The 900,222-nt window shown below is 72.8% G+C and carries 818 protein-coding genes, 2 tRNA genes, 14 pseudogenes and 3 riboswitches (2 of these 837 only partly in view); of the genes and pseudogenes, 418 read left to right on the top strand and 416 right to left on the bottom strand.

All coding sequences use genetic code 11. From position 1 onward, the window contains the following. Together ACNF49_RS38920 and ACNF49_RS38915 are read right to left on the bottom strand one after the other, a co-directional pair. Nucleotides 1-1,191 carry the 5' portion of an MFS transporter gene (locus ACNF49_RS38920; RefSeq protein ID WP_482940791.1) on the bottom strand. 336 nt of this gene lie to the left of the window's left edge, so 1,191 of the gene's 1,527 nt are visible here — the first part of the coding sequence; the start codon lies at nucleotides 1,189-1,191; the stop codon falls past the left edge of the window. Then, on the bottom strand, nucleotides 1,188-2,216 hold the full coding sequence (locus tag ACNF49_RS38915) for a fatty acid desaturase family protein (protein WP_482940790.1): 1,029 nt from the start codon (nucleotides 2,214-2,216) through the stop codon (nucleotides 1,188-1,190). Before ACNF49_RS38915 ends, ACNF49_RS38920 begins: the two co-directional genes overlap by 4 nt. 76 nt (nucleotides 2,217-2,292) lie before the next feature. Between ACNF49_RS38915 and ACNF49_RS38910 the strand changes: the two genes are divergently transcribed. Then, on the top strand, nucleotides 2,293-2,838 hold the full coding sequence (locus tag ACNF49_RS38910) for a TetR/AcrR family transcriptional regulator (protein WP_357971269.1): 546 nt from the start codon (nucleotides 2,293-2,295) through the stop codon (nucleotides 2,836-2,838). 5 nt (nucleotides 2,839-2,843) lie between these two features. Further along, the gene (locus tag ACNF49_RS38905; RefSeq protein WP_482940789.1) at nucleotides 2,844-3,212 is read left to right on the top strand and encodes a hypothetical protein; all 369 of its coding nucleotides are present in this window, start codon (nucleotides 2,844-2,846) and stop codon (nucleotides 3,210-3,212) included. Nucleotides 3,213-3,224: 12 nt separating this feature from the next. Here ACNF49_RS38905 and ACNF49_RS38900 read toward each other — a convergent pair whose 3' ends face one another. After that, nucleotides 3,225-3,968, bottom strand: coding sequence for a hypothetical protein (locus ACNF49_RS38900; RefSeq protein ID WP_482940788.1), 744 nt, complete (start codon nucleotides 3,966-3,968; stop codon nucleotides 3,225-3,227). 288 nt (nucleotides 3,969-4,256) lie between these two features. Here ACNF49_RS38900 and ACNF49_RS38895 point away from each other — a divergent pair, with 288 nt between their 5' ends. From ACNF49_RS38895 to ACNF49_RS38885, 3 genes are read left to right on the top strand one after another with little or no spacing between them, the layout of a single operon-like run. Then, the gene (locus ACNF49_RS38895) at nucleotides 4,257-5,321 is read left to right on the top strand and encodes a tRNA nucleotidyltransferase/poly(A) polymerase family protein (RefSeq protein ID WP_482940787.1); all 1,065 of its coding nucleotides are present in this window, start codon (nucleotides 4,257-4,259) and stop codon (nucleotides 5,319-5,321) included. Continuing rightward, complete coding sequence (locus ACNF49_RS38890; RefSeq protein ID WP_482940786.1) at nucleotides 5,311-6,537, top strand: hypothetical protein; 1,227 nt, start codon at nucleotides 5,311-5,313, stop codon at nucleotides 6,535-6,537. Before ACNF49_RS38895 ends, ACNF49_RS38890 begins: the two co-directional genes overlap by 11 nt. Further along, nucleotides 6,534-9,548 (top strand): eIF2A-related protein, encoded by a 3,015-nt coding sequence (locus tag ACNF49_RS38885; RefSeq protein ID WP_482940785.1) that lies wholly within the window; start codon nucleotides 6,534-6,536, stop codon nucleotides 9,546-9,548. The genes ACNF49_RS38890 and ACNF49_RS38885 overlap by 4 nt, the downstream gene beginning before the upstream one ends. Before the next feature lie 94 nt (nucleotides 9,549-9,642). Here ACNF49_RS38885 and ACNF49_RS38880 read toward each other — a convergent pair whose 3' ends face one another. Together ACNF49_RS38880 and ACNF49_RS38875 are read right to left on the bottom strand one after the other, a co-directional pair. Then, nucleotides 9,643-10,071, bottom strand: a complete 429-nt coding sequence (locus tag ACNF49_RS38880) for a BP74-related protein (protein WP_482940784.1) — start codon at nucleotides 10,069-10,071, stop codon at nucleotides 9,643-9,645. An 85-nt stretch (nucleotides 10,072-10,156) separates the two neighbouring features. Next, nucleotides 10,157-10,603, bottom strand: coding sequence for a carboxylesterase family protein (locus tag ACNF49_RS38875; protein WP_482940783.1), 447 nt, complete (start codon nucleotides 10,601-10,603; stop codon nucleotides 10,157-10,159). 80 nt (nucleotides 10,604-10,683) lie between these two features. Here ACNF49_RS38875 and ACNF49_RS38870 point away from each other — a divergent pair, with 80 nt between their 5' ends. The 3 genes from ACNF49_RS38870 (at nucleotide 10,684) to ACNF49_RS38860 (ending at nucleotide 12,869) form a co-directional block, all read left to right on the top strand. Then, nucleotides 10,684-11,298 (top strand): hypothetical protein, encoded by a 615-nt coding sequence (locus ACNF49_RS38870; protein WP_482940782.1) that lies wholly within the window; start codon nucleotides 10,684-10,686, stop codon nucleotides 11,296-11,298. Between the two features lie 41 nt (nucleotides 11,299-11,339). Then, nucleotides 11,340-12,311 carry a helix-turn-helix domain-containing protein gene (locus ACNF49_RS38865; protein WP_482940781.1) on the top strand — a complete coding sequence of 324 codons (972 nt, stop codon included), beginning with the start codon at nucleotides 11,340-11,342 and terminating at the stop codon, nucleotides 12,309-12,311. Between the two features lie 153 nt (nucleotides 12,312-12,464). After that, nucleotides 12,465-12,869 (top strand): hypothetical protein, encoded by a 405-nt coding sequence (locus ACNF49_RS38860; protein WP_357971259.1) that lies wholly within the window; start codon nucleotides 12,465-12,467, stop codon nucleotides 12,867-12,869. 88 nt (nucleotides 12,870-12,957) lie between these two features. Here ACNF49_RS38860 and ACNF49_RS38855 read toward each other — a convergent pair whose 3' ends face one another. From ACNF49_RS38855 to ACNF49_RS38835, 5 genes are all read right to left on the bottom strand, one after another. Further along, on the bottom strand, nucleotides 12,958-13,659 hold the full coding sequence (locus tag ACNF49_RS38855) for an MFS transporter (protein WP_482940780.1): 702 nt from the start codon (nucleotides 13,657-13,659) through the stop codon (nucleotides 12,958-12,960). After that, entirely contained in the window at nucleotides 13,635-13,847 is a 213-nt protein-coding gene (locus tag ACNF49_RS38850; RefSeq protein WP_357971258.1) for a hypothetical protein, read from the bottom strand. The genes ACNF49_RS38855 and ACNF49_RS38850 overlap by 25 nt, the downstream gene beginning before the upstream one ends. 109 nt (nucleotides 13,848-13,956) lie before the next feature. Next, entirely contained in the window at nucleotides 13,957-15,516 is a 1,560-nt protein-coding gene (locus ACNF49_RS38845) for a multicopper oxidase family protein (protein WP_482940779.1), read from the bottom strand. Between the two features lie 90 nt (nucleotides 15,517-15,606). Continuing rightward, nucleotides 15,607-15,996, bottom strand: coding sequence for a hypothetical protein (locus ACNF49_RS38840; protein ID WP_482940778.1), 390 nt, complete (start codon nucleotides 15,994-15,996; stop codon nucleotides 15,607-15,609). A gap of 61 nt (nucleotides 15,997-16,057) precedes the next feature. Then, the gene (locus tag ACNF49_RS38835; protein ID WP_482940777.1) at nucleotides 16,058-16,900 is read right to left on the bottom strand and encodes a universal stress protein; all 843 of its coding nucleotides are present in this window, start codon (nucleotides 16,898-16,900) and stop codon (nucleotides 16,058-16,060) included. 379 nt (nucleotides 16,901-17,279) lie between these two features. Here ACNF49_RS38835 and ACNF49_RS38830 point away from each other — a divergent pair, with 379 nt between their 5' ends. Beyond that, on the top strand, nucleotides 17,280-17,588 hold the full coding sequence (locus ACNF49_RS38830; protein ID WP_482940776.1) for a hypothetical protein: 309 nt from the start codon (nucleotides 17,280-17,282) through the stop codon (nucleotides 17,586-17,588). 49 nt (nucleotides 17,589-17,637) lie between these two features. Here the strand turns inward: ACNF49_RS38830 and ACNF49_RS38825 are convergent, their stop codons facing one another. Beyond that, nucleotides 17,638-18,078, bottom strand: coding sequence for a DoxX family protein (locus ACNF49_RS38825; RefSeq protein WP_482940775.1), 441 nt, complete (start codon nucleotides 18,076-18,078; stop codon nucleotides 17,638-17,640). Nucleotides 18,079-18,179: 101 nt separating this feature from the next. On the opposite strand from ACNF49_RS38825, the gene ACNF49_RS38820 reads away from it, so the two are divergent. Continuing rightward, entirely contained in the window at nucleotides 18,180-18,767 is a 588-nt protein-coding gene (locus tag ACNF49_RS38820) for a TetR/AcrR family transcriptional regulator (RefSeq protein ID WP_482940774.1), read from the top strand. Nucleotides 18,768-18,841: 74 nt separating this feature from the next. Here the strand turns inward: ACNF49_RS38820 and ACNF49_RS38815 are convergent, their stop codons facing one another. Then, the gene (locus tag ACNF49_RS38815; protein ID WP_482940773.1) at nucleotides 18,842-19,816 is read right to left on the bottom strand and encodes a DUF5937 family protein; all 975 of its coding nucleotides are present in this window, start codon (nucleotides 19,814-19,816) and stop codon (nucleotides 18,842-18,844) included. Between the two features lie 44 nt (nucleotides 19,817-19,860). Here ACNF49_RS38815 and ACNF49_RS38810 point away from each other — a divergent pair, with 44 nt between their 5' ends. Next, the gene (locus tag ACNF49_RS38810; protein WP_482940772.1) at nucleotides 19,861-20,724 is read left to right on the top strand and encodes an alpha/beta fold hydrolase; all 864 of its coding nucleotides are present in this window, start codon (nucleotides 19,861-19,863) and stop codon (nucleotides 20,722-20,724) included. A gap of 45 nt (nucleotides 20,725-20,769) precedes the next feature. Here the strand turns inward: ACNF49_RS38810 and ACNF49_RS38805 are convergent, their stop codons facing one another. From ACNF49_RS38805 to ACNF49_RS38795, 3 genes are all read right to left on the bottom strand, one after another. Beyond that, nucleotides 20,770-21,153: a GNAT family N-acetyltransferase gene (locus tag ACNF49_RS38805; protein ID WP_482940771.1), complete on the bottom strand. Its 384-nt coding sequence runs from the start codon at nucleotides 21,151-21,153 to the stop codon at nucleotides 20,770-20,772. 7 nt (nucleotides 21,154-21,160) lie between these two features. After that, nucleotides 21,161-21,253, bottom strand: a riboswitch (SAM riboswitch). Between the two features lie 123 nt (nucleotides 21,254-21,376). Further along, the gene (locus ACNF49_RS38800) at nucleotides 21,377-22,012 is read right to left on the bottom strand and encodes a hypothetical protein (protein WP_482940770.1); all 636 of its coding nucleotides are present in this window, start codon (nucleotides 22,010-22,012) and stop codon (nucleotides 21,377-21,379) included. A gap of 272 nt (nucleotides 22,013-22,284) precedes the next feature. Continuing rightward, nucleotides 22,285-24,105: a M4 family metallopeptidase gene (locus ACNF49_RS38795; RefSeq protein WP_482940769.1), complete on the bottom strand. Its 1,821-nt coding sequence runs from the start codon at nucleotides 24,103-24,105 to the stop codon at nucleotides 22,285-22,287. 284 nt (nucleotides 24,106-24,389) lie between these two features. Between ACNF49_RS38795 and ACNF49_RS38790 the strand changes: the two genes are divergently transcribed. Then, on the top strand, nucleotides 24,390-26,048 hold the full coding sequence (locus ACNF49_RS38790; RefSeq protein ID WP_482940768.1) for an RDD family protein: 1,659 nt from the start codon (nucleotides 24,390-24,392) through the stop codon (nucleotides 26,046-26,048). A gap of 87 nt (nucleotides 26,049-26,135) precedes the next feature. Continuing rightward, a complete protein-coding gene (locus ACNF49_RS38785) occupies nucleotides 26,136-27,449 on the top strand; it encodes a hypothetical protein (RefSeq protein WP_482940767.1) in 1,314 nt (437 codons plus the stop codon). A gap of 4 nt (nucleotides 27,450-27,453) precedes the next feature. Here the strand turns inward: ACNF49_RS38785 and ACNF49_RS38780 are convergent, their stop codons facing one another. Then, nucleotides 27,454-28,305 carry a polyprenyl synthetase family protein gene (locus ACNF49_RS38780; protein WP_482940766.1) on the bottom strand — a complete coding sequence of 284 codons (852 nt, stop codon included), beginning with the start codon at nucleotides 28,303-28,305 and terminating at the stop codon, nucleotides 27,454-27,456. Between the two features lie 257 nt (nucleotides 28,306-28,562). Beyond that, nucleotides 28,563-28,874 (bottom strand): MarR family transcriptional regulator, encoded by a 312-nt coding sequence (locus ACNF49_RS38775; RefSeq protein WP_498703297.1) that lies wholly within the window; start codon nucleotides 28,872-28,874, stop codon nucleotides 28,563-28,565. Between the two features lie 320 nt (nucleotides 28,875-29,194). Between ACNF49_RS38775 and ACNF49_RS38770 the strand changes: the two genes are divergently transcribed. Together ACNF49_RS38770 and ACNF49_RS38765 are read left to right on the top strand one after the other, a co-directional pair. After that, complete coding sequence (locus tag ACNF49_RS38770; protein ID WP_482940765.1) at nucleotides 29,195-29,752, top strand: GNAT family N-acetyltransferase; 558 nt, start codon at nucleotides 29,195-29,197, stop codon at nucleotides 29,750-29,752. 102 nt (nucleotides 29,753-29,854) lie between these two features. Next, nucleotides 29,855-30,598, top strand: coding sequence for a GNAT family N-acetyltransferase (locus ACNF49_RS38765; protein WP_482940764.1), 744 nt, complete (start codon nucleotides 29,855-29,857; stop codon nucleotides 30,596-30,598). A 99-nt stretch (nucleotides 30,599-30,697) separates the two neighbouring features. Here ACNF49_RS38765 and ACNF49_RS38760 read toward each other — a convergent pair whose 3' ends face one another. Then, nucleotides 30,698-31,249 (bottom strand): NUDIX hydrolase, encoded by a 552-nt coding sequence (locus tag ACNF49_RS38760; RefSeq protein WP_482940763.1) that lies wholly within the window; start codon nucleotides 31,247-31,249, stop codon nucleotides 30,698-30,700. A 16-nt stretch (nucleotides 31,250-31,265) separates the two neighbouring features. Continuing rightward, nucleotides 31,266-31,751 (bottom strand): hypothetical protein, encoded by a 486-nt coding sequence (locus ACNF49_RS38755; RefSeq protein WP_357971239.1) that lies wholly within the window; start codon nucleotides 31,749-31,751, stop codon nucleotides 31,266-31,268. 176 nt (nucleotides 31,752-31,927) lie between these two features. Between ACNF49_RS38755 and ACNF49_RS38750 the strand changes: the two genes are divergently transcribed. Beyond that, entirely contained in the window at nucleotides 31,928-32,371 is a 444-nt protein-coding gene (locus tag ACNF49_RS38750; protein ID WP_498703296.1) for a WD40 domain-containing protein, read from the top strand. A 207-nt stretch (nucleotides 32,372-32,578) separates the two neighbouring features. On the opposite strand, the gene ACNF49_RS38745 is transcribed toward ACNF49_RS38750, so the two are convergent. After that, nucleotides 32,579-34,030 carry an MFS transporter gene (locus ACNF49_RS38745; RefSeq protein ID WP_482940761.1) on the bottom strand — a complete coding sequence of 484 codons (1,452 nt, stop codon included), beginning with the start codon at nucleotides 34,028-34,030 and terminating at the stop codon, nucleotides 32,579-32,581. Between the two features lie 134 nt (nucleotides 34,031-34,164). Here ACNF49_RS38745 and ACNF49_RS38740 point away from each other — a divergent pair, with 134 nt between their 5' ends. Next, nucleotides 34,165-34,722, top strand: coding sequence for a TetR/AcrR family transcriptional regulator (locus tag ACNF49_RS38740; protein WP_482940760.1), 558 nt, complete (start codon nucleotides 34,165-34,167; stop codon nucleotides 34,720-34,722). Nucleotides 34,723-34,747: 25 nt separating this feature from the next. Here the strand turns inward: ACNF49_RS38740 and ACNF49_RS38735 are convergent, their stop codons facing one another. Beyond that, a complete protein-coding gene (locus tag ACNF49_RS38735; RefSeq protein ID WP_482940759.1) occupies nucleotides 34,748-35,389 on the bottom strand; it encodes a TetR/AcrR family transcriptional regulator in 642 nt (213 codons plus the stop codon). Nucleotides 35,390-35,465: 76 nt separating this feature from the next. Here ACNF49_RS38735 and ACNF49_RS38730 point away from each other — a divergent pair, with 76 nt between their 5' ends. After that, a complete protein-coding gene (locus ACNF49_RS38730) occupies nucleotides 35,466-36,395 on the top strand; it encodes a zinc-binding dehydrogenase (protein ID WP_482940758.1) in 930 nt (309 codons plus the stop codon). Between the two features lie 43 nt (nucleotides 36,396-36,438). Here ACNF49_RS38730 and ACNF49_RS38725 read toward each other — a convergent pair whose 3' ends face one another. Beyond that, nucleotides 36,439-37,260 carry an MBL fold metallo-hydrolase gene (locus ACNF49_RS38725; RefSeq protein WP_357971233.1) on the bottom strand — a complete coding sequence of 274 codons (822 nt, stop codon included), beginning with the start codon at nucleotides 37,258-37,260 and terminating at the stop codon, nucleotides 36,439-36,441. Nucleotides 37,261-37,394: 134 nt separating this feature from the next. Between ACNF49_RS38725 and ACNF49_RS38720 the strand changes: the two genes are divergently transcribed. Next, on the top strand, nucleotides 37,395-37,982 hold the full coding sequence (locus tag ACNF49_RS38720) for a helix-turn-helix domain-containing protein (RefSeq protein ID WP_482940757.1): 588 nt from the start codon (nucleotides 37,395-37,397) through the stop codon (nucleotides 37,980-37,982). Between the two features lie 22 nt (nucleotides 37,983-38,004). On the opposite strand, the gene ACNF49_RS38715 is transcribed toward ACNF49_RS38720, so the two are convergent. The 4 genes from ACNF49_RS38715 to ACNF49_RS38700 all read right to left on the bottom strand — a co-directional run bounded on the left by ACNF49_RS38715 (nucleotide 38,005) and on the right by ACNF49_RS38700 (nucleotide 42,228). Further along, complete coding sequence (locus tag ACNF49_RS38715) at nucleotides 38,005-38,280, bottom strand: hypothetical protein (RefSeq protein WP_482940756.1); 276 nt, start codon at nucleotides 38,278-38,280, stop codon at nucleotides 38,005-38,007. Then, nucleotides 38,262-39,140: a hypothetical protein gene (locus ACNF49_RS38710; protein ID WP_482940755.1), complete on the bottom strand. Its 879-nt coding sequence runs from the start codon at nucleotides 39,138-39,140 to the stop codon at nucleotides 38,262-38,264. The genes ACNF49_RS38715 and ACNF49_RS38710 overlap by 19 nt, the downstream gene beginning before the upstream one ends. Continuing rightward, nucleotides 39,137-39,676: a SigE family RNA polymerase sigma factor gene (locus ACNF49_RS38705; RefSeq protein ID WP_357971230.1), complete on the bottom strand. Its 540-nt coding sequence runs from the start codon at nucleotides 39,674-39,676 to the stop codon at nucleotides 39,137-39,139. Before ACNF49_RS38705 ends, ACNF49_RS38710 begins: the two co-directional genes overlap by 4 nt. Before the next feature lie 77 nt (nucleotides 39,677-39,753). Further along, the gene (locus ACNF49_RS38700) at nucleotides 39,754-42,228 is read right to left on the bottom strand and encodes an ATP-binding protein (RefSeq protein WP_482940754.1); all 2,475 of its coding nucleotides are present in this window, start codon (nucleotides 42,226-42,228) and stop codon (nucleotides 39,754-39,756) included. Between the two features lie 98 nt (nucleotides 42,229-42,326). Between ACNF49_RS38700 and ACNF49_RS38695 the strand changes: the two genes are divergently transcribed. The 3 genes from ACNF49_RS38695 to ACNF49_RS38685 are packed head-to-tail and all read left to right on the top strand — an operon-like array spanning nucleotide 42,327 to nucleotide 43,386. Beyond that, nucleotides 42,327-42,728: a rhodanese-like domain-containing protein gene (locus ACNF49_RS38695; protein ID WP_482940753.1), complete on the top strand. Its 402-nt coding sequence runs from the start codon at nucleotides 42,327-42,329 to the stop codon at nucleotides 42,726-42,728. Then, nucleotides 42,725-43,120 carry a hypothetical protein gene (locus ACNF49_RS38690; protein ID WP_482940752.1) on the top strand — a complete coding sequence of 132 codons (396 nt, stop codon included), beginning with the start codon at nucleotides 42,725-42,727 and terminating at the stop codon, nucleotides 43,118-43,120. Before ACNF49_RS38695 ends, ACNF49_RS38690 begins: the two co-directional genes overlap by 4 nt. Then, nucleotides 43,120-43,386: a DUF3303 domain-containing protein gene (locus ACNF49_RS38685; RefSeq protein WP_387676102.1), complete on the top strand. Its 267-nt coding sequence runs from the start codon at nucleotides 43,120-43,122 to the stop codon at nucleotides 43,384-43,386. The genes ACNF49_RS38690 and ACNF49_RS38685 overlap by 1 nt, the downstream gene beginning before the upstream one ends. A gap of 15 nt (nucleotides 43,387-43,401) precedes the next feature. Here ACNF49_RS38685 and ACNF49_RS38680 read toward each other — a convergent pair whose 3' ends face one another. Next, the gene (locus ACNF49_RS38680; protein WP_482940751.1) at nucleotides 43,402-44,652 is read right to left on the bottom strand and encodes a cryptochrome/photolyase family protein; all 1,251 of its coding nucleotides are present in this window, start codon (nucleotides 44,650-44,652) and stop codon (nucleotides 43,402-43,404) included. Nucleotides 44,653-44,822: 170 nt separating this feature from the next. Here ACNF49_RS38680 and ACNF49_RS38675 point away from each other — a divergent pair, with 170 nt between their 5' ends. Next, nucleotides 44,823-46,298 carry an SDR family oxidoreductase gene (locus ACNF49_RS38675; protein WP_482940750.1) on the top strand — a complete coding sequence of 492 codons (1,476 nt, stop codon included), beginning with the start codon at nucleotides 44,823-44,825 and terminating at the stop codon, nucleotides 46,296-46,298. Here ACNF49_RS38675 and ACNF49_RS38670 read toward each other — a convergent pair. The 4 genes from ACNF49_RS38670 to ACNF49_RS38655 all read right to left on the bottom strand — a co-directional run bounded on the left by ACNF49_RS38670 (nucleotide 46,288) and on the right by ACNF49_RS38655 (nucleotide 50,217). Further along, a complete protein-coding gene (locus ACNF49_RS38670; RefSeq protein ID WP_482940749.1) occupies nucleotides 46,288-47,457 on the bottom strand; it encodes a cytochrome P450 in 1,170 nt (389 codons plus the stop codon). The genes ACNF49_RS38675 and ACNF49_RS38670 overlap by 11 nt on opposite strands. A 94-nt stretch (nucleotides 47,458-47,551) precedes the next feature. Then, nucleotides 47,552-48,289, bottom strand: a complete 738-nt coding sequence (locus ACNF49_RS38665) for a helix-turn-helix domain-containing protein (RefSeq protein ID WP_482940748.1) — start codon at nucleotides 48,287-48,289, stop codon at nucleotides 47,552-47,554. Nucleotides 48,290-48,401: 112 nt separating this feature from the next. Continuing rightward, complete coding sequence (locus ACNF49_RS38660) at nucleotides 48,402-48,923, bottom strand: beta-class carbonic anhydrase (protein WP_482940747.1); 522 nt, start codon at nucleotides 48,921-48,923, stop codon at nucleotides 48,402-48,404. 52 nt (nucleotides 48,924-48,975) lie between these two features. Continuing rightward, the gene (locus ACNF49_RS38655; RefSeq protein ID WP_482940746.1) at nucleotides 48,976-50,217 is read right to left on the bottom strand and encodes an MFS transporter; all 1,242 of its coding nucleotides are present in this window, start codon (nucleotides 50,215-50,217) and stop codon (nucleotides 48,976-48,978) included. A gap of 100 nt (nucleotides 50,218-50,317) precedes the next feature. Here ACNF49_RS38655 and ACNF49_RS38650 point away from each other — a divergent pair, with 100 nt between their 5' ends. Next, nucleotides 50,318-51,403 carry a DUF5937 family protein gene (locus ACNF49_RS38650; RefSeq protein WP_482940745.1) on the top strand — a complete coding sequence of 362 codons (1,086 nt, stop codon included), beginning with the start codon at nucleotides 50,318-50,320 and terminating at the stop codon, nucleotides 51,401-51,403. A 55-nt stretch (nucleotides 51,404-51,458) separates the two neighbouring features. After that, complete coding sequence (locus tag ACNF49_RS38645; RefSeq protein ID WP_482940744.1) at nucleotides 51,459-52,514, top strand: LLM class flavin-dependent oxidoreductase; 1,056 nt, start codon at nucleotides 51,459-51,461, stop codon at nucleotides 52,512-52,514. A 114-nt stretch (nucleotides 52,515-52,628) separates the two neighbouring features. On the opposite strand, the gene ACNF49_RS38640 is transcribed toward ACNF49_RS38645, so the two are convergent. Continuing rightward, nucleotides 52,629-53,846, bottom strand: coding sequence for a metal-dependent hydrolase family protein (locus ACNF49_RS38640; protein WP_482940743.1), 1,218 nt, complete (start codon nucleotides 53,844-53,846; stop codon nucleotides 52,629-52,631). Beyond that, complete coding sequence (locus ACNF49_RS38635; RefSeq protein WP_482940742.1) at nucleotides 53,843-55,285, bottom strand: amidase family protein; 1,443 nt, start codon at nucleotides 55,283-55,285, stop codon at nucleotides 53,843-53,845. The genes ACNF49_RS38640 and ACNF49_RS38635 overlap by 4 nt, the downstream gene beginning before the upstream one ends. A 220-nt stretch (nucleotides 55,286-55,505) precedes the next feature. Between ACNF49_RS38635 and ACNF49_RS38630 the strand changes: the two genes are divergently transcribed. The 3 genes from ACNF49_RS38630 to ACNF49_RS38620 are packed head-to-tail and all read left to right on the top strand — an operon-like array spanning nucleotide 55,506 to nucleotide 58,082. After that, nucleotides 55,506-56,831: an aminotransferase class I/II-fold pyridoxal phosphate-dependent enzyme gene (locus tag ACNF49_RS38630; protein ID WP_482940741.1), complete on the top strand. Its 1,326-nt coding sequence runs from the start codon at nucleotides 55,506-55,508 to the stop codon at nucleotides 56,829-56,831. Further along, on the top strand, nucleotides 56,825-57,652 hold the full coding sequence (locus tag ACNF49_RS38625) for a tryptophan 2,3-dioxygenase (protein ID WP_482940740.1): 828 nt from the start codon (nucleotides 56,825-56,827) through the stop codon (nucleotides 57,650-57,652). The genes ACNF49_RS38630 and ACNF49_RS38625 overlap by 7 nt, the downstream gene beginning before the upstream one ends. Before the next feature lie 34 nt (nucleotides 57,653-57,686). Then, nucleotides 57,687-58,082, top strand: a complete 396-nt coding sequence (locus ACNF49_RS38620) for a carboxymuconolactone decarboxylase family protein (RefSeq protein WP_482940739.1) — start codon at nucleotides 57,687-57,689, stop codon at nucleotides 58,080-58,082. A 29-nt stretch (nucleotides 58,083-58,111) separates the two neighbouring features. On the opposite strand, the gene ACNF49_RS38615 is transcribed toward ACNF49_RS38620, so the two are convergent. After that, on the bottom strand, nucleotides 58,112-58,966 hold the full coding sequence (locus ACNF49_RS38615) for a universal stress protein (protein ID WP_482940738.1): 855 nt from the start codon (nucleotides 58,964-58,966) through the stop codon (nucleotides 58,112-58,114). A gap of 194 nt (nucleotides 58,967-59,160) precedes the next feature. On the opposite strand from ACNF49_RS38615, the gene ACNF49_RS38610 reads away from it, so the two are divergent. The 9 genes from ACNF49_RS38610 (at nucleotide 59,161) to ACNF49_RS38570 (ending at nucleotide 68,564) form a co-directional block, all read left to right on the top strand. Beyond that, the gene (locus tag ACNF49_RS38610; protein ID WP_482940737.1) at nucleotides 59,161-60,411 is read left to right on the top strand and encodes an FAD-dependent oxidoreductase; all 1,251 of its coding nucleotides are present in this window, start codon (nucleotides 59,161-59,163) and stop codon (nucleotides 60,409-60,411) included. A 65-nt stretch (nucleotides 60,412-60,476) separates the two neighbouring features. Beyond that, the gene (locus ACNF49_RS38605; RefSeq protein WP_482940736.1) at nucleotides 60,477-61,496 is read left to right on the top strand and encodes a zinc-dependent alcohol dehydrogenase family protein; all 1,020 of its coding nucleotides are present in this window, start codon (nucleotides 60,477-60,479) and stop codon (nucleotides 61,494-61,496) included. 14 nt (nucleotides 61,497-61,510) lie between these two features. Next, nucleotides 61,511-62,284, top strand: a complete 774-nt coding sequence (locus ACNF49_RS38600; protein WP_482940735.1) for a HisA/HisF-related TIM barrel protein — start codon at nucleotides 61,511-61,513, stop codon at nucleotides 62,282-62,284. Next, nucleotides 62,281-62,916 carry a hypothetical protein gene (locus tag ACNF49_RS38595; protein ID WP_482940734.1) on the top strand — a complete coding sequence of 212 codons (636 nt, stop codon included), beginning with the start codon at nucleotides 62,281-62,283 and terminating at the stop codon, nucleotides 62,914-62,916. The genes ACNF49_RS38600 and ACNF49_RS38595 overlap by 4 nt, the downstream gene beginning before the upstream one ends. A 34-nt stretch (nucleotides 62,917-62,950) precedes the next feature. Beyond that, nucleotides 62,951-63,199 (top strand): Lrp/AsnC ligand binding domain-containing protein, encoded by a 249-nt coding sequence (locus ACNF49_RS38590; RefSeq protein WP_482940733.1) that lies wholly within the window; start codon nucleotides 62,951-62,953, stop codon nucleotides 63,197-63,199. 97 nt (nucleotides 63,200-63,296) lie between these two features. Continuing rightward, nucleotides 63,297-63,965: a hypothetical protein gene (locus ACNF49_RS38585; protein WP_482940732.1), complete on the top strand. Its 669-nt coding sequence runs from the start codon at nucleotides 63,297-63,299 to the stop codon at nucleotides 63,963-63,965. Between the two features lie 17 nt (nucleotides 63,966-63,982). Further along, nucleotides 63,983-67,060: an amino acid adenylation domain-containing protein gene (locus tag ACNF49_RS38580; RefSeq protein ID WP_482940731.1), complete on the top strand. Its 3,078-nt coding sequence runs from the start codon at nucleotides 63,983-63,985 to the stop codon at nucleotides 67,058-67,060. Nucleotides 67,061-67,084: 24 nt separating this feature from the next. After that, complete coding sequence (locus tag ACNF49_RS38575; RefSeq protein WP_482940730.1) at nucleotides 67,085-67,876, top strand: AfsR/SARP family transcriptional regulator; 792 nt, start codon at nucleotides 67,085-67,087, stop codon at nucleotides 67,874-67,876. A gap of 25 nt (nucleotides 67,877-67,901) precedes the next feature. Then, a complete protein-coding gene (locus ACNF49_RS38570) occupies nucleotides 67,902-68,564 on the top strand; it encodes a hypothetical protein (RefSeq protein ID WP_482940729.1) in 663 nt (220 codons plus the stop codon). Nucleotides 68,565-68,602: 38 nt separating this feature from the next. Here ACNF49_RS38570 and ACNF49_RS38565 read toward each other — a convergent pair whose 3' ends face one another. The 4 genes from ACNF49_RS38565 to ACNF49_RS38550 are packed head-to-tail and all read right to left on the bottom strand — an operon-like array spanning nucleotide 68,603 to nucleotide 77,622. Then, entirely contained in the window at nucleotides 68,603-68,842 is a 240-nt protein-coding gene (locus ACNF49_RS38565) for an acyl carrier protein (RefSeq protein WP_357988788.1), read from the bottom strand. Then, nucleotides 68,839-70,281 carry an amino acid adenylation domain-containing protein gene (locus ACNF49_RS38560; RefSeq protein WP_482940728.1) on the bottom strand — a complete coding sequence of 481 codons (1,443 nt, stop codon included), beginning with the start codon at nucleotides 70,279-70,281 and terminating at the stop codon, nucleotides 68,839-68,841. The genes ACNF49_RS38565 and ACNF49_RS38560 overlap by 4 nt, the downstream gene beginning before the upstream one ends. Then, nucleotides 70,278-73,961 (bottom strand): type I polyketide synthase, encoded by a 3,684-nt coding sequence (locus ACNF49_RS38555; protein WP_482940727.1) that lies wholly within the window; start codon nucleotides 73,959-73,961, stop codon nucleotides 70,278-70,280. The genes ACNF49_RS38560 and ACNF49_RS38555 overlap by 4 nt, the downstream gene beginning before the upstream one ends. Continuing rightward, a complete protein-coding gene (locus ACNF49_RS38550; RefSeq protein ID WP_482940726.1) occupies nucleotides 73,954-77,622 on the bottom strand; it encodes a non-ribosomal peptide synthetase in 3,669 nt (1,222 codons plus the stop codon). Before ACNF49_RS38550 ends, ACNF49_RS38555 begins: the two co-directional genes overlap by 8 nt. Nucleotides 77,623-77,848: 226 nt before the next feature. Between ACNF49_RS38550 and ACNF49_RS38545 the strand changes: the two genes are divergently transcribed. Both ACNF49_RS38545 and ACNF49_RS38540 read left to right on the top strand, forming a co-directional pair. Then, the gene (locus tag ACNF49_RS38545) at nucleotides 77,849-78,535 is read left to right on the top strand and encodes a hypothetical protein (RefSeq protein WP_482940725.1); all 687 of its coding nucleotides are present in this window, start codon (nucleotides 77,849-77,851) and stop codon (nucleotides 78,533-78,535) included. 191 nt (nucleotides 78,536-78,726) lie between these two features. Continuing rightward, nucleotides 78,727-79,992 carry a valine--pyruvate transaminase gene (locus ACNF49_RS38540; RefSeq protein ID WP_498703295.1) on the top strand — a complete coding sequence of 422 codons (1,266 nt, stop codon included), beginning with the start codon at nucleotides 78,727-78,729 and terminating at the stop codon, nucleotides 79,990-79,992. A 71-nt stretch (nucleotides 79,993-80,063) separates the two neighbouring features. Here the strand turns inward: ACNF49_RS38540 and ACNF49_RS38535 are convergent, their stop codons facing one another. The 4 genes from ACNF49_RS38535 to ACNF49_RS38520 form a co-directional block, all read right to left on the bottom strand. After that, nucleotides 80,064-80,615 (bottom strand): hypothetical protein, encoded by a 552-nt coding sequence (locus ACNF49_RS38535; protein ID WP_482940723.1) that lies wholly within the window; start codon nucleotides 80,613-80,615, stop codon nucleotides 80,064-80,066. A 495-nt stretch (nucleotides 80,616-81,110) separates the two neighbouring features. Next, nucleotides 81,111-81,710 (bottom strand): GNAT family N-acetyltransferase, encoded by a 600-nt coding sequence (locus ACNF49_RS38530; RefSeq protein WP_482940722.1) that lies wholly within the window; start codon nucleotides 81,708-81,710, stop codon nucleotides 81,111-81,113. Between the two features lie 97 nt (nucleotides 81,711-81,807). Beyond that, the gene (gene bla, locus ACNF49_RS38525) at nucleotides 81,808-82,773 is read right to left on the bottom strand and encodes a class A beta-lactamase (protein ID WP_482940721.1); all 966 of its coding nucleotides are present in this window, start codon (nucleotides 82,771-82,773) and stop codon (nucleotides 81,808-81,810) included. A 145-nt stretch (nucleotides 82,774-82,918) separates the two neighbouring features. After that, complete coding sequence (locus ACNF49_RS38520; RefSeq protein WP_482940720.1) at nucleotides 82,919-85,606, bottom strand: ATP-binding protein; 2,688 nt, start codon at nucleotides 85,604-85,606, stop codon at nucleotides 82,919-82,921. 204 nt (nucleotides 85,607-85,810) lie between these two features. On the opposite strand from ACNF49_RS38520, the gene ACNF49_RS38515 reads away from it, so the two are divergent. From ACNF49_RS38515 to ACNF49_RS38500, 4 genes are all read left to right on the top strand, one after another. Further along, nucleotides 85,811-86,227 carry a hypothetical protein gene (locus tag ACNF49_RS38515; protein WP_357972093.1) on the top strand — a complete coding sequence of 139 codons (417 nt, stop codon included), beginning with the start codon at nucleotides 85,811-85,813 and terminating at the stop codon, nucleotides 86,225-86,227. Nucleotides 86,228-86,246: 19 nt separating this feature from the next. Further along, entirely contained in the window at nucleotides 86,247-86,714 is a 468-nt protein-coding gene (locus ACNF49_RS38510) for a hypothetical protein (protein ID WP_482940719.1), read from the top strand. A gap of 34 nt (nucleotides 86,715-86,748) precedes the next feature. Next, the gene (locus ACNF49_RS38505; RefSeq protein WP_482940718.1) at nucleotides 86,749-87,792 is read left to right on the top strand and encodes an ArsR/SmtB family transcription factor; all 1,044 of its coding nucleotides are present in this window, start codon (nucleotides 86,749-86,751) and stop codon (nucleotides 87,790-87,792) included. Between the two features lie 90 nt (nucleotides 87,793-87,882). Further along, on the top strand, nucleotides 87,883-88,377 hold the full coding sequence (locus ACNF49_RS38500) for a hypothetical protein (protein ID WP_482940717.1): 495 nt from the start codon (nucleotides 87,883-87,885) through the stop codon (nucleotides 88,375-88,377). Here the strand turns inward: ACNF49_RS38500 and ACNF49_RS38495 are convergent. From ACNF49_RS38495 to ACNF49_RS38480, 4 genes are all read right to left on the bottom strand, one after another. Further along, a complete protein-coding gene (locus ACNF49_RS38495) occupies nucleotides 88,371-88,988 on the bottom strand; it encodes a hypothetical protein (protein ID WP_482940716.1) in 618 nt (205 codons plus the stop codon). The genes ACNF49_RS38500 and ACNF49_RS38495 overlap by 7 nt on opposite strands. Beyond that, entirely contained in the window at nucleotides 88,988-89,557 is a 570-nt protein-coding gene (locus ACNF49_RS38490; protein ID WP_482940715.1) for an RNA polymerase sigma factor, read from the bottom strand. The genes ACNF49_RS38495 and ACNF49_RS38490 overlap by 1 nt, the downstream gene beginning before the upstream one ends. 61 nt (nucleotides 89,558-89,618) lie before the next feature. Beyond that, a complete protein-coding gene (locus tag ACNF49_RS38485; protein ID WP_482940714.1) occupies nucleotides 89,619-90,308 on the bottom strand; it encodes a DUF4386 domain-containing protein in 690 nt (229 codons plus the stop codon). 28 nt (nucleotides 90,309-90,336) lie between these two features. Continuing rightward, entirely contained in the window at nucleotides 90,337-90,684 is a 348-nt protein-coding gene (locus ACNF49_RS38480; RefSeq protein ID WP_482940713.1) for a nitroreductase family deazaflavin-dependent oxidoreductase, read from the bottom strand. Nucleotides 90,685-90,833: 149 nt separating this feature from the next. On the opposite strand from ACNF49_RS38480, the gene ACNF49_RS38475 reads away from it, so the two are divergent. Next, entirely contained in the window at nucleotides 90,834-91,484 is a 651-nt protein-coding gene (locus tag ACNF49_RS38475) for a TetR/AcrR family transcriptional regulator (RefSeq protein WP_482940712.1), read from the top strand. 87 nt (nucleotides 91,485-91,571) lie between these two features. Here the strand turns inward: ACNF49_RS38475 and ACNF49_RS38470 are convergent, their stop codons facing one another. Genes ACNF49_RS38470 through ACNF49_RS38455 form a run of 4 tightly spaced genes read right to left on the bottom strand, consistent with a single transcriptional unit; the run spans nucleotide 91,572 to nucleotide 99,023 of the window. Then, entirely contained in the window at nucleotides 91,572-92,471 is a 900-nt protein-coding gene (locus ACNF49_RS38470; RefSeq protein ID WP_482940711.1) for a DUF7158 domain-containing protein, read from the bottom strand. Then, nucleotides 92,468-96,679 carry a glycoside hydrolase family 38 N-terminal domain-containing protein gene (locus ACNF49_RS38465; RefSeq protein WP_482940710.1) on the bottom strand — a complete coding sequence of 1,404 codons (4,212 nt, stop codon included), beginning with the start codon at nucleotides 96,677-96,679 and terminating at the stop codon, nucleotides 92,468-92,470. The genes ACNF49_RS38470 and ACNF49_RS38465 overlap by 4 nt, the downstream gene beginning before the upstream one ends. A gap of 45 nt (nucleotides 96,680-96,724) precedes the next feature. Next, a complete protein-coding gene (locus tag ACNF49_RS38460; RefSeq protein ID WP_482940709.1) occupies nucleotides 96,725-97,945 on the bottom strand; it encodes a glycoside hydrolase 5 family protein in 1,221 nt (406 codons plus the stop codon). A gap of 46 nt (nucleotides 97,946-97,991) precedes the next feature. Then, complete coding sequence (locus ACNF49_RS38455; RefSeq protein WP_482940708.1) at nucleotides 97,992-99,023, bottom strand: LacI family DNA-binding transcriptional regulator; 1,032 nt, start codon at nucleotides 99,021-99,023, stop codon at nucleotides 97,992-97,994. 98 nt (nucleotides 99,024-99,121) lie between these two features. Here ACNF49_RS38455 and ACNF49_RS38450 point away from each other — a divergent pair, with 98 nt between their 5' ends. From ACNF49_RS38450 to ACNF49_RS38435, 4 genes are read left to right on the top strand one after another with little or no spacing between them, the layout of a single operon-like run. After that, on the top strand, nucleotides 99,122-100,402 hold the full coding sequence (locus tag ACNF49_RS38450) for an ABC transporter substrate-binding protein (RefSeq protein ID WP_482940707.1): 1,281 nt from the start codon (nucleotides 99,122-99,124) through the stop codon (nucleotides 100,400-100,402). Then, complete coding sequence (locus ACNF49_RS38445; protein ID WP_357972065.1) at nucleotides 100,399-101,298, top strand: carbohydrate ABC transporter permease; 900 nt, start codon at nucleotides 100,399-100,401, stop codon at nucleotides 101,296-101,298. Before ACNF49_RS38450 ends, ACNF49_RS38445 begins: the two co-directional genes overlap by 4 nt. A gap of 1 nt (nucleotide 101,299) precedes the next feature. Next, nucleotides 101,300-102,226, top strand: a complete 927-nt coding sequence (locus ACNF49_RS38440) for a carbohydrate ABC transporter permease (protein WP_357972063.1) — start codon at nucleotides 101,300-101,302, stop codon at nucleotides 102,224-102,226. Nucleotides 102,227-102,256: 30 nt separating this feature from the next. Continuing rightward, on the top strand, nucleotides 102,257-105,253 hold the full coding sequence (locus ACNF49_RS38435) for an alpha-mannosidase (RefSeq protein ID WP_482940706.1): 2,997 nt from the start codon (nucleotides 102,257-102,259) through the stop codon (nucleotides 105,251-105,253). A 63-nt stretch (nucleotides 105,254-105,316) separates the two neighbouring features. On the opposite strand, the gene ACNF49_RS38430 is transcribed toward ACNF49_RS38435, so the two are convergent. Beyond that, on the bottom strand, nucleotides 105,317-106,219 hold the full coding sequence (locus ACNF49_RS38430) for an endo-beta-N-acetylglucosaminidase H (RefSeq protein WP_357972059.1): 903 nt from the start codon (nucleotides 106,217-106,219) through the stop codon (nucleotides 105,317-105,319). A 231-nt stretch (nucleotides 106,220-106,450) separates the two neighbouring features. On the opposite strand from ACNF49_RS38430, the gene ACNF49_RS38425 reads away from it, so the two are divergent. The 10 genes from ACNF49_RS38425 to ACNF49_RS38380 all read left to right on the top strand — a co-directional run bounded on the left by ACNF49_RS38425 (nucleotide 106,451) and on the right by ACNF49_RS38380 (nucleotide 114,147). Further along, complete coding sequence (locus ACNF49_RS38425) at nucleotides 106,451-107,365, top strand: ketopantoate reductase family protein (RefSeq protein ID WP_482940705.1); 915 nt, start codon at nucleotides 106,451-106,453, stop codon at nucleotides 107,363-107,365. After that, entirely contained in the window at nucleotides 107,362-107,718 is a 357-nt protein-coding gene (locus ACNF49_RS38420) for an ArsR/SmtB family transcription factor (RefSeq protein ID WP_482940704.1), read from the top strand. Before ACNF49_RS38425 ends, ACNF49_RS38420 begins: the two co-directional genes overlap by 4 nt. A gap of 134 nt (nucleotides 107,719-107,852) precedes the next feature. Continuing rightward, complete coding sequence (locus tag ACNF49_RS38415; protein ID WP_482940703.1) at nucleotides 107,853-108,776, top strand: NAD-dependent epimerase/dehydratase family protein; 924 nt, start codon at nucleotides 107,853-107,855, stop codon at nucleotides 108,774-108,776. 82 nt (nucleotides 108,777-108,858) lie between these two features. Further along, nucleotides 108,859-109,266, top strand: a complete 408-nt coding sequence (locus tag ACNF49_RS38410; protein ID WP_482940702.1) for a hypothetical protein — start codon at nucleotides 108,859-108,861, stop codon at nucleotides 109,264-109,266. Between the two features lie 79 nt (nucleotides 109,267-109,345). After that, complete coding sequence (locus ACNF49_RS38405; protein WP_482940701.1) at nucleotides 109,346-110,215, top strand: hypothetical protein; 870 nt, start codon at nucleotides 109,346-109,348, stop codon at nucleotides 110,213-110,215. 259 nt (nucleotides 110,216-110,474) lie between these two features. Then, nucleotides 110,475-110,804, top strand: coding sequence for a hypothetical protein (locus ACNF49_RS38400; protein ID WP_357972047.1), 330 nt, complete (start codon nucleotides 110,475-110,477; stop codon nucleotides 110,802-110,804). A 172-nt stretch (nucleotides 110,805-110,976) separates the two neighbouring features. Continuing rightward, on the top strand, nucleotides 110,977-112,392 hold the full coding sequence (locus ACNF49_RS38395; protein WP_482940700.1) for a hypothetical protein: 1,416 nt from the start codon (nucleotides 110,977-110,979) through the stop codon (nucleotides 112,390-112,392). Between the two features lie 18 nt (nucleotides 112,393-112,410). Next, nucleotides 112,411-112,484: transfer RNA gene (locus tag ACNF49_RS38390), tRNA-OTHER, on the top strand. Nucleotides 112,485-112,740: 256 nt separating this feature from the next. Then, nucleotides 112,741-113,808 (top strand): hypothetical protein, encoded by a 1,068-nt coding sequence (locus tag ACNF49_RS38385; RefSeq protein WP_482940699.1) that lies wholly within the window; start codon nucleotides 112,741-112,743, stop codon nucleotides 113,806-113,808. A gap of 39 nt (nucleotides 113,809-113,847) precedes the next feature. Beyond that, nucleotides 113,848-114,147 carry a TetR/AcrR family transcriptional regulator C-terminal domain-containing protein gene (locus ACNF49_RS38380; RefSeq protein ID WP_482940698.1) on the top strand — a complete coding sequence of 100 codons (300 nt, stop codon included), beginning with the start codon at nucleotides 113,848-113,850 and terminating at the stop codon, nucleotides 114,145-114,147. Here the strand turns inward: ACNF49_RS38380 and ACNF49_RS38375 are convergent. The 3 genes from ACNF49_RS38375 to ACNF49_RS38365 form a co-directional block, all read right to left on the bottom strand. Continuing rightward, nucleotides 114,114-114,191 (bottom strand): hypothetical protein, encoded by a 78-nt coding sequence (locus ACNF49_RS38375; RefSeq protein WP_482945643.1) that lies wholly within the window; start codon nucleotides 114,189-114,191, stop codon nucleotides 114,114-114,116. The genes ACNF49_RS38380 and ACNF49_RS38375 overlap by 34 nt on opposite strands. Further along, entirely contained in the window at nucleotides 114,188-114,574 is a 387-nt protein-coding gene (locus ACNF49_RS38370) for a DUF6461 domain-containing protein (protein ID WP_482940697.1), read from the bottom strand. The genes ACNF49_RS38375 and ACNF49_RS38370 overlap by 4 nt, the downstream gene beginning before the upstream one ends. A 180-nt stretch (nucleotides 114,575-114,754) precedes the next feature. After that, on the bottom strand, nucleotides 114,755-115,075 hold the full coding sequence (locus ACNF49_RS38365) for a hypothetical protein (protein WP_357972039.1): 321 nt from the start codon (nucleotides 115,073-115,075) through the stop codon (nucleotides 114,755-114,757). Nucleotides 115,076-115,256: 181 nt separating this feature from the next. Here ACNF49_RS38365 and ACNF49_RS38360 point away from each other — a divergent pair, with 181 nt between their 5' ends. Further along, entirely contained in the window at nucleotides 115,257-116,069 is an 813-nt protein-coding gene (locus ACNF49_RS38360) for a serine hydrolase domain-containing protein (RefSeq protein WP_482940696.1), read from the top strand. Between the two features lie 18 nt (nucleotides 116,070-116,087). On the opposite strand, the gene ACNF49_RS38355 is transcribed toward ACNF49_RS38360, so the two are convergent. Beyond that, nucleotides 116,088-117,365, bottom strand: coding sequence for a tyrosine-type recombinase/integrase (locus tag ACNF49_RS38355; RefSeq protein WP_498703294.1), 1,278 nt, complete (start codon nucleotides 117,363-117,365; stop codon nucleotides 116,088-116,090). Between the two features lie 292 nt (nucleotides 117,366-117,657). Between ACNF49_RS38355 and ACNF49_RS38350 the strand changes: the two genes are divergently transcribed. The 7 genes from ACNF49_RS38350 (at nucleotide 117,658) to ACNF49_RS38320 (ending at nucleotide 126,503) form a co-directional block, all read left to right on the top strand. Next, nucleotides 117,658-117,906, top strand: coding sequence for a hypothetical protein (locus ACNF49_RS38350; protein ID WP_498703293.1), 249 nt, complete (start codon nucleotides 117,658-117,660; stop codon nucleotides 117,904-117,906). Between the two features lie 465 nt (nucleotides 117,907-118,371). Beyond that, complete coding sequence (locus tag ACNF49_RS38345) at nucleotides 118,372-119,760, top strand: AAA family ATPase (RefSeq protein WP_482940693.1); 1,389 nt, start codon at nucleotides 118,372-118,374, stop codon at nucleotides 119,758-119,760. After that, nucleotides 119,757-120,143, top strand: coding sequence for a hypothetical protein (locus tag ACNF49_RS38340; RefSeq protein ID WP_482940692.1), 387 nt, complete (start codon nucleotides 119,757-119,759; stop codon nucleotides 120,141-120,143). The genes ACNF49_RS38345 and ACNF49_RS38340 overlap by 4 nt, the downstream gene beginning before the upstream one ends. Nucleotides 120,144-120,573: 430 nt before the next feature. Continuing rightward, nucleotides 120,574-120,861, top strand: coding sequence for a hypothetical protein (locus ACNF49_RS38335; RefSeq protein WP_482940691.1), 288 nt, complete (start codon nucleotides 120,574-120,576; stop codon nucleotides 120,859-120,861). A gap of 244 nt (nucleotides 120,862-121,105) precedes the next feature. After that, a complete protein-coding gene (locus ACNF49_RS38330) occupies nucleotides 121,106-122,452 on the top strand; it encodes a phage major capsid protein (protein WP_482940690.1) in 1,347 nt (448 codons plus the stop codon). 209 nt (nucleotides 122,453-122,661) lie between these two features. After that, on the top strand, nucleotides 122,662-126,165 hold the full coding sequence (locus ACNF49_RS38325) for a phage tail protein (RefSeq protein WP_482940689.1): 3,504 nt from the start codon (nucleotides 122,662-122,664) through the stop codon (nucleotides 126,163-126,165). Continuing rightward, nucleotides 126,162-126,503 carry a hypothetical protein gene (locus tag ACNF49_RS38320; RefSeq protein ID WP_482940688.1) on the top strand — a complete coding sequence of 114 codons (342 nt, stop codon included), beginning with the start codon at nucleotides 126,162-126,164 and terminating at the stop codon, nucleotides 126,501-126,503. Before ACNF49_RS38325 ends, ACNF49_RS38320 begins: the two co-directional genes overlap by 4 nt. Before the next feature lie 1,297 nt (nucleotides 126,504-127,800). Here ACNF49_RS38320 and ACNF49_RS38315 read toward each other — a convergent pair. From ACNF49_RS38315 to ACNF49_RS38300, 4 genes are all read right to left on the bottom strand, one after another. Continuing rightward, a complete protein-coding gene (locus ACNF49_RS38315) occupies nucleotides 127,801-128,019 on the bottom strand; it encodes a hypothetical protein (protein WP_482940687.1) in 219 nt (72 codons plus the stop codon). Further along, nucleotides 128,016-128,372, bottom strand: a complete 357-nt coding sequence (locus ACNF49_RS38310) for a hypothetical protein (protein ID WP_482940686.1) — start codon at nucleotides 128,370-128,372, stop codon at nucleotides 128,016-128,018. Before ACNF49_RS38310 ends, ACNF49_RS38315 begins: the two co-directional genes overlap by 4 nt. A 273-nt stretch (nucleotides 128,373-128,645) precedes the next feature. Beyond that, complete coding sequence (locus ACNF49_RS38305; RefSeq protein WP_482940685.1) at nucleotides 128,646-128,924, bottom strand: HNH endonuclease; 279 nt, start codon at nucleotides 128,922-128,924, stop codon at nucleotides 128,646-128,648. Continuing rightward, entirely contained in the window at nucleotides 128,921-129,244 is a 324-nt protein-coding gene (locus tag ACNF49_RS38300) for a hypothetical protein (protein WP_482940684.1), read from the bottom strand. The genes ACNF49_RS38305 and ACNF49_RS38300 overlap by 4 nt, the downstream gene beginning before the upstream one ends. Before the next feature lie 224 nt (nucleotides 129,245-129,468). Here ACNF49_RS38300 and ACNF49_RS38295 point away from each other — a divergent pair, with 224 nt between their 5' ends. The 9 genes from ACNF49_RS38295 to ACNF49_RS38255 all read left to right on the top strand — a co-directional run bounded on the left by ACNF49_RS38295 (nucleotide 129,469) and on the right by ACNF49_RS38255 (nucleotide 137,126). Next, entirely contained in the window at nucleotides 129,469-130,278 is an 810-nt protein-coding gene (locus ACNF49_RS38295) for a UTRA domain-containing protein (protein ID WP_482940683.1), read from the top strand. Nucleotides 130,279-130,322: 44 nt separating this feature from the next. Then, nucleotides 130,323-130,688, top strand: a complete 366-nt coding sequence (locus tag ACNF49_RS38290; RefSeq protein ID WP_482940682.1) for a hypothetical protein — start codon at nucleotides 130,323-130,325, stop codon at nucleotides 130,686-130,688. Next, entirely contained in the window at nucleotides 130,688-131,083 is a 396-nt protein-coding gene (locus ACNF49_RS38285; RefSeq protein WP_482940681.1) for an NUDIX hydrolase, read from the top strand. The genes ACNF49_RS38290 and ACNF49_RS38285 overlap by 1 nt, the downstream gene beginning before the upstream one ends. A gap of 174 nt (nucleotides 131,084-131,257) precedes the next feature. Beyond that, nucleotides 131,258-131,716, top strand: a complete 459-nt coding sequence (locus tag ACNF49_RS38280; protein WP_482940680.1) for a serine hydrolase — start codon at nucleotides 131,258-131,260, stop codon at nucleotides 131,714-131,716. Nucleotides 131,717-131,866: 150 nt separating this feature from the next. Next, nucleotides 131,867-133,120, top strand: coding sequence for a hypothetical protein (locus ACNF49_RS38275; RefSeq protein WP_482940679.1), 1,254 nt, complete (start codon nucleotides 131,867-131,869; stop codon nucleotides 133,118-133,120). 85 nt (nucleotides 133,121-133,205) lie between these two features. Continuing rightward, nucleotides 133,206-133,790, top strand: a complete 585-nt coding sequence (locus ACNF49_RS38270) for an RNA polymerase sigma factor (protein ID WP_357972001.1) — start codon at nucleotides 133,206-133,208, stop codon at nucleotides 133,788-133,790. Then, nucleotides 133,790-134,830 carry a CU044_5270 family protein gene (locus ACNF49_RS38265; RefSeq protein WP_482940678.1) on the top strand — a complete coding sequence of 347 codons (1,041 nt, stop codon included), beginning with the start codon at nucleotides 133,790-133,792 and terminating at the stop codon, nucleotides 134,828-134,830. Before ACNF49_RS38270 ends, ACNF49_RS38265 begins: the two co-directional genes overlap by 1 nt. Before the next feature lie 92 nt (nucleotides 134,831-134,922). Then, nucleotides 134,923-135,756, top strand: coding sequence for a hypothetical protein (locus ACNF49_RS38260; RefSeq protein WP_482940677.1), 834 nt, complete (start codon nucleotides 134,923-134,925; stop codon nucleotides 135,754-135,756). 140 nt (nucleotides 135,757-135,896) lie between these two features. Continuing rightward, on the top strand, nucleotides 135,897-137,126 hold the full coding sequence (locus tag ACNF49_RS38255; RefSeq protein ID WP_482940676.1) for a serine hydrolase domain-containing protein: 1,230 nt from the start codon (nucleotides 135,897-135,899) through the stop codon (nucleotides 137,124-137,126). Nucleotides 137,127-138,192: 1,066 nt separating this feature from the next. On the opposite strand, the gene ACNF49_RS38250 is transcribed toward ACNF49_RS38255, so the two are convergent. Next, entirely contained in the window at nucleotides 138,193-141,159 is a 2,967-nt protein-coding gene (locus tag ACNF49_RS38250; RefSeq protein WP_482940675.1) for an AfsR/SARP family transcriptional regulator, read from the bottom strand. Between the two features lie 199 nt (nucleotides 141,160-141,358). Between ACNF49_RS38250 and ACNF49_RS38245 the strand changes: the two genes are divergently transcribed. After that, nucleotides 141,359-144,106, top strand: a complete 2,748-nt coding sequence (locus ACNF49_RS38245; protein ID WP_482940674.1) for a helix-turn-helix transcriptional regulator — start codon at nucleotides 141,359-141,361, stop codon at nucleotides 144,104-144,106. A gap of 4 nt (nucleotides 144,107-144,110) precedes the next feature. On the opposite strand, the gene ACNF49_RS38240 is transcribed toward ACNF49_RS38245, so the two are convergent. From ACNF49_RS38240 to ACNF49_RS38225, 4 genes are all read right to left on the bottom strand, one after another. Continuing rightward, a complete protein-coding gene (locus ACNF49_RS38240; protein ID WP_482940673.1) occupies nucleotides 144,111-144,623 on the bottom strand; it encodes a hypothetical protein in 513 nt (170 codons plus the stop codon). Beyond that, a complete protein-coding gene (locus ACNF49_RS38235) occupies nucleotides 144,620-145,270 on the bottom strand; it encodes a hypothetical protein (RefSeq protein WP_482940672.1) in 651 nt (216 codons plus the stop codon). Before ACNF49_RS38235 ends, ACNF49_RS38240 begins: the two co-directional genes overlap by 4 nt. Before the next feature lie 20 nt (nucleotides 145,271-145,290). Then, nucleotides 145,291-146,748: a purine-cytosine permease family protein gene (locus ACNF49_RS38230; RefSeq protein ID WP_482940671.1), complete on the bottom strand. Its 1,458-nt coding sequence runs from the start codon at nucleotides 146,746-146,748 to the stop codon at nucleotides 145,291-145,293. Between the two features lie 162 nt (nucleotides 146,749-146,910). Further along, nucleotides 146,911-148,071, bottom strand: coding sequence for a PucR family transcriptional regulator (locus tag ACNF49_RS38225; RefSeq protein ID WP_357971982.1), 1,161 nt, complete (start codon nucleotides 148,069-148,071; stop codon nucleotides 146,911-146,913). A gap of 237 nt (nucleotides 148,072-148,308) precedes the next feature. Here ACNF49_RS38225 and ACNF49_RS38220 point away from each other — a divergent pair, with 237 nt between their 5' ends. The 7 genes from ACNF49_RS38220 (at nucleotide 148,309) to ACNF49_RS38190 (ending at nucleotide 157,157) form a co-directional block, all read left to right on the top strand. Beyond that, nucleotides 148,309-149,142 carry an alpha/beta fold hydrolase gene (locus ACNF49_RS38220; RefSeq protein WP_357971980.1) on the top strand — a complete coding sequence of 278 codons (834 nt, stop codon included), beginning with the start codon at nucleotides 148,309-148,311 and terminating at the stop codon, nucleotides 149,140-149,142. Between the two features lie 25 nt (nucleotides 149,143-149,167). Beyond that, nucleotides 149,168-150,028 carry a VOC family protein gene (locus ACNF49_RS38215; protein ID WP_357971978.1) on the top strand — a complete coding sequence of 287 codons (861 nt, stop codon included), beginning with the start codon at nucleotides 149,168-149,170 and terminating at the stop codon, nucleotides 150,026-150,028. Nucleotides 150,029-150,054: 26 nt separating this feature from the next. Continuing rightward, a complete protein-coding gene (locus ACNF49_RS38210; protein ID WP_482940670.1) occupies nucleotides 150,055-151,824 on the top strand; it encodes an FAD-dependent oxidoreductase in 1,770 nt (589 codons plus the stop codon). A 6-nt stretch (nucleotides 151,825-151,830) separates the two neighbouring features. Then, complete coding sequence (locus tag ACNF49_RS38205) at nucleotides 151,831-153,249, top strand: FAD-dependent monooxygenase (protein WP_482940669.1); 1,419 nt, start codon at nucleotides 151,831-151,833, stop codon at nucleotides 153,247-153,249. Then, complete coding sequence (locus tag ACNF49_RS38200; RefSeq protein ID WP_498703292.1) at nucleotides 153,228-153,386, top strand: hypothetical protein; 159 nt, start codon at nucleotides 153,228-153,230, stop codon at nucleotides 153,384-153,386. Before ACNF49_RS38205 ends, ACNF49_RS38200 begins: the two co-directional genes overlap by 22 nt. A 62-nt stretch (nucleotides 153,387-153,448) precedes the next feature. Next, complete coding sequence (locus ACNF49_RS38195; RefSeq protein WP_482940668.1) at nucleotides 153,449-155,488, top strand: acetate--CoA ligase family protein; 2,040 nt, start codon at nucleotides 153,449-153,451, stop codon at nucleotides 155,486-155,488. Continuing rightward, complete coding sequence (locus tag ACNF49_RS38190; RefSeq protein ID WP_482940667.1) at nucleotides 155,469-157,157, top strand: (2,3-dihydroxybenzoyl)adenylate synthase; 1,689 nt, start codon at nucleotides 155,469-155,471, stop codon at nucleotides 157,155-157,157. The genes ACNF49_RS38195 and ACNF49_RS38190 overlap by 20 nt, the downstream gene beginning before the upstream one ends. Before the next feature lie 42 nt (nucleotides 157,158-157,199). Here the strand turns inward: ACNF49_RS38190 and ACNF49_RS38185 are convergent, their stop codons facing one another. Beyond that, entirely contained in the window at nucleotides 157,200-158,894 is a 1,695-nt protein-coding gene (locus ACNF49_RS38185) for an ATP-binding protein (protein WP_482940666.1), read from the bottom strand. After that, nucleotides 158,891-160,333 (bottom strand): AfsR/SARP family transcriptional regulator, encoded by a 1,443-nt coding sequence (locus ACNF49_RS38180; protein ID WP_482940665.1) that lies wholly within the window; start codon nucleotides 160,331-160,333, stop codon nucleotides 158,891-158,893. The genes ACNF49_RS38185 and ACNF49_RS38180 overlap by 4 nt, the downstream gene beginning before the upstream one ends. A 124-nt stretch (nucleotides 160,334-160,457) precedes the next feature. Here ACNF49_RS38180 and ACNF49_RS38175 point away from each other — a divergent pair, with 124 nt between their 5' ends. From ACNF49_RS38175 to ACNF49_RS38155, 5 genes are all read left to right on the top strand, one after another. Further along, nucleotides 160,458-161,603 carry a serine hydrolase domain-containing protein gene (locus ACNF49_RS38175; RefSeq protein ID WP_482940664.1) on the top strand — a complete coding sequence of 382 codons (1,146 nt, stop codon included), beginning with the start codon at nucleotides 160,458-160,460 and terminating at the stop codon, nucleotides 161,601-161,603. Between the two features lie 277 nt (nucleotides 161,604-161,880). Further along, nucleotides 161,881-162,192 (top strand): acyl carrier protein, encoded by a 312-nt coding sequence (locus tag ACNF49_RS38170; protein WP_482940663.1) that lies wholly within the window; start codon nucleotides 161,881-161,883, stop codon nucleotides 162,190-162,192. Then, the gene (locus ACNF49_RS38165) at nucleotides 162,189-166,148 is read left to right on the top strand and encodes a non-ribosomal peptide synthetase (RefSeq protein WP_482940662.1); all 3,960 of its coding nucleotides are present in this window, start codon (nucleotides 162,189-162,191) and stop codon (nucleotides 166,146-166,148) included. Before ACNF49_RS38170 ends, ACNF49_RS38165 begins: the two co-directional genes overlap by 4 nt. Further along, the gene (locus ACNF49_RS38160; protein WP_357971960.1) at nucleotides 166,145-166,879 is read left to right on the top strand and encodes a thioesterase II family protein; all 735 of its coding nucleotides are present in this window, start codon (nucleotides 166,145-166,147) and stop codon (nucleotides 166,877-166,879) included. Before ACNF49_RS38165 ends, ACNF49_RS38160 begins: the two co-directional genes overlap by 4 nt. Beyond that, entirely contained in the window at nucleotides 166,858-167,877 is a 1,020-nt protein-coding gene (locus ACNF49_RS38155; RefSeq protein WP_357971958.1) for an LLM class F420-dependent oxidoreductase, read from the top strand. Before ACNF49_RS38160 ends, ACNF49_RS38155 begins: the two co-directional genes overlap by 22 nt. Here the strand turns inward: ACNF49_RS38155 and ACNF49_RS38150 are convergent. From ACNF49_RS38150 to ACNF49_RS38095, 12 genes are all read right to left on the bottom strand, one after another. Then, nucleotides 167,846-169,114, bottom strand: a complete 1,269-nt coding sequence (locus ACNF49_RS38150; protein ID WP_482940661.1) for an MFS transporter — start codon at nucleotides 169,112-169,114, stop codon at nucleotides 167,846-167,848. The two genes, ACNF49_RS38155 and ACNF49_RS38150, sit on opposite strands and share 32 nt — an antisense overlap. Beyond that, nucleotides 169,095-172,715 carry a non-ribosomal peptide synthetase gene (locus tag ACNF49_RS38145; RefSeq protein WP_482940660.1) on the bottom strand — a complete coding sequence of 1,207 codons (3,621 nt, stop codon included), beginning with the start codon at nucleotides 172,713-172,715 and terminating at the stop codon, nucleotides 169,095-169,097. Before ACNF49_RS38145 ends, ACNF49_RS38150 begins: the two co-directional genes overlap by 20 nt. Next, nucleotides 172,712-175,741 (bottom strand): non-ribosomal peptide synthetase, encoded by a 3,030-nt coding sequence (locus ACNF49_RS38140; protein WP_482940659.1) that lies wholly within the window; start codon nucleotides 175,739-175,741, stop codon nucleotides 172,712-172,714. The genes ACNF49_RS38145 and ACNF49_RS38140 overlap by 4 nt, the downstream gene beginning before the upstream one ends. After that, entirely contained in the window at nucleotides 175,734-178,862 is a 3,129-nt protein-coding gene (locus ACNF49_RS38135; RefSeq protein WP_482940658.1) for a non-ribosomal peptide synthetase, read from the bottom strand. Before ACNF49_RS38135 ends, ACNF49_RS38140 begins: the two co-directional genes overlap by 8 nt. Continuing rightward, nucleotides 178,859-181,999, bottom strand: coding sequence for a non-ribosomal peptide synthetase (locus ACNF49_RS38130; protein WP_498703291.1), 3,141 nt, complete (start codon nucleotides 181,997-181,999; stop codon nucleotides 178,859-178,861). Before ACNF49_RS38130 ends, ACNF49_RS38135 begins: the two co-directional genes overlap by 4 nt. Then, entirely contained in the window at nucleotides 181,992-182,231 is a 240-nt protein-coding gene (locus ACNF49_RS38125) for an MbtH family protein (protein WP_482940656.1), read from the bottom strand. Before ACNF49_RS38125 ends, ACNF49_RS38130 begins: the two co-directional genes overlap by 8 nt. Next, on the bottom strand, nucleotides 182,228-187,639 hold the full coding sequence (locus ACNF49_RS38120) for a type I polyketide synthase (RefSeq protein ID WP_482940655.1): 5,412 nt from the start codon (nucleotides 187,637-187,639) through the stop codon (nucleotides 182,228-182,230). The genes ACNF49_RS38125 and ACNF49_RS38120 overlap by 4 nt, the downstream gene beginning before the upstream one ends. After that, a complete protein-coding gene (locus ACNF49_RS38115; protein WP_482940654.1) occupies nucleotides 187,636-192,246 on the bottom strand; it encodes a non-ribosomal peptide synthetase in 4,611 nt (1,536 codons plus the stop codon). Before ACNF49_RS38115 ends, ACNF49_RS38120 begins: the two co-directional genes overlap by 4 nt. Next, the gene (locus tag ACNF49_RS38110; RefSeq protein ID WP_482940653.1) at nucleotides 192,243-193,757 is read right to left on the bottom strand and encodes a thioesterase domain-containing protein; all 1,515 of its coding nucleotides are present in this window, start codon (nucleotides 193,755-193,757) and stop codon (nucleotides 192,243-192,245) included. The genes ACNF49_RS38115 and ACNF49_RS38110 overlap by 4 nt, the downstream gene beginning before the upstream one ends. A gap of 584 nt (nucleotides 193,758-194,341) precedes the next feature. Further along, complete coding sequence (locus ACNF49_RS38105) at nucleotides 194,342-195,631, bottom strand: vanadium-dependent haloperoxidase (protein ID WP_482940652.1); 1,290 nt, start codon at nucleotides 195,629-195,631, stop codon at nucleotides 194,342-194,344. A 165-nt stretch (nucleotides 195,632-195,796) separates the two neighbouring features. Further along, a complete protein-coding gene (locus ACNF49_RS38100; RefSeq protein ID WP_357971936.1) occupies nucleotides 195,797-196,243 on the bottom strand; it encodes a DUF6463 family protein in 447 nt (148 codons plus the stop codon). An 86-nt stretch (nucleotides 196,244-196,329) separates the two neighbouring features. Further along, a complete protein-coding gene (locus tag ACNF49_RS38095) occupies nucleotides 196,330-198,261 on the bottom strand; it encodes a fumarylacetoacetate hydrolase family protein (protein WP_482940651.1) in 1,932 nt (643 codons plus the stop codon). A 123-nt stretch (nucleotides 198,262-198,384) separates the two neighbouring features. On the opposite strand from ACNF49_RS38095, the gene ACNF49_RS38090 reads away from it, so the two are divergent. Together ACNF49_RS38090 and ACNF49_RS38085 are read left to right on the top strand one after the other, a co-directional pair. Then, nucleotides 198,385-199,110, top strand: a complete 726-nt coding sequence (locus ACNF49_RS38090; RefSeq protein ID WP_482940650.1) for a helix-turn-helix transcriptional regulator — start codon at nucleotides 198,385-198,387, stop codon at nucleotides 199,108-199,110. A gap of 48 nt (nucleotides 199,111-199,158) precedes the next feature. Next, entirely contained in the window at nucleotides 199,159-200,223 is a 1,065-nt protein-coding gene (locus ACNF49_RS38085) for a flavin-containing monooxygenase (protein WP_357971930.1), read from the top strand. Here the strand turns inward: ACNF49_RS38085 and selA are convergent. Beyond that, nucleotides 200,201-201,510, bottom strand: a pseudogene (gene selA / locus ACNF49_RS38080) (L-seryl-tRNA(Sec) selenium transferase). The gene ACNF49_RS38085 and the pseudogene selA overlap by 23 nt on opposite strands. Before the next feature lie 126 nt (nucleotides 201,511-201,636). Here selA and selD point away from each other — a divergent pair. From selD to selB, 3 genes are all read left to right on the top strand, one after another. Further along, nucleotides 201,637-202,716, top strand: coding sequence for a selenide, water dikinase SelD (gene selD, locus ACNF49_RS38075; RefSeq protein WP_482940649.1), 1,080 nt, complete (start codon nucleotides 201,637-201,639; stop codon nucleotides 202,714-202,716). Next, a tRNA-Sec gene (locus tag ACNF49_RS38070) sits at nucleotides 202,694-202,787 on the top strand. Before selD ends, ACNF49_RS38070 begins: the two co-directional genes overlap by 23 nt. A 55-nt stretch (nucleotides 202,788-202,842) precedes the next feature. Next, nucleotides 202,843-204,579: a selenocysteine-specific translation elongation factor gene (gene selB / locus ACNF49_RS38065; RefSeq protein ID WP_482940648.1), complete on the top strand. Its 1,737-nt coding sequence runs from the start codon at nucleotides 202,843-202,845 to the stop codon at nucleotides 204,577-204,579. 24 nt (nucleotides 204,580-204,603) lie between these two features. On the opposite strand, the gene ACNF49_RS38060 is transcribed toward selB, so the two are convergent. The 8 genes from ACNF49_RS38060 to ACNF49_RS38025 all read right to left on the bottom strand — a co-directional run bounded on the left by ACNF49_RS38060 (nucleotide 204,604) and on the right by ACNF49_RS38025 (nucleotide 209,180). Further along, nucleotides 204,604-205,698, bottom strand: a complete 1,095-nt coding sequence (locus ACNF49_RS38060) for a hypothetical protein (RefSeq protein ID WP_482940647.1) — start codon at nucleotides 205,696-205,698, stop codon at nucleotides 204,604-204,606. Next, entirely contained in the window at nucleotides 205,695-206,198 is a 504-nt protein-coding gene (locus ACNF49_RS38055) for a SigE family RNA polymerase sigma factor (RefSeq protein WP_357971920.1), read from the bottom strand. The genes ACNF49_RS38060 and ACNF49_RS38055 overlap by 4 nt, the downstream gene beginning before the upstream one ends. A 73-nt stretch (nucleotides 206,199-206,271) precedes the next feature. Then, nucleotides 206,272-206,664 carry a MauE/DoxX family redox-associated membrane protein gene (locus ACNF49_RS38050; RefSeq protein WP_357971918.1) on the bottom strand — a complete coding sequence of 131 codons (393 nt, stop codon included), beginning with the start codon at nucleotides 206,662-206,664 and terminating at the stop codon, nucleotides 206,272-206,274. Beyond that, nucleotides 206,661-207,203 (bottom strand): hypothetical protein, encoded by a 543-nt coding sequence (locus tag ACNF49_RS38045; RefSeq protein ID WP_357971916.1) that lies wholly within the window; start codon nucleotides 207,201-207,203, stop codon nucleotides 206,661-206,663. The genes ACNF49_RS38050 and ACNF49_RS38045 overlap by 4 nt, the downstream gene beginning before the upstream one ends. 18 nt (nucleotides 207,204-207,221) lie before the next feature. After that, entirely contained in the window at nucleotides 207,222-207,395 is a 174-nt protein-coding gene (locus ACNF49_RS38040; RefSeq protein WP_357971914.1) for a hypothetical protein, read from the bottom strand. A gap of 9 nt (nucleotides 207,396-207,404) precedes the next feature. Then, entirely contained in the window at nucleotides 207,405-207,917 is a 513-nt protein-coding gene (locus tag ACNF49_RS38035; protein ID WP_357971912.1) for a hypothetical protein, read from the bottom strand. Then, nucleotides 207,914-208,429 (bottom strand): hypothetical protein, encoded by a 516-nt coding sequence (locus tag ACNF49_RS38030; RefSeq protein ID WP_357971910.1) that lies wholly within the window; start codon nucleotides 208,427-208,429, stop codon nucleotides 207,914-207,916. Before ACNF49_RS38030 ends, ACNF49_RS38035 begins: the two co-directional genes overlap by 4 nt. Nucleotide 208,430: 1 nt before the next feature. Then, nucleotides 208,431-209,180: a hypothetical protein gene (locus tag ACNF49_RS38025; RefSeq protein WP_482940646.1), complete on the bottom strand. Its 750-nt coding sequence runs from the start codon at nucleotides 209,178-209,180 to the stop codon at nucleotides 208,431-208,433. Between the two features lie 327 nt (nucleotides 209,181-209,507). Between ACNF49_RS38025 and ACNF49_RS38020 the strand changes: the two genes are divergently transcribed. The 4 genes from ACNF49_RS38020 (at nucleotide 209,508) to ACNF49_RS38005 (ending at nucleotide 212,921) form a co-directional block, all read left to right on the top strand. After that, complete coding sequence (locus tag ACNF49_RS38020) at nucleotides 209,508-210,035, top strand: DoxX family protein (protein WP_482940645.1); 528 nt, start codon at nucleotides 209,508-209,510, stop codon at nucleotides 210,033-210,035. Nucleotides 210,036-210,128: 93 nt separating this feature from the next. Continuing rightward, the gene (locus ACNF49_RS38015) at nucleotides 210,129-210,785 is read left to right on the top strand and encodes a CBS domain-containing protein (protein WP_482940644.1); all 657 of its coding nucleotides are present in this window, start codon (nucleotides 210,129-210,131) and stop codon (nucleotides 210,783-210,785) included. Nucleotides 210,786-210,884: 99 nt separating this feature from the next. Further along, nucleotides 210,885-212,555: a sensor histidine kinase gene (locus ACNF49_RS38010; protein ID WP_482945642.1), complete on the top strand. Its 1,671-nt coding sequence runs from the start codon at nucleotides 210,885-210,887 to the stop codon at nucleotides 212,553-212,555. Nucleotides 212,556-212,681: 126 nt separating this feature from the next. Next, complete coding sequence (locus tag ACNF49_RS38005; RefSeq protein ID WP_482940643.1) at nucleotides 212,682-212,921, top strand: PLDc N-terminal domain-containing protein; 240 nt, start codon at nucleotides 212,682-212,684, stop codon at nucleotides 212,919-212,921. Nucleotides 212,922-212,945: 24 nt separating this feature from the next. On the opposite strand, the gene ACNF49_RS38000 is transcribed toward ACNF49_RS38005, so the two are convergent. Then, a complete protein-coding gene (locus ACNF49_RS38000) occupies nucleotides 212,946-213,680 on the bottom strand; it encodes an SDR family NAD(P)-dependent oxidoreductase (protein WP_482940642.1) in 735 nt (244 codons plus the stop codon). An 81-nt stretch (nucleotides 213,681-213,761) separates the two neighbouring features. Here ACNF49_RS38000 and ACNF49_RS37995 point away from each other — a divergent pair, with 81 nt between their 5' ends. Further along, nucleotides 213,762-214,310 carry a TetR/AcrR family transcriptional regulator gene (locus tag ACNF49_RS37995; protein ID WP_482940641.1) on the top strand — a complete coding sequence of 183 codons (549 nt, stop codon included), beginning with the start codon at nucleotides 213,762-213,764 and terminating at the stop codon, nucleotides 214,308-214,310. A 28-nt stretch (nucleotides 214,311-214,338) separates the two neighbouring features. Here the strand turns inward: ACNF49_RS37995 and ACNF49_RS37990 are convergent, their stop codons facing one another. After that, nucleotides 214,339-215,553, bottom strand: coding sequence for a cation:proton antiporter (locus ACNF49_RS37990; RefSeq protein WP_498703290.1), 1,215 nt, complete (start codon nucleotides 215,551-215,553; stop codon nucleotides 214,339-214,341). Nucleotides 215,554-215,680: 127 nt separating this feature from the next. Then, nucleotides 215,681-216,964 (bottom strand): glycosyltransferase, encoded by a 1,284-nt coding sequence (locus ACNF49_RS37985; RefSeq protein ID WP_482940639.1) that lies wholly within the window; start codon nucleotides 216,962-216,964, stop codon nucleotides 215,681-215,683. Nucleotides 216,965-217,122: 158 nt separating this feature from the next. Here ACNF49_RS37985 and ACNF49_RS37980 point away from each other — a divergent pair, with 158 nt between their 5' ends. Then, nucleotides 217,123-217,584 (top strand): GbsR/MarR family transcriptional regulator, encoded by a 462-nt coding sequence (locus tag ACNF49_RS37980; RefSeq protein ID WP_482940638.1) that lies wholly within the window; start codon nucleotides 217,123-217,125, stop codon nucleotides 217,582-217,584. A gap of 7 nt (nucleotides 217,585-217,591) precedes the next feature. Here ACNF49_RS37980 and ACNF49_RS37975 read toward each other — a convergent pair whose 3' ends face one another. After that, complete coding sequence (locus ACNF49_RS37975) at nucleotides 217,592-217,924, bottom strand: STAS domain-containing protein (protein ID WP_357971888.1); 333 nt, start codon at nucleotides 217,922-217,924, stop codon at nucleotides 217,592-217,594. 280 nt (nucleotides 217,925-218,204) lie between these two features. On the opposite strand from ACNF49_RS37975, the gene ACNF49_RS37970 reads away from it, so the two are divergent. After that, nucleotides 218,205-218,732: a DoxX family protein gene (locus tag ACNF49_RS37970; protein ID WP_482940637.1), complete on the top strand. Its 528-nt coding sequence runs from the start codon at nucleotides 218,205-218,207 to the stop codon at nucleotides 218,730-218,732. A gap of 90 nt (nucleotides 218,733-218,822) precedes the next feature. Here the strand turns inward: ACNF49_RS37970 and ACNF49_RS37965 are convergent, their stop codons facing one another. The 6 genes from ACNF49_RS37965 to ACNF49_RS37940 all read right to left on the bottom strand — a co-directional run bounded on the left by ACNF49_RS37965 (nucleotide 218,823) and on the right by ACNF49_RS37940 (nucleotide 228,083). Then, nucleotides 218,823-220,235 carry a non-reducing end alpha-L-arabinofuranosidase family hydrolase gene (locus ACNF49_RS37965; RefSeq protein ID WP_482945641.1) on the bottom strand — a complete coding sequence of 471 codons (1,413 nt, stop codon included), beginning with the start codon at nucleotides 220,233-220,235 and terminating at the stop codon, nucleotides 218,823-218,825. Nucleotides 220,236-220,302: 67 nt separating this feature from the next. Further along, complete coding sequence (locus ACNF49_RS37960) at nucleotides 220,303-222,315, bottom strand: family 43 glycosylhydrolase (RefSeq protein ID WP_482940636.1); 2,013 nt, start codon at nucleotides 222,313-222,315, stop codon at nucleotides 220,303-220,305. Continuing rightward, nucleotides 222,312-225,032 carry a beta-L-arabinofuranosidase domain-containing protein gene (locus ACNF49_RS37955; RefSeq protein WP_482940635.1) on the bottom strand — a complete coding sequence of 907 codons (2,721 nt, stop codon included), beginning with the start codon at nucleotides 225,030-225,032 and terminating at the stop codon, nucleotides 222,312-222,314. Before ACNF49_RS37955 ends, ACNF49_RS37960 begins: the two co-directional genes overlap by 4 nt. 505 nt (nucleotides 225,033-225,537) lie before the next feature. Continuing rightward, nucleotides 225,538-226,998 carry an endo-1,4-beta-xylanase gene (locus ACNF49_RS37950; RefSeq protein ID WP_482940634.1) on the bottom strand — a complete coding sequence of 487 codons (1,461 nt, stop codon included), beginning with the start codon at nucleotides 226,996-226,998 and terminating at the stop codon, nucleotides 225,538-225,540. A gap of 264 nt (nucleotides 226,999-227,262) precedes the next feature. Beyond that, a complete protein-coding gene (locus ACNF49_RS37945) occupies nucleotides 227,263-227,565 on the bottom strand; it encodes a GyrI-like domain-containing protein (RefSeq protein WP_482940633.1) in 303 nt (100 codons plus the stop codon). Then, a complete protein-coding gene (locus ACNF49_RS37940; RefSeq protein ID WP_482940632.1) occupies nucleotides 227,562-228,083 on the bottom strand; it encodes a MerR family transcriptional regulator in 522 nt (173 codons plus the stop codon). The genes ACNF49_RS37945 and ACNF49_RS37940 overlap by 4 nt, the downstream gene beginning before the upstream one ends. A gap of 248 nt (nucleotides 228,084-228,331) precedes the next feature. Between ACNF49_RS37940 and ACNF49_RS37935 the strand changes: the two genes are divergently transcribed. Beyond that, nucleotides 228,332-229,498, top strand: a complete 1,167-nt coding sequence (locus ACNF49_RS37935; protein WP_482940631.1) for an outer membrane protein assembly factor BamB family protein — start codon at nucleotides 228,332-228,334, stop codon at nucleotides 229,496-229,498. A 52-nt stretch (nucleotides 229,499-229,550) separates the two neighbouring features. On the opposite strand, the gene ACNF49_RS37930 is transcribed toward ACNF49_RS37935, so the two are convergent. Beyond that, nucleotides 229,551-230,156: a CBS domain-containing protein gene (locus ACNF49_RS37930; protein ID WP_482940630.1), complete on the bottom strand. Its 606-nt coding sequence runs from the start codon at nucleotides 230,154-230,156 to the stop codon at nucleotides 229,551-229,553. Between the two features lie 203 nt (nucleotides 230,157-230,359). Between ACNF49_RS37930 and ACNF49_RS37925 the strand changes: the two genes are divergently transcribed. Then, a complete protein-coding gene (locus ACNF49_RS37925) occupies nucleotides 230,360-231,541 on the top strand; it encodes an acetate/propionate family kinase (protein ID WP_357971872.1) in 1,182 nt (393 codons plus the stop codon). Between the two features lie 10 nt (nucleotides 231,542-231,551). Here ACNF49_RS37925 and ACNF49_RS37920 read toward each other — a convergent pair whose 3' ends face one another. Beyond that, nucleotides 231,552-232,805 carry a hypothetical protein gene (locus ACNF49_RS37920; RefSeq protein ID WP_482940629.1) on the bottom strand — a complete coding sequence of 418 codons (1,254 nt, stop codon included), beginning with the start codon at nucleotides 232,803-232,805 and terminating at the stop codon, nucleotides 231,552-231,554. A gap of 221 nt (nucleotides 232,806-233,026) precedes the next feature. Here ACNF49_RS37920 and ACNF49_RS37915 point away from each other — a divergent pair, with 221 nt between their 5' ends. Genes ACNF49_RS37915 through ACNF49_RS37905 form a run of 3 tightly spaced genes read left to right on the top strand, consistent with a single transcriptional unit; the run spans nucleotide 233,027 to nucleotide 234,862 of the window. Continuing rightward, entirely contained in the window at nucleotides 233,027-233,875 is an 849-nt protein-coding gene (locus ACNF49_RS37915) for a universal stress protein (protein WP_482940628.1), read from the top strand. Continuing rightward, entirely contained in the window at nucleotides 233,872-234,342 is a 471-nt protein-coding gene (locus ACNF49_RS37910; RefSeq protein ID WP_357971866.1) for a CBS domain-containing protein, read from the top strand. Before ACNF49_RS37915 ends, ACNF49_RS37910 begins: the two co-directional genes overlap by 4 nt. A 1-nt stretch (nucleotide 234,343) precedes the next feature. Then, nucleotides 234,344-234,862, top strand: coding sequence for a flavodoxin family protein (locus tag ACNF49_RS37905; RefSeq protein ID WP_357971864.1), 519 nt, complete (start codon nucleotides 234,344-234,346; stop codon nucleotides 234,860-234,862). Between the two features lie 45 nt (nucleotides 234,863-234,907). On the opposite strand, the gene ACNF49_RS37900 is transcribed toward ACNF49_RS37905, so the two are convergent. Beyond that, nucleotides 234,908-237,421, bottom strand: coding sequence for a cation-translocating P-type ATPase (locus ACNF49_RS37900; protein WP_482940627.1), 2,514 nt, complete (start codon nucleotides 237,419-237,421; stop codon nucleotides 234,908-234,910). A gap of 250 nt (nucleotides 237,422-237,671) precedes the next feature. Here ACNF49_RS37900 and ACNF49_RS37895 point away from each other — a divergent pair, with 250 nt between their 5' ends. The 4 genes from ACNF49_RS37895 (at nucleotide 237,672) to ACNF49_RS37880 (ending at nucleotide 242,316) form a co-directional block, all read left to right on the top strand. Continuing rightward, complete coding sequence (locus tag ACNF49_RS37895) at nucleotides 237,672-238,031, top strand: universal stress protein (protein ID WP_482940626.1); 360 nt, start codon at nucleotides 237,672-237,674, stop codon at nucleotides 238,029-238,031. 16 nt (nucleotides 238,032-238,047) lie between these two features. Next, nucleotides 238,048-238,896 carry a universal stress protein gene (locus ACNF49_RS37890; RefSeq protein WP_482940625.1) on the top strand — a complete coding sequence of 283 codons (849 nt, stop codon included), beginning with the start codon at nucleotides 238,048-238,050 and terminating at the stop codon, nucleotides 238,894-238,896. Nucleotides 238,897-239,176: 280 nt separating this feature from the next. After that, entirely contained in the window at nucleotides 239,177-241,462 is a 2,286-nt protein-coding gene (locus ACNF49_RS37885) for a phosphoketolase family protein (protein WP_482940624.1), read from the top strand. A gap of 134 nt (nucleotides 241,463-241,596) precedes the next feature. Beyond that, a complete protein-coding gene (locus ACNF49_RS37880) occupies nucleotides 241,597-242,316 on the top strand; it encodes a universal stress protein (protein ID WP_482940623.1) in 720 nt (239 codons plus the stop codon). A gap of 1 nt (nucleotide 242,317) precedes the next feature. Here the strand turns inward: ACNF49_RS37880 and ACNF49_RS37875 are convergent, their stop codons facing one another. Then, on the bottom strand, nucleotides 242,318-243,229 hold the full coding sequence (locus ACNF49_RS37875; protein WP_482940622.1) for a universal stress protein: 912 nt from the start codon (nucleotides 243,227-243,229) through the stop codon (nucleotides 242,318-242,320). A gap of 223 nt (nucleotides 243,230-243,452) precedes the next feature. On the opposite strand from ACNF49_RS37875, the gene ACNF49_RS37870 reads away from it, so the two are divergent. From ACNF49_RS37870 to ACNF49_RS37860, 3 genes are read left to right on the top strand one after another with little or no spacing between them, the layout of a single operon-like run. Further along, the gene (locus ACNF49_RS37870) at nucleotides 243,453-244,292 is read left to right on the top strand and encodes a universal stress protein (RefSeq protein WP_357971852.1); all 840 of its coding nucleotides are present in this window, start codon (nucleotides 243,453-243,455) and stop codon (nucleotides 244,290-244,292) included. Nucleotides 244,293-244,332: 40 nt separating this feature from the next. Further along, nucleotides 244,333-245,178: a universal stress protein gene (locus tag ACNF49_RS37865; RefSeq protein WP_482940621.1), complete on the top strand. Its 846-nt coding sequence runs from the start codon at nucleotides 244,333-244,335 to the stop codon at nucleotides 245,176-245,178. A gap of 46 nt (nucleotides 245,179-245,224) precedes the next feature. Next, nucleotides 245,225-246,349 (top strand): M50 family metallopeptidase, encoded by a 1,125-nt coding sequence (locus ACNF49_RS37860; protein ID WP_482940620.1) that lies wholly within the window; start codon nucleotides 245,225-245,227, stop codon nucleotides 246,347-246,349. A gap of 25 nt (nucleotides 246,350-246,374) precedes the next feature. On the opposite strand, the gene ACNF49_RS37855 is transcribed toward ACNF49_RS37860, so the two are convergent. Then, nucleotides 246,375-249,278 (bottom strand): pyridoxamine 5'-phosphate oxidase family protein, encoded by a 2,904-nt coding sequence (locus ACNF49_RS37855; RefSeq protein WP_482940619.1) that lies wholly within the window; start codon nucleotides 249,276-249,278, stop codon nucleotides 246,375-246,377. Between the two features lie 159 nt (nucleotides 249,279-249,437). Between ACNF49_RS37855 and pta the strand changes: the two genes are divergently transcribed. After that, nucleotides 249,438-251,501, top strand: a complete 2,064-nt coding sequence (gene pta, locus ACNF49_RS37850; RefSeq protein ID WP_482940618.1) for a phosphate acetyltransferase — start codon at nucleotides 249,438-249,440, stop codon at nucleotides 251,499-251,501. Here pta and ACNF49_RS37845 read toward each other — a convergent pair. From ACNF49_RS37845 to ACNF49_RS37835, 3 genes are all read right to left on the bottom strand, one after another. Next, a complete protein-coding gene (locus ACNF49_RS37845; RefSeq protein WP_482940617.1) occupies nucleotides 251,490-252,344 on the bottom strand; it encodes a sulfite exporter TauE/SafE family protein in 855 nt (284 codons plus the stop codon). The two genes, pta and ACNF49_RS37845, sit on opposite strands and share 12 nt — an antisense overlap. Then, nucleotides 252,341-252,913, bottom strand: a complete 573-nt coding sequence (locus tag ACNF49_RS37840; RefSeq protein WP_482940616.1) for a rhodanese-like domain-containing protein — start codon at nucleotides 252,911-252,913, stop codon at nucleotides 252,341-252,343. The genes ACNF49_RS37845 and ACNF49_RS37840 overlap by 4 nt, the downstream gene beginning before the upstream one ends. 68 nt (nucleotides 252,914-252,981) lie before the next feature. Further along, a complete protein-coding gene (locus ACNF49_RS37835) occupies nucleotides 252,982-254,370 on the bottom strand; it encodes a rhodanese-like domain-containing protein (RefSeq protein WP_357971838.1) in 1,389 nt (462 codons plus the stop codon). 177 nt (nucleotides 254,371-254,547) lie between these two features. Between ACNF49_RS37835 and ACNF49_RS37830 the strand changes: the two genes are divergently transcribed. The 3 genes from ACNF49_RS37830 to ACNF49_RS37820 all read left to right on the top strand — a co-directional run bounded on the left by ACNF49_RS37830 (nucleotide 254,548) and on the right by ACNF49_RS37820 (nucleotide 258,684). Next, nucleotides 254,548-255,798, top strand: a complete 1,251-nt coding sequence (locus ACNF49_RS37830; protein ID WP_482940615.1) for an MFS transporter — start codon at nucleotides 254,548-254,550, stop codon at nucleotides 255,796-255,798. Nucleotides 255,799-255,962: 164 nt separating this feature from the next. Then, nucleotides 255,963-257,840 carry a vWA domain-containing protein gene (locus ACNF49_RS37825; protein WP_482940614.1) on the top strand — a complete coding sequence of 626 codons (1,878 nt, stop codon included), beginning with the start codon at nucleotides 255,963-255,965 and terminating at the stop codon, nucleotides 257,838-257,840. Between the two features lie 94 nt (nucleotides 257,841-257,934). Then, nucleotides 257,935-258,684: a hemerythrin domain-containing protein gene (locus ACNF49_RS37820; protein ID WP_482940613.1), complete on the top strand. Its 750-nt coding sequence runs from the start codon at nucleotides 257,935-257,937 to the stop codon at nucleotides 258,682-258,684. Between the two features lie 13 nt (nucleotides 258,685-258,697). On the opposite strand, the gene ACNF49_RS37815 is transcribed toward ACNF49_RS37820, so the two are convergent. Both ACNF49_RS37815 and ACNF49_RS37810 read right to left on the bottom strand, forming a co-directional pair. Beyond that, nucleotides 258,698-259,387 (bottom strand): ABC transporter ATP-binding protein, encoded by a 690-nt coding sequence (locus tag ACNF49_RS37815; protein WP_482940612.1) that lies wholly within the window; start codon nucleotides 259,385-259,387, stop codon nucleotides 258,698-258,700. Next, on the bottom strand, nucleotides 259,384-260,463 hold the full coding sequence (locus tag ACNF49_RS37810; RefSeq protein ID WP_482945640.1) for an ABC transporter permease: 1,080 nt from the start codon (nucleotides 260,461-260,463) through the stop codon (nucleotides 259,384-259,386). The genes ACNF49_RS37815 and ACNF49_RS37810 overlap by 4 nt, the downstream gene beginning before the upstream one ends. Nucleotides 260,464-260,611: 148 nt before the next feature. Here ACNF49_RS37810 and ACNF49_RS37805 point away from each other — a divergent pair, with 148 nt between their 5' ends. Then, nucleotides 260,612-261,796, top strand: coding sequence for a sensor histidine kinase (locus ACNF49_RS37805; RefSeq protein ID WP_482940611.1), 1,185 nt, complete (start codon nucleotides 260,612-260,614; stop codon nucleotides 261,794-261,796). Beyond that, the gene (locus ACNF49_RS37800; protein WP_357971826.1) at nucleotides 261,793-262,416 is read left to right on the top strand and encodes a response regulator; all 624 of its coding nucleotides are present in this window, start codon (nucleotides 261,793-261,795) and stop codon (nucleotides 262,414-262,416) included. The genes ACNF49_RS37805 and ACNF49_RS37800 overlap by 4 nt, the downstream gene beginning before the upstream one ends. Nucleotides 262,417-262,443: 27 nt before the next feature. On the opposite strand, the gene ACNF49_RS37795 is transcribed toward ACNF49_RS37800, so the two are convergent. Beyond that, complete coding sequence (locus ACNF49_RS37795; protein ID WP_482940610.1) at nucleotides 262,444-264,276, bottom strand: alkyl/aryl-sulfatase; 1,833 nt, start codon at nucleotides 264,274-264,276, stop codon at nucleotides 262,444-262,446. A gap of 100 nt (nucleotides 264,277-264,376) precedes the next feature. Between ACNF49_RS37795 and ACNF49_RS37790 the strand changes: the two genes are divergently transcribed. Next, the gene (locus ACNF49_RS37790; protein ID WP_357971822.1) at nucleotides 264,377-264,874 is read left to right on the top strand and encodes a potassium channel family protein; all 498 of its coding nucleotides are present in this window, start codon (nucleotides 264,377-264,379) and stop codon (nucleotides 264,872-264,874) included. Here the strand turns inward: ACNF49_RS37790 and ACNF49_RS37785 are convergent. After that, complete coding sequence (locus ACNF49_RS37785; RefSeq protein ID WP_482940609.1) at nucleotides 264,869-267,004, bottom strand: NACHT domain-containing protein; 2,136 nt, start codon at nucleotides 267,002-267,004, stop codon at nucleotides 264,869-264,871. The two genes, ACNF49_RS37790 and ACNF49_RS37785, sit on opposite strands and share 6 nt — an antisense overlap. A gap of 121 nt (nucleotides 267,005-267,125) precedes the next feature. Between ACNF49_RS37785 and ACNF49_RS37780 the strand changes: the two genes are divergently transcribed. The 3 genes from ACNF49_RS37780 to ACNF49_RS37770 are packed head-to-tail and all read left to right on the top strand — an operon-like array spanning nucleotide 267,126 to nucleotide 270,482. Then, nucleotides 267,126-267,908, top strand: a complete 783-nt coding sequence (locus tag ACNF49_RS37780) for a carotenoid biosynthesis protein (RefSeq protein WP_482940608.1) — start codon at nucleotides 267,126-267,128, stop codon at nucleotides 267,906-267,908. Beyond that, entirely contained in the window at nucleotides 267,896-269,272 is a 1,377-nt protein-coding gene (locus ACNF49_RS37775) for a phytoene desaturase family protein (protein WP_482940607.1), read from the top strand. The genes ACNF49_RS37780 and ACNF49_RS37775 overlap by 13 nt, the downstream gene beginning before the upstream one ends. Before the next feature lie 58 nt (nucleotides 269,273-269,330). After that, the gene (locus ACNF49_RS37770) at nucleotides 269,331-270,482 is read left to right on the top strand and encodes a glycosyltransferase family 2 protein (RefSeq protein WP_482940606.1); all 1,152 of its coding nucleotides are present in this window, start codon (nucleotides 269,331-269,333) and stop codon (nucleotides 270,480-270,482) included. Here ACNF49_RS37770 and ACNF49_RS37765 read toward each other — a convergent pair. Then, nucleotides 270,421-271,029, bottom strand: a complete 609-nt coding sequence (locus ACNF49_RS37765; RefSeq protein ID WP_357971812.1) for a glycerol-3-phosphate acyltransferase — start codon at nucleotides 271,027-271,029, stop codon at nucleotides 270,421-270,423. The genes ACNF49_RS37770 and ACNF49_RS37765 overlap by 62 nt on opposite strands. On the opposite strand from ACNF49_RS37765, the gene ACNF49_RS37760 reads away from it, so the two are divergent. Beyond that, nucleotides 271,001-271,708 (top strand): spheroidene monooxygenase, encoded by a 708-nt coding sequence (locus ACNF49_RS37760; RefSeq protein WP_482940605.1) that lies wholly within the window; start codon nucleotides 271,001-271,003, stop codon nucleotides 271,706-271,708. The two genes, ACNF49_RS37765 and ACNF49_RS37760, sit on opposite strands and share 29 nt — an antisense overlap. Before the next feature lie 5 nt (nucleotides 271,709-271,713). Here ACNF49_RS37760 and plsX read toward each other — a convergent pair whose 3' ends face one another. The 3 genes from plsX to ACNF49_RS37745 are packed head-to-tail and all read right to left on the bottom strand — an operon-like array spanning nucleotide 271,714 to nucleotide 275,035. Then, nucleotides 271,714-272,688 carry a phosphate acyltransferase PlsX gene (gene plsX, locus ACNF49_RS37755; RefSeq protein WP_482940604.1) on the bottom strand — a complete coding sequence of 325 codons (975 nt, stop codon included), beginning with the start codon at nucleotides 272,686-272,688 and terminating at the stop codon, nucleotides 271,714-271,716. Then, on the bottom strand, nucleotides 272,685-273,584 hold the full coding sequence (locus ACNF49_RS37750) for a phytoene/squalene synthase family protein (RefSeq protein WP_357971806.1): 900 nt from the start codon (nucleotides 273,582-273,584) through the stop codon (nucleotides 272,685-272,687). Before ACNF49_RS37750 ends, plsX begins: the two co-directional genes overlap by 4 nt. Continuing rightward, nucleotides 273,581-275,035: a phytoene desaturase family protein gene (locus tag ACNF49_RS37745; protein ID WP_357971804.1), complete on the bottom strand. Its 1,455-nt coding sequence runs from the start codon at nucleotides 275,033-275,035 to the stop codon at nucleotides 273,581-273,583. Before ACNF49_RS37745 ends, ACNF49_RS37750 begins: the two co-directional genes overlap by 4 nt. A 229-nt stretch (nucleotides 275,036-275,264) precedes the next feature. Between ACNF49_RS37745 and ACNF49_RS37740 the strand changes: the two are divergent. From ACNF49_RS37740 to ACNF49_RS37725, 4 genes and pseudogenes are all read left to right on the top strand, one after another. Beyond that, nucleotides 275,265-275,444 (top strand): annotated as a pseudogene (locus tag ACNF49_RS37740) (MerR family transcriptional regulator); the annotation flags it as partial. Between the two features lie 98 nt (nucleotides 275,445-275,542). Then, nucleotides 275,543-276,235: a hypothetical protein gene (locus ACNF49_RS37735; protein ID WP_482940603.1), complete on the top strand. Its 693-nt coding sequence runs from the start codon at nucleotides 275,543-275,545 to the stop codon at nucleotides 276,233-276,235. Between the two features lie 90 nt (nucleotides 276,236-276,325). Beyond that, complete coding sequence (locus ACNF49_RS37730; RefSeq protein ID WP_482940602.1) at nucleotides 276,326-276,838, top strand: RNA polymerase sigma factor; 513 nt, start codon at nucleotides 276,326-276,328, stop codon at nucleotides 276,836-276,838. A 24-nt stretch (nucleotides 276,839-276,862) separates the two neighbouring features. Further along, the gene (locus ACNF49_RS37725; protein ID WP_482940601.1) at nucleotides 276,863-277,987 is read left to right on the top strand and encodes an alpha/beta hydrolase family protein; all 1,125 of its coding nucleotides are present in this window, start codon (nucleotides 276,863-276,865) and stop codon (nucleotides 277,985-277,987) included. 114 nt (nucleotides 277,988-278,101) lie between these two features. Here ACNF49_RS37725 and ACNF49_RS37720 read toward each other — a convergent pair whose 3' ends face one another. Next, nucleotides 278,102-279,721: an alcohol dehydrogenase catalytic domain-containing protein gene (locus ACNF49_RS37720; protein WP_482940600.1), complete on the bottom strand. Its 1,620-nt coding sequence runs from the start codon at nucleotides 279,719-279,721 to the stop codon at nucleotides 278,102-278,104. Nucleotides 279,722-279,810: 89 nt separating this feature from the next. On the opposite strand from ACNF49_RS37720, the gene ACNF49_RS37715 reads away from it, so the two are divergent. After that, nucleotides 279,811-280,752 (top strand): AraC family transcriptional regulator, encoded by a 942-nt coding sequence (locus tag ACNF49_RS37715; protein WP_357971794.1) that lies wholly within the window; start codon nucleotides 279,811-279,813, stop codon nucleotides 280,750-280,752. Nucleotides 280,753-280,769: 17 nt separating this feature from the next. On the opposite strand, the gene ACNF49_RS37710 is transcribed toward ACNF49_RS37715, so the two are convergent. Further along, nucleotides 280,770-281,753 carry an ArsR/SmtB family transcription factor gene (locus ACNF49_RS37710; protein ID WP_357971792.1) on the bottom strand — a complete coding sequence of 328 codons (984 nt, stop codon included), beginning with the start codon at nucleotides 281,751-281,753 and terminating at the stop codon, nucleotides 280,770-280,772. 147 nt (nucleotides 281,754-281,900) lie between these two features. On the opposite strand from ACNF49_RS37710, the gene ACNF49_RS37705 reads away from it, so the two are divergent. Beyond that, a complete protein-coding gene (locus tag ACNF49_RS37705; protein ID WP_482940599.1) occupies nucleotides 281,901-282,662 on the top strand; it encodes a hypothetical protein in 762 nt (253 codons plus the stop codon). On the opposite strand, the gene ACNF49_RS37700 is transcribed toward ACNF49_RS37705, so the two are convergent. The 3 genes from ACNF49_RS37700 to ACNF49_RS37690 all read right to left on the bottom strand — a co-directional run bounded on the left by ACNF49_RS37700 (nucleotide 282,659) and on the right by ACNF49_RS37690 (nucleotide 285,335). Continuing rightward, a complete protein-coding gene (locus ACNF49_RS37700; protein WP_482940598.1) occupies nucleotides 282,659-283,312 on the bottom strand; it encodes a hypothetical protein in 654 nt (217 codons plus the stop codon). The two genes, ACNF49_RS37705 and ACNF49_RS37700, sit on opposite strands and share 4 nt — an antisense overlap. A gap of 119 nt (nucleotides 283,313-283,431) precedes the next feature. Next, nucleotides 283,432-284,034 (bottom strand): cadmium resistance transporter, encoded by a 603-nt coding sequence (locus ACNF49_RS37695; RefSeq protein WP_357971786.1) that lies wholly within the window; start codon nucleotides 284,032-284,034, stop codon nucleotides 283,432-283,434. A gap of 350 nt (nucleotides 284,035-284,384) precedes the next feature. Continuing rightward, complete coding sequence (locus tag ACNF49_RS37690) at nucleotides 284,385-285,335, bottom strand: LysR family transcriptional regulator (protein ID WP_357971784.1); 951 nt, start codon at nucleotides 285,333-285,335, stop codon at nucleotides 284,385-284,387. Nucleotides 285,336-285,469: 134 nt separating this feature from the next. Between ACNF49_RS37690 and ACNF49_RS37685 the strand changes: the two genes are divergently transcribed. The 3 genes from ACNF49_RS37685 to ACNF49_RS37675 all read left to right on the top strand — a co-directional run bounded on the left by ACNF49_RS37685 (nucleotide 285,470) and on the right by ACNF49_RS37675 (nucleotide 289,910). Continuing rightward, on the top strand, nucleotides 285,470-286,711 hold the full coding sequence (locus tag ACNF49_RS37685) for an MFS transporter (RefSeq protein ID WP_482940597.1): 1,242 nt from the start codon (nucleotides 285,470-285,472) through the stop codon (nucleotides 286,709-286,711). A 26-nt stretch (nucleotides 286,712-286,737) separates the two neighbouring features. Then, a complete protein-coding gene (locus tag ACNF49_RS37680) occupies nucleotides 286,738-287,343 on the top strand; it encodes a cysteine hydrolase family protein (protein ID WP_482940596.1) in 606 nt (201 codons plus the stop codon). 71 nt (nucleotides 287,344-287,414) lie between these two features. Beyond that, entirely contained in the window at nucleotides 287,415-289,910 is a 2,496-nt protein-coding gene (locus ACNF49_RS37675) for a type 1 periplasmic-binding domain-containing protein (RefSeq protein WP_498703289.1), read from the top strand. A 28-nt stretch (nucleotides 289,911-289,938) separates the two neighbouring features. Here ACNF49_RS37675 and ACNF49_RS37670 read toward each other — a convergent pair whose 3' ends face one another. Together ACNF49_RS37670 and ACNF49_RS37665 are read right to left on the bottom strand one after the other, a co-directional pair. Continuing rightward, the gene (locus ACNF49_RS37670; RefSeq protein ID WP_482940594.1) at nucleotides 289,939-290,715 is read right to left on the bottom strand and encodes a hypothetical protein; all 777 of its coding nucleotides are present in this window, start codon (nucleotides 290,713-290,715) and stop codon (nucleotides 289,939-289,941) included. Nucleotides 290,716-290,756: 41 nt separating this feature from the next. Continuing rightward, a complete protein-coding gene (locus ACNF49_RS37665; protein WP_357971774.1) occupies nucleotides 290,757-291,581 on the bottom strand; it encodes a phytanoyl-CoA dioxygenase family protein in 825 nt (274 codons plus the stop codon). Nucleotides 291,582-291,739: 158 nt separating this feature from the next. On the opposite strand from ACNF49_RS37665, the pseudogene ACNF49_RS37660 reads away from it, so the two are divergent. Then, nucleotides 291,740-292,462, top strand: a pseudogene (locus ACNF49_RS37660) (helix-turn-helix domain-containing protein); the annotation flags it as partial. Between the two features lie 105 nt (nucleotides 292,463-292,567). Here ACNF49_RS37660 and ACNF49_RS37655 read toward each other — a convergent pair. Further along, nucleotides 292,568-293,317, bottom strand: a pseudogene (locus tag ACNF49_RS37655) (sensor histidine kinase); the annotation flags it as partial. A 253-nt stretch (nucleotides 293,318-293,570) separates the two neighbouring features. After that, a complete protein-coding gene (locus tag ACNF49_RS37650; RefSeq protein WP_482940592.1) occupies nucleotides 293,571-294,266 on the bottom strand; it encodes a response regulator transcription factor in 696 nt (231 codons plus the stop codon). Between the two features lie 87 nt (nucleotides 294,267-294,353). Here ACNF49_RS37650 and ACNF49_RS37645 point away from each other — a divergent pair, with 87 nt between their 5' ends. Beyond that, nucleotides 294,354-294,944 carry a M15 family metallopeptidase gene (locus ACNF49_RS37645; RefSeq protein WP_482940591.1) on the top strand — a complete coding sequence of 197 codons (591 nt, stop codon included), beginning with the start codon at nucleotides 294,354-294,356 and terminating at the stop codon, nucleotides 294,942-294,944. A gap of 126 nt (nucleotides 294,945-295,070) precedes the next feature. On the opposite strand, the gene ACNF49_RS37640 is transcribed toward ACNF49_RS37645, so the two are convergent. The 3 genes from ACNF49_RS37640 to ACNF49_RS37630 are packed head-to-tail and all read right to left on the bottom strand — an operon-like array spanning nucleotide 295,071 to nucleotide 299,433. Further along, nucleotides 295,071-295,820, bottom strand: coding sequence for a class I SAM-dependent methyltransferase (locus ACNF49_RS37640; RefSeq protein ID WP_357971764.1), 750 nt, complete (start codon nucleotides 295,818-295,820; stop codon nucleotides 295,071-295,073). A 32-nt stretch (nucleotides 295,821-295,852) separates the two neighbouring features. After that, nucleotides 295,853-297,574, bottom strand: a complete 1,722-nt coding sequence (locus ACNF49_RS37635) for an ABC transporter ATP-binding protein (protein ID WP_482940590.1) — start codon at nucleotides 297,572-297,574, stop codon at nucleotides 295,853-295,855. Then, nucleotides 297,571-299,433 (bottom strand): ABC transporter ATP-binding protein, encoded by a 1,863-nt coding sequence (locus ACNF49_RS37630; protein ID WP_482940589.1) that lies wholly within the window; start codon nucleotides 299,431-299,433, stop codon nucleotides 297,571-297,573. Before ACNF49_RS37630 ends, ACNF49_RS37635 begins: the two co-directional genes overlap by 4 nt. 66 nt (nucleotides 299,434-299,499) lie before the next feature. Here ACNF49_RS37630 and ACNF49_RS37625 point away from each other — a divergent pair, with 66 nt between their 5' ends. Continuing rightward, on the top strand, nucleotides 299,500-300,087 hold the full coding sequence (locus ACNF49_RS37625) for a TetR/AcrR family transcriptional regulator (protein WP_482940588.1): 588 nt from the start codon (nucleotides 299,500-299,502) through the stop codon (nucleotides 300,085-300,087). Between the two features lie 102 nt (nucleotides 300,088-300,189). On the opposite strand, the gene ACNF49_RS37620 is transcribed toward ACNF49_RS37625, so the two are convergent. Continuing rightward, nucleotides 300,190-300,432 carry a hypothetical protein gene (locus ACNF49_RS37620; RefSeq protein ID WP_482940587.1) on the bottom strand — a complete coding sequence of 81 codons (243 nt, stop codon included), beginning with the start codon at nucleotides 300,430-300,432 and terminating at the stop codon, nucleotides 300,190-300,192. Nucleotides 300,433-300,540: 108 nt separating this feature from the next. On the opposite strand from ACNF49_RS37620, the gene ACNF49_RS37615 reads away from it, so the two are divergent. Further along, on the top strand, nucleotides 300,541-301,776 hold the full coding sequence (locus tag ACNF49_RS37615) for an MFS transporter (RefSeq protein WP_482940586.1): 1,236 nt from the start codon (nucleotides 300,541-300,543) through the stop codon (nucleotides 301,774-301,776). 51 nt (nucleotides 301,777-301,827) lie between these two features. Here ACNF49_RS37615 and ACNF49_RS37610 read toward each other — a convergent pair whose 3' ends face one another. Beyond that, nucleotides 301,828-302,643: an alpha/beta fold hydrolase gene (locus ACNF49_RS37610; protein ID WP_357971752.1), complete on the bottom strand. Its 816-nt coding sequence runs from the start codon at nucleotides 302,641-302,643 to the stop codon at nucleotides 301,828-301,830. Then, nucleotides 302,640-303,938, bottom strand: coding sequence for an MFS transporter (locus ACNF49_RS37605; RefSeq protein ID WP_482940585.1), 1,299 nt, complete (start codon nucleotides 303,936-303,938; stop codon nucleotides 302,640-302,642). The genes ACNF49_RS37610 and ACNF49_RS37605 overlap by 4 nt, the downstream gene beginning before the upstream one ends. A gap of 92 nt (nucleotides 303,939-304,030) precedes the next feature. On the opposite strand from ACNF49_RS37605, the gene ACNF49_RS37600 reads away from it, so the two are divergent. Beyond that, nucleotides 304,031-305,074, top strand: coding sequence for a LysR family transcriptional regulator (locus ACNF49_RS37600; RefSeq protein WP_482940584.1), 1,044 nt, complete (start codon nucleotides 304,031-304,033; stop codon nucleotides 305,072-305,074). On the opposite strand, the gene ACNF49_RS37595 is transcribed toward ACNF49_RS37600, so the two are convergent. Both ACNF49_RS37595 and ACNF49_RS37590 read right to left on the bottom strand, forming a co-directional pair. Further along, a complete protein-coding gene (locus ACNF49_RS37595) occupies nucleotides 305,062-306,120 on the bottom strand; it encodes a spore photoproduct lyase family protein (RefSeq protein WP_482940583.1) in 1,059 nt (352 codons plus the stop codon). The two genes, ACNF49_RS37600 and ACNF49_RS37595, sit on opposite strands and share 13 nt — an antisense overlap. Then, a complete protein-coding gene (locus tag ACNF49_RS37590; protein WP_357971744.1) occupies nucleotides 306,117-306,869 on the bottom strand; it encodes a DNA-formamidopyrimidine glycosylase family protein in 753 nt (250 codons plus the stop codon). The genes ACNF49_RS37595 and ACNF49_RS37590 overlap by 4 nt, the downstream gene beginning before the upstream one ends. Before the next feature lie 177 nt (nucleotides 306,870-307,046). Here ACNF49_RS37590 and ACNF49_RS37585 point away from each other — a divergent pair, with 177 nt between their 5' ends. From ACNF49_RS37585 to ACNF49_RS37575, 3 genes are read left to right on the top strand one after another with little or no spacing between them, the layout of a single operon-like run. Then, nucleotides 307,047-307,331 carry a hypothetical protein gene (locus ACNF49_RS37585; RefSeq protein WP_482940582.1) on the top strand — a complete coding sequence of 95 codons (285 nt, stop codon included), beginning with the start codon at nucleotides 307,047-307,049 and terminating at the stop codon, nucleotides 307,329-307,331. A gap of 21 nt (nucleotides 307,332-307,352) precedes the next feature. Continuing rightward, entirely contained in the window at nucleotides 307,353-310,850 is a 3,498-nt protein-coding gene (locus tag ACNF49_RS37580; protein ID WP_482940581.1) for a hypothetical protein, read from the top strand. A 1-nt stretch (nucleotide 310,851) separates the two neighbouring features. Continuing rightward, nucleotides 310,852-315,117 (top strand): hypothetical protein, encoded by a 4,266-nt coding sequence (locus ACNF49_RS37575; RefSeq protein ID WP_482940580.1) that lies wholly within the window; start codon nucleotides 310,852-310,854, stop codon nucleotides 315,115-315,117. A 106-nt stretch (nucleotides 315,118-315,223) separates the two neighbouring features. On the opposite strand, the gene ACNF49_RS37570 is transcribed toward ACNF49_RS37575, so the two are convergent. Next, on the bottom strand, nucleotides 315,224-316,060 hold the full coding sequence (locus ACNF49_RS37570; RefSeq protein WP_357971736.1) for an IclR family transcriptional regulator: 837 nt from the start codon (nucleotides 316,058-316,060) through the stop codon (nucleotides 315,224-315,226). Between the two features lie 342 nt (nucleotides 316,061-316,402). Here ACNF49_RS37570 and ACNF49_RS37565 point away from each other — a divergent pair, with 342 nt between their 5' ends. From ACNF49_RS37565 to ACNF49_RS37550, 4 genes are all read left to right on the top strand, one after another. Next, on the top strand, nucleotides 316,403-318,280 hold the full coding sequence (locus ACNF49_RS37565; protein WP_482940579.1) for an acyltransferase domain-containing protein: 1,878 nt from the start codon (nucleotides 316,403-316,405) through the stop codon (nucleotides 318,278-318,280). Nucleotides 318,281-318,410: 130 nt separating this feature from the next. Beyond that, nucleotides 318,411-318,737 (top strand): hypothetical protein, encoded by a 327-nt coding sequence (locus ACNF49_RS37560; protein WP_357971732.1) that lies wholly within the window; start codon nucleotides 318,411-318,413, stop codon nucleotides 318,735-318,737. A 293-nt stretch (nucleotides 318,738-319,030) separates the two neighbouring features. Continuing rightward, entirely contained in the window at nucleotides 319,031-319,675 is a 645-nt protein-coding gene (locus ACNF49_RS37555) for an RNA polymerase sigma factor (RefSeq protein ID WP_482940578.1), read from the top strand. Beyond that, a complete protein-coding gene (locus ACNF49_RS37550; RefSeq protein WP_357971728.1) occupies nucleotides 319,672-320,241 on the top strand; it encodes a hypothetical protein in 570 nt (189 codons plus the stop codon). Before ACNF49_RS37555 ends, ACNF49_RS37550 begins: the two co-directional genes overlap by 4 nt. A 129-nt stretch (nucleotides 320,242-320,370) precedes the next feature. Here the strand turns inward: ACNF49_RS37550 and ACNF49_RS37545 are convergent, their stop codons facing one another. The 3 genes from ACNF49_RS37545 to ACNF49_RS37535 form a co-directional block, all read right to left on the bottom strand. Continuing rightward, nucleotides 320,371-320,970 carry an LGFP repeat-containing protein gene (locus ACNF49_RS37545; protein ID WP_482940577.1) on the bottom strand — a complete coding sequence of 200 codons (600 nt, stop codon included), beginning with the start codon at nucleotides 320,968-320,970 and terminating at the stop codon, nucleotides 320,371-320,373. 65 nt (nucleotides 320,971-321,035) lie between these two features. Beyond that, on the bottom strand, nucleotides 321,036-321,455 hold the full coding sequence (locus tag ACNF49_RS37540) for a DUF6294 family protein (protein ID WP_482940576.1): 420 nt from the start codon (nucleotides 321,453-321,455) through the stop codon (nucleotides 321,036-321,038). Nucleotides 321,456-321,525: 70 nt separating this feature from the next. After that, a complete protein-coding gene (locus ACNF49_RS37535) occupies nucleotides 321,526-321,975 on the bottom strand; it encodes a cupin domain-containing protein (protein ID WP_482940575.1) in 450 nt (149 codons plus the stop codon). A 102-nt stretch (nucleotides 321,976-322,077) separates the two neighbouring features. Between ACNF49_RS37535 and ACNF49_RS37530 the strand changes: the two genes are divergently transcribed. Then, nucleotides 322,078-322,701 (top strand): TetR/AcrR family transcriptional regulator, encoded by a 624-nt coding sequence (locus tag ACNF49_RS37530; RefSeq protein WP_482940574.1) that lies wholly within the window; start codon nucleotides 322,078-322,080, stop codon nucleotides 322,699-322,701. 44 nt (nucleotides 322,702-322,745) lie between these two features. On the opposite strand, the gene ACNF49_RS37525 is transcribed toward ACNF49_RS37530, so the two are convergent. Together ACNF49_RS37525 and ACNF49_RS37520 are read right to left on the bottom strand one after the other, a co-directional pair. Continuing rightward, complete coding sequence (locus ACNF49_RS37525) at nucleotides 322,746-322,982, bottom strand: hypothetical protein (RefSeq protein ID WP_482940573.1); 237 nt, start codon at nucleotides 322,980-322,982, stop codon at nucleotides 322,746-322,748. A gap of 320 nt (nucleotides 322,983-323,302) precedes the next feature. After that, nucleotides 323,303-323,710 (bottom strand): DUF6223 family protein, encoded by a 408-nt coding sequence (locus ACNF49_RS37520; RefSeq protein ID WP_482940572.1) that lies wholly within the window; start codon nucleotides 323,708-323,710, stop codon nucleotides 323,303-323,305. A gap of 217 nt (nucleotides 323,711-323,927) precedes the next feature. On the opposite strand from ACNF49_RS37520, the gene ACNF49_RS37515 reads away from it, so the two are divergent. Next, the gene (locus ACNF49_RS37515) at nucleotides 323,928-325,052 is read left to right on the top strand and encodes a sensor histidine kinase (RefSeq protein ID WP_357971713.1); all 1,125 of its coding nucleotides are present in this window, start codon (nucleotides 323,928-323,930) and stop codon (nucleotides 325,050-325,052) included. Further along, nucleotides 325,049-325,711: a response regulator gene (locus ACNF49_RS37510; protein ID WP_357971711.1), complete on the top strand. Its 663-nt coding sequence runs from the start codon at nucleotides 325,049-325,051 to the stop codon at nucleotides 325,709-325,711. The genes ACNF49_RS37515 and ACNF49_RS37510 overlap by 4 nt, the downstream gene beginning before the upstream one ends. An 11-nt stretch (nucleotides 325,712-325,722) precedes the next feature. Here the strand turns inward: ACNF49_RS37510 and ACNF49_RS37505 are convergent, their stop codons facing one another. Both ACNF49_RS37505 and ACNF49_RS37500 read right to left on the bottom strand, forming a co-directional pair. Beyond that, nucleotides 325,723-326,394 carry a CBS domain-containing protein gene (locus tag ACNF49_RS37505; protein ID WP_482940571.1) on the bottom strand — a complete coding sequence of 224 codons (672 nt, stop codon included), beginning with the start codon at nucleotides 326,392-326,394 and terminating at the stop codon, nucleotides 325,723-325,725. 104 nt (nucleotides 326,395-326,498) lie between these two features. Next, nucleotides 326,499-327,353 (bottom strand): universal stress protein, encoded by an 855-nt coding sequence (locus ACNF49_RS37500; RefSeq protein WP_357971707.1) that lies wholly within the window; start codon nucleotides 327,351-327,353, stop codon nucleotides 326,499-326,501. Nucleotides 327,354-327,554: 201 nt separating this feature from the next. Here ACNF49_RS37500 and ACNF49_RS37495 point away from each other — a divergent pair, with 201 nt between their 5' ends. Further along, nucleotides 327,555-328,430: a universal stress protein gene (locus tag ACNF49_RS37495; RefSeq protein WP_357971705.1), complete on the top strand. Its 876-nt coding sequence runs from the start codon at nucleotides 327,555-327,557 to the stop codon at nucleotides 328,428-328,430. 16 nt (nucleotides 328,431-328,446) lie between these two features. Here the strand turns inward: ACNF49_RS37495 and ACNF49_RS37490 are convergent, their stop codons facing one another. Together ACNF49_RS37490 and ACNF49_RS37485 are read right to left on the bottom strand one after the other, a co-directional pair. Continuing rightward, a complete protein-coding gene (locus tag ACNF49_RS37490; RefSeq protein ID WP_482940570.1) occupies nucleotides 328,447-329,052 on the bottom strand; it encodes an Rv1733c family protein in 606 nt (201 codons plus the stop codon). A 224-nt stretch (nucleotides 329,053-329,276) separates the two neighbouring features. After that, a complete protein-coding gene (locus ACNF49_RS37485) occupies nucleotides 329,277-330,155 on the bottom strand; it encodes a GerMN domain-containing protein (protein ID WP_482940569.1) in 879 nt (292 codons plus the stop codon). 243 nt (nucleotides 330,156-330,398) lie between these two features. Between ACNF49_RS37485 and ACNF49_RS37480 the strand changes: the two genes are divergently transcribed. The 3 genes from ACNF49_RS37480 (at nucleotide 330,399) to ACNF49_RS37470 (ending at nucleotide 333,460) form a co-directional block, all read left to right on the top strand. Further along, nucleotides 330,399-331,373: an Acg family FMN-binding oxidoreductase gene (locus ACNF49_RS37480; protein ID WP_482940568.1), complete on the top strand. Its 975-nt coding sequence runs from the start codon at nucleotides 330,399-330,401 to the stop codon at nucleotides 331,371-331,373. Nucleotides 331,374-331,401: 28 nt separating this feature from the next. After that, nucleotides 331,402-332,196, top strand: coding sequence for a polyphosphate kinase 2 (ppk2, locus tag ACNF49_RS37475; protein WP_482940567.1), 795 nt, complete (start codon nucleotides 331,402-331,404; stop codon nucleotides 332,194-332,196). A gap of 73 nt (nucleotides 332,197-332,269) precedes the next feature. Further along, nucleotides 332,270-333,460, top strand: coding sequence for a MarP family serine protease (locus ACNF49_RS37470; RefSeq protein ID WP_357971695.1), 1,191 nt, complete (start codon nucleotides 332,270-332,272; stop codon nucleotides 333,458-333,460). A 27-nt stretch (nucleotides 333,461-333,487) separates the two neighbouring features. On the opposite strand, the gene ACNF49_RS37465 is transcribed toward ACNF49_RS37470, so the two are convergent. After that, complete coding sequence (locus ACNF49_RS37465) at nucleotides 333,488-334,984, bottom strand: carboxylesterase/lipase family protein (protein WP_482940566.1); 1,497 nt, start codon at nucleotides 334,982-334,984, stop codon at nucleotides 333,488-333,490. Between the two features lie 167 nt (nucleotides 334,985-335,151). On the opposite strand from ACNF49_RS37465, the gene ACNF49_RS37460 reads away from it, so the two are divergent. Then, nucleotides 335,152-337,464 (top strand): molybdopterin oxidoreductase family protein, encoded by a 2,313-nt coding sequence (locus ACNF49_RS37460; RefSeq protein ID WP_482940565.1) that lies wholly within the window; start codon nucleotides 335,152-335,154, stop codon nucleotides 337,462-337,464. Between the two features lie 13 nt (nucleotides 337,465-337,477). Further along, nucleotides 337,478-337,945 (top strand): hypothetical protein, encoded by a 468-nt coding sequence (locus ACNF49_RS37455; protein ID WP_357971689.1) that lies wholly within the window; start codon nucleotides 337,478-337,480, stop codon nucleotides 337,943-337,945. 16 nt (nucleotides 337,946-337,961) lie between these two features. Here the strand turns inward: ACNF49_RS37455 and ACNF49_RS37450 are convergent, their stop codons facing one another. From ACNF49_RS37450 to ACNF49_RS37390, 13 genes and pseudogenes are all read right to left on the bottom strand, one after another. Next, on the bottom strand, nucleotides 337,962-339,062 hold the full coding sequence (locus ACNF49_RS37450) for an alcohol dehydrogenase catalytic domain-containing protein (protein ID WP_482940564.1): 1,101 nt from the start codon (nucleotides 339,060-339,062) through the stop codon (nucleotides 337,962-337,964). Further along, nucleotides 339,062-339,979 (bottom strand): DMT family transporter, encoded by a 918-nt coding sequence (locus ACNF49_RS37445; RefSeq protein ID WP_357971685.1) that lies wholly within the window; start codon nucleotides 339,977-339,979, stop codon nucleotides 339,062-339,064. Before ACNF49_RS37445 ends, ACNF49_RS37450 begins: the two co-directional genes overlap by 1 nt. Nucleotides 339,980-340,006: 27 nt before the next feature. After that, nucleotides 340,007-340,618, bottom strand: coding sequence for a glycerol-3-phosphate responsive antiterminator (locus ACNF49_RS37440; RefSeq protein ID WP_357971683.1), 612 nt, complete (start codon nucleotides 340,616-340,618; stop codon nucleotides 340,007-340,009). 10 nt (nucleotides 340,619-340,628) lie between these two features. Continuing rightward, entirely contained in the window at nucleotides 340,629-342,182 is a 1,554-nt protein-coding gene (locus ACNF49_RS37435) for an FAD-binding oxidoreductase (RefSeq protein ID WP_482940563.1), read from the bottom strand. After that, nucleotides 342,179-342,472, bottom strand: a complete 294-nt coding sequence (locus ACNF49_RS37430; protein ID WP_482945639.1) for a glycerol-3-phosphate dehydrogenase C-terminal domain-containing protein — start codon at nucleotides 342,470-342,472, stop codon at nucleotides 342,179-342,181. The genes ACNF49_RS37435 and ACNF49_RS37430 overlap by 4 nt, the downstream gene beginning before the upstream one ends. Then, complete coding sequence (locus tag ACNF49_RS37425; RefSeq protein ID WP_482940562.1) at nucleotides 342,472-343,851, bottom strand: glycerol-3-phosphate dehydrogenase/oxidase; 1,380 nt, start codon at nucleotides 343,849-343,851, stop codon at nucleotides 342,472-342,474. The genes ACNF49_RS37430 and ACNF49_RS37425 overlap by 1 nt, the downstream gene beginning before the upstream one ends. Next, on the bottom strand, nucleotides 343,848-345,374 hold the full coding sequence (locus ACNF49_RS37420; protein ID WP_482940561.1) for an FGGY family carbohydrate kinase: 1,527 nt from the start codon (nucleotides 345,372-345,374) through the stop codon (nucleotides 343,848-343,850). The genes ACNF49_RS37425 and ACNF49_RS37420 overlap by 4 nt, the downstream gene beginning before the upstream one ends. After that, nucleotides 345,371-346,807 carry an MFS transporter gene (locus ACNF49_RS37415; RefSeq protein ID WP_482940560.1) on the bottom strand — a complete coding sequence of 479 codons (1,437 nt, stop codon included), beginning with the start codon at nucleotides 346,805-346,807 and terminating at the stop codon, nucleotides 345,371-345,373. The genes ACNF49_RS37420 and ACNF49_RS37415 overlap by 4 nt, the downstream gene beginning before the upstream one ends. A gap of 197 nt (nucleotides 346,808-347,004) precedes the next feature. Next, nucleotides 347,005-347,502 (bottom strand): hypothetical protein, encoded by a 498-nt coding sequence (locus ACNF49_RS37410; protein ID WP_482940559.1) that lies wholly within the window; start codon nucleotides 347,500-347,502, stop codon nucleotides 347,005-347,007. A gap of 105 nt (nucleotides 347,503-347,607) precedes the next feature. Then, nucleotides 347,608-347,754, bottom strand: a complete 147-nt coding sequence (locus tag ACNF49_RS37405) for a hypothetical protein (protein ID WP_482940558.1) — start codon at nucleotides 347,752-347,754, stop codon at nucleotides 347,608-347,610. Between the two features lie 10 nt (nucleotides 347,755-347,764). Then, the gene (locus ACNF49_RS37400; RefSeq protein ID WP_482940557.1) at nucleotides 347,765-348,292 is read right to left on the bottom strand and encodes a hypothetical protein; all 528 of its coding nucleotides are present in this window, start codon (nucleotides 348,290-348,292) and stop codon (nucleotides 347,765-347,767) included. Nucleotides 348,293-348,432: 140 nt separating this feature from the next. Then, complete coding sequence (locus ACNF49_RS37395) at nucleotides 348,433-348,903, bottom strand: hypothetical protein (protein ID WP_482940556.1); 471 nt, start codon at nucleotides 348,901-348,903, stop codon at nucleotides 348,433-348,435. Between the two features lie 25 nt (nucleotides 348,904-348,928). Then, nucleotides 348,929-349,027 (bottom strand): annotated as a pseudogene (locus ACNF49_RS37390) (alpha/beta hydrolase); the annotation flags it as partial. A gap of 341 nt (nucleotides 349,028-349,368) precedes the next feature. On the opposite strand from ACNF49_RS37390, the gene ACNF49_RS37385 reads away from it, so the two are divergent. Further along, the gene (locus tag ACNF49_RS37385; protein WP_482940555.1) at nucleotides 349,369-349,854 is read left to right on the top strand and encodes a hypothetical protein; all 486 of its coding nucleotides are present in this window, start codon (nucleotides 349,369-349,371) and stop codon (nucleotides 349,852-349,854) included. Nucleotides 349,855-349,888: 34 nt separating this feature from the next. Here the strand turns inward: ACNF49_RS37385 and ACNF49_RS37380 are convergent, their stop codons facing one another. Genes ACNF49_RS37380 through ACNF49_RS37370 form a run of 3 tightly spaced genes read right to left on the bottom strand, consistent with a single transcriptional unit; the run spans nucleotide 349,889 to nucleotide 352,178 of the window. Beyond that, nucleotides 349,889-350,452 carry a hypothetical protein gene (locus ACNF49_RS37380; RefSeq protein WP_482940554.1) on the bottom strand — a complete coding sequence of 188 codons (564 nt, stop codon included), beginning with the start codon at nucleotides 350,450-350,452 and terminating at the stop codon, nucleotides 349,889-349,891. Beyond that, nucleotides 350,449-351,078, bottom strand: a complete 630-nt coding sequence (locus ACNF49_RS37375; RefSeq protein ID WP_482940553.1) for a response regulator — start codon at nucleotides 351,076-351,078, stop codon at nucleotides 350,449-350,451. Before ACNF49_RS37375 ends, ACNF49_RS37380 begins: the two co-directional genes overlap by 4 nt. Continuing rightward, the gene (locus ACNF49_RS37370) at nucleotides 351,075-352,178 is read right to left on the bottom strand and encodes a sensor histidine kinase (RefSeq protein WP_482940552.1); all 1,104 of its coding nucleotides are present in this window, start codon (nucleotides 352,176-352,178) and stop codon (nucleotides 351,075-351,077) included. The genes ACNF49_RS37375 and ACNF49_RS37370 overlap by 4 nt, the downstream gene beginning before the upstream one ends. Before the next feature lie 87 nt (nucleotides 352,179-352,265). Between ACNF49_RS37370 and ACNF49_RS37365 the strand changes: the two genes are divergently transcribed. Together ACNF49_RS37365 and ACNF49_RS37360 are read left to right on the top strand one after the other, a co-directional pair. Continuing rightward, nucleotides 352,266-352,970: an ABC transporter ATP-binding protein gene (locus ACNF49_RS37365; protein WP_482940551.1), complete on the top strand. Its 705-nt coding sequence runs from the start codon at nucleotides 352,266-352,268 to the stop codon at nucleotides 352,968-352,970. Then, on the top strand, nucleotides 352,967-353,707 hold the full coding sequence (locus ACNF49_RS37360) for an ABC transporter permease (protein ID WP_482940550.1): 741 nt from the start codon (nucleotides 352,967-352,969) through the stop codon (nucleotides 353,705-353,707). Before ACNF49_RS37365 ends, ACNF49_RS37360 begins: the two co-directional genes overlap by 4 nt. A 41-nt stretch (nucleotides 353,708-353,748) precedes the next feature. Here the strand turns inward: ACNF49_RS37360 and ACNF49_RS37355 are convergent, their stop codons facing one another. Beyond that, nucleotides 353,749-354,585 (bottom strand): EamA family transporter, encoded by an 837-nt coding sequence (locus ACNF49_RS37355; protein WP_482940549.1) that lies wholly within the window; start codon nucleotides 354,583-354,585, stop codon nucleotides 353,749-353,751. 117 nt (nucleotides 354,586-354,702) lie between these two features. Between ACNF49_RS37355 and ACNF49_RS37350 the strand changes: the two genes are divergently transcribed. Further along, a complete protein-coding gene (locus ACNF49_RS37350) occupies nucleotides 354,703-355,308 on the top strand; it encodes a helix-turn-helix domain-containing protein (RefSeq protein WP_482940548.1) in 606 nt (201 codons plus the stop codon). Between the two features lie 13 nt (nucleotides 355,309-355,321). Here the strand turns inward: ACNF49_RS37350 and ACNF49_RS37345 are convergent, their stop codons facing one another. Further along, nucleotides 355,322-356,077: a ZIP family metal transporter gene (locus ACNF49_RS37345; protein ID WP_482940547.1), complete on the bottom strand. Its 756-nt coding sequence runs from the start codon at nucleotides 356,075-356,077 to the stop codon at nucleotides 355,322-355,324. 158 nt (nucleotides 356,078-356,235) lie between these two features. On the opposite strand from ACNF49_RS37345, the gene ACNF49_RS37340 reads away from it, so the two are divergent. From ACNF49_RS37340 to ACNF49_RS37330, 3 genes are all read left to right on the top strand, one after another. Then, entirely contained in the window at nucleotides 356,236-356,460 is a 225-nt protein-coding gene (locus ACNF49_RS37340; RefSeq protein WP_357971656.1) for a hypothetical protein, read from the top strand. Beyond that, complete coding sequence (locus ACNF49_RS37335) at nucleotides 356,457-357,173, top strand: YqjF family protein (protein WP_482940546.1); 717 nt, start codon at nucleotides 356,457-356,459, stop codon at nucleotides 357,171-357,173. The genes ACNF49_RS37340 and ACNF49_RS37335 overlap by 4 nt, the downstream gene beginning before the upstream one ends. Before the next feature lie 140 nt (nucleotides 357,174-357,313). Continuing rightward, nucleotides 357,314-358,849 carry an alpha/beta fold hydrolase gene (locus ACNF49_RS37330; RefSeq protein WP_482940545.1) on the top strand — a complete coding sequence of 512 codons (1,536 nt, stop codon included), beginning with the start codon at nucleotides 357,314-357,316 and terminating at the stop codon, nucleotides 358,847-358,849. A 157-nt stretch (nucleotides 358,850-359,006) separates the two neighbouring features. Here ACNF49_RS37330 and ACNF49_RS37325 read toward each other — a convergent pair whose 3' ends face one another. Next, entirely contained in the window at nucleotides 359,007-360,152 is a 1,146-nt protein-coding gene (locus ACNF49_RS37325) for a cation:proton antiporter (protein ID WP_482940544.1), read from the bottom strand. A gap of 189 nt (nucleotides 360,153-360,341) precedes the next feature. Here ACNF49_RS37325 and ACNF49_RS37320 point away from each other — a divergent pair, with 189 nt between their 5' ends. Together ACNF49_RS37320 and ACNF49_RS37315 are read left to right on the top strand one after the other, a co-directional pair. Next, nucleotides 360,342-360,863 (top strand): snapalysin family zinc-dependent metalloprotease, encoded by a 522-nt coding sequence (locus ACNF49_RS37320; protein WP_482940543.1) that lies wholly within the window; start codon nucleotides 360,342-360,344, stop codon nucleotides 360,861-360,863. Between the two features lie 102 nt (nucleotides 360,864-360,965). Then, nucleotides 360,966-362,390, top strand: coding sequence for a PI-PLC domain-containing protein (locus ACNF49_RS37315; protein ID WP_357971642.1), 1,425 nt, complete (start codon nucleotides 360,966-360,968; stop codon nucleotides 362,388-362,390). Nucleotides 362,391-362,471: 81 nt separating this feature from the next. On the opposite strand, the gene ACNF49_RS37310 is transcribed toward ACNF49_RS37315, so the two are convergent. Then, a complete protein-coding gene (locus tag ACNF49_RS37310; protein ID WP_482940542.1) occupies nucleotides 362,472-363,071 on the bottom strand; it encodes a hypothetical protein in 600 nt (199 codons plus the stop codon). A gap of 63 nt (nucleotides 363,072-363,134) precedes the next feature. Between ACNF49_RS37310 and ACNF49_RS37305 the strand changes: the two genes are divergently transcribed. After that, nucleotides 363,135-363,764, top strand: a complete 630-nt coding sequence (locus tag ACNF49_RS37305; RefSeq protein ID WP_482940541.1) for a TetR/AcrR family transcriptional regulator — start codon at nucleotides 363,135-363,137, stop codon at nucleotides 363,762-363,764. 57 nt (nucleotides 363,765-363,821) lie between these two features. Beyond that, nucleotides 363,822-364,292, top strand: a complete 471-nt coding sequence (locus tag ACNF49_RS37300) for a nitroreductase family deazaflavin-dependent oxidoreductase (RefSeq protein ID WP_482940540.1) — start codon at nucleotides 363,822-363,824, stop codon at nucleotides 364,290-364,292. Here ACNF49_RS37300 and pip read toward each other — a convergent pair. Then, entirely contained in the window at nucleotides 364,241-365,242 is a 1,002-nt protein-coding gene (gene pip, locus ACNF49_RS37295) for a prolyl aminopeptidase (protein ID WP_482940539.1), read from the bottom strand. The two genes, ACNF49_RS37300 and pip, sit on opposite strands and share 52 nt — an antisense overlap. A 20-nt stretch (nucleotides 365,243-365,262) precedes the next feature. Next, complete coding sequence (locus ACNF49_RS37290) at nucleotides 365,263-365,670, bottom strand: ATP-binding protein (protein WP_357971632.1); 408 nt, start codon at nucleotides 365,668-365,670, stop codon at nucleotides 365,263-365,265. A gap of 199 nt (nucleotides 365,671-365,869) precedes the next feature. Between ACNF49_RS37290 and ACNF49_RS37285 the strand changes: the two genes are divergently transcribed. Next, on the top strand, nucleotides 365,870-366,037 hold the full coding sequence (locus tag ACNF49_RS37285; RefSeq protein WP_482940538.1) for a hypothetical protein: 168 nt from the start codon (nucleotides 365,870-365,872) through the stop codon (nucleotides 366,035-366,037). Nucleotides 366,038-366,049: 12 nt separating this feature from the next. Here ACNF49_RS37285 and ACNF49_RS37280 read toward each other — a convergent pair whose 3' ends face one another. After that, nucleotides 366,050-366,601: a helix-turn-helix domain-containing protein gene (locus ACNF49_RS37280; protein WP_357971628.1), complete on the bottom strand. Its 552-nt coding sequence runs from the start codon at nucleotides 366,599-366,601 to the stop codon at nucleotides 366,050-366,052. 67 nt (nucleotides 366,602-366,668) lie between these two features. Here ACNF49_RS37280 and ACNF49_RS37275 point away from each other — a divergent pair, with 67 nt between their 5' ends. Continuing rightward, nucleotides 366,669-367,505, top strand: coding sequence for an alpha/beta hydrolase (locus ACNF49_RS37275; protein WP_357971626.1), 837 nt, complete (start codon nucleotides 366,669-366,671; stop codon nucleotides 367,503-367,505). Here ACNF49_RS37275 and ACNF49_RS37270 read toward each other — a convergent pair. From ACNF49_RS37270 to ACNF49_RS37260, 3 genes are all read right to left on the bottom strand, one after another. Continuing rightward, nucleotides 367,495-368,037, bottom strand: coding sequence for a cysteine hydrolase family protein (locus ACNF49_RS37270; protein ID WP_482940537.1), 543 nt, complete (start codon nucleotides 368,035-368,037; stop codon nucleotides 367,495-367,497). The genes ACNF49_RS37275 and ACNF49_RS37270 overlap by 11 nt on opposite strands. A gap of 64 nt (nucleotides 368,038-368,101) precedes the next feature. Continuing rightward, complete coding sequence (locus tag ACNF49_RS37265) at nucleotides 368,102-369,850, bottom strand: CBM35 domain-containing protein (protein ID WP_482940536.1); 1,749 nt, start codon at nucleotides 369,848-369,850, stop codon at nucleotides 368,102-368,104. 18 nt (nucleotides 369,851-369,868) lie between these two features. Next, nucleotides 369,869-372,277: a PQQ-dependent sugar dehydrogenase gene (locus ACNF49_RS37260; RefSeq protein ID WP_482940535.1), complete on the bottom strand. Its 2,409-nt coding sequence runs from the start codon at nucleotides 372,275-372,277 to the stop codon at nucleotides 369,869-369,871. A 310-nt stretch (nucleotides 372,278-372,587) separates the two neighbouring features. Here ACNF49_RS37260 and ACNF49_RS37255 point away from each other — a divergent pair, with 310 nt between their 5' ends. Beyond that, nucleotides 372,588-373,061 (top strand): GNAT family N-acetyltransferase, encoded by a 474-nt coding sequence (locus ACNF49_RS37255; RefSeq protein ID WP_482940534.1) that lies wholly within the window; start codon nucleotides 372,588-372,590, stop codon nucleotides 373,059-373,061. A 13-nt stretch (nucleotides 373,062-373,074) separates the two neighbouring features. Here ACNF49_RS37255 and ACNF49_RS37250 read toward each other — a convergent pair whose 3' ends face one another. Continuing rightward, a complete protein-coding gene (locus ACNF49_RS37250) occupies nucleotides 373,075-373,575 on the bottom strand; it encodes a DUF6789 family protein (protein WP_357971616.1) in 501 nt (166 codons plus the stop codon). Nucleotides 373,576-373,628: 53 nt separating this feature from the next. Between ACNF49_RS37250 and ACNF49_RS37245 the strand changes: the two genes are divergently transcribed. Beyond that, the gene (locus ACNF49_RS37245; protein WP_482940533.1) at nucleotides 373,629-375,239 is read left to right on the top strand and encodes a RecQ family ATP-dependent DNA helicase; all 1,611 of its coding nucleotides are present in this window, start codon (nucleotides 373,629-373,631) and stop codon (nucleotides 375,237-375,239) included. A gap of 22 nt (nucleotides 375,240-375,261) precedes the next feature. Then, a complete protein-coding gene (locus ACNF49_RS37240) occupies nucleotides 375,262-375,528 on the top strand; it encodes a DUF2795 domain-containing protein (RefSeq protein WP_357971612.1) in 267 nt (88 codons plus the stop codon). A gap of 22 nt (nucleotides 375,529-375,550) precedes the next feature. Here the strand turns inward: ACNF49_RS37240 and ACNF49_RS37235 are convergent, their stop codons facing one another. Together ACNF49_RS37235 and ACNF49_RS37230 are read right to left on the bottom strand one after the other, a co-directional pair. After that, on the bottom strand, nucleotides 375,551-376,060 hold the full coding sequence (locus ACNF49_RS37235) for a protein-tyrosine phosphatase family protein (protein WP_482940532.1): 510 nt from the start codon (nucleotides 376,058-376,060) through the stop codon (nucleotides 375,551-375,553). A gap of 29 nt (nucleotides 376,061-376,089) precedes the next feature. Then, a complete protein-coding gene (locus tag ACNF49_RS37230) occupies nucleotides 376,090-377,154 on the bottom strand; it encodes a serine hydrolase domain-containing protein (RefSeq protein ID WP_357971608.1) in 1,065 nt (354 codons plus the stop codon). A gap of 203 nt (nucleotides 377,155-377,357) precedes the next feature. Here ACNF49_RS37230 and ACNF49_RS37225 point away from each other — a divergent pair, with 203 nt between their 5' ends. The 3 genes from ACNF49_RS37225 (at nucleotide 377,358) to ACNF49_RS37215 (ending at nucleotide 380,856) form a co-directional block, all read left to right on the top strand. Beyond that, nucleotides 377,358-378,176 (top strand): S1 family peptidase, encoded by an 819-nt coding sequence (locus tag ACNF49_RS37225; protein ID WP_482940531.1) that lies wholly within the window; start codon nucleotides 377,358-377,360, stop codon nucleotides 378,174-378,176. Between the two features lie 188 nt (nucleotides 378,177-378,364). Next, entirely contained in the window at nucleotides 378,365-379,810 is a 1,446-nt protein-coding gene (locus ACNF49_RS37220) for an MFS transporter (protein ID WP_482940530.1), read from the top strand. A 62-nt stretch (nucleotides 379,811-379,872) separates the two neighbouring features. Then, the gene (locus ACNF49_RS37215; RefSeq protein WP_482940529.1) at nucleotides 379,873-380,856 is read left to right on the top strand and encodes a BtrH N-terminal domain-containing protein; all 984 of its coding nucleotides are present in this window, start codon (nucleotides 379,873-379,875) and stop codon (nucleotides 380,854-380,856) included. Between the two features lie 45 nt (nucleotides 380,857-380,901). Here the strand turns inward: ACNF49_RS37215 and ACNF49_RS37210 are convergent, their stop codons facing one another. Then, nucleotides 380,902-382,179 carry an NAD(P)/FAD-dependent oxidoreductase gene (locus ACNF49_RS37210; RefSeq protein WP_482940528.1) on the bottom strand — a complete coding sequence of 426 codons (1,278 nt, stop codon included), beginning with the start codon at nucleotides 382,177-382,179 and terminating at the stop codon, nucleotides 380,902-380,904. A gap of 173 nt (nucleotides 382,180-382,352) precedes the next feature. On the opposite strand from ACNF49_RS37210, the gene ACNF49_RS37205 reads away from it, so the two are divergent. Further along, entirely contained in the window at nucleotides 382,353-386,135 is a 3,783-nt protein-coding gene (locus ACNF49_RS37205; RefSeq protein WP_482940527.1) for a protein kinase domain-containing protein, read from the top strand. Nucleotides 386,136-386,147: 12 nt separating this feature from the next. Here the strand turns inward: ACNF49_RS37205 and ACNF49_RS37200 are convergent, their stop codons facing one another. Then, nucleotides 386,148-388,013, bottom strand: a complete 1,866-nt coding sequence (locus tag ACNF49_RS37200; RefSeq protein ID WP_482940526.1) for a serine hydrolase domain-containing protein — start codon at nucleotides 388,011-388,013, stop codon at nucleotides 386,148-386,150. A 199-nt stretch (nucleotides 388,014-388,212) separates the two neighbouring features. Here ACNF49_RS37200 and ACNF49_RS37195 point away from each other — a divergent pair, with 199 nt between their 5' ends. From ACNF49_RS37195 to ACNF49_RS37180, 4 genes are read left to right on the top strand one after another with little or no spacing between them, the layout of a single operon-like run. Further along, a complete protein-coding gene (locus ACNF49_RS37195; RefSeq protein ID WP_482940525.1) occupies nucleotides 388,213-389,052 on the top strand; it encodes a CPBP family intramembrane glutamic endopeptidase in 840 nt (279 codons plus the stop codon). After that, the gene (locus ACNF49_RS37190; RefSeq protein WP_482940524.1) at nucleotides 389,049-390,305 is read left to right on the top strand and encodes a sensor histidine kinase; all 1,257 of its coding nucleotides are present in this window, start codon (nucleotides 389,049-389,051) and stop codon (nucleotides 390,303-390,305) included. Before ACNF49_RS37195 ends, ACNF49_RS37190 begins: the two co-directional genes overlap by 4 nt. Next, nucleotides 390,269-390,913: a response regulator transcription factor gene (locus ACNF49_RS37185; RefSeq protein WP_482940523.1), complete on the top strand. Its 645-nt coding sequence runs from the start codon at nucleotides 390,269-390,271 to the stop codon at nucleotides 390,911-390,913. Before ACNF49_RS37190 ends, ACNF49_RS37185 begins: the two co-directional genes overlap by 37 nt. Before the next feature lie 40 nt (nucleotides 390,914-390,953). Continuing rightward, nucleotides 390,954-391,661, top strand: coding sequence for an SDR family NAD(P)-dependent oxidoreductase (locus ACNF49_RS37180; protein WP_482940522.1), 708 nt, complete (start codon nucleotides 390,954-390,956; stop codon nucleotides 391,659-391,661). Nucleotides 391,662-391,705: 44 nt separating this feature from the next. Here ACNF49_RS37180 and ACNF49_RS37175 read toward each other — a convergent pair whose 3' ends face one another. From ACNF49_RS37175 to ACNF49_RS37155, 5 genes are all read right to left on the bottom strand, one after another. Then, nucleotides 391,706-392,677 (bottom strand): hypothetical protein, encoded by a 972-nt coding sequence (locus ACNF49_RS37175; RefSeq protein WP_482940521.1) that lies wholly within the window; start codon nucleotides 392,675-392,677, stop codon nucleotides 391,706-391,708. Beyond that, nucleotides 392,674-393,234 carry an RNA polymerase sigma factor gene (locus ACNF49_RS37170; RefSeq protein WP_482940520.1) on the bottom strand — a complete coding sequence of 187 codons (561 nt, stop codon included), beginning with the start codon at nucleotides 393,232-393,234 and terminating at the stop codon, nucleotides 392,674-392,676. Before ACNF49_RS37170 ends, ACNF49_RS37175 begins: the two co-directional genes overlap by 4 nt. A gap of 114 nt (nucleotides 393,235-393,348) precedes the next feature. Next, on the bottom strand, nucleotides 393,349-393,531 hold the full coding sequence (locus tag ACNF49_RS37165) for a hypothetical protein (protein WP_482940519.1): 183 nt from the start codon (nucleotides 393,529-393,531) through the stop codon (nucleotides 393,349-393,351). Further along, nucleotides 393,528-394,247 (bottom strand): hypothetical protein, encoded by a 720-nt coding sequence (locus ACNF49_RS37160; protein WP_482940518.1) that lies wholly within the window; start codon nucleotides 394,245-394,247, stop codon nucleotides 393,528-393,530. The genes ACNF49_RS37165 and ACNF49_RS37160 overlap by 4 nt, the downstream gene beginning before the upstream one ends. Further along, nucleotides 394,240-395,049 (bottom strand): RNA polymerase sigma factor, encoded by an 810-nt coding sequence (locus tag ACNF49_RS37155; RefSeq protein ID WP_482940517.1) that lies wholly within the window; start codon nucleotides 395,047-395,049, stop codon nucleotides 394,240-394,242. Before ACNF49_RS37155 ends, ACNF49_RS37160 begins: the two co-directional genes overlap by 8 nt. Nucleotides 395,050-395,128: 79 nt before the next feature. Here ACNF49_RS37155 and ACNF49_RS37150 point away from each other — a divergent pair, with 79 nt between their 5' ends. From ACNF49_RS37150 to ACNF49_RS37135, 4 genes are all read left to right on the top strand, one after another. Next, nucleotides 395,129-395,839 carry a hypothetical protein gene (locus tag ACNF49_RS37150; protein ID WP_482940516.1) on the top strand — a complete coding sequence of 237 codons (711 nt, stop codon included), beginning with the start codon at nucleotides 395,129-395,131 and terminating at the stop codon, nucleotides 395,837-395,839. Between the two features lie 621 nt (nucleotides 395,840-396,460). After that, nucleotides 396,461-412,084, top strand: a complete 15,624-nt coding sequence (locus tag ACNF49_RS37145) for an RHS repeat-associated core domain-containing protein (protein WP_482940515.1) — start codon at nucleotides 396,461-396,463, stop codon at nucleotides 412,082-412,084. A gap of 46 nt (nucleotides 412,085-412,130) precedes the next feature. Beyond that, on the top strand, nucleotides 412,131-412,334 hold the full coding sequence (locus ACNF49_RS37140) for a hypothetical protein (RefSeq protein WP_357968539.1): 204 nt from the start codon (nucleotides 412,131-412,133) through the stop codon (nucleotides 412,332-412,334). A 629-nt stretch (nucleotides 412,335-412,963) separates the two neighbouring features. Then, on the top strand, nucleotides 412,964-414,400 hold the full coding sequence (locus tag ACNF49_RS37135) for an alpha-L-arabinofuranosidase B (RefSeq protein ID WP_482940514.1): 1,437 nt from the start codon (nucleotides 412,964-412,966) through the stop codon (nucleotides 414,398-414,400). A 41-nt stretch (nucleotides 414,401-414,441) separates the two neighbouring features. Here the strand turns inward: ACNF49_RS37135 and ACNF49_RS37130 are convergent, their stop codons facing one another. Further along, the gene (locus tag ACNF49_RS37130) at nucleotides 414,442-415,347 is read right to left on the bottom strand and encodes a polysaccharide deacetylase family protein (protein WP_357968543.1); all 906 of its coding nucleotides are present in this window, start codon (nucleotides 415,345-415,347) and stop codon (nucleotides 414,442-414,444) included. A gap of 107 nt (nucleotides 415,348-415,454) precedes the next feature. Between ACNF49_RS37130 and ACNF49_RS37125 the strand changes: the two genes are divergently transcribed. Both ACNF49_RS37125 and ACNF49_RS37120 read left to right on the top strand, forming a co-directional pair. After that, on the top strand, nucleotides 415,455-416,012 hold the full coding sequence (locus tag ACNF49_RS37125; protein WP_482940513.1) for an LOG family protein: 558 nt from the start codon (nucleotides 415,455-415,457) through the stop codon (nucleotides 416,010-416,012). 80 nt (nucleotides 416,013-416,092) lie between these two features. Beyond that, on the top strand, nucleotides 416,093-418,144 hold the full coding sequence (locus tag ACNF49_RS37120) for a SpoIIE family protein phosphatase (RefSeq protein WP_482940512.1): 2,052 nt from the start codon (nucleotides 416,093-416,095) through the stop codon (nucleotides 418,142-418,144). Here ACNF49_RS37120 and ACNF49_RS37115 read toward each other — a convergent pair whose 3' ends face one another. The 3 genes from ACNF49_RS37115 to ACNF49_RS37105 are packed head-to-tail and all read right to left on the bottom strand — an operon-like array spanning nucleotide 418,145 to nucleotide 421,421. Further along, nucleotides 418,145-420,256 carry a M48 family metalloprotease gene (locus ACNF49_RS37115; RefSeq protein ID WP_482945638.1) on the bottom strand — a complete coding sequence of 704 codons (2,112 nt, stop codon included), beginning with the start codon at nucleotides 420,254-420,256 and terminating at the stop codon, nucleotides 418,145-418,147. Next, nucleotides 420,169-420,810, bottom strand: coding sequence for a hypothetical protein (locus ACNF49_RS37110; protein WP_482940511.1), 642 nt, complete (start codon nucleotides 420,808-420,810; stop codon nucleotides 420,169-420,171). Before ACNF49_RS37110 ends, ACNF49_RS37115 begins: the two co-directional genes overlap by 88 nt. A 32-nt stretch (nucleotides 420,811-420,842) precedes the next feature. Continuing rightward, complete coding sequence (locus ACNF49_RS37105) at nucleotides 420,843-421,421, bottom strand: hypothetical protein (protein WP_482940510.1); 579 nt, start codon at nucleotides 421,419-421,421, stop codon at nucleotides 420,843-420,845. A 184-nt stretch (nucleotides 421,422-421,605) separates the two neighbouring features. Between ACNF49_RS37105 and ACNF49_RS37100 the strand changes: the two genes are divergently transcribed. The 4 genes from ACNF49_RS37100 to ACNF49_RS37085 all read left to right on the top strand — a co-directional run bounded on the left by ACNF49_RS37100 (nucleotide 421,606) and on the right by ACNF49_RS37085 (nucleotide 425,112). Continuing rightward, complete coding sequence (locus ACNF49_RS37100) at nucleotides 421,606-422,562, top strand: NAD-dependent epimerase/dehydratase family protein (RefSeq protein WP_482940509.1); 957 nt, start codon at nucleotides 421,606-421,608, stop codon at nucleotides 422,560-422,562. A gap of 65 nt (nucleotides 422,563-422,627) precedes the next feature. After that, nucleotides 422,628-423,179 carry a PM0498 family protein gene (locus ACNF49_RS37095; RefSeq protein ID WP_482940508.1) on the top strand — a complete coding sequence of 184 codons (552 nt, stop codon included), beginning with the start codon at nucleotides 422,628-422,630 and terminating at the stop codon, nucleotides 423,177-423,179. 40 nt (nucleotides 423,180-423,219) lie between these two features. After that, nucleotides 423,220-423,672: a hypothetical protein gene (locus ACNF49_RS37090; RefSeq protein ID WP_482940507.1), complete on the top strand. Its 453-nt coding sequence runs from the start codon at nucleotides 423,220-423,222 to the stop codon at nucleotides 423,670-423,672. Between the two features lie 156 nt (nucleotides 423,673-423,828). Further along, on the top strand, nucleotides 423,829-425,112 hold the full coding sequence (locus ACNF49_RS37085) for an FAD-dependent oxidoreductase (RefSeq protein ID WP_482940506.1): 1,284 nt from the start codon (nucleotides 423,829-423,831) through the stop codon (nucleotides 425,110-425,112). A 163-nt stretch (nucleotides 425,113-425,275) separates the two neighbouring features. On the opposite strand, the gene ACNF49_RS37080 is transcribed toward ACNF49_RS37085, so the two are convergent. Beyond that, entirely contained in the window at nucleotides 425,276-427,123 is a 1,848-nt protein-coding gene (locus ACNF49_RS37080; protein WP_482940505.1) for a S8 family serine peptidase, read from the bottom strand. 220 nt (nucleotides 427,124-427,343) lie between these two features. Here ACNF49_RS37080 and ACNF49_RS37075 point away from each other — a divergent pair, with 220 nt between their 5' ends. From ACNF49_RS37075 to ACNF49_RS37045, 7 genes are all read left to right on the top strand, one after another. Then, nucleotides 427,344-428,732 (top strand): serine hydrolase domain-containing protein, encoded by a 1,389-nt coding sequence (locus tag ACNF49_RS37075; protein WP_482940504.1) that lies wholly within the window; start codon nucleotides 427,344-427,346, stop codon nucleotides 428,730-428,732. A 175-nt stretch (nucleotides 428,733-428,907) separates the two neighbouring features. Further along, nucleotides 428,908-430,947, top strand: a complete 2,040-nt coding sequence (locus tag ACNF49_RS37070; RefSeq protein ID WP_482940503.1) for a dipeptide ABC transporter ATP-binding protein — start codon at nucleotides 428,908-428,910, stop codon at nucleotides 430,945-430,947. Nucleotides 430,948-430,963: 16 nt separating this feature from the next. Further along, nucleotides 430,964-431,914 (top strand): ABC transporter permease, encoded by a 951-nt coding sequence (locus ACNF49_RS37065; RefSeq protein ID WP_357968576.1) that lies wholly within the window; start codon nucleotides 430,964-430,966, stop codon nucleotides 431,912-431,914. After that, the gene (locus ACNF49_RS37060) at nucleotides 431,911-432,798 is read left to right on the top strand and encodes an ABC transporter permease (RefSeq protein ID WP_482940502.1); all 888 of its coding nucleotides are present in this window, start codon (nucleotides 431,911-431,913) and stop codon (nucleotides 432,796-432,798) included. The genes ACNF49_RS37065 and ACNF49_RS37060 overlap by 4 nt, the downstream gene beginning before the upstream one ends. A gap of 73 nt (nucleotides 432,799-432,871) precedes the next feature. After that, a complete protein-coding gene (locus ACNF49_RS37055) occupies nucleotides 432,872-434,734 on the top strand; it encodes an ABC transporter substrate-binding protein (RefSeq protein ID WP_482940501.1) in 1,863 nt (620 codons plus the stop codon). Between the two features lie 241 nt (nucleotides 434,735-434,975). Further along, nucleotides 434,976-435,962: an erythromycin esterase family protein gene (locus ACNF49_RS37050; protein ID WP_482945637.1), complete on the top strand. Its 987-nt coding sequence runs from the start codon at nucleotides 434,976-434,978 to the stop codon at nucleotides 435,960-435,962. Further along, nucleotides 435,959-438,034, top strand: coding sequence for a prolyl oligopeptidase family serine peptidase (locus ACNF49_RS37045; RefSeq protein ID WP_482940500.1), 2,076 nt, complete (start codon nucleotides 435,959-435,961; stop codon nucleotides 438,032-438,034). Before ACNF49_RS37050 ends, ACNF49_RS37045 begins: the two co-directional genes overlap by 4 nt. Here the strand turns inward: ACNF49_RS37045 and ACNF49_RS37040 are convergent. The 9 genes from ACNF49_RS37040 to ACNF49_RS37000 form a co-directional block, all read right to left on the bottom strand. Beyond that, nucleotides 438,012-439,673, bottom strand: coding sequence for a PucR family transcriptional regulator (locus ACNF49_RS37040; protein ID WP_482940499.1), 1,662 nt, complete (start codon nucleotides 439,671-439,673; stop codon nucleotides 438,012-438,014). The genes ACNF49_RS37045 and ACNF49_RS37040 overlap by 23 nt on opposite strands. Nucleotides 439,674-439,762: 89 nt before the next feature. Then, on the bottom strand, nucleotides 439,763-440,872 hold the full coding sequence (gene menC / locus ACNF49_RS37035; RefSeq protein WP_357968593.1) for an o-succinylbenzoate synthase: 1,110 nt from the start codon (nucleotides 440,870-440,872) through the stop codon (nucleotides 439,763-439,765). Then, nucleotides 440,869-441,756: a GNAT family N-acetyltransferase gene (locus ACNF49_RS37030; protein WP_357968596.1), complete on the bottom strand. Its 888-nt coding sequence runs from the start codon at nucleotides 441,754-441,756 to the stop codon at nucleotides 440,869-440,871. The genes menC and ACNF49_RS37030 overlap by 4 nt, the downstream gene beginning before the upstream one ends. Before the next feature lie 114 nt (nucleotides 441,757-441,870). After that, nucleotides 441,871-442,998, bottom strand: coding sequence for a M20 family metallopeptidase (locus ACNF49_RS37025; RefSeq protein ID WP_482940498.1), 1,128 nt, complete (start codon nucleotides 442,996-442,998; stop codon nucleotides 441,871-441,873). A 141-nt stretch (nucleotides 442,999-443,139) separates the two neighbouring features. Further along, complete coding sequence (locus tag ACNF49_RS37020) at nucleotides 443,140-443,802, bottom strand: potassium channel family protein (RefSeq protein ID WP_357968601.1); 663 nt, start codon at nucleotides 443,800-443,802, stop codon at nucleotides 443,140-443,142. Next, a complete protein-coding gene (locus ACNF49_RS37015) occupies nucleotides 443,795-445,153 on the bottom strand; it encodes a TrkH family potassium uptake protein (RefSeq protein WP_482940497.1) in 1,359 nt (452 codons plus the stop codon). The genes ACNF49_RS37020 and ACNF49_RS37015 overlap by 8 nt, the downstream gene beginning before the upstream one ends. A gap of 215 nt (nucleotides 445,154-445,368) precedes the next feature. Further along, on the bottom strand, nucleotides 445,369-445,782 hold the full coding sequence (locus tag ACNF49_RS37010) for a hypothetical protein (RefSeq protein ID WP_482940496.1): 414 nt from the start codon (nucleotides 445,780-445,782) through the stop codon (nucleotides 445,369-445,371). 297 nt (nucleotides 445,783-446,079) lie between these two features. Further along, on the bottom strand, nucleotides 446,080-446,223 hold the full coding sequence (locus tag ACNF49_RS37005) for a hypothetical protein (RefSeq protein ID WP_482940495.1): 144 nt from the start codon (nucleotides 446,221-446,223) through the stop codon (nucleotides 446,080-446,082). Between the two features lie 114 nt (nucleotides 446,224-446,337). After that, nucleotides 446,338-446,505, bottom strand: a complete 168-nt coding sequence (locus ACNF49_RS37000; protein ID WP_482940494.1) for a hypothetical protein — start codon at nucleotides 446,503-446,505, stop codon at nucleotides 446,338-446,340. On the opposite strand from ACNF49_RS37000, the pseudogene ACNF49_RS36995 reads away from it, so the two are divergent. The 3 genes and pseudogenes from ACNF49_RS36995 to ACNF49_RS36985 form a co-directional block, all read left to right on the top strand. Continuing rightward, nucleotides 446,426-446,653, top strand: a pseudogene (locus ACNF49_RS36995) (SpoIIE family protein phosphatase); the annotation flags it as partial. The gene ACNF49_RS37000 and the pseudogene ACNF49_RS36995 sit on opposite strands and share 80 nt — an antisense overlap. 86 nt (nucleotides 446,654-446,739) lie before the next feature. Further along, nucleotides 446,740-446,985 carry a SpoIIE family protein phosphatase gene (locus ACNF49_RS36990; protein WP_482945636.1) on the top strand — a complete coding sequence of 82 codons (246 nt, stop codon included), beginning with the start codon at nucleotides 446,740-446,742 and terminating at the stop codon, nucleotides 446,983-446,985. Beyond that, the gene (locus tag ACNF49_RS36985; protein ID WP_482940493.1) at nucleotides 446,982-448,043 is read left to right on the top strand and encodes a cobalamin B12-binding domain-containing protein; all 1,062 of its coding nucleotides are present in this window, start codon (nucleotides 446,982-446,984) and stop codon (nucleotides 448,041-448,043) included. Before ACNF49_RS36990 ends, ACNF49_RS36985 begins: the two co-directional genes overlap by 4 nt. 13 nt (nucleotides 448,044-448,056) lie before the next feature. Here ACNF49_RS36985 and ACNF49_RS36980 read toward each other — a convergent pair whose 3' ends face one another. Further along, nucleotides 448,057-448,698, bottom strand: coding sequence for a 4a-hydroxytetrahydrobiopterin dehydratase (locus ACNF49_RS36980; RefSeq protein WP_482940492.1), 642 nt, complete (start codon nucleotides 448,696-448,698; stop codon nucleotides 448,057-448,059). Between the two features lie 254 nt (nucleotides 448,699-448,952). On the opposite strand from ACNF49_RS36980, the gene ACNF49_RS36975 reads away from it, so the two are divergent. Continuing rightward, entirely contained in the window at nucleotides 448,953-449,252 is a 300-nt protein-coding gene (locus ACNF49_RS36975; protein ID WP_357968614.1) for a hypothetical protein, read from the top strand. A gap of 25 nt (nucleotides 449,253-449,277) precedes the next feature. Here ACNF49_RS36975 and ACNF49_RS36970 read toward each other — a convergent pair whose 3' ends face one another. Both ACNF49_RS36970 and ACNF49_RS36965 read right to left on the bottom strand, forming a co-directional pair. After that, the gene (locus ACNF49_RS36970; protein WP_357968617.1) at nucleotides 449,278-449,739 is read right to left on the bottom strand and encodes a VOC family protein; all 462 of its coding nucleotides are present in this window, start codon (nucleotides 449,737-449,739) and stop codon (nucleotides 449,278-449,280) included. 50 nt (nucleotides 449,740-449,789) lie between these two features. Then, on the bottom strand, nucleotides 449,790-450,719 hold the full coding sequence (locus ACNF49_RS36965; RefSeq protein ID WP_482940491.1) for a LysR family transcriptional regulator: 930 nt from the start codon (nucleotides 450,717-450,719) through the stop codon (nucleotides 449,790-449,792). A gap of 72 nt (nucleotides 450,720-450,791) precedes the next feature. On the opposite strand from ACNF49_RS36965, the gene ACNF49_RS36960 reads away from it, so the two are divergent. The 4 genes from ACNF49_RS36960 to ACNF49_RS36945 all read left to right on the top strand — a co-directional run bounded on the left by ACNF49_RS36960 (nucleotide 450,792) and on the right by ACNF49_RS36945 (nucleotide 454,536). Next, nucleotides 450,792-451,739 carry an NAD-dependent epimerase/dehydratase family protein gene (locus ACNF49_RS36960; protein ID WP_482940490.1) on the top strand — a complete coding sequence of 316 codons (948 nt, stop codon included), beginning with the start codon at nucleotides 450,792-450,794 and terminating at the stop codon, nucleotides 451,737-451,739. Nucleotides 451,740-451,745: 6 nt separating this feature from the next. Continuing rightward, the gene (locus tag ACNF49_RS36955) at nucleotides 451,746-452,618 is read left to right on the top strand and encodes an aldo/keto reductase (RefSeq protein ID WP_482940489.1); all 873 of its coding nucleotides are present in this window, start codon (nucleotides 451,746-451,748) and stop codon (nucleotides 452,616-452,618) included. A 60-nt stretch (nucleotides 452,619-452,678) separates the two neighbouring features. Continuing rightward, nucleotides 452,679-453,722 carry a helix-turn-helix transcriptional regulator gene (locus ACNF49_RS36950; protein WP_482940488.1) on the top strand — a complete coding sequence of 348 codons (1,044 nt, stop codon included), beginning with the start codon at nucleotides 452,679-452,681 and terminating at the stop codon, nucleotides 453,720-453,722. Nucleotides 453,723-453,813: 91 nt separating this feature from the next. Next, the gene (locus ACNF49_RS36945) at nucleotides 453,814-454,536 is read left to right on the top strand and encodes a beta/gamma crystallin family protein (RefSeq protein WP_357968631.1); all 723 of its coding nucleotides are present in this window, start codon (nucleotides 453,814-453,816) and stop codon (nucleotides 454,534-454,536) included. A gap of 71 nt (nucleotides 454,537-454,607) precedes the next feature. Here the strand turns inward: ACNF49_RS36945 and ACNF49_RS36940 are convergent, their stop codons facing one another. Both ACNF49_RS36940 and ACNF49_RS36935 read right to left on the bottom strand, forming a co-directional pair. Continuing rightward, nucleotides 454,608-455,957, bottom strand: a complete 1,350-nt coding sequence (locus tag ACNF49_RS36940; protein ID WP_482940487.1) for a S8 family peptidase — start codon at nucleotides 455,955-455,957, stop codon at nucleotides 454,608-454,610. Nucleotides 455,958-456,048: 91 nt separating this feature from the next. Further along, nucleotides 456,049-457,014 (bottom strand): EamA family transporter, encoded by a 966-nt coding sequence (locus ACNF49_RS36935; protein WP_482940486.1) that lies wholly within the window; start codon nucleotides 457,012-457,014, stop codon nucleotides 456,049-456,051. 218 nt (nucleotides 457,015-457,232) lie between these two features. On the opposite strand from ACNF49_RS36935, the gene ACNF49_RS36930 reads away from it, so the two are divergent. Then, a complete protein-coding gene (locus ACNF49_RS36930; protein WP_482940485.1) occupies nucleotides 457,233-458,054 on the top strand; it encodes a CPBP family intramembrane glutamic endopeptidase in 822 nt (273 codons plus the stop codon). After that, entirely contained in the window at nucleotides 458,051-458,710 is a 660-nt protein-coding gene (lexA, locus tag ACNF49_RS36925; protein WP_357968643.1) for a transcriptional repressor LexA, read from the top strand. Before ACNF49_RS36930 ends, lexA begins: the two co-directional genes overlap by 4 nt. Before the next feature lie 13 nt (nucleotides 458,711-458,723). Here lexA and ACNF49_RS36920 read toward each other — a convergent pair whose 3' ends face one another. Then, nucleotides 458,724-459,338, bottom strand: a complete 615-nt coding sequence (locus tag ACNF49_RS36920) for a peptide deformylase (protein ID WP_482940484.1) — start codon at nucleotides 459,336-459,338, stop codon at nucleotides 458,724-458,726. A gap of 165 nt (nucleotides 459,339-459,503) precedes the next feature. Between ACNF49_RS36920 and ACNF49_RS36915 the strand changes: the two genes are divergently transcribed. The 4 genes from ACNF49_RS36915 to ACNF49_RS36900 all read left to right on the top strand — a co-directional run bounded on the left by ACNF49_RS36915 (nucleotide 459,504) and on the right by ACNF49_RS36900 (nucleotide 462,973). Then, nucleotides 459,504-460,403 carry a hypothetical protein gene (locus ACNF49_RS36915; RefSeq protein ID WP_482940483.1) on the top strand — a complete coding sequence of 300 codons (900 nt, stop codon included), beginning with the start codon at nucleotides 459,504-459,506 and terminating at the stop codon, nucleotides 460,401-460,403. Nucleotides 460,404-460,518: 115 nt separating this feature from the next. Then, the gene (locus tag ACNF49_RS36910) at nucleotides 460,519-461,565 is read left to right on the top strand and encodes a methyltransferase (protein ID WP_482940482.1); all 1,047 of its coding nucleotides are present in this window, start codon (nucleotides 460,519-460,521) and stop codon (nucleotides 461,563-461,565) included. A 68-nt stretch (nucleotides 461,566-461,633) separates the two neighbouring features. Next, complete coding sequence (locus ACNF49_RS36905) at nucleotides 461,634-462,473, top strand: GNAT family N-acetyltransferase (protein ID WP_498703288.1); 840 nt, start codon at nucleotides 461,634-461,636, stop codon at nucleotides 462,471-462,473. 143 nt (nucleotides 462,474-462,616) lie between these two features. Further along, a complete protein-coding gene (locus tag ACNF49_RS36900; protein WP_482940480.1) occupies nucleotides 462,617-462,973 on the top strand; it encodes a PepSY domain-containing protein in 357 nt (118 codons plus the stop codon). 97 nt (nucleotides 462,974-463,070) lie between these two features. On the opposite strand, the gene ACNF49_RS36895 is transcribed toward ACNF49_RS36900, so the two are convergent. The 3 genes from ACNF49_RS36895 to ACNF49_RS36885 all read right to left on the bottom strand — a co-directional run bounded on the left by ACNF49_RS36895 (nucleotide 463,071) and on the right by ACNF49_RS36885 (nucleotide 464,983). Beyond that, nucleotides 463,071-463,682: a class I SAM-dependent methyltransferase gene (locus ACNF49_RS36895; RefSeq protein WP_482940479.1), complete on the bottom strand. Its 612-nt coding sequence runs from the start codon at nucleotides 463,680-463,682 to the stop codon at nucleotides 463,071-463,073. Nucleotides 463,683-463,793: 111 nt separating this feature from the next. Next, complete coding sequence (locus tag ACNF49_RS36890) at nucleotides 463,794-464,408, bottom strand: TIGR04282 family arsenosugar biosynthesis glycosyltransferase (protein ID WP_357968662.1); 615 nt, start codon at nucleotides 464,406-464,408, stop codon at nucleotides 463,794-463,796. Between the two features lie 41 nt (nucleotides 464,409-464,449). Then, the gene (locus ACNF49_RS36885; protein WP_482940478.1) at nucleotides 464,450-464,983 is read right to left on the bottom strand and encodes a hypothetical protein; all 534 of its coding nucleotides are present in this window, start codon (nucleotides 464,981-464,983) and stop codon (nucleotides 464,450-464,452) included. A gap of 72 nt (nucleotides 464,984-465,055) precedes the next feature. Between ACNF49_RS36885 and ACNF49_RS36880 the strand changes: the two genes are divergently transcribed. The 3 genes from ACNF49_RS36880 (at nucleotide 465,056) to ACNF49_RS36870 (ending at nucleotide 467,569) form a co-directional block, all read left to right on the top strand. Further along, a complete protein-coding gene (locus tag ACNF49_RS36880) occupies nucleotides 465,056-465,325 on the top strand; it encodes a hypothetical protein (protein WP_482940477.1) in 270 nt (89 codons plus the stop codon). 586 nt (nucleotides 465,326-465,911) lie between these two features. Next, nucleotides 465,912-466,883 carry an NAD-dependent epimerase/dehydratase family protein gene (locus ACNF49_RS36875; RefSeq protein WP_482945635.1) on the top strand — a complete coding sequence of 324 codons (972 nt, stop codon included), beginning with the start codon at nucleotides 465,912-465,914 and terminating at the stop codon, nucleotides 466,881-466,883. After that, on the top strand, nucleotides 466,880-467,569 hold the full coding sequence (locus ACNF49_RS36870; protein WP_482940476.1) for a glycosyltransferase family 2 protein: 690 nt from the start codon (nucleotides 466,880-466,882) through the stop codon (nucleotides 467,567-467,569). Before ACNF49_RS36875 ends, ACNF49_RS36870 begins: the two co-directional genes overlap by 4 nt. Here ACNF49_RS36870 and ACNF49_RS36865 read toward each other — a convergent pair. Beyond that, on the bottom strand, nucleotides 467,547-467,879 hold the full coding sequence (locus tag ACNF49_RS36865) for a YnfA family protein (protein ID WP_357968670.1): 333 nt from the start codon (nucleotides 467,877-467,879) through the stop codon (nucleotides 467,547-467,549). The genes ACNF49_RS36870 and ACNF49_RS36865 overlap by 23 nt on opposite strands. Before the next feature lie 146 nt (nucleotides 467,880-468,025). Here ACNF49_RS36865 and ACNF49_RS36860 point away from each other — a divergent pair, with 146 nt between their 5' ends. Both ACNF49_RS36860 and nhaA read left to right on the top strand, forming a co-directional pair. Continuing rightward, nucleotides 468,026-468,172: a hypothetical protein gene (locus ACNF49_RS36860; RefSeq protein WP_352325968.1), complete on the top strand. Its 147-nt coding sequence runs from the start codon at nucleotides 468,026-468,028 to the stop codon at nucleotides 468,170-468,172. Between the two features lie 119 nt (nucleotides 468,173-468,291). Beyond that, nucleotides 468,292-469,512 (top strand): Na+/H+ antiporter NhaA, encoded by a 1,221-nt coding sequence (gene nhaA / locus ACNF49_RS36855; RefSeq protein WP_482940475.1) that lies wholly within the window; start codon nucleotides 468,292-468,294, stop codon nucleotides 469,510-469,512. On the opposite strand, the gene ACNF49_RS36850 is transcribed toward nhaA, so the two are convergent. After that, complete coding sequence (locus ACNF49_RS36850) at nucleotides 469,509-470,465, bottom strand: helix-turn-helix transcriptional regulator (RefSeq protein ID WP_482940474.1); 957 nt, start codon at nucleotides 470,463-470,465, stop codon at nucleotides 469,509-469,511. The two genes, nhaA and ACNF49_RS36850, sit on opposite strands and share 4 nt — an antisense overlap. 72 nt (nucleotides 470,466-470,537) lie before the next feature. Here ACNF49_RS36850 and ACNF49_RS36845 point away from each other — a divergent pair, with 72 nt between their 5' ends. The 4 genes and pseudogenes from ACNF49_RS36845 (at nucleotide 470,538) to ppk2 (ACNF49_RS36830) (ending at nucleotide 474,213) form a co-directional block, all read left to right on the top strand. Then, on the top strand, nucleotides 470,538-471,296 hold the full coding sequence (locus ACNF49_RS36845; protein WP_357968678.1) for a DinB family protein: 759 nt from the start codon (nucleotides 470,538-470,540) through the stop codon (nucleotides 471,294-471,296). Nucleotide 471,297: 1 nt separating this feature from the next. Then, nucleotides 471,298-472,002, top strand: coding sequence for an alpha/beta fold hydrolase (locus ACNF49_RS36840; protein WP_482940473.1), 705 nt, complete (start codon nucleotides 471,298-471,300; stop codon nucleotides 472,000-472,002). A gap of 68 nt (nucleotides 472,003-472,070) precedes the next feature. Beyond that, nucleotides 472,071-472,993: pseudogene (locus ACNF49_RS36835) on the top strand (substrate-binding domain-containing protein); the annotation flags it as partial. Between the two features lie 353 nt (nucleotides 472,994-473,346). Further along, a complete protein-coding gene (ppk2, locus tag ACNF49_RS36830) occupies nucleotides 473,347-474,213 on the top strand; it encodes a polyphosphate kinase 2 (RefSeq protein ID WP_482940472.1) in 867 nt (288 codons plus the stop codon). Nucleotides 474,214-474,277: 64 nt separating this feature from the next. Here the strand turns inward: ppk2 (ACNF49_RS36830) and ACNF49_RS36825 are convergent, their stop codons facing one another. Beyond that, the gene (locus tag ACNF49_RS36825; RefSeq protein WP_482940471.1) at nucleotides 474,278-474,775 is read right to left on the bottom strand and encodes a CAP family protein; all 498 of its coding nucleotides are present in this window, start codon (nucleotides 474,773-474,775) and stop codon (nucleotides 474,278-474,280) included. 247 nt (nucleotides 474,776-475,022) lie between these two features. Here ACNF49_RS36825 and ACNF49_RS36820 point away from each other — a divergent pair, with 247 nt between their 5' ends. Further along, on the top strand, nucleotides 475,023-476,129 hold the full coding sequence (locus tag ACNF49_RS36820) for a mandelate racemase/muconate lactonizing enzyme family protein (RefSeq protein ID WP_482940470.1): 1,107 nt from the start codon (nucleotides 475,023-475,025) through the stop codon (nucleotides 476,127-476,129). Nucleotides 476,130-476,179: 50 nt separating this feature from the next. On the opposite strand, the gene ACNF49_RS36815 is transcribed toward ACNF49_RS36820, so the two are convergent. The 10 genes and pseudogenes from ACNF49_RS36815 to ACNF49_RS36770 all read right to left on the bottom strand — a co-directional run bounded on the left by ACNF49_RS36815 (nucleotide 476,180) and on the right by ACNF49_RS36770 (nucleotide 486,649). Beyond that, the gene (locus ACNF49_RS36815; RefSeq protein WP_482940469.1) at nucleotides 476,180-477,187 is read right to left on the bottom strand and encodes a dihydrodipicolinate synthase family protein; all 1,008 of its coding nucleotides are present in this window, start codon (nucleotides 477,185-477,187) and stop codon (nucleotides 476,180-476,182) included. Nucleotide 477,188: 1 nt separating this feature from the next. Continuing rightward, a complete protein-coding gene (locus tag ACNF49_RS36810; RefSeq protein WP_482940468.1) occupies nucleotides 477,189-478,214 on the bottom strand; it encodes an NAD-dependent epimerase/dehydratase family protein in 1,026 nt (341 codons plus the stop codon). Between the two features lie 102 nt (nucleotides 478,215-478,316). After that, nucleotides 478,317-479,087, bottom strand: coding sequence for a sugar phosphate isomerase/epimerase family protein (locus ACNF49_RS36805; RefSeq protein ID WP_482940467.1), 771 nt, complete (start codon nucleotides 479,085-479,087; stop codon nucleotides 478,317-478,319). Beyond that, complete coding sequence (locus ACNF49_RS36800; RefSeq protein WP_482940466.1) at nucleotides 479,084-480,091, bottom strand: Gfo/Idh/MocA family protein; 1,008 nt, start codon at nucleotides 480,089-480,091, stop codon at nucleotides 479,084-479,086. Before ACNF49_RS36800 ends, ACNF49_RS36805 begins: the two co-directional genes overlap by 4 nt. 31 nt (nucleotides 480,092-480,122) lie before the next feature. Continuing rightward, nucleotides 480,123-480,935, bottom strand: a complete 813-nt coding sequence (locus tag ACNF49_RS36795) for a carbohydrate ABC transporter permease (RefSeq protein ID WP_357968704.1) — start codon at nucleotides 480,933-480,935, stop codon at nucleotides 480,123-480,125. After that, nucleotides 480,928-481,860 (bottom strand): carbohydrate ABC transporter permease, encoded by a 933-nt coding sequence (locus tag ACNF49_RS36790; RefSeq protein ID WP_357968707.1) that lies wholly within the window; start codon nucleotides 481,858-481,860, stop codon nucleotides 480,928-480,930. Before ACNF49_RS36790 ends, ACNF49_RS36795 begins: the two co-directional genes overlap by 8 nt. Continuing rightward, nucleotides 481,857-482,873 carry an extracellular solute-binding protein gene (locus tag ACNF49_RS36785; RefSeq protein WP_498703287.1) on the bottom strand — a complete coding sequence of 339 codons (1,017 nt, stop codon included), beginning with the start codon at nucleotides 482,871-482,873 and terminating at the stop codon, nucleotides 481,857-481,859. The genes ACNF49_RS36790 and ACNF49_RS36785 overlap by 4 nt, the downstream gene beginning before the upstream one ends. Then, nucleotides 482,831-483,001, bottom strand: a pseudogene (locus ACNF49_RS36780) (extracellular solute-binding protein); the annotation flags it as partial. The pseudogene ACNF49_RS36780 and the gene ACNF49_RS36785, both read right to left, overlap by 43 nt. Before the next feature lie 201 nt (nucleotides 483,002-483,202). After that, nucleotides 483,203-484,318 (bottom strand): GntR family transcriptional regulator, encoded by a 1,116-nt coding sequence (locus ACNF49_RS36775; protein WP_482940464.1) that lies wholly within the window; start codon nucleotides 484,316-484,318, stop codon nucleotides 483,203-483,205. A 111-nt stretch (nucleotides 484,319-484,429) separates the two neighbouring features. Beyond that, entirely contained in the window at nucleotides 484,430-486,649 is a 2,220-nt protein-coding gene (locus ACNF49_RS36770) for a glycoside hydrolase family 18 protein (RefSeq protein ID WP_482940463.1), read from the bottom strand. Between the two features lie 254 nt (nucleotides 486,650-486,903). Here ACNF49_RS36770 and ACNF49_RS36765 point away from each other — a divergent pair, with 254 nt between their 5' ends. Continuing rightward, nucleotides 486,904-487,380 (top strand): hypothetical protein, encoded by a 477-nt coding sequence (locus ACNF49_RS36765; RefSeq protein WP_482940462.1) that lies wholly within the window; start codon nucleotides 486,904-486,906, stop codon nucleotides 487,378-487,380. Here the strand turns inward: ACNF49_RS36765 and ACNF49_RS36760 are convergent. From ACNF49_RS36760 to ACNF49_RS36745, 4 genes are all read right to left on the bottom strand, one after another. Then, nucleotides 487,369-487,992 carry a cysteine hydrolase family protein gene (locus ACNF49_RS36760; RefSeq protein ID WP_357968721.1) on the bottom strand — a complete coding sequence of 208 codons (624 nt, stop codon included), beginning with the start codon at nucleotides 487,990-487,992 and terminating at the stop codon, nucleotides 487,369-487,371. The two genes, ACNF49_RS36765 and ACNF49_RS36760, sit on opposite strands and share 12 nt — an antisense overlap. Before the next feature lie 14 nt (nucleotides 487,993-488,006). Beyond that, nucleotides 488,007-489,035, bottom strand: coding sequence for an alcohol dehydrogenase catalytic domain-containing protein (locus ACNF49_RS36755; RefSeq protein WP_482940461.1), 1,029 nt, complete (start codon nucleotides 489,033-489,035; stop codon nucleotides 488,007-488,009). A gap of 145 nt (nucleotides 489,036-489,180) precedes the next feature. Beyond that, nucleotides 489,181-490,860: an RICIN domain-containing protein gene (locus ACNF49_RS36750; protein WP_482940460.1), complete on the bottom strand. Its 1,680-nt coding sequence runs from the start codon at nucleotides 490,858-490,860 to the stop codon at nucleotides 489,181-489,183. Nucleotides 490,861-491,044: 184 nt separating this feature from the next. Next, complete coding sequence (locus ACNF49_RS36745; RefSeq protein WP_357968729.1) at nucleotides 491,045-492,199, bottom strand: ROK family transcriptional regulator; 1,155 nt, start codon at nucleotides 492,197-492,199, stop codon at nucleotides 491,045-491,047. Nucleotides 492,200-492,360: 161 nt separating this feature from the next. Between ACNF49_RS36745 and ACNF49_RS36740 the strand changes: the two genes are divergently transcribed. The 8 genes from ACNF49_RS36740 to ACNF49_RS36705 all read left to right on the top strand — a co-directional run bounded on the left by ACNF49_RS36740 (nucleotide 492,361) and on the right by ACNF49_RS36705 (nucleotide 502,584). Then, complete coding sequence (locus ACNF49_RS36740) at nucleotides 492,361-493,662, top strand: glycoside hydrolase family 36 protein (protein WP_482940459.1); 1,302 nt, start codon at nucleotides 492,361-492,363, stop codon at nucleotides 493,660-493,662. Further along, a complete protein-coding gene (locus tag ACNF49_RS36735) occupies nucleotides 493,659-494,585 on the top strand; it encodes a carbohydrate ABC transporter permease (RefSeq protein ID WP_357968734.1) in 927 nt (308 codons plus the stop codon). The genes ACNF49_RS36740 and ACNF49_RS36735 overlap by 4 nt, the downstream gene beginning before the upstream one ends. Nucleotides 494,586-494,593: 8 nt before the next feature. Beyond that, the gene (locus tag ACNF49_RS36730; protein ID WP_352353992.1) at nucleotides 494,594-495,403 is read left to right on the top strand and encodes a carbohydrate ABC transporter permease; all 810 of its coding nucleotides are present in this window, start codon (nucleotides 494,594-494,596) and stop codon (nucleotides 495,401-495,403) included. A gap of 174 nt (nucleotides 495,404-495,577) precedes the next feature. After that, on the top strand, nucleotides 495,578-496,726 hold the full coding sequence (locus tag ACNF49_RS36725) for an ABC transporter substrate-binding protein (RefSeq protein WP_498703286.1): 1,149 nt from the start codon (nucleotides 495,578-495,580) through the stop codon (nucleotides 496,724-496,726). A gap of 7 nt (nucleotides 496,727-496,733) precedes the next feature. Further along, entirely contained in the window at nucleotides 496,734-498,278 is a 1,545-nt protein-coding gene (locus ACNF49_RS36720) for an alkaline phosphatase D family protein (protein ID WP_498703867.1), read from the top strand. 10 nt (nucleotides 498,279-498,288) lie between these two features. Continuing rightward, a complete protein-coding gene (locus ACNF49_RS36715) occupies nucleotides 498,289-500,238 on the top strand; it encodes an NPCBM/NEW2 domain-containing protein (RefSeq protein ID WP_498703285.1) in 1,950 nt (649 codons plus the stop codon). 10 nt (nucleotides 500,239-500,248) lie between these two features. Beyond that, a complete protein-coding gene (locus ACNF49_RS36710; RefSeq protein ID WP_482940455.1) occupies nucleotides 500,249-501,865 on the top strand; it encodes a beta-N-acetylhexosaminidase in 1,617 nt (538 codons plus the stop codon). Then, nucleotides 501,862-502,584, top strand: coding sequence for a tyrosine-protein phosphatase (locus ACNF49_RS36705; protein ID WP_482940454.1), 723 nt, complete (start codon nucleotides 501,862-501,864; stop codon nucleotides 502,582-502,584). Before ACNF49_RS36710 ends, ACNF49_RS36705 begins: the two co-directional genes overlap by 4 nt. Before the next feature lie 19 nt (nucleotides 502,585-502,603). Here ACNF49_RS36705 and ACNF49_RS36700 read toward each other — a convergent pair whose 3' ends face one another. Next, entirely contained in the window at nucleotides 502,604-503,455 is an 852-nt protein-coding gene (locus tag ACNF49_RS36700; protein ID WP_482940453.1) for a PHP domain-containing protein, read from the bottom strand. Between the two features lie 113 nt (nucleotides 503,456-503,568). Here ACNF49_RS36700 and ACNF49_RS36695 point away from each other — a divergent pair, with 113 nt between their 5' ends. Continuing rightward, nucleotides 503,569-504,213, top strand: coding sequence for a TetR/AcrR family transcriptional regulator (locus ACNF49_RS36695; protein WP_357968749.1), 645 nt, complete (start codon nucleotides 503,569-503,571; stop codon nucleotides 504,211-504,213). Here ACNF49_RS36695 and ACNF49_RS36690 read toward each other — a convergent pair. The 7 genes from ACNF49_RS36690 to paaA are packed head-to-tail and all read right to left on the bottom strand — an operon-like array spanning nucleotide 504,201 to nucleotide 509,695. After that, nucleotides 504,201-505,055, bottom strand: coding sequence for a 3-hydroxyacyl-CoA dehydrogenase family protein (locus tag ACNF49_RS36690; protein ID WP_482940452.1), 855 nt, complete (start codon nucleotides 505,053-505,055; stop codon nucleotides 504,201-504,203). The genes ACNF49_RS36695 and ACNF49_RS36690 overlap by 13 nt on opposite strands. Beyond that, a complete protein-coding gene (locus ACNF49_RS36685) occupies nucleotides 505,052-505,792 on the bottom strand; it encodes an enoyl-CoA hydratase/isomerase family protein (protein ID WP_482940451.1) in 741 nt (246 codons plus the stop codon). Before ACNF49_RS36685 ends, ACNF49_RS36690 begins: the two co-directional genes overlap by 4 nt. A gap of 57 nt (nucleotides 505,793-505,849) precedes the next feature. Next, nucleotides 505,850-506,935 (bottom strand): 1,2-phenylacetyl-CoA epoxidase subunit PaaE, encoded by a 1,086-nt coding sequence (gene paaE / locus ACNF49_RS36680; RefSeq protein WP_482940450.1) that lies wholly within the window; start codon nucleotides 506,933-506,935, stop codon nucleotides 505,850-505,852. 1 nt (nucleotide 506,936) lies between these two features. After that, on the bottom strand, nucleotides 506,937-507,479 hold the full coding sequence (gene paaD, locus ACNF49_RS36675; protein WP_357968757.1) for a 1,2-phenylacetyl-CoA epoxidase subunit PaaD: 543 nt from the start codon (nucleotides 507,477-507,479) through the stop codon (nucleotides 506,937-506,939). Then, the gene (gene paaC, locus ACNF49_RS36670) at nucleotides 507,476-508,426 is read right to left on the bottom strand and encodes a 1,2-phenylacetyl-CoA epoxidase subunit PaaC (RefSeq protein WP_482940449.1); all 951 of its coding nucleotides are present in this window, start codon (nucleotides 508,424-508,426) and stop codon (nucleotides 507,476-507,478) included. The genes paaD and paaC overlap by 4 nt, the downstream gene beginning before the upstream one ends. Before the next feature lie 13 nt (nucleotides 508,427-508,439). Then, nucleotides 508,440-508,733 (bottom strand): 1,2-phenylacetyl-CoA epoxidase subunit PaaB, encoded by a 294-nt coding sequence (gene paaB / locus ACNF49_RS36665; protein WP_482940448.1) that lies wholly within the window; start codon nucleotides 508,731-508,733, stop codon nucleotides 508,440-508,442. Beyond that, nucleotides 508,730-509,695 carry a 1,2-phenylacetyl-CoA epoxidase subunit PaaA gene (gene paaA, locus ACNF49_RS36660; RefSeq protein ID WP_357968764.1) on the bottom strand — a complete coding sequence of 322 codons (966 nt, stop codon included), beginning with the start codon at nucleotides 509,693-509,695 and terminating at the stop codon, nucleotides 508,730-508,732. Before paaA ends, paaB begins: the two co-directional genes overlap by 4 nt. 91 nt (nucleotides 509,696-509,786) lie before the next feature. Between paaA and paaZ the strand changes: the two genes are divergently transcribed. Together paaZ and ACNF49_RS36650 are read left to right on the top strand one after the other, a co-directional pair. Then, nucleotides 509,787-511,826 (top strand): phenylacetic acid degradation bifunctional protein PaaZ, encoded by a 2,040-nt coding sequence (gene paaZ / locus ACNF49_RS36655; RefSeq protein ID WP_357968766.1) that lies wholly within the window; start codon nucleotides 509,787-509,789, stop codon nucleotides 511,824-511,826. A gap of 1 nt (nucleotide 511,827) precedes the next feature. Continuing rightward, the gene (locus ACNF49_RS36650) at nucleotides 511,828-512,619 is read left to right on the top strand and encodes an enoyl-CoA hydratase/isomerase family protein (RefSeq protein WP_482940447.1); all 792 of its coding nucleotides are present in this window, start codon (nucleotides 511,828-511,830) and stop codon (nucleotides 512,617-512,619) included. 21 nt (nucleotides 512,620-512,640) lie between these two features. On the opposite strand, the gene ACNF49_RS36645 is transcribed toward ACNF49_RS36650, so the two are convergent. Then, nucleotides 512,641-513,150: an Lrp/AsnC family transcriptional regulator gene (locus ACNF49_RS36645; RefSeq protein WP_482940446.1), complete on the bottom strand. Its 510-nt coding sequence runs from the start codon at nucleotides 513,148-513,150 to the stop codon at nucleotides 512,641-512,643. Nucleotides 513,151-513,271: 121 nt separating this feature from the next. On the opposite strand from ACNF49_RS36645, the pseudogene pdhA reads away from it, so the two are divergent. The 4 genes and pseudogenes from pdhA (at nucleotide 513,272) to ACNF49_RS36625 (ending at nucleotide 517,754) form a co-directional block, all read left to right on the top strand. Continuing rightward, a pseudogene (gene pdhA, locus ACNF49_RS36640) lies at nucleotides 513,272-514,377 on the top strand (pyruvate dehydrogenase (acetyl-transferring) E1 component subunit alpha). Between the two features lies 1 nt (nucleotide 514,378). Next, the gene (locus tag ACNF49_RS36635; RefSeq protein WP_482940445.1) at nucleotides 514,379-515,404 is read left to right on the top strand and encodes an alpha-ketoacid dehydrogenase subunit beta; all 1,026 of its coding nucleotides are present in this window, start codon (nucleotides 514,379-514,381) and stop codon (nucleotides 515,402-515,404) included. Further along, nucleotides 515,401-516,942: a dihydrolipoamide acetyltransferase family protein gene (locus tag ACNF49_RS36630; RefSeq protein ID WP_482940444.1), complete on the top strand. Its 1,542-nt coding sequence runs from the start codon at nucleotides 515,401-515,403 to the stop codon at nucleotides 516,940-516,942. Before ACNF49_RS36635 ends, ACNF49_RS36630 begins: the two co-directional genes overlap by 4 nt. A 470-nt stretch (nucleotides 516,943-517,412) precedes the next feature. Then, nucleotides 517,413-517,754: a MazG-like family protein gene (locus ACNF49_RS36625; RefSeq protein WP_482940442.1), complete on the top strand. Its 342-nt coding sequence runs from the start codon at nucleotides 517,413-517,415 to the stop codon at nucleotides 517,752-517,754. A gap of 398 nt (nucleotides 517,755-518,152) precedes the next feature. On the opposite strand, the gene ACNF49_RS36620 is transcribed toward ACNF49_RS36625, so the two are convergent. From ACNF49_RS36620 to ACNF49_RS36610, 3 genes are all read right to left on the bottom strand, one after another. Then, nucleotides 518,153-518,473 (bottom strand): GYD domain-containing protein, encoded by a 321-nt coding sequence (locus tag ACNF49_RS36620; RefSeq protein ID WP_357968785.1) that lies wholly within the window; start codon nucleotides 518,471-518,473, stop codon nucleotides 518,153-518,155. A gap of 383 nt (nucleotides 518,474-518,856) precedes the next feature. Continuing rightward, nucleotides 518,857-519,450 (bottom strand): hypothetical protein, encoded by a 594-nt coding sequence (locus ACNF49_RS36615; RefSeq protein WP_482940441.1) that lies wholly within the window; start codon nucleotides 519,448-519,450, stop codon nucleotides 518,857-518,859. A gap of 223 nt (nucleotides 519,451-519,673) precedes the next feature. Further along, nucleotides 519,674-520,201: a hypothetical protein gene (locus tag ACNF49_RS36610; protein ID WP_357968790.1), complete on the bottom strand. Its 528-nt coding sequence runs from the start codon at nucleotides 520,199-520,201 to the stop codon at nucleotides 519,674-519,676. 440 nt (nucleotides 520,202-520,641) lie between these two features. On the opposite strand from ACNF49_RS36610, the gene ACNF49_RS36605 reads away from it, so the two are divergent. Further along, a complete protein-coding gene (locus ACNF49_RS36605; protein ID WP_482940440.1) occupies nucleotides 520,642-522,111 on the top strand; it encodes an alpha/beta fold hydrolase in 1,470 nt (489 codons plus the stop codon). A gap of 160 nt (nucleotides 522,112-522,271) precedes the next feature. On the opposite strand, the gene ACNF49_RS36600 is transcribed toward ACNF49_RS36605, so the two are convergent. Next, nucleotides 522,272-522,838, bottom strand: coding sequence for a histidine phosphatase family protein (locus ACNF49_RS36600; protein ID WP_482940439.1), 567 nt, complete (start codon nucleotides 522,836-522,838; stop codon nucleotides 522,272-522,274). Nucleotides 522,839-523,316: 478 nt separating this feature from the next. Here ACNF49_RS36600 and ACNF49_RS36595 point away from each other — a divergent pair, with 478 nt between their 5' ends. Next, nucleotides 523,317-524,069 (top strand): peptidylprolyl isomerase, encoded by a 753-nt coding sequence (locus tag ACNF49_RS36595; RefSeq protein WP_357968799.1) that lies wholly within the window; start codon nucleotides 523,317-523,319, stop codon nucleotides 524,067-524,069. Between the two features lie 125 nt (nucleotides 524,070-524,194). Further along, nucleotides 524,195-524,950, top strand: coding sequence for a fascin domain-containing protein (locus ACNF49_RS36590; protein ID WP_482940438.1), 756 nt, complete (start codon nucleotides 524,195-524,197; stop codon nucleotides 524,948-524,950). 157 nt (nucleotides 524,951-525,107) lie between these two features. On the opposite strand, the gene ACNF49_RS36585 is transcribed toward ACNF49_RS36590, so the two are convergent. Together ACNF49_RS36585 and ACNF49_RS36580 are read right to left on the bottom strand one after the other, a co-directional pair. Continuing rightward, on the bottom strand, nucleotides 525,108-525,470 hold the full coding sequence (locus ACNF49_RS36585; protein WP_482940437.1) for a DUF1622 domain-containing protein: 363 nt from the start codon (nucleotides 525,468-525,470) through the stop codon (nucleotides 525,108-525,110). Between the two features lie 623 nt (nucleotides 525,471-526,093). Continuing rightward, the gene (locus tag ACNF49_RS36580; protein WP_482940436.1) at nucleotides 526,094-526,648 is read right to left on the bottom strand and encodes a TetR/AcrR family transcriptional regulator; all 555 of its coding nucleotides are present in this window, start codon (nucleotides 526,646-526,648) and stop codon (nucleotides 526,094-526,096) included. A gap of 348 nt (nucleotides 526,649-526,996) precedes the next feature. Between ACNF49_RS36580 and ACNF49_RS36575 the strand changes: the two genes are divergently transcribed. Beyond that, on the top strand, nucleotides 526,997-527,359 hold the full coding sequence (locus tag ACNF49_RS36575; RefSeq protein ID WP_482940435.1) for an STAS domain-containing protein: 363 nt from the start codon (nucleotides 526,997-526,999) through the stop codon (nucleotides 527,357-527,359). A 478-nt stretch (nucleotides 527,360-527,837) separates the two neighbouring features. On the opposite strand, the gene ACNF49_RS36570 is transcribed toward ACNF49_RS36575, so the two are convergent. Beyond that, a complete protein-coding gene (locus tag ACNF49_RS36570) occupies nucleotides 527,838-528,218 on the bottom strand; it encodes an STAS domain-containing protein (protein WP_357968812.1) in 381 nt (126 codons plus the stop codon). 344 nt (nucleotides 528,219-528,562) lie between these two features. Between ACNF49_RS36570 and ACNF49_RS36565 the strand changes: the two genes are divergently transcribed. The 4 genes from ACNF49_RS36565 (at nucleotide 528,563) to ACNF49_RS36550 (ending at nucleotide 532,705) form a co-directional block, all read left to right on the top strand. Then, nucleotides 528,563-529,009, top strand: coding sequence for an ATP-binding protein (locus tag ACNF49_RS36565; protein WP_358005889.1), 447 nt, complete (start codon nucleotides 528,563-528,565; stop codon nucleotides 529,007-529,009). Between the two features lie 293 nt (nucleotides 529,010-529,302). Next, nucleotides 529,303-530,220 carry an SDR family NAD(P)-dependent oxidoreductase gene (locus ACNF49_RS36560; RefSeq protein ID WP_482940434.1) on the top strand — a complete coding sequence of 306 codons (918 nt, stop codon included), beginning with the start codon at nucleotides 529,303-529,305 and terminating at the stop codon, nucleotides 530,218-530,220. Between the two features lie 77 nt (nucleotides 530,221-530,297). Beyond that, complete coding sequence (locus ACNF49_RS36555; RefSeq protein ID WP_482940433.1) at nucleotides 530,298-530,966, top strand: hypothetical protein; 669 nt, start codon at nucleotides 530,298-530,300, stop codon at nucleotides 530,964-530,966. Beyond that, a complete protein-coding gene (locus ACNF49_RS36550) occupies nucleotides 530,963-532,705 on the top strand; it encodes a SpoIIE family protein phosphatase (protein ID WP_482940432.1) in 1,743 nt (580 codons plus the stop codon). The genes ACNF49_RS36555 and ACNF49_RS36550 overlap by 4 nt, the downstream gene beginning before the upstream one ends. A 16-nt stretch (nucleotides 532,706-532,721) precedes the next feature. Here the strand turns inward: ACNF49_RS36550 and ACNF49_RS36545 are convergent, their stop codons facing one another. Continuing rightward, complete coding sequence (locus ACNF49_RS36545; RefSeq protein ID WP_498703284.1) at nucleotides 532,722-533,429, bottom strand: NADPH-dependent F420 reductase; 708 nt, start codon at nucleotides 533,427-533,429, stop codon at nucleotides 532,722-532,724. A 320-nt stretch (nucleotides 533,430-533,749) separates the two neighbouring features. On the opposite strand from ACNF49_RS36545, the gene ACNF49_RS36540 reads away from it, so the two are divergent. Then, complete coding sequence (locus ACNF49_RS36540; protein WP_482940430.1) at nucleotides 533,750-534,265, top strand: carboxymuconolactone decarboxylase family protein; 516 nt, start codon at nucleotides 533,750-533,752, stop codon at nucleotides 534,263-534,265. A 24-nt stretch (nucleotides 534,266-534,289) separates the two neighbouring features. Here the strand turns inward: ACNF49_RS36540 and ACNF49_RS36535 are convergent, their stop codons facing one another. After that, nucleotides 534,290-534,682, bottom strand: a complete 393-nt coding sequence (locus tag ACNF49_RS36535) for a nuclear transport factor 2 family protein (protein WP_352354061.1) — start codon at nucleotides 534,680-534,682, stop codon at nucleotides 534,290-534,292. Between the two features lie 139 nt (nucleotides 534,683-534,821). Between ACNF49_RS36535 and ACNF49_RS36530 the strand changes: the two genes are divergently transcribed. Further along, nucleotides 534,822-535,394: a carboxymuconolactone decarboxylase family protein gene (locus tag ACNF49_RS36530; RefSeq protein ID WP_498703283.1), complete on the top strand. Its 573-nt coding sequence runs from the start codon at nucleotides 534,822-534,824 to the stop codon at nucleotides 535,392-535,394. Then, nucleotides 535,394-536,929, top strand: a complete 1,536-nt coding sequence (locus ACNF49_RS36525; protein WP_482940428.1) for an NAD(P)-binding domain-containing protein — start codon at nucleotides 535,394-535,396, stop codon at nucleotides 536,927-536,929. Before ACNF49_RS36530 ends, ACNF49_RS36525 begins: the two co-directional genes overlap by 1 nt. Here ACNF49_RS36525 and ACNF49_RS36520 read toward each other — a convergent pair. Continuing rightward, a complete protein-coding gene (locus tag ACNF49_RS36520; RefSeq protein ID WP_482940427.1) occupies nucleotides 536,920-538,062 on the bottom strand; it encodes a carboxylate-amine ligase in 1,143 nt (380 codons plus the stop codon). The genes ACNF49_RS36525 and ACNF49_RS36520 overlap by 10 nt on opposite strands. Nucleotides 538,063-538,225: 163 nt before the next feature. Here ACNF49_RS36520 and ACNF49_RS36515 point away from each other — a divergent pair, with 163 nt between their 5' ends. Then, complete coding sequence (locus tag ACNF49_RS36515) at nucleotides 538,226-539,482, top strand: cytochrome P450 (protein WP_482940426.1); 1,257 nt, start codon at nucleotides 538,226-538,228, stop codon at nucleotides 539,480-539,482. 25 nt (nucleotides 539,483-539,507) lie between these two features. Here ACNF49_RS36515 and ACNF49_RS36510 read toward each other — a convergent pair whose 3' ends face one another. After that, the gene (locus ACNF49_RS36510) at nucleotides 539,508-540,359 is read right to left on the bottom strand and encodes a DUF72 domain-containing protein (RefSeq protein WP_482940425.1); all 852 of its coding nucleotides are present in this window, start codon (nucleotides 540,357-540,359) and stop codon (nucleotides 539,508-539,510) included. Between the two features lie 78 nt (nucleotides 540,360-540,437). Between ACNF49_RS36510 and ACNF49_RS36505 the strand changes: the two genes are divergently transcribed. Further along, nucleotides 540,438-541,295, top strand: coding sequence for an NAD(+)/NADH kinase (locus tag ACNF49_RS36505; RefSeq protein ID WP_357968839.1), 858 nt, complete (start codon nucleotides 540,438-540,440; stop codon nucleotides 541,293-541,295). 6 nt (nucleotides 541,296-541,301) lie between these two features. Here the strand turns inward: ACNF49_RS36505 and ACNF49_RS36500 are convergent, their stop codons facing one another. Then, on the bottom strand, nucleotides 541,302-542,591 hold the full coding sequence (locus ACNF49_RS36500) for a YibE/F family protein (RefSeq protein ID WP_482940424.1): 1,290 nt from the start codon (nucleotides 542,589-542,591) through the stop codon (nucleotides 541,302-541,304). 70 nt (nucleotides 542,592-542,661) lie between these two features. On the opposite strand from ACNF49_RS36500, the gene ACNF49_RS36495 reads away from it, so the two are divergent. Both ACNF49_RS36495 and ACNF49_RS36490 read left to right on the top strand, forming a co-directional pair. Continuing rightward, entirely contained in the window at nucleotides 542,662-543,375 is a 714-nt protein-coding gene (locus tag ACNF49_RS36495; RefSeq protein WP_482940423.1) for a DUF72 domain-containing protein, read from the top strand. Beyond that, on the top strand, nucleotides 543,375-544,343 hold the full coding sequence (locus ACNF49_RS36490; protein ID WP_357968848.1) for a magnesium transporter CorA family protein: 969 nt from the start codon (nucleotides 543,375-543,377) through the stop codon (nucleotides 544,341-544,343). The genes ACNF49_RS36495 and ACNF49_RS36490 overlap by 1 nt, the downstream gene beginning before the upstream one ends. A gap of 16 nt (nucleotides 544,344-544,359) precedes the next feature. Here the strand turns inward: ACNF49_RS36490 and thrS are convergent, their stop codons facing one another. Further along, complete coding sequence (gene thrS / locus ACNF49_RS36485) at nucleotides 544,360-545,535, bottom strand: threonine--tRNA ligase (RefSeq protein ID WP_482940422.1); 1,176 nt, start codon at nucleotides 545,533-545,535, stop codon at nucleotides 544,360-544,362. Nucleotides 545,536-545,731: 196 nt separating this feature from the next. Between thrS and ACNF49_RS36480 the strand changes: the two genes are divergently transcribed. Continuing rightward, nucleotides 545,732-546,706, top strand: a complete 975-nt coding sequence (locus ACNF49_RS36480; RefSeq protein ID WP_482940421.1) for a helix-turn-helix transcriptional regulator — start codon at nucleotides 545,732-545,734, stop codon at nucleotides 546,704-546,706. Here the strand turns inward: ACNF49_RS36480 and ACNF49_RS36475 are convergent. Then, complete coding sequence (locus ACNF49_RS36475) at nucleotides 546,660-547,190, bottom strand: ATP-binding protein (protein WP_498703282.1); 531 nt, start codon at nucleotides 547,188-547,190, stop codon at nucleotides 546,660-546,662. The two genes, ACNF49_RS36480 and ACNF49_RS36475, sit on opposite strands and share 47 nt — an antisense overlap. A 176-nt stretch (nucleotides 547,191-547,366) precedes the next feature. Here ACNF49_RS36475 and ACNF49_RS36470 point away from each other — a divergent pair, with 176 nt between their 5' ends. The 3 genes from ACNF49_RS36470 to ACNF49_RS36460 all read left to right on the top strand — a co-directional run bounded on the left by ACNF49_RS36470 (nucleotide 547,367) and on the right by ACNF49_RS36460 (nucleotide 549,277). Continuing rightward, nucleotides 547,367-547,834, top strand: coding sequence for an adenylyltransferase/cytidyltransferase family protein (locus tag ACNF49_RS36470; RefSeq protein ID WP_357968858.1), 468 nt, complete (start codon nucleotides 547,367-547,369; stop codon nucleotides 547,832-547,834). Nucleotides 547,835-547,908: 74 nt separating this feature from the next. Beyond that, nucleotides 547,909-548,493, top strand: a complete 585-nt coding sequence (locus ACNF49_RS36465) for a hypothetical protein (protein ID WP_357968861.1) — start codon at nucleotides 547,909-547,911, stop codon at nucleotides 548,491-548,493. Between the two features lie 40 nt (nucleotides 548,494-548,533). Continuing rightward, nucleotides 548,534-549,277, top strand: a complete 744-nt coding sequence (locus ACNF49_RS36460) for a DUF427 domain-containing protein (RefSeq protein WP_482940419.1) — start codon at nucleotides 548,534-548,536, stop codon at nucleotides 549,275-549,277. Nucleotides 549,278-549,319: 42 nt separating this feature from the next. Here the strand turns inward: ACNF49_RS36460 and ACNF49_RS36455 are convergent, their stop codons facing one another. After that, entirely contained in the window at nucleotides 549,320-549,919 is a 600-nt protein-coding gene (locus tag ACNF49_RS36455; RefSeq protein WP_482940418.1) for a TIGR03086 family metal-binding protein, read from the bottom strand. A gap of 54 nt (nucleotides 549,920-549,973) precedes the next feature. Continuing rightward, the gene (locus ACNF49_RS36450; protein ID WP_357968870.1) at nucleotides 549,974-550,627 is read right to left on the bottom strand and encodes a TetR/AcrR family transcriptional regulator; all 654 of its coding nucleotides are present in this window, start codon (nucleotides 550,625-550,627) and stop codon (nucleotides 549,974-549,976) included. An 84-nt stretch (nucleotides 550,628-550,711) separates the two neighbouring features. Here ACNF49_RS36450 and ACNF49_RS36445 point away from each other — a divergent pair, with 84 nt between their 5' ends. Beyond that, nucleotides 550,712-552,256, top strand: coding sequence for an FAD-dependent monooxygenase (locus ACNF49_RS36445; protein ID WP_482940417.1), 1,545 nt, complete (start codon nucleotides 550,712-550,714; stop codon nucleotides 552,254-552,256). A 22-nt stretch (nucleotides 552,257-552,278) separates the two neighbouring features. On the opposite strand, the gene ACNF49_RS36440 is transcribed toward ACNF49_RS36445, so the two are convergent. The 5 genes from ACNF49_RS36440 to ACNF49_RS36420 all read right to left on the bottom strand — a co-directional run bounded on the left by ACNF49_RS36440 (nucleotide 552,279) and on the right by ACNF49_RS36420 (nucleotide 559,249). Then, complete coding sequence (locus ACNF49_RS36440) at nucleotides 552,279-553,541, bottom strand: M20/M25/M40 family metallo-hydrolase (protein WP_482940416.1); 1,263 nt, start codon at nucleotides 553,539-553,541, stop codon at nucleotides 552,279-552,281. Further along, nucleotides 553,538-555,409 carry a S9 family peptidase gene (locus tag ACNF49_RS36435; protein WP_482940415.1) on the bottom strand — a complete coding sequence of 624 codons (1,872 nt, stop codon included), beginning with the start codon at nucleotides 555,407-555,409 and terminating at the stop codon, nucleotides 553,538-553,540. The genes ACNF49_RS36440 and ACNF49_RS36435 overlap by 4 nt, the downstream gene beginning before the upstream one ends. A 6-nt stretch (nucleotides 555,410-555,415) precedes the next feature. After that, nucleotides 555,416-556,450, bottom strand: a complete 1,035-nt coding sequence (locus ACNF49_RS36430; protein ID WP_482940414.1) for a C39 family peptidase — start codon at nucleotides 556,448-556,450, stop codon at nucleotides 555,416-555,418. Nucleotides 556,451-556,568: 118 nt separating this feature from the next. Then, nucleotides 556,569-557,681, bottom strand: coding sequence for a DUF5925 domain-containing protein (locus ACNF49_RS36425; RefSeq protein WP_357968885.1), 1,113 nt, complete (start codon nucleotides 557,679-557,681; stop codon nucleotides 556,569-556,571). Nucleotides 557,682-557,737: 56 nt separating this feature from the next. After that, nucleotides 557,738-559,249 carry a serine/threonine-protein kinase gene (locus tag ACNF49_RS36420; RefSeq protein ID WP_482940413.1) on the bottom strand — a complete coding sequence of 504 codons (1,512 nt, stop codon included), beginning with the start codon at nucleotides 559,247-559,249 and terminating at the stop codon, nucleotides 557,738-557,740. A 95-nt stretch (nucleotides 559,250-559,344) separates the two neighbouring features. Between ACNF49_RS36420 and ACNF49_RS36415 the strand changes: the two genes are divergently transcribed. The 5 genes and pseudogenes from ACNF49_RS36415 (at nucleotide 559,345) to scpA (ending at nucleotide 566,950) form a co-directional block, all read left to right on the top strand. Beyond that, nucleotides 559,345-561,210, top strand: a complete 1,866-nt coding sequence (locus tag ACNF49_RS36415) for a CASTOR/POLLUX-related putative ion channel (RefSeq protein ID WP_357968891.1) — start codon at nucleotides 559,345-559,347, stop codon at nucleotides 561,208-561,210. Between the two features lie 42 nt (nucleotides 561,211-561,252). After that, entirely contained in the window at nucleotides 561,253-562,191 is a 939-nt protein-coding gene (gene mtnA / locus ACNF49_RS36410) for an S-methyl-5-thioribose-1-phosphate isomerase (protein WP_358005975.1), read from the top strand. 78 nt (nucleotides 562,192-562,269) lie between these two features. Beyond that, nucleotides 562,270-563,049, top strand: a complete 780-nt coding sequence (locus ACNF49_RS36405; protein ID WP_482940412.1) for a peptidoglycan recognition protein family protein — start codon at nucleotides 562,270-562,272, stop codon at nucleotides 563,047-563,049. A 45-nt stretch (nucleotides 563,050-563,094) separates the two neighbouring features. Further along, nucleotides 563,095-564,809 (top strand): annotated as a pseudogene (locus ACNF49_RS36400) (methylmalonyl-CoA mutase family protein). After that, nucleotides 564,806-566,950 carry a methylmalonyl-CoA mutase gene (gene scpA, locus ACNF49_RS36395; protein WP_482940411.1) on the top strand — a complete coding sequence of 715 codons (2,145 nt, stop codon included), beginning with the start codon at nucleotides 564,806-564,808 and terminating at the stop codon, nucleotides 566,948-566,950. Before ACNF49_RS36400 ends, scpA begins: the two are co-directional and overlap by 4 nt. Before the next feature lie 22 nt (nucleotides 566,951-566,972). Here the strand turns inward: scpA and ACNF49_RS36390 are convergent, their stop codons facing one another. Beyond that, the gene (locus tag ACNF49_RS36390; protein WP_482940410.1) at nucleotides 566,973-567,524 is read right to left on the bottom strand and encodes a hypothetical protein; all 552 of its coding nucleotides are present in this window, start codon (nucleotides 567,522-567,524) and stop codon (nucleotides 566,973-566,975) included. Further along, nucleotides 567,521-568,609: a serine/threonine-protein kinase gene (locus ACNF49_RS36385; protein ID WP_482940409.1), complete on the bottom strand. Its 1,089-nt coding sequence runs from the start codon at nucleotides 568,607-568,609 to the stop codon at nucleotides 567,521-567,523. The genes ACNF49_RS36390 and ACNF49_RS36385 overlap by 4 nt, the downstream gene beginning before the upstream one ends. A gap of 87 nt (nucleotides 568,610-568,696) precedes the next feature. Between ACNF49_RS36385 and meaB the strand changes: the two genes are divergently transcribed. The 6 genes from meaB (at nucleotide 568,697) to ACNF49_RS36355 (ending at nucleotide 574,955) form a co-directional block, all read left to right on the top strand. Next, nucleotides 568,697-569,680, top strand: coding sequence for a methylmalonyl Co-A mutase-associated GTPase MeaB (gene meaB / locus ACNF49_RS36380; protein ID WP_482940408.1), 984 nt, complete (start codon nucleotides 568,697-568,699; stop codon nucleotides 569,678-569,680). A 168-nt stretch (nucleotides 569,681-569,848) separates the two neighbouring features. Then, a complete protein-coding gene (locus ACNF49_RS36375; protein ID WP_482940407.1) occupies nucleotides 569,849-570,421 on the top strand; it encodes a hypothetical protein in 573 nt (190 codons plus the stop codon). Beyond that, nucleotides 570,418-571,995, top strand: a complete 1,578-nt coding sequence (locus ACNF49_RS36370) for a CehA/McbA family metallohydrolase (protein WP_482940406.1) — start codon at nucleotides 570,418-570,420, stop codon at nucleotides 571,993-571,995. Before ACNF49_RS36375 ends, ACNF49_RS36370 begins: the two co-directional genes overlap by 4 nt. Before the next feature lie 111 nt (nucleotides 571,996-572,106). Next, nucleotides 572,107-572,727, top strand: a complete 621-nt coding sequence (locus ACNF49_RS36365; protein ID WP_357968911.1) for a TetR/AcrR family transcriptional regulator — start codon at nucleotides 572,107-572,109, stop codon at nucleotides 572,725-572,727. Continuing rightward, nucleotides 572,724-573,785, top strand: a complete 1,062-nt coding sequence (locus ACNF49_RS36360) for an acyltransferase family protein (RefSeq protein WP_482940405.1) — start codon at nucleotides 572,724-572,726, stop codon at nucleotides 573,783-573,785. Before ACNF49_RS36365 ends, ACNF49_RS36360 begins: the two co-directional genes overlap by 4 nt. A 105-nt stretch (nucleotides 573,786-573,890) precedes the next feature. Continuing rightward, nucleotides 573,891-574,955, top strand: a complete 1,065-nt coding sequence (locus tag ACNF49_RS36355) for a glycoside hydrolase family 19 protein (protein ID WP_357968915.1) — start codon at nucleotides 573,891-573,893, stop codon at nucleotides 574,953-574,955. Nucleotides 574,956-574,974: 19 nt separating this feature from the next. Here ACNF49_RS36355 and ACNF49_RS36350 read toward each other — a convergent pair whose 3' ends face one another. Further along, the gene (locus ACNF49_RS36350) at nucleotides 574,975-575,376 is read right to left on the bottom strand and encodes a MerR family transcriptional regulator (protein WP_482940404.1); all 402 of its coding nucleotides are present in this window, start codon (nucleotides 575,374-575,376) and stop codon (nucleotides 574,975-574,977) included. Between the two features lie 110 nt (nucleotides 575,377-575,486). Here ACNF49_RS36350 and ACNF49_RS36345 point away from each other — a divergent pair, with 110 nt between their 5' ends. Beyond that, nucleotides 575,487-576,353: an NAD(P)-dependent oxidoreductase gene (locus ACNF49_RS36345; protein WP_482940403.1), complete on the top strand. Its 867-nt coding sequence runs from the start codon at nucleotides 575,487-575,489 to the stop codon at nucleotides 576,351-576,353. 97 nt (nucleotides 576,354-576,450) lie between these two features. Here the strand turns inward: ACNF49_RS36345 and ACNF49_RS36340 are convergent, their stop codons facing one another. Together ACNF49_RS36340 and ACNF49_RS36335 are read right to left on the bottom strand one after the other, a co-directional pair. Continuing rightward, the gene (locus ACNF49_RS36340; RefSeq protein ID WP_482940402.1) at nucleotides 576,451-578,208 is read right to left on the bottom strand and encodes an AMP-dependent synthetase/ligase; all 1,758 of its coding nucleotides are present in this window, start codon (nucleotides 578,206-578,208) and stop codon (nucleotides 576,451-576,453) included. Nucleotides 578,209-578,258: 50 nt separating this feature from the next. Continuing rightward, nucleotides 578,259-578,441, bottom strand: a complete 183-nt coding sequence (locus tag ACNF49_RS36335; RefSeq protein WP_482940401.1) for a hypothetical protein — start codon at nucleotides 578,439-578,441, stop codon at nucleotides 578,259-578,261. Between the two features lie 25 nt (nucleotides 578,442-578,466). Here ACNF49_RS36335 and ACNF49_RS36330 point away from each other — a divergent pair, with 25 nt between their 5' ends. From ACNF49_RS36330 to ACNF49_RS36320, 3 genes are all read left to right on the top strand, one after another. Beyond that, nucleotides 578,467-578,994 (top strand): CGNR zinc finger domain-containing protein, encoded by a 528-nt coding sequence (locus ACNF49_RS36330; protein ID WP_357968927.1) that lies wholly within the window; start codon nucleotides 578,467-578,469, stop codon nucleotides 578,992-578,994. A gap of 232 nt (nucleotides 578,995-579,226) precedes the next feature. Beyond that, the gene (locus ACNF49_RS36325) at nucleotides 579,227-580,837 is read left to right on the top strand and encodes an ABC-F family ATP-binding cassette domain-containing protein (RefSeq protein ID WP_482940400.1); all 1,611 of its coding nucleotides are present in this window, start codon (nucleotides 579,227-579,229) and stop codon (nucleotides 580,835-580,837) included. Between the two features lie 37 nt (nucleotides 580,838-580,874). Further along, nucleotides 580,875-581,864, top strand: a complete 990-nt coding sequence (locus ACNF49_RS36320; RefSeq protein WP_357968932.1) for a hypothetical protein — start codon at nucleotides 580,875-580,877, stop codon at nucleotides 581,862-581,864. A gap of 73 nt (nucleotides 581,865-581,937) precedes the next feature. Here ACNF49_RS36320 and ACNF49_RS36315 read toward each other — a convergent pair whose 3' ends face one another. Continuing rightward, the gene (locus ACNF49_RS36315; protein WP_357968934.1) at nucleotides 581,938-582,198 is read right to left on the bottom strand and encodes a TFIIB-type zinc ribbon-containing protein; all 261 of its coding nucleotides are present in this window, start codon (nucleotides 582,196-582,198) and stop codon (nucleotides 581,938-581,940) included. Nucleotides 582,199-582,257: 59 nt separating this feature from the next. Then, on the bottom strand, nucleotides 582,258-583,112 hold the full coding sequence (locus tag ACNF49_RS36310) for a phosphotransferase (RefSeq protein ID WP_482940399.1): 855 nt from the start codon (nucleotides 583,110-583,112) through the stop codon (nucleotides 582,258-582,260). Nucleotides 583,113-583,155: 43 nt separating this feature from the next. Between ACNF49_RS36310 and ACNF49_RS36305 the strand changes: the two genes are divergently transcribed. Then, nucleotides 583,156-583,470, top strand: a complete 315-nt coding sequence (locus ACNF49_RS36305) for a hypothetical protein (RefSeq protein WP_357968937.1) — start codon at nucleotides 583,156-583,158, stop codon at nucleotides 583,468-583,470. 67 nt (nucleotides 583,471-583,537) lie between these two features. Here ACNF49_RS36305 and ACNF49_RS36300 read toward each other — a convergent pair whose 3' ends face one another. Continuing rightward, on the bottom strand, nucleotides 583,538-583,777 hold the full coding sequence (locus ACNF49_RS36300) for a hypothetical protein (RefSeq protein ID WP_357968940.1): 240 nt from the start codon (nucleotides 583,775-583,777) through the stop codon (nucleotides 583,538-583,540). A 149-nt stretch (nucleotides 583,778-583,926) separates the two neighbouring features. On the opposite strand from ACNF49_RS36300, the gene ACNF49_RS36295 reads away from it, so the two are divergent. Further along, nucleotides 583,927-584,823, top strand: a complete 897-nt coding sequence (locus ACNF49_RS36295; RefSeq protein ID WP_358010790.1) for a TIGR03619 family F420-dependent LLM class oxidoreductase — start codon at nucleotides 583,927-583,929, stop codon at nucleotides 584,821-584,823. On the opposite strand, the gene ACNF49_RS36290 is transcribed toward ACNF49_RS36295, so the two are convergent. The 3 genes and pseudogenes from ACNF49_RS36290 to murQ form a co-directional block, all read right to left on the bottom strand. Then, on the bottom strand, nucleotides 584,820-585,197 hold the full coding sequence (locus tag ACNF49_RS36290) for a VOC family protein (protein ID WP_482940398.1): 378 nt from the start codon (nucleotides 585,195-585,197) through the stop codon (nucleotides 584,820-584,822). The two genes, ACNF49_RS36295 and ACNF49_RS36290, sit on opposite strands and share 4 nt — an antisense overlap. Nucleotides 585,198-585,201: 4 nt before the next feature. Beyond that, nucleotides 585,202-586,320 (bottom strand): serine hydrolase domain-containing protein, encoded by a 1,119-nt coding sequence (locus ACNF49_RS36285; protein WP_482940397.1) that lies wholly within the window; start codon nucleotides 586,318-586,320, stop codon nucleotides 585,202-585,204. A gap of 56 nt (nucleotides 586,321-586,376) precedes the next feature. After that, nucleotides 586,377-587,275 (bottom strand): annotated as a pseudogene (gene murQ, locus ACNF49_RS36280) (N-acetylmuramic acid 6-phosphate etherase). Between the two features lie 57 nt (nucleotides 587,276-587,332). Between murQ and ACNF49_RS36275 the strand changes: the two are divergent. Further along, nucleotides 587,333-588,445, top strand: a complete 1,113-nt coding sequence (locus tag ACNF49_RS36275) for an exo-beta-N-acetylmuramidase NamZ family protein (RefSeq protein WP_357968953.1) — start codon at nucleotides 587,333-587,335, stop codon at nucleotides 588,443-588,445. A 2-nt stretch (nucleotides 588,446-588,447) separates the two neighbouring features. Here ACNF49_RS36275 and ACNF49_RS36270 read toward each other — a convergent pair whose 3' ends face one another. From ACNF49_RS36270 to ACNF49_RS36235, 8 genes are all read right to left on the bottom strand, one after another. Further along, nucleotides 588,448-589,302: a GNAT family N-acetyltransferase gene (locus ACNF49_RS36270; RefSeq protein ID WP_482940396.1), complete on the bottom strand. Its 855-nt coding sequence runs from the start codon at nucleotides 589,300-589,302 to the stop codon at nucleotides 588,448-588,450. Further along, entirely contained in the window at nucleotides 589,302-590,312 is a 1,011-nt protein-coding gene (locus ACNF49_RS36265; RefSeq protein WP_357968959.1) for an ABC transporter ATP-binding protein, read from the bottom strand. The genes ACNF49_RS36270 and ACNF49_RS36265 overlap by 1 nt, the downstream gene beginning before the upstream one ends. Beyond that, entirely contained in the window at nucleotides 590,309-591,295 is a 987-nt protein-coding gene (locus ACNF49_RS36260; protein WP_482940395.1) for an ABC transporter ATP-binding protein, read from the bottom strand. The genes ACNF49_RS36265 and ACNF49_RS36260 overlap by 4 nt, the downstream gene beginning before the upstream one ends. A gap of 3 nt (nucleotides 591,296-591,298) precedes the next feature. Beyond that, entirely contained in the window at nucleotides 591,299-592,204 is a 906-nt protein-coding gene (locus tag ACNF49_RS36255; RefSeq protein WP_357968963.1) for an ABC transporter permease, read from the bottom strand. Further along, a complete protein-coding gene (locus ACNF49_RS36250; RefSeq protein WP_357968965.1) occupies nucleotides 592,201-593,208 on the bottom strand; it encodes an ABC transporter permease in 1,008 nt (335 codons plus the stop codon). Before ACNF49_RS36250 ends, ACNF49_RS36255 begins: the two co-directional genes overlap by 4 nt. Before the next feature lie 3 nt (nucleotides 593,209-593,211). Continuing rightward, nucleotides 593,212-595,044 carry an ABC transporter substrate-binding protein gene (locus ACNF49_RS36245; protein ID WP_357968967.1) on the bottom strand — a complete coding sequence of 611 codons (1,833 nt, stop codon included), beginning with the start codon at nucleotides 595,042-595,044 and terminating at the stop codon, nucleotides 593,212-593,214. 170 nt (nucleotides 595,045-595,214) lie between these two features. After that, on the bottom strand, nucleotides 595,215-596,180 hold the full coding sequence (locus ACNF49_RS36240) for a zinc-dependent alcohol dehydrogenase family protein (RefSeq protein ID WP_482940394.1): 966 nt from the start codon (nucleotides 596,178-596,180) through the stop codon (nucleotides 595,215-595,217). Further along, on the bottom strand, nucleotides 596,180-597,373 hold the full coding sequence (locus ACNF49_RS36235) for a M20 metallopeptidase family protein (RefSeq protein WP_357968973.1): 1,194 nt from the start codon (nucleotides 597,371-597,373) through the stop codon (nucleotides 596,180-596,182). Before ACNF49_RS36235 ends, ACNF49_RS36240 begins: the two co-directional genes overlap by 1 nt. Nucleotides 597,374-597,473: 100 nt before the next feature. Here ACNF49_RS36235 and ACNF49_RS36230 point away from each other — a divergent pair, with 100 nt between their 5' ends. The 5 genes from ACNF49_RS36230 (at nucleotide 597,474) to ACNF49_RS36210 (ending at nucleotide 602,215) form a co-directional block, all read left to right on the top strand. Further along, nucleotides 597,474-598,214 (top strand): HAD-IIA family hydrolase, encoded by a 741-nt coding sequence (locus tag ACNF49_RS36230; RefSeq protein ID WP_357969651.1) that lies wholly within the window; start codon nucleotides 597,474-597,476, stop codon nucleotides 598,212-598,214. 167 nt (nucleotides 598,215-598,381) lie between these two features. Next, on the top strand, nucleotides 598,382-598,564 hold the full coding sequence (locus ACNF49_RS36225) for a hypothetical protein (protein ID WP_482940393.1): 183 nt from the start codon (nucleotides 598,382-598,384) through the stop codon (nucleotides 598,562-598,564). An 85-nt stretch (nucleotides 598,565-598,649) separates the two neighbouring features. Continuing rightward, a complete protein-coding gene (locus ACNF49_RS36220) occupies nucleotides 598,650-599,573 on the top strand; it encodes an acyl-ACP desaturase (protein ID WP_357968977.1) in 924 nt (307 codons plus the stop codon). Between the two features lie 44 nt (nucleotides 599,574-599,617). Continuing rightward, nucleotides 599,618-601,585 (top strand): ABC1 kinase family protein, encoded by a 1,968-nt coding sequence (locus ACNF49_RS36215; RefSeq protein WP_357968979.1) that lies wholly within the window; start codon nucleotides 599,618-599,620, stop codon nucleotides 601,583-601,585. A gap of 96 nt (nucleotides 601,586-601,681) precedes the next feature. After that, nucleotides 601,682-602,215, top strand: a complete 534-nt coding sequence (locus ACNF49_RS36210) for an NADPH-dependent FMN reductase (RefSeq protein WP_498703281.1) — start codon at nucleotides 601,682-601,684, stop codon at nucleotides 602,213-602,215. A 24-nt stretch (nucleotides 602,216-602,239) separates the two neighbouring features. Here the strand turns inward: ACNF49_RS36210 and arfB are convergent, their stop codons facing one another. Beyond that, a complete protein-coding gene (gene arfB / locus ACNF49_RS36205) occupies nucleotides 602,240-602,650 on the bottom strand; it encodes an alternative ribosome rescue aminoacyl-tRNA hydrolase ArfB (RefSeq protein WP_357968984.1) in 411 nt (136 codons plus the stop codon). A 401-nt stretch (nucleotides 602,651-603,051) separates the two neighbouring features. Between arfB and ACNF49_RS36200 the strand changes: the two genes are divergently transcribed. Next, nucleotides 603,052-603,576: a hypothetical protein gene (locus ACNF49_RS36200; RefSeq protein WP_482940391.1), complete on the top strand. Its 525-nt coding sequence runs from the start codon at nucleotides 603,052-603,054 to the stop codon at nucleotides 603,574-603,576. Nucleotides 603,577-603,596: 20 nt separating this feature from the next. On the opposite strand, the gene ACNF49_RS36195 is transcribed toward ACNF49_RS36200, so the two are convergent. Next, entirely contained in the window at nucleotides 603,597-603,863 is a 267-nt protein-coding gene (locus tag ACNF49_RS36195) for a helix-turn-helix domain-containing protein (RefSeq protein WP_357968990.1), read from the bottom strand. Nucleotides 603,864-604,018: 155 nt separating this feature from the next. Here ACNF49_RS36195 and ACNF49_RS36190 point away from each other — a divergent pair, with 155 nt between their 5' ends. The 3 genes from ACNF49_RS36190 to ACNF49_RS36180 all read left to right on the top strand — a co-directional run bounded on the left by ACNF49_RS36190 (nucleotide 604,019) and on the right by ACNF49_RS36180 (nucleotide 607,089). Next, entirely contained in the window at nucleotides 604,019-604,840 is an 822-nt protein-coding gene (locus ACNF49_RS36190) for a hypothetical protein (RefSeq protein WP_357968993.1), read from the top strand. After that, complete coding sequence (locus ACNF49_RS36185; RefSeq protein ID WP_482940390.1) at nucleotides 604,837-605,427, top strand: HAD family hydrolase; 591 nt, start codon at nucleotides 604,837-604,839, stop codon at nucleotides 605,425-605,427. Before ACNF49_RS36190 ends, ACNF49_RS36185 begins: the two co-directional genes overlap by 4 nt. Before the next feature lie 117 nt (nucleotides 605,428-605,544). Further along, a complete protein-coding gene (locus tag ACNF49_RS36180) occupies nucleotides 605,545-607,089 on the top strand; it encodes an alkaline phosphatase D family protein (RefSeq protein WP_482940389.1) in 1,545 nt (514 codons plus the stop codon). Between the two features lie 117 nt (nucleotides 607,090-607,206). Here the strand turns inward: ACNF49_RS36180 and ACNF49_RS36175 are convergent, their stop codons facing one another. Continuing rightward, nucleotides 607,207-608,382: an efflux RND transporter periplasmic adaptor subunit gene (locus ACNF49_RS36175; protein WP_482940388.1), complete on the bottom strand. Its 1,176-nt coding sequence runs from the start codon at nucleotides 608,380-608,382 to the stop codon at nucleotides 607,207-607,209. Beyond that, nucleotides 608,379-609,059, bottom strand: coding sequence for a hypothetical protein (locus ACNF49_RS36170; RefSeq protein WP_482940387.1), 681 nt, complete (start codon nucleotides 609,057-609,059; stop codon nucleotides 608,379-608,381). The genes ACNF49_RS36175 and ACNF49_RS36170 overlap by 4 nt, the downstream gene beginning before the upstream one ends. Nucleotides 609,060-609,235: 176 nt before the next feature. Here ACNF49_RS36170 and ACNF49_RS36165 point away from each other — a divergent pair, with 176 nt between their 5' ends. From ACNF49_RS36165 to ACNF49_RS36140, 6 genes are read left to right on the top strand one after another with little or no spacing between them, the layout of a single operon-like run. Continuing rightward, nucleotides 609,236-610,330, top strand: a complete 1,095-nt coding sequence (locus ACNF49_RS36165) for an efflux RND transporter periplasmic adaptor subunit (RefSeq protein WP_482940386.1) — start codon at nucleotides 609,236-609,238, stop codon at nucleotides 610,328-610,330. Continuing rightward, complete coding sequence (locus ACNF49_RS36160; RefSeq protein ID WP_482940385.1) at nucleotides 610,327-611,082, top strand: ABC transporter ATP-binding protein; 756 nt, start codon at nucleotides 610,327-610,329, stop codon at nucleotides 611,080-611,082. Before ACNF49_RS36165 ends, ACNF49_RS36160 begins: the two co-directional genes overlap by 4 nt. Beyond that, nucleotides 611,069-612,325: an ABC transporter permease gene (locus tag ACNF49_RS36155; RefSeq protein ID WP_357969005.1), complete on the top strand. Its 1,257-nt coding sequence runs from the start codon at nucleotides 611,069-611,071 to the stop codon at nucleotides 612,323-612,325. The genes ACNF49_RS36160 and ACNF49_RS36155 overlap by 14 nt, the downstream gene beginning before the upstream one ends. Nucleotides 612,326-612,348: 23 nt before the next feature. Further along, nucleotides 612,349-612,879, top strand: coding sequence for a DUF5666 domain-containing protein (locus tag ACNF49_RS36150; RefSeq protein ID WP_482940384.1), 531 nt, complete (start codon nucleotides 612,349-612,351; stop codon nucleotides 612,877-612,879). Beyond that, on the top strand, nucleotides 612,876-613,568 hold the full coding sequence (locus ACNF49_RS36145; protein ID WP_357969010.1) for a response regulator transcription factor: 693 nt from the start codon (nucleotides 612,876-612,878) through the stop codon (nucleotides 613,566-613,568). The genes ACNF49_RS36150 and ACNF49_RS36145 overlap by 4 nt, the downstream gene beginning before the upstream one ends. After that, complete coding sequence (locus ACNF49_RS36140) at nucleotides 613,565-615,043, top strand: sensor histidine kinase (RefSeq protein WP_482940383.1); 1,479 nt, start codon at nucleotides 613,565-613,567, stop codon at nucleotides 615,041-615,043. The genes ACNF49_RS36145 and ACNF49_RS36140 overlap by 4 nt, the downstream gene beginning before the upstream one ends. Here ACNF49_RS36140 and ACNF49_RS36135 read toward each other — a convergent pair. Next, complete coding sequence (locus ACNF49_RS36135; protein ID WP_482940382.1) at nucleotides 615,028-616,404, bottom strand: FG-GAP-like repeat-containing protein; 1,377 nt, start codon at nucleotides 616,402-616,404, stop codon at nucleotides 615,028-615,030. The genes ACNF49_RS36140 and ACNF49_RS36135 overlap by 16 nt on opposite strands. Before the next feature lie 136 nt (nucleotides 616,405-616,540). Here ACNF49_RS36135 and ACNF49_RS36130 point away from each other — a divergent pair, with 136 nt between their 5' ends. Beyond that, nucleotides 616,541-617,770, top strand: coding sequence for a cytochrome P450 (locus ACNF49_RS36130; protein WP_482940381.1), 1,230 nt, complete (start codon nucleotides 616,541-616,543; stop codon nucleotides 617,768-617,770). Here the strand turns inward: ACNF49_RS36130 and ACNF49_RS36125 are convergent. The 3 genes from ACNF49_RS36125 to ACNF49_RS36115 form a co-directional block, all read right to left on the bottom strand. Continuing rightward, entirely contained in the window at nucleotides 617,760-619,166 is a 1,407-nt protein-coding gene (locus ACNF49_RS36125; RefSeq protein WP_357969020.1) for an MFS transporter, read from the bottom strand. The two genes, ACNF49_RS36130 and ACNF49_RS36125, sit on opposite strands and share 11 nt — an antisense overlap. A 56-nt stretch (nucleotides 619,167-619,222) precedes the next feature. Continuing rightward, nucleotides 619,223-619,822, bottom strand: a complete 600-nt coding sequence (locus ACNF49_RS36120) for a TetR/AcrR family transcriptional regulator (protein WP_357969653.1) — start codon at nucleotides 619,820-619,822, stop codon at nucleotides 619,223-619,225. 176 nt (nucleotides 619,823-619,998) lie between these two features. After that, complete coding sequence (locus tag ACNF49_RS36115) at nucleotides 619,999-620,787, bottom strand: urea transporter (RefSeq protein ID WP_498703280.1); 789 nt, start codon at nucleotides 620,785-620,787, stop codon at nucleotides 619,999-620,001. A gap of 84 nt (nucleotides 620,788-620,871) precedes the next feature. Between ACNF49_RS36115 and ACNF49_RS36110 the strand changes: the two are divergent. The 5 genes and pseudogenes from ACNF49_RS36110 to ACNF49_RS36090 all read left to right on the top strand — a co-directional run. After that, nucleotides 620,872-621,447, top strand: a pseudogene (locus tag ACNF49_RS36110) (ammonium transporter); the annotation flags it as partial. A 161-nt stretch (nucleotides 621,448-621,608) separates the two neighbouring features. Beyond that, nucleotides 621,609-621,737 carry a hypothetical protein gene (locus ACNF49_RS36105; protein ID WP_482940379.1) on the top strand — a complete coding sequence of 43 codons (129 nt, stop codon included), beginning with the start codon at nucleotides 621,609-621,611 and terminating at the stop codon, nucleotides 621,735-621,737. Next, the gene (locus ACNF49_RS36100; RefSeq protein WP_482940378.1) at nucleotides 621,737-622,129 is read left to right on the top strand and encodes a fluoride efflux transporter FluC; all 393 of its coding nucleotides are present in this window, start codon (nucleotides 621,737-621,739) and stop codon (nucleotides 622,127-622,129) included. The genes ACNF49_RS36105 and ACNF49_RS36100 overlap by 1 nt, the downstream gene beginning before the upstream one ends. Further along, nucleotides 622,126-622,404, top strand: coding sequence for a CrcB family protein (locus ACNF49_RS36095; RefSeq protein WP_482945634.1), 279 nt, complete (start codon nucleotides 622,126-622,128; stop codon nucleotides 622,402-622,404). Before ACNF49_RS36100 ends, ACNF49_RS36095 begins: the two co-directional genes overlap by 4 nt. A gap of 22 nt (nucleotides 622,405-622,426) precedes the next feature. After that, a complete protein-coding gene (locus tag ACNF49_RS36090) occupies nucleotides 622,427-624,436 on the top strand; it encodes an APC family permease (RefSeq protein WP_482940377.1) in 2,010 nt (669 codons plus the stop codon). Here the strand turns inward: ACNF49_RS36090 and ACNF49_RS36085 are convergent. Further along, nucleotides 624,420-625,070 (bottom strand): biliverdin-producing heme oxygenase, encoded by a 651-nt coding sequence (locus ACNF49_RS36085; protein WP_357969031.1) that lies wholly within the window; start codon nucleotides 625,068-625,070, stop codon nucleotides 624,420-624,422. The two genes, ACNF49_RS36090 and ACNF49_RS36085, sit on opposite strands and share 17 nt — an antisense overlap. Nucleotides 625,071-625,326: 256 nt before the next feature. Between ACNF49_RS36085 and ACNF49_RS36080 the strand changes: the two genes are divergently transcribed. The 6 genes from ACNF49_RS36080 to ACNF49_RS36055 are packed head-to-tail and all read left to right on the top strand — an operon-like array spanning nucleotide 625,327 to nucleotide 631,163. After that, nucleotides 625,327-626,163 carry an STAS domain-containing protein gene (locus ACNF49_RS36080; protein ID WP_482940376.1) on the top strand — a complete coding sequence of 279 codons (837 nt, stop codon included), beginning with the start codon at nucleotides 625,327-625,329 and terminating at the stop codon, nucleotides 626,161-626,163. Further along, nucleotides 626,163-626,528: an STAS domain-containing protein gene (locus ACNF49_RS36075; protein ID WP_221762408.1), complete on the top strand. Its 366-nt coding sequence runs from the start codon at nucleotides 626,163-626,165 to the stop codon at nucleotides 626,526-626,528. Before ACNF49_RS36080 ends, ACNF49_RS36075 begins: the two co-directional genes overlap by 1 nt. An 8-nt stretch (nucleotides 626,529-626,536) precedes the next feature. Beyond that, the gene (locus ACNF49_RS36070) at nucleotides 626,537-626,920 is read left to right on the top strand and encodes an anti-sigma regulatory factor (RefSeq protein ID WP_357969659.1); all 384 of its coding nucleotides are present in this window, start codon (nucleotides 626,537-626,539) and stop codon (nucleotides 626,918-626,920) included. Next, nucleotides 626,908-627,909, top strand: coding sequence for an ATP-binding protein (locus ACNF49_RS36065; protein ID WP_482940375.1), 1,002 nt, complete (start codon nucleotides 626,908-626,910; stop codon nucleotides 627,907-627,909). Before ACNF49_RS36070 ends, ACNF49_RS36065 begins: the two co-directional genes overlap by 13 nt. After that, entirely contained in the window at nucleotides 627,896-629,578 is a 1,683-nt protein-coding gene (locus tag ACNF49_RS36060) for an ATP-binding response regulator (RefSeq protein WP_357969039.1), read from the top strand. The genes ACNF49_RS36065 and ACNF49_RS36060 overlap by 14 nt, the downstream gene beginning before the upstream one ends. Continuing rightward, complete coding sequence (locus ACNF49_RS36055; protein ID WP_357969042.1) at nucleotides 629,571-631,163, top strand: SpoIIE family protein phosphatase; 1,593 nt, start codon at nucleotides 629,571-629,573, stop codon at nucleotides 631,161-631,163. Before ACNF49_RS36060 ends, ACNF49_RS36055 begins: the two co-directional genes overlap by 8 nt. 17 nt (nucleotides 631,164-631,180) lie before the next feature. Here ACNF49_RS36055 and ACNF49_RS36050 read toward each other — a convergent pair whose 3' ends face one another. The 3 genes from ACNF49_RS36050 to ACNF49_RS36040 form a co-directional block, all read right to left on the bottom strand. Further along, a complete protein-coding gene (locus ACNF49_RS36050; RefSeq protein WP_482940374.1) occupies nucleotides 631,181-632,542 on the bottom strand; it encodes a phenylacetate--CoA ligase family protein in 1,362 nt (453 codons plus the stop codon). 1,406 nt (nucleotides 632,543-633,948) lie between these two features. After that, complete coding sequence (locus ACNF49_RS36045) at nucleotides 633,949-634,605, bottom strand: response regulator (protein WP_357969048.1); 657 nt, start codon at nucleotides 634,603-634,605, stop codon at nucleotides 633,949-633,951. Between the two features lie 94 nt (nucleotides 634,606-634,699). Continuing rightward, entirely contained in the window at nucleotides 634,700-636,067 is a 1,368-nt protein-coding gene (locus ACNF49_RS36040) for a sensor histidine kinase (protein ID WP_482940373.1), read from the bottom strand. 176 nt (nucleotides 636,068-636,243) lie between these two features. Between ACNF49_RS36040 and lon the strand changes: the two genes are divergently transcribed. Next, complete coding sequence (lon, locus tag ACNF49_RS36035) at nucleotides 636,244-638,604, top strand: endopeptidase La (protein WP_482940372.1); 2,361 nt, start codon at nucleotides 636,244-636,246, stop codon at nucleotides 638,602-638,604. Nucleotides 638,605-638,755: 151 nt separating this feature from the next. Here the strand turns inward: lon and ACNF49_RS36030 are convergent, their stop codons facing one another. Then, nucleotides 638,756-639,175 (bottom strand): MarR family winged helix-turn-helix transcriptional regulator, encoded by a 420-nt coding sequence (locus tag ACNF49_RS36030; RefSeq protein WP_482940371.1) that lies wholly within the window; start codon nucleotides 639,173-639,175, stop codon nucleotides 638,756-638,758. 39 nt (nucleotides 639,176-639,214) lie between these two features. Here ACNF49_RS36030 and ACNF49_RS36025 point away from each other — a divergent pair, with 39 nt between their 5' ends. From ACNF49_RS36025 to ACNF49_RS35980, 10 genes are all read left to right on the top strand, one after another. Then, a complete protein-coding gene (locus ACNF49_RS36025; RefSeq protein WP_482940370.1) occupies nucleotides 639,215-640,027 on the top strand; it encodes an SAM-dependent methyltransferase in 813 nt (270 codons plus the stop codon). 296 nt (nucleotides 640,028-640,323) lie between these two features. After that, nucleotides 640,324-641,286, top strand: coding sequence for a methionine ABC transporter ATP-binding protein (locus ACNF49_RS36020; RefSeq protein WP_482940369.1), 963 nt, complete (start codon nucleotides 640,324-640,326; stop codon nucleotides 641,284-641,286). Then, a complete protein-coding gene (locus ACNF49_RS36015; protein ID WP_357969063.1) occupies nucleotides 641,283-641,939 on the top strand; it encodes a methionine ABC transporter permease in 657 nt (218 codons plus the stop codon). Before ACNF49_RS36020 ends, ACNF49_RS36015 begins: the two co-directional genes overlap by 4 nt. A 10-nt stretch (nucleotides 641,940-641,949) precedes the next feature. Next, complete coding sequence (locus ACNF49_RS36010; RefSeq protein ID WP_357969065.1) at nucleotides 641,950-642,777, top strand: MetQ/NlpA family ABC transporter substrate-binding protein; 828 nt, start codon at nucleotides 641,950-641,952, stop codon at nucleotides 642,775-642,777. Between the two features lie 101 nt (nucleotides 642,778-642,878). Then, a complete protein-coding gene (locus tag ACNF49_RS36005) occupies nucleotides 642,879-644,414 on the top strand; it encodes an AMP-binding protein (RefSeq protein ID WP_482940368.1) in 1,536 nt (511 codons plus the stop codon). 270 nt (nucleotides 644,415-644,684) lie between these two features. Further along, on the top strand, nucleotides 644,685-645,173 hold the full coding sequence (locus ACNF49_RS36000; RefSeq protein WP_482940367.1) for a DUF5946 family protein: 489 nt from the start codon (nucleotides 644,685-644,687) through the stop codon (nucleotides 645,171-645,173). A gap of 92 nt (nucleotides 645,174-645,265) precedes the next feature. Beyond that, on the top strand, nucleotides 645,266-645,532 hold the full coding sequence (locus ACNF49_RS35995; protein ID WP_482940366.1) for a hypothetical protein: 267 nt from the start codon (nucleotides 645,266-645,268) through the stop codon (nucleotides 645,530-645,532). A 48-nt stretch (nucleotides 645,533-645,580) separates the two neighbouring features. Beyond that, the gene (locus tag ACNF49_RS35990; protein ID WP_482940365.1) at nucleotides 645,581-645,802 is read left to right on the top strand and encodes a hypothetical protein; all 222 of its coding nucleotides are present in this window, start codon (nucleotides 645,581-645,583) and stop codon (nucleotides 645,800-645,802) included. A 240-nt stretch (nucleotides 645,803-646,042) separates the two neighbouring features. Beyond that, the gene (locus ACNF49_RS35985) at nucleotides 646,043-646,876 is read left to right on the top strand and encodes a S1C family serine protease (protein ID WP_482940364.1); all 834 of its coding nucleotides are present in this window, start codon (nucleotides 646,043-646,045) and stop codon (nucleotides 646,874-646,876) included. After that, entirely contained in the window at nucleotides 646,798-647,277 is a 480-nt protein-coding gene (locus tag ACNF49_RS35980; RefSeq protein ID WP_482940363.1) for a S1C family serine protease, read from the top strand. The genes ACNF49_RS35985 and ACNF49_RS35980 overlap by 79 nt, the downstream gene beginning before the upstream one ends. A 69-nt stretch (nucleotides 647,278-647,346) precedes the next feature. Here the strand turns inward: ACNF49_RS35980 and ACNF49_RS35975 are convergent, their stop codons facing one another. The 8 genes from ACNF49_RS35975 to ACNF49_RS35940 all read right to left on the bottom strand — a co-directional run bounded on the left by ACNF49_RS35975 (nucleotide 647,347) and on the right by ACNF49_RS35940 (nucleotide 655,356). Beyond that, nucleotides 647,347-648,087: an ABC transporter permease gene (locus ACNF49_RS35975; RefSeq protein ID WP_357969079.1), complete on the bottom strand. Its 741-nt coding sequence runs from the start codon at nucleotides 648,085-648,087 to the stop codon at nucleotides 647,347-647,349. Continuing rightward, the gene (locus tag ACNF49_RS35970; RefSeq protein ID WP_357969082.1) at nucleotides 648,080-648,973 is read right to left on the bottom strand and encodes an ABC transporter ATP-binding protein; all 894 of its coding nucleotides are present in this window, start codon (nucleotides 648,971-648,973) and stop codon (nucleotides 648,080-648,082) included. The genes ACNF49_RS35975 and ACNF49_RS35970 overlap by 8 nt, the downstream gene beginning before the upstream one ends. Beyond that, nucleotides 648,970-649,293 carry a winged helix-turn-helix domain-containing protein gene (locus tag ACNF49_RS35965; RefSeq protein WP_352328377.1) on the bottom strand — a complete coding sequence of 108 codons (324 nt, stop codon included), beginning with the start codon at nucleotides 649,291-649,293 and terminating at the stop codon, nucleotides 648,970-648,972. The genes ACNF49_RS35970 and ACNF49_RS35965 overlap by 4 nt, the downstream gene beginning before the upstream one ends. Then, nucleotides 649,290-649,910, bottom strand: coding sequence for a hypothetical protein (locus tag ACNF49_RS35960; RefSeq protein ID WP_482940362.1), 621 nt, complete (start codon nucleotides 649,908-649,910; stop codon nucleotides 649,290-649,292). Before ACNF49_RS35960 ends, ACNF49_RS35965 begins: the two co-directional genes overlap by 4 nt. 81 nt (nucleotides 649,911-649,991) lie before the next feature. Further along, nucleotides 649,992-651,671, bottom strand: coding sequence for a thiol reductant ABC exporter subunit CydC (gene cydC, locus ACNF49_RS35955; protein ID WP_482940361.1), 1,680 nt, complete (start codon nucleotides 651,669-651,671; stop codon nucleotides 649,992-649,994). Beyond that, nucleotides 651,668-653,404 carry a thiol reductant ABC exporter subunit CydD gene (gene cydD, locus ACNF49_RS35950; RefSeq protein WP_482940360.1) on the bottom strand — a complete coding sequence of 579 codons (1,737 nt, stop codon included), beginning with the start codon at nucleotides 653,402-653,404 and terminating at the stop codon, nucleotides 651,668-651,670. Before cydD ends, cydC begins: the two co-directional genes overlap by 4 nt. Nucleotides 653,405-653,411: 7 nt before the next feature. Beyond that, nucleotides 653,412-654,176 carry a cytochrome d ubiquinol oxidase subunit II gene (locus tag ACNF49_RS35945; RefSeq protein ID WP_482940359.1) on the bottom strand — a complete coding sequence of 255 codons (765 nt, stop codon included), beginning with the start codon at nucleotides 654,174-654,176 and terminating at the stop codon, nucleotides 653,412-653,414. A 10-nt stretch (nucleotides 654,177-654,186) separates the two neighbouring features. After that, nucleotides 654,187-655,356: a cytochrome ubiquinol oxidase subunit I gene (locus tag ACNF49_RS35940; protein ID WP_482940358.1), complete on the bottom strand. Its 1,170-nt coding sequence runs from the start codon at nucleotides 655,354-655,356 to the stop codon at nucleotides 654,187-654,189. Between the two features lie 89 nt (nucleotides 655,357-655,445). Here ACNF49_RS35940 and ACNF49_RS35935 point away from each other — a divergent pair, with 89 nt between their 5' ends. Next, nucleotides 655,446-655,793: a helix-turn-helix transcriptional regulator gene (locus ACNF49_RS35935; RefSeq protein WP_357969095.1), complete on the top strand. Its 348-nt coding sequence runs from the start codon at nucleotides 655,446-655,448 to the stop codon at nucleotides 655,791-655,793. On the opposite strand, the gene ACNF49_RS35930 is transcribed toward ACNF49_RS35935, so the two are convergent. After that, nucleotides 655,785-656,468, bottom strand: a complete 684-nt coding sequence (locus tag ACNF49_RS35930; protein ID WP_482940357.1) for a permease prefix domain 1-containing protein — start codon at nucleotides 656,466-656,468, stop codon at nucleotides 655,785-655,787. The genes ACNF49_RS35935 and ACNF49_RS35930 overlap by 9 nt on opposite strands. 105 nt (nucleotides 656,469-656,573) lie before the next feature. Here ACNF49_RS35930 and ACNF49_RS35925 point away from each other — a divergent pair, with 105 nt between their 5' ends. Genes ACNF49_RS35925 through ACNF49_RS35915 form a run of 3 tightly spaced genes read left to right on the top strand, consistent with a single transcriptional unit; the run spans nucleotide 656,574 to nucleotide 657,674 of the window. Next, nucleotides 656,574-656,927 carry a VOC family protein gene (locus ACNF49_RS35925; RefSeq protein ID WP_357969100.1) on the top strand — a complete coding sequence of 118 codons (354 nt, stop codon included), beginning with the start codon at nucleotides 656,574-656,576 and terminating at the stop codon, nucleotides 656,925-656,927. Beyond that, nucleotides 656,924-657,250 carry an ArsR/SmtB family transcription factor gene (locus tag ACNF49_RS35920; RefSeq protein WP_352351750.1) on the top strand — a complete coding sequence of 109 codons (327 nt, stop codon included), beginning with the start codon at nucleotides 656,924-656,926 and terminating at the stop codon, nucleotides 657,248-657,250. The genes ACNF49_RS35925 and ACNF49_RS35920 overlap by 4 nt, the downstream gene beginning before the upstream one ends. Then, on the top strand, nucleotides 657,243-657,674 hold the full coding sequence (locus ACNF49_RS35915) for an SRPBCC family protein (protein WP_357969103.1): 432 nt from the start codon (nucleotides 657,243-657,245) through the stop codon (nucleotides 657,672-657,674). Before ACNF49_RS35920 ends, ACNF49_RS35915 begins: the two co-directional genes overlap by 8 nt. Before the next feature lie 72 nt (nucleotides 657,675-657,746). On the opposite strand, the gene ACNF49_RS35910 is transcribed toward ACNF49_RS35915, so the two are convergent. Both ACNF49_RS35910 and ACNF49_RS35905 read right to left on the bottom strand, forming a co-directional pair. Further along, entirely contained in the window at nucleotides 657,747-658,901 is a 1,155-nt protein-coding gene (locus ACNF49_RS35910) for a hypothetical protein (protein WP_482940356.1), read from the bottom strand. A 53-nt stretch (nucleotides 658,902-658,954) separates the two neighbouring features. After that, the gene (locus ACNF49_RS35905) at nucleotides 658,955-660,325 is read right to left on the bottom strand and encodes a pentapeptide repeat-containing protein (protein WP_482940355.1); all 1,371 of its coding nucleotides are present in this window, start codon (nucleotides 660,323-660,325) and stop codon (nucleotides 658,955-658,957) included. A gap of 106 nt (nucleotides 660,326-660,431) precedes the next feature. Here ACNF49_RS35905 and ACNF49_RS35900 point away from each other — a divergent pair, with 106 nt between their 5' ends. Continuing rightward, a complete protein-coding gene (locus ACNF49_RS35900) occupies nucleotides 660,432-662,129 on the top strand; it encodes an ExeM/NucH family extracellular endonuclease (protein ID WP_482940354.1) in 1,698 nt (565 codons plus the stop codon). Between the two features lie 150 nt (nucleotides 662,130-662,279). Beyond that, complete coding sequence (locus tag ACNF49_RS35895; protein ID WP_357969115.1) at nucleotides 662,280-662,654, top strand: thioredoxin family protein; 375 nt, start codon at nucleotides 662,280-662,282, stop codon at nucleotides 662,652-662,654. Here ACNF49_RS35895 and ACNF49_RS35890 read toward each other — a convergent pair. Next, nucleotides 662,620-664,053 carry an MFS transporter gene (locus ACNF49_RS35890; RefSeq protein WP_482940353.1) on the bottom strand — a complete coding sequence of 478 codons (1,434 nt, stop codon included), beginning with the start codon at nucleotides 664,051-664,053 and terminating at the stop codon, nucleotides 662,620-662,622. The genes ACNF49_RS35895 and ACNF49_RS35890 overlap by 35 nt on opposite strands. 26 nt (nucleotides 664,054-664,079) lie before the next feature. On the opposite strand from ACNF49_RS35890, the gene ACNF49_RS35885 reads away from it, so the two are divergent. Beyond that, a complete protein-coding gene (locus ACNF49_RS35885; RefSeq protein WP_357969119.1) occupies nucleotides 664,080-664,931 on the top strand; it encodes a LysR family transcriptional regulator in 852 nt (283 codons plus the stop codon). 25 nt (nucleotides 664,932-664,956) lie between these two features. Here the strand turns inward: ACNF49_RS35885 and ACNF49_RS35880 are convergent, their stop codons facing one another. The 4 genes from ACNF49_RS35880 to ACNF49_RS35865 form a co-directional block, all read right to left on the bottom strand. Then, complete coding sequence (locus tag ACNF49_RS35880) at nucleotides 664,957-665,724, bottom strand: SAM-dependent methyltransferase (RefSeq protein ID WP_482940352.1); 768 nt, start codon at nucleotides 665,722-665,724, stop codon at nucleotides 664,957-664,959. 153 nt (nucleotides 665,725-665,877) lie between these two features. Beyond that, nucleotides 665,878-667,215, bottom strand: a complete 1,338-nt coding sequence (locus ACNF49_RS35875; RefSeq protein WP_357969124.1) for a class II 3-deoxy-7-phosphoheptulonate synthase — start codon at nucleotides 667,213-667,215, stop codon at nucleotides 665,878-665,880. Between the two features lie 68 nt (nucleotides 667,216-667,283). After that, entirely contained in the window at nucleotides 667,284-668,480 is a 1,197-nt protein-coding gene (locus ACNF49_RS35870; protein ID WP_357969126.1) for an FAD-dependent oxidoreductase, read from the bottom strand. Between the two features lie 101 nt (nucleotides 668,481-668,581). Next, entirely contained in the window at nucleotides 668,582-669,529 is a 948-nt protein-coding gene (locus ACNF49_RS35865) for a LysR family transcriptional regulator (protein ID WP_358293047.1), read from the bottom strand. A 77-nt stretch (nucleotides 669,530-669,606) separates the two neighbouring features. Between ACNF49_RS35865 and ACNF49_RS35860 the strand changes: the two genes are divergently transcribed. Then, nucleotides 669,607-671,850: a M64 family metallopeptidase gene (locus ACNF49_RS35860; protein ID WP_482940351.1), complete on the top strand. Its 2,244-nt coding sequence runs from the start codon at nucleotides 669,607-669,609 to the stop codon at nucleotides 671,848-671,850. Here the strand turns inward: ACNF49_RS35860 and ACNF49_RS35855 are convergent. From ACNF49_RS35855 to ACNF49_RS35815, 9 genes are all read right to left on the bottom strand, one after another. Then, complete coding sequence (locus tag ACNF49_RS35855) at nucleotides 671,797-672,789, bottom strand: phosphotransferase family protein (protein WP_482940350.1); 993 nt, start codon at nucleotides 672,787-672,789, stop codon at nucleotides 671,797-671,799. The genes ACNF49_RS35860 and ACNF49_RS35855 overlap by 54 nt on opposite strands. Nucleotides 672,790-672,807: 18 nt before the next feature. Continuing rightward, the gene (locus ACNF49_RS35850; RefSeq protein ID WP_482940349.1) at nucleotides 672,808-673,635 is read right to left on the bottom strand and encodes an aldose 1-epimerase family protein; all 828 of its coding nucleotides are present in this window, start codon (nucleotides 673,633-673,635) and stop codon (nucleotides 672,808-672,810) included. 54 nt (nucleotides 673,636-673,689) lie between these two features. Further along, nucleotides 673,690-674,688 (bottom strand): LacI family DNA-binding transcriptional regulator, encoded by a 999-nt coding sequence (locus tag ACNF49_RS35845; RefSeq protein ID WP_358008515.1) that lies wholly within the window; start codon nucleotides 674,686-674,688, stop codon nucleotides 673,690-673,692. Next, entirely contained in the window at nucleotides 674,669-676,078 is a 1,410-nt protein-coding gene (locus ACNF49_RS35840; RefSeq protein WP_357969142.1) for a GH1 family beta-glucosidase, read from the bottom strand. The genes ACNF49_RS35845 and ACNF49_RS35840 overlap by 20 nt, the downstream gene beginning before the upstream one ends. Next, nucleotides 676,075-676,905, bottom strand: a complete 831-nt coding sequence (locus ACNF49_RS35835) for a carbohydrate ABC transporter permease (RefSeq protein WP_357969145.1) — start codon at nucleotides 676,903-676,905, stop codon at nucleotides 676,075-676,077. Before ACNF49_RS35835 ends, ACNF49_RS35840 begins: the two co-directional genes overlap by 4 nt. Further along, complete coding sequence (locus ACNF49_RS35830) at nucleotides 676,902-677,858, bottom strand: carbohydrate ABC transporter permease (protein ID WP_482940348.1); 957 nt, start codon at nucleotides 677,856-677,858, stop codon at nucleotides 676,902-676,904. The genes ACNF49_RS35835 and ACNF49_RS35830 overlap by 4 nt, the downstream gene beginning before the upstream one ends. 55 nt (nucleotides 677,859-677,913) lie before the next feature. Next, nucleotides 677,914-679,254, bottom strand: a complete 1,341-nt coding sequence (locus ACNF49_RS35825) for an ABC transporter substrate-binding protein (protein WP_482940347.1) — start codon at nucleotides 679,252-679,254, stop codon at nucleotides 677,914-677,916. 523 nt (nucleotides 679,255-679,777) lie between these two features. Beyond that, the gene (locus ACNF49_RS35820; protein ID WP_482940346.1) at nucleotides 679,778-681,070 is read right to left on the bottom strand and encodes an RNA polymerase sigma factor; all 1,293 of its coding nucleotides are present in this window, start codon (nucleotides 681,068-681,070) and stop codon (nucleotides 679,778-679,780) included. 45 nt (nucleotides 681,071-681,115) lie between these two features. Next, the gene (locus ACNF49_RS35815; protein WP_357969153.1) at nucleotides 681,116-681,544 is read right to left on the bottom strand and encodes a YciI family protein; all 429 of its coding nucleotides are present in this window, start codon (nucleotides 681,542-681,544) and stop codon (nucleotides 681,116-681,118) included. 160 nt (nucleotides 681,545-681,704) lie between these two features. Here ACNF49_RS35815 and ACNF49_RS35810 point away from each other — a divergent pair, with 160 nt between their 5' ends. Next, nucleotides 681,705-682,523: a class I SAM-dependent methyltransferase gene (locus ACNF49_RS35810; protein WP_482940345.1), complete on the top strand. Its 819-nt coding sequence runs from the start codon at nucleotides 681,705-681,707 to the stop codon at nucleotides 682,521-682,523. A 53-nt stretch (nucleotides 682,524-682,576) separates the two neighbouring features. On the opposite strand, the gene ACNF49_RS35805 is transcribed toward ACNF49_RS35810, so the two are convergent. From ACNF49_RS35805 to ACNF49_RS35795, 3 genes are all read right to left on the bottom strand, one after another. Next, the gene (locus tag ACNF49_RS35805) at nucleotides 682,577-683,272 is read right to left on the bottom strand and encodes a CHAP domain-containing protein (RefSeq protein ID WP_482940344.1); all 696 of its coding nucleotides are present in this window, start codon (nucleotides 683,270-683,272) and stop codon (nucleotides 682,577-682,579) included. Between the two features lie 12 nt (nucleotides 683,273-683,284). Further along, nucleotides 683,285-683,422, bottom strand: a riboswitch (cyclic di-AMP (ydaO/yuaA leader). 117 nt (nucleotides 683,423-683,539) lie between these two features. After that, nucleotides 683,540-684,493: a Gfo/Idh/MocA family protein gene (locus ACNF49_RS35800; protein WP_482940343.1), complete on the bottom strand. Its 954-nt coding sequence runs from the start codon at nucleotides 684,491-684,493 to the stop codon at nucleotides 683,540-683,542. A gap of 19 nt (nucleotides 684,494-684,512) precedes the next feature. Next, nucleotides 684,513-685,334 (bottom strand): aldo/keto reductase, encoded by an 822-nt coding sequence (locus ACNF49_RS35795; protein WP_482940342.1) that lies wholly within the window; start codon nucleotides 685,332-685,334, stop codon nucleotides 684,513-684,515. Between the two features lie 100 nt (nucleotides 685,335-685,434). On the opposite strand from ACNF49_RS35795, the gene ACNF49_RS35790 reads away from it, so the two are divergent. Together ACNF49_RS35790 and ACNF49_RS35785 are read left to right on the top strand one after the other, a co-directional pair. Further along, nucleotides 685,435-686,376 carry a hypothetical protein gene (locus ACNF49_RS35790; protein WP_482940341.1) on the top strand — a complete coding sequence of 314 codons (942 nt, stop codon included), beginning with the start codon at nucleotides 685,435-685,437 and terminating at the stop codon, nucleotides 686,374-686,376. Then, complete coding sequence (locus ACNF49_RS35785) at nucleotides 686,373-687,551, top strand: DUF6716 putative glycosyltransferase (RefSeq protein WP_482940340.1); 1,179 nt, start codon at nucleotides 686,373-686,375, stop codon at nucleotides 687,549-687,551. The genes ACNF49_RS35790 and ACNF49_RS35785 overlap by 4 nt, the downstream gene beginning before the upstream one ends. On the opposite strand, the gene ACNF49_RS35780 is transcribed toward ACNF49_RS35785, so the two are convergent. From ACNF49_RS35780 to ACNF49_RS35760, 5 genes are all read right to left on the bottom strand, one after another. Continuing rightward, nucleotides 687,535-688,770: a polysialyltransferase family glycosyltransferase gene (locus ACNF49_RS35780; protein WP_482940339.1), complete on the bottom strand. Its 1,236-nt coding sequence runs from the start codon at nucleotides 688,768-688,770 to the stop codon at nucleotides 687,535-687,537. The genes ACNF49_RS35785 and ACNF49_RS35780 overlap by 17 nt on opposite strands. Further along, entirely contained in the window at nucleotides 688,770-689,756 is a 987-nt protein-coding gene (locus ACNF49_RS35775) for a glycosyltransferase family 2 protein (RefSeq protein ID WP_357969171.1), read from the bottom strand. Before ACNF49_RS35775 ends, ACNF49_RS35780 begins: the two co-directional genes overlap by 1 nt. A 3-nt stretch (nucleotides 689,757-689,759) precedes the next feature. Then, nucleotides 689,760-691,796 carry an N-acetylneuraminate synthase family protein gene (locus ACNF49_RS35770; protein ID WP_482940338.1) on the bottom strand — a complete coding sequence of 679 codons (2,037 nt, stop codon included), beginning with the start codon at nucleotides 691,794-691,796 and terminating at the stop codon, nucleotides 689,760-689,762. A gap of 73 nt (nucleotides 691,797-691,869) precedes the next feature. Next, nucleotides 691,870-692,571 (bottom strand): response regulator, encoded by a 702-nt coding sequence (locus ACNF49_RS35765; RefSeq protein WP_357969175.1) that lies wholly within the window; start codon nucleotides 692,569-692,571, stop codon nucleotides 691,870-691,872. Continuing rightward, nucleotides 692,568-694,061 carry a sensor histidine kinase gene (locus tag ACNF49_RS35760; RefSeq protein WP_357969178.1) on the bottom strand — a complete coding sequence of 498 codons (1,494 nt, stop codon included), beginning with the start codon at nucleotides 694,059-694,061 and terminating at the stop codon, nucleotides 692,568-692,570. Before ACNF49_RS35760 ends, ACNF49_RS35765 begins: the two co-directional genes overlap by 4 nt. Before the next feature lie 104 nt (nucleotides 694,062-694,165). On the opposite strand from ACNF49_RS35760, the gene ACNF49_RS35755 reads away from it, so the two are divergent. Beyond that, the gene (locus ACNF49_RS35755; RefSeq protein ID WP_482940337.1) at nucleotides 694,166-695,494 is read left to right on the top strand and encodes a cation:dicarboxylate symporter family transporter; all 1,329 of its coding nucleotides are present in this window, start codon (nucleotides 694,166-694,168) and stop codon (nucleotides 695,492-695,494) included. Here ACNF49_RS35755 and ACNF49_RS35750 read toward each other — a convergent pair. From ACNF49_RS35750 to ACNF49_RS35740, 3 genes are all read right to left on the bottom strand, one after another. Beyond that, a complete protein-coding gene (locus ACNF49_RS35750; protein ID WP_482940336.1) occupies nucleotides 695,491-696,309 on the bottom strand; it encodes an SAM-dependent methyltransferase in 819 nt (272 codons plus the stop codon). The genes ACNF49_RS35755 and ACNF49_RS35750 overlap by 4 nt on opposite strands. A 47-nt stretch (nucleotides 696,310-696,356) precedes the next feature. Beyond that, the gene (locus tag ACNF49_RS35745) at nucleotides 696,357-697,715 is read right to left on the bottom strand and encodes a sensor histidine kinase (RefSeq protein ID WP_357969185.1); all 1,359 of its coding nucleotides are present in this window, start codon (nucleotides 697,713-697,715) and stop codon (nucleotides 696,357-696,359) included. A gap of 63 nt (nucleotides 697,716-697,778) precedes the next feature. Continuing rightward, a complete protein-coding gene (locus ACNF49_RS35740) occupies nucleotides 697,779-699,272 on the bottom strand; it encodes a glycoside hydrolase family 13 protein (protein ID WP_357969188.1) in 1,494 nt (497 codons plus the stop codon). A 298-nt stretch (nucleotides 699,273-699,570) separates the two neighbouring features. Here ACNF49_RS35740 and ACNF49_RS35735 point away from each other — a divergent pair, with 298 nt between their 5' ends. Genes ACNF49_RS35735 through ACNF49_RS35710 form a run of 6 tightly spaced genes read left to right on the top strand, consistent with a single transcriptional unit; the run spans nucleotide 699,571 to nucleotide 706,668 of the window. Next, the gene (locus tag ACNF49_RS35735; RefSeq protein WP_482940335.1) at nucleotides 699,571-700,848 is read left to right on the top strand and encodes a sugar ABC transporter substrate-binding protein; all 1,278 of its coding nucleotides are present in this window, start codon (nucleotides 699,571-699,573) and stop codon (nucleotides 700,846-700,848) included. A gap of 1 nt (nucleotide 700,849) precedes the next feature. Then, the gene (locus ACNF49_RS35730; protein ID WP_482940334.1) at nucleotides 700,850-702,418 is read left to right on the top strand and encodes an ABC transporter permease subunit; all 1,569 of its coding nucleotides are present in this window, start codon (nucleotides 700,850-700,852) and stop codon (nucleotides 702,416-702,418) included. Continuing rightward, a complete protein-coding gene (locus tag ACNF49_RS35725; RefSeq protein WP_357969195.1) occupies nucleotides 702,415-703,254 on the top strand; it encodes a sugar ABC transporter permease in 840 nt (279 codons plus the stop codon). The genes ACNF49_RS35730 and ACNF49_RS35725 overlap by 4 nt, the downstream gene beginning before the upstream one ends. A gap of 5 nt (nucleotides 703,255-703,259) precedes the next feature. Next, a complete protein-coding gene (locus ACNF49_RS35720) occupies nucleotides 703,260-705,044 on the top strand; it encodes a glycoside hydrolase family 13 protein (RefSeq protein ID WP_482940333.1) in 1,785 nt (594 codons plus the stop codon). Nucleotides 705,045-705,102: 58 nt separating this feature from the next. Next, the gene (locus tag ACNF49_RS35715) at nucleotides 705,103-706,353 is read left to right on the top strand and encodes a NosD domain-containing protein (protein WP_482940332.1); all 1,251 of its coding nucleotides are present in this window, start codon (nucleotides 705,103-705,105) and stop codon (nucleotides 706,351-706,353) included. Between the two features lie 18 nt (nucleotides 706,354-706,371). Next, nucleotides 706,372-706,668 carry a hypothetical protein gene (locus tag ACNF49_RS35710; RefSeq protein WP_357969202.1) on the top strand — a complete coding sequence of 99 codons (297 nt, stop codon included), beginning with the start codon at nucleotides 706,372-706,374 and terminating at the stop codon, nucleotides 706,666-706,668. A 3-nt stretch (nucleotides 706,669-706,671) separates the two neighbouring features. Here ACNF49_RS35710 and ACNF49_RS35705 read toward each other — a convergent pair whose 3' ends face one another. Beyond that, nucleotides 706,672-707,832: a thiolase family protein gene (locus tag ACNF49_RS35705; protein WP_482940331.1), complete on the bottom strand. Its 1,161-nt coding sequence runs from the start codon at nucleotides 707,830-707,832 to the stop codon at nucleotides 706,672-706,674. A gap of 70 nt (nucleotides 707,833-707,902) precedes the next feature. Beyond that, on the bottom strand, nucleotides 707,903-708,460 hold the full coding sequence (locus tag ACNF49_RS35700; RefSeq protein ID WP_357969207.1) for a TetR/AcrR family transcriptional regulator: 558 nt from the start codon (nucleotides 708,458-708,460) through the stop codon (nucleotides 707,903-707,905). 54 nt (nucleotides 708,461-708,514) lie between these two features. Here ACNF49_RS35700 and ACNF49_RS35695 point away from each other — a divergent pair, with 54 nt between their 5' ends. The 4 genes from ACNF49_RS35695 to ACNF49_RS35680 all read left to right on the top strand — a co-directional run bounded on the left by ACNF49_RS35695 (nucleotide 708,515) and on the right by ACNF49_RS35680 (nucleotide 713,680). Then, the gene (locus ACNF49_RS35695; protein WP_482940330.1) at nucleotides 708,515-711,265 is read left to right on the top strand and encodes a cytochrome P450; all 2,751 of its coding nucleotides are present in this window, start codon (nucleotides 708,515-708,517) and stop codon (nucleotides 711,263-711,265) included. Then, nucleotides 711,235-711,630, top strand: coding sequence for a flavodoxin domain-containing protein (locus ACNF49_RS35690; protein ID WP_482945633.1), 396 nt, complete (start codon nucleotides 711,235-711,237; stop codon nucleotides 711,628-711,630). The genes ACNF49_RS35695 and ACNF49_RS35690 overlap by 31 nt, the downstream gene beginning before the upstream one ends. Nucleotides 711,631-711,838: 208 nt before the next feature. Then, nucleotides 711,839-712,474 (top strand): ACT domain-containing protein, encoded by a 636-nt coding sequence (locus ACNF49_RS35685; protein WP_357969212.1) that lies wholly within the window; start codon nucleotides 711,839-711,841, stop codon nucleotides 712,472-712,474. Nucleotides 712,475-712,516: 42 nt separating this feature from the next. Beyond that, nucleotides 712,517-713,680, top strand: a complete 1,164-nt coding sequence (locus ACNF49_RS35680; protein WP_482940329.1) for an acyl-CoA dehydrogenase family protein — start codon at nucleotides 712,517-712,519, stop codon at nucleotides 713,678-713,680. Here the strand turns inward: ACNF49_RS35680 and ACNF49_RS35675 are convergent, their stop codons facing one another. After that, entirely contained in the window at nucleotides 713,681-714,037 is a 357-nt protein-coding gene (locus tag ACNF49_RS35675) for an ArsR/SmtB family transcription factor (protein WP_357969218.1), read from the bottom strand. It lies immediately after the preceding gene. 51 nt (nucleotides 714,038-714,088) lie between these two features. On the opposite strand from ACNF49_RS35675, the gene ACNF49_RS35670 reads away from it, so the two are divergent. From ACNF49_RS35670 to ACNF49_RS35660, 3 genes are all read left to right on the top strand, one after another. Next, nucleotides 714,089-715,180 (top strand): cation diffusion facilitator family transporter, encoded by a 1,092-nt coding sequence (locus tag ACNF49_RS35670; protein WP_482940328.1) that lies wholly within the window; start codon nucleotides 714,089-714,091, stop codon nucleotides 715,178-715,180. Between the two features lie 24 nt (nucleotides 715,181-715,204). After that, nucleotides 715,205-716,473: an acyltransferase family protein gene (locus ACNF49_RS35665; RefSeq protein WP_482940327.1), complete on the top strand. Its 1,269-nt coding sequence runs from the start codon at nucleotides 715,205-715,207 to the stop codon at nucleotides 716,471-716,473. A 187-nt stretch (nucleotides 716,474-716,660) separates the two neighbouring features. After that, nucleotides 716,661-717,842, top strand: coding sequence for a type 1 glutamine amidotransferase family protein (locus ACNF49_RS35660; RefSeq protein ID WP_482940326.1), 1,182 nt, complete (start codon nucleotides 716,661-716,663; stop codon nucleotides 717,840-717,842). Here ACNF49_RS35660 and ACNF49_RS35655 read toward each other — a convergent pair. After that, on the bottom strand, nucleotides 717,839-718,462 hold the full coding sequence (locus ACNF49_RS35655) for an FMN-dependent NADH-azoreductase (protein ID WP_482940325.1): 624 nt from the start codon (nucleotides 718,460-718,462) through the stop codon (nucleotides 717,839-717,841). The two genes, ACNF49_RS35660 and ACNF49_RS35655, sit on opposite strands and share 4 nt — an antisense overlap. A 236-nt stretch (nucleotides 718,463-718,698) precedes the next feature. After that, a complete protein-coding gene (locus ACNF49_RS35650) occupies nucleotides 718,699-719,982 on the bottom strand; it encodes an ABC transporter ATP-binding protein (protein ID WP_482940324.1) in 1,284 nt (427 codons plus the stop codon). A 229-nt stretch (nucleotides 719,983-720,211) separates the two neighbouring features. Here ACNF49_RS35650 and ACNF49_RS35645 point away from each other — a divergent pair, with 229 nt between their 5' ends. From ACNF49_RS35645 to ACNF49_RS35630, 4 genes are all read left to right on the top strand, one after another. Further along, a complete protein-coding gene (locus ACNF49_RS35645; RefSeq protein ID WP_482940323.1) occupies nucleotides 720,212-721,681 on the top strand; it encodes a glycoside hydrolase family 13 protein in 1,470 nt (489 codons plus the stop codon). After that, on the top strand, nucleotides 721,678-722,703 hold the full coding sequence (locus ACNF49_RS35640; protein ID WP_352328468.1) for a LacI family DNA-binding transcriptional regulator: 1,026 nt from the start codon (nucleotides 721,678-721,680) through the stop codon (nucleotides 722,701-722,703). The genes ACNF49_RS35645 and ACNF49_RS35640 overlap by 4 nt, the downstream gene beginning before the upstream one ends. A gap of 34 nt (nucleotides 722,704-722,737) precedes the next feature. Next, nucleotides 722,738-723,616 (top strand): carbohydrate kinase family protein, encoded by an 879-nt coding sequence (locus ACNF49_RS35635; protein ID WP_482940322.1) that lies wholly within the window; start codon nucleotides 722,738-722,740, stop codon nucleotides 723,614-723,616. Between the two features lie 122 nt (nucleotides 723,617-723,738). Next, nucleotides 723,739-724,257 (top strand): signal peptidase II, encoded by a 519-nt coding sequence (locus ACNF49_RS35630; RefSeq protein ID WP_498703279.1) that lies wholly within the window; start codon nucleotides 723,739-723,741, stop codon nucleotides 724,255-724,257. 69 nt (nucleotides 724,258-724,326) lie between these two features. Here the strand turns inward: ACNF49_RS35630 and ACNF49_RS35625 are convergent, their stop codons facing one another. The 5 genes from ACNF49_RS35625 to ACNF49_RS35605 form a co-directional block, all read right to left on the bottom strand. After that, entirely contained in the window at nucleotides 724,327-724,506 is a 180-nt protein-coding gene (locus ACNF49_RS35625) for a hypothetical protein (RefSeq protein ID WP_357969241.1), read from the bottom strand. A gap of 26 nt (nucleotides 724,507-724,532) precedes the next feature. After that, complete coding sequence (locus ACNF49_RS35620; protein WP_482940320.1) at nucleotides 724,533-725,210, bottom strand: S26 family signal peptidase; 678 nt, start codon at nucleotides 725,208-725,210, stop codon at nucleotides 724,533-724,535. Next, nucleotides 725,207-727,216, bottom strand: a complete 2,010-nt coding sequence (locus ACNF49_RS35615) for an ABC transporter ATP-binding protein (RefSeq protein ID WP_482940319.1) — start codon at nucleotides 727,214-727,216, stop codon at nucleotides 725,207-725,209. Before ACNF49_RS35615 ends, ACNF49_RS35620 begins: the two co-directional genes overlap by 4 nt. A 380-nt stretch (nucleotides 727,217-727,596) precedes the next feature. Further along, nucleotides 727,597-728,127 (bottom strand): thioredoxin domain-containing protein, encoded by a 531-nt coding sequence (locus ACNF49_RS35610; RefSeq protein WP_482940318.1) that lies wholly within the window; start codon nucleotides 728,125-728,127, stop codon nucleotides 727,597-727,599. After that, nucleotides 728,124-728,627 (bottom strand): MauE/DoxX family redox-associated membrane protein, encoded by a 504-nt coding sequence (locus tag ACNF49_RS35605; RefSeq protein ID WP_482940317.1) that lies wholly within the window; start codon nucleotides 728,625-728,627, stop codon nucleotides 728,124-728,126. Before ACNF49_RS35605 ends, ACNF49_RS35610 begins: the two co-directional genes overlap by 4 nt. A 604-nt stretch (nucleotides 728,628-729,231) precedes the next feature. Between ACNF49_RS35605 and ACNF49_RS35600 the strand changes: the two genes are divergently transcribed. Beyond that, complete coding sequence (locus ACNF49_RS35600) at nucleotides 729,232-733,374, top strand: tetratricopeptide repeat protein (RefSeq protein WP_498703278.1); 4,143 nt, start codon at nucleotides 729,232-729,234, stop codon at nucleotides 733,372-733,374. Nucleotides 733,375-733,416: 42 nt separating this feature from the next. Here the strand turns inward: ACNF49_RS35600 and ACNF49_RS35595 are convergent, their stop codons facing one another. Next, nucleotides 733,417-734,856, bottom strand: a complete 1,440-nt coding sequence (locus ACNF49_RS35595; protein WP_482940316.1) for a PQQ-dependent sugar dehydrogenase — start codon at nucleotides 734,854-734,856, stop codon at nucleotides 733,417-733,419. Between the two features lie 149 nt (nucleotides 734,857-735,005). Here ACNF49_RS35595 and ACNF49_RS35590 point away from each other — a divergent pair, with 149 nt between their 5' ends. The 6 genes from ACNF49_RS35590 to ACNF49_RS35565 all read left to right on the top strand — a co-directional run bounded on the left by ACNF49_RS35590 (nucleotide 735,006) and on the right by ACNF49_RS35565 (nucleotide 741,239). Further along, on the top strand, nucleotides 735,006-735,611 hold the full coding sequence (locus tag ACNF49_RS35590; protein WP_357969255.1) for a TetR/AcrR family transcriptional regulator: 606 nt from the start codon (nucleotides 735,006-735,008) through the stop codon (nucleotides 735,609-735,611). Nucleotides 735,612-735,875: 264 nt separating this feature from the next. Beyond that, nucleotides 735,876-737,198 carry an MFS transporter gene (locus tag ACNF49_RS35585; protein ID WP_357969258.1) on the top strand — a complete coding sequence of 441 codons (1,323 nt, stop codon included), beginning with the start codon at nucleotides 735,876-735,878 and terminating at the stop codon, nucleotides 737,196-737,198. Nucleotides 737,199-737,271: 73 nt separating this feature from the next. Further along, a complete protein-coding gene (locus tag ACNF49_RS35580) occupies nucleotides 737,272-738,186 on the top strand; it encodes a sugar kinase (protein WP_482940314.1) in 915 nt (304 codons plus the stop codon). Between the two features lie 796 nt (nucleotides 738,187-738,982). Next, nucleotides 738,983-739,603, top strand: a complete 621-nt coding sequence (locus ACNF49_RS35575) for a bifunctional 4-hydroxy-2-oxoglutarate aldolase/2-dehydro-3-deoxy-phosphogluconate aldolase (protein WP_482940313.1) — start codon at nucleotides 738,983-738,985, stop codon at nucleotides 739,601-739,603. Further along, nucleotides 739,600-740,337 carry a FadR/GntR family transcriptional regulator gene (locus tag ACNF49_RS35570; protein WP_482940312.1) on the top strand — a complete coding sequence of 246 codons (738 nt, stop codon included), beginning with the start codon at nucleotides 739,600-739,602 and terminating at the stop codon, nucleotides 740,335-740,337. The genes ACNF49_RS35575 and ACNF49_RS35570 overlap by 4 nt, the downstream gene beginning before the upstream one ends. Continuing rightward, nucleotides 740,334-741,239 (top strand): D-isomer specific 2-hydroxyacid dehydrogenase family protein, encoded by a 906-nt coding sequence (locus tag ACNF49_RS35565; RefSeq protein WP_482940311.1) that lies wholly within the window; start codon nucleotides 740,334-740,336, stop codon nucleotides 741,237-741,239. The genes ACNF49_RS35570 and ACNF49_RS35565 overlap by 4 nt, the downstream gene beginning before the upstream one ends. Nucleotides 741,240-741,750: 511 nt before the next feature. Here ACNF49_RS35565 and ACNF49_RS35560 read toward each other — a convergent pair. The 8 genes from ACNF49_RS35560 to zwf form a co-directional block, all read right to left on the bottom strand. Further along, nucleotides 741,751-742,194, bottom strand: a complete 444-nt coding sequence (locus ACNF49_RS35560) for a DUF4352 domain-containing protein (protein WP_482940310.1) — start codon at nucleotides 742,192-742,194, stop codon at nucleotides 741,751-741,753. 1,007 nt (nucleotides 742,195-743,201) lie between these two features. Next, complete coding sequence (locus tag ACNF49_RS35555; protein WP_482940309.1) at nucleotides 743,202-744,059, bottom strand: serine/threonine-protein kinase; 858 nt, start codon at nucleotides 744,057-744,059, stop codon at nucleotides 743,202-743,204. 120 nt (nucleotides 744,060-744,179) lie between these two features. Beyond that, complete coding sequence (locus tag ACNF49_RS35550; RefSeq protein WP_482940308.1) at nucleotides 744,180-745,316, bottom strand: cytochrome P450; 1,137 nt, start codon at nucleotides 745,314-745,316, stop codon at nucleotides 744,180-744,182. 347 nt (nucleotides 745,317-745,663) lie between these two features. Beyond that, entirely contained in the window at nucleotides 745,664-746,446 is a 783-nt protein-coding gene (locus tag ACNF49_RS35545; RefSeq protein WP_482940307.1) for an IclR family transcriptional regulator, read from the bottom strand. A gap of 723 nt (nucleotides 746,447-747,169) precedes the next feature. Beyond that, entirely contained in the window at nucleotides 747,170-747,784 is a 615-nt protein-coding gene (gene eda / locus ACNF49_RS35540; protein ID WP_482940306.1) for a bifunctional 4-hydroxy-2-oxoglutarate aldolase/2-dehydro-3-deoxy-phosphogluconate aldolase, read from the bottom strand. Nucleotides 747,785-747,842: 58 nt separating this feature from the next. Then, nucleotides 747,843-748,808, bottom strand: a complete 966-nt coding sequence (gene glk / locus ACNF49_RS35535) for a glucokinase (RefSeq protein WP_482940305.1) — start codon at nucleotides 748,806-748,808, stop codon at nucleotides 747,843-747,845. Between the two features lie 103 nt (nucleotides 748,809-748,911). Next, the gene (edd, locus tag ACNF49_RS35530; protein ID WP_357969282.1) at nucleotides 748,912-750,855 is read right to left on the bottom strand and encodes a phosphogluconate dehydratase; all 1,944 of its coding nucleotides are present in this window, start codon (nucleotides 750,853-750,855) and stop codon (nucleotides 748,912-748,914) included. Continuing rightward, nucleotides 750,852-752,255: a glucose-6-phosphate dehydrogenase gene (gene zwf, locus ACNF49_RS35525; protein WP_482945631.1), complete on the bottom strand. Its 1,404-nt coding sequence runs from the start codon at nucleotides 752,253-752,255 to the stop codon at nucleotides 750,852-750,854. Before zwf ends, edd begins: the two co-directional genes overlap by 4 nt. Before the next feature lie 215 nt (nucleotides 752,256-752,470). Here zwf and ACNF49_RS35520 point away from each other — a divergent pair, with 215 nt between their 5' ends. After that, a complete protein-coding gene (locus tag ACNF49_RS35520) occupies nucleotides 752,471-753,682 on the top strand; it encodes an ROK family protein (RefSeq protein ID WP_482940304.1) in 1,212 nt (403 codons plus the stop codon). Here ACNF49_RS35520 and ACNF49_RS35515 read toward each other — a convergent pair. Next, nucleotides 753,679-755,253 carry an ATP-binding cassette domain-containing protein gene (locus tag ACNF49_RS35515; protein WP_482940303.1) on the bottom strand — a complete coding sequence of 525 codons (1,575 nt, stop codon included), beginning with the start codon at nucleotides 755,251-755,253 and terminating at the stop codon, nucleotides 753,679-753,681. The two genes, ACNF49_RS35520 and ACNF49_RS35515, sit on opposite strands and share 4 nt — an antisense overlap. A gap of 52 nt (nucleotides 755,254-755,305) precedes the next feature. Between ACNF49_RS35515 and ACNF49_RS35510 the strand changes: the two genes are divergently transcribed. Beyond that, nucleotides 755,306-755,938 (top strand): TetR/AcrR family transcriptional regulator C-terminal domain-containing protein, encoded by a 633-nt coding sequence (locus tag ACNF49_RS35510; RefSeq protein ID WP_482940302.1) that lies wholly within the window; start codon nucleotides 755,306-755,308, stop codon nucleotides 755,936-755,938. 18 nt (nucleotides 755,939-755,956) lie between these two features. On the opposite strand, the gene ACNF49_RS35505 is transcribed toward ACNF49_RS35510, so the two are convergent. The 4 genes from ACNF49_RS35505 to ACNF49_RS35490 all read right to left on the bottom strand — a co-directional run bounded on the left by ACNF49_RS35505 (nucleotide 755,957) and on the right by ACNF49_RS35490 (nucleotide 759,047). Beyond that, on the bottom strand, nucleotides 755,957-757,267 hold the full coding sequence (locus ACNF49_RS35505) for a protein kinase family protein (protein WP_482940301.1): 1,311 nt from the start codon (nucleotides 757,265-757,267) through the stop codon (nucleotides 755,957-755,959). Continuing rightward, nucleotides 757,264-757,560: a hypothetical protein gene (locus ACNF49_RS35500; protein WP_357969298.1), complete on the bottom strand. Its 297-nt coding sequence runs from the start codon at nucleotides 757,558-757,560 to the stop codon at nucleotides 757,264-757,266. Before ACNF49_RS35500 ends, ACNF49_RS35505 begins: the two co-directional genes overlap by 4 nt. Before the next feature lie 110 nt (nucleotides 757,561-757,670). Then, on the bottom strand, nucleotides 757,671-758,189 hold the full coding sequence (locus ACNF49_RS35495) for a hypothetical protein (protein WP_482940300.1): 519 nt from the start codon (nucleotides 758,187-758,189) through the stop codon (nucleotides 757,671-757,673). Nucleotides 758,190-758,345: 156 nt separating this feature from the next. Continuing rightward, nucleotides 758,346-759,047, bottom strand: a complete 702-nt coding sequence (locus ACNF49_RS35490) for a DUF2470 domain-containing protein (protein ID WP_357969304.1) — start codon at nucleotides 759,045-759,047, stop codon at nucleotides 758,346-758,348. A 67-nt stretch (nucleotides 759,048-759,114) separates the two neighbouring features. Between ACNF49_RS35490 and rpsD the strand changes: the two genes are divergently transcribed. Then, nucleotides 759,115-759,729, top strand: coding sequence for a 30S ribosomal protein S4 (rpsD, locus tag ACNF49_RS35485; RefSeq protein WP_482945630.1), 615 nt, complete (start codon nucleotides 759,115-759,117; stop codon nucleotides 759,727-759,729). Between the two features lie 2 nt (nucleotides 759,730-759,731). Then, nucleotides 759,732-760,508: pseudogene (locus ACNF49_RS35480) on the top strand (low temperature requirement protein A); the annotation flags it as partial. 125 nt (nucleotides 760,509-760,633) lie between these two features. On the opposite strand, the gene ACNF49_RS35475 reads toward ACNF49_RS35480, so the two are convergent. Next, nucleotides 760,634-761,425, bottom strand: coding sequence for an ion transporter (locus ACNF49_RS35475; protein ID WP_482940299.1), 792 nt, complete (start codon nucleotides 761,423-761,425; stop codon nucleotides 760,634-760,636). 118 nt (nucleotides 761,426-761,543) lie between these two features. Here ACNF49_RS35475 and ACNF49_RS35470 point away from each other — a divergent pair, with 118 nt between their 5' ends. After that, entirely contained in the window at nucleotides 761,544-761,852 is a 309-nt protein-coding gene (locus ACNF49_RS35470) for a DUF4190 domain-containing protein (RefSeq protein WP_357969310.1), read from the top strand. Here the strand turns inward: ACNF49_RS35470 and ACNF49_RS35465 are convergent. Continuing rightward, entirely contained in the window at nucleotides 761,781-762,485 is a 705-nt protein-coding gene (locus tag ACNF49_RS35465; RefSeq protein ID WP_482940298.1) for a TetR/AcrR family transcriptional regulator, read from the bottom strand. The two genes, ACNF49_RS35470 and ACNF49_RS35465, sit on opposite strands and share 72 nt — an antisense overlap. Before the next feature lie 66 nt (nucleotides 762,486-762,551). On the opposite strand from ACNF49_RS35465, the gene ACNF49_RS35460 reads away from it, so the two are divergent. After that, nucleotides 762,552-763,289, top strand: coding sequence for an ABC transporter ATP-binding protein (locus ACNF49_RS35460; protein WP_357969316.1), 738 nt, complete (start codon nucleotides 762,552-762,554; stop codon nucleotides 763,287-763,289). Next, a complete protein-coding gene (locus ACNF49_RS35455) occupies nucleotides 763,289-764,014 on the top strand; it encodes an ABC transporter permease (RefSeq protein ID WP_482940297.1) in 726 nt (241 codons plus the stop codon). Before ACNF49_RS35460 ends, ACNF49_RS35455 begins: the two co-directional genes overlap by 1 nt. 46 nt (nucleotides 764,015-764,060) lie before the next feature. Here the strand turns inward: ACNF49_RS35455 and ACNF49_RS35450 are convergent, their stop codons facing one another. Continuing rightward, the gene (locus ACNF49_RS35450) at nucleotides 764,061-765,419 is read right to left on the bottom strand and encodes a S8 family serine peptidase (protein ID WP_357969322.1); all 1,359 of its coding nucleotides are present in this window, start codon (nucleotides 765,417-765,419) and stop codon (nucleotides 764,061-764,063) included. 185 nt (nucleotides 765,420-765,604) lie between these two features. Between ACNF49_RS35450 and ACNF49_RS35445 the strand changes: the two genes are divergently transcribed. Continuing rightward, nucleotides 765,605-767,641, top strand: a complete 2,037-nt coding sequence (locus tag ACNF49_RS35445; protein ID WP_482940296.1) for a spermine/spermidine synthase domain-containing protein — start codon at nucleotides 765,605-765,607, stop codon at nucleotides 767,639-767,641. Between the two features lie 203 nt (nucleotides 767,642-767,844). Continuing rightward, a complete protein-coding gene (locus ACNF49_RS35440) occupies nucleotides 767,845-769,191 on the top strand; it encodes a hypothetical protein (RefSeq protein WP_482940295.1) in 1,347 nt (448 codons plus the stop codon). Between the two features lie 71 nt (nucleotides 769,192-769,262). On the opposite strand, the gene ACNF49_RS35435 is transcribed toward ACNF49_RS35440, so the two are convergent. Continuing rightward, the gene (locus tag ACNF49_RS35435) at nucleotides 769,263-770,828 is read right to left on the bottom strand and encodes an LCP family protein (RefSeq protein ID WP_482940294.1); all 1,566 of its coding nucleotides are present in this window, start codon (nucleotides 770,826-770,828) and stop codon (nucleotides 769,263-769,265) included. A gap of 134 nt (nucleotides 770,829-770,962) precedes the next feature. After that, entirely contained in the window at nucleotides 770,963-772,033 is a 1,071-nt protein-coding gene (locus tag ACNF49_RS35430; RefSeq protein ID WP_482940293.1) for a neutral zinc metallopeptidase, read from the bottom strand. On the opposite strand from ACNF49_RS35430, the gene ACNF49_RS35425 reads away from it, so the two are divergent. Both ACNF49_RS35425 and ACNF49_RS35420 read left to right on the top strand, forming a co-directional pair. Then, a complete protein-coding gene (locus ACNF49_RS35425; protein WP_482940292.1) occupies nucleotides 772,032-772,181 on the top strand; it encodes a hypothetical protein in 150 nt (49 codons plus the stop codon). The two genes, ACNF49_RS35430 and ACNF49_RS35425, sit on opposite strands and share 2 nt — an antisense overlap. Nucleotides 772,182-772,700: 519 nt before the next feature. Beyond that, nucleotides 772,701-773,570, top strand: a complete 870-nt coding sequence (locus tag ACNF49_RS35420; RefSeq protein WP_352328087.1) for a LysR family transcriptional regulator — start codon at nucleotides 772,701-772,703, stop codon at nucleotides 773,568-773,570. Nucleotides 773,571-773,723: 153 nt separating this feature from the next. Here ACNF49_RS35420 and ACNF49_RS35415 read toward each other — a convergent pair whose 3' ends face one another. Continuing rightward, nucleotides 773,724-775,070 (bottom strand): sensor histidine kinase, encoded by a 1,347-nt coding sequence (locus ACNF49_RS35415; protein WP_482940291.1) that lies wholly within the window; start codon nucleotides 775,068-775,070, stop codon nucleotides 773,724-773,726. Continuing rightward, complete coding sequence (locus ACNF49_RS35410; protein ID WP_352328085.1) at nucleotides 775,063-775,737, bottom strand: response regulator transcription factor; 675 nt, start codon at nucleotides 775,735-775,737, stop codon at nucleotides 775,063-775,065. The genes ACNF49_RS35415 and ACNF49_RS35410 overlap by 8 nt, the downstream gene beginning before the upstream one ends. A 127-nt stretch (nucleotides 775,738-775,864) precedes the next feature. Between ACNF49_RS35410 and ACNF49_RS35405 the strand changes: the two genes are divergently transcribed. Genes ACNF49_RS35405 through ACNF49_RS35395 form a run of 3 tightly spaced genes read left to right on the top strand, consistent with a single transcriptional unit; the run spans nucleotide 775,865 to nucleotide 779,062 of the window. Continuing rightward, the gene (locus ACNF49_RS35405; protein WP_482940290.1) at nucleotides 775,865-777,031 is read left to right on the top strand and encodes a LolA family protein; all 1,167 of its coding nucleotides are present in this window, start codon (nucleotides 775,865-775,867) and stop codon (nucleotides 777,029-777,031) included. Further along, a complete protein-coding gene (locus ACNF49_RS35400; protein ID WP_357969344.1) occupies nucleotides 777,028-778,005 on the top strand; it encodes an ABC transporter ATP-binding protein in 978 nt (325 codons plus the stop codon). The genes ACNF49_RS35405 and ACNF49_RS35400 overlap by 4 nt, the downstream gene beginning before the upstream one ends. A gap of 49 nt (nucleotides 778,006-778,054) precedes the next feature. Continuing rightward, nucleotides 778,055-779,062: an ABC transporter permease gene (locus ACNF49_RS35395; RefSeq protein WP_482940289.1), complete on the top strand. Its 1,008-nt coding sequence runs from the start codon at nucleotides 778,055-778,057 to the stop codon at nucleotides 779,060-779,062. Between the two features lie 58 nt (nucleotides 779,063-779,120). Here the strand turns inward: ACNF49_RS35395 and ACNF49_RS35390 are convergent, their stop codons facing one another. Then, entirely contained in the window at nucleotides 779,121-779,852 is a 732-nt protein-coding gene (locus ACNF49_RS35390; protein WP_482940288.1) for a YcnI family copper-binding membrane protein, read from the bottom strand. Between the two features lie 49 nt (nucleotides 779,853-779,901). Then, nucleotides 779,902-780,438: an MFS transporter gene (locus ACNF49_RS35385; RefSeq protein ID WP_482940287.1), complete on the bottom strand. Its 537-nt coding sequence runs from the start codon at nucleotides 780,436-780,438 to the stop codon at nucleotides 779,902-779,904. A 141-nt stretch (nucleotides 780,439-780,579) separates the two neighbouring features. On the opposite strand from ACNF49_RS35385, the gene ACNF49_RS35380 reads away from it, so the two are divergent. Then, nucleotides 780,580-781,062: a hypothetical protein gene (locus ACNF49_RS35380; protein WP_482940286.1), complete on the top strand. Its 483-nt coding sequence runs from the start codon at nucleotides 780,580-780,582 to the stop codon at nucleotides 781,060-781,062. Here ACNF49_RS35380 and ACNF49_RS35375 read toward each other — a convergent pair. Genes ACNF49_RS35375 through ACNF49_RS35365 form a run of 3 tightly spaced genes read right to left on the bottom strand, consistent with a single transcriptional unit; the run spans nucleotide 781,056 to nucleotide 783,278 of the window. Then, nucleotides 781,056-781,799, bottom strand: coding sequence for an ABC transporter ATP-binding protein (locus ACNF49_RS35375; protein WP_357969353.1), 744 nt, complete (start codon nucleotides 781,797-781,799; stop codon nucleotides 781,056-781,058). The two genes, ACNF49_RS35380 and ACNF49_RS35375, sit on opposite strands and share 7 nt — an antisense overlap. A 2-nt stretch (nucleotides 781,800-781,801) precedes the next feature. Further along, nucleotides 781,802-782,590 carry an ABC transporter permease gene (locus tag ACNF49_RS35370; protein ID WP_482940285.1) on the bottom strand — a complete coding sequence of 263 codons (789 nt, stop codon included), beginning with the start codon at nucleotides 782,588-782,590 and terminating at the stop codon, nucleotides 781,802-781,804. Next, nucleotides 782,583-783,278 (bottom strand): ABC transporter permease, encoded by a 696-nt coding sequence (locus ACNF49_RS35365; protein WP_357969359.1) that lies wholly within the window; start codon nucleotides 783,276-783,278, stop codon nucleotides 782,583-782,585. Before ACNF49_RS35365 ends, ACNF49_RS35370 begins: the two co-directional genes overlap by 8 nt. Nucleotides 783,279-783,643: 365 nt before the next feature. Between ACNF49_RS35365 and ACNF49_RS35360 the strand changes: the two genes are divergently transcribed. From ACNF49_RS35360 to ACNF49_RS35345, 4 genes are all read left to right on the top strand, one after another. Then, nucleotides 783,644-784,621, top strand: coding sequence for an alpha/beta hydrolase (locus tag ACNF49_RS35360; RefSeq protein WP_482940284.1), 978 nt, complete (start codon nucleotides 783,644-783,646; stop codon nucleotides 784,619-784,621). Nucleotides 784,622-784,769: 148 nt separating this feature from the next. Continuing rightward, complete coding sequence (locus ACNF49_RS35355) at nucleotides 784,770-785,606, top strand: siderophore-interacting protein (RefSeq protein WP_357969365.1); 837 nt, start codon at nucleotides 784,770-784,772, stop codon at nucleotides 785,604-785,606. Between the two features lie 221 nt (nucleotides 785,607-785,827). Further along, on the top strand, nucleotides 785,828-787,360 hold the full coding sequence (locus ACNF49_RS35350) for a serine/threonine-protein kinase (protein ID WP_482940283.1): 1,533 nt from the start codon (nucleotides 785,828-785,830) through the stop codon (nucleotides 787,358-787,360). 73 nt (nucleotides 787,361-787,433) lie between these two features. Further along, complete coding sequence (locus tag ACNF49_RS35345) at nucleotides 787,434-787,787, top strand: hypothetical protein (RefSeq protein ID WP_357969371.1); 354 nt, start codon at nucleotides 787,434-787,436, stop codon at nucleotides 787,785-787,787. A gap of 131 nt (nucleotides 787,788-787,918) precedes the next feature. Here the strand turns inward: ACNF49_RS35345 and aceA are convergent, their stop codons facing one another. Next, entirely contained in the window at nucleotides 787,919-789,205 is a 1,287-nt protein-coding gene (gene aceA / locus ACNF49_RS35340) for an isocitrate lyase (RefSeq protein WP_482940282.1), read from the bottom strand. Nucleotides 789,206-789,472: 267 nt separating this feature from the next. Here aceA and ACNF49_RS35335 point away from each other — a divergent pair, with 267 nt between their 5' ends. Both ACNF49_RS35335 and ACNF49_RS35330 read left to right on the top strand, forming a co-directional pair. Further along, nucleotides 789,473-790,945, top strand: coding sequence for a helix-turn-helix domain-containing protein (locus ACNF49_RS35335; RefSeq protein ID WP_352351541.1), 1,473 nt, complete (start codon nucleotides 789,473-789,475; stop codon nucleotides 790,943-790,945). Between the two features lie 34 nt (nucleotides 790,946-790,979). Then, nucleotides 790,980-791,930, top strand: a complete 951-nt coding sequence (locus ACNF49_RS35330) for a glucosyl-3-phosphoglycerate synthase (protein ID WP_482940281.1) — start codon at nucleotides 790,980-790,982, stop codon at nucleotides 791,928-791,930. Nucleotides 791,931-792,059: 129 nt separating this feature from the next. Here ACNF49_RS35330 and ACNF49_RS35325 read toward each other — a convergent pair whose 3' ends face one another. Next, a complete protein-coding gene (locus ACNF49_RS35325; RefSeq protein WP_357969380.1) occupies nucleotides 792,060-792,632 on the bottom strand; it encodes a TetR/AcrR family transcriptional regulator in 573 nt (190 codons plus the stop codon). A gap of 87 nt (nucleotides 792,633-792,719) precedes the next feature. Between ACNF49_RS35325 and ACNF49_RS35320 the strand changes: the two genes are divergently transcribed. Then, on the top strand, nucleotides 792,720-793,922 hold the full coding sequence (locus ACNF49_RS35320) for an MFS transporter (protein ID WP_482940280.1): 1,203 nt from the start codon (nucleotides 792,720-792,722) through the stop codon (nucleotides 793,920-793,922). Nucleotides 793,923-794,105: 183 nt separating this feature from the next. On the opposite strand, the gene ACNF49_RS35315 is transcribed toward ACNF49_RS35320, so the two are convergent. Further along, nucleotides 794,106-795,302: an MCE family protein gene (locus tag ACNF49_RS35315; protein WP_482940279.1), complete on the bottom strand. Its 1,197-nt coding sequence runs from the start codon at nucleotides 795,300-795,302 to the stop codon at nucleotides 794,106-794,108. Between the two features lie 140 nt (nucleotides 795,303-795,442). Between ACNF49_RS35315 and ACNF49_RS35310 the strand changes: the two genes are divergently transcribed. Next, nucleotides 795,443-796,651 (top strand): acyl-CoA dehydrogenase family protein, encoded by a 1,209-nt coding sequence (locus tag ACNF49_RS35310; RefSeq protein WP_482940278.1) that lies wholly within the window; start codon nucleotides 795,443-795,445, stop codon nucleotides 796,649-796,651. A gap of 75 nt (nucleotides 796,652-796,726) precedes the next feature. Here ACNF49_RS35310 and ACNF49_RS35305 read toward each other — a convergent pair whose 3' ends face one another. Together ACNF49_RS35305 and ACNF49_RS35300 are read right to left on the bottom strand one after the other, a co-directional pair. Beyond that, entirely contained in the window at nucleotides 796,727-797,119 is a 393-nt protein-coding gene (locus tag ACNF49_RS35305) for a GNAT family N-acetyltransferase (protein ID WP_482940277.1), read from the bottom strand. 100 nt (nucleotides 797,120-797,219) lie between these two features. Beyond that, nucleotides 797,220-798,632, bottom strand: coding sequence for an MFS transporter (locus ACNF49_RS35300; protein ID WP_482940276.1), 1,413 nt, complete (start codon nucleotides 798,630-798,632; stop codon nucleotides 797,220-797,222). Nucleotides 798,633-798,722: 90 nt separating this feature from the next. Between ACNF49_RS35300 and ACNF49_RS35295 the strand changes: the two genes are divergently transcribed. Next, the gene (locus ACNF49_RS35295; protein ID WP_482940275.1) at nucleotides 798,723-799,325 is read left to right on the top strand and encodes a TetR/AcrR family transcriptional regulator; all 603 of its coding nucleotides are present in this window, start codon (nucleotides 798,723-798,725) and stop codon (nucleotides 799,323-799,325) included. Between the two features lie 75 nt (nucleotides 799,326-799,400). On the opposite strand, the gene ACNF49_RS35290 is transcribed toward ACNF49_RS35295, so the two are convergent. Next, a complete protein-coding gene (locus tag ACNF49_RS35290; RefSeq protein WP_482940274.1) occupies nucleotides 799,401-799,826 on the bottom strand; it encodes a hypothetical protein in 426 nt (141 codons plus the stop codon). 727 nt (nucleotides 799,827-800,553) lie between these two features. After that, nucleotides 800,554-800,707, top strand: a riboswitch (cyclic di-AMP (ydaO/yuaA leader). Nucleotides 800,708-800,720: 13 nt separating this feature from the next. Here ACNF49_RS35290 and ACNF49_RS35285 point away from each other — a divergent pair. After that, entirely contained in the window at nucleotides 800,721-801,389 is a 669-nt protein-coding gene (locus ACNF49_RS35285) for a CHAP domain-containing protein (protein WP_482940273.1), read from the top strand. Between the two features lie 151 nt (nucleotides 801,390-801,540). On the opposite strand, the gene ACNF49_RS35280 is transcribed toward ACNF49_RS35285, so the two are convergent. Then, a complete protein-coding gene (locus ACNF49_RS35280; RefSeq protein ID WP_482940272.1) occupies nucleotides 801,541-801,861 on the bottom strand; it encodes a kynureninase/PvdN C-terminal domain-containing protein in 321 nt (106 codons plus the stop codon). A 585-nt stretch (nucleotides 801,862-802,446) separates the two neighbouring features. Here ACNF49_RS35280 and ACNF49_RS35275 point away from each other — a divergent pair. Beyond that, a complete protein-coding gene (locus ACNF49_RS35275; protein ID WP_482940271.1) occupies nucleotides 802,447-802,866 on the top strand; it encodes an ACT domain-containing protein in 420 nt (139 codons plus the stop codon). A gap of 493 nt (nucleotides 802,867-803,359) precedes the next feature. On the opposite strand, the gene ACNF49_RS35270 is transcribed toward ACNF49_RS35275, so the two are convergent. The 10 genes from ACNF49_RS35270 to ACNF49_RS35225 all read right to left on the bottom strand — a co-directional run bounded on the left by ACNF49_RS35270 (nucleotide 803,360) and on the right by ACNF49_RS35225 (nucleotide 813,885). Beyond that, nucleotides 803,360-804,784, bottom strand: a complete 1,425-nt coding sequence (locus ACNF49_RS35270) for an ABC transporter ATP-binding protein (RefSeq protein ID WP_482940270.1) — start codon at nucleotides 804,782-804,784, stop codon at nucleotides 803,360-803,362. Further along, nucleotides 804,771-805,526 carry an ABC transporter permease gene (locus ACNF49_RS35265; RefSeq protein WP_482940269.1) on the bottom strand — a complete coding sequence of 252 codons (756 nt, stop codon included), beginning with the start codon at nucleotides 805,524-805,526 and terminating at the stop codon, nucleotides 804,771-804,773. The genes ACNF49_RS35270 and ACNF49_RS35265 overlap by 14 nt, the downstream gene beginning before the upstream one ends. Next, nucleotides 805,523-806,434 (bottom strand): ABC transporter permease, encoded by a 912-nt coding sequence (locus ACNF49_RS35260; protein ID WP_482940268.1) that lies wholly within the window; start codon nucleotides 806,432-806,434, stop codon nucleotides 805,523-805,525. Before ACNF49_RS35260 ends, ACNF49_RS35265 begins: the two co-directional genes overlap by 4 nt. Beyond that, entirely contained in the window at nucleotides 806,431-807,696 is a 1,266-nt protein-coding gene (locus ACNF49_RS35255; protein ID WP_482945629.1) for an ABC transporter substrate-binding protein, read from the bottom strand. Before ACNF49_RS35255 ends, ACNF49_RS35260 begins: the two co-directional genes overlap by 4 nt. Nucleotides 807,697-807,932: 236 nt before the next feature. Then, nucleotides 807,933-808,694, bottom strand: coding sequence for a class I SAM-dependent DNA methyltransferase (locus ACNF49_RS35250; protein ID WP_482940267.1), 762 nt, complete (start codon nucleotides 808,692-808,694; stop codon nucleotides 807,933-807,935). Next, a complete protein-coding gene (locus tag ACNF49_RS35245) occupies nucleotides 808,691-809,833 on the bottom strand; it encodes an MFS transporter (protein WP_482940266.1) in 1,143 nt (380 codons plus the stop codon). The genes ACNF49_RS35250 and ACNF49_RS35245 overlap by 4 nt, the downstream gene beginning before the upstream one ends. Then, a complete protein-coding gene (locus ACNF49_RS35240; protein ID WP_482940265.1) occupies nucleotides 809,830-810,813 on the bottom strand; it encodes a dipeptide epimerase in 984 nt (327 codons plus the stop codon). The genes ACNF49_RS35245 and ACNF49_RS35240 overlap by 4 nt, the downstream gene beginning before the upstream one ends. Further along, nucleotides 810,810-811,853 (bottom strand): PLP-dependent cysteine synthase family protein, encoded by a 1,044-nt coding sequence (locus ACNF49_RS35235; RefSeq protein ID WP_482940264.1) that lies wholly within the window; start codon nucleotides 811,851-811,853, stop codon nucleotides 810,810-810,812. Before ACNF49_RS35235 ends, ACNF49_RS35240 begins: the two co-directional genes overlap by 4 nt. After that, the gene (locus ACNF49_RS35230; protein WP_482940263.1) at nucleotides 811,850-812,635 is read right to left on the bottom strand and encodes a Rossmann-like domain-containing protein; all 786 of its coding nucleotides are present in this window, start codon (nucleotides 812,633-812,635) and stop codon (nucleotides 811,850-811,852) included. Before ACNF49_RS35230 ends, ACNF49_RS35235 begins: the two co-directional genes overlap by 4 nt. Next, complete coding sequence (locus tag ACNF49_RS35225) at nucleotides 812,632-813,885, bottom strand: ATP-grasp domain-containing protein (protein WP_482940262.1); 1,254 nt, start codon at nucleotides 813,883-813,885, stop codon at nucleotides 812,632-812,634. Before ACNF49_RS35225 ends, ACNF49_RS35230 begins: the two co-directional genes overlap by 4 nt. 141 nt (nucleotides 813,886-814,026) lie before the next feature. Here ACNF49_RS35225 and ACNF49_RS35220 point away from each other — a divergent pair, with 141 nt between their 5' ends. Further along, on the top strand, nucleotides 814,027-814,281 hold the full coding sequence (locus ACNF49_RS35220; protein ID WP_357969429.1) for a hypothetical protein: 255 nt from the start codon (nucleotides 814,027-814,029) through the stop codon (nucleotides 814,279-814,281). Here ACNF49_RS35220 and ACNF49_RS35215 read toward each other — a convergent pair. Next, the gene (locus ACNF49_RS35215) at nucleotides 814,278-814,571 is read right to left on the bottom strand and encodes a hypothetical protein (protein ID WP_482940261.1); all 294 of its coding nucleotides are present in this window, start codon (nucleotides 814,569-814,571) and stop codon (nucleotides 814,278-814,280) included. The two genes, ACNF49_RS35220 and ACNF49_RS35215, sit on opposite strands and share 4 nt — an antisense overlap. Nucleotides 814,572-814,715: 144 nt before the next feature. Here ACNF49_RS35215 and ACNF49_RS35210 point away from each other — a divergent pair. Next, nucleotides 814,716-815,084 (top strand): annotated as a pseudogene (locus tag ACNF49_RS35210) (IS5/IS1182 family transposase); the annotation flags it as partial. A gap of 28 nt (nucleotides 815,085-815,112) precedes the next feature. Here ACNF49_RS35210 and ACNF49_RS35205 read toward each other — a convergent pair. The 5 genes from ACNF49_RS35205 to ACNF49_RS35185 all read right to left on the bottom strand — a co-directional run bounded on the left by ACNF49_RS35205 (nucleotide 815,113) and on the right by ACNF49_RS35185 (nucleotide 819,545). Then, complete coding sequence (locus ACNF49_RS35205) at nucleotides 815,113-815,628, bottom strand: hypothetical protein (RefSeq protein ID WP_482940260.1); 516 nt, start codon at nucleotides 815,626-815,628, stop codon at nucleotides 815,113-815,115. 209 nt (nucleotides 815,629-815,837) lie between these two features. Beyond that, on the bottom strand, nucleotides 815,838-817,352 hold the full coding sequence (locus ACNF49_RS35200) for a hypothetical protein (RefSeq protein WP_482940259.1): 1,515 nt from the start codon (nucleotides 817,350-817,352) through the stop codon (nucleotides 815,838-815,840). 71 nt (nucleotides 817,353-817,423) lie between these two features. Continuing rightward, entirely contained in the window at nucleotides 817,424-817,762 is a 339-nt protein-coding gene (locus ACNF49_RS35195) for a hypothetical protein (protein ID WP_482940258.1), read from the bottom strand. Nucleotides 817,763-818,052: 290 nt separating this feature from the next. Beyond that, a complete protein-coding gene (locus tag ACNF49_RS35190) occupies nucleotides 818,053-818,643 on the bottom strand; it encodes a DinB family protein (protein WP_482940257.1) in 591 nt (196 codons plus the stop codon). Nucleotides 818,644-819,152: 509 nt separating this feature from the next. After that, nucleotides 819,153-819,545: a hypothetical protein gene (locus tag ACNF49_RS35185; RefSeq protein ID WP_482940256.1), complete on the bottom strand. Its 393-nt coding sequence runs from the start codon at nucleotides 819,543-819,545 to the stop codon at nucleotides 819,153-819,155. Nucleotides 819,546-819,653: 108 nt separating this feature from the next. On the opposite strand from ACNF49_RS35185, the gene ACNF49_RS35180 reads away from it, so the two are divergent. Next, the gene (locus ACNF49_RS35180; RefSeq protein WP_482940255.1) at nucleotides 819,654-820,184 is read left to right on the top strand and encodes a TFIIB-type zinc ribbon-containing protein; all 531 of its coding nucleotides are present in this window, start codon (nucleotides 819,654-819,656) and stop codon (nucleotides 820,182-820,184) included. On the opposite strand, the gene ACNF49_RS35175 is transcribed toward ACNF49_RS35180, so the two are convergent. Next, nucleotides 820,178-820,543 carry a hypothetical protein gene (locus tag ACNF49_RS35175; RefSeq protein WP_482940254.1) on the bottom strand — a complete coding sequence of 122 codons (366 nt, stop codon included), beginning with the start codon at nucleotides 820,541-820,543 and terminating at the stop codon, nucleotides 820,178-820,180. The genes ACNF49_RS35180 and ACNF49_RS35175 overlap by 7 nt on opposite strands. 33 nt (nucleotides 820,544-820,576) lie before the next feature. Further along, a complete protein-coding gene (locus ACNF49_RS35170) occupies nucleotides 820,577-820,873 on the bottom strand; it encodes a hypothetical protein (RefSeq protein ID WP_482940253.1) in 297 nt (98 codons plus the stop codon). Between the two features lie 721 nt (nucleotides 820,874-821,594). Between ACNF49_RS35170 and ACNF49_RS35165 the strand changes: the two genes are divergently transcribed. Together ACNF49_RS35165 and ACNF49_RS35160 are read left to right on the top strand one after the other, a co-directional pair. Continuing rightward, a complete protein-coding gene (locus ACNF49_RS35165; protein WP_482940252.1) occupies nucleotides 821,595-821,921 on the top strand; it encodes a hypothetical protein in 327 nt (108 codons plus the stop codon). 94 nt (nucleotides 821,922-822,015) lie between these two features. Continuing rightward, entirely contained in the window at nucleotides 822,016-822,510 is a 495-nt protein-coding gene (locus tag ACNF49_RS35160) for a hypothetical protein (protein ID WP_482940251.1), read from the top strand. Nucleotides 822,511-823,471: 961 nt separating this feature from the next. Here ACNF49_RS35160 and atpE read toward each other — a convergent pair. The 5 genes from atpE to ACNF49_RS35135 form a co-directional block, all read right to left on the bottom strand. Then, nucleotides 823,472-823,705, bottom strand: coding sequence for an ATP synthase F0 subunit C (gene atpE, locus ACNF49_RS35155; RefSeq protein ID WP_352329951.1), 234 nt, complete (start codon nucleotides 823,703-823,705; stop codon nucleotides 823,472-823,474). Nucleotides 823,706-823,911: 206 nt separating this feature from the next. Continuing rightward, a complete protein-coding gene (locus ACNF49_RS35150) occupies nucleotides 823,912-825,483 on the bottom strand; it encodes a M28 family metallopeptidase (RefSeq protein ID WP_357969454.1) in 1,572 nt (523 codons plus the stop codon). Nucleotides 825,484-825,641: 158 nt separating this feature from the next. Next, nucleotides 825,642-826,559 (bottom strand): cation diffusion facilitator family transporter, encoded by a 918-nt coding sequence (locus ACNF49_RS35145; RefSeq protein ID WP_482940250.1) that lies wholly within the window; start codon nucleotides 826,557-826,559, stop codon nucleotides 825,642-825,644. Beyond that, nucleotides 826,559-826,972 (bottom strand): ArsR/SmtB family transcription factor, encoded by a 414-nt coding sequence (locus tag ACNF49_RS35140; RefSeq protein ID WP_357969460.1) that lies wholly within the window; start codon nucleotides 826,970-826,972, stop codon nucleotides 826,559-826,561. The genes ACNF49_RS35145 and ACNF49_RS35140 overlap by 1 nt, the downstream gene beginning before the upstream one ends. A 44-nt stretch (nucleotides 826,973-827,016) precedes the next feature. Then, nucleotides 827,017-828,291 carry an aminotransferase class V-fold PLP-dependent enzyme gene (locus ACNF49_RS35135; RefSeq protein ID WP_482940248.1) on the bottom strand — a complete coding sequence of 425 codons (1,275 nt, stop codon included), beginning with the start codon at nucleotides 828,289-828,291 and terminating at the stop codon, nucleotides 827,017-827,019. A gap of 250 nt (nucleotides 828,292-828,541) precedes the next feature. On the opposite strand from ACNF49_RS35135, the gene ACNF49_RS35130 reads away from it, so the two are divergent. The 3 genes from ACNF49_RS35130 to ACNF49_RS35120 all read left to right on the top strand — a co-directional run bounded on the left by ACNF49_RS35130 (nucleotide 828,542) and on the right by ACNF49_RS35120 (nucleotide 831,427). After that, a complete protein-coding gene (locus tag ACNF49_RS35130; protein WP_357969464.1) occupies nucleotides 828,542-829,000 on the top strand; it encodes a hypothetical protein in 459 nt (152 codons plus the stop codon). Between the two features lie 91 nt (nucleotides 829,001-829,091). Continuing rightward, entirely contained in the window at nucleotides 829,092-830,183 is a 1,092-nt protein-coding gene (locus tag ACNF49_RS35125) for a PLP-dependent cysteine synthase family protein (RefSeq protein ID WP_498703277.1), read from the top strand. Next, the gene (locus ACNF49_RS35120) at nucleotides 830,180-831,427 is read left to right on the top strand and encodes an MFS transporter (RefSeq protein ID WP_482940247.1); all 1,248 of its coding nucleotides are present in this window, start codon (nucleotides 830,180-830,182) and stop codon (nucleotides 831,425-831,427) included. The genes ACNF49_RS35125 and ACNF49_RS35120 overlap by 4 nt, the downstream gene beginning before the upstream one ends. A 16-nt stretch (nucleotides 831,428-831,443) precedes the next feature. Here the strand turns inward: ACNF49_RS35120 and ACNF49_RS35115 are convergent, their stop codons facing one another. The 4 genes from ACNF49_RS35115 to ACNF49_RS35100 form a co-directional block, all read right to left on the bottom strand. Next, nucleotides 831,444-832,103: a copper resistance CopC family protein gene (locus tag ACNF49_RS35115; protein ID WP_357969472.1), complete on the bottom strand. Its 660-nt coding sequence runs from the start codon at nucleotides 832,101-832,103 to the stop codon at nucleotides 831,444-831,446. Nucleotides 832,104-832,253: 150 nt separating this feature from the next. Beyond that, nucleotides 832,254-832,889 (bottom strand): MFS transporter, encoded by a 636-nt coding sequence (locus ACNF49_RS35110; protein ID WP_482940246.1) that lies wholly within the window; start codon nucleotides 832,887-832,889, stop codon nucleotides 832,254-832,256. 129 nt (nucleotides 832,890-833,018) lie between these two features. Beyond that, nucleotides 833,019-833,474 (bottom strand): hypothetical protein, encoded by a 456-nt coding sequence (locus tag ACNF49_RS35105; RefSeq protein ID WP_482940245.1) that lies wholly within the window; start codon nucleotides 833,472-833,474, stop codon nucleotides 833,019-833,021. Between the two features lie 73 nt (nucleotides 833,475-833,547). Then, nucleotides 833,548-834,165, bottom strand: coding sequence for a DUF4142 domain-containing protein (locus ACNF49_RS35100; RefSeq protein WP_357969481.1), 618 nt, complete (start codon nucleotides 834,163-834,165; stop codon nucleotides 833,548-833,550). 88 nt (nucleotides 834,166-834,253) lie between these two features. Here ACNF49_RS35100 and ACNF49_RS35095 point away from each other — a divergent pair, with 88 nt between their 5' ends. The 5 genes from ACNF49_RS35095 to ACNF49_RS35075 all read left to right on the top strand — a co-directional run bounded on the left by ACNF49_RS35095 (nucleotide 834,254) and on the right by ACNF49_RS35075 (nucleotide 839,189). Next, the gene (locus ACNF49_RS35095; RefSeq protein WP_357969484.1) at nucleotides 834,254-834,775 is read left to right on the top strand and encodes a carboxymuconolactone decarboxylase family protein; all 522 of its coding nucleotides are present in this window, start codon (nucleotides 834,254-834,256) and stop codon (nucleotides 834,773-834,775) included. 92 nt (nucleotides 834,776-834,867) lie between these two features. Further along, on the top strand, nucleotides 834,868-835,272 hold the full coding sequence (locus tag ACNF49_RS35090; RefSeq protein WP_482940244.1) for a nuclear transport factor 2 family protein: 405 nt from the start codon (nucleotides 834,868-834,870) through the stop codon (nucleotides 835,270-835,272). 109 nt (nucleotides 835,273-835,381) lie between these two features. Next, on the top strand, nucleotides 835,382-836,038 hold the full coding sequence (locus tag ACNF49_RS35085) for a CBS domain-containing protein (protein WP_482940243.1): 657 nt from the start codon (nucleotides 835,382-835,384) through the stop codon (nucleotides 836,036-836,038). 64 nt (nucleotides 836,039-836,102) lie between these two features. Continuing rightward, complete coding sequence (locus ACNF49_RS35080) at nucleotides 836,103-837,800, top strand: sensor histidine kinase (RefSeq protein WP_482940242.1); 1,698 nt, start codon at nucleotides 836,103-836,105, stop codon at nucleotides 837,798-837,800. A gap of 165 nt (nucleotides 837,801-837,965) precedes the next feature. Continuing rightward, nucleotides 837,966-839,189: an MFS transporter gene (locus tag ACNF49_RS35075; RefSeq protein ID WP_357969492.1), complete on the top strand. Its 1,224-nt coding sequence runs from the start codon at nucleotides 837,966-837,968 to the stop codon at nucleotides 839,187-839,189. 68 nt (nucleotides 839,190-839,257) lie between these two features. On the opposite strand, the gene ACNF49_RS35070 is transcribed toward ACNF49_RS35075, so the two are convergent. Both ACNF49_RS35070 and ACNF49_RS35065 read right to left on the bottom strand, forming a co-directional pair. After that, complete coding sequence (locus ACNF49_RS35070) at nucleotides 839,258-839,665, bottom strand: pyridoxamine 5'-phosphate oxidase family protein (protein WP_357969495.1); 408 nt, start codon at nucleotides 839,663-839,665, stop codon at nucleotides 839,258-839,260. Nucleotides 839,666-839,730: 65 nt separating this feature from the next. Beyond that, complete coding sequence (locus tag ACNF49_RS35065) at nucleotides 839,731-840,372, bottom strand: response regulator (RefSeq protein WP_357969496.1); 642 nt, start codon at nucleotides 840,370-840,372, stop codon at nucleotides 839,731-839,733. A 188-nt stretch (nucleotides 840,373-840,560) separates the two neighbouring features. Here ACNF49_RS35065 and ACNF49_RS35060 point away from each other — a divergent pair, with 188 nt between their 5' ends. From ACNF49_RS35060 to ACNF49_RS35035, 6 genes are read left to right on the top strand one after another with little or no spacing between them, the layout of a single operon-like run. Continuing rightward, nucleotides 840,561-844,202, top strand: a complete 3,642-nt coding sequence (locus tag ACNF49_RS35060; RefSeq protein WP_357969668.1) for a nitrate reductase subunit alpha — start codon at nucleotides 840,561-840,563, stop codon at nucleotides 844,200-844,202. Next, nucleotides 844,202-845,752 (top strand): nitrate reductase subunit beta, encoded by a 1,551-nt coding sequence (narH, locus tag ACNF49_RS35055; protein WP_357969499.1) that lies wholly within the window; start codon nucleotides 844,202-844,204, stop codon nucleotides 845,750-845,752. Before ACNF49_RS35060 ends, narH begins: the two co-directional genes overlap by 1 nt. Further along, on the top strand, nucleotides 845,749-846,411 hold the full coding sequence (narJ, locus tag ACNF49_RS35050) for a nitrate reductase molybdenum cofactor assembly chaperone (RefSeq protein WP_357969502.1): 663 nt from the start codon (nucleotides 845,749-845,751) through the stop codon (nucleotides 846,409-846,411). Before narH ends, narJ begins: the two co-directional genes overlap by 4 nt. Further along, nucleotides 846,408-847,094: a respiratory nitrate reductase subunit gamma gene (narI, locus tag ACNF49_RS35045; RefSeq protein WP_357969505.1), complete on the top strand. Its 687-nt coding sequence runs from the start codon at nucleotides 846,408-846,410 to the stop codon at nucleotides 847,092-847,094. The genes narJ and narI overlap by 4 nt, the downstream gene beginning before the upstream one ends. A 30-nt stretch (nucleotides 847,095-847,124) precedes the next feature. Beyond that, nucleotides 847,125-847,349, top strand: coding sequence for a hypothetical protein (locus ACNF49_RS35040; RefSeq protein ID WP_357969507.1), 225 nt, complete (start codon nucleotides 847,125-847,127; stop codon nucleotides 847,347-847,349). 28 nt (nucleotides 847,350-847,377) lie between these two features. Then, a complete protein-coding gene (locus ACNF49_RS35035) occupies nucleotides 847,378-848,169 on the top strand; it encodes a universal stress protein (RefSeq protein WP_357969510.1) in 792 nt (263 codons plus the stop codon). 16 nt (nucleotides 848,170-848,185) lie between these two features. Here the strand turns inward: ACNF49_RS35035 and ACNF49_RS35030 are convergent, their stop codons facing one another. Next, nucleotides 848,186-848,878, bottom strand: a complete 693-nt coding sequence (locus tag ACNF49_RS35030) for a helix-turn-helix domain-containing protein (RefSeq protein ID WP_357969512.1) — start codon at nucleotides 848,876-848,878, stop codon at nucleotides 848,186-848,188. A 110-nt stretch (nucleotides 848,879-848,988) separates the two neighbouring features. Here ACNF49_RS35030 and ACNF49_RS35025 point away from each other — a divergent pair, with 110 nt between their 5' ends. Then, nucleotides 848,989-850,362, top strand: coding sequence for a cytochrome ubiquinol oxidase subunit I (locus tag ACNF49_RS35025; protein WP_482940241.1), 1,374 nt, complete (start codon nucleotides 848,989-848,991; stop codon nucleotides 850,360-850,362). Between the two features lie 7 nt (nucleotides 850,363-850,369). Beyond that, nucleotides 850,370-851,338 (top strand): cytochrome d ubiquinol oxidase subunit II, encoded by a 969-nt coding sequence (gene cydB / locus ACNF49_RS35020; RefSeq protein ID WP_482940240.1) that lies wholly within the window; start codon nucleotides 850,370-850,372, stop codon nucleotides 851,336-851,338. A gap of 27 nt (nucleotides 851,339-851,365) precedes the next feature. On the opposite strand, the gene ACNF49_RS35015 is transcribed toward cydB, so the two are convergent. After that, nucleotides 851,366-852,271: an SGNH/GDSL hydrolase family protein gene (locus tag ACNF49_RS35015; RefSeq protein WP_482940239.1), complete on the bottom strand. Its 906-nt coding sequence runs from the start codon at nucleotides 852,269-852,271 to the stop codon at nucleotides 851,366-851,368. Between the two features lie 292 nt (nucleotides 852,272-852,563). Between ACNF49_RS35015 and ACNF49_RS35010 the strand changes: the two genes are divergently transcribed. From ACNF49_RS35010 to ACNF49_RS34975, 8 genes are all read left to right on the top strand, one after another. Then, nucleotides 852,564-853,631: a LacI family DNA-binding transcriptional regulator gene (locus ACNF49_RS35010; protein ID WP_357969521.1), complete on the top strand. Its 1,068-nt coding sequence runs from the start codon at nucleotides 852,564-852,566 to the stop codon at nucleotides 853,629-853,631. A gap of 108 nt (nucleotides 853,632-853,739) precedes the next feature. Beyond that, nucleotides 853,740-855,002 (top strand): extracellular solute-binding protein, encoded by a 1,263-nt coding sequence (locus ACNF49_RS35005; protein WP_357969522.1) that lies wholly within the window; start codon nucleotides 853,740-853,742, stop codon nucleotides 855,000-855,002. Between the two features lie 3 nt (nucleotides 855,003-855,005). Beyond that, entirely contained in the window at nucleotides 855,006-855,968 is a 963-nt protein-coding gene (locus tag ACNF49_RS35000; protein WP_357969524.1) for a carbohydrate ABC transporter permease, read from the top strand. Then, nucleotides 855,965-856,795, top strand: coding sequence for a carbohydrate ABC transporter permease (locus ACNF49_RS34995; protein ID WP_482940238.1), 831 nt, complete (start codon nucleotides 855,965-855,967; stop codon nucleotides 856,793-856,795). Before ACNF49_RS35000 ends, ACNF49_RS34995 begins: the two co-directional genes overlap by 4 nt. Before the next feature lie 32 nt (nucleotides 856,796-856,827). Next, nucleotides 856,828-858,033, top strand: coding sequence for a glycoside hydrolase family 1 protein (locus ACNF49_RS34990; RefSeq protein WP_357969528.1), 1,206 nt, complete (start codon nucleotides 856,828-856,830; stop codon nucleotides 858,031-858,033). 153 nt (nucleotides 858,034-858,186) lie between these two features. Beyond that, nucleotides 858,187-859,203, top strand: a complete 1,017-nt coding sequence (locus ACNF49_RS34985; RefSeq protein ID WP_482940237.1) for a GDSL-type esterase/lipase family protein — start codon at nucleotides 858,187-858,189, stop codon at nucleotides 859,201-859,203. Continuing rightward, nucleotides 859,200-859,478 (top strand): hypothetical protein, encoded by a 279-nt coding sequence (locus ACNF49_RS34980; RefSeq protein WP_482940236.1) that lies wholly within the window; start codon nucleotides 859,200-859,202, stop codon nucleotides 859,476-859,478. Before ACNF49_RS34985 ends, ACNF49_RS34980 begins: the two co-directional genes overlap by 4 nt. Further along, entirely contained in the window at nucleotides 859,475-860,734 is a 1,260-nt protein-coding gene (locus ACNF49_RS34975) for a family 20 glycosylhydrolase (RefSeq protein WP_482940235.1), read from the top strand. Before ACNF49_RS34980 ends, ACNF49_RS34975 begins: the two co-directional genes overlap by 4 nt. 30 nt (nucleotides 860,735-860,764) lie before the next feature. Here the strand turns inward: ACNF49_RS34975 and ACNF49_RS34970 are convergent, their stop codons facing one another. The 3 genes from ACNF49_RS34970 to ACNF49_RS34960 all read right to left on the bottom strand — a co-directional run bounded on the left by ACNF49_RS34970 (nucleotide 860,765) and on the right by ACNF49_RS34960 (nucleotide 863,539). After that, entirely contained in the window at nucleotides 860,765-861,676 is a 912-nt protein-coding gene (locus ACNF49_RS34970) for a site-specific integrase (RefSeq protein WP_357969536.1), read from the bottom strand. A gap of 217 nt (nucleotides 861,677-861,893) precedes the next feature. Further along, a complete protein-coding gene (locus ACNF49_RS34965; RefSeq protein WP_357969538.1) occupies nucleotides 861,894-862,538 on the bottom strand; it encodes a response regulator in 645 nt (214 codons plus the stop codon). Continuing rightward, complete coding sequence (locus ACNF49_RS34960; protein WP_482940234.1) at nucleotides 862,535-863,539, bottom strand: HAMP domain-containing sensor histidine kinase; 1,005 nt, start codon at nucleotides 863,537-863,539, stop codon at nucleotides 862,535-862,537. The genes ACNF49_RS34965 and ACNF49_RS34960 overlap by 4 nt, the downstream gene beginning before the upstream one ends. 446 nt (nucleotides 863,540-863,985) lie before the next feature. Here ACNF49_RS34960 and ACNF49_RS34955 point away from each other — a divergent pair, with 446 nt between their 5' ends. Both ACNF49_RS34955 and ACNF49_RS34950 read left to right on the top strand, forming a co-directional pair. After that, a complete protein-coding gene (locus ACNF49_RS34955; protein ID WP_352351467.1) occupies nucleotides 863,986-864,444 on the top strand; it encodes a CBS domain-containing protein in 459 nt (152 codons plus the stop codon). 5 nt (nucleotides 864,445-864,449) lie between these two features. After that, nucleotides 864,450-865,733, top strand: a complete 1,284-nt coding sequence (locus tag ACNF49_RS34950; RefSeq protein WP_357969544.1) for an ArsB/NhaD family transporter — start codon at nucleotides 864,450-864,452, stop codon at nucleotides 865,731-865,733. A gap of 15 nt (nucleotides 865,734-865,748) precedes the next feature. Here ACNF49_RS34950 and ACNF49_RS34945 read toward each other — a convergent pair whose 3' ends face one another. After that, entirely contained in the window at nucleotides 865,749-866,633 is an 885-nt protein-coding gene (locus tag ACNF49_RS34945) for a phosphotransferase enzyme family protein (RefSeq protein ID WP_357969547.1), read from the bottom strand. Between the two features lie 399 nt (nucleotides 866,634-867,032). On the opposite strand from ACNF49_RS34945, the gene ACNF49_RS34940 reads away from it, so the two are divergent. The 5 genes from ACNF49_RS34940 to ACNF49_RS34920 all read left to right on the top strand — a co-directional run bounded on the left by ACNF49_RS34940 (nucleotide 867,033) and on the right by ACNF49_RS34920 (nucleotide 872,751). Continuing rightward, nucleotides 867,033-867,947, top strand: coding sequence for a lysophospholipid acyltransferase family protein (locus ACNF49_RS34940; protein WP_482940233.1), 915 nt, complete (start codon nucleotides 867,033-867,035; stop codon nucleotides 867,945-867,947). 105 nt (nucleotides 867,948-868,052) lie between these two features. Next, nucleotides 868,053-870,332, top strand: a complete 2,280-nt coding sequence (locus ACNF49_RS34935) for an MMPL family transporter (protein WP_482940232.1) — start codon at nucleotides 868,053-868,055, stop codon at nucleotides 870,330-870,332. Continuing rightward, nucleotides 870,329-871,186: a lysophospholipid acyltransferase family protein gene (locus tag ACNF49_RS34930; protein ID WP_482940231.1), complete on the top strand. Its 858-nt coding sequence runs from the start codon at nucleotides 870,329-870,331 to the stop codon at nucleotides 871,184-871,186. The genes ACNF49_RS34935 and ACNF49_RS34930 overlap by 4 nt, the downstream gene beginning before the upstream one ends. A gap of 90 nt (nucleotides 871,187-871,276) precedes the next feature. Beyond that, on the top strand, nucleotides 871,277-871,528 hold the full coding sequence (locus tag ACNF49_RS34925) for an acyl carrier protein (protein ID WP_352351457.1): 252 nt from the start codon (nucleotides 871,277-871,279) through the stop codon (nucleotides 871,526-871,528). Continuing rightward, complete coding sequence (locus tag ACNF49_RS34920; RefSeq protein ID WP_482940230.1) at nucleotides 871,528-872,751, top strand: beta-ketoacyl-[acyl-carrier-protein] synthase family protein; 1,224 nt, start codon at nucleotides 871,528-871,530, stop codon at nucleotides 872,749-872,751. The genes ACNF49_RS34925 and ACNF49_RS34920 overlap by 1 nt, the downstream gene beginning before the upstream one ends. 17 nt (nucleotides 872,752-872,768) lie before the next feature. Here the strand turns inward: ACNF49_RS34920 and ACNF49_RS34915 are convergent, their stop codons facing one another. Both ACNF49_RS34915 and ACNF49_RS34910 read right to left on the bottom strand, forming a co-directional pair. Beyond that, nucleotides 872,769-873,206 carry a VOC family protein gene (locus ACNF49_RS34915; RefSeq protein ID WP_357969561.1) on the bottom strand — a complete coding sequence of 146 codons (438 nt, stop codon included), beginning with the start codon at nucleotides 873,204-873,206 and terminating at the stop codon, nucleotides 872,769-872,771. Nucleotides 873,207-873,279: 73 nt separating this feature from the next. Next, nucleotides 873,280-874,467, bottom strand: a complete 1,188-nt coding sequence (locus tag ACNF49_RS34910) for a cytochrome P450 (RefSeq protein ID WP_482940229.1) — start codon at nucleotides 874,465-874,467, stop codon at nucleotides 873,280-873,282. Between the two features lie 74 nt (nucleotides 874,468-874,541). Here ACNF49_RS34910 and ACNF49_RS34905 point away from each other — a divergent pair, with 74 nt between their 5' ends. Beyond that, a complete protein-coding gene (locus tag ACNF49_RS34905; protein ID WP_482940228.1) occupies nucleotides 874,542-875,150 on the top strand; it encodes a TetR/AcrR family transcriptional regulator in 609 nt (202 codons plus the stop codon). Nucleotides 875,151-875,186: 36 nt separating this feature from the next. On the opposite strand, the gene ACNF49_RS34900 is transcribed toward ACNF49_RS34905, so the two are convergent. Then, the gene (locus tag ACNF49_RS34900) at nucleotides 875,187-875,789 is read right to left on the bottom strand and encodes a CGNR zinc finger domain-containing protein (RefSeq protein ID WP_357969567.1); all 603 of its coding nucleotides are present in this window, start codon (nucleotides 875,787-875,789) and stop codon (nucleotides 875,187-875,189) included. A gap of 67 nt (nucleotides 875,790-875,856) precedes the next feature. Here ACNF49_RS34900 and ACNF49_RS34895 point away from each other — a divergent pair, with 67 nt between their 5' ends. The 4 genes from ACNF49_RS34895 to ACNF49_RS34880 all read left to right on the top strand — a co-directional run bounded on the left by ACNF49_RS34895 (nucleotide 875,857) and on the right by ACNF49_RS34880 (nucleotide 878,067). Continuing rightward, the gene (locus tag ACNF49_RS34895; protein ID WP_482940227.1) at nucleotides 875,857-876,246 is read left to right on the top strand and encodes a RidA family protein; all 390 of its coding nucleotides are present in this window, start codon (nucleotides 875,857-875,859) and stop codon (nucleotides 876,244-876,246) included. Nucleotides 876,247-876,391: 145 nt separating this feature from the next. Further along, nucleotides 876,392-876,619, top strand: coding sequence for an MFS transporter (locus ACNF49_RS34890; protein WP_482940226.1), 228 nt, complete (start codon nucleotides 876,392-876,394; stop codon nucleotides 876,617-876,619). 35 nt (nucleotides 876,620-876,654) lie between these two features. Next, nucleotides 876,655-877,689 (top strand): MFS transporter, encoded by a 1,035-nt coding sequence (locus ACNF49_RS34885; RefSeq protein ID WP_482940225.1) that lies wholly within the window; start codon nucleotides 876,655-876,657, stop codon nucleotides 877,687-877,689. A gap of 102 nt (nucleotides 877,690-877,791) precedes the next feature. Beyond that, nucleotides 877,792-878,067: a hypothetical protein gene (locus tag ACNF49_RS34880; RefSeq protein WP_482940224.1), complete on the top strand. Its 276-nt coding sequence runs from the start codon at nucleotides 877,792-877,794 to the stop codon at nucleotides 878,065-878,067. A 16-nt stretch (nucleotides 878,068-878,083) separates the two neighbouring features. Here the strand turns inward: ACNF49_RS34880 and ACNF49_RS34875 are convergent, their stop codons facing one another. The 8 genes from ACNF49_RS34875 to ACNF49_RS34840 all read right to left on the bottom strand — a co-directional run bounded on the left by ACNF49_RS34875 (nucleotide 878,084) and on the right by ACNF49_RS34840 (nucleotide 885,266). Then, on the bottom strand, nucleotides 878,084-878,947 hold the full coding sequence (locus ACNF49_RS34875) for a D-alanyl-D-alanine carboxypeptidase family protein (RefSeq protein WP_357969576.1): 864 nt from the start codon (nucleotides 878,945-878,947) through the stop codon (nucleotides 878,084-878,086). Nucleotides 878,948-879,027: 80 nt separating this feature from the next. Beyond that, nucleotides 879,028-880,224, bottom strand: a complete 1,197-nt coding sequence (locus ACNF49_RS34870) for a sensor histidine kinase (protein WP_482940223.1) — start codon at nucleotides 880,222-880,224, stop codon at nucleotides 879,028-879,030. After that, nucleotides 880,221-880,907 (bottom strand): two-component system response regulator CseB, encoded by a 687-nt coding sequence (gene cseB, locus ACNF49_RS34865; protein ID WP_357969582.1) that lies wholly within the window; start codon nucleotides 880,905-880,907, stop codon nucleotides 880,221-880,223. The genes ACNF49_RS34870 and cseB overlap by 4 nt, the downstream gene beginning before the upstream one ends. A 15-nt stretch (nucleotides 880,908-880,922) precedes the next feature. Further along, nucleotides 880,923-882,098, bottom strand: a complete 1,176-nt coding sequence (locus ACNF49_RS34860; protein WP_482940222.1) for an ABC transporter permease — start codon at nucleotides 882,096-882,098, stop codon at nucleotides 880,923-880,925. 2 nt (nucleotides 882,099-882,100) lie between these two features. After that, on the bottom strand, nucleotides 882,101-882,775 hold the full coding sequence (locus ACNF49_RS34855) for an ABC transporter ATP-binding protein (protein ID WP_482940221.1): 675 nt from the start codon (nucleotides 882,773-882,775) through the stop codon (nucleotides 882,101-882,103). Beyond that, nucleotides 882,768-884,159, bottom strand: a complete 1,392-nt coding sequence (locus ACNF49_RS34850) for a peptidoglycan-binding protein (RefSeq protein WP_482945627.1) — start codon at nucleotides 884,157-884,159, stop codon at nucleotides 882,768-882,770. The genes ACNF49_RS34855 and ACNF49_RS34850 overlap by 8 nt, the downstream gene beginning before the upstream one ends. Further along, complete coding sequence (locus tag ACNF49_RS34845; protein WP_482940220.1) at nucleotides 884,159-884,398, bottom strand: hypothetical protein; 240 nt, start codon at nucleotides 884,396-884,398, stop codon at nucleotides 884,159-884,161. The genes ACNF49_RS34850 and ACNF49_RS34845 overlap by 1 nt, the downstream gene beginning before the upstream one ends. A gap of 70 nt (nucleotides 884,399-884,468) precedes the next feature. After that, entirely contained in the window at nucleotides 884,469-885,266 is a 798-nt protein-coding gene (locus ACNF49_RS34840; protein ID WP_482940219.1) for a hypothetical protein, read from the bottom strand. Between the two features lie 172 nt (nucleotides 885,267-885,438). On the opposite strand from ACNF49_RS34840, the gene ACNF49_RS34835 reads away from it, so the two are divergent. After that, complete coding sequence (locus ACNF49_RS34835) at nucleotides 885,439-885,990, top strand: AAA family ATPase (RefSeq protein WP_482940218.1); 552 nt, start codon at nucleotides 885,439-885,441, stop codon at nucleotides 885,988-885,990. Here ACNF49_RS34835 and ACNF49_RS34830 read toward each other — a convergent pair. The 4 genes from ACNF49_RS34830 to ACNF49_RS34815 all read right to left on the bottom strand — a co-directional run bounded on the left by ACNF49_RS34830 (nucleotide 885,968) and on the right by ACNF49_RS34815 (nucleotide 888,422). After that, a complete protein-coding gene (locus tag ACNF49_RS34830) occupies nucleotides 885,968-886,468 on the bottom strand; it encodes an anthrone oxygenase family protein (protein ID WP_357969597.1) in 501 nt (166 codons plus the stop codon). The two genes, ACNF49_RS34835 and ACNF49_RS34830, sit on opposite strands and share 23 nt — an antisense overlap. A 140-nt stretch (nucleotides 886,469-886,608) precedes the next feature. Next, on the bottom strand, nucleotides 886,609-887,358 hold the full coding sequence (locus ACNF49_RS34825) for an SAM-dependent methyltransferase (RefSeq protein ID WP_357969600.1): 750 nt from the start codon (nucleotides 887,356-887,358) through the stop codon (nucleotides 886,609-886,611). Between the two features lie 62 nt (nucleotides 887,359-887,420). After that, nucleotides 887,421-887,546 (bottom strand): hypothetical protein, encoded by a 126-nt coding sequence (locus ACNF49_RS34820; RefSeq protein ID WP_482940217.1) that lies wholly within the window; start codon nucleotides 887,544-887,546, stop codon nucleotides 887,421-887,423. A 6-nt stretch (nucleotides 887,547-887,552) separates the two neighbouring features. Beyond that, nucleotides 887,553-888,422, bottom strand: a complete 870-nt coding sequence (locus ACNF49_RS34815) for a LysR family transcriptional regulator (RefSeq protein ID WP_482940216.1) — start codon at nucleotides 888,420-888,422, stop codon at nucleotides 887,553-887,555. A 76-nt stretch (nucleotides 888,423-888,498) separates the two neighbouring features. Between ACNF49_RS34815 and ACNF49_RS34810 the strand changes: the two genes are divergently transcribed. Then, complete coding sequence (locus tag ACNF49_RS34810) at nucleotides 888,499-888,648, top strand: hypothetical protein (protein WP_357969608.1); 150 nt, start codon at nucleotides 888,499-888,501, stop codon at nucleotides 888,646-888,648. 7 nt (nucleotides 888,649-888,655) lie between these two features. Here ACNF49_RS34810 and ACNF49_RS34805 read toward each other — a convergent pair whose 3' ends face one another. Continuing rightward, the gene (locus ACNF49_RS34805) at nucleotides 888,656-890,779 is read right to left on the bottom strand and encodes a SpoIIE family protein phosphatase (protein ID WP_357969611.1); all 2,124 of its coding nucleotides are present in this window, start codon (nucleotides 890,777-890,779) and stop codon (nucleotides 888,656-888,658) included. A gap of 423 nt (nucleotides 890,780-891,202) precedes the next feature. Here ACNF49_RS34805 and ACNF49_RS34800 point away from each other — a divergent pair, with 423 nt between their 5' ends. Then, nucleotides 891,203-894,496, top strand: a complete 3,294-nt coding sequence (locus ACNF49_RS34800; RefSeq protein ID WP_357969614.1) for a S8 family serine peptidase — start codon at nucleotides 891,203-891,205, stop codon at nucleotides 894,494-894,496. Nucleotides 894,497-894,683: 187 nt separating this feature from the next. Here ACNF49_RS34800 and ACNF49_RS34795 read toward each other — a convergent pair whose 3' ends face one another. Further along, nucleotides 894,684-895,025 (bottom strand): histone-like nucleoid-structuring protein Lsr2, encoded by a 342-nt coding sequence (locus ACNF49_RS34795; protein ID WP_357969617.1) that lies wholly within the window; start codon nucleotides 895,023-895,025, stop codon nucleotides 894,684-894,686. A gap of 575 nt (nucleotides 895,026-895,600) precedes the next feature. On the opposite strand from ACNF49_RS34795, the gene ACNF49_RS34790 reads away from it, so the two are divergent. Further along, complete coding sequence (locus tag ACNF49_RS34790; protein WP_482940215.1) at nucleotides 895,601-896,332, top strand: ankyrin repeat domain-containing protein; 732 nt, start codon at nucleotides 895,601-895,603, stop codon at nucleotides 896,330-896,332. A gap of 40 nt (nucleotides 896,333-896,372) precedes the next feature. Here ACNF49_RS34790 and ACNF49_RS34785 read toward each other — a convergent pair whose 3' ends face one another. The 3 genes from ACNF49_RS34785 to ACNF49_RS34775 all read right to left on the bottom strand — a co-directional run bounded on the left by ACNF49_RS34785 (nucleotide 896,373) and on the right by ACNF49_RS34775 (nucleotide 898,447). Further along, on the bottom strand, nucleotides 896,373-897,587 hold the full coding sequence (locus tag ACNF49_RS34785) for an RNA polymerase sigma factor (RefSeq protein ID WP_482940214.1): 1,215 nt from the start codon (nucleotides 897,585-897,587) through the stop codon (nucleotides 896,373-896,375). Beyond that, nucleotides 897,584-897,919, bottom strand: a complete 336-nt coding sequence (locus ACNF49_RS34780) for a YciI family protein (RefSeq protein WP_357969625.1) — start codon at nucleotides 897,917-897,919, stop codon at nucleotides 897,584-897,586. Before ACNF49_RS34780 ends, ACNF49_RS34785 begins: the two co-directional genes overlap by 4 nt. Before the next feature lie 99 nt (nucleotides 897,920-898,018). Continuing rightward, complete coding sequence (locus ACNF49_RS34775; protein WP_357969628.1) at nucleotides 898,019-898,447, bottom strand: ATP-binding protein; 429 nt, start codon at nucleotides 898,445-898,447, stop codon at nucleotides 898,019-898,021. Between the two features lie 188 nt (nucleotides 898,448-898,635). Here ACNF49_RS34775 and ACNF49_RS34770 point away from each other — a divergent pair, with 188 nt between their 5' ends. Next, nucleotides 898,636-898,977 (top strand): hypothetical protein, encoded by a 342-nt coding sequence (locus ACNF49_RS34770; RefSeq protein WP_357969631.1) that lies wholly within the window; start codon nucleotides 898,636-898,638, stop codon nucleotides 898,975-898,977. A 71-nt stretch (nucleotides 898,978-899,048) separates the two neighbouring features. Here ACNF49_RS34770 and ACNF49_RS34765 read toward each other — a convergent pair whose 3' ends face one another. The 3 genes from ACNF49_RS34765 to ACNF49_RS34755 all read right to left on the bottom strand — a co-directional run. Continuing rightward, entirely contained in the window at nucleotides 899,049-899,366 is a 318-nt protein-coding gene (locus tag ACNF49_RS34765) for a transcriptional regulator (protein ID WP_357969634.1), read from the bottom strand. Then, nucleotides 899,356-899,787 carry a hypothetical protein gene (locus ACNF49_RS34760; protein ID WP_482940213.1) on the bottom strand — a complete coding sequence of 144 codons (432 nt, stop codon included), beginning with the start codon at nucleotides 899,785-899,787 and terminating at the stop codon, nucleotides 899,356-899,358. Before ACNF49_RS34760 ends, ACNF49_RS34765 begins: the two co-directional genes overlap by 11 nt. Before the next feature lie 276 nt (nucleotides 899,788-900,063). Next, nucleotides 900,064-900,222: the 3' portion of a helix-turn-helix domain-containing protein gene (locus tag ACNF49_RS34755; RefSeq protein ID WP_482940212.1), read on the bottom strand. It continues 411 nt past the right edge of the window; 159 of the gene's 570 nt are visible here — the last part of the coding sequence; its start codon lies off the right edge, out of view — the gene reads right to left on this strand; it ends in the stop codon at nucleotides 900,064-900,066.

Here is a 900,222-nt window from a genome sequence, read left to right as displayed (position 1 = left end):
GGCCACCTGCGACAACCCGGCGACCGACCCCGCGCGCTCCGGCGGCGCGGTGGCGATGATCAGGTCGGCGGAGACCGTCAGGACGAGGGTGACGCCGCCGGCCATCAGCATGATCCCGGCGATCAGCAGACCGCTCCGGCCGGTCACCTCCAGCTGGGACAACAGGGCGAAACCGCTTGCACCGATGAGCAACCCGGCGCAGACCACCAGCCCGGGACGGATCCTGCGCACCAGGATCGGGGCCAGTCCGGCGGCGAGCATCGCCGTCCCCGCTGACGGCAGCGCGTACAGTCCCGCGATCAGCGGCCGGGCGCCCATGACCATCTGCAGATACTGGGTGGTGAACAGGCTGGAACCGACCATGGCGAAGACGCCGAGGGTGTTCGCGCTGACGGCGGCGGTGAAGGCGCGGCTGCCGAACAGGCGCACGTCCAGCATCGGGTCAGCGGTCGCGCGTTGGCGCCGGACGAAGGCGGCGCCCGACACCAGCCCGGCGACGATGGCCAGCACCGGCGGCCCGCTGAGGCCGTCCTGTGCGATGTGCTGGATCCCGTAGATCGTCGGCAGGATCGCGCCCAGCGACAGGGCAACCCCGAACAGGTCGAACCGTCCCGGACGCGGATCACGGGACTCGGGCAGCAGCAGCGGCGCGAGGACCAGCAGCAGCGCCATCACCGGCAGGTTGGCCAGGAACACCGAGCCCCACCAGAAGTGCTCCAGCAACGCGCCGCCCATGAGCGGGCCCAGCATGGCGCCGCCGGCGAACGCGCCGGTCCAGATGGAGATGGCGATCCGGCGCCGGCCGTCGTCGTGGAACATGTTGCGGATCAGCGACAACGTCGAGGGCATCAGGGTGGCGCCGCCCACCCCGAGCAGGGCCCGGGTGGCGATCAGCAGGTCGGCGCTGGGGGAGAACGCGGCGACCGCGGAGGCCGCGCCGAACGCGGCGGCGCCGGCCATCAGCAGCCGTCGCCGTCCCACCCGGTCGCCCAGCGCGCCCATCGGCAACAGGAGCCCGGCCAGCATGAACGGGTAGATGTCGATGATCCACAGCAGCTGGGAGCCGCTCGGCGCCAGATCGGCGCTGATGAACGGCAGCGCGTACGACAGAACGTGCAGGTCGACGGAGATCAGAAGTACGGGCAGGACCAGGACGGCCAGTCCGATCCATTGTTTGCGTCCGGCACTCATGAGCGGCCTTTCTCGCGGAGGGGAGCACCGGCGTGGTGCAGGTGGCGGAGGGCCTCGCCGTGCGAGGCCACGAAACCGGCCTCGTGGTACGGCAGGCCGAGCCCGCGGCAGTAGGCCCGTACGAGGGGTCGGGCCTTACGCAGGTTGGGGGTGGGCATATGGGGAAACAGGTGGTGTTCGATCTGGTAGTTGAGCCCGCCCATGGCGAGGTCGACGAACCGGCCACCGCGCACGTTGCGGGTGGTGAGCACCTGCTTGCGCAGGAAGTCCAGCTCGTTCTCGCCGGTGAGCGTGGGCATGCCCTTGTGCCCGGGGGCGAAGACGCAGCCCATGTAGAGGCCGAAGAGTCCCTGGTGCACGGCGAAGAAGACCAGCGCCTTGCCCGGCGACAGGACCCAGGCCAGCGCGCCCAGGTAGAGGACGAAGTGGGCGAGCAGCAACGCGCCCTCCACGACGCGGTGTTTCAGCCAGGGCCGCCGAAGGGCGCGGATGCCGCCCAGGTGCAGGTTGAGCCCCTCCAGCAGCAGCAGCGGGTAGAAGAGCAACGCCTGCCTGCCGCCGATGAGCCGGGCCAGGCCGCGGCTGTCGCGTGCCTGTTCCGGGGACCACACCAGGACGTCGGGCACGACGTCCGGATCGAGGTCCTCGTGGTTGGGGTTGGCGTGGTGGCGGGTGTGCTTGTTCATCCACCAGCCGTAGCCGAGCCCGATGGCGAGGTTGCCGCCGAGGAGCCCGAGGACCTCGGTGGGGCGCCGGCCGGTGAAGATCTGCCGGTGGGCCAGATCGTGCAGGACGAGCGCGACCTGTGCGAAGACGATCGCGAGGAGGGCGGCCAGCGGCACCTGAAGCCAGGAGTCGCCGAGCAGGAAGAACGCCGCCACGGCTGCCAGGTAGAGACCGGTCACCGCGCTGAGCCGTACCAGGTAGTAGCGGGGGCGGCGGTCGAGGAGCCCGGCCTGCCTGATGCGGCTGGACAGTCGGCTGAAGTCGCTCACGGCCGTGGCCGTTGCGGATGCTTGTGCCATGCCGCCGAACATACACACGTTTGGCGCAAACGTGCAAAACACTTGTTTGTGACGCTTGTTTGGATAAGGTGGCGGCATGAAGGAGCGAGACAAGCTGATCGAGGGCGCCAAACGCTGCCTGCAGGAACGCGGCTACGCCCACACCACGGCCCGTGACATCGCCAGGACCAGCGGCGCCAACCTGGCCTCCATCGGCTACCACTTCGGCTCGAAGGACGCGCTGCTGGTCGAGGCCATGCTCGAGGCGACCGCCGAGTGGGCCGACAAGCTGCGTCAAGCTCTTGCGGAGGACGTGCCGGAGTCCGTGTGGCGGCGGGCGATCGAGCTGCTCGACCTGCACCGTCCCGTCTTCGTGGCCAACATCGAGGTCTTCGCCCAGGCCGAGCGCCGGCCACAACTGCGGCAGGCGCTGGCCGACGCGCAGGAGACCGCCCGCCAGGAGCTGTCCCACTGGCTCGCCGAGGCGACGTTGCCGCGGGCCACGCGGCAGGCGATCGGAGCCCTGTGCCTGACCCTGCTGACGGGGCTCATCCTGCAGCACCTCATCGATCCCGACCGCGCCCCCACCGCTGAGACGCTGACGGAGGCGCTGCGTGCCGTACGGTCCGGCGCCGCCGGATGACCACGATGCCGCCACTCACCCTGCGTCAGGGCCTGATGATCGTGGATGCGGTGAACGGGCTGGGCGCCGCGGAACGCACGGCCAAGGCGCGGTTGCTGGCCAGGGGAGTGGCCCAGGTGATCGCGTTGGGTTCACCGGAGACCTGGGCGGCCGAAGGACGCGTCCTGCTGGACATGATCGAAGCCTGGAGCGTCGACCGGCGGCTGATGGTCGTCGATGCCGCCGAGCGGTTCTGGACCTGTACGGAGGGCGGATACGAGGAGGGGCTCAGGGAGGTGGGGCTGCTCTCGGAGGGAGCCTCCGGGCCGGCCCTGGACGCGGTCAGCCGGTCGCCGACATCCGGCGCTGCCCAGGCCCTGGGCCGACGATCGTGACCGCACCTCGGGCTACCAGGCCCATCGGAAGCCCGCCGCCGCGTTCTCCATGGCGGGGACGTAGCGGTGAGCGCGATGAAGGTTGTCGAGCGCCACAGGTTCCTCGGCGAGCACCGTACCGGCACGGTGATGGTCCCAGGTCGACCACCACGTGTGGCGCGGCAGCCGTTCGACGTGGAACTGGACGACGATGCTGATGCTCTCGGTGCGGGCGTGGAAGACCCTTCGGTATTCCGTGTCCGGCTCGGAGGAAGGAAGGAACGTGCGGCGGTATTCCAGGCGGGTGTCCTCGCCTGCCAGCAGCGGCCTCGGAAGCAGGATCTTCATCACGGGCGGCTCCAGGCGGACCTCGTGGACGGTCTCGACATCGGCGGTTCTCGGCGACAGGAAGCACGGATAGCAGTCGATGTTGTCCTCGCAGGCACGGATTATCTTCGTGGAGCGCTGGGCGGCCGCCCGGCCGTCGGCGTCGATCGTGCGGTGTTCGAGGAGCATCAGCGTGCGGTGGCGCTGGCGCAGGGGGAGCGGCTGCGGGGCCTTGATCCCCGCCGGCGGGCCCGTGAGGGCTTCCCGCAGAGCCCGCTCGTCCTCGTCGCTCATCTCGAAGGCGTCCACGAACAGGCTGAGGGTGTCGGGACTGAAGACGGTGCCTGCCAGGGCGCGGCCGATCCGGTCCTTCAGAATCCTGCCCGGGTCCTTGACCGTGTCCGCTAACAGGCCCTGCTCCACCAGGTGAGCAGCCACGACCTTGGCCACCGCGCGCCGGCTGGGCACACCGGACGGGGAACACCGCTGCTGATGGCGCTGCCAGCGCCGACGGTGTTCCGGCCGGTCGAGCAGTGTTCGCAGCAGCCGACCGGCGAGCTCGGCCCGGGTGGGGACTGGCTCATTGGCCACGATGGCACCCCTGGTTGCGATCTATCAGCGACAGACATCTGCTTTATTGGCCGTCTCACGGCCGTGACGGCAGCATAGCCGCGCTGCTCACCGATCAGCCGTGCCATTCAGGCAAATCACGCAACATGGGTGGGGTGGGCTCAGCGCATGGCCGATTTACGCATGCACTACGAGCGGCAGGCCGACGGTCCGCTGGTCAAGGGCGACCAGGTGGACGGGGTGCCGGTGACGGGGTTCGCCACGGCTCTCGAATCCGGTCCCGATGACCGCCTCCTCCTGGCCGGGGACGAAGCCTGCGCGCGCATCCCGACACGGCCGATCCCGCCGCGCGAGGATCCGAGCATCAAGCGGTGCGGCCCCCAGATCGCGCACCGGATCGGGGAAGGGGATGTGACGGACGCGGACGACGTCAGGCCAGGGCTTCGCGCGGCGGTGAGCAGAGCCATCGACCAGTGTCCTGAGCCGGGCCGTTTCGTGCGATCGCTGGTCGCGGAGTTCGCGCGGCGGGACTGCGCTCTGTGGCTCATCGGCGGTGCTGTCCGGGATCTCGTGGCCGACCCGGCCCCGGCCGTCAACGACCTCGACTTCGCCGGCACGATGCTGACCGGCGAACTTCACGCCCTGGCCCCCGAGATGCTGGCGCTCAGCGGCCTGGGAGACCACCGCCCCCACATCTCGCCCGGCCGCGTGCTTTCGGTCCAGGACGGCATGCCGGGCTCCGAGCGGATCATCGAGTACAAGGCGCTGTCGCAGCACGGGTTCCGTTTCCCCGCCTCAGGCGGCGACCTGCTCGACGACGTCGGCACGCGTGATCTGACGATCAACGGTCTCTACTACGACCTGCGGCGGCACGTCCTGATCGATCCGTCGGGGCAAGGAGTGCGACATCTTCGCGCCATGCCCAGGACGCTCGCGCCTGTCTACGCCGGGGATGACCCCGTCGAGCGCGTGAAGGTCGTCATCCGAACAGTGAAGTTCGCCGTCCGATCACCGGATGCGGACATGTCGGAGGCGGCCGCGTGGATAGATCGCCATCTTGCCGATCTGGCTGGTGAACTGCCCGCGGACATGCGACGCAGCCTGCTCGGCTTCTGGGGACGATGCATTCCCAAGGAGCGGACGTCAGAAGCCCTGCGGGCGGTGGAACGGCTGGGCGCCGTGGCGGGCTCGCTGATCCAGGCCGTACGGGAGGGGGGCCGTCATGCCGGCTAAGCCGCTCAGCAACTGGGTGCGCCCGGCCGCGGACCCCTACGGCGACGTCAACGACGGAGACGAGAGGGCCGATGCGCGACAGCTGCCGCACTTCGCGCACGGGTGGCGGCACGACCGCGCGGACGGGGCCCTCGTCCTTGTGCACGAGCAGACCGGCGAGAGGCTCGTCGAGGTGGACGAGACGTGCACTCCGATCCGGGTCACCCAGGAAGGGCTGCGCGTACTGCGACGGATCGAGGACGCGTGGCCGCACGCGCCGTGGGACGCGGAGTCGATCGCCGTGCTGGCAGCGGAGGACCGGCCGCTGCGATACCTGCTGCTGGCGCGGCTCGTGACAGAGGGCGAGCCGCCGCCGCAACTCTTTCACGTGCTTCCGTGGGAGCTGGTGACCCGGCTGGCCGAGCAGGTACGGGCGACGCTGAGAGGGCCTGCGGCCGTTCCCGGAATCTTGTCACGGCACTGGTTCGCCCCCGCCGGATCCCGCTTCACCGCGGCACTGGATCAGCTCGCGGCCGGCCTGCGCTTCGGTGACGCCACTGCTGCTCGGGCCGGCGCCACCGCACTGTGCAGCCGGATATCCGAGCTGCAGGCGGCGCGGGTGCCCGCCGTGACGCGTGAGGCGTTGTCTCTCCTGCTTCTGGACCTCCCCAGCCGCGATCCGTTGTTGGCACACTTCGCCTCGCGGAGCGCGGAGAGACTGCTGGAAGCGGCCGACGTCGGGGAGGGGGCCGTGCGCGTGCCGATCGCCCTTCCTCCCGCGGCCGACACTTCCGGCGTGCGTCGGATGCGCTATCGGCTGCGCAGGGATCCCTTCGAGGTCGAGGCGGTGGTCACCAGCAGCGGAGTGTTGGAGCTCGGTGTCACCGCACGGCTCGATCCCGGCCGTGCCGGCTACGTCGCCGAGACGTATGGTGTCGTGGTCTCCCGCGTGGACGTGGGCCCGCGCACCTTTCTCATCCCGCTGGACCGGCACGCCGACGGCTTGTCCGGCACGCTGCCTGTGAGGCTGCCACTTCGCGAGTTCGACGTGGATGTGACCCTGCCCGCCATCGGCGGCTTCGAGGTGGCTGGGCTGAGCGAGGAGGACCTGTTGCCCTCGCTCCCCGCGAGTCTGCCCCGGCCCGCCCTGCGGTTGTGGCGCGAGCTCGCCGCCGCACTGCGTGACGACCATGTCCTGCACTCCCTGCTGGCCCGCCTCTCGGGGGATGTTCTGTGAAGGACGAGGACGTCAGGAGGCTCCTCCACGACTCGGCCGCCGCCGAGTACAAGGCCGTCGACCTCGTGGGGCCTGGGGTGCCTTTCACGAGATTCGTCCGGGCCTGTGTCGCCGACGGGGACATGGAGTCCCTCGCCCGGATCGAGAAGGGCGGCACCGCCCTGGAGGACCTGCTCGGACAGCTGCCGACGGTCTTCTATCCGGATTTCCTGGACGGCGAGACGTCTGTGCCGTCCGCGGTCATCGTGGCCCGCCGGTTCGCCGGCCTGGCCTTGACCTTGTTGGAGGCGGACGGGAGGGAGCAGCGCGTAGAGGCGTGGCTGGACTGGCAGCGGCGCGCGTTCGCCTCCCCGGTACCGCGGCCGACAGCCACCGACGCAGCGCTGGCCTGGCTCGCCGGCGATGATCCTGGCATCGCTCCGGAGGCCGCGACGGGCGTGCTGTTCGCGACGAACGACGCTGGGCTGCAGGGCCGGCTCACGGCGCGCCTGATTCCCGGCCGCCCACCCGGCCTGGCACCCGATCCATCCCAGATGACGTTCTTCACCGCCGATGCGGACTTCCAACGTGGGCTGGACACGGCATGGCGGCAGGCGGGTGGACGGCTGGCCGGGCAGGTGTTGTGGACGATCGAGTCGCAGACCGGCGAGTTGCAGGCCGGGCCCGCGGCACGGATCGTGGGCGGCTCCCTGAGCACAGCGTTCGCCTTCATATTGAACGAGCTGCAACGAAGGAGCGGCCGGCGGCACGCGTTGACGTGGTCCAGGCCGCGTGCCCACCTGGCGATCGTCGGAGACCTCAAGGACGACGGCTCCGTCGCTCCCGTCGAGGGATACGAGGAGAAGGTGGCGGCGGCGGCGGGCATCAAGCGGCTCATCGTCCCTGCCCAGGACCTGGCGAAGGTGAAGACCCTCGCACCGCCAGGGCTCGTGGTGCGGGGGGCGAGAACCTGGCAGCACGCGGCCCGCCAGGCCCGTCGCCCCCACGGATGGAAGACCCTCAGCGCGGCACTCGCAGTGCTGCCGTTCGGCATCATCGCCGGGTTCGGTTACACGAACCACGTCGCCGCCCAGGCTGCCACGCTGCTGCGCCAGAGCGACGACGCATGGCAGCAAGATCTCGTGCTCGCTGGGCAACTGGCTGCGAAGTCCTGGTCGCTGCGCCGAACGCCCGCGGCCCGTTACCGCATGCTCAGGACGGTCACCACTCGGGTCCGGGCGATCCTGCCGGTCGGGGACTCCGAGATCGTCATGGCATTCAGCCCGGCCAACGACCGGCTCGCCACCGCCGGCATGAACGGCGTGCTCAGGCTGTGGAAGCCGCAGACCGGTGAAAACGCGATCACCACGAGCCTCATCGGCAAGAAGATCTCGGGACTGACGTTCAGCGCGGATGGCTCCAAATTGGCGGTCGCCCTCTCCGACAGGACCGCACTGCTTCTCGACCCGGCGACCCTGCGACCCCTGTCCGAGCCGCTGCGGCACGACAGCCCCGTTCTGTCGGTGTCGTTCAGCCGTGACGGCCGAACCCTCGCCACCGTGACCGAGGAGGGGACGATTCGCTTGTGGGACGTTGAGCGGCGACGCTCTTCCGCGCCGCCGCTGAGGACGGAGCCAACCGGGCAGATCACCATCGTCGCGCTGAGCCCCCGCGGCGACGTCTTCGCCACCGGGGGCATCGACGGCAAGGTCCAGCTCTGGGATCTCGGTACGCGCCGGCTGATCAAGACGCTGTCCGGCGGCAACTCGTCCGTCAACGCGGTGGCCTTCACCCCCGATGGCGCCAGGCTGGCGGCGGGCGGCACGGACGGCGTGGTCACGCTGTGGGACGTCGGCACCCGGAAGGCCGTCGCCGCGTTCCGCCACGACCAGAGCGTCACGGGCCTGTCCTTCAGCGCCGACGGCACGACTCTGGCCTCGTCCAGCACGGACATGACAGCCCGGCTGTGGGACATGGAGACCTTGCGGCAGCGCGGCGCGCCCTTCAACGGCCAGGGACGATACCTCACGGCGGTAGCGCTCGCCCCGGATGGCCGCACACTGGCCACGGCTGTCCAGGGCGGCACCGTATGGCTGTGGGACGCGACCTCCTGGCAGCCGGAAGGCAAGCTGCTCCCCACCCGGGACGAGGCGGTGGCCGTGGCCTACCACCCAGATGGGCGACTGGCCGTCGCCGACGGTCGTGACGTCAAGGTATGGACTCCGCCGGCCGGCACCTACACGTCGTACGCTCACCCGCAGCAGGTCAGGGCCGTGGCCTTCAGCCCCGACGGACGAACCCTGGCCACCACAGGCCGAAAGGACGCCGTGCGGTTGTGGTCGAACGGCGGAGTGAGAGCCGTATCGCCCCCGACCTCCGGGCTCTACAGCGACCTCGCCTACAGCCGGGACGGCAGTGTCATCGCAACCGGCGGCAGCGGACAGGCGCAAGTGTGGGACGCGGCCGGCGCCAAGCCCATCACCAAGCCGTTCGGCACGGGCATCCTCGGCCTGGCGGTGGGCGGCGAGCTCCTGGCCACCGCGGACTCCCGCGGCAACGTCGAACTCAGGACCATGCAGGAACCGGACAAGCCCGGAAAGGTCCTGAAGACCGGCTGGCCGCACACCGTCGATGTCGACGTGAGTGCCGACGGCAAGCTGGTGGCCGCAGCCGAGGGCCAGACCGGGCAGGTGGCCATCTGGGACGCCGACACCCGCCGGCCTCTCCGGAACTTCGTCGTCAAGACGTCCTCGATCTACCACATCGCCTTCAGCCCCGACGGAAGGATGCTGGCTGCCGGCACCAGCAACGGCGAGGTTCATGTGTGGGACGTCGATGACGGCGGGTTGCTGGCTCCTGGGCTCCGCGTACCGGGTGGCGTCACCAGCCTGGCCTTCAGCAAGAAGGGCGAGCGGTTGGCGGTCGCGACCGTGTCCGGCGTGCAGATCTGGCGCCTGGACGTTCCCGCTGACCCCCTTCGCGTCATCTGCTCGCTGACCCGGGAACCCGACACGGAGTACTGCCCAGCATGAGCGGGAGGTTCCGCAGCTCGTCGTAGCCGCTGGTGCATGCGGGCGGCCCCCGGAGTGATCCTCCAGGGGCCGCGATGGCGGACGATGCCAGGCGCTACGGCCTGATCTCGCGCACGAGCCTGGAAGACCAGTCGCACCAGACGAGGCCGGGGAGGAACGCTCCGCCGGCCTCGTCCAGGTGGTCCTCGACGTAGGGGATCGTCGCGTCGCAGACTTCGATGAACTGGTCGAAGAAGTCGATGGTGTCGGTGTTGAGGTGGTAGCTCCATTGCGGGTTGTAGTCGGCTTCGCGCTTGAGGATGCGTCCGACGACGTGCGGCCGGTCTGTGGTCTCGCCGTTCACCAGGTCGCGGGCGTGCTGGATCTTCGCAGGGTCGGTGAGCTTGACGACGAACCTTTCGTGGGTGACGTCGGTCATCTCGAAGTAGGCCGCGTCCGCCGCCTGGGCGGGTGCGGGGCCGGCGACGCCGAGGGCCGCAACGGCGACGAGAGCTGTGAGGGTCTTGGCCAGGACGCTGCGCATGGAGATCCCTTCACCAGGTGTGACTACAGTGAGTTGTGATCAGCAACGCTAAGTAATCACATGATCTGGCGGTCACCATCTGGCGTCACCGTGACAACGTAGTCACTCTCCGCATGGGCGTCCGCGTGCGCTTCCGTTCCCCGGTACTCCGGGGCCCGTGTCGCCGCCCCACCCACTCCAGCGCCGCGATCTGGTCGAGGAACCCGCGGTTGGGCGGCGCGTCGTCGAGGAACGCGAAACCCTCCGCGCCCACGCGGCAGTTGACGGTCACCACGACGAGTCCCGCCCCGGCCAGCGCCGCCGGGTCGTACATCGGGTCAGTCCGTGCCCCGCGGCGGACCCACGTCGACCGGCAGGGACAGCGGCACCGGGGGCCGAACTCCGCCGCCTGCCTCGTGCCGTCCCAGCGGTGCGGCGGGGCGGGCGCGGCGAAGCGGAGCGCCCCCACCGGGGGCTGGGCATAGGGGATGCCGCGGAACACCGTGTGCCCCTGCCGCCGGCGCCCCTGCACCACGCCTTCCGCGGTCCGCACGCCCGCGCGTTGTGGCGGGTGGTGGCGCAGCGCGGCGTCTCACGCACCTGACGACACGGGTGGTGGCGCAGGAGGCGGGCATGTCCCTCGGGCAGCTGCAGCACTACTTCGCCTCCCGGGCCGCCATGCTCTCCTTCGCCATGGGCTTCGCCTCCGAGCAGACCTCGCTGCGCGTCGAGCAGGGCCTTGCCGAGCTCGGCGACCGTCCGCACCCCCGTGACGTGCTGCGACTGACGCTCGCGGAGATGCTTCCCCTGCACGCCGACGCCCGCGCGACCAGCCGGATGAGCGCCGCCTACGTCCTGGAGGCGCTGCACGACGAGGCCGTCCACGAGCAGGCGCGCCGCGGCCTCGTCCAGGGGCGGGGCTCTGGTCGAGCAGCTGGTCCGCCAGGCGATCGCCGACGGGCACATCCCCCCGGCCGCGACCCGGCGACCGAGACCAACCTGCTCCTCGCCCTCACCGGCCTCACCCCTGCTCGAACTGGACGTGATCACCCCCCAGGACGCCCTCACCGCGATCGACCTGCACCTGGACAGGCTGTTCACCGAGCAGAACCGGAACGCGTGACCGAAAAGCCCGGTGAACGCGCTGGCTTCTGCGAAAACGGGAGCTGGGCGGCCCCGCGTCCGGAAACAGCGGAGCCCCGCGCGGAGCTCCCCGGGCGGGTTGCGTGTGGCACCTTGAGCGGGTGATGCTGGGGCGGCCCCGGAGCGACACTTCGATGTGGAGGCCCATGGACGTGGTCAGCTTCGCCGACGTCCCGCCGCAGGAGCGGTTCGCCTTCTGGCGCGAGATGAGCTCGAAGATGTGGATGCCGCTGGACGCGTCCTGCGAACCACGTCTGGAAAGCGCGTTTCAGGCTCACGTCGCGCTCGGCGGGCTCGGCCTGGTGCAGGCGACCTTGCTGACCGCGCCGTCGCTGACGATCCGGCGTACGCCCCGGCTGATCCGCCGCTCCGACCCGGAGACCTTCTTCGTGACCTGCGCCGTCCGGGGTCACGCCGGCGGAGAGCAAGCCGGCCGGCGGGGGGAGCTGCGGGTCGGCGATCTGATGCTCCGGGACAGTTCGCAGCCCTATGTGACCACGTTCGAGTCGAGCGGCCCCGCCGACGGCCAGGTGCTGTCGCTGCAGTTCCCGCGCTCCTTGCTGCCGCTGCCCGAGCGGGGCCTGCGCGAGCTCAACGCGGTGCCGATCAGGGGTGACCGGGGGATGGGCGCGCTGGCCTCGCAGTTCCTGCTCCAGCTGGCCCGGCACCTGGAGGAGTTCAGCCCGGCCGAGGCGACCCGGGTCTCCACCCTGACCCTCGACGTCCTGACCGCCGCGCTGGCCGGTGCTCTGGACGCCCACAGCGCGGTACCGCCGGGCAGCCGGCGACGCGCGTTGCTCGCCCGGATCCACGCCTTCGTCCAGGCGAACCTGGGCGACACGGACCTGACCCCGTCCGCGATCGCCGCGGCACACCACATCTCCCTGCGGTATCTGAACAAGCTGTTCCACGCCGACGGACACACCGTGGCCGGCTGGATCCGCGAGCGCCGCCTGAAGCAGTGCCGCCGCGATCTCGCCGAGCCGCATCTGGCCGGCTACCCGATCAACGCGATCGCGGCCCGGTGGGGGTTCACCAGCCCGGCGCATTTCAGCCAGGCGTTCCGCGGCGCCTACGGGTTGTCGCCGAGCGAGTTCCGCCGGCAGTGCGCGAGGTAGTGCCCGCAGGCTGAACATCCGTGCCCGCAGCCGTAAGGCCCGCTCCGGCCGCGGCGGGCATTCTTTTGCCTGGACGGGGTCAAGAACGCCGAGACCTCCGATCGCGTCACACGGGGGCGTCACGGGAACCCCATGAGCAAAGGAGAAACCCCTATGAAGACAGCGGGAACGTTCAGGAAGGGCCGCCTTCTGGGTGCCTTCCTGACGATGGCGACCGCTCTCGCGGTCACCACGACGGTCGCGAACTCGCCTGCTTCGGCCGAAGTCGCGGATGCCAGGAAGGTGGCCGGGATCAGCCGGTGCCTCGGGCTCTGGGCCCAGGACGGCAGGATCAAGCTCCAGCACCAGAGCCGTTGCGGCCCCAACGGCTCCTACCACATCCGCGTCTGGAGCCCCGGTCGCAGCACCAACAGCGGCACCTACACCTACAGCGGCGTCGCCCTGACGTTCAACAACCCCTGGCCGGTGCCCGCGGGCACCAACATCTGCGCCGAACTCTGGCACCACGAGCCCGGCGGCGGCTATTCGAGCTGGGGCCTTCCCTGCGACACGATGTGACGCCGGGCTGAACCATCGCGCGGGAGGCGGCTGCCCGGTGGCCGCCTCCCGCGTCTGCCGTGCGCGGGGAGGTCTTCGGAACGTCGGGTCAGTGGCGGTGGGCGGCGGGCGGCGCGTGGTGATGGTGGCCCGCTGGTACGGGCGGCCGCTGGTCCGCCAGTCTCCAGGTGGCCAGGGCGGTCAGCAGTCCGGCCGTGGTGAGGAGGCCGCCGACCCAGTTGACCGAGCTCAGGCCGAGGCCGCCGTCGATGGCCGCCCCGCCCAGGTGGATGCCGATGGCGCTGCCCAGCGTGAAGACGGAGATGTTGGCGGCGGAGGCCACGTCCGGCGCCTGACCCGCGGCCGTCATGACCCGCAGCTGCAAAGGGGCGACCACGGCGAAGGCCGCGGTCCCGAAGACCAGCATCATCACGACCGTCGCCGGCCTGCTCTCGATGGCGAAGGTCATCGCGAACAGGGCGACGGCCAGTGCGCCAAGGGTCGCGAGCACCGTGGGCATGACCGCCCTGTCGGCGAGCTGCTCGCGCATGGTCGGCCCCTGGCCGGCGCCGCCCAGGTGCGCCCGCGCGTGCGCGTCGAGCCCGTCGAACTCGGCGCCCGGCCGGGCGTCGTGGTGGTGTTCGTGACGGACGTCCGCCGTGTCGCGGCGGCCCAGCGAGCCGATCAGGCCGAGCAGCGCGACCGCGCCGAAGACCACCAGGGTCCAGAACGTGAACCGCCAGCCGAGCGCCTGCCCGATCGCCGCCCCGAGCACCGTGGAGGCCGTCAGCCCGGAGAAGACGATGGCCACCGCACGTCCCTTGCGCGACGGGTCGCGACGCCGAGCGCGTAGACGCTCTCCAGCGCGCCGACGGCGCCGATCGTGACGTTCAATGACTGGGCGATCTCACGGACGACACCGGCGACGATGAACTCGTCGGCGCCCATCGCGAACGCTCCGACGACCATCGCCCAGATCGCCAATGGCAGCTTTCTCATAGCGCGCTCCCTGCGTGGAGGGCCGCCTGCCGGGGGTTCGCACCCTCGGCAGGCCTTGCGCCGCCGTAAGCAACATACCCGCCCGGGGTATTCCGGTATCCGTGAGGGGTCAGGTCTGCTGGTAGCCGAGGAGGGTCATCATGCCCGATTCGGCGTGGTAGATGTTGTGGCAGTGGATCATCCAGAGCCCCGGATTGGCGGCGTCGAAGTCGACGTTCAGCGTGCTGCCGGGCAGGACGATCACCGTGTCCTTCCGGACGCCGCCGTCCGCCAGGGCGAAGGTGTGGCCGTGCAGGTGCATCGGGTGCCACATGGTGGTCCGGTTCACGAACGACAGCCGTACGCGTTCGCCCGACCGTACCGGTGAGATGATCTCCGGGTCGTACTTCTTGCCGTTGATCGCCCAGTCGTAGGCCATCATGGTGCCGGTCAGCTCCAGCCTGACGGTGCGGTCGGGCTCCTTGGCCGGCAGCCGCACGCCTTCGGCCGGCTTGAGGTCGGCGTAGCGCACGACGTCGCCGTCCAGTTCCCGGGGGCGTACGCCGGCCTGGGGAGCGGAAGCGCCGTCGCTGGTCCGGATCAGGCCACGGGCCACGGCGTTCTTGCCTTCGGCCAGGGCGACCAGCGGGAAGACGCCGTCCTTGAGGGTGACCAGCACGTCGTAGCGCTCGCCCATGCCGATCAGCAGCGCGTCGGTCCCGGCGTGCTGGACGGGGAAGCCGTCGGTGTGGGTGACGGTCAGCCGGTGTCCGGCCAGGGCCACGCGGAAGGCGGTGTCGCCCCCGGCGTTGATGATGCGGATGCGCAGCCGCGCTCCCGGCCTGGCGCGGAAGGTCTCCGCGGCGGCGGGGACCCGGCCGTTGAGCAGGAAGTGGGGGTAGCGTACGTCACCGGCGTCGCCGCCGAGCAGCGGGCTCGTCGCGCCCATGAGCATGTGCTTCGCCGGGCCGGAGGAGGGGGCGGCGGTGGCGCCGTGGTCCATCCCCGGCATGTCGGGCGTGGCGCCGGTGGGGGCGGCGGCGCCGTGGTTCATGCCCATGCTCATGCCTCGGGACAGCTCGGCCAGGACCTCTTCGGGCGTGCCGGTGACGCCGTCCAGCCAGTCGTCGAGGACCACGACCCATTCGGCGTCGTAGCCGAGCGGCTCGTGGGGGTCCTCCACGATCAGCGGCGAGTACAGACCTCGGTCCAGCTGGGTTCCCGAGTGCGGGTGGAACCAGTAGGTGCCGGGGTCGGGGGCGGCGAACTCGTAGACGTGCTCGGCCCCGGCGGCGACGGGCTGCTGGGTGACGCCGGGCACGCCGTCGGCCTCGTTGCTGAGCGCCAGGCCGTGCCAGTGGATGCTGGTGTCCTGGGGGAGCCGGTTGGCCAGACGGGCGCGCACCACCTCACCGGCCCTGACCCGGATGGGCGCCCCCGGGACCCTGCCGTCGTACGCCCAGGTGCGCACGGTGACGCCGCCGAGGTCCACCTGGCTCTCGGCGGCGGTCAGGCGGAAGTCGCGGACCGCGCCCGTGCGGCGCGCCCGCTCCACCTGCCGGACCTGCTCGCTGGTCGGCGTGACGAACGCCGGCCCGGTGGCGGCGGGCTCACCGGCGCACGCGGTGAGAGCGCTGCCCAGGACGCCGAGCCCGGCGGCCCGCAGCATGGTACGTCGATCGATCTGCATGATTGATGCCTCGCTGAGAAGTCGTGCTCACGGATGAACGCAGCCGGATCCGGCCGGGGCGCGAACGCCACGGCGATCCGCGTCCGCGACTCAGGTCCGCAGGACGACGGTTCGTCTCAGGACGAGCGCGTCGGGCGGCCCGCGAAGCCGTCCGGCGACACGCCACCCCACATGGGAAGGCCCGCTGGACGACGAGCCGAACAGCCCTGCCAGATGGAGCACCGGCAGGGCGAGCGCGACGAGGCCGGCCGCGACGGCCAGGCAGACGGGGGCGGTGTCGTGACCGCCGTCCGGCGCTCCGCCGTGGCCGGGCATCGAGGACCGGCCGTCGTCGGCATGGACGACCCCGGCAGGGACGGGCGGCGGCTCGTTCCGGACGCCGACGTGGCCGAGGGTGTGCATCGCGGCCAGGCCCAGGGCGACGAGCACGGCCAGCAGCAACGGCGGGAGCAGGCCCTCTCGCTCACCCCTCGAAGTCACACCGACAGCATACCCCCGACCGGTATCGGCAGGACGCCTTGGACCGCCGGCGCCCGACCCGTCAACGGGACGCGGGGGAGGCCCCACCGGCAGGCACCACGGCCACCGGGCACGCCGCGTGGTGGAGCACGCCGTGGCTCACCGAGCCCAGCATCGTCGAGGCGAACTCGCCCAGCCCGCGCGAGCTCACCACGACGAGGTCGGCCGTGGAGGAGGCGTTCCGGAGAGCGGCGACGGGATGATCGCACACCTGCTCGTCGACGATCCGCACGTCAGGGTTCCCGCCCCGCCACGGGATCACCTGCTGGGCGGCGTCGCGGGCGTTCTCCTCGAAGCTCTCGCCCGGCATCCTGTAGGCGGAGGCGAACGAGGACAGGATCGGCGGCCGCCAGGCGTACAGCGCCAGGAGCTCCGCGTCCTGGGCGCGTGCCTGCTTCAGGGCGTACTCCATGGCGGCCGGGGACTGCCATCCGTCGTATCCGACCACGATCCTGCCGTGGCGGATCGTGGCGGCCTCACGGACGACCACCACCGGGCTCGCGGCGTGCCCGGCCAGCGCCAGGCTCGTGGAGCCGAGCACCATCCCGGCGAAACCGCCCCGCCCCCTGCTGCCCAGCACCAGGCTGTCGGCCTGCGCCGACTCCCGCACCAGGTCGTCCACCACCGGGCCGGGCAGGATCTCCGTGCCGATCTCCACGCCGGGAGCCAGGCCGCGCGCCCGGTCCGCGGTCGATTCCAGCATCCCGGCGCAGTATTCGGCCGTTCCCACGGCGCCCGTCCACGGCTCGCACACGTGCACCAGCCGCAGCTCCAGTGAGCGCCTGCGGGCGTCCGCCGCGGCCCACTCGACGGCGGCCATCGAGGGCGGAGAGCCGTCCACGCCCGCCACGATCCGTCCAGCCATCTTCCGCCTCCCCCGAGCCCCCGCCCTTCCCCTACCCCGAAGCCGCCCACCGCCATCCGGGCGCCGGTCGGGGGTCGGGCAATGCGCCGTCCATGACGTGCGGGACGCCCGTCGGGAGGGCGGGCGTGACCAGTGATCACCAGTGGATCACAAGGCGGCGCCGGTAGATCAGGACGGGTGAACGATGCTCTCCATCCGCTCAGCCGCAGGGAAGGCCCGTCCGAGGCGTGCGAGCCGTCCGGGCCTGAGCGGCCGGTGATCCCGCTCGACACCTCATTGCCCGACGTGTGCGTGCGCCTGCCCGCGTGCCTGGCGCGGCACGTCCGGTCGGAAGGTGGGATGGTCCGGCTGCTGGGCGGCCTGGCCGTCTCGTGGGGGGGTGTACGGGCTGCTGTGGGCCGCGGCCGGGATCTGGCTGCCGGGACCGTCCGCGCTCGCGCTCGCGACCGCTCTGACGTTGCCGCCCGCACTGGTGTCGTTGGTGCTGCACCGGAGGTGGGGGCATCGGGGGTGGTGCTGGGTTCTGCGGTCACTGGATCCGGACGCGGTCATGATGGTCCTGGCCCTGCTCCTCGGCCCCTTCCGGTGGCTTGAACCGGTCTTCTGGGTGGCGGTCTGGCCCTTCCGTCAGATCCTGCGGTTGTTCGCCTGGATCGGGCGGCTTCTGTCAGCGTTGGGCGATCTGTAGCGCCCGACCTCCAACTCGGCGGTCGTGAGGCCGGTGGCGAGTGATGAGCTCATACGGCCGCGGCGACGGCGGCGGCGATGAAGAGCGCCTGAAGGGCCGTGCGGGCGGGCAGCGGGGTCACGGGCTTCCCGGCCAGCGTGAGGCCGCGGCGGGCCGCCGAGACGTTGGCCGGGAACATGGCGACCATGAGCAGCGCCAGCCCGATCGCCGCGTACGGCGCGACCGGCGCGAGCAGCAGCCCCGCGGCGCCGGCCAGCTCCAGGACGCCGGTGAGGGTGACCAGCAGGTCCGGCCGCGGGAACGACGGCGGGACCATCGCGACGAAGTCGCGGCGCCAGGAGGGCAGGAAGTGGGGCACGCCGGTGAGGACGAACATCAGGGCCAGGGCGCCTCGCAGGGCCGGCTGCCAGGCGTCCAGTGCGTCGATGCCGACCAGGCCGGCGAGCCGCAGGACGATGAACCCGCCGGTGAGGGCGATGAACGGAACCATTCCGTCCTCCAATCTTGTCGTTGGACAGATTGGAGGAGGTTCGTCATCTTGTCAATGTCAAGCTAGGGTGTGGTCGTCACGCTGAGCCCTGGAACGCGGAGGTGAGGAAGATCAGCCAGCCGTCCTACCACCACGGCAACCTGCGGCGCGTCATCATCGACGCCGCGCTGCGGGCCATCGGCGAATCCGGCCCGGCCGGATGGAGCCTGCGCGAGCTGGCCCGCCGCGCCGGCGTCTCACACGCCGCTCCCGCCTACCACTTCGGTGACAAGCAGGGCCTGCTGACGGCCGTGGCCGCCGAGGGCTTCACCATGTTCGCCGACGCTCTGGAGAACGCGGCCCCCGACGTGTGGGAGGTCGGCGTCGCCTACCTCCGCTTCGGCCTTGACCACCGGCCCTACTTCGAGGTGATGTTCCGGCCCGAGCTCTACCGCGTGGACGATCCCGGCGTCCGATCCGCGCAGCGGCGCGCCGCGGACGTACTCAACACCAGCGCCCACTCGCTGTCGCCGTGCCCGGAACACGACCGGACGACCACGATCGCCGCATGGTCGCTGGCTCACGGCTTCACCACCCTGTGGCTGAGCGGCGCCCTGCCGGAAAGCGCGAACGGCGACCCGGAGGCCCTGGCCCGCTCTATGCTCCGCCTCGTCCTCGGCGCCGTGCCGGGCGGACCGGACGGCCCGTGATCCGGCGGGCGCCCTCGCGAGGCGGCGCGAACCCGGGCGCGCCCCGGCGCCCCGAGACCTGGCCGCCGGCGCCGTCAGTGACCGTTCGGAACCGGGTCGCCCATCAGGTGGGTTGCGCGTTCCGTGCGCAGGTGGAGTGCCGTGCGGCCGTTGCGTTGTGTCGACACCAGGCCCGCCCCGCGCAGTGCGCCCAGGTGTTGTGAGACCGCGCTCGGCGTGATGCTCAGGCGGGTGGCCAGGGCCGCGGTCGTCAGAGGTTCGGCCAAGGCGGCGAGGATCTGCGTTCTCGTCCGGCCGAGCACCGGGATCAGGCCCGTCAGCGCCGGTCGGGGCGACTCCCGGAGCAGGCCGACGCCCATCGCCGGATAGCGGATCGACGCGGCGGTGACCGGGGCCTTGTCGACACCCACGTCCGGCCAGTTGAAGACGCTGGGCTGCAGGACCAGGCCATGCCCGCCGGCGTCCACCGTGTACACCGAGTGCGGGGTGCGCCGGCCGTGGACCACCAGCTGGCCGTCGTCCCAGGCGATGTCGCGGTGCAGCTCGGCGAACAGCGCCTGCACCCCGCCCTCCACCAGGGTCAGCGCGCGCCGGCCGATGTCGGCCTCCAGCACGGCGCGCATCCGGCCCCACTGTGGCGCGATCAGCAGCTCGTGGCAGCGACGCAGCGCCTCGGCCAGCCGTGGAAGTACCGTCGCGGGCTCGGGGGCGTCCTCGGCCGGCATGCCCAGGACCGCGCCGTACTCGTGCCGGAAGAAGTCCTCCTGCGTGGCGCGTACCAGGTCCAGCTCCGTCGCGATGGAAGGCAGGCGCTGAGCCGGCGCCGGGAACAGGAACGACGGCAGCGGCCCGGCGATCAGCGCGCGCAGCAGCGGCAGCTCGCTCTCGCCCGCCAGCAGCGGGCGCGCCTGGCGCACCCAGGACCGGTGGACGGCATGGCCGCCCGTGCCGAACAGGATCCGCAGCGCCAGCACCGTCTCGCCCAGCGGTGAGACGGCGAACCGCACCTTCGCGACCGACGCCGCGGTGAACCTGATCTCGACCGCCATCCGCCCTCATCATGTAGCTGTGACTGAACGATAGCCGAGGCGCGGTGTCTCCCCGCAGGCTGGCGGGCATGAACTCCTTCACCTCCTACGACGGCACCAGGCTCGCCTACCGCGTGTTCGGCGACGGCCCCCCCGTGGTCTGCCTGCCCGGCGGGCCGATGCAGGCCTCCGCCTACCTCGGCGACCTCGGGGGCCTCTCGGCGCACCGGCAGCTGATCATGGCGGACCTGCGGGGCACCGGGCAGTCCGCCGTGCCGCCGGACACCGCCTCGTACCGTTGCGACCGCCTGGTCGATGACGTCGAGGCCCTGCGCGAGCACCTCGATCTCGACCGGATGGACCTGCTCTCCCATTCGGGGGGCACGAATCTGGCCGTGCTCTACGCGACCCGCCATCCGGAACGCGTCAGACGGCTCGTCCTGGTCACTCCGAGCGTCGCCGCCGTCGGCATCGGGATCACCGAAGAGGTCCGGCGGGGGACCGCCCGGTCGCGCGAGGGCGAGCCCTGGTTCCCGGGGGCGTACGCGGCCCTGGAGAGGGTCATGTCAGGGCAGGCCACCCGTGACGACTTCCAGGCCATCGCGCCGTTCTGGTACGGCCGCTGGGACGAGACGGCCCAGGCGCACAAGGCCGCCGAGGACGAGCAGCGGAACGACGAGGCGGCAGCCGTCTTCGGCTCCGACGGCGCCTTCGCCCCCGACGCCACCCGTGCCGCGCTCACCCGCTTCACCTCACCGGTGCTGCTGCTCGCCGGCGAGGTGGACCTGAACTCCCCTCCCGCCGCGATGACCGAGCTCGTCGCGCTGTTCCCGCACGCCGAGCTCGTCGTACAGGCCGGGGCGGGGCACTTCCCGTGGCTCGACGACGCCGACCGGTTCATGGCCACCACCTCGGCGTTCCTGGGCTGAGCGCCCCCGCCCGGCGAGGGGCCCCTGGCTACCGCCTGCCGGTCTTCATCGAGCGCTCGCTGAGGCCAGGCGGGTGGTGAGGGTTCGCCGGACGGCCGGCCACTCGGATGCGACCACCGCGAACATCGCCGAGTCCCGGAGCATCCCCTCCTCACCGGGTGCCCAGGACATCGACCAGTTGCGGAGAACGCCCTCGAAGCCGATGCCGAGTCGCTCCAGTGCCCGCCGGCACCGGTGGTTGCGGGCGTCGGTCTTCAGATCGACCCGCGCGACCCCGATGCTCTCGAACGCGTACCGCAGCAGCAGAAGCTTCGCTTCGGCGTTGATCCCGGTGCCCTGCGCCGCCAGGTCGACCGCGTGCTCCATCGTCAGCGGCTCCAGCCGCACCAAGGAACCTGCGAGCACGGGAACATCGAGCTGAACGCTCATCAGACCTTCCTCATCGTGCCTGGCGTTGGCACCTTGCCCATGGCTGGGCAGGTTGCCGGACCGTCACAGGGCCAGGTCCCTCGGATCCTCTGGATGATCAACTGAGGCCGATCCTCTCCGACGGCCGACGACCTCGTCAACACGTGAGGGCGACGGCGGCGGCGCGGAAACCCCAGCCGGGCACGGCCCGGCTGGGGTTTCCGGTCAGGGACCAATTCAGCCGTCAGCTGGTGAAACGTCCCTCACGGGTGTACTTGCAGGCCCCGCCGAGGCAGCTGGGGCTGGAGCCCCAGCCGTCGTCATAGCTGACCCTGCGGTGCAGCTTGATCTTGCCCTTGACCTCCTCCGACTGGAGGCCGGGGCCGACCTTCCTGTCCGCCTGCTTCCACCAGCTGGTGCCGTTCCAGTAGTACAGGCGGTGCCGGGCCCACAGGTAGCTGGGCGAACCCGCCGGCAGGCAGTTGAAGACGTAGCTCTCCGCGCGACGCTCCTTGAAGCCGCCGAAGCCGAGGGTGGTGAACGACTTGGGCGCCAGTCCGGCCTGGCCGTTCTCGTGCCACAGGTGCCAGCCGAAGTGTTCGGCGGTGCACGAGCCGGAGAGCACGGCGCCGGCCGGAGCGGCCAGGCCGCGTACGGTGACCGGCTCGCTGGTGATCCGCCGTCCCCGCAGTCCGGCGGGCAGGTCGGCGCCGTGGTCGTCGACGAGCCGCCGGGGCACCGGCACGTCGGGCGGGGTGATCTCCAGGTAGGTCTGCAGGTAGCTGTTGCTCCGGTCCCAGGCGATGAGCGGCGCGCGGCCGATGATCCCGAGCTGGGACATCCCCACTTCGTCGGAGGGCCGGCTGTCGGAGAAGGTCACGGTGAGACCGGTCGTGTACTCGATGGAGGCGAGGGGGGATCTCCCGGTCGCTTCTCTCGGGTTCGGCCGCGGCCGGGGAGGAGGCGAGCACCATCGTGGCGGTGGTTGCTGCGATGAACCTCATGTCGCTCCTTGCGGTAGATGACGGCCCGCGCAGAACGTTAGGCATAGGCCCTTTCAACGGCCTTGAAAATGAGCCCGGCGCATACTTCCGGCGCGCCGGGCCGAATTGACTGTCAGGTCGCTGAAGCCCCCGCGGCGGCCTCATCGGCTCATGGAGCCACGGTCAGGGTGAGGGTGGCCGTGTGGTCGAGGGCGACGCCGTCGGCCAGCACCGTGATCGGGTAGGTGCCGGACGCGGTGCTCGCGCCGACCGTGACGGTCAGCGTGGAGGTGGCGCCGGTGGTGATGCTCGCCGGGCTGAAGGAGGCGGTCATGCCCGCCGGTAGCCCCCTGGCGTACAGCGAGATCTGCTGCGGGCCGCCCGAGACGACGGCGCTGCTGACGGTGACGCTCACGGTCTGGCCGGGCTGCACGGCCGCCGCGGTGGGGTCGACCGCGACCGAGAAGTCGCACGTGTACGGCTCCCCGGCGCGGACGGGCACGCGGACGGCGTTCCACGCGGCCTTGACCGTGTTGTACTCCAGGCACGACCCGGGGAACATGTCCAGGGCCGCCTGCAGCGAGGCGCGGCGGGCCATGGTGTGCGGCCAGGAAGTGGTCTTGCGCAGCAGCGTGCCCATGTAGATCTGGCCCGCCTTGCGCGCACCGAGCCCGACGATGGAGGAGGAGTCGCAGGTCGGGCTGGGCGGCTGGCCGTTGGTCGGGTTGCTGCCCTCGGCCAGCAGGTAGAACCAGTGGTTCTGGACGCCGGCCCCGACATCGGGCGGCATCGACGGCACCGCGCTGCTGAAGCAGTCGGGGTGACCGGGGATCAGCGACGGCTTGTACATGTAGCGGATCGGGCCGGTTCCGTCGACGTTGACCTCCTCGCCGACCGTGTAGTCCGGCGGGTCGAGGGTGGCGGGCTGGTTGGCGTACTGCTCGGTCAGCGCGCCGAAGATGTCGCCGGTGGACTCGTTGAGTATGGCCTTCTCGTTGTCGCCGAGGTCGATGCCGGGCGTGGTGGCGAAGACGGCGTGGCCGTACTCGTGCGCCACGACGTCCATCGCGGTGAGCTGGCGGAGGTTGTCGGAGGTGTGGCCGAAGACGGTGTAGTTGCCGTTCCAATAGGCGTTGACGGCGTTCAGGCCGACGCGGGCGGGGTAGCCGTCGCCGACGCCGTTGAAGCCGGAGCGTCCCAGCCACGCCCTGAGCATGTCCCACTCGGTGTCGATCGCGTAGAGCACGTCGACGCAGGCGGTTTCGAAGTTGGTGCCGGTGCCGTTGCCCCAGTTGTCGTCGGGCCCGGTGTAGGCGGAGCCGTTCTGGCCGCCGCAGCGCACGTTCCGCCGTACCGGGTCGATCATGGCGAAGGAGGAGCCGGTCCCCATGGTGCCGATGGTGACCGGGTTGCCGTTGTAGTAGCTGTTGCCCACCCCCTCCCTGACCTCGTCGGACTTCAGGACGACCGCGCCGGTCAGCGCGTCGACGAAGACGTGCAGCTTGCTCTCCCTGCCGCCGATCGCGCCGTGGAGGAGCACCTCGTAGGCCAGCCGGCCGCGTCCTTGCGCCATGACCACCAGCCGGGGCGTGGCGATCGAGGAGACCTCGGGCAGCCGGCTCCTGGCCACCCGGGCCGCTTCGGCCGCGCTGAGCCTGGGCGTGGTGGCCACGTCCAGGGGGCTGTCCTGGGAGACGGAGGTGCTCAGGACCTCGCCGGAGGCGGCGCTGACCACGACGAAGTCGCCGCCGTAGACGGGCAGCCCCGCGTACGTGCGGGTGTAGGGCGTGTAGCGCAGGCCGCCCTTTCCTTCGATCGGGCTCTGCCGGACGTACGCGTCCTCGGGCGAGCTGCGGAGCAGTGCGGGCCTGGCCTTCACCAGGAGGTCGGCGGGATCGCCTTTGGAGGCGTTCGCCGAGCCGGGGACCGAAGTGGCCACGAGCACACAGGCGGCACCCGTGACCAGGGCTAACACGGCATTGCTTCTCATGGGGTCGCTCCTTTTGCGCCGGCGAGCGATGGATGTGTCACCTGCATTTGAGTTGATGAACTACAAGAGGTCAATATCGAGGTAAATGGGCAGAAAAATCGGGATTTATCACCGTTATGGGCTGTAATTGGCCGAGCCGGGATTCGAGCGCCGAGGCGAGCTCCCGGCTCGGCAGCGCCCGGCCGGGCGCGGGCCGCTTCCGTGCGGCGCCTGAAGATCATCGCTAGGCTGTCGCGCCGAACGAACTGGAGCCCCGATTGTCGCGATCAGCCTTACTGGTCTGGGTGGCCGCCCTGACCGCTGCCGCCTACCCGACCTGGATCGCCTGGCAGCCCGAAGACCTCGAGTCGCAGCCCTACGTCTGCATGGGCGGGATCGGGGATCTTGAGCACATCTCGCCGTTCCTGCCGCTGCGCGGCGACCTCGGCACGCTGACGGAACTCCTGACGACCTGGGGACTCCCGGCGCTCGTCGTGCTCGCCGCCCTGGGCCACCGGCATTCGGCGGCGGCCGGGAGACGGGCCGCGGGGCTCCTCGTCCTGATCGCGATCGCGACCCCGCTCACCCCTTGGTACAGCGGCGACGGGCCGTGCGGCGAGCTGCTCGAACCGTTCGGCCTGGACTGGTTCCAGGCCGTGATCGGCTCCTGGGGGCCCGTGGAGAACGCCCTGCTGATCTCCGCCGCGCTGGTGCTGCTCGCGACGCACGCGCCGGGCCCCGACCAGGAGCCCGCCATCACGCCCATCTGGCGGACGGGGGCGGTGTTCCTGATCGATTACCTCGTCGTCGCCTACGTCGTCACCCTCGCCGTCGTTCTGACCGACGGCTGGGCGGTCGGCACGCACAGCGGCCTGCTGCGCTGGCTCAGCTTCGAGGAGCTCCTGGACGAGCCCGCCCGGCTGCTGTTCTGGCCGGCGCTGATCGGCTACGTCCTGCTCAGGCGGCGGCTCGCGGCACGTCCTGCCGCGGTGGCGAGCCTTCCCCGGCGATCCACGGTCCCGCCGTGGATCTCGCTGATCTGGACGGCGGCCGTGGCCGCTGCCTCCTTTCCCACCTGGCAGTCCTGGGAGGCCGTGCCAGCCGAGTGGGCGCCTCACATGTCCGGCTCCGGCGTGCTCAGGCCCGTCCTGGAAACGCTGCGCGGCGACGCCGGTCGCGTGGTGGAGTTCGCGATCGTCTGGGGTGTGCCCGTCATCGCCGTCCTGGCCTGCGTCGGCCTGCGGAGCCCTGCTCCCGTGGGCCGGCGGGTGGCGGGGCTGCTGGCCGCGATCGCGGTCGCCCGGCAGCTCCTGCTCACCCTTCGCTTCGACACGGACCTCTGCTGCCCGGCGCCGGGGATCCGGGACGTCGGCGTGCTCTACGTGGACGGCGAGCTCGTGCAGAACGGCGTCCAGGTGCCGGACGGTTGGCTCACGGCGTCCTTGCTGGTGGCGGCCGTGCTGATGCTGGTCGCCGCACGGTGGATGCCCTCCGCCGACCGGCCGGTGCGAACGAGGTCGTCGCGGCGGGTGACGGCGCTGCTGATCGACTACCTGGTCGTGATCACGATTCTCCTCACCCTGCTCAGGCTGGGCGTCACAGACGCGCTGACCCTCGATCACGGGCTGCTGGACTCGATCTGGTGGGAGAGGATGTTCCCGGACGACGAGCGGCTGCTCGTCCTGCTGTCGGTCTTCCTCTACGCGTCGAGCGGGCACACGGTCGGCAAGCTGGTCATGCGCGTACGGATCGTCACCGCCGGTACGGGCCGCCGGCCGGCGTGGCGCAGGTTGGCCGCGCGGGCGCTGGTCTTCCCGCTGCTCGCCTTCGTCCCGCAGGCCGGGATCGCCTTGCTGGTTCTGGACGGGCTGTGGGCCCTGCTCGACCCCGCCGGGCGCAGTCTGCACGACCGGCTCTCCGGGACCCTCGTGGCCGACAGACCGGGCAGCCTGAGGAGCCGGTGACGTAAGGAACTCCACCCATCGGCACGTATCTGAGGCACGCCGGACCCGCTCGGGAGGGGAGGCCACACACATCCCCAGGAGGCGCCCATGCCCAGGATCGGGCTCGAATGGCAGTTCCAGCGTAACGAGCTGAGGTTTCTGGCAGATTCCAAGAACGGCTGGCAGACCGAGGAGGCCCTGCCGTCCAAGGGACGGGTCTGCTCCTGGCAGGACCCGGGGGTGGTCATCGAGTCCGACGGCGGCGACGTCGAGATCATCACCGAATCGGTGACGACGTGGGCGGCCCTGCGCCGTCAGCTCGTCTTCATCGGCGAGCTGCTGACCCTGCTGACGGGGCGTTCCCCCGACACCACCAAGCTTCCTGACACGTTCCTGCGGACCGACGAGCAGGAGGGCGACGCGACGACCGGCTCCAGGCGGTCGAGCAGGATCCGGACGAGCGCCAAGATGCAGGCCGTGCGCGTGGCCCAGGGGCACCTGAGGACCTACGACGACGTCCAGCCGACCGATGACCTGCGCTTCGTGCCGAACACCAACGTGGGCAACATCATCACCGTGTCCCTGGCGGCGCCCATCAAGAGGTGCGACTTCAACCTCGCCGGCAACCCGGTGATGACGACCGTCTACGCCAAGGGCGACGTACTGGCCTTGACCGCCGGCAGGGACCTCGTCCACGGCACGGCTCAGGCCACCCCGGACGTGCCGCTGGCGGAGCTGCCCGACCGGCTGGGGATGCTCGGCTTCGATCCGAGTGACCGGGTGGGCACATGGCTGCGGGGGCGCCACCAGACGGCCAACCTCATCGGGTTCGTCACGCTGATCCAGTACATGCTGTGGGTCTTCGCCCACCAGAACCTCACCTCCGGCGACGGGCCGAAGGCGGGCTTCGCGCTGCTGCCGCGGACGAACCTGCGCTCGGTCTACATGAACGCGCTGACGGAGGTGGAACGGTCCGCCTTCGACGCCATGGTCAACGCCCTGTCCGACGGGGACAAGGATTCCCGGGTGTGCCCCCGGCCGTACGGTCTGGGCGGGCGGCAGACGTACGACAACCAGCTCAGCCTCTTCTGGTGGCTGCGGTCGATCCAGGCCGGCGACCCCGGCCAGGGCAACGAGACGCTGGCCCTCCACATGAGCGGCGACGGCCCGCGCGGCATCGCCTACGATGCGATGTCCCCGCCTCGCGGCTACCCCGCGCACGAGGGCTTCCCCGGGCGACCGGCGGAATGGTTCACGTACTCCATGGGGCAGAAGACGACGCCGTACAAGGCGTCGCACGTGGTCGTGGAGTACCGGCAGACCGACCTCTTCGGCCTGAAGAACGGTATGGGAACGTACGAACAGTTCGTCACCGCGGCGATGGCCGCGGCCGAGAGCGCCGGCCTGGACATGCCGCACTGACGGCTCAGGTGTGGGCGGGCGTGGGCTCGGCATCTCCCACCAGGTAGATGTCGGCGAGGGCGACCGCGTCGCGGTGGACGGCCGGCGGCGGGTCGGCTTCCTGGAGGCTCTGGAGGGCCAGGCGCATGTGCTCGTGGTTCTGTTCACGGGTCCAGGCGCGGCCGCCGCACCGGTCGATCAGGTCCGCGACCGTGGGCGTGATCTTGCGACGGCGGACGTCACCGTAGCGGGACCGGCTGAGCTGCTCCGCCGGCCACAGGTCCGACAGGTCGTTGTGGTACTGCACCGCCATGCCGAGATGGAACCCGAACCGGCCGACGGCCTCCACCTGCGCGCCGGAGGCGTCGGTCAGCAGGGCCGGCAGGCAGCACACTGCCCGCACGCCCTCGGCGGTCTTGGCCGCCTGCACGGAGATGGCCTGGTCGAGGCTGGTCTCGCAGCGGCCCTCGTGCTCCTCGTCGCGGACCTGGCCCGCGCACAGCTGGAGCCAGCCATCGAGCATCGTCCGCAGCGCCTGCCGGGTACGGGGGTGCGGGTGCTCGCCCAGGTGGGAGAAGGCCAGGGCCAGCAGGGCGTCACCGGCCATGATGGCGTGCCCGGTGGTGTAGGCAGCCGGCACGGTGGGCCGGCCGCGGCGCTGGGCTTCCAGGTCGATGATGTCGTCGTGGAGGGTCGCCACGTTCATGAGCAGGTTGCCGGCGACGACGGCGGGCAGGCCGCGTTCGACCGGGCCGCTCTCCCGCAGCGGTGACGGCAGGCGGTTCACCACGCGCATGAGCGCCGGATCGGTGATCCGCGCCGTGTCGGCGAGGATCTGCTCGGCGGTACGGGCAGGTCCGGACGGGGCGACAGGCACGTCAGGCAGCTCCGTTCTCTCCCGGGCACGGTCACGTCCATGGACGTGGTGTGTGATGCTGTTTCCGCAGGTTAAGCGGTCAGTGTCTGGGGGAGCGGGTTGCGGGCCGGTGTGTCGTCCTGGCCGGCACGTCCATGTGGCGCCGACAGAATTTGATCTACATAGTAAAGGCGCTGGCGCGGTCGAGCTATACGGCTGCGAGAGCGTGTCGCCACTTCGTCTCACCGAGGAGCTCCTGCCCTGCCGCCCGCCACGCCTCAAGCGGGTTCTCGTGTTCCGTCGAGGGCCTTGCGGAGCAGGGTGGTCAGTTGGTCCTGTTCGTGGGGCGGTGGCGGACCGGGCGAACTCGAAGGACTGCTCGAAGGCGGCGTAGAGGCTGGTTCCGCTGGGGGGCGGACGATCTGCCGGGAGCGGCGGTCGTCGGGGTGAGGACGACGGCGGACGAGATCGCGCGCCTCGAGCCGGCGGATGATCTGGGTGATGTTGGACGCGTCGCAACCGAGCTCGTCTGCCAGTTCCCGCATCCCGACCTGCCTGGTCAGCCGCCCCAGCACGCAGGCCTGCGCCACGCTCAGCCCGTGCTCCAGGGCCGCGGTTTCGTAGGCAGCTGCCGGCCCGCCCGGAGGTCACCTGCCTGCTCACCGAACGGGACACCGAGGCGATCGGCTACGTCTCCTGGCTGGAGCGGATCAGCTTCTGGTCCGGCGAGGACTACAGCCGATCTGCTCGTCGCGGGCCGCGGCTTCTTTCGCTCGGCTGCTTCTCGGACGGGATGTGCCCGAGCAGGTGATCCGGTGCATGGACACGTCCGCCAGCACGTGACTCTGTCCATGCCGGAAGGCTTGCGAGCCGCACGGACCGGCCGTCCGGGCCAGTAGGGTCGGCGTTCATGTACCCGGTCACGATCTCCTCCCCGAGGCTGGCCCTGCGGGAGTTCGTCCCGACAGACGTTGACGGGCTGCTGGCCGTCTACGGCGATCCGCGGGTCACCGAGCACATGAGCTTCGAGCCCCGCAACCGTGAGCAGGTCGAGAGCACCATAGCCGGCGTGATCGAGACGGCCCGGAACGACCCGCGGACGGACTACTGCCTCGCCGCGGTGCTGCCGGACGGCGAGCTGGTGGCGTTCGCGCGCATCTCGATCGACTTCGGACACCCGCTGCAGAACAGTGCCCAGATCGGGTTCGCGCTGCGCTCGGACCGGTGGCGTCAGGGATTGGGCGCCGAAGTCGTACGTCTGCTCCTGCGGCTCGGGTTCGAGCAGCTCGGCATCCACCGCATCTGGGGCGCGCGAAGCCCGTTCAACGAGGCGTCCGGGCGGGTGATGAGCAAGCTGGGGATGGTCGAGGAGGGAGTCATCCGCGGGCACCTGAAGCTGACCGGCGGGTGGCGGGATTCGGTCGTCCACTCCATCTTGGCTCCCGAGTGGAAGGCGGCGTCCGGCTGATCGAGCCGGAGTCCGTCACGGCGGAGGGGCACTTCCTGGTGGCACGCGTCCCGCGATGCGATCCTCGAAGCACATCGCCGCCAACGTGCGAGAGGAGGCGACGTGACCGGCAGCGGACACCGAGGCCAGGACCCGCATTCAGGAGAACGGGCCACGGACGACGACGTTCAGGCGGACCACGGGTGCCACGACACCGCACTGGTGGCGGTGTGGCCGCTGCTCGGATTGCGCCTTGCCACCGCACGCCTTGAACTCGCCGTCCCCACCTCCGCTGACCTCGCGGATCTGTTCGACGCGGCCGCCGCCATCCAGCCACCCGGCCAGGCCCGCTTCCAGCAGTCCTTCCTGTACGCCTCGTCTCCCGAACGGGAACGGGGACTCCTGCAGCGGCACTGGCGCGCACTGGCCCACTGGCGACCCGACAGCTGGGACCTTCACCTGGCCATCCGCCTGGACGGTACCGCCATCGGCGTGCAGAGCATGTGGGCGACAGACTTCGCGATCACCAGGACCGTCGAGACCGGATCCTGGATCGGCCTGGCCCATCAGGGCCGGGGGTACGGCACCGAGGCCCGCATGGCCGTGCTCGAGCTGGCCTTCACCCACCTCGGCGCGGCCGAAGCACGGACGGCATACGTCGCCGGCAACCTCGCGTCCGAGGCCGTGTCGCGGAAACTCGGCTATCAGGACAATGGCCACAAGGTTTCCGCCCAGGACGGCGAGCGCCTCGTGCAGCACCTCATGGCGATCGACGCCGCCGCGTGGAAACGACGCTCCCGCGGCCCGGTGGAGGTGACAGGTCTGACTCGCTGCCTCGACCTGTTCGGCGTCGCCGCAGGCAGCTGATCGGGATCAGCCCGAGCCCGCCCGCTTCCGCCGATCATGGCCGGACGGATCATCACCGTCGCGGCGCCCGTGCGGGCGCTCAGCAGCGCGCACGGACAGTCACCTGGTCGGCTTCAGGTATCCGGCGGCGACCAGCCCCGCGAAGGCGATGTCGGTGTCGGTCATCTGCCCGCTGAGCACGTGCTGGACGAACGCGCCGACCGGCATCAGCACGGTCTCGATGAACTCGGCGTCATCCAGTCTCGGTTCAGCGACTTTCCGGCACCCGCGGGCCAGGACCGCGTGGCGGCGATGTGAGGCGTACGACGCCAGAAAGGTCTGCATGACCACCTCGAGTGTCGCAGCTTCGTAGCCGGTCTCCTCCAGCAGTTCCCGAGCCGCCGTGACCTCGACCGGCTCGTCTCCGTCCGCGTTTCCGCCCGGCAACTCCAGCAGTACGCGCCCAGGCCCCGGCCGGTACTGCCGGGCCAGCACCACCTGCTCGTCGTCGGTGACGGCGACGATCGCGACGGTCGCGCCGCCCACGAGGATGTCCCACACGTCCTCGCTGCCGTCTGGGTAGCGGTACCGGCGGCCACGAACCTTCAAGAACCCGGCCGGCTCGTCCAGCTCACCCGTCTGCGTCCACTCACCGACCCTGACATCACCCACACGCCCAACTTTATGGTTACCCGGACGAAGAAACGAGGTTCACCGTATAGGTCACCAGGATTTTGGCGTCGACATCTTGCGTGAAGGCATGATAGTCGCACTCGATCGTCTGGAAACCGTTGATCTCGTCAAAGCGTACCTTGCGGTTGAAGGAGCCCTGATAAGGAAGGTCCTCGTTCAGAAACGCTATATGTTCTTCCAGGCCCTGGTTGAATACCAGCATTTGGTTGAGATGCCCTTCGGTCTCCTGTTCGAAGTGTGAAACTGTAAGCCGCTTCGTAACGTTGTAGGTGAGGCTCTCGCCTGGCTTGATGCGTGTCGCCCCACTTGGATGCAACGGCTCTTCGAGGTTCAGGTGCAGATATAGAGATTCGGCCTCAAAGGTCTGTTCGTCGTCTACGGCGCGGACGATTCTGGCGGTGAGGGCACCTTTTGGCGCGACACTTCGCGTGCCTACGTTGTGAATGGACGCCAAAGCAACGTCAATTGTCTTGGTAGCCATGATGCCCTCTCCTTGTGAGCTTTACCTCGCGCGGCAGCAGCCACTCGGCTTGGCATCCACGTCTCGGTGGACGGTGCCATATCCGCGCTCGCTACGATCTGCAATCGATCGATGCCGTACGGTAGCTACCTACCCTGCTGGCGGCGTCGGCAAAGACGCAGTGCGGGCTCAGCTGGGTGAGGCTGGAGGCTCCCTCACAGAGCCTCAGACGCCCGGCGTCAGCGCCCGCCCTCTGGGATGGCGGAGTCCGACGCTACCTCGGCACTCTCACATCCACGATCTCTGCCGCAGACGTCAGCGCCCTTGCCTTCTCTGCGGACGGGCGCGTGCTCGCCGTCGGGATGGGCAACGGCGCAGTTCAGCTGTGGGACGCCGAAACCCGGCAACCTATGGGAGCGCCCATCATCACTCCCGGCAGCTGGATCTTCGCCATGTCCCTGCACGACAACACCCTCTACGTCGCGGCCGAGCACGTCCCCTTCCAGCGCTTCGACCTCACCCCGGCGGCTGCGACCGCCACCATCTGCCAACGGGCAGGCGGAGGCCTCACGCCTGAGGACTGGGCCACCTATTTCCCGGGTCACCCCTTCCAGCCCACCTGCGGCGGTGACGCCCGATGAGGCTTGGATTCGCATCGGTTACGTCCGCACAGGGCCACTCGGTCCGTCTTCGCGGACAAGAACGCCCAACGCCCGGCGCGGCCGTCGCCTGAGATGACCAGCCTGCTTGCGCTGCAGACCATCGGCGGATCACCTTCACCACTTACCGGACCAGCGAGTCATCGCCGCCCCTTGAGGCGTTGGAGCTTCACCGGAAGGCGACCGTCGTCATGGAGTGAGCTCCTCTGCGGCGGGCCGGTTCTTCATGGTCAGGGCCAGGAGGATTGCGCCGGCGGTGAATACGGCGGCGACGGTGAAGGCCGCGGTGACCCCCTCCGTGAGGACCTGGTGGGCCGGGCCGTGCGAAGCGCGTGTGGCTGCGCCGAACACCGTGACGAGGATGGCCAGCCCCAGCGCGCCACCGATCTGCTGCATGACATTGAGCAGGCCCGAGGTGGCGCCGGCGTCCTCGGCCCGGATCCCGGAGGACAGCACGGTGGTGGCTCCCACCAGCAAGGTGCCCATGCCAAGACCGGCGATCATCATGGGGCCGAGCAGCGCGGAGGCGTAGCCGGTCTGGGGCGTCAGCTGCGTCATCCACAGCAGGGCGAGGCTGATCGCCGCGGCGCCGGCGGCGATCAGCGTCTTGGCGCCCAGGCGCGGCAGCAGCCGGGCCGCCGCGCCGGACGAGGCCAGGATCACCAGGGCCAGCGGCACGAAGGCGAATCCCGCCTGCAGCGGGCTGTATCCGCGGACCTGCTGCAGGAACTGGGTGAGAAAGAAGAACATGCCGTTGCCCGCGGCCAGCACGAACAGCAGCACGACGTAGCCGCCGGCGCGGTTGCGGTCGGCGAACAGCCGCAGCGGGACGATCGGCTGCCGGGCACGGGACTCGACGGCCACGAACAGGACCAGCAGGACGGCGGCCACGCCGAGCGCGCCGAGCGTGATCGCGTCGCCGAAGCCCTGCTCGGCGGCGCGGATGAAGCCGTAGACGAGCGCGGTCATGCCGAGCGTCGAGGTCAGCGAACCCGCCAGGTCGAAGCGGCCCGGGTGGCGATCGGTCTCGGTGATGAACAGCGGGGTCAGGATCAGCAGGACGATGCCGATCGGCACGTTGACGAACAGCACCCACCGCCAGGAGATCCAGTCGGTGAGCATGCCGCCGGCGATGAGGCCGATCGCGGCGCCGGAGCCGGAGACCGCCGCGTAGGCCCCCAGTGCCCGCGCCCGGCGCGCAGGGTCCGGGAAGCCTACGGTGATGAGGGCGAGCACGGTCGGTGCGGCGACGGCGGCGCCGATCCCCTGACCGGCCCGGGCCGCCAGCAGCATCCCGGCCGATGTGGCCAGCCCTCCGGCCAGTGAGGCGAGGGTGAAGACGGCCACCCCGCCGATGAGCGCCCGCCGTTGGCCGACGATGTCGCCCACGCGACCGCCGAGCAGCAGCAGCCCGCCGAAGGCCAGCATGTAGGCGTTGAGCACCCAGGACAGGCCGGTCGCGGAGAAGCCGAGGTCGTGCTGGATGTCGGGGAGGGCGATGTTCACCACGTTGGTGTCCAGGATGAACATCGTCTGGCAGATCAGCACGATGGCCAGCGCCAGGCCGGGGTTGCGCTGGTGTCGGGCGGCACCGGCGGGTCCGGATCCCGCTCTCGCCACGTGCGTGCTGTGCTCGGTCATGGCACTCCTCAGCATGGTGTCCAAATAAACGAGGAGGATCCTCGCTTTCGGTGGGCTAAGATATGAGGAGATTCCTCGTTTTGGCAAATGTGTGGAGGGTTGCGGTGGTGGATCGATCGACGCAGGCTCGGCCCGTGGGGCGCAAAGACGCGCGGCGCAATTACGAGCGGCTCCTGACGACGGCCCGTACGGCGTTCGCCGAGCACGGCGTCGGCGCCTCCCTGAACGACATCGCGCGCACCGCCGGCGTCGGCAACGTGACCCTCTACCGGCACTTCCCGACCCGCCAGGCGCTGCTGGAGGCATTGCTGGGCGAAAGCCTGCGTGGTCTGCAGGCGCGCTCGGACGAGTTGCTCGCCTCACCGTCCCCGCGTCAGGCTCTGTTCACCTGGATGACGGCCGCGGTCGAGCACGCCATGGCCTATCGCGGCCTGGTCGACGCCCTCGTCGACAGCCTCGCCGACCCCGCGTCCGAACTCCACGCCACCTGCCAGGCCGTCAAGGCCGCCGGGGCGCAACTGCTGACCAGGGCCCAGGGGGCAGGGGTGATCCGGCCCGATGTCGACGCGTCCGCGCTCTTCTCCCTGATCGCTTCAGTCGCCTGGGCGGTGGAGCGGACCCCCGTACACCGTGATCAGCTTCTGGCCGTCATGTTCGACGGGCTCCACCGCGGGGTGGATGAGCACGTCTGACCCTGCCGGTCCAATGAGGCGGGGCTCAGTGGCCCGGCTCGTCGCCGGTGAACGTCGCCGCCTCCGGCGCGGCCGCGAAGACGGTACGCAGCTCGGCGAGCAGGTCGTCGAGCGTGGGCTCCGGCGAGGCGGTGGTCCAGCCGCGCAGGGCGGCGTGGAAGGCCGCCACCAGCAGGTCGAGCGCCAGCCTGGGCCGCTGGTCGCGGTCGCCGAGGCCGAGCCGCCTGCGCAGGGTGGTCTCGAAGGCCGCGCTGGTGCGGTCGCAGAACTGCAGCCCGTGCGCGGCGATGGACGGCGTACGCTGCGACAGCTCCTGGCTGAGCCGCACGCGGGCCACCCATTCCGGCCCCTCCGCCGACATCCGCCGCACCGCCGCGAGCATCGCCTCCTGCAGCACCTCCAGCACGGGACGGCCGCCGAGCGGCGCGTGCTCGACGTCGTCGAGGAGCGCGGTCCACAGTGCCTCCAGCGGGGCGGAGGCGACCTCCTCCTTGCTGGCGAAGTTGCGGAAGAACGTGCGCTTGGAGACCTCGACCTCCGCGCACAGCTCGTCGAGGGTCACCTGGTCGAAGCCGCGGTCGGTGAACAGCGCGAGTGCGGTGTCCACCAGGGCGGCCCTGGTCTTGAGCTTCTTGCGCTCGCGGAGCGGCAGCAGGTCGGCGGTCATCGTCCCCCAGTGTATCCGGAGCGCATATGCCTCCTATAGGCTTATGCCACTCAGTGGCACTTTGGAGGATGTCGTCATGCGCGCTCTGATCGTCGACCGTTCCGTTCCCGGTGGCCTGCGGGTGGGCCAGGCGCCCGACCCGGTGCCGGCGCCCGGCCAGGCGCTGGTCCGCGTCACCGCCACGTCGCTCAACTACGGCGAGGTCAGGCACGCCCTTCAGGAGGCGCCCGAGGGCACGGTGCTCGGCTGGGACGCCGCGGGGGTCGTCGTCCAGGCCGCGGCCGACGGCTCGGGGCCCGCCGCGGGCACGCCCGTGGTCACGCTTGGCTGGGACGGCGGGTGGGCCGAGCTGCGGGCCGTCCCGACCGACCGGATCGGGGTGGTGCCGCAGGGCGCGGACCCCGGCGCGATCAGCACGATCCCGGTCGCCGGGGCCACCGCGCTGCGCGCGCTCGACCGCCTCGGGCCGATCCTGGGGCGGCGCGTCCTGATCACCGGCGCGACGGGCGGCGTCGGCCGGTACGCCGTGCAGCTCGCCCGGCTCGGCGGCGCGTACGTCATCGCCGCCACCGGCGACCCGGACCGGCACGGCGACGGGCTGCGCGCGCTCGGCGCGAACGAGGTCGTCGCCGCCCCCGCCGAGAGCGGCGGACGACTCGACGGCGTCCTGGACATGCTCGGCGGCGCTCCGCTGGTCGAGGCGTTCGACCAGCTCACCGAGGGTGGCACGCTGGTCGCCGTCGGCCACTCCACCGGCGAGGGCGAGAGCTTCCCGTTCGGTGCGCTGTTCGGCGGGGCCGACCGTCACGACCGCTCGCTCGTGACCTTCCACCTGCTCTACTGCCACGGCCTGCACCGCGACCTGACCTGGCTGGCCGGACAGGTCGCGGACGGCACGCTGAGCCCGGAGATCACCTGGCGCGGCGGCTGGGACGACGCCGCCGAGGCGGTGACCGCCCTCCTCGACCGCCGCGTGCACGGCAAGGCTGTGCTCGACCTGGGGTGAGAGCAGGCTGGAGGAGTAAGTGCTCGGGTGGGCCGGTGCCCGGTCAGCCGATCGGTGGGGCGAGGTATTCCAGTGCGTAGCCCTCGCCGGAGGGGGTCACGCGGGCGATGCCGGGGGAGTCGAGGTGGGCGCCGGCCACGAAGTGGTGCGGCCGGCTCAGTCGTTCGAGCAGTGCCGCCCGCGCGGCGCGGGCCTGGGGCTGGTCGCCGTCGAGCTCCCAGGACACCTTCGGCCGGTCGAACTGGAGCGTGGGGACGTGAACGGTGTCGCCCCAGACGAGAAGGTGGCCGGCGTCGCTCCTGATCTCGTAGACGGTGTGCCCGGGGGTGTGGCCCGGTGTCGGGAGCGCGGTGGCCCACTCGTTGATCGCCACCTTCTCCGACACGGGGACGACCCGGTCGCGGATCGGCTCCAGCCGCCGCCCGGTGAAGACCGAGGTGTCGCCCGCGCCGATCCACACGCGCTCGAGTTTCGGGAACGCCTCTGAGCCGTCCGGCGCGATCAGGCCGCTCACGTGGTCTTCGTGGTTGTGGGTGATGGCCGCGTCGGTCACGTCCGCGCGGTCGACCCCCGCTTCGTCGAGCGCGTCGTAGATCAGCCCCATGGTGGGGTCGTGCCAGGCGTTGGACGCGCCGGTGTCGACGAGAACCGACCGCGTGCCGTCGGTGACGTAGAAGGCGTTGACCGACAGCCGCAGGTTGTCGCCGGCCAGCGGGACGGCGGCCGGCAGCTCGCCGAGCGTGCGCCCGTCCTCGTCGCGGAGCCGTGTGGGCGGCATGTCGATGTACCCGTCCCGCAGCGAGATCACCTGCAGCTCGCCGAATTCGAACGTGGCATGGAGCCGGCCACTCGAGATGAAACGCATGGAACCTCCGTCGTGTCGGGCGCGCATCGCCCATCTTCGATAGAAGACTCTATCTCCTTTAGAAGAAACCCTACAATGTGGGACAGCGAGGTACCGATCGATCGAGGAGCACGGTGGTCGAGAAAGACGGAAACGTGGACGAACCACAGCACGGTGACGACCTGGCCGGCGCGTTCGGGGTCAACGTGCGGCGACGTCGCGAGGAGGCGGGCCTGACGCTGGAGCAGCTGTCCGCGCAGTCGTCGGTCAGCCGGGCGATGTTGTCCAAGGTCGAACGCGGTGAGAAGAGCCCGACGATCGGCGTCGCGTCCAGGATCGCCCACGCGCTCGACGCGTCGCTCTCGGACCTGATCGGCGCGCCGGCCGGGGCCGCGTCCGGCGTGGCCGTCGTCATGCGCAGGAACCATCGTCCCGTGTTCCGTGACCCGGAGACCGGCTTCGAGCGGCACATGGTGTCCGCGGCCCCGGGCGCGGGAGGAGCCGAGATGGTCTTCCACCACCTCCCCGCCCAGGTGTCCACCGGGCTGCTGCCCGCCTATCCGCCGGGTACGGAGAAACAGCTCCTGGTGCTCGAAGGCAGTCTCACCGTCGCGATCGGCGGGATCAACGAGACCCTGGAGACAGGCGACTCCCTGTTCTTCCAGGCCGACGCCGACCACGGCTTCGCCAACCGGACGAACGCTCCCTGCGAGTACATCATGTTCATCTCACGCCGAACCTGATCGGCCCTGAAGCACCCTCCGGCTACAGGCGACGGCAGTTCCGCGGGCGTTCCGGGCGGTCGTCGGTCCAGCCCGTCGTGGGCGTCCAGGTCTGGGAGTCCACGGTCTGTCCCTTGGACAGGCCCACGGTGTCCTCTCCGGCCTTGGTGACCTCCGCCAGGATCTCGCCGGTCGCCGGGTCGAGGACGGTCGTATGGTCCTCGATCACCTCGTCGTCCTCGCCGAACTCCCTGAAGTACCGCTTGCCCTTGCCGAAGTCCACGGCCAGGCCCTCGCGGCTTAGCGGGTCCCTGACCACCCCCGGACGGCGGTCGTCGGCAGGTCGGCCAGCAGGCGCAGGACGGTGGCCCGGACGGCCGGGCGGAGGGGCTTCGACAGCAGGAACCGGGAGCCGGCGATGACCTCCTCCAGCGGCCGCGTCGCGCCCTTGTCCTTCTTGGCCGCCTCGGCCCTCAGCCACTCCCGCAGCCCCCTCTCGTCGGCGGGCAGCGCCAGGATCTGGGCCGGCGTGTAATCGCCGAGCGCGGTGGCGCCGGGTCCGTGGTCCGGCGCGACGTCGCGGGTGTACTGGCAGGCCGTGTCCTTCGCGAGCATCGGCAGCTGCACGCAGTCGGCGGCTCTCGTGCCGGGCGTGCACACCCGCTGCACCTTGCCGGGCGATCCCGCGGCCTGCCAGGCGCGCTCGTCGGCCGGAGTGTCGGGGCTCAGGATCGGTGCACCGTTCTGCGTCTGCACGGGATCCTTGGGGTCGCGTGGCAGCCAGAGCTCCGACTTGGAGGAGACCTTCGCGTTGAACGTGCGTCCTCCGGCTCGTACCCGGATGAGGCTGTTGTTCAGCAGCGACCTGTGCCAGTAGGCGCCCTGGTCGTCCGGCAGCCGCGCGATGCGGGCCGCCAGGCGGCGCAGTGCCTCGTTGCCGTCGGCGGGGTGCGGCGCGGGGTTCGACACGGGGGCGGGCACGGCGATCAGGTTCGAGACCAGCACGACCGCCGTGAGGACGACGGCGACCGCCGCCGCGGCCAGGATCGGCAGCCCGCGCAGGCCCCGTCGCCGCTGGACCGGGGCAGGGGAGGCGACCGGTGCGAGGCTCTCGGGTGACACCAGTTCCGCGCCGGCGGTGAAGGCGTCGCGAAGCCGGTCCTCGATGTTACGGGTCATCGTTCCTCCTGCAGTTCGGCGGCGAGCGTCCGCAGCGCACGGGACGCCGTCGATTTGACCGTTCCGCGGCTGACCCCCATCACCTGGGCGATCTCCGCCTCCGACAGCTCAAGGTAGAAACGCAGCACCAGCACCTCGCGCTGACGCCGCGGCAGATCCCGGACCGCTTGGAACACCTGCCGCCGGGTCTCGCCCAGCAGCGCCGCGGCCTCGGCCGACCAGAGCGGGACCTCGCGTTGGCCGCGGAACCGCCCGATGACCGCCCTGCGCCGCAATACCATCCGGGATCCGTTGAGTACGGCCGTGCGCAGGTAGGGCAGCACCTGTTCGTGGTCGGCCAGCGCGCTCCACCTGCGATACACCGCGGCGAACGCGTCCTGGACCACGTCCTCGGCGGTCTCCTGGTCTCCGACCAGCAGGAACGCCAGCCGTACCAGGGCAAGCCGGTGAACGAGGAACAACTCGGTCACCGCCGCGTCCGCCGACGCCGCGGCGGCCGGAGAACGGGGCGGTCCGTGGGTGATGTCGAACTGCATGTCTTCTGCATGCGCGAGCACCCGCGGAGGTTGCGTCACACCGGCATGATTCCGGCCGGAAGCTCGATGCCTGGAGCTCACCCGGTTCCCGGGGCGGCCGCGGCCATGAGGCCCTTGAGCAGTTCGGCGGGTGGCGTTCCGCGGCCGGTCGTGAGCGCGGAGACGAAGGCCGTCTCGCCGAGCTCCGCGCGGAGCGCGCGCCGCAGCCGGCCGTCGCCCGGACCGCCGGGGCCGGCGGGTGTCGCGGCGCCCAGCAACCGGGCCGATCGGGCCGGGAAGCCGGCGGCGTGTTCGGTCTCGGCGAGCAGCCGCAGGCCGGCGGCGATCAGGTTGTGGTCGTTGAGGGAGATCGCGGTGCCGGCTCCCTTGAGGAGGTGGTGTCGCGCACGCCGGTGGTCGCCGCGCGAGGCGGCCGCGCGGCCGAGCCCCAGACGGCAGTAGGTCGCGCAGCGAAGGTCTCCGATGCGGTGGAACTCCGGCAGGAGTTCGGTGAGGAGCGCCGTCGCCGCCTCCTGGTCGTCGCGCTGCTGGGTGAGGCGGGCCCGGTGAAGCTGGGCGTGCAGGCGTTCGTGGTCGCTTCCCGTGCCGAGGGCGAGGTCGAGCGCCTCGTTCAGGCAGGTCTCGGCCTCTGCCAGGCGAACCTCGTCGCGGATCAGGCGGCCCGCGAGGTGGTTGAGGCAGTTGGCGCGTTTCACGTGGTCGCCCAGGCGGCCGAACAGGGCCGCCGCGGCGCGGAGCCGGTCCACCGCGGTCGCGGTGTCGGTCGCCATGCTCCCGAGCACGGACAACGCCAGCGCGTGATGCCAGTCGTCGCCCAGCCGTTCGAAGACCGCGGCCGCGGCGTCGAGCGTCCGGGCCGCCTCGGCGTGTCCGCGCCGGTAGAGGGCCACCTGGCCGGCCGCCAGGGCGGCCGACGCCTGCTCCTCCTCGGTCGCCGCGTGCTCCGCCGCCCGGCGGGCCAGCTCCAGCGCCCTGTCGGTGTCCTGGTAGCAGAGCAGCAGGCAGGACGTGATCGCGGCGCGGACCCCGGCGGAGCCGTCCGGGAGCGGACGGTCGAGCAGCGCGTTCACCCAGGTGAACAGCTCGCCGCGGGCCCCGAGGATCTCCCATCCGGTGCCGATGCCGGTGAGCAGGCCCCAGGCCGCGGCGGTGTCGCCGGCGTCGAGGGCGCGTCCCATGGCCGTCCGCAGGTCGGTCCAGCGGTCGGCGAACCAGCGCAGGGCCGCCGGCTGGTTTTCGCCGCGCAGCGCGGGGGCGAGCGACACGGCGTGCCTCAGATGGTGGCGGGCGTGGCGGTCGTGGATCTCCTCGTACTCCTGCCGTTCGGCCAGCCTGTTGCCGGCGAACTGGCGGACGCTGTCGAGCAGGCGGTACCGCGTGTCCCCGCCCTGGCGCCGGGCGGAGATCAACGAGCGGTCCAGCAGGCGCGGGAAGAGCCGGGTGAGGCCGGTGCCGGTGAGCGGCGGCGCGGCCAGCACCAGCGTCGCGGTGTCGTAGTCGAACTCGCCCGGGAACACCGAGCAGCGGTCCAGCAGGAGACGCTCGTCGCCGTCCAGCAGGTCGTAGCTCCACCGCAGGGCCTCCTCGAGGGTGCGGTGGCGGTTGGGCCGCGGCGCGTCGGTCAGCAGCGCGAACCGGTCGTCGAGCAGGCGCAGCAGCTCGCCGGGTGAGGCGAACCGGGTGCGCGCGGCGGCCAGCTCGATGGCCAGCGGCAACCCGTCGAGGCGGCGGCAGATCGTCGCGAGCACCGCCGCGTCGGCCGGCGTGACGGCGAGGCCGGGCACGACGGCGGCCGCGCGGTCGGTGAACAGCCGGACGGCGGCGCAGCCCAGGATCTCGCCGGGATCGGCGCCCTCGCCGGGAACCGGCAGCGGCGGCACCTGGTAGACGACCTCGCCGCTCACCCGCAGCGGCCCGTGGCTGGTCGCCAGCACGCGCAGCCCGCCGGCCGCCGCCAGCAGCCCGGCCAGCAGGGCCGCGACGGCGTCGGCGACGTGCTCGCAGTTGTCGACCAGCAGCCAGCACGGGCTCGCCCGGATCGCGGCGACGATCTGCGGGCCGAGGTCCCTGCCGTCGCCGCCCGCGCCGAGGGCGTCGGCGAACGCCCTCTCGACCGGCCTGCCGGGCGCGGCCGAGGCCAGATCGACCAGGACCGCGGGAGCCGGCCCGGGGGCCTCGTGGGCCAGGCGCAGGGCGAGGCGCGTCTTCCCGATGCCCGCGGGGCCCGTCAGGGTCACCATGCGGCCGCCGGCGACCAGCCCGGCGAGGTCGCGGAGCTCGCGCTCCCTGCCGACGAACGACGACAACGGCGTGGGCAGGGTGTGCGCCCGGCTCCGGAGCCGCGCCGCGCCCTCGACCAGGTCCCTCCTGGCCGGGTGGCCGAGCTTGCGCAGCAGGGACGACACATGGCTCTCCACGGTCCGCTCGGACAGCCTGAGCCGGTCGGCGATCTCACGGTTGGCCAGCCGGTCACCGACCAGCCAGAACACCTCCGCCTCCCGCCTGGTGACCCCGGCGGACCGTAACGCCTCCGGCAGCGCGGCGTCCTTCATGACGCGAATCATCCCCCAGAAAAGCTCCGTACTGAGCACGGATGTGCCGGCTTCGAGCATGAGGTGTGATGGCGGAAGCCTCCTGAAAGGACCCGCGCATGGCAAGCTCCGTCACCGAAATGATCGCGCACGCTCGCGCACGGATACGCAACCTGTCGGTCGCAGAGGTGGCCGAGGCCCTGGAGTCGGGCACGGTGACCCTGATCGACCTGCGCGAACCGGGCGAGATCGCCCGCGACGGCAGGGTTCCCGGCGCGGTCCTCGCGCCGCGCGGCATGCTGGAGTTCTGGGCCGATCCGGCCAGTCCCCACCATCGGCCCGAGTTCGATCCCGCCGCCACGACCATCCTGTACTGCGCGTCAGGCGGCCGTTCCGCGCTCGCCGCCCTGGCGCTGCGGGAACTCGGCTACGCCGACGTCGCCCACCTCGACGGAGGGCTCAACGCCTGGAAGGAGCACGGCCGCCCCGTGACCCTCCAGGCCGAGGAGGAACGCCGGTGAACGGGGACGCGCTCGGAGCGGCGTTCGCGCGGGCGCTGGCCGCCAAGGACCGCGACACGCTGCACGCCCTGCTCGGCGACCCGGTCGACTTCAAGGCGCTCACCCCCGGAGCCCACTGGGACGCCGACGACCCCGCCGAGGTCGTGGACCGGATCATCCTCGGCCAGTGGTTCGAACCCGGCGACGACATCGAACGTCTCCTGCACGTCGCCACCGGCCGCGTGGGCGACCGGAACCATCTCGCCTACCGCCTCCAGGTGCGTACCGGCGCCACCCGTCATCTGGTCGAACAGCAGGTCTACTACGGCGTCGCCGGCGAGCGCATCGCCTGGCTGCGTATCCTGTGCTCCGGCTTCCGGCCCGTCCCGGACGGGGAGCCGGCGGAGGACTGATGTTGTTCATGGTGATCGAACGCTTCCGCGGCCAGGACGCCAAGGCCGTCTACCGGCGGTTCCGGGAGAAGGGCCGGATGACCGGCGAAGGTCTGGTGTTCGTCTCCAGCTGGGTGACGGCCGACCTGAGCCGCTGCTTCCAGCTCATGGAATGTGACGACATCGCACTCCTGCAACGCTGGGTCGCCGAGTGGTCGGACCTCGTGGAGTTCGAGATCGTGCCGGTGGTGCCCGGAGCCGCGACCGCCGCCGCCCTTGACGGCTGATCCGGACGTCGCCGGTCAGAGCATCGGACGTGGGTACCCGGCCGGGGGAGTGCCCAGCAGCCACGGCTGGTGCACGTGGGCGGCGGCCACGGCGGCGAGCTCGGGCACGTGGCGGCGCACGTAGTCGCCCGCCGGGTCGTACCGCTGGGCCTGGCGCAGCGGGTTGAAGGCGCGGTTGGGACGCGTGTCGTTGCCGGTGCCGGCGATCCACTGCCAGTTGCCCGAGTTGTTGGCCACGTCGCCGTCGAGGAGGTGCTCGAAGAAGTGCCGGGCGCCGGCCCGCCAGTCGATCCCGAGGACCTTGACCAGGTAGGAGGCGACGATGAGGCGGGCCCGGTTGTGCATCCAGCCCTCGGCCAGGAGCTGGCGCATGCCGGCGTCCACGATGGGCAGCCCGGTCATGCCCTCCCGCCAGGCCTGCAGCGCGTCCTCGTCGTCGCGCCAGCGGTGGCCGCGGGGGCGGTAGTCGTCCCGGTTGATCCGCGGGAAGGCGTGGGTGACCTGGTGGTGGAAGTCGCGCCAGCACAGCTGGCGGACGAACGGCTCGCTGCCCGCGGCCAGGTGGGCCAGTTCCAGCGGCGACAGGCAGCCGAACCTCAGGTACGGGCTCAGCCGGGAGGTGCGGTCGCCGGCCAGGTCGTCGTGGCCGTCGGCGTACCCCGGCAGGGCGTGGCGGATCCACCGGCGGGCGCGGTCGCGGGCGGCGGTCTCGCCGCCGGGCACGGGTTCCGGCCGGGCCGGGCCCGGCAGCCGCCCGGCGTCGAGGTCGCGGGGCGTCGGCACGTGGTCGGGGGCCGCGAGCAGGGGGCGGCGCCGGTGCCGGCTCCAGGAGCGCCAGTACGGCGTGAAGACCCGGTAGTGATCCCCGCCCCCGGACGGGGTGAGCGTGCCGGGCGGCACCACCGTGACCCCCGGGAAGAGCTCGTACGCGATCCGTTCGCGAGCCAGCCGGTCCTGCCTGCGCCTGGCCAGCAGGCTGACGTCGGCACTGGCGAAGACCGCCTCGGCTCCGGATTCCTGGACGAGCTTCATGGTCTCGGTCACGACGTCGCCGTGCCGTACGACCAGGTCCCCGCCGCGCGCCCGCAAAGACGCCCGCAGGTCGGCCAGGCACTCCAGCAGGAAGCCGCGGCGGCGGCCGGCAGGGACGGTCTCGTCCAGCACGAACAGGGGGAGCACGGCGCGGGCGCGCTCGCAGGCGGCCGTCAGGGCCGGGTGGTCGTGCACCCGCAGGTCCCTGTTGAGCAGGACGATCAACGTGTCCATCGACGGTCCCTTCACGACCCTCCGCGGCCTGCCGCGACCGTGCACCTCCCCCATGCCTCACAGATGCCCCGCCGGACGCGCCCGCACGCGCGCGGCGGCAGTGCTGGTGGACGTGACGATGACCGGCCCGCTCCGGCATGAGGCCCGAGGGACGGGGAAGGTGCGTGGGCATGGCATTGTGCCTGGTGACCGGGGCGACGGGGTACATCGGCGGGCGGCTGGCGCCTGAGCTGCTGGCCGCCGGTCACGACGTGCGGTGCATGGTGCGCTCGGCCGGACGCCTGCGCGATCTGTCATGGGCCGAACGGGTCGAGGCCGTCGAGGCCGACGCCACCGACGCCGAGCGCACGCGCCGGGCGCTGGACGGGGTGGACGTCGCGTACTACCTGATCCACGCGATGGGGACGAGTGGCCGGTTCGCCGAGCGGGACCGCCTGGCGGCGCGCACGTTCGCGGCCGCGGCGGCCGAGGCGGGCGTGCGCCGGATCGTCTATCTGGGCGGGTTGACGGCGGACGAGCGGCTCTCGCCGCACCTGTCGTCGCGGGCCGAGGTGGGGGAGATCTTCCTGCGCGGCGCGGTCCCGGCGGTGGTGCTGCGGGCCGCGGTGATCATCGGGTCGGGGTCGGCCTCGTTCGAGATGCTGCGATACCTGACCGAGCGGTTGCCGGTGATGACGACGCCGCGCTGGGTGCGCAGCCGGACGCAGCCGATCGCGGTGCGGGACGTGCTGCGCTACCTGGTGGCGTGGGCGGATGCGCCGGGAACGGTCAACCGGGGGTTCGACATCGGCGGGCCTGATGTCCTCACGTATGCCGACATGATGCACGGCTATGCCGCGGTGGCCGGGCTGCCGCCGAGGTTGATCATCCCGGTGCCGCTGCTCACCCCCCGGCTGTCGAGCCTGTGGGTGGGGCTGGTCACGCCCGTCCCCGCGAGCATCGCGCGCCCGCTGGTGGAGTCGCTGCGCAACGAGGCCGTGTGCGGCGAGCACGACATCGCCCGCCACGTACCCGACCCCGAGGGCGGGCTGGTCGGCTTCCGCCGGGCGGTGTCGCTGGCGCTGATGAAGATCAAGGAGGCCGACGTCGCCACGCGCTGGTCCTCGGCGTCCACGCCGGGCGCGCCGAGCGATCCGCTGCCCACCGATCCCGACTGGGCGGGCGGCAGCCTGTTCGTGGACGACCGCAGCCTGGCCGTGCAGGCCACCCCGGAGGCGTTGTGGCAGGTGATCGAGGGCATCGGCGGCCGTAACGGCTGGTACTCGTTGCCTATGGCGTGGCAGTTGCGGGGCCTGGCCGACCGGCTGGTGGGCGGGGTGGGGCTGCGGCGCGGCCGGCGCGATCCGGCCCGGCTGCGGGTGGGCGACTCGATCGACTTCTGGCGGGTGGAGGAGGTGCTGCCCGGACGGCTGCTGCGGCTGCGCGCCGAGATGCGGCTGCCCGGACTGGCCTGGCTGGAGCTCGGCGTCACCCGCTCCGGCGGCCGGACGATCTACACGCAACGTGCCATCTTTCATCCGCACGGCCTGCTCGGCCATCTGTACTGGTGGGCGATCTCGCCCTTCCACGGCCTGATCTTCGGCCGGATGCCGGTCAACGTGGCCGCCGCGGCCCGCCGCAGGGATCGGTCCGCGGCTACGAGCTGACCAGCGCCAGATCGAGCACGTCGATGCCGACCGGGGTGCGCTCGGTCGCGATCCGGCTCAGCGACCACGGACCGGGGAAGCGGTGCAGCAGTGCGTGCACCGCGATCGCGACCTCGTGCCGGGCCAGGTGCGCGCCGAGGCAGAAGTGCACACCGTGGCCGAAGGAGAGGTGCTCGTCGGACCTCCGGTCGAGCCGGAACTCCTGCGGCTCGGCGAACACCCGGGGATCCCGGTTGGCCGAGAGCACCATGGCGACCACCCGCCGGCCGGCCTCGACGGGGTGTCCGGCGATGTCGGCCGGGCCGGTGGTGAAGCGGTCGGTGCCGCCGATCGGGGGCAGGAACCGCAGCACCTCCTCGACGGCGGCGGGCACCAGCCAAGGGGCGGCACGCAGTCGGGCCGGCGCCTCCGGGTGGGCCGCCAGGCACAACACGGTGTTGACCAGCAGGGTCCTGGTCGTCTCGTGGCCGTTGACGAGCAGCAGCGTGCAGAAGTCGAGCAGTTCCTCGTCGGAGAGCCGGCTGCCGTCCGGTTCGGCGGCCAGCAGGGTGCCGATCACGTCGCCCCGGGGGCGGGCGCGGCGCTCGGCGAACACCTGGCCGAAGTACGCGGCCAGTTCGGCGCGCGCGGCGCGGAACGCGGCCCGGCGCGCCGGGTCCTCGCTGAACGCGCCGGCGAAGGAGGTGATCGCCTCGGTCCAGCGCACGAAGTCCGGTTGCCGGTCCGGTTCCACGCCGAGCAGCGCGGCGATGGTGCGCACGGGCAGTGGATGACCGAGCCGGTCGATCACGTCCAGCTCGCCGTCCACGCCGGCCAGTTGCGTCCGTACGGTGTCGGTGATCGAGGGCAGCAACGACTGGATCGCACGGGGCGTGAAGGCCCGGCTGACCAGCCGGCGCAGCAGGTGGTGCCGGGGCGGGTCGATCGCCGACAGGCTGCCGAGCAGCGGGTTGTCCCGGTGCGGCGGGGGTTGCGCGCTGTGGCGCAGTTCGTCGGACGAGAACGTCCGGTGGTCGGTGAGCACCTGTTTCACCTCGGGGTAGCCGTGCACCAGCCAGCTCTGCAACGGTTCGGCGAAACGCACCCCGTCCCCGGCCAGACCGTCCTGTGCGGTCTGCCGGTACCAGTCGAGGATCTCCTTGACGACGTCATCGGTCATGCGTCGAGTGTGTTGGCCCCCGGCTGGCCGAGGCTTGGAGAAAACGGCCATCCGGCAGCAGCGCCAGGGCTTGGAGGAAGCGCCCGTCCGGCGGCTACGCCGGTGCTTGGAGAAAGCGGCCATCCGGCAGCAGCGTGGTCGGCGGTGCGCCCACCGCGTGCCGGAACTCGGCCAGTAGGTGCGACTGGTCGTAGCAGCCGCTGCGCACGGCGATGGCCGCCCAGTCGGGGCGCTCGCCCCTGGCCAGCGCGGCGCGCGCGGCGGCGAGCGCGTGGTGCAGCCGCACCACCCGCGCGTAGGACTTGGGCCGCAGCCCGACCGCCGCCCCGAACCGCCGCCGCAGTTGCCGCTCGGACAGCCCGGCCCGGGCGGCATGCTGCTCCACGGGCGCACCTGGCGCCGCGTGCATCGCCGCCAGCACGACGCGCACCCGCTCGTCGACCCGGCATCGGCCGGCGCGCGCCCGTACCAGGGCCAGCGCCCCGGCCAGCCGTTCACCCACCGCCCCGTCCGGCCGCCCGACGTCGATGGGCGCCCCCACCGGCTGCCCGACGTCGATGGGCGTCCCGGCCAGTGGCACCTCGTCGGCCGCCACCCCGAACAGCCCGGTCACCGTTCCCGGTCGCAGCCGCACTCCGACCAGGGGCCCGCCCCCGGGCAGCCGTCCCTGCCGGACGCGCGTCTCCGGACCGGCCAGCCGGCACTCTCCGTCGGGCATGACGAGCAGGTCGACGGCGGGGTACGGCAACCCTCGCGGCACGGTGTCGCCGGCCAGCACCCAACTCCCGGCCACGAGGTGGGCCAGGTCGGCGGGCACGGGCAACGCGGTCACCCGTGCAGTCAACCCGGCGACCGCCGCGCCCGCCACCGATTAACCGGGCCGCGGACGCCCGGCGAGCGCCACAGGCGCAGGCCCCGGCGAGGCACGCCGGATCCGCACCCGATCAGTCGGACGAGCCCTGCGGGCCGGCGTCCAGCTTGACCTCGTTCAGCCGGCCCGTGGCGACGTCGTAGACGAACCCGCGGACGGAGTCCTTGTGCGGGATGAACGGGTCGGCCTGGATGCGCCTGGCCGACTGGCGCACGTCCGCCTCCAGGTCCTGGAACGCCTCGGCGGACCAGTCGGGCTTGACGCCGACCTCCTGGTAGATGTCGTGCTTGAATCCGTCGTCGGTGAAGGTCAGCATGCCGCAGTCGGTGTGGTGGATGAGGATGATCTCGCGGGTGCCCAGGAGACGCTGGCTGATGGCCAGGCTGCGACGTTCGCCGGCGGTGACGACGCCGCCGGCGTTGCGGATCACGTGCGCGTCGCCCTCGCGCAGGCCGAGCAGGCCGTAGACGTTGAGCCGGGCGTCCATGCAGGCCACCACGGCCACACCCCGGGCGGGCGGCAGCGGCAGGTCGCCGGAGTCGAAGGCGGCGGCGTAGCGCTCGGAGTTGGCGATCAGCTGGTCGGTGACGCTCATGGGGGACGCCCTCCTGTCACGTGCCGCGGCCCGCGGTCATAGTCCACATTCCCTACTGACTGTACATGTTATTGCCCCGCTGTGTGGCCCCCCTGCGTCGACGGCGAACACGGCGGTCGGCGACGGCGGAGGCGGACAGGAGGGTCGCGGTGGAGAGGGTGCCCCAGAGGGTGGCCGGGCCGTGGGCGGCGAGGGCGGTGATGACCGCCGGGGAGACGGCGAGGCCGAAGCCCGTGGAGAGCTGGAAGCGGGCGAGGGCGCGTCCCAGGAGATGGGCCGGTGCGAGGGCGGTGACGAGCGCCGTCGCGCTGCCGGCGTAGATGATCTCGCCGATGGTGCAGACCACGGACACCATGGCGACGGCCGGGGCACCCCAGCCGGGCCCCAGTGAGGTGGCCGCGAGGAAGCCGAGGTAGGACGCGGCGAGCACCACGCCGGCGAGAGCCAGCACGGTCCGCCGGGAGAAGCGGGACAGCAGGACGGTGACCGGCACCTGCAAGGTGACCACCAGCACCGTGTTGGCCACGAAGACGGCCGCCGGCCACACCGGGGACGCGTGCATCTGTGTCACCAGGACCAGGGGCACCGCGATCTCGGGGACGTTGAGGCAGAAGACGTACACCACGTTGGCGGCCAGCAGCGCGCGCATCCGGGGCGCGGGCCCGCCGATCATGTCCTTGCCCGGAGCGGCGGCCGGACGCGCACGCAGGTGGACCGACCACGCCAAGGCCGCCGCGGCGAAATAGGCGAGCCCGGTGACGGCCGCCAGCGCCCGCAACGCGGTGGAGCCGGCCGCCAGGCACGCGGTGGCGAGGAGGGCGCCCACGCCCAGAGCGGCGTTGCGCAGGGCGCGCCCTGCCGCGAGGGCGGCGTCGCGTTCGCGGCCGTGGGCGACCGTGGCCACGAGGGCCGCGTGGGCGGCCGGCCAGGCCTGGTTGCCGATGCCGAGGAAGAGCGCCGCCGTCGCGAACAGCCAGACGTGCCCCGCCGGGGCGGCCAGCAGCAGCGCCACGCCCAGCACCCGCACCAGCATCGACGCGGCCACGACCGTGCTGCGCGCGCCCCGGTCCAGCCACCGGCCGACCGCGGGCATGCACACCAGACCCACGACGACGCCGGCCGTCATGGCGATGCCGGTGACCGGTGCGGACAGCCTCAGCACCGTCACCCCGTAGAGCAGCAGGAAGGGCCGCAGCAGGCCGGTGCCGAGCGCGTCCACGGCCAGGGCGACGGCATAGCGGGGGCCTCCGGAGGCGCGGACGAGAACGCGCGGCCGGATCTTGGTGGTTGCCATGGCGTCAACGATGCGTTCGGCCCGCCGGGACGGGTCCGTCAGTTGACGGACACCGTCAATCGACGCGGTCGTCGCCCGCCCGACCAGCGATGATGTGGGGATGACGCTGAGGATCGACATCGGCGGCCTGCCGTCCGGGCGGCTGCGGTTCGCCGCCTCCCCGCTGGCCGAGCTGACCGCGATGCTGCACGTGCTGGCCGAACCGGGGCATCACCCGCAGCTCGCCGGCTGGGCCGGGGACGTCTGGGCCGGGCTGCGGCCGGAGCTGGCCGAGCGGCTCAGGGAGGCGGAGTTCCTCTGGCGTTCCTCGCGCGCCGACTTCCTGGTCCCCGCGCGTCCCCGGCCGACCCTCGCCGAGGAGCTGGACGATGTCGACCGGATCGACGACGAGACCTACGTGACCGCCGCGCTCATCACCACGTGCGGCAGCAACCGGGTGCACTTCGGCGCGCCGTCGCCGCTCACCGACGCGACGGCGCGCGAACGGGCGCTCGACCTGGCCCAGGCCCGCGGCGCGCTCCAGGAGGCCTTCGCGGAACGGCTGCTCGCGGACCCGGCCGCCGTGCGGGCGCGGGTGCGTGACACCCTCGAACAGTGCGCCGGGGCCTTCTTCGACGCCGCCTGGACGGGCGTCGCCGCACAACTCGCCACCGACCTGCGCCTGAAGAACGACCTGCTGAAGCGCCAGGGCATCGGGGCGGCGCTCGCGTCCGTGTCCGGCGCCGTCACCCTGGCCCCGGACGGCGACCGCATCATCGTGGACAAGCTGCAGGACAACGCGACCACCGCCCACGGCACCGGGGTCACCTTCCTCCCCAGCGTCTTCGGCCGCCCGCACCTGGTGGTGGTCCACGCGCCCGGATGGCAGCCGGTGGTGCAGTACCCCGTGGCCGAGGCGGATCCGTCGGAGCCGGTGTCGCTGGAAACGGTCACGCTGCGGCTGGAGGCGCTCGCGCATCCGGTACGACTGCGGCTGCTGCGCACCCTCGCCCGCGGCCCGCACACCACCGGTGAGCTGGCCCACGCCTGGGAACTCTCACCTCCGGAGGTCTCCCGCCACCTCGCCGTCCTGCGCCGCGCGGGCCTGCTCACGGCCCGGCGGCACGGGCGTTATGTCCGTTACACCGTCAATGTCGCCGATCTGACGGCGCTGGGCGCGGACCTGCTGACGGCCGTACTGCGCTGAGCGGCTTCGGCTGTCAGGCTGAGTACGTTCGAGTCGATCGTTCGGTGGAGGTCGGATGCGTGCAGGCGTCGTGGTCACCGCACATCCCGGTGTGGAGGATCTCGCCGTGCGGGCCGAGGAACTGGGCCTGCACAGTTTCTGGGTCAACGACAGCCCGATGGTTCACGGTGACCCCTTCGTCGCCCTGGGGTTGTGCGCGAAGGCCACCAGCCGCATCAGGCTGGGCGTCGGCGTGACCTCGCCGGCGCTGCGCTCGGCCCCGGCCGCGGCGAGCGGGTTGGCCAGCCTCAACGCGCTGGCGCCGGGCCGGATCAACTGCGGGGTCGGCACCGGGAACACCGCCCGGCGCACGCTGGGCATGCGGCCGGCCACGGCGGCGGCGATGGAGTCCTTCACCGCCGCGCTGCAGGACCTGTGCACGGGGCGGAGCATCGAGTACCGCGAGGGCGACCGGGCCCGCGACGTCCGGTTCCTGCACGCCGGGGCGCACGTGAACACGGACGACCCGATCGAGTTCGTCGTGGCCGCGCTGACCGGGCCGAAGGCCGCCGCCGTCGCCGGCCGCCGCGGCACCGGCCTGATCTCCTTCGGCCTGCTCGACCCCGCCGCCTGGCGTGCCCTGCACGACGCCCGCCGCCACGCCGCCCACGGCGCACCCCGCGACCCCGCCTCCTACGTGGTCACCGCACTGCACGTACTGGACGAGGACGAAGACCCCCACGGCGACGCGGCCAGGGACGCGACCGGCCACCTCGTCCTGTCACTGCTGACCTTCGCCGCCGACACGGCCGCCGACACGGACGCCTTCGCCGAGCGTCTCGGCCCCGAGGAACGCGAGGCCGTACGGCGACTTCTCGACCGGCGCGGCACCACCGCCACCGCACCCGACCGGCACACCAAGCTCTACCCCGGCTACCTCGGACGCATCGCGCCCGAGGACCGCGACCTGATCCTGCCCTCGCTGATGAACACCCTGGCCCTGGTCGGCACCCGCGACGACCTCCGCGCCCGCATCGCCACCCTCGAACGGGCCGGCGTCGACGAACTGCTCATCCAGCCGGTGATCGACCCACCCACCGAGATGGCCCGCCTGGCCGAACTCCTCACCTGACAGAACCCGCCGCGCACGGGATCGAGCACGGCGAGCAGCCCGACACCACCGTTCGCGCCGGGCCGCCGGGCGGCAACAGCAGGCCGCCCTTCCGCCTGCCGGCCGGCGGGATCTTCAGTTGCGCACCCGCCCTCCCCGGACGACGTGGGCGACCTCACCGATCGTCTCGATGTCCGCGAACGGATCTCCCGCGACGACGACGAGATCCCCGCGCGCATCGGGCCGCAGGACACCCAGGTCGGCCCGGCCGAGCAGCCGCGCGGCCTGCGAGGTGGCGGCCCGGAGCGCGGCGAGAGGGGGCATCCCCTCCGACACCAGCACCACGAACTCCCGCCAGCTGTCCTCGAACGGGACGGTCCCCGCGTCCGTGCCGAAGGCGACGGGGACCTGGCCCGACAGCAGGCGGCGGGCGTTGCGCAGGATGTCGTCGGCCACCGGCGCCACCTTGTCCCGCGCGCCCGCCGGCTGGCCCGCCCAGAACCGCGGGTCGTCGAGATGGTCGATGTAGAGGTGGCAGGCCCACCGGGTGGGCACGAGCGTCGTCCGGTGTTCCGCCATGAGGCGCAGGGTCTCATCGGTGGCGAAGGTGCCGTGTTCCACGCTCCGGACGCCCGCGCGCACCGCCCGGCGGACGCCCTCGTCGAAATGCGCGTGCGCGGCGCTGGGCAGGTTCAGGTCACGGGCCGCCGCCACCAGGGCCGTCATCTCCTCCTGGGTGTAGGCCACGGTGTCCGCCGCGTCCGCGGGGCTGACGAAGCCGCCGGTCGCGGCGAACTTGATCCAGTGGGCGCCCAACTGGCGTTCGATCCTGACCTGGCGGACGACCTCGTCCACCCCGTCGGCGACCGCCGCCGCGCGGCCTCCGTAGGGCGGCTGCAGGGTGGAGCGGGGATCGCCGTGACCACCCCGAGGGGAGATGATGTGGGGGGCCACGAGCATGCGCGGCCCCTCGATCAGCCCGGCCTCCACGGCGCGGGCCAGTTCCACCGTCACCGGGTCCGCGGCGGGGCAGCCGAGGTCACGGACGGTGGTGAAGCCGTGGGACAGCAGGGTCCGTAACGCGGGCAGCGCGTCGAGGGCCTGACGGGAGGCGGGCCCGCCGCCCGTGCCGTCACCGGCCGCCACGTGGACGTGACAGTCGATGAGGCCGGGCAGCACCGTCCCGGACGCCTCCAGGACGCGTGTGCCGCGAGGACGCTCCACCCGCGTGCCGGTCTCGACGATCCGGTCACCGCGCATGAGCACCTGGAAGGGGCGCAGGCAGTCGTCGCGCAGGCCGTCCCAGCCCTGCGCGGCGGTGACGAGCAGATGCGGCTCGTCCGGGCCGGTCATCGGCCCGGCGCCCGGGGTGGGAGGCCGGGGCGGTGGGCAACGGACGGCTCCAGGGCGGGCGGTGGCCAGATCTCCTCGTAGGCGCATCCCATCTGGAGCAGATGGGCGTCGGCGCCGGCCGGCGCGCACAGTTCGAGCCCGACGGGAAGCCCTTCCGCGGTCAGGCCGGCGGGCAGGCTGAGCGCGGGCAGGCCGAGGACGCCGGCCCAGTCGGTGTTCCGGATGAAGGTGGGGAAGGTGGGATGCTCCCGGCCGTCGATCACCACGGACTCCTCGCAGGCGAACGGCTGGGCCGGCAGCGGAGTGGTGGGATAGACGAGGGCCGACAGCCGGTGGCCGCGCTGGTGCTCCGACAGGGTGCCGGCCAGACGGAAGAGGTTCTCGCACGCCGCCCGGTAGGCGGCGGCCGGCGCGCGCGCCGGGCCCAGGGCGTCGTTCAATGCCGCCCGCACGCCGGGCGAGGCGATCTGGGCGAGCACCTGGTCGAGGGTGGGCGCGGGCGACGTCTGGGCCAGGTAGTAGGGGATCTCCCAGGCCGCCTCGTACAGGGCCACCGTCATGGCGTCGCGGGCGAGCGACGCGCCGGCGCCCGCCGGAAGGTCGGCCTCGACCAGCACGGCGCCGGCCGCGCTCAGCTCCTCCAGGCGTCGTTCGGCCACCGCGGCCAGCGACGGCTCCAGCCCCTCCCAGAACGGCCGGCGGGGCACGCCCAGCCGCAGCCCCGCCCAGCGCACCGGTTCGGGGGCCGGGCCGGGCGCGGCCACGACGGAGTCGAGCAGCACGATGTCGCGCATGGTGCGGGTCAGGAAGCCGGCGGTGTCCCTGGTGCGGGAGAGCAGGAGAAGGCCGCGCTGCGGATACCGGCCCGCGGACGGGCGGTAGCCGAACACGGCGCACAGGGCCGCCGGGATCCGCACGGAACCCCCGGTGTCGGTGCCGAGACCGGCCGGAGCCAGGAAGGCGGCCACGGCGGCGGCGCTGCCGCTGCTGCTGCCTCCGGCGAACCGATCGGCGGCCCACGGGTTGCGGACGGGGCCGAAGCCGGGATTGTTGCCGGTGATGCCGACGGCCAGCTCGTGCATGTTGGTCTTGCCGAGCGCCAGTGCGCCGGCGGCGCGCAGCCGCCGCCAGATCTCGGCGTCCCGCCCGGGACGATGGGCGCGCAGCGCCGGCGTGCCGGCGGTGGTGGGATGACCGGCGACGTCGACGTTGTCCTTGACGGCGACGAGGACGCCGTGCAGGGGGCCGCGCCGATCCGCTCTGTCGGCCTGCGCGGCGGCGTCGAGGACGGCGCGCTCGTCGCACGAGACGAACGCGCCGAGCGACTCCTCCGCGCATCGCCCGAGCAGGCATCGCGCATATTCGGAAACGGATATGCGCCTGTCGCGAATCGCGTTGACGGCCGCCCGTGAGCTCCAGGCGGCCACGTCATCACACATGAGCGTTCACCTTTCAGGGGCGCCGCACGAGCCAACCCAACGTAACACCTCCCGGCGGGACGGAATGTCGGGCCCGTCATGGGGCTGGAACGAGAGTTCGCCTGACACTCAGGAGGCTTTTGCGGTCGGTGTGATAAAAGCCGCGAAAAGTCTATTGTTAAGGCGGGAGAATGCCGGGTAATCGTGCCGACCACCGGAATAACCGGACGGCGGAGTAGACATGGGAACCGTTCTCGACGACGTGACCGAGGATTCCTGGCTGCGCGGTCATTTCAAGGACGCCGAATGGGTGGCGGAATACCTGGATGCCGGCGCGCCGTCCGGCGACCCGATCTACCTCAGCCTGGGGGAGACCTGGTCGGAGGCGCCCGAGGGGCTGGCCCGGCTGCTCGGCAGCGGGCTGCCGGCGTACGCGCACGGATACGTCATCTCCCAGTACGGCCTGCCCGCGCTGCAACGCCTGCTGCGCGATTACGTCGCCCGCACCCACGCCCTGCCCGCCGGCCTCACCGCGGGCGCCGACTTCGAGGTCGCCGTCACGTGCTCGGGGACCAGGAACGCCATGTTCGACTACGGACGGCTGATCCTGGCCGACGCGCCGCGCACCGCGTCCCCCACCGTCATCGCCCCCGCGCCCGGCTGGGACTACCGGGGGGTGTTCGCCGGGCTCGGTTTCCGGATGACCTACCTGCCGCTGGCGGCCTCGCAGGGCTTCCAGCCCGCGCCGGAGGCGCTGCGCGAGGCGCTGGCCCGGGCGGGCGATCCGCGCGGGGTCATCGTCGTCATCAACGCCCAGCACAATCCCACCGGCGTCAACTGGGACGAAGACCTCGTCGCCGACATGGTGCGCCTGACCGTCGAGGCGCGGGCGAACCTGCTCATCGACGACGCCTACTACGGGGTCACCGATCCGGGCACCGCGCCCACCAGCGCCCTGCGGCTGCTCGCCGAACGGCTCGCCCGTCGGGGCGCCGGGGACCGGCCCGTGCGCTGGCTGGCCGTGCGCTCCCTGGGCAAGCAGTTCAACTGCAACGGCTGGGGCATCGGGGTCAGCACCGCGCCGCCGCCCATCCTGGACAGGCTCGTCAACGACTTCCAGCTCCAGCGCTCCTTCACCGCCGCCGTGCCGTTGCAGAACGCCATGGCGAGGTGGCTGGACGGCGAGGAGTCCGAGCGGTACCTGCGGGCGTTCCGGCAAAGCTGCGCGGGCAAGCGGGCATGGGCGGCCGACTTTCTCCGGCAGGAGCTCGGCTGTCCCGCCGAGGCGCTCTGCCCGGGGAACTGCACCAGCTACTTCCTGTTCCGGGTGCCGCCGCCGTACGCGGCGGACGCGCGCGACGGCGTCACCCGGTTCCGCCGCGACTGCCTGCGCCGCGCCGGGGTGCTGCTGGGCGCCGGCACCATGACCCCGCAGGCGGCGCCCGAGGAGGGACAGGCCATGGCCGTCCCCTACGTGCGGATGTTCCTCGGCCCGCCGCTGAGCAGCGTCGAGACCGCGCTGCACCGCCTGGCGGAGGCCGGGATGGGCTGGGAGCGGTCATGTTGAGACGTCGCCGGCGCGCCACCGCCCCCTGCGAGCTGACCTACGAGAACTACCTCTGCCTGGACCGGCTGCTCGGCGCCCAGCGCCCGATCTCGGAGCCGCCGCACCACGACGAGCTGCTGTTCATCGTGCAGCACCAGACGACCGAGCTGTGGGTGAAGCTGATCCTGCACGAGCTCGACGACGCGATCCGCGTACTCCGGCACGACCGGCTGCGATCGGCGTTCCGCTCCCTCGACCGGATCTTCGTGATCCAGCGGCAGCTCATCGAGCAATGGTCGGTCATCGCCACCCTGAAACCCGACCGTTTCGCCGAGTTCCGCCCGGTGCTCGGGGGCGCCACCGGCTTCCAGTCCGTCCAGCTCCGGATGCTGGAGTTCCGGCTCGGCGACAAACGCCCCGAGCTGGTCGAGGAGTACGACGGGTCCGTCCGGCAGGACGCGCTGCGCGCGGCGATCGCGCAGCCGACGGTGTACGACGAGTTCATCCGGTTCCTGCACCGGGCAGGGCATCCTGTCCCCGCCCGCCACCTCGACCGCACCCACAGCTGTCACGAGGAACCCGACCAGGAGATCGTCGCCGTGCTCCGCCGCGTCTACGAGGACCAGCGGGCCCACGCCGCCGAGTACGAGATGGCCGAACGCCTGGTGGAGCTGGAGGAGCGGCATCAGCTGTGGCGGTTCCGCCACATGCGCACCGTGCGGCGCGTCATCGGCGACAAGCGGGGGACCGGCGGCTCCCGCGGCGTGCCGTACCTGGCCTCCCTGGTCGACCGGCCGCTCTTCCCCGAGATCTACGCCGCCCGCACCGTCCTCGACCCCTGACCGGCACCACCCTCACCCGCCCAGGAGCCCCGCCATGAGCGACCGATCTCAGGACCCGCGCCACCGGCGCGGCCTGGAGCTGATGAACGAGATCGACCCCGCCGACGGCGGACGCATGCTCGACGAGTTCGCCACCATCGCCCCCGATCTCGGACGGTTCCTGGTCGAGTTCGCCTTCGCCGACATCTACAGCAGATCCGTGCTGTCGCTGCGCGAACGGCAGTTCGTCCGGCTCGCCGCCCTGGCCGCGATGGGCATCGGCGGCGCGCCGATGCGGGCGAACATCAACTCCGCGCTGAACGTCGGCCTCCCGGTCTCCGATATCGCCGAGACGTTCATCCAGTGCCTGCCCTACGCGGGCTTCCCCCGGGTCATCACCGCGATGGAACAGCTCAAGGCCATCGTGGAGGAACGCTCGGACCAGGACTGACGCGCCCGGCGCACGGAACGCACGGCCGCTCAGGGCGCCGCCGGGGACGGGCCGGGCCGCCGGGAGCCCGCGGGCGCGGGGACGATCGCCACCGGGCACGCCGAGCGCCGGATCAGCCGGGCCAGCCCCCACGACCGCCGCCACGCCAGAACCCCCGCCGGACGCCGGGACTCCACCACGAGCAGGCGGGCCGCGACAGAGGCCGCCAGGAGGGCGGAGCGGGCGTCCCCCTCGCAGCGCTGCTCGTGCACCCGGACCTCCGGATGCAGCCGCCGCCACCCGCCGAGCGAAGGCCCGGCGGCCGAGTCGGCGCGCAGAACGCGCAGCCGGACGCCGTGCGCGGACGCGGTCCGGAAGGCGTAACCGAGGAGGGCGTCCGGCGCGGGCCCTGGTTCCAGGAACACGACGACGTCGTCGTACGGACGTGCCGTCGCGCCCTTGGCGACGACCACCGGCGCGTCGGCCCTGGCGGCCAGCGCGAGGGCGACCGAGCCGAACAGCAGATCGATCACCTCGTTGCGGGGACGGTGGCCGACCACGATCTCGACGGCGTCCCGCCCCGCGTCGCGCAGGACGGCCGCCGGCGCGCCGGGCGCGACGTGCGCCGTCACCGCTGGGTGCCGCCGCCTGCCGCGGACCCGGGCCAGCGCGTCGGCGGCGACCCCCACGGCGATCTCGTGCGCCGATTCGACGATCATCGGAGCGGCGAACGCCTTGGCCGCCGGAGGCCCCGCGAAATATCCGGCCAGATCCATGGCATGCACGATCCGCAACGGCCTTTTCCGCCGGATCGAGTCCTCCGCCGCCCATTCCAGGGCGACGGACGAAGGCGCGGACACGTCGGCGCCGACCACCACAGGAGCCCTGTTCGACGGCCCGTTCATAAAAATTCCTCCTTCATCGCGCAGGCATTGCCGGACAATGCGCTGCCACGCATTCCTGACATGGCCCTGAATCCGCGCTGACATCCGCCGCACGCCTTTCGATTCCCCCGCAAGTCGCCGTGCGATCTCCAGGGCGGCGGGTAATGGCGCGCTACCGGAGCACGTCCCCTCTAGCTTTTTCAAGGTGAAATGACATGCGCGTCGGAATCGTCGGAGCCGGTCTGTCGGGGCTCACCCTGGCCTGGCTCCTGGCCGACAGTTGCGAGACCGTGGTGCTCGAATCCCGTGACCGCGTCGGCGGCACGATGCGGTCGGTCCGCGTCCGCGCCGGCGGCGGCGAGGCGACCCTCGACCTCGGCGCCCAGGACATCTCGCCGGACCTGTTCCCCACGCATCGCAGGCTGCTGGAGCTGCTGGGATACGGCGACGAGCAGTTCGTGGACCTGCCGGCCTCGCTCACCGTCCTGAAGGCGGGACGCCGGGAGCCGCTGCTGGTCAGCCCGCACACCCCGGAGGCGTCCTGGCCCCGGGACGAGCGGCTCGGGGCGGCGTGGCAGGCGGTAGGGACCTTCCTCCAGCGGGCCACCGAATGGGACAAGGAGGACGTCAGCTGGGAACGACCGCTGGCCGACCTGGTCGAGCCCCTGCCGGTGAGCCAGGAGATCAAACGGGACGTGCTCTACGCCCGCCCGGCCTTCCTCTTCTGCTGCAGCCTCGAACAGGCCATGACCCTCTCGGCCCGCGCCGCCGTCGCCTTCTACGTCAACACCGCGGGCGAGCCGAGATGGCAGCAGCTCCTCCCGGGGCTGGAGAGCACGGCCTGGGCCCTGGCGGCGCGGGCCCCCGCCGCCAGGATCAGGACCGCGGCCGGGGTGCGGCAGATCCGCCGCGCGGACGGGCGCTACGAGCTCCTCGACACCGCCGGCGGGCGGCACGTCGTGGACGAGCTGGTCCTCGCGGTGCCGCCGTGGGAGGCGGCGCGGCTGCTCGGGCCGCTGGCGGGCACCCAGGAGGTCCGTGACGTCCTGGCCTGCTTCGAGCCGGTGGACACGACGTACGCGCTGCACCTGGATCCCGCGTATCTGCCCGAGAGCCGTGCCCACTGGTCGACCAGCGCCTTCGAGGTGCACGACGGCTGGAGCGAGAGCACCGACTGGTTCGGCCCGTCCAGGGGCGTCGAGGTGTTCAAGAGCCAGCTCACCCACCGCGACCGGCTGCCGAGGCAGGTGGTCCTGCGGGAGGACTACCGGCACCTGCTCATCACGCCCGCGGCGGTCCGGGCCCAGCGCCGCCTCGACGCGCTGCAGGGGCGGGGCGGGCTGCACCTCGCCGGCCAGTACACCACGTGGGTCTCCAGCCAGGAGTCGGCCGTGCGGTCGGCGGTCGCCGTCGCCCGCAGGCTCGCGCCGCGCTCGCCGCGCCTGGCGCAGCTCTTGTCCGCCTGACCGGGACAGGTCCGAACCAGACACACCCGACCGAGACACATCCGACCCAGGCAAGGAGGTATGTCATGCGCGCCGTGCGGTTCCATCATCACGGTGACCCCGCCGCCGTCCTGTCCGTGGACGACGTGCCCGTCCCCGTCAAAGGGCCGGACGACCTGCTCGTACGGATGACCACCCGGCCGATCAACCCCTCCGACCTCATGTACGTGCGAGGGGAGTACGGACGCGAGGCGACGTTCCCCGCACCGGCGGGGTTCGAGGGCGTGGGCGTGGTGGAGCGGGCCGACCGGGCGGGCACGTACCGCGAGGGCGCGCGGGTCGCCGTGGCCGCCACCGGCACCTGGCAGGACTACGTCAGCGCCGCGCCCGCCGAGCTGATCGCGGTCCCGGACGCCATGCCCGACGAGGTCGCCTGCCAGCTCACGGTGAACCCGTTCGCGGCGCGCCTGCTGGTGGACCAGCTCGACGTGCCGCCCGGCGGGTGGCTGCTGCTGTCGGCGGGCGCGTCGGCCGTCTGCCGCATGGTCCTGGCCTACGCGGTAAGACGCCGAATCCGGTGCCTGCATCTGGTCAGGCGGCCGGAACAGGTGACGCCGCTGCGCCTGCTGGGGGCGGACGAGGTGATCGACGTCTCCGGCGGCCCGTGGGTGGACCGGGTGCTGGCCGTCACGTCAGGCGGGGCGGCCGCCGCGATCGACTCGGTCGGCGGCCAGGTGGGCCGGGGCCTGCTGGACTGCCTGCGTCCCGGTGGCCGGCTGGTCGTGTTCGGGGCGCTGTCCGGCGAGCCGATCCCGCTGCCGTCCCGCCAGGTCATCTTCTCCTCCCTCACCGTGAGCGGCTTCTGGCTGCCCGAACGGCTCGCCGCGCTGGACCCGCACGACCGGGCCCGCCTCACCGAGGAGGTGGTCGCGGACCTCGCGGGCGGCCGGCCCGGCGTGGACGTGGCCGGCCGGTACGCGCTGCCCGAGGTCCGGGCGGCGGTGCGGCACAGCGCCAGGACCGGCGGCGCCGGAAAGGTGCTGCTCACCGAACGACGACCGGACGCCCCCGCCCCGGGGCCGGCCGGCGACCCACAACCCGAATGACGGAAAGGGACATCATGAACGACCTCATCATCCCGTGCATCGACGTGGCCGGCGGCAGGGCGACGCCGCCCTCGGCAATCGCCGGCTTGGCCGACCCCGCCGACGCCGTCGAGATCGCCTCGGTCTACCTGCGCGACGGCGCCGGGCCGATCTTCGTGGACGTGCAGGAGCCGTGGACGGAGCACGAGACGTTCCTGCCCCTGATCCAGGCGCTGAGCGGGACGGGCGGCACGTTCTGGGTCACCGTGGACAACGGCTACATGCCCTCCATCGAGGCGGCCGAGGCCCTGCTGGCGGCGGGCGCGGCGGCGGTCGGCCTGAGCACCACCTCGGTGGAGCACCCCTCGGTCCTGCACACGCTCGTGCAGCGGCACGGATCCGCCCGCGTGGTGGGCGTCATGAACGTCGCCCGCGCCGGCGACGGCCGCTGGAACGTCGCCATCCGCGGCGGCGAGCAGGAGACCGACCTGGACGCCGTCGTCTGGGCGAAGATGCTGGCCGACCTGGGCGCCGGCCGCCTGCTGGCCAACAGCCTCGACCAGGAGGGCACCGGCAACGGCTACGACCTGGAGATGACGCCGGCCATCGCCTCGGCGGTGGGCGTCCCCGTCATCGCCTCGGGCGGCGCCGGCTCCGTCGAGCACCTGTACGAAGGGCTCACGACGGGTGGCGCCCGGCACGCCCTGGTCAACAACCTGTTCCACAGCGGCCAGGCCACGATGACCCAGGCACATGAGTTCCTCGACAAGGGCGGCCTCAGAAACCCGGCGGAAGGAGCCGCGGAATGACCGCCGAGACGCTGGTCAAGGAGCTGGCGCGGGCCCGGGCGGAGTCGCCGCCAGCCAACCCTCTGCTCGCCCTGGCGGCCGACGGCCGGGTCACCGTCGATCACCTGCGCCGCCTCGTCGCGATCGAGCGCGCCTACCACCATGCCGAGCTGGTGGCCTACGGCGAGCTGCTCACCCAGTTCCCGCACCCGCCGGCCGCCGGGTTCCTGCTCAAGGTGGCCGGGCTGGTGGACGGGGCGCGTGCCGCGCTCGCCGTCGTGGCCGAGCGTCTGGGCGAGCCGCCGGACCTCGGCGACGACCTGGCCGCGCACGCCTTCTGCGGGTACGTCTCCTGGCTGGCCCTGCACGGCAGCCAGGCGGCCATGGCCCTGTCGCTGTACTCGGCCCCGGACGGCGTCTACTACGGCGGCGCCGTCGAGCTGGTGCGGCTGCTGGACGAGCACGGCGTGACGGTGCCCGAGGAGTTCACGGCGTACTACGGCAACACTCCCGACCCGCTGCTGACCGAGGAGGCCGCAGCCGTCGTGGACGACGGCCTGGCCCGGGGGGACGACCCCGGCGAGGCCCTGCGCGCGGCCCGGCTGTGCGACAGGTACATGGCCCTGCTCTGGACGGCGGCGGCCCGCACGTGAGGAGACGACTCGGACGCCACGGCAGGAGCCCGGGATGACCGCCCTGGTCCGGGCCGACGTGCACGTCCGCCTGGCCCCGGGGGTGACGACGCGCGACTACGAGCGAAGGTTGCGCGAGATGAGCGGCGTGGTCGCCGCGCACGTGGTCGTCGGCGACTTCGACCTCACCGTACGGGTGGCCTGCGAGGACGGCGCGCAGCTCCGGGGGACGCTGGCGCGCCTGCGCCGGGCCGGCGCGCAGGACCTCGCCGCCGAGCTGATCGTCCGCACGCTGCTCGGTTAGGGCCGCGCGGCACGGCAGCCGGATGTCAGGTCCGCGTCAGGCCCTTGTCATGGCCCCGGGGAACGCAGACAGGTTCGCACAACAGAAAGGCTTCACCATGACCGCCACCGCAGACCTCACCCTGGCCACCTCCGCCGTCACCGAGCTCCAACGGCTGCGCGACCGCTCTCCGGTCGGCAACCGCCTGCTGGACCTGGCCGAGGTCGGCGGGCTCACCCTGGAGCACCTGCGCCGGCTCGTCGGGATCGAGCTGCAGTGCCACATCGCCGAGCTGGCCGCGTACGGCACCGTGATCGCCCGCTTCTCCGACAGCCCCGTCGTCGGCCTCTACCTGGACGTCGCCCGCCTGGTGTACGACGCGCACCCCAAGCTGCTGGCCTGCGTCCGCCCGCTGGGCATGGACCCGGACGCGGCGGGGCGGTGGCCGTCCGGGCCCGACGCGCAGGCGTTCAACGGCTGTGTCTCGTGGCTGGCCCTGCACGGCGGCCAGGCCGACAACGCGCTGGCCCTCCACACCGACATGACGGTCTACTTCCCCGGCTGCCAGGCCCTGCTCGAAGAGGTGCGCAAACAGGGACTGGAGGTGCCCGCCGAGTTCGTCGACTACTACGAGGGCGGCCAGTCCGACGAGCTGGAACGGCGGGCCCTGGAGGTCGTCGAGCACGGCCTGCGGAACGGCGAGGACAAGGCCACCGCGATCGCCCGCGCCAGGCAGATGGAGGAGCACATCGGCCGCTTCTGGAAGGCAGCCGCGCACACCGGCTGAGCTGGAGAGGACCCCGCATGAGCCTGAAGGAATGGAACGACACCGCGCGCCCCTACCCGCGCGACGCCGTGCTGCCCGAGCTGTTCGACGCCCAGGCCGCCCGGACCCCGGACGCGCCCGCGCTGACCGGCGGCGGCCGGACGCTGACCTACCGGGAGCTGGCCGGCCGCGCGGACGCGCTGGCCAGGGTGCTGCGGCGGCAGGGCGTGCGGGCGGGGACGCCGGTGGCCCTGCCCGTGGAACGGTCGGCCGAGACCGTCGTGGGGATCTGGGCCGTGCTCAAGGCGGGCGGCGCGTACGTCCCGCTCAACCCCGAGGACCCGCCGGCCCGGCTGCGCGAGCTGACCCGGCGGCTGGGCGTCGAACACGTCGTGACGCGCGCCGACCGGCGTCCGTCGCTGGACGCGCGGCACGTGCTGCCGCTGGACGGACCGGTGCCCGAGGCCGGGCCGCTGCCCCCGAAGGTGGCCTCGGCGACCGATCCGGCCTACGTCATCTTCACCTCCGGATCCACCGGCGTCCCGAAGGCGGTCGCCGAACCGCATCGCGGGCCCGTCCGGCTGGCGACGGGCACCGACTGCGCCGCGTTCGGCCCCGACGACGTCGTCCTGGCCACCACGAACCCGACGTTCGACGTGTCCTGCTTCGAGATCTTCGGGGCGCACCTGAACGGCTCCCACCTGGTCGTGCCCGAGCCCGAGGCGCTGTTGTCGCCGCCGGACCTGGCCCGCGAGCTACGCGAGCGCGGCGCGACCGTGATGTGGCTCAGCGCGGGCCTGTTCCACCAGCTCGGCTTCGCCGACCCCGGCATGTTCTCCTCGCTGCGCTACCTGGTGGCGGGCGGGGACGTGCTGAACCCCGACTGCGTGCGCGGCGTCATGGCCGCCGGCCCGCCCGAGCACCTGGTCAACGGCTACGGCCCCACGGAGAACGGCACGTTCTCCACCGCCCACGAGGTGACCGGGCTGCCGCCGGACGCCGAACGCGTGCCCATCGGACGGCCGATCGCCAACTCCACGTGCTACGTGCTGCGCGAGGACGGCAGCCCGTGCGAGCCCGAGGAGGAGGGCGAGCTGTACGTCGGCGGCGACGGCGTGGCGCTCGGCTACGTGGGCGACGAGGAACGCACGGCCGAACGTTTCCTGCCCGACCCGTTCCTCGGCGGGGACGCGCGCATGTACCGGACCGGCGACCGGGCGGCCTGGCGGCCGGACGGCGTGCTGGACTTCCTGGGCCGGCTGGACCGGCAGGTCAAGATCAGCGGCCACCGGGTGGAGATCGGCGAGGTCGAGTCGGAGCTGGCGGCCCATCCGGAGGTGCGCGAGGCCGCCGTGGCCGTACGGGAGTCCGGGCGGGGCGACCGGGCGCTGGTGGCGTGGGCGGTGCCTCGGCGGCCGGCGGACCGGCGGTCCTTCGCGCTGCGGGTGCGGGCGTTCCTGCGGGACCGGCTGCCCGCGTTCATGGTCCCCGGCCGGGTGGCGGTCGCCGACGAGCTGCCGCTGAACAGCAGCGGCAAGGTCGACACGCGCGCCTTGGCCGGGACCGGCGACCAGCCGCCGGCCGGCCCCGCCGACCCGCCGCGGGGCGAGGTCGAGCGGTACTCGGCCGAGGTGTGGGCGGCCGTCCTCGGCACGCCGGTGGAGTCCCGCGCCGACGACTTCTACGAGCTCGGCGGCACGTCGTTGCAGGCCGTCCAGATCGTCACCGCGCTGCGCGCCCGTCCCGGCATGGGCGGCCTCCCCGGCCCCGCGCTGGTGCGCGCGCTGCTGTACTCGACGTCGCTGGAGGCGTTCGCCGCCCGGATCGCCGCCCTGCGCAGCGGCGCCGACGGCGGCGTGGAGAGCGAACCGACCGTGGACTTCGCCCGGGAAGCCCAGCTCGACCCCGGCCTCCGCTTCGGCCCGGCCGACCCGGCGCCCCCTCGGGAGATCCTGGTCACCGGCGCGACCGGCTTCCTGGGCGCCTTCCTGGTCCGGCGGCTGCTCGACGCCACGGACCTGCGCCTGTCGTGCCTCGTACGTGCGGCGGACGGCGAGGACGGGCTCCGCCGGGTCGGCGCGGCCCTGCGCAGGTACGGCCTGCCCGCGGCGGACCTCGGCACGAGGGTGACCGCGGTGCCCGGCGACCTCGCCCGGCCCGGCCTGGGACTCCCGCAGGCAGAGCTGGACGGGCTGGCCGACCACACGGACGTGATCCTGCACGCCGCCGCCCAGGTGAACTTCGTCTACCCCTACTCCCGGCTCCAGGACGCCAACGTCGGCGGCGTGCGCTCGCTCATCCGCCTGGCCGCCCACGGCGGGCGCGCGCGCCCGTTCCACCACGTGTCCACGGTGGACGTGCTCGCCGCCGCGGACGGGCCGCCCACCGGCGGGCGCGTGCGCGAGGACGATCCGCTGCCGCGCCCGGAACGGCTGCGGCAGGGGTACGCGGAGACCAAATGGGTGGCCGAGGCCCTGCTGGGCGAGGCCGCGGGGCGCGGGCTGCCGGTCGCCCTCTACCGGCCGTACGAGATCACCGGCAGCCGGGACCGGGGCGTGTGGAACACCGGCACCATGATGGCCGCCGTGATCAAGGCGATCGCCGAGACCGGGCTCGCGCCGGACGTGCCGCTCCGGCTGGACTTCGTCCCCGTGGACTACGTGGCGCAGGCCGTCGTGGCGCTGCTGGCCGGGGCGCCCGCGCGCGGCCGGGTCTACCATCTGGCGAACCCGCGCCCCGCCGCCCTGCCCCTGCTGGTCGAGCGGCTGCGCCGGCAAGGCTACCCCGTCCGGGTCATCTCCAGGGAGGACTGGGTCCGGGAGATGGAACGTCTGTGCGCCGCCGACCCGGCCGCGCCGCTGGCCGGGTACCTCACGCTGCTCACCGGTGAGGAGGCCGCGGACGGCTCCGTGACGGCCCGGCAGCTCACCGGCGCCCTGCCCGAGCCGGATCTCACGAACCTGGCCGAGGCGGTCCCGGACGTGCCGGCCGCCTGCCCGCCCGTGGACGCCGGGCTGCTCGACCTCTATATCGGCTGGCTGCGCGAAACCGGCTACCTGCATCAAAGCACAGCAGCACCCCGGGAAACACATTCTCCGCGCGGTTCACGTGGCTAAGTTAACATTTACAGGAATGCCTGAGTGGCCGGCGCGGCACAATCGATGCGGGCGATGATGATCTCACTTGATATTCTGGGCCCATTGGAAGTCAGGGTCGATGAAGACCGGATCCAGATAGCCGGCCCGAAAAAACGCTCGTTGTTCGCCGTGCTGCTGCTCCGGCACGGCGACGTCGTCCCGGTCGAGGACCTGGTCGCCGAGTTGTGGCGGGACGACCCGCCCAGGCATGCGGCGAACGCGCTGCACGCGCACGCGTCCCGGTTGCGAATGTCCATCATGCGCTGGCAGGAACGCCACGGCCTGGAAATATCGCTGCAGACCCGCTATCCCGGATATTGTCTCCAGGTTCCGGCCGACGCGATCGACGCCGTGCGCTTCGAAAAGCTCGACGCGGCGGCGAACACGCTGAAGTCGGCCGAGCCGGACAAGGCCGTCGCCCTCCTGCGCGAGGCGCTGGCGCTGTGGCGCGGCCCGGCGCTGCAGGACGTGCCGCGCGGCCCGATCAGGGACCAGGCCGCGCAGCTCCTGGAGAGCCGCCGGATGCTGACCACCGCCAGCCTCATAGAGATCAACCTCGACCTGGGCCGGCACGTCGAGATCATCCCCCAGCTCGAGGCGCTGGTGCTGCAGAACCCCCTGGAAGAACGGCTCTATTCCCAGCTGATGGTCGCGCTGCATCGCGCGGGCCGGCCCGCCGACGCGCTCGGAATCTACCAGCTCGCCCGCGTGTCCTTCGCGAAAGAGATCGGGCTGTCCCCCTCGCCCGCGTTGGAAAGGCAAATGCTGGCCATTCTCAATCGTTCCACCAAATAGCCGGACGAGAAAAGGAGAAACCGATATGAAGACCGACCGCAGGCTCGACGCCGTCTCCCTCGTGCAGGAGATCGACCGGCGGACGGCGGAAAATCCGATCAACAATCCGATCGTCGCGAAATTGCGTGAGGGGCGGTTCGCCCTGGCGGATCTGCGGCGGCTGCTGGAATTCGAGGTGCGACTGAACCGCACCGAGCTCGCCGCCTACGCGCTGGCCGCGTCCAGATTCACCGGCCGGCCGGAGGACGTGTACTGCCTGCAGCTCCAGGAAATGGCGTCGCGCGCCCGGACGAAACTGCTGGACTGCGCGCGCGTGCTGCCCATCGAGCCGCGCACCGGAGCCGACGGGCAGGCGGAGGGCTTCACCGCCTACGCCTACAGCTCCTATCTGAGCTGGCTCGCGCTCAACGCGAACCGGGCCGGTCTGGGCGCCGCCTCGCTGGTGGACGTCCGCTCGTACTTCTCCACCTCCGACGAGCTGGGCGCCTGGTTGCGCAGCTCGGGCATCGGCGCGCCCGAGGAGGCGGTGGCCTTCTACGGCAGTGAGCCGGAGGGGCTGAGCGCGTCGGCCGTCGCCTTCATCCAGGCCGGGCTCGACGCCGGCGACGACCCGGACGAGGCGCTGCGCCTCAGCGACGTGATGCGCGACGTCATGGGGTACTTCTGGCGAGCGGTGTCGACCGGCTGACGCTCCGGCGGCCCGCGGACCGGGCCCTGCCTGCATCCCTAACCCCGGCCCGTGCCCCGCGGGCCGGCGACGAGGGCGGTCAGGGCCTCGGGCGTCGGATGGTCCTGGACGGCGGACACCGGAAGCCGGACGCCGCACACCTCCTCGACCCGCTGGACGATGCGGGTGGCCGCCAGCGAGTGGCCGCCGAGGTCGAAGAAGTCGGATCGGGGGCCGACGTCGTCCACCATGAGGACCTCACGCCAGATCTCCACCATGCCGGTCAGGGGGATGGTCATCGTCCGCTCCTGTTCTGCTCCTGCGCCAGCCGTCGCCGCACGCCGGGCCGGTCGATCTTGCCGTTGGGCGTCAGCGGGATCGCCGGGCCGGGCACGACTCGGGTGGGGATGGCGCTCTCCGGCAGCTCCGCCGACATGAAGCGCCGCAGTTCTCCCACGGTGGGGCACGGCCCGGACACCACGACGAGCGCGCCGAGGGCACGAGTGTCGCCGACGGTGGCGACGGCCGCCCGGCGGACGCGCGGATGGCGCAGCAGCGCGGCCTCGATCTCGGCGGCCTCGACGCGGACGCCGCGCACCTGGAGCTGGCCGTCGTCCATCCGCCCCTGGAACTCCAGCTCGCCGCGAGCGTTGACGGCAGCCAGGTCGCCCGTCCGGTACCAGCGGCCGGGAAGGCCGGGCAGGGTGACGAAGCGGCGGGCGGTCTCCTCGGGCCTGCGGTGGTAGCCGAGCGCGAGCACCGTACCGCCGATGTGGATCTCGCCGGTGCTCCCGGCCGGCACGGGTCGCCCCCGCGGGTCCACCAGGACGACGCGGGCGCCGTCGATCGGCCGGCCGATGGGCGGCAGGCCCGAGTCCGGCACCCGGCCGACGGTGTGCCAGGTGGCGCAGACGGTCGCCTCGGCGGGCCCGTAGTGGTTGACCAGGTCCCAGCCCCGGGGGAGCCGGCGCAGGCGCAGCGCGTCACCGCCGGTGAGCATCGTGCGCCAGGGGATGTCGTCGTCGGCGTCCAGCTCGACGATCAGCTCGGCGAGCGGGGTGGGGGCGAACAGGATGTCGATCGCCCGCTCGCGGCCGAACTCGACCAGCTCCACGGGCGAGACCCGCACCTCGTCGGGTGCCACCACGAGCGTGCCCCCGGCGGACAGACAGGGCCAGATCTCCCAGACGGCCGCGTCGAACCCCAGGCCCGCGGTGTGCAGCTGACGGGTGCGCGGCCCTGTCCGGTAGGTGCGGTGATGCCAGGCGACCAGGTTGGCCAGGCTCTTGTGGCCGATCAGGACCCCCTTGGGCGTCCCGGTGGTCCCCGAGGTGTGCACGATGTAGGCGGCCCGGGTTCGGGCCGGCCGGTACTCCGTCCCGCCCCGGTCGAGCTCACGGGGCGTGCGGCCGGAGCGGCCGGACACCAGGATCGTGTCCGGCCCCAGTTGGTCGAGGAGGGCCCGTTGCCGCCGCCGGGGGAGCGCCACGTCCACGGGCGCGTACGGGCGGCCGGACAACATGGCCGCCAGCGCGGCGACCACGAAGTCGCGCCCCCGCGGCAGGCGCACGCAGACCGGCGCGCCGGGCGGGCCCGCCCGGTCCAGGGCGGCGGCGCCGCTGACGGCGCGCCGTAGCAGCTCGCCGTACGTGAGGCCGCCTCGGTCGTCCTCGATCGCGACGCGGCCGGGATGGGCGGCGGCGATCCGCGCCACCATGTCGGGCACGGTCACGTTCATGGGCGGCTCACCTCTCGCGTGGTCGGGGGCAGGACGTCCTGCACGGCGCGGGCGATCGCGGCGGCCCCCTCGCCGGTCAGCACGCTCCAGTGGTCCCTGGGGATCGGCCGCACCCGTACGCCTGCCGGGTACAGGGACGACAGCCACCGTTCCAGCCACCGGCAGCGGCGCGGCGAGGCGCCGGCCCGCAGGACGACCGCCGGGCAGGGCGCCGGGCGCGGGCGGTGGCGCAGGAGCGCGCGCAGGTTGCGGCGGTAGACCCCGGCGAGGTCGAACCCGTCGCCGGACGCCTCGACGAGCCCGGCGATGCGCCGCCCGGTCTCGGTGGCGGCTCCGGTGGCGGTCCCGGTGGCGGATCCGCCGGGGCGACGGCGGGCACGGCGCAGGTGGCGCAGATGGGTCAGCGCGTCGGCCAGGTGGCGGGGGTGGGCGCCCACGGGGATGCCGGGCCCTGGCGGCGGATGGCCGTCCACGCAGATCAGGAGGGCGACCGGGTCGCCGTCACGGGTCAGTTGCCTGGCCATCTCGTGGGCCACGACCGCCCCCATCGACCAGCCGAGCAGGACGACGGGCAGCCCCTCCGGCCGTACCCGCCGGAGCTGTCGTACGTGGCCGGCGGCCAAGGCCTCGACCGTGCCGGGGTGGCGGGTCCCGGGGACGAGCCCGGGGGTGTCGAAGGCGTGGCAGGTCCGGCCGGTCAGGGCGGCGGCCAGCGGCCGATAGGCGAGCGAGCTGCCCGACGCGGGCGGCACCAGGAAGATCGGGGCGGGCAACGTGCCCCGGGCGAGGAGCGCGGGCCCGTCGTCCGGCCTGTCGTCCTGCTCGTCGTCGGCGGAGTGCCGGTCGGCGAGGTCGATCAGCTCGCCGACGGTGGGGCGTCCGGCGAGGTCGAGCAGGTGGCCGAAGGTGGGGCGTTCGGCGAGGACGCCGACCGGGATCTCGGCCCCCAGCCGCTCCCGCACGGCGGCGGCCAGCCGGACCAGGCCCAGGGACTCGCCGCCCAGCCGGTAGAAGTCGTCGTCGGGGGAGACCGCGTCCACGCCGAGCGCGTCCCGCCACAGGTCCTCCAAGGAGGTGCGGGCGGCGTCCGGACGGTCGCGGGTGGTCGCGGGCGGCGGGAGCGGGGCGGTGTCGTCCGGCGTGACCGGGTCGAACGGCGGGGCCGGGAGCGGGCGCCGCCAGGCCCCGGCGTCGTCCCGGTCGGGGTGGTCTTGGTCGGGGTCGTCCACGTCCGCCCAGTTCACGGGGGCGCCGTGGGCCCACAGGGAGCCCAGCGCGTCGAGCACGCCGGTCCTGTCCGTGCCGTGGCGGCCGGGGAGGGCGACGGCCGCGAGATCGGCGTTCCAGAACGGATGGCGCCGCACGGAGGCCGTCGTCGCGGTCCCCGCGCCCAGCTCGGCGAACAGCTCGGCCGGGCCGGACAGCAGGTTGCCCACGCAGGCGCGCATCCGGACGGTGCCGCACAGCTGCGCCACCCAATAGCCGGGATCGGCCGCGGTCCCGGCGTCCAGGGGCTCGCCGGTGAGGCCGGACAGCACGGTGAAGTCGAGGCCGCCGCGCACGGGCGTCCTGGCGACGGCCCGCGACAGCGCGTCGGCGGCGGCGCGCATGGACGGGGAATGGAAGGCGTGGCCCGTGCGCAGCGGCGTGTGGGCCACTCCGGCCGCCGCCAGCTCCGCGCGCAGCCGCTCGACGCGTTCGCGCGGGCCGGCCAGGACCGTACGGCCGACGTCCTCGACCGCCACCGACAGGCCGGTGTCCCGCCCGAACCCGGGCACCGCCTCCGCCACCCGGTCGAGCGGCAGATCGACGGCCAGCATCCGGCCGGGCGGGCAGCCGCGCATCGCGGTCGCGCGCTCCGCCACCAGGACCAGGGCGTCCTCGAACGTCCACAGCCCGGCGGCGGCCACCGCGGTGTACTCGCCCAGGCTGGAGCCCAGCGCGGCGACCGGCCGCAGGCCCCAGTCCATGAGCTGGCGCGCGATCCCGTAGCCGAGCACGAACAGGTTCACCTGCTGGACGAGCGTGTCGCCGCCGTCCCGGCCCAGCACGTCCGGGTCGAGCCCGAGCCGCTTCGCGAGGACGGTCCGGGCGCGCGCGTCGGCCTCCCGCACGGCCGGCAGGCAGGCGCGCAGCGCCTCGGCGGCGCCGCCGAGGCGCGGACCGCCCTGGCCGGGGAACAGCAGCGCGACCCGCCCGGCGTCCCGCGCCCGCAGCGGAGTGGTCTCCCTGGCCAGCTCGCGGACGGCCGCCTCCGGCGTCTGCGCCACCACCGCCCGCCGCAGGGGCAGTTCGCGGCGGCCGCGGCTCAGCGTGCGGGCGGCGTCCGGCAACGAGGGAGCGTCCGCGGCGCCGAGCCGGTCGGCGAGGTCCTTGCGGTAGGCGGACAGGGAGGGCCCGCTGTGCGCCGACAGGCACAGGACCCGCGGCCCGGGGCGGGGCGTGCTCGCCGCCGGCGTCGGCGGCGAGGCGAGCACGACGTGGACGTTGGTCCCGCCCATGCCGAGCGAGCTCACCCCGGCCAGCGCGGGGCCGGGCCACGGCCGCCGCTCGGTCGCGACGTGGAAGGGGCCGCCGTCCAGACCGAGGTCCGGGTTGGGGCGCTCGAAGTGCGCGCTCGGGACGATCTCCTCGTGCCGGAGCATCAGCGCGGTCTTGATGAGGCCCGCGACGCCGCTCGCCGCGCCCGCGTGCCCTATGTTGCCCTTGACCGAGCCGAGGCCGCAGAACCCGGCTCGCCCGGTGTGCGCCTGGAACGCCTGGGTCAGGGCGGCCACCTCGACGGGGTCGCCGAGCCGGGTCCCGGTGCCGTGCGCCTCGACGTAGGACACCTCGGCCGGATCGACGCCCGCCGCGTCGAGGGCTCGCGACGTCACGTCCCGCTGCCCCTGCACGGACGGAGCGGTGAAGCCCACCTTGCGGGCGCCGTCGTTGTTGACCGCCGACCCGCGGACGACGGCGACGATCTCGTGCCGCTCGCGCAGGGCGTCCTCCAGCCGCCTCAGCACCACGACGCCCACGCCGTCGGCGGGCACGGTGCCGCGGGCCCCGGCGTCGAAGGGCCGGCAGTAGCCGTCCGGCGAGAGCACGTCGCCCTCGGCGTGCCGGTAGCCGCCCTCCGGATGGACGCCGATGCGCACGCCCCCGGCCAGCGCCACGTCGCACTCGCCGTCGCGCAGGCTGCGGCAGGCCAGGTGCACGGCCAGCAGCGAGGTCGAGCACGCCGACTGCACCGTGATCGCGGGCCCGCGCAGGCCGAGCTTGTAGGCGACCCGGGTGGCCAGCATGTCCTTGTCCCAGGAGGTCTCCGGAGCGCCCTCCTTGATCAGCGGAGGGTCGCAGCCGCCGAAGACGCCGATCGCGCCGTCGAAGCGGGCCGGGTCGAGGGCGGCGTCGTCGAGCGCGAGCGAGGCCGTCTCCAGGAACACCCGCTGCTGCGGATCGATGGACGCCGCCTCGGCCCGGCTGTAGCCGAAGAAGCGCCAGTCGAAGAGGCCCGCCCCCGGCATGACGCCGTACGCCGCGACGAACCCCTCGCCGGACGGGTCCGCGCCGCCGCGCGGGCTCGGGCGGCGCTCGATCGTGTCGGCGCCGGCGCGCAGGTTGTGCCAGAACCGCCGCACGTCCGCCGCGCCGGGGAAGCGGCAGGCCATGCCCACGATGGCGATCAGGTCAGACATGCCCGCCTCCTTCCACGGCCGCCGCCACGCCGTCCGCGGCCAGGCGGGCGGCCAGGGAACGCACGGTCGGGCAGGCGAAGAGCACCGTCACGGGCACCTCGGCGCCGAGCTCGTCCTCCAGCCGCGCCTGGACGCGGGTGAGCAGGCCGGAGTCGCCGCCGGCCTCGAAGAAGTTGTCGTCCACGCCGATCACCGGCCGGCGCAGCACCTCGCGCCACACGCCCAGGACGTGCTCCTCCAGCGCCGCCGCCCGCCCGGCCGGGCGGACGGGGCCTTCCGCGTCCTCCCGGGGCGGGGCGGCCGCCGGCGGGCCGCCGGATCTCAGCGGCGTGGTCCGGCCCCGGGCGAGGTCGTCCAGGGCCGCGGCGACCAGCCGGGCGAGGCGGGCCGCCTCGCCTTCGTCCAGCAGGCCGCCCCGGCAGGTGACCGTCCCTTCCAGGCCGCCGTCCGCGGTCGTCCAGACCGTGATCATGACGGGGTGGGCGGCGTGCGGCCGGATCTCCGGGAAACGCATCCTGGTCAACGGGCGCCCGCCCAGCTCGGTCGGCTCGCCGGCGTCGCCGGTCTCGAAGGCGAGCAGGACTTCGCAGTACGGCGCCGCGTCCAGCCGCCGGGCCGGACGCAGCCGGGCCACGACCCGCTCGTAGGGCACGTGCTGGTCGTCGAGTGCTTCGGCGAGCTGGCCACGCAGGATGGCGACCAGCTCGTCCGGCGTGCTGGCCGGCTCGGCGCGGGAACGCAGGACCACCAGGTTGACGCACGGCCCGACGGCCTGGGCGAGCGCGGGATCGGCCCGGTTCTCGGCGGGCACGCCGAAGGTGACGTCGTCGCGTCCGGTCCAGCGGTGCAGAGCGGCGGCCACGGCCCCGGCCACCACCGTGAACGGGGTCGCCCGCAACCGCCGCCCGGCGGCGCGCAGCTCCTCACGCCGCACCGGCGGCAGCGGGACCGTGACGGGCTCCTCGCCGGGATGTGCGGACGGCCGCAGGATCGTGCCCGGCGCTCCGGCGAGACGCCGTTCGGCACGGGCGAGCGCGGCCTCGTCGTCCCCGGCGAGTTCGGCCGCCGCGACGTCGCGGAACTGGGGCCCCTCCCATGGCGGCGGCGCGCCGCCCGCCAGCGCGGCGGCGTAGCAGCGGCCGAGGTCGCGCACGAGGACGCGCACCGAGCCCCCGTCGGTGACCAGGTGATGCTGGCGCAGCACCAGCACGTCGTCCCCGGCGGCAGGGCGCAGGACGGCCAGGTGCAGCAGCCGTCCCGCGGCCGGGTCCAGCGCGGGAGCCCCGGCCGCCCATCGCGCGACGTCGTCCTCGGACACCTCCCGCGCCCGGACCTCCCGCACGTCCACGTCCGGCTGCCAGGGTTCGCCGACGAGCCGGCGCAGTCCGTGCTCGCCGACGTGGAAGCGGGTGCGCAGGATCTCGTGCCGCCCGGTCAGCTCGGCCGCGGCCCGGCGTAGCGCGCCGTCGTCCAGCCGCCCGGCCGCCCGCCAGGCGACGGTCTCCTGGTAGGAACCGGGCAGCAGGCGGTCGGCCAGGTGGATCTGCCGCTGGGTGGCCGAGGCCGGCGCCTCGTCCGCGCCCGCCTTGCGCAGGTCGGCGGCGGTCTCGGCGAGCGCCTGGACGTCGAGCTTGCCGTTGACGGTCAAGGGCAGGCCGGGCACGGTGGCGTAGGCGTGCGGGAGCATGTAGGGCGGCAGCCGTTCGGCCAGGTGGCCGCTCAGCTCGTCGGGCGCCGGCGGCGCGCCCGAGAGCACCAGGTAGGCCACGATCCTGCCCTCGGAGCCGCCCTCCAGCAGCACGGCCGCGTCGCCGACGCCGGGGTGCTCGCGGAGCCGGGCGGCGATCTCGCCCGGTTCGATCCGGTAACCGTGCCACTGGAACTGGTCGTCCATGCGGCGCAGGTAGAGCAGGCCGCCGTCGGGGCCGAGGCGGGCCAGGTCACCGGTCCGCAGGAGCACGTCCTCGCCGAACGCGTCCCGCACGAACCGTTCCCGGTCGAGCTCCGGCCGGCGCAGGTACCCGGCGGCGACGCCCGCTCCGCCGAGCCACATCTCGCCGGTCGCGCCCTCCGGGACGAGCCGCCGTCCCGTACGCGGGTCCACCAGGTGCACGCTGGTGTGCGGGAGGGGGTGGCCGATCGGGCTGACGTCCCGCTCGCAGTCCTCGGCGGTCACCTCGTGGACCGTGGCGTGGACGGTGGCCTCGGTGATCCCGTACAGGTTGACCAGCCGGACGCCCTGATGGCGGCGGCGCCAGTCGCGCAACCGGGGCGGGTCCAGCCGCTCGCCGCCGAACAGCACGTACCTCAGGTCCGGCAGCGGCTTGGGGTCGGCGTCGTCCACGGCGACGAGCCGGGCGAAGGCCGACGGCGTCTGGTTGAGGACGGTGACGCGCTCGCGCAGCAGCGTCTCGCGCAGCGCCCAGGGGTTCTGGACGTCCCCGTCCGGCAGGACGACCAGCCGGCCGCCGGTGGCCAGGCAGCAGAAGATCTCCCAGACCGACAGGTCGAAGGCGCAGGAGTGGAACTGCGCCCACACGTCGTGCGGCGAGAAGCCGAAGGGGAAGTGCGGGCCCGAGATCCGGGCCACCACGTTGGCGTGGGTGACCAGGACGCCCTTCGGCTGCCCCGTCGTGCCCGAGGTGTACAGGCAGTAGGCGGGCGACGATCCCGGGAGCTCCGGAAGCGGGCCGTTCCCGGCGCCGGACGGCCCGGCCGCCGCCCGGACGGCGTCCAGCGTGACGGCGCTGTCCTCCCCTGACGGGGTCTCCTCGACCAGGAGCCGGCTACGGCTGTCCTGGAGGATGAACGAGGCCCGCGAGCCGGGATGGCGGGGATCGATCGGGACGTACCAGGCGCCCGCCAGGAGTGTGCCGAGGATGGCCTCCACAGTGGCGGGGGCGGGCGGCAGCCTGAGCGCGACGGGATCTCCCGGCCGTACCCCCATCGCGGCCAGACCGCCCGCGATCCGGGTGGCCCGTCGCCACAGCTCGCCGTACGTGACGCGCTCGCCGCCCCCGACGACCGCCACCGCGTCCGGCTGCGCCTCCGCCCGTGCCCGGACGAGACCGTGGAGGGTCCCCCCGGACGCCTGCCGCCCCGCCGGTTGCGGATCCGGGGGTGTCACGAGGTCGAGGTCGCCCAGCCGCCGGTCCGGCGATCCCGCCACCGTGTCCAGCAGCGCGCCCAGGTAGCCGGCCAGCTGTCCGACGCGTTCCACGGCCGGGCGGGGGCCGGACACGCCCAGCCATGCCCGTGGCCGGCCGTCCTCCAGAGCCAGGCGCACGTGCAGCGGGCCCGGTGCGTCCCGGCCGGGACCGGCCGTCCGTACCGTGAGGGTGTCCGGCGGCGGGGAGAGCGCGGGGCACTGCGCCACCTCCCGGCACAGCAGGGAGAACGGGACGTCCACCCCCACCCGCACCTCGACCGTCCGGGCCGAGCCGTCGCCGGGGCGGTGCAGGGCGAGCCGCACGCCGCCGTCCGCGCCGTACAGGGACAGCAGCGCGCCCAGGCCCGCCACGAGAAGGACCGCCGGCTCCCGCGCCGCGTCCGGCGGAACGGGGACCGGCCGTTCCACGGTCGTCCCGGGCAGTCCCGGAGAGGCGTCGCCGCCCACCTCGGCCAGGAACGCCTCTATCCCTTCCTGCGGTCGTCGTGTCACTGGGAGCTCCCGTTCGACTGGTCAGGTGGTCGCGTGAGCGGCTGCTCGCGTGATCGTGTGCCCGCTGGATTCCGCGGGCCGGGCGCCCGCCCCTACCCGGCCCTCCGTGGGGGCACACGGCGACCGCCGCGCACGTCAGAGCCCTGTCACAGCACGATCAGCCGCACGTCAGGCCGGGTTGGCAGAAGGGGAGGCGGACGCACGTCCCATCGACGACGGGAGAACCATGTACACCGACTTCGAGCCGACCCCCCTGGCGGGCCAGGCCGTACGGCGGCTGCGGCAGATGCGGGACGACAACCCCGTACGCAACCGGTTCCTCGAACGCATGGACGCCGGGACGCTCACGATGGACCACGTCAGGCAGCTCGTGGGCGTGACCCACAAGTGCCACCAGGCCGAGATCACGGCGTTCGCCACGCTGATCGCCCGCGACCCCCACCCGCTCGCGGTCGAGTTCTTCGACGGCATGCTCGGCCTGATCCACCGGGCCCGGCCCAAGCTGCACAAGGTGATGGCCGCCCTGGACCTCGACGAGGAACGCCTGCACCGCTGGCCGGCCGACCCCGCCGCCTACCAGGTCGCCGGGACGTGGGGCTGGCTCGGCTTCCTCGGCACCCAGGCCGACGCCGCGCTCGCCCTGTACTGGGACATGGTCCGCTACTTCCCCGACAGCGACGAGATGCTCGCCCGCCTGCCCAAGACCGGGCTCGACGTGCCGGAGGAGTTCGTCGCCTACTACGGCGGCGGGCAGTCCGACGAGCTCGAACGGCAGGCGCTGGCGGTGGCCGAGCACGGGCTGCGGCGCGGACAGAGCGCGGACGACGCCGTCTTCGCCGCCCGCCTGATGGAGGAGAGCATCGGCCAGTACTGGGCCGCCGCGGCCGCCGACCCGCACGAGCCCCGGCCCTGACCCCGGCGGTCTCTTCCCGGAGTCGCGGCTCTTCGCCCCGCGACCTGGATCTCCGTGTGTGACGCCCGGCGGCGCCGGCGCACGTCGTCACCGTCTTGTGCGGCGACGACTAATGCGGTGGACTCACTTGATCACGACAAACCGCGGGTGTGTGCCGGCGGCGGGCCAGATCCGAGAAGGGACACGCAAGAATGAAGTTATCGCGGAGCGGCCAGAAGATGTCTGACATGTCGGGCCTGCGGAGCATCATGGAGGACGTCGCGACCTCCACCGCCTCGGGCGCGTCCGACTGGCTGAACCTGAGCATCGGCAACCCCGCCCAGATCAAAGAGGTCATCGACGCCTGGAGGGACCTGACCGCGACCGTCGTGGCAGAGGACTTCGCCGCGACCAGCAGCCGCTACGGGCCCTCGCGCGGCATGCCCACCCTGGTCGAGGAGATCGTCACCTCCTTCAACGCCCGGTACGGCTGGGGCATCACGGCCGACAACGTCGTGGTGGGACCGGGCAGCCAGATGCTCTTCTTCATCGCCACCGCGCTGTTCTCCGGCCAGACCGCCGACGGCTCGTTCCAGCGCGTGGTCCTGCCCATGACCCCCGACTACGCCGGATACCTGGGCCTGTCCACGGACCCCGACGGCGTGACCGGCATCGCCCCCGAGATCGAGCTGACCGGCGACAGGTCCTTCCGCTACGCCTTCGACTTCGAGGCGGTGGAACGATGCCCCGAGGTCGGCATGCTCCTGCTGTCCAGCCCCAGCAACCCGACCGGCCGCAGCATCGACGGCGACGAGCTCGCCCGGCTGGTGGGCCTGGCCCGGCGCCACGACGTGCCGCTGATCGTCGACCACGCCTACGGCGCCCCCTTCCCCCGCGTCGCCGCTTCCCGGGTGGCCCCGCAGTGGGACGACCACCTGATCAACTGCTTCACCCTGTCCAAGGCGGGCATGCCCGCCGAACGCGTCGGATTCGCGATCGGGCCGTCCCGGTACATCCGGGCGATGGTGTCGTTCATGGCCAACTCCGTCCTGCACGCGCCGCAGCTCATGCAGCGGGTGGCGGCCAGGGCGCTGTCCTCGGGGCTGCTGGACCGGCTCGCCGCCACGGTGATCAACCCGTTCTACCGAGCCCGCCGCCTGTACGCCGAGCGCCTGCTGGCCGACCTCCTGCCCGAGTCCGTCACCTGGCGGCTGCACGCCGGAGAGGGCGGCATGTTCTGCTGGTTGTGGATCGATCACGACTGGTTCGACGACATGGCCCTGTACCGGCTGTTGAAGACCAAGAAGGTCTTCGTCGTTCCCGGCCGCCACTTCTTCGCGACCCCGGCGTCGGAAGCCACGGCCGCGTCCCACGCCAGGCGGTGCTTCCGGATCAGCCTCACCGCCGACGAACACGTGATCGCCGAGGGCGTCGGACGGATCGCCGAAGGCCTCCTGGAGCTGCGCCGCGGCTCCTGAAGGCCCGCGCCGCCCGGACCTGCCGCCTCCCATGAGCCCAGGCCCGGCGCGGCCCCGCCGCCGTCACGCCGCTACGGCAAGGCGGGCACGGCCGGCGGGTTGTTGGTCCAGCCGGTCTCGATCATGGTGTCGGTCGTGGCCTCGTTGAGGGACAGCTTGCCGCTGATCGCGGTCGTCCGGGTCTTGGACAGCAGAAGCATCGTGCCGGTGTCCACGATCAGGCCGGTCTGCTCCTCGATCGTCAGTCCGTTCTTCTGCACGACCTTCGGGTGGTCGATCGACAGCGCCGCGCCGGCTCTGCCCATGCCGTCCTTGGACTGTCCCTGCGCACGGACGGCGGGCATCGTCAGCAGGACCTGGTAGGCCGCGGCGCGGACGTTCTTGGGCGCCGGAAGCTGATGGAGCATCTCCGGCAGCGCCCCGGTGACGAACTGGTCCGTGTCGTTCTGCTTGACCCGTGAGACCCGCGCGGCCTCGGAGAGCCAGGACTTCAAAGCGTTCGGGTCCGCGGGCAGTCGCTGGACCTCGTCGTACGTCAGCCACTGCCCGGCCAGGAAGAACTTGTCGTTCTTGCCGCGTACGGGCCCGACGTGCCCCTTGTCCGGCTCGGTCGACAGCTTCACGACCTGGCCGTCGGCCGTGCGGGTCCACTTGGCCGGCGAACCGTCGCGACGCCACGCCTTCCGGTCCGCCGCGCTCTTCGGGTACGCCCCCGCGTTCCGGTATCCGAGCCACGCCTTGCCGTCGGGCGCCGTCCATTCCTCGGTGAGCCCTGCTCCACCACCCAGTAGCGATTCGCGCCGCCGCCCATCTGGCGGGGACCGGTGCGCTGGGTCAGCACCCGCGTGTGCCAGTAGGCGCCTTCCGCCGGAGCCGACGCGGCGGCCGCGAGCCGTGTCTGCGATGCCTCCGCCACGCTCGGCAGGCCCAGCAGGGCGGCGACGCCCACGGCGGCCAGGCCGGTGCCGACGGCGATCAGCGGCCGGACCCGTGCGGTCGCGAGCTTCATGTCTTTCCTCCAGAGGTCGGGAAATGCTGTCCCCACCCCATACGCGTGAGCGCCGCACAAGGTTGCCTGCGACACCCGCGCCGGATTCCGGTCGGCTTCGACCGGGCCCTCAGTTCCCGGGGTCGCGCAGGCCGACGCAGTCGAAGGCCCAGAAGGGCTCCGAGTAGACGAATGTGCCCGTCATCCACGGCTCGTGCGCGGACAACCGGGCGACCTGGAACGCGGCTTCAGGGATGCGCAGCGACGGCGAACGGAAGCCCGCTGCGCAGGCACCCTCGAAGCCGCGCGTGCCGTAGTAGCGCGGCGAGCCCTCCAGGAACACCAACGGCACCCCCTGGTCGTCGGCCGCGTCGAGGGCGTACGCGATGAGCCGGGTGCCGATCCCCTGACGCTGGAACTCCGGGACCACGCCCAGCGGTGACAGGCACAGGACGTCCACGATCCGGCGCGGAGCGTCCAACCGGGTCGCGCTGAGCAGGACATGCCCGACAACCCGGTCGTCAACGGTGGCGACGAAGGACATCGGCGCCAGCGCGGCCTCCGCCACGCGAAGGGCCTCCACGAGCCCGGGAACCCGCTCGCCGTCACCGAAGGCGCGCGTATGAACCTCCCGCACATCCTGGTGATCGTCGGCGGTCTCTCGACGGATCACCAGCCCGGCACCATCGGAAGCGATCGGGAAGCCTTCGGACGCATCGCATGACGTCATGGCCGCGACGGTAGGGCACGGGACGGCTCCTGCGCGAGGCAATTACCCCCCAGGTCGTCACTGCCGGGCCGGCCCGGCCCGACCAGCCGCGTTCACCCTACTTGGCGAGGCCGAGCCCGCGGACCAGCACGGTGGCCGCCTTGGCGATCACGCTGTTGTCCATGGTCGCGGTGGGGTCGTTGCGATTGGTGTAGATCGCGATGATCACCGGCACGCCGGAGGGCGGCCAGGCGACGGCGATGTCGCTGCCCGGCGCGTACGCGCCGACGCCGCCCCCGGTCTTGTCGCCGACGACCCAGTCCCGCGGCACCCCGGCGCGGATGCGCTCGGCGCCGGTGATGCCGGCCCGCAGCCAGTCGTTCAGCCGCTGCCGGTCCTCAGGGACGAGGGCGTCGCCCAGGCTGAGCCTCTGCAGGTTGCGCGCCATGAACGCGGGCTTGACGGTGTCGCGCTTCTCGCCCGGCTTCCAGTCGTTGAGCTCCGGCTCATAGCGGTCGAGCCGCCCGATCGGGTCCCCGAGCGAGCGGTAGTAGCGGGTCAGCCCCGCGGGCCCGCCGATCTGCTTGAGGAGCACGTTCGCCGCGGTGTTGTCGCTGGCGGTGACGGTCGCGTGGCACAGCCGGTCCGCGGTCATGCCGTTCTTGACGTTCTCCGGCCGTCCGGTGATCGGCGAGTTCGCGACCACGTCCTTGGCCGTCCAGTGCAGCGTGCGGTCCAGCAGGCCGGGGTCGGTCGTCCGGGCCTTGTTCAGGATGGCGCCGCACAGGATGGCCTTGAAGGTGGAGGCGCTGGCGAATCGTTCGCCGCCCCGGTAGGAGAGGGTCTTCCCGGTGCCGGTGTCGATCGCGTAGGCCCCGATGCGTCCCTGGTAGGAGTTCTCGAGCGCGCGCAGTTGCTTCTTGACGTCGGCCGTGCCGCCCTCCGGTTGCGCGACGGCGGACGCCGAACGTGTGTCGGCCCCCGCCGAACCCGCCAGCCCGACGACGGCCGCCATCGCCGTGGAGGTCACCAGCACGGAGGCGCCCAGCCTGGTACGCAGCCCCCTGTGATGAACGTGTCCCATCCCAACTCCCCGATCTCGATCCGGATCTTCATGAGCGCGACCCAGAAGACCAGAGGCGGCAGCGGGATGTCCAATAGCGATATGAGACCCCGAACAATAAGGATTCCGATATTTCCCCAGGTAATCGGCTCCCGCACCTCGACGCTCAGGCGACGATCGCGGCCAGCTCCGCCCGCGACGAGATCCCCAGCTTGGGGAAGGCCTTGTAGAGGTGGTAGCCGACGGTGCGCGGGCTGAGGTAGAGCTGGGCCGCGATGTCACGGTTGGACGCGCCCGTGGCGGCCATCCGTACCACCTGCCTCTCCTGCGCCGTGAGGACGCTGAGCGGGTCGTCCGCTTGGCGCGGGGCCGCGGGCACGTCGCCGGTGGCGCGCAGCTCCGCGCGGGCCCGCTCGGCCCAGAGCGCCATGCCGAGCCGGTCGAAGGTCTCCAGCGCGGCGCGCAACTGGGCGCGGGCGGCGGCGCGCCTGCGCGCCCGCCGCAGCCACTCGCCGTAGAGCAGCCGCGTGCGGGCCTGCTCGTGCGGCTGGTCGCCCTGTTCGTGCGCCCGGACGGCCTCCTCGTACAGGTTCTCGTCGTCCTCGACGAGGGCGCGGCAGCGCAGCGCGACCGCCTCGGCGGACGGCACGCCGACGCCGGCCGCCCAGTCCAGGTAGTACGCCAGCGGCTCGCAGGCCAGCTCCGGCTCCTTGGCCCTGACCGCGGCCTCGATCCGGTCGGGGGCGGAGAAGACGGACACCGGCGCGTTGGCGGGCGAGATCCTCTCCAGCATCCTCAGCGACGCCTCCGGACGGCCCAGCGCCAGCTCCAGCCGCCCGAGCCCGGCCAGGGCCATCGCCTCGGCCGTACGGAGCCCGCGCGCTCTGGCCTGTTCCAGCGCGGTCGTGGCCGCCGTCCGGCAACCGAGCTCGTCGCCCAGTTCGCCGCGCGTCACCGCGAGCAGCGCGGCGAGCACGACGGCTCCGTTCCGCTGCCCCAGGTCGCCGACCACCGCGATGCTCTCCTCCAGCCGGGACGCCGCCTCGCGATACCTGCCGAGCAACATCTGCGCCTCCATCCGGATCTCCACCGCGACGGTCAGCCAGCCCCCCATGTCGTGCGCCCTGCACTCGGCCTCGACGCGCGCCGCCACGGCCTCGGCCAGGTCGTAGCGCCCGATCGGCGCACACAGCTGGGCCACGAAGGTCAGACCCGGCACCTGAAGTCCGGACAGATCGGGAGCGAGCACCAGCCCCTGCATGAGCGGGACGGCGTCCGGCAGTTCGCCGTTGGCCAGCGCGGACAGCCCGAGCGCGCCGCTCACCAGCGGAGAACCCACCTCGGGCAGAGCCCTGAGCTGCTTCGCCGCCTGCGCCGCCAGGCCCGGGTCACCGGCGTACCACGCGCAACGCGTCGCCTCCACGAGCAGGTAGGCCGCCCGCTCGGCGTCGAGCGGGGCGACCCGCTGCGCGCCGGCGATGATGAGCTCACCGGCCGTGGCGGGGCTGCCCTGCTCGAACTCCCGATGGGCGCGCACCTGGATCAGGTGGGCGAGGGCCAGCGGGTTCTGGATCTCCTCACTGGCCCGGCCGGCCAGCGCGCCCGCGCGGGACAGCTGGCCCGCGTCGCTGGCCGCCACGGCCGCGGCGGCCAGCCGTACCGACCGCTTGGCGGTGTCGGGGGTGAGTTCGGCGGCCCGTTCGTAGGCCGCGGCCATGGCCGCATAGCCGGAACGCGTGCGCGCCCGCTCCGCGGCCGACTCCAGCCCGCCCGCCACGTCCTCGTCGGGCGTGGTCGTCGCCGCGGCCAGATGCCAGGCCCGGCGGTCGGCGTGCTCGCCGCCGTCGAGCACCTCGGCGAGCGCGAGATGCACGGCCAGCCGGGACGTCAACGGCGCGTTCCGGTAGGCGGCGGCCCTGATGAGCGGGTGCCTGAAGGTCACCGTGGCCCCGTTCACCGTGACCAGCTTGGCCTGCTCCGCCGCCTCCAGGTCCGCCAGCCGGGCGGAGAAGGACTCCGCGGCGCGCAGCACGATGCCCAGGTCGCCCGTGTCGTCGGCGGCGAGCACCGCGAGCAGAGTCTGCGCCGTGCCGGGCAGCGCCCTGATCTGCTGCTGGAACGCCGCCTGCACCCGCCCGGCGACCGGGATCGCGGTGAACGGGCTCAGCTGCCCGGCCTGCTGCTCCGCGGTGAACGTGGACGGCAGTTCGAGGAGCGCGAGCGGATTACCGCACGCCTCCGCCAGGACGCGGTCACGCACCTTCGGCGCCAGATCCCCGGCCGACTCGGCCAGCAGCGCGACGGCCGCCTCGCGGTCCACGCCGTCCAGCCACAACTCGGGCAGCCCCTGCGGGTCGAACTCCTCCCGGCCCGCGAACACCAGCGCGACGCCTTCCGCGTCCAGCCGCCGCGCCACGAACACCAGGGCGTCGACGGAGGCCCGGTCGAACCACTGCGCGTCGTCGACCAGGCAGAGCAGCGGCCCGTCGTCCGCGATCTCGGCCAGCAGGCTGAGCAGGGCGAGCCCGACGAGGAACCGGTTCACCTGAGCCGTCGCGCCCAGCCCCAGCGCGCCCCGCAGCGCCGCCGCCTGCGGTTCGGGCAGCGCGTCGATCCGGTCGAGCTCGGAACGCAGAAGCAGGTGCAGGGCGGCGTACGGCAGCTCCGCCTCGGACTCGATGCCGACCCCGTGCAGCACCCGCACCCCCGCGGCGCGTTCGGTCAGGTGGCTGAGCAAGGCGGACTTCCCGATGCCCGGCTGCCCGCGCACCACCAGCACACCACTGCGTCCGGACCGCGCGTCCGCCAGCAGCCGGTTCACCTGCGCCTGCTCCGCAGCCCGCCCATACAACATGGTCGAAAATCTACCGGAACGGACATTTGCCCCTCCGGCCTGGGAGCGGCGTCTCCGGTCAGGGCCGGAGCCGCCGTCCCGTGGCTGAGCAGTGACCGTGACCTGGCACTACCGTCACGATGACAGATTCGGCGCGCCACCGGCCTGCGTAGTTTCGACGGCAGCAGGGATGACGGCATCCCGCAACGACGAGAGGATCTGATCATGGCAGCCCTTGCCGCCGCGCCCACCACCACCGGCTCCAAGGCCGAGGCCAAGCTGCTGCGTTTCGCGCTCAAGCAGGACGCCATCGGGTCGGGCGCCAACGGGCTCGTCTTCCTGGCCGTCGCCGCGATCTTCGGCTCGATGTTCGGCCTGCCCGGCGCCCTCCTCGTGCCGGCGGGCGCGTTCCTGGTCGCCTTCGCCGCGAGCCTGCTCTTCCTCGCCGCCCGTCCGGTGGTGAACAGGGCGGCGGTGATCGCGGTGATGGTGGTCAACGTGGCATGGGTGGTGGGCAGCGCGGAGATGCTGATCGCCGGGTGGTTCCCGCTGACCGGTCTGGGCACCGCCTACGTGATCGCCCAGGCGGTCGTGGTGGCGGGCTTCACCGGCCTGCAGTTCGCCGGCCTCCGCAAGGCCTGAGACGAAGTCGGAAAGGACCATGGTTCTGGACGGACTCTGCCCCGACGTACGAGCCTCGGCCCCGTGGGATCCCCGCGGCGAGCTGGAGCGCTGGTCCAGCTCGACCGGCATCGTCGTGGAGGTGTGGGCGCTGCCCGCCGGGCCCCTGCCCGGTGGTGTCACGGAGCTCGTCCGGGCCACGATCCTCGACGTGCTGGAGGGCTTGGCGGGGGACGGGTCGGTGCGGTGCGTGAGCGTCGCGCTCACCGCGAACGCGCGCGGGCTGCGCCTGACGGTCAGTGGTGACGGCGACGGCCTGCTGCCGGAACGGCTCGCCGATCGCCTGCGCGTCAGGCGCGCCGGTTTCGCGGCGTTGGGCGGCGGGCTGTCGGCGAACGCGGTTCCCGCGGCGGCGTCACCGTCAGCGCGGCGCTGCCCCCGTGCGGATCCCGCGCCATCAGCGGTTGAGACGGTACGGCACCTTCCCGGCCGGGCCTCGGCCGAGTGACCGTGCACGGCGCGGGGATGATGGGATCGGCTCCATGCCCACAGTGATCACCGGCCTCGACCGGTGCATGCAGGCGGGGTCCCTGCTGCCGGCCGTATCGGCGATGACCGAGTTCGGCTCGGCGCTGCACGTCCTGCGCGACCCCGGTCACCACGGCCTGGAGGACTGGGCGGCGAGCACCCTCGCGGCGATGAGCCCTCGCCTGGCGGCATGGACCCGATCGTGGTGGTGGACGGCGCAGGCCATCAGAGCGGCGCCGTTCGTCACCCCCGAGCCTCCGGCGGAGAGCTTCGACGACCGGCTCGGACAACTGCGTGCCATGCCCGTCCAGGAGCTGGCGGGCCAGCTGCTGCGGCCGATCGCTCCCACGGGCGATCGGCAGGTCGCGCTCCAGTGGTCGCGCGCGCGAGATCCGGCGGTGGCGGCCCGCGTCGAAGCGCTCGCCAGGCGTCCGCAGGACGCGGCCGGGGATTTCCTCTCGTTCCTGCGTCACAGTTGGCAGGGGTGGTTCGAGGCCGAGTGGACCCGGATCCGGCCGGTGCTGGCCGGGCGGGCGCGACGCTTCGCCGACACGGCGTCCCGGCAGGGGCCAGGGCCCGCGCTCGCCGCTCTCGACCCCGCGATTGAGCTCGCCCCGGCCGGGGTGGCCGTACGCATCGCCAAGATCCAGGCCGCCCGTCATGACGTGTCCCGGCGCGGGCTGGTCGTGGCGCCCAGCACCTTCATCCGTCCTCACCTGTACGTGGCCGACGTGCCCGGCCGGCCACTCCTGCTCCTCCACCCCGTCGACACCGGCCTCCCCGTGCCCTCCGCCGCCGTGCTGCGGCGACGGCTGGAGGTCCTCGCCCACCAGGGCCGCCTGGAGGTCGCCCGGGCGATCGCGACCGAACCGCGGACGGCCGGCGAGATCGCGATGTTGTGGAACGTGGACCCGACGCAGGTGAACCGGCATCTACGCGCCCTGGCCGCGGCGGGACTGGCCACCGCGGCCCGGCAGGGACGGTTCGTGCGGTACCGGCTCGCCGCCGATGTCCTGGAGGAGCTCGGCAGGGACGTGCTGTCGCTGCTGCTGCGCTGAGCACGATTGATCAGATTCGTCAGTCCGCTGGCCGGACGGACGCAGTGGTGCTGAAGTCCCTCCCAACCACTTCATCGAGGGAGAACCACCGTGACGATCCTGTCTCCGGAAGAGGCGATCGGCCGCCTGCGTGCCGACCGGGACATCCTCCTCGCTCGCGTCACCGGACTCACCGAGCAGCAGCTCGACGCCGACTACCTGGTGGACTCGGGCCCGCTCGGCGACTTCTGCCGTTCCTTGCACGACCTCGTCGCGCACGTCCTGATGTGGGACGAGATCAACCTGGCGGTGCTGACGGAAGCCGCCGCCGGCCGGCCGCACTGGAGCCTCGATCCACGCTGGGAGGACCCCGCCGTCGGGCGGGCGCTGAACATCGGCGGCGTGGAAGCGGGCCGGCACCTTCCGGCCTCGCTGCTCCTGCACCGGTTCGGGGCGGTGCATGACGCGATTCTGGCGGACCTGAGCCGGTACGGCGAGGAGTCCTGGGACGCCCCCGGGCTCGGAGCGGTGGTGCAGAGGGCGTGGACCGTGCCCGGGAACCCGGCGTACTGGCACGCCGCCATCCACCTCGGCGTTCGTCACTGAGCGTCCGCGACGGGCGTGCACGGCTTCACGGGCGTGCCCGCCTCGGCCAGCCAGGCGCCGAGTCGCCAGGGCACTTGCGGGTCCCCGTTGTCGCGGAACTCCACCACGAGCGTCTCGTCCGGTCGGATGTACCGCGGGAAGATCTGGATCGTCCGAACGGACTTCACCCGGGTGGCCCTGAACGACCGCGACTCCTCCACGAGTGATCGCAGCTCGCTCGCGTTCGCAGCGGGTTCACCGCCGTAGGCCCCGTCCACGCCGGTGAACCGCGGGCTCGCGCACCGCGTGGCCGGGGCCAGGAAGGTCACGTCGGCCTTGATGCCCACCGCATCGAGCTTGGCCTCCAGGCCGGCGGGATCGCGCAGCTCGTTGACGGTGACCTCGACCGTGCCGTCCGGGCCTCTGGTCACCGCGTGGGCGGCGGGCCCGGTTCCGATGATCAACGGTGTGACGGTGAGCGCCGCCGCCACTCCGGCCGCGACCAGCAGCCGGGGGCCGGTGACGACGCGTCGCCGGGGGTGCATCCCGCGGAGCAGTCGCTGCCGGGCTCCGGCGAGTTCGTCCGGAGTGGCGGGGGGAACGGTCTGCCACATGGCCTTCAGTGCGTCCATCAGCGTTCTCCTTGGTTGCTCAGGGCTTCACGGATCCGGAGACGGGCCCGGTTGAGTCGCGAGGCGACGGTTCCCGGCGGGATGGCCAGCGCGTCGGCCACCTCCTGGTAGCTCAGTTCGGCCCAGGCGACGAGCAGCAGCACGTCGCGATCGGCCGGTGCGAGCTCCATCAGGGCCAGCGCCAGCGGGCGGTTGACGGCCAGGGTGTTGACCTCGTCCTCGACCTGAGAGCCGGACAGCTCCGCCGGATGCACGCCGCTGCGAACGTAGGCGCGGTAGAGGCTCATCTCGGTACGCCGCCGCCGGCCGATCAGGTTCGAGGCGATGCCGTACAGCCACGGCCGGGCATCGGGGCGGCCTCTGTCGTAGCCGCCGCGGTGCTGGAAGGCGGCCAGAAAGGTGTCGGCCACGACGTCCTCCGCCTCGCTGGGGCCCAGGCGTCTGGTCACGTAACGGTGCAGGAGCGGCGCGTGCCGGTCGAACAACGTGGCGAAGATCTCGGGTTCGTTCAGCGATCTCTCGATGAGGAGCGCGTCGTCGACCTCGACTGCTTCGCGAGGGATTGTCATGCATACCGACCTTTCCTGGCGTATGCGGTCACCTGTACTTACCGCGCCAGGCCGAAATCCTTCACGGGGAACGCGGGCGGTGGCGGGGGTTCGCGGCGAAGCCCTTTGCCGTCAACCACACGGCGAAGACGAAGGTCTGCAGGGCCAGTGGCGCGTTCATGGCCAGGTAGAGCGGCGTGACCACGTCAGTCAGGCGAAGCAGCACCAGGAAACTCGCCGATACGGCTGCTGCGATTGCCAGGAATCCCCACCCGGACAACCAGCGAGGGACGGATCTCGACCGCCACAGAATGCGGAACAACAGGAGATCTCCAAGGCTCAGCGAGAAGATCAATGCGACGTGATTGACCAAGTCGCGCGCCGTCCGAAGTAATTCGCCCACGACCACGATGCCGGATGCGGCCGCAGCGCCGGCTTGGGTGAGTTCCTGGCCCAGCACGAGGAACAAGGGCAGCATGATGACGCCGATGAAGTGGAACGTCGCGGCGATCAGCCTGAACCCGACAAATCCCAAGCTGAGCGCCTCGTTCTCCGCCCTCAATAAGGGATACAGGTACAGCGCGAACCCGACATAGGCCGGGATCATGATGGACTGAGCGACTGCGCCGACGATGACCTGGCCCTCGTGTGCGGAAATGAGAGCGAGACGGCGTGGTTCGTCGACAGCGGGAACGACGCTCAGCGCGCCGGCGACCATGCCCAAGATGACCAACGCGCCGGCGATTGCGGTTGCCCGCCTGTTCGTGTGCACGGTTCCCGTCCAGAGATCGTCGTGGTGGTCAGCCTGCGAGCAGGTCCATGCGGAGGAAATCGGTGATGCGGAGCAGCTTCGGCGGACGTGCCACCTCGTCGGGGAGGGCCTGGAACGCCTCGTCCGTCCCGACAAGGCGTGGGGCGGTGAGTTCCACCTCTCTCCCGTCGACCCGGAGCCGCGCATTACTGGCCGCCAGGACGTTCTGCACCCAGTCGGAGCGCGATCCGTACACCAGAACGAACAGGTAACCGCCGTCGACGGGATGCGCGTCGAGCGGCGTGCGGTACGTGGCGCCGGAAATGCGACCGACGTGAATCAGCACCGGCCATCGCCCGCCGGCTATCGCGCGGGGGTTGAACACCTTCTTGTTCACGTGCCCCCACCATTTCGGCATCGGCATGGAAATCTCCTTCTCCGCGCTCCTTAAGCGCCAGGACGGCCTTACTGCTGTAAGGCCACTTACGGGTGTAAGGTTGGCTTACGCTTGTAAGGCTGTCAACCCGCCCACATCCCGGAGCCGTCATGCCGCCGCAACCGCTCAGCAGAGTCCTCGTCCTGGAAGCCGCGATCCGGGTCGCGGATGGCGGCGGCGTGGAGGCGATCACGATGCGCCGGGTGGCGCAGGAACTGGGCGTGGAGGCGATGTCGCTCTACCACCACGTGCCGAACAAGGACGCGATCCTCGACGGCGTGGTCGACATGGTGTTCGCGGCGATCGAGCTGCCCGGTGCCGAAGGCGACGATTGGCGTGACGCGATTCGTACGCGAGCCGTCTCCGCACGCGCGGTCCTGTCGCAGCACAGCTGGGCCCTCGGCCTCATGGACTCCCGCCGTGATCCTGGACCGGCGACGCTGCGCCATCACGACGCCGTCCTGGGCGTCCTGCGGGAGGCGGGGTTCACGCTGCCGATGGCCGCGCACGCCGTCTCGCTGATCGACAGCTACGTCTACGGGTTCGTCCTGCAGGAGGCGAACGTGCCGATGGCGACGCCGGACGATGTCGAGGAAGTGGCCGGCGGCATCCTCCAGCAGCTGCCGGAGAAGGAGCTGCCGTACCTCACCGAGATGATCCGCGACCACGCCCTGCGACCGGGCTACGACTACACCAGCGAGTTCGGCTACGGCCTGGACCTGATCCTGGACGCCCTCGAAGCGCGCCGAAGCGTCCAGTGACGGGGCGAATCCGGGTGAACTTCTCGGTACGGGTGGCGAACGGGGGAGGGGCTTGGACGGGCCGGTCCGGCTGGGTGGATGGTGGTGTCAGTGGCGGTGGTGGTTGTCGGGTTGTGCGGGGTCGCCAGGGTGTTCAAGGCCCGGCACCAGTCGCAGCCGGTGGGCGCGCGCGTGGTCGAGCCAGCGTACGAACGCCACCCTGCGCGCGGAGTCGAGGAGGCCGTCGGCGGGTGCGGCCGAGGCCGTACCCGGGGCCGGGGTCGGGTCGTGGCAGGCGACGAGGGTGGCGGTCCAAGGGCCGGCCGTCACCGTCCGGCCCGGTACGGCGGCGGCCAGAGCCTCGGCCAGGGCGACGGGCAGCGAACCTGGCTCGGCGTCGAACTCTCCGTCCGGGGTGCGTAGCCGCCATACCGGTCCGGTGGTCGGTCGTGCCGTGGCCTCCCGATACGCGGCCGCCTCCGACGCGGAGACGGTGACGTCGGCGGTGACGGCCTCGTAGACGGCGCGGACGGCGGCGCTGCCCTCGTAGGCCGCCGCAGCGATCGACCCCAGCTCAACAGCCGCCCGCTGGTCGAGCCGTACCGCGATGGCCTCGATGGCTCGCCGGCCGGGCCGTGCCGTGATGGCGTCGGTGGTGGGCTGGTCGGGGCGGGGTGGTGGGGGCTTCTCCAGGGGGAGTCCGCGGGCTGTGGCCTCGGCGGCGCACAGGTGCTCGGTCAGCACCACCTGGGCCACCCAGCGCGTGAGCTGCCGGTCCTCGGCCGTGCCCGGTGCCGGAAGCGCCGCAGACCTCGGGCCGGCCCGCAGGGCTGCGAGCCGTCGGTCCAGCTCGGAGCGGGGGAGCGGGCAGCCGTCGAGCCAGCCGAGCACCGGCCCCACACCGGACGCGACCGGTTCGCCGGTGACGGGCGCGTGCGCGGGGGTCGGGCGATCGGTCTGGGGTGTGGGGGCGGGGCGTGGATGGCTGGTGCGGGGAGGGTGGGTCACGGGGTCACCACCAGTTCGACGGTCGGCGCGTACTGGCAGCGGCCGAACCACATGACCTTGCCCAGGGCCCACGCGGAGCCAGGGGCGGCGTCGCGCGGTGCGGACACCTCGAACTCGGCGACCGTGCTCTCGCCGGCCGCCAGGACGAACCCGCGGACCGGGGCGGCGATCAGGTCCCACGTGCCCCAGGGCGAGACGACCTGCAGCTCGCCCCGGATCTCACCGTACGTGCGGTTGTGCAGCGCCAGCCCCAGCACGGCACGCCCGCCGGGAGCGACGCGCACCGACGGCGTGGTCACCTCCACCGACAGGCCGGTGTCGCGGCCGGGATGGTCCTTGCTGCCCTGCGCGGCCACCCAGTCCTCCGGGACGTCACCGGGCACGGGCAGCACGCCGGGCAGGTCGCCGACGGCGACGGTGACCACGTCCTCGACGGTCTGGCCGTCGTGCTGGATCCGGGCGGCGACGAAGTACAGGCCGGGCTCGACGCCCAGGGGAGGGGTCACCGTCACGGGGAACCGTACGTGCCCGCCCGCCACCAGCCGGTACGGGCGCCGGGTCAGACCGGCCGTCCAGCCCTCGGGGACGAGGATCTCCACGGCTCCTTCCACGTCGGCGTCGAGCAGGTGCGAGGAGAGCACCACCGACAGTTCGGCGGGCTCGCCCGCGGTCCGCACCAGGCCCGGCGACGCCGTGACGCTCACCGGCAGATAGCCCATCGGCGCCGGCCCCCGGTTGTGCAGCCAGTACCGCGCATGCACCGGCTGCGCCACCTCGGCCGCCGGCCCCAGCACCGCACCGCCGCGGGCCGAGCCACCGGTCGGCAGGCCGGGCACGGCGATCACGGTGGCGACCTCGGCGCCGGTCAGCGCGACGGCGCCCTGGACGGGTTCGCCCCGCCGTTCGAGCAGGTCGGCGTGGTGCGCCTCGGTCAGGGCGAGCGCACCGGTCAGGACGGCGTCACGGCCGAGCCCGGTGGACTCCATCAGGCGCACGGTCACCCCGGAGGACGGGTCCGCCGCGGCGGCTGACCCGTGGGCGGTCGGGTTGCCGGCCGGCTTGACGGTGCCGACCAGCACCTCCCGGGCGGGCTCGACCTTCAGGTACGACCGGGTCGGCGGCAGCGGGCCCCCGTGCGGCTCGGCGATCACGGCGTACAGCGGATGGTTGAACTCCTGCCCCCGGGCGGGCAGCGTCAGCGTGCGCCAGTCGCCCTCGCCGGAGACCAGCGCGTAACGGAACTCGTGGGTCCAGTGCATGAGCTGGAAGCCCGCTCCGTCGGGCAGCGTACGGCGGGGCGGGTCGATCCACACCCCGGACGGCCACCCGGTGCACGAGCGCATCAGCGACAGGTGCAACGTGCCGGCCGGATCGACGGCGAAGCCCGGCAGGCCGTAGGTGAGCAGCGCGACGGTGTGGCCGGTGAGCAGCTCGGACGCCGGGACCGCGCCGGGGCAGGCGGAGCTCACGCGGGCGTCGGCCAGGTCGGCGGTCAGCGCGGCGGGATCGGTGGTGACCAGGACGGGCAGCGCCCGCAGGTCACGCAGGTCGGCGTTGGGCCGCCAGACCTCGCGCAGCGGCCGGGCGGCGGGCACCCAGACGCGCCCGTCCCGCTCCAGGACCTCGGCGTAGGCCGGGCCCGCGCGTTCCAGCAGCTCGCGCACCGCGTCGTTCTCCCGCGGCCCGCCGATCATGATGCGGAAGTCGGGGAGGTTGGAGTCGACGTCGAGCCAGCCGTACCTGGACCAGTCCGCCCCGGCCGTGGTCGCGGTGACCCCGGCCCTGACCAGCGCGACCAGCAGGTCGCGCACGTCGGCGGCGTCGTCCGGGCCGGGCACGACCACCTCCGCCACGCCGAGCGCCCGCTCGCCCAGCGGCCGGCCGTCGGGGCCGGTGAGGGCGACGCGGGCGGTGGAGCTCAGGCCGAACCAGGTGTTGGCGGGGTTGTCGAGGGTCCACGGCGCCTCGGCGGCGTCCACGTCGGGCAGGGCGAACCCGCGCCCGACCACGGCCCCGGCCACCTCGCTCACCGGCAGCGCGCCGGGCAGGTCGGCGGGGAAGCTCAGCCGCAGCAGCCGGTCCGCGCCGCGGTAGTCCAGGACGCGGGTGGCGAGGTCCACGTGATCCACGCCGTCCCAGAGCGTGACGGTCTGCTCGTAGCCGATGCCGTCCACCGTTCCGGTGATCACCAGGCGTTCCCCGAGGGGGCAGGTCTCGCGCCGCACCTGGGCCGTGCCCTGGGCCGCGCCGACGACCGGGCCCTTGGGCACCAGGTGCCAGGGGCCCTCGCCGAAGTCGGGGTGGGCCGGGTACTCCTCGTAGACGCGCAGCTCGTTGCCGACGCAGCCGGGCCGTAGCAGCTCGCGTCCCGCCTTCTTGTCCAGGACGGCGGAGAGGCAGCCGCCGCGTTCGGGGTCGGCGGTGACGCGGTAGCGGGCGTTCTCGACGGTCACGCCGGGCTCGGAGGTCCATGCCGCCGCACCGGGGCGGGACGATCCCGGGAGGAGGCGCCAGGTGCGCCAGCCGGTCGCGGGCACGTCCTCGGCCAGGAAACGCAGGGTCCCCCGGTCCACGACGCACGGCACCTCCGCGCCGGCGTCGTCGAGCACCCGTCCGCCGTCGAGCCCGGCGGGCAGCCGTACGGCCACGGGCGCGGACCGGTCGAACGACAGGGTGTTCGCGACGACGACCGCGACGCCGTCGCCACTGGTGTCCACGCGGGCGACGAGCGAGGCGAGCGAGACGTCGCGCACGGCGCCCGCCAGGTCGTACGCCTCGCGCCAGCCGGACAACAGGTCCAGGTAGACCTGGTCGGACTCGCTGCCGGTGATGGCGTCGTGGTGCGCCCCGTAGGCGAGCTGACGCCACACCTTGTCCAGCGCGGCCTCGGGGTAGGTCCCGAGCCCTTCGAGCGCGGCGAGGGTGGCCAGCTTCTCCGCGTCCACGGCGGCCACCTCGCCCGCCCGCTGCGCCTGCTTGGTGTCGATGTAGGAGACGTCCTTGCCGGTGTAGACCGGGTTCATGTCGCGGGTCTGCGGGCTGGGGCGGCGTCCGGTGGCCGCCAGCTCTGCCCGGACCGCGTCGAGGAAGTCGCGCGGGGTGGCGCAGACGAAGCGCGGCCAGACGTAGCGGGCGTTCCAGGAGCGGTGGATCCCGGTGACCCACTTGTTGGGCGGGGTGTAGTCGGTGCCCACGGGCAGCAGCAGGTTCCGCGTCGCCCCGACCGGCTTGAGCTTGCGGTACAGCTCGTACACGGCGTTCTCGGCGGCCGCCAGGTCGGGGGCGGAGTCCATCCACCAGCCGGCCGAGTAGTGGTGCGGCATGAAGTGCGTCAGCACGCCCAGCCCCGACGGGGCGATCCACTCGAACTCGCTCGGGAACTGCATCACCCGGGCGTCGTCCTTGGCCTCGCGGAAGTTCTTCTGGATCGGCCCCCACTGATGGAACGGCCCGCGCGCCCACGCGCTCCCGGTCAGCCCCGCCGCGGCGAGGTATCCGGGGAACTGCGGGTCGTGCCCGAACGCGTCGAGCTGCCACGCCGTCGCCGGCTCGCCGCCCAGGATGTCGCGCTGGTAGCCGATGCCGTACACGATGTTCCTGATCGTGACCTCGGCGCCGGTCAGGTTGGTGTTGGGCTCGTTGTACGTCCCCCCGACCAGCTCGACCTGCCCGCGCTCCATCAGCAGCCGCAGGTCGGCCCGGCGCTCGGGATGCACGTCGAAGTACGGCTTGAGATAGTCGATCTCGGCCAGCACGAACTTGTAGACCGGGTCGCGCAGCGCCAGGTCCAGGTGCGCCTCCACCAGCGCGAACCCGTTGCGCTCCCACAGCGGGCGGGTGGTGGCGTCCCCGGACAGCAGCTCCCAGGGCGAGGTGTAGGCCGCCTGCGTGTTCCACCACACCGGGTCGTAGTGGAAGTGGGAGACCATGAACATCGTCCAGCCGGGCTCGGCCACGACCACCACGGCCTCGGCCCGCGCGCCGCCCGCCGTCACCACGACCGGCAGCTTGGCCCCCGGGACCGGGTCGGCGATCTCCAGCGGGACCTCCACCTCGCCCGAGCCCTCCGCCTCCCCGGACACGCCCGGGCCGGTGACCGCGACCCGGGCGGGCGGGCCGTCGAGCGTCACGCGCAGCACCTGGCGCGGGGCGTCCTCGGTGCCCGCGAACAAGTCCGTGGACTCCACGGAGACGATGGCGACTGACACGGTCTTCCTCTCTGGAAATCGATGATCTTGCGGTCGGCCCGCCGCTCACTCCGGGGCGAGGACGCTGCCGATCCCCCGGGCCGTGAGGTGGCCGGGGTCGTCGGCGCGGTCGCCGGCGACGATGGCCACGGGCCCGGCCTGGCGCAGCCGGACCCATGCGGCGTGGAAGGCGCTGCCCGGCGCGACCTCGGCCCGGCGTCCGGGCTCGGTCCGCAGGTCGACGTCGCACCGCAGGGCGGGACGCCGCGCCTCGGTACGGCCGCGGCGCTCGTCGATGATCGTGGCGAGCTCCTTGGCCGCCGGCTTGGGACGGTGGTCCACGGTGAACAGGCCCAGGTCGTACTCCCGCTCGGGGAAGTCGGAGAGGGAACGGTCCAGGTCGTGGGAGCACCACCAGGTGACGCCCCACAGCGCGGGGTTGACGGTCACCGCGTCGAGCGTGCGGCGGACGAACTCGGCGGTCCGGGCCTCGGGCACGTCGGGCCTGGGCACCCCGATCTCCTGCAGCCAGACGGGCCTGGCCGGGTCGAGCGAGGTGGCCGCGGCCAGCTCGACCAGGTAGTCGGCGTGCGAGACGGTGGCCGGGCCGAGCGGGCCGTCGATCGCGGAGACCCCGTTGAACACCCAGGAGTGCACCGTGGTCAGGTCGCCCAGGTCCACGTTGTCGGCGGGGTGGAAGGGATGCTCGGGGTCGTACCAGGTGGCGTCGTACAGGGAGTGGAGGGCGAGCAGGCCGGGCGCGGCCGCACGCACCGCCTCGATCAGCTCGGCGGCCCACGCCGTGGACGCCTCGGCGGTGGTGGCGTTGCTGGGGTAGAGGTTGTTGACCTCGTTGCCGAGCGTGACGGCGAACACGTTGCCGCGGGTGGCGACGGCGCGGGCCAGCCGGTCGGCGTACGCGGCGACGGCGTCGCGCGCCCCGCGGTCGGTGAACAGGCTGCGCCGGTGCCAGGTGAGCACCCAGGAGGGCAGGAAGTCGAAGCTGGACAGGTGCCCCTGGAGCAGGTCCACGGCGACGGACAGGCCGAACTCGGCCGCGACGTCGATCACCGCCAGCAGGTCCTCCACGCCGCGCTGCCGGACCAGCCCCGGGTTGGGCTGGATCCATGGCCAGATCGGGAACACGCGCACGTGGTCCAGGCCGATCGAGGCCAGGTCTTCGAAGTCGCGGCGGACCGCGTCGAGCGACAGGTCGAGCCAGCTGTGGAACCAGCCGGCGGAGGGCACGTAGTTGGCGCCGTGGCGGATGGGGTCGAGCAGGGGCACGCGTCCTCCGGGGGTCGTACGATCTCCCGGCGGAGCCTAAAGCGATTTAGTCGCCCTGCCAAGTCCCCGGAGCCGCCGTGCTCTCCCGCACGGTCAGCTGGGGGGTCTCGGTCTTGACGTCCTTGTGCTGCTCCGGATCGGCGATGACCTCCAGCATCACCTCGGCCAGCCGCTTGCCGAAGGCGAAGGTGTCGCGGGAGAGCGCGGTGATCGCGGGGTGCGTGATCCGCGTGAGCACCGAGTCGTCGAAGGCCACGATGGACAGGTCGTCGGGCACCTTCACCCCCATCTCGCCGGCCACCCCCAGCCCGGCCAGGGCCATCACGTCGCTGTCGTAGACGATGGCCGTGGGCCGGCGGGGCCGCGACAGCAGCGCGCGCGTCGCGGCGGCGCCCTCGGAGTCGCTGAAGTCGGTGTGCACCGACACCGCCTCCTCCAGGGCCAGCCGCCCCGCCCGGTCACGCAGCGCGCGGGCGCGCCGCTGGGTGTGCCGGAACGCCGGCAGGCCCGCGACGTGCGCGATCCTGCGGTGGCCGAGCGCGGCCAGGTAGTCCACGATCGACAACATGGCCTCCCGGTCGTCGGCCCAGACGCTCGACAGCGACCCGTGTTTGCCAGGACCGCCCAGGACCACGGCGGGCACGCCGAGCTCCTCCAGCACCGCGATGCGCGGGTCGCGGACCATGAGGTCCACCATGACGAAACCGTCCACCCGGTGGGCGGAGGTCCACTCGCGGTAGATCTCCATCTCGGCCTCGGCGTCCTCCACGATCAGCAACTGCAGCGCGACGGCCTGGGCCGACAGCCCCGACTGCAGGCCGGACAGTAACTGGGCGAAGAACGGCTCCACGCCGAGGGCGCTGGCGGGCCGGGCGATGACCAGGCCCACCGCCTCCGCGCGCGCCCCGCCCAGGGCCCGGGCGGCGCTGTGCGGACGCCAGTTCATCTCCTTCGCGACCTGCAGGATTCGCGCGCGGGTGGCCTCTCCGACCCCCGGGCGGCCGTTGAGCGCGAAGGACACCGCGCCCTTGGAAACCCCGACCCGCTCGGCGATGTCGGTGATCGTCGGTCGGCGCACCACTGCTCCTTCACGAATTCGTCTCAGCTATTGACACACGAGTCTAGCCAGGTGAATAGTCCCGCAACTAGAGCGATTTAGTAACCAAGGAGAGCGCCATGCGTAGGTACTGGACGGGACCGGCGGTGGCAGCCGTCATGGTCGTCTCGGGCTGCGGCCTCGGCGGGTCCGGCGAGTCGGGAGCCGCCGCCCCGACCGCGGCGGCCACGGGAGAGGTGAAGGGCACTGTCAGCCTCCAGACGTGGGCGCTGAAGCCCAAGTTCACCGCGTACGTCGAAGGCGTCATCGCCGCCTTCGAGAAGAAGTACCCCGGCACGAAGGTCGAATGGCTCGACCAGCCGGCGGACGCCTACTCCGAGAAGGTACTCAACCAGGCCGCCTCCGGAACACTCCCGGACGTCACCAACCTGCCGCCGGACTTCGCCAGGCCCCTGGTCCAGCAGGGCATGCTGCTCGACGTCGCCGCCGCCGACCCCAAGCTCGCCGACGAGTACGTCGCGGGCGGCATCGAGGCCTACACCTTCCGCGGCCAGCCCGGCACGTACGGCTATCCCTGGTACCTCAACACCGACGTCAACTACTGGAACTCCGAGTTGATGAAGAAGAACGGCCTCGACCCGGCCAAGCCGCCGACGACGTTCGACGAGCTGGTCGAGCAGGCCCGGACCTTCAAGGAGAAGTCCGGCGGCAAGATCTACCTGATGAGCCGCCGCCCCGAGCTCGGCGACCTGGGCCAGGCGGGCGTGAAACTGATGTCCGACGACGGCAAGAGCTTCGTCTTCAACACCCCTGAGGCCGTCGCGGTGATCGACAAGTACCGGGCCGCCTTCAAGGAGGGCTTACTGCCGCGCGACGTGCTGACCGACACCTATGCGGGCAACGCCAAGCTGTTCAACGAGGGCACCGTGGCCTGGACGACGGCCGGCGCCAACCACATCATCGCCGTCAAGACCGACAACCCCTCCCTCGCGCCCAAGGTCGTGCCCTCGACCGCGATGGGCACCCCGCCCCTGTACGTGCAGGGCCTGTCGGTGTCGAAGAAGAGCAAGAACCCGGCCGCGGCGATCGCGCTCGCCCGCTGGGTGACCAGCGCCGAGAACCAGGCGGCGTTCGCGCACGAGGTCAGCGTCTTCCCCAGCACCAAGGCCTCGGCCGGCGACCCGTTCTTCACCCAGAGCGACGGCACCAACGCCGGCGACGCCAAGGTCATCGCCTTCAAGTCGCTGGCCACGGCCAAGATGCTGCAGCCGGTCGAGGTGACCGACGCGATGAGCAAGTTCATCCGCCAGCAGATCGCCCTCGCGCTCAACGGCGAGGTCTCCGCCAAGGAGGCGCTGGACGCCGCGGTCGCCAAGTGCAACGAGCTGCTCAACCAGTGATCACCCCCGCGTTCCCCGCACAGGGCGCCCTCCGCCGCCGGCTCACCCCCTGGCTGCTGGTGGCGCCCGCCGCGCTGTGGCTGTTCGTCTTCAACATCTGGCCCTCGCTGAACACGCTGGTGCTGGCCTTCACCAACGCCAAGCCGCTCAGCGGGGGGCACTTCACCGGACTGGCCAACTTCGGCCGCATGCTCGACGACGACCAGCTCGGCAACGCGCTGCTCAACAGCATCGTCTTCATGCTGGTCTGCCTGCCGGTGCTCACCCTGCTGCCGCTGCTGCTGGCGATCCTGGTGGAGAAGAAGATCCCCGGCATCACGTTCTTCCGCACCGCCTTCTACACGCCGGTCGTCGCCTCCGCCGTCGTGGTCGCGCTGATCTGGAGCTGGCTGCTGAGCGACCGGGGCCTGATCAACGGGCTCATGCAGGCGCTGGGGGTGCTGCAGGGGCCGCTGCCGTTCCTGACCGACCGGTGGCTGCTGGTCCTCAGCGCCATCACCCTGACGGTCTGGAAGGGGCTGGGCTACTACATGATCATCTACCTGTCGGCGCTCGGCAACGTGCGGCGCGAACTGCACGAGGCCGCGGCCGTGGACGGCGCGGGGGCCGTACGCCGCTTCTGGAGCGTGACGGTGCCGGGCGTGCGCAACACGATGTTGCTGGTGTCCGTGCTGGTCTCGGTGTCGGCCCTGCGCGTGTTCTCCGAGCTGTTCGTGCTCTCCAACGGCACGGGCGGACCGGGCGGGCGGGCGATGTCGCTGGTCATGCTGATCCAGATGTACAGCCGCGGCTTCTACGGGCACTTCGGCTACGCCTCGGCGCTGAGCATCCTGCTCTTCGTCATCACGATCGGCCCGATGCTCCTGCTGACCCGGCTCAACAGGAAGGCGGACTGACATGGCGGCCATGAAGGCCCGCGACGCGAGCCCGCGACCCGCCGCCGCCGCGGTGGCCCGCCCGGGGCGGCACGGCCGCCGCCGGGGCCGGGGCGGCTTCGGCGCCACCAGGCCGGGGGAGCTGGCCTTGCGGTACGCGCTGCTGCTGCTCGTCCTGGCGATCACGATCCTGCCGTTCCTGTGGCAGTTGTCCACCTCGCTGAAGGGCCCGTACGAGGACGTCTTCGCACAGACCCCGAGCTTCGTCCCGCTCCAGCCGACGCTGGAGAACTACGCGCGCGTCGCGGACACCATCCCGGTGTGGACGTACGCGCTCAACTCGGTGATCGTGGCGGTCATCGTGGTGGGCGGCAACGCGGTCGGCGCGACGCTGGCCGGGTTCGCGCTGGCCCGGCTGGAGTTCCGGGGCGCCAAGCTGCTCCTGGTGCTGTTCCTGTCCACGCTCGTGCTGCCGGGCGAGGTGACGATCGTCTCCCAGTACGTCACCGTCCGCGGCATGGGCCTGGCCGACACGCTGCTGGGCGTGGCCCTGCCCGGCGCGATCGGCATGCTGAACGTGCTGCTGATGCGCACCGCCTTCCAGGCCATTCCCAAGGAGATGGACGAGGCGGCGGTCATCGACGGGGCGACCCCCTGGCAGCGGCTCATCCGGCTCGGGCTGCCGAACGTGCGCGGCATGCTGAGCGTGATCACGATCTTCGCGTTCATCGGCGCCTGGGACGACTTCCTGTGGCCGCTCATCGTGCTCAACGACCCGAAGAACTTCACACTGACCGTCGGCCTGCAGTACCTCAACGGCACGTTCAGCGCCAACCCCCGTCTCATCGCCGCTGGGACAATGATCTCCTTCCTGCCCATCGTGCTCCTGTTCGCCTCGCTGCAGCGCTTCTTCTTCCGTGGCGTCGCCGAGGGCGCGATCAAGGGCTGAGCCGGTTCCGAGAACGAGGAGTCTCTCTCCATGCATGACGACCGCACACTGGTCGAAGCCCGTCTCAAGCGCGTGCTGGACGAACGTCTGCGCCCGGCCGTCCACCCCGAGTCCGTGCCGATGGACGTGCGCGTCTGGACCGCGCCGGACGAGCCCGTACCCGTCGCCGAAGGGCTCGCGGCCCCGACCGAGCCGATCGCGGTCGGCGCGGCGTGGGGCGCGCCGTGGGCGACGAGCTGGTTCACGGTGACCGGCACCGTCCCGCCCGCCTGGGCCGGCCGGACCGTCGAGGCGGTGCTCGACCTCGGCTTCGACGAGAACATGCCGGGCTTCCAGTGCGAGGGCCTGGTCTACCTGCCCGACGGCACGCCCGTGAAGGGGCTCAACCCGCGTAACCAGTGGGTGCGCGTCGGCGCGCCGGTGACCGGCGGCGAGCACGTCGAGCTGCGGATCGAGGCGGCCTCCAACCCGGTCCTGCTCGACTACAAGCCGTTCGTGCCCACCCTGCTCGGCGACAAGGAGACGGCGGGCAGCGAGCCGCAGTACCGGCTGGCGCGCATGGACCTGGCCGTGTTCGACGAGACGGTGTGGAACCTGATCCTCGACCTGGAGGTGGCCGGGGAGCTGATGCACGAGCTGCCCGCCGACAGCGGCCGCCGCGCGGAGCTGACCCGGGCGATCGACCGCGCCCTGGACGCGATCGACCTCCAGGACGTCAACGCCACCGCCGGGGCGGCCCGCGCCGAGCTGGCCGGCGTGCTGTCCTCGCCCGCCGTGCCCTCGGCACACCGGATCAGCGCGGTCGGGCACGCGCACATCGACTCGGCCTGGCTGTGGCCGCTGCGCGAGACCGTCCGCAAGGTCGCCCGTACGGCCTCCAACATGACGGCGCTGCTGGCCGACGAGCCGGAGTTCGTGTTCGCGATGTCGCAGGCCCAGCAGTGGGCGTGGATCAAGGAGCATCGGCCCGAGGTGTGGGCCAAGGTGACCAAGGCCGTGGCGGCCGGGCGGTTCGTCCCGACCGGCGGCATGTGGGTGGAGTCCGACACGAACATGCCCGGCTCCGAGGCCATGGCCCGCCAGTTCGTGCACGGCAAACGCTTCTTCATCGACGAGTTCGGCGTCGACAACGAGGAGGTGTGGCTGCCGGACACGTTCGGCTTCGCGGCCGGGCTGCCGCAGATCATCAAGGCGGCGGGCTCGAAGCGGCTGCTCACGCAGAAGATCTCGTGGAGCCGGACGAACACGTTCCCGCACCACACGTTCCTGTGGGAGGGCATCGACGGGACGCGGGTGTTCACGCACTTCCCGCCGGTCGACACCTACAACTGCTCGATGAACGGCCGGGAGATCGCGCACGCGGCCCGCAACTTCAAGGACAAGGGCATCGCCCGGCACTCGCTGGCCCCCACCGGGTGGGGCGACGGCGGCGGCGGCACCACCCGCGAGATGGTGGCCAAGGCCGCCCGGCTGCGCGACCTGGAGGGCTCGGCCACCGTCACCTGGGAGACCCCCGCCGGCTTCTTCGACAAGGCCGAGGCCGAGTACCCCAACCCGCCGGTCTGGGTGGGCGAGCTCTACCTGGAGCTGCACCGGGCCACGCTGACCAGCCAGGCCAAGACCAAGCAGGGCAACCGGCGCAGCGAGTCGCTGCTGCGCGAGGCCGAGCTGTGGGCCGCCACGGCCGCCGTACGGGCCGGCGCGCCCTACCCGTACGAGCAGCTCGACCGCATCTGGAAGACGGTGCTGCTGCACCAGTTCCACGACATCCTGCCCGGCTCGTCGATCGCCTGGGTGCACCGCGAGGCCAGGAACACCTACGCGGCGCTGGCCGAGGAGCTGACCGGCCTGATCGGCGACGCCCAGCGGGCCCTGGCCGGAGACGGCTCCCGCGAGCTGGTCTTCAACGCGGCCCCGCACGCCCGCAACGGCGTCCCGGCCGGTGGCGCGGCCCCGGCCGCACCGTTGGCCCCGACGAGCAGGGAGCCCCGCGAGGACGGCGGCTTCGTGCTGGACAACGGCCTGCTCCGGGTCGAGGTGGACGGGCACGGCCTGATCGTCTCCGCCTACGACCTGCGGGCCCGGCGCGAGACCCTGCCACCCGGCCAGGCCGCCAACCTGCTCCAGCTGCACCAGGACTTCCCCAACATGTGGGACGCCTGGGACGTGGACGAGTTCTACCGCAACACGGTCGTCGACCTCACCGCGGCCGACGAGGTGACGGCCGGCGAGCAGTCCGGCTCGGTCCGCGTCACCCGCTCGTTCGGCGGCTCGTCCGTCACGCAGGTGATCTCGCTGGACGGGCGGCGGGTCGACATCGCCACCGAGGTCGACTGGCACGAGACGGAGAAGTTCCTCAAACTGGCCTTCCCCCTCGACGTGCGCGCCGAGCGCTACGCCTCCGAGAGCCAGTACGGCCACGCCTACCGCGCCACCCACACCAACACGAGCTGGGAGGCGGCCAAGTTCGAGGCGTGCAACCACAAGTTCGTGCACCTGGAGGAGCCCGGCTGGGGCGTGGCCGTGGTCAACGACTCCACCTACGGCCACGACGTGACCCGGACCGTGCGCAAGGACGGCGGCACCACCACGACCCTGCGGGTGTCGCTGCTGCGCGCCCCCCGCTTCCCCGACCCCGAGACCGACCAGGGCAGGCACACCTTCCGGCACGCGCTGCTGCCCGGCGCGACGATCGGCGACGCGGTGCGCGAGGGCTGGTTCCTCAACCTGCCCGAGCGGGTGCTGTCCGGCGCCGCCGAGGTGGCGCCGCTGGTCACGGTGGACGACGACGCGGTCGTGATCACCGCGGTCAAGCTGGCCGACGACGGCAGCGGCGACGTCGTGGTGCGCTTCCACGAGTCGCGCGGCGGCCGGGCGGCGGCCACGCTCACGGCCGGCTTCCCCGTCACCTCGGTGACCGTGACCGACCTGCTGGAGCGCCCGCTGGCCGAGCCCGAGCGGCCCGGCCGGTCGATCCCGGTGACGGTGCGGCCGTTCGAGCTGGTCACCCTGCGGCTCGGCCGCTGACCGCACGTTCCCGGTGAGGGGCACCCGTCCGGGTGCCCCTCACCTGCGTCCGCGGGGGAGACGTCAGGGGGTGTAGACGGCGGAGCTTCCGTAGAGCTTGTTGGTGAACGCCGAGATGTAGGAGGCGGTGTTCGCCGAGGTGAGGTTGTAGGTGAGGAAGACGCCGTATCCCTCGCTGACCGTACGGCGGGCGAGGTACGCGGCGGTGGACGAACTGGTGCCGGTGAACGACACGGCGGCCGGCGACAGGCGGGACTTGGAGGTCGGGCCGTTCGGCACGGACCAGGTGCCGTACCAGGGGTTCCAGGCGTAGTCGAAGGTGTTGGCGATGCTCACGCCGTTGTAGGACAGGCGATCGGCGGCCGGGCCGATGTCGTACAGCGTGATGAGCTTGTTAGGCAGCTTCCGGCGCAGGGCCTGGACCAGGTAGACGAAGGAGAAGGCGTTCGGCTGGCCGGTGCCGTTGTTGCCGTACTCGACGTACTCGTCGTCGAAGTCGATGCCGTCGAGCCCGTACGTCGTCACCACGTCGGCCAGTTCCTGGGCGAACGCGTCGGCGGCCTGCTGGGACGGGAAGTTCGCGAAGCCGGCGCCCTGGTGGTTGCCGAGGATGGACAGCAGGACCTTGATGCCTTTCTGCTGCAGCGGGCGGACCTCGGTCGCCACGTTGTCGAGCACCCGCTGCACGTTCTCGTTGCAGTGGAGGTAGGCCTTCGTGCCGTCGTAGTTGATGTTGGCGGCGAAGATGACCGCGATGTCGAACACCTGCGCGCCGCCTCTGGCGAGCGTGTACTTCGCGACGTTGGTCATGCTCTCGCTGTTGACCTCGATGTAGACCACCGAGAGCGGGCCGGTCTTGGCGGCCGCGCGGCGCTCGGCGTGTGCCGCGGTGGGTAACGCGGCACCCACGGTGGTCGCGGCCAGCGCTGCCAGCAGGGTCCTTCTCCGCATGAGCGGTGAACTCACGATCGGCTCCTCAGTGCATGGGGGGATGATTTTGCTATATCGGTTAAGTCCAGTCCACTCGTTCTCGCGAGGCTGCAGGGGGGCTGGAGATAAATCGGTATAGCGCCTCGATCATCGGCAGCCCGGGGCCCGCTGTCAAGGTGTCGGCGGCGCGGAAAGACGCCGCGGACGCCGGAGATTTCTGCGGTGGTATGTTCCGCACATCCAAATATTTAGATGTATGGAGCAGTGATGACGAAGGTGCTGATTGTCGGTGCCGGCGCGCTGGGGCAGGTCTTCGGGGCGTGGCTGGCCGCGGGTGGGGCCCGGGTCAGCTATCTCGTGCGGCCGGGCCGGGAGGGCTGGGAAGGGGCTCCGCTGTACCGGCTCAGGCGGGGGCGGGCGCCGGTGACCGAGCGGATCACGCCGTACGAGGTGCACAGCGAGCCGCCCCGCGAACGGTGGGACATGGTGTGGCTCTGCGTGGACTCACCGGCGCTGCGCGGCCAGTGGACGGCCGCGCTGCGCGAGGTGACCGGCGCCGCGACGGTGGTCACCATCGGCCAGGATCCCGGCGATCTGCGCACGCTCGCCGGTGTCTGGCCGCAGGAGCAGATCGTCCAGGTGACCCCGACGCTGCTCGCCTACCACGCGCCGCTGGAGCGCGAGGTGCCCGCGCCGGGAGTGGCGTACTGGGTGCCGCCCGGTACGGCGACGGGCGTCACCGGAGCGCGCGCCCCGCAGGTCGTCGCCGCGCTACGGGCCGGCGGCGTGCGAGCCAGGCGGGTGACGCGGGCCGGCGCGGGGGAGCTCACCGCCGCCCGGATGATCCCCTACATCGCCGAGCTGGAGTCCTCCGGCTGGCGGCTGCCCGCGTCGGGCACGCGGTTGCGGGACGCCGCCGCGGCCGTCCGGGAGGCCGTCGCGGTGGTCTCCGCCCAGCACGGGCTGCGCGCCCCCGTCGCCCTTCCCTCCTGGGCCGTGGGGCTGGCGTTGCGCGTACTGCCCTGGCTGCTCCCCTTCGACCTGCGCCGCTACCTGGAGACGCACTTCACGAAGGTGAGCGCGCAGACGCGGCTGATGCTGGACGGCTGGATCGCCGAAGGCGCCGCCAGGGCGCTGCCGGTCGGCCGCCTGTCCGCCGTGCGCGACTCGTTGCCCGCATGAGCGGCCCGATCGAGGCCCGGGACGTGCTCGCGCTGTTCGCGCGGACCCGGCCGCTGTTCACCGCCCTGGGGGACGAGCGCAGGCAGGAGATCGTCGTCCACCTCCTGGAGTCCGCGGAGCCCCGCAGCGTCGGTGACATCGCCGCGCACCTGGAGCTGTCCCAGCCCGCCACCTCCCACCACCTCAAGATCCTGCGCGACGCGGATCTGCTGACGGTACGGCGCAAGGGCACCCTGCGCCTGTACGACCTCAACGCCGACGCCTATCCGGAGCTCCTGACCCCCATGCGCGACCTCATCACGTTGATCATCTCCTGCGCCTCCGGCCCCGGCGAACGGCCGGGCGGCCACTAGAGATCGACGACCGCCCGCGCGTCTTCCCGTCCCGGTCTGTCACATCGGGAACGGCTGTCCCGTCCTCGCGGTGCTGTCCATCAGGACGAGGAGATCTCCGTGACACACGGGCGACGGGTGAAGGAGCAGGGACGATGAAGGTGCTGCTGGCCGGGGCGACCGGCGCGATCGGGCTTCCGCTGCTGTCGGCGCTGGCCGCGTCGGGGCACGAGGTGGTCGCCGTCGTCCGCGATCCCGCCAAGCGGCGGCTCGTCGCCGATCGCGGCGCGGACGCCGTCGTCGCCGACGTGCTCGACCGGGACGCGCTGCTGCGCGCGCTCGACGGGCACGCCGCCGACGTGGTCATGCACCAGGCCACGGCGCTGCGCGACGCCTCGCGCAGGCTGCGCCCCGACGACCCGACCCTCGCCCTGCGCGACCGGGGGACCGCGCACCTGCTCGACGCCGCGCGGGCCGTCGGCGCGCGCCGGTTCGTCACCCAGTCGCTGATCACCGGGTACGGCTACCGCGACCACGGCGACCGCGTGCTGACCGAGGACGACGAATTCGGCGTGCACGTCGGCACCGTCGCCGACCTGGTGACCGACTCCAGCGTGGCGACCGAGAGCCAGGTGTTCAACGCGGCCGGCATCGAGGGCATCGCCCTGCGCTACGGCATGTTCTACGGCAGGAACGCCTTCAGCGACCTGTTCGCCGACCTGATGCGCAGGCGGGCGCCAGTGCTGCCGCGCGGCAAAACGGGCACCACCTCCTTCGTCCACGTGGACGACGCCGCGGCGGCCGCGGTCGCGGCCATGGAACGCGGCGGCGCGGGGCAGGCGTACAACATCGTGGACGACCGGCCGATGAGCTGGCGCGACTTCCTGACCGCGGTCGCCCGCGCGCACGGCACGCCGCGCCCCGTCGTGACGCCGAGATGGCTGGTCAGGCTGGCCGTGCCGTACCTGGGCTGCCTGCTGATGGACACCACGCTGCGGGTCTCGCACGCCAGGGCCACCCGCGACCTGGGCTGGACCCCGGTGCACCCGAGCGTGCCCGACGGGCTGAAGGCGCGCTGAGAACCCGCCCGGCCGATCGGTGTCACACGCCGCCGTCGGTGCTCGTCCTCTCACCAGAGCAAGCACAGGAAAGGGACACGACATGATGAACGGCTACAGCAGGCCGGCCAGGATCTTCGTCCAGGTGGCCGTGGCGGTCGGCGCGCTGACGATGCTGGTCTTCGGCGTGTGGATGCGCATCGACCCGGCGGGTTTCGCGGTCTTCGCCCGCTTCCCCAATCACGTGCACTTCCTGCACGACGCCGGGGTCTTCCAGATCGGCATCGGGCTGATGATGCTGAGCGCGCTGGTGTGGCGCGACGTGCTGTCGATCGTGCTGGTCGGGTTCCTCGTCGCCAACACGCTGCACGCGGTGAACCACGCGGCCGACCTGGACCTCGGCGGCAGCCCGGACAACTGGTGGCAGCTCGGTCTCGTCTCACTGCTGACCCTGGCCGGCCTCGTGGTGCACCGCAGACAACTCACCCGCCGGTCACGGGCTCGCGGGTAGTCGTACGCCTGCCCGGCCCGCCGGGAAGTCCCGATAGTTTGCGACAACCCGCGCGACACGACATGAAGGAGCGTTCATCGTGACACCCGAGACGGTTCCGGCGACTGACCACAGCGAGTGGGAGACCGCGCTGGCCGATGCCTTCGCGATCCTGCTGGACGGACAGGCGGACGTGGACCCCGCCGCCGGGTACGGCGTGTACTACGCCTCGGACCCCTTCGACGAGTTCCTGTTCCCCAACCCCTGGGCCACCCCGGAGGCGCTGTCCGACGGGAAGGCCAGGCACCTGCCGGATCCGGACGGTGAGTACCCCTTCTCTCCGTGGACCTGGCGGTTCGACCTGAGCGAGTCGCTGTTCCGGTTCGACGCCGAACTCGTGGCGGGAACGGGGGCGTGGGGTGACGGCGGGCACAAGGGCCCGCGGCCGTTCGGTGACGCCTTCGTCGCGGACCTGCGGGCCGTCTCCTGGGTCGATGAGGCCGACGGCGTGCTGGTGCGCGGCGCGCAGCTCGGGCCGCTGCTGGGCCGTCATGGCGTCGACCTGACCGGCCAGGAGGCCGAGAAGCTGAACGGCTGGCTGACCGTGCTGCTGCGCGTCGCCACCGACGGCACGCCGGCCGATGCGATGCGGGCCGCCACGTTCACCGAACGTGGCCCCGGACATCTGGTGTCGATCTCCGACATGGGACGCGCCCGCTCCGCCGGCGAGCCCTGGGAAGAGAGGCTGGACGCGGTCACGCATCCCGCGCTGCGCGACCACCTGCGCATGCTCTGCCTCAGCGAGGACGACGCGCGCAGCGAGGGCGGCTTCTACTGCGGCACCGGCCACTGGCCGTGGTCCGATGTCGTGGAAGCGGCCGGCTGCTCCGTCGTCGCGGGCTGGGGGTTCGGCGAGGCGCAGGCCGGTGCCGCCGTCGTGCGGTTGCCGGATGAGCCGGGAACGCGCTGAGCGGCCGCGTCCGACCCGACCGCGCGGCCCCGAAAGGGGCGCACGGCTCCTCCGAGCCGTTCTCTCTTCACGAGGTGTCACGCCGGTCTGTTGCGTTTTTTGCGCCAGATTTCGGCAGGACGGACGCCAGGGCCGATAATGAAAGGAGATCACGGGAAATAGGTTGATCTGCTGGAGGAGACCGATGAACGAGCGAATCCTGCCGTTACCCGCCATACTGCGCGCCGCGCGAACCGTCATGTGCGTTCAAGTGGTGCTGATGGCCCTGCCTCTCATCATCATGCTGACGGGCCTCGTGGAGCGGGCACTCGTCGGGATACTGCTGATCCCCATCCTGGTCAATGTCGTGATCGGCGCGGCCATCGGCCTGGTCGTGGCCAGGATGAGATCGCGGCAGCCGTGGGTCCGCTGGACGGGGGTGGCCGTCGAGGTGATCCTGGCGTTCAGCCAGCTCTGGGGACTGATCGGCGGACCGAGCATCCCGGGCCTCCTCGGCCTCGCTCTGGCCGCGGGCGTGATCTACTGCCTCCTGTCGCCACCCTCGACCGCCTGGTTCCAGCCCGCGGCCCCGGCGGCAGTGGCCCGCTGATCCGCTGCCGGCCCTCCACGCCTGAGGCGTCCGTGAGCCCACCTGACGGGCCTGCCGTGCCCGGGGACGCCGAGCCGTACGAGGCACTGGACGACGGCGGGCAGCCCCTCCGAGCCCAGCGCCGGCGACACGCCAGGGCTGACCTCCCCATGACGCCTCAGGAGCCCTCACGATGACGGCCACGCCTCTGCTCGACCTGCACCGCTCGCTCGACCGCCGCATGCGCCCCGAAGACGTCGCGGACCTGATCTCGCTCGCCCTCGACGGCTCGCTCTCCGCACCGGAGCGACTCACCCTCGACCGGGCGGCAATGCACTCCTCCCGGCGCCGTGGCTACGTGACCTCCATGACGGAGGAGTTCGCGCGGCCGCGGGGCGGCGGGCAGCAGCTCGCCGCGGTGGCACGGCTGTTCGCGCACACGGAGTGGACGGCGAGGAACGCCGACGACCCTGTGTCGCTGGCGGAGGTGGCGCAGCTCGCAGGGCAGGAGATCGGGTGGAGCCCGGACCGGGCCGACTTCATGCACGGCCGGCTCAACCGGGCGGCCCGGCGGGAAGGCGGCATCGACCTGTCCAAGCGGCAGTACAACCGGAGGTTCCGCGCGCTCGGACGTCTCTCGGCCAAGGCTGCCAAGCTCGGTGACGGCCAGGAGTTGCGGCGGCTGGTGCTGGTCGGCCGCAGCGGCTTCGCCGCCGGCATCCCCCGTGACAGGTTCACGGCGGACACGGACGCTGCCTGCTTCGTGGCCTACTTCACCGCGCGCCGCAACCTGCGCCGCCAGTTCAGCCTGCGCGGCAGGGACAACCCGTTCGACGACGTCGCGCAGATGCTCCTGGCCCGCTGCGAGAACAACCCAGACACCGACTGGGCGATGATCGCGGTCGCGTACGCCAAGCCGTCCGTCCTCGCCCGGCTGTCCGACGCCGAACGAGGGGAGATGCTGGGCGCCTGGTACGCGGTGATGCGACAGTGCGCGGAGCGGCTGGAGAAGGTGTGGTCGGTCCGTCCGCTCGACCGGGAGTCGATGGTGGTGCGCCGCGGCGACGACTCCTCCACCTGGAACACCGTCGCTCAGGCGTACAACGCCGCCCGCGCCGGCTGGCTGGCCTGCCTCCAGTCGATGGACGCCCTGCCGCTGCTGGACGCCGCCTGTCCCGGCAAGGTGATGCGGCTCATGGCCGCGGACCTGGCCTGGTGGCACCAGCAGACCGGCGGCGACCTGGACCCGAACACGAAGGCGTGGGCGGCGCTGCCCCTGCCGTGGGAGGTGCTGTCCGGGCGGGTGACGTGCACCCGCGCGGATGTGGAACGGGCGTGCGGGGAAGCGGGGCTCGACCCGGCGGAGAGTGGCTGGACCGCCGGTCCCGCCGAGCACCGGGTGGTGCGGTTCAACCCCACGCCGGAGCTGGTGCACGGGGTGACGATCGCCGATCCGGTATGGGCGTCGCTGCTGCGCCGGGCCGGGGTGTTCGGCGGCAGGCGGATCAAGCCCGACATGGCCGATGACGCCGCTCACGGCCTGGCCGCCGGCGTGGTCGTGTCGGATCTCCCCTCGCGCCCGATTCCGGGTGGCGGGCAGGAGCCCTGATACGCGATGATCGGAAGACTCGCTGTAGCTCAGTGGTAGAGCGCCCGGCTCTTCAGACCGGGTGGACGCTGGTTCGAGCCCAGTCAGCGAGACGTCAACGACCTGGACCGCCAGGACGAGCACGTCCAGCAGGCCGCGGCTCGGCGCGCCCCGCACATCAGGCTCGCACCAGCGGCACCGGCCACCGCGGCGACGGCGTCGCCTCTGCCCGTCGCCCGCGAGCTCGGCTGACGGCTTCCGAGGTCGCCCACGGACGGATGGTGACGTTCCCCTTCATGTCTTGGCGGCCGGCGGTCCCGCTCGTATGTTGGTGATCGTTTTGCTGGCTCTTCGAACAGTGAGGTGATCATGAGTTCCACGCGCATGAACCTGACCATTCTGGCGAGCATCCTCCTCATGGCCGGACAGGCGGCGGGCGCGGGCCCGGCCGCGGCGGACGGCTGCCCGGCGACCACCGACCAGTGGGAGGTCACCGACCTGGGGGTCACCGGGAACGCACTCGACATCAACGACCTGGGGCAGATCGCCGGCTCCAGCGTGAGCGCGACCGGCGAGCAGCGGGCGACCGTCTGGGACGGCGCGCAGGTGGTCGATCTGGGCAGTCTCGGCGGCGGCCACGCCTACGCCGGCGCGCTCGACGAGGACGGCAATGTCGTCGGCAGCAGCTACACGGCGACGGAGAAGGGGCACGTCTTCCACTGGCGCGCCGGGACGATGACCGACCTCGGCACCTTCGCCGGCTACTCCGCCCAGGTCCGCGACGTCAGCGCGGGCGTCATCGTGGGCGAATATCGGTACCTGCTGCCCAATGGCACGGCCCGCTACCAGGCGTTCCGCATCCAGGACGGCGTCAGGACCGACCTCGCCGCCGTCTCCGGCAGCCATGCGGCGGCCGTCAACCCGGCCGGGCAGATCGCCGGCACCCAGCGCCGCCTCGAACCGCCCGGCCCGGCGAGCCAGCGGACCCACCGGGCCTTCCTCTGGGAGGACGGCGTCATCACCGAGCTCGGCACGCTCGGCGGCCAGTGGAGCCAGGCCGAAAGCATCAACGGCGACGGTCACATCGTCGGCCAGGCGGCGCTCGGCGCGGACGGCGTGCTCGCGGGCGGCTACATCTGGAGTGCCGAGGAGGGCATGCGGCGCCTGCCCGACGCCGGCGGCGTGGCCGCGCCCAAGGCCGTCAACGACGACGACGTGATCGTCGGCACGCACACCTGCACGGGGGCCGGCACCGCCGCCCACGCGGCGGTCTGGACCGGGCCCGGCGCGGCGCCGGCCCTGCTGCCCGACCCGGCGACCGGCACCGCCACGATGGCCAACGCCATCAATGCGCAGGGCGAGATCACCGGCTGGGCCGAGGCCCCCGACGGCTCGCGGCGCGCCCTCGTGTGGCGGCCCGCGCCCGCGAGCCCCTGAGCCTCAGCCGGCCGGCGCGGCCGAGCCCGGGGAGCGGCCTTGGGGCCGGCCCAGGTGCGTGGGCAGGAACCCTGGCGCGACCTGCTGACCGCCCGGCTCACCCAGAGCAGGCGAGTCATGCGACGCCGCCTGTGGGCTCCCGCGCTCATCGCCACCCGTTCGCTGCCCGGCCCCAACGCCCTGACCCGCTCCGAACGTTTCCACGCCGCCCTTGCCGACGCCGATCTGCCCGGCCCGGAACCGGTCACCGCCGTCGGCACCCTGTCGTCCCACGTCAACGGGGGGTTCGTCGCCGCCGCGAACGGTCAGTGCCGATGCGGTGCCACCGCGCACAGGTAGGTCGGCTCCTCCAGGAGCTGTGCTGTCAGCCTGACCCCCGTCAGGTGCTCCGCCAGCGCGAAGACGGTCCCTGCACGGAACGCGAAGTCGCCGGCCGGGGCCAGCTCGTCCGGCTGGTCGACTCGAAGCTGAGCCGTATCTCGCCGTCTTCCACCCAGAAGAAGTAACTGACCGCGTTGACGTTGCGGTAGTGAGACACGAGCCGGGTACCGGCCGACAACCGTTCCATGATCCCTCGGGTGATCCCCATGCCGCCGTTGGGTTCGACGACGAGGCACCAGCCGTCGACCGCGACGGCCCCGAAGAAGTGGCCGGCCCAGGCAGCGTGACGGCCTGGGCCGGAACAGGCGGCGCTGAGCACGTCGTCGAAGCTCATGCCGGAAGGCGCGCTTTCCGTTCGTGCACCGTCAGCGGCTGTCGCGATCACCTGCCCATGCTGACAGCCCTGACCGACAGAGGATCATCGCCGAGACGATCGGGCCCGCCGCGACCCGGCGACGATCCGCGCCCCCGGGCGGCGGGGGCTGGGACGTCGATGTCTCGCAGGAGCGCGGGTGGCAGAACCCGGAGTGAGGGGTTGCGCGTGGAGAAGGCGGTGCCGGTGTCTCTAGCCGAACTTGACGAAGGTCGGGAAGGGCGCGGTGAAGGTCTCGAAGTTGCGGGAGCCGACGAATCCGGCGAAGACGGTGCAGTTGCTGTCGGTGTACATGGTGGCGTCGGCGTCGGTGTCGTTGTGGGCGTCGCGGGCGCCGCCGGAGACCGGCAGGCAGGCGCCGTTGGGCGTCGGGATGTTGAGGGTGGTCTCTCGTCCGTTGCTGGCCCTGGTGTAGAAGAACGTGCCGGTGGCGGCGTGGGCGGGGACGGGGAGCGAGACCGCGACCAGCGTGGTGGCCAGGGCGCTCAGAGCGAGGGCGGGAAGACGTGTCATGCCTTCAGCTTATACGTAGAGTAAATAAGTGACAACTCTGAGTAACAGTAAGTTTCGGCTCTCCCTCGCGAGAGGCGACACACGCGTGCCGTCCCTTTCGGGACCGTTCATGACTCCTGTCATGTGCAGCCGATGACAGCCGGGACTGACCGCGAAACCGCGTTTGGATCATGCTTGCGCCATGAACATCCGGACGCTTGGAAAGAACGCCTCGGCCATCGCCCTGACCGCCGGAATGGTGCTGGCAGCCAGTCCGGCCCAGGCCGCCCCGGCGCGGGAGACCGGGCTCGACCGGCAGGCGCTGCGGCAGTCGCTGGACGCCGTGCACGAGGCCGGCATGTACGGCATCTACTCGACCGTCCGCGACGGCGAGCGCGGCTGGCGGGGCGCCTCCGGCGTGGCCGACGTCGCCACGAGACGCCCCGTGCGCCCCGGCATGCTGCACCGGGTCGGCAGCATCACCAAGACGTTCACCGCGGTGGCCCTGCTCCAGCAGGTGGCCCGCGGCGCCGTCGAGCTGGACGCCCCCATCGCCCGCTACCTGCCCGACGTCGTGCCGGGCGAGCGCGGCCAGAAGATCACCGTGCGGATGTTGCTCAACCACACGAGCCACATCGCCGACCACGTGGGCCCGGCCTTCCCCTCGCTGCTCCAGGGCACGTTCGAGAGCCTCGACGACAACCGGTTCCGCACCTTCTCCCGCCGGGAGCTGGTCGAGCTGGGCCTGGCCGCCACGCCCACCGGCGAGCCGGGCGCCACGCCGGGGATCTACTCCAACACCAACTACCTGATCGCCGGCCTGCTCCTGGAGAAGGTGACGGGCGAGAACGCCGAGCAGTACATCACCCGCAACGTCATCCGCAAGGCGGGTCTGCGGCACACGTCCTTCCCGCGCACGCCGGTCATCCCCGGCCCGCACTCCAAGGCGTACGAGTCGATGTTCGGCTTCATCGACCCGCCCAAGGACTACAGCGTCTTGTCTCTCGGAATGTAGTAAGACCAGGGAAAATGCCTACTGGATCGACCCGTGGGCCGTCTCTGGGCCGTCAGCCGGAATCTCCGCCCGCGAACGCGCGGCGTCGATGACCTTCCGCATCCGCTCCTCGGACTTCGGCATCAGGTGCGCGTACGTCCGCAATAGCAGCGCGCCGCCGTCCGAATGCCCCAGCCAGTCAGCCACCGCCTTCGGGCTCTCGCCCTCCGTCAGCAGCACGCTGGCGAAGATGTGGCGCAGCATGTGCATGCCGTGCTCCCGGTAGGCGTGGCCGCGCTTCTCACCAGCGCTCGGCTTGGGCGCGATGCCGACATGGTCGAGCGCGCTCTGCCAGACGTCGACGAACGTCGTGGGGTGCACCGGTCGGCCCTGCGTGTTGGCGAAGAACAGCCGCACCGTCGTCGGCTTGCCGCCCGGCTTCCCCCACGGCAGCGTCACCTCGACCGGCGGGTATAGGCGCATGTGCTCGGCCAGGGCCACCTTGATGCTCTCGGCCAGCGGCACGTCACGCGGCTTGCCGCCCTTCGGTGGCGCGAACACCAGCCCCTCGCCCTTCAGCAGCTTGAGCTGGCGCTTAATGTGCGCCACGCCCGGCAACCAGTCGACGTCGTCCGGGCTGAACCCGAAGATCTCGCCCTGCCGCATCCCGACCCCCGAGCCGGCGTCCACCATGGCGCGGTAGCGGCTCGGCAGCGCGGCCCGCATGCTGAACATCTCCTCGGCCGTCCATGGGACGAGCTTCCGTCTGACCGTCGCGGGCAGCTTGACCGTCTTCGACTTCAGCGGGTTTTTGACGATCAGCTCGTCCTCGATCGCCGCCGAGAACATCAGCCCGACGTGCGCCATGATGACCTCGATGTACGACGGCGCCAGGCCGGTCGCCTCCATGCTCTTCACGAGTCGCTGAATCATGCTCGGCCGCCGGGACAGCCGGCCGATCTCCTGGGCGCCGATCACGGGGTAGACGTGCTTCGTCAGCCGCACCCGCATCTGTGACCGGGTGCGCGGGTCGAGAGTGCGGTTCTCGATCACGTCTTCGGCGTGCTTCTGGAACGTGATCTGGCCGGCCTTGGGGTCGATGTACGTGCCGCGCAGCAGGTCGGCCGCGACCTCGTCCTTACGGTTGTTGGCGTCGACCTTCCTGGCGAAGGACTCGTTCTTCTCGCGGCCGTCCGGCCCGTCGTACCGCAGCCGCCACCGCTTCCCGCGGCCGTACCGCGCGGGGTCGCGCTCTAACAGCGGCTTGCCGTCGGCGCCGAGCACGAGCTTGCCGTCTGGGCCGCGAACCTTCCGCATCCACCTGTCTTCGACGTGCGCCACGAGCTGCCTCCGGAGTCTCGACCTCGCCGGACGTTCCTCACAGTCAAGCCGAACGCACTGGCGGCGAAGATCGTGGCGCTTCGAAAATCCGTTCGCGCGACTTCTCGACGCCGGTAGCGCACGGCAAGTGTGTGTTCTATCGTATTGCCTGTACTTGCCGATTCTCTCCTATCGAGAGCGGCGAGAACAAGAAGGGCCCGGTAGGGAGATCGCACCTCCCAACCAGGCCCAGAGCACGCCTCCATGCCCTACGAGCGAAGGACGCGCCGTGATGAAACGTACCAGCAGCCCCAACGCCACCCCGGACCGCTCCAACGACCGGCTCCTTACCTTCCCTGAGGAGGTGTGCGCGCTCACCCGCCGCAGCGAAGCCACCGAGCGGTATCTGCGCCACCACCAGCGCACCAACTACCTGTTCCGGATGGGACGCCGCCTGGTCGCCTGGCACTCCGACGTCATCGCCCACATCGAGGCGGCGCGCATCGCCGACCAGCAGGACCAGGGCAGCGCGGCGTGAACGGCGCCAGACATGGCGAAGGCCGCCCCCGGCTGACAGGCGAAGAGGCGGCCCCAGAAACCAAGAGCGACGACGGCGAATCGAGCTCCGTCCGTAGCGTACGACACGCCGCCGGCGATGACACGCCGCTCGCCAACCTCGCCGCGATGCGTCGCCTTGTCGGCGACCTCAACGGCCAGCGCGAGCGGGAACGACAGGCGTACGCCGACGGCTACCGCGACGGTCACCGCTCCGGCTGGGAGACGGGCTACGCGCACGCCCACCACGAGATCGCGTCGGCGTGGTCGCGGCTCGCCCGGCAGATACGCGGCGATGCTCGCACGGCCGCCGCCGTCGAGCTTGATAGGCGGCGCCGGACCCCGGGGGCGCGGCATACGAGGCCCGCATCCGGCGGCACGGCCGCGAGTACCGGGGCGGCACCGTCGAGTGGGAGACCGGCAAGCCCGTGCAGGAGGTCGCGTGACAATGCGCGAACCCGAGCGCCTGCGACTCCTCGCTGCAGCACGTGGCGGGGAGCCGCAGGAGCGGGCCAACCCGATCCGGCCCTGCTCGGAATGCGGCGACATGGACTGTGCGTGCTGGCCGACGGACGTCCCTGAAGGGATCGAGGATCGGGTGCAGGCCCTCCTCGACGAACTGCTCGACACGGCCGCGCTCGACGACATCCCCAGTCTGGAGCCGCTGGTCGCCGATGTCCTCTTCCTGGACACCGTGACGCGCCTTCATGGCCCGTCTGGAACGTTCAAGTCGTTTCTGACACTCAGCCTGGCCGGGGCAGTCGGTGGCGGCGTGCCGTGGTACGGCCGTGCTGTTCGGCAGGGGAACGTCGTCTACATCGTGGCCGAAGGCATCAAGGGCATGCGCAAGCGGGTACGGGCATGGGAGCAACACCACGACCGCAGGATGGCCGGCGTCCACTTCCTGCCCCGCCCCGTCCAGGTGAAGTCGGCCGAGTGGGACATCCTCGTCGAGGCGTGCCGCCGGATGCAGGCGGTACTCATCATCGTTGACACGCAGGCCCGGGTCACCGTCGGTGTCAACGAGAACGACAACACCGAGATGGGCGTCATTCTCGACCTCCTGGAGCGCATGCGCGCAGTCACTGGTGCCTGTGTGCTCGTCGTCCACCACAGCGGGCACGAGAACGCCGAGCGCGGCCGGGGCGCGTCCGCCATGAAGGGCGGCATGCAGACGGAGTTGGGCGTCTCCCGGCGCGGCAAGGGCCTGGCCAACACCCGCGTGACGCTCGACATGGGCAAGCAGAAGGACGATGAAGAAGGCGCCGTCGAGACGTTCCGACTCAAGCAGGTTCCCCTCTCCGGCGAGTTCAAGGACGACGGCCGACCAGTAACCAGCATCGTGCTTGTGCCGGCCGACAGTGGTGTCGACGTCGGCCCGGAGGAGGGGACTGTCGAGTGGCTAGTGATGAAGCTCGATGCGGCGAACGTCCCCGCCGACTGGGGGCAGCGGCGCACCATCCAGGCGTGCGCCGAACTAGAGATCAGGGCCCGAAAAGAGAAGATCGAAGAGGCCGTGAGAATCCGGAAGAACCGGACAAACGATGTCCCCCCGACGTCGGGGGGACATGTAGGCACTCTACGTACCCCCGACGTCGGGGGGACATTCGATGTTGCCCCTGGTCAGATGTCCCCCGGGGCCACGGGGGGACATCGGGGGACGGCAACCCCGACGTATGTCCCCCCGTCCCCGCCTCTTAGGGCGGGGGGACATCGGATGCCCGGGGATGAGAAGGACGGTCCCACGACCCTGTGCGACGTCTGCTTGAAGACCATGACCGCGAAGCCTGGAATGACCCGGCATGTCGGATGTCAGAAGGAGATGCGATCACCGTGAGAAAGTCTGAGGACTGCGGCGGAACGGTCGCCATCGGTGCCCCCCAGATGAAGCCCGCCCCAACCGCGCCCCCGCCGCGACGGCGACTCGACTGGGGGCCGTGGAAGCTCGACCGAAGCAAGTACGTCCTGTACTACCAAGAGCTCGGCTGGCGGCACGAGGTCGACCTGCAGTCATGCACCACCAGCGCAGCCCTCTGCGACTGGATATTCCGGCACACCGACAGGACGTACGCCGACCACGCGACCATCGCTGGACTCATCAATGCCCTCGACGACATCCTGCATCCGGCGGCCACCCTGCGCTCCGAGAGCCGCGCCCTGCGGCTGACCAAGGCCCACATTCGCGCCCTCGTGCACGAACACGCCGCCGCCGGCGAATGACCGTCACCGATGATCAGGCCCACGCACTCGCGCAAAGCGCGCCGGCCCGGCCGGTGCCCGCTCTGCCGCTGCGCCATCCTCATCGGGCAGCGCGAGGTCAAAGTCGGCCAGCACGGCACATGGGTCCACCTGTGGTGCTTCACCCGGCGATACGTCGTCGACGAGAGCACCAGCGCGAGGCCGACACGTTTTTGAGCCAGACCCCCGGGAGACCCCGCGCACGTCTCCCTTTTCTCTCTCCGCGAGATTTTCACGAAGATCATTCAGCGTTCACGCAGACCAGACGCCCCGAGCGTTGTCGAGGGCCTCGGAGGGCACCCCCGGGCCCGCTGAGGGGGGTACGGGGGCCTCCGGGGGGAGAAAAAGGGCGCCTGTGCGCGGGGTCTCCCGGGCCCCGTACTCAAAAGATCACCGATGAAGGGATGGGTCCATGTCTGACCGCTCGTCTGAGGAGCTCGCCGAGCAGTTGCGCGCCGGCGTGGCCGTGCTCACGGCCGCGCATCAGCTCCGTACGCGCCAGATCTGCCAGGACGAGTACGCCCGCGTGGTGGCTGAAGTCGCCGCCGACGTGTTCGCCGAGCAGCCGGTGCAGCTCGTGCTGCCGGTGTCGTGGCTGGCGTTGAAGCTGGCCGGCCTGGTGGGCGAGCTGACCGGCAACGACACGGCGACGGTGCTGGCGTGGCTGGGAGCGGAGGCCGCAGGGGCACCCACGGTCTAGCACCCGTGTGGCATAGTTGTTGCAGCAACAACTGCACATCCGGGCGGCCCGTAACGGCCGCCGCCGGTACGCCGGAGCTCGACGCCGGAGCCCATGAGCGTCCCTGACCGCACCACCCGACCCCGCGGGGTCGCGCCGGACGGTTCGGGCCAGGGCCACCACCTCAGCCCCACCTACCGGGATCTCTCGACGCGCAGCGCCGCCTCTGCGAGCGCGCGCCCAGATCTCGAACGAGGTGAACGCGGTGAACGTCCACATCCCCACCCTTGAGGCCGAGCGCGACCGGCTGAAGACGCAGATGAACGCGCTGCTGGAGAACGTCAAGAACGAGCAGCGCACCAGCCTGACGGTCGCCGAGTCGCAGCGGTTCGACGAGCTCAAGGTGGCGATCGACGATCTCGACTACGAGCTGCGGCAGGCCAGGCAGCACGAGCAGCGCGAGCAGCGCGCCGGGGAGCTGTCGGCGAAGTACGGCCAGCCGGGCGAGCTCCGTTCGTCGCTGACCGTCGCCGGTAACGAGCCGACCTATCGCCGCCACGACCCGCACGGCCCGTCCTGGGTGCGCGACATGGTCGAGCTGTCGCTGCGCGCCGACCCGGACGCCGCGGACCGGCTGCGGCGCAACAACCGCGAGGTCGCGATGGAGACGCGGGCTCTGTCGACGACGGACGGCGCCGGCGGCGACTTCGTGCCGCCGCTCTACATGGTGCAGGAGTACGTGCGGCTGGCCCGGCCGGGCCGCGTGCTCGCCAACCGGATGAGGAACACGCCGCTGCCCAAGGGCACCGACTCCGTGACGCTGCCGCGCCTGGCGACGGGCACGGCCGTGGCCGAGCAGGCGACCCAGAACACCGCCGTGCAGAACACCGACGCCACCACCAACAGCGTGACCGCGAACGTGGCCACGATCGCGGGTCAGCAGGTCGTCTCCGTGCAGCTCGTCGAGCAGTCCCCGGTCAACATGGACGAGGAGCTGCTGCGCGACCTGCTCGCCGACCTGGCCGTGAAAATCGACACGTTCGTGATCAGCAACAACGCGGCGAACAAGCGCGGCCTGCTCAACGTGACGGGCCTCAACGCCGTCAGCTACAGCGACGCGTCGCCGACCGTCGGGGAGCTGTACCCGAAGCTCGCCGACGCCATCCAGCAGATCAGCACGACCCGCTACCTGCCGCCGGACGCCATCTTCATGCACCCACGCCGGTGGGCGTGGATCCTGGCCGCCGTCGACACGCAGGCCCGCCCGCTGGCGGTGCCGGCCGCGAACGCGCCGCAGAACGTGATCGCCGCCGTGGGCAGCGTCAACGCTGAGGGCTTCGTCGGGTCGATGCAGGGCCTGCCGGTGTTCGTCGACCCGAACATCCCCACCAACCTGGGGGCGGGCACGAACGAGGACCGCATCATCGTGGCCCGGACGGACGACGTCGTGCTGTACGAGTCGACGCCGCGCGCGGAGGCGTTCCGCGAGCCGCTTGCCGCGAACCTGTCGATTCTGCTGCGCGTGTACGAGTACGTGGCGCTGCAGAGCGAGAGGTACCCCAAGAGCCTCAGCGTGATCAGCGGCACGGGCTTGGTCCCACCCGTCTTCTAGGCCCTGACCTGGTGCGTCGGGCGTCAACCGGCGAGCCCCTCGAAGAGAAGTTCTGAGGTAACTCCAGCACTTCGAGGGTGCCCCCAAGGTCGGCGAGGTCCTGGACTCCTTCGGACCGGTGACCCGGCCTGCGCCCGGCGCACCCACCTTTCCGCCCGCCCGGCGGGCCTCGACACGTACCGAAGGTGGGTGGGGTCGTCATGGCCTCGATGGCGTTCGACATCTTCGCCAGGGATCACGCGTCCAGGACGTTCGACGACGTCGGCGATTCGGCGAAGCGGCTGGAACGGCGCCTCGACGGGGTCGGCAAGTCGGCCGACGGCCTCAAGGGCCCCTTCGCCGGTCTCGGCGGCGCCCTGGGCGGGCTGGGCGGCCAGATCTCGGGCCTGGGAGGGCACCTGGGAGGCCTGACGGGCCGCCTGGGCGGCGTCGGCAAGGCCGTATCGGCCGTGGCGTCGCCTGTGACCAAGCTGGCCACCTCGATGGGGTCGCTGTCGACCTCGGCCCTCACCACGGCCACAAGCCTGCTGGCGACGGCCACCAAGCTGGGCGCGGTCGCCGGGGCGGCCGCATCCGCTGCCACCAGCGTGGGCGGCCTGGTCGTGGCGCTGGCACCCGCGGCCGGCGCGTTGGCCGCCCTGCCCGGCGCGCTGGCTCTCGGCGCGGCCGGGATGGGCACTCTCAAGCTCGCGCTGATGGGCGTGGGCGACGCCTTCGCCGCGGCGCTGTCGGGCGACTACGAGACGTTCCTGAAGGGCACCGAGAATCTCGGTAAAGCCGCAGGCAACGTCGCCTACGAGCTCTTCCAGATGGCGCCCGCCTTCCTCGGCATCAAGGACCACGTTCAGGACGGCGTCTTCGGGCCGCTGGTCGGCCAGATGTGGTCCCTGCTGCCAGCCATCAACGCGGTCGACGACGGCATGACCGGGGTCGCTCAGGCGTTCGGCCGGGCCGCGCTGAAGCTCGTGGAGTTCGCCCGCGACAGCGCCACCATCCACGCCATCACGGTCGTCTTCAACGCCACCAAGCGGTCCATCGACGACCTCACACCCGCCCTCCAACCGCTGCTGAACGGGTTCCGGGCCCTCACCGTGACCGGCGCCCTGTTCGTCTCAGACCTGGCGCCTGGTGTCGCCCAGCTCGCCAGCCGCTTCGGGGCTTTCCTGGAAGAGGCCGCCCTGTCGGGCAGAGCCTTCGGCTGGATGCAGGGCGCCGTCGACGTGCTCAAGCAGCTCGGCAGCATCCTCGCCGACGTGGGCGGCATCGCCAAGGCCGTCTTCCGGGCGATGCAGACGGCCGGAGGCGACGCCCTCGGCGTGCTGGGCCAGACCGTCGACCGCCTGCACACCTTCTTCGACAGCCTGGAGGGGCAGCAGGCCCTCGTCAGCGTCTTCACGTCGCTGTCGGCCGCGGCGGCCGCGTTCTTCCCCGTCCTGCAGGCCGTCGCGCGCGCCGCGGGAGAGCTCGCCCCGGCCGTCGCCGACCTGGCCGTGCATGTCGGCCCGATCCTGACGACCGCCATCAACGCCGTCGCTCCCGCGCTGGCCTCGCTCGCGCCCGGCGTGGTGACCGCACTCGCCGGCGTCCGTACCGGCGTCGAGGCCCTGGCCCCCGCCCTGGCGCCGCTCGGCAAGGCGTTCGGGCAGGCGTTGGCCAACCTGCAACCGCTGTTCACCACGCTGGGCGGCGCCGTCGCCGCGGCGCTGCCCGGGGTCGAGGCGTTCATCACCTCGCTCACCAAGGGCTTGGGCATGCTGGCGCCGGCGCTGGAGCCGATCGGCAAGACGCTGGGGGCCGTCCTGGGCGCGGTCGCGCCGCTGCTGCCGGTCGTGGCCCAGCTCGCCGCGGTGATCGCGCAGTCGCTGGCGACGGGTGTACAGGCCGCGCTGCCCGTGCTGCAACGGCTGGTCGGCGCGGTGGGGGAGATGCTCCAGGCGGCGGCGCCGCTCGTGCCGGTGGTCGTCGACCTGGCCACGACGGTGCTCAACACGCTCGTGCCGGCGCTCGGGCCGCTGGCCTCGACCGTGGGCGCGGTGTTCACCTCGTTGAAGCCGCTGTTCACGGCACTGGCCGACGGTGTTGCCGCGCTGCTGCCCGGCCTGGAGACCGGCATCACGGCGCTGGCCACGGGGCTGGGCGCGCTGGCGCCCATCCTCAAGCCGCTCGGCGCGCAGCTCGGGACCGTCTTCGCCGAGCTGGGCCGCGCGCTGGCGCTCATCGTTCCCGAGCTCGGCAAGCTCGCCGTGGCGGTGGCGCCCGCGCTGGCCGCCGCGGTGCGCGCGCTGGGCCCGGCGTTGGCCGCGCTGGCTCCCGGGCTCATCGCGGTGGCAACCCACCTCGCCGAAGCGTTCGCCGACCCTGCGATGCAGGCCGGCCTGCTGGCGATCGGCAAGGGAATCGCCCAGCTCCTCGTCGCGGCGGCGCCGCTGCTGCCGGTCGTGGCCCAGCTGGTCGGGATCGTCGGCCAGTTCGCCGGGATCGCGCTCAACAACCTCGGGTCGGCGCTCGGACCGATCATCACGGCACTGGCCAGCGCCCTCAAGCCCGCTCTCGCGGCCATCTCTGACGCGCTGGTGCTGCTGGCGCCCCTCATGCCGCCGATCTACAAGGCGTTCGGCGAGATCGCCGCCGCGGTGCTGTCGCAGCTTCTGCCGCCGCTGCTGAACCTCATCCCCAGCCTGCTGACCGGGCTGGTGCCGGCGTTCGTCGACCTGTGGAAGGCCACCGAACCGCTGATCCCGATCCTGACCGACCTGGCGGTCAAGTTCATCAACGACATCCTTCCGGCCGTCATCCCGATGATTCCCCAGCTCATCCAGCTCGGGACCGTGTTCGCCAAGCTCGGCACGATCGCCGCCCAGCTCGTGACCGAGATCGTGCCGCACATCGAGCGCATCATCGGCACCTTCCAGCGGATGAGCACCCGGGTTGAGGAGATCATCGGCTGGTTCGGTGACCTACCCACGATGTTCGCCACCTGGCTGGGCATGGTCTTCGACTGGGTCGCTGCCAAGTGGAACCTGATCAAGAACTACATCGGCGAGAAGGTCGACGAGGTCAAGACGAAGATCCATGACACGCTCGAAGACATCAGGGGCAAGTGGAACGACATCTGGACGGGGCTCAAGACGTTCGTCTCGGACAAGTGGAACGAGATCAAGACCGCCGTGAGCGAAAAGATCGACGACGTGCTGACGGCCATCCGCGGCATCCCGGGCCGCATCACCACCGCGCTGGGCAACCTCGGGTCGCTGCTGTGGGACTCCGGCCGGTCCATCGTCCAGGGCCTCATCGACGGCCTGTACTCCAAGCTGCAGGACGCGGCCAATGCCGCGAGCGACATCCTCAAGCGCATCCGCGACTTCTTCCCGTTCAGCCCGGCCAAGGAAGGCCCGTTCTCTGGCCGCGGCTGGACGCTGTTCAGCGGGCAGTCGATGGCGGAAGGGCTGGCCAAGGGCATCAGCCAGGGGGAGGGGCTCGTCTCGCGGGCCGCGGCCGGGCTAATGGACGCCGCGTCGATGTCGCTGACCCCGGCGGTGACGTTGAACGCGGCCACGGCGGTGCCCATCGTGCCGCGCGGCGGCGGCGGCGATCTGCACCTGCACCTGCCAGCACAAGCGCTCGTGACCCGGGATGAGCTGTACCGGCTGCTCATCAGTGCCCTCAACGAGGCCAAGGGCCGCGGCTTCAACCTCGGGGCGGTGGGTGCATGACCGGGGATGTCCCGTCGAGCATCGTGTTCAACCTGGGGGGCGGCATCTTCGGCCTCGACGGGCTGGTCGCCTGCCCCGAGTGCGGCGAGTCCAAGCTGCTCACCGTCACGGTACGCACCGACGCCGTCGGCGACGGGCCAACCCCCCTGCAATGCCCCTGGGGTCACGCCTGGGTCGAGGCCGCGCTGCCCTACTCCTGGTTCACGGGATCGGTGCAGCAGCTCATCGACGAGCATCCCGGCCTGTGGCAGGCCATGCTCGACGAGGCGAACGCTCAGGGCGGCATCGCCTTCCGCCACGTCCACAACGACGGGGCGGCCGGCCCGCCTCCCGGCTGACGCCCACGGCCGCCACGGGCCGCACCGCGAAGCGCTGAGACGGCCCATGAAGGCGTCGAACACGCATCCGAATGTCAGGAGACCGACGGGCCCGCGTTCGCCCGTCCACGACGCTCTCAGGCGTCCGTCTCCGCCGGTGCGGTGTTCATCGTCATGTTCACCTTCACCGCTCCGGTAGGGCGCCTCGCATAATGCGGACGCGCGGACGCGCGAGCGAGCGGACGCGCCCGCGTGCGCGCGAGGTTACGCCGTCCGCCCCCGTCCACCAATGCCCTCGGAGGGGTTCTCGGCCGCCCCGTGCGGTCCGGCCGGTGCGGGTCGTCGCCTGCCCGCGAGTGCCCGGCGCGGATCTTCATGTTCATGTGCCGGGTCCGCCTCGCGCGCGCATTATGCGCGCCGCGCGTACACGCGCCGCGCGCCCGCGCGCGCGAGGGAGTGCCGTCCATGCGCGTGGCTGGCGGCCAGCCGCCGTCGCGGCCCTGGAACGCGGGCTGAGACTCCAGGGCGAACTGCGGGGGGCGGTTGTCGAGCGGAACCGCCCGGAGGCGGGGGGTACCCGAGGGGGTTACCCGGGCCGGCGTTCGCCCTGTACCGAGGGGCGGTAAGGGGGTTACCCGCGGGTCCTCCACGCCGGCGGCGGGCCCGGCCACCTGAACGGGTCGGGGCGCCGCCCTCCAGGACGCCGAGAGCGGGCCGTTCGGGAGGAAGGCCGTCCCCGTCGAGAGCTCACGCGCTGGTGCCCCGCCCAGCGTCGCCGGGCGCCTCGGCCGACCCCCTATCGCGCCCCCCGGAACGGGCGGCTGCGCGTGTCGCGGATCGGGCGATCCGATCTTCCCGCGCCCGTACGGGCCCCCGCGCGAGGCCCTCCGCGCCACGAGAGCAGGCGCTCGGGACACCTCCGCCGCAGTCACCCTCAGTCGCCGCGCCGACTCGGCTTGCCGACTCACAGACGCTCCAGCTCGGCGCCCCTGCACAAGCCCGTCATGGGGCCAATGGCCGATGAGCCCATCCCCTCAACCGCTCGCACAACGTCACCGGAACGGCGCCGGGACACCCCTCGGACGCCGTCCCGGGCCCCGCCTCGCGCTGCGGTTCGTGAGCCGCCTCGACGGCCGCGCGTCTCAGCGCCGCCCCCGGCCAGGTGCGCCCCGGTAGGGCCGCCCAACGCCCACCCCGGGACACCTGTTCGGAGGTGTCCCGGACTCCGCCCGTCCGGACGAGGGCAGGCCCCGAAGACGCCTCAGCCCCCCGTGACGTACACGGGGGGCTGAGGGAGGATGGCCGGTCGCCTCGCGGCCTACGCCGGGGGGCCGTCCACCCCCAGGCTGTCGAGCAGGGCCGCCTTGGGGACCCGGTAGGCGTTGCCGACCCGGATCACGCGGACGGGAAATTTGCCCTTGCGCGCCAGTTCGTGCGCCTTGGTGCGGCCGATGCCGTACGCGCGACCAGCGGTGACGAGGTCGACGGCGGCCGGGAGGGCGAGGACTTCGTCGGTGGTGAGCGCGCGCTGTATCACGGCCTACCCCCAGTGCAGGCAGCGTCGGCCCGCATCAGGTCGTAGGCGAGGTCACTCGCCACCAGGCGGCGGCGAGGCTTCGGCCACAGACGGCGCCACTCCGGGTGATCCTCCGGGCAGGCACCCGCCCGCCAATCGGTCGTCCTGACGATCAGCGTGGCCAGCAGGTCGAGTTCGCGCACCCGGTCCTCACCGCCCAGCCGCTCGATGCCCTGCGCCACCCAGGCGGCGAGCTGCTCGTGGGTCCACTCGCCACGGCGAGAGGGCATGTCGGAGGCGTACAGTGCGACGATGCACTGGCCCAGATCGCGCTCGCCCGCGCCGACGGGCCGTACAGCAGTGATCGCGGTCATCGGGCACCTCCCCGGTTCGTCTCCAGCAAGAACTGGCGCATGTCGCGGTCGCGAGTCGTCAGCGGGAAGAGAGGGCCGGCGACCGGCGCGTGAACGTGCAGGGTCGAGGCGGTCATGCGGAGCCTCCGAGAGTGCGGACGGCTTGCCCATGCAGGGCCGTGCGGCACGGCTGGCCAGGCGTGGCGCCGCAGACGTCGCACGTCCGCTCGCCGATGCACTCGTCAGCCAGGGCGGTGAAGGCCCACGCCGCGTCGACGGTCGTCAGTGCGCTGCTCACGCTGCACCTCCGAACGCGGTCAGCAGCAGGCGGGCCAGCGCCCACGGCAGGGTGTCGGCCTTGCGGTGGTTGCAGGGCTCGCACGCCAGGACGAGGTTCCACTGCGTGTTGCGCGGCAGCAGCCTGAACGGGACGAAGTGGTCGAGGGTGGCGGCGCGCGGGTCCAGGAACGGCGTGCGGCAGTAGAAGCACCGGGAGCCGTCCCGCTTGGCGAGGCGGCAGCGCAGGTTGCGCCCGCGCTCGCCGTGCATGCTGCCGGGCCGTCGGTGACTCATGCGCTGACCTTGTCCAGGACGACGCCGCGGGCCTTGGCGGCGTGCACGAGCATGAGGGCGGCGAGCTGCTCGAACTCCTCCGGCGTGTACTCGTTGTCGGGGTCGAGCTGCAGGGTGAGGAGCGTGCCGCCGGTCGGCTCGTGGCTGACCGCGATGCGGCCAGGGGAGCTCCACTGCCCGGCGGGGGTGGGGATGTCGCCGCTCTGGCAGACGCCTTCGGTGCGGTCATGCTCGACGCACCAGGGCTGGCAGGCGCCGCGCTGGGCGGGGATGAGCAGGGCCGCATTCGCCGGTCTGGGTTCCGAAGTGGAAAGATTCACCTTGGGTCTCCTCCTGGTTGAGCAGGATCGAGATCAAGGGCTCAGTCGGTGTTGGTAGCACCGACTGGGCCCGCCGTCTTTCTGAGCTCCACCCCCATTTTCTAGGGGGGCTAGAAGCCCGATGGCTCACACGGTAGTGAGGCCTTGCCGTGTCGCACAATAGGGGGGTAGAAATGTACCCTCCGAGCTATAGGGGGGCTGGAAAACACGAGGAGAATCTGCCTGTGGACGTCCGAACGTTGCATGAGGCGGCGCAGATCGCCGATCCGATCGAGCGCGCACGCGCACTCACCAAGCTCATGGCGGAAGAACAGGCGCTGGCTGAGCAAGCCGCCCGCTACCGACGCCACGCCATCAGTGAGGCCAGAGAGAGGGGCATGACGCTCGAACAGATTGGCGCCCACCTCGGCGTCTCGCCGGGGCGCATCTGGCAGATGCGGAAGGGGCCGGCCGCCAAGGCGCCGGAACCGATCGCCGAGCGAGCCCCCCGCGTGCTCGTGCAAAGAGCCCTTCCCACGGAGCCAGCCGTCCGGGGCAGCGTGAGCCTGTTCCTGGTCGAAGCCGAGCGGCAAGGGATCAGGGCCGACCGGCGCATGCTGTACATCGGCCTAGAGCCAGCTAGCGAGCATGTGGCGAACTGCCTACGCGTCGAACCCGGCACGGAGGTGGTCGCCCGACGAAAGCTCATGCTGGCCAACGATGTCCCCGTACGGATTGCCACTTCATTCTTTCGGGCCGACCTGTTCGGGGACACGAGGATGGCTGAGCCGGAGTTCGTCCGCCCGACACTGCAGTCGGCGCTCACGGATCTCGGCTATCGGTTCGGCCATGCAGAGGAAAACCTGACGGCCCGCCGGCCAACCATCTTCGAGGCTGAGACCCTCGAACTGGCGGCCGACGAGCAGATCGTCGTGCAGGTTGTTCGCGCTTCCTACTCGACGGAAGGTACCCCGATTCACACGCTGGAGACCATCTGTGCCGCGTCTCGGCATATCTTCCCCATCGGCCAAGTCGCTGGGGCCGACGAGTTCTGAAAGTTATCGTGATCGACATCAGCAGACGAGAGGAGTTCCCGCCGATGCAGGAACCGGGCCGCATCTTCCGCGAGGCGTGGATCGACGGCGTGAAGAAGCACTTCCCTGGCGAGCCGAAGCCGGGCTACATCACGCCGTGGGAGGAGACTCCTGAATGGGAGCGCCGGGCCGCGGCGAACACCTTCGCGATCGTCCGGGAGTTCATCGAGGACACCGGCCGGCAGGGCATCGGGCGGCTCTCGCGCGAGCAGCGCGGCCGGCTCGTCGCGCTGTGCTGGATTGGTCAGATCTACGCCGCGTTCGATGACCCGAAGCCGTCGTACGTGGCCGACTGGGAAGACCTTCCCGAGTGGCAGCGGGAGACGGACTCCGACATCTTCGACGCCATCGAGCACCACATCTTCGCGTAGTGGCCGAGCGGGCCGCGGTGGCCGCGGCCATCATCGTGTCCGGCGGGCGGGTTCTCCTCGCCCGCCGTCGCGCTGCTGAGGGCGCTTTCCTGTGGACCTTTCCGGCCGGGAAGGTGGAGCCAGGAGAGATGCCGGCGCAGGCCGCCGTACGAGAGACCCGGGAAGAGGTGGGGCTCATCGTGTCCGCGGTCGAGACGCTGGGCGAGCGGCCCCACCCGCACACCGGCCGCCGCATGATCTACGTCGTGTGCGAGGTCCTCGCCGGGGAGGCGTTCGTCGCAGACGCGGACGAACTCGCCGAAGTCGAGTGGTGCGACCGGGCCCGGGTCGCCGAGCTCGTGCCGTTCCCGTTCTTCCCGCCCGTCGAGGACTACCTGCAGGCGCATCTCGCGTGACGCTCCAGGCGTTTCGGCCACCGAATCGGTCCTGGGCCGTCTGTGGGCCGTCTGACAGCACTCGACAGCCCACCATTACCCACTAGATCACGCCTAGTTTCCGCTGGTCAGAGCGCATTCCTCGAACATTGGTGCAGGTAGCGAAAGCCCAGCAAGGACTACAGCGTCTACAACATGTCGTGGATCACCACGGCGGGCGCCGTCGTGTCCACGATGGAGGACCTCAACCAGTTCTACCGGGTGCTGCTGCGCGGCGGGCTGCTCGGCCCGGCCGAGCTGGCCGAGATGCAGAAGACGGTGCCCGTGGCCGGCGTGTCAGGGGCCTACGGCCTCGGCATCTACGCCACCGACCTGCCGTGCGGACGGTTCTGGGGGCACAGCGGCGGCGTCTTCGGCATGGCCACCGACTCCTACACCAGCCCGGACGGCGCCCGCCAGCTCTCCATGGGCGTCAACCGCACGAAGTACCAGAGCCTGGACGAGAACGGCAACATCGTGATCAGCCCCATCGACTACGCCACCATCGACTACCTGCTGCTGGGGCTCTGCGGTCAGAGCCCGGCGCGCACGAAGGCGGCTCAGCCGGAGATCGTCCCGTTCGCCGTGGACCGGCTGGTCTCCGTCAAGCGCTAGCGTCACGTCGCTCAGCACGGTGCACGTCTCTGCCGCCGGCTCACCCCGGCGGCATTGACATGCCGTACGCGCACGTCACCGTGGATTGTCGGTGCGGTCGGCCATACTCCGCCAAGCCAGGATGATCACCAACAGGGCGAAGGCGTTGACATGTCACAGTTGCTGCGTAGGCTCGACGACGAGATCTACGTCGAGTACAACACGTTCGGGCTGGACGGCACCGACCTGCCGGCGTGGGGCTCTCCCACCGACGAGATCTACCACTTCGTCGCGGCCGTGCGCCTGGAGTCGTGGGACGCCGAGCCGGGGGCCGCCGACGCCTCGTGGACGCCGGTCAGCTCCGCGACGTTCGTCGCGGAGAGCGGCGTGGTCGCGATCACGTCGATGATGGACGGCACAGGCCACGACTTCCTCATCGGGCCGCCGCGCTTCGAGTACGGCGTGGACATGTACCTGCGTGAATCCGAGCCGGGCGACGGATATGCCACCGGCGGGTGCGACGAGACGTGGCTGCTGAGGTTCTGGCCGATCCGGGACGTCTTCGACCCGATCACCCACGCCGCGCCCTTCTCCTACATCGCGCGCGGCGTCCTGTACTACTCGATCGACCTCGAGCCCGAGCAGCTCGTGCAACCTCCGGCGCGGCGCGAGGTGCCGGTGCCGGTGTCGGCGGCGGCGGACTGGGCGTCGCTGTGCCCGGACCCGGACCTCGACACCTTCGACGGCCGGCTGCGCAGGATGCGCCACAGGGCGGAGGAGAGCGGCGTCACCGTCCACGAGCTGCTGCGCGCGGCCGGGATCGACATCGAGGACGGCGCGGACCTCACCCCGGCCTCCTGCCTATCGCCGCGGGCGCGGGCGGGGCGGCGGTACCAGAACCCGCTGGTCGACCGCTACTACGACGAGCAGCGGCGGCGGCTCCGGCTGCCCGAAGGCGAGCCGAGCGCGGAGTGGCTGCGTGAGCGCCTCGACGGCGAGCGCATCGCCAAGGAGTTGTGCCGCGCCGGCACGCGCACGTTCTCGGTGCCCGTCGAAGGCCGTGACGCCGACCACCTGCGGGCGGGTGTCAGCCGCCGCGTGTGGCGGTGGGAGGACGACCTGCTCGGCGGTGAGCTCCTGTACGAGGAGCTGACGGTGGACCGGCAGATCCTGGCCAGGAACGTGTGGAGCAGGCAGATCCTCGTCTCCGGCATCGTGACCGTCCTGCGCCGCGACCACGACAGGCCCGGCTGCGGCGACACCACCTGGTACGTGGTGCGCGACGCCGAGCCGCACGAGGCGGCCAGGGTCCTGTGCGCGGAGGCCACCTGGGAGGAGGACCAGGACCACCGCCGGGCCCTGGACGAGGTGGCCAGGGAGAAGCTGATCGAGCTGCGCGCCACCTACCGGAGCCGGGAGGGGTGAGGGCGTGCGGCCACGCCGGAAACCGGCGTGAAGAAAATCCACCGAGCGGCGAACACCGGGAGACAGTCGCCTTCGGAAGGACGCCATGACGGCACCACCTGACGCCAACGATGTGATGGAAGACGTCACCGTGGTCGAGCGGTCGCTGGACGATCCCGAGCTTTTCGCCCTCCTGTACGACCGATACTTCACGGAGCTCCACCGCTATCTGGCCGCCCGGCTCGGCGGCGAGCAGGCCGAGGATCTGGTCGCGGACGCCTTCCTGCTCGCCTTCCATGGCAGGCACTCCTTCGACCCGCGGCGGGGCACCGTGCGGTCGTGGTTGTTCGGCATCGCCACGAACGTCGTGGCCCGGCACCGCCGCAGGGAGGGCCGCCGCCTGAACGCGCTCAGCAAGGTGGCGGCCGAGGACTCCGCCGACGGGCACGAGGACCGGGTGACCTCTCAACTCGCGGCGCTGGCCAGCCGGCCGGAGCTGGTACGGGGGCTGAGAGGTCTGGCGAAGGGCGATCGCGACGTGGTGTTCCTGCTCGTGTTCGGCCGGCTGGGTTACGAGGAGATCGCCACGGCCCTGGACATACCGGTGGGGACCGTCGGATCCCGGATCAACAGAGCGCGCAGGAAGCTGCGCAAGGCCCTGGGCGACGTCAACCCGATCGGGGAGTGGTGATGGACGAGCTGAAGCTGGTCGAGACCGTGTTCGCGGAGCCCGAGCCCACGCCGGAGGCGGCGGCGAAGGGGCGTGACCGCCTCCTCCGCCAGGCTCGGGCGCCACGGTCCGGCCGTCCGCGGCGCACCGCGCTGCCGATCCGGCGCGTCGCCCTGGTCGGCGCCATGGCGGTGCTGCTCACCGGCGGCATCATCGTCAGCCAGGTGAGCCTGGGCGGCTCCGACCCGCATACCCCCGGGTATCTGATCGCTGCCCCTCCGGCCGACGCCAAGGCGCTGCTCACCCTGGCCGCGCGGGCCGCCGTCGGCCAAGGTGACACGGTGCCCGCCCAGGGCCAGTACGTCCACACCAGGACGCTGGCCCAGCGCAGCCTGCACACCAGGGACAGGTCGGGCACGACGCAGTACACCAATGTGCTGGTCAGCGAGGAGCGCTGGGAGGCCGCCGACGTGGGCAAGCCCTGGCTGAGCCGCACACAGGGCCTGTCGGCCACGGGTCCGGCGCCCCGGCGTTTCTGGGACCACGGCGTCGAGGACGTCCTGTCGGAGTCGTCGGGCTGTCCCGGCCGGCCGGCCTACGCCCGGCTGGCCGCCTGGCCGACGGATCCCGCCCAGGTACGGGCGAAGATCGTGGCCGACACGGGCGAGGAGCCGCTGCGCGTCTGGCGGGCCCTCCAGGGCCTGGTCCGCGAGTCCGTGGTACGCCCCAGCCTGGGCGCCGCGCTGTACCAGGTCGCGGCCGGGCTGGACGGCATCGTGCTCATCGGCGACGCCGTGGACGCCGCCGGCCGCCCCGGACTGGCCGTCGCCATGGACGAGGGCGACGGCTCCCGGTCCGAGCTGATCTTCGATCGGGAGACCTACCGCTACCTGGGCGAGCGCACGGTGAACACCAGGGACCGTCAGGTGCGGGTGTCCTCCGGCGCCGAGTACACCGCGAAGAAGGGCACCGTGACCGGCACCGCCGTGCTCGCCGTCGACCTCGCCGGCGGCCTGCCCGAGGTGTCGCCGAAGGCGTCCCGGATGAAGATCCCCTGCTGAGACTTCTTCCCGCCTGATCCGGCCTTCCGGCCGCAGGTTCTGTTTCGCATGCCTTCCGACAGATCCGGCATGCCGTCAAAAGGAGAATATTGATGTTCATCGCCAAGGCGATCGCGGTCACCCTGCTCGCCGGCTCGTTCGGCGGCCCCGCCTCGCCGCCGTCGGGCGCCACCGCCGCGCACGACACGCAGTCGAAGCTGGAGGCCGAGCGCGTCGCCTGCATGACGGAGCGGGGGCTGGACTACCTGGCCTCGCCGGAGCCACGGCGCGAGTGGCAGCCCGGAGAGCGGGAGCGGCTCGCGGGTGACCTGGACGCGCTGCGGGCGTACCGGGCCAGATACGGCTTCGGCGTCTGGTCCCCGAACGTCTATCCGAAGGACAAGGTCGTCAACCCCGTCCAGCACGAGAACCCGAACAACGGGATGCTGATGTCGCTCTCGGCCGGCCAGTTGAAGAAGTGGCGCGCCGCCGACGACTCCTGCTTCTCCCAGGCGGTCAAGGAGGTGCTGGGCAGGACCGTCACCTCCCACGACGACTACTACGACCAGCTCGAAGCGGCGATGGGGAAGTCGTTGAGCGTCCTCGACCAGGACAAGGAGCTCGTCCGGCTGGGCAGGCGGTTCGCCGCGTGCCTCGGCGTCGAACCGGCCGAGCCGACCGCGCTGGACGGCCTGAGCCGCACGAAGATCGTGCGGCAGGCGTCGGACGTCGCCAGGAAGGCGTGGAAGGGCGAACTGCCCAAGGCGCCCAAGGGCCGGACCATCACGTTCCGCCCGAACCTGAAGCCCGCGCAGGCCAGGCCGTACCTGGACAAGGAGATCAAGGCGGCGCTGAAGGACCTGGAGTGCGGTGAGGACTTCTACCCCGCCTACTCTCCCAGGGCCATGGAGATCAGGTCGCGGGTCGACCAGGAGTTCGGCCGGTAGGGCGTCGGCACCCGGCCGTGTCAGCGGCGGCGTCAGTGCGGTGACGGCCCGGTGTCAGGGCTCTTCGCGAAGGTTGACCCATGGACGCCGGACCGGAACGGAACCGGCGGATCGACCACCGCGACAAGGAGACACGAATCATGGCAATCGGCGGGAACGGCTTCTCCGAGCAGGGGCTGCGCAGGCTGCGCGAGGTGCTGGCCCGGCACGTCGACTCGGGGAAGATCCCGGGCCTGGTCGCCCTGGTGAGCCGCGGCGAGGAGACGCACGTCGAGGCGATCGGCACGATGCGGCACGACGGCGGCGCGCCCATGCGCCGCGACACCATCTTCCGGATGGCCTCCACGTCCAAGCCCGTCTCGATCGCGGCGGCCATGGTGCTGGTGGACGAGTGCCGGCTGCGGCTGGACGACGTGGTCGACCCGTGGCTGCCCGAGCTGGCCGACCGGCGCGTGCTGACCAGCCCCGGCGCGCCGCTGGACGACACCGTCCCGGCCGGCCGGCCGATCACCGTGCGGGACGTGCTGACCTCCACCTTCGGGCTCGGCATGGACTTCACCGCGCTGGGCAAGCCGATCATGAACGCGATCTTCGAGCGGGGCCTCACCCCGAACCTGCCGGTCGAGATGCCCGAGCAGGACGAGTGGATGCGCCGCCTGGGCGAGCTGCCGCTGATGTACCAGCCGGGCGAGCAGTGGCAGTACCACATCAGCAGCGACCTGGTCGGCGTGCTCGTCTCCCGGGTCACCGGCCGGCCGTTCGAGGAGTTCCTGCGCGAGCGCATCTTCGAACCGCTCGGCATGACCGACACCGGCTTCCACGTGCCCGCCGACCGGATCGACCGGCTGCCGCCCCTGTACGCCCCCGACCCGGTCACCGGCGAGTTCCTCGTCTGGGACGAGCCCGAGGGCGGACGGTGGAGCACGCCGCCGGCGTTCCAGGGAGGCGGCGGCGGCCTGGTCTCCACCGCCGACGACTACCACGCCTACTTCCGGATGTTGCTCAACGGCGGCACGCACCGGGGCACCCGCATCCTGTCCCGGCCCGCCGTCGAGCTCATGACCACCAACCGGCTCACTCCGCAGCAGAACGACGCCCGCACCGCCCTGGCCAGGAACAACGTGCACATCTCCTTCGGCCAGGGGCAGCAGGGCGGCTGGGGCATGGGCATGGCGGTGCGCACCTACCGCGGCGACTACGCCCCGATCGGCCAGTTCGGCTGGGACGGCGGCAGCGGCACCTCGGCCTACGCCGACCCGGCCAACCAGCTCACCGGCATCCTGCTCTGCCAGCTCGGCTACTCCGTCCCGAACCCGGCACACCTGATGAACGACTTCTGGACCACCCTGTACCAGGCCCTCGACGACTGACACCGAGCCGGCGGTGAGAGCGCGCCGACCGGCGGTGCAAGCGCGGGGCCAGCCCCGCGCAACAGCGGTCCTCTTTGCTGAGGCTGTCCGACGTCAGTCTCACAAGGGGGACCAATGACCAGATCAATGACCAGAACGGGGAAGGCGGCCGGCGCGGCCGCCGCCGCGAGTGCGCTGCTGCTCGCGGTGGCATCGCCGGCGCAGGCCGCGACCGACATCAAGCTCGACTGTCACACGTACGGCAGCAAGGCGCTCCGGTACGAGCTCGACGCGACCGCCACCTTCGAGAACCTGCCGGGCGGGGGCCGCGCCTGGCACAAGCTGACCTTCCGCGTCAGCCACGGCGGGTCCACGACCGTGGTGAAGATGCGGATCAGGGACGGCTACCGGAACGCCTGGGCCTTCGAGCGCACCGTCGAGCCGGGGACGACCTACACCGCGCTGCCGCTGGTCGACGGCGGACGGCCGCTCGTCACGAACACCGACCGCAAGGACGACCAGGTCGTGTTCGCGGCGTTCTTCGCCACCGCCCAGGACCCCGCCCCCGCTGCCTCGCCCGCTCGGCGCCGATGTAGCCGCCCGCCCATGGGGGGCAGCAGCGGTGCAACATTCCGGCAACCGGGCCCGCGTAGGCCTTGGTCCCGAGGACGACGGGACGGAACGTCGAAGGAGGCACCGAGATGGCAGCCGAGCCGGCATCGCAGCACACCCCCGATCGGCGGACACCGCACACCCCCGGACGGGCAGCGCCCCGAAGGCCCGGTGGAGCGGCGCCGCGACGGCCCGGCGGGGGGTTGCCGCGGGAGCCCGGCGAGGGAACACCTGGAGCCGGCGAAGAGGTGCCCAGAGGCGGCGAAGAGGTGCCCGGAGGGGGTGAGGGAACGCCCGGAGGCGGTGAGGAGGTGCCCGGAGGGGGTGGGGGACCGGTGGAGGTCAGGCCGCCCGGCCGGCGGTTCCTCGCCGTCGGGTCAGGGGCGGCGCGGGCGTGACCGGCCACCGCGTCACCTCACGGCCCCCGCGAGGAGGCGACGTGCCCCCGCGTCACCTCACGGCCGTCGCGCGGACGTCACCTCGCGGCCGCCTCGGCGCCGGCCAGGGCCGCGGTCACGGTTTCCGCGATGGTGCGGCGGCGGCCGGCGGTGTGGCGGGCCTGGTAGGCGCCGGCGCCGAGTGCCGCACGCAGGCCGCTCTCCAACGCGGCGAGGTCGGCCGCCTCGCACGGCGGCACGGGGGCCGAGATCGTCTCGCGGATCGCCGCGGCGCCGCCGAGCAGTTCGGCCGCGGCGGCGTGGGAGCCGTCCAGGTGCAGGGTGCGGGCGATGGCCTCCACCACGCTCGACGACCGGCACAGGTCGCCCAGGCGGTGCTGGACGTCGAGCGCGCGGGCCAGCCGCCGGGCCGCGGCCCCGAGGTCCGCCCCGGACGGCCCGGCGCCGGTCAGGTCGGCCAGGGCCAGCAGGTTGTCGGCCCAGCCGAGCCCTTCGGGGAAGCCGACGTCCTCGAAGAGCGCCAGGGCCTCCAGCAGCAGGTCGCGCGCGCGTTCGGGGTCGCCGTCGTACAGGTCGCACGCGGCCAGGTCCAGCAGCGTCCAGCCGATGCGCTCCTTGTCGCCCAGCCGGACGAACTCGTCGTGCGCCTCCCGCGCCCGCGCCCGCGCCTCGGTGAAGCGCCCGGCCAGCCATGAGGCCAGGGCGAGCATCTCGACCTGGAAGGCCTCGCCCCAGGTGTCCCTGGCGGTCCGGTACTCCTGCCGCGCCTGCTCGTGGGTGCGCAGGGCGCGGTCGAAGTCGCCGGTCTCGCGGGCGATCTCGCCGAGCATGCTCAGCGCCCGCGCGACGCCGGCCGCGTCGCCGAGCCGCCGGCACGCGGCGAGTGCGCGTTCGGCGTACCCGGTGGCCGGCGTGTAGTCGCACTCGTAGGCGGTCAGCGTCGCGGCGCCGCCCAGCGCCTTGGCCACGTACGGCTCCGGGGCGCCCCCGGCGTGCCGCAACGCGGTCTCCAGCCAGTGGCGGCCTTCGGAGTAGTGGCCCCGCAGGTAGCAGTAGCGCCAGACGGCCCCCGCGATGCGCAGCGCCACCTCGTCGGCGGCGCCGAAGGTGCAGGCGGCGCGCAGGTTGTCGTGCTCGGCGGCGATGCGGTCCAGCGTCGCGCCGAGCCCCGGCCCCCTCAGCTCGCCCTCCGTCTTCTCGGCGAAGGCCAGGTAGTACTCGGCATGCCGCCGCGCGATCCGGTCGCGCCGCTGCGGGGCGAGCTCCCCGGCGGCGAACTGGCGGATCGTCTGCGACATGCGGTACCGGGCGCCGTCCGGCGTGGGGTCGACGGTCAGCAGGGACTTGTCGACGAGCCGTCCCAGCAGGTCGAGAACGTCGGGCTCGGCCGAGACCGCGGCGGCCGCCGTCAGGTCGCAACCGCCGGGGAACACCGACAGGGCGCCCAGCAGCTCGCGCTCGCCGGTGTCGAGCAGGGCGTAGCTCCAGTCGATGACGGCCCGCATCGTCCGGTGCTGCGGGGGCGAGGTGCGCGGGCCGCCGGTCAGCAGCGTGAAGTGGTCGTGCAGCCGTTCGGCGATCTGGGGCAGCGTCAGCACCCTGGCCCGGGCCGCGGCCAGCTCCAGGGCCAGCGGAAGCCCGTCCAGGTCGGCGCAGATCAGTGACAGCGCGGCCCGCTGGTCGTCGTCCAGACCGGCGGCGGGGCCGAGCCCGGCGCGTTCCAGGAACAGCTCGGCCGACGGCGGCGCGCCCAGCGGCGGCACCCGCCACACCAGCTCGCCTCCCACGCGCAACGTCTCCCTGCTGGTGGCCAGGATGTGCACCGACGGGCAGCTCGTGAGCAGCTCGTGCGCCACGGCGGCGCAGGCGTCGGCCAGGTGCTCGCAGTTGTCGAGCACGAGCAGCACGCGCCGCGTCCCCAGGTGCTCGGCGAGCGCCCGCAGCGTGGAGTGGCCGCCCGTGGTGTGCACGCCGAGCAGGTCGGCGATCGCCGGCGCCACCAGCTCGGGGTCCTCGACCTGGGCCAGCTCCACGAAGTGCACGCCGTCGAAGCCCGCGTCCACCGACGCGGCCATGGCCAGGCGGGTCTTGCCGACGCCGCCCATGCCGGTCAGCGTCACCAGGCGGTGGCCCTCGACGAGGGGACGCAGCTCGGCCAGGTCCGCCACACGTCCGACGAGCCGGGTGATCGGGGCCGGGACGCCGGTGCGCAGGCCCGCCGGGGCCACCGGGGCGGCCGTCACCTGCCGCACGACCGGCGCGACGCCAGGAGGCAGCAGGTCCTCGGCGGTGAGCCGGCGGCACAGCACGTTCGCCTCGATCTCGCGCAGCGCCGGGCCGGGATCGACGCCGAGCTCCTCGTCGAGCACCCGGCGGGCCCGCTGGAAGGTGGCCAGGGCGTCGCCCTGCCGCCCCGACAGGGCATGGGCGATCATGAGCAGCTCCCACAGGTGCTCGCGCAGCGGATGCTCCACGACCAGGTGCTCCAGCTGTTCGGCGGCGGCCCGGTGCAGCCCCAGGCGCAGCCGCGCGGTCAGGACGTCCTCCGTCGCCGACAGCCGCATCTCCCTGAGCCGCTCCATCTCCCCGTGCGCCCAGCCGTGCACCTGGCAGTCGGCGAGCACGTCGCCCCGCCACAGCTCCAGCGCGCCCGCGAGCACGCCGGCCGCCCGGTCCGAGACCTCCTCCGCCAGCAGGCCGCGGCCGAGCAGCACCTCGGACTCGAAGACGGCGGCGTCGACCTCGCCGGGCACGAGCGCCAGCCGGTAGCCGGGCGCGCGGGTCTCCAGGACCTCGGGCAGACCGGCCTCGCGCAGCCTGCGGCGCAGGTGGGAGATGTAGGTGTGCAGCGTGCGCACGGCCTCCGCCGGCGGCTGCTCGCCGTAGAGGCCGTCCACCAGGCGCTCCACCGACACCACCCGGCCGGGCGTGAACGCCAGCAGGCCCAGCACCGCGCGCAGGCGGGATCGTGGCAGGCCGGTACGCCGGTGTCCGGCGACGAGCTCGACGGGTCCGAGTACGGCCACGCGCATGTTTGCGGCCACCGGGTGCTACCTCCGGGCAGGGGGCTGACATCGTCGACGACGAGTAAAGGCGCCGGGATCTGTCACGTCCTCAGGGAAACCCCTGAACCCGCGCGACATTTTCCCCGAGGATCATGGTTTGTTACGCTCCACGAGCCGTGACGGAACGATGCCCCCACCGTCCCGGCCGCGCCGAGGGGCGGTGCCACGGCAGGAGAACATGGGCGAACGCCTCCTCGGAAGAGACGCCGAGCTGGACTCGGTGCGCGCATGGCTCGGCCTCCGGCACGCCGGCCCCCGCCTGCTCATGATCAGCGGCGCGGCCGGCATGGGCAAGACGTCGTTGTGGACGGCCGCGCTGTCCACCGTCAGGGCCGGCGCGGGCAGGGTGCTCGCCTGCCGCCCGGGGGAGACGGAGACCGGGCTGATCTACTCCGGCCTCGGCGACCTGCTCGACGGGCAGCAGGACACTCCGGCGGTCCGCGCGTTGCCCGCGCCGCTGCGTGACGCGCTCGGCGTGGCGCTGCTCTGGCAGCAGCCCGGGCGCACGCCGCCGGATCAGCGGGCGGTCGCGCTGGCCGTGCTGCACCTGCTCAGACGGTACGCCGACGAGGGGCCGCTGATCGTCGGCGTGGACGACCTGCAATGGCTCGACCCGTCCACCGAGGCGGTGCTCGGCTTCGCGCTGCGCCGGCTGGAACAGCCCGCCGGAGTGCTGGCCACGGTGCGCACGGGCACCGGCGACCTGTCCTGGCCCCCGCTCGCCCGCGCCGTGCCCCCCGACCGGGTGGAACGCCGCGAGCTCGGCCCCATGGACGCCGACGCCATCGGCGCCCTGCTCACCGCCCGGTACGGCCGGCCGCCGCGGCCCGGTCTGCTGCGGGTCGTCCACGAGGCCGGCGGCGGCAACCCGCTGTTCGCGCTGGAGCTGGCCAGGACTCTGGACGACCGGCCCGGCCCCGATGCTCAGCCGCCCGTCCCGGAGAGCCTGCGGCACCTGCTGCGTACCGTGATGGACGGCCTGTCGGAGGCGGCGGCCGAGGTGGCGCTGATGCTCGCCTCCGCCTCCCGCGCCCGCGCCGGGCTGTTCGACGGGCTACCGGCGGGGCACGAGGGGCTGGCCGAGCTGGTCGCCCGGCACGTCGTCGTCACCGGCGGCCCGGTCCCGCGCTTCGCCAACCCCCTGTACGGCGCCGCCGTCCTGGAGTCGGCCGGAGCGGCGAGGCGGCGCGAGATGCACGCCAGGCTCGCCCGTACGGCGGCCGGGCCGGAGGAGCGGGCCCGGCACCTGGCCTTCGCCGCGACCGGTCCCGACGCGGTCGCCGCCGACGCCCTGCACGAGGCGGCGCGGGCGGCGGTGGCGCGCGGGGCGCCGTCCACGGCGGGCGAGCTGGCCGAGTGGGCCGCCCGGCTCACCCCGTCCGAGCAGGACGACCTGGCCACCAGGCGGCGGATCGAGGCCGCGGCGAACCTGCTCACCAGCGGCGGCGCGTCCCGGGCCCGCGCGCTGCTGGAGGACGTCGTGGAGCGGTGCCCGTCCGGGCCGGTCAAGGCCGAGGTGCTGTTCCTGCTGAACCGGGCGATCTTCGGTGAGGGGGACTACGCCGGCGCGCTCGTCCCCAACCAGCGGGCCAGGCTGGAGGCGGGGGAGTCGACCGAACTGCTCGTGCCGATCCTGGCCGACCTCGCGTACTCGCGCATGCACGTCGGCCACCTGGCCGGAGCCGCCGGTCACGCCCGCGAGCTGCTGGCCGTGGCCACCCGCACCGGGGACGCCGCCCTGCACGACGAGGCCACCATCGCCACGATCACCATCGAGTTCATGCGCACCGCCAGGCCGCCCGCCGCGGTGCCCGAGCCGTCCTACGACAACCCGCTGGACCGCTCCCCGTTCGCCGCCCTGCACGTGGCCGGCTACCTGTACCGCTCGCTCGGCGACCTGCCGGCGGCGCGGGCGGCGCTCGACACCGTCCGCACGACGGCGGTGGCGGCCGGCGTCGAGGCCTACATCCCGTCCGCGCTGATGTGGGCCACCGAGGTGGAGTGCCTGGCGGGCGACCTCGACGCCGCCGCCGAACGCGCCGCGCTCGCCCGCCGCGCCGGGCAGGAGACCGGGACGCCGTCCACGTCCGCCCTGTACACCGAGGCGTTGGTGCTGGCCCACCGGCGTGAGCTGGACCGGGCGCGGCCGATCGCCGAGGAGGGGCTGACCGTGGCGTTGCGGTCCGGCATGGGCACGGGCGCGCTGTGCCTGCGGGCCCTGCTCGGTTTCGTCGAACTGGCGGCGGGCGACCCGGCCGAGGCGGCACGGCACCTGGAGCACATGGAGCAGGCGGCCACGGCCCTCGGAGCGGCGCTGGAAGTGGTGTGCCCGACCGCGGTGTCCGACCACGTGGAGGCGCTGGTGGCGCTCGGCCGCCTCGACCGGGCCGCCGAGCTGGCCGAGCGGGCCGCCAGGTCGGCGCGGCTCATCGGCCGGCCGCTGGCCAGGGGCGTGGCGGGCCGGGCCCGTGGCCTGCTGCTCGTGGCCACGGGCTCGCCCAAACGGGCCGCGGAGGAGCTGCGCGCCGCCTGCGCGGAGTTCACCGCCGGAGGCCTGCCGTTCGAGCTCGGCCGCACGCTGCTGGCGCTGGCCCAGGCGCAGGCGCGGCAGCGGCAGCGGGCCGCGGCCAGGCAGAGCGCCGAACGGGCCGCCGCCGTGTTCGCCGGGCTCGGCGCGGACCGCTGGGCCGAGGCGGCCGCGCAGCCCGCCCGCCCGGCCGAGCCGTACGGGCTGACGCCGTCGGAGGGGCGGGTGGCGGTGCTCGCGGCGCGCGGCCGGTCCAACCGGGAGATCGCCGAGGAGCTGGTGATCGATGTGAAGACCGTGGAGACGCACCTGTCCAGCGCCTACCGCAAGCTGGGCGTGCGCGGCCGGACGCAGCTCGCGGTCCGGTTCGGCGACGACGCGGGCACCGGCCGCGCCTGACCGCTCACCTGTGCCGGGCCGCGGCGGTCAGCTCGCGCAGGCGCGCCAGGAACGCCTGCCCGGCCGGCCCGGTGTCGAGCGGCAGCAGGTACGAGCTCGCGTCCGACGACCCGAACCACCGCGCCTGCACGTCGACCCCCGAGGCCCGCCCGTACGGCGCGGGGTCGGCGACGCGCAGCGACACGTCCGCCAGCCTGGCGCCCAGCCGCACCTGCGTGCCCCGGTCGGTGACGGTGGCGATCACGATCACGCCCGGCGTGACGACGGCCGCCGTGGTGAACGGCCCGATCTCCAGCCCGGCCGCCCGGGACGCGCCGAACAGCCCGTCCAGCAGGCCGCGCCGCACGCGGCCCGGCGGCGGGACGGGGACGCTGCGGGTCTCGCAGCAGACGTCGGCCGTCTCCGCCAGGTCGCCGAGCAGCTGCTGCCCGGCGTATTCCGTGACCGCGGCCCGCAGACGGTCGTCCAGGCCGCTCACCGGGCACAGCCGGGTCGCTCGGGTGTAGTCCAGGTTCATGACGCTCCCCTGATGAGATCGGGCAGATGGGCGCCCAGCGGCGTGCCCGCCAGCAGCCGGGCGGTGAGGTCGGTGTCGAAGCCGCTGAAGTAGCCCAGCAGCCAGGAAGCGTAGAGCCCGTAGGCGTCGAAGTAGCGCACCTGCCCCTCGTCGCCGGTCACGTACCGGTAGGCGGGGACGCGGCCGGTCTCGACCGCGGCCGCGTCCGGGGCGCAGCACGGGACCGGGCGGGGACGGGCGTTCTCGCCCGGCCGCCACACGACGGTCTCCGTGGACGGCCCGTGCGCCGGGTCGAACAGGCACGGCGGGCTCTTCCCCGCGCCGGGGGCGAGCCGCCGCCCGGCCTCCGCCAGCGCCTCCGTGCACGCCGCCACCTCCCGCCAGTACGTCGAGCCGTCCGCGGCCGAGGCGCGCAGCGCGTGACTCCCCGCCAGGCGGCGGTACTCGCGGGCGGCCTCCGCGCCCTGCGGCAGCCTCGCGTCCAGCATGCGCAGGTCCTGCTCCAGGCAGGCGCCGACCCACTCCTTGAGCTCGGCGAAGTCGCGCTCCGCCGCGGCGCCGGACGTCCCGAGCCGGTCGCGGACGAGCGCCCACACCGCGATCGGCACGGCGACCACCGCGATCGACAGGACGACGATGATCGTCATCTCCGTTCTCCTTCCAGGCTTCAGCGGCCGGCGGCGGGCCACAGGTACGTCTGCCGCCAGTCCGGGATCGGCTCGCCGGCCCGGTGCCCGGTGCCGAGCAGCAGGTAGACGCAGGCCGAGACCAGCGCGGACAGCAGGAAGCCGACGTCCAGGCCGCCGGTCAGGCCGACCAGCGGGCCGGTGTAGAGGGGGCTGTCGGCGTCCAGGAGGCCGACGGCGGCCCCCGCCAGCCAGGCGGCGCAGGCGCGCGGGTTCCAGCCGCCGGCGTACCAGTAGCGGCCGCCCGACAGGCTCTTGTTGTGCACCTGCAGATCCCGCACGTCGTACACCCGCCCGCAGCGCAGGTGCCCGATCAGCGCGATGACCGCCCACGGCGTGGCCAGCACGGTCAGCACCACGACGAACCCGGTCACGGCCTGCTCCACCCCCACCGTGGAACGGCCCGCGAACACCAGCCCGACCGTGACCGCCGTCGCCACCGCCGCCCCCGCCGTCCTGGACGTGCGCGGGAACAGGCCGTGCAGCTCCAGCCCCATGTTGTACAGCGGCACACCCGCCGCGCCCAGGCACCCGGCCACGCCGGCGAACAGCAGCAGCGGCACGTACCAGGCCGGCGCCGCCCGTACCAGGCTCTCCAGGTACGCGCTCTCCGCCCGCGTCGAGATCGCCACGAAGGCGCCGAACAGCGTGGGCGCCAGCAGCCCGCAGAACAACCCGGCGGCCGACGACCACACCACGCTCGCCGCGCTGTGCCGCCTGGGCGACAGGTAACGCGTGTAGTCGCCGATGATCGTGGCGTAGGCGACGGGGCCGCTGATCCCGGCCGTGACCAGGGCGAGAATCCACGCCGATGCGCCACTCGGCCGGCCGGCGGCGGCCGCGGACCAGGACGGGTCGAAGCCCGGCGCGTACGCGACCACCCCGGCGGCCAGCACCAGCGCCATCGGCGCCACCAGCAGCGCGCTGATCCGGGAGATCAGCTCGAACCCGCCGACGGCCAGGGCCGCCACCAGCACCGCGATGCCCGCGTAGGCCGCCGCGCGCGCCGCCTCGCCCGGAACAGCGCCCGGTACGGCGCCGCTCACCCGGGCGAGCACCACCACGACGGCCTCGCCGCCCGTCCAGATCGCCACCGCCGTGTATCCCAGGGACAGCAGCAGCCCGATCAGCGAGCCCACCAACCGGCCGCGCACGCCGAAATGCGCGCCCGCGGCCACCGTGTTGCTCGTCCCGGCCCGGAACCCCAGCAGCGCCAGCGGCGCCGCCACCAGCAGGCCGAGCGCGGTGCCCGCCGTGGCGGCCACGACGATCTGCCACCAGCTCAGGCCGTACGTGACGGGCAGCCAGCCGAACACCGTCGCGCTGAGCGACAGGTTCGACCCCACGAGCACCCACGCCACGCTCGCGGGGCGGGCGGTGCGGCGGTGCTCGGGCATGGCGGAGACGCCGTGCCGCTCGATCACCCTGCGCTGTTCCATGGCGGCCGTCCCTTCCGATCGCGGTCCGGGACCACGATCGGCGGCGGCGGTTGCGCGCCGGTCGACGCCGGGCTTGCCGGTGGCGGGCAAGCGGGCGGCAACATGGCGGCAAGGCGTGCCCGCCTCGCCTCCCGGAACGGTTCTACGGCGCGGTCACGGGGCTCACTCGTGCGGCCACAGCCCGGCGAGGCGCGCGATGCGGAGACCGGCGTGCAGTTCCAGGCGGATCGATCCGTCCGTGATGTCGCAGCCGATGACCTCGCGGATGCGGTCGAGCCGGTAGTAGAGCGTGCTGCGGTGGATGCGCAGCCGCCGTGCCGCGCTCTGGATCTCGCCGCCGCTGTCGAGGTAGCCCTCCAGCGTCGCCGCGAGTTCGACGCCGTGCGGCGCGTCCAGCAGGCGTCGCACTCCGTCGGGGAACTGGCTCGGCGTCAGCCGGTCGAGCGGCAGCTGCAGGAACAGGCGGTCGAGGCCGAGCTCGTCCCAGAAGACGCGCTTGCCGTACCGCTGCGGATCGAGTCGCGAAGCGCGGTGGGCGAGCCGGGCCTCGTGGTAGGAGTCGACCGCCTCCGCCAGCGACGGCTTCACGCTGCCCACACCCGCCACGACCGCCTCCAGGCCGGGGCCGGCGAGCGCGCGTTCGAGCCTGTCGTGATTCACCGGACGCGGGAAGAGCACAATTCCCTCGGCCCCGAGAACGGCGCCGACGATTTTCACGGTCGTCGATCTCGTGGTGAATTCCAGGGTCGCCTCGACGGCCAGCCGGGTAATGGATCTGGGCGCCGAGTCAGGGGCCCGGAGAACGAGCACGGAATAATGCTCGACATCGTCGATGAGATTGTCCCGCACGAGTTTCCCGGCCGCCTCCGCGCGTTTCTCCGGCGATTCTCCGAGCAATTCCGCGAGCAGCTGCCGCGAATTCTCCGTGCCGTGCCGGCGATCGGAGATGCGCAGCGACAGCAGCGCGCCCATTTCCGGCGCGGCCGATTCCAGCACCGCGAGGTCGTCGGCGCGCGGCGCCTCCCGGTCCTCGACGTAATAGACGTAGCCGAGCAGTTGCTGCTCATGACGCAACGGCAGCACGACCAGCTCGCCGTCGTCCTGGGGGACCCGTACGCCGTGCCTGGCCTGGCGCAGCCGATGCTCCTCCACCAGCGACTTCGTCAGCGGGGCGGTCGAGCCGGCGAGCAGCCGGGCCAGCCGGGCGAGCCGCGCGTCGGTGTCGTGGACGCTGAACGCCGCGATCCTCAGGTCGCGATCGACCACCACGAGCGCCACGCCCAGGCGATCGGCCAGATCTTGCACGGCGTCATCAAGGCTCACCGGGGTTGCTCCTCTCCTGCGACACAGCGTCGGATCGGCGCCGACAACTAACGACAGATCGTACGAAGCGCATCAACGTGGTGTCCGTCTACGGTGGTGCGACAGCGCACAAGTTAGCAATGCGAGGGGTGCGGGTGGCAAGCCCCGCCGTCGCCCCGCGGGCCGATCACAGCCGTCCGCCCGATCAACAGATCATGCCGAGCAATGCCCGTACAGCACGGGAAGGAACCCATTCCAGTGACCGAGCGCACCGTCGAGACCAACGGCTATTCCACATTTTTCCTGGAAAGCGGCGACGACAACCGCGAGACCGTGATCCTGCTGCACGGCGGCGGCCCCGGCGCCAACGCGGTGTCGAACTGGAGCGGCTTCATGCCCGCCCTGAGCGACGACTACCACGTGCTGGCTCCCGACCTCGTCGGCTACGGCCGCACCGACCATCCCGAGGACATGCCGGGCAGCCTGACCGGCTGGATGCGCATGCGGGTCGAGCAGGTGCTCGCCCTGATGGACGCCCGCGGCATCGAGCGGGCGCACCTGGTCGGCAACTCGATGGGCGGCGCCCTGGCCATGCACCTGGTGATGACGGCGCCGGAGCGCTTCGCCCGGATCTCCCTGATGGGCAGCGCGGGCGGGCACTCGCAGCCGACGCCCGAGGTCATGCGGATGGTGTCCTTCTACAAGGACCCGACGATCAGCGCGCTGGAGAACCTCACCAAGTGGTTCGTCCACGACGAGGACGCGCTCGGCACGTCGATCTCGGAGATCACCGCGACGCGTTACCAGGAGGTCATGCGGCCCGAGGTGCGGCGTTCCTTCGAGCGCTTCTTCTCCTCCTCGCCCGCCGAGATGGCCGTGCCGCCGTCGGCGCTGCGCCGGATGCCGCACCCGTTCCTCGTCGTGCACGGCCGCGAGGACCGGTTCGTCACCCCCGACTCCAGTGTCTTCCTGCAGCAGCACCTGCCCAACGCGCAGCTGCACATCTTCCCGCACTGCGGCCACTGGGTGCAGATCGAGCGCGCCGCCGAGTACGCGGCGCTGCTGCGGGGCTTCCTCACCGACGCGTTCTGACCTCGTACGACAGGAGACATCAGGCATGGACATCAAGCAGCTCGGCTACCTCGGCCTGTCCGCGCGCGAGCCGGACGCCTTCACCGCCTACGCCACGGACATCCTCGGCATGCAGCGCGTCGCGGGGGAGGACGGCGCCACCCACTTCCGCATCGACGACGTGCACCACCGCATCACCGTCGAGGCCGGCGAGCAGGACGGCGGCGCCTACTACGGCTGGGAGGTCGCCGACGCCGGCGCGCTGAGCGCCGCGCTCGACGAGCTGAGCGACCACGGCGTCGTGGCCCACCAGGCGACCCAGCGCGAGCTGGAGATCCGCCGCGTGGCCGGCATGGCGCACTTCCTGGACCCGGCGGGCAACCGGGTGGAGCTGTTCCACGGGGCCTCGGCGGGCGAGGGGCAGTTCACCTCGGCGCGGGACATCGAGCGGTTCGTCACGGGCGACCTCGGCCTCGGCCATGTGGTGCTGGCCAGCCCGGACGTGCCGGCCCAGCAGCGGTTCTACACCGACGTCCTGGGCTTCAAGATCAGCGACACGATGCGCAGGCCGTTCCAGGCCACGTTCCTGCACACGAACCCGCGCCACCACAGCATCGCCTTCGTGGACGGCCCGTTCTTCGGCATCCACCAGCCGTTCCTGCACCACTTCATGCTCGAGGTCCCCGACATGGACCAGGTCGGGCGCACCTACGACCTCGTGCTCGACCGCGACGTCCCGGTCACCATGACGCTCGGCCGGCACAGCAACGACCAGATGTTCTCCTTCTACGCCGAGTCCCCGGTGGGCGTGCACACCGAGTTCGGCAGCGGCGGCGTGCTCATCGACGACGCGACCTGGCAGGTCACCGAGATCCCCGGCCCCGACCTCTGGGGCCACCGGCACTGACGTCCTCCCTTCTAGGAGCCATTGACATGGAAACCCTCACCGCCGTCGTGGAGACGGACGTGCTGATCGTCGGCGCCGGCCCGGCGGGCGCCACGGCCGCGGCGCTGCTCTCGACGTACGGCATCGCCAACGTGGTGCTCAACAAGTACGCCGGGGTCTCGAACACGCCTCGCGCGCACATCACCAACCAGCGCGGCGTCGAGGTGCTGCGCGACCTCGGGCTGGAAGGCGAGGTGACCAAGAACGCGACCCCGCAGCACCTGATGGGCGAGCACGTGTACGCCACCAGCCTCGCCGGCCAGGAGCTCGGCCGCCTGCGCACCTGGTACACCCACCCGCACTTCAAGGCCGAGCACGACCTGGCCAGCCCGTGCTCGGTGTGCGACCTGCCGCAGCACGTGCTGGAGCCCATCCTGGTCAACGCCGCCGCCACGCGCGGGTCGTCCGTGCGCTTCAACACCGAGCTGCTGACGTTCACGCAGGACGACGACGGCGTGACCGCCCTGGTCAGGGACAGGCTGACCGGCCAGGAGTACGGCATCCGCAGCAAGTACCTGATCGGCGCGGACGGCGGCAACTCGACCGTCGCCGCGCAGGCGGGCCTGCCGCTGGTCGGCAAGATGGGGCTCGGCGGCTCGATCAACGTGGTGTTCGAGGCGGATCTCACCCGCTTCGTCGAACACCGTCCGGGCGACATGTACTGGTTCGTCCAGCCGGGTGTCGGCCACGACGGCAACGGCATCGGCGTGCTGCGCATGGTGCGCCCGTGGACCAAGTGGGTCGGCGTGTGGGGCTACGACGTCAACGCCGGGCAGCCCTCGCTCACCGAGGAGGACGGCGTCCGCATCGCCCACCAGCTGATCGGCGACGACCAGGTGCCGGTGACGGTCGAGTCGATCTCCACCTGGGCGGTCAACGACGTCTACGCCACCGACAACATGGCGGGCCGGGTCATCTGCGTCGGCGACGCCGTGCACCGGCACTCGCCCATGAACGGCCTCGGTTCGAACACCTCCATCCAGGACAGCTACAACCTGTGCTGGAAGCTCGCCATGGTGTTGCGCGGCGAGGCCGCGCCGGTGCTGCTCGACAGCTACCGGGAGGAGCGGCTGCCGGTCGCCAGGCAGATCGTCCAGCGCGCCAAGCGCAGCGACGGGCTGATGCCGCCGATCTTCATGGCGCTGCGCCTGCCGCCCGCCTCGGGCGCGGCGGAGCTGCGCGACGCCCTCGACGGCCTGCTGCTGCCGACGGCCGAGGGCGGCGAGCGGCGGCAGGCGTTCGACGCCGCGATGCAGGCCACGATCATGTGCTTCAACACGCACGGCGTCGAGACCAACCAGCACTACACGTCCGGCGCGATCGTGCCCGACGGCACGCCCGAGCAGCCCGCGCCGCGGGACGAGGAGGTCTACCACTTCGCCTCCACCCGTCCGGGACGCCACCTGCCGCACGTGTGGCTGACCAGGGACCAGCAGCGCGTCTCCACCTTCGACCTGTGCGGCCGGGGCCGCTTCACCCTGCTCACCGGCATCGGCGGCGCGGCCTGGCGGGACGCGGCCGAGCGCGTCGCCGAGCGGCTGGGCGTGCCCGTCCGGGTGCGGTCGATCGGCCGTGGCTGCGACTACGAGGACAGCTACGGCGACTACCGCGCCCTGTCCGAGGTCGGGGAGGACGGGGTGCTCCTGGTCCGTCCCGACCACATGGTCGCCTGGCGGTCCGCGTCCATGGCGGACGATCCGGAGGCGGCGCTGAGCGCCGTGCTCGGCCGGATCCTCGGCCTGGCGACCAAGGAGTAGCGGGCCATGCGCATCGCGGTGGTCGGCGGCGGGCCCGGCGGGCTGTTCTTCGCCGCGCTGATCCGGCAGGCGGACCCGTCGTCCGCGGTAACCGTCTTCGAGCGCAACCGCGCCGACGACACCTTCGGCTTCGGGGTGGTCTTCTCCGACCGGACCCTGGAGGCGATCCACGAGGCGGACCCCGTGCTGCGCGCGGCCCTGGCCGAGCACGGCAGGCACTGGGACGACATCGAGGTCCGGCTGAAGGGCGAGCGGATCAGGTGCGGCGGCAACGGCATGGCCGCGGTCGTCCGGCGCACGCTCCTCCTGCTCCTGCAGGAACGGGCCCGCTCGGTCGGGGCGGAGCTCCGGTTCTCCACCGAGGTGACGCTCGCCGACCTGGCCGGCTACGACCTGGTGGTGGCCGCCGACGGGGCCTCCTCGCGGATCCGCGAGGAGCTCGGCCCCGGACTCGGCTCGCAGGTGGAGACCGCCACGGCCAAGTTCATCTGGTTCGGCACCGACCACCTCTTCGACGGGCTCACCTTCGTCCACGAACGCGGCCCCGACGGCGTCTTCGCGGTGCACGGGTATCCGATCTCCGACACCATGTCGACGTTCATCGTCGAGACCGACGAGGCGTCCTGGCGGCGGGCCGGGCTCGACGCGTTCGACGAGAGCCGGCCGCCGGGGGTGAGCGACCTGCGCTCCAAGGCGTACCTGGAGAAGCTGTTCGCCGAGCACATCGAGGGCGGCCGGCTGCTCACCAACAACTCCCGGTGGGCCGGCTTCCGCACCCGCCGCACCCGCCACTGGCACACGACGGCCCCGCGGCCCGTCGTGCTGCTCGGCGACGCCGCGCACACCGCGCACTTCTCCGTGGGCTCGGGCACCAAGATGGCCATGGAGGACGCCGTAGCGCTCGCGCGGGCGCTGGCCGGGTACCCCGGCGACCTGGCGGCCGCCCTCACGAGCTACGAGCGGGCCGCCCAGCCGCCGGTCCGGCACATCCAGGACTCGGCCCGGCCCAGCCTCGCCTGGTGGGAGAGCTTCGGCAGCTACCACGACGCTCTCGACCCGTGGCAGTTCGCCTACCACTTCATGTCCCGCAGCATCTCCGACGCGCGCCTGGCCAGACGCGCGCCGCAGTTCGTCGCGTCGGCCCATCGCCGGTGGCGGGACCTGCACGGCGCCGCCCCCTGGAGACGGGCTTCGAAGCGGCCGGCTGGTCGGCGTCCGGCCGGCTGCTCGACGTCCTGCCCGGCGCGGACGGCGGCCCCGCCGCCGTCCGGGGGAGGAACGATCTGCCGCTCTCCGCGACGCCGCTGCCCGGCGCGTGGGGCGCCCTGCTGGCGGCGCCGGACGCCGAGGACGGCCTGCCTGACCTGTCCGGGCCCGTCGCCGCCGGCGCGACCCTGGTCGCCGTGCACGGCGGCACGGCCCTGACCCGCACCCGGCTGTGCGAGGAGGCACGGATGCGCGCGGGACTTCCCGCACTGCTGATCGAACGGGAACACGATCGCGACCGGGCGCTGACCACGGTGCTCTCCGGCCGCGCGGACCTGGTCGGAGTGCTCTCATGAACGGCCTCGGACCGGGTCGCAGTGCCCGCGTGGGCGGTTCCGAATCCGGTCGCAGTGCCCGCGTGGGCGGCCTCGGGCCGTTGTTCGGCCCGCGGGGTGTCGCGGTCGTCGGCGCCTCCCGGGACCCGGGCAAACTCGGCGCCGCCATGGCCCGTTCGCTGTCCGGTTTCGACGGGTTCCTGGCGCTGGTGAACGCGCGGGACGACGCCATGTACCCGTCCGTCGGCGCCGCCGCCGCGGCGGGCCCCGTCGACCTCGCGCTGCTCTGCGTGCCCGCCGCGGCCTGCGCCGGGGTGCTCGCCGAGGCGGCGGACGCGGGCGTGCGGGCCGCCGTCGTGTGCGGCGGCGGGTTCGCCGAGGCGGGCGGCGCCGGGATCGAGCACCAGCGACGGCTCGGCGCCATCGCCCGGGACTCGGGCCTGCGCCTCCTCGGCCCGAACACCAGCGGCTTCCTCGCCCCGCACGCGCGGCTGACCGCCAGCTTCGTCCCCGGCGCCCACCGGGTGAGGCCGGGCGCCGTCGCCGTCGTGGCCGCCAGCGGCGGCGTCAACCACGCCCTGGCGTTCGCGCTGACCGAGGCCGGGCATGGCGTCAGCCTCGCCGTCGGCCTCGGGAACGCGGCCGACGTCACCGCCCCCGACGTCCTCGACCACCTCGCGGGCGATCCCCGCACCGCCGCCGTCGCGCTGCACGTGGAGTCGGTGGCGGACGGGCCCCGGCTGGTCGAGAGCGTGCGCCGCCTCACCGCGACCCGGCCGGTCGTCGCCCTGGTCGTCGGCCGCCACGACGTGGGGGCCTTCGCCGCCTCGCACACGGGGGCGCTGGCGACCTCCTGGCGCACCACGCGCGCCGCGCTGGCCCAGGCGGGGGCGGTCCTCGTCGACGACGAACGCGAACTCGTCGACGCCGTCGGCGCGCTCGCGGTGACGCGGGCCCGTCCGTGCGCCGACCCGGGGGTGGGTGTCGTGACCGCCCAGGCGGGTCCGGGCCTGCTGCTCCTCGACGACCTGCGCGGACGCGGGATCCGGGTGCCCGAGCTCGCTCCCGGCACCCGGGAGACCCTGGCCGGGCTGCTGCCGCCGCTGACCTTCCAGCGCAACCCGGTCGACACCGGCCGTCCGGGGCCCGAGCTGGGCGCGGTGCTCGCCGCCACCGGCGCCGACCCCGGCGTCGACGTCATCGCGGGGTACGTCCTGCACGAACCGGACGCGGTCGACGTCGTCGCCGCCGTCGGCGAGGGACTGACCGGCGGCGTCCCCGTCGTCCTCGGGCTGGCGGGCACGGGCGACGACGTCGTCCGCGACCGCAGTGCCCTGCGCGCGTCGGGCGTCCCGGTGGCCGCCGACGCCCGCGGCGTCGCCGCCGCCACCGCCGCGCTGCTGGCCGACGCCCGCGCGCGGACGGCCCGCCCGGCCGCCTCCGTCCCGTGGCGGGCGCCGGCCGTCCCGGCCGGCCGGTACGACGAACACGCCGGCAAGGCCCTGCTCGGACGGCTGGGCGTGGCGACCATGCCACGCCAGGCCTGCGCGGACCGGGCCACCGCGCACGCCGCGTTCGACTCGTTCGGGACGGCGGTCGCCGTGAAGCTGCTGGACGCCGACGTCCTGCACAAGACCGAGATCGGCGGCGTGCACCTGGGCGTGTCCACCCGCGCCGGGCTGGACGCCGCGCTCGACACGCTGGACGCGGCGGGCGCCCGCCGTTACCTGGTGGAGGCCATGGCGCCGGCCGGGATCGACCTGGTGGCCGGCGCGCGGCGCGACCCCGTCTTCGGGCCCGTGGTCCTCGTCGGGCTGGGCGGCACGGTGGCCGAGGCCCTGGCCGACGTCGCCGTCAGGCTCGCCCCGCTGTCTCCCGGCGAAGCGGCCGGCATGGTCGCCGAACTGGCCGGGCGGGCCCTGCTCGCCGGGTGGCGCGGCGGCCCCGTCCTCGACCCCGACGACCTCGGCACGATCGTCTCCAGGCTCGGCGACCTGCTCGCCGCCAACCCGCTCCTGGACGAGATCGAGGTCAATCCGCTCCGGCTCACGCAGCGAGGTCTGATCGCGCTTGACGCCGTCATCCTCACCAGGAAGGCCGACGATGCCCACACCGATCACTGAGCACACCGTGCCCTGGCCCGACGCCGACGTCACCCGTTTCACCGAGCAGGGCTACTGGGCCGGGGGCGCGATCGGCACCCTGCTGCGGGAGGTCGCCGACCGCGACCCGGACGCCACGGCGCTGGTGGACGGCCCGGGGCTGCGCCTCACGTACGGCGAGCTGGCCGATCGCGCCGACGCCGCCGCCGTGCGCCTGCGCGGCCTCGGCATCACGCCGGGCGAGCGGATCATCATGCAGCTGGGCAACTCGTGGGAGTTCGTCGTCCTCCTGCTGGCGTGCCTGCGCGCGGGCATCGTGCCGGTGATGGCGCTGCCCGCCCACCGCCGGGCCGAGCTGAGGTATCTGGCCGTGCACGCCGAGGCGGTGGCGATCGCCGTCCCCGACCGGAGCAGGGACTTCGACCACCAGCGACTCGCCCACGACCTCGCGGCCGACGTGCGCGCGGCCACCGGGGCCGGATGGCAGGTGCTGGTCGCCGGGGACGACGTCGAGCCCGGCAGCGTCGACCTGCGGGCCCTGTGCGGTCCGCCCACCGGCCGGACCGGCTCCGACCTGCCCGCTCCCAACTCCCGGGACGTGGCCGTCTTCCTGCTGTCCGGGGGCACGACGGGCCTGCCCAAGCTCATCGCCCGCACCCACGACGACTACGCCTACAACGCCCGGGCCAGCGCCGAGGTCGCCGGGGTCACCAAGGAGTCGGTCTACCTGGTCAGCCTGCCCGCCGGGCACAACTTCCCGCTGGCCTGCCCGGGGATCCTGGGCGTCCTGCTCGCCGGGGGCCGGGTGGTCATGCTGCCCACGCCCGAGCCGGTACGGGCCTTCGCCACGATCGAGGCGGAAGGCGTCACGCACACCGCGGTGGTGCCCGCGGTGGCCGGCCGCTGGCTGGACCGGGCCGTCCAGCACGGCGCCGGGCAGCTCGCCACCCTGCGGGTCGTCCAGGTCGGCGGCGCCCGCCTCGCGGACGAGCTGGCGCGCCAGGTCGAGCCGGTGCTCGGGGCGAGGCTGCAGCAGGTGTTCGGCATGGCGGAGGGCCTGCTGAACTTCACCCGCCTCGACGACCCCGTGGAGACGGTGTGCGGCACGCAGGGCCGCCCCCTGTGCCCCGCCGACGAGATCAGGATCGTGGACGAGCAGGACCGGGACGTGCCGGACGGCCAGGCGGGGCTCCTGCTGACCCGCGGGCCGTACACCCCTCGCGGGTACTACCGGGCGGCGGAGCACAACGCCCGCTCCTTCACCGGCGACGGCTGGTTCCGCACGGGGGACATCTGCCTGCGGACCCCCGAGGGCAACCTCGTGGTGGCCGGCCGCGACAAGGACATGATCAACCGGGGCGGGGAGAAGATCTCCGCCGAGGAGATCGAGAACCTCGTGTACCGGCTTCCCGCCGTGAGCCAGGTCGCCGCCGTGGCCATGCCGGACCCCGTGCTCGGGGAGCGCGTGTGCGTGTACGTCGTGCCCCGGGACGGCGCGACGGTCACGCTGGAGGAGATCCGGGCGGGGATGGAGAGCGCGGAGGTCGCCCGCTTCAAGCTCCCCGAACGGCTGGTCGTCGTCGAGGAGCTCGCCTGGACCAAGGTCGGGAAGATCGACAAGAAGGCCCTCAGGACCGACATCGCCGACCGCCTCAAGGCCGAGCTTCCCGCCGGCGCGGCCGAGGGATGACGGAGGGCGTCCCGGCTTCCACGGCCGGGGGGCGGCGCGCCCTCACGTCAGCCGGGCGACGGCCTCCTGCGGAGTCAGGGCGGCGCCCTGCCGGTAGGCGGTGTCGTAGCCGGTAGGGCCGAGACGTTCGGTGAGCGTGTCCGCCAGGGCGCGCAGTTCGACGTCGCCGTGGTCGAAGGTGCCGCGGATGGCCCGGCTCAGGCCGAGCGCGGTGGCCGCGCCGGCCGCATCGCCCTCCAGGAACAGCAGCCGGGCCAGCAGATGAGCGGCCGCGGGCGCGTCCATGGTCGCCTGCGCGGCCTGGACGGCCCGGGGCAGCAACGCCCGCGCAGGCGCGGCTTCCCCGGCGGTGAGGAGGTTCGACATCCTGGCGGGCGTCAGCAGGTTCTCGATCGTCTCCGCGGTGAGGCCGGCCTGGCGGGCGAGCGTCTCCATCCGGTCGAGCTCCCGCCCGGCGCGTTCGACGTCGCCGCGGCGACGGCACAGCTCGGCCCGGCTGCCCAGGACGTCGATCTCCAGGACGGGCTGACCCCGCTCCCAGGCCGCTCGTTCGGCGGCTTCGACGTCGTGCCCGGCGCCGGTGAGGTCGCCTGAGCGCATGCGGGCCGCGGCGAGCCCGAGCCGGGCCGAGACCTCGTCCTGCGAGCCGAGCTCGGCGGCGATCGCGATGGCCCGCTCGTAGGCGGCGATCGCCCGGTCGTGCTCGCCGCCGACGGCGTGGATCTGCGCCAGCCCGTACAGCGCCTTGGCCGTCCACCACCGGTCGCCCGTCTCCTCGAACGCGCGCAGCGCCGCCGCGATCGCGGTCGCCGAGCTCTCCCGGTCGCCGCGTTCCCGGTGACGCATGGCTTCGATCATGAGGGTGCAGGCGATCGCCCAGCGGTCCGAGCCGCCGCGCACGAGGCTGATCTCCCGGTCGACCACCTCCTGCGGCCCGATCATCACCGCCACGGGCAGCACGACGGTCAGCAGCGCCGGATGACGCCGCAGCGCGCCCGTACGCGCGCAGTCGTCGATGAGCGCGCGCAGGCGCTCGGGATCCTTGATCGGGCCGCCCTCGCCGGCCACCAGGTGGATCGCGGTGAACGCGGCCCGGGCGTCGGCGGGCAGCGCGTCGCCGAAAGCGGCCACCTTGGCGACGTAGGCGTCGGCCCGCGCGTCGTAGCGGAGCACCACCCAGTACCAGTACAGCGGGCCGAGTAGCCGGGCGGCCGCGTGGGCGTCGCCGGTCTCGATCGCCGTGTGCAGGGCGAACATCAGGTTGTCGTACTCGGCCTGGAACAGCGGCAGCGCCCGCGCCTGTCCGGCCGAGCGCAGCAGCCGCTCGTGCTCCTCGGCCAGATCGGCGAAGTGCCGCACGAGCCCGCGCAGGACGGCTTCGGCCTCCCCGGCGCGGCGGAGCTTGCCGGCCGAATGGGCGCGGATGGTCTCCAGCATCCGGTAGGCGTCCCCGGCCCGCTCCACGATGGACTTGCCGACCAGCGAGTCCAGCAGGTAGGCGATCTCGCTCGCGGGGAGCGTCTCGTCCGAGCAGACCGCCTCGATCGCCGCGACGCCGGTCCGGCCAGGGAAGATCGAGATCCGGCGGGCGAGCGCGCGTTCCTGGTCGGTGAGCAGGTCCCAGCTCCATTCGATGACCGCGTGGAGGGTCTGCTGGCGGGGCTGGGCGGCCCGGTTACCGGTGCTGAGCAGCCGGAAGCGGTCGTCCAGCCGCCGGGCGACCTGCTCGGCGCTCATGGTCCGCAACCGCGCGGCGGCCAGTTCGAGGGCCGGGGCAGCCCGTCCAGCCGGCGCACGATGTCGACGACCGCGGCCGTGGTCGGCGCGTCCATGGCGAAGCCCGGCTGGACGGCCGTCGCGCGATCGCGGAACAGGCGCACCGCGTCCGACCCGGCGGCCCGGGAGGCGTCGGCGTGTGCCGGCGGCAGGGCGAGCGGGCCCAGCCGGCACAGCGTCTCGCCCATCACCTCCAGCGGCTCCCGGCTCGTGGCCAGCACGGTCAGGTGCGGCAGACGCTCCAGCAGGTGCCCGGCGAACTCCGCGACGAGGCCGGCGACCTGCTCGCAGTTGTCGAGCACCAGCACGCCCTCGCCCCCGGCCAGCAGGTTGACCACCCGCTCCAGCGGCGTGCCGGAAGGCTGGACGTCGGCGAGGCTGAGCGTGCCCAGCACCGCGTCGGCCAGCCCTTCGGCCGTGGTCACCCCGGCCAGGAGCACGAGCCAGACGCGGCCACGCTGATGGGCTCGATGCCGGCCGGCCGCCTCGACGGCCAGCCGGGTCTTCCCGACGCCTCCCGGCCCCACGACCGTGACCAGCCGGGAGGTCTCCAGCGAACCGGCCAGCAGCCTCAGCTCGTCCGCGCGGCCGACGAAGCTGGTCAGCGGGGCCGGCAGCCGTCCCCGCACGGCCTGCGGCCGGGGCCGTTCCGGTTCGGGGCGCTCCGGCTCGCCGCGCAGCACCGCCAGGTGCGTGTCGCGCAGCCTCCCGGACGGGTCGATCCCCAGTTCCTCGGCCAGGGTGCCGCGGACCTGCTCGAACACGGCGAGCGCGTCGGACCGGCGGCCCGCCGCGTGCAGGGCGCGCATGCGCAGCCCGGCCAGCCGTTCACGCAACGGGTGGGCGGTGGCCATCGCCGCCATGTCGGCCAGGATCCCGTCGTGGCGTCCCAGGCGCAGCTCCGCCTCGAACCGGTCCTCGGCGGCGGCCAGGCGCAGCTCTTCCAGACGCGGCGCCGCCGTGCCGGCGAAGGGGGCGTCGCGCACGTCGGCCAGCGCGTCCCCCCGCCACAGCGACAGCGCCTCGGCCAGCAGCGAGCCGGCTCGCCGCGCGGCGCCCGAGGCCAGTTCGCGGCCGCCGAGCTTCGCCTTCTCCTCGAAGCGGCAGGCGTCGACGTCCTCGGCGCGCACGTGCAGGCGGTATCCACCGGCCGTCCGCTCCAGGACCCCGGCCTCGCCCAGCGCCTTGCGCAGCCGGTGGACCAGCCCGTGCAGCGCGTTGACGGTGCCGCCGCGCGCGTGCTCCCCCCACAGGTCGTCGACGAGGGTGCCGACCGGCACGGTCCCGCCCTCGGCCAGCGCCAGCCGGGCCAGCAGCGCGCGCACCATCACGCCGCCGACGTCGATGGGCACGCCGTCGCCGGTGAAGGCCCGGACCGGTCCCAGCACCTCGATACGCACAACGGCCAAGGGTACGACGCCCTCGAAAGCGGTGCACTTCTGCTGAAAGGGCGTTCTAAGCGGCATCTAAGTGCTGGTCGCCACCGTGGAGGACGTACGGAGAAGACCACAGAGAGGCAGTGCGATGACAACGCGCGCAAGTGTTCAGCAGGTGCTCGACCGGGCGGTGGCCGAGGCCGGCATCCCCGGCGTCGTCGCCGAGGTCAAGGACGGCGACCGCACCTGGTTCGCCACCGCCGGCGTGGCCGACCTCGGGACCGGCGCCGCCCGCCGGCCCGGCGAACACGTGCACACGGGCAGCAGCGGCAAGGCGTTCACCGCGGCCGTGCTGCTGAGCCTGGAGGCCGAGGGCAGGCTAAGCCTGGACGACACGGTCAACACGTGGCTGCCGGGCGTGCTGGACGCCAACGGCTACGACGGCGACAAGATCACCATCAGGCACCTGCTGAGCAACACCGGCGGCCTGTTCGCCACCGGCCTGGCGCCCGAGGTCAGCCACCGCTACGCCACCCGCTCCGGGATGCTCCGGCACCGCTTCGACGCGTTCACCACCGACGAACTGCTGAGGCTGGCGATCTCCCAGCCTCCGGTCGGCGCGCCCGGCGAACGTTTCGAGTACTCCAACGGCGGCTTCCACATCGCCGGGGCGATCATCGAGAAGGTCACCGGCAGCACCTACGAGAAGGAGGTCGACCGCCGGGTCGTCCAGCCGCTCGGCCTGGCCCACACCCGCGTGCGCCCGCCCGGCGACACCGGGTACCCCGATCCGCACCCGCGCGCCTACTCCACCATGTTCTTCAAGGACGGCGTCGACCCCTCGACGATCACCCCGGAGAACTGGGAGTCGCTCATGGAGGAGCCCGGCCTGCCGCCCCTGGACGTCACCGAGTTCAACACCTCGCTCGGCTGGTCGGCCGGCAACGTCGTCTCCACGACCGGTGACATGATCCGCTTCCTCGGCGCGATGTCCACCGGCAGCCTGCTGCCGCCGGCCCAGCATCGGCAGATGTGGACCACCGTCTCGACCGAGGGCAGCCACTGGATGCCGTACACGCGTTACGGCCTCGGTCTGTTCGAGCTCGACCCGCGGGCGACCGGCGGCGTGACCCTGCGCGGCGTCGGCGGCAGCCTCTGGGGATCGTGGATGCTCGTGATCGGCACCTCCGACGGCCGGCACACCGTCGCCGTCCACACCAACACCGAGTGGAAGACGTGGGACATCATGTTCCAGCTCGTCGAAGCGGAGTTCGGCATCTCCGTCGGCAGGTGAGCCGGAACTGACGGAAGGGGGCGTCCGCGGACAGGCGCCCCCCTTCGGCGGCCGCCGAGCGCTTCGCGGCGGCGCGCACGGTCGGCGAGCGTTCGTGCTCGGTCCGTGCTCGTACGCCGCGTAGTGCCATGTCAGGCCCGGCGCCGTGGCTCCACGTAGTTTTTGCGTGACCGAAATCCCGATAAATACGGGCTTGTGGTGGATTACGGCGCTCGGGAAGGATGCTGGGAGGTGGACGGTGATCCCGTCCGATCGCAGGCGAGACGAAGGACGCCGGATGACCCAGGCCGACGCGGTTGCATCACTCGTGGAGCGCAGGTTAGGCCGCGCCCTCGATCCCGATCTCAACTTCTTCGAAGCCGGTTTCGACTCGCTCGCCCTGGTCGAGCTGCACGAGGAGATCACCGGCGCGCTGGGCCTGAAGCTGCCGGTCACCGCGATGTTCACCCACCCGAACCTGCGTGCGCTCTCGCACCTGATCGCGAAGGGCCAGACGCCCGCCCCGGCCAGGCAGGACGGCGCCCGCCGCCGTCCGCTCGGCGGCAGCCGCCGCGACGTGCGCGCCAGGATCCGCGAGGAAGGTCGGTGACCTCGCACGAACAGCCCGTCGCGGTGATCGCGATGGGGCGTCTCCCGCTGGAGCCCGGAGCGGCCGAGGAGGCCGGACACGATCCAGGAGCTCAGGTCGTCCGGGTGTACGGCGGGGTGGGCAAGGCCTGCGCGGCGCTGCTGGCCGGGGAGTGCGAGCTCGCCGTGACCGACTCCGGCGAGCTGCCGCCCGGAACGCTGCGCGGCACCCTGGTCCTGCGGCTGCTCGACCGGGCGTTGCTCGACGGCGACCTGGTGCACCGGGTGATCTGGCCCGACGACCTGGAGGTCGAGGAGGGCTACCCGCCGGTGCACGCGCCGGGCGACGGCCGCCCGCGGGTCGTGGTGTGGTCCGGCCGCACCCGCGAGGAGGCCGAGTCGATGCGGCGAAGCCTGGCCGGTTTCCTCGCCGGCCTGCCGGAGGACCGCTACGCCGACGTGGCGGGCACCCTGCAGCAGGGACGCGTCCACCACTCCGTGCGCGGCGCGGTGGTCTGCCGGAGCGCCGCGGAGGCCGCTCTCGCGCTGGGCCGGGAGCACACCTACGAGCAGGAGCCGGTGCGCCTGACCCTCCCCGCCGAGACGGCCGGTCTGTACGGCGTCGAGCCGGTGTTCACCGAGGCCGTGGACGTGTGCGAAGAGGTCTTCGAGGCCCGCGGCGTCGCGGCGCCACCCGCCCTCACCGCCGCCTACGGGCTGGCCGCCACCCTCGCCGCCTGGGGCGTCCTGCCGGACGTCCCGGACCCGGCGGCCCTCGCGGACGACCCTTCGCCGCACGAGACGCTCGCCGCCCTCACGCGGGCGAACGCCGGGGCCGAGATCGAGGCAGGTCACGACCGGGCGGGGTTGCTGGCCGCCGTGGCCAGGTTCTGGACGGGCGGCGGCCGGGTGGACTGGGCCGCGCTCGACCCCGACCATCCGCTGCAACGCGTCCCCATCCCGAGGCCGCAGCCGGAGCTGCCCGCCTCCGTGGAGGAGCCGCGCCCGCTGTCGGCGGTGCCGTACTCCTTCTGGGTGCTGGAGCAGCTCGCGCCGGACAGCGGCGTGTCGAACCTGGCGGTGGCGCTCAGGTTCCAGGCCCCGCTGCGCAGGCTGCCGCTGCAGATCGCGGTGAACCGGCTGGTCAAGCGGCATCCGGCGCTGCGCCTGCGGTTCCCCGTGGTGGACGGGACGCCCGTCCGGCACCTGGTGGCGCCCCAGGACGCCCAGCTGAAGGTCGAGACCCGGGCCACCACGGAGGAGACGCTGGTCGCGGACCTGCGGTCCTTCCTGGACGAGCCCTTCGACCTGGGCCGCGACCTGCTCATCAGGGTGGGACACTTCACCCTGCCCGACGGCGCCGGAACCGTGGTGTGCCTGGCCGGCCACCACATCATCATCGACGGCACCTCCATGCAGCTCCTGGTGGAGGAGCTGGGCCGCTTCTACGACAGCCAGACCGGGCACGGCTCGCTGCCCCCCGAGCTGGCCGGGCCCGCGCCGATGCTGGAGCCGGGGGAGCCGTCGGAGGAGTCGATCGGCTACTGGCTGGACCGGCTCGACGGCGTCGACCCCAACGCCATGGTGCTGCCGGGGAGCCGGCACTCGCCGGGCCGTCCGACGTTCGCCGGGCACACCTGCTCCTGGCAGGTGGACGCCGAGACGGTGGCGGCCCTGGACGAGCTGCGCGCCAGGCTGCGCACCACCGGCAACATCGTGCTGGCCACCGCCTTCCTGCTGACGCTGCGCGGGCACGGCGCCGGCCCGGACCTGGTGATCGGCATGCCGGTCAGCACCAAGACGGGCGAGGAGCACCGGCGCGTCGGCTACGCCGTGAGCACCCTGCCGCTGCGCGTCCACGTCGAGCTGGACGACGACTTCGAGCAGGTCGCCAGGCGCGTGGAGGAGGCGTTCGCGGAGGGCGTCGAGCACGCCGGGGCCTCGGTGGAGGCGGTGCTGACCCGCCGTGGGCACGGCACGGACGACTGGCGCGTCCCGCTGTTCCGGCACATGTTCAACTACCGGCCCTGGAGCGACGAGAAGGTGCACATCCAGGGCGAGGTGCCCGGATACGTCGACAACCTGATCGACCGCAGCCGCCTGGACATGCAGTGCAACGTCATCCAGGAGCCGGACCGGCTCACCGTCCGCATGGTGCACAGCACCGAGGTGCACGACGAGGACGAGATCGCGGCGTTCACGGCCAGGCTGTGCGCGGTGGTGCGGCAGGCGGCCCGCGGCGGCGTGCCGGACGTGCTCTCCCCGGCCGACCGGGCGCTGCTCGACCGGGTCAACGACACGGGCCGCGCGTGGCCCGGCACGCTGGCCGGGCGCATCCTGCCGGGCCCGGCAGTGGCGGTGCGCGAGGGCGGCCACGAGGTCACCTACGACGAGCTGCTGGGGCGTGCGGCCGGGGTCCGCGACCTGCTGCGCGAGCGAGGAGTGGGCGACGGCGACGTCGTCGCCCTGGCCCTGGGGCGCTCGGCGGACCTGGTGGCGGCGGTCCTCGGCGTGTGGCAGGCCGGAGCGGCGTTCCTGCCGCTGGACGTGCGGCAACCGGAGTCGCGCCTGGCCTTCCAGGTGGCCGACTCGGGGGCGCGGCTGGTCGTCGCGGCGGGCAGCCCGGACTGGGCGGGCAGGACGCCGGTCGTGCCGATGCCCGGCACAGTGGGGGACCACGTACCCGCCGAGACCGGGAACATCGCTTATGTCATCTACACCTCCGGCTCCACCGGGCAGCCCAAGGGCGTGCAGGTCACGCACGGCAACCTGACGAACCTCGTGCTCGACTTCGCCGAGCGGCTGGGCGCGCCCACCAGCGTCCTGTGGTCCACCACCACCTCCTTCGACATCTCCTGGCTGGAACTGCTGTTGCCGCTGGCCTCCGGCGGCACCGTGGTCGTGGCCTCCGACGAGGACCAGCTGCAGCCGGGCAGGTTCCTGGAGCTGATCGCCGCGAGCGACGTCCAGGTCGTGCAGGCCACGCCCACCGCGTGGCGGCTGGTCGCGCCGGAGGCCGGGCGGGAGCTGGCCGGACGCACGGTGCTGTGCGGCGGCGAGCCGATGCCCGCCGCCCTGGCCAGGGACCTGCTGGAGCTGGGCTGCCGGGTGTTCAACGTCTACGGGCCGACCGAGACGACCATCTGGTCCACCGCCGCCGAGCTGCGCGAGCCGCCGCTCGACCCGGTCCCCGCCGGGGAGCCGCTGGCCAACACCCAGATCTTCGTCACCGACGCCGCGGGCCGCGAGCTGCCGCCGGGCGTGCCGGGCGAGCTGTGCGTCGCCGGCGCGGGGGTGAGCGCGGGCTACCTCGACCGTCCCGAGCTGACGGCGCAGCGCTTCGGGCACCACGACCGGTACGGCAGGTTCTACCGGACCGGCGACCGCGCGCGCATCCGCCACGACGGCGGGCTGGAACTGCTCGGCCGCGACGACCGGCAGATCAAGCTGCGCGGCCACCGCATCGAGCTCGGCGAGGTCGAGGCCGCGCTGCACGAGCACGGGACGGTGCGCACGGCCGCGGTGATCCTCGACGGCGACCCGCAGACCGACGGACGGCTCGCCGCCTTCCTGGAGGTCACCGGCGAGACCACCGAGGAGGAGCTGTGGCGCTTCGCCAGGACGCGGCTGCCCGACTACGCCGTCCCCACCCGCTACATCGTCACCGACAGGCTGCCCACCACGGCCAACGGCAAGATCGCCTACCGCGAGCTCAAGGTGCCCGACGAGGGCCGCGCCCCGGCGCGGGAGGCGGGTGACGGGCTGGTCCGGCAGGTGGTGGCGCTGTGGAGCGAGGCGCTGAAGCGCCCCGGGCTCGGGCCGCACGACAACTTCTTCCTCAACGGCGGCCACTCCGTGCTGGCCGTCCGGCTGATCGGCCCGCTGGAGGAGCTGGCGGGCCGCGCCGTCTCGGTACGGGCCGTGTTCGACCATCCGACGCCGGCCGAACTGGCCCTGCACCTGGGGGAAGCCCGATGACGCCGTGGTACGTCCAGGTCAAGGAGGGGGAGCGGGCGCTGGTCGCCTTCCCGCACGCGGGCGGCGGTCCGGCCTCGCTCGGCGAGCTCGCCGGGCACTTCCCGCCCGAGGTGGGCCTGTGGTCGGTCAACCTGCCGGGACGTCAGGCCAGGCTCGCCGAAGAGCCGCGGACCGACCTCGACGGGCTGGTCGACGACCTGGCGCGGGACCTGGCCGGGTGGCGGGAGCCGTACACGCTGTTCGGCTACTGCAGCGGGGCGTTGCTGGCCTTCCTCGTCTGCCGGCGCGTGGTCGAGCTGGGCGGGCGGCCGGAACGGCTGGTCGTGGGCTCGTTCGCCGCGCCGGACGTGACCCTGCTGATGCGCCGCCTGCCGTCGCTGCCGTCGTGGCTGTTCTGGGAGCAGCTGATCGAGCTCGGCGGCGTCCCGCCGGAGCTGGCCGACCGGGAGGCGCTCTGGCCGGTGCTGGAGCCGGCGCTGCGCGCCGACTTCGGGCTGCTGGCCGGCTATCACCACCGGCCGGGACCGCCGTTGCCGGTGCCGCTCTCCGTCCTGTACGGAGCCAGGGACGCCTCGCTGACCAGGGGCGGCCTCCTGGGCTGGCGGCGCCAGAGCGTGCACAGGCCCGCGTTGAAGGAGCTCGACTCCACCCACTGGCTGGCCGAGGAGACCCCGGACGCCCTGGCAGCCGCGATCGTTGAGGAGATGGGATGCGCCTCGGTTACAGCATGAGCTACTGGGGCGGCGCGGGCCTCGGCCCGGCCGACCACCTGGCGCTGGTCCGCGAGGCGGAGGCCCTCGGCTATTCGTCCGTGTGGGCGGCCGAGACCTACGGGACCGACCCGGCGAGCCTGCTGGCCTGGATCGCCGGCCAGACCGAGCGCATCGCGCTCGGCACCGGCGTGCTGCAGATGTCGGGACGCAAGCCCGTGGTCGCCGCGATGACGGCGGCCACCCTCGACCAGCTCTCCGGCGGCCGCGCCCGGCTGGGCGTGGGCCTGTCCGGCCCGCAGGTGGTCGAGGGCTGGCACGGCGAGCGCTTCGAGCGGCCGGTGGCCCGCGCCCGTGACTACCTCCAGGTGGTGCGCAAGGCGCTGGGCGGCGAGCCGGTGCGGCACGAGGGACCCACGATGACGCTGCCCCTGCCCGGCAGCGAGGGCAAGGAGCTGGCGCTGGCCGTCGCGCCGGTGCAGGAGCGGCTGCCGGTCTACCTGGCCGCGATGGGCCCGAAGACCGTCGCGCTGGCCGGCGAGCTCGCCGACGGCTGGCTGGCCATCCACTTCCCGCCCGACCACCTGGCCCGGACGGCCAAGCACCTGAACGGCGCCGACCTGGACGTCGCGCCCATGGTGCTCACGCTCGTCGAGGAGGACCAGGAGCTGGCCTACGACATGATGCGGCCCATGCTCGCCCTCTACCTCGGCGGCATGGGCTCACGCCGGACCAACTTCTACAACCGCCTGGCCGCCACGCTCGGCTTCGAGCAGGAGGCCGCCCGCATGCAGGAGGCCTTCCTGGACGGGCGGCAGGGCGAGGCCATGGCGATGCTGCCCGACGCGCTCGTCGACGCGATGACCATGTGTGGCCCCGCGGGCAAGGTGCGCGAGCGGATGGCGGCCTACCAGGAGGCGGGCGCGACCACGCTGATCGTCGGCCTGGTCACGCCCACCCGGCGGCTGCGCAGCCGTCAGCTGCGGCTCATTGCGAGTCTGGCTCCGGCATCCCGATGAGCTTGGCCAGCGGCGACCAGGCCATCGCCGCGATCGGCACCAGCGCGCCGATGGCGATGACCACCCACAGCGTCGTACGCGTGCCCACGGCGCCGGCCAGCAGGCCGGCGCCGAGCGCGCCCAGCGGGGCGGGGATCAGGCCCAGCGAGTAGATCGAGGCCACCACCCGGCCCTGGAGGTGCGGCGGGGTGACCGTCTGCACCAGGCTGGTGTTGGTGACGAAGAAGATCTGCGAGCTGACGCCGCTGACCAACTGCGCGACGACGAGCATCGCCACCGACACCCAGACCGGCCCGACGGCCAGCGGGATGAGGAAGAGCGCGAGGTTGCCGTACACCATCGACCACACCAGCACCTTGCCGATCGCGTAGCGCCGCATCACCTTGACGGCGACCAGCGCCCCGATGATCGCGCCCACGCCGCCGCCGGCCAGGATGCTGCCGAACCAGCCCGCGGGCACGCCCAGGTCGCGGATCACGTACAGGGCGTAGATCGAGTTCATCGAGCCCAGGATGAACAGCGAGTACACGGCCGAGGAGACGGCCAGCGGCCGGATCAGCTCGTGCCGCATCACCCAGCCCATGCCCTGCCAGATCGCCTTGTGCACCTGCCCGGGGGTGGTGTCGTCCGGCTCGGGCCGGGCCTCCGGCCGCTTGATCAGGGACACCGCGATCGCGGAGGCCAGGTACGACACCGCGTCGATGATCAGCAGCGCGGGCGCGGCGAGCACCTTCAGCAGCGCCGCGGCCAGGCCGGGCCCGAACGTCTGGGCGGCCGACTCGGTCAGCTGCAGCTTGGAGTTGCCCTCCATGAAGTTCTCCCGCGGCACCAGGAACGGGAAGTAACTCCGGTAGGCCGTCTGGAAGAGCGTGCTGAGCAGCCCGAGCGCGAAGATGACGCCGTAGAGCCAGGTCAGCGTGAGCAGGTCGGCGAACCAGGCGACTGGGATCAGCATCAGCAGCACGAAACGCGCCACGTCCGTCCAGATCAGGATGGGCCGCTTGCGCACCCGGTCGGCCAGCACGCCGAACAGGAGGAAGAACACCATCGGCAGCCGCAGCAGGAAGCCGACGACGCCCATCTCCGCCTCGGAGGCGTTCAGGATGGTGACCGCTATGACGGGGAACGCGAAGAGACTGATCGCCGAGCCGAACTGCGACAGGCTCTGGCCCGCCCACAGCCGCAGGAAGTCGGGGTGCTTCCAGAGGCTCGTCTGCTCACTGGTCGGGGATGCCATGATCCATCCACCTTCTGATCTCGGTGGCCGCTCCGGCGACCAGGGGTTCGTACAGGATCGGGACGCGTTCCTCGGGGATCGCGAAATGGGCGAGCCGCCCCTTGGCCACGGAGGGCCAGTTGCCGTCCTCGCGCGTGGGCGCGAAGAGCGCGACGTCGCCGTCGTAGGGCTCGTGCCGGTAGCCGCCGACCGCGTGCGCGTTGGCCCGGAACACGGCCAGGTAGCGGCGCGCCTGCTCGACCTCGGCGGTGTCGGGCGCCAGCCGGTCGGCGGCGGAGGCGGCGCCCATGACCGTGAGCAGTTGTTCCTCCGGCGGCCGGGCGGCGAGTTCGGCCGGGTCCAGCCCGAGGGTCTCCTCGGGGCCGCCGGCCAGCGCGTGGAACAGCAGGACCGTGTCGTCCTCCAGCGACGCCTCGGCCACGGGCTCCTCGGCGTTGGCGTAGAGGAGCACGACGAGCGGCACCTGCTCGCCGCGCTCGCGCAGGCGCCTGGCCACCTCCAGGGCGATGTTCCCGCCGATGCAGAACCCGCCCAGCACGTACGGCCCCGTCGGCCGCACCTCCAGCAGGTCGGCCACGTAGGCGTCGGCCATCTCGGCGAGCGTGGCGTGCGGCTCCTCGCCGGGCACGAGCCCGCGCGCGGCGATGGCGTACACCGGCTGGTCGGGGCCGAGGCGGCGGGCCAGCGGGTGGTAGCGGAAGACCTGGCCGCCGAGCGCGTGGATGAAGAAGATCGGCACGCGGTCGCCGTCCGGGTTGAGGGGCACGACGTGGCTCGGCGGCGCCAGGTCCTCGGGCTGGCGGAGCACCCTGGCCAACTTGCTGATCGTCGGCGCGGTCAGCACGGTGCCCACGGGCAGGCTCCGCCCCAGCTCCTGGCGGATGCGGGCGGCCAGCCGCAGGGCGCTCAGCGAGTGGCCGCCGAGCTCGAAGAAGTCGTCCAGGATCCCGGCCGCGGGCACCTGCAGCACCTCTTCGTAGAGCGTGGCGAGGCGCGCTTCGACCTCGTCGCGAGGCGGCACGTACGGCCGGCCGCCCGCCGTCTCCGGCGGAGGCAGCGCGGCCCGGTCGAGCTTGCCGCTGCGGGTGAGGGGGAGCGCGTCCAGGCGCACCCACCGGCGCGGGATCAGGTGGTCGGGCAGGACGTCCTGAAGGTCGGGCACGTCGCCCACCACGTAGCCGACCAGGCTGTGCCCGTGCGCCGTGACGGCCGCGTCGCGGACCCCCGGCTGGGCGCGCAGGACGGCCTCGATCTCGCCGGGTTCGACGCGCATGCCGCGGATCTTGATCTGGTGGTCGGTGCGGCCGAGGTATTCGAGTTCGCCGGTGGGTAGCCAGCGGGCGAGGTCGCCGGTTTTGTAGAGGCGCCTGCCGTCGGGTGCGGGGAGGAAGCGTTCGGCGGTGAGTGCTGGTTTGCCGAGGTAGCCGCGGGCGAGTTGGATGCCGCCGATGTAGAGCTCGCCGGGGGTTCCGATGGGGACGTCCTGGAGGTGTGAGTCGAGGACGTGCAGGGTGGTGTTGTCGACCGGCCTGCCGATGGGGACCAGGGTTTCTCCGGGTTGGCAGGCGTGCCAGGAGACGTCCACGGCCGCTTCGGTCGGCCCGTAGAGGTTGTGCAGTCCGGGCAGGTCGTGGCCGGGTGGGAGGGCTTCGCCGGAGCAGATGATCCGGGGCGGGAGCTGGACGTCCTCTTCTTCCAGGAAGGCTTGGAGCATCGAGGGGACGAAGTGGGCGGTGGTGATGTTCTCGGTCTTGATGAGGTCGCGCAGGTAGGCGGTGTCGCGGTGGCCGCCGGGGCGGGCGATGACCATGGTGGCGCCGGTGATGAGCGGCCAGAACAGTTCCCAGACCGAGACGTCGAAGGTGGTCGGCGTCTTGTGCAGGACGCGGTCTTGCGGGGTGAGGTGGAAGGTGTCCTGCATCCAGCGCAGCCGGTTGACGATCGCTCGGTGGGAGACGCCCACGCCCTTGGGCCGTCCGGTGGAGCCGGAGGTGAAGATGACGTAGGCCAGGTTGTCCTCGCGCACCGGCGGCGGCGTGAAGCGACCTGCTGAACCGGCGGCGGTGAGCACGGTCTCGGCGCCCGCGTCGGCGAGCATGCCGCGCCGCCGTTCCTCGGGGTCGGCCGGGTCGAGCGGCAGGTAGGCGCCGCCGGCGGCCATCACGCCGAGGAGCACGACGGGCAGGTCCAGGCCGCGTTCCATGGAGACGCCGACCGGCTGGTCCACCCGTACGTCCAGCCCGGCGGCCACCGCGCGGGCTCGTTCGGCCAGCTCGCGGTAGGTCAGCCGGTCGCCCTCGAAGACCAGCGCCGTCGCGTCGGGGGTGCGCTCGGCCTGCTCGAAGACCAGCTCGTGCAGGGTTCCGCCCGGATGCTCCCGGTCGGTGGCGTTCCACCGCGCGAGCTGAGCCGCGTCCTGCGCCGAGATGCCGATCTCTCCTGACAGTGCGCGCAGGTAGTGGTCCCGGATCGCCGCGATCTGCTCGGCGGGGAACTGCGTGGTGTCGTAGGAGATGGTCAGCGTCAGCCCCTGGCCCGGCGTCCGGACGAAGGCCGTGCTGAAGGCGAAGTCGGTCTGCTCGAAGAAGTCCTGGCCCTCGATGGGCGTGGCGGCGGCGCCGTTCACGTGGAAGTCGCGGAAGTCCACGTGCGTGTCCAGCAGGCGCGCGCGACCGCTGGCCCGCTGGATCTCGAAGAGCGGGAAGTGCCGGTACGGCAGCGCCGCCACCTCCGCCTGGAAGACCCGCTGGACCAGGTCGGGCGCGTCGGCCCGCACCCGCAGCGGGACGGTGTTGAGGAACAGGCCGAGCACCTCGTCGCCGGCCTCGCTCTCCGGGCGGCTGTGCGTGAGCATCCCCGTCAGGACGTCGGCGTCGCCAGTGAGCAGGGCCATGACGCGCACGTGCGCCGCGAGCACCACCGAGCGCAGCGGCACCCGCGCGGCGGCTGCCTCCTCGGCCAGCGCCTTCGCCAGATCGCCGGGGAGCGCCGTGGCGAGCACCTCGACCTCGCGCGGCCCGCCGGTGGGGTAGCCGGGCATCCGGGGCAACCGGCCCTCCGGCGCCTCGGCGATCGCCTCCCGCCAGAACTCCGCCGCCTCCGGCCGGGCGAGCATGGCCTTCTCGGCCGCCACCAGGTCACGGAAGCGCGCCGCCGGCGGCTCCACCGGCAGGCCGGGGGTCGCGTAGCGCTCCAGCAGCTCGCTGACCAGCCTCGCGACGCTCCACCCGTCGAGGATCGCGTGGTGGAAGTAGACGGTCAGCGCGAACCGGTCGGCTTCGGGCCGCACGTGGACGCGGAGCAGGGGGGCCCGCGTCCAGTCGAACGGCCCGTACTCCGGCTCGCCGCCGGAGACGGTCAGCGGGATCTCCGCGCGGTCGTGCACGAGCTGGACGGGCTCGCTGAACCCGGTCAGGTCGAAGGACGTCCGCAGCACCTCGTGCCGGGCCGACAGCTCGTCCAGCGCCCTGACCAGGGCCGCCTCGTCGAACGTGCCGCGCAGCGTGAGCGTGGTGTGGTCATGGAAGGTCACGCCGTCCAGCTCGCTGTGGTACAGCATCCCCGCCTGGAGGGCGCTGAGCGGGTAGGCGTCGATGATCATCGCGTGAGCCTCTCTCTGTCCGCCACGCTGAGCAGGTCGAAGGCTCCCGCCGTGGTCTCCGGTGCGGCCTGCCGCGGCCGCAGCACGGCGGCCAGTTCGGCGACCGCCTGATGGGTGAACAGCTGCTGCAGTTCCACGTCGTAGCCGGTGGCGCGCAGCCGGGCCACGACCTTGAGACTGCTGATGGAGTCGCCGCCCACGGCGAAGAAGGTGTCGTGCCGTCCGGCCCGGTCGAGGCCGAGAACCTCCTGCCAGACCTGCGCGACGGCGCGTTCAGCGGCGCTGCGCGGCGGCTCCCACGGCAGGTCGGCCGGGCGGTCGGGCGCGGGGAGGGCGGAGCGGTCGAGCTTGCCGTTGGGGGTGACGGGCAGGCGGTCCAGCCGCACCCACGCCGTCGGGATCATGAAGTCCGGCAGCGCGTCGGACAGGTCGGGGACGTCGCCGACGACGTAGCCGACCAGGCGGCCGTTCACGAGCTTGGCCGCCGCCGCCGTGACGCCGGGTTGCTCGCGCAGCACGGCCTCGATCTCGCCCAGCTCCACGCGCATGCCGCGGATCTTGATCTGGTGGTCGGTGCGGCCGAGGTATTCGAGTTCGCCGGTGGGTAGCCAGCGGGCGAGGTCGCCGGTTTTGTAGAGGCGCCTGCCGTCGGGTGCGGGGAGGAATCGTTCGGCGGTGAGTGCTGGTTTGCCGAGGTAGCCGCGGGCGAGTTGGATGCCGCCGATGTAGAGCTCGCCGGGGGTGCCGATGGGGACTTCGTGAAGGTTCTGGTCGAGGACGTGCAGGGTGGTGTTGTCGACCGGCCTGCCGATGGGGACCAGGGTTTCTCCGGGTTGGCAGGCGTGCCAGGAGACGTCCACGGCCGCTTCGGTGGGGCCGTAGAGGTTGTGCAGTCCGGGCAGGTCGTGGCCGGGTGGAAGGGCTTCGCCGGAGCAGATGATCCGGGGCGGGAGCTGGACGTCCTCTTCTTCCAGGAAGGCTTGGAGCATCGAGGGGACGAAGTGGGCGGTGGTGATGTTCTCGGTCTTGATGAGGTCGCGCAGGTAGGCGGTGTCGCGGTGGCCGCCGGGGCGGGCGATGACCATGGTGGCGCCGGTGATGAGCGGCCAGAACAGTTCCCAGACCGAGACGTCGAAGGTGGTCGGCGTCTTGTGCAGGACGCGGTCTTGCGGGGTGAGGTGGAAGGTGTCCTGCATCCAGCGCAGCCGGTTGACGATCGCGCGGTGGGAGACGCCCACGCCCTTGGGCCGTCCGGTGGAGCCGGAGGTGAAGATGACGTAGGCCAGGTTGTCCTCACGCACCGGCGGCGGCGTGAAGCGACCTGCTGAACCGGCGGCGGTGAGCACGGTCTCGGCGCCCGCGTCGGCGAGCATGCCGCGCCGCCGTTCCTCGGGGTCGGCCGGGTCGAGCGGCAGGTAGGCGCCGCCGGCGGCCATCACGCCGAGGAGCACGACGGGCAGGTCCAGGCCGCGTTCCATGGAGACGCCGACCGGCTGGTCCACCCGCACGTCCAGCCCGGCGGCCACCGCGCGGGCTCGTTCGGCCAGCTCGCGGTAGGTCAGCCGGTCGCCCTCGAAGACCAGCGCCGTCGCGTCCGGGGTACGCTCGGCCTGCTCGAAGACCAGCTCGTGCAGGGTTCCGCCCGGATGCTCCCGGTCGGTGGCGTTCCACCGCGAGAGCTGCCTCCGCTCCTCGTCCGGCAGGATGTCCAGACGCCCCACCGGCACGTCGGGGGACTCCACCACCGCGCGCAACAGCGCGGCGAACCGCTGCGCCAGCCGCTCGATCGTCTCCGGCCGGAACAGCTCGGCGTTGTAGACGAACCGGCCCTCCAGCAGCTCTCCCCGCTCGGCGGCGTAGAGCTCCAGGTCGAACCGGGTGGTCGTGCTGTCCGGCTCGAAGCCCTCGCCGTCGCCGCGATAGCTCTGCAGCGCGAACAGCACCTGGACCAGCGGCGGGCGGCTGACGTCGCGTTCGGGGTCCAGCTCGGCGACCAGCTTCTCGAAGGGCAGCTCCTGGTGGCCGTAGACCTCGATCGCGCCGTCCCGCGTGCGGCGCAGCAACTCGGCGAAGCCGGGGTCGCCCGCCAGCCGCGCCCGCAGCGGGAGCAGGTTGACGAACAGCCCGACCATGTCCTCGAACTCCGGCCGGGTCCGTCCGGCCACCGGTGATCCCACCGCGAAGCCGGTCGTGCCGGACCAGCGGGACAGCAGCACCTGGAAGGCGGCGAGCAGCCCCATGTAGAGCGTCGCCCCCTCGGCCCGGCACAACTCGCGGAACGCGGCCACGTCCAGTTCCACGTCGTGCCAGCCGCCCCGGAAGCTCTGCCGGGGCGGGCGCGGCCGGTCCAGGGGCAGGTCGAGCACCTGCAACCCGTCCAGCTCGGCGCGCCAGAACGCCAGGTCGCCGGCCAGACGGTCGCCGCTCAGCCGCTCCCGCTGCCAGGCGGCGTAGTCGCCGAAACCCAGCCGCGGTCCGCTCTCCGGCGGTGTCAGCAGCTCGCGGAGGATGAGATCGGCCGACCAGCCGTCGGCGACGATGTGATGGACCGCCACCAGCAGCGCGTGGTCGTCGGGCGCGAGCCGTACCAGGGTGGCGCGCAGCAGCGGGCCGTCCGCCAGCTCGAAGGGGAGCGCGGCGTCGGCGCTGAGCACCTGCCTGGCCGCCGCCTCGCCCGTCACCTCCACCACGCGCAGCGGCACCCGGACCCGGTCCGCCACCCGCACCTCCGGCCGCCCGTCGGGGCCGGCGGGGAAGGTCATGCGCAGGCTCTCGTGCCGGGCGACCACGGCGTCCAGCGACTCCCGCAGCCGTTCGGCGTCGAGCGGGCCGCGCAGCCTGGCCGACACGGGCAGCACGTACGCGCTCGTCCCGGGGGCGAACTGCTCCATGAACCACAGCCGCTCCTGCGCGAACGACAGCGGCGGATCGCTGCCCTCGGCGCGTCGCGGGATCTGCTCCGCGGCGCCCAGGCCCGCGATCGCCTTGCGGAAGCGGGCCTGCACGCGCGCCTGCCGTTCATCCACGCTCGTCGGCCTCCTCGGCCAGGTGTTCCAGGGCCGCGGCCAGCAGGCGTGGCGTCGGGTGGGTGAAGGCCAGCTTGAGCGGCACGTCCAGCTCGGTGGCCGCGGCGATGCGCGCCGTGGTCCTGGTGGCCAGCAGCGAGTGGCCGCCGAGCTGGAAGAAGTCGTCCAGCGCGCCCACCCGCTCCAGCCCCAGCACCTCGGCCCAGACCAGGCAGACGAGCTCCTCGGCCGCGCCGGCCGGCGGCTCGTAGGCGGCGCTCCGCGGCCGGCCCGGCGCGGGCAGGGCGTCCCGGTCGACCTTGCCGCCGGGGGTCAGCGGGATGCGGTCGAGCGAGACGATCGCGCTGGGCACCATGTGCGGGGGGAGCTCGGCGGCGAGGTGCTCGCGTAACGCCTCCCCGGCGTCGTGGACGGCGTAGGCGATCAGGCGGTCGTCGTGGACCACCACCGTGGCCTGCCGCACCGACGGGTGGGCGAGCAGCGCCGACTCCACCTCGCCCGGTTCGACGCGGTAACCGCGCACCTTCACCTGCCGGTCCAGGCGGCCGAGGATCTCCAGACTGCCGTCCAGGCGGAAGCGGGCCCGGTCGCCGGTGCGGTAGAGGCGCGAGCCGCCGGGGCCGGGGACGAAACGCTCGGCCGTGCGGGCGGGCGCGCCCCGGTAGCCGCGGGCCAGGCCGCCGCCGCCGATGTGCAGCTCGCCCGCGACGCCGGCCGGCACCGGGAGCCCGTCGGGGCCCAGCACCTGGAGCGTGGTGCCGGGCAGGGCGACGCCGACGGACGGGCGGCGCAGCGCCTCCGAGGGGTCCATCTCGGCGGTGGCGGCGATGATCGTGGCCTCGGTGGGGCCGTAGCTGTTGACCAGGCGGACGCCCCGGGGGCCGGACGCGTACCAGGCGGCCAGCGCCGGGCCGGGCAGCGGGTCGGCGCCCAGGATGACCAGCCGCAGGCCGGGCGGCCATTCGACGCCCATGGCCACCAGCTCCTGCCAGTACGACGTGGGCAGGTCCAGCACGGTGAGCGCGGCGCCCTCCGGGGTCTTCAGGAAGTCCGGCAGCGGCTCGTCCGGGCACAGGACGAGCTCCGCGCCGGCGGCCAGCGCCGGGTAGATCTCCTCGGCGTGCGTGTCGAAGCTCGGCGAGGCGAACTGCAGGACGCGGTCGCCCGGCCCGAGCTCGTAGTGACCGCGCATCCAGCCCACCCGCGACGCCAGCGCCTCGCGCGGCACCTCCACGCCCTTGGGACGCCCGGTCGAGCCCGAGGTGTAGATCACGTAGGCCAGCGAGCCCGGCCCCGCGACCTCGGCGTGCGGTGCCTGGGGCGACTCGCGGAGATCGTCCTCGTCCAGCACCAGGGCCGCACCCGCGTCCGCCGCCATCCACCGCAGCCGCTCCGCCGGGTACGCCGGGTCGAGCGGCAGGTAGGCGCCGCCCGCCCGGCCGACGGCGAGCATCCCGGCGATCAGCTCCACCGAGCGTCCGGCGCGCAGGCCCACGACCGTGTCCGGGCCGACCCCGGCCGCGGCCAGGCGCCCGGCCAGCGCGGCGGCCATGGCGTCCAGTTCGGCGTAGGTGACCCGGCGGTCGCCGTGGCTCACCGCGGTCGCGCCGGGCGCCAGCCGTACCCGCTCCTGGAACAGGTCGAGCACGTCGCGCGCGGGCGGCTGCGGGGTGTCGAGGACCGGCGGCCGGTCCTCGGGCAGCATCATGGCCTCGCGCAGCGCGGACAGCGGCGTGCCCGGGTCGCGCGCGACCGCCTCCAGCACCCGCTCCCACCGCCGCAGCAACCGCGTCGCGGTCTCCTCCTCGAACAGGTCGCTGGCGTAGGACAACATCGCCCAGAGGGAGCCGTCGAACTGGGTGACGTCCAGCATCAGGTCGAACTTCGCCTGGGTCGCGCCCGGGTCGAACATCTCCGCCTCGATGCCGGGCAGCGGCAGGGCCCCGGCCTCCTTGTCCTGGATCACGAACATCGCCTGGAACAGCGGCGTCGTGCTCAGGTCGCGGCGGATGCCGAGGTCGTTGAGCAGGCGTTCGAAGGGGATGTCCTGGTGGGCGAAGGCGTCCAGGACCGTCGCCCTGGTCCGGGCGAGCAGCGTGCGGAAGGACGGGTCGCCGGACAGGTCGCCGCGCAGCACGAGCGTCTCAGGGAAGAAGCCGACGACGTCCTGGAGTTCCGGGCGGTCGCGGCCGGCGATGACCGAGCCGACCGTCAGGTCGTCGGCGCCGCAGTGGGCGCCCAGCAGGAGCTGGTAGGCGGCCAGCAGGACCATGAACAGCGTGCCGCGCTCGTCCCTGGCCAGCTGCTCCAGCCGGGCCGTCAGCTCGGGGCCGATGCGCCGCGCGCAGTAGTCGCCGCTGGCCACCCGTACGGCCGGCCGCGGCCGGTCCGTGGGCAGGTCGAGCGGCTGCACGCCGTCGAGCTTGGCGCGCCAGTAGTCCAGGGACTCCCGCGACGGCTCGCGGCCACGCTGCCAGGCCGCGAAGTCGCGGTAGTCGATCGACGGAACACCCAGCCCGGCCGCGTTCCCGGTGTAGCAGGCGGCCAGCTCGGAGAAGATGATCTTCAGCGACCAGCCGTCGGCCACCAGGTGGTGCAGGACCAGGCAGAGCACGTGATCGGTGGCCGACAGCGTGATCAGGTGCACCCGCACCAGCGGCCCCGTGGCCAGGTCGAACGGCGTGTTGGTCAGCTCGGCCACGATCGCCGTGGCGCGGGCCTCGCGTTCGGCGGCGGGCAGGTCCGCGAGGTCCACCAGCACCGGATCGAGCTTCAGCGCCGGCTCCACGACCTGGACCGGGCTGCCCTCAACCGCGGGGAAGCGGGCCCGCAACATCGGGTGCCGCGCCGCCACGGTGGCCAGCGCCCCGGCCAGGTCACGGATGGACAGCTCGCCGCGCAGCCGCTGCACCATGTACATGTTGTAGGAGGCGTCGGCGGGGTCGAGCCGCTGCAGGAACCAGAGCCGCTCCTGCCCGTAGGAGAGCGGCGCCGGCGCGTCCGGATCGCTGCGCGGGGGGATCCCGGCGGGCCGGGCCTTCGGCTGCCGCTGGAGCCTGCGCTCCAGCGCCGCGCGCTGCTCCGGGCTGAGGCGGGCCAGCCGCCCTCTCACCTCGCTCATCCGTCCGCGTCCTCCGCCAGGAGATCGTCCAGCTCGACGTCGCCGAGCTGGAGTTCCAGCACGGCCAGCGCCTGCTCGGCCACCGTGGTGAGCTCGAAGCAGACCCGCAGGTCCATCTCGATCCCGTACGCCTCCCGATACCGGGTGATCAGCAGGACGGCCAGCAGCGAGTGGCCGCCGAGCGCGAAGAAGTCGTCCTCGACGCCCACCCGGTCACGGCCGAGCAGCTCGCCCCAGAGCGCGCACAGCTCCTCCTCCAGCGGCGTCTCCGGCGCGACATAGGTGGTGCCGAGATCGCTGCGGCCGGGCCCGGTGGGCGGCGGCAGCGCGGCACGGTCGAGCTTCCCGCTCGGGCTCAGGGGGAACTCGGTGACCTGCACGAACGCCTGCGGCACCAGCGCCGCCGGCAACGTGCGCGCCGGTCCGGTGCGCAGCTCGTGCGACAGCCGGCTCGGCTCGCCCGTCCAGTCCACGTAGGCCACCAGCCCGCGGCCGCCCGGCGCGTCGTCGCGCAGCGCCACGGCGACCCCGCGCACCCGCGGGTCCGCGGCCAGCGCCGCCTCGACCTCGCCCAGCTCGACCCGCCAGCCGTGCACCTTCACCTGGTCGTCGATGCGGCCGAGGAACTCCAGCTCCCCGTCGGCGCGCAGCCTGGCCAGGTCGCCGGTGGCGTACAGCCGCGCGCCCGGCGGGCCGTACGGGTCGGGGACGAACCGCTCGGCCGTCAGCCCCGGCCGTCCCGCGTAGCCGCGGGCCACCTGGACGCCGCCGATGTGCAGCTGCCCGGGCACGCCGACGGGCATCGGCTCCAGGCGCTCGTCGAGCACGTGCAGGCGGCAGCCGGGCATCGGGCGGCCGATGGGGATGACCGTCTCGCCCGGCCGGCAGGCGTGCCAGGAGACGTCGACGGCCGCCTCGGTGGGGCCGTACAGGTTGTGCAGCTCCACGCCGGGCAGGCGCTCGAAGAAGCGGGCCGCCGTCCTGGGCGGCAGCTCCTCGCCGCTGCACACCACACGCCGCAGGGACGTGCACGACTCGATGTTCGCCTCCTCCAGGAAGAGGGCGAGCATCGACGGCACGAAGTGCATCGTGGTCACCGCGTGCCGCTTGATCAGGTCGCGCTGGTGGCCGGGGTCGCGGTGGCCGCCCGGCCGCACCGGGACGAGACAGGCGCCCTGCAGCAGCGGCCAGAAGAACTCCCACACCGACACGTCGAAGCTGGTCGGCGTCTTCTGCATCACCACGTCGCCGGCCGTCAGGCCGAACGTCTCCTGCATCCAGGCCAGCCGGTTGACGATGCCGCGATGGGTGTTGACCACGGCCTTCGGCCGGCCGGTCGAGCCCGAGGTGTAGATCAGGTACGCGGCGTCGTCCGGCCCGGTCACCGGGTCGAGGTCGCCGGAGCCGAGGTCGTGGTCGTCCTCCAGCAGCACCGCCTCGACCGGCCCGAAGGACGGCAGGTGGCGCTGGGTGAGCAGCACCCGCGCACCGGAGTCGGACAGCATGAACTCCAGCCGGTCCCGCGGGTACTCCGGATCCAGCGGCACGTACGCCCCGCCCGCCTTGAGCACGGCGAGCAGCGCGACGACCAGCTCGGGCGAGCGTTCCGCGCAGACCGCGACGGGCCGGCCGCGCTCCACGCCCATCTGCCGCAACCGCCGGGCCAGCCGGTTGGCGCGGCCGTTGAGCTCGGCGTAGCTGAGCGTGACGTCGCCGAAGAGCACCGCGGGGGCGTCCGGGGTCGCGGCGGCGCGGGCCTCGATCAACGTGTGCAGGGTGCCGGGCGCGGCCTGCGGCCCGCCGTTCCCGAGGGCCAGAACGCGCGCACGCTCGTCCGCGGCGAGCACGGGGAGCGTGGGGACCGCCCGGTCGGGGTCGGCGGCGGCCGACTCGACCAGCGTGCGCAGGTTCGCCTCGAAACGTTCGATCGTCTCGGGGTCGAACAGGTCGGTGGCGTACTCCAGGCGGGTGTGCAGCAGCCCGTCGCGCATGTTGACGTCGAGCTGGAGGTCCACCTTGGCGGTGCCGTTGGCGATCTGCCCCTCGTTGGTGCGGATCGCCAGGTTGAACATCACCTGGTAGAGCGGCGGCACGCTCAGGTCCCGGGCCGGCTGCAGGTCCTCCACGAGCCGCTCGAACGGCAGCTCCTGATGGTCCAGCGCCTCGGCCACCGTCGCCCGCACGCGCCCGGCCGCCTCGCGGAAGCTGGGCGCGCCCGACAGGTCCACGCGCAGCGGCACCGCGTTGACGAACATGCCGATGACCGGCTCGGTCTCGGGCAGCAGCCGGCCCGCGACCGGCGTGCCCACCACGATGTCGTCGATCCCCGACCAGCGCGACAGCACGGAGGCGTACGCGGTGAGCATCACCGTGAACAACGTCGTGTTGAGCTCCTTGGCCAGCCGCTCCACGCCCGCCGACAGCTCGGGGGAGTAGGCGCCCAGCCGGATCCCGCCCCGGTAGCTGCGGCGGGCCGGCCGCGGCCGGTCGCCCGGCAGGGCGAGGTCGGCGGGCACCCCGGCCAGCCGTTCCCGCCAGTGCACCAGCTCGGTCTCCAGGAACTCGCCGGACAGCCTGCCGCGCTGCCACACGGCGAAGTCGGCGAACTGGATCGGCAGCTCGGGCAGCTTCGGCGGCCGCTCCTCGCCGAGCGCGTCGTAACACTCTTCCACCTCGTCCATGAACACCATGGAGGAGACGCCGTCGAAGATCGTGTGGTCGAAGACGACGGCCAGCCGCAGGTCGTCCTCGGCCAGCTTGACGTGCCTGCCGCGGTACAGCGGCGCCCGTTCCATGTCGAACGGCAGCACCGCGTCCGCCCTGGCCAGGCGGGCCAGCTCCGCCTCGGCGGCGGCCCGCGGAAGGTGGCTCAGGTCCGTCTCGGTCAGCGCCGTGGGCGGCGCGCCGGGGTGGACGATCTGCACGACCTGCCCGTCCCGGAAGTCGAACGTGGTGCGCAGCGCCTCATGACGCCGCACGACCAGGTCGATCGCCCGCTCCAGCCGGCGGGGGTCCACCGGCTGCCTGGCCGCCATCGGCATGACCATGCCGATGTTGTAGACGGCCAGATCGGGCTCGAAGCGCGAGAGGAACCACATCCGCTCCTGGCCGGAGGATGCGGGAAAGGCATCACTCACTGTCCATGGCCTCTCGCAGACTCTTCGGCCGCATGTCGGTCCACACCTGCTCGATGTGCGCCAGACAGGCGTCCTTGGTGCCGGAGAAACCGGCGTCGTACCAGCCGGAGGGGTTGTCCCGGCCGGCGGGCCAGATGGAGTACTGCTCCTCGTCGTTGCGTACGACCTTGGTGTCCGTGCTGATCTCTGTGCTGGTCTCTGGGCTGGTCTCTGGGCTGGTCTCTGTGCTCATGCGGAACTCCGGGGGAGGCGGGGGATGGTCTGGGTGGCGGGCCCGGCGGGGGCGGCCTCGGGGGACGCGGCCGTGGCGGCTTCGATCAGGGCGGCGACCCCGGCCACGGTCGGCTCCTCGAAGAGGTTGCGCATCGGCAGCCGGACCCCCAGCTCCTTGCGGATCAGGGCGATCAGCTGGACCGCGATGAGCGAGTTGCCGCCCAGCTCGAAGAAGTCGTCGTCGACGCCGATGTGGTCGCCGCCGAGCACCTCGCCCCACAGGCGGGCGATCGTGGCCTCGGCGTCGTTGCGCGGCGCGACGTAGCCCTCGGCGGGCGCCTTGTCCTGCCGGTCGGCGACCGCCGCCGGATCGAGCTCGCTCTCGACGGTCTCCTGGGTCAGCGAGCCGACACCGGCGACGAGCTCGGCCACCGTACTGGCCGCCACCACGACCTGGGGGCCGAGCGGCGCGGCGAGCAGCCTGCGCAGGGAGAGGGCCCCGTCGGCCGGCCTGATGCCGACCTCGTCGTCGGCCGCGGCCGCGGCCGGGGCGGCGACCTGGGACCCGGCGCTGGAGCGGACCCCGGAGACCACGGCCTCGGTGTCGATCCTGCGCAGGACGTAGTCGGAGATCTGCACCAGCACCGTGCCGTCGGGCGCGATCAACGTGACGTCGACGACCAGCACCTCGTCGGTGTCGGTGCTGGTGATGCGCAGATGGCTCCAGAACGCCTCGGGCAGGCTCCCGAACACGGTGATGCGGCCGTAGCCGAGCGGCAGGTAGTGGCCCTCGACCGCGACCCAGCTGAACGTGGTGGCGGCGTCGAGCAGGGCCGGGTGCAGCCCCCACCGGTCGAGGTCGGCCATCAGCGCGTCGTTGGCCTCGAACAGGCCGAGCGCCTCCTGCTGACCGACGTGCGTGGCGGTCAGGGTCCGGTGCCAGTGCGCGCCCAGCGTGAGCAGGCCCGACAGCGGGACGCCGCCCTGCTCGTCCGCCGAGGACACGCAGCGGTCCATGATGGCGCGCAGGTCCACGCGGTCGGCGGGCGGTGGGCTCACCTTGGCCGCGGTGCCCCTGGCATGGGTGCGGTGCGAGCCGCCGATGATGCTCTGCACCTGGAACTCGGCGCCGTCCGCCTCGGGGGTGAAGAGCACCCGTACCTCGGCGGTCGCGCCGTCGGCCACCGACAGCGGTTCGACGAACACCACGTCCCGCAGCTCGACGAGCCCGCCGCCGGGCAGCACCGCCTCGGTGGCCGTCCTGGCCAGCTCGACGTGGCCGGTGCCGGGCAGCACCGGCACGTCGGCGATGCGGTGCTCGTCCAGCACCCAATGCGTGCTCGGCGAGAGCGTGCCGCTGCACCAGTCGAGCCCGCCGATCTCGCCGGCGTGCCGCGCGTCGAGTACCGGGTGGTCGAGCGCCTTGATCCGGTCGCCGCGCTGCAACGCGACGAATCCGGCGGGCGCCGCCGTCTCCACCGCCATGCCGACTTCCAGCCATCTGCCCCAGTTGACGCTGACGATCTGGGCGGCGTTCCAGCCCCGTCCGGCGCGGGCGTGCGCGTCGAGGAAGTTGTTGGCCGCGCAGTAGTCGATCTGCCCGAACCCGCCGGCCACCGCGGTGATCGACGAGCAGAGCACCACGGCCTCCAGCTCCAGGTCGCCGAACGCCTCCTGCAGCGCCAGCGTGCCGAGCAGCTTGGGCCGGAGCACGGCCTCGGCCGCCTCCCGCTCCTTGATCTGGGCCATGCCGCCGCCGGGCAGGCCGGCCGCGTGCACGAGCACGTCAACCCGGCCGAAGGCGGCGAGCGTCTCGTCCCTGACCCGGCGCATGTCCGCCGGATCCGTCACGTCGGCGGCCAGGGTCAGCACCCGCGCCCCGGCGGCCTCCATCCGGCGGATCGCCTCGGCGGCGCGCGCCTCGCGGGCCGACCGCGGCGAGCCGCCGGGCAGCCCGCTCCTGGACAGCAGGACGATGCCGACGCGGGCCCGCGCCGCCAGGTCCTCGGCCAGCGAGATGCCGATGCCGCCCAGACCGCCGGTGATCACGTACACCTGGCCGTCGCGCGGCTCGCCCGGCTCGCTGTCCACCTCCACCTGCTCGTATCCGAGCAGCCACCGCTTCCCGCCGCGCAGGGCGACCGGGGCCAGCAGCCCGGCCTCGCCGGGCTCCGCCGCGCGGCCCAGCTCGGCGGCGACGCCCCGCACCGCCGCCGCCTGGTTCGCGGCCCCGTCCGGCGCGTCGATGTGGCGGACGCGCAGCCACGGCGTCTCCAGCGGGACGACCCGGGCGAAGGCGGCCAGCGTCGCGTGCTCCGGCCTGGTCAGGTCGCCGCCGACGACGTCCATCGTGCCCGCGGTCACCAGGTCGAGCTGCACCCCGCCCGGAGGCTGGGCCGCCGACAGCGCCTGCACGAGCCCCAGGACGCCGAAGAAGCCGCGGTCCTGCGCCGCCCACGTCTGCTCGCCGCCGGTGAGTGCCCAGGCGTGCACGATCCGCTCGGGGATCTCGCCGACCGCCTCGAGCAGCGCGTCATAGTCCTCCCGTACGGCCGGCCGCACCGTGAAGTGCCCGTCGAAGGCGCCGAACGCGGCACCCGGCCGCACCTCCGGGACCTCGGCCCCGGAAGCGCGCAGCGCGTCGGCCAGGGCGGCCGAGTCCTCGTCCACGAAGGCCAGGCAGCGCGCGACCGGCGACGGCGTCCCAGGACGGGCCGGCGCCTGGTGCCAGACGGGCACGCCGTACCACCGCTCGGGCGGCAGGGGGCCGTCGGCCTGCTGCGGGTGGGCGACGCCGCCGGCGAAGGCGCCCTGCGGGTCGGGGTCGATCCAGGCGCGCTGGCGCTCCCACGGGTAACCCGGCAGCGAGACGCGGAAACCGGGGGCGCCGAAGTCGTTCAGCTCGATGCCCTGCACCCACAGCGCGCCCACGGCCTGCGAGAAGACCGCGACGTCACCGGCCCGGTCGCGCGGGCCGGGCAGCGACGGCAGCGGGGCGATCGCGCCGGTGGCCAGCTGGGTGCCCGCCAGGCCGCACAGCTGCCGGCCGGGCCCGCACTCGATCATGATCCATTCGCCGTCGGCCAGGAGCGTCGAGACGCAGTCGCCGAAGCGGACCGGTTCGCGCACGTGCCTGGCCCAGTAGGACGGGTCGGTGGCCTCCGCGGCGGTGATCCAGGTGCCGGTCACGTTGGACAGGAACGGCAGGCTCGGCGCGGCCGGCCGGGCCGCCGCGACCAGCTCGCGGAACTCGCGCAGCATCGGCTCCATCATCGCCGAGTGGAAGGCGTGCGAGGTGCGCAGGCGCGTGCAGCCGATGCCCTCCTCCTCCAGCATCTCGGCCAGCTCCGCGATCGACTCCGACGGGCCGGACACGACGCAGGTGCCGGGGCCGTTGACGGTGGCCACGGAGACGTCGTCGGGCAGCATCGGCGCGATCTCGTCGGGCATGAGCTGCACGGCCAGCATGGAGCCCGGCGGCAGCGCCTGGATCAGCCGCCCGCGCGCCGCGACCAGCCGCATCGCGTCGGGCAGGGTGAAGACGCCGGCGATGGTGGCCGCCGCGTACTCGCCGATGCTGTGGCCGATCATCGCGGCGGGTTCGACGCCCAGCGAGAGCCAGAGCCTGGCCAGCGCGTACTCCACCGTGAACAGGGCGGGCTGGGTGAGCGAGGTCTGCCGCAGCGCCTCGTCCGCCTCCTCGCCGGTGGCGAAGATCTGCTCGCGCACGTCCAGGACGGCCGCGCACTCGTCGATCGCCTCGCGGAAGATCGGCTCGTTGCGGTACAGCTCCGCGGCCATGCCGCCGTACTGGGAGCCCTGGCCGGAGAAGAGGAAGGCCACCTGCGCCGGCCGCTTCGGCTTGGCGCCGGCGACGATCCGCCTGGGGTCGGACAGCGCGGCCACCGCGTCGCCCGGTGAGGTGGCGACGACGACGGCCCGGTGCTTGAGCTCCCGGCGGCCCACGCGCAGCGTGAACGCGGCGTCGGCCAGGTCCGTCTCGGGATGAGCGGCCAGGTGCGCGGCCAGCCGGTCGCGCGCCGCGGCCAGCGCGGACTCCGTCCTGGCCGACAGCTTCAGCAGGTGCGCGGGCCGCTCACGGGGCAGCGGCGGGCGCGGCGGGGCCTCTTCCAGCACGGCGTGCGCGTTCGTGCCGCCGATGCCGAACGAGCTGACCCCCGCGCGGCGCGGGAAGTCGTCGCGCTCCCACTTCGTCGGCGAGGAGACGACGTAGAACGGGCTCGCCGGGAAGTCGATCTTCGGGTTGGGGCTCTTGAAGTGCAACGTCGGCGGGATGAGCTTGTTCTCCAGCGACAGCACCGTCTTGACCAGGCTGGGGATGCCGGCCGACTGGCCGAGGTGGCCGATGTTGCTCTTGACCGAGCCGATGCCGCACCACTGGGTGTCGCTCGTGTGCTGCGCGAACACGCTGGACAGCGCGGCCACCTCGATCGGGTCGCCGAGCGCCGTGCCGGTGCCGTGCGCCTCGACGTAGGTGACCGTACGGGGGTCCACGCCGCCGACGCCCAGCGCCTGCGCGATCACCGCGGCCTGCCCGTCCAGGCTGGGCGCGGAGAAGCCGACCTTGCCCGCGCCGTCGTTGTTGATCGCGTTGCCCAGGACCACCGCGCGGATGTTGTCGCGGTCCTCGATCGCCTCCGACAGCCGCTTCAGCACGAGGACGCCGCCGCCGCTGCCCCACGTCGTGCCACCGGCGTCGGCGTCGAAGGAGCGGGTGTGCCCGTCGGGGGAGACGATGCCGTCCTGGTCGTAGATGTAGCCCTCGCCCTGCGGCAGGTCCAGCATGGCCGCGCCGGCCAGCGCCATGTCGCATTCGCCGTTGCGCAGCGCCTCGCACGCGATGTGGAAGGCCACCAGCGCGGTCGAGCACGCGGTGTGCACGGTGTAGCTGGGGCCGCGCAGGTCGAGCTTGTAGGAGGTGAGGGTGGCGCAGTAGTCCACGTGGTTGCCCACCATGACCGCCAGCCAGCCCGCGTTCTTGTGGGCCTGGGCGTTGCTGCGGATGTTGCGCCACTGGTAGGTGTCCGTCCCGGTGCCGGCGTAGACGCCGATCTCGCCCGGGTAGCGGAACGGGTCGTAGCCCGCGTCCTCCAGCGCCGTGTGCGACAGTTCCAGGAACAGCCGGTGTTGCGGGTCGCGGACCTCGGCCTCCCTGATCGACATGCCGAAGAACGCCGCGTCGAAACCCTCGTAGTCGTCCAGCGTCATGGCGGCCGGCACGAAGTTCGGGTCGGCCAGCAGGCTCTCCGCCGTGCCCAGCGCCCGTTGCTCCTCCAGGGTGTACGTGGTCAGCGACTCGACGCCGTCGGCGAGGTTGCGCCAGAACTGCTGCGCGTCACCCGCTCCCGGGACTCGGCACGACAAGCCGATGATCGCGATCGGCTCAGCCGTGGGCTCGTCCGTCATGGGGCAATCCCCTTCTCGTTGCGGTTCCTCAACCTGTCTCGCCGTGAGGCCAGGCGGCGCGCCGCCCGGTCCAGTCCCGGACTGCCGCCCGCTCCATCGAGATGGGCGGCCAGCGTCCGGATCGTGGGATGCCTGAACAGCTCCGTGATCGGGATCTCACGGCCGGTCGCCGCCCGCAGCCGGGCCTGCACGGCCGCCACGGCCAGCGAGTGGCCGCCGATCTCGAAGAAGTTGTCGTCGGGGCCGAGCCGCGGCACGCCCAGCACGGCGCGCCACACCTGGGCGACCGTCTTCTGGGTGGGGCCGTCGAGGCCGCCGCCGGCCTTCGGCTGCTCGACCGGCCGTCCGCGCAGCGCGGCGCGGTCCACCTTGCCGTTGGGCGTCAGCGGCAGCGCGGGCAGCGCCACCACCTCGCTGGGGACGGCGTGCTCGGGCAGCGCGCCGCGCAGCTCGTCCAGGACGCGATGCGCCGCCAGCCCCGGCCGGGCGGGCACCACGTAGGCGATGAGCGTGCCGCCCTCGACCCTGGCCGCGGCGGCGCGCACGTCCCGGCAGGCGGCGAGCGCGGCCTCCACCTCGCCCAGCTCGACCCGGAACCCGCGCACCTTCACCTGGTCGTCGGCGCGCCCCGCGGGGGTGATCGTGCCGTCGGGGTTGCGCCGGCCGAGGTCGCCGGTGCGGAACCGGTCGCCGGTGAAGCGCCGGCCGGTCAGCGTCGGATCCAGGTAGCCGGCGGCCAGGTGGCGGCTGCGGACGACCACCTCGCCGAGCTCGCCCACACCGGCCCGCCTGCCGTCCGGCGTCACCACGATGATCTCGCTGCCCTCGACGGGCCGCCCGATCGGCACGACCTCCGGGTACGGTTCCGCGAGCTCGTGCCACGCGTGCGCCTGCGGCGTCTCGGTCGTGCCGTAGAAGGCGACGATCCGGGCATTGGGCACGAACGCCCGCAGCCGGGCCGCCTGGGCGCCGGTGAACAGGTCGCCGCCCACGCCGGCCAGCCGCACGTCGGGCAGCGTGCCGCCGGTGCCCGCCAGCATCGCCGCGAGCTGCGGCGTCAGGTGCAGGACGGTGATCGCGTGCTCGCGCAGCCAGGTGACGAGCTTGCCGGGATCGCGGACCAGCTCGTGCTCGGGCACGAACAGCTCGGCGCCCGCCGCGGCCGGCACGAACATGTCGCGCAGCGCCGGATCGTGGGCCGGCCCGTGCAGCAGCGCGAACCGGTCGTGCGGCCCGACGGCGAAGGTGCGGACGTACCAGGACAGGAAGTGGGCCAGCGGCCGCTCGCCGGTGACGACCGCCTTGGGCTCGCCCGTGGTGCCCGAGGTCATCGAGAGGTAGCCGGGCCCCGGCAGCAGGGCGCCGCCCTCGCGCAGCTCGATCTCGCCGTCCCGCAGGACCGCCCGGGCTCCCGCCGCGGCGATCTGCCTCTCCTGGACGGCAGGAGGATAGGCCGAGTCGATCACCACCCACCGCGCCCCCGCCGCCAGCACGCCGAGCAGGATCCCCGGCAGCTCCGGCACCCGGGAGGCGACGACGGCCACCACGGCCCCCGGCTCGACCCCCGCGCTCCGCAGCGCCGCCTCGGTCCGCCGCCGTGCCCCGGCGTGCGCGTCGCCGGCCAGCTCCAGCAGGCCGGGCCCGTCCCAGGCCGGCAGCCCGGCGTCGGGGGGTTCGGGGCGCACCTGTCCGGTCAGCAGCTCGCCGAGCAGCTCGACATAGCCGTCGACCAGCGCCGTCATGCGCTCGGCGGAGAACAGGTCGGGGTTGTAGACCAGCTCCAGCGCGTAACCGCCGCGCTGCTCGCCCACGTACATGGTCAGGTCGAACAGCGCGCCCGGCAGCCCCGGCCGCAGCGTCTCGCTCGCGCAGCCGGCCAGGTCCAGATGGGCCTGCGCGAAGTTGTACATGTTGAACATGACCTGCGTGATCGGGTTGCGGCTCAGGTCGCGCGGCAGCCGCAGCGACTCCAGCAGCTGCCCGAGCGGCACGTCCCGGTGCCTGATCGCCGCGTTCAGCTCGGCCGCGCACGCCGTCACCTGCTCGGCGAAGCCGCCCCGGGGGCGCAGCCGCAGCGGCAGGACCTGCACGCACATCCCCACCAGCGACTCGAACGCCACGTGCGGCCGGTCGGCGTAGGCCGCCCCCACCACCAGGTCGTCCCGTCCCGCGAGGGTGGCCAGCCGGCGTCCGAACGCGGCCAGCAGCACCGCGTACGGGGTGGTGCCGAGTTCCGCCGCCAGTTCGGCCACCCGGCCGGCCAGGTCCGCGTCCACCTCGCCCCGGCAGGCGGCGCCGCGGAAGGTCTGCGCGGGCGGCCTGGCGGCGTCCCTGGGCAGGTCCAGCACCAGCGGGGCGTCGTGCAGGCGCTCGCGCCACCAGCCCAGCGCCTGGCCGTCGCCGTTGCCGCGCAGCCAGCGCACGTAGTCGGCGAACGTGTGCTCGCCCGCCTCGACCGGCTCACCGCGATAGGCGGCCGACAGTCCGCGGAAGAGCACGTCCTGCGACCAGCCGTCGAACACCAGGTGGTGCGCGGTCAGGCAGAGCACGTGCTCGTCGGGGGCCAGCCGGAGCAGCCGCGCCCGGAACAGCGGCCCGGCGGCCAGGTCGAACCGCTCCCGCGCCTCCTTGTGCAGCGCCGCGTCCAGATCGGCGGGGGAGAGGTCGTCGACCGGCAGCGGGACGTCCCGCGGCGGTGCGACCGTCACGTCGGGGATCCCGTCGCGCGAGCCCACCCGCCAGCGCAACGCCTCGTGGGCCGCCACCACGGCGGTGAGCGCCCGCCGGAGCGCGGCGACGTCGAGCGGGCCCCGGATCCGCTCGGCCATCGCGATGTTGTGGGCGGCCGACTCGGGCGCCAGCTGCTCGACGAACCACATCCGGCGCTGGGCGGGGGAGAACGCGGGCGGGCTGCCGGTGGGCGGCGCGGCGGCGGTCGCCCGCTCCGCATCCGCCACGAGCGCGCGCAGCGCGCCGTAGGTCCTGCCCTCGTAGACGTCCTGGACCGACACCACCCGGCCCAGCTCCGCGCGTACCGCGGCCACCAGCCGCATGGCCCGCAGCGAGTGGCCGCCGCGCTGGAAGAAGTCGTCCTCGTCGTCCGGGACGGGCGCCTCCAGCACCCGCGCCCAGATCCCGGCCAGCCCGCTCGCCGTTCCCCGCTCCCGCTGGGACTGTGCCCGCAGGGCGGCGAGGTCCACCTTGCCCGAGGCGTTCAGCGGGAGGAGGGGCAGCCGGACCAGCCTGGTCGGCAGCATGTACGGCGGCAGCCGCACCGCCAGGTCCTCGCGCAGGGTGGCCAGGTCGGGCGCGTCCTCGGGCGTCACGTAGGCGACCAGCTCGCCCGCGAAGTCCACCACCGCCTGCCGCACCCCGGGATGGGCGCGCAGCGTCGTCTCGACCTCCCCGATCTCCACGCGCTGCCCCTGGACCTTCACCTGGCGGTCGAGGCGGCCCATGAACGCGATCTGGCCGTCCTCCTGCCAGGCCACGTGGTCGCCGGTCCGGTACAGCCGCGCTCCCGGCTCGTCGGAGAACGGGTCGGGCACGAACCGTTCGGCCGTCAGCGCGGGCCGGTCCAGGTACCCGCGGCTGACCTGCGGGCCGCCCACCAGCAGCTCGCCGGGGACGCCCGGCGGGCACTCGTTCATGTCCTCGTCGACGATGTACGCCCGGCAGCCGCCCAACGGCCGGCCGATCGGCAGCGGCCGCTCCCACACGCCGTGGAACTCGCCGCCCACCACGACGACGGTCAGCTCGGTCGGGCCGTACAGGTTGTGGAAACGCGTGTGCGCCGACCAGCGCGCCACCTGCTCGGGCGGGGGCGGCTCGCCTGCCGTCACCACGTCCCGCAGGTGCGGCAGCCGGCTCGGGTCCACCAGCGGCAGCAGCGCGGGCGGGAGGTAGCCCCAGGTGACGTCGTGCTGCTCCAGGAAGTGCTGCAACCGGGCCGGGTCCACGCGGTCCTCGTCCGGCACGAGCTGCACGCAGCCGCCGACGGTCAGCGGGAGCACCATGTCCATGATCGAGGCGTCGAAGCCGAGCGCGGAGAAGGCCATCGAGCTGCAGCTCGCGTCCAGGCCGAAGCGCGCGACGGTCGCGGTGACGAAGAAGACCGCGTTGGCGTGGCTCACCACCACGCCCTTGGGGCGTCCGGTGGAACCGGAGGTGTAGATCACCCACGCCGCGTTGCCCGCGACGGCGCCGCTCTCGCGGGGTTCGGCCGGCCCCGGCTGGAACGCGTCGACGAGCGTGGCGGCGCAGCCGTCCAGGAGCTCGTGGCCGCGCTCGTCCACGACGACCACCGCGATCCCGGCGTCCGCCAGTACCTCCTCCAGCCGCCGGCGCGGATGCCCCGGATCCAGCGGCACGTACGCCCCGCCCGCCAGATGGACGGCCAGCACCGCCACCGGCATCAGCGGAGTACGGCGGGTGCACAACCCCACCCGCGCCTCCGGCCCGACGCCGAGCTCGCGCAGCCGGGCCGCCAGCGCCCATGCCCGCTCGACCAGCTCGGCATAGGTGAGCACGTCGTCCCACTGCCGGACCGCCGGGGCGTCCGGGGTCCGCGCGGCCTGAGCCGTGATCAGACTGCTGAGGAGTGTCATCCTGCGGCCTCCACACCCGGCCGTACCAGCCGGCCTTGCCGTACCGTCTCGAAACGCAGCAGGAAGCGCGGCGCGCGCACGGCGATCGCGGCCATCGCCCGGCCCAGCGGCAGGTGCGTCACCCGCCACCCCGCCAGCCGCTCCGCCAGCCGCTCCGCCGTCGGCGCCGCCTCTGGATCCACTTCTGGGCCCACTTCTGGGGACGCCTCGGGCACCCACGTCCGGCCCGGACGCTGCCCCGCGAACCCGAACCGCGCCGGATCCACCCGCAGCCCGTCGCCGGACGCCTTCAGCAGCGCCTCCTTGGCCGTCCACGTGCGCAACGCGCTGTGCAACCGCAGTTCCTCGGGCAGCGCGGCGAACTCGTCGCGCTCCCGCTCGTCCAGCATCCGCTCGAAGAACGTCTGCTCGTTCGCCGGCGGGCGGAAGCGCTCGAGGTCGGCGCCCACCTCCCGGCCGGTCGTCAGCGCGACCAGCACCAGCCCGCCCGACTGGCCGACGCTGTAGGTGAGCTCGGTCCCGCCGTACGGCAGGCCGCCGGACCGGCCGGGCGGCTCGGCCACGCCCGGCTCCGCCCCGTACTCCCTGAGCAGCCGCCGCAGCAGCACCGACCTGCCGACGAACCCGCGCCGACCGTCCTCCTGCCGGAACCTGGCCGCCCGCGCCGCCTCCCGCGGCGACAGCTCGTCGAGGGCCGCGCACATCTCGGGCAGTTCGTCGAGGTCGGCCAGCCACACGTGCACCTCGTCCGCGGCCAGGCTCCGCTCGGGGCCGGTCGCGATCGTCCGCGCCACCTCCTCACCGTGCGTGGCGAGGAAGAGGTGCGCGGCGTCGAGCGTGTGCAGGCGGAAGGTCGAGGAGGTGTGGCGGGCCCAGGCGAGCATGGTCGGGTGGGTGACCTCCTGGTCGTGCGCGCCGGCGAAGGCGACGATGGGCACGTCCAGGGGCTCCTGGCGGGTGAAGCGGTAGTGGCGCAGCCACTCCATGTCCGTCCGCAGGGCGGGGATGAGCAGGGCTTTGACCTCGGGCTGCGTCCGTAGCTCCGCGGGCGCGCCCAGCCGCAGGATCAGCTCGTCGACCAGGTCCTCGTCGCCCAGGCCCGTCCACCGGCCCAGCGTCTCCTGGCGCTCCGGCGGGTGCGCGGCGCCGACGTAGAGGCATTCGGGCGCTCGTACGCCGAGCCGCCGCAGCTCGCGGACCACCTCGAAGGCGACCCGGCCGCCCATGCTGTGCCCGTAGATCGAGTACGGCGTGCGCAGCCGGGCGACGGCGGCGGCGACGGACCGGGCGATCAGCTCCGGGGAGAGTGCTCCGGGCTCGGCCACCCGGCCCTCCCGGCCGGGCAGCATGGCCACCCGGACGTCCAGGACGCCGTCGAACGCCTGCCGCCACGCCCAGAAGGCGGTGACGTCCCCACCGGCGTAGGGGAGGCAGAAGAGGGTCCGAGCGCCGGGCGGGTATCGCGTCAGCGAGGCGAACGGTGTCTCGGACAGCGGCTGTTCTTCTGGCATCGCGACGCGAAGTCACCCTCCGGCAGGTCTGCCGCGCCGGGCGAGGTCGTCGCGCGGGCAGCAGGAAATATGGGCCGCTCGCCAAGGTTCGACCTGGCGAGGGGCGGCTCACGGCTGAAGCCACGCCATTCCTATTATTTTGTCCGAAAGTCAGTCAAGGGATGAAATTTAAACCAATGATGGAATGCTGGTTTCGGGCATCGACAAAACCGGCTTCCGGTGGGTGTGTCTACGGACGGTGGACCTCCCCGGCTGGGCCGATGATCTCTGCCCGCCCTCGCGTCCTGGGGTTCTGCCACCCTGTGTGATGATCTTGTCCCTCTATGGAATGCCCGTAATTAGGGTTTCGGTCTGGTCCTCTGAAGGGATGCGTGTCCCTATTGACTGATTGAGTCGGGTCCGATTCTCCATATCGGTCAGATCGGCGGTCATCCCGCTGGCAGTGGCCTCGCGGGATGCTGACAGCCCCCGGGCCGCCTCCCGTCAAGGCCGGGATCAGAAAGACCTCCCCGTGCGGGACGAGCACGGGGAGGTCTCGAGATCACTGCGATTCCGGTCTCAGCGGACGGGCGCGTCGCCCGGCCTCACCGCTTCGGCCGGAAGTAGTGCCTGACCATGTAGGCGGTGACCTGGGCGCCGATCTTCGCGCCCTGCACGTCCGCCGTGCGGGTGTGGATGCCGCCCCACACGCGGGCCTCGATGACCTCGGCCAGGGCGTGCGAGAAGCCGCGGAAGCTCCTGGTGGTGCCCGAGTCGGAGCTGTAACCGCTGAAGGGGATGTCGTCCCTGCCGAAGAAGTGGGCCAGCGCCGACATGCTGGCCGCCGTGAAGCACGTGTGGCCGGAGGTGTAGTCGGGGTGCGGCGGGGTGACCAGCAGCGGCGTCCAGTCCGGGTCGGCCGCGGTGCGGGGGTTGCCGTCGGTGTCGGCCAGGCGGATCGCCGTGACCGGCCGCCAGAAGGCCCACGCCGCCTTCTCGTTGTAACAGGCGGTCGTGGCGTCGGCCTCGGCCAGGTCGACCATGGCGAACATGCGGGCCGCCTGGAGCGGGTTCAGCCGCCGCGTCGTGGCGAGCTGGCGTTTGATCTCCCATTCGGCCAGGTGCCGGTCGTGCCACCAGATCGCGGCCTGCGTCTGGTCCTGCGTCCTGGCCGTGCTGTTCGCCGCGCCGATGCGCTTGAGCTCGTTGACGTCCTTGGCGTAGCGGGAGCTGGTCAGCGCGGGCGGGCCCGAGGTGCGGAACATCGACGCGCTGGGGATGAGGAACGGCTTGAGGTCGCCGACCCAGGCCCCGTCCGAGGCGTTCGTGGGCGGCGTCGGCCGCCACTGGCCGGGCTGCGTGCCGATCGGCCAGGTCTGGTCGCCGAACGCGCCGTCGTTCTCCCTGGCGGCGATCATCGCGGCCGCCGCCTGCTCGCCCACGGCGACGCCGCGTCGTTTCGCGCCGCCGTCGGCGATCGTGGCGAGGTAGTCGTCGTACTGGGTCGTCAGCCGGGTCTGCTGGGCGGGGAAGAGCTTGTTCAGCACGCGGAAGGCCGCGGTGGCGACGGCGGCCTCCGTCGACCCCCCGCCGTCGGCCCGGGGCGCGGTGAGGTACGGCTGGTAGGGGGTGCCGGCGATCGCGTTCACCGCGTCGTAGACGGCTCCGTGCACCATGGCGAAGCTGCGCGCCTGGACCTGCGGCTGCTGGCCGGCGACGTCCCAGATGGCGGTCTGGGCGTTGCGGTCCCAGACGACGACGGCGTTCTCGGGCGGTTGTGAGCCCGACGCGTACGCGGTTGACGAGCCCGGTCCCGCCGGGATGCCGGCGGCGATGACGAGGACGGCCAGCCATCGTGCGATGACCGGCCGTCGCCTGCCAGGTGTTTGAGGCATTTGAGAAAATTACTATGTCGCCTCAAGGTCGTTAAGCGGCCGAATGGGCGAAAACCCGATAACGGCGCACCCGAAAAACGGACCCGCCGTAACGGCGGCGGAGTGTCGCGCCGGGCCCCTCCTGCCGGCGCGCCCTCTCAAGGGGGCTGACGTCGAGTAACGCCGTCAGCTCGGTCGTGCTCCGCCGCGGACGGCACGCCGGTCGCGTCTCTCCCGCACGGCGATGACGTTCGCCGCGATGAGCAGCCCGGAAGGGACGATCGCGGAAATGAAACCGCTCATTCCGATCAGGCCGACGCCCGTCGCTCCCCAGGCGAGGATCGCCCAGCCGACATATCCGGGAACCTGCTGCCCCTGCCGCCCAGCCCGCGCCACCAGCAGCCCCAGCAGCGCCAGCACCACGACGAATCCGCCGGGCAGCGCCCAGAAGACAGCCTTCGACTCGCCGTCGGCGAGGCCGTTGCGCAGGTCTCCCGCGAGCCAGCCGGCCCAGGGGGCGAGGGGGGCGAACACGGCGACGTGCGCCAGGGCGATGAAGATCATGGCTCGCCCGGCCCAGATGGTGAGCCGGTTCGGCGGTGTGGCCCTCGCGAGCGGGGCGGAAGTGCTCATGACTGCCAGCCTTTCCCGGGAGCCCTCCGGCGTGCTCCCTCGCGAGGGGGATGCCCCTCCCTCTGCCGGGGCGGTCTCCGGCGGCCTCACGACAGCGCCTTCTCGGCCATCATGGCCATCAGCGTCATCTGGTCCAGCTGGGGTGTGCCGGCGGGGTCGAGCTCGCGGTAGCGGCGGTGCAGGTTGACCACGATCCGCTCGGTGTCCAGCCAGGTGGCGTACTCGTCCAGGTCCACCGTGCTGATCGCCTCGGGGAAGGACAGGCCGCGGGCGTGGGCGGCGTCCGCCTGGTCGACCACGTGGGCGAGGTAGCCGCGCACCGCGCGGATCCCGTCGGGGTCGGTGACCGGGCCGTGGCCGGGGACGATCGTGTGGGCGCCGGTGGCGATCATCGCGTCGCAGGCGTCGATCCAGTTGGCGATCGGGCCGCTCCACACGATCGGCGTGCAGCCGACGAACAGCAGGTCGCCGGCGAAGAGCACACCCGCGTCCGGCACGTGCACGACCGTGTCGGCGCTGGTGTGGGCTGGGCCGAGGTCCATCAGGCGCACCTGTCGGCCGCCGATGTCGAGGGTGAGCTCCCGGTCGTAGGTCCGGGTGGGCAGCCGCAGGCGGATGCCGCTGAAGTCGAAGGCGCCGAAGCGTTCGCGGAAGTAGGGGGTCGCCGGGCCGATGTCCATCACCTGGGTGGCGGTCAGCAGGTCGGGACGCATCTCGTGCCGCATCTCCGCCCGGGTGCCCGCCGCGGAGACGATGTCGACGTGCTCGCCCAGCAGCTGGGTGCCGTGGCAGTGGTCGCCGTTGGAGTGCGTGATGGCGGCGTGGGTCAGCGGATGCCGGTCGGTGATCTCCCGCATGGCGTCCAGCATCTCGGCGGTCAGCGGCAGGTCGAACAGCGTGTCCACCAGCAGGGACGCGCCCTCGCCGGCGACGAGCCCGGCGTTGCTCAGGCCGTACCCGCCGTCGGGCAGCAGCCAGGCCCACACGCCCGCGCCGACCTCGTGCAGGCCGCGGGTGTAGGGCAGCCTGGACCGGGCGCTGTTGACGCGCGGGCGCGGCGGGCGGCGGTCGGGGTCGTGCCGCGGCGTCAACGGGTACGGCCTGGCGGACGCGCGGACGGTCTGGCGGGTCCGGCCCAGCCCCTCGACCGTCAGCTCGACGACGTCGCCGTCCCCCAGCCAGCCGGGGAAGGCGGACGGGTCGGCCATCGACAGGTGCTCGACGAGACAGCAGCCGGGCACGGTTCCGGAGCCGAACACGTCGCCGGGCAGCAGGTCCACGCCGCGCGAGGCGTAGGAGACGACCTCGCCGAAGCTCCAGTCCATGGTGTCCGTGCGGCCCGAGCCGACGATCTCGCCGTTGACGGCGGCCTCGACGCGCAGGGCGAGCCGGCCGTCGCGGCGGTAGGGCGCCAGCTCGTCCGGGGTGACCAGGAACGGGCCGAGCGTGGTCGCGCCGTCCTTGCCCTTGGCCTGGCCGATCGCCAGCGGCGACTCGCGCAGCTGCAGGTCCCGCGCCGACCAGTCGTTGTAGACGGTGTAGCCGATGATGTGCTGCTCGGCCTCTTCCGGCGTCAGGTCCCGGCCGCCCGGTCCGATGACCGCGGCGATCTCCAGCTCGAAGTCGAACCAGGCGCTGCCCGGCGAGATCGTCACGTCGTCGTACGGGCCGACGACCGTCGAGGGGCAGGCGAAGTAGAAGGCCGGGACCTGGTACCAGGCGTCCGGCAGGGTGCGCGGCTGACCGGCGGCCTGCCGGCAGTTGCGCATGTGGTCGAGGAAGCACAGGCAGTCGCGGATCGACGGCGGGCGCGGGACGGGCGCCCGCAGCCGCGCCTGGGCCAGCGGAACCGGCTCCGCCGACGACGCGAGCGCCTGCTCGCCCGCCGCGCGCAGCGCCTCGGCGCCGCCGCCGATGAGATCGAGCAGCCTGACACCTGGCGCGACGGGGTGGATCAGGTCCTCGCCGAGCACGCCGACGCGGTCGCCGGTGTCGGTCGCGTAGGTCACCCAACGCATGGGGAGCTCCTTCGGCTCTATGTTGGTTGACACAGGCTATAGCGAATGACATTCGCTCTGTCATTCGGCATACAGGTTCGCGTGGCATCATCGCCGTATGGCGATCGATGACCGTGGCGGCGCGTGAACGCGCCGAGCCCGCCCGGACGGCGGGGATGGGCGGCGATCACGCCCGGCCGCCTGTACTACGCCGGGCACGTCGGCGCGGGCGGCATGCACGCCCACCATGCCGTGCAACTCCTGGTCGGCGACGGCCTGGTCCTGCGCGGCGGCACCGGGCCGGCGCACGAGGTGTCGGCCGCGCTGATCCCGGCCGACACCCCGCACGAGATCGTGCGCGGCGCCGACGACGCCCTGCTCGTCCTGATCGACCCGGCACAGGCGGGGCGGCCGTCCCGCCGGCCGGCCGCCGGTTCGGCCGCCTCGTGGAGCCTCGGCGTCCGCCCGCCGGCCCGTCGTGACCTGCCCGGCCTGGCCGCCCTGGCCGACGAGCTGACGGGCACGGCGCCGCCGCCACCCCTCCACCCCGCTCTGGCGCACGCGATGCGGCTGGTCGAGGCGGCCCTGCCCGCGCAGGTACGGCTCGCCGCGGTGGCCGACGCCGTGCACCTGTCCGAGAGCAGGCTGGCCCACCTGTTCCGGCAGGAGGCGGGGCTGCCGTTCCGGCCGTACGTGTTGTGGATGAGGCTGCGGGTCGCGCTCTCCTCACTGTCGCGGGGAGCCACGCTGACCGGCGCCGCGCACGCGGCCGGCTTCTCCGACGCCGCCCACCTGACCAGGACCGTGCGCCGCATGATGGGCGACGCGCCCTCGGCGCTGGCCACCGGGGTGCGGTGGCTGGAGGGATAGCAGGTTCGTTCAAGACCGCCGGCCGCCGGGCAGGCCAGGCTGGTCCATGTGATCATCATCATCGGCGCCGGTCAGGCAGGGCTCGCCGCGGGCCGGGAACTGCGCCTGGCCGGGCACGACGTGCTCCTCATCGAGGCCCATCCCCGCGTCGGAGAGTCCTGGCGGCGCCGCTGGGACTCCCTGCGCCTGTTCACCCCCGCCCGGCTCAGCTCGCTCCCCGGCCTGCCGCTGCCCGGCGACGGCGACCGCCACCCCGGCAAGGACGAGGTGGCCGGCTATCTGCGGGACTACGCGGCGCACTTCGAGCTGCCCGTTCGACTCGGCACCTCCGTCTCACAACTGCGCCGCGCCGCGGACGGGACGTTCGAGGCGGTCACCGACCGGGGCGTGCTCACCGCCGACGGCGTCGTGGTCGCGACCGGCCCCTTCCAGCGGCCGCACGTCCCCGGCCTGCCGCTCGGACCGGAGATCGTCGCCCTGCACAGTGCCGACTACCGCAACCCGGGCCGGCTGCCCGACGGGCCCGTGCTCGTGGTCGGCGGCGGCAACTCCGGCATGCAGATCGCCGCCGAGCTGTGCCTGGACCGGCAGGTCACGCTCGCGGTCGGCAAGCGCCAGCCGGTGCTGCCCCAGCGTGTCCTCGGCCGCGACGTCTTCGCCTGGCTGCAGGCTCTCGGGGTGGTCACCGCCCCGGTCACCGGGCGGTTCGGCCGCTTCGTCCGCGAGCGCGACCCGTTGATCGGCGTCGGCCCCGGGGAGCTGCGCCGCCTGGGCGTCCGCGTCGTCGACGGCGTCGTCTCCGCCGACGGCGGCCGGCTGCGCACGGCCGGCGGGCACACCGTCACGCCGTCCGTCGTGATCTGGGCGACCGGCTACCGCCCCGACTACGGCTGGCTGCGGGTGCCCGGCGCGCTGGCCGGCGGCGTGCCGCTGCACACCGGCGGCATCAGCCCGGTGCCCGGCCTGACGTACGTCGGCCTGCCCTTCCAGCGCAACCGCGGCTCCGCCCTGCTCGGCTGGGTGGGACAGGACGCGGCCCTGGTGGCACGGAGCTACCCGGGCACGGCGCGGTCGTCCGCGGCGGGCCCGATCAGCCCTCCGGCAACGCGGTGAGGACGGCGGCCAGCAGCGTGTCGTCGTGGCCGGGCGGCACCGCGCGCAGGTCGAGCAGGCAGCGGCCGTTCTCCACGCGGGCCAGCACGGGCGGCTGCGCCCGGCGCAGGACGGCGGCCGCCCGCCGGTCCAGCGCGACGGCGGCGCTCGGCAGGGACACCCCGGGCGCGCCGCCGCCGCCGACCACGCTCCGGCTGTCGACGGCCTCGGCGTCGATCCCCTTGTCGCGCAGCCGGGCCGCCAGGTCCTCGGCGCGGGAGCGCAGCGTGACGTGATCGGCGTGCAGGCTCTCCCAGGTCGGCGTCGGCGGGCCCGCGACCGTGGCCTCCAGCGCGGCCAGCGTGATCTTGTCCACCCGCAGCGCGCGGGCGAGCGGATGGCGGCGCAGCCGGTCCACGAGGTCGGCGCGGCCGAACAGCAGCCCGCATTGAGGGCCGCCGAGCAGTTTGTCGCCGCTGGTGGTGACGAGGTCCGCGCCCTCGGTCAACCAGCTCGTGACGTCGGGCTCGCGGGGCAGCAGCGGCTCGTGGGCCAGCAGCCCCGAGCCCGCGTCGGCGACGAGGGGAACACCCCGCTCACGGCACAACGCCGCCAGCCGCGACACCGGGACGTCGGCCGTGAACCCCTCGATCCGGTAGTTGGACGGGTGCACCTTCAGCACCATGCCCGTCTCCGGCCCGATCGCGCCGGCGTAGTCGGCCAGGGCGGTGCGGTTGGTCATGCCGACCTCGCGCAGCCGGGCTCCCGTGGAGACGAGCAGGTCGGGAAGGCGGAAGCCGTCCCCGATCTCGATCAGCTCCCCCGGCTGACCAGGATCTCGCCGCCCGCCGCCAGCGCGGTGGCCGCCAGCACGAGTGCCGCCGCGTTGTTGTTCACGACGTGGACCGCCTCGGCCGCGGGCACCGCGGCGGCCAGGGCGGCCAGCGCCGTACGCCCCCGTCTGCCCCGGCCGCCCGTGTCGAGGTCGAGCTCGACGTCGGTGACCCCGGCGGCCAGTTCCACCGCCTGGCGGGCGGCGTCCGACAGCGGGGCGCGGCCCAGGTTGGTGTGCAGCAGCACGCCGGTGGCGTTGATCACCGGCCGCAGGCCGGCGGCGGAGTCGGGCAGTGCCGCCAGCGCCGCGGTCAGGACGTCCTCCGGCGCGAGCTCTCCCTCCCTGGCCCGCCGCTGCGCCGCGACGACCACGGCCTTGACCTGGGTGTGGCCGAACCGCCGCCGGGCCTCGACCAGCCGGGGGTCGGCGAGCAGCGCGTCCGTGCGCGGGATGGATCGACGATGGTCGGTCACGCTAGGGATGTCCGTTCAGCGTGAGAAGCACGATGTCTCCAGGTCTCATACCGGGCCGATCAGGCATCATATGATCATCCGCCGGAAAAGCGATCATGGCGGTCGTGATCGCCCTAAGGTGTGATCATGAAGAGGCTCACGCAGTACGCCCAAGGCGGTGGCTGCGCCTGCAAGATCCCCGCGGCGGACCTGGAATCGCTGCTCGGCAGCTCACGAATGCCGTTCCCGCGAGACCCCGAGGCGGAGCTCGTGGTGGGGCTGGAATCCGGCGACGACGCCGCCGTGGTCCGCACCCAGGACGGATCCGTGCTCATCAGCACGGCCGACTTCTTCACCCCGGTGGTCGACGACCCCTACGACTGGGGCCGCATCGCCGCGGCCAACGCCCTCTCCGACGTCTACGCCATGGGCGGGCGCCCCGTGGTCGCGCTCAACCTCCTGTGCTGGCCTCCCGATCGCCTGCCCTACGACCTGGCCGCCGAGGTGCTGCGGGGCGGCGCGGAGGTGGCCGCCCAGGCCGGCTGCCATCTGGCCGGCGGGCACAGCGTCGTGGACGCCGAACCCAAGTACGGCCTGGCCGTCACCGGCGTCGCCGACCCCGACCGGCTGCTGCGCAACGACGCCGGCCGCCCCGGCCTGCCGCTGTCCCTGACCAAGCCGCTCGGCCTGGGCGTGCTCAACAACCGGCACAAGAACACCGGCGAGGTGTTCCCGCACGCCGTCGAGACCATGACCCGGCTGAACGCGGACGCCTCGCGCCAGGCCCTGGCCGCCGGCATCCGCTGCGCCACCGACGTCACCGGCTTCGGCCTGCTGGGCCACCTCCACAAGCTGGCCCGCGCCTCCGGCGTCACCGCCGTGCTGCACGCCTCGGCCGTCCCGGTGCTGGACGGCGCGGCGCAGGCCGTGAAGGAGGGGTTCGTCCCCGGCGGCTCCCGGCGCAACCTCGACTGGGTCGCCCCCCATCTCGATCCCGGCGACGTCTCCGAGGAGACCCTGCTGCTGCTCGCCGACGCGCAGACCTCAGGGGGGGCTGCTGGTCGCCGGGGAGATCCCCGGCGCCCCCGTGATCGGCGAGCTGATCGAACACACCGGGCACACCGTCGTCATCCGTCCCTGAACGGGCCCGGTGCCGGGTACTTCGCGGGAGTTCGACGTCGTCCGCAGGTTTATGATCTCTTTCGGAGGCGTTTAGGAGTCTGGTGATCCTCCTGGTCTTCAAAACCAGTGGCGCCGAGCATCTCGGCGCGGCGGGTTCGATTCCCGTCCGCCTCCGCTGATCAGCGAATCGGGGGATGGTTTGCGCACGGATCGACGCGCCGCGGAGCACGCATGCACGTGATCGCGACGGCCGGGCACGTCGACCACGGCAAGTCGACGCTGGTCCGGGCGCTGACCGGCATGGAGCCCGACCGCTGGGCCGAGGAACGCCGCCGCGGCATGACCATCGACCTCGGCTTCGCCTGGACCACGCTCGGCTCCGGGGAGCGCATCGCGTTCGTCGACGTCCCCGGGCACGAGCGGTTCGTCACCAACATGCTGGCCGGAGTCGGGCCCTGCCCCGTGGTTATGCTGGTGGTGGCCGCCGACCAGGGGTGGCAGGCCCAGTCGGCCGAGCATCTGGCGGCGCTCGACGCCCTGGGCGTGCGGCACGGCCTCGCGGTCGTCACCCGGGCCGATCTCGCCGATCCCGAGCCCGCCCTGAGCCAGGTCCGCGACCACCTGGCGGGAACCGGCCTGGCGGGGATCGACAGCGTGGTCGTCAGCGGGCGCACCGGGCAGGGGCTCGGCGAGCTGGAGAGCGCCCTGGCCCGGCTCGCCGCCGCGCTTCCCGCGCCGGACACCGAGGACGCCGTCCGGTTGTGGATCGACCGGGTGTTCACCGTCACCGGAGCCGGGACCGTCGTCACCGGAACGCTGACCGGAGGGACCCTCCGCGTCGGCGACGAGCTGGAGGCCGGCGGCCGGCGGGTCAGGATCCGCGGGCTCCAGACGCTCGGCGAGAAGGCGGAGCGCGTCCCGGCGACCGCCCGCGTCGCCGTCAACCTGCGCGGCGTCGACCGTGACGAGCTGTCCCGGGGCGCGGCGCTGGTGACGCCGGCGGCGTGGCTGCCGGCTCAGGTTGTGGACGTGCGGCTGAACCCCGGTGTGGAGCGCCGGAGGCAGGCCGCGCACCTGCATCTCGGGTCGGCCGCCGTTCCCGTCCGGGTCCGCTTCCTGGGCCCCGACACCGCCCGGCTCACCCTCGGCCGTCCGCTGCCGCTCCGGGTCGGGGACCGGGGCCTGCTCCGCGACCCCGGCAGGCAGGAGATCGTCGCCGGAGTCCAGGTGCTGGACGTCCGTCCCGCCGCGCTGGGACGCCGGGGGGCCGCGGCGGCCAGGGCGGCCGCGCTCGGCGCAGCGCCGCTGCCCGACGCCGCGGCACTGCTGCGCTGGCACGGGCTACTGACGGGAAACGAGCTCAGGGCGATGGGGTGCCCGCCCGCCGGATCGCCGGTGGCCGGCGACTGGCACGCCGACCCCGAGCACTGGTCGTCGCTGACCCGACGGCTCGCCGAGCACGTCGCGCGGCGGCCCGCGCTCGATCCGGGGATCACCGTGGAGGCCGCGGCCCACCTGCTCGGACTGCCCGACCGGCGGCTCGCCGAGGCGCTCGTCACGCCGCCGCTGGTGGTCGAGGGCGGGCGGATCCTGCCCGCCGGCAGGTCGCTGCCGCCCGCCATCGCCAGGGCGGTCGCGCGGCTCACCGCCGATCTGGCCGAGCGGCCCTTCGACGCCCCCACGGCCGAACGGCTGGCGGAGCTCGGCCTGACGGGCAAGGCGCTGGCGGCCGTGCTCCAGTCGGGGGCCGTGCTGTCGATCGGCAAGAACGTCGTGCTCATGCCCGACGCCCTGGACAGGGCCGCGGAGACGCTCGCGGGACTGCCCGCGCCGTTCACCGTCAGCGATGTCCGGGTGGCCCTGGCCACCAGCCGCCGCGTCGCCCTTCCCCTGCTGGAGTGCCTCGACGCCCGGGGGATCACCCGGCGCGTCGACAACGACCGCCGAACCCTGCGCCCGCCCCGCTGACGCCGGGCGGAACCTCCGGGCCGCCTAGTGCCGTGCTCCGCCCGGCAGGACGACGGCCGCCAGGCCGGGCACGTCGAACAGCGGCCGGCCGCCCGAGGGGGAGAGCACCTCCAGCTCCTGCCGCCCACGGGCCTGGTCCTGGGGCACCTGGACGACGGCGAAGCCGCCGTCCACCGGCCCGACCGGGAACCGGCCGGCCGGCAGCGGCAGGCGGGCCACCTGCCGGCCCGTGACGTCGAACTCCAGGACCGTGATCCGGTCGCCGGAGTACTCCAGGGTGAAGATCCGCTCGCCGCTCACCTGGACGGACAGCCCGTGGTCGGTGTCGCTGAGCACCCCCGCGCCGGACGTCAGGGTGAGGGTGCGCCCGGTGCCGGCGTGCTCCAGCGTGACGCGGTCGAGCGGCGGCCTGTCGTACCGGCGGGCGTCGAGGAGGAGCGGCTCGCCCGACGGCAGCAGGCCGACCGGCTCCTGCCCGGACGGCAGGTCGAGCTCGCGGGCGCGGCCGCTCGGGAGCTCCAGCGTCCGGTAGGAACGCACGTCCCCGCTGGCGTGGTAGCCGACGATCAGCCGCCGGGAGTCCGCGGACCACGCCCATGGACTGTACGCGCTGTCCGCGCCGCCGCCGGCCGGCGGTTCGAGCCGGTGGACCGCGACCCCCAGCAGGTCTCTGACCTCGTACCCGCCCCCGACGGGTTGCCCAAGCCAGCGCCCGTCGGGGGAGAGCGTGATGTTGCCCGGAGGGCTGACGGTCCGCGCGCCCAGCAGGAACTGCCGGCCGTCGGCGAGCAGCAGGAAGGTGGGGCACTGCGACTGGCAGGCGGTGTACACCAGGGCGCCCCGCCCGGCCGGGCCGGTGGCGGGCAGCGCCGGCGCCTGGGCGGGCGGCTGGACGGTGTGCGGCGGCGCGGCCACCGTCACGGCGGCGTCCGGACCGGCGGGCGAGCGCGCCTGGTAGGCGGCGAGACCGCCGACGGCCATGATGACGGCGGCCGATCCGGCGACCAGCGCCCTGCGGGTCCTGCGGGTGCGCAGCGTGCCGAGCGCCCGACCGGCGTCGGCATAGTCACGCGCGTCCCGGCCGAGCTGGTGGAAGGCCTCTCCGAGGGCCCGGTTCATGAGCGCACCTCCGCTTCGAGCAGTCGGGGAGCCACCTTGCGCAGGCGTTTGAGCGCGTCGTGGGTGTGCCGTTTGACCGTGCCGACGGAGCAGCCCAGCTGGGCGGCGACCGTGCTCTCGGAGAGGTCCTCGTAGAACCTGAGATAGAGCACGAGCCGCTGCTTCGTGGTGAGCACGTTCAGCGCCCGCGACAACGCGATCTTCAACTCCGCCTGCGCGGACTCGTCGGCGGACGGCGGCGACTCGGGCAGCTCCGCGGTCGGGACGAACGCCAGCCGGCGGGGCCGCCGCCACGTGCGCAGCTGATTGATCATGACCTTGCGGACGTAGGGTTCCGGGTCGCCGCGCTTGGTCAGCTTCCGCCATCGTGCCGCGACCTTGACCAGCGTCTCCTGCACCAGATCCTCGGCGAGGGCATGATCCCCGGTGACCAGGTAGGCCATGCGCGACAACGCCAGGCCACGCGCGGCCACGAACTCGCCGAACCCGTCGTCGGTCACCGGCCCAACCCTCCGTCGTGGACGCCTCACCTACAACACTCATCGAGGCCGGCGAAAGGTTGAGCCGGTTTTCTCAGACCGCGGCGCCCCACAGTGCCAGCCCCATCAGCAGGACCAGCGCCGCCCGGCCGAACGTGCGGACCGACGCCCGCTCCGCCGTGCCGAAGCACAGGCAGGGAGCCGCCTGCTCGCCCATGACCAGGAGATACGTCTGCGCCACCGTGAACGACAGGCCCAGACCCGTCCCGGCCACGCCGACGAGCACGTCGCCGGCGACGGGGGAGAAGGCGGCGAGCGCGACGAGCGCCTCCACGGTCACCACCGTGAAGGCGCCCGCCCGGGCCACCCGTCCATGGAGCCCGAAGGCCGCCAGGCCGCTCCGGAAGGCGCCGAAGTTGCGCGCCTTCCCGAGCGCCGCCAGCACCAGGACGAGGCCCAGCCCGTAGCGGGCGACGAGGGCGATCACCCGATCACCAGCATCGCCACCACGGGCACCGCGAGCACGACGAACAGGACCTTCATCTTCGGCAGCGTGAAGTAGAACGCCGTGTCCGCCTCCATCCGGTCCCGCGCGAGGGCGAAGGTCAGGAGCATCATCGCCCGCGCCGCCGCGAAGCCGGCGCCCGCCAGGAGCGCCTCCTGCCAGGACGCCAGGAACAGGATCGCGATCGCCATGATGTGCGGCAGCCCTGTCGGCGAGTACGTGCGCATCCCCGTGCCCATCTCGGCGCCGAACTGCACGGCGCCCCAGAAGGGAATCCTGGTGACGAACTGCGGCACGAGCCGCGCGTTCTGGAGCAACGGGAAGGAGAGCACGTCCAGCTCGCGCAGCAGGAAGATCACCGCAGCCGCGGCGACCATGATCTGCAGAACCACTGTCGGGAACGGAGCCCGCAGCACGGAGCCGACGACCACCAGCACGAACGTGACGGCGCCCGCTCCCAAGAACAACCCGGCGATGAAGCCGGCGACATCAGCACCCCGCCGGACCGACGAGGACAGCACCCAGGCGCTGTTCAGGCTTCAAACGGAGCCCGAGAGGGAGAAGCCGGCGACGAGGGCGGCCACCAACCAGGTGAAGCCCTTCGTGTCCGCGCCCGCAACCCTCGAGTACAGCACCAGGGCCTCCGCCGCCGCGATCAGTGCCAGTCCGGGCACCAACAGGCGGACGGATCTTCTGGTGGCGGAGTCGCTCATGGACTCGGGTCAGATCGCCGTACGGCAGATGGAGAAGCGGGAGACGTTGCCGCCGCCGCAGTCGTGGTACTCGTACCAGCCGTCGGAGCACATGCGCCGGGTGCTGGTGGTGCTGCCGCCGTACCACTTCCACGCGTTGTTGCCGTCGCAGCTGGAGGGGTTGTGGGTGTAGCGGAGGTTGTAGCAGGTGCCGGACGCGCCGTCGTTGCGGTGCCAGGAACCGGAGCAGTTGCCCGAGTAGAGCGCGGTCGAGGGCACGCAGACGGAACTGGCGTTGGCGAAGCCGTGGCAGGTGTCCCACGCGGTGTAGGCGGCGGCCGTCGCGCCGCGCGGCTTGGACCAGGGCAGGAGGTCGAGAACGCCCAGCCCCGTCGCCACGGCGGCGCCGGTGGCGATGCCGAGCACGCGCCGCCTGCTCCAGCCTTCGCGCGTGGCGCCCACGCGCGTCGGCAACGCCTGCTCGGGCATCTCCTCGGCGCTGGGTATCTGGTCGAGTATCGAGGTCCGCTTCTCGGCCTTCACAGCTTCACTCCCTTTCTGTTTGCAACCGCTCGCTCGACGATCTCCGTGAGCGCCTCTCCCGACCCCACCGGAGCCGTGAACACCACGACGCCGTTCTCGTCCACGACGAGCAGGGCCGGGCTGTAGGGCACGCTCGCCGCGCGCCAGATCGCCGGGTCCTTGATCACCCGGATGGAGCCGGGCAGGGACTTGTCGAACCCGGGGTCGTCCGACAGCACGGTGAACGACAGGTCCGAGGGCAGGTCGGCCGCCATCCCGGCGGCAGCGAGCAGGACGTCGTCGCAGATGGGGCAGCGACGGTTGACCTTGATGACCATGGTCGTGGCACCCGGAACGGCCAGCCCGTTCGCCTGGGCCTCGGGCCCGGCCGCGGCTCCGGCGAAGCGCACGCCGACGCCGTTGTAGGTGGCCAGTTCCAGTTCGCGTACCCGCCGGTAGAGCCCGGCCCCCGCCGCGAACAGCAGAGCGACCAGGACGGCCAGGATGATGACCACCGCGGTCAGCGGTTCCACGTCAGGCCCGCCACTCGACGCGCTTGACCTTGTTCAGGAAGTCGGCGGCGGTCTCCGGGGTGCCCGCGGCCGAGCGGGCCGCCACGCCTGCCTTGTTGTAGTTCGGGGCGTTCCAGGGATGCAGGGTGACGATGGCGGTGTCCGTGACCAGGAGGAAGGGGGCCACCGAGTCGGACGGAGGCGCGGGCAGCCGCCACAGCTCGCCCGACTGCGCTCCGAAGCCTCGCCACTTGGGGATGCGGTGGATCCCCGCCTGCTTCGGCTCGACCGTCATGGTGCCGACGCCCGCGATCGAGATCGCGTAGAGCTCCATGGAGACGTCGAACCGCTTGCCGCCGTCGGCCATCATGCCCTCGGGGGTGTCCTGCCACGTCACGCGGCTGAACGTGTCGACGATGTCGGCCGACTCCCACTCGGGGGCGTAGAAGAGCCCGTGCACCATGTGCCAGGGACCGAGCCAGGCGGCCCACCTGGCGTCGGACGGGTCCTCGCAGTCGTAGACGACGACCTCGCCACCGGCCAGGGAGAAGCGCTCTCGTTCGCGTCCGCGGACCGAGTTGACGCCTGCCGTCAGGGAGGACAGGGGAGCCAGTTCGAGCCCCCAGGTTTCCGTGGTGGTGTTCCGCGACCCGTATTTCGGGGTGTAGCGGACGTGGCCGGTCCAGGAGGCCAGCGAGGCGGCCTCGGCGTCCTCGACCTCGAGATGGAGGAAAGAGTTCTTGACGGTACGAAGAGAGGATAAATGCGCCATTAAGCCCCAGCCTTTCGTGGCAGATCGCGGGCGCTAGATCATTTGGCTCGAAGCCTTACACGCGTCATCACCCAGGTCAAGACACAAGATCCACCCGTTTTTCTGCTGGTAAATTCGGGAGAAAGGTGCCATTACGGCCCTGTCGCTTCGGCGTTGACAAATGGCCATATTCCCGTCATCAGCGGCGGCGTCGATGACGCTCCCGGCAGGGCGGCGAGGACCAAGGTCCTTCGACCGACGGTCGTAGGGCACTGCCGTCGGAGCGCGGAAAACGGTGCGATGGAGGCGCGGAAGAGAACGACGAACCATCGCTGAAAGGGGATCGTCATGGCCGCCACGATCGACAGGCCCGTCACCTGCACGAGCATCACCGCCGCCGGACGCCGTCCGGTCGACTACGTCTGGGCGGTCGCCCGGATCGCGATCGGCTGGATCTTCCTGTGGGCGTTCCTGGACAAGACGTTCGGGTGGGGTTTCGCGACTCCGGCGGGCAAGGCGTGGATCGCGGGCGGCAGCCCGACGACGGGGTTCCTCAAGGGCACCGGCGAGAACGCGCTGGGCGGCCTGTTCTCGAGCCTGGCCGGACAGGTGTGGGTGGACTGGCTGTTCATGGCCGGCCTTCTCGGTATCGGCCTGGCGCTGGTGCTGGGTGTCGGCACCCGGATCGCGGCGGTCGCCGGCACGCTCATGCTGACCCTGATGTGGGCCGCCGAGCTCCCGCTGGCCACCAACCCCTTCCTGGACGAGCACATCGTCTACGCCATCGTCCTGATCGGCCTGGCCATGACCGGCGCGGGCGCCACGCTCGGGCTGGGCAACCTGCCGATCGTCCGCCGCAACGCCTGGCTCAGGTAGTGCACGGAAGCGCACGCCCGCCCCGCACCCGGGGGCGGGCGTTCCGCCGGTCCCGGGAGGAGCAGGATGGAGAGAGTGGCAAGGAGGTACACCATGTCGATCGAGGTCAAGGACGTCATGGGCCGGGTGGCCATCGCCGTGCTGGCGGACGCGTCGTTCGCCGACGTCCTCAACGCGATGAAGCGGTACGCGGTGGGCGCGGTCACCGTGATAGACGCCGACCGGCGCCCGGTGGGCGTGGTCTCCGAGGACGACCTGCTGCTCAAGGAGATCGACCCGGTACGGCACAGCGTGTCGATGTTCGAACCCCACCGCCGGCGGGACGAGCACCACCGGGCGATGGCCGTCACGGCGGCCCAGCTCATGTCCACCCCGGCGATCAGCGTCACGCCGGGCACGTCCGTGCGCGAGGCGGCCAGGATCATGCACGACCGGCGCATCAAGCAGCTCCCGGTGATCGACCCGGCCGGCGGGCGCATCGTCGGCACCCTGCACCAGCGCGACGTGCTGCGCGTCTTCGCCCGTCCGCGGGCGGAGCTGGAGGCCGATGTCCGGAGCGTGCTCCCGGCGTCCGGGGCGATCACCGCCGAGATCGAGCAGGGCGTGGTCAAGCTCAGCGGGCGGGTGGAACGCCGGTCGCAGGCGATCGCGGCGGTGGAGGCCGTCCGCGCCGTCGAGGGTATCGTCGACGTCACCAGCGAGGTGACCGCCGACCACGACGACCTGGTCACCGTGCCGCCGCCGCGGTAGAGCGGGGGAGCGCGCGGTCCTCGTCCGTGAAAGCAGGGCTTTGCGGGCCGTTCTCCGGCTGCCAGACTGATCATCATGGAAGGCGCGCACCGACCGTTGATGCCGCAGATGCGGCTCGATGAGCTGCTGGCCGAGCTGCAGGTGCGGCTGAGCGCGGTGCTGGCCACCCGTGACCGGGTGCACGCGCTGCTGGAGGCCGTCGTCTCGGTGGGCAGCGACCTCGACCTGGAGACCGTGCTGCGGCGGATCGTGGAGACGGCGGCCAGGCTGGTGGACGCGAGTTATGGCGCGCTGGGCGTGGTCGGCGAGGAGCAGACGCTCCTGCAGTTCATCCCGGTCGGGTTGAGCGAGGAGGAGATCGCCCGGATCGAGCACTGGCCGCACGGGCTGGGCCTGCTCGGCCTGCTGATCAAGGACGCCCGTCCGCTGCGGCTGGGCCGCATCTCCGACCACCCCGAGTCCTACGGCTTCCCGCCCGGCCACCCGCCGATGGGCACCTTCCTCGGCGTGCCGGTACGCGTGCGCGACGAGGTGTTCGGCAACCTCTACCTGACCGAGAAACGTGGCGGCGGCGACTTCGACGAGGAGGACGAGGCCATCGTGATCGCGCTGGCCACCGCCGCCGGCGTCGCCGTGGAGAACGCCCGCCTGTACGAGGAGTCGCGCCGACGTGAGACCTGGCTGCAGGCGTCGTCGGAGGTGACCACGAGCCTGCTGTCCGGTGCGGACCCGCACCAGATGCTGACCGTGGTGGCCGCCCGCGCCCGCCAGATGAGCGACGCCGACCTGGTCCAGGTATTGCTGCCGGACGCGGCGAAGGAGTCGCTGGTCGCCCGGGTCGCGGAGGGCGAGGGCGCCGAAGGGCTGCGGGGGGCCGTCTTCGAGGTCGCGGCCACGCTCGCGGGCGACGTCTTCACCCGGGGCGAGCCGATGTCCGACGCGGACATGCGCAGCGCCCCCTACCCGGCCTCGCCGCTGCGGCGGCTGGGCTACGGCCCCGGGCTCATGATCCCGCTGGGCGCGGCGCCGGCCGTGCGCGGCGTGCTGATGCTGGCCAAGCGGGGCGGGCGGCTGCCGTTCAGCAGGGCGGACCAGCAGATGCTGCACGCGTTCGCCGGTCAGGCGGCCCTGGCGCTGGAGCTGGCCGAGGCCCGCCGCGACGCCGAACGGCTCGGCCTGCTGGAGGACCGCGACCGCATCGCCAAGGACCTGCACGACGTCGTCATCCAGCGATTGTTCGCGACCGCGATGACGCTGATGAGCACCGTCCGGCTGGTCGAACGGCCGGAGGCGGGCAAACGGCTGCAACACGCCATCGACGAGCTGGACGAGACCATCCGGCAGATCCGCTCGTCCATCTTCGCCCTCCAGGGCCCCGTCGAGGGCGCCGCGCCCGGCCTGCGGAGCCGGATCGTCGGCCTGGTGGAGGGCGCGGGCGGCCATCTGGGGTTCATGCCCGGCCTGCGGATGGAAGGGCAGATCGACACGCTGGTGCCCGAGGCCGTGGCCGAGCACCTGCTGGCGGTGTTGCGCGAGGCCCTGTCGAACGTGGTCCGCCACTCCCGCGCCGGCCGCGCCGAGGTGTCCGTCGAGGTGGCCTCCGGCAGGCTCACCCTTGTGGTCTCCGACGACGGCGTCGGCCTGGACGAGCCAGGTCGCCGCAGCGGCCTGCGCAACATCGAGGAACGCGCGAGCGGCCTCGGCGGCACCTCCGAGCTGGCGAGCCCGGAGGGCGGAGGCACGCGGCTGCTCTGGCAGGTCCCCCTCTGATCCCGCGCGGGCACGTCGTGACCCGGAAAGAGCACCAAGTCCCGCCGGGTCATGACCTCCGGCTCGGGCGGCAGAGGCCCGGACGCCGTCATCCTGGTGCCCAGGACCGGAGAGAGGAGCCCCTCCATGCGTTGGGACGAGATGTCGAACAGGCGCCGGAGCTCGCTGCTCGTGCTGGCGTCCGCGGAGTTCGCGGTCACCGCGGCCGCGGCGGTGGATCTGTGGTGCCGTCCTCAGGCCGACGTGCGCGGGCGCAAGGCGCTGTGGTGGCTCGGGATCTTCGTGCAACCGGTCGGCCCCCTCGCGTACCTGCTGTGGGGCCGGCTTCGCGGCGAGCGACCGGAGTCGGCGCCGACCGCCGGATGACCGCCTCCGGCCGGAACCGGGACGTCAGGCGGTCGTTCCGGCGTCGACGGTGATGGACGTGCCGGTGATGGTACGGCCGGCGGGGCCCGCCAGATGGAGGACGGTGGCGGCGATGTCGTCCGGCGTGCTGTAGCGGCCGAGGGCGGTGTAGGAGCGTTCGGCGTCGGCGTCGGGGCCGTCGGCGGGGTTCATCTCGGTGTCGGTGGAGCCGGGGTGGACGAGGTTGGCCGTGATGTCACGGGGGCCGAGATCGCGGGCGAGGCCCTTGGTGAGGCCGATCAGTGCGGACTTGCTCATCGAGTACAGGGTCCAGCCGGGGTAGGGGACGCGTTCGGCCAGGCTGCTGCCGATGTTCACGATCCGCCCGCCGGCCCGCATGTGACGTGCGGCGGCCTGCGACGTGATGAAGGCGGCTCTGGCGTGGATGGCGAGGGTGCGGTCGAGTTCGTCCAGGGAGACGTCCTCCAGTGGGCCGAAGGGCGCGATTCCGGCGTTGTTCACCAGGATGTCGAGACGGCCGAAGGCGGAGACGGTGCGGGCGACGGCTGCCTGGAGCGCCTCGGCGTCGGTCGCCTCGGCGGCCATGGCCAGGCTGCGGCGGCCGAGCGCCTCGATCTCCTCGGCCACGGTCTTCGCGCGGCTCTCCGCCGTCGCGTAGGTGATCGCCACATCGGCGCCCGCCGCGGCCAGGTGGCGGGCGATGGCCGCGCCGATGCCCCTGCTGCCACCGGTGACGAGTACGCCCTTGCCGTTGAGCATGTGTCCTCCAATATGCGGAATCTGTTCCGGTTGAGGGTATGCGGAACGCGTTCCGCTTTTCAAGCCGATAAGGTGAACCCCGTGGCACAGGAACGGGCCGATGCCGCCAGGAACCGGTCGAAGATCCTCGCGGCGGCCGCGGAGATCGTCGCCACCGCGGGAATGAAGGGGCTGGCGATGGCCGACGTCGCGGCCGCCTCGGGCGTCGGCATCGGCACGCTGTACCGGCGGTTCGGCGACAGGTCGGGCCTGGCGTATGCGCTCATCGACGAGAAGGAGCGCGAGTTCCAGCAGGCGTTCCTGACCGGCCCGCCGCCGCTGGGCCCCGGGGCGTCGGAGATCGAGCGGCTACGCGCCTTCCTCCACGCGCTGACCGACCGCACCTTCGCCCAGCTCGACCTGCTGCTGATGGCCGAGACCGCGGGGGAGTTCACCCGTTTCGGCGGGGCCTACGAGGCGTACCACCAGCACCTGGTCATGCTGATCGCGCAGATCGAGCCGGAGGCGGACGCGGGGTTCCTCGCCGATGCCCTGCTCGCGCCGCTCGCGGCCAACCTGGTCGTCCACCGGGGGCGTACGGCCTCCGAGGTCAAGGCGGGTCTCGACGCGCTGCTCACTGGCCTGCGCTAGCGACGCCTTCCTGCTCGGCGAAGGCGTCTCATGACGTCTGCCCGCGTCTGCGGAGGCGGCCGAACCAGGCCGGGACGTCGTGCTCGTCGTCGAAGCCGCGGGCCACCACGATGTCGGTGGAGGAGTGGAGCAGGATCGAGGCCACGATGGTGACGGCGACGATCTGGAACACCTGCTGCGCGGCGGCGATCCCGGAGGCGAGCACGAGCAGCCCGTACACCACCGAGGCGAACCCCTTCGGGCCGAACCAGGCCACCGCCGCCTGCTCGCGCACCGTCAGCCCGGAACGCAGGAACGACAGCCAGATCGCCACCGGCCGCGCCACCACCAGCGCCAGGATCGCGAACAGCCACCCCCGCCAGCCCACCGAGCCCAGCAGCGACGGCGTGATGAGCGCCCCGAACACCAGCAGCGCCGCCAGCTTGAAGATCTCCGCGATGAGCTCGCCGAAGTGCTCGAACGATTCGCGCTGCCGCTGCCCGAAGGTCGCCACCGTGATCCCGGCCGAGAACGCGGCCAGGAACAGGTTGCCGTGCGTGGCCTTGCCCACGGCCAGCACCAGCAGCCCGATGGCCAGGGCGTTGAGCGGCTCGTAGGCGGTGGAGGCGGCGAACCAGCGGGTCTGCTCCAGCTTGATCGCCGCCCACGGGATGGCCACGCCGATGAGCACGCCCAGGCCGAGCTCCAGCCCCAGCTCGCCGAGGTGCAGGTCGGCCGAGCCCGAGGCGATCGCCAGGAAGAGGATCACGAACGGCAGCGCGAGCCCGTCGTTGACGCCGGACTCGACGTTGAGCAGCTGCCGCAGCCGGGGCGGCACCTTCTCGTTGCCGACCAGGGCGGCGGCGAACACCGGGTCTGTCGGGGCCAGGATCGCGCCGATCAGCAGCGACTCGACCCAGCCCAGCCCGAGCAGGTAGTGCGCGCCGGCGGCGGTGATGACCAGGGTGAGCGGCAGGCCCCAGCCGAGCGCCCGCCCCGGCAGCCGCCACGCGCTGCGCAGCTCGGCCCAGCCCACCCGCATCCCGTCGGTGAACAGCACCGCGAACAGCGCCAGCTCGGCCAGCGTCGCCACCAGATCGTCCCCGGGCTTGAGCGAGACCACGCCGAGCACGCCGTCGCCCAGCACGAACCCGGCCACCAGGAACAACGCCGCCGTGGACAGCACGGTGCGGTGGGCCAGGCTGGACAGCAGCACCGCCAGCAGCAGCAGGCCCGCGAACGCGGTCAGCAGGGCGCCCGTCACGCGGCCACGCAAACAAGGATCATGGAAAGGGGCTCCGGTCGTCGTCGTACACGTTGCCGACCAGACTTCCCGGCGCACCGGCGATCACCCTAACAGTTCCGCCGGGGCGGCTTCCCCGGCGACGCGATCAGCTCAGGGATTCCAGGACCGTGACGGCGCGGTCGAGGCCGTTCTCGGCCCGTACGCGCCGGCCGAGCTCGGCGGCCGTGGCCGCCATCCGGGCGTCGGTGGCGGCCAGGCCGATGGCGGCGGCCAGACCGTCCGGGGTCAGGCGCCGCTGCGGCTGCGGCGGCACGGCCACGCCCGCGGCGTGCGCGCGGGACGCCCAGAACGGCTGGTCGGCGACGAACGGGCAGATCACCTGCGGGCGCCCGGCCAGCAGGGCCGCGGCGGTGGTGCCACTGCCGCCGTGATGCACGATCGCGGCCGTGCGCGGCAGCAGCCAGTCGTGCGGCGCCTGGTCGAGCAGGTGCACACCGTCGGGCAGGTCGGCGGCCTGGATGCCGCCCCACCCGGTGGCCAGCACGGCCCGCACCCCCGCCCGCCGGACGGCCTCGGCGACGATGCGGCCGAGCCGCCGCGGGTCGGTGCCGGCCATGCTGCCGAACCCGACGTACACCGGGGGCGGCCCGTCGGCCAGGAAGGCGGCCAGCTCCGGCGAGGGCGTCCAGCCGGGCGGGGCGGGCAGGTACCAGAAGCCGGTGGTGTGCACCCATGCCGGATAGTCCAGACCGCCCGGCACGTCGTGGGGCAGCAGGTGACGGCTGAAGGCGTGCAGGACGGTCGCCGGACGGCCGTCCGGGCGGCGCAGGATGTCGTGCCGGCCACGCCGTCGTGGCAGCTCCAGCCGAGCGCGCAGGTCGTCGGCGATGCCCGCGAAGGAGCGCAGCATCAGCTTGATCGGCAGGTAGGAGGCCCGGTTCAGCGCCTTGGGCAACGGCAGCGGCAACATCGGGTTGCGGAAGGCGGCGGTGGGCACCCACACCGGCTGCAGCGCGGCGGGCACCGCGGGCACGCCGAGCCGCTCGGCGACGTGGCCGCCCGGCATGCCGGGCGCGTGCACGACCAGGTCGGCGCCCTGGCCGGGGCCGTCCAGCAGCACGTCCGCCATGTCGGTGAAGACCTCGGCCATGAGGGGCCTGCTGCGGCGCATCACCTGCAGGGCCACCTTCTTGCCGCGCAGGCCGCGGTAGTTGGTCTCGACCGCCTGGCGGATGCCGGGGTCGTCGATGAGCGTGTTCGGGCCGTCGTGCAGCGGCGCGAAGTCGATGCCGTGCGGACCGGCCAGGCCGCCCATGGCGGCGGGGGCCGCCAGGACGGCCTCGTGCCCGGCCCGCTTCAGGGCGAGGGCCAGGGCGGCGTACGGCTGGACGTCGCCGCGGGTGCCGTGGGTGAGGATGAGGACCTTCATCGGCGCTCCTTGCTCGAAAAGGACTGTTGCGCTCGCCGACCAGGCTTCCCGGCACACCACCGGCCCGATGAAGGACCGAATACCCGCAATATAGCGAGATTTCAGAAATTTCTGAACTCTCGGTAGTCCGGCTATGATCCGAGCAAGGAGGTGACGGGATGGGCGACCAGGAACGGTGGCAGGCCGCCGAACGGCTGGCACTGGTGCTGACCGAGGGCGGCCTGCAGCGCATGTCGGCCAGGGTCCTCGCGTTCTTCCTGTTCACCGATGCCGACACGGTCACCATGGGCGACATCGCCGACCGGCTCGGCGTCAGCGCGGGCTCGGTGTCCGGCGCGGTCAAGGCGCTGCTGGCGACCGGCCTGATCGAGCGCCTGCCCGCGCCCGGCAGCCGCCGTGAGCACTACCGGCTACGCGAGAACGCCTGGCCCACCCTGTTCTCCACCCAGAACAGCATGGTGCGCGTCATGCTGCAGGCCGCCGAGACCGGCATCGCCACCACCGCCTCCGGCGACCCGGCCCACGCCCGGCTGGCCGAGATGCGTGACTTCTACCAGTTCCTGCTGGCGGAGCTGCCCGGCCTGCTGCACCGCTGGGAACAGACCCGCACGTCCCGCTGACCGCCGTTCACGCGGCGGGGCGCACGTCCGCGAGGGAGACCGGTGAGAACGTCCGGTCGAGACGGGTCACCTCAAGCAACCGCAGGACGGCCGGCGTCACCCCCGTCAGACGGAGGCTGCCGTGACGGGCGGTCGCCATGTCACGCGCGGCCACCAGCGCGGCAAGCCCGCGGGCGTCCATGAAGGTCACCCCGCTGAGGTCGAGGACGAGACGCGTGCCCTGTCCGGCGAGGGCGGCGGCGATCCGGGCGCGGAACCCCGCCTGCGTGGCCAGGTCCAGGTCGCCGGAGACCTTCAGCACCGCCCGCCTGCCCGTGCGAGGCCGCGCCTGAGAACTCATGTCCGTCTCCTTACCTTCGGCGGGCGGCCGGTGGCCGGCGTTCGTCAGCGGAAGCACAATGCCCCCGACGCGAAGCTACGAGAACGCCGGCCACCGGGCTAGGGCCCAAAGTCCCACCTCCGGCAGCCGAAGGACCGAGGCCGGGCGGAGCCGGGACGGACGGCCCCTGAGGACCAAGGTCCTTCCCGTGAGGGGCCTACGACACTGACCGGGAGCGGGCGGGCGCAGTGGAATAGGGGTGAACAAGGACGTACACCCCCCACTGAAAGGGAGGCCCGCCATGGCCACCACCATCAACCGGCCCGTGATGGACGTCGCCCCCGTGAAGGCGGCGCGTACCCCGGTCGAGTACGTCTGGGCGGTCGCCCGGATCGCGATCGGCTGGATCTTCCTGTGGGCGTTCCTGGACAAGACGTTCGGGTGGGGTTTCGCGACTCCGGCGGGCAAGGCGTGGATCGCGGGCGGCAGCCCGACGACGGGGTTCCTCAAGGGCACCGGCGAGAACGCGCTGGGCGGCCTGTTCTCGAGCCTGGCCGGACAGGTGTGGGTGGACTGGCTGTTCATGGCCGGCCTTCTCGGTATCGGCCTGGCGCTGGTGCTGGGTGTCGGCACCCGGATCGCGGCGGTCGCCGGCACGCTCATGCTGGCCCTGATGTGGGCCGCCGAGCTCCCGCTGGCCACCAACCCCTTCCTGGACGAGCACATCATCTACGCCATCGTCCTGATCGGCCTGGCCATGACCGGCGCGGGCGCCACGCTCGGGCTGGGCAACCTGCCGATCGTCCGCCGCAACGCCTGGCTCAGGTAGCTCGGACCCGTCACGGGTCCACCCCTCGGCGGAGGGGTGGACCCGTGGCATTTTTCAGGTGGGAGCCGCGAGGGTCACCGGCTCACGGCGTCAGCGCTGCAGCGTCAGCACCCCCGGCCGGTAGGGCAGGAGGCCGTAGTCGCCGCCCGAGCTGGGGCTGCGGCCCTGGTAGAGGAGTTGCAGGTTGCACGGGTCGACGGTCATGGTCTGGTCGGCGCCGATGCGGACCAGCTCGCCGTGGCTGATGTCGTTCGTCCAGGTGGCGCCGCTGTTGGCCTTGCCGGCGAACGGGTTGCCCTCGGTCGCGGCCTGGGGCGTCCAGGAACCGTTCAGGCTGCTGGCGGTGAACGACCGGAAGTAGCGGCCCTGCGCGCCGATCGCCTCGACGATCATCAGGTACCGGGTCTGGCCCTGGAGCTTGTAGACCTGGACGGCTTCGAACAGGTTGTTCGTCGTGTCGCTCATGACCACGGTCGACGCCGTGCCGAAACTGCCGGGGAAGTTCCCGATGGGCATGCTCGCCCGGTAGATCTTGCCGTTGTCCCCGGCGAAGAACAGGTACATGTCAGTGTTGTCGCCGATGACCGTCTGGTCGATGGGGCCCGTCCCGGACCCCGAGATGCTGCCGGAGAAGAGCGTCTGCGGCGCCGACCAGCTGTTGGGGTTGGCGGGGTCGGTGGAGGTCCGGTACGAGAAGGCGGGCCCGCCCCACTGGTAGGCGAGCACCCAGACGTTCTTGGGGGCGAAGAAGAAGAGCGTGGGGGCGACGGCGGAGAAGGACATCGTGTTCTGAGTCGCCGAGGCCATGTCGGACCAGTTGGTGAACGGGCTGAAGTTCATCGACCCCCACTTCGTCCCCGTGTCGTGGGTCGTGGCGTAGACCAGATGCCGCCCGTTGTAGGGGGCGACGGTGAAGTCCTTGAGCGAGACCCAGCCCGCCTTCGGGGTCGCCAGCGGGCCGGTCGAGGTCCAGCGGTAGGTCGAGGGGAGGTCACACATGCCGGGGTTACCGCCGTCCGTCCGTACGAGTTGCCATTGCTGGTTGGCGCCGCCCCAGTCGTCGTATTGGACGATGTTGGCGCCGTCGGCGGTGGAGGCGCCTTGGACCTCCAGGGCCTTGTTGCTGTGGCGGGAGATGAGTCTGACGTGGCCGTCGGGGCTGTCGGTGAGTTTCCATTGCTGGTTGGTGCCGTTGAGGTCGGTCCATTGGACGATCGGGCCGCCGTTGGCGGTGGAGAAGTTGTGGACGTCCAGGACCTTGCCGGAGTGGCGGGACTTGATGCGGTAGTAGCCGCCGCCGGAGTCGACGAACTGCCATTGCTGCTGGTTCTGGTTGTTCCTGGTCCATTGGGTGATGCGGCCGCCGTCGGCGGTGGACAGGTTGTAGACGTCCAGGGCCTTGCCGCTGTTGCGGTTGACCAGGACGTACCAGGCGTTGGTGTCGACGGTGGCCGCGTCGGCGGGCTGGGCGGCGACGAACAGGCTCGCCAGCAGGACGGCCACCGTCGCGAGGACGGTCAGGGGACTGTGTTTCTGCACCAGTTTCTTCACCATGTGCTCCGATGCCGTGTCAGGGGGTGGTCAGGTCGAAGCGGCGCACGGTGACCGCGCCGCCGAGGGACTTGGTGGCGTAGTTGAAGATGCCGAAGCGGTAGCCCATGAAGAACTGCCAGGCGTTGTTCAGCGTGAAGGCCGGGCCGAGGCCCACGAAGGTGCTGCCGTCGGTGCTGTAGGAGAAGCGGGCCTGACGGCCGGACCCGGGCCGGATGTCGGCGGTGACCCGCAACCAGATCCGGCCGCCCGGGACGGTCGCGCTCGCCGCCTCGGCGCCGGTGCCGGTGGTCTGCCACGAGCCGTTCATGGTCAGGCCGTTGGTCATCACGACCCGGCTGACGCCGTTGTCGCGTTTGACGCCGATCCAGGCCGACTGATCGCGCAGCATCGCCAGCCCGGCGCGGTCGCCGTCGGCCATCTGCGAGTGGTCGAGCTCGATCGTCGCCGTGGAGGACGGGCCCTGGATGCGGTGGGTCAGCGTGTTCCGGGCGGCGTAGAGGTCGCCGGTGACGGTCGCGGTTTGCAGGCGCAGGCCGTTGCCGGTGGAGAAGCGGCCGGTGTCGGGGTTGTGGTTCCACTCCCAGCGGGGGCCGAGCGTGGCCGAGGTGAAGGTGTCCGGGCCGATCATGGACGTCACGGTCCGGCCGGTCTGGATGTTCGGTTTCGGGTAGTTGACGCCCCAGCCGCCGTTGACGGTCTGCACGACCGGCCAGTCGCCGGTCCAGGTGATCGGCGCCAGAGCCGGGACGCGTCCGCCGGGGTAGGCGTCGACGAACGCCATGTAGTACCAGTCGCCGCTCTGCGTCTGGACGAGGCCGCCCTGGTGCGGGACGCCGCCGCCGGCGATGGGGCCGGGCAGGTCGAGCAGGACCTGACGCATCTCGTACGGGCCCCATGGCGAGGTGGAGCGGAGCACGTACTGGCCGTTGGCGGGGCGGGTCAGCCAGATGTAGTAGTAGCCGTTGCGCTTGTAGAAGCGGGACCCTTCCAGGGTGCCGATGTTGCTCGGGGTCTGGAACACCTGCTGGGCGCGTACCTGGCTGAGGCCGTCGGCCGAGAGCTGGGCGACGCTGATGGTGCTGTTGCCGTAGGCGACGTACATGGTGTCGTCGGAGTCGACCAGCAGGCCGGCGTCGTAGTAGCAGTTGTTGATCTGGGAGCGTTTGGTCCACGTGCCGTCCACGGCGGAGGCGGTGTAGACGTAGGTCCGGTTGAACTCGACGCAGCCGAGCCAGTAGAAGGTGCCGTTGCCGGGCCGGTAGTTGAAGGCCGAGGCCCAGATGCCCTTCACGTACGCCCGGCCGCCGTTGAGGTCGTAGGCGCCGGAGCCGAAGTCGAGCCTCGGCACGGAATGCCCGGCGTACTCCCAGTCGACCAGGTTGTACGAACGCAGGATCGGCGCGCCCGGCGAGTAGTGCATGGTCGAGGCCGAGTAGTAGTAGGCGTCTCCCACCCGGATGATGTCGCCGTCGGCGAAGTCCTGCCACACGACCGGGTTGGCGTAGTCGCCGTTGCCGTTGACCGGGACGAGTCGCCATTGCTGGTTGGCGCCGCCCCAGTCGTCGTACTGGACGATGTTGGCGCCGTCGGCGGTGGAGGCTCCTTGGACCTCCAGGGCCTTGTTGCTGTGGCGGGAGATGAGTCTGACGTGGCCGTCGGGGCTGTCGGTGAGTTTCCATTGCTGGTTGGTGCCGTTGAGGTCGGTCCATTGGACGATCGGGCCGCCGTTGGCGGTGGAGAAGTTGTGGACGTCGAGGACCTTGCCGGAGTGGCGGGATTTGATGCGGTAGTAGCCGCCGCCGGAGTCGACGAACTGCCATTGCTGCTGGTTCTGGTTGTTCCTGGTCCATTGGGTGATGCGGCCGCCGTCGGCGGTGGACAGGTTGTAGACGTCCAGGGCCTTGCCGCTGTTGCGGTTGACCAGGACGTACCAGATGTTGGTGTCGACCGTCGCGGCCGCCGCCTCCTGGGCGGTGAGCAACACGCCCACGAGAAGCAGGGCCGAGACAGCCGCGAGGACACGTCTCACAGGAACCTCCAGAGGTTGTCGTCCGAGCCGTTGTCGTCGGCGAGCACGACCTGCGCGCCCTGGGACGAGCCGGCGACGCCGAGGACCCGGCCGCCGCCCGCGCACTGGACGCGGAAGGCGGCGCCCGATCCGTGGCGCAGCCGCCAGCGATGATCGGCGGTGCCGTTGTCGGCCCACTGCACGACCCGCGAACCGGCGGCGGTTCCCATGTTCTCCACGCCCAGCACCTTCTGGCTGTGGGAGTTGCGCAGCCGCAGGTAGCCGCCGGTGTCGGCGATGGCGGTCCACAGGTGGTCGGCGGTGCCGTTGTCGCCCCACTGGACGACGGGCGCGCCGTCGGCCGTGGACATGCCGGTGACCCCGAGCACCAACCCGGTGCCCACGTTCTGGACCCGCCGCGCGCCGTTCGGCAGGAACCGCCACTGGTTGTCCGGGCTGCCGTCGTCGGCGTCCTGGATCACCTGGGCGCCGTTCGCGGTCGAGCCGTTCAGGATGCCGAGCAGCTTGGAACTGTGGACATTGCGGATCTTGACGGAGCCGTCACCGACGTCGGCGACCGTCCAGCGGTGGTCGGCGGTGCCGGTGTCGCCCCACTGGAGCACCCGGGCGCCCGCGGCGGTCGACATGTTCTCGACGCCGAGCACCTTGCCGCTGTGCGCGTTGCGGAACCGCAGGGCGCCGCCGTCGGCGATCAGGACCCAGTCGTGGTCGGCGGTGCCGCTGTCGGTCCACTGCAGGGCCGGGCCGCCGTCGGCGGTGGACATGTCCCTGATGCCCAGGACCAGCCCGCTGGCCGCGTTGACCAGCCGGAAGCTCGCCGTGCCGGTCCCGCCCTGGACGTTCCAGTAGACGACGTAGTTGTGGCCGGTCGCGTCGTGGAAGGGGCCCAGCCGCACCGGCGCGCCGTCGGCCGTGGCCGTGAAGGCCAGGGAGGAGCCGCCGGTCCGGGTGATCGAGGAGGGGTTCAGGGCCGGGGCCGACGACAGGACGGCGTCGCCGTAGTCGCCCGACAACACGACCGGACCGTAGGTCACGGCCTGCACGCCGGGGTTGTCCGCGGCGGCCTTCATGACCACCCGCATGGGCAGGCGCACGGTCACGGTGTCGCCGGACGACCACGACCGGGTGAGGGCGGCGTAGCTGCCCGGGGCGGCCGCGATGTCCTGCCGGACCCCGTTGACGCTGATCGTCGCGCCCTGCGTCCAGGCCGGGATCCGGACGCGCATCGTCCACGACCCGCTCACGGTTCCGGTGACCTGCAGCGACGTGGTGTCGCTGACCGGATAGGAGGTGGTCTGGGTGACCGTGATGCCGCGCCGGCTCCAGTCGAGGACGGAGGGCACGAACAGGTTCACGAACAGCGTGGTGTCGTCGTGGAAGTAGATCGAGTCCGTCAGCTTGGTGTTGGTCTCGATCCCGGTGCCCTGGCAGCACCAGAACGTGCCGTAGTCCGTGCTCCAGGTGCCGCCGCCCCAGGCTGGTCCGACGCCTCGCCGTCCACCGGGGTTGAGCGGGGTGAAGTAGGTGACGTGCCCATGCGCGTCGGCCGGGTTCTGCTGACCGAGCAGGTGGTTGAGCAGGGCGTTCTCGTAGTAGTCGAAGTAGTCGGCCCGGTCGGGGGACAGCAGCCACAGCTCCCGGGTCAGTTTGAGCATGTTGTAGGTGTTGCACGCCTCGCCGGTGTCCCTGGTCAGGTAGGAGGCGATCGCGCCGGGAGCGCGGAAGTGCTCGGCCTGGCTGTTGGAGCCGTTCACGTACGTGTGCGCGCCGACCGTGATGTCCCAGGCGTTGACGGCGATGTCGCGGTAGCGGGTGGCGCCCGTCGCCTTGTACTCGCGGGCCGCGCCGATCCACTTGGGCACCTGGGTGTTGGCGTGCAGGCCGTTGAGCCGGTCCTGGCCGGCGGCCAGCGGGTCGAACGCGGCCGCGTGGTCGAACCGCTGGGCCGCGGCCCACCAGCGGGGGTCGCCGGTCGCCTGGTACAGGTCCGTCAGCACGGCGTTCATGCCGCCGAACTCGGTGCCGAGCATGGCCTGCGCCTGGCCGGCGGACAGTCGCGACGTCCGGGCGTCCACCCAGCCCGCCAGGGCGAGCAGCACGGTCCTGGCCTGGGTGTCGCCGATCAGCCGCCAGACGTCCAGCAGCCCGGCCAGGGTCTTGTGGACGCAGTAGTAGGGCACGTTGCCGTTGGTCAGGGTGCGGTTCTCCAGGGCCGTGAAGTCCGACTCCGGGAAACCGGACAGATAACCGCCGGTGAACCCGGCGGCCGGGTTGTTCGCCTGGCACCTGGCCAGTTCGGCCACCATGTAGCGCGCCTTGTCGCGGCAGGTGGTGTCACCGAGCACGGCGTACGCCTGCGCCCACGCCGTCAGGAAATGGCCCTGCGCGTGCGACCGGAACGGGAAGCCGGGCGCGTCCCAGCCGCCGTTGGACGCGGCGCCGCCGGTGGACAGCCGGTGGTTGGCGCGGAAGACGTACAGCAGCCGGTCGACGTCGACGAAGCGCAGGTAGGCGAGGGCGCGGTTCTGGTTGTCCAGCAGGCGGCCGGAGGTCAGCCGGACCTGGCCGAGGTCGAACTCGTAGGCTGAGACGCCGATGTCGGGCCTGCTCCAGGGGACTGCGGCCAGGGCGGGGGACGCGCCGGCCATCTGACCGACGACGGAGAGCGCGGCGGTCGCGCCCGTGGCCTGGAAGAGCTGACGGCGGCTCAAGGACATGCTGAGCTCCTTGGGATGGGGGGCGGTGAACGGTCCGGGGCCGGTCACGGGGGTCAGCAGGTCAGGGCTTTGGAGAGGCCGTGCCTGGTCTTTGGGCGCCTTTTGTTAGCGCTAACAACTGGCTGAGCGGGTCACCGTCGTGTCCCGGACCATCGGTGGTGGCATGTCACGGCTCCTTGGCGGGTGGCGTATGGATCTGTTAGCGCTAACATCGTCCTGCCGATGGGACTGCTCCGTAGTGAGGGAGTACATCCGACGGTTCGTTCCGGCGTCAACGAGGGGATCGCTCGCCGAGCTGGGCCTTGTCCTGCGGACGCCTTCCCGCCTGGAGTTCTGCCTTCACGGAGGCGGCGTCGCACGGCTCGTCACCATGAAAGTTTCATGGGAGTCACCTGTCGACAGGGGCATGGATGCGGGGGGCGACCCCTCCCCCGGGCCACGCTGGGCCGGGGGAGGGGGTGCGGTCAGCGGGCGAAGCCGGGCCGGAGCGACGGGCTGGAGACGCTCACGCGGCGGCCGCGTTGTAGGTCCACTTCTGGTTGCTGCCGCCCCAGCAGCTGTACAGCTGCAGCCCCGTGCCGTTGCCGGTGCCGCCGCCCACGGCGTCCAGGCACAGCCCGGACTGCACGCCCACGATCGTGCCGTCGGAGTTGACGCGCCACTTCTGGTTGTCGCCACCCCAGCAGGAGTAGATCTGGATCCTGGCGCCGTTGCCCGTGCCTCCGGCGTCCAGGCACTTGTTGCCGTACACCTTCAGCTCTCCGGCCGAGGTCCGCGTCCACTGCTGGTTGCTCTGACCGTTGCAGTCCCACAGCTGCACCGCGGTGCCGTCGGTGGTGCTGGAGCTGGGCACGTCGACGCAGCGGCCGGCGGCCGTGCTCCTGATCTGCCCCGCGTCGCCGCCGCCGGGCGGTGGTGTCGTGCCGCCGCCGTTCAGCGCGTTGAGCACCGCCGTGTAGGCGGCCTTCTTGTTGCCGTTGCCGTCGAAGAGCAGCGGGGTGGCGCCGGCGCCGAGCCAGGAGTCGCTGTCGCGAACGCCCCAGGTGGTGATGCCGGTGCAGCGCGGCACCGCCAGGCAGTCGTTGACGACGTTGGCGTACGTGGTGGCCGAGCCGCCCTGGATGTCCAGCTCGGTGATCTGCACGTCCACGCCCAGCGCGGCGAAGCTCTGGATGGTCGTTCGGTAGTTGCTGTTGTACGGGCTGTTGCCGTTGAAGTGCGACTGCAGGCCGACGCAGTCGATCGGCACGCCTCGGGCCCTGAAGTCCTTGACCATGTTGTAGACGCCCTGCGTCTTGGCCCAGGTCCAGTTGTCGATGTTGTAGTCGTTGTAGCACAGCTTGGCGGCCGGGTCGGCGGCGCGCGCGGTGCGGAAGGCCACCTCGATCCAGTCGTTGCCGGTGCGCTGGAGGTTGGAGTCGCGCCGGCCGCCGCCGCTGTCGGCGTAGGCCTCGTTGACCACGTCCCAGGCGTAGATCTTGCCCTTGTAGTGGGCCATGACGCCGTTGATGTGGTCGATCATCGCCTGGCGCAGCGAGCTGCCCGACAATGACTGCATCCAGCCGGGCTGCTGGGAGTGCCAGGCCAGGGTGTGCCCGCGTACCCGCTTGCCGTTCTGCACGGCCCAGTTGTAGACCCGGTCCCCGTTGGTGAAGGTGAACTGCCCCCGGTTGGGCTCGGTGGCGTCGATCTTCATCTCGTTCTCGGGCGTCACCATGGTGAACTCGCGGTTGGCGATCGTCGTGTAGGCGGAGTCGCCGAGCTTGCCGGCGGCGATGGCGGTGCCGAAGTAGCGGCCGCTCTGCGCGGCGGCCGCGCCGAGCGTGCTCGCCGCGGCATCGGCCGGAATCGCCGTCGCCAGTGCCGTGAGCAGGCCGAGCGCGCCGATCGCGCCGGTGATCAGTGCCCGGCGGCGCGCGCCGGGCGGCCGTCCGGCGGTCGGTGGGGACATGGCGGTGCTACGCATGCTTGAGCCTCCGTACGCGAATCATGGGAAAGGTCGTGCGGACGCACTTCGGAGGGGTGCGCCCAAGGCGCTCGGGAGCGGGTGGGGAAGCCGGCCTCGGGCACTCAGTGTGTGGATCACGCCGAAAGCTGTCAAGAATCTGATAAAACTTTCGGGATCGTCTTGGTCGGTATGGGCGCTCGTCCTGGGTCTATGACCTTGAAACATTTCGGCCGGGCTTGGCCGGTGGGGCCGTGAAAGTTTCACGTCCCCGGGGGCCGTCGCTCAGGAGGGCGGCGCGAACGGGGCCGCGACGTCGGCGACGTGTTCCGCCGGGCCCGCCGTCTCCCAGTTCGGGTGGTAGATCTCGCGCATGGACAGCGCCGGGTCCAGCCCGTGGTCGTCCAGCCAGGCCCTGAGCGTGTCGTACGCCGGCAGGATCGCCGGATAGTGGCACCGCTCCTTGCTGACCTCGACGTACGCGGCCCGGTGGGACGGCTCCAGCCGCACGCCGATCCGGCCGGCGGGCTCGATCGGGCCGCCGGTCGGCAGGCACACCTCCACCGGGCCGTTCGAGTCCTCGCTCACCGTGCCGTGGAAGACGGCGAACGGCGGCCCGGACAGGCACCCCCGGCCGCCCCCAGGTGGGCGAAGAGCGCGGCCGAGGCGTTCGTGATGAAGTCCGCCAGGCCGGAGGCGTGCGCATGGCCGTGGATGAAGATCACGCGCTGCTCGGGCACGTCCCGCAGGCGCACCTCGTACGCGGGGGTCGCGTCCTCCAGGAAGACCTGCCGGATGTAGGCCAGCAGCGACTGGCGTGCCCGCCACCGCTCCTCGCGGTGACTCCAGTGCCTCGCGATGGCCTCGACCGCCGCCGGCCCGTCCAGCCGCAGCACCCTGCCGACCTCGGCGAGGGGCATGTCGATGGCGCGCAGCAGCGTGATGCGCCGGGCCGCGGCGAGCTGCGCCCGGCCGTAACGGCGGAAGCCGGTGCGGGGGTCGACCTCGGCGGGCGGCAGCAGCCCTTTGGCGTCGTAGAGCCGCAGCGCCTTGAGCGTCAGGTTGGACCGCGCGGCGAACTGTCCAGTGGTCATCAAATCGGACACCGCATGAGTATGGGGTCTGCCCCTGGGGCGGAGACAAACGACGCGCGGGTCGGGGTCCGGGCCCTGTTCGGCGGGTTGACCCCGGCCTGGTGCCGTCGGGCGACTGGCGGTCGTACGACGGCGGCCCCCATCCCGAGCAGGCCGCCGAGCCCCTTCCCGGGGTGGGTGTACTGAATTAGCGGTCGGCCGGGTGATTTTTCGGTTTTGTCGTACAGGTCGCGCTCGGCAGGCATGCTGGGACTGTGCGGATGATCCACATCGTGTCGTGTGCCGTCGTCAGCGTCCTGCTGCTCGGTCTCGTCGGCCTGCCGGGCGAGAGCATGACGTCGGCGGGGAAGTCCTCCCATCCCTGGCGTCCGGCGGGGTGGGGGACGCCGGCGATCGACGTCGTCGGCAGGGTCTCCGCCATCGCAGACGTCTACGGTGACGTGGCGGTGCGCCCGCTGTGGGACCCGCACGCCGAAGGGCTGGCAGCGGAGCGGATCACGGACGGATCCCCGGTCTGGCGGTACGAGAACGCCTGGGCCGACGACTCGGTAGGCCACGTACGGGTGGACGACCGCCGGATCGCGGCCGTCCGGCGGGACGGCCGGGTCAGCCTCGTCGACGTGCCGGACGGCCGCATCGTCTGGCGGGCCGACCTGCCGCAGGGCCCGTACCACGAGGCCAACCGGGCCTACGACGAGGAATGGGGGGCGGCCTGGGAGATCTCGGTGGCCAGGGACGGCTCCGTGCCCCTCCTGGTGATCCTGCACGAAGGCCGGCTCGACGTGCTGGACGGACGCACGGGAACCATCCGCTGGTCCTTCCCGTCCGGATCGTCCGCCTCCTGCCCCACGGGGGACTCCGACCTCGGGGCCCGCGGCGAGGGCGAGCTCGTCCTGCTCTTCCGGGACTGCGCGGGCGGGGAGTCCAACGTCGCGCTCCGCGCCGCGGACGGCAGGCGGCTGTGGGGGTTCGACGGCGGGAGGTTGTGGCACGCGCGTGCGCTCGGCGCCGAGCGTCTGGCGTCCGTGGACGGCGGCGGCGCCCTGGTCGTCCGCGGGGTCCGGGACGGGAGGGTGCTGTGGCGCGTCCCGTCGGCGGGGCTGCGGGACAACCCGGACGGGAGCGCGATGGGGGTGTCGGACGAGCTGCTGACCGTGCGCTCCAAGACCGCGGTGACCGCCTACCGGATCGCCGACGGCGAGGTCGCCTGGCGCCGCGACCTGGACACGGCGCGCGACGGCACCGTGCTCACGGACGGCGTGCACACCTACGTCGCGCAGGACGCGACCACGCTGGTCAAGCTCGACGCCCGCACGGGCCGCGTCGTCGACCGGCGTCGCTTCGAGGACGACGTCGCCCCGCGATGGCTGCGCGACGGCCTGGCCACGATCGGCGTCGGCGCCGGCGACGACGTGCTGGTCGGCTGACCCGGCGGAGAGTGACCGCCGGGGTGAGGACCGCGTCCTGGACGGACGGTTCTCACGGCGACGGCCGGACATGTCTGACCCGCACGATGCCGGGCACCGTGCGGGCCAGCACACCGGCGACGTGATCGGCCTGCTGCCGGGACGGCCCGCGCAGCTCGGCCACGCCGTCGCGGACGGCGACGTCCCAGCTCGGGCCCGCCGGGTACTGCTCGCGCAGCGCGGCCTCGACCGCCTGGCGCAGGTCTTCGTCGGGCCGGGCGAGCATGGCCATCAGGTCGCGGCGGCTGACCATGCCGACGATCCGGCCGCCGTTCACGACGGGCAGGCTCTTGACCCGCTCGCGGACCATGAGGTCGATGGCGACGGTGACGTCCGTGGTCTCGGTGACCGTGACGACGTCGCGGCTCATGACGTCCATCACCTGGCGGGGCAGCGGCTCCTCGGCCGGCGCGGCCGGGCGGACGGTCGCGCGGGGATCGGGCCCGAACTCCCCCCGCAGCAGGTCCAGTTCGCTGACCACGCCGACGAGCCGGCCGTCGTCGTCGACGACGGGCGCGGCGGTGATGTCGTGGCCGTGCAGGACCCGGACGGCCCGCCGCACCGGATCGGTGTCGCGGACGGTGACGGCCGGGCTGCTCATGACCTCGCGGACGAGCATCGCTGTCTGGCCTCCCACTCGGAGTCGTCGGTCTCGCAGGTCAGCTTGCCACGACGGTCGTCTCCACGGCCCGCTCCGTCCGGGGTGGCGGCCTCGTGGCTCTCCCATCACAACCCGGGGCGCGGCCGGTCCGGTAGGGCCGGAAGTCCCGAACGAGATCCGTGCCGCCACCTGACCCCCGGAACGGACTTAGGGTCGTGGGCATGGCCGACCCCATTCTCGTGCTGAACACGGGATCCTCCTCCATCAAGTACGAGCTCGTCGATCCGCACACCCGCGAGCGCGCCGCCAGAGGGCTGGTCGAGCGCATCGGGGAGGAACACGGGCGGATCACGCACCACGGCGGGGACGGGCCGCCGTACGTCCGTGAGCGTCCCTTCCCCAGCCACGGGGACGGGCTGGAGGCGATGCTGGCGGCGTTCGCCGCCGCGGGGCCCGAGCCGGCGCCGGTCGCGGTCGGGCACCGGGTGGTGCACGGCGGCACCCGGTTCGCCGCGGCGGTGCTCATCGACGACGAGGTCATCGCCGCGATCGAGGAGCTGGCCCCGCTCGCGCCCCTGCACAATCCGATCAACCTGACCGGCATCCGGCTGGCGCTCAAGGTGTTCCCGGACGTGCCGCAGGTGGCCGTGTTCGACACCGCGTTCCACCGCACGCTGCCGCCCGAGGCGTACACGTACGCGGTGCCGCGCGAGTGGCGTGCGCAGGGCGTGCGGCGCTTCGGCTTCCACGGCACCTCGTGCGCGTACGTCTCCCGCCGCGCCGCGGCCGTCCTGGGCCGCGACCTCGACGATCTCAACCTGATCGTGCTCCACCTCGGCAACGGCGCCAGCGCCACCGCGATCTCCGGCGGGCGCAGCGTCGACACCTCCATGGGCATGACGCCGCTGGAAGGGCTGGTCATGGGCACCCGCTCGGGCGACGTCGACCCGGCCCTGGCCGCGTACCTGGCCCGCACCGGCGGCCTGGACGCCCAGCAGGTGGAGCACGAGCTCAGCCACCGCGGCGGCCTGCTCGCGCTCACCGGGTCCGGCGACATGCGCCAGGTACGCGCCCGCGACGACGACGAGGCCAGGCTGGCCCTGGAGATCTACACCCGGCGCATCCGCAAGTACGTCGGCGCCTACCACGCGCTGCTCGGCTGCCGGGTGGACGCGATCGTGCTCACCGGCGGCGTCGGCGAGCACGACGCCGCCACCCGCGCCGCCTGCCTGGCGGGGCTGGAGCGGCTCGGCATCGCGGTGGACCCCGTGCTCAACGCCGCGGGGGCGTCCGGTGAGCGTGCGGTGTCCGTCCCCGGCGCCGAGGTGCCCGTCCTCGTCATCCCCACCGACGAGGAGTGGGAGATCGCCCACCAGACGTTCGCGCGGCTGACGTCCGGCTGAGCGGGCTGCGCTACGCGCCCTTGTCCGTGGTCCGGTTGAACGGGGAGAGCGTGGTCAGGTCGCGGGCGGCGGCCAGGTGGGAGGCGAAGTTCGGGTCGAGGAGGCCCAGGAGGAGCACGACGGCCCAGGCCACGACGGCGATCATGGCGCCGTCGTCGAAGGGGGACGGGAGCCGGAGGCCCAGCCGGTCGGCGGTCACCAGGCCGGCGACCGGGAGCAGGGCGATGACCAGGGTCCGGACGGTCTCCAGGACGCGGGCGTGCCACGTCCGGCGGGTGTCCTCGGGGGTGGTGTCGCGGGTGGGGAGCCGGTCGTACTCGCCCGTGATGACGGTGCGGGTCAGCTCGGCGACGCGGGTGCGGAGGTCGTCGTAGGCGGTCGGCGACGGCAGCGCCACCCACAACTGGAGGTCGATGACGGCCCTGGACGCCTCGACCGTGCGGGCGCGGACGACGGCCCTGGTCAGCGGGGTCCCACCGCGGGCGACGGTCGGGATGCAGACCCGTAGCAGGAAGGCGACCTTGCCCAGCAGACCGAGGATCTCCCTGCGCGCCTCCGGCGGGAGCTGGCCGCGGCGGCCGGGCTCGGCGCGGGCCAGGATGGCCGCCAGCTGCTCGAAGAGCGGCTCGGTGGGCGGGGTGCGGGACTCGCGGTCCCACTGCCACATCACCACCTTGACCGGGATCATCCCGACGAGTAGGGCACAGCAGGCGGCGCCGATGCTCTGGGGGATCGGCATCCATTCCCGGTTCGCCAGGTCGACGGCCCAGGCGGGGCCGGTCGCCTGGCGGAGGTACAGGGCGGCCGGGAAGCAGGCCACCCCCACCACCGTGATCAGCGGGTCGAGGACGTAGCGGAAGAGCGGGCGATGACGCCGGTTCTCGATCCAGACGGCGATCGGTATGTAGACCGCGAGGCCCAGGACGGCCAGGAAGATCTTCTGCACGGAGGTGACGGAGAACACCGACACCACGAAGACGACGGCCGCGCCGAGCATGGGCAGCAGGATCCAGCCGCTCACGTTGTCCTCGACGTGCCTGCGCCGCACCGACCACCGGGCGGTGGACGCGGCCACCGCCCGGTAGCGGCTGCGCAGGAGCACCGGGTCGTCGCCGGGCCCCAGGCTGCGCGCGAAGACCGGCCAGGTGCCGTCCAGCTTCTTGGCCAGGGCGAACATCTCCGCCAGCTCGGGTTTCTCCAGCAGGCCGCCGGTGCGGGCGGGCGCGACGGGTTCTGCGACGGGGGGAACCGCTTCGTCGGTCATGAGGACGTCCTCACGTTGAGCGGGCTACTGCGCGAGGGTCGCCTTTCGACACTACAGAGCGTGGGAAGGCGAGGCGGTGGCGTGACCGGATCGTGCCAGAACTCCCCCGCCAACCCGATGAGGACCAACGGCCCTGCCGGGCGGGACTTCCTCCTCCGGCGCCGCGCCGCCCGCCGGAGGAGCCTGATGGTGAGAGCTTCGACCGGTGAAGGAGATGCGCGATGAGCACTCACATCGTCGTCGGTGTGGACGGGTCCGTCCCGGCGACCGGAGCGGTGGAATGGGCGGCCGGCGACGCGCGGCGGCGGGGCCTGGACCTGCGTCTCGTGCACGTCGGCCCGCAGTGGCTGCACGAGGGGAACGCCGAGCACTGCGCCCGCCTGCTGGAGGAGGCCGCCGACCGGGCCCGCGCGCTGGCCGGCGGCGTCAAGGTGACGACGGAGCTGCTGTCCGGGAACGTGGCCGGGGAGCTGATCCGCGAGTCGGCGACGGCCGGCGGTGTGGTGCTGGGCAGCCGGGGGCTCGGCGGGTTCGCCGGGATGACGGTCGGCTCGGTGAGCCTGGCGGTGGCCGGGCACGCGTCGGGGCCGGTCGTGGTCGTCCGCGCCCCCGCCGCCCCCGCCGCCACCGAGCACGGCAGGGTGGTGGTGGGCTACGACGGGTCGCGGGACGCGCAGGCGGCCATGGAGTACGCCGTCGAGCAGGCCAGGGCCCGCGGCGCCCGGCTGCACGTGGTCTCCGCCTGGCAGATGCCCGTCTTCTCCCCGTACGCGGTCACGTACAACACCCTGATCCAGGACCTGATGCGCGAGGAGACCGGCGCGGCGCGCGAGCGGGTCGTCCCCTGGCGGGAGGCCAACCCGGACCTGGTCGTCACCGACGAGCAGCCGTGCGCCCACCCGGTCACCGCCCTGATGCAGGCGGCCGGATCGGCCGACCTGGTCGTCGTGGGCTCGCGCGGCCGGGGCGGGTTCGCCTCCGCCGTGCTCGGCTCGGTCAGCCACGGCGTGCTGCACCACGTGACCTGCCCGGTCGCCGTGGTCCGGCCGGGCGAGGAGGAGCGGTCATGAACGGGTCGCCGACGGCGGGACAGGTCATGAGCCGCGTCCTGGTGGCCGTCAAGGCCGAGGAGTCGCCGCTGATGGCGTGGGAGCTGATGCGCCGGGCCGGCGTGCACCACCTGCCGGTCGTCGACGGAGGGCGCCTGCTGGGCATCCTGACCCGGGAGCGCCTGGCCGCGTCCTGGTCCGGCGGGCCGCAGGAGCAGTCCGGCCGCGAGGTGCGGGACCTGCTCGGCGGCGCGCGCACGCCCCGGGTGGGGCCGGGCACCCCGCTGAGCAGGGTCGCCGCCGCCATGCTGGACGCCGACGTGGACGCCGTGCCCGTGCTGTCCGACGACGGCCTGGTGGGCCTGATCACCGCCCGGGACGTCCTGTCGGCGGTCGCCGGACGGATCGAGCCGCAGCCCGAGCCGAGCGAGGTGGTGACCGGGATGTTCCACCTCGAACCGATCCTGCCGGAACGGCGGGAGGCGTGAGATGAAGGCACTGGTCGTCTACGAGTCCATGTACGGCAACACCGAGCGGATCGCCCAGGCCGTGGCGGAGGGGCTGGCCACCCGGATGCGGGCCACGGTGGCGGAGGTCGGCTCGGCCCCCGCGCACGTGGGGGACGAGGTCACCCTGCTGGTGGTGGGCGGCCCGACGCACGCCTTCTCCATGAGCCGGGCCTCCACCCGCGACTCGGCCGCCCAGCAGGCCGCCGGGCCGCTGGTGTCGCGGGGCAGGGGCGTGCGCGAGTGGCTGGCCTCGCTCAGCACGTCGTCGGCCGGGCTCTGCTCGGCGGCGTTCGACACCCGCGTGGCCAAGCCCCGCCTGCCGGGGTCGGCGGGCCGGGCGGTCGCCAAGCGGCTGCGCCGTCTCGGCGTCAGGCTCGCCGTGCCGCCGTGCAGCTTCTACGTGACCGGCACGCAGGGGCCGCTGGTGCCGGGCGAGCTGGAGCGGGCCAGGCAGTGGGGCGAGAGCCTGGCGGCGTCCTTCCCGGTGCCCGCGTCCTGACAGCCCGCCGAGAACGGCGCCCGGCGGTTTCCGCCGGGCGCCGTTTCAGTGCCGCGCGGGCGTGGGGGACGGGTGCAGGATCCGGTCCAGGCGGGCGGCGGCGTAGCCGAGCGCGGACAGCGCGACGACCACCAGCAGGTCTCCAGGCGCCAGCGGCCGGGTGCCGAGCAGCTCGCGCAGCGCCGGCAGGTAGATCCCGGCCAGTTGCAGGACGAACGCGCCGCCCACGGCGAGCAGCAGCATCGGGTTGGCCAGGGTGCCGGGGCGGGTCCTGGTGCCCAGCGCCACGCCGAGCTGGGTGGCGCCGAGGGCGAAGAAGGCCATGCTCTGCCAGGGCCGCCCGGTCATCGAGCCCCAGACGGCGACGCCCAGGGTGACGGCGGTGAGCACCACGGCGATCCGCACGACCCGCTGCCACAGGCCCGCCCCCATGATGCTCTGGCCCGGCGGACGCGGCGGCTGCGACATGGTTCCCGGCACCGCCGGCTCCCCGCCCAGCGCCACGCCGGGCAGGCCGTGGGTGAGCAGGTTGATCCACAGGATCTGCGCGGGCAGCAGCGGCAGCGGCAACCCGACGAACGGGCCCAGCACCATCACCGCGATCTCCGCCGCGCCGCCCGACAGGCCGTAGACCAGGAAACGGCGGATGTTGGCGTAGACCCGGCGGCCCTCCTCGACGGCCGCGACGACGGTGTCCAGGTTGTCGTCGGCGAGCACGAGGTCGGCGGCCTGCCGGGCGACCTCCGTGCCGCGTTTTCCCATGGCCACGCCGATGTCGGCGCGGCGCAGGGCCGGGCCGTCGTTGACGCCGTCGCCGGTCATCGCCAGGACCTCGCCGCGGCTGCGCAGCCCCTCGATGATGTCGAGCTTCTGCTCGGGGGTGGCCCGCGCGTAGACGCCGGCCGGGCCCGCGGCGAGCGCGCCGGGCTCGCGGCAGTCGACGACCCGGTCGGCGGCGCCGATGATGCCCAGGTCGGCGGCGACCGCGCGGGCGGTGCCGGGATGGTCGCCGGTGATCAGGACCGTCCTGATGCCGGCCCGTGCGCAGTCGGCCACGGCCGCGGCCGCCGCCGCACGCGGCGGGTCTTGGATCGCGACGAGCCCGAGCAGCCTCAGCCCGTCCTCCCGCACGGGTCGCGGGACGGCGCCGAGGTCGGCGCTCGCCACCGCCAGCACACGGTAGCCGTCCCGAGCGAACCGGTCGGCGCGTTCGGCGGCGCGGGCCCGCAGCTCCGGGGCGCCGGTCAGCACGTCCGGGCGGAGCAGCGCCTCCGGGGCGCCCTTGCAGATCAGGCGGACGCCGCCGCCCGGCAGCAGGTGCACCGTGCTCATCCGCTTGCGGTCGCTGTCGAAGGGCAGCTCGGCGGCCCTGGGGAAACGTTCCTGGAGGCCCGCGCGGTCGATGCCGAGCCGGGCGGCGGCGGCCAGCAGCGCGGCCTCGGTGGGGTCGCCCAGCGCCGTCCATTCCTCCCCGGTCTCCTGGGGTGGGCGCAGGCGGGCGTCGTTGCACAACGCCGCGGCGGTCAGCAGCGCGGCGAACTCGTCCGGGTCCCGGCCGGCGGCGAGCCCGCCGTCGGGCGCGTAGCCGGAACCGGTGACCGTGGCCTCGGCCGCCGGGGTCCACAGGTGCCGGGCGACCATCCGGCCCTCGGTGAGGGTGCCTGTCTTGTCGGTGGCGAGCACGGTCACCGAGCCCAGCGTCTCCACGGCGGGCAGGTTGCGGACGAGCGCGTCGCGGGCCGCCATCCGGCGGGCGCCCAGGGCCAGGCTCAGGGTCACGACCGCGGGCAGGGACTCGGGCACGGCGGCGACCACCAGGCTGATCGCGGTCACCACCATCAGCTCGACCGGCTGGCCGCGGACCAGGCCCAGGACCAGCACCAGAGCCGACAGCAGCACCGCGACACCGGCCAGCAGCCGTCCGACGCCGACCAGGCGGCGCTGCAACGGCGTGAGACCGGCGCCCTTGACCATGAGCGCGGCGATGCGCCCGCTCGCGCTCGCCGCGCCGATCGCGGTGACCACCGCCCGGCCCCTGCCGCGCGCCACGACGGTGCCCGAGGAGACCGCCGCGCCCGCGTCCTTGTCCACCGGGACGGACTCGCCCGTCAGCGCCGACTCGTCCACCAGCAGCGCGGCCGACTCCACCACTTCGGCGTCGGCCGGGACGATGTCGCCCTCGGCGAGCACCAGCAGGTCTCCGGCCACGACGTCACCCGCGGGGATCTGCCGCTGGTGGCCGTCGCGCACGACGCGGGCCTCCGGGGTGGCCAGCTCGGCCAGGGCCGTGATGGCGCGGTCGGCGCGCACCTCCTGCGTCACGCCGACGGCCGTGTTGACCACGATGACCAGCGCGATCACCGCGGCGTCCGTCCAGTCGCCGGTGCCGACGGTCAGCGCCGCCGCGATCAGCAGCACGATGATGAGCGGATCGCGGAGCTGGGTGACGACGCGCCGCCACAGCGGGGTGGGCGGTTTGCGCGGGAGCAGGTTGGGGCCGTCGCGTTCCAGGCGTACGGCTGCCTCCGCCGACGACAGGCCAGAGGACGAGGGCGTCACGTGGGTGTCCTTCCTGCCCGCCGTGGCCTTCGGGTCGGCGGAGTCATGCCAAGTGTCTTCAGGATCTAGTCTTCGCCCTGCTCAGGGCGGTAAACGTGCAGGTCTGCCGGCTCTGCGGCCGGCCGTCCCGCTCCTCCAGCCTCCGGAGGCCGGCTGGACGGCGGCAGGGTCGAAAGTCACCGGGAGAGGGGCCTTCGGCACTGTTCCGCCCCGGTCTCGCGGCCGGATCGTGGAGGAGCGCGCGAGCGTCGTGCTCGATCAGGCGGTCGCCCTGGTCATGGACCGGTTCCCCGGCGTCGCCGTCGAGGCGCGGCTCGTGCGGGGCCGCCCGGAGACGGCGCTCGCGGACCAGGCGCGCGGGGCCGGCCTGCTGGTGCTCGGTTCGGCCGCGCGGCCCGCCGGGGACGGGCGGCTGGGCGCGGTGCTGCTGTCGTGCCTGCGGCTGCCGCCGTGTCCCGTGGTCGTGGTGCAGGCCGCGGCGACGGACGGGGGGACGCCGCCGAGGCCGCCCGCGTTCGCCGGACGGCATCGGGGAAGGCCCTTCGGCCCTGGCCCGGCCGACCTTCGGCTCTGCGAGGGACGGCGGGAGGCCGGGTCTCATGGGAGGTGACGAAGGAGGGAACGTCATGATCGTTGTTGGAGTCGACGGCTCGGTGGCCTCGCGCGCCGCCGTCGCATGGGCCGCGGACGACGCCTTCCGCATGCGGCTGCCGCTGCGGATCGTGCACGCCGTGGACCGCACGCCGTACCAGATCCACCGGTTCTCCCCGGGCTGGGCGCCCGACCTGCCGGCGGAGGAGGGCGTGCGGATCCTACGGGAGGCCGAGGCGCTGGCCCGGGAACGGCAGCCGTCCGTCGAGGTCACGACGCAGGACGTCGAGGGCCTGCCGGCCGTCGTGCTGCGCGGGCAGGAGAAGGAGGCCGCCGAGATCGTGCTCGGCAGTCGCGGCCTCGGCGGGTTCGCCGGCGCGCTGCTGGGCTCGGTCAGCACGCACGTCGCCGGGCACGCCCGCTGCCCGGTCGTGGTGGTCCGCGGCGACCGGCGGCAGGTGCGCGGCGAGGTGGTGGCCGGGGTGGACGACTCGCCGGAGTGCGAGCCCGCCCTGGCCCACGCCTTCGAGCAGGCCCGGCTGCGGGCCGCCACGCTGCGGGTGCTGCACGCCTGGCAGCTGCCCGTGCACGCGTTCGCGCCGGAGGCCGCCTACGCCATGGACGAGGTCCGCGCGGCACAGCAGCAGGTCGTCGACGACCTGGTGAACATGTTCGCCGCCGACCACCCCGAGGTCGACGTCGTGCGGGAGACGCCGTCGGCGCACCCCGTGGACGCGCTCACCGCGGCCTCCGACCACGCCGACCTGCTGGTGGTGGGGTCGCACGGGCGCGGCGGGCTGGGGTCGGCGCTGCTCGGGTCGGTCAGCCGCGGCGTGCTGCACCACGCCCGCTGCCCGGTGGCGGTCGTCCGGCCGCAGGACTGACGGCCCCTCGTCGCGTTGGCGCGGGCGTTGGGACGGGCGTGGAGCGCCTTTGCCCTTGTCTTGGCGGCGGGCCGGTAACCAGAACCAGGGGAGGCCGAGCGGAAGGCCGGGACTCGCGGTCGCCGGCGCCCTGGGCCTCCAGCCGCTTCTGCGGGGCGGCCCGGTGGAGCACGGTGGCCGCCGCCCTCGCCGCCGGACGTCCGCCCTCCGCCCCCGAGAAGGGGACCAAGGTCCCTAGGGCGCGGGAACGCATCGGGAAATCATCGTCATCATGACGACGATGCAGCACATCGATGCCTACTGGCGCGCGGCGAACTACCTGTCCGTCGGGCAGATCTACCTGCTGGACAACCCGCTGCTCACCGAACCGCTGCGCCCCGAGCACGTCAAGCCGCGGCTGCTCGGCCACTGGGGCACCACCCCGGGGCTGAACTTCTGCTTCGCCCACCTCAACCGGATCATCGCCGAACGCCGGCAGGACATGATCTACATCGCCGGTCCGGGACACGGCGGGCCCGCCGCCGTCGCCCATGCCTGGCTGGAGGGCTCCTACTCGGAGAAGTACCCCGAGATCTCCCAGGACGCCGCCGGGATGCGCCGGCTGTTCCGGCAGTTCTCCTTCCCCGGCGGCATCCCCAGCCACGTCGCACCCGAGACCCCCGGCTCCATCCACGAGGGCGGCGAGCTGGGCTACTCGCTCGCGCACGCGTTCGGCGCGGCCTTCGACAACCCGCGCCTGGTGGTGGCCTGCGTCGTCGGCGACGGCGAGGCCGAGACCGGCCCGCTGGCCGCCAGCTGGCACTCCAACAAGTTCCTCGACCCCTACCGCGACGGCGTCGTCCTGCCGATCCTGCACCTGAACGGCTACAAGATCGCCAACCCGACCGTCCTGGCCCGCATCCCGCAGGACGAGCTGGTCAAGCTCATGGAGGGCTACGGCTACCGCCCCCACCTCGTCGGCCCCGACCACGAGGAGATGGCGCGCACCCTCGACACCGTCTTCGACGAGATCGCCGCCTACAAGGAGGGCCGCCTGGAGCGTCTCCCCATGATCGTCCTGCGCACGCCGAAGGGCTGGACCGGCCCGCGCGAGGTGGACGGCAAGCCGGTCGAGGGCACCTGGCGGGCCCACCAGGTGCCGCTGTCGGGCGTGCGCGACAACCCGGCGCACCTGGCCATGCTGGAGGAGTGGATGCGCTCGTACCGGCCGGAGGAGCTGTTCGACGCCGAGGGCCGCCCGGCGCCCGTCCTGTGGGGGACGGTCCCGGAGGGGCCGTCGCGGATGAGCGCGAGCCCGCACGCCAACGGCGGCGAGCTGCTGCGCCCGCTGGCGCTGCCCGACTTCCGCGACCACGCGGTGGAGGTCAAGTCGCCCGCGGCGCAGTCGACCGAGCCGACCAGGGTTCTGGGCGCCTTCCTGCGGGACGTGATCGCCGCCAACCCGCACAACTTCCGGCTGATGGGCCCGGACGAGACCGCCTCCAACCGGCTGCAGGCCGTGTTCGAGACGACCACGCGGGCCTGGAACGCCGAGGTGGAGCCGGCCGACGAGAACCTGGCGCCGGGCGGCCGGGTGATGGAGGTGCTCAGCGAGCACCTGTGCCAGGGCTGGCTGGAGGGCTACCTGCTGACCGGCCGGCACGGCCTGTTCAACTGCTACGAGGCGTTCATCCACATCATCGACGCCATGTTCAACCAGCACGCCAAATGGCTGCAGTCGGCGAGGAGGATCCCGTGGCGGCGGCCCGTCGCCTCGCTCAACTACCTGCTGTCGTCGCACGTGTGGCGGCAGGACCACAACGGCTTCAGCCACCAGGACCCCGGCTTCCTCGACGTGGTCGTCAACAAGAAGGCGTCGGTGGTGCGGGTCTACCTGCCGCCGGACGCCAACACCCTGCTCTCGGTGGCCGACCACTGCCTGCGCTCGCGCGACTACGTCAACGTGATCGTCGCGGGCAAGCAGCCGGTGCTGGACCTGTTCACCATGGACGAGGCCGTCGCCCACTGCACCCGCGGCCTCGGCGTCCTGCCCTGGGCGTCCTCGGACGAGGGGGCCGAGCCGGACGTCGTGCTGGCCTGCGCGGGCGACGTGCCCACCCTGGAGACGCTGGCCGCCGCGGCCATCCTGCGCGAGCACCTGCCCGAGCTGAAGGTGCGCGTCGTCAACGTGGTGGACCTGATGCGGCTGCAGCCGCCGTCGGAGCATCCGCACGGCATGCCGGACGCCGAGTTCGACGCCCTGTTCACCACGGACAGGCCGGTCGTCTTCAACTTCCACGGCTACCCGTCGCTGATCCACCGCCTCACCTACCGCCGCACCGGCCACCCCAACATCCACGTGCGCGGCTACAAGGAGGAGGGCACCACGACCACGCCGTTCGACATGGCCATGCTCAACGAGATCGACCGCTACCACCTGGTCATGGACGTCATCGACCGGGTGCCCGGCCTGGGCGCCACCCAGGCGCACCTGCGCCAGCGCATGGGCGACGCCCGGCTGGCGGCCCGCGCGTACACCCGCGAGCACGGCGAGGACGCCCCCGCGGTCCGCGACTGGACCTGGTGACGCACCGACGACGCCGGCCCCGCGCGGCCGGAAAAGGAGGGCCAAGGTCCCGTCAAGCAGGGCCGCTCCACCGCGGGCGGCCGGCCCCGCGGGACCGAGGCTGAATCCCAGCGACCTCTGAAGGGACCACGGACATGGATCGCATCGTGCTCGGCTACGACGGCTCGGACTTCTCCGTGCAGGCCCTGGACTGGGCGCTGGACGAGGCCGAGCTCAGGAACCTGCCGCTGACCGTCGTCCACGCCTGGCAATGGCCGTACGGCGAGGCGGACGAGGAGGCCAAGGCCCATCTGCGCAAGGCGGCCGAGCACGTCCTGTGGCACGGCGCCGAGTGCGCCCGCTCCACCAGCTCGGGCATCCGCGTGGAGACCGACCTGTACGAAGGTTCGGCCGCCCAGCGGCTGGTGGAGCTGTCCGGCGACGCCACGCTCGTCGTGGTCGGCTCGCGAGGGCTGAGCGCGCTGCCCAGGGTGGTGGTCGGTTCGGTGGCCGGGTACGCCGCCGCGCACGCCGAGTGCCCGGTGATCGTCGTACGCGGGCCGGGCCCGCTGCCCAAGGCCACCCGGCCCGGCCCGGTCGTCCTGGCCGAGCGGGAGCCGGACGCGGCGGTCGTGGATTTCGCGTTCGCCGAGGCGGCCATGCGCGGGCTGTCCCTCGCGGCCTCCGCCGACCTGGGGGAGTGGGCGGCTCGCCGTCCGGAGGTCCACGTGGAGCAGGGGGAGCCCGCCGAGCGGGCGACTCTGGTCGTGGTCGGCCGGACGCGGGCCGCGCACCTCGGCACCGCGAGCTCCCTTCCGCAGCACGCGCCCTGCCCCGTCGCGGTGGTGCCGGCGACCGCCCCTGAGACCTCCTGAGTCACCCGGACGCGGGCGGCAGCCGCGGATTCAGGACGGCGCCGGGCGCCACCGCGACCGGGCACCTGGCCTCCAGCAGGGCGGCCTGCGTCACCGCTCCGAGCAGCAGGCAGGGAGGGGCCTCGTTCCCCCGGTTGCCGAGCACGAGGAGCGTGGCGTCCTTGGAGGCCTCGATCAGCACGCGCTGGGGGCGTTCGGTCAGGAACTCGGTCACCACCGTCACCTCGGGACGTCTGCGGGCCAGGTGGACGACGACTTCGCGGAAGCGGTTCTCCGCGCCCTTGCGCAGCGCGTGCGAGTCCACGAAGGGCAGCGGCTCCTGCCAGGACGACGACCCGCAGTCGGTCCAGCAGCACAGGGCCGTCACGGTGCCTTCGCGCAGGGCGGCCTCGTCCAGGGCGAGGTCGAAGGCGGCCAGGCTGGCGGGTGAGCCGTCGAGGCCGACCACGACCCTGACGTCCTGGCGGGTGGGCGGCTGGAGCGGCGGCCGGACGACCACGACCGGCGTGACGCTGTGCGCGGGCACCTGGACGGCGGCCGACCCCACCTGAAGGCCCTCGAACCCGCCCTGCCCGCGGGATCCGAGCACCGTCAGCTCCGCCTCGCGCGCGGCCTCCAGCAGCACCGCCGAGGGGGTGCCCCGGCCCAGGAGCGGCTGGACGTCCAGCTCCGGCGCCAGCTCCCTGGCGCGCCGGACGCCTTCGTCCACGATGCCGAGCGCCACCGGCTCGACGTGCCGGATGATCTCCGGGGCGACGGGCCTGGGGGCGTAGGGCCAGTGCAGAGCGTGGCAGACCAGGACGGGCAGCCCGCGCAGGCGCGCGTCGGCGACCGCCCAGTGCAGCGCGTGGCGGCTCTCGGTCGAGTCGTCGTACCCGACGAGCACGGGCCGGCCGGCGGGTTCGTCGATCACTGCCGCCTCCGGGAGCGAGATCTGTCCGGTTTACCTGCCCGGATGAGCCTTCCCGTTGCCGGCGGGACGAGCCCCACGGTTGCGGAAATTCTTGGCCTGGCCTGCTTGCCCGTCGCGCGCCGCGTCCCGAAGTTGGAGGTGACAGCGGCGACTTTTGGTGTGTTTACGCCCCTTATATCCGTTATGACGGGTATGGGGATCTGGCAGGCGCGAAGGAGGGAAGATGCGCGGACGGATCGTGGCCGCGGTGGACGGCTCCGCGTCATCGACCGCCGCGGTGGAATGGGCCGCCGGCGACGCGCAGCGAAGAGGGTTGCCGCTCCGGCTCGTGCACGTGTGCGAGCAGTGGGTGCTCGGCGTGGACGGCGCCCGGTACTGCGTGGGCGCGCTGGAGGCGGCAGCGGGCAGGGCCCGCGCGATCGGCGGCGGCGTCGAGGTCACCGCCGAGATGCTGGCGGGCAACGTGATCGACGCGCTGATCGTCGAATCGGCCGCGGCCGACAGCCTGGTGCTGGGCAGCCGGGGCATGGGCGGCTTCGCCGGCATGGTGCTGGGGTCGGTGGGCAGGGCGGTGGCCGGGCACGCCGCGGGGACCGTCGTGGTCGTCCGCGGGGTGGTCGCCGTCCGGCACGACCTGGTGGTGGCCGGCGACGACGGCTCGGCGGGGTCGCGGCAGGCCCTGGCGTACGCCGTCGAGCAGGCCCGTGCGCGCCGTGCCCGCCTGCACGTGGTCTACGCCTGGCAGGCGCCGGCGGTCTCGCCGTACTGGGCGGCCTACAGCCACCTGCTGGCCGACTCCTTCCAGGAGGAGGCGCGGGCGGCGCAGGCGCGGGTGAACCCGTGCCGGAGCGAGCACCCCGACGTCGTGATCACCGACGAGCAGGTGCGCGGGCACCCGGTGGCCGCGCTTGCCGAGGCGGCCGCCGCCGCGGACCTGGTCGTGGTCGGCTCGCGCGGACGGGGCGGCTTCTCCTCCGCGGTGCTCGGCTCGGTGAGCCACGGCGTGCTGCACCACGCGGCCTGCCCGGTGGCGGTGGTACGGCCGCGTGCGGAGAAGGGATGACGGGACCGGAGGTGTTCCGAGTGTCGGACGAGGGGGCGTCATGGCCGGTCTGATCGTGGTGGGAGCCGACGGCTCGGCCCCCGGCGCCGCGGCGGTCGGATGGGCCGCCGACGACGCCGCGCGGACGGGCGCGGAGCTGCGGATCGTGCACGCCCTGGACCGGCAGCCGTACGCCGTCACCAGGTTCCCCGACTACGGCCAGGGCAACTACCTGCTGATGGCGGCGGCCAAGGTGCTGGAGGCGGCCGAGACCGCCGCCCGCGACCGGCAGCCGTCGGTGCGGGTGCACGCCGAGGTCGTCGAGGGGGCGCCCGCGGCCGTCCTGCTGGACCAGGCACGCCAGGCGGACGAGCTGGTCATCGGCAACCGGGGGCTGGGCGGGTTCGCCGGAGCGCTGCTGGGATCGGTGACCATGCACGTGGCCGGGCACGCCGCCTGTCCCGTGGTGGTGGTGCGCGCGGAGGGTGGCGGGCCGGTCGGCGAGATCGGCGTCGGGATCGGCGACTCCGACGTCTGCCAGCCGGCCATCGGCTACGCCTTCGAGCAGGCCAGGCTGCGTGGCGCCCGGCTCCGCCTGATCCGCGCCTGGCAGATCCCCGTGCACGCCTTCGCCCCGGAGATCGCCTACGACCTGGACGAGGTCCGGGCCGCCCAGCACGGGGCGGTCCGCGCCCGGACGGCCGGATGGCGGGAGAGGTGTCCCGAGGTGACGGTCGTGGAGGACGTGCAGAGCGCGCATCCGGTCGAGGCGCTCACCGGCGCCCCCTGCGACCTGATCGTGGTCGGCTCCCACGGGCGGGGCGCGTTCGGTTCGCTGGTGCTCGGCTCGGTCAGCAGGGGAGTGCTGCACCACGCCCGAGGTGCCGTCGCGGTGGTCCGCCCCTAGAGGTCGTCCCTGGTCAGAAGGGTCGAGAAGCATGCAAGCTGGAAGTATGAGGCAAACCCTGCGCTTCGGACGGGTGGCGGGCATCCCCGTCGGCGCTCATTGGTCCGCGTTGGGCATCGTCGCGCTCGTGGCGGTGGCCTTGGGCTCCGGAGTCCTGGCCGTCGCCGCCCCGGGGGCGGGCAGCACGGCGTACTGGGTCGCCGGCGTGCTCACCGGGCTGTTGCTCATGGTGTCCCTGCTCGCGCACGAGCTGGCGCACGCGCTGGTGGCCAAGCGGTGCGGCATGGAGGTGGAGTCCGTCACGCTCTGGGCGCTGGGCGGCGTCACGCAGTTCCGCGACGAGGCGCGGACGCCCGGGGCCGAGGTGGCGACGGCGGCCGCCGGCCCTCTCGTGAGCCTGCTGCTCGGCGGTCTCGCCCTCGCCGTCACGGCCGTGCTGCCGCCGGGCGTGCCCAGGGCCGCCGCCGCGTGGCTGGCCATGATGAACCTGATCCTGGGCGTGTTCAACCTGCTGCCCGGCAGCCCGCTCGACGGCGGGCGGGTGCTGCACGGCCTGCTGTGGAGCCGCCACGGCGATCGCGCCCGCGCCGACGCCAGTGCCGCGCGGGCCGGTTACGCGATCGGTCTCGTGCTGACCTTCACCGGGTTCGTCGTGATCTGGGTGTGGAACCCGCTCGGCGGGATGTGGGTGGTGATCACCGGCTGGTACATCGCGGGCGCCGCCCGCGGCGAGATCATGAGCAGGGCCGCCCGGCGCGGCCTCGGGGGAGTGCTGGTCCGGGACGTCATGACGGCCACGCCGGACCTGGCCCCCGCGTGGCTGACCGTGCAGGGGCTGGTCGACACGGTGGTGCTCGGCTCCCACCAGTCGGTCTTCCCCGTCGTGGGGCTCGACGGGGCGCCGCTCGGCGTGGTCTCGCTGGAGACCCTGCTCGCCGTGCCCGCCGACCGCAGGGGGGACACCAGGGTGGAGACGCTGGTCGCGGCCCAGAAGCCGCCGCGCGTCCTGTCGCCGGGCGACGACGCGGCCGCCCTGCTGGAACGTCCTTCGCGGGTGGGCGGCCTGTCGGCGGTGGTCGTCGAGGGCGGCGTGGTCACCGGCATGATCACCGACGCCGACCTCGGCCGGACGCTGCAGCAGGCGCTGCTCCGGCCCGCCACCCCCGTGTGAGGCCCGCGTCACGACGGCGGCCGGCTCACAGGCCGTGCACGCGGCGTCCCGTGACCTGGTGCGGGACGATCCGGATGTAGAGATGGCGTTCCCCGCCCGCCCAGGGCGTGACGCCCGCGTCGGCCAGCTTGGCGACCTCGTCCTCGGGCACGTGGTGGGCGGGCCCCTGGATCAGCACGCTCCAGCCCTCCTTGCGCACCTCGTCGATCCGGTCCACCTGGAAGCCGATCATGATGTCCACGCCCTCCAGGCCGGTGCGCAGGTCCTGGTCCATGGGGCCGCCGCGGGACGTGCGGAACAGCACGGCGCCCTCGTGCAGCCGGTAGTTGACGGGCAGCACCGTGGGCCCGTGCGAGCCGTTGAACGCGATCCGCCCGATCCCGCCCGGCGCGACCAGGCGCAGGCACTCCTCGGGGTCGAGGACCTCCATGACCGGCTCGTCCGGGCCGGCGCCGGGGCCCGGCGGGCGGTCGCGGCCACCGCCCAGCAGGTCCTGTGGGGTCGTCTCCAGGGCGGTGGCCAGGCGGGTCACCGTGTTCCTGTCGGGGATGCCGAGGTGGCCCTCCAGGTACGTGACGTACCCGGGGGACATGTCGGCGCGCTCGGCCAGCTGGTCGACGGTGAGCCCCAGCCGGTCGCGGTGGTGGATCACCCGGCGTCCGAAGTCGCCACTGTTCGTCATGATCATCTCCTTCTCCGTGAGGACGAGGCCCACACCGCCCGGCACGGGGACGCCGTCGACCCGCGTGCCGTCGTGGTCGGCCTCGACGGTGATCCGGCGGCCGCGGAACAGGACGGGCAACGAGAGCGTGCCGAGCCGTCCGGGCAGCAGCGGGTCGAGCAGCAGGCCCTCGGGCCTCGGCTCCAGGCCCAGGTAGCAGCGTTGCAGCATGTCCACGGTCCCGGCCATCGCGCCCAGGTGCACGCCCTCGGCGGTGGTGCCGCCCTGGACGTCGTGCACGTCCCCGACCAGCGCCTCGGCGAAGAACTGCCAGGAGCGCGCCCGGTCGCAGCGCGACAACACCCAGGCGTGCACGACGGCGCTCAGCGTGGAGCCGTGACTGGTGCGGTCGAGGTAGTAGGTGGTCGTCCGCGGCATCAGGCCGGGGTCGGCCGGGTAGCCGAGCCGGTCGAGGATCGCCAGCAGTTCGTCGGCGCCGAGCAGGTAGAACAGCATCAGCGTGTCGGCCTGCTTGGACGCCTTGTAGCGGTTGACGTCGTCGCCGTCGGCCTCCAGGGCGCGGTCGAGGCGGCGGACGCCCGCGTACCGCTCCCAGTCCAGCTCGGCGAGCCCGGCGTAGCCGGTGAACTGGCTGATGACGCCGTCGTGGAAGTCCACCCGCATGCGGCGGGTGATGTCCTCCCACCGCGCCGCCTCCCGCGCGCCGGCCGCGCCGAGCCGGAGGGCGTGCCGCAGCAGCCATACGGTCATGACGTTGGTGTAGGCGTTGTTGGCCAGGCCCGGTTCGGCGGCGCCTGGGTAGGCGGTGTGGTACTCGTCCGGGCCCATGACGCCGCGGATCTCGTACCGGCCGGAGACGGGGTCGAGCACGGCCAGCGAGGCGAAGAACCGCGCGATGCCGATCAGCAGGTCGGCGCACCACGCCGGCATGGAGCCGGTGGCCAGGCGGTACTGCCACACGTTGTAGGCGATGGCGAGGCCGACGTGGCGCTGCAGGTGGGAGACGTCGGGCAGCCAGCGTCCCGAGTCGGGGTTGAGGTGGTAGGTCTGGGTCTCCTCGCGGCCGTCGCTGCCGCTCTGCCAGGGGAACATCGCGCCGTCGTACCCGGCCGACCGGGCGGCCGCGCGGGCCTCGGGCAGGCGCCGCCACCGGTAGCGCAGCAGGCCGCGGGAGATCTCGGGGAAACGCAGGTTGAGCCAGGGCAGGACGAACAGCTCGTCCCAGAACACGTGCCCCCGGTACGCCTCCCCGTGCAGACCCCGCGCCGGCACCCCGGCGTCGAGGTCGGCGGTGTGCGGCGACAGGGTCTGGAGCAGGTGGAAGATGTGCAGGTGGACGATCTGCGACAGCTCCGGCCCGTCCACGTTCAGCTCGGCCCGCTCCCACAGCCGCTCCCAGGCCGCGGCGTGCGCGTCCAGGAGCTCGGCGAAGCCCGGGGCCGTGGCCGCGCGCCGCAGGGCGGCCGAGAGCGGGTCGTGCACGGCGGGATCGCGCGAGGTCAGCAGGGCGACGACCTTCGTGAACGTCACCGGCGTGCCCTCGGCCACCGCCAGCACGTGCTCGCTGGTGACATGGTCCGGCTCCATGGAGGGCGAGCCGGGGGAGGGGGCGTCGGCGCGGGCGGCGAGCGCGACGGTGACGCGTGAGGAGCGGGTGGTCGCGGTCAGCCAGGTGAGCTCGTCGCGGTGGCCCGTGGCGTGTCCCGTCAGGTGGTCGCCGCGCAGGTCGCGGTAGCGTTCGACGCCGCTGTTGGTGACGCGCCCGTCCAGCCCGGCGCGGACGCGCAGCGGGCCCGACCAGTTCTCCGCGGTGAAGGTCGTCTCCAGGGCGGCCAGGACGGGATCGGCCATGGAGACCAGGCGGCGTTGCCGCACCCGGGTGATCCGGCCCCGCGCGTCGCGCCAGCGCAGCTCCCGCCGCAGCACCCCGTGGCGCAGGTCGAGCTCCTGGGTGTAGCCGAGCAGTTCGGCCAGCTCCGGGCTGAACCAGTCCTGGCCGGGCGTGGCGAAGCCGAGCGGCAGCCAGTCGGGCAGGTTGACCAGGTCCTCGTTGACGACCGTCCGGCCGCCCACCTCGGAGGCCAGACGGTCGTAGCAGCCCGCGTGGTAGGTGCCGGGCGTGCGGATCCGGCCCTCGGGCGTGGCGCCGCGGGTGGCGAAGCGGCCGTTGCCGAGCGTGCACAGCGCCTCGCGCAACCCGGCCGAGGCCGGGGCGAAGCCCTCGTACGTGAGCGTCCACGGGTTCATCGCGACCCCGCGGAGCAGGTCAAGGCGGCCATGCCGATGACGCTACCCACCTGCCTCATCCCCAAGACAGGGACGTTGGTCCCTGCCACCGGGGGCGTACGGCACTGATCCGGGCCCGATGGCGTTCCGGACCCGGCGAGGGCGTCGAGAATGAGTGTCATGACACGAGCTGTGTATGTCGCCGCCGGCGAAGCGGGGAGCAACAAGGGGACCGTCGCCCTGGGGCTGGTCGAGCTGCTGTCCCGGCAGGTGGGAAACGTGGGCGTGTTCCGCCCCGTGGTCCGGGCCGGACGCGAGGACGGCCTGGTCAACACCATCCGCAGCCGGTTCCAGCTCGCCCTGCCCTACGAGGCGTGCGCGGGGGTCACCTACGACGAGGTGCACGCCGACGTCGAGCGGGCGGCCGGGGACATCGTGGCCCGCTTCCGCGCGCTGGCCCGGCGCTGTGACGCGGTCGTGGTGGTCGGCACCGACTACACCGACGTGGGCGCGCCGACGGAGTTCGGGTTCAACGCCCGGCTGGCCGCCGACCTGGGCACGCCCGTGATCAACGTGGTGAGCGGCCGGGGCCGGACGGCCGCCCGCGTCGCCGCGGCGGTCGAGGTGTCCTCCAGGGAGCTGGCCCACCATCACGCCCAGGAGCTCGCGGTCGTGGTCACCCGGTCGACCGGCGGGCCGTTCACGGCCGGCCATGCGACGCCCGTGTTCGTGCTGCCGGAGACCCCTTCGCTGCGTGCGCCGACGGTCGCCGACCTGCTCGACGCGTGCGACGGCTGGTTCTTCCTCGGGGAGCGCGACGGGCTCGGCCGGGAGGCGAGCGCGCTGATGGTGGGCGCGATGTCGCTGCCCGGGATCCTGGAGCGCCTCACTGAGGGCGCGGCGGTGATCATCCCGTCCGACCGGGCCGCCGCGCTGCTGCCCGGCCTGATCGCCGCGCACACCTCGCCGGGCTTCCCGTCCCTGTCGGCGGTGGTGCTCACCGGCGGCACGGAGCTGCCCGGCTCAGTGGAACGGCTGCTGCGCGGCATGGAGATCCCGCTGCCGGTGATCGCCACCGGTCACGACACCTTCGACACCGCGACCCGGCTGTCGGCCGTGGAGGGGCGGTTCACGCCCGAGGCGGGCGGCAAGATCGACACGGCGCTGCGCCTGTTCGCCGAGCACGTGGACGGCCCGCTGCTGCTGGAACGGCTGGACATCGCCAAGACCGACGTCGTCACGCCGCTGATGTTCGAGTACGAGCTGCTGGACCGGGCGCGCGCCCGGCGCAGGCACATCGTGCTGCCCGAGGGCGAGGAGCCGCGCATCCTGCGCGCGGCCGACATCCTGCTGCGCCGGGACGTGGCCGACCTCACCCTGCTCGGCGACGCCGAACGCATCAGGGTCCAGGCCGCCCAGCTCGGCCTCGACCTGGCCGCGGCCAGGGTGCTCAGCCCGTTCGACCCGGAGCTGCGCGAGCGGTTCGCGCACGCCTACGCCGAGGCGCGGGCGCACCGGGGGATGACCGTCGAGCTGGCCCGCGACACCGTCACCGACGTCTCCTACTTCGGCACGCTCATGGTCCACGCCGGCCTGGCCGACGGCATGGTCTCGGGCGCGGCGCACACCACCGCGCACACGATCAGGCCGGCGTTCGAGATCCTGCGGCTGGGGCTGGTCTCCAGCGTGTTCTTCATGTGCCTGGCCGACCGGGTCCTGGTCTACGGCGACTGCGCGGTCAACCCCGACCCCACCGCCGAGCAGCTCGCCGACATCGCGATCGCCTCGGCCCGCACCGCGGCGATGTTCGGCGTCGAGCCCAGGATCGCGATGTTGTCGTACTCGACCGGCGCCTCGGGCGCGGGCGCCGAGGTCGACAAGGTGCGCGCCGCCACCGAGCTGGTCCGCGAACGCCGTCCCGACCTCCAGGTGGAAGGGCCGATCCAGTACGACGCCGCGGTGGACCCGGCGGTGGCGCGGACCAAGATGCCCGGCAGCCAGGTGGCCGGGCACGCCACCGTCTTCGTGGTGCCCGACCTGAACACCGGCAACAACCTGTACAAGGCCGTCCAGCGCAGCGCGGGGGCGGTCGCGGTGGGGCCGGTGCTGCAGGGGCTGCGCAGGCCGGTCAACGACCTGTCCCGGGGCGCCACCGTGGCCGACATCGTCACCACCGTGGCGGTCACCGCCGCCCAGGTGCGCGACGAACCGGCGCCCGCGGCGGAGGCGGCCTCAGGCTCCTGAGCCGGGACGGGCGCGCCACCGCCGGGCGGCGACCGCGGCGGCCAGTACGGCCACCAGCCCCGCCCAGGTGACCGGATGGCTCCAGACGGCGGCGCCGGCCTGCTGGACGAGCACGAACACGCCCATGACGACGACGAACCAGCCGAACGCCGTGCGCAGCGCGTCCTGCGGGATGCGGCCCGCGAGCCGGCCGCCGGCCAGGCTGCCGATCACCGCGGACGCCGTCACGATCAGGGCGAGGCGCCAGTCGATCGCGACGCCCGCCAGGTGCCCGGCGAGCCCGGCGAAGGACTTCATCGCGATGACGAGCAGCGACGTGCCGACCGCGACGCCCATCGGCAGCCCGCCCAGCAGGGCCAGGGCCGGGACGACGAGGAAGCCGCCGCCGGAGCCGACCAGCCCCGTCACGGCCCCGACGACCAGGCCCTCCGCCGCGATGTGCGTCAGGGGCAGGTCGCCGTGGGCGGGCCGCGCCCGCTTCCTGGGCTGCCGGGGCCTGCGGAGCATCGCGACCGCCGTGGCCAGCATCATCAGGGCGAAGGCGACGAGCAGCGCCATGCCGGGGACGTACTCGGCCAGACGCCCGCCGCCGTACGCGCCGGCCATGCTGAACGCGCCGAAGAGCAGCCCGGTCCGCCAGCGGATCCGCCGGGCCCGCGCGTGCGGGACCAGCGCGGCCAGGCTGGTGACGCCGACGACGAACAGCGAGGTGGCGATCGCCTCCTTGGTGTCCTGGCCGGCCAGGTAGACCAGGATCGGCACGGTCAGGATCGAGCCGCCGCCGCCCAGCACGCCGAGGCTGACCCCGACGAGCAGCGACGCCGCGACGATCAGCACGGTCACGGGGTGCTCCGCAGGTCCGCGAGCACCGTGCGGATGTCGGTGCGCGGCCCGCGGTTGTAGGGCAGCCGGGACAGCAGGACGCCCATGGCACAGGAGTTGCTGACGGCCGCGTACGTCAGGCCGGCGCCGATCGCGGTGCCGATCAGGTGCGCGCCGGGCAGGAAGATCCCGGCCAGACCGGTGACCAGGACGACGGAACCGGCCACGAGCCGGACCTGGCGCTCGATGTCCCATCGTTCGGGCCCCCGCTCCAGGGACGCGCCGGCCGTCTCCCACGCGACGATGCCGCCCTCCAGGACGCGCAGGTTCGGCAGCCCGGCCTCGGCGAGGGCCTGCCCGGCCTGCGCGGCCCGCGCCCCGGAGCGGCAGACGAGCACGACGTCCTCGTCCAGGTGGGCCAGCAGCTCGGCCCGGTGCTCGCGCAGGGTGTTCAGCGGCACGTTGTACGAGCCCGGGATGTGCGCCGTGCGGAACTCGCCGGGCGTGCGCACGTCGAGCAGGCGCGGCGCCCGCCCTTCCTGGACGAGCCGCTGCAGCACGGGGGCGGTGAGGACGGAGGAGGTGTTCATGGATCGTTCCTTTGTCAATACCCCGGGGGGTATCGCGTAGACATATGGAAGGGATGGGGACAGTTCGGTCAGACGCCGGCCGGCTCGGCCGACAGGGCCCACGCGGCGTAGCCGCCGAGGACGTCGGAGACGTCCTGGAAGCCGCGGTGCCGCAGCAGGCTCGCCGCGACGGAGGAGCGGTGACCACCCGCGCAGTGCAGGACGACGGGCCGGTCGGCGGGCAGCTCGCCGCTGCGGGCGGGCAGTTCGCTCAGCGGGATGTGCAGGGCGGCGTCGATGAAGCCGTTCGCCTCGCGCTCGCCGGCGGTGCGCACGTCCACGACGACGGGCGGGGCGTCGCCGGCGAGCGCGGCGCGCAGCTGCGCGGCGGTCAGGCGGCCGGCCGGGGCGACCTCGGCGGCCAGGGCCACCAGCGCGTCGTCGGGGTTGCGCAGGTAGCCCGCGACGCGGTCGAAGCCGATCCGGGCCAGGCGGGTGACGACCTCCTCCTCGCGATTCTGCGGCGCCATGACGACCAGCTCGGCGGCCGGGTCGAGCACGGTGCCCGCCTGCTCGGCGAAGCGCCCGTCGGCGGGCACGTTCACCGCGCCGCGCAGGTGCCCGGCGGCGAAGTCCTGCGGGTCGCGGGCGTCCACCACGACCGTGCCGGCGGCCCGCAGGCGGGTGAACCCGTCGAGGGTCAGCGGCACCGGCGCCGCCGAGGCGTCGTGGCGGGCCCGGTCCCTGCGGTTGAGGTCGGCGTCGTAGGCGAAGTAGCCGGGCGCGGCGGGCTGTCCGGCGGTGACGAGCGCGACGAACGTCTCACGGTCCATCGGGGCGCACGCGTAGTTGGTGGCCCGCTGCTCGCCGATGGTCGACTGCTTCTCGGCCGAGAGGTTCTTGCCGCAGGCCGAGCCGGCGCCGTGCGCGGGGAAGACCCGCACCTCGTCGGGCAGGGCCATGAGCTTGTTCTGCACGCTGTCGTACAACATCGCGCCCAGTTCCCCGGGGGTGACGCCGACGGAGGCCAGCAGGTCGGGGCGGCCGACGTCCCCGATGAACAGGGCGTCGCCGGTCAGCACCCCGTACGGGACGTGGTCCTCGGCGCGTTCGTAGACCAGGACGCTGATCGACTCCGGGGTGTGACCGGGCGTCTCCATGATCTCCAGGGTGACGTCGCCGAGTGAGATGCGCTCGCCGTCGCCGAGCTTGCGGATGGGGTACTCGGTCTCGGCGCGCCGGCCGTAGCCGATCCAGGCGCCGGTGCTGTCGGCCATCTCCAGGTGGCCGGCGACGAAGTCGGCGTGGAAGTGGGTGTTGACGACGCCGACGACGGTGAGGCCGTGCGCGCGGGCGTCGGCCAGGTACTCGGAGACGTCCCGCCGGGGGTCGACGACCACCGCGCGGCCGGTCCTCTCGTCCGCGATCATGTACGACGCCTGCGAGAGGCAGTCCAGGTAGTACTGCGTGAAGAACACGGCGATCCCTTCGTACGAATACCCCGGGGGGTATGTCCTACCCGACAGTAGGTTCTTCTCGGAAAAGATGTCAAATACCCCCGGTGGTATTGCTCACGATACCTGGGGGGGTATGGTGACCAGGACATATCCTCCCGGCAATCGCGACCTCGTCCCAGGCGTGAAGGGACCTCAGCCGTGCAGAACACCTCCGCGCCCGCCCCGCCCGTACGCCTCGGGCTCCGGGCGAACGCCCTCCAGTTCTCCCTGCTGGTCGTCGTCAACGTCGCCGTCGGCGGCCTGGTGGGCCTCGAACGCACCACCGTGCCGCTCATCGGCGCCCACACCTTCGGCCTGACCAGCGACCTCGCCGTCTTCTCCTTCATCGTCGCCTTCGGGCTCACCAAGGCGGTCACCAACCTGGCCGCCGGCGCCCTGACGGCCCGGTTCCGCCGCAAGCAGCTCCTGGTCGCCGGCTGGCTGATCGGGATCCCCGTCCCCTTCGTCCTGGGCTGGGCGCCCTCCTGGGGGTGGATCGTGGCGGCGAACGTCCTGCTCGGCCTCAACCAGGGCCTGACCTGGTCGATGACCGTCAACATGAAGATCGACCTGGTCGGGCCCGCCCGGCGGGGGCTGGCCACCGGCCTCAACGAGGCCGCCGGGTACACCGCCGTCGGCGCCACCGCCCTGCTCACCGGCTACCTCGCCACCCGTCACGGCCTGCGTCCCGTCCCCGAGCTCGTCGGCGTCGTCTTCGTCGCGGCCGGGCTGGCCCTGGCTCTGGTCGTCCGCGACACCGCCGCCCACGTGGCCCTCGAACTCGACCGGCACCCCCGGCCCGCCGGGGAGAACGCCGGTCCGGCGGCCGTGTTCGCCCGCACGTCCTGGCGCGACCGCTCGCTGCGCGGCGTCAGTCAGGCCGGCCTGGTCAACAACCTCAACGACGGCCTCACCTGGGGCGTCTTCCCCCTCCTGTTCACCGACCACGGCCTGGGCCTGGCCGCCGTCGGCCTGATCAAGGGCCTGTACCCGCTCCTGTGGGGCGTCGGCCAGATCCCCGCCGGGCACCTCGCCGACCGCCTCGGCCGCAAACCCCTCATCGTCACCGGCATGCTCGTCCAGGCCGGCGGCCTCCTCCTGGCCGTCGCCCCGCTGGGCGACGCCCTGCTCGCCGGGATCCTGTCCGCCGTGGTCCTCGGGCTCGGCACCGCCATGGTCTACCCCGCGCTCATCGCCTCGGTCTCCGACCACGCCCACCCCTCCTGGCGGGCCAACGCCCTGGGCGCCTACCGCTTCTGGCGCGACGTCGGCTACGCGGCGGGAGCCCTGGTCGCCGGGGTGCTCGCCGACGTGCTCGGTCTCGGCGCCACGGTCGTCGCGGGCGCCGTGCTCACCGCCGTCTCCGCCCTGCTCGCCGCCCGCTGGATCAGCGACCGTCCGCGGGGCTGACCACGGGAGCCCGTCCCGGGTCAAGCGCGCCTCAAGGTGCGGTCGGCATTGATCGCGCGGCCGGGAACGGCGGAAGCCTCTCTTGATCCACTTCTGGTTACAGTCCGTAGTGTTCGGCTCGCTCTGGGGGGAAGATGAAGAGTGTTCGCGTAGTCGCCGGCAGGATGGCGAAAGTGTTGTGCGCCGGGCTGCTCGCGGTCCCGTCGTCCCCGCTGGTCGTGCCCGATCCGTCGCCGGACACGTCGGTGGTGACGGTGCGCACCGGCGGCGACCGCACCGGCGACACCACGGTGGGGCCGCTGGCCGGGGTCGAGCTCGGCCTGTTCGCCGCGCCCGACGCGGACGTCCCGGTCGACGCCGGCTGGGGCGTGTGCGTGTCGGACGCCGACGGCGACTGCAGCTTCGTCGTCCCCGGCACCGAGCCGGGCGGCGCCAACGCCGGCGCCCGCTTCTACGTCAAGCAGCTGTCCGCCCCCGGCGGCTGGTACACCAACCCCGAGCTGCGCACCGGCCGCGGCAGCGGGTCGAACTCCGTCGCCACGCCGTACGTCTTCCGGACCCCCGCGCTGGAGGGCGGCACCACGTACTCCTCCACCGGCGACTTCATGATCAACGACACCCGCGGGGACGCCACCGCCTCGACCGGGATCTGGCAGCAGTCACGGGTCAACCCCCGGCCCGACCCCACCTGCGGCCTCGACGTCGCGCTGCTGCTCGACCTGTCGGCCTCGGTGGGCAGCGCGCTGCCCGACCTGAAGGAGGCCGCCGACACCTTCACCGACGCGCTGACCGGCACCCCGTCGCGGATGGCGCTGTTCACCTTCGACCGCAACTCGCCCAGCGCCGGCACCACGAACAACCCCGAGCTCATGCCGGTGTCCACGGAGGCGGGCGCCGAGGCGTTCAAGGACCAGTACGCCGACTGGCAGCTCGGCAGCGGCACCAACTGGGACCGCGGCCTGTGGGCGGTCGCCGAGGCCGCGCCGCGCTACGACCTGCTGGTGGTGCTCACCGACGGCAACCCCACCTACTACGACAGCCTGCTCGGCGACGGCGGCAACACCCGCATCGCCGAGGTGGAGGCCGGGATCTTCTCCGCCAACGCGGTCAAGGCGGAGGGCACCCGCGTGCTGGCCGTGGGCGTCGGCAACGGGGTGACCGGCCTGACCGCGCTCAACCTGCGCGCCATCTCGGGCACCACCGCCTTCGACGGCTCCAACGCGACCGCCGCCGACTACTTCCAGACCAGCGACTACGCCGCCGCCGGACAGGCGTTGCGGGAGATCGTCCGCGCTCAGTGCGAGGGGTCGCTGTCGGTGATCAAGCAGCTCGTCCCGTCCGGCAACACCGGTGAGGACGTCACCGGCGCCACCCCGGCCGGCCCCGGCTGGGACTTCACCGCCGAGACCACCACGCCGGGCATCGGCGGGCTGCCCGCCACCGAGTCGACGACCGACGACGGCACGGGATCGGTGAACTTCGACCTCACCTTCAGCCAGACCCCGTCGGCCGACGTCACCGTCACCGAGACCCAGCACCCCGGCCACACCCTGGTCACCCAGGACGGGCGGAACGCCGTCTGCCGCCAGATCGACACCGGCGTCGAGGTGCCGGTGACCAACAGCGGCGGTCTCGGCTTCACGGTCGAGGTACCGAGCGACGCGGCCGTCAGCTGCACCGTCTACAACCGCCCGCCCGCGCCCACCCCCAGCCCGACCCCGACGCCCACGCCCACGCCGACGCCCACGCCCACGCCGACGCCCACGCCCACGCCGACGCCCACTCCGACCCCGACGCCCACTCCGACCCCGACGGTCACCCCGACGCCCACGGTCCCGCCGACCGTCACCCCCACGCCGACCCCGACGCCCACGCCGACGCATCCGGAGCACTGCCACGGCGGGCATCCGTCCTGGGACCACTGCGAGGAGCACCCGGGCTGGCACGACGTCTGTCACAAATCGGCCTTCGCCTGCCCGCACCCGCAGGAGTGGCCCCACCCTGACGACGCATGGGACGAGGATTGGCAGCCGGCCGCCTGACGCGTTTCCGGCACAAGGATTACCCGCGCCTTCGCGTCGGAACGCCGGCCGACGGGCAGCACCTGGGAGGACGGCTCAGGGACGGGGGCGGACGATGAGGGACGAAGCAGGCAGCGGGCCGGCGAGCATGCGCCGCCGCGAGATGCTGGCCATGCCCGTCGCCCTGGCCTGCGGATCGGCGATGCTGACCGGCTGCGACACCACGCGGCCGGCCCGCAGTGCCATGACGGCCAGCCCCGCCCCCGGCCCGGAGCAGGCCCGGGAGGTGCCGGTCACGCCGCCGGAGGACCTCATGCGCGAGCACGGGGTCCTCAAACGCGTCCTGCTGGTCTACCGGGAGGGCGTCCGGCGGATCGGCGCCGGGGAGCGGGTACCGGCAGGCCCCCTGCACGCCGGCGCCGGGATCATCCGCACGTTCATCGAGGAGTACCACGAGCGGCTCGAAGAGCGATACGTCTTCCCGCGCCTGGTCGGCGCGGGAAAGCTCACCGACGTCGTCCCCGTGCTGATCCGGCAGCACCGGCGCGGGCGCGTCCTGACCGGCCGCGTCCTGGACGCCACCGCGAGGCCCGTCTCCAGGAGCGTGCGCCGCGGCCTGGCCGCCGACCTGGCCGCCTTCGTCCGCATGTACGAGCCGCACGAGGCCCGCGAGGACACCGTGATCTTCCCCGCCATGCGGGCCGTCATCCCGCCCAAGGAGTTCGCCGAGCTGGCCGAGACGTTCGAGGACGAGGAGCACCGCCGTTTCGGCGCGGCCGGCTTCACCGGCGTGGTCGCGCAGGTGGCCGACATCGAGAAGGCGCTCGGCATCTACGACCTGGACCAGTTCACCCCCCGCGGCTGACCCGGCCCCGTGGTCAGGCGACCCGGGTCGCGGCGCGTTCGCCGAGCCGGCCGTCGTCCATGGTCAGGACGGTGTCCACCTGGTCCAGGGTGGCCAGGTCGTGCGTGACCATGACGGTGGCCAGGTCGTTCTTCCTGGTGAGGTCGGCCAGCAGGGAGACGATCCGCTCGCCCCGGTGGTGGTCGAGCGCGCTGGTGGGCTCGTCCACCAGCAGCACCTCGGGGGAGTTCATCAGGGCGCGGGCGATGTTGACGCGCTGGCGTTCGCCGCCGGACAGCTGGTGCGGGCGTTTGTGCTCCTTGCCGCCCAGGTCGACGGCGAGCAGCAGCTCCCGCGCCCGTGGGGCGGCGGCGCGCGGGGATTCGCCGGCCAGGTGCGCCATCACCAGGAGCTGGTCGAGCGCGGTGAGCGAGGGCAGCAGGTTGGCCTGCTGGAACACGATGCCGACGTGGTCGCGGCGGACCCTCGTGCGGGCCGCCTGGCCGGCTCCGGAGACGTCCTGCCCGGCGATGATCACGCTGCCCTCGGCGGGCGTGATCAGGGTGGCGGCGACGGCCAGCAGGCTCGACTTGCCCGAGCCGGACGGGCCGACCACCGCGGCGAACTCGCCCGCCGCGACGGTCAGGCTGACGTGGTCGAGCGCGGTCAGCGTACGGTCGCCGTCGGGATAGGTCAGGACGACGTCGGTCAGCTTCAGTGTCATCGGGAGGCTCCCAGGGCGGTCAGCGGGTCGACAGAGGTGATCTTGCGGATGGCCAGCGCGGCTCCGGCGGCGCCGAGGAGGATCAGCACGGCCACCGGCGCCACGGTGGTGGCCGCCGACAACACGAACGGGACCGTGCCCTCGGCCAGCGCGCCGAGGCCCGCGCCGAGCAGGCCGCCGGCGCCCGCGCCGCCCAGCAGCACGATGACCGCCTGGGCGAGCGCGTCCCGCAGCAGGTAGCCGGAGCTTGCGCCCAGAGCCTTCAGCACGGCGACGTCGCCGCGCCGCTGGATCGTCCAGACGGTGAAGAAGGCCCCGATGACCAGGGCCGAGATCGCGAACAGGAACCCGCGCATGAGCTGGAGCGACCCGTTCTCGGAAGAGAACGAGCCGATCGCGGCGGGCGCCTGCGACAGCGGGACCGTCGTGGTGCCGAGCCGCGCGTCGGCCGCGGCCAGGCCGCCGGACGGCAGCGCCGTGCCGCTGTCGGGCAGCGCCAGGACGGTCGCCACACTGTCGGCGCCGGCCTGGCGGCCCATCCGCTCCCAGTCGTCGATGCCGATCCAGACGACGGGGGTGTGGCTGTAGGACGCCTGGCCGCCGACACCGGAGACGGTGAAGTCCCTGCCCGAGATCCGTACCGTGTCCCCGGCGCCCACCCCCGTGTCGGCGGCCAGCGCGGCGGAGAGGACGACCTTCCCGGTGTCCACGGGCCGCCCCTGGGCGAGGGAACCGCCCGGCTGGACGCCGAAGAGCGCCACCCCCGCGCTCCCGTCGTCGCCGTGGCCGAGCCGCGACATGGAGACGCCCAGCCGCTCGGCGGCGCCGCCGGTCGCCCGCCGCCACTCCTGCCAGATCCGGTCGGTGACGCGGCTGTCGGCGAAGGACGGTTTCCCGTCGCCGGCGAAGACGAGGTGCCCGGCGGGCAGGCCCTCCACGGCCGAGATGTTCTCCCGTGCCAGCCCGGCGGTCAGGCCGGACAACATGGTCACCAGGAGGGTGATGAGGAAGACGACGGCGCCCATGAGAGCGAACCGTCCCTTCGCGAAGCGCAGGTCTCTGAGCGCCACGAACACGGCGCGTCCCCCGTTGCGGTTGAAGGTCATGTTGACGTCCTCCAGCGTGCGCGCCGCCGGATCGGCCGGGCATCGTGCATGCGGTCCGCCCGTAATACTTCTTTCGGACGATTTGTGGCGCAGGGCCGTCGCATACGCTTGGTGAGAGATGTCTGACTATCCGTTCCCGCCCGCCCTCCGCCTGCTGCGCTGGACCGTGCACGGCACGTTCGCGACCCTCCTGGCGATCGCGCTGGCCGGCGTCGCCGGGAGCGGACGGCTCGCGCCGGTGCTGGGCGGAGCGCTGCTCGGGGCCCTCTACGTGGCGGGCATCACGATCGAAGAGCGGCTGCCGCACTTCGGCGGGCCGACACACCTGCTGCTGGGCCGGATCTGGCTGGTGCTGACCACGGCCGGGTGGGTGCTGCTCGCCCTGGCCGCGCCGCAGTTCGTCTGGCTGGCCTTCCCGCTCTTCTTCGCCTACCTGCACCTGCTGCCCCTGGCGGTCGCGCTGCCGGGCGTGGCGGCGCTGACCGTCGCGGCCGTCCTGACCGCCGCCTGGCACGAGGGCCGGCTGACCGCCGCCCTGGTCATCGGCCCGACGATCGGCGCGGCGGTGGCCACCCTGATGGCGATGGTCTACAAGGCGCTGCACGCCGAGAGCGAGCAGCGCCGCCTGCTGATCGACGACCTGGTCCGCACGCGGGGGAAACTGCTCCAGGCGGAGGGCGACGCCGTACGGCTGGCCGAGCGGGAACGCCTGGCCAGAGAGATCCACGACACGCTGGCACAGGGCATGTCCAGCATCATCCTGCTGCTGCGGGCGGCCCGGCGAGACCTGGCCGACGACCTCCCGGCCGCCGAGCGCCGCATCGCCGAGGCGGCGGACGCGGCCAAGGAGAACCTGGAGGAGGCCAGGAACTTCGTCCGCGGCCTGGCCCCCGCGGCGCTGCGGCACTCGTCGCTGGCCGCCGCGCTGCGCAGGGCCGGTGACTCCGCCGTGGCGGGCACGCCCATCCAGGCGCGCTTCGAGGTCTCCGGCACCCCGGCGCCGCTGCCCGCCGACTATGACGCGACGCTGCTCCGCGTCGCCCAGGGCGCCTTGGGCAACGTCAGTCGCCACTCCGGCGCCGGCCACGCCGGGGTGACCCTCACCTACCTGGACGACGTGGTCATGCTGGACGTGTACGACGACGGCCGGGGGTTCGACCCCGGACGTTCGGCCGGCTTCGGCCTGCGCGCGATGCGCGAACGGGTGAGCGCCCTGGGCGGCAGCCTCACCGTGGAGTCGGCCCCCGGCGAGGGCACGGCCGTCGTGGCGACCCTGCCGCTGCCGCCCCTGGAGGGGCCGTGATCCGGATCGTCCTGGTGGACGACCATCCCGTCGTCCGCTCCGGCCTGCGCGCCATGCTCGCCGGGCAGCCCGACTTCGACCTGGTCGGCGAGGCCGCCACGGGGCAGGAGGGCGTGCGGCTGGCCGCCACGCTCGCCCCCGACGTCGTGCTGATGGACCTGCGGCTCGGCACCGGCATGCACGGCAGCGAGGCGACCCGCCGGATCGTGGCCCTGGACGGCCCCCGCGTCCTGGTGCTCACGACGTTCGACACCGACGCCGACATCGTGGCCGCCATCGAGTCCGGCGCGACCGGCTACCTGCTCAAGGACGCCCCGTCGGAGGACCTGCACGCCGCCATCCGGTCGGCCGCCGCGGGCGCCAGCGCCCTGGCGCCGAGCGTGGCCGCACGCCTGCTGGGCCGGGTCCGGGCCCCCGACACCACGCTCAGCCCGCGCGAGCTGGAGGTGCTCGGGCACGTCGCCGCCGGCCTGTCGAACCGGCAGATCAGCAAGGTGATGTTCCTCAGCGAGACCACGGTCAAGACCCACCTGGCGCACATCTACACCAAGCTGGACGTTGACTCCCGCACCGCGGCCGTCGCGGCGGCCTCGAAGCGGGGCCTCATCCGCTCGCCGTGAGCGCGCGGTCGCCCGTCTCTCGTGGTCTCAGGCGGTGACGATGGCGAAGTCCGGTTTGGGCTGCTCCAGCAGGGAGAACAGGCGTCCCAGAACGGTCAGGTCGCCGTCGTGGTCGAGCCCGTCGCCGTCGCCGTCGCCGTCGCCGTCGCCGTCGCCGTCGCCGTCACCGGAGAGCAGGGTGAGCAGGCGTTGCCGGGTGAGCCGCAGCGTCAGGCCGGCGCCGTCGCCCGAAGGTGAGCGCTGGTGGATGAGGGCGCCGTTGGACATCGTGGTCCGGTGGCGTTCGTCCAGGTCGGTGAGGTGCCAGTCGATGGCGAAGCGCTCGTTCCAGGCGTCGGGGCCGTTGACCCGGATGGCCAGGGAGTCGAAGATCTGCTCGCTGGACAGCGCGGCGAGCATGTCCGGCGAGGTGGTGTCGGTGGCGCCCGGCGCGGGGCCGTCCTTCAGCTCGGCCGCGCCGGTGAGGTAGAAGTTGCGCCAGGTCGCGTTCTCGGCGCCCTGGCCGAGGCGGGTGTAGACCTGGGCCAGCAGCCTGCGGGCCGAGGCGTCGTTCCCGTCGGCGTACACGGCGTGGTTGAGCAGGGTCGCGGCGAAGCGCAGGTCGCCCTCCTCGACGTAGCGGCCGGCCAGGGCCACCACGGCCGAGGTGCCGCCGAAGGACTCGACGTAGCGGCGGGCCAGCTCGACGGGCGGGTGCTCCCACAGGTGCGCGGGGTTGCCGTCGAACCAGCCCAGATAGCGCTGGTAGACGGCCTTGACGTTGTGGCTGACCGAGCCGTAGTAGCCGTGGGTGTGCCAAACCTGCTCCAGCGCGGGCGGCACCTGCACGACCTCGGCGATCTCGGGGCCGGTCAGGCCCTGGTTGAGCAGGCGGAGGGTCTGGTCGTGCAGGTAGGCGTACAGGTCGCGCTGCTGGGACAGGAAGGTGACGATGTCGTCCCTGCCCCAGGTGGGCCAGTGGTGGGAGGCGAAGGCGACGTCGGCCCGGTCGGCGAAGAGCTCGACGGTCTCGGTCAGGTAGCGGGCCCACACCCGGGCGTCGCGGACCACCGCGCCGCGCAGGGTGAGCACGTTGTGCAGGTTGTGGGTGGCGTTCTCGGCCAGGCACAGGGCACGGTGGTCGGGGAACAGGAAGTTCATCTCGGCGGGGGCCTCGGTGCCCGGCGTGAGCTGGAAGACGACGCGCACGCCGTCGATCGTCTCCTCCTGGCCGGTGCGGGTGACGTCGACGGTCGGCGGGATCAGGGAGACGGTGCCCTGCGAGGTGCCCATGCCCAGCCCGCAGCCGAGCTGGCCCTCCGGGGACCGGGGGAGGAGCTGGCCGTACATGTACAGGGCGCGGCGGTTCATGGCGTTGCCGGCGTAGACGTTCTCGGCGACGGCGTGCTCCATGAAGCCGGCGGGGGCCACGATCGGCACGTTCCCGTCGGTGACGCCGCGCACGCCGCCGAAGTGGTCGACGTGGCTGTGGGTGTAGACGACCCCGGTGACCGGGCGGTCGCCGCGATGGTCGCGGTAGAGCCCGAGCGCGGCGGCGGCGCATTCGGCGGAGACCAGCGGGTCGATGACGACGACGCCGGTGTCGCCCTCCACGAGGGTCATGTTGGACAGGTCCAGGCCGCGCACCTGGTAGATGCCGTCCGTCACCTCGTACAGGCCCTGCCGGGCGCACAGTTGCGCCTGCCGCCACAGGCTCGGATGAGCGGTCGGCGGGCAGTCGCCGGCCAGGAAGTCGTAGACGTCGTTGTCCCAGACGACCTCGCCCCCGGACGTCCTGACCACGCCGGGGGTCAGCCTGGCGACGAAGCCGCGATCGGCGTGCTCGAAGTCCGTCCGGTCCTGGAAGGGAAGGTCTGCCATGTGACCGTCCTGCCCTCGGCCGTCTTCGACGAGGGCAAGGAGAACCCCAAGAAAGAGCATTCCCGGCGATGAGACCGCCGGGCCGAGGAACGTTCATCACATGTGTGCTTCTCCGGCCGGCGTGCTGGCATGGGTGCGGAGCGCGGCCGCGGCGGCCGTGATCACCGGCGTCTACTTCGTCGTGCCGCTGCCGACCGAGCAACTCCAGGACGGCTCGCCCGAGCTGCGCGCCCTGGGCTGTCTGGCCGGGGTGATCGTGCTGGCCTGGCTCCTGGGGCGGCAGGTGGGGCGCGCGCTGCGGCCAGGACGGTCCCTGGCGGAACAGCTGGCGATGTTGCTGACCGTCGTCACCGTCGTGGTGGTCTTCTTCGCGACGCTGTACTTCCTGATGGCCGCGCAGTTCCACGGCCTGCGCACGCGGGTGGACGCGCTCTACTTCTCGGTGATCACCCTGGGCACGGTCGGCTACGGCGACGTCGTCCCTCTCGGGCAGGGGGCGAAGGCCCTGGTCATCGTGCAGGTGATCTTCGATCTGATCGTCGTGACGTCGGCGCTCGCGCTCATCGTGGGCGTGTGGCGCTCGAACGAGTCGTCATGAGGGCTCTCCCTCCAGGCAGGGGGCCGGGGACGCCGTGGTGGCACGGGGATGCGCGGCCAGGTAGTCCTGGAGCTCCCGGTGGCGGAACTGGTAGGCGATCCCGGAGATCCGCAGCAGCCCGGCGTCGTAGCACCGGTGCAGGAAGCGTCCCAGCCGCCACGGCAGCCGGCCCCGCGTGGCCAGCAGGAGCCCCAGGTAGCGGCGCGCCAGCAGCGGCGACCAGGACGCCACCAGGGACATGCCGAACACCGCGCTCACGGCCACCGCGGCGGTGACCGTGACCCCGTCCAGCACCATCACGAACCAGATGCCCAGGATGAACCCGAATCCGGGGCCGAAGGTGAGCGCGGCCACGAGCGTCGAGACGACCTCGTTCCGGATGACCGCCCTGGGGTCGGCGCCGTCCCCGGAACCGGCGTACCGGCTCTCGCCGTCCCCGCCGCTCGCCATCCCGACCCCGAACAGCAGGCCGAAGACGACCGGCACCCACAGCGGCAGGGCGGCGTCGAACTCCATGACGACCGCCGCGCCCGCCACGCAGCCGCACAAGGCGGCCAGCACGCCGTCCACCACGCTCTTCCTGCGGCCGCGTCCGCTGCGGAACCGGCGCAGGACGCCCTCGTCCGCCGGGGACCACACCTCCCGCCAGGCCCTGACGGGCTCGATCAGCAGGCCCGCCGCCACCATGCCGGGCAGCGCGAGAAGGACGAGCGCGGTCACCGCCGCGCCAGAGATCCGGCCGCCCACGATCTCCACCTGCGAGAACACCACGACGGCGGCGACGGCGACGGCGGCGACCCCGGGAAGGCAGGTCGCCAGGGCCACCAGCGCGCCGAGGAACCGCGCACGGTCGCCCGCCAGCGGCCACAACTGGTGCAGCACGAGGTCCGTGCCGGACAACACGCGCCCGTGGAACGGCGGCCGGCCCGTGTTCGCGCGCAGATGACCGGCCAGGACGGCCAGGTAGGCGTGCGTCCGCTCGACGCCGGGCCCCTTCCCCGCCGGGTCCGCCGCGGCCAGGCGGGCGGGGATGAACAGGCCGAGGAGATGCTCCCGTACGGACTGCTGGTCGGCGAAGCGCGTGAGGACCTCGGGGGAGCGCACGTAGCGACCGGTGACCGGGTCGCGTTGCTCGTAGACGCTCACCGCCAGGGTCAGCCGCCACGGCGTGTTCAGCGCCTCGGCCAGGACATGGCCGTCGCGGGTCAGCGCGTCCAGGACCGGCCGCCAGCGGTCGGGATCCTCCTGGTCGGTGACGGCCTGGATGAACCGCCACGCCTTGTCGCTGGTCACCTTGCCCACGTCGACCCGGACGACGCCCCGGGGGACGGCCCGGTCGGCGGCCAGGGCGTCGTACTGGTCGGTGCGGCAGGTCAGGACCATGCTGCAGCGGTCCAGCCCGTGTTCGTACTCCTCCAGCGCGCGCAGCGCCCGGGCGGCCCGCGAACCGTAGCCCGGCTCGTCGGTCTCGTCCATCTCGTCGAGCCCGTCCACGACGGGCAGGATCCGCTCCGCGTCCACGAGCGTGCGCGCGGTCACCGGCTTCAGGCCGTACGCGGCGGTCAGGTGCCGGGCGAGCATGTCCCGCACCGGCACGTCGGGATCCAGGCTCGCCGCGGAGATCCGCACCGGGACGCGGTCGCCGGGCCGCCGGTCGCCGAGCAGCCGGAGGATCAGCTCGATGGCGAGGACGGTCTTGCCCGAACCCGCCACCCCGGTGATCACCAGCCGCCCCGGTCCGCCCAGCTCGCGGAAGTAGGCGGCCACCTGCTTCAGGTTGCCGGCCGGCGGCGCGGAGACGGCACCGCCGGTGGGGTGGAAGGAGAAGTCGACGTCGATGACGGCGTCGCTGCCCTTGCCGCCCAGCAGCTGGGCCCGCTGGGCCCGCTCCTCGGCCAGCACCCGCCCGGCCAGCAGCGCCCCGGCCGCCTGCACGTCGGTGTCGGCCAGCCGCTGCGCCTGCCACCAGGACATCGCGGCGATGCCGGTCCCGGCCAGCGCCAGCCCCGCGCCGACCGGGTCGACGTCGCCGGGATAGAGCGTCCACAGCCGCAGCGCGGCGGCCACCAGCATGACCATCCCGGCCGCCACGCCTGCCCGGAACCACCATGTCCTCGTCCGCCGGCTCACGGTCCAAGCATTTCAAAGCGGGCACCCGTCGTGTGCGGGGAACGCGACAAAGATCCTCTTCATCCCGTACCGGCTCGCGGCACGTGCAACTCCGCGGGCGGCACGTGCGAAACACAGGTATGTGGAACGCACACCAGGCCGGCAGGTGACGGGCGCGGCCCTGAGACCGGCGCTGCGGCCGGCACGCGCGCTCGGCGTGCTGTCGGTGCTGGCCATGATGGCCTGCCAGGTGGCGTCCGGGCTGGCCGCGCGGCCCGAACGGCTCACCGGAGTGATCGTCGTGCTGCTGGCGGCGTGCGCCCTGGCCTTCGCCGCGGACGCCTGGGGCGCGGCCAGGGCGGCGGCCGCCTTCGCCGGCGCGGCGCTGACCGGGTACGCGGCCGAGCTGGCGGGGCTGCAGACCGGATTCCCGTTCGGCTCCTACAGCTACAGCGACGCGCTGTGGCCGCAGGTGGCCGGGGTCCCCGTGGTGGTCGTTCTGGCGTGGGGCGGCATGGGGCTGGCGGCCCACGCGGTGGCGGTCGCGGTCGTGCCGTCCGGCGGGGTGGCCCGGGTGTGCGCGGGCGCGGGCGCGCTGACGGCGTGGGACCTGTTCCTCGACCCCCAGATGGTCCGGCTCGGCCTGTGGACGTGGGCGCGGGAGGGCTTCTACCGCGGCGTTCCGCTGAGCAACTTCGCCGGCTGGCTGCTGGTGTCGGCGCTGGTCATGGTGGTCGTCGGGCGGATCGTCCGGGCCACCGCCCCGACGCGTGGGCTGCTGGGGCTGTACACGGTCATGGCGGTGATGGAGACGGTGGGCTTCGCGGCGGTGTTCCAGCCGCCCGACCTGCTGGTCGCCGCCGCCGGAGGGATCACGATGGGCGCGTTCGCCGCGCCGGCCTGGAGGCGGTCATGGCCGAGGTGACGGTGATCGGCGGGGGCATGGGCGGCATGGCGTGCGCGCTGCTGCTGGCCCGCCAGGGTCACGAGGTGCGGCTGTACGAGCGGTTGCCGCGGCTGGGCGGCAAGCTGGCCGAGCATCGCCGTGACGGTTTCATCTTCTCCCTCGGCCCGTCGCTGCTCACCATGCCGCGCGTGCTGCGCGAGCTGGGGCTGGACCGCGAGCTGGTCGAGCCCGCGCTGCTGTGCCGGTACCGCTTCGCCGACGGCACCGTCCTGGACGCCCACCGCGATCCGGCGCGGATGGCCGTCGAGGTGGAGCGGCTGGCGCCGGGCGAGGGGCGGGCCTGGACGGCCTTCCACCACTGGGCGCAGGGCTGCCTGCGGGCGGCGGAGCGGACCGTGTTCGCCGGTCCGCCGATCCGGCGGCAGGGCAGGCCGCGGCTGTCGGACCTGACCGCGGTGGCCCCCGCCCGCACCCTGGCCGGGCTGGCGCGGCGCCACTTCCGCGACCCCCGCCTCCGCCAGTACGTCGGCCGCTACGCCACGTACGCCGGATCGAGCCCGTACCGGGCGCCGGCGGCGCTGGGCTGCGTCCCGGCGCTGGAGCACGGGCAGGGCGTCTGGTACGCGCCCGGCGGTCTGGCCCGGCTGGCCGACGACCTGGCGCTGCTGCTGAAGGCGGCCGGGGTGGAGATCTTCCTGTCCGAGCCCGTCGCCGCCGTCGAGGCCGACGCGTCCAGGGTCACCGGGGTACGGCTGGCGAGCGGGCGCCGGGTGCGGGCCGACGTCGTCGTGGCCGGCACCGACGCCGCCGCCCTGTACGGCCGCCTGTCGCCGGACCGGCGGCGGTTGCGCCGGATCGCCCGGCTCGGGACCTCGTCCTCGGCCTTCCTGCTGCTGGCCGGGGTGGAGGGCCGCACGCCGGGGCTGCCGCACCATTCGGTACTGTTCTCGGCCGACTACGAGCGCGAGTTCGCCGACATCTTCGACCGGGGGCGTCCGCCCCTCGACCCGACGGTCTACGTCGGCTGCTCGGCGGTGGACGACGCCTCCCAGGCCCCGGCCGGGGCGGAGAACTGGACGATGCTGGTCAACGTGCCCGCCCGGGATCCGTCCCGGTGGGGGATCGGGATCGAGGCGTACCGGGACCTGGTGCTGGAGCGGCTGGCCGGGCGCGGCTGCGACCTGGCCGGCCGGCTGCGCTTCGTCGACGTCCTCACCCCCGCGGACCTGCGGGATCGGTACGGCTCCTGGGGCGGCGCGATCTACGGCAGCGCCTACCGGGGCAGGCTGTCGTCCTTCGCCCGGCCGGGCAACCGGGGGCCGAGACGCGGGCTGTACCTGGTGGGCGGGTCGGCCCACCCCGGCGGGGGCTGCCGATGGTGACGCTGGGCGCCCGCATCGTCGCCGGCCTGGTGTCCCAGGACCTCGCGGGGGGTTCGCGATGAGGGCGCTCACCGTCGCGCAGGGCGTGGCGGCGGCCGTCGTGGCGGCCCGGCTCGCGCGGGGGCGGCGGCGGCTGCCCGCGCTGCGGCCCCGTCCGGTCGCGGGCGAGCCGGTCTCCGTGGTGATCCCCGCCCGCGACGAGGAGGCCAGGATCGGCCCGTGCCTGCGCGCCGCGCTGGCCGCCCCCGGCGTGCGCGAGGTGATCGTCGTGGACGACGGCTCCCGGGACGGCACGGCGAAGCTGGCGGCCTCGCTGGGCGCCACCGTCGTCACCGCCGATCCGCTGCCGCCCGGCTGGGTCGGCAAGCAGTGGGCGCTGCGGCAGGGGGTGGCCGCCGCCCGCGCCGGCGTGGTGGTCACGCTGGACGCCGACGTCCGGCCCGCGCCCGGCCTGTTCGGGGCGCTGGCCGCGGCCCTGGACCGCTACGACCTGGTCAGCGCCGGCCCCCGCTTCGTCTGCGACGGCGCACTGGAGCAGGCCCTGCACGCCTCGATGCTGGCGACGCTGGTCTACCGCTTCGGCCCCGTCGGCCCGCCGAGCCCGCCACCGCCGCACCGGGCGATCGCCAACGGCCAGTGCATGGCCTTCCGGCGGTCCCGGATGACCGCGGCGGACGGCTTCGCGCTCGTGCACGACCGGATGACCGACGACGTGGCGCTGGCCCGCCGCCTGGCCGCCCAGGGCTGGTCGGTGGGCTTCCTGGACGCCGGCGGCCTGCTGGAGGTCGACATGCACGACTCGGCGGGCGAGCTGTGGCGGGAGTGGGGCCGTTCGCTGCCGCTGGGCGACGTGACCGGCCCCGGCTGGCAGGCGGCCGACCTGGCGGTCATCTGGCTGACGGCGGCGCTGCCCGTGCTGCGGCTGGCCGCGGGCCGGCCGACCGGCCTGGATCTGGCGCTGCTGGGGCTGCGGGTGTCCCTGACGGCCGCGTTGCGGGGCAGCTACCGGCGGCCGGGGGCGGGGCTGCTGCTGTCGCCGCTGCTGGACCCGGCGGCCGCGTTCCGCCTGACACAGGCCACCGTACGGCCGGTGCGTAGCTGGCGCGGACGCACCTACGGCGACATCGGCGGCGGCGTAAGCCGTGGGGTCAGCGGTGGGGCGAGCGGCGGCGGCCGGCCAGCGCGGCCTGCCCGAAGCGCAGCCCGATGAGGCACATCAGCCCGCCGGTGGCCGCCACCAGCTCGGCGGGCATGAACAGCAGCTGCAGCAGCGGCACCCCGAACACCGCCAGGCGCGCGCCCGCCGCGAACGACCGCGTCGCCAGCGCCGCCAGCGTCAACGCCGCCACGGCCAGCCCGAACGCCGGCGGGCAGATGACCGCGACCCCGCCGGCGAAGGTGAGCACGCACCGGCCGCCCCGGAAGCCGGCGAACAGCGGCCAGGCGTGCCCCGCCATGGCCGCCGCCACCGCCAGGTACACCGGCGCCACGCTCGCCCCTGACACCACGCCGAAGGCGGCGGTGTGGCCGCCGCCGACCAGCAGCCCCGCCAGGGCGGCCAGAGCGCCCTTCAGCGTGTCGCCGGCGAACACCGGCACGCCCGCCCACCGCCCGAGCTGCTCCTTGACGTTCCAGTACCCCGGGTTGCGGTCACCGACGTCGCGCGGATCGACGCCGTGCGCCCGCGCCGCCAGGACCGCGACCGGCACCGACCCCAGCAGGTAGCCGATGACGACCGAGACGAGCACCTCAACCATCGCGTCGTTCCACCTCGTCCGGTACGGCGGCAGGGGGGCGATGAAGCACATGGCCTTCGACCGGCCGCTGCTGCGCCGCCCCGGCGGCCCGCGTTTCTGGCGGCTGCTCGGCACCGGCAGGGGACGCTCGATGTCGCTGGGCGCCGACCTGCGGCGCTGGGCGCTGTTCGCCGTCTGGCGGCGGGAGAGCGACCTGGAGGAGTTCCTGCGCGACTCGCCGATCGCCGCCCGCTGGCGGACGGAGTCGGCGGAGTACTGGCAGACCCGGCTGGCCCCGCTCGCCTCGCGCGGCGCGTGGGGCGGCCGTGACCCGTTCGGCGGCGTGACGGCCTGCGACGACGGCGGTCCGGGCCCGGTGGCGGTGCTCACCAGGGCGTCCATCCGGCCCGGCCGGCTGGTCGCCTTCTACCGGTCGGTCCCGCCGGTCGAGGAGCTGCTGCGGCGGCAGGACGGCTGCCTGGCCTCGGTCGGCATGGGGGAGTGGCCGCTCGCCCGGCAGGCCACCTTCTCGCTGTGGCGCGACCGGCGGGCCGTACGGGACTTCGCCTACCGGGGTCAGGCCCACCGGCGGGTCGTCGAGCAGGTACGGGCCCGTGACTGGTACGCCGAAGAGCTGTTCGCCCGCTTCGTCCCCTATGCCAGCGAGGGCCGCTGGGACGGGCGGGACCCGCTGAGCTGACCCCCTCATCCCGCCGCCGTGACCTCGGTCGTCGCGATCCCGGCCGCCGGATCCCGCTCCGCCAGCGTGCGGGCCACCACGCAGGCGCGGGCGATCGTGGCCGCCCGCGAGGAGCCGTGCGCGACCACGACGGTGCCGCGCAGGCCGAGCAGGACGGCGCCGCCGTGCGTCTGCGGGTCGTAGCGGCGGGCCACCTCGGCGAGCCGGTCGGGGGCGGCGATGCCGGCCTCGGCGACCATGGCCAGCGCCGTGCGCACGCAGCCTTCGACGTTCTTGAGCACGACGTTGCCGGTGAAGCCGTCGGTGACGATCACGTCCACCGTGCCGGCCAGGACGTCGTGCCCCTCGACGGGCCCGTGGAAGCGCACCGGCAGCTCGCTCAGCAGCTCTTCGGCCTGCCGGGCCAGCCGGTTGCCCTTGCCCGGCTCCGCCGCGATCGACAGCAGCCCCACCACCGGGTCGGCCACGCCGAGCACGGCCCGTGCGTACTCCACGCCGAGCAGCGCGAACTGGGCCAGCATGGCGGGGCTCGGATCGGTGATCGCGCCGGCGTCCACCAGCACGCTCGCCCCGCCCGGCAGCGACGGGAGCGCCACGGCCAGCGCGGGCCGCAGCACGCCGGTCGCCCGGCCGATGCCGCGCACCGCGCACGCGACCACCGCGCCGGTGGACCCGGCCGACACCAGTGCCCCGGCCTCGCCCCGTCCGAGCAGGTCGCAGCCGATCGCCAGGCTGGAGGCGGCCATCGCGGTCGCGCCCGCTCCCCGCTCGGTCATGGGCACGGCGTCCGCGGCGTGGGCCACCGCGATCTCGCCCGCGGCGCCGTGCCGCCGCAGCTCCTCGTCCAGCCGCGGCGCCGGGCCGGCCAGGACGACGGGCACGCCGTGCTCGCGGCAGGCCAGCACCGCCCCCGCGACCACCTCGGCGGGCCCGTGGTCGCCGCCCATCGCGTCCAGGACCACGGGGGCCGCGCCGGTCACGGCAGCTCCACGCGGACGCGCCGCTCGGCCCGGCCCGACCCGGCGGAGGCCAGCAGGTGCCGGGCGAAGACGGCGGCCTTGCGCCGGCGCGGCACGCGCACCCGCCCGGCCAGGACGTCGAAGCCGCGGCGCTCGATCTCGGTGAGGATGCCGCCGTACAGCTCGAAGGCGGCGCGCACGCACGGCCGCGAGGAGGCGACGAGCAGGCCGATGCCCTCGTCGGCGGCCCGGTAGTGCTCGCGGGCCCGCCCGGCCTCGAAGGCCAGCAGGTCGCGCACCGCCCGCCGGGTCCGCCGCTCGCCCAGCATGCCGGGCACGACGCCGAACTTGTCCAGATCCTCCATCGGCAGGTAGACCCGGCCGCGGGCGAAGTCCTCGGCGACGTCGCGCAGGAAGTTGGTGAGCTGGAAGGCCAGGCCGAGCTGGCGGGCCGGCTCGCGGGCCCGCTCCTCGTGGCCGGACGCCGGCTCCAGCACCGGCAGCATCATCGTGCCGATCGCGGCGGCCGATCCCGACATGTACCCCAGCAGGTCGTCGTAGGTCGCGTACCGCCGCACGGACAGGTCGGCGCGCATCGAGGCGAGGAAGGCGCGGACGTCGCCGTGGTCGATGCCGAAGGAGTGCACGGTGTGCAGGAACGCGGGCAACATCGGATCGCCGGTCGCCGCCCCGGCCAGCCCCGCCTCGACCTTGGCGGCCAGCTCGTCGAGCGCGCGGGCGCGGTCGCCGGTCATGGTGAAGGAGTCGACGATCTCGTCGGCGTAGCGGGCGAAGCCGTACAGGGCGTGCACGTGCCGGCGTTTCCACTGGGGCAGCAGGCGGGTGGCCAGGTAGTAGGAGCGGCCGTAGCGGGCGTGGAGTTGTCGGCAGCGTTCGTAGCTGGCGGTGAGCGTCAACGGGCCTCCTTCATGATGCGTTCGGCGGCGAGCCGGCCGGAGATCAGCACCGGAGGGATCCCGACGCCGGGGGCGGTGTACATGCCGGCGAAGTGCAGTCCCGGCACCCGCCGGGCGACGGCCGAGGGCCGCAGCCACGCCGTCTGGGTGAAGCGGTGGTCCAGCGCGAACGGGGTGCCCGCGCTGTGCCCGCGCGCCGCCCAGGCGGGCGGGTCGAGGACCAGCCGGGGCGCGCCGGACAGGTCGCCGTGGCCGAGCGCGGCCAGGCGGCCGAGCAGCCGCGTCTCCAGCTCCGGCCGCAACCGGCCCCAGTCGGCGGTCCGCAGGTTGGGTGCGGGTTCCAGGACGCTGAGCGTGGCCCGGCCGGGCGGCGCCGCCTCGCCGTCCGGCTCGGGATGGGTGATCAGCAGGCTGGGATCGGGTTGCGGACGGCCCGCCGCCAGCGCCGTGAAGGTCTCCCGCCAGGCTCGTCCGAAATGCAGGGTGTGGTGGGCCTGGCCGTCCAGGGGACGGTCCAGGCCCACGTGCAGCACCAGGCAGGAGGGGGAGTGGTGGGGGCGGCGCAACCGCCAGTCGGACGCCGGGCCGGGCAGCAGCCGCCGGGCGGCCAGGCGGTCGCAGGCCACGACCACCTGCCGCGCCGCGAGCCGTTCGCCGCCCGCCAGCAGCACCCCGGTGACGCCGTCGGAGTCCGTCTCGACCTTGTCGGCGCGGGCGCCGTAGCGGATGTCGGCGCCCAGCTTCGCCAGCAGGGCCGCCATGGCCGAGGGGATGGCGTGCATGCCGCCGCGCCGCGGGAAGTACACGCCGCCGACGGTGTCCATGTGGGCGATGACGGCGTAGATGCCGAGCGCGCGCTGCGGCGCGAGCCCCACGTACAGGGACTGGAAGGTGTGGGCCTTGATCAGCCGGGGGTCGCGCAGGTGGCGGGCGGCCAGGCGGTCCAGCCGCCGGAAGCCGCCCAGCCGGGCCAGCCGGAGCAGCGCGGCCGGCCGGGCCAGGGCGCGCAGCCGGCTCACGTCCGCGTCGATGAACGTCGGCCACTCCACCCGGAACAGCTCGTCGAGCAGCGCGCGGTAGCGGTCGTAGCGCGCCGCCTCGGCGGGCCCGCACACCGTCCGCACCTGCTCGGCCATCGCCTCGCGCTCGGGCAGGACGTCCAGCCGCGAGCCGTCGTCGAAGACCATCCGGTAGGACGGGTCCAGGCGGCGCAACGGCAGCCAGTGCCGCAGCTCCTGCCCGGCCGCGCCGAAGACCTCGGCGAGCACGCCCGGCATGGTCAGCACCGAGGGGCCGGTGTCGAAGCGGAACGGCCCGAGACGGGCGGTGCCGCAGCAGCCCCCGGGCTCGTGGAGGGCCTCGACCACGGTGACCTCACGGCCGGCGGCCGCCAGGTGGACGGCCGCGGCCAGCCCGCCCAGCCCGGCCCCGACGACGACCACCGGGCTCATCGGGCGGCCTCCGGCCGGTCGGCCGGCCCACGCACGTGCCCGGCCTGCGAGGTCACCGTGTCCATGCACGCAGCTCCTTCTGTCGCTATGAACAGCTTTCGTGCCAGGAGCGCGCCCGGTTGCACGGCACCGGACAACGGGATCAAGCCGGACGCGCCCCGCCATGCGCCCAAGGACCCCCTCAACCGCGAAAAGATAGTCGGACACGTCGAGCGGCAGCGGGAACACCATGGACGAGGACACACCGGTCAGCGAGGGGGACGCGGGGTTCGGCATCGGAGCCGTCTCCCGGCGCCTCGGCATCCCCGCGCCGACGTTGCGCACCTGGAACCTGCGCTACGGCCTGGGCCCCAGCCGCCGCAGCCCCGGGGGCCACCGCCGCTACGGCGCCGCCGACGTGCGGCGGCTGGCCGAGATGAAACGCCTGATCGCCACCGGCCTGGTGCCGGCCGAGGCCGCCAGGCTCGCCCTCTCGCTGCCCGACACCCCTGCCGCGCAGCCCCCGGCATGCGGACGACACCCATCGCCTCCGGCCGGCGGACGCCGCAGCCTCCCGGCGGGCGGCGGACGCCGCAGCCTCCCGGCGGGCGGCCCGCGCCGCGGAAGGTCGTCGCCGCGCTGGCCCGCGCCGCCGTCATGCTCGACGGCCGCGCCGTCGCCGCCCTGGTCGAGGAGACGCTGGCCGCGCAGGGCGTGGTGTGGACGTGGGAGCACCTCTTCCTGCCCGCGCTCGACGCCGTCTGCCGGGGTCAGGACGCGACCGGGTCCGGCATCGACGCCGAGCACCTGCTGTCCGGCCACCTTCAGGCGGCGCTGCACCGGCTCGCCGGTGACGTGCCGCCGCGGGCGGACCGGCCGGTGCTCCTGGCGTGCGCCGAGGAGGAGCAGCACAGCCTTCCGGTGCACGCCCTGGCCGCCGCGCTCGCCGAACGCGGCGTGCAGACCCGCGTGCTCGGCGCCCGCACCCCCTACACGGCACTGGCGCACGCGATGCGCCGGCTCGGTCCCGCGGCCGTGTTCGTCTGGTCGCAGCGGGCGGAGACCGGCGACACCGCCCCTCTTGCGGCCCTGCCCCAGGTGCGTCCCGCCTGCCGGGTCGTCATCGGCGGGCGCGGCTGGCAGGGCCGGACCCCGGCGGGTGTCGTCCGGGTGGCGACGCTGCCCGACGCCGTCGCATGCGTCATGTCGACCCTGATTTGAGCCGCCCTTTCCCCCGATGAGCTTGTGACCGCCTGCCGTGCCTCGGTATGAATAAGTTTTGAATAGGTTTTTGCGGTGAGGGGCAGGCGCATGGACACCAGTGACGAGGAAGCGCTCGGCGAGTGCTACCGCACGCACGCTCCCTCCGTGCGCTCCTATCTGCGCCGGTTCGTGCCCGCCCAGGAGGTGGAGGACCTGCTGCAGGTCGTCTTCGCCGACGTCTGGCGCTCGCGCCGGCGGTACGACCCCAGGCGCAGCCAGGCCGCGTGGGTCTTCGCCATCGCCCACCGCCGCGCCGTCGACCATCTGCGGGTGCGGCGGTTGCTGACCGTGCCGCTGCAGGAGGCGGGCGATCTGCCGGGACGCGCCCGGCCGGCGCCCGACGCGCTCGGCGACCGCGACCAGATCGACCGGGCGCTCGCCGAGCTGTCGGACGCCCAGCGGCAGGCCATCGAGCTGGCCTACTTCGCCGACCTGACCCAGCGGGAGATCGCCGACCACCTGCGCGTGCCCATCGGCACCGTCAAGGCCCGCATCTCGCGCGGGCTGCACCGGCTCTCGGTCCTCCTGGAACAGCACGAGCCGCCGATGTATACGCCGTAAACGCCCATAGTTTACTCTGTATACATGCGAGCACTGGTGAAGAGGCGGCTGTGGATCGCAGGTCTGGCGACCGTCGTCGTCCTGATGGGGGCGACGGGGGCCGGGGCCTGGTTCGGCAGCGAGCAGTCGATCGGCGTCGTCCGCTACGGCACGGGCAACACCGAGGTCCTGGCCGTGCGGGGCGACCTGGTGACGCTCACGCGGACACCGGAGACCGGCAAGCCGGGCACGTACTGGCTGGAGTGGACCGGCTCGTACGCCATGCTCGGGGACGTCGTCCCCGGCGCGGGGGACCGGGTGACGCGCAAGGTGCTGCGCGGTCACGTCCCCTCGGCCGGCACGCCCGGCTGGTTCGGCAACGTGCCGCCCGGCGATCCGGAGGTGGCCTGGGGGATCGGCTACACCGAGATCATGGTGCCCACCGAGCTGGGGCCCGCGCCGGCCTGGTACGTGCCCGGCGAGGGCGACACCTGGGTCGTCGCCGTCCACGGCCAGAACGGGCGGCGCAAGGCGGAGCTGAAGGTCCTGCCCGTCGTGCACGGGCTGCGGCTGCCCTTCCTGGACATCAGCTACCGCAACGACCAGGGCGCGCCCGCCTCACCCGACGGGCTGCTGCACCTGGGCGACTCGGAGTGGCGCGACCTGGAGGCCGCCCTGCGCCACGCGCGGACCATGGGGGCACGGCGGTTCGTCCTGTACGGCACCTCGATGGGCGGCCAGGTCGTCGGGCAGTTCCTGGACCGGTCGCCGCTGGCGGCCCTGGTCGACCGGGTCGTCATGGACGCCCCCATGATCGACGTCGGCATGACCGCCGAACAGGGCGTCAGGAACCACCACCTGCCCGCCTTCATGGCCGGGCTGTCGAACCAGGTCGTCCGGTGGCGTACCGGGGTCGATCCGGACCGGCTCAGCCTGATCCGGCGTCCGCCGCGGGTCCGGCCGCCGCTCCTGCTGATCCACACCGTTCCCGACACCGAGCACCCGATCCAGGAGGCGTACGGTCTCGTGGCCGCGGGCAGGCGGCTGGGGTGGGAGATCCGGTTCGAGCCGTTCGAGCGGGGCGGGCACACGGAGGCGTGGAACGTCGACCGCGCCCGCTACGACCGCCTCGTCCGTGACTTCCTCTCCCCGGGCGCCTCCCCGACCTGAGCCCCCGGGCGGGACGCCGGTTCGACCTGGGCGTCGTCGCCGTCCCGCTGGTCACCTTCCTCCTCGCCCGCGCCCGGACCCGGCGCGCGGTGGCGGCCGGATGACCGGGCTTGATCATCTGCCCGGCGTCAGCGTGATCTTGCCGCGGACGAGACCGCGCTCGGCCTCGCGGTGCACGTCGGCCAGCGACTCCAGCGGGCGGACGGCCGCCTCGACGTCCACCACGCCCTTGTCGATCAGCGCCACGAGCTCGGCGAGCTGCCCCGGGTCGTTGCGGGCCACGAACCGGACGGCGCGCGGGTGGTCGATCGGCAGGGTGATCGAGACGAACTCCTCGGCCAGCTCCGTCACCGCGGCGGGCACGTCGGCCACCAGGTTGATCAGCACGTCGTTGCCGCCCGGCAAGGGGCCGGCGGTGTAGTCCACGACCTCGTCCGCGCCCAGCGCCCGTACGGCGGCGGCGCTGCGCGGCCCGGCGGTGGCCACCACGTACGCGCCCGCGTGCTTGGCCAGCTGCACGGCGAACAGCCCGACGCCGCCGCCCGCGCCGTTGATCAGCACCCGGCTGCCGGGGCCGATGCGGGCGTGCTCGAAGACCGCCTGCCAGGCGGTGAGCCCGGCCACCGGCACGGCGGCCGCGGCCGTCAGCGGGATCCGCCGCGGCGCCCTGGCCAGCATGCTCGCCTTCGCGACCGCGTACCCGGCCGCCGCGCCGTCGATGAGCCCGATCACCCGGTCGCCGGGGACGAGGTCGCCCGCCCCGGTGAGCACGGTGCCCGCGACGTCCCAGCCGAGCGTGTGCGGCAGGGTGCCGCCGAACACCTCCCGCAGCATGCCCGCGCGCAGAGCCACCTCCGAGGGGTTGAACGACGTGGCGGCCACCTCGATGAGCACCTCGCCAGCTCCGGGCCGCGGCACCGGCGCCTCCTCCACCCTGATCACCGAGGCGTCGCCGTACTCGTGCACGCGGGCGGCCCGCATGGTGCCGAGGAAGTCCGCGGCGTGCTCGCTCGCCCACGTCCCGAAGTCGCTCGCGGGCACTCCGGTGACCTCCTCCACGGTCGGGGTGGACGGGCCCGGCTCGGTGAGCGCACTCAGCATGCCGTCCACGGCGGAGGCGGGCCACCCCAGGCCGAGCAGCCGCCGCCTGGCCTCCTCGGGAGGCTCCTCCGCCCACCGCACCGGCCGGCCGATCGCCTCGCCGATCAACCGCGCCTGCTCCCGCTGGGTCAGCGGCCGCGGTCCGGTCAGCGTGTGGACCGCGCCGTGGTGCCCTCCGTCGAGCAGCGCGCGCACCGCGACGGCCGCGACGTCCCGCTCGTGGACGGGGGAGAAGACCGCCTCCCCGTACGGCTGCCGCACGACGCCCGTCCGGACCTGCCCGGCCCACCGCAGGGCGTTGGCCGCGAACGCGTGCGGGCGCAGCACCGTCCATTCCCGGGCGGTCCCGGCGATCAGGCGCTCGATCTCGACCTCGTGCGGACGCGCGGCGGCCGAGGACAGGTAGACCACCCGCCGGGCGCCGATCAGCTTCAGCACCTCGCGGCCCCCCTCCGCCGAGGCGAACGGCCACAGCAGGAACACCGCGTCCACCCCGTCGAGGGCCGCCGCCAGCGCGGCCGGGTCGGTCAGCTCCCTCGTCACCGTGCGGACGTCGGCGCCCGCCTCCTTCAACTGCTTCACCAGCGGACGGCCGATCGTGCCGGTCGCCCCGCTGACCAGGACTCTTGTCATGCCGTCAACCCTAGGAGCCATCAATGAGGCGTCCAATGAGTCTGCGTGCTGGATTAATACGCGATCGTCTTCCGCACTAGACTCCCACCATGGACGTACTGAGCGACGTGGTCGCCTCCATGCGCATCGGCGTGCCGCGCTCGGCGCGGGTCGAGTGGCCGGCGCCCTGGGGGCAGCGCTTCCCGTCGGTGCCCGGGTCGGCGGGTTTCCAGGTCGTGCTGCGCGGCTCGTGCTGGGCGATCCCGCCGGAGGGCGAGCCGTTCCCGGTCGGCACGGGCGACGTGCTGTTCTTCCCCCACGGTCACGGCTACGGGCTGGCCGACTCGCCCGACCGAGCCCTCCCGGAGCCCGACTGCGACCCCTACGCCCCGGCCGAGCTGTTCGCCTCGGCCTCGATGGAGGGCGCCGGGCCCGTCACCGTGACGCTCTGCGGCGGCTACCGGCTCGACGCCGGCCGGGCGCATCCGCTGCTCGGCGGGCTGCCCGAGATGATCCACCTGCCCACCGGGCTGGGCCGCAACACCGACCTGCGCGCCGCCGTCGAGCTGCTCGGCAAGGAGATCGACGACCCGCGGCCGGGCGCCGACCTGGTGGTCCCGGCGCTGCTGGACATGCTGCTGCTGTACATCCTGCGTGCCTGGTTCGACGCCTCGGCCGACCACTGCGAGGGGGGCAACTGGGCCGCCGCGCTGGCCGACCCGGCCGTCGGCGCCGCGCTCGACGGCATCCACCGCGATCCCGCCCACCCCTGGACGGTCGAGTCGCTCGGCCACCGGGCCCGGCTGTCGCGCGCGGCCTTCTCCCGCCGCTTCACCCAGTTCGTCGGCCGGCCGCCGCTGAGCTACCTGACCTGGTGGCGGCTGAGCACGGCCGCGCGCATGCTGCGCGACTCCGACGCCGCGCTGAGCACGGTCGCCGCCGCGGTCGGCTACGGCTCGGAGTTCGCCTTCGCCAACGCCTTCAAACGCGAGTACGGCATGCCCCCCGGCAAGTACCGCCGCGTCGGCTGCCCGGCCCCCGGGAGCGGGTGAGCCCGTCCGTACCGGGGTCAGCCGTTGGCCGCCAGCAGGCGGGCGCCGAGGGCGGTCAGGTGGTGGTGGACGGCCTGGCCGTTGCGGCGGGTGGCGATCAGCCCGGCGTTGCGCAGCACGGTGACGTGCTCGGAGGCGGTGGAGGCGCTGACCCTGAGCCGCCCGGCCAGTTCGTCCGTACGGCAGCCGTGTCCACCGACGGCCCGCATCACCCGCGCCCGCGCCCGCCCGACCAGCGCGGCGAGCGTGTCGAAAGCCGGGGACGGCAGCACCTGGCGGTCGCCGTCGGGGATCGGGACCGTGAGCACCGAGCTGCGCCGGTCCCGGGTGGTGGCGATGCCCAGGTAGCGGGGCGAGGCGCCGGAGATCGGATGGAGCAGCAGGCCGCGTCCGCCCAGATCGACCGTGATCGGCGGGCCGCCCGCGACGACCATGCCGCCGCCGTCCCAGGACAGCCGCGGGCTGAGGGTGCTGAGCGCGGAGCCGAGCCCGATCCGCGCCACCGTCTCCTGGTAGGCGGCCAGGCGGGTTTCGAGCCTCCGGCGCATGCCGGGCCATTCGGGGGCGAGGAAACGGTGGAAGAGCACGTACATGCTGTCGGCCAGGGCCCGGCGGAACCGCGCCGGGTCCATGTCGAGGTCGGGCCGTCCCGGCACCCCGCTGAAGCGCCACAGGTCGCCGCCGAACTCGCGCTCCTCGGGTGGGGTGTCCAGGGCGGCGAGCGCGTCGAGCTCGTCGGAGAGCGCGGCGGTCTCGATCGGCGGGGCCACCTCGGAGGTGACCAGCCCCTCGTGCAGGGTGACGCGGGAGGCGCCGCGGTTGAGTATGTCGAGCAGCGGCAGCGTCCGGCGCGGCACGGTCCTGGCGATGTCCCGCCAGATCGAGCCCTTCTCGGTCAAGTCGGGATGGTGGACGCTGAAGGCCGCGAAGATCGCGTGGGTCAGGGGCGAGACCACGAACCGGGTGGCCGCGAGGTCGCCCACCTGGAAGTTGAGACGCATGCGCCAATCGTCGCCTGATGATCGATTTCAAGCAATCGTCCGGTTGACGGGGGAGCTCTTCGGTGCCCGGCCGAAGAGATTGTGCGCACCCCGGCGCGCCCCGACCATGGCAGCGAACGGCCCGCGCCCGCCGCTGAGGAGAACAACATGCGAAGACACCCCCGGACGTCCGGCACGACAGGCCGGCGGGCCCGCCGCGGCCTGTGCGCCGCCGCCGCTGCCCTCCTGGTCGCGGCCACCTCGACGACCCCGGCCCACGCCGCCGACAACGGGGCCCACAACGAGGACTGGGTCTACCGTTCGGACTCCCTGTGCGTCCTGGTCTACGCCGAGATGCTGGACCTCTCCCACGTCAACGCCGGCTCCTACCAGACGTCCGCGGCGAACGTCTTCGGGCCGAACGACGGCATCCCGTGCGGCCGTGGACGGGCCGTGCCCGCCGGCCATCTCGCGATACGTCAAGTCGTGCTCGTCTACAACCTGAACACCCAGGTCTGGGGCGCCTGCCTGGGCCTGGACTCCGACTGGCGTTACACCCCCAACACCACCTCTCACGCCGACTGGTACATGTGGAGCGGCGAGGGGTCCAACCCCGCCCCCTGCGGCACCGCCTGGTACGCGACGCTGGCCTTCGGATACGTCTGGGACGGCGGCTGGAACGGCGGCTCCCTGCCGTCGGGCAACGTGTGGCTCACCGCCAAGTACGGCCTCCAGGCGAAGACGCCACCGGCGCAGCCGCCGCGCCCGTCCTGGATCACCGGCACGGGCGCGGTCGACCCGAGCAGGCTCCCGGACCACCTGCCGCTCATCGGCGCCGACGGCGAACCCAAGCGCACGAGCTCGGGCGACGCCGCCACCGTCGACACCGCCACCTTGTTCGGGCCGCCGTCCCAGCCGCCGCCCGGCTAGATCTGCTCCTCCGGGTCGCCGTCCGCCGCCGGGGCCGGGGCGATCTGCAGCGGTGCCGTGGCCCCGCCGGTGAGCTCGCGCCCCTGGCCCAGGACATGGTCGAGCTGCCTGGCCAGCAGCGGGACGGTCGCCGGCGGCAGGTACGCGTCCGCGCCGGCATCGAGCAGCCGCCGGACCGGGCCGTGGTACCGGACCCCGAGCTCCGGGTCCTCGATCTCGGTGACGACCACGCGGGCCTTCGGGAACATCGACCGCAGTCCGGCGATCAGCTGCGGGCTGCCGGCGGGCACCAGCAGCACGTCGGCGGTCGCCGGGGCGGCGTGCATGTCGAGCACCACGTAGTCGGCCCCGAGCCGGTCGGACAGCGCGACCCGGGCGGCGTTCGACAGCTCCATCGCGGTGGCCACGACCGTCACGTCGTCGTGGCCGACCGGCGGCGGATCGTCGGGCTCGTCCGGCGCCCCGCGGTCGACGACGGCGCCCTGGACCACGTCGACGGTGCTGGAGATCGTCGCGATCGACGCGCCGTCACGCGTGAGGACCAGGCTCTCGCCGGGTTCGAGGGCGTCGACGAGCGCGACGACGTCCTCGGGCAGGCGGGCCACGTCGATCCGCGGCGCCGGACGAGCGGCGCGTCCGCGCCTCACCATGCCCGCGCCCCCGAGGCGCCGCCCGAGCGGACCAACATCCGGACCCCCTTCCGATGCCGTGATCTTGTTGGACGCCCCCGCCCGGCCGATGGTTCGGAGCCGCGCCCAAGTTCCCGGACCTACCGGCCGAAGGCGCCGCCCTCGACGAGGATGAGCAGGCCCAGGCCGATCAGGACCACGGGCAGCAGGACGTGCCCCCACCGGCTCAGGGCGCGGGCGACCAGGGGACGGGTGGCGAAGAACCGTCCGGCCGCGCACCACACGCCGACCAGCACGAGGAACACGACGACGTACCCGCCGGTGCCGGCCGGTCCCGCGGTGGCGAAGACCGGTACGTACACGCCGATGTTGTCGCCGCCGTTGGCGAAGGTGACCGCGGCGACCTCCAGCGTCCTCGGGCCGCCGGGCGGCTCGCCGTCCGGTTCGCCGTCGTCACCGTCGCGGTGGTTCCGCCACGCCTGCCAGGCGGCCTTGACGCCCAGGGCGAGGGGGAGCAGCCCCAGGTACGGGATCAGCGACCCGGGCAGGAAGGTCGCCCCGAAGCCGGCCGCCACGGCCACCGCCACGAGGGCGAGGAAGCCCAGGTACTGGCCCGCCACGATCCGCACGGCGACGCCCCGCCGGCCCGCGCCCTGGGCGAAGAACAGCGCCAGGATCAGGATGTCGTCGATGTTGGTGACGGCGAACAGCCCCGCGGCCTGCCCGACGATGCCCAGGTTCACCAGAGAGGGTCCTTCTGTCCGGAGGATGCCCGGATGACCCTATCGGGACGTAGGCGGGCCCGGGCGTTCACCCGCGGGCGGCGGCGGACGGCCCGTGCCAGGGCGAGCAGATCCACCGCGTCGGCGGCGGCGTCATCAGGTACGAGCAGTTCGGGGCGCGGTCCGTCTGCCCGGCCGGCACCTACCAGCACTGGCACCAGGTCCACATCCGCTGCGGGATCGAGCCGGAGCGCCCCGGGCCCATGGTGGGAGGCACGTCCGTCTCGGAGGAGTGGTGCCCCAAGAACACCCTTCTCCACGACTACTGGGTCACCCAGGGGCCTCAGGAAGGCTGACCGGGAACCGGCGGGTCAGCCCACCCGGCGGCCGCCTGCTGCCCGAGCCCAGGCCGGGGCCCATGTCCCGGCCTGGCGCTCGGCCGCCGTGGCGGCGAGGTGGGCGCGGAGGGTGGCCAGCGCCGGGTGCGGGTTGTCGCGGTGCCACAGGAGCGAGTGCGGGTAGACGGGCGTGGGGCCGGTCACCGGGATGCGGCGCAGCCCGTGACCGGCGGGCCAGACGAGCCGGGTCCGGTCACCCATGAACGTGGCCAGGGCCGGGGTGTCGGCGATGGTGTCGAGGAGCACGTCGGAGCCGAAGTTGGGGCCGGTCGCCTCGATGGTGAGGCCGAACTCGGCGACCAGGTCGTCGTAGAAGGCGGTCCACTCCGTGCCGGGGGTGAGGCCGGGCATCCAGATCCGGTGTCCGGCGAGCTGGGCGAGGGTCACCGAGCGGGCGCCGGCCAGCGCGTGGGCGGGGCCGGTGAGGAGCTGGAGGGCCTCGTCGACCACCCAGGCGGACTCGACGTCCTCGGGAAGGGGCCGGCCGGGCACGGCGACGGCGCGGAAGGAGGCGTCGATCGTGCCGGACCGGATGGCGGCGATGGCCGCGTCGATGTCGAACAACATCACCACGTCGAGGTCGATGCCGGGGTACGCGTGATGGAAGCCGCGCATCAGGCCCGACCCCACGCCGCGCGAGGCCAGCACGTCGACGCGCAGCGGACGGCTGCCCGCCCGCACGGACGCGACCGCCCGCTCGGCGACCCGCAGCAGCTCGCGGGCGTGCGGCAGGAACGCCTGCCCGTCGATGGTGAGCTTCGTGCCGCGCGGGGTGCGGGTGAACAGCCGCACCCCGAGGTCGCGTTCCAGGGCGGCGATGCGCTTGGAGACGGCCTGCTGGGTGACCGCCAGGTCGGCGGCGGCCTCCTGGAACTGCCCCGCCTCGGCGGCGGCGACGAAGGTCCGGACGATGTCGAGGTCCATGCGCACACCTTACGGACACAACCACCGGTTGTGCGGATCGGGGTGTCCGGTTGTTTGATCTCCTGCTGGCCGGCCCGATTGGATGCTCCCGATCGCGTATCGGTTGTACGGGCGAATGACGAGGAGCGTCGGACATGAGGAACGGGCACCGGCTGGGCCGCCGGTTCGGCTGGTTGTGGGCGGCGTACGGCACCAGCGCGCTCGGCACGTGGCTCGCCTTCGGCGCCTTCCCGCTGATCGCCGTCCAGGTGCTGCACGCCGGGCCGGCGGAGGTCGCGGCGTTGTCGGCCGTGGGCGCGGCGGTGGGCGCGGCCGTGGCGGTGCCGCTCGGCCCGTGGGTGGAGTTCCGCCGCAAGCGGCCCGTGCTGATCGGGGCGGACCTGGTGCGGTTCGCGGCGCTGCTGACGATCCCCGCCGCGTTCGCGTTCGGCGCGCTCACCTTCGTCCAGCTCCTGCTGGTCTCGGTCGTGGTGGCGGCGGCCGACATCACCTTCCGCGCCGCCTCCGGGGCGTACCTCAAGACGCTGCTGCCGAGCGAGCACCTGCTCGTCGCGAACGCCCGCCTGGAGTCCACGACCTGGACGACCACGATCGTCGGGCCGCCGCTGGGCGGCGCCGCCATCGTGCTCCTCGGCCCGGTCGCGACGGTGGTGGCCGACGCGGTCAGCTACCTGCTGTCGGCCCTGGGCGTCCGCGCGGCGGGCGGCGGCGAGCCGCGCCCCGAACGGCGGGAGCCCGCGCGCATGCGCGCCGGCGACCTGCTCGACGGCTGGCGGTACATCCTCGCCGACGCCGCGCTGCGCCCGCTGTTCCTCAACACCGCCCTGTTCAACGGGCTGCTGATGGCCGCCGACGCGCTGCTGGCCGTCCTGATGCTCGGCCGGCTGGGGTTCACCTCGTGGCAGTACGGTCTCGCCTTCGCCGTGCCCGCGGTCGGCGGGCTGCTCGGGGCGCGGCTGGCCCGTCCGCTGGTCACCCGGTTCGGCCAGCACCGCGTCCTGGTCGTGACCGGGACGCTGCGCGCGGTGTGGCCCGTCGGGCTGGCCTTCGTGGGGCCGGGCACCGGCGGGCTGCTGCTGGTGATGGGCGTCGAACTCGGGCTCATCTTCTGCTGCGGCGTCTTCAACCCCGTCTCGGCCACCTACCGCCTCGAACGCACCGCGAACGACCGGATCACCCGCACGTTGTCGGCCTGGTCGGTGACGACCAAGGCGTCGACCGCGCTGCTGACGGCCGCGTGGGGGGTGCTGGGCGCCCTGCTCGGCCCCCGTACGGCCATCGGCCTGGCCGGCGTGCTGTTGCTGGCGACCCCGCTGCTGCTGCCCCGGCGCGCCGCGGCGGCCCTTCCCGAGCCGGTGCCGGCGTCCCACGCCTGAATCCCCTCAACACCAAGGAGACAACGATGACCGTCACGTCCCCCGAGCTCGATCCCCGGACGGCCGCGCTGCTCGTCCTGGACCTCCAGCAGGGCGTGCTCGCCTCGCTGCCCGGCCTGGAGGAGCAGGAGGCGCTGCTGTCCCGGGTGGCCGACGCCGCCGCCGGCATGCGCGCGCACGGCGCCCTCGTCGTCCACGTGCGGCTCGGCTTCACCGAGGCCGACTGGGCGGCGATCCCGGCCGCAAACCCGACGTTCTCGTTCATCGGCCGCGGACGCCTGCTGCACCACGAGGACCCCGGCACCGACTTCCACCGGCGGGTCGCCCCCGAACCCGGGGACCTCGTCGTCCGTAAGACCCGGGTCGGCGCGCTGTCCACGACGGACCTCGACCGCCGGTTGCGGGAGCGCGGGATCACCACCCTGGTCGTCGCCGGGCTCACCACCAGCGGCGCCGTCCTGTCCACCGTCGTCGACGCCGCCGACCGCGACTACCGGCTGCACGTGCTGTCGGACGGGGTCGCCGATCCGGACCGGCACGTCCACCGGACGCTGATGAGCGGCGTGTTCCCGAGAACGGCCCACGTCATCGACACCGCCGGGCTGCGTTCGCTCCTGCGCGAGAGCCGATGACCGCCAACCGTTCGATTTCACTTTCGTATCGCGGGCGGGCCGAATTTACCCGTGGCCTCAATACTGGATGCATGGCTCCCTCGAACGGCGACTTCGACGCGTTCGCCTCGATGATCGACGAAAGAGTCACGGCACGCGGGGCCGCTCCGGCGGCCCTGGTCGTGAAGATCTATAAGGGCACGCGGGCGGTCGCCCCCGGCGTCGTGGTAAAGGCGCTCGTCGGCCGGCTGCGCACGGCGGACGACCGGCCCCTCGTCCCGTACGCCGAGGTCGACGAGGCCATCGACCTGGGGCGGGTCGTCGTCCAGCTGGGGAACACGACGCCACGCGGCTGGGGCACGGTGCGATTTCCCCGTTATCGGGCCTTAAAGGCGATAAAGGAGGGCGAGCAGGCAACCGGCGCGCTCCAGCTGGCCTTTCACGACCTTCATCCAAATCTCGCCTATTTCGTACGGAGTGCCAACCAAGTAGGCGGATTGTCGTTGTTTTTCCAGGTTCTCCTGTTCATCCTGGCGGGCTGGGCGATCCGCGGAGTTTTCCGCTGGTCGTGGCGCCGCCGGACCCGCGCCTGGTTCCCCGGCTACATCGGGCATGACAGGGCCGACTTCTTCCCGGAAGCCGGCCGGCTCATGTGGGGTCCCGACCGCGAGAAGCAGGAGGGAGCCCTGCTACGGGCGCTTCTGTGCGACCTGGAGGCGGCCTTCACCCCGAGGCTGTCACCGTGGCGGCGGCGTCGCCGGAGCAGGTTCGTGCTCTTCGTCACCGGCGACGCCGCCCTCACCGACCGCGTCGCCGAAGCCGCGCGGGACACCCGCGTACGTCGCACGGTCGTGATCGCCGCGCCGGAGTCCGGCGCCGAGGCCTCGAGCCCGGACCTCAGGTGGGCGGCGAGCGTTCTCGACGGCGAGGCGGCCCTCGACCCGGCGGAGGGCGTCATCCAGGGGACCGGCGGCCTCGACGCCGCCGCCCTGGCGGGCCGGACCAAGATCCCCGTGCGGCTCGGCAGCCCCGGGCTCGCCGCGACGGAGGCCGTGGCGCAGGGCCTGGCCGCCGTCGGCCTGGCGGCTGTGCTCGCGATCCCCTGGCTGCCCCCGATCCGGCCACCGGACACCTCCTGCCTCGCGCAGCCCGCGCCCGGCCCGGCGAGCCCGCCCGCCCCGGTCCCGGACGCCGCCGGGGCGCAGAACCTCTACGTCGCGGACAAGCAGCGGATCGAGACCGAGAACGCCAGGGTCGAGGCCAAGGAGAAACAGGGATACACCGTCAAGACCGTGGTGTACCTCGGCTCCGGGGTCGCCACCTTCGAGCACCCCGAGTACAACGGCGTGCTCCCCGAACTGCGCGGGATCGGGCTGGCCCAGCAGAAGATGAACGACATGGCGGAGGCCACCCCGCACAGCCGGCGCAACTACGACGGCAACGTCTTCGTGCGGGTGAACGTCCAGGAGGCCGGCGCCGGCTACGCGAAGGCGCCCGAGATGGCGCGCCGGATCGCGGCCCAGCCGGACCGGAAGGTGCTCGGCGTCATCGGGCTGGGCGAGAGCAGGAAGGAGACGATCGAGGCCCAGCGGATCCTCGGCGAGGGCGGCCTGCCCATGCTGGGCATCGGCGCCACCTCGGAGACCTTCCAGTCGCACCCGCTGTATCACCAGGTCTCCTACGACAACCCGGAACAGGCCCGGCTGATCGCGGCCTTCGTCAGGAACGCCGGCGTCATCCCCGCCGGGGACGGCACGTGCGCCCCCGCAGCGTCGGCCGTCATCCTCGGCGACCCCGACGACGACTACAGCAAGACCCTCAGCGACGACTTCGCCGCCGTGTTCCGTCCGAGCACCCAGCTGTGGTTCTCGCCGTCGAGCAAGAGCCCCCAGCCCGGCGGCAAGACGGTGTACAGCCTGTCGGCGCTGGCCGACGAGACCTGCGCGATCGTCGCCAAGGACCCGCGGCGCACCCTGGTCTTCTGGCCGGGACGGGCCCAGCGGCTGCGCGACTTCCTGCAGACCGTCAAGGGCAAGAACGCGTGCCCGAGCGCCCTCACCGTGCTGGCCGGGGCCGACGTCACCACCACGGTGACGCGCGCGCAGCAGCTGTCCTTCGACGGCGTCACGCTGTACTACTCGGCGCACGCGCTCCCCAGCAGGCCGCCGAACGAGATGGGCAAGGAGTACCTCTCCCGCTACTCCGCCGCCTACGGACACGACGCCTGGTACGACCACTGGCGCGGGCCGCTCGCCTACGACGCCCTCATGACCATGGCCACGGCCGTCAACACCGTCTGCCAGCTCAACAAGGCGGCGGGCTGCGGACGGGGCTCGGTGCAGGTCCTGTCCTCCTTCGGCGTCGGCGGGGACGCCGGCCTGCGCGGCGCGACGGGGACGATCGTCTACCCGAGCGATCCGCGCAACGCCTCGGGCGCGGTGACCGTCGTGCCGTCCGACAAGAGGTTCCTCATCCTCCGGGAGACTCCCCAAGGGCCGGTGGTGGCCATGGAGTGCGGCCGCCGCGACGGCGGCGACGTGAAGACCACCTGGGGCCCGCACGACGAGTTCGCCTGCCCCCGGCGCTGACCCCGGGCGCGGGCCCGTCACCTCGGGATCAGGCGCCGCTCCTGGTGCGCAGGACGAGGCCGCCGTCGCCCGCGGGCCCGAACCCGAGCTCCCGCAGCTCGGGGACGTCGATCGCGGTGACCACGCCCAGCGCGCCCGCCTCGGCCACCTCGCGGACCGCGAGGAGGGCCAGCGCCCGGCGCACCCCGGCCGGGACGCCGGGCAGCACGTACAACACGTCGAGGCGGGCCAGGGTGTGGCGCTCGTCCTCCCAGGACGCGGCCGTGTGGCCGACGAAGGGCTTCCCACGGGCGTTGTCGACGTAGGCCTGGAGCCAGCAGGCGAGCCTCGCCTCGGCGATCAGCCGCCGGGGGACGCCGACGTCCAGCCCCTCCCTGGCCAGCCAGAACCCGGCGTCGGCGGCGGGCGCGTCGTCGTCGAGGGGGACCGCGCCGACGAAGTACCCGGCCGGCCAGACGTCCGGGGCGTCGCGGGTGTCCAGCAGGACCCGGCCGTCGCGGACCGTCCGGCGGCTCCGGCGGACCAGCCCGGTGTCCAGCTCCTCCATGAGGAGGAACTCGACGTCACAGGCCCACTCGGCGGCCGAGGACACCGGAAGGCCGGTCCACGCGCTCTCCGGCGCCGCCGGGAACCCGATCCGCAGGGCGTAGGTGTTCGGGTCGCGCCGCCAGCGGAAGGCCACCAGCATGCCGTCACCCTCCGCCACGACCTCGACCCCGGCGAACCCCGCCGTCACGGCGCCCGGACGCAGCAGCCGCGCCCGGACGGCCGCGAGCACATCGGCCCTGAACCACTCGGCAGTCACGCCTCCAGGCTGTCACACCCGCGCGCGGGCGTGACCGTTCCTCACCTGTCGCCGGGCTCCGCGGGGCAGGGGTCGCCGACGTGGACGCGCGGGACCGGGTAGAGCACCTTGCGACGCTGCTCGGTCAGCCCGCCGAGCCAGGACTCGTCGTAGACGTAGCCGTACCTGCTGCCCGCCCATACCGGGCCGTAGCGGTAGATGACCACGCGGCGCTCGCCGGGGTTGGTACGGGTGGAGCCGCCGTGCATGAGCCCGTCCACGAAGAGCAGCGCGTCGCCCTTCTCCAGGTGGACGGGGATCGCGCCCGGCAGGGTGTCCATGCGGTCGCCCCTGGCGTAGTCGCCGCCCAGCGGGTGCCGGAAGTTCGACTTGTGCGAGCCGGGCACCACCATCGTCGCGCCGTCGCCCTCGCCGACGTCGGTCAGCGCGAGGATGATGTTGACCTGGCCGCAGCGGAAGACGCCGTGGTCGTAGCGGTAGCCGCAGCGCAGCGCGGTGCGGTAGCCGCCGGAGTGCACGGGGTGGTGCCCGCCCGACTCGCGGATCGAGGCGATCGTCTCGTCGACGAAGACCCCGGGGATGTAGCTGTCCTCCTCGCCCGCGTAGTGCCTGACCAGGTCGAACCAGCTCGGGTGGTCGACCAGCTCCTCGAACGGCCGGCCCGCCGCGACCGCCTGGTGCAGCTCGAAGCCGGTCTCGGGGGTGTAGTCGCGGCGCTGGGCGCCCCGGTACCACTCGCCCCTGGCGAGGTGGCGGGGGAAGGCGTCGAACTCCTCGTTGAGCCGCCGCAGCAGATCCGCGTCCACGGCGTTCCTGAGGATCAGGTAGCCGTTGAGGTCGAACATGAAGTCGTCCAGCTCGGACATGGTGGAACCTCCGGGGTGTGGTGAGATGCCGCTACTCTGCCTCGGCGACCTCATTCCGGTCATCCACCCGGAAGATCCGAGATGTCGCATATCCTCAAGGTGTGCGATCTCTGGCCCAGGTCATCGGCCTGCAGGCGTTCCACGTGACGTCGGGCCCCATGCCCCGCTCCCACATCCACCCCGAGGTCGAGTTCAACCTCGTCCTGTCGGGCACCGCCAGGTACGCGACCGTCGGCGGCGAGGTGGACCTGCCGCCCGGCCGTCTCGCCGTCTTCTGGGGCGGCTACCCGCACCGGCTGCTCACGGCCGAGGGCGTGGACTTCCTCTGGGCCACCGTCCCCCTGAGCGCCGTCATCGGCCACGACCGGCTGCGCGGCGCGGTCGAGCGGGCGCTGTCGGGGGAGTTCCTGTACGGCACCGCCGCCGAGGGCGAGCACGACCGTTTCCTCATGGGCCGCTGGGACCGGGAGCTGCGCCACGAGCCGGCCCCCGCCGTGGCCGAGGTCTGCCTGCTGGAGATGCACGCCCGGCTGGCCCGCCTGACCGGGGGGCCGCGCGAGGCGGCGCCCGCCGAAGCGGCGGCGGCCGGATCGGCCGAGCGGATGCTGGCCGTCGTCGCCCGCCACTACACCGACCGGCTGTCGGTCGAGGAGATCGCCGAAGCCGCCGGGGTGCACCCCACCTACGCGGCCCTGGCCTTCAAACGGGCCCTCGGCATGCCCGTCTGGCAGTACGTCACCCGGTTGCGGGTCGCCCACGCGTGCCGGTTGCTGCTGGTCACCGGCTGGGGCGTCGACAGGGTCGCGCACGCCAGCGGCTTCCAGACGAGGTCGAGCTTCTACCGGGCCTTCGGCGAGTCGACCGGCCTGACTCCCACGGAGTTCAGGCGGCGGGCGATCGCCGACGGGGGTGCCCTCCGTGACGCCCGCCGGGAGGCGCACGGTGACGCGGAGGCCGCCGGACGGGCGGGGGACGAGCTCGAGGGTGCCGTCGTGCGCCCGGACGATGCTGCCGACGATCGCCAGGCCCAGCCCGACCCCCGCGTGGTCGGCGCGGACGCGGTCGGTGCCGCGCCGGAACGGCTCGACGAGCGTGGGAACCACGTCCGGGGGCAGCTCGTCGCCGGTGTTCTCGACGGTGAGGACCACCGTCCCGGCGTGAACGGCGGTCGTGACCCACACCGTGCCCTGGCCGGGCAGGTTGTGGACGATCGCGTTGTGCACGAGGTTCGTCGTCATCTGGAGCAGCAGCGCGGGTGAGCCCGTGGCGGGGGTCAGGTCGCCAGCGGTCTCGACGGCGAGGCCGCGCCGCTCGGCGAGGTGCAGCAGCGTCTCGACGGCCTCCTCCGCGATCAGCGACAGGTCGACGCGCTCGCGCGGGAAGGACCGCTGGTCGGCGCGGCTGAGCAGGAGCAACGCCTCGGTGAGGTCGATCGCCCGGCTGTTGACCAGATGGAGGCGGTCGACGAGCCCGGCGGGGTCACGGGTGGGGTCGGTGCGGGCGACGTCGAGGAGCGTCCGGGCGACGGCGAGCGGGGTGCGCAGCTCGTGGGAGGCGTTGGCGGCGAACCTCCGCTGCTCGGCGACGTGCGTTTCGAGCCGGGCGAGCATGGTGTCGAAGGCGTCGGCGAGCTCGCGCAGCTCGTCCGCGCGGCCCGGCAGCCGGATGCGGTGGGAGAGCGAGCCGCCGGTGGCCCTGCGGGCGGCGTCCGTGATGCGGGTCAGGGGCGCGAGCATCCGGCCGGCCAGCAACCACCCGCCCACGAGGCCGAACACCAGCAGGAACGCCAGCACGAGAGCCGCGAACGGGGCGAACGACCGCACGATGGCCGACCGGTTGACCAGGAAGTCGCCGGTGGAGTAGATGGCGTCATCGGGCAGACCGCGCATGTAGTAGACCCCCACCGCGCCGAGCGGCAGGAGGCCCGCGACCACGAGGAACCCGGCGTAGCTCAGGGTGAGCTTGAGCCGCACGCTCAGGCCGGGGGTCCTACCCATGGTCCTCCCCCTCGCGCCCGGCGGCGGGCGCCGTGTCGATGCGGTAGCCGACCCCCGCCACGGTGGCGATCACCCAGGGCTCGCCGAGGCGCTTGCGCAGGGACGAGACCGTGATGCGGACGGCGTTGGTGAAGGGGTCGGCGTTCTCGTCCCACGCCCGCTCCAGGAGCTCTTCGGCGCTGACGACCCCGCCCTCGGCGGCGACGAGGACTTCGAGCACGGCGAACTGCTTGCGGGTGAGCGGAACGTAGCGGCCGTCGCGGAAGACCTCGCGGCGGAACGGGTCCAGGCGCAGGCCCGCGATCTCGCGCACCGGCGGCCTGCTGTGGGCGCGCCGGCGGTCGAGCGCTCTGAGGCGGAGCACGAGTTCGCGCAGCTCGAAGGGTTTGGTGAGGTAGTCGTCGGCGCCGAGTTCGAACCCGCTGGCCTTGTCGTCGAGCCGGTCGGCGGCGGTGAGCATGAGGATGGGCATGCCGCTGCCGGAGGCGACGATGTGCCCGGCTATCTCGTCGCCCGAGGGGCCCGGGATGTCGCGGTCGAGGACGGCGATGTCGTAGGCGTTGACGCTCAGCAGCTCCAGGGCGGTGTTCCCGTCGCCGGCGATGTCGGCGGCGATCGCTTCCAGGCGCAGGCCGTCGCGGACGGCTTCGGCCAGATAGGGCTCGTCCTCGACGATCAGTACCCGCATACCCCTGACCGTACGGCCCTGGGCCTATCGCCGGCATATGAAAAATCCCATACGGGCCGGCAACGGCCCGCTGCCTTGACTGGCCGCATGACACCCAGCGGACCAGCACGAACGGCAGCCCGCCGGACCCGGTCGGCCCTGGTGGCCGCGCTTGTCGTCCTCGGCGTGGCGCTCGCCGCCGGCGTCGTCGTCCACCAGGCGGTGACGTCCCTGACCGCCTCGGCGTACGACGGGGCCGAGGGGGCCGTGCCCGAAGGCGTGACGGTGTTCGACGACGGGATCCCGGCCGTCGCCGGCCTCGACGCCGATCTGCTCGGTGCCCTGCGCCGGGCGGCGGCCGAGGCCGCGGGCGACGGGGTCGAGTTCGTGGTCAACAGCGGCCGGCGTTCCCCCGCGTACCAGGAACGGCTGCGCCGTGAGGCGGTCGCCCGGTACGGCTCGGAGCAGGAGGCCGCCCGATGGGTGGCCTCCCCGGACACGTCGTTGCACGTGTCCGGGGACGCGGTCGACCTGGGGGCCGCCGCCGCCGGATGGTTGTCGGCGCACGGCGCCGCGTACGGGCTGTGCCAGATCTACCGGAACGAGCCCTGGCACTACGAACTGCGTCCGAAGGCCGTCGACCGCGGCTGCCCGCGCATGTACGCCGACCCCACCCGCGACCCGAGGCTGCGGCGCTGACCGGCGTCCCCCTCAGGACAGGGGCACGCCGCGGTAGGCGCGCCAGAGCGCCAGGTCGTAGCCCAGTCCCAGGGCCGCGCCGAGCAGCAGCCCGGTACGACCGTCCTCCGCGGCGGCGCCGCCGGGTCAGGTGGCGGGTTCGAGGTGGACGTGCAGGTCGGTGGCGTGGGCGGGAGCGGGGGCGCCGTCCGGGTCGGTGACGGCGGTCACGGCCAGGCCGGCGGTCGCGGCCAGCTCCTCGAACACCTCGCGGGAGTACCAGTGCAGGACCCACGGGCGCTCGGCGACGCTGACGTCCGGGCCGTGGTGGCGTTCGTAGCGCAGGACGGTCGTCTGCGTCCGGGCGGTCTCGTCGCGTCGCTGGGAGACGACCGACACCCGCAGGTCGGCGCCGTCGGGGGCGACGGCCGTGCGTGCCCGGCCGATCTGGTCGGCCGGGGCCGGGTCGGGGGTGAACAGGGGCACCAGCGCGGCGCCGCCCTCGTCCAGGTGGGCGCGGATGCCGCGCAGGGCGGCCAGCGCCGTGGCGTCGTCGGGGAGCAGGGTGAAGGTCGGCCCGGCGAGGAAGATCGCCCGGTAGCGGCGGGGCAGGCTCAGGCTCTCCATGCGCTGGTGGAACAGCGTCACGGACACGTCCAGCTCGCCGGCCCGGCGCCGGAGCCGGGCCAGCATGTCCGCCGAGGAGTCGACGCCGTCGACCTCCAGGCCGCGCCGGCGCAGCTCCAGCAGGGGATCGCCGTCCCCGCAGCCCAGCTCCAGCGCGGGGACGCCGGCGCGCTCGACGAAGGCGGCATAGGGCTCCGGGTCCTGGGAGACGGACTTCAGCGGTCCGTAGAGCTCCGCGACGATGCCGGTGTAGAAGTCAGCTGGATCCACCTTCGCCACAGTACGCACATGATCCAGAAGGTTCACTCCATTATCGAGTCCGGGACGGCCGTCGAGACGTGCCAGAAGCCGGCGTACCGGCCGCCGCGGCGCAGCAGCTCGTCGTGGCCGCCCGCCTCCACGATCCGGCCGCCGTCGAGGAAGACGACGCGGTCGGCGCGCCGGACGGTCCGCATGCGATGGGCGACCATGACCACCGTGCGCCCCGCCATCAGGCGCTCGACGCCCTCGTGGACGGCCGCCTCGTTCACCGGGTCCAGCGCGGAGGTCACCTCGTCCAGCAGCACGATGGGGGCGTTCTTCAGCAGCGCCCGCGCGATCGAGACGCGCTGGCGCTCACCGCCGGACAGCAGCGCCCCGCCCTCGCCGACGCTCGCCGCCCATCCGCCGGGCAGCCGCTCGACCACCTCGTCCAGCCGGGCCGCGGTCGCCGCCGCCCGCACCTCGGCCTCGTCGGCGTCCGGACGGCCGAGCCGCACGTTGTCCTCGATCGTGCCGTCGAAGAGGTAGACGTCCTGGAAGACGACGGCGATCCGGCTCATCAGTGCCTCGGTGCTGATGTCGCGCACGTCCACGCCGCCCATGCGGACCGCGCCCGCGTCCACGTCGTGGAAGCGGGCCAGCAGTTGCAGCAGGGTGCTCTTGCCCGCCCCCGACGGCCCGACCACGGCCAGCCGCTGCCCCTCGGCCACGGAGAACGACACGTCGCCGAGCACCGTGCGGTCGCCGTGCCGGAAGGCGACGGACTCGAACGCCAGGTCGTGGCGTACCGGCTCGACCGGTTCGCGCGGCTCCGGCAGCGGCTCGGTGCTCAGCACCGCGTCCAGCCTGGCCAGCACGGAACGCGCGGCACGCAGCTTGCCCCCGACCTCCGACAGCGACAGCAGCGGATCCGCGCAGCGGGCGGTCAGCACCAGCACCGCCAGGACCTCCGCCACGCCGATCTCCCCGCCCAGCGCGAGGTAGGCGCCCAGCGCCAGGATCACGCTGAACGCGACCTGCACCACCAGCGCCAGCCCCACCACACCGGGCAACGTCGAGACCACCGTACGGCGGGAGGCCCGCCGCACCTCGCGCAGCGAGTCGTCGAGCAGCGCGAACCGTTCGCCGGTGCGGCCCGCGGCCCGCAGCACCGGCTGGGTCTGGAGGAACTCGACGACCCGCCCCGCGGCCTCCTTGTCACCCTCGTGGCGCTCGGCGTCGGCCGCTGCCGTCGAACGAGCCGTCCAGCTCTGGACCGCCGCCACGACGGGCGCGGCGGCCAGCGCGGCCAGCCCCGTCCGCCAGTCGACGGTGAACATCACGGCGACGATGGTCAACGGCGTGACCAGCGCGGAGACGAACGGCGCCAGCAGGTGGGCGATGATGCCCATCGCCTGCAACAGGCCGCGGCTGGCCATGACGGACACCTCGCCGACCCGGTCGGCGTCGTACCAGCCGAGGGGCAGCCGGGCCAGGTGCTCGCCGAGCCGGTGGTACATGCCGCGCAACATCGAGGTCCCCACCCGCATGCCGGCCAGGTCGCTGGCGTAGCGCAGCGCGGCGTAGACCGCTACCGCGGCCCCGAAGGCGCCCAGCCAGGGCCAGGCGTCGGCGGGCGCGCCGCCGAACAGCGCCCGCAGCACGGGCACCAGCAGCACGTAGGACAGCCCCTCGGCCACGGCGGTCGTCGTCATCAGGGCCACGGTGCGGCGCGCCGGCCCGGCGTACCGGTGTCCCAGCACGCGCAGCAACATGCGGATCATCGGGATCGTTCTCCTTGCGGCACGGCGTCGCGGACTTCGGTCTCGTCGGTGAGCGCCGATCGGTGGGACCGCCAGAACGCGGCGAACCGCCCGTTCCGCGCCAGCAGGTCGGCGGGCCTGCCGCGCTCGACGATCGTCCCGTCCTCCAGGACGGCGACGGTGTCGGCGTCGATGATGGTCTCCAGGCGGTGGGCGATGACCAGGATCGTCCGCTCGCCCTCCAGCGTCGCCAGGGCGCGGCGCACCGCCTGCTCGGTCTGCGGGTCGGCGAAGGCGGTCGCCTCGTCGAGCACCAGCACGGGTGTGGCGGCGAGCAGCGCGCGGGCGATCGAGATGCGCTGCGCCTCGCCGCCCGACAGGCCGGTCTCCTCGCCGATCACCGTGTCGTACCCGTGCGGCAGTTCCAGGACGCGGTCGTGGATCTGCGCGAGCCGGGCGGCGCGCACGATCGCCTCGCGGCCGGCGTCCGGCACGCCCAGGGCGATGTTGTCCGCGACCGACGCGCGCAGCAGGCGGACGTCCTGGAAGACGAAGGAGACCCGCCGGTAGAGCTCCCGGCTGCCGATCTCGCGCAGATCGACCCCGCCCAGGACGACCGAGCCGTGCGTCGGGTCGAAGAACCGCGGCAACAGCCGCACCAGCGTGGACTTCCCGCCGCCCGACGGCCCGACGACCGCCGTGACCGTGCCGGGCTCCAGCTCCAGATCGATCCCGCGCAGCACCTCGCGGCCGTCGTCGTAGCCGAACCGCACGTCCCGCAGCTCGATCCGGTGCCCCCGGGGAACGACCGGACGGGCGGGCTCCGGCAGCGGCGGCGCCGCGAGCACGTCCTTGATCCGGCCGACCGCGCGCCGGGCGGCCTGGAAGTCGTCGAAGCCGTGGCCGAGCGCCGCGACCGGGGCCGTCAGGCCGAGCCCGAGCAGCAGGAAGGGCAGCAGGTCGGCCGGGGCCAGGCCGCCGCCCGTGATCAGGGCCGCACCGCCGGCCAGCACGACCAGCAGCACGAACGGCGGCGACAACACGACCTGCATCCCCGCCGCGATCAGGGACATGCCGCGCGCCCACCGGCCGAAGATGCCGGCGAAGTCGTCGGCGGCGCGCAGGAAGGCGCGGTGGGCGCGCCCGGAGCCGCCGAACGCCTTGACCACCGCGATGCCCTGCACGAACTCCACGACGGAACTCGCGATGCGTCCCATGGCGGCGTCGAACTCCTCCTGCTCGCGCAGCCGCGCGGGCCGCATCATCAGCGGCACCAGCGCCAGGGCCAGCGCCACCGGGATCAGCGTGATCAGGGTGAGCCGCCAGTCGACGGTCAGCAGGTAGACCAGCGACACCGCCGGCACCACGAACGCCGTGGCCAGGTCGCCGGGGGCGTGGGCGATGAACGGATGCACCGCGCTCACGTCCTCGCCCACCACCTTGGCCAGCTCGCCCGTACGGCGGGTGGACAACCAGCCGAGCGGCACGCGCCCGAGCCGGTCCGCCAGCCGCCGTCGTAACGACAGCTGCACCCGGCCGTCGAGCACGTGCCCGAGCCCCGACGACGCGCCCGTCAGCAGCAGCCGCACGAACAGCCCGGCCACGCCCACGAGCACCGCGAGCCGGACGCGACCGGCGTCCACCGGGCCCGGCGACAGCAGGACGCGGCCCACCTCGACGACCGCCAGCAGCGGCGCCAGGCCCGCGACCGCGCCGATCACCTGCGACACGACGACCGCGACGAACGCCGGGACGTGCGGACGCAGCAGCCCGCCCGCGCCCGGCTCCGGCGGTGGGACGGCCTCGGGCTGCTCGGGGACGGTCTCTGGCTGCTCGGGGGCGGGCCGGTGTCCCCGGCTCGGATCGCGGCTGCCGGTCATGGGTCCTCCAATTCCGCTACCTGAAGTATCGATACTTACGGTAGCGCAATAAGTTATCGTTCAGGCATGACCCGAGCGAGCACTTCCGCCAGACCGCCCGGTCGCCCGCGCTCCGGTGTCAACGCCGAGGTGTTCGCCGCCACGTTGCGCACCGTCCACGAGCTCGGCTACGCGCGGGCCACCGTCGAGCGCATCGCCGCCGCGGCCGGTGTGGCGAAGACGACGGTCTACCGGCGCTGGCCGACGAAGGGCGAGCTGATCGTCGACTGCCTGCTCGACGCGTTCGGCCCGGCGCCGCTGGAGGGCGCCGACCGGGCCGAGATCATGTCCTCGACCATCCGCTGGATCGCGGGAAAGATCAGCGAGCCGGGCACGGGTGACGCGTTCGCGGGCGTGTTCAGCGACGCCGTCAGCGATCCCGCCCTGCGCGAGGTCCTGTCCACCCGGTTCCAGGACCCGTACCGGCTGGCGCTCCAGGAGGCGCTCGGCGAGCCGGAGCAGCGCGTCCTGCTCTACATCGACGTCGTCGTCGGCACCTTGCTCCACCGGATGGGCATGACCGGCGAGCCGATGGTCGCGGCCGACGTCGACGCGCTGATCGAGATGGTTCTGCGGCACTTCGCCGACGGCCCCAGGAGCACGCCCGGCGCCTGATCCGGATCGGCTCCGCGGGCGGTCAGGCTGCGGGTTCCGGCCGGAGCGGACGGGCCGGGCGTCGCCGTACGCCGACGCCCGGCGCCTTGGCCGGTGAGGGGGTCACGACACCCCGAAGGCGCTCTTGTTCGGCAGGCCCTGACTGCGGGCGGCGTCCTGGACGGCGTTGTGGACGTGGGCCGTGCCCGCCGGGGCCGGCCAGGCGGGGCCGAAGCCGGGGTAGGGGTGGGGCAGCGGTACGGGAGCGGCCGCGCGGGCCGGGCCGGTCAGCGCGGCGGAGGCCAGCACGCCGGCCGCTGCTGCGGTGATCGTGAGGGCGGCTGATGCGCGTCTTCTCTTGAACATTCGAGGTCCCTTCGATGTGGTCGGGAAGGACCGCCGAGAGTAGCAGATTGTTATAGCTCAAGTACAGAGAGTCACAAGGCGTGGTGTTAGGCAGTAGCGTGACCGCACGTGAGCGATTACAGAGTGTCACCGCCGGTCGAGGCCCGGTCCCTGCGGCGGTGGGTCGTGCTGCTGCTCTGCTGGGCCTCGCTCACCATGACCTCCGTCGACCGTTCCGCCTGGGGGCCCGCGTCGCTGCAGGCGGGCGAGGCGCTGGGGGTGTCGCTGGCGGGGCTGGGGGCGTTCGCGACGGCGTACTACGTCGGTTACGTGCTGTCCAACATCGGCGGTGGGCTGCTCGGTGACCGGATCGGCAGCCGGGTCGTGTTGTCGGGGTCGCTGTTCACGGCGGGCGGCTTCATGATCGTGTTCGGGTCCGTGCCGTCCGCCGGGGCCGGGATCGCGGTGCAGGCGCTGATCGGGCTCTGCGCGGGGGCCGACTTCGCGGCGGGCGTCAAGCTCATCGCGTCCTGGTTCGGCGACCGGGAGCGCGGGCTGGCGATGGGCGTGTTCACCATGGCCTCCTCGCTCGGCACGATGATCGCCAACGTGCTCGTGCCCCGGCTGATCCAGTGGTACGACTGGCGGGTCTCGTACCACCTGTTCGGGATCGTGTCGATGGGGCTCGCGCTGGTGTGCCTGACGCTGCTGCGCGACCGGCGCGAGCCGCCGGCCGCGCGCCCGTCGCTGCGCGGCCTGGCCCGCGACCGCGACCTGCTGCTGATCGGCCTGGCCGGCTTCGGCGGGCTGTGGGGCACGTACGGCTTCGTGACCTGGTCCAACACCCTCATGGTGAAGGGGCACGGGCTCGACCCGGTGGCCGCGGGCACGGTCGTCGTGGTGTTCGCGGCGGCGGGCGCGGTGGGCAAACCGGTCATCGGCCTGGTCACCGACCTGGCCGGACGGGGACGCAAACGCCCGGCGGTCGCCGTGCTGGTGGCCTTCGCCGGCTGCCTGCTGCTGTTCGGCGGCATGGAGACGGAGACGGCGTTCCTGGTGACGGCCGGGTTCGCGGGGCTGGGCGCGTACCTGTACTCGCCGCTGCTGATCGCCATGGTGCCCGGCCTGTCGGGGACGGCGCTGGCCGGCTCGGCGGCGGGCGCGACGAACGCGGTGGCGCAACTGGGCAGCGTGACCGTTCCGGTCGTGGTGGGCGCGGTCTACCAGGCCGGCGGCTCCTTCTCCGCCGCGTTCGCCACCCTGGCCGCCGGGCCCGTGGCGGGCGCCGTGGCCCTGTCCTTCGTCCGCGAGGCGCGCGGCCGGTCGCGGACCGGCCGCGCGCCCCAGGTCGGTTCGCCGGCGTGACGGCGCCGCCGGGCCGGTAGGCGGCCGGCGTGCCGCGCCGTCGCCGGGGATTCAGCGCAGCCGGTCCAGCACGGTCCGCAGCACGGGCGCGAACGCGTCGGGGGCGTCGGCGAAGCCCGTGTGGTCGCCGGGGAACAGGACGGGGTCGAGCCCGAGCGCCAGCCCCAGGGCGCGGGAGGCGCGGTCGCACAACTGCCCGGCCGACTCCTCGCCGATGCCGATCACGAGACCGGGCGCCGAGCGCAGCCGGTCCAGGTCGGGCACCCAGTGCGTGGTGGCGTGCAGCTCGTGGGCGAACCAGCGGCGCTCGTCGGCGACGTCCTGCGGGTCGCGCGGGCCGCCGAACATCATCTCCAGCGCGCCGTCGGGCACCGTGATGCCGGCCTGGCCCATGAACCCCGCCCAGGCGCCGATGACGTCACCGCTCAGGTAGGCGGCGATGAGCTCGTCGGTTCGGCGGTGCAGCTTGTCGCGGTCCGGAAGGAGCTCGATCAGCGGCGGTTCGTGGGCGATGACGCCGCGCAGCTGCTCGGGACGGGTCTGCGCCAGGGCCAGCGCGGTGACGGCCCCGCCGCTGGAGCCGAGGACGACGGCCGGCCCGGCGTCCACGTGCGCCAGCAGGCGGGACAGGTCGTCGGCGCGCAGCCGCGGCGTGGAGTCCTGGGCGGGGTCGTCCAGGAGGCTGTGCCTGATGCCGCGCGGGTCGGTGGTCAGCACCGTGTGGTCGTCGGCGATCAGGTCGGCCAGCGCGGCGAAGGAGCCGGCGTCCATCGGCGCGCCGACGAGCGCGACGAGCGGGCCCTGGCCGCGTACCTCGAAGTGCAGGCGGGCGCCCGGGACGTCGAGCGTGGAGACGGTCGTGGTCATGATGTCCTCCTGGAAGCGACGGCCCTGACGTGGGCCGCCGGATGGTCGGCCGCGGCCGCGGTCGTGACGACCGCGTCCAGCAGCGGTGGTGCGGCGACGGCCACGAGCAGCGCCAGGGCCGCCGGGATCACCAGGGCGAGGGGCAGCGACGCCGTCGTGGCGACGTACCCGATGAGGGCGGGGCCGGCGAGGCCGCCGCCGTAGCTGACGGTGGTGACCGCGGACAGGCCACGCGCGGACCCGCCCGCGGCTCCGAGCAGGCTGGCCACGACCGGCCAGACCACGGCCACGCCCGCGCCGGACAGCGCCCAACCGGCCATGGCGCAGCCCAGACGGGCGGCCGCCCCCGCGGGCAGGACGCCCGCGAGCAGGACGAGCCCGTAACCGGCGGTGGCGGTCACGCCGGCCAGCCGGATCGTGACGCGGACGCCGAGCCGCGTCCTGACGGCGTCGCCGGCGAAGCGGACGAGCGTCATCGCCACGAAGAAGACGGTGTAGACGAGCGACCCGGTGGCCGGGTGGGCGCCCAGGACGCGGGTCGCGTGCACCCCGGCCCAGTCGGTCGCGGCGCCCTCGGCGACGAACGCGGCGGCGCCGATCACGCCCAGCATGGCCAGCAGCCCCGGCCGCAGCCGAGCCGCCCCCCGCGACTCCGCCCGCCGCGCCGCACCCGCATCCCCACCGGTGGCCCCGACAGCGCCCCCAACGGCGGCCCCGGCAGAGGTTCCGGCGGTGGTCCCGGCAGCGGCCCTGGTGGTGGCCATGGCAGCGCCCCCGACGGCGGCCATGGCGGCGGTCAGGACCGTCGCGCCCACGAGCATCAGCACCCGCACGTCGGCCCCCGCATGCAGGACCGCGGTGACGAGCGCGCCGCCCGCCACCGCGCCGAGCGTCCACGTGCCGTGCACCGTGGCCATGATCGGCCGCCCGAGCCCGCGCTCGACGGCCACCGCCTGGACGCTCAGGGCCACGTTCAGCAGGCCGGAGAGCACCCCGAGCAGGGCGGCGGAGACCATCAGCGGCCCGGCGCCGGCCGCCAGGGCCGGACCGGCCAGCGCCAGCGCCGCCGCCGGGGCGCAGACCCGCAGCAGCCCGCCCCCGGACCACCGGTCGCACAGCCGTCCGGCCACCGGCATGGCCACGAGGGCGCCGGCGGCCAGCACCATCAGCACCGCGCCGAGCCCGCCGGGCCCGAGCCCGAGGCGCGCGTCGGTGGCGGGCAGCGTGGCGGCCCACACCGCGTTAGTGACGCCCGTCAGCCCGTAGCACAGCGTGATCGTTCCTCGTCCGGCCATGTCCTGATCCTGGCGGTGGCGCGGTGCCCGGGTCCAACACCTGTTCGAACGCGATTCACGCGCCTGCTGTGTGAATCAGGTAGGAAGGTGGCATGCCGGACGACGTCGAGATCCGCCTGCTGCGCCACTACGTGGCCGTCGCCGAGGAGCTGCACTTCAGCAGGGCCGCCCAGCGCCTGTACGTGGCGCAGCAGGCGCTCAGCCGCGACGTCCGCAAGCTGGAGGACCGGGTGGGCCGCCGGCTCCTGGAGCGCACGACCCGCAAGGTCGCCCTCACCCCTGAGGGACGCCTGCTGCTGACCCGGGCCCGGGAGATCCTCGCCCTGTACGACGCCACCATGCTGGACCTGCGCGGCCGGCCCAGGTCGCTGACGGTCGACGTCGTCGGCGCCGGTCTGACCCCTGCCCTGGTGCTGGCCGCGGCCCGCGCCCACGCGCCGGGGGTGGAGTTCTTCGCCCGCTTCCACAGCGGCACCGAGGCGGCGGCGCCCCTGCTCGCCGACGGCCGCCTCGACGTCACCTTCGGCCGCGGCCCCGAAGCGCCCGGCCCAGGAACGTCCGGCTTCGGAGCGCCCGGCTTCGGAGCGTCCGATCTCGGAACGTCCGGTCTAGGAGCGTCCGGCGCCGGAGTGCCCGGCCGCGTGCGGTGGCGGCCGGTACGCCACGAGCGCATCGCGGTGCTGCTGCCCGAGCGTCACCCGCTGGCCCGGCTGCCCGCGATCCCCCTGGAGTCGTTGCGCGGCGCGAGCCCGTGCATCCGCGCCGGCGACCACGCCACGCCCGGCTGGGAGCACGCCGTCCTGCAGCTGCTGGCCCCCTTCGGCGTCGACGCCGCCCTGGCCCATCCGCACGTGCGCGGCGGCGACGAGCTGGCCCAGCACCTCCGCGACCGCGACGCGCCCATCCTCACGCTCACCACGCAGCCCGACATCCCCGGCGCGGTCCTGCGCCCGCTGGTGGACCCGGTCGCGATGTTCCCCTGGACGATGAGCTGGCGCGCCGACGACGACCATCCCGGCCTGCGCGCCCTCCACCAGGCCGTGGACGAGCTGGCCGCCGCCCACGACTGGCTCGGCGTCCCGGACGGCGCCTGGTTCCCCGGACCCGAGGCCGGGCCCGGCCGTCAGAAGGCGTAGCGGATGCGGCAGTAGGGGAGCCTGGCGGCGGTCAGGCCGGTCAGGGCGGCGACGTAGCGGCCCTTGTGGCCGTTGCGGTAGCGGACGTTCCAGCCGCCCGTCTCCGACCGTTTGGCCTGCTGCAGCTCAGGCCGCCACAGCACCTCCTCCGCCTTCGGGTGCCAGCCCAGGTTGACCTGGTGGAGCCGGTCGTTGTGGGTGAGGAAGATCACCTCGGCGGCGAGCTGGGCGCGGGCCTCGGGCGACAACGCGTCGTCGAGCCGCTCCAGCAGCTCGGCCCAGTCCGCCAGCCAGCCGTCCCGGACCACCACCGGGCTCAGGTTGACGTGGACCTCGTAGCCGGCCGCGACGAAGTCGTTGATCGCGTCGATGCGCTCGGCGACCGGCGAGGTGCGGATGTCCAGGAGCTTGGAGTCGGCGGCGGGCATGAGGCTGAAGCGCACGCGCGTACGCCCCCGCGGGTCCCAGCCGAGCAGGTCGCGGTTGACGTACTTGGTGGCGAAGCTGGCCTTGGCGTTGGGCAGGTCGCGGAAGAGCTCGACCAGGTCCCGGACGTTGTCGCAGATCGTGGCGTCGAGCGAGCAGTCGGAGTTCTCGCCGATGTCGTACACCCACAGGCGGGGATCGACCTGGTCCGGCTGAGGCTTGACGCCCTGGCGGCCGGCGTGCCGCCGCAGGTAGCCGGTGATCTGGTCGATGTTGGCGAACACCGTGATCGGGTTGCTGTAACCCTTGCGGCGGGGCACGTAGCAGTAGGCGCACGCCATCGCGCAGCCGTTGGCCGTGGAGGGCGCGATGAAGTCGGCCGAGCGGCCGTTGGGCCGGGCCGTCAGCGACTTCTTGACGCCGAGCACGAGCGCCTCGGTCTTGATCCGCACCCAGCGGGCCACGTTCGTCTCGTCGCCGTACAGCTCGGGGATGCGGTGGTGGCTCTCGACCTCGACGATCTCGGCGCCGGGGAACCTGGCGAGGATCTCGCGCCCGCGCGGCAGCGCGGCAGCCGCGGGCTCGGCGTAGATCCGCCGGACGTCGAGGAGGCCGGTCACGGCCGCTCCGGCTGTTCCATGGGGCAAGAGTATGCGGTCCGGGACGCGAGTTGCCAGGTCAGCACGGGTGCGCCGCAGCGTCGGCAGTGCTCGCGCCGGTACACCCAGCGCTCGGAGGGGGCGTCCGGGTCGCTCACCACCTGCCCGGCGTCCCGGCCGAGAGCGAGATGCCTGACCGCCGTGTCCCACAGCCGCCCGGCGGCCTCGGCGGAGACGCCGCGGGCGTTCGGATGCAGGCCGACGAGGAACAGCAGCTCGGCCCGCCACGCGTTCCCGATGCCCGACCACACCCGCTGGTCCAGCACGGCCGCGCCCACCGGCCCGCCGAACGCGGTCAGCCGGGCCACGGCCTGCTCCGGCACGGCGTCCGCGCGCAGCGGATCGGGCCCGAGCGAGCCCCGCAACGCCGCCACCTGCCCGCGGGTCAACGCCTCGCACCGCGACGGCGCGATCAGGTCGTAGGCCACCTCGCCGGTCGCCAGCCGCAACCGCGTGCCGGGCCGCGGCGACGTCCCCGGATCGTCGTACCGCAGGAAGATGCCCCGCATGCCCAGGTGGACGTGCACCGTGGGCGCGTCCGCGAAGTGGTACAGCAGGTGCTTGCCGACCGCCTCCACCTCCGTCAGCACCCGCCCGTCCCACGGCCGCGCGTCGAACCGCCCCTGCGGCCCCGCGGCGAGCACCGTCCGCCCGGCCAGGTCCGCGTGCTGCCCGGCGGCGTGCCGGTGGATGAGATGTCCTTCGGGCATGCCCCGGGCCATACCCCGTGAGCTGCGCCGACGCGCCGCGGGCAGCCGGTCCACTGAGTGGACCGAACGTTGCCCGCCCGCCCTCCACACCAACAGCATGGACGCGACGTAAGCGATCGCTCACCTGGAGCGACGATCGCTCGGGCGATCACGTCGTCCCACGGAAGGACGAGCACGATGAACGACAGATCGGCGCGGGCCCTGTCCCGGGCCCTCATCGCGATGGTGGTGACGGCGCCCGGCGTGGCCGCCGCGAGCAGCGTCCGGGCCACGCTCGACCCGCTCCCCGGCAACGCCCGGTGCGCCGCCATCCACCTCCAGAACGGGCAGACCGCGTTCTGCGGCACCCGGAGCGTGCCCGACGACAACCCCTTCCAGTTCGACCGCGCCGTGGGGGCCGTCCAGGTCACCGACCTGGTCCACCGGGAACAGTTCGCCTTCTCCTCCCCCTTCGTCGGCTGAGCGGGAAAGGGTGGTGAAGCCTTGACCGGTCCCGCGGAGAAGCCGGAGCAGGTCCGCCTGGTCCGCACCGCCGATCTGGCGGATCTGCGCTTCGGTTTTCCCGGCCTGTCGTTCAAGCGCCCGTCGGCCCGCCGGATCCTGATCAGGACCGTGCCGGACCGCGAGGGGCTGATCGTCGTCACGTTCGCCGCGCAGCACATCGTGGAGCAGGCGTTCTTCGAATCGGCCGGGGCCGGGCTGCCCGATCCCGTCCCGGTGCAGCCCCACCCGGCGCCTCCCGTCGTCTCCCGGATCAGCGGGCGCACCGTGCTGGTCTTCGTCGTGGGGCCCGACGACGAGGTCCCTTACACCGCCGAGGGCCTGCTGGCGGCCATGAAACGGCTGCCGCTGCGCACGGTGGGCGACCAGGGCCCGGCCGACCCGCTGCGCGACCCGGCGGGGGATCCGCGGACCGCGATCGAGCTGCCGTACCGGCTGCTGCTGTCACCGCCCCCGGACGTGCGCTGGACGCACCGCACGGCCCCCGCCGACGACGCGGAGCGGGTGGAGCTGTGGCACACGCGGGTGCGCGACACGCGGGCCAGAGCCGTGTGGACCAGGGACTTCCCCGGCGACACGCCGGTCGATCCGCCGCCCGACCCGCTCACCACGTCGCTGACGCCCGCCGACCGGGCCGCGCTCGTCCACCTCACCAGCGACCGCGGGCTGTTCACCGAGCCGGGGCACCAGCCGTACGTGCCGGTGCCCGTCGAGGTCGGCCACCTGATCCTGTCCGCCCTGGGCGGCTGGCTCGACGCCCTCGGCAGCTGGGACCCCCGCCCGGCGATCACCAACGTCAGCCAGTGGCGGCACCGCGCGGCCATGGGCCGCGACCACTACGTACGGGTGCTCTACTCGGGCTATCTGTGCCCCTTCGGGCACCGCGTGGACCTGGTGAAGGTGACCGAGCGGAAGTTCGACCCCGATCGCCCGGAACATCCCGCCTACCTGGCCCAGCGCATCTTCATCACCTGCCGCGAGCCGGTCAGGGACTTCCCGCCCGGCACGGTCCGCCGCGACGACGACGGCGAACGGCTCGACGCCCTGTTCCCGTTCCGGCGGGTCGAGCTGCTGACCCTGGTCACCCCCGACCTCTCGCCGCCCGCCGACGTCCTGCCGGTGCGCGAAGGGCAGTACGCCTTCTTCCCCGCCGTCCGCGACCAGGACCCGTTCCTGTTCAAGGTGCGCGCGACCGACCTGGCCGGGCGGGAGACCGAGTTCAGCACCCCGCTGCTGTTCCTCACCGAGAACTTCAACAAGGGCGCCGACCTGGCGGCGGCGGCAGCGGCGTACAACGCCCTGGACCCCGGGCCGTCGGAGACCCCGCCGGACCGGCTGAGCGCCGCCCTGCGCGGCGCCCGGGTCGCCGTCGCGGCGCCCGCCGCGCCCGACGACACCACCGTCGAGGCCGCGACCCTCGTCTGGGGGGCCGCCCTGCCGACGGACCGCGACGACCGGTTCTACCAGCGGATCCCCGGCTTCCTTCCGGTGCTGCGCTGGGCCTCGGCGGTGGTGCCGGCCGTGAGCAGGCTCACCGGCGCGCCCGGACCCCGCCCGGTCCGGTACGCCCGGCGCTACCGGCTGGCCGCCTTCGACCGGACGCCCGACAGGCCCGGCGACCCCGTCAACCCCGGCGAGGTCTTCCTGGAGCTGGTCACCGGCACGTCCCCGCTGGTCATGGACTTCGACGACCAGCGGGACCGCGCCGGCGGCCTGGCCGCGCCCACGTTCACCGTCGCGGGCCTGTCCCGGCTGACCGGGCCGGTCAGCGCCGCCAGAACGCCCGCCGCCGGAACGCCCGCGGCCGGGACGCCCGCCGCGGCGGCCGACCCGCTCGGCACGGTCGCCGACGGCACCTTCCGGCCCTCGGACTTCTTCGACGCGATCGGCGCGAAGCTGTTCGGCGTCATCCCGCTGTCCGCCCTGGTCAAGGCGGCCGGCCTGGACCAGGAGCTGAAGGCGCCGCGGTTCGTCACGCAGACCGTCAACGCCGCCACCGCCTTCCTCAGCGACCTGCGCCGCGCCGAACGCCAGCTCGTCGGCGTGGCCGCGCGCTTCCCGGCGGTCGCCGCCGCGGCCGGGCGGGTACGGACCACCGCGCTGACCCTCGCCGCCACCGTCGAGGCGTTCATCGCGGGCACGGCCGACCTCGGCCAGGTGGACGCGGCCTTCCGCGACTTCAGCGCCGCCCTCGACGCGCTCGGCACCGGCCTTCCCGCCGAGGTGGACCACGCCGTCGTCACGCTGCTCGGCCACCTGCGACAGGCCCTCGCCATCTGGGACGACGCCCCCGCCGGGGTGCTGCCGCTGCGGCAGGCGATCGAGACCGCCAAGGCCGGCCTGCGGCTGCCGGAGTCCGTCGCCGCCCGGCTGGAGTGGACGCCCGACATCCAGCCCTGGTCGTTGCGGGAGGGCGAGCAGCCGGTCTTCGTCCCGCACGACGGCCACGGCGACCCGGCGCGCGAGGGCCGCTTCTCCGTGGTCGTCGACCTGCGCGCCGGGCTGCGGCCGGACACCCGCCCGGCCGCCGACGTGACCTGCACGCTGGAGGAGTTCGACCTGGTGCTGCTGCCGGGCGTGCTGGAGGCGATGCGGCTGGACTTCCGGCGGATCAGGTTCACCGTGCGAGCCGGTGAGAAGCCCGACGTCGAGGTGGCGTTCCGGAACGTCGAGTTCATCGGGGCGCTGTCGTTCGTCGAGACGCTGCGCCGGATCATCCCGCTCGACGGGTTCAGCGACCCGCCGACGCTCGACGTCTCCCCGCGCGGCGTGCTGGCGAGGTACGGGATGCCGCTGCCGAACCTGGCGATCGGCGTCTTCAGCCTGGAGAACATCTCCCTGAACGCCTACCTGGACCTGCCGTTCGCGGGCACCCGGCCGCTGGAGATCGGGTTCGCGTTCTGCCGCAGGGACGCGCCGTTCCGGCTCACCGTCTCGCTGTTCGGCGGCGGCGGCTGGTTCGGGATCGTGTTGTCGCCCGACGGGGTCCGCGCGCTGGACGCCGGCCTGGAGTTCGGGGCCGCGGCGTCCGTCGACTTCGGGGTGGCCAGCGGCAGCGTGTCGGTGATGGCCGGGATCTACTTCCACCTCGACGCCGCGACCGGGCAGGCCGTCCTGTTCGGCTACTTCCGCGCCCGCGGCGAGGTGGACGTCCTCGGCCTGGTCTCCGCCTCGATCGAGCTCTACCTGGAGCTGGGGTACGAGGGCGGCGACGCGGTCGGCCGGGCGAGGATCACGATCACCATCGAGATCGGGTTCTTCGAGGAGTCCGTCGAGATCAGCTGCGAGAAGCGGTTCGGCGGCGCCCGGTCACTGGCGGCCGCCGCGGAGCTCGCCGAAGCCGCGGTCGTGGACGGCGGCGAGCCGGCCGGTTCCGCCGCGACCTTCGCCCAGATGATGGCGCCGTACCGGGATCCGGTCACCGGCGCGCGACGAGACCCGGTCGCCGAGTACTGCGGCGCCTTCGCGGAGGTGGCCTGACATGAGCGAACGGACCGGACAGAGTACGGGGGAGCGCATGGGCACGTTCAAGGTTCTGTGGACGGCGTTGCCGGCCGGGCCGGCCGGACCGGGCGAGGTGCGGCTGTCGGTCGCCGTCGGGCCCCGGCTGGAGGCGCCGCGCGGCCGGCTCGACGACGTCGGGGAGTTCACCGACTGGCCGAGGACGTTGCGCGAGACGGTGCTGCCGGCCCTGCGGATCGTGTGGGACGGCCACGCGGCCCCGGTCGTCCCACACCCCGACCCGAGATCCCCGGCCCCCGACTCCGACCTGTGGGGGAGACTCTTCCCTGCCGCCTCGCCGGTGCGGTCGCGCTCCCTGGCCGCCGCGGGCGCCCTCGGCACGGCGGTCGCGGCGGGCTCGCCGGGCGTGCGGGTGTTGCGGTCGTTCCCCGCGGCGCTGGTCCACGAGCGGATCGCCACGCTGTACGACCAGATCGGCCAGGCCGTGATCAGCGACCGCCTCACGCCTCCGGGAAACGGCGAAGCCGCCCTCGGCCGGCGCGGGGACGGCACCCTGCGACGGCCCTGGCGTCAGCCGTACACCGGTCTGGTCCGTGAGCTCCCGGTGGTCGGCGAGATGAGCAGGTTCAGCGGCGACCCCCAGGCCGCCTACCGGGCCATCGACGGCATGATCGGCGGGGGCGTCCGCGCCGCCGCCGACCTCGGCCCCGCCACCCTCGACCGGACGAGCGCGGCCTACCGGGGCGACGAGACGAGGTTCGCGCTGGCCGAGGCCGTCCGGTTCTACGACCGGCCCAAACCCCCGGGCGGCGGCGGCCCGGCGGGCGCGCAGGCCGTCCAGCCCCGGCCGGACCCGCCCGACGTGGAGTTCCACGGCGTCTGCGGCTTCCTGGCCGACTATCCGGAGCTGTGCCGCCGGCTCGGGCTCGTCCTCGACCTCGTGGTCCCCGTGCCGCCGGGGCTCGCCGCCGCCGGACGGCTCCGGGTGGCGTTCGAGGACGTGCCCCCGCCGTTCGACACCGACCGGCTGCGGCCGTGGACGCTCTTCGACTTCGCGCCGGAGGAGCGCTTCACCGCCGCCTCGCCGCCCGGGCACCCCGTCCAGGGCGGCTGGCTCGGCCTCGGCGGCGACGACTGGACGGTCACCGACGCCGACGTCGACGGCGCGGCCATCAAGGCGGCCGACTTCACCGCGCTGATCGAGCGCATGCACGGGCTGAGCGGGCCGAGCGGCCAGCCGAGCGCCCAGCACCTGGGCACCGGCACGACGGCGCTCCAGGGCGCCGGGCTCACCGTCTTCCACCGCGGACGCGACGCGTGGCTGGCCGCCCAGATCGGCGACGACGCCGCCCACCAGCGAGGAACGGGCGACCAGGTGCCCGAGCTGCACGCCGGGCACCTGGTCCGCGGGTTCCGCGTGGACGCCGGGGTCGTCGGCCCCGGCGGCGCGGTCACCGGCTGGCTGTCCCTGTGCCGCCGCCGGGGCTCCTACCTCATCCGCCGCGGCGGCCAGCCGCCGTACTGGATCGAGGGGATCGCCGACGACGAGGGCGCGGTCCGGGCGAGCGCCGTCACCCGCGACGCCACCAGGACCGACGAGCTGTACGTGCACCAGGCGCTGTTCGGCTGGGACGGCTGGAGCCTGGCCGCCCCGCTGCCCGGCCGCACGCTGGACAGGTTCGGCCGGCCGGTCGTCGCCGATCCGGAGGTGGACCCGAACTTCCCGCTCGACACCAAGTTCACGCCGGTGCCCGGCTCGCTGCCGGCGCTCCGGTACGGGCGCACCTACCGGCTGCGGGCCCGCGTCGTGGACCTGGCGGGCAACGCCCTGGACCCGGCGGCGCAGGCGCCCGCGTCCGCGCTGTCGCGGGCGATCACGTACTCGCGATGGGAGCCGGTGCCGCCGCCCGTCATCGTCGAGCGAAAGCCGTTCAACGAGGGCGAGTCCAGCCAGTGCCTGGTCATCCGGAGCACCGTCACGGCCGCCGGACGCGACGTGCCCGCCTGGGAATGGGCCCTCGACCGCCAGAACGTCCCCGGCCACACCGACCACCCGCCCGCCGCCGACGGGCTGAGCCGCCGGTACGTCTACTACGACGAGCGGTTCGTCGCCCCGCCCAAGACGTCGCTGCAGATGGCCGAGCGGCACGGCCGGTTCGACGACGCCATCGGCGGCGACCGGCCGCAGGAGGTGCGCAGAAGGTTCTTCACGGCCGCCGCGCGCGAGTCCGGCACGTTCCTCGACACCGTGGTCAGCTACGCCGACGACCCGCGCCGCACCCGCGACCTGCTGTTCTTCGGCGAGATCGCGGTCGCCAAGCACGACCCCGCCGACCCCGAGCCGGTCACCCAGCTGCCCGTGACGCGCGGCGCCGGGCTGAAGCGGGGCGAGTTCGTCGTGCACACCGCCTCCGAGCTGATCCTGCCGTACCTGCCCGACGTCCTGGCCAGGGGCGTCACGCTGTACGGCCTGCCGGGCGCGCCGCCCATCCACCCCGTCTCCTTCTACGACGGCTTCCACGACGTCTGGCCGGACGCGGCGCCGTTCACGCTGCGGATCGAGGAGGGGGACGGGCCGCCGCGATGGCAGGACATCCCGCGCCGGCTCACCGTCCACCTGCCCAAGGCCGAGATGGCGACCGTACGGCTCAGCTGCCGGCTCACCGCGGCCGACCTCGCCCTCCTGCCCGTCTGGCAGCGCCTGCTCGTCTCGGACTTCTGGCGCGACCTGACCGACGCCGAACGGGAGCTGATCGCCGAGGAGACCGTCGCCGGGCTGAACTGGCTGCTCACCCCGTACACGGAGCTGCGCCTCGTGCACGCCGTCGAACGCCCGCTGTCGCCGCCCGCGCTCGCCGGGCTGGACTTCGATCGCGAGCCCGAACAGACCTTCGCCGACCTGCGGGGCACACTGCGCTCGCACCCCCGCAGTACCGGTCACGTCGACATCGACGCCACCTGGACGCGCTGGATCGACGACGTCACCGAACCGGCCCCTCGCCGGATCAGGGAGCACGCCCACGTCGGCCGGGTGGAGCTGGCACACTCCGACCGCGACGAGGTACGCCTGCCGCACTCGGCCACCCCGGTCCGCCACGACTTCGGCGACACGCTGCACCGCAACGTCGCCTACCGGCCGACCGCCACCACCCGGTTCCGCGAGTACTTCCACCCGTCGATCAACGCCGATCCCGGCCTCGTCACCAGCACCGGCGAGCCGAGCGCCGGGCCGTCCGGGCGGGGCTGGCCGGTGCCCGCGAGCAGGCGGCCGGAGCCGCCGAAGCCGTCGTACCTGCTGCCCACCTTCCGGTGGAGCCGGCAGGAGGACCGCCGCGACCGGCGTTTCGTGTCGGTACGCGACGGGGCCGGCGTCCGGGTGCACCTGGACCGGCCGTGGTTCTCCTCCGGCGACGACGAGTTGCTGGCCGTCGTCCTCGACCCGCCCGGGGGCGACGCGCTGCCCGGCCGGCTGGCGACCCGGTGGGGCACCGATCCCGTCTGGTCGGACGCGACCGTGCTGCCCCCGCCCGCTCCCGGCAACTTCCCCGGACCCGTCACCGCCGTCGGGCTGCGGCTTGCCGAGTCGGGGGAGGGCCGCGAGCTGACCGGGGCGGTCGTGGCGTACGAGCCGTCGTACGACGCGGCCAAGCGCCTGTGGTTCGCCGACGTGGACGTGGACCTCGGCGTGGCCGGGCGGGAGTCGGCCTGCTTCCCCTACCTGCGCCTGGCCCTGGCCCGCTACCAGCCGCACGCGCTGACGGGGCTGGAGCTGTCGCCGGTGGTGCAGGCCGAGTTCGCGCAGCTGGTGCCGCGCCGTACGCTGACGGTCGAGGAGGTGTCCGGCGGGGGGCTGCGCGTCGTCCTGGCCGGGCCTGCCGCCGCCACCGAGCTCGGCGCGCAGGCCGGTGCCGGGCTGCCCGGGATCGCGGCGAGCCACCGCGTCACCGCGACCGTCCAGCGGCGGCCCTTCACCAGCGCGGAGGAGCTCGACTGGACGGACACGCCGATCACGGCCGAGCTGACCTGCGGCACGGCCCAGACCGGCTACCAGTGGTCGGCGGTGATCCCGCCGGCGGTGCTGGACATCGTCTGGCAGTACCGCCTCCTGGTGGAGGAACGCGAACGCTACCGCACCGACCCCGGCACGGCCGACGCGACAGTCGTCATCGACGCCGCCGGGGGCGGTGTGCAGGAGCGGATCCCGGTGGGCGAGCGGCTCGCGCACGCCGACAGCGTCCCGCTGCGCGCCCGGCTGGGGCGGCTGGTCATCGACTTCGACGCCTAGCCGGGCCGCCCGGCCGTGACCGGCGGCGACGACCGCCGGTCACGGCTCCCGGGGGGCATGGCTCATGGCCTCGGGGCGGCCGGGGCTCACCGGTCGGGTGGCGGGCCTACCGGTCGGGTGGCGGGCCTTCCGGGGCGGCCAGCAGGCTCAGGGCGCGGCCCGCTCCCGGCACGCGGGCCAGGTTGGCGCTGATGCACGCCGCGGTCTCGCGTACGGCGTCGGCCAGCAAGGGCAGCCGGTTCGTGCCGACCACCACGACGGCCGCCGCGGCCACCACGGCCCCCGTCGGCGCGCGCACGGGGGCGGCCACACATCCCAGGGGCGGCAGGGCCGCCTCGAAGTCGAACGCCACCCGCCGTTCGCGGGCGTCACCGATCCGCCGCGCCCATTCGGCCGGGGAGTGCCCCTCCGGCAGGCTCCAGCCGGGCTCAGGACGGCGGCCCGACGCCGGGTTGCCCACCGCCAGCACGACCTCGGCGGCGCTGGCCACCGGCAGCACCAGGCCGGGACGCATGCGGAAGACCTCGTCCACGGCCGGGTCGCCGATCCCCGAGACGACGATGACGTCGTCGCCGTCCCTGACCGCGATGGTCACCGCGCATCCCGCGGCGGCCAGCCGCCGCATCGGTCGTACGGCGGCCGTGCTCAGCACCTGGGCCGGTGACCACCGCTGACCCCAGCGGAACATGCGCGTGCCGATGCGGTAGCGGCCGCCGTCCTCGCGGTGGACCAGGCCGAGGTCGGTGAGCCGGCACAACAACCGGTGGGCGGTCGCCTTGGGCAGGCCGGTGGCCACGGCGAGCTGCGTCAGCCCGGCCTCCTCCACCCGCGCGAGCTCCTCCAGCACCGCGAACGCGCCGTGCAGCACCCCGCGCCCGGCGGCGGGCCCGGCTCGTCCGTCGTCCCCGTGGCCGCCGCCGATCTCTTCCGGGCAGAATTCCATCGCGCACCCCCGGGTCGCACTGACTCACCCGTTCGTATCACCGGGACGGATGCGCTCCACAGATTCCCGACCGCTATATGTGACTAACCAATCACTCCAAGTGACGACGCGAGACGAGTGCGCACTTCGGAGCCTGCGTCGCAAGGGGTGTGGACGGCTATAGGCGAGTTTCTCCGTCGATAGGGTGACGTGTCGCGATGACACGACTACTTATCGTGTGCGAGCGGTATCAGTCGTTCGGCCGGACGAGCACCGGCGACGGGTGCGAGCAGTTCGCGGAGACGCGCCCTTCGCCGGTCCTTCCCCGTGTGCCGCAAAGCCCCGCCTCCAGGAAGGGACTACATGCGCAGCAAAGTCGTCGCGGTCTTCCCGGGCAGCGCAGCCATGCCCTCCGCCGGGGTGCTGGCGCCCCTGGCCGCCCGTACGCCGGCCGTCTCGGAGCTCCTGTCGGAGATCGACGCCGTCGCCGCCGAGTACGGCTCGCCACCGCTCAGCGCCTACCTCCTCGCCCCGGACGCCCCCCGCCCACCCGGCCCCGAGAGCCACTACCTGGCCCTGATGGCGGTGTCGTCAGCCACCTTCGGCACCCTCGTACGGGAAGGGCTCCAGCCGTACGCGCTGGTGGGCCACGGCCTCGGGGAGTTGTGGGCCCTGGTCGCCGCCGGGGTCCTGAGCGCGGGCGACGGCGCCCGCCTGGCCTGCGCACGCAGCCGCGCACTGACCGGCCTGGACTGGCCGGGCGCGATGATGTCCCTCGACGTCTCCGCCGTGCAGGCCCGGCATCTGGTCGCGCTGCTCGACCATCCCCATCTCGTGGTCGGCTGCGACGACACGCCGCGGCGGTGCGTGCTGTCGGGGCCGCGCGAGCTGATGCCGCCGGCGGCCCGGATCGCCGGACACCTGGGCTGGACGAGCGCCGCACTCCAGGTTCCGCACCCCGCCCACACGCCCGCGGTCGCCGCCGCGGCCGCCGACCTGAGAGGCCGCCTGTCCGGCGTCAGGACCTCCCCGGCGCGTTGGCCGGTGTTCTCGCCGACGCTGGGACGCCTGCTCACCCCCGACGACGACCCCGTCGCCGTCACCGCCGACGCCATGGTCGTCACCGTGCACTTCCACCAGGCCGTCAGGGGGCTGGCCGCCCGCGGCGCGGAGGTCTTCCTGGAGTGCGGGGCGGGCGAGGACGCGGTCACGCTGGTCCGCGCCATCGTCCCCGCCGCCACCGCCGCCTCCCCGCTCGCCGCCGGCGGCCCCTGGCGGCCGGGCGAGTCATCCCGCTCCGCCGCCCTGCACATCCCCGAACCGGCACCGAACGGCTCCGCGCCCACACCGGCTCCGGCCGCACACGGCGGCCCTGCCTTCTTCGTCGACCAGATCGAACCGTCGTGGCGCGACGAACCCGCGGAGATCGGTGACGGCCCCGTGGAGCTCGGCCGGCGCGGCGAAGCGGCGGAACGCGTCGCGTTGCCGCAAGCCGGCGCCGGGCTCGTGCCCGCCCCGAGCCGTCCGGGGGACGCCGATCAGGAGACGGGCCGGTCGGGGGTGGCGGGTGTCGCGCCGCTCGGGCAGGTGGCGGGGCGGTCGGGGGTGGCTGGTGGCGCGGGGCTCGGGCAGGTGGCGTGTCCGCGGCTTGCCCCTGCGCCGCCACTCGCGCCGCCGCTCTTCCCGCCCGTCGACCGCATGTTGCCCCCGGCGACACTGCTGCTGTGCGGCGGGGCCGACGTCCTGGCGTTGCGGGCGCTGACCGACGATCGCGACGACGTGGTGGTGGCCGACGCCGACACCATCGACTGGACCTGGCTGCCCCTGACGCCCCGGCACCTGCGGGTGGTCGCCCGCCCAGGCCCCGACGCCGGACCGGTGCACGAGGCGATGATCGCCACCGCGGCGCGCTTCCCGCACCTCCACAGCATCGCCGCCCTCGTCATGGACGCACTGCGCCAGGAGGTGGCGCCGCACCCGATCGCCGGCCTGTTCGCGGGGGCGATCCGGCCGCTGGCCGCCGAGCTGGCCGGCTGTGCCTGCGTCGCGGTCGCGACCGCGGACGTCGACCTGCCCGCCGCGCTCGACGTCCTGGCCGCCGAGCTGGAGGCGGCGCCCCCGCTGCTGGCCGCCTTCTACCAGGGCCCGCAACGGCTGCTGTACGAGCTCACCCCGGCCTTCGGCGAACAGCCGTGGCAGGGGAACGGACGGTCGTGGCCCTCGGCGACCAACACGGCATGAACGCCGCGCCTCCCCGTCGCCGACATTCCGGGGAAGCGACTCCTGACGAGACCGCGCCTTCCGTCTCCGCGACTCTTTGCGTACGCTGCATGACGGTAAGTGACAGGCAAGCATTCGTTCAGGAGGGGCATTGCGCAAGACAAGGCATGTCGCGGCGGTCGTCGCCGGGTCCGTCGCCCTGCTGTCGCTGGGGCTCACCACGCCCGCGTCGGCTGCCACGGTCCTCGACTGCGACACCTTCGTCCACAACAACGACAACTATCTCGGCATCGCGATGTGCAGCAATCCGACGGGCGAGACCTGGCGGTTCCGGGCCGTGGTCACCTGCGGCTGGGCGCCCGACGTCGTCGGCGACTGGGTCGACCTCCCGCCGGGTCGTTCGGGCCAGTCCCAGGGCGTCTGCGGCCGGCTCGGCACGGGCGTCGGCGCCGTGGGCGTCGACGAGCGCCGCGTCTGAACCGGACAGATCGCGAGCCGCCGGTGAGGAACTCTTGACCACGGCCGAGAGCCCTTCACCGGCGAAGCCACCCTCAGCCGCCGCCGACGTGCGGCCGTGAGGATCGGCCGATGCCCTCTCCGTGCGGCGTGCGGGCATCGGTCCGTTCCTCCGGGTGGCCGTCGAACGGCGGGGTGCTGGTCACGATGGCGCTTCCAGGTGGACGCGGTGCCGGTGCCTGTGCGAGCTCGATCGGGGGCACGGGCCGGGAACTCGAGGTGCCGGGCGGACAGTACTGGTATGTGGATATGTCGATGCGTGCCCGGATTCGTGCTGGGGATCAGACGGCCTTCTCGTGGCTCTTCGACGAGTACGCCAAGGCCGTCTACAACCATGCCTTCCGCCTGACCGCCAACTGGAGCGAGGCGGAGGACGTCATGGCGTTGACGTTCCTGGAAGCCTGGCGATTACGGGCGAGGATCGACCCCGAGGGCGGCTCGCTGCGGCCGTGGCTGCTCGGCATCGCGACCAACGTCTCCCGCAACGTCCGCAGGGCCGCCCGCCGCCACGACGACGTCCTGGCCAGGATCCCCAAGGGCGAGTCGGTGCCCGATTTCGCCGAGGAGGTGGTCGGGCGCATCGACGACGCAGAACGGCTGGCCGCGGTCAGGCGGGCGTTCGGCAGGCTACGCAAGCAGGAGCAGGACGTGTTCGCGCTGTGCGTCTGGGCCGCGCTGGACTACGCCCAGGCGGCCGAGGCGCTGGGCGTCCCGGTGGGCACCGTCAGGTCCCGTCTGTCGCGGGCGCGGAAGAAGCTCACGGAGTTCGCGGAACGCGAAGGACTCACGGACCCCGGGGAACGCGGGAATCTCGGCGAAGTCCCGGGATTCGGGGAACTCGCCGGGACGAGCCGACAGGTAACAGGTGACCCAGGCCCCGCCAAGGAGGAGATCCGATGAACATGCCGGTTGAGCGTGATCTTTCCGAGGGCCGTCGCCAACTGCTCAAGGAGTTCGTGATGACCGAGATCGAGAAGGCGCCCCGTACCCGTCCGTCCAGGGTCAGGCTGCTGGCTCCCGTCGGCGCGCTGGCGGCCGCCGGGGCCGTCGCCGTCCCGCTGCTCTTCGGCGGCCCGGCGTACGCGGTGTCCAGGGCGTCCGACGGGTTGATCGACATCAGCTTCAGCGAGGCGCGGGACCCCGAGGGGCTGCAGGCCGAGCTGCGGGCCCTGGGGGCGAACGTGGTGGTCAGCTACGTGCCCGACGGCAAGAAGTGCGGCCCGGAGCCGCGCGCGGCCCGCTTCCTGAGCAAGGAGGAGGCGCCGCTGTCGGTGTTCCCGCGGCCCGAGGGGCATGAGGCCGGCTTCGTCATCGACCCCAAGGTGATCAAGGAGGGGCAGACGGGCGTGCTGGAGTTCAGTGTCAGCGAGGAGAGGAAGGTCGCCGGGATCTGGGCGCGCGTCGCCGAGGGGCCGGTGGCCGACTGCGAGCTGGTCGACACCACGGACGCGCCGCTGTCGCACTGACGCCACGCTCCGGCCGTTCCCCGCGGGGGATGTGCCCCACGCCGCGCGTCGAGATCGATCATCACGGCATGCTGGAGGGCGGGGACGACACTTCGGGCCGTCCCCGCGACCGTCCGGCGGGGATCCCGGTCAGTGGGCGAGGCCGATGGAGGCGGGGATGCTCCAGGGGCCGCAGTCGGAGCTGAAGGTGCCCTTGTCGCAGCCCTGGACGACGAAGGCGAACGTGTTGACCTCGTGGCCGTTGGTCGTGGTGCCGACGCCGTCGCGCACGTACGGGGCCATCACGTACTGGCCGCTCCAGGCGGTCAGCCGGCCCGTCCGGACCTGGGTGGCCTTGCCGCCGTCCTTGCTCCAGCGGACGTTGAAGAAGTCCCAGTCACGGCCGAGGCCGCTCCACTTGAAGACGAGGTTCTGGCCCTTCTGGTAGACGCGGACCAGGGTGCCGTCGCCGAGGTTCGGCGACCAGACGATCTTGCCGTTGGTGAAACGTTGCCAGGAGCCCTTCTTGTCCGGGTATCCGTACTCCTTGGTGGTGGGGCAGCCGTACACGCTCCGCTCGCCGCCGTTGGCGCGCCACAGGCCGCCGATGAGACTGCCGCCCGGCGCCACCAGCGACGGATCGCACGCGCTGCCGGTCGCCGCCGCGGGCGCCGGTGTGACGAGGCAGAAGGTCGCCGCGAGTACGGCGGCGGCCGGGCCGGTTCGGGATGGTGAAGCCGCGCGGTGCATGGGCGTCCTCTCGTCGAAGGCGTCGGGGCGTGCGATGGGGACCGTTCCGGGAGCGTTCGGGTGACTCAGCAGTGCTTGCTCAGCGACATGCGCTTGACCAGGTCGAACAGGTCGGGGTCGAACTGTCCCTTGGCGATCCAGCGATAGGTCCGGCGGTCGTGCAGGTTCTTGACGAACTTGGTGCTGGTGCTGCCGTACACGCGTATGTCGCCGAGCAGGGCGCCGGCGCCGTCCTTCAGGTGCGCCCACATCAGCCAGGCGTCGTCGTCGCCGAGGCTGGAGACGGTGGCGTCCAGGCGCGCCGTGCCGTTCGAGTACAACGTCCAGGTCGCGCCGGGCTCGATCGTGCAGGAGCCCGCCGACAGGTAGCCGCGCCAGACGTACGTCTTCTGCTCCAGGGCGGACGCGCCGGCCGTCGCGGTGACGGACGACGCCAGGACGACGGCGGACACGAGCACGCCGGCGGTCTTGCGGACGCCTTTCATGAGGACTCCTCAGGAGGTGGGGGAAGGGGGCGCCGAATCGGACCCCGGGTGACCGGGACGGCGGGGGAGGTCAGACGGCGTTGTCCGGGGGCGGGCCGATGACCTGGTAGCCGTGACGGGCGGCGACCTCGGCCAGCTGGGCGAGGTCGGCGTCCCCGGCCGCGACTTCGGCGGCGAAGTGTTCGAAGCCAGCGGGCCAGGTGAGCTGGAGCAGGCGCAGCGGAGCCTCCTGGCCGTTGGCGAAGGCGTGCGGTACCCCGCGTGGGAGCAGGACGAAGGCCCCAGCCGCGGCCTGCCACGACCGCTCGCCGCAGTACATCCGAGCCGTTCCCGACAGCACGTAGAACGCCTCGTCGTCGTCCCGGTGCACGTGCAGGGGCGTGGCGAAGCCCGGCGGGCATTCCTGCTCGATGACGGTGAGCCGGTCGCCGGTCGCCGCCCCGCCCGCCTTCACGGTCATGGTGGTGCCGAGGAACGCGTGGACGGCGCTGCCGCCGGCAGGCAGATGGAGCGCGCTCAAGACCGTCTGCACAGGGTGTGGCGCCGGATCGATGGACGTCATGCCTCACCACCTTTTGTAGCCTCACTCTAAAGTGCTACTCTAAAGTGGTACTCTAAATCGATGGACGACGTCAAGAGCCCCAAACGGCGCTCGGCCCAGACCAGAAGCCGGGTAGTGACCGCCGCCCAAGGGCTGTTCGTCGTGCGGGGCTACGCCGGCACGACCTTCCAGCAGGTCGCCGACGCGGCCGAGGTCTCGGTGCAGACGGTGTACTTCCACTACGGGACCAAGAGCGGGCTGCTCAAGCACGTGGTCGACGTCGCCTCGGCCGGGGACGACGAGCCCGTGCCGCTGCTGGAACGTCCCTGGTTCGCGGCCTTGCAGGCGTCGCGGGACCCGGTGGAAGTCGTACGGGGGTGGGTGCACCAGAGCGGCGTCATCCTCGGCCGCGTCGCCCCCGTCCTGGCCGTGGTCCGCGACGCGGCGGCCACGGACGCCGACATGGCCGCCCAGTGGGCCGTCAACAGCGAGCAGCGGCACACCGCCCACGGGCAGGTCGTCGCCATCCTCGACCGCCTGCACGCCCTGCGGCCCGGCCTGACCGCCGACCGGGCCACCGACATCACCGTCGGGCTGCTGTCACCGGACCTGTTCCTGGTGATGACCCGCGAGTGCGGCTGGACGCCGGCGCAGTGGGAGGACTGGAGCGCCGACCAGCTCTCCCACGCCCTCCTGCCCTCCTGACCACCCGGCAGATCGTCAGAACGGGCGGGTGGCCGGACGGATGGTCAGTCGGTCGGCTCCATGTCCGGGTCCTCGTTCTCGCCGGACTCCTCGGCCACCTCGCGCCGCTCCTGCGCGACCTTCTCCTCCGGGTCGGGCGGTGGCTCGACCGGCTCCGCGGGGATCGGCCGGGGAGTGTCCCGCACTTCGACCCCCGCCCGCGCGGCGGTGGTGTCGCTCTCCCCGTTGACCCGTCCGACCGCGGGCGGCATGTCCTCGGGCAGCTTGTCCTGTTCGTCCATGACCCGCAACTGCCCTGACCTTGACCTCTTGAACGAAGAGCGCCCTGCTCGGCATCTGAGGCGGCCGTGGCCCGCGGCTCACGAGCCGAGCCATTCGGCCGGTTCCTCGGGCCCGGGTGGCTGCATGCCGCGGCGCAGCAGAGCGGCGTGCAGCGCCAGGACCGCCTGCTTGAACGCCTGCTGGTCCGTGCAGCGCGGCCGGGCCGGGCAGATCCGGGCGTTGCGCGCTGACCGCGCGTAGTGCGCTGGGCCTCTCGCGGCGGGTCGTGACGCACGTCCCGGGGAAGCCTTCGCGTCACGGAAGTTCCGCTGTTCGGCGGTCAGGCCGCGCGGCGGGCGCGGTTCAGGACGAGGGCGCCGAGGACGATGGCGGTCAGGCCGAGGATCAGGTCCAGGTAGCCGCCGACGATGCCGTAACCGGTGCCGGGACCGCCCTTGGCGGCGGCGATGACCCAGCCGCCGATGACCATGCTGGTCACCCCCGTGGCCAGGGCGACGACGGCCCCGCGCTTCCCGGTCGCGGCCACGGTGCCGGTGCCGGTCCCCGTGCCGGTGCCGGGGGTGGCGCGGCGGCGGAGGCGGCCGGTGGAGCGGGCCAGGGTGAGGCCGCCGGCGGCGACGCCGGCCAGGCCCAGCCCGGCGGCGATCAGGGACCACAGCCGGCCGGTGGTCATGGCGTAGGCGGCGACGGGGTCGGCCTGGGCCGCGAGGAGGTGGTCGATGAACATGAGGGGTTCCTTTCGCCTGGACGTCGACGTGGGAAGAGCATGGCCGCCGGGCCCGCCGCCGGTCGTCCGGCGGGAGCGGGTTTCTCGGGGTGCCACCGGTGCCGCAGCCGGCTACCGCACGGGCGGCAGGGAAGCGCGGACGTACCGCGTCCGCGGTAGGCGGCGGGTGATCCTCCTGCCGGAGTCGTACGGCCGGACATGCGGCTATGGTGCGCGTATGAGCACAAGGCGGCTCGGCGTCGGGGCCGGGGTGATCGACTGGCTGATCGCGGCCGGCGTGGCGGCGGCGCTGGTGGTCACCGGGTTGTCCGGGCAGCCTTCCGCCACCCACCTCGCGCCGCTCGGCTACGCGCTGCTGGCGGGCGGCGGACTGGCGCTGGTCGCGCGCCGCCGGGCGCCGGTCCCCGTCCTGGCCGTGACGGGGTTGTGCGCGGTGGGGTACCAGGCGGCCGGGTTCGACGTGCCGGCGGTGGCGTACCTGTTCGCGGTGTACGCGGCGATGCGGGCCGGAAGACGGCTGGTCACCGTGGCCGCGAGTGTGATCGTGCTGGCCCTGCTGCCGCTGGCCGCGATGGCCTCCGGACTGCACGACACGGGCGAGGCGTTCGCGCAGGCCAGGGGGGCGCTGGAGCTGGCCTGGCTGGTCGCGGCCGGCGCCGCGGGCGAGGCGTTGCGGCAGGCGGAGGGACGGGCGGAGGAGGCCGAGCGCACCCGGGAGGAGACCGCGCGGCGGCGTGCCGACGAGGAGCGGCTGCGCATCGCGCGGGACCTGCACGATTCGCTCACCCACCAGATCTCGGTCATCAAGGTGCAGGCCGAGGTGGCCGTCCACGTGGCCCGCAGGAAGGGGGAGCAGGTGCCGCAGGCCCTGCTGGTGATCCAGGAGGCCGGCCGCGAGGCGACCAGGGAGCTGCGCGCGACCCTGGAGGCGCTGCGCGACGACACGACTCCGCCGCACGGCCTCGACCGGGTCCCCGAGCTGCTGGAACGGGCCAGGACCACCGGCCTCGACGCGACGCTGACGATCGAAGGACAACGACGGGACGTGCCGGCCGCGGTGGACCGGACCGCGTACCGGATCGTCCAGGAGTCCCTGACCAACATCGCGCGGCACGCCGCCGCCGCGAGCGCGGAGGTCCGCATCGACTACCGTCCCGACGCGCTGGCGATCCGCGTGGACGACGACGGCACGGCCACGCCGGACGCCGCCCCCGTGCCCGGCGTCGGCCTGATCGGGATGCGCGAACGCGTCACCGCGCTCGGCGGCAGCCTGCGGGCCGCGCCGCGCGGCGCGGGCGGCTTCACCGTCCAGGCCGAGCTGCCGATGGACCGCACGCCGTGATCCGGGTCCTGCTGGTGGACGACCAGCCGCTGCTGCGCGGCGGGTTCCGCGCGCTGCTCGACCTGGAGGACGACATCGAGGTGGTCGCCGAGGCCGCCGACGGCGCGCAGGGCCTGGCCCTGGCCAGGGAGCACCTGCCGGACGTCGCGCTCATCGACATCCAGATGCCGGTCGTGGACGGCATCGAGGCGACCCGCCGCATCGCCGCCGACCCGGCCCTGGCCGGCGTGCGCGTCGTCATCCTGACCAACTACGGCCTGGACGAGTACGTCTTCAACGCGCTGCGCGCCGGCGCGGCGGGGTTCCTCGTCAAGGACGTCGTACCGGAGGACTTCCTGCACGCCGTGCGCGTCGCGGCCCGCGGTGACGCGCTGCTCGCGCCGTCGATCACCCGCATGCTGATCGACCGGTACGTCACCCGCCCGCCCGCCGCCACCGCCGGCGAGGAGCTGCGGGAGCTGACCAACCGCGAGCGCGAGGCCGTCGCCCTGGTCGCGCGGGGGATGTCCAACGACGAGATCGCCGCCCACATGGCGATCAGCTCCATGACCGCCAAGACCCACGTCAACCGGGCGATGGCCAAGCTGCGTGTCCGCGACCGCGCCCAGCTCGTGGTCCTGGCCTACGAGTCGGGGCTGGTGACGCCGCGCACCTCGTGACGCGCCGGGAGTCAGGCGGGCACGTCGTCCAGCCGCCAGCACAGCTCGTCCACCACGCCGACGACGCCGTTGACGCCGCAGGTCCGGCGGACGGCGTGCGCGGCGTCGGACCTGCGGTCCATCCGGCCCGACAGCGTGACCACGCCCTGCCGCACCGAGACCCGCACGTTCCGGGTGTCCATCCACAACGCCCGGTGCAGGACGTCGTCGCGGACGACGGCGGCGATCTCCTCGTCGCCGCGCAGGAACATCCTGACCAGGTCACCGCGGCTGAGGATGCCCACCAGGCGGCCGTTGTAGTCCACCACGGGGATCCGGCGCACGTCGCGGGCGTTCATCAGCCGGGCGGCGGTGACCGCCGACCTCTCGGCGGTGATCGTGACCGGCGGGCTCGTCATCAGCTCCGCGGCCGTGACCGCGGTGGCCTTCCTGCTGCCGGGCCGGTGGCGCACCCGGGACAGCAGCGGCGGCCGGTAGTCCTCGCCGGGGAACCGCTCGCGGAACTCCTCCTTGCACAGCAGGTCGGACTCGGAGACGACGCCGATGACGTGCCGGTCGTCGTCGAGCACCGGCACGGCGCCGATCCCGCGGCCGGCCAGCGCCTCGGCGATCTCCTTGAACGGGGTGGCGGCGCCGACGGAGACGACCTCGCGGGTCATCACGTCCTCGACGGTCAGGTTCATCGTTCACCTCGGGGGTTCTCGGTCCTGCCTCCATCCCATCCGGCGGGGCGGCCCCGCCATAGGGGCGTAGGTCCCTGGACGGCGGGCCGGGAGTCCCCACCGGTTCAGGGGCGCTCGCGCACCACCGCGACGGTGCAGCGCGCGTGGTGCAGGACGCCGCGCATGACCGAGCCGAGCACGAACGAGCCCAGCCCGCTCCTGCCCTGCGAGCCGAGGACCAGCAGGTCGGCCCGGTCGCCCGCGGCGACGAGCGTCTTGACGGGATGGCCGCACTGGACGTCCGCGATCACCCTGACGTCGGGATGCCGTTCCTGCCAGGGGGTGAGCTGCTCCCTGGTGATGCGCAGGTGGCTCTCCCGCAGGGCCTCGATGTCGCAGGAGAAGTCGGGCGCCAGCGCGAACGGCAACGGCCAGGCGTGCACCGCCCGCAGACTGCCGCCGCGCAGCTCGGCCTGCCGGAAGGCGTAGTCGAGGGCCGGCTCGCAGGCGGGGGAGCCGTCGACGCCGACGACGACCTCGTCGTGGGAGGCGGCGTCCCCGTCGCGGACGACGACCACCGGGCCCGGCGTCTGACCGGCCACGCTCATGCTGACCGAGCCGAGCACGGCCCCGGCGAAGCCGCCCGCCCCCCTGCGCCCCACCACCAGCTCGGCGGCCTCGGCAGCCTGCTCCCGGAGGGCGACCGACGCCTTCCCGGCCATGACCCGCGTGCTCACCTCGACCGTGGGCCGGCGTTCGCGGGCGATCTCCTGCGCCTTGGCCAGGATCTCCCGCGCGCGTTCGGTCATCGAGCTCTCCCACTCGACGGCGGCGATCTGCGGAACCTGGTACGGCCAGGTCTCCACCACGGACACGATCCGCAGCGCGGCCCCCGCCCTGCAGGCGTCGTCGGCAGCCCACGCCACGGCGTCGAACCCGGACGGCGATCCGTCGACACCCACCACGACCAGCTCAGACATCGCTCATACCTCCCCTACTCATTCAGCCGTCCGGGAGGTGAGCGGACAGGATCGCCAGCCCCAAAACTTGGAGAAATCTGGCGGCGGGGACGAGCGCGGGCGGCCCCGAACGGCTTCCGGCCCGCGAACTTGGGGTTTCTTCGCCGGCTCCTGACTTTGGGCAGGCGGTGGCCGAGGAAGATCCACGGCCGGGAGGGCATCATGCCGGGACGGATCATGGTCGGCGTGGACGGGTCCGCGCCGTCGGACGCCGCGTTGGGCTGGGCCGCCGACGACGCGGCGCGTACGGGCGCGGAGTTGCAGATCGTGCACGCCCTGGACCGGCAGCCGTACAGCGTGGGCAGGTTCCCCGACTTCGGGCAGTGGAACAACCTGCTGCTGGCGGCGTCCAGGGTGCTGGAGCGGGCCGAGGCGGCCGTCCGGGCGCGGCAGCCGTCCGTGCCGGTGCACGCCGAGATCGTGGAGGGGACGCCCGCGGCCGTCCTGCAGGATCAGGCGCGGCAGGCGGACGAGCTGGTCATCGGCAACCGGGGGCTGGGCGGGTTCGCCGGAGCGCTGCTCGGGTCGGTGACCACGCAGGTGGCCGGTCAGGTGCGGTGCCCCGTGGTGGTGGTGCGCGCGGACCCGCCGGAGCGGGTCGGCGAGGTCGGCGTCGGGATCGACGACTCCGGCGTCTGCGAGCCGGCCATCGGCTACGCCTTCGAGCAGGCCAGGCTGCGCGGCGCCACGCTGCGCCTGATCCACGCCTGGCAGATTCCGGTGCACGCCTTCGCGCCGGAGATCGCCTACGACGTGGAGGAGGTCCGGGCCGCCCAGCGAGCGGTGATCAGGACCAGGACGGCCGGATGGCGGGAGAGGCATCCCGACGTGACGGTCGTGGAGGACGTGCAGAGCGCGCATCCCGTCGAGGCGCTCACCGGCGCCCCCTGCGACCTGCTGGTGGTCGGCTCCCGCGGCCGGGGCGCGTTCGGCTCGCTGCTGCTCGGCTCGGTCAGCAGAGGGGTGCTCCACCACGCGCACTGCCCGGTCGCGGTGATCCGTCCCGCCGACGACGCCGGGGGTCACGAGCCGCGGTGACGGGAGGACGGCGCGATCAGGGGCTGCGCCGCCGCCCCCAGTCCTCGCCGGCCCGCGCCCACTGGATCTCCCACTCCTGGTAGCGCCGCCGGTCCGTCCACCACCGGAACCCCGCGAACCCGCCCGCGGCGGCCAGGGCGATCACGGACATGAGCAGGAGCCCGGTCACCACACCCCTCGCCCGCAGGACCGTACGGGCGGTGGGCGGCGGCACGGGCCGGCCGGCGGCGTCGATCCACAACGGGACCGTCGAGCCGGCCCTGGCCACCCCGGGGACCGGCACCGGGCCGCTTCGCGCCGCGCCCGAGGACGTCGTCCAGCTCGCCATCGCCCGCTGCTCGCCCACCGGCATCTCGGTGAGGGCGACGCGGGCGGCCGGCGCGTCGGCCAGCAGCGTCGCCCTGACCTGGTGCCGCCCCACGGCGTGCGCGCTCTCCTCGTGGAGCGCGCCCTCGTAGGCCAGCCGGCCCACGAGGACGGCGGGCCAGACGCCCGCCAGCACCACGAGCCCGGTCACCAGCACGGCGAGCGCCTCCAGCCGGTCGGAACGGCGGCGCAGGGGATTGCCGTCGGGACGGTACAGGCGTACACGCCGGGCCAGAAGGTCGATCAACGCTTTCAACGGACACCTCCTTGAAGCACTGTGCGGGTGCCCCGGCGGGGACGGCAGGGGCGGGCGGCTCTTGACGGGAGGACCTTCGTCCCGAGTCCGTCAGGACGGACCGGGCGGCCCGGCGTTCGGATCACGGAGGACAAGGCGTGGTCACCCCGCCATCATGAACGAACCAAGAAGATCAACATGGCCGTTCTCCTGGGAAGACGTGCCAAGAGACCGCCCCGGCCGCCTCAGCCCGGCTCCAGCGAGCGGGGGATCGAGTCCGACGGCCCGGCGGGATGCCCGGTACGCCCCGCCGCGTCATAGATCTTGACCCACCGGATCCCCGGGAACTGCTTGAGCGTCGGCCTGATCTGGTCGGCGATCGTGACGGCCGACCCGCCGCCGTCGACGGGGCCGGTCAGGTGGACCCTGGCGATCCCGTCCGCGACGGCCAGCCGGCCGAAGCCGGTGGACTTGGAGCTGACGAAGCGCAGGCCGCGCGCATGCTCGGCCTCGGTCGGGCCGGCGAACAGCCGTTGCAGCGCGCCGTAGGCGGTCGCCGGCGGGGCCACCGGGCGGGTCACCGCCGCCGTGCGCGGGCTCCGGCCGGTGGTGTCGAGGAAGTGGTCGCGTACGGGCACGGTCCGGTACGACGTGATGAGGTCGACGACGACCCGGCTGGGCCGGGTGAGGGTGCGTACCTGGTAGGGCACCCGTCTGGCCAGGCCGACGCCGAAGGTGAGCGTGGCCTCGAAGTCGCCGGTGTTGACGACCTGGACGACGCCGGGCAGCGCGTAGGTCCGGCGGGTGGGGCCGTAGCTGACCCGGCCCCGGCGGTCGTGGCCGTCGGCCTGGTCGAAGCGGACCTGGAGCAGGGCGTCGCCGACCGCGCCGACCGTCCGTCCGGAGCCGTCGGCGATCAGCCGGGACACGTAGCGCACGTCGTGCCGGGCCGGGACGGGGCCGCGGAACTCGAAGACCAGCCGGTCCAGGCCGGGCAGGTGCGCTGCCCGGATGCCGACCAGGACGGGGACGGCGGCCTGCCGCGCGGCCCGCGCGGGTAAGGCCGGCACGCCGGTGACGGTCACCGCCAGGGCGACGGCGACGAGGGAACGGATCGGGACCATGATCATCATCTCTTTTCCCGTGAACGATCCTGGTCCCAGACTGACGCGCGCGACCGCGGGGCGACACCGCCGGACGTCCTGAACTCCGTGGCCTTCCGGCTCCGGCACCGGAAGTGTCCTTGGACCCTCGTGGCGCGGGTCCTCCGGCCCTGTGGCGGGCGGCCTGGGAGGTCCCATCCTGGTGGGGTAGGCCGGACAGAGAAGACCGGACGTCCCGACGCGGTCGTCTTCTGGAGGTGGACCATGAGCACGTGCTCGCCGAGACAGGCCATGGACGCGGCGGTCGAGGCCGGTCGATGGGCCCCTTCCGTGCACAACACCCAGCCGTGGACCTTCTCCGTCTCCGACGTGGAGATCGGGTTGAAGGCCGACACCGGCAGGCAGCTCAAGGCCGGTGACGTGGCCGGGCGGGAACTGGTGATCAGTTGTGGCGCGGCGCTGTTCACGATGTGCGTCGCGATGCGATGTGCGGGGTTCGAGCCGGTCGTACGGGTTCTGCTGGATCCCGATCGGCCCGGGTTGCTGGCGACGGTCAGGCCGGGCCGGGAGAGCGAGCCGGACGAGGTGACGCGGGTGCTCGGGGGCGAGATCGAGCGGCGTCACACGCATCGGGCGGGTTTCGCCGACGTCCCGGTCCCTGATCGGTTCGTGGAGTCGCTGGTGAGGGCGGCGATGAGCGAGGGGGTCCGGTTGACGCCCGTCCGGTCGGCGGCGGCGGTGGAGGTGCTGGCCGCGCTGACCCGGGCGGCGCAGGGCGTGCAGGAGCAGGACCAGCGGTTCGGCCTGGAGGTCGTGCGGTGGGCCAGGCCGCCGGGCAGCACGCGGGGCGACGGTGTGCCGGCCGGGAGTTACCCGCGGGAGGGCGCGCCGACGGAGGCGGTCTTCCCCCAGCGTCACTACGCGTGGCGGCAGGGCTGGGGCGCGCCGGGCGGCCAGGACGAGACGGCCGTCGGGGTGGTCGCCGTGCTGACCACGCGGGCGGACGACCGGCGGGAGTGGCTGGCCACTGGCCAGGCGCTGCAGCGGGTTCTGCTGCAGGCCTCGGCGCACGGGGTCAGTGCCGCCTTCCACACGCAGGCCCTGGAGCTGGAGCTGTTGCGGGAGTTCCTGCGGCTGGAGCTGTTCTCGGGGGAGCACCCGCAGATGATCATGCGGCTGGGAGTCACCTTCGAGGAGAAGGGCACGCCCCGGCGTCCGCTCGCCGACGTCCTGGAATGAGCGGAGCGCCCTTCTAGAATCCGCAGGCATGGGGACCGACAGGCTGCGCCGCAAGCCGTACGAGAAGGAACTGCTCCGCCTCCAGGCGGAGCTGGTGGAGTTGCAGGAGTGGGTGCGGGCCGAGGGGTGGCGCGTCGTGGTGATCTTCGAGGGGCGCGACGCCGCGGGCAAGGGCAGCACGATCAAGCGGGTGACCGAGTACCTGAACCCGCGGGTGGCCAGGATCGCCGCGCTGCCCGTCCCGACCGACCGGCAGCGGTCGCAGTGGTACTTCCAGCGGTACGTCGAGCACCTGCCGGCCGCGGGGGAGATCGTGCTGTTCGACCGGAGCTGGTACAACCGGGCCGGTGTCGAGCGGGTGATGGGGTTCTGCACGCAGGAGGAGTACACGCGCTTCCTGCACCAGTGCCCGATCTTCGAGAGGCTGCTGGTCGAGGACGGGATCCTGCTGCGCAAGTACTGGTTCTCGGTGAGCGACGCCGAGCAGGAGCGGCGCTTCCGCGACCGGCTGGCGGACCCGATGCGCCGGTGGAAGTTGTCGCCGATGGACCTGGAGTCGATCACCAGGTGGGAGGAGTACTCCCGGGCCAAGGACGAGATGCTGGTGCACACCGACATCCCCGAGTCGCCCTGGTACGAGGTGCAGGGCGAGGACAAACGGCGGGCCAGGATCAACATGATCGCGCACCTGCTGTCCACGATCCCCTACCGGCGGGTCGTGCGGGCGCCGCTGGAGATCCCGCCGCGACCGCCCGCCACCGGCTACCGGCGTCCGCCGCTCCGCCCCGGGGGGTACGTCCCCGACGTCACGGCCGACCTCTGAGCGGGCCGGCTGGGAAATCCGGCGTACCGGAACGGATCCTCCCTTGTGGGGGAAAAGATGATTGTCTTTGCTTGTGTCCGGTGATCTGCTCGACGTCGTCCTGGTCGTCCTGGTGGTCGGGTTCGGCGTGGCGGGGTTCCGGCAGGGCTTCGTCGTCGGGGTGACGAGCTCGATCGGGTTCGTCGCCGGATGCGTGCTGGGCATCTCCGTCGCCCCCGCCGTGACGAACGCGCTCGTGACCGGCGACGTCCCGCAGACGGCCCTCGCGGTCGTCATCGTGTTCCTGATCGCGCTGGTCGGCCAGTTCGCCGCGTCCACGCTGGGGGTGCGGTTACGCACGTACCTGCGCGGCGAACCGGCCTGGATCCTGGACTCCCTGGGCGGCGGGCTGGTCAACGCCATGTTCGTCCTGCTGGTCGCCTGGCTCGTGGGCAGCCTGCTGGTGTCCGGCCCGTGGACGCTCGTGGTGGAGCAGATCCGCGGCTCGGCGCTGCTGTCCACGCTCGACGAGGCGGCGCCCCAGGCGGCGCGGGACTGGCAGCGGCCCTTCAAGCAGTTCATCGACCGGTCCGACTTCCCGCCGGTGCTCGACGCCATCGCCGGGCTGAGCCCCGTCCGGGTGCCGCCGCCGGACGTGGCCGTGCTGCGCAGCCCGGCGCTGCGGCAGGCCAGGACGGGCATCCTGCAGGTCCAGGGGACCGCCTCCTCCTGCGGCAAGCGCATCACCGGCACCGGGTTCACGTACGCGCCCGACCACATCATGACCAATGCGCACGTCGTGGCCGGGGTGGACACGGATCTGCAGGTGGTCGACCACCAGCAGCGGCCGCACCCGGCGCAGGTCGTCTGGTACAACCCGCGGCGGGACGTCGCGGTCCTGTACGTCCCCGGCCTCGGGCTGCCCCCGCTCTCCTTCGACACCCGGGCCAGGGAGGGCCAGGACGCGCTGGTCGCCGGCTACCCGAACGGCGGCGGCTTCACGCCGGAGCCCGCCCGCGTCGCCGTGCGGCAGCGGGCCGGCAGCCCCGACATCTACCAGGCCTCGCAGGTGACCAGGGACGTCTACCTGGTCCGGGGCAAGATCCAGCAGGGCAACTCCGGCGGCCCGCTGCTGGCCGTGGACGGCCGCGTGCTGGGCGTGATCTTCGCCGCCGTCGCCGGGCAGGTGGAGACCGGCTACGCGCTGACCGCCGGCGAGGTCGCCCCCGACGCCCGCCAGGCCGCCACGGCCACGACCCCCGTCAGCACCCAGTCCTGCGACTGACCCGGGCCCGCCCGCGGTGACCGGCGCTCACGCCCGCCCGGACGCCGGCAGCGGGAGCGGGTCGAAGGCGTGCCCGGCCCACAACCGACGGGACGCCTCCTCCGGGTACGCCGCCGTGCCCGGCTCGGTGTCGACGATCCAGGTCAGCCGCTCGCGCGGCTCGTACGCCGGCCAGCCCGGGTCGCCGGTCGCGGCGAACGCGGTCCACGCCGCCCGTACCCGGGCCGACAGCTCGGCGGCCTCCGGCGGCGGCTCCTGGCCGAGCAGCAGCCCGGCCACGCCCGCGGTCAGATTGCCGAACGTCAGCGGCAGGCCCAGCCCGTGGCAGGCGCCGAGCATCCCGCCCATGCCGGGGGCCGGCCAGGTCAGCTCGTACAGGTGGGCCCGGCCGTGCCGCCCGTGGGCCTCGGCCAGCCGTACGGACGGCATCCGGAACAGCCAGTCGGAGTGGACCAGCTCGTACAGCCGCTCGTCGCCGGCCCCCGGGTGGGCGGCCCGGTAGGCCGCGGGGTCGGGGGCCAGCGTCCGCAGCGCGGCGGCCGCCTGCTCGGCGGTGACCTGGCCGAGCTCGCCGTTGAGCGCCATGAACAGCCGGTACTCGTCGCGGTTGTGCCCCACGAGCAGGTCCACCTCGCCCACCGGTGACCGCCAGGGCGTCGCGGGCAGCACCTCGCCGTCCACGACCGGCGCGAACGGCGTGCGGACGTGCGCGGCCAGTCCCCAGCGCGGGCTGCCGTCCATCCCGGCCGCCACCGCGTCACCGGCCTCGATCAGCCGTTCCGGCGATAGGCGCGCCAGATCTTCGGCGTGCGGGGCCGCTCCCAGCTCGGCGGCCACCGCGGCGGCGAGATCGGCGGCCAGCTCGGGAGTGAAGAACAGGCTCGGCACGCTCTGTGCGATCGCCCGGTGGAACAGGCCGGCCGCGCCGGGCATCGTCATCAGCGCCGCGATGCTCCCGGCTCCGGCGGACTCGCCGAAGACGGTGACCCGGTCGGGGTCGCCGCCGAAGGCCGCCGCGTTCTCACGCACCCACCGCAGGGCCGCCACCTGGTCCAGCAGCCCGCGGTTGGCGGGCGCGCCGCGGAAGTGCCCGAAGCCCTCGGCGGAGACCCGGTAGTTGACGGTGACCACGACGACGCCGTCCCGGGCGAGCACGCCGCCGTCGAAGAGCGGGTCGCCGGACCAGCCGTACATGTAGCCCCCGCCGTGGATCCACACCATCACAGGCAGCCGGGCCGCGCCCAGGTCGGGGCTCCACACGTTGGCCGTCAGCCAGTTCCCGTCCGTGCCGGCGCCGCCGGACGCGCCCAGCAGCCTGGACTGCGGCGGCGGCGGGCCGAACGCGGCGGCCTCGCGCACGCCGTCCCACGCCTCGGGCGGCGCCGGGGCGGCCAGGCGCAGGCCATCGACCGGCGGGCGCGCGTACGGCACGCCGCGGAAGACGGCCACGCCGCCCTCGATTCGGCCGCGCAGCCGGCCCGTACGCACGGTGACCTGCGGGTGAGCGGTTTCGGCGGCGCTCATGGCACGCTCCTCGTCCGGGGGACGGCTCTGACGGCCGTGCGCGGCCATCCTCACCCCGGACGCGGGCCGGCCGCATCCCGTTTTCGCCGACCGGGCCACGGCGCAGGCATGGGGCGAGCACGTGAGGGTATGCGGTCCGGATCTCCCACCCGGAAGGAGCCGCCGGAATGCCTGACCGCATCGCCGACCCGTGGGGTTCGCGCACGCCGTACGGGCCGCGCGAGGACGGCAGCGCCGAGGACTGGCCGGTCCGGGTGGACGCCTGCCTGGAGGAAGGGCTGACCGAGCAGGACGTCGAGTCGTGGGCCCAGTCGGCGTCCGTCCTGCACTCCAACGGCGACGCGATGGACATCGCGGTCAGGGGCGGACGTATCGTCGGCGTGCGCGGCCGTGCCGTGGACCGGGTCAACCACGGCCGGCTCGACCCCAAGGACCTGTACGGCTGGCAGGCCAACAACAGCCCCGACCGGCTGCTCCGCCCGCTCGTCCGCGAGGGCGGCACGCTGGTGGAGACGGACTGGGAGACGGCGATGGGCCGGATCGTGGCCCGGTCGAAGGAGCTGCTGCGGGGCCCCGGCGGATGGGGGCACTTCGGCTTCCACACCAGCGGGCAGCTCTTCCTGGAGGAGTACTACACGCTCGCCGTGCTCGGGAAGGCCGGCCTCGGCACCCCGCACATGGACGGCAACACCCGGCTGTGCACGGCGACGGCCGCCGCCGCGCTCAAGGCCGGCTTCGGCACCGACGGGCAGCCCGGTTCGTACACCGACATCGACCACTGCGACGCGATCGCGTTGTGGGGGCACAACGTCGCCGAGACCCAGGTGGTGTTGTGGGACCGGATGCTCGACCGCCGCCGCGGCCCGCGCCCGCCCGCGATGATCGCCGTCGATCCCCGCGCCACGCCCGTCGCCCGCGAGGCCGACGTGCACCTGCCGGTACGCTCCGGCACGAACCTGGCCCTGATGAACGCCCTGATCCACCGGCTGATCGAGCGCGGCTGGCACGACCGCCGCTACGTCGAGGAGCACACGATCGGGTTCGAGCGGCTGTGCCGGGTGGTCGAGCAGTGCCCGCCGGAACGGGCGGCGGAGATCTGCGACGTGCCCGTGGCCCTGATCGAGCAGGCCGCCGAGATCCTCGGCACGAGCGAGCGGCTCGTCTCGACCGTCCTGCAGGGCTTCTACCAGTCCAACCAGGCGACGGCCGCCGCCTGCCAGGTCAACAACATCCACCTGCTGCGCGGCATGCTGGGCCGTCCGGGGGCGGGGGTGCTGCAGATGAACGGCCAGCCCACCGCCCAGAACACCCGCGAGACCGGCGCGGACGGCGACCTGCCCGGCCTGCGCAACTGGGACAACCCCTCGCACATCCGCGAGCTGGCCGAGCTGTGGAACGTCGATCCGTCCGTCATCCCCCACTGGGCGCCGCCGACCCACGCCATGCAGGTCTTCCGGTACGCCGAGCAGGGGTCGGTCAAACTGCTGTGGATCTCGGGCACGAACCCGGCGGTCTCCCTGCCCGACCTCGGCCGCGTCCGCCGCATCCTGGGCCGGGACGAGCTGTTCGTCGTGGTGCAGGACCTGTTCCGCACCGAGACCGCGGAGCTGGCCGACGTGGAGCTGCCGGCGGCGACGTGGGGGGAGAAAGCGGGCACCTTCACCAACGCCGACCGGACCGTGCACCTGTCGGAGAAGGCCGTGGAACCGCCCGGCGAGGCGCGGGCCGACCTGGACATCTTCCTCGACTACGCCCGCCGCATGGACTTCCGCGACCGCGACGGCAAGCCGCTGATCGGCTGGCACGACGCGGAATCGGCGTTCGAGGCGTGGAAGGCGTGCTCGGCCGGCCGTCCCTGCGACTACACCGGCATCACGTACGAGAGCCTGCGCGGCGGCAGCGGCGTCCAGTGGCCGTGCACCCCGGGTTCGGGCGGCACCGAGCGCCTGTACGGCGGCGGCCGCTTCAACACCGACCCGGACTACTGCGAGACCTACGGCCAGGACCTCGTCACCGGCGCCGAGCACACCCGCGAGCAGTACCTGGCCCAGGAGCCCGGCGGCCGGGCCTTCCTGCGGGCCGCGGCCTACCACCCCTCGCCCGAGGTGACCGGCGACGACCTGCCGCTGCTGCTGACCACCGGCCGCACCGTGCACCAGTTCCACACCCGGACCAAGACCGGCCGCGTCCCGCGGCTCGACGCCGCCGCCCCCGAGCCGTGGGTGGAGCTCAACGCGGCCGACGCCGCCGGGCTCGGCATCGGCGAAGGAGACCTGGTGCGGGTGGAGTCACCGCGCGGCCGGCTGGAGGCGCCGGCCCGGATCACCGGCATCCGGCAGGGCGTGGTGTTCGTGCCGTTCCACTACGGCTACTGGGACCTGGAACCGGGAGCGGCCCCCGGGCGGCCAACGAGGTCACGAACACGACCTGGGACCCCGTCTCCAAGCAACCGATCTACAAGGTCACCGCGGTCCGGGTGACCAGAGCGGGAGGATGACCGTGCTGCTGGCGCACTACCTGGGGCTGCTGCACCGGTCCGAGGAGGAGCTGGCGGCGGCGTACCGCGAGGTCGCCGCGGCCCACGGCGACGAGCCGGACGTGGTGCACATCTGCCGGCGGCTCGCCGAGCAGTGCGACGAGCACGTACGGCGGCTGCGGCCGTTCGTGGCACGCTACTCCGAGGACGCCCCCGACGAGCCGGAGCGGCTGCACTCGACGCTCTTCTCCGGCTCCCGCGGCGGCGGCCTCGGCCTGCTGCGCGACCTGCACGACCTCTACCTCATGGCCGCCGAGTGCGACGTCTGCTGGACGCTGATCGGCCAGGCCGCGCAGGGCGCCCGCGACGAGGCGCTGCTGGCGGCGGTCCGCGGCTGCGAGGACGAGACCGCCACCCAGATGGCGTGGGCACGCGGCCGGATGAAGCAGGCGGCCCCCCAGACGCTGGTCGTCGCGTCGGGGTAGCGCCCGGCCCCGGCGGTCAGCCGTCGAAGACGATCAGCTGGCGCAGGGCGGCGCCGTCGGCGAGCTGGTCCATCGCCTCGTTGACGGCCGCCAGGCCGATCCGCGCCGAGACCAGCCGCTCCACCGGCAGCCGGCCCTCGCGCCACATCCGCGCGAACACCGGGATGTCGCGGGCGGGCAGCGCCGAGCCGAGGTAGCTGCCGATGATGCTGCGCCCGCCGGCCACCAGCGCGAGCGGCGAGATCGAGGCACGGGCGCCGGGCGCGGGCAGGCCCACGCTGACGGTGCGGCCCCCGGGGGCCGTCGCGGTCACCGCGGTCTCGAACGCCCGCGCGCTGCCCGCCGCCTCCACCACGACGTCCGCCTGGCCGGGCAGGTCGTCCGGGCCGTACACCTCGTGCGCGCCCAGCTCGCGGGCGGTGGCGAGCTTGGCCGGGTTGGCGTCCACGCCGATCACCCGGACGTCGTCGAGGGCCAGCGCGGTGAGCAGCGCCGCCATGCCCACGCCGCCCAGCCCGACGACCGTGACCGTCTGCCCGGGGCGCGGCCGGCCGGCGTTGAGCACGGCGCCGCCGCCGGTCAGCACGGCGCAGCCGAGCAGGGCGGCGACCTCGGCCGGCACGTCGGGATCGACCGGGACGACCGAGCGCCGGTCGACCACCACGTGCGTGGCGAACGCCGACACCCCGAGGTGGTGCAGCACCGCGACGCCGTCCCTGTGCTGGCGGACCGCGCCGCTCAGCAGGGTGCCGTCGTTGTTGGCGGCGCTGCCGGGCACGCAGGGCGTCACGCCCTCGGTGGCGCACCCGGCGCAGCCGCCGCACCTGGGCAGGAAGGTCATCACGACGCGCCGCCCGGGGGCTAGGTCGTCGACGCCGGGGCCCGTCCGCTCCACCACGCCCGCCGCCTCGTGGCCGAGCAGCATGGGCACGGGACGCACCCGGTTGCCGTCCACCACCGACAGGTCCGAGTGGCACACGCCGGCTACCTCCACCCGCACCAGCAGCTCGCCCGGCCCCGGTGGATCGAGTTCGAGGTCGCAGACCGTCAGGGGCCGCGACCCGGCGTAGGGCCGGGACCGGCCGATCTCCTCCAGGACCGCGCCGCGAATGCGCATCAGTTCGCCCTTCTTCGTGTCGAGAGGTTGGCCAGCAGCACCCCGCAGCCGCCCAGGACGAGCCCGGCCACGGCGAGCGGGGGCAGCGGCTGCCCGGCCAGCGACCAGGCCAGGACGGCGGTCACGGCCGGGGTCAGGAAGAACACCGTGCTCACCCGGCTGGCCGGGGAGCGCAGCAACATCCGGTTGAGCAGGATGAACGCCGCGATGGAGTTGACCAGCGCCATCCAGCCGACCGACAGCCCGAACGCCGTCCAGTCCGACACCCGGACCGGGCCGAGCGCCAGGCAGGCCAGCCCGGCGGCGGGGGCGCTGACCAGCAGTTGCACCGCGGTGCCGCTCAGCGCGTCCATGCGGGGCGCGTACCGCTGCTGGTAGAGGGTGCCCGCGCTGAGCCCGGCCAGCCCCAGCAGGCACAGCGCCACCCCGGAGGCGGACAGGCTGATCCGGTCGGCCACCGCCAGGACCACCCCGGCCAGGCCGAGCGCGAACCCGGCCCACTGCCCGGCGCCGACCCGCTCGCCCAGCACCCGGCCGACCAGCAGGATGACCACCGGGTTCAGCCCCTGCACCAGAGACACGACCGCGGCCGGCAGGCCCGCGCCGAGCGCGCTGTAGAAGGCGCCGAACTGCACGGCCTGGATCAGCAGCCCGGCCACGGCCACGTGCGCCAGGTCCCGCCCCCGGGGCCACGGCACCCGCCTGACCAGCGCGTACGCCCCCAGCAGCACCCCGGCGACGGCGAACCTGCCGAACATCAGCAACAACGGCGGCGCCGCCCTGACCCCCGGGATGCCCGCGATGAACGCGCTGCTCCACAGGACGACGAACACCCCGGGCGCCACCGGCCACCGCCTCCCGGCGCGCCGGGCGGGCACCGTGGGGGCGGCGGTCTCCCGCACGCGGGCAGGCGTCATCGCAAGGTCCTTCCGGATGAAGACGGATCAGGAGGCGCGCAGGGCCGAGCGGCGCAGCCCCCACAGCTCCTCGTCGGAGGTGCACACGCCGACGGCCCCGTGCCGCAGCGCCTCCACCACGTCGTCCGCGCTCTGCACGAACCCCGCGGCCAGGCACGGCACGCCGACCGCCCGCACCTGCCGCTCGACGTGCCGCAACACCATGGCCGGCATGAGCTGCACCAGGTCGGGCCGCGACCGGGTGATGGACTGCATGCTGCGCCGCAGGTTCGACCGGTCGGTGACGAACACCTTCTGCATGGTCAGCAGCCCGAGCCCGGTGGCCCGCTCGATCATCGCCTGCCGCGTGGAGACGATCCCGACCGCGCCGATGCTCTGCAGGTACGCCAGCGCCCCAGGATCGTGCCCCAGGCCGGGGGTCGAGTCGATGTTGACGAATCCGATCTTCTGGGCGGCCACCGTGCGCTTGACCGTGGCCGCCAGGTCGCCGAGCGGGATCGAGGCCAGGATGCCGATCGGCGTGGGGGAGGAGGTGAACCGCTCGACCATCTCCACCCCCACCAGCGACGCGGCGACGGGATGCTCGGCCAGGGCGGCGAGCAGGCGCTGATCCAACGGGCCCTTGTGGCGAGAGTTCACCGCATCCACCTTAGTGCGCCGTGTTTTCGAAGGGCGCGGGCAGGCCCAGCTTGCCGGGGTTCATGATGCCCCGCGGGTCGAGCGCCTGCTTGACCGCCACCAGCGTCGGAAAGCCGCTGCCCAGCGCGTCCCGCATGTACGGCGAGCGCAGCAGGCCGACGCCGTGGTGGTGGCTGATCGCCGCGCCGTGCCTGACGAGCACCTCGGCGGCGGCGTCCCAGGCGGCCCGGTACCAGGCGCGCCGCTGGTCGCGTTCGACGTCGCCGCGCAGCGAGAAGTACAGGCAGGCGCCGTCGGTGTAGGCGTGCGACTGGTGGGCCGAGGCGCGCAGCGTGCCGGGGACGGCCTCGATGGCGGCCACGACCTCGTCGTACAGGGCGGGCAGCGCGGCCCACGGCCCGGCGATCTCGCAGGTGTCGGAGACGAACCCCGGCCCCCGGACGAAGCCGTCGGCGGCCTTGCCGACGATCATGCGCTCGTCCAGCCAGCGGGCGAAGACGGCCGCGCCGTCCAGTTTCACCGACGCGCGTTCGGCGCAGACCTCATCGGCGATCTTCATGACGGCGTCGACCAGCACCGGGTCGCCCTCGTCGGCGACGAGCAGCAGGTTGGTGCCCGGCTCGCCGAAGTGGGTGCCGCTCTCGTGCGCGTCGTACAGGCGCAGCGCGGCCGGGGTGGCGCCGCGCTGCAGGATCTCCCGGCAGGCGTCGAGCCCGGCGGCGAAGGTGTCGAAGCCGTAGGCGATGCCCACCGCGTAGTCGGGCAGCCGGTGCGTACGCAGCCGCAGCCGGGTGATGACGCCGAGCGTGCCCTCCGAGCCGATGAACAGCTGCCGCAGGTCGGGGCCCACCGCGGCGCGCGGGTAGGTGCCGTAGCTGGCGGTGGTGCCGTCGGGCAGCACCACGTCCAGCCCGACCACCATGTCCTCGATCTTGCCGTAGCGGGTGGAGAGCTGGCCCGCGCCGCGGCAGGCGGCCCAGCCGCCGACGGTGGAGATGGCGAACGCCGACGGCCAGTGGCCGGTGGTGGCGCCGTGCGTCTCCTGCAGTTCCTTCTCGAACAGGTCGCCGAACATGCCCGCCTGCACCTCGACGATCATGGACTCGGCGTCGAAGGACAGGATGCGGTTGAGCCGGCACACGTCCAGCACGACGCCGCCGTGCACGGGCAGCGCGGCGCCCAGCACGTTGCTGCGGCCGGCCGAGACGGTCAGCGGGATGCGGTGCTCGTGGCAGATCCGCACCACGGCGGCCACCTGCTCCTCCTCGTCCACCTCGACGACCACCGCCTCCGGCGTGGCCGGGCGGCCGTCGGTCTCGCCGATGGAGGTGCCCGCCCACCAGTCACGGGTGCGCAGGACCACCTCGTCCCGCTCGGTGTGCACGGCGGCGCCGAGCGCGCGCAGCTCCGCCACCACGCTCTCCGGGACCGGCACGACCTGGCCCTGCAGGCTGGCCGGGCCCTTCCCCGGCGGGCAGTCGGCGGCCCAGCGCGGCGGCGTGGGCGCGCCCACGACGTAGTCGCCGCGGTTGAACGGGTGGGTGACGGTCTGCCTGCTGATCATGAAAGTCCCTCCATCAGAACGCTCTTCTCGCGGTCCACGCCGCGCACGTAGTCCTCGACCTGCCGGGCCACCTCGTCGTCGGACAGGCCCAGCTCGCGCTGGAGCAGCCGGCCCACCTCGGGAGCCGCCTCGACCGACAGGTCACGGGCGAAGACCCGCATCCGGGTGCGCCGCGACAACACGTCGTCCACGTTCCTGGCCAGCTCGCAGCGGGCCGCGTAGACCACCTCGGCCCGCAGGTACTCGCTGCCCTCGACGACCGGCCCGGCCAGCGACGGGTCCTCGGTGATCAGATCGGCGACGAACCTGGCCTCGGTGCCGTACCGCTCGCCCAGGTGGGCGCCGAGCCCCCGGTCGCGGTGGTCGCCTCGGCGTCGTAGCCCGCGCCGCCGAGCAGCGGCAGCCGCGCGGTGCGGCAGCGGGCCTTGCGGCCGAGCACCTTCAGCGCCTCGTCCACGGCCAGCTCGCCCATGTGCCTGCTGGTGGTCAGCTTGCCGCCGGTGACCGTGACCAGGCCGAAGCCGTCGGTGATGATCCGGTGGTCGCGGCTCATGTCGAGCGTGGCGCCCTCCTTCTCACCGACCAGCGGACGCAGCCCGGCGATCGAGCCGATCACGTCGTCCGGGGTGAGGTCGGCGTCGAAGGCGGTGTTGGCGCCGTCGAGCAGGTACTGCATCTCCTCGCGGGTGCACAGCACCTCGTCGGGCGAGCCGTCGTAGTCGGTGTCGGTGGTGCCGACCACGACCACGTCGCCCCAGCGGGTGCAGGTGGCCCGGCGGGCCCGGCCGGGCACCGGGACGGTCACCGTGCCGTCCACCGGCAGCCGCGTCCACGGCACCACGATGTGCACGCCCTTGGCCGGACGCACCCGCGGCCGGTGCCCCGGGTCGGACAGCGCGTCCAGGGTGTCGGTCCACACGCCGGTGGCGTTGACGACGACCCCGGCGCGCACCTCGACCGTGCGGCCGTCCACCTCGACGCGGGCGCCGCGCACCCGGCCGCCCTCCTTGACCAGCTCTCGGCAGGTGGCGCCGTTCAGCACGGTGGCGCCGAAGTGGGCGGCGGTCCTGGCGATGGTCAGGGTCAGGCGGGCGTCGTCGGTGCGGCTGTCGTAGTAGAGCAGGCCGCCCTTGAGCCGGTCGGCGCGCAGCCGCGGCGCCCTGGCCAGCACCTCGGCCACGCTCAGCCGCTGGTGCAGCCGGCCGATGCGCCAGCCGCCCGCCAGGTCGTAGGTCCACAGCAGGCCCTCGAAGGCCTTGGCGATGCGGGCGTCGAAGACGCCGTCCTGGGCGAGGATCGGCAGCACGAACGGCAGCCGCCGCACCAGGTGGGGCGCGTTGCGGCGGAAGCGCTGGCGCTCCAGCAGCGAACGGCGCACCAGCGGCAGGTTGCCCTGCTCGATGTAGCGCAGACCGCCGTGGACCATCTTGGAGGACTTGGAGGAGGTGCCCGAGGCGAAGTCGTCGCGTTCCACCAGCGCCACGCTGAGGCCGCGGGTGACGGCGTCCAGCGCGGCGTAGCAGCCGGTCACGCCGCCGCCGACGACGAGCACGTCCACCGGCCTTCCGGCCAGCCGCTCGATCTGCGCCTGACGGTCCATCCGCAGCGGGGTGCGCCGGATGGCGCTCCTGGTCTCCGATCTGGGCTTGCGTTCTGGAAGCCGGATCACGAGGGGGAATCCTCCTGTTGGTACGAGATGTGCCGGGTGAGCAGGTCACGCCAGGCGGCGCGGGCCTCCTCGCGGGCGGCGTCGGGCAACGTGGGCTCGAAGACGGGGACGTCGCCGAGCCCGGCGAGGGCGGCGGGCAGGTCGGGCCAGAGCCCCGCCCGCACGCCCCCGAGGTAGGCGGCGCCGCGCAGGCTGGCCGTCTCGTTGGCGCGGGCGCGGCGGACCGGCCGCCCGACGAGGTCGGCCTGGCTCGCCATCAGCACGTCGCTGCTGGCCAGGCCGCCGCCGCAGAACAGATCGGTGACCGGCGCGCCGAGCGCCTGCTCCACCCCGTCCAGCAGGTCGCACACCGAGTGCGCGATGCCCTCCAGGACGCCCCGGGCCAGCTCGGCCCGGGTGGTGGACAGGCTGAGCCCGGTCAGCACGCCGGTGGCCTCGGGCGACCAGACGGGGGTGCGCATCCCGGCCAGCGCGGGCAGGAAACGCACCCGGCTCGGCCCGGGATGCTCGCGGGCCAGCGCGGTCAGCTGGGCGGGCGAGTCGAACAGCCCGATCTCCTCGCACAACCAGCGCACCGCCGAGCCGGTCGTGGCGGCGTAGCCCTCCAGGCTGAACACCGCCGCGCCGCGCGAGCGCCAGCCGACGAGGGTCAGCACCCCCGGCACCGCCCGGTGATGCGCGGGCGGCCGGTCGCCGGCCACGGCGTCCAGGAACGTTCCCGTGCCGTGCACGCACATCGCCTGGCCCGGCCGGTGCGCGCCGAGCGCGATCATCGCGGCGTGCTGGTCGCCCATCACCGACAACACCGGCAGCCGCACGCCGAGCACGGAGGGGTCGGTGTGGCCGTAGTCGCCGTCCTCGTCCAGGATCTGCGGCAGCACGTCGCGGGGGCAGCCGAGGAAGTCCCGCCACGGCTCGTACCAGTCGCCGGTGCGCAGGTCGTAGGCGCCGGCGGCGACCGCGTTGGTGGCGGACATGACGTGCCGCGCGCCGCCGGTCAGCCGCCACACCAGCCAGGTGTCGACCGATCCGAACGCCACCCGTCCCGCCTCGTGCGCCCGGCGCGCGGCCGGGTCGTCGCGCAGCACGTCGGCGGCCCACAGCAGCGGGGCGCGCGAGCCGACCGGCCGGCCGGTGTGCTCGACCAGGCGGGCGTCCCAGCCGGACTCCCATGCGCGCAGCCGGGCGGCGTACCGGCGGTCCTGCCAGACCACGGCGGGGGTGAGCGGCTCGCCGGTGACGGTGTCCCACAGCAGCACGGTGGCGCGCTGGGTGGCGATCGACACGCCGGTGACCTCGACCTCGTGCGCCCGCGCCCACTCCAGGGCCTGCGCGCAGACCTCGGCGGTCTTCGCCCAGATCTCCATGGCGTCCTGCTCGACCCGCAGGTGGTCGGGGGAGTGGACCGAGATGGGCCGGTAGGCGGGCGGGGCCGCGGAGCCGTCGTCCAGGACGACCGCGGCGCGCGTGCCCGTGGTGCCCTCGTCGACGCTGAGGATCCCCCGTCGGGTACGGCCGGTCATCGGCGCTCGTCCCCCCTCCGCAGCGCGATCTCCTCCTCCTCCAGGTTGACCGCCACGCGGGTGGGGTCCCACTTGATCAGCAGGCATGTGACCAGGCCGACCAGCGGCACCACCGACAGCACCATGAGGCTGGCGCCGACCCCGATGCCAGCCTGCAACTGCGGGAACAGGTACAGGCCGGCGACCGAGCCGAGGCTGCCGAGCATGCCGGTCACGCCGGTGCCCAGGGTGCGGATGTCGCTGCGGTAGGACAGCGCGGCGATCGACTTGCCGTTCGGGCCGGGCCCGGCGGAGTGGAAGAAGATGAACATCACGGGCAGCAGCGCGGCCAGCGCGACCGGCAGCTCCTTGAACGTCGCGCCCATCACCAGCAGCGCCACGAACACCACCGCGTACCCGGCCATCGAGCTGACCCGCAGGCCGAGGCGGCGGCCCGTGTAGGCCGCCAGGCAGCCGCCGACGATGCCGACCGCGTTGAACGCCATCGACCCGATCGTGGCCTTCTCGAACTCCTTGCCGAACAGCTCCAGGCTGATCACCGGCAGGTACCAGCCGACCGCGAAGTACTGCATGGCCTGGGTGAGCGAGATGACCGTGGACAACACCGTGCGCGGCAGGTACGGCCTGCGGAACAGCACGCCCGCGTCGCCGAACCCCACCTGCCGCCCCTGCTCGGCCGGGCCGCCGCCCTCTCGGCCGTCCTCCTGGACGGCGAAGCCGTACATGCGGCGCAGGGCCGCGGCGGAGTCGCGCAGCCGTCCCTTGGCGGCCAGCCACGTCGGGCTCTCCACCAGGAACGCGAGTTGCAGCACCAGCAGCACGACGGCGAAGGCGGCCGAGGAGCCCACCGACCAGCGCCAGATGTCCGCGCCCACGTCGAAACGGTAGAACACCAGCGTGAGCAGCAGGTTCGTGGTGGTGGCGGTGTACCAGACGCCTTGCCAGAAGTTGAGCCTGCCCTTGAGCGCGGACGGCGTGTACTCGGCCAGCAGCGCCATGGCCACCGCGAAGTCGATGCCGTACGCGATGCCGACCAGGCCGCGGCCGGCGAAGACGGTCAGGAAGTCGGAGCCGGCCGCGGTGAGCAGCGCGCCGAGCGCGAACACCACCTTGGTCAGCAGCAGCGGCTTGACCCGGCCGATCCGGGCGGCCAGCCAGCCGCCGAACGGGTTGGAGATGATCGCGATGGCCGGCGCCATGGCGGTGAGCACCCCCACCTGGCCCGGCGACAGGCCGAGCTGCTTGACCATGGGGGACAGGCCGGCGCCCAGGGCGGCGTTGGAGTAGGCGTCCAGGAACAGGCCCGCCAGGGCGAGGAACCAGATCCAGTTGGCCCGGCCGGCCAGCCTCGTCAGGGTGTTGATGACGTCGGCCGCGTCTCCGGCGTTGCGGATCAGCGTGACCGAGGTGTTCTGCACGGGGGCGTCGCTCATGCCCAGCCGCCTTTCAGGGGGGTGTGATCCCTTGCCAGCGGTCTGGATACGACAAAGGCACAGACGAAGACCACTGACAGGGATCTCTTCGTCTGTGCCTGCCGATTGACGGGACACTATGTGCCGGTTGTCCGGTATGTCAAGCGGTCGCGGTCGTATCGCCGCAGCTCGCACGCCCTGCCCGGCGGACCGGCCGGTCAGGAATACCTGATCTCCCACCAGCCGTGGGTGCACGACCACTTGCCCGCGGCCTTCACACAGGCGCGGAACTTGCGGCCGTTCGGGGCGTCCACCGCGAAGGACGTGACGCTGCGGCGTCCGCCGCCCCTGACCACCGCGTGGCAGGCGTGGTAGGTGCGGCCCCCGTCGTCGGTCCAGTCGATGGAGATCCGGTCGCCGGAGCGCAGGCTGGTGCCCCACGCCCACCACACGTCCCGGCCGCGGTAGACGCCGCCGGCCTCGTACAGGTAGACCATGCCGCGGCGGCCCTTCGCCTTCGCCATGCGGTGCCAGGTGTTCCTGGGCACGTCCTGGCTCACCCGCAGCCGCGCGCCGCACGAGTAGTTGATCGGCCCGGCGGCCTGCGTCCGCGACGCCTGCCGGGCGTCCTGGACGGAGGCGCCGGCGGGCGAGGCGACGGTCAGCAGGCCGCCGGCCACCACCGCGGCGAGCGCCAGAGCTGGAAGGTTGCGCATATGCTCCCCCTTGGTGCGGAATCGTGTGATCGCAACGTAGGGGCGCCGGTGTTGAGGATCCGTTGAGCCCGTGTTGATCTCCGCCGGGGGGCGCGCCGCCGCTGGTCAGCCGCCCGGAGGCGCCGGGGTCCGGTCCCGGTCGGCGCGGACGATGCCGTACATCACGCCGTCACGCCTGCTGTCCGGGTCGCCGATCAGCCGGGTCAGGAACGCCAGGTCGTCCTCCCGGACGGCACGCAGTTCGATCGTCATGATCGCGACACTATGTGACAGATGTGACGTCGGCGCGGGCCCGGCGCCCGGCGCGCAGCGCCAGGGCCAGCGCCGCCAGCAGCGCCGCGCCCGTGAACGGCAGCCACGACAGCCCGGACGGCGGCCCGAACGTCCCGCCCGCCCCGGCCCGGTCGAGCACCGCGGCCACCGCGAGGGCGGGCAGCGCCTGGGCCGCTCCCGAGACGAGCGCGAGGACGGCGAGCCAGGCGACCCGCGCCGCGTTGCCTCCGCGGTACGGCTCCCCCTCGAACACGGACGTCAGCAGCCCCCCGACCAGGAGGGCGGCGACGAGCGCGCACAGGCCGCCCACCAGCACGTCCGTCCGGAGGAGCACCTGCTCGACCGCCGTCGAGTCCCAGACCCGCAGCGTCAGCTCCCCGCTTCCCAGGGAGAGGCCGCGGGGCAGCCTCACCCCGCTCAACCCGAGCCGGTCGGCGGTTTCCAGGCGGGGGACGACGCGAACGGTGATCTCCCCGCCGGCCTGCGTGGCGCCGTTGACGGCGTAGGCGACCCCCACACCCCCGCGACGGCCCCGGCGAACCTGACCACGTAGAGGACCAGCCGCACGAACAGACGATCCATGGACGCTCCAAGGAGACGGACCGACGGCTGCTCATTATGCGCACCGGGCCGGGCCCGCGTACAGAGGCCCCCGGGTCACTGGCAGGTCTTGTCCTCCGGACTGCAGAACCTGACCTCGGGGACGTCGGCCGACGGCTTGTCCAGCAGGGGCCGGGGCTGACCGCGCAGGTGCCGGTCGAAGAAGGCGGTGACGTAGGCGCGGGTGACGCCGAGGGCGCGGGCGCCGGGCACGGTGGCGCCGTCCTCGATGCCGAGCTGGTCCATCAGGACGCCCAGGTCGGTGAAGGACGTGTGCGCGGCTCCGGTCAGCAGCAGCCAGCGCTTCCATCCGGTCAGCCCCGCCCAGACGCGCTCCCACGTGGCGGCCGACTCGCCCTTGCCCGGCGTGTACGTGGCGGGCTTGCCCAGGAGCAGGAACGGCCGTGACGTCCCGGCCTCCGGGAGCGTCGTCTCCACGCTGCCGTCGAGGTCGACGCCGGCGCGCAGCCGGGTGTCGGCCGCGATCGACGCGACGGCGGCGGCGCCGCCCGCCGAGTGACCGGCCATGGCGATCCTGGCCGGTGTGGTCGACGGCGGCCACCACGTACCCGTGGCTCGCCAGCTCCTCGGCCGGGGCCGTGAGCTCGGTGCGGGGTTTGCCGTGCCCGGGGGACAGGACGACGAGGGGCAGGCTGCGGGGTCGTCCGGCGGGGCGGGCGTCGGAGAAGGCGTTGGTCCGGGTCCTGCTCGTGACCGGCGACGGCGCGACGGCCGACAGGACGGCGATCGCCACGACGGTCGGCAGGCTGAGCGCGGCGTAGGCGGCGACCAGGATCTGGGCCGTGCGCATGGGACATCCTCCGGACCTGTGGTGCTGGGGGCCGGTCGGACGGCGTGGACGGTGACGCTGACTGGACTCTCCCCCGCGGGGAGACCGCACGCTATGGGGGATTCCACCCAGATCTACCCGGAGGATCCATGACCCCGCGACTGATCCATTGCCAACCCGTCACCTGTCTCAACGTCACGGGCATGGGAGAGCCCGGCGGCGCCGAGCACGTCTCGGCCATCGGCGCCCTGTACGCCGTGGCCTCCGTCATGGGCGGCGCCGCCGGGCCGCTGGAGGGGCGGTGGTGGGTGGAGGACACCACGCTGCCGCCGCTGGAGACCCCGCGCGACCAGTGGCGGTGGCACCTGCTGCTGCCGTTGCCCGAGATGCCCGAGCCGGGCGCGGCCGAGGCGGCGCGTGAGCGGGCCCGCCCGTCAGGGGCGGCCGTGGACCGGGTCCAGGTCGTCACCTTCACCGAGGGCGAGTGCGTGGAGCTGCTGCACGAGGGGCCCTACAGCGAGGAGAAGAGGTCGCTGGAGGTGATGGAGGCGTTCATGGCCGAGCACGGGCTGGTGCCCAATGGCCTGCACCACGAGATCTACCTGACCGACTTCACCGACCCCGACCCGAAGACGCTGCTCAGGCAGCCGGTCGCCCCCCGCCCGGAGGAGGCGCCGGCTCACCGGTAGACGGCCGGGGCGAACACGGGTCAAGGCATCCCGGTCACGTCCGCGCGCCGGCCCGCAGGGCGCCCCGCAGCAGGGGACGGGCCGCCAGGGCGACGACCACGGCGGCCAGCACCCCGACGCCCGCCATGAGGACGGCCCTGGTCACCGCCCACGGCGGCGACTCGACGCGGTAGACGGTCACCACGGTGAGGACCACCACGGCGACCCCGGAGACGGCCGCCACCACGCAGACCGGCAGCGCGGCGACGACCGCCTGCCGCACGAGCACCCCGCCCGGCGCCCGTTCCGGCACGCCGGCGGCGGCCAGTGCGGCGAACGAGGAGTAGCCGACGGAGGCTGCTGGGCCCCCGCACGCGCGCCAGGCGGGTCGCTCCCAACGGCGAGACGACGACGTCCCGCCCGGCACGCGCCCTCGACACGACCCGCCGTACGTGACCAGGGCCGCGAGCGCCGGCCCCTGCGGCAGCGGCCCGCCGAGGTGGGTGACCACGTAGAGCGCGCCGCCCGCCAGCGACCCGCCCAGCGTCAGCAGGCCGCCCAGCCGCCGTACGTCGCCCGGCGTCGCGCCCGTCGTGCGGACGGATCCGGTGGGGCTCACACGAGGCGGGCCTCGTACGCGGCGATGACCAGGTGTACCCGGGTGCGGGCGCCGAGTTTGGTCAGCAGGCTGCTGACGTGCGTCTTGACCGTGCTCATGCTGACGAACAGGGTGCCGGCGATCTCTGCGTTCGACAGGCCCCTGGCGACCAGGACGAGCACCTCGCGCTCGCGCTCGGTGATGTCCAGGCCGCCGGTCCCCGACGCAGGACGCACGAAGCGCTCGACCAGCCGCCGCGTGGCGGTCGGCGCCAGCAGCGACTCGCCGGACGCGACCACGGTCATGCTCCTGATCAGCTCGGCCGGCGGCGTGTCCTTGAGCAGGAAGCCCGCCGCGCCCGCCCGGAGCGCCCCGTAGACGTAGTCGTCGAGGTCGAAGGTGGTCACGATGAGCACGCGGGTCTCCGGCCGCTCCGCGCAGATGCGGCGGGTGGCCTCGATGCCGTCCATCTCCGGCATGCGCACGTCCATCAGCACCAGGTCGGGACGGTCGCGTCCGGCCGCCGTCACCGCCTGCGCGCCCGTGGCGGCCTCGCCGACCGCCTGGAACCCCGGCGTGGAGTCGATCAGCCGCCGGAAGCTCGCCCTGATGAGCGCCTGGTCGTCGGCCACCACCACCCTGATCACAGCGGCAGCCTGGCCCTCACCCGGAAACCGCGCACGGGACGGACGCCCGCCTCGAACTCGCCCCCGAAGACGCGCACGCGCTCGCGCAACCCGGTCAGGCCATGCCCGTACGGCCGCGCCCGGCCGCGCATGCCGTCGTCGGTGACCTCCACGGTCAGCGCGTCGGGCAGGCGTTCGATGCGGACGAGGGCGTGGCGGGCGCCGGCGTGCTTGAGCACGTTGGTCAGCGCCTCCTGGACGATCCGGTAGACCGTCGGCTCCATCTCGCCGTCCACGGCGCCGCCGACCGACAGCTCCACCTCCAGGCCCGCCGCCCTGGTGCGCGCCACGAGCGCGTCGAGATCGGCCAGGCCGGGGGCCGGGGCGAGCTCGGCCTCGTCGTCCTCGCGCAGCACGCCGAGCAGCTGCCTGGTCTCCCGCAGGGCCGACCTGCTGGTCTCCTCGATCGAGGCGAGCGTGCGGCCCATCTCCTCCGCCCCGCCCACGTGGCCCGCCACGCCCGCCTGCACCGCGATCGTGCTGAGGCTGTGGCCGATGACGTCGTGCAGCTCCCGGGCGATCCGCAGCCGCTCGGCGACGGCCTCCGCGCGGGCCCGCTGCTCCGCCTGCGCGGCCAGCTGCCCGGTGTAGAGCCCGCGCTGGCGTACGGCCGTGCCGGCGGCCCACGCGGCGAGCAGGATCGCCAGCGCCAGCCCGAGCCGGTCGCGTACCGCGGCCGTCATGGGGACCTCCGCCACGCCCTGCGCGGCGACGGCGCCCGCCACCAGCAGCGGCAGCACGGCCCTGCTTCGCGTGGCCAGCGTGTACAGCACGAGCGGCAGGCAGAGCAGCTCGGCGTGGGGGAGCAGGAACTCCCGCATGCCGAGCCCGCCCAGCAGGACGACCACGAACACCGGCCCCGGCCACAACCGCCTGACCGCCACGGGCAGCCCGGCCGCCAGCGCCGCCGCGAAGTCCGGCACGCCGGGCTCGGCCGGGTTCCGCGACGAGGTGAGCCCGGCGTAGCCGAGCGCGACGACCAGCGCGACGACGGCGTCGAGGGAAATCCAGCCCCATGCGGGCACCCGGTTCAGCAGCGGCGGACGGATCTGTTGGCGCACGGCACGAACCTAACCCGGCGGCCACGCCGCCCGTATCGGTCCCAGGACCGATGCGTGCCGGACGGGAGGTCGTGGAGGGTGAGGAACATGATCGAAGTCACCGGACTCACCAAACGCTTCGGCCGAACCCCGGCCGTGCAGGACCTCACCTTCACGGTCCGGCCCGGCCGGATCACCGGCTTCCTCGGCCCGAACGGCGCGGGCAAGACCACGACCATGCGCGTGCTCCTCGGCCTCGAACGGCCCACCGCCGGGCGGGCCACCGTGAACGGCCTGCCCTACCGCGCGCTGGGACGACCCCTCACCCAGGTCGGCGCGCTGCTGGACGCCTCCGCCGTGCAGGGCGGGCGGCGCGCGGAACAGCACCTGTGGTGGCTGGCCCGCTCCAACGGCCTCGACCGGGCCCGCATCGGCCCCCTGCTGGAGCTCGTGGGGCTCGGCGGAGCGGCGGGCCGGCGCGTCGGCGGGTTCTCGCTGGGCATGAAGCAGCGGCTCGGCCTCGCCGCGGCGCTGCTCGGCGACCCCGAGGTGCTGGTGCTCGACGAGCCCGCCAACGGGCTCGACCCCGAGGGCATCCGCTGGATGCGCGGCCTGCTCAGGTCGCTGGCCGCCGAGGGCCGCACCGTGCTGGTGTCCAGCCACCTCATCAGCGAGATGGCGGTCACGGCCGACCACCTCGTCGTCCTGGCGGGGGGCAGGCTGCGCGCCGACGCCGCGCTCGGCGAGCTGGTCGGGCCGGGCGGCTCGCTGGAGGAGACGTTCATGGAGCTCGTCGGGAGGGGGGAGCGGTGAACGCGCTCGCGGCCGAGTGGATCAAGTTGCGGACCCTGCGGTCCACCTGGTGGGCGCTCGGCGTCGGGGGGCTGGTGTCGCTGGCGCTCACCGTGCTCGGCGCCGCCACCGTCATCTCACGCTGGGACCCGGGCCGCACGGCGGACCAGGCGGCCATGGGGGTGGTGGTCGCCGTGTACGTGGGGGTGGTCCTGGCCCAGCTCCCGCTCGGCATGCTGGGCGCGATGACCGCCAGCGGCGAGCACACGTCCGGCATGATCGACGTGACGTTCGTGGCGATGCCGTCGAGGGCGCGCGTGCTGGTGGCCAAGGCGGTCGTCCTGGGCGGCGTCGCGGTCGCCGGCTCGCTGCTCATCGCGGTGCCCGGCTACCTCTACGGGCGGGTCGTCGCCGCGGAGTTCCACCCGTCGCCGCTGCCCGCGGGGGCCTGGACGGTCATCGCCGGGGGCACGCTCATGATCGTCGTGGCCACCCTGCTCGGGCTGGTGCTCGGCACGGTCCTGCGCAACGGCGCGGTGGCGACGGCGGCGCTGGTGGTGATCGTCCTGGTGGCGCCGTTCGCCGGCCGCGTGCTGCCGGGCGGCGACCTGGTCAACCGGGTCCTGCCCGGGTACCCGGCCCTCCAGCTCATCGAGCAGGTGCCGGACGTCATGCCGACCTGGGCGGCGTTCGCCGTGCTCGGCGCGTGGGCGGTGGTCCCGCTGTCCGTCGCCGTGGTCGCCGCCGCGCGTTCCTGACGCGGGCGGGCCCGTGCCCGCCGTCGTCGGCGGGCGGGAGGTCAGGGCAGGGCGAGGAGGCTGACGGCCAGGGCCGCCGCGCCCAGGCCGACGAGCTGGCCGCGGTGGATGCGCTCGGCGAGCACCCCGCGGGCCAGCAGCACCGTGCCGGCCGGGTAGAGGGCGGTGATCACGGCCACCACGGCCAGGTCGCCGCTGCGGGCCGCGAGCAGGAACAGCAGGTTCGCCACGGAGTCCAGCACGCCCGCGGTCGCCGACAGCGCGTACGCGGGCCGCTCGGAGCCCAACCGGCGGCGCAGCAGCCCGGCCGCGGTCAGGGTGACGGCCGAGGAGACCGCCCGTCCCACGATCAACGGCGCCACCCCGCTGTCGGACGGCGCCTGGTGCAGGAAGACGAGCTGGAGGGCGATCGCCGAACCCGCGCCGAACGCCAGCAGCAGCGCCGTACGCGACGGGCGCGCCGATCCTCCGCCGTGCCCCGCGCTGACCAGGACGACCGCCACCAGCGCGAGCGGCAGCCCCACCAGCCCGGCGGCCGACAGCTGCTCGCCCTGGAGCAGCCCCACGGCGACGGGCAGCGCGGCCGACACCAGCGCGGTCACCGGCGACAGCACGTTCATCGGGCCGATCGCCAGCGTGCCGTAGAGCAGGGCGAACACGGCCGCCGAGGCGACGCCCGAGGCCGCGCCCCAGCCGAGCGCGGCGGGGCTGAACGACGCGCCGAGCATCGGCCACAACAACAGCTCGACCACGAGGCTGGCCGGGGCCGCGACCATCACGGTACGCAGCACATGGGCCCTGCGGGCGCCCAGGCCGCCGAGGAAGTCGGCGCAGCCGTAGGCGAGCGAGCTGCCCAGAGCCAGCAGCAGAGCGATCACGACACCTCCCGGACGTTCAACCGAACGACCAAAGAGTACATTAGAATGACCACTCGAGGACAACGGACCGACCGCGCAGTACATTGCACCGGTCCGCCCCGTGAGGAAGGTGAACAGATGGCCGAGCCGGCCCAGGCCCTGCGAACGGTCGCCCACAACGTCAAGGCCGCCCGCACCCGCGCCGGCCTGTCCCTGGAGGAGCTCGGCCGGCGCGCCCAGGTCAGCAAGGGCGCCCTGGTGGCGCTGGAGAAGGCGCAGGGCAACCCCAACCTGGCCACCCTGGTCCGGCTGGCCGACACCCTGGGCATCTCGGTCTCGGCCCTGATGCAGGGGCCGCCGGAGGGCCGCCTCCGCGTGGTGGCCGCCGACGCCGTGACCCCCTTGTGGACCGGGCCGCGCGGCGGCCAGGCCCGGCTCATGCTGACCACCACCGGCCCGGCCCCTGTCGAGGTCTGGCGCTGGCGGCTGGAACCCGGCGAGGAGTATCCCAGCCAACCCCACCAGGCCGGGGTGGTGGAGACCCTCAGCGTCGTCGCCGGGCGGATGACGCTCGTCCTCGACGGCGTCGAGCATCCCGTCGAGGCGGGCCAGACCGCCACCTTCGACGGCGACGCCCCGCACGGCTACCGGGGCGAGGGCGCCGGCACCTGCGACATGATCATGACGGTCCACCTTCCCCCGGGACCCTGGCCCCTCGGATCGGCCGAGGCCGGTCGGCCGTGAGCCGCGCTCGCCGTCAGGAGGCCAGGCGCTCGATGGCGAAGGCGGACAGGAAGCCCACGGTGGTGATCAGCCCGGTGAGGACGTGCGCCTGCTCGAAGGCCTCCGGGATCATGGTGTCGGCCACCATGGCCAGGATGGCGCCGGCCGCGATCGCGGTGATCAGCGCGATGGCCTCGGGGGAGGCCGACCGCAGGGTCAGGTAGCCGGTCATGGCCGCCACGCCGCTGATCACGGCGATGCCGCCCCAGACGCCGAACACGTACGCGGGGCTGCGCCCGGCCCGTCGCATGCCGGCGGCGCTGGACAGGCCCTCGGGGACGTTGGAGACGAACACCGCCGCCACGACGGCGAGGCCGATCTCGCCGCCGTGCAGCAGGGACAGCCCGAGCACCACCGACTCGGGGATGCCGTCGAGCAGCGCGCCGACGGCGATGGCGGCGCCGCTGCCCTGCGCGTCCGCCTCGCTGGGCTGCTGGTCGCCGGAGCGTTTGCGGTGCCGGGCGCCGTGCCGCGCCAGGATCGCGTTGGCCGCCACGTACGCGCAGGCTCCCGCCAGGAAGCCGACGGCGGTGGGCAGCAGCCCGCCCGACCGCTCGGCCTCGTCCAGCAGCTCGAAGGACAGCGCCGAGATGAGCACCCCGGCGCCGAAGGCCATCACGGTGGCGATCGCCCGCGCCGGCACCCGCACCAGCATCGCCACGGCCGCGCCGAGGACCAGCGCGCCCCCGGCGACCAGCCCCCATGTCCCCGCTTCCAGCCACTCAGGCATGTGCACCGATCCCTCTCGCGTCCTCGTCCCGGCCCCAGGTTCTCTCGCCTCCGCCCTTCCCGTCACGCGTTCGCGAATCCGCGCCGGAGGCGGGGGATTGGGCCGGGACGCCCCGGGTAGGGCAGGCGGCGGCCCGCCCCCGTCGTGAGGAGACCTGGATGGAGCACCGCCACACCCCCTGCACCCCGCGTCCGGCGCGACAGCTCTACGAGATCACCGCCCTGGACGCGGCGGGCGACCGGTGGCACACCATCGGCTGGGGGATCGACCAGGCGGAGGCCGAGTCGGCCGCGCGGGCGTGCGTCACCCGCCCGGTCCCGCCCTACCGGGCCGCCCGGATCCGGCACGACGGCCGGGTCCTCGCCGAGCACCGCCGCACGTGAAGGCGCCGCCGTCCCCGCGCGTGGCGCTGCCGGTGATGTGCCACCGGTGGGCGCACATCACGTTCCTGCACTGGCGTTACCCCGTCCAGGTGGTCCGTGATCTGGTGCCGGACGAGCTCGCCGTCGAGACCATGGACGGCTCGGCGTGGGTGGGGGTGACGCCGTTCCTCATGCAGGACGTACGGGTGCCCGGCCTGCCAGCCGTGCCGTGGTTGTCCGCGTTCCCGGAGACCAACTGCCGCACGTACGTACGGGACGCGCGCGGTCGTTCCGGCGTCTGGTTCCTGTCCCTGGACGCCGGACGGCTGCCGGCCGCGCTCGGCGGCCGATCCGGCTACGGGCTGCCCTACCACTGGTCCGACATGTCGGTCCGGATCGACCGGGGGCGCCGCCGCTACCGCTGCCGCCGGCGGTGGCCGGGGACGCCGGGTGTGCGGTGCGACGCCGAGGCGGAGGTGGGCGGCGTCCTGCGGGAGGACGAGCAGGACGAGCTCGCGCACTTCCTGACCGCCCGCCACCGGCTGTTCACCCGGGTGGCGGGCCGGCTGGCCGCGGCCGAGGTCGAGCACCCGCCGTGGCCGTTGCAGCACGTCGAGCTCACCGGCCTCGACCAGGGCCTGCTGCGGGCCGCCGGCCTGCCCGACCCGGCCGGCCCTCCCCTCCTGCACGCCTCCCCGGGCGTGGACGTACGCGTCGGCATGTGGTCGTGGTGACCTGACGAGCGGCCCGCGTACGGCTCACGGGACGGAGGCCGGGCGGAAGGTACTCAGGGATGACTCCGGTCTCCTCCTCCAGTCGGATGGTCTTGTCGGAGGAACTGATCGATGATCAGGGCCCGACGATTGGAGACGCGATGCGAAGACCAGTCCTGATCCTCACCCTCTTATCGGCCCTCGCGGCGCCGCTCGCCCCGGTCCCCGCGGCCGCCGCCACCACCGGTGCCACCGCCCCGGGCGTGCGGTGGGCGCCGTGCGCGGAGGATGCCGCGGTCGACTGCGGGACGCTGACCGTGCCGGTCGACTGGAACGACCCGCGCGCCGGGACGTTCGAGCTGGCCCTCGCCCGGCGCCGGGCCAGCGACCCGGCCGCCCGGATCGGGTCGCTGGTGATCAACCCCGGCGGCCCCGGCGGCTCCGGCGTGGACGCCGTGGTGAACGACTGGCTCGGCTTCACCCCCGAGATCACCAGCCGCTTCGACGTGGTCGGCTTCGACCCGCGCGGCGTGGGCCGCAGCCACCCCGTCACCTGCTCGCTGGAGCTCGCCCAGCAGGCGCCCGACCCGCTGTCGATCAAGGACCAGGCCGGCTGGGACGCCCTGCTCGCCTTCAACCGGCGCTACGGCGAGGACTGCCGCAGGCGCACCGGCCCGCTGTTCGACAACGTCCACACCGGGTACGTGATCCGCGACCTCGACGCCCTGCGCGCCGCCCTCGGCGACGACAAGCTGACCTACTACGGCGTCTCGTACGGCACCCTGATCGGCCAGCTCTACGCCGAGCGCTACCCGCGCCGCGTCCGCGCCCTCGCGCTGGACAGCAACATGGACCACAGCCTCGGCACCCAGGCGTTCCTGGACACCGAGGCATGGACCTCCCAGGACTCCTTCAACGAGTTCGTGGCCTGGTGCGGCCGGACCGACTCGTGCGCGCTGCACGGCCGGGACGTCCGCGCGGTGTGGCACGAGCTGCTGGCCAGGGCCGACCGGGGCGAGCTGACCTTCCCCGGGCAGCCGGACGTCAAGCTGCGCAGGCTCGACCTCATCGGCCTGGCGTTCGGCGCGTTCTACGGCCCGGCCTGGAGCCAGCTCGCCGAGCTGCTGGCCGCCATGGAGAGCGGCGCCGGCCCGGTCAGCCCGCTCTTCGCGCCGCCCGTCCGGGCCGCCGGGGAGACCGTCAACGACGCGTCCATCGTCTTCTGCCAGGACTACGCGCTGCCCGTCCGCGGCTACCGCGACTGGGACCGGCTGCTCCGCAGGTCGGCGGCCGTCGCGCCGGACATGCTGGTCAGCGCCGCGGCGCACCCGCTCGCGCTGGCCTGCCAGGGCACCGCCACGCCCAACCGGCAGCACCGGCTCAGGCTGGACGGCTCGCCGACGCTCCTGCTCGGCAACGCCCTGCACGACCCGGCCACGCCGTACGTGTGGGCCGCCTCCACGGCGTTGCAGGCCGGCCGGCAGGCCCGGCTGCTGACCTACGAAGGGTGGGGGCACGGCATCTACGGGCGCGGCGAGTGCCCGACGGCCGCGTTCGACCGCTACCTGCTCTCCCGTGACCTGCCCGCCCAGGGCGCGCGCTGCCCGGCCGTCCCGCCGGGCGAGCTGTCGCTCAGGCGGGTCCCGAGCCCGAGCCCGCTGCCCGGCCGCCCCGGGTGGACGTCCGTCCTGCGGTAGCCAGGTGCTGACGCGGCCTCGCGGCCCCCTCTCCGCGAGGCCGCGTCCTACCCCCGGGCGCCCGTCGCCAGGCGCTCGCGGAGGGCGTCGAGGCGGGCCATGGCCGGGGTCGCGGTGATGCCGTGCAGGACGACCGAGAGCATCACGGTGAAGGCCGTCACCGCCCACAGTTCCTCGGGCGGCACGCCGAAGTCGGCGTGACCCAGCGCGTACGCCAGGTAGAACAGCGACCCCACCCCCGGATCCCGAACAGCGAGATGACCCGGCGCTCCCGGGGACCGGCCGGGCCCCTGACCTGCGAGAGCCAGCCCGCCAGCGGGCGGATGACCAGGATCAGCAGCACCCCGACGAGGGCGCCGCGCCAGGTGAGCGGGGCCAGGCCGCCGGCGGCGACGAATCCGCCGAGCAGGAGCAGCAGCCAGGAGGTGAAGAGCCGTTCGAGCTGCTCGACGAAGCCGTGCAGGACGTTGTTGTAGCCGTGCCCGTGCTCGACCCGGCGGATGGCGCAGGCGGCGACGAACACGGCGATGAAGCCGTAGCCGCTGACCAGCTCGGTGACCCCGTAGGCGAGCAGGGTGGCGCCCAGGGCCACGAAGCCGTCGCGGCGCTCGGCCAGGCGCAGTTCCTCGGCGGGGGAGTGGAAGAACAGCCGGCCGAGCAGGCGGCCGATCAGCAGGCCGCAGACGACCCCGGCGACGATCCGGTAGAGCACGTCCGTCAGCGCCCACTCGCCCGTCCAGCCCAGGCCGCCGGCGGTGGCCAGGGCGATGGCGGCGTACACGATGGGGAAGGCCAGGCCGTCGTTCAGGCCCGCCTCCGAGGTGAGGGCGAAGCGGACCTCGTCGTCGGCGTTCTCGGCGTCGGCGGGCTCGCCCACGCTGACGTCGGAGGCGAGCACCGGGTCGGTCGGCGCGAGCACGGCCCCGAGCAGCAGCGCGGCGGCGACGGGCCAGCCCAGCACGCCGGACGCCGCCGCCGTGACCCCGGCGACGGTCAGCGGCATCGCCCAGCCGAGCAGCCGCCAGGTCGTCGACCAGCTCCGTAATCCGATCCTCCGGTTGAGCGCCAGCCCCGCGCCCATGAGCGAGACCAGCACGCAGATCTCGGTGATGTGCTCGACGGCCGCCCGGTGGGCGACGGGATCGGGCTCGGGCAGCCCGATCGGCAGCAGGTACAGCCCCATGCCGCTGAGCAGGTAGACCAGGGGCGGGGAGAAGGCCCGGCGGGCGAGCAGGCCGGGCAGGACGGCGGCGAGCAGCGCGGCCGCGCCGCCGAGGGCCAGGACGAGATCGGGGGTGGACATCCCGGCCCCACTGCCCTGATCAACTCAGGACAATCTTCGTTTTATTCGTGCAAATCGCTCAGTATCGCCCGGATCGGTGAGCCCAGGCCGCCGCCGGCATATCGCGGCAATATGCACTAATAGCTACTTTTCCCACCCCTGACTGCGCGCCTACCGTGACAGGACCCCCCAACTTCTGGAGGAGGATCCGTGTCAAGGTCTCTCCGTGTCACGCTCTCCGTCGTCCTCGCCCTCTCCTTCCTGCTGGTCACCTCACCGGCCCAGGCCGCCGTGCTGGTCCGGGTGCTGCGGTACGACGCCTCCCGGTCGGCGGAGTTCGTCAACGTGGTCAACCAGGCCGCCCAGGTCTGGAACGCCAACGTGGTGAACGTCCGGCTCATGCAGGGCACGCCCGCCAGCTTCGTCGTCCTGGCCGACAACAACTGGCCCAGGACGCTGCCCACCAGCCTCGGTCGCGGCACGATCTGGATGGGCCGCCAGGCGGTCAACCAGGGCTACAACCCGCTGCGGATCGCCACCCACGAGATCGGCCACATCCTCGGCCTGCCGGACCGGCGCACCGGGCTCTGCAGCGACCTGATGTCCGGCTCCAGCGCCCCCGTGAGCTGCACGAACCCCACCCCCAGCGGGGCCGAGCGGGCCGAGGTGGACCGCAACTTCGCCGGCAGCGCGCCCGCGGTCGAGTTCGGCCGCGTCCACGAGGACCGCTGACCTCCGCCGAGCCGCCCCCGCCGGTTCGCCCGGCGGGGGTTGGCCGGAGGGCCGTGATCGTATTGTCTGGGAGCAATCACCCCCCGACGTGAGGATCAGCGCATGCCCCGTTCGAGGAGAGCCGCCCTGTCAGCCCTCGCCGCCGCGGCCTCGGTCCTGGCGGCCGGCGGATCGGCCGAGGCGGCGGCGGACGTGCCGTTACCCTCGGCGGTCTTCCGCGCCACGCACAACAGCTACTCGGGCAACGTCAACGGCGCCAGGAACTCGATCGCCTACCAGCTCGACCACGGCGTCCGCTTCGTCGAGCTGGACGTCCACGACAACGGGTACGCCACCGCCCGCGACTACTCCGTCGGCCACGACGCCCCCGGCGACGAGGTGGACCACGCGGGCAACCCGGCCTCCAACCTGCTCGGCGACTGGCTCGCGGTGATCGACGACTGGTCGGCGGGGCATCCCACGGCGGCGCCGATCGTCGTCGCCCTCGACCTCAAGGACGACCTGACCGACAACCCGTCCTACGCCGCGGGCAACCCGGCCGCGCTGAACGACGAGCTCGTCGCCGCCTTCGGGCCGCGGCTGCTGCGGGCCGAGGACTACCCGGCCGCCCCGCCCACCGTGGACGCGCTGCGCGGCCGCGTGCTCCCCGTGATCTCCGGCGACGGCACCACCCGCACGCTGTACAAGCGCGACCTCGGCTCGAATCCGGCCGTCGCGGTCAACACCCGCGGCCAGGTCGTCGAGGTGCACGACTCGGGCGCCGGAGCGCTGTGGTACTGGACAGGCGTGTACGGCGCCGACGGCCGGGTGACCTGGCTGCGCCACGGCAGGTACGACAGCGGCGTCACCCCGGCCGTCGCCCTCAACGACAACGGCGACCTGGTCGAGGTCCACCAGTCGCAGAACGCCACCACGCTCTGGTACCGCGTGGGACGCCTGGACGCCGCCGGCGAGATCACCTGGTCCGCCAGCCGCCAGTACGACAACGGCGTCCTGCCGACCATCCGCTTCACCGACGCGGCCGGGACCCGGCTCCGGGAGATCCACCGCAGCCAGAGCAGCAGCCAGAACTGGGAGTGGTCCGGCGCGCTCGACGCCGGCGCGGCGAGCGTCGCGTGGAGCGGCAACGCCAGGACCTCCGACGCCCGCCACGACAAGACCACCTCCTACGGCGGCGCCCCCCGCGTGCACGTATGGACCGGCGCCGACGGCCCGACCCCGTCGCGGACCCTGCGGGTGGACACCGACGCCGCCACCGGCGACCGCATCCGCCACCGGCAGGTCGCCTTCGACGAGTTCCAGCAGGGGGACAGCGCGGAGCTGCGGCAGGGCGCGCTGTTCTACGCGGCGCCCGCCGGGCAGTCGTCGTTCATCACCGAGGCGCGGCGGGCGGGCCGGCTCGTCCGCGGATGGGACTTCGACTCGGCGGGCCAGGCGACCGATCCGCCGGCGAACTACCCGGCGACCAACCATCCGTACGACGCCTGGTACCAGGACCTGCTCACGCGGACGGGCGCGGTGGAGTGACCGGCGGACGGCGGCTGGTCAGCACGCGGGTGGTGCCGCCGTCTCACCCGACGACTCGTTCTCCGCGCCGGGCGCCGCCGGTCACGCCTCCAGCTCGGCGGCCCGGCGCAGGTCCTTCGGCCGGCCCAGGGCGCGGCGCATCCGGATCAGGTCCGCCCGGGAGACGTAGTGGACCTCCAGGCCGCCGGGGCCGGTCGCGGTCACCGCGCGGTCCAGGCACTCGCCGACCCGGAGCCCTCCCCAGGGGAGCGCCGGGGTGCAGCAGTCGCCGCCGGCCCCCGGCGAGGTGAAGCACGTCTTCGGACGCAGCAACGAGTCAGGGTGCACGGGCAGCGGGCCGCCCGTCTCGTCGGTGAAGCGGGCGCCGACGGAGGCGAAGGCGGCGGCCAGGGCCGGGGCGTGGGCGGGGCGGCCGTCCCAGAGCAGGTCCAGGTCGCCGGTCAGCTCGGCGGACCCGTGCATGATGCCGGCGACCTGCCCGATCACCACGGCCCGGACACGATGCCGGTGCAGGGCTTCGAGCAGGGGGAACGGGTCGAAGCCCAGGGCGCCGTCGGTGCCGATCGTCCCGGCGTCGTCGTCGGCGTCCTCGTGGGCCACGCCGGTGGCCCTCCGTTCCAGGGCCAGTTCACGGGTACGTCGTGCGGCGGCGCGGAGGCGGTCCAGCGGTTCGTCGATCATCCGGACATGCAACACCGGCCGCCGTCGTGGCGCACGCGAATTTCCCCGTGCTAACTTGGCCGTATGACCAACTTGGCCGAGCGGCCAAATTCGGCGCGCGGCGACCGCCGTCGCGAGCAACTGGTGGAGACCGGGGTCGCGCTGCTGGGCGAGCACGGATGGCCCGGCGTCACCACGCGGGCCGTGGCCGAGCGGGCGGGCACCAACCCCGGCCTGATCCACTACCACTTCGGTGGGCTGCCCGGCCTGCGCGAGGCGATCTTCCGCCGCGCCACCGACCTCGTCGTCGGCCCGCTGGTGACCGAGCTGCTGGCCGCCGACGACGAGCGCGCCGCGCTGGCCCTGCTGCGCGGCCTGCCGGCCCAGGCGGCGGGCGACGGGCCGATGACCCGGCTGGCCGCCGAGCTGATCGTGGGCGCCACCCGCGATCCGGCCCTGGGCGTGGTGCTGCGCGACGAGCTCCGCCGGGCCCGCGGCCGGATCGCCGCCCGCCTCGGCCGGCTGCGCCCCGGCTGGCCGGCCGCCCGCCTCGACGGCGTCGCCGCGCTCGTCACCGCCGCGATCGACGGGCTGATGCTGCACCACATGATCGACCCAGCCCTCCCCGTCGGCGAGGCGCTCTCGGCGGTGGAGGACCTGCTGGACGCGGGCGAGCCGGGCGGGTCCGCGCCCGCGGGGGCGCCGCCCGGCTGACGGGAACAGTGCTCGACGGGCCATCCGGGGCCCGCCCACCACGGAAGGAGACCGACCATGGAGATCGTCAGGAGACCGGACCCGCCGACCGGGCTGCGCCGCAGGCTGTGGCGGCTGCCCATCCTGCTGTACCGTCTCGGCCTCGGGCCGCTGCTGGGCGGCCGCGTCATGCTGCTCACCCACACCGGACGCGTCTCGGGCCTGCCCCGCCGGGCCGTCATCGAGGTGGTCCAGCGCGACGGGCAGGGCTACGTGGCCGCCTCCGGCTTCGGCCCCAAGGCCGACTGGTACCGCAACGTCAGGGCCACCCCGCAGGTGATCCTGCAGGTCGGCGGCTCCCGCCTGCGCGCCACGGCGGTGCCGCTGGAGCCGGGCGAAGGCGCGGACATCATGGCCCGGTACGCCCCCCGCCACCCGGCCGCCGCCCGCCGGCTCTGCCGGATCATGGGCTTCGCCGTCGACGGCGGCGTGGACGACTACCGCGAGGTGGGCAGCCGCATACCGTTCGTCCGGTTCGTTCCGGGGTGATCGGCGAAGCCGTCCAGGGCCTTCAGGATCTCGTCGCGGAAGGTGCCGCTTCCGGTGTGCCCGGAGTCCTCCACGATCACCAGGCGGGCCTCGGGCCACGCCTGAGCCAGGTCCCAGGCGTACTCCAGGGGCGCGCCGAGGTCGAAACGGCCGTGGATGAGCACGCCGGGGATGCCCGCCAGCCGGTGCGCCTCCCGCAGCAGCACGCCCTCCTCCAGCCAGGCGCCGTTGGAGAAGTAGTGGGCGCAGATGCGGACGAGAGCCGCCAGTCTGTCCGCCGGCCGGTCGCTGTAGGCGTTGGGCTTGCCGTTGGTCTCCAGCGAGATGACCGTGTCCTCCCACGCCGTCCAGTCGTGGGCGGCCCTGGCGCGGACCGCCGGATCGGGGTCGGCCATCAGCCCGGCATAGGCGCTCAGCACCTCGGCCAGGCTGCCCCGGCAGCCCTCCGGCACCCCCTCGCGGAAGCGCTGCCGCTGCTCGGGGAAGAACCGGCCGACGCCGTCGTACAGCCAGTCGATCTCCGACCGGCGGGTCGTGGTGACCCCGGTGAGCACGATCTCCGAGACCCGCTCGGGGTGGGCCTCGGCGTAGGCCAGGATCAGCGTCGAACCCCACGAACCGCCGTACAGCAGCCAGCGGTCCACGCCCAGGTGCTCGCGCAGCCGTTCCATGTCGGCCACCAGGTGGTGGGTGGTGTTCGCCGACAGGTCGGTGGCCGGGTCGGCGGCGTGCGGGCGGCTGCGTCCGCAGTTGCGCTGGTCGAACAGGATGATCCGGTACCGCTCCGGGTCGAAGACGCGCCGCTGGCCCGGGGTGCAGTTCGAGCCCGGCCCGCCGTGGACGACCAGCGCGGGCTTGCCGCCGGGGTTGCCGCACGCCTCCCAATGGACGAGATGACCGTCGCCGACGTCGAGCAGGCCATGGTCATAAGGTTCGATCGCGGGATACATCCGGCCACCGTACTAGGGGTTCACGGCTGCCCGTCCCCGCCCGTGGGGGCGCGGCGCACGAACAGCTCCAGCCGGGAACGGCCGTCCGGATGGTCGAGCGTCACCCGGTCGCACAGGCGCTGCATCATCCACAGGCCCATGCCGCGCTGCGGCGGCCAGGCCGGGACGCGGTTGAGGTGCGCGTACGTCAGGGTGCCGCGCTCGTCGATGACGTGCACCGTCACGCCGTCCTCGTCGCTGCGGGCGCTCACCGTGCCGGGCGCCTGGGCGTGTTCCAGGACGTTGCCGGCCGCCTCGCTGACCGCCAGCACCAGCCGTTCCACCCGCTGCCTGTCGAGCCCCGCCTCCAGGGCGAAAGCGCTGACCAGGCCACGTAGATGAGCCAGGTTCGCACCGATCGGCACGTGCAGCCCGAAGGACTCGCCCATGGTCACCGCCTGATTCGTCCCGTTGGTCGGTACCGGCCCCCCGCCGCGACGAGCGGGGTGTGAGTGAAGCCGCTCATCCGTCAGTGAGCAAATCCTAAGCAGCCTGATACGACATTCGACCGGAAAATCCCTGAAAGCCCTCCGGGGGCGTGCCGCGCCTGCCTGGGATGAGGGCAGTCTGGCCTGGGGAGGCAGCACGATGGTGATTCCGCCGCCGGTGCACACGGGCGATCACGTCGGGGCGCGCTTCGCCACCGACGACGCCTTCCTGGCCGCCGCCGCCGGGTTCGCGCGCCCGGGCCGCGACCGCCGCCGGTCATCCGGGCCTGTGGGTGCCCGTGAGGTCCTGCCCGCCCGGACGGCGTGACGTCCTGGCGGGCTACCGGCCGGTTCCGTGCGCGGGCGGCTCGCCGGAGGGGAACAGGATCGCGCTGAGCAGGTAGGGGACGCGGCCGGGGGCCGGGGCGTTGCCCAGCCGGTCGCCCAGTACCGCCAGCAGGTCGGCCAGCATCGCGGCGAGTTCGCCGGGGCTGAGCCACACGGTGCCCTGCCGGTAGGAGACCGAGTCGGCGACCGGATCGGCGCCCTCGCGGCGCAGGTAGGCGTCGAACTCGGCGATCAGGACGGCCATGGCGGCGGCGAACCCCCTGCGGTGGTCATCGAGCGACATCGCGGCGGCGCTCCCCGCGTCGATCGCGGGACGGTCCTGGCGCAGCCGGTAGCGGCGCTCGGTGGCGCCGCGTACGCGCTGCTCGCCCTCGACCTCCAGGAACCCGCCCTCGGTCAGGTGCGCGACCTGACGGTAGACCGTGATCTTGGGAACCTCGGGCATGCGGGCGCAGAGCTGCGCGATCGTCATCGTGCCCGCGGCGGCCACGGCGTGCACGATGCGCAGCCGTACGGGGTGCAGCAGCTGCTCGACAGGGTCCATGGCCCAACGATTTCATATGAGATACCGTTATCCAAAATGAAAACGTTCGGTGCGCGGAGGAGGCGGCATGCGGAACGTGCCGGGGCGGACGGTGCCGGTGAACGGGCGGCACGTCTATGTCGAGGAGACCGGTGAAGGGCCCTTACCGGTGGTCTTCGAGGCGGGCGGGGGATGCGGGCGCACCTGCTGGGACGCGGTGACGCCGCTGCTGGCGAGCAGGGCGCGGCTGGTGACCTACGACCGCGCCGGGCGCGCGCGCAGCGGCCCCGCCGCCGGGCCGCTCGGCATCGACGACCTGGCGGCCGACCTGGTCGCGATGACCGAGGCCGTCGTGCCGGGGGAGTTCGTGCTGGTCGCGCACAGCATGGGCGGGCTGGTCGCGCGCCGTGCCGCCGAGCTGCTGGGGCCCCGGCTTCGGGGGCTGCTGCTGGCCGACGTCCTGCCGGAGACCTCGCCGGTGTACGACACCTGGGACCGGACCGCCGCGCAGGTCGACCGCATGATGGCGGTGACGCAGGCGCTCAGCCGGTTCCGTCCCCTGGCGCGGCTGTTCAGTGGGAACGTCCGGCGGCTGTTCCCCGCCGACACCTACCGGACCATGCTCGCCGAGGACTTCACCCCCGCCGGGGTCGCTCGGACGCGCCAGGAGATCCGGGCCGTGGCCGCCGCGATCCCGGAGTTCCGGGCGCGACCGCCGCGGCCTCCGCGCTGCCCGACGATCGTGTTGTCGGTGACCCGCGCCGCCCGGGGGCGGGAACGTCAGCACGCCGCCAACCGCGAGCACCAGCGCCGCTACGCCGACAGCCTGCCCGACGGACACCACGAGGACGTCTTCTCGGGCCACCTGGTCCAGGCCGAGCAGCCGCACCTCGTCGCCGACCGCACGGCCCGGCTCATCGGGTGAAGCAGTCGCCGGACGGGGCGAGCCGGGCGGACATGTTGCGTTCCATCATGTTCAGCGCCGCCTGCCCGAGATCGCCATGGATGGCCGCCACGCAGTCGGGCGGCACGGTCAGCTCGTAGTGCCGCACGTACGCGTCCAGCGCGCTGTACAACACGCACTGCTCCGTCACCTGCCCGGCCAGGACGACCCGCTCGACCCCGCTGCGCGACAGCAGGTACTCCAGGGCCGTGCCGAAGAAGGCGCTGTGCCGCACCTTGGGCAGGAACGCGCACCCCGGCGGCGGCAGGACCGGCTGCACCAGGTCGGGCCGCCGGCCCTTCATCGCCCGCTCCTCGATCTCCCGCCGGTCGGCGGCGAAGTCGCCGTAGTTGTCGTTGACGTACACCAGCTCGACGTCGTCCCGCTCGCCGGCCCGTGCCACCAGGTCCGCCAGCGGCTCGACGATCGGCTCCACCTGCCGGGCGAGCCGCTCGGCGTCCTGGTGCTCGTACGGGTTCAGCATGTCGATGACGACCAGCGCAGATCTTGCCATAACCCCTGTCCTGTCCAGCTACCTGCCGTTTTATCCTGGACAAATCGGGGCATGGCGGGTTTGGTCAGTTGTCGTCGATGAACCGCTGGGCGAGGGTCCGGCCCAGCGTCACGGCCTGGTCGTGGTTCTCGATGGCCGCCACCTTCGTCCCGGAGCCGGTGAACGCGATGTACGTGACGCCGGAGTCGGTGCCGCCGTTGCTCGGGTCGGGGTTGATGCCCAGGTCGGCGGCGGTGCGGTAGGAGGCCTCGCCGATGATCCCCGACGGGCCCGTGTCGCCCGTGACCGCGTACTCGACCTGGCCGTTGTAGATGACGGCCACCACCGTCCCGCAGCCGATGCCCTTGGTCCGGTAGTCCCAGATCGAGCTGGGGCTCGGCACCACCACGTACGGGAGCTGCGCCGCGTTGAGCGGCGTGTCCGAGGTGGTGTGGCAGAACGTCTCGGCCTGGAAGCAGCAGTCGGTGCTCTCGTTGCACTGCGCGGTGCGGACGCCGTCGCAGTCGATGTCCAGGTCGCCCTTCCAGAACACGCCGCCGGTCTTGCCGCACACCGCGACGGTGCCGGAGGAGACGTCGGAGTCGGTCTTGTACTTGCCGTTGGAGATCTGGGAGCACGAGGTGAGCTCGGCGAGGAGCTGGTCGGCGGTGGGCCCGCCGGTGCCGCCGGTCGTGGTGCCGGTGACCGCGGCGCTGTGCCCGGACTCGTTGCCCGCCGCGTCCACCGCCGTGATCGTGTACGTGTGGGTGGACCCGGCGGCCAGCCCCGCCACCGTGGCGCTCGCGGTGGGCGAGGTCGCCACCACGGCCGTGCCCTCATGGACGCGGTAGCCGGTGACGCCCACGTTGTCGGTGGAGTCGGTCCAGGCCAGGGAGATGCCGGTGGCCGAGACGCCGGTCACCCGCGGGCTCGCCGGCACGGTGGGCGCCTGGCCGTCGGCGCCGCCGGGGCCGCTGACCGACAACCGGTCCACGTTCGGGCCGCCGTCGGCGCCGGTCCCGGTCGCGCGGACGGTGTTGACGCCGGCGTTCAGCGTCACCGTGGCGCGGGCGTCGGCCCAGGTGTCCCAGCTGCCGGTGCCGGGGAAGGCCAGGCCGGTCACCGCGGTGACGCCGTTGACGGCGACGTCCATCGGGCGGCCGGCGGCGGTGCCGTTGGCGTAGCGGAAGGTCAGCGTGTGGCTGCCGGCCTCGGCGACGTTGACCGACCATTCGACGGAGCCGCCGGGGGCGTTGACGTAGTCGACGAACCCGGCGCCGGTGTAGCCGGTGTGGTTGGTGGCCACGCTCGCCCCCGTCAGCGTCGCGGCCTCGGCCTGGTACTCGGTGGCCGGGGCGGCGGCGGTCGTGGCCTCCAGGAAGTCGAGGTTGGGGTTGCCGCCCGCGGACGCGGCGGTGACGCGGATCTTGTTGTCGCCCCGGTTCAGGGCGGCGGTGAGGGTGGAGGTCGCCCAGGTGTCCCAGTTCGCGGTCGCGCCGAACGAACGCCCGGCGGACACGACCGTGCCGTTGACGGAGACGTCGGCGGTGCGGGCGGAGCCGGTGCCGTTGGCGTACCTGATGGCCAGGGTGGCGGTGCCGGCCGCCGGGGCGTCGACGGTCCACTCCGTGTACGGGCCGGCCGCGTTGACGCTGTTGACGAAGCCGGTGCCGGAGAACCCGGCGTGGTTCGCCTCGACGGCGCCCTGGACGTTGGTGGCGTTCTCGGCCTCGTAGCGCACGGTCGCCGCGCGCGCGGGCAGCGCCACGAGCGCGGAGACGACCAGGCACGCGGCGGCGACCGGGACGAGGGTGCGTAAGCGGGTTGCGAGCACGGTCACTCCCTCGGGGGGCTACTGGATGGCGGAGCGGCGGATCGTGTCGGCGCTGCCGTCGCCGTTGTTGTCGGAGTTGGTCGAGCCGAACCAGATGGCGGCGGCGCCCGGCACCTTCTCGACCACGCGCAGCCTGCCGTACGTGCCGTTGAAGTAGGAGTTGACGGTCGAGACGTTCTCGCCGTTCAGGACGATGCGCCACAGCCGCTGCCCGCGCAGCGCCGCCATGAAGACCGTGTTGCCGACGATCGCGATGCCGCTCGGCGAGGCCTCGGCGACGCCCCAGGTGTACTTGGGGTTGGTCATGCCGGAGGTGGTGCAGGTGCCCTCGCAGGTGGGCCAGCCGTAGTTCTTGCCGGGCTGGATCAGGTTGAGCTCGTCGCGTGCGGAGTTGCCCAGCTCCGACGACCACAGGCGGCCGGCGGAGTCCCAGGCCAGGCCCTGCGGGTTGCGGTGGCCGTAGCTGTAGACGCGGGTGCCGAACGGGTTGCCGGGCGCGGCGGCGCCGGTCCTGGTGAGGCGCAGGATCTTGCCGTTGAGCGAGTTCAGGTTGGGCGCGTTGGCCGACTGCTGGGCGTCGCCGGTGGTGGCGTACAGGTAGCCGTCGGGGCCGAACCTGATGCGGCCGCCGTTGTGGTAGCGGTTCTTGTCGATGCCCTGGAGGATCGTGGTGTAGCCGCTGAGCGTGCTGCCGTTGAAGTTCATCTTCGCGATGCGGTTGCCCTCGGCGGCGGTGTGCATGAAGAACACCTCCTGGTCGGTCGTGCCGTTCCAGGTGGGGGAGAGGTCGAGGCCCATCAGGCCGCCCTCGCCGTCGGTGGTCTGCACGTTCGGCACGGTCCCGACCTGCGTCTTCGTCCCCGAGGGTGTCACCTTGAACACCTTGAACGTGTCCCGCTCGGTGACCAGCGCGTACGAGCCGTCCGGCGTCCACGAGACGTCCCAGGGCACGTCCCAGCCGCCCGCGACGGAGGTCGGCGTCTGGGGCACGGTGCCGCAACCGCCCGTGGTGAACGAGGCCGACGCCGCGCTCGGTGCGGAGAGCTGGCCGGCGGTGTCGCGGGCGACGACGTCGAGCTGGTAGGTGCGCGCGCACTCCAGCGGCACGCTCGCGGTGGTGGCGGGCGGTGCGCCGGCGACGGTGGCCAGCACGGCGCCGGAGGCGTGGTCGCGGACCAGGTAGGCGCGCACACCGCCGTCGTCGGTGGAGGCGGCCCAGGTGACGGTCGCCGACGTGGGCTGCACGCCGCTGACCGCGGGCCGGCCCGGCGGCGAGGGCGGGTCGTCCGGCGGCGCGGGCAGCGTGTGACAGGCCGCCTCGGGGCTGCTCAGCGAGACGTTGCCGGAGGCGTCCCGGGCGAAGACCGACAGCTGGTAGCCGAAGTCCGGGTTCAGCCCGGTCAGCGTGGCCGGCGGCGTGGGGGCGGTGGCGATGAGCTGGCCCTGCTGGTAGATGTCGTAGGCCACGACGCCGATGTCGTCCGTGGCGGGCGGCCAGTCCAGCTTCAGGCTGTTGTGGGTGATCTCGGAGCACACCGGCTGGCCGGGCGCGGTCGGCTTCTGGGTGTCGGCCGGTCCGCTGACGCGCAGCCGGTCGAGGTTCGGGCCGCCGTCCGCGGTGGTCGCGGTGGCGCGTACGGTGTTGGCGCCCGCGTCCAGGGTGGCGTTGAGCGTGACCTCGTTCCAGGTGGTCCACGCGCCGGTGCCGGGGAAGGACCGGGTGCTCGCGGAGCCGTTCACCGAGACGCTCATCGGCCGGTCGATCGTGGTGCCGTTGGCGTAGCGGAAAGTCAGGCTCTGCGGGCCGGTGGCCGCCGCGCTGACCTGGAACTCGACGTACGAGCCCGTCGCGTTGTCGTAGTTGACGAAGCCGGAGCCGGTGTAGCCGGCGTGGTTGGACTCCACGACGCCCCGCGCGATCGTGGCGGTCTCGGCCTGGTAGTCGGTGAAGCCGCTGACCTGGACGTCGGCGTCGAGGTAGTCCCAGTTGGGGTTGCCGCCCGCGGTGGCGGCGGTGGCCCTGATCGTGTTGGGGCCCGCCTTGACCTGGGCGGTCAGCGTGACCGTGGCCCAGGTGTCCCAGTTGGCGGTGGGGGCGAAGGCGCGGGAGGCGGCCACGACCGAGCCGTTGACGGCCAGGTCGGCGGGCCGGTCGCCGGTGGTGCCGTTGGCGTAGCGCAGGGCCAGCGTGGCGGTCCCGGCGCCGGGCGCGTCGACGGTCCACTCCGTGTAGGAGCCGGCGACGTTGTCGCCGTTCACGAAGCCGCTGCCGGAGTAGCCGGTGTGGTTGGACTCGACGGCTCCCTGCGAGAGCGTCGCGTTCTCGGCCTCGTACCGGGTGGGGGTGGCGTCGGCGGGGCCGGCGGGCACGGCCAGCGCGCCCGCGACCAGCGCGAGGACGCATAACCGGGGCTTCCACGAGTTCATCGGGTGGCTCCTGGGGGTGAGCGGCTTTTCATCGTGTTCCCACAGGGAGTCACACCCGTCAACAAGTTGTCGATCTTGGAACGATCCAAGTTTAGGAAACTTTACTAACTCGGCCTGAGGGAGACATCGGAGGTGCGGGCGGCCGTGGACAGACATCTGCCGGGGATGTATGCCTGAAGCAGGTGTGAGGTCGGATCTGTGATCGTCGCCGGACGCCGGGAGGCCGGAACCATGTGGCTCGGAAACCGACATCAACGCTCGCCCCCGGCGGCTGGACAGCCGCCCGGCGATGCCGCGACGATACGAGATCATGGACCGGAACGACGCAGGGGAGCCGCGCCTGCGGCCCGCCGAGCCCGCTGACCACGACCGCATCGTCGCCGTGCTGGACGGCTGGTGGGGGCGGCCGATCAGCGCCGGGCTGCCGCGCCTGTTCCTCGACCACTTCCACCGCACCAGCCTGGTGGCCGAGGACGGCGACGGCCTGGCCGGGTTCCTCGTCGGGATCCTGTCGCCGTCGGCGCCCGGCCTGGCCTACGTGCACTTCGTCGGCGTCGCGCCGCGCCTGCGCGGCGGCGGCCTGGCCCGCCGCCTCTACCGGCGCTTCTTCGCGCTCGCCGCGGCCGACGGGCGCGAGCGGGTCAGGGCGATCACCTCTCCGGTCAACGGCGCGTCCATCGCCTTCCACACCGCGATGGGCTTCACGGTCACCGGGCCCATCCCGGACTACGACGGCCCCGGCGTCGATCGGGTCGTCTTCGAGCTGCGGCTCCCGCCACGATGACGTCCGCGCCCGCTCATCGGGGGTCCGTACGGGCGTTGAGGCGGTTCAGGGTCGCCGCGAGGGCCGACCCGTAGACCACGTGGCCGAGGGCCATCACCGCGGGGCGGCCCGGCCGGTCGCGGGAGACCGGCGGCAGGATGTCCAGGCTCGGGATCCAGCCCTGGTAACTGGCGATCCAGATCGTCAGCGCGTAGCCGACGCCCAGCGCGGACGGGGTGCGGCGCCCGCGGGTCAGCAGGCCGAACAGGGCTCCGGCGGTGACGCCGAACCCCACGTGGGCCAGCGCCCCCACGACCCCCTCGCCCGGTTTGGGGCGATGCCGGTGGCCCGGCAGCAACGCCCGCGCGATGCGTTTCGGCGGCTGGTCCTCCATCAGGCCCGCCCGGCTGCCGGCGAGCATCACCACGCTCATCGCCGCGGTCGCCACGGCGCCGCCCGCGGCGCCTTTCATGAGGTTGCGCATGCGAAGCCCGGTGCCCGGGACGGGACGCAGGAAACGGGCGGCGGCTGACATGTCGGCCGTCCGGCGGGGCAGGAAGGACGGTCTTCCCGACCAGAGAGGACCGGATGGGCGACACGGCGGCGGCATGCGAGCGGGTGGCCAGGCAGGCGCTGGGCCTGACCGACCTGCGGCCCGGCCAGCTCCGGGCGATGACGGCCCTGGCCGAGGGCAGGGACACGCTGGTGGTGATGCCCACCGGGAGCGGCAAGTCGGCGATCTACCAGGTGCCGGCGTTGCTGCTGCGCGGCCCGACCCTGGTGGTCTCGCCGCTCATCGCCCTGCAGCGCGACCAGGTCGAGGCCCTGCGCGACCGCGACGAGGAGGCCGTCAGCCTGGACGCGCGGACGCGGGCCGGTGAGCGGGCGGAGACGTTCCAGGCGCTGCGGGCGGGGGAGACGGAGTTCCTGTTCTGCGCGCCCGAGCAGCTCGCCCGTCCCGACGTCCTGCGCGAGCTGGCCGCCGCGGCCCCCTCGCTCATGGTGGTGGACGAGGCCCACTGCGTCTCGGCCTGGGGGCACGACTTCCGCCCCGACTACCTGCGGCTCGGCGCGGTGGCCGACGCGCTCGGCCGTCCGGTCGTCGCGGCGCTGACGGCGACCGCCGCCCCGCCGGTACGGGCGGAGATCGCCGAGCGGCTGGGCATGCGCGCGCCGGTGGAGATCGTCCAGGGGTTCGACCGGCCCAACATCTCGCTGGAGGTGCGCCGGGCGCTCGACGACCCCGCCGCCGACATCGTCACGACCGTCGCGGCGGCGAAGAAGCCCGGCATCGTCTACACGGCCTCGCGCAGGCAGACCGGCCGTCTGAGCGGGCTGCTGGCGCAGGCCGGCGTACAGGCCGCCGCCTACCACGCCGGGCTGCGCCGGGCCGAACGGGACGAGGTGCACGGCCGGTTCATGGCCGGTGACCTGGACGTCGTGGTCGCGACCAACGCCTTCGGCATGGGCATCGACAAACCGGACGTGCGTTTCGTCCTGCACGCCGAGATCCCCGGTCCGCCGGACGCGTACTACCAGGAGATCGGCCGGGCGGGCCGGGACGGCGAGCCGGCCGACGCAGTGCTCTTCTACCGGCCCGAGGACCTGGGACTGCAGCGGTTCTTCACCGGCGGGACGCCCGACGAGGAGCGGCTGGCCCGGGTCGCCGAGGCGGTCGCCGAATCCGGCCCCGGCAGCGACCGCAAGGGCCTGGCCGAACGCGCCGGGTTGTCGGCGCGCCGCCTGACGGCGCTGCTGGACCTGCTGGAGAGAGCCGGTGCGGTACGGCTCGGCACCCGCAAGGTCGATCCCGTGCCCGGCCTCGATCCCCGGGCGGCGGCGAGCCGCGCCAGGGAACTGGCCGAGCGCCGCCGCGACGTCGACCGCAGCCGGCTGGAGATGATGCGCCGCTACGCCGAGACCACCGACTGCCGCCGGCGTTTCCTGCTCGGCTACTTCGGCGAGGAGCTCGCCGACAACTGCGGCAACTGCGACACCTGCCGGGCCGGGACCGCCGAGCGGGCGCCCCGGGAGAGCGGCCCCTTCCCGCTGCACGCCCGGGTGGAACACCGCGCGTGGGGGCCCGGCCAGGTCATCCAGCGCGGCGAGGACCGCCTGACGGTCCTGTTCGAGGACGCCGGATACCGAGAGCTCCAGCTCGACGTCGTCCTCGACGAGGACCTCCTGACCGAGATCTGAACCAGTGAAAGGACACACGGACATGGAACGACACGACAACGACCGGCAGCACGAGCCCGGCTCGCCCGAGGGCATGAGCCACGCGCAGACGGAGAGCCGGAGCGACCTGGCCCGCTGGGTCAGCGGCACCCACGCCTTCCCCGCCGACCGGGACTCGCTGCTGGACCGCGCCGAGGCCGAGTCGGCCCCGGAGCCGGTGCTGTCCGCCCTGCGCTCCCTGCCGGACCGGACCTTCGCCAACGTCGAGGACGTCGCGCGGGAGCTGGGCATCGCCGGCGAGCACGGCTGAGACCGGTCCGGGGCCGCCCGGCTCAGGGGCGCAGCGCGCGCCCCTGGTCGTCCGGCCCCGGGCGGAGGGGGCCGGGGAAGCGCCGGATCCAGCGGCGTTGCCACGGGGTCTCGACCGCCCGGGGGTGGTGGTGCTCGCGCGTCCAGGCGACGGCGTCGGCCGGGTCGAGGCCGGCCAGGACGGCGAGGCAGGCGACGACCGTGCCGGTGCGGCCCACGCCGCCCCCGCACGCCACCTCGACCGCCTCCCCCTCCCGCGCCCGCCGGTGCAGGTCGCGGATCCGCTCCACGGCCGCGTCGCGGTCGCGGGGCAGCAGGAAGTCGGGCCACTCGATCCACGCGTGCGGCCAGCGCAGGCCGTCCTCGTGGCGGCGGGTGAGCCGCGCCGACCCGAGGTAGAGGCCGAAGCCGGGCGCCGGGCCGTCCGGCAGCGGGTGGCGCAGGCCCCGGCCGCGGATCCAGGTGCCGTCCGGGAGCCGGAAGGCGCCCGCGAGCGGCGGCTCGCCCGTCGTGCCGTCCGTCGGAGTCGTCACGGATCCTCCTCGTGGTGTCAGGGGCCTGCTCAGCCCGCGGTCCCGCAGAATACCTTGACGGCCATCCCCATGATCTCCGCCGTGGACGGGTTCCTGGTCGAGGGGTTGAGCGACAGGGTCAGCGACTTGCCCGAGTCCGAGCGGAACGCGAACGTGAGGTAGCCGATCAGCTCTCCGCTGTGCCCCCACACCGTGCCGCACGGCAGCGCGTACGCCTGCAGCCCGAGCCCGTAGCGGAACCCGGCGCCCGTCTCGACGGTCGTGCGCATGGCCTTCAGGGACGCGGCGCTGGTGAGCCTGCCGCCCAGCAGGGCGGACATGAACCGCTCCAGATCCGCGGCGGTCGAGATCATCTCTCCCGCGGCCCAGTCCAGCGAGGGGTTCATCCGGGTGGCGTCCACGAGGGCGGGCATCGGCTCGTACCCCTTGGCGTGGGGGGACGGCAGGCCCGCCCGGTCGCCGGGGACCAGCGTGTGGCGCAGGCCCAGCGGGCGCAGGATCCGGCGGGCGACCTCCTCGCCGTACGTGCGCCCGGTCAGCTTCTCCACCAGCAGGCCGAGCACCACGTAGTTGGTGTTGGAGTAGTGCCATTTGCCGTCGTCGGGGAGCTTCTTGGCGAAGGCCACCTTGAGCAGCTCGGCCGGCCGGTAGGAGCGGAAGCGGGCCTCGCCGCGCCAGCGGTTGGTGGAGTAGCCGGGCTCGCTCATGTAGTCGTACAGGTGGCTGGTGTGGTCGAGGAGGCCGCGGACCGTGATCCGGTCGCCGCCGGGGACCAGGCCGGGCAGGTGGTCGCCGATCGGGTCGTCCAGCTTCAGCCTGCCCTCGTCCACGAGCTGGAGCACCACGGTGGCGACGAAGGTCTTGGTCACGCTGCCGATCCGGAAGTAGCCGCCCGGCGAGGGGCGTCCGCCGCGCTCGATGTCGCGGACGCCCGCCGAGCCCGACCAGGTGCCGCGCTCGTCGGTGACCCGGGCGAGGGCCGCCGTCGCGCCCTGTCCCGCCACGATCCTGTCCAGCTCCTGGCCCACTCCGGCGCCCTGGCCGCCCGCCGCCATCGTCGCCGCCACCAGCACGTTCATCATCGTCTGCATCATGCGGTCAACGTTAGGAAGATCGGCCGTACGGCGGAATGCGGTGCTCCGCCCAGTCCTGCTGCGGAAAACCACAGCCGCCCGCGCGGCGGGTCGTGAGGGGGGTTGTCCCTACCGCGAGTTGGCGTGCTGGCGTACTGATGCGGGCTAATTCTTCGCAGATAGCGTGTTTTCATCGTAATCACGCACTGAAATGGATAAATCAGTTGTTTAGTAGTAAAACGCTGGGTCGTGTCCTGGGCCGTTCCGCCGTCGTCGCCGTGGCGGGCGCGGCCTGTCTCGCCGTCACCGCCGGCGCCGCCGGCGCGATCGTCAACGGCGGGAAGGCCACGGAGGCGTACCCGTTCATGGCCTCGATCCCGATCTCGGCCCCGGCCCTGGGGCTGACGGACGGCGTGTGCGGAGCGGCGCTGATCGCGCCGCAGTGGGTGGTGACCGCGGCCCACTGCCTGGACATGGAGGTCGGGTCGATCCCGAAGGGAACCGTCCGCGTCGGCAGCGACCTGCGCAAGTCCGGCGGGGAGGTGCGCAAGATCGCCCAGGCCGTGCTCCACCCCCGCTACTCCCAGAACACGCCCAACAGGAACGACATCGCCCTGGTCCGCCTGGACCGTCCCGTCGGCCGGCAACCTGTCCCGATCGCCGCGCGGCCGGGACGGCCCGGCACCCCGACCCGGATCATCGGCTTCGGCGTCACCGAGTCCAAGCCCGACCCGGCCGACTGGAAGATGTCCCCGCGGCTCAACCAGCTCGACACGCGCAGAGGCGCCCCGTCCGAGTGCGGGCCCGGGTACGCGAGCGGCACCCGGCTGTGCACGGTCAGCCGGGTGCCCAAGGCCATGGCGTGCAACGGCGACTCCGGCTCCCCGCAGCTGCAGCGGGGCAGGAACGGCCGATGGGAGCTCATCGGGGTCACCTCGGGGCCCGGCGCCAAGAGCCCGTCCTGTGCGGAAGGTCCTGGTCTGTACACCAGCGTGCCGGCGTACGCGGAGTGGCTCGTCCGGACGATGCGCGCGTACAGCTGACCGGCGGGGCTCTACCGGCGGTTGAGGGCCGGCCGCCCGGTCGCCCAGCGCCGCCCGCGGCAGCCGGCGCAAAGCTTCCGGGAGCGGTTCAACGACAGCCTTGAAGTCATGACAACCGAAACCGAGCCCGTTCACGGGACACCGCTCCCGTCCCCGTTCCCCCACTTCCGCACGGCGGAGGTGCGGGGATGAGCGTTCCCGCGCAGGACGTCCCCGCCACCTGGCGGGAGCTGCTGGGACGGGAGCATCTCGGGGCCGCCGTCGTGCCGGCCGGGGGAGTGCTCGCCGGCGCGATCAACATCTACCTGGCGGCCGGGCTGCTGCCGACCGCGGTGGCCGAGCTCGGCGGGGCCAGCTTCTACGCCTGGAACATGACCGTCTACCTGGTCGCCATGGTGATCGCCACCATGCTCACCGCCCGGTCGTTGTCGGCGTGGGGGACCGTCGGCTCCTACCTCGCCGGGTTCGCCACGTTCACCGTGGGCTCGCTGGCCTGCGCGGTGAGCCCGGCGATGGCGGTGCTGCTGGTGTCGCGCGGGGTGCAGGGGCTCGGCGCCGGGCTGCTGTCGGGGCTCGGGTTCGCCGTCGTGCGGTCGGCCCTGCCGGCCCGGCTCTGGACGCGCGGCACCGCGCTCATGTCGGCGATGTACGGCGTCGGCAACTTCGCCGGCCCGGCGCTCGGCGGGCTGTTCGCGCAGTTCGGGGCGTGGCGGCCGGCGTTCGCGGCGATGGCGGTGATCGGGGCCGGCTGCGGGCTGATCGTCCCGCGTGCCCTGCGCGGCGGGGGCGAGGTGCCGCGCGGAGGCGGCGCCGCCCGGGTGCGGGTGCCGGTGGGCTCGTCGATGCTGGTGACGGCGGTCGCGGGGGCGGTGAGCGTGGCGGCGGTCGTGGCCGGCACGCTCGCCAAGACCGCCGTCCTCGCAGCGGCGCTGCTGGCGGCCGTGGGGTTCGTCGTCCATGAGCGGCGCAGCGAGCACAGGGTCCTCCCGGCGGAGACCTACCGGCGGGGGTCGTCGCTGAAGTGGGTCTACCTGACGATCGGGGTGCTGACGTTCGGGGTCGCGGTCGAGTCGTTCCTGCCGCTGTTCGCGCAGCGGCTGGCCGGGCTGCCGCCGCTGGTGGCCGGGTTCTTCGCCGCGGCCGTCTCGTTCGGCTGGTCGGCGACCCAGATCGGCAGCTCGTCCGTGGCCGGGCGGCGCGCGGTGCGGCGGCTGCGGGTGGCCGGCCCGCTGCTGCTCGCGGCCGGGCTGCTCGTCCAGGGGCTGGTGCAGCGTACGGACCCGCCGGGATGGCTGGTGCTGGTCTGGGTGCCGGTGCTGTTCGCGGCCGGCGCGGGGATCGGCCTCGCCTACCCGCACCTGTCCGTGGCCGTGCTGACCAGCACCCCGGACCCGGCCGAGGGCGGCCGGGCGGCCGCGGCGATCGCCACCGTGACCAGCCTGTCCGTCGCGTTCGGCACGGCGGTCGCCGGCATCCTGGTCAACCTCGGCGGCGCCTCCATGCTGGACTCGGCCCGGTACGTGCTGTTCGGCTTCGCGGCCCTCTGCGCGACCGGCGCCCTCACCGCCCACCGGGCCGCGCGGCGGGAGCGGGACGATGGACTCTCCCCCCGTGGGAGGCGGCAGGCTGCCTGACGGGGCCGGACCGGCCGGCGGCCCCGCGCCCGATGATCGAACCGGCCAGAGGAGAGCGACGCATGACCATCGTGGAAGGCATCGAGGCTCGCGGCATGGAGCACTGCGAGACGACGGCACTGGCGGCGCTGCTGCGCCACCAGGGGCTCGACCTGTCCGAGCCCATGCTGTTCGGGCTCGGCTCGGGCCTGTCCTTCGTCTACTGGGACGCCAAGGGCATGGACGTGCCGTTCCTGGGCGGCCGGGTCAAGCCGTTCGAGCTCACCAGGAACCTGGCCGCCAGGCTCGGGCTGACCCTGGACGTGGCCGAGACCGGCTCGGCCCGCAGGGCCTGGGAGAACGTGGCCGCCCGCATCGACGACGGCCTGCCGGTCGGCCTCCAGCTCGACAGCCACCACCTGGACTACTTCGGGTCGAAGGTGCATTTCGGCGGCCACGTCGTCGCGATGTACGGCTACGACGAGCGGCAGGCGTACCTGGTGGACACCGCGCAACAGGGCGGCGCGGTGCGGACGAGCCGGGACAGCCTGGCGGCGGCGCGGGCCGAACGCGGCCCGATGACCGCCAGGAACCGTTCCTTCACCCTCACCCTGCCGGGCGGCCCGCCCGCCTGGCGGGAGCGGGCCGTCCCGGCGATCAGGGCGTGCGCCGAGGCGTTCCTCGCCGCGCCCATCGCCAACCTGGGCCACCGCGGCATCGACAAGGCCGCCCGCCTGGTGCCCGGGTGGCTGGACCGCGTGGCGGAGCCCGCGCGTGACCTGCCGCTGGCCGCCCTCCTCATGGAGAAGGGCGGCACCGGCGGCGGCCTGTTCCGCGCCCTCTACCGGGACTTCCTCGGCGAGTGCGCCGGATTCGTCGACGACGACCGCCTGCGCGCCGGCCACCGCCTGTACGCCGAGGCCGCCGCCCTGTGGACGGAGGTGGCCGCCCTGGTCGCCAAGGCCGGCGAGGGGCGCGAGGCGGCGTACCTGGAGCAGGCCGGCGCCGTCCTGCACGACCTCGCCCGCATCGAGCGGGACGCCATGCTGGCGCTGCGCGAGCTGTGACGGCGGGCCGCCGGAGCGTCCCGGACGGGCTGTGACGGCGGGCCGCTAGAGCGCCGCCCGGTCGAGGGCGGCCAGGCTGTCCGCGCGCAGCGACGGAAGGTCGCCGAGCACGGCGTCGGCCGCGCGCCGGCCGGACACCAGCGCCCCCTGGAGCGAGCCGGTGTCGCGGTGGTCGCCGCACACGTACAGGCCGGCGCGCAGCCGCACCGACCTGCGCAGCGGGTACGGCGGCCGCATCGCCGGCAGCGCCGCCGGCACCTGGTAGGTCGCCACGTGCTCCCAGCCGGAGGTGTCTCCGTAGATCTCGGTCAGGCGCCGGCGGACCGGACGTTCGTCGTCGGCCAGGCCCAGGACCGACGTGGACACCAGCGCCCGCCCGTCGGCGGAGTACCCGGGGGCCGCGTCGGTGAGCACCAGGGTGTCGGTGACGGCCCCGGTGGCGTCGACGATCTGGATCGGCTCGCGCATGGGGGAGCGGGGCGCGGCGTGGTAGAAGGTGGTCACCGCACGCATCTCCGGCGTCTCGATCTCGCTCAGCAGCCGGCCCGCGGCCCGCGGATCGGCGGCCACCACCACCGCCCGGCCCCCGACCGTGGCGCCGTCGGCGAGCCGCACGCCACCGGGGCTCACCTCGGTGACGCGGGCGCCGAGCGTGACGGTGCCCGGCGGCAGCCGGTCGGCGAGCCGGCGCGGGATCTCGCCCATGCCGAGGGCGGGCAGCGCGATCGTGCCGCGCGCGAACGACCGCCAGAACAGGTGGAAGATCCGGCTGGAGGTCTCCAGGTCGCGTTCCAGCAGCACCCCGGCCAGGAAGGGACGCATCAGGCAGTCGATCATCTTCTCCGACATGCCCCAGGCGCGCAGCTCGTCGTCGGTGCGCCGGTCGGGCCCGCCGCGCAGCCGGGACGCGGGCAGGAGCAGGTCGCGTGCCGTGAGGGCGGCGAGCACGGCGTCGTCGCGCGGCGTGCCGAGGCCGGTCAGCAGCCCGCTCAGCGCGTGCCGGGGATGCCGCCACGGCAGCATCACCCTGGCCCTGGCCCGCGTCCCCTGGACGATCATGCCCGAGGCGAACGGGCGCAGGTCGAGCGCGTCCAGGTCGAGCATCCGGCGGGCCTCAGGGTAGGCGGTGTTGAACACCTGGAAGCCGCGGTCCAGCCGGAACCCGTCCACGACGTCGGTGCGCACCCGGCCGCCCACCCCGTCGGACGCCTCCAGCACCCGTACCGGCACGCCGGCCTCGTGCAGCCGCACCGCGCAGGCCAGTCCCGCCATCCCGGCCCCCACGACGATGACGGCCCCCGCCGTTCTCCGCTCGTTGTCCATGTCAGGGGCCCTACCCGCGACCTCGCAGCTCAGACGCGGCGAGCGTACGGCGACCATGATCCGGCGGCGGCATACGGCGGCGAACGGCGCGGCCGGCGCGTACGGTACTCGCAGGGGAACCGGAGATCCGGCGCCCTCGTTTGTCCCAGGGGATCTGCTCCGCCGAACGAGGGGTGAGAATACTGAGGGTTCCTCTCAAGGGCTCCTTCCGCTACATCCACGAACCGCTGCGGCACGACGAGCAGTCGATGCCGCTGCTGGGGAACGCCGAGCTCGTCGACGAGCTGAACCAGCGGCTCCACTGGTCGCGCGGCGGCACGTTCCTCATCACCGGGTTCCGCGGCGTGGGCAAGAGCACGGTCGTCATGCGCGCGGTGGCGGAGATCGCCGCCGGACGCCCCCGCGACGAGCTCGTGGTGCCCGTCTCGCTGAACGTCGCCCGTCCCATGACCCCCGACCAGCTGCTCTTCGCCGTGGTCCGGCGGACCTACGAGACGCTGCACGACCGGCGGGTGCTGCAACGCCTCGACGCGGGCGCGCGGCGCGCGTTGCTGCTCGCGCACGTGCGCACCTCGTTCGGGCTCAAGCAGACGCAGTCGGACGCCTCCGAGCGCACGGCGACGTTCAACGTCGGCATGGGCCCGGCGGCCAAGAAGCTGACCGGGCCGGCCGGGTGGCTGAGCCCCAGCGGCAGCCTGTCCGGCAAACGCACCCGCTCGCTGGCGCTGGAGGCCTCGTACCTCACCTACTCCGACACCGACGTCGAGCACGACCTGGCGCGCATCATCAACCTGCTGGCCAGGCAGCCGGCGCGGCGGCGCGGATGGCGGTGGTGGTCCCGCGGGCCGCGGCGGGTCCATCTGATCATCGTGCTGGACGAGGTGGACAAGCTCACCGCGAGCCCCTCCGGCCTCGACGAGATCGAACGGCTGCTGGGCAGCCTCAAGAACACGCTCACCACGCAGGGCGCGCACTTCCTCGTGGTGGCCGGCCCCGACCTGCACGACCACGTGGTCAGGGACACCAGCCGGGGCAACAGCGTCTACGAGAGCGTCTTCGCCTGGCGTTGTTACGTCCCCTGCTCCTGGGAGGCGCCCGACCGCCTGCTGGACGCGGTGCTCGACGAACGGCCGGCCGAGTTCGAGCAACTGGCCCGCTACCTGCGCTTCAAGGCTCGCGGCATACCCCGGCGGCTGCTCCAGGAGTTCGGCGAGCTGGTCAGGTGGGAGGGCGAGCGGCCGTTCCTGGTCATCGGCGACCAGGACGAGCAGCGCGTCGCGTTCTACGCCCGGCTGGAGGAGCTGCTGGAGCTCTTCTTCCGGCAGAGCGGCCAGGACCGGCTCTTCCGGGTGCCGATCGACGAGGACCGGTGGCGGCTCACCGGCTACTACATCGTCGACTGGATCCTGCGCAGGCAGGGCGACACGTTCACCGCGCTGGACATCGTCGGCTCGGCCGAGCAGCCCGAGCTCGATCCGCTGCTGCACGTCGGCAGGGCCGGCGTCGACCGGCTGCTGCTGCACCTGGAGGTGCACGGCGTGCTGACCGTCGCCCGCGACCCCGGCAGGCCGGACGCGACGAACTACGGCGGCGAACCCGACGCGCGGCTGGTGTCGTACAAGCTCGCCGACGGGCTGAAGCAGACCCTGCTCGGCATCGCCCTGGGGAACGAGGGCGAACGGGCCGCGCTCGACATGTTCCTGCGCGTCCCGGCCCGCGACGTCACGGTGGTCCCCACGAAGCGGGCGAGCCCGGGGCCGGCCGGGGTCGAGTCGGTGCTGCGGACCGTCGGCGCCCGGTACGAGCTGGTCGAGTTCATCGGCGAGGGCGGCCAGAGCACCGTCTACCGGGGCCGGGACATCGTGCTGGCCAGGGACGTGGCCGTGAAGGTGCCGCGCCGCTTCCCGTCCGGCAACCCCGACGGGGAGGCGCGGCTGCGCAGGGAGGCCGCCATCGCCATCCAGCTCGACCACCCGAGGATCGTCCGCACCTACGACGTCGCCCTGGACGACGAGGGCCGGCCGATCCTGGTGATGGAACTGGTCGAAGGGCGCACGCTCAGCGAGATCGTGCGCCAGCAGGGCCCGCTGAGCCCCGCCGACGCGGTCCGCCCGGGCGCCCAGCTCGCCGAGGCGCTCACCTACCTGGACGGCCGCCGGGTCACCCGCATCGACCTCAAGCCGTCGAACATCATGATGAAACCGTCGAAGGACGCCGTCATCGTCGACTTCGGCATCGCCAAGAGCAGGGAAGCGGCCGAGATCACCAGCCCCGGTGACGCCATCGTCGGCACGCCCGCGTACATGTCGCCCGAGGCCGTGCGGAACGAGGTGGTGGACATCAGGTCCGACCTCTACTCGCTCGGCGTGCTCCTGTACTTCTCGCTGACCGGGCAGTCGCCGTACCCGGGCGAGAGCAGCATCCCCGCGGTCATCGCGGCGATCCTGGGCGGGCGGGTCGACCTGTCGGCCCTGACCGGCCTGCCGCACCTGCGGGACATCATCGCCAGGGCGACGGCGAGCGAGCCGGACGAACGCTTCCAGCACCCCGCCGACCTGCTGACCGCCCTGGCCGGCACCCCCGAGGGCCGGGCGCTCCACCTGCCGGACACGCCCGGCCCCGTCCGGCGGCCCGCGGAGGAGACGATCCCGCTGCCGGACGTCGCCCAGGACGACGTGCGGGTGTACGGCGTCGACTGCAAGAAGGGGCACTTCAACGACCCCCGCATGGCCAACTGCGTGGTGTGCGGCCGCCCGCTCAAGCCCACGCTGGTGCCGCACAAGGGCCCCCGGCCGCCGCTCGGGACGCTCGTCCTCGACGACGGGACGACGCTCCGGCTCGACGCCACCTACCTGCTCGGCCGCTCCCCGCAGACGGCCCCCGAGGTGGTCGCGGGCAGGGCCCGCCCGGTCAAGCTGGCCGACCCCGAGAGCACGGTCTCCCGTCACCACCTGCGGGTCAAGCTCGACGGCTGGGACGTCAACGTCATCGACCTGGGCTCGGTCCACGGCACCCGCCTGCGGATCCCCGGCGAGGCCGCGGCCCAGGACCTCCCGCCGGACGAGCCGGTGACGATCCGGCCCGGCACCACCGTCACCCTCGGCCGGTCACGCTGGATGCGCCTGGAGGACGAGCAGCCGGGCGCGCCGGCCGACGGCCCGCGCGGTGAACGTCTCGGCCCCTACCGGCTGGTCCGCAGGCTGGGCGAGGGCGGCACCGGCGTGGTGCATCTCGCCGTCGAGCCGGGCGGCAGGCAGGTGGCGATCAAGGTGCTGCGTCCCGACGTGGCCGGCGACGCCCTCGCCCGGCGGCGCCTGACCCGGGAGGTCGAGGCGATGCGCCTGGTCCGCGACGACCACGTGGCCGAGGTCGTCGACGTGGACGTGACCGGCGACCCGCCCTACATCGTGACCCGGTACGTGCCCGGCCCGTCCCTGGTCGAGCTGGTCGGCCGGGCCGGGCCGCTGAAGGTCGCCGCCCTGATCCGCGTGGGGAAGGGCATGGCGCAGGCGCTGGCCGCCATGCACGCGGCGGGGGTCGTCCACCGCGACCTGAAGCCGAGCAACGTGCTGCTGGCGGACGGCGACCCCGTCGTGATCGACCTGGGCATCGCCCAGGCCGCCGACTCCACCAGGCTCACCATGACCGGCATGTTCGTCGGCACGCCGGGCTACCTCTCCCCCGAGATCATCACGGGGGAGAAGGCGGGGCCGCCGGCCGACGTGCACGCCTGGGGCGCCACGCTGCTCTTCGCGGCCACCGGCCGGCAGCCCTTCGGCGAGGGCTCGTTCGAGAAGATCTTCTTCAACATCGTGGAGAGCAGGGCCGACGTGGAGGCGGCTCCAGTCCTGCTGCGCCCACTGCTGACCGAGGCCCTCGCCAAGGACCCGGCCCTGCGGCCGACCGCCGCACAGCTGGTCGGCCGCCTGACCGAGCTGGAGAAGGGCCCGGCCTGACCCCGCCGTGCCCTACGCCCAGCCGTAGACCGACCTGACGGCCGCGGCGATCTCGTTCACCAGCGCCGTGTCGTTGCCGTTGGCCAGCACGGCGTAGCCCGCGCCGAGCTCCGGATAGCCCTTGAACACCGACTTGAAGCCGTAGTTGGAGCCGTCGTGGGTGTAGGAGAAGTTCCGGGTGCCGGAGCCGGCGACGAACAGCCCGCGTCCCATCCCGGGCTGCGGGCCCTCGGTGAGCAGCGTGCGCACCGACGTGCGGGTGAGCGGCCCGGCGATGTCGCCGGTGGCGGTCCAGGCCCGGTTGAGGTACGACACCAGGCGGCACAGGTCGAGCACGTTCGTGTAGAGGCCGGCCGCGGCGGACTCGGGATACCGGTTGTGGCCGCCCGGGATCACCGTCCCGGTGGAGGTGTGGCCGGAGGCGAGCTCGAAGGCGGGGGAGAGCGCGTACGAGCTGCCCGCCATGCCCAGCGGGGCGAACACCTCCTGGCTCATGTAGTCGGCCAGCGACCGGTCGGTCAGCTCCTCCACCATGCGCTGCAGCAGCACGTACCCGGCGCCGGAGTAGTGGTACTCGGCGCCCGGCTCCGTGGACAGCTCGATCCTGGGGGAGTTGCCCTCGCCGTTCATGATCTGGAGCAGTGACGGGACCGTGGCGGCGGCGCCGTACCCGGCGAAGCCGCCGCCACCGGCGGCGAAACCGGAGCAGGCCCCGGCGGGCGAGGTGGAGCCGCGCCCGACGACCCCGGCCCGGTGAGTCAGGAGCTGCTCGACGGTCGGCACCGCCGTCGGCGACACGCACGAACGGGCCGGCAGCGTCCAGCCGAGATGCGGACGGACGTCGGCGGTGAGCGCGATCTTGCGCGTCTGGAGCAGGCGCAGCACGCCCACCGCGGTCACGGCCTTGCTGATGGAGGCGGCCTGGAACGCGCTCTCCGGATGCGCGGCGGGGGCGCCGCCGGCGGCCAGCCGCCCGTAGCCGGTGGACCAGGCGATCTTGTTGCCGACGACCACCGCGACCGCCACGCCCGGCGTCTTGTACGCGCTCATCCGCTGCCAGATGGTCGAGCCGCCGACCGCGTTCTCGAACTGGCGCACCCGGTCGGTGGGCAGCGCGGGCGCCTTGCCCCGGGAGCACAGCGCCCAGCCGCCGCCCGGCGCGAAGGCCAGGTTGTGCAGCTGCCAGCCGCCGCCGGCCAGGGACTTCATCTTCGCGAAGCAGGCGTCGTCGACGCCGCGGGCGTGGAACTCGTCCTGCGCGACCAGGGCCCAGCCGCCCGCCTTGGGGAAGGCGACGCGGGTCAGCCGGCGGCCGCCCTGGGTCAGGTTGCGCATCATCTGGTAGCACTCGTCGTCCACGCCGTTGGCCTGGAAGGCGCTGGTCGCGACGACCGTCCAGCGGTCGCCGCCGGCGGGCGGGAAGGCCACGTCCACGACCTGCTGCCCGGCGGTGTAGTACGCCTTGATCCGGCTGAGGCACGCCGTGGGCAGGCCGCGGGACGACACGCCCTTGTCGGTGGTGATCACCCAGCGGTCGCCGCCCTCCGGCGGGAAGGCGATGGCGTTGACCTTCCGGCCGGCCTTGACCAGCGCCTCCAGCTCCGTGAAGCAGGCGTCGGGGATGCCGCGGGCGAAGTACCGCCCGTCCTGCGTGACCATGACCCAGCCGCCGGACGGCGTGAAGGCGAGCGCCGTGACGCCGTAGGGGGCCAGCTCCACCAGCTTGGCGTGCGCCTCGGCGGTCAGCCCCGCGTCCGCGGACGGGTAGGTCGCCGCGAAGGCGGGCCCGGCGGGCACCATGGCGGGCACCATGGCGGGCACTGTGGCGGCCCCCAGTCCGGCGACACCGGTCAGGGTGAGAAAACGTCTCCTGTCCACAGGGCTCCTCGGTCAAGGCGGGGCGAAACACGGTGATCTTGGCAGAGATGTCCGGCCAGGGCCAACCGCGACCGGCTCCGGCACGGGCCGGGGGTGTACCTGGGTCCACCCCGGACCGGGGGACAGGTGCAGTGACCGGGCGCGCGGCGGGCGGCATCGTCGTCCTCGTTCTACCGGTTCGACGGAAAAGTGAGAGCACATGGTGCAGACCGAGAGCAGGACGGCCCGTGGCGTGGTGGTGCCGGCCGGGGTGTTCGTCGCCGTCGCGTTCGTGGCGGCGGGCGTTCTGGGCGCGGCGCAGGCGGGCACGCCGATCCCGCCCGTGGTCATCCAGCTGACCCAGTTCGGCCCGGCCCTGGCCGTGGCGGTCGTCGCGCTGCTGTGGCCGCGTACCGCCCGCGAGGCGCTGACCGGGGCCGTGGGCCGCGGCGACCGTTCGGGGCTGTCCGGGGCTCCGGGGCGTGGCGGCGGGACGGCGCTGTCCGGGGCCCGGGGGCGGGCCGGGCTCGCCGGGGTGGCGTTGCAGGGCACGGCGTTGCTGATCGTCGGGTTGAGCGCCGGGGCGTACGGCCTGCTGACCGGCGACGCGCGTTTCACCGCACCGGGGGCGTTGAGCAGCCCGTTCGCGCTGATCGTGGTCGCGCAGCTGGTCGGGGCGTGCGCCGAGGAGATCGGCTGGCGGTGCCTGCTCCAGCCGCTGCTGCGCCGCCGTACCGGCCCGCTGACGGCGTCGGTCGTGGTGGGCCTGCTGTGGGGTGCCTGGCACGTGCCGGTGTTCGGCCGGCCGCCGCTGTACGCGGCCGCGTTCCTGCTGGCGACGGTGTCGATGTCGGTGGTGCTGGGGCTGGCCCTGGAACGGCTGCGCGGCCACCGGCTGCTGCTGACCGGCGGCTTCCACACGCTGGTCAACCTCGGCCTGCTGCTGTTCATGGACGAGGAGGCGGGCGCGCTCGCGCCGATCGCGCTGTTCGGCGTGACGTGCCTGCTGGCGGCCCTGCTGTGGGTGTGGAGGGCACCGGCTAGACTCCTCCACCGATGAGGGGGACGGGGAGGCGGGCCGCCGTGGCGCGCTGCCAGCTCGCGGGGCTGCTCGCCGTGGCGGTGTCGGCGGTGGGCGCGTTCGTCGTCCTGGCTCTCGTCCTGCTGCCGGTCGGGGCCGGCTTCTGGCTGCTCGGGCCCGGGGCCAGGACGCTGCGGTCGCTGTCCGACCGCGCCCGCGACCGCGCCGCCCGGTGGACGGGCACGCACGTCGCCCCGGCCGAGCCGTTCGCCGGCGACCCGTCCTGGAGCAGGCGCAGGCGGGCCGGGGCGATCCTGGCCGCCGAGGGGTTCTGGCGGGACCTGGTCTGGGCCTGGCTGGAGCCGTGGATCGGCGGCGCCCTCGTCGCGGTCCCGCTCGCCTTCCTCTGGTACGGCGCGTTCGGCGCGCTGGTGCAGCCGTTCGTGTGGCCGCTGCTCGGCGACGGCAACTGGTACGCGTTCGTCCCGGTGAGCGACACCCCGACGATGCTGGCGGCCCTCGTGCTCGGGGTCGCCTTCATGGCCGCCGGGCTCCTGCTGGCCCCGCCGGTCCTGCGCCTGCACGCGCGCTGGACCCGGCTGCTGCTGTCGGTGCCGCGCCGTGCCGAGATGGCCCGGCGCATCGCCCACCTGACCGACACCCGGGCCCAGGTGCTCGACGTGCAGGCGGAAGAGCTGCGGCGCATCGAGCGCGACCTGCACGACGGCGCCCAGGCCCGGCTCGTCTCCCTCGGCCTGACCCTCGACAGCGCCACCCGGCTCCTCGACAGCGACCCGGCCGCCGCCCGCACGCTGCTGCTGGAGGTGGGCGAGACCGCCGCCCGCGCCCTGGAGGACCTGCGCAACCTGGTGCACGGCATCCAGCCGCCGGTGCTGGCCGACCGGGGGCTCGGCGACGCCGTCAGGTCGCTGGCGCTGGACAGCTTCCTCGACGTCCACGTCGAGGCCCGGCTGGCCGGCCGGCTTCCCTCGCCGGTCGAGTCGGCGGCCTACTTCGCGGTCGGCGAGCTGCTCGCCAACGCGGCCAAGCACGCCGCCGCCCGGGAGGTCGCCATCGTCCTCGACCACGACGGGCGGCGGCTGCGCGCCACCGTCACCGACGACGGCCGTGGCGGCGCCGACCCGGCCAAGGGCACCGGGCTGCGCGGGCTCCGGCGCCGCCTGGAGTCCTTCGACGGCGTCCTGACCCTGCACAGCCCGCCCGGCGGGCCGACCACTGCGACCCTGGAGATCCCGTGCGCGTTGTCCTCGCCGAAGACCTCTTCCTGCTGAGGGACGGGCTGACCAGGACCCTGCGCGAGCACGGCTGCGAGGTGGTGGCCTCGGTCGACAACGGCCCGTCCCTGCTGCGGGCGTTGCTGGAGGACGAGCCGGACGTCGCCGTGGTGGACGTCCGGCTCCCGCCCACGTACACCGACGAGGGGCTGCAGGCCGCGCTGGAGGCCCGCCGCCGGCGTCCCGGCCTGCCCGTCCTGGTCCTGTCGCAGTACGTCGACCAGCTCTACGCCAACGAGCTGCTGGCGACCGGCGACGGCGCCGTGGGCTACCTGCTGAAGGACCGGGTCACCAACACCGCCCAGTTCGTCGACGCGGTACGCCGGGTCGCGGCGGGCGGCACGGTGATGGACCCCCAGGTCATCGCCAAGCTGCTGTCCCGCAGCCAGGCCCGCGGCATGATCGGCAGCTTGACCCCGCGCGAGCTCGACGTGCTGGAGATGATGGCCGAGGGCCGGTCCAACGTCGCCATCGCCGCGGCCCTGCACTTCAGCGAGAGCGCGGTGGCCAAGCACACCGCGAACATCTTCGCCAAGCTCCGCATCGCCCACTCGGCCGACGACAACCGCCGCGTCCTGGCCGTCCTGGCCTACCTCAAACGCTGACTTTGACTTCGAGCGCGCTCGAATCCCTAGCGTCGCGCCCATGACGACGACACTGATCACAGGGGCCAACAAGGGGCTCGGGTTCGAGACCGCCCGGCGGCTCGTCGCCGCGGGGCACACCGTCTACGTCGCGAGCCGGGACGCCGGACGCGGGCGGCGGGCCGCCGAACGGCTGGGCGCGCGGGCGGTGCCGCTGGACGTCACCGACGACGCGTCCGTGGCGGCGGCGGCGCGGGCCGTCGAGGCGGACGGCGGGCTGGACGTGCTGGTCAACAACGCCGGTGTCCAGGTGGAGATGGCGGACGGCCAGGTGGCCGGGGCGGCGGAGGTGACCGCCGAGATGATGCGGCGCACGTTCGAGACGAACGTGTTCGGCATGGTGCGCGTGCTCCACGCGTTCCTGCCGCTGCTGCGGCGATCCGGCGCGCCGGTCGTCGTCAACGTCAGCAGCGGCCTGGCCTCGCTGTCCCGGATGACCGATCCCGGCAGCCCCGGCAACGCCTACCCGGGCGTCGCCTACCCGGCCTCGAAGGCGGCCGTCAACATGGTCACCGTCCAGTACGCCAAGGCGTTCCCGCTGATGCGGATCAACGCGGTCGAACCCGGCTTCACCCGTACGGACCTGAACGGCAACAGCGGCCGGCAGACCGTCGAGGAGGGCGCCGAGATCATCGTGCGCATGGCCCCGGTGGGACCGGACGGCCCCACCGGGGGCTACTTCGACGCCGAGGGGCCCCTGGCCTGGTGACCGCCCCGCGCGCCGCCTCCCCGGGAGGCGCGCGGGCCCGCCGGTCAGTCCTTGATGACCGCGTCGCGGGGGCCGCCGTAGACCGGGTTCTTGTCCAGGCGCTCCTCCGTCACGAGCAGCTGGATCACGCCCTTGGCGTTCTCCTCCGCCTCCCAGACCACCCAGTGGTCGCCGACGGGCGTGCTCTGGATGCGGTCGATGCCGTACCCTCCCGGATTGCCGGGCGGGACGCTGATGACCGCGAAGATCACCTTCTTCCCGCGCCGCTTCAGCTCGGGCAGCACCTCGCCGACGGTCTTCTCGTCCACCCGCAGGCCCTCCAGCGAGCGGCCCTTGTCGGTGGCGACGCGGAACTCCGGCTCCACGTGCTTGGGCGTGGGCGCGGGCACCGGCTCGCAGGGCGACACCGGGCCCTCCATCAGGTACGTCGTGGTCATGCCCCGCTTGCCGCTGATGGTCCAGACGAACGTCTGACCCGGGCCGAACAGTTTGCTGTTGATGCGCATCTGCCAGCCCTCGGTCTCGCCCGGGATGTTCTCCGGCACGCTGTAGAGACCGCGTGGGATGTTCTCCACGTGCTTGCCGCGCGGCTCGCGGCACATCATGCCCGTGGGGACGTGGTCCACCATCGCGGGCACGCCCAGCTCCTTCAGCCGCCGCTCCAGCTCCGGGGCGTCGTCGAAGTCGCGGATCTGGATCGTCACCATCCCGTCGTCCAGGTTGACGGCCCACGAGCTGGGCGCGCCGTCCTTCATCGCGATCGGGACCGTCACCACCCCGGCGGCCAGCGCGACCGCGGCGGCCAGCCCGAACGCCAGGCGCCTCGGTCTGACGCCCCGCCGCACCCGTGGAGCCGTACTCGGCTCCGGCTCCGTGCCCGGCTCCTGGGCGGTGATCGCGGCCAGCAGCGCCCGCGCCCCCGCGTCGGACGGCTCACCTGCCCGCTCGCCCGGTGCGACCCGAGCCAACGCCCCGATCGCCGCGATCTCGTCGACGTTCTTCACGGTGTCCTTCACAGCGCTCCCCCCAACGGCCTCTCCGCCGGGACCAGCCGGCTCTCTGCGGTGACGTGCACTCCCGCCGACGTCAAGGCGCGCGACAGGCGCTTGCGGGCGCGGTGCAGCCTGATGCGTACGGCGTTGCGGGACAACCCCAGCGCCGTCGCGATCTCCTCGCGCTCCAGCCCCTCCCAGGCGACCAGGGACAGCAGCTCCCGGTCGTCGTCGGACAGGCTCCGGAACGCCCGGCCGATCGCGTCCAGCTCGACCTGGGTCTCGGGTGAGTGGCCGTACCGGTCGGCCAGTTCGGCGTCGAGCTCGGCCGTGCGCTCCCTGCGGCGGTTGTCGCCCCGGTGAGGGTTGGCCAGCACCTTGCGCGCCACGCCGTACAGCCAGAGGGTGGCCTCAGGGCCCTCCGGCAGCTCGTCCACCCGGCGCCAGGCGACGGTGAAGGTCTCCGCCACCACGTCGGCGGCGTCCTGAGGCGAGTCGCACCGGCGTACGGCGTAGGCGGTGATCTGGCCGTAGGCCTGGTTGTAGACGGCCGTGAACCTGGCCGACCGCTCGTCATCCACGGGCGGTTCCCATGGCGATCTCCTCATCGGATCATTTGCTCTGACACCCCTACCTATGTGCGCTCATGAGCCATCATTTCGAGTAAAATCACGAAGTTTCGAGAGCGGGCGGAGTCAGCCGCCGCGCACCGGGTTCTTCGGCACGCGTTCCTCCGACACCAGGAGCCGCACCGCGCCCTGCCGGTACGGCTCGGCGGCCCACACCACCCAGTGGCCGCCCACCTTCGCCGACTGCTCCCGCGGGTTCATCGAGAAGCCGTCCCCGTCGGGCGCGGGGCGGATGATCTGGAACGTCACCTCCAGGCCCCGCCTGCGCGTCTCGGCCAGGACCTCGGCGACCGTGCGGCCGTCCGGGACGTACCCCTCCAGGGCCTCGCCCTTCCTGGCGGCGTCGGCGTTGTTCTGGTACAGCTCGCCAGGTTTGGCCGGGCGGCCCAGGTAGAGCGTCCCCTTGCCGCCGAACCCCTTGGAGACGGTGACGGTGAGCGCGCAGCCCGGCCCCCGGGGGCGCAGCCCTCCGGCCGGAGGGCGCCGCCGATGCGGTCGCGCCCGGTCGTGCCGGCGAAGCCGAGCCGGAAGACCTTGCCGACCCCTGTCGGGGAGGCGGGCCGCAGGTCGAGGGCGACGTCCAGGCCCATCGCCCGGAACGCCTCGCTGTAGAGGGCGTGGTCGGCGAACGGGTCCTTGATCGTGGCCACGTACTCGTCGCCGCGCAGCTCGATGTCGATGGCGGAGTTGGCGTACGCGGCGAGCCGGGCGTCGCGGCCGGCCACCACCGGCCCCAGGACGGCCACGACGGCGAGCACGGCGGCGAGCGCGGCGGCGAGCGCGGCGGCGGCCGGCAGCCCGGCGAGAAGGGGGCGGGCGCGCCGGCGAACGCGCGGGGCGGCCGGCGGGCGGTCCTCCTCCGCGGCCAGCGCGGCCAGGAACCGGCCCTCCTGCGCGGCCAGCGCGTCCGCGGCGGGCGCGGGCACCTCGGAGCGGAGACGTTCGAGCTCGGTCATCTCATTCATGGACGGGCTCCTCGCTGACGATGGCCATGGGGTTGACTCCGCCGAGCTCTCCGCGCAACTTCTGCCTGGCCCGGTTGATCCGCGACCGCACGGTTCCGACGCGTACGTCCAGCGCCTCGGCGACCTCGGGGTACGTCAGGCCGGCCCACGCGACCAGGAGCAGCGCGTCGCGGTGCCCCCGGGGCAGCGTCGCCAGCGCCCCGGCCAGGCGGCGGCGGGCCGCGGCGGCGCTGACCCGGTCGTCGCTGCGGTCGGTGAAGGAGGCCGTGACCGGGTCGGTGCCGGTGCGTTCGAGCACGCGCAGCTGGTGCACCTCGGCGCGCACGTGGCGGCCCATCAGGTTGGTGGCGATGCCGTACAGCCAGGGACGGGCGTGCGGGCGGGACAGGTCGTAGCGGCCGCGCTGCCGGAACGCCGTCAGGAACGTCTCCGCCACCACGTCGTCCGCGGCGTCCGCCCCCAGCCTTCTGGTGACGTACCGGGTGATGCCGGAGGCGTGCCGGCGGAACAGCTCGGCGAAGGCTTCCGGTTCGTGCAGGGATCGTTGGACATGGGAGGCGTCATCACCTTCCGTAGGTTTCGGGGCGCTCACTTCGTGGCCTTTCGGCGATGAATCAGGACAATCGTTGTTGCCTGACCGGCCGCGAGCGGTTCCCGGCGACCGCGTACGGAACGCCCCCATCGTCCCGGGAGGCGGTCGGCCGCCGTCGAGGGCGTGGTGCTCGACCTTGCCGTCGGGCAGCCGCGGCAGCGCGTCCAGCCGCTGGAACACCGTGCGGACGGCCGTCTCGACCGGCGCCACGAGGAACAGAGGACCCCGAGCGAAGAGCCGCATAGGCTGGTTCCATCGCCGGTTCCGCCGAAGTGCAGGAGGGCGTCACATGCGTTCGCGCTTACGTCGCGTCCGGTCGGTGTTGCTGTCCCCGATCCCTCTTCTGCTGCTGTCGGGCGCCGTTTACGCGCTCTACTGGTCGGGGGAGTATCCGCGGTCGCCGTCCTATGACGGCCTGATGCCGTTCCGGGTCGCCGCCGAGAAACCGGCCGACGGCCCTTCGGTCACGCTGACCGCCCGGCCCCTCCTCGCCTGGACGGAGCCCGGCAGACCCACCAGCGTCGACGACTTCTCCATGGTCGTCGTGCCGGTCCACCAGCGGGCCGGCGAGTACATGCTGACGGTCACCTTCGACTTCCCGGTGAGCGCCGTCCGGTACCACCAGCACTGGGGCGAGAACAAGATCTTCCTGGAGATCGAGGACTCGCTCTACGAGTTCCGGGAGGAGTATCCGGACCTGGACTTCGTCGACCCGGCGAAAGGCGCCACCCCCGTCGCCGGCGAGATCTGGTACCGCGAGTACAACGACAGCATCACGCTCTCCGACCCCGCCCCGGACGTCGAGTCGGCGTCTCTGCGGTCCATGCGGTGGGTGCGCGACAACGGCGGCATCTCGGTCCAGTTCCTGGCCGTCGACAACACGGTCGCCTTCTGGATGGACCGGATCGCGGATTTGGCCATCCTCATCCTCGGCGCGGCCGCTGGCATCCTCCTCACCCCGAGCGGGAGCCGCGATCCCGGCGCGGTGCCGGATCGATGAGCCTCAGGAGAACCACCGGTGGTCAGCTCCCGCAGGATCGACCGCAGGCCGGCGAAGAACGGATCGGCGCGAACATCAGGAAATCCGAGAGGAACGTCCGGGACGCCGGATAATGATTACACCTCCGAAGAACCTCGCGGTCCACTTTTCAATAACAGGCCGATAAATGTTTATGACGTCGGTGAGCGGCTGACTACGGAACGCGCCGAAAAGCGGACGGTGAGCCCGGCCGGGGTTCGCGACGGCGAAGTCGGCCACAATTCTGGTAATAAAGTCTTCCTGTGTGATTCGCATCACACCGTCCTGCCGAGCCGCCCGTGCGGCAAGCGAGTGAGCTGGTCAAAGCCCTGAACCCGGCTCAATCCCGGACCTCCTGCTCACCGTGGGCCGCCTTGTCAAGATCTATTCCTGGTCGCACTGCCTGTGTATATCTGAGGCGTTATTTACGGGGAGCTTACAGGGGTGCGCCCGGATGCCCTTGTGTTTTCTGTTTCCACGGGGAGTGTGGGCGTGACTGTGCGGTGTGCTCGGAAAAGTGCGAAACTGCTGGGGCAGAGCGGGTTATGGCTCGGACGGGGTGCGCCGTCGAAGTGGGTCAGCCGCCTCGCGCTGGCCGCGACCATGGCTCTCCTGCCGGGGATTCTCACGCTGGAGGCGCAGGCGGCCGTTGTCGCCCCCTCTCCTACGCGGCTGGACATTCCCGGCTCTCCCTCTTCCGGCAACGCCGGCAAGGTCCCCGTGCAGCGCGCCGGATCGGCGGCGAACCTGCCGCACCTCGTCGATCCGGCCGCCACTCAGCCGCAGAGCAAGGGCAGGACCGCTGACGACGTCAAGCGCCCCAAGGGCTCGCTGCCGGTGGAGAAGCCGCGCGAGCTGCCGGACAAGCCCGCTACGGACGGGCTGAACAGCCCGCCGCCGCTGAAGTGGGAACCGTCTCCCGCCGGCACCCCGTCGCAGCCGGCGACGAACGACGGCCGCCCCTCCCGTGGAAGCGCCGAGGGCGCAGGCGTCGGCAAGGCATCCCCGACGGCGCTCGACGGACGTCAGGGGAGCGGGGCGAAGGCCGCCGAGACGGCTGTCCCCAGAGCGCGGACCGTGTCGGCCGTCGCCGCGGCCGCACTTCCCGTGGTGTCGGATCTGTCGGTGTCGGCGGGTCAGTTGTCGTCGGGGTTGTGGACGTTGTCGTCCGCGGCGCCGTATTTCGCGGCGTCGGGTGCTGATCCGGAGTCGCGGTCGTTGAAGCTGGAGGCGCAGGTCGAGCACGACCCGTCGGTTCCCGCACAGGGGGCGGGGCTGATCTGGTCCGACAGCGGTCAGGTGTCGAGCAGTTCGTGCTCGACCTGGAGCAAGTGTTCCCTGCAGACCCCAACTGTCGCTGCGGGGAAGTTGCAGGACGGCTGGCTGGTCCGCTGGCGGGTGCGGGCTTCGACCTCGTCCGGCGTGGTGGGGGCATGGACGCAGTGGCAGGCCGCGCGGGTGGACCTCACCAAGCCGGTGCTGTCCGATCTGTCGGTGTCGGCGGGTCAGTTGTCGTCGGGGTTGTGGACGTTGTCGTCCACGACGCCGTATTTCGCGGCGTCGGGGGCTGATCCGGAGTCGCGGTCGTTGAAGCTGGACGCCGAGGTCGAGCATGATCCGTCGGTTCCTGCTCAGGGGTCGGGGTTGATCTGGTCCGACAGTGGTCAGGTGTCGAGTGGTTCGTGTTCGACGTGGAGCAAGTGTTCCCTGCAGACCCCCACTGTTACGTCCGGCAAGTTGAAGGACGGCTGGCTGGTCCGCTGGCGGGTGCGCGCGTCCACCTCTGGGCAGGTGTCGAGCCCGTGGTCGGAGTGGCAGGCCGCGCGGATCGACATCTCCAAGCCGGTGGTGTCGGATCTGTCGGTGTCGGCGGGTCAGTTGTCGTCGGGGTTGTGGACGTTGTCGTCCACGACGCCGTATTTCGCGGCGTCGGGTGCTGATCCGGAGTCGCGGTCGTTGAAGCTGGAGGCGCAGGTCGAGCACGACCCGTCGGTTCCCGCTCAGGGGGCGGGGCTGATCTGGTCCGACAGTGGTCAGGTGTCGAGCGGTTCGTGCTCGTCCACGAGCAAGTGTTCCCTGCAGACCCCCACTGTCACTGCGGCGAAGCTGAAGGACGGCTGGCTGGTCCGCTGGCGGGTGCGGGCTTCGACCTCGTCCGGCGCGGCGGGCCCGTGGTCGGCATGGCAGTCGGCGACGGTCCAGGTCAGTGGCACGGCGGGCAGCGGTCTGGGCGCCGTTCCGGCCACGCGTGGCACTGATGCCTGGACGTTGGCGTCGGTGACGCCGTGGTTGTTCGGGAAGGTGTCCGACGCCGGTGGGGCGCGGCTGGTGCTGGGCGCGGAGGTCGAGCACGATCCGGCCGTGCCGGCTCAGGGCACGGGTGTGATCTGGTCCGGCAAGGGTGCCACGAGCTACGCCTCGGGCGGCCTCGCCTGGGTGCAGGTTCCGGCCGCGAAGCTGGCCGATGGCATGAGGGTGCGCTGGCGGGTTCGGGGTGTCACGACCGCGGGCGTCGAAGGTGAGTGGTCGGCGTGGCAGGCGGCCACGGTCGACGTGAGCAAGCCCGCGGTGTCGGATGGTGGGTGGACCCCGGCGACCAGGGGTGCGTTGTCGTGGACGGCGTCCTCGACCACGCCGTGGGTCTACGCCAAGGTCACCGATCCCGACTCGCGCGCCTCGCGGTTGTGGGTCCAGATCGAGCACGACGCGGCCGAACAGGGCTCCGGGGTGATCTGGGAGGGCAAGGGCACCGCCGCCGCCCAGTCAGGGGCGAACGCCTGGGTGCAGGTCCCGGCCGCGAAGCTGACCGACGGCATGAGGATCCGCTGGCGGGTGCGCGGTGAGACGACCACGAACGTCGTCGGCCCGTGGTCGGACTGGTCCGCCACCGTCATCGACCTGCGCAAGCCGTCCGTGGAGTCGCTGGGCATGGATCCGGCGCTGCCGGGTTCGGCGTCGTGGACGGCGGGGTCGGTGACGCCGTGGTTGTACGCGAAGGTGAGTGATCCGGACAATCGGTCCAGCAGGTTGAACGTGGAGGTGGAGCATGATCCGGCCGCCACGGCTCAGGGGACGGGGCTGATCTGGGCGGGTTCGTCGTCGAAGGATTATGCGACGGGGACGATTGCCTGGGCGGGGGTGCCGTCGGGGAAGTTGTCCGATGGTTGGCAGGTTCGCTGGCGGGCGCGGGCGACGACGGCCTCGGGGGTGTCGGGGCCGTGGTCGGCGTGGGTGTCGGCGCGGGTGGACACGACGGTGTTCCGGACGGTTCCGCCCGGCCCGGTGACGAGCGAGGCGGCGCCTTCGCTGGGTCAGTCGGTGTCGGATGTGTGGACGTTGCCGAGCGAGTATCCGGTGTTCACCGCGGCGATCTCCGATGCTGATCGTCGGCCTGGTGTGCTGGAGGCCGAGGTCGAGCACGATCCGGCGGTGCCGGGTCAAGGCAGCGGGTTGATCTGGTCGGGGCAGAACACGACGTTCGGGGAGACCTGCTTCACCGGCCAGCCGTGTGCGGCCTCGCACACGTCACCCGCGGCGGAGGGGATCCAGAACGGCTGGTCGATCCGCTGGCGCGTGCGGGCCGTGGTGCAGTCGACGGATGCCTCCGGTGCGCTGGTCGCGGGGCCGTGGTCGGGCTGGCAGCTCGCGCGGGTGGACACCTCCAAGCCGGTGGTGTCGGATCTGTCGGTGTCGACGGGCCAGCTCGCGTCGAAACTGTGGACGCTGCCGTCCACGCAGCCGTCGTTCTCCGCCCACGGCGCCGACCCGGAGTCGCGGTCGTTGAAGCTGGAGGCGCAGGTCGAGCACGACCCGTCCGCCGCCGGGCAGGGGAGTGGGCTGATCTGGTCGGACACCGGTCAGGTGTCGAGCGGTTCGTGCTCGACGTGGAGCCCCTGCTCGTTGCAGACGCCGGCGGTGACAGAGGGCAAGCTGAAGGACGGCTGGCTGGTCCGCTGGCGTGTCCGGGCCTCCACCTCTGGACAGGTGTCGGGCCCGTGGTCGGAGTGGCAGTCCGCGCGGGTGGACACCTCCAAGCCGATCGTGTCCCAGGCATCGGTCTCGCCGGGCCAGTCGGTGTCGGGGCTGTGGACGTTGTCGTCGACGCAGCCGTCGTTCTCCGCCTACGCTACGGACCCGGAGTCGCGGTCGCTGCGGCTGGAGGCGCAGATCGAGCACGACCCGTCGGCCACCGTGCAGGGCAGCGGGCTGATCTGGTGGGCCGCCGGTGCGGTGTCGAGCGCATCGTGCTCGACCTGGAGCCCCTGCTCGTTGCAGACGCCGACAGTGGCGGCGGGCGAGTTGAAGGACGGCTGGCTGGTCCGCTGGCGGGTGCGCGCGACCACCTCCGGGCAGGTGTCGAGCCCGTGGTCGGAGTGGCAGTCGGCGCGGATCGACGCCTCCAAGCCGGTGCTGTCCGATCTGTCGGTGTCGACGGGTCAGCTGTCGTCGGGGTTGTGGCGGTTGTCGTCCACGACGCCGTATTTCGCGGCGTCGGGGGCTGATCCGGAGTCGCGGTCGTTGAAGCTGGACGCCGAGGTCGAGCATGATCCGTCGGTTCCTGCTCAGGGGGCGGGGTTGATCTGGTCCGACAGCGGTCAGGTGTCGAGTGGTTCGTGTTCGACGTGGAGCAAGTGTTCCCTGCAGACCCCCACTGTGACGTCCGGCAAGTTGAAGGACGGCTGGCTGGTCCGCTGGCGCGTCAGGGTGTCCACCTCTGGGCAGGTGTCGGGCCCGTGGTCGGAGTGGCAGTCGGCGCGGGTGGACATCTCCAAGCCGGTGGTGTCGGATCTGTCGGTGTCGACGGGTCAGTTGTCGTCCGGGCTGTGGAGGTTGACGTCCACGACGCCGTCCTTCTCGGCCTACGGCGCTGATCCCGAGTCGCGGTCGCTGAAGCTGGACGCCGAGGTCGAGCACGACCCTTCGGTTCCCGTCCAGGGGGCGGGGTTGATCTGGTCCGACAGCGGTCAGGTGTCGAGCGGATCGTGCTCGACGTGGAGCAAGTGTTCCTTGCAGACGCCCACCGTGACGTCCGGCAAGTTGAAGGACGGCTGGCTGGTCCGCTGGCGTGTCAGGGTGTCCACCTCTGGGCAGGTGTCGGGCCCGTGGTCGGAGTGGCAGTCGGCGACGGTCCAGGTCAGTGGCACGGCGGGCAGCGGTCTGGGCGCCGTTCCGGCCACGCGTGGCACTGATGCCTGGACGTTGGCGTCGGTGACGCCGTGGTTGTTCGGGAAGGTGTCCGACGCCGGTGGGGCGCGGCTGGTGCTGGGCGCGGAGGTCGAGCACGATCCGGCCGTGCCGGCTCAGGGCACGGGTGTGATCTGGTCCGGCAAGGGTGCCACGAGCTACGCCTCGGGCGGCCTCGCCTGGGTGCAGGTTCCGGCCGCGAAGCTGGCCGATGGCATGAGGGTGCGCTGGCGGGTTCGGGGTGTCACGACCGCGGGCGTCGAAGGTGAGTGGTCGGCGTGGCAGGCGGCCACGGTCGACGTGAGCAAGCCCGCGGTGTCGGATGGTGGGTGGACCCCGGCGACCAGGGGTGCGTTGTCGTGGACGGCGTCCTCGACCACGCCGTGGGTCTACGCCAAGGTCACCGATCCGGACTCGCGCGCCTCGCGGCTGGAGGCGGAGATCGAGCACGATCCCACCGCGACCGGGCAGGGCACGGGCGTCATCTGGTCCGGCAAGGGTGCCACGACCTACGCCTCCGGCGGCAACGCCTGGGTGCAGGTCCCGGCGGGCAAGCTGGCCGACGGCATGAAGGTGCGCTGGCGGGTGCGCGGTGAGACTGCCACGAACGTGGTCGGCCCGTGGTCGGACTGGTCCGCCACCGTCATCGACCTGCGCAAGCCGTCCGTGGCGGGCTTGTCGATGACCCCGGCGACCTGGGACTCCGGAGCATGGACCGCGGCCGCGACGACGCCCTGGCTCTACGCCAAGGTCACCGACCCGGAGAACGGCGACTCCCGGCTCGCGGTCGAGATCGAGCACGACCCGGCCGCCACCGGTCAAGGGGCCGGCCTGATCTGGTCCGGCACGAGCGCGCAGCCGTCCCGCTCCGGCGAGAACGCCTGGGTGCAGGTGCCGGCGGCGAAGCTGACCGACGGCATGAAGATCCGCTGGCGTGCCCGCGGCGAAACCGCCAAGGGAATCACGGGAGCTTGGACCGACTGGGTCCAGGCACGCATCGACCTCGGCAAGCCGGTGGTCGAATCGCTGGGCATGGATCCGGCGCTGGCGGGTTCGGCGTCGTGGACGGCGGGGTCGGTGACGCCGTGGCTGTTCGCGAAGGTGAGTGATCCGGACAATCGGTCCAGCAGGTTGAACGTGGAGGTGGAGCATGATCCGGCCGCCACGGCTCAGGGGACGGGGCTGATCTGGGCGGGTTCGTCGTCGAAGGATTATGCGACGGGGACGATTGCCTGGGCGGGGGTGCCGTCGGGGAAGTTGTCCGATGGTTGGCAGGTTCGCTGGCGGGCGCGGGCGACGACGGCCTCGGGGGTGTCGGGGCCGTGGTCGGCGTGGGTGTCGGCGCGGGTGGACACGACGGTGTTCCGGACGGTTCCGCCCGGCCCGGTGGTGAGCCAGATGGCACCTTCGCTGGGTCAGTCGGTGTCGGGTGTGTGGACGTTGCCGAGCGAGTATCCGGTGTTCACCGCGGCGATCTCCGATGCCGATCGTCGGCCTGGTGTGCTGGAGGCCGAGGTCGAGCACGATCCGGCGGTGCCGGGTCAGGGCAGCGGGTTGATCTGGTCGGGGCAGAGCACGACGTTCGGGGAGACCTGCTTCACCGGCCAGACCTGCTCCGCCTCGCACACCTCCCCGACGGTGGAAGGCGTCCAGAACGGCTGGTCGATCCGCTGGCGCGTGCGGGCCGTGGTGCAGTCGACCGCTTCTCCCGGCGCGGTGGTGGCGGGGCCGTGGTCGGGCTGGCAGCTCGCGCGGGTGGACACCGCCAAGCCGCTCGTTACGGGGGTGTCGGCCTCGACGGGGCAGCTCGCCTCCGGGTTGTGGACGTTGTCCTCCACGACCCCCTACTTCGCCGCCTACGGCACCGACCCCCAGACGCGGTCGTTGAAGCTGGACGCCGAGGTCGAGCACGACCCGTCGGCCACCGCCCAGGGGAGCGGGCTGATCTGGTCCGGAAGCGGCTCGATGTCGAGCGGATCGTGCTCGACCTGGAGCCACTGCTCGTTGCAGACGCCCACCGTGACGTCCGGCAAGTTGAAGGACGGCTGGCTGGTCCGCTGGCGCGTCCGGGCCTCCACCTCCGCCAACGTGGCGGGGCCGTGGTCGGAGTGGCAGATGGCGCGGGTGGACACCTCCAAGCCGGTCGTGTCGGACCTGTCCGTCTCGACGGGGCAGCTCGCCTCCGGGTTGTGGACGTTGTCGTCCACGACCCCGAACTTCTCGGCCTACGGCGCCGACCCCGAGTCGCGGTCGCTGAAGCTGGAGGCGCAGGTCGAGCACGACCCGTCCGCCGCCGGGCAGGGCACCGGCGTCATCTGGAGCGACAGCAGCCAGGTGTCGAGCGGATCGTGCTCGACTTGGAGCAAGTGTTCCTTGCAGACGCCCACCGTGACGTCCGGCAAGCTGAAGGACGGCTGGCTGATTCGCTGGCGCGTCCGCGTCGCCACCTCGACCGGTGCGGCGAGCCCGTGGTCTGAGTGGCAGGCCGCCCGGGTGGACATCTCCAAGCCGGTCGTGTCGGACCTGTCCGTCTCGACGGGGCAGCTCGCCTCCCAGTTGTGGACGTTGTCGTCCACGACGCCGTCCTTCTCGGCCTACGGCGCCGACCCCGAGTCGCGGTCGCTGAAGCTGGAGGCGCAGGTCGAGCACGACCCGTCCGCCGCCGGGCAGGGCAGCGGCCTGATCTGGAGCGACAGCGGCCAGGTGTCGAGCGGATCGTGCTCGACGTGGAGCAAGTGTTCCTTGCAGACGCCCACCGTGACGTCCGGCAAGCTGAAGGACGGCTGGCTGGTCCGCTGGCGCGTCCGCGTCTCCACCTCCGCCAACGTGGCGGGAGCGTGGTCGGAGTGGCAGATGGCGCGGGTGGACACCTCCAAGCCGGTCGTGTCGGACCTGTCCGTCTCGACGGGGCAGCTCGCCTCCGGGTTGTGGACGTTGTCGTCCACGACCCCGAACTTCTCGGCCTACGGCGCCGACCCCGAGTCGCGGTCGCTGAAGCTGGAGGCGCAGGTCGAGCACGACCCGTCCGCCGCCGGGCAGGGCACCGGCGTCATCTGGAGCGACAGCAGCCAGGTGTCGAGCGGATCGTGCTCGACGTGGAGCAAGTGTTCCTTGCAGACGCCCACCGTGACGTCCGGCAAGTTGAAGGACGGCTGGCTGGTCCGCTGGCGCGTCCGGGCGTCGACGTCGTCCGGCGCGGCCAGTCCGTGGTCGGAGTGGCAGACGGCGACGGTCCAGGTGAGCGGCACCGCGGGGAACGGCCTGGGCGCCGTCCCGGCCACGCGCGGCAGCGACACGTGGACGCTCTCCTCGACCACCCCATGGCTGTACGCGAAGGTGACCGACGCCGGCGGGTCGAAGCTGGTGCTGGGCGCGGAGATCGAGCACAACCCGGCGACCGGCCAGGGCACCGGCGTGATCTGGGCCGGCAAGGGCGCCGCGAGCTACGCCTCCGGCGGCAACGCCTGGGTGCAGGTCCCGGCCGGCAAGCTGACCGACGGCATGAAGATCCGCTGGCGGGTCCGCGGCGTCACGACCGCGGGCGCCGAAGGCGAGTGGTCGCCCTGGCAGGCCGCCACCGTGGACCTGCGTAAGCCCAGCGTGGACGGCCTGGGCATGGACCCGGCCATCCGCGGCACCACCTCCTGGACCGCCGAGTCGCTCACTCCGTCGATGTACGCCAGGGTGACCGACCCGGAGAACCGGCTCAGCAGGCTGAACGTCGAGGTCGAGCACGACCCGGCCAAGAGCGAGCAGGGCACCGGTCTGATCTGGACCGGCACCTCGGACAAGGAGTACGCCTCCGGCACCAGCGCCTGGGCGGCCGTCCCCGCCGACAAGCTGACCGACGGCTGGCAGATCCGCTGGCGCGCCCGCGCCACCACCGCCTCCGGGGTCTCCGGGCCCTGGTCGGACTGGGTGTACGCGACCGTGACGGCCCTGCCGTTCGAGTCGTTCTCCCCGGCCCACAACAGCCAGGTCGGCACCCTGACGCCGGTGCTGTCGGTCAACGCCCGCCCCTACAACAAGGGCGAGGTCAAGTACTGGTTCCAGCTCTGCGCGGGCAGCGCGCCCAACTGGCGCTGGTGCAAGGACTCGGCGGAGAAGACCGAGGACTGGACCAAGGAAGGCGTCTGGCAGGTGGTCGACGCCCGGCTGAAGTGGGGCGAGACGTACTCGTGGATGGCGAAGGCCGCCACCACGTACACCACGGTCACCTCGTCGTGGCGGACCTTCACCCCCGTTCCCGAGCAGGGCAACATCAACGGCCTGCTGGCCGCCGGCACGCAAGGCCGCGAGTTCAACCACGTCTCGGGCAACTACGCGTCCACGGCGACGGACGCCTCGGTGACGACGGTGGGGCCGCCGCTGTCGGTGAACCGTACGTACAACAGCCTGGACCCGCGGACCGACGGCATCTTCGGGGCCGGCTGGACGACCCGCTGGGACATGCGCATCGAGGAGGAGCCGACCGGGAGCCTGCTGGTGACCTATCCGGGCGGCGAGCAGTTGCGGTTCGCGTCCATGGGCAACGGCGCCTACGCGCCGCCGTCGGGGACGTTCGCGACGATGGCCGCCGAGCAGGCCGGTGGCTGGCGCCTGATGGACAAGTCGGCCACCTCCTACTGGTTCGACGCCTCCGGCCTCCTCTCGAAGATCACCGATCACCGGGGGCGGGCCCAGGAGCTGACCCGCGGCGCCGACGGCAAGCTGGCCAAGGTGACCGCGACGGGCGGCAGGTCGCTGACGTTCACCTGGGCCGGCAACCACGTCGCGAGCGTCTCCACCGACCCGGTGGACGGCAACCCGCTCACCTGGACCTACGCCTACGAGGGCGACCTGCTGGTCAAGGTGTGCCCGCCGACCTCGGCGACGGCCTGCACGACCTACCAGTACGGCACGGGCTCGCGGTACAAGAGCGTGGTCACCGACTCCGGGCCGAAGTACTACTACCGGCTGAACGAGGGCGAGACCCGCACAGGCACCGTCGTCGCCAGCGCGGCGGGCTGGAACATCACCGAGCAGCAGGCCAAGCTGAACGGGACCACCCCGGCGGACCTCGGCGCGCGGGTGCCGGGCGCGCTGGCCGGCTCGCCGGACACCGCGATGCGTTTCAAGGGGGCTGCGACCTCGACCTACGTGCAGCTCCCGGCCGATGCGATCAGCGGTCAGGGCGGCGAGCAGGCGGTGGAGGCGTGGTTCAGGACCACCACGTCCGGCACGGTCATCGGGATGCAGAGCGCGGACAACAGCACGCCTGCGTCGTTCGTGCCGGTGGTGTACGTGGGCACCGACGGCAAGCTGCACGGCCAGTTCGGCACCGGCCCTTCCACCACCGCGCACACTCCCATCACCTCCACCGGTGCGGTGAACGACGGCAACTGGCACCATGCGGTGCTGTCGACGGTGGAGACCAGGCCCGCCTCGAGCACGCGGCCCGCCGAACACACGCAGACCCTCTACCTGGACGGCGCCGCGGTGGGCACGCTGGCCGGCGAGGTCCAGCACGACGAGATGTCGGAGACCCGGATCGGATCCGGGTACGGTTCCCCGGCCTGGCCGTCGAGCACCACCAGCACCGCGCCGTTCCCGTTCAACGGCGACATCGACGAGGTCGCGGTCTACGGCAGGCCCCTGAGCAAGGCGGCCGTGCAGCGGCACTTCGCGGCAGGGAAGCCGCAGCCGCAGCTCACCAAGGTGACCCAGCCGTCGGGCCGCGTGTGGGCGGTCAACGTCTACAACCCGGACGGCGGCCGGCTGGTCACGCACACCGACTCCAACGGCGGCACCTGGAAGCTGTCGGACCCGGTGTACACCAAGCAGACCACCGTCTCCACCTTCGCGACCGTGACGGTGACCGACCCGCACGACGGCGTCGTCACCTACGTCGCCGACGCGCAGCGTGGCTACCGGCAGGTGTCGGTGACCGACCAGGTCGGCGCGACCATGAAGTGGGCCTATGACGTGGGCGGATACCCGGCCAAGGTGATCGACCCGAACGGCAACGCGGTCGAGCTGGCGTTCAACGCCCGCGGGAACCTGCTGTCGAAGAAGACCTGCAGAACGGCGGGCACGAACTGCTCGACCGAGTACTACGACTACTTCGTCGACGTCGACAAGCCGTTCGACCCCCGCAACGACGTGAAGATCGGTGAGCGGGACGGCCGGTCCGCCTCGGCCGCCGACGAGACCTACATGACGTCCTGGACGTACAACTCGTTCGGAGAGGAGACCAGGACCACGACTCCGGCGACGGCGGACTTCCCGACCGGGCGCAGCACGGTCAAGACCTACACCGACGGTACGGAGCCGGCCGTCGGCGGCGGCACGACGCCCGCGGGCATGGTGAAGTCGGACAAGGACCACAAGGGCAACGAGACCACGTACGCCTTCACCGCCGCCGGCGACCTCGCGATGGAGACGCTGCCGTCCGGGCTGGTCAAGAAGTACACCCATGACGCCCTTGGGCGGGTGACCGCCACGACGGAGATCTCCCAGGCGTTCCCCGAGGGGGTCACGACCACGGTCGCCTACGACGGGATGGGACGGGCGCTGACCAGGACCGGCCCTGCCGTCAAGAACGAGGTGGACGGCAAGACGCACACGCTGCGCTGGTCGGCGGGTTACAACGAGGACGGCCTGCCGGTCACGGAGACCAATGAGGACCTGACCGGAGGGGACGCGCCGCGCAGGACCGTCTACACCTACGACGCCTTCGGCAGGCAGGCGACGATCACCGGGCCCGAGGGGAGCGTGGAGACGTTCGCCTACGACCACAAGGGCCAGAAGATCTCCTTCACCGACGCACGGGGCACGACGCTGGCGTACACCTACACCCCGCGCGGCGAGTCGGCCACGACGGTGCTGAAGGGCTGGACCGGCAGCCCCACCGCGCCGCAGGCGGCCACGGACATCGTGCTGACCTCGAACGCCTACGACCCGGCTGGACGGCTGGCCTCGCAGACCGACGCCATGGGCCGCACCACCGCCTACACCTACTACGCCGACAACCTGCCGGCGGAGACGACGGCCAAGGGCGCCAGGTTGAACGGCTCGGATGCCGCGCGCGACGTGGTGGTGGACTCGAAGGTGTATGACGCCGCGGACCACCTCATCCGCCAGACCACCGGCAACGGCACGCTGCGGGTGGAGGCCGCCTACGACGCGGCCGGACGGATCGTCTCCCAGACCGTGGACCCGGGCAAGCTGAACCGGGTCACCACACCCGTCTACGACGCCAACGGCAACATCACGAAGATCAGTCTGTCCGCGGCGGGCACCGACCGCGTCGAGTCCATCGAGTACGCCTACGACGCAGGCGACCACCCCGTCCGGCAAACCGTGCACAACGACGGGCAGGACCTGGTGACCACGCTCACCGTGGACGACCGGGGCCTGGTCACGGCGACGACCGACCCGCGCGGCAACGCCGCCGGGGCCGACCCGGCCGCCTACACCACCGACGTCACCTACGACAGCAGAGGCCAGAAGACGCAGGTACGACTGCCGTCGGTGCAGGTGCAGCGGGCAGGCAGCGCCCCGGCCACGCAGCGGCCCACGGCCAAGATGGGCTACAACACCTTCGGCGAGACCACGCAGCAGGTCGACCCTGAGGGCCGGGCCGTCAACTCGACCCTCGACCGGGTCGGGCGGGTCGTGGAGCAGCTCCTCCCCACCTACACGCCCCCCGGCGGGCAGCCGGTCTCGCCCAAGGCCACCACCGTCTACAACGCCGCCGGTGACGCGGTCAGCGTGACCGACCCGCGCGGCCAGACCACCACCGCGGTCTACGACGGGCTAGGTCGCAAGGTGCAGGTCACCGCGCCCAGGACGGGCTCGGCCGCGGCCGGAGTGTGGAACTACGGCTATGACCTGCTGGGCGAGGCGCTGTGGACGACGGATCCGACCGGGGCGCGTTCGGAGTCCACCTACGATGATCTCGGCCGGCAGATCACCTTGACCACGATCGAGCGCAAGCCGTCGCAGGCGGTGTACGTGACGAAGATGGAGTATGACGACGCCAGCCGGGTGACCAAGACGACCCGGCCCACCGGCGACACCTCCATCCGCACGTACGACGCCACCGGCGCGCTGGCCGGGCAGACCGACGCGCTGGGCAACACCACGACGTTCGGCTACGACCTCGCCGGCCGCCCGACGACGACCACCAACGCGCTGGGCCTGACCAGCAAGGTCGGCTACGACCTGGCCGGCCGCAAGACCCGGATCCAGGAACTGGACGACGCCGGTGCGGTGCTGCGCACCCACACCATCGGCTACGACCTGGCGGGCAACCCCACCAGCCAGACCTCCGGTGAGGGGCACACCACCGAGCGGGTGTTCGACGCCGCGAACCGGCTGATCGAACAGCGCGAACCGGTGTCGGCGTCCGAGAGGATCACCACCACGTTCGGCTATGACGCCGCGGGTGCGCAGACCCGCTCTACCGACGGTCGCGGGAACGCCACCTACGCCACCTACAACAGCCTGGGCCTGCTCGAGTCGATGATCGAGCCGAGCACCGCCGCCCACCCCGACCCGGCAGACCGGACCTGGACCACCCTCTACGACGCCGGCGGCAACTCGGTGACCAGCCTGCTCCCCGGCGGAGTGCGCGTAGACCGGATCTTCGACGAGCTGAACCGCCTGGTGAAGCAGACCGGCACCGGCGCCGAGGCGAACACCGAGGACAAGACGTTCGGCTACGACGCGGCGGGCCGCCTGACCGCCGCCGGTGATCTCGACTTCACCCTCAACGACCGCGGCCTGCTGCTCAAGACGACAGGCGCGGGCGGCGACGTCAACGCCTACGCCTACGACGCCAACGGCCGTCTGGCCCATCGCGTCGACGTGACCGGCACCTCCACCTTCACCTGGGACGGGGCCGACCGGCTGACCCAGTCGATCGACCCGGTCAGCAACACCGCCATCGACTACGCCTACGACAAGGCCAACCGGCTGACGTCCATGGCCTACGGGGCCTCAGGCGCGCGGCGCAGCTACACCTACGACGCGCTGAACCGGCTGACCAAGGACCAGCTCACCACTGCCGCGGGTGGCGCGATCGCCTCCATCGAGTACGGCTACGACCTCAACGACAACCTCACCGCCAAGACCACCACCGGCACGGCCGGGGCCGGCACCAACACCTATGCCTACGACCAGTCCAACCGGCTCACCTCCTGGACCGCCCCGGGCGGCACGAAGACCGCCTACGAGTGGGACGCCTCGGGCAACCGTGTCAAGGCCGGCGACAAGACCTTCACCTACGACGAACGCAACCGCCTGACCTCGGGCGACGGGCACACCTACACGTACACCGCACGCGGCACCCTGCTGGAGGATTCGGCCGGGATCGTCCGGCGCACCAAGTTCGACGCCTTCGACCGGCTCATCAACGATGACGCCGTCACCTACGGCTACGACGCTCTCGATCGTATGGAGACCCGCACACAGAGCGGGCAGACCTTGTCCTTCGCCTACGAGGGGGTCAGTAACAACCTGGTGGCTGTCACCGACGCCAACGGCGCCAAGCGGGCCACCTTCGGCCGCGACGCGCTCGGCCGCACTCTCGGCATCAACGACGGCACCGGCGCCCAGCTGGCCTTCTCCGACCTACGCGGCGACCTGGTCGGGGCCTTCGCCGCCAACGCGACCGCACTGGCTGATTCGGTGGCCTACGACCCCTTCGGCGAGGTCCTCGCGCGCACCGGCCCCGAGCACGCGCTCGGCTATCAGGGCGGCTACACCGACCCCACGACCCGCATGATCAACATGGCGGCCCGCTGGTACCAGCCCACCACCGGCAGCTTCGTCTCGCGCGACACCCTCACGCAGGACCCCGACCCGTCGGTCCAGCTCAACCGCTACGCCTACGCCAACAACAACCCCCTCACCAACGTCGACCTGGACGGGCACAAGAGCACGTCGAAGAAGAAGAACCCGGTCGACACCTACGAGGAGTGCAAGGGGCAGAAGAAGAAGAGCAAGACGTGCGGGGAGATCATCGCCGACCACGGCCGGTGCGTCAAAGACTACGGAAAGTCGTACTGCAAGGAGTCCGAGAAGGAGTACACGACCTGCCGCAAGGAGAACGGCAAGAGCTACTGCAACTCGACCAAGGACGTCTACGGGGACTGCCGCGCCGACGCGAAGTCCCACATGGGAGTGGTCTCGAAGGGCGGCTCCCCAGGGGCATGCAGGGACGCGGCCACGACGTACGCGGAATGCCGGGCCGCGGTGATCGACCGGCCGACCTGTCTCGACGCGAAGGACAACTACATCGCCTGTCGCGCCGAAGGAAGCACGAGAAAGGTCTGCGTCGAGGATGCCGGCAACTATCGAACCTGCCGGGCCGGCCATCCCAACTCCAAAGAGATGTGCGGCAACGCCTCGGAGATGTATCGCGGCTGCCGTTACGGCAACAAGACCAGCCAGCCCGTCTGCGCCGCGGAGAGTGATTACTACGTCAAATGTCGGGATCAGGCGAAGGACGCCGATCACAACGGCTGCAAGTCCTTCGCCGGCAGCTATTCCGACTGCATGTCCTCCAAGCAGTACGGCAACCATTCGGCGCAGTTCTGCAACACCGCGTACGACTCGCAGATGACGTGCATGAAGACGGACCGCATCAAGGACTGCAACTGGGTCGACGACGTCTACCTGGAGTGCGCGAAGAAGATGAAGGGGGAGCAGCCCTGCACGCAAGGGGGCGGCTTCACCGGGAAGAAATGCAATGCGAAGGGCGGCGACTGCGTCTACTACCTGAGCAACTCCGCCGCCAACCTCCTCGCGGCCGGCCTCGGTGCGATCAGTACGTTCGGGGAGGCATTGTGCGCGCTAAGCGCCGCTACAATCATCGGCATACCGCTCGGAGTTGTCTGCGGGGCGGCGGCCGGAATCCTCGGCGTGGCGGCAGCGGTGATCCTGAACCACAACAAGGGGAACGGGATCTGGTTCAAGTTCAAAACGGGCACGTACTATGATCAGCAGTCCGGAATGTTCGTACCGATGGTCAAGGAACTGAATATTGGATCGCAGTAGGCCGACGTCGGGGCGTGGAATGCGAATTCTTCGCAGGGTGGTGGTGATGGCGTCCGCGTTCTCCTTCTGGAGCGCCGCCACCCTCATCGTCGCCACCATGCTGTCCGACCCGAAGTCCTGGGCGGTCCCGCTCCTGATCGGCGGATCCGTTCTGGCAGTCGTCGGGAGTGTGCTCACCGCCCTTGAGTGGCGACACTCCTTCGGCGCCGGCGAGAGTGACGTCACACCTCGCGACGGGGACGTCGGCTGATGGGAGACGTCTCGGCCGGCGCCGGCCGGGCCGTCTCCCATGGGACTTGGGCCAGGTGCCGCAGGAAGGCGGTACCTGTCGCGACGTGTGAGCGGGCATTCCGGTCACGGCACAGGCCCCACGACGTGAGCGAGCCCTGCCGGCCTCGCTTACCCGTAGTGCTCCCCGACCAGCGCGGGCGGGCACGTCACTCACCGTCGGCTCGCTGTGGAGCGCCGGCACGCCTACCGGATGCAGGCTGACGTCCGGAGTGCTCGTCGTGGTGCGGCTGGGTGAAACGGCGTGAGCGGGTCCCGCTGAACACGGGCAGAGCAGAGCTTGACGGGTTGTGGGATTTCGTTTCATAGTGGGCCGGTCAAGTCTCTTATCTCTGCCCGGAGGTTCTCGCCGGTAATTATGTTAGCGATAACATCGCCGCGACAATCCCGGTGACGCGGCAGGTCGGTGGGCATTTGTGGCGTGCGTGCGAGCGCGTGTGCTCGTGCCTGGAATTTCCTGGGAAGCGGAGGTCCATTGATGAGGTCCCGGTCCACATCAAGCATTCTCGAAAAGGCGGGAGCCGCCGTCGTGCTCGTCGCCGGGCTGCTCGCCGGCGTCCCCTCGGCGGCGCGGGCCGCCACCCAGCAGTCGTGCGACATCTACGCCGCCGGCGGCACCCCTGCGTGGCGGCCCACAGCACGACCCGCGCCCTGTACGGCGCCTACAACGGCCCGCTCTACCAGGTCCGCCGCTCCTCCGACAACGCCACCCGCGACATCGGCCTGCTCGCCGCGGGCGGTTACGCCGACGCCGCCGCCCAGGACACGTTCTGCGCCGGCACGACGTGCCTCATCACGGTCATCTACGACCAGTCCGGACGGGGCAACCACCTCACCCAGGCGCCCCCCGGCGGCTTCCCCGGCCCGGCGCCCGGCGGGTACGACAACCTCGCGATCGCGACCGCCGCCCCGACCATGGTCAACGGCCACAGGGCGTACGGCGTGCGCGTCACCCCCGGCACCGGCTACCGCGACAACGTCACCAACGGCGTCGCCAAGGGCGACCAGCCCGAAGGCATGTACGCCGTCCTCGACGGCACCCACCACAACGGCGGCTGCTGCTTCGACTACGGCAACGCCGAGACCAACAGCCGCGACAACGGCAACGGCACCATGGAGGCCATCTACTTCGGCGACATCAAGGTCTGGGGCTACGGCACCGGCAACGGCCCCTGGGTCATGGCCGACCTGGAGAACGGCCTGTTCTCCGGCGTGAACCCGGGCTACAACCCGGGCGACCCCAGCGTCAGCCACCGCTACCTGACCGCCGTCGTCAAGGGCGAGCCGAACCACTGGGCGATCCGCGCCGGGAACGCCCAGTCCGGCGGCCTGTCCACCTACTACGACGGCCCCCGTCCCAACGCCCCCGGCTACAACCCCATGAAGAAGGAGGGGGCGATCATCCTCGGGATCGGCGGCGACAACAGCAACGGCTCCGCGGGCACCTTCTACGAGGGCGTGATGACCGCCGGCTACCCCTCGACCGCCACCGAGAACGCCGTGCAGGCGAACATCGTCGCCGCCGGCTACACCACCACGGGCGGCGGCGCGGACGGGACGCTCACCCCCGGCGCCTCCGTCTCGCTGCGCGCGACCACGGCCTGCTGCACCACCCGCTACCTGCGCCACCAGAACGACCAGGTCGTCACGTCGGTGATCGGTTCCGGCAGCTCGTCGCTGGACAGGAGCGACGCCACGTGGATCGTCCGCAGTGGCCTGGCCGGGACGTCGTGCGTGTCGTTCGAATCGCGCAACTACCCCGGTGACTACCTGCGGCACCGCAACTACCAGCTCTACCGGCAGCACGACGACGGCAGCGCGCTGTTCGCCGCCGACGCCACCTTCTGCCCGCAGGCGGGCAAGAGCGGCCAGGGCACGTCGTTCGCCGCCGCGAACTTCCCCGACCGGTTCCTGCGCCACTACGACAACACCGTCTACATCGCGAGCAACGGCGGCTCGCACGCCTTCGACAACGCCGCCTCCTGGGCGGCGGACGTGAGCTGGGTCGTCGGCCCGCCCTGGGCATAGACGGGGGCCCGAGCCGTCCCCGGCCCGCGGCCGGGGACGGCTCAGTGCATGTCGGCCGGGCGCGCCCGCCCGTCGAAGGGGTAACGGGCGCGGAAGTCGATCTCGGCCTCGGCCATCGACATGAACGTGACCCCCTTGTGCCCGCGCATGTACGCGATGAGCCGCTCCAACATCAGCAGCACCTGGGGACGCCCGCTGACGTCGGGATGCAGCGTGACGGGGAAGACCGCGTAGTCCAGCTCGCGGTAGACCCAGTCGAACTGGTCGCGCCACTGCTGTTCGAGGTCGCGCGGGTTGACGAAGCCGTGGCTGTTCGGCGAGCTCTTGATGAACATCATCGGCGGCAGGTCGTCCAGGTACCAGTTGGCCGAGAACTCCACCAGGTCCACCTCCTGGCCGGGCACGAGCGGCTTCATCCAGGTGGAGGCGGCCTGCTCGTAGTCGATGCGCGTCCACCGCTCGCCCTTGCGGGCGTAGAAGGGCTGGAAGTCGCGGTAGGACTGCGAGTGGTCGTAGCCGAAGCCGTAGCGCAGCAGCAGCTCGACGGTCCGCGCGGACATCTCCCACCACGGCGCCACATAGCCCCGGGGCCGGACGCCGAGCATCTTCTCCAGCACCTCCAGGCTGCGCGCCAGGACGTCCTCCTCCTGCTGGGCGGACATCGCGACCGGGTTCTCGTGCATGTAGCCGTGCGCGCCGACGTCGTGCCCGGCCTCGACGATCCGCCGCATCTGGTCGGGGAACGACTCCGCCGAATGTCCGGGGACGAACCAGCTCGTCCTGATCCCTTCGCGGGCGAACAGGCGCAGCAGCCTCGGGGTCCCGACCTCGGCGGCGAACACGCCCCGCTGGATGTCGTTGGGCGAGTCCTGGCCGCCGTACGAGCCGATCCAGCCCGCCACGGCGTCCACGTCCACGCCGAAGCAGACGTTGATGGCTTTCTTCATGGACCAGGACGTACCCCCGCCGCGACGGGCGGGCACCGGGCTCGACGGATCTTGGGCAGATCCTTCCCAGGTGCCCTGGCCTGGGCAGGTTCGCCTACAGTTACGGCGTGAACATCTGCGTCTTCTGCTCCGCCGCCGACCTCAACGAGCGTTACACCGGCCCCGCCCGCGAGTTCGCCGAGCTCATCGGCAAGGGCGGGCACACCCTGGTGTGGGGCGGCTCCGACAGCGGCCTGATGAAGGTCATGGCCGACGGCGTGCAGGAGGCCGGCGGCCGCCTGGTGGGCGTCTCGGTCGAGTTCCTGGCGGACAAGGCCCGGCCGGGCGCCGACGAGATGATGATCACCCGCGACCTGGCCGAGCGCAAGGCGCAGCTCCTGTCCCGCGCCGACGGCTTCGTCGTCATGGTGGGCGGCAGTGGCACGCTCGACGAGGCCACCGAGATCCTGGAGCTGCGCAAGCACGGCCTGCACACCAAGCCGGTCGTGCTGCTGAACACCGCGGGCTTCTACGACGGGCTGAAGCAGCAGTTCCAGCGCATGGAGGCGGAGGGCTTCCTGCCGTTGCCCCTCACCGAGCTGGTGTTCTTCGCCGAGGAGGGCGTCGGGGCCATCGCCTACCTGGAGGAGCAGTCGGGCCTGGTCCCGCCGGGGGCCGACGGCTGACCGGCCCCCGCGGCGCGCGTTCGGGGCGGATCGTGCGGGGGTAGGGGGGAGGGAGGCTGTGGCCGTCGGGGGAGGTCACGATGGGGGCTGACGGCGAGCCCGCGGGCAGCGGGCTGGCGTTCGAGGTGCTGGAACCGGCGCCGGTCGGCGTGGCGGTCGCGCGCGGCCCCGACCACCGCCTGGTCTACACCAACGCCGCCTACCGCTCCCTGTTCGCCGACAGCCGCACCGGGATGCCGGTCGAGGAGGCGTTCGCGGAGTTCGTCCAGGTGCACTTCCGCGCGCAGTTCGACCGGGTCTACGCCACCGGCGAGCCGTTCGTCACCACGGCGGAGCCGGAGTACGTCGTCGGGCCGGAGTGCGAGGAGCGGCGGTTCTTCACCTCCAGCCTGTCGCGCGTGGTCTTCGGGCCGGGCGACTACGGCGTGCTCGAAGTGGTGATGGAGGTGACCGACCAGGTCACCGCGGCCCGCCGGATCGAGGCCCTCGCTGAGGAACGCCGCCGCATCCTGCGCCGTTACGAGAGCCTGATGAAGGTCAGCGCGCAGATCGTCTGGGTGACCACCCGCGACGGCTACGTGCACGAGCCCAGCCCGAGCTGGGAGCGGGTCACCGGGCAGCCGTGGGAGGGGCACCGGGGGCAGGGCTGGCTGAAGATGGTCCATCCCGACGACCGCGAGGACACGATCAGGTCGTGGTCCGGGGCGGTCAGCAGGGCCACCGAGACCTGGGAGCACGTCTACCGGCTGCACACCGCCGACGGCTCCTACCGGCACTTCGAGATGCGCGCCGTGCCCATCTGCGAGAACGGCCGGCTCGTGGAGTGGGTGGGGTCGTGCACCGACATCGAGGAGCAGTGGCAGGAGCAGCGGCGGCAGCGCCTGCTCGACAGCGCCGCGGCGGCCACGGCCCAGCTCTCCAGCCTGGAGGAGATGCTCGGCGCGCTGTCCGACGTCATCGTGCCCGAACTGGCCGACGGCTGCGGCGTCTACCTCATCACCGACCTCACCGGCGATCGGCGCGGCGAGGCGCCGTTCGTCGTCGAGCGGCTGGTCACCGCGGCCCGTCGCGGCCTGGTGCCGCTGTCGCCGTACAGCGAGGAGCAGGTCGACGACAGCAACGCCTTCGTGGCGGTCGTACGCCGGCGGCGGCCCGTGCTGCAGACGTTCCCCGCCGGGTGTCCGCCGCCCGACCTGGCGCCGGAAAGCACCCGCGCGTGGCTGACGGCCAGCGGCGCCAACAGCATGCTGGTCCTGCCGGTCGTGGTCGACGGCGCGGTCCCCGCCGTGGTCGGGGTGGTGACGTGCGGCGACCGTCCGGCGATCAACCGGGCCGACATCACGCTGCTGGGCAACATGTTCGGCCACGCCCACGACGCCCTGAGCCGGGCCATCCGCTTCCAGCGCACCCAGCAGATCGCGCTGGCCCTGCAGTACAGCCTGCTCGCCGAGCCGCCGCGGCTGCCCGGCCTGCGGATCGTGGCCCGCTACCGGGCCAGCCCCAGCGCCGCCGAGGTGGGCGGCGACTGGTACGACTCCTTCGTCCTGCCCGACGGCGTCCCGGCGCTGGTCATCGGCGACGTGGCGGGACACGACCTGTCGGCGGCCGTCCTGATGAGCCAGTTGCGCAACATGCTGCGGGCGCTGGCGATGGACCGCTGCGAGCCGCCCGGCGAGATCCTGACCCGGCTCAACGTCGCGATGGAGTCGTTGTCCTCCGAGGTCACGGCCACGTGCGTGTTCGCCCGCGTGGAGGAGAGCGACGGCGGACATCGGCTGCGGTTCGCGGTGGCCGGCCATCCGCCGCCCCTGCTGGTCACCGCCCAGGGCCACGGACGCTTCCTGGAAGGGGCCGTCAGCCCGCTGCTCGGCTTCTTCGACGACGAGACCCGCGCCTCCCTGACCGAGCCGCTGCCGCCGGGCAGCACACTGCTGCTCTACACCGACGGGCTCATCGAACGGTCGGGCGAGCACCTGGATCTTGGTCTCGAACGGCTGCGCCGGGTGGCGGAGTCGCTCGCCGCCGAGCCGCTGGAGAGCTTCTGTGACCAGGTGCTCAGCGGCCTGCCCAGCACCGGCCTCGACGACATCGCCGTCATCGCCCTGCGGCTCCCGCCCGCGGCGGAGGATTGATCACGAGGGCAGCGCGCCCGTGATCACGCACAGGTGGCGCAGAGCGTCATGGGCGCGGTATGCCCGTCCGGAGTCTCCGGACAGCAGGGCAGTGGCGGTCTCGCGTCCCATGGCCTGGAGGGCAGGGTCGCGCGCGGCCATGGCGTACCCGGCACTCCTGGCCATGCCCGCGATGACGCGGGAGAAGTCGAAGGTGTCGGTGAACAACAGTCCGGAGCTGACCGCACCGACGGCCGAGCAGGCGCGCGCCGGTGGCAGCGGACCCCGGGGAGCCGCGCGGAGCTCGCGGGCCACGACCGCGCGATCGACGTGCACCGTCCTGCCGCCCGCGGTGGACACCATGTTGACGGCCAGGTAGCCGAAGAGCAGCGCGCCGAGCGCGGTGGGGACGAGCGACAACACGGCGCCGACCGGCCGCCCGGTGACGCCGTTCCACGGACGCGCTCCCCAAGGCCGGGGGCCCGCGGCCGACAGCGCCTGCGCGGCGCCGCGCAGCGCACTGCCCAGCCACGCGGCGGCGGCGCCCGTGACGACCAGCCCGGCGAACCCGACCGCGAAGATCGGCCCGCTCTGCGACAGGTCGAACACGCGCGGCAGCGAAGCCATGCAGGACAAGAGCTGCCCGGCACCGCACACCACGGTGACCAGATGGACCATGATCAGCGGTACGAGTCCGAACACGGCCAGCAACATGAGAACCCCGGCGCCCGCCACGACCGGCGCGCTGCCGCCTCGCCCCCCGGCCGCCACGCCGAAGCAGAACGCTCCGGCCAGGGCCACGGCGGTCGCAACGATCAGCACCGGGGCGAAGATGCCGGGCGCGTTCGCCATGGGAACGGTCCCCGTGAGCGGCACGCCGCCGAGGGCCGAGCGGAGCCAGCCGTAGAAGGGGATCATCACCCCGGCGTAGGCGAGGCAGATCGCCAGCGCGGTGACGTTGACCGCAGGCAGCGGCATGCGGGGCGCCGCCAAACGGCTCGGCGGCGCGTCCCGCCAGACGGCCGCGAGGGGCCGGGGCGGCAGGCCGCGCCGCGCCGCCCAGCCGACCGACGCGACGGCGCACGCCAGCACGACGCAGAGCTGCAACGTCGGGTTGAACGCGGTGCTGAACAGGCCGAACCAGAGGATGTCCCAGCTCACCGCGCTGTCGATCAGCCACGCGATCATGTCGAACCAGAAGCTCAACCAGGATCCGAAGATCAACGCCGACAGCGCCGCGCCGGCCAGCGCGGCCGTACGGACCCGCCGGGCCAGCGGCAGCCACACCGACGCGCACAGGACCGCCCACCTGAGCATCAGCTGGAACAGGACGGCGAGCAGCGCCGCCAGCACGACCGCGATCACGGGGGACCTGGCCAGGATGTCGGCCCACGAGCCGGCCGCGGTCGCCAGCGGCGGCGCGACGAGCTGACCGGCCACCAGCCCCGCCGTCAGCGCCAGCGCGGCGGGCAGCGTGGACGGCGGCCGCGTGTGCGTGGCCTGCGCCAGCAGCCCGGCCCGCCACACGGTGCCCGCGACCGCCCCGGTGGCCAGCGCCCCGAACAGCACCCCGACGGCCAGGCGCTCCGGAGTGAACAGGGAGGCCACGGCCGTGGGGAAGATCATCTCCACGAGGTGCACGCACGGGGAGTAACCCAGCCCGAGCAGCACGCCGGCGGCCGCGGACTCCACCACGCCGATCCGGAACAGCCGGGGCGCGCCGCGGATGACGTCCGCCCGCTCCTCGTCGCCGGGGTGGAACGACAACGGCCCCCGGTCCCGCCGGCGCCGCCCGTCGTCCGCCGGCGTGGGGGCCAGCGTGTCCAGGAGCAGCCGCTCACCGTCCGGCGTGGCACAGCCGCGCAGGTCGGCGTAGTACTCCCTGGTCCTGAGCACCGAGGTGCGGGCGAACCACAGCAGGGCCAGCACGGCCGCCAGCCGCCACGGCAGGACGGCGAGCAGGCCCGGCTCGACCGCCGCGAGCAGCAGCAGGGGCAGCGCGACGACCAGCAGGTACGCCCACCAGATCGCGAAGGCGAACGTGGTCAGGCCGACGTCCTTGTTGCGCAGATGGGCCAGCTCGTGGGCGAGGACGGTGTCGAGTTGCCCGGGGTCGGCGTCGGCCGCGCGCAGCAGCCCGAGGTCGAGGATGATCCGGTACCGGGGACGACGGCCGAAGGCCCGGCCGCTCGCGCTCGCGCGCAGTGTCGCGACGTACACCTCGGTCCCCGGGGCCGGGCCCGGACGGTGTCCTCGACGCGCCGCACCACGGCGGCCATGCCCTCGTCCACCGCGAACTGGGCCAGCGGTCGCGGGCGGGAGAGCATGACCAGGCGCGGGTGGAGGAGGTGGATCACGACGGCCACGGCGAGCAGCCCGGCCACCATGCCGATCACCACCCACCCGGTACGCGCCGAATCCCGCTGGACGCACTCGACGTAGGCCGAGACCAGGACGCCGTCGGGGATCCGTCCCGCGCCGGATCCCGCGGCCAGGGCACAGCCACGAGGGCCGAGGTCCGTGCTGCCGGCGGCGTACCGGTCGAGCAGGACCAGGTACAGGTGCACGGCGCTGGTGACCGCGACGACGATCATGAGCAGGAAGCGGGCCGTGGTCGCCGCCGGCAGCGCGAACGGGTCCAACCTCGGCGGAGGCGGCACCGCGGGCGCGCCGGCCGGCGCCGTCACCTCCCGGGAGGGGCCGACGGGCGGGTGCACGGTCAGGGCCGCGGGTCGATGAGGGCCGCGGCGAGCAGCGTGTTCACGCGCTGGGCGAGCTCCGCGGGCATCCCCGCCGCCAGCACGATCTCGGCCGCCTGCGCGCCGATGGCCGCCGCCTCGACCGCGCTCACCCTGGGCAACGGCGTGCGCTCGGCCTGCGGCGCGACGGCCGAGGTCAGCGCCCTGCGCCGGCGGCGCTCCCGCCACCGGGCCCGCAACCGGTCGACCCGCTCGGTCGTCATGCCCGTCAGCACCTCGCAGGCCACACCGTTGAGCAGGGTCAGGACCACGCCGAGGACGAGCTGCATGCCCTCGCCCGCGTCGAAGCCGGTGGGCTGGTCGCGTTCGCGTCCGCGCAGCGTGGCGCGGACCGCGCGTCTGCGGGCGGTCGGGTTGCCGAAGAAGTCCGCGCAGGCCAGCGGCAGGAACCGCACGTCCTCGGGGGCCACGTCGAGCAGGATCGTCCGGGCGGCCTCCTCGATGGTCGGCGCCGTACGACGGGAGCCGTCGCCGACAGTGCCGGGTTGTGGGGAGCCGGGTTGTGGGGAGCCGGATTCTGGGGAGCCTGGTTCGGGCATGTCTCCTCGCCTGACTTGAACTGAGTCCCCCAATCACCCCTATGAGAGCATGTCCGCCGCTTCGTGGATACATGACTGCGGAATGCGATCGACCAGTTTCGCGGCCGTCCCGCCGCCGGGGAAGTGTTGCGCTGGAAGTGAAGGGCGGTGGGCCGGCGGGGCCGGGTGGGCCAGGATGGCAGGCATGCGGACACTTGTTCTTGGCGGCACGAGATTTCTGTCCAGGGAGATCGCGCGGCAGGCCCGCGATCGCGGGCACGAGGTGGTGTGCGCGGCGCGCGGCGTGGCCGGCGAACCGCCCTCGGGCGTGGAGTTCGTCCGGGTCGACCGGTCCGCGGACGGCGGGCTCGCGCCGCTGAAGGGGGCGTTCGACCTGGTCGTGGACGTCGCCAGGCTGCCCAGCCAGGTGCGGCGTGCGGTCACGGAGCTGGCGGGCCGGGCCGGTCACTACACGTTCGTCTCGTCGTGCAGCGTCTACTCCGACGCGACCCGGGTCAACCAGGTCCTGCACGACCCGTTGCCCGCCGGCGCCGACGAGAGCGACCCGGAGAACTACGGGCCGGCCAAGGTGGCCTGCGAGCAGATCCTCGGCGACGACGCGCTGCACGTACGGGCCGGGCTGATCGTCGGCCCGGAGGACCAGTCCGACCGGTTCACCTACTGGGTCGAGCGGCTGGCGCGCGGCGGCCCCGTGCTGGCTCCGGGCTCGCCCGGCGATCTGGTGCAGCTCGTCGACGTACGCGATCTCGCGGCCTGGACGCTCGACGCGGCGCAGGCCGGGCTCACCGGCCCGTACGACGGGATCTCCATGCCCTTCACCAGGGGCGAGATGCTGGCGATGATCGCCGAGGGGCTGGCGGTGGCGCCGGAGCTCGTCTGGGCGGGCCAGGAGTTCCTCACCGGGCACGAGGTCGAGCCGTGGGCCGGGCCGCGTTCGCTGCCGCTGTGGTTGCCGCTGCCGGAATACGCCGGGTTCATGGCCCGGGACACCTCCGCCACGCTGGCCGCCGGTCTGCGCATCCGCCCGGTCGCCGACACGGCCCGCGACACGCTCGCCTGGCTGCGCGACTCCGGCCACCGGGTGACCCGCGCCGGCCTCACCGCCGACGAGGAGGCCGACCTCCTCCGCCTGCTCACCTGACCCCTGGTCATCGCCCTGTCGTCGGCGTGCGGGGCCGGTCGCCTGGTCGCTCGCGCGGGCACGCCGTGACCGGGATCATGGACGGCGTGCTGCGCATGACGATGAACGACTCCGCGGCCGGTCTGCTCGGCATGACGGGCGGCCCGGCCACGTTCGCACCGCCGGGCGGCCTCGCCCCCGGCCTGCGGGAACGGGTGGCCCAGGGGCTCGTCCGGCGGGGCGAGGTGCTCGGCTGGGCCGCCTCGACGGACGGCGCCGGACGTGCCCCCGAGCCCTTCCACGACCTCACCGGCTGGGAGTGCGACAGGAGTTCCGTGCATCTGGAGGACTTCGTACCGGTCGAGGTCGTCGACGCCGGCCACGCGCCCGTGATCGGCGAGGCGGGCCAGCGCGTCCTGCTGCTGCACGGCGTGGCGCTCGCCCTGGAGGTCGGCCGGCTCGCCCGCGCCCTCCACCCGCCCGGCCCGGTGCGCTGCGTCGTGACCGCGAACGAGACCAACGCGACGTTCCGGTTCCACCAGATCCGACCGGGCGAGAGCTGGAACGCCGCAGACCTGGACGGGTACGCCGACGACAAGGTGATCGTGGTGGAACGGGGGCCGTTCGCCGCACTCTAGGAGCGTGCCGGGCGCCGGCGTACGATCCATGATCGTGTCGATGAGGTTGAGCCTCGCGAAGATCGAGGCCGCGCTGCTGGAGTCCGTACGGGCCGACCCCGCCCTCGTCGGGGCCGTCTTCGAGGGCCGGTTGCGCGGTCTCCCCCTGGAGACGGACCTGTTCGCGGACGACCACCGCTCGCTCACCGCCATCGCCGAGGGACGGGCCGAGGCCGAGCACGGCACCGCGCGGTGGAGGCAGTGCTTCCCCTGGCTGGCGGCGGCCACCGGCGAGGACGGCGCGAACGACATGGCGGGGTGCGAGGTCGGCTACGGGCCGCCGTTCGCGCTGGATCCCGCCCAGGTGGCGGCGGTCGCGCGGGGCCTGGCCGAGGAGGGGTGGAAATTCGGCGCCGGTCACGCGGGCGGGGCGTACGAAGGGCTGGAGGCGCTGGCGCCGTTCTACGCGGCGGCGGCCCGCGAGGGCAGGGCGGTCGTGGGCGCGGTGCGCTGACGGTCCTCGCCCGCGGGCGCGATCCTGCGGCCCTGACTGCCGGCCTCGGGCCTTCGAGTGAACGTGCCGCCGTGATGTGGTGGGGGTGTGAAGGTTGGGGGCGGGTGCTGTGCAGACTGCCCCGTGGGTGGGGGGACGCGCCTAACGTCCCGGAATATGCAGACAGTGGACGTCCTGGTGGTGGGGGCGGGGCTGGCCGGGTTGCACACGGCCCGCCTGCTCGCCCTGCGGGGGCTGAACGTCATGGTCGTCGACCGCCGCAGGTCGTTGTCGGCCGGCGTCCGGACCACCGGGATCTTCGTACGCCGCACGCTCGACGACTTCGACCTGCCCGACCACCTGCTCGGGCCCGGCGTCCGGGACGTCCTGCTGTATCCGCCGTCGCGGCGCTCGCCGATCCGGCTCACCAGCGACAGGGACGAGTTCCGGGTGGCCGACATGGCCGCCGTCTACGAACACGCCCGCCGCGCGGCGGAGTCGGCCGGGGCTCGCGTCCTGCTGGGCGTCCGGTACACGGGCAGCTCAGCGGGCCTCGTACGACTGGAGAGCACGAGCGGCCCGGCGGGCGCGGACGGTGGGAAGGGCTCAGTGGGCGCCGAGGGCGGGGAAGGCGTGCTGACCTGGGAAATCCGGAAGGGCGTTCAGGGGGCGGAGGGCTCGGAGGGGGCGAGCGCGGTGGAGGGCGTTGTGGGGGTGGAGGTGGTGGGGGTCAGGTTCGTCGTGGGGGCGGATGGGGCGCGGTCGCGGGTGGCACGTGATCTCGGCCTCGACGTCAACCGGCGCTTCCTGGTCGGCGCCGAGATCGTTCATGCGGTCGCGCCGGGCTCAGGTGTCCCCACGTTCCACTGCGTGCTGGATCCCCGGGTGGCTCCGGGATACCTCGGGTGGGTGGTGGACGACGGGCGGCACGCGCACGTGGGTGTGGCGGGGGAGCCGGGAGCGATGCGGGCCGGCGTCCGCCGTCTGCTGGACGCCTTCGCCGCCGACGCGCCCGGTCGCGCGGCGCCTGCCGGGCCGGTCGAGCGCAGGGGAGGCCCGATCCCGGTCGGGGGCGTGCTGCGTCGGCTGGCCTGCCCGGACGGGCTGCTGGTCGGGGACGCGGCGGGCGCGGTGTCGCCCCTGACGGCCGGTGGGCTGGACCCTTGCCTGCGGATGTCCGAGCTGGCCGCGGCGGTGATCGACGAGTATCTGCGTACCGGTGACCGAAGGGTGTTGAGACGGTACGACGGGGCCGCGCTGCGGGCCCGGTTCCGGGGCCGGTTGTTGCTGCGGCGGTTGTTGGCGGGGATCCGGTCGCCGGTCGTGGCGGAGGCTGCGGTGGCCGTCCTGCGCACCCGTGCCGGCCGGGCGCTGGCGGCGCGGATCCTGTTCGGCGACGGTTCCTTCCCCGAGATCGAACCCCGGGTCACGGCGACGGCGAGCACGGTCCGGCGACCGTGACGATCCCCGGGCGAGCCAGGCTCGCGAGCGGCTGTGGCAGGCCCCGGCGCGACGTGCCCGAGATCCGGGCCGGCACGCGGACCGCAGGAAGCGAGCGCCGGAGGAAGCGAGGGCGGGGAGCGGGGGCGACCCCGTGTGGGGCACGGGGTCGCGAATTGGGTGGTTACGGCTTGGTGTAGCCGCCCGTGTAGGCGCCGGACCCGCTGTACGCGTGCACGCGGATGCGGTAGGTGCCCGCCGTGCCGTTGTAGGTCAGCGACTCGTCAGGCCCGCTGCCCGCGCTGCTGGCCACCGTGGTCCAGCCGAGGATGCCCTGCTTCTGCAGGTACAGGTCGAAGTCCACGCCGGAGGGCCCGTCGAGGCACGCCCGGTGCGTCCCGGCGGCGGCCGTGTAGCCGGAGCTGTTCGGGTAGTACACGTTCTGCCCGCTGGTCAGGTTGCCGGAGAACGGCGTCTGGTAGCCGGTGCAGTTCCCGGGGGTGGTCCCGACCGTGATGCTCTTGCTGGTGGAGTTGGTGGCCCCGCCGTTGTCGGTCACGGTGAGGGCCACGGTGTACGTGCCCGCGGCGGCGTAGGTGTGCGACACGGTCGCGCCGCTGCCGGTGGAGCCGTCGCCGAAGGTCCACGCGTAGGAGGCGATGGTCCCGTCCGGGTCGCTGGAGCCGGAGCCGTTGAACGAGCACACCCGCGTGGTGTTGTCGCACGACTGGGTGAAGCTCGCCACCGGCGGCTGGTTGCCACCGGTCGTCGGCGGGTACTGCGTGGCGTCGTGCACGTCGAGCAGCGGCTCCTTGACCCCGTCACTGGCGTCGTCGGTCCAGTTGGAGTTGCCCGTGGCCTTGAGCTTGTCCCGTACGGCCAGCGCCCCCGCCCGGGTGGTGGGCTTGTTCGAGCCGCTGGTCAGCACGGCCGCGGCGCCCGCGACGTGCGGGCTGGCCATGGAGGTGCCGCTGATGGTGTTGTAGCCGCCGTTCATCCACGTGGAGTAGATGCAGGTGCCGGGGGCGGCGACCTCGACCGTGGTGCCGTAGTTGGAGAACCAGGCGAGCGTGTCGTCGGTGTCGGTCGCGCCGTCGGTGCGGCACGGCACGGTGATCGTGCCGACCAGGCCGCCGGGCTGGCCGTCGAAGTCGGTCACGGCCGAGACGGTGACGACGTCGGGGTGGTTGGCGGGGAAGAAGCCGGAGGCGTCGGCCGAGCTGTTGCCGGCGGCCACGACGACGACGATGCCCGCGTTGGTGGCGTTCGTGATCGCGTTGCTGATCGCGGAGCTGCTGCAGCCCTGGCAGCCGAGGCTCAGGTTGATGACCTCGATCGTGCTCGCCCTGGCCACGACCCAGTCGAGACCGGCGGCGATGCCGGCCAGCGTGCCGGAGCCCGCCGAGTTGAGCACCTTGACGGCGTGGATGCGGGCGCCGGGGGCGACGCCGACCGCGCCGACGGAGTTGTCGATGGCGCCGATCGTGCCGGCCACGTGGCTGCCGTGCCCGTTGTCGTCGTCGCCGGTGCCCGAGCAGACGCCGCTGGTGCAGTTGGTGCTGGCCACCACGTTCAGGTCCGGGTGGTCGAGGTCGACGCCGGTGTCCACGACCGCCGCGTCCACGTCGATGCGGACGTCGTCGGTGCCGTCGATGTCGAGGTTGATGTTCTGGTCGGCGTAGATGCGCTTGATGCCGCTCGGTACGGTCTGTGCGAAGGCGTGCACCTCGTGGTCGGGCTCGACGGTGAGCACACCGGGCTCGCCCTTCAGCTTGGCGGCCTCCTCGGCGGTGAAGAGGGCCGAGTAGCCGTTGAAGGCGTACCGGTAGGTTCCCACCAGCACGCCCTTGTGCGCCGTGACCTGCTGCTGCGCCTCGTTCGCCACCTGCGCTCGCGACACGCCAGAGAGCTGGACGATGTAGCGCTGCTGGTCGGCGGCGGCCGGGGAGTTGGCCTCGGCGGCGGTGGCCCAGCCGGACAGTGCCAGGCAGACGCCGGAGGCCAGGGCTAACAGGGTTGAGATTCGACGCATGGAAACGCCTTTCTCCGGGGGTGACATGAGCTGTGCTCATGCGGCTTGTGAGCGGAACATCGCATATGACAGCGAGTCAGGCAATACTGAAATATCTGTCATAGATCACATCGGTCTAGGTCGTGCCGACGAAGAATCGGGCCAGGCATAGTGGCAGTGGACGAACCGGGCGGTTCCCGTCGGCTCTAGGGTCGGGCGGAGTCGACCAGGGGGGACACCGGTGCCGGAGCTGGAGGAGATCGATGCGTGGCTGCGTCACCGGCTGGCGGGACTGCTCGCCGAGAACCAGGTGCCCGGGGCCGCCGTGGCGGTCCACGCGGACGGGCGGACGGTCGAGGTCGCGGCCGGGACGCTGAGCACGGCGACGGGTGTCGAGGCGACCCCCGGCTCCCTGTTCCAGATCGGCTCGATCACCAAGGTGCTGACCGCGACGCTGGCCATGCAACTGGCCGACGAGGGGCGGCTCGACCTGGACGCGCCCGTGCGCGCCCACCTCCCGGCGTTCCGGATCGGCGACGAGCGGGCCGCCCGGCGGATCACCACGCGGCAGCTCATGTGCCACGTCGCGGGCTTCGAGGGGGACGTCTTCACCGACACCGGCAAGGGCGACGACTGCGTCGAACGGTTCCTGGACGTCCTGCACGAGGTGCCGCAGCTGTTCGAGCCCGGCGAGATGTTCTCCTACAACAACGCCGGTTACTGCGTGCTGGGCCGGATCATCGAGGTCGTGCGGGGCAAACCGTTCGACGCGTGCCTGCGCGACCACCTGTTCACGCCGCTCGGCATGACCCACGCCGCCTGCGACCCGTACGAGGCGATCGTGCACCGCACGGCGGTCGGCCACGTCCAGCGCACGCCGGACGGCCCGTACGAGCCGACCCCGGTGTGGGCGCTGGCCCGCTCGAACGCGCCCGCCGGGTCGATGCTGGCGATGCGGCCGCGTGACCTGCTGGCCTTCGCCCGAATGCACCTCGCCGGCGGCACCGGCCCGGACGGCGCCCGCGTGCTGAGCGCGGAGAGCGTCGCGGAGATGCGGCGGCCGCAGGTCGCGCTGCCCGACTTCGCCCAGGGCACGGCATGGGGCCTGGGATGGGAGCTCTTCGACCGGCCCGGCGGCACGGTCTTCGGCCACGACGGCAGCACCGTCGGCCAGTCGGCCTGCCTGCGCGTGGCGCCGGGGCGCGACGTGGCCGTGGTCGTCGTCGCCAACGGCGGCCGGACGCGGCCCGTGTTCGCCGAGATCGCCGGCCGCGTGCTGGGCGAGCTGGGCGGGGTCGAGCTGCCCGCGCCCCCGGCGCCCGGCCCGACCCCCGTCCCGCCCGCGAACGCCGTCCGGTACGTCGGCACGTACACGTCGAGCACGTGCGAGACGGAGGTGACCCTGGACGGGGCCGGGCGGCTGTGGCTGCGGCGCACGCCCGTGGGGATCACCGCCGACCTGGACGAGGTGCCGTACCGCACCGAGCTGGCCGCCTGGCGCGACGACGTGCTGATCCCCCTGGAACCAGAGCGCGGCGCGCACGCCCCGATCGCCTTCCTCGGCGACGACGGGACCGGCCGCGCCCTCTACCTGCACGACGGCCGCGCCGACCGCCGCACGTCCGGCTGACCCCGCGAGAACGGCCCGCCCGCGCACAGCGCCGGCGGGCCGTTCTCATGCCCGCCCCCGGTCTCCGCACCGCGCTGATCAGTGCTGATCAGTTGGTACGCCCGGACGAACCCCGGCCCCAACGTTCGATGTCCGCGACGAACACCGCCGGGGACGCGGGTCCCACTATCGTCGGATGGATTTGGAGAGCGATCGCGTGCTGGCGATCCGGGATCTGTCGGTCGAGATCCGGCGCGGCGACAGGGTCGTCCGCCCGGTCTCGGACGTCAGTCTGGTGCTGAACCGCGGCGAGACCCTGGGGATCGTCGGCGAGACCGGGTCCGGCAAGTCCATGACCGGTCTCGCGATCATGGGCATGCTGCCGGCCGGCGGCCGGGTGACCGGCGGCTCGATCGACTTCGGCGGCGAGGAGCTGGTCGGCCTGCCCGCCGCGCGCTACCGGGCCCTGCGCGGCAACGAGATCGCGATGGTGTTCCAGGACTCGCTGACGGCGCTCAACCCGACCCGGCGCATCGGTGAGCAGGTCGCCGAGCCGGTACGGCTGCACAAGGGCGCCTCCAGGCGGGCCGCCCGCGAACGCGCCGCCGAGGTGCTCGCCCTGGTCGGCCTGCCCCGCCCGGCCGAGCGCATGGACGACTACCCGCACCAGCTCTCCGGCGGCATGCGGCAGCGCGTGATGATCGCGATGGCGCTGGCCTGCGAGCCGCGGGTCGTCATCGCCGACGAGCCCACCACGGCGCTGGACGTCACCATCCAGGCCGAGATCCTCGACCTCCTGGACGGCCTGCGCTCCCGGCTCGGCATGTCGATGATCCTCATCACCCACGACATGGGGGTCATCGCCCGGCACGCCGACCGCGTCGGCGTCATGTACGCCGGCCGCCTGGCCGAGACCGCCCCCACCCCCGTGCTCTTCGCCCGGACCCGGCACCGCTACACGCACGCGCTGCTGGCCTCGATCCCCTCGCTCACCCACGACAGGGACGAGCGGCTGTTCAGCATCCCCGGCGCGCCGCCCGACCTGACCGCGGCCGGGCCCGGCTGCCCGTTCGCGCCGCGCTGCGAGGCCGCCACCGACCGGTGCCACGAGGAGCGTCCGGCCCCCACGGCGGAGGACGGCGGGCACGTCCACGCCTGCCACCACCCGGCCGCCGGACCGGCCGACCGGGTCCAGACCCGCTTCCGCACCCGCCCGGTGGAGCCTCCGGCGTCCCCTGAGCGCGCGCCGCGGCTGCGCGTCGTCGACCTCAGGCGCGAGTACCCGGTCGGCGGCAGGGGCCTGTTCGGCGCGCGCCGCACCCTCAAGGCGGTCTCCGGCGTGAGCTTCGAGGTGGCGGCGGGGGAGACGTTCGGGCTGGTCGGCGAGTCGGGGTGCGGGAAGTCCACCCTGGGCAGGATGCTCGTCGCCCTCGACCGTCCCACCTCCGGCGAGGTGGTCTTCGACGGCGAGCCGATCAGCCGGATGGGCGCGCGGGCGCTCGGCCCGCGCCGGAGCCGGCTGCAGATGATGTTCCAGGACTCCGGCGCCGCCCTCGACCCCCGCATGCGCATCGGCACGATCCTGCGCGAGCCCCTGGCGATCCAGGGCGCGGGCGACCGCGCCCACCGCACGGCCCGCGCCCGCGAGCTGCTGCGGGACGTCGGCCTTCCCGCGGGCGTCATGGAACGCTACCCCCACGAGCTGTCCGGCGGGCAGCGGCAGCGGGTGAACCTGGCCCGCGCCCTGGCCCTGGACCCGGCGGTGCTGGTCGCCGACGAGCCGGTCAGCGCCCTCGACGTCTCCATCCGCTCCCAGGTGCTCAACCTCATGCGCGCCGTCCAGCTCGAACGCGGTCTCAGCAGCGTGGTGATCTCGCACGACCTCGCCGTCGTGCGGTACCTGGCCGACCGGGTCGGCGTCATGTACCTGGGCAAACTGGTCGAGACCGGTACCACCGACGAGGTGTACGGCGCTCCCGCCCACCCCTACACCGCCGGCCTGCTGGCCGCCGTCCCCGACGCGGACCCGCAGGCCCGGCAGCCGCGCGGCGAGCGGGTACGCGGCGAGCTGCCGAGCCCGATCGACCCGCCCAGCGGCTGCCGCTTCCGCACCCGCTGCGCCCTGGCCGACGACCTGTGCGCGCAGGCCGAACCCCTCCCGCGGCCGGTCACCGGCAGCCACCAGGTCGCCTGCCACCACCCGCTCCAGCCGCTCGAACCCGCGGCCACCCCCTGAAGGGAGCCTCCCGGTCATGACCTGGTACGTCGTCCGGCGCCTGGCGATCTCGGTCGTCGTCCTGCTCGGCATCTCCGCGGTGGTCTTCCTGCTGCTGCACCTCGTCTCGGACAGCCCGGGGCGGGTGGTCCTGGGGCAGCGCGCCTCGCCCGAGGCGGTCGCCGACTTCAACCGGCAGCACGGGTACGACCGCCCGGTCCTCACCCAGTACGTCGGCTACCTGGGCCAGCTCGCCCGGGGAGACCTGGGCAGGTCGTACAAGCTGAACGAGAACGTGGCCACCCTGCTCGGGCAGAACGCCGGCCGCAGCGCGATGCTCTCGGCCGCCGGCCTGGCGCTGGCGCTGGTGATCGCCGTGCCGCTCGGCGTGCTGCAGGCGGTCAGGCGCAACAGCGTCGCCGACCGGCTCCTCACGGCGGTCTCGTACGTGCTCTACGCGACGCCGTCGTTCCTGCTCGGGCTGATCCTCATCGCCGTCTTCAGCCAGGCGCTGCCGATCTTCCCGGCCGAGGCGTCCCAGTCGCACTCGCCCTGGGTCGTGCTCACCGATCCGCGGGCCATGGCGCTGCCGGTCATCACGCTCGCCGCGGCGAGCGTCGCGGTCTTCGCGCAGTACCAGCGCTCCTCGGCCCTGGACCAGCTCGGCCAGGACTACATCCGGGTGGCGCGGGCCAAGGGGCTGCCCGAGCGGCTGATCCTGCTGCGCCACCTGCTGCGCAACGCCTGCCTGCCGCTGGTCACCCTGGTCGGCACGCTCATCCCCACGCTCCTGGCGGGCAACCTGATCGTCGAGTCGCTGTTCAACTATCCCGGCCTCGGCCTGCTGTTCCTCAACAGCCTGCAACGCGAGGACTATCCGGTGCTGCTCGCCTACACCCTCGTCGGGGGCGTCCTGACCGTGGCCGGCAACTTCGTCGCCGACCTCGTGGTCGCCGCCGCCGACCGCCGAATCGAGCTGACGAAATGACCACACAGAACGTGGAGGCCCGGCCCGAGGCCGAGACCGTCCCGGCGCGGGACCGGCGCTCGGTGCTGCGCGGGCTCCGGCGCAGCCCGCTCGGCCTGGCCGGCGGCCTGCTCCTGCTGCTGATCGCCGGGTTCTGCTTCCTCGGGCCGCTGCTCTACCGCACCAACCAGATCGACGTGGACCTGGTCAACGCGGCCCTGCCGCCCGGTCCGGGCCATCCGCTCGGCACGGACGCCAACGGCTTCGACGTGCTCGGCCGGCTGATGGCCGGCGGTCGCCTGTCGCTGCAGATCGGCCTGCTCGCCGCCCTGTTCGCCACCGCGATCGGCACCCTGTACGGCGCGGTCGCCGGCCTGGCCGGAGGCGTGGTGGACGGGTTCCTCATGCGGCTGGTCGACGTCATGCTCTCGGTGCCGTTCCTGTTCTTCGTCCTGATCCTGTCGGCCCGCTTCCACGCCGACGCGCTGTCGCTGAGCCTGGTCATCGGCGGGTTCTCCTGGCTGGTCTCCGCCCGGCTGGTCCGCGGCGAGGTGCTGACGCTGCGGGTGCGGGAGTTCGTGCTGGCCGCGCGGGTGATGGGCGCCTCGCGCCGGCGGCTCATCCTGACCCACCTGATCCCGAACGCGCTCGGCGTGATCATCGTCAACATCACGTTCCAGGTCGCCGACGCGATCCTGGTCGTGGCGGCGCTGGGCTTCCTCGGGTTCGGGCTGACGTACCCGACCGAGGACTGGGGCAGCCAGCTCGCCGGCGGCGTCGCCTTCATCTCGGCCGACTACTGGTGGCTGATCTACCCGGTCGGGGGCTGCATCGTCCTGACGGTGCTGGCGCTCAACCTGCTCGCCGACGCCCTGCGTGACGCCGTCGGGCGCCGGGCCGACTGATGAACGCCGACTGATGAAGGCCGACTGATGAACGCCGACTGATGTCTCCACCCCCACATGTAGGGAGCCTGCAATGACGCACGTGTCCGGAAAGCAGCGAGCACGCCTGGCGGTGGCGCTCGCCGCCGCGGTGGCGGTGCTCGCCACAGCGTGCACCGGCGGAGGGGGCGCCGCGAAGGACCCCGCCGCGGGGTACGCCAGCCAGCCGGCGCAGTCGGGCAAGCCCAAGGACGGCGGCACGGCCACCGTCGCGCTGACCCCCGGCCTCAGCCCGAACTACATCTACCCCTACCCGCCGGCCGCCGCCAACGGGACCGTCATCGCCCGCGGCCTGATGTGGCGCTCCCTCTACCGGCCCAGCGGCGAGGGCGACCAGGTGGCCGACGCCGAGCTGAGCCTGGCCGAGCCGCCCGCCTACAGCCCCGACCGCAAGACCGTCACCATCAAGATGAAGGACTACAAGTGGTCCGACGGCAACCCGGTCACCGCCGGTGACGTCGTCTTCTCCCTGACCCTGCTCAAGGCGGCGCTCGCAGAGAGCCCGGCCAACTGGAGCTTCTACACCCCGGGCCAGTTCCCCGACGGGGTCACCGCCAAGGCCGCCGCGCCCGACACGCTGACCCTCGAACTGGAGACCGCGTACAACCCGTCGTACCTGATGTCGATGCTGACGCTGCTGTACGTGATGCCGTCCAAGGCGTGGGACATCGACCGCGCGGGCGGCCCGCACCTCGACTACACCAAGCCGAAGAACGCCACGGCGATCTACAAGTACCTCACCAAGGAGTCGGAGTCGCAGTCCACGTTCGCCACGAACCCGCTGTGGCAGGTGGTCAACGGCCCGTACCGGCTCAAGAGCTTCGACCCGACGACCGGCTCGTTCTCGCTGGCGCGCAACGAGTCCTACAGCGGGCCCGGCGACTCGCGGCTCGACCAGGTCGACTTCAAGGCGTTCACCTCGGCCGCCGCGGTGCTCAACCAGTTCAAGGCGGGGAACCTGACCGTCGGCACGCTGGACTCCAGCTTCATCACGCAGATCGGCGCGCTGAAGGCCAAGGGGTTCAACGTCTACGGCGCGCCCGCGCCCGCCCGCTTCGACTCGCTGACCATCAACTTCGGCAACACCGTGAACGGCTTCGACAAGATCATCGCGCAGCCGTACGTCCGGCAGGCTCTCCAGCGCCTGATCGACCAGCCGGGCTACATCGCCGGGCGGGGCATCTACAACGGCGCCGGCTCGCCCAACTACAGCACCGCGGGCAGCGGCTCGCCGTACCCGCCGGCGTTCGGGGACGCGCCGCCGTACCCGCACGACCCGGCGGCGGCGGCCAAGCTGCTCACCGACAACGGCTGGCAGGTGGTCCCGAACGGCTCCACCACCTGCGTGCGGCCCGGCACCGGGCCGGGCGAGTGCGGCGCCGGCATCCCGCGCGGCCAGAAGATCAGCTTCACCCTGGCCTCCGCGAACACCCCCGCCTACGTCGGCGCCCGGGACGTCGCCTTCGCCTCGGCGGCCAAGAAGCTCGGCGTCGAGGTCAAGATCGTCACCAAGTCCCTCACCTACATGTACGCCAACTACGGCAACACCTTCGCGCCTGCGAACAAGAACGAGTGGGCGATGCAGGACTACGGGCCCCTCTACCTGGCGGCCGGTTACCCCAGCAGCAACACGGTGTTCAACGCCGAGGGCAGCTTCAACCTGGGCGGCTACCGCGACGACGAGGTGGACAAGCTCATCGACGCCTCGACCTTCGGCGCCGACGCCGGGGCCCTGTCGGCCGAGGTGAGCAAGATCGCCCAGGAACTGCCCGTGTTGTTCTTCCCGACCCCGCACACCCTGGTCGTGTGGAAGGACACGCTGTCCGGCCCGCAGTCGTCGTTCCGGGCCCTGCTCAGCTACCTGTACACGCCCGAGCTCTGGTACTTCCACGCATGACGCGGGACGCCTTCGCCCGGCCGCTGCGCCACCTCGACCCGGCCGCCGCCGCCGTCCCGGACGCCGCCACGCTGCGCGAGCTGGTCGGCGACGCCCGCGTGGTGGCCGTCGGCGAGGGAGCGCACAACGTCACCGAGTTCTACCGGCTCAAGGACCGGCTGTTCCGCATCCTCGTCCGCGAGCTGGGGTTCTCGGCGTTCGTGATGGAGTCCGGCTTCGCCGACGGGCTGGCCGTGGACGCCTGGGTCCACGGCGGGCCGGGGAGGCCGCGGTCGTCGCCCGCGACGGCATCACCTACCGGTTCGGCGAGTGCGAGCCGATGCGGCGGCAGCTGCGCTGGATGCGCCGCCGCAACTCGGCGGGCCCGGCGCAGGTCTCCTTCTACGGCATGGACCTGCCCGGCTCGTCCACCTCGCCCGGCCCGGCGGTGCGCGCGTGCCTGGACCGCATGCCGGCCGGGCCGGGCGACGAGGAGCTGCTGATCCTGAGCGACCTGGGCGGCCGTACCGAGGCGGCGGTCCGGTACGCGGCCATGCCCGCGGCCGGCCGCGCCCGCCTGATCGCGGGGCTGCGCGAGCTGGCCGGGCGCGCGCTCCGATCGCAGGACCCGGTGCTGCGCCGGTGCGCGGCCTCCCTGCAGGCGTTCGCCGACGAGGCCGAGGCGGGGGAGGCCGTGCCGGCGGGCGCGCCCTATCCTCGGGAACGGTTCATGGCCGAGACCGTGGAATGGGTGCTCGAACGGGAGGAGCGGATCGTCGTCAGCGCCCACAACTCCCACGTCCGGCGCTCGCCCTTCCACGGCCGGCCGACGCTGGGCGGCCTGCTCGCGGCGTCCCTGGGAGACGGCCTGGTGGTCGTCGGCACGACCTACGGCTCCGGCCCGGAGGTCCGCTTCACGCAGCGCTCCCCGCGCCCGTTCGACTGCGACGTCTCGCTGGAGGCGCGCACCCTGCCGCCGAACTGCGTCGAGGCGCCGCTGGACCGCCTCGGCCCGCCCGTGGCCGTCGTCGACCTGCGCCGCGCGCCGGCCGAGCTGTTCGACGGGATCGACGGCACGCTTGCGAGCGGCGGCCTCGACCCGGTGGACGACTTCCCGGCCGCCTACGACGCCCTCATCCACGTCCGCCGGGTCAGCCGGGTCCCCGGCGCTTTCGAACGGCTCCAGGCCGAGTTCGCCGCCGCCCGGCCCGCCCAACCCGCCCATCCCGAACCGCCGGAGTCGTCGTGACCCTTCCCTATCCGCCCGCGCGCACCGTCGAGGTCGTCCAGGACGTCGCGGGCGTCCGCGTGCCCGATCCGTACCGGTGGCTGGAGGAGGAGACGCCCGAGGTGCGGCGGTGGCAGCGGCGGCAGGCCGAGCTGGCCGCCGCCGTCGCCTACGACGGGCAGGACCCGGCGGCCGTCCGGGACCTGATCCTGGCCTTCGACACCGGATCCCGCCCGGCCCTGCCCAGGTACGCGGCCGGCCGCTGGTTCCGCCCGGTCACCCCGCCCGGCGCGACGGCCACCGCCGTGGTCGTCGCCGACGAGCCCTACGGCCCCGGCAGGACGGTGGCCGACCTGGCCGAGTTCGGCGGCACGGAGGGCGCGGTGCTGTCCTGGCTGGCGCCCTCCCCGGACGGCCGCGTCCTGGCCCTCGGCGTGTGCACCGACGGCAGCGAGCACAACACCATCCGGCTCGTCGAGGTGGACACCGGCCGCACGCTCGACGCGCCCGGCCAGGTCCTGCACAGCGCGTGGGCCGGCGGCGTCTCCTGGACGCCCGACAGCGGCGGCTTCTCCTTCCTCGCGCTCACCGGCCCGCCGGAGGAGTTCCGGCAGGCGGTGTTCACCCACCGCCTCGGGACGCCGGGGGAGACCGTCGTGGAGCCGATCCCGGTCCCGGCGGGCTCGCGGGAGTACACGCTCGTCCAGTTCTCCCCGGACGGCCGCTGGGCCGTGGCCGCGCACCGGGTGGGCAGCCCGATCCCGTGCGCCGTCCGCGACCTGTCCGTGCCCGGGTCGGCGTGGCGGCCCTTCGTCACCCGCTGCGCCGGCACGGTCGCCGGCCACGTCGTCGGCGACCGCTACCTGGCGGTGACCGACGTCGGCGCCCCGCGCGGCCGGGTGGTCGCCATCCCGCTCGACGCCGCCGACCCGGACGACCCGTCGGGATGGGCCGAGCTGGTCCCCGAGGGCGGCACCGTGCTGCGCTCGCTCACGCCGGTCGGCGAGCACCTGTACCTCAGCGAGTTCGACCGGACGTTCGCCCGGGTCCGGATCCTCGACCGCGCGGGCGCCGTCGCCGGCGAGGTGCCGCTGCCCGGCCGGGGCGCGCTCGCCGCCCCCTTCTTCGCCCTGACCGCCCTGGCCACCGGCATGCCCGCGGCCGACTTCGTCTTCGCCTTCTCCACGCTGACCAGCTCCTGGGGCGTCTACCGGCACCGGCCCGGCCAGAGCGCGCCGCACACCCTGTCGGCCCCGGCGGTCACGCTCGACGCCGAGGTGGCGGAGGGGCAGGCGGTGGCGGCCGACGGGGTCGCGGTGCCGTACCACGTGGTGCGCCCGGCCGGTCTCGACCCGGCGCGGCCCGCGCCGGTGCTCGTCTCGGCGTACGGGGCGGCCAACGTGCCGCTGCTTCCCCAGTACCAGCCCGACCTGGCCGCCTTCGTCGCCGCCGGGGGCGTGCTGGTGCAGGCGTACCTGCGCGGGGGCGGCGAGTTCGGCGGGGACTGGTACCGGGCCGCGCACCGGGAGCGGCGGCACGTCCGCGACTCCGACCTCGTGGCCGTCGCCGAGCACCTGATCGCCGAGGGCGTGACGGCCGCCGACCGGCTCGCGCTGACCGGCGGCTCCGACGGCGGGCTCATGTGCGGGGTCGCCGTCACCAGCCGGCCCGAGCTGTGGCGGGCCGTCCTGCCGCGGGCGCCGCTGCTGGACCTGATCGGCGGCATCCGCGACCCGTACCTCGACTTCGTCATCCGCAAGGCGTGGGCGGACCCGGACGACCCCGAGGAGGTCCGGCGGCTGCTCCGGATGTCGCCGTACGAGCTGGTGCGCCCCGGCGTCTTCCCCGCGGTCTACCTCCAGGCGGGGGCGGCCGACCCGCGGTGCCGTCCCTGGCACGCGCGCAAGTTCGCCGCCCGCCTCCAGGCGGCCCAGCAGGGGGACGAGCCCGTCCTGCTGCACGTCTTCGACGACGCCGGGCACGGCGCGGCCACCCCCCATGACGTGGCGGTGGCCCAGGACGCCGAATGGCTGGCCTTCCTCATCGGCACGCTCGGCCTGCGCGGCGCGGTCAGTCGTCCGGCGCGGACCTGATCGACATCAGGCGCAGCTGCAGCATGGCCGACAGGCGCGCGTCCGGGGAGCCGAGGTCGATCCGGCCCACCTCGGCCGCGCGCCGCAGCCGGTAGCGGAACGTGTTGGGATGCACGAACATCGCGGCGGCGGCCACCGAGACGTCGCCGAAGGCGTCGAGCCAGGCGTCCAGCGTCTCGACCAGGCTCGTCTGGTGCTCCTTGTCGTAGGCGACGATCCGGGCGATCGGCCCGCTGGGGACGTCGCCGCGGGGCACGAGGTCGGCCAGCTCCAGCAGCAGCGCGTCCACGTGCACGTCGTCCAGGCGGGCCACCTGCCGCCCGGCGGCGCCCGAGCGCAGCACGCGCAGCGCCCGGTCGGCGCCCGAACGCGAGTGGGCCAGGGCCGAGTTGTCCCCGGCCGGCCGGCCCACCCCGACCAGCGGGCGCAGGCGGGAGCCGACGCGGGCCAGGAACTCGGTGGCCACCAGGACCGCGCGCTCGTCGGCGTCCTGCCGGTTCTGCGGCAGCGGCAGGATGCCGTAGGCGACGTCGCCGACCAGCGCCGCGGCGGCCCGCGGGTGCACGGCCGACAGGTGCATGGCGAAGGCGTCGGCGAGCCGCTTGCGCTCGGCGGCGAGCTGGGCGGGCAGCGGGCTCTCGCCCGCCGGGCCGACGACGGTGAGCGCCAGGACGACCGCGGGCTCGTCCTTCAGCCCGAGGCGGCGGGCGGCCTCCAGGGAGCCGGGCCCGCTCTCCAGCGCGGTGCCCAGCAGCTCGGCCCGCAGCCGCCGTTCCATGTCGGCGTCGGCGCGCTGCCACACCATGTGCATCGCGACCAGCTTGGACGCCTCGTAGAGCGCCTGGCTGCGCTCCTCGCCCAGCGGCTCGGGGACGACGACCCAGATCGTGCCCAGGATCTCGTCGCCGGCGCGCACCGCGATCGCCACCCGGGGCAGCGCGGGCGGCTGCCTGCCCTCGGGGTCGGGCAGGGGCGCCACGAAGACGGGCCGGTCGCTGCGGTAGATCGCCTGGAAGACGCCGCGTTCCTCCAGGATGCGGGTGTACTGCTCGGGGACCTGGCGGCCCAGGATCGTCCGCACGCGGGAGGTGTCGGTGTCCTCCTGGCGGCTGGAGAAGGCCAGCAGCCGCGAGTGGCGGTCCTCGATGGTGACGGGTGCGTCGAGCAGCGCGGCGATGGCGTTGGCCACGGCGAACAGGTCGCCGGACCCGATCCGGCCCGAGGCGTGGGCGTCGGGGCCGAGCCGGCCGCCGTCGGAGGTCAGCTCGCGCAGCATGCCCGCCAGGTGCGTCCAGGACGCGCCGCGGGCGAAGGCCAGCACCGCCACGCCCGCCCGGCCCGCCGCCGCGACCAGCCGTTCGTCGGCGACGACGGGCGCGCGGACGACCAGCGCGGCGGCGCCGTGCCGCCCGAGCCGGGTCACGACCTGCGCGATCTCGGCCGGGTCGTGCAGGCCGACGCCGAGGACCAGCGCGTCGGCGGGCAGTTCGGGCTCGTCGAGCGGGTCGTGGATGACGACGCCGCCGATGTCCTGGGCGAGCCCGGCGTCGCCGCAGACGACATGGAGCAGGGTGGTACCGAGTTCCTCCAGGACGCGGCCCAGGCTGGCACGCGGGAGGCCGGTCACGGGGACAAGCACGCCTCCGAAGCTAGCGCCGCCCCGGTGGCGTGTCGTTCGTCCGTGACGACGAAATGCCGCCGGTGGATCTGTCGGAACGGACCAATCGGTCAGGACGGCATCGGCACCCACGCCCTGGCGACGGTGACCTCCTCCAGCACCTCCGGGATCGGGGCGACGCCGATCCCCGGGCCGGTCGGCACGGCGAGGTGGCCGTCCACCAGGCGGAACGGCGGCGTCAGGTCGGTCCGGTAGTAGCGGTCGGAGGCCGAGGTGTCGCCCGGCAGCAGGAACCCGGGCAGCGCGGCCAGCGCCACGTTGGCGGCCCGCCCCACGCCGGTCTCCAGCATGCCGCCGCACCACACCGGGACGTCGTGCGCGGCGCACACGTCGTGGATGCGCCTGGCCTCCAGATGGCCGCCCACCCGGCCCGGCTTGATGTTCACCACCTGGCAGGCCCCGAGCGCGATCGCGTCGGCGGCGGCGCGGGCCGAGACGATCGACTCGTCCAGGCAGATCGGCGTCGTGACGCGCTCGGCCAGCCGGGCGTGCCCGAGCAGGTCGTCCTGCGCGAACGGCTGCTCGATCAGCAGCAGGCCGAACGGGTCCAGCTCCGCCAGGTGCCGGGCGTCGCCGCGCCCGTACGCGGTGTTGGCGTCCACCTGGAGCGGGATGTCGCCGAACCGTTCGCGCACGGCCCGGACCGGCTCGACGTCCCAGCCGGGCTCGATCTTCAGCTTGATCCGCAGGTAGCCCGCGTCCAGGTACTCGGCGACGGCGTCGAGCAGCGCGGGGATCGACCCGGTGATGCCCACCGACACCCCGCACGGCACGCTGTCGCGCACCGCCCCGAGCGCGTGGGCCAGCGGGACGCCGCGGGCGCGCAGGTCCGCGTCCAGGACGGCCGTCTCCAGGGCGGCCTTGGCCATCCGGTGCCCCTTGAACGCCGCCAGCGCCGGGGCGACCTTGTGCGCGTCCAGGTCCGCCACGCCGGCCAGCGCCGGGACCAGGAACCGGGTCAGCACGTCGGCCGCGGCGTCGGTGTACTCCGAGGAGTACAGGGGCGCCGTGCCCGCGCCGCACTCGCCCCAGCCCTCGGCCTCGCCGGTGACGACGCGCACCAGCACCGCCCGGCGTACCGTCTCGGTGCCGAACGACGTGCGGAACGGCGTCACGAGCGGCATCTCGACCGTGCGGACCTCCACACCGGTGATCTTCACTCCGTCTCCTGTCTGTCCACGATGTACCAGCCTGTCCGGTCGAAGCCCCGCACCCGGCCGCCGCCTTCGAGCAGCTCGCCCAGCACGTCCCGCAGCGCCCCGCGCCAGTCGGCGGCGCGGGCCGGGTCGCTCTCGCGCATCGCCTCGACGTCGCCGGGCACGCCGACCAGGACGGTGGGCGTCCCGGCGTACCGGACCAGCGGCCCGCCCGCCGCCGACGTCTCCAGCGCCACGGCCGCGCCCGCCGCCCGCGCCGCCGCCGCGTCCGCCACGAGCGGCCGGCCCGCGCAGGCCGCCTCGACGGCGGGCGTCTCCAGCCGCCAGCGGACCAGGACGCGGTCGGTGGCGTCGGCGCGGTTGATGTCGTCGTCCATGGGGCCGTAGAAGTCCGGCAGGTACTCGGCGGGGTCCGCGCCCAGCTTGGCCAGGTTGAAGTAGGCGTTGCGGCGTACCAGCGGGTCGTAGGTCCAGCAGATCTCGCCGACGCCGCGCAGCATGGCCCAGGCCCGCTGGTGCAGCTTCATGGCGAACCCGACGTTGCGGCCCTGCATGCCCGCCAGCACGCCGGCGATGTGACTGTGCAGGGCGGCGCGCGCCGGAGGGGAGAAGAAGCCGAAGCAGGCGCCCACCATCCGGTCGCCGTCGAAGGCGCCGCTCACGTAGCTGCCCGCCTTCGACAACGCGCGCAGCATGTCGGCCGTCACCGGGGGGTTGTTCTCACCGGTGCGCCAGATGTGCTCGTACAGGCGGCGGACGGCTTCCAGCTCGCCGACGCTGTCCAGGGGGCGGATGTCGATGCCCGCGCCGTCGGCGGCGGCCTGGGCCGCGGCGCACGCGGCCTCGACGGGCCGGGAGTCGCGACGGTCACGGATGAGATCAGTCACGCCGGTCATGGTCGCAGCCGCCTTCGTCCCGTAGCTGGTCGGCGAGCACCGGGCGGCGGCGCCCCGTTCGTCCGCCCGGACAACCGCGTCCCGGGTCGCCCTTCCGCGGGGTGGTCACCGCTGCGCGGTCAGCAGGTCGGCGACCAGGGCCGTCAGCAGCCGGGTGCGGCCGGGCAGCTCCGCGACCAGCACGTGCTCGTCGTCGGCGTGCGCGCCGCCGCCGACCGCGCCCAGGCCGTCCAGGGTGGGTGTGCCGACCCCGGCGGTGAAGTTGCCGTCGGAGGCCCCGCCCACGGCGACCGAGGCCAGTGGCCCGATCCCGAGGGCGCCGGCGAGCCGGCACGCCCGCTCGAACAGGTCCTTCGACGCCGACGCCGGGAGCGGCGGCCGGTTCGGCCCGCCGCCGGCCGTGACGCCCGCGCCGGGCAGCACCGGCCGCAGCCCGCGCATCGCCGCGTCCACCCGGTCCTGCTCGCCGGCGTCCCTGACCCGTACGTCCACGTCGAAGCGGGCCCGCGCGGGCACGGTGTTGGCCGTGGTGCCCGACTCCAGGCGGGTCGGGGTGACGGTCGTGCCCAGCGCGGGATCGGCCAGCGCCGCCACGGCCGCGATCTGGTGGGTCACCTCGACCGTCGCGTTCACGCCGCGTTCCGGCTCCAGCCCGGCGTGCGCGGCCCGGCCCCGCACCAGCACCTCGTACCGGGAGACGCCCTTGCGCTCGGTCTTGAGCGCCCCGCCGGGGCCGGCGGCCTCCAGGACCAGCGCCGCCGCGCAGCCGCGCGCCTCGTCCTCGACCAGCCGCCGCGAGGTGGGGGACCCGGGCTCCTCGTCGCCGGTGACCAGGACGGTCACGCCGTCCAGGTCGTCCAGCGCCGCCAGCGCGTGGAACGCCATCACCAGCCCGGCCTTCATGTCGAAGCAGCCCGGCCCGCGCAGCACCCCGTCGCGCACCTCGAACGGGTGCCGCTCCAGCGAGCCGACCGGCCACACCGTGTCGTGGTGGCCGAGCAGCAGCACCCGGGGCTCGCCGCCGAACCGCCACCGCAGGTGGGTGCACCCGTCGATGACGACGCGCTCGGCCTCGGCCCCCAGAAGGGCGGCGCCCAGCTCGGCGACGGCCGTGGCGCTGCGGGCGACCGCGGCCAGGTCACCGGACGGCGACTCGCAGCGTACGAGCCGCTCGATGTCGGCGATCATCGCGGCCTCGCGGGCCCGGTCGGACATGGTACGGCGTGGTGTCATGGTGGCTGCCTCCGGTCGGACGGACCGCCCATCATGGTGAACCACGACGCGGACGGGCCTGTCGCACCGGCCAACATCGGCCCGCCCCGTTGGGCCCCGCCGACGACCGCCCCCCGACGACTGCCCCCGTCGACCGCCCGGCTAGGTGAGGTCGGCGAAGCGCTCGACGTCCTCGGTGCGGCCGGAGACGATGATCACGTCGCCGTACGCCAGCTCGGTGTCGGAACCGGCGTAGGTGAACTCCTCCTCCACGCTCTTGACCGCCACCACGGTGACGCCGTACTTGCGGCGCAGGTTGGAACGGCCGAGCGGGACCCCGATGTACTCCTTGGGCGGCCGGGTCTTGGCCATCGCGAAGTTCTCGTCCACCTGCATGAAGTCCAGCATCCGGCCGGTCACCATGTGGGCCACCCGCTCGCCCATGTCGTGCTCGGGGAAGACGACGTGATGGGCGCCGATGCGCCCCAGGATCCGGCCGTGCTGGCGGCTGACGGCCTTGGCCCAGATGTCGTCGATCTCCAGCTCGATCAGCAGCGACGTCGTCAGGATGCTGGCCTCCAGGTCGCCGCCGATGGCCACCACCGCCCGGTAGAAGTCGGGCACGCCGAGCTGGCGCAGCGTCTCCAGGTCCGTGGAGTCGGCGGTGGCGATGTGGGTGATCTGCCCGGCCAGGCTCTGGGCGACCTTGGGCCGGTTGTCGATGGCCAGGACCTCGGTGCCGCGCCGGGTGAGCTCCAGGGCGAGCGAGGTGCCGAACCGGCCCAGGCCGATGACCACGACGGGATCTGTCTTCTTGTCAGCCAACGATGACACGTTCCTCGGGTAGTTCGTAGCGACGGGTGCGCTCCTTCAGGGCGAGCGCGGAACCCAGCGTGAGCGGGCCGATGCGCCCGATGAACATCAGCACCGCCAGCAGCAGGTGCCCGGCGGGCGTGGTGTCGGCGGTGATGCCGGTGGACAGCCCGTTCGTGCCGAACGCCGAGACCACCTCGAACAGCACCTGGTCCAGGCTGTGGGGCGTGATGGCGAGCAGCAGGTAGGTGGAGACGGCGACCAGCACGACGCCGATCATGGTGATCGAGATGACCTGGCGCTGCGCGGACTCGGCCAGGCGCCGGTGGCCGATGTTCACCCGGGGCTCGCCCCGCAGCTCGGCCCAGATGATGAACGCCAGCAGCCCGAACGTGGTGACCTTGATGCCGCCCGCCGTGCCGGCGCTGCCGCCGCCGATGAACATCAGCAGGTCGGTGGCGAGCAGGCTGCTCGGGTAGAGCTGGCCGATGTCGAGGCTGTTGAACCCGCCCGACCGCGGCATGACCCCGGTGAAGAACGCGGCCAGCAACTTGCCGGAGTCGTCGAGCCCGCCGAGCGTCCTGGGGTTGCGCCACTCGGTCACCAGGAAGACCAGCGTCCCCACCGCGAGCAGGACGAGCGTCACCCCGACGGTGACCCGGGTGAGCACCGACCACCGGCTGGGCCGGCGCCAGGCGCGGGCCAGCTCGAACACCACCGGGAAGCCCAGCCCGCCCACGATCACCGCGACCGCGATCGGCAGGCAGATCCACGCGTCGGTGACGAAGCTCATCAGGTTGTCCGACCACAGCGCGAACCCGGCGTTGTTGAACGCCGACACCGCGTGGAACCAGCCCAGGTACATCGCCCGGCCCAGCGGCTCGCCGTAGCCCGTGACGAAGCGCGCGGTGAGCACGGCGCCGACGATCAGCTCGGAGACGAGGCTGAAGATGACCACGTTGCGCACCACGCGCCGGACGTCGGACATGCTCAGCGTCTTGGTCTCGGCCTGGGCGAACATGCGGGCGCGCAGCCCCAGCCGGCCCGCGACCAGGACGGTGAACAGCGTGGCCATCGTCATGATGCCCAGCCCGCCCACCTGGACCAGCATGGCGATCACCACCTCCCCGGCCACCGACCAGTGGGTGGCGGTGTCCACCACCACCAGACCGGTCACGCAGACCGCGGACGTCGCGGTGAACAGCGCGGTCAGCCAGCCGGCCGACTCGCCGGTGGCCGTGGCCATGGGCGAGGTCAGCAGGGCCGTGCCGGTCAGGATGAGGGCCGCGAACCCGGTCGCGATGACCTGCGCCGGGTGGTGGAACCGGGACAGGAAGGCGCCCGTCAGCCGCAGGTTTCTCATGGCGCGCCCCCGCCGGGCGCGGCCGGACGGGGGACATGATGTGAGGCGAGCACCATCAGACGGTAGACCACCCGGCCACCGCTCCGGCAAACGCGTCCGGAGGCGGGGGCCGGGAGCGTGCCCCGAAGGTAACGCGGCTAAAAATGCGACAAAAACGATTCGGCGTCGGGAAAGCCGTGCAGGTCACGTCAGTAGAGTGACAATCTCGTAGGTGATCACGAACGGGGCGCGATCGGCATGCTGGGGGAGGACACGCCGTACCCGATGCTGGTCGCCGACGCCTCGGGCGCCGTCGAGCGGGCGAACGCCGCCGCCCGGTCGCTGCTGGGCGACACCGCGCGGATCGCGCCGGACTGGCTGGCCCGGGCCCACCACGACCTCTGCGCCCGCCTGGCCGCGTCACCCGCCGCCGAGGGCGCGCCCGAGGCCGGGAGCGTGCCCGAGCCTGCTCGGGGGCCGGTCGGGGAGCGGGTGTTCGAGGCCCATCCCGTGCGTGCCGGGCGCGACCGCGTCACCTGGTGGCTGGTCGACGTCACCGCGTCGGAGCGGGCCATGGAGGTGCTGCGGGGCGAGCGGGACTCGGCCGCGTCCATGGTGGCGGCGGCCACCGAGCTGCTGTCCTCGCTCAACCTCGACCGCTGCCTGGAGGCGGTCGCCCGCCTGGCCGTGACGCACCTCGCCCACGCCGCCCGGGTCGTCGTGCCGCTGGGCCCGCGCCGCTACGAGGTCGCCTACCACGAGGCCGGCGGCGAGGCCGTGCGCCGGAACCTGGACATCGATCCGCGCTCCATGCCGGGGCTGGCCGAGGCGCTGCGAGCCTTCCCGCCGGTCCCCGCCCGCTGGGTGGACCCCGAGCAGGCGCCCGGCTGGGTGCTGGGCGAGGGGCGGGACGACACGCGTTCCGTGGGGGTGATCTCGCTGCCCGGCTACGGCCTGCCCGCGGGCGCACTGATCCTGCTGCGCTCCTCGGCCGGCTTCGCCGCGGCCGAGGAGGTGTTCGCCCGGCTGTTCGTGGCCCGGGCCGGCACCGCGATCTCCATCGCCCGCGTGTACGCCGAGCAGGGGGCCATCACCGAGACGCTGATGGCCGACCTGCTGCCGCCGATGACGCCGTACCTCGACGTCGCCGACGTGGCGGCCCGCTATCGGGCGGCGGGCCACGGGGCGCTGGTCGGCGGGGACTTCTACGACGTGCACCCGGTCGCCGGATCGGGCGGGGCGGCGCTGGTGGTGCTCGGCGACGTCTCCGGCAAGGGGCTGGAGGCCGCCGTGCTGACCGGCAAGATCCGCAACACGCTGCGCGCCCTGCTGCCGCTGGCCGACGACCACCAGCGCGTGCTGGAACGGCTCAACGAGGTGCTGCTCGCCGGGTCCAGCCCGCGTTACGTCACGCTGGTGCTGGCCGGGGTCGAGCGCCGCGGCCACCGGCTGGAGCTGCGGCTGACCAGCGCCGGCCATCCGCCGCCGATGATCGTCCGCAACGACGGCCGGGTGGAGGACGCCCGCACCCGCGGCACCCTGATCGGCCTGCTCGACCAGATCACCAGCGTCACCGAGACGGTGCTCCGGCCCCCGGCGAGACGTGCCTGCTCTACAGCGACGGCGTCATCGAGGCCAGGGGCGGCCCGCTGGGCGACGAGATGTTCGGCGACGACCGGCTGCGCGAGGAACTGCGGCAGTGCGTCGGCATGCCGGCCGCCGCCCTGGCCGAACGCGTCCAGATGCTCGCCTCCCAGTGGGCGGGCGAACGGGAGCGCGACGACATCGCCATCGTCGCCATCGGCGCACCGCGCGAGGCGCCCGACGGCCCGGACGGAGGTCTTCCGGCGTGAGCGCTTCCGGCGTGCGGGACGAGATCGAGCGCTGCGTCGAGGCGCTGCGGGCGGCGGCGACGGCCGGCGACGAGTACGCCGCGATCGACGCCGCGCGGGCCGCCCTCGACGCCGGCGTGCCCCTGGAGGCCATGCTCCTGGACGTCGTCGCCGTCGCGCAGGCCCGCGTGGGCCTGGACTGGGCGGCCAACCGGCTCACCGTCGCCCAGGAGCACACGGCGACGGCCGTCCACGAGCGGGTGCTGGCCGTGCTGGCCCACGAGCCGGGCGCGCGCGGCCACCGTTCCGGCCCGGACAGGGGACGGGTGAGCGTGGCGTGCGTGGACGGCGAGTGGCACACCTTCCCGGTTCGGCTGCTGGCCGAGGTGCTCCGGCTGCGCGGCTGGCAGGTGGACTACCTGGGCGCGCACGTCCCGACCGCGCACCTGGTCGTGCACGTGCACAGGACCGCGCCGGCCGTGGTCGCGCTGTCCGGGTCGATCGCCACCCGGCTGCCCGCCGCGCACGCGGCCATCAGCGCCTGTCAGGCGGCGGGCACGCCCGTGCTCGTCGGCGGCGCCGCCTTCGGGCCCGACGGCCGCTACGCCCGCCTGCTCGGGGCCGACGCCTGGGCGCCCGACGCGCGGGCCGCCGCCGACCTGCTCGACGCCGGGCCGCCGCCGCGCCGGGCCGCGACCGGGCTGAGCGCGGGACGGCCGCCGCACCTGGCCGGCCCCGAGTACACGGCGCTCACCGACCGGGCGTCCGAGCTGGTCAGAGGCGTCATGGCGGAGCTGGACGAGCACGTGCCCGTCACCGCGGGCGAGGAGCCGACCGGCCACACCGCCGAGGACGTCGCCTACGTCGTGGACTACCTCAAGGCCGCCGCCTACGTCGACGACCCCGGCCTGTTCACGTCCTTCGTCAGCTGGATGGCGTACGTGCTGACGGCGCGGGGTGTGCCGGCCCGGGTGCTGGCCGTCACGCTGGACGCGCTGGCCGCCCGCCTGGCCGGCCTGCCGCGCACCCGCGAGCTGCTCGTCCAGGCACGGGCCGGGCTGCCCGACGGGCCCCGCTGACCGCCGCCCAGGCTCAGTCGCGCTCCTGCCAGGTGCACAGGCAGACGTGGTTGCCCTCGGGGTCGGCCAGCACCCAGAAACGCGGCGCCTCGTCGGTGTACACCAGCCGCCCGCCCGCCGCCAGCGCCGCGTCGATCCGGGGCTGGACCTGCGCGGGCTCCACCCACACGTCGAGGTGCCAGCGCTGGCGGGGCTCCTCGTCGCCGGACGGCTGGAACCACACGCCGGGCAGCGCGCCGGCCGGGTCGTGCAGCTCGCCCCGCTCATCGGCGGGCATCGCCAGCACCGCCGCCCAGAACGGCCGGACCGTGTCCCGCGCGGGGGTGTCGAGGCCGAGTTCGAACACGGAGACGGACGCCGGGTCGAGGCGCACCCCCGCGTCGGCGGCGAGGGACGTGATCGCGCGCGCCAGCCGCACGTCGCGCTCGGTGACGCCGCCCGCGTCGTGGCTGGCCAGGCGGACGTCGACATGGGTGTAGCGCAGGTCGAGGTCGGGATGGTGGTCCATCTCCTCGGCCACCGCCCCGACGGCGTCGACGAGCGCGAGCCCGGCCGCGAACGTGCCGGTGTGGAGGCGGGTGTGCAGGCTGCCGAGCAGGTACGCCCACCCAGCCGGCCCCTCCTGTGCGATCTGCGATCCGGTCAGCTTGGCCATGCGGCCATTCTCGCAGCACTCACCTTCTGCCTTCCCCGCGCGACTGAGGTGAGCGCAACCAGATCCGTCAGGCGACAGACAGCCTGCGCATGCTCGGCTACCGTCCGCAGTATGGCGTACGACGACGAGCAGGAAGAGCGTCCGGTGTGCGGCATCTGCATGGGTGCCGGCGGAGAGTGGATCGACCGGAACGGCGACTCCAGGAAGCAGTCCACATGGGTGTCGTGCAAGTCCTGCAGTGGGACCGGCCGTAAGTGACGGACCCGATCACCTGCCCCGAATGCCAGGGCCGCCGCGGCGTGCAGCTCGGCGAGCTGTTCCTTTCCTGCACGTTCTGCGGCGGCCTCGGCCAGGTGGGCGGCGAGAACGAGCCCGCCGAGCGCGGCGCGGAACCGCCCCCGGACGGGCCGCCGCCGGCCTGGCAGCACAACGTATGGTCCGACCCGTGGATCGCCGAGACGCTGAAATGCCGCTTCTGCCTCGGCTCGAAGAAGGTGACCCACATCGAAGCGGGCACGCTGGTCATCGTGCCATGCAGGTGTGCCGACGACTGATTCCTCAGCTGGGCGTCCTGGACGGTCAGTCGAGGCAGAACTCGTTGCCCTCGGGGTCGGTCAGCACGATGTGGCCGGCGCCGAACGGCGGCTCGGGATCGTGCCGCCGCACCCGCGTCGCGCCCAGCCCGACCAGCCGCTCGCACTCGGCCTCCAGGGCCGCCATGCGCTCCTCGCCGCGCAGCCCGGGAGCCGCCCGGACGTCGAGGTGCACGCGGTTCTTGGCGGTCTTGCCCTCCGGCACCCGCTGGAAGAACACCCGGGGGCCCCGGCCGTCGGGGTCCTCGATGGCCGACCGCGCGTCGCGCTCCTCCTCCGGGACGCCCACCCTGGCCAGGAAGTCGTCCCAGGCGGCCAGCGGGTCGGCGCCCGGCGGCAGCTCGACCCCGGGCGGGCCGGGGTGGACGTAGCCCAGCGCGTCACGCCAGAACGTCGACAGCGCCTTGGGGTCGTGGGCGTCGAAGGTGATCTGGACATGGCGGCTCATACGAATCACTCCGTTCGGTGCAGGAAGAGGTTCCCGGGAACACTGTGACATCACCGGCGGACAGGATCGGTCCGCTGCCGTCCCAGTGCCGCCGCCTCCTCGCGCAGCCACGCGACCAGCGTCGGCACCAGCGGGTGGTCGCGCCGCGGGGCGGTGGCGATACCGATGTAGCGGGCCGGGCGCGGCGGGTTCAGCGGCACGACGGCCAGGCCGGGCGTCCCGCGCGCCAGGCAGATGGACGGCACCAGGCTGACGCCCAGCCCGGCCGCCGTGAGCGCCTGCGCCAGGTGGTAGTCGGTGGTGGAGCCGCTGACCCGCAGCTCGAACCCGGCCGCGGCGGCGTACCCGCGCAGGAACGCCTCGGTCTTGGAGCAGCCGATCACCCACGGCTGCTCGGCCAGCTCGGTCAGGTCCAGCGACGCTCGGCCGGCCAGCGGATGGGCGGCCGGCAGCGCCACCGAAAGCGGGTCCTCGGCCAAGGGCGTCCAGGCCAGCCCCGTACGGTCGCCGGGCAGCACCGGCAGCGGCCCGTCGAAGTGGTAGGCGATCGCCAGGTCCGCCTCGCCGCGCCGGACCAGCGGCAGGCTGTCCTCCGGCTCCCGTTCGACCACGTTCGTCTCGACCTCGGGATGGCCGGCGACGAACCGCGCCAGCACGCCGGGCAGCAGCGCCCGGCCGCCGCTGGTGAAGGTGGCCACGGTCAGCCGCCGGCGCCCGGAGGCCAGCTCGTCGATGCGCTCCCGGGCGTGCCGCAGCTCGGCCGCGATCGTCTCGGCCGTCTGCACCAGCAGCCGGCCCGGCTCGGTGAGGGCCACGCCGCGGGTGCTGCGGGTGACGACCGGGGTGCCGAGCTGCCGTTCCAGCGCGGCGATCTGCTGCGAGACGGCGGACGGCGTGAGCAGCAGCGCGGCCGCCGCCCGGTTGAAGCTGCCGTGCGCGGCCACCTCCCGCAGCACCCTGAGCCGGTGGGCGTCGATCAACAGTTCTCCTTAACACGAGGCCAGCAAGTCACCACTACCACTGCTGGCCGCGTCCGGGCCAGTCTTGGCCGCATGCGACACATCTGCGTCATCGGCGGCAACCGCTACTTCGGCCGCCGCCTGATCCGCCTGCTGCTGGCCGGAGGGGACCGCGTGACCGTGGTCAACCGGGGCTCGGCCGCGCCGCCGCCCGGCGCCGAGCACGTCGTCGCCGACCGGGCGGACGCGGCGGCCCTGGCCCGAGCCCTGGGCGGCCGGGCCTTCGACGCCGTCGTGGACCAGGTCTGCTACACGCCCCAGCACGCCGACGTCGCCCGCCGGGTCTTCGCCGGCCGCACCGCCCGCTACGTGATGACCTCCACCATGGAGGTCTACGACCCGGCCACCTCGCCGTCCCTGCTGCCCCCGGCCGCGGCGCCGGTCCGCGAGGAGACGGTCGAGGCCGCGTCCTGGCCGGTGGACCGCGGCCTGCCGTGGGGGTCGCCGGACGCCCTGTCCCGGCTGCTCGGCGAGGCGGCCGCGTACGCGGAGGGCAAACGCCAGGCCGAGGCCGTGTTCGCCCGGGACCCGGCCTTCCCGTTCCTCGCCGTGCGCAGCGCCCACGTGCTGGGCGGCGGGGACGCCGACTTCACCGGACGGCTGCGCCACTACGTGGACCGCGTACGCGCCGGGCTGCCGGTCGCCGTGCACCGCGACCCGGCCCCGACGTCGTTCGTCCACCATGCGGAGATCGCCGCCTTCCTGCACTGGACGGCGACGGGCACCGACGTCACCGGCGCGCTCAACGCCGCCTCCCGCGACACGCTGACCGTCACCGGCCTGTGCGCGGCCATCGCCGCCGCGACCGGCTCGCCGGCGCCCGTCCACCGGGTGGTGACCGGCGGCGAGCCCGCCTCGCCGTTCTCCTTCGACCGCTCCTACGCCATCGACGCCGGCCGGGCCGCCGCGCTCGGCTTCACGTTCACCGACGTCGCGGCCTGGCTGCCGCGAGCCGTCGCCGACCTCCTCCAGGAAGGCTGACCGACCATGATCACCCGCCGCATCGGAACCGCCGAGGTCAGCGCCGTCGGCCTGGGCGCCATGCCGCTGTCCGTCGAGGGCCGTCCGGACCGCGCCCGCGCGATCGCCACCGTGCACGCCGCCCTCGACGCGGGCCTCACCCTGATCGACACGGCCGACTCCTACCACTGGCACGCCGGCGAGCTCGGCCACAACGAGGAACTCGTCGCCGAGGCCCTGGCCACCTGGTCCGGCGACGCCTCGGGCGTGCTGGTCGCCACGAAGGGCGGGCGCGGCCGGCCCGGCGACGGCTCCTGGACGGTCGACGGCCGTCCGGACCACCTCAAGGCCGCCTGCGAGGGTTCCCTGCGCCGCCTGCGCGTCGAGGTGATCGGCCTCTACCAGCTGCACAAGCCCGACCCGGACGTCCCGTGGGCGGAGTCGGTGGGCGCGCTGCGCGACCTCCTCGACGCGGGCCTCATCCGCGCCGCCGGCCTCTCCAACGTGACCTGCGAGCAGATCCACGAGGCCAGGGCCGTCCTCGGCGGCTCCCTGGTCTCGGTGCAGAACCGCTACAGCCCCCAGCACCGCGACAGCCTGCCCGAGCTGCGGCTGTGCGACCGCCTCGGCATCGCCTTCCTGCCGTGGAGCCCCCTCGGCGGCATCGCCCGCAGCGCCCTGGACGGCCCCGGCGCCGCCCCGCCCCGCACCCCCTTCCACGAGGTGGCCGAGGAGCGCGGCCACACCCCGCAGCAGGTCTGCCTGGCCTGGCACCTGGCCCACTCCGAGCACGTCGTCCCCATCCCGGGCGCCACCCGGCCGGAGTCGGTGCGGGCGTCGGCGCGGGCGACGGCCCTGACACTGACCGAGGACGAGCTGCGGCGACTGGACGTGACCTGAGGTAGCCGAACGACTACCCTGCGCTTGCCAGGCGAAGCCGCGGCGTGCTGACCTGGCCGCGTGAGCTCATGCCAGGACCGCGCGGTCCACGAGGTGCGCACCCTGATGGACCGGGGCGTCGCGGCCGAGCACGTCGGCGCCGCCGTGTCCGCCGCCATCGCCCCGCTGCTGCCGCACGACGCGCTGAGGCTGGTCGGCACCAGCCCGGCGACCGGGCTCGGGCAGGGCTCGTTCAGCTTCTGGCATCGCTACGAACGCGAGCTGGCCGTCTCCCTGCTGGCCCACCGCCGCGCCCACGGCGACCCGTGCCGGCCCGCGTCGCTGGCCCGGCTGCGGGTGCCGGTCGCGGTGGCCGGCGCCGAGGAGGGTGCGCGGCGGGCGTTCGCGGCCTGCGGCGCCTCCTGCGAGCTGCGGCTGCTGCTGCGCGACGGGCGTGGCGGCGTGTGGGGCCTGCTCGGGCTGGTCCGCGCCTGCGACGCCCCGCCGTTCACCGAGGACGACCTGCGCAGGGCCACGCTGCTCGCCCCGGCCCTGATGACCGCGCTGCGCAGGTACGTCACCGCCGCCCCGCTCGCCCCCACCGCGCCCGCCCTGCCCGCCGGGGTGATCGTCGTCGGCCCCGACCGCGGCATCCGCGCCGTGACGCCGCAGGCCCAGGCGTGGTTCGACCGGTTGCGCTGTCCCGACCGGCACGGCGTGCACGCCTGGCTGGCCGACACGTTCGTCACGGCCCTGGCCGCCGACGCCGCCGAGCACGCGCGCGGCGCGGACGCCGGCCGGCCGGTCATCTGCGCCCCGGCGGCCCGGTACGGCCGCTGGCTCGCCGTCGAGGGCCAGGCCCTGGACGAGGACGGCACGGGCGAGGTGGCCGTGGTGATCCAGGCGGCGACCGGCGGCCTGCTGCTGCCCTCGTTCTGCGACTGGTACGCCCTCACCCCGCGCGAACGCGGCGTCCTCGACCTGCTGTGCGCCGGAGCGGCGCCGAAGCAGATCGCCCGGCTGCTCGACCTGTCCGGACACACCGTGCACGACCACCTCAAAGCGGTCTTCCGCAAGACCGGCGCGAGCGGCCGGGACGAGCTCATGGCCGCCTTCACCGCCTGAACGCCATCCCCAACACTGGGGGGCTGTCCGGGCCGCCGCCCCGCCCGACCATGAAGGAGTACGCAGCACAGCACCACCAGGGGAGGCACCCGTGACCCAGATCTCAACCCCCGCCCGCCGCCAGGTCGAGAGCTTCCTGGACTTCTCCGACCACGTCGGGGGCCTGGAGGAGGCCGACGTGCTGGCCCTCCTGCGCGACCACGACATCACCACGCTGGAGCAGCTCGTCGCCAAGGCGGTCAGGGCGCCGCGCTCGGCCAAGCCCGTGCCGGCGGACCCCGCCAGGGCGCTGGCCCGGCCCAGGGCCGCCGCCGCGCTCGCCACCGCACCCCTCACCCACCCCGCGCCCGCCATGGCGGTGGTCGTGGACGGCGTCGAGCACGACCCGGCGGACCTGACCCGGTTCGACGGCCGCCCGCTGACCTACCTCTACCACCCCGATCGCCTGACGGCGGTCACCGACGACACCGCGGTCAACGGCGCGCTGTGGGCCGCGGCGCTGCTGCGCGACCCCCGTCCGGCCACGCGGGGCGAGGTGCAGATGTTCGAGCACGTGGAGTACGCCGGTGACTGGTTCTGGTGCCCGGCCCGCCAGGCCTACAACGACCTGACCGACGTCCACCACGGCCCGCTGCACCTGCACGACTGGAACGACGTCATCAGCTCCATGGGCGGCACGAACTGCACGGTCCGCTACTACGAGCACATCAACTTCGGCGGCAGCTCGCTGATCGTGCCGCCCTTCTCCGACATCCCGAACCTCGTCCCCAGCGGGTGGAACGACCGGATCTCCTCGGTCTGGAACCACGGCTGACCCTTCGTCCACCGGCCCTCCCCGGCGGACGGCGGCGCCGCGTACCCACGGGTACGCGGCGCCGTCGCGGTTCAGGCGGCCCTGGTGCGGTGCGAGCGGAGCGCGGCCAGGACGCCTGCGGGGTTGACGATGCCGTAGCCGTAGTCGTGGTCGAAACCGACCGTGCTGCGGTCCTCGGCGGTGCGGTTGAGCAGCGTGCGAAGCTGCGCGGGGGACAACTTGGTGGACGGGTGGCGGGTGCGCAGGGCGGCGATGACGCCGGCCACCACGGGGCAGGAGGTGGACGTGCCCGTGTCGGGCGTGCCGGGGCCGCCGGCCTCTGAGCCGGTGTAGTGGGTGTAGGCGGCCAGGTCGGGCTTGTGGTCACCGAGCCGGGCCGGCCCCTGGGAGGAGTAGCCGACGCGATCGCCGCGGGTGTCGACCCCGGCCACCGTGACCACCTTCGGATGGCCGTTGCCGCCCACGATGTCGGTGAACCCGCAGCTCGCCGCCGGGCAGTCGCGCCCGCAGTTGCCCGCCGCGAACACGATGTCGGCCCCGGCGTGCTCCAGGCTGGAGATCATGACGTTGAACGGGTGCATCGGATTGTCGGAGTAGTTGCCGGGATGGCCGGGCGGGAAGTCCTGCTCCGGGTTGTACAGGCCCCAGCTGTTGCTGACGACCAGCGAGCGGGACTCGGCCGGCATGGCCTCCAGGAGCCCGCGCAGGTGGGTGTAGGCGGCCACGGCGTCGGACAGCATGCCCTCGACCGTGCCCTTCCTGCTCTGCAGGACGGCGATGTCGAGCAGCGTCGAGCGCGGGGCGGCGAGCTGGGTGTTGAAGGCGCACAGGCTGCCGTGCTCCACCGGGTAGCGCCCCGGCGTGGGCGTGACGCCGGGCGGGGCCCAGCTGTGGCCGGCGTCGAGGGTGACCTGGCGGCCGAGCTTGGTGCTCACGTGGTCGGCGTTGACTCCGCCGTCGACGACCGCCAGGTTGACGCCGTGGCCGTCGTAGCCGGCCGCGCGCAGGTCGGAGGCGTGCAGCAGCCGTTCGACGTCGTGCCAGTCGCCGACCGGGCCGGTGTCGGCGCAGGTCAGGTCGGGATGGATGGACGGGTCGGCGAACACGCCGACGACCTCGCGTACGGACGACGACAACAACGCCAGCCTGGACGGCAGGTCGTCGTCGGGGAGCTCGCCGCGCACGAGCACGCTGGCGTGCTCGGCCGACAGGGAGAAGCCCAGCGGCCGGTTGAGCGACGACAGCAGGCCGCCTGGGGGCGAGGCGGGCAGCGCGCGCGGCAGGGCCAGCGGGGCGAACGCCTGGTCCAGGACGATTCCCGGCAGGTCACCTGCCACGTCGGCGACCGTGGCGGTCACGCCGGGGTCGAGGACGGCTTCGACGGTTTCACGGGCGGGGCGGAGCTGGATCAGGACACGCAAGGCTCCACCTCCTTCCTCGGGACGGGGATGGGACAGTCGTTGCTTCCCCTTGTAAATACCCGTTGTAGTGAATTAACTACTTACAGTAGTGTCAGCACTTCATTGCTCCCGAGGTCACCTCTTTGTCGCCGTCCAGCCCCGTCTTGGTCTCCGGCGCGCGGCGGGTCGCGGTCTGGGCGAGGAGCGCGCCGGACAGCAGGATCACGCCGCCCGCGATCTGCAACCCGCCCAAGCCCTCGCCGAGCACCGCCCACGCCGCCAGCGCCCCGCCGATCACCTCCAGCGACGCCACCGTGGCGCCCACGGCGGCCGACAACCGCCGCACCGCGTTCACCCCGAGGATGTACGCCACCACGCTGGCGACCACCACCATCCACGCGAAGGCCACCGGCACGGGCAGCGTCAGGGCGCCGGGGGCGGGAGTGGCGGACGTCGTGAACGCCTCCCACCGCAGGGCCCACGGACGGGCCACCGGGGCCAGCACCAGGGCCGCGCCGGCCATGCCCCAGGCGACCAGCCCGAGCGGGTCGACGTCGTCCCCGAAGCTGTCGTTCATCAGGAAGTATCCGGCGGAGCAGGCCGCGGCCAGCAGGCCGAGGGCCAGGCCGAGCGCGTCCAGTCGCAGGTCGTGCCAGACCTCGGCGACGATCCCGAGGCCGGCCAGGGCGACGAGCGCCCCGGCGTAGGCGGCCCGGTGGAGCCGGACCTTGCGGACCAGCCGCACCCAGGCCGCCACCATGACCGGGGCCATGTAGACCAGCAGCAGGGCGACCCCCACGGGCAGGCGGGTGATCGCCGCGAAGTACAGCGACTGCACCCCGGCCACCGCGACGACCGCGTACAGCGCGAAGAACGGCCACCTGGCCCGCGGGATGCGCAACGCGGCGGGCCTGACCACGGCCAGCACGCCCAGCAGCAGGAGCCCGGCCGCCGCCATCCGCGCCCACACGGCCTCGATCGGCGTCAGCCCGGCCGCGACGAGGTACTTGGCCATCGGCCCCGAGAACGCGAAACACGACGAGGACCCGAACGCGAGCGCGAGCCCCGTATACCTCATACCGCACCACCAGCGCCGTCACCACTGTCACCACTGCCAGGAAGCCACGACCCTGACACGCGCCGCGGCGCGGGCGCAACGCGATTACCGGCCCTCAGCCGGTGGTCGTAGTCCCCGGGGGGCAGAGGCGGGGCGGCGATTCGGATCTTCGGCCGATGGGCGCCGGGAGCAGGCTCCTGAACACTTGGCGGGGCCCACCCCCGGAGGAAGGTCCGCCCGTGTTCCGACAGCTCGACGACCGCGTCGCGTCGATCGTCTACATCGTCCTCGTGCTCGCCGTCTCGGCGGGCACCGCCGGCGTCGCGGAGGGGCTCGTCCTGGCCCTGTCGCCGCTGCTCACCGTGCTGGTGCTGCTGTTCGTCATCACCCGGGAGGGATACTCCAGGGACGGGCTGCGCCGCCTCGGCCTCGGCCGGGCCGGGCTGCGCGCCTGGCCGGCCGCCGTCGCCGCCACCGCCGGGGTGTGCCTGCTGGCCACGGCGGGCGCGGTCGCCCTGGGGTTCGGCCGGTTCACCGCGCCGCGGGGCGACTGGGCGCAGTCGGTGGCGGCCGTGCTCGTCACCGGGCCGATCCTGGCTTTCGCCGAGGAGATCGGCTGGCGGGGCTACCTGCAGCCCCGGCTCGCCCGCCTGGGGGAGCGCGCGTCCATGCTCGTCGTCGGGGTGGTGTGGATCGCCTGGCACCTGCCGTACATCCTGTTCACGCCGTACTACCACGCCGAGGGGGCGCGGACCTTCGTGCTGCCGCTGTTCGGCGGGTCGGTGATCGCGTTCTCGTTCCTCTTCGGCTACCTGCGGGTCATGTCCGGCAGCGTGTGGCCGGCCGTGCTGGCCCACTTCGCGCACAACGCCACGTTCGCCCTGCTGCTGGAGCACACCGTCACCACCGACCGGCCCGTGGTGGTGGCCGAGTACCTGGCCGGCGACACCGGGCTGTTCGTCCTGGCGGGCACGGCGGCCTGCGCCCTCGCGGCCGGGATCGCCCGTTCCGCCGGAGGCCGCCACCGCTCCCGCCGGCCGGCCTCTAGCATTCCTCTGTGACCACCTACGACGACCATGACGCGTTCGAGCACCTGAACGTCTCGGCCCTGCCGCAACGCCAGCAGCGGATCCTGGCCACGATCCGCGACTGGGTGGTCAGACACGGATACCCGCCGAGCACGCGCGAGCTGGCCCAGGCGGTCGGGCTGCGCTCGTCCTCGTCGGTCTCGAAACACCTGAGGAGCCTGGAGGAGCAGGGCTTCCTCAGCCGCGGCGCGACGATGACCCGCCCGATCGACGTGCGCCTGTTCCTGCGGCCGCCGTCGGCCGAGCCGCCCGCCGAGCTGGTGAGCGTCCCCGTGGTCGGCGACATCGCCGCGGGCACGCCCATCCTCGCCGACGAGCACCTCGACGACACCCTCACCCTGCCCCGCGACCTCACCGGCCGCGGCACCGTGTTCGGCCTGCGGGTGCGCGGCGACTCGATGGTCGACGCGGCCATCTGCGACGGCGACATCGTGGTGGTGCGGCAGCAGCCCGAGGCGCACTCGGGGCAGATCGTCGCCGCCATGATCGACGGCGAGGCCACCGTGAAGGTCTACCGGCGTCGCGACGGGCACGTCCGGCTCGAACCGCGCAACCCCCGCTACGACGTCATCGACGGAGACCGGGCCGTGGTGCTGGGGGTCGTGGTCTCGGTGATCCGCAGCGTGTGACCCCGCGGCGGCGTCAGGGCCGCGCGGCCAGGAAGCGTTCGTGGTTGGCGGTGGTCGACAACGAGCGGAGGTCGGCGCGGTCGAGGTAGAGGGCGCCGTTCAGGTGGTCGGTCTCGTGCTGGGCGATGCGGGCCGGCCAGCCGGACAGCTCCATCTCGTACGGGCGGCCGTCCCCGTCGAGGGCCGACAGTCGCACCCGCGCGTGCCTGGGCACGACGGCGGTCAGCCCCTCCACGCTGAGACATCCCTCGTAGAACGCCCGGTATCCGGAGCCGACCGGCGTCACGACGGGGTTGACCAGCTCCAGGGGCGGCTGCGGCGCGCGTTCGCGCTCGGCGGCCAGGCCGGCCGGCAGCTCGGCCGGGTCCTCGATGACCGCCAGCGCCAGCGGGATGCCGACCTGCGGCGCGGCCAGGCCCACGCCCACTCCGGGCAGGTGCCGGAACATCGCGTCGAGCAGCTCGCGCAGGAGGGCGTCGGAGAGCTGGCCGTCGTACGGCTCGGCGGTCCGGCGCAGCACGGGGTCGCCGACCTGGGTGACCGACCAGGGCCTGGGGGAGGCGAGGAGGGCGTGCACCCGCTCGGTCAGCTCCTCGGTGCTCCGGCCGGTGCCGTTCAGGGGGCTCATGGGGGTCCTTCCGCTCGACGGTCGCTCGCTCAGCAGACGGTAGAGCATGCGCGGTGACCCGGTTTCGGCGGGTAAAGAGGGCTAGAAACATTCATAGAGTAGTTGATCCACTGCAATGGGTAATGATCGCTGCGGATGATCACGTAACGTCGCAGGGAGACACCCATGTGCAAGAGAACGATCGCCGTCCTCGGCCTGGCCGCAACGGGGCTGCTGACGGCGGCGGGCCCGGCGGCGGCCGAGGACGGCAGCAGCGTCGCCGTGCCCTGTGTCGCCGCCCGGCTCGAGATCGCCGGCGGGCCCTCGGTCGCGGCGGGCACGCTGCTCGACACCTCGGTCGTGCGGACGTTCCTGCAGGGGCTCGTCCGCCCGGCGGACCGGCCCGGGGCGCTGCCGCGTTCGGCGGACGCGGGATTCGCCGAGGCCGCCGAGTTCCCCGGCATGCTCGACGCCTTCCTGCTCGACGTCGAGCGGGAGATCGGGGTGAGCAGGCCGGGCGGCGGCACGGAGGAGCCCCGGCTGACCGCGGCGGACAGCGACACGCTGGCCCGGCGGATCCTGGAGCCGCTCGTCGCCGGCGCCCTGGGATGCGCCCCGGCCACCGGCTCCTCGGACACCCCCGCGTCGGACACTCCCGCGTCGGACATCGGTACGTCGGACATCGGTACGTCGGACATCGGCGCGTCGGACACCGGCTGGGCGGACACCGGTCTGACGGACACCGGCGCGTCGGCCGAGGCGGAGCCGGCGTCCCTGCTGGACGCCGCGGGCGCCACGGCGGTGCTCGAAGCGCTGGTCAACCGGCCCGAGACGTGCGTCACCGACGGCACCTCGACCATCGTCACCTCCGACGACGGCATGTACGTCACGACGGCGTCGTCCCGGACGTCGCTGCTCGACGCGCTCGGCGTCAGAAGGACACTGGACGTCCTGACCGGCCGGCCCCCGGCGGCCTGCCCCGCCGCCGACGTGCCCCTGTCGGCGGCGACCACCGAGCAGGACCGGCCGAGGTCGCTCCTGAGCGGCCTCGGCCTCGGGGCCCTGTTCTCCAGGCTCCTGGGCTGACGCGCCCCCTGAGGCGGCCCCAGCGCCGGAGTTCGTGCGCGGGACGGGCGGGGGCCGGGATCGCGTGGTAGGTTGCGGGCGAGCCTTGATCCTTTGGGAGAAGGGGGCTGCGGCCGTGACAGGCACCGGCGACGAGACCGTCCACCCGACGGCGTGGCAGGCGGCGTGGGAGGTGCTGGCCCCCGTCACGGACATGGTCACCCCGATGGCCGTACGCGTCGCGGCCACCCTGCGCCTGACCGATCTGATGGGCGGCGACGAGCTGCCCGTCGCGGAGCTGGCCCGCCGGTCGGGCGCCGACGCCGACGCCCTGGGCCGGCTGCTGCGCCACCTGGCCTGCCGCGGCGTCTACGCCGAACGGGAGCCCGGCGTGTTCGCGGTCAACGAGCCCGCCGCGCTGCTGGCCTCCGGCCATCCCTCCATGATGCGCGACCGGCTCGACCTCGACGGCTTCGGCGGGCAGATGGACGTCGCGTTCACCGGCCTGCTGCACACCGTCCGCACCGGGCGGCCCGCGTGGGAGAGCGTCCACGGCGCCCCGATCTGGACCCATCTCGCCACCCACCGGCAGGTCGGCGAGTCGTTCGACGTCCTGATGGCCGCCGGGGCCGACGACCTCGCCGACGCGGCCGAGGGGTACGACTGGTCCGGCGTACGGCACGTGGTCGACGTCGGCGGCGGCACCGGCGCCCTGATCGCCGAGATGCTGAGGGCCCACCCGGGGCTGCGGGCCACGCTCGTCGACCTGCCGGACACGCTGGAGCGGGGCCGGCGGTTCCTGACCGGGCTCGGGCTCGACGGGCGGTGCGCGTTCGCCGGCCAGAGCTTCTTCGAGCCGCTGCCCCCGGGCGGCGACGTCTACGTGCTCAGGCGCGTGATCCACGACTGGGACGACGCCGATGCCGAGCGCGTCCTGCGGCGCTGCGCCGACGCGGCCGGCCCGCACGGACGGGTCGTGCTGATCGAGTCCAGGGGCGGCGCCGGCGACGACCCGGCCATGTTCGCCGAGATGGACCTGCGCATGCTCGTGATCAGCGGCGGCCGGGAGCGCACCGTCGCCGACTACGCCGCGCTCGCCGCCGAGGCCGGGCTCGACGTGGCCGGTGTGCGCCACACCCCGCTCGGCAACGTCGTCCTCGACTGCGTCCCGCGAAGCGGCTGATCGGGCTCTGCTCCAGCGCGGCCCCGCGTGATGACATACTTGATCATCCGCACGCGAAGGAGACCATGGTGAGCATCGAATGGGCCGCGCTGTCCGCCACGGACCTGCCGGCGATCGCCGGGCTGGCCTCCAGGTGCGCGGCGCGCGACGGCGGGCTCCCGGCCACCGCGTCGCCCTCCTTCCTGGAACGCAGGTACACCGGCGGCACCGCGGTGGGCGCGTTCACCGACGGCCGGCTGGTGGCCTGCGGGGCCGTGCGGCCGGTGGGGGAGACGTCGGCGGCGACCGGCCTGGTCGACCCCGACCACCGCGGACGGGGGCTGGGGTCGGGCCTGCTCGACCGGCTGGCCGCCGAGCCCGGGAAGGTGCGGCTGGAGACCGAGTCGCTGACCCCGCAGGCGCACGACCTCTTCCTGGCGCGCGGCTTCCGTCAGGCGTTCGCCGAGGACGTCTTCCGTCGCGACCTGGCCCGGCCGCTGCCGGACGTCCCGATGCCGGCGCAGGTGGCGGTCGAGGAGTGGTCCCCGCTCACCGAAGGGGCCTTCCACCAGGCGTACTCCGCGTCCTTCTCGGACCGTCCCGGCTTTCCCGGCTGGACGCGGGAGGAGTGGGTGGACTGGCTGGTCGACGACGAGTTCCTGCCGGGGTGCTCGCTGGTGGCGGTCGAGGGCGACGTCGCCGTCGGCTTCGTGACGTGCGCGGAGGAGTTCCTGATCCAGGTCGGGGCCGTGCCCGGGTGGCGGCGGCGCGGGCTGGCGCGGGCGCTCGCCGTCGCGGCGCTCGCACGTATGCGCGAGGGCGGTGCCGACCAGGTCTTCCTGGACGTCAACGTCAACAACCCGGCCTCGGCCGCGCTCTTCGGCGGTCTCGGGTTCGAGAAGATCGCCCGTCGCGCCCGTTACGAGTAGGTCCGTCGGGGGGTGCGGGGCCCGTTCGGCTTCTTAACCGGACGTTAGGGTTCCCACAGTTCGTCGCTATCGTCCCGGCGGCCACTCTGGGAGGCGTCAGGACGACGACCGAACCGACGGAGTGTTTCCGCATGCGTAAGCCTATGATCATCGCTGGACTGGCCACGGCCGCCGTGCTCGCCGCGGGCGCCGGCACCGCCTTCGCCACCGCCTCCACCCCCACGTCCAGCCCCACGTCCAGCCCCACGTCCGCGCCCGCTCCGGCGGTGCCCCGGGAGCAGGCCGAGAAGACGGCGCTGGAGAAGGTGCCGGGCGGCAAGGTCACCTCGGCCGAGCTGGAGAACGAGGACGCCGGCCAGGTCTGGGAGATCGACATCGACGCCGCCGACGGCACCGAGCGCGAGATCACCGTGGACGCCGCCAAGGGCACCGTCCTCGCCGACGAGACCGACGACGACCACGGCCAGACCGGTGGCGACGACGACGCCGACGACGACTGAGCGGCGCCGGGCAGGCGACCCGACCGGACGCTGATCCCGGCGCGGCCCGGCGTCGGACGCCAGTGCCGGCGGGTCGTGGGCGGCTGGGGGCTGGGTGTCAGTGCAGGTGGGCCAGCCAGCGGCCGTGCGTCGGCCGGCAGTGGGCGGCCGTGAACCCCGCGTTCGCGGCCAGGCGCCCGATGTCGGCCGCCGAGACGGTCGCCCAGCCGAACCACTCCCCGGCACACGCTCCCCGGCGCAGCCGTACCCGGTCGACCCGGCTGCGCGTCCAGGGCGGCGCCAGCTCGGCCAGGACGGTGCCGCCCGGCCGTACGAGCTGCCGGACCCGGCGCAGCAGCGCCGCGGGGTCGCCGCCGATGCCGATGTTGCCGTCGGCGAGCAACGCCGTCGCCCACAGGCCGGTGCCGGGGACGTCGTCGAAGACGTCCCGCAGGAGGGCGAACCCGCCCGCCCGGCGGGTCAGGGCGACGGCGTGCGGCGTGACGTCGATGCCGAGCGAGGCGACGCCGCGCCGGGTCAGCGCCGCCGTGAGCCGGCCGGGGCCGGAGCCGATGTCCAGCGTGGGGCTGCGGCAGCGGCTCAGGAGCTCCTCGTCGCCGTCGATCGGCGCCGACCAGCGCGCGGCCGGCAGCTCGGCGCGGGTGCCGTCCAGGTACTCGATCTCGGCGCGCTCACCCGCGAGCGCGGCCGCATAGATCTCCCCGATCACCGGCCCGGCTCCCCGGTGGCGTGACTGTTCCCGGTCACCGGCCCGGTTCCCCGTGCGGCAGAGTTTTCCCGGTCACCGGCCCGGTTCCCTGTTCGGCATGGCTCTCCCCGGTCATCGGTGCAGCGTTCGGAGGGTGGTGGCGAAGCAGGAGGCGGGGGCCTGGTGGGCCACCTCGGTCGCGGCCGCGGCGGTGTCGACGTCGACCAGCTCCGGCAGGTGATGGACGGCCAGCCCGGCGCGGACGAGCCGGTCGAGCTGGACCTTGCCGGTCTCCGGGTGCGACATGGGCACCCCGAGGAGCAGCGCCGGGTCCGGCCGCCGGAGCCCCAGCAGCCAGAAACCGCCGTCGGCCGCCGGGCCGTACACCGCGTCGTGGTCCGCCAGCGCCTCCCCGGCCTCGCGCAGCAGCTCGGGCGTGACCTGCGGGGTGTCCATGCCGATGAGCACGACGGGTCCGGGCCGCAGCCGGTGGGCGTCGGCGAAGGCCGCCGCGAGGCGCTCGTCCAGGCCGGCGCCGCGTTGCGGGATCACCACGAAACCGGGCGGCAGCCAGCGGCCCGGCAGGCCGTCCAGAGCGAGGATCCGCTGGCCGGCGGGGGCCGCGGCGACGGCGCGCAGGCTGTCGCGGAGCGCGGCCTCGGCCAGCGCGGCGGCCTCGGCCGGACTGTACGGAGGCGTCAGCCGGGTCTTGACGCGCCCGGCCACGGGCTCCTTGGCGATGAGCACGATCTGCGGCGAGTGCTCGAACGTGGGACGACTCAGCTTCCTCAGTCCTTCCGTGCCGATGACAGCAGGTGATCGCCGCGGGGCCGCCGCACGGCCCAGCCGGCCAGCACGGCCACGGCGGCCGGGGCGTACGCGGGGGTGCCGGGGCTGCCCGGGGCCGCCGGGCCGGCGGTGTAGGCGACCGCGCCGGCCAGGGCGACGCCCAGCCACTCCCACCGGCCGTCCAGCGCGGCCAGGGCGACGACGAGCAGCGCGTACCAGGAGTAGCCGGGGGTGAACAGCAGCAGGAGGGAGCCGCTGACCAGCAGCGCGCCGCGCCAGGGCCGGTCGGCGTCGCCGTACCGCAGGACGGCCAGGACGACCAGGCCGAGCAGCGCGATGGCGGCCCAGGGCGCCCACCCGTCCGGCACGAGCAGCCGCAGGACGGCGTAGCGGTTCCCGCCGCCGGGCCCGTCGTAGCGCTCCTCCTTGAGGTAGCCCGGCAGGTAGCCCGCCACCGAGGCGCCCGAGGCCAGCACGTACGGCAGGTAGGACAGCGCGACCACGAGCCCGGCGGGCACGACGGTGCCGAGCACCCGCCGCCAGGCACCCGGCCCCCGGCCAGCACCCCGGCCAGCACCCCGGACAGCGCGGTCACCGGCAGCAGCTTGGCCGCCACGGCCGCGCCGAGCAGCGCGCCGCGCCCCCGTACGGCGGTGCAGGCCAGCACCACCAGCAGCACGCCCAGCATGTCGACGTGCGCGTTGTTCACCGCCTCCACCGGCACGGCCGGGCACCACGCCCAGTACGCCGCCCGCCGGGCCCCCGCCGCCCGGCACAGGATCGCCAGCACGGCCACGGCCGCCACGAAGCCGCCGAGCTGGAGCGCCTTGTGCCGCACCCCGTCCGGCGACAACCAGTGGACCAGCAGGAAGTAGCCCTGCGCGACCGGCGGGTAGATCGTCGGCTCGGTGGGGCGGTTGATCCGGGTGCAGCCGCCGCCGGGCAGGGGCCACAGGGCCGGGGCGTCGCAGGCGGCCGGGAAGAGCCAGTCGTCGCGCAGCCGGACGAGCGCCGGGTCGGCCGGCGGGTGGTCGTAGGGCGAGATTCCGGCGGCCTGCACCCGGCCGTCCCAGGCGTACCGGAAGGAGTCGGTGCTGCTGCTCGGCGGGGCGGCCAGGCCGGTCGCGGCGAGCGTGATCCCGCCGGCCAGGACCAGCGCGGCCGTCGTCCGTCCCGGCAGCCGGGCGGTCTGCCACAGCGCGGCCGCGAACAGCGCCCAGGCCGCCAGGTACCAGCCCAGGTGGGGCGGTCCCGTCACCAGCCGCAGCACCACGGCCGCCAGGGCGGCGAGCGTCCCGGCGGCCACCGTCGTGTTCCGGTTCACGGCGGCAGCCTCGCATCCCGGGGCCGGTCCCGGGCCGCCGCGGCGGTGCACGTTCGTTCTTCGTAAGAAGCCTTACGAACCGCGAACGCCGCTTCGGCCCGCCCGGCCCGGCGGCTACCGTCGGCGGCGTGAGAGTGATGGTCACCGGCTCGGCCGGTTTCATCGGCGGCCACGTCGCCGAGGCCCTGGAGGCGGCGGGCCACGACGTCGTCGGCCTCGACACGCGGACCGGCGCGGACGTGCGCGACGCCACGGCCCTGGACGCGCTGCTGCCCGGCGTCGAGGCCGTCGTGCACCAGGCGGCCAAGGTGGGCCTGGGCGTGGACGTCGCCGACCTGCCCGCCTACGCCGACGTCAACGTCTTCGGCACCGCCGTGCTGCTGGCCGCCATGGCCAGGCACGGGATCACCCGGCTGGTGCTGGCCTCCTCGATGGTGGTCTACGGCGAGGGACGTTACGCCTGCGCGGCGCACGGCGACGTCCGGCCCGGCCCGCGGACCGCGGACGACCTGGACGGCGGCCGGTTCGAGCCGCCCTGCCCGCGCTGCGGCGAGCCCCTGCGCTGGGCGCCGATCGAGGAGGACGCCCCGCCCGATCCGCGCAACGCCTACGCCACCAGCAAACTCGCCCAGGAACACCTGGCCGCCAACTGGGCGAGGGAGACCGGCGGGACCGTCGCGGCCCTGCGCTACCACAACGTCTACGGGCCCCGCATGCCGCGCGACACCCCGTACGCCGGGGTCGCCGCGATCTTCCGCTCCGCGCTGCGGGCCGGCCGGGCGCCGGCGGTGTTCGAGGACGGCCAACAGCTCCGCGACTTCGTCCACGTGCGGGACGTGGCCGGGGCGAACCTCGCGGCCCTGACCGCGTCCTGGCCGGCCGGCGGGCTGAGGGCCTGGAACATCGCCTCCGGCACACCGCGCACCGTGGGGGAGATGGCCCGCGTGCTCGCCGCCGGGTGCGGCGGCCCCGGACCGCGGGTCACCGGCGGCTACCGGCTGGGCGACGTCCGCCACATCGTCGCCTCGCCCCGGCGGGCGGAGGCCGAGCTCGGCTTCCGCGCCGCGATCGGGTTCGAGGCCGGGATGGCGGAGTTCGCCCGGTCATGACGATCGACGTGATCCTGCCCTGCCTGAACGAGGAGGCCGCGCTCGCCTGGGTGCTCGGGCGCATGCCCGCCGGCTACCGCCCGATCGTCGTCGACAACGGCTCCACCGACGGCTCGGCGCGGGTCGCCCGCGATCTCGGGGCGCGGGTGGTCGCCGAGCCCGTGCGCGGGTTCGGCGCCGCCTGCCACGCCGGGCTGCTGGCCTCCTCCGCCGACCTGGTCTGCTTCATGGACGCCGACGCCTCGCTCGATCCCGCCCAGCTTCCCCGGGTGGCCGGGCCCGTCCTCGACGGGGAGCTCGACCTCGTGCTCGGACGCCGTCGGCCGCGCGGCGCCGGCGTCTGGCCCGCGCACGCCCGGCTGGGCAACGCCGTCCTGGCCCGGGGCCTGCGCCGCCGCACCGGGGTGGCGCTGCGCGACCTCGGGCCGATGCGGGCGGCCGCCCGCGTGCCGCTGCTGTCGCTCGGGACGGCCGACCGCCGCTTCGGCTACCCGCTGGAGACGGTGCTGCGCGCCGCGGCGGCCGGTTGGCGGATCGGCGAGACGGACGTGGACTACCTGCCCCGCACGGGCCGCTCGAAGGTGACCGGCACCCTGCGCGGAACGCTGCGGGCCGTCGCCGACATGCGCCGCGTCATGGCGGACGCGCGCCCCCGGGACGAGGTCAGGCGCGGGGGGCGTACATGATGACGAGGACGCCGGCGAGGCAGATCAGGGCGCCGATGACGTCCCAGCGGTCGGGGCGGAAACCGTCGGCGACCATGCCCCACACCAGGGACCCGGCGACGAAGACGCCGCCGTAGGCGGCCAGGATGCGGCCGAAGTCGGCGTCCGGCTGGAGGGTGGCGACGAAGCCGTACAGGCCGAGGGCGACGACGCCGCCGCCGATCCACAGCAGCCCGCGTTGCTCGCGCACGCCCTGCCAGATCAGCCACGCGCCGCCGATCTCGGCGAGCGCGGCCAGGGCGAACAGCAGCAGGGAGCGGATCATCGTCATGACGGCCAGTACATCGCATCCGCGAGGGCGGCGGCGGGGCCGGGGCGGCAGGTCCGCGGTCATCCCGTACCCGGGTACCGGATTCCAGGAGCGGCGGGAACTTGTAGGGTAGGAGGAGGACACGATCGGACAAAAGGGAGGCGAAGGTGCGCGAATTCCGCTCCTGCCTCCACCTCGCGCGCGAGCGGCACGCCCGCCCGCTGCGCCCGCTGGAGTTCCGTCCGGTCGGCACGAACGGCTACGTCAGCACGTGGGGCGTGATCGCGGGCATCCGCCCGCCGCAGGGCCGCTGAGAGCCCTCCGCCACGCGGAGGCCCGCGCCCGGAGGTGATCCGGGGTTCCGCGGGCCGCCGTGCGGGGCCGCGCGTCCGGCGGCCCGATCGTGCCCGTACCGTCCTGGAGTTCTCCCTTCATGTCTGCCTCCTCGCGGATCATCACTGCCCTGCGCTCCGACGCGGTCGGCGGCGTCCTGCTCATCGTCGCCGCCCTGACCGCGCTGGCCTGGGCCAACTCGTCCCTCGCCGGCTCCTACGAGGCCCTGCGCACGTGGTCCTTCGGCCCGGAGTGGCTGGGCCTGCGCCTGAGCGCGCAGGCGTGGGCCGCCGACGGGCTGCTGGCGGTGTTCTTCTTCATCGTCGGCAACGAGCTCAAGCAGGAGCTCGTGCACGGCGAGCTGCGCGACCCGCGCCGCGCCGCGCTGCCCGTGGTGGCCGCGCTCGGCGGCGTGGTGGTCCCGGCGCTGCTGTTCCTGGCGGTGAACGCCGCCGCGCCGGGCGAGGCGGCCCGCGGCTGGGGCGTGCCGATGGCCACCGACATCGCCTTCGCGCTCGCCGTCCTGGCCGTCGTGGGCCGCGGCCTGCCCGCCCCGCTGCGCACGTTCCTGCTGACGCTGGCGACCGTGGACGACGTGTGCGCGGTCGTCGTGATCGCCGTCGGCTACACCTCGGGGCTGAACCTCGCCGCCCTGGCCGGGGCCGCCGCCGCGCTGTGCGTGTGGGCGTACCTGCAGCACGGGCGGGGCCGCGCGGTCACCGCCGTGCGCCGCGCGCTGCCCGCGTGGCTGCTGTACGGGCCGCTCGCCGTGCTGATCTGGGTGCTGGTGCACGCCTGCGGGGTGCACGCGACCATCGCAGGCGTCGCGATGGGCCTGCTGATGCGCACCCGGCCGCACGCCGGCGAGCCGGAGCCGCCCTCGCAGCGTGCCGAGCACGTGTTGCGGCCGTTCTGCGCCGGGGTGGTGCTGCCGGTGTTCGCGCTGCTGTCGGCCGGGATCTCCCTGTCGGGGGCGGGCGGTTTCTGGGCGGGGACGGTGACCTGGGGCGTGCTGGCCGGGCTGCTGGCCGGCAAGCCGCTCGGCATCGTCGGGGCCGCCTGGCTCACCGCGCGCCTCACCAGCGCCCATCTCAACCCGCGGCTGGGCTGGAGCGACATCGCCGGCGTGGGCGTGCTGGGCGGCATCGGCTTCACCGTCTCGCTGCTGATCGCCGAGCTCTCCTACACCGGGCCGGCGTACCTGACGCAGGCCAAGGGCGCGATCCTGCTGGCCACGGCGGCGGCGTCCGTGCTGGCCGCCCTGATCCTCGGCGCGCGCGTCCGCCGGCACCATACGGCAGGGCGGGCGGCGGCGGCCTAGCCGGGCAGCGCGGCGGCCAGGCGGGCGGCCAGGCTCGCGACCGCCGCGCGCAGTTCCGGCCCGCCCTCGACGCGGAAGGCGAACGGCACGGCCGGCAGCCACTCCTGGGCGTACATGGTGGGGTTGCCCGTGCTGCCGACCAGCACGCAGCCCTCGCCGTGCGGTTCGAGCCGCCCCATGGGCGGGTGCACCCAGGGCGCCACCTCGGCCAGGGGCGCGTCGAAGACCACGCGGGTCGAGTACGCCCATCCGGTGCCCAGGTTCTCCTCCAGCGCCGCCACCGGGTCCAGGCCGTCGGGCGGCCGGAAGCCGTGCACGGTCTCATGGACGGCCCGGACGCGGTCGACCCGGTAGGTGCGGATCGCGCCGACGCGGTGGGAGTGGCACAACAGGTACCAGCGCCCGTACCGGACGACGACCGCCCAGGGGTCGACCTCGGCCTCCCACTCCGTGCCCGACCCGCTCCGGTAGGCGATGCGGACGCGCCGCCGGGCCGCGGACGCGGCGACCAGCGCGCTGGTCACGGCGACGCCGGGACGGGCCGCGTACCGGTCGGGCGCGGCGGAGGCGTGCTCGCGCAGCGCGGCGGCCTGCCGTCCGACGCCTTCCGGCAGGGCCCGGATGACCTTGGACAGGGCGGTGCCCACCAGGTCGTCGGGGTCGGTGGCGGCCGGCTGGCCGTCGAACACCGCCATGACCAGGGCGAGCGCCTCGGGCTCGGTGAAGGCGACCGGCGGCAGCCTGGTGCCGCGGCCGAGCCGGTAGCCGCCGTAGGGGCCTCTGGCCGACTCGACGGGGATGCCCGCCTCGCGCAGGATCCCGACGTACCGGCGGGCGGCGCGCTCGGTCACGCCCAGGGCCGCGGCCAGCTCGCCGGCCGTCACGCCGGGACGCTGCCGGAGGACCTCCATGGCGCGCAGGGCCCGCGCGGTGGGGCTGAGTTCGGTCGGCACCCGAGCAGATTAGAGCGGTCAGGGCAGGTACCGGAAGTAGAACGTCCGGAATACGCCCTACCGTGTGGCGTCATGACCGACTCCCGGGAAGACCCGCACGTCGAAGGGTTGAGCGTGCGGCAGGCCGCGTTCACACGGGTACGCCTGATCGACGTCGGCGTGCGCGCGGCAGACCTGTCCGGCGTGCGGGTGCGTGGTGCCGAGCTCGTCGACGTCGAGATCAGCGGCCGGCTGCGGAACGTCGTGGTGAACGGCGTGGACATCGTCCCCCTCGTCGAGGCCGAGCTGAACCGCCGCATGCCCGAGCGCGCCAGGATGCGCCCCGACGACCCCGAGGGGTTCGGCGAGGCATGGGCGATCCTGGACCGGCTGTGGGCGGGCACCCTCGCCCGCGCCGCGACGTTCCCCGAGGCGGCGCTGCACCGGGGCGTCGACGGCGAATGGTCCTTCGTCCAGACACTGCGGCACCTCAACTTCGCCTCGGCCGCCTGGGTCGGCCGGATGATCCTGGGCGACCTCTCGCCCTGGCACCCGCTCGACCTGCCATGGGACGAGGCCCCCGGCTGGGACGGCGTCCCGTGGGACCGCGCGGCCCGGCCACCGCTGGCGGAGGTGCTCGCGGTCCGCCGCGACCGCCGGGCGATGATCGGCCGGGTCGTCGCCTCGCTCACCCCCGAACTGCTCGCCTCACACGTCACCCGCGACGAGCCCGGCTGGCCGCGGCTGACCGGCTTCCCCCTCAAGGAGTGCCTGCACATCGTCCTCAACGAGGAATGGGAACACCGGCTCTACGCGGAACGCGATTTGAACGCACTGGAGAAAGAAGACTGACATGGACATCCTGCTCATCGGCGGCCTCTGGCTCGACGCGTCCGCCTGGGACGAGGTGGCGCCCGCGATCGAGGCGCTCGGCCACCGTCCCGTGCCGGTCGCCCTCCCCGGCCAGGGGGACGGGAACGCCTCCGCCACGCTCGCCGACCAGGTGGCGGCGGTGCTCGCCGCCGTGGACGCGGCGGACGGCAGGCCTCTGGTGGCCGGCCATTCCGCGGCCTGCACGCTGGCCTGGCTGGCCGCCGACGCGCGGCCGGACAAGGTGGGCAAGGTCGCCTTCATCGGCGGTTTTCCCGCTGCCGACGGCGCCTACGTCGACCTCTTCGAGGCCGTGGACGGCGTCGTGCCGTTCCCGGGATGGGAGCCGTTCGAGGGGCCGGACTCGGCCGACCTCGACGAGGAGGCCAGAAAGAGGTTCGCCGCCGCCGCGGTCCCCGTCCCCGAGGGGGTGGCCAAGGGCGTGGTGCGGATGACGGACGAGCGGCGGTTCGGGGTGCCGGCCGTCGTGGTGTGCCCCGAGTTCAGCCCCGCGCAGGCACGGGAGTGGATCGACGGCGGCGACGACGCGGAGCTGGCCCGGGTCGAGCACCTCGACCTCGTCGACATCGACTCCGGCCACTGGCCCATGTTCACCAGGCCGGTCGAGCTGGCCCGGCTCCTGGCCGCCGCGGCCGACGGGACGCCGGACGGCTTGGCGACAAGGTAACCCTTCGTGTCCGTGGGCTTGACCGCGGGATGACGCGTCCGGACGCGTCCGGTTCATAGCCTTGTGCAATGGCAAGGCTGACATGGACGGCCAAGTCGGTCCTGGTCACCGTGCTCGTTCTGGTCGCCGGGGCCGCCGCCGCGGCCGGGGCCGTGTTCCTGAGCATGAGCAGCGAGGACGGGGCCGCCCCCGAGCGGGTCGCCGCGTGGCTGCACGGCTCGGGCTCGACCGCGCAGAAGGGGGCCATTGACGCCTGGACCGGCGAGTTCGAGCGCGTCCACCCCGAACTGCGGGTCGTCTACGAGGCCAACGGCTCCGACCGCGGCATCGAGGACTTCATCGCGGGACGCAGCGCGTTCGCCGGCTCGGACGTGCCGATGACCCAGAAGGAGCAGGTCCGGGCCGACCGGCGCTGCGGCGGCCGGGCCGAGCACCTGCCGATGGTCGTCGCACCGGTCGCGGTGGCCTACAACCTGCCCTCCGTGCCCGGCCTGCGGCTCTCCCCGGCGACCCTGACCGGCATCTTCACCGGGCGCCTCCCAGGTGGAACGCCCGCGAGATCGCCGCCGACAACCCCGGCAACCGCCTGCCGGCCGCCCGCATCCGCGTCTTCCACCGCTCCGGCCAGTCCGGCACCACCCAGAACCTCACCGAGTTCCTGCGGGCGACCGGCGGCTGGCCGCACCAGCCGGCCAGGACGTGGACCGGCGCCGGCCAGGGCGTCACCAGCTCCAGCGGCATGACCCAGGTCCTCCAGCACACCAGGGACTCCATCGGGTACGTGGAGTACGGCTTCGCCGGCAGCGCCCGCCTGAGCACCGCGGACGTGCGCAACGCCGCCGGGCAGTTCGCCGAGCTGTCGCCGGAGAGCGCCAGCAAGGCCCTGCAGGGCGCCACGGTCGAGAGCGGCGGGCGCGGGCTGGTGCTGACCTTCGACCACAGGCGGCCGGTCCCCGACGCCTACCCGATCGTGCAGGTCACGTACGAGATCATCTGCGCGGGCCGGGCGGACCCGCTGGCGCGCGCCTTCCTCGGCTACGCCGCCGGCGACGCCGGCCAGTCCTACCTGGCCCTGTACGGCTACGCCCCCTGCCGCACGACCTGCTCGCCCAGGTACGCGGCCGCCTGGGAGCCACGAGCTGAACGGCCCGCCGCCGGCGGAATTCCCGGAACAGGAGCCGCCGGCACGATTAGCCGGCCGCATCCGGTGAAGAGAGGACGCCATGAACGCGAACATCCGGTCGCGGGCCGCATGACCGGTCCAGGCGACGAGCAGCCCGTGGTCCTCGCCCCCTGGCGGCCGCGGAGCACAGCGAACTGCTCGACACCACTCCCGGGCTGTGGGTGGACGACGGCGACGACGACGATCCGGTGCTGGTGCGCGCCGACGGACGGCCGGTGGACACCTGGCGGCAGCACTACCCCTACGACGAGCGCCTGTCCAGGGAGGTCTACGAGCGGGACAAGCGGCTGCTGCAGATCGAGCTGCTCAAGCTGCAGTACTGGATCAAGGGCAGCGGCCGCCGGCTGGTGGTGCTGTTCGAGGGGCGCGACGCGGCCGGCAAGGGCGGCACGATCAAGCGCTTCATGGAGCACCTCAACCCGCGCGGGGCCACGGTGGTCGCGCTGGAGAAGCCGAGCGAGCGCGAGCGCGGCCAGTGGTACTTCCAGCGCTACATCGCCCATCTGCCGGCCAACGGGGAGATCGTGCTGTTCGACCGCTCCTGGTACAACCGGGCGGGGGTAGAGCGGGTCATGGGCTTCTGCGACGTGCACGAGTACCTGGAGTTCATGGAGCAGGTGCCCCGCCTGGAGGACCTGCTGGTGGACTCGGGGCTGCACCTGGTCAAGCTCTGGTTCTCGGTCTCGCGGGCCGAGCAGCGCACCCGGTTCATCATCCGCCAGGTGGACCCGGTGCGGCAGTGGAAGTTGTCGCCGATGGACCTGGCGTCCCTCCGCAAATGGGACGACTACACCCAGGCCAAGGAGGACATGTTCCTGCACACCGACACCGAGTCGGCGCCCTGGACCGTCATCAAGAGCAACGACAAGAAACGCGCCCGGCTGGAGGCCATGCGTCACGTGCTCAGCCTCTTCGACTACGACGACAAGGACGACGAGGTCGTCGGCGTGCCCGACCCGCGGATCGTGATCTCGGCGGGGGACATCTTCGACGAGGACCACGTCGCCTCCCAGGGCACCGACCCGTGACCGTCCGGCGCCGGCCGGCGGCCGGTGGTCAGGGGGCCCTCGCCGCCCCCTGACCGGCCCGTCGTCAGGCGGGCAGGACGTTCTGGGGGTACTCGCCCTCGTAGTTGCCCGGGTTCTCGAAGACGAACACGATGTAGGTCTCGAACCCGTCGGGGCCCTGGCCGGCGACGCGGGCCGCGCCGACCTTCCTGGTGTCCTTCCAGACGAGCTGGCTGAAGTGGCCGGTCTTGGCCGGGTCGCCCGGCGGGTTCGCCCAGTTGTAGTCGGCGATCTCGTTGTACCAGGCGGTCACGGCGTCGCCGGCGGTCTTCGGCGTGGAGCCGGAGGACATGCCCCAGAAGATGTTCTCGCCGGTGGTGTCGCGCAGGCCGTCGTGGCCGGCCGACAGCTTCGCGTACTCCGAGCGCGAGGACGCGCGCTCCTTGGCGTACTCGACGAGCTTGGCGTCCATCTCCATGGGGGGCGCGTGGTGCTTGGCGCGGTAGGCGTTGGCCTCGTTCAGTGCTTCGGCCAGGAAGCTGTCGCTGGTCGCGTCCGGAAGGGCGGGACGGGTTCCGGCCATCACGATCACCTCGTCGTGAACGGGAGAAGTGGGGACCACCGAAGCCTGCGCCCGGGCGGGCCGCCGGTCAACGTCCGGATGCGGCCAGAGGGCCCCGGCGAAAGGGCCGCATGAATTCCTGCCATTGATTCTGAAATCAATTCCGGCGTGCTAGATTCGGGAGGCTTAAATGCTCGGGTAAGCATGAATTCCTGCTCATTGGAGAATGATGAAATCGCTGGTCGTCGAGCGTATTGAGATATTCGTCGTGGAATTGCCGTCCATCCGTTCGTTCAGCATTTCAGGAGGAAACGTCACCACCGAGGGGAAGCCCGCCGAGCGGGTTCTCGTCAAGGTGACGGCCGGCGGGGTGACCGGCTGGGGCGAGGCCACGCCGACGCCCGCCTGGACGTACGAGACCGTGGAGTCGATCTCGACGACGATCGCCGGCTACCTGGCGCCCGCCCTCCTCGGCCGCCCGGCCTGGGACCTGGACGGCGCCTGCGCGGCCTACGAGAAGGTGATCAACCGCGGGCTGACGATCGGGTCGCCCATCGCCAAGTCCGCGCTCGACATCGCCCTGCACGACCTGCTCGGCCGGGCCCTCGGGGTGCCCGTCGGCGTGCTGTGGGGCCAGCGCCGCCTCGACCGGATCACGCTCGGCTGGATCGTGGCCGGTCAGACGCCCGGCGAGGTGCGGCAGGCGGTCGAGGAGGGGCGGGCGGAGGGCTACCACGCGTTCAAGGTCAAGGTCGGCCTGCACGACGAGGCGACGGACGTGTCCGTCGTCGCGGCAGTCAGGGAGGCGGCCCCCGACGCGCCGCTGTGGGTGGACGCCAACCAGGCCTACACGGTGGACGGCGCGCTGCGCATGGCCCGCCGGCTGGCCGACCTGGACGTCACGGCGTTCGAGCAGCCGCTGCCCGCCAACGACGTCACCGGGCTGCGCCGCCTGCGCGACCACAGCCCGCTCCCGGTCGCGCTCGACGAGAGCCTGCGCCATCCCACAGACCTGGCCACGTTCGTCAAGCTCGACGCCGTCGACATCGCCATCGCCAAGGTGCAGCGGTCGGGCGGGCTGACGTTGTCGCGCCGGCTGTGCCAGCTCGCCGAGGACGCCGGGCTGCGCATCATGGGCTCGGGGCTGACGGACACCGACCTGGGGTTCGCCGCCTCGCTGCACCTGTTCGCGGCGTTCGGCGTGGACACCCCGGTCGACCTCAACGGCCGCCAGTTCGTGCGCTCGGCGTACGTCGGCGGCCCGACGGTGGAGGTCTCGGACGGGACGGCCCTGGTGCCCACCGGCCCCGGCCTCGGCGTCGAGGTGGACGAGGAAGCCGTCCGCGCCCTGTCCACGGCCCACTGGACCGTCTGACGAACGAATAGGCCGGGGCCGGGACGCGTGTCCCGGCCCCGGTTCCCCTCTCAGCGCAGCCAGTCGTCCAGGTGCGCGGCGACGAACCCGTCGTCCACCAGCCACGGATAGGCCGCGCCCACCCGTGCGATCTCCGCGGCCTGTCCGGGCGAGAGCCCCTCGTCCGGGTCCAGGCACCACGTCCCGGCCAGCAGGCCCTGGCGGCGCAGCACCTCGTGCACCCCGGCGATGCAGCCGCGGAAGCCGCCCGCCACGTCGAACACCGCGCCGTTGGCGTCGGTCAGGTCGCCGGCGCGGGCCAGCAGGGAACGCAGGACCTCGTCGTCGCCCGCCCACGCCCGGCGCACCTCGTCGAACATGAGCACCGCGGCCCGCGTCCACACCGCCCACTGGCCGAGCAGCCCGCCGACGATCCGGCGGCCCGCGACGGGGGCGAGCAGGTCGGCCAGGATGTTGTCGTCGTTGCCGGTGTAGAGCGCGATGTCGTCGCCGCGCCCGGACGCCGCCACCGCCCTGACCACGTCGAGCGTGCGGTACCGGTCGAAGGGCGCCATCTTGATCGCCACCACCGACTCCTGCTCGCTCAGCGACCTCCAGAACGCCGGGCCGAGCCGGCGTCCGCCCACCGCCTCCTGGAGGTAGAAGCCGATCACCGGCAGCACCTCGCCCACCGCCCTGGCCCGCGCCAGCAGCTCCGGCTCGCCCGCGCCGGGCACCTGGGGCGACAGCAGCACGGCGTGGTAGCCCAGCGAGGCGGCGAGCTCCGCCTCCGCCACGGCCTGGGCGGTCCCGCCGCACGCGCCCGCGACCATGACGAACGGCCGCCCCGCCTCCTTCGCCACGACCTCGGCGGCGAGCTCCAGCACCGGCCGCAGCAGGCCCGCCCGGCGGATCTCGAACTGCGTCGTGTGCACCGCCACGGCCGCGCCGCCCGCCCCGGAGGCCAGGTAGTAGCGGGTGAGCGCGCGCTGGCGGCGCTCGTCCAGGGCGCGCCCGCCGGTCAGCGCCAGCGGGTGGGCGGGGATGACCGTCCCCTCCCGCAGCAGGCCGATCGACATCTCAGAACCTCCCGTCGCGTACCGCGAACTTGGTCGGCCTGCCCGACAGGGGCAGCCCGCGCGACAACCAGCCGGCCTGCCAGGCGATCAGGGTGTCCAGCGGCACGTCCGGGTAGCCGAACAGGCCGTGGCAGCGCGAGGCGTCGCTGAGCAGCGCGGTGCCGCTCTCGCCGCCGGTGAAGGACGCCTTCGTCCCCATCGCGGCGGCCAGCCGGGCCGCCGTGCGCCGCACCGAGGCGGTCTCCGGGCCGGTCAGGTTCAGGGTGAACGCCTCCGAGGCGCGCGCGTGGCGCAACGACCGCAGCGCGACCTCGTTCGCGTACCCCTGCCAGACGACGTTGACGTGCCCGGTGGTGAGGTCGACCGGCTCGCCCGCCGCCACGGTGGCCGCCAGGTCGGCCAGCACGCCGTAGCGCAGGTCCACCGCGTAGTTCAGGCGCAGGATCGCGACCCTGGTGCCGTACGCCGCGGCGGCGTGCTCGAAGACGCGTTCCCGGCCCAGGCAGCTCATCGCGTACTCGCCCACCGGGTCCGGCCGGTCCTCCTCGGCGCTGCCGCCGCCGGCCACGTCCACCAGCGGGTACACGTTGCCGGTGGAGAACACCGCGATCGCGGAGTCGCGGTAGCGCCGGGCCACGGCGGCCGGCAGCGCCGCGTTGACCGCCCACGCCTGGTACGGCGCCGCCGACGTGCCGAACTTGGCGCCCGCCATGAACACGACGTTGGCCGCGTCGGGCAGCCCGGCCAGGTCGCCGCCGGACATCAGGTCGGCGGCGACCACCTCGACGCCCTCGTCGGCCAGCGCCCGCGCCGCCCGGCCGTCCGACCAGCGGGACACGGCGTACACGCGGGCCGAGCCGCGGCCCGCCGCCTCCAGGGCCCGCCGGGCCAGCCGGACCAGGCTCGGCCCCATCTTGCCGCCCGCGCCGAGCACGACGAGGTCGCCGTCCAGGCCGGCGACGTCGGCGGCCAGCGCGGCCGACGGGGTGGCCAGCCGGTCCTCCAGCTCCTGCTCAGAGGTGAACACGCGGGGCTCCTTCGGGTCGCCGGCAGGCCACGCCCATCCGGTCCGGCAGGGGGAGGTGATCGGCCGTCCGCCCGGCGACGCCGGCCGCGGCGATCAGGGGGATCACCGTCCCAGCACCGTTCGGAAGGCGGCCAGGGCCTCGCCGACGGGCGCCGCGTCGGGGTACCAGGCGCGTTCCCACTCCAGCGCCAGGAAGCCCGCGTAGCCGATCCGGTCCAGCTCGGCCAGCACGCCGGGCACGCCCACCGCGCCCTTGCCCGGCAGCACCGGCGTGAGGTCGGCGGTCGAGGCCGCGTCCTTGATCTGCACGTGCCGCAGGTACGGCCCCAGCGCGTCCGCGGCGGCCGCGGCGCTCTCGCCGGCCCGCCACGGGTTGACCACGTCCCACAGCGCGCCGACGCGCGGCGAGCCGACCCCGGCCAGCACGCCGGCGACCGCCTGGCCCGTCAGGAACACGTCGTGCGTCTCCAGCAGCACGTCCACGCCGTTGTCCGGCAGCCGCCCGGCCACGTCCGCGAGCCTCCGAGTCGCGGCGGCGGCCGGGTCGTCCTGCCCTTCGACCCCGCCGAAGACCCGCACGTACGGCGAGCCGAGCGCTTCGGCGATCTCGACGTGGCGCAGCACCTCGGCCACCGGGTCGCCGTCCGGCCGGGCCACGCGGGTGTAGGAGCACACGGCCACGATCCCGATCCCGGCGGCGGCGAACGTCCGGGCGATCGAGCGCAGCTCGGCGTCGGGGGTGTCCGGCGCGACGATCTCACCTTCGGCGCAGCGCAGCTCGACGGCGGCGCAGCCGTACCGGGCGGCGGTGGCGACGACCTCCTCGGCCGGTGCGCCCGGCATGCCGAGCGTGCTGAACGCGAGCGGGTTCATGGTTGTCCCTTCACTGTGACGGTGGAACCCCGGCGGGCGGACTCGTAGACGGCCAGGGCGACGTCGAGGACCGACAGGGCGTACTCGGCACTCACCTCGGGGGCGGTCCGGCCGGCGCAGGCGCGCGCGAAGTCGGCGAGCTGCGCGGCGAACGCGGTGGCCATCTCGCCGATGCCGGGCGCGGCGACCTGCGTGGCGACGCCGCCACGGAAGGACCAGACGCCCTCGCCGCGGCTGATGCGCAGCGCGCCCTCGCCACAGACGATCTCCGCCTCGTCGGTGAACGGCAGGCCGGTGCCGGTGACCGAGAGCGTCGAACGGGTGCCGTCGGCGTGCCGGGCCAGGGCGACCGCCTCGGTCTCCACCGACCCGCCGGCGGGCCCGGCGACGTGCGCGGTGACCTCCACGATCGGCGAGCCGACCAGCATCTGGAGCTTGTCGATGCTGTGCGTGCCGACGTTGAGCACGATGCCGCCGCCGGCCATGTCGGCGTCCAGGAACCAGCGGGGGCGCGTGGGGTCGGCGTAGTCGGCGGTGCGCCGTTCGGCGGCCACCACGACCTGGCCGAGCTCGCCCGAGGCGAGGAACCCGGCCGCCGCGCGCAGCATCGGGACGAAGCGCAGCACGTGCCCGACGGCGAACACGACGCCGGCCGCCCGGCACGCCTCGATCATGCGGACGGCGTCCTCGCGCGTGGTGGCGATCGGCTTCTCCACGAGCACGTGCAGCCCGGCCGCGGCGGCGTCGAGGGTGATCGGGGCGTGCAGCGCGTGCGGCACGGTGATCACGGCCGCGTCGAGGCCGCCGGCGTCGAGCATCGCCCGGTGGTCGGTGAAGACGCGGGCGCCGGCCTCGGCGGCCAGCTTCTCGGCCGCCTCGGCCCGGACGTCGCACACCGCGGCGACCTTCACCTGCCCGGCGCTCTGGCGGGCGGCGGCCACGTGGAACTCCGCGATGGTGCCCGCGCCGATGACGCCCAGGCGCAGCCCGGATGTTGTGGTCACGATTTCCTTTCCGGATCGGGATGGGCTCTGGTCAGCCCTTGAGACCCGCGGACATGGTTCCGCGGACGAAGTAACGCTGGGCCAGCACGAACACGACCAGCATCGGCAGCAGGCTCATCATCGCCGCGGCCGTCACGAGCTGGTCGTTGCCGACGAACTGCCCCTTCAGGCTCAGCACGCCGACCGGCAGCGTGTAGTTCTCCGGCGAGGTGAGGTAGATCGTGGGCTCCAGCACGGCCTTCCACGAGGTGGTGAAGGTGAAGACCGCGAGCGTGGCCAGGGCGGGCTTGGCCAGCGGCAGGTGGATGCGCCAGAACACCTGCCAGGGGTTGGCCCCGTCGAGGCCCGCCGCCTCCTCGAAGTCCTTGGGGATGCCGAGGAACGTCTGCCGCATCAGGAAGATCCCGATCGGCGTGGCCAGCCAGTACGGCACGATGAGCGGCAACATCGAGTCCAGCCAGCCCAGCGAGCGGAACAGCAGGAAGTTCGGGACGATCGTGATGACGGTCGGCAACATCATCGTGCCCAGGGCCATCGTCAGCAGCGCCTGCTTGCCCGGCAGCCGCATCCTGGCCAGGGCGTGCCCGACCATGGCGCTGGTCAGCACGTTCCCTGCCACCGCGAGCACCGCGATCAGCAGGCTGTTGACCAGGTAGAGCCCGAACGGCGTGCGCCGCCACACCTCGGCGTAGTTGTCCCACTGGACCGGGTCAGGGATCCACGCGGGCGGCACCTGGATGTACTGGGCGAAGCTCTTGAGCGAGTTGCCCAGCGCCGCGACGAAGGGCAGCAACATGACCGCCGCCCCCGCCAGCACCAGCACGTACGAGACGGTCTTACGCATAGTGCACCCACCTGCGCTGGAGCCGGAACTGCACCAGGGTCAGCGCGAGCACCAGCACGAACAGCACCCACGCCACGGCCGAGGCGTAGCCCATCTGGAAGAACTGGAAACCCTGCCGGTAGAGGTAGAGCACGGTCAGCTCGCTCGCGCCGTGCGGCCCGCCGTCGGTCATCACGAAGACCTGCTCGAACGACTGCAGCGTCTCGATGGAGGTGAGCACCAGCACCAGGAACGTGGTGCCGGAGATGCCCGGCAGGGTGATGTAGCGGAACCGGTTCCAGGCCGACGCGCCGTCGATCTTGGCCGCCTCGTAGCGCTCCTCGGGGATGGCCTGCAGGCCCGCCAGGAAGAGCACCGTCATGTAGCCGACGCCCTTCCAGACCGCGACCGCCGCCAGCGTGGGGATCACCAGCGCGGGATCCTGCAACCAGTTCTCGGCCGGCAGCCCGAGAAACCCGAGCACCTGGTTGGCGATGCCGGTCTGCGGGTTGAAGACGGCGTCGGCCACGTAGGCGACGACCACCCACGAGGAGACCACCGGCACGAAGTAGGCCGCGCGGAACAGCGCCATGCCGCGCAGCCGCTGGTTGAGCGCGACCGCCAGGGCCAGGGCCAGCGCCGTCTGCGCCGGCACGAACAGCACCGCGAAGTAGGCGGTGTTGCCCAGCGTGCGCCAGAAGACCGGGTCGCCGAACAGACGGGTGAAGTTGCCGAACCCGACGAACCTCGGCGCCGACATCAGGTCGTACTCGGTCATGCTGAAGAACAGCGAGGCCAGCAGCGGCCAGGCGGCCAGCGCGACCAGGTGGAGGAGGTAGGGCGAGGCGAACGCGAAGGCCCAGGCCCGCTCGCCCGCGCGCCGCCGCCGGGCGGGCGGCCGCGGCTCGGCGGCCACCTGCCCGGAGCGCCTGGTGAGCACCGTCACTGCGTCTTCCCGGCGTAGAAGCGGTCGATGACCTCCTGGGCCTCCTTCTGCCCGGTCTGCAGCGCGGTGGCGACCGGCGTGGCGCCCGACAGCGCCTCGTTCATGCGCTTGGCCAGGGCCTCGGTGTACTCCGACCACACGGCGTTGGTGCCGAGGTCGGTGGCCGCGTCGAGCGAGTCCAGGAAGACCGGGCCGCGGTCGGCGGGCAGGGCGGTGGCGGCCACCTTCTTGTTGATCGGGATGGCCTCGCCCAGCTCGGCCCACTTGCGCTGCGGGCCCTCGCCGGAGAAGAAGGTGATCCACTTCCACGCCGCGTCGGCCTGTGCGGGGGAGGCGCCCTTGCCGACCACCCACGAGTTGACGATCGCGACGTTGCCGCGCCCGGCCGGGCCCTTGGGCAGCGGCGCCACGCCGAAGTCGACGCCCGCGCTCACCGCGGGCAGGGTCCGGGCGTAGATGCCGTACGACATGGCGACCCGGCCGGTCGCGAACAGCGTGTGCACGACGCCCTTGCCCATGGCCTCGGTGGTCACGTAGTCGGGGGCGAAGCCGTCCTTGCCCATGGCGCGCAGCATCCAGTCGAGCGCGGCCGTGGACTGCGGGCTGTCGACGACGACCTTGCGGCCCCCGTCGGTGACGACGTCGCCGCCGAACGCCTTGACGATGGGCCACCAGCTCTCGGTGAACCCCGGCGAGTACGCGCGGAAGCCGTAGGTGTCGGGCTTGCCGTCGCCGTTGGCGTCCTTGGTGAGCTTCTTGGCGGCGGCGGCCAGGTCGTCGTAGGTCCACCCGGCCGTCGGCTCGGCCACCTTGGCCTCGGCGAACAGCTTCTTGTTGTAGAAGAGCACCGGGGTCTGGGCGCCCTGGGGAAGCCGAAGACCCGGCCCTGGGCGTCGCGGTTCAGCTCGATGCCGGAGAAGTCGGCGGCGTTGACGGTCTTGACCCGGTCGCTCAGGTCGGCGAGCGCGCCGCGGGCGGCGAACTCCTGCACGAGCACGCCGTCCGACAGCCACACCTGGGGCGCCTGGCCGCCGGCGATCTGCGTCCTGAGCCGCTCGAAGAACTTGACGTACGGCGCGACCTCGAGCTGCACCTTGATCGACGGGTTGGCGGCCGTGAACTCCTTGACGAGCTCCCGCATGGTCGTGTCGGCCGGGTCGCCCGCGGCGGCGTAGAAGCCGAGCTTCAGGGTGACCGCCCCGGAGTCGTCGGCCGGGCCGCCGCACGACGCCGTGCCGGCCACGGTGAGGACGGCCACCGCGGCAGCGGCGAGCACGCGCACTCTCATTGGGTCCTCCAACAGGAACGAAGAGGGGGGAAGGGGGTGAGGGGGACGCCGCCGTCACGTCGGGACGCGGACCTCGACCAGGCTGCCGGAGGCGGCTCCGCAGGAGGCGCGGACGGCCAGGCGGGGCTGCAGCACGACCCGGCAGACCGGGGCGGCGGGGCCGAGCTCGATCCGGCGCAGCAGCAGCTCGGTCGCCATGCGGCCGACCTCGGCCTTGGGCGGCGAGACCGCGGTGAGCGGCACCTCCGACAGGTCGGCGACCTCGTCGTCGTAGGCGACGACGGCGATGTCGTCGGGCACGGTCAGGCCGACCCGGCGCAGGTAGGGCAGCAGCGCGGTGGCCTCGCGGTCGCCGAGGCACACCACCGCGCGCACCTTCTCGGCGACCAGCGTGTTGGCGTAGGCCAGCATGTCGGGGCCGGTCCAGACGGGCTGCCTGGCCACGGCCTCCGGGATCTCCGGAAGCCCGAGGTCGGCGACGGCCTGGCGGTATCCCGCGAAGACCTGCTCGGAGCTGGCGGTGCCGACCCGGCCGAGATAGCCGATCCGGCTGCGGCCGAGGCCGCTCAGGTGCTGCACCGCCGCGTAGCCGCCGCCGTGCACGTCGGTGCAGACGTAGGAGGTCGGGTCGGCCGGGCGGGGGTCGGCCGGCCGGCGTTCCACCAGGACGTACGGCACGGGCAGCCCGCGCAGGCGGGCCAGGTGGGCGTCGGGGTCGGCGGCGAGGTGCAGGTTGGGCACCAGCAGCAGACCGGCCACGCCGACGTCGACGAGCTGCTGGATCTGCCCGGCCTCGACGTCGGGGTCGTAGTTGGAGCAGGCCAGCACGAGCTGCACGCCGGCGGCGGTGGCCGCCCGCTCGATGCCCTGCACGACCTGCGGGAAGTAGTAGGTGTTCGACGGGACGAGCGCGCCGATGAGACGCGGCCTGGCCCCCGGAGTGACGGAGCTGGTCACGAAGGTGCCCGACCCCTGCCGGCGCCGGACGAGCCCCTCCTCGACCAGGAGGTCGACCGCGCGGCGCACGGTGTTGACCCCGACCGAGTAGGTCTGCGCCAGCTCGGACTCGGTCGGCAGCCGCCCGCCGACCGGCCAGCGGCCCTGCACGATCTCCTGCCGCAGGCGCGCCGCGAGGGTGCGGAATCGCCTTCCCCTGGGGAGGGAATTCATTCCTTCAGGTGGCTCCATAACGGGATTCTTCTCGTCATTCCAAAGTAATGTCAACCCTAAATTCACTCCGTTATTCGCGACATATTAGGAATGAATTCCCTCCTTTTGGGGTCACCAGCGGGCCGTGACGTCCTTGTCGCGGTCGTAGGCGGCGGCCCAGTAGTGGCCCGCGGCGGTCAGGCGGTGACCGGCGAAACCGACCTCGCCGGTCGGCAGCTTCAGCGCCTCCGACGTCGCGGTGGCCCAGCCGTCGGGGCCCGCGGTCACCGTCACGTAGCGGCCGGCGGAGAAGGTGAAGCGCCCGCGCACCGTGGCGGCCACCGGCTGCCCGCTCTCCTTGTCCACCACGCGCAGCCGGACGCGGGCCGCGCCGCCCTCCACCGTCACCGCCATCGACTGCACGACCATGGGCCGCAGGCCGCTCGCGCCGGTCGTCACGGTGACCGGGGCGGAGGGCGGGCCGCGGTGACCGGCCACGTCCACCGGCACGATCCGGTAGTGGTAGGCGGTGCCGGGCAGCAGGCCGGTGTCGGTGTGGGTGAGGCCGCGCGCCTTCCCGGCGAGCGTGCCGGGGCCGGGGGTGAAGCCCGGCTCGGTCGAGCGGTGCACCTCGTAGTGGGCGACCTCGGTGTCGTCGCGTGCCCGCCCGTACGTCAGGTCCACCGTGGCGTGGCCGAACGCCACGGCCCGCGGCGGCGAGGCCACGCCCGTGGGCGGCCCGGAGTCGGCGGGCGGCTCGGGCCATCTGGCCGAGGGGCCCCAGACCGTGGGCAGCTCCCGGTAGGAGTCGTAGTGGTGCAGCGCGATCCCGGCGAAGGCCGGGCTGCCCGCGAACGTCCCGGAGACCTTGGCCAGCTCGGCCTCCAGCGCGTCCCTGCCCTCCTCTCGGAAGGTGATGGCGGCGGGGTCGCCGCTGGTCGCGATGTCCAGCGTCTCCACGCCGACCACCACCGACAGCGGCTTGCCGATCCGCTCGGCGTAGGCCAGCTCGCCGGCCGCCTGCGCGATGATGCCGGCGCCGCCGTCCGCCTGATCGCGGTAGTCCATGATCGCGATGTAGTCGCTGAGGTCCTGGACGTGCTCGGCCATGGTGCGGGTGGTCCCGCCGTACGTGATGCCGGTGCAGCAGGCCGAGGTGTCCAGCCAGCGCGGCACGGCCGGGCCGAACAGCAGCGGCTGCCCGGAGGCGTCCCGACGGGCGATCATCGCGCGCAGCGTGTCCAGCCACTGGATCTGCACGTCGGGCTTGCCGCTGGTGAACCAGGGCAGGCTGTACGGCTCGATGTCGACGTTGATCCCGTCGAAGCGCTCCGCCGGCTTCGAGGACAGGTTGTAGTCGAGCACCCGTTCCATCTCCCCGACGGCCCGCTCGCGGTAGCGGGACAGCGCCCCCAGGTACGGCGGCCGCGTCCCGCCGGCGACGGTGGCGTGCACCTTCATGCCCCGGCCGTGCGCCCAGGCCACCAGGTCACGCAGCCCGGGACGGGCGTCCTCGAGCATGTCGCGCCCGGCGTAGGTGTCCACGCCCAGGTAGAGCGTCGATCCGGCGGGCAGGACGGTCTCCAGCAGGCGGCGCGACCCCGGGTTGAGCACCAGGTTGTAGGACGCCTTCTCCCAGATCCACATCGCCCGGTGCTGCCGGTGCGGCACCGGGGCCCGCCTGCTCGCCGCGCCGAGCGCCACGTACGTGGTGGACGACCTGGACACGTGGCCGCGCGCGTCGACCGCCTCCGCCTCCAGGCTCGCCATCACGTCGCCGTACCCGGCCGGGTTCAGCAGCGTGACGTAGCGCCCTCGCGCGCCGGCGGCGGGCTGCCAGGGGCCGCCGTTGACGCGGACCCGGACCGAGCGCACGTCCGTGCCGGTCACGTTCACCCGGACCGGCGTGGGACGCGTGAGCCGGGCCCCGTCGGCGGGCTCGGCGATCGACACGCGCGGGGCCCTGGCCTGCGGGTTGTCCACGCGCAGGGTCAGCGGCGGCGACCAGGCGCCGTAGCGGGTGTCGGCGGCCGTGGCCTTGGCGTAGACCTCGATCTCGCCGTCCAGGGCGCTGGTGTCGAGGTCGTAGGACCAGGTTCCGCTGTCGTCGGCGTCGGGGTCGGTGACCTCGGCCCGGTCCACGCGCTCGCCGTCCACCACGACCGACACGTCGTAGGCGGCGGTGAAGCGGCCGGTCAGGCGTACCAGGCCGGGAGCGGGCCCGGCGGAGTCGATCACCACCGACGGCGGGTCCGCCGCGCTCGCCACGGCCGGTGTGGCCACTGTGAGCGGCACTGCGAGCGGCACTGTGAGCGCGAGCGCGCCCGCCATTCTCCACAGCCTTGCGGGCATGAAGCCACCTCCATAGGAATGAATTAACGCCGGAAACGGATATGTCCGGACATTGAATCCATGAGATGGCGAAACGATAGCCCCGAATTTCCGGAAGAAGAATGGCATGAATTCCGGCTATCGAATGGCGGGGCGCTCTCGGCTGTGAGACAGGCCCCTCGCCGACGCGGAAGGTGGGGGATCCCCCTGACGGGGGAGGGGGCTCGCGCGCGGTGGGGAGGAGCGTGCGCCGGGCGGTCCCTAGCGTTGCGGGCATGGTCGACTCTCATCGCCCGCGGCGCTGGCCGGCATACGGGCTGGCGGCGCTGATGCTCGGGTACGCGGCGGGCAAGGCCGCCTTCGCCGTCCAGGGCAGGCTCGGTTTCCCGGGCGGGCCGCCCGTGCCGGCGGCCGAGGCCGCGGGCTACTTCCTGGACCCGTCACTCGCGCAGGGGTTCGCGGCGGCCTCCGGGGTGCTGGCGGCCTGTGTCGCCCTGGCCACCGTCACCGCCGCGGGCCGCCGGCTGCCGCGGGCCGCGATGCTCGCCGTGCTGGCGGTGATGCTGGCGGCGCTCGGCGGGGGCGCGGGCATCATGGTCCTCGACGGGTTCGTCGGCCTCGGCGTCGGCTGGCGCTGGTACCACGGGATCATCGGGCTCGTCGTGGCCGGCCTGGCCGCCGAGATGACCCGGTCCTACTGGACGGCCACCCGCCCCGCCCGAGCCACTGACCCGGCCGGGTCAGCCCCGTGAGAAGGCCGCGACCAGTTCCTCCGTGGTCAGGATGGCGTGGGCGAAGGTGGGGCCGTTGAGCTCGTGCGCGGCGTGCAACATCTCCGGCAGGTACGCGGCGGTCGCGTCGCGCACCAGCGTCACGTGGTAGCCCAGCTCCATGGCGAACCGCCCGGTGGACTCGACGCACGTGTTGGCCAGCACGCCCACGGCCACCACGTGCGTGACGCCGCGCTGCCGCAGCTGGAGGTCCAGGTCGGTGTTGGCGAACCCGCTCTGCGCCCAGTGCTCGGCGGCGACGACGTCGTCCTCCTGCGGCTGGAGGTCGGGATGGAACTCCCCGCCCCACGAGCCGCGGGCGAAGGTGTGCCGCTCCTGGATGCCGTGCTGCGTCGGGTTCGGATGGGCCCAGCTCTCGTAGTCGCCCGGCTCCCAGCGGCGGTGCGGGACGAACACCACCCGCACGCCGGCCCCACGCGCCGCGGCGATCACCGCCCGCAGGTTGTCCAGCAGGCCGATCGCCTGCGCCACCGGCCCGAGCCGCGGCCACACCTTGCCGCCCTCGGAGATGAAGTCGTTGTACGGATCGACCAGCAGCACCGCCGTGCGGCGGGGGTCGTAGGACTCGCTCATGGCCGTCTCCCCGCTCAGTTGCCGGTGGTCAGGACCATGCGGAAGCGGGCCTGCCCCGACAACATCCGCTGGTACGCCGTCGCGGCCGCCTCCAGCGGCACCTCCTCCGTCCAGGCCCGTACGCCGCTCTGCGCGGCGAACCTCATGGTGTCCTGGGTGTCCACGGCGATGCCGGAGGCGTGCCCGTAGACCCGCCGGGCGCCCCCGACCAGCTGCAGGGGAGTGACGGCGAGCGGGTCGGTGTCGATGCCGACGGTGATGAGCTCGCCGCGCCGGCCGAGCCCGTCGATCGTGCCGGACATCGCCGCCGAGCTGGTCACCGTCGCCAGCACCACCTTGGCCCCGCCCCGCGCCAGCAGCACGTCGGCGGTCTTTTCCGCGGCGCCGTCGATGTAGTGGGCGGCGCCGAGCTCGCGGGCCAGCGGCTCCTTGTCGCTCCCGCGCGCGATCGCGACCGTCTCGAAGCCCATCTGAGCGGCGAACTGCACGCCCAGGTGGCCGAGGCCGCCCAGCCCGAGGATCGCGACGGTGTCGCCCGGCCGCGCCGAGCTGCGCCGCAGCGCGTTGAACACGGTCACGCCCGCGCAGGCCAGGGGCGCCGCCTGCACCGCGGTCAGCTCGTCGGGGATCGCGGCCAGGGCGACGGCCGGCGCCACCACGGAGTCGGCGAACCCGCCCGGGTAGGCGGCGCCCGGCACCCGGAGCTCGGGGCAGAGCACGCCGTCGCCCTCCCGGCAGGCGTCGCAGTGGCCGCAGCTCCCGCCGTACCAGCCGACCGTCACCCGGTCGCCCACGGACCAGCCCGCGACGCCGTCGCCGATCGCGTCGACGCGTCCGGCGATCTCGTGCCCCGGCGTGACGGGGAAGGCGGTGCCCGGGAGCGCGCCGCCGATGATCAGCGCGTCGGAGTGGCACACCCCGCACGCCTCGACGGTGATCCGCACCTGGCCGGGGCCCGGTTCGCGGGTCTGCGCCGGGGCCTGGGCCATGGCGCCGCCGGGCTCGGCGACCTGAATGGAACGGTGCAGGGCAGAAGACGGCATGGCGTCTGCTCTTTCTTCGTACGGGAAGCAGCGGCCTCGACGGGAGGCCCTCACAAGGCCACCTTTTCCACTTCCGGCTCGTTTACCCCACCGGCGCGCGAAGGCCCGGGACCCTGGCGCGGGTCCCGGACCTGGGGGCCGCCGGTCAGCCCGCGGGGACGACCGGGACGCCGCCGAAGGTCACCACCAGGCGGCCGTCCGCGGCGAAGGACCAGTTCAGGGCGCCGGAGTAGGCCGAGCAGCGGGAGCCGTTCGAGCCGGACCAGAACTGGTTGGAGGCGTCCGCGGCACCGACGATCTTGTCGTTGGCGCCGCTGCCGGAGCGGCAGGAGGTGTTGTCGCGGAACACCGAGGTGCCGCCGTCGAAGGAGAAGTTGCGCTCGGTGTTGTCGATGCCGACGTTCCCGGTGATCGACATCGTGCCGAGGTTGCGGTTGTAGGTGAAGCCGTGCTTGCCGTTGCGGTAGGCGATGTTGCGCCGCAAGACGTGGTCGACCTTGATGTCCTCGCCGCCCAGTTTGTAGCCGTTGCGGTCTCCGTTGCCGGCCTGGCCGCCGTCGCTGAGCGTGCCGTTGCCGTAGGCCAGGGAGTCCTCGATGGTGACCGGGCCGATCGGGCCGGTCTCGGTCTTGGTGTAGAGGTCCCAGCCGTCGTCGATGTTGTTGCGGGACACCGCGTACCGGAAGACGTTGCCGGGGCCGACGGTCAGCTTGGCGGCGAAGCCGTCGGCGTCCTCGCCGTCGGAGTCGGCGTTGTCGTGCGAGACCGTGCTCAGGACGAGGTTGCCGGACGGCCACCGGCTCTGCGGCGTGTCGGAGGCGATCCGGGAGAGCTGCAGCCCGGTGTCGCGGTTGTACCGGGTCACCGACCTTTCGATGATGTTGCCGCTGCCGCCGACGAAGATGCCGTTGTCGCCGGCGCGCTCGACGGTGATGCCGTACAGGTGCCAGTACGAGCCGTTGACGGCGAGCCCGCGGTTGGCCGGGTCCTCGCTCTGGGCGGCGAAGTTCAGCACCGGCGTCTCGCCGGGATAGGCCGACAACCTCTTGCGGGCCGCGGCGGTGCCGTCGTTCCCCGGGGCGATGGTGACCGTCTGGCTGAAGGCGTACGTGCCGCCGCGCAGGTAGATCGTGCCGCCCGCCGCGACGCGGGTGATGGCGGAGGTGAGCGTCGTCGGGTCGGACCGGGTGCCGGTCGCGCCGTCCCTGCCGGTCGGGGAGACGTACAGGGCGTCGGCGGGCGGGACGGTGGGCGTGACGGTCGGGGTCGGGGTGGGGCTGGTGGTGGGTCCGCCGCCCGCGGGCTTCAGGGTCCACTGCTTGGTGGCGGCCGAGTCGCAGGAGTTCTGCTGCAGGAGCGCGCCCGGCGCGGTGGCGTTGTCCTTGACGTTGAGGCACTTCCCGCCGTTGGCGTTGACGATCCGGTACGCGCCGCCGGCGGCGGTGAGCTGCCAGGTCTGGGAGGCGGCGCCCGTACAGGTCTCCTGCTGCACGGGCTTGCCCGCGCTGGTGGAGGCGTCGCGGACGCCCGCGCACTTGCCGCTGTGCGCCGCCTTGACCTGGAAGCCGCTCCCGGCGGCGGTGAGGGTGAAGACCTGCCCGGCGGCCTCGGCGCAGGCGTTCTGCGCGAGCTGCACGCCGTCGCCGGTGCTCTGCTCCGCAACGGTGGCGCACAGGCCGCTGCCGCCGTTGACCAGCGTGTAGTTCCCGCCGGCCGGGGCCGCCGAGGCGGGCGTGTTCAGCACGGCGACCAGGCCGCCCGCGGTGAGCAGGCCGGTGGCCAGCACGACCGCCGGTCTCGTCGCCAAGGGTTGGTTCTTACGCACGTCCAGCTCCGTTTCGGTGGAGGAGTGGAAGGGGGATGCCGCGCGAGCCGTGCCAACCGGTTGCAGTAACAGTGGCTTCGTGCCGAGGAAAGGTCAATACGTCCAGGTAAAACTGCAAACGCTTCGAGCGTTCTGCCTGGTGGCGTCGTTATTTCTGCAACAACCGATTGCAGGAATCCTGCAATCAGCGGGTGAGGGGGAGCGGGCCGCTCTCGGGGGTGAAGAGCTGCTCGTCGAGGTGGTCGACGGCGTAGTCGATCGCGCCCGCCACCACGCACTCGTCGCCCAGCGTGGACGCCCGCACCTCCGGCATGCGCATGCACCGCCGCTCCAGCCGTTCGCGCAGCGGCCCGAGCAGCACGTCGGCCGACCTGGAGAACCCGCCGCCCAGTACCACGACCTGCGGATCGAGGACGAGCACCATGGCGGCCGCGCCCACGGCCAGGTCGTCGAGAAAGCGCCCGACGGCCTCCAGCGCGACCGGGTCGCCGTTCCTGGCGGCGGCCAGCGTGTAGCCCGCCGCGTCCTCCGGCGGCGTGCCCTGGGGGACGGCCGCGCACGAGTTGAGGTGCTCGGGCGCGTCGAACCAGCGGGCCTCGGGCAGCATGGAGATCTCCCCGGCCGCCGCCCCGAACCCCCGGTGGACCCGGCCGCCGATGATCAGCCCGGCGCCCATACGCCTGCCGACGTGCAGGAACACCACGTCCTTGGCGCCCTGGGCCACGCCGCGCCGGGTCTCGGCCATGGCGGCCAGGCGGCTGTCGTTCTCGATCAGCACCTGGCAGGGGAACATCTCCCGCATCCGGCCCGCCAGGTCGAGGTCGCGCCAGGACGGGACGGCGGCCGAGTAGATGACCCGCCCCTCGATGTCGATGATGCCGATGGTGCCGACGGCGATCGTCCACAGGTCGGACACCTCGACGCGGCCGAGGGTCAGGCAGCCGGAGACGGCCCGCTCTATCGCGGCCAGGCGGTCCTCCAGCGGCGCGTCCGGCAACACCGGCTGGCGGGTCTCGGCCAGGATCTCGCCGTCGAGGTCGGACAGGGCGGCGCGGATGTTGTGGCCGCCCACGTCGACGCCGACCAGGTAGCCGCTGTCGGCGCGGAAGCGGTAGCGGCGGGCCGGCCGGCCCATCGAGCCGGGGCTCGGCGGCACCTCCTCCACCCAGCCCAGGTCCATCAGCTCGCCGGCGACCTCCTTCATGGACGGCCGCGACAACCCCGTGCGCTCGGCCAGCGCCGACAGGGTGAGCGGGCCGGCCCGGCGCAACGCCCGGATGGCGGTCAGCGAGTTGAGCTGTCGCAGCCGTGACAGGTCGCCGCCGCGTAGATCCGCCATCGCCGTCCTTAACGTAGGTCTCCTCTGTAAGCAGAGATTATGCCAGGGGCCAGCTCGACAGCGCACCACCTACGAACCCCTTCAAATTGGGCGTTGACCCTCGGAAACCGACGGTGCTACTAATGAAGCGCTCCTTCGTAAGTTGAGAGAGATGAGGTCTGATGTCATTCGTTGACGTCGGCGAGATCAGGTGCGACCAGGCCCGGACCCGGGTGTTCGAGCACGGCTGGCAGTCGTGGAGCCCCACGGGCGCCTACGGCCTCGGGCACCTTCCGCCCAGACCCGCCGACGAGACGATCCAGATCCTCTGCTACCGGCCCGAGACGCCCGTCCCCGACGGCGTCTTCCAGGGCGAGGGGCTGCTGGCCGTCGAGACCGGTGACGGCGCGGTCGAGCTGTGGAGCGCGCCCCGACCGCTCCAGGTGCCCTCCGTCCGGGCCCGCCGGGAGGGCGACCGCCTGGTCATCTCCGCCGACGGCCCGGTACGCCACCACCGCATCGAGGGCGACCTCGACCGGGCCCTGCGCGCCTGGGCGGACGGCATGGCCGAACCCAGGACGTTCCCCGCCGTCCCGCCCATGTGGTGCACCTGGTACGGCTACTGGGACAAGGTCACCGACGCCGACGTCCTGGAGAACCTGGCGCTGGCCGACCGGCACGGCCTGACCGCCGACATGTTCCTCGTCGACGACGGCTACGAGGCCGGCATCGGCGACTGGCTGGACCCCAGGCCAGGCTTCGGCTCCCTTCCCCGCGCCCTTGATGCCGTCACCGGCTCCGGCCGCCGCGCCGGCATCTGGACCGCCCCCTTCCTCGTCGGCCACGACAGCCGCCTGTTCCACGAGCACCCCGACTGGCTGGTGGACGGCGCGTACGCGGGCCGCATGTGGAACCAGGAGCTGGCCGTCCTCGACGTCACCCACCCCGGCGCGGCCGAGCACCTGGTCCACGTGTTCGCCACCTTCGCCGCCATGGGCGTCACCCACTTCAAGCTCGACTACCTCTACGCCGGCGCCCTGGCCGGCCGCCGCCACGAGGAGCTCGACCCGATCGCGGCCTACCGGCGCGGGCTGGAGCTCGTCCGGCGCGGCGCGGGCCCCGAGGCCACCCTGCACGGTTGCGGCGCGCCCATGCTGCCCAGCATCGGGCTGGTCGACATCATGCGGGTCAGCCCCGACATCGCGCCCACCCTGCACCCCCGCTCGGGCGACATCAGCCAGCCCTCCCAGCTCGGCGCCCGGCTGACCGGCGCGGCCCGCGAGTTCCTGCACGCCCGCTGGTGGGTCAACGACCCCGACTGCCTCATCGCGCGGCCCGAGGTGGAGGCCCGGCAGGAGTGGGCGGCGCACATCGAGGGCACCGGCGGCCTGCGCGGCTCCAGCGACCCGATCGCCTCCCTCGACGACTGGGGGCTGGAGACCACCCGCCGCCTGCTGGTCCCCACCGCCACGGACCCGTCGTGATCACCGAGACCGTCCGGGCCGCCGCCAAGGAGGCCCCGCGGCGGCCGCGCAGGCGCGCCCGCGACTGGCACGCCTACCTGTTCGTCGGGCCCAGCCTGTTCGGGGTGGTGGCCTTCCTGCTGCTGCCGGTCGTCATCGTCCTGGTGCTCAGCTTCTTCAACTGGGAGCTGCTGTCGGAACCCACCTTCGCCGGGCTGGACAACTACCGCCGGCTGGCCGCGGACGGCGAGACCTGGCACGCGCTGGGCGTCACCCTCCTGTACGTCGTCCTGTGCATCCCGCTGCAGACCGTGCTGGCCCTGGTGCTGGCGCTGCTGCTGGACCGCAAGGTCAAGGGCCTGCGGCTGTACCGCTCGTTGTACCTGATCCCGTGGATGGCCACCCCGATCGTCCTCGGCCTGGTCTGGAACTGGATCTTCGACCCGCGCGACGGCGCGCTCAACAGCCTGCTCGGCCTGGCCGGCATCACCGGCCCCGACTGGCTGTCCGACCCCGCCTGGGCGCTGCCCGCGATCGCGCTGGTCAACGTCTGGCAGCACACCGGCTACACCATGCTGTTCTTCCTGGCCGGCCTCCAGGGCATCCCCAAGGAGCTGTACGACGCCGCCGCCACCGACGGCGCCACCCCCGCCCAGCGGTTCTGGCGCATCACGCTGCCGCTGCTCAACCCCACGATGTTCTTCGTCATGGTGACCAACCTGATCGGCGCCTTCCAGGTGTTCGACACCGTCTACGTCATGACCAACGGCGGCCCCAGCCAGAGCACCGAAGTGCTCAACTTCCGCATCTACGAGACGGCGTTCAAGCAGTTCGACTTCGGCTACGCCTCGACCCTGTCGATGTTGCTGTTCGGGGTCATCCTGCTGGTGACGCTGGCGCAGGTCAGGTTCTTCGGCAAGCGCACCACCTACGACCTGAGCTGAGGCCCCCCATGATCAAGCGCACCCTGCTCCACGTCGTGCTCGCGGCCGGCGCGTTCGTCTCCGTCTTCCCGTACCTGCTGGTCGTGCTGACCGCCTTCAAGACGCAGTCGCAGCTCAGCTCCACCGAGCCGTGGCTGCCCGGCCTGCCGCCGACCACCGCGAACCTGACCCGGCTGCTGAGCGGCGACTTCCCCCGGTACGTGCTCAACACGCTGCTGATGACGGTCGTGCTCACCCTCGGGCAGCTCGTCTTCACCACCTTCGCCGCCTACGCCTTCGCGCGGCTGCGCTTCCGGGGCAGGGAGGCCCTGTTCTGGCTGTACGTCGCCACCATGATGGTGCCGGGCGCGGTCACGATGATCCCCCTGTTCCTCATCATGCGCGAGCTCGGCCTGGTCAACACCTGGTACGGCCTGCTCATCCCGTACGTGCTGGGCACCCCGTACGGCATCTTCCTGATGCGCCAGTTCTTCAAGTCCCTGCCCGCCGGGCTGGAGGAGGCCGCCCGGATCGACGGGGCCGGGGCGATGACCGTCCTGCTGCGCATCCTGCTGCCGCTGTGCCGCCCGGCGCTCGGCACCCTGACGATCATCACCGTGATCTCGTCGTGGAACAGCTTCATCTGGCCGCTGATCATCACCAGCGGCGACGAGACCAGGGTGATGACGGTGGCGCTCGCCACCCTCAAGGTCGGCATCGGCGTCGACTACAACCTGATGATGGCCGGCGGGCTGATCGCGCTCGTGCCGATGGTGGCCGTCTTCGTCTTCTTCCAAAGGCACATCGTCCGGTCGGTGGTCCTCACCGGCCTCAAGTAGCACACGAACAAGAGGTCAGCGAATGTTGCAATCCCCCCGATTCGCTGGGCCGGGGCGCTGCTCTGCGCCGCCACGCTCATCCTGTCCGGCTGTGGGTCGGGCTCCGGAGACTCCGGCAAGGTCACGCTCACCTACCGGCTCTGGGACGACCAGCAGAAGGTCGGCTACGAGAAGGTGATGGCCGCCTTCGAGAAGGCCAACCCGGGCATCGACGTCAAGATAGAACTGCTGCCCTACGACCAGTACTGGACCAAGCTCACCGCCGACGCCGTCGCCGGGACCGCGCCGGACGTCTTCTGGATGAGCCCCACCCAGTTCCCCGAGTACGTCACCAAGGGCGTGCTGGCGCCCGTCCAGGTGGACGGCTCCAAGTACCACCAGACCGTGGTCGGCTCGTTCACCTACCAGGGCAAGCTGTACGGCGTGCCGAAGGACTGGGGGATCGTCGGCCTGCTCTACAACAAGGACCTGTTCGCCAAGGCCGGCGTCACCATGCCGGACAAGCTCACCTGGGCGGCCGACGGCTCCGGCACTCTGCTCGACACGGCCCGCAAGCTCACCGTGGACGAGGCCGGCAAGCACCCCGGCGAGTCCGGCTTCGACCCCGCCAAGGTCGCCACGTACGGCTTCGCCTCCTGGAACCACTACCAGACGCAGTGGATGAACTGGGTCAGCTCCAACGGCGGCAAGCTGCTGGACAAGCCCTTCGGCAACTACACCTTCAACGACGCCGCCTCCGTCCAGGGGCTGCAGTTCGGCGTGGACCTGGTCAACAAGCACCACGTCTCGCCGCCGGCCACCCAGACCAACCCGCCCACCGGCAAGGTCACCGACATGTTCAAGGCCGGGAAGGTCGCCATGTTCCCGGCGAACAACGCGCTGCTGCCGTTCGTCGCGCCGGAGGCCAACTTCGAGATCGGCGTCGCCCCCATGCCCGAGGGACCGCAGGGCCGCTCGGTGAACCTCAACGGCCTGTCGGAGGCCGTCTCCGCCAAGAGCGCGCACCCGGCCGAGGCGATGAAGCTGGCCACCTGGCTCGGCACCGAGGAGCCGCAGAAGATGATGGCCGACGGCGGCTACGTCTTCCCCGCGCTCAACGGGCTGTCGCAGGGCTACGTCGACTACTGGAAGTCCAAGAAGCTCGACGTCTCGCCGTTCCAGAAGGAGTCGGAGGGCCAGACCTTCCCGCTGCCGGTCACCACCGGCTTCACCGGCTTCGAGACCAAGCTCAACCAGATCCTCAACGAGATGTACCTCGGCAAGCTCACCCCCCAGCAGGCCGCCGACCAGGCCGTGGCCGCCGGCAACGCCTCCGTCAAGTAGGAGCTCCATTGATCACCCGGCGATCGTTGTTCGCCGGGGGCGCGAGCCTGGGCCTCGCCGCCGCACTGGGTGCCTCACCCGTGCGCGCGGCGGCCCGGCGTGCCCCCTGTCCGACCCGTTCCAGCTCGGCGTCGCCTCCGGCGAGCCCACGCCGGACGGCGTCGTCCTCTGGACCCGGCTCGCCATGGACCCGGTCGCGCTCGACGGGCTCGGCGGCATGCCGGACCGCGTCGTGCCGGTGCACTGGCAGCTCGCCTCCGACGAGAACTTCCGCCACGTCGTGCGCCAGGGCGTCGAGCAGGCCCGCCGCGAGTCGGCCCACAGCGTGCACGTCGAGCTGGACGGCCTGCGTCCGGGCGCGGAGTACTTCTACCGCTTCCGCGCCGAGGGCGAGATCAGCGAGGTCGGCCGCACCCTGACCGCCCCCGCCCCCGGCGCCCGCTCCCGCCCCCTGAACCTGTCCTTCACCTCCTGCGCCGACTACCAGACCGGCTGGTTCACCCCCTACCGCCGGATGGCCGAGGACCACCCCGACCTCATCGCCTTCCTCGGCGACTACATCTACGAGTACGGCGACTACAAGTACCCCGTCCGCGACCAGGCCGGCGGCGAATGCCTCGACCTGGCCGGATACCGGCTGCGGCACGCCCAGCACAAGGCCGACCCCGAGTCGCGGCTGGCCCACGCGATCGCCCCCTGGGTGGTCGTGTGGGACGACCACGACATCGAGAACGCCTGGGCCGGCGACGTGCCCGAGCAGCCCGACCCGCCCTTCCTCGCCCGCCGGGCCGCGGCCTTCCAGGCGTACTACGAGAACATGCCGCTGCGCCGCGCCCAGCGCCCCGACGGCCCCGCCCTGCGGCTCTACCGCACGATCCGCTGGGGCGCGGTCGCCAACCTGCACATGCTCGACACCCGCCAGTACCGCGACCTGTACGCCTGCACCGGCAGGAGCGGCACGGTCGGCGCCGACTGCGCCGAGCGGCTGGCCCCCAACCGCACGATGCTCGGCGGCGAGCAGGAGTCCTGGCTCGACGGGCAGCTCAAGGGCTCCCAGGCCACCTGGGACCTGCTCGGCCAGCAGGTCTTCCTCATGGAGATGGACTGGACCAACGGCGAGGGCAAGGGCTACTCCAACGAGGGCTGGGACGGCTACGTCGCCTCCCGCAACCGGCTGACCGCCGCCATCGACGACTACCGGCGCAACGCGGTCGTCCTCACCGGCGACGTGCACTCCCACTGGGCCGGGGAGGTCAAGCGCGACTTCCAGGACCCCGAGTCGAAGTCCGTCGCGGTCGAGCTGGTCACCACGTCGGTCACCAGCGCCGGCAACGGCTTCGACGAGTACCCCAACACCCAGATCCTGCTCGACGAGAACCCGCACGTGAAGTTCTTCAACGGCCGCCGCGGCTACGTCCGCGCCAAGCTCACCCAGCAGGAGATGAAGGTCGACTTCCGCTCGCTGTCCCGGGTGACCGAGCCGTACGCGCCCGCCTACACCTCCGGCTCGTTCGTCGTCGAGCCGGGCGACCCGAGCCTCCACCCAGCCTGACGGGATCCCCATGCGCACGATCACGGCCGCCGCCGCGGCGGCCCTCCTCACCCTGCCCTTCGCGCCCTTACCAGGCTCAACGGCGACCGCGGCGACCGCCGCGGCGCCCCCGATGGGCTGGAGCAGCCGCTCCCTGGGCTGCTCGGTCTCCGAGGCGGCCGTCCGCCAGGCCGCCGACGCCCTCGCCCCGCTCGCGCCGCTCGGCTACCGGTACGTCGTCCTCGACGACTGCTGGCTGGCCGCCCAGCGCAGCGGCGGCGCCCTGGCCCCCGACCCGGCCCGCTTCCCGGGCGGCGTCAAGGCGCTGGCCGACGAGCTGCACGCCAAGGGGCTCAAGCTCGGCCTGAGCGTGTCGGCGGGCACCAAGGCGTGCTCCGGCGGCGGCGCCGGCGCCTACAAGCAGGAGGCCGCCGACGCCGCCCAGCTCAAGGCCTGGGGCGCCGACTACGTCAAGTACGACTGGTGCAACGTCCCCACGGCCGACTTCCCCGGCCAGAACGTGCAGCAGATCGCCCAGACCCTCTACCCGCGCATGCGCCAGGCCCTGGGCGACGACGTGGTGTTCGCCATGAACAACGAGGACGGCAGCACCGTGCCCTGGTTGTGGGGCAAGGACGCCGGCGCCACCACCTGGCGGACGAACGTCTACAACAGGCCCATCCCCGACAGCTACCCCAGCATGGTCGACATCTGGGAGACCAACCAGCTCAGAGCCGAGTACGCCGGGCCGGGCAGCTGGGCCGACCCCGACCTGATCCAGGCCGGGCGCGGCGGGATGACCGAGACCGAGTACCGCGCCCAGTTCACGCTGTGGGCCATGGGGGCCGCGCCGCTCGTCCTGCAGGCCGACCCGGCCAAGGCACCGGCGGCCGTCGTCGCCAACCCCAAGGTGATCGCGGTGGACCAGGACCGGCTGGGCGCGCACGGCCGGCTCGTCTCCTCCGACGGCTGGTACCACGTCCTGGCCAAGCCGCTGGACGGCGGCGACCGGGCGATCGCGCTGTTCAACGAGAGCGACCGGGCGGCGGTGATCTCCACCCGGCTCGGCGCGGGCTCCCGCCACCGCGTCGAGGAGCTGTGGTCCGGCGCGGTCAGCTCGACGAAGGACGTGCTGTCGGCGCAGGTCCCGGCGCACGCGGCGGTGCTCTACCGGGTCTCGGAGAGCCGGGAGCAGGCGCCGCCGCTGGTGACGTTCGAGGCCGACCCGCCGCGCTTCCTCGGCGAGGACCGCCCGTCGGTGCTGGAGCCCGGCGTGCCCGGCGAGCTGGTCACCCGCGTCACGAACTCCGGGGCCACCGCCCCGCTGCGGGACGTCGAGGTCAAGGCGTCCGCGCCGGACGGCTGGCGCGCCGAGGCCCGCACACCGGCCAGGACCGCCCGGCTCGGCGCCGCCGAGACGTTCACCGTGACCTGGACGGTCACCCCGCCCGCGGGCGCCGCGCCCGGCACCTACGAGGTGGCCTTCACGCAGGGCGGCCAGCAGGCCGTCGCCGTCGTCATCGTGACCAAGGCGCCGGGCACCGGCCGCACCTACCTGAGCGACCTGGCCTGGACCAGGGCCACGAACTACTTCGGCCCGGTCGAGAAGGACACCAGCAACGGCGACCGGGCCGCCGGCGACGGCCGCCCGATCACCGTCGAGGGCGTCCGGTACGCCAAGGGCCTGGGCACGCACGCCCCCGCCGACATCGAGTTCTACGCCGCCGGCCGCTGCACCACGGTCGAGTTCCAGGCCGGCATCGACGACGAGGTCGGGCAGGCCGGATCGGCCGACTTCGAGGTGTGGGCCGACGGCGGCCGGGTCGCGCACTCCGGCGTGCTGACCGGTGCGATGCCCGCCAGGAAGGTCACGGCGTCCGTCGCGGGCGCCCGGTTCGTCCGGCTGGTCGCGACCAACGGCGGGGACAACGCCACCTCCGACCACGCCGACTTCGCCGACGCCACCATCACCTGTCAGTGAGGAGATCCACTTGAAGATCGTTCCCAGGCCCGTCGGCCAGGAGACCAGGCGCGGGAGGTTCGTCCTCGACGGGCGCACGGCGCTCACCGCCGACCCGGCGCTCGCCGGGGTGGCCGCCTGGCTGCGCGCCGAGCTCAGCCAGGTCACCGGAGGTGAGCTGCTGCCCGGCACGCCGGGCCCGGGGACGATCACCCTGGGGCTGGGCGACGGCCTCGGTCCGGAGGCGTACCGCCTGAGCGTGGGCGAGGACGGCGTCGCCATCGACGCGGGCGGGCCCGCCGGGGCCTTCTACGGCGCGCAGACCTTCCGCCAGCTCCTGCCCGCCGCGGCCTACCGCCGGACACCGGCCGCCGAACCCCTGGTCGCGCCGGGCGCGCACATCGAGGACGAGCCGCGCTTCGGCTGGCGCGGCTGCCTCCTCGACGTCGCCCGGCATTTCATGACCAAGCACGACCTGCTGCGCTTCATCGACCTGATGGCCCTGCACAAGCTCAACGTCCTGCACCTGCACCTGACCGACGACCAGGGCTGGCGCGTCGAGATCAGGCGATACCCCCGCCTGACCGAGGTCGGCGCGTGGCGGCGGGAGAGCCAGACCGGCTGGAACGGCGCCATGGACGGCCGCCCCCACGGCGGCTACTACACCCAGGACGACATCAGGGAGATCGTCGCCTACGCCGCCGCCCGGCACATCACCGTCGTGCCGGAGATCGACCTGCCCGGCCACACCCAGGCCGCCATCGCCGCCTACCCCGAGCTGGGCAACCTCGGCACGCCGCTGGAGGTCCGCACGACCTGGGGCATCGGCCGGAACGTGCTCAACGCCGAGGACGCCACGATCACCTTCTTCAAGAACGTGCTCGACGAGGTGCTGGAGCTGTTCCCCAGCCCGTACGTGTGCGTGGGCGGCGACGAGTGCCGCAAGGAGCAGTGGCGGGAGAGCCCGTCCGCCCAGCGCCGGATCAGCGAGCTGGGCCTGCGCGACGAGGAGGAGCTGCAGAGCTGGTTCATCCACCAGTTCGACGACTTCCTGGCCGCCCGGGGACGCCGCCTGGTCGGCTGGGACGAGATCCTGGAGGGCGGGCTGGCGCCCGGGGCGGTGGTGGCGTCCTGGCGCGGCGACCTCGGGGCGGTGGCCGCCGCCCGGCGCGGGCACGACGTCATCAACTGCTCCAACACCCAGGTCTACTTCGACTACCGCCAGGGGCCCGGCGAGGACGAGCCGGTGCCGTTCGGGACCGTGCTCGCGCTGGAGGACGTCTACGCCTTCGAGCCCGTGCCCGCGCAGCTGCGCGAAGACCCGGCGGCGGCCCGGGTCCTCGGCGCGCAGTGCCAGGTCTGGACCGAACTGATCGACTCCAACCGGCGGGTCGACTACATGGTCTTCCCCCGGCTGGCGGCCTTCGCCGAGACCGTCTGGGGGCCGCCCGGACGCGACCTGGAGGACTTCCGCGCGCGGCTGGCGGGCCATCTGCCGCGGCTGGCGGCGATCGGGGTGGAGTACCGGCCGGAGTCGGGGCCGCTGCCCTGGCAGACCAGGCCCGGCGTCCCGGGGCGGCCGGAGGATCCGAAGGAGTGGCAGGCCACCATCGACGCCTGGACCAGCAATCTGCGGGACCTCGCGTGAGGCCCCCGGAGCCGCCGTCGGGCGGACGGGTGCTGAGCTGGCCGGGCTGCGAGAACGTGCGCGACCTCGGCGGGCTGCCGACCGAGGACGGCGGGCGGATCCGGTGGGGCGCGCTGGTGCGGGGCGACCGCCCGAGGAGTAGCGCCGTCCCGGCGCTGCGGGCCCACGGGATCCGGCTCGTCGCCGACCTCCGGCTGGCCGCCGAGTGCCAGGCCGACCCGGGTCCCGACGTGCCGGGCCGCCGCCACCTGCCCGTCCTGCGGGACGAGGACACCGTCCTGGAGGCGCTGGACGACACCTTGCCCGGCATCTACCGGGTGATCCTCGACCGGGGCGCCGCCCGGTTCGCCGCCGTCCTGTCGGCCGTCGCCCACGCGCCGGACGGGGGCGTCCTGCTGCACTGCCACTCCGGCAAGGACAGAACCGGGCTGGCGGTCGCGCTGGCCCTCTCGCTGGCCGGCGTCTCCCGGCAGGAGATCGCCGCCGACTACGCCATGACGGCCGTCTGCCTGCGCCTCGACAACCACCTCGCCGCCCTGGACGGCGACTCGGGGCGGGCCAGGGCACTGCGCCTGTTCGCCGAGGTCACCGCGGACACCATGCTGGCCGCCCTGACCCACCTGGACGACCGGCACGGCGGCGCGCAGGCGTACCTGCTGGCCGGCGGCCTGCCACCGGACGACCTGGCCCTGCTCCGGGCCCGCCTGGTGGACCGGTAGGGGGCCCGGACGGCGGGGGTCACCCCGTACGGCCCCAGAAGTCGTACGGGTCCCGGCCCGGGCGGAAGCCGTGCGCCCGGGCCAGCTCCGCCGCCTCCCGGAACCGGCGCGCGACGACGGAAGGCTCGTGGGCGTCGCTGCCGAACGTCACGGCCTGCCCGCCCTCCTCCCGCCACCATCCGAGCAGCGTCGTGTGCAACGGCAGGACCGTGTTGATCTCCAGCGCCCGGCCCGACCCGGCGGTCGCCCGCAGCGCGTGCCGGAACTCCTCCTCGAAGTCGGCCGGGTCGAACGGCCCGGCCGCCTGCGGCCAGTAGCGCACCGGGTAGTCGACGTGGGCCAGCACGGAGAACACGTCGCTGCCCGCGACCAGCTCGGGGATCTCGGCCAGGTAGTCCCGGATCACCTGGCCGGCGGCGCTGCGGGCGTACAGGCCGGGCGGCTCGCAGAACCCGTCGCCGGCGGGCAGGCTGTGCAGGGAGCCGAGCACCCGGTCGAAGCGGCCGGCGGCGAGCACGCGGGCGACGTCCCCGGCGTGCCGGTGCGGCTCGCCCAGCTCCAGGCCGCTCAGGATGCGCAGCTGCGGGAAACGCTCGCGGCACCGCTCGACCGCCTCCAGGTAACCGGCGGCGTCGAAGGCCGGGGGAGTGAGGTGACCGTCCGGCGTCGTCAGCGCGAGCAGGTGGTCGTGGCCGTCGAGGGCGCCGGGGTCGACCGTCCAGACCGTGTGGTCGACGTGCTCGGTGAAGGCGATGGCGGGCAGGCCGAGCTCCACCGCCCGCGCGCAGGAACGCTCCATGTCGCCCTTCGGGGCGTCCCAGGACCATTCGCTGTGCACATGGCTGTCGGCGGGCAACGTCACGGGGCTCACTCCTCGGAGGGTAGGAGAAGATCGTCACGACTGTACCCCGCGAGCGTCCCGGCGTCCCGGGGGTGTGACCGCCTCGGGGAAGAGGTCGGATCTGCCGTGAGATGCTGGCTTTCGTGACGACGACCGAGCCCGCCGGGCCCGCCCCGCGCCGCGGGCGCGGCCGACCCGGCTACGACCAGGCCGCGATCCTGCGCGCCGCGGTGGAGCTGTTCAACCGCAGGGGTTACGACGCCACCAGCATGGGCGACCTGGCCAAGGAGCTCGGCCTGACCAAGCCGGCCATCTACCACCACGTCACGAGCAAGGAGCAGCTGCTCGGCCAGGCCCTCGACGACGCCCTCGACGAGCTCACCGCCGCCGTGACCGCCGCCACCCGCGACGCCGCCGGCCGCACGGCCTACGAACGCCTGCGCGAGGTCGTGCGGCGCAGCGTCGAGGTGCTGGTCGCCCACCAGCCGAGCGTCACGCTCCTGCTGCGGGTGCGCGGCAACAGCCCGGTCGAGCTGGCCGCCCTGGAACGCCGCCGCTGGCTCGACGACCGCCTCGCCGTGCTGGTCGCCGACGCCGTCGCCGAGGGCGCGCTGCGCGACGACGTGCCGCCCGCGCTGGTCAGCCGGCTGCTGTTCGGCATGGTCAACTCGCTGGTGGAGTGGTACCGCCCGGACGGCGCCTACGACCGGGCGATGGTCGCCGACGCCGTCACCGCGATCGCCTTCGACGGCCTGGCCGGGCACACGCCCGGAGCTCACCAGGTGTAGAACCCCTGGCCCGTCTTGCGGCCGAGATGCCCGGCGGCCACCAGGTCGCGCAGGATCCGCGGCGGCTCGAACCGGGGGCCGAGCTCGCGGGCCAGGTGCTCGGCGATCGCGAGCCGCACGTCCAGGCCCACCACGTCGGTGGTGCGCAGCGGGCCCGTCGGGTGGCGGTAGCCGAGGGTCATGGCCGTGTCGATGTCGGCCGCGCTCGCCACGCCCTCCTCCAGCATCCGCATCGCCTCCAGGGCCAGGCAGACGCCGAGCCGGCTGCTGGCGAAGCCCGGCGAGTCGGCCACCGTGACCGGCGTCCTGCCGAGCGCCCGCGTCCACTCCTGGGCCCGCTCGACCAGCTCGGGCTCCGTGCGCGGGCCGACGACGACCTCGATGAGGTCGCTGACCGGGACGGGGTTGAAGAAGTGCAGCCCGATGAAGCGCTCCGGCGCGGCCAGGCCGGCCGCCAGGCCGCCGATCGACAGGCTGCTGGTGTTGGTGGCCAGCACCGCGTCCGGCGCCTGCCGCTCGACCAGGGCGAACACCTGGGCCTTGAGCGCCGCGTCCTCCGGCACCGCCTCCACGACCAGCTCGCACGGGGCCAGCTCGGCGGGGTCGGCCGTCGTGCGCAGCCGGGCCAGGACGTCCTGGAGCGGGCTGCCCAGCCGGCCCTTCTCCGCGGCCTTGGCCAGGCTGCCGGTCACCCGTTCCAGGGCCTGGGCGGCGGCCCGCGGGGCGCTCTCCACGACGACGACCCGGCTGCCGGCGGCGAGGAAGGCGTGCGCGATGCCCGATCCCATCCGCCCGCCGCCGAAGACGCCGACGATCCGTGGCAGGGTCGAGGCGAAGGTCATGAGCGTCGCTCCTTGCGCCGGTCGAGGAACGCCGTCATGCGCGCGTGCTTCTCCTCGGTCTCGAACAGGACCGCCTGGGCCAGGTCGTCCACGAACGGGTGCGCGGCGCGCGGGGCGTGGAAGACGGCCTTGGTCAGCCGGGTGGCCAGCGGCGCCCGCGCCGCGATGCGGTCGGCGAGCCGGTGACCGGCGGCGAGCAGGTCCTCCGGCTCCACGACGTCGTGGAGCAGGTGGACCGCCCGCGCCTCCTCGGCCGTCAGCACCCGGCCCGCGAGCAGGATCTCCTTGGCCAGCGGCTCCCCGACCAGCTCGGCCAGCCGCCAGGCGGCCCCGGCGGCGGCCAGGATGCCGAGGTCGGTCTCCGGGTTGCCGATCCGGGTGCGCGGCGTGCCGATCCGGAAGTCGCAGGCGTAGGCCAGCTCGGCCCCGCCGCCCAGGGCGTAACCGTCCACGAGGGCCACGGTCGGCATCGGCAGCCGGTGGATCCGGTCGAAGATCCTGGAGTTGATGCCCCGCAGCGCGTCGCCCCGGTCCCGGTCGCGGAGCTGGGCGATGTCCGCCCCGGCGGCGAAGGTCGTGCCCTCGCCGGTGAGCAGCACGACGCGCGGCTCCTCCTCGACGGCCGCGCACGCCTCGTGCAGCGCGGCGACCAGCTCCCGGTCGATCGCGTTGCGCACCTGCGGCCGGTTGAGCCGCCACACCACCCGGTCGGCGCCCTCCTCGACGATGAGGGTCATGGGCGCTCCGCCTGGGGAGCGCGGGCTTCGGTCACGGAAAACTCCTCTGCGTAGGGGTCAGGCGTCGTAGTCCACGGTGACACGGTCGCCGGCCGGGAACGTCTGGCAGGTGAGCACGAAACCGGCGTCCACCTCGGCCGGTTCGAGCGCGTAGTTGCGGCGCATGTCCGCCGCGCCCTCGCGGACCACCGCCCGGCACGTGCCGCAGACCCCGCCCCGGCAGGCGAACGGCAGGTCCGAGCGGGTCTGCTGGGCGCCGTCGAGCAGGGTCGACTCGCGCGAGACGGTGGCGGTCGTGCGCCTTCCGTCGAGCACCGTCGTCAGCACGGTCGTCGCGCCCGCAGGCACGCCCTCGGGCCGCCTCGGCTGCGGCGGGGGAGCGTCGACGTAGAAGAGCTCGACGTGCACCTTCGCGGCCGGGACGCCGAGCTCGGCCAGCACCCGGTGGGCGTCCTCGACCATGGGCAGCGGCCCGCACAGCCAGACGTGGTCGAACGTCTCGATCGGCACCAGCTCGGTGAACAGCCGCCGCAGCCGGTCGCCGTCCAGCCGGCCGGAGAACAGCTCGACGTCGCGCGGCTCCCGGGAGAGCACGTGGACGAGCTGGAAGCGGGGGCCGTACCGGTTCTTCAGGTCGCCGAGCTCCTCGGCGAACATCACGGTGCGGCTGCTGCGGTTGCCGTACAGGAGGGACACGCGCGCGCCGGGATGGGTGAGCACCGTCGAGGCGACCGACATCATCGGGGTGATGCCCGACCCGGCGGCCACGCACAGGTGCCGCTCGCCCGGGGCGGGGTCGGCCTGCCAGGAGCCGGTCGGGGTCTGCACCTCGATCCGCGTGCCCGGCCGCACCTCGCGGACGAGCCAGGAGGAGAAGAGGCCGTCCGGGATCTCCCGGACGCCGATGCGCGGCGCGTCCCCGGCCGGGGCGCAGATCGAGTACGATCGCCGCTCCTCCCGCCCGTCCACGAAGCGGCGCAGGGTGAGCGACTGGCCCGCGCGGAAGGCGTACGCCTCGCGCAGCTCGCCGGGCACGGCGAAGGTGATCGCGGCGGCGTCCTCGCACAGGTGGTCGACCGCCGCCACGGTCAGCTCGTGGAAGGCGGCGTGCGCCCGGGCCGGCGCGGGCGCGAGCGTGGTCATCTCATATCTCCTTGACATGCTCGAACGGTTCCAGGCAGTCGGCGCAGGCGTAGAGGGCCTTGCAGGCGGTGGCGCCGAACTCGGAGGTCAGCCGGGTGGCCCGGGAGCCGCAGCGCGGGCAGGCCGGGGCGGACCTGGCCGGGCCGAGCGTCAGCGGGATCGGCCCGGACGTCCGCCGGGCCGGTCCGGGCGCCGACAGCCCGGCGGCGCGCAGGGCGGCCCGGCCGCGCTCGGAGATCCAGTCGCTCGACCACGGCGGGTCGAGCACGACACGCACCTCGACGCGCGGGAAACCCGCCTCCCGCAGCCGGTGGACGAGGTCGTCGCGCATGGTCGCCATGGCCGGGCAGCCGGTGTACGTCGGGGTGATCGAGGCGACCACGACCTCGCCGTCCGGCCCCGGCCGCAGCTCGACGCCGCGCAGCACGCCGAGGTCGGCGAGGGTGAGCATCGGCATCTCCGGGTCCCGCACCAGCTCAGCCACCCGGGCGGCGCGCCCGCGGGCGTCCCCGGGCGCGGGTCCGGCCTGCCCGGCGGCGGTCACCAGCGGCCTGCCGGGTGGGCGCGGGCGACCGACTGCATGTCGGCGAGCAGGTCGGCCAGGGCCGGGGTGTGGCCGCCGTCCCGGCCGCTGCCCGGCCTGTCTTCGTCCGGCCTGTCTTCGTCCGGTCGGTCTTCGTCCGGTCGGTCTTCGAGGGCCGGGCGGGGGACGTCGCTCACCGTCAGCACCTGGTCGAGCACGGCCTCCACGTCAGCGCGCAGCGCGGCGGCCTCGACGGCGACGCCCGAGCGGGCGAGTGCGCGCTCGACGGGATGCACAGTGACCAGCTCGGCCAGCAGCGGCCACAGCTCGCCGAGCGCGGCGTCGAGCCGGCGGCGCGACTCCTCGGTGCCCTGGGCCAGGGTGAGGAACCAGCGGCCCGCCCAGTCCCGGTGGTAGGCGACCTCCTTGACGCCCTTGGCGGCGACGGCGGCCAGCACCGTGTCCGCGCTCGCCGACAGCCGCTCCAGCAGCGCCAGCCGGGCCGTCGAGAACAGCAGCAGGCGCACGACGACGTGCGCGAAGTCGCCGTTCGCGACCTCGGCCAGCCACACGTTCCTGAACTGCCCGGCGTCGCGGAAGAACGCCAGCGCGTCCTCCGGCGGCACCGGCGAGCCCTCGGGCAGCGCGGGCACCACGCCGGGGTCGGCCGCGGCCGCCCGCGCCAGCAGCAGGCGCGCCTGCCCGAGCAGGTCGAGGGCCACGTTGGCGAGCGCGATGTCCTCCTCCAGGTCGGGGGCGCGGCTGCACCACTCCGCGAGCCGCTGCGACATGACCAGCGCGTCGTCGCCGAGCATGAGGCAGTACGCCGCCAGCTCGGCGTGGCCGACCCCCTCGGGCACGGTCGTGTCCACGCCCGCCAGCGGGTCCTCGAAGTCCGTGCCGAACGCCCACTGCGCGGAGTCCCCGCCGGTCAGGCCGTCGAAGATGCTCTCGTGGTCATCGCTCACGCTGGACCCCCTCTCACATGTGCGGGACGTCGCCCGGGATGTCGTAGAACGTCGGGTGCCGGTAGACCTTGTCGCCGCTCGGCGCGAACAGCGGGTCCTTCTCGTCCGGGCTGGAGGCCGTGATGGCGTCGGAGCGCACGACCCAGATGCTCACGCCCTCGTTGCGCCGGGTGTAGACGTCGCGGGCGTGCCGCAGGGCCATCGCGTCGTCGGGGGCGTGCAGCGACCCGACGTGCACGTGGTTGAGTCCGCGCTTGACCCGGACGAACACCTCGTACAGCGGCCATTCCCGCCGGTCGGTGCTCATCGGGCGCCCGCCCCGGCAGCCGTACGGCCGGCGAACGCCGACGCGGCCTCGCGCACCCAGGCGCCGTCCTCGTGGGCGGCGCGGCGGTGGCGCATCCGCTGGGCGTTGCACGGCCCGTCGCCGCGGATGACCGCGGCCAGTTCCGACCAGTCCGGCTGCCCGAAGTCGTGGTGCCCGCGCTCCTCGTTCCAGCGCAGCTCGGGGTCGGGCAGCGTGACGCCGAGCGCCTCGGCCTGCGGGACCGTCATGTCGACGAACTTCTGGCGCAGCTCGTCGTTGGAGTTGCGCTTGATGCCCCAGGCCATCGAGCGTTCGCTGTTGGGGGAGCGGTCGTCGGGCGGGCCGAACATCATGAGGGAGGGCCACCAGAACCGGTTGACCGAGTCCTGGACCATCTCCCGCTGGGCCTCGGTGCCGCGCATCATCGTCATCAGCAGCTCGTAGCCCTGCCGCTGGTGGAAGGACTCCTCCTTGCAGATGCGGATCATGGCTCGGCCGTACGGGCCGTAGGAGGTGCGGCACAGCGGCACCTGGTTGCAGATCGCGGCGCCGTCCACGAGCCAGCCGATGGTGCCGACGTCGGCGTAGGACAGCGTCGGATAGTTGAAGATCGAGGAGTATTTCTGCTTCCCGGACAGAAGGAGTTCGGTCAGCTCGGCGCGGGAGACGCCCAACGTCTCGCACGCGGAGTACAAATAGAGGCCGTGCCCGGCTTCGTCCTGCACCTTGGCCAGCAGGATCGCCTTACGGCGCAACGACGGGGCGCGCCCGATCCACTCGCCCTCCGGCTGCATGCCGATGATCTCGGAGTGCGCGTGCTGGGCGATCTGGCGGACGAGCGTCCTGCGGTACGCCTCCGGCATCCAGTCGCGGGGCTCGATCCGGTCGTGACCCGCGATGGTCGCGTCGAAGGCGGACTGCAGCCGCTCCTCCAGGTCCGGCTCCGCCGGCGTGGTGGTCATCGTCCCTCCGAGACATCGGTCTTATTTACTTATCGCTCGGTCAGTAATACGGTTGCATGAGTCGGGGCTTCCGCGCAAGAGAGGAGACAGCGTGAGCGCGCTGCTGGAGAGCTACGCCGCCGGACGATGGTTCCGCGCGTCGGACGACGGGGAACCCTTGCTCGACGCCGCGACGGGCGAGGAGGTCGCGCGGATCTCCAGCCGGGGGCTGGACGTCGCCGCCATGGTCAGGCACGCCAGGGACACCGGCGGCCCGGCGCTGCGGGCCCTGACCTTCCACGAGCGGGCCGCCCTGCTCAAGGCGCTGGCCAAGCACCTGATCGAGCGCAAGGACGCGCTGTACGCCCTGTCCACGCGCACCGGCGCCACCTCCCGCGACACCATGGTCGACGTCGACGGCGGCATCGGCACCCTGTTCAGCTACGCGAGCAAAGGCGTGCGCGAGCTGCCCAACGACACCGTCTACCTCGACGGCGGCCTGGAGCGCCTGAGCAAGGGCGGCACCTTCGCCGGCCAGCACGTCTACACCTCGCGACCGGGCGTCGCCGTGCAGATCAACGCCTTCAACTTCCCCGTCTGGGGCATGCTGGAGAAGCTGGCCCCCGCCTTCCTCGCCGGGCTGCCCTCGATCGTCAAGCCCGCCGCCCAGACCGCCTACCTCACCGAGCTGGCCGTCCGGCAGATCATCGAGTCCGGCATCCTGCCCGAAGGGACGCTCCAGCTCCTGGCCGGCAGCCCCACCGGGCTGCTCGACGAGCTGACCGTCCAGGACTCCGTCGCCTTCACCGGCTCGGCCCACACCGCGGGCATCCTGCGCCGCCACCCGAACGTGCTCGACGGCGGCGTCGTCCTCGGCGTCGAGGCCGACTCGCTCAACTGCTCGATCCTCGGCCCCGACGTGCGCCCGGACGATCCGGAGTTCGACCTGTTCGTCAAGGGCGTCGTCACCGAGATGACGGTCAAGGCGGGCCAGAAGTGCACGGCCATCCGCCGCGTGCTCGTGCCGGCGAACCTGGCGGACCAGGTGACCGAGGCGCTGGCCGCGCGCCTGTCGGCGATCACCGTCGGCGATCCGCGCAACCCCGACGTGCGCATGGGCCCGCTGGCGAGCCTGGGCCAGCGCGACGAGGTGCGCAAGGCGGTCGAGGCGCTGCGGGCCGGCGCGGAGGTGGTCCACGGCGACCCGCGCGGCGCCTCCCTGCTCGACGGCGACCCCGAGCGCGGGGCGTTCATGACCCCGCTGCTGCTGCGCGCCCGCCCCGGCGCCGCCGAGCCGCACGACGTGGAGCCGTTCGGGCCGGTCGCGACCGTGCTCGCCTACGACGGCGTCGAGGAGGCGGTCGCCCTGGCCGCGCGCGGCAAGGGCAGCCTGGTCGCCTCCGTCGCCACCCACGACCCGCAGGTCGCGCGGTCCGTCGTGCTCGGGCTCGCGCCCTGGCACGGCCGGATCCTGGTCCTCGACCGCGACGACGCCAAGGAGTCCACCGGGCACGGCTCGCCGCTGCCGGTGCTCGTCCACGGCGGCCCCGGGCGGGCCGGCGGCGGCGAGGAACTGGGCGGCGTGCGCGGCGTCCTGCACCACATGCAGCGCACCGCTCTTCAGGGGTCGCCGGACCAGCTCACCGCGATCACCGGCCGCTGGACGACCGGCTCGGCCCGAGCCGAGTCCGGCGTCCACCCCTTCCGCAAGTCGCTGGCCGAGCTGCGGGTGGGCGACACGATCGCCTCCGCGCCGCGCACGGTCTCGCTCGCCGACATCGAGCACTTCGCCGAGTTCACCGGCGACACCTTCTACGCCCACACCGACCCCGAGGCCGCCGCCCGCAACCCGCTGTTCGGCGGCATCGTCGCGCACGGCTACCTGGTGGTGTCCCTGGCCGCCGGGCTGTTCGTGGACCCGGCGCCCGGCCCGGTGCTGGCCAACTTCGGCGTCGACGGGCTGCGCTTCCTCACCCCGGTCAAGGCCGGCGACGCCATCGCCGTCGCGCTGACCGTCAAGCAGATCACGCCGCGCAGCGGCGCCGACTACGGCGAGGTGCGCTGGGACGCCACCGTGACCAACCAGGACGGCGTCCCGGTCGCCACGTACGACGTGCTGACCCTCGTGGCCAAGACCTGGCCGGAGGACTGACGTGGACGACACCCCGGTCCTGCTCGAACGCGACGGCGCCGTGGCCGTCGTGACGCTCAACCGTCCCGACCGGCGCAACGCGCTGGACGCCGCGCTCAAGCAGGGCCTGCGCCGGGCGCTGGAGGAGGCCGCCGCCGACGACTCGGTCAGGGCCGTGCTGCTGACCGGCGCCGGCCGCACGTTCTGCGTCGGCCAGGACCTCGCCGAGCACGCCGAGGCCCTGCGCGCCGACCCGGCCCACGCCTTCGACACCGTCGAGGCGGACTACGCGCCGGTCGTCCGGCTCCTCGCCACGATGCCCAAACCGGTCGTCGCCGCCGTCAACGGCGCCTGCGTCGGCGCCGGGCTGGCCCTCGCGCTCGCCTGCGACCTGCGCGTCCTGGCCGAGGACGCCAAGCTGGCCACGGCGTTCACGGGGATCGGGCTCACCTGCGACTCCGGCCTGTCCGCGACGCTGACGCGGGCGGTCGGCGAGTCGAGGGCCAAGGAGCTGGTGCTGCTCGGCGAGCCGTTCGGCGCCGCGCAGGCGGTCGCGTGGGGCGTGTCGGGACGGGTGGTGCCGGGGGCCGAGGTCGCCATGGCGGGACGCGAGCTCGCCGCCCGGCTGGCGGCCGGGCCGACCGCGGCCTACGCCGAGTCCAAGCGGCTCATCGCACAGGGGTGGGAGCAGGGCCTCGGGGCGGTGCTCGCCGCCGAGGCCGGAGCGCAGGCCCGGCTGGGCCTGACCGCCGACCACGCGGGCGCGGTGGAGGCGTTCCTCGCCAAGCGCAGGCCGACCTTCGGCGGGCGCTGAACGAGGACCTGGGGCGGGGGCTCAGCCGTCGTGGGCCCCCCATTCCGCACCCCGGCCACGGGCCTCCTCGAACACCAGCCAGGTCCGGGTGGCCCGCACCCCGGGGATGTCCTGGATGCGTTCCAGCACGACGTGCCGCAGCGCGGCGTTGTCCGGCGTCCTTACCAGCACCAGGACGTCGTAGTCGCCGCCGACCATGGCGAAGTGCTCCACGTACGGCGTCTCGCGCAGTCGTGCCGTGACCTGGCGCCAGGAGTTCTGCTCGATCGTCACCGACACGTACGCGCTGGTGCCCAGGCCGGCCCGGTGCGGCGCCAGCTCGGCGGTGAAGCCGGTGATCACGCCGTCGTCCATCAGCCGGGTGAGCCGGGCGTAGACGTTGGCGCGCGAGACGTGCACGCGTTCGGCCAGGGTGCGCATCGACATCCGGCCGTCGCGCAGCAACTCGGCGATGATCGCCCGGTCCACTCCGTCCAGGTTTGCGGCCGAACGTCCCGGCCAGCCGCCCTCGACGCCCTCGTTGGCTGACAATTGGCCCTCCATTAATCCCATATAAAGCCGTTTGTCGCTCATCATGCCTGATGTCTTGAACGGATGGCTCCAGGAGCGGACGCTTTCCCTCACAAACGTCCAGAAGAAAGTGAGCGTCGCCATGTCCGTGAGGAGGAGTCCCCAGACGGTCGACGGCCTGCTGCCCTCACCAGAGCCGGTGCGCTTCGTCGCCGAGGACGGCACCGCCGTCGAGCCGCCCGCCGGGTACACCGAGCCCGCCGGCGAGGAGCTGGTGGAGGCGTACCGGCGGATGGTCCTGGGCCGCCGCTTCGACCGTCAGGCGACCGCGCTGACCAAGCAGGGCCGGCTGGCCGTCTACCCCTCCAGCCGCGGCCAGGAGGCCTGCCAGATCGCCGGAGTCCTCGCGCTCCGCCAGGACGACTGGCTGTTCCCCACCTACCGCGACTCGGTCGCGCTCGTCTCCCGCGGCCTCGACCCGGTCGAGGTGCTCACGCTGCTGCGCGGCGGCTGGCACTGCGGTTACGACCCCGCCGCCACGCGCGTCGCCCCCAGTGCACGCCGCTGGCCACCCAGACGATCCACGCCGTCGGCATGGCCGAGGCCATGCGCCGCAAGGGCGAGGACGGCGTCGTCATGGCCTTCATCGGCGACGGCGGCACCAGCGAGGGCGACTTCCACGAGGCGCTCAACTACGCCGCGGTGCTGCGCGCCCCCGTCGTGTTCCTCGTCCAGAACAACAAGTACGCCATCTCGGTGCCGCTGGCCAAGCAGAGCGCCGCTCCGGCGCTGGCCTACAAGGGCATCGGCTACGGCATCCCCTCCGAGCAGGTGGACGGCAACGACCTCGTCGCCGTGCTGTCGGTCCTGAACGCCGCCGTGACGCACGCCAGGACGGGCGGCGGCCCGTTCCTCGTCGAGGCGCACACCTACCGCATGGACCCCCACACCAACGCCGACGACCCCTCCCGCTACCGCGAGAGCCAGGAGGTCGAGCAGTGGGAGTCGGCCGACCCGCTGGCCCGGCTGGAGACCTACCTGCGCGGGCGCGGCCTGCTCGGCGCCGAGGACGTCGCCGCCGCGCACAAGGCCGCCGAGGAGTACGCCGCGCGCCTGCGCGAGGCGATGAACGCCGACCCCGAGGCCGACCCCTTCGAGCTGTTCGACCACGTCTTCGCCGAGCCGACGCCCCAGCTGCACGAGCAGCGGGCCCTGCTGGCGTCCGAGCTGACCGCGCGGGAGGACTGACATGACCGCGACGACCACGATGACCATGGCCCAGGCGCTGAACGCCGCCCTGCGGGACGCCCTGCGCGAGGACGAGCGCGTCCTCGTCTTCGGCGAGGACGTCGGCCTGCTCGGCGGCGTCTTCCGCGTCACCGACGGGCTCACCAAGGAGTTCGGCGAGGAGCGCTGCTTCGACACGCCGCTGGCCGAGGCGGGGATCGTGGGCCTGGCCGTGGGCCTGGCCATGGGCGGCTTCCGCCCGGTGATCGAGATGCAGTTCGACGCCTTCGCCTACCCGGCCTTCGAGCAGATCGCCTCGCACGTGGCCAAGCTGCGCAACCGCACCCGCGGGCGGCTGTCGCTGCCGCTCGTGATCCGGATCCCGTACGCGGGCGGCATCGGCGGCGTCGAGCACCACTGCGACTCCAGCGAGGCGTACTACGCCCACACGCCGGGGCTCAAGGTCGTGACGCCCGCGACGGCCGACGACGCCTACTGGCTGCTGCGCGACGCCATCGCCGACCCCGACCCGGTGATCTTCATGGAGCCCAAGCGGCTGTACTGGTCCAAGGAGGAGACGTCCACCGCGGCCCGCGGCGCCGCCGGGTTCGGCCGGGCGGCCGTCCGCCGCGAGGGCCGCGACGCGACGCTCGTCGCCTACGGGCCCAGCGTGCCCGTCGCGCTCCAGGCCGCCGAGGCCGCGGCCCAGGACGGGCTCTCGCTGGAGGTGGTCGACCTGCGGACGATCGTCCCGTTCGACGACGAGACCGTGGTGGCCTCGGTGCGTAAGACCGGGCGCTGCGTGGTGATCCAGGAGGCCCAGGGGTTCGCCGGGGTGGGGGCGGAGATCGCCGCCCGCGTGCAGGAGCGGTGCTTCCACTCGCTGGCCGCGCCGGTGCTGCGCGTCACCGGGTTCGACATCCCGTACCCGCCGCCCATCCTCGAACACTCCCACCTCCCGGACGTCGACCGCGTCCTCGACGCCGTGGACCGGCTCCAGTTCGACGACCAGCCCGACCTGCTGCACCTCACCCGGGAGGCGTCATGACGACGACCGCCGCGCGGCAGGTGTTCCGGCTGCCGGACCTCGGCGAGGGCCTGACCGAGGCCGAGATCGTCGAGTGGAAGGTGGCCGTGGGGGACACGGTGGAGATCGACCAGATCGTGGTGGAGGTGGAGACCGCGAAGGCGGCGGTGGAGGTGCCCGTGCCGTACGCGGGGACCGTGCTGCGGCTGCACGCCGAGGCGGGCGCGGTCGTGGCGGTGGGGGAGCCGCTCATCGAGGTCGGGGGCGGGGAGGAGGACCCGGCGGCGACGCGGTACCGGGAGGAGGAACAGGCGGGCTCGGGCAACGTCCTGATCGGCTACGGCACCACCGGCACCCCGCACAAGGGCCGCCGCCGCCGCCCCACCAAGCCCGTCCCCTCCACCCCGGCCCCGGCCTCGGCGCCCGCCCCGGGATCCGTACTCGCACCCGCTCCGGCATCGGGACCCGCACTGGCACCGGGTTCCGTACCGGCACCCGCTTCGGGAACGGCTGCGGGACTCGCGCCGGCACCCGCTCAGGGACCGGCACCGGGGTCCGGGCTCGCACCTGGGCACGCGTCCGCACCTGGGCGCGCGTCCGGGCCCGAGCCTGCTTCTCCATCCCCCGGCGGGCCGGAGGGCGCGCCTCGCGTGATCTCGCCGCTGGTCCGCAGGATGGCGCGCGAGCACGGCGTGGACCTCGCCGCCGTCCTCCCCACCGGACCGCACGGCGTCATCCTCCGCCGCGACGTCGAGCACGCCATCGCCAACCCCGGGACCGACCCCGGCGCGACCCCTGACGCCCTGTCCGCCGACAGGACAGCGGCCCCGGCGTCCCAGATGTCTCCGGTGTCTCCGGTGTCTCCGGTGGCGGAGCGGATCCCCCTGCGCGGCCTGCGCCGTACGGTGGCCGACAAGCTGACCCGCAGCCGCACCGAGATCCCCGACGCCACCACCTGGGTGGACGTGGACGCCACCGACCTGCTCGCCATCCGCGACACCCTCCGGCGGACCAGCCCGGACCTGGGCATCGGCCTGCTGGCCCTGCTGGCCCGCGCCTGCGTGGCCGGCCTGCTCCGCTTCCCCGAGCTGAACTCCTCGGTCGACACCGAGCGGGCCGAGATCGTCCGCCACGGCCACATCAACCTGGGCTTCGCCGCCCAGACCGAACGCGGCCTCGTCGTGCCGGTGGTCCGCGACGCGCACCTCATGACCACCGCCGGCCTGGCCGCCGAACTGACCCGCCTGACCGCACTGGCCCGCTCCGGCGGCCTGCCCCCGTCCGCGCTGACGGGAGGCACGTTCACGCTCAACAACTACGGCGTCTTCGGCGTGGACGGCTCCACCCCCATCATCAACCACCCGGAGGCGGCGCTGCTGGGGGTGGGCCGCGTCATCGACCGCCCCTGGGTGCACGGCGGCGCGGTGGTGCCCCGCAAGATCACCCAACTGTCCTTCACGTTCGACCACCGCGTCTGCGACGGCGGCGCCGCGGGCGGTTTCCTCCGCTTCGTCGCCGACTGCGTGGAGAACCCCGCGGTGCTGCTCGCCCACGTCTAGCAGCACGCTCCCCACGCCGGCGAACGCCACCCGGTGGGCCCAAGGGCGGCAACCCTCAGGCCCACCGGCCGCCGGCAACCGGCGCGGCATGAAGCCACCGTCCACGTCGCGGCTGTCAACGACCTACTCGTCTTGCTCACGCTTTGGGTGTTCCGGCGCCTCAGATCCGGCGGCATGGGTTTGTACGTGAGTGTTCGAGCTGACCGCCAGCGCAACCGCTGCGATCATGAAGCCGATGCCGACCATCGCCACCACCATGACGCTGAGAAGTACCAGGGTGCCCGCGAAGACGGCACCCGGCGAGTAGGTGTGTCCTCATACCCGCCGGAGGGCCATGGATCGCTTACGCTCCTCTCACACTCACGACGGCGAAAGAGCGCGAATCACGCCACCGATCATTGCGTCGGGCGCCTGGGCGTCGACCGCCTGTACGAGCACTCGCCAGACGCCGACATGGAAAAGAGGAGCCGATGCCTGAGCCCACCTCGACAGACGTGTGGTCCACGATCGGCGAGCTGGTGGCATGGCTGGACCGTAACAACGGCCGGGACCCTCACGAACTCACGCTGCGCGTCATGAAGATCGGCGAGGAGCTCGGCGAGGCGATCGAGGCCCGCATCGGGGAACTCGGCCAGAACCCGCGCAAGCCCGCCTCCCACACCCGCCAAGATCTCGCTGACGAGTTGTGCGACGTGATCGTGACGGCAATGGTGGCGCTCGCCTCCGTCGACGATGACCCGCAGGCGGTGTTCGAGGCGAAGCTGAGGAAGATCGCCGACCGCGTGTCAGCATTGGAGGCCAAGCGCGCCTGACCTTCCCGGGGAAGCCGTACAAGCCGCCGCTCCGGCGCTCGCCGCGCACCACGCGGGTGAGGACCGAGGGCCGCGCCTCACCGCCGCGTCGTTCGAACAGGCCCGTAGCCGCCTGAGGGCGGGCGGGGATTCGGACCTGTGCCTCGCCGCTGCTGAGGCTCGCATCAGGGCGGTCGAGGCGGCTGAGCCTCGGCGGACGACCTCTCCGAGGCTGCCGATGTCCTGGCAAATGTCGACGACCCGTGCCGTAACAGCAGCGAAGAGCCAGAGCCGGCACGTCCTCCCGTACCTGAAGGAGCGGAGCGCGGCTGACTTCGCCGACATCCCGCGAGCCGAGGCAAGGGCCTGCATCGCCCGCAGTGTCGGGATCAGCCGCCGCGCTCACCCGCGCCTGGTTGTCACGCGCCAGGAGCCCGGTAAGCCACGTCCATCCGCGTGGCTTCGTCGACCTCCTCCGCCGTCAGCAGGGCGACCGTCGTCGTCCGCACCGCCCCGGACGCCGACACTGCCATCCCCAACGCAGCCGACGCCGCATTGCTCGGCAAGTCGACGATCACGAACGTGTCCGTCTCGCCGAACGCGAAGTACATCTGCTCGACCCGCCCGCCAAGGCTTTCCACCAGGCGATCCACCGCTTGTCGGCGTCCGGTGCCACCGTCTCGCAGCACCCCGCGGAGGCCGTCTGTGGTGTACGTGGACTGAATCAGATACTTGGGCATGGTCGAGTTCCTCTTCTCGTGCCGCCGCCCCGGTGCGAGGTGGCTGTCGCGGGTCACGAGGTCGGAATTCTCGGCTCCGGATGAAGGTAATCCCACTGGTTGTGCTGGGTTTTCCCCTACGGGCCCCGACGTCGTCCAGCCAGGACGTGACCAGCGGATGACAGGGCAGGCCGCCTGATGCCCGTCCTGACAAGGGAGGCGAACTGGCGCTGGAACGTCACGACCCCGCAAGCCTGAGGTCTACCACCTGCTGAGCAGCGCCCCCGGGGCACCAGCGCCGACGGCACCTTCACCGAAGTTCCCGGGGTCGCGCCCCCAATGGACATACAAGATCTTCTACGAGGACACCGCAGACAGCCGGAGCTGCAGTGCGTCCCGGCGAACTAGGACGAGACCGTCAGCACCACGATCGCCACCCCGAGCGGCAGGTCGAGTGCGGCGCAGAACTCGGCCATCGACCGGGCCACCACCTTGTTCCTGCGCCAGAGGACCACGTCCAGAGCGGCATGCCCGATCAGGGCCGCCGCGACCAGATAGCCCCCGACCGCAGGCGACAAGGTCAGCGCGGCCACCGACACCGTCCCGAAGACCAGCATCGCGGGAACCTGCGCGGCGTCGAGCGTCGGCCTGCGCGACAACCCGCCCGCCAGGCCGACGACGGCGACGCACACCGCACCCCCGACCAGCCCCGGCCACGGCTCCAGCCCGAGCAGCCGCAGCACCGTCACCGCCACCACGGACGCCCCGAACAACGGCCAGACCACCCCCGGTCTGCCGGTCACCGCCGTGGCGAGGTAGATGAGCGCGGCGAGGAACACCACAAGGGCCGCGTCCCGCCCGTCCTCCAGCCCCAGGACGTTGAAGGCCATGAAAGCCAGGCCCAGCCACGTGGGCCAGCGACGTGCGACGGCCATGAGCACGCGGCCGGTGGGGGAGCGCCCCTGCGAGCCGCCTTGCGCGGACGACATCTCAACCATGCCCCCACTCTCCCGCGCCACCTCCGCCGGCCTTGAGGCCGAACACCCCGAACGTCCAGAATCCTGCGATCCCGGTCCGCCCACCCCACGTTCACCCTGCCGACCGCCACCACCTGCACCTGGCCGGAGGGCGCGGTGCCCACTACGCAGAGGTCTGGCAGGGCTGCCCGGTGAGCTTCTCGACCACTGACGACGGACGCCGGTGAGGAGATCCTGTCCGACGTCAGGCCGGCCCGACCGACCGCAGCCAGACCGCCGCCGAGTACGGGCTGGTGAAGCGGAGCACGCGTAGGGGCCCGAAACGCGGATCACGGGTGCGCCGCCGGATCTCCGCCTGTCGCGCCGCGTGCTGCGACCAGGCCCACCACGCCGGATGATCACTCTGGAACCATCCGGCGACCGTCTCCCGGTTGCCGTTGAAGACGGGTTCGCGCAGAACCGTCCTGCGCAGCGAACGCCGCAGGACTCGGGGCATGACGACCCGGCGCGGGTAGTCCAGCCAGACAATGGTGTCGGCGCGTTCCCACAGCAGGTCGCGCACCTCCGGGTAGCCGAAGGAGTCGAAGATCCAGGCCGAGGTCGCGGCGATCTCGGCGACCCGCTCCGGGAACGCCTGGTCCACGGCCCAATCGGGCCCGGCGAAGTACAGGCCGTCCATCTCGTGACAGGGCACGGCAATCCGGGTGCTCAATGCGCGGGCGAGCGTCGACTTGCCCGCTCCGCTGATGCCCGCCACCAGAATCCGCCGCATCCCGGCAGGCTAGCGCAGCCGTACCCGCCGCTCGGCCCGGCCTGCCCGCAGGCTGACAGGGCCATTCGGCAACAAGCCGATGCTCCTCGCCCTCTTCCGGGCAACCAACCCGGAGCCTCTCCAAACAGGACGGACCCGTGCCGCTGCCCCACCAAGCGCCCTGACCGGACAGATTTCTCGGCGGACAGGTGACGGGACAGCCTTCACGAGCAGTAACAGGGGCTTCAGATCGTGCGTGACACCGGCTGGACCACGGATCGTGCCGGACCACAGAGCATGCGTGACACCGGCCAGACCACGTCGTGCGTGACCTTGACCAGACCGCGTCGTGCGTGACCATGACCAGACCACGGTCTGACAACCCGTGGTAGGACATCCCCGCTCCAAGACCAGACCCTGGTCCGACGCGCTCCCGCCCCCCGCGCCGCAATCATGGCCGCATGCTGAAACCCCTCGCCACGACCCTGGCTGTCCTGCTGGCGATGACCGGCCAACCCGCCATGGCCGCCGCCACCCCAACCGCCGAGGCCCGACCCGGAAACGAGAGCACAGCCCGTCCCTCCTCGGTCACCCCATCCGCCATGACCGCTCAATCCTCACTGACCTGGCAACCCTGCCCCAACAACAAGATCGGCATGGAGTGCGCCGACCTCCAGGTCCCGGTCGACTGGCGCAAACCCGACGCCCGCAAGATCACACTGAAGCTGGGCAGGCTGAAGGCGACCGGCGCCTCCGAAGGGTCGGTCCTCGTCGCCTACGGCGGCCCAGGAGGCCCCGGCATCGCGACCACCGCAGCCGTCCCCGACTGGTGGGCCCGGCTGCGCGAGCGCATGGACATCGTCACCTGGGACACCCGCGGCTACGGCGAGCAGTTCGGCGGCCTGAGCACCGGCCTGGCATGCGTCTGGACCCGCATCCCCATCCCGGAAGCCCCGCGTGACGACGCCGGCTTCGGCCGCCTGTCCGACACCAACCGCGGCTACGCCGAGCCATGCCGCCACCAAGACCCCGAGCTGTTCGCCAACATGAGCTCGGCCGACCAGGCCAGAGACATGGAGGCGATCAGGAAGGCACTGGGCGGCGCGAAGCTCAACTACTACGGCGCCTCCTACGCGGGCTTCTACGGCCAGGACTACGCCCGCCTCTTCCCCGGTCAGATCCGCACGATGGTCCTCGACGGCACCTGGAACCACAGCCCCGCCGACTGGTCGCGCGAACTGGAAGAGACGGCGAAGTCCAACGAGCAGTCCATGCGGCGCTTCTTCACCTGGTGCGCCACCCACGACTGCCAAGACATACCCGGCCTCTGGCACAAGCTGACCGAACGAGCCCGCCGCAAGCCCATCCCCACCACGACGGCCAACATGGCCTACGATGCTCGCGACCTGCAGTCCCTCGCCCTCTCCATGGCCCGCCAGGGAGCTCCCTCCTGGCCCGCCCTGGCACGTGCGATCCGCAAGGCGACCGGCCAGGGCGACGCCTCCGACTTCGTCCCAGCCCGTGGCGCCCGCTACCCCGACCAGTCCACGCCCGTCACCGAATGCCTCGACTGGCCGCGCTACACGACCCTCAAGGAGCTGGCCACCACCGACGCCCGCCTCCGCAAGATCGCCCCTCTCACCGGCACCGCCAATACGCTGGCCTCGGCGACCCTCAACTGCATCGGCTGGCCCGTCCCTGTCACCAACCCGCCCGCTCCCCTCCCGAAGGGCGTGCCCCCCGTCCTGGGAGCAGGCGCCTGGGGCGAGTCGGACGCGGTCGAACGCGCCCTGGCCGCCGTCCCCGGCAGTGTCACCATCCACCACGACGGCCCTGGCCACACCCTCTACGGCTTCAATCCCTGCGCCCGCGACCTGATGAACCGCTACTTCACCGACCTGACCCTGCCACTGCCGAACACCCAATGCTGACCACGGCGAACCCGCCGGTAGGCAGCCATCCGGGCTGAACGGGAACGTCCTCGTCCCATGCTTCAGCCGGATCGGTGCGCCTCCCGATTTCGAGAAGCCCGAGCATCGGGAGAAGGACCGAGGCTTGGTCTACCAGTACGCCAGCCGCAGTCGGCGATCCTCAACTCGGCCGGATGGGGCTCTGTGGCGCCCGGTGGAACTCGATGCTCACGAACCGACCGTCGGCGAAGCCGAGGCGCGCACCGTCGCAGTGCGCGAACGGCGTCCCCCAGGAATCGTGTGCAGCCTCCGGGAAGCACGCCGCCAACGCCAGCTCGATCGCCCCTCCATGCCCGACCAGAAGCGCTGAGCAGCCCTCCGTGACGGCACTGACCGTGTCCACCCAGATCGCTCGGTGGTTCTCGGCCACGGTCGCTGCGGCCCGGCCGTCCCGGATGATCTCCGCGAGCCGCCGGTAGGGCTCGGCCCAGCCCCATTGTGCGTGCCGAGGGATTTCTCCCGGCACATAACCCGACGGCATCTCCATGGTGTCGTCGACGGCGAAACCCATCGCGACAGCGGTCTCGACGGCCCGAGGAACCGAACTGGTGACGACGCGCTCGTAGGGGCCGACTCCGGAGCCGATGAAGCGGGCGAGGGCGATGCCGTCAGCCGACAGGTGTGACCCGCGGCCGCGTGCCGCGCCCTTCTTGGTCAGGCTGTGTCGGCGCACGTCGAGCCAACGCACTTGGCGTCCTCCTGCAACGGTGTTCCGGTGGGCAAGGACAGCGACGCGTGCGGCCATCGAGATCGTCGAGCGGTGTGCTGACAACCAAAGATCATGCGGTGGCCGCAGGCCATAGCGTAGCCGTGCCCGGCCGGCTGTCGATGTTCGACGGCTCACGGGTCGGATCGTCGCATGATCAGGCTCTACCGCTGGAATGGGTAGGCCGCCGGATGGTGTGCGTACGGCTGCGTGCCAGGGCCAACGTCAGCTGTGGAGCAGAGACGACGGCGAAGATCCACCGGAGGAAAGGCGAGGTGGTGAGGGGCAGCTGTCACGACGACTCGGCGCCGCTCCTGACGCGCCGACCAGGGGTGCACTCCGGCTGCCGCAGAAGTCGGAGAAGGGAGGCGCCGACCTCGTGCGGCCACGGTCTTGACTGGGCGGGTCAGATCGACTAGACCACAGGAAGCCCGGCGATCATCACGCAGTGGAGGACACGATGTCCGGCAGAGCGTTGGTACGACTCGCGGCCCGCGCCGCGTTATCCGCAGTCACGACGGGCGCGCTGGTCGCGGCCGCCGCGATGCCGGCCTCCGCGACGGTCCTGGACCGGCCGCCGCGGACGACCAAGGGGCCGTGCGCGTACACCGAGACCCCCGACGACCCGGCCGTGCGCAAGGTGCCGCTGCCGCCGGACCCGCGCCGCACCTCCACCCGTCCGGTCTCGGCGGTGCTCAGGACCAACCACGGCGACATCGGGCTCACCCTCGACCCCGCCAAGGCGCCGTGCACCGTGCAGAGCTTCGTACACCTGATCCGTCATCGTTTCTACGACGTCACCTCCTGCCACCGGCTCACCGCGTACGACCGGCTGAAGGTGCTGCAGTGCGGCGACCCCAGCTTCACCGGCGAAGGCGGGCCCGGCTACCGGTACAAGGACGAACTGCCCACCGACCTGCCGCCGTGGCCCGGCGACCCGACCGGGGTGCGCAAGACGTACGCGCGGGGTGTGCTGGCCATGGCCAACGCCGGGCCCGACACGAACGGCAGCCAGTTCTTCCTGGTCTACGGTGACTCGGGCCTGGCACCCAACTACACGGTCTTCGGCACGGTCGACGCCGCCGGGCTCGCCGCGCTCGACCGTATCGCCGCCGGTGGCATCCAGCCGGAGCCCGACGGACCCACGCCGCCCGTGGACGGCAAGCCCGTCCTGCCGGTCGACATCCGGGACGCCCGGGTCTGCCGGAAGTAGGCGTCACCCCCGCTCCCACGCCGCCCCCGCCCCCGTCCCAGATGCCGGTGGAACGGGGGCGGCACGGTCTGGAACGCCCTCAGAGCGAGGGCTCCGACCGAGGAGCCGGGAGCAGGGAGAGACGCATGAACCTGAGACGTGCGTTCGGCACGGTGGCGGGACTGGCACTGGCTGCCGCGGGGATGGTGGGGCTGAGCGGGCCCGCGTGGGCGGCGCTGCCGTTCGTCACCCCGACCACCTGTACGTTCCAGACGTCCAACACCGGGAACTATCTGACGGCGGTGGGTGGCGGGGGCCGTACGACCGATGTGATCCACAGCGACGCTACCGTGGCCCGCTCGTGGGAACGCTTCACCCTCGTGGACGCCGGCGACGGCGTGCACGTCGGCATCAGGACGCTGACCGGCAACTACCTCACCGCCGTGAACGGCGGCGGCCTGCAGACCGACGTCATCCACTCCAACGCCACGCTCCTGCAGGCGTGGGAGAAGTTCGCGCTGGTACGCCAGGGCGGCGACGGCTTCGCGATCCAGACGGTCGACGGCCACTTCCTGACCGCCGTGGGCGGCGGCAACCGGACCACCGACGTGGTGCACAGCGACGCGACCCAGGTGCGGTCGTGGGAGCTGTTCCGGGTGCAGTGCAACCTCACCGCCGTCCCGAACGTGCAGGGCTTCGACGACGGCAGCGCGCGGAACGCCATCGCGGGGGCGGGCCTCACGGTCGGAGGGGTCACCTTCGACAACAACTGCGTCGACGTTCGCGGGACCGTGTTGTTCAGCAGCCCGGGTGCGGGGGCGACCGTGCCGCGCGGTTCGGCGGTGAACCTCAACGAGTCCAGCGGGGTGGACCGCAACGGGCGGCCCTGCATCTTCAGATGACCCCGGCGGTCCGGCTGTCCGAGGCGACCTCGTCTCCTCGAGCGGCCGGACGCGTTGGGGTGGACGGCTGTTTCGCCCGAAATCGGGCCTTCCATCGAGGGGGCCGACTTCGTGGGCCTTGGTGGGGGGTGACCGCGGTAGGGCGGGTGGGGCGGGTTCAGCTGGGCGTGTCGGTGCTGCGCCGTGGCTGCCAGGGCAGGCGGTTCTCCAGCTCGACCTCCAGCGAGAAGCTGAGGAAGGTCCGTACGAGCACGATGAGCGCGAGCACGCCGACGCTCACGAACGTCGGAGCCACCGCCACCGTACGGATGATGTCCCCGGCGACCAGGAATTCCAGCCCGAGCAGGATCGCCCGTCCGAGGCCCTGGCGGTAGGCGCGGTAGACGTCGTGCGGGGCCTCCCGCTCGCGCAGCCGCAGCACGAAGGACACGGTGGCCGTCAGCGCGCCCAGCACGATGATCGCCACGCCTGCGAGATCGACAGCCTGGCCGATCGCCTCCACGATCCGCGCGAAGTCCATGACCACCCTCTTTGTCCCGCCTTCAGCAAGGATCAGCGTCCCGCGCCCCACATACCGCTCCGACACGCCGCACCAGCCCCCTCTTTGCCCGCCCACCGCACGGGCCCTCGCGTGGGGAGGGGCGCGGGCTTTGAGTGGGAGCCATACATGACCGGATGGGGGACGGGGAGGTCATGCGCGATCGGAGAGATGAGGGGCGGGCACGGGTTGGGCGGTCGTACGTGGGCGGATGGGGGAGGGCGGCGGGCCGAGAGCAGGAAGTCTTGCGCGATCGGAGGGGCTGATGCGCGGGCTTGGGGGCGGGAAGCCGGTGCGCGATCTGAGGGGCTGGCTTGGGCCGGGAAGCCGGTGCGCGATCTGGGGGGCCGGCTTGGGGCGGGAAGCCCTGCGCGATCGCAAGGGAAAGGGGTGCAGGCTGGGGGCGGGAGGGCACACGCGCGGATGGGGGAGGGGTGCGGGCCTCGCGCGAAGGCCATGCGCGATTGGAGGGCAGAGAGGCGGGTCTGCAATGGGGGTGTGCGCGCTCGGGGCATCGCGGGGCGGTTTCCCGAGGGCTGGGAGGTCGGGCCGTCCAGGTGGTGGTCTGGACGGCGGTGTTGTTCGTGGATGGCGGAGGGGTGAAGTCAGTCCGTGGGGTGAGGGAGGTCGGTGGGGAGGGAGTCGAGCCAGTGGGTCAGGCGGGTGCCTTGGCGGGTCATGATCTCGGGGTCGCGCAAGGCGTTGGCCAGCAGCGACATCCCCTGGTACGCACCGACGAAGGTGAGCGCGAGATCGTCGGCGTCCGGCTGGCCGAGGTCACGGAACTGGCACTCCGACCAGTCGAGGAGCAGCCGTAGGACCCGGCCCGCCTCGACGTCGAGGCCGCCCTCCTCCCTTTTGTCCAGCTCGGCGGCGAGCGTGCCGGTGGGGCAGCCGTACCGGGCGGCGATGTCCCGATGGCTCACCCAGGCGTCCACCATGGCCTTGAGGCGGGCGCGCGGGTCGGGGAGCCGGTCGAGTTCAGCGGTGAGCTCGGCCAGGTGCCCGGCGTGCTCGGACAGCGCGGCCAGGATCAGTTCGTCCTTGGTCTTGAAGTAGTAGTACACGTTCCCCACGGGCACGCCGGCGGCCTCGGCGATGTCGGCGATGGTCGTCCGCTCGACGCCCTGCTCGTGCAGGACGCGGGCGGCGGCGGCCATCAGCCTGCGCCGCTTGTCGGCCCCCGGGCCCGTGTCCTCGTTGAGTCAGTCACCCAACTGACTATACGTGGGAGACAGATGGGACGAGCGCTTCCCCGTCCCGATCGGGGCCGCGCGGCTATGTGAGGACGCGGCGAAGCGCCAGGAGGCGTACGACCTGGGGTGGCATGCTGAACAGCGGCTATCGTCCGGGCGCGGCGTCAAGTTGTGGCGGCTGAGCCACATCGTGCTTACCCGGGGCGCCTGGAGGAGCAAGGCTGCCGCTGAGGGGTAGGGGCGGGCGATGTCCGATGTCGCCGCCGATGTGCCGGATGCGGACAGGGGTGGCGCTGAGCTCTGGATCCCCTCATGACAGAGTTAGCGATCAACGTCCAACGTCTGCCGGGCTGCCACGTGGTGCACCTCGACGGCGAGCTCGACCGTGTGACCCGCATGCCGCTGGCCCGTACGCTCGCGGAACTCCTGGAGGTGCCGCGTCCGAAGGTCGTGATCGATGTCACCGACCTGACCTTCTGCGACTCGTGCGGCCTCTGGGCCCTCATCATCGGCCAGCGGCAGGCCGAGCGGCGCGGCGGCACCGTCCGGCTGGTCGGGGTGCACGGGCCGCTGGCCCGCCTGCTGGACATCACCCGTCTGTCGCGCCTGTTCCCTTCGGACGACGGTCCGGCCGAGTCCGCGAGCTGGGCCAAGCCGCGCGGCTGGCCGTCCTGACCTCGGGGGGACGGCACCGACATGCACGGGTCCGGGACCAGCACGAGTCAGCCGGGCCAAGGCTCAGTACGAGCCAGCTGGGCCAAGGTTCAGTACGAGTCGGCCGGGCCAAGGTTCAGCACGAGCCAGTCGAGCCAAGGTTCAGCACGAGTTGGTCGGGCCAGGGGCGCGGTGAGGGCTCGAGGCCAGGAGCCCGGCAACGGCCCTCAGGGGGATCGCGGTGAGTACCTCAGGCCGGGTGGGTGCCGGTGAAGGGCCGGAGGGCGCTCCCGACCCCGCTGTCCGCCTGACGCCGGCCCCGCTGCCGGCCCGGCGCCCGGGCCCGGGGCCCGGGGGTGCGGGTGAGGCCAGGCTGGGCCCGGGAGTGGGCCAGGCCGAACCGGGCCGGGAGTGGGGCAGGCCGGACGGGGTCCAGGATAGGCCCGGGCGGGGGCCGGGATCAGCCCGGGCGGGAGCCGGGGGCGGGCCGGGCGTCAGGTCAGGACGGTGGGGAGGGGGCCGGGTCCGGGCCGTGGGGATGTGACGCGTTGAGCATCCGGTACAGCTGATCCTCGGGCCCCAGTCGCCAGCCGAGCAGTTCCAGCAGCTCGCGCACCGTCGACGAGGCGTTCTGGAGCACCAGCCTGCGCGGCGGCGGCAGGTCGGTGGCCGTGCTGATGATCAGCCGCAGCCCGCCGGCGTCGATGAAGGTAAGCTCGGACAGGTCCAGATGGATGTCGGTCTCGCCGATGCGTAATGCCCACGCCAGCGCTCGGGCCAGCGCGGGCCGTCCATGGTGGTCGATCTCGCCGCGTACGCGCAGGCCGAAGGGGTGCACCATGGGCAGCACATCGGCAGGGTCGCCGGTCTGGTCGTTCATTGAAAATCACACCAATGCGGTCGTCTCAGGGCAGAGCCGAGCCGCGCCACGTTCCCGATCAAGGGAAGGTGCGGGCGCCCCTGACAGATCGCCGAAAACAAGAGGGCCCGGCGCGCCGCGCGTCCATACAGCGTCGGCACATCGGGCAGAGGGAGGTGCAGATGTCGGGCGATCAACCCTTTCCGCCAGGCATCGGCCAGGTCACCGCGGCCTCGGCCGCCGGTGAACTGGACGGGTGCGCCCGTGGCGCGCCCGGCTCGGCTCGTTTACTCGGTCGCCTTACTCTCTGCCCTCGATCGAGCGCTTTACGCCGCCGTAACCCCCGTACACGGTAGGGGCAAGCCATGCACGCACCCTTCCACCTGCGGTGCACCATCACCAACAATCTCGCGCTCACCCGCGATCTGGTGCGCGTCTACGCCAGCCACGCGGGGCTGTCCGGCGCGCGGCTCGACCACCTGGTGCTCGCCGTCAACGAGGCCGCCGCGAACGTCCTGGAGCACGGTGGCGGTCGCGGCACGGTGACGGCCTACACCGACGCCGCCGTCCTCACGGTCGATGTCTGCGACACGGCCGGACGCCTGCGGGCCGAGCATCTGGCCGACGCACGGCTCACGCGCCCCTCGCCCGCGGCGCGGCGCCTCGGGCTGTGGCTGATCCACCGTCTGTGCGACGAGGTCGGCATCGATCATCCGCAAGGTGGCAGCAGGCTGCGGCTGCGTATGCGCCTGCCCCTCGCCACCCACCTGCGTCCCTGGCAGGGCGGCGACTCCTCACCGGCGGCCAGCTAGCCACGGTGATCCGCCCGCACGGCCGGTGATCCGTCCGGAAGGCCGCCCTTCCGCCCGCACGGCCGGTGATCCGCCCGGGAGCCTGCTCGCCCCGCCGGTCCGCCCGTCCGCCGGTCCGCCCGTCCGTCCGTCCGCTGGTACGTCCGGGCGGCTGGTGAGCCGCTCGGACGGGCGGATCACCAGCCGGCCGGACGGGCGGTGAGTCGTCGGTGAGGACGCGGTGAGCCGCCCCCGCCACTGTTGACCTGTCTCCGCGATCGCGGAGCAGAGGCCACACACGTGGGGAGCGGACAATGGGCATGCTGACCGGCAAGACGGCGCTGGTGACGGGCGGTTCTCGGGGCATCGGCCGGGCGGTGTCGCTGCGGCTGGCCGCCGAGGGCGCGCTGGTGGCCGTGCACTACGGCGGCGACGACGAGGCGGCCAAGCAGACCGTCGCCCTGATCGAGGAGGGCGGCGGCCAGGCGTTCGCTGTGCGCGCCCGCTTCGGCGCGAAGTCCCAGGAGGGCGTCAGGGGCGCCTCGGCCGCGGAAGGCGTAGAGGGCGTCAGGGGTGCGGAAGGCGTGGGGAGCATCAAGGGCGTAGAAGGCGTGGAAGGCGGGGTGGGCGTCACGGGGGTGGAGGGCGCGCAAGAGGGCAGGGGCGTCGAGGGGGCGGTGGAGCGGTTGTTCGAGGGGCTGGCCGACGGGTTGGCCGGGCGTGGCCTGGACATTCTGGTCAACAACGCCGGCATCGCCTCGACCGTCCCGATCGCGCACCTGACCCCGGCGGAGTTCGAGCGGGTGATGACGATCAACGTCACCACCCCGTTCTTCGTGATCCAGCGCGCGCTGCCGCTGCTGAACGACGGCGGCCGCATCATCAACATGGGCTCGACGGCCAGCCGGCTCGCCGTCACCACGCAGATCGGCTACACGATCAGCAAGGCGGCGCTGGAGGCGATGGCCCCGACGCTCGCCAACGAGCTGGGACGGCGCGGCATCACCGTGAACACGGTCGCGCCCGGCGCCGTACGGACCGACATGACCGCGGGCTACACCTCGATCCCCGAGGTGGTGGCCGCTCTGGAGTCCATCACCGCGCTCGGCCGGCTCGGCGAGCCCGAGGACGTCGCGGACGTGGTCGGCTTCCTGGCCGGTCCGGCGGGTCGGTGGGTGACCGGTCAGACCATCGACGTCTCGGGTGGCACGTACCTCGGGCCGCTCGCCTGACAGAGCCTTGGAACACTTTGCTCATCCATTGCGGAGAGTGCATATATCCGTACAAGGAGCTTGCATAGCCTGATTTCATGGGAGATATCCCCCACGCGCCGCCACCACCTCCCGGCCCGGCGGACGGCGACGGCGGCCCGGCCCACAAAGGCGCCCCGGCCCACGATAGCGGCCCCGCCCACGACGGCGGCCCGGCCCACGAAGAGGCGCGGGCCAACGGCGAGGCGCGGGACGCCGACGAGGGGCTGGCCCGTGACGGCGGCTTGGGCCATGACGAGGGCCGGGCCCGTGACAAGGGGCGGCCTCACGACGAGGCGCGAGCCCATGACGAGGGGCGGCCTCACGACGAGGCGCGAGCCCATGACGAGGGCCGGGCTCACGACGAGGAGTGTGCCCACGACGGTGGCATGGCGCGTGATGCGCACGTCGACAGGCTGCTGCTCGGCGCGGCGACCAGCACGCAGGCGCACGTGTGCGTGCTCTTCGTCCTGGCCGAGGACGGGCGTGTGCTGATGATGGAGGCCGAGTCGGGCCTTCCCGAGCCCTTCTCGCGCTCGTGGGTCCTGATCAGGTCCACCGACCAGTCGCCGGTCGCGGTGGCGGTGCGGCAGCGGCGGCTGGTGTGGGTGCCCGACCGGGAGACCATGGCCCGCGAGTTCCCGCTCGTGGCGCTCGCCTTCCCGTACGGGTTCGCGCTGGCCGTAGCGCCCCTGGTCGGCCGCGACGGCGAGGTGCGGGGGCCATGATGCTGCTCTGGCCGCCCGCCCCGGCCCGCCGTCCCACCGGGCACCAGCTCGACGTGCTGACCGCCGCCTGCGCCGACCTGGCGGAGATCGTCCCTAGGGGGAACCGGCCGGTGCCGCCGGGGCACCAGCCGCGCGTACTGACCAGGGAGCCGCCCGGCGGCGAGGACCTGCTGCTGACCTGCCTCAACCGGCTGCCCGAGGGCTACTGCATGCTCGACGTCGAGGGGCGGCTCACCCTGGTCACCGCCCCCGCCGAGGAGCTGCTGCAGGCCGAGGCGGGCGAGCTGACCGGCAAGCGTCCCTGGGACGTCCTGCCGTGGCTGGGCGAGCCCGCCTACGAGGACCGCTACCGCGCCGCGGTGGTCAGCCAGGAGGTCACCTACTTCACCACCCGCAACCCGGGCGGCCAGTGGGTGGCCTTCCATCTCTATCCGGGCCTGGCCGGCGTCACCATGCGGGTCACGCCGAGCACGATGGCCCGCGACCCGCGTCCGGTCATGCCCGACCAGCTCGTCACCACCGACCGGCCGCCGCGCCTGGTCGCGCTGCACGAGATGCTGCACCTGGCCACCACCCTGGCGCGGGCCGTCACCGCCCAGGAGGTGATCAACCTGGTCGCCGACCACGTGATGCCCGCCTACCACGTGCAGGCCCTGGCCATCCTCACCTCCAGGGGCGGGCGCATGCAGGTGGCCGCCTCGCGCGGGTACAGCGAGCAGGCGATCGAGGAGTACGACGGCCAGCCCCTGCTGCACCTGTCGCCCGGCCACCCCCTGGCCGCCGGCGCGCCGGCCTTCTTCGGCACCTGGGCCGAGCTGCGCGCGACGTACCCGGAGGCGATCAGGTCGGACGACATGTCGGCCTGGGCGTTCCTGCCGCTGACGGCCGGCGGGCGGACGGCCGGCATGTGCATCCTGGCCTACGACCGTCCCCACCGCTTCACCACCGACGAGCGGGCCAGCCTGACGGCCCTCAGCGGGCTCATCGCCCAGGCGTTCGAGCGCGCCCGCCTCTACGACGTCAAGCACCAGTTCGCGCAGTCGCTGCAGTCGAGCCTGCTGCCGCGCACCCTGCCCGGCGTCCCGGGGCTGGAGGTGGTCGCCCGTTACCTGCCCGCCACGCCCGGCATGGACATCGGCGGCGACTTCTACGACCTGATCCGGCTGGAGGAGAAGGTGGCCGCCGCCGTCATCGGCGACGTCCAGGGGCACGACGTCACCGCCGCCGCGCTGATGGGCCAGGTGCGTACCGCCATCCACGCCCACGCGAGCGCGGGCGCCAACCCCGGCGAGGTGCTCGCGCACACCAATCGCCTGCTCAGCGAGCTGGCCCCGGACCGGTTCACGAGCTGCCTGTACATCAGCGTCGACCTGGGGCGGAGCATGGCGTGCGTGGCCAGCGCGGGCCACCTGCCGGCGCTGCTGCGCCGGCCCGGCGAGCCCGCCCAGGTGGTGGAGGCCGCCCCCGGGCTGCTGCTCGGCATCGAACCCGGCACCGAGTACGCCACCACCCAGCTCGCCCTGCCGCCCGGCTCGGTGCTGGCCCTCTACACCGACGGGCTCATCGAGGTGCCCGGACGCGACCTCGGCGAGGCCATCGGCGGCCTGGCCGCCGGGTTCGCCCCCGCGCCGGAGCAGCCGCTCGCCGACGTGGCCGAGGACATGATCGCGGCGGCGGCGGCCGTCGAGCACCGCGCCGACGACATCGCCATGCTGCTCCTGCGCACCGGCCGAGCCTGAGCCACGCCAGTCGGGGTCAGGCGCGCCACTCCGGCGTGCGTTCCTGGCGGGCCTGGGCCAGGGCCTCCCTGACGCCCTCGGCGTCCTTGTCGGTGGTGTAGACGGGGCTGCCGGGCTGCTGCCGCCACGACTCGTCGAGGCCGCCGGCGTCCACGGGGTCGAAGCCGAGCGCGTCCACCAGGCCCATCACGATCTTCTTGCCGCGCTCGTCGTCGGCGGCCACGGGCAGGGCGATGCGCCCGGGGGTGCCGGAGGGGCGGCCGCCGTGGCCGAGGTGGTCGGCGAAGATGTTGTTGAACGCCTTCACCACCGGATGGCCGAGCTGCTGCTCGACCCATCGGCTCTCCGGCATCCCGGCCTCGATCTCGTCGATCCGACCGTCGCGCTGGGGGTAGTAGTTGCCGGTGTCCACGACGGTCAGGCCGCCGGTGACGTCGTCGAACAGGTCGTCGGGCAGCTCGGGCACCTTGCCCTGGGGGATCGTGACCACGACCAGGTCGGCTCCCTGGGGCGCCTCCTCGACGGTCACCGGGGTCGCGCCGGTCTCGGCGGCCAGGCCGGTGAGCGTCTGGGGGCCCCGGGAGTTGGCCACCGCCACCTCGTGCCCCAGCTCGGTCAGGCGCCGGGTGAGCGTGCCGCCGATGTTCCCCGCGCCGATGATGCCGATCTTCATGCTCCGCCCCCGGTTGTGCGCCTCAACTACTGTTCGCCAGGATATCGTCACAACGCGTTATCGCTGGTCGGAGGCCCTGTCGGCGCGCCGGAGGACGGCCGAACCGGATTCCGGGCGGATGATGCCAGCGGCGCCGCTGGCATCAAGTGGTCACCGGTACGCAACTTCCTGGCCGTTCCCCGGCGAAATCTGTGCACGACGAACCCGCACACTGGATGCCATAGGCAGGCAAACGGACGTTGGAGGGCCGAATGGGAAATTCAGCATTACGTTCCGTCTCGCACGACGCTGGGCGGCGTGAATTCGTTAATCACGCGGGCGGGACGCGTCCGCATATCCAGCTGGTGTCCGACGAGCCGGGGATTCGGGGGTTGTTCCGTTACCGTCCCGAGGCGGCCGAACCGCTGACCCTGCTCTCCGAGGTGCTGCTGTGCGGGGACAGTCCGCTGAGCCGGGGCGAGCGCGAGCTGATCGCCGCGTACGTGTCGTCGCTCAACCGGTGCCGGTTCTGCTTCCACACCCACGCGGCCTTCGCCGCCGTCCGCGTGCCGGACGGCATGGAACTGGTCGACGAGACCTGCGCCGACCCGGCGGCGGCCCCGCTCTCCGGCAAGCTCAAGGCCCTGCTGGGCATCGCCGGGGCGGTGCAGCGCGGCGGGCGGGAGGTCGCCGACGAGCACGTGCGCGCGGCCAGGGCCGAGGGCGCCACGGACCTGGAGATCCACGACACGGTGCTGATCGCGGCGGCCTTCTGCATGTACAACCGGTACGTGGACGGCCTGGCCACGCTGGCCACCGACGACCCCGCCCATTACGCCGACAGGGCCCGACTGACCAGCGGATACGTGAAGGTGTGGAACGACGAGGCGCTGGACGAGGCCGGCTGAGCGGCCCCGTCCGGCGGGGCGTGATCAGCCGAAGAACTCGTCCACCGAATAGGGGTCGAGCGGGAAGCTCCAGCGCTCGCTGATCTTCCCGTCGGTGATCCGGAACAACTGCATGCCGCGGTCGTCGAGCGAGCGGCCGTCGCGCTCGCCGCGGATGCGCAGGACGGCGGCGACCTGGTCGCCGCCGACGAGGTAGGACTCCGGCTCCAGGCGCAGCGTGCCGGTGGTGGACTGCAGCAGTTCGGCCAGGTAGCCGAGCACGGCTTCCTTGCCGGAGTAGTCGCGGGCCATCGGTCCGCGACCGGGGACGTGGAAGATCACGTCGTCGGCGAGCAGCCGGCGAAGGTCCTCCAGGTCGCCCTTGGCAATGGCGTCGTAGGTGTTGCCGGCAACGGTGATGTGGGGATGCTCATCCATGACGACCGCCAGTCACAAACGGGGTTTAGGTGGCGTCCGAGACATTACGCGCGTCAGTTGCAGGAGACAAGAAGGAGGCGCAAATAACGAGATCTTGCGCAATTTGCCAGAGTGTGCAGACTAGGAGAAAACCGCATCGATGGGAGCTTGCGTGCCCCATATTGCCCTCGATTCCGATGAACCAGGAATCCGCGGACTTTTCCAGTTCAGCCCGGAGACGGCCGCCCCGATGAACGCGCTGGCCGAGGTCCTCCTGCGTGGCGACAGCACACTGAGCCGCGGCGAGCGGGAGCTGATCGCGGCCTACGTGTCGGGGCTCAACGAGTGCCGGTTCTGCACGGCCTCGCACGCCGCGTTCGCCGCCGCCCAGCTCCCCGAGGGCATGACGCTGGTCGACCAGGTCCGCGCCGACCCCGGCACGGCGCCCGTCACCCCCAAGCTCCGCGCCCTGCTCGCCATCGCCGCCGCCGTGCAGCGGAGCGGCCGGGACGTCACCGACAAGCTGGTGGCCGCGGCCAGGACGGAGGGGGCCACCGACAAGGAACTGCACCACACCGTGCTGATCGCGGCCGCGTTCTGCATGTTCAACCGGTACGTCGACGGCCTGGGCACCTCCGCCCCCGACGACCCCGCCGGGTACGACCTGGCCGCGCAGCGCATCCTGACGCACGGCTACACGACCGTCCCACCGGCGGCGGGACAGCAGGGCTGATGGACGGGGAACACCACCGGTTCGTGATCATCGGCGCGGGACCCGGCGGGCTGCAGCTCAGCTACTTCCTGCAGCGCGCCGGGGCCGACTACGTCACCCTGGAACGCGAGGACGCACCCGGCGCCTTCTTCCGCAGTTATCCGCGCCACCGCCGGCTCATCTCGCTGAACAAGGTGCACACCGGCGAGAAGGAGCGCGAGATCCAGCTGCGCTGGGACTGGAACTCCCTGCTCAACGACGAGCCCGACCTGATGTTCCCGAACTACTCGCGCGAGTACTTCCCGCACGCCGACGACCTGGTCCGCTACCTCGCCGACTTCCAGCGCGTCCACGGGCTGCGCGTGCGGTACTCGACGGCCGTCGAGCGCGTCGAGAAGGACGGCGCGGGCTTCGTCGTCCACGCCGGTGACCAGGTTCTCCGCGCCGACTGCCTGATCGTCGCCACCGGCTGGGGCGGCCCGCACGTCCCCGACATCCCGGGCATCGAGCTGGCCACCGGCTACGAGGACGTCCCCGTCAACGGGGAGGACTTCGCCGACCAGCGCGTCCTGGTCATCGGCAAGGGCAACTCGGCGTTCGAGACCGCGCAGGCGCTGCTCCCGCACGCCGCGGTCATCCACCTGGCCAGCCCCAGCCCCGTCCGCCTGGCCTGGACGAGCAAGCATCCCGGCCACGTCCGCGGCCAGTACGGCGCCTTCCTGGACAGCTACTGGTTCAAGACCCTGCACGGCGTCCTGGAGTGCACCGTCGACCGCCTCTGGCGCGAGGGCGGCGGGATCAGGGCCGCGATCACCTACACGCTGGCCGACGGCGAGCAGGCGCTGCTCGACTACGACGCCGTCCTGCGCTGCACCGGCTTCACCATGGACACCGGCCTGTTCGGCGACTCCTGCCGTCCCGCGCTGACCCCCGGCGGCCGGATGCCGGCGATCCGCCCCGACTTCCAGTCGGCCGACGTCGACGGCCTGTACTTCGCCGGCACCCTCATGCAGACCCGCGACTTCAAACGGGCCTCCTCGGCGTTCATCGACGGCTTCCGCTACAACCTGCGCTCCCTGACCGCCCTGCTGCTCGAACGCTACGAGGGCAGGCCGCTGCCCGTGCGCGAGCTGCCCGCCGACGCCGACGTGCTCACCGGGTCGATGCTCGACCGGGTCAACCACAGCTCGGCGCTGTGGACCCAGTTCGAGTACCTGTCGGACGCGTACGTGCTCGGCCCGGACGGTGTCGTACGCCACTACGAGGACCTGCCGGAGGACTACGCCCGCGAGCGTTTCGCCGCCGCCGGGCTGTGCCTGACGCTGACCCTGCGCTGGGGGCCGCGCGACCGCGCCGACGTGTTCGCCATCCAGCGCCACCCCACGCCCGAGCGGGCCGACGAGTGCGCCTTCCTGCATCCCGTCGTCCGGGTCTGGCGGCACGGCGAGCCGGTCGCCGAGCAGCATCTCCTGGAGGACCTGCAGGCCCGCTGGCGCGACCCCGTACGCCACGTCGAACCGCTGCGCGCGTTCCTGGCCGCCCGGCTTCAGTCGTAGGAGGAGAAGCGGGCCACGAGATCGTCGACCACGTCGGCGAGCGCCCCCCGCCGGGCGTGCGCGGCCCGCTGGCGCTCGGCGCCGCCGCCGTTCTCGCGCAGCAGCCGCCACCCCTGCCCGGCCGCCGCCGAGTCGCCGGCGGCGGCCAGCGCGGGCCCGACGTGCTCCAGCAGCCGCGCCACCAGTTCGGCGACCGGCCGCGCCGCCCCCGTGAACGGATCGACGCCGGACCCGCCAAGCCCGTCCCTGGCGGCCCGCCAGTAGGCCACGCGCAGCAGCTCGCCGGGCACCTCGGGGCCCGGATCGCCGTCCCGCACCCTTTGCAGCGACGTCGTGACCAGCGCCCGCACCACCAGCGCGAGGAACACCGACTCGCGGGTGGAGGCGGGCACGTCGGCCACCCGCACCTCCACCGTGGGCAGCCGGGCCGACGGGCGCACGTCCCAGAACAGCGTCCCGGGGTCGACCAGCGCGCCGCTGTCGGTCAGCGCCGCGACCGTGCGCTCGAAGTGCTCCAGCGACCCGAAGTACGGCGGCGGCCCGGCCACCGGCCACTTGCCCCAGGCCAGCACCCGCCAGCCCGCGTAACCGGTGTCGCGGCCGGCCCAGAAGGGCGAGTTGGCCATGAGCGCGAGCAGCACCGGCAGCCACGGGCGCACGTGGTTGCAGACCAGCACGGCCTGCTCCCGGTCGGGCACGTGGATGTGCACGTGACCGGCGCAGATAGCCTGCTCGTCGTGCAGGGCGCGGTAGTTGTCGATGCCGACGCCGTACCGGGGGTGCTCGGTGATCGGCGGCGGGACGACGTCGCCGATCACCGGCGTGCCGGAGGCGACCACGGCCAGGCCCTCGGCGCGCGCGGCGGCGGCCACGACCTCGCGCATCCGCCGCAGCTCCGCCGCCAGCTCGGCCCGGCTCGCGCAGGGCGCCGTCTTGGCCTCCACCTGGAACTGCGTGATCTCCGTGCAGACCCGGTCGCCCAGCCCGGCCGCGGCGCGCCCGACGACGGCCGCCGCCCCGGGGGCCACGGCGCGGGTGGCCGGATCGACGACCAGGTACTCCTCCTCGACGCCCATCAGGCGGGCGGTCACGCCGCCGGAGGTCTGCCGTAACGACTCGGCGGTAGCCGTCATGTGCGCTCCACTCCACTGCTCGACTCGACTGCGGGGACACTGCGGGAACACTGCCATCCGATCTTGCCCTGCCGGGCGCCGCCGCAGGGCCGAATGGCGCAGTCGCCCCGGGGGAATGGCTCTCCTGGCCGTACTACCCCCACATCCAGAGGAGGGCCCGCCCGTGACCGCGACCATGTCCGTGGAGGAGGCCGGGCACGTGTTCGCCACGCCCGCCGCGTACGCCGACGAGACCCGGCTGCACGAGGCCCTGGCGCTGCTGCGCCGCGAGTCCCCGGTGCACCGCGTGGAGGTGCCCGGCTACAACCCCTTCTGGGCCGTCACCCGGCACACCGACCTGCTGGAGATCGAGCGGAACAACGCCCTGTGGCTGAGCGCGCCGCGTCCGGTGCTGCGGAGCGCGGAGATCGACGCCCGCCTGGCCGAGCAGCGGGCGCGCGGCACCGGCCTGAAGACGCTCGTCCACATGGACGACCCCGAGCACCGCGTCCTGCGCGCCGTGGGCGCCGACTGGTTCCGGCCGAGGGCCATGCGCGCCCTGGAGGTACGCGTACGCGACCTGGCCCGCCGCTACGTCGACCGGATGGCCGCCCATGGCGGCTCCTGCGACTTCGCCCGGCAGGTCGCCGTGCACTACCCGCTCTACGTCATCCTGTCGCTGCTGGGCCTGCCCGAGTCGGACTTCCCGCGCATGCTGCGGCTCACCCAGGAGCTGTTCGGCCAGGACGACAGCGACAACCGGCGCGGCGGCACCGCCCAGGACCACACCGCCGTGCTGGCCGACCTGCTGGACTACTTCCGCGAGCTGACCGCGGCGCGCCGGGCCAGGCCCACCGGCGACCTCGCCTCGGAGATCGCCAACGCCCGCGTGGACGGCCGCCCGCTGAGCGACCTCGACGCCGCCTCCTACTACGTCATCATCGCCACCGCCGGGCACGACACCACCAGCTCCACCATCGCCGGCGGCCTGGAGGCGCTCATCCGGCACCCCGGCGAGCTGCGGCGGCTGCGCCGGGACCCCGGGCTGCTGCCCTTGGCGGCCGAGGAGATGATCCGGTGGGTGAGCCCGGTGAAGGAGTTCATGCGCACCGCCGCCGCCGACACCGTCGTACGCGGCACGCCGGTCAGGCGGGGGGAGTCGGTGCTGCTGTCGTACCCGTCGGCCAACCGGGACGAGGAGGTGTTCGCCGAGCCGTTCCGGTTCGACGCCGGTCGCGATCCCAACCGGCACCTGGCCTTCGGCTCCGGCGTCCACTACTGCCTCGGGGCCGCGCTCGCCCGCATGGAGATCCGGGCGCTGTTCGCCGAGCTGCTGCCCCGGCTGGAGAGCGTGGAGTTCGACGGCGAGCCCGCCTGGGTGGCCACCACGTTCGTGGGCGGGCTCAAGCACCTGCCGATCCGCTACACGCTGCGCGCGTGAGGCCGCCCGCGAATCCGGCGGCCGGTCAGAACAGCGTCGGGGGCTCGGCGGGCATCGGCTCGGGCAGCGGACGCAGCTCCGGCACCCGGGCGCGCACCTCGTCGTGGAAGCGGCGGGCCAGCATCGGCGCGTCGGCGTTGTCCGGCGTGTGGACGAACACGGTGGGGGAGCGGCCCTCGCGCAGCCACCCGGCGACCGTGTCCACCCACCCCCGCCAGCCCTCGACCGTGGCCTCGACGGAGTCGCGGCCCAGGTAGCGGACGATCGGACGGCCGGTGAGCGCGCGGGTGCGGCGCGGCACGCGCGGCTTCTTCGTCCACGCGTCGCGCTCGGCGTCGCTGGTCGGCGGGGTGCGGAACAGCGTCACCGTGTCGAACGGCACCCACTCGGCGCCGGCGGCGGCCAGCACCCGTTCGAGCTGCCCGGCCTGGCGGGCGTCGTCGAAGAAGGCGCGGTGGCGGACCTCCACGGCGTAGCGGTGGGAGCGGGGCAGGCGGTGCAGGAAGGCCGCCAGCGTGCCGAGGTCGGCGGGGCCGAAGGCGGGCGGTAACTGCACCCACAGGGCGTGCGCGCGCGGCCCGAGCGGCTCGATGGCGTCGAGGAAGGCGTGGAGCTCCTGCTCGGCGCCGGTCAGCCGGTGGTGGTGGGTGATGGTCTTGGGCAGCTTGACCACGAAGCGGAAGTCGGGGTCGAGCTGCCGGGCCCACGACTCCACCGTGGCGCGCGCGGGGGTGGCGTAGAACGTGGTGTTGCCCTCGACCGCGTCGCACCAGGTGGCGTAGGCGCGCAGGCGCTCTCCCGGCGGGAGCGGATGGGGCAGGAAACGTCCGTTCCACGGTGTGTGCGTCCACATCGCGCATCCCACATGAAGCCGCATGCCTCCGACGTTAGCGGAGCCGCCGGGTGCCAGGGGCCGCCGCGGATGTCCGGGAACGCCACCGTTTAGGCTGGTCGCATGGGCATGGTCGGGACGGTCGGGCTGGTGCTGCATCCCCAGCGCGACTCCAAGAAGGCGATCGACACCATCCTGCGCTGGGCCGCGGACAAGGGGGCCACCGTCCTCGGGCTGCCCGAGGAGGTCGGGCGCATCGACTGCAGCGCGGTGCCGGTCGACGCGGTCGCCCTGGTCGAGCGGGCCGACCTGCTGGTGGGGCTGGGCGGCGACGGCACGATGTTGCGGACCATGCGGCTGCTGGCCGGCCGGCCCACGCCCATCCTGGGGGTGAACCTGGGCAAGCTCGGCTTCCTTGCCGAGATCGACGTGGACGAGCTGGCCGGCACGCTGTCGGCCATCGACCGCCACGAGTACACGATCGAGCCGCGGATGGCCGTCAAGAGCGTGGTCGCGGGGGTCGCGGTGACGGCGTTCAACGACATCGCGCTGGTGCGCATCCCCGGCGAGGGGCTGGCCGCGGTGTCGGTCACCCCGTCGGGCAGCCCGTTCGTGAGCCTGTCCGCGGACGCGGTGATCGTGGCCACCTCCACCGGCTCCACCGCCTACAGCTTCTCGGCCGGCGGGCCGATCGTCTCGCCGCGCGTGGAGGCCATCCTCGTGGTGCCCGCCGCCGCCCACTCCTCCTTCAACCGGGCCCTGGTGCTGCCCGCCGACGAGGAGGTGACGCTGGAGGTGCTGCCCACGAGCGGCAGGCTCGCCGTCGAGGTGGACGGGCGGGTGGTCGGCCACCTGTGCTCCGGCGACACCGTCACGGTCACGGCCTGGCCGGGGGCGGCGAAGGTGGTCCGCGTCGGCACCACCTTCTACGAGCGCGCCCGCCGCAAGCTGCGGGTGGACGGCAGCGCCGAGGTCGGCTGACCCCGCTCAGCGGCGGTGCCGGGCGGGCCTGGTGAGCGGGCCGCCGGCCCGCACGGGCCGGGTGAACGGCTCGCCCTCCGGCACCTCCGCGGGCCGCGCGCCGCGGGCGGCGACCAGGGCCGACAGCGCGGTCGTGATCGGCACGGCGGCGATCAGCCCGAGCGTGCCCACGACGCTGCGGACGATCTCCTGGGTCACGACCGGCGTGGTCAGCACGTCGCCGAGCGGCTGCGCGCCGATGCTGAACAGCAGCAGCAGCGGCAGCGACGCCCCCGCGTACGCCAGGATGATCGTGTTGATCACCGAGGCGATGTGGGCCCGCCCGACGCGTCCCGCGGCCCGGTACAGGCGGGCGAAGCCGTAGGAGGGGTTGGCCGCGGCCAGCTCGCCCACCGTCACGGCCTGCGTGACGGTGACGTCGTCGAGCACGCCGAGCGCCCCGATGATGATGCTGGCCAGCAGCAGCCCCTCGGTGTCGATCGACAGGCTCATGCCCAGGGTCAGGGCGGTGTCGTCGGTGACGCCGTTGAGCCGGGCCAGGCCGAGCGCCCCGTACGACAGCAGCCCGGTGAGCGCGAGGCTGGCCAGCGTGCCCAGCACGGCCATCGACGTGGTCAGGGAGAAGCCGTGGGTGAGGTAGAGCACCGTCAGCATGATCGCGGCCGAGCCGACGACGGCGACCAGCATCGGCGGCTCGCCCGCCAGCACGGCCGGGATGACGAACGTCAGCAGCAGCCCGAACGTCACCACCAGCCCCACCAGCGCCGTCACCCCGCGCCACCGTCCGAAGGCGATGACCGCCAGCGCGAACGCGCCGCCCAGCAGCCACAACGTCGTCGACCGGTCGTGGTCGGAGAGCTGGTAGGCCCCGTCGGCGGCCCGCAGCAGCAGCACGTCGTCGCCCGACGTGAACCGCTGGGCCCCCGGCCCGCCCGGCAGCCGCAGCGTGACGTCGCGGCCGGCGTCGGGCCCCGAGCCGACCCGTACGGTGGCGTTGCCGCAGGTGGCCGGGTCGGGCACCGGCATGCCCTCCTGGACGGCCGGGCAGCGCCGGAGCGTGACCGAGGTGACCGTGCCCTCGACCCGCTCGACCGCCGGCTCCTCCCGCCCGTCCTGGCCGGACGGCGCCGCCTGCCCCGCGGGCCAGAGCCACACCAGGCAGGCCAGCGTCGCCAGGGCCAGCGGCACCAGCACGGCCAGGCTCGCCACGACCGCCCGGCGCGGCGGCGGCGCGGCGGGCGCGCCGTGGCCGTGGCCGTGACCGTGGCCGTGACCGTGGAAATGATCGGCGCCCATCGCGTGAAAGATCCTCCTAGGCTTCCGGGACTGCGACAGTAACGCACCCGGCGCGGGGTAGGAGCCGGGTGTGGCGACGCTGGTGGGCACCTCCGGATGGCAGTACAAGGACTGGCGCGGCGTGCTGTACCCCGAGGGGGTCCCGCAGCGGTTGTGGCTGGAGACGTACGCGGCCGAGTTCCCCACCGTCGAGAGCAACAACGCCTTCTACCGCCTGCCGTCGCCGGAGACGTTCGCCGCCTGGCGGGAGCGGACTCCGGGCGGGTTCGTGATGGCGGTCAAGGCCAGCCGGTACCTCACCCACATCAAGCGGCTGACCGAGCCCGAGGAGCCGGTCGCCCGGCTGATGGCGGCCGCCGGGGCGCTCAAGGAGAAGCTGGGCCCGGTCCTGCTGCAACTGCCGCCCACGCTGCGCGCCGACCCCGCCCTGCTGGACCGCTGCCTGGGCTGCTTCCCCGGCGGCGTGCGGGTGGCGGTGGAGCCGCGGCACGACTCCTGGTGGACCGGCGAGGTGCGCGAGGTGCTGCTCGCGCGGGGCGCTGCGCTGTGCTGGGCCGACCGGCTCGGCCGGCCGCTGACGCCGCTGTGGCGCACCGCCGACTGGGGGTACGTGCGCCTGCACGAGGGTCTGGCCGCCCCCCGGCCCTCCTACGGCGCGGCGGCGCTGAAGAGCTGGGCGAGGAGGGTGGAGCAGGCCGGATGGCAGGACGTCCACGTCTACTTCAACAACGATCCGGGGGGAGCGGCCGTGCGCGATGCCCGGCGATTTGCCAGACTCGCCTGATGCGCACGCGTCTGTACAGGAACGGCGTCCTCGAAAAGGAGGGCTTCCCCGTCGAGGAGGTCTCCGACCACGTCGGCGACCCCGAGGCCGCCGTCTGGTTCGATCTGTGCTCGCCCACCCCCGAGCAGCTCAACCTGGTCGGCGAGGAGCTCGGCCTGCACGAACTGGCCGTCGAGGACGTCCTCAGCGACCACCAGCGCCCCAAGCTGGACGTCTACGACAACCACCTGTTCATCACCGTGTACGGCATCCACCTCGACGAGGGCCACCTCGTCCCCGTCGAGGTGAACGTCTTCGTCACCCCCAACGCCCTGGTGACCGTGCGCGAGAGCGCCCGCTTCGACATCGACGAGGTGGTCAGGCGCTGGGACGCGACCTCCCGCCTGGCCTCGCACGGCGTCTCCTTCCTGCTGCACGGCCTGCTCGACTACGTCGTGGACAGTCAGTTCGACCTCGTCCAGGACCTCGACGCGCGGGCCGAGGCCATGGAGGAGTCGCTGTTCGACGACGCGCCCCGCGACGGCAGGGAGCTCCAGCGCGCCATGTACGTGCTGCGCAAGGACACCGCCAGGCTCCGCAAGATCTCGATGCCGATGCGGGAGGTGCTCGGCACCCTGCTCCGCCGGGACCAGGAGATCGTCGCCGACCCGGTGATGGCCCCCTACTACGAGGACGTCTACGACCACGTCCAGCGGGTCGCCGAGTGGGTGGAGGCGATCCGCGACATGCTCGCCAACGTCCGGGAGACCCGCCTGGCCCAGCAGGGCTTCCGCCTCAACGAGATCATGAAGCGGGTGACGAGCTGGGCCGCCATCATCGCGGTGCCCACCGCCATCACCGGCTTCTACGGCCAGAACGTGCCCTACCCCGGTTCCGGGGACATCTCGGGCTTCTGGGTGTCGTCGGTGCTGGTGGCGGTGGCGTCCGTGGTGCTGTACGCGGTCTTCAAGAAGAAGGACTGGCTCTGAACGCCGGTGACGGACGTCAGAAGCGCGGCCGGCACTCCTCGGCCAGCCTCTCGACCGGCACCGGGCCCGCCTGACGGCCGTCCCGCAGCCGGACGGCCGGCACGCCGCCGGCCACCTCGCGCGGCCCCACCACGAGCTGGTACGGCACCAGCCGGTGCGCCCTGATCCTGGCCCCGAGACTGCCCCGGTCCGCGGGCGCCAGCTCGGCCCGCAGCCCGGCGGCGACCGCCCGCCACAGCAGGTCCCCGGCCGCCGGGAGCTCGGCGTCCGACAGCGGCAGCACGACCGCCTGCACGGGCGCCAGCCACGCGGGGAACGCGCCGCCGTGCACCTCGATCAGGTGCGCGACCAGGCGCTCGATCCCGCCGACCACGCTGCGGTGCACCATGACGGGACGCCGCCCGCCCGCGTACGACAGGTCGAAGCGCTCGGGCTGGTACAGGTCCACCTGGACGGTCGACAGGGTGCTCTCGCGGCCCGCCGGGTCGGCGATCTGGATGTCGATCTTCGGGCCGTAGAAGGCGCCCTCGCCGCGCTCCTCGTCGTAGGCGCGGCCGCGTTCCGCCAGCACCTCGCGCAGCACGGCCTCCGAGCGCGCCCACATCGCGGGGTCGTCCACGAACTTGCCGCCCTCGCCGCGCAGTGAGAGCCGGTAGCGGGCGGCCTCGATGCCGAGCTGGGCGTGCGCGGCCTCGATCAGGTCGAGCGCGGCCGACACCTCGGCCGCCGCCTGCTCCGGCGCGCAGAACACGTGGCCGTCGTTGAGCTGGATGGCCCGCACCCTGGTCAGGCCGCCGAGCACGCCCGACAGCTCCGAGCGGTACATGCCGCCGAGCTCGGCCACGCGCAGCGGCAGCTCCCGGCGGCTGCGCCCGCGCGAGCGGTAGATCAGCGCGTGGTGCGGGCACAGGCTGGGCCGCAGCACGAACTCCTCGCCGCCCACGTTCATCGGCGGGAACATGTCCTCGGCGTAGTGCGCCCAGTGGCCCGACCGTTCGTACAGCTCGCGTTTGCCGAGCACGGGGGAGTTGACGTGCACATAGCCGTGGCGGCGTTCGAGCTCGTGGACGTAGTCCTCCACGGCCTTGCGCACGGCGGCCCCGGCGGGCAGCCAGTAGGGCAGGCCGGAGCCGATCAGTGGATCGGTGCCGAAGATCTCCAGCTCGCGGCCGAGCCTGCGGTGGTCGTTCATGATCGTCCTTTGCGGTGAAAGGGCGAACGACCAGCTCCCGGGCGCCCGCCCGGGATGCATGGAATCAGCGCGCCGGGACCGTGTCCGGCGTCGTCGTGACGAGAGCGCGCTGCATGCCTGCCACCGTAGCACCGCGGTGGCCGTGAAGAAAATCTTCAACAACCGGTCAAGGAATGGCAAATGATATAAAAGAGCCGTGGCTGAGATCACCTTGAGCGTCCGCCAGTTGCAGGCGTTCGCCGAGGTCGGCTACCAGGTCGCGGGCGGTGGCGGCGCGCACGCGGCGATGGCGGCGCTGCGCCGGGTGGTCCCGCTCGACGCCTACGAGTTCGTCGCCTTCGACCCCGCCACCGGCCGGCACCACAGCGTCGTCTCCGACGGCCACCGCCGCATCGACCGCGACGCCGCCGAGGAGTACGCCGCGCTCGACGCCTGCCGCGAGGCCATCGCCGGGCGGCGGCCGGTGCCCATGCCGCAGCCGGGCACCGAACGGTACTTCCGCCGCCATCTGGCCCCCTACGGATGGCGGGCCGGGCTGACCGCGCCGCTGTTCCTCGCCGACGGCGGCCGCTACACCGGCCTGCTGCACCTGGCCGCCAAAGACGACTTCCCGCTGCTGACCGGCGCCCTGGTCGCCGCCGTGAGCCCGATGCTCGCGCACGTCACCGACCTGACCCGGTGCGTGATCGACCCCGCCGGGCTGCCGCCCGACTTCCGCGCGGTCGCCTTCGACCGGCTCGGCGAGCGCCGCGCGGTGCCCGGCCACGAGGTCTCCCGCGAGCTGTGGGACGACCCCGCCATGGCGGCCTTCGCGCGCGCGTTCATCGACTCGCGGGAGCTGAGCCGGCGCGGCCTGTGGCTCGACGGCGGCGGCCGCTGGCACGAGGTGCGGCTGCTGCGGGCCGGCGTCGGCTACCAGGGCTCGCTGCAGGGCGCGGTCGCCGCCGAACGGCCCTGCCCGCTGCCCTACGACCTGACCGGCCGCGAGGTCGACGTGCTCACCCGGGTCGCGGCCGGCGACTCCAACCCGCAGATCGCGGCCTGCCTGGTGCTGAGCGTCCGGACGGTGACCACCCATCTGGAGCACATCTTCGCCAAGCTGGGCTGCGACAGCCGGACCAGGCTCACCACGAAGGCGCTGGCCGAAGGGTTGTGCCGGCTCGACCTCTGACGCAGGGCTCCTGCCCGGCGGGCACCCGGGCCTGCGTCAGCTCGAACCAGACGGTCGTCAAGCCCCCTTCGCGGACGAACCCCCAGCGGTGGCTGAGCGCCTCGACCAGTGGCAGCCCCCGGCCGCTGGTCGCCTGGAGAGCGGTCCGGCACACGCACGGCGGGCCGTCCGCGCCGCCGTCGGCCACGCACACCCGGACCGTGGTGTCCGAGCTGAGCACCGACACCGTGAACGAGCCGCCGTCCCCGGACCTGGTGTGCAGGATCGCGTTCGTGGCCAGCTCGCTGGTGAGCAGCACCACCTCGTCATGGAACGGATGATCGCGGCCGAGCGCGTCCGTCACGAGCCCCCTGGCCCGCGAGACCTGGGACGCAACCCCCGGAAGCCGGACCGCGAGGTCGCGGAACCCGGGCGTTTCACCCCCGTCGGCATGGTCTGAGTCCCTCGGCGCCACGGCGACCTCCCCCGAATCAGGTGACGTCATGAGACGCGCGGGCAGGGGGCGAGAGATTATCGCGAAAAGGTAGGAATGCTCTTTCCAAGGTCGCCTGCACGACCTGCCGCGGCGACCGAGTACGCTGCGATCGACGAGTCGTCTAGGCCCGTGGGGGAGCAAAGCGTGCACAGCAGCCTACTCGCCCGGCCGTCGGAGGAGGTCGCGTGAGCAGCCTGGAGGCCGTCTGGGTGGAGCCGTACGACCTGCCCGGGGCGGCCGTCGTGACCGGCGTCTTCGACATCCTGCACGTCGGCCACGTGCGCTACCTGGGCGCCGTGGCCGACCGCGGGCTGCCTCTGGTGGTCGGCGTGGAGGACGACCCGCGCGTGCGGGCGTGGAAGGGGCCCAGCCGGCCGTTCAACCCGGCGGCGGAGCGGGCCGAGGTGCTGGCCGCGCTGCGCTGCGTGTCCGGCGTCTTCGTGGTGGCCGGGCCGCCCGAGGCCCACGGCCCCGAGGACTACATCGACCTGCTCGCGCCGATGCGGCCCGGTGCGCTGGCCCACACGGCCGGCGACCCCCACGCGGGCGCGCGCGCCACGGCCGCGGCCATCCTGGGCGCGCAGTGCTGGGAGATGGCGGCCATCCCCGACCGCTCCACGACCCGCATCGTGAACGCCGCGGGAAAGGGCTGACGAGCCGATCCCCCGGGAGCGACGGGGGAGTCGCTGAAACGGGCAGCGGCCATGATCGCGTAATCTTTCATGCCATGATGGCCGACCTGGTGGCGAAGCGGGTGACGAACCTGCTGGCACCGCAAGTGCTGGTGATCGTCATGCCGCCCGCCGTGGGCCTGCTCGCCCAGGGATGGGCCGGCGCGGCCTGGGGCCTGGTGGCCTCGGCGTTCTGCGGCGGCGTGCCGGCGGCGGTGATCGCGCTCGGCGTGCGCTCGGGGCGGCTCGACTCCCACCACATCGTCGACCGGGCCCGCCGCACCGGTCCGCTGCTGGCCGCCGTGGCCGCCGTGCTGGTCGCGCTCGCGCTGCTGGTCGTGCTGGGCGCGCCGCGGCTGCTGGTGGCCACCGTGACCGCGATGCTGGTCGCCCTGGCGGTGACCGTGCCGATCACCACCCGCTGGAAGATCTCCTTCCACGCCGCCGTCTCGGCGGGCACGGTCGTGGTGCTGGCGCACGTGCTGCCCGCCGTGCCGGTGGCGATCGCCGGCGCGGCCGTGGTGACGCTGGTGTGCTGGGCCAGGGTCCGCCTCGCCCATCACACGTGGGCGCAGGTCGCGGCGGGCGCGGTCACCGGCACGCTCACCACGTGGGTGACGCTGGCGCTGTTCGGGGTCTGAAGGCCGGAATAGCACCGCCGCCACGCGGGTTGGCGGGGACATGGATGCCACGAACCGGGGCCGGGTCCGCGTCGAGCGGTCGGCCAAGCGCGTGCGGACCTACCTGGGCGGCCGGCCGATCGCCGACACGACCCGGGCCCTGCTGGTGTGGGAAGGCCCCTTCTACCCCACCTACTACTTCCCCCTCCAGGACGTCGAGGAGGCGGCGCTCAAGCCGACCGGCACGTCCCGGCACTCCCCGAGCAGGGGCGACGCCGCCGTCCACACGGTCACCTCGGGCGCCGCGCAGGCCCCGGAGGCGGCGCTGGTCTACGACGACTCGCCGCTGGAGGAGATCCGCGGGCACGTGCGCTTCGACTGGGACGCGATGGACGCCTGGTTCGAGGAGGACGAGGAGGTCTACGTGCACGCCCGCGACCCGTACACGCGGGTGGACATCCTGCCGAGCTCGCGGCACATCCGGGTGGAGGTCGACGGGGTCACCGTGGCCGACTCGCGCAACGCCCGCATCCTGTTCGAGACCGGCCTGCCGGCCCGCTACTACCTGCCGAAGACCGACGTACGGCTCGACCTGCTGGAGCACACCGACACCGCCACCCACTGCCCGTACAAGGGGACGGCGGAGTACTGGTCGGTCAACGGGAAGAAGGACCTGGCCTGGTCCTACCGCACGCCGCTGCCCGAGAGCGAGCGCGTGGCGGGCCTGATCGCCTTCTACAACGAGAAGCTGGACATCTTCGTCGACGGCGAGCGCGAGGAGCGCCCGCAGACCAAGTTCTCCTGAGCCCGGCGGCGCCCCGCCGGTCGGGCGGGGCGCAGGCGGGCCTCAGGCGGCCGGCGACCAGTGCGGGTCGCGGCCGAGGTAGCGCAGCAGGGCGGCGACCTCGTCGCCGGAGGCGTCGTCCGGCAGCGCCTCGGCGTAGGCGCCCCACGGCCGCAGCGGGTCGGCGATCTGCCGGGCGACCTCCAGCATCGGCCCGGCCATCTCCGGCGTCAGCGGCGAGGGCTGGCCCGTGGCCACGGCGATGTCCCAGGCGTGCACGGCCGCGTCGAGTGCGCAGGCCGTCGAGCCCGCCCACGGGGACATCTTGTTCGGCGGCACCGGCGTGGCCACCTCGGCGGCGTCGCGGTCGACCGCGGCCCACGCCCTGGCCGAGCGGGTCAGCGCGTCCTCAAGCTCGGCCGCCGGGTCGGCGCCCGGCTCGGCGGGCGGGTCGAACGGGTTGAACGCCGGCCCGGCCTCGCCCGTGAGCGTGGCGGCGAAGCCGATCTGGTCGCCGACCGCGTGCTTGAAGACCTTGGTGACGCTCCACTCGGAGCAGGGGGTCGGCAGGTCCCAGCCGCCGGCCGGGATGCCGCTGACGGCCTTGCGCAGCGCCTCGTGCGAGGCGTCCAGAACGTCCCAGCCGCTGATGATGTCGCCCATGTGGAGCTCCTTTCGAGATGTCTCCACTATAGCAGAACGGAATGCTTTGTTCCACTAGTTTGCGACGGCCTGTGCGAGACCGTCGATCAGCAGGTCCAGGGCCTGTTCGAAGTCGGCGGCCGGATCGACGCCGCCGCGCGTCCAGCGGAGCAGCCTGGCGAAGTGCGGCAGATGGCCGGGGTCGAGGGCGCGGATGTAGACGCCGACCTGTTCCTCGCCGGCGTGCCGGCCGGGGGCGCCGCCGAAGCCGCCGGTGGACAGCAACAGGGTGCCGAACACCAGGCCGTTCACGGCGGTCAGCGCCCGCCAGGCGCCCAGGTCGTCGAAGCCCGCCGCGTACAGCGTGCCCACCAGGCCGTCGAGGGTCCGTAGGGCGTGCGGCGAGGTCGGGTTGGACCGGTCGGTCGCCAGTGCCAGCGGGACCACGGGATGGCGGCTGAACGCCCGGTGCATGTTGCGCGCCGTGACGCGCAGCTGCTCCTGCCACGGCAGCCCCGGGTCGGGCGGCTCCACCTGGCCGAACACCAGCTCCACGATGCCGTCGACCAGGTCGGCCTTGTTCGAGACGTGGTTGTAGAGCGACATCGCCTCCACGCCGAGCACCTTCGCCAGCCGTCGCATCGACAGGCCGTCGAGGCCCTCGCTGTCCGCCAGCTCCAGGGCTGCGGCCAGCACTTTGTCCCGGTTCAGTGGCTCGCGCCGTGCCATCGGCTCTCCCTTCGCGCTTGACAGAGCTTACGGTGTACGTGCTCTACTTACGACGTAAGCATACGGCGTAAGTAAGGAGTCGGCATGACCGACGTGATCATCGTGGGCGGCGGGCCGGTCGGCCTGCTGCTGGCCTGCGAGCTCCGGATCGGCGGCGCCCGGCCGCTGGTCCTGGAGGCCGCAACCGGGGAGGAACGCGTGACCCGCAGCCTCGGCCTGCGCTCGCTCAACGCCCGCACCCTGCACTCCCTGGAGCTGCGCGGGCTGGTGGAGCCGCTGACCGAGGCGCAGTGGAGAATGCTCGACGAGCTGGCCACCGGCCCCGGGCCGGACCGCTCCGACATGGTCGGCATGATGACTGAGCTGCTGAAGAAGGGCATGATGCGCGGCCACTTCGCCGGCCTGCCGCTGCTGGCGCAGGACGGCACGGCCGAGTACGCCATGCTCAAGCAGCACCGCATCGAGGCCGTGCTGGCCGCGCGGGCCGCCGAGCTCGGCGTGCCGGTCAGTCACGGCCGCGCCGTCGTGGACGTCACCCCGCACGCCGACCGCGTGGTGGCCACCCTGGCGGACGGCGAGCGCGTCGAGGCCGCCTACCTGGTGGGCTGCGACGGCGGGCGGAGCCTGGTGCGCAAGCGGTCCGGGTTCGCCTTCTCCGGCACGCCCGCCACCATGACCGGCAGGACGGCCGTGGCCACGCTGACCGGGCCGGTCAGCTCGTCCCTGCGCAGCCCGGGCGGGCTGGTGAACCTGTCGCTGGTGCCCGGGGAGATCGCGACCATCGAGTTCGACGGCGGCCCCGGCGACACGCCCTCCGGGCGGGACGCGCCGATGACCGCCGAGGAGCTGGCGGGCAGCCTGCGCCGGGTGACGGGGGAGGACGTCGGAGTCGCCCACCTGGAGGCCGGCATCCGCTACAGCGACAACACCCGGCACGCCGACTCCTACCGCAAGGGGCGCGTCCTGCTGGCTGGGGACGCCGCCCACGTGCACTCGCCGATCGGCGGCCAGGGGCTCAACCTGGGGCTGCAGGACGCCGTCAACCTGGGGTGGAAACTGGCGCTGGTCGCCCGCGGCGCGGCCCCGGAGAGCCTGCTGGACACCTACACCGCCGAGCGTCACCCGGTGGCGGCCCGCGTGCTGCGCAACACCCGCGCCCAGGTGGCGGCGATGCGCCCGGGAGCCCAGGTGGACGCGCTGCGCGAGGTGCTGGCGGAGGTGATGGCGCTGCCGGACGCCGAGCGCCACTTCACCCGCATGGTCGAGGGCACCGACGTCGACTACGCGCCCGCCGCGCCCGACCCCCGCGTGGGCCGCTTCACCCCGTCCTTGACCGCCACGCCGCCGGACTCACGAGCCGCGACGGCGGACCGGGCGGGACGGCCGGTCGCGGAGTTGCTGCGGGACGGGCGGGGGCTGCTGCTCGACCTGTCCGGCGGCGCGGACCCGAGCGTGCCGGCTGACGTGCCCGCGGGCCACCGCGACCGCGTGCGCCCGGCCGTGGCCGACGTGCCCCAGGCCGGGGGCGGGGCGCTGCTGCTCCGTCCCGACGGTTACGTCGCCTGGGCGGGCGGGGCGGGGAACGGCCTGGAGGAGGCGCTGACCGCCTGGTTCGGCCCGGCGTCATGAGGGCGTCGCCGGGCCGGGACGGTCAGGTGAGCAGCCGGGTCAGCACGCGGGTGCCGAACTCCAGGCCCTCCACCGGCACCCGCTCGTCCTTGCCGTGGAACATGCCGAAGTAGTCCAGGTCGGGCCGGAGCATGAGCGGGGCGAAGCCGTACCCCTGGATGCCGATGGTGGCGAAGGACTTGGCGTCGGTGCCGCCGCTCATCACGTACGGGACCGGCCGCGCCTGCGGGTCCTCGGCCACCAGCGCCCCCGCCAGCTCGTCGAAGAACGCCGACGGGTACGGCGCGGCGGGCGCCTCCTCCAGGTTCACGAACTCACGGGTGATCTTCGGCCCGAGCAGCTCGTCGATCGTCGCGAGGAACTCCTCCTGCAGCCCAGGCAGGTACCGGCCGTCCACGTGCGCCGAGGCCGTCGAGGGCACCACGTTCACCTTGTACCCGGCCTCCAGCATCGTCGGGTTCGCCGAGTTGCGGATCTGGCCGTGGAACAGCTCGCCGAGCGGGCCCAGCCGGGCGGCCTCGGCGTCCAGCCGGTCCAGGTCGACCGGCTGCCCGGTGATCTCCGACAGGCTCTCCAGGAGCGCGGCGACCGACGGCGTCAGGCGTACCGGCCACTGGTGCGCGGCGACCCGCGACAGGGCGTGGGCCAGCGTGGCGACGGGGTTGTCCACGGCGGGCCGCGAGCCGTGGCCGGCCACGCCGTGCGCGGTCACCTTCATCCAGGCGGTGCCGCGCTCGCCGACGGCGATCGGGTAGACGCGCCGCCCGCCGGACTCGACGCTGAAGCCGCCCGACTCGCTGATGGCCTCGGTGACGCCGTCGAACAGGTGCCGGTGCTCGGTCACCGCGTACCGGGAGCCGTGGTCGCCGGTCGCCTCCTCGTCGGCCAGGAAGGCCAGCACCAGGTCCCGCTTCGGCCGCACGCCGCGCGCCGCCATGTCCAGCACGGCCGCGAGCGTCATCGCGCACGAGCCCTTCATGTCCACCGCGCCCCGGCCGTACACGCAGCCGTCGGTGATCTCGCCGGAGAACGGGTGCATCCGCCACTCGGCGGGGTCGGCCGGCACCACGTCCAGGTGGCCGTGGACGAGCAGCGCGTCGGAGGAGTCGCCGTCGATCCTGGCCACGACGGTGGTGCGCCGGGGCGCCGACTCGAACACCACCGGCTCCAGCCCCGCGTCGGCCAGCAGCGTGGCCACGTACTCGGCCGCCGGGCGCTCGCCCGAGCCCGGGTTGGTGGTGTCGAACCTGATCAGGTCCGAGCAGATCTCGGCGACGCTCTTCACGCTCTCCCCTTCAGCGTCAGCGGCGGGACGCCGGGCGTCTCCAGGCCGAAGATCAGCCCGTAGAAGGCCAGCTCGGCCTCCAGCACCGCCACGATGGTCTCTTCCCTGCGCCAGCCGTGCTGCTCGCCGGCGAAGGTGAGCAGAGCCCACTGTTTGCCGTGCTTGTCCAGTTCGGCGGTGAATCGCTCGGCCTGGCTCACGTCCACGATCGCGTCCTCAAGACCGTGCAACATGAGGCATGGGCCCGATGCCCGGGCCGCGTTCAGGAGCGGCGAGCGGTCGGTGTACCGCTGCCGCGTCTCGGGCAACGGGCCCACCAGGCCGTCGAGGTAGCGGGACTCGAAGTCGTGCGTCTCGGCCGCCCAGCTCTCCGGGTCGGTGATCGCGTAGTGCGCGACGCCGCCCGCGAACACGTCGCTGTGCACCAGCGCGGCCACCGTGGTCCAGCCGCCGGCGCTGCCGCCCCGGATCGCGATCCTGGCCGCGTCCGCCCGGCCGAGCTGCACCAGCCCGCGCGCCACCTTGGCGCAGTCCTGGACGTCCACCACGCCCCACTGGTGCCGCAGCCGCTCGCGGTAGGCCCGGCCGTAACCGGTCGAGCCGCCGTAGTTCACCACGGCCACGCCGATCCCTCGGCTGGTGAAGTAGGCGACCTCCAGGTCCAGCACGACCGGCGTGTTCCCGGTCGGGCCGCCGTGCACGAAGATCACGTACGGCGCCGGCCCGGCGACCCCGGCCGGCGGGTGGAGATGGGCGTGCACGCCCTCGATCGTCACCGCCTCCGGCGTGGGCAGCAGCGCCCGGTCGGGCAGCGGCTTGGGGGCCGAGACGACCTCGTGCCCGCCCGTGGCGAGATCGACCAGCGTGACCTCCAGCGGCGTGTACGGCGTCGCCCCCACCGCCACCGCCTTGCCCCCGGCCGCCGACACCGTCGAGGCCCAGTACGTGTGCCCGGCCCCGCCGATCTCGCGCAGGCCGCCCGTCGCCGGGTCGAGCACGCCCAGGCGGCGGTGGTCGGCGGTGCCGTACACGACGACCAGCTGCTCGCCCGCCGGGGCCAGGCAGGCCAGGCCCGGCTTCCAGGCCGCCGCGCCGAACTCCAGCTCCACGGGGGTGAGGTTGCGCGAGGGGGAGCCGTCGAGGTGCACGAGGTGCACGTTCCACCAGCCGGTCGGGTCGGTGACGGCGTACAGGGACTCCTCGTCGCGCCACTCGGCCTGGGTCACCGACTCCTCCGGGCCGCCGGCCACGACCCGGTGGGGGCCCGCGACGCCGTCCGGGGACAGGTCGGCCACGCACAGCTCGGTGCCGTCCCAGGGCATGTCGGGGTGGTTCCAGCCGATCCAGGCGATCCGGGTGCCGCCGGGGGACAGGCGGGGGTTCATGAGGAAATGGTGGGCGCGGGCGACGACCCTGAGCGGGCCGCCGTCCAGGGAGACCGCGACCAGGTCACGCGCGTCGCCGATCTCGCGGACCGCCCACACCTCGTCGCGACCGGGCGGCAGGTAGAGGTCGCCGTACCGGGCCGGGCCCTCGGGCGTGAGGGCGACCGGGTCGGCGGCCTTCGCGGGGGAGGCGTCCAGGCGGTAGAGCCGCTGGTCGGCCCAATTGGTGAAGACCAGGCCGCCGCCCGGCAGCGGGCGCCAGGAGCGGCCGCCGTACTCGACCAGGCGGTTGCGGGCGTTCCAGCCCGGAGGCAGCGCGTCGGCGCGCGAGCCGTCGGGCAGGCGGCGCACCACGCAGCGCCTGCCGCCCTCGTGCGGGCGCGGCTCGTCCCACCACACCTCCACGCCCTCGGGCGTGGCCACGGCCTCCACCCACTGGGGGCCGCCGTCGGTACGCGCCACATCGATCGGTCGAATACTCATGAAAGATCACCAATTGCCGTTGGTACAGGGAGGCAGCGGGTGCCCGGGCGGGTGGAGGACGTACACGATGCCGCCGCTGCCCGAGCTCCTCAGCCACACGTTCTCGAACGCTGCCCGCGGGTAGATCCGCCGAACCTCGCCGTCCGCGGGCGCGGCGGGGTCGTTGACGACGACGTCGCCCCCGGCGGTGAAGCCGGTGACGACGAGGATGTGGCCGTTCGTGGAGTAGCCGGAGCCGGGCAGCTCGTGGGCCCGAAACGACAGCGAGGCGATCACCGGGATCCCCGCCAGGACGAACGCCTCCAGCTCGGCCGCCGACAGCAGCCTGGTCACGAAGCCGGTCAGCCCGTAACGCCCGGCGTAGGCCACGTTGAACGGCCAGTTCCCGGTGCCCTGGTAGCTGTCGTCGTAGGTGCCCATGGCCGCGTGGTCCACCGCCGGGGCGGGGTCGTCCGCGCCCACCCAGGCGAGCTCGCCGGGCTCGGGGCCGCGGCCCCAGAAGGCCAGCACCATCGCCACCGAGGCGGGGCTGCACCAGTTCGCGCCGCCGCCGTCCCAGCGCGGGTGGTGCCCGGCGTGCGCGTACTGGGAGTGGCCGGGCACGTCCAGCTCGACGTGCCCGGCCACCCCTGGCGTGCTCACCGTGACCGGACGCTGCGGCAGGGCCGAGGCCAGCACGCCGAGAGAGGTCATCCGCGCGCCCTCGCCGCGCGCGGTGACCCTCGTCTGGAACGCCACGACCGGGAGCCTGGCCACGAACGTGTCCACGGCCACGTCGCCGTCCTCGTCGCCCTGGCCGGGCACCGAGGTGCGCGGCCCGTGCTCGGACCACCGGCCCATGACGTACCACTTGGTCAGCGTGCCCGCCCCGGTCCTGGCCCGCAGCTCCACCTCGACCTCGCCGCCCGGCGGGGTGCGCGCGGTCCACGAGGGCACGAGCTGGGTGGCCGCGAAGCCGACCCGGTGTTCCTCGCTGGTCCACGTGCCTCCGGGCACGGTGAGGCGGGTGAAGGCGACGCGCGCCAGATCGACGGTGAGCACCAGCCATATTGTGGTTTCACACCCGGTGTCGCACATCGGTTGGTTTACGTACCAGCCCGGACGTGCCCCCGGCGCACGGGACGCCGGAGACGCGCGTGGCGCCCCCGGCGGGGTCGGATCAGAGGTAGAGACCGGTGGACTCGTCGGCGCCCGCCGGGGCGATCGCGCGGCCCGCGCGCAGGGCGTACAGCTCGGCGAGGGTCGCCCCCGAGGCGCCGACGCCCTGCGACGACCCCAGCCAGGAGACGGCCTCGTCCCTGGTCAGCGGGCCCACCTCGATCTGCGCCAGGCACCGGCCCGGACGGATCACGGCCGGGTGCAGGCGGGTCAGGTCTTCGTTCGTGGTGATGGCCACCAGCACGTCGCGGCCCTGGCCGAGCAGGCCGTCGGTGAGGTTGAGCAGCCGCGACAGCCCCTGCCCCGCCTGGGCCTTGGCGCCCGAGCTGATCAGCTCGTCGCAGTCCTCCAGCACCAGCAGCCGCCACCGCTGCGTGTCCTCGTCGGTGTCGTAGCCGACCGCCACCTCCATCAGGTAGCCGGGGTCGTTGAACAGCCGCTCGGGGTCGAGCACGCAGTCGACCTGGCACCAGTCGTGCCACTGCTTGGCCAGCGTGCGCAGCAGCGTGGTCTTGCCGGTGCCCGGCTGGCCGTGCAGCAGGATGAGCCGGCCGTTGACGTCGGCGGGCGTGGTCGCCATCAGGCGGCCGAGCGCCGGGCGCACCTGCGCCGAGTAGTTCGTGCCGATCTCGTCCCACGGCTGGGCGGTGATCGGCTTCTCCGACCGGTTGCCGCCGTGGGAGCCGCGCCACCAGAAGCCCATCTCGACGTGGTCGGCGTCGGGCATCGGCTCCTCGGCGCCGTCGATGCTCTCCTTCAGCACCGAGGTGGCCAGCTCCTCGTTCACCGCCGTCACGCTGACCGTGGCGGTGCGGTTGCGGTGCCGCACGACCCGCAGCGTCCAGCCCTCGCCGCAGATGAGCCGCGACTCCGAACCGTCCTCCACCTGCGCGGTGCGCAGCACCCGACCCTCGGCCGGCCGCAACCGGGCGTCCGGACGTACGCGCTCCAGGTTGGCCAGCTTGGACCAGGGCTGGACGCCGGTCGCGAACGGCGACAACGCGAGGGCGTCGATGACGTCGATCGCTGAGTCGGCGTCGTCGATCCAGATGTTCATCGGCAGCTCGGACGAGGAGTCCGCGCTGGGGAACGGCACCTCCCTGATCACAGACATAGGTAAAGGATCTCCTTCGTGGGCTCGGATGTCGAAGGGTTATGCGAGCGGTTCGTTCACTTCTTGCCGAGATCGCCGGTCTGGGTGACCATGCCCAGGCCGGGCACGTCACGCCAGGTGTAGGTGAGAGTGTCGCCTTCAAGCTCCAGCCAGACAGTACCCGGGATGCAGCCGCCCGTGGACGTCCCGAGGGAGAAAGTCAGCCGGTCCGGGCGCACCTCGGTCAGGGTGATCGTGGCGGCGCAGTCGACCTGGGAGTCCTTCTCGTTCCAGGCCGCCCGCGACCGGCCGGCCTTCAGTTCCACCGTGTTCTCGGCGCCGTCGGGGTCGAGCGGGTTGGTGGTGTCGGTGTGGCCGGACCAGGTGCCGGCGAAGGCCGCCGGGATCTTCAGATCGCCGGTGCCGTCGGGGGTCGCGGTGGCCGTCCTGGAGGTGGCGGCGGGCGTACCGGTGGCCGTGGACGGCGGGGCGGACGGCCGGGTGGACAGAGCTGTGGCCGTGGACGGCGGCGGGGTGGTCCGGGTGGCGGTCGAGCCGGGCGTACGGGTGGTCAGCAGCACCACGCCGCCGGCCACGGCCAGGGCCAGCAGGACCGCCCCGGCGCCGGCGAGGGCGCGGCGTCCCCGATTTCGGCCCGCGCGGCTCTCGCGCGTGTCGGCCGCCTTGGGATCGGGACCCAGAGGCCCCGCTCCGGACCCCGCGGCCGGCCCCGTTCCTGGTCCCGTTCCCGGCCCCGCGGTCGGCGTCGCGGCCGGGCTGGGGGCGACGAGGGTCATCAGCAGGGCCGCGGCCGTCGGACGGCGGGCCGGGTCCTTGGCCAGGGCGGCGGCGACCGGCCCGCGCAGCCGGGACGGCAGCGCCGACAGGTCGGGCTCGGCGTGCAGCACCCGGTGCAGCACCGCAGGCACGGTGTCCGCCCCGAACGGGCTGACCCCCGTGGCCGCGTAGACCATCGTCGCCGCCCACGCGAACACGTCGGAGGCCCCGGAGGCGGGCGAGCCCGCGATCTGCTCCGGCGACAGGTACGCGGGCGTGCCGACCAGCCCCGAGGTGTGCGTCGCCGCCCCCTCGGCCCTGGCGATGCCGAAGTCCACCACCCGCGGCCCGTCCGGCCCGAGCAGCACGTTGGACGGCTTGAAGTCACGGTGGACGATCCCGGCCGCGTGGATGGCCGCCAGCGCGGTGGCCGTGCCGACCGCCAGGCGCTCCAGCTCCCCGCCGCGCAGCGGCCCGCGCCCGGCCGCACTCCCGGCACCCCGCCCGGACACGCGGTCGGCCAGCGAGGGCCCGTCCACGAACTCGCTCACCACGTACGGCCGCGAGCCCCGCGTCGAGACGTCGAGCACGCGGGCCGTGCAGAAGGAGGCGATCGACTCCAGCGCGTCGAGCTCGCGCGCCAGCCTGACCCGGGTCTCCTGGTCACCGGCGTTGAGCAGCTTGACCGCGACCGGCTCCCCGAAGGGGGAGCGGGCCAGGTAGACCACGCCCTGCCCGCCCTCGCCCAGACGCCCGGCCAGGCGGAAATCGCCCAAGAACGCCGGATCGTCCGGTGTGAGGGGGATCACCATGGCGGCTACGTTACCGCTCGCCATGCGGAAGCCAAGATCGCCCGGTACCTTGTGACGTCGGTTTAAATCACTCCTTACACGGAGGTATCGGGGAAGTGTCGAGGGTCACGGTCCGCGAACGGGCGCGGTACTGGTTCGACAACACCATGTCCAGGGGGACGGCCTCGCTCATCGGCTGGCTCGCGGTGGTGTCGGTCGCGCTCATCCTCGTGGTGGCCGCGCTCACGCTCTGGCTCGCGCCCGACGAGCCCGACGGCGTCAGCGGCCCGGGGCAGGTGTTGTGGGTCGCCCTCATGCACGCCCTCACCCCCAGCAAGGTCGCCAGCGACAAGGGCTCGTTCGGCTACATGACCGTCATGTTCGCCGGGTCGCTCGGCGGCATCTTCATCGTCAGCATGCTCGTCGGCCTGCTGTCCAACGGCCTCAAGCAGAAGGTGGACCGCCTGCGCAGGGGCCGCTCGCGCATCGTCGAGTCCGGCCACACCGTGGTGCTCGGCTGGTCCGACCAGGTGTTCACGATCGTCACCGAGCTCGTCAAGGCGCACGCCAGCCAGAAGAACTCGGTCATCGCCGTCCTGGCCGACCGCGACAAGCTCGCCATGGAGGAGGACATCCGCGAGCACGTCGGCGACCTGGGCAGGACCCGCCTGGTCTGCCGCACCGGACGTCCCACCGAGCCGCGCGACCTCGGCCTGATGAACCTCACCACGGCCAGGTCCGTCGTCGTGCTCTCCCCCGAGGGCGAGGACCCCGACGCGCACGTCATCAAGATCCTGCTCGCCCTGGCCAAGCGGGCCGGCTCCCACCCGCCCGTGGTCGCCGCCCTGGCCTCCGCCCGCAACCTGGCCGCCGCCCGGCTGGCCGGCGGCGAGGACGTGCACCTCGTCGACTCCGACGACACCGCCTCCCGGCTGATCGTGCAGTCCTCCCGCCAGTCCGGCATGTCCGTCGTCTGCATGGACCTGCTCAACTTCGACGGCGGCGAGATCTACCTGCGCGCCGACGAGGAGCTGGTCGGCGCCACCTACAGCCAGGCCCTGCACGCCTACGAGACCGCCGCCGTCATCGGCTTACGCGGCCCGGCCGGCGTCGTGCTCAACCCGCCCATGGACACCGTCATCACGGCCAAGGACCAGGTCGTCGTCATCGCCCACGACGACTCCCACATCACGCTCGCCACCGGCGAGCCCCCGATCGACGAACAGGCCGTCACCACCGCCGCCGCCCCCCAGCCCGAGCCCGAACGCACCCTCCTGCTCAACTGGAACGGCCGCGCCGAGCAGATCGTGCGCTACCTGGACGGCTACGTCTCCCCGGGCTCGGTCCTGGACATCGCCGCCGACCACCCCAAGGCCGGCACCGGCCTGACCGGGCTGCGCACCCTCACCGTCAACGTCAAGGACTGCGACACCACCGACCGGTACGCGCTGGAATCCCTCGGCGTCGGCCTCTACCAGCACGTCATCGTGCTCTCCGACGACCGCTTCGACCCCCACCACGCCGACACCCGCACGCTCATGACCCTGCTCCAGCTCCGCGACATGCAGAGCACGCTCGGCGAGCACTACTCGATCGTCAGCGAGATGCACGACGAGGGCAACCGGGCGCTGGCCGAGGTCACCGAGGCCGACGACATCGTCATCAGCGACACCGTCATCGGCCTCCTGCTGGCCCAGCTGGCCGAGAACCGGCACCTCGCCGACGTGTTCGGCTACCTGTTCGACTCGCACGGCTCGGAGATCTACCCCAGGCCCGCCGCCTCCTACGTCGGGACCGGCGCCGAGGTCACCTTCGCCACCATCGTCGAGGCGGCCCGGCGCAGGGGCGAGACCGCGATCGGCTACCGCGACAACGTCTCCAGGAACGTCCCGCCGCACTACGGCATCGTGCTGAACCCCGCCAAGAGCGACACCGTCGTCCTCGGCCGGCAGGACTCGGTGATCGTCCTGGCCGAACGCTGACCCCACGGCCCCGCCCGGGAGCCGTGGGTTACCGTGTGCGGCGTGAGGACCATCGACTGGGCCGGCGACGCCATCGAGCTCGTGGACCAGACCCTGCTGCCCGGCCGGTGCGTGCGGCTGCGCGTCGAGACCGTGGCCGAGCTCGTCGCGGCGATCAGGCGGCTGGCCGTGCGCGGTGCCCCCGCGCTCGGCGTGGCCGGCGCGCTCGGCGTCGTGCTCGCCGACGGCGACCTCGGCCAGATCGCCGAGCTGCGCGCGGCCCGCCCCACCGCCGCCAACCTGGCCTGGGGCGTCGACCAGGCCGCCGCCCACCTGGACAAGGGCCGGCAGGCGGTGCTGGCGGCCGCGCTGCGGATCCGCGACGACGACATCGCCGCCTGCCTGGCCATGGGCGAGCGCGGCGCCGGCCTGCTGGAGGGCGACCGGCTGCGGATCATGACCGTGTGCAACACCGGCGGCCTGGCCGCCGTCGAACGCGGCACCGCCCTCGGCGTTGTCCAGACCCTGCACGAACGCGGCCGCCTGGCCGAGGTGCTCGCCCTGGAGACCCGCCCGCTGCTCCAGGGCGCCCGGCTCACCACCTGGGAACTGGCCAGGATGGGCGCCCCGCACCGGCTGGTCGCCGACTCGGCGGGGCCGTACCTGCTGGCCAAGGGCGAGGTGGACGCGGTGCTCATCGGCGCCGACCGCATCGCCGCCAACGGCGACACCGCCAACAAGATCGGCTCGTACGCGCTCGCGCTCGGCGCCGAACGGGCCGGAGTGCCGTTCATCGTGGTCGCCCCCGAGTCCACCATCGACGCCGCCACCCCGACCGGCGACCACATCGAGATCGAGGACCGCGACCCCGAGGAGCTCCTCACCGTCGGAGGTGTACGCCTGGCGCCCGAGGGCACACAGGCGCTGAACCCCGCGTTCGACGTGACGCCGCACGATCTGATCACCGCGATCGTGACCGAACGGCGGGTGATCAGGCCGTGAAATAGCGCGATCCCCGGACCTGTTCACCTCGCTGGCGTTACGCTCGGTCGTCCCGATATCTACTCTCGGAGAGCACTCGTGGACATCGATCTGGTGTTACGCCGCGACTGGCAGGCCCGCGCGCCCCGCGGCTCCTACACCCAGCTTGACTCAACCAAGGGCGTCAAGGTCCACTACACCGGCGGCCGGGTCGAACCCGCCATCGTGTCCGACCACGCCGGCTGCGTCTCCCTCGTGCGATCGATCCAGGGCTATCACATGGACGGCAACGGCTGGATCGACATCGGCTACAGCTTCGTCGCCTGTCCGCACCGGAAGGTGTTCGAGGGGCGGGGGCTGCATCATCTGCCGGCGGCCAACGGTCCCGGGCTCAACGCCGGTCACTACGCCGTGCTCGGGCTGGTCGGCAACGCCGGGCTCGTGCAGCCGCCCGACGCGATGCTCGAGGCCGTCCTCGACGCCGTCCAGTACGTCCGCGACCGGGGCGGCGCCGGCAAGGAGATCAAGGGCCACCGCGACGGCTACTCGACCGACTGCCCCGGCGACCCCCTGTACGCCTGGATCAAGCGCGGCGCGCCCCGCCCCGGCGGCGGCACCACCCCGCCGCCGCCCAAGGGCGCGCCGCCCTTCCCCGGCCGGTTGCTGAAGTACCCGCCGGTCATGGAGGGCGAGGACGTGCGCACGTGGCAGCGGCAGATGACCAAGCGCGGCTACGACCTGACCGTCGACGGCGCGTACGGCGCCCGGTCCCGCGACGTGTGCCGCAAGTTCCAGCGCGAGCAGGGCGTCGAGGACGACGGGATCGTGGGCCCGCTCACGTGGAGGCTGGCCTGGGAGGCGCCGACGGCTGACGGGTAACCCCCGGATTACTGCGGCGGCCGGGCAGCGCCTACTATCCGTTGCATGGAACTGGCAGCGGGCTTTCCTCCCACCACTCGCGACGACTGGCGGAGGCTGGCGGTCGAGGTCCTGCGCAAGTCGGGGGTCGAGGCGGGCTCGCCGGAGGAGGCGCTGTCCAGCCCGACCTACGACGGCGTGCCGGTAGCGCCGCTCTACGACGCGGGCGACCTGCCGGGCGATCCGGGGCTGCCGGGCGCGCCGCCGTTCACGCGGGGGCGCGGGCGCGGCCCGGCTGGGACGTCCGGCAGCGGCACGCCGTGGCCGACCCCGAGGCGGTGCTGGCCGACCTGGAGAACGGCGTCACCTCGCTCTGGCTGGTCGTCGGCGACGGCGCGATCCCGGTGGACGCGCTGCCCGCCGTGCTGAAGGACGTCTACCTCGACCTGGCCCCGATCGTGCTGGAGGCGGGGGAGCACACGCGGGAGGCCGCCGAGACGCTGTTCGGCCTGGCCGCCGCCAAGGGCGTCACGCCCAGCGGCAACCTGGGCGCGAGCGGCGGCGAGGGGGCGGAGCTGGCCGGGCGGTGCGTCGCGGTCCCGGGGCTGCGCGCGGTCATGGTCGACGCCACGCCGTACCACGACGCGGGCGCCGCCGACGCCGAGGAACTGGGCTGCTCGATCGCGCGGGGCGTGGCCGAGTTGCGCACGCTCACCGGCGCCGGCCTCACAGTTGAGCAAGCGCTAGGCCAGATCGACTTCCGGTACGCCGCCACCGCCGACCAGTTCGCCACCATCGCCAAGCTGCGCGCGGCGCGCCGGTTGTGGTCCAGGGTGGCCGAGGTGTGCGGCGCCGCCGAGCACGGCGGCCAGCGCCAGCACGCCGTCACCAGCGCGGCCATGATGACCGCCCGCGACCCCTGGGTGAACATGCTGCGCACCACCCTGGCCTGCTTCGCGGCGGGCGTCGGCGGCGCGGAGGCGGTCACCGTGCAGCCGTTCGACGCCGCGCTGGGCCTGCCCGACGCCTTCTCCCGGCGCATCGCCCGCAACACGCAGTCGCTGCTGCTGGAGGAGTCGGGGATCGGGCGGGTGGCCGACCCCGCCGGCGGCTCCTGGTACGTCGAGCGCCGCACCGAAGACCTGGCCGAACGCGCCTGGGCGTGGTTCCAGGAGATCGAGGCCGCCGGCGGCGTGGCGGCCGCCGGCGAGCTGATCGAGCGGCGCGTCGCCGCCACCCGGGCCCGCCGCGACGACGACATCGCCCACCGGCGTTTCCCGATCACCGGCGTCAGCGAGTTCCCCGACCCCGGCGAGAAGCCGCTGCGCCGGCCACCCGCCCCCGCCGGGCGGCCCGTGGCCCGCTACGCCCAGGAGTTCGAGGCGCTGCGCGACGTCGCCGACGCCCTGCCCGAGCGTCCCAAGGTGTTCCTGGCCACCATCGGGCCGGTCGCCGCGCACACCGCGCGGGCCTCCTTCGCCGCCAACCTGTTCCACGCCGGCGGCCTGGCCACCGAGACCGCCGGGCCGGGCGCCGACCCCGAGCAGATCGCCACCGCCTTCGCCGTGAGCGGCGCCGCCGTCGCCTGCCTGTGCTCCACCGACAAGCTGTACGCCCAGCACGCCCGCGCCGTGGCCGCCGCCCTGCGGCACGCGGGGGCGAGACGCGTCTGGCTGGCGGGGAAGGGAGACTACGAGGGCGTGGACGCCTGCCTGTACGCGGGGTGCGACGCGCTCGCCGTGCTCCGTCAGACGTTCGAGGACCTGGAGGTGCTGCGATGATCCCCGACTTCTCGGGCGTCCCGCTCGGGCCGGGGGCCGGCTCCGGTGCGGAGGCCGTCCCCGGGGGCGAGGTGTGGGAGACGCCGGAGGGCATCGGGGTCAAGCCGCTCTACACGGCCGCCGACCTCGACGGGCTCGACTTCCTGCGCACCTATCCCGGAGCGGCCCCGTACCTGCGCGGGCCCTACCCCACCATGTACGTCAACCAGCCCTGGACGATCCGCCAGTACGCGGGCTTCTCCACGGCCGAGGACTCCAACGCCTTCTACCGGCGCAACCTGGCGGCCGGGCAGAAGGGCCTGTCGGTCGCCTTCGACCTGGCCACGCACCGGGGCTACGACTCCGACCACCCGCGCGTGGCCGGCGACGTGGGCATGGCCGGGGTGGCGATCGACTCCATCTACGACATGCGGCAGCTCTTCGACGGCATCCCGCTCGACCGCATGTCGGTGTCGATGACCATGAACGGCGCGGTGCTGCCCGTGCTCGCGATGTACATCGTGGCGGCCGAGGAGCAGGGCGTCGCGCCGGAGGAGCTGGCCGGGACCATCCAGAACGACATCCTCAAGGAGTTCATGGTCCGCAACACCTACATCTATCCGCCGGCCCCCTCGATGCGCATAATCTCGGATATTTTCGCTTATACGAGCGAAAAGATGCCGAAATTCAACTCGATCAGCATTTCTGGTTATCACATCCAGGAAGCCGGGGCGACCTGCGACCTCGAACTCGCCTACACCCTCGCCGACGGCGTCGAGTACCTGCGCGCCGGGATCGCCGCCGGGATGGACGTCGACCGGTTCGCCCCCCGGCTGTCGTTCTTCTGGTGCATCGGCATGAACTTCTTCATGGAGGTCGCCAAGCTGCGCGCCGCCCGGCTGCTGTGGGCCAAGCTGGTGTCGCGGTTCGGGGCGGCCAACCCCAAGTCGCTGAGCCTGCGTACGCACAGCCAGACCTCCGGCTGGTCGCTCACCGCCCAGGACGTCTTCAACAACGTCGCCCGCACCTGCGTCGAGGCCATGGCGGCCACCCAGGGCCACACCCAGTCGCTGCACACCAACGCCCTCGACGAGGCGCTCGCGCTGCCCACCGACTTCTCGGCCCGCATCGCCCGCAACACCCAGCTGCTGCTGCAGCAGGAGTCGGGCACCACCCAGGTGATCGATCCCTGGGGCGGCTCCTACTACGTCGAGCGGCTCACCCACGACCTCGCCGAGCGCGCCTGGGCCCACATCGGGGAGGTCGAGGCGGCCGGCGGCATGGCCAGGGCCATCGAGGCGGGCCTGCCCAAGCTGCGCATCGAGGAGGCGGCGGCCCGTACCCAGGCCCGCATAGACTCCGGCCGCCAGCCGGTCATCGGGGTCAACAAGTACCGCGCCGCCGACGACGAGCCCATCGAGGTGCTCAAGGTCGACAACAGCGCCGTACGCGCCCAGCAGCTCGACAAGCTGGCCCGGCTCCGGGCCGAACGCGACGGCGAGGGCGTGCAGCGCGCGCTCGACGCGCTCACCAAGGCCGCCGAGAACCCCGCGCCGGGCCTGGAGGCCAACCTGCTCAAGCTGGCCGTGGACGCCGCCCGCGCCAAGGCCACCGTCGGTGAGATCTCCGACGCCCTGGAGCGGGTGTTCGGCCGGCACGCCGAGCAGGTGCGTACCATCTCCGGTGTGTACCGCGACGAGTCCGGCCCCGCCGAGGCCATCGAGCGCGTCCGCCGCGCCTGCGCCGACTTCGAGCGGGACGAGGGCCGCCGCCCGCGCATCCTGGTCGCCAAAATGGGCCAGGACGGCCACGACCGGGGCCAGAAGGTGATCGCCACCGCCTTCGCCGACCTGGGCTTCGACGTCGACGTCGGCCCGCTGTTCCAGACGCCGGAAGAGGTGGCCAGGCAGGCGGTCGAGGCCGACGTGCACATCGTGGGCGTCTCGTCGCTGGCGGCCGGGCACCTCACGCTGGTGCCCGCGCTCCGGAGTGCCCTGGCCGACCTCGACGCCGGGGACATCATGATCGTGGTGGGCGGCGTCATCCCGCCGGGCGACCACGACGAGCTGCGCGCCGCCGGCGCCGCCGCCATCTTCCCGCCGGGCACGGTGATCGCCGACGCTGCCCTCGACCTGCTCCGGACGCTCACCGGCCGCCCCTGACCCTCGGGGCGGCCCGCCCGGGTCAGAGGGCGTCGTCGCAGATGGTGACGGCGATGGTGCGCTGGCGGGCCACCGGCGCGGTGATCCGCAGCGTGACGCTGTGGGGGCCGGCGTCCGTCAGCGCGGTCGGCGAGGTCAGGTGCCGGGGGCCGTTCTCGGCGACCGTGGCCGAGGAGCGGGCGGTGACCGTGCCGTCGACGATCCAGGTGTAGCGGAGGGTGACCGGGTCGCCGGTTCTGGTCACCGCCGCCTGGAGCCGTACCGTGCCGTCCCAGCAGTCGCCGTTCCTGGTGCCGCCGGACGGGCGCAGGGGGGCCAGGGTGAGGCGGTCGGGGGCCGGGGTGGTGCCGGAGGTGCTCTCCTCCTGCGGCCCGGGGACGGGGGTGCGGGTGTGCCGCGGGCGTCGCGTGGGGGAGGTCGTCGTGGCGGGGGTGGGTGCCGGGGCGGGGGCGGTGGTCACGTCGGCCACGTGGGTGGCCTTGGGCGTGGGCGTCGAGGGAGTGAGCCAGACGATGGCGCCCGACAACACCAGCACGGACACCCCGGAGACCCCGGCGACCATCGCCGTCTTCACCCGCCGCCGAACCCTGACCTTGGGCGCGGCCCCCGGCTTGGCGGCCTGCGCGGCCGCGGCCGGGGCCTGCGGTTGCGGGGGTCCCCCGTGGGCAAGGGGCGGCGTGCCCGCGACCAGGCGCAGCCCAGTGGTCCCCGACGCGGCATCCGACCCCCGGAGGCCGCCGGGCGGGCCGACGCCCCGGCAGGCATCGGGCGGGTCGGCGTTCCGGCGGGTGCCGGGTGGGTCGGGGGGCCCGGCGGTGACGGGTGGGGCGAGGGGCCCGGCGGTGACGGGTGGGGCGAGGGGCCGGAGGTGGCCGAGGAGGTGGTGAGCAGGTGGCGGAGGACGTCGGCCATGGGCGGGCGGCGGGCGGGGTCCTTGGCCAGGCAGGCGAGGACCACGCCGAGCAGCGGCTGCGGCAGGTCGCCGGTGCGGGGTTCGTCGTGCAGGATGCGGTTGATCACCGCCGGCAGCGAGTCCTCGCCGAACGGCGGCATCCCCGTCGCCGCGAAGACGATCACCGACGCCCACGCGAACACGTCCGCGGCCGGGCCCGCCTCCTGCCCCGAGAGCTGCTCGGGCGCCATGTACGCGGGCGTGCCCGTGATGGCGCCGGTCGCGCTCACCCCCGTCCCGAACGCCGCCGAGACGCCGAGGTCGGTCACCCGCGGACCGTCCGGCCCGAGCAGCACGTTGGACGGCTTGAAGTCGCGGTGCGCGACGCCCGCCCGGTGCGCGTCGGCCAGCGCCGTCGCGGTCGTCACCGCCAGCCGCCGCAGCTCGTCCGCGCCGCGCAGCGCGCCGGTCTCCTGGAGGGAGGGCCCGTCCACGTACTCGGTCACGACGTACGGGCGGCCCCTGACCGAGGCGTCGAGCACCCGCGCGACGCAGGACGGCTCCACGGCACGCGCGGCGGCGATCTCCCTGGCGAACGGCTCACCGGCGGTGACGCCCTCGGCGAGCACCTTGACGGCCACCGGACCGCCGTCGCGCCCGCGGGCGAGGTAGACGACACCGTGGCCGCCCGCGCCGAGCCGTCCGGCCAGCCGGTAGGGTCCCACCGCCGCCGGGTCGCCCTCGCGGAGGGGTTCGACGTTGGGCATGAGGGGAGTGACTCCTGTGACGGCTGTGATCAGAACTCCAGCACCTTACTGGCAAATAACGGGACTTGTCAGAAGTTAGGCTGATCAATGAGAAAGAAAGGGGTGAACCGCGTGCGCTCGCTGGAGGACTACGCCCAAGGCGTACGGGCAGGCTCCCGTACGTGGATCGCCCGCGCGATCACGCTGGTCGAGTCGACCAGACCGGACCACATGGCGCTGGCCCAGCGGCTGCTCGTCGAGCTCACCCCGCTGTCCGGCCGGGCCCGCCGGGTCGGCGTCTCGGGCGTACCCGGCGTGGGCAAGTCCACGTTCATCGACGCGCTCGGCACGTACCTCACCGGCCAGGGGCGCCAGGTGGCCGTGCTGGCCGTCGACCCCTCCTCGACCAGGACGGGCGGCAGCATCCTCGGCGACAAGACCCGGATGGCCCGGCTGTCGGCCGATCCGGCCGCGTTCATCCGCCCGTCGCCGACCTCCGGCACGCTCGGCGGCGTCACGAAGGCGACCAGGGAGGCCATGGTCGTGGTGGAGGCCGCCGGGTTCGACGTGGTGCTGGTCGAGACCGTCGGGGTCGGGCAGTCGGAGACCGCCGTGGCCGACATGGTGGACACGTTCCTGCTGCTCACCCTGGCCCGTACCGGCGACCAGCTCCAGGGGATCAAGAAGGGCGTGCTGGAGCTGGCCGACGTGATCGCGGTCAACAAGGCCGACGGCGAATACGAGCTCGCGGCCAGGAAGGCGGCCAGGGAACTGGCCGGAGCCCTGCGCATGCTCCGCTCGGACGCCGGGCCGCCGCCCGTCCTGACCTGCAGCGGGCTCACCGGGGACGGCCTGGAGGAGCTGTGGCGGCGGGTCCTGGCCCATCAGGACTCGCTGGACCTGGCCGCCAAGCGCCGCCGCCAGCAGGTGCAGTGGACCTGGACGCTGGTCCGCGACCGCCTGCTCGCCGAGCTGCGCCACGACCCCGAGGTGGCGGCGATCACGGCGGACGTCGAGCGGGAGGTGCTGGCGGGGGAGCTGACCCCGGCGCTCGCCGCCGACCGCCTGCTGTCGGTGTTCAAGCGGCCCTGACGGCCGGCGGTGGTCGCCGGGAGCTGTCCACTCCCCGGAGGAACAGACTTGCGCCCGGGGGAGAAATATCCGTATCCGCAGCGTCATCTCCGATCCGACGGCTTGAGCGGGACATGTCACGATGTCGCGCAACCGACGTGGGGAGAAGCGCAGATGTGTGCGGAACCGATGCTGCCCGAAACGGTCGCGGGGGCCCTGGAGGAGTACGGTCGCCTGCTGGCCGAGCACGGCATCACCTGGGGCGAGCCGGAGATCCACTACGTGAAGTTCTTCGCCCGGCGCAGGGTGCTGCCGCCCTCGCTGTTCGGCACGTTCTGGCGCCTGGCCTTCGAGGAGGCCGGGCGGCTGCACCGGGGGCAGCCGATCGACCGGCTGGCCGCCCACCTCGCCGAGCCCGACTACGACCGGGTGCTGCGCGACACCCTCGCCGGCGAGCTGCCGCCGCACCTGACCGCGCTGCGCGTCGGCCCGGACCGGATCGAGCTGCGGGGAGCGCCGATCACCGTCCTGGCCCCGGGGGCGCCTTCGGGCCCGCGCTGGGTGGGCGAGGTGCCGGTCGCGGGCGCCCGGCCCGCGACGGCCGTTCAGTCCCCGCCGCCGCCCCCCGGGCGGGGGGAGGAGAAGATCTTCCTGCTCGTCGACTCCTCCCGCGACACCCCCTGCCCGGTCAGCGTGGACGACGCCCAGCGCGAGCTGGCCCCCACGGGGCCTGGCTGGTCGAGGCCGACGCCGGCAGCGTGATCGTGGCCGACGGGCAGCGCGTCAGGCTCGATCCCCTGCTACGCCCGGTGCCCGCCGCCCGGCTCACCTTGGTGGCGGGGGAGCCGTGCCGGTGGAGCGTCGCCTCCCGGGACGGCCGCGGCTGGTACCCGCCCGGCGTCCCGGCCCGTCACGACTACCACGGCAGGCCCTACTTCCACGGTGACGGCCGCACGCTCGACGTCCCGGCCGAACCGCTGACGATCACCGTCACCAGGGGCATGGAGTACGCCGAGTCCACCCTGGACGTCACCCTGGCCCCGGGCGAGGAACGCCTGCTCCGGCTCTCCCCGGAACGCCTCTACGACGCCGCCGCCCGCGGCTGGTACGGCGGCGACCTGCACGTCCACCTCAACTGGGCCGGCGACCTGGTGGGCCTGCCCGCCGACGCGGCCGCCGCCCAGCTCGGCGAGGACCTGCACGTGCTCAACCTGCTGGCCGGGAACGTCTCCGGGCCGCGCGTCTACGACCGGGAGGCCCTCGACCACTGGGCGGGGGCGGACCTGCCCTGGTCCGACGCCACCCACCTGGCCCGCATGGGCGTCGAGTACCGCAACGATCTGCTCGGCCACGTCTACGCCTTCGCCCCGGAGCGCGCGCCGGGCCGCTTCCACACCGGGTTCGCCGGCGACGCCGACTGGCCGCCGAACGCCGAGGGGCTGCGGGAGCTGCGCGGCCTCGGCGCGCTCCTCGGCTACAGCCACCCCTTCGCCACGCCGCTCGCCGACGGCGATCCGCCCAGGGCAGTCGTCTCCCCGGTGCCGCGCAACTGCGCCGCCCGCGAGCTGGTCGCCGACGCCGCGCTCGGTCTGGTGGACAGCCTCGACGTGCTCACCCACGCCTCGATCCCGTCCACGGCGGCCGTCTACCGGCGGCTGATCGGCGCCGGCAACCGGCTCGCCGTCACCGCCGGGACCGACTCGATGATCTCCTTCACGCGTTCGGACAACCAGTCCAACCCGCCCGGCTGGGCCCGCGTCTACGCCCGGGTGGAGGGCGAGCTGACCGCCCGCGCGTTCGCCGACGCGGTACGGGCGGGCCGCACGTTCGCCACCACCGGCCCCTGGCTGGAGCTGACGGTGGACGGGCACGGCCCCGGCCACGTCATCGACGCCCGCCCCGGCGACCACGTCCGCGTCACCGCCACCGCGATCGGCCCGGAGGTGGCCGCCGTGCGCGTCCGTACGGCCGAGGGCGTGCGCGCGGGCGCGGAACGGCTCCCGGCCGACGAGCGGCGCCCGGACGGCGAGGAGCGGCTGACCGTGACGGCCGACCTGCGCGTGGACGAGCCGACGTACGTGGTGGCCGAGGTCGTGTGCGACCCGCACCCGCGCACCATGACCGGCACCGGCTACGCCCTGACCAGCCCCGTCTACGTGGACATGGCCGACCGCCGGGTGGCCAGGCGGGACGACGTGCGCTGGTGCCTGGAGTGGCTGGACCTGCTGGAGGAGCTGATCAGGTCGCACGCCCGCCTGACCGCCCCCGGCCAGCTCGCCGACCACGTCGCCCTGCTGGACCAGGCCAGGGAGGTCTACCGGGGCCGCCTGTCCTGACCTCCCGCGGTTCCCGTCCGCCCGCGCGATGCCTGACCCCGCGCGGTCCCTGAGCGACGCACGAGGCCCGGCCCCCTGCAGGGTTCTGGCCGCCTGTGCTAGATTTTGGCCATGCGGTCAGAAAATCAGTCGGGCGGCCAGAAGGCGCGCTCGTTCATCGAGGAGGCCAGGCGGGCGCAGATCATCGCCTCGGCCGTGGAGGTGATCGCCGAGGTCGGGTTCGCCCAGGCGTCGCTGGCGCGCATCGCCCGGCACGCGGGCATCAGCAAGGGCGTCATCTCCTACCACTTCGCCGGCAAGGAAGAGCTGATGGAGGAGGTGGTCAACAGCGTCTACGGCGAGATCGCCGCACACGTCATGGCGCGGATCGAGGGCGTCGAAGGGCCCACCGCGATCGTGCGCACGCACATCCTCGCGGTGGCCGAGCACATGCGCGACCACCGCACCCGGCTCAAGGCCCTCGGCGAGATCTTCTACAACCTGCGCACCGCCGACGGGGAGCCGCGCTACGGCGTCAACGCCAACGACGAGCTCTACCAGGTGATGGAGCAGATCTACGCCTACGGCCAGTCCAGCGGCGAGTTCCGCGACTTCGACCGCCGCGTCATGGCCATCACCCACTTCTCCGCCATCGACGACATGTTCGCCTACTGGGTGGCGAACCCCGACCACGACCTCGACGCGCACGCCGCGGAGCTGGCCGACCTGTTCGAGAGGGCATGCAGGCGATGAAGACCGAGACCGGTACCAGACTCTTAGCCGTCGACAACCTGCGCGTGCTGCTGACCGTGCTGGTCGTCGCCCATCACGTCGCCGTCACGTACGGCAACATCCCGCTGTGGTACTACACCGAGCCGGCCGCCGACCCCTCCGGGACGGCGCTGGACATCCTGGTGGTCTTCAACCAGGCGTTCTTCATGGGGTTCTTCTTCCTCATCTCCGGCTTCTTCACCCCCGGCTCCCACGACCGCAAGGGCGGGCGCGCGTTCGTCCGCGACCGGCTGGTCAGGCTCGGGGTGCCGCTGCTGGTCTTCCTCGTGCTGCTGCGGCCGCTGCTCACGATCGGCGAGCACGGCATGCCGTTCTGGAAGTGGTACATCGTCTCGTGGGACCCGGGGCCGATGTGGTTCGTCGAGGTGCTGATCGTCTTCGCCCTGCTCTACGCGTGGTGGCGGCGTGCGGGCCGGTCCGGCGGCCAGGGGGCCGGGGCGCCGAGCCTCAAGGGGGTCGTGCTGTTCACTCTCGGGCTGGCGGCGGTCACGGTCCTGTGGCGGATCCCGGTGCCGCAGGGCACGTACGTGCCGGTGCTCGGGCTGCCCACGCCCTACTTCCTGCCGCAGTACGCGGCGATGTTCGCGGCCGGCGTGGTCGCCTTCCGGCGCGGCTGGTTCGAGGCGCTGCCCGGGCGGGCCGGGCGGGCCGGGTTCGTCGTCGCGGGCGTGGCGAGCGTGGTGCTGCTGCCGCCGGCGGCCCTGACCACCGGCCTGGTCGCGGTCGCGGTCACCGCGCTGTGGGAGTCCGTGTTCGCCGTCGGCATGATCGTCGGGCTGGTGGTGCTGTTCAGGGAGCGGTTCGCCCGGCAGGGGCCGCGCGGCAGGTTCCTGTCCGGCAACGCCTACGCGGTCTACGTCATCCACCCGCTGGTGCTGGTCGCCGTGGCCTGGGCGGTGCGGGGGCTGCACGCGGCGGCGATCGTCAAGTTCGCCCTCGTGCTGGCGGTGTCGCTGCCGTTGTGCTGGGGGCTGGCGTACGCGGTCCGGTCGCTGCCGGGGGCCAGGCGGATCCTCTGACCGCGGGCTTGACTTTGGGCCTTGCCGGGCCCTCGGCGGCGTGCCACCATCGCGCTAACTCTTAGGAAACTTTCCTAAGAGATTTCGCGAAGGGAAGTGATCGGGGTGCGCCGGAGCCTGACGCTGTTCGCCGCCGCGCTGCTGGTGGCGGGCGTCCTGTCGGCCGTCGTGCCGGCCCCGCCGGCCGGGGCGGCCACGTGCGCGACGCCGTGGAACGCCTCGACGGCCTACAACGGCGGCGCGGTGGTGTCCCGCGGCGGGCACAACTGGTCGGCCAGGTGGTGGACGCAGAACGAGACCCCCGGCACCGCCGCGGTCTGGACCGACCAGGGCGCCTGCGGCGGCGGCGGTACCCCCACGCCCGGCTGCGACCACCCGAACTGGGTGGCCGGCCGGTACTACGCCACCGGCAGCATCGTGCGATACACCGACGGCAACTACTACATCGCCGTCCACGACAATCCCGGCTACGACCCCGTGATCAGCACCTGGTACTGGGACCCGTACGCGTGCGACGGCGGCGGCGGGCCCACCGACCCGCCGGACCCGGGAGGCTTCGTGGTGAGTCAGGCGCAGTTCGACCAGATGTTCCCCGGCCGCAACTCCTTCTACAGCTACAGCGGCCTGACCACGGCGATCGCCGCCTTCCCCGCCTTCGCCGGGACCGGCTCCGCCACCGTCAGGAAGCAGGAGGCCGCCGCCTTCCTGGCCAACGTCAGCCACGAGACCGGCGGGCTGGTCTACATCGTGGAGCAGAACACCGCGAACTACCCGCACTACTGCGACGCGAGCCAGCCCTACGGCTGCCCGGCCGGGCAGGCCGCCTACTACGGCCGCGGGCCCATCCAGCTGAGCTGGAACTTCAACTACAAGGCCGCCGGCGACGCCCTCGGCATCAACCTGCTGAACGACCCCTGGCAGGTGGAACGGAACGCGTCCGTGGCCTGGAAGACCGCGCTGTGGTACTGGATGACCCAGAACGGCCCCGGCACCATGACCCCGCACGACGCCATGGTCAACAGCCGCGGGTTCGGCGAGACCATCCGCAGCATCAACGGCAGCCTGGAGTGCAACGGCGGCAACCCGGGCCAGGTGCAGAGCCGGGTCAACGCCTACCAGCGCTTCACCCAGATCCTCGGCGTCGCCCCCGGCGGCAACCTGTCCTGCTGACCGCCTCCCCGGCGCCCGATCAGGCCGGCCGCGCTCCCGCGGGGGCGTGGCCGGCCTGATCGGCCGGCGCGCGCCCTTCGGTGGTCTCCAGGTAGCCGCGCAGGGCGCGCCGGGAGCGGGTGAGCGTGTCGATCTGCTCGTCGAGGCCGCGCAGCCGGGCGCGCAGCGTGTCCAGCAGCTCGGGGCAGGGCACCAGATCGGGGTCGGGGCCCGTGACGCAGGGCAGCAGGTACGCGATCTCGTCGGTCGACAGCCCGGCGTCGAGCAGCTTCCTGATCTGGGCCACCGTCAGCACGGCCCCGTCGTCGTACTCGCGGTAGCCGCTGGCGCGGCGGCTGGGCTCCAGCAGGCCTTGGGCCTCGTAGTAGCGCAACTGGTGCGGGCGGACGCCGGTCCGCCGGCTCAGGTCACCGATCAGCATGGCCGTCCCCCTTGACCTTCATACCGGTCTGAACGTTGACGATTCTCCCATAGCTGCTGAACCACCTCTTTGGGAGAGCGACTGTGATGACCAAGGAAAGCCGTACCCCCGTGACCGTCCTGGGACTGGGGCTGATGGGGGAGGCGCTGGCCGGGGCGTTCCTGCGCGACGGCCGGCCGACGACCGTCTGGAACCGTACGGCGGCCAAGGCCGACCGGCTGGCCGGGCAGGGCGCCGTACCGGCCGGGTCGGCGCGGGACGCCGTGGCCGCCGCCCCGCTCGTGATCGTCTGCCTGACCGGGTACGACGCCGTCCGCGAGGTGCTCGACCCGCTGGGCGACGCCCTGGAGGGCCGGGTGCTGGTCAACCTCACCTCCGGCACCTCCGCCGAGGCCCGCGACACCGCCGCGCGGGTGGCCCGGCACGGCGGCGCCTACCTCGACGGCGCGATCATGACCACCCCCGCCGCCATCGGCACCCCGGCGGCCGCCCTCCTCTACAGCGGCCCGCGAACGGCCTTCGACCTGCACGAACCGGCGCTGCGCAGCCTCGGCGGCGCGACGACGTTCCTCGGCGCGGACCACGGCCTGTCGGCGCTCTACGACGTCGGGGTGCTGAGCCTGATGTGGAACATCCTCAACGGCTTCCTCCAGGGCGCCGCGCTGCTCGGGGCCGCCGGGGTGGAGGCCGCGGCGTTCGCCCCGGTCGCGCGGAACGGCGTCGAGACCGTGGCCGGATGGCTGGCCGACTACGCGCGGCAGATCGACGAGGGCGCGCACCCGGCCACCGACTCGACCCTCGACACGCACGTGGCGGCCATGGACCACCTCGTGCACGAGAGCGAGTCGCACGGCGTCGACGCCACGCTGCCGCGGTTCATCAGGGAGCTGGCCGGCCGGGCCGTCGCGGCGGGTCACGGCGGCGAGGGCTACACGGCGCTGATCGAGCAGTTCCGCAAGCCCTCCGGCCGGGAGTGAGACGGCGGCCCCGCACCGGGCTCGCCGGACGGCGGCGGGTTCTCGGACCCGTCGTCGTCGGTCGGCGTCGTCGGTCGGCGTCGTCGGTCGGCGTCGTTCAGTCGGCGTAGAAGCCGTCGAGGACCTCGGCGTGGCGTTCCTCGACGGCCTTGCGCCTGATCTTCAGGCTGGGCGTCAGCTCGCCGGTCTCCACGGTGAAGTCGCCGGCCAGGATCGCGAACTTCTTGACCGTGGCGTAACTGGCCTGGTCGGCGTTGACCTGCCGGATCGCCTTGTCGACCTCCTCGCGCATGCGCGGGTGCCCGCGCAGCGCCTCGGGGTCGGCCGGCAGCGACTCGGCCTCGGCCCACGGGCGCACGACGTCCATGTCGAGGGTGACCAGCGCCGTCACGTAGTTGCGGCGGTCGCCGTGCACGAACACGTGCGAGGCGAACGGGCAGGCGGCCTTGATCCGGCCCTCCAGGTGGGTGGGGGCGACGTACTTGCCGCCAGAGGTCTTGATCAGCTCCTTCTTGCGGTCGGTGATCAGCAGCCGGCCCGCGTCGTCGAGCTCGCCGATGTCGCCGGTGCGGAGCCAGCCGTCCGCCAGCGCCTCGGCCGTCTCCTGGGGCAGGCCGTGGTAGCCGCGCATGACGCCGCGCCCGCCGATGAGGATCTCGCCGTCGTCGGCGATGCGGACCTCGGTGCCCGGCAGCGGCGGGCCGACCGTGCCGAACCGTACCGACTCGGGACGGTTGAGGAAGCTGCCCGCCGACGACTCGGTCAGGCCGTACCCCTCCAGGATCGTCAGGCCGGCGCCGTCGAAGAACTCGGCGACGTCCCGCGACAGCGGCGCGGCCCCGGAGATGAAGAAGCGGATCCGGCCGCCGAAGCGCGCCCGCAGCTTGGCGAAGACCAGCCGGTCGGCCAGCGCGTGTTCGACCCGGGTGGTGAGCGGGACGGCCGCCCCGCGCTGCCGCGCCCTGCTGACCCGCAGGCCGGTCTCCCGCGCCCACTCGAAGATGCGCAGCTTGGCCCCGCCCTCGCGGCGCACGGTGGCGACGACCGTGTTGTGGATCTTCTCGAAGATGCGCGGCGCGGCGGCCATCACGGTCGGGCGCAGCGCCCCCAGGTTGTCGGCGATGCGGTCGAGGCGGCCGTCGATCGCGGTCGGCACGCCGATGTCGATCATCACCACCTCCAGCAGCTTGCCGAACGAGTGGGACAGCGGCAGCCACAGGAAGTGCAGGTCGGCGGGGGACAGGAGGCCGATCTCGCGGACCGAGCCGGCCGCGAACAGCCAGTTGTCGTGGGTGAGCTCGACGCCCTTGGGGCGTCCGGTGGTGCCGGAGGTGTAGATGAGCGTGGCCAGGTCGTCCTGGGCGATGGCGTCCACCAGGGCGTCGTAGTCGCCTTCCGCGCGGCTGACCGAGTCGAGGGTGACCACCCAGCCGTCGTCGCTCGCCGAGCCGTCGACGACGACCACGCACGTGACGTCGGGCAGCTCCTTCTGCACGGACCTGAGCTTGGCCACCTGCTCGTCGTCCTCGGCGATGACGATCGTGCTGCCGGAGTCGGTGATGACGAAGGCGCACTCGGCGGCCGTGTTCGACGGGTAGATGGTGGTGGTGGCCGCGCCCGTGGAGAGCACGGCCAGGTCGGCGAGGATCCATTCGAGCCTGGTCGAGCAGAGGATCGACACGCGCCTGCCGGGCCCCGCGCCGAGCCCGGACAGCCCCAGCGCCAGCCCGCGGACGCGCTCGCCGACCTCGCTCCACGACAGGGAGGTCCACGCCTCGCCCGACGGCACCCGGTACGCCTCGGCGTCGGGGGTGGCCGCGATCCGGTCGCGCAGCAGGGAGGGAATGCTGGACATGCCTGACCTCCTGAGGGGTGTGCTGCCGACTCTAGGACGAGTGCGCCGGATCAGTCGATGGCCGTGATCGACCTGCCGCCGACCGGGGGCGGGCCGGCGCACGCGACCGTCCTGGACGTGCGCACCTCCCACGCGCCGCAGGCGCAGCGCAGGTAGGAGACCAGGCCCTCGGAGGTGCGGTGGGAGGAGACGAGGGTCAGGGCGAAGGGGTCGTGCGGCTCTCCGGGATGCATGACTCCAACCTGGTGTAATGGCCTTGTGCATTTCAACACTTACGGCGGCAACGGCGCCGAACTCGCCGCGGCGCTCGTCAACGCGAGCGACTTCAGCCCGGCCGCGCTGCGGGAGACGCTCACGGCCAACGCCATGTGGCGCACGGACGTCACCCCGGCCCAGGCGGCGGAGCTGGCCGCCTGGGCCCGCCGGCTGGCCCCCGTCTTCGGGGAGCCCGATCTCGGCGTCCAGGTGCGGCTGATCAACGAGCTGCTGGAGGTCACCGCCTCCAAGCCGCACATCAGCACCCACGACGGCCTGGAGCCCCACCTGCACTTCTTCTCCACCGAGGCCGACATCGTCTCCAGGGCCAAGGACACCACCGCGGGCGGGCTGGCCATGGCCGTGTGCTTCTCCGACGGGCGGCGGCTCGGGCGGTGCGACCGGACGGGGTGCGAGATCGTCTATGTGGACACCTCGCGCAACGGGCGGCGCCGGTTCTGCTCGCTGACCTGCGCGAACCGGGTCAACGTGGCCGCCCATCGCGCCCGGGACGTTGCCCGTCGGTCGTGATTTGGGTAATATGTCCGGGTCGTATCGCCGACCCCTGGGGGCTGTTGACGTGAGGATCTGAGGCCGCGGGCACCGCGCCTACCCGCCCGGTCACGGGCTCCGTCGCGCGCACACCTCGACCTCGGCGACCTCTTCGCCCCGGTTTTTCCAGCTCAGGCTGCCTGGTTGTCGCGCGCGCAGCGGTGTTCCCGCCAAGTCACGAAATTTCGGTTTTTGTGATGGGAGCCGCCTTATGTCTTTTTCCATTGTCGTCGATCAGGTGTCCTTCGGCTGGCCCGACGGGACCATGGTGCTCGACGGTCTCGACGCCGCCTTCCCCGCCGGGCGTACCGGGCTCATCGGGGCGAACGGGTCGGGCAAGTCCACCCTGCTCAAGGTCATCGCCGGGGAGCTGACCCCGGGATCGGGCTCGGTCTCGGTCACCGGCGAGGTGGGGTACCTGCCGCAGAACGTGCCGCTGGAGGGCAGCCGTACGGTGTCCGACCTGCTGGAGATCAGCGGGAAGCGGGCCGCGCTGCACGCCGTCGAGAGCGGCGACGTCGCCGAGGAGCACTTCACCGCCATCGGGGACGACTGGGACGTCGAGGAACGCGCGCGGGCCGAGCTCGACCGGCTCGGGCTCGGCCACGTCGGGCTCGACCGCACGGTCGCGACGCTGTCGGGCGGCGAGGCCGTCATGGTGGCGCTGGCCGCGCAGATCCTCAAGCGTCCCGCCGTTCTGCTGCTCGACGAGCCCACCAACAACCTCGACCTGGACGCCCGGCAGCGGCTCTACGCCGCGGTCTCGGCGTACCCGGGGGTGCTGGTGGTGGTCAGCCACGACCGGGCGCTGCTCGACCTCGTGGACCAGATCGCCGAGCTCCGCGCCGCCGCCGTGCGCCTGTACGGCGGCAACCTGAGCGACTACGAGGAGCAGGTCGCCGCCGAGCAGGAGGCGGCCGAGCGCACGGTCAGGACCGCCGAGGGCGAGGTGCGGCGGCAGCAGCGCGAGCTGATCGAGGCCAGGACCAGGCTCGACCGGCGCAGGCGCAACGCGCGGAAGGCGTTCGAGAACAAGAAGGTGCCCAAGATCGTCGCCGGCGGGCTCAAGATGAAGGCCCAGGTGTCGGCGGGCAAGCACCGCGCGCTGCACCAGGAGCGGCTGGCCGAGGCCAGGGGCAGGCTGACCGAGGCGGAGCTGGCCGTGCGCGACGACGCCGAGATCCGCGTCGAGCTGCCCGGCACCGCCGTCCCGGCCGGCCGGACCCTGCTGACGCTGCCGCTCGACCGCCCCGACGGCTCCGACGGCCCCGACGGCGGGCCCGGCCGGGACGGGCTCAAGGCGCTCGACCGGCTGGTCGTCCGCGGCCCCGAACGCATCGCGCTGCTCGGGCCCAACGGGTCGGGCAAGACGACCCTGCTGCGCAGGATCGTCGAGCACGGCGCGCACGTCCCGGTGCGGTACCTGCCGCAGCGGCTCGACGTGCTCGACGACGCGCTGAGCGTCGTGGACAACGTCCGGGCCGTGGCGCCGGCGGCCTCGGTCAACGACGTGCGGGCGCGGCTGGCCCGCTTCCTGTTCCGCGGCGCGCGGGCCGACCAGCCCGTGGGCACGCTGTCGGGCGGCGAGCGGTTCCGCGCCACCCTGGCCGCGCTGCTGTCGGCCGATCCGCCGCCGCAGCTACTGCTGCTGGACGAGCCGACGAACAACCTGGACATGTCCAGCGTGCGCCAGCTCTCCCAGGCGCTGGCGGCCTACCGGGGCGCGCTCGTCGTGGCCAGCCACGACGTGCCGTTCCTGGAGACGCTGGGGATCACCCGGTGGCTGCGACAGGATCGGGACGCGGGACTGGCCGAATCGTAATTGACGTGTGGGGATCAACCGGGCAATAGTGGGGCAGGTGGCTTCACCCCGGTTGATCTCCTGCGTTCTCGCCCTGGCGACGGTGACGCTCGCCGCCTGCTCCTCTCCGCCACCGCTGACCGGCGGTGAGCCGAAGGTCAGCGGCGTGGCGGACGGCAAGGGCGGAGCTCCCGCCGGCGACCCCGGCGGGGACCCCACGTCGGGGTCCAGCCCCAGCGTCAGCGCCCTGACGCCGGAGGCGTACAAGGGCGAGCTCGACAACAGGCACAAGGCGATGACCGGCGCGATCAGCGGGCTGGCCGGCGCGCGCGGGGTCCAGGCGCTCAACCAGCGCGTGGACAAGGCCGAGCAGGCGCTGAGCGGCGCCGCCGACGCCCTGTCCGCGATCGCCCCGCCCGCCGAGATCCGCGCCCAGCACGACGCGTACGTCACCAGCCTGCGCGACTTCGCCACCGAGCTCGGCTCCACGGCGGGCAAGGTCGGCAGCCGCGAGCTGTGCACCTCCTCGGCCGTGCTGAGCGACCTGAACACCAAGCTCACCGCCCTGAACAAGGCCGGCGAGGCCCTGCAGAGCGCCGGCGACTACCCGGCCGACGTCGTCACCGTCAAGGCCGGCGGCAAGCAGAACCGGCGGCTGAAGAACGGCGCGTTCGTCCGCCGGACCTCCCTCGGCGGCCGCAGCTCCCTGGAGGTCGACAACGGCGGCACCCGCGACGCAGTCGTCACGGCGGTCAGGGGCGGCGGCAAGACGTTCAGCGTGTACGTGCGCAAGAAGACCAAGTTCAAGGTCAGGGGCGTGCCCGACGGCTCGTACAAGATCTACTTCACCCACGGCGTGGACTGGGACGGCAAGAGCCGGTCCTTCAGCCGCCAGTGCAGCTTCGAGCGGTTCCAGAAGTCGGTGAAGTTCAAGACCACGGTCACCGCCACCCAGATCCTCTGGCACGACTGGCGGGTCACCCTGCACGCCATCTCCGGCGGCAACGCCCGCACCGCGCCCGTCAACCCCGAGGACTTCCCGAGCTGACCCCTCCGGAGCCGAACCCGCACACGCGAAGCGGCCGCGCGGACGCGCGGCCCTTTTCCGGCTGCCGGGGCGATCAGGTCGAGAACAGCATGCCCACCCAGCTGCGCTGGCGGTGGTGGCCGTAGTGGTGGCCGCCGTGGTGAGGAGCGCCCCAGGCCGGCCCGGGGGCGGCGGGGGGCGGCGGCGGAGCGGTGTGGTACTGCGACTCCATGCGGGTCAGGGTCTCCAGCTCGCCATAGTCGAGGAAGATCCCACGGCAGTTGTCGCACTGCTCGATGTGGACGCCGTTGCGCTCATATGTCCGCATGTTGCCGCGGCACTTCGGGCACTGCATCTAAGTCGCTCTCCTTGGATCCGGGGTCTCAGGCTGAAACCTACCGCGTGCGGCCCCCGTCACGCTCGGACGATTCTGCTGCACGATTCGATTAACGCGTGCTCCACCTCGTCGAGTTCCCGGTTCTCGCGCTCGGCGTTGAACACGGCCACGGCGGCCAGCTGCACGGTCAGCGCCCTGGCCGGCAGGTCGAGCCGCTGCCAGGGATCGTCGCCCTGGCCGAGCGCGGGGCCGCCCGAGGCCAGGTAGGCGCCGAGGAAGCGTTCCCAGACGGCCGGCTCCAGCAGGCCCGCCGCGTACCAGGCGGCCGGTCGCGCCAGGTCCCAGGCCGGGTCGCCGACGCCCAGGTCGTCGACGTCGATGAGCAGCCACCGGTCGCGGCAGACGAGCTGGCCCAGGTGCCAGTCGCCATGGGTGAGCAGGCCCGGCACCGGGGCGGGTTCGGGCAGCTCCTTGAACGCGTGCCTGACGAGCTGCTCGACCGGGCCGTCGCCGCTCATCCTGGACACCGCGCGGGCGGCCCGCGCCGGGCCTCCGGCGGGCGGCATCGGCGGCACCAGCGTCAGGGGGACGGCGTGCAGCCGGGCCAGCAGCCGCGCGCCCTCCTCCCAGGGGGCGGACCCGGGATCGTCGTGGGGGACCGGGCGACCGGCCGGCCAGACGCTGACCGCGCGGCCCGCCGCCGTCAGCACCTCGGCCTCCAGCGGGGCCAGCAGCACGCCGTTGACCGCGGCCGCGGCGGCGGCCCTGAGACGGGCGCGCAGCGGCTCCACCTCGTCGCGGGCGGAGTGGGCCTTGACCACCACCTCGCCCATCCGTAACACGACCACGTCGGTGCGTGTCTGGTGTCGCACGGGTTCGCCCGTGCCGCCGTACGCCGCGGCGATGCCCGCCAGCTCCTCCTCTAGACCCACTCGTACAGAGTATTGGGCAGTGTTGGGGGTAAATGCCGTTGTGATGGCGGGAGCGAGGGAGTGGGCGGCGCTGGCACGCGAGTGGCTGAGGGCGAGCTCGCCGCGGGCCGCCCAGGCGATGCGCGAGCAGGATCAGGAGGCCGCCCGGCGCCGCAGGGAGCGGCGGCCGGCGGCGGGCCGGCGCGCGAGGCGCGCGGACGGTGAGGCCGCCCAGGAGCCTGCGCGGTGGGCGGTCGAGCCGGAGGCGACGGACGGTCCGGGCCAGGAGGAGATCGAGCGGGCGCGTGCGGCGCTGGCGCGCGCCACCTCACTGGAGCGGGCGCGGGCCCGGGCGCGGCGGGAGCGGGGGCACGGGTGACATGACGGATGACGCCACCCGAGCCCTCACGAGGGCCGCCGTCAGGCGCTACAGGGCCTGACCGCGGCTACTTCCTCAGCCAGAGCATGTAGTACGGGCTGTCCCAGCGGCACTCGTACTCCTTGTACCCCTTCGTGACGAGCAGGGTGGTGCCCGCCGACACGCAGTTCTGCAGGGTGCGGTACGCCTGGTAGGGGGTCCAGCTCGTGGCCGAAGCGGCGGCCGGAGCGGCGACGGAGAGGGTGCCGGCGGCGATGGTCCCGGCCATGGCCAGTGCCATGCCGAGCCGTGCGGACTTCTGTCGCATGCATCGTCCTTCCTCGTGGGCACGGCGCGGGCGCGCCATGTTGATCATTCCCACGGTAACGCTTCTTGATCATGAAGATGCCCCTTTTGTCGATCTTGTACCTTTCGGGTGGTGGGAGATCGCGAACCGGGGTCGGTCAGACTGGGACCATGAGAATCGGTTTCGCCGTACCCCAGTCAGGGCCCTGGGCCACACCGGAGAACATGCGCCGCGTCGCCACGCGGGCCGAGGAACTGGGCTACCACGAGCTCTGGACGTTCCAGCGGCTGCTGTACCCCGTCGGCCATCCCATGGGGCCGACCTACCGCAGCGTCCACGACCCGCTGGTCACGCTGGCGCACCTGTCCGGCGTCACCGGGACGATCCGGCTGGGCGTGGCCGTGGTCAACGCGTACGTGCAGCCGGTCGTGCTGGCCAAGCAGCTCGCCACCCTGCAGACTCTCTCCGGCGGCCGGGTCAGCGCCGGCGTCGGGCTCGGCTGGGTGCCGGAGGAGTTCGAGGCCGCGGGCGTCGGCATGGAGCGGCGCGGGCGCAGGGGCGAGGAGTTCGTCGAGCTGCTGCGCAAGGCGTGGACGGACGACGTCGTCGAGCACGACGGCGAGTTCTACCGGGTGCCGGCCGCCCACATCGACCCCAAGCCGGCGCCGGGCCCGCCGCAGGTGCTGCTGGGCGGCACCGCCGAGGTCGCGCTGCGCCGGGCCGGCCGGCTGGCCGACGGCTGGATCAGCTCCAGCAGGGAGGACCTGTCGGCGGTCGCGGGCCGGATCGGGCTGATCAAGGAGACGATCGCCGGCGCCGGGCGCGACGCCGCCGCGTTCCGCTTCGTGTGCCGCGGCGTCACGCAGGTGCGGCCCGCGGGCGCCGAGGACGTCCGCCGGCCGCTGACCGGCACCTACGAGCAGATCAGGCAGGACGTCGCCGCCCTGGCCGCCGAGGGCGTCACGGACGTCTTCCACGACCTCAACTTCGACCGGGAGATCGTCACCGCCGACGCCGGGGAGGCGATGCGCCGGGCCGAGGAGGCCCTGGAGGCGCTGGCGCCCTAACCGCCGTAGGGGACCGTGATGATCTCCAGGTTGTGCCCGTCGGGGCCGGACCAGTAGAGCCCGCGGCCGCCGTCGTGGGTGTTGATCGCGCCGGGCCTGGTGTGCCCCGGATCGGCCCAGAACGTCAGGCCGCGGCTCCTGATCCGGCCCCAGATCTGGTCGAACTCCTCCTCGCCGACGAGGAAGGCGTAGTGCTGCGGGGTCACCTCGCCCTCGGCCTGCATCACGTCGAGCGAGACGTCGTTGGCCAGCGTCACGACCCGGAACGGGCCGTAGACCGGCGCGGGCTCCAGACCGAGGACGTCGACCAGGAAGTCGGCCGTGGCGTCCCGGTCGGTGGCGGCGACGATGGTGTGGTTCAGCTGCACGGGCATGCGTTCACGCTACGTGCCGCAGCGCCTCGGCGGCCACCGCGCACCGCAGCTCGCGCATCCCCGGCCGCCCGCGCACCGGATGGACGGCGTTGGTCAGCAGCACCACGGTCAGCCCGCGCGCCGGATCGACCACCAGCGACGTCCCGGTGAACCCGGAGTGGCCGTACGCGCCGCTCAGCGGGCCCACGATGCCGGGGTCGCCGATCCGCACGCCGAGCCCGTGCCGGAACGCCGCCCCCTCCGCCCCCTGGTCGCGGGTCATCTCGGCCACGCTCGACGGGCTCAGCATCGCGCCCCCGCCCAGCCGCAGCGCCTCCCCGAAGGCCAGCAGGTCGTCCGCCGGGGCGAACAGGCCCGCGTGCCCGGCCACCCCGCCCAGGGCGTGGGCCGTCTCGTCGTGCACCTCGCCGCGCACGCAGCCGGGGCCCGGCCGTTCGGGCTTGAACTCGGTCGCGGCGACGCGCTCGGCCCGCCCGCCGCCGCCGACCGGGCGGTAGCCGGTGCCGGGCAGGCCGAGCACGTCCGTGATCCGGGCGCGGACCAGGGCGTCGAGCGGGGCGGATGCGGCCAGTTCGGCGATCCGGCCGGCCATCACCATGCCGACGTCGCTGTAGAGGTAGGGGCCGCCGACCGGGCCGGTGACCGGCGTGCCGAGCATCGCGGCCATGCGCTCGTCCGGCCCGGCCTGCGGAAGCTCCAGGTCGATCCGGCGGGTCGGCGTCAGGCCCGCGGTGTGGGTGAGCAGGCGGCGCAGCGTGATCCGCGGGTCGGCCCCGGGGATCCACGTCCGGACCGGCTCGTCCAGGTCCAGCAGGCCCTCCTCGGCGAGCGAGAGCACCACCGCGGTGGTGCACAGCTTGCTGACCGAGGCCAGGTCGAACACCGAGTCCCGGCGCGCGGGGGGCCGATCGGCGGCGAGCGTCCCCGGGCCCCCGGACCCGGTGTCCCGCCCGCCGTCGGAGTCGCCGTCCCGCGTGCCGCCCGGCACGGCGTCGGTGTACCTGACCAGTTCGCCCACCGCCGCGGCGGCGGTCACCGTGCCGTGCACCGCGATCAGCGCGACCGCCGCCGGGCACACCTCGGGCACCGCGGCGGCCAGCAGGCGCTCCAGCCGGTCCGACATCCCCGTTCCCCCCTCGTCAGTCCCCGATGGTCCCCCGGGGCGTCCCGTCCGGTACGTCAGCCGCTGAGCGCGTCGCTGAGCCGCTCTCCGTGCGACTCCAGCAGCGCGCGGGCCGCGTCGGGGTCCAGCCCGTGCTGGATCATCACCACGGCCGTCTTCGCCTGCCCGCCGGCCGCCTCCAGCGCCGCGCCCGCGGTCGCGGCATCGGCCCCGGTGATCTCGCTCACCATACGCAGCGCGCGGGAGGCGAGCTTGCTGTTCATGGCCGACATCTCGATCATCTTGTTCCCGTAGGTCCGGCCCAGCCTGACCATGGAGATCGTCGAGATCATGTTGAGCACGAGCTTCTGCGCCGTGCCCGCCTTCAGCCTGGTCGAGCCCGCCACCACCTCGGGCCCCACCACGACCTCGATCCCGTGCTCGGCGGCGGCCGACAGCGGCGCGCCCGTGTTGCACGACAGCCCCGCGGTCAGCGCCCCCGGCCGGCGGCCTCGGCCAGCGCGCCCAGCACGAACGGGGCCCGCCCGCTGGCCGACACGCCCACCACCGAGTCGAGCGCGCCCACCTCCAGGTCCTTCATGGCCGCCGCGCCCGCCTCGGCGTCGTCCTCCGCGCCCTCGATGGACCGGGTCAGCGCCTCGGACCCGCCCGCGATGACGCCCTGCACCAGCGCGGGGTCGGTGCCGAACGTGGGCGGGCACTCGCTGGCGTCGAGCACGGCCAGCCGTCCCGAGGTGCCGGCGCCGACGTACAGCAGCCTGCCTCCCTCGGCCATCCGGGCGGCGATCGCGTCGATGGCCGCCGAGATCGCCGGGACGGCCGCGGCCACGGCCACGGGCACCTCGGCGTCGGCCTGGTTCATCAGTCGGGCGATCTGCTCCGTCGGCAGCCGGTCGATCTGGCTGTAGCGGGGATCGCTCTGCTCGGTGGACAGCTCGGGCAGCGGATCAATCATGACGCTAATTTCCACCCTTTACTTCTCAGTTGTAAATATCTTTCAGAGAATGGATCCATGTCACACGTACGCACCGGAGCCGAACGGCTGGCCGCGGACCCCGCGCTGGCCGGCGGAGCCCGTCTCGGCCTGATCACCAATCCCACCGGCGTCCTGCCCGACCTGACCCCCACGACCGACGCCCTGCTGGCCGCGGGCCTGCCCCTGACCGCGCTGTTCGGCCCCGAGCACGGCCTGCGCGGCACGGCCCAGGCGGGATCGAGCGAGCACGACGCGGTGGACCCCGCGACGGGACTGCCGGTCCACGACACCCACGAGCTGTCGGGCGACGACCTCGACCGCGTGGTCGCCGCCTCCGGCGTGGACACGCTGATCTTCGACATCGCCGACGTGGGCGCCCGCTTCTACACCTTCGTGTGGACCATGTACGACCTGCTGGCCTCGGCCGCCCGGCTGGGCCTGTCGTTCGTGGTGCTGGACCGGCCCAACCCCCTGGGCGGGACCGTCGAGGAGGGCCCCCTGCTGGACCCGGCGTTCGCCAGCTTCGTGGGCCGCTTCCCGCTGCCCGTGCGCCACGGCAGGACCGCGGGGGAGCTGGCGGCGCTGTTCGGCTTCGACGCCGACCTGCGGGTGGTCACGATGGAGGGCTGGCGGCGGGACATGAGCTGGGCGGAGACCGGCCTGCCCTGGGTGATGCCCTCGGTCAACATGCCGACGCCCGACACCGCGCTGGTCTACCCGGGCACCGGGCTGTTCGAGGGCACGAACTTCTCCGAGGGCCGCGGCACGACCAGGCCGTTCGAGCTGGTCGGGGCGCCGTACGCGGACGAGCGCTACGCGGCCGCCCTGAACGGGCTGGAGCTGCCCGGCGTGCGGTTCAGGGACACCTGGTTCACGCCGACGTTCCACAAGCACGCGGGCGTCCCCGTCCGCGGGGTGCAGCTGCACGTGCACGACCCGCGGGCCTTCCGGCCGGTGCTGACCGGGTTGTCGATGCTGCACACGGCCCGCGTCCTCTACCCGGACGACCTGGTCTGGAAGGGCGAGGACCTGTTCCTCGACCTGCTCTGGGGCTCCGACGCGCTCACGCGCTGCCTGGAGGCCGGGGACGACCCGCGCGAGCTGTGCCCGCCGCCCGGCCGTCCCGAAGGACATCTGCTCTACAGCTGACATCACGCCAGGTCGCGCCGGTAGAGCCAGAAGACGCGTTCGGCTCGCGCGCCCACGGCGCGCGAGTAGAACCGCAACGGCCCCACCCATCCGATCTCGGCGCTCTCCTGACCGGCGGCCCGCTGCTCGGCCAGGCAGCGGCGCAGCAGCACCCCGCCGAGGCCGAGCCCGCGGGCGTCCGGAGCGGTGCCCATCGGGCCGAACCAGGCCGGCCGCGCCCCCCAGGCGGCGAAGGCCAGGACGCGCCCGTCGCGCTCGGCGTAGTGCAGGCCGGTCGCGTTGGCCGCCTCCCAGGCCCACCGCTCGTTCCAGTGCTCCTCGACGAACGCGGCCACGGCCGAGCGGTCGGCGCCCGCCGCCCGCACCGTGACCCCCGCCTGCTCCAGCCGCGCCAGGTCGTCCTCGACGGACAGATCGGCCCGCAGGTCGGCGGTCATGTTCCAGGCGACGTGGTAACGCTCGTAGCCGAGGCTCTCGGCCAGGCAGGCGGCGGCGGTGTACCGCACGTCGATGCCGGGCCAGGCGTAGCAGGGCGGGTTCCCGGCGAAGCGCGCCTGCCGCACGCCGTGCCCCCGCAGCCACTCCTCGGCCGCCGCCACCAGCGCCCGCCCGTGCCCGCGGCCCTGGACCGAGGGGTGCACGGCCAGCAGGTCCAGGTGCCCGACCTCGGGATCCTTCGACGAGACCGACGTCATCACCACCCCGCCGTCGGTCGCCAGCGCCGTCCAGCGGCGCTCGGCGGGCGGCTCGGCCAGGCGCCGGACCAGGCCGGGGGCCTCGGGCGCGTCCAGCGTCAGCGCGGCGGCGGCCACCCGGGCGGCCTCGGCCAGGTCCGCGCCGCGGACGGTGGGCGACATCACACCTCGCTCATCGGGCGCGCGATCACGTCGCGCCGCTCGGGGTAGAAGCACGCGTGCTGCTGCGGCACGCCCTCGGTGATCTGCAGCAGCGGCCGCTCGCCCGTGCACCGCTCGCCGCGGAAGGGGCAGCGGCGGGCGAACAGGCAGCCCTCGTCGGCCTTGCTCTCGTCCAGCGACTCCAGCGGCGACACCGGCTGCGCGCCGGGCTCCTCCAGGCCGTGCAGCACGGGGATGGCCGACAGCAGCGACTGCGTGTACGGGTGCACCGGGTCGGCGATGACCGTGTCCACCGGGCCGCGCTCGACGACCTGGCCGCGGTAGATGACGTAGAGCTCGCCGTCGTCGCCGATGTAGCGGGCGGTGGCCACGTCGTGGGTGATGAACAGCACGCTCACGCCCAGCCGCTCGCGCAGGTCCTTCAGCAGCGCGAGGATGCCCAGCCGGAGCGAGACGTCGATCATCGAGACGGCCTCGTCGGCGACCAGCATCTCCGGGTCGACGGTCAGCGCGCGGGCGATGACCACCCGCTGCCGCATGCCGCCCGAGAGCTGGTGCGGGTAGCGCGCCAGCACCGAGCCCGGGTCGAGGCCCACCATCGACAGCACCTCGGCGGCCCGCTCCTCGATCCACTCCTTCGACCGCCCGGTCTGCCCGGCCCGCAGGCTGAGCGGCGCGTACAGCGTCTGGTGGATGGTCCGGGTCGGGTTGAGCGCCGAGTACGGGTCCTGGTGGATCATCTGGATCCTGCGGAAGTACGGCTGGCGCTTCTTCTGCTTGAGCCCCGACATGGACACGTCGCCGATGACGATCTCGCCCTCGTCGTAGGTCTCCAGCCCGGCGATGATCCGGCCCAGCGTGGTCTTGCCGCAGCCGGACTCGCCGATGAAGGAGGCCGCGCCGCCCTTGGGGATGGAGAAGTCCACCCCGCGCAGCGCCCGCACCTCCCGCCCGGCCAGCACGTTGCCGCGCTGCTTGTACGTCTTGACGATGCCGGTCCCGGTGATCACGCGTGCTCCTTCACGGTCACGGCGTGGCAGGCCACGACCCTCGATCCATGCGCCACGGCCTGCGGGTCGGCGGTGTCGCACACGTCCATGCGCAGCGCGCAGCGCTCCCTGAACACGCAGCCCTCCTTCGGCACCGTGGCCAGCGTCGGCGGCCGGCCGGGCAGCGCCTGGGCCTCGGCGATGTCGCCCACGAGCCGGGGGATGGCCCTGATCAGGCCCCGGGTGTAGGGGTGACTGGGGGAGCCGAGCACGTCTCGGGTCGGGCCCTGCTCGACCAGGCGGCCGCCGTACATGACGACCAGGCGGTCGGCGACCTCGGCCACGACGCCGATGTCGTGCGTGATGACCAGCGTGGTCAGGCCGCGCTCGGCGTGCACCTCGCGGACGATCTTCAGGATGTTCGCCTGGGTGATCATGTCCAGGGCGGTCGTCGGCTCGTCGAGCACCACCAGGTGGGCGTTGAGCACCAGCGCCAGCATGATGCCGACCCGCTGGCGCATGCCGCCGGACAGCTCGTGCTGGTGCGAGTCGAGCACGCGCGCGCCGTCCAGGCCCATCCGGCCGAGCAGCTCCTTGGCCTCGCGGACCAGGCCGGGCAGGTCCTCCACGCCGTGCGAGCGGCCCAGGTCGAGGAGCTGCTTGCCGACCGTCTTGAGCGGGTTGAGCGAGTTCTGGGCGGCCTGGAAGACGTATCCGATGTGCCGGCCGCGGGCCTTGCGCAGCTCCTCGCCGGCGAAACCGGTCACGTCGCCGAGACCGTCGATCGCGACGCTGCCCGCGGCGATCCTGCCCGGCGGCTGCACCGCGTTGAGCAGCGACAGCGCCAGCGTGGACTTGCCCGAGCCGGACTCGCCGACGATGCCGGTGATCGTGCCGGGCTCCAGCGTCAGCGTGACGTCCCGGACGGCGGGCAGTTCGCCCGCGGGGGTCTTGTAGACGACCGTCAGGCCGTCGATGCGCACTCCCGGCGCTTGTTCGGCCACTTGCTACTCCTCGCGCAGCCGGGGGTTGAAGATCTCGTCCATGGCGTCCACCACGAGCACGATGCCGAGCGTGAGCAGCAGGATCGCCAGCAGGGGCGCCAGCAGGTAGCCCAGCGCGTTCGGCGTGATCATCGCGCCCGCCTGGAACACGGCGAGGTTGAGCATCACACCCCAGTTGTCCGACTCGTACGGCAGCACGCCCAGGAAGAACAGGCCCACCTGCGAGTAGACCGCGCCGGTGACCGCGATGAGCATGTTCATCGCGATGTAGGGCGCCATGCTCGGCAGCAGTTCCTTGCCGATGATGTGCGTGGTGGACAGCCCGAGCCCGCGGGCGGCCTCGATGAACCCGCGCTCGCGCAGCGACAGCGTCTGCGAGCGCACCGCCCGCGCCACGCCGCCCCAGCCGAGCAGGCCGAGCACCAGGCCCATCTGGAAGGGGTTGCCGAACTTCCACACGGTCGCCAGCACCAGCAGCAGCGGCAGGCCGGGGATGGTGAGCTTCATGTCGGTCAGCCGCATGAGCACGGTGTCCCAGCGGCCCCGCTTGAAGCCGGAGAACAGGCCGATCGCGGTGCCGGCGACGACCGTGATGATCGCGGTGACCAGGGCGGTGAGCAGGACGTACCGCGAGCCCTTGATCACCAGCGCGATCACGTCCCGGCCCTGCGGGTCGGTGCCGAACCAGTGGTCCCAGCTCGGCGGCTGGGTGATCGCGCTCGCGTTGCCCGGCAGGTGCTCGGGCAGCAGCATCGGCCCGAGCACGGCCATGACGATGAAACCGGCGATGATGACGACCCCGGCCATGCGGCTGGGCTTGCGCTTCATCACCCGCCATACGCCGTGCCAGAAGTTGCGGCGCATGGCCGAGGCGGCCGGCGCGGCCTCCGGGATGAGCGTGGCGCTCACGAGCCCTCCTCTCCGCTGCGCACCCGCGGGTCGATGACCGTGTAGAACAGGTCCGCGACGATGTTGGCGATGATCGTGCCGACCGTGATCAGCAGGAACGCCCCGCCCATCAGGCCGTAGTCGCGGTCCTGGACGCCGCTGATCAGCAGCCAGCCGAGACCCGGGTAGTTGAAGATCTTCTCGATGAAGACCGCGCCGCCCAGCAGCAGGCCCAGCGACAGGGCCAGCATGGTGAACAGCGGCAGGATCGCGTTGCGCGCGATGTAGCGGAACACGATCGAGCGCTTCATGCCGCGCAGCTCGGCGGCCAGGATGAAGTCGTCGCCCAGCACGGTGACCACGCTCGACTTCATCGCCAGGATCCAGCCGCCGTAGGCCGACAGCGCGTACGTGGCCACCGGCAGCACCGCGTGCTCGACCAGCGAGCCGATGTAGCCGGCGTTGAAGCCGGGCTCGAACAGGATGTCCACCGAGCCGTCGGCCGGCAGGATCGGGAGCAGCGTCGCGAAGATCACCACGAGCAGCATCGCCAGCACGTACTGCGGGATGCCGTGCAGCAGCGAGCCGGAGATGGCCAGGGCGTCGCCCAGCTTCCCGGTGCGCTTGATGGCGGCGTACACGCCGAGCAGGATCCCGACGATGAAGCTCAGCAGCGTGCCGGCCAGCACCGGTAGAACGGTCCACTTGGCCGCGTCGGTGAGCACGTCGACCACGGAGGTGCCGGGCCTGCTGACCGACATGCCGAGGTCGAGGTGGAGCAGGCCGGTCATGTAGTCGGTGTACTGCTGCCAGAGCGTGCCGTCGGGCAGGAAGCCGTACAGGACCTTGACGGCCTGCGCGGCGGCTTCGGGCGACATGCCCTGCTCGACCAGCTTCTCGTAGCGGGCGGCCATCGGGTCGCCGGGGATGTTGTTGATGATGAAGAAGCTGATCGTCGCGACAACGAGGATCATGACGAACCCGCGGGCCAGGTGGCCCGCGAGTCGTCGTGCGATGAGCGCCATGAACTACGACTTCGCCTTGATCATGCCGAGCTGGATCCAGACGCCCGAGGGCAGGACGCCGGCGCCCATGCGCAGGATCTCGTCGTCGTGCGGCCAGCCGGTGAAGCGGCTGTTGTTGACGAACTGGGTGTTGACGTAGTCCCAGAGCTGGATGACCGGGAGGTCCTGGTTGGCGGCCTTGGCGAGCTGAGCCATGATCGGCTTGGCCTGCTCCTCGGTGGCCGAGTTCAGCTTGCCGGTCAGCTCACCGGGGTTGATCTTGGCGCCGTCGACCTCGATCTCCTCGGGGCCGCCCATCCAGTTGCCGGCCTTGCCGGGCTCGGAGTGCTTGACCTTGCCCGCGACGTTGGTCCAGCCGTTGGAGGCGCCGTACAGGCGCTGGTAGATGTCGTACGGCGCGGGGCCGAGGGCCATCAGCCAGAAGCCCGCGTCGTACTTGCCGGCCGCCAGCTCCTCCAGGTAGAGGGGGTAGTCGGCGGTCGTGACGACCTCGGCGTCGACGCCGGCCTTCACGAGTTGGCTCTTGATGTTCTCCTGCGCCGACAGCCAGTCGGAGAAGCCGGAGGGCGCGTGCATGGAGACCTTCCACGCCGAGCCGTCGGCCAGCGTCCACTTGCCGTCCTTCTTGGTGAGGCCGGCCTCCTTGAACTCGGCCTCGGCCTTGGCCACGTCGGGCGCGTACGGCTCCAGCTTGGGCAGCTCGTCGGGGATCCACGCCTGCGCGGCCTTCTGGTGGATGCCGCTGGTGGTGACCGCCGCCGTGCCGCCCTCGGGCGAGGCGACCTTGGTGACCTCCTCGCGGTTGATCAGGTAGGCCAGGCCGCGGCGCACGTGCACGTTGTCGTACGGCTTCTTGGACTGGTTGAAGGCCATGCTCACCGCGACCGGCGAGTAGCCCTTGATGACCTCGTTGCCGGCGGCCGCCTTGATCCGGTTCATCACGTCGGACGGGGCGGCGGTGAAGCCGGCGTGGTCGAGCTTGCCCGCGGTGAGGTAGTTCCAGATCTGCTCGTTGCCGGTGTAGTTGAGGAACTTCACCTGCGCCGGCGCCACGTTCGCGGCGTTGTAGAAGTACTTGTTCTTGACCAGCAGCGCCTCGGACGGGTTCACCCGCTCCAGCACGAACGGGCCGGCCGAGGTGTCCTTCGGCGGGGCGAAGGTGAGCACCTTCTCGCCCAGGCCGGTGATGGTCTCGCGGGCCTTGTCGGCCTCGGCGCCCTCGCCCCTGGAGGCCTTGAGCTGGTCCCAGAAGTCCGCGGGGAGCACGCTGCTCCACACGTGGGAGGGCAGGACGAACGTGTCGAGCACGCCGCGGGCGAACTTCGGGCTCGGGTTCGCCATGTCCTGGGTGATCTTGAGGGTGTGGTCGTCGACCACGGTCACGTCCGCCGCCGCGCCCGCGGCGCCCGGCGTGATGGAGAACGCCGTGCTGCCCTGGGTGTAGGCGATGCCGATGGACATCTTGACGTCCTCGGCGGTGACCGGCTTGCCGTCGGACCACTTGGCGTTCGGCTGGAGCTTCAGGGTGATCGCCGAGTTGTCCGGCGCGATCTCCCAGCTCGCCGCGATGCCGGGGAGGGCCTGGTTGGGGTCGGTCAGGTGGTTCTTGACCCAGCCCAGCTTCATCGCCGTGTAGCCGGGGAAGGAGTTGCCCTTCGGGTTGTACGGGTTGGCCGGGGCCGTGGCCTCCAGGCCGGGCCTGTTGACGTCGATCGTGGTGAAGAGCCCGCCACCACCACCGCTCGAGCCGCCGGACTTGTTGTTAGTACCACCGCTGCACGCCGCTGTGGCGGTGGCGAGGCCCAGCAACGCCACTACCGCTGCCAGTCGCTTCATCTGCCGCTCCGGGGGATGTCGGACCTGTTGAGGATCTGTAGGGAATTGACCGGACCCTACGGTCGCCAGCAGGCAGCGTCAATAATCTCCAGATGTTGTGAGTGTAATGTAACTTTCCTTCATAGAGGTCCGCCGTGGCGCCAATCTCCATCGTGCGACGGAGCGGGCCTTCAGTCCATGACCAGCACGGCGGCGCCGCTGACGCGGTCGGCGGCCAGATCGGCCAGCGCCCGGCCGGCCGCCTCCAGCGGGTACAGCGTGGTCGCCACCCGCGGCGGATGGGCCAGCGCCAGCTCCAGGTAGGCCCGGCCGTCGGCCCTGGTGTTGGCGGTCACGCTGCGCAGCGTGCGCTCCTGGAACAGGTGCCGCTCGTAGTTGAGCGCGGGCACGTCGGTCAGGTGGATGCCGGCGATCGCCAGCGTCCCGCCGCGGTCGAGCGCCTCCAGCGCGGGCGGCACCAGGTCGCCGACCGGCGCGAACAGGATCGCCGCGTCCAGCGGCTCGGGCGGCCGGTCGCCCGCCGAGGCCGCGCCCAGCTCCAGCGCCAGCTCCCTGGAGGCGTCCGACCTGGTCACGGCGTGGACCGTGGCGCCCTGCGCGATGGCCGCCTGCGCGGTGAGATGGGCCGAGGAGCCGAAGCCGTAGATGCCGAGCCGGCCACCCGGCGGCAGGTCGCAGCGGGCCAGCGCCCGGTAGCCGATGATGCCCGCGCACAGCAGCGGCGCCAGCCGCTCGGCCGGCACGTCGGCCGGCAGGGGGTAGACGTAGCCGGCGGGGGCCACGACGTACTCGGCGTAGCCGCCGTCGGCGTCCCAGCCGGTGTAGGCGGAGTCCGGGCAGAGGTTCTCCGTGCCGCGCAGGCAGTAGCGGCACCGGCCACACGTCGAGCGCAGCCAGGCCACCCCCACCCGCTCGCCGGAGCCCTCGACCCGGCCCACCACCTGGTGCCCGGGGGTGGTCCGCGGCCGCCGCGGCGCGAGGTCGCCCTCGGCCAGGTGCAGGTCCGTCCGGCACACGCCGCACGCCTCCACCCGGACCAGCACCTCGCCGGGGCCGGGCACGGGGACGTCCCGCTCGACCCGCACGAGCGGGCCGGTCGCCATCGGCCCCGGCCGGTCCACCACCCAGGCGCGCATCACGCCCTCGACAGGCGCTCGTAGGCCAGCGAGGCGTACAGCGCGGCGCCGTCGGGCAGCACGGAGTCGTCGAAGACGGCGTCCGGCGAGTGGTTGTAGGGCGCCGTGGCCGGGTCGCGGTCGGGCGGGCAGGCCCCCAGGAAGACGAACGCGCCCGGCACCTCCTCCAGCACGTACGAGAAGTCCTCCGACCCCATGACCGGCTGCGGCGCCACGAAGTAGCGGCCAGGCCCGAACAGCTCGTCGGCGGTCGCCGAGACGAAACCGGCCTCGCCCTGGTCGTTGACCGTCACCGGGTAACCCATGCCGAACGACGTCTCGACCGCGAGCCCGTGCGCCGCCGCGATGCCCTCGACCACCTCCACCAGACGCCGCTTGACCAGCACCCGGTGCTCCTTGCTGAACGTGCGCACGGTCGCCTCGAAGCGCGCCTCGTCGGGGATCACGTTGTCGGCCGAGCCGCCGTGGAAGGTGCCCACGGTGATCACCACGGGGTCGAACACGTCGAACGTGCGGGTCACCATCGTCTGCAACGCCGTCACCATCTCGCAGCCGGCCGCGATCGGGTCCTTGGCGCGGTGGGGGCTGGACCCGTGCCCGCCGCTGCCCTTCACCGTCACGCAGAACACGTCGGCCGCGGCCATCATCGGGCCGCCCCGCGAGGCGAACAACCCCGGCGGCAGCATGGCCGACACCACGTGCATCCCGTACGCCGCCACCGGCCGGGCGCCGGCCGCGTCGAGCACGCCCTCGCCGATCATGTGCTTGGCGCCGTCGTGCCCCTCCTCGCCCGGCTGGAACATGAAGATCACGTCACCGGCCACGTCCTCGCGCCGCGCGCTGAGCAGCCGGGCCGCGCCGACCAGCATGGCGGTGTGCAGGTCGTGGCCGCAGGCGTGCATCTGCCCCGGGGTCCGGGAGATGTAGGACAGGTCGTTGCGCTCGGCCACCGGCAGCGCGTCCATGTCCCCGCGCAGCAGCACCGCGGGGCCCGGCCGGCCGCCGCGCAGCACCGCGGTGACCGAGCTGAGCGTCTTGCCGGTGGTGATCTCCAGGGGGAGCCCGTCGAGCGCGGCCAGCACCTTCTCCTGCGTCCTCGGCAACTGCAGGCCGAGCTCGGGGGTGGTGTGCAGGGAGCGGCGGAGCTGGATGAGTTCGTCCCGCATGTCCAGGGCGGATTCAGTGAACGACATGAGGAACATTGTTCACGTGTGCGGCGAGAAGTCGACAAGGCACGCTCGATACCATGAACGGGTGACTCAGCGTAAGCGGATCGACTCCTGGTTGTCCGACATGGACGGCGTCCTCGTCCACGAGGGGCGGCCGATCCCCGGTGCGGACGAATTCATCAAACGGCTCAAGGAGTCCGACAAGAAGTTCCGGGTCCTGACCAACAACTCCATCTACACCCAGCGCGACCTGTCCGTGCGCCTGGCCGGCGCCGGCCTCGACGTGCCCGCCGAGTCCATCTGGACCTCCGCCCTGGCCACCGCCCAGTTCCTCGACGACCAGCGCCCCGGCGGGTCGGCGTACGTGATCGGCGAGGCCGGCCTCACCACGGCCCTGCACGAGGTCGGCTACGTCCTGACCGACCTCGACCCCGACTACGTCGTGCTCGGCGAGACGCGCACCTACAGCTTCACCCAGATCACCCGCGCCATCCGGCTCATCGAGGCCGGGGCCCGCTTCATCGCCACCAACCCCGACCCGATCGGCCCCTCCACCGAGGGCTCGCTGCCCGCCTGCGGCGCGGTGGCCGCGATGATCACCAAGGCCACCGGCGTCGAGCCGTACTTCGTGGGCAAGCCCAACCCCCGCATGATGCGCAGCGCGCTCAACGCCATCGAGGGCCACAGCGAGACCACCGCCATGATCGGCGACCGCATGGACACCGACATCGTCTCCGGCATGGAGGCGGGGCTGTTCACGATCCTGGTGCTGACCGGCGTCACCCAGCGCGACCAGATCGACCGCTTCCCCTACCGTCCCTCCCTGGTCGTCGACTCGGTCGCCGACCTCGTCGACCTGATCTGAGCCCGGCGGGCCGCCCACCCGGGATGACAAGTCTTCTTCCGGGGCGCGAAGGATCGTGGCCCGGAAGAAGAAAACCACTCCCGGCGTCCGCCGTCCGGCGGCGCGGCTCGCGTCCGGCTGCGATCCTTGGTAGCGGAAGGTGACTTACCGAATGCGAGGAGGCGGCCGTGTGGCGTGAGGAGCCGGGGGAGCGGGGCGCGGAGGCGGAGCTGGCGGCGCTGCGCGTCGAGGTGGCCGAGGAACTGCGGTTCGTCAGGACGGCGATGGCCGAGGAGTTCAACTCGCTGCGCTCGGAGATCCTCGACCTCAACATCAAACTGGACCGGCTGTTGCAACGCGCCGGCATTTAGGACAACGAGGTCGACACCGCATCACATGGCCTTCGGGTAGCCTAACCTACGGTCCCGTAACCTGAAGGAGAAGATCTTTATGGCGATGTCTCAGACGGAACTGCTGCACGAGCTCGAACCCGTCGTGGGCGTGGAGCTCGATCGCCACAATTCGATGGCCAAGGAGTGGTTCCCGCACGAGTACATCCCGTGGAGCGAAGGGCGTGACTTCGACGGCATCTACGGCGGCCAGGCGTGGCAGGAGGGCGACTCGAAGATCCCCGAGGCCGCCCGCATCTCGCTGATCGTCAACCTGCTCACCGAGGACAACCTGCCCAGCTACCACCACGAGATCGCCACCACGTTCGGCCGTGACGGCGCGTGGGGCACGTGGGTCCACCGCTGGACCGCCGAGGAGGACCGCCACGGCACCGCGCTGCGCGACTACCTCACCGTCACCCGCGCGGTCGACCCGGTCGCGCTGGAGCGGGCCCGCATGCACCACATGGAGCAGGGCTTCGTCACCGAGTACAACACCATGCTCCAGCAGCTGGCCTACGTCTCCTTCCAGGAGCTGGCCACCCGCATCTCCCACCGCAACACCGGCAGGGCCTCCGGCGACGAGGGCTGCGAGCGCCTGCTCGCCCGCATCGCCGCCGACGAGAACCTGCACATGCTCTTCTACCGCAACCTGCTCAAGGCGGCCTTCGAGCTCGACCCCAACCAGACCATGCGCGCGGTGACCGACGTCGTCACCACCTTCCAGATGCCCGGCACGGGCATGGAGGGCTTCGCCCGCAAGGCCATGATCATCGCCCACGAGGGCATCTACGACCTGCGTCTGCACCTCGACGACGTGCTCATGCCGGTGCTGCGCCAGTGGGCGGTCTTCGACAAGACCGGGCTCGACGCCGAGGGCGAGCAGGCCCGCGAGGAGCTGTCGGCGTTCCTGGCCAGGACCGAGGTGACCGCGGCCCGGTTCGTCGAGCGCCGCGACGAGCGCCGCGCCCGCGCCGCCGCCAGGGGCTGACGCCCGGCCGCCATCGCCGCGCGGCCGTGGGATGATCCCTCCTCATGGAGTTCCTGGGCACGCTGTTCGTCTCGCTCGCCATCCTGGTGATGATCCTGCTGCTGGCGACGGCGGCCCAACGCCTGCTCGGGGTAAGGTTCGGCGCGTTACGCACCTTCCTGGCCGCGATGGTGGCCTGGGGCCTGGCCCAGCCGATGCTGACGCCGGTGATCGCCTCGTTCGGGCCGGTCGACCCGGAGACCACACCCGACGCGGGCGCGCTCGGGCTGCTGCTCCTGATCGCCATGTGCATGGTGCTCATCCCCATGGTGATCCTGGTGCTCGCCGAGGCGCTGGTTCCGCCGGGCTCGGTGCCGGGGCCGCTGGAGGTGCTGCGTTCGCTGCGCGGCCGGATCCGCCGGGCCCGGCGCTACTCGCAGATCACCAGGATCGCCTTCCGGCACGGCCTCGGCCCCTACCTGCGGGGGCGCGGCGAGAGCCTGGAGGACAGGTCGGGCAAGGTGCGTCTGGCCAGGTCGCTGCGCCAGGCGCTCGACGACGGCGGCGTCACCTTCGTCAAGCTCGGCCAGGTGTTGTCCACCCGGCGTGACCTGCTGCCGGCCGAGTTCATCGACGAGCTGGGCCGCCTGCAGGACCACGTCGTCCCCGCGCCGTGGGAGCGCGTCGAGCCGGTGCTCGCGGCCGAGCTGGGCGGGCCGGTCGAGGAGGTGTTCGCCGCCTTCGACCGTACGCCGCTGGCCGCCGCCTCCATCGGCCAGGCCCACACCGCCCGCCTGCACACCGGCGAGGACGTCGTGGTCAAGGTACGCAGGCCGGACATCGAGGGCGTGGTGGCCCAGGACCTCGACATCGTCCGCCGGCTGGCCGCCACGCTGGAGTCCAGGACCAGGTGGGGACGCTCGCTGGGGCTGCGCGACCTGGCCGAGGGGTTCGCCGTCGCCATCCGCGAGGAGCTGGACTTCCGCGTCGAGGCCGCCAACATGGCCGCCGTGGCCGCCTCCGGCAGCGGCGGCGTCACCTACCCCGAGCCGTTCCCCGCCCTCTGCACCGAGCAGGTGCTGGTCATGCGGCGGCTGTCGGGCGGGCCGGTCACCGCGGCCGCCCCCGGACAGGGGCCCGCGCTGGCCCGCGACCTGCTCGACTGTCTGCTCAGGCAGATCCTCGTCGAGGGCGTCTTCCACGCCGACCCCCACCCGGGCAACCTCATGCTGCTCGACGACGGCACGCTCGGCCTGCTCGACTTCGGCTCGGTCGGTCGCCTGGACGCCTCCGTCCGCTCGGCCTTGCAGCGCTTCCTGCTCGCCATGAACCGGCAGGACCCGCTCGGCGTCACCGACGCGCTGCTGGAGGTCGTCCCGCGGCCGGAGGAGATCGACGAGGCCGCGCTGGAGCGGGCGCTCGGCCAGTTCATGGCCAGGCACCTCGGGCCCGGCATGGACAGCGTGCAGATGTTCACCGACCTGTTCAAGATCGTCTCGGAGTACGGGCTGTCCATCCCGCCCGAGGTGGCCGCCGTCTTCCGGGCCCTGGCCACGCTGGAGGGCACGCTCGTGCGCCTGTCGCCCGGCTTCAACCTGATCGGCGAGGCCCGCGCGTTCGCCGGCCGCTACCTGGCCGAGCGGGCCGGGCCGGAGTCCGTCAAGGAGGCCGTGGGTCAGGAGCTGGCCGCGCTGCTGCCGATGCTGCGCCGCCTGCCCCGCCGGGTCGAGCGCATCGCCAGCGCCGCCGAGCACGGCAGGTTCAGCCTGAACGTCCGGCTGCTGGCCGACGACCGCGACCGCCGCTACGTCACCGGGCTGGTCCACCAGGTGCTGCTCACCGTGCTCGGCGCCACGGCCGGGCTCATGGCGGTGCTGCTGCTCGGCATCGAGGGCGGCCCCATCGTGGTCGGCACCACGAGCCTGTACCAGCTCCTCGGCTACAACCTGCTGGTGATCGCCTCGATCATGGTGCTGCGGGTGCTCGCGCTGATCTTCCGTCGCCCGCCTGACCAGGAGCGTCACCGGCACTGAGGCGAAGACTGAGCTGCTTTTGACCTCGGGCTGGTCTTGGACATCCGAGGCATCGGGAAGTTTCCAGGTGACACCGGAACGCCTGGGGAGCAGTAGGTGAAAATCATCGGGATCGCCGCCAGTCTCCACGCGGGGTCTTTCATCAACAGATTGCTGGACGCAGCGGGCGGCGAACTGCCGGAGGGCGTACGGTTCGAGATCTGGACGGGGATGGGCGACGTCCCGCCGTACCAGCCGGGCAAGGTGCCGGTGGCGGCCAGGGAGCTGCTCGGGCTGGTCGCCGGGGCGGACGCGGTGCTGCTGACGGCTCCCGAGCACAGCCTGCTGCCGCTGGAGCTGACGTACACGCTGGAGTGGCTCTCGGCCGGCGACGTGCTGTCCGGCAAGCACGTGGCGGTGATGAGCGCCAGCGCGCGGGCGTGCGGCGCGATGTGGGCGCAGGCGGAGCTCTACAAGCAGCTCCAGGGCGCGGACGCGGTCGTGATGGGCGCCGAGCTGGTCATCTCGCCGGCCTGCCCGCACTTCGACGACGACGGCCACCTCACCGACCCGGTGCTGCGCGGCCAGGTGCGCGCGGTGATCGGGCAGCTCTGCCCGTCGGGGGTCAGGGAGCCGGCGTTCTCTCTCTGATCCGGGCGTGCTCCTGGGACGGGCTCAGTGGGGGTCGCGGCGCAGGCGCTTGACGTCGGAACGGTGCTTCTTGCCCGCGATGCGGCGCTCGACGGCGCCCCGGCTGGGCTTGGTCGCACGCCGGCGCTTGGGCGGCGGCGCAACGGCCTCCCTGACGCGCTGGGCCAGCCGGTGACCGGCGGCCTCCCTGTTGCGCAGCTGGGACCGGTACTCCGAGGCCACGACGGTGATCGTGGTGGCGCCCAGGCGGTCGAGCGCGCGGGCCTTGAGCGCGGGCGGGATCGCGGTGCTCGCGGCCACGTCGAAGATCAGCTCCACCCGGCTGTCGGTGGTGTTGACGCCCTGGCCGCCCGGACCTGAGGAACGGGAGAAACGCCAGACGAGCTCGGCGTCGGGGATGACGATCGAGTCGTTGACGACCAGCGGGCCGGGCATGGTGGGAGCTCCTGTTCCGGGGGAATGCGCCTTGCTCAGATGAGTGTCACCGTATATGAGCGACATATGCCGTCCGCAACGGCATTTTCAATCACTGTCCTCGCTGCGAATATGGAGAGAACATTTCGCGGGAAGGGCTAATTCCATGGACCCGAAGTGGGTCGCTCAGGCGGCGCTGACCGTTGGACTCGCCGTGGTCTCCGCCGTCGTCTTCCTGCTGCTGAGGTGCCAGGGGGAAGGGGCGGCCCTTCGGGCCCGCGGGGCGGCGGCTCGCGGTCGCCGTCAGCCTGCTCACCGGCGGCCTGTCCGCCGGCGTCGCGCTGGCCGGGCACGCGCTGCTGAGTGACTCGCTGGCCACCGTCCTGGGCGCGGCCGCGCCGAGCGGCCTGTGGCTCGGCCAGATGCGCGCCAGGCAGGACGAGCGGCGCTCGCTGGCCCGGGAGGCGGCCACGTTCTGGCTGGTGTCGCTGCTGGCCCGGCTCGACCAGGCGATGGCCGAGGACGAGCGCGTCTGGTGCGAGAAGCGGGTGGACCCGTCCTGGAACGTCTACGAGCTGAGCCTGGCCGCGGCCCGCTACCACGAGCGCATCCGCGACCGCCTGTCGGCCGACGACCGGCGGCGCGAACGGGTGCACGCCCGCCTGGACGCCGTCGAACGCAGGCTCGACGTGGCCGCCCTGATCGAGGACGGCGCCGCCCGCTCGAAGGTGGCCACCGCGCTCACCCTCTCCCGCCACACCAGGATCCCCAGGTACGAGCGCTACCTCGGCAACCTCAACCGGCTGCACGGCGTGCTGCGGCACGACGCGGAGAACGACGTGCTGCGCCTGCTGGCCGCGGCCTACCGGGCCGGTTACCGCTCGCTCCAGGGGTACGTGCCGCCGTCACGGGCCCGCGGCGGCGAGCACATCGCCCGCGCCCGCTGACCGGGAGTGGCGGCCGGCGCTCAGGTCAGGGCGGCGGGGGAGTCCTCGGCGTCGCCGAGCGTGAGCTCCAGGCGGGCGCCGAGCGCGTCGACGACCGCTCCGAGCGTGCGCAACGTGAGGTTCTCGTCGCCGGAGAGTATCTGGCTCACCCGGCCGGGCGAGACGCCCAGCGACGTGGCCAGATCGGCGCGGGTGATCTTGTGCTCCCGCATGTACCAGGTGATCTCGTCGACGACCTCTTGGGCGAGACCGCCCACCTCTTCACGGGGGTTCCGGCGAAAGGCCATCTCGGTCTCGCTCTCGACGCTGTCCGTCCTCGTGACTCCACTTTAGCTCTACCTAAACCTTTAGGCAAGCCTAAACTCGGGCGGCTCTTGACGGGCGGGGACGGGCGGCGTATGCCAATATCCGCGGAAAGATCGAGCGGTCAGGGGGAGGCGCTGTGACGGCCATCGTGGGCGTGCACGGGATCGGCAAGTACAACTACTACCTGGAGGCCGGCGGGTCGGCCACCGGGGCCGCCGCGGCCATGCGGCTCAAGTGGGACCGCTACCTGCACGCGGCGCTCGGCGGTGAGACGGCCGCCTACTTCAGCGAGGTCGCCTACTTCTCCCACCTGCTGCGCGACCCCAAGCCCGGGGAGAGCTCCCCGCAGGCGGCGGCCCGCGTCGAGGCCGCCACGCAGCAGGTGCTCGTCGAATGGGCGCGGGACCTCGGGCTCGGCGAGCACGTCACCGGCGCGCTCAAGTCGTTCACCGGATGGCTGCTCGGCAAGCTCGACAGCAGGTCGGCGGCGTTCGCCAAGCTGTTCGCGCCCGAGGTCGCGGTCTATCTCACCGACCAGGAGCGGCGCGAGCGATGCCGGCAGGCCGTGGCCGACGCCATCCGCAGGAACCGGCCGCGGGTGGTGATCGCCCACTCGCTCGGCAGCGTCGTGGCCTACGAGGCCCTGTGGGCCAACCCCGACCTGCCCGTCGACCTGCTCCTGACGCTCGGCAGCCCGCTCGGCATGCGCAACGTCGTCTTCGAACGCCTCCTGCCCGCCCCCGTCAACGGCCTCGGCGAACGCCCCAAGAACGTCGCCCGCTGGGTGAACATCGCCGACAAGGACGACATCGCCGCCATCCCGCCCGCGCTGCGCGCCAGTTTCACCGGCGTGGACGTCGAGGAACTGGTCAACCTCGACTGGATCGACTTCCACACGGCCGAGAAATACCTGGGTTGCCCGGCGCTCGACCCGCATCTGCGACCATTCCTTGCATGACGTGGATTGTGTTCGACTACGGCAATGTCCTGTCCCTGCCCCAGCCCGCGGCCGACGCCGAGGCCATGGCGCGGGCCGTCGGCGCGGAGCCCGAGGCGTTCCTGCGCCGCTACTGGGAGCACCGCCTGGAGTTCGACCGGGCGAGCCTGAGCCCCGTCGACTACTGGGCGGCCGTGCTGGGCCGGTCCGTCACCCCGTCCGAGGTCGCCCGCCTGGTGGCCATGGACGTCGCGAGCTGGGCCTACCCCGACGAGGGCACGGTCGCCGTCCTCGGTGAGATCCTCGACGCGGGCGACGGCGTCGCGCTGCTGTCCAACGCGCCCGTCTGCATCGCCGACGGCCTCGACGAGCTGCCCTGGATCGCCGCCATCGGCCACCGCTTCTACAGCGGCAGGATGGGCCTGGTCAAACCCGACCGGGAGATCTTCGACGAGGTCGCCCGCGAGCTGGCCGCCGACCCGTCCGAGATCGTCTTCATCGACGACCGCGCCGAGAACGTCGAGGGCGCCGAGCGCGCGGGCATGACCGGCGTGCTGTTCACCAGCGCCGCCGCGCTCCGCAAGTCCCTGCGCGAGCTGCCCCGCTGACCTCCCGCTGACCTCCCGCTGACCTCCCGCCGGGCGACCGGCGCTGTTCACCCACGCTTGACTCCGCTGTCACGACGGGGCCACGACGGGGTCAGCGCGGGCGGACATACCTGGAGCGTGGACCGCAGAACGTTCCTGACAGCGGCGGCAGCCGGCCTCGTCACGCCCCGCGCCGTCACCTCGCCCGCCTCCGCCACCACACTCAGATCCGACCCGTTCACCCTCGGCGTGGCCTCCGGCGACCCCTCCGCCGACGGCTTCGTCCTGTGGACCCGGCTGGCCGTCGACCCCCTCAGCGGCGACGGCCGCGGCGGCATGCCCGCGCGCGACGTCGAGGTCGACTGGCAGGTCGCCACCGACGAACGCTTCTCCTCGGTGGTGCGGTCGGGCACCGCGACCGCCCGGCCGCGCGACGCCCACAGCGTGCACGTCGAGCTGGACGGACTGGAGCCCGGCCGCGACTACTTCTACCGGTTCAGGAGCCAGGGCAGGCTCTCACCCGCCGCCCGCACCCGGACGACGCCCGCCGGGGAGAGCCCGCTCACCTTCGCCGTGGCCGCCTGCGCGCACTACGAGCACGGCTACTACACCGCCTACCGCCGCCTGGCCGAGCAGGAGCCCGACCTGGTCGTCTTCCTCGGCGACTACATGTACGAGTACGGCCCCAGCGGCTACACCGCGCTGGCCGGACGGGTGCGCACGCACACGCCGGGCAAGTGCGCCACCCTCGCCGACTACCGCCTCCGGCACGCCCAGTACAAGAGCGACCACGACCTGCAGGCCGCGCACGCGGTCGCGCCCTGGCTGGTGGCCTTCGACGACCACGAGGTGGAGAACAACTGGGCCGGCCCCGTCTCCAGCACCGGCGCGCCCGGCTTCGACCGCCGCCGGGCCGACGCCTTCCGCGCGTACTACGAGAACATGCCGCTGCGCCGCGCCAGCCTCCAGGGAGCGGTGCTGCGCATCAACCGGCGCGTCTCCTGGGGGACGCTGGCCCGCTTCCACCTGCTGGACACCCGCCAGTTCCGCGACGACCAGGCATGCCTGGACGGGGTGCGGGCCGGCTGCGACGAACGGCTGGCCGACGGGCGCACGCTGCTCGGGTCCGCCCAGTGGCGGTGGCTGGAGGAGGGGCTGAGCGGGTCCGGCGCCCGGTGGAACCTGCTGGGCCAGCAGATCCTGATGGCCCAGCGCGACTACCGGACCGGGCCCGGCCGCGAGGTGAACCTCGACTCCTGGGACGGCTACGCCGCCGAGCGCACCCGCCTGCTCGGGTCGCTGTCGGCCACCTCGAACCCCGTCGTCCTGACCGGGGACGCGCACATGCACCACCTGGCCGACCTCAAGACCGACTTCGACGACCCGGACTCGCCGGTGGTGGCGAGGGAACTGGTGACGTCGTCGATCGCCAGCGACGGCGACGGCTACCGGGACCGCACGTGGATCGCCGAGGCCCTGCAGGAGAACCCGCACATCTCCTACATCGACCAGCGGCGCGGTTACCTCATGGCCCGGCTGACCAGGGACGAGCTGTCGGTGGACTTCCGCACGCTCGACTACATCTCCCGCCGCGGCGCGCGGGCCCGCACCGCCCACCGGCTCACGATCCCGGCCGAACCGCCGCGCTCGTCCGCCGGCCGGGCCGCGCCGCGCCATGGCTGAGGGACGGCGGGGGCTGCGGTCCTCGTCGGCCGTGGGACGGCGAGGGGGCGCGGTCCTCGTCGGCTGAAGGTTGGCTGGGAGGGGGCTGAGGGGCGGCTGGGAGCCGGGGGCGGGCGGTCAGGCGCCCGGCCAGGTCGCGTCGGGGAACTCGCCGGTGGTGGTGCCGGACATGACGACCTGGTCGCGTTCGTCCAGACCTGAGGTGATCTGGACGTACTGGTCGCCGCGGACGCCGGTGCCGACCACCTTCGCGGCGTCGTGCCCGCCCGAGCGTACGGTGACCACCTGGGCGCCGTCGGAACGGCTGCGGACGGCGGCGGCCGGGACGTAGATCGCGTCCTTGGCCTCGGCGGTGGTGACCGACACCGTGGCGGTCTGGCCGAGCATGAGCCCGGCGGGCGGCTCGTCGAAGGCCAGAGTGACGGAGTAGCGGACGAGCTGGTCCTCGACGGTGGCGGTCGGGGCGATCGCGGTGACCGTCCCGCCGTGGCGCTCGCCGGGGCGGGTGGCGAGGGTGATGGCGGCCTGCTGGCCGAGTTTGAGCCGGTTGACGTCGGACTCGGTGACCATGGCCTGGACCTGGAGCTCGTTCAGGTTGCCGAGGCTGATGAAGGTGCCGGTGCCGGCCGTGTCGCCGACTCGGCCCGCCACCGACAGGACGGTCCCCGAGGTGGGGGCCACGATACGGGTGGCGCGCACGGCGTCGGCGGCCTCCTCCAGGGCGGCTTCGGCGCGGTCCACGTTCGCGGCGGCCTGGTCCTCGGTGATCCCGCCCTTGGCGGTGGTGCCGCCGTCCTTGGGGGTGGTGGCGGTCCTGGTGGTGGTGTCCCGGGAGGTCGTGCCGGGGGAGCAGGAGCCGGTGGGACGGGCGGAGGTCGTCGCGTGCGGCTTGGCGGTGGGCTTGGCGGTCGCGGACGGGGGCGCGGTGGTCGAGGGCCTGGCCGTGGCGGGCGGCTCGGGCGTGGACGGGCCGCCCGGCGTGGACGGTTCGCCAGGGGTGGACGGTGTGCCGGGCGCGGAGGTGTGGCCGCCTCCCGGGGTGCCGCCGCCGGGCGGGGTCGCCGTCACGGTCACCGTCGCCGTCACCGTGGCGGTCGCGGTGACCGTCACCGTGGGCTGGGGTTCGTGAGTGGGGGCGGGGGAGGGGGTCCTGCTGGGGGTGGCGGGCGCGGTCGGCGGCCGGCTGTGAGCTGGGGACGCGCCGGAGGTCCGCGTGGAGGCCGGAGTGGCGGTGGTGGCGGCCTTGGCGACGGGGGCGTCGGAAGACGTGGCGGTGGCGGGCGGGGTGATCACGGGCGGAGTGGTCGTGGGCGGGGTGGTCGTGGGCGGCGTGGTCGGGCCGAAGACGCCTTCACCCGCCGAACCTCCACCGACGGCCGTGCCCGAGCCCGCCGTCGCGCCCGGAACGGCGGCGCTGCCAGGGGGGCGGCGCTGCCGGGAGTGGCAGCGGTGCCGGGAGTGGCAGCGCCGCCGGGGGACGAGGTGGGGGAGGTGGCAGGGCGGGTGCCACCGGCGGTCGGGGTCGGCTTCGAGCTGACCGGCGGGGTGGGGCAGGTGGCGCCGTTCGGCGAGCCGGGGTTGCCGGTGGAAGTGGCGGGGGTGCTGGAGGGGGCGGTGGCGGCGGTGGTGAGGGCTTCTTGGGCGGCGGTCAGGTCGGCCTTGGCGGCCTCGTACGCCTCGCGGGCCCCTCGCCCGTCGATCCTGGCCAGCACCTGGCCCTTGGTCACCTTGGTCCCGGCCTTGACGTACACCTTGGTCAGCGGGCCGGACGAGCCGAACGCCAGGTCCCGCCGGGCCCCGTCCACGGTGTTGCCGGCGGCGCTGACCAGGGCCGTGACCGGGCCCCGCTGGGCGGCGGCGAGCCGTACCCGGACGGCGGGCGGTTCGTCGTCGCGGAGTGCCAGCGCCAGGCCCGACCCGGCGACGAGCACGGCCAGGGCGAGCCCGCCCAGCGCGAAAGTCGGTCTCATGGCCGCCCATCCTGGCCGACCAGCTTCACGGCAGCCTGCGAGCAGCCTGAGAGTTCGCTGTGTGACCCCGCGCGGGCCCGGGTTGTCAGCGAACGTTCAGCTCCGTCACGGCTGTGGCGCAGGCTGGTGTGGAAGGGTCACCGGCTGTGAAGGTGTCGACAAGGCGCAGAGCGCTGATGACCAACGGAGCGCTGGGTGTGCTCCTGCTGGGCGGGGCCACGCTCGCCTACGTCCAGCTCGGCACGGACCGCGCGGCCGGCGAGACGGCCGTGCGCACGGTGACCGCGAGCCGCGGCTCGGTGTCCGCGTCGGTGTCCGCGTCGGGCGCGGTGGCCAGCTCCAGGACGAGGGCCCTGTCGTTCGGCACGGGCGGCACGGTCGAGCGGATCTACGTCAAGGCGGGGGACAAGGTCGACAAGGGCGACATCCTGGCCAGGCTCGACGACGCCGCCGCGCAGGAGAGCCTGTCGGCGGCCAAGGCCACGTACCAGAGCGCGATCGACGAGGGCACCGGCACGGCCGCGCTCTACGCCTCCTACGTCAAGGCGCGCAACGCCTACCGCGAGGCCGAGCGCACGGTCGCGGCCACCGTCCTGCGGGCCCCGTTCAAGGGCACGGTCACGGCGGTGAACGGATCCGTCGGCGGCACCGCCTCCGGCTCGGGCGGCAGCCAGAGCCAGTCACAGGGCCAGTCCCAGAGCCAGTCACAGAGCAGCGGCAACAACACCGGCTCGGGCGGGTTCGTCGACCTGGCCGACACCGGACGGCTCCAGCTCGTGGGCACCTTCACCGAGTCCGACGTCGGCAAGCTCGAACAGGGCCAGAACGCCACCGTCACCTTCGACGCCCTGCCGGGGGTGACCGCCGACGGCAAGGTCACGCAGATCCAGCCGGTCGCCTCCACCAGCAACAACGTCGTCCAGTACCCGGTCACGGTCACCTTCGCCAAGGTCCCCGCCAAGGTCAGGCTGGGCCAGACCGCCACCGTCGAGGTCGTCGTCGGCAGGGCGGAGAACGTCGTCACCGTCCCCTCCACCGCGGTCTCCACCAGCGGCGGCCAGACCACGGTCACCCTGCTCAGGGACGGCCGCCAGGTCAGGACCCCGGTCGAGGTCGGCGTCCGGGGCACAGCGCTCACCGAGATCAGGTCCGGGGTGTCCGAGGGCGACCAGCTCGTGCCTCCGGCGACCGGGACGCAGAGCACCAACCAGCGCGGCGGGTTCGGCGGCGGGTTCCCGGGCGGCGGCGGCATGCCGGGAGGCGGGCGATGACGGCCTCCGCCACCGCGACGGCGGCCCCGGTCCTGCGGGTGAAGGACCTCGTCAAGGAGTACGGGGAGGGCGACGCCAAGGTCCACGCCCTGCGCGGCGTCAGCCTGGACGTCGAGCGCGGCGACTACGTCGCCATCATGGGCGCCTCCGGCTCCGGCAAGTCCACCCTGATGAACATCCTCGGCTGCCTCGACGTGCCCACCTCCGGCACGTACCAGATCGACGGCGCGGACGTGGGACGGCTGGCCGAGCACCAGCTGGCGATCCTGCGCAACCGCAGGGTGGGGTTCGTCTTCCAGTCCTTCAACCTGATCCCGCGCATGAGCGCGCTGGCCAACGTCGAGCTGCCGCTCGTGTACGGCGGCGTCGGCCCGGCCGAGCGGCGCTCGCGCGCCCTGGCCGCGCTGGAGCAGGTCGGGCTGACCGACCGCGTGCGCCACGAGCCGAACCAGCTCTCCGGCGGCCAGCAGCAGCGCGTGGCCGTGGCCAGGGCGCTGGTCACCGCGCCCGCGCTGCTGCTGGCCGACGAGCCCACCGGCAACCTGGACACCGCCTCCACCCGCGACGTGCTGCAGATCCTCGACCGGCTCAGCGAGTCGGGACGCACGATCGTGCTCATCACCCACGAGGACGACGTGGCCGCGCACGCCAGACGGGTGATCCGGCTGGTGGACGGCGAGATCGTGGAGGACCGCCGCCAGGCGCCGGTCGACGGACCACCCCCGAGGACGGCGGCCAGTGAACCAGCTTGAGATCCTCCGCTTCGCGCTGCGCGGCCTGCTGGCCAACAAGATGCGCAGCGCCCTGACCACGCTGGGCATCCTCATCGGCGTCGCCGCGGTCATCCTGCTGGTGGCGGTCGGCGAGGGCTCCTCGCAGAGCATCCAGAAGAACATCCAGCGCCTCGGCGCCAACACGCTGACGATCTCCCCGTCCTTCTCGGGCGGAGGCGGCGGGGGCGGCTTCGGCGGGCGCGCGCCGGGCGGCGGCGGCAACACCGGGCCGCGCACGCAGGCCAGGCAGCTCAGCCTGGCCGACGCCAAGGCGCTCACCGACCGGACACTGGCGCCGTCGGTCAGGTCCGTCTCGCCGGTGGTCGGCGCCAACTCCGCCACCGCCGCGTACGGCGCCGCAAGCCACACGATCGGGCAGTTCGTCGGCACCTACCCCAGCTACTTCGAGGCCATGAACAAGCCCGTGGCCAAGGGCACGTACTTCTTCAACGACGACGTGCTGGCCGCCAGGAAGGTCGTGGTGCTCGGGCAGACGGTGGTGGAGGAGCTGTTCGGCGCGGTGGACCCGATCGGCCGGCAGGTCAGCGTGTCGGGGGTGCCGTTCACGGTGGTGGGGGTGCTCAAGGAGAGCGGCTCCACCGGCATGCAGGACGCCGACGACGTGGCCGTGGCGCCGCTGCCCGCCGTGCAGCAGAGCCTGAGCGGGTTCGGCTCGCTGGACTCGATCGTCGTGCAGGCCACCGGCGCCGAGGCCACCACGGCGGCGCAGTCGGAGGTGACCGCCGTCCTCAACCAGCGGCACGGGATCACCGACGGCAACCCCGACTACCGGATACTCAACCAGGCCACCCTGCAGGAGACGGTGAGCGAGGCCACCGGCACGTTCACCGTGCTGCTCGGGGCGGTGGCGGCGATCTCGCTGCTGGTGGGCGGCATCGGCATCACCAACATCATGCTCGTCACCGTGACCGAGCGGACCCGGGAGATCGGCATCCGCAAGGCGATCGGCGCGCCGCGCAGCGCCATCCTGGGCCAGTTCCTGATGGAGGCCACGCTGCTCAGCCTGGTCGGCGGGCTGCTCGGGGTGCTGGTGGCCTTCGTCGGCACCCGGTTCAGCGTGGCCGGCATCGAGCCGGTCCTCGTGCCGTCGTCCGTCGCGCTGGCGCTGGGCGTGTCGGTGGGGATCGGGCTGTTCTTCGGCAGTTATCCCGCCAACAGGGCGGCCAAGCTCCGGCCGATCCAGGCCCTGCGGCACGAGTAGGCGGCATGAGTAAGGAGAAAGACATGGACAGGCTCGACTCCTCGCCCTTCCCCGACGACCTGGGGGAGGAGCTCGCCGTCCAGCCGCGCGGGGGCGTCTCGAAGCTGACGCTCGGGCTGGCCGCCGGGGTGGTGCTGGTGGCGGGCGTGCTCATCGGGATCCAGGCGGGCAAGCTGTTCGGCACGTCCGACGCCGCGCCGGCCGCCGCGCAGCTCCGACGTACGGACGGCCCGTTCCCCGGCGGCGGCTACGGCCAGCGCGGCTACGGCGCCCAGAACGGCACCCAGAACGGCGGGCTCGGGCAGCGCATGGGCGGCGGCACGGTCGGCACCGTCGAGAAGGTCGACGGCGACAAGATCTACGTCAGGACCATGGACGGCGCCACGGTGACGGTCACCACCAGCGACCAGACCACGGTCCAGATCTCCAAGCCCGGCAAGGTCGCCGACCTGGCCGCCGGCACCACGGTCGTCGTGCGCGGGCAGCAGTCGGGTGACGGCTCGGTCACCGCGACCGCGATCACCCAGGGCACCCAGGGAGGCGGCCCGCGATGAACGCGCCCGAGGCCAGGCTGCTGGTGGTCGACGACGAGCCCAACATCAGGGAGCTGTTCTCGGCCAGCCTGCGCATGGCCGGGTTCGAGGTGCTGACCGCCGCCGACGGGCGGGAGGCGCTGCGGGTGGCCGAGGAGAGCACGCCCGACCTGGTGATGCTCGACGTGATGCTGCCCGACATCGACGGCCTGGCGGTCGCGGGAAGGCTGCGGTCCCGCGGCCGCCGGGTCCCGGTGCTGTTCGTGACCGCCAAGGACACGCCGGAGGACCGGATCACCGGTCTCGGCCTCGGCGAGGACTACGTGACCAAGCCGTTCAGCCTGGAGGAGGTCATCGCCCGGATCCGGGCGGTGCTGCGCAGGACCCGCAGGGGCGCGCCGCCGCCCCACCGGCTGAGCGTCGCCGACCTGGAGCTGGACGAGGAGAGCCACGAGGTCTGGCGCGACGGCGTCCCGGTGCGGCTGTCGCCCACGGAGTTCCGGCTGCTGCGCTACTTCATGCTGAACGTCGGCCGGGTGCTGTCCAAGACGCAGATCCTCGACCACGTCTGGAACGGCGACTGGCGCACCGACGTGGGCCTGGTCGAGTCGTACGTGTCGTACCTGCGGCGCAAGATCGACACCGGTGACCGGAAGTACCTGCACACGCTGCGCGGGGTCGGTTACATCCTGCGCCCGCCGCGCATATGAGGAAACACCTCGCCCGCGCCCCGCTCTGGCTGCGCCTGGTCTCGGCCACGCTGCTGCTGGTCACCCTCGCCATCACGGTGACCGGCCTGTTCGCCGTGCGGCTGCTGCGCGGATACCTGGTCGAGCGGGTGGACCGGCAACTGGTGGCGGCCGCCGCGCCGCGCGACCTGCCGCCGCCGCCCGAGGCGTGGCCGGCCGGGCGGCAGCCGCAGCGGTTCTTCGGGCTGTTCCACTCGGTGCTGGTGGACGCGGGCGGCGCCACCGTACGGGTGATGAGCGAGTCCACCGAGGAGCACACGCCCAGGCTGCCCCGGCTGACCGGCGCGGACGTCGCCGCGCGCGGCGGGCGGCCGTTCACCGTCGAGTCCCGCGCGCCCGGCGGGCCGGACTGGCGGGTGGTCGCCGTCCCTGGCCGCGACGGCGTCAGCCGGGTGATCGCCATCAGCCTCGGCGACGTCGAGGGCACGGTGGCCAGGCTCGCCCTCATCGTGGCCTTCGCCGGCGGCGGCACGCTGGTCGTGCTGGGCCTCGCCTGCTACTGGCTGGTACGGCGGAGCCTGCGCCCGCTGCGCGAGATCGGCCGCACCGCCAAGGACATCGCGGGCGGCGACCTGTCGCGCCGGGTGCCGATGTGGGCGAGCACCACCGAGGTCGGCAAGCTGGGCCGCTCGCTCAACGGCATGCTCGCCCAGATCGAGTCGGCGGTGCGCGAGCGGGAGGCGGCGGCCGAGTCGGCGCGCGAGTCGGCGACGGCGGCGCGGCGTTCTGAGGAGGTCATGCGCCGGTTCATGGCCGACGCCTCGCACGAGCTGCGCACGCCGCTCACCTCGATCAGGGGGTTCGCCGAGCTGTTCCGGCTGGGCGAGGAGAAGGACCTGGCCGAGGCCGTGCGGCTGCTGAGCCGGATCGAGGGGCAGGCCGCGCGCATGGGCCTGCTGGTGGAGGACATGCTGCTGCTGGCCAGGCTGGACCAGCGGCGGGAGCTGGCGCGGCGGCCGGTGGACCTGCTCAGCCTGGCCGCGACCGCCGTGATCGACGCCCAGACGCTCGCCCCCGACCGGCGGATCGAGCTGGTCCGCTCGGACGGCGGCGAGGGCGAGGTGCTGGTGACCGGCGACGAGTCGCGGCTCGGCCAGGTGGTCGGGAACCTGGTGAGCAACGCGCTGCAGCACACGCCGCCGGGGACGCCGTTCGAGGTGCGCGTCGGGGTGGACGGCGAGCGGGCCGTGGTGGAGGTGGCCGACGAGGGCCCGGGGTTCCCGCCGGAGGTGGCCGAGCGGGTGTTCGAGCGGTTCTACCGGGCCGATCCGGCGCGCGGGGTGGGCGGGGCCGGGCTGGGCCTGTCGATCGCGGCGACGCTGGTGGAGGCGCACGGCGGCGTCATCATGGCCGAGGGCGAGCCGGGCAAGGGCGCCCTGTTCCGCGTGCTGCTGCCACCCGCTGAGAGCCCGGGGCATGTTCAGCCGAAGGTGTAGCCGTACAGGCCGGTGCCCTGGGAGACCTGGCGGAGGCGGCCCAGGCGCAGGCCCGTCTCGCGGACGCCGGGGGCGTACATGACCAGGCCCTGGTCGGGGGCGGCGACCAGGAGCCCGTCCAGGGGGCGTCCGGCGGTGAGCGCGCGGTAGCGGCCGCCGCCGCCGGGCAGCGTGGCCAGCGCGGCGCCGAAGTCGCGTCCCTTGCCCTTGACCAGCAGGTTCCCCTGCCGGGTCAGGCCGCCCGACGCGCGGCCCTGGAGCACCTGGACGGCGTGCTCGCCGGGCACGCCGATGGCCAGCTCGTCCTTGCCGTCGCCGGTGAAGTCCCCGGCGGCCAGTGCCGCGCCGAACCGGTCGTAGTAGCGCGGCTCGCCCTTCAGCGAGCGCTGCGACCACGCCTCGCTGCCGTGGGTGCGCAGGCCGGCGCGCGAGCCGTACAGGACGTCCACGGTGCCGTCGCCGTAGTCCATGGCCCGCTGGTTCTCGCTGAGGCCCTCGCCGGGCACGCCGATCGCCAGGTCGTCGCGGCCGTCGCCGTTGAAGTCGCCGGTGGCCAGGGCCGCGCCGAAGGCGTCCCACTTCTCCGAGGCGCCGGCGATCCCCGGCGAGCTCTGCGTGAGCAGCCGGGCCCGGCGGGCGCGCGGGTCGAGCACGGTCACCGACCCCTGGCCGTCCAGGCGCACGCTGTCGGCGGGCGCGCCGACGGCCAGCTCGTCGCGGCCGTCGCCGTCGAAGTCGCCGGCCGTCAGCGCCGCGCCCCACTGGTCGGTGACGTTCGCCGGCTGCCGCACCCACGACGTCTTCTGGGTGATCTGGTACGCCTTGCGGCCCTTCATCCCGTAGACGGTGACCGCACCGCCCGACGCGTGGCTCGGGGAGCCCACGGCCAGCTCGTCGCGGCCGTCGCCGTCGAAGTCGCCGGCCGCCAGCGCCGCGCCGAACCGGTCGCTGCCCCGCCGGGCCGGGGCCAGCTCCTCGCCGGCGACCAGCCCGGCGGGGGAGCCGTCGAAGATCTGCACGACCCCGTTGCCGTCCGCGCCGGGCACCCGCGCCCCGGCGAACTCCTCCGACACCCCGACCGCCAGGTCGGCGCAGCGGTCGCCGTCGAAGTCGCCGACGGCCAGCGCCGAGCCGAAGGCGTCCCCGGGTTCCGCGCCGGGCTGGGTGAGCTCGACGGTCCGGCCCGAGCCGTACATGACGGTCACCGAACCGGCCCTGGAGTCGTCGTAGGGAGCGGCGACGGCGATGTCGGCGCGGCCGTCGCCGTCGAAGTCGAGGGGGTGCCCGCCGCACGCGCCGGCGGCGGAAACGGGCCCGGAGACGAGGGGGGCGACCAGGCAGGCGGCGAGCAACGCGTTCATACCGACAGTCATCTCCATCCACGTCGAACCCGGACTTAACGCCACGAGAACGGGCCAGGAGGGCACGATGCACATCCGCTTCGGAAGGGACTTTCGGCCCGTCCGGCGGGGCGTGGGAGCGTGCCAGGATAGACGGGTGGACATCGACCTCGCTGATCTGGATTTCTGGCGCAAACCGCTCAAAGAGCGGAATGAGGCATTCGCCCGGCTCCGGCAACTGGAGCACCCGGTGTTCTTCCCGGAGAAGAAGGTGCCCTTCCTCCGCTCCGGCAAGGGCTTCTACGCCCTGGTCCGGCACGCGGACGTGGTCGAGGCCAGCCGCAACGCCAAGATCTTCTCCAGCGAGCCCGCCGTCACCAACCCCGAGCCGCCGGGCTGGGTCAAGCAGGTGTTCGGCGAGTCCATGGTGAACATGGACGACCCCCGCCACGCCCGCCTGCGCCGCATCGTGACGCGCTCGTTCAGCCCCAAGATGCTGGCGGGGCTCCAGAGCGACATCCAGGCCGCCTGCGCCCGCATCGTCGACGACGTCGTCAGGGAGGGCCCGCGCGACTTCGTCACGCAGGTGGCCGCCAAGCTTCCCATCCACGTCATCTGCGACATGCTCGACATCCCGCAGGAGCTGCGCGCCAAGGTCCACCAGCACGTCGACATCTCCACCGCCTACACCGGCGTGCGTCCCAGCCTGGCCCGCAGCGTCCAGATGGCCGGCCAGAACATGCTGGCCCTGCTGGCCCTGCAGCGCATGGTCATCAAGCTCGGCCACGAGCGCGTCGCCGAGCCCAAGGGCGACCTGGTCTCGCTCCTGGTCAACGCCAACCCCGACGGCGAGAAGCTGACCGACAAGGAGCTGGGCTCGTTCTTCTCGCTGCTGCTGGTGGCCGGCAACGAGACCGCCCGCAACACCATGGCCCACGGCATCCGGCTGCTCACCGAGAACCCGGCCCAGCGCGAGCTGCTGACCTCCGACTTCGACGCCCACATCAACGGCGCGATCGAGGAGATGGTCCGCTACGTCTCGCCCATCATGCAGTTCCGCCGCACGGTCACAGAAGACTGCACGCTGCGCGGGCTGGAGCTGAAGCAGGGCGACAAGGTCGTGCTGTTCTACGGCTCGGCCAACCGCGACGAGTCGGTCTTCCCCGACCCCGACACCTTCGACATCACCCGCGACACCAAGCCCCACGTCGGGTTCGGCGGGCCGGGCCCGCACTTCTGCCTCGGCGCCAACCTGGCCAGGCAGGAGATGCGCACCATGTTCCGGGAGCTGCTGACCCGGCTGCCCGGCGTGCGCTCGGTCGGCGAGCCCGAGCTGCTGCTGTCGAACTTCGACAACAGCGTGCGCAGTCAGGCGTTCACGTACTAGCCGTCTCCGGCTCCCCGGCCAGCACGTTCGTCCTGATGGTGAGGAACGTGATGGCCGCGGCGACCGCCATCATGACGGCGCTGATCAGCATGGCCGCCCGGAACCCGGCGTTGAACACCGGCGGGTTCTCGAACGCGTCGCCCACCAGGCCGACCAGCGGCGGCACGGCGGCCACCGCCAGCAGGCTCCCGGTGCGGGCCACGGCGTTGTTGACGCCGCTGGCCGTGCCGGCGTAGCGCTCGTCGGCCGTGGCCAGCACCGTCGCGGTCAGCGGCGCGACGGCCGCCGACAGGCCGAGCCCGAAGACCGTCACCGCGGGCAGCACCAGCAGCGGGTAGGAGGCGTGCGGGCCGATCATGCTCATCAGCACGAACCCGGCCCCCGCCAGCAGGATCCCGATCGTCATCGGCCAGCGCGGCCCGAACCGCCGGGCCGTCTCCCCGGCCCGCGACGACAGCAGCATCATCAGGATCGTGGTCGGCAACATCGACAGCCCGGCCGCGATCGGCGAGAACCCGGACACCACCTGGAGCTGGATCACCAGCAGGAAGAACACCACACCCATGGCGGCGTACATGATGAGCGTGACGACGTTGACCGCCGTGAAGACGTGGTTCCTGAAGATGGCGACCGGCACCAGCGCCTGCGGCGATCTGCGCCGCTCGGTCACCACGAACGCCGCCCCGAGCAGCGCCCCCGCGATCAGCGGCACCGGCGCGCCCTTCTCGATCAGCCCGTACGTGATCCCGGCCAGCGCCAGCGCGGCCAGCATCGAGCCCAGGACGTCGAACCGCCCGGCCGCCTGCTCGTCACGGCTCTCCGGCACGTGCCGCAGCGTCACCAGCACCACGATCAGCGCGAACGGCAGGTTGATCAGAAACGCCCACCGCCAGCCGGCCGTCTGCACCAGCCAGCCGCCCAGCAGCGGCCCGATCGCGCTGGCCACACCGCCCAGTCCGGACCACACCCCGACGGCCCGCGGCCGGTCCTGCTTGACGAACGACGCCTGGATGATGGCCAGCGACCCCGGGGTGAGCAGCGCGCCGCCGATGCCCTGCAACGCGCGTGCCCCGATCAGGAACTCGATGTTCGGCGACAGGCCGCACAGCGCCGAGGCCACGGCGAACCACACCGTGCCGATCAGGAAGATCTTGCGCCGCCCGTAGCGGTCCCCCAGCGAGCCGCCCAGCAGGATCAGGCCCGCCAGGGTGAGGGTGTAGGCGTTGACGGTCCACTGCAGGCCGTCCATGGCCGCGTTCAGCTCCCTGCCGAGGAACGGCAGCGCGACGTTGACCACGGTGCTGTCGAGCAGGGCCAGGCCGGAGCCGAGCACGGTCGCACTCAGGATCCACCGCCCTCGCGCCGACTTCACCTGGACGTGACCGTTCTGTCCCATCCGTCAATCTTGTCACCGGCCCCGGCGGACTTCGGCGGCCACCCCGGCGTTCGGCCCTACGGGCGGGCGCCGAGGGCCCGGAGCACGAAACCCGACACGGCCTGCTCGGCCGTCTCGACCGTGACCTCGCCGCTGATCAGCGGCACCCGCTCGGCCCCGATGACGGCCAGCACCATCCGCGCCGTCGCGCCCACCTCGGGCACCTGGAAGTCGCCCGCCCGCACGCCGTCGTCGAGGATCCCCACCAGCACCCGCTGCATGGGCGCGACGTGCTCGGCGAGCTGCTGGTAGGCGTCGGGCCCGAGCGCCGCGCCGAGGTCGGCCGCGCCCGGGTGGGGGTGGGCCAGCAGCCCCGCGAGCTGTAGCCGGACGAAGGCCCGCAACCGGTCGGCGGGCGAGGCCCCCTCGGGCAGCTCCCGCTCGTAGCTCTCGATGAAGTAGCTGGTGACGCGCTCGGTGAAGGCCAGCAGCAGCGCGGCCTTGTCGGGGAAGTAGTTGTACAGGACCGTGCGGGTGATGCCGGCCTCGTGGGCCACGTCCGTCAGGGAGATGGCGTCGATGCCCTGGGCCCTGGACAGGCGCGAGACGGCCTGCAGGATGCGGTCGCGCGTCTGGGCGCGATGCTCGCCGATCGTGGCGGCCGAGATGCGGGGCATAGGCCCATGGTAGGCCGGATCGCCGCCGGCGCACCCGTGACCGTCCCCGCGAGACCCGCGCCGTGGCGGGCCGGGCTCAGGGTTTGCGCCGGTCCGGGGCCGGGTGGCCGGTGACGGCGCGCCGGGCGAGGTCCCACAGGCGGTCCAGGGCGGCGAGGACGGGCGCGACTCCGGCCCTAGCAGCCTGACCCAGGCGCCCGCCCCGTTCGGCAGCGTGCCGGCCCCGCCCGCCGGCCCGCCGCCTCCGCCAGTGCCGGCGCGAACAGGTAGCCGACGAACGCCGTCAGCACGGTCGTCGCCACCACGCCGGCCAGGGCGTACAGCAGGCCGAGGACGGTCGGCACGACGAACGCGCAGCACAGCGCGATGCCGGTGAGCACCGCGTTGTAGCCGTACAGGCCGGCGCCGATGTCGGCCGCGGGCGCGCCGAGCAGCACGGCCACCAGGATCCCGACGGCGCCGGCGGCCAGCGCCGCCCCCGCCACCCGCCACCCGGCGAACGCCAGGCCGATCAGGAAGATCAGGCCGACGTACCACTTGCCCTGGAAGAACACCTGGCCGACGCCGTTCAGCAGCCCCTGCCACAGGTCGGCGAACGTCACCGTGGTCCCCGGGGACGTCGCCGACGGCGGCGCCGCCAGGACGTGCCCGCGCCAGACCCGCTCGTGGGCCGGGCCGCCGACCGCCATGATCGTGGCCACCGCGCAGAACGGCACGGTGAGCCCCGGCAGGTCGTGCGGCCCGAGCAGCGTCCTGAGCGCCGACGTCAGGACGCTGCCCATGATCGCGCCGACGACGACCAGCAGCAGCGTGATCCACCGGGCCTGGCCCGCCTGTCTCTCTCGCCGGGACCGGGGTGGACGAGCGGCAACATTCCCGCGCGGCCGGCGGGCCACGCGGCGGCGGTTCGATGGACATTCTTTGCGAAAGCCGTCGAGCACTAAGAGCGCCTCAACAATGCACATGCCCGGCAAAGGCGCTTGACCAGGGAGTTTTGCCCTCGGTTCGCCCGATCATCTCTGTCTGGGGACAGGAAGGGAGGCCGGGCGATGCCGCCAGGGCTCAACACCGGGGATTCGGCCTGGGTGCTCGTGAGCGCCGCCATGGTGCTGCTCATGACGCCCGGACCGGCCTTCTTCTACGGCGGCATGGTCCGTGCCCAGAACGGCGCCGGGGTGATCGGCTTCGGGGACCTGCGCTTCGCCGACATCACGCCCACGATGCTGCACGGCCGCGTCCCCACCTACGCCTTCGCGCTGTTCCAGCTCACCTTCGCCATCATCACGGTGGCCCTGATCAGCGGCTCGGTCGCCGGCCGGAGGACCCGGCTCGGACCGTGGATCGTGTTCTCCGTCGTCTGGGTGACGCTGGTGTACTTCCCGATCGCGCACTGGGTGTTCGACCGGCAGGGCTGGATCAGCCGGTGGGGCGTGCTCGACTTCGCCGGCGGCCTGGTGGTCGAGCTGAACTCGGGCATGGCCGACGGTGGCATCGCGGTCAACGCCTTCCTGACCACCATGATCGCCGGGGCCGCCGGGACGCTGACCTGGCTCGTCCTGGAGCGGTTGCGGCACCGGCACCTCACCCGGCTCGGCCCGGCCACCGGCGCGCTGGCCGGGCTGGTGGCCATCACGCCCTCGTGCGCCTTCGTCAACGCCGAGGGCGCCCTGGTCGTCGGCACGGCCCTCGTCGGCCTGCTGGCGACCGGCGTCAGCGCCACCAGGACCAAGGGCCTGCTCTACGGCGGCCCGATCAAGGTGCTGCTCAAGCGCTCGCCGCGATCGTCGTGGTCGGCCTCTGCTCCTTCGTCGTCACCTACCTCATCGGCCGCGTCGTGGACCGGCTGTGCCGGATGCGCGAGAGCGAGGCCGAACAGCTCGCCGGCACCGACGCGCAGCTCGGGCCGGAGGACTGATGGCCGTCACCCGGCATCCGGCCCGCGCCCTCGTCCTGATCGGGGTGGGCGGCGGCGTCGGCGCGGTCGCCCGCCACCTGCTCACCCAGACCCTGATGGGCGCCGACCACCCGCTGCCCTGGCCCACGCTGGCGGTCAACGTCCTCGGCTGCCTGCTGACGGGCCTGCTCACCGGCGAGCTGACCCGCCACCCGCTGCACCGCATGCCGGTCAAGGCGCTGCTCGGCACCGGCTTCCTGGGCGGCTTCACCACCTTCTCGCACCTGGTGGACGGCGTCCGGGAGCTCACCGTGGGCGGCGCGGCCGGCTGGGCGGTGCTCTACCTCGTGCTCAGCGTCGTCCTGGGCCTGCCGGCCGTCTGGGCGGGCCTGCGGCTGGGCGGCCGCCGATGATCCTAGTGCTGGCCGTCAACGTCATCGGCTCGGCCGTGCTCGGCGTCCTGATGGGCATCGCCTCCCGCGGCTCCCTGCCGCCGGTCGTGTTGTCGCTGGTCGGCACCGGGTTCTGCGGCGCGCTCACCACGTTCAGCACCTTCAGCACCGACACCTGGAAGATGCCGGCCGCCGGGTCCACCGGCCGGGCTCTGGCCAACATCGCCATGAACCTGGTGCTCGGCCTGGCCGTCGTCAGCCTCGGCTACCTGCTCGGCAGGGCGATCGCCGGCTGACCGGAAGGAGGCGGGAACGCCGATGACCACCGCCTCCCCGTGGGAGCGGGCCAAGCGGGCCCTGGTCGGCCGGCCGCTGCGGACCAAGCACCTGGAACGGCAGCTCCTGCCCAAACGGCTGGCGCTGCCCGTCTTCTGCAGCGACCCGATCTCGTCGGTGGCGTACGCGACCGAACAGATCATCATGGCCCTCACCCTGGGCGGCCTCGCCCTGCTGCACGTGACCGGCTGGATCGCCCTGGCCATCGTGGCCATGCTGATCATCATCATCGTGTCCTACCGGCAGACCTGCTACGCCTACCCGGGCGGCGGCGGCGCGTACGTCGTCAGCCGGGAGAACCTGGGCGTCAACGCCAGCCTGGTCGCCGCCGCCGCGCTGCTGGTCGACTACGTGCTGACCGTCGCCGTCTCCGTCGCCGCGGGGGTGGACGCCATCACCTCCTACGCGCCCGGCCTGGAGCGCTGGTCGGCGCCGCTGAGCGTGGCCTGCGTCGCGCTGCTCACCCTGGTCAACCTGCGCGGCACCCGCGAGTCCGGCCGCGGGTTCGCGGTGCCCACCTACGCCTTCATCGCCGCGGTCTACCTGATGTTCCTGGTCGCCGCCTGGCGGCTGCTGACCGGCGAGCATCCCCGCGCGGTCAGCGCCGACTTCACCATCGAGCCGCTCTACCAGCCCGTCGGCTTCATCGCCGTCTTCCTGGTGCTGCGCGCGTTCGCCTCCGGCTGCACGGCGCTGACCGGGGTGGAGGCGGTCAGCAACGGCGTGCCCGCCTTCCGCCGGCCCAAGAGCAGGAACGCGGCGAACACCCTGGCGATCATGGGCGCGCTGTCGGTCACCATGTTCTCCGGCATCACCGTGCTGGCCCTGCTCACCCACGTGCGGATGACCGACCCCGACCACCCCGGCCGGCTCGCCGGGATGCCCGCCGGGTACGTCGAGCCCACCGCCCTGGCCCAGATCGGCGACGCCGTCCTCGGCCGCGGCGTCCTGTACGCCTTCCTCCAGGCCAGCACCGCGGCGATCCTGATCATGGCGGCCAACACCGCCTACAACGGCTTCCCCATGCTGGCCTCGATCCTGTCCGCCGACTCCTACCTGTCCAGGCAGCTGCACAAGCGCGGCGACCGGCTGGTCTTCAGCAACGGCATCCTGCTGCTCGCGACGGCCGCGGCCGTGCTGCTCGTCGTCTTCGACGCCAACAGCTCACGGCTCATCCAGCTCTACATCATCGGCGTCTTCATCTCCTTCACGCTGAGCCAGGCCGGCATGGTGCGGCACTGGCAGCGGACCGTCCCGCGCTCGCCCGGCGTGCGGCGGCGCCAGGCCGTCAACGCGATCGGCGCGACGGTGACCGCCGCCGTCCTGGTGATCGTGCTGGTCACCAAGTTCGCGAACGGCGCCTGGCTGGTCTGCCTGGCCATCCCGGGGCTGTTCGCGCTCATGAAGGGCATCAGACGGCACTACGACCAGGTACGGGCGGCCACCACACCGGACACGCCCGTCGAGCTGCCCGGCGGCGCCCATGCCATGGTGCTGGTCTCCCGGCTGGGCAGCCCCGCGCTCCAGGCGGTCGCCTACGCCGCGGCCACCCGCCCGGCCGGTCTGGAGGCCGTGCACGTGTGCACCGACGAGGAGACGACCCGCGAACTGCGCGAGGGCTGGGAGCACTACGCCCCCTCCTCCGTGCCGCTGAGGATGATCGAGGCGCCCTACCGGACCGCCGTGGGCCCGATCCTGCGGCACGTACGCGACCGGCTGGCCCTGCACCCCGACCAGATCGTGACCGTCTACATCGTCGACTACGTCACCGGCCGCTGGTGGGAGCCGGCCCTGCACAACCGGCTGACCGCCCGGCTGCGGGACCGGCTGCTGCTGCTCCCCGGCGTCATGGTCACCCTGGTGCCCTACCGGCTGGCCTCGGGCGAAGACCGCGCCGAGCGCCCGCCGCGGCTGCCCACGCGCCTCGCCGTCCTGGCCCGGCAGCCGGACGGCGACGACGACCGGGCGCAGGCGGCTACGCCGCGGCCCTGACGACGTGCATGAGCTCGGCCAGGACCTCGGTGTTGAGCTGGTAGGCCAGCCGCACCTCGCCGATGATCCGCTGCCGCTCGCGCTCGTCGAGCTGCGCGCCGAGGGCGTCGAGCCGGGCGCGGTACTCGGTCTTGAACCGCGGCAGGCTGCCCACCTCGTCGAAGATGTAGAAGTCGACGCCGCCGCCGGCCTGGTAGCCGAAGATCTTCTGCAGTTCCATGCGGATGAACTGACCGCCCGACAGGTCGCCGAGGTAACGGGTGTAGTGGTGGGCGACGTAGCCGCCGGGCCAGTCGGTCATCTGGTGGATGCGGGCCTGGAGGGTCCGGGTGGCCTTGGAGGGGGCGACGCGCTCGCGCCAGGCGGGGCCGTAGATGGTGGCCAGGTCGCGTTCCAGGGCGGGCTCGCGGTACAGCTCGGGGAAGACGAAACGGCCGGCGACCGGGTGGGCGGCCAGCTCCTTGGAGACGCCGTCGAGCGCGAGGTAGGCGAAGTAGTGCTGGGCGACCATCTCGCCGTACTCGTGCTCGTTCAACCGGCCGCCCATCAGCTCGGCGAGGTAGCCCTCGGACTCGGCCGACTCGTGGTCGCCCCAGGTGGCGGCCCTCAAGGTCTCGGAGAACGACGTCGTCACAGCACTTCCCCAACTCGTGCGAATGTTTCTGACACAGTGTCACAACCCTGGGGAGGCTCCGTCAAGGCGATGGCGACAGCATGTCAGCAAAACTCGCCTCCGCCGTTCATCTACCCAGGAAGGCGGGACTCAAGGGGGCATGCCTGGCGGGGACGTCCGTCGCGCACTGTGGTGGACGTCAAACGGTCCGCTACCTGGAAAAATCGCTCTAACATACGTTGACACCGTCACTCGCCAGTCAACCCAGGAGTGATCCTTGACCGTCCATGCCGACGTCGCCAGGCGACGCATCGAAGAGCTGCTCCGTGAGCACGAGGAGCAGGTCCTCGCCCGTTGGGTGCAGCTCGCCAAGGCCCCGTCGGGAGAGCTCCTCGACATTTACCGGGCCCTGCGGTCCGCGCTCGATCAGGGCATGGGAGACCTCGCCGACGTCAGGGGCCTGCTCACCGAGCTCTCCCGCACCCGCGCCCGCGCGGGCCACGCGCCCGCCGACACCGCCCGCGCCGTCTTCGGTCTCAAGGAGGCCCTGTACGAGGTCGTGGAGGCCGATGGCGAGCCCGAGGCCCTGCGCGGCTTCATCTGGTTCTCCCGGCTCATCGACGACCTGGGCCTGCTCACCTTCGAGACGTTCTCCGACGCCCGCGAGAAGATCATCCTGGACCAGGCCGAGCAGCTGCTCGAACTGTCCACCCCGGTGGTCAAGCTCTGGGAGGGCATCGTCGCCGTGCCGCTGATCGGCACCCTCGACTCCGCCAGGACCCAGGTCGTGATGGAGAAGCTGCTGCAGACCCTGGTCGACACCGGCGCCGAGCACGCTGTGATCGACATCACCGGTGTGCCCGCCGTGGACACCCAGGTGGCCCAGCACCTCCTCAAGACCGTGGTGGCCGCCAGGCTGATGGGCGCCGAGTGCGTCATCTCCGGCATCCGCCCGCAGATCGCGCACACCATCGTCACGCTCGGCATCGAGTTCGGCGACATCGTCACCAAGGCGTCGCTGGCCGACGCCCTCGCCCACGCCTTCAGGCGCAGCGGCGTGCAGGTGAGCCAGGCGAAGCACGCCCGCATCGCCGTCCGGGCGGAGGGCGCCTGATGGACCGGGTGCCCGTACTCAAGCTCGGCGACATCCTGATCGTGTCCATCCAGATCGACCTGGAGGACCAGAGCGTGCTGGCCCTCCAGGAGGACCTGGCCGAGCGGGTCGTCGCCACCGGGGCCAGAGGCGTGATCATCGACATCACCGCGGTGGAGATCGTCGACTCCTTCATCGGCCGCATGCTGGCCACCATCGCCACCATGTGCCGCATGCTGGACGCCCAGACCGTGGTCGTCGGCATGCGTCCCGCGGTGGCGATCACCCTGGTGGAGCTGGGCCTGTCGCTGGGCGGCGTGCGCACGGCGCTGAACCTGGAGAAGGGAGTGGCGCTCCTCGACCACGTCAGGGGCGCCGCCACGTGACCGAGACGATGACGATCGCGGGCAGTGCGGACGTCGTGGTGGTCCGGCAGATCGTGCGGACCCTCGCGATCGAGGCCGGGCTCTCCCTCGTGGACCAGACCAAGATCGTCACGGCGGCCAGCGAGCTGGCCCGCAACGCGCTCGTCTACGCCGGTGGCGGGGACGTGCGCATCGATCTCGTGGAGAACGGCAGGAAGCGGGGCCTGAAGCTGGTCTTCAGCGACGAGGGCCCCGGCATCCCCGACCTCGACAAGGCGCTCACCGACGGCTTCACCACCGGTGGCGGCATGGGCCTCGGCCTCGGCGGCTCCCGCCGGCTGGTCGACGAGTTCGACCTGCTCTCCGCCCCCGGGAAGGGCACGACCGTGACGGTGACCAAATGGGCGAGGTGAGCCCGGCCTGGGTGCGCGCCGAGGACCCGAGCGCCGTCGGCGCCGTCCGGCGGCGGGCGGTCGAGCTGGCCGAGGCGGCCGGCTTCGACACCACCCGCACCGGGCAGACGGCCGTGGCCGTCAGCGAGGCCGTCTCCAACCTGGTCAAGCATGCCGTGGAGGGCGTCGTCCTGGTCCGGCCGCACCCCGAGGCCCCGGCCAGCGTGGAGCTCGTCGCGGTGGACAAGGGCCCCGGCATGGCCGACGTGGCCCGCGCCCTGCGCGACGGCTACTCAACCTCCGGCACGCTCGGCATCGGGATGGGGGCCATCGCCCGCATCGCCACCGGATACGACGTTCACTCGGTGCCCGGCATGGGCACTGTGCTCGTCATGCATTTCACCGCCGAGAACACGCCCGGTCCCGCGATGCGCGCCAGCGGCCTGACCCGGCCGATCGGCGACGAGGTGAGCTGCGGTGACGGCTACGCCATCGCCGAGAACGGCGAGAGCACCACGGTGCTGCTGTGCGACGGCCTCGGCCACGGCCACATCGCCGCCATCGCCGCGCAGACCGCCGTCGAGCTGTTCGCGCAGGTCCAGGACCAGGAGCCGCTGTCGATCCTGGAACACCTGCACCGGGGGCTGAGCGGCACCCGCGGCGGCGCCGTCGCGGTCGCCCGGGTCGGCCGGGACACCGTCACCTACGCCGGGCTGGGCAACGTCTCCGGCTGGGTCGCCGACGCCGGCGGCCGGCAGGGCATGATCTCGCTGCCCGGCATCGCCGGCCACCAGGGACGCACCCTTCGCCAGTACGAGTACAAGATCCCCCCGTACGCCACCGTCGTGATGCACTCCGACGGCCTGACCGACCGATGGGACCCCGGGAACGTGCCGGGGCTGTTCGCGCGCACCCCCGCGGTCATCGCCGCGGGCCTGCTGCGCGAGGCGGGCAGCAGGCGTGACGACGCCTGCGTGGTGACGGTGAGGCCCGGCAATGGCGGCGACTGAGCTCATCAGGGTCAGGCTCGACACCGACCAGGACGTCTTCGTCCTGCGCCGCCTCGGCCGGGCCGCCGCCGAGCTGGTCGGGCTGGAGTCCCAGGACCAGATCAGGGTCGCCACCGCCCTCAGCGAGGTGGGCAGGGAGGCCTTCGGCAAGGGCGCCGCCGCCGTGATCACCCTCGGCCACGACGTGCTGCTGATCACCATCCGCCACACCAGGCCGTCCGGTTTGGACCGCTCCGAAGGCGTGACGCTGGCCGGCCGGCTCGTCGACGACATCGCCCACGGCGACGGCCACATCACGATCACCAAGCGGCTGCGGCCGCGGGTGAGCGCCGTCCCGCTGGAGGCCATCCGCGCCGACCTCGCCAAGCTGGCCCCGATCAGCGCGCTGGAGGAGCTGCGCGAGCAGAACAGGGAACTGGCCGAGACCCTGGAGGACGTGCTGCGGCTCAACTCCGAGCTGCAGGAGACCAACACCGGCGTGCTGGCCATGTACAACCAGCTATCGGCCGAGCTGGAGGAGACCAACAGGGGAGTCGTCGCCCTGTACGCCGAGCTGGACGAGAAGTCCGCCCAGCTCCGCGAGACGATCGAGGCCCGCAACCGCTTCTGGGCCACCGTCAGCCACGAGCTGCGCACCCCGCTGAACTCCGTCATCGGCCTGGTCCGGCTGCTGACCGGCCAGGGCGGCGAGCCGCTGACCGAGGAGCAGGCCCACCAGATCGGGCTGATCGGCGACTCGGCGCAGACGCTGCTCGAACTCGTCAGCGAGCTGCTCGACATGGCCAAGGCCGAGTCCGGCCGCCTGGACCCGCAGCCCACGCTGGTCAACCTGGCGCGGATGGCCGGGCAGCTGCACGTCACGATGCGGCCGACCAGCGAGCGCGCCGGCGTGACGCTGAGCCACGAGATCACGCCGGAGGCCACCGAGCTGTACGCCGACGAGAGCATGTTGCTGCGAATTCTCCGCAATTTGCTGTCGAACGCGCTCAAATTCACTCAAAGCGGGCAGGTAGTGCTGGCCGCGCATGCCGACGAAGCCAAGAGCGAGATCGTCATCACGGTCACGGACAGCGGCATCGGCATCTCGGAGGAACACTTGAGTCGCGTGTTCGAGGACTTCTACCAGGTTCCCGGCTCGCTGCAGGTCAGGGCGAGGGGCACCGGCCTCGGCCTGCCGTACGCGCGCAGGCTCGCCGAGGCGCTGGGCGGCACGCTGGAGCTGACCAGCACGCCGGGCGACGGCACCACCGCCACGCTGCGGCTGCCGCACCAGAGCGGCACGCCCGAGGTGCAGCGCGTGCTGATCGCCGACGACGACGAGGTCTTCCGCGCCAGCGCCCGCCGCATGCTCTACGGCTTCACCGTCCACGTGGACGAGGCCGCCGACGGCGCCGCCGCGCTCGAGGTCATGGCCGCCTCCCCGCCCGACGTGATCCTGGTCGACCTGCTCATGCCCCGCGTGGACGGCCACGTGCTGCTGCACCAGATGGCCGAGGACGAGCGGCTGAGCGACATCCCGGTCGTCATCGTGACCATCGCCCCGCAACACGCCCCCGGCAACCGGCCGGTACTGTCCAAGCACGGGCTGCGCAGGGAACAACTCCTGCAGGCCATCCGCAGCGCCCGCCAGGGCGAGAACGGCGGTGCTGGAGAGGACCAGGATGTCTGAGTCCGCACGCGTGCTGGTGGTGGACGACACCCCCACCAAGCGCTACATCCTGTCGAGCTGGCTACGACGGGCCGGGCACCAGGTGCTGGAGGCCAGGGGCGGCGAGGAGGCACTCGGCATGCTCGCCGCCAACCAGGTCGACCTGGTCGTCCTCGACGTCCGCCTGCCCGACATCAACGGCTACGAGGTCTGCGAGCTGATCAAGGCCAATCCGGCCACCGCCTCCATCCCCGTCATCCAGGTGTCGGCCAACGCGATCACCCCCGCCGACCGCACCGAGGGGCTGGAACGCGGCGCCGACGCCTACCTGAGCGAGCCCATCGAGCCCACCGAGTTCGCCGCGACCGTCGAGGCCATGTTGCGCTACTACCGGGCGCGCTGGCGGGCCGAGCTGATGGCCGAGCGCCTGGCCAAGCTCGCCGAGGTGACGTTGCGGATGAACGAGGCCGAGACGTTCGACGAGCTGCTGACCGTGGCCGTCGAGGGCACCGCCGAGGTGCTCGGCCGCTACAGCGGCACGCTCGCCATGCTGCCCGACGGGCGGGTCCGGCGCTTCCGCGCCCGTCCCGGCGAGCCGGCCGGCGGCGCCCAGCCCGCCGCCTCCGACGTGCTGGAACGCCTGTCCGAGCGGACGCTGAAGGACGCCGCCAGGGCCCGGGTGTTCACCCTGGCCACCAGCGAGTGGGCGGGCCTGCTGCCCGACGTGCGCGCCGAGCACTCCACCACCGGCGTGCTCTGCCGTACCAAGAACTCCCCGTCGCCGGTCTACCTGGGCGTCGAGGCGGTCTCGCCGCTCGACGCCGACGAGGTGAACCTGCTGCGCCAGCTCGGCCAGGAGTTGGCCCTGGCGCTGGGCGCGCTGCGCGCCTACACCGAGGAGCACGACATCGCGCTGACCCTGCAGCGCAGCCTGCTGCCCAGCCGCATCCCCGAGGTGCCGGGCCTGCAGGTCGCGCTGCGCTACCAGCCCGCCGTGGACAACGTCGAGGTCGGCGGCGACTTCTACGAGGTGCTGCAGGTCGACGGACGCGTCCTGGTCGCCGTCGGCGACGTGGAGGGCCACTCCCTGCACGCCGCGACCGTCATGGCCGAGGTGCGCCACGCCCTGCGCGCCTCGCTCATCGCCCAGGTGGACCTGAGCGCCTCCCTCGACCTGCTCAACCAGATGATGCGGCGCTACCACCGGGGCCTGACCGCCACCGTGTGCCTGATGCTCATCGACCCGGCCACCGGCGAGATCGAGCTGGCCAACGCCGGGCACATGCCGCCGCTGTTCGCCGGGCCCGGCAGCTCGTACCACACGCTGGGCAACCTGCTGCTCGGCGCGGTGCCCGAGCGGTACCAGGTCGACCGGCTCAAGCTGCCGCCCGGCGGCACGATGATGTTGTTCACCGACGGCCTGCTGGAGGACCGGCACATCCTGCTCGACGACAGCATGGAGAAGGCCAGGCAGCTCGCCGAGACCGTCGAGGACGACCTGGAGGAGTTCGCCGAACGCATGCTGGGGGCGTTCGGGGCGCGCGAGGACGACGTGGCGCTCGTCGTCGTCCGCCGCACCCTCGACGCGGACTCCGCCGGCGCCTGAACGGGCGTACCTGGGCCTCAGCGGGTGTAGCGGTGCTTGGCCCCGGGCGGGAAGTACTCGGGGTCCCCGGCCTCGCGCAACCGGATGAACGGCATCTGCTGCGCCACCGGCACATAGTTCGCGAACTCGCTGTTCAGCCGCAGGAGCTGGGCCAGGATCGACGCGCCCACCGCCTGGGCGACCTCGTCGGTGGGCTTCTCGCCGGGCATCAGCTCCACCGTGACCGTCAGGTGCCGGTCGTGGTCGGCGTCCTCCGCCGCCTCCATCACGAACTTGCCCGTCACCGACCCGCTGACCTCCGGCTGCTCCAGCCCCACCGCGATGTTCTCCGGGTAGACGTTCGCGCCGTAGTAGGACAGCGTGAAATGGCTGCGGCCGAACACGTAGACGAACGGATGGCGTGGGCCGGCGACGTCCGTCCGGAAACCGTGCCGCTCGGCGAACCCCAGCATGCGCTCGTACGGGATCACCCCGCCCTCGTCGGCGATGTGGTACCGGATCAGAGGTACACCGTTGTCGCCGGAGAACAGCAGCGTGCCCTCGTGCTCCTCGAAGAAGCGCACCCGCGGGTCGTACTGCACCAAGGTCGGCAACCGGGACTCCCCGAACAGCTCCCTGGCCGTGTCCGGGCGGCCGGACAGGAAACGGCGCAGCTCGACCGAGAGCGGCGTCTCGTTGCCCAGCACCCCGGCGTCCGCGGTGCCGTACAGGGAGGCGATCCCGCGCACCGGGTCGGCGATCCCGGCCCGCTCGGCCACCAGCGTGCGCCACTCCTCGCTGAACACCTCGCCCGCCGTGACCAGCTTGACGTTCCAGTCGGCCCAGGGGAGCGGCTCGGTGTCGATGACGTTCTTCAGGAACGGCGGATAGCCCAGCAGGACCACCTGGTCGAAGTGCGGCGCCAGCTCCGGCAGCACCCGCGCGATCTCCCTGCGGTCGGTGCCCGGCGCGACGACGGTGATCGGGTAGCCGCGTTCGGCCAGGTGACGACAGCACTCGATGGTGAACAGGCCGCCGACCCAGGTGCCCAGGGCGAAACAGACCACGGCCAGCGTACGGCGTTCGCGGGCCCCGAAGGAGTCCCGGAAGACCTCCTCGAAGCGGGCGGCGATCACCCGCTCGTCCGCCACCGTACGCGGCCAGAACGACGGCGTCCCCGTCGATCCCGAGGACACGGCGATCATGTCCCCGATCACGCCGTCCCGGCAGAGGTCGGGAAGCGGGTGACGGCGGATGTAGGTGTCCTTGGACGTCATCGGCAGCCGGCTGAATTGCTCCAGACTGGTGACGCTCGCCGGCTCGACACCGTGCTCGGCCAGGAACGAACGGTAGGCGGGCACGGTGGCGGCCACCTGATGGAAGAGCTCAAGGGGATCCATGGGGTACGCGCGGCCGACCGCCCGCAGCCCTCAGCCCCGGACCGGCCCCCACGCCTCCTCCCTCCAAGAATTGATCGTCTCCAGCCCCCATGGTGACACCACCCCCCATCCCCGCCACCCCTCCCGACCCAGACCATCTCCACGCGCCGCGCCGATGCCGTATGAAGCGCCCTGTCCCTTAGGCCTGCCATTCGCCCTGTTCTGCGCAGAGCGTCTGCGTGCGTCGTGCCGGTGACGTGTGGAGCGTCCTGTCTTGTAGGGGGCGTTCGCCCTGTTCCGCTCAGGGGGTCTGCGTGCGTCGTGGCGGTGCCGTGTGGAGCGTCCTGTCCTGTAGGGGGCCATTCGCCCTGTGCCGCGCAGAGCGTCTCCGCCGCCGTGCCGGTGCAATGTGTAGCGCCCTGTCCCTAAGCGCGCTACACGCCCCGCCGCCCTCTACCCCGCGCTACCACTGCCGCTCCTGCCCCGCTGGCGTTCCGCGGACCTGTCCTACCGGCTGGCGTGCCGGGGATCTGTCTTACCCGCTGGCGTCCCTGGCCCCCTCGTGCCGCTGGCGTCCCTGGCCCCCTCGTGCCGCTGGCGGCGTCGTCCCCTATGCCTGTCGTACGCCCTGCGTGCCGTTCCCGTGCGCGCCGACCTGGTTCCCGCCGTACCGCGTACTTCCCATCCGGGGAGCGCCGCGCCCCAGGTGCTTGAGGGTTCGCTGTGCCCCTCGGCTACGCCGTTCCGCTGGCGTCTCGATGCCGTCCCCCTCGTCCTGCCGTGCCTCATGCCTGCCTGGTCGCTGCTGTACCGCTGTACGTCCCGTGGTTGTGAGTGCGGTGTTCCCGGGGGTTTCGGGGGCTGTGCCTCTCGGCTACGTCGGCCTCGTGGTGTCGCTCGTCCCGCAGCGAGCTTGTGCCCCCAGTTCCCTGTGCTTGGTCGCTGCTGTACCGCCGTACGTCCGTCCTGGTGAGCGCGGTGTCCCAGGGGCCTTCCGGTGGGCTGCGCCTCTTGGCTGCGCCGTCCCCGTGGTGTCCTCGTCCCGCCGTCTTCCTGCGCCTGCGGGACCTGGTCGTCGCCGTACCGCCGTACGCCCGTCCTGGTGAGCGTGGTGTGCCAGGGGTCTTCCGGCGGGCTGTGCCTCTTGGCTGCGCCGTCCTCGTGGTGTCCTCGTCCCGCCGTCTTCCTGCGCCTGCGGGACTTGGTCGTCGCCGTACCGCCGTACTTCTCGTCCCGGTGGGGGCGGCGTCCCAGGTGCTTGCAGGCTCGCCCTGTCCGGCGGCTACGCCGTCCCCAGAGATTCCCCGGAGCTTGGCGGCACCGTACTCGTACGCTGGGCTCTTGTGGCGTCGTCCTGTGGCGCTCGGTGCTGCCCCGGCCTTGTCTCCGCCTCTCTTGCCCCGGGGGCGGAGGGTTCGGGGGTGGGGTTACTCGCCGGGGCGGACGAGGCCGGTTTCGTAGGCGAAGACGATGGCCTGGGCGCGGTCGCGCAGCCCGAGTTTGGTCAGCACGCGGCCCACATGGGTCTTGACCGTCTGCTCGGCCACGAACAGCTTCTGGGCGATCTCCTGGTTGGACATGGCCTGGGCGACCAGGATGAGCACCTCCGTCTCGCGCTCGGTCAGCTCCTCCGGACGCCTCCCCGACGGCGGACGCGGACCGCCCAGCCGGGCGAACTCGTGGATCAGCCGCTTCGTGACGGCCGGCGCGATGAGCGCGTCGCCGGCGGCGACCACGCGGACGGCCTCGGCGAGCTGGGCCGCCGAGGCGTCCTTGAGCAGGAACCCGCTCGCCCCCGCCCGCAGCGCCTCGTAGACGTAGTCGTCGAGGTCGAACGTGGTCAGGATGAGCACCTTCGACGCCGGGCACGCCGCCAGCACCTCACGGGTCGCCTCCAGCCCGTTCATGACCGGCATGCGCACGTCCATCAGCACCACGTCGGGGCTCAGCGCGACGGCCCGCGTCACCGCCTCACGGCCGTCGGCCGCCTCGCCCACGACCTCGATGTCCGGCTGGCCGCTCAGGAACACGGTGAACCCCGTGCGGACCATCCCCTGGTCGTCGGCGATCAGCACGCGGATCACGCGGCGCCCTCCCTCTCCTCGATCTCCTCGATCGGCGACCCGATCGTCGATCTGGTTGCCGGCTCGACCTGCGGTTCCACCGGCAACGCGGCGCTCACCTGGTAGCCGCCGCCCCGCGTGGGCCCGGCGTCGAGCGTGCCGCCGAGCAGCGCCGCGCGTTCCCGCATGCCCACCAGCCCCTGCCCCGCGCCGGGCGCCGCCGCGGGGACCGGCCGGGGCCGTTGGCGACGCGCAGGCGCAGCGTGCCGGCGTCAGCGGTGATGTCCACGGCGACGCTCGACCCCGGCGCGTGCCGCATCGCGTTGCTGAGCGACTCCTGCACGATCCGGTACGCCGACAACCCCACCGCGGGCGACAGCCGCCCGACCGGCCGCCGGTCGACCGCCACGGTCAGCCCCGCGTTGCGGGCGTTGGCCACCAGCTCCTCCAGCCGGTCGAGGCCGGGCTGCGGCGCGGTGTCGGTACGGCCCTCGGGATCGCGCAGCACGCCGAGGACCTGGCGCAGCTCGTTGATGGCCTCCAGGGACAACGCGCGGATCTCGGCCAGCCCCGCCTCCAGCTGGGACGCGTCGCCCGCGGCCCTGAGCGGCACCGCCTCCGCCTGGATGGCGATCACCGACATGTGGTGGGCCACCACGTCGTGCAGCTCGCGGGCGATGCGGGCGCGCTCCTCCAGCACCGCCTGCGCGCCCTCGGCCTGCCGGGTGCGCCGCTCCTCCTCGATGAGCATGGCCGTGGCGTTGCGCCGGGCGCGCACGTTGTAGCCGAACAGCAGGACGACCACGGCCACGCCCGCCACCACCGGCGTCGAGTCGACGTCGACGGCCAGGCACACCAGGACCGTGAGGATCCCGGCCCCCAGCGTGATCCGCCGCTCGCAGCGCACGCCCACGGAATAGAGCGCCAGCAGGTACGCCACCCCCACCGCGACCGGGTAGGGCGCGTAGCCCTCGTCGCGCCCGATCGTGAGGTTGACGAAGACGGCGACGGGGGTCAGCACGGCCGCCGCCCGCCAGGCCGCCAGCGGCCACCGGTTGCGCAGCACCACGGGCAGGCCGGCGGCCAGGGCCCCGAGGACGACGACGCCGCCCCAGAGCGGCGCGGGATCGCCGGGCGTGGCGGCGGCCTGCTCGTTCCACTCCTGGGTCGTGGACAGCGTCACGCCGAACAGCTCCACGCCCAGCAGGAGCTCGGCGATCTGCAACAGGCTGAACGTCCTGACCGGGACCAGCGCCGCCAGCCATCCGGGCACCGGCATCCGCAGCCACCGGGAACGCGGCCGGGATGGGGGCTCGGCGCTGCCCGTCAGCAACGCGAGCGTGAAGGGCCGCAGCACGGCCAGCAAGGCCCGCCACAGCGCCACGGCGAACCGCCCGGCCGCTCCTCCGGACGACTCCGGACGGCCGGTGCGCGCATCGCCTTGGGAGGCGAGGGGCGCGGAGCGCCGGGCACGGTGATTCACCTGGTCAAGGATACGGAAGGGCGGGCGGCCGGGCGTCAGACCAAGGTCTGATCCTGATGTCACCCTCAGGTATCACTTACAACATTACGATCGCCGTGAGCGAACATCGGCAAGGTTGGGAACAACAGCGCGCTCCAATGAATTGAGTCGGTATAACTCAACCCTTTGGAGTTCGCATGAGTGAGAGCTTGATCCTCCCGGTCCTGCCGCTCGACGACGAGGTCGTCCTGCCGGGCATGGTGGTTCCGCTGGACCTGTCCGACTCCGAGGTGCGTGCTGCGATCGACGCGGCCCGCGCGTCCGGTGGTAACAAGCCGCGGGTCCTCCTCGTTCCCCGGATCGACGGCCGTTACGGCGCCGTCGGCGTGCAGGCCGTGATCGAGCAGGTCGGAAGGTTGCCCGGCGGTGAGCCCGCCGCCGTGGTCCGCGGTGTCAACCGCGTCCGCGTGGGCACCGGCACCACCGGCCCCGGCGCCGCACTGTGGGTCGAGGCCGACACGATCGACACGGTTCCGGCCGGCGAGCGCGCCCAGGAGCTGGCCAAGGAGTACAAGGCCCTGGCCACCACCATCCTGCAGAAGCGCGGCGCCTGGCAGGTCGTCGACCAGGTCAACCAGATCGACGACCCCTCGGTGCTGGCCGACAGCTCCGGCTACACCCCTTGGCTGACCACCGCCCAGAAGGTCGAGTTGCTGGAGGCCGCCGACCCGGCCGACCGCCTGGCCAGGCTCATCGAGTGGTCCCGCGAGCACCTCGCCGAGCTCGACGTCGCCGAGACGATCCGCAAGGACGTCCAGGAGGGCATGGAGAAGCAGCAGCGTGAGTTCCTGCTGCGCCAGCAGCTCGCCGCGGTCCGCAAGGAGCTGAAGGAGCTCAACGGCGACACCGCCGAGAGCGAGGAGGAGGACTACCGGGCCCGCGTCGACGCCGCCGACCTGCCGGAGAAGGTGCGCGAGGCCGCGCTCAAGGAGGTCGACAAGCTGGAGCGCACCTCCGACCAGTCCCCGGAGGGCGGCTGGATCCGCACCTGGCTCGACACGGTGCTCGACATCCCGTGGAACGAGCGTACCGAGGACAACTACGACATCGCGGGTGCGCGGGCCGTGCTCGACGCCGACCACACGGGCCTCGACGACGTCAAGGACCGCATCATCGAGCACCTGGCCGTGCGTAAGCGCCGCCAGGACAAGGGCGTCGGCGTGGTGGGCGGCCGGCGCAGCGGCGCCGTCCTGGCCCTCGCCGGGCCTCCCGGGGTCGGCAAGACGTCCCTGGGCGAGTCGGTGGCCCGCGCGATGGGCCGCAAGTTCGTCCGGGTCGCGCTCGGCGGCGTACGCGACGAGGCCGAGATCCGCGGCCACCGGCGCACCTACGTCGGCGCCCTGCCGGGCCGCGTCGTCCGGGCCATCCGCGAGGCCGGCTCGATGAACCCGGTCGTCCTGCTCGACGAGGTCGACAAGGTCGGCGCCGACTACCGCGGCGACCCCACGGCGGCGCTGCTGGAGGTCCTCGACCCGGCCCAGAACCACACCTTCCGCGACCACTACCTCGAGGTCGAGCTCGACCTGTCCGACGTGCTGTTCCTGGCCACGGCCAACGTGCTGGAGGCCATCCCCGGCCCGCTGCTCGACCGCATGGAGGTCGTCACCCTCGACGGCTACACCGAGGACGAGAAGGTCGCCATTGCCCGCGACCACCTGCTGCCCAGGCAGCTGGAGCTCGCCGGGCTGACCTCCGAGGAGGTCAAGGTCGACGACGGCGCGCTGCGGCGGCTGGCCGGCGAGTACACCCGCGAGGCGGGGGTGCGCTCGCTGGAGCGGGCGGTCGCCAGGATCCTGCGCAAGGTGGCGGCCAAGGACGAGCTGCCCGTCACGGTCGGCCCGGACGACCTGGTCGGCTACATCGGCAGGCCGCGGTTCGTGCCGGAGTCGTCGCTGCCCGAGTCCACCCAGCGCACCTCCGTGCCGGGCGTGGCCACGGGCCTGGCGGTGACCGGGGCCGGCGGCGACGTGCTCTACGTGGAGGCGTCGCTGGCCGACCCGGAGACCGGCGAGACCGGCCTGACCCTGACCGGCCAGCTCGGCGACGTGATGAAGGAGTCGGCCCGGATCGCGCTGTCCTACCTGCGCTCGCACGGCGCGGAGCTGGAGCTGCCGGTCACCGCGCTGAAGGACCGCTCGGTCCACGTGCACTTCCCCGCGGGCGCCGTCCCCAAGGACGGTCCCTCGGCGGGCGTGACGCTGACGACCGCGCTGGCCTCGCTCCTGTCGGGCCGCCAGGTCCGCGCCGACGTGGCCATGACCGGTGAGATCTCGCTGACCGGGCGGGTCCTGCCGATCGGCGGCGTCAAGCAGAAGCTGCTGGCCGCCCACCGGGCGGGCATCACCACGGTGCTCATCCCGGCCCGCAACGAGCCCGACCTGGACGACGTGCCCGCGGAGGTGCGCAACGAGCTGACCATCCACGCGGTCAGCGACGTGCGCGAGGTCCTCGACATCGCGCTGACGCCGGCCGAGGTCGCCTCCACGGTCGCGGCCTGACCCGCGCCCGGCACCGCCCCGCCGCACCCGGCCTTCCGGGCGCGGCGGGGCGGCTTCGTGTACGAGGGTTTGAACGAACCGGCATACGGGGGCCGGAACGAACCGGCGTACAGGGGTCTGAACAAACCGGCGTGCCAGGCCCGCGCCGGGGTCAGCCGGTGAGCAGCAGCGCCTCCAGCTCCTCCAGCAGCGCCACGACCCGGGCCGCGCGCTCGGGGTCGTCGCCCACCGCCGCGCGCACCGCCTCCTCCACCGGCCTGGCCGCCCGGCGGTGGACCGCGGCCAGCGCCGGCTCGGTCAGCGTGACCAGGGTGCGCCGGCCGTCGGCGGGGTCGGGCTCGGTCCTGACGAGGCCGCGCTCGCGCATCCGGGCCACCGAGGCCGACACGTGGCTCTGGACGAAGCCCGTCCTGGCCTGGATCTCGCCGACGGTGCCGCCCGGGTGGCGCAGCACGTCCTCGAAGACGGCCTCCTCGCCGGGGGTGAGGGGCGGGCCCTTGGTCTCGCCGGCCGCCGTCTTCGACAGCTCCACCAGCCGCCGTCCGAGCCTTCGCAGTCGTGCCACGTTCATGGTGGCCGATTGTATCGCTGGAGATGTATCGTCAGCGATATGAATGGGGTGGCGAGGACGGCGGTGGGCGCGGCCTGGTTACGGGCGCGCGAGAGTGAGCGGCCCGACCGGCTGTTCGAGGACCCGTACGCGGGCGCCTTCGTGGCGGCGGCGGACGCCGGGCCGCCGGATGCCGGGCGGGGGAGCGGCGCGGGTGATCTCTTCAGCGACCACCTGGTGTTCAGGACCAGGTTCTTCGACGACCACCTGAGCGATTCCGGCTGCGACCAGGTCGTCCTGCTGGCCGCCGGGCTCGACGCCCGCGCCTTCCGGCTCGACTGGCCGCCGGGCGTGCGGCTGTTCGAGCTCGACCTGCCCGAGCTGCTGGCGTTCAAGGACGGCGTGCTGCGCGGGCTGGCCGCGACGGCAAGGTGCGAGCGCGTCCCGGTGCCGGTGGACCTGCGCGAGGACTGGCCGGGCAGCCTGCGCGCGGCCGGGTTCGACCCGGCGCGGCCGACGGCCTGGCTGATCGAGGGCCTGCTGATCTACCTGAGCCCGGCCGAGGCCGGGCGGCTCCTCGACGGCGTCCGCGCGCTGTCGGCGGCGGGCAGCAGGCTCGCCTTCGAGTACGACCCGGCCGCGGCCGCCCTGCTCGCCGAGCGGGCGCGCACGATGCCCGAACTGCGGCGGATCGCCACGCTCTGGAAGGGCGGCCCGGGAGAGGACGCCGTCGCCCGGCTCACGGCCCGCGGCTGGCGGGTGCGTACGGTCGATGCCTCCACCCTCGCCACCCGGTACGGCCGCCCCGCCCCCCGCGGCGGATTCCTCACCGCGGTGCTGAGTGACGCAGATCACCACAATTCCCCGGAATAGGAGTATGTAAAGACGGCGTTAGCACCGGCGTGAACGAGGCATACGCGAACGACCACCGCGCCCACCGGGACGCCATGTGTTGTCGCATGCGTATGGGGCGAATGCCGGCCCGTTAGAGACCAGATCCCGCCCGTTCTCCTCGAAGGTCACCATGATCCACACTTTCTGCTTCGTGCTGCGCAGGCTGAGTCACCTGCCGTTCCCTCCGGGCAGCCACTAGATCCCACCGCTCCGACGGTGATGTTCGTGTAAGGAAGCGGCCCGCCACCGGCCGCTCTCAGTCGTGGGGAAATTTCGTGATCCAGGCTTCCGGCCTGCGCAAGCAGTACGGCAAGACCGTCGCGCTCGACGGCGTCGACCTGCATGTGCGCGAGGGCGAGATCTACGGCGTGCTCGGCCAGAGCGGCGCCGGCAAGAGCACGCTGCTGCGCTGCGTCAACCTGCTCGAACGCCCCACCGCGGGCACGGTCACCGTCGCCGGGCAGGACCTGACCGCCCTGCCCGGCCGCGAGCTCAACCGCGCCAGGCAGCGCATCGGCATGATCCACCAGCACTTCGCGCTGCTGTCCTCGCGCACGGTGGCCGGCAACGTCGCCTTCCCGCTGGAGGTCATGGGCGTGCCCAGGGCCGAACGGCAGCGGCGCGTGGCCGAGCTGCTCGACCTCGTCGGCCTCCAGGGACGTGGCGGCGACCGCCCCCACCAGCTCTCCGGCGGCCAGAAGCAGCGCGTCGGCATCGCCAGGGCGCTGGCGGGCAACCCGTCGGTGCTGCTGTCGGACGAGGCCACCTCCGCGCTGGACCCGGCCACCACCCAGTCGATCCTGGCCCTGCTCAAGCGGCTCAACGCCGAGCTGGGCCTGACGATCCTGCTCATCACCCACGAGATGAACGTCGTCAAGAGCGTCTGCGACTCGGTCGCCATCATGACCGGAGGCCGCATCGAGGAGTCGGGGGCGATCGCCGACCTCATCAGGACCCCCGGATCCCGCCTGACCAGGGAGATCTTCCCGCTGCCCGAGCCCGCTCCGGCCGGTTCCGTCACGCTCACCTTCACCGGCGACCCGGGCCGGCCGCTGGTCTCGGAGATGGCGCGCAAGTTCGACGTGGACGTCAACATCCTCGGCGGCTCGATCGAGGACCTGGCCGGCGGCTCGGTCGGCCGCCTGCGCGTGGCGCTGACCGGCGCGGAGTCGTCCTCGGCGCTGTCGTTCCTGCGGGAGTCGGGGCTGCTCGTCGAAGTCGCGGGGGAGGCCGCATGACCTGGGAAGAGATCGCGCCGCTGCTGTGGCCGGCCACGTGGGAGACCGCCCAGATGGTGGGGTGGGCCACGCTGTTCACCGTGCTGTTCGGGCTGCCGCTCGGCGTGGCGCTGGTGGCCTTCGACCGGGACGGGCTGCGCCCGCTGCCGGCGCTGAAGTCCGTGCTGGGGATCGTCGTCAACATCGGGCGGTCGCTGCCGTTCATCGTGCTGATGATCGCCATCATCCCGTTCACCCGGCTCGTCATCGGGACCACGATCGGCACCGCGGCCGTGGTGGTGCCGCTGACCGTGGGGGCCGTGCCGTTCTTCGCCCGGCTGGTAGAGACGGCGCTGCGCGAGGTCGGCACCGACGTCGTCCAGGCCGCGCAGGCCATGGGGGCCGGCCGGACCGCCATCGTGCGCAAGGTCCTGCTGCCCGAGGCGCTGCCGGGCCTGGTGTCGGGGCTGACCGTCACGATCGTCGCGCTCATCGGGTACTCGGCCATGGCGGGCACCGTCGGCGGCGGCGGGCTCGGCGACCTGGCCGTGCGCTACGGCTACCAGCGGTTCGAGACGCTCGTGATGATCGTGACCGTCGTCCTGCTCATCGTCATCGTGCAAATTCTGCAGAGTCTGGGCGACTGGGTCGCTCGGCGCATTTCACATAAGTAAGGGAAAAATCATGAAGATTCGCTCGATATTGGGTGCTGCTGCGCTGTCCCTGTTGCTCGCCGCATGCGGTACGTCGCAGTCCGCGACCACCACTCCCGCCGCCGAGTCGGCCGACACGGTGCTGAAGGTGGGCGCGAGCCCCGTCCCGCACGGTGAGATCCTGAAGTTCGTCAAGGACAACCTGGCCCCGGCCGCCGGGCTGAAGCTGGAGATCGTCGAGTTCACCGACTACGTCCAGCCGAACGTGCAGCTCGACGAGGGCCAGCTGAACGCCAACTTCTTCCAGCACAAGCCCTACCTGGACGACTTCAACTCCTCCAAGGGCACCAAGCTGAGCTTCGTCACCCCGGTGCACCTGGAGCCGCTCGGCCTGTACTCCAAGAAGATCACCTCGCTGTCGGCGCTGGCGGACGGGGCCACCGTGGCCGTCCCCAACGACGCCACGAACCTCGGCCGCTCGCTCAAGCTGCTCGCCGACAACGGTCTGGTCAAGCTCAAGGACGGCGCGGGCACCGCGGCCACCGAGCGCGACGTCACGGACAACCCCAAGAAGCTGCAGTTCAAGCCCCTTGAGGCGGCCCAGCTCCCGCGCTCGCTCGACGACGTGGACGCCGCGGTGATCAACGGCAACTACGCCATCGAGGCCGGGCTCAAGCCCGCGAGCCAGGCGCTGGTGCTGGAGAAGACCGAGGGCAACCCGTACGTCAACGGGCTCGTCGTCCAGGCCGGCCACGAGAAGGACGCCAACATCGTCACCCTCGGCAAGCTGCTCCAGGACCCGAAGGTCAAGGACTTCATCAAGCAGAAGTACGAGGGCTCGGTGATCCCCGCCGAGTGACCCCGGCGTCGATCGACGCCGAAGCCGCGGCCCTCCATCCGGGGAGCCGCGGCTTCGGCGCGCCCTAGCGCCGCCGCCGAGCGACCGAATACTGTTCTAATATGTACCCGGGAGCCATCGCAGCCGTCACCCCCGACAAGCCCGCTGTGATCATGGCGGGCTCCGGGCTGGTCCTCACCTACCGCGAGCTCGAAGAGGAGTCCAACCGCCTGGCCCACGCCTTCCGCGCGGCCGGGCTCAAGCCCGGCGACCACGTCGCCTTCATGCTCGCCAACCACCCGCTCTTCCTGGCCATCGCCTGGGCCGCGCACCGCGCCGGCCTGTACTACACGCCGATCAGCTCCCGCCTGCAGACCGACGAACTCGCCTACATCGTGGACAACTGCGGCGCCCGGGTCTTCATCTCCAGCGCGAACCTGTCCGAGGTGGCCACCTCGATCACCGACGCCACGCCGCGCGTGGAGCTGCGGCTCATGCTCGACGGCGTCGCCGAGGGCTTCGCCTCCTACGAGGAGACGGTGGCCGGCTGCCCGGTCACCCCGATCGCCGACGAGTGCCAGGGCGCCGACATGCTCTACTCCTCGGGCACGACCGGCCGTCCGAAGGGCGTCAAGGTGGCCGCCTCGCTGGCGCCGCTGGCCGAGTCGAACACGCTGGTCCGGCTCATCCAGGCGCTGTTCGCGCCGTCGGCCGACAGCGTCTACCTCTCGCCCGCGCCGCTGTACCACGCCGCGCCGCTGCGCTACTGCCTGTCCTTCCAGCGGCTCGGCGCCACGGTGGTGGTGATGGAACGCTTCGACCCCGAGGAGTACCTGCGGCTGGTCGAACGGTACGGGGTGACGCACTCGCAGCTCGTGCCGACGATGTTCATCAAGATGCTGAAACTGCCGGAAGAGACCCGGAAGAAGTACGACCTGTCGTCGCTGGTCTGCGCCATCCACGCGGCCGCGCCGTGTCCCGTGCCGGTCAAGGAGCAGATGATCTCCTGGTGGGGGCCGGTGATCCACGAGTACTACGCGGGCACCGAGGGCAACGGCTTCCTCTACGTCGGCTCCCAGGACTGGCTGGAGCACAAGGGCACGGTCGGCCGCTCGCTGCTCGGCGTCGTGCACATCTGCGACGAGGAGGGCGAGGACCTGCCGCCGGGCGAGCACGGCACGGTCTACTTCGAGAACGGCGCCCGCTTCGAGTACCACGGCGACCCCGACAAGACCCGCTCGGCGCAGGACCCGAAGGGCCGGGGCTGGACCACCCTCGGCGACATCGGCTACCTCGACGCCGACGGTTTCCTGTACCTCACGGACCGCCGCTCGTACATGATCATCTCGGGTGGGGTGAACATCTACCCGCAGGAGGCCGAGAACGTGCTGGCGGTCCATCCCAAGGTGGCCGACGTGGCCGTGTTCGGCGTACCGGACGAGGAGATGGGGGAGCAGGTCAAGGCCGTGGTCCAGGCGATGACGGCGGCGGAGGCGGGGCCGGCGCTGGAGGCGGAGCTGATCGCGTACTGCCGGGAGCACCTGGCCCACTACAAGTGCCCGAAGTCGGTCGACTTCCGTGACGAGCTCCCGCGCCACCCGACCGGCAAACTCTACAAACGCCTCCTGAGGGACGAATACTGGCCCGCCCGCACCTGACCAATCGATGGGGGAGGCTTGGTGGTGCCCCCGGCCCTGCCGCGGGCCGGGGGCGGACGTGCCGGCCCCTCACCGAGCTGGACGGGAGACGAGCATGACCAATATCGGAGTGCCCGAGATCCTCGCTCTTCTGGTGATCCTCGCCCTCGGGGCGTTGATCTTAGGAGGCATCGTGTTCGTGGCGGTGAGGCTCGCCAACCGCGGCCGGCGGCAGCCCCGGCGCGGGACGCCTCCTCGACAACGCGGCTCTGGCCGCCTAGGGTGCGGGGCATGACGGACCGCTCGGCCGTGGGCCGGTGTGAGTGCGGGGCGGCCGCCGGACCGCTGGGCACCTGCGCGGACTACTACCACGCCGTCCTGTCCGAGGAGCAGGCCGATCCCGGCATGTACAGGTGGCACGCGCTGGTGGTCTGCGCGTACTTCCTGCAGCATCCGTCCGGGGCGCACCCGAAGTACCTCGACGGCCAGTTCCGCCAGTTGCAGCTCTGCCTGGACCGGGGCCTGGACGCGCTGCTTCGCGTGGGAGCCCGCCAGGTGGCCGGGAACAGGCACGGGAGGCGGCCGGTCCACGACCTGGAGCCGTTGTCGGCGTACGCGCCGCTCCCGCCGGGTGGGCCGCCCCGGCACTTCCGCGCCACCTTCCGCGACCTCCCGTTCCGGGACGGCAGCTTCGTGTCCGACGGTCATCCGGCCTACGGCCACCGCATCGAGACGATCGCCGAAGCCACGGTGGAGTCCTGGAGATCCCTCCAGACCTGACCCCGTACCGGGCGGAGGCCGTGACGCCCGTTAACGGATCGTGGACCCGATCGCTGTCGGATCTTGATCTCGGGATGGCAGCCTCTCGACCCGTGACCTCTTCAGCAGGCGAGCACGCCGACGACCGTGTCCCCGTCCAAGTCCCTGTGCTGAAGGCGTCCGACGGGGGCGACGGCGACCCCGCCTCGGCGGTACGGACGACCGGCACCGTCGCCATCTGCCTGGGCCTGGCGCTGGCGGTGCTCACCATCGTCAGGCCGTGGCAGGACGAGCCCACCGCGTGGCTGCTCGTCTATCTGGTGATCGCCCTGGGCGGCTTCGCCCTGCGCATCGAAGCGGCCGTCCGCGCCCGCCGCTGACCGGACCTGCCGGTGTACGAAGACCGCGGAGAACCCCAGAATGGGGTCATGCGCCAGGAGATCGACCGGAGCAGGCTCAAGGTCACCAGCAGGAGGCAGATCGCGGAGTTACGGGCTCGGCGGGCTCGCGAGCGGGAGTGGCGTGAGGTGCGCAGGATGGCGCGCCTGTACCGGAAGATCCGTTTCGTCGCGATGATGATGATCATCCCCGTCGCCATGCTGGTAGGAGCCCTGCGGGCACTCGGCGTCATCCCGCCGCTGCATCCGTGAGGGGGCGCTCAAGCGGTGCTCTGTCGGTTCCGGCTCAGCCGCTCCCGCGGGTTGGCGGTCCGTGGTCGCGAGGCAAGTGGTTTGTAGATTCTTTTCTCCTTTTGGGCAGATAAGTCCGGCCCGTGAGCAGCGCAGATAAGGTGTGAGTGAGTCGTCTCACAGAGTTCCGATCAGCGCCTTAACCAGCTCTTACGCCCCTCTTGGCACCCTTGAGCCATAGGGACTTGAGGGAGATGACAGATGAACGCGAACGAGCCTCGCGAGCAGGGCACCGGTGGGTGGAGCCAGTTCGGCGCCACCCCGCCGGCCGCCGGGGGCTTCCCCCGGCGGGACACGATCGTCATGGAGCAGCCGCCTCCTCCTCCGCCGTCCACCCCCGTCAAGGCGCGGCTCAACGCCGGGCAGAAGGCCGTCGCCGGGCTCGCGCTCGCCGCGATGGCCATCGGCGGCGGTGTCGTGGGAGCCGCCGTCGCGACCGCGTTCCAGCCCGAGCCGCAGCAGGTGGTCAGCGCGCCGAGCCCGGTGCTCAGGGCCGCCTCCAACCAGCTGTCCACCGCTGAGGTGGCCGAGCGGGTGCAGCCGTCGGTGGTCATGATCCAGGGGCAGACGGGCGAGGGGTCGGGGGTCGTGCTCTCCGAGGACGGCCTCATCCTCACCAACAACCACGTGGTCGTCGGCGCCTCGCAGGGCGGGGGTCAGATGACGGTCAAGTTCAGTGACGGGAAGACGGCCAAGGCCAAGGTCGTGGGCACCGACCCGGCCACCGACCTCGCGGTCATCAAGGCCGAGGACGTCTCGGGGCTGACCAAAGCCACGCTGGGCGACAGCGACCAGCTCAAGGTCGGCGACGACGTGCTGGCCATCGGCAGCCCTCTCGGCCTGGACGGGTCGGTCAGCAGGGGCATCGTCAGCGCCCTGAACCGTACGCTCAAGCTGGGCGGCGAGCAGCGTCAGCAGCTTCCCCCGGTTTCGGCGGCGAGCAGCAGCAGAGCCCGGTGGAGGGCACCACCATCGGCGACGTCATCCAGACCGACGCCGCGATCAACCCCGGCAACTCCGGCGGCGCGCTGGTGAACGCGGCGGGCGCGCTCGTCGGCATCAACACCGCCATCGCCTCCGACGCGGCCGGCGGCGGCGTCGGCTTCGCGATCCCGGTCAACACCGCCAAGCAGGTCGCCGAGCAGCTCATCAAGAGCGGCAAGGTCAGCCACGCCTTCCTCGGCGTGAGCGTCACCGACGCCACCGGCGACGTGCCAGGCGCGCTGATCCGGCAGGTGACCGCGGACAGCCCGGCGGCCAAGGCCGGGCTGCAGGAGGGCGACCTGATCACCAAGATTGGGGACACACCTGTTGACTCAGGCGATACGGTTGTTGGACAGGTCAGAGGTTTCAAACCGGGCCAACAGGTCAAGATCACATATATGAGGGACGGTCGGTCCGCGGAGGCCACCGTCACCCTCCAAGAGAAGAAGTAAACACAAGGACCCCCTCCCGGAGACGGGTGTGCCGTTGAGATCGCTGCGGACTCGGCGGCACACCCCCCATCAGGCGAAACGCCGGCCCTCGTCGCGGCGGTAGGCCCACGTCGCGGCGGCCGCCGCGATCACCGTCCAGACGCCCAGCATGATCAGCGCGATCCCGTCCGGGCGGGCCCCCGAGATGGCCGCCCAGATCAGCTCGGCCGCGCCCCTGGACGGAACGTACGGCGAGACGGCCTCCACGATGTCCGGCAGGATCTGCGGCGGCAGGATCAGTCCGCCCACGATGGCCACGGGGAAGAAGACGATCTGCGCCACCGCGAGCGCCGCCTTCGACGGCAGCGTCAGGCCGAGGAACAGGCCGATCAGCATGAACGGCACCCCTCCGGCGACCAGCGCGGCCAGCCCCAGGGCCAGCCGGACCGGCGTGATGACCGCCTCGGTCAGCAGGGCCGCGACCACCAGCACCGGCACCACCGACAGCAGCATGAGGACCACCGTCGAGACCATCCGCCCGGCCAGGCGCGGAAACGGTCCGGCCGGCAGCGTGCGGGTGTAGGGGTCCCAGGGCTGCTCGCGATCCTGCGAGACCGACGCGCTGAGCCCGATCACCGCCGAGGACATGGCGCCGAAGAACATCAGCGCCCCCGTCGCCGACGTCGCCGCCGCCGGGTCGCCGCCCGCGAACGGCACCACGAACGCCAGCATCGAGATGGCCGGGAACATGGAGCTGGCCAGGATCCCGATGGGCACCCTGAACTGCTCGACGAGCTGCAACCGGGTGTGGGCCACGATCAGGCTAGACATGCGCGCTCTCCTTGGGGGGCGAGGTCGAGGTGATGGTGAGGAAGGCCTCCTCCAGCGTGGTCGGCCTGACCTCCAGCCCCGAGAACGGGGTGCCGCTGCGCACCAGCTCGACCACCAGCCGGTCGGGGTCGGTGGTCAGCAGGCTGACGCGGCCGTCCTGGCGTTCGGTGCTGAGCACGCCGGGCAGCTCGGGCAGGTCCTCGGCGTCGAGCGAGACGCGCCGCACCCCCACCATGTCGCGCACGGCCCGTACGGTGTCGTCGGCCAGGACCCGTCCCTGGCCGACGACGACCACGCGCTCGGCCAGCGCCTCGATCTCCTCCAGGTAGTGGCTGGTCAGGACGACCGTGCCGCCTTCGGCGTGGAAGGCCTGGATGCCGTCCCAGAGGGTGCGCCTGGCCTCGACGTCGAGGCCGGTCGTCGGCTCGTCCAGGAACACCAGGCGCGGGCGGCCGGCGAAGGCCAGCGCCACGGCCAGGCGCCGCTTCTGCCCGCCGGACAGCCCGCCCACCTGCCGCTTGACCAGGTCGCTCAGGCCGAAGCGGTCGAGCAGTTCGTCCTTGCCGAGCGCGTCGGGGAAGTGGGCGCGCACGAAGTCGGTGATCTCGCCGACCCGCAGCGACTCGGGCAGGCCGGTCTCCTGCGGGGTGACGCCGATGCCCCGGCGCGTCACGGGGTCCTGGGGCGAGCCGCCGAACAGCTCGACCGTGCCCGAGGTCGGGCGGCGCAGCCCGACGAACAGGTTGATCAGGGTGGACTTGCCCGCGCCGTTCGGGCCGAGCAGGCCGACCAGCTCGCCCGCCCGGATGTCGAGCGAGACGCGGTCGAGCGCGAGCACGTCCCCGTAGCGGCGGGTGACCTCCACCGTTCTGGCCAGGGCCGTCATGGGGTTCCTCCAGCGTTGTCGAGCAAGGCGCGGATCGCCTTGGTGTAGTCCTCGAAGGCCAGCCGTCCGCGCTGGGTGAGCGCGACGTACGTGACGGGGGTGCGGCCCTTGTGGGTCTTGGTGATGCGGACGTAGCCGGCGTCCTCCAGCTTGGTCAGGTGCACCGAGAGGTTGCCGGCCGTCATCCCGAGCAGGTCCTTCAGCGAGGGGAACGCGATCTCGTCGCGCCCGCCGAGGGTGTTGAGCGTGGCGACCACCCGCAGCCTGGCCTGCGCGTGGATCACCGGGTCGAGCTCGGGGACGGCCCCGTCGGGGCTCACATCCGCCGCCGCAGCACGACGCCGGCCGCGATGTAGCCGCCGCCGGTCAGCACGGCCGTCAGCAGCGCGTGCCAGCCGGCGCCGAGCATGACGCCCACCCCGTTGACGACCGCCGTCCACACGCCGACGAAGAACATCGGCCAGTACGTCCAGATCGCGCCGCCGGCCATGTAGAGCAGCGCGACGAGCATCATGAATCCGCCGCCCCACAGCAGGCCGCTCTCGGTGGCGGGGAGCTGGGGGCTGAAGCGGATGGCGAGCACCGTCATGGAGAGCAGACCGGCCATCCAGGCGTAGCCGTACATCATGCCCTTGGCCGAGGTCTCGCCGCGGACCTGCGCCCCCATCTTCACCATGCCGAAGATCGCGATCGCCCCGGCCAGCGACATGCCCGCGAACAGCACCGTGACCGCCTGCGGGTGGGAGATCGGCGCGTAGGGGACGCCGTCGAGGCCGTAGTGCAGGAACAGCGCCGTGAAGCCGAGCAGCCAGGCCACGCCCCAGGGCACGTAGAGCAGCACCGGGTCGCCGTGCAGGCGCCGGACCGTGGCGGTGCGCTGCTGCTCGATCAGCCGCAGCGTCTCCTCGGGAGTGCGCGCTCGATCGTCGTCCACCATGCCAACTCCTCTTACCTGCAAACAGGTTTGCATCATAAACCTGATGGCGACGCAAACTCAACACGAGGGCGAAAGGATCGGCTAGCGCCTGGTCAGCGCCTCGGACTCCCACAGGTCGCGGTAGTAGCCGGGCACCGCCACCAGCTCGTCGTGCCGCCCGCGCTGGACGACGCGGCCCTCGTCGAGCACCACGACCTCGTCCACCGACTCCAGGCCCTTGAGCCGGTGGGTCACCAGCACGGTGGTGCGGTCGCGGATGACGTCCAGCAGGTCGGCCATCAGGCGGTCGGCGGTCTCCTCGTCGAGCGCCTCGGCGGGCTCGTCCAGCAGCAGCACGGGCGGGTCGTACAGCAGCGCCCTGGCCAGGGCCAGGCGCTGGAGCTGGCCGCCGGAGACGGTCCTGCCGTCCTCGCCGAGCTCGGCGTCCCAGCCGGTGCGCTCGACCCACGGGCCGAGCCTGGCCTCCCGCACGGCCGCCGCCAGCCGCTCGTCGCCGGCGTCCGGCCCGGCCAGGCGCAGGTTGTCGCGCAGGGTGGTGCGGAAGATGTACGGGTCCTGGGTGAGGCCGGTCATCAGCGTGCGGACGTCGTCGCCGGACAGGTCGCGAAGGTCGGTCCCGTTGACACGCACGCTTCCCGACTCGGGCTCGGCCAGCCGCATCAGCGCGGCCAGCAGCGTGCTCTTGCCCGCGCCGCTCGGGCCCACGATCGCCACCCGGCGGCCGGGGGTCAGGCGCAGCGAGACGCCGTCGAGGGCGGGCCTGGCGGCGCCGGGGTGGCGGACGACGAGGTCGTCGACCTCGACCGTCAGGGGAGCCGACGGCACGGGCGCGGGCGCGGCGGGCTCGGCGACGGCCGGCGCCGCGGCGCGGACCTCGCGCAGCCGCCGGATCGCGGCGGTGATCCCGGCCATGCGCTCGCCCGCCGCCGCCAGCGGCAGCACCGGCTCGAACGACACCAGCGCGGTCAGCGCGAGCACCGCCGTGGCGACGGAGCCGGCGCCCGCCCCCTGGGCGAGCAGCACGATGGCGGCCACCGTCAGCCCCTGGGCCAGCGTGCCGACCGCCAGGGCGGCGGCGTGCACGCGCGACTGGCGGCGCTCCAGCGCGGCCAGCGCCTCGTCGGCGGCCAGCGCGCCGGACAGCGCCCGCTCGCCCGCGCCGTAGGCGGCCAGGTCGGCCGAACCGTGCACGAGGTCGGCCACGCGGGCCGCCAGCGCGGCCCTGGCCGGGGCGATCCGGGCCGACCAGCGGCGCGCGGCGGCGGCGGTCGCGGCGGGCAGCAGCACGCCCGCCACCACGAGCCCGGCCACCAGCACCAGCGCGGTCAGCGGCAGCACGAACAGCCCGATGGCGACCGCGGCCAGCCCGGTCAGCAGCGCGGCGGCGGCCGGGAGCAGCGCGCGGACCAGCAGGTCCTGGACGGCCTCGGTGTCGTCCACCATGCGGCTGAGCAGGTCGGCGCCGCCGTGGCGGGGGCGCTGGGGCGGGACGAGCGCCTGGTACAGCCGTTCGCGGGTGCCGGCCTGGGCGCGCAGGGCCACGTCGTGGCCGGTGAGCCGTTCGGCGTAGCGGAAGACGCCCTTGCCGGTCGCGAACGCCCTGGTCGCCACGATGGCCACGGACAGCGCGGCCAGGGACGGCTGCTGCGCCGCCCGGGTGATCAGCCAGGCGGCGGCCGCGATCAGCCCCAGCCCGGCCAGGTCGGCGGCCGCCCCGGCCAGCACGGCCCAGGCCAGCCGGGTGCCCATGCGCCGGTTCATCGCGTGCTCCCCTCGGGAAGGGAGGCCACGCTCTGCGGCTCCCGGTGACCGTCGCCGTCGTGGCCGCCGTCCGGACGGGCCGGCCGGTCGCGGGTGGTGTCGGAGACGACGCGGCCCTCGTGCACCCGCACGATCCGGTCGGCGAGGTCGATCATCGCCGGCCGATGGGCGACGATGACGGCGGTGCGCCCCCGCGCCAGCTGCGCGGTGGCGGCCACGACGGCGGCCTCGCTGCGGCCGTCGAGACGGGCGGTGGGCTCGTCGAGCAGCAGCGCCGTGGCGTCCGGGCGGCAGAAGCCCCGGGCCAGCGCCACACGCTGCCGCTGGCCGGCCGACAGGTTCGCGCCGCGCTCGCCGACCACGGTGTCGAACCCCTGGGGCAGGTCGTCCACAAAGTCGGCGTGCGCGGCGGCGGCCGCCCGCCGGACCTCCGCCGGCGTGGCGCCGGGCGCGCCGAGCCGGATGTTGTCGGCCACGGAGGTGGTGAACAGGTGGGGCCGCTGCGGCACGTACGCCAGGGCCGCCCGCCAGCTGTCCAGGTCCAGCTCGCGCAGGTCGGCGCCGTCGACCAGGACGCGCCCCTCGGACGGGCGCAGGAAGCCCAGGACCAGGTGGAGCAGCGTGCTCTTGCCGCCGCCGCTCTCGCCGACCAGCGCCACCCGCTCGCCGGGCGCGATGGTGAGCGTCACGTTCTCCAGGGCGGGTTCGTCCCTGCCGGGGTAGCGGACGGTCACGTTCTCCAGGCGGATCTCCGGCGCGCCGTGCCCGTCGTACGGGCGGGCCGGGCCGGGCGGGTCGCCGGCGGCCTCGTCAAGGACGGCGAAGGCCGCGTCGGCGGCGGCCACCCCCTCCATCGAGGCGTGGAAGCGGGTCCCCATGGCCCGCAGCGGCAGGTACGCCTCCGGCGCCAGCAGCAGCACCAGCAGCGCCGTCGTCAGGTCCAGCGAGCCGCCGAGCAGCCGCAGCCCGATCGGGACCGCCACCAGCGCCAGCGACAGCGACGCGCACAGCTCCAGCACCAGCGACGACAGGAACGCCACCCGCAACGTGCGCATGGTCGCGCTCCGGTGTGCGTCGGCGACCTGCCGGATGACCGTCGCCTGGTAGCGGGCCCGCCCGAAGGCGCGCAGCGTGGGCAGCCCGCGCACCACGTCGAGGAAGTGCCCGCCGAGCCGCGACAGGGCGTGGAACTGCCGCTCGGTGACCGCCTTGGTCGTCATGCCGACCAGCGCGCCGAAGACCGGGATCAGCGGCAGCGTGACCAGGACGATCACCGCGCTGCCCAGGTCGGCGGTGAACAGCCGGACCAGCACGGCCACCGGCACCACGGCCGCCACCGCGATCGAGGGCAGGTAGCCGGTCAGGTAGGCGTCGAGGCCGTCCAGGCCCCGGCCGGTCAGCGTGACCAGCTCGCCCGACCGGTGGCCGGTCAGCCTGGACGGGCCCAGCTCGCCCAGGCGGGCCAGCAGCCGGTGGCGCAGCGCGGACTTCACGCCCGTCGCGGTGCGCCCGGCGAAGACGCCCTGCGTCCAGGCCAGCAGCGCCCGTACGCCCACGACGGCGGCGAGCGCCCCCAGCGCGGCGGCGGTGAACCGGCCCGACAGCACGCCGGCCAGCAGCTCGGCCTGCGCGAGCACGAGCAGCCCGGCCAGCACGGCCGCGACCATGGTGACGGTCAGGTGGCGGCGCACCGAGCGCTCGGCCCGCATGAGCCGCAGAAGATCCTTGTGCACGTGGCCTTCAGAAGAACGAGGGGAGTGGGACGGCGCCCTTACCTGGCCGGAAAGTCCGCCATACCCATACTTGCGCGCCCAACATGATCGGCGCGAACGGCAACGCCATGACACTGAGCACATTCAACGTAGCCGCCGGCGCGCTGTGCTCCAGCAAGTACGGCATCGCCCCCGCCAGCAGGCCGATCGCGGGCAGCGCGGCCACCAGCCCGGAGAGCAGCAGCGCCCGCCCCGACCGCACGGCCCCGAACGCGCCCGGCTCCCGCCAGGCCAGGAACGTCCAGCCGTGGAAGGCGAACAGCAGGGTCACCAGCACGCCCAGCAGCACCCCGACCGGATGCACCGGCGAGGAGGCGAACCCGGTGGCGGCGGCGTGCAGCGCCATGCCCCACCCGAACGACAGCCCCAGCGACCCGAACGCGATCATCGCGTCCCAGAAGCCGCGCCACCTCGCGCCGTCCAGCCGCCGCCGGAACCACAGCCCGGCGTCGCGCACGATCCAGCTCAGCAGCATGGCCACCACCAGCGGGTACAGCCCGAACAGCACCTCGCCCTCCAGGCGCGGGTACACCCCGAACAGCGTCCCGGCCACCGCCACCAGCCACACCTCGTTGGCCAGCACGAACGGCGCCATCGCGGCCACCATGCGGTCGCGGTTGCCGCGCGTCCTGCCCAGCACCGGCAGCAGCAGGCCGACGCCGAGGTCGAAGCCCTCCAGGGCGAAGTACCCGGCCAGCAGCACCGTGAAGAACAGGAACCAGATCACTTCCATGTCAGCACTCCTAGTAGCTCATCGCGGGGGCGGGCTCGGCGCCGGCGGGGAGCGCCCCGAGGTCGAGGTCGCGCGGGCCGCGCCGGACGACCCGGGCGATGAGGACGTAGTCGACGACCGCCAGCAGCCCCAGCACGCCGGCGAACCCGATCAGCGAGGCCGTGACCATGCCCGAGGTCAGGCCGGGCGTCAGGGCGTCGGCCACGGTGAGCTTGTGCCAGACCATCCACGGCTGGCGGCCGATCTCCCTGGCCATCCAGCCCAGGATCGCCAGCACGAACGGCACCGGGGTCATCACGATCAGCACGGGGTGCGTCCACCGCCAGCGCGGCAGCCAGTAAATGAGCGGCAGGAGCAGGAACAGCAGCACGAACCCCAGGAGCTGGCCGATCTCGATCATGAGCCCGAGCGGCACCCCGGCGCCCGCGTCGCCGTCGAACTTGCCCTCCTGGATGCCGCCGAACTGCGCGTACCCGAAGCCCAGGGCCAGGAAGGCGCCGACCGCCGCCACGCCGACCCCCGTGCGCAGCGACTTGGCGAAGAACAGCGTCTCGCGGGTGCGCCGCCGCAGCTGGTACGCGCTGGCCCCGGCCAGCACCAGGCCGCCGGTCAGCAGCCCGGCGCCGATGACGTGGGGGAAGGAGAAGACCAGCGTCTTGTTGGTGAGCAGGGCGCCGAAGTCGACCAGCTCCAGCCGGCCGTTCCTGACCACCGAGCCGGCCGGGTTCTGCAGGAAGGAGTTGGCGACCATGATGAAGAACGCGCTGGCGTACGCGGTCAGCGTCACCAGCCAGATGCAGGCCAGGTGCAGCCATTTGGGCAGCCGCCCCCACCCGAAGATCCACAACCCGAGGAAGGTGGACTCCAGGAAGAAGGCCACCAGCGTCTCCATGGCCAGCGGCGCGCCGAACACGTCTCCGGCGTAGTGGGACAGCCCGCTCCACGACAGCCCGAACTGGAACTCCATCACCAGGCCGGTGACGATGCCCAGGGCGTAGTTGATGACGTAGATCTGCCCCCAGAACCGCGTCATGCCGCCGTGCAGCGCGCTGCCGGAGAGCACGTGGCGGGTGTGCATGAGCGCCACGACCGGCGCCAGCCCGAGCGTGAGCACGACGAACAGGAAGTGCAGGCTTCCCGTCACGGCGAACTGCGTGCGGGCGAGTTCGAGTACGTCCATTCGATCGACTCCGTTGTTGTGTCTATCTACATATAGGCAGCCTACATGTAGACTGGCTACATGGCGAACGGTTGTCTAGGATCTGGAGCATGAATCCAGACGCGCTGCGCGGACACATGGACGCGTTGCTGCTCTCGGTGCTGGAGCGGGAGCCGCTGCACGGCTACGCGATCATCGAGGCGCTCCAGGAGCGCAGCGGGGGCGCGCTGAGCGTGCCCACCGGCACCGTCTATCCGGCGCTGCGGCGGCTGGAGCGGGTCGGCTACCTGGCCAGCGAGTGGGCCACGGTGGGCGGGCGCAAGCGGCGCACGTACCGGCTGACCGACTCGGGCAGGAAACAGCTCGAGGGGGAGCGGTCGGCCTGGCGGGAGTTCACCAGCGTGATCGGCGGCGTGCTCCAGGCCGACGCGCGGGCCGACACGCGGGCCTCAGGCTGACGCGGCCGTGGCGGGCCGGCGGGTGCGGCTGACCCGCAGGCAGCGCGTCGCGCCGTAGATCTGCAGGCCCCAGAACGCGGTCGTGACCAGGTTCGCCAGGAACGCGGGCAGGTAGCCGGTCATCGTGCCCGGCCCGGGGGCGCTGTAGGACAGCACGAGGCTCATGGCGCCCCCGACCGGCAGCATGCCCCACACGACGATGCCCAGCGACCTGGTCACCAGGTGCGGGCGGCGGATCCAGCGCGCGCCCCGGCCCAGCGCCAGCAGGGCGATGCCGCCGTACAGGCCGGTGGCGAGCTGGCAGATGTCGAGCAGCTTCGAGACCAGGTGGTACCAGGCCGGACGGCCCACCCACAGCGCCGGATCGGCGGGGTAGGTGCGCCACACCAGCGACCACATGAGCGCGGTCAGCGGGACGCTGATGAACAGCAGCAGGCCCAGCCGCCGCCCGGCCGCGGCGGTCAGCTCGCTCTGGTAGCCGGGCGCGATCTCGGTGACCGGGCCGAACTCCGCGACCGCCAGCCGTTCGGCCTCGGCGCGGTCGAGGCCGTCGGCCTCAAGGGCGTCGGCGGTGTCGGACAGGCTGTCGCGGGCCTCGACGACCAGGTCGCGCTTCGCGCCGGACGGGCCGGAGAGCGCGCGATCGAGGTCGGCCACGTAGTCGTCGATCCGCATGATCCCCAGTTTACGGAGTGCGCCGCCGATGGCCTATCAGGGAAGTCCCCGATATTTTGCCCTGCGACTTGATATGTCGGAAAAATCCTACGTATAGTGTCCGACATGCTGATTTCCGGGATCCTCACCGTCACCCTGCCCGTCGTCGACCAGGCGCGGGCGCTCGACTTCTACACCGGCGTGCTCGACTTCGAGGTGCGCACCGACAACCCGTTCCCGATGGGCCGCTGGCTCACCGTCGCGCCCAAGGGCGCGGCGACCGCGCTCCTGCTGGCCTCCTGGTTCCCTGACATGGCCCCGGTCGGCGGGCTCGTGGTGGCCGCGCCCGACCTCGACGCCCTGGCCGCCCGGCTCGCCGCGAACGACGTCGCCTTCGAGGGGCCGAGCGAGCAGGCGTGGGGACGCCAGCTCCTCTTCCAGGACCCGTTCGGCAACGGGTTCGTGGTCAGCCAGGCATGACCGCCGACCACGTCTTCACCGCGCTGGCCAGCCCGGCCAGGCGCGAGCTGCTGCGCCTGCTGCTCCAGGAGGGCCCCCAGCCCGCCGGGCGGCTGGCCGAGCGCTTCGACATGAGCCGGCCCAGCGTCTCGGAGCATCTCAAGGTGCTCAAGGACGCCGGGCTCGTGGCCGAGGCCCGCAAGGGGCGGGAACGGCACTACCAGCTGGAGGCGGAGCCGCTCATGGAGATCCGCGACTGGCTGACCCCGTACGAGAGGTTCTGGCGCGAGAAGCTGACCGGCCTCTCCGCACTGCTCGACGAGATGGAAGAGGACGATGGCTGAAGACCGGACCGCGATCAGGCTGGACGAGTTCCTCAAGCACCCGCCGGCCAAGGTGTGGCGGGCGCTGACCGATCCCGAGCTGATGGCCCGCTGGCTGATGCCCAACGACTTCCGGCTGGAGGTGGGCCACCGGTTCACGTTCACCACCCAGCCGAGGAAGGCGGTGGGGTTCGACGGGACGGTCCACTGCCAGGTGCTGGAGTTCGAGGCGGAGAAGCTGCTGCGGATCAGCTGGAGCGACCGCAAGCAGGCCGACTGGACGGTCACCTGGCGGCTGGTGCCGGAGGGCCGGGGCACCCGGCTGTTCCTCGACCACGAGGGCTTCGACCCCGACGACCCGACCCAGCAGCTCTCCCGCCGGATCATGGGCGGTGGCTGGCCCCGGCACTTCACCGTCATCGACGACCTGGCCGCCACCCTCTGAGCCGGGCTCCTGGCCGTTCCGGGTGGCGTCGGGGTCGGGAACTTCAGGCGGTTGAGTGAATGTGCGGGGCCACTACGACGGAAGCCGGAGGTGGGCCATGACCTGCGCGGCCACCTCGTCCGGCGGGCGGCCGTCGGTGTCCAGGCGCACGTCGCCCGCACCCGCCCGGTCGAGGGCGGCGGCCTCCCGCGCCGCCCGTCCGGCCACGGCCCGCAGCGCGGCCGGGCCGAGCCCCCGCAGCTCGTCGCCGGGCGTCGCCGGGCCGCCTCCCCGGCCGCGCAGCAGCACCCGTTCCAGCAGCGTGGCGGGGGAGGCGTGCAGCCGGAACACGGTCGGCGTCAGGCCGGGAAGCAGACGGGTGCAGGCGCGGACGGTCTCGTCGGAGTCCGCCCCGCCGGAGACGACCAGGCATCCGGCCCCGGCCGCCCGGTACCCGTCCCACAGCGCGGCCAGGCCGTGTGCCCTGAGCCGGCGGCCCTCCTCCTCGGTGGACGGGCGCAGCGCGGCGATCTGCCGGAGATCGACGTAGGCGGCCCGTACGCCCGACCGGTGGACGCGGCCGAAGACCTCGTAGCCGACCGTCGACTTCCCGGCCGCCGTCGCCCCCGAGAACCACAACAGGGGAACCGGCACACCGGACGCGACACCGCCGCCCCACGCGCCCGGAACGGCCGGGACGGGTGGCGACACGGATACCGGCCCGGGGGCGGCCGGCGGCCATCCGCCCAGCCGGTCGAGCACCAGCCGGGCCGTCTCGGCCACCGTCCGGCCGCCGGTGTCCACGCACAGGTCGGCGTAGCGGCTGCGGTCCTGCGCGACCGCCTCGGCCACGGCGTCCTCCACCAGGTCGGGACGCCAGCCCCGCCCCAGGAACCGCTCCCTCAGCTCCGCGTGGGGCACCCGCAACCGGCACACGGTGAACGCCGCGCCGGGCAGCAGCGCGGTGTACTCGCCGACCTCCTCGGGCGTGTCCACGAAACCGGCCAGCACCAGGCAGCGCATCCCCGCCCGCCGGAACCCGGGCCACAGGGCCGCCAGGTTGCGCGCCCGCAGGCGATGCGTGCCGCCCTCCGGCGCCGGATGGCACAGGCCGATCTGGTCGGCGTCGAGGAACGCCGCCCTGACGCCGCTCCGGCCGAGCCGGGCGAAGATCTCCCACCCGGCCGAGGACTTCCCGGCGCCCGTGGGGCCGGTCAACCAGAGCAGCGGCAGCGGATCGGTACTCACCGGCGCGACCCTAGCGAGCCCGGTCCGCCCCCTGCCACCGCATTTCGGCCCGGCTACTGATGCACGACCGGGTTGTGGTGGACCGCCTGGCGGGCCGCGTGCGAGGTGGAGCTCCACAACACCGCCGCCGCCGTCAGCGCCGCGAGCAGCGTGCACCAGGCCACCGCGCGTCCGAGCCGCATGCCGTACCCCCACAGCAGCCACGACAGCGACAGCCACCAGTGCTCACCGGCCTGGCGGCGCATCTCCATGGCGGCGAAGGCGAAGTCCGCCGAGGTGTCGCGGTCCTCGATCCGGCCGCGCAGCCCGGCGTACAGTGCGGCCAGCAGGTCGGGGGTGGTGGGCGAGCCGCCGGAGGCGTCCCAGCCGCGCAGGGCGTGCTCGTCGGCCAGCGCGCTGCGCCGCGAGATCCAGCGCAGCATCGGACGGCGCAGGCTGACCCGCACGCCGCGCGGCGTGAGCGCGAACGTGCAGTTCCTGACCCGCACCCCGGACGGGTGCGTGAGCCCGGCGAAGCCGCATCCCGACAGGTCGAGGCCGGTCAGCGTGAGGCTGGCGGCGTCCACCTGGCGCAGCGAGCTCAGCATCGACAGGCCCTTGCCGGTCACCGAGGCGGGCCCGTGCAGCACGGCGCCCTCCAGGTCGGCGCTGGAGTCGGTCAGCCGCACGGTGGCGGCCCCGAAGACCTCGGCCCGCCGCAGGTCCACCCCGCAGCGCGCGACCGTCACGTCGAGCAGGCCGTCGGCGCGGGCCCGCGCGGCCGAGAGCCTGCCGGAGGCCGACAGGTAGGCGTCCCCGGCGAAGTGGGCGTAGTCGAACCCCGCCTGCCCGCGCACCTTGCGGAAGGACAGGGTCCGGCCGAACCTGGCTCCGCGGAACGTGGCGCCGGTGCCCAGGCGGGCGTCGTCGAAGGTGGCGTACCCGTCGAACCGGGCGCCCTCGCAGGAGAGCCCGTGCTCGAAGACGGCCTGGCCGAACAGCGCGTCGCGGGACATCACGGCCCGGTCGAGCGAGACGTGCCCCCGGACGCGTACGCCGTGGAAGGACAGCTCGCGCGTGAACCTGGCCGTCGCCAGCGACACGTTCCCCTCGAATCGAGCTCCGAAGAAGGAGGCGAGCCGCTCGAACCTGGCCCCGTCGAGCGACACGTCCCCGGCGAACGTCACGCCCGACAGCCTGACGTCGCCGGTGAACCTGGCCCGGTCGAGCCGGGCGCGGCCCGGTCTGCAAGTCGTCGCCTCCAGGACCCGCGCCAGCAGGTCGCCGTCGACGGTGGTGCCGCGGAGGTCGAGCAGCCTGCCGGGGGACAACCGGGCGAGGACGGCGGGCAGGTCCTCGGCCGGCAGATGCGCCAGGCACAGGCCGGACGGCTGTTGGGCGATTCCGGGGCAGGCAGCAGAAAACGCGCAGGTGACCCAGTCCATGCACTGGTCATACCCGCGTGCCGCCAATGTCAAGGTTCGATGATTTAATGTTCTATCCACTTTTGTGTGGAAATATGCGGGCAATAATCCCTCTAAAGTGCCGGTCATGCGCGTTTTATCCCGAGCAGTACTCGCTGCCCTCGTGGCGGGCGCCCTGACCGCCACCCCGGCCCTCGCCGAGACGGCGGCGGCGCCCTGTGACACCCCGGCCGACCGCCGCGTCGCCGAGGTGCAGGGCAGCGGCGACACCGGCCCCCTGACCGGCCAGACCGTACGGGTCGAAGGCGTCGTGACCGGCGACTTCCAGCGGACCGACCAGCTCAGCGGCTTCTTCCTCCAGGACCCGCGGCCGGACGCCGACCCGAGGACCTCCGAGGGCCTGTTCGTCTTCGCCCGCGAGTCCTTCAAGGACGTCAAGACCGGCGACCGCGTCCTGGTCACCGGCAAGGCCACCGAGTTCAACGGCTGGACCGAGCTGTCCCCGGTCACCGCCGTGGACGTCTGCGGCACCGGGAGCGTGGCGGCGCAGCCGTACACGCTGCCCCCGGCCGCGGACGGCCTGGAGGCCGTCGAGAACATGCTGCTCACCTTCCCGCAGCCGCTCACCGTGGACGACAACTACAACCTGGGCCGCTTCGGCGAGGTCACGGTGTCGGCGCACGGCCGGCTGTACCAGCCCACCGACCGGCCCGGCGTGGACCCCGCCGCCGACACGCGCCGCTCGCTGCTCATCGACGACGGCTCCAACCGGGAGAACCCGGCGACGCTGCCGCCCGTCACGCGGGCGGGCACCGTGGCCGCCGGCGTCACCGGCGTGCTCGGGTACGGCTTCGGCGAGTACCGCCTCCAGCCCACCAAGCCGATCGCCTACCTGGACGCCAACCCGCGCACGCCGCGCCCCTTCCCGGTGGTGGGCAACGTGAAGGTGGCCTCGTTCAACACCCTCAACTGGTTCACCACCATCGGCTCGCGCGGCGCGAGCAACGCCAACGAGCAGCAGCGCCAGCTCGCCAAGCTGGTGGCCGCGCTGAAGGGCCTGGACGCCGACGCGGTCGCCCTCATGGAGGTCGAGAACAACGGCCAGACCGCGCTGCAGGCGCTCGTGGACGCCGTCAACGCCGAGGTCGGCGCCGGCACGTACGCGGCGCTCAGCCACCCCCACCCCGGCACGGACCTCATCCAGGTCGGCCTGATCTACAAGCCGGGCAAGCTCACCCCGGTCGGCGAGACCAGGGCCTCGGAGAACCCCGTCTTCAGCCGTCCGCCGCTGATCCAGACCTTCCGCAGGAAGGGCGGCGGCCAGCCGTTCACCATGATCGTCAATCACCTCAAGTCCAAGGGCAGCTGCCCGGCCGACGGCCCCGACGCCGACCAGGGCGACGGCCAGAGCTGCTGGAACCCCACCCGCGTCAAGCAGGCGCAGGCGCTGCTCGGGATCATCGGCGACCAGGACCTGCCCAACCCGCTCGTGCTCGGCGACCTCAACGCCTACGGCGAGGAGGACCCGATCGACACGCTGGAGGCCGGCGGCCTGACCAGCCTCACCAAGCGGTTCGTGCCCGAGGCGCAGCGCTACAGCTACCTGTTCGACGGCCTGGCCGGCGAGCTCGACCACGCCTTCGCCGGCAAGCAGCTGCTCAAGCGGGTGACCAGCACCACGATCTGGCACATCAACTCCGACGAGCCGCGCATCCGCGACTACAACACCGAGTTCAACCCGCCCGGCCTCTACCAGCCGGACGCCTACCGCTCCTCCGACCACGACCCCCTGGTGATCGGCCTGACCCTGCCCGGCGGCCACTGATCCCCGCGGAAGGCGCGGCCCGCGGGCCGCGCCTTCCGGCGTTCCGGATCGCCCGCCGCAGCGGGCTTGCGGGCCTCCAGGGCATGGAATGCTGGTGGGGGGTACGTGGTTGACACGGTTGCAATTTCACCGAGGAGCGAGGAGCCACTTGTGGCGACCATCGAAGTAACAGAGAAGAACTTCAACGACATCGCCGACAAGGGCATCGTGCTGCTCGACTTCTGGGCGACGTGGTGCCCGCCGTGCAAGAAGTTCGGGCCGATCTTCGAGGCGGCCTCCGACAAGCACGACGACATCACCTTCGGCAAGATCGACACTGATGCGGAGCAGGCGCTCGCCCAGGGCTTCGACATCACCTCGATCCCCACGCTGATGGCGATCCGCGACGGCATCGTGGTCTTCGCCCAGGCCGGCGCGATCCCGGCCCCGGCCCTGGACGACCTCATCCGCCAGGTCCGCGCCCTCGACATGGACGCGATCAGGGCCGAGCTCAGCGAGGAGCTGAAGAACGCCGAGCAGAACTGACCCCGGCGGGCCCCGCCTGCACGGTGGGGCCCTCGCGTCCCCCGGCCCGCGCGAGGGCGGCGGCCAGCGGGAACAGCGCGATCACCATGAGTGTGCCGGGCAGCCCGGCCAGGCGTGACAGCGCGCCCGCCACGCCCAGCCCGATCCCGCCGCCGACGAAGAACGTCAGGTTCAGCAGGCCCATCGCGCCGCCGCGCCGCTCCACCGGATAGCTCGCCGACATCCGGGCCGTGATCACCACCTGGGCCAGCGAGAACGCCGGGAATCCGAGCGAGGCGGCCACCACCAGCAGCGCCGCGGCCCACGCCGCCGGCGCGCCCGGCCCGCCGGTGAGCGCTCCGGCGAGCCCCGCCGCGACCAGGCAGAGCGCGAACGCCGCGGCCACGGCGGGCAGCAGCCACGACCGGGTGCCCGCGATCCTGGCCAGCACCACGCCCACCAGCGCGCCCGGCAGCAGCCAGGCGCCGATCGTCAGCACGCTCCACCCGTGCACCCCGGCCAGGAGTTGCGGGGCGGCCCACATGGTGGCGAACAGGCCGCCGTACACGCCGACGCCGATCAGGGCGGCCCCGCGGAAGACGCGGTCGGCCGGCAGGTCCCGGGGGACGAACCCGCCCGCGACCGTACGGGTGCGCCGGACCAGCGCGGCCCCCGCGAGCACCGTCACCACCCCGGCCAGCGCCGCGACCGGCCAGGGCAGCCCCAGGTTGGCCGACTGGACGAGCACGAGGAAGGCCGACACCCCCGCCGCCAGCAGCCCCGCGCCGACGACGTCCACCCGGCCGCCCGACCCCGCCCGCCGCGCCACCGGCAGGCAGAACGGCACCGCCACCAGCGCCAGCGCGGGCAGCGCGAGCGTGAGCCGCCACGACAACGCCTGGGTGACCAGCCCGCCGGCCAGCGTCGCGCCCGCCGAGAAGACCGCCATCGCGCTGCCGAACCAGGCCAGCACCGCCTGGCGCCGCTCCGGCTCGGCCGTGGCCGCCAGGTTCAGCGCGACCGCCGACAGCGCGCCCGACCCGGCCGCCAGCACCGCCCGCGCCGCCACGAGCGCGCCCAGCGACGGCGCCACCAGGCAGGCCAGCGCACCCGACGCCAGCACCGCCGAGCCGAGCAGCAGCGTGCGGCGCACCCCCCACGCGTCCGACAGGCGCCCGAACAGCGCCGTCCCGATGCCCAGCGCCAGCGCGTGCGCGGTCAGCACCCACACCACCGCGCCAGGACGTGCCCCCAAGGCGGCGGCGACGTCCGGCAGGGCGACCCCGGCCGCCGTGACGCCGAACACGGCCGGGCCGAAGAGCGCGCCCAGCCTGATCCCGATCGATCCACTCCCGTTCATGCGGGTCAGTCCATCGCGGGAAGAGCGGGCGAACCAGGAGACGTTCTCCTGGACAGTCATCACAGATCATGATGAATGGAGACACAGTGGAGTTGCGGCAGCTCGCCTACTTCGTCGCCGTCGCCGACGAGGGCGGCTTCGGCCGGGCCGCCGAGCGGCTGCACATCGTCCAGCCCGCGGTCAGCCAGCAGGTGAGCAGGCTGGAACGCGAGCTGGGCGCGCGCCTGTTCGACCGGTCGACCCGGCACGTGCGCCTGACGGAGGCGGGGGAGCGGCTGCTGCCCGAGGCCCGCGAGGTGCTCGCCGCGGCCGAACGGGCCCGCCGGGCGGTCACCGGCCACCTGGCCGAGGCCACCCTGCGGCTCGGCGTGTCGGCCGCGCCCGGCACCCGCCTGTACCCGATGCTCGACCGGCTCGACCCCGGCCTGCGGGTCCGGCTCAGCAAGCAGGGGCTGGCCGAGCGGCTGGCGGCGGTGCGCTCCGGCGACCTGGACGCCGCCCTGGTGCGTCTCGTGGACGCCGCGCCCGGCCTGGAGTTCTTCCCCGCCTGGACCGAGCCGCTGGTCGTGGCGCTGCCCGCCGGCCATCCACTGGCCGGCTCCGGCACGCTCAGCCTCGCCCAGCTGGGCGACCTGCCCGTACGGCTCGCCCCCCGCGAGCGCAACCCGCCCTTCCATGACCTGGTCACCGGGGCCCTGGCGGGGGCGGGCGTGGACCCGCCGCGCGGCCCGGCCTTCACCGGCCTGCACGACACGCTCATCGACCTGGCCTCGGGCCCGCCGTCGTGGACGCTGTTCTACCCGGTCTTCGACGAGCTGCCGCCGATCCGCGGCGTGGCCTACGCCGGCCTGGACGAGCCCGAGGTGCGCACCTACCTCGCCGTGCCGGCCGGACCGCCGACGGCCCGGGTGCGGCAGCTCCTGGCGGCCCTGCCCTGACCGGGGCCCGTGTTCCGGCCTTCCGTCAGGGCTTGCGGGCGACGCCGACGTAGCCGACGTCGGTGCCGTTCGTCAGGGCGGCCGGCTCGGTGGGACGCCAGTCCTGGGGGAAGACCAGACCGGGGTCGGCCAGCTCGTAGCCCTCGAAGAAGGCCAGGATCTCCTTGTCGGTCCGCAGGCTCAGCGCGGCCGTGGCCTGGTTGTAGACCTCCACGGCCTGCGGGGTGGTGTCGGGCCTGGCGTCGATGGCGTGGCTGATCACCAGGTGGCTGCCGGGGGCGCTGACCTCGCGCAGCCGGGCCACGATCGGGTGGGCCTGCTCGTCGGGGATGAAGTGCAGGATCGCCAGCATGAGGAAGGCCACCGGCTGGTCGAAGTCGACCAGCGCGCCCAGTTTGTCCAGCAGGACGTCCACCTCGCGGATGTCGGCCTGCAGGATGTCGACGTTGTCCGTACGGGCCAGCAGCGCCCGGCCGTGGACGCACACCACCGAGTCGTAGTCGACGTAGACCACGCGGGCCTCGGGCGCGATCTCGTGCGTGTTGCCCTGCGTCGGCAGCCCGGCGCCCAGGTCGACGATCTGCCGTACGCCCGAGTCCACCAGATGCCGCACGGCCCGCTGCAGGAACGCCCGGTTGGCGCGGGCGGCCTCCTTGGTGTTGGGGAACACCTTGAGGATCTGCTCCGCCGCGGCGCGGTCGGCCGCGAAGTTGTCCTTGCCGTCGAGGTAGTAGTCGTACATCCGCGCGACGTTGGGGACGTTGGGGTCGACCCCCTCAGGGGCACTGTCCACGATTTCTCCCGAAATTTCGGTCCTTCGGGTGATCATAGCCTCGCTGTCCCCACCCGTACCGGAATTCGGTTCGGTTGCCCGCGCGGCGCGTCACGAACACGCGCCGCGCGGAACCGGCTCACCCTGGAAGGACGCCGCGCTCAGCGGTACGGCTCAGCCCCGGTACAGCTCGGCCACGCGGAAGGCGAGGTCGAGCGACTGGCCGCGGTTGAGCCGCGGGTCGCAGGCCGTCTCGTAACGGGTGCCGAGGTCGCCCTCGACGATCTCGTGGCCGCCGCCCACGCACTCGGTGACGTCGTCGCCGGTGAACTCGATGTGGATGCCGCCCGGGTGGGTGCCGAGCGCGCGGTGCACCTCGAAGAACCCGGCCACCTCGTCGAGCACGTCGTCGAAGTGGCGGGTCTTGTGCCCGCTCGGCGCCTCGAAGGTGTTGCCGTGCATCGGGTCGCAGATCCAGGCCACCTGGGCGCCGGAGGCCGTGACCTCCTTGACCAGGGTGGGCAGGTGCTCGCGGATCTTGGACGCGCCCATCCGGGTGATGAACGTGAGCCGGCCGGGCTCGTTGTCCGGGTTGAGCTTCTGGATCAGCGCGAGCGCCTCCTCCGGCGAGGTCGTCGGCCCGAGCTTGACGCCGATCGGGTTGCGGATGCCGGCGAAGAAGTCGACGTGCGCGCCGTCGAGCTGGCGGGTGCGCTCGCCGATCCAGACCATGTGCGCCGAGACGTCGTAGGGCAGGCCGGTGCGCGAGTCGATGCGGGTGAGCGCCCGGTCGTAGTCGAGGATGAGCGCCTCGTGGGAGGAGTAGAACTCGACCGTGTGGAACTCCTCGGGCTCGGCCCCGCAGGCCCGCATGAAGGCCAGCGCCTGGTCGATCTCGCGGGCCAGCTGCTCGTAGCGGCGCCCGGCGGGCGACTCGGCCACGAAGTCCTGGTTCCAGGCGTGGACCTGGCGCAGGTCGGCGTAGCCGCCCTTGGTGAAGGCGCGCGCGAGGTTGAGCGTCACCGCCGAGGAGTGGTAGGCCTTGAGCAGCCGCCACGGGTCGGGCTCGCGCGACTCGGGGGTGAACTCGAACCCGTTGACCATGTCGCCCCGGTAGGCCGGCAGCTCCACGCCGTCGCGGATTTCGGTGCCCTTCGACCGCGGCTTGGCGAACTGGCCCGCCACCCGGCCGATCTTCACGACCGGCACCTTCGCCGCGTAGGTCAGCACGATCGCCATCTGCAGCAACGTCTTGAGCTTGTTGCGCACGTTGTCGGCGGTCGCGCCGGAGAAGGTCTCGGCGCAGTCGCCGCCCTGCAGGACGAACGCCTCCCCGCGCGAGACGGCCGCCAGCTGCCTCTTGAGCTGGTCGCACTCGCCGGCGAAGACGAGCGGGGGCAGGCCGCCGAGCTCGGCGACGACCTTGTCGAGCTCACCGCGATCGGGCCAGTCGGGCTGCTGGGCCGCGGGAAGGGCTCGCCAGGAATCGAGATCCACGAGATTGCTGCTCACGAGATACGAGGGTATTCCACTGACCCGGCCCCACCGACCCCCTTGTCCACGTTGTGAGAATGCATTTATCAGCTTTCGGGAGACTTCACATGCTCAGGCAGCACCCCGAGGCCGATGAAACGCCGCGGCAGCCGGTTGAGCAGCGGAATCCTGGTCACGTCGCGCGGCATCCTGGACGCGTCGAACCGCCGCCCCAGCGCCGGCGTGATCACCTGGTTCTGCACCAGCCGCTGGGCCGCCTGCGTGACCCGCGTGGGCAGCATGCGCCGCCGCTGCAGCCGGTGCAGGGTGGACTCCGGGATCGGCCGGCCCGCGGCGAGCGGCGCGGCCAGCAGGTTGGCGGCGGCCACCGCGTCCTGGACGGCCAGGTTGATGCCCACCCCGAAGACCGGCGACATGGCGTGCGCCGCGTCGCCGATGCACAGGAACCCCGGGCGGTGCCAGCGGCGCAGCCGGTTGAGCGCGACCGTGAGCACGCTGACGTCGTCGAAGCCCTCGATCTGCCCGACCCGGTCGGCCAGGTACGGCAGCAGCGTGGCCACCGGCCGCCTGAGGGCGTCGATGCCCTGCTCGGTCAGCCGCCCGAAGCCGTCCTTGGGGATCAGATAGGCGAGCTGCCAGTAGGTCTCCCGGTTGATGGCGACCATCATGTGGCCGCTGGAGATGCGCAGGAACGTGTCGTCGGGGTCGTCGTCGTGCCGGGGCAGCCGGAACCAGACGACGTCCATCGGCGCGTGCAGATCCTGGGGGACCAGGCCGGCGCGGGCGCGCAGCGCCGAGTGCCGTCCGTCGGCCGCCACGGTCAGCGTGGCCCGCAGCTCGTGCTCGCCGGACGGGTCGCGGTACCGCACCCCGCGCACGGCGCCGCCCTCCCGGATCAGGTCGTGGGCCTCGGCGTTCATCAGCAGCCGGAAGTTCGGGTACGCGCTCGCGGCCGAGGTGACCAGCTTGAGGAAGTCCCACTGGGGCACGAACGCGATGTAGTCGTAGCCGCCCGGCAGGCCGCGCAGGCTGGCGAGCCTGATGTCGCCGGTGTCGGTCACCAGCCGCAGCTCGTGGGCCTTGCGGTGGGGCAGCTTCAGGAAGTCCTCCACCAGGCCGAGTTCGGCCAGCACGCGCAGGGTGGAGGGGTGGATCGTGTCGCCGCGGAAGTCGCGCAGGAAGTCGGCGTGCTTCTCCAGCAGCGTGACCTCGACGCCGGCCCTGGCCAGCAGCAGTCCGAGCACGGCCCCGGCGGGGCCGCCTCCGGCTATCACACAAGTCATAATTCATCACCCAATGAGATTGTGTCACGTCCCCGGAAATGAGCAAGCCCCCGCGCCCCTCCGGCATGCCGGAGAGGCGTCGCTGCCGTGGGGGGCGAGGGTCAGGAGGGCAGGGGCGGGCGGCCGTAGCGGGCGGTCCAGGCGGTGTAGACCGGGCTGCGGGCCGCCACGGCGGCGTGGGCCGCGCGGGCGCTCTCCAGCAGCGCCGGCGCGTGCGCGGCGAACGACGACCGCCAGATGAGCACCTGACGCATCCACAGCGGGTTCCCGCGCAGCGGCAGCACCGACACCCGCTCGCCCGGGTCGTAGAGCGCCTGGCAGGCCGACACCGCGTGCCCGGCCGCGATCAGCTCCCGCCGCACCCCGGCCTCCACGAGCTGGTACCGCCCCCGCGGCGTGAACCCGGCCCGCCGGCACGCCTCCAGCAGGTGCTCGGGCCAGCCCATCCCGTCGGGCGGCGGCAGCACCCACGGCTCGCCCGCCAGCTCGGCCAGCTCCACCTCGGTACGCCCGGCCAGCGGATGGGCGGCGGGCAGCGCCACGAACACCGGCTCGACCGCCACCACGCCCATCCCCATGGCCGGGCCGAGCCGCAGCTCGTGGTCGGGATAGTCGGCCACCAGCGCCACGTCGAGCCGCCCGTTGGCCACCATGTCCACCAGCACCCGGACGTAGTGCTCGGTCTGCAGCGTGATCCGCGCCTCGGGCAGCGCGCCGGCCAGGTTCGCGACGAGGGGCACGACGACGGGGTTCTCGAAGCCGCCCACCCGGATCGCCTGCCCGGCCAGCTCGTACGGCCCCGCCGCCAGCAGGTCGTCCACCCCGGCGAGCACCACCCGCGCCCTGGCCAGCACGAACTCCCCGAACGCGGTGGCCGCCACGCCGCGGTGGTCGCGGGTGAAGACCGCCCCGCCGAGCAGGCGCTCGATCCGTCCGAGCTGGGCGGTGAGCGCGGGCTGGGAGACGCCGAGCGCCGCCGCGGCCCTGGTCACACTGCCGTGGTCGGCGATGGCGCGCAGCGTCCTGAGATGTCTCAGTTCGAGCTGCATCCCGCAGAAGCTATCACTCCGGAGTTATGCCCTTATGGGATGAGACTGCCGCATCCATCGGGCCGATAGTGCATGACATGCGTAGATTCGCGGCCCTGGTACTGGCCGCCGCCGTCCTATATGTCCCATCCGCCCATGCGTCGGCGGCCGCCGACGGGCCCGGCGCGGCCACGGTCGTGCCGGTCCAGGTCACCGGCGCCCCGGCCAAGCGGTTCAACCTGATCGTCATGGGCGACGGCTACACCGAGGCCGAGCAGGCGAAGTTCCGGGCCGACGTGGACCGGCACCTCAACGTGATGTGGTCGATCGAGCCGTTCAAGACCTACCGCGACTACATCAACGTCTACCGGATCGACATCGTCTCCGGCGAGTCCGGCGTGAGCTGCGACCCCGGCCTGGACGCGCCCCGCCGTACCACCCCGCTGAGCATGGGCTTCTGGGGCGGCTGCAACCCCGGCAGCGTGCAGCGACTGATCACCATGGACAACTCCGCCGCCACCCGGTTCGCGAACCTGGTCACCGGGACGACGTCCGGCAACCGGCAGATCCTCGCCCTGGCCAACAGCGGCACCTACGGCGGCGCGGGCGGCAGCTACGCCACCGCCTCGGGCAGCAACTCCATGTCCGCCCTGATCAGCCCGCACGAGCTCGGCCACTCCCTCGGCGGCCTCCAGGACGAGTACGACTACTACCAGCGCGGCGTCCCCGGCGGGACCTACGGCGGTTCCGAGCCCTCCAGCGCGCACCACAGCCTGCTGACCGAGCAGCAGATGCTCGACCAGCGCCGGAAGTGGTGGCGGTGGCTGGGCGAGGACAGCGAGTCCGGCGGCCCGATCGCCCGCTACGAGGGCGGCATGTACTACACGGGCGGCGTGTGGCGGCCGAGCAGGCACTCCATGATGAAGACCCTCGGCTACTACTTCGACCAGGTCAGCCGCGAGGTCATGACCCAGCGCATCACCGCCAAGACCATGCTGATCCAGGACTCCACGCCCACCGCCGCGCCCGTCGGGGCCGACCGGGTGCTCTGGGTCGAGCCGATGCGCCCGGCCGGGCACTCGCTGACCACCACCTGGGCCGTGGACGGCAAGAACCTGCCCGGCGACGCCGACGTCCTCGACCTGCGCACGCTGGGCCTGGCCGCGGGCACGCACACGGTCACGGCCACGGTCGCCGACCCCACGGAGTTCGTCCGGGACCCGGCGATCCGGACCGCCATGAGCAGGACCCGCACCTGGACCGTGGACACCACGCTCACCACGCCGCCCGACGGCGTCCAGGCCGCCATCGTGTCGTCCACGCCGACGGACCGCCCGGCCGGACGCGACGCCGTCGTGTCCGTCGAGACCACCCACCCGGCGGCGTCCGTCCCCGCCGTCACCTGGACGCTGGACGGCCGGCAGGCGGGCACCGGCACCGAGTTCGACCTGGGCGCGGCCGATCTGGCGCCCGGCGCCCACACCCTCACCGCCACCCTCGGCGGCACCACGCTGACCTGGCAGGTCGACGCCGCCGCGCCCACCACCGGGTACGAGCTGTCCGAGCCGCTCGCCCGCTCCGGCGACACCTACGTCTACAACGGCCCGTTCACGATGAAGCTCACCGGCGACGACGACCGCGACGGCTACGTGGTCTCGGAGTCCCGGGTGGACGGCGACGGCTGGTTCAACTACTTCGGCTGGCCCACCTCCTCCGCGCTGCCCTGGACGTTCACCGAGGAGGGCACCGTCATCGACTCCCTGGTCTACGGCAAGCTGCCGCGCGGCCGGCACACCGTCGAGTACCGCTCGATCGACGCCGCCGGCAACTACGGGCAGGCCAAAAGCTTCACCGTCACCACCATCGCCCCGCCGCCCGCCTGCGACCGCACGGTCACCGGCGCGCACCGGGGCCCGCTCACCGTGGCCGACGGCGTCACCTGCCTGAAGGACGCCCAGGTCACCGGCCCGGTCACGGTCAAGGCAGGCGCCTCGCTGGTGACCGACGGCGGCCGGATCAGCGGCACGCTCACCGCCGCCAGGCCCGCCGCCGTGCACCTGATCAGGACGCGCGTGGACGGCGCGCTCAGCGTCACCGGCGCGGCCCGGCTCACGGTCGTGGGCGCCGAGCTGCGCGGCGCGGCCGTGCTCACCGGCAACACCGCGCCGATCCTGTCGGGCGTCACGGTCAAGGGCGCCCTCGCCTGCACCGGCAACACCCCCGGGCCGGCCGACCTCGGCGTGCCGAACCAGGTGAACGGCGCGGGCGGCGGTCAGTGCGACAAGCTGTCAGCGGGCGTCAAGGGGAAGCCGTACGAGGCGGTCCAGGACGTCCGCCAGTGAGCTGACGGCCAGATCGCGGACCCTGGCGTACTCGGACTCCGGGTACTGCCGGGGTCCGTTCTCCACCAGCAGGATCAGGTAGAGGTAGGCGCGGTACAGGTCGAGCCGGACGCGGGCCGAGGAGGTCAGCTCCAGCGGCGTCACCTCGCGGTAGCCGGCCAGCAGCGGGTCGTCCTCGCGCAGCTCGTCGAAGATCGTCGGGGTGACGAACTCGGCGATCGGGTCGCCCCAGAACGCCCGCTCGTGGTCGATGATCGCCTGGATGCGCGGCTCGCCGGTCAGGTCGAGGAACACGTTCCCGGCCCACACGTCGAAGTGCACCAGGCACGGCGTGGTCACCTCGTCCAGCACCGGCGCGGCCCGCTCGAAGACCGCCATGATCTCGGTGGCCGGGCGGGGCAGCGGCGCCGGGTAGCGCTCGGTGTCGGCCAGCAGCGCGCCCACCATGGCCAGGAACGCCACCCGCCAGGTCGAGCCGACGATCCCGGCGTGCGGGTAGCCGAACACCTCGCCGGTCACCGCGTTGAAGGCGGCCAGGTGACGGCCGAGCTCCCGGCGCAGCGCCTGCTCGCCCTCGGGCTTGACGTCGTTCCAGGAGACGCCGTCGAGCGCGGTCAGCATCAGGTAGTCGCCGCCGAGCACCGGGTCGTCGAACCCGGCCACCAGCAGCTCGGCCATCGGCACGCCCGCCGCGGCGGCCAGCTCGTAGGCGGCGGCCTCCATGCGCAGCAGGTTGCGCTCGTAGCTGAGCTGGTCGAGGTCGGGCGAGGGGGAGAGCTTGAGCACCACCTCGCGGCCGTCCTCCAGGGTCAGCCGCCACACGGCGTTGGCGTAGCCGTCGGTCAGCTCGGTGGCCGTGAAGATGCCCGCCCCCACGGCCCGCCTGGCCAGCGCGTCGAGCTCGGCGGGCGATAAGCGGCGCTTGGTCCTGCTGTCCACGCAAGGCCCCTTCCGGGTTCAGGCGACGCTGATCGTCCAGCTCGCCACGTGTTCGTCGCCCGGCCGCAGCACGACCAGGTCGGTGCCGGAGTTGAAGGCGTCGGGCGGGCAGGTCATCGGCTCGACCGCCACGCCCTCGTAGCCGAGCTGCCGGCTCGTGCAGACCTGCACCCACGGCAGCACCGCCGGGTCCCAGCCGACGCGCACCGCGCCCACCCGCACCTCGCCGCGGTCGAGCCCGGTGAAGGCGTGGTCGATCACGGTGTCGCCGACCGGGCGCGGCTTCCTGAAGTCGTACGGGGTGCCGGCGACGTCGGCCGGGCCGGCCGGCAGCAGCCGGTCGTCGGTCGTCAGGTAGCGGGCGGCGGGCAGCTCCAGCTCCTCGCCCAGCAGCCACGGGTGGGGCCCGCAGCCGTAGGGGGCGTCGGCCTCGCCGGTGTTGCGGGCCGTGACCGTCGTGGTCAGGCCGCCCGCGTCGAGCCGGTGCTCGGCCGACAACGCCAGCGCGAACGGGTAACCGGGCGCCTCGGCCAGCTCGTACGTCAGGCGCGCCCGATCGGCCTCGGCCTCGGCCACCTTCCAGTCGACGACGGCGACCAGGCCGTGCAGCGCGTGGCCGCGGTCGGGCTCGGTCACCTCCAGCCGGTGGGAGCGGCCCTGGAAGGTGTAGCGGGCGCCGCCCACCCGGTTGGGCCAGGGAGCGAGGACGGTGCCCGCGAAGTAGGGGACCGGGCCCTGCTCGGGCCAGGTCGTCACCAGGTCGCGCCCGCCGTGCCTGAGCGTCCTGAGCGCGGCGCCGCGCGGGCTGATCTGCGCGGTGTAGCCGCCGCCTTCGAGCTGGGGCACGGGAGAAGGTCCTTTCGTCGGGCGTGCGAGCAGCCGGGCCAGGATAACGCCTGGTCAGGCGGACTCTCGGCGAACCAGGTGCGTGTCGAGGATCACCACGGGCTGGCGCAGCTCCTCGCCGTTGATGCGGGCCACGAGGAGCTGGGCCATCTGGCGGCCCATGGCCTCCGTGGGCTGGTGGACGGTGGTCAGCGGCGGATCGGCGTGCAGCGCGGCCTTGGAGTCGTCGAACCCGATCACGGCGACGTCGCGCGGGATCGCCTTGCCCGCGGCCTTGAGCACGCGCATCGCGCCCAGGGCCATCGGGTCGGAGGCGGCGAAGACCGCGTCGAGATCGGGATGGCTCTCCAGCAGCTCCTGCATGGCGGTGGCGCCGCTCTCCTCGGAGAAGTCGCCGAAGGCCACGATCTCCGGCAGGCCCGAGGGCAGCAGCGCGTCGCGGTAGCCGGCCAGACGGTCGACGCCCACGCCCATGTCCTGGGAGCCGGCGATCGTGGCGATCGCGCCCCGGCCGAGGCCCAGCAGGTGTTTGACCGCCTGCCGGGCGCCCGCCCTGTTGTCCATGTCCACGAAGCTGTAGGGGTCGAGGCCGACGGGCCTGCCGCCGAGCACGGTCGGCACGCCCATCTCCTCCAGCCTGCCCGGCAGCGGGTCGGCGCCGTGCAGCGACAGCAGCAGCACGCCGTCGACGTGCTGCCCCGTCAGGTAGGTCTCCAGCCGCTCGTGCTCCTCGGGGGAGCGCGCCATCGCCAGGATCAGCTGCAGCCCGGTCTCGGCCAGCGCCGAGCCGATGCCGCGGATGGTGCCGGCGAAGTACGGCTCGTCGAAGACCCGGAACTGGGACTCCGACACCACCAGGGCGACGGTGTCCGTGCGGCGCGTGACGAGGGCACGCGCCGCCCTGTTGGGCACGTAGCCCAGCTCGCGGATGGCCAGCTCGACGGCCTCGCGGGCCTTGGCGCTGACGTTCGGCGAGCCGTTGATGACTCTCGACACCGTGCCCCGGCCCACACCGGCCCGAGCCGCGACTGCCTCAAGAGTCGGTCGGTTCATGTCGCCTATTGTGCCGGATGATCTCCGAGTACCAGTGCGCGCTGTCCTTCAGCAGCCGCTCCTGGGTGTCGAAGTCGACGTGGACCAGGCCGAAACGCTTGCCGTAGCCCCAGGCCCATTCGAAGTTGTCCATCAGCGACCAGGCGAAGTAGCCCTGCAGGGGCACGCCCGCGTCGATCGCCTGCCGGCACGCGCCGAGGTGCGCCTCCACGTACGCCTGCCGCTGCGCGTCGTGGATCCGGCCGTCGGCCAGCACGTCGTCGAAGGCGGCGCCGTTCTCGGAGACCACCATCGGGATCGGCGGGTAGTCCCGCGCCACCCGGGTGAGGACCTCCACCAGGCCGTCCTCGTCGATCTCCCAGCCCATCGCGGTGACCGGCCGGCCGCCGTTGACGAACGAGACGTGCTCGCTGCCCACCCACGGCGAGGCCGTGTCCGTGGGGGCCGCCGCCGCCGACGCCCTGCCGCCGGGCGCGCCGGAGACCGTGAAGCGGCTGTAGTAGTTCACCAGCAGCACGTCGATCGGCGCGTTGATGATCTTCATGTCGCCCGGCCGCACCAGGTCGTCGTCGATCGGGATGTCGTTCAGGACGTCCTCGGGGTAGCGGCCGGTCAGCAGCGCGTCCAGGAAGAACCGGTTCTGCAGGCCGTCGATGCGGCGGGCCGCGTCCAGGTCGGCCTCGCTGCCGGTCTCGGGGGAGATCGCGTACAGGTTGACGCAGCCGCCGGCGCGGCGCGCGTCCATCGCCTGGACGGCCAAACCGTGGGCGAGGTTGAGGTGATGCGCGCCCCTGATCGCGTTGCGCGGCTCACGCCGGCCCGGGGCGTGCTCGCCCGAGGCGTAGCCGAGGAACGCGGCGCACCACGGCTCGTTGACCGTGCTGAAGGTGTGGACGTGGTCCTTCAGCGCCTCGTGCACGATCGTGGCGTACTCGGCGAAGCGGTAGGCCGTGTCGCGATTGGGCCAGCCGCCCTTGTCCTCCAGTTCCTGCGGCAGGTCCCAGTGGTAGAGGGTCAGCCAGGGGTCGATGCCGTTCTGCCGGAGCTCGTCCGTGAGCCGCTTGTAGAAGTCCAGGCCCTTCTGGTTGACCGCGCCAGAGCCGGTCGGCTGGATCCGCGGCCAGGACACCGAGAAGCGGTAGGCCGTCAGGCCCAGGTCCGCCATGATGGCGACGTCCTGCCGGTAGCGGTGGTAGTGGTCCATGGCCACGTCCCCGTGGTGCCCGTTGAGCACCCGCCCCGGGGTCTTGGTGAAGGTGTCCCAGATGGACGGGCCGCGCCCGTCCTCGGTGACCGCGCCCTCGATCTGGTACGCCGAGGTGGCCGCGCCGAACGCGAAACCGGGAGGGAAGCGCAGCCCAGGACGGATCTGTTCCTCTTGTGTCGTCACGCCTTGACCGCACCTTCCATGAGTCCGCCGACGATCTGGCGGCCGAATGCGACGAATACCGCGATGAGCGGGATGATGGACAGCGCGGTACCCGCGAAGATCAGCGAGTAGCTGGTCGAGTAGCGCGCGTTGAGCGAGTTGATGGCGATCTGCACGGTCGGGTTGTCCGGGGTCAGCACGATCAGCGGCCACATGTAGTCGTTCCACATGAGCATGAAGGTGTTGATGCCGAGCACCGCCATGCCGGGACGCACGGCCGGCAGCACGACGTTCCACCAGATCCGCAGCGTCGCCGCGCCGTCGACCCTGGCCGCCTCGACCAGTTCGTTCGGCACGGCCTGGCGCGTGTACTGCGTCATCAGGAACACGCCGAACCCGTTGAGCAGGTACGGCAGGATGATGGCCTTCAGCGTGCCGGTCCACTCCAGGCTCACCATCATGCGGTAGAGCGGGACCACGCCCATCTGCTGCAGCGGCACCGCCATCGTCAGCAGCACGAGCAGCAGCAGGATGTTGCGGCCCTTGAACTGCAGGCTGGCGAAGGCGAACCCGGCCAGGGTGGAGATGATCACCACGGACACGGTGACGATCGCCGCGCTGACGAAGGAGTTGGTCAGGCCGAGCAGGAAGTGCGCGTCCTCGTTCTCCAGCACCGCGACGATGTTCTCGCCGAGGTTGCCGCCGGGCAGGAACTTCGGCGGCACCGACACGGCGTCGGAGTTCGTCCGCGAGGCGATGACGAGCATCCAGTACAGCGGGAACGCCGACAGGAAGATGGCCACCCCGAGCATGACCCGCGTCATGACGGTCGGTTTCCAGCCGGTCACTTGGCGCCTCCGATCCGCCGGACGAACAGGAAGTTGACGGCCGCGCCGATGAGGATCAGCAGGAACAGCAGCCAGGCGGCCGCCGCGGCATAGCCGTAGTCGAACTCGCGGAAGCCCTGCTTGACGACGAACATCGCCACCGTCTGGAACTGGCCCTGGGAGCCGCCGTCCACGTTGCCGTTGTAGAAGGTGGTCGGCTCGGAGAACAGCGTCAGGCCGCCGATCGTGGAGTTGAGCACCACGAAGATCATGGTCGGGCGCAGCATCGGCAGCGTGATCTGCCAGAACTGGCGCCGCCGGGACGCGCCGTCGATGGCGGCCGCCTCGTACAGGTCCTTGGGGATCGTCTGCATGCCGGCCAGGAAGATGATGGCGTTGTAGCCCGTCCAGCGCCAGTCGACCATCGCCGCGATGGCCAGCCAGGACGGGAAGCGCTCGGCCCGCCAGTTGATCTTGTCCCCGCCGAACCAGCCCAGAACCCAGTTGACCAGGCCCCAGTCGCGCGCGAACAGCTGCGTGAACACCACCGCGACCGCGACCACCGAGGTGACCAGCGGCAGCAGCACGCTCATGCGGATCGGCAGCCGCCAGCGCAGCTTCTTGTTCAGCGCGTTGGCCAGGAACAGGGCCATCAGCATCTGCGGGACCGTGGCGAGCAGGAAGATGCCGACGGTGTTGGTGACGGCGTTCCAGAAGTCCTCGTCGGCCAGCAGCGCGGCGTAGTTGCCCAGCCCGGCCCACTTGGTGTCGCCGGCCAGGTCGTAGTCGTAGAGCGAGTAGTAGAGCGTGAAGGCCAGCGGGAACAGCCCGAAGGCGGCGAACAGCAGGAAGTACGGGGACACCAGGGCGTACGGCATGGCCTTGACGTCGAGTCGAGAACGCCAGAGGCGGCCGGGCGGGCGGTCGCGGCGATGGTTGTTCCGCGCCGCCCGCGGAAGGGTGTCGAGGCTCATAACAGACCTTTCAGCGGCAAGCCCGGCCCGCTGGCGCGGGCCGGGCGGGGGAAGATCAGCCCGCGGCCTTCACCGCGTCGTCGACCAGCTGCTGCCAGGCCTTGTCGTAGGCCACCGAGCCGTCGTCCATGCCCTGGATGACCGACTCGACCGCGTTCTTGACCTGCGCGTGCTTCACCCCGAGGAAGACCGGCTGCAGGCTCTCCGCGGACTTGGCGAAGATCTCACCGATCGGGGCGTCGCTGAAGAACTCGTTCTTCGCGCCCTGCACGGCGGTCTCGGCCTGGGCCTTGCTGTTGCTCGGCATGTTGCCGAAGTCGGTGAAGATGCTCGCCTCGGTCTGCGCGCTGGTCAGGTAGTCGGCGACCTGCGCGGCCTCCTTCGGGTGCTTGGACTGTTTGGGCACGGCCACCCACGAGCCGCCCCAGTTGCCGCCGCCGCCGGGCACCGAGGCGACGTCCCACTTGCCCTTCATGCCGTCGCCGGCGTTGCCCGAGACCACGCCGAGCATCCAGGACGGGCAGCCGACCGTGGCGAAGGCGCCCTTCTGGGTGCCCGCCGCCCACTCGTCGGTGAAGTTGCGCAGCTTGGCCGTCAGGCCGGACTGGCTGAGCTTGGAGGCGAAGTCGAAGCCCGCCTTCACCGCCGGGTTCTTGTCGACGATGAGGTTGTTCTCCTTGTCGAAGTAGGCGACGTTGCCGTTCTTGGCCGCCTCCTGGTACAGCACCACGTTGTAGAGCGTGTTGGTGCCGTCGGTGAACTTGGTGTCCTTCACCTTCGCCTGGAACTGCTGGCCGACCTTCATGAAGTCGTCCCAGGTCGGCCACAGGGCGGCGACCTTCTCGCGGTCCGTGGGCAGCCCGGCCTTCTTGAACAGGTCCGCGCGGTAGCACAGGCTCATGCCGCCGATGTCGGTGCCGAGGCCGAAGATCTTGCCGTCGGCCGTCACGCCGTTCTCCCACTTCCAGGCGGGGTAGTCGGCCTTGCGGCCCTCAAGGCCGTACTCCTTCAGGTCGGCCCACCACTCGGGGTGCGCCTTGGCCAGGCCCATGCCGCCCTCGTCGATGCCGACGACGTCGCCCGCGCCGTTGCCGGACTGCAGCCACTGGATCATCTGCGGCCAGTACTGCTGCTCGAACTGGTCGGTCAGGTGCTCTTCCTTGATCTGGATGTCCTTGTGCTCGGCGTTCCACTTCTCGATGGCGTTCTTGTAGCCGAAGTTGGAGCCGCCGCCGAAGGTCTGCACCCGGATGGTGACGGGCTCGGCCGCCGCCGCGGAGGAGGCGGGGCTGTTGCCGGCGGTCGGCGTGTCGCCGCTGCCGCACGACGCGACGGTCAGCGCCGCCGCGGCCAGGGCTGAGGCCGCGGCCAGACCGCGACGCTTGCTGATCATCATGGGGGACCCCTTCTCGGGTGACTGATGGGAGGTGCACCGCGGCACGCGCTCCGCCGCGGTGGGAGTGTTTGGGAGCGCTCCCATAAAGGGTGCACTTACCGGCTGTGTCCGTCAATCCGCCGAAACGGAACCGTTACCAATCGTGCGTTTTGCCGCCCTGGATCGGGATTTAAGGGGATAAAGGGCGTGAAGGGCTGTTTGGGAGCGCTCCCACCTCAAGAGACATCTTTCGTGCCGCATCAAGGGCATGTCGCCCGGACCCTTCAGGCTTGCTCCCGGTCAGGCCCGGCTGTCACGCAGCGTGACGGCTGCTTGGCACGTTCCAGCACCGCCCCCACGCTCGGTCCCACGCTCGGTCCCACGCCCGGCCCCGACGCCCGGCCCCCCACGCCCGGCCCCCACACTCAGCCTTCACACCCAGCCCCACACCCAGCACAGCGCGTAGCGCGGCGTTCGGCCCTGTGTCCGGCCCAGTGCTCGGCCCTGGGCCGGGCGCGGCGCGCGGTCGATGGGGAGGGGGTGCTCAGCAGGCGGCGGCGCGCTCGTGCAGCAGGGCGCGCTCGCGGGAGTTGCGGGTCATCGAGGCCGCCCGTTCGAACTCGGCCCGCGCCTCGCCGCGCCGGCCCAGCCGGAACAGCAGGTCGCCGCGGACGCTCGGCAGCAGGTGGTAGCCCTTGAGTGACGGCTCGTCCACGATCTGGTCGAGCAGCTCCAGGCCCACGGCCGGGCCGTAGGCCATCGACAGCGCCACCGCGCGGTTGAGCTCGACGACGGGGGAGCGGGCCAGCCGGGCCAGCGACTCGTACAGGCTCGCGATGCGCACCCAGTCGGTGTCGCCGGGGTCGAACGCACGGGCGTGGCAGGCCGCGATCGCGGCCTGCAGCGTGTACGGCCCCGCCGCGCCTGCCGGCTCCTCGGCCGGCTCCTCGGCCCGCTCCCCGGCCCGTTTCTCAGCCCGCTCCTCGGCCAGTCTCTCGGCCAGGGCCAGCGCCGCCAGCCCGCGCCCGATGAGCAGCCGGTCCCACCGGGTGCGGTCCTGCTCCAGCAGCAGCACCGGCTCGCCGGACGGCCCCACCCGGGCCGCCGCCCTGGACGCCTGGATCTCCATGAGCGCGACCAGCCCGTGCACCTCGGGTTCGGCGGGCATCAGCCCCGCCAGCACCCGGCCCAGCCGCAGCGCGTCCTCGCACAGGCCGGGCCGCATCCAGTCGTCGCCCGCCGTCGCCGAGTACCCCTCGTTGAAGATCAGGTAGATGACCTCCAGCACGGACGACAGGCGCCCGGCCAGCTCGGCGCCCTGCGGCACCTCGAACGGGACCTTCCGGTCGGCCAGGGTGCGCTTGGCCCGCACGATGCGCTGGGCGGCGGTCGGCTCGGGCACCAGGAACGCGCGGGCGATCTCGTCGGTGCTCAGGCCGCCGAGCACCCGCAGCGTCAGGGCCACCCGCGCCTCCATCGACAGCGCCGGATGGCAGGCGGTGAAGACCAGCCGCAGCAGGTCGTCCTCGATCTCGTCGGGCTCGGGCGGCTCCCCGGCGGTCTCCAGCCGGTGGCCCAGCTCGGCCAGGTTGCGGGACATCCGCTCGTTCCTGCGGATCAGGTCGACGGCGCGGCGCTTGGACACCGTCATCAGCCAGGCGCCCGGGTTGCGTGGCACGCCCGACCCCGGCCACTGCTCCAGGGCCGCGACCAGCGCGTCCTGGGCCAGCTCCTCGGCCAGGCCGACGTCGCGGACCAGCCCGGCCAGGCCGGCGATGAGCCGCGGCGCCTCGATCCGCCAGACCGCCTCGATCGCCCGGTGGGTGTCGGAAGCCATCACCGGGTCATGACACCAGCACCGTCCGCGGTCCGCAAGCCGGGGTCAGCTCTCCTGCCCGCCCAGGCGCCGGCGCATGGCCTTCTCCCGCTCGATCTCCGCCGGGTCGGACGAGGCCGCGTCGGGCGCGTCGGAGGCGTCGTACACCCGCCACACGTGCAGCCCGGTCCCGTCGTGGCCCTCGGGGACGGGCACCCGCATGGCCCATTCCAGGGCTTCCTCCCTGGACTTCACCTGGATCAGCCAGAACCCCGCGATCAGCTCCTTGGCCTCGGCGAACGGGCCGTCGATCACCGTGGCCCGGCCGCCGCTGTAGGCGATCTGCGCGCCCTGCGAGCTCGGGTAGAGCCCCTCGGCGGCCAGCAGCACCCCCGCCTTGGCCAGCGCCTCGTTGTAGGCGTGCATGTTGTCGACGAGCTCCTGGCTGGGCAGCGCCCCGGCCTCGGTCTCCGCGTTGCCCCTGCCGACGATCATGAATTTCATCCTGCACGTCCCTTCCGTCCGCGGCCCCCGGGCGGAGCCGGCCTCGCCGAAGCGTCGAACGGGCGCCGGCCGGATCGACACGCGGGCCCGTCCGTTCCCAGGGCACCGTACCGGTCGTGCGGCCGCCTGGCCGATGTGCCATCCTCGCCCCATGCCCCGACCCGCACAAGACGCCCCCGTCCCCAACCGGGCCCTCTGGGACGAGCGCGCCCGCGTCCACGGCTCCACCTCGGCCGACCGGTTCTACGACGTCGACGCCTTCCTCGCCGGCCGGCAGACCCTCTACGCGCTCGAACGCCGCCTGGCCGGCGACGTCGCCGGCCGGGACCTGCTCCACCTGCAGTGCCACTTCGGCCTGGACACGCTGAGCTGGGCACGCCTCGGAGCGCGGGTGACCGGCGTTGACTTCTCCCCGGTGGCGGTCGCGCGCGCCCGAGACCTGGCGGCCAGGGCCGGGCTGGCGGCCACGTTCGTGGAGGCCGACACGCAGCGGCTGCCGGAGTCGCTGGCCGGCGGCTTCGACGTGGCGGTGGCCACGTACGGCGTGTTGTGCTGGATCGGCGACCTGGGCGCCTGGATGCGCGGCGCGGCCATGGCGCTGCGGCCCGGCGGGCGGCTGGTGCTGGTCGACCTGCATCCGGCCTACCAGACGGTGGCCTCGCTCGACCCGCTGGTGGCCGACTGGCCCTACGGCGGCGGCCAGGCCCACCGGGAGACGGTGACCGGCACGTACGCCGACGCCGGAGTGGTGACCGAGGCCCACGAGGCGGTCGAGTACCCGTACTCGGTGGGCGAGATCGTCACGGCGGCGGCGCGGGCCGGGCTCACGGTGGCCGAGCTGGGCGAGCACGTCGAGACGGACATCGACCCGCGCGGCCTGCTGTCCGAGGGCGCGGACGGCCGGTACCGGTTCCCGTTCGGGGACTCGCACCTGCCGATCCTCTACTCGCTGGTGGCGGTCCGGCCCTGAGACGCGGCGAGCGCGCGTCCCTCGTGCGGGACGCGCGCTCGGAGCGGGGGAGGTCAGCTCGCGTACTGGGGGTATCCGTAGCCGACGACCTGCGACTTCGGACGGACGCGCTCCTCGACCTTGCCGTTGCCGGTGTTGCCCTCGATCGTGGAGATCGTGCCGTCGTGGTTGTCCTTGACGACGAAGCCGACGTGCTGGATGGAGTCCAGGCTCTTGCTGCCGCCCCAGGAGAAGAAGACCACCGCGCCGGGCTTGGCCTCGGCGCCCCAGCGGTCGTTGGCGGCGAACCACTTGGCGTGGGCCACGGTCCAGGCGTCCCAGCCGACCTGCGGGCGGGCGCCGGTCTGCTCGCCGACCCAGGAGACGAAGATCGAGCACCAGGGCGCGTTCAGGTACATCGCGCGGGTGCCGCCGTCGCGGGCGATGGTCTCGGCGGCGCGCTTGGAGTCGGCGTACCACTTCTGGAACTTGGTGCCGCCGCCGTAGGCGTTCTCGGAGGTGCCGACCTGGGACTTGGCCATGGCCAGGACCTGCTCGGCGGTGACGTTGACCTGGGTCTCCTCCGCCTTGCGGGTCTGGGCGGCGGCCTGCGGCGCGACGGCCGAGTGGCCGGTCGCGGCGGCGGGGCCGGTGCTGTCGGCGGCGGCGGCGGGGGCGTGGCCGCCGATGGCGGAGGCGAGGATGGCCGCGCCGAGCGCGGCGTGGGCGTAGTTGATCTTCGGGGCACGGATGGGACGGTGCTTGGCCATCGAGGGCATTACTCCTTGCTTCCATGCCGCTTACCGGGTTAGCTGACGGGTTCGGACGTGGAAGCTGCCCTACGGCACCGAAGTGCCGATTCACCCCAAAGGACGTGGGTCCCCGGTTCCGCCCGGAGGCGGATTCAGCGGTCACAGGACGATCCTGTGAAATGTCTTGCGATGGTTGGACAAAGCCGGACAAACCGGACGTCTGCCGCGAGATGCCCCACAAGGTAATACATCGGGCAAGAGCAAGGCAAGTGCCTAAAGGTCCAGCTAGGAGAGTTGGGCCCTCGCCTCGGCCAGAAGCCCCATCATGGCAAGGGATTCGTCAAGCGGCATGACCGCGCTCTCCGTCCGGCCCTCGATCGTGGCCGCGCGCACCTCGCGCAGCTCACCCGCGTAACCGTTGTCGGCCGGGTCGAGCACCAGCTCCTCCGTCTCCATCGACGGCCCGGACAGCAGCACCCGCCGCGGCGCCCAGAACGGCGCCAGGATGTCGGCCCGCATCGACGTGCCCACCACGCTCGCGTCGTTGGCGTGATGCGCCAGCAGCGACACGTCCACCAGGGCCCGCCGCCCGTCCGGGTACAGCAGCAGCCCGCCGGCCTCGGCGTCGACGCCGCTGGGCGCCAGCGAGCCGGCCATGCGCAGCTCCGCGGGCATGCCGAGCAGCAGCTGGGCCAGCCCGAACGGGTAGATCCCCAGGTCGAGCAGGGCCCCGCCGCCCAGCTCCGGCGCCCACAACCGGTGGGCGGGGTCGTAGGGCAGCGCGAAGCCGAACGAGGCCCGCACCGACCGGATCTCACCGAAGCGCGGATCGGCCGCCACCTGCTGGATGAGCGGGTTGAAGCGCATCCACATGGCCTCCATGAGGAAGACCCCGGCCGCGCGGGCCAGCGCCACCATGCGCTCGGCGTCGGCCACGTCGGCCGCCAGCGGCTTCTCGCACAGCACCGACTTGCCCGCCGCGATGGCGGCCTCGGCCACCTCCAGGTGCTGGGCGTGCGGCGTGGCGACGTAGATCGCGTCGAGGGCCGGATCGGCGCACAGCGCCTCGTAGGAGCCGTAGGCCGACTCCGCGCCCAGCTCGTCGGCCAGCGCCCGCGCCCTGAGCGGACTCCGCGAGCCGACGGCGGCCACCCGCATGCCGGGCTCGGCCACGATGGCCGCCCCCACGGTACGCGCGATGCCGCCGGTCGCCGCTATTCCCCAGGTGAAATCTCGCACGACCGAGATCGTAGAGCGCTCAGGTCAGGTTGAACGAGTCGGGGTCGGGCCCGATTCGCCGCCCCGCGTTCATCGCCCCGATGGCCGCCATGTCCTCGGTGTCGAGGATGAAGTCGAACACGTCGATGTTCTCCTCGATCCGCGACGGCGTGACCGACTTGGGGATCACCACGTTGCCGAGCTGCAGGTGCCAGCGGAGCACGATCTGCGCGGGCGTCTTGCCGTACTTCTCCGACAGCACGCGCAGCGCCGGGTCGGCCAGCAGCCCCTTGCCCTGCCCGAGCGGGCTCCACGCCTCGGTCAGGATGCCGTTGGCCTCGTGGAAGGCCCGCATCTCGCGCTGCTGGAAGTACGGGTGGAGCTCGATCTGGTTGATCGATGGCGTGATGTCGGTCTCGTCCATCAGCCGGGTCAGGGTGGCGACGGTGAAGTTGGAGACCCCGATGGCCTTGGCCCGGCCGTCCCGGTAGATCTTCTCCAGCGCCCGCCAGGCCTGCACGTACCTGTCCTGCTCCGGGGCCGGCCAGTGGATCAGGAAAAGATCTACGTAGTCGAGGCCCAGGCGGGCCAGGCTCTCGTCGAAGGCCTGCTCGGCGCGCCCGTGGTCGGCGTTCCACAGCTTGGTGGTGACGAACACCTTCTCCCGCGGCAGCCCGGCGGCGCGCACGGCGCGGCCGACGCCCTCCTCGTTCTCGTAGGCGGCGGCGGTGTCGACATGCCGGTATCCGGCGCGCAGCGCGGTCCCCACCGCGTGCTCGGCGTCGTCGGCAGAGACCTGCCAGACGCCGAAGCCGAGTTGTGGTATCTGCACACCGTCGGTGTTGAGCATCAGCGAGTTCATACCCTCCATTGTTCACATGTCGTTTCTTGCGGCTTAAGCAGGCCGGGCTACCTTGAGGCGGGTCGTGCAAGGCCATCCACCGGCTGGGGGAAACAGAGTGGTGAGACAGGCGTCGGCCTGGGTGGAGTCTCCGCTCCAGATGCTGTGCGCCGTCGAGGCCCACCACGCCGGGCTGCTCGGCCCGGACACCGTGGTCGTGCCGCGCGCCGGCCTGCGTCCGCTGCGCGCCACCCGCAAGGAGCTGCGCCGCCTCGACCTGCCCGCCGGCCTGGTGCTGGACGAGCCGCGCGAGCGCATGCCGCGCCGCGTCCAGGCCGTGGGCGACGCGTTCTCCGGCAAGGTCCAGATGCGCTGGCTGACCTCCGATCCCGGCCGCATCGTCGTCGTGGACGACGGCCTGGCCACGCTCAGGCTGCTCGAACTGCTGGCCGCCGGGCCGTTCCGGCCGCTGCTGCGGGCGCGGGCGACCCCTTCGCGGGCGCGCGCCCTGCTCGGCCTGGCAGCCGCGGTGCGGCTGCGGATGAGCCGGGTGTCGGTCTTCACCGCCCTGCCCGTCCCCGACGAGCTGGCCGCCGCCGTCCGGAGGGTGGGGGTCGACCTCGTCCGCCACGACTTCGCCTGGTTGCGCGCCCAGCCGCCGAGCGCCCAGGGGCCCGCCGAGCGCACGGTCGTCCTCGGCACCTCCCTGGTCCGCAACGGCCTGGTCCACCGCGACCACTACCTGCGCTGGCTGACCGACCTGGCCGGGCGCGAGCCGCTGGCCTACTACCCGCACCGCCGCGAGGACCCCGTCGACCTGGCGCTGATCAGCGAACGTCCCGGCATCACCGTGCACGACGCGGGCGTGCCGGCCGAGCTGACGCTGCGCGGCCTCGACGCCGGGCAGCGGGTGCTCAGCCTGCCCTCGACCGCGATCACCTCGCTGCGGGTGCTGCTCGGCCCGCGCGGCGTCGAGGTCGAGCCGGTGGACGTTCCCGACGACTGGTGGACGAGCAGGGCGGCCCCCGGCCTGCGATCGCATTTGACAGGAGCTTCCAGGTGAGGGTGCTGGCGGTAGCCGACTCCGACTCGTATCTGAAGTGGGCGGCCTGCCTGCTCGACGACCTGCCCGCGGGCTGCGAGAGCGAGCTGGTGGTGGTGCGCACCCCGATCGCGCCCTCCCCGGAGCAGATCGCGGCGGCGGTGGGCGGGCGCGTGGCGCCCCCGGTGTTGTCGGCGCGGTCGTTGCGCCGCCTGGCCGAGCGCACCCGGCCCGACGCGATCCTGGTGGGCTGCACGGGCCCGGTCGTGGACGTCCTGGTGGCCGACGTGCTGGCCGGGCTGCGGCCTGCGGGTCGGGCACGACCGGTGTTCGTCAGCGGGCTGCCCGGCATCTCGGTGCCGGCCACGGAGAAGGCGTGGTTGTTCCGCAGCGGCTGCGACCTGTTCGTGGTGCACAGCGAGCGCGAGGTGGCCGAGTTCGCCGCGATCGCCGGCCGGCTCGGCGGGGGAGGGGCGGTCGGGCTGGCCCGGCTGCCGTTCCTGCGGCCCGGCGCGGTGTCCGGCGGCGGCGACCGGGTCGTGTTCGCCACCCAGGCCAAGGTGCCGCGGGCGCGGGAGGAGCGCGAGCGGGTGCTCACGGCGCTGGCCGAGCTGGCCGGACGCCGGCCCGGCCTGGAGGTCGTGGTCAAGCTGCGCGCCCTGGAGCACGAACGCCAGACCCACAACGAACGCCACCACTACCAGCGGCTGTGGCGCGAGATGGGCGAGCCGGGCAGGCTGACGTTCGCGGCCGGGTCGATGCACGAGCAGCTGTCGCGGGCGGCCGGGTTCGTCACGGTCAGCTCGACGGCCGCGCTGGAGGCCGTCGCCATGGGCGTGCCGTCGCTGGTGCTGAGCGACTTCGGCGTCAGCGCCGAGATGATCAACCTGGTGTTCGAGGGCAGCGGCCTGCTCGGCACGCTCGACGACCTGGCCCTGGGCGACTTCCGCACGGCCGAGCCGCGGTGGTGCGAGGCCAACTACTTCCACCCGGCCGGCCGCGACGACTGGGCGGCCCGGCTGGCCCGCCTGGCCGCGGACGGGACACGTCCGCCCGCCCGCTCGCTGCTGGACGGCCCCGAGCACGCCGCGGCCCGCCGCCGGGCCAGGTTGCGGGTGGAGGTGCCGCCCACGATGTTGCGGGCGGGCTACCGGGCCAAGCGGCGGGTGCGCCGCTATCTCAGATCGCTGACCTGATCTTCCTACGCAGCCTGGACAGCGCCGAGGGCGGCTCGGCCAGCCCCAGCGTCTCCAGGCGCTTGCGCTTGAAGTAGCGCCCGTCGAACGTGCCGCCCGACGGGCGCAGCTCGGGATAGGCGTCGGCCTGCATGCAGTAGCCGACCGCGCGCACCAGCGCGGGCAGGTCCGTGCGCGGCGGCTCGTCGATCACGCCGTCGGTGCCCAGCCGGGGCAGCAGCGCGTCCACGATCGTGGCCGGCACCCTGTTGCTGTTCTCGTACGGCGTGAGCCGGTCGAGCACCAGGCCGGTGCCGAAGGAGGCGACCGGCAGGCCGAAGTAGCGCCGGGCGGTCACCAGGCCGGTGGAGAAACAGCCGACGACCAACTCGGGCCGCAGCGCCGCGAAGCACACCTCGGCCGGCACGCTCTCCCCGGCCACCGTCAGCCGCACCCCCAGCGGCCCGGCCGCCGCGCGCAGCAGTTGCGCGTGCCGACGTCCGGCGGCCGGGTGGGGCTTGAACAGCACGTCGGTGCAGCCGCGGGCGGCCAGCGCGCGCAGCATCGAGGCGTGCAGCCCGGCCTCCTCCTCCGGCGTGACGATCTCCAGCGCCGACAGGTACTGGCCGAGGATCACCGCCTGGCCGCCGGGCAGGTCCGGCGCGGTGGCGGCCACCTCGTCCACGACCGCGCGGAAGCGCTCCTCGGGCAGCACGACGGGCGGCACGCCGTACTCGCTGAGCAGCAGCGGGGTCAGGCCGGGCACCAGGTCCAGGTGGAGCAGCCGCTCGATGCGGCGGAAGATCTCCGCGGGCAGCGGGTCGCGGGTCGGCCCGTAACTCATCAGGCCGTCGGAGTAGACGGTGATCGGGCAGTCGCGCACCAGGCCGGCGATCGTGCGCGCGGGCGGCACCGCGATCGACTCCAGCACCAGCTCCTCGACGTCGTCCAGCGCCAGGTGGGAGCGGATCAGCCGCTCGAACATCGGCACCTCGATGACCCGCGCCCGCCAGTCGGAGGGGTGCAGCGGGGCGATCAGCTCGTTCCAGGAGTGCACCTCGTCGAAGCGCGAGCGCAGGGCGGCGAAGCCGGGCGTGCCGTCGAGCGGCACCGACACCTCGGGGATCGCCGCGTTGTTCGACACGATCAGCACGCGCCGGCCCGCGCCGAAGCGGCCGTCGTCGACGGCCGCGGCCAGGGACATCGCGCCGAACAGCGTCGAGGCGTAGAAGACCTTCATCAGGAGTCCTCCCGATCCCGGCGGATCCGGACGTGGGGGCTGGGTGGAATGTCGGGCACCAGGGCGCGCAGCACGGCCTCCCGCTCGACGGCCATCCGCGACACGGCGTCGGCCACCAGGGCGGGCGGCAGGCCGCGGACCATCTGCGCGCCCCGCTCCTCGAACCGGGCGCGCAACGCGGGCGTGAACCGGCCCGCGAGCTCCAGGTGGTGGGCCAGCAGCGCGCAGAAGTTGCGCACCGCCTTGGGCAGGAACTCCGGCTCCAGGTCCTTGAAGACCAGCTCGAAGGCGTCGAAGAAGTGCAGCTGCCGCTCGTCGCCGACCTGCGTCAGCGACCCGGACACCAGCCGCCGGTAGAACACCCCGGCCATCGGCACCACCGCGAACGTGGCCGCCTCCCGGTGCAGCCGCCAGATCCACGGCCGGTCCTCGGCGGTGTGCAGCGAGCCGGGGAAGTGCAGCAGGTCCCGCAGCGAACGCCGGTAGACCCCGGCCCACGCGTACGGGTAGTCCACCATGGTCCGCACCCCCGCCGGCAGGATCGCCGAGCGGGGGTCGAGCACCACGCCGCGGCGCGACAGCGGGGCCCGGTGCACCACCCGCTTGCGCCCCTCCACCTGGACGTGGTCGACGCGCACGAAGTCGCAGCCGAGCCCGTCGATGGCCGCCACCAGCCCGGCCAGGTAGCCGGGCGCCAGCCAGTCGTCGCCGTCCATGAACGTGACGAACCGCCCCGAGGCGGCCGACAGCCCGGTGTTGCGGGCGTCGGCCAGGCCCACGGGGGCGGGGTTGCGCAGCACGGCCAGGCCGGGCAGGTCGCGGGCGAAGTCGGCGATGATGTCCGGGGTGGCGTCCACGGAGCCGTCGTCCACGACGATGAACTCGAAGTCGTGCCGGGCGTTGCGGGCGAGGGAGGTGAGCGCGTCGGCGATGAAGCGCTCACCGTCCCGCACCGGCACGACGACGGAGAGAGTGGTCGGCGTCATGACTCAGACGGTCACCCGGCGCAGCCGGGCCTTGGGCGCCTCCTCGCCGGGGAAGACGCGCTTGACGCCGTCGCCCATGGCCTGCTCGATGATGCGGATGTCGCGGACGAGGTGCTCCAGCCCGGACGGCTCCAGCGAGGCGGCGTGGTCGGAGCCCCACATGGTGCGGTCGAGCGTGATGTGCCGCTCGACGCAGACCGCGCCCAGGGTGACCGCGGCCAGCGAGATCTGCAGGCCGCGCTCGTGCCCGGAGTAGCCGACCGGCACGCCGTAGCGCTCCTTGAGCGTGGTGATCGTGCGCAGGTTGGCCTCCTCCGGCGGCAGCGGGTACGTGGAGGTGGCGTGCATCATGATCAGCCGGTCGGTGCCGAGGATCTCGACCGCCTGGTCGATTTCCGACAGCGTGGACATGCCGGTGGACAGGATGAGCGGCTTGCCGGTGGCCGCCAGGGCGCGCAGCAGCTGGTGGTCGGCGACGCTGGCCGAGGCGATCTTGTGCGTCAGCACGTCCATGTCCTCGAGGAACTCCACGGACGGCACGTCCCACGGCGAGGCGAACCAGTGCAGGCCGCGCTCGTCGCAGTACTTCGCGATCTGCCGGTACTCGTCGTGGCCGAACTCGGTGCGCTCCTTGTACTCCAGGTACGTCATCTCGCCCCACGGCGTCTGCCTGATCTGGCCCTTCTGCTCCTCGGGCACGCAGATCGCGGGGGTGCGCTTCTGGAACTTGACCGCCTGGCAGCCCGCCTCGGCCGCCACGTCGATGAGCCGGCGGGCGAGGTCGAGGTCGCCGTTGTGGTTGATGCCGATCTCGCCGATCACGTACACGGGCTCGCCGTCGCCGACCAGCACGTCGCCGATCGCGACCGGGCCGAGCCGCGGCCGGGCCTTGGCCTCGGCGACGGGCGGCTCGGGCCGGGCGGCCACCACCAGGTCGCACAGCTCGCGCACCGCGCCGGAGCCGCCGGGCCTGGTCAGCACCACGCGGGCGGCGGCGCGCACGCGCGGGTGCGCGTCGGGGGTGGCGATCGGCCAGCCGACCTCGGCCATCGGGCCCAGGTCGTTGACGTCGTTGCCGACGTAGGCCACGCGCGCCGGGTCCAGGCCCTCGATGGCCAGCCAGTCGCGCAGCACGATGCGCTTCTCGGCCAGGCCCTGCAGCACGGGCACGCCCAGCTTGCGGGCGCGGGCGGCGACGACCGGGTTCTGCTCGGTGGACATCACCAGCACCTTGACCCCGGAGCGGCGCAGCAGCGAGACGCCCATCCCGTCCGAGCGGCTGACCAGGACCATCTCCCGGCCGTCGGAGTCGATGTAGGCGCGGTCGTCGGTGTGCACGCCGTCGAAGTCGGTGATGACCGCGTCCACGTCGATCGGCTCGGGCTTGTCGATGAACGGCGCGAGGGCCCGCACCAGCTCCAGGTCCTCGGGGTCGTCGACCTCGATGGCGTGCTGCGGCGGCACCGGCTGCACGGCGACCTCGCCGAAGAAGCGGTGGCCGTGCTCGCGCAGGCCGGCGGTGCGCATGACGTAGAAGGCGCCGTTCTCGCGGAACTGCGGCTCGCGGTCCTGCCTGCGCTGCCGGACGGCGGGGTCGTGGTTGACGCCCGCGCCCGCGGCCGTCCACAGGAACTCGTGCGTCGGCAGCCCGGACACGACCGAGTCGGCCTCGCCGTCCAGGACCTTGCGCACGGCCGCCGACAGGTCATCGGGGTCGATGAACGCGCTGGTGCACTGCACCAGGACGACCACGTCCGGGTCCGCGCCGAGCGCGTCCAGGGCGTGCAGCACGGCCGACTCGCTGGAGGCGGTCGCGCCGCTCAGCTCCTCGGGCCGCGTCACCACGGTCGCCCCCGCCGCGCGGGCGGTCTCGGCGATCTGCGGGTGGTCGGTGCTGACCACGACCTGGTCGACGAGCTCGGCCCGCAGGCATGCCCGTACCGCTCGGGTGACCAGCGGGACGCCCCCGACCGGGGCGAGGTTCTTCAGGGGTACGCCCGCCGAACCTCCGCGGGCGGGAACAACGGCCAGGACTCGCAAGTGTCTTCTCCTCAGTGCATCGGATCGCACCCAGAAGCTAGAGGCCCGGATTGAACGGGCAGCGTCACCGCCATTAACTTTCCATGGGGATCCGGTAGAGCAACTCTGGCCGGCCCACCCCGCCGTACTGCGGCACCCGTACCGCCATCCCCAGCTCGACCAGGTGTTCCAGGTAGCGGCGGGCGGTCACCCGCGACACCCCGACGGCCTGCGCCACGCTCTGCGCCGAGCTGCCGCCGGGGCGTTCGCGCAGTCGCGCCGACACGGTGTCCAAGGTGTCGCGGGCCAGCCCTTTGGGCAGCTCGGAGCTGCCGCGCAGGGTGCCGAGCACCCGGTCGACGTCGCCCTGGGCGACGATCACGCCGGTGTCCTGCCTGAACCGGGCGTAACGCGCCAGCTTCTCGGCCAGGGTCGCGTAGGTGAACGGCTTGAGAAGGTACTGGGAGACGCCCAGCGACACCGCCGAGCGCACGGTCGCCAGGTCGCGCGCCGAGGTGACGGCGATGACGTCGCACAGCAGCCCGCCGGCCCGCACCGCGCGGCACACCTCCAGGCCGTGCATGTCGGGCAGGTACAGGTCGAGCAGGATGAGGTCGACCGGCCGGCCGCGCAGGAACCGCAGCGCCTCGCCGCCCGAACGCGCCACCCCGGCCACCTCGAAGCCGGCCACCCGCTCGACGTAGACCCGGTTGGCCTCGGCGGTGATCTCCTCGTCCTCCACGATCAGCACGGAGACCGGCGCGCCCGCTCCGGGGCCGGGGTCCGGCCTGCTCATCGCACCCGCTCCGGGACCGGCAGCCGCACCGTGAACGCCGACCCGGCCACCTCGATCGTGCCGCCCAGCCGCCGCACCGCCTGCCCGACCAGCGCCAGGCCGAGCCCATGACCGTCGCCCTTGGTGGTCCAGCCCTTCGCGAACGCCTCCGGCGCGGTCAGCCCCGGCCCGTCGTCGGCCACCCTGATCACCACCCCGTCCCGGTCCGTGCACAGCTGCACCTCGACCCTGGTGGCCGCGTCGAGGGCGTTGTCGACCAGGTTGCCGACGATCGTCACCAGGTCGCGCGGGTCCAGGCCCAGGTCGTCGAGGTCGCTGTCGGGCGTGAGCACCAGCTCGCCGCCGCGTTCTGCCGCCTCGGCGCTCTTGCCGAGCAGCAGCGCGGCCAGCACCGGCTCGCGCACCGCGCCCACCACCCGGTCGGTCAGCTCCTGCGCCGCGCGCAGCTCGGCCGTGCCCAGCGCGACGGCCTGCTCGGTGCGTCCCAGCTCGACCAGCGTGATCACGGTGTGCAGCCGGTTGGCGGCCTCGTGCGCGGCCGAGCGCAGCGAGTCGGCGAAGCCGCGTTCGGCGTCGAGCTGCCCGGCCAGCGCCTGCAGCTCGGTGTGGTCGCGTACGGTCACCACCGTGCCGAGCCTGCTGGCCGCGCCGTTGACCGCCAGCACCCGGTCGCCGGCCAGGTGCACGCGTTCCTCATGGCCCTCCAGCAGCGCCGACAGGCCCAGCTCGGCCATGTGCCGGCCCTCGGCGTCCGACGGCAGGTCCAGGAGCTGCCTGGCGGCGTCGTTGCAGAGCGTCAGCGTGCCGTCGCCGCCGACCAGCAGCAGGCCCTCCCGCACGGCGTGCAGGACGGCGTCGTGGTGATCGTGGATGCGGCCCAGCTCCACCGGGCCGAGCCCGTGGGTCTGGCGGCGCAGCCGTACGGTGACCAGCCACGTCCCGGCCGCGCCGAGCCCGAGCGCGAGGGCGGCGACCAGGCCGCTCCAGGCCACCTGGTCGCGCAGCCGGGCGCTGATCCGGTCGATCGTGATGCCCGCGCTGACCAGGGCCCGGACCCGGCCGCCGGACCACACGGGCGTCACGGCCCGCTTGGAGGGGCCGAGCGTGCCGGTGTAGGTCTCGACGAAGGTCTGGCCGGCCAGGGCCCGCCCGGTGTGGCCGAGGAAGCGCCGGCCGATCTCGGCCGGGTTCGGATGGGTGTAGCGCGTGCCGTCCGGCTTCATGATGGTGACGAAGTCGACGCCCGTCTCCTTGCGTACCCGTTCGGCGTACGGCTGCAGGGTCAGGGTCGGCTCGGGGCCGTCGAGGGCGGCGGCCACGCCCGGCGCGGCGGCCACGCTGACCGCCACGGCCCTGGCCGTGGCGCCCGCCTCCTCGGTGAGCAGGCGGTGGGCCTGCACCAGCGCGAGCACCGCGCAGCCCGTCACGGCGACCGCGACCACGAGCAGCTGCAGGACCAGCATCTGGCCCGCCAGGCTCCAGCGGCGCATGAGCCCCCCTTGCGTGAACGAAACTTACTCAATCGTGACGTGGGTCACAGCGAGCCGCATAGTCGCACGACCGGCCCCTTTTTCCAAAGCGGTGGAGACCCCTCATGCGTGATCGCACTCGTTACCTGTACCTGGCCGTCATCGTGGCGGTCCTGCTCGGCATCCTGGTCGGGTTCGTCTGGCCGGAGGCGGGCAAGGAGCTCAAACCCCTCGGCACCGGGTTCGTGGCGCTGATCAAGATGCTGATCAGCCCCATCATCTTCTGCACGATCGTGCTCGGCATCGGCTCGGTACGCCAGGCCGCCAAGGTCGGCAAGGTCGGCGGCCTCGCGCTCGGCTACTTCATGGTGATGTCGACCGTGGCCCTGGTCATCGGCCTGCTGGTCGGCAACGTCATCGACCCCGGCTCCGGGCTGCACCTGACCGACGCCGCCCGGCAGGCCGCCGAGGCCGAGGCGGCCAAGGGCGAGGCCACCGGCGGGGTCGACTTCCTGCTCGGCATCATCCCCGTCACGCTGGTGTCGGCCTTCACCGAGGGCTCGGTCCTGCAGACGCTGCTGGTGGCGCTGCTGGCCGGGTTCGCGCTGCAGGCCATGGGCGAGCGCGGCGCGCCGATCCTGCGCGGCGTCGAGCACGTCCAGCGGCTGGTGTTCCGCATCCTGGCCATGGTCATGTGGGCCGCGCCGGTCGGCGCGTTCGGGGCCATCGCGGCCGTGGTCGGCGCCACCGGGATCGAGGCGCTCAAGAGCCTGGCCATCATCATGATCGCCTTCTACGTCACCTGCCTGCTGTTCGTGGGCGTGGTGCTGGGCGCGCTGCTGTGGCTGGTCGCCCGGGTCAACCTGTGGTCGCTGCTGCGCTACCTCGGCCGGGAGTTCCTGCTGATCCTGTCCACGTCGTCGTCGGAGACGGCGCTGCCGCGGCTGATCGCGAAGATGGAGCACCTCGGCGTGAGCCGGACGGTGGCCGGCATCACCGTGCCGACCGGCTACTCCTTCAACCTCGACGGCACCGCCATCTACCTCACCATGGCCACGCTGTTCATCGCCTCGGCCACCGGCGCGCCGCTGCAGGTCGGCGAGCAGGTCTCGCTGCTGCTGTTCATGATGGTCGCCTCCAAGGGCGCCGCGGGCGTGACCGGGGCGGGCCTGGCCACGCTCGCCGGCGGCCTGCAGTCGCACCGCCCCGAGCTGGTGGACGGCGTCGGCCTCATCGTCGGCATCGACCGGTTCATGTCCGAGGCCAGGGCGCTGACCAACTTCGCGGGCAACGCCGTGGCCACCGTCGTGGTCGGCACCTGGACCGGCGACTTCGACCGGGAGCGGGCCGCCGAGGTGCTGGCCGGGCGGGCGCCGTTCGACGAGTCCACGCTGATCGACGAGGAGGACGACCGCCCCGAGCCGGAGCCGGAGCGGCGGACCGTGCGCGTCTAGGGTTTGCGGCCGATGCCTGCGTACCCCATGCGGGCGAAGTCCTCGTCGTAGAAGGGCGGGCTCTCGGGGTCGGTGAACGGGAAACCGAGCTCCGGCCCCTTGCCCGTGGCCAGACCGGGCGGGATCAGCTCGAAGTCGCCGAAGAAGGCGGCGATCTCCTTGCCCGGCCGCGGGCAGAACGGCGCGTTGGCCCGCCGGTAGAACTGGCTGACGCGGGCCACACGCTCGGGCGCGTGGTCGGTGCCGACGTGCGACAGGGCCAGGTAGCTGCCGGGCGCGAGCGCGTCGCGGTAGGCGGCCACGAAGCCCTGCGGGCGGTCGGTGTCGGGGATCAGGTGCAGCAGGAACATCATGAGCACCGCGACGGGCCTGCCGAAGTCCAGCAGTCCGCGCACCTCGGGGCTGTCCAGCACCTCCCGCGGGCGCCGGACGTCGCCGTGCAGCATGGCCACCTGCTCGGGGCCGGCCAGCAGGGCCCGCCCGTGGGCGGCCACCACCGGGTCGCTGTCCACGTAGACCACGCGGGCCTGCGGCGCGTACCGCAGCGCCACCTCGTGCACGTTCTCGGCGGCCGGCAGGCCGGAGCCCAGGTCGAGGAACTGGGTGACACCCTGCTCGCACAGGTACCGCACCACCCGGCCGATCAGCAGCCGGTTCTCCCGCGTGCCGTCCCTGACCTCCGGCATCGCGCTCAGCACCAGCTCGGCCAGCTCGCGGTCGGCCGGGAAATTGTTCTTTCCGCCCAGGAAGTAGTCGTACATGCGCGCGGTGTTGGGGATGTGAGGATCCACGCCCTGGGGGACTTCTTGCGTCATGAGGGCATGATCCACTAACTGGCTGCCGGAAATCTACGCTTTCGACATCAGATGGCGGGAAGCCGCAGGACGAACCGCGCCCCGCCCGGACGGTCCTCCACGCGGACGCTGCCCCGGTGGGCCATCGCCACGTCCCTGGCGATGGCCAGGCCGAGCCCGGTGCCGCCGGAGTCGCGGCTGCGGGCGGCGTCGAGGCGGGTGAACCGCTCGAAGATGCGCTCGCGGTCGGCCTCGCGGATCTCCTGGCCGTCGTTCTCCACCGCCAGCACGGCCGTGCCGCCCCTGGCCGGGCCCGCCTCCCTGGTGACCACGACCCGCACCATGGTCTCGGCGTGCCGCTGGGCGTTGTCCAGCAGGTTCGTCAGCACCCGGGCCAGTTGCAGGCGCACGCCCTCGACGACCACGCCGTCGGTCAGCTCCAGCCGGGTGGGCAGCTTGTCGCTGCGCACGGCCAACTCCTGCCGGACGAGCCCGGCCAGGTCCACCGGCTCCCTGGCGACGTCCACCCGGGAGCCGATCCTGGCCAGCAGCAGCAGGTCGGTGATGATCGCCTCCAGCCTGTCGGTGTCCCGCAGGGCGCTGTCCACCAGCGCCTCGACGTCGGTGTCCTCCGGGTAGAGCTGGGCGCTCTCCAGCTGGGCGCGCAACCCGGCGATCGGGGTGCGCAGCTCGTGGGAGGCGTCGGAGGCGAACTGGCGCTGCTGCAACGCGGAACGTTCCAACCGGGCCAGCGTGTTGTTGACGGCCTTGGCCAGCATGGCGACCTCGTCCTCGCCGCCCGGCTGGGTGACCCGGTGGCTCAGGTCGCCGGCGCTGACCGCGTCCAGCTCGGCGCGCATGGTCGCCACCGGGCGCAGCGCGCGGCCGGTGACCAGCCAGGTCGCCCAGGCGGTGAGCGCGATCAGCACCGCCACCTGGGAGAACACGATCACCTCCAGCGTCTGCGAGGCCAGCACCTCCGGGGTGCTGCGGCCGGCGTAGACGATGGGGGAGTCCTCCGACATGCCGGCCTTGACCGCCGACAGGTGCACGCACTCGGTCGGCAGGCAGTTGGTGGTGTTGACCACCCGGCTCTCGGCCGTGGGCCGCACGTCGCTGAGCGGCGGCAGGTTCCTGGCCGCGTCGCTGCTGGCCAGGACGCGGCCGTCGGTGCCGACGATCTGGATCAGGTCGATGGACGGGTTGGGCACCGGGATCGTGGTGCCCTGCGGCGGCAGCCCGCCCGCGCGCATCTCCGAGGCCACCCGCTCGGCGGTGTCCCGGGTGTCCCGGTAGACGCCGGCCGTCACCAGGGAGCGCGAGACGATGCACCCGGCGATGCCCACGGGGATCAGCACGAGGGCGGCTACGGCCGTCGCGATGAGGGTGACGCGTCCGCGCAGGGAGCGGGCCCACAGGGGTGGCACTCCCCGAGACTACTAACCGTCATTGCCGCCAAATGCCGCGTCAAGGGAAAGGTTCCCCCAACCTCAACGCTGGATCCACACGGTGGTGTCCGGCGGGACCGAGCCGTCGGCCGCCAGCGGGCCGCTGGCCAGCAGCACCGTGCCGGGCACGACCGGGGCGACCGGGTCCTCGCCGGTGTTCAGCATCACGACCAGGCCCGGGTCGCGCTGGACGGCCAGCACGTCCTCGGGAGCCTCCAGCCACCGCAGCGTGCCGCCGCCGAGCGCCGGGTGCTGCTTGCGCAGCCGGAGCGCGGCCCGGTAGAGGTTCAGCGTGGAGTCGGGGTCGTGCTCCTGGGCCTCGGCCGACAGCAGCGTCCACGACGGCGGGATCGGCAGCCACGGGTCGCGCCAGCCGCAGCCCGGCTCGCTCGTCCACGGGATCGGCACCCGGCAGCCGTCGCGGCTCTCGCCGGTGCGCCGGAAGGCCGGGTCCTGGCGCAGCTCGTCGGGCAGGTCGAGGACCTCGGGCAGGCCCAGCTCCTCGCCGTTGTAGAGGTAGGCCGAGCCGGGCAGGGCCAGCATGAGCAGCGTCGCCGCGCGGGCGCGGGCCAGGCCGCCGTGCCGGGTGACGTGGCGGGGCTTGTCGTGGTTGGACAGCACCCAGGTGGTGGGCGCGCCGACCAGCTCGGCCTCCGCCAGCGACTTCTCGATCACCGTACGGAACGACTTGGCGTGGAAGTCGGCCATCATGAACTCGAAGTTGAACGCCTGGTGCAGCTCGTCCGGCCCGACGTAGCGGGCCAGCCGCTCGGGCGAGGACACCCACGCCTCGGCGACGGCCATCCGGCCGCCGGGGTAGGAGTCGAGGATCGGCCGCCACTCCCGGTAGATGTCGTGCACGCCGTCCTGGTCGAAGTAGGGCACCTGCTCGTCGCCCAGCATCTCGGCCTGGCGGCCCTCCTTCGGGCCCACGTCGGGCAGCCCCTCGGCCTTGACCATGCCGTGGGCCACGTCCACGCGGAAGCCGTCCACGCCCCGGTCCAGCCAGAAGCGCAGGACGTCGCGGAACTCGGCGCGCACCTCGGGGTTGTCCCAGTTGAGGTCGGGCTGCTCCGGCGCGAACAGGTGCAGGTACCACTGGCCGTCCTCGACCTGGGTCCAGGCCGGGCCGCCGAAGATCGACTCCCAGTCGTTGGGCCGGTCGCGGAAGATGTAACGGTCGCGCAGGCCGGCCTGGAACCAGGGGTGCCGGTCCGAGGAGTGGTTGGGGACCAGGTCCACGATCACCCGGATGCCGCGCTCGTGGGCCTCGGCGACCAGGGCGTCGAAGTCGGCCAGCGTGCCGAACATCGGGTCCACGTCCCGGTAGTCGGCCACGTCGTAGCCGCCGTCGGCCATGGGCGAGGTGTAGAAGGGGCTCAGCCAGATCGCGTCCACGCCCAGCCCGGCGAGGTGGCCCAGGCGTTCCCGGACGCCCTTCAGGTCGCCGGTACCGTCGCCGTCGGCGTCGGCGAAGCTCCGGGGGTAGACCTGGTACACGACGGCGTCCCGCCACCAGTCGTCGTTGCCGAGCATGGCTTTCCTTCCCCCGATGTCCGTGATGTCTGGTGCAGGATGTCGCGCGTCCTTGCGACAGGTCAAGTGCAAGTTTCGGAAAGTTGCAGATTCCCTGTACGGCCGTTATCGCGGGTGCGGCGAGGTCAGCGCGTCGTGGGTCGGATGTGGTTCCGGTAACGCTCTTTCGCAAGTTCTTCCAATTCTTGCAAAGAGCCGCTAACGTCCCGGAAACGTAAGCCGTGAACAGCGGCGGATAACGATCTTCGGCGGCGGCGCGCGCAGGCGTCGCCGCTCCTCCATGACCTCGGGAGGTCTCATGCGTGTACGGGTCCTGGGAGTGGCCGCCCTCTCCACCCTCGCGTTCGCCGCTACGGCTTGTGGTGACTCCGGCTCGACCGCCCCGTCGGCGCAGCCCAGCGGCTCGGCCTCGGCCTCGGCTCCGGCCCCGGCGGCGGGCGGCACGCTGGTCATCTGGGCCGACCCGAGCCGGGTCAAGCCGCTCAAGCCCTTCGCCGACCGGTTCGGCACCGAGAACGGCGTGACCGTCGAGGTGAAGGAGATCAGCAAGGACAACCAGATGACCTTCCTGACCGCCTCCCAGCAGGGCAGCGGCCCGGACATCATGATCGGCGCGCACGACTGGATCGGCAACCTCGTCCAGAACGGCGCCATCGACCCCGTCACGCTGACCGACGAGCAGAAGGCGGCCTTCTCGGAGATCGCCATGAAGGCGGTCACCTTCAACGGCCAGGTGTACGGCGCCCCGTACGCGGTGGAGAACATCGCCCTGATCCGCAACACCAAGCTCGCCCCCGACGCCCCCGCCACGATCAACGAGATGATCGACAAGGGCAAGGAGCTGAAGAAGGCCGGCAAGGTCAAGGAGGTGCTCTGCCTGCCCGTCGGCGTCAAGGGCGACGCCTTCCACGCCTACCCGCTGTTCGCCTCCGCGGGCGGCGCGCTGTTCGGCCAGACCGCCGCCGGCGATCCCGACCCCAAGCAGGTGCTGCTCGGCTCCGAGGGCTCGGTCAAGGCGTTCGGCAAGCTGAAGGAGCTCGGCGAGAAGGGTGACGGCGCGCTCAAGACGTCGGTCACCAACGAGAACTACATCGTCAACTTCGCCGCCGGCAAGTGCGCCTACCTGATCTCCGGCCCGTGGGCCATGAGCGAGGTCAAGAAGGGCGGCATCTCCTACGACATCACGCCCGTCCCGGCGTTCAAGGACGGCAAGCCGGCCACGCCGTTCGTCGGCGTCCAGTCGTTCTTCGTGGCCGCCAAGGGCAAGAGCAAGGCCCTGGCCCAGGAGTTCGTCGCCAACTACGTCACCAACAAGGACGTCGCCAAGGCCCTGTACGAGGCCGACCCGCGGCCCCCGGCGCTGACCGCCGCCCTCCAGGAGGTCCAGGCCGCCGACCCCGACGCCGCCAAGTTCATGGACGCCGGCAAGAGCGGCATGCCGATGCCCGCCATCCCCGAGATGGCCGCGATCTGGGAGCCGTTCGGCATCGCGGAGACGGCCGTGGTCAAGGGCGGCGACGCGGCCAAGGCCGCCGCGGCCGCGCAGAAGGCCATCGACGGCGCGCTCAAGAACTGACATGACCCAGGACGTGCACGAGGCCGTGGGGACCACCGTGTCCCCGCGGCCTCGCCGGGAGCTCACCACGGCGTTCGTGGTGAGCAGGATCGCGGTGCTGGCCGTGGCCGCGGCGATCCTGCTCTACGCCGTGCCGCCGCTGGTCGCCGCGGAGTCGTGGATCTCGCTCGCGCTGCTGGCGTCGGCCGCCGCGGCCATCGCCTACCTGTACCTGACCCGCCGCTTCATCCCGGCCAAGTACCTCGTCCCCGGCACCCTCTTCCTGATCGCCTTCCAGGTGCTGCCCGTGCTCTACACGGTGACCACGGCGTTCACGAACTTCGGCGACGGGCACCGCGGCGACAAGGCCGACGCGGTCACCGCCATCGAGACCGGCTCGGTGCGCCAGGCCCCCGGCTCGCCCGAGTACGGCCTGACCGCCGCCCTGCGCGGCGACGAGCTGGTGTTCCTGCTGCTCGACCCCAAGACCAAGCAGGTGCGTCTGGGCACCGCCGAAGGGCTGACCCCGCTGGCGGGCGCCCAGGTCGGCCTCACCGGCAAGGTGCTGTCGGCCCCCGGCGTGACCGTGCTGAAGGCGCCCGAGGCGGCCGCCCGCGGCCAGGAGATCTCGGCGCTGTCCGTGCCGACGCAGGGCGGCGCGATCAAGGCCAACGGCCTCAGCCGGGCCGTGGAGGGCAAGGCCGCGCTGGTCTACGACGCCGCCTGCGACTGCGTCAAGGGCAACGGCGGCACCTGGACGGCCGACGAGGCCCAGGGCTACTTCGTCAACGCCCAGGGCGAGCACCTGGCGCAGGGCTGGCAGGCGAACGTCGGCCTGGACAACTTCGCCCGTGTCCTGACCAACCCCACCATCTCCGGCTACTTCGTCGGCGTGCTGGGCTGGAACCTGGTGTTCGCGCTGGCCTCGGTGGCCGGCACGTTCGGGCTGGGCATGGCCGTGGCGCTGGCGCTGCACCACCCGCGCATGCGCGGCACGAAGATCTACCGGATCGCGCTGATCCTGCCGTACGCGATGCCGGCCTTCGCCATGCTGCTGGTCTGGCGGGACATGTTCAACCGCGACTTCGGCCTGATCAACCAGCTCTTCGGGCTGAGCGTCGACTGGCTCGGCGAGCCGGTCACCGCCCGCTTCGCGGTCATCCTGGTCAACCTGTGGCTCGGCTTCCCGTACATGTTCCTGGTCACCACCGGCGCGCTCCAGGCGATCCCGCGCGAGCTGACCGAGGCGGCCTCCATCGACGGCGCCACGCCGTGGAAGGCGTTCCGCCGGGTGACGCTGCCGCTGCTGCTGGTCGCGCTGACGCCGCTGCTGATCTCGTCGTTCGCGTTCAACTTCAACAACTTCAACGCCATCGCGCTCACCACCGACGGCGGGCCGTTCCCGGCCGAGAGCCCGCAGGTGGGCGCCACCGACCTGCTGATCACCTACACCTTCCGGCTGGCGTTCGGCGCGGGCGGGGCGCAGTTCGGGTTCGCCGCGGCGATCTCGGTGTTCATCTTCGCGATCGTGGCGGTCATCTCGGCCGTGGCCTTCCGCCGTACCCGCAAGCAGGAGGAGGTCTACGCATGAGGATCGCGCTCAGGCACGTGTTCGTGCTGGCGGTGTGCGTGTTCGCGCTGTTCCCGATCCTGTTCGTGGTCTCGGCCGCGATCAACCCGATGGGCACGCTGGCCTCCACCGACCTGGTGCCGTCGGGGGCGAGCCTGAACAACTTCGTCAACCTGCTCGCCTCCGACGACTATCCGTTCGGCCGGTGGTTCTTCAACTCGGTGTTCATCGCGCTGGTCTCGTCGTTCGCGAGCCTGCTGCTGTCGATGCTGGCCGCCTACGCCTTCAGCCGCATGCGCTTCGCCGGCCGCCGGGTCGGGCTGCTGGCGTTGCTGCTCATCCAGATGTTCCCGCAGTTCCTGGCCATCGTGACGATCTTCATGATCTTCACCAGGGTGACCGAGCTGTACCCGGCGTTCGGCTTCAACACCGTCTGGGGCCTGCTGCTGCTCTACCTGGGCGGCGCGCTCGGCGTGAACACCTGGCTGATGAAGGGCTTCCTCGACACCGTCCCCAAGGAGCTCGACGAGGCCGCCACCGTGGACGGCGCCACCCACGCGCAGATCTTCTGGCGGATCATCATGCCGCTGGTCACGCCGATCCTCGCGGTCACCGCGCTGCTGGCCTTCATCGGCATCATGAGCGAGTTCCTCATGGCCAACGTGTTCCTGCGCGACCCCGAGAGCAAGACCCTGGCCGTCGGCATGTACGGCATGATCGCCGGCGACCACCGCAACGCCAACTTCGGCATGTTCGCCGCCGCGACGTTGCTCACCGCCGTACCCACGGTGAGCGTGTTCCTATGGCTGCAGAAGTACATCGTCTCCGGCCTGACGGCCGGGGCTGTCAAGGGATAGGTCCATTGCGCCATGTCGGCGAGCCGCACCACGACGGCTCAGCTCTCTACGTCTCCAACCGGGAACCGGCACTCGGCTCGAGGGTGACCCTCTGGCTGCGCGCCCCGCGCGCCGCCGGGATCACCGGGGTGCACGTGCGTACCGTCTGCGACGGCGAGCCCCGCTACGCCGAGGCCCGCGTCGACGGGTCCAGGACCGGCACGCCGGTCGCCGGCTACGGCGCGGACGACGTGTGGTGGCAGGCGGAGGTCACCCCCGTCAACCCGGTCACCCCGTACCGCTTCCTGCTGCACACCCGCCGCGGCCAGCTGTGGCTGACCGCGGCCGGCCCGGTCGGCCACGACGTGACCGACGCGAGCGACTTCCGCCTGGTCTGCCACCAGGCGCCGCCCTCGTGGATGTCGGACGCGATCGTCTACCAGATCTTCCCCGACCGGTTCGACCGCTCCGGCCCGATGCCGGACCTGCCCGACTGGGCGCTGCCGCGCGACTGGGACCGCGACCCGGTGATCCCCAGCGGCCCCGGCACCGCCCAGCAGTTCTACGGCGGCGACCTCGACGGCATCACCCGGCGCCTGGACCACATCCAGGGGCTCGGCGCCGACACCGTCTACCTGACGCCGGTCTTCCCGGCCCGCTCCAACCACCGCTACGACGCCGCGAGCTTCGAGCACGTCGACCCGCTGCTCGGTGGCGACGAGGCCCTGCACCGGCTGTCCGGCGCGCTGCACGCCCGCGGCATGCGCCTGCTCGGCGACATCACCACCAACCACTGCGGCGACGCCCACGAATGGTTCACCGCCGCCGTCTCCGACGTGAACGCCCTCGAACGGGAGATGTTCTACTTCGACCCCGACACCGGCGACTACGAGTCGTGGTGGGGCGTCAAGTCGCTGCCCAAGCTCAACTGGGGCAGCGAGCTGGTGCGCTCCAGCATGCGCGCGGTGCTGAAGAAGTGGCTCGGCCCGCTGGACGGCTGGCGCGTGGACGTCGCCAACATGACCGGCAGGCTCGGCGCCGAGGACCGCACCCACGAGGTCGCCGCCATGCTGCGCCGGCAGCTCGGCCCCGAGGCCGCCTTCATCGCCGAGCACAACCACGACGCCTCGCTCGACCTCGACCGCGACGGCTGGCACGGCACCATGAACTACGGCGGCTTCACCCGTCCGGTCTGGGCCTGGCTGCGCGGCCCCGAGCTGGACCTGCCGCACTTCCTCGGCGTGCCGGGCGGCGTGCCCGAGCGCGACGGCACCGACACCCTGGCCACGTTCAGGTCCTTCGCCTCGCACATGTCCTGGCGCTCGCTCACGCACTCCTGGCAGCTCCTGGACTCCCACGACTCGCCGCGCATCCGCACGGTGACCGGCTCGCGCGAACGCCACCTGCCGGCCCTCGGCCTGCAGGCCACGCTGCCCGGCACGCCCATGGTCTTCGCCGGCAGCGAGTTCGGCCTGACCGGGATCAACGGGGAGCACTCGCGCACCCCCATGCCCTGGAACCGGCCGCACGACCAGGACCTGGCGACCCTGTCGGCCTACCGCGAGCTGCTCGGGCTGCGCCGCGCCGAGCCCGCGCTGCGTCACGGAGGGTTGCGCTGGCTGCACTCCGACGCCGACTGCCTGGTCTTCGCGCGCGAGACGTTCGAGGAGTCGCTGCTGGTGGCCGTCCGCCGGGCGCCCGGCGCCGCGCTGCCCATCGGGGCGCAGGCCCAGGGCGTCCACAACGCCGAGGACGGCGACGTGATCCCGGGGGACGGTCCTTCGGTGTGTGTGTGGCGCATCACACGCTGATCACGCTACGGTATGGCCTGGCCCCGTACCGTCTCCAACTGGATAGTGGTGTGCCCGCATGAGGTTGCTCTCCGTAGCCGTCGCAGCTTCGCTTCTCACCGTCGTACCGACCGCCGCGGAAGCCAGGGCGGCCACCACCTACTACGTCGACTCCAGGGCCGGCGACGACTCCGCCGCCGGCACCAGCCCCGACAAGCCGTGGAGGTCGCTGGAGAAGGTCAACTCCGCCGACCTCAAGCCGGGTGACATCGTCAGCCTCAAGCGGGGCGGCAGCTTCACCGGCCCGCTCAGGCTCACCGCCAACGGCACCGCCGCCCGGCCCATCGTCGTCCGCTCCCACGGCTCCGGCGCCCTGCCCCGCATCAGCGGCGACGAGCGCGACTGCGTGGTCGTCAAGGGCGCCTACTGGCAGATCAGCGGCCTGCGCGCCACCGGCTGCCGGTTCGCCGGGTTCCAGCTCGGCGGCCACCACACCGAGCTGAGCGGCGTCGCGGCCGACGGCAACGTCGCGGGCGTGTGGGTCACGCCGTCCGGCTCGCACAACACCGTCCGCGACAGCACGCTCACCGCCAACAACCGCATGAGCGTCGACGACGAGGGCGGCGACAACGACTCCGGCGCCTTCGGCGTGCTGCTCAACGGCGACGACAACCTGGTGACCCGCAACACCATCACCGGCAGCTACGCCAAGAGCCACGACTACGGCACCGACGGCGCCGCCGTCGAGATCTTCAACGGCGACCGCAACCGCATCACCCACAACCACGCGCGCGACAACGAGACCTTCACCGAGCTGGGCGCCCAGAAGGGCAAGACCGCCACCGGCAACATCTTCGCCTTCAACGTCGTCACCTCCGGCCGCAGCCGCGGCTCCTTCCTCATCACCCGCGGCCCCGGCCACGTCGTCGGCCCGGTCAAGGGCACGATCGCCGTCCAGAACTCGGTCTACCTGCCGGCCAAGGACACCATCGGCTGGTCCTGCCACGACGGCTGCGGCCCCTCCATCCTCAGGCTGCGCAACAACGTGATCGCGGTCGGCGGCGAGGCGGGCTGGGCCGACGGCAAGGGCGTCGACGACGGCGGCAGCGTCTACTACGGCCGCAAGCTCACCTTCAAGCTGGGGCCGAAGTCGGTCAGGGCCGACCCGCTGTTCGTCTCCCGCACCGACCTGCGCCTGCGTCCGGGCTCCCCGGCGCTGGGCCGCGGCCTGCCGCTGTCGCCCACCTGGTACGGCGGCGCCGCCTTCGGCAAGGACATGCTGGGCCGGCCGCTGTCCGGGGCGCCGGACGCCGGGGCCTACCAGCGGTAGCGGTGTAGCCTACGGGGCATGGTCCCGGATCTTCGCCTGCCGCTGGTCAAGCAGCTCGCCGAGGCCGACGTGCCCCACCGCTTCTGGCACACCGCCGGCCCCGGCGGGCGCGTCTGGCTGTTCGAGAGCGTCGAGGGCGACGGCGAACACTGGGCGATCAGGCAGATCGAGGTCGACACCGACCGCGTCGCCCACCGCTACTGGTGGGGCCGGCTCCAGGACGATCGCGGCTTCCTCACCGACCAGCCGCTGGAGATCTGGGAGCTGACCGAGATCACCCAGGCGGCCTTCGAGGCCGTCTGGGCCGCCGCCTGAGCCCTAGCTCGCGCTTTCCAGAACGAGCGCGTTGGCCAGGCCGCCCGCCTCGCACATGGTCTGCAGGGCGTAGCGGGCGCCGCGCGAGCGCATGGCGTGCACGAGCGTGGTGGTGATGCGGGCGCCGCTGGCGCCGAGCGGATGGCCGAGGGCGATGGCGCCGCCGTTGACGTTGACCTTCGCCGGGTCGGCCCCCGTCTCCTGCAGCCAGGACAGCACGACGCTCGCGAAGGCTTCGTTGACCTCGAACAAGTCGATGTCGGACAGTGCGAGCCCGGCGCGGCGCAGCACCTTCTCCGTGGCCGGGATCACGCCGGTGAGCATGAGCAGCGGGTCGGAGCCGGTGACGGCGAAGCTGTGCAGCCGGGCCAGCGGGCGCAGGCCGAGCCGCGCGGCGGTTTCGGAGCTGGTGATCAGGACGGCCGCCGCGCCGTCGTTGATCGGGCTGGCGTTGCCCGCGGTGACCGACCAGCTGATCTGCGGGAAACGCTCGGCGTAGCCGGGGTCGGCGTAGGCGGGCCGCAGCCCGGCCAGGATCTCGGGCGTGGTGGCGGGCCTGATCGACTCGTCGCGGTCCAGGCCGGCGACCGGGGCTAGCTCGGCGCCGAAGTCGGCGGCGGCGGCCTTGGCGTGGGAGGCGGCGGCGAAGACGTCCATCTGCTCGCGGCTCAGCGACCACTTGGCGGCGATGAGCTCGGCGCTGATGCCCTGCGGGACCAGCCCCTCGGGGAAACGCGCGGCCACCGAGGGCCCGAACGGGTCGGCGCCCGGCGGCACGTTCGACCACATGGGCACCCGGCTCATCGACTCCACGCCGCAGGCCACGACCAGGTCGTACGCGCCGGACATGACGCCCTGCGCGGCGAAGTGCACGGCCTGCTGGGACGAGCCGCACTGCCGGTCGACCGTGACCGCGGGCACCGAGTCGGGGAAGCCGGCGGCCAGCCAGGCGTAGCGGGTGGTGTTCATGGCCTGCTCGCCCACCTGGTCGACGCAGCCGCCGATCACGTCGTCGACCAGCGACGGGTCCACGCCGCTGCGCTCGATCAGGGCGCGCAGGGCGTGGGCGAGCAGGTCGACGGGGTGCGTCCCGTGCAGCCCGCCGCCGGGTTTGCCCTTGCCGATCGGGGTGCGTACGGCTTGCACGATGACGGCGTCGCGCATCGCGGCCTCCTGTCCGTTGGAATTTCCAACTCACTCTAACGCGAGCGGGTTGGACTTTCCAACGCAGGCGTCACCGGGCGGCCAGGCCGTTGACGATCATGTGCAGGGCGACGTCGAAGCTGCGCTCGACCTCCTCGGGCTCGCCGCTCAGGTGTCCCCGCGTCTCGGCGAAGACGAACCCCGAGACGAACGCGTGCAGCACCTCGCTCGTCCGTCGCAGCTCCTCCTCGGGCACGCCGGAGGCGCGCAGGATGCGGTAGAGCGCCTGCCACAGCGGCAGCCGCCGGTCCTCGCTGAACTCGGGGTGGTTGTGCAGGTAGGTCCACATGGCCGGATGTTGCCGGGCGTGCCGGTGGTAGGCCAGGGCCAGGGCCCGGAGCTGGTCCTGCCACGGGGTGCCGTCGTCGGGCGGCAGCGGCAGCCGGGAGCTGACCGTCTCGCAGATGCGGGCCAGCAGCGCCTCCTTGCTCGCGACGTGGTGGTAGACCGACATGGGGTTGACGTCCAGCTCGGCGGCCAGTTTCCGCATCGACAACCCCTCGACGCCGGCCTCGTCGATCAGGCGAAGCGCCGTGGAACAGATCTCGTCAAGGCTCAGGGGAGCTCCCCTGCGTGCGCTCACTGCCATACAGCGTATGGTAGCGTCAGCCATACGGTGTATGGCTACCCGAAGGGAGCACTCATGAGGCGTATCCCCGCCCCGCAGGGCCTGCCGATCCTGGGCAACACGCTGCAGATCCCGGCCCACTCGCCGGTGGAGCACTTCGTCAAGGTCGCCGAGCGGTACGAGGAGGGCATCTTCCGGCTGGAGGTCGCCGGCCGCACGATCGTGCTCGTCCACGACCCCGACCTGGTCGCGGAGGTGTGCGACGAGAGCAGGTTCGTCAAGCGCATCAAGCCGCCGCTGTCGATCGTGCGCGACTTCGGCGGCGACGGCCTGTTCACCGCCGAGCCGCACGAGCCGGTGTGGGGGCAGGCCCACCGCATCCTGCTGCCCGCCTTCAGCCAGCGCTCGATGAAGGCGTACTACCCCCAGATGCTGGAAGTCGCCGAGCAGCTCGTCGCCTCGTGGGCCGGCCGCCAGGGGCAGGACCTGCCCGTGGCCGACGACATGACCCGGCTCACGCTGGACACGATCTCGCTGACCGGCTTCGGCTTCCGGTTCGACTCCTTCGCCTCACCCGAGCTGCACCCGTTCCTGCAGGCCATGGGCGGCGCGCTGACCGAGGCGATGCTGCGCAACCAGCAGCTCCCGTTCGTCACCAAGCTGAAGCGCGGCCACGAGGACGCCTACCGCCGCGACATCGAGACCATGCGCGCCCTGGTGGACGACGTGATCAAGCAGCGCCGCGCCGAGGGCGCGGGCGACGCCAAGGACCTGCTCGGCCTCATGCTGGAGGCCGCCGACCCGAAGACCGGCGGCCGCCTGTCCGACGAGAACATCCGCAACCAGGTGCTCACCTTCCTCATCGCCGGGCACGAGACCACCAGCGGCCTGCTCTCCTTCGCCCTGTACAACCTGCTGCGCGACCCGCACACCCTGGCCAGGGCCTACGACGAGGTCGACCGCCTGCTGCCCGGCGACGAGCCGCCCAGCTACGAGACGATCATGAAGCTCGACGTCATCCCCCGGATCCTGGAGGAGACGCTGCGGGTCTGGTCGCCGATCCCCGCCTTCGCCGTCAGCGCCGTCGAGGCCACCACCATCGGCGGGTACGAGATCGAGGCCGACCAGAGCATCGCCGTGCTGCTGCCGTCGCTGCACCGCCATCCCAAGGCGTGGGAGCGGCCGGAGGAGTTCGACATCGACCGCTGGCTGCCGGAGAACAAGAAGGCCCACCACCCGGCGGCGTACAAGCCGTTCGGCAACGGCGAGCGGGCCTGCATCGGCCGCCAGTTCGCGCTGACCGAGGCCCGGCTCGCCCTGGCCATGATCCTGCGCCGCTTCGCCGTCTCCGACCCCGGCGCCTACCGGATGAAGATCAAGCAGACGCTGACCATCAAGCCCGACGGGTTCACCCTGCGGGTGCGCGAGCGCCGCGCCCACGAGCGCACCGCGCCCGCCGCCGACGTCCGGGCCGCAGGGGAGGGTGAGCGGCACGACCTCGCGGTCACCGGCGTGCCGCTCACCGTCGCCTACGGCTCCAACCTGGGCACCGCCGCCGACATCGCCGAGCGGCTGGCCGAGCGGGCCGGCCGGTCCGGCTTCGCCACCACCCTGACCAGCCTGGACGACCTGGCGCCGCCGTCGCAGGGCCTGCTCGTCGTGGTCGCCTCCTCCTACAACGGCAAGGCGCCCGACAACGCCCAGCGCTTCGACGCCCTGGAGGAGCTGCCCGACCTGTCGGGCGTGCGCCTGGCGGTGCTCGGCTGCGGCAACTCCCAGTGGCCGACGTACCAGGCCTTCCCGCGCCGGGCCGGCGAGAAGCTGACCGCCGCCGGGGCCGTGCCGCTCGTCGAGCGCGGCGAGGCCGACGCCGACGGCGACTTCGACGGCGACGTCTCGGCGTGGACGGCCCGGCTGTGGGCGGCGCTGGCCGAGGAGTACAGCGCCCCGGCGGGCGCGGCCGGGCCGCGCTACGAGATGGAGGTGCTCGGCGAGAGCGAGATCAGGCCGGCCGTCGTCTCCGACCGGGCCGTGCCGATGACCGTCGTGTCCAACGAGGAGCTGACCGGCGACCCCGCCGGGCTGTGGGACTTCTCGGCCGAGGCCCCGAGGCCCGGCGTGCGCTCGATCGTGGCCCGCCTGCCCGAGGGCGTCACCTACACCGCGGGCGACCACGTCGCCGTCTTCGCCAAGAACGACCCCGAGCTGGTCGAGTGGGCCCTGCGCTGCCTGCGCGTGCCGCGCGAGCAGGTGGTGCGGCTGCGCGCCGCCGGCGCCACCCACCTGCCCGTGGACACGCCGGTGACGGCCGGCCTGCTGCTGACCGAGTTCGCCGAGCTGCAGGAGGTGGCCACCAGGGCCGACCTGGAGGCCCTGGCCGCGCACACCGGCTGCCCCTGGACGCACGGCCAGCTCGCCGAGCTGACCGCGAACTACGCCGACGAGATCCTGGCCAAGCGGGTCTCGCCGCTGGCCCTGCTGGAGCGCTTCCCGGCCGTGGAGCTGCCGCTGCCGGTGTTCCTGGAGATGGCCGGGCCGATCCGGCCGCGCTACTACTCGGTCTCCTCCTCGCCGTTGGCCGACCCGGGCCTGGTGCGGCTCACCGTCGGGCTGGTCGAGGGGCCCGCCTGGTCCGGCAGCGGCACCTACCAGGGCATGTGCTCGGCGTACCTGGCCGGGCTGCGGCCCGGTGAGGTGTTCTACGGGTACGTACGCGTGCCCGCACCGCCGTTCCGGCTGCCCGCCGATCCGGCCACACCGGTGATCCTGGTCGGCCCCGGCACGGGTTCGCGCCGCTGCGCGGCTTCCTGGAGGAGCGGGCGCTGAGCGGGGCGGGCGGCCGGGCCGAGGTCTTCACCGGCTGCCGCCACCCCGACCACGACTGGCTGTACCGGGACGAGGTGACCGCCTGGGCCGCCCGCGAGGAGGTGAACGTGCACACCGCGTTCTCGGCCGTGGCCGGGCATCCGTACCGGTACGTCCAGGACGCCGTGGCCGATCACGCCGAGGAGGTGTGGGAGCTGCTGGAGCAGGGCGCGTACGTGTACGTCTGCGGCGACGGCCTGCGCATGGCCCCGGCGGTGCGCCAGGCGCTGCTGGACGTCCACCGGCGGCACACCGGCGGGGACGGCGCGGCCTGGCTGGCCGCCCTGGAGGTGGACGGCCGCTACCAGCAGGACGTGTTCGCCTGATCCCCACGTGCGGGGATCGGTCTGCCTGATCCTTGAACGATCCTTGGTCGTTTTTGGGAAAACACCTGCTCAAACCGCCATCCAAGTTCGACAATCCGGACTTAGCGCCGGATCCTGGGATATAAGCGCAGCATGCGCGACATATCCGTGGAACATGCACGAAACCTGTCCACGGCACGGTGAGAGCCTCTGGGAAAGGGGGCGGCCAATGCTGCTGCGACTGAGGGTGTCCCTGCCGGACCGGCCGGGCGGCCTTGGCCAGGTCGCGAAGGCGCTGGGGGCGCTCGGCGCCGACATCCTGCAGGTCACCGTGCTGGAACGGGAGACCGGCCGGGCCGTGGACGACTTCATCGTGTCCTGGCCGGGGCCGATCAGCGCGACGGAGGTCTGCGAGCGGCTGTCGGCGACGCCGGGCGTACGCGTCGAGGGCGTCTGGCCCACCCGCGACGTGCCCGGCTCCGCCCCCGACTACGACCTGCTCATGCACGTGGCGACGGAACCCGCCCGCGGGCTGGCCACGCTGGTGGACGCCCTGCCCGCCCTGTGCGGCGCCGAGTGGTCGGTCGCGGTCGAGGACGGAGCCGTGCGGCATGCCTCGATGGCCGCCCCGGAGGTGCTGAACCTGCCGGACCCGCCACCGCGCGCGATCACCCTGGACTCGGCGGACCTGCGGCTGATGTTGCTGCCCCTCGTCCCGCAGGGGATGCACGTCGTCGTCGCCCGTGCCGGCGGGCCGGTCTTCCACCGGGCCGAGCTGGAACGCGCGGTCCGCATCGTGGACGTCGTCGCCAAGCTGGCCGCCCGCGCGCCCGGACGATTGACCGCCCAAACATCAGACGAATAACGTGAGCCTCGACCGTCCCTCCCGCGCAGAGGACCTGAGGCCATGGATTTCGAGCTGACCGACGAGCAGAAGGCCTTCCGCGAGACCCTGCGTGCCTTCGTGGAGAAGGAGATCCTGCCCGTGGCCACCGAGTGGGAGCACTCGGGCCGCTACCCCACCGAGATCGTCGAGAAGATGAAGCAGATGGGGCTGTTCGGGCTGACCGTCCCCGAGGAGTACGGCGGTCTCGGCGCCGACATGGTCTCCTTCGCGCTGGTCTTCGAGGAGATCGCGCGCGGCTGGATGGGCGTGGCCGGCACGATCGGCTCCCACTCGCTGGCCTGCTGGATGATCGCCAAACACGGCACCGACGAGCAGAAACGTCTCCACCTCGCCGACCTGGCGGCCGGCGTCCGGCGTACCGCCATCGCGCTCACCGAGCCGGGCGCCGGCACCGACCTGCAGGGCATCCAGACGCGCGCGGTCCGCGACGGCGACCACTACGTGGTGACCGGCACCAAGACGTGGATCACCAACGCCCGGCACGCCGACCCGCTGCCCGTCCTGGTCAAGACCTCGGTCACCGAGCCGGCCCACAAGGGCATGTCCGTGCTGCTCGTCGATCCGGCCTCGCCCGGCTTCGGCGTCAGCCGCGACCTGCCCAAGCTCGGCTACAAGGGCACCGAGACCTGCGAGGTCGTGCTCGACGAGGTGCGCGTGCCGGTCTCGGCGCTGCTCGGGGGCGTCGAGGGACGCGGCATGCAGCAGGTGCTGGGCGGGCTGGAGATCGGCCGGGTCAACATCGCCGCCCGCGCGGTCGGCGTCGCGCAGGCGGCCTACGACGCCGCCCTGGAGTACGCGCGCGAGCGCACCGCGTTCGGGCAGCCCATCGCCGACTTCCAGGCCATCCAGCTCAAGCTCGCCGACCTGGCCACCGAGATCCAGGCCGCCCGGCTGCTCACGTACTGGGCCGCCGCCCAGGCCGACGGGGGCAAGCGGGTGGACATGGAGGCGGGCATGGCCAAGTACTTCGCCTCCGAGGTGGCGCTGAAGGCCTCGCTGGAGGCGATGCGCATCCACGGCGGCTACGGCTACTCCCAGGAGTTCGTGGTCGAACGGCTCTACCGGGACGCGCCGCTGATGGCGATCGGCGAGGGCACCAACGACGTGCAGCGGCTGGTGATCGCCCGGGCCCTCGTCTCCGGCAAGGGCCGGGTGGGCTGGTAGCTAGTCGTGCCGGGGCAGCCCCGAGACCTCGTGGTCGGCATGGGACAGCGCCTCGGCGATGAGCGCCCGCACGTGCCCGTCGCGGGCCCGGTAGAGCACCCGGCGGCCGTCCCTGCGGGTGTCCACCAGACCGGCCAGCCGGAGCTTGGCCAGGTGCTGCGACACCGACGGGCGTGCCGCGCCGACCGCCTCGGCCAGGGAGTTCACGTCCAGCTCGCCGGCGGACAGTTCCCACATCAGCCGGAGCCGGGTGGCGTCGCTGAGCATGCGGAAGGCGTCCACGGCGGCGTTGACCTGGGCGGGAGTGGGTTGCTCCTGCGAATGGTCCGCACCTGAGACGTTGTCGCGTGCGTACATGACTACATATCCTGGTCGGAGCGGACGAGATGCGCAAGCGAAGGGGTGCTCATGTCTGACTCCGATACCCACCACGGCCACGGCCATGGGCACGGCCACGGTCACTGGCACGGGCACGGGCACGGCCACGGGCACGGGCCGGGGGAGCGGCGGGGGTTCAGGGCGCTGGCCGCCAGGGCGGCGCACGTGTTAACGCCGCACAGCCACGACAGCGCCGCCAGGACCGACAGCGCCCTGGAGTCCAGCAGCCGGGGCATGCGCGTGCTGGCCGTCTCCTTCGCGGTCCTCATGCTCACCGCCGTGATCCAGGCCGTGATCGTCGTGGCGTCGGGGTCGGTCGCGCTGCTCGGCGACACCCTGCACAACCTGGCCGACGCGCTGACCGCCGTGCCGCTGGCCATCGCGTTCTCGCTCGGCCGCCGCGCCGCCACCCGCCGCTTCACCTACGGCTACGGCAGGGCCGAGGACCTCGCGGGCATCGTCATCGTCGTGCTCATCGCCGCCTCGGCCGCGCTCGCCGGGTACGAGGCCGTCCGGCGGCTGGTCGAGCCCCAGGACGTCCGGGCGCTCGGCTGGGTCGCCGCCGCCGCGCTGGCCGGGTTCGTCGGCAACGAGTGGGTGGCGCGCTACCGCATCACCGTGGGCCGCCAGATCGGCTCGGCCGCGCTCGTGGCCGACGGCCTGCACGCCAGGACCGACGGCTTCACCTCCCTGGCCGTGCTCCTCGGCGCGGGCGGCGCGGCGCTCGGGTTCCCGATCGCCGACCCGGTCGTGGGCCTGCTGATCACGGTCGCCATCTGCTTCGTCCTGCGCGACGCCGCCCGCGAGATCTACCACCGCCTCATGGACGCCGTCGACCCCGCCCTGCTGGACGAGGCCGAACGCATCCTGGCCGGCGTCCCCGGCGTCGAGCGGGTCGGCTCGGTGCGCCTGCGCTGGCTCGGCCACGCCCTGCACGCCGAGGTCGAGATCCTGGTCGACCACGCCATGTCGGTCGTGGACGCCCACGCCGTGGCGGTCGAGGCCGAGCACCGCCTGATCCACGACCTGCCGCGCCTGCGCGCCGCCACCGTCCACACCGACCCCTGCGGCCCCGACGGAGCCGACCACCACGCGTCCCTGGCGACCCACCGCATCACCTAGCCCGCTGCGGGTAAGTTGGGGCGGGTGCCGACCGCCGCGACCCCCCACCAGACCACGCCCGGCGCGCCGTCCAGGCTCGCCTGGCTCGACGCCCTGCGCGGCATCGGCGCGCTCGCGGTGGTCGCCGAGCACCTGCTGCCGTGGTTCCTGCCCGCGCTGCGGCCCTACTGGTTCAGCCTCGGCGTCTACGGCATCCTGGTGTTCTTTCTGGTCAGCGGGTACATCATCCCGACCTCGCTGGAACGCCACGGCGACGTGCGGGCCTTCTGGACCAGCCGGGCCTTCCGCCTCTACCCGCTCTACCTGGCCGTGATCGCGCTGGTGCTGGCCGCGTCCTGGTGGGTGCCGGTGCGCGAGGGCGTGCCGCGCGACGGGAGCGCGGTGGCGGCCCACGCGACCATGCTGCTCGACGTCGTGAGCGTGGGCGGCGTGGCCGACACGATGTGGACGCTGTCGTACGAGATGGTGTTCTACCTGCTGGTCACGGCGCTGTTCCTGATCAGGGCGCACGAGCGCAGCGGGCTGGTGTCCGTGGCGTTCGCGGGGGCGTCCGTCGCGGTGGGGCTGGTGGTGTCAGGGGCGGTGCTGCGGGGCGGGTGGCCGGCGTACGTGTCGTGCGTGGTGTTCGCCGCCGGGCTCGCCTGTGTGGTCGGCGGCTGGTTCCGCAGGACCGCGGCGTGCGTGCTCGGGCTGATGGCGCTGGCGCTGCTGCTGCTGAGCAGCCGGGTGCCGTGGCTGGGCGCGGCCGTGGTCGCGGTCATGTTCGCCGGCACGGCGATCCACCGCTGGGAGCGCGGGCGCGGCGGCCTGTGGCCGGTCGCGGTGACGGCGGCGCTGGTCGCCGTGGCTCCGGTGTGGGCGATCGAGAGCGGCTGGTGGTGGGTCGAGGCCGACGTGTGGCTGACCACGATCGCGCTGGCGGCGGCCACCTTCGCGGGCGCGATGGCGCTGCGCGGGCGGCGGCTGCCCGCCGTGCTCACCTGGCTCGGGCTGATCAGCTACTCGCTCTACCTGGTGCACCATCCGCTGCTGAAGTACTTCGTGGAGGTCACCGGCGACCTGCGGCGGGCGCCGCTGCCGTACCAGCTCGCGATGGCCGGGCTGGCCCTGGCGCTGATCCTGGCCGTCAGCGCGCTCTCCTACCGCTACGTCGAACGCCCCATGCAGGCGCTGGGCCGGCGCGTCTCCCGGCGGGCCGCCGCCGCACGCGCCGGCGCCGCGCCGCGCGCGGTCCCCGTCACGGGCGCCTCGGCCGCGGGCGGCCAGGGCGACGGCTCGGGGCACACCGCGTAGGCCGGCACGATCCGGTCGCCGGGCTCGTGCCGCCGGCTCGTGGCGGGCAAGATGGTGTGCGGGTCATCGGCGCGGACCCCGCCTGGCCGTCGTGCGGCCTCCTCGGGGCTCTCGCCGGGCCCGGGGCTGGTCAGGGCGCGTGCCGGGGCCCCCGCGGTCGCCGGCGGGTGGGAGAGGGGCCGAGGTCATGCCGGGTTCGCTGGTGCTCATGGGGTCGGGGGAGACGAGCCCGACCATGGTCGAGGTCCACCGGGCGGTGGCCCGCGGGCTGCGCGCGGGGGCCCGTGCCGTGCTGCTCGACACGCCCTACGCCTTCCAGGAGAACGCCGCCGACATCTCCGCCCGCGCCCGCCGCTACTTCGCCCGCAGCGTGGGCCTGGAGGTCGAGGTGGCCGCCGGGGTCACGGGCGCGGACTGGGTGTTCTCCGGGCCGGGCAGCCCCACGTACGCGCTCGACCGGTGGGCCGCCTCCGGCGTGGCCGGCGATCTGCGTGCCCGGGTGCGCTCCCGGCAGGGGGTGACCGTGCTCGCCTCGGCCGCCGCCTGCACCGCGGGCCTGGCCACCGTGCCCGTCTACGAGATCTACAAGGTGGGCGCCGAGCCCCACTGGCGCGAGGGGATCGGCCTGCTGGAGCCGCTGGGCCTGCGGGCCGTGCTGATCCCGCACTTCGACAACGCCGAGGGCGGCACCCACGACACCCGCTACTGCTACCTGGGCGAGCGGCGGCTGTCGCGGATGGAGCGGGAGCTGCCGTCGCAGACCGCCGTCCTGGGGCTGGACGAGCACACGGCGCTGATCATCGACCTGGAGTCGGAGGCGGTGGAGGTGGCCGGGCGCGGCGGCCTGACCGTGCGGCGTCCGGGGGCGGTGACCGTGCTGCCGGCCGGGACCCGGACCAGCTTGGCCGCCGTCCGCGACCTGGCGGCGGGCGCCACCTCCGGGACGTTCGCGCCGCCGCTGCCCGCCGCCTCCGCCGCCGGGGCACCCGCCGTCACGCTGGAGGAGACGATCCGCTCCTGCGAGCAGCTGTTCAAGGACGCGGTCGGCAAGCCGGACCTGGTGGCGGCGGCACGGCTCGTGCTCGACCTGGAGGCGGAGATCGTCACGTGGGCGGCCGACACCGAGGAGGACTCCGGCGGGGTCGAGCAGGCCCGGGAGCTGATGCGGCTGCTGATCACCCGGCTGGGCGAGTCCGCCGCGACCGCCGGCCTGCGCCCCCTGGTCGAACCCCTGCTCGACCTGCGCGCGCAACTGCGCGGGGCCGGGCGGTACGAGGTCGCGGACGCGTTACGGGCGGCGATGGCGCGCGGCGGCGTGACCGTGGAGGACACCCCGGCCGGCCCGCGCTGGAGCCCGGCGACGGTCTAGAAGGTTCTGGCGACGCGGCGGGCCTGCTCGTCGGCCTGCTTGCGCTCGGCGTCGTAGGAGCCGGTGAGCGTGGGGTGGTGGCGGATCTCCTGCACGTCGGCGATGCCCGTCCAGCGCAGCCAGTCGCCGAAGAACGTCGACTGGAAGTCGGTGCCGAACTCCGGGCCGAGCTGCGGCGCCCACACCGCGCTGGTGTACACGACGGCCGCCCGCTTGCCGGTCAGCAGCGCGCGGTACCCCGTCTCCGGGTGGACGTCGAAGATCATCGCGGGCTGGCTGACCACGTCGATGAACTGCTTGAGCTTGTACGGCACGCCCGCGTTCCACATCGGCACGCTGAACAGGTAGCGGTCGTAGGCGTCGAACCGCTCGAACGTCCTGACCGCCGCGGCCCATGCCTCGGCCTCCTCGCCCGCGGGGGTGCCGCCGCCGAAGACCGTCATCTTGGCGCGGGCGGCGGCGGGGCCGAACTCGGGCAGGGTGCCGTCCCAGAGGTCGAACCGGTCCACGGTGTGGGCGGGGTGGGTGGCGAGGTACTCCTGGACGAACGTCTCGGCGATGGCGGCGGAGATCGATTCCGTGCCGCGGGGTGAGGCGGAGATGTGCAGCAACCTGGACATGGCGGACGCCTTTCTGGACTGTGGTCCGTTTAGTGTCGCCAACAATACGGACCGGGGTCCGGTTGGTCAAGACTCGGCTGTGCCAGGGCATGGCGAAGGCCGGGCCCGCGCTGCACGGGGGGTGCGGCGCGAGTCCGGCGGGGTGTTCGGTCGGTGCGTTCGGCGCCGGTGACGGCGGTGTCGATCCCGCTGTGCTCTCGAGGCGCGCGGGCGGGCCCGGAGGCGTGCGCCAGGGGTCAGCGGCGCGGCGGGTCGATGCGGGCGCCGTCCAGGGTGAAGATCATGAGGCGGGACAGGTCCACCGCGACCTTCGCCGCGTCCCCCGCCCGCCACATCGGCCGGTTCCCCAGCCGGACGATCAGGTCGGAGCGGCGGTGGAAGCCGCTGCCCACGTTCTGGCCGACCTGCTCCTGCTCCTCGTGCTCCTGCGGGCGCTGCGAGAAGAGCCGCCGCACCATCCCGGTCAGCCCGCCCCCGCCGTTGCGCTCGCCGTTGAGCCGGGTGCGCGGGTCCGGCGGCTCGGGCACCGGCACGGCCGGCATGCCGCACTCCAGGTACGCCAGCCACTCGTGCCCGTGGTACTCCAGCGCTCGCACCCGCCCGTAGAAGGACGGCCCGTCGTACGACTCCGGCACCGGCGCCAGCCCGTCGGGACGCATGCCGACCAGCACCTGGCCGCCCGTGTGCTGAGAGATCGCGTACGCCCTGGGATCGCTCCAGGGCATCGTGAGCCGGTGCGGGCCGAAGTCGAGCATGACATACTGGTTCTGCGGCGTTCTGACACCGGCCGCCAACAGGTTCAACTGCTGGGAGTTGAGGAAGGCCGCCACGAACGCCGTCGCTGGATCGTTGTAAATCTGGGCCGGAGTGCCGACGTCCTGCAGGACACCGCGATTCAGGATCGCGATCCGGTCGGCCAGCGTGAGCGCCTCGACCTGGTCGTGCGTGACGTAGATCGTGGTGACCCCGAGCGACCTGACCAGCGCGGAGATCTCCATCCGGAGTTCGGTGCGCATGCCCGCGTCGAGGTTCGACAGCGGCTCGTCCATGAGGAACAACTTCGGCTGCCGGACGATCGCCCGGCCCATCGCCACGCGCTGCCGCTGGCCGCCCGACAGGGTGCCGGGGCGGCGGTCGAGCATCTCGTCGATGTGCAGCGCCTTCGACAGCTCGGTGACGCGGTCGCGCACCATCGCCGGGTCCGACTTGGCGATCTCCAGGGGGAAGGCGATGTTCCCGCGCACCGTCCGGTGGGGGTAGAGCGCGCCGTTCTGGAACACCATGGCCACGTCGCGGTCGCGCGGCGGCAGGTGGTTGGCGAGCTGGCCGTCCAGCCAGAGATCGCCTTCCGTGATCTCCTCCAGGCCGGCGATCATCCGCAACAGCGTGGACTTGCCGCAACCGGAAGGACCGAGGAGGACGAGGAACTCGCCATCCTCGGCCTGCAGGCTCAGCCGGTCGACTGCCAGGTAGTCGCCCGGATACACCTTGGTCACTTTGTCGAGAACGACCGAGCTCATGGGCCCACACCTTGCGCGCGTGTCACCTGTGACGAGGCTGATTGAAGAGGTAGTACATCGCGCCTTAACGCTGGATGTCCACCCTTGACATAAAGAATCTCATCCGCAGGGGTTTCGGCCATGGGTTTTAGGCGGCCGTATACCCATAAATCCGGATACGAGGTGCATGGAAGGGCTTGCGTAAACTTGCGGCAAGGGCTTTCATAGTGCGGAAACCCGGGGGAGATCCATGAGCATGTGGTGGCGTGACGCCGTGATCTACCAGGTCTACGTGCGCAGTTTCGCCGACGGCAACGGCGACGGCGTCGGTGACCTGATCGGCGCGCGCGATCGCCTGCCGTACCTGGTCGAGCTGGGGGTGGACGCCATCTGGCTGACCCCCTTCTACACCTCGCCGATGGCCGACTTCGGCTACGACGTGGCCGACTACCGGGACGTCGACCCGCTGTTCGGCTCCCTGGCCGACGCCAAGGCGCTCATCGACGAGGCCCACGGCCACGGCCTGCGCGTCATCGTGGACGTCGTACCGAACCACACCTCGTCGGCGCACGCCTGGTTCCAGGCCGCGCTGCGCGGCGAGCGACGCGATCGTTACATCTTCCGCGACCGGCCCAACGACTGGGAGTCGATCTTCGGCGGCCCCGCCTGGACCCAGGTCGAGGACGGCCAGTGGTACCTGCACCTGTTCGACCCCGCCCAGCCCGACCTCAACTGGGACGACGAGGAGGTGCGCGGCGAGTTCGAGTCGATCCTGCGCTTCTGGCTCGACCTGGGCGTGGACGGCTTCCGCGTGGACGTGGCGCACGGCATGGTCAAACCGGCCGGCCTGCCCGACATCGGCCACGCGAACCAGACCAGGATGATCGGCCGCGAGCCGGTGCCGTACTTCGACAACGACGGCGTGCACGAGATCCACCGGGCCTGGCGGCGGGTGCTCGACTCCTACCCCGGCGAGCGCATCGGCGTGGCCGAGGCGTGGGCGCCCACCGCCGAACGCCTGGCCATGTACGTCCGGCCCGACGAGCTCCACCAGGCCTTCAACTTCCACTACCTGTTCACCCCCTGGGACGCCGCCGAGCTGCGCGCGGTGATCGACTCCTCGCTCGCCACGGCCGGCTCCGTGGGTGCGCCCACCACCTGGGTGTTGTCGAACCACGACGTCAAGCGGCACGTCACCCGCTACGGCAGCCTGGCCAGAGCCCGCGCCGCCGCGCTGCTGACCCTCGCGCTGCCCGGCTCGGCCTACGTCTACCAGGGCGACGAGCTGGGCCTTCCCGAGGTGCTCGACCTGCCGGCGGAGGTGTGCCAGGACCCGCAGCGGCTGCGCGACCCCGACAGCGGGCGGGACGGCTGCCGCGTGCCGCTGCCGTGGACCCGCGAGCTCGGCTGGCGCGACCCGTGGCTGCCGATCCCGGCCGACTGGTCGCGGCTCAGCGTCCAGGCCCAGGACGGCGTCACGGGCTCCACCCTGGAGCTCTACCGCGCCGCGCTGCGCCTGCGCCGCTCCCTGGACGGCGACCTGGTCTGGCACGACTCGCCCGAGGGCACGCTGGTCTTCTCCCGCGGCGACGTGCTGTGCACCGTCAACCTGACCGGCGCCCCCGTCGACTTCGGCGTCGGGGGAGAGCTGCTGCTCGCCTCCGATGTCCCCGGAGCAGCCGATTCGGCCGCCTGGTGGAAAGTAAAGTGTGTTCCATGAACGGTCACGCTCGCCTAGCCGACATCGCCGCCCAGGCCGGGGTGAGTGAGGCCACGGTCAGCCGGGTGCTCAACGGCAAGCCCGGCGTCTCGGCAGGCACCCGGCAGGCGGTGATGACGGCCCTCGACCTCATGGGCTACGAGCGGCCGCCCCGGCTCAGGCAGCGCAGCAACGGGCTCATCGGGCTCGTGACGCCCGAGCTGGACAACCCGATCTTCCCGGCGTTCGCGCAGGCCATCGAGAAGGCGCTGACCCAGCACGGCTACACGCCCGTGCTGTGCACCCAGCTGCCCGGCGGCGCCCCTGAGGACGAGTTCACCGAGCTGCTGGTCGACCGCGGTGTCAGCGGCATCGTCTTCGTCTCCGGCCTGCACGCCGACACCACCGCCCGGATGGACCGCTACACCCGCCTGATCGACCGCGGCCTGCCGATCGTGCTGGTCGACGGCTACAGCGAGCACATCGACGCGCCCTTCATCTCGCCCGACGACCGCCTCGCGGCGCGGCTGGCCGTCCAGCACCTGGTCGACCTCGGCCACGAACGCGTCGGGCTCGCGCTCGGGCCGCGCCGGTTCGTCCCGGTGATCAGGAAGATCGAGGGCTACAAGCAGGCGATGGCCCATCTGCTCGGCGCCACCGACGTCGACGACCTGATCTCCCACTCGTTGTTCTCGGTCGAGGGCGGGCAGGCCGCCGCCGCGCAGCTCCTGGCCCGCGGCTGCACCGGGATCGTGTGTGCGAGCGACCTGATGGCGCTCGGGGCGATCCGCGCCTGCCGGCAGAAGGGGCTGGCGGTGCCGGGCGACGTGTCGGTGGTCGGGTTCGACGACTCGCCGCTGATCGCGTTCACCGACCCGCCGCTCACCACCGTGCGCAAGCCGATCGGGGCGATGGCCTCGGCCGCCGTGCAGACGCTGCTGGAGGAGGTCAGCGGCGCGCCGGCCAAGCACGTCGAGCTGATCTTCCAGCCGGAGCTGGTCGTGCGCGGCTCCACCGGTTCCGGGCCGCTGGTCAACCGCTGATCCCGGACGCTCTCTGTGAAAGGTCGGCCGACCGATGACGCCTGACGTGCTGGTCCTCGGCGGCGCCGGGGTGGACACCACTGTCTACGTGCCCGCGCTGCCTCTGCCGTACCAGGACACCTACCACGTGCCGCCCGTCGTCGACCGCGTCGGGAACACCGGGGCCGGGGTCGCCCTCGGCTGCCACGCGCTGGGGCTCGGCGTCGCGTTCGCCGACCTCGTCGGCGACGACCCGCAGGGCGCGCTGATCCGGCACGCCCTGCGCGACATCGACTGCAGGTGGGGAGTGGCGCAGGCGGGCACCCGGCGCAGCGTGCTGCTCGTCGGCCCCGACGGGCGGCGCACCTCCCTGCACGATCCCAAGGTCACGCCGGGGGAGCGGCTGCCCCGCGAGCTGTACGTCGGTCCGCGACCCAGGCACGCGCACGTCTCGATCATGGACTTCTGTCGGCACGTCTATCCCGACCTCGACGGCGTCCCCATCTCCACCGACCTGCACGACTGGGACGGCGTCGCCGACTACCAGAAGGACTTCGCCTACGGCTCCGACCTGGTGTTCCTGTCGGCCACCGCCCTGGCCGACCCGGCGGCCACGATGCGCGACATCCTGGCCAGGGGGCGCGCCCACACGGTCGTGTGCACGCGGGGCGCGGACGGCTGCCTCGTCCTGACCCGCGACTCGGCCACCGTACGCGCCTTTCCCGCCGCGCCCCTGCCCGGCCCGGTGGCCGACAGCAACGGCGCGGGCGACGCCTTCGTCTCCGGCTTCCTGTACGGCCTCCTGAACGGCCGCCCGATCCTCGAGTGCGTCCGACTGGGCGCGGTCGCCGGCGCGCACGCGTGCACGGTCGAGGGCACCCACGAATCCCCGATCACCGAGAATCTGCTGCTCGGCAGGGCGTCCCAGCTCTGAGCGAGCGTGGCCGAGCCGAAGATTCGGTAGATTCGAGCCGAGAAGCCATGGATTGTGAGGCAAGAGTGTCGGACGAACGCGGCCCCCAGGAGACCAGCCGAGGAGGGCGGCCTCGCGCATGGATGATCGTGCTGGCCGTGGTGGTGCTCCTGGTCGATCAGGCGTCCAAGTTCTGGGCGATGTCAGCGTTGTCCGGCGGCGCGGAGATCACGGTGATCCCGCGGCTGCTCTCGTTGCGGCTGCTGCTCAACCCCGGCGCCGCGTTCTCCCTGGGTGAGGGCGTGACCTGGGTGTTCACCCTGGCCGCCGCCGGGGCGGTCGCCGGCATCCTGTACACGTCCCGGCGGCTGCGGTCGCCGGCCTGGGGTGTGGTGCTGGGCGCGCTGCTCGGCGGGGCCACCTCCCACCTGCTCGACCGCCTCTTCCGCCCGCCGGCGTTCGCCCAGGGGCATGTGGTGGACTTCATCGACTACGGCGGGCTGTTCGTCGGCAACGTCGCCGACATCGCCCTGACCGGCGGGTGCGCGCTGCTGTTCCTGCTCAGCGTCCGCGGGATTCAGCTGGGGGACGCTCCCGGCGAGGAACGCCTGTCCTCGGCGTCCTCGGCGTCCTCGGCGTCTTCGGCAGAGGACCCTGCTTGATCGGCCCTGCTTGATCGGACCTGCCTGAGGCCGGGCGGCGGTGGGCCGCCGCCCGGTCTCCGGTGCGGGTCAGTTCCAGGGGCAGGGGTTGTTGCAGGCGGTGTAGGTCACCGTGCAGTCGGACCAGAAGAAGATCCGCTTGTAGTAGCTGCCGCCGCAGTGGTCGCACCAGGTCTGGTACGTGCAACCGGCGTCGGCGGTCGTCCGGGGGAGGACACGGGCGAGCACCCGCTCCGCGAGCTTGACCATGACAGTTGTCCTTTCCTCACCTTTCCTCACCGCCCGGCGGGACGCCGGCGCGGAGTCTTCGGCAGGTGGCCCACGACCACGCCCAGCAGCTGCCGGGCGGGCACGTAGCCGAACCTGCGGGAATCGAGGCTGATCGGCCGGTTGTCACCGAGCACGACCAGCTGTCCGGGCGGGACGACGTGCTCCGGCCGGGTCGCCAGCGCGGGCACCTCGGCCCGCGGCACCGGATCCCCCGGCACCGCCACCGCCCGCTTCACCAGCCAGGACGCGCCCGGCTCCGCAGCCACCACCACGAGCCGCCCCGGACGCACCCCGTCCAGGGAGGACCGGCGCACCAGCACCCGGTCGCCGTGCCACAGCGTGGGCTCCATGCTCCGCCCGCGCACGGTCACCGCGAGAAAGCGCACCCGCAACAAGAGCACCAGCACACCCCCGGCCACGACGACGCCCCCGACGATGGCCACGACGGCGTTGACGACTCCGATCACGGCGCCCCCGGGCACGGCCGCCATGGCGTGAACGGCCGTCGCCATCGGCTCGGCGTTGAGGATCGCCGCCATGGGCATGGCGTGGAGGATCGTCGCCATGGGCAGGGCGTTGAGGATCGTCGCCATGGCCACGGCGTTGAGGATCGCCACCGTGGGCAGGGTGTTGAGGACCGTCGCCACCGGAGCAGCGGCCTGGGTGGTCAGCGCGGCGATCACCGGACGCCTGCCGGCGCGTAGCCGCGGGCCTGGGTCGCGAACAGCTCGGCGTACCGGCCGCCCGCCCGCAGCAGCTCCTCGTGAGTGCCGCGCTCGACGATCTGCCCGTCGGCCAGCACGGCGATCGTGTCGGCGTCGCGTACCGTGCTCAGCCGGTGGGAGATCAGCAGCGTCGTCCGTCCCGCGCGGTGCTCGCGCAGGACGGTGTGCACCTCGTGCTCGGCGGCGGGGTCGAGACCGGCGTTCGGCTCGTCCAGGATCATCAGCTCGGGACGGTCCCGCAGCAGCCCCCTGGCCAGCGCGATCCGCTGCCACTGCCCGCCCGACAGGGTGACACCGGACTGCTCGTCGTCGGAGAACATCCTGGTGAGCAGCGTGTCGTAGCCGCGTGGCAACGCCCGCACCATCGCGTCGGCGCCCGCGCGCACGGCCGCCGCCTCGACCCGCGCGCGCCCGGCCCGCAGGTCGCCGACCGCGATGTTCTCGGCCGCGCCGAGGTCGTAGGCGGCGAAGTCCTGGAACACCGCGCCGAGGCGCTCGCGCAGCGCGGCCGGGTCGAGCTCACGCAGGTCGACGCCGTCCCAGAAGATCGCGCCGCGCTCGGGGTCGTAGAACCGGCACAGCAGCTTGACCAGCGTGGACTTGCCCGCCCCGTTGAGCCCGACCAGCGCCAGCGACCGTCCGGCGGGGATGTCGAGATCGACACCGCGCAACACCCACGGCTGATCGGCCCCGTACCGAAACCACACACCTCGCACCACAACGCCCCGCTCCAGCTCAAACTCCGGCACCACGTCACCCCGCTCCCGCCCCGTGTCGCTCCGCTCGGGCTCCCGCTCGTGCCTCCGCTGGAGCTCCCGCTCGGCCTCTCGCACCGGCCCCCGCTTCGGCTCAGGCTCCGGCACCGTGATGCCCCGCTCCCGCAGCCCCACCCTGACGCCCTGCTTCCGCTCCCGCACTGTGATGCCCTGCTCCGGCTCTCGCTCGCCCTCGCCCTCTCGCTCTCGCGACGTCGGCCGCTGCCGCGTCAGGCCGCGCGGTGCCCCGGTCGGGGGCGTCAGGTCGGGGACGGTGTTCAGCACCGCCCGGTAGTGACCGAAGAGCAGCAGCGCCTCGTGCGCGGCGGCGAGGTTGCGCACGCCGGCCGCCAGCCCACCCTGCGTGCCCGCCACCGCCGCGACGAACACCGACAGATCGCCCACCGACGCCCGCCCGGCGACCGCCTCCGCCACGATCCACACCAGCCCCGCCCCCCAGATGGCAGCGGCCAGCAGCGCCTGCCCGCTCTGCCCCCGAAGCTGCCGGACCGCCATCCGCCGCCGCTCGGCGTCGACCGCCCTCAGCTCGGTCAGCATCCGTTCGCGGAAGAAGTCCCCGAGCCCGAACAGGCGGATCTCCTTGGCCGCATGCGGCATGCTCAGCAGCCGGGCGAAGAACATCTCCCGGCGCTGCCCGTGCCCCGTGCTCCGCATGACCTCGGCCTGCTCCCGTCCCAGCCGCAGGTGCACGCGGAGCAACGGCAGCGCCGCGACGGCGACGAGGACCGCGACAGCCGGGCTCACCCCGACCAGCGTGACCAGGAACCCCGCCGTCATGATCCCGGCCTGCGCCAGCCCGAGCGCGCTGGTCACCACCCGGCCGGGGCCCGAACTGCCGGCCCGCTCGGCCAGGTGCAGCCGGTCCTGGAACGCGGGATCCTCCAGCCGGGCGAGACCGGGCAGCGCGTTCACGGCCGTGTAGAGCCGGTCGCGGACGAGCAGCCCGACCCGCCGCTCGAACTCGGCCTCAGCGAAACCCGTCACGTACGGCCCCGTCCCGGCGACCGCGGCCAGCACCAGCAGCGCGGCGACGTACGGAGCCAACCCCGCCATCGTCGTCGCCCGCCCAGCCACCTCGTCCAGGACGAGCTTGGTGCACCATGCGGTGAGCACCGGCGCAATGCCCGTCGCCGCGGTCAGCACAGCCTGCAGCAGGACGTACCACCGACCCGCCTCCCAAGCCACCACCACCGCCTCCCCAAGCACCCCCAACCCCGTCCCCCACCCCGGCCTCGCCTCCGCCTCCGCCCCTGACCCAGACCCCGACCTCGCGCTTGACCTTGACTTCGCCCCGAGCTCCGGCGCCGCCCCGGTACCGGGCGTTGCCCCGCCTTCTGACCTCCGCCCTGCCACCAACCTCGCGTCTGACCGTGATCTCGACCCGGGCCTCGGCCTCGCGCCGCCCTCCGGCCTCGCCCCGCCTCCTGGCGTTGCCCCGGCCCCTGACCTCGGCCCGAGCTCCGGCGCCGCCCCGGGCCCCGGCTGTGTCTCCGCCGCAGGCTCGGGTCTTGCCTCTGACTGTGCCTCCGGCCGCGTCTCCGGCCGCCCAAGGCTGCCGTCGCTCGGGCTCACACCGGCTCCGCGGTGGGCAGGGCGGCGGGCTCGGTACCCGAACCGCTGATCACGCCACGGTCGTCCAGCAGGTAGAAGGCAGGCAGACCGCGCAACCCGAACGCGCGCCACACCGGTCCCTCCGCCTCCTCCTCGACCACCACCCTGGCCGCCGGCCGGAGCCTGGCGGCCAGCTCCTCGACCTCGCCGGGCGCGCCGATGAGCACCGCGAGCACCTCGTCCCTGCGGAACCGGCCCCGGCGTACGTAGTCCAGAAGGTCAGGCAGGCGCTCGCCGCACAGCGAACACGCGGGGCTGAAGAAACCGACCAGGCGCACGCCGGCGGCGTCCACGACCTCGCCCTCCTGCGTCGTGGCCGCGAACGACGAGGGCACTGCTCCGGGCGGGAGCACCGGCAGGGGGATCCGTCCCGGCGCGGGCCCAGCGCCGTGGGCGTCGCCGCCGCCGCGTAGTCGGACGACGAGCGCCAACAGCAGCAGAAGGTTCAGCACACTCAGCACGGTGACGAAGATGATCAAGTACGTCATCGGAACACGCTCCTGAGATCGTCGATCTTGATGAACAACAGTGCTGCGACGGCTCCGGCGAGCCCCGCGACGACGCTCTGCTCCATCTCCGGCGGCGCAAGTGGACCGCCGGTGGCAAGCCCGAGGACGCTCACGCCGGTGAGCATCGCATTCCTGACGAGGTGCACCGGCTCAAGGTCGCGCGGCGGGCCTCCGAAGCAGAGGCAGGGTGCAGGCGTACGCCGGGCCACCGTGAGCGCGACGGCCCCCGTGAGGATCGCGCTCACCGCCGTCGCCAGGGCGAACCCGTACCAGGTCGTCCCCGGAGCCACCAGCAGGACGACGACCGCCGACTCGACCACCACCACCCCACCCGCGACCCACGCCCGCCACCGCCGGCCGACGAGCCGGCTCCCCTCCAGTGACCGCGCGAAGGCAGGCAGGTCGCGCGCCTTGCCCACGACCGCGGCGCCGAACACCACGACCAGGGCGACGCCACATCCGACGGCGAGAACGTCCATGCGCCGAACCGTAGAAAACCGGCACCTCGGATTTACTGGCAAGCTTCTTAACTATTTGCCAATATGTCCACCAGGCACTCGGGGCGCCTGCGGCAGGCAACCGGCAGAAATCGCGGCAGGTATGGCGGTGAAAGCACGGCGGGCACCACGACAGGAACCAGGGCGGCAACCACGGAGGGGACCGCAGTGGGAATCACGGCGGGGACCGGAGTGGGGCCCTACACGAGACCACAGTTGGGGACTGAAGTGGGGACCAACGCGGGGACCGCAGTGAGGACTGAAGCGGGGACCAACGCGGAGACCGCGATGGGAATCAACGGTAGGGACCACGGCGGGAATCACGGCATGGACATGGGGGGACCACAGTGAGAACCCAGGTAGTTACCACGGTGAGAACCCAGGTGGGGACCACGGCAGGAGCCCCGTCGAGAACCAAGGTGGAAACCGAAGCGGGGACCATGGCAGGAGCCACGCTGAGAGCCAGAGCAGGAGTCGCAACAGGTTCCGCAGTGGGTACTACGGCAGGAGCCACGCTGAGAGCCAAAGCAGGAGTCGCAACAGGTACCGCGGTGGGCACTACGGCAGGAATTGCGGCGGGATCCATATGAGCTCGGGCGGTGAGGCACTCCGGCGCAGGCGGGTGGCGGCGGGATTGAGCCAGCGCGAACTGGCCGCCCGCGCCGGGATCGCCGTGCGCACGCTGCGCGACATCGAACGCGGACACGTCAGCCGCCCACAACGCGCCTCCCTGGAACGCCTGGTCGCCGTCCTGCCTCTGACGGATCCCGACCGGGCCGACCTGCTGGCCGCCTTCGAACGCGCTGCGCCGCGGCCACCGTGGATCGGCGTGCTCGGCCCGCTCTCCGTCCGCCGCGGCGGCATCGAACTGGACGTGGGCGCGGCCATGCCCCGGGCCCTGCTCGGCCTTCTGGCGCTGCACGCCGGGCGGCCGGTCACGGTCGACGAGATCGTGGACATCCTGTGGGAGGACCGGCCGCCGCGCACGTACGACAACCTCATCCACGTGTACGCGACCCGGCTGCGCGCGGCGCTGGGCAAGGAGGCGATCCAGCGGACGCCCGCCGGCTACCTCCTCGCGCTCCCCACCTCCTCCCTCGACCTGACCACCTTCGAAGCACTGACCACCCGCCCCGGCGCCGCTCTGGACGTCGCCACCTTGCAGGCGCTGACCGCCCACCGCGGTGCCGCTCTGAACTTCGCCGCCTTGGAGGCGCTAACCCTCCATCCCGATACCCTCCCCGCGACCTCCTCGGCCCTCACCGCCGGGGAGCCATTGCAGCCCCGCACCGCTGGATTTCCCGCCGCCTCCCCGGATCCCGCAACGTGGGAGGCGTTGACCGCTGGGCCAGATGTGCTGCCCGACACCCCTCCAGACCTTGCCACCCAGGGGCCGCTAAGCCTGCCCCCTCACCCCACCTCGTCGCCGGACCCTGCCACCACGGACGCGCTCACCGCACGCTTCGACGCGCTCACCAATGCCTCATCGGATCTGGCGGCTTTACAGGCATTGGCGGTTCGTGTCGGTGCATTGCCGGGTACATCTTCGGATTCGGCGACATTGCAGGCCTTGATCGCTCGCGCCGGTGCGCTTCCAGGCGCGTCCTTGGACCTGGCGACCTTGGAAGCGTTGACCGCCCGCCTCCCAGACCCCCCGAACAGCACCACCCTCGAGGCGCTGACCGCTCGCCGTCGTGGCGACGGCGCTCCCATCGGAGCCGACCGGCGGATCCCGCCGTGGGACGCCGTGCTCGCCGCGGCGCTCGCATGCTGGCGAGGCCCCGTGCTGGCCGGTTCTCCCAGTCGTCTGCGTGAACACCCCGTCGCTGTCGCCGCCGCCAGGAAGCGGGTCGCCGCGGCACTGGCCTTTGCCGATGCCGCCCCCAGCGCTGGGCCGGAGGTGGTGGCCGCCCTGTGGCGGGTGGTGCACGACGAGCCACTGCACGAGGGGCTTGCCGCCAGGCTGATGACCGCGCTGGCCGAGCAGGGCGAGCAAGCCGCGGCCCTTCGCCTGTACGGGGAGATACGGGCCAGGCTGGCCGAGGAACTGGACGTGGAGCCGGGGGACGACCTTCGCAGAGCGCGCGAGCGCATCCTCACCCGCCCGCCCGAGGTGCCGGCAGGACGGTCGCCGGAACGAGTGGTGACCGTACCCGCACAACTGCCCGCCGCCGTGGCGGCCTTCACCGGCCGTGCCACCGCGCTGCGCCGCCTGGACAGGCTCCTCGAAGGGCGGGACGAGGCGTCCATGGTCGCCGTCCTCACCGGTACGGCGGGCGTCGGCAAGACGGCGCTGGCCGTGCACTGGGCGCACCGCGCCCGCGACCGGTTCCCCGACGGCCAGCTCTACGTCAACCTGCGTGGATACGCCGCCGCGCATCCGCTCGGCCCCCTCGACGCGCTCGCCCGCTTCCTGCACGCGCTCGGCGTGCCGCCCGAGCAGGTCCCCGGAGACCCTGACGAGGCCGCCGCCCTCTACCGCACGATGCTGGCGGGCAAACGGGTGCTGGTCGTGCTGGACAACGCCTCGGACCCCCGTCAGGTGCGCCCGCTGCTGCCCGGCGGAGCGGGCCCGGCCACGCTCATCACGAGCAGGGACACCCTGGCCGGCCTGGTCGCGCTCGACGGCGCCCGGGTGCTCCCGCTGCCGGCGCTCACCGAGGGGGAGTGCCGCGACCTGCTGGGCCGTCTGCTCGGACGCCCCCAGGTCAGGGCCGAGCCTGAAGCGGTGTCCGAGCTGGCGTCCCTGTGTGCCCACCTCCCGCTCGCCCTGCGCATCGCCGCCGCCAACCTCCTCAGCACGCTCGCCACCCACACCGCCCTCAGGCAGACCGCACGGCCCACCCACCGATCCCATAGCCAGCCCAACGCCGGACCCGGCGCCCAGCCACACGCTCAGTCCAACGTCGGCCCCAGCACTCAGCCACACGCTCAGCCCAGGGTCGGACCCCGCGCCGAGCTTCACGCCCAGCCCAACGCCGATCCCTACACCGGGCCGAACGCCGAGCCCGATGCCCGACCCACCGCTGAGCGCAATGCCGAACCCACTGCTCGAACCCTCGCCCCGCCTGATGCGCACCCGCTCGCCGGTCCCATGGCCCGGTACGTGCAGCGCTTGCGCGCGGGCAACCGGCTGGACGCGCTCCAGATCCCCGGCGACGTCGAATCGGCTGTGCGGACCGCGTTCCACTTCTCCTACGCCGCACTCCCGCCTGCCGCGCAACGCCTGTTCCGGCTTCTCGGGCTGATCCCCGGCCCTGACATCACCGTCCCCGCCATGGCCGCGCTCCTGGCGACCACCGAGGAGGAGGCCGAGGCGCTGGCGGCCGTCCTGCGCGCGGCGAGCCTGTTGGAGGAGTACGTACCAGGCCGGTTCGCCCAGCACGACCTGCTGAGACTGTGCGCCGCCGAGTATGCGCGCGACGAGCACGCCGAGTTGCTCCGCCTGCACCGCCACTACCTCGACCAGGCGGACGCCGCGGCACGCACGCTCTACCCGCAGTTCCTGCGATTGCCCGTCGCGCCCGCCGCCGAGCGCTTCCCTGACCACGCCGCCGCGTCCGGCTGGCTCGACGCCGAACTGCCCAACCTGCTCGCCACGGTGACCCACACCGCCGAGCACGGCCCGTACGAGGCGGCCTGGCTCATCGCCGACACCCTGCGCGGCTACTTCTTCATGCGCCACCAGGTGGCGGAGTGGCGCACGATGGGCAACACCGGCCTGGCGGCAGCCAGAGCGGCGGGCGAGCTGCGGGCGCAGGTCGCGCTGCTGCTCAGCCTGGCCGGGCTGAACGGCTTCCAGGGGCGCCAGCAGCAGGCGCTCGACCACTACGCGGAGGCCATGCGCCTGGCGGAGGAGACCGGCTGGCACGAGGCGCTCACCGCGGCCCTGTGCAACGCCGGCGCCACGTACGCCGACCTGGGCATGCTGCGCGAGGCCGTCGCCCACCTCGAACGCGCCCTCATGCTGAACGAGGCCATCGCCCACACCCCCGCCCAGGCCGTCAACCTGGGCAACCTCGGCTGCCTCTACCTGGAGATGGGACGCCTCCACGACGCCGAGACCAGCCTGCACCGCTCGCTGGCGCTGTGCCGCGAGTTGGAGCACCGGGCCAGCGAGGCGAACGGTCTGGCCATCATGGGCGAGGTCCTGCACGGCCTGGACCGGCTGCCCGAGGCCCGTGACACCCTCCTGTCCGCGCTGGACCTGCACCGGGAGGTGGGCAACCGTGGCAACGAGGCCGACACACTGCGCAACCTGGCCGCGGTCGAACGTGACGACGGCAACCTCGACCAAGCGCTCAAGCTGGCCGTCACGGCACTCGACGCCTCCCACCAGACCGGACACCGCAGGCTCGTCGCGGACACCTTGCACACCCTCGGCCTCGTCCACCTCGCGCTCGGCGACGTGGACGCCGCGCTCGACCACCACCGGCGGGCGCTGGAGCTGGCCAGGACGGCGGGCAATCGCTACCCGGAGACGAAGGCGTTGCTCGGCCTCGCCGCCGGCGAGAGCCGGCGCGGCGCGCGCGAACCGGCGCTCCGCCACGCCGGGCTGGCCCTGGCGCTGGCCCGCGCCGCCGGGTATCGCCTGCATGAGGGCCTGGCGTTGTCCCTGCGGGCCAGCATCAGCGACGACGCCGGCGACGCGCGCAGAGCGGCGGAGCTCTTCACGGAACTCGGCCTCACAGCGAAGTGCTGGCAACGCGCTCTCCTCCCTTCGACCTGAACCCACCGCCCCTTCTGCCTTCCGATCTGGCCTGACCCGGAGTCATGGTCGGGGCGTGATGTGCCAGATCGTGTTTCCTGCGTCGTCCGCGACCAGTAGGCGGCCGTTCTTGCCCGTGATCACGCCGACCGGCCGGCCGTACGTGGTGCTCTCGTCCGGGGCCGGCTTGAAGCCGGTCAGGAAGTCCTGGGGCTTGGCGCTGGGCATGCCGTTCTTGTAGGGGACGTACACGACCTTGTAGCCGACCGGATCACCGCGGTTCCAGGAGCCGTGTTCGGTGATGAAGGCGCCGCCGCGGTAGGCCTCGGGGAATGTGGGGCTCTCGGAGAAGGCCAAACCGAGGGGAGCCGTGTGAGCGCCGAGGGCGTAGTCGGGACGGAGAGCACGAGCCACCATCTCAGGGCGCGGTGGCTGGACCCGCTCGTCCACGTGCTTCCCCCAATAGCTCCACGGCCAGCCGTAGAAGTCACCTGGGCGTACGCGTGTGAGGTAATCAGGTGCGGCGTCGTCGCCCAGGAGGTCGCGTTCGTTGACAACTGTCCAGAGTGTTCTGGACTGCGGTTCGAGAGCCAGGCCATTGGGGTTTCTGAGGCCGGAGGCGAAAATGCGCTCGCCGCTGCCGTCAGGGTTGATCTCCAGGATGGCGGCGCGCCGTCGCTCGGCCTCCAGGCCATGTTCGCCCGCGTTACTGGACGAGCCGACCGTGACGTAGAGCTTGGTACCGTCAGGGGCCGCGACAAGGTTACGGGTCCAGTGGTTGTTGTAGCCGCCGGCGGGCAGGTCGAGGATCTTCTTCCCGGGGGCGGTGACACGGGTTTCACCCAGCTTGTACGGAAAGCGCCAGACGCCGTCCGTGCCCGCGACGTAGAAGGCCGCCTGGGTACCGTTCGGAGCCGCCGGGCCGAGCGTGTACGGCGCGGACGCGGCCAGCAGCGCCATCCCGAACGGCTGGTTGAGGTTCTCCAGGAACACGCTGCGGAAGTCGGCCACGCCGTCGCCGTCGGTGTCGCGCAGCAGCGTGATCCGGTTGGCGCTGCGTTCGGTGGTCGAGCCGTCGTTGCGGCGCAGCCAGTAGAACAGCCCCATGATCGGGGACTCCGGGTCTTTGGGCAGGGTGGCCGACTCGGCCACGAGCACGTCGCCGTTGGGCAACTCGTAGAGCCAGCGGGGATGCTCCAGCTCGCCCGCGAACCGGGTGACCGTGAACCCGGCCGGTGCCTTCGGCGCTCTGCCGGAGGGCCAGCCGACCACGTCGGGGGCGTTGACCTTCGGGATGGGGAACGTCTCGCGCTCCCCGAGCTCGGGCTCGGAGCCCAGGTGGGCGGCTGTCTGTGGGACTCCGCCCCGGTTCACCGCGTAGGCCGCGCCGGCCACCGCGAGGACCATGAGCAGGAGCAGCACAAGCAGGGCTCGGAGCAGGGTCCGGCGTCTTGGGCGGCGCGAGGCCGTCACCGGCGCTGTCACTTCGGAGGTCGTGGACACAGGTGTGTCTCCCCGTGGGCGGCTGATCTTTGATGGATGACTGGACGGCACGTAAGAACGGCAGCCAAGGATCCTCTCCCCTCGGATAAGCTGTCCGGAGTTAACGGCCGTTAGATTTCTAACATGTGTTAAGCGCGAGGTCAATTCTGATGCTCACCCGTCACAAGATCCTGGAAGCCGGCCTGGAGGTCCTCGAGGCGGACGGCGCCCACGGGATCAGCATGCGTAAGCTGGCCAAACGTCTCGATGTGACGGCGACGGCGATCTATCACTACTTCGACGGACGCGAGTCGCTGCTGGAGGCCATCGTGGACGAGGTGTGCAGCAAGATCGTCTCTCAGGCTCCCCGTGAAGGGGGATGGAAGGATCAGCTGCGCGGGCTCATGGCCTCGATGGTCAGGCAGTCGCTGGAGCATCCCAGAGCCTCCGTCTGGTCCATCACCACGTACGCCCGACGCGCGCCCGTGATGAGCCTCCACGAAGCCATCTTCGGGATCCTCTTGGATGCGGGCTTCCCTCCTGACCAGGCGGATCACGTGAAGGGGGCGGTGCTGCGCGTGTGCGTCGGGCATCTCGTCCTGCACGAGGCCGCCGCAAGGGACTGGACCGAGCTGCCGGCCGACAGGTATCCGCACTATCACGCGGTCGAGGCCGCCCGGCTGCGGGCCGATCAGGTCGAACACTTCAAGTTCGCGCTCGACGCCGTCCTCGCCGGGTTGCCCGACCCGAGCCATGAAGGCGAATCCCCAGCTTGACTGCCCTTGGGGCATGCCCTCGCGCGATGTGGCCGCCCAGTGAACCCGGTAGCAGGGCTAGTTAACGAGTGTTAGAGTTCTGCTCGGCTCCGCAGCCAGCCGCGTGGAGCCAGGGAGGGGAAGGGGGCGTCCCGATGGGGGGAGGCGTGGCCATGACCGGAGGTTTCCCGCTGGGGGAGGAGGCCGAAGGCGGTTCGAGTCGCGGGCGAGGGGTAAGGCAGCCGTTGGCGCGGACGCGGCCCAGGAACGCCTTCGAGGTGCAGCGTGACCGAGAGCAGCAACGGATTAACGACCGCCGGACACAGAGCCCAGGTGCGCAAGGCCGCGACGGCCAGCGTGGTCGGCACCGCCATCGAGTGGTACGACTTCTTTCTCTACAACACGGCCGCCGCGGTGGTCTTCGCCGAGGTCTTCTTCCCGAAGTCAACGCCGTACGCGGGCACGCTCGCGGCCTTCGCGACCAACGCCGTGGGCTTCGCGGCCCGGCCCGTGGGGGCGGCGATCTTCGGGCATTGGGGCGACCGCATCGGCAGGAAGGCGACCCTCATCGTCACCCTGCTGACGATGGGCGTGGCCAGTGCCCTCATCGGCGTGCTGCCGGGCACCGACAGCATCGGCATCGCCGCGCCGATCATCCTGGTGGTCCTGCGCGTCCTGCAGGGCATCGCGGTGGGCGGCGAGTGGAGCGGGTCGGTGCTGCTGTCGATGGAGTGGGGCGACCAGCGCAGGCGTGGGCTCATGGCGAGCTGGCCGCAGGCGGGCGTGCCCATCGGGCTGATCCTCGGCACCGGCGCGATGTCGCTGCTGGCCGCCACGACGGGCGACACCTTCAAGGACTGGGGTTGGCGGGTGCCGTTCCTGGCCAGCTTGGTGCTGGTGGCGGTCGGGCTGTGGGTGCGGCTGAAGGTGCTGGAGACCCCGATGTTCGCGCGGGTGCTGGAACGGGGGCAGGTGGCCAGGCTCCCGGTCGTCGAGGTGCTGCGCAGGCATCCGAAGGAGGTGGTGCTCAGCGCGTTGCTGCGGGTGTCGGAGCAGATGCCGTTCTACCTCTACACGACGTTCGCCATCACGTACGTGACCCAGCAGCTCGGCCTGTCCCGAACGGTCGCGTTGTCAGCGGTGACGTGCGCGGCGGCGGTGGAGCTGGTCGCGATCCCGTTCTTCGGGCACCTGAGCGACCGTGTCGGCCGCCGGCTCGTCTACGCGACCGGCGCAGCGTTGCTGGCGGTGGTGGCGTTCCCGTACTTCGTGCTGCTCAACACCGGCGTCGTGCTGGTGGTCTTCCTCACGATCATGATCACGCAGATCCAGCACGCCATGGAGTACGGCCCGCAGGCCTCGCTCATCGCCGAGAGCTTTCCGACCAGCCTCAGGTACGGCGGTGCGGGTCTCGGCTATCAGCTCGCCTCGATCATCGCCGGCGGCCCGGCGCCGCTGATCGCGACATGGTTGCTGCACGACTACGGCTGGCAGGCGATAGCCATCTTCATGATCGTCGGTGCGGTGGTCGGGTTCGCCGCCGTGCTGGCTCTGCCCGACCGATCCAGGATCGACATCTCCCAGCCTTCCGCCTACAAGACGACCTGATCGGTCCTTCTCTTGTCATTCATGACGTGATAGCACCGTTGACGGATCCAGAACGACAGGAGATGGGCGAGTCATGAGCGTCGTAGTGTGCGGTGAGGCCATGCTCCTGATGCTGGCCGAGCCCGGCATCCCGTTGGAGCGTGCCACGGTCTTCCGTCGCTCCATCGCGGGCGCGGAGTCGAACGTGGCCGCGGGGCTTGCCAGGCTGGGCCATGACGTGCGCTGGCTCGGGCGGGTCGGCGCGGACCCGGCGGGTCGGGCGGTCCTGTCCATGCTCCGAGCCGAGGGCGTCGACACCCGGCACGCGATCATCGACCCTGGTGCGCCGACCGGTCTGCTGGTCCGCGACAGTCATCCGTTCCGGGCCATCGACGTGCAGTACTACCGTTCCGGAGCCGCCGCGTCCAGGCTGAGGCCGGAAGAGCTGACGCCGGAGACGGTGAGCGGTGCGAAGATCGTCCACGTCACGGGCATCACTCCGATGTTGTCGGATTCCGCGCACCTGGCGACCCTGCGGCTGCTGGAACTGGCCGGGCAGGCCGGAGCGCTCGTCTCCATCGACCCGAACATCCGATACAAGCTGGGCGAGCCCGCGGCGTGGCGCGAGCGGGTGGCGCCGCTCCTGACCAGGGCGGACGTTGTGCTGGCCGGGGAGGACGAACTTGACCTGCTCCACGTCGACCCGGCGACGCTGCCCGGCCTCACCGTGGTCAAGCACCGGGACAAGTCCGCCACGTGCGCGGGCCTGCGGCAGGAGGCGTTCACGGTGCCGGTGACCGATCCCGTGGGAGCGGGGGACGGCTTCGCCGCCGGGTTCCTGTCGGGGATGTTGCGCGGCGAGTCGTACGAGGTGTGCCTGCGTGAGGCGGCGGCGGTCGCGGCACTCGTCGTCCAGTGCGCCGCCGACACCGACGGCCTTCCGGACCGGCCGGGCCTGGACCGCGCCTTGGCCGCCTTCACCGGGCACGCCGAAACGGTCCATCGATAGTCCGCGAACCGGCCGAAGATTCTCCGCCGCCAAGTGTGCGATCGCTGTCGAAGAAGAGCGCTGCTGATCACTGATTCATCGAAGTCGTTTGCTACCAAGCGCGAGCCTGTCGAAGACGGTCCGGTACGAAGCTCGAGTCCGTCGCCGCCGGAGGTTCGTGACGCTGATGCCGGCCTGCTGATGATGGGCGCGGCGACGAGGGCCGGCGCCAACCGGCCTCTCGCGCCGTAAGAGCCCGTCGCGGACGAGCGAACGTGAATCGCGAGTCTGCTGGAGGGTTTGTCCGGATAGGGGGAAGGCCGCCATGTCGGTCGCCTTGATGAACGGGGGATCCGAAGACGGTATGCCGAAGACGGTATGCCGGAGGCAGGGAGCACGTGGAGGGCTGTTGGTTCGAAGAGCGTGCATACGGAAAGCGGCCACCGAGGGACGCGAGCCTCGGGCGAAGGGACCTGTTCCAGGTTGACGCGATTGAAAGACATTCCGACGGCAGACCGGCAAGTGCGGCGGAGGCGGTTCGCCTGAAGGTGGGCATGCGAGAAACGGTTCGTCTGTGGGGCGATGAGTTCAAAGCTGAGGCGGGCATGCGCGAGACGGTCCGTCCGTGAGGTGACGAGTTCAGGGCTGAGGCGAGCATGCGAGAGGTGAGTCCGTGCATGAGCTGACGAGCTCGGGGCGAAGACGGTTCGTGGGGATGCGGGCGGGGCGTTGGCCGGGGCCGGCGGGGATCTTGCGTCACCACTGAGGGCGGCTCGCCGTAGCCGTTCGCCGGCGAGGAAACCGAAGGAAGGAAGTCATGTACCGCTGGGAGATCGTCCAGGCTGTCACGGAGCAACGCGTGTTCGGCATCGTCAGAGCGGCCACGCCCGAGGCGGCGCTGACGTCGGCCGAGGCCGTGCTGGATGCCGGATTGCGTGCCGTCGAGGTCGCGCTCACCACGCCCCGTGCCCTCAGCGCCGTGGCAAGGCTCACCGAGCAGCGGCCCGACGCGCTGGTCGGAGCGGGGACCGTCCTCGACCCGGCCGCCGCCAGGGCCGCCGTGGAGGCCGGCGCGCGCTTCCTGGTCTCGCCCAGCCTGCAGCCTGAGGTGATCCGCGTCGGGCACCGCTACGGCGTGCCGGTCTTCCCGGGCGTGGCGACCCCGACCGAGATCGTTCGTGCCCTGGAAGAGGGGGCGGACGCGGTCAAGATCTTTCCGGCGTCGGGTGTTTCGCCGTCCTGGCTGCGGGACGTGCGGGCTGCCCTTCCTCAGGCGCCCGCGATCCCCACCGGCGGCGTGACCGTGGACGATGCGCCGGAGTGGATCGCGGCCGGCGCCGTGGCCTGCGGCATGGGCTCGGCGCTGACTTCGGGCGGCCCTGGTGCCGCGGGGGAACGCGTCGCGGCGCTGCTGGCCGGGCTGGCGAGGGCCCGATGAGCGTGGAGACGCTACGGGGCCTGCACGGGCAGGTCCTCGACGCGGTCGGCAGGTCGCTGGCGGGCGGGGAGATCCGTGCGGGGCAGGTGCTGCGCCTGGAGGACGTCCAGGAGCGGTACGGGGTTTCCCGGACCGTCGCGCGCGAGGCCGTCCGCGTACTGGAGTCGAAGCGCGTGGTCACCAGCCGTCCTCGTGTCGGGGTCACCGTACGGCCGATGAGCGCCTGGAACCTTTATGATCCCCAGGTGATCCGCTGGCGGCTGGCCTCGCCGGGGCGTGAGGCGCAGCTGCGTGAGCTGGCCGAGCTGCGCGCCGCGGTCGAGCCTGCCGCCGCCGCGCTGGCCGCGTCCAGGCCCGACCCCCGCATGCAGGACGAGCTCGCCACCCACGCCCGTGCCATGGACGCCGCCGCTCGCGAGGGTGACAGCCAGGCATACGTCAGGGCAGACGCCGCATTCCACCGGGTGCTGCTGACCGCGTCGGGCAACGGCATGTTCGCCCAGCTCGCCGAGGTGACCGAGGTGCTGCTCGAAGCCAGGCGCGAGCTGCTGCTCCTGCCCGAACGCCTGGAGACGGCCGCCATCGGACTCCACCACGAGATCGTCGAAGCGGTTGCCGCCGGGCGGGCGACCGAGGCGGCGCAGGCCGCCGCAGACATTGTCGAACGGGCCCGCGCCGAGGTCGAGCAGATCCTGGCAGACACCCGAGAGCACGTCACGGAGGTTCCCCGATGAGCGTCGCCGTCCACGTCGGCCCTGAGCCGGTGTCCGTGTTGGTCGACGCCGTACGGCGGTCGGGCGGCAGCGTCGTGCCGCTGGAGGACGCCGAGGCGATCGTCTACTGCGGGCGCGGCGGCCCCGAGGAACTGCGGTCCATGATCCATGACGGCATCCGGTGGGTGCAGCTGCCCGCGGCGGGCGTCGAGCGGTACGCCGAGGCCGGAGTGATCACTGAGGAGCCCGTCTTCACCGCCGCCACCGGCTCCTACGGCGTGCCCGTCGCCGAACACGCGCTCGCACTCATGCTGGGCGCGGCCCGCAATCTGCCCCGGCTGGCCAGAGCCACCGAGTGGGGGAGGAACGAGTCGAGGGAGTTCGCCGGCTCGACGGTTGCGGTCATCGGCTGCGGGGGCATCGGGCGTGCGCTCATCAGGATGCTGGAGCCGTTCGGCTGTCCGATGATCGCGGTCACTGACAGCGGCCGGGCGCCCGGTGCGCACCGAATCCTGCCCCGTGCCCGTTATCGGGAGGCGTTGCCGGAGGCCGCGTACGTCGTCCTCGCCGCTGCGACCACGCCGAGCACCAAGGGCATGATCGGTGCTCCCGAGCTTGACCTCATGCGTACGGACGCCTGGCTGGTCAACATCGCCCGGGGCGCGCTAGTCGTGACCGACGACCTGGTGACGGCGCTACAAGAGGGGCGGATCGGTGGTGCCGCGCTGGACGTCACCGATCCGGAGCCGCTGCCGTCCGGGCACCCGTTGTGGCACATGGAGAACGTACTGATCACGCCGCATACGGCGAATCCGCCGTCGTCCTACTGGCGTGGCCTGGCCGACCGCGTGGCCGCGAACGTGCGCCACTTCGCCGACGGCGCCCCGATGGAAGGGGTGGTGTCGCCGGAGCAGGGGTTCTGAGGGGGCAGGGCTCTGGGCATCATCGGAAACGGGGGCAGTGCCCTTGTCGCGCGTCGTGCCGTCTTGTCCGGAGTCCCGCCCCCTCGACTGACGCCGACATCACGTCGTCGATGGACCAAAGCCCGATGGAGAGGGTTTGGCGTGGGGCGGGTGGTCGGTGCGGGGTGGTGATGCGTGGCGGTGCAGAGGGGGCCGGTTTGCTGGGGTCTGAGGATTGGTTCTTGGTTAGCCCAGGGTTGCTCGGGCTTCGGCGCTTAGGTTTGAGCCGCTGGGTTAGGCCGGGATTGCTCGGGTTTCGGTGCTCACGTTGCCGTTGTTGGTTAGCTCAGGGTTGCTTGGGCTTCGGTGCTCAGGTTTGAGCCGCTGGGTTTGCCCAGGGTTGGTTGGGCTTCGGTGCTCAGGTTTGAGCCGCTGGGTTTGCTCAGGGTTATTTGGGCTTCGGTGCTTAGGTCTGGGCCGCTGGGTTGGCCCGGGGTTGTTTGGGTTTTGGTGCTCGGGTTTGCGTTGTTGGTCAGCTCAGGGCTACTCGGGCTCCGGCGCTCAGGCCTGAATCGTGTACCTCGAGGCCCGCCGGCTCGGCGCTTTTCGGCAGGTCGAACACCAGCGTGCCGGTGAAGGACTGGCCGGGGGCGATGCGAACGGGGGTGATCTCGGTGCCGCTCTTGTCCAGGAGTTTGCTGCCGCCGTGCAGGGCCTCGTCCTCGTCGATCAGCTTCTGCTGGCCGGGGTAGAGGACTCGGGCGTCGGGGCCGACGTTGTTCACCTTCACCGTGATCTGGCAGGTGCGACGGGAGGCGGACTTCGCGGGTTGGGGGCACTTTGTGCCGGTTACCGCGAACTTCAGCTTTCCGTCCTGTACCGGGCCTTCCTCGCCTATGGCGGGGAAGCGGAAGATCCAGGCCAGGGTGGCCAGGACCACCACGAACAGGACGATCACGATCACCAGCGCGGTCATGCAGCCGGTGAACACGCCGCGCTTGCGGCGCGGAGGCGCGTACCCGGGCAGCGGTCCCTGGCCCGTGGTGTGCGGCGGTAGCGGTCCCTGGCCGGTGGCCTGGTGATGGGGGAGCGGGATGTTCCCGGTCCGGTCCACGGGGGGCGGCATCTGGGGCGCGCGAGGCCCCGGGTGCTCCGTGGGGGCGGGCATGGGCAGCCGGGGGCCCGTGCGCTCGGCCGGGGAGGGCATCTGCGGCGGACGCGGTCCGGTGCGCTCGGCGGGCGACGGCATGGGGGACTGCTGCCCGGGGTGCTCCATGCCCGAAGGCATCGGGGGCCGGTGCCCCATGTGCTCCGGGCCGGAGGGCATGTGTGGCCGCTGGTCCATGTGCTCCGCGGCGGCAGGCATGGGCGGGCGGGGGCCGGTGCGTTCGGCCGGGGAGGGCATGTGCGGCGGACGCATGCCGGTGTGCTCGGTTGCGGGTGGCATCTGGGCGGCGTGTGGCGCCGCGGGGTCGGCCGCGGGCGGGGTCTGCGGTGTGTTTGGCCCGGGGTGGTCTGCCGGGGTGGGCATGGGCGGGCGGGGGCCGGTGCGTTCGGCCGGGGAGGGCAGGTGCGGCGGACGCGGGCCCGTGCGCTCGGCGGAAGGCGGCATCGCGGCGCCCGCCCCCGTGCGTTCGGCTGCGGGGGGCGCCGGAGGGTGGGATTCCGTGCGTTCAGCCGGGGGTGGCATCGGAACGGGGGATCCCGTGCGTTCAGCCGGGGGTGGCATCGGAACGGGGGATCCCGTGCGATCAGCCGCGGGTGGCATGGGGGAGCGGGACCCCGTCCGGTCGCTGGAAGGTGGCATCGGGGGGCGAGAGCCCGACGGGGAGGGCATCGGAGGGCGAGAGCCCGACGGGGAGGGCATCGGAGGGCGGGGCCCCGTGCGCTCCGCAGGGGGAAGCAGGTGTGGAGGGCCGGTGCGTTCGGCGGGTGGGGGAGTGTGGCCGAGGGGGCGGAACTCCGAGGCGTCCCATGCGTTCGTCAGGTGTTCGGTGGCTGCCAGTTGGGCCGCGGGCTCGTCGGCCGCGCCCACCAGTTCCAGCAGGAGCTGCTTGGCCGCGGGCCGGCGCGAGGGGTCGGGGTGGATGGCCGCGGCGACCAGCCGGTCCAGGGGGCGGGCAGGCCGCGCAGGTCCGGCGGCGCGGTACGGGCCCGCGCGGCCATCACGTACGCGTCCCCCTCGCCGAACGGATGCCCGCCGAGCCCCGCGTACGCGATCAGCGAGCCCCAGGCGAACACGTCGCCGGCCGGGCTGGTGCGCCCCTCGAAGACCTGCTCGGGAGCGATCCATCCGGGCGTGCCCATCACCATGCCGGCGTTCGTGTGCCGGGAGTCGACGTGCGTGGAGCGCGCCAGGCCGAAGTCGATCACCCGCGGCCCGGCCAGCGTCAGCATGACGTTGGCCGGCTTGAGGTCGCGGTGGACGAGCCCCGCGGCGTGGATGGCGGTCAGTGCCGCCGCCACGCCCACGGCCGCCGAGTGCAGCACCGACGGCGGCAGCGCGCCGTGCTCGATCAGCTGGTCTTCCAGCGAGATGCCGTCGATGTACTCGGTGACCAGGTAGAGCACCCCGCGGTCCTCGCCGTGGTCGAGCACCCGCGCGGTGCAGAACGAGGCCACCTTGCGCGCGTTGGACACCTCTTCGTGGAAACGCGCCCGGTAGACCGGGTCGGCCGTGAAGTCACGCCTGATGGCCTTGAGTGCCACCTTGACCCCGTCGGCGCCCCTGGCGAGGTAGACGGTGCCCATGCCGCCCGAGCCGAGACGGCTCAACAGCTCGTAGGGGCCGATCGCCGGCGGATCCTCAGGCTTCAGCGGAGTGCCTGCCGAGCGCCCCACGGTCGCCGTCCTCTCGCCGTCGTCATCCCGTCGCAAACCGAACCGTTTCTTCCGCCGGTACGCCTTTTTCCACCCCAGACTCTAACGGAGAAGCCGCGGCCCGGTGGCGACGAAGCCCGGTCAGCTCTGGCCTGGACGCCGCTTCAGCGGGCGCATCGTCACCCGCAGGCGGCCGGCGTTCAGCGTCTGGGGCAGCGGGCGGTGCGGAGACAGCGGCCGGCCGGATGCCTTGGGGCGGGCCGAGGCCAGGATCCCGCCCAGGAAGGCCGTGCCGACGCCGAGCATCAGGTGCACGCCGTCGCAGCGCGGCAGGGCCCACCATTCGCCGGCGGCGGTGCCGTCGAGCCAGATCTCGGGGGCGAAGGAGTCGGCGTAGTGCAGGCGGGGGCTGCGCTGGTGGGTGGCGAACGGGAGGATCACGTGGGTGCCGGTCGGCACCGGGACGCCGTACCAGTCGGTCTCCTCGGTGGTGAGGCGGGACAGGGCCGGGACCGGCGGCCACAGACGCAGGCCCTCGCGCAGGCAGGCGCGCAGGTAGTCGGGGTCGGCGCGGGCGCACTTGCGCTGGACGGGGTAGGTGGCCAGCAGCGCGAGGGTGCGCATGAGGCTGGCGGCGGTCACGCTGAAGCCGAGCAGCCAGAACGCCGCCTGCCGCAGGCCGCGCGCCTCCGGGCCGCTGGTCTCGGCGAGCAGGCCGGCGAGGGTGCCGGGCTCGGCGCGGCGCAGGTGGTCGAGGATGCGGGCGTCGTAGCGGCCGGAAAGGATCTCCTGACGGCGTCTGGCACGCCCCCTGCCCGCCCGTCTGACCTGGGCGAGCAGGGCGCTCAGCTCCTCGTCGTCGGCCGCGCCCGCGCCGTAGACGCATCGCCGTGCCACCCGCTGCCAGCACGACTCCAGCCGGGCGTAGTCGATCACGCCGTCCGTCAGCGCCGTCGCCTCCTGCCGGGCCACCTCCGCGAACGCCGGCCGCAGCACGTCGTAGGGCAGGCCGGCGGCCCGTTCGCGCACGGTGGGGGCGAAGGCGGGCTCCGACAACACGCGTTCGGCGTCCCGCTGGGACAGCACCACCAGCGCCGTGCGGCGCGGGCCGCGGACGAGCACGGGACGGCCGCCGTACCGCACGTGCAGGCCGGTCAGCAGAGCACGGGAGCGCAGCAGGTCGAGGCCGGCCGTCGCGTGCGGCGTGCCGGGCGGCAGGAGGGCGCCGGCCAGGCGCAGGCTCTCCAGCACGGTGGCCCTGTGCAGGCCTCTAGGCACGCGTGGCCTCCGCGTTCCCGGTCGACGCGCGCGTGCCCGGGGTCGTCCGTGCCTGCTCATTTCCGGTTGGCGCCCGCGTGCCCGGGGTCGAACGGCCCTCGGCGTTCTCGGCCGGCGCCCGCGTGTCCGGGGTTGTCCGTGCCTCCCTGTCTCCGGCCGGCGCTCGCGTGCCGGTCGGCGTCCGGGCCTGACTTCGGCGGGCCGCGGGCGCCTCCTCGGTGGCCGGAACGGGAAGGAAGGTCATGGGGTCATGCGATCGCCCGTCCGCCGGGCGCGCAAGCGGGGGTCTCGCTGGGCGGAACGTTTTCGGGCCGTGCCCTGTGGAGCGTTCCAGGAGCCGGAACACCTCAGGCCACCACCAGCGCGGCCGAGATCGCCTGGGCCGCGCCGCGTACGGTGAGGCCCAGCCGGGCCAGCGGTGCGGACGGGCCCGGCGCCGCCACCCCCACCGACATGCACACGCCGCCGCCCGGCCCGAACACCGGCGCGGCCACGCACGACACGCCCTCGGTGTACTCCTCCTGGGCGTAGGCCACGCCGTACCGGCGGACCTGGGCCAGTTCGCGCTCCAGCGTGGCCACGCCGGTGATCGTGCGGCTGGTCAGCCGTTCGAAGCCGCCCTGCCCGAGCACCTCCGCACGCAGCCCGGTGTCGAAGGCCAGCAGCGCCTTGCCGGTCGCCGTGCAGTGCAGCGGCGCGAGGTCGGTGCCGTCGGAGCGGGACCGGACGCGGTCGTGGCCGTACAGGCGCTCGACGTAGCGGGCCTCCAGGCCGGCGGGCACGGCCAGGTTGACCGTCTGGCGGGTGGTCTCCTGCAGGCAGAGCAGGTACGGCAGCACCACCCGCCGCGACCCGGGGATCCGGTTGCGGGCGATGCCGGCCATCGTCTCCAGCTGCCGGCCGGGCAGATAGCCGGTGCGCACCCGCCGGGCCAGCTCGCGCGCGCACAACACGCCCAGGATCCGGTGGGCCGTCGACTTGGGCAGGCCCGTGCTCCGGCTGAGCTGGGCCAGGCTGACCGGCCGGGGCGCGGCGCTCAGCGCGAGGAGGATGTCGATGCCCCGCTCCAGGCTCCCGATCGGCGTCACCGGACGCGTGAGGTGTTCCTGACGGGCCGTTTCCAGCGGCATGGTGCTCCCTTTCGCTCTCCGAGGAGCGGATGGGGCTTCCCGGGGCTACGGCTTGGCATTCCTTGCCCTACCCCGCCGTTGCGCGTCCGAATACCGGGTTCGGCGCAGGCTGATGATCTCCGGGGGCCCGGAAAGGGCCACTTCAGCGGGGGTTCTGGGATATAGGTCCAGATTTGCGGCATATGCGCTCGCTGGCCGATCGCCGACTGCTCGCCGACCGATCGGCGGCCGCTCGGCGGTCGCGCGTCGGCGGCGGCGCCCATGCGCGTGTTCGCTCCGGCCACGCAGCGTCGCCGGAGCGGCTGGAGCCTCTGCGCACACCGCGGACCGGTGAGCGGTGCGAGCGGCGGCGGGCCGTCCATGAAGCCTGTGCGGACGCCGGGTTCACCGGCCGTCGTCGCCGGGACAGCGCGGTCGTCCAACGCGGCCGTCCAACGCGGCGTCCAGCGCGGGCGTCCAGCGCGGTCAGGAGGCGTTCCTGGCCGGCTGACGCCGCGCCGACGCCGTCGTCCGTGACGAGCACACGTGCGCGCGGGCGCGGCGCGTGCCAGGACTGCCGGTTCACCGGCGGGACCGACCGCCGGTCGCGAGCGTCCGGGCGGTGGGCACCGCCCGGGACCGCCGTCCACGAGAACTGCCGCGTCCGCGCGCCCGCCCCCGGGAAGGCGCGGCACGAGGACACGAACGCAGGAAAGCACAGGGCCACGGCGGCGGCCCTGGGGTCTAGCGGGGCAGGGCCGCGGCGGCGGCGGCGAGCTTCTCCACGCGGGCCCAGTCGCCCGCGGCCAGCGCGTCGGCGGGGGTGAGCCAGCTTCCACCCACGCAGCCCACGTTCGGCAGCCGCAGGTAGTCGGCGGCGCTCTCGGCCCGGATCCCGCCGGTCGGGCAGAAACGTACGTCCGGCAGCGGCCCGGCCAGCGACTTCAGGTACGCGACGCCGCCCGCCGCCTCGGCCGGGAAGAACTTCAGCTCCTTGATGCCGCGCTCGGCCAGCGCCATCACCTCCGAGACGGTGGCCGCGCCCGGCAGGTACGGCACACCGCTGGACTCCAGCGCCTCCACCAGCGACAACGTCGTGCCCGGCGAGACCAGGAAGCGGGAACCGGCCGCCACGGCCGCCGAGATGTCGGCGGTGGTGCGGATCGTGCCCGCGCCGACCGTGGCCCCCGGCACCTCGGCGACGATCCGCTCGATCGCTCCGAGCGCGGCCGGCGTGCGCAGCGTCACCTCGATGACGGGCAGCCCGCCCGCCACGAGAGCCTCGGCCATCGGCACGGCGGTCGCCACGTCGTCGATCACCACGACGGGGATCACGGGGGCGAGGTCGAGCAAGCTCATCAGAGTCTTCTCCTCATCGGCCGGGGTCACGGCCGTCTAGTGGTGATCAGGGTGGGCCTCAGCCCACGAGTTCGGTGGTGGCCCGCCCGCGCAGCCAGGCGGCCGCGCCGGTGAGCGCCGGCTGGGGCGCGACGATCAGCGTGGTGGCGATCGCCTCCAGGTATCCGGGCATGTCGGGGTTGCCGACGAACCGGGCACGGAAGCCGCTGGTCCGCACCCGTTCCACGATACGGGGCAGCACCCCGCCGCCCAGGTAGACCCCACCCCGGGCGCCCAGGGTGAGCGCCACGTTCCCGGCGAAGCTGCCCAGCATCTCGCAGAACACCTCGACGGTCTCGGCGCAGAGCGAGTCGTCGAGCCGGGCCACGATGTCGGAGGCGTTCAGGTCGGGCGCGGTCACGCCGTTGACCTTGGCCAGCGCCCGGTGCAGGCGTACCAGGCCGGGGCCGGACAGCAGGTGCTCGGCCACGACGTGCGGCAGCCCCTCGGCCTGCAGCACCCGTACGATCTCCAGCTCGCGCCGGTCGATCACCGGCACCGTGACGTGGCCGCCCTCGCCCGGGACGGGCGTCCAGCCCCGGTCCGTGGGCACGAGCCCGCCGACGCCGAGCCCGGTCCCGGGACCCAGCACGGCCTTGACGCCGTGGGACGGCTCGGGCCCGCCCAGGGACACCAGGTCGGGGCCCTCCAGGTGGGGCAGCGACACGGCCAGCGCCTCGAAGTCGTTGAGCAGCACCGCGTACGGGATGCCCAGGTCGCGTACGGACCCGGCCCACGCCGAGTTCGTCAGCCGGTAGCGGTCGCCGTCGATCGGCCCGGCCAGCGCCAGGCACGCCGCGCCCGGCCGCGCCCCGCCCGCGTGCTCGGCGAGATAGGCGTCGACGGCGTCGGGCAGGGTGGGATAGGCGGAGCCGGCCAGCACCGCGACGTTCGAGGGCCGGGCCTGCGGCGAGGTGACCAGCCCGAACCGGGCGTTGGTCCCCCCGATGTCGGCGACCAGCCAGGGAAGGTCAAAGGCACTCATCGCACACCTCCGATGCCCACGGCGAGACCAAGATCGCCCGCCGTCACCGGAAGGACGCCAAGGACGCCAAGGACGCCACGGACACCACGCATGCCACGGACGCTCACCGGCCCAGCCCGGCGGCCCGCGTGCCCACGGGCGCGCCGCTCTCCAGGTGGGAGGCGCCCGCCTCGGCGGGGAAGCCCAGCCCGGGGCCGTGGTGCGGCGACTCGGCGCCGCTCACCCCGAAGATCCCGGCGCCCTGCTCGGCGTGCCCGGCCATGCGGCGGAACGTGGCGAACAGCTCGCGTCCCGTGCCGACCCACTCCGCGTCGCTCAGCGGCCGGCCCTCGGGCGTGCGCCGGGCCAGCTCCTCGGCGGGCACCAGCAGCTCCAGCGTCCCGGCGGCCGAGTCGAGCCTGATCACGTCGCCGTCGCGGACGATCGCGATCGGGCCGCCGTCGGCGGCCTCGGGCGACAGGTGGATGGCCGCGGGCACCTTGCCCGACGCGCCCGACATGCGGCCGTCGGTGACGATCGCCACCCGCTGCCCGCGGTCGAGCAGCACGGCCATCGGCGGCGTGAGCTTGTGCAGCTCGGGCATGCCGTTGGCGCTGGGGCCCTGGTAGCGGATGACGGCCACGAAGTCCTGCCCGTCCAGCTCGCCGGCCTCGAAGGCGCGCAGCATGTCGAGCTGGTCGTCGAACACCTTGGCCGGGGCCTCGATCACCAGGTGCTCGGGCTTGACCGCCGACACCTTGCTGACGGCCCGGCCGAGGTTGCCCTCGACCATGTGGATGCCGCCGTCGGCCGAGAACGGCTCGGCGACCGGGCGCAGCACGTCACGGTCCTTGCTGCCGCCCGTGACCGGCTCCCAGACCAGCTCGCCGTCCACCAGCGAGGGCGCCTCGCGGTAGCGGTCGAGGCCGGGGCCGGCGACGGTCAGCACGTCGCCGTGGAGCAGGCCCTCGTCCAGCAGGTCGCCGATGAGCACCTGCATGCCGCCGGCGTCGCGGAAGTGGTTCACGTCCGCCTGGCCGTTGGGGTAGATCTTGGTCAGCGAGGGCACGACGCGCGACAGGCAGGCCAGGTCGTCCCAGGTCAGCACGAGGCCCGCGGCGGCGGCCATGGCGACCAGGTGCAGCGTGTGGTTGGTGGAGCCGCCGGTGGCCAGCAGCGCCACGCAGGCGTTCACGATCGACTTCTCGTCCACCAGCTCGCCGATCGGCGTGTACTCCGTGCCGTGCGCGGTGATCTCCACCGCGCGGCGGCCGGCCGCCTCGGTGAGGGCGTGGCGCAGCTCGGTGTGCGGGTTGACGAACGTCGAGCCGGGCAGGTGCAGGCCCATGACCTCCATCAGCGCCTGGTTGGAGTTGGCGGTGCCGTAGAAGGTGCAGGTGCCGGGGGAGTGGTAGGACTTGGCCTCGGCGTCCAGCAGCTCCACCCGTCCGACCTTGCCCTCGGCGAAGAGCTGGCGGGTGCGCGCCTTGACCTTGTTCGGCAGGCCGGAGGTCATCGGCCCGGCCGGCACGAAGATCGCCGGCAGGTGCCCGAAGTGCAGCGCCCCGATGAACAGGCCCGGCACGATCTTGTCGCAGACGCCCAGCAGCAGCGACGAGTCGAACATGTCGTGCGACAGCGCGATGGCGGCCGCCATGGCGATCACGTCGCGGCTGTAGAGGGACAGCTCCATGCCGGCGCGGCCCTGCGTGATGCCGTCGCACATCGCGGGCACGCCGCCGGCGACCTGCGCCACGCCGCCCGCCCTGCGCACCGCCGCCTTCAGCTCGGGCGGGTAGGTCTCGTACGGCTGATGGGCCGAGAGCATGTCGTTGTAGCTGGTCACGATCGCCACGCCGGGCTTGGCCGTGCCTCGCAACGAGGGCTTGTCCTCATCGGAAGCGGCGGCGAAGCCGTGCGCCAGGTTCGCGCAGCCCAGGTGGGCGCGCGCCGGGCCCTTGGCCCGCGCCGCCTCGCCGTCGCGCCGGATCCGCGCCAGGTAGGCGGTACGGCTGGCCGCGCTGCGCTCGGCGATGCGATCGGTGATCTCCTGGATGACGGAATTCACAGGTCTTCCTCCTCGTGCCAGGCGCGACCGCTGCGGCCGAGCAGTTCGTGGGCCCCGGCGGGGCCGGTGGTTCCTGCGGGGTAGGGCTCGGGCAGGTCGGCGGAGGACTCCCAGGCCGCCAGGATCGGATCGATCCAGCGCCAGGCCGCCTCCACCTCGTCACGCCGCATGAACAGCGTCGGGTTGCCCGCCAGCACGTCGGTCAGCAGCCGCTCGTACGCCTCCGGCACCCGCGCGGTGAACGTCTTGCCGAAGCTGAGCGACAGCGGTACCGGCTTCAGCGTCACCTCGCCCGCGCCCGGCTCCTTGGCCATGATGTGCAGCTCGATGCCCTCCTCGGGCTGCAGCCGCAGCACCAGGCGGTTCGGCGTGCCGCCCGGGAAGATGGAGTGCGGCACGTCCTTGAACTGCACCACGATCTCCGACCGCCGGTACGGCATGCGCTTGCCGGTCCGCAGGTAGAACGGCACCCCCGCCCAGCGCCAGTTCTTGATCTCGGCCCGGATCGCGGTGAACGTCTCCACCCGCCGCGAGGCCTCGGTCGTCGGCGTGGAGGCCGGCTCGTCCAGGTAGGACGGCATGCCGCCGGCCTCGGTGTACTGGCCGCGCACGGTGAACCGGTCCACCTCGGTCCCCACGATCGGCCGCAGCGACTGCAGCACCTTGACCTTCTCGTCCCGGATGGACTCGCGGTCGTTGCGCGACGGCGGCTCCATCGCGGTCAGCGTGAGGAGCTGGAGCAGGTGGTTCTGCACCATGTCGCGCAGCGCGCCCGCGTGGTCGTAGTAGCCGCGCCGTCCCGGCGTGCCGACGGTCTCGGCGGCGGTGATCTGGACGTGGTCGATCCACAACGAGTTCCAGATCGGCTCCAGGAACGCGTTGGCGAAGCGCAGCACCAGCAGGTTCTGCACCGTCTCCTTGCCCAGGTAGTGGTCGATGCGGAAGATCTGGCGCTCGTCGAAGATGGCGCCGACCTCGTCGTTGATCCGCTGGGCGCTGGGCAGGTCGCGGCCGAGCGGCTTCTCCAGCACCACCCGCGACAGCGGGGTGACCAGGCCGGCCTCCTCCAGCTCGCGGCAGAAGGGGCCGAACGTCATCGGCGGGCTGGCCAGGTAGAACACCCGGTCGCGCTGCTCGTGACCGGCCAGCAGCCTGGTCAGCGCGCCCCAGCCCGACTTGTCCTCGCCGCCGACGTCCACCGAGACGTGGTGCAGGCGGCCCAGGAAGCGCTGCCGGACGGCGGGGTCGTCCACGGGGACCTGGTCGCGTACCTCGGCGTCCACCTTGCCGCGGAAGTCGGCGTCGGTCAGCCCGCCCCGGGACATGGCGATGACGCGGGTCTCGGGGGACAGCCGGCCGTCCCTGTCGCTGTGGTAGAGCGCCGGGATCAGCTTGCGCATGGACAGGTCGCCGGTGCCGCCGAAGACGACGAGATCGGCGGTATGGGCGGGGCTGGCGGTCGAGAGGGGGGACAAGGCGAAGCTCCGTTGATCTACCAAGCAAGGACAGAACGGACACTAACGAGAGTTTGGGTCGTGCACAAGCAGGGTTTTGGCATCTGAGATGAAAAAGTCTTCACTTTTCATTACCGAAGCCCATGTGATTCACTTGGCCGATGCCTCGACGTACCGCCGCGACCCTCGCCACGAGTGGCGAGGTGCTCCGCCTCATCCGCACGGGTGAGGCCGTCACGCGCGCCGACCTCGGCCGGGTGACCGGTCTGTCGCGCCCGGCGGTGCAGCTGCGCGTGGGCGAGCTGCTCGACCGCGGCCTGGTCGTCGAGCGCACCGACGCCCCCTCGACCGGCGGGCGGCCGCCGGTCCGGCTGGAGTTCAACGCCGGGGGCGGCGTCGTCCTGGTCGCCGCGCTGGGCGCGAGCCGCACCCGGGTCGCGGTCTGCGACCTGGCCGGCCGCGAGCTGGCCGGCCGTGACTTCTTCATCGACGTCGAGCAGGGCCCCGACGTCGTGCTCCCGCTGCTCATGGACACCTGGGACGAGCTGCTCGGCGACCGCCCCCGCTCCTGCGTCAGGGGCGTCGGCATGGGCGTGCCCGCCACCGTCGAGTTCGCCCAGGGCCGCACCGAGAGCGCCCGGGTGATGGCCTCGTGGACCGGCGTGGTCATCCCGCCGATCATCCGCGAGCGTTTCCCCGTGCCGGTGCTCGTCGACAACGACGTCAACGTGCTGGCCATCGGCGAGCACCGCGGCGCCTACCCCGACCTCGGCGACCTGATGTTCGTGAAGGTCTCCACCCGCATCGGCGCGGGCGTGATCGCCGGCGGCGAGATCCTGCGCGGCGCGCTCGGCGCGGCCGGCGAGATCGGCCACATCCCCGTGCTCGACGGCGGCGGCGTGTTGTGCCGCTGCGGCAACACCGACTGCGTCGACTCCGTCGCCAGCGGCACCGCGCTGCTGCGCGACCTGCGCGAGGCGGGCAAGGACGTCAGGACCATCGCCGACGTGACCGCGCTGGTGCGCGCCGGTGACGCCGAGACGATGGCCATCGTGCGCACGGCCGGCCGCCGCATCGGCGAGGTGCTGGCCGGGGCGGTCAACATCCTCAACCCCTCGGTCGTGGTGCTCGGCGGCGACATGGCCGAGGCGTTCGGCCCGCTGGTGTCGAGCATCCGCGAGGTCGTCTACCGCCGCTCCACCGCCCTGGCCACCCGGCGGCTGCGCATCGAGCCGAGCCGGCTCGGCGCGGGCGCGGGCATCAGCGGCTGCGCGGTGATGGTGCTCGACGCCGTGCTCTCGCCCGAGGCGGTCGACGAGACGATGACGGTCTCGACGCTGCGCCGCGAGCACGGCCTGGCCGGCGCCGGCTAGAGGTCCCAGCGGGGTTCGGGGCTCTCCCGCACCACGCCGTCCGCGCCGAAGATCAGGTGACGGTCCAGGTCGTCGGCGAACCAGCGGTCGTGCGTGACCGCCAGCACCGTTCCCGCGAAGCCGCCCAGCCCCTCCTGCAACGCCTGCGCGCTGGCCAGGTCGAGATTGTCGGTCGGCTCGTCGAGCAGCAGCAGCGTCGCCCCCGACAGCTCCAGCAGCAGGATCTGCAGCCGCGCCTGCTGGCCGCCCGACAACGTCTCGAACCGCTGCCCGCCGGCCGGCGCCAGCTCGTAGCGGGCCAGCGCGGCCATGGCGTCGTTCCTGGTCAGCGCGAACGTCTCGGTCACCAGCTCGGCGACGGGCCGCCCGTGCAGGTCGGGCCGCAGATGGGTCTGCGCGAAGTGGCCGGGGACGACGCGGGCGCCCAGCCGGGCCACGCCGGTGTGCGCGACGGGCTCGCCGGCCAGCAGGCGCAGGAAGTGGCTCTTCCCGGTGCCGTTCAGGCCCAGCACGCCGACCCGCTCGCCGTAGGCCACCTCGGCCGAGAAGGGCCGCACCAGCCCGGTCAGCTCCAGATCCTCGCACGTCACGGCCCGCTTCCCGGTACGCCCGCCGCGCAGCCGCATCCGTACGTTCTGCTCCTTCGGCGGCCGGCTCGGCGGCCCCGCCTTCTCGAAGCGCTCCAGCCGGGACACCGCCGACCGGTAGGCCCCCGCGAGCGCGTCGTTGTTGGCCGACCGCTGCCGCAGCACGTGCACCAGCCGGCGCAGCCGGGCCCGCTCGTCCTCCCAGCGCCGCCGCCGCTCCTCCAGACGCTCGCCGCGCCGCCTGCGCGCCTCGGCGTAACCGGCGAAGCCGCCGCCGTGCACCCACACCTCGCGCCCCTCGACGGTGACGACGCGGTCGGCCGCCTCGGCCAGCAGCCGCCGGTCGTGCGAGACCAGCAGCACGGTCTTGGCCGAGCTCCTGACCGCCCGCTCCAGCCACTGCTTGGCCGGCACGTCGAGGTAGTTGTCCGGCTCGTCGAGCAGCAGGATCTCGTCAGGACCGCGCAGCAGCGCCTCCAGCATCAGCCGCTTCTGCTCGCCGCCGGACAGCGTGGCCAGCCCTCGGCCGGCGACCTGTTCGTAGGGCAGCCCGAGCGCCTCGGTCGCGCACACGTCCCACACCACCTCCAGCTCGTAGCCGCCCGCGTCGGCGTAGTCGGCGACGGCCTGGGCGTAGGCGAGCTGCCGGGGCTCGTCGTCGCACCGCCCGATCGCCGACTCTGCGCGGGCCAGCTCGGCCGCGGCCGCCCGCACCCGCGCGGGCGCGACGCCCAGCAGCAGGTCGCGCACGCTGCCGGTGCCGAGGAACTGCCGCATCACCCCGACGCCGCCGCCGGTGGTGATGCGCCCGTCGTCGGGCCGCAGGTCGCCCGCGATCAGCCGGAGCAGCGTCGTCTTGCCCGCGCCGTTGGGGCCGACCAGCGCCGCCTTGGCGCCGTCGCCCACCTTGAACGACGCCTCCAGCAGCAGCGGACGCCCGTCCGGCAGCAGGTACGTCACGCCGCTCACCTCGATATGACCCATGTTCTATTACTAGACCATCGATCCGGTTCGCGTACAACGTATTATCCATCGGGTGGACAACGTATGGGTGCGCCCCCGCAAGGACGCCAAGCCGAGGCTGACGCTCGACCGGATCGTCGCCGAGGCCGTCGCGCTGCTCGACGAGGAGGGCGTGGCCGGGCTGACCATGCGCCGCCTGGCCGAGCGCCTCGACACGGGCTCGACCACCCTCTACTGGCACGTCCGGACCAAGGAGGACGTCCTTGACCTGGCGCTCGACGCCGTCTTCGGCGAGGTGCCGCTCCCCGGCGGGCACGCCGGCTGGCGGGCCGCCGCGCGCGACCTGATGGCCGGCTGGCGCGCCGCCCTGCTGCGCCACCCCTGGTCGGCCACCATCCTCGACCGCCCGCTCATGGGCCCCAACGCCCTGGAACGCACCGAGTTCCTCTACCGCACCCTGTCCGGGGCCGGCCTGGACGGCCCGCAGGCCGCCTACAGCCTGTCCAACTACGTCATGGGCTCGGTCATCATGCAGGTCACCTGGCAGCGCCGCGACCGGCTCGACACCGACGCGTTCCTGCGCGAGCGGGCCGCCAGCTACCCGGCGCTGGCCGAGCACGGCCTCGGCCACGACTGGGACGCCACCTTCGGCACCGGCCTCGGCTACCTGCTGCGCGGCATGACGCCCGACACCGGCGAGGGGTGAACCGGCCGGAGGCCGCCGTCACCAGCTGTCGCCGGACTGGATGTGACCGCGCCACGCCGACGAGGTGATCATGCCGTGCTCCCGCAGCTCCTGCAGCCGCCGGAGCCTGCCCCTGATCTCCCGGTGCCCGAACCCGGACTCGCGCAGCAGGCGGGCCTCCTCCTCCAGGTCCAGCGCCCGCAGGTCGGCGACGACCCCGGGGCTGAGCGGCTCGTCCCGGTAGGCCACGAGGAACGGCGAGCGCATGGCCCGGGTGTGCGACCGCGGATGGGACAGCGCGTTGTCGATCAGCCGCAGGCCGCCGGCCTCGTCGGTCAGGTAGTTCTCCGAGTGCCGGTCCAGGCTGCCGATGACGTAGTCGAAGACGGCCGCGCGCTCGCGCTGGATCTCCGGCACGCCGCGCATGCGGCCGCCGCGCGCGTTCTCCACCCACAGCTGCACCGAGCCGTGCCCGTACGGGCCGTCCCAGGTCGTCGTGGGCGGCACGAGGTCCCAGCCCAGGCGCTCGCTGAACCGGTACGACTCGGCCTCGCGGCGCGGCATGCCCGACCTGGGCACCGTCTCCCGGGGGCTGCGGGCGGGGGCCAGCTTGTAGATCGCGTGGCCGCCGTCGTCGAAGGTGATCAGGTAGACGCCGTCGTCACCGGCGTGCGGGTACGGGACGACGTCCTTCTCCCGTACCCGGCTCAGCCGGGCCAGCAGGTCGCGTTCGGCGGCGCCGACCGGCCGGCCGGCCGCCCGCTCCCTCGTCACGGTCCGCGCCTTGCGGGCGTGGAGCACGGGGTGCAGGAGCGTCCGCACCCCGGTGGCCAGGTCGCGGGCGAAGAAGCGCTCCAGCTCGCGGACGAAGGTCCGGCAGAAACGCGTGGCCGCGGCCCGCAGCGACAGGAGCGCGGACCTGGCCTGGAGGGCCGCCGCCCCACCGCTCACCGCGGCCGCCGCCACCGCCCAGATCAGGACGGCGACCACCCCGGCGGCGAGCGCGACGAGCACCGCCTTCAGCGCCTCCACCAGCCGCGCCGCGGCCTCGTGCCCGTCGGCCAGGACGTGCAGGGTCGTGGCCAGCCTGGACAGGTGGCCGGAGCGGTCGTCTTCCCGGTCCAGCTCGTCCCAGAACGCGGCCACCGCCTCCATGTGCAGGCCCGCGTTGCCGCCGGCGGCCCGGCCGAGCGACTCGCGCACCAGCGGCGTCACCTGGACGGCGAGCGCCGCCGCGCATTCACGGTAGGCCGCCGCGCCGGCGCGCAGCCCGTCCTCGTCCTGCGTGGGCCAGGGCACGCCGAGCGCCTGGAAGGCGATCTCCAGCTGGGGCGGCAGCATCACCGTCATGAAGCGTCGATCACCGTCGCCCGCTCGGCGGCGCGGCGTACGGCGGCCATGTCCCGCAGGCCCGCCCCGGCGCTGGCCATGCTCTCGTGCAGCCGCGCGCACGCCTCGCCGACCAGGAGGTTGACCTCGTCCACGGCCATGCCGACCACGCCGATGCCCCACGGAGAGCGTCCGCCGCCCGCCAGGCGGCCCAGAAGCGTGTCCACGTGCCGCCCGAACAGGTCCGCGGACTCGTCCATGGCGTGCGCCGCGTTGGCCAGCGACGTGTCGTCCGCCCAGAACTCCCGCGTCATCGCACTCCGTCCCCCCGATGGGGAGCCCACCCTACGGGCCGCCGGCGACGGATGATCAACAACCGGGTGAACGCCCGTCTACCGGCGCATGCCCGAGGATTTCCGCCGGGTCAGCGCCGGGGGCCGTGGGTCCTGGACGGCCGGTGGCCCGGCGGGGTGCCGTGCGGGTGGGACGGCGGGGTGCTCGCCGCCGGGTCCGTGCTCCGGGACGGCGTCGGCTCGGGGCCGGGCCGGGAGCCGTGCGAGGGCGCCGGCGTCGGGGTGGCGTCGGGGCGCGGGGTGGCCGAGTGCGGGCGGCGCGTCCCCCGCCCGCCCTCCGGATGGACGGCCGGCGGCGTCGAACCGATGGTGCCGGAACGGCCCGCGGTGGGCGCGGCGCCGGCCACCGTGGGCCCCGTGGCGGTCTTGGCGGGCGTGGTGGCGACAGGACCGGAGGCGACGGCGGCGCGTTCCGACCGCACCGCGGCGGGACGGGAGGAGTCGGCGGCGACGGGCCCCGGCTTCCCGGAGGTCCGGCTCGCGTCGTGCGGCCAGTGCACCGGGTCCAGGTCCGGCGAGTTGAACGCGTCTCCCATGAGCGCCCCCGCGGTGGCCAGCATGAGCGTGCCCAGCAGCACTCCGGCGGCCATCAGTGCCCGCCCGCGCCGCGCGCCCCCTCGGGCGAGGAGGAGGCGGCTCGCGTCGCTGATCGATGGGTTCCGCTCACGTACCCCGATGGTAGTGACGTGCGGGCATGCGTCGTCCCGCGGCGAACGTCCGGCGGGAAAATTCAGTGCCAATCGTGATCAACAGGCGCACAGCAGCCCGCGCAGCGCCGTCTCCAGGCACAGCCCGGACCGGGCGGGGACCGGCCACGGGAAGCGCACCAGCGACTCGTCCACGCGCACGGTGGCGCCGTACCGGTCGAGCTCCCACAACCACACCTCGCCGGGCTCCTCGCCGAGCTGCCTGGCCACGCCCGCGGTGAGCTGCGGCCGGTGTGAGTCGTTGACGTGCGCGATCACCCGTTCGGCCGTCTCGGTCAGCGGGTCGGGGGCCGCGCCGAGGTAGTCGTCGGCGTCCAGCAGGCCGGACTCCTGGCCGGTCAGGTAGACGACCTGGGCCACATCCAGACGCAGCAGGCGCGGGGCGTCGGGGCGGCCGTACCGCTCCAGGGCCTCGAACAGGCCCTCGTCGGCGCTGTGCGCGGCCACCGCCACCGCCGCGGAGCGGGCCTGCGACTCCGGCACGGCCTCCGCCCATCCGTGCACCTCGATCATCGCCCGCGGATGTGTCACCGCGCCGAGCTGCCGCATGGCCGTCAGGTTCACCGCGACCACGGCGTCCTCGCGCAGGCCGTGCAGGGGTTCGCCGGGCCGGACCAGCAGCACCGGGCGGCCGCTCTCGTCCACGCCGCCCCGGGCGGGGGAGCAGGCGCCGTCCACCGTGAGCTTGGCCAGCGTCGAGGTCGAGGCGAGAGTACGGATCCGCTCGGCGAGGGGCAACATTGAGATCACATCCACTGATAGGTTAGCCTTACCTAAGTAAGGATTACCTAACCACATTGAGGTGAACGTGCGCTACACCGGCCCGAAGGTGCGACTGTCGCGTCGCGCGGGCGTCCCGCTGACCAGGAAAGCCGTCCGCTACTTCGAGCAGCGCCCCTACCCGCCGGGCGAGCACGGCCGCAAGACCAACCGCCGCACCACCGGCGACTACGGGCTGCGGCTGATGGAGAAGCAGAAGCTGCGCTGGTACTACGACGTGTCCGAGCGGCAGCTGCGCCGCTACTGGGACCTGGCGGTGCGCAAGCCGGGCGCCTCGGGCGCCGAGCTGGTCACCATCCTGGAGACCCGTCTGGCCTCCCTGGTCCTGCGAGCCGGCCTGGCCCCGTCGATCTACGCCGCCCGCCAGTACGTCAACCACGGCCACATCGCCGTGGACGGCCGCAAGGTGGACATCCCCAGCTACCTGGTCAAACCCGGCCAGGTCATCACCGTGCGGGAGCGCTCACGCCGGATGCAGCCCTTCGTGGCCGCCGCCGAGGGCGTGTACGCCGACGAACGCACCGCGGCCTACCTGTCGGTCGACCACGCCGATCTGCGCGCCACCCTGCTGCAGCGGCCCGAGCGTGAGCAGATCGCGGTCCCCGTGGAGGAGCAGCTCGTGGTGGAGTTCTATTCTCGTTAGCCGTGACTGAAGCGGGAGAGCGCCACGCGAGCTGGCTGGAGCTGTTCTTCGACCTGGTCGTCGTCGTGGCGGTCGCCCAGCTCGCCCATCGGCTGCTGCATCCGACCTGGACGAACGTCGTCCTGTTCGTGGTGCTCTACTACGCGGTGTGGAGCGTCTGGACGTCCTTGACGCTCTACTCCAACGTCCGGGCCGGCCGGACCCGGGTGCGCAGCATGCTGGTCGGCATGTTCGGCATCGCGGTGATGGCCGCCGCCGCGCCCGACGTGGCCCACGAGATCGACAGGGCGGCCGGCACGCACGACGGGTGGTTCATCGCGGCGTACATCGTCTGCCGGATCAGCGCCTCCCGGTCGATCCAGCACGCCGGCACGATCATGACGGCCTGGCCGGCGGCCCAGCTCGGCGCCGGGCTGTTCCCCTGGGTCGCCTCCATCTGGGCCGACGGCTCGACGCGCTACGGCCTGTTCGTGATCATCGTGCTGGGCGAGGCGGTCATGCAGGTCGTCGTCTCGGCCTCGGGCCACTTGTGGGGGCCGGAGCTCGCCGTCGCCGCCGCGGCCGGGTTCGGGCTGATCGTCGCCCTGTGGTGGCTGACCTTCCAGTACGGCCTGACCACCGTGCCGGGGGCCGCCGAGCGCGGCCTGCCGCCGTACGTCGCGCTGCCCGCGCACTTCGCCATGACCGCCGGGCTGACGGCCACGGCGGGGCTCGGCGTCGTCGCCGCCGAGCCGGCGCAGTCCCTGCACCACGGCACCGGGTGGGTGCTGGGCGGCGGGCTGGCGCTGTACTGCGCCGCCTCGGCCGTGCTCGGCGTGGCCCTGCGCGCCGGGTGGCGGTGGCCCTGTGGCGGCTGGTCTACCGGCCCGGCCGGACCGGCTCCGAGCATTCTGACCAGGTGCGCTCAGCCGGCGACGTCCTGCCGGCGTAGCTCGGCGACCTCGCGGCGCAGGGCGCTCAGCTCCTCCAGGATGCGCAGGGTGTGCAGGTTGTTGTCCTGCTCCAGCGCGGCGCGCTCCTCGGCCGACTCCTCGTCCATGGCGCTGACCACGACCGCCATGAACAGGTTCAGCACGACGAACGTGCAGACCAGGATGAAGATGGTGAAGAAGATCCAGGCCGTGGGGTGGGCGCCCATCACCTCGCGGGCGATGTTGCCCCAGTCGTCCCCGGTCATCGTCTGGTAGAGGGTGAACAGCGAGGTCGGCAGGCTGCCGAAGCGCTCGGGGGAGTCGCCGCCGTACAGCTTGGTGGCCATGACGGCGGCGACGTACAGGACCAGGGAGAGCAGCAGCACGATCGAGCTCATCCCGGGCAGGGCGCGCAGCAGCGCCGAGACCACCCGGCGCAGGCTCGGCACCACCGACAGCAGCCGCAGGGCCCGCAGGATGCGCAGCGAGCGCAGCACCGACAGCCCGCCGGTCGCCGGGACCAGGGCGATGCCCACGATCAGGGTGTCGAACAGGTTCCACGGGTCGCGCACGAACGCCGAACGCTCGACGTAGACCTTGGCCAGCAGCTCGGCCACGAAGATGTAGAGGGCGACGTGGTCGATGGCGACCAGCAGGTGGCCGAACTCCCCGACGACGGCGGGAACGGTCTCCAGGCCGAGGGTGGCCGCGTTGACCAGGATGACGCCGACGATGAAGCGCTGGAAACGCCGGTCGGCGAGGAGGGCACGGACGCGTTCACGCACGGGGGCAAGCTCCTAAAGATCGGTCATGTGCCGTTCCATGATGCAGCAACATGATCAAGGAGGCGCCTGTGGTATAAATCGCACCTGACAGTCACCGGGGCAAGGGGGCGCAAGGGGCATGTCGTATCCGAACTACGGTCCGTCCTATTACGGGCCGCCGCCCCAGAGTCACCCCAACGGCACCACGATCCTCGTGCTCGGCATCCTCAGCCTGGTGGTCTGCGGCATCCTCGGCCCCTTCGCCTGGTCGATGGGCAACAAGGCGCTCAAGGAGATCGACGCCAGCGGCTACGCCTACGACAACCGCGGCGCGGTGCAGGCCGGCCGCATCTGCGGCATGATCGCCAGCATCCTGCTAATCCTCGGGGGCGTGTTCATGGTCCTCGGGCTCGGGGCCGGCGTCCTGTCGGCCGTCTTCTCCGGCTGAGGGCCGCACGCAGTAGTCTCCGATGCCCGACTCCAGCAGGTCGAAGGCCGCCGTGGCCTGGGCCCGCAGGTCGGGCGCGATCGTCTCCCAGCTCTCGCCGGCCAGCATCCGGGTCACCGCGTGCGTGGTGAGGATCCTGGTCGTGCCGAGGATGTGCGTCGCCACCATCTGCGGGGTCAGGTCGTCGGGGTCGGCGTCGAGCTCGTCGGCCAGGGCGCGGGCCAGCGCCCGCTCCCGCGCGACGTGCAGCTCGCGCAGCTTGGCCACCAGTGACGGGCTGCCGTTGACGATGCGGGCGAACACGTCGCCGCCCTCGTTGAGGCCGTAGCGCCAGTGGCGTGAGTCGAGGGCCTCCAGGAAGTCGCGCCGGAAGGCCCGTGCCACGCTCTCCCCGGGCCGCCGCCCGCGCACCACCTGCTGCGGCAGGTCGGTCACCAGCTCCTGCCGGTCGGCGAACAGGTCTTCCTTGGTCGGGAAGTAGTTGAACACCGTGTTGACGGACACGTCCGCGGTGCGGGCGATCTCGGCCACCGTCACGGGGTCGAACCCGCGCGTCATGAACAGGCCCATCGCCACGTCCGCGATGCGCTGCCTGGTCTCCCGCTTCTTGCGCTCCCGCAGCCCCTCTTCCATGCCGCCATGATACCGAACTTGCAGTGACTCCAAAATTGTGGCTACCCTAATTTTGGAGGCGATCACATGTTGAGAACCACAGGTCTGACCAAGACCTTCGACGGCGGCGTGGAGGCCGTCAAAGGCGTCGACATCTCGGTGGAGGCCGGCCAGATCGTCGGCTTCCTCGGGCCCAACGGCGCCGGCAAGACCACGACCATGCGCATGCTGACGACCCTGCTCCGCCCCACCTCGGGCACCGCCACCGTGGCGGGCCGCGACCTGCTGGGCGACCCGCGCGAGGTGCGCCGCCGCATCGGCTACGTCTCGCAGGGCGGCGGCGTCAACGTCATGGCCCCGCTCGCCGAGCAACTGGAGCTCCAGGGCATGCTGTACGGCCTGACCAGGGCCGAGTCCAGGTCCAGGTACCGCGAGGTGCTGGCCCGGCTCGGCCTGGCCGGCCTGGAGGAGCGCGTGGGCGGCGCGTTGTCGGGCGGCCAGCGGCGCCGCTTCGACATCGCCTTCGCCCTGCTGCACGACCCCCGTCTGCTCTTCCTGGACGAGCCGACCACCGGCCTGGACCCCCAGAGCCGCGCCAACCTGTGGGAGCACGTCCGCTCCCTGCGCGAGGAGCACGGCGTGACGATCTTCCTGACCACCCACTACCTGGACGAGGCCGACGCGCTCTGCGACCGGCTGCTGATCATCGACGACGGCCGGATCGCCGCCGCGGGCACCCCGGCCGAGCTCAAGGCGGGCCGCACGCTCGACGAGGCGTTCCTCGACATCACCGGCCGGTCGCTGCGCGAGGAGGCGGGGGTCTGATGCTGCGCGACACCTGGGTGCTGTTCCGCCACTCCCTGCGCGCCACCCTGCGACAGAAGCTCGGCATCGTCTTCGGCGCCGTCCAGCCGCTGCTGTTCCTGGTGCTGTTCGGGCCGATCTTCGCCACGTTCGGCACCTGGGAGGTGCTGGTGCCGGGGCTGATCGTCCAGCTCGGCCTGATGAGCATGGGGCTGGCCGGGTTCGGGGTGGTCTTCGACAGGCGCTTCGGCGTGCTGGAACGGCTGCGCGTCACCCCGGCCAGCCGCCTGGCCCTGCTGCTCGGGCGGGTGCTCGACAACGTCGTGACGATGGCCGTCCAGACGGCGATGGTGCTGGCCGTCGGGTTCGCCTTCGGGATGCGGGTGCCGGTCGCCGGACTAGCGGCCGGGTTCGTGCTGGTCGTGGTGCTGGGGGCGAGCCTGGCCGCCCTGTCGTACGCCGTCGCGCTGACCATCGGCGAGCAGCTCTTCGCGCCGGTGATGTCGACGGCGGTCATCCCGCTGGTGCTGCTGTCGGGCGCCTTCCTGCCGATGTCGATGGCGCCCGGCTGGCTGGACGCGCTGTCGCACCTCAGCCCCTTCAGGTACGTCCTGGAGGCGCTGCGCGACCTGTTCGCCGGCCACTACGCCACCGGCACGGTCGGGCTCGGCGTGGCCGTCACGGTCGTGCTGGCCGCGGTCGGTCTGACCGTGGGGGCCCGCGTGTTCAACCGGGAGACCGCGTGAGCGGGCCGCTCCGGGACGGCCCGCCCGCCCGTGCCCAGGGCCGCGCTCAGGCCGCGGCTCTGGTCCGCCGGTGCAGCGCGGCCAGGATGCCCGCCGGATCGACCGTCCCGTAGCCGTAGTCGTAGTCGAAGCCCACCTCGCTGCGGTCCTCGGCGGTGCGCCGCAGCAGCGCCCGCAGCTGCGCCGGCGACAGCTTGGCGGCCGGCCACCGGGTGCGCACCGCGGCCACCAGCCCGGCGGCCACCGGCGTCGCCGCCGAGGTGCCCGTGTCCGGCTCGCCGTCGCCGAACGCCCGCGACCCCGAGAAGTGCGTGTACGCGCACACATCGGGCTTGCGCGCGGTCAGCCGCCCCGGCCCCTGCGAGGAGTAGCCCACCCGCTCGCCGTTGACGTCGACCCCGCCGATCGACAGCGCCTTGGGATGGGAGTTGGCGCCTCCGATGGGCCGGTTGGGGAAGGCGCACCGGCCGTCGGGGCACTGCCTGCCGCAGTTGCCCGCCGCGAACAGCACGTCCGCGCCCGCCCGGTCGAGACTGGCCACGACCAGGTTGAACGGGTGGGCGGCGTTGTCGGAGTAGTTGCCGGGATGCCCCACGGGGAAGTCCCACTCGGGGGAGAACGACCCCCACGAGTTGCTCACCACCAGCGACCTGGACGCCACGGGCTGGGCCTCCAGCACCGTGCGCAGATGCGTGAAGGCGGCCACCGCGTCCGACAGCAGGCCGTCGAGCGCCGAGCCGCCCGGCCGGGCCGACCGCAGCAGCGGGACGTCGATCAGGGACGCCTGCGGCGCCGCGATGAGCGCGTCGAAGGCGCACATCGTGCCGTGGTCGACCTCGAACTGGCCGGCCCGGCCGGTGACGCCGGAGGGGCTCCAGCTCCGCTCGGCGTCCAGCGTGACGCCGCGGCCGAGCTGGCGGGCCACGTGCGCGGCGTTGATGCCGGTGTCCAGGACGGCCAGCGCCACCCCGGCGCCGTCGAGCCCTTCGGCGTGCAGCCCGGCCACGTTCAGCAGGCGCTCGACGTCGTGCCAGTCGCCCACCGGCGGATCGCCGCCGCAGGTCAGGCTGGACTCGATCACCGGGTCGGCGAACACCCCGACGACGTCGGGGCGCAGCGTGGGCAGCAGCGTCACCCGCGAGGTCAGCTCGTCGTCGGAGATCGTGCCGCGGACGAGCACGGAGGCGTCCTCGGCGGCCAGCGAGAAGTCGAGGGGCTGGTGGAGGGAGAGGGGATCGCCGCCGGCCGCGGGGACCGGCCTCGGCACGGCGACCGGTGTGAAGCCCGTGTCGAGTTCGACGCCGGGCAGGCCGTCGGCGACGTCGGCCGTGGTGGCGGTCTGGCCGGGGTCGGCGACCGCCGCGACCAGATCGGGGGAGGGACGGAGCTGGATCAGGACCCGCATGAGTCACCACCGAACGTAATGGGGGCAAAGGAACGACCCAACATTCCTGCATCCGTCAAGGCGCGTCCAGCCCCTTACGGCGGTTGTGACCTGCGAAAACATCGCATAACTGGCGAAGCGGACCATAATTGTTTCCGGGGCGTCAGGCTTCCTTGTTTTCGGTCTGTTCACTACGGTGATGCATCATGACGCTCCAGGCGCAGACGCCGGTTTCCGACGGGGAAAGACAACACTGGCTGCCGGTCCGGCCGAGGCTCATCCTCGCCAGTGCCTTCATGCTCTTCCTCGAACTGGCGCTCATCCGGTGGACCGGCTCGAACATCGTTCATCTGAGCTATTTCACCAATTTTGTCCTGCTCGGTTCTTTTCTTGGAATCGGGCTCGGATTCCTGCGCGTGGGGCGCTCGCGCCGCCAGCCCTATTACTCGCCGGTCGTCCTGCTCGTCCTGGTGGCCCTCGTGCTGGCCTTCCCGGTGACGGTCGACCGCAACACCGAGGGCGTCCTGTACTGGACGAGCCTGGGCACCGTCGGGCCGCCCGCCTGGCTGATCCTGCCGGTGATCTTCGTCGCCGCGGCGGCGGTGCTCATGGGGCCCGCCGAACTGGTCGGGCGCTGCTTCCCCGAGCTGCCGCGCCTGGAGGCCTACCGCTACGACCTGATCGGCAGCCTCAGCGGCATCGCCGCGTTCACGGCGCTGTCGTTCCTGTCGGCGCCGCCGGTGTTCTGGGGGGTCGTCGCGGCCCTGTGCTACGGCCTGCTCCTGGTGCCCCGGCCCCGCTCGCTCTACCTGGGCCTGGTGGTCCTGCCCTCGCTCCTGGTCGCCGGCCTGCTGCTGTCGGAGACGCTGACGGCCGGGGCGCTGTGGTCGCCGTACTACAAGGTCACCTACAAGGCGATGCAGATGCTCGGCGTGCCGGTCACCGACATCTCCGTCAACGGCATCCCGCACCAGCAGGCCGTGCCCGCCTACGCCCGCCTGCAGTGGGAACGCCAGTACGGGCTGCCCTACGAGCGCACCACCAGGCCGCCCAAGGACGTGCTGATCGTCGGCGCGGGCAGCGGCACCGACGTGGCCATCGCGCTGTCCAAGGGCGCCCAGCACGTCGACGCCGTCGAGATCGACCCCAAGCTGCGCGAGCTGGGCGGCAGCGTGCACCCCGACAAGCCCTACGACGACCCGCGCGTCACCACCCACATCACCGACGGCCGCGCCTTCCTGGAGCGCAGCGGCGACCGCTACGACCTGATCCTGTTCGCCCTGCCCGACTCGCTCACCCTCGTGTCCGGGGCCAGCTCGCTGCGCCTGGAGAGCTACCTGTTCACCGAGGAGGCCATGCAGGCCGCCCGTGCCCACCTGCGGCCGGGCGGCACGTTCTCGATGTACAACTACTACCGCGAGAGCTGGCTGGTCGACCGCCTGGCCTCGACCATGCAGACCGCCTTCGGCCACAGGCCGTGCGTCGACGTGGTCAGCGCCGCCGGCCAGCAGGCCGTCATCACCGCCGGCCTGACCGCCGCCGACCAGCGCTGCGCGAGCCAGTGGCCCGGCGCCGCCGCCGGCACCCCGGCCCCCGCCGACGACGACCGCCCCTTCCTCTACCTGAAGGACCGGACGATCCCGCCGATCTACATCATCACCCTCGGCCTGATCCTCATCGTCAGCCTGCTGGCCGTCCGCGTGGTGGCGGGCCCCTACGGGCGCATGAAGCCCTACTCCGACCTGTTCCTGCTCGGGGTGGCGTTCCTGCTGCTGGAGACCAAGAGCGTGACGGGCTTCGCGCTGCTGTTCGGCACCACCTGGGTGGTCAACGCGATCGTCTTCGCCGGGGTGCTGGTCGCCGTGCTCGCCGCCGTCGAGGTGACCCGCCGCTTCCGCACCCCGCCGCTGCCCGTCATGTACGCCGTGCTGCTGGCCGGCCTGCTGCTGGCCTGGCTGGTGCCGAACGCGTGGTTGTTGTCGCTGCCGGTGCCGTTGCGCGCCGTGGCGGCCGTGACGGTGGCGTTCCTGCCGATCTTCGCCGCGAACGTGGTCTTCGCCAAACGGTTCTCCGACACCGCCGACGCGACCACGTCCTTCGGCGCGAACCTGCTCGGCGCGATGGTCGGCGGCTGCCTGGAGTACCTGGCGCTGGTGATCGGCTACAAGGGCCTGCTCATCGTGGCCGCCCTGCTCTACCTGGGCGCCCTGGCGCTGATGCCGCGAAAGACCGCGCTCGTGTGACAAATGGAAATGGCCTGCGCGGTCTTCTGTAATGCCTTGACCGGTGGTCAGGGTGAATTGTCGGCGGCGCGGGTTGATTTGTCGCCGTGGGCGAGGTGAGCTGGAGACGTCATCGAATCCGGAAAAAGATCGAACGATATTCAGAAAGGCGGGCACGCGAATCGGGGGTCACATCCGGTAACCCACGAGAAAAGGTGACAGTCATGGCGACACCAGGGGCGGCCAGGATCGACGTCGAGCGCGTTCCGGCACAGGAGTGCGAGCCCGCGCCCGCCGGACGCGCGGAACAGGTCGCCGGAGCGCTCCCCACGGGGGTGTTCTTCACACAGGACCCCGGCGGCTCCGGGGAACACCGCGAGCCCGACGCGCGGTGGGAGCTCACCTCCGCCTGGCCCTACCAGGGCCGGCTCGCCACGGGGACGGCCGCCGTCCATCTCGCCCCGGGCCACGACGCGCTCGTCCGCCCCATGATCTTCGCCGACGGGTTCGGCCACGGGCCCAGCGACCTGGCCGGGCTGTGGGGGCGGCTCGACGCGCCGTACCCGCCGCACGGCGACCGGCTGCTCAGCCGGCTCCTCGCCCAGGGCATCGACGTCGTGCTGCTCGGCTTCGCCGCCCGCCACACCCACATCCAGGCCAACGCCGGGGTCGCGGCGACGTGCGTGGGCCGCGCGATCCGCGAGCGGCTCGGCACCACGCCGCTGATCGTCGGCGGCCTCGGTGCGGGCGGCCTGGTCACCCGCTACGCGCTGGCGGAGATGGAACGCCGCCGCGAGGACCACCAGACGATGACCTACCTGTCCTACGACTCGCCGCACAACGGCGCCTGGATCCCGCTGATCCTGCAACAGCTCGCCTACTTCGCCGAGGCCCTCGCGCCGGCCGCCCCCGGCACGCCCGGCCCGGCCGACCTGATCAGGAGCCCGGCCGCGCAGCAGCTCCTGTGGGGCTGGGTCCGAGACGGGCGCTACTCCGGGCCGGTCGCCACGGCCAGCCCGCTGCGCCTGGCGTTCATCGAGGACCTGCGCGCCGCCGGCTGGTTCCCGCTCAGGCCGCGCAAGCTCGGCGTTTCCAACGGCGCCGCCGACGGCACCGGCCGGAACGTGCCGCCCGACGCCCTGGCCTTCGAGTGGACCGCGCTGGACGGGCTGGCCGGCGCCACCGTGCGCACCCAGCCGGACCGGGGCGCCCGTCAGCGGGTGGGCGGCATGCGAGCCGTCCCGCTGTGGGCCAGCACCAGCTACACCAGCGACGTCGCGCCCTTCGACGGGGCGCCCGGCGGCACGCTGGCCTCCTACGGCATGGTCGCCGACGCGTTCGGCGCGCCGATCGCCGGCCGGTTCCGGTCGGCCTGCTTCGTCCCCACCGTGAGCGCCGTCGCGCTCCAGTACGACCCCGTGGACTGGACCGTGGACCTCTACACCGACATCACCGCCCTGTCGCCGGAGCAGAGCGAGCTGGACGACTACCAGTGCGACTCCGACAACTCCGAACACGGCACGGTCACCGGCACGCTCGCCGACTGGATCCTCGGGCACCTGTCGAAGTGACCTGAAACGAGCGGGCCCGGCCTCTCGCCGTCAGAGCCCCCGCCGGAGCCGGGCTCCGGCGGGGGTGACGATCACAGGCCGCACAGCTCCGTCAGGGACTTCGCGCCGCCCCGCTGGCTGTTGCGGGTCGGGGTCTCGGTCGGCGTGCCCGCCTGCGTGCCCGTCTGGGCCTGCGTACGGGTCCGCGACGGGGTGGCCGTCGGGGAGCCGGGGGAGGCGGTCACGTTGGCGGTCTGGGCCTGGCGGGCGGAGCGGTCGGAGTCGGCGATCGCCTTCTTCGCGGCCGCCCGGATCTTGATCCAGTCGGGCCTGCCCGAGTAGAAGTCCGGCGGGACGAACTGCAGGCTGGTGATCTTGGCGTCCTTGACCTTGAGCGCCAGGTCCGCCAGCGGCGCGACGAGCGGACGCGGGATGTTCGTCTGGGCCAGCCGCTTGGCCGCCCCGGCGATCTTGGTGAAGTTCGTCAGGATCACGCCGGGCGTGGCCTGCTGGGCGAAGGCGCCGATGACGCAGCGCTGGCGTCCCATCCGGGAGAAGTCGTCGCTGTTGACGCGGGAGCGGCCGTACCACAGGGCCTGCTCGCCCGACAGCTTGCGGTAGCCCGCCTTGATCGTGCCCGCGGTGCCGAAGTGGCCGCCCCACTTGACGTCCTCCTCGACCCGGATCTTCAGGCCGCCGATGGCGTCCACCAGGGCGGCGAAGCCGTACATGTTGATCAGGGCGTAGTAGTCGATCCTGAGGTTCAGGGTGTAGCCGATGGCGTCCATGAGGGCCCGCGGGCCGCGGTTCTTGCCGCCCATGAGCTGCGGGTTGTCGTTGGCGTACTGCCAGACCTCGTTGAGCAGGCCGCCGTTGGGCAGATCGGCCATGTAGCCGTTGGGGAAGTGCTTGTGCAGCGGCGAGGACGGCGGGAAACGCACGTGCTGCAGGTTGCGCGGCAGGCTGAACAGCACGGTGTTGCCGGTCCTGGTGTCCACGCTGGCCACCGTCATGCTGTCGGTGCGCACGCCCACCCGGTTGCCCGCGGCGTCACCGCCGACCAGCAGGAAGTTCACCCGGGTCTTGCCGTCCCAGGGGTCCTCGGGGTTCTTGATCTGGACGGGGTTCTCCGGGTCCGGGTGCGACGGGAAGATCGCGTTGACGGCGTTCCGCCCGGCCAGCACGTAGTTGGCCGTCAGCGCGAACGGCGACATGACGGCCACGCACAGCACGCCCACGACGATCCCGGTCACCACCTGGCCCTGCTGGTTCAGCCTGTTGGGGCCCAGCGCCACGTACGAGACGGCGATCACGGCGAACCAGGCCAGCGCGCACGCGGCCGCGATGACGATCACCGTGACCATGGCGCCGTCCTCGGCCAGGCCCGTCAGGTTGCTCAGATCCCGGGTCAGGCCGAAGGCCAGGGCCGCGAGCAGCACCACCGCGTACGCGCCGACCATGATCAGCCCGGTACGACGGCGCCCGGCCCGCAGATGCGCGGCGCCGGGCACCAGGGCGGACAGAGCCGTCCAGCCGATGACGGAGGCAGTCGTCAGGGGTTTGGCGAAGCGCGGCGCGGGGGAGGAGCCCTTGCGCGGGCGTGGAGTCCGCCGTTTGGCGCTTCCGGGCACGGTGTCTCCCCCATCGCGCTTGCTCACACCGGCTCCTTCGCACGCCTACCAGGCAAAAAATGATGTTCGCCCCATGTCGGGCACAAGATTGCCAGGATTCTAGCCCCCATACCTGGACATCAGAGACAACTCTTCAACATGAGATGAACGCCACGTGTCGCTCAGGAGGTCGTCGAGGACGGCGCCAGCCACGTGTTGCACTGGTACGTCTTGTCCCGCTCCCACCCCTGCCGGAACCAGCGGTTGTTGTTGGCGGGCGTGCCGTGGTCGCGCGGATAGCCGGGGTAGTCGCCCACCTGCGCGTAGAACCAGAACAGCCGCGAGCGCAGCGAGGACGGCACCGGGTAGGACGAGGCGACCGAGCGCATCCACATGCCGCCGAGACAGGTGGCCTGCAGCTCCAGCTTCCTGCTCAGCGCCAGCTTGCCGCTCTGGCTGGAGGAGTTGATGGTGCCCTGCCACCAGGAGTCCATCACGCCGGTGATGTTCTGGACGTGGTGGCCGTACTCGTGGGCCATCATGCTGATGATGCCGCCGTGCCAGGAGATGATCTGGCCGTAGCCGCGGGCGTTGCCGTTGCCCCTGGACATCGCCGAGGTGGAGGCGTAGATCGTGTTGTTGCGCGGGCAGTAGTACGGCACCATGCTCCCGGCCGACGGATAGTCGCCGCACGCGCCCCGTCCGCGCCCGGACGCCACGGCGTAGTTCGGCGGGCTGAACGCGATGCCCTGCCGCTGCAGGATCGGCCCCCACGCCTTGTCCATGCACCGGCCGGTCTTCAGGATCAGCGCCTTGAGCTGGCTGTGGCTGAAGATGTTCGTGTTCCCGGCCCGGCAGTTCACCCGGGGCAGGCTGCCTGCCCGGTAGAGGGTGTTGTTCTTCAGGCTGGTGTTGAGCGTGACCTGCTTGGGCGGCGTGACCGTCTCCTGGGTCGGCCGCTCGGTGGGCCGCTGCGACGGCTGTTGCGTCGGCTCCTGGGTCGGCTCCTGGGTCGGTTCCTGGGTCGGCTGCTGCGTCTGTTCCTGGGTCGGCTCCTGCGACGAGGTGTCGTGCGTCGGCTCGTGGCTGGGGAAGGGCTCGTCGGTCCGCGACGGCTCGTACGACGGGAGCGCGACCGGCGTGGTCGTCTCCGTGTGCGAGGACGACTTCAGCATCGCCGCCCCGATGACGATCAGCACGAACAGCGCGGCCAGCGACCCGAACACGGCCCCGAGGACGCCGGCGACCCCCATGCCGGACTTCTTCCTCGGCTGCTGCGGCCACTGCCTCGTCGGCATGGCCGGCATGGGCGGCGGCGGCGGTGGCGGCGGCTGGTACTGCTGCCCGTACTGCGGCGGCGGATACTGCGGGCCGCGCGGCGGATGGCCCTGCGGCGGGTAGCCCTGCGGGGGCTGTGGCGGGCCCTGTGGGGGGCCCTGGGGGTGGCCCTGCGGCGGGTAGCCCTGCGGGGCCGGCGGCTGCGGCGGATAGCCCCGCGGCGGGGGCGGCTGCGGCGGATAGGGCTGAGAACCGGGCGGCGGGCCCTGCGGAGGGCCCTGCGGCGGGTTCGGGGGCGGGGGCGCCTGCGGGTAGGGGTGACCGCCCTGCGGCTGCGGCTGCGGCTGCCCGTAGCCCGGCGGCGGCCAGGGTCGCGAAGGGGGCCGCAGGGGCTGCCCGGGCCCTTGTGGCGGAGGTGGATATTGCCCGTTTGCTGTCACCGTGTCTCCCCGTTAAGCCGCTTGTCTGCAATGCACGGCTTTGCGGCAGACCCCAAAGGATCTTTGCCAAATTTGGGGCAAAAGCATACTGATTTATCACCCGTCACGGATGTAGCGGTACTCGGTCACGCTCCGAAATCAATCGAGGTGATCTCCGCTATCTACCGGTCCCGGAGCAGGGCGGTGTCCTAGCTTCGTTGGCATGAATCTCCAGCAGCTCCGCTATGTGGTCGCGACTGCGGAGCACCGCACCATGACCGACGCGGCCAGGTCGCTCTACATCGCGCAGCCTGCGCTGTCCCGCGCGATCCGCGATCTTGAGCGAGAGCTCGGCATGACGCTCTTCGCCCGCTCCGGCCGCGGCGTGGTGGTCACCGCCCAGGGCCGCCGCGTGGTCAAGCTGGCGAGGGAGGCGCTCGACGCCGTGCACGAGATCGAGGGCCTGGCCAACCACGCCGGCGTGACGGAGGCCGAACTGCGCATCGCCTCCACCCCGAGTCTCGAACCCGGACTCGCGGGGCGGCTGCTCCCTGCCTACGCGGCCGAGCACCCAGGGGTACGCGTGCACATCGTGCGCTGCGACGGCCGCGACGGCGTCGTCAGCGCCATCCGGGATCAGCGGGCCGACCTCGGGCTCACCGATCTGCCCGTGCCCACCGACCTCATCACCCACCCGCTCGAACGCCAGGAGATCGTGCTGATCTCCCCGCCCGGGCTCGACCTGCCCAACCCGGTCCCCATGGGCAAGCTCCACGGGATGCGCCTGGCGCTGCCCGCCCGCGGCAGCTCGCGGCGCAGGGAGCTCGACGCCATGTTCGGCAAGTACGCCGTCACCCCCGTGGTCGTCCTGGAGACCGACGAGCGCAACGGCTGGCTGAACGCGGTCCGCGCCGGCCAGGCCTCGCTGCTGTGGTACCGCGGCATGGCCGACCAGGCCGCCAGGGCGGGCCTGGTGGTGCGCTCACTCGAACCGGCCGTGCGGCGCGTCATCGCCGTGGTGCACGCACGCCGCCGCCTGCCCCTCATCGCCCAGGACTTTCTGTCCACCGCGGAGAAGGGCACAGCCGCCTGACCAGGAACGTTCCATGATCCCCCGCAGTCCCCGTCCCCCGCACCGTCCCCCGCACCGCCCCCGCCACTGACCGCAGCCCGCCGGCGCCCCGAACGCGTCGCGCGGGCCGGTATCCCCGCCGAGCTCCCGCCGATCGCTCCGGCCGACGCCCGCCTAGCGGGACACCGGAAGGCGGACCACGGCACGCAGGCCCGGCGCCGCGTCCTGCAGGACCACCGTCCCCCCGTGGGCACGCACGGTCTCCCGGACGATCGCCAGCCCCAGCCCCGCACCGCCCTCGTCCCTGCTGCGCCCGGAGTCCAGCCGGGTGAACCGGTTGAACACCCGCTCCCGGTCCTGCTCGGGGATGCCGGGCCCGTCATCGGTCACCGTCAGCACGCCGTCGGCGGTCAGCGCCACCTCGACCTTCGAGGAGGTGTGCCGGACAGCGTTGTCCATCAGGTTCGTCAGCACCCGGCTCAGGTCGAGGGCGTCCCCGCGCACCACCACGGGGTCGCACGCGGTCAGCCGGGCCTCGCCGTACCGCTCGGCGACCTGGCGCACCACCTCGTCGAGGTTGACCGGCTCGTCGCGGGCCGGCACGCCGCCGCGCTCGTCCAGGCGGGCCAGCGCGAGCAGGTCCTCGGCCAGCCTCGACAGCCGCAGGGCGTCCTCCAGCACGCCCTCGGCGGTCTCCCGCCAGTCCTGGCCCTCCGGATGGCCGAGCGCCACCTCCAGCTGGAGCCGGATGCTGGCCAGCGGGCTGCGCAGCTCGTGGGCGGCGTCGGAGACCAGCGCGCGCTGGCGCTGCTCGGCCTCCTCCAACCGGGCCAGCATGCCGTTGAGCGTGGTGGCCAGGGCGTACACCTCGTCACGCGACTGCGGCACCGGCAGCCGCCTGGACCGCGCCGTGTGCGTGATCTCGGCCGCGACCCGGCGCAGCGACGAGATCGGGCGCAGCGTCCTGCCGATCATCAGCCAGCTCGCCACCGCCAGCAGCACGACCAGCGCGGGCGTGCCGACCAGCAGGATCCGTCCGGCCACGCCCAGGCTCGTCTGGATCTCGCCGATCGGCCTGGCCGCCAGCACCGTCTGCCCGTGGTCGGCGCTGAGCACCACCACCCGCAGCGGCCCCGGGATCGCGTACGGCCGCCCGTCCAGGAACGTCGCCCGCCCCTCGCGCAGCACCCTGGCCCTGGCCGCCGCGTCCAGCAGCGGCACCAGCCGGTCGGTGCCGTACGTGACGTGCGTGATCCGCCCGCTGCGGTCGAGCACCTGGACGATCGTGCCGTCATGCGTGGTGATCGGGCTGGTCAGCGTCCCGGCGTCGGCCGCCACGCGTACGGTCTGCGCCTGCTGCCGGGTCGAGGTGTCGACCGTGTCGATCAGCGCCCGGTCGAGCACCGACAGCAGCACCGAGGCCGACAGGGCCAGCGCCAGCGCCAGCACGGCGGCCGCCGCGGCCGTCAGCCTGAACCGCAGCCCCTGACGCCGCCACCAGGCCATCGGGGTGTCAGCCACCGTCGCCCGCCAGCCGGTAGCCCGCGCCGCGCACGGTCTGCAGAGCGTTCCTGCCGAAGGGGGCGTCGACCTTGCGCCGCAGGTAGCCGACGTAGACCTCGACCACGTTGGGGTCGGTGTCGAAGGTGTCCCACACGTGTTCCAGGATCTCCGACTTCGACACCACCTCGTCCCGGCGGCGCATCAGGAACTCCAGCAGCGCGAACTCCCGCGGCGTCAGCTCCACCGGCGTCTCGCCCCGCTGCACCTTCCGGCGGGCCGGATCGAGGGTCAGGTCGCCGGCCGCCAGCACCGACGGCCGCCGCCCCGAGTCGCGCCGCAGCAGGGCCCGGAGCCTGGCCACCAGCACCACGTACGAGAAGGGCTTGGTCAGGTAGTCGTCGGCGCCGAGGTCGAGGCCGTCGGCCATGTCGTACTCGCCGTCCTTGGCCGACAGCATGAGGATCGGCACCCAGTTCTCCTCCGCGCGCAACTGCTTGCACACGTTGTAGCCCGACAGCCTCGGCAGCATGATGTCCAGCACCACGACGTCGTAGTCGCCCTGCCGGGCCGCGTGCAGGCCCTCCTCGCCGTCGTGGGCGAGGTCCACGGCGAACCCCTCGGCCTGCAGCCCGCGCTGGAGGGCCGCGGCCATCCGCCGCTCGTCCTCGACGACCAGTACTCTCATGTGCTGATTCTCCCGTCCCTGAGCTGAGACGCCGCTGAGAAGGCTGAGAGGCGTCTCAGACAGTCTCAGGCCGGCCACAGGATGCATGCCGCAGGCTCTGGTCATCGACATACCGTTAAGGAGTGAGATGCGCAGAGGCACGTTCGTGAGGTGGGGAGTCCCGATCGCCGCGGCGGCGCTGATCGGTGGCGCGATCGGAGCCGGACCGGTCATCGCGGCGGTCAGCGGCGAGCCCGTCCTGCCCGAGCGTTCGGCCCAGCAGCTGCTGGCCGACGCCGTGGCGGCGACGAGCAAGGGGGGCGGCCTGCCGCCCATGTCCGGCACGGTGCAGCAGACGGCCTCGCTCGGCCTGCCGTCGCTGCCCCAGACCGGTGGCGAGTCGCCGCTGAGCCTGCTGTCCGGCTCGCACGAGATCAAGGTCTGGTACGGCGGCGCCGACCGGTTCCGGGTGGCCATGCCGACCCAGTTGAACGAGACCAACCTGATCGTCAACGGCGAGCAGGGCTGGTACTGGCAGAGCGCCACCAACACCGCGACCCGGTTGACCATCAAGCCCGGCACGGGCCAGGAGCACAAGCTGCCCAGCACGCCGCCGACCCAGTTGACGCCGCCGCAGGTGGCCGAGAAGCTGCTGGCCAAGGCCGACGAGCACACCGCGGTCCGGGTGATCAACACCGCGGAGGTGGCCGGCCGGCCGGTCTACCAGCTCGTCCTCGCCCCCAAGGACGAGGGCTCGCTGGTGCAGGAGGTGCGGCTCGCGCTCGACGGCGAGACCTACGTCCCGCTCCAGGTCCAGGTCTACGCCAAGGGCTCGGCCGAACCGGCCTTCCAGGTCGGCTTCACCCAGGTGACGTTCACGCCCCCGGCCCCGGAGAACTTCGCCTTCACCCCGCCCGCGGGCGCCAAGGTGGAGGAGAAGGACCTCAGCGAGCTGGGCGACGCCAAGCGCGCCGAGCAGCACGCCGAGCAGGCCGAGAGGGTCGCGGGCGAGCTCAAGGTCGTCGGCGACGGGTGGACGACCGTGGCCGTCCTGCCGTTCAAGCCGGAGGACCTGAAGGCGGCCGACCGGCCGGCGGCGGGCGACGGCGGCTCGACGCCCGGCGACGGCTCGAAGGCCGACGTGGGGGCGCTGGCCGACACCGTGCTGAAGTCGGCCACGCCGGTGAGCGGCACGTGGGGCTCGGGCCGGCTGATCAAGACCAAGCTCGTCACCGTCCTGCTGACCGACGACGGCCGCCTGCTGGTCGGCGCGGTCACCCCGGAGGAGATCACCCAGGCGGCGGGCGTCAGGTGACCACCGCCGTCACGCAGGAAGCGGGGGCGCCCTTCGGGGCGGCCCCGCCCTCCGGGGAGCACGCCATCGTCACGCGTGGCCTGACCAAGCGCTTCCGCGGCGGCCAGGTGGCCGTGGACGCGCTCGACCTGGCGGTGCCGCGCGGCTCGGTCTTCGGCTTCCTCGGGCCCAACGGCTCGGGCAAGACCACGACCATCCGCATGCTGCTGGGCCTCATCGCGCCCACCGAGGGGGAGCACTCCCTGCTCGGGCTGCCGCTGCCGCGGGCGCTGCCCCGGGTGGGGGCGGTGGTGGAGGGGCCGGCGTTCTACCCGTACCTGTCGGGCGAGGCCAACCTGATGCGTTTCGACGCCGCCGACCCCACCGCCGTGCGCCGCACCGCGCGGGCGCGCGTCGCCGCCGCGCTCGACCGGGTGGGCCTGTCGGCCGCGGCCGGCAAGCGCTACCGCAACTATTCGCTCGGCATGCGCCAGCGCCTGGCCATCGCCGCCGCGCTGCTCGGCCCGCGCGAGCTGCTCGTCCTGGACGAGCCGACCAACGGCCTCGACCCGCAGGGCACCCGCGAGGTGCGCGCGCTGGTCAAGGACATCGCCGCCGGCGGCACCACCGTCTTCGTCTCCTCGCACCTGCTGGCCGAGGTCGAGCAGATGTGCACGCACGCGGCGATCATGCGGACCGGCAAGCTGGCCGCCCAGGGCACGATCGCCTCGCTGAACGGCGGCCTGGCCACGCGCGTCCGGGTCGAGACGCCCGACGTGGCCGACGCCGCGCGGGTGCTCGGCGGGCTGGGGCTGGCCGACGTGCGGCGCGGCGACGCCGACGTGACGGCCGAGCTGGGCGGCGACGCGCCGGAGCGGATCAACGCCGCGCTGGTCGGCGAGGGGGTCGCCGTACGGGGGCTGGCCGTGCTGCGGCCGAGCCTGGAGGACGTTTTCGTCGGACTGACGGGGGAGGGCTTCGATGTCGACGGCTGAGACCTCGGCGCCGGACGCTGGGACACACGCAACCGGGACACACGCAACCGTGACACCCGCAACCGAGACGCGGGACGGCCGGTCCGGTGGCCGCATGCCCGGCCTGGTGCCCGTGACCGAGACGCTGCGCACCGTGGAGCGGCGCACACCGGACCCGGACCCGGCCAGGGACGCCGGGGCCGCGGCGGGCCCGGCGCAGGGCGCCGGGACGGACGCCGCCGACGGCCCGCGGCGGGCGCGGTGGGCGTTCTGGCGGCTGCTCGGCTCGGAGCTGGGCCTGACCTTCCGCCGGCCGCGCAACCTGGTGATGCTGGCCGTGCTCGCCTCCGTGCCGGCCGTCCTCGGCCTCGCCCTGCGCGCGTTCGGCGGCGACGACCGCGATGGGATGGGCGGGTTCATCCAGAGCGTGGCGGGCAACAGCCTCATGCTCACGTTCGTCGCGTTCTCGTTCCTCGTGCTGCTGCTGATGCCGGTCGCCGTCAGCGTGGTCGCGGGCGACTCGGTGGCCGGGGAGGCGGGCGGCGGCACCCTGCGCTACCTGCTGGCCGCGCCTGCGGGACGCACCCGCCTGCTGGCCGTCAAATACCTCAACGCGGTCGTCTTCGCCTACGCCGTCACGGCGGTGGTGGCGCTGTCGGCGCTGGTAACCGGGCTGATCCTGTTCCCGGCCGGGCCGGTGACGCTGCTGTCGGGCACGACGATCTCCATGGGCGAGGGGCTGCTGCGCATCCTCATCGCCGTCGGCTACGTCGGGGCCGGCATGGCGGCGCTGGCGGCCGTCGCGCTGGCGCTGTCGACGTTCACCGAGGTGTCCATCGGGGCGGTGGCCGCCACGCTCGTGCTGGTGGTCGTCTGCCAGGTGCTGCGGGCCTTCCCCGAGCTGAGCGCGGTGACGCCGTACCTGCTGCCGACCAGGTTCACCAGCTTCGACGCGGTGCTGCGCAGCCCGATGGAGCTGTCGGCGCTGCGGGACGGGCTGCTGGCCTTCGGCGCCTACATCGTGCTGTTCTGCTCGATCGCTTGGGCGCGCTTCTCCGGCAAGGACATCACGTCCTGACCGGGAGGCGCGTCCCCGGCCGGGCGAGGTGCCCGGCCGGGGACGCCGCGTCGCGGGGTCAGGCCGCCCGGCGGCGCAGGCCCAGGGCGCCGACGACGACGCCGATGACGCCGACGACCAGCCCGGCGCCGCCCAGCAGGCGGGCCGTGCCGTCGGAGGAGGAGGCCGAGGAGGCCGCCACCGGCGCCACCGACGGGCCCGTGGCGGCGGCCGGGGCGGCCGAGGCCGGCGCGCTCGCGGCGGAGTGCTCGTCGTCGCCGGAGGCCGGGACGAGCTTCAGCGTGGGAGCGGGGTGCTCGGCCTCGGTGCCGTCGGACTTGGGCGCGTCGGCCCAGTCGACCACCTCGCCGCCGGAGTACGTCTGCTTCGTCGGGAACGTCAGCGAGTCGACGTCCTTGGGCAACTGGCCCATGGACACCTCGAACTCCTGGAACTCACCCGGGTTGATCTTGCCGCCGGACCACACGACCGTGGTGACGGCCTCCTCCAGGTCGCCGTACTCGGTCTTGACCGGCTTGGGCAGCTTGCCCTCGGTGACCTTGACGTCCCAGCCCGGCACGGGCTTGACCGACACGAACGCCAGCGGATGGTCGGTGGGGAAGCTGACCTGGACCTTGGTCGTCGAGGCGTTGTCACGCTCGTTGGGCACCCGGAAGGCGACCTTGGTGAACCCGCCCTGCTCGGCGGTGCCCGGGTTGATGGAGACGTGGGCCAGCGCGGGCAGCGCCAGACCGGCGGTGAGGGCGGTGGCGGCGGCGAGCACGGTCGCCGCACGACGGACGAAGGACATGGCGGAACTCCACTTCGGAAAATGACAGGGGTCTACGGGTGTCAGCAGGTCAGGCGGGAAGTGGAGGACCACGCCTGGCCACCCGGTGCCGGAACCCCGGCTGCGGGGGGACCACCCTGGTGTGCACGACCGGAACGCCCGGCCGCACCGCGGGCACGACCGCGAGCAGCGGCGGCACGAGCCGCAACCCGAGCCGGCGCAGCAGCGACCACAGCACGATCTCGCCGCGCGACAGCCACCAGCCGGTCATCAGGGTCGCCGTGAGGTGCGCGAGCAGCATGCCCGCGTTGACGGCCAGCCCCTGGCCGTGGCCGTGCTCGAAGACGTAGGAGGACGGGCTGCCGCCCGCGAACAGCTCGTGCAGGCCGAACTGCGTCACACCCAGCACGATGTTGATCAGCGGCGCCGAGCGCTCCCTGCCGGACAGCGCCAGCCCCAGGCCGGAGACCGCCGCCAGGCCCAGCGCCGCCGCCCACGGCCCCGGACGCCCACCGCCGCCCGCCACGTGGGCGAGGGCAGCGAGGGTCACGCAGACGGCGGCGAAGGCGGCCGTCCGCGCGAGCCGGAGGGGAAGTCGCGCACGCATGTGTGCCACATGGTCTCACGAGGCTCCGTCGCATGAGACCCCTAACTTCCGAGCGGGTTGATGCCTGGTCCGGAAATGGCATTTGTCGCTAGGGTCGTGCCGAGCGCGTTGACATTCGCGTTGACATTTGAGGTGAGAACGTTGCGGCACTTAGCAGGATTGCTCATCGGCGTCGTGGTCACGGCGGCCGTCCTCGGGGGTGGCGGATGGGCCGTGCAGCAGGCCCTCGCCAGTGCGGCGATCACGCCGCCGCCGCCCGACAACCAGAAGATGTGGATCGCCCTCGGCGCCATGGCCGCGGTCGGGCTCGTCGTCGGCCTCGTCGTGGCCGGCCGGATCTCGCCGCTGGCCACGTTCGTGCCCTCGATGGTGCTGCTGGCCTGGACGGTCGTCTACGCCCTGGACACCGGCAGGGCGCTGTCCCTCATTCCCGACCAGCCGTCGGTCCACCGGATCGTCCTGGACGCCGGCGCGGGCGACAAGGTTCTGCTCACCACGGGCGTGCTGGCCCTGCTCGGCGTGGTCCTGTTCATCCCCGTGCTGATGCCCTCCCGCTGGTCGCGCCCGCACGACGACCTCGACGAGGACGACTACGAGACCACGCAGGAGGGCGGCTACTACTGAGTGCCGGTGTAGAGCCGGGTCACCACGTCCTCGATGGTGGCCTGCTCCGGCGCCGTGGCCATGAGCTCGGCGAGCGTCCCGTCGAAGGCCAGCCGGCCGTGGTCGATCAGCATGATCCGGCGGCACAGGCGCTCGATGTCGCCGAGGTCGTGCGTGGTCAGCAGCACGGTCGTGCCGCGCTCGGCGTTCTGCCGCTTCAGGAAGCCGCGGATGCTCGCCTTGCTGACCACGTCGAGGCCGATGGTCGGCTCGTCCAGCACCAGCACGTCGGGGGCGTGCAGCAGCGCCGCGGCCAGGTCGCCGCGCATGCGCTGCCCCAGGCTGAGCTGACGCACCGGGGTGCGCAGGAAGGAGCCGAGGTCGAGGGTCTCGGTCAGCTCGGCCAGCCGGACCCGGAAGGTCGCACGATCTACTTTGTAAAGGTGTCGGACCAGTTCGAAGCTGTCCTTGAGCGGCAGGTCCCACCACAGGGTCGTCCGCTGGCCGAACACCACGCCGATCCGTCGGGCGAGCGTGGTGCGCCGGCGGGAGGGGTCGAGCCCGGCCACCCGCACGGAGCCGGTGGTGGGGGTGAGGATGCCGCACAACATCTTGATCGTGGTGGACTTGCCCGCGCCGTTGGGCCCGAGGTAGCCGACGAACTCGCCGGCCGGCACGGTGAACGACAGGTCGCGCACGGCGTGCACGACCGTGCGTCTGACCTTGAACGAGCGTCCCGCCCGTCGCAGCTCGATCATCGCTAACTCCCCGTCGATCGGTAGTGCCTGATGCCCTGCCGCCAGGCCGACGCGGCGGCCAGGGCGAGGACCAGCGCGGCGGCCGGTCCGAGGAACCGCATGAACCCGGGCGTGCCGAACGGGTCGTCCCGGCCCAGGACGTAGAGGCCGGGCTGCCAGTTGACGAAGGCCAGGGGCAGTACGTACGTGACGCCGCGGACCAGGTCGCGGGCGTAGACGCTGAGGGGGTACTGGCTGAGCTGGTGGGTGCCGTAGGTGAAGGTGTTGACCACCTCCGGGGCGTCGGTCAGCGCGAACTGCAGCGCGCCGGCGAGCGTCCAGAGCGCGGTGAAGATGACGATGCCGGTGACGATCATGACGGGGATCATCCAGGCCCGCCGCCAGTCGAGGCCGAGGGCGGCGACGGCGTAGGCGAGCACGGCCACGGCCTGGACGACGCGGCCGATCCTGGTGGGCGCGAAGCGGTCGGCGGCGATCTGGATCCAGGCGGCGGCCGGGCGGATGAGGATCGTGTCGAGCGTGCCGGCCTTGATGTGCTGGCTGAGGCGGTCGAGGTTGCTGACGAAGGTGTCGCAGACGGTGAAGGAGACGGCGGAGGCGCCGTACAGGAACAGCACCTCCTCGCGGGTGAAGCCGGCCAGGGTGGTGGTGTTGGCGAAGACGACGAGGATGGCCGCGACGTCGATCGCCCCCGTGACCAGGCCGAACACGATCATCAGGGCGAAGGAGAGGCGGTAGGCGGCCGCGGCGCGGGTCCAGGTCCAGGCCAGCAGGAAGTACGTCCTAACCACCCTGGATCACCACCTTGTGGCGGACGGCGCGGGTGGCCAGCAGGCCGAGCGCGAACAGCGTCGCCGCCCAGAACGCCTGGAGGGCGAGCGTCCGCCCCACGGGGGCCCTGCCGAGGTAGAGGTCGGCGGGCGCCTGGACCATGGAGGCCCACGGCAGGGCCCTGACCACCTCGCCCAGCGGGCCGGGGAACAGGTGGAGGGGGAGCATCATGCCGCTGAAGAACGTCGTCAGGACCAGGGACACGACGGCCACGCCGCGGTCGTCGGCGAGCCAGCAGACCGACAGCGCGACGAGGTAGCGCCAGCCGAAGCTGATGAGCACGCCGACGAGGCAGCCGGTCAGGGCCGCCGCCCATCGGGCCGGGGAGGCGGGGGTGGTGATGCCGAACAGGGCCGCGCCCAGCAGCAGCGGCGGGAGGCTGCGCACCAGGAGCAGGTAAGCGGCCCGGCCCAGGTCTTCGGCCAGCGACCAGAGCTGGAGCGAGGCGGGGCGGACGAGGTCGAGCGCGATGTCGCCGGTGCGGATGCGCTCGGGGATGGCCAGGCCGCCGCCGAACAGCATCATCGGGCCGATGAGGGCCTGGGTGACGAAGCAGTAGGTGACGGCGTCGGTGACGTCGTAGCCGGCCAGGCCGGGGCGGGCCTGCCACAGGGCGATGAGGACGTAGGCGCGCAGGACGCCGAACACGCTGTTGGTGAACGCGCCGGCGAGCGCGGCCCAGATGTAGACGGCGTGCTTGCGGAAGCCGTACCGGACGAGGCGGGCGTAGAGGGGAATGATGGCTCACCTCCCGGGAGTGAGGACGCGGTCACGGACCGTGTCGGGGGTCGCGCACGGGTCCGCCTTGGCGGAAGCCTGGAATTATCCGCCGGTGGGTCAGCGGTCCGCAACGCGATATCCGAACCGCGGGGCCGCCCAGGTGGAGCGGAGTCCCCGAATGTCCCGGCATATCCCCAGGGTCGTACAAGGGCGGAATATTCGTGTCAGGGACGAGATCCTTACTGGCCGGTAGAGCCGTGACGTTCCGGGAAGAAAAGGGGTGGAGGACCGTCATGCGCATCAACAAGGACGTGGCACCCGACTACCCCTTGAGCTGGCAGGCCAGGGCCCTGACCTCGGTCATGTGGGGCACCCTGAAGCCCGCCTCCACGGTGCTGATGCGTCATCCGCTGGCCCTGATGGGCGCGGCCCGCCTGGGCGAGCTGGCCCGGCTGATGCCGCTGCGCCTGCCCGAGCACGCCGTCGTCGCGCCCGCCGAGGGGCCGGACTGCGGCGGCGAATGGGTCCGCGCCGGCCAGAGGGTGGACGAGCGCAAGGCGCTGCTCTACTTCCACGGCGGCGGCTACTTCTCCTGCTCGCCGCGTACCCACCGGCCCATCACCTGGCGGTTGTCGGCCGTGGCCCGGCGGCCGGTCCTCGCGTTGGACTACCGGCAGGGGCCGGTGCACCCGCTGGCCGACTCCCTGGCCGACGCGCTGGACGCCTACGAGTGCCTGATGCGCAACGGGCACGCCCCCGAGGACATCGTCATCGCCGGGGACTCGGCGGGCGGCCATCTGACGCTGGCGACCCTGCTGGCGCTGCGCGACCGCGGCCTGCCGACGCCCGCCGCCGCGATCTGCCTGTCGCCGTGGACGGATCTGACCGACATCCCGCGCCGCGCCAACCGCTGGCACGACCCCATGTTGCCGGCGGGCCGGGTGCGATGGCTGGCCCGCCACTGGACCTGCGGGCTCGACCCGTGGGACCCGCTCGTCTCGCCGGTGCACGGCGACTTCACCGGCCTGCCGCCGCTGATGATCGTCACCGGCTCCACGGAGGTGCTGCGGGACGAGGCCCGCCGGGTGGCCGAGCGGGCCCGGGAGGCCGGGGTGCCGGTGCGGTACGAGGAGTGGCGGCGCATGCCGCACGCGTTCCCGATCCTGGCCGACGTCCTGCCGGAGGCGCGGCTGGTCTTCCGGCACATGTCGGCGTTCCTGGAGGCCGTCGCGGCCCGTGCGGCGCGGCGAGGGGATTCGGCGGCGGCCTGACTGGGCCTGCTGTGTCGGGGTAGCTTGTGCTGACATGTCGCAGTTTGGGGTTGCGCGCCGGGGAAGGCGTCGAGGCGTTGCGGTGGCCATGGCCGTCAATCCCGCTGTAAGGTTAGGTATACCTAACTAACACATGGGGGCTGAAGTGATGGCTGACAAGCCCACGGATCACCATCGGGGCGTCGTCCTGCGGACCGAGCGGCTCTCCCCGCACATGATCCGCATCGTGGTCGGCGGCGACGGCCTGCGTGACTTCGCCTGCCGCGGCCTCACCGACCATTACGTGAAGCTCGTCTTCCCGCACGAGGGCGTGGACTACCCCGAGCCCTTCAGCGTCAAGCACGTGCGCGAGACCATGCCGCGCGAGCTCTGGCCGCGCCTGCGCACCTACACCGTGCGCGCCTGGGATCCCGACGCCCTTGAGCTGACCCTCGACTTCGTCCACCACGGCCACAAGGGCCTGGCCGGGCCGTGGGCCGCCGCGGCCGAGCCCGGCGACGTCGTGCTGATGCTGGGCCCCGGCGGCGGCTACGCGCCCGATCCCGAGGCCGGCTGGCATCTGCTGGTGGGCGACGAGAGCGCGCTGCCGGCCATCGCCGCCTCCCTGGAGGCGCTGCCCGACGGCGCCCTCGCCCACGTCCTGCTGGAGGTGGACGGCCCCGGTGACGAGCTGAAGCTCGGCACGGCCGCCGACGCGCGGATCACCTGGCTGTACCGGGGCGCGCGGCCCGTCGGCCAGGCGCTGGTGGAGGCGGTGCGCGCGCTGGAGTTCCCCGAGGGGGACGTGCACGCGTTCGTCCACGGCGAGGCCGGCTTCGTCAAGGAGCTCCGCCGCCACCTGCGACTGGAGCGGGGCGTGCCGATGGAGCGGCTGTCCATCTCCGGCTACTGGCGCATCGGCGTGGACGACGAGGCCTGGCGGGCGGTCAAGAACGACTGGAACCGCGAGGTCGAGGCCGACGAGGCGCGCGCCCTGGCCTCCTGACCCCTTCTCCGGACGGAAGCCCGCCAACCACCAAAAGCCACTTCAGAACGTTCCATCCCAGCACTTACTAACCCTCCGGGCACGAACGCCTTACCTGCGATACCCCTTGCGCAAGACATGCGGAAAGGGCCCCCGGATGCCGCCACAGTGTGCCTTGCCGTGTCCCCCACAGGAGAGGCGAGACCCGGATGGCGCGTGGTGCGAGCGACATGCCTCCTGGCGTGCGACCGCTTACGGTGGGCGACCCGGTCGTCATCGGCCGGTACCTTCTCCTCGGCCGCCTGGGGTCGGGCGGGATGGGCGTGGTGTACCTTGCCGAACACCCGCAAGGGGGCCTGGTCGCGCTCAAGACGCCGCACCCGGTGCATCTCCACGATGCCACGTTGCGGGCGCGTTTCGCCGAGGAAGTGGCTTTCTCGCGGAGATTGGTGCCCTTCTGCACCGCCGCCGTCATCGAGGACGGCGCCGAGGACGACCGTCCGTACCTGGTCACCGAGTACATCCCGGGGCCCGCGCTGTCCCAGGTGGTCAAGGCCGGGGGAGCGCTCACGCCCGACCTCGCCTACGGCGTGGCCCTCGGGGTGGCGGCCGCGCTCGTCGCCGTGCACGAGGCCGGTCTGGTGCACCGCGACCTCAAGCCCGGCAACGTGCTGCTGTCGCCCGGGGGGCCGCGGGTCATCGACTTCGGCATCGCCCGCGACGTGGACACTCTCGCCGCCCACACCCAGGCCGGCCAGGTCATGGGCAGCCCCGGCTGGGTGGCGCCCGAACGGCTGACCGGCGGCCCCGCCCTGCCCGCCTCGGACGTGTTCGCCTGGGGCTGCCTGGTGGCCTACGCGGCGAGCGGCCACCACCCGTTCGGCGGCGGCGAGGCGGACGTGCTGACCCGGCGCATCCTGTTCGACCCGCCGCGCCTCGACGGCGTGCCCGCCCTGCTGCGCCCGGCCGTGGAGGCGGCGCTGGCCAAGGACCCGGGTTCCCGTCCCGGATCGGCCGACCTGCTGCGGGCGCTGCTGGCGTCCGGAGGCGTGGGCGATCCGTGGGACCTGCGCCGGGCGGTCCGCGACGTGCTGGACGGGAGCTGGGCCGAGGTGCCCTGCCGGGCGGGCGGCGGGGCGGCCCGCCCGGTCACGCCGGCGGCGGAACCGGGCAGCTCCGAGCGCAGGAGCAGGCGCAGGAGCAGGGAGAAGGCCGGGGCGCACCTGTCGCACGCCGGTTTCGCCGCGCTGGCCACGGTCTCGATCGCGGCGGTCACCGTGATCGCGGCCTCGGGCGGGGACGCTCTGAGCCTCGGCGGCGGCTCGCTGCTGCCCGAGCCCGCGGTCGTGCAGCCGCAGGACGGCGCCCGCGCGACCGAGCGGCCCACGGCGACCCCCGCCGGCATCCGGTCGCCCGTCCACGTGGCGCCCCCAAAGAGCGCGGCCACGCCGGTGCTCTCCGTCACGCGTTCCCGCACGCCGGGCGGGCACTTTGCGATCCTCACGCCCGAACCCGACCGGCGGCCCGACGACTTCCGCCGGTCCGGCCCGTCCCGCCCCGCGCGCCCGTCCGGCACGTCCGGACCGGGCGATCCGGGCGGCGCGGAGCCCGGTCCGTGCGCCGGTCCGGCGGGCCGCCACCGCGGAGGCGCGGCCCGCCGCGACTGCCCGCGGCCGTCGGGCTCGATCAGCACGATCCCCCAGGACGGCCCCGGCGAGTCGCCCGGCCCCACCGTCTCGGGCCCGGCCACCCCGACGGCCACCGGAGCGTCCTGACCGCGCATGCCTCATGATCGAGGTGAGCGGGTGAAGCGTGGTCACCCTCCCGCACCCGAGAGCGAGGCCGTACATGAGCTACTACGACATAGAGGGCAACCCCATCAGCCCGGCGCGGGCGCAGGAGCTGCTGGCCGACCGCGCCCGGCGCACGATCGGCGACGACCGCGTCGGCACCGCCGCGGGAACGTTCCGCATCCGCACCCTGCATTTGGTGCTCGACCAGGCCGACGGCGGGACGGTGCCGCTGCTGTTCGAGTCGACCGTGCGCCTGTCGCCGCCCGGCGCCGACCCGGGGACGGGCGGCCAGGAAGTGCTCAGCCTGCACTGGTCCACCAGGCAGCAGGCCGAGGACGCGCACGCCCAGCTCGTCCGCGACATCACCGAGCGGCAGGACCTGCCGTCGTGGGCCCGGGAGGGCGGCTGAGCGCACGGCGGGCCTCGAAGGGGCGTGAAAGAGGGGCATGAAAAGGGGCCGCGCCGGGCTGGGGGAGCCGGCGCGGCCCTTCGCCGGGGGAACCATCCCATGCCCTGGAGGTGGCCGGCGAGATCAGGAGATCAGTGGTGGAACTGCTCCTCCTCGGTGGAGCCCTTGAGCGCGGTCGTCGAGGAGTCGGGCGCGACGGCCGTGCTGACCAGGTCGAAGTAGCCGGTGCCGACCTCGCGCTGGTGCCTGGTCGCGGTGTACCCGCGCGCCTCGGCGGCGAACTCGGCCTCCTGGAGCTCGACGTAGGCCGTCATGCCGTCGGCGGCGTACCCCTGGGCGAGGTCGAACATCGAGTAGTTCAGCGAGTGGAACCCGGCCAGCGTGATGAACTGGAACTTGTATCCCATGTGCCCCAGCTCGCGCTGGAACTTGGCGATCGTGGAGTCGTCCAGGTGCTGCTTCCAGTTGAACGACGGCGAGCAGTTGTAGGCGAGCATCTGGTCCGGGTAGCGGGCCTTGATCGCCTCGGCGAACTCGCGGGCCACGTCCAGGTCCGGCGTGCCGGTCTCCATCCACAGCAGGTCGGAGTAGGGGGCGTAGGCCAGGCCGCGGGCGATGCAGGAGTCCACGCCGTTGCGCACCCGGTAGAAGCCCTCGGCGGTGCGCTCGCCGGTGGTGAAGGCCTGGTCGCGCGGGTCCACGTCACTGGTCAGGAGCGTCGCGGCCTGTGCGTCGGTCCGCGCGACGATCAGTGAGGGGACGCCGCACACGTCGGCGGCCAGCCGCGCGGCGTTGAGCGTCTTGATGTGCTGGCCGGTCGGGATCAGCACCTTGCCGCCCAGGTGGCCGCACTTCTTCTCGGAGGCGAGCTGGTCCTCCCAGTGCACGCCCGCGGCGCCGGCCGCGATCATGCCCTTCATCAGCTCGAACGCGTTCAGCACGCCGCCGAACCCGGCCTCGGCGTCGGCCACGATCGGCGCCAGCCAGTGCGGCGCGTCCGGCACGCCCTCCGACCAGGTGATCTGGTCGGCGCGCAGCAGCGCGTTGTTGATGCGGCGCACGACGGCGGGCACGGAGTTGGCCGGGTAGAGGCTCTGGTCCGGGTACGTCTGGCCGCCGAGGTTGGCGTCCGCGGCCACCTGCCAGCCGGACAGGTAGATCGCCTTCAGCCCGGCCTTCACCTGCTGGACGGCCTGGTTGCCGGTCAGCGCGCCGAGGGCGTTGACGTAGTCCTCGGTGTGCAGCAGGTCCCAGAGACGCTCGGCGCCGAGCCGGGCCAGCGTGTGCTCCTCCTGGACGCTGCCCCGCAACCGGATCACGTCCTGCGCGCTGTACGTGCGCTCGACGCCCGCCCAGCGAGGGTCGTTCTGCCACTTGTCCTGCAGCTGCTCCGCAGCTCCCTTGAGGCGATCGTTCATCGTTCGCTCCTTTGTCGTCCCCTGGGGCTCACGTCGATGATCTGCCCGGAGGCCGCGGGTCAATAGGCTTCAGGGCTGAGAAGAACCGTCAAAATTTCCAGTGCGTGCATTACTTGTGGGTATTCAGATGAGAAGAAATCGCAAGTTTTCCTGTTGGCCTAGACCAATCCTCATCCCGAACCGCACGCGGCTCTCGCGTCGCGCTGCGACGCGCCCTGAGTGCCCAAAGGCTAGAAAATGGGCCGAATTTCTGTCTAAGATGCCTGTATGGCGTCCCTGCTAGGCGAAGAACCGCTGTCTTTGACGCAGGAGCTCGATCTGATCGCGTTCGGCCAGCGTCTGCGCCACCTGCGCAAACAGCGCGGCCTCACCCTGTCGGATCTGGGCTCGCGCGTCAGCAGGGCGCCCAGCCAGCTGTCGCTGCTCGAGAACGGCAAGCGCGAGCCCAAGCTCTCGCTGCTCAAGTCCCTGGCGACCGCGCTGGGCGTCCCCGTCGAGGAGCTGCTGCGCCGCCAGCCGCCCAACCGGCGCGCCCAGCTGGAGATCGCGCTGGAGGAGGCGCAGCGCGACCCCATCTACGCCGGTCTCGGCCTGCCCCGGCTCAAGGTCTCCGCGCGCGTGCCCAACGACGTCCTGGAACACCTGCTCGGCCTGTACGGCGAGCTGCGCGCCCGGCAGGCCCGCGGCACCGCCACCCCCGAGGAGGCCAGGGCCGCCAACGCCGAGCTGCGGCGCAGGCAGCGCGAGGTGGGCAACTACTTCCCCGACATCGAGAAGGCCGCGGCCGAGGCCCTCGACGCCGTCGGCTACCGCACCGGAGCCCTGTCCCAGAGCACGATCCAGGGCCTGGTCACGCACTTCGGCTACACCGTCCACACCGCCCAGGACCTGCCGCGGTCGGTGCGTTCCATCACCGACCTACGCAACCGGCGCATCTACGTCAAACACGAGCAGCTCGGCATGCACACCCCGCGCACGATCCTGCTCCAGACGCTCGGGCACCTCGCGCTCGGCCACGGCAAACCGCGCGACTTCGCCGACTTCCTGCGCCAGCGCACCGAGGCCAACTACTTCGCCGCCGCCGTGCTCGTGCCGGAACGGGCCGCCGCCCCCTACCTCCAGGAGGCCAAGGCGGCGCGGGCGCTGTCGGTGGAGGACCTGCGGGACGTGTTCGCCGTCTCCTACGAGATGGCCGCCCACCGCTTCACCAACCTGGCCACCCACCACCTGGGCCTCGTCTGCCACTTCGTGCGCAACGACGCCGGTGGCACCATCTACAAGGCGTACGAGAACGACGGCATCGTCTTCCCCGCCGACGAACAGGGGGCCATCGAGGGGCAACGGATGTGCCTGCAGTGGTCGGGGCGGCAGGTGTTCGCCTCGCCCGACCGGTTCTCGGTGTTCTACCAGTATTCCGACTCGCCCACCGGCACCTATTTCTGCGTCGCGCACGTCGATCCCTCGCGGGAACGGGACTTCGCGATCACGCTGGGGGTGCCGTACCGGGAGTCGCGGTGGTTCCGGGGCCGGGAGACCACCAATCGCACCAAGTCCAGCTGCCCCAACGGCGACTGCTGCCGCCGTCCGCCCGCTGAGCTGGCCGAACGCTGGGAGGGCTACGCCTGGCCGTCCGCGCGGGCCAACTCGCACATCCTGGCCGCCCTGCCGCCCGGGTCGTTCCCGGGTGTGGACGAGGCGGACGTCTATACCTTCCTGGAGCGTCACGCGACCCTCGCATAAGCTGACAAGCGGGGGAACGGGGGAGGTGTCGCACATGCTGCCTGATGTGCGGAAATGGTGGCATCGCCGAACGTCGTGCGCCGCGGACTGGCCGCTGCGCGACCTCGTGGCGGCCAAGGGGGGCACCACGGTGAGCGTGGTCCTGCCGGCCCGCGACGAGCGGGAGACCGTGGGCGAGATCGTCCAGGTGATCCGGCGCGAGCTGGACGGACTCGTGGACGAGATCGTCGTCATCGACTCGTGCTCGGCCGACGACACCGCGCGGGTGGCGGCGCGGGCCGGGGCCGCCGTGCACGCCCAGCGCGACATCCTGCCCGAGCTCGCGCCGCTGGAGGGCAAGGGCGAGGCGCTGTGGAAGTCGCTGGCGGTCACCTCCGGCGACGTGGTGGCCTTCGCCGACGCCGACATCAGGCACTTCCGCGCCTCGCTGGTCGCCGGGGTGCTCGGCCCGCTGCTCACCGATCCCACCGTCGCCTACACCAAGGGCTGCTACGACCGTCCGCTGAACGGCGCACCCAACGGCGGCGGCCGCGTCACCGAGCTCGTCGCCCGCCCGCTGATCAACCTGCACTGGCCCGAACTGGCCGGGTTCGTGCAACCCCTCGCCGGAGAGTACGCCGGCCGCCGCTCGGCCCTGGAACGCGTGCCGTTCCTGACCGGGTACGGGGTGGAGCTCGGCCTGCTCATCGACCTGCTGGACCTGGCCGGGCTCGACGGCCTGGCCCAGGTGGACCTGGGGTCGCGCGAGCACGCCCCGCAGTCCACGGAGGCGCTCGGGGGGATGGCGGCCCAAATCATGCTGGCCGCGTGGTCGCGGCTGCGGCGCCAGGGGAAGATCGAGGCCCGTCATGTGCCGGGGGTGGAACTGGCCCAGTTCCGGCGGTGCGAGGGCGGCCACGACGTGCTGACCCGCCAGATCGCCATCGGCGAACGCCCCCCGATGCTCACCCTGACCCACCCCACCACCTTCGACCCGCCTCCGTAACGGTCCCGCCTGGCCTGCCGCGCTCGGCCCTCGTTGGATGGTTTCGCCGTCCCTTGTGGCGGGCCCGGGGTGACTGGCTTGCCGTGGCGACCCCCGTGGCCGGCCCTGGAGTTGGCGGGCCATGAGGTCCTACTTGAGGGCTGCTGTCACGAAGGCGCCGATCTGGTCGCGGATGGCGTCGTGGTCCTCGGCGGCGTCGCCCAGTATGATCCGCCCGAGCTGCGGCATCATCGACGGGAACAGGGCGAGCCCGGTCAGCATGAACAGCATGCGCGACGTCGCCTTCGACGGCTCCTCGCCGCGCCCTTCGGCCAGCGAGGCCGCCTTGCGCGCGCACCGCTCGACCCTGGCCTCCTGGCCGGGCAGCAGCTCCTGGCCTCGGTAGTTGAGCGCCTCCCACATGAGCAGCCGGACCAGGTCGGGATGGCGCCGGTAGTAGTCGGTCAGCCGGGCCACGTAGTCGACGGGATCGGCGCCGGGCAGGGCGATCTGCGACGTCAGGTCGTCGAGCGCCTCGTTGATGACGGCGTCGAACAACTTCTCCTTGTTGCCGAAATGCCCGTAGATGCGCTCTTTGTTGACGCCGGCGCGCTCCGCGATGCGATCCACACGCGCGCCCGCCACGCCGTACGCGGCGAACTCCTCGCGGGCGGCCTCCAGCAGGGCGGCCCGGGTGGCGGCGGTCGAGACCTTGGGTGACATGCCACCATTCTGCCACCAACAACTAGTTGGTTGAAAACCAACTAACTAGTTGACGTCCAACTGGTTGGTTGGCTACCGTCCTCTGCCATGGCACTCACGCTTCCCCGTACGGAGGCCGCTCCGGCAGTCCGTACCGATTACGCCCGCTTCGGCCGCACCCTCTTGGCGTTCACCCTCACCGCGGTCCTGTGCAGCGGCCAGTTGTACATCGTCATCCCCCTGCTGCACGACATGGTGACCGGCTGGCACACCTCGCCCGGCGGCCTGACCTGGCTGGTCACCGCGTTCGGCGCCGGCTACGGCGTCGGGTTCCTGGTGTTCGGCCCCCTTTCTGACCGGTACGGCCGCCGCCGCCTCCTGATGGCCGGTCTGCCGCTTGCCGCGTTGACCAGCGCGTTGGTGGCGTTGAGCCCGAACGTCGAGGTGGCCCTCGTGTTGCGTGCCCTGCAGGGGGTGGCCGTGGCGATGTTCCCGCCCGCCGGCATGGCCTACCTGGCCGAACGGCTTGAGCCGCGGCGCCGAGTGATCGCCATCGCCGCGGTGACGGGTGCCTTCCTGGCCTCGGCTGTGTTGTTGCAGGTCGCCGCGCAGGTGCTGGTCGAGATGATCGGCTGGCGGGGGCTGTTCCTGCTGTCGGCCGCCGGTTTCGCCCTCGCCGGGCTCGGCCTGCGCGCCGTCATGCTGCCCGACCTGCCGCGCGAGGCGGCCGGGTCGCTGCTGTCGGCCTACCGCGCGGTGCCCGGCCTGCTGTTCGACCGGGTGCTCGCGCTGCGCTACCTGGCCACGGTCATGCTGATGGCGGGGTTCGTCGCCGTCTACACCGGGTTGCAGATCTACGGCGGCACGTCCTCCGCCGACCTGCTCACGTTGCGTGCCTCCGGGCTGCCCTCGATCGTGCTGATGCCGGTGCTCATGCCGTGGCTGGCCCGGATCCCCACCACGGCCAGGGCCGCCGCGTTCCTGGCCGTGGGCGCGCTCGCCCTGGCGGCCGTCGCGTTCAGCGGGGCCGGCGCCCTCGGCCTGGTGCTCCTGCTGGCCGTCTACGTCGCCGCCATCACCGGCGGCCTGCCCAGCATGAACGAGGCCATCTCCGCCCAGGCCGGACCGGCCCGTGGCACGGCACTCGCCCTGTTCTCCTTCGCCCTCGCCGTCGGCGGCAGCGTCGGCCCGCAGCTCGCGGCCGCCTTCGGCGGGTTCACCCCGCTGGTGTACGGCCTGGCGATCGGCATGGGCATGGCCGCCCTGGCCGTCCTCACCTCCACCCGCCGCCGGACCCTCACCACCCACTGACCCCCACCTCCGGGCCCTCGCCGGGCCACTGACCCGCCCCCACCTACCGGCCCTCACCAGAGGCCGACCGGCGCGGCCCCTCGATCCGCCACCCGACCTCGACCTGCCTCCGCCAGGCCCCCATCGGACGCTGGACCGGCATCGCCGTTCGGCGTCTGGTGGGGGCCGGTCTGCGGGATGCGGTCAGCAGGTTGTGACGAGGCCGCCGAGCGACAGGTCGGGGCGGTCGACATGCACATCGGGCAGCAGCCATGACGTGTCGATGGCCACCGTGTCATTGAGCGCCCGTGCCAGCGGGTTGAGCGCGCCGAGCAGCGACTCGCGCCCGCCGTCCATGGAGTGGGCCAGCGAGCACAACCACATCGCGACGTCGTCGGTCTGGCCGTTGAGGTTGAACCGGGCCCGGAACGTCGCGCTCACGGGGTCGTAGGCGTTGTTCGCGTTGTTCAGGGCGAGCGGCGCGGTGTCGAGGAACGTGCCGATGGACGCGCGCTGACGTACCAGCAGGGCGGTGAGGTGGGCGAGATCGCGGGTGTTTGCGGCGATCTCACCCCTGTTGTCCTCGACGAAGTCGGCGACCTGCGTGAGCGTGGAGGACAGCTGGCCCAGCACCGCGCGCAGTTCCTCGCGCTCGCCGTCGAGCTGCGCCGACACGCCCGCCAGGTCCTTCATGAACGCCCGGATCCGCGCGTCGTCGCGGGCCATCGCCCCGGTGATCGTGGCCAGGTCGCGGACGGTCTGCGCCAGGTCGTCGCCGTCGCCGGCCAGCACGGAAGCCGCGTCGGACAGACCTCGCACGGTGGCCCCCACCGTCTCGCCCTGCCCGCCGAACGTCCCCGCCGAGACCCGCAACAACCGCGCCAGCGCCCCACGCTCGTCCGCCGCCACCCCACCCGACCCTGGCCGAGAGGAACCGGGCCGTGGGGGCCCGGCCTGAGGCGAATCAGGGCCGGGCGAAACCGGTGGGGCGAGGGCCGCGGCGAGCTGGTCGTAGCCGCGTAACGCCTCGTCGATCTCCACCGGCGAGCGCGTCCGGCCCAGCGTGCCGCCGTCCTGGAGCACGGGCCCGCCCCGGTACGGCGGCGTGAGCTGCACGAACCGGTCGGCGATCAGCGACCGCGCCACGATGACCGCCTGCGCGCCGGCCGGGACCTTGCGCCCGGCGTCGAGCGCCAGCTCCACCCGGACCTGGGCGCCCGCCGGGCTGACCGCGGTGACGCGCCCGACCCGCACCCCGAGTACGCGCACGTCGGAACCCGGATACAGCCCCACGGCGGCGTCGAAGTAGGCGACGGCGCGGACGCCCGCGACCGGCCTGAGCAGCAGATACGCCGCCGCCAGCGCGAGGACGGCGAGAAGTGCGGCGAGCCGGCGGTCCATCGGCCTTCCTCGATCGACATGGGCGAACGGTGACCAGAACATTACCGTGAGTCGCCGGACCGTCGCACCTTCCGGCCAAGCCCTACTCGCCGGTAGGGTGTTACCGACGGTAACAATGGAACGGCCAGGGAGTGGACGCGATGACCGGGTTCTGTCCGGAGCTCAGTGACGACGTGATCGAGGTACGTGACTGGGTCCACGCGTTCGCCCGCGACGTGATCCGCCCCGCGGGCGCAGAATGGGACGAGCGCGAGGAAACCCCCTGGCCCGTGATCCAGGAGGCCGCCAAGATCGGCCTGTACTCGCTGGACTTCTTCGCCACCCAATGGTTCGAGCAGAGCGGCCTGGCCCTGCCGGTGGCGTTCGAGGAGATCTTCTGGGGGGACGCCGGCATCGGCCTGTCCATCGTCGGCACCGGCCTGGCCGCCGCCGCGCTGTCCGCGAACGGCACCCCCGAACAGCTGGGGGAGTGGCTGCCCCAGATGTTCGGCACGGAGAACGACGTCAAGCTGGGCGCCTTCTGCGCCTCCGAGCCCGACGCCGGCTCCGACATCGGCGCCATCCGCACCCGTGCCGTCCACGACAACGGCGACTGGGTGCTGAACGGCGTCAAGACCTGGGCCACGAACGGCGGCATCGCCGACGTGCACGTGGTCGTCGCCTCGGTGGACCCGTCCCTGGGCACCCGCGGGCAGGCCAGCTTCGTCGTCCCGCCCGGCACGCCCGGCCTGTCGATGGGGCAGAAGTTCCGCAAGCACGGCATTCGCGCCTCGCACACCGCAGAGGTGATCCTGGAGGACGTGCGCGTGCCGGGCTCGTGCCTGCTGGGCGGCAAGGAGAAGCTGGACGCCCGCCTGGCCAGGGTCCGCAACGGCGAACGCGCCGGCGAGCAGGCCGCGATGCGCACGTTCGAGACCACCCGCCCGTCGGTCGCGGCGATGGCCGTCGGCATCGCCCGCGCGGGCTTCGAGTACGCCAGGGACTACGCCCGCGAACGCGAGCAGTTCGGCCGCAGGATCGGCGACAACCAGGCGATCGCGTTCCTGCTCGCCGACATGGCGACCCGCGTCGACGTGGCCCGCCTGCTGACCTGGCGGGCGGCCTGGATGGCCCGCAACGGCAGGCCGTTCGAGCAGGCCGAGGGGTCGATGTCGAAGCTGGTGGCGGGCGAGACGGCGGTGTGGGTGACCGAGCAGGCGATCCAGATCCTCGGCGGCGCCGGCTACACCCGGGAACACCCGGTGGAACGCTTCCACCGCGACGCCAAGATCTACACCATTTTCGAGGGGACGTCGGAGATCCAGCGCCTCATCATCGGCCGCGCCGTCACCGGCCTGCAGGTCCGCTGAGGATGTCTGTTTCGGCCTTCGTGGGCGTCGAAGGTATCGGGCTGCAGGCCAGCGCGATGTGCGGTGAAGTAGGGGTCACTTCGGTTGCCAGCGACAGATCTTCTTGGAGGTGAGGGTCGCGCCGACGCGGGTGTAGAAGCGTTGCGCAGCGACGTTGGCTTCGGTCACCTCCCAGCGGATCACCTTGCCGTCGGCGGTTTCGGCCGCGGCTTGCATCAGCCGTTCGCCCACGCCGTTGCCGCGTTCGGCGCCGGTCACGTACAGGTCGTCCAGGGCGAGGTGGTCCTGGCCGGACCAGAAGCTGATGCGCTCCAGCCAGGAGACGTAGCCGATGGCCCGGCCGCTGCGCTCGGCGATCAGGTAGGTGATCTCCGGGCGGGCGAGCATCCGCTCCAGATCCTCGACGCCTACGGTGATGGCCGAGGCCTGGCCTTGGTGTTCGGCCAGACCGCGGATGAGGTCGTGCACGACGGCGGCGTCTTCGGGCGTGCGTCGTGGGTGGGGGAGTTGCCGGCGTCGCAGGCGTGTTGCGGAGCCGCCGTAGCACCGGCAGCCAGGCGGTCCCCGCTTACTGAGAGCCGGCTTGCACCGTAGGTGACGGGCGGCCGGGCGTTACCGACGCTGCGACGACCGCGCCGACCGCTGAGGCGATCGCGGCCACGGTGAATCCGCTGGTGAAGCCGTTCAACGTGGTCCCGGCCAGGCTCGCGGCCGCGACGCTTGAGATGACGGCGGCTCCGATGGATGCGCCGAACTCGTGGAAGGTGCTCACGATGCCGGAGGCGATCCCGGCCTCGTGGGGCGCCACTTGACCGAGCGCGGTCGCCGAGGCGATGACGAACATCGCGCCGGTGCCCGCCGCCGCGACGGCCACGCCCGCCACGACGCTGACGACGTTCGTCGAGAAGGCCGGTACGGCCATGCCGATCGCCGCGACCGCCAGGCCCGCGACGGCCGGGGCGCGCCCGCCCCACCGGCCGAGCAGGCGTCCGGTCAGGTTGGCGCCGAGCATCGTCGCCAGCGCGACCGGCAGGAACAGCAGCCCGGCCTGCAGCGCGCCGTAGCCCAGAGCCTGTTGGAAGTAGAAGGTTCCCAGGAAGAACACCGCGATCATCAGTGCCGTGGCCATCAGGATGAGGAAGGCCCCGACCGCCACGGGTCGCCGGGCGAGCAGTCGCACGTCCATCAGGGGCGAACGCGCCCGCCTCTGCCGCAGCACGAACAGCACGTAGCCCACGGCAGCCGCGAGCACGAGCCACCCGGTGAGGGCGCTGAGCCACCCCCGCTCGCCGGCGGCGATGAGGGCGTAGATCAACGACGCGCTGGCGGACGTCACCAAGATCGCACCAAGTAGGTCCAGCCGGGGCCGGGAAGCGGGCGAAGGCGTACGCGCCGGGAGGAGTACGGCGAGGACCACAGCGATCACCAGGCCGATGGGCACGTTGACGTGGAACACCCACGACCATCCGGGACCGGCGGTGAGCAGGCCGCCGAGGAGAACGCCGAGCGCGGCGCCGCCGCCGCCGAGCGCGGACCAGACGCCCAGGGCCTTGTTCCGCTCCTCTCCGTCGAACAGGGCGACCACCAGCGACAGCGCCGCGGGCGACAGCAGCGCGGCCCCGACGCCCTGGGCCACACGACCGGCGAGCAGCATGCCCGCCGACCCGGACAACCCTGTGACCAGCGATGCGACGGTGAACAGCAACAGGCCGGTGATCACGATCCGCTTGGCGCCCAGCAGGTCCGTGATGCGGCCGCCGAGCAGCATGAGGCCGCCGAAGGTGAGCGTGTAGGCGCTGACCGTCCAGGTCAGGGCCTCGCGACTGAGGGCGAGGTCCGTCTCCACGTGAGGCAGCGCTATGGCGACGACGGTGACGTCGAGGATCAGCATGAGCTGCGCCACGCCGAGGAAGCCGAGGATGCGCCACCGGGCTGGGAGCGGCTCGTGGAGCACTGCCTGCTGCACTGTGGGTTTGGTCATCAAATCCTCCAGCGGATATCTCGTATGTCCATATACGAGTTCTGCTGGTCACTATAAGCCGTATATGGACATACGAGATAGGCTGGGGGCATGGCTGCACCTCCTGCGCGCTCCAGGCGCCGTGTCGACGCCGAGCGCAGCATCGCCCGCATCGTGTCCGCGGCCCGCGAACTGATGCGTTCGGACCCGCATGCGACCACCGATGACATCGCCCGGGCTGCCGGCGTCGGGCGGATGACCCTGTACGGACATTTCCGGACCCGGGCCGACCTCATCGAGGCGGCACTTGTCGAGGCGCTGCGAGACGGTGACGACCTCCTGGCCTCCGTCGACCTGGCAGGCGACGCGCGCGAAGCCATGGGCCGCCTGCTGGCGTCCAGCTGGGAATTGGTGGCCGAATCAGCGGCCCTGCTGGCCGCGGCCGAAGGAGTCCTTCCCGCGGGGCGGATCCGGGACCTGCACGCTGAACCCGCCCAGCGCATGGCTGAACTCATCCACCGTGGCCAGGATCAAGGCGTCTTCCGTACCGACCTGCCCGCCACCTGGTTGGTCAGCCTCACCCACTACATCCTGCACGGCGCGGCGAACGAGGTGCGCCAAGGACGCCTGGCCCGTGACGATGCCGCAGACACGGTCACGAAGTCCATCCAATCGGCGCTGGCCGCCTGGGGTGGGAGCCCGGCTTCGGGGTGAGGCGGCGGACTCACTGCAGTTGGCGGTAGGGCAGTTGCTTGCCCGCGTCCGGGCGTCGGACCTCGTGGACGAGGTTCAGAGCAGTTGTGCTTGCACGAAGCCGGCGAGCAGAACAGTGAAGCCGCCGATTTCGCCCACGATGAGCGCCGTCATGAACGCCGTTGTGCCGCGGACGGGATGGCGGAACTGATTGTTGGTGTCCCGGCGCCAGCCGTGAAGGGCGTAGCTCACGATCGCCGCGACGAAGAACACCACGACGACTCCCGCCGCGACGAGATCAACTGCCGCCGGCCAGCCGCTCAGCTCGACGAAGACGGCGATCAGCAGGGTCGCGAACGAATACAGCAAGGCGGCACGATGCGCGATGTCCACATAGGGGTGAGCCCTGTGGTGCTCCGAGCGGATCATCTGCAGGCATTTCCATACGCCCAGCACCAGGGCCGCCATGAAGATCAGTCCTGCCAGCAGCAGTACGACGATGGTGTCGTCCCCCAGGGGCATGGCGCTACGCATGACGGGCCTCGGGGAAGAGGGCGGGGAGCGACGCTGACCCATCGTGAGAAACGGTGAGTCCGTCGCCGGAGGTGGCCGGTGTGACCGTTCTGGCCGACCGTGCTCTGTGCCGTTGGATGAGACGGACCGACAGGTGGCGGTCCTGACTCTCTGCCAGGAGAGGGAAGGGCGCATCGGCGAAGCGCTGCCTCTTCTGGCGGGAAGCTGCCTGCTGTGCCCGGTGTGCCACGCCCTCGGGGAGGTTCGTCCGATGCAGGTGCAGACGTACCCCCTGCGGATCCCCGAGCGAATCGACCGTTGTCGACGCTTGTCCCTCTCTCAGTGCTTCTCGCGGTACCACGTGCCCCTCTCCTTCCGATAACTTGAACATAGATGTTCGAGTTATCGGGGAGCCTATCTGACTCGTCGCCGTGGGCGTGCCGGGAGTCCATCTCGTCTCGCCGGCCGTAACGCCCCTTGGGGCGCTCGTCTCTTGTCCGTTTCTCTCCGGCGCCTGACCTCGGGCGCGGTCAGACGGCGTGCCAAGGTAAAGAATTGGTGGGTAAAACGCCTGTCTGGTGGGCGTTTTCGAAGCGTTTCTCCCAAGTTGACTTGTACTGCTCTATGCCATTCACATACCTTCAATGTCAGTTACGACGTAGGCCCGGTGAGCATCCGCGCCACAGTACGTCCCGACCATTGCCGAGACCGCGTCTGATCTGCGTGAACACGTAGAACGGCGTGGCCGCCGAATCCGCTCAGAGAAGCACGCGGAACCGGGGACCCACATTCTGTTGGGGTGAATCGGTGCACCTCCCGCGAGGGCATCCGTAGGGCACTTCCACGCCCGAACCCGTCAGCTAACCCGGTAGGCGGAATGGAAGCAAGGAGCAATACCCCTTCATGACCATCAACGCCTTCACCCGTGTTCTGACGCCCGCCACTCTTTCCCGTCTCGCCCTCGGCGTGAGCGTCGCTGCCGGTGCGGTTCTGGCCGGAGCCCCAGTCTTCGCCGATCAGGCGTCCGGCGCGCGTTCCGACACCGTCGCCTCGCACAGCGCCGAGCAGAAGACCACCGGGCAGGTGAGCGCCCAGTCGGTGCTGAAGATCGCCGAGTCGCAGGTCGGCGTGACCGAGAACGCCGCGGGCGGCGGCACTCCGTTCCACAGCTGGTACATGTCCTCGCCGCGGGCGAAGGAGACCGTGGCCCGCGACGGTGGAAGCCTGCAGTCCTACGCCAACGCTCCCTGGTGCGCGATGTTCGTCTCTTGGGTGGGTGAGAAGGCCGGCGCCCGGTCCACCGTCGGCTGGGACGCCTACACCGTGACCTATGCCAAGTGGTTCGAGGCCAACAAGCGCTGGGGGAGCGAGGCCAAGCCTGGCGCCGTCGTCTTCTACTCCTGGGACGACAAGTCCGTCGAGAGCATCGACCACGTGGGCCTGGTCAAGCAGGACAACGGCGACGGCACGATCACCGCGATCGAGGGCAACACCGGCAATGGCAAGGTTGAGCAGCGCATCCGACCCAAGTCCCAGGTCGTCGGGTACGGCTACCCGCAGTACAAGGCCTGACAGCAGGCCGAAGAGTCCTCTCCGGTGCGATGGTGAGGGCAACGGAAGTGGCGCAGGCGAGGTCCTGCGCCACTTCCGCGTATCGCGGGAGCAACGCTGTGAGACCGGCGCTCTCGTGTCGGCCCGGTTCATACTTCCGTGTCGGCCCGGTTCATACTTCGAAGCTGCGCAGTACGGCGGAGAGCGCTTCGGCGGCTCGCCGCTCGTCCACGAACTCACGTATAGGCTGGCGAAGCCCGACCGCAGGATGTCGGCGGCCAGGCGTTGGCATGACTCCGTTGTCCGCCAGCGCGTCGACAATGGCCGATGCAGCCGGATGGCGGTAGGAGTCCGGGCTGCCGCCCAGGGCCGGGTGTGAGGGCGTGGCCAGGTCCAGAAGGTCGCCGCAGTGCTCTTGGGCCAGCTCGATGAACAGCGACGTCAGGTCGCCGCTCTTCGCCCGCGACGCGTGGAGGTCGGCGCGCTTCCACACGTCGAGACTCGCCTCCAGAGCCGCGTACGCAGGTCACGAGCGGCGATGCCACAGGTGGCAGGGCATTATTCGGCACATCGAGGCTCCTGTGAGAAGGGAAGCCCCAGGCTTCCGCTTTCCTGATCAATCGAATATCCCTGCCGCGTGCGGAGGCCGAGGAGTACACGAGCTGGTTCAAGGCTCTCCCGGATCCAGATCGTGTCGCTGCCGGCCCGGCGGCGTGCGCCGATGAGCATTGGCGAGATCGGCTGGTCCAGCATGGCGGCGGCGGCCAGGGCGTGGGCTGTGCTGGTGACGTCGCTGGCATCGCCTGCCTGGTGTCCGAAGCCGCCGTCGTGTCACTGGCCGGAGAGACGGAGGTGGCGGGGGCTCCGCAGCAGCCTCCGGCGGCAAGCGGCGCGAAGGCCTCTGCCAGGTCGCCGATGAAGCCGCCGCCGGCGATCTCACGCTGTTAGACGTTCGTCAAGATAGACGTTAGTCAAAGCAACGTGGTGTGGTGATGCCGGTGTGCGGTATCTGGCGCTGCGCTTGGTCGGCCGGTGGGCGGAGCGTGCGACCAGATGGGCGCCTGGTAGACACATGTCCATGAACGCATCCACCGCCCAGCATCTGCGCATCATGTCTTCCGCATTCGCCGTCGAGCACCTGCCGCATGAAGGGCCGCCCGAGGACGATTGGCTCGTGCTCGTCCGCGCTCCGGAAGGGCTGACCGTGGTCCGTGAGGCCAGAGATGGGGACACGGCGGAACAGTGGATCGCCTTCTACGGAGGCGCCACAGCACATGGCTTGGACATTCCCGGAATGTTGTCCGCGATCGTCAAGCCGCTGGCGGAGGCGGCGATCCCGGTCTTCGTAGCCTCGACTTTCCATGCCGACCTGGTCCTGGTTCCCGAGTTGAGGAAACAGCAGGCCATCACCGTCCTTGAGGAAGCAGGGCACCAGGTGGACAGCCAGGACGGCGAAGCCGGTGCACATTCCGGCCACGGCACCAGAGCGGGGCGGTGATTCCGCGGCCAGTTGCCGGGCCGCCCGCCGGTGCGGGAGGGCGCCGAAGGGGTCCGGCGGCTGCAGTCGGCGGGCGGCGACCCACCGAAAAGTGAGGGGCTCGCAAGCGACCATGACCTGGAAGTCCTCGAAGGACCTCGACTGCATCGCCAAGATGCACCCGATCCCGGCCCCCTACGACACCCCGCCCGGCGACGGCCGAGTGGGCCTGGGACTCCCATGGCTGCGGCGAGCTGCCATGGTTCCCGCACGTTGACGATCAGTAGAGCAGCGCTCTGGAGCCGAACGCGGGGTCGTGGCGACTCGCCGTAGCCTTGGGGAGTTCAGGGCCGAGTAGGCGTCCTCCTCCCGAGCGTGGCCCTGACCACCAGGTAGTCCCGCCCCACTAGAAGCCCTGATTCTGTCCGGTCCCCGGGAATGGCTTGACCGCCGTCAGAGACGTTCTCCGTGCGGATCCGGGGCGCATCCCGAGGACGCCGCGTCGGGGAGTGTCTCACTGGTCCGAAATGGGGAGGAGCACTCGGCCGGCGGGGCGGCGCAGCGTCTGGGCGGCGGAGCCGTGTGCGATCAGGCGGCCGTCGTGGATGACCGCGACGCGGTCGGCGATCCGCGCGGCCAAGGAAAGGTCGTGGCTGATGACGATCAGGGTCACGTCGAGGGCGGTGAGCAGGTCGAGCACCTCGGCCTGGGTGACGGGGTCGAGGCCGGAGGTGATCTCGTCGCAGATCAGTATGTCGGGGCGGGCGAGCAGGGCGCGGGCCAGGGCGGCGCGCTGGAGTTGGCCGCCGGACAGTGCGTGGGGGCGTCGCCGGGCGGTGTCGTGGTCCAGTCCGAGCGTGGCGAGGGTCTCGGCGGCCTCTTCTCGGGCGGCGGGTACGGGCCGGGCGCGCAGGCGTACGGCGGTTCTGGCGACCTGGTCCACGATGGTCCGGTGGGGGTCGAACGAGGTCAGGGCGTTCTGGAAGACGTACTGGACGCGGGCCAGGTCGGTGCGGTCCCGCCGTCGGGGCAGGGGGCGTCCGGCCAGGCGGACGGCCCCGGAGGACCAGGGGCGCAGGCCGGCGATGCAGCGGCCGAGTGTCGTCTTTCCGCTGCCTGAGCGGCCGACGACGGCCAGGCGCTCGCCTCGGGTGACGTCGAGGGTCACCCCGCGCAGGATCCCGGCGCCGAGATCTTCGATCTCCAGGAGGGCGACCGGTTCCGCGCGGGGCTCGGGCTCGCGGGGGCGCGCGGTGACCAGGGCCTTGGCGTACTCGGTACGCGGGAAGTCCAGGACGGTGGGGCCGGACTCGACGACGCGGCCGTCCTTGAGCACGACGACCTGGTCGGCCAGTTCCCGTACCAGTTCGAGGTCGTGGCTGAGCAGGACGAGGGCGACGCCGAGCCCGGACAGTTCGGCGGCGACCTCGGCCCGGGTGACGGCGTCCTGGCCGGTGGTGGGTTCGTCGGCGACGATCACGGAAGGGTCTGCCAGCAGGGCATGTGCCAGGACGAGCCGCTGTTGCTGCCCGCCGGACAACTGGTGCGGGAAGCGTCGCAGGAAGGCCCGGTCGTACGGGAGGCGCGCCTTGCGCAGGGCCTCGGGCACGGCGGTGCCGTGGCGGGCCGCGATCTGGCGGAGCACGGTGCCGATGCGCAGCACCGGGTTGAGCGCGGTCGCGGGGTGTTGTGGGATGAATCCGACGGTTCCGGGCGGCGGAGGCTGGACGGCGGTGACGGGGTGTCCCGCCACGGTGATGCGGCCGGTGACGCGGGCACCGGGCGGGTGTTCGCCGAGCAGGGCGAGCGCGGTGGTGGTCTTGCCGCTGCCGGACGCGCCGACCAGGGCCAGTGTCCTCGCGGCCGGAAGGGTGAAGCTGACCCCGTCCACCAGGGTCCGCCCGGACACGGTGACCGTCAGATCGTCAACGTGGAGCATGTTCGGCCCTCTTCAGTACGCGGTCCACAGTGAGATTCAGCCCGACGGCGAGCATGACGATCATCAGGGCGGGGGCGAGCACGGCCCACGGGTTGAGGAAGAGCCCGCCCCGGTTGCGGTCGACCATCACCGCCCAGTCGGCGGCGTCCGGCGGCACCCCGACGCCGAGGAAGCTCGCGGCGGCGATGAGATAGAGCGAGCCGGTCAGCCGGGTGCCCGCGTCGGTGGCGAGCACCCGGGTCATGGACCGGGCGACGAAGCCGACGGTGATCCGCCACCAGCCCTCGCCCTGCAGCCGCATGGCCTCCACGGCCGGACGGCTGCCGGCCTCCAGGGCGCAGGCGCGTACCAGGCGGGCGATGTCGGGCAGATGGACCAGCATGACGATCCAGACGAGCGCGCCATCGGCGGCCAGGGCGGCCACCACCAGGAGCAGCAGCAGGGATGGCACCGCCATGAGCACGTCGAGCGGCCGCATCATCGTCTCGTCGAGCATCCTGGGCGCGCTCGCCGCGGCCAGGCCCCACAGCGTTCCCAGCAGGTACGCGCCGGCGGTGGCCAGCAGGGCGGTCACGATCAGGGCCCGGCCGCCCACCAGCACCTGGTGCCAGACGTCGCGCCCGGCGAAGTCGGTGCCGAGCAGGCCCACGTCGGCGAAGGAGGCGGCACGCACCAGCTCGTACGGGATCAGCGGCCCCGCGAAGGCCACGACCAGCGGCACGGCGAGCAGCAGGTACCTCATGCGCGTGGCGCCAGTCGGAAGGACACGACGTCGGCGAGCAGGTTCACCAGGATGCTCGTGACGGCGAACAGGAGCGCGAGCCCCTGCAGGACGGGAAGGTCCCGACGGCCGATCGCGTCGGCGAGGGTGCTGCCGAGTCCGGGGATCACGAAGACGGCCTCGACCACGATGACGCCGCCGAGCAGCCAGTCGACGGTGCGGGCCAGGTGCTGCGCGGCGGGCGCGAGGGCGTTGGGCAGCGCGTGCGCGAGCCCGTTGAGCCCCAGGCGGCGGGCGTGCCGCACGTACGGCGAGGCCAGGACGTCGATCATCGCGGAGCGGACCAGCCGCCCGGTGGAGCAGACGGGCCGGACCAGCAGCACCGCCACCGGCAGCACCAGGGCGGCGGCGGTGAGCCCGCCGAGCCCGGTCGGCGGCAGCCACGCCAGCGCCACGCCGAAGGCCGCCACCAGCACGATGGCCAGCGCGAACTCCGGCACCGCGTAGAGCGCGGCGCTCACCGTGGTCAGCGCCCGGTCGAGCCGGCTGCCCTCGCGCCGGGCGGCGGCGACCCCGAGCACGACCGAGAGGGGCGCCAGGAGCAGCACGGTGATTCCGGCCAGCACGGCGGTGGGGGTCAGCGCGTCCAGGAGGATCTCGGCGACCGGGCGGCCGGAGACGAGCGAGGCGCCGAAGTCGCCGCGTGCCAGGGCGGTGGCCCAGGAGGCGAAACGTTCGGCGAGAGGGCGGTCCAGGCCGAGGGCGGCGCGGATGGCCGCGATCCTGGCCGGATCGGGCTGGTCGCCCGCCAGCACCACCGCGGCGTCGCCAGGCAGGGACTCCACCATCAGGAACACCAGGCAGGCGACGCCGGTGACCTGCAGGACGCCCACGGCCAGACGGGGGGCGGCGTAACGGGTCAGGTTCAAGCCAGTCTCACCTTGTCGAACCTGGCCCAGTCCAGGGTGTTGGCGGGCGCGGGACGTACGCCTGTCACGTTGGGCGAGGTGGCGACGACCCAGTCGGCGAACCCCCACACCAGCAGCCCTCCTTGGGCGTGCAACATCTGCTGCATGCGCAGGTAGGCGGCCTCTCGGTCGGCGGCGGACGGCGCGGAGACGGCCTTGTCGTAGAGGGCGTCGAACTCCGGTCTGGCCCACTTGGTGGCGTTCGTGGTCGAGGTGGACAGCAGTCGCTGCGCGATGTGGGTCTCGATCGGCATCGCGCCGGAGCGGAAGCTGACGATGGAGCCCTTGGTGAGGATGTCCGACCAGTACGTGTCCTTGTCGCCGTTGGCGATGGTGGCCTTGAGCCCGCCGGCGCGCAGGTGGTCGGCGAAGACCGTGGCCGCCTCGACGAAGCCGGCCGCGGCCGTGGAGGTGGTCAGCTCGATCGGGAGCCCGTCCGCGCCGGCCTTCTTGATCAGGGCCTTGGCCCGGTCGAGGTCGAACGCGCGCTGGGGGATGCTCTCGGCGTAATGCAGGTAGCCCTTGCCGAACAGGTCGTTGCCGATCTGCCCGGCGCCGGGCATGACGGTGTCGACGATCTGCTGCCGGTCGGTGAGCAGGAACAACGCCTCCCGCAGGTCCGGGTCGTCGAACGGCGCGCGGTCCACCTTCATCGCGAAGGCGTTCATCGAGCTGCCCGGCGCGCGGATGATCGTGACGCGTCCCGTGTGCCGGCGGGCGGAGGCCGGGGTGAGGTCGTGGGCGTACTCGACCTGGCCGCCGAGCAGCGCGTTGACCCGCGCGGACTCCTCGTTGGCGATGAGGAACTCCAGCTCCTCGATGGACGGCGCGCCCTCCCAGTAATCGGGGTAACGCTTGAGCAGCACAGAGCTGCCCGGTTTCCAGGACACGAAGGAGAACGGCCCGGATCCCACCGGCCTGCTGAAGTCCGTGGTCCCCTCGGGGATGATGTACGCGCCGAAGGCGGCCAGCACGTTCGGAAACTCGGCGAACGGCCGCCTGAGTCTGAACTCGACCGCGCGCTCGCCGACGGCCCGGCTGTTCCGCAGGTCGATGAGGGCGAGGCTGGACTTGGCGCGGAACGTCTTGTCCGGGTCGGTGATCCTGGCGTAGCTGGCCAGGACGTCCTGGGCGCGTACCGGGCGGCCGTCGTGGAAGGTCGCCTGCCGCAGGGTGACGCGCCAGAGGGTGAAGTCGGCGTTCGGCTCCCAGCTCTCGGCCAGGCGGGGCTGGGGGAGACGTCCGAGCCGAGGTCGGCGAGTTTGTCGTACATGGCTTTGGCGCGGGCGGCCTCGTTGAACAGGTTGGCCAGGTGCGGGTCGAGCAGCTCGGTGGCGCCGCCGCCGGCGAACACGGCACGCAGCCTCCCCCGCTGGAGGAGGAGGCGCTGTCAGTGCCGCATCCGGCGAGCAGGGCGGCTCCGGCGGTCAGGCCGAGGAAGCCGCGCCGGCTGAGGTGGTCACGCATCATGGGGGTCCTTCGTGGATCGGGCGACGACGTGGAGTCGGTCGGCGGACAGGGGCGGGCCGTCGTGCGGCTCCGCCCGCGGCCCTGGCTGGTCGAACAGGTCCAGAAGCTCGAAGCCGGCAACGGCCAGGAAGTAGGCGAGCTCCCGCGGGAAGAGCAGCCGCCACGCCGACCGCTGCTCCAGCGGCCCGCCGCCCGGCCAGGACCAGACGCGGCGGCGGCGCAGCAGTTGAGCGGCGTGGTCGAGCCACAACTCGGTGCGGGAGGTGTAGGTGACGCCGCCGTGGGTGACGGTGCGGGTGAACGGCTCCGGTACCGGGTGGGTGAGGAAGTGCGCGCCGTTGCGCATCTCGGCGATCAGCAGGCCGCCGGGGCGCAGGTGCGCGCGGCAGCGGTCCATGAACGCGGCCAGGTCGGTGTTGGTGTGGCAGTACAACAGGGCGCTGTCCAGGCACGTCACCGCGTCGAACCGGCGACCGAGCACGAAATCCCGCATGTCGGCGCGGACGAACCGCACCACGGGGTGCCGGTCGCGCGCGTGGTCCAGCATCGGCTGCGACACGTCGATGCCGGTGACGTCGTAGCCGAGACTGGCCAGGTGGCCGGCGTCACGGCCGGTGCCGCAGCCGACGTCCAGGAGTCCCGGCCCGCCGCCGAAGCGGCGTATCTGGCCGTCCACGAAGCGGGCCGCCCTGTGGTCCGGGTCGGGGAACTGGGTCTCGTACAGGGTGGGGTGGTCGGTCAGGAAGTTCACGCGGGCACCGCCGCGCGGCGTTCGATGACCCGGACGGCGGCCGCGCAGGCCAGGCCGATCGCGGCGCACACGACGAACCCGGCCGTGCCCGCCCAGCCGATCAGCGCGGTGCTGGCGGCGGCGGCGACCCCCGAGACCAGGTAGAAGACGCCGAAGTAGGTGCCGGCCAGCGACTCGCCGCCGAAGTCGCCGATGCGCTCGTACACGAACGGGTGGGCCATCATCACGCCGAAGGCCAGCGCCAGCACCGCGACGAGCACCGGGACGATGCCCGGGAGCAGCGCGGGGACGAGGAAGCCCGCGCCCATCACGGCCAGGCCCCACGCCATCGCGCGGTCCCGGGTCGTCGCCGCCTCCAGCCACTTGGTGATCCGCACCTGGAGCAGCAGGGTCACCACGGTGGAGGTCAGGAACAGCAGCGCCACCGAGCCCGCCGTGCCCGTCGCCTGCTCGGCGGCGAGCGGGAGGACCAGGTAGAGCTGGTTCTGCAGGGCGTACATGCCGCTGAGGGAGAGCGTGAAGGCGAGGAAGCGGCGGTCGGCCAGGCAGCGCCGCCAGTCGCCGAGCACGGAGGAGCCGCTCGGTGTCACCTCCCGCGCGGGCAGGACGCACGCCTGCGCGACGGTCAGCACCGCGAAGATCGCGGCGGCGGTGACCGCGGCGACGCGGAAGTCCACCAGCAGCAGCACGCCGCCGAGCACCGGTCCGCACAGCGCTCCGGCCTGCGCGAACACGTTGAACAGCGCGAACGCCCTGGCCTTGTCGGGGGCGGCCACCGCGATGTATCCGCGGACGGCCGGGTTGAACAGCGCGCCCGCCAGCCCGCTGAGCACGGCCGCCGCCAGCAGCAGAGGCAGCGTGACGCCGAACGCGAAGAGCCCGAATCCGACGGCGCGCAGCGCGCACCCTGCGATGATCACACGACGCGCGCCCAGCCGGTCGGAGGCCGAGCCGCCGACCAGGAACAGGCCCTGCTGGCTGAGGTTGCGCACCCCGAGGACGACGCCGGTGACCGCGGCCGACAGGCCCAGATCCTTGGTGAGATGGCCGGCCAGATAAGGAACCAGCAGATAGAAGCCGGTGTTGACGCCGAACTGGTTGACCAGCAGCAGTCGCACGGCCCAGGAGAGCTCTCTCATGCCGGCCGCACCCCCAGCCCGGGTTCCCCGCGAAGCCGCAGCACGCCGTCGTGCCCGCCGATCCCGGTCCACGGGTCGTCGGCGAGCAGCAGGTGCCCGTCCAGATCGGCCCAGCGGGCGGACGGCGCCAGATGCACGGCGGGCGCGATACCCAGGCTGCTGGCCACCTGGCAGCCGAGCATGAGCTCCAGGCCGTGCCCGGCGGCGTACACGGCGATCCGCCGGGCCGCCGAAAGGCCGCCGCATTCGGCGAGCTTGACGTTCACGCCGTGGACGGCGTCCGGCAGGCTCTCGACATCCTCCAGGGTCCGCGCGTCCTCGTCGGCGATGACCGGGATCGGCGAGCGTTCGGCCACCCAGGCCAGGTCGTCCAGGGCGCCGGGGGCGACCGGCTGTTCGACGGCCTCGATCCTCAGGGGGGCGACCGCGTCGAGGATCCGTACCGCCGTCTCGGGCGTCCAGGCGCCGTTGGGATCCAGGAGCAGCCGTGCGCCCGGTGCGGCGCGGCGGATCGCGCGGACCCGCGCGACGTCGTCACCGCCGCCCAGCTTGATCTTGAGCATGGGCAGGCCGGGAGGGGGGTCCTGGCCGATGCCCACGGTGAACGCGGTCAGGGTGTCGGACCAGCGGGTGCCGAAGAGCGCGTGGACCGGCAGGCCGCGTCGTCTGCCCAGCAGGTCGTGCAGGGCCGCGTCCACGGCGGCGAGCACGCCGGGAGCGCCGGCGAGGAGGTCCGGCACGGTCTCCAGCGCCCCCTCCGGGCCGGTCTGCTCCGCCAGGGCCGGGCGCAGCCGCCCGAGCGTGCCCGTGATCCGTTCGACGTCGAGCCGGTGGTAGAGGCTGGTCACCGCCTCCCCGTGGCCGCGCAGCCCCTCGTGCTCGACGGTGATCACGACGGCGTCCCTGCCGGTCATCACCGACCGGGAGATCCGCAGCGGCTCGCGCAACGCCAGCCGCGTCACACTCCAGGTGAGCCTCACGCGGGCACCACCGCGAGCAGAGGATCGGCGACCGTGCGGCAGCGGGCCCAGCCGGACACCTCGACCGCCCGCGGATGCGCTATCTCCACGGGCTGGTCATGGGGCCGGCCCAGCAGGCCGCGCTCCCGGCAGTAGTCGTCGTCGAAGATGGACCCCAGGTACCGGTCGGGCCCGTCCGGGAAGATCGTGACCACGGTGGCGCCGGGCTCCCTGCGCGCCGTCCAGGCGGCGACCCGGGCGACCGCGCCGGTGCTCCACCCGCCGGTCACGAACGAGCCGCGGGCCAGCCTGCGGCAGGCGTCCACGGCCTCGACCGGGCCCAGCCAGTGCACCTCGTCGAACAGCTCGTACGCCACGTTGCGCGGATGGATGCTGCTGCCCAGGCCGCGCATGAGCCGGGCCCGCGCGGGCTGCCCGAACACCGTGGAGCCCACCGTGTCCACCCCGACCAGGCGCAGGCCGGGCCAGTAACGGCGCAGGCCGCGGAAGGCTCCGGCGCTGTGCCCGCCGGTGCCCACGCTGCACACCAGCACGTCGGCGTGCGGCAGCCGCTCGGCCAGCTCCCGGGCCAGCGAGGCGTAGCCGTCCGGGTTGTCGGGATTGTTGTACTGATCGGGCCAGTACGCGCCCGGCAGTCGCTCCAGCACCTCGCGCACCCGTTCCAGCCGTGCCCGCTGCCAGCCGCCCTGCGGGTGGGGGCGGTCCACGACCTCCAGGCGCACCCCGTAGGCGCGCAGGAGCGCGCGCATCGCCGGTTCGAGTTCGTCGTCCACCACCAGGACGACCGGATGCCTGAGGCACTGCCCCGCGAAGGCCAGGCCGATGCCGAGCGTCCCGCTGGTGGACTCCACGACGGGGGCGCCGGGGGCCAGGTCGCCGCGCGCGCGGGCGGCGGTGAGCATGGACACGGCGGCGCGGGCCTTCATCCCGCCGACGCCGAATCCCTCCAGCTTCGCCCAGAAGCCGCCGTGCGGGTGGGGGAGCGGGGTGGTGATCCGGGCCAGTGGCGTGCCGCCGGCCAGGGTCGAAAGGTCCTTCATGGCCGCTCCCTGTAACGGAAGACGACGGTCTCGCCGCCGTCGAGCCAGAAGAACGGGTACGGCTCGGCCGACACCGCCGTGACACCCGCGCCGAGGAAGTAAGGCAGGATCGAGCTGCCCGTCTGGGCGTACATCACCAGCGGCTTGTCCCGGGTGCGGGCATGGTCGAAAAGCGTGGGAAAGCTTCCGTTGCCCAAGGTCATCCCCGAGGCGAGCACGCAGTCGCAGTCGTCCAGGGCCTCTGTGAGGTCGGTGATCACGGGCTCGCCCCACTCGGTGGAGCCGCCCTTCAGGTCGCACGGCACGTACGGCACGCCTCGCTCGCGCAGGCGGTGCAGCAACGAGTTGACCACGCCGACCACGAGGACTCGCCTGGCGTGAGCGGGCACGAGGTCGGTCACGGCCGCGGCCCGGGCCAGGGACTTGCCGAGGGACGTTCCGGCAGGCACGGTGACCCGCTCACCCCAGTGGGGACGCGCGGACATCAGGTAGGCGTCGAGCGCGGCCACGCGGATCGCCGGCGCCTGATGGGCGAGCAGGTCGGCGACGGAGGCGCCGACGCACTCCTCCACGGCCACGTCGGTGACCTCGTCCGGTTCGACGGCGCAGGAGCCCACGGCCCGGCCGACCCGCAGGCTGATCACGTGGTTGCGGTAGGCGTTGCCACGCGATTCGTGCCGTACGCCCTGCCGGGTGGTGAAGGCGGTGCTGATCCGCTCCTTCGCGGGCTCGGGGCCCAGCTCGCCGGCGAGCGCCCGCTTGGTCAGCGTCGTCAGGTTCATCGTTCGTACTCGACCTTCAGCCCCGCGACCAGCGCCTGCGCCCTCGTTCCTGCGTCGCCGCCCGCCAGGTCGGTCACCATGACGTGGCCGAGGTAGCCGTTGTTGCTCGTGGGCTCGCCCGCCTGGTGCCCGGCCGGACGGAGCGACCAGTCGACGACGTCGGGGGCCGCGGCGAGCTCGCCGGTCCCGTGCACGGCGGCGATCCGCCCGGCGTGCTCGGGTAGCAGGAAGGCGATGGCGGCGCTGCGCACCCCGGTCTCGGTGGGAGTGAGGTCGGGCCGCTCGCCCGCGGCGAGCCTGGCGTGGACCATCGGCAGGTCGACGCCGGTGACTCGGCGGACCAGCTCGGTGATCTGGTTGCCCGCCGGGCGCGGATTGACCTCGATCAGCGCCGGGCCGGCCGGGGTGAGGCGCAGCTCGGTGTGTGCCACCCCCAGCTCCAGGCCCAGCGCCTCGACCGCGGCCACCGCGGTCTGCTCCGCCTGCCCGGCCAGGCCGGCGTCGAGGGCGGCGGGGAACACGTGGCCGCTCTCGACGAACCACGGCTCGCCGACCAGGCTCTTGCCGGTCACACCCACCACGTGGACGTCGCCGCCGAAGCTGACCGTCTCGACGCTCACCTCCGGCCCGGTGAGCAACTCCTCGAGCAGGACGACCGGCACCCGCCGCTGGCCACGGGCGTTGACGGGGAACCCCTCGAGGTCGAGGAAGGCCGTCCGCAGCCCGGCCTGGTCGTGGACCTTCCGTACGTACATCCCGGCGCACAGATCGACCGGCTTGACGACCAGGGGGTAACCCAGGCCGTTCGCCGCCTCCACGGCCTCCTCCCAGGAGGTGGCGCCGGCGAACCGGGGTCCGGGGAGCCCGGCGTCCCGGAGCGCGGCGCGGGCGAGGTCCTTGCGGCAGGCTCGGCGCACCGACTCCGGCGAGGGGCCCGGCAGCCCCAGGCGAGCCGCGACCTCGGCCACCGCAGGCAGGTAGTAGTCGCACGAGGACAACACGCCGTCGAAGCCGAGCGCCTCGTGCAGCCGCTCCACCTGGGGAAGCAGCTCAGCGAGGTCGTTGGTCTCCGCGGTCAGCACATGGTCGGCGGCCAGCAGCGGATGCGACCGGGCGTCGTGCGCGGCCCGCAGGTAGTGGTGCAGGTCGCGGGTGAGAAAGGTGAAGCGGTGCCCCGCGTCGCGGATGGCACGCGGCAGCAGCGTGCTCATCGCCCCGACCCAGCTTTCGATCATTAACAGGTGTGCCATGCCATCTCCTCTGGCGTGATGTCGTGAAAATGATTACCATTTCTGTCATGGCATGGCAATCCGGACATGGGGGCCTTGATGCCAGGCCGGGAGTCGACGTTGCGCTCGGGCGGCCTGTCGTGATGGAGGGCGGAGACGACGGTGACCTGGACTCGGCCGAGCGCAACGGCTGCCGCGAAGCAGGCCGAGGCGGGACTGTTCTCGAAGCACGAGCATCGAACCGGCGACAGGTGTCCAGTGGAAGGTGCGGTTCATCCCGCATGCCGCCGCTTCGGGGAAGCCGTCGCGGAGCAGGGCGTGGCGCGGCTCGTCCTGGTGGCCATGGGCAACGTCGCCTTGGTCGGCATCGGGCTGGGCCTGTGGTGGAAATGGCGACTGATGTGGCTGGCTGCTTAGCCGTGGGGATGTCTCAGGGACGTCCGCCTTCTGCGCGCCCTGGCGGCACCGCTGGCTCCCATCGCCACCGCCACCGCCACGGCCACCGCGTTGGTGAGCCGGGCGGCCAGTGCCGGATCGCCGCGGTTCGTCCGGGCGGCGTCCCCTTTTCCCGGCCGGGCGGTGCAGTCCACGGAGATGTCCCAGTCCACCTTGCCCTGGGCGTCCTGCTCGGCCTGGAGCGCGGTCAGCAATCGCTGCCAGGTGTCATCGGCTGACCAGCGTCGATGGCGCTGGTGGCCGTGTTCCACGGGCCGAATCGTTCGGCAGCAGCGGCTCAGGCCGCTCCCACTCCGCGTGGGTTAAGTGGCTGCGCGGATAGGGGCGGTTGGGGAGACTTGTGCCTGTTCTGCCGTCCTGGCTGACCGGGCCGTCTTCGACAAGCTGCTGCAGCTGCCCCGCTGCTCGCCGCGACTCTGGACCTGCTGGACGACCTCCGGCCCCTGCCCGACGACATCACCGTGCACCTGGACGCCGGCTACGACTCCGACAAGACCCGCGCCCTGCTTGCCGAACGTGGCCTGGACGGCCCTATCGCGCACAAGGGCGAGAAGGCACCGGTCCAGGTAAGCGACAGGTGGCATGTGGAACGTACCCACGCCTGGCAGAACGCCTTCCAGCGCCTCGCCCGCTGCCACGAACACCACGCAACGGTCATCAACGCGTTCTTCGATCTCTCCGACACCGTCATCACCGTACGCAGCCTGATCCGCCGGGCCTGGACAACCCACCGCTGGGACAACCGACCCAACCGCCACCCGTGAACACACGCCCGATGGCGCGTCGAGCGGTTCATTGCTCGTCGTCGAGGCCCTCGACGTCGACAGGCTGCCTTCCGTTGAACGTCACGAGGATTCCGTAGGGGTCCGCCAGCCGGAGCCTGCTCTCCGTGAAACGGATTGCCCATGTTTGGTCGGCCCACACGGTTGCTTCGGGACCTGCCAGTGGCAACTCCGGAAGGTCGAGCCAGCTCAGTTCCTCAGTTGTGAGTTCGAAGTGCGATTCCCGGAGTCGGGTGCGGCAGTACTCCAAAGCTTGGTCGACGAAGACATCGAAGTGGCTCACGACGTCGTGAGCGAGATGGAGGGTGGCCTCTTCTGGCGGGGCGGCTGGCTCGATCACCAGACTCATCCCGGTCTCGACCGCGCCTGTCGGCTCCGGGAAGTAACCGGTCCAGCAGGCCAGCGATGGAGGGCTCTCCATCCTTCTCAACACAACCCCGGCGATACGCACGGTCGCGGGCAGTTTCGCGTCAACGCCAGGCTCTTCAGCGCCCGCGCTTCTCGTGGGGGCGCCGTTGTCGGTCATCGGCTCAGCATAGGTCAAGCCTGGTCACGATGATGATCGACAGCCGAGGCACGTAGCCACTTGTGCCCTCCGCCCCAAGCCCCATTCGCGCGGTCTGTAAGTCACCTCGACCCATGGCCGATCGTGACGATCAGTCAGTAGACCTAGGAAACAGCACCTAGCCAAGCTGTATCGAAACTCGTACTTCTGACGTCAGGCGAGAGGCCGGCTCAGCGCTCTACCGCGGTCAGCCCCTGGGGTGCGGAGACATGCGGCCGCTCGCGAGCGAAGAGCGCGCCGAGAGCTGCGGCGAGAAGGGGGAGGCCGCCCACGATGGCCATGATGGCCGGCCACGGGGTCTCGAACGGCACCCGTAGTGGCTCCTCCCACGTGGTCCGCATTGTCAGAGGCCACAGCAGCAACATCCCGGCGGGACACCCGACGATGGCGCCGAGGACTGTTCCGCACAGGGCGCTCATACCGGCGCGGGAGGCGCAGAACCACCGAAAGGCCGCGGCCGATCCCCTGCCGGCCCGTCTCATGACCCGGGCCTGGCGCGAGTTCGCGGCCTTGCCGAAGCCGGACGTCAGCGCACACACGAGGGCGGCGAGGAGCGCCGCCGCAGCGACGGGCAGCCACCCGATCGAAGCCTCGAAGCCCCGTTCGACGTAGATCCGAGCGACCGCGTCGTCCAGCCGATCGTCGAGGCGCTGCTCCTCCTGGGCAGTGACTCGATGGAGGGTGGGGTCGATGATCAGCTCGTCCGGCTGGAGCTGATAGCCGAGATCCCGGACGATTCCCGAGGGGACGAAGATCGTCTCCATGTGGGGGTCGGAGGTCCTTGCGACGATCGCTCGGACGGTCTTGCTCACCGTGGTCTCGTCGTTCTTGTCGATCTCGTAGGCGAGGACCACGGAGTCGACCTTCACGTCGGCCGACGTGATCACCACAGCTGTGCCCTCGTCGTAAGGTGTCGACTGATCGCCCGTGAGGTACCGCAGCAGCTTCTCGTCACCGATGGTCTGATCCCAGTAGACGGCCTCCTCTGGCGTCTCGACGTCCTCCGCCGTGGCGCGGAGGAACCAGGACGGGTCTGGAACGGCCTCGCGCTGGACGATCGGCACGCCGGGCAGTTCCCGCTCCATCGCCGCTCGTGCGGTGGCCGCGTCCGCGGCCGAGAAACGCCCTAGGTATGCAGGGCTTGACTGGACCAATAAGCTGCCGGGCCTGCCTGAGGGAAGGTATTCGGCCCTGCTCTGCGCCGTTCGGCCGACCGCGACGACCGTCAGTGCGAGGCCGAAGGCCGTCACCGTCATCGCCAGCGTGATCGCGAGCACCGCGCGGGCTCGACGGTGGGCCAGATCGCGGGCCGCCAGGCGAAGGGGCGTCGGCAGGCGTTCCGCGAACGGACCGAGGATCTCCAGCAGCCGCGAAGGCAGCGGGCCGAGACCGGCGGCGAGCAGACCCGCGCCGATGAGCGTGATCAGCAGGAACTCGAAGAATTCGATGGCGCCGTAGCGTGAATCCTCACCCGCCAGCCACGCGCCGAGCCCCATCAAGCAGACGCCCACGAACGACGCCAGCAATCCCAGGACGACGGCTCTTCGACTCATCAACTCGTGACGGTTGGGCGGGGCGGAAAGCAACGCGGTAGGAATGGCCGCTGCCGTGGTCATCAGAGGAAGGCCCACGAGGGTGACGACGATCAGGGCCTCGAAGACGTAGAACTCAAGATCGGAAAGCATGCCGGAATAGTAGTGAGCCGTCACGGCGCCGTATACGCGTGTCCGCCTGGACCTGGGTGTAGGCGATGGGGTCACGCTGGCCGTACGGGCTGGACGCCCAGCCGGGCGGCAGTGTCTGCGGCCAAGGGGGCCCGGCGCCGGCCGGCGTGAGCACCGGCGCGAGCTCGGCTGCGGCCCTGCTTGGCCGGCTGGGTTGTGCGGCCGACGACGCGGAGCCGTCCGCTGGCGGCGTAGCGGCCGAGAAGCAGCCAGCTCAGCCGCTGCGGCGAGCCGACGTAGCCGCCGACGACGGCATCTGAGCTGGTCCTGCGTTTGACCTTGATCCAGCCTCGGACGCCGCAGTCGTAGGTGGAGCAGGTGAGCTTGCGGACCAGCCCCTCGACCCCGACCACGTGCAACGTCTCGTACAAGATCCGCGCCTCAGCCCTTATCCGGGGTTCTTGAGTGAAGTAGCTGGTCAGCCGCATGAAGGCTTGCAAGGCGTGTCAGGCACGTGGTTGACCGCACTGCCGCACCGAGGTCCGAGTTGACCGAACGCAGCCCGGACCCAAGAAGAACCGAGCGTGCGGAGTGCGCCTCGAGGAGTTAGCTCGGCGGTTCGTCGCAGTACTCCGACACGTGGGCGTTCAAGTGATCTTGCTGGTGGGGGAGGGGGTGAACCGTGGTCCCAAGGGGCCCGGTCACGGTGGCGCGATTGTGGTCAAGCCTCGATTGGTGCGGCCGCCCTGGCGGCTTGCTCGATCTTCGCGCAGTAGGCTGCACGGGCTTCCTCGTCGATCTGCTGCTCGTGTTCGGGGCGCATCCCGGTCTGGCCGTCGAGGCCCTCGCGCAGGATGTCGGCGTGCCCGGCATGCCGGGTGGACTCGCCGAGGACATGGACCATGATGGCGAACAGGTTCATGTGCAAGGCCGGCGTTGACTCCGGCCACCACGGCACGTGGCCGGGGGCGTCGAGGGGAAGCTCGTTGATCGTCGCGTCCGAGTGTTCCCACGTGCGCCGGTAGAACCCGATGATCTGATCGCGGGTCTCGTCTTTGGTCGCCCACAGATCGCTGCCGTTGGAGTCCTGCCACCGGGGCAGCGGTTCCGGGGAAGGGCGGTCGAAGACCTCGCCGAAGTATCTGGCCTCGACGGTGGCCATGTGTTTGACCAGGCCGAGGAGGTTGGTCCCGGTCGCTGTCAAAGGTCGGCGGACGTCGTATTCGGACAAGCCGTCGAGTTTCCAGAGCAGCGCCTTGCGGTCCCGCCACAGTCTGTGGTGCAGGTTGTCTTTCGCGAAATCGTCGATCATGGGTCGCGATTCTGTCAGGCTGCACCGACGATCAGGTAGGCGAGGGCTTGCCGGTCCTGCGCGGAGAGGTGCTGCAGGAGGGGGATCACCGGCTGGAGCACCTCCATGGCGGCCTCGGGTGTGATGGCGTCATCGTCGCTGAGGTCCGGCCTGATGACGATCTCTGCGAGGGCTCTGGCAAGGGGCGTTCGAGCGTGGTCATGATGGGGCTTCTAACCGGGTGTTGGGTTGTGGTGCTCTGGGGCGGCTGACAGGGCGCGACGGCGGTTCTGGTCAGCCTGCCGCCGACTCGCCGGGCCGGCTTCCAGACATCGACGACGCTGGCGTTTGTCCAGGCTGTCACGACGACGCGCCTCACGAAGCACGTCGCCCGGGCTGCGGGTGGTCACGTAGGGTTCTCCTGCCCGGTCTGAGTGGTAGGGGTGAGGACAGTCAGGGGCAGCAGCGGGCGAGACCCCGCCCGGACTTTGCGTAGGACCGCGCAGGCCTCGTCCACTTCGGCCCGACGATCAGAAGGCAAACTGCGCGAGCCGGTCCCGCATTGTTGCCGTCACCTCCCGACAGGCGCCGATCTGCTCGGTCAGATTGCTGATCACGTACTCGGCGGTATCCATAGCTTCAGCGATCTCCCGGTCGGCCCGCAGCTCGTTGATGTGCTGCTCGATGGCGGGCAGGAAGGAAGGGGCGGGGCGATAGAAGCCGCAGCCGGCGCACTGAAAGCGGATCGGGCAGGACTTCCCGCCGGCCTTGACGTTGCTCGGCTCCACGCAGTTGTCGTAGGGGACCGCGACGGAGCCGCGCTCGTAGGCCAGGTCCGAGCCGAAGGGCGCCGATCTTCCTGACCGGTCGACCGCGTGCGTGGCCATGGTTCGGACGGCCTCGCGCTTGCGCTTCAATGACACTCACGGCACCGTCGGATATCAGGGCTGTCCGAGTGGGTCGCCAGAGCGCTGTATGGACTGTGATCAGTCCTGGTGCGGTGCTGCTGCTGGGTGGGTTACCTTCGCGTGGTGGCAGACGAGGCGCGGGCTTATCGCTATGTCGGTCCAGCCGAGGTGCGGGCGGCGATGCGGCACGCCCCTGCCGGCCAAGTGATCAGGACGATGGAGGACCTCATTGCCTGGTTGGGGGTCGTCGGCCAGGATGAATTGGCGACCCCGTTCACGTTCGTCGTTGGTGTGCAGGGGAACCTTCGGCTGGCGCCGCGGCGTAGCGAACATGTGGCGTGCGCAGGCGGCGGGGTGGTGCTGAGCGCGGGTGAGATCGCCTTCGCGCAAGGGTCTGATGGTTGGGAGGTTGCTGAGGTCAGCAACCAATCGACGGGTTACTGTCCGGAGGCAGGTTCCTGGACTGCGGTCGAGGAGGTGCTTGATCGGCTTGGGGTGGCTCATCCTGGCCGGTTCACCGACGAGTTCGTCTTCCGCCGCTGCCCTGAGTGCGGAGAGCGCAACGTGGTCAAGGATGGCTCCTTCGTGTGCGCCGTCTGCGATGGGGACCTCCCGGCCACCTGGAACTTCGATGTGCCGGCAGAGGGTTACTGATCGCCATCCAGGTCGTGTTCGGCATCAAGAGCCCCGCAGGCGGCGGTGAGTTCTCCCGTGGCGATCAGATCGGCAACGGCATCGACCATCGCCGGGATCCCCGGCCGACGCATGATGATCAGGTCTGTGGTCCAAAAGTAGGCGCCGCTGCTGCATTCACCGGTGTCGCGGTAGCGGTCCATGACCTGCTGGATCGCATCGAGGGTCATGAAGGTCGCGTAGTGCCGCGAGCCGTTTGAAAGAGTGATCGTGGCGTCGGCCTCGGGGGTGTCTTCCGGAGCGTGTCCTTCCCAGCGGGGAATGGTCAAAGTGAACCCGTCGGCTCTGACTTGGTAGAGCGGCCCGTCGATTTCGATCATAAGCACTTCCTTCGCAGGGATGGTGTGACGCGGTCATGAAGGGGTCGTGCGGCGGCTGACGTCGGCGGCGTAGGTCATCCAGTCGCCGGAGGAGGCTCGTCGCCAGGCGACGGCGACGTCGATGTGGATGCCGAGCATGCGGGCGAGCAGGGCAGCGGGCAGTTCGGTGGCGAGTTGGAACAGGGCGGTGGAGCGGGCTTGGCCAGGCTGGATGCCGAGGCCTTTGAGACGTTTCCCGAGGTGGGTGGCGCTGATCGGGCGGCCGGGCTGTCCTCCGGGAAACAGCCGGGGCGTGTCACGGAACGTGAAGACAGCACGGGGCCTCGGCATGAAGGGTATTCATAAGATCGGTGCGGCACTCGCCGTCACGACATTCTTCCCTCTGGGGTCGCTGGTCATGCCCGCTCACGCCGCGCCGGTCTGTCCGGCCTCGGTCCGGGCCCAGGGACGCTGGATCAACCTGGGCCACCGGCGTCGAGCTCGACACCGGTGAGCCTCCGCCGTCACTGACAGCGCATGCCGTAGAGCACTGACCACTTCACAGAGCCTGAACAAATCCTCAACAAGGCTCGGCCTAGCTTCACTCCTGTAACCCGCTCGACACGAGCGGATTCACGAGCGGAGGAGACGGCATGAAGGCCAGAGACCCGCGAGTGGCAGAAGTGGCAATTCAGCCGCAAGATCACGCGAGAGTCAGCGGGAAACCTCGATCACGCCCTGGTGGCGCTCCGCGCCGGCGAGTCGAGCCCGTTCAACCCGCGCGACTGCTGGAGAACACCCGGCTCCGCCGCATGATCCAGGCGACGTCACTACGGGCCGTCGCCGATCCGATCAGCAAGGGAGGACATCTCAATGCGCATCAACCTCGCGATCCGGGCAGGGCTGCTGAGCGTCGCCTCGGCGGCGGCGCTGTCTTTGGCCTCGGCCCCTGCCCAGGCGGCCCCCGCCACCGCGCCGCAGACCGCGGTTCGGACCGCCACCGCGCCTGCCACCCCCAAGGGGGCGCCGCGGCCGAGGCGGTCTTCGGCCAGGCGGCCGACAAGCGCGCCAGGTGGCGGCCGACAAGCGCGCCAGGTGGGTCACGCTCAAGCACGAGTCGGGCCGGCACGGCTACTGGGGCCCCTCGTGGAACCGCAAGTACGGGCACCGGGTGATGCAGGTCAAGGCCCGCTGCTGGGGCAAGGGCCAGACCATGATCGTCAAGTTCATGTACCGGAACCAGTACCTGGACTGGAAGGTCATGAAGAGGGCCAAGTGGCCCTGCGACGGAACTCCCCGTTACCTGCGCGTCTCCAATGCGGGGCACAAGAAGTACGGCGCGATCTTCATCCCCTCGTACACGCAGACCATCGAGTACTGGGCGCAGTCCTACGGCTGACCGTCAGCACCGCCGTTCCCGTGGGGTCATGATCCCCACCTGCGACGGTCACTACGGGCCGTCGCCGATCCGATCAGCAAGGGAGAACATCTCAATGCGTATCAACATCGCGACCCGGGCCGTGCTGCTGGGCGTCGCCTCGGCGGCGGCCCTGTCCTTGGCCTCGGCCCCCGTCCGAGCGGTCGCCATCACGCAGCAGGCTCCGGCCGCCGCCGCGCCGAGCGCGGTCCAGAGGGCCACGGCGGCCGAGGCGGTCTTCGGTCAGACGACCGCCGCACGCGCCAAGTGGGTCACCCTCAAGCACCAGGCGAAGCGGGTCAGCAACTGGAGCGTGACCTGGGATCGCAAGTACGGACACCGGGTGATGCAGGTCAAGGCGCGCTGCTGGGGCAAGGGCCGGACCATGAACACCGCATTCGAGTACCGGAACCGCTGGGGAGCCTGGAGGATCATGAAGAGCGCCAAGTGGCCCTGCGACGGCACTCCCCGCTACCTGCGCGTCACCAACGCCGGGCACAAGAAGTACGGCGCGTCCTTCACCGTCTCGGGTCGGCAGACCGTCGAGTACTGGGCGCAATCCTACGGCTGAGGTGGCCACTGATCCGCCCCGCGTCCGGCGCCGGCGTCCGGGTGCGCGGCGCGTGCGCGCTCCCGCCAGTGTTTCTGGCACGGCAGGACGAACCGGGATCCCGGAACAGCTCGCGGAGCCGGTCCTCGTGCTACGGGTGGCCGCCGTCGCGCCCGTCGAACGTGACCGATCACGATGGCGCGGCTGGTCAGACCTGTCGTCTGTATTGTCCAGCGGGACGGCGCCGCTCGGTGAATCAGCAGGCCGAACCCCGCCAAGGCCGCTCGGGTCGGCTCTCTGGACGGCCAGATGCCAGTACTCAGCCCGCCGGGGGTGCACACTCACGCCATGCCCGTGAGTGTCCACCGTCAGCATTCCGGGCCGGCCGTGGCGACCTACGTATGTTCATCCTGGCGCGTGCTGGATCAGGCCGGACGGCAGCCTGACCATAAGGGGTCCTTGTGCCGCCGTCGCCCGGCCGCGGCCGGTGTCCTCGGGAATCAAGGGCGCGCCGGTTGGACGGCCCCGTGCGCGCGCCAAATTCCGCGCTCCTGTCTCCCGCCGCGACATTCCTCACCTGATCTCCGAGATCAAACGACTCCGTCAGCTGTCGGCCGAAGAGGGCGGCCAAGAGTGCGAGGCATAAGAAGGCTCACTACGATCCACGGGAATTGACAAAGACTCCGGCAAGGTGACGCCACGGGTTGCCAGTACGAAACTGCCGCTTTGAACAGCTGCCGCGGCTTCGGGATCGGGTCCCGCTCACCCAGCGGTAAGTGAGTCTTGAGCAAGGAACATTTCGCGCCGGTGAGGTCTCCACATAGGCGCGAGCACGCCGGGCGGTAACCGGCCTGCCCGTTCGCTGAGGAACGGCCGCTGAGGGACGGCCGCTGGGGAATGTCGTGGGGGTGGCGTGACTCCGGGACGGTCATCGCCACCCATCTTCAGCTCGGATTCGCCATTCGCTTCGCGAACGCGGCGATTACTTCAGGAACTGGAAGATGAACGGCGCGACCAGCCCGATCAGGGCCAGGGCCTCGGTGAGGACGAAACCGAGCAGGATGTTCTGGCGGATCAGCGGATACGCCTCGGGCTGGCGGGCGATGGCCTGCACGCCCTGGCCGAAGATGATGCCGACGCCCACGCCGGGGCCGATCGCGGCCAGGCCGTAACCGATGGCGGTGATGTTGCCGGAGACTTGAGCGAGTACGTGCATTGCGCCGCCTTTCTGGCGTCCGGTGAAGCAGTGATTCGCTGGTCTGCTTGCATTTCAACCCGTGGACGCGAGAAAGAAAATATGGCGTTTCTCCAATTAATCCGCAAAATGCTCGTTGATCGACGTACTGGACAAATCGATCTACATGTAGAACGCGTGAGCGGTTCCTTCCGTGCGCCCGTCGCGGGCGCACGGAAGGGCCGGGGTCAGCGGGTCTCCCTGCCTTCGACGGTCGCCTTGAGGGTGCTCGTGGCGGTCCTGGCCTTGGCGGCCGGCCGGGCGGCGTCGGGGCCGGGCAGGTCGCGGCTGTAGGCGTAGACGACGGCCGCCGTGGCGACCGCGCCGGTGTTCAGCGCGAGTGCCTTGTCGTTGATGTTGGCGATGGTGTCGCAGGCCTGGTGGTAGCAGGGGTCGTAGGGCTGTCCGGCGGTGCCGCCGAAGATCGCGGCCTCCTCGGGCGTCTTGATGCCCTCGGCGCCGGTGAACACGCCGCCGGAGGGGATGCCGGCCTCGATGAACGGGCCGTAGTCGGAGCGGCCGTCGAAGTCGGTGCCGTTGTGTCCCTGGTGCAGCAGGTCGAAGTACTTCTCGTAGAGCTTCTCGATCTCGTCGGAACCGGGCGGGCCCGCGGGGGCGCCGACGCCGTCGGAGTCGTCGCCGTCGTAGATCTTGAAGGCGTAGTTGGTGGACCCGAGCATGTCGTAGTCGAGGAAGAGCTTGACCTTGGACAGCTCGGCCGCGGGCAGCGTCTCCACGTAGTGGATCGAGCCGAGCAGGCCCAGCTCCTCGGCGCTCCACCAGGCGAAGCGCAGCCGGTTGCGGGTCGGGATCTTGCCCAGGGCCTCGGCGACGGCGAGCGTGGCGGCGGTGCCGGAGCCGTCGTCGTTGATGCCGGGCCCGGCCGGGACGGAGTCGAGGTGGGCGCCGGACATGACCACCTTGTTCGGGTCGCCCCACTTGGAGTCGGCGATGACGTTGTAGGTGGTGCGCATCTCGCTGACGGTGTCGGTCTTGATGTGGATCACGCCGCCGGTCGTGGCCAGTTCCTGGCCGACGTCGAAGCTGGTGCCCAGCACGGGGATGGTGACGGGCGTGCCGAGGTTCCCGCGCAGGGTCGCGGTACGGCCCGGCTGGCCCTCGTTGAAGACGATCACCGCCACGGCCCCGGCGGCCTTGGCGTTGTTCGCCTTGACCACGAAGTCGCAGGTGCCGCGCTGCAGCAGCGCGATGTTGCCCGGCGTGAACCCGGCGAAGTCGGCGGCCTCGCACCCGGAGTTGGACGTGCTCGGCGTCGGGCCGGGCGGCAGGACGAGATCGACGTTCTGCAGCGACGCGGTGACCTCGCCGGACCCGGAGTAGGTCATGGTGGCGAACTCGCCGACGGAGGAGCCGTCCGGCGGGGTCGGGGTGAAGACGCGCGGGCTGGGGGAGACGCGCTCCATCAGCGCCGTGGACTTCTCCTCGAAGTAGGCGATGTCGAACGGCTGGAGGGTGACGTTGTAGCCGGCCTTCTTGAGCTTGGCGGCGACGTAGTCACGCGAGGCCAGGTGGCCGCTGGTGCCGGCGGCGCGGTTGCCGTTGTTGGCGTCGGCGATGTTCTGCAGTGCCTGCAGGTGCTTCTTCACCGCGGGGGCGGTGACCGAGTCGATCAGTTTCTTCTCGGCCGGGGCAGGCGCGGGGTCCGCCTGCGCCGCGGTCGGAAGGAGAGCCAGAGGCAGGGACAGTGCCGCGGCCGTCGCAAGGACGCGGAAGGTGCCTCTGCGCAGGGTGATGCGCATACGAGCTCCTCGAACTGAGATGAAACAGGTGTCTTTCCCGATTCAGCGGCCCAGGAGAATACATAAGCCGACAAATCCACCCGTGGGAAGAATTTGAGTCGTCCAATGTTGGACAAGTGCATTGGGGGGACCACGCGGGCGGCTCGGCGCGCCGCCCGCTACCAGCCCAGTTCGTCGCAGCCCTGGTGGTCGACCGGCTCCACCTGCAACGTGGCGTGCGCGATGTGGTGGCGCTGCCGCAGCACGTCGCGGGCCCGGTCCAGGACGGCGTGGTTGTCGCCCGGCTCGACGGTGACCAGGTGCGCGGTGGCCACGTTCATGCCGGAGGTGAGCGTCCACAGGTGCAGGTCGTGCACGTTGTGCACGCCGTCGATGGCCGCCAGGTCGGCCGCCACGGCGGCGGCGTCGATGCCCTCGGGCACGTGCTGCCCCAGGACGGCGAAGACCTGCCGCCCCAGCGACACGGCGCGGACGGCCACGAACACGCCGATGGCCAGCGCGACGACGGTGTCCCAGAACGCCTGCCCGGTGGTGGCCACCAGCCAGCCGGCCACGATGACGCCGACCGAGCCGGCGGTGTCGGCCACCACCTCCAGATAGGCGCCCTTGACGTTGAGGCTCTCGCTCGCGCCCGAGCGCAGCAGGAGCAGGGCCACGAGATTCACCACGAGGCCGATGGCGCCGACGACGAGCATCGGACCGGAGGAGACCTCGGCGCTCCCGCCGATGCGGCCGACGGCCTCGATCACGACGTACAGGGCCACGCCGAGCATCAGCACGACGGCCAGCAGGGAGGCGAACACCTCGGCCCGGTAGGAGCCGTAACTGCGCCGGCCGGTGGTGTCGGGACGGCCGGCGATCCTGGTGGCGACCAGCGCCGCGCCGAGGGTGACGACGTCGGCGGCCATGTGACCGGCGTCCGACAGCAGCGCCAGCGACCCGGAGAAGAGGCCGTAGCCCAGCTCGACCAGGAAGAACGCGCCGATCAGGGCGAAGGAGACCGCCAGCCGCCAGCGATGGCGGGCCCCGGCGTGCCCCTGGGCCTGCCCGTGCCCGTGTCCGTGTCCGGCGCCCATCACGACGTCCCTTCGCGTTCGGGGTGGATGGCCTCGGTGTGCTCGGTGTGGGCCAGCGCCAGGTCCAGCAGCATCCGGACGTGCGGATCCTCCAGCCGGTAATAAGCCATCCGGCCCGAGCGGCGGGCGGCCACGATGCGGTGGGCGCGCAGCAGGCGCAGCGCGTGGGAGACCGCCGACTCGCTCTGCCCGGTCACCGCGGCCAGGTCGCACACGCACAGCTCGCCGTCCAGCAGGGCGACCAGCAGCTTCAGCCGGTTGGGGTCGGACAGCAGGCCGAAGACGTCGGCGGTGTCGGCCAGGTCCTCGGCGGCGGGCATGCGCTCGTGCACGGCCGCGACGCGGTCGGCGTCGACCACCTTGACCGCGCAGCCGTCCACGGCCAACACGTGCTCATCTGAAGAACTGTTCACATGTTCTAACTTAGCGGGACATGTCGGTGATCTGTCAACCCGCCTCAGGCCCGCAGCCGCGGGGTCAGCCGCTGCAGCGCCGCTGCCAGCCGGTCCACCTGCGCCGCCGAGGTGAACAGCGCCGGGGTGACCCGGACGGCGTCGCCCCCGGCCATGCCCGTGCGGGCGACCGTGTAGAGGCCGTAGGTGTTCAGCAGGGTGGCGGCGACGGCCTCGTTGTCGGCCGTGGAGGTGCGGCCGGCGATGCGGAAGGCGGTGATCGCGCCGTACATGCCGGGCTCGTCCGGGGTGAGGATCTGCAGGCCCGGCAGGTCGCGCACCTGGCTCACCCAGCGGTCGCGCAGGTGCCGCAGCCGGGCCTGCTTGACGGCCGCGCCGAGCCGCAGGTGGAAGTCGAGCGCGTCGGGGACCGTGAGGGGCGCCGCGACGTCCATGGTGCCCGAGTGGACCCGCGAGCGGATGTCGCCGGCCGGGAAGCTCTCGTCGCCGAAGACGGGCTCGATGTCGGCCAGCCGGTCCCGGCGGATGTAGAGGAACCCGGTGCCAAGGGGCGCGCCGATCCACTTGTGCAGCGAGAACGCGGCGAAGTCGGCCCCGAGGGCGGGCAGGGTGAAGTCGAGCTGCCCCCAGGAGTGGGCGGCGTCCACGACGACGTCCACGCCGCGCTCGCGGGCCATCGCGACGATCTCCCGGACCGGCAGCACCAGGCCGGTGCGGTTGTTCATGTGCGACAGCAGGAGCAGCCGGGCCCTGGGGGTGGTCCGCAGCGCGCGCTCGTAGGCGTCCAGCGACGCCTGCCGGGTGGCGGGCTCGGGCAGGACGAACCGGGCGACCGTGGCCTCGCGCCGCCCGGCCAGCCAGTTCATGGTGTGCTGGGCGGAGGGGTAGTCCAGGTCGGCGTAGAGCACGGCGTCGCCGGGCCGCAGCCGCCGGTAGCCGGAGATGAGGTTCTGCAGCGCCTCGGTGCCGCCCCGGGTGAGCGCGATCTCCTCGCGGCTGACGCCCAGCAGCGCGGCGATCCGGTCGCGCACCTCGTCGGCCCTGGCCTTGTACGCCGTGCGCAGCAGGTGGGAGTTGCGGGCGTTGAGGACGTCGACGTTGCGGTGGTAGGCGCGCCGGACCGGCTCGGGCATGATCCCGTAGTAGCCGTTCTCCAGGTTGACGAAGTCGTCGCTGACCCGGAACTGCCCGGCCACACCCGCCCAGAAGCGTTCGTCCCGGGCCGTGCCCGAGGCGTCGGCGGCGGCCGGCGGGAGCCCTTGCGGGAGTGCGGCCAGCGCGCCGACCCCGGCGATGACCGCACGTCTGGACAGGGCCATGAGACACCCCCAAGGTCGGGCGGCGCGGAATCGGGGCCGCGCCGGCGAATGCCAGTGTCGCGGAGATGCCGCCGCGCGACGGGAACGGCTCGCCGTCGTTCCCGTCATCCGGCGGGAAATCGACGACGAACGAAATCGAGGGTGCTCGCAGTGATTCGCGGCGGCGATTCCCGTGCGCCGGGAATTTCTTTACCTCGGCCTTGGCCTTTTCCCGGCGCGCCGCGCCGCGTGGCGGGCATGATCTGCGGTGATGCTCACGACCAGGTCAGCCCGCGCATCCCGCCCGCCCGCCTCGGGGGCCGGCCGGTGGTGGCCGCACGCGATGCTGGCCCTCGCCCTGCTGATCAGCGTCGTGTTCGCGCACGGCGGCGCGTGCGCGGCCGTCGAACTGTCCGAGCGGGCGCAGGGCGGCCCCGCCCCGTCTGTCCAGGGCGCCCACCCCGACGTGCACCGGCACGTCAGATGGTTGTCCGGGCGGATGCCGGTGCGCGACGCCGGGTGCCTGCACGGCGAGCTGCCGCCGGGCCACCTGCACGGCACCGAGCAGGAGTGCGCGGCCACCGCCGCCTCCGCGCCGGCCGTGACCGCCGTCCCCGTGCTCGCCGCCGGGCCCGCGGCCGTCGTGGCCGGGCCCGTACGACCGGCGCCGCGGGCCGCCTCGCGGCAGGCCGCGTCAGGTCAGGAAAATTCCCGCGTGATGCGCATATAGGACGCGCGTCTTTTCGTCGCCGTCCTTTTCCACCGCGCCCGCGGCGTCTTCAGTGCCGCGCTTGCGCCGTTCATCTCGGGGATTACCACCAATGTCATACGATACTTTGCCGCGCCCTGACATTCTGCCCGCCATCGGAAACTCGGGTATTTGCGTCACCGTCGGAAACACACCGCTGGCGTTCGTCGCCGCGCCGTTCGTCGCGGACGGCGGCGGATTCTGGGCCAAGCTGGAAGGCTTCAACCCGGGCGGCATCAAGGACCGGCCCGCCCTGCACATGGTCCGGCAGGCCCGCGCCCGGGGCGAGCTGGCCCCCGGCGCGACGATCGTCGAATCCACCAGCGGCACCCTCGGCCTCGGGCTGGCCCTGGCCGGGATCACCTTCGGCCATCCGGTCGTCCTGGTCGCCGACCCCGGCATGGAACCGCTCATGCAGCGGCTGCTGGTCTCCTACGGCGTACGGCTGGAGATCGTGCCGGAGCCGCATCCCACCGGCGGCTGGCAGCGGGCCCGCCGCGACCGGGTCGAGGAGCTGCTGGCCGAGGTGCCCGGCTCCTACTGCCCCGACCAGTACGGCAACCCCGACAACGTGGCCGCCTACGCCGGGCTGGCCCGCGAGCTGCTGTCCCAGCTCCCGCACATCGACACGCTGGTCTGCTCGGTCGGCACCGGCGGGCACAGCGCGGGCATCACCGGCGAGCTGCGCCGCCACCTGCCCCGGCTGCGGCTGGTCGGCGTCGACACCGTCGGCTCGACCATCTTCGGGCAGCCCGACCGCCACCGCCTGATGCGCGGCCTGGGCTCCAGCATCCACCCCGCCAACGTCGCCTACGACGCCTTCGACGAGGTCCACTGGGTGAGCGCCGCCGAGGCGGTGTGGGCCTGCCGCACCCTGGCGGCCCAGCACTACGTCTCCGGCGGCTGGAGCACCGGAGCCGTCAGCCTGGTGGCCCGCTGGCTGGCCGGGCGGGCCGGGCCGGGCGGCTGCGTCGTCGCCGTCTTCCCCGACGGGCCCTGGCGCTACTGGAACACCGTCTTCGACGACGGCTACTGCCGCGCCCACGGCCTGCTCGGCGTCACCCCGACCGACGAGCCCGACGAGCTGCACGACCCCGCCGAGCGCGAGGTACGCCGCTGGACCCGGTGCGCCGCCGTCCGCGACCCGCTGGCGGGCAGGCGATGAAGGCCACGCTGGCGCAGTTCCGCTCCTTCGACCGGCCGATCCGGCTGCTGCAGATCAACCAGGCGGGCATCAACATCGGCTTCTACATGCTGATGCCCTACCTCGCCCAGCACCTGTCGGCCGGCGCGGGGCTCGCGGCCTGGACGATCGGGCTCATCCTCGGCCTGCGCAACGCCAGCCAGCAGGGCATGTTCCTGATCGGTGGCACGCTGGCCGACCGGTTCGGGCACAAACCGATGATCATGGCGGGGTGCGCCCTGCGTACCGTGGGGTTCGCGCTGTTCGGGCTCACCACGTCGCTGCCGCTGCTGGTGGCGGCCGCGGTGATCACGGGGCTGGCGGGGGCGCTGTTCAACCCGGCCGCCCGCGCGTACCTGGCCGCCGCGGCCGGGCCGCGCAAGGTGGCCGCCTTCGCCGTGTTCAACGTGTTCTACCAGGGCGGCATCCTGCTCGGGCCGCTGCTCGGGGTGCTGCTGCTGGCGGGCGGGTTCACCGTGGTGTGCCTGGGGGCGGCGGGGATCTTCGCCGTCCTGACCGTGCTGCAGGGGTTCTACCTGCCCTCGCGGCCCCGGGAGCCGGGGCGGGCGCGGCAGCCGGTGCTGCGGGCGTGGCGGCGGGCGTTCGGCGACCGGGCGTTCGTCTCGTTCGCGACGTCGATGATCGCTTCGTACGCGCTGTCGTACCAGATGTACCTCGCCCTGCCGCTGGAGGTGCAGCGGGCCGGCGGCGGCCAGTGGGCGGTGACCGCCCTGTACGCGGTGTCGGCGCTGCTCGGCATCGCCGGGCAGGTACGCCTGACCGCCTGGTGCGGCGAACGGTGGAGCCGCGGCCAGGCGATCACCCGCGGGCTGACCCTCATGGGGGCGGCCTTCCTGCCCATGGTCGCTGTCGCGCAGCTCCACCTGCCGCGGGCGGCGACGCTGACGGCCGCGCTGGTGTGCGCGCTGCTGCTCGGCGCCGGGACGCTGGTGGCCTTCCCGTTCGAGATGGCCACCATCGCCGACATGGCGGGTGAGGAGCTGGTCGGCACCTACTACGGCCTGTACAACCTGGCCTCCGGCGCGGGGATCCTCGCCGGGAACCTGCTGTCGGGCGCGCTGCTGGACGTCGCCGCCGACGCGGGCTGGGCGGGCCTGCCCTGGTTGTCACTGACCTTGGCGGGGCTGGCCTCGGCCCTGGCGGTGGCCCGCCTGGAGCACCGCCGGGCCCTCCGGCCGCGCCTGCCCGCGGCCATGGCGACCTAGAGCGCCGGCGACCCGGTCAGGGCCTGGGGCCGGCGTCCCCGGTGGCGCGCCTGCGGCGGCCGGCCACGACGGTCGCGGCTCCGCCCGCCACCAGCGCCGCCGCGGCCACCCACAACCAGCCGGGCACGCCGCCCGAGCCCGCTTCTGCCTCGGCCTGGGCGACCGGTGACGAGGAGGCCGCCGGGGCGGCTCCGGCCGGGGTCGAGGACGTGGACGCGGACGCGGTCTCGGCGGGGGTCTCGGCCGGGGTGGCTTCGGACTCGCTCGCGGTCGGCGTGGCCGGGGCGGTGACGGTGAAGCGCAGCTCGCCGGCGATCGGGTGGCCGTCGGAGGAGACCACCCGCCAGGCCAGCCGGTACCGGCCGGGCTCCAGCGGCGCGGCCGGCTCGGCCTTCACCGTGACGCCCTGGGCGCGCGGCTTGCCCAGCGGCAGGTTCTCGCCCGCCGGGCCGTCGAGCACGAGGGTCGGCATGGTCATGCGGGAGGTGAACTCCAGCTCGATGCTCTCCACCTGCGCGAGCTTGGCGCCGTCGGCGGGTGAGCTGCTCTTCAGCCGGTCATGGGCCAGCGCGGCGGGCGCGGCGGCCAGCAGCAGCAGGACGGCGCCGCCGACGGCGACACCGGCCCGAACGGCCGCCCGGAACGGGCGGCGCGCGGAACGAAGGGAATGGGTCACTGCGAACTCCGAGGTTCCTGGATCCGGCTCGACCGCCGGATGGACATGCGGTCCGGCGCGCGGAGGGACGCGAGGGGCGTACCGCGGCGGCGCCGGCTGGGTCGTCTGCCTGACGGGAGGCACGCCGGACCCGCCGCATGACGGGGAACGTCAGCGGCCGGACGGCCGGGCGTGCGCAGCCGGGCGGGGCGGCCCGCGTCGGGAGAGCACCGGAGCCAGCAGCAGCGCCCGGTGACCCGCCACGGGAGGCCACAGCGGGCACGCGCGGGCGGGCCCGGCGGGCGGCGGAGCCAGGACGGACGACCAGGCGCACAGGACGGCCCACAGCCGGGCCAGCCGGACCGTGCTCAACCGCAGCAACGCCGCCAGGGCCGCGTCCCCGCGGGCCAGCCACCAGCTCGACGAGACGGCCACCGCCAGGTGGATCACCACCATCCCCGAGGAGCCGTGCCCATGGGCGACCGGCCCGGCGGGCGGCCCGGCGAAGGACGGCGAGGAGGCGTCGAGCAGGTGGCTCAGCCCGTACCGGGCGGACTCGGAGGCGTCGAAGAGCTCGTGCAGGCCGTACTGGGCGGCCACGCACATGGCCAGCAGGGGCGCCCATCCGCGGGGACGGGAACCGGCGGCGTAGGCGGCCGCGAAGGTCGCCGCGACGGCCAGGGCCAGCGGGCCGGGCGCGATCGCCGTGCCGCCGACCAGCGTGTGCAGGGCCGCCGAGGCCAGGACGCACACGGCCGTGAACACCGCGGCGCGAAGCGCGCGGACCACGGGACGGGCGACCTGCATCCGGCCATCGTGCCAGAGCCCGGCCGGGTCGTCATCCGCGTCCTTGCGCACCGGACGGGCGCGACGGAGGGGCGCGACGGAGGGGCGCGACGGGCGGGCACGGCGGGGAGGCGGCCCGGCGGGGAGGGGTCAATGGTGTCGCGGGGTCTCGAGCTCGCCTCCCAGGCGGCCGCGTAACCGTTCCAGCTGGTCGGCGGTGGCGACGACGACCCAGCGGTCGCCGACCAGGTACGCGCCGCCGTACGCCTGGGCGATGTCGAGCCACTCTCGTTTGCCGTCGTCCGTGCTGAACGTCACGATCGTCAGGCGGCCCTGGGGGGTGTCGCAGGCCGCCTGCCGCAGCTCGGCGGCGTCGGTCTGCAGCTTGCCGGCGGGGCAGCCGAGCAGGGCGGTGAGCTGTTTCATGTCGCCGGCGGGCACCTTCGGCGCGACGGCGACGGCGGGGGCGGGGGGAGCGGCGCCGTGGTGGTGCGCCGGCTGCCCCTGGGGGACGGGGACGGTCGCGCACCCCGCCAGCAGGGCGATGCCCAGGGCGGCGATGGCCCGCCGCGACGCGCGGGCGGGTGCTTCGAGGGGTTCGGGCATGAGGTCGGTGTTCCGCCGGGGTGTCGATGGGGCCGGTCCCCCGTGGAAGGACGTGCTTCCAGGGGCCGGCAGGTCAGGAGGTGGGCGGGGCGGGGGACGGGAGCGGGGGTTCGGGGAGTTGGTTGTGGTTCACCAGGCCGGTCGATTCGAGATACGTCATGTGGCGCATGACGAAGTTGATGCCTTCCTGGGCGAACTTGCGGATCTCGGCGTTCCTGGTCCCGGCCCGGACGAGCGCCAGGGTGCCGAAGACCTTGCCGTGCGCGGCGCGCAGCAGGTTCGCGTAGTCCTGGTCGAAGGCCGGGCCGCTCTCGGCCGCGAGCTGGGCCAGCCAGCGCTGCTGGTCGGGGTTGGGCTCGTCGGGAAGGGCGACGCCGAGCTTGGCCGCCGTGTCGCGGGTGATCTGGTCCAGTTTCTGGTGCTCGCCCATGATCTGCTTGCCGACCTGCTTGACGCGCTGTGACTGGGCGCGGGTGGCGGCGTACTCGCCCGCGGGCATCTCCCACAGGCCGGCCTGCCGCACCTTGATCAGCAGGTCGATGTCGGCGGCCGAGAGGGGGCCCGAGGGCGTGCGGGTCCGTTGCGCGTCCGCGGGGTCGATCGACGGGGGCAGGATCAGCAGGATCGTCGCCGCCGCCGCCGCGACGAAGCCGCCGAGCATGAACATCTCACCGCGCAAGAGCCTGTGCATGCTCGAAGGTACGCGGGCCCGCCGGATCCGGTTCAACGAAGCCGGGACCGGTTTCCTTGATACCCCCCATGGGTATAGAGTGCGACGTATGAGACGTCTTGCACCGCTCGTTCCTGAGAAGGCCCCTGAGAAGTCCCGTCAGATCCTGGACGACATCGTCGCCAGGCACGGCGGGGTGGGTGACATGGTGTCCACGATGGCCCACTCGCCCGCCCTGCTCCAGGGATACCTGGACTTCTCCCGGGCGATGAAGCGGGTGAAGATCCCGCGCGCGCTCAGCGAGAAGATCTCCCTGGCCGTGCAGGAGTGGATCGGCTGCGGCACGTGCCTGGCCGCGCACACCGAGGGGGCGCTGGCCGCCGGACTGAGCGAGGCCGACGTCGCGCTGGCCCGCCAGGGCACCTCGGCCGACGCGCGTGAGGCCGCCCTGATCGCGGTGGCGGTGCGGGTGCTGGTCGAGCCGTCCTCCATCACCGACGAGGAGGTGGCGGAGCTGCGTTCCCTCGGCTGGAGCGACCGGGTGATCGCCGAGGTCGTCGGGCTGGTCTCGCTCAACCTGCTGACCGGCGCGTTCAACCTGCTCGTGGGGAACCAGCCGGAAGCGGAGTAGGTCAGGGGCGCGCTCGTGATGTACTGGCTCATGGCGATCGGCGTGCGACCGGACCCGGTTCCCGCACGCCCCGGCGACGGATGGAGGACGACATGACCGTGTACGAACCGGCGGAATCCCCGCAGCGGCACCACCGGGCCCACGCCGACGCGATCGACGCCTTCATCGCCGCCGCCAACGCCGACGACCCCGACCACCGTTCCGCGCTGCTCAGCCGTGCCCTCGCCGCCGACGTGGTGTTCTGGGGGCCGCTCGGCCGCGGGTCCGGCCGGGGCGCGGTGGCCGACTTCGTCACCGAGGTGGTGCAGGGCTACCGGGCCGGCGGCTGCCGCATGGTCCGTACGACGTCCGTCGACGCGCCGCACGAGTGGGCCCGGTTCGGCTGGCGCTTCGAGGGGCCCGACGGCGCCACCGTCCTGTCGGGCACCGACATGGTCCACCTGACCGCCGCCGGCGACATCGACGAGATCGTGGTCTTCGCCGGCCCGCTGCACTGACACCCGCTCCCGCGGCCCAGGACCTTAGCCCTTCGCCCGCGGGACGTTCGCCGCTGCCGCCACCGCCCCCGCGCGAGGGACCGTGGAGGCGGAAAGCGAGGTGGCGATCATGTCGATCGAGGTCAAGGACGTCATGGGACGCGTGGCGATCGCGGTGCTGGAGCACGCGTCGTTCGCCGACATCGTGGCGGCGATGAAGCGGTACGCGGTGGGCGCGGTCACCGTGATCGACGCCGACCGGCGGCCGGTGGGCGTGGTGTCGGAGGACGACCTGCTGCTCAAGGAGACCGGCCCGGCCCGGCACGCCGTCTCCGTCCTCGACTCGCGGGCGCGGCGGCAGGAGCAGCGCAAGGCCGCCGCCGTCACCGCCGCGGAGCTGATGACGTCGCCGGCGGTCACGGTCACGCCGGGCATGCCGGTGCGCGAGGCGGCCAGGATCATGCACACCCGGCGGATCAGGCAGCTCCCGGTGATCGACCCGGTCACCGGCCGCGTCGTCGGCACCCTGCACCAGCGCGACGTGCTGCGCGTCTTCACCCGCCCGGCCGCCGAGCTGGAGGCGGACGTCAGGGCCGTGCTCCCGCCGGACGGCACGTTCGCGGTCGCGGTCGACGCCGGGGTGGTCACGATCACCGGCAGGGTGGCGGGCGGGGTACGGGCCGCCGCGCTGGCGGAGGCGGTGCGGGCGGTGGAGGGCGTCGTCGACGTCGTGACCGAGCTCGACCGCGACCGGGACGACCTGTTCACCGTCCCGCCGCTGCTGTGACGGGCGGCCGCGACCCGGCGGGCTGGTTCCGGCGGCGAGGCGACCTGCTGGGACACTGAACGGTATGTCGGAAAGTGAGCAGCGCAGCCTGATGCCCCAGATGCGGCTCGACGAGCTGCTGGCCGAGCTGCAGACGAGGCTCAACGCCGTCCTCGCCACCCGCGACCGGGTGCACGCGCTGCTGGAGGCCGTCGTCTCGGTGGGCAGCGACCTCGACCTGGAGACCGTGCTGCGGCGGATCGTGGAGACCGCGACCAAGCTGGTGGACGCGAGTTATGGCGCGCTGGGCGTGGTCGGCGAGGAGCAGACGCTCGTCCAGTTCATCCCGGTCGGGTTGAGCGAGGAGGAGATCGCCCGGATCGAGCACTGGCCGCACGGGCTGGGCCTGCTCGGCCTGCTGATCAAGGACGCCCGTCCGCTGCGGCTGGGCCGCATCTCCGACCACCCCGAGTCCTACGGCTTCCCGCCCGGCCATCCGCCGATGGGCACCTTCCTCGGCGTCCCGGTGCGCGTGCGCGACGAGGTGTTCGGCAACCTCTACCTGACCGAGAAACGCGGCGGCGGCGACTTCGACGAGGAGGACGAGGCCATCGTCGTCGCGCTGGCCACCGCCGCCGGCGTCGCCGTGGAGAACGCCCGCCTGTACGAGGAGTCCCGCCGCCGCGAGACCTGGCTGCAGGCGTCCTCGGAGATCACCACCAGCCTGCTGTCCGGCGCCGGCTCCCGCGAGGTGCTCACCACCATGGCGGCGCGGGCCCGCCAGATGTGCGACGCCGACCTGGTCCAGGTGCTGCTGCCCGACCCGTGGGGCGGCACGCTGACCGTCGACGTGGCCGAGGGCGACGGGGCCGACGAGCTGCTGGGGATGGCGTTCGACGTCTCGGCCACCCTGGAGGGGGAGGCGTTCACGCACGCCGAGCCCAGGTCCGAGCGGGACCTGCCGGGCGCGCCCTACCCCGACTCGCCGCTGCGGCGGCTGGGCTACGGGCCGGGCCTGATGGTCCCGCTGGGCGCCGCGCCCCGCGTGCGGGGCGTGCTCATGCTGGCCAAGCGCGGCGGGCGGCTGCCGTTCAGCGGGGCCGACCAGCAGATGCTGGAGTCGTTCGCGGGGCAGGCGGCGATCGCGCTGGAGCTGGCCGAGGCCCGCCGCGACGCCGAACGGCTCGGCCTGCTGGAGGACCGCGACCGCATCGCCAAGGACCTGCACGACGTCGTCATCCAGCGGCTGTTCGCCACGGCCATGACGCTCATGAGCACCGTCCGGCTGGTCGAGCGCCCGGAGGCGGGCAAACGACTGCAACACGCCATCGACGAGCTGGACGAGACCATCCGCCAGATCCGCTCGTCCATCTTCGCCCTCCAGGCCCCGCGCGAGGACGCCGCGCCGAGCCTGCGCACGAAGATCGTCGACCTGGTGGAGGGGGCGGGCGCGCACCTGGGGTTCATGCCCGGCCTGCGTATGGAGGGCCAGATCGACACCCTGGTGCCCGACCCGGTGGCCGGGCACCTGCTCGCCGTCCTGCGCGAGGCGCTGTCCAACGTGGTCCGCCACTCCCACGCCACCCGCGCCGAGGTCTCCATCGAGGTCGCCGGCGGCCGGCTCACCCTCGTCGTCGGCGACAACGGCGTCGGCCCGGGCGACGGCGGGCGGCGCAGCGGCCTGCGCAACATCGAGGAACGGGCCGCCGACCTCGGCGGGGCCGCCGAGCTGGAGACGCCGGAGGGGGGCGGCACCCGGCTGCGCTGGCACGTCCCGCTGTGACGGCCGTTCCAGCGCGCGCAGCCCCTCGCGCGTCCTAAGTCCCGGGAGGTCGGGACCTTCGTCCATACCCCACGTCATGCCCGCTGAGCTGTGATGGGACGGCACAGCCAGGTGATCGCGGCCATCCAGGCCGCCCCACCTCCGCATGAACCACGTGAGGAAGACATGACGAACGCACCGGCCACCACCCCCGGCCGCAGCCCAGCGTTGATGCTCACCCTGGCGACCCTGGGCTTCGCGGTGAACTTCTGGGCCTGGGCCCTGCTCAGTCCGCTCGGGCCGCGTTTCAAGGAACTGCTCGGGCTGTCGGCCGGGCAGCAGGCGCTGCTGGTGGCCGTACCGGTGATCGTGGGGTCGCTGGGCCGCATCCCGGTCGGCGCGCTCACCGACAGGTTCGGCGGGCGGGTGATGTTCCCGCTGGTCTCGGCGGCCACCATCGTCCCCGTCCTGTTCGTCGGCCTGTTCGGGCAGACGTCGATGGTCTCGCTGCTGATCGGCGGGTTCTTCCTCGGTGTCGGCGGCACCGTGTTCGCCGTCGGCGTGCCGTTCGTCAACGCCTGGTTCCCGCCGAACCGGCGCGGCCTGGCCGTCGGCATCTTCGGCGCCGGGATGGGCGGCACCGCGATCAGCGCGCTGACCACCGTCCCCCTGGTCCGCGCCGGCGGTGCCGCCGTGCCGTTCCTCATCACCGCCGTCGTGCTGGCCGCGTACGCGGTCGTGGCGTGGCTGGTGCTGCGCGACGCGCCCGGCCGCACCGTCGTAGCCCAGCCGCTCGGGGCGCGCATGGCCGCCGCGCTCAGGCTGCCGATCACCTGGCAGGCGTGCGTGCTGTACGCGGTCGCCTTCGGCGGTTACGTCGCCTTCTCGGTCTACCTGCCCGCCTACCTGCAGACCGGCTACGGGCTGGAGCAGGCCGACGCCGCCAACCGGATGGCCGGGTTCGTCGTCCTGGCCGTCCTGGCGCGGCCGATCGGCGGCTGGCTGTCGGACCGCGTCGGCCCGGTGCCCGTGCTGACCGGCGTGTTCGTCGTCACCGCCGTCACGGCGGGCGTGCAGGCGCTCACCCCCGGCCTCATGCCGGTCGGCACGATCGCGTTCCTGACCATGGCCGCCGCGCTCGGCGCCGGCAGCGGCGCCACCTTCGCGCTCGTCGCGCAGGTCGCCCCGGCCGACAAGGTCGGCACGGTCACCGGCCTGGTCGGCGCCGCCGGCGGGCTCGGCGGGTTCGTCCCGCCGCTGGTGATGGGCTTCCTGTACGGCCGGCTCGGCTCGTACGGCCTCGGCCTGGCCCTGCTGGCGGCCACCGCCGTGCTCACCCTGGCCCTGACGGTGACCGCGGTCCGCGCGCTGACCGCCCGCCGCGTGGCCGGTCCGGTCGGCTCACGCTGACCGCACCCCGCGAAAGAGCGGGGCCCGGCCATCGGCCGGGCCCCGCACAAAAGCGTCTTAACGGTACGTCACTCACCGATCCGGCGGCCGGACACCTGCTCGGCGTCGACCACGATGTAGTGGTCACGGCTGCCCGGAGCCCACGGGGACAGGGGCAGCGCGGCCAGCCGGGCCATCTCGGCCGGATCGGTCACCGCCCGCGCGTGCCCGACCGCCGTCACCGACCAGCCGGTGCGCATCGCGGGATCGAACTCGTCGGCCTCGAACGCCACCACGGCGTGCCGGGTGGCCGCGGCCAGCTTCGACCCGATCGAGGTGCGGATGACGACGCGCTCGCCGTCGAGGCAGAAGTTGACCGGCTGCACGGCCGGCAGGGCGCGATCGGTGAAGACGATCCGCCCGATCGGCGTGGACGACAGCAGGCGCAGGCACTCCTCACGGGAGAGCACCTGGAGCCCGGACGAATCGAGTTGCATGCTTCTCAGCCTCCCACCAGGTACGTTCCCGGCGTCAGAGGCGAAAGTCCCAATGCGGGGGACGCTCAGTCGCGCCGGTCGGCCCGCAACCGCGCCGACAGCGCGGCGGCCTGCGTCCGGCGCTGCATGTTGAGCTTGGCCAGCAGGTTGGACACGTAGTTCTTGACCGTCTTCTCGGCCAGGAACATGCGCTCGCCGATCTGCCGGTTGGTCAGCCCCTCGCCGATCAGGTCGAGGATGTGCCGCTCCTGCTCCGACAGCGCCGCCAGCGGGTCCTGCCGGGCGGCCTGGTCGCGCAGCCGCTGCAACATGGCGGCGGTGGTCTGCGGGTCGAGCAGCGACTGCCCGGAGGCCACCGTGCGCACCGCGCCGACCAGGTCGGAGCCGTGGATCTGCTTGAGCACGTAGCCCGAGGCGCCGGCCATCACCGCGTCGAACAGGGCGTCGTCGTCGGCGAACGAGGTCAGCATGAGGCAGGCCAGCCCCGGCAGCTTCGAGCGCACCTCGCGGCACACGTCGACGCCGTTGCCGTCGGGCAGGCGCACGTCGAGCACCGCGACGTCGGGCTTCAGCGCCGGGATGCGGGCGATCGCCGACTCGGCGGTCCCGGCCTCGCCGATCACCTCGATGTCGTCCTCGGAGCCCAGCAGGGCGGCCACGCCACGCCGCACGACCTCGTGATCGTCGAGAAGGAACACACGAATCATGACTCCGACGCTACCGCCTCCCGTCACCCGGAAGTAGGGACCAAGGTCCTCGCCCGCCGGTCGTGGGCCCATCGGCCGGTACGAAGGGACTTTGGTCCCTGCCGGGAGCGCATGCCTGCCCACCAGCCTGGAGCCATGACCGTTGTGGCAGGGGAAAAGTTGTGAGCGACATAGACGCGATCCCGGGCATGGGGCCGTTGCTGGCGGCGAGGAAGTTCTTCACCAGGGCGGAGGTGTCGGCCGACGGCCGCACCCTGCACCAGATCGATCCCGGCGCCTGGGACCGCTTCTACCGGGACCGGTGGGCGCACGACAAGGTGGTGCGCTCGACGCACGGCGTGAACTGCACGGGCTCGTGCTCCTGGCAGGTTTTCGTCAAGGACGGCCTGATCACGTGGGAGCACCAGGCCACCGACTACCCGTCGGTCGGCCCGGAGTCGCCCGAGTACGAGCCGCGCGGCTGTCCCCGTGGCGCCTCCTTCTCCTGGTACACCTACTCTCCCTCGCGGGTGCGCTACCCGTACGTGCGCGGCGTGCTGCTGGAGATGTGGCGCGAGGCCAAGGCCAGGCTGGGCGACCCCGTGCTGGCGTGGGCGGAGCTGACCGGCGACCCCGAGCGCGCGCGGGCCTACAAGCGGGCCCGGGGCAAGGGCGGGTTCGTCCGGTCGAGCTGGGAGGAGGTCCTCGAGCTCATGGCCGCCGCCCACGTGCACACCATCAAGGACTACGGCCCCGACCGGGTGGTGGGCTTCTCGCCGATCCCGGCGATGTCGATGGCCTCGTTCGCGGCCGGCACCCGCTTCCTGTCGATGATCGGCGGCACGCTGCTGTCGTTCTACGACTGGTACGCCGACCTGCCGATCGCCTCGCCGCAGGTGTGGGGCGACCAGACCGACGTGCCCGAGGCGGCCGACTGGTGGAACTCCCGCTACCTGATCATGTGGGGCTCCAACATCCCGGTCACCCGCACGCCGGACGCCCACTTCATGACCGAGGCCCGCTACCAGGGCACCAAGGTCGTCGCGGTCAGCCCGGACTACGCCGACAACGTCAAGTTCGCCGACGACTGGCTCGCGCCGCACCCGGGCACCGACGGTGCCCTGGCCATGGCGATGGGTCACGTGACGCTGACCGAGTTCTTCCGCGACCGCCAGGTTCCGTACTTCACCGACTACGTGCGCAAGTACACCGACCTGCCGTTCCTGGTGACGCTGGAGCCGCGCGGCGACGCGTACGTGCCGCGCCGCTTCCTGACCGCCGCCGACCTGGGCCAGGAGAGCGAGAACGCCGAGTTCAAGACCGTCTTCCTGGACGAGACGACCGGCGCGGCGCGGGTGCCGAACGGCTCGCTCGGCCACCGCTGGGGCCAGGAGGGCGAGGGCCGCTGGAACCTCGACCTGGACGGCGCCGTCCCCGCGCTGACCCTGCTCGGCCGGTCCGGGCGCGCGGTCGAGGTGGACCTGCCGCGCTTCGACGAGGGCCCCACCGAGGGCGGCTCGGTCATGCGCCGCGGCGTCCCGGTCACCGAGATGGCCGGCAAGCTCGTCACGACCGTGTTCGACCTGCTCATGGCCCAGTACGGCGTGGCCCGCGACCTGCCCGGCGAGTGGCCGGCGAGCTACGAGGACGCCACGCAGCCCTACACCCCGGCCTGGGCGGAGGAGATCACCTCGGTCCCGGCCGCCACGATCGCCAGGATCGCCCGCGAGTTCGCCCGCAACGCCGAGCGCACCGAGGGCCGGTCGATGATCGCGATGGGCGCCGGCACCAACCACTGGTTCCACTCCGACCAGATCTACCGCTCGTTCCTGACGCTGGTGCTGCTGACCGGCTGCCAGGGCGTCAACGGCGGCGGCTGGGCGCACTACGTGGGCCAGGAGAAGGTCCGCCCGGTCACCGGCTTCCAGCACCTGGCCTTCGGCTTCGACTGGCAGCGCCCGACCCGGCACATGGCCGGCACCGCGTTCTGGTACCTGGCCACCGACCAGTGGCGCTACGAGAGCTTCGGGGCCGGCGAGCTGGCCAGCCCGCTGGGCGAGGGCAGGTTCGCGGGCCGCTCGTTCGCCGACTGCAACGCCCAGGCGGCCCGGATGGGCTGGCTGCCCTCGCACCCGACGTTCGACCGCAACCCGCTCAAGCTCGCCGACGAGGCCGCCGCGCGCGGCGTCCCGGTGGCCGAGCACGTGGTGGACGAGCTGAAGGCGGGCCGGCTGCGCTTCGCCGCCGAGGACCCGGGCGACCCGGCCAACTTCCCGCGGGTGCTGACCGTGTGGCGGGCCAACCTGCTCGGCTCGTCCGGCAAGGGCAACGAGTACTTCCTGCGCCACCTGCTCGGCGCCGACGCCGAGGCGCGCAACGAGGAGACGCCCGAGGGGCTGCGCCCGGCCGAGGTGACCTGGCGGGAGAACGCCGCCGAGGGCAAGCTCGACCTGCTGACGACGATCGACTTCCGGATGACGTCCACGGCGCTGTTCTCCGACGTGGTCCTGCCCGCCGCCACCTGGTACGAGAAGCACGACCTGTCCAGCACCGACATGCACCCGTTCGTGCACGCCTTCAACCCGGCCATCGCCCCGCCCTGGCAGACCAGGTCCGACCACGACGCCTTCCTCGGGCTGGCCGACGCCTTCTCCGAGCTGGCCGCCCGCCACCTGGGCAGGCGCACCGACGTGCTGGCCGTCCCGCTCACCCACGACACCCCGGACGAACTGGCCCAGCCGGGCGGCCGGGTGCGCGACTGGAAGCACGGCGAGTGCGAGCCCGTCCCGGGCCGGACGATGCCCAAGATCATCACGGTCGAGCGCGACTACGGCGCCGTCGCCGAGCGCGTCCGCGGGATCGGGCCGCTGTTCGCCGACCTCGGCCTGACCACCAAGGGCATCACCTACCAGGTGGGCCCCGAGCTGGACTACCTGCGCGAGCAGAACGGCCTGACCCCCGAGGGCCACATCTCCCTCGGCACCGCCGACCGGATGTGCGAGGCCATCCTCACGCTGTCCGGCACCACCAACGGCCGCCTGGCCACCCAGGGCTTCGAGACCATGGAGAAGCGCACCGGGACCAGGCTCGCCGACCTGGCCGCCGAGCACGAGGGCAAGCGCATCACGTTCGCCGACACGCGGTCGAGGCCGCAGCCGGTGATCACCTCGCCCGAGTGGTCCGGCTCGGAGACCGGCGGGCGCCGCTACTCCGCCTTCGTCATCAACGTCGAACGCGACAAACCCTGGCACACCCTGACCGGCCGGCAGCAGTTCTTCCTCGACCACGACTGGATCATCGAGCTGGGCGAGCAGCTTCCCGCCTACCGGCCGCCGCTCGACCTGCGCCGCCACCACGGCGACCAGCGCGACGGGCTGGCTGATGGGCAGGGCGCCGAGGTCACCGTGCGGTACCTGACGCCGCACTCGAAGTGGTCGATCCACTCCGAGTACCAGGACAACGCGTACATGCTGGCCCTGTCGCGGGGCGGGCCGACGATCTGGATGAGCGTCGAGGACGCCGCCTCGATCGGGGCCGCCGACAACGACTGGATCGAGGCGTACAACCGCAACGGCGTGGTCGTGGCCAGGGCGGTCGTCTCCCACCGGATGCCGGCCGGGACCGTGTACATGTACCACGCCAAGGACCGCAACGTGAACGTCCCGCTCACCGAGCGGTCGGGCCGGCGCGGCGGCGTGCACAACTCCCTCACCCGGCTGCTGCTCAAGCCCAGCCACCTCATCGGCGGGTACGCGCAGTTCACCTACGCCTTCAACTACTACGGGCCGACCGGCAACCAGCGTGACGAGATCACGGTGATCCGCCGCCGCGGCCAGGAGGTGACCTACTGATGCGCGTCATGGCACAGGTCGCCATGGTGATGAACCTGGACAAGTGCATCGGCTGCCACACCTGTTCCGTCACCTGCAAGCAGACCTGGACCAACCGGGACGGCGTCGAGTACGTCTGGTTCAACAACGTCGAGACCAAGCCCGGCGTCGGCTACCCCAAGCGGTACGAGGACCAGGAACGCTGGCACGGCGGCTGGCAGCTCGACGGGCGCGGCCGGCTCAAGCTGCGCGCGGGCGGCCGGGTCAAGCGGCTGCTCAGCCTGTTCTCCAACCCCGACCTGCCGGACCTGGACGACTACTACGAGCCGGCCACCTACGACTACGACACCCTGCTCAACGCCCCCGCCGGGCCGCACGTGCCGGTCATCCGTCCCAAGTCGGCCATCACCGGCAAGGACATGAACATCACGTGGGGGGCGAACTGGGAGGACGACCTCGGCGGCGCCCCCGAGCACGCCCACGGCGACCCCAACCTGGCGGCCATGGCCGAGAAGGTGCGCATGGAGTTCGACCAGACCTTCATGTTCCACCTGCCGCGCATCTGCGAGCACTGCCTCAACCCGGCGTGCGTGGCCGCCTGCCCCTCCGGCGCGATGTACAAGCGGGAGGAGGACGGCATCGTCCTGGTGGACCAGGACCGCTGCCGCGGCTGGCGCATGTGCGTCTCGTCGTGCCCGTACAAGAAGGTGTACGTCAACCACAAGACCGGCAAGGCCGAGAAGTGCACGTTCTGCTTCCCCCGCATCGAGGCGGGACAGCCGACCGTGTGCGCCGAGACCTGCGTGGGCCGGCTGCGCTACATCGGCCTCGTCCTGTACGACGCCGACGCCGTGCTGGCCGCCGCCCGCGTGCCCGACCCGCGCGACCTGCTGGAGGCCCAGCGCAAGGTGTTCCTGGACCCCGACGACCCGCAGGTGGCCGCCGCCGCCCGCGCGTCCGGGATCAGCGAGGACTGGATCGAGGCCGCGCGGCGCTCGCCGATCTACCGGCTGGCCATGCGCTACCGGGTGGCGCTGCCGCTGCACCCGGAGTACCGCACGCTGCCGATGGTCTGGTACATCCCGCCGCTGTCGCCGGTGCTCGACGCGGTGACCGGCGCCGGCGCGGACGCCGACGACCCCGACAACGTCTTCCACGCCATCACCGACCTGCGCATCCCGCTGGAGTACCTGGCCGGGCTGTTCAGCGCCGGGGACACCGAGGTGGTGGCCGGGGTGCTGATGAAGCTGTCGGCGATGCGCGGCTACATGCGGGCCCGCACCGTCGACGGCACCGTGGCCGAGGACCTGCTGGAGTCGGCCGGGATGACGGCGCGGGACATGGAGGAGATGTACCGCCTGCTGGCCGTCGCCAAGTACGAGGAGCGCTACGTCGTGCCCGCCGCCCACCGCGAGGACGCCGCCGCGTTGTCGGCCCAGGCCGCCGGGTGCAGCCTGGACGGCGACGGCGGCCCCGGCATGAGCGAGTTCCACCCGACCGGCGTGACCGGCCGCCGCAGCGACGGACGCCTGGGCCTGAAGCTGTTCACCGGCAAGGGGCCGGCGTCATGAGACTGCTGCCCGCCCCCGACACCGTCGTCGAACGGCCGCAGGACCGCGCCGCGCTGCTCCGGCTGGTCTCGCTGCTGCTGCAGTACCCGGACGCCGGGCTGCTGGCCGCCCGCCCCGAGCTGCGCAAGGCCGTCGCCGCGCTGCCCGACGGGCATCCGCGCCAGGCGCTGGAGCAGTTCCTGTGGTGGTTCGGCGACCGGCAGCCCATGCCGCTGGCCCGCCACTACGTCGAGACCTTCGACCTGCGCCGCAAGTCCAGCCTCTACCTCACCTACTACCTGCACGGCGACACCCGCCGCCGGGGCATGGCCCTGCTGACGCTCAAGCAGCGCTACCGGGTGGCCGGGCTCACCCCGCCCGAGGGCGAGCTGCCCGACTTCCTGCCGGTGGTGTGCGAGTTCGCCGCGCTGGCCGGGCCGGACGTGGGGGAGGCGCCGCTGCGCCAGCACCGCAAGGGGCTGGAGCTCATCCGCACCGCCCTGCACGAGACCGGCTCGCCGTACGCGCTCGTGCTGGACGCCCTGTGCGCGGTGCTGCCCGGCATGTCGGAGGCCGAGCGGGCCGCGGTGGCCGACCTCGCCCTGGCCGGCCCGCCCGCCGAGGAGGTCGGCCTGGCCCCGTACGGGCCGCCGCTGAACGAGAGTGAGGTACGGCCGTGAGCGTCGTGCTCTGGGCGATCGTCCCCTATGTCGCTTTGACGATCTTCGTCGCCGGGCACGTCTGGCGCTGGCGGGTGGACCAGTTCGGCTGGACCACCCGTACCACGCAGGTGCTGGAGAGCAGGCTGCTGCGGCTCGGCTCGCCGCTGTTCCACCTGGGCGCGTTCGCGGCCATCGGCGGTCACGTGCTCGGTCTGCTCGTCCCCAAGAGCTGGACCGAGGCCGTCGGCGTGGACGAGCACCTCTACCACCTGGTGTCGGTGAGCGCCGGGACCGTGGCCGGGGTCATGGTCGTCGCGGGCCTGGCGCTGCTGCTGGCCCGGCGCCTGACCAGCCCGCGGGTGCGGCGCACCACCACCCGCGCCGACAAGGTGCTGTTCACCGTGCTGGCCGTGGTGATCGTGCTGGGCATGGCCGCGACCGTGGGCAGCAACCTGCTCGGCGGCGGCTACGACTACCGGGCCACGATCGCCGTCTGGTTCCGGGGCGTGCTGACCTTCCGTCCCGACCCGCGGCTGATGGCCGACGTGCCGCTGCTGTTCCAGCTGCACGCGATGTCGGCCTGGCTGCTGGCGGCGATCTGGCCGTTCACCCGTCTGGTGCACGTGTGGTCGGCGCCGGTGGCGTACCTGTGGCGGCCCTACGTCGTCTACCGGCGGCGCGTGCCCGTCCGGTCGCGCTGACCGGCGCCCGCCGAGGGGAGAGGCACGCGGATGAGCGTCGCCAGGGTGGCGGTGGCGCTGCTGGCCGCCGCCGGCGCGGCGCTGGTGGCGGCCGGCCCGGTCACGGCCGCCCAGGAGAGCACGGCACGTGTCGAGATCCGGATGGACCGGCGCGGACAGCTGATCAGGCCGGTCGGCGACGTCCCCTGCGCGGACGGCCCGGCGTCGTGCGCGCCGGCCCTCGCGGGGACGCCGGCGGACCGGCCGCGGACCTGAGGGCGCGAGCCCGGGAAGGAGAGACGTGATGGGCGGTCAGATCGTGGTGGCGGTGGACGGATCCGCGCCCGCGACCGCGGCGGTGGAATGGGCGGCGGCCGACGCCGCGCGGCGCGGGCTGGACCTGCGGATCGTGCACGTGCGCCGGGCGGACGGTTCCGCCCGCGTACTGGAGGCCGCCGCCGCCCTGGCCGGACAGGCCGGGGTGACGACGGAGGCGCTCACCGGGAACGTCGTGGACACCCTGGTCGCGGAGTCGCCGGCGGCCGACAGCCTGGTGCTGGGCGCGCGCGGGCTCGGCGGGTTCACCGGCATGTCGGCCGGGTCGGTGAGCGTCGCCGTGGCCGGGCACGCCGCCGGCCCGGTCGTCGTCGTCCGGACGCCGCCGCAGGGGCGGCACGACCGGGTGGTGGTCGGCTTCGACGGCTCCGAGCACGCGCGGGCGGCCATGGAGTACGCCGTCGAGCAGGCCAGGGCGCGCCGGGCCCGGCTGCACGTGGTCTCGGCCTGGCAGATCCCGGTCTCCTCGCCGTACGCCGCCGCCTACGGCAGCCTCATCGAGGTCATGCAGGACGCCGACCGCCAGGCGCACGGGCACGTCGTCCCGTGGCGGCGGGCCAACCCCGACCTGGTCATCACCGAGGAACAGCCGTGCGAGCACCCGGTCTCCGCCCTGGTCCGCGCCGCCGGGACGGCCGACCTGGTGGTGGTGGGCTCGCGCGGGCTCGGCGGGTTCGCCTCGGCCGTGCTGGGCTCGGTCGGCCACGGGGTGCTGAACCACGCGGCCTGCACGGTGGCGGTCGTCCGGCCCCGCTTCTAGCTCCTGGCCCCACTTCTCACATGGAGTGGATGCGCCGGCCGGTGACGTGGTGGGGGACGATCCGGATGTGCAGCCGCCGGTCGCCGCCCGCCCACGGGGTGACATCCGGCTCGGCCCGCTCGTCCGGGGTCACGTGGTGGGCGGGCCCCTGCACGAGCACGCTCCACCCCTGCCGCCGGGCCTCGTCGATCCGGTCCACCTCGAAGCCCACCATGACCTCGACGCCCTCCAGCCCGGTCCGCAGGTCCTGGTCGAGCGGGCCGCCCGCGGCGGTGCGGAAGACGATGGCGCCGTCGTGCACGCGGAAGTTGACGGGCAGCACCGTCGGCCCGTGCGAGCCGTTGAACGCGATCCGGCCGATGCCGCCGGACGCGATCAGGCGCAGGCACTCCTCGCGTTCGAGGACCTCCAGGACGGGCTCGGCCATCGCGGGCCCGACGCCCGGCGGACGGTCGCGCCCGCCGCCCAGCAGATCCTGGCCGGTGGTGCCGAGCGCGTCGGCCAGGCGGTTCAGGGTCCCCCTGTCCGGGATGTCCACGTGCTCCTCCATGTACCGGAGGTAGCCGGCGGACATGTCCGCCCGTTCCGCCACCTGCTCGACGGTGAGCCCCAGCCGCTGCCGGTGGTACTGGATGCGGTGGCCGAAGTCGCCGGTCCCTGTCACTGTCTCCTCCTGCTCGTGGACGTCGCGCGTGACGAAGCTACCCATGCAGCCCGTACCCCGGACAGGGTCTTTCGCCCCTTCGTGGGACCAACGTCCCTCCCCCCGGGGACGCACGGCCCTACGGCGCGGCGGCCGGGAGGAGGAGCCTGGCCTGCATGGATGTCCTGGATCTCTCCCGGTGGCAGTTCGGCATCACGACCGTCTACCACTTCCTCTTCGTGCCGCTCACGATCGGCCTGTCGATCATCGTGGCCGGCCTGCAGACGGCGTGGCATCGGACGAAGAAGCCGGAGTACCTGCGGCTGACCCGGTTCTGGGGCCGGCTGTTCCTGATCAACTTCGCCATGGGCGTGGTCACGGGCATCGTGCAGGAGTTCCAGTTCGGGATGAACTGGAGTGACTACTCCCGCTTCGTCGGCGACGTGTTCGGCGCGCCCCTGGCCATGGAAGGGCTGATGGCCTTCTTCCTGGAGTCCACCTTCCTCGGCCTGTGGATTTTCGGCTGGGACCGGCTGTCGCCCCGGCTGCACCTGGCCACGATCTGGCTGGCCGCCATCGGCACCAACATCTCGGCCTACTTCATCCTGGCGGCCAACTCCTGGATGCAGCACCCCGTCGGCTACCGGATCAACAACGGCCGCGCCGAGCTGACCGACATCTGGGCCGTCCTGACCAACTCGACCACGCTGGTCACCTTCCCGCACGTCCTGTTCGGGGCGTTCCTGACCGCGGCCGCGTTCGTGCTGGGCGTCAGCGCCTGGTTCCTGCTGCGCAGGCGGGACGTCTCCCTCTTCCGCACCTCGGCCCGGCTGGCGCTGGCCGTCAGCCTGGTCTCGGCGGTCGGGGTGTCGTTCTCCGGCCACTGGCAGGCCCAGATCATGACCGAGCAGCAGCCGATGAAGATGGCCGCCGCCGAGGCCCTGTGGGAGGACGAGACCTCCGCCGGCTTCTCCCTGTTCGCCATCGGCGACGTCGAGAACGGCCGCAACCACGTCAACCTGCAGATCCCGTACGGCCTGAGCCTGCTGTCCACCAACACCCTGGACGGCGAGGTCGAGGGCATCAACGACATCCAGGCCCGCTACCAGGCCCTGTACGGCCCCGGCGACTACCGGCCGATCGTCGGCCTGGCCTACTGGTCCTTCCGGCTGATGATCGGGTTCGGCATGCTGTCGGCGCTGCTCGCCCTGGCCGGGCTCTGGCTGACCAGGCGCGGCCGGCTGCCCGCGGGCCGCTGGGCCTACCGGCTGGCCATCGCCGGGATCGGCCTGCCGTTCCTGGCCAACAGCATGGGCTGGATCTTCACCGAGATGGGCCGCCAGCCGTGGACCGTCTTCGGGCTGATGCGCACCGCCTACGCCGTCTCGCCGACGGCGGACGTGCCCTCGGTGGCCATCACGCTGGTCGGCTTCACCCTGGCCTACGCCGTGCTCGCGATCATCGAGATCCGGTTGCTGGTCAAGTTCATCCGGATCGGGCCGAACGAGCAGGACGAGCCCGAGACCGCCGTCCCCGCGCTGAGCTACTGAGGAAATCATGGAAAACGTCTGGTTCGTACTGATCGCCGTGCTGTGGACCGGCTACTTCCTGCTGGAGGGCTTCGACTTCGGCGTCGGCATCCTGATGCCCGTCCTGAGCCGCGAGGAGGCCGACCGGCGAGCCGTCCTGAGGACGATCGGCCCGGTGTGGGACGGCAACGAGGTGTGGCTGCTGGTGGCCGGCGGCGCGACCTTCGCCGCCTTCCCCGAGTGGTACGCCACCCTGTTCAGTGGCTTCTACCTGCCGCTGTTCCTCATCCTGCTGGCGCTCATCGCCCGCGGCGTGGCCCTGGAGTACCGCAGCAAGAGCGACAGCACGCGGGGCTGGGACCGGGCGCTGTTCTGGGGCTCGCTCGTGCCGGCCTTCCTGTGGGGGGTGGCGTTCGCCAACATCGTGCGCGGTGTGCCGCTGAACGCCGAGCACGAGTACATCGGCACGCTGCTGACCCTGCTCAACCCGTTCGCGCTGCTCGGCGGGCTGGCCACGCTCCTGCTGTTCACCCTGCACGGCGCGGTCTTCCTGGCCCTGCGCACCACCGGCGACCTGCGCCTGGCCGCCGGCCGGATGGCCAAGAGCATCTCCCCGGCGGCGTTCCTGGTCGTGATGGCGTTCCTGCTGCTCTCGGACGGCGGCGGGGCGCTGAGGTGGGCCGCCGTGGCGCTGGTCGCGCTCGGCCTGGCCGGCGCGGTGGCCGCGACCGTGCGCGGCCGTGACGGATGGGCCTTCACCGCCAGCGCGATCGCCGTGGTCGCCCTGGTGGCCGCGATCTTCAGCGGCCTGTGGCCGAACGTCATGCCCGCCCTGGACCCGGCCAACAGCCTGACCGTCACCAACGCGGCCTCCAGCCCGTACACGCTGACGGTGATGACCTGGGTCGCGGCCGTCTTCACGCCCCTGGTGCTGGCCTACCAGGCATGGACGTACTGGGTGTTCCGCCGCCGCCTCACCGGCGCCGTCCGAACCTGACGGACAGCCGGATCGGCGGCGGCGCCGTCACCGCCGGGCGGCGTCCACGGCGGTCAGCACGGCGGTGGACATGGCCTGGTGGCCCGCGGCGTTGGGGTGGAGTCCCGCCGAGTCCACGCCCTCCATCGGCTCCATCCACCGCACGTCGAGGGGCTTGCACAGGTCGTGGCCCACCGAGCCGGTGTAGGTGTCGACGAATCGGGCGCCGCCCGCCGCGGCGCGGGCGGCGAGCATGGTGTTGAGGCGCTTCTCCACGTCCCGCAGCCAGGGGGCGTCGCCCTTGGCGATGGGGACGGTCGAATAGCAGTTGCTCCCGTCGTCCGGCATGATGACCGGGTAGCCGACGACGAGGACGTCCGCGCCGGGGGAGCGCCGCCTGATCTCCTGGAGCACGGCGTCGATCTTGTCGCCCGTGGCGGCGATGCGCCCGGCGAGCTGGTCGATGCCGGCCAGGGTGTAGCTGGCCTTGCACGGCGAGCCGCCGGGGTTGAGCTTGCCGAGGATGACGCAGCGGCCGATGATGCCGCTGACGTTGATGTCGTTGCCGCCGATCCCCAGGGTGACCAGGTCCGTCTCCGGGCGGAGCGCGTCCAGCTGGGGCGGGGCGGCGCCCTGTGAGCCGGTCATGTGCGCCGTGGTCGCGCCGGCGCAGCTGACGTCCGTGAAGGTGGCGACGGTCCGCGCGGCGGCGGTCAGAGTCGGGTAGTTGCGGTCGGAACGGCCGCAGTTCGCGTCCGTCTGGGTGGGGATTCCGGGGCCCGCGGTGTAGGAGTCGCCGAGGGCCACATAGTGGCCGACGGCGGTGCCGCGGGCGGAGGCGTGCGCGGTCGGCGTCGCGAGGACCGCCGTGACGGCCGCCGTGACGACTGTCGTGACGGCCGCCGCGGAGAGCGCGAGGGACTTCTTCCTGAACTGCCGGCTGGACCCGAGCATGGCCACCTTCTCTGGACGGGGGGTGAGGGCAGGGGCCGACGCCCGGCGGCGGGCCGGCGCGTCGGCGGAGGCGAACGCCGCGCACGCAGGGCGAACCCGCGGCGCACGACCATTTCCTACCAGGTGGTTAGTTTTGCCGGGGCGCGGGCGTCCCGTCAAGATCCCGGTCGCGGTCGCCTCCGGAACGGCGTACGAGCGTGGTGATCATCGGCCGGGCGCGGCGCGTAGGGTGGTGACCCGAGCGGATACGATCCGTTCGCAGGCGACGCCGGGAAGGGCGGGTGATGGTCCGGTGGCGCAGAGGGCGACCGTCTACGACGTCGCTGAGCGGGCAGGCGTCTCCATCGCGACGGTCTCGCACACCTTCCGGCAGCCGGAGAAGGTCCGCCCGGCGACGCGCGAGCTGGTCCTGCAGGCCGCGCGGGCCCTCGGCTACGTGCCGAGCGGCAGCGCGCGCGGGCTCGCGAAGGGCCGCTCCCAGGCGCTCGGCCTGTACGCCTTCGACATGTTCCTGCCCGCCGACCTCGGCGTCCAGGATCTCGACGCCATGGTGGCCCGGGAGCTCGACGGCCTCGGCGACGTGCGGCGGTTCCCGCTCTACGTCGACGAGATCCAGCGCGGGTTCGAGCTGGAGGCGCAGCGGCTGGGCCGCCCGGTGATGCTCGGGTCGGGGGCCAGCCGCGACTCGCTGGGCAGCTTCGACCTGGCCGGCAGCGTCGACGGCCTGGCGATCTTCCCGGGCGGCGCGGCTCGCGATCTGCTGGAGCACGTGGGGCGCGGCGTCCCCGTGGTGATCTTCAGCAGCCCGCCCATGCACGACCCGCTGCACCACATCACCGTGGCCAACGAGAGCGCCGTGCGCGAACTCGTCGATCACCTGGTCGAGCGGCACGGCCGCCGGTCTCCCGCGTTCCTCGGCGAGCCGGCCGCGCCCGACATCGCCGCCCGTTTCGCCGGGTTCCAGGCCGCGCTGGCCGCGCACGGCCTGCCGGTCCCGCAGGAGCCGTTCGACACCACCGCGCTGGCCCAGGACAGCCTGCGCTCGTTGCGCGCCGCCATCGCGTCCGGCGACGTGCCGGACGCCCTGGTCTGCGCCACCGACCAGCTCGCGCTCACCGTGCTGGACCTCCTGGCCCGGCACGGCATCCGGGTGCCGGAGGACGTCGCGATCACCGGTTTCGACGGGATCGTCGCCGGTCGGCTCTCGACCCCGACGCTGACCACGGTCCGCCAGCCGTTCGCCTCGATGGGACGGCTCGCGGTGCGCATCCTGACCGACACCGCGGCGGGGGTGTCCCACCCCAGGTCGTACGTGCTGCCGACCCGCATGATGCTCGGCCGCAGCTGCGGCTGCCCCTGAGGAAGTTTTATCTCGATTGCGCAATGGGGCTGGATTTATGGCGAGTTAAGCGCATAAATTCTCAGCCGTTCGGGGGAGGCAACACAGGCCGACAGGAAGGAACTGGCCGTGCGACACAGATCAACAGTGGCGGCCCTGGCCGCGATCGCAGCCGCGACGGCGCTCACCGCGTGCGGCCGGGCCGACGAGGGCGCCGGACGGGCCCAACCGTCCTCCAGCGTCGCGGCCAAGGCCGCCGGCGCGATCACGATGTGGGCGATGGGCAACGAGGGCGACCTCCTGCCCGAGTTCGTGAAGAAGTTCGAGGCCGCCAACCCCGGGGTCAAGGTGAACGTGACCGCCATCCCGTGGGACTCGGCCTACCAGAAGTTCCAGACCGCCATCGCCGCCGGGAACGTTCCAGACCTGGCCATGATGCCCGGCCTGCCGGTGTTCAAGGACGCCTTCGCACCCGTGCCCGCCGCCATCGACACCGCGGGCATGTACCCGGGAGCCGTCTCGACCGGCACGATCGGCGGCCGGCTCCTGGAGGTGCCGTGGTACGTCGACGTCCGCGCGCTCTACTACCGGACGGACCTCGCCCGCAAGGCCGGCTGGGACAAGCCCCCGGCCACGTGGGACGAGCTGCGGCGGATGGCGGCCGACCTGCAGCGCAAGGCCGGTGCGAAGTGGGGAATCCGGCTGCCCGCGGGCACGACCGGATCGTTCCTGTCCTCGCTCTGGATGCCGTGGTCCAACGGCGCGGAGCTCATGAACGCCGACAAGTCCGCGTGGACGCTCGACACCCCGGAGTTCGCCTCGGCGTACGAGTACCTGGCGTCGTACTTCAAGCAGCGCATCGCCGATCCGAACGCCGACACGGCGCCCGCCGCCGCGGTGAAGGACTTCCTGACGGGCACGACGCCGATGCTCGTCGCCGGCCCCTTCCTGCGCGGCGCCATCTCCCAGGCCGGCGGGGACGCGTTCGCCGGCAAGTACGCGACCGCGCCGCTTCCGGCGGGGAAGAGCTCGACCTCGTTCGTCGGAGGCGCGAACCTCGTGGTCTTCAAGGCCGCCAAGAACCCCGATTCCGCCTGGAAGCTCGTCCAGTGGCTCAGCGAGCCCCAGACCCAGGCGGCCTGGTACAAGGTCAGCGGCGACCTGCCGGCGACCCGGAGCGCGTGGCAGGATCCGGCGCTGGTCGCCGACCCGACGCTGGCGGCGTTCGCCGAGCAGCTCAAGACGGCCAAGGCGCCGCCGCAGCTGGTCGGCTTCGACAAGGTCGGCGCGGCGGGCGACTCCGCGATCGAACAGATCATCAAGGGCGGCCGGCCGGTGGCGGACACGCTGCGCAGGCTCCAGCAGCAGGCCGACGGCATCGGGGTGTCCTGAGCGGTGTCGAACCCCATGTCGCCGACCGCCCCCGGACGGGCGCGCGCCCCCCGTGACGTGCGCGCCCGCCGGGCGGCGGGGGCCAACTCCGAACGCCGGCGCCGCCAGACGGCGGTCGCCTGGCTGTTCGCCGCGCCGTTCGTCGTCGTCTTCGCGGTGTTCATGGTCCTGCCGATCGCCGGTTCGATCGGCTTCTCCTTCACGGACCTGACCGCGCGGGACATCCAGTCGCCCTTCAACGTGAACTTCGTGGGCCTCCAGCAGTACGCGGACGTCCTCACCGATCCGGAGTTCCAGAACGCCGCCGGGGTGACGGCGCTGTTCGTCCTCATCGGCATCCCCGCCACGGTGGCGCTCGGGCTGGGGCTGGCGCTGGCGCTCAACTCCGGGATCCGCCGGCTCAGGCCGATCTACCGCGTCGCCTTCTACGCGCCGGTGGTCACGAGCGTCGTCGCGGTCTCGGTCATCTGGCGCCACATCCTGGCCCGCGACGGGCTGCTCAACATGGTCCTCGCCCTGGTCGGCGTCGACGGGCCGGACTGGCTGAACAGCACCACCTGGGCGCTGCCCTCGTTGATCCTGATGGCCGTCTGGCGCAACACCGGGACCCTCATGGTGATCTTCCTGGCCGGGCTGCAGGCCGTCCCGGCCGACGTCGCAGAGGCTGCGGCGATGGACGGCGCCGGGCCCTGGCGCCGCCTGCGCAGCATCACGCTCCCGCTGCTGCGCCCCACGATCCTGCTGGGCTGCGTGCTCATCTCGGTCGGCTACCTGCAGTTCTTCGAGGAGGCTTTCGTGATGACGCAGGGCGGGCCGCTCGGCTCCACGCTCTCCATGACCTACTACACGTTCAACGCCTTCGGGTTCGGCGACTTCGCCAAGGCGTCCGCGGCGAGCTACATCATGTTCGTCGTCATCGCGGCGGTCGGCGTCCTGCAGTTCCGCCTGCTCAGGAGGGCCACATGAGCCGGCCGGGACGCCTGACGGCGCGCTCGCTCACCTACGTGGTGCTGACCGCCGGCGTGGTGCTGTGGCTCGCGCCGTTCGCCTGGATGGTGCTGGGCGCGTTCAAGACGCAGGACGAGATCTTCGCCGACCCTCCGACGTGGTGGCCGCACGCGCCCACCGGCGGGAACTTCGCCCGCTGGCTCACCGAGCTGCACTTCGGCACCTTCTTCGGCAACAGCCTCGTCGTCGCCGTGCTCACCGTGCTCGGCAACCTGCTGTTCTGCTCGATGGTCGGCTACGCGCTGGCCAAGATGGACTTCGCCGGGAAGCGCGTCCTGCTCGGCGTCGTGCTGGTGACCATCATGGTGCCCGGCGTGGTGACCTTCGTCCCGCTCTTCGTGATCGTCGCGAAGATGGGCATCCTCGACACGTACGGGGCCCTGGTGCTGCCGTTCCTCACGCAGCCCGTGGGCGTCTTCCTGATGCGCCAGTTCATGCTGGACATCCCCGACTCGCTGCTGGAGGCCGCGCGCATCGACGGCGCCTCCGAGACGAGGATCTTCACCCGGGTCGTGCTGCCGCTGTGCGGCCCCGCGCTGGCCACCCTCGGCATCCTCACCTTCCTGGGCTCGTGGAACAACTTCCTGTGGCCGCTCGTGGCGAGCCAGACCGAGTCGATGTACACGCTGCCGGTGGCGCTCTCGCTCTATTCCACCGGCCAGTACGCGACCGACTACGGCACGCTGCTCGCCGGCGCCGTGCTGATCATCACGCCGATCCTCGCGCTCTTCGTGTCCCTGCAGCGCCACTTCGTGCAGGGCATCGCCACCATGGGCCTCAAATGACCACACCTCCGACACCCAAGACAGGATCGAACATGGCGACTTCGCAGCCGCTGGCCTTCCCCGACGGTTTCCTGTGGGGCGCGTCGACGGCGGCCCACCAGGTGGAGGGGAACAACGTCGGCAGCGACTTCTGGCAGGCCGAGCACGACGGGAGCTGGGGCCTGCCCGAGCGCTCGGGGGACGCCTGCGACAGCTTCCACCGGTGGCCCGAAGACCTGGACATCGCGCGCGACCTCGGTCTCAACGCCTACCGGTTCAGCGTCGAATGGGCCCGCGTGGTCCCCGCCCCGGGTCACCCGTCACCGGCCATGCTGGACCACTACCGCCGGATCATCGAAGGGTGCGGGCGGCGCGGGCTGACCCCGGTCGTCACGCTCCACCACTTCACCAGCCCCGCGTGGCTGGGCGCCGGTGGCGGATGGACCTCCGGGGAGGCGGTCGCGCACTTCGCCGACTACGTCCGCGCGGTGCTGCCGATCCTCGACGGCGTGCGCTGGGTCTGCACGATCAACGAGCCCAACATGGTCGCCCTGATGGCCGCGCGCCGCAGGCACGGCGCCGGCGAACCCGTGCCCTCCTTCGTCCCGCCGGATCCCGGCGTGACCGCCGCGCTGGCCCGCGCCCACGAGGCGGCCCGCGACCTGCTCGCCTCCGTGCCCGGACTGCGATCGGGATGGACGGTGGCCAACCAGAACGTGCAGGACCACGGCGCCGGCCCCGACCGCACCGCCGAGCTGTCGTACCTGCTCGACGACCAGTACATCGACCTGGCGAAGGGCGACGACTTCATCGGCGTGCAGGCCTACAGCCGCCTGCGCGCGGGCGAGGACGGCGTCATCGCGCCCGGCCCGGCCGACAGACGCACGATGATGGGCTGGGAGTACTACCCCCTCGCCCTTGAGGACGCGGTCCGGCACACCGCCGCCCGGCTCGGCGGATCGACACCGCTGCTCGTGACCGAGAACGGCATCGCGACCGGCGACGACGACGAACGCGTCGCGTACACGACGGAGGCCGTGACGGGCCTGGCCCGCGCCATGGCCGACGGCGTCGACGTGCGCGGATACCTGCACTGGTCGCTGCTGGACAACTACGAGTGGGGATCGTGGACGCCCACGTTCGGCCTCGTCGCGGTCGACCGGACCACGTTCCGGCGCACGGTCAAACCCAGCGCCCGCTGGTTCGGGCGGCTCGCCCAGAGCCCGGCGGCCGTTCTGGGGGAAGAGGCCGCGTCGTGACGGAGAGCCTGGACGTGCTCCTCGGACGCCGCGGACCTGGCCCGCTTCGTCGACGGCGCGGCCGCCCTCGACCCGGGAGCCCATGGCGGCCTGCGCCCGCGCCGGCTGCCGCCGTGGGCGCGCGCCCAACATGACGACCCCTGGTTCGACCTCATGGAACAGGCGCCCACCGGCGTCTCGCTCCGCTTCGCCACGAGCGCGACCCTGCTGCGGCTCCGCCTGCACACCCGCTCGCTGCGGCCGGCCGGCACCGAGGCCGCCAGGCCGCACAGCCTCGCCGTCGTCGTCGACGGCGCGGTGGCGGAACACGTCGCGATCCCCGAAGGGGACGTCGTCGTCATCGGCGCCGGCCGGCACGTCGCCGGCCGGGAACACCGCGATCCGTCCGCCGTGACGGTGGCCCTCGTCCCCGGCGGCGGGGAGAAGCAGGTCGAGATCATGCTGCCGCACGACTGCGCGGTAGAGGTCATCGGCCTGGAGGCCGACGCCCCGATCTCGCCGCCGTCCGCCGGCGGCTTCCCGCGCTGGACGCATCACGGCAGCTCCATCAGCCATGGGCTGCAGGCCGCCACCCCCGACCGCACCTGGCCGGCACGGGTCGCCCTGGGCACCGGCTGGCGCCTGCGCAACCTGTCGTTCGGCGGGAACGCGCAGCTCGACCCGTTCGTCGCCCGCATGATCAGGGACACCCCCGCGGACCTGATCACCCTCAAGATGGGGATCAACCTCGTGAACGCGGACTCGATGCGGGCCAGGACGATGCTGCCCGCGGTGCACGGCTTCCTCGACCTGATCCGCGAGGGCCATCCGGACACGCCGGTGGTCCTCATCACCGCGATCGCCTGCCCGGCGCACGAGCACACGCCCGGGCCGACCGTCGATCGCGGCGGCACGGCCGCCGGGGCGGAACGGGCCCTGGAGTCCGACGACGGCGCCCTCACGCTGGCCGCCACCCGCCGGATCATCGAGCGCGTCCACGCCGGGCGCGTCGCCGACGACCCCCACCTGCACCTGGTGGACGGCCGTACCTTGCTGGGCGAGCAGGACGCGCGCCTGCTGGGCGACGGGCTCCACCCCACGGAGGAGGGGCTGGGCCTCATCGCGCGGCGCTTCCAGGACACGGTGGCCGGCCTGCCGGCCCTGGCGGGGCTGCTCGGAGGCCGGCGATGAGGGCCGCGCTGGTGCCGTGGCCGCACACGGTCGCGCTCGACCACGCGACGACGACCGTCCTGCACCCCGGTCGCGTCGAGATCCGGGCGGACGATCGTCTGCGCGACGTCCGCGCGTGGCTCGAAGGCGAGTTCGCCCGCCTCGCCGCCGTCCCCTCGGCGGGCGATCCGCTCCCGTCGCGCGTCGTCCTGCTGATCGGCGAGGCTCCCGCCGACGTGCCGCCCGCCGACGGCATCGCGCCGGAACAGCTCCCCCGGACGAGCGGCACACCGTGACGATCGCCCCAGGGGAGATCACGGTCACCGGGCCGAGCCCGCACGCGGTCCTGCGCGGCGCCGCGACGCTGGTGCAGCTGGCGGAGTGCGCGGCGGGCCGGCTGCCGGTGGGGCGCATCGCCGACGGGCCCGCCCTGGCGTGGCGGGGCCTGATGCTCGACGTCGTCCGGCATCCGTTCCGCCCGGACGAGATCCGCCGCGTCATCGACCTGCTGACGCGATACAAGCTGAACGTGCTGCACCTGCATCTCACGGACTCCGGCGGCTGGCGGCTGCAGTCGGCGGCCCGTCCCGCGCTGGACGCGACCTCGCCCGGCGAGCTGATCACGCGGCGCGAGCTGGCGGAGCTGACGGCGTACGCCGGAGCGCGCGGAGTGACGATCGTGCCCGAGGTCGACCTCCCCGGCCACGCCCACGCCGCGATCCGCGCCTACCCGGGGCTCGCCGGCGACGGGACCGCGGCCCGCCCGGGCTACGTGGATCCGGCCATGCCCGGGGCCGAGTCCTTCATCGCGGAGACCGTCACCGAGTTCGCGCAGGCGTCCGGTGCCCGGTTCGTCCACGTCGGGGGTGATGAGCCGTTCGGGATGCCCTTCGCTGCGTACACGCGCGCGGTCGGCGCGGCCGTCCGCGCGGCGCACGAGGCCGGCAGCCGGGTCGTGGCCTGGCAGGAGACGGTACGCGCCGGGGCGCTGGGCGACGGCGACCTCGTGCAGCTGTGGATCGGCGCGGAGACGAGCATCGACGCCGACGCCAAGAAGGCGGAGCTGCCGGAGTCCGCGCACACGTTCGTCGACCAGATGGTGGCGTTGTTCGCCCTCGCGCCGTCCGACGGGCCCGCCGCGGCGGCGGCCGGGCTGCCGGTGCTGCTGTCCTCCAGCGACGTGCTGTACCTCGACCGCCCGTACGCCGAGCCCGCCGCGGACGCCGAGGGGGAGGCACGACGGGCCCGGCTCGGGTTCCGTGACTATCCGGCCAAGACCCTCCGGCAGATGTTCGACTGGACCCCGTGGTCGTTGGTGTCGGGGCTCGACGTGCGCGTCGCGGGCGTGGAGGCCGCGATCTGGTCGGAGACGATCACGTCCTTCGACGATCTGGCGTTCCTGCTGCTCCCCCGTCTCCCGGCCGCGGCCGAACGGTCCTGGACGCGTGAGCCGGCGACCTGGGAGGACCACCGGGCACGCCTGCGACCGCACGCCGCGACGTGGGAGGCGACGGGATGGGGAGCGGCGTACCGGCCCGCGGCGGAGCGGTGACTCCTGCCGCGGACCGGGAGCCCGTCGCGGTCAGGCTCGCACGGGCGACCCGCCGAGCTCGGTCACCGTCAGGGCGCGCAGCAGGTGCGGGTGCAGGCCCTCGGCCCGCGACCGGGGCAGGCCGGCGGCGAGCGCGGCGTCGGTGAGCGCGGCCCGCGTCCAGGCCAGGTCGACCCGCCGGCCCGCCTCGCCGGTCAGCAGCGGATGGTCGGCGGGCCGGTCGCCGCACAGGCGGCGCAGCGGGCGGCGCAGGTAGGGGGCGAGCGGGAAGGCGACGATGTCGCCCCGCCCGTCGTGCAGGGTGATCAGCACGGGGTCGCCGGCGCCCACCAGATGCACGTCGCACGGGGTCAGCCGGGCCAGCGCGTCGACGGACGCGCCGGTGGACTCCAGCAGCCCGACCGCCACGGCCTCGGCTAAGCGCCCTTCCTCGGCCAGCAGGGCGACCCCGCCGCGCAGCAGCCGCCGCTCGGCCGGGGTGGGCGGGTGAGCGGCCGGCGCCGGGAGAGCCGGCCCGTGCCGACCGGCGAAGGCGTAGAACGAGGCCAGCACGGCCCGCCTGCGGATCACCGTCGCGCGGGCCAGCGGCCGGCCGGACGGCGCCAGGCCGGCGGTGAGGGCGGCCAGGCAGTAGGCGTCGACCTGCGACCCGGCCCCCAGCACGTCGCCGCCGGGATCCTGCCCGCGCAGCCACCGCAGGTAGGAGGCCAGCACCCGCAGCCGCGTCCGCCGCAGGGCCGGGGACGGCCGCTCCAGCAGCCAGGCCGCCGCCACGCCGGCTGCCGCCGGACCCAGCCCCTCGACGACGTCGACGTCGGCCGCGGGGACCTCGCCCCCGTCGCCGGGGCCGCGCCGCGGACGCAGCCCCTCGATGCGGGAGACGAGGCCGCGGGCCTCCTGACCGGTGCGCGCGCCCCAGGACGCGACGGTGCCCTCGGCCATGCTCAGCACACGACCGGCACGGCGACGGGATCGGCGGCTGGGTCGGCGGCGGCTCGTGCCGGGGCACAACAGGACGAAAGGGAGGCGTGGAGGACGTCGCTGCTCGCGCCCAACGGACCCATCATGATCTCGATCGTCTCATGGAACTGCGCCCGCGGGCTCCATCCGGCCGGGCCGCCGGGGCCGCCAGGCCCCGGGACGCGGCCGTCCGCCGAGGTCAGGGTTCGATCAGGCCGGCGCGGATGGCGTAGCGGGTCAGGTCGAGCCGGTCGTTGAGGCCGAGCTTGGCCAGGATGTTGCTGCGGTGGCGGTCGACGGTCTTGGGGCTGATGACCAGGGTGTCGGCGATGGCCTTGGTGGAGTGGCCCTCGGCGATGAGCTTGACGATCTCCTCCTCGCGGGCGGTCAGCAGGCTGTCGGGCAGCGGCTCGCCGTGCCGGTGGCGGTGGAGGTAGTCGCGGATCAGCGCGGTGACCGCCCCGGGGTAGAGGAACGGCTCGCCGCGCATCGCCGCCCGGCACGCCTCGATGAGGTCGCGGTCGGCCACCGACTTCAGCACGTAGCCGCAGGCCCCGGCCTTCAGCGCGGCGAAGAAGTACTGCTCGTTGTCGTACATCGACAACATCAGCAGGCGGATGCCGGGCCGGCGGCGGGAGATCTCCCGCGCGGCCTGCAGGCCGGTCATGCGCGGCATGGCGATGTCCAGGACGACCAGGTCGATGTCGTGGGTGCGGACGGCCTCGACCGCCTCGGCCCCGTCGGCGGCCTCGGCGACCACGGTCAGGTCGGGCTCGGCGTCGAGGATCAGGCGGACGCCCTGGCGGACGAGCGCGTGGTCGTCGGCGAGCAGGATGCGGGTCATCGGGCGTTCTCCTTGGCCGCGCCGGGGACGGTGAGGACGATCTCGGTGCCGCCGCCGGGCGGCGAGTGCACGCTCAGGCGGGCCCCGATGAGCAGGGCGCGCTCGTGCATGCCGCGGATGCCGGCGCCCGGCTCGCCGATGCCGCCCCGGCCGTCGTCGGTGACGCGCAGGACCAGGTCTCCGTCGTCGGGTGTCAGCGTGAGCGTCGCACTGGTGGCCTGGGCGTGGCGGGCGACGTTGGTCAGGCTCTCCTGGGCGATGCGGTAGAGCACCAGCTCGACCTCGGAGGTGAGCGGCGGCAGCCCAGGAGCCAGTCTACGCGTGACCTCGACCGTGCCGGTCCGCGACAGGTCGGTGGCCAGCGCGGTGAGGGCGCTGGTCAGCCCCAGGTCCTCCAGGACGCCGGGGCGCAGCCGGTGGGCGACCTGGCGCACCTCGTCCAGGCTCGTCCTGATCGCCTCCTGGGCGTGGCCGAGCTCGCCGGCCAGCTCCGCGGGCGCCCGGTCGCGCACCCGCTTGAGCGCCAGGAGCGCGACGGTGAGGCTCTGGCCGATCTCGTCGTGCAGCTCGCGGGCGATGCGGCCGCGTTCGGCCTCCTGGGCGGCCAGGGCCTGGGCGCTGGCCACGCTGCGCTCCTCCTCCAGGCGGTCGAGCATCTGGTTGAAGGTGTCGGTGACGCCGCGCAGGTCCCGGTTGCCGGCGGGCAGCCGGTCGTGGGTGTGCAGCAGGTCCACCCGCCGCATGAGGGCGGTCAGGGAGGTCAGCGGCGCCAGGCTGGCCCGCACCAGGAACGCGTTCGCCGCCAGGATCAGCGCCAGGCCGATGAGCAGCACCGGGACCTCGGTCAGCAGCACCGGTGAGGAGACCGTCGCGGGGGACAGCGCCAGCACGAACGTGCCCGCGGCGAAGACCAGCGCGTTGATGACGAACAGGCGGCGGAACAACGCCTGGGCCGGAGTGCGGCCAGGCGGCTCCGGCGCGGTGGCGACGGCGTCTTTCATGCCTCCAGCCTGGGCGTTCGCCGCCCACCCTGTCCACTGACCCGGCCCGGATACGGTCGCGCCCCCACCCGATATGGGGGCCGGACCCGATGGGCGCGGCCCCTCGCGCGGTGATGGCATGGTCTCCCCGGAAAACAGGGACGGACCGTAAGGAGGTGGGCGATGCGTGGCACGGACCTTCTCCGAGCCGCGGCGGCAGGACCGCTTCTCCTCCTGCCCGCCCGCGGGTCGCGGTCCGTCCCCCGGGGCCATCTGACGCGCGGGCCGCGCCGGGGGCCGGCCGCCGTCCCGTGGCCGGGGCCGGGCGCCTGAGCCGCCCCCGCCGCCTTTGTGACCTTCGCCCATGCCCCCGCTGGAGGCTCCCCATCAAGATCCGCCATACGACCGTGCCCCGAACCGGCGCGAACCGTCGTCTCCCGACCACTCCGACCACCGTGGACGGTGCCATGCGAGCACAGGACATCGCCGTCGCCCTGCCGACCGTGACGGCCCGCGACTCCGTAGGACGGGCCGTCCGCCTGATGGTGGTCAACCGGCTTCCCGGACTCATCGTGGTGGACGAGCGGGGCAGGCCGGCGACCGTGCTGCCGGGCACGCAGGTGCTGCGGCTGGCCATCCCCGGCACGTACCAGGAGGACCAGGCCCTGGCCCGCACCCTCGACGAGAGCGACGCCGAGCTGTTCTGGCAGGAGCTGGCCCACCTGACGGTCGGCGACTGCCTGCCCAGGCCGCCCGCGCGGCCCGTCACCGTGCCGCCGGACGCGACCCTGCTGGAGGTGGCGGCGCTGATGGCCCGCACGCGCAGCCCGCTGGTCGCCGTCCTCGGCCCGGACGCCACCCTCACGGGGGCGATCACCCTGGAACGCCTGCTGACCAGCCTGGCCATCACGAGCCTTCCGGACTGATCCGCATGAGCGCGATCCTGGCCCTATCCATCTTCGTGGTGGCGTTCTTCTTCATCGCCACCGAGAAGGCCGACAAGGTCAAGGTCGTCCTGGTGGCGGCCGGCCTGATGACCGTGCTGGGGCTGACACCGGGGGAGGAGGTGTTCTCCTCAGGGCACGCGGGCATCGACTGGAACGTCATCTTCCTGCTGCTCGGCATGATGATCATCGTGGGGGTGATCAAGCAGACCGGGCTGTTCGACTACCTGGCGATCTGGGCGGCCAAACGCTCGCGGGGGCGGCCGTACCGGCTGATGGCGATGCTGATGGCCATCACCGCCGTGGCCTCGCCGTTCCTGGACAACGTCACGACGATCATGCTGGTCGCGCCGGTGACGGTGATGGTGTGCGGACGGCTGCGCATCCCGGCGCAGCCGTACCTGATCGCCGAGGTGCTGGCCTCCAACATCGGCGGGGCGGCGACGCTGATCGGCGACCCGCCGAACATCATCATCGGCAGCCGGGCGGGGCTGACGTTCAACGACTTCCTCGTCCACATGGCGCCCGCGGTCGTGGTGATCTTCGGGGTGTTCGTGCTGCTCACCTACCCCCTGTTCCGCCGGTCGTTCCACTACAACGCCGAGCACGTCGCCAAGGTGATGGCGTTGCAGGAGCGGCGGGCCATCACCGACCCCGCGCTGCTGGCGCGGTCGATGACGGTGCTGGCCGGCGTGGTGACGGCGTTCGCGCTGCACTCCGTCCTGCACCTGGCGCCCTCGATCATCGCCCTGGTCGGCGCGGGGGTCATGCTGCTGGTCTGCCGGGTCGAGCTCGGGGACGTGCTGCGCGAGGTCGAATGGCCCACGCTGGTGTTCTTCGCCGGGCTGTTCGTCATGGTCGCGGGCCTGGTGCACACCGGCATGATGGAGACCATCGGCCGCGCCACCATCGACCTGTTCGGCGACAACTACTTCGCCGCGGCCACCTCGCTGCTGTTCGGCTCCAGCGTGCTGGGGGCGTTCTTCGACAACATCCCGTACGTGGCGACGATGGCGCCGGTGGTGGAGGAACTGGCCGCCACCGCACCGGACGCGTCCACCGGGCAGGCGCTGTGGTGGGCCTTCGCCTTCGGCGCCGACTTCGGCGGCAACGGCACCGCGGTCGCCGCCAGCGCCAACGTCGTGGCCCTCGGGATCGCCGCCCGCACCGGGAACCCGATCTCCTTCTGGCAGTTCACCCGGTACGGCATCGTCGTCACCCTGGGCAGCACGGCCCTGGCCTGGGTGTACGTCTGGCTGCGCTACTTCTGACCCGGGCCGCCCGGGTCAGGGGCGCAGCCGGTGGAACAGCTCGACCCGGGCCCGGTGGTAGTCGAGGTCCTCCTCGTCGTGCGGCACGCCCGCCGCGGCGGCCTTGCGGAAGTAGGCGTGCTCCCTGCGCAGCTTGTGCCGTACGAGCTGGGCGAGCGACTCGTCGTCGAGGGGGGCCGCCGTGCCGCCCTCCTCGAGGTAGGCGGCCACGAACTCCTTGCTGGGCCCGGCCAGGTCGTCGCCCCACTCCAGCGCGGCGGCGGCCAGTTCCAGCTCGGGGGCGCCGACGAAGGTCTCGTCCCAGTCCAGGACGGCGACGATGCGGCCGTCCCTGGCCAGGGTGTTGCCGGTGTAGTAGTCGCCGTGCAGCGGGTGGCGTACGGGATGCCCGGCGTGGAAGGCCGCCAGCCAGCGGTCGAGGACCGGGTCGTGCAGGTCGGCGGCGTCCGGGGGCGGGTCGCCGTACAGGCCGGACTCCTGGAAGGCGGGCACGGGACGCGGGCCGGGACGCAGACCGGCCAGCGCGCGGTGGAGCCTGGCCAGCAGCCGCGCGCCCGCCTCCCGCTGCGCCGGGACGTCGGAGTCGGGCCAGGAGCCCTCGACGTAGGGCCAGCAGGAGATCGGCCGCCCGTCCACGACGACGACCGTCGCGCCGCCCGTGGTGGCCAGCGGGGCGACGGCCTCGGGGAGCGTGGCGGCGGCGTGCCGGGCGACGGCGTGGCACCACTCCGACTCGGCCACTCCGCGCGCGGCCGGGCCCACCCGGACGACGTGGTCGCCGAGGCGGTAGGCGGCCGACTCCTCCCCGCCGTACAGCCGCTCACCCTCTCCTTCGGCGCCCCAGGCCCGGGAGGCGGCGGCACGGATCTCGGGGGTGAGTGGCGTCTTTGCGTAGATCACCTTGTCAGGTTATGGGGCTCAGGTCATGAGCTGGGACGGCTTGTGGAGTGTTCTGCCAAGGTCGGGCGACACGTGGCGCAAATTCGGCGCTCTCCGCCGGATGGCGCTTAACCTGCACTAACAGGATCATCATCCGCTTGTCACCCCGCCGTCAGGGCCGCCGGTGCCGAGCCCGCTCCGAATTCGGGACGCTCATGATCGTGCAGTCGCAAGAAATCGCACAAAGCTCACATCCGCCCGATACCCGGCTGGTCCGGCGCGACCTGCCGTCCGCCGCCGTCTCGCGCTGCCGTTAGCGCCGCTCGGGCAAGCTCGCCGATCACCGTCTGGGAGTCCCGCGTGTCCCATCCGACTCCACCCGCAGCGCCGTCTGTCACGCCGCCCGTGGTGCCGCCAGCTGTGTCGTCCGTCGTGCTGCCCGCAGGGGCGCCCGCCGGGTCGGGGCGGGCGCGTGCGACGTGGCGGCACGTCGCCGGCTCCGGCCGGCGCGTGGAGATCAACCCGTGGCTGGCGCGGGCGCCCTGCTCGGTGCGCGCGTGCCTGCCGGAGGAGGCCGTCGCCGCCGGGCGGGCGCGCCGCGCCGCCCGGCTGTGCGGCGCCCTGCTGGTGCTGCTGGCCGCGCTGCCCGCCTTCCTCGTCATGGGAGCCGCGCCGAGGCTCTGGCGGGCCAGGACCGTGCAGACGGCGGCCCGGCTGCTGCTGCGCGCGCTCGGCGTCCGGGTCGAGGTCGCCGGTCCGGCGGGCCTCGCGAGGGAGGAGGCGGCCGGGGTGCTCGTGGTGGCCAACCACGTCTCGCTGCTCGACCCGCTGGTCATGCTGGCCGCGCTGCCCTGCCGCCTGCTGGCCAAGCGGGAGGTGCGCCGGTGGCCGCTCATCGGGACGCTCGGCGCGGCCTGCGGGGCGCTGTTCATCGACCGGGAACGCCTGTCCACGCTGCCCGCCGCGGTGGGCCTGATCCGCGCCGCCCTGCTGGCCGGGGAGACGGTCGCCGTCTTTCCCGAGGGCACCACGTCCTGCGGGCGCGAGGTCGGCACGTTCCGGCCCGCGGTCTTCCAGGCGGCCATCGACGCCGGGGCGGCGGTGTGCCCGGCCGTCCTGCGCTACTACGAGGGGTCGAGCCCGTCGAGCCGGGGGAGCTGGGTGGGCGAGGACTCGGTGACCGGGTCCGTCGTGCGGGTGGCCGGGACGCGGCGGCTGCGGGCCGAGGTGCGGCTCACCCCGCTCCTGCCGCCGCCCGCGCCCGGCCGCGGCCCGCGCGGACGGTCCGCCCTGGCCCGCGCCGCCGAGGAGCGCGTACGCGCCGGCCTCGACTGACCACACAGGACTGACCACACAGGACTGACCACACAGGCCCGCGCCGCGGAGGAGCGCGTGCGCCGGTGGCCTCGACCGACCGTTACTCGACGTAAGGATTCACCGATGTGGGGCAACTCGCCGCCGTCCGGCCGTGGACGGAGGTGGCCGCGACGGGTCGTGCTCTGGGGCGCGGCCGTCACGTTCGCCGTCTCGCTCATGGCCGGCCTGGACGTGCACGACCGGCTCGTGCTGGGCGACATCGTGCCGCTCGGATCGCAGTCCCTGCGGGCGGACGACATCCTTCAGGACGCCTTCCACACGGGCAACGCCGACCTGGTCGTGATCGCCCGCGCGGCACGCCCGGTCGACGACCCCGAGATCGACGCCGCCGGGACACGGCTCACCGAACGCGTCTCGGCCGACCCGGGCGTGTGGCGGGTCACCTCGTACTGGCGCGGCCACGAGCCCAGGCTGCGCAGCGGCGACGGGCGCGCGGCGGTCGTCCTGGCCCACCTGCGCGGCGACAACGCCGCCCGCAACGCCGCCGCCCGCCGGATCATGGACTCCCTGCACGACCGCTACGGCCCCCTGTCGCTGACCGCCACGGGCGAGGCCCAGGTACGCGTCGAGGCGCAGGACCGCAGCGAGGCCGACCTGCACACCGCCGAGCTGATCGCCGCGCCGCTGACCCTGGCCATCCTGTGCGTGGTGTTCGGCAGCCTGGTCGCCGCCCTGCTGCCGGTGCTGATCGGCGCGCTGGCGGTGATCGCCACCATGGCCGTGCTGCGCCTGCTCACCGAGGTCATGGAGATCTCGGTGTTCGCGCTGAGCATCTCCAGCGCGCTCGGCTTCGCCCTGGCCGTCGACTTCAGCCTGTTCATCGTCACCCGCTTCCGCGAGCAGCTCGCCCTGGGCCAGGACGCCGCCCAGGCCGTCGCCGTCACGATGCGCACCACCGGCCGGGCCATGGCCTGCTCGGCGGCCACCGTGGCGCTGTCCATGTCTGCGCTGCTGCTGTTCCCGTTCACCATCCTGCGCTCGCTGGCCGTGGGCGGGATGACGATCAGCCTCACGGCGGCCGCGGCCAGCCTCGTGGTGCTCCCGGCCCTGCTCACCCTGCTCGGCGACCGGGTCAACCGGCTTCCCGTGCCCGGCCCGTGGAACGCCGCGCGCCGGTCCGCGCCGCCGGTGGAGGCCGGGCCCTGGTACCGCCTGGCGGTCGCCGTCATGCGCCGCCCGCTGGCGGTGGCCGTGCCCACCACCGCGCTGCTGCTGGCCATGGGCGCGCCGTTCCTGGGCGCCCGCTTCGGCACCCTGGACGACCGCATCCTGCCCCCCGACGCGCCCGCCGCCCGGGCGGCGCAGGCGCTGCGCGCGGAGTTCGGCGGGCAGCGGGTCGTCGGCGGCACCATGATCGTGCTGCCGGACCTGCGGATCAGCGGGCAGAGCTCCGCCGACCTGCTGGGCGGCTACGCCAGGCGCCTGGCCGCCTCCGACGGCGTGCTCCGGGTGGACACGGCCGGCGGCTCCTACGCCGGGGCCGCCGCCGTCCCCGGGCCGGGCAGCCGGTTCACCGGCGAGGCGGGCACCTGGCTGCTCGTCACCACCGCGCACGAGCCGTACTCGGTGGCCAACAGCGAGCTCGTCCGGCGCCTGCGCGCGATCCCGGCCCCGGGCCAGGCGCTGTTCGCCGGGCCCGGCGCCGAGCTCGACGACATCAGGCAGAGCATCGCCGGCACGCTGCCCACGGCCCTGGCGCTGATCGCGCTGGCCACCCTGGCCATGGTGACGCTGCTGACCCGCAGCGTCGTGCTGGCCGTCAAGGCCCTGCTGATGAACGTGCTCAGCCTCACCGCCACCTTCGGCGCCCTGGTCCACGTCTTCCAGGACGGCCACCTGCGTTGGCTGGTCGGCGACTTCACCGCCACCGGCAGCATCGACGCCCTCATGCCCACGCTGATCTTCTGCGTCGCCTTCGGCCTCTCCATGGACTACGAGATCTTCCTGCTGTCCCGGATCACCGAGGAGTACCGCAGCCGCGGCGACACCGCCACCGCGGTCGCCACCGGGCTGCAGCACACCGGGCGGCTGTTCACCTCGGCCGCCGTCATCTTCGCCGTCGTCATGGCCGCCGTGGCGACCTCCGGTCTGGCCGTGCTCAAGATGATCGGGGTGGGCATCGCGGTGGCCGTCCTGGTCGACTGCACGCTGATCCGCACGCTCCTCGTGCCCGCCGTGATGCGCCTGGCCGGGCCCGTCAACTGGTGGGCGCCCCGGCTCCTGCGCGGCGGGCGGGGCAGCGGCGGCGGCTCTCCCGGCGACCCGCCGCGCGTCCCCGTCGGCGCGGCCGCGGGCGGGCCGGACGGGACCGAGCCCGCGGCACCGCCGGCGAGCACACCATGACGACCACCCGCGATCAGGACCACCGCCACGAGCGGCCGCCGTCCGGGCCGGGCCTGTCGCCGTGCACGCCGGACACCTGTCTCCGGCCGCCGGTCGCCGTCGCCGGGCCGGTCCGCCGGGCCGCCCGCCTCCTGGGCTGCGCGCTGGCCCTGGGGGCGGCCCTGACGCTGTCGGCGATGCCCGCCCGCCGCGCCGGGGCCCTGCGCGCACGCCTGACCCGCAGGGCCATGGGACTGATCGTGCGCGCGCTCGGCATCAAGGTACGGATCCCCGGCGGCGTCCCCGCCCTGGACGGCCACGGCACCCTGCTGGTGAGCAACCACATCTCGTGGGCCGACCCGCTGATCATGGCGGCCCTCACCCCGGCCCGCCAGCTCGCCAAGCGGGACATCGGACGGTGGCCGCTGGTCCGGTCGCTGGCCGCGGCCCACCGCACGCTGTTCATCGACAAGGACCGGCCGGCCGGGCTGCCCGAGGCGATCACGTCGGTCGCCGGCGCGCTGCGCGACGGGGACGCGGTGCTGGCCTACCCCGAGGGCACCACCTGGTGCGGGTCGGCCATGGGAGCCTTCCACCCGGCTCTGTTCCAGGCCGCCGTCGAGGCGGGCGCGACCGTCCGGCCGGTGGCGCTGCGCTACCGCGAAGCCGGCGCGCCCTCCACCCGCGCCGCCTGGATCGGCGCGGACTCCCTGCCGGTCTCGCTGCTGCGCGTGGTCGCGACCCGGAACCTGGTGGCCGAGGTGACGTTCCTGCCCCCGATACGCCCCGAGCTCACCGGACGGCCGCGCGCGGACCGGGCGGCGCTGGCCGCGCTGACCGAGTCGCGGGTCAGGGACGCTCTGGGCCCGGCTTGATGGACATTTGATGTGTCATACCCGGACCCGCCCGCACTCCTGGAGCACACTCGGACACGCCCCCCATCCGCCGAGAGAACGGACGGCACCATGACCGACGACCAGATAACAGACGTGCTCCGCGGCCACTGCGCGCGGGTGCTGGGCGTCAGCCCGGCCCAGATCGGCCCGCACACCGACCTGCGCGAGGAACTGGACGCCGACAGCCTGGACTTCGCCGAGCTGCACGCCGTGGTCGAGGACGAATGGGGCACCTTCGCCGACGACCGGCTCCAGCGGGTGCGGACCGTCGCCGACATGGCCGCCGTCATCCGCCGCCACCTGACGGCGGTGGGCGGCTGATGCGACCCCGGGTCGCGGTGACCGGGCTCGGCCTGCGCACGCCCGCCGGCTCCGGTCCCAAGGAGCTGTGGAACGCGCTGCTCGGCGGGCGCTCGACGGCACGGGCCATCACGTCCTTCGACACCTCCGCGCTCGCGGTGCGCTTCGCCTGCCAGGTGCCGGAACTGGACGTCTCGGCGTACCTGACCGACCGGCAGGCCCGGCGGCTGGACCGGGCGTCGCTGCTGGCGGTGTGCGCGGCGGGCGACGCGCTGGCCGACGCCGGTCATCCGCGGGTGCCGCCCGAGCGGCGGGCCGTGGTGGCGGGCAGCTCGTTCTGCGGCACCGAGACGTACGAGTCGGCGCTGCTCGACACGGCCGGTCCCGCCGCGCTGCGGCTGTCGCCGATCTTCATCCCGAAGATCATGCCCAACGCCGGCGCCGCCGCCATCGGCATGCGGTACGAGATCCGCGGGCCGAGCATGTCCGTGGTCACCGCCTGCGCCTCCGGCGCGCACGCCATCGGCGAGGGCGTCCGGCTGATCCGCGACGGCTCGGCCGACCTGGTCGTGGCCGGGGCCGGGGACGCCAACGTCACCCCCGGCATGCTGCACGGCTTCAGCCGGTGCCGCGCCCTGTCGGCCCGCAACGACGACCCCGAGGCCGCCTGCCGCCCCTTCGAGGCCGACCGCGACGGGTTCGTGCTGGCCGAGGGGGCCGCGTTCCTCGTCCTGGAACGCCTCGACGACGCCGTGCGCCGCGGGGCGCGCGTCCACGCCGAGGTGTCCGGCTACGGCCGCACCAGCGACGCCCACGACCTGACGGCCCCGGCGCCCGGCGGCGAGGGCGCCCGGCGGTGCATGGACGCCGCGCTCGCCGACGCGGGCCTGGCGCCCGAGGACATCGTGCACGTCAACGCCCACGGCACCGGGACCGAGCTGAACGACCTGGCCGAGGCGCAGGCGATCGGCCGCGTCTTCGGGCCCGCCGCCGTGCCGGTGAGCTCGACCAAGGGGGTGACCGGGCACGCACTCGGCGCGTCGGGGGCGATCGAGGCCGTGGCGTGCGTGCTGGCGATGGCCGAGTGCACCGCCCCGCCGACCGCCAACCTGGACCGGCTCGACCCGCGCTGCGACATCGACGCGGCGCCCGTGCCGCGCCCGATCGCGAGGGGGCCGGTGATGTCGAACTCGTTCGGCTTCGGCGGCCACAACGCCACGCTGGTCTTCTCGCCGGCGCGCTGACCGCCGCCGCCGGACGGTCAGCCCCGCTGGGAGACGAACACGCAGAACGGGTGCCCGGCCGGGTCGGCGTAGACCCGCAGGGGTTCCTCGTCGTCGTCGATCCGGTCCAGCAGCAGCCGGCCGCCCAGGCGGAGAACGCGTTCGTGCTGCTCCAGCAGGCTCTCGAGCGAGGAGACGGTCAGGTCGAGGTGGAGCTGCTGGGGCACCCCGGGCTCCGGCCAGGTCGCCTCGGGGAGCGTCTCGACCTGCTGGAAGGCGAGCTGCGGCGCGCCGTCCCTGGTTCTCAGCACGAGCCAGTCGCGGCCGCGCTCGTCGTCGGCGCCCGCCCGCGGCGGCTCGTCGCCGGGCCGGTAGACCAGGTCCAGCAGGGACCGGTAGAACTCCGCCAGCGCCCTGGCGTCGGTGCAGTCGAGCACCACCTGACACAGCCTGATCCCGCCGTCCGTAGCGGCCATGCGCGCCTCCCGTGATCGTCCTTCGTCCGTCATGCTCTCTGCACGGCGGGACGGCACGTCAAACGCGGCGGCCTCACCAGGTGACCGGCAGGGACGCCAGGCCGTAGATCGTGGCGCGCGGGCGCAGCGGCACCTCCTCGGCGGGCACGGCCAGCCGCAGCCCGGGGAAGCGGCGCAGCAGCGCCGGGAAGGCCAGCCGCATCTCCAGGCGGGCGAGCTGCTGGCCCAGGCACTGGTGGATGCCGTGGCCGAAGCCGAGCTGCGGCCCGGCCTCGCGGGTGACGTCGAAGCGGTGGGGGTCGGGGAAGCGGGCCGGGTCGCGGTTGACGGCCGGCAGGGAGAGCGTCACGGTCTCCCCGGCCCTGATCGTCCGCCCGGCGAGCGGCACGTCGGCCCGCGCGACCCGGATCGGGCCGATGTGCACGATGCTGAGGTAGCGCATCAGCTCCTCGACGGCGGTCGCCGCGACGCCCGGGTCATTGCGCACCAGCTCCGCCTGCTCCGGGCGGCTCAGCAGCAGGAACGCGCCCAGGGCCAGCATGTTCGCGGTCGTCTCGTGGCCGGCGGTCAGCAGCAGGGTGGCCACCCCGGTCAGCTCCTCGTGGTTCAGCTCGCCGCCGGAGACCAGCTCGCCGAGCAGGTCCTGGGTGGGCTCGGCCCGCTTGCGGGCGACCAGCTCGGACAGGTAGCCCATCAGCTCGGCGCCCGCCGCGCCGCGCTCCTCGGCGGAGTTGTCCAGGTTCACCGCGCGCGCGGTGGTGTCCTGGAAGCGCCCGCGCTCGTCGTACGGCACGCCGAGCAGCTCGCAGATCACCAGCGACGGGATCGGCAGCGCGAACGCGCCGACCAGGTCGGCGGACGCTCCGGCACGGGCCATCTCGTCGAGCCGGCCGTCGACGATCTCCTGGATCCTGGGCTCCAGGAGCCGCATCCTGCGCATGCTGAAGCGGCCCGTGAGCAGCCGCCGGTAGCGGGCGTGCTCGGGGTCGTCCATGGCGATGAAGAAGCCCGGCGGGACCACCAGGTCGGCCAGGCCCTCGGGCGGCGCCAGCTCCTTGATCGGCGGCGCGGCGCCCTGGGAGGTGTTGCTGAAGCGCGGGTCGTCGAGCACCGCGCGGGCCTCGGCGTGGCCGGTGACCAGCCAGCCGGGACGGCCGTCGGCGTAGACCATGCGGTGCAGCGGCCCGTGCAGCCGGGCGAGCTCGGCGGGCGGCTCGAACGGGTCCTCGCGGTCGAGCGGCAGGCTCTGAAGGATGTCCATGCCACCCAGAAAACCGCAGAGGCTGCGAATTTGCAACCTGTGCATAAAAGCAGGGCATGCAGTAGGGTGGCGCCGTGGAAGGTCATCGCGAACGCAAGAAGGCCCGCACCCGCCGTGCGCTGCTGGAGGCCGCCGTCCGGCTGTTCGCCGAGCGGGGGTACGAGCGGACCACCGTCGCCGACATCGCCGCGGCGGCCGACGTCGCGCCCCGCACCTTCTTCGCGTACTTCGCGAGCAAGGAGGACGTGCTCTTCCTGCAGGCCGGCGATCGCGAGCGGGTGATGCTGGAGGCGATCGCCGGGCGGCGGCCGGGGGAGCCGCTGGGTGAGCTGCTGAGCCGGATGTTCGAGGCCATGGTGCGCAGCCTGGCCGAGGACGACGAGCTCGGCTTCGCGCTGTCGCCGCTGCGGGCGCGCCTGATGGCCGCCGAGCCCGCGCTGCGCGCCCGTGGCCTGACGCTCATGATGGAGACGCAGCCCCGGCTGGCCAGGGCGCTGTGCGAGGTCTACCCGGGGCTCGACCCGGTGTCGGCGGGGGCGGCGGTCGGGAGCTTCATGGGCGCGCTGGCCGTGGCCGGGATGGTCGCCCAGGAGCAGGGCGGCTCCGAGGGCGACGTCCTGGCCGCCGGGCGGCGCGGGATCGAGGTCGCGGTCAACGGCCTGGCGATCCTCGACCGGCCCTAGTCCGCGCGGGACCGCCCGGCGTGCACATGCCGCTCGTCACGGCTCCAGGGACTGGCGGGCGCGCAGGGCGCGGAGTTTGGAGCGGTTGCCGCAGCGTTCCATCGCGCACCAGCGGCGGGCGCCGGGGCGGGAGGTGTCGACGAAGACCAGCGGGCAGTTGTCGCTCGCGCACTCGCGGATACGTTCGGCGAGCGGCCCGGACAGCAGTTCGATCATCTCCCGCGCCAGGTTCGACAGCACCTGGGTGGCCCGCACCGGTGGCGCCCATCCGGCGGTGACGCCGTCGGCGGCGAGTTCGGGGACCAGGGGTGCGGCGGTCGCGGCCCGGTTGATGGTCGTGATCGCTCCGGCGGGCAGGAGGCGGCGCGCCGCCTGGGCGTGGGCCGCGTCCCAGATCGCCTGGCGCAGGGCCTTGGCGGCGGTCAGCTCGCCGGCGGTCACGGGGACCGTCATGACCGCCGTCAGTGGTGGCTGGGCGAGCCATTCGGCCAGGTCGGCGGGCTCGTGGAGGGTCTCGAAGATCGCGTACTGACCCTCGCCGCCGGTGTGGGCGAAGTCGAGGCAGAGGGCGCCGGCGTCGAACCGGAACGATCCGCCCTTGGGGTCGTGCAGCACTCGTCCGGTTGCGTTCACTCGCATGACACCACTATAACTGGTGTCGCAACGAAACCCCTTTAACCGGTTTCAGAACGCAAGGAGAGAGAACATGGGCGTACGGCACATCAACCCCGAGGGACTTCACCGCAGCCCGGCCTTCAGCCAGGCCGTCGTGGTCGAGCAGCCGGCCAGGACCATCTACATCGGCGGCCAGAACGGCGTCGGCCCCGACGGCAAGGTCGTCGGCCCCACGGTGGGGGACCAGGCCAGGCAGGTGTTCCGCAACCTGAGGACGATCCTGGAGAGCGAGGGGGCGAGCCTGGCGAACATCGTGCACTGGCGCATCGCCGTGCTGGACGGCCACACGTTCGACGAGGGAGTGGCCGCCTTCCAGGAGGTGTGGAACCGGACCGACCCGCCGCCCGCGATCACGGTGCACGTCGTGGCCGGCCTGAACCCGGGATGCCTCGTCGAGGTCGACGCCGTCGCGGTCGTGTGACCCCGCGGGGACCGTCGACGAGATCTCGGATCATGACGAACACCGCGGACGCACCACCGGCCGGGCGGAGCACCGCCCGGCCGCCCGCCCCCTCTGGCCGATCGTCGCCCTGGTCTGCCTGGCGCAGTTCATGATGGTCCTCGACGTGTCGATCGTGAACGTCGCGCTGCCCGCCATGGAATCCGACCTCCGCCTGGGCGCCGAGGGGCTGCAATGGGTGGTCAACGGCTACCTCCTCACCTTCGCCGGGTTCCTGCTGCTGGGCGGCCGGGCGGCCGATCTCTACGGCCGCAGGCGCACCTTCGTCGCGGGCCTGGCCGTGTTCGCGATCGCCGGCCTGGCCGGGGGCTCGCCACCACGCCGGAGCTGCTGATCGCCGCGCGGGCGTGCCAGGGGCTCGGCGCGGCCGTGGTCGCCCCCGCCACGCTGACGATCCTCACCACCACGATCCCCGCCGGGCCGGTGCGGGCCAGGGCCATCGCCACCTGGGGCGCGGTCGGGGCGGCCGGCGGGGCGGCCGGATCGCTCGCCGGCGGGCTGCTCACCGACTACCTGTCCTGGCGGTGGATCCTGCTGATCAACGCGCCGATCGGGGCGGTCGCCGTGATCGCCGCGCTGCGCCTGCTCGCCGAGAGCCGCGACACCGGCGCCCGCGGGCTCGACCTGACCGGCGCGATCACGGTGACGGTGGGGCTGTCGGCGCTGGAGCTGGGCATGCTGCAGACCCCCGCGTACGGCTGGGGTTCGGCGCGCGCGCTGGTCCCGATGGGCGTGGGCGTGCTGGCGCTGGCCGCGTTCGTCCTGGTGCAGGCCCGATTCGCGCGGGCGCCGCTGATGCCGCTGCGGATCTTCCTGGCCCGCTCGGTGTCCGGCGCGCTCCTCGTGCAGTTCCTGCTGGGGGCCGCGGGCTTCGCGCTCTGGTACTTCCTGTCGCTCTACATGCAGCAGGTGCTGCGCTACAGCGCGCTCCAGGCGGGCCTGGCGTTCCTGCCGCACACCCTGGCCATCGTCGTCGCCTCCAAGGCCACGCCGTGGCTGGCCGGCCGGGTCGGGCTGCGTCCGCTGCTGGCCACGGGCGCGCTGGTCTCGGCGGCGGGTTTCGCCTGGCAGGCCACCATCACCCCGGAGAGCGGCCTGCTCACCGGGATCGTGCTGCCGGGCGTGCTCATCACCGGCGGAATGGGGCTCACCGCGGCCCCGATCGCGATGACCGCCACGGCCGGCGTCGGCCCCGGCGAGGCGGGGCTGGTCTCCGGCATCCTCAACTCCTCCCGCCAGGTCGGCGGCTCACTCGGGCTGGCCGCGCTGACCACCCTGGCCGCGGCCCGCACCGGCGCGCCGACCTCCGGGTACGCCCTGGCGTTCTGGGCCTGCGCCGGCGTCGTGACCGCCGGGGCGGTCGCCGTGCTCGCTCTGCCCAGGGCCTCGCACGAACGTCGCTGACGGGGGATCGTGTCCGATGGTGGACATCGTCCCCGGGTGGCGCGTGACGGGTCGCGGGGCAGGGAAGAGGTGCCCCCGTCCCGTCGGAGGAAAGGGAACCTCATGATCACGCTGGTGAGACGGCTCGCCGTCATCTCGGCCTTCGCCCTTGCCGGGGCGTCCCTGCCCGCTTCGTCCGCGTACGCGATGGGCTCGTGGGTCTGCACCGGCGGCTCCCGCACCTACCTGGGCAGCGTCGTCGGCTACCACATCCTGGGCTCCGGCTGCACCGGGGAGGGGTCGGGAGCCGGGGCGATCACCATCCCGTCGGGCACCTACGGCTGCGCGGTCGTCAACCCGACACCCCAGCTGGGCATCGTCAGCGGGCTGAACTGCTGATCCCCGCCTGGTCACGTCATCGCGACCGGTCGAGCAGCCACCGCTCGACCGCCGCGCTCATCCGGCCGCCCGCCTCCAGCGCCGCCGCCTTGGCGGCGGCCGGGTCGGTGTGCGCGGCCTGGCCGAGGATGACACCGAGCACCAGATGCCCCCGTACGCGGGAGGCCCACATCAGGTTGCCGCCCGCGGCCGTGCCCGAGCCGGTCTTGATGCCGATGACGCCGTGCCTGTTCAGCAGCGTGTTGGTGTTGTGCAGCCGCCTGGAGTCCCCTGGGACGGACGTGTCGGTCTGCGCCACCACCGCCCGCAGCACCGGGTCGCCCATCGCCGCCCTGGCCAGCCTGAGCTGGTCGGCGGCGGTGCTGACGGTGCTGTCCTCGTTGCCGCTGGCCCCCGTGTACGTGCTGTGCGTCATGCCGAGGCGTCGTGCGGCGGCGTTCATCCGGGCCACGAAACGCTCCTGGGAGCCGGCGTCCCAGCGGGCCAGGAGCCGGGCCACGTTGTTGCCCGAGGGCACCATCATCAGCTCCAGCAGCCGCCGCAGCCGGACCGTCCGGCCCTGTACGAGCGGCACGGTGGACTCCAGCCGCGACAAGGACTCCTCGGCCGCCGTGCGGTCCACGGTGATCGGCGGGCCGTCGTCGCCGGGCCGGAGCGGGTGGCGGCGCAGGATCACATAGGCGGTCATCACCTTCGTCACGCTGGCGATCGGCACCGGCCGCAGGTCGCCGCTGACGCCCAGGCTGCCCACGTCCGCCACCTCGACCGCCGCCTGCCCCTCCGGCGGCCACGGCAGGGACGCGTCCCCGGTGACCGAGGGCGCGCCGGCACAGCCCGACAGAACGCCCGCCAGCAGCAGAAACATCAAGGAACGTCGCATACCGCCAGGTTGTGCGACCGGCATGTCCGTACGGCAGTGGCCGTGCATCCACCCGCGCTCAGCCGTGTATCAGCCCGGCATCAACCCGCCGGGAGGCGGAGGACGGCGACCGCGCCGCCGTCCGGGGCGTTGGCCAGGGTCAGCTCGGCGCCGATGACCCGGGCCTGGCCCAGCGCGATCGTCAGCCCCAGGCCGTGCCCGCGGCCCCGCTCGGCGGCGCCCGTGCGGAACCGGCGCGGCCCGTCGGCCAGCAGCTCCGGCGGGAACCCCGGCCCCCGGTCGCGCACCTCGATCACGTGGTCGCCGACCGCGACCTCCACCGGCGCCGCGCCGTGCCGGTGGGCGTTGAGCACGAGGTTGGCCAGGATCCGGTCCAGACGCCGCGGATCGGTCTCGGCCACCGGGTCCCCGTCGGCCAGCACCCGCGCCTCGACCCCCACCCGGGACGCCGACTCCGCGGCAAGCCCGGCCAGCGGCACGCGCACCCGCTCGGCGACCTCGGCCCCGGCGTCCAGCCGGGACACCTCCAGCAGGTCCTCCACCAGCGTCCGCAGCACCCGCACCCGGTCGCGCACCAGGTCGGTGACCTCGCCCTCGTCCAGCAGCTCGACCACGGCGACCAGGCCCATGAGCGGGGTGCGCAGGTCGTGCGCGACGTCGGCGGTGAACCGCTGCTCGGCCAGCAGCCGGTGCTGCAGGCTCGCCGCCATCGAGTCCACGGCGGCGGAGATGCGGGCGATCTCGTCCCGGCCGCGGGCGTTCGTCCGGGCCGCCAGGTCGCCTCCGGCGATGCTGCGGGCGGTGCGCGCGACCCGCCGCAGCCGCCGGTTGGGCAGCTCGGCCGCCAGCACCGACAGCGGCACCACGCCGGCCAGGGTGAGCAGCCCGGCCTTGGCCATGTTCCGGTCGAGCGCCTGCAGGCCGAGCAGCTCGGAGCCCATCGCGATCTGCACGCTCACCGCCTCGTCGCCGCCGCCGTACGGCTGGACCGCCCACATCCACGGCTCGTCCCGGTGGTCGAGCCCGTACCAGACCACCCGCCCGCCGGGCCGCAGCCGGTCGGCCAGGGCGGCGGGGAGCTCGTCCACGGGCACCACGTCCTCGGCGGTCCCGGAGGCCAGCGACTCCTCCAGGGCCGCCTCGGCCCGCGCCTGGCCGATGTCGAGCGCCCGCTGCCAGGTCGCCCGGTGCACCAGCAGCCCCACCACGGCGGCGACGACGGTCGCGGCGAGCGTGACGAGAGCGGCGATCTTCCAGCGCAAGGAGGCCGGGTTCACGTGACGGCCAGCTTGTAGCCGAACCCGCGCACGGTCTCGACGCGCTCGGCGCCGATCTTCCTGCGCAGCCGCTGCACGCACAGGTCGACCACGCGGCTGTCGCCGTCCCATCCGTAGTCCCACACGTTGCGCAGCAGCGTCGCCCGTTCCAGGACGATGCCGGGATGGGCGGCGAACTCCAGCAGCAGCCGCAGCTCGGTCGGCGACAGCTCGACGCGCCGGCCGGCCCGCCGCACCTCCAGCGCGCCGGTGTCCACGCTCAGGTCCCCGAACTCCAGCACGGCCGGCCCCGCCTCTGGCCCGGCGGCCGGCGTACGGGCGAAGGTGGCCCGGCGCAGCAGCGACCGGATCCTGGCCACCAGCACGGGCAGGTCCACCGGCTTGACCACGTAGTCGTCGGCGCCGCCCTCCAGCCCCGCCACGATGTCCAGCCCGTCGCCGCGGGCCGACATCATCAGGATCGGCACCTGGCTGGTCTCCCTGATGCTGCGGCACACGCTGATGCCGTCGAGGCCGGGCAGCATCACGTCCAGCAGCAGCAGGTCGTGCTCGCCCGTACGGGCGGCCTCCAGCCCGTCGAGCCCGTCGGCGGCCGTGGTCACCCGATAGCCGTACCGTTCCAGGGCCATGCCCAGCGACGTGCGGATCACGGTGTCGTCCTCGACGAGCAGCAGGGATGTCATGAAATCGCACCATACCTAGCGAAGTGCATTGACTGGTTCCATCCGGGCGGCGCGCAGGGCCGGATACAGGCCCGCCAGCAGCCCGACGACGGCCCCGGCCACCGGCGCCAGGACGGCCAGCGAGACGTCGAGGACGGGCGTCCACTGCTTGACGGCGCAGACCCCGACGATCACCAAGATCCCCGCGGACGCGCCCAGCACGCCGCCGATCAACCCCGTCAGCGTGGACTCCAGCAGGAACTGCGCCGCGATGTGGCGGCGCGCCGCGCCCAGCGCCCGGCGCAGCCCGATCTCGGCGACGCGTTCCATGACGGTCACCAGCGTGACGTTGGCGATGCCGACCGCGCCGACGACCAGGGAGACCAGCCCGAGGATCAGGAACAGGGCGTTGACGTCGCCCTCCACCGCGTCGCGGGCCCTGGTGGGGCTGGGCGGCGAGATGACCTGGAGCAGGGCCTCGTTGCCGGGGCTGAGCGCGGACGGCGCCTGCCGGGCGATCAGCTCGGCGGCCCCGAGCGCGGTGTCGACCAGGACGCGGGTCACGGTGCCCAGGCCGTAGGGCCGGCCGGCCGTCGGCGGCAGGATGACCGCGCTCGCCAGGCTCTTCTCCCGCCGGAGATCCCCGAGCACCCCGATCACGGTGTACGCCCGGGTGCCGATGAAGACGGCCGGAGCCCGCTCCAGCCCGGTGATGCCGAGCAGCCGGGCCGCCTGCTGGCCCAGCACGACGACCCGGTCGCCCCGGGCGACGTGCCCGGCGTCGAAGTAGCGGCCCTGGATCATCCTGCCCTTGACCGCCGCGGGCAGGCCGGGGCTGCTGGAGACCACGGTCAGCGTCTGGTCGGTGACGCGGGCCGGGTCCACGACGTCGTTGGAGCGGACGACGAGATTGGCGCTGCGGTCGGACTCGGCGAGCGCGGCGGCCGAGACCACCCCGCGCAGCCGGGTCACCCGGCTCACGTCGGCCCATCCGACCAGCGGGAACGGGTGGGCCGGGACCTCGACCGTGACGGAGGTGGCGGTCAGCTCGTCGAAGCGGCCGACGATCTGGTTGCCGGCCGTCGCGGCGACGCCCAGGGTCACCACGAGCGTGGTGATGCCGAGCACGGTGCCCAGCGTGGTCAGGGCCGAGCGCACCGGGCGGGCCAGCAGGCCCGCCACGGCCTCGGTCAGCAGGTCGCGCGGGTGCACGTCTACTCCTCCGTGAGGACGCCGTCGGTGATGCGGACCCGGCGTCCGGCCCGGTCGCTCACCTCGGTCTCGTGGGTGATGACGACGACGGTCATCCCTTGGGCGCGCAGCTCGTCGAACAGGTCGAGCACTGCGCCGGTGTTCCTGCTGTCGAGGTTGCCGGTGGGCTCGTCGCACAGCAGCAGCGACGGCTCGCCCAGCAGGGCGCGGGCGATGGCGGCGCGCTGCCGCTCGCCGCCGGACAGCCTGCCGGGCAGGAAGTCCACCCGGTGCGACAGGCGCACCCGGTCGAGGGCCCGCATGGCGCGGTCCCGCCGTCCCGCGCGCGGGGCCGTGCCGTAGACCTCGGCCAGCATGACGTTCTCCAGGACGCTCCGGTGCGGCAGCAGGTGGAAGGACTGGAAGACGAAGCCGATCCGGCCGCCGCGGACGGCGGTGCGCGCCCCTTCCCGCAGCGTGGTGGTCTCGATGCCGTCGAGCCGGTAGCTGCCGCGGGTCGGCCGGTCGAGCAGGCCCAGGGTGTTGAGCAGGGCGGACTTCCCCGACCCCGACGGGCCGACGACCGCCACGTAGTCCGCCCGCTCGACCCGCAGGTCGACCGACGACAGCGCGCGGACGGGCGGGTCGCCGGGGAACTCCTTGGTCAGCTCGCGGAGGTGGATGACCGGCTCAGCCACTGTTGACCACCACCCGCTCGCCCGGTTCGAGGTCGCCGGTCACCTCCACGGCGCCGTCGGCGGACAGGCCGGTGCGCACCTGCACCTCCTCGGTCCGGCCGGGCGCGGTCTCCACCCGCACCCTGGCCCTGCCGTCCGCCGCCGTGACGACCGCCGCGACCGGGACCACGAGCACCTCCCCTCCGGTGGCGCCGATGGTCACGCGGACCGTGACGGGCGCGCCGGCGAGCTCGCGCAGCCCCTTCACGGCGGCGGGCGTGACCGTCACCGGGACGGCGCCCTTCGCGTCGCGCCCCGCGACGGCGGTCACCGTGCCGGGGACGGTCGTGCCGGAGTCGGTCTCGATGCTCGCCGCCAGCCCCGCCTTGACCCGTTCGGCCTCGGCCGCGTCCACCGAGCCGGACACCACGAAGCCGGAGCCGGTGACCGTGGCGACCGCCTTGTCCACCGGCTCGCCCGCCTTGACGGCCGGCTTGTGCAGCCGGACGGGCAGCCGGGGCAGGAAGACGATCTCGCCGGGCGGTACGGTGGTGCCGTAGGTGCGGGAGAACTCGGCCAGCAACGCCCGCGCCGCGGCCAGGTCGCTGCGCGCGTTGGCCACCTTCAGCCTGGCGGGGGAGAGCTGCCTGGCCTGCCTGAGCGCCTGCTCGGCGACGGCCACGGCCTCCCGCGCCACCCGTACGGCCTTCTCCCGCTCGGCCAGCCGTTTCGCCCGCGCGGCCCCGGCCTCCTCCCGCGCGCGGTCCAGCGCCGACCGGGCGGCGGCCAGGTCGGCGCGGGCGTTGGCGACCCGGAGTTCGAGCAGGCGGGTGTCGGCGCGCGGCGTCGCCGTGGGGGCGGCGCTAAGCGCCGTGGACGGCGTGACGGTCGGCGTCGCCCTGGCCTGGGCGAGCTCCTGCTCGGCCGCCAGCAGCCGCTCCTCGGCCGCCCGCACGGAGCTCTCGGCGGCCTCGGCCGCGGCCGCGTCCTCGGCGGTGCGGTCCTGGGCCCGCGCGCTCTTCAGCGCCTGTTCGGCCGCCTTCAGGTCGCGGCGGGCGCCGGTCACCCTGAGCTTCAGCGGGAGCACGTCCATGCCCTGGTCGAGGGCCCTGCTCTCGGTCGCCAGCACTTCCCGCGCGGTCCGTACGGACCGCGCCAGCTCGTCGCGCCGCTGCCGCAGCTCCAGGGTGGGCTGCTGGGCCTCGTAGCCGCGCCGGGCGTAGAAGCGCGACACCGCGGCGACGGTCGCGCCGTCGAACACGCCGGTCACCGGCACACGGTGCCCGAGCCGGCGCAGCGCCTTCTGCACCTGCCGGACGTCGTCCCCCTCGGCGCCGGGGACGATGCCGCGGTGCATCGGCACCCTGCCCGCGAAGACGAACACCGGGCGTCCGTTCACCTCCATCAGCACCGCGCCCTCCACGAGCTTCCCCCGCCGGGGAGCACGGGTGGCCCGCTGGACGGTCTCGCCGCCGCCCACCACCCCGGCCAGCGACACCGGACGGGGGAGCCGTACTCCAGCGTGCCGCTGACGACGACGGTGGCGACCAGCCTGCGCCGCTCCACCTCGACGGTGACCAGCGACGGCACGGGCGGCCTGCGCGCCGCCGCCTCGTCGGCCGGGGAGCGCAGCCGGGTGCCCACCCCCAGCCGGTCCCGGCGACCGCCAGGACCACGGCCAGCACGAGCAGCAACTTGCCGCGAGGGGTGCGCATCACTGCTCTTGGAACCCGTACTTCACCCGGGCCTCGTTGGTGAGCCGCCGTTGCAGGGGGACGAAGGCCGCGTAGAAGTCCTTGCCGCACTCCAGGTCGACCAGCGCCGACCTGATCTCCTTGGCCAGGTACGGCCGGGCCGCGGCGGCCGTGACCTTGCCCGCCTTGCCGAGCCGGTCGGCCTGCTCGCCCCACAGCGTCTGCCCCCGCGCGCCCAGCGCCAGCGGCCGGGCGGAGGTCACCCGCTCGCCCTCGGACTTCAGGCACTCCGCGAACGGCCCGGCCAGCTCCACCAGCTTCGGATCGCCGTCGAGCGCCTTGTCGATGTTCTCGATCTCGGTGCTCATCTGGTCCTGGTAGTCGGTGAGCGAGGTGACCTTCAGGCCGTTGACCTGGCGCAGGGCGCTGACCCGGCACTCGTTCATGGTCTTGAGCCAGGCGTCCCGCCGGGCGCCGGAGAGCCCGGCGAGCGTGGCCTGGTTGGGATCCGGGGCCCGGGTCTCGGTAGGCTTGGGGTAGACGATCGCGGAGAAGACGCCGAAGCCGTTCCTGCTCCGCTCGGCCTTCATCGCCGCGTAGTCGGCCGGGTCGGCGTCGGGCGTCCCCGGCCGGCTGACCGAAGGCGTGTAGGCGAAGCCCTTCTGCTTCATGCAGGTGGCGATGACGGTCTCCCGCTCCCGGAGCTTGCCCGCCCCGGCGTCGCCCCCGCCGGACGCCGGGGCGGCCTGTCCCGCCGGAGCCCCTCCGCAGCCGGTCAGCACCGCCAGACCGAGCAGACCGCACACCAGCACACGCATCAAGGGCTCCTTCACCGTGGGGACGCGCCGCCCTCCGCGACGCCTGGCCACTCTTGAGCCCTTTTCCGTCCGCCCGGCCTTGGCCGGGTATCACCGGGCGCTCGGCCGTGTATCAGCCGTGTATCAGCGCCCGTAGCCAGTCATCAACCCCCACGAGAAAGGGAGAAGAGCCGTGCCGAATCACGTTCTCACCGGCACCCCCGGCGCCGGGAAGACGGCCGTCCTGCGGCTGCTGGAGATCCACGGGCACACCGTCGTCGAGGAGGCGGCGACGGACGTCATCGCCCTCGGCGAGGCGCTCGGCCGCGCGGAGCCCTGGCGCGAGCCCGCCTTCGTCGACGAGGTGGTCGCTCTCCAGCGGCGGCGCCAGGAGGCGTCGCCCGCGGGCGGCGAGGCCACCGTCTTCTTCGACCGTTCGCCGGTCTGCACGCTGGCGCTGAGCCGCTTCCTCGGGTTTCCCACCTCGCGCCTGCTCGCCCGCGAGGTCGAGCGGGTGGTGGGCGGGGGGACGTACGACGGGAAGGTGTTCTTCGTCCGCAACCAGGGATTCGTCCGCGCCACCTCCGCCAGGCGGATCAGCTACGAGGACTCGCTCGACTTCGAGCGCCTGCACGAGCGGACCTACCGCGACCTCGGGTTCGAACTCGTCGAGGTGCCCGCCGCGCCGCTGGCCGACCGTGTCGCGCTGATCGAGCGGGCCGTCAGCCCACCCGGCCGCTCTTGACCAGCGCCCAGCACAGGGAGGCGAACGCGCCGGTGGTGGTGATCGTGCGGACGAGGTTGTAGCCGGCCCACTTGGCCTCGTCGAACGCGCGGCGCACCGCGGCCAGGTCGGCGATCCGGTCCGGGTCGCCGGCCGCCTTGATGGCGTCGTTGAGCGGCACGTTCACGGCCACCGTGAGCACGAAGGCGACCAGGTAGAGCACCAGCGCGACGATGATCCAGGGCAGCACCGCGCGCACGTTCTGGCCGAGGTGCAGCGCGGCCGCCAGGCCCGTGAAGGCCAGCGCGCCGATGAAGCTGAGCATGAACCAGGGATTGAGGATCGCCCGGTCGATGGCCTGGAACGCCCCGACGAACGTGCGGTCGTCGGTCGCGCCGAGTCCACGCATGATGGTGTGCGAGTAGAGCCCGAAGACGCCCGCCGCGAGCCCGGTCGCCATGGTCGCCACGATGAGCACGACGGTGCGCAGAACCGACATCAGTGTGTTTCCCTCCTGGTTTCGCGCCGGACGTCCCGGACGCGCGAGGACAAGTCAACGCGACAGCGGGGGAGCGCGGCCATGGCCGAGACTCTCCCGCCCATACGCCGGGCTCCACGGGGCCGCCCGGCGCCGGGAGGTCAGGACGCGGGCGGGTTCCGGCGGGCGGTGACCAGCGCGAAGGACAGGTACTCCCCCTGGTCGGCCTCGAGCATGGCGATCGTCGCCGTCTCCTGCCGGGCGCGGGCCCACAGCAGCCAGTCGTGCCATCCGCCGTCCTGCAGGCGCGCGGACGTCACCGTGACCAGCTCGGTGATCTCCCATTGGAAGCGCCACCAGTCGGCGGTGTGCCAGGCGATGGCCTCCCAGCCGACCAGCGCCTTGACGTGGGCGGGGATGTGCCCGAGGTCGCGGACCTCGCGGGTCATGCCGGGCGTGGCGACGCCGAGCTGCCCGCCGGGCCGCAGGAAGCGGACCAGGTAGGGCAGGTAGGAGTCGGCCGTGCCGAAGTACTCGAAGGCGTCCACGCTGACGATCGCGTCGAAGGACTCCTGCTCGAACGGCAGCGCGTGCGCCTCGGCCCGTACGGCCCGGACCCGGTCTGCGACGCCCGCCTCGGCGAAGACGGCCGCGGCCTTCTCGGGCGCGACCCACAGGTCGGCGGCCACCACCTCCACCCCGAACTCGCGGGCCAGGAAGACCGAGGTCGCGCCCAGGCCCGAGCCCAGGTCGAGCACCCGCATGCCGGGCCGCAGGTCGAGGTCGCGGGCCAGGTCCTCCAGCAGCCACAGCGGATGGGGGCCCATGTCCAGCCCGAGCACCCATTCCGGGTCGTATTTGGAGGAACGCGGATAGACGTCGGGGCGCACGAGGTCCTGGATCGCTGACACAGCGGGCCATCCCACCACGAAGCCCCCGCCCGTTCAACCGGTTATGTGCCGCCGGGTCCGGATCAGGCGGCGATGACGGCCGCGCCGGCCCGCGCCGCCGCCGCGCCCGGCTCCAGGATCACGCCGAGCACGTCGGCCGCCTCCCGGGCCAGGGCCCGCGAGGCCGCGGCGCTGCCGTCGAGGTCCAATCCGGGTCACCGGGTGAGGTGCGCGAGCAGGGCGCCGGCGGCCGGGTTGGCGGGGACCGGCGCGCGGCCGGCCAGCACGACCGTCCTGGCCGGATCGGGCTGGCGGATGCGGACGGTCGGCAGCCCCTCCCGCTCGGCCACCCGCCGGGGGACGATCGCCACCCCGATCCCGGCGCGCACCAGGTCGACCAGCAGCCGGATCTGGGTGACCTCGCAGGTGATCTGCCGGTGCAGCCCGCACCCGGCGGCCAGCCGGCGCACCGCGGTCTCCAGCCCGGTGCCGGCCTTGAAGTCGACGAACGGCTCCTCCGTCAGCTCCGACAGCAGGGCTCTCTCCGCCCCGGCCAGCCGATGCTCGGACGAGGTCATCAGCACCAGCTCCTCCTCCCAGGAGTCGAACACGGCCAGCCCCGCCGGCAGCTCGGCGCCGTCGAGCGCCAGGTAGGCCAGGTCGAGCTCGCGGGCCAGCAGCGCGTCGAGCAGCCCCGCCACCGGGGCGTCGCGGACCGAGATCTGGATGCCGGGCCGCAGGCGGTGGAAGGCGGCCAGCTCGGCCGGCAGGTCGACGCTGGTGAGCGTCTGGATGGTGCCGATCGCCACCCGGCCGGTGGCCAGCCCGGACACCGCGGACACGGCGTCGGTGGCCGCCGCGGCGTCGGCCAGCAGCGCCCGCGCGGCCGGGAGGAAGGCGTGCCCGGCCGGGGTGAGGACCGGCCGCCGCCCGGTGCGCTCGAACAGGTCGGCGCCGAGCTCGCGTTCGAGCTTGCGGATGGACGTGCTGAGCGCCGACTGCACGATCAGCTCGGCCCGGGCGGCGGCGGTGAAGCTGCCGTGGGTGGTGACGGCGACGAAGTGGCGGAGCTGACGCAGTTCCATCCATCTACGATAGCGATGACTGCCAGCGAGACGATGTGTTGGATCGATCAGTACACGCCAGGACATGCTGGTCCGCATGGAACAACACGTCCCCGCCCTGTGGTCGGCCGCCTACTGCTCCCGCCGTCCCGCCCCGGTCCGGCTCGCCGGGCGGGGGCTGCTGAAGGTTCTCGACTTCGTCCGGGCGCTGGCGCTGGCCGACCACCACACGTTCGTCTCGCACTGAGCGGGTCTCAGCCCGAGTTCTCGCGGTGCCGCAGGAGCAGCAGCGCGATGTCGTCGGTGTGCGGGGCGTGGTCGAGCAGCGTCCCGGCGATTTGCTGGAGCTGCTCGCGCGGGGCGCTGGTCAGGTACGCCGCCAGCGTTCCGATGGCCTCGTCCAGGTCCACGCCCGGCGCCTCGACCAGCCCGTCGGTGTAGAGGGCCAGGACGGCGCCCGGCGGGAACGGCACCTCCACCGTGGCGTACTCGGCGTCGGCGTCGATGCCGAGCAGCAGGCCCGCCGGGATGTCGATGATCTCGGCCGGCATGTTGGGCGGGCGCAGCAGCGGCAGGGGATGACCGGCGTTGGCCGCCCGCAGCGTGCGCAGGCGCAGGTCGAAGTAGATGAGCAGGCAGCTCGTGAACAGGTCGGTGTCCAGGTCCATGAGCAGCCGGTTGGTGTGCTGGAGCACGTCGCCCGGGCTGGCCCCGACGGCGGCGTGGGCGTGGATGGCGGTGCGCACCTGGCCCATGAGCGCCGCGGCCGTCATGTTGTGCCCCTGGACGTCCCCGATGACGGCGGCGGCGGTGGTCTCGTTGAGCCGGATCAGGTCGTAGAAGTCGCCGCCGATGCCGACGCCGCGGGTCGCGGGCACGTACCGGGCGGCCACCTCCAGGCCCGGCATGTCGGGCAGGCTGCCGGGCAGCAGCGAGGTCTGCAGGCTGTGGGCCAGCCGGTCCTTGGTGTCGTAGAGCAGCGCCCGGTCCAGGGCCTGGCCCATCAGCCCGGCCAGCGTGGTCAGCGTCGCGCACTGCTCGGCGGTGAACGGCCGCGGATGGTCGAAGGCCAGCTGGCAGACGCCGAAGGTGTCGTCGGAGACGGTCAGCGGCAGGAAGGCCCAGGCGGCCATCCCGTCGTCCTGGGCGGTCTCGGGGAAGGCCCGGCGCAGCTCGTCCCGGTCGGCGAAGAAGGCGGGCTCGCCCGTGCGGACGACCTGCTCGGCGGGGCTGGGCGCGGCCAGCGTCTGGCCGTCGAACCGCTCCAGCACCTCGGCGACGTAGCCGTGGGAGCCGACGATCCGCATCCGGCCGCTCTCGGCCCTCATGATCGCCATGGCCTGGGCCTTGAACACCGGCATGACGTGGTCGGCGATGAGATCGACGACCTCCCGGACGTTCAGCGCCCGGGTCATCGCCGAGGCCATGTGCAGGAAGTTGTAGAAGACGTCGGCCCGCGGCAGCCCGGAGTTGTCCGGCGTGAAGGCGCGCGCGGGCCGCTGCGCGGACAGATCGGCCGCCGAGGGGGTGATGCGCAGGCTCAGGCCCGTCGGGTCCGGGTGCAGGACGAACTCCAGCTCGTGGCCGTCCGGCCGGCGGGCCGAGCAGGAGGCGACCTGCTGGCCGACCACCGCCGCCCGGCAGCGGTCCTGGAACGCCGGGTCCTTCAGCCACGTCGCCGTCTCCCACAGCGGCGTGCCCAGCAACTCCGAGACGGTGGTGCCGAGCAGGCCGGCGGCGGCCGGGCTGGCGAAGGTGACCACGCCGTCCAGGTCGAGCGCGACGGAGCCGTCCCGCAGCCGGTCCAGGAAGCCGGCCGCGGCCACGGCCTCGTACGGGTCGGGCATCGGCGGCGGCACCGGGGTCAGCACCCGCGGCTCGCCGCCGGGACGCAGCGGACATCCGCTGTCGGCGGCCTGCTCCAGGACGGCCGCCAGGCGCTCGCTCGTGGCGGCGATGACGTCCTGCTCCGGCCCGCTCAGCTCGGACGGCCGCCCGTCCGGCCAGAGCAGGATCCACGAGCCCCACATGCGGGAGTCGCTGTGCAGGGGCGCGGAGGCCGAGGCGAAGGCGTACGGGAAGGCCAGGGCCGTGCCCGGGAAGCGGCGGGCCAGCTCGTGCGCGGTCGGCACCCAGACCAGCTGCCCCTGGCGGACGGCGGCGGCCACGGGCGCCCCGCCGTCCAGCCTGACGATGGTCCACGGCTTGACGAGCTGCGCGGGCAGCCCGATCTCCGCCTCCATCATCAGGACCTGCGGGGAGCCCGTCAGGAGGTACACCGCGCCGATGTGCGCGCCGGTGTCCCGGGCGGCTTGGGCGAGCTGCTCGTCCAGCGCCGAGGTGTACGGCCGGGTCCCCTCGTCGGCGTGGCCGCCCACGGACTACCTCGTTCCGTCCTGCGCTGACGTCGGCGCCGCGTCCCGTTGATCGCCCATAGGACAACTGTAGATATCCGTATTGGGGGTGAAGCTCACCGTTGCCGGATTCTGGTGAAGAGGTGGGACGAATATGAGCTTTCCGGTGGCGGTCCGTCTGGTGGGGCCAATTGGCCGGAACGTGACAAACCGGCGGGGTTCTCGGCCAGTTGATCGCTGTCTACACTCCGGTTCGGACGCCAACCCACCCCGCCGACGGGGAGGGGAGGCGGTCCAGCTCGTCACCCACCGGGGAGGGTCATCGATCTCTCCGGCATGCGCGCGTGGGGGTGACATGACGTCCTCGGCCGGTCCGGCGGGTTCGTGCAGCTCCTCGGCCAGGAGGTCTTTGTGTTGTCCCGTTCGTTCTCATCCCGTTTACGCCGGTTGACATCGTTAGCCGTCGGGCTCGGTGTCGTGCTGACCATGAGCCCGGCCGCGGCGCGGGCCACGCCGGCCCCGCCCGACAAATGGCGGTCGGTGCCGCTCACCGGCGCCGAGGTGGTCGAGGGCGCCAAGTCCCCCACCGGCAAGCTCGCCAAGAGCGACGCGGCGCTGCTGAAGGCCACCTCGCCCGCGCCGGTCAACGTCATGGTCAAGCTGGACTACGACTCGCTGGCCGCCTACCAGGGCGGGCTGGCCGGGCTGCCGGCCACCAGCCCCGCCGTCACCGGCAAGGCCCTCGACACCAGGAGCGCCGAGGCCAGGAAGTACGGCACCCACATCCAGGACGTCGAGAACGCCTTCCTGGGCGAGCTGGCCAAGAAGGTCCCCGGAGCCGTCGTCGGCCAGCGTGTCAGGACCGTCTATGGCGGCATCGCCCTGCGCGTCCCCGGCAACAAGGTGGCCGACGTGCTGCGGCTGCCCGGCGCGGTCGCCGTCCAGGAGGACAAGCCCCAGCAGCTGCTGACCGACTCCAGCCCCGAGTTCATCGGCGCCGACACCATCTACGGCAAGCTCGGCGGCAGCTCCTCCGCGGGCAAGGGCGTGATCGTCGGCGTGCTCGACACCGGCGCCTGGCCCGAGCACCCGTCCTTCGCCGCCGCCCCCGGCCTGCCCGCCCCCGGGCCCACCAAGGACGGCACGCCGCGCGTGTGCAACTTCGGCGACAACCCGCTGACCCCCGCCAGTGACCCGTTCACCTGCAACAACAAGCTCATCGGCGGGCAGCCGTTCATGGAGACCTACAACGCCGTCTACGGCGGCGAGGTCTACGGCGACAGCGCCCGCGACTCCAACGGGCACGGCACCCACACCGCCAGCACGTCCGCGGGCGGCCCGGTCGCCGACGCGAACCCGCTGGGCATCAGCCGCGGCCCGATCCACGGCATCGCCCCGGCCGCCGAGGTGTCGGTCTACAAGGTGTGCGGCGCGCAGGGCTGCTTCCCCTCCGACTCGGCGCAGGCCGTGGCACGGGCCGTCCTGGACGGCGTGCGCGTGATCAACTTCTCGGTCTCCGGCGGCAGCGACCCCTACAGCGACCCGGTCGAGCTGGCCTTCCTCGACGCCTACGCGGCCGGCGTGCTGGTCTCGGCCTCGGCCGGCAACTCCGGGCCCGGCGCCGGCACCACCGACCACCGCGGCCCCTGGGTGACCACCGTGGCCGCCTCCTCGCAGTCCAGGACGTTCCAGTCCACGGTCACGCTGTCCGGCGGCGGCGCCACGGCGACGATCAAGGGCGCGTCCATCACCGCGGGCCTGGCCTCGCCGCTGCCCGTCGTGCTGGCCTCGGCGCCGCCGTACTCGCGCCCGGCGTGCGACGTCCCGGCCCCCGCCGGGATGTTCACCGGGAAGATCGTCGCCTGTGAGCGCACCCCCAACCGCGTGCTGAAGAGCTTCAACGTCAGACAGGGCGGCGCGGCCGGGATGATCCTCTACAACACCTTCCCGTTCGACGTCTTCACCGACGCCCACTGGCTGCCGTCCGTGCAGGTGGACAAGCCCGAGGCCGACACCCTGCTGGCCTTCCTCGCCGCCCACCCCGGCGCCACCGCCTCCTTCACACAGGGCGCCAAGTCCACCTGGCAGGGCGACGCGATGGCGCACTTCTCCTCGCGCGGCCCCGGCGGCGACTTCCTCAAGCCGGACGTCACCGCGCCCGGCCAGCACATCATGGCGGGCATGACGCCGACCCCCGAGTCGCCGCTGGAAGGCCCGCCCGGCAACCTCTACCAGGTCATCTCCGGCACCTCGATGTCCGCGCCGCACGTGACCGGCTCGGCGGCGCTGGTGTTCGCCCTGCACCCCACCTGGACGCCCGGCCAGGTCAAGTCGGCGCTGGAGACCACGGCCAAGACGGCGGTCACCAAGCAGGACAGGACCACCCAGGCCGACCCGTTCGACATGGGCGGCGGGCGCATCGACCTGACCAAGGCCGGTGACCCCGGACTGACCCTGGACCAGGACGCCGCCGGCTTCGTCGCCTCGGCCACCGACCCGCTCAACCGGATCGACCTCAACCTGCCCTCGGTGAACGCGCCCACCATGCCCGGCGTGATCACCGCCAAGCGCACCGTCACCAACACCACCGGCTCGTCGCTCACCTTCACCGCCTCCGGCACCACCGTGAGCGGAGCCACCGTCGCCGTGCTGCCGCCGCTGTTCACCGTCGCGCCCGGCAAGAGCGCCAAGCTGAGCATCGTCGTCACCGCGCCGGAACTGCCCGACGGCCAGTACTTCGGCCAGGTCAACCTCAAGCAGGTCGGCGGCTCGCGCGCGCTGCACCTGCCGGTGGCGTTCTACCGCAAGCAGGGCGCGGTGCCGGTCGAGCAGACCTGCGCCCCGGACACCATCGCCAGGAACACCGGCGAGTCCACCTGCACGGTCACCGTACGCAACACCACGTACGAGGACGCCGAGGTGACCGCGCTCAGCACCCTGGACGCCCGCCTGCGCCTCAACAGCGTCACGGGCGCGACCAAGGTCGGCACCCAGGTCGCCACCACCAAGGCGACGCTGGCCGCCACCCAGCCCGCCCGGCCGGCGATCGCGCCCGGCGCCGGACCGGCCGGCTACATCCCGCTGGACGCCTTCGGCGTCACGCCCACCCCGATCGGCGACGAGCAGGCGCTCAACTTCACCGTGCCCGCCTTCCAGTTCGCCGGACGCAGCTACACCCGGCTCGGCGTCACCTCCGACGGCTACAGCGTCGCGGGCGGGGCCACCGGCGACGACGTCTCGCCGACGCCGCAGACGCTGCCCAATCCGGCGCGGCCCAACGGCGTGCTCGCCCCGTACTGGACCGACCTGGACGGCACCGCCGCGCCGGGCGTCCTGGCCACGATCCTGACCGACGGGGTCAACGACTGGCTGGTGGTGGAGTGGCGGCTGAACCTCTACGGCACCACCGACCTGAAGGTCTTCCAGCAGTGGATCGGCCTCAACGGCACGGAGGACGTCAGCTACGCCTACGACCCGGGGAACCTGCCCGGCTCGCCGCCCGCCGGTTACGGCCTGACGGTCGGCGCCGAGAACGCCGAGGGCACCGGCGGCGCCCAGATCTCCGGGCCGCCCACCCAGGATCTGGTCGTCACCAGCACGCCGGGGGCGCCCGGCGGCAGCCTGACGTACTCGATGAAGGTCAAGGGGGTGAGCGCGGGGGTCGGTAAGATCACGACCGTCACCTCGACCCCGCAGGTCAAGGGGATCACCGTCGAAGTGGACAAGATCACCGTCCAGTGACCCGCCGGTGGCCGCGGGCGGCACACCCGTCCGCGGCCACCGCGCCGTTCGCGCAGGTTGCGCCGCCGAGCTCACGGCCGGGCGGCGGGTCTTCCGGATCGCCCTGGTCTCGGCGCACCTCGCGGTGGCCGTCGTGGCGGCGCTCAGGCTTGCCGGACTGCTCCGCCCGCGCGCTCCTGACGTTCTCCTAGTGGGCGGACTCGTACTTCTCGACCACCGAGGCGGCGATCCGGCCGCGCTCGCTGACGGGCAGGCCGTTGGCCTTGGCCCACTGCCGGATCTCCGAAGACTTCTCCCGGCTCAACGCGCGGCTGCCGGTGACGGCCGCCCGGCGCCCGCGCGCACCGCGATCCACGCGAACAGGACGGGCCTTCACGATGAAGGGCGCCAGTGCTTTCCGCAGCGCGTCCGCCTTCTCCTCATGAAGGTCAATCTCGTAGCTGCTGCCATCGAGTGCAAAGACGACGGTCTCATGAGCCTCCCCACCGTCTACATCGTCGATGAGAATCTCTTGAATCTGCTTAGCCATGGTGGCACTCCATGCTCGATACGGTTGTTGCGTACTGTAGCGCCCTTCAGTAGCGTGCGGGCAACTTACCTCGGCCCGGCGCCGGTGAACGAGGAGAACTCGCCGGGCACACCGCCTGTCAAAGGCATTTCAAACGCGGCCGGAACCGCGCGTGCCCGGGGTGTCACGGCGGCGGCCTTGCGTATCTAACCTGCGAATGCCCACGTCATGTTCCTGGTCGCAGGGCGGGCGGGTGGCCGCGGTGGACACCGGGTCGCCCCGCGCGCGCACGCGGACGGGGCAGGCGTGGGAAGGCGGCAGCCGTGGCGGCGCGCATCTTATCGAAGATGAATTCAAAGGTGTGCTTCAATGTGTCCGCGCCGCTCCGGCGTGCGTGTCGCCGTCGCTTCCCGGCTTCGGCGCACGGTTTTCCGGCGCTCCGCGAGCTGTGCGCCGGCCGGGGCCCTATGGCGTCAACTCCGGGCAAGCCGCAGAAGTGCAACTGCGAATGGGACGGGCCCCGGCCGCCTTCTGTCCGTTTATTTCCGGCCGATTTATCGGCGACGGGACGGGCCGGGGCGCGTGACAATGGGCCCATGCGTTACCTGGATGCGGCGGACCCGCTGGCGGCGTCGGCGGCGGAGGCCGTGCGGCTCGGTGACCTCGACGGCGTGCGGCGTCTGCTGGCCGGGCATCCCGAGCTGGCCCGCGTCCGGCTGGGCGAGGCGGGCGGGGCGTCCCGGACCCTCCTGCACGTCCTCACCGACTGGCCGGGCCACGTGCCGCGCGGTCCCGCCGTCGTACGGGAGCTTGTGGCGGCCGGGGCTGAGGTGGACGCCCGCTTCGCCGGCCCGCACGCCGAGACGCCGCTGATGTGGGCCGCGAGTTGCGACGACGTCCCCGTGCTCGACGCCCTGCTGGACGCCGGAGCCGATGTCGAGGCCACCGGCGCGGTGATCGGCGGCGGCACGGCGCTGTCGGACGCGTGCGCGTTCGCCCAGTGGGACGCCGCCCGCCGCCTCGTCGAGCGCGGCGCGTCCACGCGGTTGTGGGAGGCCGCCGCCCTCGGGCTCATGGACCGGGTCGCGGCGGCGTTCGAGGCCGGGACGCCGTCGCGGGCGGAGGTGACGCAGGGGTTGTGGGCGGCCTGCCACGGCGGGCGGTCGCAGGCCGCGGCGTTCCTCCTGGAGCGCGGCGGCGACCTCGGCTGGGTGGGCTACGACGAGCTCACCCCGCTGGACGCCGCCCGCCGCGCCGGCGCCGACGACCTGGCGGCCTGGCTCACGGCACACGGCGCCCGCCCGGGCCCCCGGCACCCCGCCGGCTGACCCCCGCTCAGGCCCAGGCGCCCCGCCGGCCGGCCCCGGCTCAGGCGCCCGCGTCGCGCGCGGTCTCGGTGGCGCGGGTGAGGAGGGCGCGGCGTTCCTGGTCGCTGTGGGCGACGGCGGCGGCCCGCCGGAACAGCGCCGCCGCGCGGCCCGGGTCGCCGTCGCGGGCGGTGAGGTCGGCCTCGGCGGCGATGGCCAGCGGATGGCCGTCGAGCTCGGCGCGGGAGCGCTCCAGCAGCGCGAGCCCGGCCCGCGGCCCGTGGGCGTACCCGTGCGCGACGGCCCGGTTGAGCTCCACCACGGGCGTGGGGTGGAGCAGGGCCAGCTCGTCGTAGCAGCGGGCGATCCGCGACCAGTCGGTGCCGGGCAGCGAGGACGCCGTGGCGTGGCAGGCGGCGATGCGGGCCTGGAGCCCGTACGGGCCGCCGCCCTCGACGGATGCCAGCAGGGCGAGCCCCTCGCCGATCGCGGCCCGGTCCCAGCGGGAGCGGTCCTGCCGATCGAGGGGAACCAGGTCGCCGGCGGCGTCGCGGCGGGCGTCCCGGCGGGAGTGCTGCAGGAGGAACAGCGCCAGCAGCGCCGTCACCTCCTCCTGCTCCGGCATGAGCCGCCGCAGCAGCCGCGCCAGCCGGATCGCCTCCTCGGCGAACGCGGGCTCGCCGCCGGCGTCGTACCCTTGCGTGAACAGCAGGTAGAGGACGGCCAGCACCCCGGGCAGCCGCTCGGCCAGCGCCGCCCCCCGCGGCACCCGGTACGGGATGCCCGCCTCGGAGATCTTCCGCTTGGCCCTGGTCAGCCGCCGGGTCATCGCCGACTCGGTGACCAGGAAGGCGCGGGCGAGGTCGGCGGTGGGCACCCCGCAGATCGTCCGCAGCGTCAGCGCCACCCGCGACTCCAGCGCCAGCGCCGGATGGCAGCACGTGAAGACGAGCCGCAGCCGGTCGTCCACGACCTCCTCCTCCCGCCCGTCGCCGGGCCCGTCCTGGACGGTCAGGGCGAGCGCCGCCAGCTCGGCCAGCTTGCGGCGCTCGATCGAGACGCGGCGCAGCGCGTCGATCGCGCGGTTGCGCGCCACCGTCATGAGCCAGCCGCCCGGGTTGGACGGCACGCCCTCCTCCGGCCACCGCCGCACGGCCAGCGCCAGCGCCTCCCGGGCGCAGTCCTCGGCGAGGGTCCAGTCGCCGGTGACCCGGATGAGGGCGGCGACGATCCGCGGGTACGCCTCCGCCGCCGCCTCCTCCAGGTGTGCTCTCACTGCTCGAAATCGGCGAACGGCCGCAGCTCCAGCCGTCCGTGCCTGGCCATCGGATGGGTGCGGGCGACTTCGACGGCCTCGTCGAGGTCGGCGCATTCGAGCAGGTCGAAGCCCACGATCACCTCCTTGGTCTCGGCGAACGGCCCGTCGGACAGGACCAGCTCGCCGCGGCGCACGCGCACGGTGGTCGCGGCCGAGTCCGGCGCCAGCACCGCGCCGCGCACCCGCCGCCCGCGGGCGTCGTTCTCGGCCACCCACGCCTCGACGTCGGGCAGGTTCTCCTGGTCGGTGTCGGGCTCGGTGTCGGTGCAGACGAACATCATGTACTTCATCTCGTGCTCCTCGGTCGGACGGCGTCTCACCATGGTGACGAACGGGACCGACGGAACCGGACGGCGTCCTCGAAGATTTTCGCGGAGAGAGAAGGAGAGTCAGGCCGGCACGACGTGGCGCGCGTCCAGGCGGCCGGCCGGGCGGCGGGTCCGCAGGTCGAGGGTCAGCAGCGAGCCGAGCCCGGTCTGCTCCAGCAGGACCTCGTCGCAGAGCTGCTGGATGACCCACAGGCCGTACCCATGGGAGGCGGTCGGGTCGAGGCGGGCCGAAGCCAGGTGCTCGTGGGTGAGCCGGCCGGCGACGTCGAGGATCTCGACGACCACGCCGTCGGCGCTGCCGCGGGAGGTCACCATGCCGGTCCGGCCGCCGTGGTCGAGCACGTTGGTGACCGCCTCGTTGACCGCCACCACCAGGTCCTCCAGCCGGTCGCCGGGCAGCCCGCAGTGGCGGCCGTGGACGCGGATCAGGTCCCTGATGAGGGCAAGGTCAGTGCTGATGGGGCACTGCAGCTCGAACTGAAGGGTCATGATCGTCTCGCGTGGCGGGGTCGGATGGGGTGGCGGGCCGGTCTCCAGCTTTCCCATCGGCGGCCACTCAAACGTGTACCGCCGCCGTTCGCGAGTCGGCGGCATGAGGGGCGCAGGACCGGGTAGCGCCATAAGTGCAGAAACTTCCGGCACTCCCACGGTCCCGAGACGAACCCGGAGGCTGACGAATGCGGCATGGCGACGGCGACCAGAGCACGGGCATCGACCATCGCAAGGGGAGCGGGCAGATCACGGGAAGCGGCGGGCTGGGCAGGGCCGCGTTGTGGCCGGCCTCGGTGCTGACCGCGGCGGTGACCGCCGACCTGCTGCGGCGCCGGTTCGCGCCGGCCCGGCTGCGGCTGGCGGAGGCCGCGACCGGCCTGCTCGAACGTACGGGCGTGCGCCCAGCCAGGCCGCGCCTCACCGATCGGGAGCGGCTGGACCGCCAGTTGCTGACCTGGCGCCAGGCCCATCCGGAGACCCCGTGGCCCACCGGCCGCATGGGCCCGGCCGGGACCGGCGGCGGCTGACCCGGCGCCCCCGTGAAGGACCTGCGGGCGCCCGGAACAGCCGGGCCCCGTAGGGTCCGGGGACGCCCGGGTCAGGCAGGGCCGGCGGCGCTCCGGCGGGCCGTCTCGGCGATCGCCCGGAGCGCGTCGAGGTGCCCGGCCAGCGCGCGGCGGCCCTCCTGGGTCAGGGAGAGCCACGTGCGGGGGCGCTTGCCGACGTAACCCTTGCGCACGTGCACGTAGCCGGCCTCCTGGAGGGCGGAGACGATCCGGCTGACGCTGGCGTCGGAGATCTCGGCGTAGTCGCGGACCGCGGCGAACTCCGCCTCAAGCGCGCCCGACAGGAACGCCATGACGGTCAGCCTGGTGGGGTGCTGGATGACCTCGTCCAGCCGGGGGTCAGTGGTCATGTCCGTCCCGTGCCGTGACCGCCCACAGCGCGGCCCCGCCCAGCACGGCGGCGCACGCCGCGCCCGCGCCGTGCCCGAACGGGACGGCGGCGAGCCAGCCCAAGCCGTAGGCGGCGGCGGGGGCGAGCTGGTTCGCCAGCCGACGGGGGAGTGGGCCGCCCGGCAGGGTGACGACCCCGCCGCGGCTGATCACCGCCGCGTGCACGGCCAGGAAGGCCACCAGGGCCACGATTCCCGCCGCCATCACCGGGACCTGCTGCGCCCAGGGCCCGGTCAGCAGCCCGAAACCGGCCGCGAACAGCAGCCCGCGCGCCGGGGCGAACCAGCCGGGAGCGGCCGGCCGCGAACGGGCCGCGGCCCGCGCCGCCTCGGCCGCCAGCAACGCCTGCCGGGCGGCGTGGGCATCGACGTGATCGCGCATCGGGCCTCCTCGGTAGAAGTACTTTCACCGTAGCATCTACTTTTGCCTCGCAAAAGTGACTCAGCCGGCTCCCGAAACTGTCGGACGCCGGTAGGTGCGATCTCCAGCTCCAGATGCCGAACGCCCTCCGGAGCCTGCGCGGCCGTGCCCACCGTCCAGACCCAGCGGGGCACGCCCCCGAAGCCGCCACCACCAGTCCGGGCTTCCAGGCGGCCCGTCCGGCCGGCGACACCGCGCTCCCGTCCGGGTACGCCTGCGCCTGAACGGCCGCCGCGCCTACGCATGGCCCGCGTGCAGGTGGGAGCGCTCGCCGTCGTGGTCGAAGATGGTGAGCAGCTCCACGGGCCCGTCGTGGGCGCCGACGGCGTGCGGGGTCATGGTCGAGAACTCGGCCGCGTCGCCCGCCGGCACCAGGACGGTCCGCTCGCCGAGCAG

Source organism: Actinomadura sp. ATCC 39365 (genome assembly GCF_054392275.1).
The sequence above is the reverse complement of the archived record's forward strand: the minus strand, read 5'-3'. Positions and strand labels throughout refer to the sequence as shown.

Coding starts and splice junctions, on each gene's coding strand:
- ACNF49_RS38915 (WP_482940790.1), bottom strand. CDS start 2,216: ATGGCACAAGCATCCGCAACGGCCACGGCCGTGAGCGACTTCAGCCGA.
- ACNF49_RS38910 (WP_357971269.1), top strand. CDS start 2,293: ATGAAGGAGCGAGACAAGCTGATCGAGGGCGCCAAACGCTGCCTGCAG.
- ACNF49_RS38905 (WP_482940789.1), top strand. CDS start 2,844: ATGCCGCCACTCACCCTGCGTCAGGGCCTGATGATCGTGGATGCGGTG.
- ACNF49_RS38895 (WP_482940787.1), top strand. CDS start 4,257: ATGGCCGATTTACGCATGCACTACGAGCGGCAGGCCGACGGTCCGCTG.
- ACNF49_RS38890 (WP_482940786.1), top strand. CDS start 5,311: ATGCCGGCTAAGCCGCTCAGCAACTGGGTGCGCCCGGCCGCGGACCCC.
- ACNF49_RS38880 (WP_482940784.1), bottom strand. CDS start 10,071: ATGCGCAGCGTCCTGGCCAAGACCCTCACAGCTCTCGTCGCCGTTGCG.
- ACNF49_RS38870 (WP_482940782.1), top strand. CDS start 10,684: ATGTCCCTCGGGCAGCTGCAGCACTACTTCGCCTCCCGGGCCGCCATG.
- ACNF49_RS38865 (WP_482940781.1), top strand. CDS start 11,340: ATGGACGTGGTCAGCTTCGCCGACGTCCCGCCGCAGGAGCGGTTCGCC.
- ACNF49_RS38860 (WP_357971259.1), top strand. CDS start 12,465: ATGAAGACAGCGGGAACGTTCAGGAAGGGCCGCCTTCTGGGTGCCTTC.
- ACNF49_RS38850 (WP_357971258.1), bottom strand. CDS start 13,847: ATGAGAAAGCTGCCATTGGCGATCTGGGCGATGGTCGTCGGAGCGTTC.
- ACNF49_RS38845 (WP_482940779.1), bottom strand. CDS start 15,516: ATGCAGATCGATCGACGTACCATGCTGCGGGCCGCCGGGCTCGGCGTC.
- ACNF49_RS38835 (WP_482940777.1), bottom strand. CDS start 16,900: ATGGCTGGACGGATCGTGGCGGGCGTGGACGGCTCTCCGCCCTCGATG.
- ACNF49_RS38825 (WP_482940775.1), bottom strand. CDS start 18,078: ATGGTTCCGTTCATCGCCCTCACCGGCGGGTTCATCGTCCTGCGGCTC.
- ACNF49_RS38815 (WP_482940773.1), bottom strand. CDS start 19,816: ATGGCGGTCGAGATCAGGTTCACCGCGGCGTCGGTCGCGAAGGTGCGG.
- ACNF49_RS38805 (WP_482940771.1), bottom strand. CDS start 21,153: ATGAGCGTTCAGCTCGATGTTCCCGTGCTCGCAGGTTCCTTGGTGCGG.
- ACNF49_RS38795 (WP_482940769.1), bottom strand. CDS start 24,105: ATGAGAAGCAATGCCGTGTTAGCCCTGGTCACGGGTGCCGCCTGTGTG.
- ACNF49_RS38785 (WP_482940767.1), top strand. CDS start 26,136: ATGCCCAGGATCGGGCTCGAATGGCAGTTCCAGCGTAACGAGCTGAGG.
- ACNF49_RS38770 (WP_482940765.1), top strand. CDS start 29,195: ATGTACCCGGTCACGATCTCCTCCCCGAGGCTGGCCCTGCGGGAGTTC.
- ACNF49_RS38755 (WP_357971239.1), bottom strand. CDS start 31,751: ATGGCTACCAAGACAATTGACGTTGCTTTGGCGTCCATTCACAACGTA.
- ACNF49_RS38745 (WP_482940761.1), bottom strand. CDS start 34,030: ATGACCGAGCACAGCACGCACGTGGCGAGAGCGGGATCCGGACCCGCC.
- ACNF49_RS38735 (WP_482940759.1), bottom strand. CDS start 35,389: ATGACCGCCGACCTGCTGCCGCTCCGCGAGCGCAAGAAGCTCAAGACC.
- ACNF49_RS38730 (WP_482940758.1), top strand. CDS start 35,466: ATGCGCGCTCTGATCGTCGACCGTTCCGTTCCCGGTGGCCTGCGGGTG.
- ACNF49_RS38725 (WP_357971233.1), bottom strand. CDS start 37,260: ATGCGTTTCATCTCGAGTGGCCGGCTCCATGCCACGTTCGAATTCGGC.
- ACNF49_RS38710 (WP_482940755.1), bottom strand. CDS start 39,140: ATGACCCGTAACATCGAGGACCGGCTTCGCGACGCCTTCACCGCCGGC.
- ACNF49_RS38705 (WP_357971230.1), bottom strand. CDS start 39,676: ATGCAGTTCGACATCACCCACGGACCGCCCCGTTCTCCGGCCGCCGCG.
- ACNF49_RS38700 (WP_482940754.1), bottom strand. CDS start 42,228: ATGAAGGACGCCGCGCTGCCGGAGGCGTTACGGTCCGCCGGGGTCACC.
- ACNF49_RS38695 (WP_482940753.1), top strand. CDS start 42,327: ATGGCAAGCTCCGTCACCGAAATGATCGCGCACGCTCGCGCACGGATA.
- ACNF49_RS38685 (WP_387676102.1), top strand. CDS start 43,120: ATGTTGTTCATGGTGATCGAACGCTTCCGCGGCCAGGACGCCAAGGCC.
- ACNF49_RS38680 (WP_482940751.1), bottom strand. CDS start 44,652: ATGGACACGTTGATCGTCCTGCTCAACAGGGACCTGCGGGTGCACGAC.
- ACNF49_RS38675 (WP_482940750.1), top strand. CDS start 44,823: ATGGCATTGTGCCTGGTGACCGGGGCGACGGGGTACATCGGCGGGCGG.
- ACNF49_RS38670 (WP_482940749.1), bottom strand. CDS start 47,457: ATGACCGATGACGTCGTCAAGGAGATCCTCGACTGGTACCGGCAGACC.
- ACNF49_RS38660 (WP_482940747.1), bottom strand. CDS start 48,923: ATGAGCGTCACCGACCAGCTGATCGCCAACTCCGAGCGCTACGCCGCC.
- ACNF49_RS38655 (WP_482940746.1), bottom strand. CDS start 50,217: ATGGCAACCACCAAGATCCGGCCGCGCGTTCTCGTCCGCGCCTCCGGA.
- ACNF49_RS38650 (WP_482940745.1), top strand. CDS start 50,318: ATGACGCTGAGGATCGACATCGGCGGCCTGCCGTCCGGGCGGCTGCGG.
- ACNF49_RS38645 (WP_482940744.1), top strand. CDS start 51,459: ATGCGTGCAGGCGTCGTGGTCACCGCACATCCCGGTGTGGAGGATCTC.
- ACNF49_RS38640 (WP_482940743.1), bottom strand. CDS start 53,846: ATGACCGGCCCGGACGAGCCGCATCTGCTCGTCACCGCCGCGCAGGGC.
- ACNF49_RS38635 (WP_482940742.1), bottom strand. CDS start 55,285: ATGTGTGATGACGTGGCCGCCTGGAGCTCACGGGCGGCCGTCAACGCG.
- ACNF49_RS38630 (WP_482940741.1), top strand. CDS start 55,506: ATGGGAACCGTTCTCGACGACGTGACCGAGGATTCCTGGCTGCGCGGT.
- ACNF49_RS38625 (WP_482940740.1), top strand. CDS start 56,825: ATGTTGAGACGTCGCCGGCGCGCCACCGCCCCCTGCGAGCTGACCTAC.
- ACNF49_RS38620 (WP_482940739.1), top strand. CDS start 57,687: ATGAGCGACCGATCTCAGGACCCGCGCCACCGGCGCGGCCTGGAGCTG.
- ACNF49_RS38615 (WP_482940738.1), bottom strand. CDS start 58,966: ATGAACGGGCCGTCGAACAGGGCTCCTGTGGTGGTCGGCGCCGACGTG.
- ACNF49_RS38610 (WP_482940737.1), top strand. CDS start 59,161: ATGCGCGTCGGAATCGTCGGAGCCGGTCTGTCGGGGCTCACCCTGGCC.
- ACNF49_RS38605 (WP_482940736.1), top strand. CDS start 60,477: ATGCGCGCCGTGCGGTTCCATCATCACGGTGACCCCGCCGCCGTCCTG.
- ACNF49_RS38600 (WP_482940735.1), top strand. CDS start 61,511: ATGAACGACCTCATCATCCCGTGCATCGACGTGGCCGGCGGCAGGGCG.
- ACNF49_RS38595 (WP_482940734.1), top strand. CDS start 62,281: ATGACCGCCGAGACGCTGGTCAAGGAGCTGGCGCGGGCCCGGGCGGAG.
- ACNF49_RS38590 (WP_482940733.1), top strand. CDS start 62,951: ATGACCGCCCTGGTCCGGGCCGACGTGCACGTCCGCCTGGCCCCGGGG.
- ACNF49_RS38585 (WP_482940732.1), top strand. CDS start 63,297: ATGACCGCCACCGCAGACCTCACCCTGGCCACCTCCGCCGTCACCGAG.
- ACNF49_RS38580 (WP_482940731.1), top strand. CDS start 63,983: ATGAGCCTGAAGGAATGGAACGACACCGCGCGCCCCTACCCGCGCGAC.
- ACNF49_RS38570 (WP_482940729.1), top strand. CDS start 67,902: ATGAAGACCGACCGCAGGCTCGACGCCGTCTCCCTCGTGCAGGAGATC.
- ACNF49_RS38565 (WP_357988788.1), bottom strand. CDS start 68,842: ATGACCATCCCCCTGACCGGCATGGTGGAGATCTGGCGTGAGGTCCTC.
- ACNF49_RS38560 (WP_482940728.1), bottom strand. CDS start 70,281: ATGAACGTGACCGTGCCCGACATGGTGGCGCGGATCGCCGCCGCCCAT.
- ACNF49_RS38555 (WP_482940727.1), bottom strand. CDS start 73,961: ATGTCTGACCTGATCGCCATCGTGGGCATGGCCTGCCGCTTCCCCGGC.
- ACNF49_RS38545 (WP_482940725.1), top strand. CDS start 77,849: ATGTACACCGACTTCGAGCCGACCCCCCTGGCGGGCCAGGCCGTACGG.
- ACNF49_RS38540 (WP_498703295.1), top strand. CDS start 78,727: ATGAAGTTATCGCGGAGCGGCCAGAAGATGTCTGACATGTCGGGCCTG.
- ACNF49_RS38530 (WP_482940722.1), bottom strand. CDS start 81,710: ATGACGTCATGCGATGCGTCCGAAGGCTTCCCGATCGCTTCCGATGGT.
- bla (WP_482940721.1), bottom strand. CDS start 82,773: ATGGGACACGTTCATCACAGGGGGCTGCGTACCAGGCTGGGCGCCTCC.
- ACNF49_RS38520 (WP_482940720.1), bottom strand. CDS start 85,606: ATGTTGTATGGGCGGGCTGCGGAGCAGGCGCAGGTGAACCGGCTGCTG.
- ACNF49_RS38515 (WP_357972093.1), top strand. CDS start 85,811: ATGGCAGCCCTTGCCGCCGCGCCCACCACCACCGGCTCCAAGGCCGAG.
- ACNF49_RS38510 (WP_482940719.1), top strand. CDS start 86,247: ATGGTTCTGGACGGACTCTGCCCCGACGTACGAGCCTCGGCCCCGTGG.
- ACNF49_RS38505 (WP_482940718.1), top strand. CDS start 86,749: ATGCCCACAGTGATCACCGGCCTCGACCGGTGCATGCAGGCGGGGTCC.
- ACNF49_RS38495 (WP_482940716.1), bottom strand. CDS start 88,988: ATGGACGCACTGAAGGCCATGTGGCAGACCGTTCCCCCCGCCACTCCG.
- ACNF49_RS38490 (WP_482940715.1), bottom strand. CDS start 89,557: ATGACAATCCCTCGCGAAGCAGTCGAGGTCGACGACGCGCTCCTCATC.
- ACNF49_RS38475 (WP_482940712.1), top strand. CDS start 90,834: ATGCCGCCGCAACCGCTCAGCAGAGTCCTCGTCCTGGAAGCCGCGATC.
- ACNF49_RS38450 (WP_482940707.1), top strand. CDS start 99,122: ATGCGTAGGTACTGGACGGGACCGGCGGTGGCAGCCGTCATGGTCGTC.
- ACNF49_RS38440 (WP_357972063.1), top strand. CDS start 101,300: ATGGCGGCCATGAAGGCCCGCGACGCGAGCCCGCGACCCGCCGCCGCC.
- ACNF49_RS38435 (WP_482940706.1), top strand. CDS start 102,257: ATGCATGACGACCGCACACTGGTCGAAGCCCGTCTCAAGCGCGTGCTG.
- ACNF49_RS38425 (WP_482940705.1), top strand. CDS start 106,451: ATGACGAAGGTGCTGATTGTCGGTGCCGGCGCGCTGGGGCAGGTCTTC.
- ACNF49_RS38420 (WP_482940704.1), top strand. CDS start 107,362: ATGAGCGGCCCGATCGAGGCCCGGGACGTGCTCGCGCTGTTCGCGCGG.
- ACNF49_RS38415 (WP_482940703.1), top strand. CDS start 107,853: ATGAAGGTGCTGCTGGCCGGGGCGACCGGCGCGATCGGGCTTCCGCTG.
- ACNF49_RS38410 (WP_482940702.1), top strand. CDS start 108,859: ATGATGAACGGCTACAGCAGGCCGGCCAGGATCTTCGTCCAGGTGGCC.
- ACNF49_RS38400 (WP_357972047.1), top strand. CDS start 110,475: ATGGCCCTGCCTCTCATCATCATGCTGACGGGCCTCGTGGAGCGGGCA.
- ACNF49_RS38395 (WP_482940700.1), top strand. CDS start 110,977: ATGACGGCCACGCCTCTGCTCGACCTGCACCGCTCGCTCGACCGCCGC.
- ACNF49_RS38385 (WP_482940699.1), top strand. CDS start 112,741: ATGAGTTCCACGCGCATGAACCTGACCATTCTGGCGAGCATCCTCCTC.
- ACNF49_RS38365 (WP_357972039.1), bottom strand. CDS start 115,075: ATGACACGTCTTCCCGCCCTCGCTCTGAGCGCCCTGGCCACCACGCTG.
- ACNF49_RS38360 (WP_482940696.1), top strand. CDS start 115,257: ATGAACATCCGGACGCTTGGAAAGAACGCCTCGGCCATCGCCCTGACC.
- ACNF49_RS38355 (WP_498703294.1), bottom strand. CDS start 117,365: ATGCGGAAGGTTCGCGGCCCAGACGGCAAGCTCGTGCTCGGCGCCGAC.
- ACNF49_RS38345 (WP_482940693.1), top strand. CDS start 118,372: ATGCGCGAACCCGAGCGCCTGCGACTCCTCGCTGCAGCACGTGGCGGG.
- ACNF49_RS38335 (WP_482940691.1), top strand. CDS start 120,574: ATGTCTGACCGCTCGTCTGAGGAGCTCGCCGAGCAGTTGCGCGCCGGC.
- ACNF49_RS38325 (WP_482940689.1), top strand. CDS start 122,662: ATGGCGTTCGACATCTTCGCCAGGGATCACGCGTCCAGGACGTTCGAC.
- ACNF49_RS38320 (WP_482940688.1), top strand. CDS start 126,162: ATGACCGGGGATGTCCCGTCGAGCATCGTGTTCAACCTGGGGGGCGGC.
- ACNF49_RS38310 (WP_482940686.1), bottom strand. CDS start 128,372: ATGACCGCGATCACTGCTGTACGGCCCGTCGGCGCGGGCGAGCGCGAT.
- ACNF49_RS38305 (WP_482940685.1), bottom strand. CDS start 128,924: ATGAGTCACCGACGGCCCGGCAGCATGCACGGCGAGCGCGGGCGCAAC.
- ACNF49_RS38290 (WP_482940682.1), top strand. CDS start 130,323: ATGCAGGAACCGGGCCGCATCTTCCGCGAGGCGTGGATCGACGGCGTG.
- ACNF49_RS38280 (WP_482940680.1), top strand. CDS start 131,258: ATGTCGTGGATCACCACGGCGGGCGCCGTCGTGTCCACGATGGAGGAC.
- ACNF49_RS38275 (WP_482940679.1), top strand. CDS start 131,867: ATGTCACAGTTGCTGCGTAGGCTCGACGACGAGATCTACGTCGAGTAC.
- ACNF49_RS38270 (WP_357972001.1), top strand. CDS start 133,206: ATGACGGCACCACCTGACGCCAACGATGTGATGGAAGACGTCACCGTG.
- ACNF49_RS38265 (WP_482940678.1), top strand. CDS start 133,790: ATGGACGAGCTGAAGCTGGTCGAGACCGTGTTCGCGGAGCCCGAGCCC.
- ACNF49_RS38260 (WP_482940677.1), top strand. CDS start 134,923: ATGTTCATCGCCAAGGCGATCGCGGTCACCCTGCTCGCCGGCTCGTTC.
- ACNF49_RS38255 (WP_482940676.1), top strand. CDS start 135,897: ATGGCAATCGGCGGGAACGGCTTCTCCGAGCAGGGGCTGCGCAGGCTG.
- ACNF49_RS38245 (WP_482940674.1), top strand. CDS start 141,359: ATGGGCGAACGCCTCCTCGGAAGAGACGCCGAGCTGGACTCGGTGCGC.
- ACNF49_RS38240 (WP_482940673.1), bottom strand. CDS start 144,623: ATGAACCTGGACTACACCCGAGCGACCCGGCTGTGCCCGGTGAGCGGC.
- ACNF49_RS38235 (WP_482940672.1), bottom strand. CDS start 145,270: ATGACGATCATCGTCGTCCTGTCGATCGCGGTGGTCGCCGTGCCGATC.
- ACNF49_RS38230 (WP_482940671.1), bottom strand. CDS start 146,748: ATGGAACAGCGCAGGGTGATCGAGCGGCACGGCGTCTCCGCCATGCCC.
- ACNF49_RS38215 (WP_357971978.1), top strand. CDS start 149,168: ATGGACATCAAGCAGCTCGGCTACCTCGGCCTGTCCGCGCGCGAGCCG.
- ACNF49_RS38210 (WP_482940670.1), top strand. CDS start 150,055: ATGGAAACCCTCACCGCCGTCGTGGAGACGGACGTGCTGATCGTCGGC.
- ACNF49_RS38205 (WP_482940669.1), top strand. CDS start 151,831: ATGCGCATCGCGGTGGTCGGCGGCGGGCCCGGCGGGCTGTTCTTCGCC.
- ACNF49_RS38190 (WP_482940667.1), top strand. CDS start 155,469: ATGCCCACACCGATCACTGAGCACACCGTGCCCTGGCCCGACGCCGAC.
- ACNF49_RS38185 (WP_482940666.1), bottom strand. CDS start 158,894: ATGAGCGCCGAGCAGGTCGCCCGGCGGCTGGACGACCGCTTCCGGCTG.
- ACNF49_RS38175 (WP_482940664.1), top strand. CDS start 160,458: ATGACAACGCGCGCAAGTGTTCAGCAGGTGCTCGACCGGGCGGTGGCC.
- ACNF49_RS38170 (WP_482940663.1), top strand. CDS start 161,881: ATGACCCAGGCCGACGCGGTTGCATCACTCGTGGAGCGCAGGTTAGGC.
- ACNF49_RS38160 (WP_357971960.1), top strand. CDS start 166,145: ATGACGCCGTGGTACGTCCAGGTCAAGGAGGGGGAGCGGGCGCTGGTC.
- ACNF49_RS38155 (WP_357971958.1), top strand. CDS start 166,858: ATGCGCCTCGGTTACAGCATGAGCTACTGGGGCGGCGCGGGCCTCGGC.
- ACNF49_RS38150 (WP_482940661.1), bottom strand. CDS start 169,114: ATGGCATCCCCGACCAGTGAGCAGACGAGCCTCTGGAAGCACCCCGAC.
- ACNF49_RS38145 (WP_482940660.1), bottom strand. CDS start 172,715: ATGATCATCGACGCCTACCCGCTCAGCGCCCTCCAGGCGGGGATGCTG.
- ACNF49_RS38135 (WP_482940658.1), bottom strand. CDS start 178,862: ATGAGCGAGGTGAGAGGGCGGCTGGCCCGCCTCAGCCCGGAGCAGCGC.
- ACNF49_RS38125 (WP_482940656.1), bottom strand. CDS start 182,231: ATGAGCACAGAGACCAGCCCAGAGACCAGCCCAGAGACCAGCACAGAG.
- ACNF49_RS38120 (WP_482940655.1), bottom strand. CDS start 187,639: ATGACGGACGAGCCCACGGCTGAGCCGATCGCGATCATCGGCTTGTCG.
- ACNF49_RS38115 (WP_482940654.1), bottom strand. CDS start 192,246: ATGACACTCCTCAGCAGTCTGATCACGGCTCAGGCCGCGCGGACCCCG.
- ACNF49_RS38110 (WP_482940653.1), bottom strand. CDS start 193,757: ATGCCAGAAGAACAGCCGCTGTCCGAGACACCGTTCGCCTCGCTGACG.
- ACNF49_RS38105 (WP_482940652.1), bottom strand. CDS start 195,631: ATGCCTCAAACACCTGGCAGGCGACGGCCGGTCATCGCACGATGGCTG.
- ACNF49_RS38100 (WP_357971936.1), bottom strand. CDS start 196,243: ATGAGCACTTCCGCCCCGCTCGCGAGGGCCACACCGCCGAACCGGCTC.
- ACNF49_RS38095 (WP_482940651.1), bottom strand. CDS start 198,261: ATGCGTTGGGTGACCTACGCGACCGACACCGGCGACCGCGTCGGCGTG.
- selD (WP_482940649.1), top strand. CDS start 201,637: ATGAAGAGGCTCACGCAGTACGCCCAAGGCGGTGGCTGCGCCTGCAAG.
- selB (WP_482940648.1), top strand. CDS start 202,843: ATGCACGTGATCGCGACGGCCGGGCACGTCGACCACGGCAAGTCGACG.
- ACNF49_RS38060 (WP_482940647.1), bottom strand. CDS start 205,698: ATGAACCGGGCCCTCGGAGAGGCCTTCCACCAGCTCGGCCGGGACGCG.
- ACNF49_RS38040 (WP_357971914.1), bottom strand. CDS start 207,395: ATGAGCGACTCCGCCACCAGAAGATCCGTCCGCCTGTTGGTGCCCGGA.
- ACNF49_RS38025 (WP_482940646.1), bottom strand. CDS start 209,180: ATGGCGCATTTATCCTCTCTTCGTACCGTCAAGAACTCTTTCCTCCAT.
- ACNF49_RS38020 (WP_482940645.1), top strand. CDS start 209,508: ATGGCCGCCACGATCGACAGGCCCGTCACCTGCACGAGCATCACCGCC.
- ACNF49_RS38015 (WP_482940644.1), top strand. CDS start 210,129: ATGTCGATCGAGGTCAAGGACGTCATGGGCCGGGTGGCCATCGCCGTG.
- ACNF49_RS38010 (WP_482945642.1), top strand. CDS start 210,885: ATGCCGCAGATGCGGCTCGATGAGCTGCTGGCCGAGCTGCAGGTGCGG.
- ACNF49_RS38005 (WP_482940643.1), top strand. CDS start 212,682: ATGCGTTGGGACGAGATGTCGAACAGGCGCCGGAGCTCGCTGCTCGTG.
- ACNF49_RS38000 (WP_482940642.1), bottom strand. CDS start 213,680: ATGCTCAACGGCAAGGGCGTACTCGTCACCGGTGGCAGCAGGGGCATC.
- ACNF49_RS37985 (WP_482940639.1), bottom strand. CDS start 216,964: ATGAAGGTCCTCATCCTCACCCACGGCACCCGCGGCGACGTCCAGCCG.
- ACNF49_RS37980 (WP_482940638.1), top strand. CDS start 217,123: ATGGGCGACCAGGAACGGTGGCAGGCCGCCGAACGGCTGGCACTGGTG.
- ACNF49_RS37975 (WP_357971888.1), bottom strand. CDS start 217,924: ATGAGTTCTCAGGCGCGGCCTCGCACGGGCAGGCGGGCGGTGCTGAAG.
- ACNF49_RS37970 (WP_482940637.1), top strand. CDS start 218,205: ATGGCCACCACCATCAACCGGCCCGTGATGGACGTCGCCCCCGTGAAG.
- ACNF49_RS37955 (WP_482940635.1), bottom strand. CDS start 225,032: ATGTCCTTGAGCCGCCGTCAGCTCTTCCAGGCCACGGGCGCGACCGCC.
- ACNF49_RS37950 (WP_482940634.1), bottom strand. CDS start 226,998: ATGCGTAGCACCGCCATGTCCCCACCGACCGCCGGACGGCCGCCCGGC.
- ACNF49_RS37935 (WP_482940631.1), top strand. CDS start 228,332: ATGATCCACATCGTGTCGTGTGCCGTCGTCAGCGTCCTGCTGCTCGGT.
- ACNF49_RS37930 (WP_482940630.1), bottom strand. CDS start 230,156: ATGCTCGTCCGCGAGGTCATGAGCAGCCCGGCCGTCACCGTCCGCGAC.
- ACNF49_RS37925 (WP_357971872.1), top strand. CDS start 230,360: ATGGCCGACCCCATTCTCGTGCTGAACACGGGATCCTCCTCCATCAAG.
- ACNF49_RS37920 (WP_482940629.1), bottom strand. CDS start 232,805: ATGACCGACGAAGCGGTTCCCCCCGTCGCAGAACCCGTCGCGCCCGCC.
- ACNF49_RS37915 (WP_482940628.1), top strand. CDS start 233,027: ATGAGCACTCACATCGTCGTCGGTGTGGACGGGTCCGTCCCGGCGACC.
- ACNF49_RS37910 (WP_357971866.1), top strand. CDS start 233,872: ATGAACGGGTCGCCGACGGCGGGACAGGTCATGAGCCGCGTCCTGGTG.
- ACNF49_RS37905 (WP_357971864.1), top strand. CDS start 234,344: ATGAAGGCACTGGTCGTCTACGAGTCCATGTACGGCAACACCGAGCGG.
- ACNF49_RS37890 (WP_482940625.1), top strand. CDS start 238,048: ATGATCGTTGTTGGAGTCGACGGCTCGGTGGCCTCGCGCGCCGCCGTC.
- ACNF49_RS37885 (WP_482940624.1), top strand. CDS start 239,177: ATGCAGCACATCGATGCCTACTGGCGCGCGGCGAACTACCTGTCCGTC.
- ACNF49_RS37880 (WP_482940623.1), top strand. CDS start 241,597: ATGGATCGCATCGTGCTCGGCTACGACGGCTCGGACTTCTCCGTGCAG.
- ACNF49_RS37870 (WP_357971852.1), top strand. CDS start 243,453: ATGCGCGGACGGATCGTGGCCGCGGTGGACGGCTCCGCGTCATCGACC.
- ACNF49_RS37865 (WP_482940621.1), top strand. CDS start 244,333: ATGGCCGGTCTGATCGTGGTGGGAGCCGACGGCTCGGCCCCCGGCGCC.
- ACNF49_RS37860 (WP_482940620.1), top strand. CDS start 245,225: ATGAGGCAAACCCTGCGCTTCGGACGGGTGGCGGGCATCCCCGTCGGC.
- ACNF49_RS37855 (WP_482940619.1), bottom strand. CDS start 249,278: ATGAACCCGTGGACGCTCACGTACGAGGGCTTCGCCCCGGCCTCGGCC.
- pta (WP_482940618.1), top strand. CDS start 249,438: ATGACACGAGCTGTGTATGTCGCCGCCGGCGAAGCGGGGAGCAACAAG.
- ACNF49_RS37840 (WP_482940616.1), bottom strand. CDS start 252,913: ATGAACACCTCCTCCGTCCTCACCGCCCCCGTGCTGCAGCGGCTCGTC.
- ACNF49_RS37825 (WP_482940614.1), top strand. CDS start 255,963: ATGGCGAAAGTGTTGTGCGCCGGGCTGCTCGCGGTCCCGTCGTCCCCG.
- ACNF49_RS37820 (WP_482940613.1), top strand. CDS start 257,935: ATGAGGGACGAAGCAGGCAGCGGGCCGGCGAGCATGCGCCGCCGCGAG.
- ACNF49_RS37815 (WP_482940612.1), bottom strand. CDS start 259,387: ATGACACTGAAGCTGACCGACGTCGTCCTGACCTATCCCGACGGCGAC.
- ACNF49_RS37805 (WP_482940611.1), top strand. CDS start 260,612: ATGTCTGACTATCCGTTCCCGCCCGCCCTCCGCCTGCTGCGCTGGACC.
- ACNF49_RS37795 (WP_482940610.1), bottom strand. CDS start 264,276: ATGGCAGACCTTCCCTTCCAGGACCGGACGGACTTCGAGCACGCCGAT.
- ACNF49_RS37790 (WP_357971822.1), top strand. CDS start 264,377: ATGTGTGCTTCTCCGGCCGGCGTGCTGGCATGGGTGCGGAGCGCGGCC.
- ACNF49_RS37775 (WP_482940607.1), top strand. CDS start 267,896: ATGGCCGAGGTGACGGTGATCGGCGGGGGCATGGGCGGCATGGCGTGC.
- ACNF49_RS37770 (WP_482940606.1), top strand. CDS start 269,331: ATGAGGGCGCTCACCGTCGCGCAGGGCGTGGCGGCGGCCGTCGTGGCG.
- ACNF49_RS37760 (WP_482940605.1), top strand. CDS start 271,001: ATGACGACCGAGACGAGCACCTCAACCATCGCGTCGTTCCACCTCGTC.
- ACNF49_RS37765 (WP_357971812.1), bottom strand. CDS start 271,029: ATGGTTGAGGTGCTCGTCTCGGTCGTCATCGGCTACCTGCTGGGGTCG.
- ACNF49_RS37745 (WP_357971804.1), bottom strand. CDS start 275,035: ATGAGCCCGGTGGTCGTCGTCGGGGCCGGGCTGGGCGGGCTGGCCGCG.
- ACNF49_RS37735 (WP_482940603.1), top strand. CDS start 275,543: ATGCGGACGACACCCATCGCCTCCGGCCGGCGGACGCCGCAGCCTCCC.
- ACNF49_RS37730 (WP_482940602.1), top strand. CDS start 276,326: ATGGACACCAGTGACGAGGAAGCGCTCGGCGAGTGCTACCGCACGCAC.
- ACNF49_RS37725 (WP_482940601.1), top strand. CDS start 276,863: ATGCGAGCACTGGTGAAGAGGCGGCTGTGGATCGCAGGTCTGGCGACC.
- ACNF49_RS37720 (WP_482940600.1), bottom strand. CDS start 279,721: ATGACAAGAGTCCTGGTCAGCGGGGCGACCGGCACGATCGGCCGTCCG.
- ACNF49_RS37715 (WP_357971794.1), top strand. CDS start 279,811: ATGGACGTACTGAGCGACGTGGTCGCCTCCATGCGCATCGGCGTGCCG.
- ACNF49_RS37710 (WP_357971792.1), bottom strand. CDS start 281,753: ATGCGTCTCAACTTCCAGGTGGGCGACCTCGCGGCCACCCGGTTCGTG.
- ACNF49_RS37705 (WP_482940599.1), top strand. CDS start 281,901: ATGCGAAGACACCCCCGGACGTCCGGCACGACAGGCCGGCGGGCCCGC.
- ACNF49_RS37700 (WP_482940598.1), bottom strand. CDS start 283,312: ATGGTGAGGCGCGGACGCGCCGCTCGTCCGGCGCCGCGGATCGACGTG.
- ACNF49_RS37690 (WP_357971784.1), bottom strand. CDS start 285,335: ATGGACCTCGACATCGTCCGGACCTTCGTCGCCGCCGCCGAGGCGGGG.
- ACNF49_RS37685 (WP_482940597.1), top strand. CDS start 285,470: ATGAGGAACGGGCACCGGCTGGGCCGCCGGTTCGGCTGGTTGTGGGCG.
- ACNF49_RS37680 (WP_482940596.1), top strand. CDS start 286,738: ATGACCGTCACGTCCCCCGAGCTCGATCCCCGGACGGCCGCGCTGCTC.
- ACNF49_RS37675 (WP_498703289.1), top strand. CDS start 287,415: ATGGCTCCCTCGAACGGCGACTTCGACGCGTTCGCCTCGATGATCGAC.
- ACNF49_RS37665 (WP_357971774.1), bottom strand. CDS start 291,581: ATGTCCGAGCTGGACGACTTCATGTTCGACCTCAACGGCTACCTGATC.
- ACNF49_RS37650 (WP_482940592.1), bottom strand. CDS start 294,266: ATGCGGGTACTGATCGTCGAGGACGAGCCCTATCTGGCCGAAGCCGTC.
- ACNF49_RS37645 (WP_482940591.1), top strand. CDS start 294,354: ATGACACCCAGCGGACCAGCACGAACGGCAGCCCGCCGGACCCGGTCG.
- ACNF49_RS37635 (WP_482940590.1), bottom strand. CDS start 297,574: ATGATCCGCATGTTGCTGCGCGTGCTGGGACACCGGTACGCCGGGCCG.
- ACNF49_RS37630 (WP_482940589.1), bottom strand. CDS start 299,433: ATGACCGGCAGCCGCGATCCGAGCCGGGGACACCGGCCCGCCCCCGAG.
- ACNF49_RS37625 (WP_482940588.1), top strand. CDS start 299,500: ATGACCCGAGCGAGCACTTCCGCCAGACCGCCCGGTCGCCCGCGCTCC.
- ACNF49_RS37620 (WP_482940587.1), bottom strand. CDS start 300,432: ATGTTCAAGAGAAGACGCGCATCAGCCGCCCTCACGATCACCGCAGCA.
- ACNF49_RS37610 (WP_357971752.1), bottom strand. CDS start 302,643: ATGACCACGACCGTCTCCACGCTCGACGTCCCGGGCGCCCGCCTGCAC.
- ACNF49_RS37605 (WP_482940585.1), bottom strand. CDS start 303,938: ATGGCCGGACGAGGAACGATCACGCTGTGCTACGGGCTGACGGGCGTC.
- ACNF49_RS37600 (WP_482940584.1), top strand. CDS start 304,031: ATGCCGGACGACGTCGAGATCCGCCTGCTGCGCCACTACGTGGCCGTC.
- ACNF49_RS37590 (WP_357971744.1), bottom strand. CDS start 306,869: ATGCCCGAAGGACATCTCATCCACCGGCACGCCGCCGGGCAGCACGCG.
- ACNF49_RS37585 (WP_482940582.1), top strand. CDS start 307,047: ATGAACGACAGATCGGCGCGGGCCCTGTCCCGGGCCCTCATCGCGATG.
- ACNF49_RS37575 (WP_482940580.1), top strand. CDS start 310,852: ATGAGCGAACGGACCGGACAGAGTACGGGGGAGCGCATGGGCACGTTC.
- ACNF49_RS37570 (WP_357971736.1), bottom strand. CDS start 316,060: ATGGAATTCTGCCCGGAAGAGATCGGCGGCGGCCACGGGGACGACGGA.
- ACNF49_RS37565 (WP_482940579.1), top strand. CDS start 316,403: ATGCGCAGCAAAGTCGTCGCGGTCTTCCCGGGCAGCGCAGCCATGCCC.
- ACNF49_RS37555 (WP_482940578.1), top strand. CDS start 319,031: ATGCGTGCCCGGATTCGTGCTGGGGATCAGACGGCCTTCTCGTGGCTC.
- ACNF49_RS37550 (WP_357971728.1), top strand. CDS start 319,672: ATGAACATGCCGGTTGAGCGTGATCTTTCCGAGGGCCGTCGCCAACTG.
- ACNF49_RS37545 (WP_482940577.1), bottom strand. CDS start 320,970: ATGCACCGCGCGGCTTCACCATCCCGAACCGGCCCGGCCGCCGCCGTA.
- ACNF49_RS37540 (WP_482940576.1), bottom strand. CDS start 321,455: ATGAAAGGCGTCCGCAAGACCGCCGGCGTGCTCGTGTCCGCCGTCGTC.
- ACNF49_RS37530 (WP_482940574.1), top strand. CDS start 322,078: ATGGACGACGTCAAGAGCCCCAAACGGCGCTCGGCCCAGACCAGAAGC.
- ACNF49_RS37525 (WP_482940573.1), bottom strand. CDS start 322,982: ATGGACGAACAGGACAAGCTGCCCGAGGACATGCCGCCCGCGGTCGGA.
- ACNF49_RS37520 (WP_482940572.1), bottom strand. CDS start 323,710: ATGTTCATCGACCACCTCCTCGCGGCCCAGGCCGACCCCGTCGCCGCC.
- ACNF49_RS37515 (WP_357971713.1), top strand. CDS start 323,928: ATGAGCACAAGGCGGCTCGGCGTCGGGGCCGGGGTGATCGACTGGCTG.
- ACNF49_RS37505 (WP_482940571.1), bottom strand. CDS start 326,394: ATGAACCTGACCGTCGAGGACGTGATGACCCGCGAGGTCGTCTCCGTC.
- ACNF49_RS37500 (WP_357971707.1), bottom strand. CDS start 327,353: ATGTCTGAGCTGGTCGTGGTGGGTGTCGACGGATCGCCGTCCGGGTTC.
- ACNF49_RS37495 (WP_357971705.1), top strand. CDS start 327,555: ATGCCGGGACGGATCATGGTCGGCGTGGACGGGTCCGCGCCGTCGGAC.
- ACNF49_RS37485 (WP_482940569.1), bottom strand. CDS start 330,155: ATGGTCCCGATCCGTTCCCTCGTCGCCGTCGCCCTGGCGGTGACCGTC.
- ACNF49_RS37480 (WP_482940568.1), top strand. CDS start 330,399: ATGAGCACGTGCTCGCCGAGACAGGCCATGGACGCGGCGGTCGAGGCC.
- ppk2 (WP_482940567.1), top strand. CDS start 331,402: ATGGGGACCGACAGGCTGCGCCGCAAGCCGTACGAGAAGGAACTGCTC.
- ACNF49_RS37465 (WP_482940566.1), bottom strand. CDS start 334,984: ATGAGCGCCGCCGAAACCGCTCACCCGCAGGTCACCGTGCGTACGGGC.
- ACNF49_RS37460 (WP_482940565.1), top strand. CDS start 335,152: ATGCCTGACCGCATCGCCGACCCGTGGGGTTCGCGCACGCCGTACGGG.
- ACNF49_RS37455 (WP_357971689.1), top strand. CDS start 337,478: ATGACCGTGCTGCTGGCGCACTACCTGGGGCTGCTGCACCGGTCCGAG.
- ACNF49_RS37450 (WP_482940564.1), bottom strand. CDS start 339,062: ATGCGCATTCGCGGCGCGGTCCTGGAGGAGATCGGCCGGTCCCGGCCC.
- ACNF49_RS37445 (WP_357971685.1), bottom strand. CDS start 339,979: ATGACGCCTGCCCGCGTGCGGGAGACCGCCGCCCCCACGGTGCCCGCC.
- ACNF49_RS37435 (WP_482940563.1), bottom strand. CDS start 342,182: ATGATCAGCAGGCAGACCGTCACCCACCCGTTCAACCGCGGCGACTAC.
- ACNF49_RS37420 (WP_482940561.1), bottom strand. CDS start 345,374: ATGACCGGCCGTACCCGACGGGGGATCCTCAGCGTCGACGAGGGCACC.
- ACNF49_RS37415 (WP_482940560.1), bottom strand. CDS start 346,807: ATGAGCGACGCCCCCGTGCAGAACACCTCGGTCACGCTGATCCGCAAC.
- ACNF49_RS37410 (WP_482940559.1), bottom strand. CDS start 347,502: ATGCGCAACCTTCCAGCTCTGGCGCTCGCCGCGGTGGTGGCCGGCGGC.
- ACNF49_RS37405 (WP_482940558.1), bottom strand. CDS start 347,754: ATGACGATCGAACTGCGTGCCGTCCGGGAGGACGACCTGGCGTTCCTG.
- ACNF49_RS37395 (WP_482940556.1), bottom strand. CDS start 348,903: ATGGCCGGTCACTCGGCGGGCGGCGCCGCCGCCGTCGCGTCGATCGCG.
- ACNF49_RS37385 (WP_482940555.1), top strand. CDS start 349,369: ATGGGAGAGCCCGGCGGCGCCGAGCACGTCTCGGCCATCGGCGCCCTG.
- ACNF49_RS37365 (WP_482940551.1), top strand. CDS start 352,266: ATGATCGAAGTCACCGGACTCACCAAACGCTTCGGCCGAACCCCGGCC.
- ACNF49_RS37350 (WP_482940548.1), top strand. CDS start 354,703: ATGGCCGAGCCGGCCCAGGCCCTGCGAACGGTCGCCCACAACGTCAAG.
- ACNF49_RS37345 (WP_482940547.1), bottom strand. CDS start 356,077: ATGCCTGAGTGGCTGGAAGCGGGGACATGGGGGCTGGTCGCCGGGGGC.
- ACNF49_RS37340 (WP_357971656.1), top strand. CDS start 356,236: ATGGAGCACCGCCACACCCCCTGCACCCCGCGTCCGGCGCGACAGCTC.
- ACNF49_RS37330 (WP_482940545.1), top strand. CDS start 357,314: ATGCGAAGACCAGTCCTGATCCTCACCCTCTTATCGGCCCTCGCGGCG.
- ACNF49_RS37325 (WP_482940544.1), bottom strand. CDS start 360,152: ATGTCCACCCCCGATCTCGTCCTGGCCCTCGGCGGCGCGGCCGCGCTG.
- ACNF49_RS37315 (WP_357971642.1), top strand. CDS start 360,966: ATGCCCCGTTCGAGGAGAGCCGCCCTGTCAGCCCTCGCCGCCGCGGCC.
- ACNF49_RS37310 (WP_482940542.1), bottom strand. CDS start 363,071: ATGATCGACGAACCGCTGGACCGCCTCCGCGCCGCCGCACGACGTACC.
- ACNF49_RS37305 (WP_482940541.1), top strand. CDS start 363,135: ATGACCAACTTGGCCGAGCGGCCAAATTCGGCGCGCGGCGACCGCCGT.
- ACNF49_RS37300 (WP_482940540.1), top strand. CDS start 363,822: ATGGAGATCGTCAGGAGACCGGACCCGCCGACCGGGCTGCGCCGCAGG.
- pip (WP_482940539.1), bottom strand. CDS start 365,242: ATGTATCCCGCGATCGAACCTTATGACCATGGCCTGCTCGACGTCGGC.
- ACNF49_RS37290 (WP_357971632.1), bottom strand. CDS start 365,670: ATGGGCGAGTCCTTCGGGCTGCACGTGCCGATCGGTGCGAACCTGGCT.
- ACNF49_RS37285 (WP_482940538.1), top strand. CDS start 365,870: ATGGTGATTCCGCCGCCGGTGCACACGGGCGATCACGTCGGGGCGCGC.
- ACNF49_RS37280 (WP_357971628.1), bottom strand. CDS start 366,601: ATGGACCCTGTCGAGCAGCTGCTGCACCCCGTACGGCTGCGCATCGTG.
- ACNF49_RS37275 (WP_357971626.1), top strand. CDS start 366,669: ATGCGGAACGTGCCGGGGCGGACGGTGCCGGTGAACGGGCGGCACGTC.
- ACNF49_RS37270 (WP_482940537.1), bottom strand. CDS start 368,037: ATGGCAAGATCTGCGCTGGTCGTCATCGACATGCTGAACCCGTACGAG.
- ACNF49_RS37260 (WP_482940535.1), bottom strand. CDS start 372,277: ATGAACTCGTGGAAGCCCCGGTTATGCGTCCTCGCGCTGGTCGCGGGC.
- ACNF49_RS37255 (WP_482940534.1), top strand. CDS start 372,588: ATGGACCGGAACGACGCAGGGGAGCCGCGCCTGCGGCCCGCCGAGCCC.
- ACNF49_RS37250 (WP_357971616.1), bottom strand. CDS start 373,575: ATGTCAGCCGCCGCCCGTTTCCTGCGTCCCGTCCCGGGCACCGGGCTT.
- ACNF49_RS37245 (WP_482940533.1), top strand. CDS start 373,629: ATGGGCGACACGGCGGCGGCATGCGAGCGGGTGGCCAGGCAGGCGCTG.
- ACNF49_RS37240 (WP_357971612.1), top strand. CDS start 375,262: ATGGAACGACACGACAACGACCGGCAGCACGAGCCCGGCTCGCCCGAG.
- ACNF49_RS37230 (WP_357971608.1), bottom strand. CDS start 377,154: ATGATGCAGACGATGATGAACGTGCTGGTGGCGGCGACGATGGCGGCG.
- ACNF49_RS37220 (WP_482940530.1), top strand. CDS start 378,365: ATGAGCGTTCCCGCGCAGGACGTCCCCGCCACCTGGCGGGAGCTGCTG.
- ACNF49_RS37215 (WP_482940529.1), top strand. CDS start 379,873: ATGACCATCGTGGAAGGCATCGAGGCTCGCGGCATGGAGCACTGCGAG.
- ACNF49_RS37210 (WP_482940528.1), bottom strand. CDS start 382,179: ATGGACAACGAGCGGAGAACGGCGGGGGCCGTCATCGTCGTGGGGGCC.
- ACNF49_RS37195 (WP_482940525.1), top strand. CDS start 388,213: ATGGTGCAGACCGAGAGCAGGACGGCCCGTGGCGTGGTGGTGCCGGCC.
- ACNF49_RS37190 (WP_482940524.1), top strand. CDS start 389,049: ATGAGGGGGACGGGGAGGCGGGCCGCCGTGGCGCGCTGCCAGCTCGCG.
- ACNF49_RS37180 (WP_482940522.1), top strand. CDS start 390,954: ATGACGACGACACTGATCACAGGGGCCAACAAGGGGCTCGGGTTCGAG.
- ACNF49_RS37160 (WP_482940518.1), bottom strand. CDS start 394,247: ATGAATGAGATGACCGAGCTCGAACGTCTCCGCTCCGAGGTGCCCGCG.
- ACNF49_RS37150 (WP_482940516.1), top strand. CDS start 395,129: ATGCGTTCGCGCTTACGTCGCGTCCGGTCGGTGTTGCTGTCCCCGATC.
- ACNF49_RS37145 (WP_482940515.1), top strand. CDS start 396,461: ATGGCTCTCCTGCCGGGGATTCTCACGCTGGAGGCGCAGGCGGCCGTT.
- ACNF49_RS37140 (WP_357968539.1), top strand. CDS start 412,131: ATGGCGTCCGCGTTCTCCTTCTGGAGCGCCGCCACCCTCATCGTCGCC.
- ACNF49_RS37130 (WP_357968543.1), bottom strand. CDS start 415,347: ATGAAGAAAGCCATCAACGTCTGCTTCGGCGTGGACGTGGACGCCGTG.
- ACNF49_RS37120 (WP_482940512.1), top strand. CDS start 416,093: ATGGGGGCTGACGGCGAGCCCGCGGGCAGCGGGCTGGCGTTCGAGGTG.
- ACNF49_RS37105 (WP_482940510.1), bottom strand. CDS start 421,421: ATGCCCGAACCAGGCTCCCCAGAATCCGGCTCCCCACAACCCGGCTCC.
- ACNF49_RS37100 (WP_482940509.1), top strand. CDS start 421,606: ATGCGGACACTTGTTCTTGGCGGCACGAGATTTCTGTCCAGGGAGATC.
- ACNF49_RS37090 (WP_482940507.1), top strand. CDS start 423,220: ATGAGGTTGAGCCTCGCGAAGATCGAGGCCGCGCTGCTGGAGTCCGTA.
- ACNF49_RS37085 (WP_482940506.1), top strand. CDS start 423,829: ATGCAGACAGTGGACGTCCTGGTGGTGGGGGCGGGGCTGGCCGGGTTG.
- ACNF49_RS37080 (WP_482940505.1), bottom strand. CDS start 427,123: ATGCGTCGAATCTCAACCCTGTTAGCCCTGGCCTCCGGCGTCTGCCTG.
- ACNF49_RS37070 (WP_482940503.1), top strand. CDS start 428,908: ATGGATTTGGAGAGCGATCGCGTGCTGGCGATCCGGGATCTGTCGGTC.
- ACNF49_RS37065 (WP_357968576.1), top strand. CDS start 430,964: ATGACCTGGTACGTCGTCCGGCGCCTGGCGATCTCGGTCGTCGTCCTG.
- ACNF49_RS37060 (WP_482940502.1), top strand. CDS start 431,911: ATGACCACACAGAACGTGGAGGCCCGGCCCGAGGCCGAGACCGTCCCG.
- ACNF49_RS37055 (WP_482940501.1), top strand. CDS start 432,872: ATGACGCACGTGTCCGGAAAGCAGCGAGCACGCCTGGCGGTGGCGCTC.
- ACNF49_RS37025 (WP_482940498.1), bottom strand. CDS start 442,998: ATGACACCACGCCGTACCATGTCCGACCGGGCCCGCGAGGCCGCGATG.
- ACNF49_RS37015 (WP_482940497.1), bottom strand. CDS start 445,153: ATGAGAAACCTGCGGCTGACGGGCGCCTTCCTGTCCCGGTTCCACCAC.
- ACNF49_RS37005 (WP_482940495.1), bottom strand. CDS start 446,223: ATGGCCCCCTGCTCGGCGTACACGCGGGCGATGGAGATCGCGGTGCCG.
- ACNF49_RS36980 (WP_482940492.1), bottom strand. CDS start 448,698: ATGGCCAAGCTGACCGGATCGCAGATCGCACAGGAGGGGCCGGCTGGG.
- ACNF49_RS36970 (WP_357968617.1), bottom strand. CDS start 449,739: ATGAGCCGCCATGTCCAGATCACCTTCGACGCCCACGACCCCAAGGCG.
- ACNF49_RS36960 (WP_482940490.1), top strand. CDS start 450,792: ATGCGACACATCTGCGTCATCGGCGGCAACCGCTACTTCGGCCGCCGC.
- ACNF49_RS36955 (WP_482940489.1), top strand. CDS start 451,746: ATGATCACCCGCCGCATCGGAACCGCCGAGGTCAGCGCCGTCGGCCTG.
- ACNF49_RS36935 (WP_482940486.1), bottom strand. CDS start 457,014: ATGAGGTATACGGGGCTCGCGCTCGCGTTCGGGTCCTCGTCGTGTTTC.
- ACNF49_RS36920 (WP_482940484.1), bottom strand. CDS start 459,338: ATGAGCCCCCTGAACGGCACCGGCCGGAGCACCGAGGAGCTGACCGAG.
- ACNF49_RS36915 (WP_482940483.1), top strand. CDS start 459,504: ATGTGCAAGAGAACGATCGCCGTCCTCGGCCTGGCCGCAACGGGGCTG.
- ACNF49_RS36900 (WP_482940480.1), top strand. CDS start 462,617: ATGATCATCGCTGGACTGGCCACGGCCGCCGTGCTCGCCGCGGGCGCC.
- ACNF49_RS36875 (WP_482945635.1), top strand. CDS start 465,912: ATGGTCACCGGCTCGGCCGGTTTCATCGGCGGCCACGTCGCCGAGGCC.
- ACNF49_RS36870 (WP_482940476.1), top strand. CDS start 466,880: ATGACGATCGACGTGATCCTGCCCTGCCTGAACGAGGAGGCCGCGCTC.
- ACNF49_RS36865 (WP_357968670.1), bottom strand. CDS start 467,879: ATGACGATGATCCGCTCCCTGCTGCTGTTCGCCCTGGCCGCGCTCGCC.
- nhaA (WP_482940475.1), top strand. CDS start 468,292: ATGTCTGCCTCCTCGCGGATCATCACTGCCCTGCGCTCCGACGCGGTC.
- ACNF49_RS36845 (WP_357968678.1), top strand. CDS start 470,538: ATGACCGACTCCCGGGAAGACCCGCACGTCGAAGGGTTGAGCGTGCGG.
- ACNF49_RS36840 (WP_482940473.1), top strand. CDS start 471,298: ATGGACATCCTGCTCATCGGCGGCCTCTGGCTCGACGCGTCCGCCTGG.
- ACNF49_RS36825 (WP_482940471.1), bottom strand. CDS start 474,775: ATGGCCGGAACCCGTCCCGCCCTTCCGGACGCGACCAGCGACAGCTTC.
- ACNF49_RS36815 (WP_482940469.1), bottom strand. CDS start 477,187: ATGTCGATCGGCCTGCTGCGGGAGGGGACGGTCATCCCCGCCCACCCG.
- ACNF49_RS36805 (WP_482940467.1), bottom strand. CDS start 479,087: ATGAACCCGCTCGCGTTCAGCACGCTCGGCATGCCGGGCGCACCGGCC.
- ACNF49_RS36795 (WP_357968704.1), bottom strand. CDS start 480,935: ATGCGTAAGACCGTCTCGTACGTGCTGGTGCTGGCGGGGGCGGCGGTC.
- ACNF49_RS36775 (WP_482940464.1), bottom strand. CDS start 484,318: ATGAATTCCCTCCCCAGGGGAAGGCGATTCCGCACCCTCGCGGCGCGC.
- ACNF49_RS36770 (WP_482940463.1), bottom strand. CDS start 486,649: ATGCCCGCAAGGCTGTGGAGAATGGCGGGCGCGCTCGCGCTCACAGTG.
- ACNF49_RS36765 (WP_482940462.1), top strand. CDS start 486,904: ATGGTCGACTCTCATCGCCCGCGGCGCTGGCCGGCATACGGGCTGGCG.
- ACNF49_RS36760 (WP_357968721.1), bottom strand. CDS start 487,992: ATGAGCGAGTCCTACGACCCCCGCCGCACGGCGGTGCTGCTGGTCGAT.
- ACNF49_RS36755 (WP_482940461.1), bottom strand. CDS start 489,035: ATGCCGTCTTCTGCCCTGCACCGTTCCATTCAGGTCGCCGAGCCCGGC.
- ACNF49_RS36745 (WP_357968729.1), bottom strand. CDS start 492,199: ATGGCGGATCTACGCGGCGGCGACCTGTCACGGCTGCGACAGCTCAAC.
- ACNF49_RS36740 (WP_482940459.1), top strand. CDS start 492,361: ATGTCATTCGTTGACGTCGGCGAGATCAGGTGCGACCAGGCCCGGACC.
- ACNF49_RS36730 (WP_352353992.1), top strand. CDS start 494,594: ATGATCAAGCGCACCCTGCTCCACGTCGTGCTCGCGGCCGGCGCGTTC.
- ACNF49_RS36715 (WP_498703285.1), top strand. CDS start 498,289: ATGCGCACGATCACGGCCGCCGCCGCGGCGGCCCTCCTCACCCTGCCC.
- ACNF49_RS36690 (WP_482940452.1), bottom strand. CDS start 505,055: ATGACCTTCGCCTCGACCCTGCCACGGATCGTCGGCGTCTTCGGCGGC.
- ACNF49_RS36685 (WP_482940451.1), bottom strand. CDS start 505,792: ATGACCCTCATCGTCGAGGAGGGCGCCGACCGGGTGGTGTGGCGGCTC.
- paaE (WP_482940450.1), bottom strand. CDS start 506,935: ATGACCACGCTCGCGCCCGCGCCGGCCCGGGCGCACGCCGCCTTCCAC.
- paaB (WP_482940448.1), bottom strand. CDS start 508,733: ATGAGCACCGACCGGCGGGAATGGCCGCTGTACGAGGTGTTCGTCCGG.
- paaA (WP_357968764.1), bottom strand. CDS start 509,695: ATGACCACCACGCCGGCGGAGCCGGACCTGGAGGAGCGGCTGCAGTCC.
- ACNF49_RS36635 (WP_482940445.1), top strand. CDS start 514,379: ATGACCGCGACGACCACGATGACCATGGCCCAGGCGCTGAACGCCGCC.
- ACNF49_RS36630 (WP_482940444.1), top strand. CDS start 515,401: ATGACGACGACCGCCGCGCGGCAGGTGTTCCGGCTGCCGGACCTCGGC.
- ACNF49_RS36625 (WP_482940442.1), top strand. CDS start 517,413: ATGCCTGAGCCCACCTCGACAGACGTGTGGTCCACGATCGGCGAGCTG.
- ACNF49_RS36620 (WP_357968785.1), bottom strand. CDS start 518,473: ATGCCCAAGTATCTGATTCAGTCCACGTACACCACAGACGGCCTCCGC.
- ACNF49_RS36615 (WP_482940441.1), bottom strand. CDS start 519,450: ATGGTTGAGATGTCGTCCGCGCAAGGCGGCTCGCAGGGGCGCTCCCCC.
- ACNF49_RS36610 (WP_357968790.1), bottom strand. CDS start 520,201: ATGCGGCGGATTCTGGTGGCGGGCATCAGCGGAGCGGGCAAGTCGACG.
- ACNF49_RS36605 (WP_482940440.1), top strand. CDS start 520,642: ATGCTGAAACCCCTCGCCACGACCCTGGCTGTCCTGCTGGCGATGACC.
- ACNF49_RS36595 (WP_357968799.1), top strand. CDS start 523,317: ATGTCCGGCAGAGCGTTGGTACGACTCGCGGCCCGCGCCGCGTTATCC.
- ACNF49_RS36590 (WP_482940438.1), top strand. CDS start 524,195: ATGAACCTGAGACGTGCGTTCGGCACGGTGGCGGGACTGGCACTGGCT.
- ACNF49_RS36585 (WP_482940437.1), bottom strand. CDS start 525,470: ATGGACTTCGCGCGGATCGTGGAGGCGATCGGCCAGGCTGTCGATCTC.
- ACNF49_RS36580 (WP_482940436.1), bottom strand. CDS start 526,648: ATGGCCGCCGCCGCCCGCGTCCTGCACGAGCAGGGCGTCGAGCGGACG.
- ACNF49_RS36575 (WP_482940435.1), top strand. CDS start 526,997: ATGACAGAGTTAGCGATCAACGTCCAACGTCTGCCGGGCTGCCACGTG.
- ACNF49_RS36570 (WP_357968812.1), bottom strand. CDS start 528,218: ATGAACGACCAGACCGGCGACCCTGCCGATGTGCTGCCCATGGTGCAC.
- ACNF49_RS36565 (WP_358005889.1), top strand. CDS start 528,563: ATGCACGCACCCTTCCACCTGCGGTGCACCATCACCAACAATCTCGCG.
- ACNF49_RS36560 (WP_482940434.1), top strand. CDS start 529,303: ATGGGCATGCTGACCGGCAAGACGGCGCTGGTGACGGGCGGTTCTCGG.
- ACNF49_RS36555 (WP_482940433.1), top strand. CDS start 530,298: ATGGGAGATATCCCCCACGCGCCGCCACCACCTCCCGGCCCGGCGGAC.
- ACNF49_RS36550 (WP_482940432.1), top strand. CDS start 530,963: ATGATGCTGCTCTGGCCGCCCGCCCCGGCCCGCCGTCCCACCGGGCAC.
- ACNF49_RS36535 (WP_352354061.1), bottom strand. CDS start 534,682: ATGGATGAGCATCCCCACATCACCGTTGCCGGCAACACCTACGACGCC.
- ACNF49_RS36530 (WP_498703283.1), top strand. CDS start 534,822: ATGGGAGCTTGCGTGCCCCATATTGCCCTCGATTCCGATGAACCAGGA.
- ACNF49_RS36525 (WP_482940428.1), top strand. CDS start 535,394: ATGGACGGGGAACACCACCGGTTCGTGATCATCGGCGCGGGACCCGGC.
- ACNF49_RS36520 (WP_482940427.1), bottom strand. CDS start 538,062: ATGACGGCTACCGCCGAGTCGTTACGGCAGACCTCCGGCGGCGTGACC.
- ACNF49_RS36510 (WP_482940425.1), bottom strand. CDS start 540,359: ATGCGGCTTCATGTGGGATGCGCGATGTGGACGCACACACCGTGGAAC.
- ACNF49_RS36505 (WP_357968839.1), top strand. CDS start 540,438: ATGGGCATGGTCGGGACGGTCGGGCTGGTGCTGCATCCCCAGCGCGAC.
- ACNF49_RS36500 (WP_482940424.1), bottom strand. CDS start 542,591: ATGGGCGCCGATCATTTCCACGGTCACGGCCACGGTCACGGCCACGGC.
- ACNF49_RS36490 (WP_357968848.1), top strand. CDS start 543,375: ATGCGCACGCGTCTGTACAGGAACGGCGTCCTCGAAAAGGAGGGCTTC.
- thrS (WP_482940422.1), bottom strand. CDS start 545,535: ATGAACGACCACCGCAGGCTCGGCCGCGAGCTGGAGATCTTCGGCACC.
- ACNF49_RS36475 (WP_498703282.1), bottom strand. CDS start 547,190: ATGACGTCACCTGATTCGGGGGAGGTCGCCGTGGCGCCGAGGGACTCA.
- ACNF49_RS36465 (WP_357968861.1), top strand. CDS start 547,909: ATGATGGCCGACCTGGTGGCGAAGCGGGTGACGAACCTGCTGGCACCG.
- ACNF49_RS36460 (WP_482940419.1), top strand. CDS start 548,534: ATGGATGCCACGAACCGGGGCCGGGTCCGCGTCGAGCGGTCGGCCAAG.
- ACNF49_RS36455 (WP_482940418.1), bottom strand. CDS start 549,919: ATGGGCGACATCATCAGCGGCTGGGACGTTCTGGACGCCTCGCACGAG.
- ACNF49_RS36450 (WP_357968870.1), bottom strand. CDS start 550,627: ATGGCACGGCGCGAGCCACTGAACCGGGACAAAGTGCTGGCCGCAGCC.
- ACNF49_RS36445 (WP_482940417.1), top strand. CDS start 550,712: ATGACCGACGTGATCATCGTGGGCGGCGGGCCGGTCGGCCTGCTGCTG.
- ACNF49_RS36435 (WP_482940415.1), bottom strand. CDS start 555,409: ATGAGTATTCGACCGATCGATGTGGCGCGTACCGACGGCGGCCCCCAG.
- ACNF49_RS36425 (WP_357968885.1), bottom strand. CDS start 557,681: ATGTCTGTGATCAGGGAGGTGCCGTTCCCCAGCGCGGACTCCTCGTCC.
- ACNF49_RS36420 (WP_482940413.1), bottom strand. CDS start 559,249: ATGGTGATCCCCCTCACACCGGACGATCCGGCGTTCTTGGGCGATTTC.
- scpA (WP_482940411.1), top strand. CDS start 564,806: ATGATCCCCGACTTCTCGGGCGTCCCGCTCGGGCCGGGGGCCGGCTCC.
- ACNF49_RS36385 (WP_482940409.1), bottom strand. CDS start 568,609: ATGCCCAACGTCGAACCCCTCCGCGAGGGCGACCCGGCGGCGGTGGGA.
- meaB (WP_482940408.1), top strand. CDS start 568,697: ATGAGAAAGAAAGGGGTGAACCGCGTGCGCTCGCTGGAGGACTACGCC.
- ACNF49_RS36375 (WP_482940407.1), top strand. CDS start 569,849: ATGCTGCCCGAAACGGTCGCGGGGGCCCTGGAGGAGTACGGTCGCCTG.
- ACNF49_RS36365 (WP_357968911.1), top strand. CDS start 572,107: ATGCGGTCAGAAAATCAGTCGGGCGGCCAGAAGGCGCGCTCGTTCATC.
- ACNF49_RS36360 (WP_482940405.1), top strand. CDS start 572,724: ATGAAGACCGAGACCGGTACCAGACTCTTAGCCGTCGACAACCTGCGC.
- ACNF49_RS36350 (WP_482940404.1), bottom strand. CDS start 575,376: ATGCTGATCGGTGACCTGAGCCGGCGGACCGGCGTCCGCCCGCACCAG.
- ACNF49_RS36340 (WP_482940402.1), bottom strand. CDS start 578,208: ATGTCCAGCATTCCCTCCCTGCTGCGCGACCGGATCGCGGCCACCCCC.
- ACNF49_RS36335 (WP_482940401.1), bottom strand. CDS start 578,441: ATGCATCCCGGAGAGCCGCACGACCCCTTCGCCCTGACCCTCGTCTCC.
- ACNF49_RS36325 (WP_482940400.1), top strand. CDS start 579,227: ATGTCTTTTTCCATTGTCGTCGATCAGGTGTCCTTCGGCTGGCCCGAC.
- ACNF49_RS36315 (WP_357968934.1), bottom strand. CDS start 582,198: ATGCAGTGCCCGAAGTGCCGCGGCAACATGCGGACATATGAGCGCAAC.
- ACNF49_RS36305 (WP_357968937.1), top strand. CDS start 583,156: ATGGCGGGAGCGAGGGAGTGGGCGGCGCTGGCACGCGAGTGGCTGAGG.
- ACNF49_RS36300 (WP_357968940.1), bottom strand. CDS start 583,777: ATGCGACAGAAGTCCGCACGGCTCGGCATGGCACTGGCCATGGCCGGG.
- ACNF49_RS36295 (WP_358010790.1), top strand. CDS start 583,927: ATGAGAATCGGTTTCGCCGTACCCCAGTCAGGGCCCTGGGCCACACCG.
- ACNF49_RS36290 (WP_482940398.1), bottom strand. CDS start 585,197: ATGCCCGTGCAGCTGAACCACACCATCGTCGCCGCCACCGACCGGGAC.
- ACNF49_RS36285 (WP_482940397.1), bottom strand. CDS start 586,320: ATGTCGGACCGGCTGGAGCGCCTGCTGGCCGCCGCGGTGCCCGAGGTG.
- ACNF49_RS36275 (WP_357968953.1), top strand. CDS start 587,333: ATGTCACACGTACGCACCGGAGCCGAACGGCTGGCCGCGGACCCCGCG.
- ACNF49_RS36270 (WP_482940396.1), bottom strand. CDS start 589,302: ATGTCGCCCACCGTCCGCGGCGCGGACCTGGCCGAGGCCGCCCGGGTG.
- ACNF49_RS36250 (WP_357968965.1), bottom strand. CDS start 593,208: ATGGCGCTCATCGCACGACGACTCGCGGGCCACCTGGCCCGCGGGTTC.
- ACNF49_RS36245 (WP_357968967.1), bottom strand. CDS start 595,044: ATGAAGCGACTGGCAGCGGTAGTGGCGTTGCTGGGCCTCGCCACCGCC.
- ACNF49_RS36240 (WP_482940394.1), bottom strand. CDS start 596,180: ATGCGCGCCTGGGTGGTGGACCGGCCGGGGCCGATGGCGACCGGCCCG.
- ACNF49_RS36235 (WP_357968973.1), bottom strand. CDS start 597,373: ATGTCGTTCACTGAATCCGCCCTGGACATGCGGGACGAACTCATCCAG.
- ACNF49_RS36230 (WP_357969651.1), top strand. CDS start 597,474: ATGGACGGCGTCCTCGTCCACGAGGGGCGGCCGATCCCCGGTGCGGAC.
- ACNF49_RS36220 (WP_357968977.1), top strand. CDS start 598,650: ATGTCTCAGACGGAACTGCTGCACGAGCTCGAACCCGTCGTGGGCGTG.
- ACNF49_RS36215 (WP_357968979.1), top strand. CDS start 599,618: ATGGAGTTCCTGGGCACGCTGTTCGTCTCGCTCGCCATCCTGGTGATG.
- arfB (WP_357968984.1), bottom strand. CDS start 602,650: ATGCCCGGCCCGCTGGTCGTCAACGACTCGATCGTCATCCCCGACGCC.
- ACNF49_RS36200 (WP_482940391.1), top strand. CDS start 603,052: ATGCGCGCCAGGCAGGACGAGCGGCGCTCGCTGGCCCGGGAGGCGGCC.
- ACNF49_RS36195 (WP_357968990.1), bottom strand. CDS start 603,863: ATGGCCTTTCGCCGGAACCCCCGTGAAGAGGTGGGCGGTCTCGCCCAA.
- ACNF49_RS36185 (WP_482940390.1), top strand. CDS start 604,837: ATGACGTGGATTGTGTTCGACTACGGCAATGTCCTGTCCCTGCCCCAG.
- ACNF49_RS36170 (WP_482940387.1), bottom strand. CDS start 609,059: ATGAGACCGACTTTCGCGCTGGGCGGGCTCGCCCTGGCCGTGCTCGTC.
- ACNF49_RS36165 (WP_482940386.1), top strand. CDS start 609,236: ATGACCAACGGAGCGCTGGGTGTGCTCCTGCTGGGCGGGGCCACGCTC.
- ACNF49_RS36160 (WP_482940385.1), top strand. CDS start 610,327: ATGACGGCCTCCGCCACCGCGACGGCGGCCCCGGTCCTGCGGGTGAAG.
- ACNF49_RS36150 (WP_482940384.1), top strand. CDS start 612,349: ATGGACAGGCTCGACTCCTCGCCCTTCCCCGACGACCTGGGGGAGGAG.
- ACNF49_RS36145 (WP_357969010.1), top strand. CDS start 612,876: ATGAACGCGCCCGAGGCCAGGCTGCTGGTGGTCGACGACGAGCCCAAC.
- ACNF49_RS36140 (WP_482940383.1), top strand. CDS start 613,565: ATGAGGAAACACCTCGCCCGCGCCCCGCTCTGGCTGCGCCTGGTCTCG.
- ACNF49_RS36135 (WP_482940382.1), bottom strand. CDS start 616,404: ATGAACGCGTTGCTCGCCGCCTGCCTGGTCGCCCCCCTCGTCTCCGGG.
- ACNF49_RS36125 (WP_357969020.1), bottom strand. CDS start 619,166: ATGGGACAGAACGGTCACGTCCAGGTGAAGTCGGCGCGAGGGCGGTGG.
- ACNF49_RS36120 (WP_357969653.1), bottom strand. CDS start 619,822: ATGCCCCGCATCTCGGCCGCCACGATCGGCGAGCATCGCGCCCAGACG.
- ACNF49_RS36115 (WP_498703280.1), bottom strand. CDS start 620,787: ATGTGCATTGTTGAGGCGCTCTTAGTGCTCGACGGCTTTCGCAAAGAA.
- ACNF49_RS36100 (WP_482940378.1), top strand. CDS start 621,737: ATGGCCGTCACCCGGCATCCGGCCCGCGCCCTCGTCCTGATCGGGGTG.
- ACNF49_RS36095 (WP_482945634.1), top strand. CDS start 622,126: ATGATCCTAGTGCTGGCCGTCAACGTCATCGGCTCGGCCGTGCTCGGC.
- ACNF49_RS36090 (WP_482940377.1), top strand. CDS start 622,427: ATGACCACCGCCTCCCCGTGGGAGCGGGCCAAGCGGGCCCTGGTCGGC.
- ACNF49_RS36075 (WP_221762408.1), top strand. CDS start 626,163: ATGGACCGGGTGCCCGTACTCAAGCTCGGCGACATCCTGATCGTGTCC.
- ACNF49_RS36070 (WP_357969659.1), top strand. CDS start 626,537: ATGACGATCGCGGGCAGTGCGGACGTCGTGGTGGTCCGGCAGATCGTG.
- ACNF49_RS36065 (WP_482940375.1), top strand. CDS start 626,908: ATGGGCGAGGTGAGCCCGGCCTGGGTGCGCGCCGAGGACCCGAGCGCC.
- ACNF49_RS36060 (WP_357969039.1), top strand. CDS start 627,896: ATGGCGGCGACTGAGCTCATCAGGGTCAGGCTCGACACCGACCAGGAC.
- ACNF49_RS36055 (WP_357969042.1), top strand. CDS start 629,571: ATGTCTGAGTCCGCACGCGTGCTGGTGGTGGACGACACCCCCACCAAG.
- ACNF49_RS36050 (WP_482940374.1), bottom strand. CDS start 632,542: ATGGATCCCCTTGAGCTCTTCCATCAGGTGGCCGCCACCGTGCCCGCC.
- lon (WP_482940372.1), top strand. CDS start 636,244: ATGAGTGAGAGCTTGATCCTCCCGGTCCTGCCGCTCGACGACGAGGTC.
- ACNF49_RS36030 (WP_482940371.1), bottom strand. CDS start 639,175: ATGAACGTGGCACGACTGCGAAGGCTCGGACGGCGGCTGGTGGAGCTG.
- ACNF49_RS36025 (WP_482940370.1), top strand. CDS start 639,215: ATGAATGGGGTGGCGAGGACGGCGGTGGGCGCGGCCTGGTTACGGGCG.
- ACNF49_RS36015 (WP_357969063.1), top strand. CDS start 641,283: ATGACCTGGGAAGAGATCGCGCCGCTGCTGTGGCCGGCCACGTGGGAG.
- ACNF49_RS36010 (WP_357969065.1), top strand. CDS start 641,950: ATGAAGATTCGCTCGATATTGGGTGCTGCTGCGCTGTCCCTGTTGCTC.
- ACNF49_RS36005 (WP_482940368.1), top strand. CDS start 642,879: ATGTACCCGGGAGCCATCGCAGCCGTCACCCCCGACAAGCCCGCTGTG.
- ACNF49_RS36000 (WP_482940367.1), top strand. CDS start 644,685: ATGACGGACCGCTCGGCCGTGGGCCGGTGTGAGTGCGGGGCGGCCGCC.
- ACNF49_RS35990 (WP_482940365.1), top strand. CDS start 645,581: ATGCGCCAGGAGATCGACCGGAGCAGGCTCAAGGTCACCAGCAGGAGG.
- ACNF49_RS35985 (WP_482940364.1), top strand. CDS start 646,043: ATGAACGCGAACGAGCCTCGCGAGCAGGGCACCGGTGGGTGGAGCCAG.
- ACNF49_RS35975 (WP_357969079.1), bottom strand. CDS start 648,087: ATGTCTAGCCTGATCGTGGCCCACACCCGGTTGCAGCTCGTCGAGCAG.
- ACNF49_RS35970 (WP_357969082.1), bottom strand. CDS start 648,973: ATGACGGCCCTGGCCAGAACGGTGGAGGTCACCCGCCGCTACGGGGAC.
- ACNF49_RS35960 (WP_482940362.1), bottom strand. CDS start 649,910: ATGGTGGACGACGATCGAGCGCGCACTCCCGAGGAGACGCTGCGGCTG.
- cydC (WP_482940361.1), bottom strand. CDS start 651,671: ATGAACCGGCGCATGGGCACCCGGCTGGCCTGGGCCGTGCTGGCCGGG.
- ACNF49_RS35945 (WP_482940359.1), bottom strand. CDS start 654,176: ATGGAAGTGATCTGGTTCCTGTTCTTCACGGTGCTGCTGGCCGGGTAC.
- ACNF49_RS35940 (WP_482940358.1), bottom strand. CDS start 655,356: ATGGACGTACTCGAACTCGCCCGCACGCAGTTCGCCGTGACGGGAAGC.
- ACNF49_RS35935 (WP_357969095.1), top strand. CDS start 655,446: ATGAATCCAGACGCGCTGCGCGGACACATGGACGCGTTGCTGCTCTCG.
- ACNF49_RS35930 (WP_482940357.1), bottom strand. CDS start 656,468: ATGCGGATCGACGACTACGTGGCCGACCTCGATCGCGCGCTCTCCGGC.
- ACNF49_RS35925 (WP_357969100.1), top strand. CDS start 656,574: ATGCTGATTTCCGGGATCCTCACCGTCACCCTGCCCGTCGTCGACCAG.
- ACNF49_RS35920 (WP_352351750.1), top strand. CDS start 656,924: ATGACCGCCGACCACGTCTTCACCGCGCTGGCCAGCCCGGCCAGGCGC.
- ACNF49_RS35915 (WP_357969103.1), top strand. CDS start 657,243: ATGGCTGAAGACCGGACCGCGATCAGGCTGGACGAGTTCCTCAAGCAC.
- ACNF49_RS35905 (WP_482940355.1), bottom strand. CDS start 660,325: ATGGACTGGGTCACCTGCGCGTTTTCTGCTGCCTGCCCCGGAATCGCC.
- ACNF49_RS35900 (WP_482940354.1), top strand. CDS start 660,432: ATGCGCGTTTTATCCCGAGCAGTACTCGCTGCCCTCGTGGCGGGCGCC.
- ACNF49_RS35890 (WP_482940353.1), bottom strand. CDS start 664,053: ATGACTGTCCAGGAGAACGTCTCCTGGTTCGCCCGCTCTTCCCGCGAT.
- ACNF49_RS35870 (WP_357969126.1), bottom strand. CDS start 668,480: ATGACTTGTGTGATAGCCGGAGGCGGCCCCGCCGGGGCCGTGCTCGGA.
- ACNF49_RS35865 (WP_358293047.1), bottom strand. CDS start 669,529: ATGCAGCTCGAACTGAGACATCTCAGGACGCTGCGCGCCATCGCCGAC.
- ACNF49_RS35860 (WP_482940351.1), top strand. CDS start 669,607: ATGCGTAGATTCGCGGCCCTGGTACTGGCCGCCGCCGTCCTATATGTC.
- ACNF49_RS35845 (WP_358008515.1), bottom strand. CDS start 674,688: ATGAACCGACCGACTCTTGAGGCAGTCGCGGCTCGGGCCGGTGTGGGC.
- ACNF49_RS35830 (WP_482940348.1), bottom strand. CDS start 677,858: ATGAGCCTCGACACCCTTCCGCGGGCGGCGCGGAACAACCATCGCCGC.
- ACNF49_RS35825 (WP_482940347.1), bottom strand. CDS start 679,254: ATGATGATCAGCAAGCGTCGCGGTCTGGCCGCGGCCTCAGCCCTGGCC.
- ACNF49_RS35820 (WP_482940346.1), bottom strand. CDS start 681,070: ATGGCTTCCGACACCCACCGGGCGATCGAGGCGGTCTGGCGGATCGAG.
- ACNF49_RS35815 (WP_357969153.1), bottom strand. CDS start 681,544: ATGATCGTCGGCAGGGGCAACGCGGAGACCGAGGCCGGGGCGCTGCCC.
- ACNF49_RS35810 (WP_482940345.1), top strand. CDS start 681,705: ATGCCCCGACCCGCACAAGACGCCCCCGTCCCCAACCGGGCCCTCTGG.
- ACNF49_RS35805 (WP_482940344.1), bottom strand. CDS start 683,272: ATGGCCAAGCACCGTCCCATCCGTGCCCCGAAGATCAACTACGCCCAC.
- ACNF49_RS35795 (WP_482940342.1), bottom strand. CDS start 685,334: ATGAACTCGCTGATGCTCAACACCGACGGTGTGCAGATACCACAACTC.
- ACNF49_RS35780 (WP_482940339.1), bottom strand. CDS start 688,770: ATGAAGGTCTTCTACGCCTCGACGCTGTTCGGCGCGATGTCCCTGGCC.
- ACNF49_RS35775 (WP_357969171.1), bottom strand. CDS start 689,756: ATGACGCCGACCACTCTCTCCGTCGTCGTGCCGGTGCGGGACGGTGAG.
- ACNF49_RS35765 (WP_357969175.1), bottom strand. CDS start 692,571: ATGAGCAGGCCGGACCCCGGCCCCGGAGCGGGCGCGCCGGTCTCCGTG.
- ACNF49_RS35760 (WP_357969178.1), bottom strand. CDS start 694,061: ATGCGCCGCTGGAGCCTGGCGGGCCAGATGCTGGTCCTGCAGCTGCTC.
- ACNF49_RS35755 (WP_482940337.1), top strand. CDS start 694,166: ATGCGTGATCGCACTCGTTACCTGTACCTGGCCGTCATCGTGGCGGTC.
- ACNF49_RS35750 (WP_482940336.1), bottom strand. CDS start 696,309: ATGACGCAAGAAGTCCCCCAGGGCGTGGATCCTCACATCCCCAACACC.
- ACNF49_RS35740 (WP_357969188.1), bottom strand. CDS start 699,272: ATGCTCGGCAACGACGACTGGTGGCGGGACGCCGTCGTGTACCAGGTC.
- ACNF49_RS35735 (WP_482940335.1), top strand. CDS start 699,571: ATGCGTGTACGGGTCCTGGGAGTGGCCGCCCTCTCCACCCTCGCGTTC.
- ACNF49_RS35730 (WP_482940334.1), top strand. CDS start 700,850: ATGACCCAGGACGTGCACGAGGCCGTGGGGACCACCGTGTCCCCGCGG.
- ACNF49_RS35725 (WP_357969195.1), top strand. CDS start 702,415: ATGAGGATCGCGCTCAGGCACGTGTTCGTGCTGGCGGTGTGCGTGTTC.
- ACNF49_RS35715 (WP_482940332.1), top strand. CDS start 705,103: ATGAGGTTGCTCTCCGTAGCCGTCGCAGCTTCGCTTCTCACCGTCGTA.
- ACNF49_RS35710 (WP_357969202.1), top strand. CDS start 706,372: ATGGTCCCGGATCTTCGCCTGCCGCTGGTCAAGCAGCTCGCCGAGGCC.
- ACNF49_RS35705 (WP_482940331.1), bottom strand. CDS start 707,832: ATGCGCGACGCCGTCATCGTGCAAGCCGTACGCACCCCGATCGGCAAG.
- ACNF49_RS35700 (WP_357969207.1), bottom strand. CDS start 708,460: ATGGCAGTGAGCGCACGCAGGGGAGCTCCCCTGAGCCTTGACGAGATC.
- ACNF49_RS35695 (WP_482940330.1), top strand. CDS start 708,515: ATGAGGCGTATCCCCGCCCCGCAGGGCCTGCCGATCCTGGGCAACACG.
- ACNF49_RS35685 (WP_357969212.1), top strand. CDS start 711,839: ATGCTGCTGCGACTGAGGGTGTCCCTGCCGGACCGGCCGGGCGGCCTT.
- ACNF49_RS35680 (WP_482940329.1), top strand. CDS start 712,517: ATGGATTTCGAGCTGACCGACGAGCAGAAGGCCTTCCGCGAGACCCTG.
- ACNF49_RS35675 (WP_357969218.1), bottom strand. CDS start 714,037: ATGTACGCACGCGACAACGTCTCAGGTGCGGACCATTCGCAGGAGCAA.
- ACNF49_RS35670 (WP_482940328.1), top strand. CDS start 714,089: ATGTCTGACTCCGATACCCACCACGGCCACGGCCATGGGCACGGCCAC.
- ACNF49_RS35660 (WP_482940326.1), top strand. CDS start 716,661: ATGCCGGGTTCGCTGGTGCTCATGGGGTCGGGGGAGACGAGCCCGACC.
- ACNF49_RS35655 (WP_482940325.1), bottom strand. CDS start 718,462: ATGTCCAGGTTGCTGCACATCTCCGCCTCACCCCGCGGCACGGAATCG.
- ACNF49_RS35650 (WP_482940324.1), bottom strand. CDS start 719,982: ATGAGCTCGGTCGTTCTCGACAAAGTGACCAAGGTGTATCCGGGCGAC.
- ACNF49_RS35645 (WP_482940323.1), top strand. CDS start 720,212: ATGAGCATGTGGTGGCGTGACGCCGTGATCTACCAGGTCTACGTGCGC.
- ACNF49_RS35640 (WP_352328468.1), top strand. CDS start 721,678: ATGAACGGTCACGCTCGCCTAGCCGACATCGCCGCCCAGGCCGGGGTG.
- ACNF49_RS35635 (WP_482940322.1), top strand. CDS start 722,738: ATGACGCCTGACGTGCTGGTCCTCGGCGGCGCCGGGGTGGACACCACT.
- ACNF49_RS35630 (WP_498703279.1), top strand. CDS start 723,739: ATGATCGTGCTGGCCGTGGTGGTGCTCCTGGTCGATCAGGCGTCCAAG.
- ACNF49_RS35625 (WP_357969241.1), bottom strand. CDS start 724,506: ATGGTCAAGCTCGCGGAGCGGGTGCTCGCCCGTGTCCTCCCCCGGACG.
- ACNF49_RS35610 (WP_482940318.1), bottom strand. CDS start 728,127: ATGACGTACTTGATCATCTTCGTCACCGTGCTGAGTGTGCTGAACCTT.
- ACNF49_RS35605 (WP_482940317.1), bottom strand. CDS start 728,627: ATGGACGTTCTCGCCGTCGGATGTGGCGTCGCCCTGGTCGTGGTGTTC.
- ACNF49_RS35600 (WP_498703278.1), top strand. CDS start 729,232: ATGAGCTCGGGCGGTGAGGCACTCCGGCGCAGGCGGGTGGCGGCGGGA.
- ACNF49_RS35590 (WP_357969255.1), top strand. CDS start 735,006: ATGCTCACCCGTCACAAGATCCTGGAAGCCGGCCTGGAGGTCCTCGAG.
- ACNF49_RS35580 (WP_482940314.1), top strand. CDS start 737,272: ATGAGCGTCGTAGTGTGCGGTGAGGCCATGCTCCTGATGCTGGCCGAG.
- ACNF49_RS35575 (WP_482940313.1), top strand. CDS start 738,983: ATGTACCGCTGGGAGATCGTCCAGGCTGTCACGGAGCAACGCGTGTTC.
- ACNF49_RS35570 (WP_482940312.1), top strand. CDS start 739,600: ATGAGCGTGGAGACGCTACGGGGCCTGCACGGGCAGGTCCTCGACGCG.
- ACNF49_RS35565 (WP_482940311.1), top strand. CDS start 740,334: ATGAGCGTCGCCGTCCACGTCGGCCCTGAGCCGGTGTCCGTGTTGGTC.
- ACNF49_RS35560 (WP_482940310.1), bottom strand. CDS start 742,194: ATGACCGCGCTGGTGATCGTGATCGTCCTGTTCGTGGTGGTCCTGGCC.
- ACNF49_RS35545 (WP_482940307.1), bottom strand. CDS start 746,446: ATGCCGCTGGAAACGGCCCGTCAGGAACACCTCACGCGTCCGGTGACG.
- eda (WP_482940306.1), bottom strand. CDS start 747,784: ATGAGCTTGCTCGACCTCGCCCCCGTGATCCCCGTCGTGGTGATCGAC.
- glk (WP_482940305.1), bottom strand. CDS start 748,808: ATGAGTGCCTTTGACCTTCCCTGGCTGGTCGCCGACATCGGGGGGACC.
- zwf (WP_482945631.1), bottom strand. CDS start 752,255: ATGCGCAAGCTGATCCCGGCGCTCTACCACAGCGACAGGGACGGCCGG.
- ACNF49_RS35520 (WP_482940304.1), top strand. CDS start 752,471: ATGCCTCGACGTACCGCCGCGACCCTCGCCACGAGTGGCGAGGTGCTC.
- ACNF49_RS35515 (WP_482940303.1), bottom strand. CDS start 755,253: ATGGGTCATATCGAGGTGAGCGGCGTGACGTACCTGCTGCCGGACGGG.
- ACNF49_RS35505 (WP_482940301.1), bottom strand. CDS start 757,267: ATGACGGTGATGCTGCCGCCCCAGCTGGAGATCGCCTTCCAGGCGCTC.
- ACNF49_RS35500 (WP_357969298.1), bottom strand. CDS start 757,560: ATGACGCGGGAGTTCTGGGCGGACGACACGTCGCTGGCCAACGCGGCG.
- ACNF49_RS35495 (WP_482940300.1), bottom strand. CDS start 758,189: ATGGCCGCCGGAGTGCTGCTGGGCACGCTCATGCTGGCCACCGCGGGG.
- ACNF49_RS35490 (WP_357969304.1), bottom strand. CDS start 759,047: ATGTTGCCCCTCGCCGAGCGGATCCGTACTCTCGCCTCGACCTCGACG.
- ACNF49_RS35470 (WP_357969310.1), top strand. CDS start 761,544: ATGTCGTATCCGAACTACGGTCCGTCCTATTACGGGCCGCCGCCCCAG.
- ACNF49_RS35465 (WP_482940298.1), bottom strand. CDS start 762,485: ATGGAAGAGGGGCTGCGGGAGCGCAAGAAGCGGGAGACCAGGCAGCGC.
- ACNF49_RS35460 (WP_357969316.1), top strand. CDS start 762,552: ATGTTGAGAACCACAGGTCTGACCAAGACCTTCGACGGCGGCGTGGAG.
- ACNF49_RS35455 (WP_482940297.1), top strand. CDS start 763,289: ATGCTGCGCGACACCTGGGTGCTGTTCCGCCACTCCCTGCGCGCCACC.
- ACNF49_RS35450 (WP_357969322.1), bottom strand. CDS start 765,419: ATGCGGGTCCTGATCCAGCTCCGTCCCTCCCCCGATCTGGTCGCGGCG.
- ACNF49_RS35445 (WP_482940296.1), top strand. CDS start 765,605: ATGACGCTCCAGGCGCAGACGCCGGTTTCCGACGGGGAAAGACAACAC.
- ACNF49_RS35440 (WP_482940295.1), top strand. CDS start 767,845: ATGGCGACACCAGGGGCGGCCAGGATCGACGTCGAGCGCGTTCCGGCA.
- ACNF49_RS35425 (WP_482940292.1), top strand. CDS start 772,032: ATGCCGGACTTCTTCCTCGGCTGCTGCGGCCACTGCCTCGTCGGCATG.
- ACNF49_RS35430 (WP_482940293.1), bottom strand. CDS start 772,033: ATGGGGGTCGCCGGCGTCCTCGGGGCCGTGTTCGGGTCGCTGGCCGCG.
- ACNF49_RS35420 (WP_352328087.1), top strand. CDS start 772,701: ATGAATCTCCAGCAGCTCCGCTATGTGGTCGCGACTGCGGAGCACCGC.
- ACNF49_RS35410 (WP_352328085.1), bottom strand. CDS start 775,737: ATGAGAGTACTGGTCGTCGAGGACGAGCGGCGGATGGCCGCGGCCCTC.
- ACNF49_RS35405 (WP_482940290.1), top strand. CDS start 775,865: ATGCGCAGAGGCACGTTCGTGAGGTGGGGAGTCCCGATCGCCGCGGCG.
- ACNF49_RS35390 (WP_482940288.1), bottom strand. CDS start 779,852: ATGTCCTTCGTCCGTCGTGCGGCGACCGTGCTCGCCGCCGCCACCGCC.
- ACNF49_RS35385 (WP_482940287.1), bottom strand. CDS start 780,438: ATGCGTGCGCGACTTCCCCTCCGGCTCGCGCGGACGGCCGCCTTCGCC.
- ACNF49_RS35375 (WP_357969353.1), bottom strand. CDS start 781,799: ATGATCGAGCTGCGACGGGCGGGACGCTCGTTCAAGGTCAGACGCACG.
- ACNF49_RS35360 (WP_482940284.1), top strand. CDS start 783,644: ATGCGCATCAACAAGGACGTGGCACCCGACTACCCCTTGAGCTGGCAG.
- ACNF49_RS35355 (WP_357969365.1), top strand. CDS start 784,770: ATGGCTGACAAGCCCACGGATCACCATCGGGGCGTCGTCCTGCGGACC.
- ACNF49_RS35345 (WP_357969371.1), top strand. CDS start 787,434: ATGAGCTACTACGACATAGAGGGCAACCCCATCAGCCCGGCGCGGGCG.
- aceA (WP_482940282.1), bottom strand. CDS start 789,205: ATGAACGATCGCCTCAAGGGAGCTGCGGAGCAGCTGCAGGACAAGTGG.
- ACNF49_RS35335 (WP_352351541.1), top strand. CDS start 789,473: ATGGCGTCCCTGCTAGGCGAAGAACCGCTGTCTTTGACGCAGGAGCTC.
- ACNF49_RS35330 (WP_482940281.1), top strand. CDS start 790,980: ATGCTGCCTGATGTGCGGAAATGGTGGCATCGCCGAACGTCGTGCGCC.
- ACNF49_RS35325 (WP_357969380.1), bottom strand. CDS start 792,632: ATGTCACCCAAGGTCTCGACCGCCGCCACCCGGGCCGCCCTGCTGGAG.
- ACNF49_RS35320 (WP_482940280.1), top strand. CDS start 792,720: ATGGCACTCACGCTTCCCCGTACGGAGGCCGCTCCGGCAGTCCGTACC.
- ACNF49_RS35315 (WP_482940279.1), bottom strand. CDS start 795,302: ATGGACCGCCGGCTCGCCGCACTTCTCGCCGTCCTCGCGCTGGCGGCG.
- ACNF49_RS35310 (WP_482940278.1), top strand. CDS start 795,443: ATGACCGGGTTCTGTCCGGAGCTCAGTGACGACGTGATCGAGGTACGT.
- ACNF49_RS35300 (WP_482940276.1), bottom strand. CDS start 798,632: ATGACCAAACCCACAGTGCAGCAGGCAGTGCTCCACGAGCCGCTCCCA.
- ACNF49_RS35295 (WP_482940275.1), top strand. CDS start 798,723: ATGGCTGCACCTCCTGCGCGCTCCAGGCGCCGTGTCGACGCCGAGCGC.
- ACNF49_RS35290 (WP_482940274.1), bottom strand. CDS start 799,826: ATGCCCCTGGGGGACGACACCATCGTCGTACTGCTGCTGGCAGGACTG.
- ACNF49_RS35285 (WP_482940273.1), top strand. CDS start 800,721: ATGACCATCAACGCCTTCACCCGTGTTCTGACGCCCGCCACTCTTTCC.
- ACNF49_RS35275 (WP_482940271.1), top strand. CDS start 802,447: ATGAACGCATCCACCGCCCAGCATCTGCGCATCATGTCTTCCGCATTC.
- ACNF49_RS35270 (WP_482940270.1), bottom strand. CDS start 804,784: ATGCTCCACGTTGACGATCTGACGGTCACCGTGTCCGGGCGGACCCTG.
- ACNF49_RS35265 (WP_482940269.1), bottom strand. CDS start 805,526: ATGAGGTACCTGCTGCTCGCCGTGCCGCTGGTCGTGGCCTTCGCGGGG.
- ACNF49_RS35245 (WP_482940266.1), bottom strand. CDS start 809,833: ATGAGAGAGCTCTCCTGGGCCGTGCGACTGCTGCTGGTCAACCAGTTC.
- ACNF49_RS35235 (WP_482940264.1), bottom strand. CDS start 811,853: ATGAAGGACCTTTCGACCCTGGCCGGCGGCACGCCACTGGCCCGGATC.
- ACNF49_RS35230 (WP_482940263.1), bottom strand. CDS start 812,635: ATGAACCTGACGACGCTGACCAAGCGGGCGCTCGCCGGCGAGCTGGGC.
- ACNF49_RS35225 (WP_482940262.1), bottom strand. CDS start 813,885: ATGGCACACCTGTTAATGATCGAAAGCTGGGTCGGGGCGATGAGCACG.
- ACNF49_RS35205 (WP_482940260.1), bottom strand. CDS start 815,628: ATGACCGACAACGGCGCCCCCACGAGAAGCGCGGGCGCTGAAGAGCCT.
- ACNF49_RS35200 (WP_482940259.1), bottom strand. CDS start 817,352: ATGCTTTCCGATCTTGAGTTCTACGTCTTCGAGGCCCTGATCGTCGTC.
- ACNF49_RS35190 (WP_482940257.1), bottom strand. CDS start 818,643: ATGATCGACGATTTCGCGAAAGACAACCTGCACCACAGACTGTGGCGG.
- ACNF49_RS35175 (WP_482940254.1), bottom strand. CDS start 820,543: ATGATCGAAATCGACGGGCCGCTCTACCAAGTCAGAGCCGACGGGTTC.
- ACNF49_RS35170 (WP_482940253.1), bottom strand. CDS start 820,873: ATGCCGAGGCCCCGTGCTGTCTTCACGTTCCGTGACACGCCCCGGCTG.
- ACNF49_RS35160 (WP_482940251.1), top strand. CDS start 822,016: ATGCGTATCAACATCGCGACCCGGGCCGTGCTGCTGGGCGTCGCCTCG.
- atpE (WP_352329951.1), bottom strand. CDS start 823,705: ATGCACGTACTCGCTCAAGTCTCCGGCAACATCACCGCCATCGGTTAC.
- ACNF49_RS35150 (WP_357969454.1), bottom strand. CDS start 825,483: ATGCGCATCACCCTGCGCAGAGGCACCTTCCGCGTCCTTGCGACGGCC.
- ACNF49_RS35145 (WP_482940250.1), bottom strand. CDS start 826,559: ATGGGCGCCGGACACGGACACGGGCACGGGCAGGCCCAGGGGCACGCC.
- ACNF49_RS35135 (WP_482940248.1), bottom strand. CDS start 828,291: ATGGCCCTGTCCAGACGTGCGGTCATCGCCGGGGTCGGCGCGCTGGCC.
- ACNF49_RS35130 (WP_357969464.1), top strand. CDS start 828,542: ATGCTCACGACCAGGTCAGCCCGCGCATCCCGCCCGCCCGCCTCGGGG.
- ACNF49_RS35125 (WP_498703277.1), top strand. CDS start 829,092: ATGTCATACGATACTTTGCCGCGCCCTGACATTCTGCCCGCCATCGGA.
- ACNF49_RS35120 (WP_482940247.1), top strand. CDS start 830,180: ATGAAGGCCACGCTGGCGCAGTTCCGCTCCTTCGACCGGCCGATCCGG.
- ACNF49_RS35110 (WP_482940246.1), bottom strand. CDS start 832,889: ATGCAGGTCGCCCGTCCCGTGGTCCGCGCGCTTCGCGCCGCGGTGTTC.
- ACNF49_RS35105 (WP_482940245.1), bottom strand. CDS start 833,474: ATGCCCGAACCCCTCGAAGCACCCGCCCGCGCGTCGCGGCGGGCCATC.
- ACNF49_RS35100 (WP_357969481.1), bottom strand. CDS start 834,165: ATGCACAGGCTCTTGCGCGGTGAGATGTTCATGCTCGGCGGCTTCGTC.
- ACNF49_RS35095 (WP_357969484.1), top strand. CDS start 834,254: ATGAGACGTCTTGCACCGCTCGTTCCTGAGAAGGCCCCTGAGAAGTCC.
- ACNF49_RS35090 (WP_482940244.1), top strand. CDS start 834,868: ATGACCGTGTACGAACCGGCGGAATCCCCGCAGCGGCACCACCGGGCC.
- ACNF49_RS35085 (WP_482940243.1), top strand. CDS start 835,382: ATGTCGATCGAGGTCAAGGACGTCATGGGACGCGTGGCGATCGCGGTG.
- ACNF49_RS35080 (WP_482940242.1), top strand. CDS start 836,103: ATGTCGGAAAGTGAGCAGCGCAGCCTGATGCCCCAGATGCGGCTCGAC.
- ACNF49_RS35075 (WP_357969492.1), top strand. CDS start 837,966: ATGACGAACGCACCGGCCACCACCCCCGGCCGCAGCCCAGCGTTGATG.
- ACNF49_RS35070 (WP_357969495.1), bottom strand. CDS start 839,665: ATGCAACTCGATTCGTCCGGGCTCCAGGTGCTCTCCCGTGAGGAGTGC.
- ACNF49_RS35065 (WP_357969496.1), bottom strand. CDS start 840,372: ATGATTCGTGTGTTCCTTCTCGACGATCACGAGGTCGTGCGGCGTGGC.
- ACNF49_RS35060 (WP_357969668.1), top strand. CDS start 840,561: ATGGGGCCGTTGCTGGCGGCGAGGAAGTTCTTCACCAGGGCGGAGGTG.
- narH (WP_357969499.1), top strand. CDS start 844,202: ATGCGCGTCATGGCACAGGTCGCCATGGTGATGAACCTGGACAAGTGC.
- narJ (WP_357969502.1), top strand. CDS start 845,749: ATGAGACTGCTGCCCGCCCCCGACACCGTCGTCGAACGGCCGCAGGAC.
- ACNF49_RS35040 (WP_357969507.1), top strand. CDS start 847,125: ATGAGCGTCGCCAGGGTGGCGGTGGCGCTGCTGGCCGCCGCCGGCGCG.
- ACNF49_RS35035 (WP_357969510.1), top strand. CDS start 847,378: ATGGGCGGTCAGATCGTGGTGGCGGTGGACGGATCCGCGCCCGCGACC.
- ACNF49_RS35030 (WP_357969512.1), bottom strand. CDS start 848,878: ATGGGTAGCTTCGTCACGCGCGACGTCCACGAGCAGGAGGAGACAGTG.
- ACNF49_RS35025 (WP_482940241.1), top strand. CDS start 848,989: ATGGATGTCCTGGATCTCTCCCGGTGGCAGTTCGGCATCACGACCGTC.
- cydB (WP_482940240.1), top strand. CDS start 850,370: ATGGAAAACGTCTGGTTCGTACTGATCGCCGTGCTGTGGACCGGCTAC.
- ACNF49_RS35015 (WP_482940239.1), bottom strand. CDS start 852,271: ATGCTCGGGTCCAGCCGGCAGTTCAGGAAGAAGTCCCTCGCGCTCTCC.
- ACNF49_RS34995 (WP_482940238.1), top strand. CDS start 855,965: ATGAGCCGGCCGGGACGCCTGACGGCGCGCTCGCTCACCTACGTGGTG.
- ACNF49_RS34990 (WP_357969528.1), top strand. CDS start 856,828: ATGGCGACTTCGCAGCCGCTGGCCTTCCCCGACGGTTTCCTGTGGGGC.
- ACNF49_RS34985 (WP_482940237.1), top strand. CDS start 858,187: ATGGAACAGGCGCCCACCGGCGTCTCGCTCCGCTTCGCCACGAGCGCG.
- ACNF49_RS34980 (WP_482940236.1), top strand. CDS start 859,200: ATGAGGGCCGCGCTGGTGCCGTGGCCGCACACGGTCGCGCTCGACCAC.
- ACNF49_RS34970 (WP_357969536.1), bottom strand. CDS start 861,676: ATGGCCGAGGGCACCGTCGCGTCCTGGGGCGCGCGCACCGGTCAGGAG.
- ACNF49_RS34965 (WP_357969538.1), bottom strand. CDS start 862,538: ATGACCCGCATCCTGCTCGCCGACGACCACGCGCTCGTCCGCCAGGGC.
- ACNF49_RS34960 (WP_482940234.1), bottom strand. CDS start 863,539: ATGAAAGACGCCGTCGCCACCGCGCCGGAGCCGCCTGGCCGCACTCCG.
- ACNF49_RS34955 (WP_352351467.1), top strand. CDS start 863,986: ATGCGAGCACAGGACATCGCCGTCGCCCTGCCGACCGTGACGGCCCGC.
- ACNF49_RS34950 (WP_357969544.1), top strand. CDS start 864,450: ATGAGCGCGATCCTGGCCCTATCCATCTTCGTGGTGGCGTTCTTCTTC.
- ACNF49_RS34935 (WP_482940232.1), top strand. CDS start 868,053: ATGTGGGGCAACTCGCCGCCGTCCGGCCGTGGACGGAGGTGGCCGCGA.
- ACNF49_RS34930 (WP_482940231.1), top strand. CDS start 870,329: ATGACGACCACCCGCGATCAGGACCACCGCCACGAGCGGCCGCCGTCC.
- ACNF49_RS34925 (WP_352351457.1), top strand. CDS start 871,277: ATGACCGACGACCAGATAACAGACGTGCTCCGCGGCCACTGCGCGCGG.
- ACNF49_RS34920 (WP_482940230.1), top strand. CDS start 871,528: ATGCGACCCCGGGTCGCGGTGACCGGGCTCGGCCTGCGCACGCCCGCC.
- ACNF49_RS34915 (WP_357969561.1), bottom strand. CDS start 873,206: ATGGCCGCTACGGACGGCGGGATCAGGCTGTGTCAGGTGGTGCTCGAC.
- ACNF49_RS34910 (WP_482940229.1), bottom strand. CDS start 874,467: ATGGACATCCTTCAGAGCCTGCCGCTCGACCGCGAGGACCCGTTCGAG.
- ACNF49_RS34900 (WP_357969567.1), bottom strand. CDS start 875,789: ATGCGAGTGAACGCAACCGGACGAGTGCTGCACGACCCCAAGGGCGGA.
- ACNF49_RS34895 (WP_482940227.1), top strand. CDS start 875,857: ATGGGCGTACGGCACATCAACCCCGAGGGACTTCACCGCAGCCCGGCC.
- ACNF49_RS34880 (WP_482940224.1), top strand. CDS start 877,792: ATGATCACGCTGGTGAGACGGCTCGCCGTCATCTCGGCCTTCGCCCTT.
- ACNF49_RS34875 (WP_357969576.1), bottom strand. CDS start 878,947: ATGCGACGTTCCTTGATGTTTCTGCTGCTGGCGGGCGTTCTGTCGGGC.
- cseB (WP_357969582.1), bottom strand. CDS start 880,907: ATGACATCCCTGCTGCTCGTCGAGGACGACACCGTGATCCGCACGTCG.
- ACNF49_RS34850 (WP_482945627.1), bottom strand. CDS start 884,159: ATGGAGGTGAACGGACGCCCGGTGTTCGTCTTCGCGGGCAGGGTGCCG.
- ACNF49_RS34840 (WP_482940219.1), bottom strand. CDS start 885,266: ATGCGTGTGCTGGTGTGCGGTCTGCTCGGTCTGGCGGTGCTGACCGGC.
- ACNF49_RS34830 (WP_357969597.1), bottom strand. CDS start 886,468: ATGTCGGTTCTGCGCACCGTCGTGCTCATCGTGGCGACCATGGCGACC.
- ACNF49_RS34815 (WP_482940216.1), bottom strand. CDS start 888,422: ATGGAACTGCGTCAGCTCCGCCACTTCGTCGCCGTCACCACCCACGGC.
- ACNF49_RS34810 (WP_357969608.1), top strand. CDS start 888,499: ATGGAACAACACGTCCCCGCCCTGTGGTCGGCCGCCTACTGCTCCCGC.
- ACNF49_RS34795 (WP_357969617.1), bottom strand. CDS start 895,025: ATGGCTAAGCAGATTCAAGAGATTCTCATCGACGATGTAGACGGTGGG.
- ACNF49_RS34790 (WP_482940215.1), top strand. CDS start 895,601: ATGCGTTACCTGGATGCGGCGGACCCGCTGGCGGCGTCGGCGGCGGAG.
- ACNF49_RS34780 (WP_357969625.1), bottom strand. CDS start 897,919: ATGAAGTACATGATGTTCGTCTGCACCGACACCGAGCCCGACACCGAC.
- ACNF49_RS34775 (WP_357969628.1), bottom strand. CDS start 898,447: ATGACCCTTCAGTTCGAGCTGCAGTGCCCCATCAGCACTGACCTTGCC.
- ACNF49_RS34770 (WP_357969631.1), top strand. CDS start 898,636: ATGCGGCATGGCGACGGCGACCAGAGCACGGGCATCGACCATCGCAAG.
- ACNF49_RS34765 (WP_357969634.1), bottom strand. CDS start 899,366: ATGACCACTGACCCCCGGCTGGACGAGGTCATCCAGCACCCCACCAGG.
- ACNF49_RS34760 (WP_482940213.1), bottom strand. CDS start 899,787: ATGCGCGATCACGTCGATGCCCACGCCGCCCGGCAGGCGTTGCTGGCG.